Source organism: Streptomyces tubbatahanensis (assembly GCF_022699385.1).
Taxonomy (GTDB): domain Bacteria; phylum Actinomycetota; class Actinomycetes; order Streptomycetales; family Streptomycetaceae; genus Streptomyces; species Streptomyces diacarni.
Window position 1 is genome coordinate 980,001 of sequence record NZ_CP093846.1, and the last position, 915,143, is coordinate 1,895,143.

The following is a 915,143-nucleotide window of genomic DNA, read 5'->3' on the forward strand; positions in this document are numbered from 1 at the left end:
CAACCGCATCGTCGCCCGGCTGCTGGGCGTGCCGATGCCGGGCGTGCCGGACAGCGACCGGCCCTACGTGCTGATCGCGCGGGACCTGGCGCCCGCGGACACCGCGCTGCTCGACCCGGCTCTGGTGCTCGGTTTCGTGACCGAGGAGGGCGGCCCGACCAGCCACAGTGCGATTCTCGCGCGGGCGCTGGGGGTGCCGGCCGTGGTGGCGCTGCCGGGCGCGGGTGAGCTGGCCGAGGGGACGGTCGTCGCGGTGGACGGCAGTACCGGTGAGGTGGCGGTGAACCCGACGGAAGCGGAGCGGGAGGCGCTCGCGCGGGACGCCGAGGAGCGCAAGGCGGCTGTGGAGGCCGCCAAGGGCCCCGGCGCGACGTCGGACGGGCACAAGGTGCCGCTGTTGGCGAACGTGGGCGGTCCTGCTGATGTACCGGCGGCCGTGGAGGCCGGCGCGGAGGGCGTGGGGCTGTTCCGTACGGAGTTCCTGTTCCTGGACGACAGCGAGCGGGCTCCTTCGCAGGAGAAGCAGGCCGAGGCGTACCGGCAGGTGCTGGAGGCATTCCCGGAGGGGCGCGTCGTGGTGCGGGTGCTGGACGCCGGGGCCGACAAGCCGCTGGATTTCCTCACGCCCGCCGACGAGCCGAACCCGGCCTTGGGCGTGCGCGGTCTGCGGACGCTGCTGGACCACCCCGAGGTGTTGCAGGGGCAGCTGCGGGCGCTGGCCGTGGCGGCCGAGGGGCTGCCCGTCTACCTCGAGGTCATGGCGCCGATGGTGGCGGACCGGGCGGATGCCAGGGCGTTCGCCGAGGCGTGCCGCGAGGCGGGGCTGAGCGCGAAGTTCGGCGCGATGGTGGAGATTCCCTCGGCGGCGCTGCGGGCGCGTTCGGTGCTCCAGGAGGTGGAGTTCCTGTCGCTGGGGACGAACGATCTGGCGCAGTACACGTTCGCCGCCGACCGTCAGGTGGGTGCGCTCTCGCGGTTGCAGGATCCGTGGCAGCCCGCGCTGCTGGACCTGGTGGCGACGGCGGCGGAGGCTGCCGCGGCGGAGGGCAAGAGCTGCGGTGTCTGCGGCGAGGCGGCCTCGGATCCGCTGCTGGCCTGTGTGCTGACGGGGCTGGGGGTGACGAGCCTGTCGATGGGTTCGTCGGCGATCCCGTTCGTGCGGGCGCAGCTCGCCAAGCACACGCTGGCGCAGTGCGAGCGTGCCGCGGCCGCGGCGCGGGCGGCGGAGAGCGGCCCGGAGGCGCGCGCGGCGGCGCAGGCGGTGCTGTCCGGGGAGTGACGCCACGAGGCTGACGAGACGAGAAAGGAGGGCCGCCCCGCGCTGTCGCGGGGCGGCCCTCCTCGTCGTGTCGGCGCTTCAGGTGCGGTCGCGGGCGAGCTGGGCGTAGAAGTCGAGCAGTTCGGCGTTGTCGACGGAGCCGGGGTTGACGGCCTTCTCCATGGCGGTGCCCTGGAGGAGGCGTTTGACGGGGACTTCGAGGCGTTTGCCGGTGAGGGTGTGGGGGACGGCGGGGATCTCGATGATCTCGTCGGGCACGTGGCGGGGTGAGAGGTTCTTGCGCAGGGTCTGTTTGATGCTGTCGCGGAGCGCCTCGTCGAGGACGGCGCCCTCGGCCAGGTGCACGAACAGGGGCATCCAGTAGCCGCCGTCGGGCTGTTCGACGCCGAGGACGAGGGACTCGCGGATCTCGGGGAGGCGTTCGACGGCCTCGTAGATGTCCGCTGAGCCCATGCGGACGCCCTGCCGGTTGAGGGTGGAGTCTGAGCGTCCGTGGATGACGACGGTGTTGCGGCTCGTCAGGGTGATCCAGTCGCCGTGGCGCCAGACGCCGGGGTACATGTCGAAGTAGCTGTCGTGGTAGCGGGAGCCGTCGGGGTCGTTCCAGAAGCGGACGGGCATCGAGGGCATGGGCCGGGTGACGACGAGTTCGCCGACCTCGTCGAGGAGTGGCGTGCCGTGCGGGTCCCAGGCGGCGAGGTCGACGGCGAGTGAGGGTGCCTGGAGTTCTCCGGTGTACACCGGGAGGGTGGGTGCGGCGCCGGCGAAGCAGCTGCACACGTCGGTGCCGCCGCTGACGGAGGCGATCCACATGTCGGGCGAGACCTCGTCGTGGATCCAGCGGAAGCCGTCGGGCGGCAGTGGGGAGCCGGTGGTGGCCACGCACTTGACCTGGGAGAGGTCGAGGTCGCGCCCGGGGTGGGCGCCGGCCTTGCGGCAGGCCATGACGTAGGCGGCGGAGGTGCCGTAGATGGTGGTGCCGGTGCGTTCGACGACGCGCCACTGGGCCGCGGTGTCGGGGTAGCCGGGACTGCCGTCGTAGGTGACGACGGTGGCGCCGGTGAGCAGCCCGGAGACCAGCAGGTTCCACATCATCCAGCCGGTGGAGGTGAACCAGAAGAAGCGGTCGCCCGCCCCCATGTCGTTGTGCAGGGTGAGCTGTTTGAGGTGTTCGAGCAGGATGCCGCCCTGGGACTGGACGATGGCTTTGGGCAGTCCTGTGGTGCCCGAGGAGTAGAGGACCCACAGGGGGTGTTCGAAGGGGACCTGCTCGAACTCGGGTTCGGCGTCGACGGAGGTGAGGTCGTGCCACTCCAGCGCGCCCTCGGGCGCGGGGGTGCCCAGCAGGGGGACGTGGACGACGGCGCGGAGGGTGGGCAGTTCGGCGCGGAGCTCGGCGACGGTCTCGCGGCGGTCGTGTTCCTTGCCGCCGTAGCGGTAGCCGTCGACGGTGAACAGGACGGTCGGCTCGACCTGCTGGAAGCGGTCGAGGACGCTGCGGGCGCCGAAGTCGGGGGCGCAGGAGGTCCACACGCCGCCGACGGCCGCGGTGGCCAGGAAGGCGACGGCGGCCTGCGGGATGTTGGGGAGGTAGCCGCTGACGCGGTCCCCCGGGCGGACGCCGAGCCGGCGCAGCTCATGGGCGAGGGAGGCGACCTGGGCACGCAGGTCGCGCCAGCTGAGGGGGGCCGGTGCGTGGGTCTCGTCGACGTGCAGCAGGGCGGGCTCGTCGGCGCGTGCGGGATCCTCGGCGTGCCGCAGCGCGTGCTCGGCGTAGTTGAGGGTGGCGCCGGGGAACCACTGGGCGCCGGGCATGGAGGCGTCGGTCAGTACGGTCTCGTAGGGCGTACTGAAACGGACGTCGCACCAGTCGGCGAAGGCGGACCAGAAGGTGGCCAGGTGTGCGGTGGACCAGCGGTGGAGTGCGGCGTAGGAGGCGACGGGGTCGTCGGGGTCGGGCTGGGGGGCACCGTGGTGCTGTGCGGCCCAGCTCTGGAACCGGGTGAGGCGTGCCGTGGGGAAGCCGGCGGGATCGGGCCGCCAGAGCGCCTCCGGTGCGGAGGGGTGCGAGGTACTGCTGTCGCTGTGCGCTGCGGTCATGGTGCGGCTCCCTGGCGTCTGTACGCGTCATCGCGTCTTCCGGCCGGGACGATGCCATGCGATCACAGGTTGTGCCAGGGCAAGAGTCACACATCCGGGCTGTGCGGAGTGTGCGGAGCCCCTGGTGACCAGCGGGTGAACGCCCGCTGAACAGCGCTGACGCGGCGCTGCTTCGGTGGCAGGCTGAGCAGCATGGACGCGCGTGACCTGGTGCGGTCGGTGACGGTGGGTGGCAGGGGCCGGGGGGTGGGGGCGTGGCGGGCGGCGTGGCGCAGGCGGCGCGCCGACGCGGAGGGGTTGCCGCGGCAGCGGGCGGAGCGGGCGCGCACCCCGGGTGAGGCAACGGGTGCCGAGCCGGGCCCCGGCGGAGGGACGGTCCGTTTCGCGCGGTCGGTGCTGTGTGTGCGGGTGACGGTGGCGGGCGCGGTGTTCGTCGGCTGGGACGGTGCCGATCCTGAGCCGTCGTACGCGCTGGCGGGGGCCGCTCCCGCTGCCGACGAGCGGGCGCGTCTGGAGCCGGACAAGGACGGCGGCTGGCGGGTGGTCTCCGAGCGGATGCTGGTGACGGTCTCGCGGCTGGGCGCTGTGGAGGTGCGTACGCCGGGTGGCGCGCTGCTGCGCCGCGACCACCCGCCCCGGTGGTGGGCGGAGTCGGGCGGGGCGGCCGCGGCGGCGGGGCCGCGGTGGCTTCAGCGCTCCGAACTGCCGGCGGACGCCCGTTTCTTCGGGCTGGGTGGTCGGGCCGACGGGCCCCGGCTGCGCTCTGGCTCGTACCGCCTGTGGAACACCGCACCAGGACCGCGGCGCTCCGCGCCCTTCCGGTCGGGCTCGGCACCCGGCCGGGCGGGCACGGAGAGAGGCCTGTCGGGTCTCGTGTCCCCTCCCCTGTCGGTGACGATGCCGGTGCTGGTGAGCGTGGCGGACGCGGGCACGCTCCTCGTCTTCCACGACAACTCCCGGGACGGGCGGGTGGACCTGCAAGAGGGCGCTGAGGGGCTGGGCTCGGGGCACGACCGTCCCGGGCGGTGCGAGGTGCGGATGACGGGCGGTCCGCTGCGGTACTGGGCCGTGGCCGGCGCACCCTCCCGCATGCTGCACGGCTGGGCCGCGCTGACGGGCGCCCCGGCGGTGCCGCCCGGCTGGGCGCTGGGATACCAGCACGCGCTCGGTGCGGCCGGCGACGCGCAGCGGCCGGCGCGGGTGGCCGAGGGGCGCCGCGCGCTCGGGCTGCCGCTGCGTGCGCTGCACGTCGAGGAGTTCCCCTCCGACGGCCGCGGCTCCACCGGGGGCGACGCCCGTGGGGCGGGCGCGCGGGGGCCGGCGCCGTGGCCGCTGCCCGCCGGGGTGCGTCTGGTGTCGTCGGTCGGGCCCGCGGTGCGGGCGCGGGCGGGCGACCCGGTCTTCGACAGCGGACGCGCGGCCGACGTGTTCGTACGGGAGGCGGGGGGCCGTGTGGTGCGCGGAGGGGCGCACGGAGGCGAGGCGGTCTTCCCCGACTTCACGGACCGGCGGGTACGCAAGTGGTGGGGTGCGCTGTACGCGGAGCGGCTGGAGCAGGGGTTCGCCGGGGTGTGGCACACCGGGGACGAGCCCTTCTCGCTGTGTGCCTTCGGCGACCCCACGCTGCCGCTGTCCGCGCGCCACGCTCTGGAGGGCCGGGGCGGCGACCACCGGGAGGCCCACAACGTCTACGCGCTGGCGATGGCCGAGGCCGGCTGCGCGGGGCTGCGGGAACTGCGGCCCGAGGAGCGTCCCTTCCTGGTCTCGCGTTCCGGCTGGGCGGGGACGCAGCGGTACGGCGGGTCCGCGACGGGTGGCGCCGGCGGCGGCTGGGAGGGGCTGCGGGCGGCGCTGTCGCTGGTGCTGGGGCTCGGCCTGTGCGGCATTCCGTACGCGGGGCCCGACATCGGTGAGGCGTCGGCACAGGCGTCGCCCGAGCTGTATGTGCGGGGGCTCCAGTTGGGCGCGTATCTGCCGCTCTTGCGCACCCGGGCCGCCGAGGAGGATCAAGGGGAGCCGTGGGAGTCCCGCCCGCGGGTGCTGGAACACGTGCGGGCGGCGTTGGCGGCGCGCGAGCGGCTTGCCCCTTATCTGATGACGCTCGCTCAGCTCGCGCACCGCACGGGTGCGCCGTACGTGCGTCCCGTGTGGTGGCAGCATCCGCGGGACCGCCGGCTGCGGGACTGCGAGGACGCGTTCCTGCTGGGGGACGCGCTGCTGGTGGCGCCGGTGCTGGAGCCCGGGGTGCGGGAGCGTGCCGTCCGGCTTCCCGCGGGCCGCTGGTACGACACCGCCACGGCTCGGCCGCTCAAGGGGCCGGCGACGGTGCGGGTGGCGGCGCCGTTGGACCGGGTGCCGGTACTGGCCCGCGCCGGTACGGCGGTACCGGTGCGGTCACTGGGCGGAGAGACGGAGCTGGAGGTGTGGCCGCCCGCCCCGGGGCGGACCGGCGGCGGGCTGCTGATCCCCGATCCGGGTGAGGGCCGGGAGCGTCCGCGGGCCGAACGGTTCACGGTGCGGGTGGGCCGCGGAGGGTCCGTGGTGGTCGAGCGGGAGGACGGCGGCGAGGTGGGGTACGCGGTGCGGGTCAGGTGACGGCGGCGCGGGGTGTTGCCGCTGCGGGTGAGGGGCCGGGCGGCGGCACCCCGCGCCGGGTGCGTCATGAGGTTCAGTGACGCGAGGACAGTGAGCCGCGTTCCACGGGGAAGTCGAAGTAGGTGTCGGGGAACGTCTCGGGCTCGTAAGTGAAGTGCCACCACTCCTCGGGCAGGTTGGTGAAGCCCTGCCGCTCCAGTGTGGTCTTGAGGAGTTGCCGGTTGGCGCGCTGCTCGCCGGTGATCCTGGGGTCGTCGGTGTGGGCGAGGGTGTCGAAGCAGTCGAAGCCGGTTCCCGTGTCGACGGAGTTGTCGGGGAACCGTTCGCCCTTGGGCGCGTAGCACGGCGTCAGCGGCTCGCCCGGCACGTAGGGGCGGGTCGGTGCGGCCGGCAGTTCGGCGACGGTGAGGTCGACGGTGCTGCCGCGGCTGTGCCCGGACTTCTCGGCGATGTAGCCGTCCTCGAACAGCCGGTTCTTCTCGACGCGGGGATAGAACTCGGCCTTCATCTTCTCGTCGTCCAGGTCCTGCGCCCAGCGGACGAAGTGGTCGACGGCGCGCTGCGGGCGGTAGCAGTCGTACACCTTGAGGGTGTAGCCGCGCCTGAGGAGGGAGCGCTGCGCCTTGGCGAGGGCCTTCGCGGTGTCCTTGGTGACCAGGCACAGCGGTTCGCGGTAGCCGTCGATGGGTTCGCCGACGAAGTTGTGCGGGGTCTGGTAGCGGATCTCCTGCCGGATGGTGGGGGCGACGTCGTGCAGGGCGACGAACTCCCTGGGAGCCTCGGGGCCGTCCCCGTGGCCGTGTCCGTGGCCGTGTCCGTGGCGGCCGTGGCCCTGGCCGTGGCCTGTGGCGGAGTGGGCCGCGGCGGGGGCCGGGGCCACGGCGAGGGCGAGGAGCGCGGCTGCGGCCAGGAGGGGGATGCGGGGTGCGGTGCGGATGCGTCTCATGCTCCCCTCATCTATCAGGGAACCGGGAGATGAGGAACGGTGGCTCGGGACCACCCCCGTCGGTCCCGTGCCACCGTTCTTGTTCAGTGTGGACGTGCTTCCCGCGGGGGTGGTTCGCATGATCCGGTACGCGTACGGGGACGTGAGGGTCTGGTGACGTGCCCGTGACAGTCGCGACGATCACGTCGCACAACGGGCCGCGGCGTCCGTCGTGTCAGCGGCCTTGACTGCCTCTCGGCCCGGCTGAACACTGCCGTCACGCTCGCCGCCGGCGCCGCCGTCGCTGCCGGGTGGGGCGGCCGTCGCCGGCGGGTGGGCCGCCGATCGGCGGGGCCGTAGGGCACCGATCGGCGGGGCTTCGGCGCACTGCCGCGTAAGGCCGCATTCTGAGCACGACGTCCGAACGCACCGAACGAGGGGTCGTCAACCATGACGGACAAGTACGTCGCAGCCATCGACCAGGGCACCACTTCCAGCCGCTGCATCGTCTTCGACCAGCGGGGCGGGATCGTCGCCGTCGACCAGCAGGAGCACCGCCAGATCTTTCCCAGACCCGGCTGGGTGGAGCACGACGCCGCCGAGATCTGGACCAGGGTGCAGTCGGTGGTGGACGGGGCGCTGGAGCGGGCGGGGCTGCGCGCCGACGAGCTGAGCGCCATCGGCATCACCAACCAGCGCGAGACGACGGTGCTGTGGGACCGCGCGACGGGTGAGCCGGTGCACCACGCGATCGTGTGGCAGGACACCCGCACCTCGCAGCTGTGCGCCGACCTGGGCGGCGACGCGGGCCAGGACCGCTTCCGCGACCGTACGGGGCTGCCGCTGGCCAGCTACTTCGCGGGGCCGAAGGTGGCGTGGCTGCTGGATGAGGTGCCGGGGCTGCGGCAGCGGGCCGAGCGGGGCGAGATCGCGTTCGGCACGCTCGACTCGTGGCTGATCTGGAATCTGACCGGCGGCACGGAGGGCGGCGGACACGTCACGGACGTGACCAACGCGTCCCGGACGATGCTGATGAACCTGGAGTCGCTGGAGTGGGACCAGTCGGTGCTGGACGCGATGGACGTGCCCGCCGCGGTCCTGCCCGAGATCCGTTCCTCCTCGGAGGTGTACGGCACCGCCGTGGGCCGGCTCTCGGGTGTACCCGTGGCCTCGGCGCTCGGCGACCAGCAGGCGGCCGTCTTCGGACAGACGTGCTACGGCGTCGGCGAGGCCAAGAACACCTACGGCACCGGCTCCTTCCTGCTGCTGAACACCGGGCACCGACCGGTCCCCAGCCGGAACGGGCTGCTGACGACGATGGGCTACCGGCTGGGCAACGAGGCTCCCGTCTACTGCCTGGAGGGGTCCATCGCCATCACCGGCGCCCTGGTGCAGTGGTTCAGGGACCAGCTGGGCATCATCGACGACGCCTCGCAGATCGAGGGGCTGGCGGCCAGTGTGGACGACAACGGCGGCGCGTACATCGTTCCGGCGTTCTCCGGGCTGTTCGCGCCGTACTGGCGTTCGGACGCGCGGGGCGTGGTCACGGGGCTGACCCGGTACGTGACCAAGGCCCACCTCGCGCGGGCCGTGCTGGAGGCGACGAGCTGGCAGACCCGTGAGGTCGTCGACGCCATGTACCAGGACAGCGGCGTCGAGATCACCAGCCTGAAGGTCGACGGCGGCATGACGGCCAACAGCCTGCTGATGCAGCACCAGGCCGACGTGCTCGGCGTTCCCGTGATCCGTCCCGTGGTCGCGGAGACGACCTGCCTGGGCGCCGCCTACGCGGCAGGACTCGCCACGGGCGTCTGGTCGGACCTGGACGAGCTGCGCTCCCACTGGCAGCGCGACGCCGAGTGGACGCCCGCCATGAGCGAGGAGGACCGGGAGCGGGAGTACAAGAACTGGCACAAGGCTGTCGAACGCAGCTTCGGGTGGCAGGAGAGCTGAGGCGCACCCGCGCGCACAGCCCCGCCGGGCCGCCTTCTCAGCCCCGCCGGCACCGCGGCGCACGCCGCCAGGACGGCACCGACTGGGCTGCTCAGGTCTCGGCGGGGCTGTGCGCGGCGCGCTGCGCGGCCGTGTGCATGGCGTGCTCCACCACGGAGATGAGCACGTCCCGCGCGGACTCGCGCTGCCGCGCGTCGCACTGCATCACCGGCACCTCCCCGTCGAGGTCGAGCGCTTCCCTGATGGTCTCCGCCGGATAGCGGTCGGCCCCGTCGAAACAGTTGACGGCGACGGTGAAGGGGATGGAGCGGCGTTCGAAGTAGTCGATGGCGGCGAAGCTGTCCTCCAGCCGCCGCGTGTCGGCGAGCACCACGGCGCCCAGCGCGCCGCTGGCCAGCTCGTCCCACAGGAACCAGAAACGGTCCTGCCCCGGCGTGCCGAACAGGTAGAGCACGAGTTCGTCGTGGATGGTGATGCGGCCGAAGTCCATGGCGACCGTCGTCGTGGTCTTCGCCTCCACCCCCTGCGTGTCGTCGAACCGGCGTCCGGCCTCGGTCAGCGTCTCCTCGGTACGGAGCGGTTTGATCTCGCTGACCGCCCCCACGAGGGTGGTCTTGCCGACGCCGAATCCGCCCGCCACCAGTACCTTGAGCGTGACCGGCTCGGCGGGGGCCTTCCTGCCACCCCGCTTAGAGCGCCCGAAGACCATTGATCACCTCTCTGAGGATGCTCTCGTCCGGCAGCTCGGCCGGAGGGACGGGACGGGTGACGCGGACCAGTCCGGCTTCCAGCAGGTCGCCGATCAGGACCCGGACGACACCGACGGGCAGATCGAGTTCGGCCGCCAGCTCCGCCACCGACAGGGCGGAGCGGCGGCAGCGCAGGACGATGTCGAGGTGTTCGGGGGCCAGCGAGTGATCCGCGAGGAGCGCGTCCTCGGTGGGCGGCCCCTCCGGATCGTCCGCGCACCCCTCGCCCGGCTCGTCGGACAGGACGAGGGCGATGAGGTCGAGCTGCGCCGCGACGACGCTGCTGCGGGTGCGGCCCCGCGTCATCGCGTACGGCCGCACCACGGGTCCTGCCGCGTCGTCGAACCAGTGGTCCGTCATTGCCGGCCCCGTCCCCTCATTTCCTCGTTCCCCCGGTTTCCCCGCCTCGTTCCCGAGATCCCCCGCCGTCCACCGTCCGCGTCAGTTGGTTGTGGTGGTGCCGCCCGCCGGGGTGGCGCGCGGCGCGGTGCTCAGGTGGGCACCGACGCGCTTGACCAGCAGCGTCATCTCGTAGGCGACCAGGCCGACGTCCGATTCCGCGTCCGCCAGTACGGCCAGGCAGCTGCCGTCCCCCGCCGCCGTGACGAAGAGGAAGGCGTCCTCCAGTTCGACCACGGTCTGGCGGACGCCGCCCACGTCGAAGTGGCGGCCGACGCCCTTGGCCAGGCTGTGGAACCCGGAGGCGACGGCCGCCAGGTGCTCGCTGTCCTCTCTGGTGAGGCCCTGCGACGCGCCCCTGGCGAGGCCGTCACCTGAGAGCACGAGCGCCTTGCGGATGCTGCCCACGCGCTCGACCAGTTCGTCGAGGAGCCAGTTGAGTTCGCCGCTTCCAGCGGAGTGCGATGCGGCGTTCGGTGCGGTCATCGACCGTCCCCTCCCGGTGTCGTTCCTGGTGCTGACTCCCCCGCGTCGTGCGGCGGTTCGCTCTCGCGTCTGCCGCGTTCCCAGCCGCGCTGGAGGGAGGCCATCTTGCTGCGCACTTCGTCGGCGTCGCGCTCGGCGGCATCCGGCGTGCTGGAATCCTGGGTGCCCGCTCGGCCGTATGGCATGCGGGTGCTGACGGTCGGGGTGTCGGCCTTGAGCTGCGGTGCGAGGCTCGCCTGCCGCACCCGGCGCGGCAGCCCGCCGACTCGCGAGGCGTTGTCGGCCGGGGACGCGTTGTCGGCCGGGGAGGCACCGGCGTCCCGCGTGGGGCCGACACTCTGCGAGGCGTCGGTGTCGCGCGGGGTGCCGGTGTCGCGCGGGGTGCCGGCGTCCGGTGAGGCGCCGGCGTCCGGCGTGGTGCCGGCCTCCGCCAGCGGACGGTCTCCTTGCGCCCCGGAAGCCGCACCGGGCTTCTTACGGCGGGGCAGCGGCGCGGGCCCGCCCGTGTGCGCGCCCGTACCGGAGTCCTGACGGTCCGCTTCGCCGGTACGCCGCTCCGGTCCTGAGCGGCGGTCAGGACCGACGGTGCAGCCGTTGTCGGAGACGAGCACGGGTGTCCCGGAACGGCGGCGCGGCAGCGGCGCTTGCCCGCCGTTCGCGCCGCCCTCGTCCGCGGCATCCGCCGCGGTGCGGTCCTGCCCGCGGGACGCGGAGGCGGCCTCGTCCTGGGCCTGCTGGTGCACTTCCCCGGCCGCCGCGGGAACGGGGCCGGTGGCAGGGGCCCGCCTGCGCTGTGGCAGACCGCGGCCTTCACGGGTGGGGGGTGTCTCGTCGATCGGGGCCTCCAGCTCGACGGGCCCGTCGAGAGGCCGGGCGGGCTTTCCGCCGGCCTCGATGGCGGTGCGGGGCGGGCGCTGCTCCTCGTCGCGACCCGGGGTCTCGGTGAGGACGGCGCCGGGGATCAGGACGACGGCCGTGGTGCCGCCGTAGGGCGACGGCTGCAGGGAGACCCGGACGCCCTGGCGCTGGGCGAGTCGTGAGACGACGAAGAGGCCCAGCCGGTCGGTGTCGGACAGTTCGAACTCGGGCGTCTCGGCGAGCCGGAGGTTGGCGTCCAGCATCGCGTCGGCGGTCATGCCCAGGCCGCGGTCGTGGATCTCCAGCGTGAAGCCGTTGGCCACACGCTCCCCCAGCACCTGCACGGCCGTGTGCGGCGGCGAGAAGACGGTGGCGTTCTCCAGCAACTCGGCGATCAGGTGCGTCAGGTCGGCGACCGCGCTGCCGTCGACCGCCAGCCTCGGCAGCCTGCGCACCTCGATCCGCTCGTAGTCCTCGACCTCGGCGACGGCGGCCCGCACGACGTCCATGAGCTGCACGGGCTTGCGCCACTGCCGGGAGGGGGCAGCGCCTGAGAGGATGACCAGGCCTTCGGCGTGGCGGCGCATACGGGTGGTGAGGTGGTCGAGCCTGAAGAGGTCCGCGAGCTCGTCGGCGTCCTCGGTGCGACGCTCCATGGCGTCGAGCAGGGTGAGCTGGCGGTGCAGCAGAACCTGGTTGCGCCGGGCGAGGTTGACGAAGACCTCGGAGACGCCGCGCCGCATGTCCGCCTGTTTGACGGCGGCTTCGACGGCGGCGCGCTGCAGCGTGTTGAGCGCCTGGCCCACCTGCCCCATCTCGTCGGCCGAGTAGTCGAGGTGCGGGGACTCGGCCTCCACGTCGACCCGGTCACCCGCGGCCAGCCTCCGCATCACGCTGGGCAGCCGCACACCCGCCGACTCGTTGGCCTCCTTGCGCAGCGCGCCCAGGTCGCGCACGAGGCTGCGGCCCACCCGTATGGAGATGACGAGGGAGGCCAGCACGGCCAGGAACCCGAGCACCCCCGCGGCCGCCGCCTGCACCAGAACGCGGGTGGCGACGGGGTCGACCCGGTCCTGGTAGCGCTGCTGGGCCTTGACCTCCATCCGCTTGAGGTCGTCCAGGGCCGCGGTGATGCCCTGGCGCCAGCGCTCCTGACCGACCGGGCCCTCGGTCCTGCGGGGCCCCGCGGCGATGACGGCGTCCTCGTTGCCGCGCAGGGTACGGCCGTTGGTGCTGTTCCAGTAGTTCTCGAACATCTGCCGGTCGGTGGCCGGCAGGGAGGGCAGGTTGGTCTGGTAGGTGATGTTGCGCTCGGCGACCCGGTCCGAGAGGGCACGCTGGTCGCCGCGGGTGAACTCGCCCGCGGCGTAGGCGGCGGCCATCAGGGCATCCTCACGGGAGAGGTACTCACGGGCGAGGGAGACGTAGACGAGGGCGCGGCCCTCCTTCTCCAGGCCGACGTCGTCGACGGCGCTCAGCGAGCTGATGACCGCGTAGGCGGGGTCGACCAGTTCGTTGTAGGCCTGGAAGGCACCGCCGCGGGTGATGGTGTCCTTCTCGACCCGGGAGCGGAGCGCGTCGAGGCCGTCCAGCGCGCCGAGGAAGTCGTCGAGCCGGGCCCGCGAGTCGGGGCCCAGATCGGAACGGAGGCTGCCGTCGGCGGCGTTGCGGCGGACCGCGGAGACCTTCTTGTCGGTGGCGCGCTCCGCCTTGCGCAGGGATTCCAGTCCCGCGCCGCCCTGGGGGTCGGCGATGTGCACCATGATGTGGCGGCGTTCTTGCTGGATGGCCTGGACGGCGTCCTCGGTGGGATCGCCGATCTTGCGGGTGATCTCATCCAGCCGCAGCAGGCTGTTCGCCTCCGTCGCGGTGATGTAGGTCGCGAAGCCCCAAATGGACACCAGAGACACCAGCGGCACCAGCAGCAGCACCACGATCTTCCGGCGGATGGACTTCCCGCGAAAGCGCATGGCCTCCCCTACGTACTCCCCAGCGCACGGGGGCGTGTACCGACAGCAAACGGCGTGAGCTTACTACTGACGCACCGGCAACTCGTAGGTGTGTACGGGCACGGGAACAGGCGGTCCGTGGCGCCTCATCCTGAGTTGTCCGTCGATGCCCGGGCGGGCGTTCAGGGTTTGTGTCCAAGGACACGTTTGCGGAACCGTGGGAAGATCGAGGGGGTCGTGGAGGGGGAGTGAACAGGATGTATACGAAACCCCGCCTGCCGGATCCGGTCCGGGCGGCGGCGGCGCGTGCGGTGATCATCGCGGCGCTGACGCTGGTGCTGCTCATGATCGCGTTCTTCTGCTCGATGGCCGGCGTGTGGCTGGCCTTCCCCATGGTGCTCGCCACCATCGGCGGCACCATCGTGGCGACATGGGCGGTGCTGGACGTGTGGATCACGCGGCAGGTGTGGGTCCAGCGGCATGGCGTCGTCTCGGAGCCCAGCAGCGTGGCACGGCGCCGCGCGGTGGAGGCACACCGGCGCGCGGGACGCGAGGAAACGGCACAGGGCGCCGGCCCGGACCAGAACGGACGGGTCGCACGGGACGCACGGGACGCACGGGATGGGCCGGACCGGCCGGATCGCCAGAACGGACGGGACCGACCGGACGGGCAGGACGGACCGGACAAGCGGGACGTCAGGGGTGCCGGGAGGGTGCCGCGCCCGGCGCGTCCCTCGGCGGCTGAGGAGCGGGAACGTGCGGGCCCGCAGCCTCCGGTGACGGCTGCTCGGCAGAGCCGCTCTCCTCACCCGAAGGCCGCGCGTGGTCGGGGCGGAGGAACATCCGTGTCGCGGTGATCTCCCCGTGCACCTCGGCCCCGCCCTCCTCGTCCGCGGGGCCCGGCAGACCCGGCCGCAGGTGCTCCTCCACGCTGATGTACTTCAGGCCCGCACGCAGATCCGCGTCGTTGCGCATCCTGATCACCAGCGGGAACTCCGCCAGAGCCGTGGTGTCGAACAGGCCGGTGGTGTAGAGGAGCTGGACCCCCAGGGCGTCGGCGACAGCCCGCTGGAGCTCCAGGAGATAGGTGGCGTTGGCCCGCCCGATGGGGTTGTCCAGGAACAGGGTCCCCGCGTGCCGGTGCTTGTCCCGGCCGCGGTCGTTGCTGCGCAGGGCGGCCATCGTGCAGTACAGGGCGATGGCCGCGGTCAGCAGCTGGCCTCCGGAGAAGACGTCGCCCATCTGTCCGACGGGCACCCGCTCGGCGCGCAGCACGGCGTCCGGCTTGAGGATCTCCACCGACACCCCGCGCGGCTGGAGCGCCGCGTGGACGCCGCGCAGCAGCAGTGACATGCCGTCACGCCGCAGGTCGGAGTTCTTGCGCACGGCGGTGCGGGTGGCCTCGTCGATGACCTCGCCCAGCCGTTCGGTGAGCGTGGCCTGGTCGGGGTCGTCGAACCGGATGCGCAGGAACTCCTGGCCCGACCACTCCCCCAGCCCCTCGGGCAGGCGGGAGAGCCGCTGTGCCGAGCGCAGCGTCGTCAGCGACGACTCCACCAGGCCGCGCAGCCGGTCCACGATGCTGTCCCGGTTGCGCTCCAACTGCTCCAGCTCGTCGGTCAGTACCCGCAGCCGGGGCGCGAACGCCGCCGCCCAGGCAGCCGCGTGGTCGGGCAGCGCCGAGGCGGGCAGCTCGCGCACCTGCTGCCTGGCCGGGGTGCGCACGTGCTCGTAGCGGCTGGAGTTGGCGTGCCGTACGAGCACGTCACAGGCCTCACGCACGGCCCCTTCCGCGGAACCGAGGTCGGCGGCGCAACCGCGCAGCGAGCGCCGGGCCTCGGCCGCCGCCTGACGGGCCTCGGCGAGCGCGCCGGGATACGGCTCGGGCGGCTCCTCCTCGCCGTGGGGCGTTGCGGCGACGGAGGCGGCGGGGTCGCGCAGCAGGTCCCGGAGGGTGGTCGCCGTCTCGTCGAAGCCGCCGGCGGCGTCCTCGGCGGCCATGTGGGCGCGCCGCAGCGACTCGTGGGCGGCGCGCGCCGCGTCGAGCTCGTCGCCCCTGGTGGCCAGTTCCGCGTTGGCCGTCCGCAGCAGGCTCTGGGCCTCGGCCGCGTCGCCCGGCACCCGCTCGGCGGGCAGTTCGGTGTGGGCGTGCCCGTCCGGCGGCGCGAGCCGCTCGGCCTCACCGCGGAGCCGGCCGAGCTGTTCGCTGACGTCGGAGCCGCGCGACTCCAGCCGCTGGACGAGCGCTTCGGCGCGGGCGGCGGCCGCCTGCCGGGAGGGGCCGTCGGCTCCGTCCGGACCTTCCAGGAGCTGGGCCGCGCGGGTGCGCACCTTGTTGGTGAGCCGGTCGAGCGCCGCCTTGGCGGCGGACTCGTCGCCCTCGGCGCGGGCCTGTTCGGCGCGCAGGTCGGCGCCGACGCCGACCTTCTCGTAGAGCTGGGAGGCCGAACGGTAGGCCTCACGCAGGTCCGGCAGCGACGCCGGCCTGGCACCGGCCGCCTTCCCCCCGGCCGCGTCGGCCCCTCCGTCGGCCGGCGCCCCCTCGCCGGGCGCGTCGGGCTCCTCGGGGGCGTCGGGAACGCCGGCGATCTCGGCACGTTCCGCTCTCAGGGTGCGGGCCGTGCGGCGGGCGTCGTCGGCGGCGCGCTGTGCGGTGCGCCGGTCCTCGTCCGCCGCGTACGCCTTTTCCGAGCACGCCTCGGCGCGCTCCTGCGCCGTGGCCATGTCGTCGGCCAGCTCCCGCAACCGGGTCTGCCACGCGGTGCGCTCCCGCAGCCGGAAGGCGAGCCCCGCCAGCGCGTCCGCGCTGCGCCGCGCCCGCTGTGCCCGCTCCCCCCGCTCGTCGCGCACGCGGGCGGTCTCGGCCGCCTGCGCGTCGGCCTCCACGCGCGCCTCGCTCACCTCGACGAGGTGGCGCTCGCCCGCCTCGGCCGCCTGCCGTGCCTCGGCGGCGGCGTCGGCGAGTGCACCGAGGCGGCCCTCGGGGCAGCCGGTGCGCCATGAGGCGAGCCGGGCGGCCAGCGCCCGGTCGGCGGCCAGCCGTGCCGCCAGCGCGCGGATCTCCTCGTCGCGGGCGGCGGCCCGCTCGCGCAGCCGGCGGCGCTCGTCGTCGGCCGCGTACTCGTCGTGCATGGCCGGGTTCGGCGGTACGAGAAAGACGCCGGAGTCGCCCGTCTCCCCGCCCCCGTCGGGTGCTGGCGCCGGCGCCAGCAGCGCCGCCGAGGTGCCGACGGCGACGGCTGAGCGCGGCAGCAGCGCCGCGCTCGCCAGCACCTCACGGGCGCGCGCGTGCGACCGCGGGTCGGTGATGACGACGCCGTCGACCAGCTCGGGGCGGGCGGCCAGGACCGCCGCGTGGTCGGCGGGGTCGACGGACTGGGCCAGGTAGCGCCAGCCGGGCAGGGCCGGGACGCCGTGCTCGCCCAGATACTCGACCGTGGCCGTCACGTCCGGGCCCGGGGGCAGCAGCCCGCCGTCGCCGAGCGCACCGAGCATCCGCGCGTCGTCCGCCGCCGCGGTGCGCAGGTCGAAAAGCTGGCGTTCGGCTCGGGCCACGCCCTCGTCCAGCAGCTCCTGGAGCGCCTCGGCGTTGCGGTCCACCTCCTCGGCGGTCAGCGGGCCCGTGGGGCCCGCCTCGTCCGGGTGCGGGGAGTGGTCCGCTGCGCCCTCGGAGGCGCCTGCCGCCTGCCCCGGACCGGCAAGGCGGTCATCCCCCGTGTCCTGACGCGCGGCCGTCCCGTCGCTGTCGGCGGAGCGGGCGTTCCCCGGCTCGCCGGCGCCGGGCCCCTCCTCCGCCGTCGAGGCCAGCGCGTCCGGCGCGTTGCCCACGTCGCGTTGGCCCGGTACGGCGGCACGGGCCGGGCCCCTCGCGCCCGCACCGGGGGCGGCACGGCGGGAGGAGGCCGGGCCGCCGGCTGGTGCGCCGGGCAGACCGAGCAGCTCGGCGAGGCGTTCCTCGACGCCGAGGGCTTCGGCCGTGGCGCGTTCGGCCGCATGGGTGGACTCCGCCGCCTCGGCCGCGTCCGCCGCGCGGGCCGCGGCCAGTTCCGCGCCGGCGTGCCGGCCCGCCAGCTCGCGGGCGCGCTCGCCGCTGCGGGCCGCCGCGTCGCGCGCCGACTCGAACGCGGCGACGGCGCTCCTCTCCGCGTCGCTGGCCTCGAGCGCGGCGCGGGCGGGGTCGGCGTCCGGGTCGCTGTCGTCGAGCCAGCCCGCGCGCACCGCCTCGGCCATCTCCTGTTCGACCTCGGTGAGCCGCTGGCGCAGGTGCTCGGTCTCGCTGCGGGCGCGCTGTGCCTCGGTGGCGGCCTCGGTGGCCTCCCGGTGGGACCGCTCGCTGTCGGTCAGCAGGGCGCTCGAACGCTCCTCCTGCTCGCCTGCGATGCGTTCGCTGTCCTCCGCCGCGGTGTTCAGGGCCCGCACCAGCGCCGTGGCCGCCTGGGAACGCGCGGCGAGGGCGGGCGCCGCGTCCCGCTCGGCCTCCCGGATGGCCGCCGCCACGCGGGCGGACCGGTCGGCGGCCGTGCGGTGCGCGAGCACCGTCTCCGCCGCCTGCCACGCCGCGTGCAGCGTACGGGCCTCACCCAGCTCGCGCTTCTGCGCCGCCGCCGACTTCTCCGCGGCGGCCAGCGCCAGCGAAGCGTGCCGGTAGGCGAGTTCGGCGGCGACGCGGGAGGCGCGGGAGCGGGCGCCCTCGGCCGCGGTGACGGACTCCCCGGCCTGGGCGAGCTGCTCGGCCAGCTCCGCGGCGCGACCGCGCTCCTGGGTGCCGCGCGCGGTCAGCCGCTGGGCGAGCGACCGGGTGCGGCGCTCGGCGCCCGCGTGGATCTCGCGGGCGCGGCCGCGGGCCTCGGCGGCCTGGGTGATGCGCTCCAGGTGTTCGAGGGAGCCCGCGGTGAAGTCCCGCTCTGCGGTCAGCTCGGCGCGGCGTCCCAGCTTGTGCGCGAACCCGTGCACGAGGTCGGCGAGCCCGTCGGTGTCACGGGTGTCGGTGACGGCCCGCAGCAGCAGGTCGGTGAAGTCCGAGTCGTTCTTGACGGCGAAGAGGCCCGCCGCCTCGCCCTCGTCGGCGTTCATCTCGCGCTGGTAGCGGAAGAGCTCGGGGTCGAGGCCGAGCGACGTCAGGTGCTCGTTCCAACGCTCGTGCACCTCCTCCCAGACCACGTCCAGATTCGGGTACGCCTTTCCGGTCTCCGTCAGGACGTCGCGGAAGCCCTTCATGGTGCGCCGCCTGCCGCGCGCCGAGGACGCCCCTTCGACGCGGGGGCGCAGCGCGGCCGACTCGGCGACGGGCAGCGCGTCCAGCGACAGTCCGGGTCCTGGGCGGAAGGAGTACCAGGCCTCGGCGAACTTGCGCGGGTCGCCGGAGACCTGCCGGCCCCGCCATTCGCTGGCCTTCCCGACGACGATGGTCTCCCCGGTGCGGGTGTGCTGCCACTCCAGGGCGACGTGGCCGCAGTCGTCGGCGAGCAGGAACTTGCGCAGCACACCCGAGCTGGCGCCGCCCAGGGTGTTGCGGTGGCCGGGCAGCATCACGGAGAAGATCAGCTTGAGCAGGACGGACTTGCCGCCGCCGTTCTCCAGGAAGAGGACGCCCGCGGGCGCGGGGCGGCGGGGCGGGCCCTGGGGCTCCTCCTCGAAGAAGTCCGCCTGCGCCGGTGCGGGGCTGGGCACGGCGTCCCCCACTCCGCGCAGGTCCAGCACGGTGTCGGCGTAGCGCGCGCCGGCGGGCCCGATGGAGTAGAGGCGGATCCGGGACAGCTCGTACATGGCGGCGGTGCTCTCGTGTGTGGGACGTCGGCGGGGTGGGCGTGGGCAGCTGGTGGGTCAGGAGTGGAAGGGGAGCCCGGCGTCGGGGGCCAGGTCCAGGCCGTCCTCGTCGCGCGGCGGCAGCAGGCTCGCCGTGCCGTCGGAGACGGGGACGACGCCCAGCTCCAGCAGCTCCGCCATGGCCGCGTTGCCCGCCATGTCGCGGACCTGGAGCTGGTAGCGGGCTGTGGTGCGGTAGGTGCCGCCGGCGTCGTCGCCCGTCCGCTGGAGAAAGCCGGAGTCGGCGAGGAAGGAGGCGGCCTTGGCGACGATGCCCGTGGTCGACCCCGCGAGCCTGCGCGCGTCCTTGGTGGCGCCGGTCGCGCTGCGGCGTGCGTAGACCCGCCAGGCGGCCTCCAGGCTCGGCGCGTCGGTGGCCGGGTCGGTGTTCTCGCCCTCGGCCTCGGCCCGCTCCTCCAGCTTGCGGCACGCCTGGCGCACGAAGGAGTCGACGCCGTTGACGGTGATCCGGCCGATGTAGCCGTCGTCCGCCAGGTCTTCGGGCCGGGGAAAGGCCATGGCGGCGCAGGCGAGATGGGCGAGGCCGTGCAGGAAGCGGTCCGCGGAGTCGGCCGTGGCCCGGCGCGCGTAGTCGCCCATGCGGACGGCGAAGACGGAGTCCTCGGCGGCCGCGAGGGCCATGCCCGCGCGAGTGGAGACCTCCAGGACCACCAGTCCGAGTCCCGTCGCCACGGCGTCGGCCAGGCGTGCGAAGGCGGGTTCGTCGCGGTAGCGGCGCAGCAGCTCGGTGTAGTCCGCGTCCCTGGCGGGGACCAGCTTGGGGTGCAGCCCGTAGGAGACGAGCCGCGCCGCGTCCGCCGCGTCCGCGGGGGTCACCTGCGGTGCGGCGGCGCTGCGGCCCGCTCCCTCCTCGGGGTCGGGCTCCGGGGTGAAGTCAGTCATGATCCGTACTCGTTCGTCTCGTGCGGAAGCGTGGGGCCTCGCCGCTTACCGGCGCGGTGGGCAGGGGTCACACCGCCTCCGTCCGGTCGGCCGCCATCCCGGCGGCATCCAGCAGCGCCGTCCCCACGATCAGGTCGGCGCCGCCGAACTGCTCGTCCTCCAACTGCGTACCGTCGTCGACGGCGAACACCAGCCGCTGCTCGCCCTGCCGGTAGGCGGTGCCCACCGGCGGGCTCGCCGCGTGCACGGCCAGCAGGGCGATGAGATACGGCAGATCGGGGTCGCGCCGGCGGGCGTCGGCCAGCAGCCCCGACAGCCGGCGGGGAGCGTCGGGGGGCAGCTCCAGCAACTCCATGGCGGCCTCCAGCTGCTGCTCGCTGAAGCGGCTGTCGTCCGGTGTGGCCACCAGGTCGGGCTCGGGCATCTCGGCCCCGAGGTGCTCGCGGGGGGCGGGCGGGGTGAGGAGCAGGTCGGTCAGATCGCCCAGGCGTACGGCGCCCGGTGTCCGCAGCCCGACGCCCCGCGCGAAGAAGGCGTCGGTCACCCGGGTGGCGTCTTGAAGTGGCAGTGGCAGAAGCGGAGCGAGGAGCTGCCCGTGGAGGTCGAGTCCCGCGCGGGCCGCGGGTGGCGCGAAGGCCTGCCTGTCCTGTTCGGCGCGGAAGAGCGGGCCCGCCTCCAGCAGCCGCGACTGGAGCTGGGTGTGGCGGCGGATGCAGTCCTTGACGATGTCGACCAGTTCGGCCGCGCGGCGCTTGTGGTCGGGCCCGCGTTCGGAGTCGGCCTCGTCGCGTGCCTTGCGGATGTTGGTGAGGATGGCGTTCTCGTGGCGGTAGCGGTCGGCGACGTGGTCCAGCGCCTCGGTGATCATGTCGGGTACGGCGTTGAGCCAGTCGACGGCGCGCACGTCGCGGCGGGTGGCCTCCAGGGTGCGGCGCAGCGTCTCGGCGTACTGCACGGTGCGGTAGCGGGCCTGTTCGGCGGCGAGCTGCGCGTCGGCGAGGCGCCCGCGGTTGATGAGCACCTCAAGCTTGACCTCGGCGGCGATCTGGGCGCTGGTGACGTCCGTGTCCAGGGCGCCCACCAGGACGTTGACGGCCTCGTCCGTGGTGCGCAGGTAGACGCTGCCGCCGGGCCCCGGAACCTCCTCGATGAGTTTGAAGTCGTAGTCCCGCCGTACGTAGACGCCGTCGGTGCCGAAGGTGCCGTAGACGGCGCGGAAGCCGCGGTCCACGCTGCCGACGTTGATCAGGTTCTCCAGCACCCAGCGGGCGACGCGCTCGTGCTCGGCCGTCGGGCGGCCGGGGGCCTGGGCGGCGACGCGGGGCAGCAGCCTGGCGAGGATCTGTTCGTGGTCGGCACCGGTGTCGAAGTCCATCTGGAGGGTGACCTGATCGATGGCCGCCAGCGCCAGCTCGGCCATCTCGTAGGCGCCGTACTCGCCCGCGAGGTTGGCCTTGCGGGTGTCGAGGTCGTGCAGCGGCGCCGTGCAGGCGAGCGCGCGCAGGCGGCGGGCCAGGCCCTCGTCGGCCGCGGGGCCCGGGGCCGGGGTGGGCGCGGACGCACCTGTCCCCACCGGGCTGCTCGTCGTGGTGGCGCTCTCAGTCACGACGGACACATTAAGCCGTCGCACTGACAAGACCCGAAACGGCACGGTTGTCACGGTCCGGGCGGTTGGTGCGGTCCGGGTTGGTTGGTGCGGTGGCGCAGCGCGGGCGTGAGCCGGCCCGTCAGCCTAGCTGGCGGGCGTATCCGTCGGCGAGCTGGCGCCTGGAGTCGTCGAGGTAGACGGCGAGCAGCCGCTCGGCTCCGGGGGCGTCGCCGTCGCGAAGCGCGTCCAGGATCTCGCGGTTGCGCGGCAGGTAGGGCTCGTGGAAGCGGCGCGGGTTCTCCATGACGTGGAAGACGAGCCGCAGTTCCGCCAGTACGCCGCGCATCATGTCGTCGGCGCGTGGACTTCCGGCCAGCTCGACGATCCCCTGGTGGAAGTGCATGTTGGCCGTCCCCAGGTCCCGCCAGCGCTCCTCGGACCGCGCGCTCAGCCCCGCCGTCACCGCGGCGTCCATCGTGTGCAGGGCGTAGGGCGGGGCGGCCAACTGCCGCAGCGCGGCGCACTCGACCAGGCGGCGCACCCGGTAGAGGTCCTCCAGGTCCTCGACGGTCAGCTTGCGGACGAACATGCCGCGGTTGAGCTCGTGGGCGAGCAGCCGCTCGTGGGTGAGCAGCCGGAACGCCTCGCGCAGCGTGTTGCGGGAGACGCCCAGCGCGCGGCCGATCTCCTCCTCCGCCAGCCGCATGCCGGGACGGAACCCGCCCTCGATGATCCGGCCGCGCAGGATGCCCGCGACGCGTTCGGCGGTGCTGGTGCGCCCCAACAGTCTGCGGTCGTCGCTGAGTTCCTCCAGCACGTTGTCGGTCATGGCCGAAGTCAACCGCAGTTCCGAGAACGAGACAACGTGAGGATTGCGGAATCGTTCAACAATCCTCTACTTTGAGGCTCGGCGAGGTGAGACCTGCGTCACTCCCCGCCCCAACTCGGCTGTACGGCCGCCCCCTTGGCGTGCGTCCGTCCGGACGCCGGTCCGCTGTCTGCGAGGTGCCCATGAGCACGACTGACAAGGCTCGCGCCGCGAGCGACGACAACGGTCACGACGACGAAGAGAGCCCGGCCTTCGCCTGGCTCCGCTCCCTGGGCCCCCGCGGGCGGCGCGCCTTCGCGGGCGCCTTCGGCGGATACGGCCTGGACGCGTACGACTTCTACGCACTGCCGCTGAGCATGGTCGCCATCGCGGCGTACTTCCATCTCAGCGGCGGTCAGACCGGGCTCCTGGTCACCGTGACGATGGTCGCCTCGGGAGTGGGCGGCGCCCTGGCCGGCGTCCTGGCCGACCGGGTGGGGCGGGTAAGGGCGCTGCTGGCGACCGTCGTCACCTACGCGCTGTTCACCGTCGCGTGCGGAGCCGCACCCGACTACGAGACGCTGCTCGTCTTCCGGGCGCTCCAGGGCGTCGGCTTCGGCGGCGAATGGGCGGTCGGCGCCGTCCTGGTGGCCGAGTACACCTCGGCCCGCCACCGGGGCCGCACGCTGGCCGCCGTACAGAGCGCCTGGGCGGTCGGCTGGGGGCTCGCCGTGCTCGTGTACACGGCGGTCTTCGGCCTCCTGGAGCCCCAGACGGCCTGGCGTGTGATGTTCTTCACCGGAGCACTGCCCGCACTGCTGGTGCTGTACGTGCGGAGGAACGTCAGCGACGCGCCCGCGGCCGAGCAGCGGCACACCCGGCGCTCGCCCGCCGCGACCTTCGCCGCCGTCTTCCGGCACGGACTGCTGCGCACCACGGTGTTCGCCTCCCTCATGGCCACCGGCGTCCAGGGCGGGTACTACACGCTCGCCACCTGGGTGCCCGCCTACCTGGCCGAGGACCGCGGTCTCGCCGTCGTCACCACAGGCGGCTTCCTCGCCGCGCAGATTCTGGGCGCGTTCCTCGGCTACCTCGCCGGCGGCTACCTGACCGACCTGCTGGGCCGCAAGAAGACGATCGCCGTCTTCGCCGCCGCCTCCGCCGCCTGCGTCCTCGGCTACACCCGCGTACCCGAGGGCGCGGACGCGCTGCTGCTCGTGCTCGGCTTCCCGCTCGGATTCTGCATGTCCGCCATCTTCAGCGGATTCGGCTCCTTCCTCGCCGAGCTGTACCCCACTTCCGTACGCGGCACGGGACAGGGCTTCGCCTACAACGTCGGCCGCGGCTTCGGTGCCGCCTTCCCCGCGCTGGTGGGCACGCTGGCCGACAGCTGGGGCGTCGGCGGCGCGCTGGTGTTCGGCGCCGCCGCGTACGCCCTCGCGGCCCTGGCGCTGCTCGGCCTGCCCGAGACACGCGGCCGCGAACTGGCGCACGTCACCGTGCACTGAAGCGAGCTGACCCGAGCCGCGCCGATATGAGCTGACCCGAGCCGAGCGGGCGTGGGCCGGGCCGGGCCCGCCCACGAGCCGCCACGGCACGACACACCGCAGACAGGGGGGAACGGGATGTCCACCACCGCACCGCACACCGGCACACCGGGCCGCACAGGACCCGCCGAGGCCCGGGCGCTGTACCGGGCCGGGCTCGACACGCACACGGCCGGCTGGGCACCGGGACACGTGCGGGCACATCTGGCGGCCGTCCCCCTCGCGTGGGCTTCGGACCTGTCGTCCTACTGCGCGCGGAACCGCCACGCGCTGCCCGTACTGGACATCGGTGAGCCGGGTGGCTGGAGCACCCCACTGGCGCGCGGCGCCGACCTGCGTACCGACCTGCCGCGCTACCGCGTCTGGGAGGACGGCGAACTCCTCGCCGAACCCCGCGAGGTCACCGACCGCTGGCACGACGACCTCGTGCCCTTCCTGCTCGGCCGTCCCGTCGCCCTCGACGCCGAACTGGCCGCGGCGGGCGTCCCCCTGCGGCACCTGGAACAGGGACAGACGGTGCCCCTGTACGTGACCAACCGCTCGTGCCGCCCGGCGGGAAGGCTGTGCGGTCCGCTGGTGGTGGCGATGCGGCCCGTCCCCGCTCACCTGGTGCCCGCGGCGCGCGCCGCGGGTGCCACCACGCCACACGGCCAGGGCGGTCCAGTGCACGTCGGGGACCCGGGGGCACTCGGCATCCGGGCGCTCTCCCGGCCGGATTCCGGTGGTCGGGTACGACCCGAAGGGGGCGACATCCCGGTCTTCTGGACGAGCGGGGTCACCCTTCAGGCAGCCCTGAGGGCAACGCGCCCACCGTTCGCGCTGACGGAGGCCCCGGGCCGTCTGCTCCTCACGGACCTCGGCCCGGGGGAAGCCACGCGTACCGGTCCGGAGGGAGCGCGGGGTGCCGGGGCTTAGGGGGTCAGGGGGTGGGGGCTAGGGGGTTACGCAGGTGGGGTGAGGCGGCCGCGGATCGTGGTCTGGACGTCGGCCTCCTCCGCGGGGTCCGCGGCCAGCCGGCGCAGTCGCTCCACTACGCGGGCGTCGCCCGTGGCGGCGCACTCGGCCGCGACCTGGCGAGTGGTCTCCTCGCAGTCCCACAGGCACTCGATGGCGAACCCGGCGGGGAAGGAGGGATCGGTGGCCGCGAGGGACCGGGCGGTACGACCGCGCAGCTGAGAGGAGGCGGTCTCCCGGTAGATGTGCCGCAGCACGGGGGCGGCGCAGGCGATGGACAGGCGGCCCGCGCCGTCCACCAGCGGCCACAGCGCGGGGCTGTCGGGGCCCTCGAGGCGGATGATGCGGCGGAGCGCGGCGAGCACGGCGTCCGTGTCCTGGCCCCCGCCCCGGCAGGCGAGCATCTCGGCGGCGACGGTGGCGAGGCCCGGCGCCAACGTGTCCTCGGGAGCGGCCGCCCAGCGCCTGGCGCGTTCGAGAGCCGCCAGGGACCGCATGCGAGCGAAGGAGGAGAGGGCGCAGCGGGCGAGCGCCTCGCTGGGATCGCCCGCTGCCTCCTCGATGAGGTCGAGCACGCCCGGGTCGTTGCGGTCGGCCAGGTGGCGCAGGGCGGCGGCGCGTGCGGCCTCGCGGTGGCCCCGGGCGGCCTCCAGCAACAGCGGCCGGTCGTCCGGTCCCGCGACGGCGGACAGACAGCGCGCCGCGGGGGCCTCCCGGTGCTGGGGCGGGTGTTGTTCGTAACCGTCCTGGGCCCAGTCGAGGATCTCCCGCACGTTCCAGCCGGGACGCGGCCCGTCCGTGCGCATCTGGCGCTGCCAGCGGTCGAAGGAACGGCACTCCTGGGCCCGTCGCAGCCGGTCGGCCTGCTCGGGGTGCGCGGCGTCCTCGGCCCACAGGCGCCAGGGGCGGGGTTCGAAGGCGTCGCGGGCGGCGGCCGCCAGCTCCGCGTCCCCTTCGGGCGTCTGGGGGAACCTGGCCAGGATGGCGGGCCCGAGGGGGCGCAGCCCCGCGTCGTCGTCGCGGACGGCGAGTTCGTCCAGCGCCCACTGCCAGTTGCTGCCGGCGGTGGCATAGCGGCGCAGCAGCCGCAGCGGGGCGTTCTCCTGCCAGGCCGTGCCCTGCGCGGCGGCGTAGGAGGCCAGGTGACCCAGGACGGAGAGGGCGAGGCCGGTGCGGACCTCGGCCTCGTCCGGGGCGCACTGGAGGTCGGCGGGGTCGAAGAGGTGTGCGGCGATGTCGTCGAGCCCGGCGTCCAGCTCCCTGTGCAGACGGGCGTAGTACAGGGAGCGGTGTTCGATCTGCCAGTCGCGCCTGGGGTCGTGCAGGATGCACTGGCGCAGTGCGCCGAGCGCTTCGGCGCGCGGCGCGGCCAGGGCGTGCAGCGTCCCGTCGCCACGGCCTCTCTGCAGGAGGCCGAGCAGCGTGCCGCTGGGCGCTATGTCTGAATCGACGGAATCGACGAACATAAGAGTCAGCATCCGGTGCGGGGTATTCGACTGGCAACGGGATTTCCGTTGCCGGGCATTCTTGCCGGTGACCGCGGTTCTACTCCTGGGTTTCAGCTTTCGGAAAGAGTCGCGGGACCGGCCGGAGCCTACCCGGAAGTAAGCATTCCGCCGAGCCCGAGGTCAAGAGGGGGCGGACGGGGCGTGCGGCTCCCGGCACGCGCACCGGCCGGTCGCCCCGCGTCCACCGGCCACTCCTCTCGGTCCGCCCGCCCGGGGTTCGGCGCGGCGCCCTGTCTTCCGGCCGATGTGTGCGCCGTCGCTCCCCGGTCGGCACGAGCCTGTCGTTCCCGCTCGGCACGTGCCCGTCGTTCCCGCTCGGCACGTGCCCGTGCTCCGATCGGCAGGCGCCCGTCGCGCGGCTGACATATGACAGCAGCACCACCGGATCGAGTGTGGCCGAATCCCTTACGGGCAGTCGTCGGCTGTGCGACAGTCGTAACCGACTCTCCCCCGTATCGGAGCCCTCCATGTCCTCCTTTGCGCATGCGGACCACTCCGCCGCCCAGCCTCCGGACCGCGGCACCCTGGACGCTCTGATCACCCAGGCCCGCACCCTGCGCGGCGGTCTCGACGCGGTGCGACGCGGCGCGGGAGGGAGCGGGCCCGAGGCGGGTCCACACGCGGCGAGCGCCGCGGAGCAGGGCATCGGCGAGGCAGCCCTCCGCGCCAGGTGGCAGCGCGCACTGTGCGAGCTCGCCGTGCATCAGCTCGACGATGTCGGCGGCCAGCTGGACCAGTTACGCGAAGGGCTGCCTCCCACCGCCCCCGATGCCGGTGCGCCGGGTCACGGCGCACCGGCCGGCGGACCGGTAAGCGGACACCTGCCGCCGCACGATCTGCCACCGCACGGCCTCCCGTCGGACGATCCGCGGGGCGTGAGCGAGGGCGCCGCCTACGGCACCCTCGCCACGCCCCGCAGGAACGCGGCCTCCGAGCTGGTCGGCCGGGTCGGCAGCGCCGACTGGAACCTGCTGACCGACGACATCTCCTGGTCGCCCGAGCTCTACCGGATCTTCGGCAGGACCGAGGAGGACGGCCCGCTCTCCCTGGACGAACTCCCCTCGTGGGTCGTACCGGAGGAACAGCCGGGTCTCGCCACCGCGTTCACCGACTGTCTGGTCGACGGGAGGGCCATCGACCACGAGTTCCACCTGGTGCGCCCGGACGGCTCCGTGCGCACGGTGCACCTGGTGGGCGAACCGGTGCTCGACGAGGAGGGGGCGACCGCCTCGATGTGGGCGGTGGTGCGGGACGTCAGCGCGCTGCGGCGCAGTGAGCGCGCGGTGCGCGAGACGCGCGACTCGCTCCAGCGTGAGACGCACCTCGCGCAGACCGAGCGCCGCCTGGCCGTCGAGCTCCAGCGCGCCGTGCTGCCTCCCTGGCGGGGCTCACTGCGCTTTCCGCAGGGTGACACGCGGACCGGCGGTGCGCTCGACCTGGCGGCGCACTACCTGCCCTCCGCGACCAGCACGCTGATCGGCGGGGACTGGTACGACGCGCTGGGCCTGCCGGACGGCGCCACGCTGCTGACGGTCGGAGATCTGACGGGGCACGGGGTGGCCGCCACCTCGGGCGTCGCGATGCTGCTGGGCGCCGTGCGGGGCATGGGGGTCGCGGGGGTGGGGCCCGGGCCGCTGATGGGCCACCTGAACCAGTTGCTCGACTCCGCCGCCCAGCCCTCGCTGGGCAGCGCCCTGTGCTGCCACTACACGCCGCACACCCGCTCGCTCACGTGGTCGCAGTCGGGTCATCCGCCGCCGCTGCTCATCCGGGGCGGGGTCGGACAGGTGCTGCCACGCCCTGAGGGCGTGCTGCTGGGTGTCACCTCGGGGGCCCGCTACGGGCAGCGCACCGCACAGCTGTCGCCCGGTGACCTGCTGGTGCTGCACACCGACGGCCTCGCGCCCCGGGGCGGGCGGCCCGGGGCGGCCGGCCGAGAGGACGCTCCGCACCCGGGCGAGCAGCACGCGGGCGAACAGCGCGCGGGCGCGGCGCACGTGGGCACTCCGCACGCGGGCGCGGCGCGGCTGCTGGCCATGGCCGGCCGGTTGGCCTCCGCCTCGTCCGCCCAGGAGTGTGTCCGGATGATCGCCGAGGAGTTCGACGACCGCACACGTGAGGACGACGCCTGCGTGCTGGTCGCCCGCGTGACACCCTGACGGTTCCGCTGTCCGGGCACGCCGCTCAGCGAAACCGCCCGCACCCGCTGAGCGGGCCGGGCGGTTCACTTTGGCGCCGATCGGTTCACACGGACCTGGCCCCCCGGGAGCCACGGGGGCCCGGGATGCCCCTGACGTCACCCGGCGCCCGCTTCAGCTCGTCGGCGTCCTTGAGGCCTCTGCCGCCCCGGGACGGCTTGGGCGCGCGGGGCATCACGTCCCGCATCTCCTCGCGCAGTTGCTCGACGGCCGCGTAGCCCGCGTACTCTCCGGTGAGGCGGTACATCTCACGGAGCCGGTCCCAGGTGCGGTGCGAGGAGTTCTCGCTGATGGAGAGCAGGGCGAGGCGCGCGTAGCGGTCGGCCTGTTCGGGGTCGTCGGAGATGAAGCAGGCCGAGGCCATCGAGATGTAGTCGAAGATCTGGGAGCGCTGGCGCCCCTCCTCACGCAGCACCAGGGCGCGCTTGGCGTGGCGTTCGGCGGTCTTGGCCGCGACGGGCTCGTGGTCGGCGAGGGTGCGGAAGGCGAGCGCCTCCATGCCGTGCAGATCGGCCTCGTCGAACATCTGCATCCAGCTGGGCGGCGGCACGTCTCCCGCGTCGGAGGCGAACAGTTCCTCGGCCCGGCCCAGGGTGCGGCGCATCTCCTGGCCGCGGCCCATCGACGCCTGCGCCCACGCCTCGATCGTGTGGAACATGGCGCGCGTACGGGGCAGTGCCCCGTCCCCGGATCCCGACTGGGCGAGTTTCACCAGGTCGAGGGCGTCGTCGGGCCGCCCCAGGTGCACCATCTGGCGAGCGGCGCGTGAGAGCGCCTCTCCCGCGCGGGGGCGGTCTCCGCCCTCACGGGCCGCGTGCGCGGCGATGACGAAGTACTTCTGCGCGGTGGGCTCCAGGCCCACGTCGTGCGACATCCATCCGGCGAGGACCGCGAGGTTGGCCGCGACGCCCCACAGGCGCCGCCGCAGCGGCTCCGGCTGGTGGTAGGCGAGCATGCCGCCCACCTCGTTGAGCTGTCCCACCACCGCTTTGCGCTGGAGGCCGCCGCCGCGGGCGGCGTCCCAGGCGCGGAAGACCTCGACGGAGCGTTCCAGTGCCTCGACCTCCTGGAGCCCCACCGGGGTCGCCTCGTAGCGGTCGTAGGCGGCTGGAGCGGCCACCGCCGGTCCGCCGTGGCCCGCACCGCCCTGGGCCGAACCGCCCGTCGGTGCCGCCGTGAGCCAGTCGTGCATGGCACTGCTGAGTGCCGATCCTGCGGCGAGCGCGGCGCCCGCACCCACCAAGCCGCGTCGGTTGAGCATGAGGTCCATTCCCGTGAATTCGGTGAGGACCGCGGCAACCTGCCCGGACGGCAGGGGCACCCCCTCGGCGGGTTCGCTCGAAGCCGTCTGCCCCGGCCGGCTGAATCCGAGGTCCTCTGTGGTCACGACACGGCCGAGTCGCTCGGTGAACAGGGACGCCAGCACTTTCGGCACCGGATCGCGCGGGGTCTCCCCCGTGTCGATCCAACGCCGCACCCGTGAGGTGTCGGTCGCCAGTTGCGGATACCCCATGACCCCCGCGTGCCGGTTGACCAGCCGGGCGAGTTCGCCCTTCGACCAGCCGGCGAGGGCGAAGAGGTCCGCGAGGCGCGCGTTGGGTCCCTTGGTCACGTCAAGCCCCCAGGTTCTCGGCTGAGTTGACAGTAACTTCAGTACGACTCGGTGCGGCGGCCCCGAGCGCATTCGCCAGGGTTCGCCAGGGTCCGCCAGATGGTGTGCCACCCGCGGCCGGGTGTCGTGTAGGAACGCGCCACCCCGGTCACGCCGTCAGGGCCGGCATTCCCCAGGGTGCACTGCCCGCGACGGGCAGCCGGGGAGGCGCGGCAACCCGTCGGCACACGAAGGGATCTCGCGCGCCATGTATTCAGCGTATTCAGCACCATCCCCCGTGTCCGTGCAGCGTCGGCCCCACGTGGTCCCGCAGCAACCTTACGGAAGGCGAGCGGCCGTGCTGGCCCCCGAGCCGTCGCGCGAACCTCCGCGCACGCCGGGCCCACCGCGCACTCCGGGTCCGCCCGGTCCGCACGCCGGCGCGCGCCCCGCGCGACGCACGCCCGCCGCCACCGCGTCCCAACCCGTCAGCGGGAGGCTGGACTTGTCCGGCCCGCACGGCGCGCAGCTGCGAGCCGCCATCGCCTCGATCCACCGCGTCTGTCCGGACTTCGCCCCCGTCCAGATGCTCCGCAGGCGCGGACGTTCGGTGCTTCTGGCGGGCACGGCGGGCCGCAACACGGTCATCGCGAAATGCCTGCTGGACCACTCCCCCGCGTGGGTCGAGCGGTTCCAGCACGAGATAGCGGTCTACCGGGCCTTCGTGCGACACCGCCCGCCGATCCGCACGCCCCGGCTGATCGCCGCCGATCCGGACACCTGCACGCTGGTCATCGAACGGGTGCCGGGACGGGTGGCCGCCGCGCAGCGGCACCCCCTCCAGGCGCCCCCGGCCGCGGACCTGCGAGCCGTGCTCGGCTCCTTCCACCGCGTCAATCACTGGGATCCGCCGGGAGCGCTCTTCGAGCGTCCGATCGACTATCCGGCGAAGCTGGAGCGCTACCACGAGCAGGGCCTGCTGACCGACCGCGACCTGGGCGACCTGCACAAGCTGCTGCACGGCCTGGTGCAGCCGGGGGGCCCCGGCGGCAGGCGCAGCGTGCCGTGGCAGTTCTGCCACGGCGATGCTCTGCTGACCAACGTGATGCTGGGCCCGACGGGCCCCGCGCTGGTCGACTGGGAGCACGCCGGGTGGTATCTGCCGGGGTACGACCTGGCGACCCTGTGGACGGCGCTGGGCGACGCCCCGCTGGCGCGTCGCCACCTCAGCCAGCTCGCCCAGAAGGCGGGCCCGGCGGCGCGTGACGCCTTCCTGGTGAACCTGATGATGATCCTCACCCGGGAGATCCGCACCTGCGAGACGGCGGTGCAGCGCACCATGCGGGACACCTCACCGCAGGGTGCGGCGGAGGCCGCCGCGGCGGTCCGGGCGGGCGTGATGCCCACCGGCGAGGCGCAGCGGCTGCTGCTGCGGAGGCTGCACGAGGACTGCGGCACGGCGCGCCGCGCCGTCCGGGCCGCTGTCGGCACCCGCTGAGGCGGCGGTCGGCCGGAGCGCTGCGAAGAGCCGTTCGCAGCGCTGCGACGAGTCGGCCGTAACGCTCCGGTCAGGCGGCGGAATCGCTCGGGAGAGAAGGGCCGGACTCAGGGGACCCCCGGGGGCGTCACCGGTCTGACCGGTGACGCCTCGCCCACCCGATGACATGCGCCGTCCCGTTGCGCGCGGAATGATTGACGGATCGTCGGCAAGTCGGTACGTCTGAGGACTGCTCGCGCCCGTGATCGCACGGCGCACTCTCCGAGGAGGCGGCATTGCCACGACCCTTCCGTGATTCCGAGAGCACACCCGACGGCAGACGCCCCGGCAGGCGGGACGCCGGTGCCCGGCGCGGGCGCACTGTCCGCTCCGTCGCCGTGCCCGTGGTGGCGGCGGCGCTCGTCGTCCCCCTGCTGACGGCCGGCACCCGGGCGGCGGACCGGCCCGCGGACAGCCTCCAGGCGCAGTTCGCGGCGGCCGCCGACCAGTACGACGTGCCGGAGAACCTGCTGCTGGGCGTCTCGTACCTGCAGTCGCGCTGGGACGCCCACCGGGGCGCGCCGAGCGTGTCCGGCGGCTTCGGCCCGATGCACCTGACGGACGCGCGCGCGGCGCTGGCCGCCTCCGGGCCGCGCGACCACGCGGGCGCGCAGGACGCCCGTGGCGACGCGGCGCGCCCGCCCCGGAGCGCGGACGAGGACTCCGATGCGAAGGCGAAGCGGGCCCAGAAGGCACCGAAGCGGCTCCCCGCCCGGCTGCGGACGCTGGAGCGGGCCGCCGAGCTGACGGGGCTCTCCCACGACGCGCTGCGCTCCTCGACCGCGGCCAACGTACGGGGCGGCGCGGCGCTGCTGGCGGACGCGCAGCACCGGCTGGGCCACCCGCTCAGCGCGGACCCGGCGGACTGGTACGAGGCGGTGGCCGCCTTCCCCGGCGGCGGCGAGGGCGACCCGAGCGCGACGGCGTTCGCCGACGACGTGTTCGACGTGGTGCGCCAGGGTGAGCGGCGTACCACGGACACCGGGGAGACGGTCACGCTCGACGCCAGCCCGAAGCTGCGTGCTCCGGCCGCGGCCGACCGCTCCCGCACGCCGCACGGCAAGGCGGAGTGCCCGCGGAACGTGGACTGCGAGTGGTATCCGGCGCCGTACGAGAAGTTCACCAACAGCTCGGGCGAGGAGGACTACGGGAACCACGACAGGACGCGGCGGCCCCGGTCCCAGAAGATCGACTACATCGTCATCCACGACACCGAGGAGGTGTACGAGAGGACGCTGGATCTGGTGACCGACCCGACGTACGTGTCGTGGCAGTACACCCTCCGTTCCTCGGACGGGCACATCGCGCAGCACGTGCGCAACAAGGACGCCGCCTGGCACGCGGGGAACTGGTACGTCAACTCCAAGTCCATCGGTCTGGAGCACGAGGGTTTCCTCACGGAACCGGACGCCTGGTTCACCGAGTCCATGTACCGCAGTTCGGCCCGGCTGGTGAAGTACCTCGCCAAGAAGTACGACATTCCGCTGGACCGGCAGCACGTCCTCGGCCACGACAACGTGCCCGCCACGACGACCTCCGGCATCAAGGGCATGCACACCGACCCGGGCCCGTACTGGGACTGGGAGCACTACTTCGCGCTGCTGGGCAAGCCGTTCACGCCCAAGGGCGGCCCGAAGTCCGGCGTGGTGACCATCCGGCCCTCCTACGACGGCAACCGGCCGGTCTTCACCGGCTGCGCGTCCGAGGGCGAGCCGTGCCCGGCACACGGTTCCTCCGCCGTCCGGCTGCACCAGGCGCCTGACGCGTCCTCGCCGCTGGTCAACGACGTCGGGCTGCGGCCGGACGGCTCTCCCGCGACGACGGGGGTGAACGACACGGGGGCGCGGGCCACCGCCGGGCAGCAGTACGCGGTCGCGGACCGCAAGGGAGAGTGGACGGCGATCTGGTACCTCGGCCGGAAGGCCTGGTTCCGCAATCCGTCCGACGGGCCAGTGGCCGTGCCCGCCCGTGGCACCCTCGTCGAACCGCGGGAAGGGCGCGACGAGATCCCCGTCTACGGGCGCGCCTATCCGGAAGCGGAGGCCTATCCCGAGGACGTGCCGGTACAGGCCCTCTCTCCGCTGCCCTACAAGGTGGCGGCAGGACAGCGCTACGTCACCGGGCTGCGGACGCCCGGCGAGTACCTGTACGCGGTGGAGTACGACCCCGAGGCGGAACACTTCCAGGTGGTGCGCGGGAAGCAGAAGTACTACCAGATCCAGCTCGGCCACCGGGTGGCGTTCGTGAAGGCGGAGGACGTGCGGCTGGTGCGCTGAGGCAACGCGCCGGGCCCGGCGCGGCCCGCCGCCCGGGGCCGCCGGCCTCGCCGGCCCGTTTCGCCCGCCCGCCCGCGCGGGCGGGCGATCCGGGTCGGCAGCGCCTCTCGCCCCACCTGCGGCCTGCCCCCTGCGGGCCGGCTGCCCGGAGGCCGGGCGCTACTGCTGGAACATCTCCGCGGGCAGCGGCTTGAGAAGGGCGTACAGGTCGCCTGTGATGGGACGGTCCCAGCTGGCGATGGTGACCAGCACACCGTCGCTGCGGTCGAACTGGACGCAGGAGATCCGGTCCTCCGACAGCTTGACGCGGCGCACGATGAGCAGGTTGTCCTCGTGCATCACCGGGTCGTCCTCGGAGCCGACGACCTCGACGTGCTCGTCGTTCTCCAGCGCGGACAGCAGCTGCGCCACCTCGAACGGAACGTCCCCCTCGTCGATCTCCCGCGCAGGCGAGCCCTCGGGCAGGTTGCCGATGACCATGGCGGGTCCCCGGCCGCCGAACAGGTCGTAGCGCAGGAAGACGCCCTGGCAGGTGCCGTCCGGCGCGGGCAGCAGGCCCGCGCCGAGATTCCCCGGCCAGTCGGACGGGTCCATGGCCAGGACATCGAAGTCCGGCCCTGCGGGCACGGAGGCGCTGCGGCGGCGGAGGAACGACATGCCGCAATAGTACGTGGCCGGTACCGCGTTTCCGCTGCCCCCTTCTCCCGTCCCGCCCCGTCTCCGAGCCCTGGACAGGGATCCCGGACAGGGCCTCGGACGGGGACCGCCGGAGAGGTCACCGGTCGGCGGACCGCCGCTCGGCGAGCGCCAGCAGGCGGGTGGCGCGGCTGCGCACAGGAGCGTCGCAGTCGGGCTCGGCGAGAGCGGCGCGCAGGTGGTGGACCGCGCCGGCGGGGGCACCGGAGCGGAGGGCGGCCGAGGCCAGTTCGTACAGCAGCAGGGGACGGTCCTGGCGGGCGGGCGGCTCGCTGAGCGCGCGGCCCAGGCAGCGGTGCGCGGCCTCGGGTGCGCCCGCCCTCGCGTACGCGCGTGCGGCACGGCGCAGCTCCGCCACCACGGTGGGGTCGGCGTCGGGGTGGACCTCCAGCAGATGGTGTGCGCTCGCCAGGTGGCCCGGGCGGGTCAGGGCGAGCGTGGCGGCCGTCTGACCGTGCAGGGCCGTGCGGAGGCCGGAGGGTATGGCGCGGTAGACCTCCCCCGCGAACGAGGGGTGGGTGAAGCACACCGCCTCCTCGTCGGCCGGCGGGGTGCCGTCCGGTGTGCGCGGGGGCATGTCGAGCACCTGTGCGCGGCGCAGTGTGTCGGCCGCACGGCGGGCGGCCCGCGCGCCGAGCCCTGCGACGCGGGTGGCGAGGGGAAGGGTGGCGGCGGCGCCGAGGACGGCGACGGCCCAGCACAGCCGTACGCAGTCGGGCCCGAAACCCTGCAGGTGGTCGTGGAAGCCGGGCCCGCACACCGTCGGGGCGAGTTCGGCCAGCCGCGGCAGGCTGTCTCGGTGCGGCTTGAGGCCGGCCTCCCCGGCCCGGTCCAGCAGCCGTGTGACCGCGAGCGGGTTGCCGGCCGTCAGCGTGCGGCACTCCTGCGCGAAGGAGGTGTCCCCGCCGAAGAGGGGCTCCTCGGAAGCGCCCTCGAAAGCGGCCCGCACGAGGGCGTCCACGGCGTGTGCGCTCAACGCGTCCAGCGCGTGGTGTTGTGGGGCGCCGCCGGCAGCGTTCGGCAGTTCCGCGAGCTCGGGGCGCGCTTCTCGGGGGTCGTAGGCGAGCACGCACAGCAGGGGCAGCGTCGGCGCACGCGGTAGGAAGCGGGTGAGCCAGGCCAACGACGCGGGGTCGGCCCAGTGGACGTCGTCGACGAGGACGACGAGTGGGGCGGCGCGCGCGGCCAGGTGAGCGGCGAGGCGGGCCAGGAGCTGGTCGATCGCCCGGTACACGGCGTGCGGGGGAGGGCCGACGGCGCACGCCGGCGCGCTCAGCCCGACCGCCGCAGCGGCGAGGTGGGAGCGGTCGTCCGGCGCGTGCGCGTCGAGCAGGGGCAGCACCGGCTCCCACAGGGCCCGGAGGACGTGGAAGCCGCTCTCCTGCTCCTGCTCGCTGCCGCGCGCGTAGACGACGGTGCAACCGCGTGCCGAGGCGCGCGCGGCGGTCTCGTACAACAGCGCGGTCTTGCCGAGCCCGGTGGCTCCGGTCAGGGCGAGCACCCGGGCCCGGTCGTCGTCACAGGCGCTCGGGGAGGACGCGCACAAGCGGGTCAGCTGCGCTTCGATGGCGGCGAGTTCGGCTTCCCGCTCCCACAGCGCCACGATCGTGTCCTCGCCGTCCTCGCTCCTCGGGCTGACCCGCCGAGCCTACGCCAGCGGGAGGAGGCGGTGGCGTGTGTTCTCTGCAAGCAGTCAGGCAGCCGGGTCCGGACCGCGTCAGGAGGTGGGCGGGTCGGCTGCCACCAGCCACATCGAGAAGAACTGGGACCCGCCTCCGTAGGCGTGCCCGAGCGCTCTGCGCGCCCCCTCGACCTGGTGGGCGCCGGCCAGCCCGCGGACCTGGAGCGCCGCCTCGGCGAAGCGGAGCATGCCCGAGGCGCCGATGGGGTTGGTGGACAGCACGCCACCTGACGGGTTGACGGGCAGGTCCCCGTCCAGCTCGGTCGCCCCCGACTCGGTCATCGTCCAGCCCTGTCCCTCCTTGGCGAAGCCGAGGTTCTCCAGCCACATCGGTTCGTACCAGGAGAAGGGCACGTACATCTCGACGGCGTCGATCTCGCGGCGCGGTTCGGTGATGCCGGCCTGCCGGTAGACGTCGGCGGCACAGTCGCTGCCGGCGCGCGGCGAGACGGCGTCCTTGCCCGCGAACAGGGTGGGTTCGCTGCGCATCGCGCCGCCGTGCATCCAGGCGGGCGGGCGCGGGGCGCGGGCGGCGCCCGCGCGGTCGGTCAGCACCATGGCGCACGCCCCGTCGGAGGAGGGACAGGTTTCCGAGTAGCGGACGGGGTCCCACAGCATCGGTGAGGAGCGCACCTTCTCCAGGGTGATGTCCTCCTCGTGCAGGTGCGCGTAGGGGTTCTTCAGCGCGTTGCGGCGGTCCTTGTAGGCCACCAGCGCGCCGATGTGGCCGGGCGCCGAGGTGCGGTGCATGTACGCGCGTACGTGCGGGGCGAAGAAGCCTCCCGCTCCCGCCAGCAGGGGCTGCTGGAAGGGGACGGGGAGGGAGAGGCCCCACATGGCGTTCGATTCGGACTGCTTCTCGAACGCGAGGGTCAGCACGGTGCCGTGGACCCGGGCCGCGACCAGGTTGGCGGCGACCAGCGCGGTACTGCCGCCGACGGAACCCGCCGTGTGCACCCGCAGCATGGGCTTGCCCACGGCGCCGAGCGCGTCGGCCAGGTAGAGCTCGGGCATCATGACGCCCTCGAAGAAGTCGGGCGCCTTCCCGATCACGACGGCGTCCACGTCGCCCCAGGTCAGCTCGGCGTCCTCCAGCGCGCGCCGCGCCGCCTCCCGTACCAGCCCCGCGATCGACACGTCGCGGCGTGCCGCGACGTGCTTGGTCTGGCCGACGCCGACGACGGCGACGGGCTCCTTGCCCCGCCCGCGACCGCTGAGAACCTCGGAGTTGCTCATGCGCCTTCTCCTCCTTGGCCGTCTTTGACGAAGCCGTCTTCGGCGAAGCCGTCCTCTGCGGAGCCGTCTTCTGCGGGGCCTCCCGCGCGGGGGCCGCCTTCGGCGGGGGCGTCGGACTCCAGGACCGCGACGAGGTTCTGCTGGAGGCAGGGCCCCGAGGTGGCGTGCGCGACGGCGCGCCGGGCTTCGCCGCGGGCGATCCGCGCGGCGGCCTCGCCGATCCGGATGAGCCCCGCCGCCATCACCGGGTTGGCCGTCAGCGGGCCGCCCGAGGGGTTGACCGCGGTCTCCTCGCCGAGCCGCAGCGCGTCGCGGAGCACCACTTCCTGCGCGGTGAACGGCGCGTGGAGTTCGGCGACGTCGACGGGCGGGGCCCCGGGGTCGAACAGGCCGGCGTGTTCGGCGGCAAGCCGGGTCGAGGGCGAGCGGGTGAGGTCGCGTGCGCCCGGGCTGTGCGCCTCGATGCGGTGGTCCATGCCGCGGATCCAGGCCGGATGTGCGGTCAGCCGGCGCGCGGTGCGCCCTGTGGCGAGCACGACGGCGGCCGCGCCGTCGCTGACGGGCGGCAGGTCGTGCCGGCGCAGCGGTTGGGCGACGTAGCCGTCCGACAGCAGCGCGTCGGCGTCCGGGGAGGTGCCGCGCACCTGGGCGTGGGGGTTGTCGGCCGCGGCGGCGCGGCTGCGTGCCGCGATACCGGCCAGCTCGCGCTCGCTGGTCGCTTCCGCGTCGAGCAGCGCGCGGGCCTGGAGCGCGGCCAGGGACACGGAGTCGGGCCACAGCGGCGCCAGGTAATAGGGGTCGAGCTGGCGGGTGAGGACCTCGGGCAGGTCGCCGGCCGAGGACTTGCCGTAGGAGTAGACGAGGGCCGTCTCCGCCTCGCCGGTGAGGAGCTTCACCCAGGCCTCGTACAGCGCCCAGGCACCGTCCGTCTCGACGTGGGACTCGGCGATGGGCGGCCAGGCGCCCACCCCGTCGAGTGCCATCGTGAAGGAGAAGGGGCGGCCCGCCAGGTAGTCGGAGGAGCCGGAGCAGGTGAAGTCGATCTGGCCGGTGGACAGTCCTGTCTGGTCGAGTACGTCGCGCAGGACCGGGAGCAGCATCTCGACCTCGGACAGGCCCTCGGTCGCGCGCGCGTGGCGCGACTGTGCGAAGGCGACGACGGCGACCTGGCCGGGTTCAGGTTCCGTGCTGGTCACAGCAGCTCCTTGTAGGTCTCGTAGGCGGCGTCGGGTTCGCCCGTGGGCCGGTAGTGGTCCGGGTGGCGGCCGCCCTCGGTCCACACGGGTTCGACGCGCAGCCCCATGCGCACCTGGTCGTAGGGGATGCCGGCGATGCGGCCGTGCAGCGCCAGTCCGGCACCGTCGAGGGCGATGTGCCCGTAGACGTAGGGCACCTCGATGTCCAGGCCCCTGGCCTTGATGTTGACGACGCAGAAGGTGGTGACCGTGCCCGCCGGGCCGACCTCGACCTGTTCGCCGGTGGCCACCCCGCAGGTGGGGCAGGCGCCGCGCGGCGGCACGTAGACCTTGCGGCACTCGGGGCAGCGTTCGCCCTTCGTGCGGTGTTCCGCGAGGGCGTTGAGGTAGCGGGTCTGGGCCCGTCCTGGCGAGTAGGTGTAGTCGAGGCGGGCGGCGGCGACGATGCCGGTGACGGGCTCGGCGAACGTCCCGGGGTGAGAGGCGGGCCGGTCTCGGAGCGGGGTGTCGTGGGGCGCGGCTTCGAAGCAGGCGATGTCCGTGATGGCGCCGGTGCGCTCCTTGGCCCACCGGATGCGCACCCGCATCCCGGTGGTGACCGAGTCGGGTCCCTCGGGTGCGTCGAGGGCGTGCAGAAGGGCCGTGTCCGCGCCGTCGAGGCGGACCAGTACCCAGGCGAACGGGTGCGCCAGCGGCTGTCCCCTGCGGGGGGTGCCGTTCCATGCCCAGGTGGTGACGGTTCCCGTCTGGCCGACCTCCACCAGGTCGCGGACCTCCTCGGCGGTGACGGGGTCGTACTCGGTGGGCGGCACGACCACGCGGCCGTCCGTCGCTGTGACGCCCAGGACGGTCCGCTCCCGCAGGCCGGTGAGGAAGGCGCTGAGGACGGGGCCGAGCGAGCGGGTGAAGGGGAACTCGACGACCATGGGGGCGGTCAGCACGTCGTCCATGAGGGTCCTTTCCGGTGTGCCGGGTGGGGAGGAGCCGTCATGCCCGCTTGAAGCGTGGCTGCCTCTTCTGGGCGAAGGCGCGTGCGCCCTCCTTCGCGTCGGCGGTGTCGAAGAGGGGCCAGCCGCGCTCCAACTCGGCGGCGAGCCCCTCTTCCTCCGTCATGGCGGACGTCTCGTGGACGGAGGCCTTCACGGCCTCGACGGCCAGCGGGGCGCAGGCGTTGACGCGTTCGGCGGTCTCCAGGGCGGCGTCCAGCGCGGTCCCGTCGGGGACGACTCGTCCGATCAGGCCGACGTGTTGGGCTTCGGCGGCACTGTAGGGGCGGCCCGTCAGGAGCATCTCCAGGGCGTGGGTGCGCGGGATCTGCCGGGGGAGCCGCACGGTGGAGCCGCCGAGGGGGAACAGCCCGCGCCGTACTTCGTAGAGGCCGAAGACGGCGCTCTCGCCGGCCACGCGGATGTCGGTGCCCTGGAGCATTTCCGTGCCGCCTGCCACGCAGTGGCCCTCGACCGCCGCGATCACGGGTTTGCGCGGCCTGTGGTGCCGGAGCATGGCTTTCCAGTGCAGGTCGGGTTCTTCGCGCAGGCGTGCGCGGTGTCGCTGGCCTTCCATCCCGCCCCCGGCCAGCGCTTTGAGGTCCATGCCGGCGCAGAAGGTACCGCCCGCGCCGGTGAGGACGACGGAGCGTACGGCGTCGTCGGCGTCGGCTTCGAGCCACCCGTCGTAGAGCCCGACGAGCATGGCCAGGGAGAGGGCGTTCTTGGCTTCGGGGCGGTTGAGGGTGAGCACCAGGGTGGCCCCCACCCGCTCCACGGTCAGATGTTCGGTGCCGCCCATCGTGGGGCCTCCTGTCTCCAGGGCCGAGGCGCGGCCTCGCGGACCTGGAACAGGTTGCAGTAGCGGAGCGCGGACTTCAAGAGTTTTCTGACAGGCCGTCATATTTCTTGTGCCGGGCCCCTTCCCGTCTTCGCGCCCCGGTGCTCTGATGAGCGCCGGAGGCACGGTGCCGCGAGCAGCACCGGACGCCACGCGCGGGGGAACGCACCAACGCCGTACGCCGATCCGAGCACGTACGCCGGGGCCCTGGCATGGAGGAGCGCGCCGTGGAGTACAACCTTGCCGATCTGTTCGAGTCGATCGCCGACACCGTTCCCGACCGCGAGGCGCTGGTCCACCTGGACCACCCCGGCACGGGCGAGGAGCGCAGACTGACGTACGCCGAGCTGGACCGTTCGGCCAACCGCCTGGCGCACCACCTCGCCGGCAGCGGCGTCCACGCGGGCGACCACGTCGGACTGCACCTGTACAACGGCGTCGCATACGTGCAGACCCTGCTGGCCTGCCTCAAGATCCGTGCCGTTCCCGTCAACGTGAACTACCGCTACGTCGAGGACGAACTGGCCTACCTCTACCGGGACGCCGACCTGGTCGCGCTCGTCTTCGACGGCGAGTTCACCGCCCGGGTGGCGGGCGCCCTGGCGCACACCCGGACACTCCGCCACCTCGTGCGCGTCGGGGCGGCACCGCAGGGAGCGCCCGAACCGTCCGTGGCCCCCGTCGCGTACGCGCAGGCTCTGGCGGCCGGTTCACCCGAGCGGGACTTCGCGCCACGCTCGGCCGACGACCTGTTCCTCATCTACACCGGCGGCACCACCGGCATGCCCAAGGGCGTGATGTGGCGGGCCGAGGACCTCTTCTTCTCCGGGCTGGGCGGCGGGGCGCCCACCGGGGAGCCCGTCAGGCGTCCTGAGGAACTGGCCGAGCGGGCGGCGGCGGGCGGCGAGGGTCTGGTCTTCTTCCCCACTCCCCCGCTGATGCACGGGACCTCCACGCTCACCCTCCTCATCGCCTTCGACTACGCGCAGAAGGTGGTGCTGCACCGCAAGTTCGTCCCCGAGGAGGTGCTGCGCACCGTCGAGCGCGAGAAGGTGACGGCGGTCTCGCTGGTCGGCGACGCGATGCTGCGCCCCCTGGTGGACGCGCTCGCCGGGCCGCTGCGGGGCACCGACTGCTCCTCTCTCCTGGCGGTCTCCAGCTCCGGCGCGATCCTCTCCGAGGCGGTACGGGACCAGTTCGCGCAACTCGTGCCGCACGCCCTGCTCCTGAACAACTTCGGCTCCTCGGAGTCCGGCTTCAACGGCACGGCGACGGCGGACTCCGGCCCCGCCAGGGGCTTCCGCATCGCCGTCAACGAGGGCACCGCGGTGGTGGATCCGGCCACCCACGAGCCGGTGCCACCCGGCGGTACGGGCCGTATCGCCCTGCGCGGCCACGTCCCGCTCGGCTACTACAACGACCCCGCCAAGAGCGCCGAGACCTTCTTCGAGGCGGGCGGCGCCCGCTGGGTGCTGCTGGGCGACGTGGCCACCGTCGACGAGGAGGGTGTGGTCACCGTCCTGGGACGCGGCTCGCAGTGCATCAACACCGGCGGTGAGAAGGTCTTCCCCGAGGAGGTCGAGGAGGCGCTCAAGTCGCACCCCGACGTCTACGACGCCCTCGTGACGGGCGTCCCCGACCAGCGCTGGGGCAACCGCGTGGCGGCCGTCGTCCAACCGCGGGCCGGCGCCGCGGCGCTGACCGGCGACGCGGTGCGCGCGCACGCGCGCGGGCGGCTGGCGGGGTACAAGGTGCCGCGCACGGTCGTCTTCTGCGACCTCGTCCAGCGCTCCCCCAGCGGCAAGGCCGACTACCGCTGGGCCAGGCGCACGGTTGAGGAGGCGGCCTCCTGGACAGCGACGCGCTGACCGCCCCGAACCGGAGGCGGACGGCAACATCCCGGCAGGTGGAACGCGCGGGTGAGGCCGTGCGGTCGGCCTGCATACCGTGCGACACGTGCATGCCGGCCGGCCGCATCCGCAGCAGGCGTGCGCTGGTCGACCCCGTCTCCTGAGTCCGGAGGGCCGCATCCGTGTCCACCTACGTCGTCACCGGCGCCGCCTCCGGCATGGGCGCCGCGCTCGCCGCCGAACTGGACCGGGAAGGCCACCGCGTCATCGGGGTCGACCTGGCGGGCGTCGAGGTGACCGCCGACCTCGCGACGGCCGGCGGCCGCCACGCGGCGCTGCGGCGCATCGGCGCACTCCTCCCGGACGGTGTCCTCGACGGCTTCGTCCCCTTCGCGGGGCTCGCGGCGGCCACAGGGCGCCCCGGGTCGCTGATGGTCTCGGTGAACCACTTCGGCGCCGTACGGCTCCTTCAGGGGCTGCGGCCCGCGCTCCTGCGCTCGCCCCGCGGGCCCGCTGCCGTGCTGGTCTCCTCCAACTCGGCGACGTGCCAGCCCGGCTGGCCGACGGAGCTGGCAACCGCGTGCCTGGCCGGGGACGAGGACCGGGCGCGCGCCCTCGCCGACCACGCGGGCGGCGTGGCCACCTACCCGGCGACGAAGGCGGCACTGGCCTGGTACGTGCGCGAGCACGCGGTCACCCACGCGTGGGCGGGCAGCGGCATCCGGCTCAACGCGGTGGCGCCCGGGCTCATCGACACACCGATGACCGCGGCGGGCCGCACCGACCCGCTGACCGCGGACGGCATGGCCGCCTACCCGGTCCCCCTGGGCCGCGCGGGGCGGGCCGCGGAGGTCACCGCGGCCGTCCGCTTCCTGCTCTCCCCCGCCGCGTCGTTCTGTGTGGGCACCGTCCTGTGCGCCGACGGCGGCACCGAAGCGCTGCTGCGCTCCCGCCACTGGCCCGTCCCTTTCGACCCCGCCGCCGGCTGAGGCCGCCGCTCCCCGCCGCCCCCGGGGTCAGGTCTCGGTCAGGAAGTCGAGGACGGCGCGGGTGAACTCCATGGGACGGGCCTCGTGGACGAGGTGGCCCGCGCCCTCGATCGTGACGACACGGGCGTCGGGGATGCGCTCGGCCATCTCCCGCAGGTCCTCCTGCGGGAGATGGGAGCGGTCACCGCCGCCCACCAGCAGGGTGGGCGCGGTGATGGACGCGAGCCGCTCCCACCAGCCGGGGTCGGGCTCGTTGCGCTGGGTGACCCACTGGACGGTGACCTCCCAGTCGAACAGCTGGGCGCCCCGGGGCGCTTCGGGCACCTCCCCTGGCGGATCGAGCGGCCGCATCGCGCCGGTCTCCTCCAGGACGAGCCGGTCCACCCGCTTGGGGTGCTCCTGGGCGAAGAGATAGGCGACGACGGAGCCGAAGGAGTGCCCGACCAGGATCGCCCGCCCGATACCGAGCGCGTCCAGGAACCCGCGCAGGTCGGCGACGAAGTCGGCCATGGCGTAGCACCCGGTCCTGTCGCTCCCGCCGTGACCGCGCAGATCGAGCGCGTAGACGGGGTGCTCGCCGCCGAGCGCCGAGACGAGGGGGCCGCGCCAGTCCTCACCGTCCTCACCGAGGCAGTGGAGCAGGACGACGGGGACCCCCGTCTCCGCGCCCCAGGCACGGTAGGCGAGCGCGACTCCGTCCGTGACAACCGTCCGCGTTCCGTTTTCGCTCATACGGGGGACCGTACCCGGCTAGGAGTCCTTCTTCTCGAAGGACGGCGGCGCGGTGTCGTCAGGCCGCTTGGCCAGCTCGGACCTGCGGTACGAGTAGCCGAAGTACACGACGAGCCCGATGGCGAACCACACGCCGAAGCGCACCCAGGTCTGCCAGGAGAGGTAGGTCGTCAGCCAGATGGAGAAGACCACCCCGAGCAGCGGGACGACGGGCATGCCGGGCACCTTGAACTTGCGCGGCAGGTCGGGCTGCCGGTACCGCAGGACGATCACGGCGACGCACACGACGACGAACGCCAGCAGGATGCCGATGTTCGTCATCTCCGCGGCCTCCTCGATGGGCAGGAAGCCGGCGAGCACGGCGGAGGCGACGCCCACGATCCAGGTGACGCGGACGGGCACGTGGCGCACCGGGTCGGTCTTGGCGAACCACTTGGGCAGCAGCCCGTCGCGGCTCATGGAGAACCACACGCGGGTGACGCCCAGCATGAAGGTGAACATCACGGTGAGGATGCCGATGATCGCACCGACGGCGATGATGTCGGCGACGCTGCTGAGACCCACGGACTTGAAAGCGGTGGAGAAGCCGCTGTCCGGGTCGATGTCCTTGTAGTTCTGCATCCCCGTCAGCACCAGGCACACGGCCACGTACAGGACCATGGAGATGACCAGCGAGTAGATGATCGCCTTGGGCATGTGCTTCTGCGCGTCCTGCGACTCCTCGGCCGCCGTGCTCATCGCGTCGTAGCCGAAGACGGCGAAGAAGACGGTGGCGGCGCCGGTGAACGCGCCGGAGAGGCCGAAGGGGAAGAACGGCTCGTAGTTGGCCGACTTGATGTGGAAGACGCCGACGACGATCACCAGCAGGACGACGGCGACCTTCAGGACCACGACGACCAGTTCGAACCGTGCCGCGCTCTTGATGCCGCGGGTCAGCGCGTAGGCGATCAGCAGGCACAGCAGCGCCGCGAACAGGTCGACCCGGTGTCCGTCGCCCGTTCCCGGCGCGCCCAGCATCCAGGCGGGCAGCGAGGCGCCCATCTCCTCCAGCAGGAACGAGAAGTATCCGGAGATGCCGATGGCCACCACGGAGACGATCGCGGTGTACTCCAGCAGCAGGTCCCAGCCGATGAACCAGCCGCCGAGCTCGCCCAGCACCGCGTAGCCGTAGGTGTAGGCGGAGCCCGCTTTGGGGATCAGGCCGGCGAACTCCGCGTAGGACAGGGCCGCACAGGCACTGGCCAGACCCGCGATGAGGAAGGAGATCAGCACGGCAGGGCCTGCCTTGCCGTTGGCGACGGTGCCCGCCAGGCTGAAGACGCCCGCGCCGATGATGCCGCCGACGCCGATCGCCGTCAGATGGCGCAGGCCGAGCGTGCGGGTGAGCTGCTGTCCTGAGCCTCCCTCAGGTTCGTCGATCTGCTCGATGGGTTTGCGGCGCAGTACGCCTTCCCCGCTCCAGAGCCCGGGCATAGGACCTCTTCCTGTTCCTGCCGTGGATTGCCGATGACGGCGCCGCGCGGACAGGTGGCCCGCGACCACGCGTGATCATCATGGCCGCGACAGGATGGGGTGGAAAGTGGCCACGAGGTCTCTCTTGCGCATCGTTCGCCGCGGTGGACCGCGGGGCGCCTCAGGGGCGGTCCTGCCAGTAGGGGTCGCGCAGGCGGCGCTTGTAGAGCTTGCCGTTCGGATCGCGGGGCATCTCGGCGATGAAGTCCACCGTTTTGGGGCGTTTGTATCCCGCGAGCCGGTCCGCACAGTGGGCCAGAATCCCCTCGGCGAGCCTCTCCCCCGCCTCGTGCCCGGCGGCGGGCTCGACGACCGCCTTCACCTCCTCACCCCAGTCGTCGTGCGGCACACCGAAGGCGGCGGCGTCCGCGACGGCGGGATGGGTCAGCAGCACCGCCTCGATCTCGGCGGGGTAGATGTTCACCCCGCCCGAGATGATCATGTCGATCTTGCGGTCCCGCAGGAACAGGTAGCCGTCCTCGTCCAGGTAGCCCAGATCACCGACCGTGAAGAAGTCGCCGATTCGGTTCCTGCGCGTCTTGTCCTCGTCCTTGTGGTACGAGAACCCGCCGGTCGACATCTTCATGTACACGGTGCCCAGTTCCCCCGGGCCGAGCCTGTTGCCGTCGTCGTCGAAGACGGCCAGCTCGCTGATCGGCCAGGCCCTGCCCACCGTGCCGGGCTTCTTCAACCAGTCCTCGGCCGTCGCGAACGCGCCGCCGCCCTCGCTCGCCGCGTAGTACTCCTCCACGCAACCGCCCCACCACTCGATCATGCCCCGCTTGACGTGGTCGGGGCAGGGCGCGGCGCCGTGGACGGCGTGCCGCATCGAGGAGACGTCGTAGGCCCGGCGGGTCGCGTCCGGCAGCGCCAGCAGCCGGTGGAACTGGGTGGGCACCATGTGGGTGTGGGTGCACCCGTGCCGGTCGATGAGCCGCAGCATCTCCTCCGGATCCCACTTGTCCATCACCACCAGCCGGTGGCCGATGTGCAGCGCCGCGCCGGCGAACTGGAGGACCGCCGTGTGGTAGAGCGGCGAACAGACGAGGTGCACGTTGCCGTCGAAGGGCCGGATGCCGAAGATGCCGAGGAAACCGCCCAGATAGGTCTCCTCGGGCCGCTTGCCGCTGAGCGGGCGGCGGATGCCGCGGGGGCGGCCCGTGGTGCCGGAGGTGTAGTTCATGACCCAGCCGCTGGTGCGCTCCTGCGGTGGCGTCGCCGGCTGGTCCCGCACGAGGTCGTCGTAGGCGCGGAAGCCCTCGACGGCGCCGCCCACGGCGTAGCGCTGCCCCGGCGGTAACCCGGCCTCGTCCGCTGCCGCTGTCGCCGCGGCGGCGAACCGCGGATGCGCCAGGAGGACCTTCGCCCCCGAGTCGGCGAGGATCCACGCGATCTCCGGGCCCACCAAGTGGTGGTTGACCGGAACCATGTAGAAGCCCGCCTGGGTGGCGGCAAGGTAGGCGACGATGAACTCCGGGCCGTTGGGCAGCACCGTGGCGAACGCGTCGCCCTCCTTGAGACCCGCCGCCCGCAGGCCGTGCGTGAGCTTGTCGCACTCCGCGCGCAGGCGGTCGGCTGACCACGGGTCACCGCCCGGTGCGATCAGGGCCGTACGCCCCGGGTCCTGCTGGGCCTGCGCCCAGAACCCGTTGGGTGCGTTCATCTCGGGCTCCCTTCTGGGTTGTGCCGCTGTCTCCCCGTTCCCCGTCCTCCGCCCGCGCTCCGCGGGCCCCCCTCCCTGTCGGCCCGTCCCCCTGTCGGCCCGTCCCCCTGCCGGCCGTCCCTCAGCCGGCACCCGCGATGCCGTTCAGCCGCGCGACGGCGGCCTCGAACCCGCGGGTCAGCTCGTCGACGACGGCCTGGACCGAACGCTCGCTGTTCATGGACCCGACGATCTGCCCGACGGGCGTGCCGAGCAGCGGCTCCACCTCGTACCGCTGTATCCGCGAGTTGGCCTCCGCCACCAGCAGGCCCTGCAGGGGCATCGGAAGCGGTCCCGGCCCCTGACCCGGCTCCCAGGCGTCCGTCCAGTCGGTCCGCAACTGCCGCGCCGGCTTGCCCGTCAGCGCCCGGGAGCGCACCGTATCCCCGGCCGTGGCGGCCAGTAGTTTGCGCGTGAGGGCCCGCGAGCCGAGGTCGGCCTCGGTGGTGGTCAGCCACACGGAACCCAGCCAGGCGCCCTGGGCACCCAGCGCGAGGGCCGCGGCCATCTGCTCGCCGCTGCCGATGCCGCCCGCGGCGAGCACGGGGAGGGGTGCGACGGCGCGGACGACCTCGGGGGTCAGCACCATCGTGGCGATCTCCCCGGTGTGACCGCCGGCCTCGTAGCCCTGCGCGACGATGATGTCGATGCCCGCTTCCTTGTGCCGCTCGGCGTGCCGGGGGCTGCCGGCGAGAGCGGCGACGGGGATGTCGCGTTGGTGAGCCCGCTCGATCACGTCGGGCGGCGGTGAACCGAGCGCGTTGGCCAGGAGTTTGACGGGATAGTCCAAGGCGACGTCGAGCTGGCTGCGCGCGACCTCCTCCATCCAGCCGGTGATGCGCCAGCCGCCGTCCTGGCCGTCGGGCAGGTCGGGGACGTCGTACCTGTCCAGAACCTCCCGCACGTACTGGCGGTGCCCCTCGGGGATCATGGCCTCGACGTCGGCCTCGGTGACCGACTCGACCTTCTTGGCCGGCATCACGACATCGAGACCCCACGGCAGCCCGCCGGTGTGCGCCGCCATCCAGTCGAGATCGCGTCTGAGGTCGTCGGCGGCGCCGTACCGCACGGCGCCGAGCACGCCGAAGCCGCCCGCGCGGGTGAGCGCGGCAGCCACGGCGGGGAAGGGTGTGAAGCCGAAGAGTGCGTGCTCTGCTCCCAGTTGGGTGCTCAGCTCCGTCTGCATGGGCGCAGGATGCCGCAGCCTGGTGTCGGAGGGAAGACTTTTTCTGACGCGGCGTCAGTTTTCGCCGGCGGCGCCGCGCCTGCCCCCTCGCGACGTGAGCGGCCCCTCGTGCTTCGTCACGACCTGAGCGCCAGCGCCCGGTAGACCCGCGCCGCCTCCTCGCCGCGGCCCAGCCGCTCCAGGCAGTGCGCCTCCTCGTTCCTGCTGGCCAGCGTCTCGGGATCGGCAGGACCCAGCACACGGTGGCGCAGTGAGCTCACGTGCCGGTGCATGTCCAGCGCCTCCTCCCAGCGGCCGAGGCAGCCGAGTCCGGCGCCCAGTCCGCTCAGGGCCCGCAGCGTCGCCGGGGCGGCCGGGCCGCTCACCCGAGTCCGCGCCGCGACCAGGTCGCGGCTCAGCTCCACGGCCTCGGCGGCACGGCCGAGCCGACGCAGACAGCCGGCGCTCTCGTCGCGGGCCGACAGCGTGTGCGGGTGCTCGTCCCCGAAGATCCGGGCACGGTCCAGCGCCACACCGTGGCACAGCTCCCAGGCCTCCTCCCAGCGGCCGAGCCGGCCCAGCGCGTGACCGGCCGCCAACCGGCTGGTGAGCGTGTCGGGGTGGCAGGCACCAAGCAGCTCGTACCGCTCGGCGGCGACCGCCGCGTGCGCCTCGTACGCCTCTCCCCAACAGCCGAGGCGCCCCAGGCTCTCCCCCGCGCTGTGCCTGCTCGCCAGGACGGCGAGCAGCGCGGGGCGCGCACCAGCAGGCAGGTGCGCGCCGCCGGGCGGTTGGGCACCGCCCGGCGGGAGGGCGGTGTTGGACGGGGGGACTGCCCCGGGCGGTTGGGCACCATCCGGCGAGTGGACGGCCCCGGACGGGTGGGCGGCCCCGGGCAGGTGGGCGCGGCAGGACGGGTCGCCGGAGTTGGGCGCGTGGACCGGCCCGGGCAAGTGGGCGCTGCCGGAGGGACGGGCACCAGCCGACGGATGGGCAGCATGGGACGGGTGGGCTGCCGCGGGCGGGTGGGCACCATCCGGCGGGAGCGCGGCATTGGGCGGGTGGATCGGCCCGGGCAGGTGGGCGCCGCAGGAGGGGTCGCCGGAGTTGGGCGGGTGGATCGGCCCGGGCAGGTGGGCGCCGCCGGAGGGACGGGCACCAGCCGGCGGATGGGCAGCATGGGACGGGTGGGCTGCCCCGGGCGGGTGGGCACCGCCCGGCAGGAGTGCGGCCCCGGGAAGGTGGGCGGCCCCGGACAGGTGGGCGGCCCCCGGGGGGTGGGCGGCATGGGGCGGGTGGGCCGGCACGGGTGGGGGGTCGGCGGGCGCGGCGCAGCTGCTCGCGCCGGGCGTACGGGGCTCGGCGGAAAGCGCGCGAGGCTCGGTGGAGCGTGCGCGGGGCGCCGCGGAGAGCGCGCGGGGGCCACCCCCGCTCACCGCAACCGCCGCCGGCGCCTCGTCGGCGGTCGGGGGCCAGGCGGGGCCGCCGCCTGCCCACTGCCCGGAGAGTCCGCTCGGTTCGGCCCCGACCCACGGCGGTGTCCGCCGCGCAAGCAGACCGTGGGCCGGCAGCCCACCGCCCATGCCGCGGGCCCACCCGGGCATCCACAGGGGGGCGGCTTCCGCGGGGCCGGTCACCGGGCCGGGGGCCGGCCCTTCCGTGGCGGCCTCGCCGTCCCGCGCGTCGTCCGCGCCCACATCCCCCGGCCGCCTGCCGCCTCGCACGGCCGGGTCCTCCCACGCCAGCAGGGCCTCTCGCGCCGCCGCGCCGCCCCACCCCGCCAGCTCGCCCGCCGCCTGGCCCACGAAGGCCGGCGAGCCGGCGGAGATCGCCCGGCCGGCGGAGTCCGCCGGGCCCATGGATCCCGCGTAAGCCGCCGGCCCTGCGGACCGGGCGGGGAGGCAGGCCCTGGCGGCCGCGAGTCGCGCCGACAGGTCCGCGGCGTCGTCCGGCCTCTCCTCCGGTGCCTTGGACAGCAGCCAGGAGACGACCTCCTCCAGCGGGGCCGGCAGCTCCGGGCGGTGGCTGCGGGGCGGCTCGGGCGGCACGTCGCGATGGCCGACGAGGACGGACCAGGCGTCCCCTCCGGTGAACGGGGGCGCGCCGGTGGCCAGTTCGTACAGGACGCACCCGAACGAGTAGAGATCGCTGCGGTGGTCGACGGCGGTTCCGGCGATCTGTTCGGGCGACATGTAGTGCGGGGTGCCCATGGCGATGCCGGTGCCGGTCAGCTTGGCGGTGAAGCCGATGTCGTGGGCCAGGCGCGCGATGCCGAAGTCGCAGATCTTGACGGTGCCGTCCGCCGTACGCATGACGTTCGCCGGCTTCAGATCGCGGTGCACGACACCCTGCGCGTGGGTGTAGGCCAGGGCAGCGGAGACCTGCTCGGCGACATCGAGGACCTCGGACACCGGCAGCGGTTGCCGCTTGCTCTCCTCCAGCAACTGGCTGAGGTTGCGCCCCTCCAGCAGCTCCATGACGAGGTAGAGCAGGCCCTCGTCGTCGCCGAAGTCGTGCACCACCGTGACGCCTTTGTGCTGCAGCGAGGCCGCGACGCGCGCCTCACGCCTGAAGCGCTCGCGCACCACGCGCAGAAACGCGGCGTCCCCGCGCTGTGCCAGTGGTTTGAGGCACTTGACCGCCACTCTCCTGCCCAGCGACTCGTCGTGCGCCCGCCACACTTCTCCCATACCGCCGCGCCCGATGAGCTCGAGCAGCCGGTAACGGTCATGGATCAGGGTGCTTGGAACCATCCCCGTCTCGCCCCCGTCGTCACGTCCTGGTGCGCGTTCCTCCCTGTCTGCCCAGTATGGCTGCCTCGTTCCTGCCCGTGTATGCCCTCCGGGGACAGGGTGTACGCCTTTGACTGGTTCGGCGCGCTAGTGACGTGTTCGTACACCGAACGGACCGCACAGGTGGACCGTACGGACGTTCAGCGCCGCACCCGCGGCATGCCGAGACCGATCCAGGAGATGATTTCGCGCTGGATCTCGTTGTTCCCGCCGCCGAAGGTGAAGATCACGGCACTGCGGTAGCCGCGCTCCAGCTCCCCGCCGAGCACCGCGCCCGCCGAGCCCTCCTTGAGCGGCCCCGCGGCGCCGACGACCTCCATCAGCCAGGCGTAGGCGTCACGGCGCGCCTCGCTGCCGTAGACCTTCACGGCCGAGGCGTCGTGCGGGGTCAGCGCGCCCTTGTCGAGCGCGTCCACCATCTGCCAGTTGAGCAGTTTCATCGCGTCCAGGCGGGCGTGCGCGCGTGCCAGACGGGTGCGGACCCAGCCCAGGTCGATGACGCGGCGGCCGTCGGCGAGCTTGGTCCGCCGCGCCCAGCGCCGGGTGTCGGCGAGGGCGCGCACTGCCATGGTGCCGTGTGCGGCCAGCGTGACGCGCTCATGGTTGAGCTGGGTGGTGATCAGTCGCCAGCCGCCGTTCTCCTCCCCGACGCGGCGGCTCACCGGCACCCGCACGTTCTCGTAGTGGCTGGCCGTGGTGTCGTGGGAGGCGAGCGTGGTGATGACGGTGCACGAGTAGCCGGGGTCGTCGGTCGGCACGAGCAGCAGGGTGATGCCTTGGTGCGGCTTGGCGTGGGGGTCGGTGCGCACCGCGAGCCACACCCAGTCGGCGGTGTCCCCGTTCGTGGTCCAGATCTTCTGCCCGTTGACGAGGTAGTGCCCGCTCTCGGCGTCGCCCTCGCGCACGGCGCGGGTGGTGAGGGAGGCCAGGTCGGTGCCGGCCTCGGGTTCGCTGTAGCCGATGGCGAAGTCGAGCTCGCCCGCCAGGATGCGCGGCAGGAAGTATCCCTTCTGCTCGTCGGTGCCGTAGCGCATGAGGGTCGGGCCGACGGTGTTGAGCGCCATCAGCGGCAGCGGGACGCCCGCCTGCGCCGCCTCGTCGAAGAAGACGAACTGTTCGACGGCGCTCATCCCCCGGCCGCCGTACTCGCGCGGCCATCCCACGCCCAGCCATCCGTCCCGGCCCAGCTGCCGCACGGTGCGTCGGTAGAACTCCTTCTGGGCGGCCGGCTCGGCGTAGCGCGTGTGCGCGTCCTCGGGCACGAGCCGTCCGAAGTACTCGCGCAGTTGTGCGCGCAGCTCCTGCTGTTCCGCTGTGTAGTCCAGATACACGGCCCCTCCGCTCCACGACGGGTCCCCGTAGCGGCGCACACAGTAGAACGCGTTCCACCACAAAGGAATGGCCGTGTGGGTGCGAAGGCCCGTCGCCCCGGCTTCCTCCCGCCCTCTCACCTCGTTCGCACGGGCCGGAGGGGGGCCGAGAGCGGGTTCGCCGGTGCCGCGACAAATCCCTCTCGGGGCGCGCGGGCCTCAGTCGGTGCTCCGGAAGGTGGTCACGGCACGGTGGGCCACCTTCCTGGTCGCCTCGGCCGCCTCGGGCGGCCCGTAGGCGATGACCGCGTAGCGCTTGTCGTCCGCGGTGAAGCGGCGGTCCACGGCGAGTTGTCCGCCGAACTTGTGATGGGTGAAGGTGAACTCGCGCATGGCGGTCCCGGGGCCTACCCGGTAGGTGTTCTGGTGGTATTCGGGGAGGGTTTTTCTGCCGCGCTCCGCAGCGGCATGCAGCGAGGCGGCGGGGGTTTGTTCGTGCGCCCTGAAGATGATGACGCGGTGTGCTCTTCCGGCCGGCGCTTCGTAGCTGACCCTGTCCGGCTCGCGGAACATGTCGAAGCGTTTCCAGCCCCGTGGCACCTCTGTGCGGGAGCCGTCCGGGCCCGCGACGGCGCCGGTTTCGGGACCTTCCGGACCTGGGGGGCTTCCCGGGGGCGCCTCGTCCCCGCCGGACGGTCCGGAGGGCTGCGATGGGCCCGGCCCCGGGTGCCCGCTGTGCGTCGCCGGCGGCTGGGACGGTGCATCGCCGTCGTCGTCGCGGACATGTCCGGCCCACAACCCGACCATGGCTCCTCCGCAGAAGGCGACGACAACCGCCAACTGTGCCGCTTCCGGCCACCGTTGCGAGAAACGCCGCCGTACCGACCAGCGCGAGGTCCTGCGCGCGGGAGGGTCCTGCGGCGAGTCCAGGCCCGGGGACGGCGGAGTGTCGTCCTCGACCACCCATCGCTGGCTCTCCGGGTCGTAGCGCACCCCGTGCGCCTCAGCCGAGTACTCGTTCGATGGCCTGAACCACCGGCAGAGCCGAAGCGAGCCCCGAGACGGCCGTCGTACCCACTTCCAGGTAGGCGCGGAGCCGCTCGAGGCTCGAGGCGGGCGCGGCCCCCGAACGGTCGATGTCGGCCCTGATGGTCTCGATCTCGGAGCGCACTCCGGCCGTCTCCTCCGTGGGCGTCAGCAGTCGCAGGTGTTCGTTCAGCATGGCCAAGGCCGCGACCAGTTCCCGTGTGACGTCCTCGCTCGGAGAACCGGCCGGCGCGGCCCGGTGCACGGCCCGCCCGTGCGAACCCGTCGCGACGGCGCCTCCGGTCATGGCGCCGATGTGCACGTCGCCACCGCCGGCCAACCTCTCCTCGCGTCGGCTCTCCGGCTGATCGGGCTGCTCGCTCCGGCTCACTTCTCAACCCTCCCGTCCTTGGCGGCCTGCGCAGCGGTACTGCGCGCACGGCCCCTCTCGCCGGTGGCGACCGCACCACCGGTCACCTGGCCGAGCGCGGTGCCCCCGTTCATCTCACCGATGAAGAGACCGCCCTCTCCGACATTGACGATCTGCTGCTCGAACCTGTCCGTCCGGTAACCCCGCTGTTCCAGGGCGTCCCTGACACCCGAGGCGATACGGTCCTGAACGGTCTTCACGTACCGGCTCACGTCCATCTCCTGGAAGAGCGAGGAGACCGCCGCACTACCCATTTCCCGCACGGATTTGACGGGTGCGCCCGGGGTCGCGTGTTCCGGCTCGAGCAGCCAGGTCCGCAACACCATGAGAAGGGTCCACAGCGCCGAGATGCCGGTGGCCGGAGCTACGCTCGGGGCGGCGAAGACGGACCGGACGAGTTCGCTCGGCCAGTCACGTGCGGCCATGGACGTGCTCGGTCCGAGAGTCAGTGCCCGCAACGCGGTGCGTGGAACGTCCCGTACCGCCCCCGAGCGGGCAGCGACCGCGTCGACCTCGGCGAAGTCCTCTCTGATCGGCCCGAGCACATGCGGGGCGACCTCCAGGATCAGCATCCCGCCCTGGGTGTGTACCCGTACGAAGACGGTGACCACGATCTGCTCGTCCCAGGCGCCGACTCTGATGCGCAGGAAGTGGCGGCGGGCCTCCGCGCCTTCGTTCACCGCATCGCCGAGGTGCTGTTGCAGCTGCTCGGGCCGGAAGACCACGTCGCTGCTTCGGGGCACACCGGCGGGCAGGTAGACGAATTCCTGGACCTCCAGGTCCTTGAGCCGGTCCCGGCCGGTGCGGGCAGCCGCAGCACGGAGCGATTCGAGACGCGGTGTGATGAGGTCGATGACGTGCCGTGGCGTGAGGGCCGGATCGGTGCCCGTGCTCTGCGGGGGAAGGGCGCGCCCGCCTTCGCCGGCGACGCCGTGTTTCCCCGTGTGCTGCAGTTCCAGGGCCAGGGACCAGGGCTGGTGCGGTGTGCCTGCGCCGACGAACGGGAGCTGAGGGTTGTAGACGGATCCGGACGCGTGCTGTTCGCGCAGGATGAAGCGCCGCAACCTGCGGTAGCGCGCGGTGTCGGGCAGCTGGACTTCTCGACGTGCCTCGTGCCGGTGGGCGAAGGTCTCCCGGCTCAGTTCGGAACGCAGGATCCGGGTCACTCGCACCCGGTGGGCCCAGACCACGCAGGCGATCAGCAGCGGGAAGACCACGGCAACGGGGCCTCCTCGCCAGAGGATCAGCGCGAAGAACCAGTAGACGGCACCATGCACCCAGGACAGCAAGGTGAGGGCGATGCCGAATACCCTCCGCATGAGGCCCAGCTTCCGGAATCCGGAGAGCAGGGGCGCTCCCATGTAACTCGCGAGCGGCAGGCCGGAGACGTAGCGGGCCAGCAGCATGCCCAGGCACACCACCGCATACCAACAGGCCCACGGTGAGTGCTCGTTCACCGTCGCGAGCAGGCCGAACGGCGGGAATGCCCGGAAGGTGTCCGGGACGGAGAGCAGCGGTTCCCTGTCCGCGGTCAAGAAGACGGCCCAGGCCGTCAGCAGCGCGACCGCCGCTACGGCTTCCAGACGACGTGCGCGCAACGCGTGTCCGAGAACGGGCAGGACATCGACCCCCAGGGAGGGAGCGACCGTTCGCTCCTCGTGCGCCACGAGTTCGTCGACGACCTGCCTGCGGAAGTCGGGGCTCAGGTAGCTGCCGGCGCAGAGCAGCCGGGTGGCCTCGCTCCGGGTGTGGCGTGGCGGCGATGTGTCCATGAACCTCCCGTTGCGGGCCTCAACCGGAGAATCCTCCCGTTGGGGAATCCTCGACCGTAGTCGATGCCGATGACAGCGGGAAACGGCTGCCCTGGTAATTCAGCCAACCAGGGGCCCACAGTCATGCTCTGTTGACGCTTCCGTCGCAGAGAGACACGTCCGATGGCCGATGGTTGTGCCGTCCACGGTTGGCGATTCGTACCGCTGACTACGGTCGGCGCCCCAGGCAGGCGGCCAGCCGGGTGTAGACGTCCGCGTCGTCGGGCACCGGTACGAGCGCACAACGGCGCGCAGCGCGGCGGTAGTTGGTGGCCTCCTACCCCGGGGGGGCGGCTACCCGTCGCCGGTCACCGCCGGTGGATGCGGTGGTGACGACGACTCTCCACGGCCCGTGCCGCGGTTCGGCCGCATGTTGTACCGCAGCATCGGTGCGCCGGCGCGGGCGCTCCGCTCCGGGGCGTCCCCGTCGGGCAGCGAGACGGGCCGCCGGCTGAGTTCAGCCGGCGCGGCCGCGCAGTCATCGCCCGCAGGGACGGGTCAGCTGCCCTTCGGCCGCGGGGCCAGCCAGGCCAGGGAGGCGGTGACCAGGGCGCGGACGCCCATGTCGAGAGTGGGCTGGACGACCGGCGCGAAGCGGGAGCTGTGGTTGCTGGGGATGTCCCGGTCGACGGTCCCGGCGCGCTCGGCCTTGCGGTAGGTGTCGGGGTCGATGCCGCCGAGGCCCCAGTAGCTGGACGGGCACCCGAGGCCCGCGGGGAGTTCGCCGAAGTCCTCGCTGGCCGGGACGAGACCGACCGTCAGCGCCCGGTCCCGCCCGAAGGACGCCTCGAACGCGGCGGCGATCCGGCTGGTCGCCTCCTCGTCGTTGTCGGTGACGAAGAACTCGCTCAGGGTCTCGAACTCCGGGTCGCGGTCCGCGCCGGAGGCGGCGCACTCGCTGGTCACGATCCTGCGGACGGCGGTCAGGATGCGGGTGCGTGCCTCCTCGTCGAACGAGCGGATGTTGAGCTGGAGCTCGGCGGTGTCCGGGATGATGTTGGGCCCGCTGCCCGCCCTGATCGAGCCGACGGTGACCACTGCGGGCGTGGTGGCGGAGATCTCGCGCGCCACGACGGTCTGGAGGCGGATGACGACCATGGCGGCCAACACCACCGGGTCGATCGCGCGTTCGGGCATGGAGCCGTGCGCGCCCCGCCCGTGCAGGGTGACGCGGAGGCTGTCGGAGGCCGCCATCATGACGCCGGACCTGGTGAGGACGGATCCGGCGGGCGCGGGCAGCACGTGCTGGCCCAGCGCCACGTCGGGGCGCGGAATCCGCTGGGCGAGACCGTCGTCGACCATCGCCCTGGCACCCGAACCGTTCTCCTCGTTCGGCTGGAAGAGCACGACCAGCGTGCCCTGCCAGACGTCGGTGCCGGCAGCCAGCAGCCGGGCCGCGCCCAGCAGGCAGGTGACGTGCACGTCGTGGCCGCACGCGTGCATCACCGGATGCTCCACGCCGTCACTGTCGGTGCCGGTCGCGGCGGAGGCGTAGGGCAGGCCCGTCTGTTCGCGCACGGGCAGCGCGTCCATGTCCGCGCGCAGCAGGACCGTCGGCCCTTCACCGTTGTGCAGCACGCCGATGACGCCCGTCTGCCCGACCTCCTCGGTGACCTCGTAGTCCCACTCGTTCAGCGCCTGGGCGACGTGACCCGCCGTGCGGTGCTCCTGGAATCCGAGCTCCGGGTGCTGGTGCAGGTCCTTGTAGAAACTCTCCAGGCTCTCGCGGACGTCCCCGAGCCCGGACAGTACGGCTTCGGCTGCCGAGGCCGTCACCGGGTCGCCGGAGTTGCCGGAGTCGGTGGACTCGGAGGAGCCGCCGGACGCGGTCGAACCGCTGGCGTCGGTCATGGCAGGGGCCTTTCCGTGAGAGATGTGCCCCGGGGACAGTGATGTGCCCCGCGGGGGGCGTCGGGGCGGGCGTGAGGGTGCCGGCTGCGCGGCGGTTCGGCGGCCGGGGCGGCCCGGGCGCGGCCTACCGTGACGGGATGGCCGAGAGCATGAACGCACGTGCGCAGTGTTCGGTGCTGTTCCTGGCGGCGGCGTCCGGCTCCGTCGACGCGCTGGCGCTGACCGCACTCGGCCACGTGTTCGCGGGCGTGATGACAGGCAACCTCGTGCTGATGGGGGTCACCGCGGGCAGCGGCGGCGCACGCGGGCTGCCCGCCGCGCTCGCCCTCGCCGGGTACGTGGCGGGCACCGTGCTGGCCGCCAGGGTGTGCCGCGGTGCGGACACCGGCGCGCGGCCCGGCGGCTGGCCGAAGCGGGTGGTGGGGTGCCTGTGGCTGGAGGTGCTGCTGCTGGGCGGGTTCGCCGGGGTGGCGGCCTCCTCGGGCGGCGCGCCCGAGGGAGAGTGGCGGACCGTGCTGCTGGTGACGGCGGCGACGGCGATGGGCCTCCAGTCCTCGGCCATGCTCGCGGGCGGCTCCATGGCGGCGCCGAGCACGTACTTCACCGGCACGCTCACCGCCCTGTTCGCCCAACTGCCCGCGGGCGGCCCGCCGCCCAGCACCTGGGCCGGGCTCCGGCTGGTCGCCGTCGTGGCAGGCGGGGCGGCCGCCGCCGGTCTGCGGATCGTGGCGGCGCCCGCGGCCTTCGCGTGTCCTGCCGTGCTCCTCCTGGTGGCGCTGGCCTGCCAGCGGGCCGGCGCCGCCCGTACCGCCTTGCCGGCGGTACGGGCAGGCCTGCGGCGGTCGCCGGGAGGACGGCGGGAGCGCCGAGGGCGACGGGGATGACGGGGGTGAAGGCTGGCGGCCGGATCCTGTCCCGGTGCCCGCTTCGGGGGCCGGTGCGCGGTGTGCCACGAGAAGGGGGTTCCACCGCGAGCCCGGCAACGACACGACCCGTTCAGGGGCGTTAGGCAGTAAATCACCCAAATGCGAGTTTCCTACCAAGCACACGATCTGTGAAGCTGGTGAAACTCATGGTGACCGTCCCCTACATCAGGAGTACTGGTGATTCTCTCGATCTCGGGTGTCGTGCTGTTGGGCCTGATCGTCTTCCTGTTCTTCCGGAAGGACAATCTCAAGGTCTCCCACGCGCTGGTGTGCGCCCTCTTCGGCTTCTACATCGCGGGCACCGCGATGGCACCCGGCATCAAAGCGGGAGGTGAAAGCCTGGCGAGCCTCCTCGGCGGCATCAAGTTCTAGTCGTCGGCGCGGGTCCGCGGCCGACGCGGCGGACCCGCGGCGAGCAGGCCAGGGAGGAGCTGGGCGTGGGCCGGTGGGCGAAGACGCCGAGGACGCCGAAACCGCTGAAACCGCTTGAACCGCTGAAACCGCCAAAGACACAGCCGCTGTCGTGGCGTGGCGCTCGAAGTGCCGGGCGGGGTGCGGCGCGGGCGGGGGTCGACGGGGTCCTCGACGTGCTGCATCCCGTGCTGGTGCTCTGCCGCGGGGTGCGGTGCCTCACGGTCCGCGGCAGGGCCTGGTGGGACCGCACGCCGAGGGAACGGCGGGGTCCCGCGCTGTTCGTCGCCGCGGCGTGCGGTGCCCTGGTGTGGGTGCTGCCCTTCGGCCCCGTGCTGGCGGCGCTGGGCCTGCTGGCCGCCGCAGGATGGTACGGGAGGGAGGGCGCGACGAGGCCCGCCGCGCGCACGGGGCCCAGCGTCGAGGAGTGCGCGCGCCTGAGGGCGCTCTACGAGGCGCTGGTGCCCTACTTCGCGCCGGCGGAGGATCCGCACCACGAGCCGCTGTACGTCCCCGGGGGTGCGTGGGAGCGCGTCTTCGAGGAGTTCGCGTTCCGCGACGGGCGGATCAGCGACCTGCTGCTGAGCTACCCGGCCGCGTTCCTCGACGGCGAGCCCGAGGAGCGGCTGCGGGTCGAGCGCGTGCTGGCGGCCAAGACCGGCCGGGGGCGCGAGTACCGCTTCAGCTGGGATATGGAGGGCAACCGGCTGGAGATGGCGGCACTCGCACCGCTCCCCTGCGGCGTACTGGCCCGGCCGTTCGTCACGGCGCCCGGCGAGACGGTGCTCGGCTTCACGGACGGCTACGAGGTCCGGCGCACCGTTCCCGTGCACTTCCTGGGCGCGGCCGCCCCCCTCGACGTACCGCCCGTGGTGTGGCGCACCGGGCACCGCGCGACGGAGCCACACCTGCTGGCCGTGGGAACGCCGGGGGCCGGGACGAGTTCGCTGCTGCGCTCGCTCGCGCTCCAGGCGCTGCACCGGGGCGAGGTGCTGTTCGTCGACGGCGACGGGGGCGGCGAGTTCTCCTGTTTCGCGGCGCGCCACGGAGTGCTGGGCGTGGAGTCGACGCTGCCCGGCGCGCTGTCCGCGCTGGAGTGGGCGGCACGGGAGACCGAGCGGCGGTTGCTGGTGACCAGCAGGGCAAGACAGCGCGGCGAGCCGGTGCCCGAGGAGGTCAGGCAGCCGCTGTGGATCGTGCTGGACCGGCCCGCGGCGCTCAGCCATCTCGCGGACGCCGAGGAGAGGATCGACCCGCAGCAGTTGCTGCGGGTGCCGCTGCGGCACGGCCGCGCCGCCGGCGTGACCGTCGTGGTGGCCGAGCAGTTCGAGGATCTGGACATGCTCACGGACACCGTTTTGGCGCACGCCAGGGCCAGGGTGGTGCTCGGCTCCGTGTCGCCCGGGCAGGCGGGAGCCGTGCTCGGTGAGGCACCGCAGACCGGCCCGGGAGCGCACGTGGCGCGCGGCCGGGGGTTCGCCAGACTGGGCCAGGGGCCGGTGCTGCGGCTGCAGGTGCCCGCCACGCCCGACCCGTTGGACGAGACGGTGGGTGAGCCCGAACGGCTGGCGGTCGGCCAGTTGCTGCCGGCGTCCGTGCACGAGCCGTCCACGGGCGAGGGCGCGGCGGCCACCGCGTTCCGGGTCGCCCCTCCGCGGGAGGGCCAGGCCACGTAGGAGCGGGGCAGGCCCCTTACTGCAAGGGTCAGGCCACGTAGGAGCGGGGCAGGTCGGAGGGGGTGGGGGCGCCGGAGCGTACGAGGTCGGCGGCGGCCGCGAGCCGTCCCGCGGCCTCCCTGGCGAGCGGCTCGGCGATGGTGAACGGGAGCCGGACGAACCCCTCGAAGGCGCCGTCCACACCGAACCGCGGACCCGACGGCACGCGCACGCCCAGCTGTTCGGCCGCCTCGGCGATCCGGGACCCGGACAGACCACCGGTGCGCACCCACAGAGTGAGGCCGCCGTGCGGCACGGTGAACTCCCAGTCGGGCAGCAGGTCGCGCACGGCAGCGGTGAGCGCCTCGCGGTTCTCCCTGGCCCGCGCGCGGCGGAGCGTGACGGCCTGTTCCCAGCCGTCGCCCGACAGCAGTTCGCTGACGGCGAGCTGTTCGAGGACGGGGCTGCCCAGGTCGGCGTAGGCGCGGGCCGCGGTGAGACTGCGGATCACCTCGGGTGCGGCGCGGATCCAGCCGATGCGCAGCCCGGCCCAGATGGACTTGCTGACGGAGCCGACGGTGATGACGGTCGAACCGCCCGGGTCGTAGGCCGCCATGGGCGGGGGCATCTCCAGGCCAGGGGACCCGGTGGCGGGGGTGCCGGTGGCCCCCGGCGGTCCGAGCGGCAGTTCGGCCATGGTCTCGTCGGCGATGAGGACCGTGCCCGAGGCACGGGCCGCGCCGATCAGTTCGCGGCGCTGCTCCGCGTCGGCCAGGGCGCCCGTCGGGTTGTGGAAGTCCGCGACGACGTACCCGAGCCGGGGCGCGGCCTCGCGCAGGGTGCGGTGCCAGGCGGGCAGGTCCCATCCGGCGAGCCGGTCGGCCATGGGTACCGGGACGAGGCGGCCGCCGGTCTCGCGCAGCAGTTGCAGGATGTTGGCGTAGGAAGGGTGTTCGACGGCGATGCGCTCCCCGCGCGGCACCAGCAGCCGGGCCAGGGCGGCCACACCGCCCATGGCGCCGGTGGTGACCATGATCTGCTGCGGCATGGTGGGTACGCCCAGCGCGGTGTAGCGCGCGGCGACCGTCTCCCGCAGCACGGGCAGCCCCGCCGGGTAGTCGCCGTGGGTGTGCGCGTAGGGGGCCAGGGCCGGCAGTGCCCGCTGGAAGGCCTCGCTCATGTACGGCTCGGGGGCGGGCAGCGCGGCGCAGCCCAGGTCGATGACGGTGCCCTCGTTCTCCGGCGGGAGGGGGTCGAGTCCACGGGTGGGCAGTGGCTTGCCCGCCGGCACGGTGGTCCAACTGCCGGAGCCGCGGCGCGATGCGAGGAACCCGTCGGCGCGCAGCGCCTCGAAGGCCGCGGCGACGGTGGTACGGCTCACCGACAGCGCGGACGCGAGTTCCCGCTCGGCGGGCAGCCGGGTCGCGACGGGGATACGGCCCTCCAGGACGAGCAGCCGCAGGCCGTCGGCCAGGGAACGGTAAGCGGGCACCTTGCGCGCTACGTCGGCGGCGCTCCCGCCCGCAAGCACGCTTCCCGGAGCGATCAGGTCCCGCGCCGCTCCCTTGGCCTCGCGCCGCACCGAGTGCTGCGAACCCAGGAGCCGCGCGAGCTGCACGGCGCCCACCGCGGAGTTCCAGTGCGCCATCTCTTCGGTCCACCTCTCCGAGATTGGCCATAGAAATGGCCTGCTTCCATGCCACAGAGTGCCACGCGACGGTCCACCGGCACGAGAAGGGGTAGGTCTTTGTCCACATCGAGAGGTTCCGGCAGTTCCGGCGGTTCCAGCAGGCGTCTGCCCCGTCGGCTCGTCCAGCTGTACGTGGGTCTCGTGCTGTACGGGGCGAGCGCGGCGCTGATGGTCCGCGCGGAGCTGGGACTGGACCCGTGGGACGTCTTCCACCAGGGGGTGTCCGAACACACGGGCCTGTCCATCGGCACCGTCTCGATCGTCGTCGGGGCGCTGGTGCTGCTGTTGTGGTGGCCGCTGCGGGAGCGCCCCGGGCTGGGCACGGTCTCCAACGTCTTCCTGGTCGGTCTGTCGATGGACGCCACCTTGTGGCTGCTGCCGCACGCGGACGCGCTCGTCTTCCGGATCGGGCTGCTGGTCGCCGGTGTGGTGCTGAACGGCGCCGCGACCGGCCTCTACATCTCTGCGCGCTTCGGCCCGGGGCCCCGTGACGGGCTGATGACGGGGCTGCACAGGGTCACGGGCCGCTCCATCCGGCTCGCGCGAACGGGGATCGAGGTGGCGGTGCTGATCAGCGGCATCCTGCTGGGCGGCGCCTTCGGCGTGGGGACGGTGCTGTACGCGCTGGCGATCGGCCCGCTCGCCCAGTTCTTCCTCCGCGTCTTCGCCCTGCCCGAGCAACAGGGCACCGGGGGCACCGGGGGCACCGGGGGCACCGGCGTAGAGGGTGCCGCGGGCTCGGGCGCAGAGGGTGCCGCAGCCTCCGGCGCGGAGAGCGCGGAGAGCACGAAGGGTACGCAGCGCGCCTCTCGGGTGGTGGCCCGTGGCGGCCGGCAGCGGCGCGCGATACTGCGGCGGTGACGAACGTACGACCGACAGACGGCCGTTCCCCCGGCCCCGCGCATCCCTTCCTGGCCCACCCGGCACCGCTGGCCTTCGCACACCGGGGCGGTGCCGCCTCGGGCCTGGAGAACACCCACGCGGCCTTCGCCCGCGCCGCCGAGCTCGGCTACCGCTACATGGAGACCGACGTCCACACCACCGCCGACGGCGCCCTGGTGGCCTTCCACGACGCGACGCTGGACCGCACCACGGACGCCGACGGCCCGATCGCCGGGCTGAGCCTGGCCGAGGTGCGCAGGGCCCGGGTGGCGGGCAGGGAGCCGATACCGCTCTTCGCCGACCTGCTGCGCTCGCTGCCCCGCGCACGCTGGAACATCGACGTCAAGGCCGCGGACGCGCTCGTCCCCCTGCTGGAGTTGCTGGAGCGCGAGGACGCCTGGGACCGGGTGTGCGTCGGCTCGTTCGACGAGGCGCGGGTGGCCAGGGCACGGGCGCTGGCCGGGCCGCGGCTGCTGACCTCGCTGGGCACCGGCGGAGTCCTGGCCCTGCGGATGCGCGCCTGCCGGCTGCCCTGGCGGCTGCCGAGGGGCGCCGGGTGCGCTCAGGTGCCCGAACGGCACGGCCTGGTACGGGTCGTGGACCGCGCCTTCGTACGGGCGGCGCACGCGCGCGGGCTCCAGGTGCACGTGTGGACGGTCAACGACCGCGCACGCGCCGAGGCGCTGCTGGACCTGGGCGTCGACGGCATCATGACCGACCAGCTGGAGATGGTGCGCGAGGTGTTCACCGAGCGCGGTGTCTGGCCGCGGGACTGAACGGGCAGGGCGGAGCCGGCCGGGCGGTCTGGCGGTCCCTGAGCCGGAGGCTCGGCGGGGAGGGCGGCGCTCAGCCGACGGCGCGGTCGAGAAAGCTACCGACGGCCCGCGCGAATCCGTCCGGGTCGTCCTCGTACAGCCAGTGGCCGCAGCCGGGGAAGGCGACCAGTTCGGTGCGGGGGCGTTCGTCTGCCATCCGGCGGGCCACCCGCTCGGACAGCATGAAGCTGTGCTCGGCGCGCATCAGCAGCGCGGGTTGCCCGGAAGCCCGCCACCAGGCGCTCAGGTCCCCGGCGAAGGCGCGCTGCGAGGCCATCATGGCGCCGGGGTCGCACAGCAGCCCCCAGCCGTCGTGGAACTCGGCGGCGCTGTCCAGAAAGTAGCCCGCGTCCGGAACGCCGTGCGCCTCGATGGCGGAACCGAGCGCGCGGCGGCTCGCGGCGCGGCGCGGCCACCTCGAACAGTCGAGCACGGGATGGGCTTCGGGTTCCCGGTTGAGCACGGTCATGTCGGCGACGAGCAGGGCGCGGACCCGCTCGGGGGCCCGCGCGGCGAGGACGAAGGCGACGGCGCCGCCCATGGAGTGGCCGAGTACGGCGGCGGAGGGGATGGCGAGCGCGTCCAGGAGGGCCGCGGCGTCGTCGGCGTAGGCCTCGGGAGCGTAGGTGTCCGCCCGGTCGGAGTGGCCGTGGCCGCGCTGGTCGGGGGCGAGAAGGCGGTAGCGGCCGGCGAGCGCGCGGGCCAGCGGTGCGAAGATCCGGCCGCGTCCGAAGTGACCGTGCAGGGCCAGGAGTGCGGGCCTGGGGCCTTGCGAGTCGAGGTAGGTGACGCGGCGGCCGCCGACGGTGGCGGTGCGCTCGGCCGGTCCTGACGCGCCCTGTGGCTGCTCGCGGTCCTGTGACACGGCGGGGCACTCCTCACGGTACGGGGGCGGATCAACGGGGGGGGGATCAGCGGATACCAGCAGGCCCCCGGAAGGAAGGCGGGCCCGCGAAGGGCGTGCGGGCGCCGCTCAGCCTGCCAGACGCCCGGGCGAGAGCTCGGGGCCTTTCCGTCGCCGGAGCGGCGGACTGTAGTCTCCCCGCACCGGTTTCGAAGATCGTCCGACGATCAGCACACGATCGCCCGACGAGCGGTACGGGCCGTGAAGCGGGGTACGGGGAGGAACGGAATGGGCGCGGTCACGGCACAGGCACCACAGGGCGAGGGCGACGCGGAGCCCGGCGCGTTCGGCGACGTACGGGAGCGGCGGCGCGAGCAGCGCGGCTGGTGCTTCTACGACTGGGCCAACTCCGTCTTCTCCACCAGCGTGCTCACCGTCTTCCTCGGCCCGTACCTGACCGAGGTGACCAAGGCGGCGGCGGACGCGGACGGGTACGTGCACCCGCTGGGCATCCCGGTGCGCGCCGGCTCCTTCTTCCCGTACGCGGTCTCGGCCTCCGTGCTGCTGTCGGTGCTGGTGATGCCGCTGGCCGCCGCGTTCGCCGACCGCACAGGACGCAAGAAGCCGCTGCTGGGGGCCGCGGCCTACCTGGGTGCCGGAGCGACGACGGGCATGTACTTCCTGGACGGCGACCGCTATCTGCTCGGCGGCGTGCTGCTGGTGGTCGCCAACGTCAGCTTCGCCGTCTCGGTCGTGCTCTACCACGCCTTCCTGCCGCAGATCGCGCCGCCCGAGGAGCGCGACGCGGTCTCCTCACGCGGCTGGGCGTTCGGCTACGGCTCCGGGGCGCTCGTGCTGGTGGCGAACCTGGGGCTGTTCCTGGGCCACGACGCGCTGGGCGTGACCGAGTCGGTGGCCGTCCGGATCTGCCTGGCCTCGGCGGGCCTGTGGTGGGCCGTCTTCACCGTCGTACCGCTGCTGCGCCTGCGGGAGCGGCCCGTCGCCGCACGGCACGGGGCGGGGCGCGCCCCCTTCGGGCAGGGGTTCCGCCAGTTGGCCGGAACGCTGAGACAGTTGCGCCGCTATCCGCTGACCCTGCTCTTCCTGCTGGCGTACCTGCTCTACAACGACGGCATCCAGACCGTGATCACCCAGGCGTCGGTCTACGGCTCCGAGGGCCTCGGGCTCGACCAGACGACGCTGATCGGCGCCATCCTGCTGGTGCAGGTGCTCGCCGTGGCGGGTGCTCTGCTGCTGGGCAGGCTCGCGGCCCGGTACGGCGCCAAGCGCACCATCCTGGGCTCGCTCGTGGCCTGGACGGTGACGGTGGCCGCGGGCTACTTCCTGCCCCGCGAGGAGCCGGTGTGGTTCTACGCGCTGGCGGTGGGCATCGGTCTCGTGCTGGGCGGCAGCCAGGCGCTGTCCCGCTCCCTCTTCTCGCACCTGGTGCCCGCCGGCAAGGAGGCGGAGTACTTCGCGCTGTACGAGATCAGCGACCGCGGCACCAGCTGGCTGGGGCCGCTGGTGTTCGGTCTCGCCTTCCAGCTGACGGGCGACTACCGGTACGCGATCCTGTCGCTGGTGGTCTTCTTCGCCCTCGGTTTCGCCCTGCTGGCGCGGGTACCCGTACGGCGCGCGGCGGCGGCCGTGGGCAACGTCGCACCGGGCCGGATTCAGACCTGATTTAGACCTGGGGGTGCCGGGCCGGTAGTGTACGCCCTTGGCCCACCGGACTGACCCGTTACTGCGTGCAGAAGAGATGCGAACAGTGGGTGACATCTCCTGTCATTTGTGACAAACCGGTCATCGGCGGGTACCGCAGATCAACGAAGCGGCGGCACGAGGAGCAGCGGCGTGCGGCCCCTCCGTCACGAGTGGAGGTGCGTGACGGGTGGGTGATCTCCCCACGCGGGAATCTTCACCGGCGGCCGGACGTTGACCGGATGACGACGACAGCGACACCTGTCCTGTGGGCGACCAGCCCGGGAGGCACGAATTCATGAGTGAGCGAGCTCTTCGCGGCACGCGACTCGTGGTGACCAGCTACGAGACCGACCGCGGTATCGACCTGGCTCCGCGCCAGGCCGTGGAGTACGCATGCCAGAACGGACATCGATTCGAGATGCCGTTCTCGGTAGAGGCCGAGATTCCGTCCGAGTGGGAGTGCAAGGTGTGCGGCGCACAGGCCCTCCTGGTCGACGGCGAGGGTCCCGAGGAGAAAAAGAGCAAGCCCGCGCGTACGCACTGGGACATGCTCATGGAGCGGCGCACCCGCGAGGAGCTCGAGGAGGTCCTCGCCGAGCGGCTCGCCGTGCTGCGTTCGGGCACCATGAACCTCGCGGTGCACCCCCGTGACGACAGCGGGAACAAGCGCAAGTCCGCCTGACCCCCGTCGGCCAAGGCGCCGAGTACACGACGAGAGGGCCCGGCCCACGCGAGCGCAGCGTGGACCGGGCCCTCTCGTACGTCCCGGCTGCGCGGGCCGCTCTCGTATGTCCCGGCTGCGTGGACTGCTCTCGTACGTCCGTCCGGTCCGGACCTACGTGCCCGGACCGGTCAGGACACGAGAGGCGCTCAGCGCCCCTGCTCGCCGCCGCGCCCGCGCTCCGCGTCACGGCCCTGTCCCCCACCGCGCTCCTGTGGCTCGTCGTCGCGGACGACCTCGCCCTGGACGACCTTGCCGTCGGGGCGGTGCATGCGTGCCTGCTGCTCGGCCGCCCGCGCCTGCTGGTAGGTGTCACCGAGGCCGCCCGGCGGGAAGCCGCTGCGCCGCTGAAGGAACCGCTCGGTGGTGCCGCGCAGCAGCTTGGCGGTCGGCGGGAAGAGGCACAGCAGTCCGGCCACGTCCGTCAGCAGGCCCGGGATCATCAGCAGCAGACCGCCCAGCATGGCGGTGCCGTTGCCACCGCGGCCGTGCGCCCCGGTCTTCTCGTCGGGGGACGTGCCGTCGGGCCGGCCACCGGCCCTGGCCTGGTCCTGGGCGTGCTGCACCGTCTCGGCGAGGTTGTTCCAGGCGCGGCGGCCCGCTCGCTTGATCACGGCCGAGCCCAGCACCAGGCCCGCGACCAGCACAAGGAACACGGTGAACCCGCCGGCCGCCTCCCCCACCAGGATCAGCAGCCAGATCTCCAGCACGATCCACGCCGCGACGGCCAGCGGTACCAGCGTCCGGGCACGGGAACGGGGCGGCCTAGGCGGCGGGGCGCCGCCGGAACCGGAACCTTCCCCTCGCCCCGGACCGCCGCCTCCACCGCCCGAGTCCTGTCCTGAGGGCCCGTACGGAAAGGGTGCGCGCGTCGTCATGTCTCCAGTGTGCCTGGCGGCGCGTAGGGAAGGGGTCAGTGCTCCTTGCGGTGGGTGACCTTCTTGACCCGGTCCTCGACGCCCCACGCCGCGATCCGCCACAGGGCCTCCGCCACGATGTCCCGGCTCATCTTCGAGTCGCCGCGCTCCCGCTCGACGAAGGTGATCGGCACCTCCACCACGTGGTAGCCGGCGTGCACGGTGCGCCGGGTGAGGTCGACCTGGAAGCAGTAGCCCTGGGAGGTGATGGCGTCCATGTCGATGCCCTCGAGCGTCTCCCTGCGGAAGGCGCGGAAGCCCGCCGTCACGTCCCGCACGTCCACGTCCAGGAGCAGCCGCGAGTAGGTGCTGGCACCCCGCGAGAGGAACTCCCGGGACTTGGGCCAGTTGACGATGCGGCCGCCGGGCACCCAGCGGGACCCGATGACCAGGTCGGCGCCGCCCAGCGCGGTCAGCAGCCGGGGCAGCTCCTCGGGCGGGTGGGAGCCGTCGGCGTCCATCTCGACCAGCACGCCGTAGCCGGCCTCGATGCCCCAGCGGAAGCCCGCCAGGTAGGCGGCGCCCAGACCCTCCTTGCCCTTGCGGTGCAGCACGTGCACGTGGGCGTCCTCGGCGGCGATCTCGTCGGCGATCTTGCCGGTGCCGTCCGGGCTGTTGTCGTCGGCGACGAGGATGTGCGCCTCGGGCACGGCCTCCCGCACCCGGGAGACGACGGGTCCCAGGTTGTCGGCCTCGTTGTAGGTCGGGATGATGACCAGGGCTGTGCCGAGGGGGCCGTACCGCCGCTGTCCGCCGTCCTTCACTGGTGCTGCCCCTCCGTTTGAGCCTGTCGGTCGTGCTGATCGTGGTCGGTGCCTTGCGGTGCTTCCCCCTGCCCTTCGGCACCCGCGGCGGCCGTGGTCGGGGCCGCCCCCTCGCGGGCGCCGCGCTTCCTGCGGCCGAGGAGCCAGGCCCCGGCGCAGGCGAGCACGCCCACGATAGCGATCACCCACTCGGGAGCCGCACCGACGCGGTCGGCGACGGTGAGATCGTCGCGCAGCGGGAGCGTGCCGGTCAGCACGTCCTGGGTGAACTCCTGTGTCCGCTGCGTGACGGTACCGTCGGGCGCGACGATGGCGCTGATGCCGCTGGTCGCCGCCGTCACCACGGCGCGCCCGTGCTCGATGGCGCGCAGCTTGGACATCACCAGCTGCTGCTCGGGCTGGCCTGTGTTGCCGTAGGTGGCGTTGTTGGTCTGGACGACGAGTGCGCGGGCGCCGTCCTTGACGGTGTCCCGGGGGATCTCGTCGTAGGCGACCTCGAAGCAGATGACGTCGCCCAGCCGGGCGGGCCCCGTCTGGAGCACCCCGGTGTGGTCACCCGGGTAGAAGTCCCTGGGGATCTGCTGGAGACGCGTGATGACCTTGCTGAGCTGGTCGCGGAAGGGCACGTACTCGCCGAACGGCACCGGGTGCTGCTTGGTGTAGGAGGCCCCTGGCCCCTTCTTCGGGTCCCAGACGATGCCCTGGTTCTCGACGTAGCCCTGCTTGGTGGGGTGGTCGACGAGAGCCCCGACGAGGACGGGAACGCCGACGGCCTTGACGGCCTCCTCGATGCGGTCGCCCGCCTCGGGGTACTTGTAGGGGTCGAGGTCGGAGGAGTTCTCCGGCCAGATCACCAGGTCCGGCTTCGGTTCCTTGCCCTGCTTGATCCGCTCGGCGAGGTCGAGGGTGGCTTCGACGTGGTTGTTGAGGATCTGCATGGGCCGGCCGAGGAAGTCCATGCCCGGCTGCTGCACGTTGCCCTGGACGACGGCGATGCGGGCCGTGTCGGCGGCCTGGGTCGGTACCGGCACGGCGAACCCGGCGAGGGTGACGGCGGCCGCCAGGGCGAGGGCACCGAGCCCGGTGACGTAGGCGCGGGGGGTGCGGGCGGCGCGGGCGGTGGCCCGGCGCAGCCGCCAGGCGGTGAGCACGACGGCGGCCAGCAGGGTCCCCGTCAGCGCGACCGCGAAGGTGACGAGGGGGGCGCCGCCGAGTGCGGCCAGCGGGGTGAAGGGCGATCCGGTGTTCGCGAAGGCGAGACGTCCCCAGGGGAAGCCCCCGAACGGGAGACGGTCGCGCAGGAACTCCTCGGTCACCCACAGGCAGGCGCCCCACAGCGGCCAGGCGGGCAGCCGCGAGGTGAGCGCGAGCCCGGCGCCGAGGCCGAGCACGAACAGCCCCTGCAGGAAGGCGAGCCCGATCACCGCGTCCCAGCCGACGACGTGCAGCCACGTGAGCAGGACGAGGAAGAAGGGCCAGCCGAACGCCAGCCCCGACCACGCGCCCTGGCGGCCGGTCCGGCCGCGGGTGAGCAGGCTCAGCGCGGCGACGGCCACCAGCGAGAGCGGCCACAGGTCGTACGGTGGGAACGCCAGCGCGAGCGCCACTCCGCTGAGGGCCGCCAGCGCCGTACGGCGCCACTCCCGCCGGGCCAGCGCCGCCAGCCGCCGCAGCCTGCCGGGGCGTTCGGACCTTCCGGGCCGGGGCTCTTGGGAGTCCGGCGGAACGTCACTGCGCGCGACGTGCCCTTCCGCCGGCGCGGTCGCACTCTCCTCGGCGGGCGACGGCTCGGCGGGTGCCGCGCTGACGCCCTCGGGCGCGCTGCGGGGCGCGGCGGGCTTCGCCGTGCGCTCCCGGGAGCCGTCCGGGGAGGAGGCGGGGGTGGTGTCGGGGCCCGATGCCAAGGTCGCGGCCTTCCTAGCAGGTCGTGCGGTGCGGGTCGTGCGGTGGTGAGGTGACCGTACAACGCGCGGGGGCCGCCAGGGGGCCCGGGAGGCGTAAAGCGGTGGGGGCGCGGGCGCGCAGAAGGCCCGGGGACCGGAGGGCGGATCTGCGGATCGGGGCCCGGCGCCCTTCGGGCCGACCTGGGACCCGCTGGCTGCGGATCTACCGAAAGCCGTTGTCTACTGAGCGTCCGGGCCCCGTACCGGGTCACACCCGCCGGCCGGCGGAGGGTTCTGTTCCCCGTGCCGTCGGCGCTGGACCTGGCTCGCAGCGGTGGTGCGCCGGTGCGGTACACCACCCCTGGCCCAGCGGGGTTCGACGACAGCGCGGAAGCTCCCCGGTCGGACGTCCTGTTGGTGGACGCGGCCGAACCTACCCGGCTCCGGGCGTTCGTTGTCAACAGCCCGCCTACCTGGGGTGTTTCTCCAAATCAGCAGGTCAGTAGCGAGATGAGGACCACGGCACGGCGGGCGGAGGGGTCTCGTTCAGCCGTATCGCGCCGCCGACATCACTCGTCCGGCCGTGCGTAGACCGTACGTCCGCCGACCACCGTCCGCAGGCAGACGGGCACTTCGCGGCCCGGCGTCAGATCGGGCAGCCCCGGGGTACCGGAGCGCGGGTCGGTGGACCAGTTGGCCACCCGGGTGTCGGGGGCCTGGACGATGAGCGGCCCGGTGCGCCACACCGCGTAGTCGGCCGGTGCGCCGGGAACGAGGACACCCGCGTCGTCACGGCCGAGCGCGCGCCAGCCGCCGCGCGTGTGCGCGGTGAAGGCGCCGCGCACGGAGATCCGGTGCGCGTGGGTGCGGTGGAAGGCGGCGGCCCTGACGGCCTCCCAGGGGCCGAGCGGGGTGACGGGGCTGTCGGAGCCCAGCGCGAGGGGCACCCCGGCGCGCAGCAGTGCCGCGTACGGGTTGAGGGTGGCGGCCCGTTCGGCGCCCAGGCGCCGCGCGTACATGCCGTCCGTACCGCCCCAGGCCGCGTCGAAGCCCGGCTGCACGGAGGCGGTGAGGGCGAGGTCGGCGAAGTCCGCGACGGTCGCCTCCGTCAGCATCTCGGCGTGCTCGACACGGTGCCGGGCGGCCCGCACGCGGGCCGTGCCGACGCTCTCGGCGGCGCGGCGCACGCCGTCGGTGACGGACCGGATGGCGGCGTCGCCGATGGCGTGGAACCCGGCCTGCAGCCCGGCCTCGGTGCAGGTAGCGACGTGGGTGGCGACGGTGGCGGCGTCCAGTTGGCCGTTGCCTGTGGTGTGGGGCGCGTCCGCGTACGGGGAGCACAGGTGCGCGGTGTGGGAGCCGAGGGAGCCGTCGGCGAACAGGTCGCCCGCCGCGCCGAGGGCACCGAGCTGTCTGACCCGGTCCGCTTCCTTTGCTGACGTGACGAGTTCCGCCCAGTATCCGAAGACCCGAGGTCCCGCTTCCTCCGCGGCGAGTGCGAGGAGGGAGGTGAAGTCCTCCTCGCCGGAGATGTCGGGGCCCGCGCACTCGTGCAGCGCGCCGATGCCGAGCGAGGCGGCGTGCTCCCGGGCGGCCCGCTGGGCCTCGGCACGCTGCTGCGGGGTGAGGGTGGCGTGCGCGGCCTCGCGCACGGCGTGGTGCGCGTCGCCCGTCAGGGGCGCGTCGGCGCTGTACCCCGCGCGGGTGGTGATCCCGGGCACCAGGTCGAGCATCGCCGTGGTGGCGAGGGCGGAGTGGACGTCGATCCGGGTCAGGTACAGCGGGCGTCCACCGGTCGCCTCGTCGAGCTCCGCACGTCCTGGGTGGCGCTGCTCGGGCCAGGCGCTGGCGTCCCACCCCGTGCCCAGCAGCACCCGGTCGTGCGGCCGGTCCTCAGCGTAGGCGCGGACGCGGGCGAGCGCGTCGCCGAGCGTGCGCGCGTCCGACAGGTCGAGGCCCGTCAGCGCCAGTCCGGTCGCCGTGGTGTGGACGTGCGCGTCGGTGAACGCCGGGGTGACGAGGGCGCCGTCGAGGTAGCCGACCTCGTCGACGTTCTCGGCGAACGAGTCGGCAGCGCCCTCCGACCCGATCCAGGCGATGCGCTCGCCCTCCACCACCATCGCGGTCGCGAACGGATCGGCGGGGCTGTGGACCTCGCCGCCGCGCAGCAGCAGGGTGCGGGGCGTGGCGGGGGTTGTGCTGTCGCTCATGGGGACAGTCTCCCGCTTACGGACGCCGCGCCGGTGCGCGGGGGTGGAGCGCGCCCGTGAGGGGTCAGACGCGGGGCGGGCGGGCCTCGTACGGCGTGGACAGGACGACGGTGGTGCGGGTGGAGACCCCGGCCAGGGTGCGGATCCTGGCGAGCAGGTGCTCCAGCTCGATGGGGGTGGCGACGCGCACCTTGAGGATGTAGTTCTCGTCGCCCGCGACGCTGTGGCAGGCCTCGATCTCGGGCACGTCGGCCAGCCGGTCGGCGATGTCGTCCGGGGCGCTGGGGTCGAACGGTTTGACGGAGATGAAGGCCATCATGGGCAGCCCGACGGCCTCGGCGTCCACGAGCGCGGCGTAGCCGCGGATGACGCCGCGCTGCTCGAGGCGGCGTACGCGCTGATGCACGGCCGAGGTGGACAGGCCGGTAGCCTTGCCCAGGTCGGTATAGCTCATCCGCCCGTCCCTGACGAGCAGTTCCACGATCTGACGGTCGAGTTCCTCCACAGCGGATCACCGTAGCGCCCCCGCGCCGTCCGCGCAGCGAGTGCGCCCCGGCGCACGGGGACGGCGCGCCGTGGCACGCGGGGGCAGCACCGGAAGCACGGAACCATGAGGTATGTGATGAAGGCCACACTTATGCACCGGCGTCCAACGGCACGGGGCGATTACGCGTGTGGCACGACGGGAAGTGCTTGCTGTGGCCGGAGCCGAGAGCCCGGCCGTTCCATCAAGGGGGATCACATGCGTACGACGAAGTCCCGCTCCGCTCGCCAGGACACCGCTCACCTGAGCGACGCTCACCAGGGCGAGGCAACTGCCCTTCTGGACGGCTCCGAGGTGTCCGACGAGCCGCCCGGATCCGTTTTCGAGGACGAGATGTACGAAGCCCTCCGCGTCCGGTGTCCCGACTGCGCCCAGGCGATCGCGGTCTTCTCCTCAGAGCGTGAGCTGCCGCGCCACGGGCTGTGCGCCTCACCGTGGAATCCGTTCGGTCTGACGGTGTGCCAGGGCTCCGGCCGCCCGGTGCGGGACGCCGAGCCGTGGGACCGCGAGCCGAAGGAGCACACGGTCGGCGAACTGCTGCGGCTGCCCGAGAGCCTGGACTGGCGCACCCAGCCGTTCTCCCACGTGGTGCTCCCCGGCTCCCGCCCGGCCAGGCGCGCGCACGCCGGGGTCGAGTGACCGCGCGTCACTCCCCCGCACCGGCCTCCACCCCGCTCAGGTAGCCCTCCTCCCGCACCTCCTCCAGCGTGCCGCGGTGCAGGGTCAGGGCATCCGTGGCCAGGCGGCTGAGCGGGCGTTTCCTCCCCCTCGCCTCCGAGGAAGAGCTGAGCGCACAGCGCCGTACGGGCCCGCGTGGATCCCGTACGGCTGGGGACCCGGGCACCCGAGGAGGCGGCCATGGCGAAGGCGAGCACGAAGAGCAGGACAGGCACGAAGAGCAGCACGAAGAGCAGCAGCAACAGTGGCTCCGGCCGGCAGCGGGCGCTGGTCAGGGAGCTGCTGAAGCGGCACGGGACGACCTACGCGCACGACGCCGGCATCACTCTGCGCGACACCCCCATGCCCCTGTACCAGCTGCTGGTCCTCTCCATGCTGCTGTCCGCCCGGATCCGCGCGGACATCGCGGTCGCCAGCGCGCGGGCGCTCACGGACGCGGGCATGAAGAACCCGCGGCGGATGGCCGACGCCACCTGGCAGCAACGGGTGGACGCGCTCGGCGTGGGCGGCTACCGCCGCTACGACGAGCGGACCTCCACGATGCTCGGCGAGGGCGCGGAACTGGTGCTCGAACGGTGGGGCGGCGACCTGCGCAGGCTGCGCAGGAGCGACGACCCCGAGGGCGCCCTGCGTGAGGTGCCCGGCATCGGGCCCATGGGCGTCTCGATCTTCCTGCGCGAGGCCCAGGCGGTGTGGCCTGAATACCAGCCCTACCTGGACGGCAAGGCGCTCCAGGGGGCGCGGAAGCTGGGGCTGCCGGAGTCGGCCGGGAAGCTGGCCGGCATGGTGGGGAAGGACGAGCTGGCGCCGCTGGCGGCCGGGCTGGTGCGGGCGGCGCTCAGCTCGAAGGTGGCCGACGAGGTGCGTCAGGCGGCGGAGGCCTGAGACGCGGGGCGCGGCGCCTACAGCTCCACCAGCGCCTGCACCGGCAGGTGGTCGCTCGGGTACTGCCCGTCGCGCGCGTAGGTGAGGATCTCCGCGCGGCGTGTGCGGACCCCGGGCGAGGCGAGGATCCAGTCGATGCGGTCGCCGTCCGGCACCAGCGGCTCGTAGCCGTGGAAGGTGCCGTACAGCGTGCTGCGGCTTTCGGCCGCGTCCCAGGTGTCGGTCAGTTTCCCGTCCGAGAGCAGGGTGTCGTAGACGGGGTTGGCGTGCGCGGGGACGTTGAAGTCGCCGGTGACCAGGCGCGGGAGCGCCGCATCCAGCTCGCCGAGCCGGTCGGTGATGAGGTCCGCCGAACGTGCGCGGGAGTGCTGGTTCTGGTGGTCGAGGTGGGTGTTGAGGTGGAACAGCTCGCGGTCGGTGACCAGATCGCGGAACCGTACCCAGGTGACCATCCGGATGACGGTGTTGCCCCACGTCGTCGAACCGATCAGCGCGGGCTGGTCGGAGAGCCAGAAGTGGTCGTATGCGAGCGGGAGCAGTCTGCGGACGTCGTAGAAGACGGCCATGAACTCATCCCTGCTGCCGCCGGCCCGGCCGGTGCCGATCCAGTCGTAGCGGGATCTGCCGAGGTCCGCCGCGATGTCCTTCAGCTGCGCGTAGAGCCCCTCCTGGGTGCCGATCAGGTGCGGGCGCTCGCGCTGGAGCAGCGCCCGGGTGACCGGGCGCCGCTCGGGCCAGCTGTGGGGCGGGGTCGCGGAGGCGTACCGCAGGTTGAACGACATGACACGGAGCGTCCGGCTCCGGCCGCCGCCCCCGGGCCGGCCCGGCTGCTGGGCGGGTACGGCGCGCGCGGTGGCGGCGTGCGCACCGGCGGCGCCGGCCGCGAGGGGGACGGCGAGTGCCGCCGCCGCGGCGGTGCGGATGCCGCCTCGGCGGGTGAAGCGTGGTGCGGCTGACGACATGTGAGTCCTCCCTGGGTCCTGAGTGGATCTGGGTGGTTCTCGTGCGCGCCCCGCGGGGCTTCAGCTCCTGCTCTCCGGGCCCGCCAGGTGCCGGGCGATCACCATGCGCTGGATCTGGTTGGTGCCCTCCACGATCTGCAGGACCTTCGCCTCGCGCATGTACCGCTCGACGGGGAAGTCCGCCGTGTAGCCGTAGCCGCCCAGCAGTTGCACGGCGTCGGTGGTGACGCGCATGGCGGTGTCGGTGCAGAAGAGTTTGGCCATCGCGGCCTGCCGGGAGAACGGCTCGCCCGCGTCGCCGCGCCGCGCCGCGGCGAGGTAGAGGGCACGCCCGGCCTCGATCTGGGTGCCCATGTCGGCCAGCGCGAAGCGCAGCCCCTGGAAGTCGGCGAGGGGGCGGCCGAACTGCTCGCGCTGCGCGGTGTAGACCAGCGCCTCGTCCAGCGCGGCCTGGGCGAGGCCGACGGCGCAGGCCGCGATGCCCAGGCGTCCGGCGTCCAGGGAGGAGAGGGCGACGGTGAAGCCCTGCCCCTCCTCGCCCAGCCTGCACGTGTCGGGGACGCGCACGTCGTCGAAGTGGACCTGGGCCGTGGGAGAGCCGTTCAGCCCCATCTTGCGCTCGGGCGGTGCGGCGCTCAGCCCCTCCGCGTCCGCGGGGACGAGGAAGGCGGTGATGCCGCGGGGGCCGTCCTCGCCGGTGCGGGCCAGGACGGTGTAGAAGTCGGCGACACCACCGTGGGTGATCCACGCCTTGGTGCCGTTGAGTACCCAGCCCCCGCCGCCCGCACCGCCCCCGCCCTCCCGGACGGCGCGGGTGCGCAGGGAGGCGGCGTCGGAACCCGAGGCGGGCTCGGACAGGCAGTAGGCACCCAGCAGACCGCCGCCGAGCATGTCGGGCAGCCGTTCGGTGCGCTGCTCCTTGCTGCCGAAGTGGGCGAGCCCGTGGCAGGAGAGGGAGTGGACGCTGGTGCCGAGCCCGACGGCCAGGCGCGCCGCCGCGAGCTCTTCGAGGACCTGGAGGTAGACCTCGTAGGGCTGACCTCCGCCGCCGTGCTCCTCGGCGTAGGGGAGGCCCAGGAGGCCGGAGCGGGACAGGAGGCGGAAGGTCTCGCGCGGAAAGGTGCCGGCCGCCTCTTCCTCGGCGGCCGCCGGCTTGATCTCGCGCTGCACCAACTCGCGTACGAGGCCCAGCAGATCGCGCGCCTCGTCAGTGGGCAGTGCGCGTTCCACCGGCTGGGGACCGTCCTGGGGCATGGTGCGCGCTCTCCTTCGGATCGGGGAACTGCGGCGGTCGCGCCGGGGTGTGGCGGGCCGCCGTGGGTGCCGGCCCGCGCGGGCCGGGAGTGCCGCTGCCTCAGCCGTGATACTGCACCGTCGGGTCGCGACGGTGGCTGACCAGCGGCTGCGGCGAGTTGGAGTATGCCCGATCGCGCGCCCTTCGTCACCGGCGCAGGGACGTGAGCTGGGCGAGGGGCGGGGGTGAACGGGCGGCGGCGCGACCGTGAACGGAAATTGGTCCGAACCATTGACGCACTGGTCTAGTCCTTCTACATTCCCGGAACGTACGACAGGCACGGCCGCAGCACCCCGTCCCCCGCACCCCACACGCGAGGTGAACCATGCTCGGACCGGAAAGACGTCCCTTCGCTCCCACCCACCACCCCGGGTCTTCTCCCACCCACCACCCCGGGTCTTCTCCCACCCGTCGCACCAGGCGCCAGGTGTCGCCGCCCTCCAGGCGCCGCGGACTCCTCGCCTTCCTCGGTGCCCTCTGCGCCGCCGTCCTGGCCACGACGCTGCTGTCGGCCACGGCGTCGGCAGGGCCCAGGGAGGCGACCGCACCGGCCGCCGCCTCGAAGGCGTCCACCCGGGCCGCCGGGTCGCAGACGGCCGCGGGCAAGACCGTGGGCTACTTCACCAACTGGGGCGTCTACCAGCGCAACTACCACGTCAAGAACATCGAGACCTCCGGCTCGGCGGACAAGCTGACCCACATCAACTACGCCTTCGGCAACGTCCAGGGCGGCAAGTGCACCGTGGGTGACAGCTACGCCGACTACGAGAAGGCCTACACGGCCGACCAGAGCGTCGACGGCCAGGCCGACACCTGGGACCAGCCGCTGCGCGGCAACTTCAACCAGCTGCTCAAGCTCAAGAAGAAGCACCCGGACCTGAAGATCCTGTGGTCCTTCGGCGGTTGGACCTGGTCGGGCGGCTTCGGGCAGGCGGCCCAGAACCCGGCCGCGTTCGCCGAGTCCTGCTACAACCTGGTCAACGACCCGCGCTGGGAAGGCCTCTTCGACGGCATCGACATCGACTGGGAGTACCCCAACGCCTGCGGCCTGACCTGCGACACCAGCGGCCCCGACGCCTTCGCCGACCTGACGAAGGCACTGCGCGGCAAGTTCGGCGACCAGCTCGTGACGGCGGCCATCAGCGCCGACGCGTCCGCGGGCGGCAAGCTGGAGGCCACCGACTACAAGACCGCGGCACAGTACGTCGACTGGTACCTGCCGATGACCTACGACTACTTCGGCGCCTGGGACGCCAAGGGCCCCACGGCCCCGCACTCCCCGCTGACCTCGTACGAGGGCATCCCGAAGGACGGCTTCAACACCGAGGCCACCGTCGCCAAGCTCAAGGAGATGGGCGTACCCGCAAGCAAGCTGCTGTACGGGCTCGGCTTCTACGGCCGCGGCTGGACCGGCGTGACGCAGTCCGAGCCCGGCGGCACGGCGACGGGCCCCGCACCGGGCACGTACGAGCAGGGCATCGAGGACTACAAGGACCTCAAGACCCGGTGCCCGGTCACGGGCGAGGTCGCCGGCACCGCCTACGCGCACTGCGGCAACCAGTGGTGGAGCTACGACACCCCCGAGACGATCGCCGCCAAGGGCGACTGGGCCGCACAGCAGGGGCTCGGCGGCACCTTCTTCTGGGAGCTGAGCGGCGACACGGCGAACGGAGAACTGATCAAGGCCATCAAGTAGGCGTGTGAGGGGGGCGTGCACGCGTGGCACGCCCCACTCCGCACCGCGGGTGGCGGGCCGCAGGCCCGCCACCCGTTCGCTGTCCGCGCCTCACCTGCGGACGCCTCGGCCCGCGCGTGCACGGTCGAGCAGGCTGACGCCGAGCGCGGCGAGAACGATCTGGATGATCAGCTCGATCCAGTCGAAACCCCGGGTGTCGGCGACACCCACGGCGCCGGCGATCGCCGTACCGATGAACGCGGCGACGATGCCGACCAGGATCGTCCACAGGAACCCGATCCGCTGCCTGCCCGGGAGCACCAGTCGCCCGAGCGCGCCGATGACCACGCCGACGACGAGCGTGCTGATGACACCGGATATGTCCATGGCCCACCTCTCAGCCGGGAGGAATCCCTCCGCCTCCGAGTGTCCCGGAACGGTGCGGATATGTCGGCCGCTGCGGGGCCGGCGGAGGGACACCGGCACGCCGGCGCACGGGCCCCTCCCCCGCCCGACGGCGGACCCGTCGCAGGAGCGAGGCCGGCCGGTCGCAGGGACGCTGTCACAGGCGGCTGGGAGACTCCCGGCATGACGAACGGCACGGGGGCGAACGGCACGGGGGCGGGGGAGGGAGGGGCGCACACCACGCGGCCGCGGGACGCCCGCCGGTGGGCGCTGGCCCCCGCGGGCGGCGGCCGGGTGCGGGTGTGTCCGCTGGACGCGCGGGGCGGCCGCGCGGGCCCCGTGCGGACCGAGGAGTCGGCGGCGGCCGCGGTGCGCGCCGGTGAAGGGGTCGCGCGGTGGGTGTGGCGGGCGACGGCCGAGGTCCAGCCCGGCCTGCTCGCCGCGGGCGTGCGGGTGGAGCGGTGCTACGACGTGGAGGCCGCCGAGGCGCTGCTCCTCGGTCACGAGGGCCGGGCGGGGGACCCGCATACGCTGCCCGCGGCCCTGGCACGGCTGCGCGGGCTGCCCGTGCCGCCCGACCGGCAGCCCGTCCACCGCGAGACCGACCCGCAGCCCTCGTTGTTCGAGACGGGCCCTGTGCCGCTGCCCGACGGTGTCGACCCCCTCGACGCCCTGCTGGAGGTGTACGCGGCGCAGGTGGAGCGGACGGAGCGGACCGAGCATCCCGCGCGGATGCGGCTGCTGCTCGCCGGGGAGTCCGCGGGCACGCTCGTCGCCGGGGAGATGGGCCACGCGGGGGTGCCGTGGAGCGCGGAGATCCACCGCGAGCTGCTGGCCGAGCTGCTGGGCGAGCGGTACGCCGGCAGTGGCCTGCCGCGCCGGCTGGTGGAGCTGGAGGAGGAGGTGTCCCGCGCGTTCGGGCCCCACGAGCGGGTGCGGCCCGATCTGGCCGCCGACGTCCTGCAGGCGTTCGCACGCCAGGGAATCCGGCTGGGCTCGACGCGGGCCTGGGAGCTGAGGAAGGTGGACCACCCGGCGGTCGAGCCGCTGCTGCGGTACAAGAAGCTCTACCGGCTCTACACCGCGCACGGCTGGAGCTGGCTGCGCGCGTGGGTGCGCGAGGGGCGCTTCCATCCCGAGTACGTTCCCGGTGGTGCCGCCTCGGGGCGCTGGACCACCAACGGGGGCGGGGCGCTGCAGATTCCCAAGGTGGTGCGCCGTGCCGTGGTCGCCGATCCGGGCCGGCGCCTGGTGGTCGCGGACGCCGACCAGATGGAGCCGCGCGTCCTGGCCGCCGTCTCCCGCGATCCGGGCCTGATGGCGGTGGCCGGCAGCGAACGCGACCTGTACACGGCCCTCTCGGAGCGGGCGTTCTCCGGTGACCGCGCCCAGGCCAAGCTGGCCCTGCTCGGCGCCGTCTACGGCCAGACCAGCGGCGACGGCCTGCGGAACCTGGCCGCCCTGCGCAGACGGTTCCCCGCAGCGGTCGCCTACGTGGACGAGGCGGCCCGCGCGGGCGAGGAGGGCCGCCTCGTCCGTACCCACCTGGGCCGTACGTGTCCGCCCGTGGGGCGCGAGGACGGCGGGTCACCCGGGGACGAGGCCTCGGGGACGGGCCCGGAGGCCGGCGAGGGCTTCGCGGGGGCGGACGGGGAATCCGGCCGGGCCGGCGCCCGGGCGGCGGGCGCGGTGCGGGCGAGGGGCCGCTTCACCCGGAACTTCGTGGTGCAGGGCAGCGCGGCGGACTGGGCGGTCCTGATGCTGGCCGGGCTGCGGCAGCGGCTCGCGGAGCTGACGGCCGAACTGGTGTTCTTCCAGCACGACGAGGTCATCGTGCACTGCCCCGCCGAGGAGGCCGACCCGGTGCGCGAGGCCATCGACGCCGCAGGCCGGCAGGCCGCCCGCGCCGCCTTCGGTGACACCCCGGTCCGCTTCCCCTTCACCACCGCCGTCGTGCGGTGCTACGCCGACGCCAAGTGAGAGCCGACGGCACGGCGAGCGGACGCGGGAGTGTCGGGAGACGATCGAGAGGGCAGCCGTGCCCTGACCCGGGGCCGGACAGCGCCCCGCCACCGACACCCGCACGGAGACACCCGGAAGGACGCACATGCCGGAAGGGACGCACATGACAGCGACAGCCCAGATCGGCGTCACCGGATTGGCCGTCATGGGGCGCAATCTCGCCCGCAACTTCGCCCGGAGCGGCTGCACCGTCGCGCTGCACAACCGGACCGAGGCCCGCACCCGGGACCTGGTGGACGCGTTCGGGCACGAGGGCGCCTTCGTCCCCACGAGGTCGCCCGAGGAGTTCGTCGCCGCCCTCCGGCCGCCGCGCTGCCTGGTGGTGATGGTCAAGGCGGGCGGGCCGACGGACGCGGTGATCGAACAGTTCGCGCGGCTCGTCGAGGCCGGTGACGTGATCGTCGACGGCGGCAACGCGCACTTCGAGGACACCAGGCGCCGCGAGGCCGCGCTGCGTGAACGCGGTGTCCACTTCGTCGGCACCGGGATCTCGGGCGGCGAGGAGGGCGCACTGCTGGGCCCGAGCATCATGCCGGGCGGCTCGGCGGAGGCGTACCGCTCACTCGGCCCGCTGCTGGAGCGGATCGCGGCCCGCGCCCCGGACGGCGCACCGTGCACCACGCACCTGGGCACCGACGGCGCCGGACACTTCGTGAAGATGGTCCACAACGGCATCGAGTACGCCGACATGCAACTGATCGCGGAGGCCTACGACCTGCTGCGCGGGGTCGCGGGACTGGAGCCGGCCGAGATCGCCGAGGTCTTCCGGCGCTGGAACACCGGGCGCCTGGACTCCTACCTCATCGAGATCACCGCCGAGGTCCTCACCCACACGGACGCCAGGACGGGCCGGCCGTTCGTCGACGTCGTCGCGGACCGTGCCGAGCAGAAGGGCACCGGGCGCTGGACCGTCCAGACGGCGCTCGACCTCGGCGTCCCGGTGCCCGGAATCGCCCAGGCGGTCTTCGCGCGGTCGCAGTCGGGCCACGCCCGGCTGCGCCGGGCGGCGGCGTCGCTGCCGGGGCCGGGAGCGGCCGAGCAGGCGCCCTCGCGCATGGCCGCCGACGAGGCGGAGCGCTTCGCCGCCCAGGTCGAACAGTCCCTGTACGCCTCGAAGGTCATCTCCTACGCGCAGGGCTGGGACATGCTGCGGGCCGGGAGCGAGGCCTACGACTGGGGCATCGACCTCGGGTCCGTCGCCGCGATCTGGCGCGCGGGCTGCATCATCCGTGCGGCCTTTCTCGACCGGATCCGTGGCGCCTTCACCGAGCGGCCGGACCTTCCCACACTGCTGGCCGATCCGCAGTTCGCACAGGAGCTGGGCGAGGCGCAGGACGCCTGGCGCGGCACCGTCGCCGCGGCGGCCCGGCACGGGGTGCCCGCGCCGGGAATGTCGGGGGCGCTGGCCTACTACGACGGGCTGCGCGCCGCCCGGCTCCCCGCCGCCCTCACCCAGGCCCAGCGTGACTACTTCGGCGCCCACACCTACCGGCGCGACGACCGCGAGGGCACCTTCCACACCCGGTGGGGCGGCGACCGCACGGAGGACCGTACGGACTGACCGCGTGGGGCGCGCCGCCGCGCTCTTCGTCACAGCCGGGTAGCCGTCGTGTCCCCGCTCGGTCCCCGCGCGCCCCGCGAGGCACCCCGCCCGCCCCCCTCGTGCGTCCTGACCAGCGAGAGAACGAAGACCCGATCACGAGGGGGACCCGATGGCTTCCGGCTGCCGCGACTGCGCGACGTGCACGAAATCAGGCCTGGGAAAGCTGGTGCAGCACACCGTCGTCGGCCTGGTGTACCTGTGCACGCTGGGCATCGCCTACGTCCTCAAACGGGGGCTGCGGCGCCACTGCCCGCAGTGCGGACATCTGCTGTCCCGCCACGCCCGGCGTGCGGACGGCTCGTTCCGCGACTGAGCGGCAGGCGCCCGCACCCGAAGTTCCGGCTCCCGCATCCGAGTTGTCCGCGGGGGCCGCCCGGTGCACACTGTCCGCCCTGGAGAACCGGCACGCGAGATCGGCCGGTTCACGGTGGCGGGGAACCGGGGGGGAGCGAGGAGCTGTGGCGAACGGACGACGCGTGTGGCAGTGGGCCGGTGCACGAGCTCATCGCGGTCGTCTGCGCCGGCCACCCGTGACGGCACGGGAGTTCGCAGGGGGCGTCGCCGGGTGAAGCCGGGGCGGCCGCGGACTCTCAGGCCGTGTGCGCGCCCGGGGTGTGGCCGAAGACGCGTCCGAAGACGTCGATGAAGGCGCTCGCCGAGGACCAGCCGCACCGGTGCGCCACCGTGGTGACGGGGGTGTGCTCGGCGAGCAGCAGCAGGGCGTGCTGGAGGCGCAGTTGGGTGCGCCACTGCGGGAACGTCATGCCCAGGTCGCTGCGGAAGAGCCGGGAGAGGGTGCGGGCGCTCGCGCCGGTCTGGCTGCCCAGCTGGGCCAGGGTGCGGTTGTCGGCCGGATCCGCGTACAGCAGGTCGCACACGGCACGCAGCCGCGCGACGGTGGGCGCGGGCAGGTGCAGCGGCTGCTGCGGGGAGGCACGCAGCTGATCCAGCAGGACGGCCCGCAGCCGTCGCCGCTCGGCACTGCCGTCCCCAGGGGAGCGCGTGGAGGCGAGCAGCAGCTCGCGCAGCAGCGGGCTGACGCTCAGCGCGGTCGGCTCGTCGAGGCCGAGCGGGTTGACGGCCGCGGGCAGGCCGAGGAAGTGCAGCTCCAGGTCGCCGCGGGCCTGGTGCGCGTGCACGGTGCCGGCGGGGATCCACAGGGCGCGGTTGGCCGGCGCGACCCAGGACCCGCCGTCGGTGGTGACCAGGACGACTCCGCGGGCGGCGTAGACGATCTGGTGGTCGTCGTGCCGGTGCGCGTCGATGACCTCGCCCGGCGTCAGCCACCGGGAGCGGGTGGGCGCCCCGGCCTCGTGGCGGACCTCGCGGTCGTGGCCTGCCCGGGGTGCCGGCGCGATCTGGCGGGTTTCCATCAGTGGTTGGCAGCTTATCGAAAGCGGGACAGCCCCTCGGGCGCGGATCGTGGGCGCCGTGCCGAAAAACACGCCGGGAAACATACCGAGAAGCACGCCGGGCAGCCCGTCGCGCGAGGGAACGGGCAGGTCGGCCATCCCCCTGCTGTCCGTCGGGCACGGCTGCGTGGACGTCTACCAGGGCGCCGTGGCGGCCCTGGTCCCCTTCTTCGTCGCCGAGCGCGCCTACTCCTACGCCGCGGCCTCGGGCCTCGTCCTCGCCGCCTCCCTCCTCTCCTCCGTCGCCCAGCCCCTCTTCGGGGCGCTCACCGACCGGCGGGCGCTGCCGTGGCTGCTGCCCGCCGGCACGCTCCTGGGCGGTCTGGGGATCGCGCTGAGCGGGCTGAGCGCGTCCTACGCGCTGACGCTGCTGTGCGTGGCGGTCTCCGGGATCGGCGTGGCGGCCTACCACCCCGAGTCCGCCCGCGTGGCGCGGCTCGCGAGCCGGGGGCGGCACTCGGCGATGGGCTGGTTCTCCCTGGGCGGCAACCTCGGGTTCGCCGCGGCTCCGCTCATGGTGACGGCCGTCGTCGCGTGCGGTGGACTGGGCTACTCGCCCCTGTTCGTGCTGCCCGCGGTTCTCGGCGGCGCGCTGTACCTGCCCGTCGCGCGTGCGCTGAGGGCGTTCGGCCGGAGCGCGGACGGTGCCGCGCCGCGCCCGGGAAGCGACGACGGCCGCTCCTTCGTCCGCCTGTCGCTGGTGGTGGTCTGCCGGTCGGTCACGTTCGTCGGGCTGAGCACGTTCCTGTCGCTGTTCGCGCAGCAGCGCACCGGGGGCGGCGCGGCCGCGGGTACGGCCGCGCTGTGCGTGCTCTATCTCGGTGGCGCGGTGGGCACGGTGCTCGGCGGCGGCCTGGCCCACCGGTGGGGCAGGGTGGCCGTGGTCCGCCGGGCCTACCTGGTCACGGTGGCGGCCGTCGCCGGAACGGTGCTTGTTCCGGGCCCGCTCCTGTACGTGTGCGTGGCGCTGACCTCGGCGGGGCTGTACGTCCCCTTCTCCCTCCAGGTCACCCTCGGCCAGGACTACCTGCCCAGCCGCGTGGGAACGGCCAGCGGCTTCACCCTCGGTCTGGCGGTCAGTGTCGGCGGCCTGGCCGGGCCCGCCATCGGGGCCCTCGCCGACGCCACGTCGCTGCGGACGGCGCTGACGCCGCTGATCGTCATGCCCGCGCTGGCGTGGCTGCTGGCCCGAACCCTGCCGGAGCCGGGCCGGCTCCGGCCGACGCGCGGCGGGGCTACTCCCCGCCCGCCTGCTGCTTCTCCCTCGCCTCCGGCTCCTCCGGCTCCTCCGGCGGGGTGAGGATCTTCTTCACGACGCGGCGCTGCTTCGGCGTGCGGTCGGGTTCCACGCGCTCGCCGTAGTACCAGAAGTAGAGCCGCCGGCGCAGGGCTCCCGTGCGGCGGGCCTCGTCGGCCGTGAGCCGGGGCGGGACATCCCTCACCAGGATCGTGTGCTGCTCGGCACCGGCCAGCGGCGTACGCGCCTCCTGGTAGCCGCCGGCGACCTGTTCCACCTCTCCCGTACCGTCTCCGGTGCGCAGCCGGACCCGGTCCTGGGCCTGCAGCCCGAGACACACCCTCCTGGTCAGCCAGAAGGCGAGCGGGGGCGCGAGGAAGAACGCACCCCGGAAGATCCACGTCAGGGACTCGATGGGCCAGGTGAACAGCACGGACAGCACGTCCTGTCCGCCCGCGCCCAGCAGCACGGCGTACGTGGTGACGCCTGCGACGCCGAGCCCCGTGCGCGTGGGCTGGTCGCGCGGGCGGTCGCACAAGTGGTGCTCCTTCCAGTTCCCGGTGACCCACCGTTCGAGGAACGGATAGGCGTACAGGACGAGGAAGAGCAGCGAGGGGATGACGACCCCGGGGATGAAGGCGTCCCAGACCACGGTGTGCCCCCACAGCCTGGTCTCCGCCTGCGGCATCAGCCGCAGCGCTCCCTCGATGAAGCCGACGTACCAGTCGGGCTGGGAGTTGATGCTCGCCTGGTCGGCGCGGTAGGGCCCGTAGGTCCAGATGGGGTTGATCTGCAGTGTGGCCGCCAGCAGCGTCAGCACGCCGAACACCGCGAGGAAGAGGCCGATCGACTTCGCCGCGTACTGCGGCACCATCGGCTTGCCGACCACGTTGCGGTTCGTCCTGCCCTTTCCCGGCCACTGGGTGTGTTTCAGGTAGACGACCAGGAAGAGGTGCACGGTGATCAGCGCGATGAGCAGGCCGGGGATGAACAGGACGTGCGAGATGAACAGCCGTGGGACGATCTCGTGCCCGGGGAACTGGCCGCCGAAGACGAAGAAGCTGACATAGGTGCCGACGATCGGGATCGAGATCATGATGCCCTGGAAGGTGCGCAGTCCCGTGCCGGACAGCAGGTCGTCCGGGAGGGAGTAGCCGGCGAACCCCTCCAGGAGGGAGAGTCCGAACAGCGTCACTCCGATGACCCAGTTGACCTCGCGGGGCCGCCGGAAGGCCCCGGTGAAGAAGATGCGCAACAGGTGGATCCCGATGGCGGCCACGAACACCAGTGCGCCCCAGTGGTGGATCTGCCTGATGAGCTGGCCGCCCCGGATCTCGAAGGAGATGCGCAGCACCGACGCGTACGCCTCGGAGGCGTCGACGCCCCGCAGCGGGATGTACGCCCCGTGGTAGGGCTTCTCCGCCATGTCGGGATGGAAGAAGAACGTCAGGTAGCTGCCGGTGAGCACGAGGACGAGGAAGCTGTAGAGGGCGATCTCACCGAGCAGGAAGGACCAGTGGTCGGGGAACGCCTTGCGGAGGAGTTCCTTTCCGGCTTCCATCAGCGGCAGGCGTCTGTCCAGCGCCCGGGAGGCCCCCAGTGCCCGCTCCCGCCGTCTCGCCTGCCGCGCCTTCCGTCGCAAGAGCAGCACCTGCGCTCGCCTCCTGGCCGCTGTCCCGTGGTGGTGGCGCCGGCATCTCCCGTGGGACTCCTACCGGTCGCCCTTGCAGCGGTCCCGGGGCGGCGAAGCCTTCAAACGCCGCCTTCCCCCAACGGAGTCGCGCCCTGGGACCTGTGCGGGGCGCGCGGGGTGTGCTCAGGGCTCGACGACGTGAGCCGCCCTCGCCCGCGCCGGTACGGGGGCGCTCTCCTCCCGCTGCCGCCCGCGTTCCTCGGCCGCGATCCACCGCCAGGTCAGGGCCGCCGCGACGAGTCCGACCGGAAGCATGCCGACGATCATGGCCAGGCCGCCGGCCGCGTGCCCGCGGGCGAGCGTCGCCACGACAGGGATGTCCAGGAGGGGGGCCGCGACGAAGAGGTAGAGGCAGCGTCCCGCGTCGCTCAGCCGTCTTCCCGGGCCGAGGACGGGCAGCCAGAACGCCAGCCCGGCGGCCACCAGTACGGCGTACATCGCGGCGCGGACCACCGTGCCCGGCGCCAGGAAGCTCTCCGCGAGCGTGACCGCCGCGTGCGCGAGGACGAACCCGGCCAGCGCGGTGCCCGGCGGCGGGGAGAGCCGCCGGGCGACGCCGTCCCAGGGCAGCCGGCCCCGCGCGGCCAGCAGGAGCCCCGGCAGCACGGCCGACAGCAGCAGTCCCCACCCGGCCATCGTCCAGATGCCCCCGGCGTGGTGAGGGGCCGTCATACGCTCCCCCGGCTCCGCCGTCTGAGGGCGAGGACGGCGGCGACGAGCAGGAGCGGTCCCGCGACGGCGACCAGCCAGGAGCCGAAGACGAACATCAGCCCGCCCACGGCGAGCCCGCACGCGGTGAGGAGGACGACGGCCCCGCCGGTGCTCGGCACCCGGTAGCGCGTCAGCTCCAGCGGGCCGCGGGAGCAGGAGACCAGCACGGCGCAGCACGCCAGTACGAGCACGAGGAAGGCTCCCGCCCACAGCAGCAGCGCCAGTTCGCTCTCGCCGTACGCAGTCAGGACACCGAGCAGCACGGCGTTGAGGCACGCCCAGCCGCCGACGACCACGGCACCGGGGTGGCGCCGCAGCCGGCGCGGCACCGGCCCGCTCACGCGCGCTCCCCGTTCGGGGTCCGCTGCGGTCTGCGGTGCCGCCCTTGCCGCATCCGGGCGTCGAGGAGGGGCGCGTTGCTGGTGATGGGGGGAAGCGGGTGCGCGGTGGTGAAGTTGTACCGCGGCGGCGGCGAGGGGGCGGCCCACTCCAGCGAGTTGCCCTGCCAGGGGTCGGCGGGGGCCGGGACGCGCCGTCTGAACGCCTGCTGGAGGTTCAGGACGAACACGATCATCGCGGCGGCGAGGAACCCCGCGCCGATGGAGGCCAGCAGGTTGAGCAGCCCGAAGCCCGCCCACTCGGGGTAGGTGGCGACGCGGCGCGGCATGCCCAGGTAGCCGAGGCCGAACATCGGCAGGAAGGTCAGGTTGGTGCCGATGACCATCAGGGTGAAGTGGACGCGTCCGAGCCGCTCGTCCAGCATCAGCCCGGTGACCTTCGGGAACCAGAAGTAGATCGCGGCGAAGAGGCCGAAGGCGCTGCCGGCGAAGAGCACGTAGTGCAGGTGGGCGACGATGAAGTAGCTGTCCGTCACGTGGTAGTCGAGCGCCGGGGTGCCGACCATGATGCCGGTGAGGCCGCCGATGAGGAACTGCGGGATGAACGCCAGCGCGAACAGCATGGGGGTGCGGAAGACGAGGCGCCCGCCGAGCACCGTACCCACCAGGGCGAAGTACTCGATGCCCGCGGGCACGAGCAGGGCGATCGAGGTCAGCGAGTAGTAGTCGTTGGTCGCCTGTCCCGTGGCGAACATGTGGTGGCCCCACACGCTCATCGACAGCGCCGCGAAGACGAGCAGGGAGATGACGGTGCCCTTGTAGCCGAAGAACCTGCGCCGGGAGAAGACGGCAAGTACCTCGCCGACGGCACCCAGGTAGGGGAAGAACATCACGTAGACCACCGGATGGCCGTAGAACCAGAACAGGTGCTGGTAGCCGATGTTCCACGCGTTCGAGTCGAAGACCGTGGGGTCGGCCCTTCCCACGGCGAGCATGACCAGCGCGGCGAGCAGCGAGGGGAAGGCGCCGATCACCATCAGGGTGGCGGCGATCATCGACCAGGTGAAGACGGGCATCCGCAGCATCGTCATGCCCCGGGCCCGCTTGCGCAGTGCGGTCCACAGCACCGCCCAGCCCATCAGCAGCGCCCCGACGGTGGCCATGAAGACGCCGACGATCCACAGCGGGGTGCCGTCGCCCGGCGAGTAGGTCGAACTGGCCATCGGCGGGTAGGAGAACCAGCCGTCCGCGTGCGCGCCGGTCGGCATGGCGAAGCCGGAGAGCATCAGGACGGCCCCGAGCGCGTAGAGCCAGTAGCCGAACAGGGTGGCGCGCGGCATGGCGACGGCGGGCGCGCCGATCTGGAGCGGCACCAGGTAGACCCCGAGCCCGATGGCGAACGGGGTCATGACCATGTAGATCATGCCCGAGCCGTGGATGCTGAACATCTGGTTGTACGTCGACGACCCGAAGAAGTTCTGCCCCGGCTGCGCGAGCTGACTGCGCATCAGCAGGGCGAGGACGCCCATCAGGAAGAACAGGACGATCGCGGTCGCCATGGTGAGCAGCCCGACGCGCTTGTGGTCGGTGGTGGTCAGCCACCCGAGCCAGGAGGCCGGCCGTACCGGTCGGGAAGCGCCGGTGGGCTGGGCGGCCTGTGGTGGTGAGTCGGCGGGCGGATCGGGCGCCAGGGTCATGCCGCCGCTCCCTCGGTGGGACCGTCCTGCTGGTGCTGGGACACCCAGTCGTCGTACTCCTCGGGGGAGACGGCCTTGAGCCAGAACTCCATGGCGTGATGGCGGTCACCGCAGAACTCGGCGCACCGGCCGATCCAGCGGCCCTCCTTGTCGACGGTGAAGGTGAAGCTGTTGGTGTGGTCGGGGAAGGCGTCCATCTTGTAGCGGAGTGCGGGGACCCAGAGGGAGTGGATGACGTCCTGCGAGGTCAGTTTGATCCGCACGGTCCGCCCCGTGGGCACGACGAGGGTGGGCAGCCGGCCATCGCGGCAGTTCGCCGTGGTGGTGGCCGCCTGCGCGCCGTCGGAGCGCTGCTCGTGCGCGCCGTCGGAGCCGTGCCCGCCGTCCGCGGCGTGATGTGCCTCTGCGGGGTGGTGCGTGTCTGCGGCGTGGTGCGCGCCTGCGGCGCGGTGCGTGTCTGCGGCGTGGTGCGTGTCTGTGGCGCGGCGGGCGTTCGGCTCGTGGCCGCCGTCCGTGGGGCGGTGGGCGTCGGGCTCGTGGCTGCCGTGGGCGGCCTGGTGGGTGCCCGGGGCGGGGTGGGTGAATTTCCAGCACCACTGGAAGGCGGTCACGTCCACCTCCACGGGGGAGGCCTTCTCCCCGCCGCGCCCCGCTGCCTGGGCGTCCCCTCCCGGGTGCATCCAGTCGTTGGCCGAGGCCGTGTAGACCACGAGGCCCGCCGCGATGACGACCAGCGCCGCGAGATAGCTCACCTCCAGCCGCGGGCGCTCCGAGCGGGGCGAGGGGCCGACCCCGGCCCCCGCGCGGCGCCGGATCAGCGAGTAGAGCAGCGCCGTCAGCACCAGGAGAAAGACCACTGAGGCGATCACCGTCTCGACGGTGAGGACCTGAGCGAAGACGCGCCGCTGTTCCATGCTGGCTCCTCCCGCACCGCGCTGTATGCCCGGTATGCGGGGAAACCGTACGCACGACTCCTCGACGAGCCCCACCAGACACACCGGGGCCCCGCCCGGCACGGCACCGTCAGGGGACGCAGGCCAGAAGGGGGCCCGGGGCGCCGGGGCCACGACGGCTTGCGAGAACGCCCCGGACCCCGTGCCGATGGGCCGCCCGCGCGACCCCGGGACCCGGATGGATCAGCACCGGATGCCGAGGGTGACCACTGCTGAACAGACTGTGCTCATGCCGGAGCAACGTGAACAGCGGGCCCGACCCGCCGCGACATCCGCCTCGAAGCCCGCCGCGAAGACGGCCTCGAGGTCCACGTCGAAGCCCGCGTCGAAGCCCGCGTCGAAGTCCGCTTCGAGGGGCGCCACCAGGAGCGGCTCCACGTCGGCGTCCGCCACCGCGTCCAAGGGGCCCGAGGAGGCCGCGCGGCGCGCGTCGCGGAGCCTCACCCGGCTGATCGGGCACGAGACCGAGGGCATCTCGGCCGTGCGCAGAGCGGAGAACGGCTGGCGGGTGCACGTCGACGTGCTGGAGGTGCCGCGCATCCCCGACACCACCAGCCTGCTGGCGACCTACGAGGTGGAGCTCGACAGCAAGGGCCACCTCGCCCAGTACCGACGGATCCGGCGCTACCGGCGCGGCGCGAGCGACGACTGACGGGTCCGCGCCCGTCCCCGAGGGAGAGCCAGCCATGACGACCACCACCTACAACGAGGCCGCGGTCTGCGTCCCGCGCGCCGGGACCCTCTACGACGTCCTCGAACTGATCCTCGACCGCGGCATGGTGATCGACATCTTCGTGCGGGTCTCGCTCGTGGGGATCGAGATCCTCAAGATCGACGCCCGCATCGTGGTCGCCAGCGTCGACACCTACCTCCGCTTCGCCGAGGTCTGCAACCGGCTCGACCTCAACCAGGACGCCTCAAGCCGCACGGTGCCCGACCTGTTCGCCGGCATGGCCGGCGGCGTGGCCAAGGGCGGCGCCAAGAAGGCAGCCAAGTCGGTGGGCGGCAAGGTCAAGGACGCCATCGGCATGGGCGACGAGGACGACGACGTCGAGCGCGAGGACTACGAGGCGCCCGACGAGGAGGAGCCCGACGAGGAGGAGCCCGAGGAGGCACCCCGCGCACGCAGGGGCTCCGGCTCCCGGACGGCTTCCGCCTCCCGGGCGGGAACCCGCGCCACCCGGCGCGCCCAGGAGGCGTGACCATGACCACAGCGTCCCGAGCGTCCCGCCTCTACGTCTACGGCATCGTGCACGCCGACCGCACCCTTGCGCCTTCCACCCGGGGCGTGGGCAGACCTCCGGCGCGGGTTTGGCTGCTCCCGGTGGGCGCGCTCGCGGCCCTCGTCAGCGACGTACCGCCCGATCTGCGGGCGCGCCGCCGCGACCTGATGGCCCACCAGGAGCTGCTGACCGCGCTGGGGGCCGAGGGGCCCGTGCTGCCGATGCGGTTCGGCATGGTCGCCGAGGACGCGGCCGAGGTCGAGCGGGCCGTGCGCGCGGCGGCGCCGACCCACCTCGCGGCACTCGGGCGCCTGGAGAGCCGCACCGAGATGAACCTCAAGGCGATGCCCGTCCAGTCCGCGGTCGAAGCCCTGGTGCGGGACGACGCGGGCGTGCGGCGGCTCGCGGCGGACGTGCGGCGCCGACCGTCCTACGAGGGCAACGTGCGGCTCGGGCAGGCGGTCGCGGAGGGCTTGGCCCGCCGGGCCGCCGAGGCCGCCGAAGAGGCGCTGCGCACGCTGGTCCGGCTCGCCGACGAGGTCGTGCGGGGCCCGGAGGTTCCCGGGTGCGTCCTCAACGCCTCGTTCCTCGTCCCGCAGGCGCGCGGCGAGCGGTTCAGGGCGGCGGTGGAACAGTTCGCGGCCGCGCACCAGGAGCGGGTGGAGCTGCGCCTGACGGGCCCGCTGCCGTGCTACAGCTTCGTCCCCCGGGAGCCGGAGGAGTCCGCGGACTCCCAGAGCTCTCAGGAGCCGCTGGGGTCTCCCGAGCCCCCGCAATCCCCGGCGTCCGAGGAAGGGCAAGCGCCCGGCTCCCCCGGCAGCACCGCCGTCCGGACCTCCGCTGTGGGGAGCTGACGTGGGGCTGTTCAGCGGGGTACTGCTCCTGCCGCTGGCGCCCGTGCGGGGCGTGGAGTGGGTGGCGGGCCGGCTCCTCGACGTCGCGGAGCAGGAGCTGTACGACCCGGCGACGGTCCGGGCACAGCTCGGCGAACTGAACCGGGCGTACGAGGAGAGGGAGCTCACCGAGGAGGAGTTCGAGCGGGAGGAAGAACGCCTGCTCGACCTGCTGGAACAGCGCGGACCGAGCGCCGCGGCCGGCACCCGCACCGTGACCACGTCCACCGCACACACCGCGTCCGACGTGACCGAGACGTCACCGAACCCAAGGAATCAGGCATGAACGACAGTTGCAAAACGGCCGTCCTCGCGGGGGTGGCGGGCGGCTACCTCCTCGGCCGTACGAAGAAGGCCAAACTGGCCCTCGCCGTCGGCTCGCTGGTGGCGGGACGCCGTCTCGGCCTCGATCCGCAGGAGCTGATCAGCAAGGGCGTCCGGAAGATCACCGAGACACCGCAGTTCGAGGAGTTGGCCGACCAGGTCAAGGACCAGATGATGGCCGCGGCCCGTACCGCGGCCGGCTCGGTCGCCAACCGCCGTATCGAAAGCCTGACCGACTCCCTGCGCGCCCGTACGGACCGCCTCGGCGGCCAGGACGGACAGGGAGAGCGGGACGGGCAGCAGGGCGGGGGCGAGGGCCGGGACGAGGGCGCGGACGAGGGCGAGGGCGAAGACAGCGGCGCGGGCGAGGGCGAGGGCGCGCGGCAGCAGAAGAGGTCCCGGGAACGGCAGCGGTCCGAGGACGGCGGGGAGGGCGGGGAAGGCTCCGACGCGTCGGACGGGGCGCGGCGCGAGCGGCCCCGGCGGGCGGCGCCCCCCAGGACCAGCAGCGGCGGACGGGCACGTCAGAGCACGTCCGCCGACGGCTCGTCGGCGGGCAGGCCGCGGAAGAAGGCGTCCTCGAGCAGTTCGGCGCGGACATCCACCGACCGCTCGGACCGCAGGAGGGAGCGCCGTGGCTGAGCAGAGCGGAGACAGCGGCGGTGGCAGCTCGCCCCTGGAGCAGCTGCGTGAGCAGCTCATGGAATACCTGGGCGCGTCGGGCAAGCAGGTCGTCGGCAAGGTCACGGACAAACTCACGGACCTCGCCGACCCGGGCAAACTCAAGGAGGCCGGCGGCGGCGACCTGGCGAGCACGGCCGCCCGCGCCATGAAGGGCGAGAACCCGGTCAAGGCGATGGTCTCGGAGAAGGCCAAGAGCGCCAAGGACAAGGTGGCCGGCAAGGCCAAGGAGGCGGTCGGCATGGGCGGGGGCAGCAAGGCCGGGGACCTCAAGGCCATCAACATCATCGAACACGTCGACATCGGGCGGCCGCTGCGCGTGGTCTACAACCACTTCACGCAGTTCGAGGACTTCGGCAGCTTCATGAACGGCGTCTCCAGCGTCTCGCGGGACGAGGAGGACGAGACCAAGACGACCTGGAAGGTGCGCGTCTGGCCCTCGACCCGCAGCTACGAGGCGACCGTCTCGGAACAGCTCCCCGACCAGCGGATCGTGTGGTCGTCCGAAGGGTCGAAGGGCACCACGAACGGCGCCGTCAGCTTCCACCGCCTCGACGAGAACCTGACCCGCGTCGCGGTGGTCGTCGAGTACTACCCGTCCGGCTTCTTCGAGAAGACCGGCAACATCTGGCGCGCCCAGGGCAGGCGGCTCCGCCTCGACCTCAAGCACTTCCAGCGCTACGTCACGCTCCAGTCCGACGAGGTGGACGGCTGGCGTGGCGAGATCCGCGACGGCGAGGTCGCCCGCAGCCACGACGACGTGGTCCAGCAGGAGGAAGAGGAGGAGAAGGAGAGACGGGAGCGCGAGGAGTCCTCGGAGCACGACGACGGCGAGGGCCGGGAGCCGGGTGAGGACGACGACGAGAACGCAGACGAGAGCGAAGACGACGGTGACGACCGGGACGAGGACGAGGGCGAAGGCGAGGACGAGGGGGACGAGTTCGATGACGAGGACGACGAAGAAGACGACGACGAGGACGACGACGAAGGGGACGACGAAGACGACGAGGACGATGATGGGCGGCGTTGAGGGGGCCGGCCGGCCGTGACCGAACACATCGCGGAACGCCCGCTCAACCACGCGCCGTCCACGCCCTCGGGGCCGGCCAACCTCGCGGACATCCTCGAACGCGTCCTCGACAAAGGCATCGTCATCGCCGGAGACATCAAGATCGATCTCCTCGACATCGAGCTCCTGACCATCCGGCTGCGCCTGTTCGTCTCCTCCGTCGAGACGGCGAAGAAGGCAGGCATCAACTGGTGGGAGACCGACCCAGCCCTCTCCACGCGCGCGCACCGGGACGCGGTCGAGGACGAGAACAAGCGGCTGCGGCAACGAGTCGCCGAACTGGAGGCGGGCGGGCCGCAGGAGGAGGCGGCGGTGGCCGACGGGGAGAGCCGCCAGGGCCGGCGCAGGGACGAGGGCTGGGACGAGAGCCGCAGCCACAGCTGGCACCACGTCAAGGAAGGGCAGCGCAGATGACGCAGACGGTACGCGGCACCGGGCCCGGACCGGAGACCTCACCGACAGCCGCCTCCTCCCCCGCCGCCCTCTCCGCCACCTACGTGTACGCCGTCTGCCGGGGCTGCGATCCAGAGGTGTTCGCCGGGCTGCCGGGGCAGGCACCGGGCGCGCCCGTGCGGCTGCTGCGCTTCGGCGCGCTGGAGGCCGTGGTGCAGGACGTGCCCGCCGCCTCGTTCGGCGAGGAAGCCCTGCGGGAGCGGCTCGGTGACCGGGCGGAGCTGGAGCGCTGCGCCCGCGCCCATCACGCGGTGATCGCCGCCGCGGCCGCCGCCGCGCCGACGCTTCCGCTGCCTCTCGCCACGCTCTACCTGGGTGACGGACGGGCACGCGCCGCGCTGAGCGCCGACGCGAGCCGTTTCCTGGGCGCGTTGCGGCGGATCGCCGGGCGGGTCGAATGGGGTGTGAAGGTCTACGCGAGCCGGGAGGTCCGGGGCGGCCCGGGCACGGAGCGGCGGGCAGAAGGGCCGGGCACGCCCGAGCGTGCAGCGGCGCCCGCCGGCCCCGACGACAAAGCCGCGCGAGGCCCTGCCGCACGCCCGGGCCACGCCTACCTGGAGCGGCTGCGGGGCGTGCGGCAGGAGCGGGAGCAGCGGCAGGAGGCGGGTCTGGGCGCCGCGGAGGCGGTGGACCGGGCGCTGGGTGGTCTCGCCGTGGCGAGCCGGCGGCTGCGTTCGCACGACGCGGCCGTCACCGGCGGCCGTGGAGCGCAGTTGCTCAACGCGGCGTATCTGGTGGCCGAGGGGCGGCGGGACGAGGTCGCCGAGGCCGTCCAGGCCGTGCGGGAGCGTCCGGAGTGCCGGGGCGTCGAGGTGGAGCTGACCGGCCCGTGGGTGCCGTACTCGTTCGTGGACGGAGGTGAGAGCGATGCCCGTGGGTGAGCACGTGGGCGAGGTGGTGCGGTGGGACGGCCCGGACAGCGGGGCGCCGCTCGGTGTGCCGCTGGTGGATCTGCTGGACCGGGTGCTCAACACCGGTGTGGTGGTCAGCGGCGACCTGGTACTGGCGATCGCGGAGGTGCCGCTGGTGCGGCTCTCGCTGAACGCGCTGCTCTCGTCCGTCAACGAGCGCGTCGCGGCTCCCTGGGGAGACGGGGGGCCGCTGTGACGGCGTCGGACCCCCGCGATCCGCCCGGTGCCGTGCGCCGCCCCGCGTCCGAGGGCCGGACCGGCCGGCTGGAGCTGGACCCCGACCGGGTGGGCCGGGACCTGGTGTGCCTCGTGCTGACCGTCGTCGAACTGCTGCGGCAGCTCATGGAGCGCCAGGCGCTGCACCGCTGCGACCTGGGGGACGTCTCGGACGACCAGGTCGAGCGGATCGGGACGACGCTGATGCTGCTGGACGAGCGCATGGACGAACTGTGTGTCCAGCACGGGCTGACGCGGGACGACCTGAACCTCGACCTCGGCCCGCTGGGAACCCTCCTGGAGCGGTGAGGGAGCGATTCCGGCGCGGTCACACCGAGCGTGGGCGTCCGCGCACGCGGGGTCGTCACGGTCGGTGCCGTCGTACGTGTGTCGTGCGGGCGTTCACGGGAACCCCGGTCGGTAGCCACTTCGCAGTCGACACAGCGTGGCCCGGCTCGGTCGGGTCAGCGGGACGGATACTCCATGACCAGCGGGTACATGGGTCCCGGAGGCTTCGGTCGGGACCCGTTCGAAGAGTTCGTCGCGCGTTTCCTCGGGGGCACTCCGTCCGGGGCCGGCGGGCAGCGCGGAGATCCGCGCCACTTCGACTTCTTCCGGCTGATGAGCGAGCCTGCCCGGCAGCTCGTCACCGACGCGGCCTCGTACGCGGCCCAGCACGGCAGCAGCGATCTGGACACCGAGCACCTGCTGCGTGCGGCGCTCGCGGCGGAGCCGACCCACAGCATGGTCGAGCGGGCCGGGGCCGACCCCGACGCGCTGGCCGCCGAGATCGACCGGGTGGCGGACGAGGGCCCGCCGCGCAGCTCCATCTCCGTCAGCCCCGCCGTCAAGCGGGCCCTGCTGGACGCGCACGAGATCGCCCGCTCGCGCGGCGCCTCCTACATCGGCGCCGAGCACGTCCTCGTCGCGCTGGCGGCCAACCGTGACTCCACGGCGGGACGGATCCTCAACGCCGCCAGGTTCGATCCGGGCTCCGCCCGGGCCGGCAGCGGGTACGGCGGCGCCAGCCAGGGCGGGCCCGAGGCGCCGGCAGGACGGACGCGTCAGACGGGGGAGAGCAACACCCCCAACCTCGACAAGTACGGCCGCGACCTGACGGAACTGGCCCGCGAGGGCCGCATCGACCCGGTCATCGGGCGGGACGAGCAGATCGAGCAGACCATCGAGATCCTCGCCCGCCGGGGCAAGAACAACCCGGTGCTGATCGGCGAGGCGGGGGTGGGCAAGACCGCCGTGGTCGAGGGCCTGGCCCAGCGCATCGCCGAGGGCGACGTGCCGGACAACCTGCTGGGCCGCCGCGTCGTCCAGCTCGACTTCGGCAGCATCGTCGCCGGAACCCGCTACCGCGGCGACTTCGAGGAGCGGCTGACCGGCCTCATCGACGAGATCCGCGCCCACACCGACGATCTGATCGTCTTCATCGACGAACTGCACACCGTCGTCGGCGCGGGCGGCGGCTCCGAGGGCGGCTCGATGGACGCGAGCAACATGCTCAAGCCGCCGCTCGCCCGCGGCGAGCTGCACGTCATCGGCGCGACGACGCTGGAGGAGCACCGCCGCCACATCGAGAAGGACGCGGCGCTCGCCCGGCGCTTCCAGCCCGTGCTGGTGCCCGAGCCCACCGTCGCGGACGCCATCGAGATCCTGCGCGGGCTGCGCGACCGCTACGAGGCGCACCACCAGGTCCGCTACACCGACGAGGCGCTGGTCGCCGCCGTGGAGCTGTCCGACAGGTATCTGACCGGACGCTTCCTGCCGGACAAGGCCATCGACCTGCTGGACCAGGCAGGGGCGCGGGTGCGGCTGCGCACGGCCACCCGCGGGACCGACGTGCGGGCGCTGGAGCGCGAGGCCGAACAGGTCCGCAGGGACAAGGACCAGGCCGTCGCCGCCGAGGACTACGAGCAGGCCAAGCAGCTGCGCGACCGGCTCAGCGAGCTGGAGGAGTCCATCGGCCGCGACGAGAGCAAGCAGGAGAGCCGGGGCGACCACCGGATCGCCGAGGTCACCGTGGAGGACATCGCCGACATCATCTCCCGCCAGACCGGCATCCCGCTCAGCAACCTGACGCAGGACGAGAAGGACAGGCTGCTCGGTCTCGAGGAGCACCTGCGCCGGCGGGTCATCGGCCAGGACGAGGCCGTCACCGCCGTCGCGGACTCCGTGCTGCGCTCGCGCGCCGGCCTGGCCGACCCGCAGCGGCCGATCGGCAGCTTCCTCTTCCTCGGCCCCACCGGCGTCGGCAAGACGGAGCTGGCGCGGGCGCTGGCCGAGACCCTGTTCGGCAGCGACGAGAAGATGGTGCGGCTGGACATGAGCGAGTACCAGGAGCGGCACACCGTCAGCCGGCTCGTCGGCGCACCGCCCGGATACGTCGGCCACGAGGAGGCTGGGCAGCTGACCGAGACGGTGCGGCGCAACCCGTACTCGCTGCTCCTGCTGGACGAGATCGAGAAGGCCCACCCCGACGTCTTCAACATGCTGCTCCAGGTGCTGGACGACGGGCGGCTGACCGACTCGCAGGGCCGGACGGTCGACTTCTCCAACACCGTCATCGTGATGACGAGCAACCTGGGATCCGAGGCCATCACGGGGCGCGGCGCCGTCCTCGGCTTCGGCCAGGGCGACGAGGCCGACGAGGAGGCCAGGCGCGAGCGGGTGCTGCGCCCGCTGCGGGAGCACTTCCGTCCCGAGTTCCTCAACCGCATCGACGAGATCGTGATCTTCCGCCGGCTCGACGACACGCAGCTGCGCCAGATCACCGACATGCTGCTGGAGGAGACCCGGCGCCGGGTGCACGCCCAGGACCTGTCGATCGACTTCTCCCCCGAGGCCGTCGACTGGCTGGCCCGGCAGGGCTACCAGCCCGAGTACGGCGCCCGGCCGCTGCGCCGCACGATCCAGCGCGAGGTCGACAACCGGCTCTCCCGCATGCTGCTGGGCGGCGAACTCCAGCCGCACACCCGGCTGCTGGTCGAGGTGGCGGACGGGGAACTGCGCATCCGCACCGAGCCCGCGTAGGGCGCGGCCCCTTCGCCGGGCCGCGGGCCGGGTGCCAGGGGCCGAGCGGCGCCCGCGCTCCGGGAAGGGCGCGGGCGCCGCTCGTCACGTCTGCCGCGGGGCGGCCCGCTGGGCGATCTCCTCGTCGGCCACCGCGATGGCCGCGTCGGCGCGGACGTACCAGACCTCGCGCCTGGCCGGGGACAGACCCGCCCAGGGGTGGCGCTCCGCGCTGTAGCCGAGGGTCGCGTACAGCGCCCTCGCGTACCGCTCGCGGCGCTCGTCGTTGCTCACGGGGTCTCCTGGGCGGTTCGGCGGCCATGTGTCCCCCCAGTAGACGAGCGCCTGTCGGGGGAGGTCAAACGCGCCGGGCGCGGCCTTGGAGCCGCGGGCCGGCGTCAGTCCAGGACCCGTCCCCTGGTCTCCGGCATGAGCCAGATGAACAGCAGGGTCAGCAGGGTGCAGGCCATGACCACCATGACGATCGCCATGCCCAGGCCGCTGCTCGCCGCCGCCCAGCCGATGAGCGCGGGGCTGAACGCCGCGGCGCCTCGCCCCACGTTGTAGGTGATGCCCGCGCCCGTGCCCCGCGCGTGCGCCGGGAACAGTTCGGTGAACAGGGCGCCCTTGCCCGAGGCCTGGGCGGCGATGAAGAAGCCGACCACGAGGGCGAGCACCAGGTTGTACCAGAGGGCGTCGACGGGTATCGCCATGAACAGGAAGCCGAAGACCGCGGTCCCCAGGTAGAAGACGGTGAAGGCCCAGCGGCGTCCGATCCGGTCGTGCAGGTGGCCGCCCAGCACGTAGCCCAGCCAGTTCCCGACGATCATGAACCACACGTAGAGCGCCGTACTGCTGACGCTGAGCCCGCGCTCGTCCTTCAGGTAGAGCGGGATCCAGGTCTGCATCGCGTAGGTGCTGCCCAGCCCGGTCGCGCCGAAGAGCGTGCCCAGGACGGTGACCTTCCGCAGGCCCGGGGAGAACAGCTCGGCGAACGCACCCTTCTTCCGCGGCTTCCCAGGGGCCGCGTCCGCGGCGGCGGTGGCGGTGCGCTTCCGCGGGAGGTCGCGGAGGTTGCGCCTGATGATCAGCGCCACGAGTGCGGGCAGGACGCCGACGGCGAACATGACCCGCCAGGCGACCGTGTCCGGCAGCCAGGCGTGGCTGAGCAGATAGGAGAGGTTGGCGCCCGCCCAGCCGACGGCCCACGCGGACTGCACCCACGCCAGTGCCCTCCCCCGGCGTTCCGGTGCGGCGAACTCGGCCATGAGCGCGGCGCCCACCGGCCATTCGGCGCCGAAGAAGAACCCTTCGAGGGTGCGCCACAGCAGGAGGGACTCGAAGTTGCGCGAAGTGGCGGTCAATCCGGTGAACAGGGCGTATCCGCAGATGACCAGGACCAGGACCTGTACCCGGCCGAAGCGGTCGGCGAGCCTGCCGCCGACCACGCCGCCCGCGGCCGAGCTCAGCAGCGCCGCGGAGGTGGCCAGGCCGCCCTGCGCCGTCGTCAGGCCGAAGGCGGCGATGATGCCGCTGAGTGCGAGGGGGAACATCTGGTTGGTGAAGCCGTCCAGGCCCCAGCCTGTCCAGGTCGCCCAGGTGACGCGGCGGGCGAGGGACCTGTCCACCGCCGGAGACTGCTGGGGTGCCGATGTGGTGGTCATGCCTGCACTCCGTTCGGTCACTGCCGGTCGTGGTCGCTTGCCCGTCCGAGCCCGTAGAGGTCGTGTGCCGCACGTGCGGTGATGCGTTCGTTGCGCAGGTCTTCGCGCACCTGCTCGGGGTCGCGGGCCGCAGGTTGCCCGAAGCCCCCGCTGCCGGGGCTCTCCACCCTGAGCACGTCGCCTCGGCGAAGCCGTACGCCCGAGAGCCTGCCGCCCGGCAGCTGCCGCTCGCCGTCCCGGCCCGGGTTGACCACGAAGCGTCCCGGGCTGCCGTCGTGTCCGCCGTTCAGCCCCCAGGGCCGGGTGGCCTGCCGGTCGGCGTGCGCGGAGAACTCGGCGCCGTCGCCGAGGACCCGTACGTCCCTGCGCACGCCGAGCCCGCCACGGTGGGTGCCGGCGCCGCCGGAGTCGGGGATGAGCTCATAGGTGTCGACGAGGAGCGGGTACTCCTGTTCCAGCGCCTCGATCGGCAGGTTGGAGGAGTTGGTGATGTGGACCTGGACGGCGTCCATGCCGTCCTTCGTTGTCCTGGCACCGCCACCGCCTGCCACCACCTCGGGATAGACGAAGAAGCCGTCCCCGTGCTCCCCCGAGAACGTCACGTAGGTGACGGTGCTGTGGCTCGCGGCCGGTACCCGGCCGGGCAGGGCTGCGGCCAGCGCGCCGAGGACGACGTCGGCCACCCGCTGGCAGGTGTCCGTACGGGCCGTGACGGGTGCGGGCTCGCGCGGGTTGACGATGCTGCCCCGCGGGGCCGTGATGCCGACCGCGTCGAAGAAGCCGCCGTTGGGCGGGATACCGGGGTCGAGTACGGCCTTGAGCGCGTAGTAGACGGTCGCCTCCAGGGCCGGTCGCACCACGTTGATCCCCACGGGCGACTGCGGGCCCGTACCGGCGAAGTCCAGCGCGACGCGGTCGCCGCTGACGGTGACCGCGACCTCGATCCGGGTACCGGGCCCGAGGCCGGCGTCCTCGCCCTCGCCCTCGGCCTGCTCGGGGTCCATCAGGTCGCTGAAGCGGTACGTACCGTCGGGGACCTCGCGCAGCGCGGCCGCCAGCCGTTTCGCGGAGTGGTCCAGGAGGTGCGCGGTCGCCGCGTGCACCGTCGCCGTGCCGTAGCGCCTGTGCACCTCGCGCAGCTGTCGCTCGCCCACCTCCACCGACGCCAGTTGCGCCAGCATGTCGCCGCGGCGCTCGTGCGGCAGCCGCGAGTTGAGTTCGACGAAGGCCAGCGGCGCCTGTTCGAGGCCGTCGGCCGTGGCGAACCTGACCAGCGGGATGCGCAGCCCTTCCTGGAAGAGCGAGTCCGAGTCGCCCGCGTTGCTGCCGGGGACCCGGCCGCCGATGTCGGAGTGGTGCGCGATGTTGGCGCTGTAGCCGACCAGTTCCGCGTCCGGTTCCCCGGCTGCCTCCCTGTGCACGTAGACCGGCTTGACCATGGTGAGGTCCGGCAGATGGGTGCCGCCGCCGCGGTAGGGGTCGTTGGTGAGGAAGACGTCTCCCGGTCGGACGGTCAGCTCGGAGGCGAGCAGCGCGTCGATCAGGCCGGTCATCGACCCCATGTGGATGGGCATGTTCTCCGCTTGCGCCACCAGCTTGCCCTCCGCGTCGAACAGCGCGGTCGAGCAGTCGGAGCGCTCCTTGATGTTGGTCGAGTAGCTCGCCCTGCGCAGCACGGCGCCCATCTCCTCCGCGATGGTCACCAGGGACGCGCCGATGACCTGCACCGTGATGGGGTCTGGGGTGTGCGTCTGGTCGCTCAACGCTGCTCCACTTCGATGACGAGGTTGCCGTACGCGTCGACGAGCGCGGTGGCGTCGGGGGTGATGACGGTCGTGGTGTCGAGCTGTTCGACGATGGCCGGGCCCGGCAGCGCGGTTCCGGCGCGCAGCGCGGCGCGTGCGTAGACGGGCGTGTCGAGCGGGCCCGTCTCGTCGAAGTCGACTTCGCGGCGGCCCACCAGGGCCTCGTCCGGGTCGGAGCCCGCTTCCACGGACGGCAGGTCCGGCTTGTCGACCACGGCGGCGGCGGTCAGCTGGATCTCCACGATCTGCACCCGCGCGTCGGCGTGTGCGTAGCCGTAGCTCTTCGTGTGCTGTGCGTGGAAGGAGGCCACCATCTCCGCCACGGCGCCGGAGCCGAAGTGTGCCGTGTCGATCACCCGCTGCGGCAGCGGAACCGACAGCTCGAAGTTCTGGCGTGCGTAGCGCAACCTGGCCTCCCCGGTGATCCTGGTCTCCGCGCCCGCAGGCGCTTCGGCCGCCAGCCAGTCGCGCGCGGAGTCGTGGGCCTCGCGCAGCGTCTCGTCGAGCTTCTCGGGGCTGTGCTCGTCCGCCTCTTCGAGTACGGCCCTGGCGAACTCGGCGCGGATGTCGGTGACGAGCAGGCCCAGGGCGCACAGGGTGCCCGGGTTCGGCGGCACCACGACGGTGCTCATGCCGACCTCCCTGGCGACTTCGACCGCGTGCAGGGGTCCGGCGCCGCCGAAGGCGACCAGGACGTAACCGCGCGGGTCCTCACCCGCCTCGACCGACACCTTGCGCACGGCTGAGGCCATGTTCACGGACGCGATCCGGCCGATACCGCGCGCGGCCACCGAGCGGTCGGCCGCCATCGCCTTCGCGACGCCTTCCACCGCGCGTCCTGCCGCTTCGTGGTCCACCGCGAGCGCTCCTCCCAGGATGTACCGGGGGTTCAACCTGCCGCGCAGCACGTTCGCGTCCGTGACGGTGGGCTGGTCGCCGCCCCGCCCGTACGCGGCGGGCCCCGGCTGGGAGCCCGCGCTGGCCGGGCCGACCTCCAGCGCTCCCCCTGGATCGACCCTGGCGATGCTGCCGCCGCCGGCGCCGACGGTGTGGATGTCCAGCGACGGGGTGCGCACGGGACGGCCGCTGATCCGGCGCTGGGTGGACACCAGGGCCCGCCCGTCGCGCACGAGGCACACGTCGGTGCTCGTACCGCCCATGTCGAAGGTGATCAGGTTGCCGAAGCCGGCCTGGCCCGCGACGTGGGAGGCTGCGACGACACCGGCCGAGGGCCCGGACAGCAGTGTGCTCACCGGGTGACGGGCGACCGACTCCAGCGACATCATGCCGCCGCTCGAACCGATCACCTTGGGCAGGACCGGTACACCGGTCGCCTCGATCCGCTCGGCCAGCCGCGACATGTACCGGTTGATCCGCGGTCCGACGTAGGCGTTGACCACGGCCGTCGAGAACCGTTCGAACTCCCTGAAGACCGGGGCGACGTCCGCAGACGCACACACGTAGGCCTCCGGCAGCGCGGCTCGCAGGCGCTCGACGACCTCCCGCTCGTGGGTGTCGTCGCGGTAGCTGTGCAGGAAGCAGACCGCGACCGCTTCCGGGTCCGCCGCGCGGACCCGGTCGACCACGGCGTCGGCGTCCTCCTCGCTCAGCGGGACCAGCGCCGTTCCCTGGGCGGTCATCCGCTCCGCGACCGTGTGCACCAGCGACCTGGGGACCAGCCCGGGCGCCTTGTCGGCGTCCAGGTCGTAGAGGTCGGGGCGCTGCTGGCGGCCGATCTCCAGTACGTCCCGCAACCCCGCGGTGGTGACCAGCGCGGTGCGTGCGCCGTCGGACTCCAGCACCGTGTTGGTGGCCACGGTGGTGCCGTGCCCGAGGTATCCGACGTCGCCTGGCGCAGCCCCGGTCCTGCGCAGGATCGCGCGGACACCTTCGGCGACGGCGACGGACTGGTCGTCGGTGGTCGAGGGCAACTTGTGGATGTGGAACCGGCCGTCGGCCGTGTCCAGGGCCGTCACGTCGGTGAACGTGCCGCCGACGTCGATGCCGATACGTAGCATGGAACCCTCCTCCGCGTGAGGTTCAGGACAGCCGCGACAGCGACAGGTGAGCGATGGGGATGTCGGTACGGCCGGTCAGCAGCAGGTCGGCCGCCGACCTGGCGAAGACCGGCGCCAGTTTGAAGCCGTGACCGGAGAACCCGCCCATGACCAGGACGTCGGGCCGGTCCGGATCGCGGCCGATGATGCCGTGGTTGTCTGCGGTGTAGCCGTCCATGTAGGTGCGTGTGGCGGTGGGCCGGTCCGGCAGGCCCCGCAGGCACCGCGCCACGGCGGCCGACACCCGCGAGGCGTAGTCCGGCTCGACCACGGGGTCGAGCCGGTCGGGGTCGGCCACGGGCGACTTGGGCACGTGCAGGTTGACCTTCACTCCGCCGCCGACGTCGGGGAAGAAGGAGAAGCTGTTGTCCGCTCCGCTGCGCCGGATGCCCACGGGGAAGCGCTCAGGGGCCCATTCCCCGCCCGCGTCGAACCAGCACAGCACGGCCCGGCGGACCTCGACCTCACCGGCGAGCCTCGGCACGGTGCGGGCGATCCAGGGTCCTGTACACAGGACGACCTGGTCGAACTTGGCGACCTCGACGCCGCCTTGGGCCCGGTAGTGGACCGCCACCCCGCTGCCGGTCTGGACGACGTCGAGGACGGTGGTGCGGGTGTGTACCGCGGCCCCCGCCTGCTCGGCGAGCCGGGCGGTCGCGACCACCGCCCGGTGCGGGTCGAGCAGCCCGCCCGCACGGTCGAGCAGGACGACGTCGTCCTCGAAGAGCCGGTGCTGCCCGAAGCGGCGCTCCGCCTCGGGGCGGTCGAGCTGTTCGACGTCGAGGCCCCACTCCTCGGCCACGCCGAGCACGGTGCGCACATCGGGGTCCTGCGCGGAGCCGATGGTCAGCGCCCCGCACGGGGTGAGCAGCGGGGTGCCCGCCTGGGCGCCGAGCCGTTCCCACGCCTGCCGTGCCTCGCGCAGCAGCGGGACGTAGTCTCCGCCCTCCTTGTAGGCGATGCGGAAGATGCGCGTCTCACCGCCCGCCGCGCCTCGCGCGTGTCCGATGTCGAACTGCTCGAAACCGGTCACCGGCACGCCGCGGGAGGCGAGTTGGTGGAGGACCTGGCTCCCCATGGTGCCCACGCCGATGACGGCGACGCGCGGCTGCGGGGGTGGTTTCATCGCTGTCTCCGCGGGGTCGGGAGCGTTGACCCGAGGAACGTAGCATTCACTTCATGGATGGACAATGGACGACGTGAATACTTCATCTGACACGCTGGCCCAGCGCGTGCGCCGGGCGGAGCCCCTGGCGAGCGGCGAACGGGCCGTGGCCGAGTACCTGCAACGGCACCCCGAGGAGGCCGCCGTCTCCTCGGCGGCCAAGCTCGGCAAGGCCACGGGGACCAGCGACGCCACGGTGATCCGTACCGCACGCAAGCTCGGCTTCACGGGCCTCGGCGACCTCAAGCGCAGCCTCGTCCACCACCTGGCACGGCGCCGCGATCCCGCCCAGGTCCTCGGCGACCGGGTGCAGCGGCTGCGCCCGGCGCACACCGCGCTGCACCCCGTGATCGACGCGGGACGCGGGCTGCTCGGCGAAGTGCCGACGCTCATCGACACCACCGTGTGGTCGCGCACCGTGGACGTGCTGAACGAGGCCACGCACGTGTGGGCCTACGGCATCGGCCCCGGCGCCGCCCTCGCCGACCAGTTCGCGCTGAGCCTCCGCCGCGCGGGCAAGGCGTCCGACTCCTGGACGGCGACCGGATTCCGGCTCGCCGACGACCTGTTGCGGCTGCGGCCCGCACACGCCGCGGTCGTCATCGCGCCGCTGCGCCTCTTCCGCGAGATCGGCATCGTCCTCGACCACGCGCACCGCGTCGGCGCGCACAGCGTCCTGCTGACCGAGGCCACCGACGAGGGCAGGGAGACCAGGGCCGAAACGGTGCTGCCGCTGCCCGACTCGACCGAGGGAGCCGCCAACGAACTCCTCGCGCCACTGACCATCCTGCACGCCCTCGTGCTCGAACTGGTCCAGGCACAGCACGCGTCAGCCGTCGACCACTACCAGCAGCTCAGCGCGCTGCGCACGGAGATCGCAGGTACCGAACTCGACCTCAGCCGCCTGCCGGAGCCGTGAGACGCGAAGCCGCTCAGGACGGGTCGCGCCTGCTGGGGCGCCGCTTCCCCAGCGAGCGCTGAGCCGTGGCCGGTCGGTCCGTGGACAACCGGCCGGTCGGTAACAGCTGGTCAGTCGGTGAACAGCTGGGTGGCCTTCAGCACGAGCTCGTAGAGACCGTACGCGAACGGCAGGCCCACCCACAGCCAGACGAGGACGGCGAGCCAGGTGCGGCGGGGCGCCGCCGGGTCAGGCGAGGCGCTGCTGGGAGCCATCGGGGGCCTCCGTTCCGTTCGCGGGTCCTGCGGACGCGTCCGCCGTGCCGCCCTCCGCGGCCGGCTCGTGGAAACGCGGATGCACCGGCCTGATGCATTCGTTGGCGGCGAAGCCCACGACGAGGAGACCCATCATGATGTAGAGGGAGAGGCTGTAGAGCCCGGGCCCGCTGCGCCCGGCCGCCTCCTGGCTGTCGGCGACCCGGTTGACGATGAGCGGGCCGAGCACGCCCGCGGTGGACCAGGCGGTGAGGAGGCGGCCGTGGATGGCGCCGACCTGGTAGGTGCCGAAGAGGTCCTTCAGATAGGCGGGCGCGGTGGAGAACCCGCCGCCGTAGAAGGAGAGGATCGCCAGCGCGGAGAGGACGAAGACCGGCTTCGAGGAGCTCCCGGTGGTGGCGATGAGCAGGTAGAGCAGGGCGCCGGCACCGAGGTAGACGCGGTACATGTTCTTCCGCCCGATGGCGTCGGAGGTGGCCGACCACACCAGGCGCCCGCCCATGTTGGTGAGCGAGAGCAGCGCGACGAACCCGGCGGCCGCGGAGACGGAGACCGGCGTACTGGTGCCGGCGAAGAAGTCCCCGATCATCGGGGCGGCCTTCTCCAGGATGCCGATTCCCGCCGTCACGTTCATGCACAGGACGACCCACAGGCACCAGAACTGCGGTGTGCGCAGGGCGTTGCGGGCCGACACCTGTGCGGTGGAGACCATCGCGCGCTGTTCGGTCGGCGGCGTCCAGCCCGCCGGACGCCAGCCGTCCGCGGGGACCCGCACGAGGAGGACGCCGAGCGCCATGAAGACCGCGTAGGCGAGTCCGTGCACCAGGAAGGCGGTGGCGATCCCACCGCTGTCCGCCCCGAAACTCTCCAGCATCCTTGAGGACCAGGGCGAGGCGATGAGCGCGCCTCCGCCGAAGCCCATGATGGCGATACCGGTCGCCAGTCCCGCACGGTCGGGGAACCACTTGATCAGCGTCGAGACGGGCGAGATGTAGCCGATGCCGAGGCCGATGCCGCCGACGAAGCCGTAGCCGAGGACGATCAGCCAGAACTGCTCCGTCGCCGCGCCGAGCGCGGAGAGGAGGAACCCGCTGGCGAAGCAGAGCAGCGAGACGGCCATCGCCCAGCGCGGGCCCTTGCGTTCGACGAGAGTGCCGCCGAACGCGGCGGAGAGACCGAGCATCACGATGGCGAGCTGGAAGGGGAGCGCGCTCTCCGTCCCGGAGAGACCGAGCGCCTTCTCCAGCGGCGGCTTGAAGACGCTCCAGGCGTACGCCTGGCCGATGGACAGGTGGACGGAGAGCGCGGCGGGCGGGACGAGCCAGCGGCTCCAGCCGGCCGGTGCGACCGTACGGGAGCGGCTGAGCAGTCCCCCGTTCGGAACCTGTGGGGACCTCATGGGTCGGCACTCTAAGTAGTTGAGACCTGAATGACCAGGGGATCGACCCTCATCCGGGGAGGAAGAGATCCGTTCGGAACCTTGGATTCCGAACAGAACGGACGAGGCACCGCCGCGCAGCGCGCTGCCGCCCGCTCGCCTCCCCCACCGGCTTGTTCGCCGCCGCCGAGGGGTGGCTGAACAATCCGTGCGGGAGTGGACTCGCTTCGAGAAGTCGGCAGTCGGCCCCTCACGGAGGCGGCCGCGGCGCGGAGAGAGGTCGTGGGATGTTCAAGACGGGGAGCGTCGGCGTGGTGGCCGCCGGACTGGTGCTGGTCCTCAGCGGCTGCGGAGGGGCGGACGAGAAGGCCGGCGGAGCGGAGGGCGAGTCCACGGCGTCCGCCGATCCGGCATCGGCCCGTCCGCCGTCCAAGAAGCTGGTGAAGTGGGTCGGAGCCATGTGCGAGTCGACGACCGCGCTCAAGAACATCCGCAAGGAGAGCACGGAGGACGTGACAGAGATCCGGAACGCGGGCGAGGGGATGGACTCGGCCGACTTCCTCGCCTTCAGCTACATCTCGGGGGCCTCGTCCCAGGTGCGCGAGGTCGAGGGCGAACTGGCCAAGCTCGAACCCTCCGGCCCTCCCGCGGCCGACCGGCTGCAAGCCGCCTGGCTGAAGAAGCTGGGGGACGTCGGGACCAAGCTCGACGAGGTGTTCCCGAAAGCGGCCCTCGACAACCCCAAGGGCGGCGCCGAGGACGTCGACAAACTCATCCAGTCCCTCACCTCACCCAAGCCTGGCCTGACCGCGTTGACGAAGAAGGACCGCGAGATCGCGGCCGCGCACGAACGTGCCGAACAGTGCGCACCGGGCTGGAAGCCCGACGAGGCCACGCAGTCCCCGGCTCCCGCGTCTTCGGGGCCGCTTCCCAAGGCGGCGGACGGCAAGAAGACCGGGGCCTGCGCGGACGGCACGTGCGAGGTGCTGGTGACCGGCACGAAGGACATCACGGCGAACGGGCTGAACCTGCACGTCACCGTGGCGAAGGACTCCGTCACCTTCCGGACCGGGGGCAGCGTGATGCAGTTGGGCGGCTCGGGGGGTGTGGCCCAGTTCGGCGACGACCTGACCATCACCGTCGTCGCACAGAACGAGGACGGCGCCGTGCTGAAGTTCAGGCCCTGAGCTGCATGGCACATCCGGCGCGGCGACCCCGCCGGCACCACGGCGGAAGGTCCGTCGGCACCACGGCGGCAGGGGAGGCGGCACCGCGGCGGAAGGGGAGTCGCTAGGCCACCTCGATGCCGTAGTCCTGGACCAGTTCCTCCAGGCCGCCCCCGTACCCCTTGCCGCCGGCGACGAATTCCCAGTCGCCGCTCGCGCGGCGGCGGAAGGAGCCGAGCACCAGCGCGGTTTCGGCGGGACGGCCGTCGGAGACCTCCAGCCGGTCGAGTTCGGTGCCCTCGGTGTCCAGCAGGCGGATGCCCGCCTTGGTGAACCCGGACAGATCGGCCGCCGGATTGGCCACCGGATCGACCGCGGCGACGATCACGAGCCGATCCGCCCGGCGGGGCAGCGCGTCGAAAATCACCTGAAGCGCGGCCTTGTCCGGAGGGACGGCCGGAAGCGCGCGCACCACGCCGTCCGGCGTCTGGTGGTTGTTGAAGAAGACGAAGTGGTCCTCGTCGAGGACCTGGTTGCCGTGGCAGACGAGCGCGCACACGTCCAGGGCGACACCGCCCGACCAGTACATGCCCAGCATGTTGTGCTCGGGAAGGGCGGCGCCGTCGCCGGGCTCGTCCTGCGGCTCCGCGGTGTCCGGGAGCGCGTCACCGGCGCGGGGCGCCGCCGCCGCACGTCCGCCGCCGCCCAGGCGCCCGCGCAGGCCGTGCCGGTGCAGCAGGTCGACCAGGTCGGTACCGGACACCAGCTCCAGGGGCTTGCCGTTGGCGAAGGTGTGCGAGCCGGGTCCGAACCGGGAGGTGGTGACGAGTACGCCCTTGTTGGCTCCGGCGTCCTGCACGGTGCCGTACAGGTCACGCACGGCGGTCGGCGGCACGGTGTTGCGGTAGCGCTTGACCTGCACGACGATCGTGCCGCCGCGGATCGGCGTCGGATCGAGCGCGTCGACGTCCACACCGCCGTCGTTCGACCGCTGCGTCGTCACGGCCTGCATGCCCATGGCACGGAACAGGTCCGCGACCAGCGACTCGAAGGCGAGGGGGTCCATCGTGTACAGGTCGGGCTCCTCGCCGCCTCCGTGCGTGACGACGTCGTTGCCGACGTCCTCAGGAACTCGCCCTGGACGTATCGCGCCGAGCTGGTCGGGGCGCGGCGACAGCTGTCCCCGCAACTCGTCCACCAGACAGTCGAGCGCGCTCACCTGCTCCAGGTGCAGCCGGTCGAAGGACGAGCGTGACGCCATGACCGTGGCCAGGAAGATCTGGGCCCGCCTGCCCGTCGCCGGCTCGTGGTCGTCCACGAAGCCGTTCAACGCGACGGACTCCAGTACGCCGGACTCGTCCGCCGCGAAGAGGTCGTGCAGCGCGAGCAGGACGCACTGGGCGAGCACGTCCCGATACAACGCGCGGCGCTGCGTCACCGGCCGGGCCGTCTCCTTGTCCCGGTCGGCGGTCGGCATGTACCGCACCGACTTCGCCTCGGGAACGACGTCGAACCGGGGCAGCTCCCAGTTGAGCACCAACTGCCGCGCGCCGGCGTCGTACGCGGCCGTCACCTGCCGCGGCAGGTCCTCCGGCCAGCCCGTGGACGCGTACAGCGCGGCGGAGAAGTACTCCACCACGGTGTCGGCGTCACCGCGGCGCAGCGCCTCCGTCATCTCGGCGATGCCCGCGTTGTGCCGACGGATCTCGGCGAGCTGCGCCAGTGCCCACTGACCGTACTGCTGCCGGTACTCCGCCAGCTGTTGCTGACGCCGGCTCTCCGCGGCCTGCGCGGCGTGCCAGTCCCGCTCGAACCGGGCGCGCGCCTCCGCCTGCGCCTGGGCTCGCCGGCCGGCCGTCCAACCGCCCTGCGCCTGGTACTGGTGGGGCTCCGGCATGCGGAGGGGCTCAGCCAGCCTGCCGGGGGCGAAGGCCTCGACGGTCTCCGCGCGGGTGAGGACACCCGCGCGGAACGCGGGAGCGCGGCACCCCTCCGCCAGCAGGCCCTGCAGGGCGGCGACCCGCGCGTCCAGCTCCTCGGTCCGCCGCCTGGCATCCGCGTCCCGCTGCTGCCGGTACGCCGCTCGCTGCTCCCGATAACTGCGCGCCAGCTCCCGCTGGTACGACCGCTCTCGCCGCTCCTGCTCCCGTTGGAACCTGGCTTGCGCCTCCGCCCGACGTTGCTGCTGACGCTGCGCCTCAGCCCAGATCCCGACCAACCCGTTGGAGCGACGGCTCATGCCCGACAGGCCCTCCCCCGCCGGCACCGGCGCACCCCCGCGCACCGGCTCCGGCCCTATAACCAGCAGTGACGAAGAGACTTTAATCGGAAATCACCAGATAGCCCATCCCAATCGGTGCTCTCTCCCCGCCGATACCCCGGCCCGGCAGGAGCGCTGCCGGGCCACTGCCTGCTTGCGGCGCTCATGCCGTCCCGTGCCTGCGCGGGACCCGGCGCTGAGCAGGTGTCGGGCCCACGGGCGCACCCCGGCAGGGGCGAACCGTCTTGCTGGCCCGACCGCCGCACGAGCCCGGCTCTGTCCGTCACCGGGTGTCTGTCAGCGCACCCGTCACCGGGCCTCTGCTCACCTGGAAGCGCGAGCCGCCCGCCCGCACGCGGCCGCGAGTCCCACTGCCGCGGCGGCCGCCAGGCCGCCGAGGACGCCGCGCCGCCGTTGGGACATCCACAGCACCGGGTCACGCTCGTGCGCCATGGTGTCGAAGGCGCCGTGAACGCCTCGATCGGTCTCCTCGTCCGCGGGGTGCTCCAGGTTCGCTCCCCACCGAGGAGCGTCCTTGCCGGTCTGCTGGCTTTGGACGCCCTTACGCCCCAGGTACAGATCCACCAGTTTCGGGGCCAGGCGCTCGGCCCAGATGGTCAGCGCGGTGGAGACCCCCACCCACATGTTGCGGCGAGGATGCTCGGCGAGGAAGGCGATGCCCTTGGCGGCCAGTTCCGGCTGGAAGACGGGGGGCACCGGCATCGGGTGCCGGGGCATCCGGCTGAGGTTCCAGTTGAACTGAGGGGTGTTGAGCCCGGGAAGCTGGATCATGCACAGCTTGACGTTGCTCTTCTCGTGGATGAGCTCCGTCATGACCGATTCGGAGAACCCTTTGACAGCGTGTTTGGCACCGCAGTAGGCGGACTGCAACGGGATGGACCGGTAGGCCATGGCCGAGCCGACGTTGACGACGACGCCGCGGTCCCGGGGCCGCATGCGTTCCAGTGCGGCCCGGGTGCCGTTGACCTGCCCCAGGTAGGTCACCTCGGTCATGCGTGCGTACTCCTGCGGAGAGGTGTCCCAGAAGAAGGCCAACGATCCCGTGAACGCCACGTTCACCCAGACGTCGATCGCGCCCAGCTCCTGTTCCGCCCGCTCGGCCGCCTGCCGGACCGCCTGGTGGTCGGCCACGTCCGCGGCGATGCCCAGCGCCCTTCCTCCGGCCGCCTCCACGTCTTCGACGGCCGCGTCCAGCCCGGCGCGCACGCGTGCCAGGACGGCCACGTCGTAACCGCGCGCGGCGAACTCGCGTACGGCCGCCCGCCCCACTCCCCCGGTACCGCCGGTCACCACGGCGACTGGGCGCCGCGTCGTGCTTGCCATCGTGTCTCGGCCTCCTCGGCGCGGTGGGTGAACCGGGCTGCCGGGCCGGCAGAACCGCGAATGTGTCCTTTACCGCACGCGGAGACCCCTGCAAACGTGCATGCGGCCGACTGCCGTGGGCGGGGCCGCCCCCGTCACACGGTGGGTCGGCCTCCCGACCTCAGTCGGCGGCCCGGGGCGGGGAGTCCCGCCTCCGTGCGGTGGCTCGGCGGGTGAGGAGGCCGCGCATGCGGTCGAAGGCGGCGACCGCGGTGCTGGCGGGGCCGAGGAGAGACGGGTGGGTGGGCAGGTGCGGGTGAGGGCGGCTGGGCGCGCGGCGACGCGTCGCCGCCCACTGCCGAGCGAGCTGCTCGGCGTCGGCGTCGGACATGCTGTCGCCGAGGCGGGGCCAGACCTCGTTCTGCTCGTAGGCGAGGTGGCTGCGGTTGTGCCCGGCGATCATGTTGACGCAGTCGGTGAATTCCTGGCCACCGGGGCTGATGTGCGCCAACTCGTTGAGCGCTCTCTTGAGCGCACGCTCTTGGCCGAGGGCGTGGCGCACCAACTCGTCGCCGTGTGCGCACAGGCGTCGCACGGCCGGCCAGACGACCAATTCCTCGCTGAACTCGTGTCCGGACTGGAGCGCCACCAACTGCTGTGCGAGGTGTCGCTGCGTGGCGGTGTTCGGTTCCGGGGCGCCGGCTCCACCGGTGAGGGAGTCCAACAGCTTCCAGATACCGTCGTGCTCCTCCTGGAGCGCGGCCGGCAGGCCTGTCATGTCGCTGCGTCCCGGAGTCGGTCGCGCTGGGGCACGACCGTGTATTTCGGGTCCTCGGCGGACGCGAGGCCCGCGTGGAAGACGCCGAATCGGGTGAGCGCCGATCCGGCGAGCAGGGCGGCACCCGCCAGGACGCACCGGGTGCGACTGCGCCGGCAGGCCGCCGCGAGAAGGGCAGCGGGGGGCCGGCCGGCGGTTCGGAGCGCGGCACTGATCCGCTCCCGCCGCGGGGGCCGCTCGTGGCCTGCCGCGTCAGGTGGCGGACAGGCGCGCCCCCGTCTCCATCAGGAGCGCGTGGACGAATGCCTGGGGGAGGTTTCCACGCAGTTGCCGCTGGCCGACGTCGTACTCCTCCGAAAAGAGCCCGGCCGGGCCGCAGGCCGCGCGAGCGCGTTCGAAGTAGCCACGGGCTTCGGCCTCCTCACCCTGCTGACGGGTCGCCAGGGCGGTGAAGAAGTTGCACAGGAGGAAAGCGCCTTCGGCCTTTCCCAGCGGCCTGTCGTCGTGGCGAAAGCGGTAGACGTAGCCGTCCTGGGTCAGGTCCTCGCGGACCGCTCGCAGCGTGGCCACGCTGCGCGGGTCGTCGGCCGGCAGCGCACCGCGGATCGCCGCCAGGAGCAGAGCGGCATCGGCCTTCTCGTCCCCCGGGGACCGCTGCCAGCGGCCCGACGGGTGGACGCAGTCGCTCGCCGCACGGGCCAGCAGGCTGTCGGCCAGCGCGGTCCAGCGTGCGGCCTGCGGCCCGGCGGCGCCCGCACGGGCGACGGCACGCAACCCGGCCGAACAGATGAGCTGCGAGTGCGTCCAGCGCCTGCGGTCGAGCTCCCAGATACCGGTCTCCGGATCGTCGCGGCGCCGCTCGATGGCAGCGGCGGCACACTCGGCGGCACGCCAGTGGTGGCCTTCCAGCCGTCCGTGCTCCGCGGCGGCGGCGAACAGGAGGAGCGCTTCGCCCAGGGCGTCGAGCTGGAACTTGTCGTTGATGCCGTTGCCGACGCGATTGCCACCGCCGGGAAAGCCGAGGAGCTGGGGCAGCTCCCGCTCGTCGGGGACGATCCCGCCGTCGAGGGTGTAGGCCGGGCGCAGTTGGGGGCCGTCGGTCAGTACCCGCTCTGCGATGAATCCCACCGCGGCGTCCAGCAGGGGGAAGGCCTCCGGGCCGACGGCCGCCGCCGCGTGCCCCACGTAGCACTGGTCGCGGATCCAGGAGAAGCGGTAGTCGTAGTTGCGGCCGGCTTCGGCGCGCTCGGGCAGCGAGGTCGTCGCGGCGGCGACCGTCGCACCGGTGCGGCTGGTCATCCCGAGGAGGACGGCACAGGCGCGCCGTGCGTCCCGCCCGCCGAGGACGCCCTCCATCTTCGGAACCTTCCCGCGCCACTGGTTCTCGGTGCCCTCCCACAGGCGGCACGCCGGCGAAGCCGGCTGCTCGAAGGGGCGGTCCGAGACCTCCAGTACCAAGTCGTGGTGCCCGCCGTGCGGCACGGTCAACGTCAGGGCCAGATCGCTGCGGGCGTCCCCGGCTCCCGACCACCGCACGTACAGTCCGCCGCTGCGGGCCTCCCACACGCCGTCGTGGCAGGACAGGTTCTCCATGGCGCACGCGCCGAACCGCGCCCGCACGTCCAGGGCGACGCGTACCCGGGCCGGGCCGTCGATCGCCTCGATCCGCCGCAGCAGGACGGCGGTGTGCGGGTCTCCGGGAAAGGCCAGCGCCTCTCGGCACTCGATCGCGCCGGCGCGGGTCATCCAGCGCGAGCGCCAGATGAGCGTTCCCTCCTCGTAGTGCCCGCCCCACACGTGCCAGGGGTCCACCGGGCCCACCGTGTAGGCGCCCGCGCCGCCCAGCAGCGCCGAGAGGACCGCGTCGCTGTCCCAGCGAGGGGCACACATCCATACGATCCCGCCGTGCGGGTCCACCAGGGCGCCGCGTTCCCCGTCCGCCAGCAGCGCGTAGTCACGCAACACCACGGGCGGTGGCTCCGGATGCACTCCTGTGCGCTGATCAGGCACGGGTCAGTTGTGTGTGCCGGGCAGGGACCGCTTGAGCGACTCGGTGAACTCGTGTGCCTTTTGCCTGCCGCCCTTGGTGGCGATGCCCCATGCCTCCGGGTCGCCCTGTCGCAGCGCCTTCGCCACCTTTTTGGCCTGCATCTTCTTGATGTGCGGCGGCACCGGCGGAACCTCCGGATCGACGACCACTTCGAGAACCACCGGCTTCGTCGACGCCAGCGCCTCGTCCCACGCCGCTCCGATCGACTTCGGGCTGTCGCACCGGATCCCCGTGAAGCCCAGCAGCTTCGCCCACTCCGCGTACGGGACCTCGGGGATGTACTGCGAGCCCATGAACTTCGGCTCGCCGCCCATGGCCCGCTGTTCCCAGGTGACCTGGTTGAGGTCCTGGTTGTTGAAGACGCAGAAGATGAGCGGTGACCCCTCGAGCCGGTCCAGGTACCGCTTGACGGTGATCAATTCCAGCATGCCGTTCATCTGGAAGACGCCGTCGCCGACCATGGCGATGACGGGCCGCTCGGGGTAGGCGAACTTGGCACTGATCGCGTAGGGGGTCCCAGGGCCCATCGTGGCGAGGTTGCCGGCCAGTGACGCGCGCATGCCCTCACGCAGTCTCAGGTGCCGCGACCACCAGTTGGCCACCGAGCCGGCGTCGGTCGTCAGGATGCAGTCGTCCGGCAACCGCTTGGACAGCTCGTGAGCCACGAGCTCGGGGTTCAGCGGATCGGCCTTGTCATGGGCTCGATCATCGAGGATGTCCCACCACTCCGACACCTGCGCCTCGACGTGTTCGCGCCAGGAACGGTCCTTCTTCCGCTCCAGCAGAGGAATCAGCTCTTGTAGCGTCTCCTTGGAGTCCCCGATCAGCTGGGCCTCCATGGGGTAGCGCACACCGATCATCCGGCCGTCGAGATCGATCTCCACGCCCCGGCACTGGCCTTCCGGCGGCAGCCACTCCGCGTACGGGAAGCTGGTGCCGATCATGAAGAGCGTGTCGGCGCCCATCATCATCGCGTGGCTGGACGTGGAGCCCAGCAGGCCGATGGGCCCCGTGACGTAGGGCAGTTCGTCGGGCAGCACCTCCCGCCCCAGCGACGTCTTCGCCACCCCGGCTCCGAGCAGCTCGGCCACCTGGCCGACCTCCTCCGACGCTTTCGCCGCGCCCTGCCCGACGATGATGGCGACCTTCTGGCCCTCGTTCAGGATGTCGGCCGCCTTGCGCAGCTCGGTCGCGGGCGGCGTGACGCGGGGTTTGACGTAGCCGACGCTGGTATAGACCGCACCGTGCTCACGCGGGGGCGAGGGCTGCGCCGGCTCCTGCGCGACGTCCTCCGGCACAATGACCGCCGCGACCGTGCGATTGGCCAAAGCGACCTTGCAGGCACGGTCGATGAGCTGACGTGCCTGCGCGGGGTGCATACACGTCTGGACGTACTCGGCAACGTCCTTGTACAGCGTGTTCGGATCGATCTCCTGCTGATAGGCGGAGCCGAGAGCGATGCGCTTTTGCTGACCGAGAATGGCGACCACCGGCTGGTGATCGAGCTTGGCGTCGTAGAGGCCGTTGAGCAGGTGAATCGTGCCTCCACCCGACGTGGCTACGCAACAGCCCAGCTCTCCGGTGAACTTCGCGTGGGCGGTGGCCATGAAGGCCGCCATTTCCTCGTGCCGCGTCTGGATGAACTCCGGGTCGCCCTCGGCCCGGTCGAAAGCCCCCAGCAGGGCGTTGATGCCGTCCCCCGGATAGCCGAAAACGCGCCGCACGCCCCATTCCCGAAGGCGGTGGAGAAGGAAATCAGCGGTCTGCGGCATCGTGCACCTTCCCTAGTGCTTCCCTGCGAACGCCGTCACGCATTACCCCGTCGCGATCGCCGTTAACACACCGTTACGTCATACGAGCGTCAGCACTTCTTCGGTCGCGGCAGTGACATGGAGACCGCGGCAGCCGGCACACGACAGCCGGCACATGGACGGGGAAGCCTGGCCATGTGCGCCTGGGGCAGCGCGGCGCCAGGCAGCGTGCGCCTGCCAGGCGCCGCCCAGGTCCGCTTCGGTGCGAGCGGCTGCCGGCGCCGGGCAGCGCCACCCGTCACAGCGTCGGCCGGACGCCTGGCTCGTGGCCGATGTTCGCCCGCTCGGGCGGAGCCGTCATCTGGCGACGGCCCGCGCCGGTGCGCAGCGTCGGCAGGAGGGTGCGGCCCGGACCGCTCTCCGACTCGAACGCAAGTGCGGCGCACACGGCGATCGCTGCGAGGACGACCCCGCACACTCCGGCGGCCGTCTTCCAGGCCGCCTCCGCGGTCAGCAGATAGACCCCGGTGACCGCGAAGCGGATCGCGGCCATGCCCAGGACCGCACTGGCCGCCAGTTTCGAGGCCCGGGCGCTCAGCAGCGGGACCAGCAGACAGACGGCCGCCGCGATGAGTAGCACTCCCAGGGCGCCACTCGTGCTGCCGGGAAGCGAGTTGAGCATCACCAGGCCGATGGCGAGCCAGGTCCCGGCCAGTACGCCCATGCCCGTGCCGGCCACGGCGTCCCGTGCCAGGAAGCCGTACACGCTCGCCAGCAGTTGCAGCGGCACCGCGAACGCCACCACCACGAGGCCGACGTGCGGCCATTCGAGAACGGGAAACCAGCCGAGTTGCAGCCCCGCCAGTGCGGTGGTGGCCCCGGCCAGTCCCAGGAAGCCGAGCGGGAGCGGGGTGCCGATGGGTCTGAGGAAGGCCCTCAACTCGATCTCGGAAGCAGAACCGGCTCCCGAGCCGGAACCGGACCGGGTGGCTGGGGGCGCGGGCGGATCCCCGCCGTCGGACGAGTGGCGCACAGGGTGTCCTTTCCGACCGGCGAGCGGTCCTGACGGGCGATCGGGTCAACGGCCGGGCGAAGCGGCAAGCGGCCGAAGCCGTGACGTACCGCCGGCCTCCCGTTGCTCGTGGCCGTCTGTTCCGGCGACAGGGCGGGGGATCCGGCAGGCGACACGGCGCTGCTTCGGTGTGCGTGGGGCTCCACCCGCTGGCCGTAGTACCAGAAACAGAGCCGCCGGCGCGGGATCCCGGTGTGCCGGGCCTCGTCGGACGTGAGCCGGTGGTGTCCGCGGTGCGCGCGGACACCACCTGCCTTCGGTCCCTCCCGCCGTCCAGCGAAACCCGCAGGCCAGACACCAACGTCCGGCTCTCGGCGGCGTTGAGTCGCCGAAGACGATGCTGCGCCTCAGGGACCTCGTAGGAGCTGGCTCAGCACGTACCTATGGCTCCGGCAGCCGGTGACCTTCCGTCGTCCGCGGTCAGAGAATCCCTTCCTCTACGGGCTCTGCTCCCTCGGACGACGACACGCCCTCCCGGCGGGCGAGGGCGGCGAAGGCACTGACGGTCGGCCGGGCGAAGAATCGGGCCAGCGACAGCCGCACGCCCAGCTCACCGGTGGCCCGCTCGATCAGCCGGACCGCTCGGACGCTGTCTCCGCCGAGGGTGAAGAAGTTGTCCTCAGCAGTGCGGACCGGAACGCCGAGGATGCTCTCCCACAGCCGTGCGACCGACCGCTCGACAGGGTCGAGTGCGTCGCCGGCTCTTCCGTCAGACCGCGGCTGGGTGGCCGCGGTGACTGCGGCGGTCAGACTCCGCCGGTCCACCTTGCCGTTCCTGCCCAGGGGGATCGCCGGCAGTGCCGTGATCCGCCGCGGGACCATCGCGTGCGGCAGCCGGTCATCCAGCCAGTGCCCCAGCGTCTTGACCAGCACTGTCCCCTCCTGTCCTCCGGTGGGCACGACGGCGGCCAGCAGTTCGCGCGCCGCGCCGGTGCCAGACACGGCGACCGCGGCGCGGGCCACGTCCGGGTGCGCGGACAGTGCGGCCTCGATCTCACCCAGCTCGATGCGGTGACCGCGTACCTTGACCTGGTCGTCGGTGCGGCCGAGGAACTCGAGCACTCCCCCGGGACGGTAGCGGCCGAGGTCGCCGGTGCGGTACCAGCGACGGCCGCCGGCCGTGACGAAGCTGGACGCCGTCAGCTCCGGCGCACCGCGATATCCGCGGGCGAGCCCGGCGCCGCCGATCCACAGTTCACCGGGGACCCAGTCGGGCCGGTCCTCTCCGCACGGTGCGTCGACTACCCGGTAGCCCTGGTTGCGCAGAGGCATGCCGTAAGGGATCGACGGCCAGCCGGGGAGCGGCCCCTCGACGTCGTGCGCATTGGACCAGACAGCCGCCTCCGTGGCGCCGCCCATGGCGACGAGGTGGCAGGACGGGACCGACGCGGAGAGCCTGCCGGGCAGGTCGAGGCCGATCCAGTCGCCGGACAGCAGAGCTAGCCGCAGGGTACCGGGGACCTGCTCGGACTGATACTCGACGACCGTCAACAGCATGTCGAGCAGCGCCGGGACGGTGTTCCACACCGTCACCCCGTACCGGACGCACAGTTCGGCCCACCGCTGGGCGTCGCGGCGCTCGTCCTCGGCGACGGTGACCAGGGCACCGCCGGCGGACAGCAGGCCGAAGACGTCGTACACCGACAGGTCGAAGTCGAGGGCCGAGACGGCCAGGACCCGGTCGTCGGCGCCCACGTGGTAGCGGTCGTTGATGTCCTCGACCGTGTTGGCGGCGGCGGCGTGGGTGATCTCCACGCCCTTGGGGCCACCGGTCGACCCGGAGGTGAAGATGACGTACGCAAGTTGGTCCGGGGCGGCGACGGCCGGGACGTCCAGGGGCTGGTGTCGGTCGGCCTCGGTGAGCGGTACGGCCGTGACCGGCCAGTCGTCGCCGGGACCCGCGGTCAGCGCCAGCCGTACGCCCGCCCCGGTGACGATACGGTCGCGGCGCACCCGGGGCTGGTCGACGCCGATCGGGACGTAGGCGGCTCCGGCGGCGAGGACGCCCAGCACGGCGGCGATCTGCTCGGCTCCCTTGGGCAGGCAGACAGCGACCGGTTCCCCCGGGGACACTTCGTGCGCGGTCAGCAGTGCGGCCACGCGGCGGGCTCGCAGGGACAGTTCGCCGTACGTCACGGGGCGGTCGGCACCGTCAGTGAGGATCGCCGAGGCGTCCGGGCGGGCTGCGGCGTTGCGGAAGAAGGAGGCGTGCAGGGAGGTCTCCCGCTGGGGTGCGGCCGTCTCGTTGGCCAGTTCCCGGGCGATGCGCTGAACCGGCGGCAGACCGACCGGCCGGGGGGCGTTCCAGTCGGCCTCCAGGAGCCTGTGCAGGTGGGCGGTGTAGGCGGTGAACATCGCATCCAGGACACCTGCGGGAAACAGGCCCTCGACGGAGTCCCAGTGCAGGTCGATCACGGTGCCCTCGGGTGTGCGCCGTTCGACGGCCTGGTGGTCGAGCCACACCTGCGGGGTCTGGGTGATGCCGTACACCTGGTCTGTGAAGAGTCCGGCCGGGTCGTCCCCAGCGTCCAGGCCGAGGGCGCTGGTGAAGACGACAGGCATGGTCACCTCCGCCTGCCCGGTGCGGCGGGCGAAACGGCGCAGCACCTGGACGGCGGAGAGGGAGCGGTGGTCGAGAGCCTGCCACAGCTCGCGCTGGGTACGGCGGGCGCCGGTCAGCCAGGGCTCGTCCGGGCGGTGTTCGTGGCCGACCAGGACCAGGGAGGTGAAGTCACCGAGGACTCGCGTGATGTGCGGATGGGCTTCGCGCCGGTCGAACAGGGTCAGGTTGACCGTGAGGTCCCTCTCGGCGCTCCACAGGGACAACACCTCGCAGTACGCCGTCAGCAGCACGGCGGAGGGGGTGACGCCATGGGCGCGGGCGCGTTCCTCCAGGGCGCGGCGGGCCTCCGGGCCGAGGACGGCGGTGCGTCGCTCGAAGCGGGGGGCGGTGATGCCGGCCGGGTCGCCGGCGAGCGGCAGCCGGGGCGCGGGGGGCAGCGTGTCGAGCCGCTTGTTCCAGTGCTGTTCGGCTGCGGCGAGTTCGTCGGGTTCGGTCCTGGTGGCGAGCACGTGATCGCGGAAGGTGACGTCTACCGGCGGAAGCTCGGCGTCGGGATCGGCGTAGAGCGCGGACAGCTCGGAGTAGAAGGTGAGGATGCTCAGCGCGTCCAGGACCAGGTTGTCCATGCCGACCGCGAGACGTGCGCCGTGGTCGTCGCGGACGGCGGCAACGCTGAACAGCGGCCACTGGCCGGGGTGGAAGACGTGGTGCGACCAGGTATCGCGCAGGGCGGCCCGGGAGGCGTCGGGGTCGCCCGCTGCTTCGGTGACCTCTACGGTGAAGCGGGGCACCTCAGCCAGGACACGCTGGTTGCCCTCGTCGTCGAAGACGGCCCGGAGCATCGGATGCCGCGCCACGAGACGGTTGACGGCCTCCTCCAGACGGGGCACGTCCAGGCCGGGTATGTCGTACTCGCGGTAGAAGTGGCAGCCGACGCCGCCGAGGGTGAAGTCCTCGCCGCGGCCCAGCCAGTAGGCGAGCTGCACGTCCGTGGGCGGGAACGGGTCATGGCGGTGCTCGGGGTCGGGTGCGGGCGGCTGGGCCGGGGGACGCGCCGGGCCGAGGTGGAGGGTCTCGGCGAAGTCGGCGAGGCTCGGGTGGGCGAACAGGGCGCTGAGTGCGATCCCCTGTGCCCCGTCTGCCCGCAGCCGGCTGATGATGCGGGTGGCCAGCAGCGAGTCGCCGCCCAGGGCGAAGAAGTCATCGGTGCGTCCGGGCCCGGGTGCGGGCAGCCGGAGAACGTCCGTCCAGGCGGCGGCGACGAGGCACTCGGCATCGGTGCGGGGCGGCTCGTGGACGCCCGGCGCGCCCGGTTCCTGATGGTCGGCGGCCAGTTCGGCCAGGCGGGCCCGGACAGCGGCGCGGTCGGTCTTGCCGTTGCGGGTCAGCGGCAGCTCGTGGAGCACCGCCGTGGTGTCCGGGACCATGGCCGGCGACAGGAGTGTGCCGAGGTGCTCCCTGAGATGTGCGGGCGAGGGAAGCACTCCGGGAACGGGGACGACGGCCGCCGCCAGCCGACGGCTCGGCAGCAGCACCGCGACGGCCTCCGTCACCTCGGCGTGGGCGGTCAACGCGGCCTCGACCTCGCCCAGTTCGACCCGGTGCCCGCGCACCTTGACCTGGTGGTCCGTGCGGCCGAGGAAGTCCAGGGTGCCGTCGGCGCGGTAGCGGGCGCGGTCTCCCGTGCGGTACCAGCGCAGGCCGTCGTGCTCGACGAAGCGATCGACGGTGCGGCCGGGGTCGCCGCGGTAGCCGCGGGCCACTCCGCCGCCGCCGATCCACAGTTCACCGGGCACCCAGTCCGGGCAGTCCCGGCCGAGCGCGTCCACGACCCGGCAGCGTACGCCGGTGAGCGGACGGCCGTAGGGGACGATGCTCCAGTCCTCGGGGACCGGGAGCGTGACCTCCTGCCAGGTCGAGTGGATGGCGGCCTCGGTGGTGCCGCCGAGCCCGGCGAGGCGGCAGTCGGGAGCCTGGCGGGCGAGCCGTCCGGCCAGGTCGACGGTGACCCGGTCACCCCCGAGTAGGACCGCACGCAGCGGCAGCGGCAGCGGCCGGGGGCCGGCCGTGTCCGTGGCATCCGTCCCGGCCTCCGCGACGGTGAGCAACATGTCGAGCAGGGCGGGCACGCAGTTCAGCACCGTCGCCCGGTGGGTGTGTGCCAGGCGGAGCCACGCGTCGGCGTCCCGCCGTTCCGGCTCCCGTACGCAGACGACGGCTCCCCCGGTGCCCAGCGGCGCGAACAGGTCGAAGACGGAGAGGTCGAACTCCAGCGCGGACAGCGCCAAAATGCGGTCGGTGGCGCCGAGTCCGAGACGGTACCGCAGGTCGGCCACGGTACCCATGGCCGCCGCGTGGGCCATCTCGACGCCCTTGGGTTCGCCTGTCGATCCCGAGGTGTACAGCACGTAGGCGAGGTCGTCGGGCGTGCCCGGCACCGGAGCGGGCAGCGGGTCGGCGGTGAGGGCCGTGTCCAGGCGGTCGAGGACGAGCCGGGCGCCGGCTGACTCCAGGACGCGGTCGCGGCGGGCGGCCGGCTGGTCGACGGCGACGGGGAGATAGGCGGCGCCGGCCGCGAGGATGCCGAGGACGGCGACGGCCTGCTCGGGCCCCTTGGGCAGGCTCACGGCGACCAGGTCACCGGGGCGCACGCCGTGCGCGTGCAGGTGGCCCGCGACGGCGAGGGCGCGCGCCGAGAGTTCGGCATACGTGAGGTGCTCGGTATCGGTGCCCCACAGCAGCGCGGGCGCTTCGGGGGTGGTGGCGGCATGGTGGAAGAACTCGTCGTGCAGGCGCAGTCCGGCGCCGGGCGGGCGGCCCGTGTCGTTCACGGTCTGCCTGGTCTGCCGCTGTCCCGCGGGCAGCAGGTCGCCTGCCGGAGTCGTCCAGGCGTGTTCGTCGTCGGTGAGCCGGTCCAGGAGGGCGGTGTACGCGTCGAACATGGCGTCCAGGACGCCGGGCGCGAACGCGGCTTCCCTGGCGTCCCAGTTGACCAGCAGTCCGCCGTCGAGTTCGGTGATCTGGGCGTCGAGCCACACCTGTGGGCCCTGGGAGATGATCCATGCGGGTTCACCGAAGACGCGGGTGACCGAGGCGGGGAAGAGCGGGCCGAGACCGAGCGCGCTGGTGTGGACCACGGGGGCGAGGGTCTGGGCGCCACGGTGCCGGCCGAGGTCGCGCAGCACCTCCACGCCGGAGTGACGGGCGTGCGCCGCGTCGGCGTGGAACCGCTCCTGAAGCCGTCCGGCCCTGTCGGCGAAGGTGCCCGGCTCGGTGCCGTCCCAGGCCAGCAGGACCGAGGAGGTGAAGTCACCCACCAGGTCCTCGACGTCCGGGTGCAGGGGTTCGCGGTCGAACAGGGGAAGGTTGAGCAGGAAGGAGGGCTCGCTGCTCCAAGCGGTGAGCACCTCGGCGAAGACGGCGGTGAGCGCGAGCGCGGGAGTCAGCCCGTGGGCCCTGGCCCGGCCCTCGAAGGCGGCTGCCCGCTCGGGGCCGAGGATTCGGTGCCTGCGGACGACGGCCGTGGCGTCGGCGTCGTGGCCCGCGGCGGGCAGTTCGGGGGCCCCGGGCAGGCTGTCGAGGCGGTCGCGCCACCAGGCACGGTCCGCCTCGTACGCGGCACGGGCGGGGCCGGCCCGGTGGGACTCGCGGTCGGACAGGTAGCGGCGGAAGGAGTAGCCGGGCTTGGCGCGCGGCGCCTGGCCACCCGCGCTGTAGGCGTCGGCGAGGTCGCCCAGCAGGACCCGCAGGCTGAGCGCGTCGGCGGCGATCATGTCGAGGTTGACGTGGGTGCGGGTACGGCCGCCCGGCAGCAGGGTGAGCCGGACGTCGAAGACCTCACCCGAGCCGATGTCCATCGCGCGGTGCGAGAGCGCGGCGCGCACGCGGTCCAACGCGGCCTCAGCGGCTTCGGGTTCCTCGTCCCGCAGGTCGGTCACGCGCAGGCCGGGCCAGGGGGCGCGTTCCAGGACCTCCTGGGTGCCGTCGTCCAGGACGCGGACCCGGAGCATGTCGTGGCGGGCGAGGACGGAGCGTACCGACGCGTCGAGGCGATCGGGGTCCACTCCCGTGCCGTCGAACTCGTGGTAGAAGTGCGCGGCCACGCCGCCGAGTCGCTGTCCGGGGGAGCGTCCGGCCCAGTAGGCGTGCTGCATCAGGGCGAGCGGGAAGGGTCCTGCCGCCTCGTCGTCGCCCTCCGGTGCGGTGCCGGGCTGCGGCGCTGTGGAGGCATGCGTACCCGCTCGGGAGAGCAAGGCGTGCCAGGCGGCGGGTGTCGGGGCGGCGGCGAGTGCGCCGAAGGACACCTCGGTCCCGGCGCGCCGCCAGCGGGCCGCCAGCTTCATCAGGGTGATGGAGTCCAGGCCCAGGGCGATCAGATTGTCGTCGTCGTGGAGGGTGCCGGGCGGCAGGTCGAGTACCGCCGCGAGCCGGGCGCGCAGGACCTCCAGGTCCGTTGTCTCGGCGGTGGCCGGATCGGTCGAGTCGGTCAGCACGGGTCTTCCTTCTGTCTCGCGGGTATACGGGCCGGCACGGCGGGGACGGCCGCCGCGCCGGTGTCCGTGGTGGCCTGTGGGTACGGCCCGTAGGTGGGTTCTCGGAGTCGGCCGGTGTCACCGGGCCCGGGGTCGGCCGGTGTCACCGGGCCCGGGGTCGGCCGCTGGCACCTTTCTCGGGGTCGGCCGGTGTCACCAGGCCACCGGCAAGGCGGCCGGGCCTCGGAGGAACGCGGCCGTCTTCCACGTCGCGTCGCCGGCCATGCGCAGACCCGGCAGCAGTCGGGCGAGTGCGGTCAGTCCCTCCTCCAGTTCGACCCGGGCCAGCGCCGCGCCGGCGCAGTGGTGGATGCCGTGGCCGAAGGCGAGGTGCCCGGTGGTGTCGCGGTCGGGGTCGAGCGCGTCGGGCCGGGGGAAGCGCAGCGCGTCGCGGTTGGCAGCGCCGATGGCCACGAGCACGGGCTCGCCCGCGCGCACCGTGGTGCCGCCCACCTCCACGTCCTCAAGGGCGTAACGCGGCAGGGAGGCGGAGGCGGCCAGGGGGACGTAGCGCAGCAGTTCGCCGACCCAGGCGCGGGCGCGCTCGGGGCGGCCGGCCAGTTCGGCGAGGGCGTCGGGGCGTTCGGTGAGCAGGACCCAGGTCAGGTTGGCGAGTTGGGAGGCGGTGGTCTCGTATCCGCCGAGCAGGATCGCGATGCACAGCTCGATCAGTTCGTCGCGGGAGGCCCGGTCGTCGGGGGCGTCCTCGTCGCGGGCCCGCAGCAGCGCGGTCATCAGGTCGTCGGCGGGCTCGGCCTGCCGCCGGTCGAGCAGCTCGCCCATGTACGCCTTGAGCGAGCCCGTGGCGGCCAGGAAGTCCTGCGGCGTCGCCCCGCTGGTGGAAAGGATGGTGTCGCTCCAGCCGCGGAAGAGGTCCCGGTCCTCGGCGGGGACGCCCAGCAGTTCGCGGATGACCGCGATCGGCACGGGGAGCGCGACGTGTTCCACCAGGTCGGCGGGGGCTCCCCGGGCGGTCATGCGCCGGACGGCGTCCTCGGCGAGGGCGCGGACGCGGGGGCGCAGCGCCTCCGCCCGGCGGGCGGTGAAGGCACGGGCCGCCGGACGGCGCAGCCGGGTGTGGTCGGGCGGGTCGGTGGCGACCAGGCCGATGGGGCTGACCGGGGTGGTGCGCGGCGCGTCCCGCTGGGCATCCGCGCGGGAGAAGCGGGCGTCGGCGAGGACCGCGCGGGCCTCGTGGTGCCGGGTGACGAGCCAGGCCGGTTCGCCGTAGGGCAGTTGGACACGCAGCAGGCCGGGGGTGTCCTGGGCGACGCGGTAGGCGTCGGCCAGGTCCAGACCGGTGTCCGTGTTGAAGGGGTAGGGGACGGGCGTGGTCACAGTGCCTCCGCGGTGGCTTCCATGGTGCGGGCGAGTGCGGCGCGGTCGACCTTGCCCGCGCCTGTGCGGGGGAAGCCGTCGAGCGTGCGGACCCGGTCCGGGTGCTTGAAGGCGGCGAGGCCCCGGGTCACCAGGTGGTCGATGAGGTCGCGCCGGGTGGGGGCCTCGCCGCGGGGGACGACGAAGGCGCAGGTGCGCTCGCCCATGTCGGCGTCCGGGTAGCCGATCAGGGCCACGTCGTGGACGCGGGGGTGGGCGAGAAGGTGATTCTCGACCTCCTCGACCGGGACCTTGTCGCCGCCCCGGTTGATCACGTCCTTCAGCCGCCCCTCGACGACGAGGTTCCCGCCGGGCAGCCGGCGCACCAGGTCACCGGAGCGGTAGAAGCCGTCGGCGGTGAAGCCGGTGGCATTGTGCCGTTCGGCCCGGAAGTATCCGCGCAGCGTGTAGGGGCCGCGCGTCCACAGCTCGCCCGGCTCGCCGTCGGGCACGTCCGTGCCGTCGGGGGCGACCACGCGGACCTCGTCGGCCTCGCACAGGGGGCGGCCCTGCGTGTGGAAGACGGTCTGGTCGGGGTCGTCGAGGCGGGTGAAGTTCAGCAGTCCCTCCGCCATTCCGTATACCTGTTGCAGGGCGCAGCCGAGGACCGGGCGTACGCGCCGGGCGGCCTCCTCCTTGAGCCGTGCGCCGCCCGCCTGGAGGAGGGTGAGGCTGCTGAGGTCGGGGGCGAGCAGCTCAGCGGCTTCCAGCCAGGCGAGGACGAGCGGGGGGACGAGGGCCACGGTGGTGACGCGTTCGCGGGCGATGAGGCCGAAGGCGGTCTCCGGATCCGCTGAGGGCGCCAGCACGGTGGTGCCGCCGGCGTGCAGGGTGCCCAGGAGCCCGGGGCAGGCCAGGGCGAAGTTGTGGGCGGCGGGCAGGGCGAGAAGGGTCACGCTGCTCGCGTCGAGTCCGGCGACCTGCGCGCTCGCCCGTAGGTTGTAGGCGTAGTCGTCGTGCGTGCGCGGGATCAGTTTGGGCAGTCCTGTGGTGCCGCCGGACAACAGGAGTACGGCGACGTCCCCGGGGCGCGCGTCGTCGGGGGCGCCGGGATGCGGCTCGGCGGACAGCAGCGCATCGAAGGGGGGTGAAGGCACCGGATTCGGCGGGGCCGCTGGTGAACACGTGGCGGATGGTGTGGGCACCGGTGCGTACCGTCCGGGCCAGCCCGTCCTGTTCCGGGCCACCGCCCTCCACGACGCACGCGGCGGCGCCGGAGAGGCGTGCGAGGTGGACGAGTTCGCTCTCCCGGTGGGCGGGCAGGGCGAGGACGGGGACGACACCGGCACGAAAGCAGCCGAACAGCGTCAGGACGAAGGGCAGGGAATTGGGCAGGTGGACCAGGAGGCGGTTGCCCGGCTTGAGGCCGCGGGCGCGCAGTCCGGCGGCCACCCGGTCGGCGGCCTCGTCGAGTTCGGCGTAGCTCAGGCGCCGCCCGTCCGCCACCAGGGCGGTGTGCGCGGGGGCGCGGCGGGCACCGTCCCGGAGGACGGAGCCGAGGGTGGTGCCGGCCCAGTAGCCCTCGGCGCGGTAGCGCGCGGCGACCGGCTCGGGCCAGGGGGTGAATCCGTCGAGCAGGGGCACGGTGATTCCTCGGTCGGTGGGCGGGGGCGGGGTCATCCGGCGGCGGGGGCGAGCCGCAGCGGCAGGGCTTCCAGGCCGTGCATGGCCGTGGAGAAGCGCCAGCGCAACGCGGACTCGTCCACGGCCAGTTCGAGGCCGGGGAAGCGGGCGAGGAGCCGGCCGAAGGCGATCTCCCCCTCCAGACGGGCGAGTGCGGCGCCGACGCAGTAGTGGATGCCGTGGCCCAAGGCGAGGTGTCCGCCGGCGGGCCGGGTGAGGTCGAGCCGGTCGGGTTCGGCGAACCGCTCGTCGCGGTTGGCGGCGAGCCAGGACACCATGACGAAGTGGCCCGCCGGGATGGTGACGCCGCCGAGTTCGACATCCTCGGTGGCGTAGCGGGGGCTGGAGAGGTTGTTGGGGGTCTCGTAGCGCAGGAACTCCTCGACGGCCTGCGGCATCAGTGCGGGCCGGGCCTTGAGCAGGGCGAGCTGCTCGGGGTGGCGCAGCAGCGCGAGTACGCCGCTGCTGATGAGGTTGACGGTGGTCTCGAAGCCGCCGGTCAGCAGCACGACGGCGGTGGCGGTCAGTTCGTCGCGGGAGAGGCGGTCACCGCCGTCACTGACGTGGACGAGGCGGGTGAGCAGATCCTCACCGGGCTCGCGGCGTTTGGCCTCGACGAGGTCGCCGAGGTAGGACGCCATCCGCGTCGAGGCGGCGCCGATCTCCTCGGGGGTGACGGCGGCGACCATGGTGTGCGTCCAGGCGGTGAACCGCTCGCGGTCCTCGAAGGGGATGCCGAGGAGTTCGCAGATGACGCGGATGGGCAGGGGCAGCGCGTAGTCGGCGAGGAGTTCGCTCTGCGGCCCCGCCTTCTCCATGGCGTCGAGGAGTTCGTCGGTGATGGCCTCGATACGCGGGCGCAGCGGGGCGACGGCGCCGGCGGTGAACACCTTGGTGATCAGGGAGCGCAGCCGGGTGTGGTCCGGGGGGTCGAGGTTGAGCAGGTTCTTGGCGAGTTCGGGGGCGAAGTGGCTCTCGGTGTCCTCGCCGCCGCCCAGTCGCAGCCGCTCCAGCCGGTCGTAGACCCCGTCGCTGCTGAGGCGGGGGTCGGTGACGGCGGTGCGGGCCTCTTCGTGGCCGCTGACCAGCCAGACGGGAAACCCGCCGGGCAGTTCCACGAAGCGCACGGGCGCGGCGGCGCGCAGCTCGGCCGCGACGGCGTGTGCGTCCTGGATGAAGCGCTCGTCGAGCGGGAGCGGGGCGGTGGGCAAGGGGGCGGTCACTGGGTTCCTCCGGGGAGACAGTGCGGGCGGGCGGGTGCGACGGCTGTCACGGCAGATCCAGTCCGGGGCGGTACAGGTCGGCCCACACCTGGAAGTCCAGGAGGCGTTCGAGGCCGGTACGCAGGGCGCCGGTCACGGCGGAGGGGTCGGTGTCGGCGGTGCGCCGGGCCCAGCCGGGGTCGAAGACGGCGAACACCGGGTGGCCGGGGTCGGCGAGCAGCCGCCGGGTCTGCTCCTGGAGCGCGGTGGCGTAGGCGAGGTCCTGCGTGGAGGGGTACGGGCTCTTGACGCGTTCGGTGACGGAGGTGGGCAGCAGGCGGGCGACGGCCTGTCGCAGCAGGCCCTTCTCGCGGCCGTCGACGGTCTTGAGGGCCCAGGGTGCGTTGTAGACGTAGGAGACGAGGCGGTGGTCGGCGAACGGGACGCGCACCTCCAGGCCGGTCGCCATCGACATGCGGTCCTTGCGGTCGAGCATGGCCCGTACCAGCCGGGTGATGTGGAGGTGGCTGTTGGTGCGCATCCGGCGCTCGAAGGGGTCCTCGCCGGGCAGGTGCTCGACCTTGGCGACGGCTCCGGCGTACTCGTCGGCGACGTAGGCACCGATGTCGAGGGCGTCGCGCAGCTCGGGACGGAGCGGTTCGGTGCGGTCGGCGGTGTAGGTGTTCTGGAACGCCAGCCAGGGGAACGTGTCGGCGTCCCGGGCGGCCGGGTGGTGGAACCAGACGTAGCCGCCGAACAGTTCGTCGGCGAACTCGCCCGACAGCGCGACCGTCGACTGCTCCCGGATCGCGCGGAACAGCAGCAGCATGGAACTGTCGATGTCGCCGAGGCCGATCGGCATGTCCCGGGCGGCGACCACCGCGCGGCGCAGCGACGGGTCGGTCAGCGCCCGGGAGTCGAGGACCACGTTGCGGTGGTCGGCACCGACGTGGGCGGCGACCTCGCGGATGAACGGGGCGTCGGGGGTGTCGCGGAACTCGTCGGGCCGGAAGTTCTCCTCGTAGCCGGCGAAGTCCACGGAGAAGGTACGCGGCTTCTCCCCCACGGTCCGCTGGTGCCGGGCGGCGAGCGCGGTGACGGCGCTGGAGTCCAGGCCACCGGAGAGCAGCACGCACTGGGGTACGTCGGAGACAAGCTGCTCCGGCACGATCTCGCCGAGCAGGGCCGCGACCCGCTCGACCGTCGTCGGGGCGTCGTCGGTGTGCTCGGCGGTCTCCAGCCGCCAGTAGGTGTGCTCCCGCATCCCGGCCCGGTCGAAGGTGAGCACGGTGCCGGGCTCGACCTCGTACAGGTCCTTCCACAGCGACCAGCCTGGCGCCTTGGTGAAGCCGACGAGTTCGCGCAGGCAGGAGGTGTCGACGCGGCGCGGGAAGGCCGGGTTGGCGAGGACGGCCTTGGGTTCGGAACCGAACAGCAGGCCGTCGGGGGTGCGGTGGTAGTAGAGCGGCTTGACGCCCATGCGGTCGCGGACGAGGACCATGCGCCGGTGCCGCTCGTCCCACAGGGCGAAGGCGTACATGCCGGTGAGGCGCTCGGCGACGGCCTCGCCCCACTCCAGGTAGCCGCGCAGCACGGTCTCGGTGTCGCTGCGGGTGGTGAACCGGTGCCCACGGCGCTGGAGTTCGGCACGCAGCTCTGGGTGGTTGTAGACCTCGCCGGAGTAGACGAGGGCGACCTCGCCGTCGGGCGTGTCCGCCGTCATGGGCTGAGCGCCGCCCGGCAGGTCGATGACGGCGAGGCGCCGGTGGCCCAGCGCCGCGTGCCGGTACAGGCGCACGCCGCTCGCGTCGGGGCCGCGGTCGGCGAGGGTCGCCGTCATGGCGTCGACCGTGTCGCCCCGCTGGGTGAGGTCCTGGTCGAAGGCCACCCAGCCGGTGATTCCGCACATGGTGTTCCTCGGTTTCCTATCGGGCCGGCCGCCACGGTGGGCGAAACGGCCGGTGGTTCAGGTGGGCGGGTGGTTCAGGCAGCAGGGCGCCGGACGGCGAAGACGCGGTGGCCCAGCGGGTGGAGTGGGTGGCCGTCGGCGGGCAGGTCGGCGACGGGCAGGAACCCGGCGCCGTCGAGTACGGCACGCCACTGGTCGTGCGTCAGGAAGGAGGCGCCGGTGGCCGACCGGGCGTCGCGTGGCTCCGTCAGCAGGAAGCCCTGCGAGGCCAGCACCCAGTACTCCTCCCGGGTCGGTTCGGTCAGCACCAGCAATCCACCGGGCATCAGCAGCCGGCTCAGGCCACGTATCGAAAGGTCCGTGTCGGCCGCCGCGTTCAGCACCCCGCCCGCCACGACCACGTCGTACGAACCGGACGCATGCCCCTGCTCGACGGGGTTACGGTCCACGTCCAGCAGGCCGTACCGCAGCCGGTCGCCGAACCGGCCGCGGGCGTGGTCCAGGAAGAACGGGGACACGTCGGTGAACAGGTACTCCACGGGCGCCCCGGGGAGCCGGTCCAGCTCCGCCAGTACCACCTCGGTGGTCGTCGCCGTGCCACCGCCCGCTTCGAGGACGCGGCGGGCGCCTCCCCCCGTCTCGCGCAGGTGGGCGGCGACCAGCGCGGCGGCGGCGTGGTGCTGGTAGCGGGCGGTGGCGCTCTCCCGGTACAGCGCACGTGCGGTGTCCGTCCCGCCGCGCGGGAAGAGCAGTTCGGCCGCGGAACGCTCACCCCACATCAGCGCGAGGAGTTCCCCGGCTGAGCGGCGTGCGTAAGTGACGGTCGCGGCGGAGCCGTGGGCGGCGCGCCAGCGCTGCCGGGCCGGCCCCCACACCGCGTCCAGGTCGGCGTACGCCTCCGGGTCCGCGGCGCACCGGAGAGCGCCCGAGCCGTCCGCGACGAGCAGCCCCTCCCCGGTCAGTACGGTCAGCCAGCGGAGCAGCAGTCGCCGGTGGTCGTCAGCCGGGCGGACGGCGGCCGCGATCTCCTCGGGGGTGCGGCGCTCTTCCGGGCGGGTGTAGCAGCCGGCTTCGTGGAAGGTGTGCAGCATGCTGTGCAGCGCTGCCCGGGCCACCGTGTGTGCCGCGTCGAGCGAGGCATGCGGGTCGAGGTCGCGCAGGGCCGCGTCGGCCGCGGCGGAGGCCGTGTCCGCGATGACCCCGGGACTGCCAGAACCGACGGGTGCGTGGGGTGCCCGGTGCTCCAGGTGCGGGCCCAGCTCCGACCAGGCGGTGGCCTCGTGCGGTCCGGCACCCGGTTCGGTGCAGATCACGCGGGTCAGCGCGGACAGATCGGTCAGGGCGGCGGTGGGCGCGGCGGGCAGCGCACGCACCAGCACCAGCGGGAGGACCGCTTCGGTGGCACCCACCAGTTCGAGGTCGGCGAGCAGCCGGGCGGGCGGAGTGGCGGTCGGGACCGCCGTGACCCGGCCGCCGCGGGCCCAGGTGCCGAGGGCCGCCCGGGCGCCCGCCGGATCGCCCGTCAGGACAAGGGTGTGCGGTGGCGGGCCCGTCGCGGGCCCGGCCTGCGGCCGTGCGACGGCCAAGGCCATATCCGCCGCGTCCGCCGCGTCCGCCGCGTCCGCCACGTCCGAGAAGAACCGGACCGCCTCGTCCGGCAGCCGGGTCGCGGGCGCGTGCCGCACCGCCGCGAGGACGGCCGCCGCGTCGAACTCCGCACCGCCGACCGTGCAGACCGGCTCCGGCCCCCGGTCCCCGAGGGCCCGGCGCAGCGGCTCCAGGTCCGCGTCGCCGGTCTCGGGCGCGGTGGCATGCCACAGGTACTGGCCGGCCGGGGCCGGTCCTGCCGCGTCGTCCGGGTAGCGGTTCCGGACGGTGAAGCCGGCCTCGGCCATGTCCTTCTCCCACTCCCCCGCCGCGGGGAAGACGGTGGCGGTTGTGGCCCTGCCGTCCGTGAAGCGCCCGCGCGGGTTGGCGGCGTGCCGCGATCCGGACGGCGGGGAGAGCAGGAACTGCATCGAGGTCAGGACGGTGTCGCAGTCACCGGCCGAGTCCACGAGCAGCAGCGTGCCGCCGGATGCCAGCAGACGGCGGATCCCGCGCAGGGTGGCCGGTACGTCGGTGGCGTTGTGGAGCACGTTGGCGGCCACGACGACATCGGCGCTGCCCGCCGGGAAGCCCTGGGCGGCGAAGTCGGCGTCCACGTCGAGCAGCGCCGTCCCGACGCCGAGACGTTCGGCGGCGGCGCCGGTGTACAGCGGGCTGACGTCGGTGAACGCGTAGTCGCTGTGGTGGCCTCGCAGTGCGCCCAGGACGACTTCGGTGGTGGCCCCGGACCCGCCGCCCAGTTCGACCACCCTCATCCGTCCGGGGCCGCGTCGGGCGGCCTCGCCCGCCACCAGGTCAGCGCACCGCTCGTGCAGCCGCCCGGTGAAGGCATTGCGCTGGTAGGCGCCGAGGGCGGCCACCACTTCGGTGTCCTCGGGCAGCAGATCAGTCAGGGCGACCTGGTCGCTCAGCAGGTCCGGCAGCCGGTCGAGGGCAGCCTGGTGCAGGCGGGCCATCGCCGGAGGGAAGCCGAGCCGCTCGTAGAGGACGGGCAGCTCGTGTGGGGAGGGCGCGTCACCCGCCGAAGCGGCGGCGTCGAAGCGGCCGTTGTCGTCGCGCCGGGCCTCCCCGGCGGCGCTGAGCGCGGCCAGCCACCGCTCCAGGAGTGCGCGGTGGCGCGGGGCCACAGGGAGGCGGTCGGCGATGTCGTCCGCGGTGCCGGGCAGCGCCGGACGCAGTGCGGCGGTCATCGCGGTGCGGCTCACGTGGTCGAGACGGCGCAGGTGGGGGCGGAGCCGACGTGCGGCGCGCGCATCGGTGAGCGAGGCTGTCACAGTGCCCCCATTTCGGCTACGGCGTCCGGTGCGAACGGGTCGGCTCCCTCGGGCAGCAGCTCGGCCCGGGCGCACGGCGCCCCGCCGTCCGGGCCGGGACCACGGGTGAGCGTGGCGACGGCGGATTCGGGGTCGAGTGCCTCGGCCGCGAAGTACCGGCCCGGCGGTATCTCGCCGCGCAGCACGCTCGTCGCCGTGTGGGCGGCGACGGCGCCGCTCAGTGGGGCGTTTCCGGTGCCGTGCAGGACCGCGGCGCGGGCGGCCGCGCCCCCGGTGAGGACGACGACCATGGTGACGGCGGGCACACATCCCGCGAGGTCGAGCCGGGCCGCCCGGCACAGGGCCTCCGCCGCCTCTTCGGGTGGCAGCACATGCACCCGGTCGAGGGCCGCGAGCACGTGCTCGCCTTGTATCAGGGTCAGCCAGTCGCCGTCGCGGACACCGAGGGCCTGTGCGGTCCGCGCGTCCTCGGCGGACAGCTGCGGCAGCACGGTGTGGGTGCCGCGGAAGAACGGCTGGTCGGTGACGCTGTGGCGGGTCAGCGCTCGGGACCGGAGGGCTCCGTCCCGCCAGGCCGCGCGGGGGCCGGGGCCCGGGGTGGAGGCGCCGTGCAGGTACTCCAGGGCGGAGGTGCGGGTGAACAGATCCCGCACCCGGGTGCGGACCGTGACCGTTTCGGCCTGTGCCATCCCCCCGGCCTGTGCCAGGCGGGCCACGGCCCGAGGGAAGAGCCCGGTCAGACCGGGGCGCAGACCGGCGGAGAGCACGGCGGTCCGGCCCGCGCTCCGGTAGCGGCCGTCGTCCAGGAGCGCGTACAGGGCGTCGTCCCCGGCGGCGTCCACGTAGTCGGTGCCCGCCCGCAGGGCCCCGTCGGCGGCGGCGGAACCGGTGAGGTGGGAGGGGCCCGCGCAGTTGACCAGGACGCTGAGCCCCTTGGCGAATGCCGTCACGCTGTCGCCGTCGCGGACGTCCACCACCCGGTGTTCCACCGCCGTGTCACCGGGCAGGTGGCGGGCGCGGAACTCCGCCGCCGCGCGCGCCGACCGCCCACCGAGGCGCACCCGGTGGCCGGCCCGGCGCAGGGCCAGGACGGCGTGGGCTCCCACATCCCCGTAGCCGCCGATCACGCCGATCACCGGGTCACCTCGGCCGGGCTGTCCGGCACCAGGCGCCAGCCGCGGCTGCGGCGGCGACGCTCCCAGAAGCGGGCGTACAGGCCGCTGGCGGCGAGGAGTTCGTCGTGGGTGCCGCGCTCGCTGACGCGGCCCTCGTCCAGGACGAGGATCTGGTCGGCGGCCACGACGGTGGACAGCTGGTGGGCGATCACCAGCAGGGTGGAGTCCGCCATGAGGGTACGCAGGGCGCGCTGGACGTACTTCTCGTTCTCCGGGTCGAGCGCCGCGGTGGCCTCGTCCAGCAGGACGACCGGGGCGCGCTTGAGGACGGCGCGGGCGACGGACACGCGCTGCCGTTCTCCGCCCGACAGGGAGGCGCCGCCCTCGCCGACGCGGGTGGCCAGGCCATCCGGCAGCCGCTCGACGATCTCGTGCACGCCGGCGATCCGGGCGGCCTCGCGCACCTCCTCGTCGGTGGCGTCGGGCCGGCCGACGCGGATGTTGCCCTCCAGACTGTCGTCGAAGAGGTACACATCCTGCTGGACCAGGGCCAGTTGGGCCATCAACTGCTCGACCGGCATCTCGCGCACGTCGGTGCCGCCGACACGGACCGATCCGACGTCGGCGTCGAAGAAGCGGGCGATCAGCCGGACCAGCGTGGTCTTGCCGGCACCGGACGCCCCGACCACCGCGGTCATGGTGCGGGGCGGGATGCGCAGGGAGACGTCCCGCAGAACCGGGTTGTCGTCCTCGTAGCCGAAGGTGACCTTGTCGAAGGTGATCTCGCCGGAGCGCTCAAGGGCGGTCGGGGTGTCGGTGTCGGGCAGCGGCTCCTCGTCCAGCAGGGCGGCGACCCTGCCGAGGTCGTTGCCCGCCATGCGCAGCATGCCGCTCATACCGGCCGCCTCCGACAGCGGCCCGACGAACCGGGCGGCGAGCGCGAGGAGTGCGACCAGGGCGGCGGGCCCCACGGCGCCGTGCAGCGTGAGGGCCACGCCGGTGGCGACGAGGGCGGCGAAGCACAGCTGAACGGCGAGGCCGTTGGCGAGCAGCCGGGGCATGGTCTCGGCGAGCATCCGGCCGCCCGCCCGGCTGCGTGCGTCCACCGCGGCCTCCAGCGGGGCGTAGCCCGCGCGGTCGCGTCCGAAGGCCCGCAGGGTCTTCTGCGCCCGCGCGAACTCCACCACCCGGTTGCCGGCCTGCGCGTCAGCGGAGTCCCGCTGGTGCTCGCTGCGGCCGATCCAGGCCGCGGACCAGCGGTGGGTGGCGTACAGCAGCGGTGCGCAGCACACCAGGACGAGGCCGAGCCGCCAGTCCAGGACGAGCATGGCGAGCACGACGGTGGCGGGGGTGACGATGCCGCTGACGACCGGGGTGAGCAGATGGGCGAAGACGTTGCTGACCGTGAAGGTGCCGGTGGTCGCCGAACGCGCGACCCGGCCGACCTTCTCGGAGGTGAACCAGCCCAGCGGCAGCCGGACCAGGTGATCGCCGAGCCGGTCGTGCAGGGTGGTGAGGGTGACGACGGCCAGCGAGAAGCCCCGCATGGCCTGCTGGTAGCGAGCGACGCAGGTCGCCACGACGAGCACCGCGAGCACCGCGAGGTGCCGCAGTGCACCGCTGGTGTCCCCGTCGAACAGCGCACGCAGGACGGGTACGAGGAAGGCCATGGCGACGCCTTCGAGGACCCCGTAGGCGATCAGCCAGGCGAGGTAGCGGCGCAGCGCGCCCCGGTGTTCGGGCCCCAGGACGGTGGCCAGGTGGCGGATCATCGGTCGGTCTCCTCGGTCTTCTCGGTCTCCTCGGTCTCCTCGGTCTCCTCGGTCTTCTCGGTCTCCTCGGTCTCCTCGGCCGGCTCGGCGGGTTCGGCTCGCTCGGCGGATTCGGCTCGCACGGCGGATTCGGCGCGCCCCGCCGGCTCGGCCGGCTCTGACAGCACGGCCGGCTCGGTGTCAGGCGTGCCGGCGGGGCGGTGGGCCGCCCACATGCGGGCGTAGCGGCCGTCGGCGGCGAGCAGTTCGGTGTGCGTGCCCTGCTCGGCGACCCGGCCCGCGTCGAGGACGAGGATCTGGTCGGCGCCGGTGATGGTGGACAGCCGGTGGGCGACGACGATCACGGTGCGGCCCCGCACGAGAGTGGAGAGCGCGTCCTGGATCTCCGCCTCGGACTCGGCGTCGGCGTACGCGGTGGCCTCGTCGAGGACGAGGACGGGCGCGTCGGCGAGCAGGGCGCGGGCGATGGTGAGCCGCTGGGCCTCGCCGCCGGAGAACCGTGCGTCCTCGCCGACGACCGAGTCGTAACCGCGCGGCAGCCGCGTGACGCGCTCATGGATGCGAGCGGTGGTCGCGGCGGCGACGAGTTCGGCGTCGGTGGCGTCCGGGCGGCCCAGGCGCAGGTTGTCGGCGACCGTACCGTGCAGCAGTTGCACGTCCTGCAGGACGAACCCGACGTGCCGGTACAGCTCCTCGGGTGCCATGTCGCGCACGTCCGTGCCGCCGATGCGGACCGCGCCGGCGTCCACGTCGTGGAACCTCGGCACGAGTGCGGCGAGCGTCGACTTGCCGGCGCCCGATCCGCCGACGAGGGCGGTGACGGTGCCTGCCCGGCAGGTGAGGTCGATGCCGTGGAGCACCGGGCGGCCGGGTTCGTATCCGAAGAGGACACCGTCGAGGACGACGTCGTTGCCGTTCGGCCGCCGCGGCAGGTCGGTGACCGGCAGTTCCGGGACGTCCAGCAGCGCGGTGATGCGCCCGGCTGCGGCCACCGCCTTGCGCTGCGCGGTGAGGCCCTGGTTGAGGGTGAGCAGGGTGGTGGGCAGGACGGCGGCGACCAGCACCTCGGCGAGGACGTCGGAGGGAGAGACCCAGCCCTCGTGCGTGAACCAGATACCGCCGGCCATTCCGACGACGGAGATCACCGGCACGGACAGCGCCATGGAGGTGTATGCCTCCAGCTTGAGCACCGGCCGTACCCAGCCCGCGTACTGGTCGCCGTAGGCGTGAACGGCCTCGCGGTATCCGGCGTGGGCGCGGCGGGTGCCGCCGAACACCTTGACGACGCCGATGCCGTGCACGAATTCCACCACGGCGGCGCTGACCCGGCCGAAGGCGGAGTCCAGCTCGGTCATCTTCTCGGTGAAGCCGCGCATCATGAAGGCGTAGGCGGTGAAGTAGACGGGCAGGGTGGCGAGCGCCAGCAGGGCGAGCCGCCAGTCGACCCAGAGCAGATAGCCGAGACCGGCCAGCGGAAGCGTGACCGCGCCGGAGAGTTCGACGTCGTGGTGGGCGATCAGATGGTGCAGGTCGTCGATGTCCTCTTGGGCGGCCTTGCGGACCTGTCCCGAGGTGGTGGCCGAGTACCAGCCCAGCGGCACCCGGCCGAGCTTGGCGACCATGCGGCGCCGCAGGCCGGCCTGGAGCCGGCCGTCGGCGAGGTGGGTGATCCACAAAGCGGTGCCGTTGCAGCTCCAGCCGATGACCAGGGTCACGGCGACGACGACGGCCGCGGTGACCACGCGGTCGCGGTCCAGGGGGCCGTCGGCGAGCAGCGTGCGGCCGATCTCGGCGATGCCGACGAAGGGCACCAGGTTGGTGACGGCGCCGATCGCGCCGAGAACGAGGCCCAGGCGGGTCATCCAGGCGACGGGGCGGCGCAGTTGGCGCAGCGCATCGGCGGTACGCCGCCGCTCGTCGCGGTCGTCGCGGTCGTCGGGGGGCGCCGGCGGGGCTGCGGGCTGCTCGGGCGCGGTCGTGGGTTCGGTGGTGGTGGTCATCGGGCGGTGACTCCCTTGGTGTCCCGGCCCGGCCGCAGCGGGGCCGCCAGGTGCTCGGCAACCGTGTGCACGTGGGGCAGTTCGATGATGCTGAAGTGGTTGCCGGGTACGTCGGTGACGGTGAACCTGCCGAGGCAGGTCTCGGCCCAGAAGGGCTCGGCGAGGTGGCCGACGCCGCCGGTGACGCCGAACGACTGCTGTTCTTCGGCCCGCAGGAACGTCATGTCGCCCGCGTAGGGCTCCAGTTGCAGGTGAGCCGCCTTCATGCTGTGCCGGCAGGTGCGGAACAGGGCGGGGACCAGCTCGGCGTCGACCGGTACCTGAGCGTTGTCCTGGGCTGCGCGGGCGTAGCCGGCCAGCCGCTCCTCCTGGGGACGTTCGGCGGCGCGGCGGGCGGCGGCGGCCACCGCTGCCAGTCCTTCGTCGCCGTCCAGCGCACCCAGCGCACCGGCCTGTATGCGTCCGTTCCCGCGTGCGGTGAGCAGTTCCACCGCACGGTAGACGTCCCGGTCGGCGACGCCCGGTCCGAAGACGGCGGGCACCGGATCCAGGCCGAGGTTGGGCACGAAGATGGACTCGTAGGCCAGTTCCTCGTCGGTGTCCAGGAACATCGGGATGCTGTCCACCAGGGTCAGATCGTCCACCCTGAGACCGCGTTCGGTCAGCCGCCTGGCGACCTCGGTGGCCAGCAGCCCGCCCAGGCAGTAGCCGATCAGCTGGAAGCGGGTGTATCCCTCGTCGGCGAGGCGGCGGGCGTAGCGGTCGGCAACGGTCGCCACCAGTTGCTCCGGCGGCGTCGCCGTGTAGATTTCGGCGTCGGCGACGGCCACGCCGATGACCGGGCCGAGGTCCTGGGCGGCCAGCGCCCGGCCGAGGTGCTGGAAGTAGTCCAGGGTGCCGAGTGCCGCGTGGAACATGACCCGCACGGTGCCGTCCGGGTGCGGGGCGCCTCCGAACGGGACGAGGAGGGCATTGCCTCCGGTCTCGCGGGACTCGCCGGGTGCGGCTCCCGCGCCGGGCTCCCCGGACATGCTCAGGGCGCGGGCGAGTGCCTGGACGGTGGGCTCGTTGAGCATCTGCCGCAGCAGCGCGTCGTAGGCGAAGGCCGCCGCCTCGGGCACGTCCTCCCGCAGCCGGCCGGCCACCCGGGCCAGGATCAGCGAGTCGGCGCCGTGGTCGTAGAAGTTGTCCTCGGGCGCGAGCGCGGTGATCCCGAGGGCCGTGGCCCACAGCGCGCACAGCCGCTCCTCCAGTCCGGCGTCGGCGCCGGGCGCCTCCACCTCCGCGCCGGCCAGTTCACCCGGGCGTCGCGCTGCCAGTGCCCGGCGGTCGATCTTGCCGTTGGCGGTGACCGGCAGCGCGTCGACGATCTGCAACTGGGCGGGCACCATGGCCGCGGGCAGCCGCTCGGCGGCGAACGCGGCGACCTCTTCCGGGCGCACCGGTGCCCGGTCCGTCTTCGCGCGCAGCACGAACAGCCGGTGTCCGGCCGGCTCGAAGGCGTGGCCGGAGCCCGGCAGGGTTAGCACGTCCTCCGCTCCGGCACGCTCGAACACGTCACGCCAGCCGGCCTCGTCCAGCAGCGGGCACGTCCCGTACTCGTGGTCACCGTCACCCGGCTCCATCAGGAACCCCTGGGTGAGCAGGATGTGCGGGTGAGCGCCGACCGGTTCGGTCACCACCAGCAGCCCTCCGGGCGCGAGGAGTTCGACTGCGGCCCGCACCGCACGGGCGCTGTCCCGGGCGCTGTTGAGCATTCCGGCACACACCACGAGGTCGGCGGAGTTCGGCGGCAGCCCCTGCGCGAAGAGGCCGCGGTCGACGTCCACCACGCCGTAGCGCACCCCCTGCCCGTGGAACGCGGCGCGTGCCCGGGGCAGGAAGGACGGGCTGACATCGGTGAACAGGTAGTCCACGGCGAGCCCTTCGAGCAGCGGGAGGACCGACTCGGTGGTCGCGCCGATGCCGGCGCCCAGTTCCACGACGCGCAGCGGCCCGGGTCCTTCGTGCTCGGCCGCCCGGCGGTGGACGACGGCGGCGAGGGCGGCGTTGAGGTGGCGGGAGAGGGCGTCGTCCCGGTAGACGGCGCGGGCGGGGGCGTCGTCCCCTTCGGGGAAGAGCAGGTCGAAGGGGTTGAGGCGGTCCTCAAGGAGCGCGTCCAGGCGCTCCGCGTGCGCGCGGTGATAGGCGAGGTATTCGTCCGTGCACAGGCCGTCCGCGACGCCGCGGGCCGCCTCGTGCCAGGCGCGCGCGACGTCCTCGGGACCGGCCTGATGCGCGGCCCGGTAGCGGCCGTCCGCGTCCCGCCTCAGCAGCTCGGCGTCCGTCAGCGCCGCCAGCCAGTGCCGCACCAGCCAGCGGTGCCGTGGAGCCACGCGGGCCGCGTCCAGCATCTCGTCCGCGCTCTCGGCCTCGCCGGCCGGCGCTCCGCGCCGCCGCAGGGCGTCGAGCATGGTCAGCAGGGACGCCCGCCGCAGGGCCTCGTGATGGGCGGCGATCCGCTCGGCTGCGGCGCCGGGCAGGAGACGGTCGGCGTAGCGCTGGGCGGCGGTCTTGAGCCGGGTGTCCCGGGCAGTCTCGTCCGGCCGGGTGCGCGGGGCCGGTTCGACGAAGCCGAGCAGAGTACGGTCGCCGCCGGCGTCGCTCACCACGGCCGCGGCGGCGCCTGCCGCCGGGTGGGCCAGCAAGGCGGCCTCGACCTCGCCGAGTTCGATACGGTGGCCGCGGATCTTGACCTGGTTGTCGTCCCGGCCGAGGAACTCGATCTCGCCGCCGGGCAGATAGCGGCCCACGTCCCCGGTCCGGTACAGCCGCTGCCCGTCGCGTGGGTGGCCGGGGAATCTGCGGGCGGTGAGATCCGGATCGCCGAGGTAGCCGAGCGCCAGCCCCTCTCCCGTGATGCAGAGTTCGCCGGGGGCCCAGACCGGACAGTCCTCCCCGTCCTCGCCCAGCACCCGGAATCCCTGGTTCCGCAGCGGAACGCCGTAGGGGATGCTGGTGCGGCCGTCGTCCGCCTCGGTGATCGGGTGGTGGATGGACCAGATGGCCGCCTCGGTGGCACCACCGAGGGAGGTCAGCGACAGCCCGGGCAGCAGGGTTCGCAGCCGGCCGGGCAGCGGCACGGGGATCCAGTCGCCGGAGAGCAGGGCCAGCCGCAGGGTGGGCAATGCGACGGGCTCGGTGGTCACGTAGTCAGCGAGCATGTGGAGTTGTGCCGGCACGGAGTTCCACAGGGTCACGCCGTACTCGGCGACCAGCCGCGCCCAGTGGGACGGGTCGGCGCCGCGCGCAGGATCGGGCAGGACCAGGGCGGCGCCCGTGGCGAGCGCGCCGAAGACGTCGTACACCGACAGGTCGAAGCCGAGCTGGGCGAGCTGGAGCACCCGGTCGCCGCCGGTGATCCCGAATCTGTCGTTGATGTCGGTGACGGTGTTGAGCGCGGCGCGGTGGGAGGTGACGACCCCCTTGGGATCGCCGGTGGAGCCGGAGGTGTAGATGACGTAGGCGGGTGCCTCGGGGTCGCCGTCCGCCGGAACCGGCAGTGCGGTGGAGGGCTTGAGGCGGTCGACGTCGCTGCGGTCGATGCCCTCGGGGCGCCCCTCGCCGTCGTCCGCCCAGTCCACCCAGGATTGGGTGAGGATGTGCCGGGCGCCCGAGGCGGTCAGCAGCCGGGCGCGCCGCAGCGTGGGCTGGGTGGTGTCGACGGGCACGTAGACGCAGCCCGCCAGCAAGGCGCCCAGTACGGCGGCGGCCTGTTCGGGGCCCTTGTCCATGACGACGGCGATCCGGTCTCCTTCGGTGCGGCCCGCCGCGCGCAGGGCGTCGGCCACGGCCCCGGCACTCCGGGCCAGTTCGCCGTAGCTGACCGTGCCGAAGGCGCCCAGCAGCGCCGGTGCGTCGGGGTTGGCGGCAGCGCGGGCGAAGAAGCCCTCGTGCAGCAGGCCGTCGGGCAGCGGTCCCGCCGTGTCGTTGGCGGCGCGGCGCTCCTCGGCCTGCCAGGCGGGCAGGGCGACGGGCTCGGCGCTGTCCCAGGCGTCGGGCTCGTCGGCGAGCGCTTCGAGCAGCGCGCCGAAAGTGCCCAGCATGTCCTCGGCCATCCCCTCGGGCAGCATGCCCCGCCTGATGTCCCAGTTGACCTCCAGGTCGCCGGAGCCGTCACCGACCTGGCAGTCCAGGAAGACCTGCGGGGTCTGGGTGATGCCCGCCCCCAGGGTGCGCCCGCTTCCCTCCGACGAGCCGGGGCCCAGCCCCAGCGAGCTGGTGAAGACGTACGGCATCAGGGCCGCGTCCCGGCCGCGGGCCCGGGTGAGGTCGCGGATGACCTCCACCCCGGAGTACAGGCGGTGGTCGAGATCGGTGAACAGGCGCTCGCCCAGCCGCTTCGCCCGCTCCGCGGGAGCCGCTCCGGCCTGCTCCTCGACCGCGAGCAGGGTGACGGAGGTGAAGTCGCCGACCAGGCGGTCGACGTCCGGGTGCAGGGGCAGGCGGTTGAGCAGCGTCAGGTTGACGGTGAAGGACTTGCGGCGGCTCCATCGCTCCAGAACCGACACGTACGCGGCCAGGACGACAGTGGTGGGGGTCAGTCCGCGGTCCGCCGCCCGGCCCCGCAGCCGTTCCCAGGCCGGCTGCGGCATGCGGTGGGACAGCCGCACGAACCGGGGTTCGCGCTCGGCGGGTGCGGTGACCAGCGGCAGGTCGGGCGCGGGAGGCAGGGAGTCCAGTCGCGAGCGCCAGTAGTCGCGGTCGCGGCGGTGGCGCGCGGTGGCGCGCTGGGCGCGTTCGGCCAGGACGTAGTCGCGGAAGGAGATCGCAGACGTCGGCAGCCCGGAGGTGTCCGAGGGGTCGGGTGAGGCCAGGAGGGTGTCCAGCTCGTCGAGCAGGATCGCGGCGCTGGCCCAGTCGGCCACCAGGGAGTCCAGCGAGAAGTGCAGTACGTCTCCGTCGGGCAGCCGGGTCACCCGCAGCTCGAACAGGGGCCAGCGGGCGGTGTCGTAGGTGCGGTGGCCCATGTCGGCCCGCACCTCTTCCAGCTGCGCCGTGCCGCGGTCCGGTGCGTCGCGCAGGTCGGTGACGGCGACTCGGCAGCGCTCCACCTCGGGCAGGACCTGCTGGTAGCCGTCCTCGTGGACGACCGCCCGCAGCATGTCGTGCCGGGAGATCAGGGCGTTCCAGGCGTCCTCCAGGGCCGCGGGGTCGAGGCGGGGGTAGTGGACCTCCAGGTAGCCGTGGCAGGCCACCCCGCCGTGCCCGAACGGGTCCCGCCTGCCCAGCAGGTAGGCGCTCTGCACGTCGGTGAGCGGGAACGGCTCGTGGGCGGCGGCGGGATCGGCGGTGACCGTACGGGCGGCGTCCTCCGCGTCCAGCAGGGCGACGACCTGTTCCTTGTGCGCGCGCATGGCGGCGCGGCGTTCCTCGGTGAGGACACCCTGCGGGGCCCGGAAGCGTATCTGGCCGTTCTCACTCCACAACTCGACTCCCAGGTCGGTGAGTTCATCGAGCAGGCCGGCCGCGGTGGTGGGTGCGGTCATGACGTGGAGGACCCCTTGTCGTGGGTGATGGGCGGCATAGGTGTGGTGTCGGCCGGGACGAGTACGGCGCCGTGCAGCAGGGCCCGGTCGAGCGGTTCGGCCAGTCCGGCGAGGTGCACGTCGCGCACGGCGGTCACCGGTGCCTCCTCCAGCCGCAGGCCCGGTGCGTCGCCCGCCAGGCGCCGGACGGCGGGCAGGTCCGCCGGGCGGACCCCGAGCACGATCCGGGAGATCGCCCGCGCTCCGTTGGGATGGCGTACGTCGGCGGGGTGCTGCGGCGGGTCGTAGGCAGTGACCAGGAACGGCAGGCGTCCGGACCTCGGGTAGGAGAAGGCGAAGTGCGTCTCGTTGCCGTCGGGACGCCGTCGCCGCCAGCGGACGGCGCGCCCGCATGGCACCCCGTCGGCAGCGAGTTCCCTGGTGAGGTCGGCCAGTTCGACGTCCTCCACCAGGAGGGCCAGATCGCAGAAGCCTTCCTCCTGGCCGGCCCAGCGGAGCATGCGCTCGCCCGCACCCCTGCCGAAGCGAAGGTCGACGGCCAGTCGCATCCAGCGGGCCACCGGGGGCGTGGTCACCAGCTCGATCACCGGCCCCTCTGGAAACCAGACGTGCGCGTGCAGGGCCTTGCGCTCGGGAGCGGTCGCGTAGGCGACCTGGAAGCCGGCAGCACGGAAGCCGTCGACCGCGCGGGGCAAGTCGTGCACCCGCACCAGGACGTGACTGCACCGCCGTGAGAGGGAGGAGCGGGGAGAAGGTTCGGTCATCGGGTCGGACCTTCCGCGGAATCGGTGGTGAAGGAGGCGACGGCGCCGGCCGCGGCGTCCCGCAGGTCGGTCCAGGGCACGACGGGCGGCTCGGGGGGCGTGATCAGCTCGGGCATGCCGAGCTGTGCGGTCAGGTCGGCCCAGCACCGGGACACCGAGAGCGCCCACTGTCCGGCCGCCGGCCGTCGGAGCGGGTCGGCCGCGGCCTCGCGCAGGCGGTGCAGGGCGGCCAGGACTGCCCGCGGCCACAGGCGGGCGAAGACCTGGTGGTAGCTGTCGGCGGCCGGGTGCAGTGGGACGGTGGACGGGGTGGCGAGCCGTTCGGTGCCGGGCCCGGTAAGGATCAGGCGTCCGGTGGCATCGCGCGGCGCGTGCAGGCGCGGGTTCCACAGCACGGGTCCGTGGGTGTCGGCGAGGGAGAGCACACCGGCGTCCGTACCGAGGGCGATGCGGTGCAGCAGGTGGGAGTGGTTGTCCGGGTCGTCCGGGTGCACTTCGTTCTGCACCCGGAGGGTGACGGGCGTGCCGCCGACCACAGCGTGCAGTGTGCGGAACGGCTGTGCCCGGTCAGCGGGACCGGCGCATGAGGCGTCGGGGGCGGGCTGGGCGTGGAAGGCCCAGGGCCGCAGCGCCCCGGCGGCCCGGCCCAGGATGTCGAGCAGAGGGTAGGCGACCTGGCTGTTGCACGCGGCGTCGATGAACCGGACGGGTCCCCGCGCTCGCAGCGCCTCGGCCGCGGCCAGGAAGGCGCGCACCGGCGCCAGATCGGGGTAGAGGGTGCCGACGGCGTAGGCGGCGCCGCCGTCGCGGGCCGCTCTGAGGTTGTCGGCCAGTTCTTCCGCGTGGACGGGGTGTTCCTGGAGCACATGCATGCCGCGACGCAGTGCCGCGCGGGCGATGTCGGAGCCGGGGCCTCCGGTGGCGCCCGAGCGGACGACGACGCACAGGACGTCGGTGTCGTCGGGCAGCTCCGCGACATCCGTGTGGAGCGGCACTCCGGACTGCTCGGCCAGCCGCCGGGAGTAGTCACCTCCCTTGGCGAGGATGCCGCTGAGGGTGAACGCTTCCGGGTCGCTGCGTACGGCGTCCAGGTAGATGCGGCCGAAGGCCGTCCCGGCGACAACGACCCGCAGCGGGCGCCCGGCCCGGCTCACGAGGCGGTCACAGCGGCCTCGACGGCTGCCGTTCCTTCACCCTCGGACACGGCCCCGGACTCGGACACGGCCCCGGACTCGGACACGGTCCCGCCTTCGGAGACGCCCGGCCCGGTCGCGGGCACGAGGTGGCCGCTGACCGCGCGCAGCTTCTCCCGGGTCTCCTCAAGCTCCCGCGCCGGGTCGGAGTCCGCCACGATGCCCGCACCGGCACGCAGCCAGGTCCGGCCGTTGTGGCGCAGCACCGTACGCAGCACGAGGGCCGCGTCCAGGGTGCCGTCGGCCTCCAGCCGTACGACCGCTCCGCTGTACAGCCCCCGTTCCCGCCGCTCCGCACCGCGGATCACCGCGAGCGCGGAGCGCTTGGGTATCCCGGAGGCGGTCACGGCGGGGAACAGCGCGGCGAGCGCCTCCCACCGGTCGCGTTCCGGGGCCAGCCGGCCCCGCAGCCGGGACGCGAGATGCTGCACACTCCCCCGTTCCGCCACGGCCATGAACTCCTCGGTGCGCACCGACTCCGGGCGGCAGACCGCGGTCAGCTCTTCCTGTACCAGGCGCACGGAGACGGCGTGCTCGAACACTTCCTTGGCGTCACGCCGCAATGCGGTGCGACGGGCGGCGTCCGCGTCCCGGTCGCCGGTCAGGGCGCGCGTACCGGCCAGTGGCTGCGCGGTGACCAGACCCTCGGCGTCGACCCGGGCCACGATCTCGGGGCTGAACCCGGCGGCCTCCCAGCCACCGTGCCGCAACAGGAAGGAGCGGGCCGGCAGATGGGTACGCCGCCCCGCCACATACGTGGCCGGCAGGTCCAGTTCCTCCGGCACGGACACGCCTCGCGAGACGATGGCCTTGTCCAGCTCCCCGGCGCGGATGGCGCGTACGGCGTCGGTGACGGCGGCTCGGTACGGCTCGGCCTGTTCCTCCAAGTCCACGGCGACACGCTCGGTGGCGGGTGTGAGTGCCGAAGTCAAGGCCGCACTCAGCCGCCGCTCCAGTTCGTCGAGGGCCTCCGGGCTCTCGGCCCGGAGTACGGCCTCGGACGGCGTCAGCCGGATCTCTCGTTCCGGCACGACGAAACGGGCGAGGGTGGCGGCCTCCGGCATTTCCCTCCCGAAGCGCCCGTGGGCGAACTCGAAGGAGATCCAGCCGTGCGCCGAGCCGGTACCGCCGGTTCGCGCCTGAAGGAGTTGTCCGGCGTCGGACAGCGGGTGAGCCCCCGCGGGCAGCTCCACGGCCACGGCGTCGGTGCCGTACGACCGCACAGACGCGCCACCCACCTCGACGACCGCGGCCTCGCCCTCACTCCACACGACGGCGCCGCCCAGTTCGTACAGCAGATAGGGCGCCTCGGTGGCCGCGCAGAGGGCGGCGGCGACCGCGACGGGGTCGCCCATGAAGGGCGATCGGCGTTCGGGGAAGGGGTCGCGGTGGGTCACGACAGGTTCTCGCTTTCCAGTCGAGCGCGGACACCGGTGGCCGCGGCGCTGCGGGTGATGTCCGCGAGGAGGCGCAAGACGGGCTCGCGGCGGGGCGTGAAGTAGAAGTGACCGCCCGGGAAGGCATGCAGCGCGAACGGGCCGGTGGTGTGTGCATCCCAAACACGGGCCTGTGCCTCGTCGACCTCGGTGTCGGTCCTCCCGATCACCGCGGTGACGGGGCAGCCCAGCGGCGGGGAGGCGGGACGGTGATACGTCTCCGCGAGCTTGAAGTCGGCGCGTACGGCGGGCAGGTAGACATCGCGGACGGCGGAGTCGGCCAGCACGTCACCCCGGGTGCCGCCCAGCCGGACCAGCTCGGCCACGAGATCGTCGTCGGGCCGGGTGTGCATGTCGCCACTGGACGGCAGCGAGGGAGCACGGCGGCCGGAAACCACCAGATGGTCGGGGGCGGCCCCCCATGCGGTCAGCCGGCGCGCGGTCTCGTAGGCGACGACGGCTCCGAAGCTGTGGCCGAAGAGCACCAACGGCCGTTCGGTGAGGGGCAGGAGCGCCGCGCTCAGACCGGTCACCAGCGTCCCGAGGTCGTCGGCGGGTGGTTCGGCCAGCCGGTCCTCACGCCCGGGGTACTGCACGGCGGACAGCTCCATGTCGTCGGAAAGTCCTGCTCCCCAGGCCGCGTACGGACCGGCCGTGCCCCCCGCGTGTGGCAGGCAGACCAGACGGGCCGAGGGGCTGTGTCGGGGCGTTCGGCAGCGCAACCAGGCGTCCGTCACGGGTGTTCTCTCCTTCGGTGGCAGCGCCCAGCGAAGTGCTCACCACAGCGGCACGGGGGGCGCGAACCGGGGGGCCGTCGGGCGTCACTCATACAAGCTCCAAGTGAAAACGATTGTCAACCCCATGAGAGCAAGGACGGCCCGCATATGCCGCGACAAGAGATGTGCTATGGCGGCGTAAGCGCGGCACTCGGCCATACTCGGTACAAGCCAAGCGTCGTGTTGCCGTGACGGACCAGGCCGGGGCGGGGTCTTCTGGCTGAAACGGCCATGGCCAGGGCGGCGGTGCACGCCCTTCAAGGCCGACGGCACGCATCAGCCGGGCGACGTGCCTGCGGCCGATCGGCGGGCCGTCGACCTCACGCGGTCAGCACGGATACGCGGCGCACCGTAGGTGCCGTGCGATCGCTCATGGTGAGCGGTGATCCTCTCGGACAGCACAGCGTCCTCGGCCCGGCGGCGGGAGGGGCCGCGTTGCTTCCAGGAGAGGAGCTGAGCCGGGCGGTTTCTGACCCCATCGCCGCCGGGCTCGGCGTTCACGCACCTTCGCGGGCGGAGCGCGGCGAGAGCCTCCCGCTCACACAGGACGTCGCTTTCCGTGCGGCCGGGGTCGCCCATGCAGAAAGACGCGACCTCCCTGCCCCACCTCCTGACTGTTCACCGGGGCCGGGTTCCCACACCGATGAGAGTCGTGGCGTCGAGTTCGTCAACACCGGCCTCCTGCAGGGAATCGAGGTAGGCGTCGCGGACGGCGCGAGTGGTTTCTTCGGACAGACCTCGCAGCACCCCGGCGAACCCGGACCCGGTGATGACCAGCCATGCGATTTCCGAGGTCAGGGGCAGGCGCAAGGCGTGGACAGCGACCGTGACGTCGGCCAGGCCTCGTTCGGTGAGCCAGGCGCGAAAGGCACGGGCGTCGTTGATGCGATCGATGAGGTGGGCGGGCCGCTGCCCTGGGGCGGCCCCCGTCACTCGCGCCAGGGCGCTGCGCAGATGGTTTGCGGCTGTCTCCATGGCACCGCGCCGCCAGATCGTCAGGCCGGCGCGTCCGCTCGGCCGGAGGCGACTGACCAGATACTCAGTGCCTGCGGTCATATCAGGGAAGAAGAAGATGCCCAGCGCGGCTTGAACCACGTCGTACCCGCTCTTGGTCCAGGACGTGGCATCAGCGGTGTGAGCGCATAGTTGAGGCAGGCCTCGAGCCCGGTGACGCAGCTCCTCAATCAGGGGGGCGGCGAGGTCCACGGCGTCCACCTTCCCCGAGCTGCCCACACAGTGGGCGGCCGGAAGCGCTGAGGCACCGTTGCCACAGCAGGCATCGAGCACCTGCTGGCCCTTTTCCGGCTCGGTGCGGGCGGTGGTGGCGGCACCGATGGGCTCCCACAGGTGTGGCCCGAGGCGGGCGAAATCGCTGCTAGCGGTGTGGAAAGCGCTCACCGTACGTTCCGTTTGGTTGGCGTCAGGCTGCGGTGCGGGAGTAGGCCTCTGGGAATCATCGAGCATGGTTCGACCATCCTTGCGTGTGGGTGCGTTCAGCCCAGATCGCCCTGGGCCGCCTGTTCCTGCCGACGGTTGTCCGAGGTGGTGCTCGCGGCGCTGTGCGTACCGATTTCCCTTACAGGCAGTGCCGCCGCTGAGCCCCGCCGCGACCGCGACTCGCCAGCGGTTGAACATGATTATCATGTGTGGCTAAATGAGTCTCTCGTTCTCAGGGCGGTCCGGCACCCCCGGGCACGCGCCCCGTACGCACTCGGAGTGTCATGTCTCACCGCCCTGCCTTCCCCTCTTCTTCCGTGACCCGGCGCGGCGTTCTCGCCCTCATCGGTCTGGGTGTCACCACCGCGGGCGTCCCCTCGCTCGCCGGCTGCGCCTCCGACAAGGCCGCGGCGCCCGCTGTGACCGGCGCGCCCACCGGCAAGGCGCGGCGCGGCGGCACCGCACGGCTCGCTTTCGCCGGAGCGGGCGCGTCCGAATCGCTCGATCCGACCGTGGGCACCTCGCCCTGCGACCTCGCTCGCTACTCGGTCCTTTTCGACACCCTGTTCTCCTTCACCGACGGCGAGGCCAAGCCGGCGCTCGCCACGGCTGCCGAGGTCGACAGCAAGGCCAAGCGCTGCACGCTGACCCTGCGAAAGGGGGTGAAGTGGCACGACGGAACGTCCTTCACCGCCGCCGACGTCGTGCACACGCTCAAGTACCGTGCCTCTCCCGACCGCGTGTCCCCGAGTGAGCTGTCGGCCTACTTCGATCTCGCCTCCGCCAAGGCGGGCGACGACGACCACACCGTCCTCGTGCCGACCCGGCAGCCCGTCGGCGACCCGGCCACCCTGTTCGCCGGCGCCGGCCTGTACGTCATCAAGCGGAATACCGACTCCTTCACCGCCGAGTCCGCGGTCGGTACCGGGCCTTACCGCCTCACGTCCTTCAAGGCGGGCACCGAGACCCGGCTGGAGCGCTTCGACGGCTACTGGGACGGCGACGGCCCCGCCGACAAGGTCGTCCTGCTCAGCGTCGACGACGCCCAGGCCCGGGTCAACGCGGTCAGGGACGGCCAGGCCGACTACGCCTCGGACATCTCCTTCGCCACGGCGAAGGCGGGGGCACCGGGAACCGGCTTGCAGATCCGCGACGCGGGCAAGGACCTGCGCACGACGTACGGCTTCGTCCTCAACGTCGGCCGCACCCTTCCCTCCGACCCGCGGGTGCGAGAGGCGATCAAACTGGGCATCGACCGCGAGGCGCTGGTCAAAGCCGTCTTCCTGGGCTACGGGAAGCCCGCCAACGACCTGTTCGGAGCCGGCGCGAAGTACTACCTCGACGACGTCCCTGTCCCCGAGCGCGACGTGGCGAAGGCCAAGCGACTGCTGAGGAAGGCCGGTGCCACGGGGAAGCCCTTCGTGGTGCGCACGGCCGAGTACGAGTCGGGGCTCAACTCCTCGGCCGAACTGTTCGTCGAACAGCTGAAGGAACTCGGCCTCGACGCCTCGCTGGTCAAGGTGAGCACGACGCAGGGGTACGACCCGGCGGGCATGAAGGCGTGCGACGCGATCTCCTTCCCCCTCGGGCCCGTCTCCCTCGCTCTGGCGTACACCCGGTCGGCGGCGTTCAAGACGCTGGCTTTCCCGGACAAGGAGCTGCAGGGCGCCGTGGCGGAGGCGATATCCACCACCTCGGATTCCGCCCGGGCCGACGCCTGGGCCAAGGCCCAGCGGGTCATGGCGGACCGCGGGAACTGGATCGCCTGGGGGCGCGCCGATGTGCTGAGCCTGGCCAAGGCGCAACTGACGGGCATCGAGAACCGCGAGTCGCCGAAGTACCCCTGGCTGGGGAAGGTCGGGTTCACCGCGTGACCAGGGGCCTGATCCGGTATGCCAGCGGTCGGCTGGCGACCGCCGTGCTCCTCCTGGCAGCGCTGTCTCTCGTGGTCTATGTCGGCGTCGACCTGCTACCAGGCGATCCCGTCACCGCCCGGCTCGGGGCGAACTCCACACCGGACCAGGTGGCGACAGCGCGCGAACGGCTGGGACTGGACGAGCCGTTGGCCCGGCGCTACCTGGAGTGGGCCGGCGGCCTCCTGCACGGGAACCTCGGCATGTCGGCAACGGGCACACCGGTCGCCGACATGCTCGCCGGCCGGCTGGGGAACACCGCGGTCCTGGCCGGTTTGACCCTTCTTCTCCTGGTGCCCCTCTCCCTCGTCCTCGGCATCGCGCTGGGCCGCCGGGCCGGCGGCCGGACCGACCGCACCGGCTCCACCGTGCTGCTTCTGACCACAGCCGTACCCGAGTTCGTGGTCGCGGCCATGCTCGCCCTCCTGGTGGGCGCGCAACTGGGCTGGCTGCCGGCGACCTCCCTGGTCCCCTCCGGGGACTCACCGCTCGCCCACCCGGATGTACTGGTGCTGCCGGTGCTCAGTCTCCTCTGGGTGAGCCTCGCGTACGCGACGCGCGTGGTCCGGGCACAGGCGCTGGTCGCCTCGCGCGCCCCACATGTGGAGGCGATGCGGCTCAACGGCTTCCCGGAGCGGGTCGTGCTGCGCCACGGTGTGCTGCCCGCCGTACTGCCCTCAGCCGCCCAGATCTGGCTGATCACCTCGGCCGGGCTGCTCGGCGGCACAGTCCTGGTGGAGTCCGTGTTCGGGTACCCCGGCATCGGCACGGTGCTGGTCTCCTCCGTCAGCACCGGCGACCTGCCGGTCGTGCAGGCGCTCGCGATGCTCATGGGGGGCCTCACCCTGCTGGCCACCATCGCTGCGGACCTCGTCGGTGCCGCAGTCGGAAGGACGGGATCCGTATGAAGGCCCCCGCATCGTCACCTCGTGGTCTCCACGACCGGCGGCCCCGCACGTCCCCCGTCAGGCGGCGCGTCAGGACACGGACCTGGGCGCTGTCCCTTCTGCTCGGCGCCGTCCTGGCCGTCGGCCTCGCCGGGCCGTGGCTCGCGCCGCACTCCGCGACGGAGTTGGTGACGACGCCCTACGCGGCGCCCGCTCCGGCGTATCCGCTCGGCACCGACCACCTCGGCCGCGACGTGCTGTCCCGCTTGCTGCTCGGGGCTCCGCCGGTCGTGCTCACCACGGTCGCCGCCACCGCCGTCACTGTGGCGCTCGGCACCCTGGCGGGCCTGTCGGCGGCCCTCGTCGCCCACCGCAGGCCGGCCGCCGAGGGCGTGGTGATGCGCCCCTTCGACGCCCTCGCCGCGCTCCCGCCCATGCTCGCCCTGCTGTTGGTCCTCACGGCCGTACCCAGCCGGGCGGGAGTCGTCCTCGCGGCGTGCGTGGCGGGCGCTCCCTTGTCCGCCCGGGTCATCCGAGCCGCCGCCCTTCCGGTGCTGCGCCGGCCGCATGTGGAGCTGTCGCTCGCCCGGGGTGAGCCGTGGTCCTGGGTGCTGCGCCACGAAGTGCTGCCGCTCGTCGCCACCACGGTGCTCGCCGACGCCGGGCTCCGCTTCGTCTTCTCCCTCTACCTGGTCAGTGCCGCCGGTTTCCTGGGCGTCGGCGTCTCGGGGTTCGACTGGGGCACCCTCGTCCACGAGGCACTGCCCGGTGCCGCCCTGCAGCCCTGGGCACTGCTGGCCCCGCTGACCCTCATCGCCTTCCTCGCCGTGGGCGTCAACCTGTTGTCCGACAACGTGTTCCGCACCGAAGCCGAGGAGTGAGCCCGCGATGCTCGCCATCGAGAACCTGAAGCTGCACTCGGCCCGAGGCCCGGTGCTGGACGGCATATCCCTCGCGGCACGCGCCGGTGAGGCACTGGCCGTGGTCGGCGCTTCCGGTTCCGGGAAGACCACTCTCGCGCTCTCCGTCCTGGGCCACGTGCGGCCGGGCATCTCTCCGGGCGGCGGCCGGGTCCGCGTGGACGGGCACGACACGCTGCCCGTTCCCCACCCGGAGCTGCGCGGTCGCACCGTCGCCTACCTCGGACAGGACGCCGGGACGACCCTCACCCCCTACCGCCGTCTGTCGAGCACGCTGTCCAGCGCGCTGCGGACGCGGGACCCCCGGGAAGCCGGGGAGCTGCTGCGCCGGGTGGGCCTGCCCGCCTCGTTCGCGCACCGTCGCCCGGGCGAACTCTCCGGCGGCCAGCAGCAGCGGGCGGCCCTGGCCGTCGCCCTCGCTCGCGGCCCACGGCTCCTGGTGCTCGACGAGCCCACGTCCGCGCTCGACGCGGAAGCGAAGGAAGAGGTCTGTGCTGAGCTGGCGCGCGTCCGCGAGGCCGGCGTCGGCCTGCTGTGGATCACCCACGACCTCTCGTCGGTCGAAGGGCTGGTCGACCGGGTCGTGGTGCTGGATGACGGCCGCATCGTGGAGGACGCACCGGCCGGCCGGGTCCTCGCCTCTCCGGCGTCGCGGGCGGGGGCGGCACTGGTCGACGCGGCGTCACCACCGCCCGGGCGACCGGGGGATCCGACCCCCGGCACACCACCGGTCCTGCGCGTCGAGGGGCTCACCGCGGCGCTGGGCGGCCGACGAATACTGGAGAACGTCGACCTGACTCTCCAGCCGGGCCGATGTCTGGCCGTCACCGGCGCCTCCGGCAGCGGCAAGACGACCCTGGCGCGCTGCGTCACCGGGCTCCACCCGCCGGTGAGCGGCTCGGTCCTGCTCGACGGGCGCCCCGTGCCACGACGGGCGCGCGGGAGAGCGGCGGCGGACCGCGCCGCGATACAGCTGGTACCGCAGAGCCCGACCGAGACCCTGCATGCCCTGCACCCGGTCCGCGAAGCCCTGGTGCGGCCGCTGCGCGTCCTGAGGGGCATGCGGGACGCACACCGGATCGACGAGGAGGTCGAGCGGCTGCTGTCCCTGGTCCGTCTGCCACCCGAGATCGCCCGGCGGACACCAGGCCGGCTCTCCGGCGGGCAGCGCCAACGCATCGCCATCGCCCGGGCGCTGGCAGCCGAGCCCCGGGTCCTGCTGTGCGACGAGATGACCTCGGCGCTGGACTCGGTGGCCCAGGCGGCTGTGCTCGATCTCGTGCGCGGGCTGTGCGAGGAACGGTCGCTGGGCGTGCTCCTCATCACACACGACCCCCAGGTGGTCGAACGTGCCGCCGACGACGTGCTGGTGCTGGAAGGCGGCCGGATGCGCCTGGAGGGCGGCCAACCACGCCTCAGCGTCCCCGCCACGCGCATGCCGTAACGGCGTCACGCACGGGGCCCACGCCGAGGGGCCGGCCCAGACTCCGGCCCGCGCTCAGCGCTTCCGGGCGCCTCGCCGCGGGTGAGCGCCGCGCGGCAGGCGGGGGCACGCATCTCCCGCCCCCACCTGCCGACCCCGGTTTCACCAGGACGACTTGGTCACTCCGGGCAGCTGTCCGGCGTGGGCCTGCTGACGCACGTTGACCCGGGAGAGGCCGAACCTGCGCAGGTGGCCACGGGGGCGGCCGTCCACGCTGTCGCGGTTGCGCACGCGGGTCGGGCTCGCGTCCCGCGGCTGACGGCGCAGTTCCGCCTGCGCCGCCGCCTTCTCCTCGCCAGTCGCCCACGGGGACACCAGGACGGCCTTCAGCTCGGCGCGCCGTCGCGCGTAGCGGGCCACGATCTGCTTCCGCTTCTCGTTCTTCGCGATCTTGCTCTGCTTCGCCATCAGACACGCTCCCCACGGGCTCGGATTCGGACGACGGCGGCTTCGACGCCGATGACGTCCACGGTCTTGACGGCACGCGCGCTCAGCTTCAGACGGACGTGACGGCTCTCACTGGGCAGCCAGTAGCGCTTGTTCTGGATGTTGGGGTCGAACCTGCGCGGGGTGCGCCGGTGGGAGTGGGAGATCTTCTTGCCGAAGACCGGTCGGACTCCGGTCAGCTGGCAGTGGGCGGACATGCGGCCTCCACCTTTCTCTTCACCGGCTTACCGGTAATGGAAATCATTGTCGTATGCTACCCGCCATGGCTCGCAACGAAGTACGCCCGATCATCAAGCTCCGCTCCACCGCCGGAACCGGCTACACCTACGTGACCCGCAAGAACCGCCGGAACGACCCGGACCGACTGGTCCTGCGCAAGTTCGATCCGGTGGCCCGACGCCACGTCGCCTTCCGCGAAGAGCGCTGACCGCACCGATCCCGCCCGCCTGCCGGCACCCCGACCCAGGGAAACCCATGAAGCCTGGAATCCACCCCGACTACCGCCCGGTCGTCTTCCGCGACAAGGCCGGTGACTTCGCCATCCTGACCCGCTCGACCATGACCAGCAGCGAGACCATCGAATGGAAGGACGGCCACACCTACCCGGTGGTCGACGTCGAGATCTCCTCCGCCAGCCACCCCTTCTACACCGGCACCGCCCGCGTGCTGGACACCGCCGGCCGCGTCGAGCGTTTCGAGCGCCGCTACGGACGGCAAGGGGGCCGCCGATGACCCTCGAAGGACCGATGCCCGTAGTCGTCGTCGGCGGCCTGCATGCCGATGCCCGGCGTGCCACGGTCGAACGGCTGCTGCGCGAGGTGCCCGGCAGCGTCGCCCTGCACCACGACCTGTCCGCCGGTTCGACGGGCACCGTGTGCCGCAGCGTCCGCGACGCCACAGGCGACACCTCGTGGGGCGAGACACCCCTGGTCAACGACTGCGCCTGCTGCGCCCTGCGCGAGGACCTCGTCCCCGAACTGGAGCGGCTGGCCGACGGCGGCCTCACCCGCCTCGCGATCGTGGAGCTGTGGGACTCGGTTGAGCCCCGCGGTATGGCCGAGGTCATCGCCGCCCACGGCGACGGCGCCTTCCGGCTCACCAACGTGGTGACCGCCGTGGACCCCACGCTGATCCTGCCCTGCCTTGCCAATGGCGACGACCTCGCGGACGCGGGACTCGCCGCGGCCGCGACGGACCAGCGGACCATCGGCGACACCTTCGCGCGGCAACTCGAATACGCCCCTGTCCTCGCCGTGGCCGACAACCCCGCCACCGGTCTCGACGATCTGGCGCTCCTGCGGCAGTTGCACCCCACCGCGAGCCAGATTCCCGTCGAGTCCGGGCAGTTGGGCACCACCGTGGTCGGCGGCTTCGACGTGAACGCGGCGGCCGCCGCACAGCACCCGGCCTGCGCCCGGCTCCCCCAAGAAAGCGACGAGGCGGGTGTCAGCACGCTCGTCTGGCAGCGGCGCCGCCCCTTCCATGCCGGCCGCCTCTACGCGGCGCTGGAGGATCTGTGCTGCGCCGCGGCCCGTAGCAGGGGCAGGTTCTGGCTGGCGGACCGCCCCGACAACCTGCTCGCCTGGGACGCCGCCGGCGGAGCGCTGTACGTGGAGAACACCGGACCGTGGATGGCCGCGCTCCCAGACGCCGCCTGGGAGATGATGCCGGCCGAGCGCCGCGCCGCGGCCGCACTGGACTGGCACCCCGAGCACGGCGACCGATGCCAACACCTCGTCTTCACCTCTCCCGACCTGGACCGAGCGGGCCTTGCCTCCCTGCTCGACTCCTGCCTGCTGACCGACGACGAGCTGGTGTGCGGGCCCGAAGCCTTGCCCCGGCCCACTGGCTTCGACCAACTGCTCGACCCCGTCGCCTGACTCTCCCCGCTCGCGTCACCAAGGAATCTGCCATGCCCCGCCACACCAAAGCCGCAGTCGCACGCAAGAACCGGCCCAACCCGCTCGACGCGGCCGGCATCACGTACATCGACTACAAGGACACCGACCTGCTGCGGAAGTTCCTCTCCGACCGCGGCAAGATCCGCAGCCGCCGCGTCACCCGCGTCAGCCGGCAGCAGCAGCGCCTGCTCGCCACGGCCATCAAGAACGCCCGCGAGATGGCACTGCTCCCTTACTCCAGCCGCTGACCTCCGCAGCGCCCTCCCTCCCCCTCCCGATTCCCTGCCGATTCCCTGCCGACGAAAAGGACCGTCATGGCTGTCCCAAAGCGGAAGATGTCCCGCAGCAACACCCGCCACCGCCGCGCACAGTGGCGCGCCGGCACTCCGCCGCTCGCCCCCGTCACCATCGACGGGAGCACCCACTTGGTGCCCCAGTACCTGCGGAAGGCGTACGAGCGCGGCCTCCTCCGCCCGGAGGACTGACACCATGCCCCACGACCGCCTGCCGGTGACGCCGCTCTGGTGCGCGGCGGAGAGGCCGCGCTCTCCCGTACAGAGGAACGGCTGGTCGAGATGACCAACGGCTGAGCGTCGCGAACTGCTGAGTCTGTTTCAGGCGTGCGAGGACTTCGTCTCCGCGCGGTCCCTGCACGCGGTCGCGGAGTCAGCCGGCATCGCGATCAGCCGGCATCGTGATCAGCCTCACCACCGTCTACCGCACCCTCCGCATGCTCGAGGCGGACGGCGGTGCGGACGTGATGGTACCGGCAGGTCGCTGGTTCAGTCGTCGACGCCTCGCTCGCCCTGGAGTTCTACGGCTTCGCCGGGCCCGAGGTGCGCGAAGGCCTCGCCTCGCGCCGCGCGCACCGCACGCCCCGCTTCTGAGGTGCGGGACGACGACAGGGGGCGGGCCCGTGCGTGGGGTCCGCCCCCTGTCGTCGTGCGTGTGACGTGTCGTCAGTCGGTGTGTTCCAGCTCCAGATCGAAGCCGTCCCTGCTGCCGCCGGTGACCGTCAGATGCGTGACGGTCGGCGGGTAGCCGCTGGCGACCAACGTGTACTGCGCCTCCATCAGGTCGGTGAAGGCGTACACGCCGTCGCTGCCGGTCGTGCGGAGCGCGATCGCGTTGCCCGCCGTGTCCAGCAGGGTGACCCGGGCGTCCGCCAGCGGGGCGCCGTCCGGGCCGCGCACGATGCCGCGCAGCACCGCCGCCGACCGCAGGTGAGCGTCCTGCTGGGTGAAGGCGCCGGCGCCGACCTCCACGGCGCTGGTGAAGGGCTGGAATCCGGTCGCGCTGGCCGTCAACGTGTAGCTGCCCGGAACCAGTTCGGTGAGCCGGTAGGCGCCGTCGTCGGCGGACGTGACCGCCTGTGCGACCTCCCCGTGGGTGTCGGTGACCACCACCAGTGCTTGCGCGACGGGTCCAGCACCGGCGAGGACCTTGCCGGTCAGGCCGCTGCCGCCGGCCAGCACCACGTCGTGGTCGAGGGGGACCGTCTGCACGGTGAGGGTGATCACCCGGGGCTGCCGGCCCGTGGCGGAGCCGACCAGGATGTAGCTGCCGGCGTCCGGCGCCTGCACTCCGTACCGGCCGTCGTGCCCGGCGGTGGCCAGGGCAAGCTGGCGGCCCGACGGGTCGATGAGGGTGACCGCAGCACCGGGCACGGGAGAGCCGGCCTCGTCCACTACCCGGCCCCGGATCCCCGGCCCGGACATCCCGGCCGGATCGGGCCCGGGCGGGGCCGTCGCGGCGGAGGCGTCCGGAGCCGGCGTGGCCGGAGCCGGGGACGACGGCGCGGCCACCGGGGCCGTCCGGTCTTCCGGCGGGGCTGCCTGCGGGGCTGCCTGCGCCGGCTGTTCCCGCGGCGCCGCGTGCGGGCGGCCGCGGCGGTAGAGGAACAGCGTGACCAGGAGGCCCGCGGCGAAGAACCCGGTCGCCCACCAGTACGCCGTGGCGTAACTGTGCAGGCTCGCGTGGGCGATGTTGAGCTTCGTCGGCGCGCGGCCCTTCATGTAGTCGGTGACCGCGCTGGAGGCAGCCGTGCTGAACAGCGCGGTGCCGATCGAACCGCCCACCTGCTGCATGGTGTTGATGGCCGCCGATGCCACGCCCTGGTCGTTGGGTGCGACGCCGAGGGTGGCGAGGCTCATCGCCGGCGGCATCACCAGGCCCAGGCCCGCGCCGAGCAGCAGCAGAGACGGCAGGACGTGCGGCGCGTAGGAGCTGCCCAGGTCCAGCTCCGTGAGCAGGACCAGGCCCCCGGCGGAGAGCGCCATGCCGAGCGGCACTATCGGCTTGGGGCCGATCTTGGGGATGAGCACGGTCGTGGAGACCTGCGCCACCACCATCAGCAGACCGATCATCGGCAGGAAGGAGAGGCCGGTCTTGACGGGCGTGAAGCCCTGGACCTGCTGCAGGTAGTAAGTGAGAAAGAGGAAGACACCGAACATGCCGGCGCCGGAGATGAACACCGAGGCGAAGGACGCGCTCCGGTTCCGGTCCGCGAACACCCGCAGCGGCAGCAGCGGGTTCTTCGCGCGCGTCTGCCACAGGCCGAACAGCACGATCACCACGGCGCCGCCGGCGAGGAAGACCCAGCACATCCAGCTGCCCCACGAGTGCGTCTCGGCGTTGGAGAAGCCGAAGACGACGCAGAACAGCCCTGCGGAGATCAGCAGCGTTCCCAGCAGGTCCAGCCTGGGCCGCTGCGCGGCGGCGGGGCGGCGGACGAACAGCAGCGTGCCGACGAGGGCGATCGCGGCGATGACGAGGTTGACGTACAGGGTCCAGCGCCAGTTCAGGTGCTCGGTGAGCACGCCGCCCAGCAGCATTCCCAGCGCGCCGCCGGAGCCGGCGATGGCACCGAAGACGCCGAAGGCCTTGGCGCGTTCCTTCGGGTCGGTGAAGGTCGTGGTCAGCAGGGAGAGCGCGGACGGCGCCAGCACGGCGCCGAAGATGCCTTGCAGGGCCCGCCCGATGACCAGCACGGAGAAGTCGCCGGCGGCCCCGGCCAGCGCCGAGGAGCCGGCGAAGCCGACGAGACCGACGAGCAGGGTGGTCTTGCGTCCGAGCAGGTCGGCCAGCCGCCCGCCGAGCAGCAGGAGGCTGCCGAAGGCCAGGGAGTATGCGGTGACGACCCACTGCCTGCCGTCGTTGCTGAAGCCCAGGTCCCGCTGGGCCGAGGGCAGCGCGATGTTCACGATGGTGGCGTCGAGCACCACCATGAGCTGGGCCAGGCCGATCACGACCAGGACCCACCAGCGGTTCGGCACGTGGTGGGGGGCCGGCTCCGCCGGTGTCGCGGGCGTCGGCTCGTGCGGTGGAGCGCCGTCGGCGCGGGGGTCGATGGAAGTCGTTGACATGCGTGGTCCCGCTCGTTCTCGGGTCGGTCCAGTCGGCGGTCTCGGGCCGCTGGGCCAGGCGTTCGGTTGGTCCGCGTCGGATCGGGGGTGGGCGCCGGTGCGCTGCTGTGCCGGTACGGTCCCGCGACCTGCGCGCCGCCCCGCCGCGTTGCGGGGGTGCCGCGTGCCGGAGGGCTGCCGTGTGGCCTTACGGGGTGGGGGTCCGCGTCAGTGCCGGGAGGATGACGGCGTCCAGATAGCGCACCAGGTAGCCGGCGTCCGCTTCGCGTTGCTCCAGTATCGGCCGGGAGAAGACGGCTCCGCTGATCATGTGCGAAAGGAAAGCGGCTGCGGGATTGCCGGGGTCCGTCTCTCCTCGTGCGACGGCGCGTTCCAGGATCGCGTTCAGCACGTCGATCTCCGGCTGGACGAGCGCCGCGTGCACCGCCTCCGCGAGGTCCGCGTCCTTGCGGATGGCGAGGACGACGCCGCGCATCAGGTCGAGGTCCTTGGTGGCTCCGCCCATTCTTCGCGCCAGTTCGTAGAGGTCGCCGCGCAGGGAGCCGGTGTCCAGATGGTCGAGGCGAAAGGGGCGCATGTGCCGCAGGGCCGCCGCCACCAGGCAGGGCTTGTCCCGCCACTGTCTGTACAGGGTGGCCTTGCTGCACCGTGACGCGAGGGCCACGGCTTCCATGGTCATGGTCTCGTAGCCGACATCCCGGACCAGGTCCAGGACGGCGGTGAACAACTCGTTCTCGCGCTCGGGTGTGAGCCTGGTGCGGCGCGTGCCGGGGCGGGACGCGGCAGACGGAGTCGGAGGCGCGGAGAGGGGGAAGGTCATTTCTTTTCTTGCTGTGTGCGGCGATGTCCGACAAGGGGAACGAAACGGATCCGTTCCGCCTGGAGAGGTTAGGGCACCCTCAAGCGAAACGCAAACGTTTCGTTCGCGGACGAGTCGGTCCCGTGGCTGCCCGCACGGCAGCCACGGGACCGGGGCGCCGCGGTCAGGCGTCGTCCGCCAGCGGGTCGGCGTCGTGCGGGCAGCCACCGCGAGACCGGGTGGGCCGTGCGCCAGTGGCGGGCGGTCCGAGGCGCTACGGACGCGACCGCCTGTGGCTTCGTTCTGGGACTCGCTTCAGGGGATCGGTGGGCGACCCGCGCGAGTCAGGCGGGCGACGGTGTGCCAGCTCGTTCGGGAGCGTGTCGCGCGTCGGTACACGCCGCATGATCTGCGGCACAAGTGGGCCACCGTGACCCTGACGAACGGCGTCTCCCTCCACGAGGTGTCCCGCCGGCTGGAGCGCCGTTCGATCAAGGTCACGATCGACCACTACGGGCACCTGACGCAGGATGGCCGCGAGCGCTGCCGTCAGGTTGTGTCCGCCGTGTATGCGGACCACATGCCCTCCGGGCTCAGGCCAGCCCGTGCTTGCGCAGCACCCGACGCTGAGCCGGCGTCGGGTCGAGGGGCCAGTAGACGTAGCAGACGCCGCCGGTGCCGCTCTTGACCTTGCCGTCGGCGTCCTTGCGCTTGGTCCGCAGCCAGATGTTCTCCCACTGCCTCCGCTTGTAGACGTGGCGGACCGAGGAGTTGTCCGGGGAGTTGGGGTCGTTGGCGATGACGTCGCCGTCCCCGGTGAAGCCGATGACGGTCATCAGGTGTCCTGACGTGCCGTATCCCGCGCCGTCGAGCTCGGACTCGATGAAGGACTGCGAGGTGATCAGCGGGATGCCCGCGGCGACGAACTCCTCGGCGTCGTTCAGGGAACTCATGCGGGTGACGACGGCGTTCATGTCCAGATAGGAGGCCGCGTAGGCGCCGTTGAACGGCCAGTTGCCGCAGCCTTCGTACTGGTAGTCGAAGGTGTAGCGGGCGGCGTGGCAGACCTGCGGATCGGCGTAGTCGGGGTTCACCCAGGCCAGGTCGTCCTCGGTGGGTTCGCGGCCCCAGTACTCGATGATCATCTGGGACGAGGTGGGGCTGCACCAGGCCTCTCCCCCGTTGTCGTACTCGGGGTACTGCCCCTTGTGGATCTCCTGGGAGTAGCGCGGCACCTTCAGCTCGACCGCCCGGCCCAGGCCCGGCTCGGAGGCGGGGACCTCGAACCGCTCCGGCACGTCCGAGCACATCGCGCCGGCCCGCCACACGGTCGGTGAGGTGTCGGAACCCGGGGCGCGGTAGAGCGTCAGGCGCAGCCGGTAGGAGGCGAGGCGCAGCCCGCTGCCGAGGTCGTCGATGGAGAAGGTGTCGGTGTAGACGGTGCTCTTTCCGTCGCTCTGGCCGTCGACGGAGGTGCGGCGCGGTACGTCGTCCCCGTCGCCCGAGGTCCACACGCCCATCGTGTACCAGGGCGTGTCCGTCCCGTCGGAGTAGGTGCCGCGCACCTCTGTCCTGATCCACGTGCCCTCGGGGGTGTGGGCGTTCCAGGAGGCGATGAGTTCGCCGGCGGGCACGGCGCAGGTGTGGCGGGGCGAGGTCCAGGTGGCGTACTCCCAGGTGGCCGTCTTCTTGGTGTGCGGGTCGGTGTAGTCGGTGCGTCCCGCGGGGGTCGCCAGGACGATGCCGGGGCGGTGTCCCGACCGCACCTCGGTGCCCTTGGCCTGCCCCGTGGTCCAGTCCCGCCGCGAGGACCAGGTGTGCAGCTCCACGTTTCCCGCCTTCCCCGGCCTGCCGGGCCTGTGCTTGTCCCGCCCGCCGTGCGTCGTGGTCGTGCCACCCGACCGGCCGTCGGCTGCCAGGGCTGCGGGGCCGCGACGGCCGAGGCCGCCACGGCGACGGCGGCGGCCAGAACAGTGCGGCGGTTGGCGATTCTGCTGGTCATGCGGGGTGCCCCCAGTCGGTGGGTCGGTCAGTCGATGGTCCGGCGCGGTGTTCTCACAGGTGCGCGGGCGTCCGCGGACAGCCCACTATTACGGCTCGGGAGAGCCCGTGCCAGGGCTTCGCCCTTTCGGCACGCCGTCACCATTGGCCCGGCCAGTGGCGAAGTGGGTGCCGCCGGAGACGGACGACCGCACGGAGAGGCACGGCCCGGAGGGCGGCCCCCAGAGGTCGACCCGGAGAGGTCGACCCAGAGGGTCGCCCGGAGAGTCCGGTGCCGACGGTGCCGGCCGGTGCCGGTGCCGCACATCCGAGCGAGGCATCGTCGAGGGGCCGCACGAGGCGCCGCGTACGCTGGAGAAATGCCCGCTCCCCGCACCCTCGAAGCGCTCGCCCGCCACCTTTCCGCTCTGCCCGCCTCCTGCGGCCCCGTGCGGCTGGTGGGTGTGGACGGGCACGCGGGTTCGGGCAAGACGACCTGCGCGCGGCAACTGGCGGCGCTGCTGGAGGGCGCCCCGGTCCTGCACCTGGACGACGTGGCCTGCCACGAGGCGCTCTTCGACTGGACGGAGCGGTTCACCTCCCAGGTGCTGCGCCCGCTGGAGCGAGGCCGCAGCGCACGCTACGGCGTCTACGACTGGGTGGCCAGGTCCCGCACCACGCAGGCGGTGCTGCCGCCCGCTCCTGTCGTCCTCGTCGAGGGCGTGGGCGCGGGGCGGGCGGCGCTGCGGCCCTCGCTGGCCTGCCTGCTGTGGATGGACATGCCGCCCGAGGAGGCCTGGCGGCGCGGCCAGGAGCGGGACGGCCCCGGCCAGCGGGGGTTCTGGGACCGCTGGATCCCCGCGGAGCGGGCGCACTTCGCCGCCGACCCGTCCCGCCCGTGCGCGGACTTCCTGGTGCGGGAGCGTCGCGAGAGACAGGGGTGGTACGAGGTGTGCGGGCGCACCGGAGGGGCTCCGGTCTCTCCGGTGAATATGACCCTCCGTATAGCTCAAGGCGGTTGACACCGATCCGCGGCACTGAGTGCAACCGCGTCGCTTGACCCGTGAGCCTCGAACCGATTACTTTTCCAACAGGCGGTCTACGCAGGCCGTCTGCGGACGCGAAGCCCCCGGTTGTTCCCCCGTGACCGGGGGCTTCGTTCTGCTCGAAAACGCTCAAGCGGAAGCAGTACAGTGCATTTTCCTCACGCTTCGTAGTGGCTTTGCGGAAACCTTCGCTCCGACAGGCCCCGCGACGCGGGCCCGGACCGCCGCGTTCCCCCGGCCACCGCACCCACTCGGCCCGTACACCACCCTTCGACGGTGCCCCGCGCGCGGGTACGATGCGAAACAGCGCGGGAACCCCGGGTGATAACCGGCAGATGACGGGGGACGTTTCGTGGGGGACGTGAGGAACTTCGGCACGCAGGACCCCCAGGGCCTGCACGCCCCGGCCGAACTCGCGTGGCTTCGCGGGGTGGACGCCTACACCGTCGGCGGCTACGCCCAGGCCGAGGAGGAGTTCCGCACCGCGGTGCGGCTCGATCCCGGGATGGCCGACGCCTGGCTCGGACTGCACGCGCTGCGGGCCGACACCGCCACAGCCCTGCTGCGGATGTACCACCACCGCGACCGCTTCGGCGAGCAGCGCCGCCGCCACGGCCGCACCCTCAACTCCTGGTACTGGCTGGGCTGGTGGGTGCAGCCGGTGCTGGAGTACGAACGCGACCTGCTGCTGGCCCACGCCTCGCACTGGCTCGACGGCCGGCACGTCGCCGAGCTCGACCGCGCGCTGGCCGGCTGCCCGCCCGTCGACGCCGACCCGCAGGTGCGTTTCCTGCACGCGTGCCGCGCCTACCTGGCCAAGGACTGGGAGGGGCTGGTCGCCCACACCGAGCCGCTGGTGGACGACGCGCTGCTGGGCATCGAGGCCGGGCTGTTCGCCGGGATGGCGCGGGTCAGGCTGGAGATGTACGGGCAGGCCGAGCCGCTGCTGGCCGCGGCCCTGATGCGCTGCAGGAGCGAACAGCCGCAGCGCAAGGAGTTGCGCTACTGGCTGGCGCGCGCCCGCGAGGGCACGGGACGCAGCGCGGCGGCGCTGCCCCTGTACCGGGCGGTGCACCGCATCGATCCCGCGTTCATGGACACCGCGGCACGCCTGACGACCATCGCCGAGAGCGACGGGGCGGGCGGCACCGCGGAGGATCTGGCCGCGGCCGTCCTCTCGGGCGGCGCGCTCGGCCCTGGCGGCGGGGCGGTCGACGCGGCGCTGGAGTTCTACGACAACAGCTACGAGCCCCCGGGGGAGGCGGCCCGCACCGCCGACCCCGCCGACGGCGCCCCGCTGGAACCCACCGGCTGCGGCGGCACGTTCGGCGACGCCGCGCCGGGCTCCGTCCCCGCGGGGCAGCCACCCACGGGGCAGGCACCCGCGGGTGCCGTTCCCGGGGAGGCGGACGCGGCCGAGCCCGCCGACCCCGTGGTGGATCCGCGCGCCGACGAACTGCGGCTGGAGGACTCCGGGGATCCGGCCGAGCCCATCCGGGTGGACACCGGCGTCCTGCGGGAGCGCACGGTGTGGGGGGCGGGCGGGGACGGCAGGCTGCCGGCCGGTCCCTCGGACCCGGTACTGCTGGCGCAGGCGCTGGACGAGCTGGAGCGCATGGTCGGTCTGGAGCCCGTCAAGCGCCAGGTGCGGGCGCTGTCGGCGCAGTTGCACATGGCGCGGCTGCGGGCCTCGCAGGGCCTGCCGGTGCAGCCGCCGAAGCGGCACTTCGTCTTCTCGGGGCCCTCGGGCACGGGCAAGACCACGGTGGCCCGCATACTGGGCCGCGCCTTCTACGCGCTGGGCCTGCTGGGCGGCGACCACCTGGTGGAGGCCCAACGCGCCGACCTGGTGGGCGAGTACCTGGGCCAGACCGCCGTCAAGGCGAACGAGCTGATCGACTCCGCGCTCGGCGGCGTGCTGTTCGTCGACGAGGCCTACGCGCTGTCCAACTCCGGCTACAGCAAGGGCGACGCCTACGGCGACGAGGCGCTCCAGGTGCTCCTCAAACGCGCCGAGGACAACCGCGACCAGCTCGTGGTCATCCTGGCGGGCTATCCGGAGGGGATGGACCGGCTGCTGGCGGCCAACCCCGGTCTCTCGTCCCGCTTCACGACCCGCGTCGACTTCCCCAGCTACCGCCCGCTGGAGCTGACGGCGATCGGCGAGGTGCTGGCAGCCGAAGGCGGCGACGTGTGGGACGAGGAGGCGCTGGAGGAGTTGCGGAGCATCAGCGGCCACGTCGTCGACCAGGGCTGGATCGACGAGTTGGGCAACGGCCGCTTCCTGCGCACCCTGTACGAGAAGAGCTGCGCCTACCGCGATCTGCGGCTGTCCGGGTACGCGGGCACCCCCACCCGGGACGACCTGGCGACGCTGCGGCTTCCCGACCTCATGCAGGCGTACGGGGAGGTGCTGTCGGGGCGGGGGCCTGACGGGGCTCCTCCCGACCCGCAGCCGCCGGTCTGAGCCCGGGTGCCGGGCCTTGCACGTGCCGCGCCGGGGGCAGCGCGGTCTCCGTGTGCGCGGGGTCGTGGACCTCGCCGACGAGCATCTCCAGGACGTCCTCCAGCGCCGCCACGCCCAGCACCCGGCCCGAGGCGTCGGCGACGGCCGCCAGGTGCGAGGCGCCGGCCCGCATGGCGGTGAGCGCGTCGTCCAGCGGCGTGTGCCCGCGCAGCGTCGCCATGGGCCGCCACAGCCGCCGCGGCACGGGGCTTTCGCCCTCCTCCAGGTCGAGCACGTCCTTGACGTGCAGGTAGCCGAGGAAGGATCCGTCGTCGGCGCGGACGGGGAAGCGGGAGTAGCCGGTGCGCACGGTCAGCTCCTCCACTTCGCGCGGGGTGACGTCCGTGCCGACGGTGACCAGGTCGGTGCGGCCCAGCAGGACGTCGGTCAGCGGCCTGGAGCCCAGCTGGAGCGCGTCGGCGAGCCGGTCCTGTTCCTCCGCCTCCAGCAGCCCCGCCTGCCGCGAGTCGGCCACCAGCCGGCCGAGCTGTTCGCTGGTGAAGACCGCCTCGACCTCGTCCTTGGGCTCGACGCGGAAGAGCCGCAGGACGACGGTGGCGCACGCGCCCAGGGCCAGCGTCACCGGGCCGGTCACCCGGGCGAAGGCGACCAGCGCCGGGCTCAGCCACAGCGCGGCCCGCTCGGGGTCGGCCATGGCGAGGTTCTTGGGCACCATCTCGCCGACCACCAGGTGGAAGAAGACCACGAGGGCGAGCGCGCACACGTATCCGGCGGGGTGCACCAGCGGCTCGGGCAGCCGCAGCGTGTGGAAGGCGGGCTCCAGCAGGTGTGCCACGGTGGGTTCGGCCACGGCGCCCAGGGTCAGCGAGCACACCGTGATGCCGAACTGCGCGGCGGCCATCATGCGCGGCAGCGTCTCAAGACCGCGCAGCACCCGCCGGGCGCGCACCGAGCCCTCGGCGGCGAGGGGTTCGATCTGGCTGCGGCGTACGGAGACCAGGGCGAACTCGGCTCCGACGAAGAAGCCGTTGCCGAGCACGAGCAGCGCCGCGAACACGAGTTGCAGGAAACTCATCGCGCGGCCACCTCACTGGTCTGTGCCCTGCGGGCCGTCTCGCCGCGCTGGTGTGCCGGGGCGGTCACGCGGACGCGTTCGGCACGGTGGTGGGCGACGTGCCGCACCAGCAGCTGCCACTCCCCCGCCGCGCCCCGCGAGTCGTCGCCCGAAGAGCGGGGCCCGGACGCGGGCACCCGCAGCTGCGCCGTGTCCCCGTGTGCGGGGATGCGGCCGAGCAGGTCGGCGACGAGCCCCGCCACCGTCTCGTACGGGCCTTCGGGCACCTCCAGGCCGATGCGGCGCAGCTCCCCCACCCGGCAGCCGCCGTCGACCTCCCAGGCAGGGCGGCCGTCCGCGCCGGGTGGCGCCGGGGCGAGTTCGGGCAGTTCGTCGTAGAGCTGCCCGTCGTGTTCGTCGCGCACCTCGCCGACGATCTCCTCGACGATGTCCTCCAGCGTGACGACGCCCGCGGTGCCGCCGTACTCGTCGACGGCGACGGCGATGGGCTGCTCGCTGCGCAGCCGCGCGAGCAGGGGCCGCACCGGCAGCGTGCGGGGCACCAGCAGCGCGGGGACCGCGATGCGGGCCGCGGGGGTGTGCAGGCGCAGGTGGGCGGGGACGGCGAGCGCGTCCTTGAGGTGGACCATGCCGGTGACCTCGTCCAACGTGTCCTGGTAGACGGGGAAGCGGGAGAGTCCTGTGGCGCGGGTCAGGTTGAGGACGTCCTCGGCCGTCGCCAGTGCCTGCAGGGCGCTGACCCGCACGCGCGGCGTCATCACGTGCTGCGCCGTCAGTTCGCCCAGGGCGAGGGTGCGCACGAACAGGTCGGCGGTGTCCTGCTCCAGCGCTCCGGCGCGGGCCGAGTGGTGGGCCAGCGAGACCAGTTCTCCCGGGGTGCGTGCCGAGTCCAGCTCTTCGGCCGGCTGGACGCCGAAGAGCCGCACCATGCGGTTGGCGGCCGCGTTGAGCAGCGCGATCACCGGCCGGAACAGCCGGGAGAAGAGGCCCTGCGGTCCCGCCACGAACCGGGCGACGGCCAACGGCCTGGAGACCGCCCAGTTCTTGGGCACCAGTTCGCCCACCACCATCTGCACGGCGGAGGCGATCAGCATGCCGAGGACGACGGCGACGCCGCCGACCGCGCCCTCGGGCAGGCCGGTGGCGGTCAGCGGCCCGTCCAGCAGCCGGGCGAGCGCCGGCTCGGCGAGCATGCCGGTGACCAGCGAGGTGAGGGTGATGCCGAGTTGGGTGCCGGAGAGCTGGAAGGACAGCTCACGCAGCGCGCGGACGACGGTGCGGGCCTTGCGGTCGCCCTGCGCGGCGGCACGCTCGGCCTCGGGTTTCTCGACGGTGACGAGCCCGAACTCCGCCGCGACGAAGAAGCCGTTGGCGAGGATGAGGGCGAACGCCACGACGAGCAGCAGTAGCGGGAGGGTCATGCCGCGCCCCCCGGTGCACGGGACGCGGCGCACGTACTACAGGACGATCCGTCCATCGTGTGAGGTGGTCACTCCTCGGGTCGCTGGTGCGCTCGGAGCGCGGGGCGGCTCATGCCGGTGGGCAACAGGGTAAACACTGGCCCCCACCCCGCGAAGACGCGCGGCACCGCGCCGGGGTTCAGCCGTCGGCTCGGCCGGCCGCGCCCGCCGCCGAACCCTCCTGCGGGCCGCCCTGGTCGACGAGGGCGCGCAGCGCGCGGGCGTGGGCCAGTGCCTGCCGCTTGGCGATGCCCGGCTGGATGCCCATGGCGGGGAGGCTGGTGCCGTCCGCCAGGTCGAGCGAGACCCACGGGTCGCCCGGCCGCAGCCGCACGGCGATGATCTGCGCCCATTCGAGGCGGCGCCTGGTCGTCAGATTGACGACCGTGACCCCCTGCGGGTCGACGGTCACCTGTGGACGGCTCAGCAGCGCCAGTACGGCGAGGAAGAGCACACCGGTGACGATGAAGCTGGCCCGCTCACCGCCCCCCATTTCAAGCATCAGCGCGACGACGGTGAGAGCGACGCACACGACGACACCGGCCGTCATGAGCACCACACGGGTACGTGTGGGCCGGAACGTGACGGGGAGCGCGGGCAGTTCGGCGCTGTCGGTCATGGCATGGCTCCGGTGCCGGGTCGTCGGGGGCGGGCGGATGTCACAGGCGGCAGGCGTGGATGCCGGTGGTGAGGATCGCGCGGGCGCCCAGGTCGTAGAGGTCGTCCATGATCCGCTGCGCGTCGCTGGTGCGGACCATGGAGCGGACGGCGACCCAGCCCTGGTCGTGCAGCGGCGAGATGGTCGGCGACTCGAGCCCCGGGGTGAGCGCGACGGCCTCCTCCAGGTGCTCGGCCCGGATGTCGTAGTCCATCATCACGTAGGTGCGGGCCACCAGGACGCCCTGGAGGCGGCGCAGGAACTGCTGCACCTTGGGGTTCTCCTGCTCCTCACCCCCACTCCTGCGGATCACGACGGCCTCGGACTGCAGGATCGGCTCCCCGACGACCTCCAGGCCCGCGTTGCGCAGCGAGGTTCCCGTCTCCACCACGTCCGCGATCACCTGGGCGACGCCCAGCTCGATGGCCGTCTCCACGGCCCCGTCGAGGTGGACGACCGAGGCGTCGATGCCCTTGTCCGCCAGGTGCCGGGCGACGATGCCCTCGTAGGAGGTGGCGACCGTCAGCCCCCGCAGGTCGTCGGGCGAGGTGATCGTGCCGGGCTTGGCCGCGTAGCGGAAGGTCGAGCGGGCGAAGCCGAGCGGAAGCAGCTCCTCGGCCCGTGCTCCCGAGTCCAGCAGCAGGTCGCGCCCCGTGATGCCGATGTCGAGGCGTCCCGAGCTGACGTAGATGGCGATGTCGCGGGGGCGCAGGTAGAAGAACTCGACCTCGTTCTCCGGGTCCACCAGGACGAGTTCCTTGGAGGCCTTGCGCTGCTGGTAGCCGGCCTCATGCAGCATCTCCCCCGCAGGGCCGGAGAGAGAACCCTTGTTGGGGACGGCGATGCGCAGCATGGGGCGGCTTCCTTCGGTGAGTGGTGGGTGGTGAGCGGGGACGTTCGGACGCTCACAGGTGAGCGTATACGTCCTCGAGGGCGATGCCCTTGGCGGCCATGAGCACCTGGAGATGGTAGAGGAGCTGCGAGATCTCCTCAGCCGTGCGCGCGTCGCCCTCGTACTCGGCGGCCATCCAGACCTCGGCGGCCTCCTCGACGACCTTCTTGCCGATGGCGTGCACGCCCGCGGTGGCGAGCTCGGCGGTGCGGGAGGTCGCGGGGTCGCCGTGGGCGGCCTTGTGCTGCAACTCGGTGAAGAGCTGCTCGAATGTCTTGTTCGCCATGGTGTCTGCCACCCTACGCGGTCCCGGCGGCCGCTCAGCGCCAGGGTTCGGCCACCGTCCTGAGGGTCGTGGCCGTCGCGACGGCAGCGGTGACCGCCTCGTGGCCCTTGTCCTCGCTGGAGTGCCGCAGACCGGCGCGGTCCAGGGCCTGCTCGTCGTCGTCGCAGGTCAGTACGCCGAAGCCGATGGGGACGCCGGTGCGCACCGCCACGTCGGTGAGGCCCTGGGTGACGCCCTGGCACACGTAGTCGAAGTGGGGGGTGCCGCCGCGGATGACGACACCGAGCGCGACGATCGCGTCGTAGCCCCGGTCGGCGAGGACCTTGGCGACGACGGGCAGCTCGAAGCTGCCGGGGACGCGCAGCAGGGTGGGCTCGTCGATGCCCAGCTCGCCCAGCGCCCGCAGCGCGCCGTCGACGAGGCCGTCCATCACCTGCTGGTGCCACTGCGCGGCCACCACGGCCACGCGCAGGTCCTGGCAGTTCTTGACGGTCAGTTCGGGTGCGCCCTTGCCGCTCACGGTGCTCCTCGCAGGTGTCTGGTGTGCTTCTGGGTGATCTCGTCGGTACCGCGCGGCCGCTACTGCGTGCCGCAGGGTGAGGTGCGGTCCGCGTCCAGCCAGGGCAGGTCGTGTCCCATGCGGTCGCGCTTGGTCCGCAGGTAGCGCAGGTTGTGCTCGCCCGCCTGCACGGGCATGGGCTCCCGTCCTGTGACCCGGAGCCCGTGGCGCAGCAGCGCCGCGGTCTTGTCGGGGTTGTTCGTCAGCAGCCTCAGCGACCGCACGCCCAGGTCGGTGAGGATCTGCGCGGCCGCGGCGTAGTCGCGCGCGTCCGCGGGGAGGCCGAGTTCGAGGTTGGCGTCGAGGGTGTCGCGGCCGTGTTCCTGCAGCTCGTACGCGCGCAGCTTGGACAGCAGCCCGATGCCGCGCCCCTCGTGGCCCCGCAGGTAGAGCACGATGCCGCGGCCCTCTTCCTGGACACGTTCGAGTGAGGCCTCCAGCTGGGGCCCGCAGTCGCAGCGCTGGGAGCCGAAGACGTCCCCGGTCAGGCACTCGGAGTGCACCCGCACGAGCACGTCCTCGCCGCCGACGGCGCCGCCGGACGCGGTGGGCCCCGCGATGTCGCCGGTCACCAGTGCGATGTGCTCGACCCCGTCGACGGTCGAGCGGTAGCCGTAGGCGCGGAACTCGCCGTGCCGGGTGGGCAGCCGGGTGGCGGCCTCGCGGCGCACCGTCGGCTCGGCACTGCGCCGGTAGGCGACCAGGTCCTCGATGGAGATGATCCGCAGCCCGTGCTTGCGCGCGAACGGCACCAGCTCGGGCAGCCGCAGCATGGCACCGTCCTCGCCCGCGATCTCGACGATGGCCGCGGCGGGCCGCAGCCCCGCGAGCCTGGCCAGGTCGACACCCGCCTCGGTGTGCCCGGTCCGCGCCAGCACGCCGCCCGGCCTGGCCCGCAGCGGAAAGGCGTGCCCGGGACGCACGAAGTCCTCGGCGGTGGCCTCGGCGGCGGCGAGCAGCCGGATCGTGGCGGCGCGGTCGGCCGCGGAGATCCCGGTGGTGACGCCGTGCGCACCGGTCGCGTCCACGGACACGGTGAAGGCGGTGCCCATCGACTCGGTGTTCTCGGCGACCATCTGCGGCAGGGACAGCCGGTCGAGGTCGGCGGCCTCCATCGGGGTGCAGATCAGCCCCCGGCACTCGCTCATCATGAAGGCGACGAGCTCGGGCGTGATCAGCTCGGCGGCCACCACCAGGTCGCCCTCGTTCTCCCGGCTCTCGTCGTCCACGACCACGACGGGACGGCCCTCCGCGAGGTCGCGGACCGCCTCCTCGACCGGGTCGAGGACGAGGTCGAGGTGCGCTCCGCCGCCGGCTGCGCCGGCGGTCGGAAGGGGGTCGGCTGCGCCGGCGGTCGGAAGGGGGTCGGCTTCGCCGGCGGTCGGAAGGGGGTCGGCTCGACCGGCCGTCCGGCCGGGCTGCGAGGCGGCGCCCGCGGCGGGGGCCGGCACGTCGTGCCGGTTGGGGAGAGAGGTCATCAGCGCGCTCCTTCTTCCTTGCAGGGCGCCGGCTCGCGGTGCGCCGGCCTGTCCGCGGCGACGTTCACAGCGCGGCTCCGCTCGGGCCCAGCGCGGGCTCCTTACGGGTTCCCGCCGGGGCGCGGGCACCGCTGCGGGACCGCTGCCACCAGTCACGCAGGCCCCACAGCACCAGGCCGAGGTAGACGACGTAGACGAGTCCCGAGAAGGCCAGCCCGCTGCTGAAGGCCAGCGGTACGCCGACCACGTCGACCAGCAGCCAGGCGAACCAGAACTCCACCAGGCCACGCGCCTGGGCGACCATGGCGGCCAGCGTGCCGACGAAGATGTAGGCGTCGGCCCACGGGCTCCACGAGAGCGCCGGGACGAGGCTGAAGAGGGTGCCGACGGCCACCGTGCCCAGCGCCGTACCCAGCGCGAGGACCGCGCGCTCGCGCCGGCCGGCGAACCGCACGGCGATGGAGCCGTCCTGGGCCCGCTGGTTGCCGCGACGCCACTGTCGCCAGCCCCACAGGGCCACCACGATCACCAGGAGCTGCTTGCCGACACCGCCGGCCAGGTGCGCGTAGGCGAACGCGCCGACGAGTATCAGCCCGGAGAGGAACTGCGCGGGCCACGTGGCGAGGGAGCGGCGCCAGCCGAGCGCGAGGGCTAGCAGCCCGATGGTGTTGCCCAGCATGTCCGACCAGATGACGCGCTGCCCGAAGACGGTGAACGCCTCGCTGTTGAGCCACTCGAAGACGTTCACCGCGCCCCTTCCCTCTCCCCCCGGTGCGGGGCCTGGCTGCCACTCGGAGTCTCCCGGCCGGTGGGTGCGGCGCCCATCAGCCGCTCCACGTACTTGGCCAGGACGTCGACCTCCAGGTTCACCGGGTCGCCCGGCTGCTTGGTGCCGAGCGTGGTCAGAGCGAGCGTGGTGGGGATGAGGGAGACGGTGAAGTGGGCCTCGCCCGCCTCCACCACGGTCAGGCTGATGCCGTCCACCGTGATCGAGCCCTTCTCCACCAGGTACCGGCCGAGCCCGTCGGGCAGGCCGACGGTGATCTCGGTGCCGCTGTCCGCGTCGCTGCGGGCCGTGATGGTGCCCCTGCCGTCGACGTGCCCCTGCACGAGATGGCCGTCGAGCCGCCCGCCCAGCGCCATGGGGCGCTCCAGGTTGACGGGCGAGCCGGCCTTCAGCGCGCCGAGACCGGAGCGGTGCAGAGTCTCCGCCATGACGTCGGCGGTGAAGACGCCGTCACTCGTCTCGACGACGGTCAGGCACACGCCGTTGACGGCGATCGAGTCCCCGTGGCCCGCGTCCGCCGTGACGCGCGGCCCGCGCAGCCGCAGCCGTGCCGCCTCGCCCCGGTCCTCTACGGCGACGACCTCGCCCAGCTCTTCCACGATTCCGGTGAACACTCAGGACTCCTCTGGTTGCTCGGACGGCTTCTTCGCTCCGGCGGTGGCAGAAGTGACAGCAGTGGCGGCGGTGGCGGCAGGGCCTGCGGCGTGGGACGTCCCGGATGCCGCGCCGCCCACGGCGGTGATCCGCAGGTCGGGCCCGAGTCGCACGGTCTCGCTCACGGTCAGCCGCAACGCCTGCGCGATCGTGCTGATTCCGGCCTCGCCCAGCGCCGGCGGCCCGGCCCCCAGCAGTACGGGCGCCAGATAGCCGACCACCCGGTCGACCAGCCCCGCGGCGATGAACGCGCCGGCGAGAGTGGCGCCGCCCTCCAGCAGGACGGAGCGCACACCGCGTGCGTGCAGGGCGGCCAGCAGGGCACCCAGGTCGAGCCCGGGCCCCTCGGTGGCCCGGGGCAGCCGCAGCAGTGCGGCATCCCCCTCGGCGCCGCGCAGCGCGGCTTCGAGAGCCGCGGCGTCCGCGTCACGGGCGACGGCCACGAGGGTGGGCCCCACGGAGTCGAGGACCCGCGCACCGGCCTTGACGGCGGCGGCCTCGCTGTCGACGACGACGCGGAGCGGCTGGACGGCGCCGGGGATCCCGCGCACGGCCAGGTGCGGGTCGTCGGCGCGAGCCGTGCCGGAACCGACGAGCACCGCGTCGGACTCGGCGCGCAGCCGGTGCACGTCGGCGCGGGCCTCGGCGGAGGTGATCCAGCGGCTGGAGCGGTCGGCAGCGGCGGTGCGCCCGTCGAGCGTGGCAGCGTACTTCCAGGTCACGTAGGGGCGTCCGCGCAGCACCGAGGTCAGCCACGCCATGTTGCCCGCGGCCGCCTCGTCGGCCAGCAGCCCGCCCTCGACGTCGACACCGGCGGCGGCGAGGGTACGGGCGCCGCCCGCGGCCTCTGGACCGGGATCGGCGACGGCGTAGACGACGCGCGAGACACCCGCGTCGACGAGCGCCCGCGAGCACGGTCCGGTGCGTCCGGTGTGGTCACAGGGTTCGAGAGTGACGACCGCGGTGCCGCCGCGCGCGTCGTCGCCGGCTTCGGCGAGGGCGTGCACCTCGGCGTGCGGCCCGCCGGCACGCTGGTGCCAGCCCTCCCCCACGGTCCGGCCCGCACGGTCGAGAACGACGCAGCCGACCACCGGATTCGGGCTGGTGGAGCCGAGCCCCCGCGCGGCGAGGGTGAGCGCGCGGCGCATGGCCTCGCGCTCGGCCTGCGGCGCGGACGGCGCCTGGGGGTGGGGGGCCACCGGGTCCTCCTGCCTCATCGGGCACAGACTCCGGGGCTTGCTCGAGAGACCTCGAGGGACGAGGGCGGACCCGCATCCGGTGCGACACCCGCCGGGGCGGAGGACCCCTTCTCAGGCTGCTGCCCGGGGGGGGCCGCCGACGAGGACGGCGTACCGGCTTCGGCCCGCCGCGCACTGCCTCCCATCCGGACTTTCACCGTCGGTCCAGGAATCTCACCTGGTCAACCGGCCGCTGGCTGCGGTCGGGTCGCGGACTGTAACCGCCGGTTCGGACTTTCACCGACCCCGGAGTGCGCTGACGTCACTGGTACTCCCCCAGCCTTCGGCCGGGAGATACCCCCAAGTCTGCCACGCGGAAGCGGGACCCATGCGGGCGGGCGCTGTGCGCTGACTCACAGTGGCCGAAAACAGCGCGTCCGTGACCACTCCCTGCGCTGGTGTTCGAACCGACCGCGAGCCGGGCACGATCAGCGCGGGACACCGGCGGGGTCCCCCTCGGCCGGCGCCGGTGGCGGCCCGGCCGCACGGTGCCTCACGGGGTAGCTGTGCCTCACGGGGCAGCGGCGCCTCACGGGGCAGCGGCGCCTCACGGGGCAGCGGCGCCTCACGGGGCAGCGGCGCCTCACAGGGTTCGGGTGGCGGCCAAGGGGAGACAGGGACAGGATGCAGACGGGCGACAGCCGGCGGGAGCCGGAGTCGAGCACGGACACCACGCCCGGCGACCGGCGCGCGACGGCGCCCGTGGGCGTCGACCGGCCGCACGGCGCGGGCCCGGAGGCCACCGCAGAGGGCGCTTCCGGCAGGTCACGCCCCGGCCGCGAGGTACGGCGCGCGAGGGTGGCCGTCTCGGTCGTCTTCGCCGTGCACGGCACGGCCAGCGGCACCTTCGCCACCCGCATCCCCTGGCTGCGCGAACACCTCGACCTCAGCCCCGGCTGGCTGGGACTGGCACTGGTGTTCATGACGGCGGGCGCCTCCGCCGCCATGCCGCTCTCCGCCCGCCTCGCCCACAGGTACGGCCCGCGGCGCGCCCTCGCCTGGGTGTCGCTGGTCTGCTGCGCGGGACTCGCGCTGCCGCCGCTGGCACCGGCGCTGGGCTGGCTGTGCCTGACGCTGTTCCTCTACGGGTGCGGGCTCGGGCTGATGGACGTGGCCATGAACGCCCAGGGCGTACGCGTCGAGGAGGCGTACGGACGTTCGGTGATGTCGGGGCTGCACGGCCTGTGGAGCGTGGGCACCCTGGTCGGCGGCGCCGGCGGCGTACTGGCCGCCCACGCGGGCCTCGACGGGCGGGTCCACCTGGCGTCGGCCGCGCCACTGCTGGCCGCGCTCGCGGTGGTCGCCGCGCGCTGGACACCCGGGACCGAGCCCGCCGCCGCACCTGCCGGAGCCTCGGCCCTCCCCGCCGGCGGGGAGGGCGGCACCGGGGGCGAGGACGGCACCGAAGCGCCGCCCCGGTTCGCGCTTCCCACGCGCGGTGCGCTGGCCATCGGGCTGCTGGGCTTCTGCGCGGTCTTCGCCGAGGGCGCCTCGATGGACTGGTCCGGCATCTACCTGGCCGACGTCACCGGGGCCGAACCCGGCCTCGCCGCCTCCGCGTACACGGCGTTCGCCTGCACCATGGCCCTCGCCCGGCTGTCCGGCGACGCGGTGGTGCGGCGGTTCGGCCCCGTGGCGACGGTGCGGAGCGGCGGAGTGCTCGCCGCACTGGGCGCGGCGCTCGTCGTCGCCGCCCGCACACCTGCCCTGGCCGTCGCCGGGTTCGCCCTCATCGGCGTCGGCATCGCCGTGGTGGTCCCGCTCTGCTTCGCCGCGGCGGGCCGCACCAGCGCCACCGCGCCAGGACAGGCCATCGCCGGGGTCGCCACCCTGGCCTACGCCTCGGGCCTGGCCGCGCCCGCCATCGTCGGCTGGATCGCCCAGACGACCACGCTGTCGGTCTCCTTCGGCGTCGTCACCGCCCTGCTGCTGGGGCTGGTGGCCATGGCCACCGTTCTGCGCACCTGACGTTCGGCACTGTGCCTCTGCCGACTTCCCCGGCCGTCTCCCATCCCTTCGCCCCTGGGGGCGCTCCCCGCGAACGGTCGTGTCTGCACCGCCGGGCACCCCCGGCGGGGGCGCACCACCGCTGCGGCGGGACGAGGCGGCTCGCCCCGCCCCCTGCTGAGCCCCGCGGACGGTCGTACGGCACCGCCGAGCACCCCGGCGGGGGTGCGCCGCCGTCGCGGCGGAACAAGGGAGCTCGCCCCGCCCCCTGCTGGACCCCCGGCAGACGGTCGTACGACACCGCCGAACATCCCGGCGGGAGTACGCCATCCTCGCGGCGGGACAAGACTGCGGCGGGGCGACGGGGCTGTTCCGCCCCCCCTGACCGGGGCGGGGAGGGGGCAGTGGTGGTCGAACTAGGATGTGGGGCGATCAGAATCGGCCAGGTACAGAGCGGGAGCGAACATGGGTGGGCTCGGCGTGCGGTGGAAGGTGCACGGGGACGGGCGCGTCCCCGCACCCGGTGCCGTCGTGAAGCCCGACGAGCGGCTGTCGTGGCCGCGGACCGCGGGCCTGGGCGCCCAGCACGTGGTGGCGATGTTCGGCGCCAGCTTCGTGGCGCCCGTCCTGATGGGCCTCGATCCCAACCTGGCCATCATGATGTCCGGGTTCGCGACGATGCTCTTCCTGCTCGCGACCCGCGGCAGGGTACCGAGCTACCTGGGGTGCAGCCTCTCGTTCGTCGGCGTGGCCGCCGTCATCCGCGGCCAGGGCGGCAGCAGCGCGACGGTGACCGGCGCGATCCTGGTGGTCGGTGCCGTGCTCTTCCTCGTCGGTGTGGCGGTGCGGAGGTTCGGAGCGCGGATCATCCACGCGGCGATGCCGCCCGTGGTGACCGGCGCGGTCGTCATGCTGATCGGCTTCAATCTCGCGCCGGTCACGGCGAGCACCTACTGGCCGCAGGATCAGTGGACGGCTGCGCTGACGATGCTGCTGACCGGTCTCGCCGTGGTGTGTCTGCGGGGTTTCTGGTCGCGCATCGCGATCTTTCTCGGGCTGGTCGTCGGGTATCTGCTGTCGTGGGGCTTCGACATGGTCTTCGGCCGGATCCACTCGCAGGACGCGAGCGGGAAGACCGTGGACCACTGGCGGCTGGATCTGTCCGGGGTGGGGCAGGCCGACTGGTTCGGGCTGCCGTCGGTGCACGGCCCCGACTTCTCGTGGTCGGCGATCCTGGTGGCACTGCCGGTGGTGATCGCGCTGGTGGCCGAGAACGCGGGCCATGTGAAGGCCGTCGGCGAGATGACGGGTGACCCGCTCGACGACCAGCTGGGCACCGCGATCTCCGCGGACGGCGTGGGCAGCGTGCTCTCGACGGCATTCGGCGGCCCGGCCACCACGACGTACTCGGAGAACATCGGGGTCATGGCCGCCACGCGCGTCTACTCGACCGCCGCGTACTGGGCGGCGGCGTGCTTCGCTCTGCTCTTCGGGCTCTGCCCGAAGTTCGGCGCGATCGTCGCGGCCATCCCCGGCGGCGTGCTCGGCGGCATCACCGTCATCCTGTACGGCATGATCGGCCTGCTCGGCGCGCAGATCTGGATCAACAACCGCGTGGACATGCGCAATCCGCTCAACCTGGTGCCGGTGGCCGCGGGCATCATCATCGGGGTCGGCGGCGTCTCCCTGAAGTTCACCGACACCTTCGAGTTGAGCGGCATCGCGCTGGGCACGATCGTCGTCCTCACCGGCTACCACGTCCTCAAGGCACTGGCCCCGCCGCATCTCAAGGCGCAGGAACCGCTGCTGGACGAGGGCACCAGCGGCTACGACGAGAAGGAGTGAGCCGGCGCGCCGATTGAACGGGGGCTCGCGCGTCCTCCGTCCGGGGGCCCTGCGGTGCGGGCTGGCCCCGTGGCGTGTGGCCAGCTGTCACCCTGCGTGGCATGACCTCTACGGACCAGGTACCCGCGCAGCGCGCGGTGTCGTCGGCGTCGATCGCCGAAGTGACGGCTCGCATGCGGGAGATCGGCGCGTCGCTGCCGCGCCAGGACGGGGTGGCCGTCTTCGACCGGGTGTATCTGTCGGTGACCGAGGAGCTGGAGCGGCGGCTGGTCTCGGGGCACTTCGCCGACCGTGCCGCCACCGGCGAGCTGGGCACGCGCTTCGCCCGGCGTTTCCTGGACGCGGTGGACGCCGAGGCCGCGGGGTTGCGCACGCCCGCGTGCTGGCGTCCGCTCTTCCGGTTCCGTCGCCATCCGTCCGTGCATCCGCTCCAGTTCGCCCTGGCGGGCATCAACGCGCACATCTGCCACGACCTGCCGCTGGCGCTGGTGGACACCTGTCAGGCGCTCGGGGTGGGTCCCGAGACCCTGGAGACGGACTTCGAGCGGATCGGTGAGCTGCTGACGGGTCTTGAGGAGCGCATCCGCGAGGAGCTGATGCCGGGCCCCGACCTGCTGGACGTCGCCGATCCGCTGACGCATCTGATCGGTGCGTGGAGCCTGGAGCGGGCCCGGTGCGGCGCGTGGGCCGCGTTCCGGGCGCTGTGGGGGCTGCGCACGTGCGGCGAGCTGCTGGAGGACATGGCGGACGGGCTGGACTCGACGGTCGCCATGACGGGCCGCTGCCTGCTGACACCGCTGTGGCACTGAGCGTCGGGCCCGGGGAGGCGCCATTGCCCGGAAGGACCTGATCGCGTAGGCAGGTGGTACCACGGGCGCGGGTGACGGCCCCGGCGCGGGGCGCCGACGACGGGCGATCAGCTGACGGAGGGCGAGATGGCACTGCGACTGGGGCTTGGACTGCCGCAGACGGGGACGTACGACCTGGCCACGGACGTGACGGCGGTGGCGCGCGCGGCCGAGGAGATGGGGTACGACAGCGTCTGGGTGCTGGAGCGGATCATGCGGCCGGAACGGCCCGTGGACGACATGTATCTGATCCCGGGTCTGGAGTGGTCCGCGTATTTCAGGTCGGTCGCCGATCCGCTGGTCACCCTGTCGATGGCGGCAGCCGTCACCGGGCGCGTACGGCTGGGCTCCGCCGTCCTGGTCGGTCCGCTGCGCCCGCCGTTCCTGCTGGCGCGGGCGCTGGGTTCGCTGGACGCGGCCAGCGGGGGCCGGCTCGTCGCCGGTCTGGGCACGGGCTGGTCGCGCGACGAGTACGCGGCGGCGGGCGCCGACTACGCCTCGCGCGGCGCCGCTCTGGATGAGCTGCTGGACGTGTGCGCCGAGGTCTGGGGTGCCGACCCGGCCTCCTACGAGGGCGGCCGCACCCGCTTCACCCCGTCGGCCGTGGGCCCCAAGCCTGCGGCGTCCCACGTTCCGGTGCTGTTGGCGGCGGGCAACGACCGTGCGCTGCGGCGGCTGGTGCGGCGGGCCGACGGCTGGCTGCCTTCGCTGGTCTCCAACGAGCAGGTGGTCGCCACCCACGCCCGCATCAGGGAACTGGCCGGCGAGGTGGGGCGCGACCCGGCCGAACTGTCCACGACCGTCCGGGCGTTCGTCCGGGTCACCGACCGCCCCGTCGAGGGGAGGCGCAGCCCCTACCAGGGCAGTGTCGAGCAGATCGTGGAGGACCTGGCCGGGGCGGCGCGGGCCGGGGTGAGCGAGGTGCTGCTGGACAACCAGCTGGAGTGCCGCGACGCCCAGGAGCTGATCGAGTCCGCGAAGGAGCTGCGCGAAGCGGTCTCGGAGGCGGGTCTGTAGCCCGCCTCCCGCCCCCGGCCTCCTGGTCCGGCCGGTTCAGTCCTCCGGCAGCAGCACCGGTTCGATCCCCTCGAAGGCGTCCCCCGGGCCGGGGTTGGCCGGGTCGCAGGCGCCGCCGAGGTGGTGCATGACGCCCCACACGGCGTTGAGCGCGGTCTGCACGGCGCCCTCGGCCCAGCCGGCCGTCCAGGAGATGTCGTCGCCCGCCAGGAAGAGGCCGCGCCGGTCCGCGGGCAGCCGGTCCTGCATGAAGTGGGTGAACAGCCGCCGCTGGTAGCGGTAGTGCCCCGGCAGGTTGGCCTTGAAGGCGCCGAGGAAGTACGGCTCGTCCTCCCAGGAGACGGTGAGCGGGTCGCCGGTGATGTGCTTGCGGATGTCGACGCCGGGATAGATCTCGCCCAGCGACTTGAGCATGACCTCCATGCGCTCGTTCGCGTCCAGCGGCAGCCACTTGAGGCTGTCGTCGCACCACGTGTACGAGAGGCAGATGACGGCGGGCCGGTCGGGTCCCTCGTCCAGCAGGTAGGTGCCGCGCGTCATCCGGTCGGTGAGCGTCATGCTCATCGTGTCGCGGCCGGTGCGCCTGCCTTTGTCGTCGACAGCCTCATCGAGCCAGAACGGCCGGTCGACGGGGACGAACAGCTTGGAGGACTCCATGTAGTGGGTGCGCTCAACGGCCGTCCAGTGGTCGATGGGCAGCAGCGCGTCGTCGCAGTCGATGCGGCTGAGCAGCAGCCACGACTGGGCCGTGAAGACGGCGGCCGGGTAGGTGCGGATGTTCCCGCCCGCGTCGGTGACGGTCATGCGGTTGCCCGCGGTGCGGTGCAGCCGGGTGACGGCGGGGCGGGGTGCGCCGCCCGGATGCAGCGAGGCCAGGCTGGTGCCCTGCGGCCAGTGGACGAGCTTGCCGGGCTCGCGCTCCCACAGGTGCAGCGGCAGCTGCTGGCTGCCGCCGACGATGCCGCGGTGGTCGTCGTCGGCGCCGGTGTAGACGACGCGCAGGATCTCCAGGATCGAGTTGGGGAAGTCGGTGTCCCAGCCGCCGGTGCCGAAGCCGACCTGGCCGAAGATCTCGCGGTGCCGGAAGGAGGAGAAGGCCGGGGAGTCGCACAGGTAGCCGTAGAAGGTCTGGTTGTCCAGCTTCTCCACCAGCCGGGACCAGATCTCGCGGATGCGGGGCACGTCCCGCTCGCGTATCGCCCGCTGCATCGCGGAGAAGTCGGCGCCCTCCTCCAGGCAGGCGTTCCACGCCTCCATCACCTGGTGGTAGACGGGCGGCAGGTCCTCCAGCGTACGGGCGTAGTGCGACTCGCCCTTGAGGTCCACGACGGTGGAGGGGGTGTCGGGCGCCAGCGGGTTGGGGAACGGCGTGGTCTCCAGCCCGGCGAGGTCGATGTAGTGCTGGAGCGCGGTCGAGGACGGGGGGAAGCGCATGGCGCCCATCTCCGCGCGCAGCGACGGGTCGCCGCCCTCGAACGCCGCGGTGCGCAGCCGGCCGCCGAGCTGGTCGGCCTCGTACACGACGGGTTTGAGCCCCATCTTCATCAGCTCGTACGCCGCCACCAGGCCCGACAGGCCGCCGCCGATGACGGCGACCTCGCTGCCGTGCGCGGTGGGCGGCACCGCGCCCAGACCCGCCGGGTGCGCCAGGTAGTCGTCGTAGGCGAACGGGAAGTCGGGGCCGAACATCGTGAGCGGACGCTGCGCTCGCGTCTCACCTGCGGGCTGCCGCTCGTCCTGCTCGTGGGCAGCGGTGGGCACGGTGGAAGTCATGCGGAGGTGCTCCTGGGGGACGGGCCTGGCAAGGGGTAGGGGCGGGGCGACGCCCCGGGGCGGGCGTGGAGGGTCTCAGGCCGGGTACAGCTCGGGGCGGCGGTCGGCGAGATACGGGTTGCGCTCGCGGGACGCGGCCAGCAGCGCCGGGTCGGCGTCGGCCACCAGCAGCGTCTGCGAGGCACCGTCGGCGCGGGCCGGCACCGTGCCGTCCGGAGCGGCCAGAGCGCTGCGCCCGGCGAAGTCGAACTCCCCCTCGCAGCCCACGCGGTTGGCGTAGGCGACGTAGAGCTGGCTCTCCACGGCCCGCGCGGGAACGAGCGTCGTGGCCACGGTGTCGTAGGGGCGCATCAGCGCGGTCGGCACGAGCAGCACGTCGGTGCCCGCGAGGGCGTGCGCGCGGACGGCCTCGGGGAACTCGACGTCGTAGCAGATCAGCAGACCGAACGTCAGCCCCTCCAGCCGCGCCTGGACCAGCAGGCGGGCCCCGGGCGTGTAGTGCTCGGTCTCGTAGGGGCCGTACAGGTGCGTCTTGCGGTAGGTGGCGAGGGTCTCGCCGTCCGGGCCGACGAGCCCGGCGGTGTTGTGGACGGCGCCGTCCTCGCCCCGCTCGGGGTAGCCGTAGCCGACAGCCACCCCGTGGCGGGCGGCGATGCGGGAGACCGCCGCCGCGCTGGGGCCGTCCGCCGGCTCCGCGTACCGCGCCGGGGCGCCGAGGACGTACCCCGTGAGGGAGAGCTCAGGGGTGAGCAGCAGCCGGGCGCCGCGCGCCGCTGCTTCGCGGGCCGCGCCGTCGAGGGAGTCCAGGCCCGCGGACCGGGTCTGATGGAGGGCTATACGCACGCCTTCGACGCTACGGAGCGCCTTTGCGGGCGGCAAGCTGCCGATCTTGCGGGCTCACCCTCCATCTGTTGCGCGATCTGCGCGGGGGCAGACGTTCTGTTGCGCGGCCGTGTGGGAGCGCCCCGCCCCTCCCCGCACTCCGTCCGGGGGCCGGGGCACTCCTACAGCGGGGGGCCCGCGTTGTAGCGGCGCAGCAGGGGGGAGAGCACCAGCACCGACTTGGTGCGGTCGACGAAGGGTTCGCCCGCGATCCTCTCCAGTACCGTCTCGAAGTGCCGCATGTCCGCCGCGAACACCTGCACGAGCGCGTCGGCGTCCCCGGTCACGGTGGAGGCCGAGGCCACCTCGGGATAGCGCGCGAGCGCCCGGCGGATGTCCTCGGGCGCCGTCCGGGAACGGCAGTACATCTCGATGAAGCCCTCCGTCTGCCACCCCAGGGCGGCCGGATCGACCCGTACGGTGAACCCGGTGATCGCGCCGCGCTCCCGCAGCCGGTCCACGCGCCGCTTCACGGCGGGCGCCGACAGGCCGACCTCGGCTCCGATGTCGGCGTAGGTGCGGCGGGCATCCTCGGCGAGGGCGTGGACGATGCGTTCGTCGAGGGTGTCGAGATCGTTCTGTGGCACGGCGCCAGTAGAACACGAGGGAACCGGGGCCGCGGAACGGCCGGAAGGACGGGCGAGGGTGCCGGAAGAGATGGGCGGGTGGCAGGACGCAGGGCCGTTCCTGAGGGGCGTGGCCTGGTGGGATGGCGACCGGTGCGTGCGCGCCGACCCGGCGGACGCGGCCCGGCTGCCGGTCGCGACCTGGGCCCGCGCCCGGATGCCGGTGGGGGTGCGGCTGGAGTTCGTCGCGCGGGGCCCGTTCGAGGTGCGCTACCGTGCGGCCGCCCTGGGCACCGTGGACGCGCTGCGGGAGGGAAGCCGGCTGTGGGAGGCGCTGCGGGACGGCGAGAGGATCACCGCCGTCCCGGAGACCCCGCGGGAGGGCGCGAGGGTGCTGCGCGTGGACTGGCCGGGCGGCCCCGGAGTGCTGTACCCGCCGGAGGGGTACGCGCCGGTGCTGCTGGGGGTGCGCGGCGCAGAGCCCGCGCCGCGGCGGCCCCGCTGGCTGGTGTACGGGGACTCGATCACGGAGGGCTGGTCGGCGTCGGCGCCCTCGCTGGGCTGGCCCGCGGTCGCGGGCCGCACGCTGGGCCTGGACACCGTCAATCTGGGCTACACAGGGTCGGCGCACGGGGAGCTGGCGAGCGCCGAGCAGTTGGCGGGCCTCCCCGGCTCGGTGCTGACCCTGGCGTTCGGCTGCAACTGCTGGACGGGCGTGCCGTATTCGACGGGGCTGATGGGCGAGACCGTCACGGCTTTCCTGCGTCTGGTGCGCGCCGGGCACCCCCGTACGCCGTTGCTGGTGGTCTCTGCGCTGCCGCGTCCGGAGGCCGAGCGCGAGCCGAACGCCCTGGGCGCGACCCTGGCCGGCCTGCGCACGGCGATGGAAGAGGCCGTACGGGCCCGGATCGCGGCGGGCGACGACCGGCTCGCGCTGCTGCCGGGAGCCGGTCTGATCGGCCCAGGACACCTGGTGGACGGCGTGCACCCCGACGACGCGGGACACGCGCTGGTCGCCTCGGCGGTGGTCCGCGCCCTGCGCGACGAGCTGGACGTGCCGTCGGGGAACGGGTTCTTCAGCTGACCGGTACGGCGCGGACCCAGTCGTGCCGCTCCGTCAGCCAGCGGTCGACGCGCAGCCCGGCGGCGGAGAGCGTCTCGGCGAAGATGGGTTCGGTCAGCAGGCGCGAGTAGTACGTCTGCACCCAGGTCAGCCCCTCGCTCGTGTACTCCACGCGGGAGCGCGTGAGGCCGTCGCCGACCTGCTCGACGTCCGTGGTGGTGACGGTCATGCCGCCCGCGTGCCAGCCGTGCCCCGGCCTGACGTCCTCGTGGCGGCTGTCGTGCTGGCGCTGGATGACGACGCAGCCGTCGGAGGCGACGTGCCGGGCGCAGGCGTCGAGCAGCCCGGTGCGCAGATCGTCGTCGGCGGTGTTGACGAGGAAGGACGTGAGGGTGACGACGTCGAAGCGCTCGCCGAGAGCGAGGTCCTCGATGGCCGAGCACACGGTGCGGGCGTCCTCGACCATCCCGAGCATGCCAGGCGACTCGTCGACGGCGGTCACCCGGAAGCCGCGCCGGACCAGGGGGCGGGTCATCCGCTCGGAGCCCGCACCGAGTTCGAGCAGGGTCAGCCCGCGGGACTCGGCCACCGCCGAGGCGACGATGTCGGTCTCGCCGCTCTCCGGCAGCCGGGCGTAGACCTCCACGGCGCAGCCGTCCGGGGTGATCTCGCCAGGCCCTGTGCCCGTGTTCGCATGGCGCGTGTAGGTGCTCACGCACGTCATCCGATCACGCACCGGAGTGGGGCGGAAGCCCTCGGACACGGTCGGCGCCGCGCCCCTGCCCGGGGTGCGGCGCCGGTGGCGGACGCGGTCACCAGCTGGCGTGCAGCGGCTTGCCCTCCGCGTACCCCGCGGCGCTCTGGACGCCGACGACGGCCTTCCGCGCGAACTCCTCCAGCGTGCCGGCGCCCGCGTAGGTGCAGGACGAGCGGACGCCCGCGATGACGGAGTCGATCAGGTCCTCGACGCCGGGGCGGGCCGGGTCGAGGAACATCCGGGAGGTGGAGATGCCCTCCTCGAACAGGCCCTTGCGGGCACGGTCGTAGGCCGACTCCTCCTGGGTGCGGTTGCGCACGGCGCGGGCCGAGGCCATGCCGAACGACTCCTTGTAGAGGCGCCCGTCGGCGGCCTGCTGGAGGTCGCCGGGGGACTCGTGGGTGCCGGCGAACCAGGAGCCGATCATCACGTTGGAGGCTCCGGCGGCGAGCGCCATGGCGACGTCGCGGGGGTGCCGCACACCGCCGTCGGCCCACACGTGCTTGCCGAACCTGCGGGCTTCGGCGGCGCACTCCAGGACGGCGGAGAACTGCGGCCGCCCGACGCCGGTCATCATGCGGGTGGTGCACATGGCACCGGGGCCGACGCCGACCTTGACGATGTCGGCACCCGCCTCGATCAGGTCGCGCACGCCCTCGGCGGCCACGACGTTGCCGGCCACGACCGGAACGGCCGGGTCGAGGGCGCGGACGGCCTTGAGGGCTTCGAGCATGCCCTCCTGGTGGCCGTGGGCGGTGTCCACCACGAGGGTGTCGACGCCCGCGTCCAGCAGCGCACGGGCACGGGCCGCCACGTCGCCGTTGATACCGACGGCGGCGGCGACGCGCAGGGCGCCTTCCGCGTCGACGGCGGGGCTGTAGAGGGTGGCCCGCAGCGCGCCCTTGCGGGTGAGGATGCCGGCCAGCTTGCCGTCGGGACCGACGGCCGGCGCGAACTTGCGGTGCGCGGCGTCGAGCCGGTTGAAGGCGTCACGGGGGTCGATGTCCGCGTCGACGACGAGCAGTTCGCTGGTCATGACCTCCGAGAGCTGGGTGAAGCGGTCGACGCCGGTCAGATCGGACTCGGTGACGACACCGACGGGCCGCCCGTCCCGCACCACGACGCCGGCGCCGTGTGCACGCTTGGGCAGCAGCGAGAGCGCGTCGGCGACCGTCTGGGTGGGGGCGAGCGTGATGGGGGTGTCGAGGACGTGGTGGCGCCGCTTGACCCAGCCGATGACCTCGGTGACGACGTCGATCGGGATGTCCTGGGGGATCACCACGAGCCCGCCGCGGCGAGCCACGGTCTCGGCCATACGGCGTCCGGCGATGGCGGTCATGTTGGCGACCACCAGGGGGATGGTGGTGCCCGTGCCGTCGGGCGAGGAGAGGTCCACGCCCTGCCGGGAACCGACCGCCGAGCGGTTCGGCACCATGAAGACGTCGTCGTACGTCAGGTCGTACGGGGGCCGCTGATCATTGAGAAAACGCACGTACTTCAGTCTCCCACGTCCGCACATCCATGCGAGAGGGGAGGATCCGCCGGAGTGGACAGCGCGCCGTGGTGGGATCGCACAAGGGGAGCACGGTTCGGCACTGGCTGATTACGGAGCATGGCTGCCACCGCTCACCGGGTCGGGGACGACCTCGGCCTGCGGGGACGCGGGCTCCCCCGCCATGGCGTCACGGCGCGTGCGGCGCGCGTCGGCCACCCCCTTCAGACGGCGCACCACCGGCTCCGTCCAGCGGGCGGTCAGCGGGCCGAAGACCACCATGATCATCACGTACGCGGTCGCCAGCGGGGTGATCCGCGAGTCCACGCCCGCGGCGAGCCCCGCTATCACGATGGAGAACTCGCCCCGCGCCACCAGCGCCCCGCCCGCGCGCAGCCGCCCCTTGCCGCCCACTCCCGCACGCCCCGCCGCGTACCAGCCGGTGAGCACCTTCGTGACGGCGGTGACCACGGCCAGGATCAGCGCGGGCACCAGCACGGGCGGGATCTGGGAGGGATCGGTGTTCAGCCCGAAGAAGACGAAGAAGACGGCGGCGAACAGGTCCCGCAACGGCGTGAGCAGGCTGCGCGCGTTCTCGGCCGTCTCACCCGAGAGCGCGATACCCACCAGGAACGCGCCGACGGCCGCCGAGACCTGGAGCTTCGCGGCGATGCCCGCGATCAGCAGGGTGAGCCCCAGCACCACGAGCAGCAGCATCTCCGGGGTGTTCGAGCTGACGGCGCGGCTGATGTGCCGGCCGAAACGCAGCGCCACCAGCAGCACGATGCCGACCGTACCCACCGCGACCAGCATCGCCACGCTCGTGCCCGCCAGCCCGAGCCCGGCCACCAGCGCCGTCAGCAGCGGCAGGTAGAGGGCCATCGACAGGTCCTCGATGACCAGCACACCCAGGATGACCGGCGTCTCCTTGTTGCCGAGTCTGCCCAGGTCGGTGAGCACCTTGGCGATCACCCCGGACGACGAGATCCAGGTGACACCGGCCAGCGCCACCGCCGCGACCGGGCCCCAGCCCAACAGCAGCGCCGCCACCGCGCCCGGCACCGCGTTGAGCGCGAAGTCGACGATGCCGGACGGATACTGGGTCTTGAGACTGGTGACCAGCTCCGAGGCGCTGTACTCCAGACCGAGCAGCAGCAGGAGCAGGATCACCCCGATCTCCGCACCGACCTCGATGAACCCCTCGGTGGCGGTCAGCGGGAAGAGGCCCCCCTGCCCGAAGGCGAGACCTCCCAGCAGGTAGAGCGGGATCGGGGAGAGCCCGATACGGCCGGCGAAGCGGCCTACCAGCCCCAGTCCCAGAATGACGGCGCCGAGTTCGATCAGCAGGACGGTGGTGTCGTGCACAAAGGGCCTTTCAGTTGTCCAGCGGCTTGTCCCGGCGGCTCAGGTGCCGGAAATGATGCGTGTCAGCTCGTCCACTCCCTCCCGGGTCCCGACGGCGACGAGCGTGTCCCCCGCCTCCAGCCGGAAGTCGGGCGTCGGCGAGGGCACCGCGCCGGTACGGCGCAGCACCGCGACGATGGAGGCGCCGGTACGGCTCCGCGCCTGGGTGGCACCCAGCGGCTCCCCGCTGTACGGGGACTGCCCCGACATCGGGATGCGGACGGTGACCAGGTCGATCTCCATCTCGCAGGTGCCCAGCCGCGGGCTCTCGCCGGGAGCGAGGATCTCCGCCAGGGAGCCGGCCTCCTCCTTGTCGAGCTGCACCGTGGCCAGACAGGCGTCCGGGTCGTCCTCCGGGTGAAAACCGAGGAACCTGCGGCCGTCCTGGTGGGCGACCACCGAGATGTGGCGCCCGGTCCGGGTGGTGATGTCGTACTGCTTGCCCAACCCCGGCAGCTTGGTGCTCTTGGTCGTCATGGCTGCTGCCCTTCTCAACCTTCCACGAGGACTACGCAGGTCCGCTGAGCGTCCTGCGGCGAACTGCTACGAAGCGGCGGTGCTGTCCGGATCCGTACGCTCCAACGCCGGACGGGGGCCCGGTTCTTCCTCGGCCAGCAGCCAGTCGGCGGCCGCGGTGTCCGTCACCAGGCTGGTCACCAGTCCGGAGCGGAGTACGGCGCCGACGGCGGCCGCCTTGCGGTGCCCCCCGGCGATGGCCACGACCTCCGGGATCCGGCGCAGCCGCTCGGCCTCGACGGTGATGCACCGCTCCCCCAGGTCGCGGCCGATCCGCCGGCCCTGCGCATCGAACAGGTGCGCGGACATCTCGGCGGCCACCCCGAGCGACGAGTAGTGCTCCCGCTCCCGGGCGCTGAGCATGTCGTGCACCGTGGAGATCCCCGGCTCCCAGGAGCCGATGGAGACGGCGGCGACGGTCACCTTGTCGAAGTATTCGAAAGCGCGGGCGATGCCCGTCTGGTGGCGCAAGGCTGCCGCGGTGGAGCTGTCCGGCAGCAGCATCGGCGCGTAAATGGGGTGCGCCTCCCCGCCCGCGACCTCGGCGGCACGGCGGACGGCCTCCACCGAACCGCGGTCGGCCGTGCCCGCGTCGTAGACACCGGTGAGCTGGACCACCGTGCACGGCGGCAGCTGGCGCAGCGCCGTCGCCATGTGGATGGTGGAGCGCCCCCAGGCCAGACCCAGCACATCGCCGTCGGTGACCAGCTCGCCCAGCAGGTCGGCGGCGACCTCGCCGAGGTTCTCCGGGTCCGCCGCGTCGTCGACGGCCTCGGTGGGCGACTCGACGACGACCGCGTGCCGCAGCCCGAAGCGGGCCCGCAGCGCGTCCGAACGCTCGGCGTCCAGCTCGGCCGGCACCCTGATCTCGATGCGCACCAGGTCACGTTCGAGGGCGGTCTCCAGAACCCGGGCCACCTTGAAGCGGCTCACCCCGAACTCGTCCGCGATCTGAATCTTGGACTTGCCCTCCAGATAGAAACGGCGGGCCATCGCCGCCGCCTGCATGAGCTCGGCGGGTCCCATTCGCGTGGCTCGCCCCGACGACACCGCTCTCACCTCACTGTCTTGCCGTGTCCGCGCTGGCGGCACGTACGCGCCGCGCGTTCATCCTTGCAGATCCCCTGACAAACGTGACCCTGGTCACCCAGCGTTCACCTCAGCTCCCCTGGCCCGGGCGGCCGGCCTCCTCCTGACCCGGACGGCCCGCCTGCGCCGCCCGCTCCGCCTGCCGCCGCAACGCGCGCACCGCCTCCGCCGGGTCCTCGGCACCGTAGACCGCGGAGCCGGCCACGAACACGTCGGCACCCGCCTCGGCGCACCGCTCGATGGTCGAGGCGGAGACCCCGCCGTCCACCTGGAGCCACAGTTGCAGACCGTGCTTGTCGATCAACTGCCGGGTGCGGCGGATCTTCGGCAGCATGATGTCGAGGAACGCCTGCCCACCGAAGCCCGGCTCCACCGTCATCACCAGCAGCATGTCCAGCTCGGGCAGCAGGTCCTCGTACGGCTCGATCGGGGTGGCCGGCTTGAGCGCCATGGACGCACGGGCGCCCTCGGCGCGGACCTCGCGCGCCAGCCGCACCGGAGCCGCGGCCGCCTCCGCGTGGAAGGTGACCGAACCCGCGCCCGCCTCCACGAACGCCGGCGCCCAGCGGTCCGGCTCCTCGATCATCAGGTGGCAGTCCAGCGGGGTGTCCGTGGCCTTGCGCAGCGACTCGACGACGGGCACGCCCAGCGTCAGGTTGGGCACGAAGTGGTTGTCCATGACATCGACATGCAGCCAGTCGGCGCCGCCGGTGCCGGAGACCGCCTCCGCCTCGTCGGCGAGCCGCGCGAAGTCGGCGGACAGGATGCTGGGGTTGATCTGAGCCATGGTTACCAGTATTCCGTGTGGACGTTCGAAGTGATCATTCGGTGGGGAGCGCCGCGGCCACGGCGCGCCTGCCTGGCGGCGCCGCCGCCCCCTGGGGCCTTACGCCCCAGTCGCTCCCACGCCGCGCGGCCTTCACGCCGTGGTGCGAACGCCGAACGGCTTCCACGCCGTGGTGCGCACGCCGAACGGCTTCCACGCCGTGGTGCGCACGCCGAACGGCCTTCACGCCGTGCGGCGCAGCAGCGCCAGGTACATCGCGTCCGTGCCGTGCAGATGCGGCCACAGCTGGACGTCAGGACCCTCGCCCAGCTCCGGTACCCCGGGCAGCAGCGGACGGGCGTCCAGGAGTTCGACCGCCGGGCCGCGCGGATCCTTCTCCGTCCCGCGCAACACGTCGTCGACGACGGCGCGGGTCTCCGCCAGATGCGGCGAGCACGTCGCATACGCGACGACACCGCCCACCCGGGCCGCCGCCACCGCCTGCCGCAGCAGCCCGCGCTGCAACGGGGCGAACCCCACCAGATCCTCGGGAGTGCGCCGCCACCGGGCCTCGGGCCTGCGTCGCAGCGCGCCGAGTCCGGTACACGGCACGTCCACCAGCACCCGGTCGAAACTCCCCGGCCGCCACGCAGGCCGCGTCCCGTCCGCGCTGACCGCTGCCCACGGCCCCGGATTGCCCTGAAGAGCACGGGCCACCAGCCGGGCACGGTGCGGCTGCTTCTCGGCCGCCAACAACGTCGCCCCCTGCCCGGCCGCGAGCGCCCCCAGCAGGGCGGCCTTACCGCCGGGACCCGCACAGACGTCCAGCCAGTGCCGGTCGCTCCCGCCCTCCACGGGCGCGTCGGCCAGAGCGAGCGCGACGAGCTGACTTCCCTCGTCCTGCACCCCCGCCCTGCCCTCACGCACGGCGTCCAGCGCCCCGGGCTCACCGCCCTCGGCCATCCGCACCGCGTACGGCGACCAGCGCCCCGGCGCCGTCTCGCCGGTACTCAGCTCCTCGACGGACGCCCGGCCCGGGCGGGCCACCAGCGTGACCTCCGGCCGCTCGTTGTCGGCCTCCAGCAGCGCGGTGATGTCCGCACGGCCGCCACCCTGCCGCGCCCGCGCCGGCAGCGCGTCCCAGAGCGCGGAGACCACCCACCGCGGGTGGGCGTGGCGCAGCGCCAGGTGCTCCTCGGGGTCCTCGTCGTAGGGCGGCGCCACCCGCTCCAGCCAGCCGTCCAGATCGTCGGCGGTGATCCGCCGCAGCACCGCGTTGACGAACTTCGCCCGCCCGTCGCCCAGCACCACCCGGGCCAGCTCCACCGTGGCGCTCACCGCGGCGTGCTGCGGAATGCGGGTGCCCAGCAGCTGGTGGGCACCCAGCGAGAGCACGTCCAGCACCGGCGGGTCGACCTCGCGCAGCGGACGGTCGACACACTCCGCGATGATCGCGTCATAGGTGCCCTGCCACCGCAGCGTGCCGTACACCAGCTCCGTGGCCAGCGCCGCGTCCCGCGCGTCCAGACCGCCCTCGTCGGGGTCCTTCTCGCGGGCCTTCCTCAGCAGCGGCGGCAGCACCAGGTTCGCGTAGGCGTCGCGTTCGTCGACGGCGCGCAACGCCTCGAAGGCGAGGATGCGGACCGGATCCTTGCGCGGCCGCCGGTACGGCTTCCCGGGCCTGCCCGCCTTGCCGGACCGGCCTGCCTTGCCCGTCTTACCTGTTCTTCCCGGTGTGGTGGACCTGCCCGGCTGACCGCCGTGACGGGGTGGGGTGCTCACAGCTGAAGGTGCTCCGCGTAACGAGGGATCGAGACCTCCACCCTACGACCCCACGCCCCCTCACCGCGTCCGGAGGGTCGGAGACCGGAACCGGAGGATCGGAGACCGGAACCGGCGGGTCGGAGACCGGAACCGGCGGGTCGGAGACCGGAAACTGTCACGCCTCGAACCCGGCGCCCTCTTCGATGCGGCTGCCCCGCGCCCAGTCGGCCGCCCGCATGGGCTTCTTGCCCTGTGGCTGCACCCACTCCAGCTCGACCGGGTGCGACCCCGTACCCACGTGCACCGCGTTCTTGCCGGCCCTCAGCTCCCCCGGCGGCAGCTCCTCCCCGCCCGCGACCCCGCCCGCGGTCGTGGCCGTCGCGGACAGCGGCGCCAGGGAGCGCACCTTGAGCCGCTCGCCGCGGAAGACGGTCCACGCTCCGGGCGCCGGCGTGCACGCGCGCACCACCCGGTCGACCCGGAGCGCGGGCGCGGTCCAGTCGATACGGGCGTCCTCCACATTGATCTTCGGCGCCAGTGAGATGCCCTCCTCCGGCTGCGGCACCGCCTGAAGGCTGCCGTCCTCGATGCCGTCCATCGTGGCGGCGAGCAGCCCCGCCCCCGCGAACGCGAGCCGGGTCAGCAGATCGCCGCTGGTGTCCCTGGCGCGCACCTCCTCGGTGACCACGCCGTAGACGGGGCCCGAGTCCAGCCCCTCCTCGATGAGGAAGGTGGTGGCACCGCTCATCTCGTCCCCGGCGAGCAACGCGTGCTGCACGGGCGCCGCGCCACGCCAGGCAGGCAACAGCGAGAAGTGCAGGTTGACCCAGCCCTTGACGGGAACGTCCAACGCGACGCGGGGCAGCAGCGCGCCGTAGGCGACGACAGGCGCGCAGTCGGGCCCGATCTCCCGCAGCCGCGCCAGGAAGTCCTCGTCCCGCGGGCGCGCGGGCTTGAGTACCTCGATGCCCTCCTCCTGCGCGCGCTGGGCCACGGGGCTGGGCACCAGCCGCCTGCCGCGTCCCGCCCGCGCGTCGGGCCGGGTGACCACGGCGGCGACCTCGTGCCGCTCGGAAGCGATCAGGGCATCGAGCGCCGGAACGGCGACCTCTGGTGTGCCTGCGAAGACGAGCCTCATCGGTGGCGAACTACCTCTCACGCGCGGAAAGACGCCCCAGTTTACGGTCATCGTCAGGCCCGCGCCGGAGGGGGCGTACGGGCACCCGCGCGCCCTGCCGACGCTCCGTCCACGCCCCCGCAGCGTGACCCGAGGGCCCATCGTCGCGTTGGTCAAGTCAGATTGACCGAATCGAGTTGCCGCCCCGCCCCGCCCCGCGAAGGCGCCGCGGCCTCGTTCCCACCACCCTCTTCCCCCCTCCCTCCCCTTTCTTCTCTCCTTTCTCCTTCCCCCTCTTCCCCACCACCCTTCACGCCCCAGTCACCCCGTCACCCCGTCACCCAGATATCCAGTCACCCCCATCCAGCACGACAGCTGAAACGCCCCCTTTCAGCCGGTCCGAGAGGCTTCTTCATGGCCGACCACGCAACGCACGACGCCCAGGCGCGGGCCAGCCTGCATCTTCTGGTGCGGGACATCGAGCGGGTCCGCCGCCAGGTGGACGCGCTGCGCACCCTCACCGCGCAGCTCGGCAACGTCTATCGCCCCCGACGCACCGGCCCCTCCGCCGGTTTCGTCGTCTACGGTCGCGCTCCCGCGCCGACCGTCAGGCTCGCCCAGGAGCTGCGCGACAGCGTCGAAACGCTGGTCACCGCCGCCGTCGACTTCGACCGTTCACTGGGTTTCTCCTGGGACGCCGTGGGCTCGGCGCTGGGCGTCACCAAGCAGGCCGTGCACCGCAGGTACGGTTCCTCCCGGCGCGGGACCGCACGAGGTGTCCCGGAGAACACCGAGGCGCCCGCCGCCCGGCAGCCGGAAGCCGTACCGGTCGCACCCGCCGGGCCCCGCCCTGTGCCCGGCTCCCCCAGCGCGGTGACCGGTCCGCGTCCGGCCGTGCCCGTGGCCCGGTCGATCCCACCGCAGCAGTCCGCCTCGTCGGCCCCGCCCCCCGAGCCCCGGCCCGAGCCACGGCGGGACCCCCGCCACGAGCGCCTCGACCGCCACGATCCGCGCCCCGGCGCACTCCCCTCCCCCCGCAACGGCTAGGTCCTGCCCTGCGGATCATGGCCGGAGCCGTAGTCGGATCGCGGCTGCGGTGACTGTGCCGCGGACGACATAGGCTCTCTTGTCGTAACGGACGGTGACCGCCCGGGAGTTCTTGAACCGGACGATGGTCCGCTCGACTTCGTTCCGGCGCCGGTAGTGCTCCTGCCCGCGCCCGGCGGGCCTGCCGCCCGCGCTTGCGTCGGCGGTCGGCCCGCCGGCCCCTCGGCCTGGCCCCTGGGCTCCGGGATCGTGTGCTTGCTTCGGCGTCTTCGCAGGTGCCTGCGGTCGCGGCGGAAACCGTCTGCCTTGCCGCCGCTGACATGAGCCGGCGGGCTTCGGTGGCACCCGCCCGATGGACGGGGAACAGCGATCAGTCAGAAGGTCACATAATCCGCCGGACAGGCCCTAGTCCCCTTGCCCCGCGAGCGTGTCCAAGACGTCCGCAACCGGGGTGGGATCCAGCGGGCCCACGTGTGACGCCTCGGGGAAATCGTGCACGCGGAAGCTGTTGCCGGGTGTGGACGCGTCGGCTTCGGCGATCATTCTGTCCTGGAGCGCGGTGGCGATCGTACGGTCCCTGCCGAAACGCAGGTACGTGCGGGGAATGCGTCCCCAGTTGCCGGCCCGGCCGACCGCTCGGCCCGCATAGGCGGCGACGGGCTCGTCGGTCTGCATGCCGGCCAGTACCCGGCGGAAGTCGGCGTCAGGGTAGTCCGCGCAGATCATCTCCTTCAGGAGGGCCAACTCACCGCTGGCACCCGTACGGAAGTTCAGCCGCAACACCCCGAGCCGGTCCGGGTCGCCCACCGTCAGCTCCACCGGGCTGACGGCGTTCGCGTTCTCGGGTGCCGCCGTGCAGGCGTCCGCCGTGGGCAGGACGCGGCTGGGACAGAAGGCCGCCATGTAGCAGATGTGGTGCAGCAGGTGCGGGACGGCGTCACCGACACGGCTGACCGACACACCACCCAGGCTGTGCCCGACCAGCACCACCGGGCCGTTCCGTGCGGCCTGCCGCACGATGCCCGTGACGCGCGCCTCGTAGTCGTCCAGCCCGAGGCCCTTCAGCGGGGAGGGCTCGACCGCCATCGCTGTGAGGTCCTGCCGCTGGTAGGACTCCGCCACGAAAGCCTCCGCCCCGTGCCGCGGCTGGTCCACCATGACGACGCGGTGGCCGCGCAGCACCAGTTCCCGCGCGATCGGCATCCAGAACGCGCCGGCGCTGTGGGTACCGTGCACCAGCACGTAAGTTCCGGGTCCGCGACGCGGGGCCGCCGCGGCCGGCGAGGTTCCGAGCCCGGTGGCCAGCGCCATGCCTCCCGCCGCGAGTCCCAGCCCACGCAGCGCCGTCCGCCGGGTGGCACTTTTCCGTTCTGCGTTCGTGTCCTCCATCATGAACTCGACGCTAGAGACGGCCCGTTCGGCCCACCAGCGGTCCAGCACCCCCGCAGGGGTGGACCCAGAAACACCCTGCCATGCGGCTCGCGAAGTCCTGCCCGCGCGCCGTGAGTGACCGGACCGTCCGGACTACCCGAACCGCGCCCGCGCGTTCGTGCCGTAACCGCAGGCAGGCCCCCGGATTCGACCAGGAGCACTACCGGCGCCGGCTCCCGTGCGCCGCCGGCTACCCGCCCGGCCCCCCGATGGCGGAGGCCATTCCCTACGGCGCCACACCAAGGGGCGCCCCGGCCAACCGCACCCGCAACCCCGCCACGGAGCTGTGCGCCCGGGGCATCGCGGCGCACTCGGTCGCGCCCGGGTTCATCGACACGGACGTGCACGCGAGGTGGCCGGCGCGCTCGGGGACTCCGACAGGGCGCTCTGGGCTTCCGACAGGGCGCCCGGCTCAGCCGATGTCCACCGGATCGACCCGCACGTGTGGCACCGCGCCCTCCCTGCGTGCCAGCCGCCCCGCCAGAGCGGTTTTCAACGACGCCGCCAGCGTGGCGCCACTGCCCTGCGGCACTCGGACCAACGCGCGCTCCCAGAGTTGGCCCGGCGGCGGGTCACCGGGACGTCGCGGTCGCCCGGAGGCCGGTACCGGCAGGGGCACAGGGCCCAGCACCTGAGCCCCCTGAGGCAGTCCGGATTCCCGGGCGGAATCCAGCAACGCGGCGACTGCCTCGGGCGGGCCGGTGACCGCCGCCATCCGGGAGACGGGGGGAAAGCCCAGCTCGGCCCGGTCGGCGAGCTCCCGCAGCGCGTGCCCGGCCGGGTCCCAGCGCACCAGAGCCTGGACCGGGCGCATCGACTCCTCGGCGACGAGCACCACGCTGCCGCCCTCGCCCTGCGGACGCACCAGTGAGGCGGCACCCAGCCAGCGGCGCAGGGCCTCCTCGCCCGCACGCAGGTCGGGCCGTCCCAGCAGCGCCCAGCCGTCCAGCAACAGGGCGGCCGCATACCCGTCCTCGCCCTCCGGCACCGGCTCGGCCCCCGGGGTGGCGACCACGAGCGCCGGGCGCGCCGGCACCGACTCCAGCACGTGCTCGCCACCGGAGGTCCGCACCGGCACCGAGGGGAAGGCCCGCCCCAGCTCCTCCGCCGTGCGCCGGGCCCCGATGACGCTGCCGCGCAACCGTGTGCCCGCGCACATGGGGCAGCGCCACTGCGGGGTCTCGCGCGCACACCAGCCGCAGCGCAGCGCCGTGCCCTCCCCCGACGCCTCCAGCGGCCCCGAACAGTGGGCGCAGCGGGCCGGCTCCCGGCACCGCTCGCACACCAGCCTCGGCACATATCCGCGGCGCGGCACCTGGACCAGCACCGGTCCGTGCTCCAGCGCGTCCCGCGCGCTGCGCCAGGCGAGGCTGGGGAGCCGGGCGCTGCGGGCGGCCGGGTCGCGCCCCTCGTCACCCTCGCCGGCCGTGCGGACCCGGGGCATGACGGCCCGCACCGTGTCACGGTCGGCGGCCAGCGGACGGGCGAATCCGGACTCCACCAACTGCGCCGCCTCCACCGTGCAGCCGTGCGCCCCGAGCAGGAACGCCGCGCCTTCGGTCACGGCTCGCTGCAGCAGCACCTCCCGGGCGTGCGGCTGCGGGGCACGCTCCTCGCTGTGCCCGGAGTCGCCGTCCTCCCAGATCGCGGCCAGGCCGAGGCGGCGCACCGGCGCGAACATCGCCGCTCTGGTGCCGACGACCGCGCGCACCGCACCGCGGCTGACGGCCAGCCACCGGCGGTACCGGGGTTCGGGGCCGGCGTCGGCGGTCAGCAGCACGTGCTGTCCCTCGCCGACGAGCGCGGTGAGTGCCGCGTCCACCCGGGCGGCCGACTTGCCATCGGGCAGCACGGCCAGTGCGCCGCGCCCGGAGGCGAGGGTGGTGGCCATGGCGCGGGCCAGTTCGTCGGCCCAGTCGCGGGGGCCCGGCAGGGCCGTCCACACCGCGCGAGGCGCGGACTTGTCGGTGAGCGCCTGCAGGAAGGCGGGGCCGTGCGGGTAGCGGGACCAGCCGCCGGGTTCCGGGGCCCGCGGCCTGGGTGGGCGGCGTGGCGAAGCCTGCTTCTCGGCTCGCGCGCGTCGCGGTGGGACGGCCAGTTGGACCACGTCGGCCAGCGACCCCGCGTAGCGGTCCGCGACCGAGCGGCACAGCTGGAGCAGCTCGGGGGTGAGGACGGGTTCGGGTGAGAGGACCTGTGCGAGGGGGGCGAGTCGTCCCGTGAAGTCGGAGTCGGCCCGGCGCTCCACGATGAACCCGTTGATGAGGCCGCCGCCTTCGCGGCGTCCTTCCCGTTCTCCCGCGCCGAACCGCACCCGGACGCGCACGCCCGGCTGGGCCTCCTCGTCCATCGCCGCGGGCACGGCGTAGTCGAAGAACCGGTCGAGGTGGACGAGTCCCTTGTCGACCAGCACGCGCGCCACCGGCAACCGCGTGGCGAGCTCGGCGCCCCGCCAGGTGCGGGGTTTCGCCCTGGGCGGCCGGGCCTTGTGCTCGCGGACCGTCTCCCGGATGAGGGCGAGCTGTTCGGCCTGTTCGGGCTGCTGCGACTGCTCGCGCCTGTCCTCCGGTCCGCCGTTGTCCCTGCTCACCGGCTCAGTTTCGCAGACGGCCCGAAGCCGGCGGCCGGTTGTCGATCCGGCACGGGGCTGCTGCGCTGCCCCACGCCGGTGGCAGTTGTGCACATCACGGTTTGGTTCCCATTCGTCTCGTCACGGGCTCGCCACTCGTCCTCTTGGCGGTCTCGTTCTCGCGCCGGTGCGCGGCCGGCCCCCAGCGAGCACGTCCAGCGGCCCGTGGAGAGACCACGGGGAGCCACGCCACGGGTGGCAGAAGAACGGTTGTGGCAAGGAGACCGCCCAGGGTGCCCGTCATGCCGGTCACGTGGCCGGGGGCGCGTCGGGTGCCCGGCCGCGGGTACCCAGGAGTAGCTGGGCGACTGCCAGGCGTCATGGGTTTCGCACGGTCGCGCCGCTCATTCGTCTCCGCCTTCCTCCGGGCGCTTCGGGCCGGCGGTGAGAGCTCCGTGCAGGAAGAGATCGACGAGCTCCGCGTCCTCCAGAGGCTGGGGGGCGCCGGGGCGTCCCGTGCTCATCAGCAGCAACTGGAAGGTGTCGGCGAGCCGTTCGGGTGCCATGCGCAGCACGGCGCGGTCCGGCTCGAAGAGCGAGGTGAGCGCGGCGCGGGGTGCGGCCAGCCCGGCCTCGCGGCGGTTCCGGGTCTCCTCCGGGCCTGCGGTCTCGGGGGCGGCCGGCCTCGCCGCCTTGCCGACGGAGGCGAGGGCTCCGGCGACATCCCCTATCCGGTTCATGTGGCCCCTCATGACTTCGGCTGCCTGGGTGAGTCGGTCCGGCAGCGGCTGGTCGAGGGAGATCCCTTCGAGGTGCGCGAGAGTGTCGTCGGGCCGCAGCGCCTCTTCCAGACAGGCGGCGAGCAGTGCCTCCTTGTCGGTGAAGACGCGGAAGAGGGTGCCCTCGCCGATTCCGGCCGCGCGGGCGATCTTCGCGGTCGTCACCAGCGGTCCGTACTCGACGACGAGCGGGAGTGCTGCCGCCACGATCATCGCGCGCCGCTGTTCCGGGTCCATCGCGGGCGCCCTGCGCCTCGCCTGTGATTCGTTCATGCCCCGAGCGTACGGAGTGAGCACTCACTCCGTCAAGGAGTAAGTGCTCACTCCGCTCCGCGGGCGGTCTCGACGCGGCACCGCGCTTGCTGTTGCCTGCTCCGCAGGGGGAAACGGGAAACGGCCCCCACGCCTTGTTGGCCGGGCGGGCGCGCCCCCAAGCTGAGTGCGGCGAGGGGCACCCGCCCGGAGTGAGAGACACGGAGGTCAGCAGTGCTCCAGCAGCCCCGGCAGCCGCTCGGTTTCGGACCAGAACTCCGTCGGCTGCGCCTCGCCAGAGGGTTCACGCTCGGCCGGCTCAGCGCTCTCGTCCACTACAGCAAGAGCCAGTTGAGCAAGGTCGAGCGAGGCCTCAAGGCCCCGTCAACTCAGCTGGCCCGGCTCTGCGACACGGCCCTGGATGCGGGCGGGAGCCTGGCGGCTTCCGCTCCCTCCTTCACTCTTTCGAGTCCGACTCCCGAGCCCGTTTCCGACGAAGGTGAGACCTGGCTGATGCGCCTCGACCCCACGGGCGACGCCTCTTTCGAGTCGGTGCCCCGCAGAAGCGTGGTGGCGGCTGGTGCCGCCTCGGTCGTTCCGCTGGGACGGCCGGCGCCGCGGACCGACAGCAGCACGGTCCTGCACACGGCACGCTCCCTGTTCGCCCACTACCGCTCACTGGGCCAGAGCGCGGGCCCGCACCTGGTCCTCCCGCCGCTCATCGCGCAGACGCACACGCTGCGTTCGCTGGCGCACCAGGCCGACCTGCGCTCCAGGAACGGGCTGCTGTCGCTGGCGTCCCGCTACGCCGAGTACATCGGCTGGCTCGTCCAGGAGACCGGTGACGAGCGTGGCGCCCTGTGGTGGACGGACCGCGCGGTGGAACTCGCCGAGGAGGGCGGCGATCACGGGCTGGCCGCGTATGCGCTGGTGCGTCGCGCGCTGGTCACCCTCTACCGTGGCGACGCGGCACAGACAGTCGAACTGGCCCGCCGGGCGCGGCGGCTGGCCGGGAGTGACCGGGTGCGCGGGCTGGCGGCGCAGCGCGAGGCGCAGGGGCACGCGCTGGCGGGTGACCGCCGCTCGTGCATGCGCGATCTGGACGCGGCCAGGGAGCTGCTCGCGTCGGCCGCCAGGTCGGCTGACGAGGACGCGCGGTCCCAGACCCCGGTCATCGGCAGCAGCACACTGGCCGACCCGGTCTCCATGATCACCGGTTGGTGTCTGTACGACCTGGGGCTGCCCGCCGAGGCCGCGCAGGTGCTGGACCGCCAGACGGCCGCGCTCCCTGCGCACGCGCTCAGGTCACAGGCCAGGTACGGCATACGGCGGGCGCTCGCGCACGCCGCCGCGGGCGAGGTCGACCACGCCTGCGCGCTCGTCCAGTCCCTCACAGCGGCGACGGACTCGGTCGCCTCCGCGACGATCAGAACCGACCTGCGCCGCCTCGCGCACGTCCTGCGGCGCCACCCCACCCGGTCAGCGAGCGAGCTCGCTCCGTGGCTGGCCACCCACATCTGACCCTTCTTCGCCCCACGTTCCGACCCCGACAAGGAGCCGCCATGCCGCATGTCTTCGTCAACTACCGCACCGGCGACGGTGAGCAGGCCGCCACCACCATCGCCCGCGACCTGTCGCACCGCTTCGGCGAAGGGCTGGTCTTCCGGGCGAGCGAGTCCATTCAGCCGGGGCAGCTCTACCCGGACGAGTTGCTCGCCGGTGTCCGCCGCAGCGACGCCCTCCTCGCCCTGATCGGTCCCGGCTGGCTGGACGCCCCCGATCCGGCCCGTCCCGGGCGCAGGGCGCTCGATGACGCCGAGGACTGGGTGCGCAAGGAGATCCTGGAAGCCCTTATGGAGGGAACGCTGGTCGTTCCCGTACTCATCGGACGCCGGACGGAACGCCTCAAGGCCGCGACGCTCCCCCAGCCGCTGGCCCGGCTCGCCTACGTGCAGTCCCTGCGCTACGACCACCAGCAGGCGTCGACGGACCTCGGCAGGATCGCCGAGGTGCTCTCGGAGCTGGTCCCGGGTCTGGAGGAAGACAGCGCCGCCGAACCCTCCGCACACCCCGCCGGTGACGGCTCCACCGCCAACACGGTCACGGGCGACGGTGACGGCCACATCCAGGCCCGCGACATCACCGGAGGCGTCACCTCCACGGTGATCCGCGACGCGCACGGTCCTCTCAACACCGGTCCGGCGGCGCAGCACGTGCACCAGCCGCACCTGGAGGGCGAAGGCGCCACCTACGTCAGCGGCGACAACAAGGGGGGCGTGCGGCACCGGTTCGGGGAGCGGCGATGACCACTCCATCCGCCTCGTCCAACTCCTCCAGCCACGTGGCGGACGCACGCGGTCCGCTCCACACGGGCCCGGGCGACCAGCACATCTACTACGGGCTCTCCTACGGGGACATCAGGGCGTCCGCGTCGTCCGACCGCAGCGGCCGCGATCCCCGTCAGATCGCCGTGGAGGAACTCCGCGCGCTGCGGCGGCGGTTCGTGGACCCCGCGGGCAGCGACCGGGCCCGTGAGCTGCTGGAGGACAAGCACGCCGTCATGCTCACGGCAGGCCGCGGACACGGCGCCCGTGCGGCGGCGAAGGTCTTCCTGTGTCAGCTCCCGCAGGGCAGCCGGCGGTTCCGTGAGCTCGTCGACCAGGCGGAGGAGGGCGATACCGCGGGCCGCGCCCTGGACCGGGAACAGGTGGAGCGGGGAGCCGCCCTGCTGCTCGACCTGTCCGCGGTCCCCTCGCGCCGCTATGAGACCTTCATGGCGGAGCTGCCCTGGTTCCTCAAGGTCGTGCGGGCGTGCGACGCCTGGCTGGCCGTCGTCCTGCCGGTCCAGTGGCGGGCGGGGTTCGAGCACGTCTTCCGCGGGCTCGTCGTCGGACTCGAGCGCCCCGACCCGGCCGCCGTACTCCAAGCACACCTGCGCGAGGGGGGCATCCGCGTCCGGCGGGCCGAGGTGGCCGTGCCCGAGCTGGAGCACGAGCTGAGGACAGCCACCATGGCCCAGACGGCGGACCTGAGCGAGGACATCAGGGCCGCCCGGGAGGGCGCCCCGCCAGGGTCCCAGTTCGCCACCTGGCTCAAAACAGCTCTCGCCACACGCGCTCAGGGGGCGCAGGACGTCGAAACGCACCTGTCCGGGCTGGACAGCGGTGCGCAGCGTGCCCTCCTGCTGACGACGGCGCTGCTGCACGGGGCACGTACCGACACGGTCCACGAGGCCGCCGTCCGGCTCGCCCGGGCGGTCGAACACCCCGAAGTGGCCACGCCCCTGCTGCACCACCGCACGCTGACCGCCCGGCTCACCGAGATCAAGGCGGCAGCCCACCGGGGCCGCGTCCGCTTCACGGTGGCAGGCTACGACGCCGGCGTACGCCGCTGGTTCTGGGACAACTATCCGCAGCTGCGCGGACCGCTGGCCGACTGGCTCCGCGCGGCACCGGGCTTCACGGCGTTGGAGCGCGCCGACCGGCTCGAACTGGTCACCCGCTTCGCGCACGAGCGCCTGCGCACCGGGCCCCCGGACGGTCTGGCGGCACTGGCTGAGCGCTGGTCCCGGCCGTCCGCCTCGCAGGAGGAGCTGACGATGGCGGCCAGAGCGCTGGGAGAGGGTGTGGTCCACGCGCGGTACGGCAGCCACTTCAGGCAACAGCTCTACAGATGGGCCCAGGACGCCGCGCTGCCGGCCCACCGCGCCCACGTCGTGATCGGCGTGTGCTCCGAGGTGCTCTCCCGGCGCTTCCCCGACCAGGCCATGATCCGGCTGCGCCACGTGAGCCGGCACCGGGAGCAGGGCGTGCGCGTCACGGCCCGTGAGGCGCTGGCCCGCATCACCGACTCCGACGACCGCCTCTACCGCAGCCTGCTCAGGCGGCTCACGCCGGGTGAGGAGCCCCGAGGCCTCCGCGACCTGGGCATCTTCCTTCACGTCGCCGATCCGGCCCGGATGACGGGCGACGCCACGGTGGCGACGCTGCTGGCGGACCACTGGACGGCCGCGCTCGCCCACCTGCCCCCGCCGCGGTGGCGACAGGCCCTGCGAGCGTGGCTGGAGCGGGCACACACCCGGCCCGCCGCCCGCCGGGCCGCACTGCGGGCGCTGGCCACGGCGTGTGCCAGGCAGCGGGCGGCGTTCGGAGCCGTCTACGCCGCCGCCTGCTCCTGGGCGGCGGGCGACCCCGCACGACAGCACACCGTGAACGCCCTCTGGGAGGCCGCCGGAACCGGGCCGCGCCCCCACCCGTCCCCTACGCCCGCGGCCGCCCGCTGAGCGCCGTGCGCACCGAGAGGAGTCAGGAGACCCCATGAGTTCTGGCCACAAGACGGTGACCGGCTTCTGCACCGTCCTTCTCGGCCTGGTCCTGGTCATCGCCGGCCTCGCCCTGCGCTGGCCGGCCTGGGCCTGGGGCACGGCAGCGGTCGCCTTCGTGTCCGCCTGCCTGGCCATGCGGCGCTGGGCCGTCCCTCCCGTCGACCCGCTCGCCCAGGAGTTCACGGCCGAGCCCGACCGGCCGACCGATCCGCCCGAGCGCAGAGAGGAGACCGTCACCGACGTGGTGCTCCCCTCGGCGGCCCAGGACTACGATTTCAGGTTCTCCGCCACGATCCGCTGGTGGCCCGAGGAGCAGCCCAAGAACAGCGCTCCCTTCAGCCCCGCGGGGGTGGCCGTCAGCGCGGTGCTGGACAGGGCGCGCGAGGTGACCGAGCAGTGGCAGCCGCACCGCGGCTCGGTGGCCCAGCACCGGCTCAGCGGCGAGCTCGCGGTCATGCGCGCCGACCCCGAGGGGCGGGTGCTCGCGATGGCGGAGAACGTGACGCTCACCCTCTCGGAGGCGGACGCCGTACGGCTGCGCAAGCTGGCCGCGGTCCGCAAGGACGAGACGCTGTGGGCGCACGAGCGCCGGTACGAGCGGGATCGCCGCGAGTGCCTGGGCAACGACGTACTCCACGACACCGGCAGCGCCGTGGTGTGGTGGCTCACCAAGAACGACGAGCAGATCCGCAAGACCGTCGACGATCTCGGCGTGCTCGCCCAGCTGACCTCTGCGGCGAACAACGAGGAGGTCCCCGAGCGCTACGCCCACCTGGTGCCGCACCCGACCGGCGTCCCGGAGGGGCCCGCACCGGCTGCGAACGGCTGCCTGAACGGACGCCACGACGGCGACCCGGCCGGCCATGTCAACGGGCACGGGCACGTCGGCGAGCACGGCCACGGGCACTTCGCCGGAAGCGTGCCGGGAGGTGCTCCTCCGTTCGGTGCACCGCTCGAAGCCGGGTTCGAGACGAACGAGGATGTGGCGCCCTCACCGGTGGAGGTCTTCACGGACCTGCTGGCGGCGATGGAGGTCCGGGCCGGCGACCCGGACGCGGGCGTACTGGCCAGAGCGCTGCACGAGGGCGCAGCCAAGATCGCGCGGGAGGGAGCCAGCGAGGCCATCCGGCAACGCTTCGACCCCGCGGCACAGGAGCCGGCCCCGCCGGGTACACCGACCTCGTCGAGCACACAGGGCACACCGGGCACACAGGGCGCACCAGACACCCCGAGCACACCGGGCACGCCGGCCACGCCGGGAGGGGTCGACGACGACACACTGGACGCGCCCGAGTTCTGACCGGCAGAGGCGCGGGCAAAGCCCTGCCATCGCCTTGGGCCGCTCGGCCACACCGGCCCCGGGGAGGGACCGGCGACGGGATTCGAACCCGCGAAGAGATCACTCAAATGGGAAGTAGCCCCCGCCTGCGCACCGGGCGCGTCCACGGTCAGCGTAGGGGCCGCGGCCCGAAGTGGGCGAGGCATATACCGCCCGCCAACGCACCGGGCCGCGCATCTCTCACGCGCACAGACGCACGCCCGTCTCACGCGCACAGTGCGCACGCCCGCGGCCCGCATACCCAAGGCCGCACCCCCGTGCGAAACCCGCACGCCCGAGGCCCGCACTCCCGTGCGCATACGCCCCGCACGCCGGCAGGCGCCCATGCCGGAGGCCCGGCACCCCGCCAGCATGGGGTGCCGGGCCTCCGGTGTGGGCTCGGCGGATGGAGACGGTCGGCGCGGGGGCGAACCCCGACGGGCCGCCGTCCCGACCGGCTACCGTCCCGGCGGGATCGCCGGGGACGGGAGGCGGGACGGGACGAGGGGCCGGGCCGAAGCCCGCCCCTGCCCGGCACGGGCAGGGCGGCCCCGCAGGCCCCGCACCACGCGGCCGGGAACTAGATCCCGGCCGCCTTGCGGAGAGCCTCCACGCGGTCGGTGCGCTCCCAGGTGAAGTCGGGGAGCGCGCGGCCGAAGTGACCGTAGGCGGCCGTCTGCGCGTAGATGGGGCGCAGCAGGTCGAGGTCGCGGATGATCGCCGCCGGGCGGAGGTCGAAGACGTCCGAGATGGCCTGCTCGATCTTCTCGGTGTCGACGGTCGCCGTGCCGAAGGTCTCCACGAAGAGACCGACCGGCTCGGCCTTGCCGATGGCGTAGGCGACCTGGACCTCGCAGCGGGAGGCGAGCCCCGCGGCCACGACGTTCTTGGCGACCCAGCGCATGGCGTAGGCGGCGGAGCGGTCCACCTTGGACGGGTCCTTGCCGGAGAACGCACCGCCACCGTGCCGGGCCATGCCGCCGTAGGTGTCGATGATGATCTTGCGTCCGGTCAGTCCCGCGTCACCCATCGGGCCGCCGATCTCGAACCGTCCCGTCGGGTTGACCAGCAGGCGGTAACCCTCGGTGTCGAGCTTGATGCCCTCGTCGACGAGGGCCTTGAGCTCCGGCTCCACGACGAACTCGCGGATGTCGGGTGCCAGCAGCGAGTCGAGGTCGATGTCGGCGGCGTGCTGGGAGGAGACCACCACGGTGTCCAGGCGCACGGCCTTGTCGCCGTTGTACTCGATGGTGACCTGGGTCTTGCCGTCGGGGCGCAGGTACGGGATCGTCCCGTTCTTCCGGACGGTCGAGAGCCGCTCGGAGAGCCGGTGCGCCAGGGTGATGGGCAGCGGCATGAACTCGGCGGTCTCGTCGCAGGCGTAGCCGAACATCAGGCCCTGGTCGCCCGCGCCCTGCTCGTCGAGCTCGTCCTCATCGCCCTCGACGCGGCGCTCGTAGGCGCTGTCGACGCCCTGCGCGATGTCGGGCGACTGGGCGCCGATGGACTCGGAGACGCCGCAGGAGGCGCCGTCGAAGCCCTTCTTCGACGAGTCGTAACCGATCTCGAGGATCTTGTTGCGCACGAGGGTGGAAATCGGCGCGTAGGCCTTGGTCGTCACTTCACCGGCCACGTGGACGAGACCGGTGGTGATCAGCGTCTCGACGGCGACCCGGGAGTGCGGGTCCTCCTTGAGGAGTGCGTCGAGGATCGTGTCGCTGACCTGGTCAGCGATCTTGTCAGGGTGACCCTCGGTCACGGATTCCGAGGTGAACAAGCGGCGCGACACATCGCTCCCTGGGGTTGCAGCGGCTGCTGGCTGAACATGGGGCGGACCGGTCGGGGGCTGCGCCCAAGCACGGTCCGCGGCCAGTTTATCCATCTCCGCCGGTATCCAATCACGGACTCTCGAACTACGAGACGACTGTGACCTGCCCAATTCGAACTCGCTCGCCACCGTAACCGGGTGGAAGATGCCGACATGTCAGGGCGTGTCGGTCAGTCGCCGCCGGGGTCAAGAGCGCCCTTCCGGCCCCGTTCGACGACGTTCGACGACTTCCGGCCCACTCGGGCGGGCGTCGGATCAGGCCCGCCGAGGGGCCGGAAGCTCCGGTTCCGGACGGTGCCCCCGCGCCTCGGGGCCCAGCCGCTCACCGCTGGCCGGGGACTCGGGGCCCAGCCGCTCACCCCCGGCCGGGGAAGCGCCGCGCGACCAGGTCCCACACGGTCTCGGCGAGGGCCTCCTTCGGCCCGTGGGGCACGGCGGTCTCGCTCCCGTCGGCGCCCAGCACGACGGCTTCGTTCTCCTCGGCACCGAAGGTCTTCGACTCGCCCACCTCGTTGACGACCAGCAGGTCGCAGCCCTTGGCGGCGAGCTTGGCGCGGCCGTGCGCCAGCACGTCGTCGGTCTCTGCCGCGAAGCCGACCACCACCTGCCCGGCACGGGGGCGGTCCGCCGAGAGACCGGCCAGGATGTCCGGGTTGCGGACCAGCGCCAGCGGCTCGGGGTCCTGGCCGTCCTTCTTCTTGATCTTTCCGTCGGCGTAGGAGGCGGGGCGGAAGTCGGCGACGGCGGCGGCCATCACCACCGCGTCCGCGTCGGCCGCCGCCTCGGTCACCGCTTCGCGCAGTTCCCTCGCGCTGCCGACGCGGACGAGGTCCACGCCCGCGGGTTCCGGCAGCGCGCTGTTGGCGGAGACGAGCGTCACCCGAGCGCCGCGCGCGGCGGCCGTACGGGCGAGGGCGTAGCCCTGCTTGCCGCTGGAGCGGTTGCCGAGGAAGCGCACCGGGTCGAGGGGCTCCCGGGTGCCGCCCGCGCTGACGACGACGTGGCGCCCGGCGAGGTCGCATCCCGCGCCCGCCGCGCCCCGGGCGAGCACCCGGCGGCAGACGTCGAAGAGCGCGTCCGGGTCGGGCAGCCGCCCCTTGCCGGTGTCCTTGCCGGTCAGCCGGCCGACGGCGGGCTCGATGACCACGGCGCCACGGCGGCGCAGCGTGGCGACGTTCTCCTGGGTGGCGGGGTGCTCCCACATCTCCGTGTGCATCGCGGGGGCGAAGACGAGGGGACATCGTGCGGTCAGCAGGGTGTTGGTGAGCAGGTCGTCGGCCAGGCCGTGGGCGGCCTTGGCCAGCAGATCGGCGGTGGCGGGCGCGACGACCACCAGGTCGGCGTGCTGCCCGATGCGCACGTGGGGCACCTCGTGGACGGACTCCCACACCTCGGTGGCGACGGGGTTGCCGGTCAGCGCCGACCAGGTGGCGGCCCCGACGAAGTGGAGCGCCGACCGGGTGGGGACGGCACGCACCTCGTGGCCGCTCTCGGTGAAGCGCCGGGCCAGCTCGCACGCCTTGTAGGCGGCGATGCCTGCGCTGACGCCGAGTACGACCTTCGGCCTGGCCTGCCGGCCGCCGCCCGCGCCGGGTGCCCCGGCTGCCTCGTCCCGCTCCTGCGTCACTCGTCTCTCCCCACGCGCGTCCTGGTGCCCCTATGACACACCAGGGGCCCGGCAGTCGCGCTGCCGGGCCCCTGGTGGAAGTGCTACCGACTGGTCACTGACCGACCGGCGGAGCCTCGATGGCCTCGGAGGTGAGGAGGCCGGCGTTGATCTCGCGGAGCGCGATGGAGAGCGGCTTCTCGTGCACGTGGGTGTCCACCAGGGGGCCCACGTACTCGAGGAGGCCCTCACCGAGCTGGGAGTAGTACGCGTTGATCTGGCGCGCGCGCTTGGCGGCGTAGATCACGAGGCTGTACTTGGAGTCGGTGGCCTCGAGCAGCTCATCAATCGGCGGGTTGATGATGCCCTCGGGCGTGGTGATGGAAGAGGACACTCTCTGCCTTCCGAAGGGTGAATGAAGAGGGGATCGATCGCCGTGCGAGCAGCGGCGCGGCACGCGTCCGCACGCTGCGCGGCAGGCACAGCCGAGGCTGCGGGTCAATCGATACGCATCAAGGCTAGCAGCTCGGCGCTGACCTGCTCGACGGAGGTGTTGACCAGGGTCCGGTCGAACTCGGCCTCGGCGGCCAGCTCGGTACGGGCCGCGGCCAGCCTGCGCTCGATGACCTCGGGCGCCTCGGTACCCCGGCCGGTCAGTCGCCTGACCAGCTCGTCCCAGCTGGGTGGTGCGAGGAAGACCAGCTGCGCCTCGGGCATGGACTGCTTGACGAGCCGCGCCCCCTGCAGGTCGATCTCCAGGAGGACGGGCTCTCCCCGCTCCAGGTGCTCCAGCACCGCCTGCCGGGGGGTGCCGTAGCGGTTTCCCGCGAACGCCGCCCATTCGAGCAGCTCACCGTTGGCGACGAGCTTGTCGAACTCCTCGTCGTCGACGAAGAAGTACTGCACCCCGTGACGCTCGCCGGGCCGCGGCTTGCGGGTGGTGGCGGAGACGGAGAGCCAGACTTCGGGGTGGGCCTTGCGCATGTGGGCGACGACCGTGCTCTTGCCGACCCCGGAGGGACCGGAGAGCACGGTCAGCCGCGACGTGCCGACCGGGGGTGCCGGGGTCTCCCCCCGGGGAACTGCAGAACTCATGCAGTGATTATCCCGGTTAACGGGAGTGCCTGAGACCTCAGGCGGCCTTCCCGCCGAACTCCTTCTCCAGGGCGGCGATCTGGTTGGAGCCGAGACCGCGGACGCGGCGGCTCTCGGAGATCCCCAGGCGCTCCATGATCTGCTTGGCCCGGACCTTGCCGACGCCGGGGAGGGACTCCAGGAGAGCGGAGACCTTCATCTTGCCGATCACATCGTTTTTCTGGCCCTGCTGGATGACCTCGTGCAGGGACGCACCGGAATGCTTGAGCCGGTTCTTGACCTCGGCGCGCTCCCGGCGAGCCGCGGCGGCCTTTTCGAGCGCGGCTGCGCGCTGTTCAGGGGTAAGGGGCGGAAGAGCCACGCCTACGTCACCTCGGATGTCGAACTGTCGGATACGGATCGGTGAGGAAACCTACTGCTCCCCCACCTGCGGAGCAACGAGCAACGCGCTTGTGCGCGGTGCTCTCGACGGAGACTAGCGGCAGTGAGGCCAGGAGTCAGCGAGAACAGACGAAAAGTCCTGGTCAGCCTCGCTCGACCAGGACTTTTCTGGACATACCCGACGCATTTTCCGGGGACCACGCGGGTCCCCGGCCCCGATACCGTCCGGCTCAGCCCACTGCTTCGCGCACCTGGTCGGCAAAGCGTGCGGCGGAGTCCCGTAGTCCGGTTGTGGTGGGTCCGTGACGAAGGACTCCCCGGCTCACGCTCGGGACGACATTCCGGGCAGCGGGGCCGAAGACCGCGGGCAGATCGGCGGGCGTCGCGCCCTGCGCCCCGATCCCCGGAGCGAGCAGCGGACCGTTCACGTCCAGCTCGAACGCCGACAGGTCGCCCAGCGTGGCGCCGACCACGGCGCCGAAAGAGCCCAGGGGCCGGGCGCCCGCGTTCGACTCCGCCAGGTGGCGCAGCACGGTGGCCGCCACCGTCGCCCCGTCGGCACCGGCCGCGCGCTGCACCTCCCGGCCCTCCGGATTGGAGGTGAGCGCCAGGACGAAGAGCCCCGCACCGGCGGCGGTGGCCGCCTCCACGGCCGGGGCCAGCGCCCCGAACCCCAGATAGGGGCTGACGGTGAGCGCGTCCGAGAACAGCGGACCCGCCGGATCGAGGAACGCGGCGGCGTAGGCGCTCATCGTGGAGCCGATGTCGCCGCGTTTGGCGTCCATGAGCACCAGCGCTCCGGCCGCGCGCGCCTCGGCCACCGTCTTCTCCAGCACGGCGACGCCGCGCGAGCCGAAGCGCTCGAAGAACGCCGACTGCGGCTTGAGGACGGCCACGCGTCCGGCGAGCGCCTCGACGGTCGTACGGCTGAACCGCTCGAGCCCCGCCACGTCGTCGTCCAGGCCCCAGTCGTGCAGCAGGGAGGGGTGCGGATCGATGCCCACGCTCAGCGGCCCCCGCGTGTCCATGGCGCTTGCCAGCCGGGCGCCGAAGGGCTCCGGTTCCGTCATGCGGCGGCCTCCTCTTCGCGGTGTGCGGCGCCGACGGCCTCGGCGAGGGTGGCGTACGGGCTGGCCGCCAGCAACCGGGCGAGCCCCTCGTGCATCCGGCGCATCCACAGCGGGCCCTCGTACAGGAAGGCGGTGTAGCCCTGCACCAGCGTGGCGCCGGCGAGGATGCGGCGCCACGCGTCCTCGGGGGTGGTCACGCCGCCGACCCCGACCAGCGTGAGCCGGTCGCCGACGCGCGCGTACAGCCGCCGCAGCACCTCCAGCGAGCGGTCGCGGACCGGAGCGCCCGACAGTCCGCCGGCCTCGGCCCTCGACGACGGACCCGCGCTGAGGCCCAGCCCGTCGCGGGCGATGGTGGTGTTGGTCGCGATGATCCCGTCCAGCCCCAGTTCGAGGGCCAGATCGGCGACGGCGTCGACGTCCTCGTCCGCCAGATCCGGCGCGATCTTGACCAGCAGGGGCACGCGGCGTGTGGTGACCGTGCGGTCGGCCGCCTCACGTACGGCGGTCAGGAGCGGACGCAGGTGTGCACTCGCCTGGAGGTTGCGCAGTCCGGGAGTGTTCGGCGAGGAGACGTTGACGACGAGGTAGTCCGCGTACGGGGCCAGCGCCTCCGTGGAAGCGACGTAGTCGGCGGCCGCCTCCTCCTCGGGCACGGTCTTCGTCTTGCCGATGTTGACGCCGACGGTGGTACGGAAGACCGCACGGCGCGCGGCCAGCCGTGCCGCCACGGCGGCCGAGCCCTCGTTGTTGAAGCCCATCCGGTTGATCAGCGCCCGGTCCTCGACCAGGCGGAAGAGCCGCTTTCTCGGGTTGCCCGGCTGGGCACGGCCGGTGACGGTGCCGACCTCGACGTGGTCGAAGCCGAGCATCGCCAGGCCGTCGATGCCCTCCGCGTTCTTGTCGAATCCCGCGGCCAGTCCGAGCGGGCCGTGCATGCGGCGGCCCAGAGCCTCGACGCGGAGTTCCTTGTGGCGGGGGGCGAGGGCCGCGGCGGCGAAGGTGCGGAGGACGGGGGTGCGGGCTGCCGTGCGGATCCAGGAGAAGGCGAGGTGGTGGGCGTTTTCCGGGTCCATCCGGCGGAAGAGCGTGCGGAAGAGGAGTCCGTACATGTGGGTGGTGGGTTCCTGTGGTTGTCATGGCCCCCGCCCCTCCCCCGGACGAGGTCTGGGGGAGGGGCGGGGGGAGAGAGAACGGACTCAGCTCTCGCGGGCCGCGACCAGGTGCTCGGCGTGCTCCTGCAGGGAGCGCACGCTGACCTCGTCGCGGGCCAGGGCCTCGATGCCCTGCACGGCCGCGGCCAGCGCCTGCACCGTCGTCAGGCACGGCACCGACCGGGCGACGGCCGCGGTGCGGATGTCGTATCCGTCCAGCCGGCCGCCGGTCCCGTACGGGGTGTTGACGATGAGGTCGACCTGGCCGTCGTGGATGAGCTGCACGATGGTGGGCTCACCCGCGGGCCCGGGGCCCTGGCTCTGCTTGCGGACGAGGGTGGCGTTGATGCCGTTGCGCTTGAGGACCTCGGCGGTGCCCGAGGTCGCCAGCAGCTCGAAGCCCATGGCGACCAGCTCGCGCGCGGGGAAGATCAGCGCCCGCTTGTCGCGGTTGGCGACGGAGACGAAGGCGCGGCCCTTGCCCGGCAGGGCTCCGTACGCGGCGCTCTGCGACTTGGCGTAGGCGGTGCCGAAGAGCGAGTCGATGCCCATGACCTCGCCGGTGGAGCGCATCTCCGGGCCGAGCACGGTGTCGACGCCCCGCCCCTGCACGTCGCGGAAGCGGTTCCAGGGCAGGACGGCCTCCTTCACGGAGATCGGGGCGTCCAGCGGGAGGTCGCCGCCGTCGCCCTCGGCCGGAAGCAGCCCCTCGGCACGCAGCTCGGCGATGGTGGCACCCAGCGAGATGCGGGCCGCCGCCTTCGCGAGCGGGACGGCTGTGGCCTTGGAGGTGAACGGCACGGTGCGGGAGGCGCGGGGGTTGGCCTCCAGCACGTAGAGGATGTCGCCCGCCATCGCGAACTGGATGTTGATCAGGCCCTGGACGCCGACGCCGCGTGCGATGGCCTCGGTGGAGGCGCGCAGCCGCTTGATGTCGTGGCCGCCCAGCGTGATCGGGGGCAGGGCGCAGGCGGAGTCGCCGGAGTGGATGCCGGCTTCCTCGATGTGCTCCATGACGCCGCCGAGGTAGAGCTCGGTGCCGTCGTAGAGGGCGTCGACGTCGATCTCGATGGCGTCGTCGAGGAAGCGGTCGATGAGGACCGGGTGCCGCTCGATGAGGCCCGCGTGGCGCTCCAGGTAGGACTCCAGGGAGGGCTCGTCGTAGACGATCTCCATGCCGCGACCGCCCAGCACGTAGGAGGGGCGGACCATGACCGGGTAGTTGATCTCGGCGGCGATGCCCTTGGCCTGGTCGAAGGAGAAGGCGGTGCCGTACTTGGGCGCGGGCAGCCCGGCCTCGGTGAGCACCCGGCCGAAGGCGCCGCGCTCCTCGGCCAGCTCGATGGCCTCGGGCGAGGTGCCGACGATGGGCACGCCGTTGTCCTTGAGGTCTTGGGCGAGGCCGAGCGGGGTCTGGCCGCCGAGCTGGACGAGGACACCGGCGACGGGGCCCGCCTGCTGCTCGGCGTGGACGATCTCCAGCACGTCCTCCAGGGTGAGCGGCTCGAAGTAGAGCCGGTCGGAGGTGTCGTAGTCGGTGGAGACGGTCTCGGGGTTGCAGTTGACCATGACGGTCTCGTAGCCGCCCACAGGGGAAGGCGCAGCTCCGAGCGCGAAGGAGGCGTGGACGCAGGAGTAGTCGAACTCGATGCCCTGGCCGATGCGGTTGGGGCCGGAGCCGAGGATGATCACCGCGGGCTTCTCGCGGGGCGCCACCTCGTTCTCCTCGTCGTAGGAGGAGTAGAAGTACGGCGTCTTGGCGGCGAACTCGGCGGCGCAGGTGTCCACGGTCTTGTAGACGGGGCGGATGCCGAGCGCGTGCCGCACCTCGCGCACCACGTCCTCGCGCAGCGAGCGGATGGAGGCGATCTGAGCGTCGGAGAAGCCATGCCGCTTCGCTTCGGCGAACATCTCGGCGCTGAGCTCGGGTGCCGCGGCGACCGCGTCGGCCGTCTCCTTGATCAGGAAGAGCTGGTCGACGAACCAGGGGTCGATCTTCGTCGACTCGAAGACCTCCTCCTGCGTGGCGCCGGCGCGGATGGCGGCCATCACGGTATTGATGCGTCCGTCGGTGGGGCGGGAGGCCAGCTCGAGCAGCTCGGTCTTCTCGCCGAGTTCGGCCGCCGGGGTGGCGAAGTCGAACTGGCTGCCCTTCTTCTCCAGCGAGCGCAGGGCCTTGTTCAGCGCCTCGGTGAAGTTGCGGCCGATCGCCATGGCCTCGCCGACCGACTTCATGGTCGTGGTGAGGGTGGGGTCGGCGGCGGGGAACTTCTCGAAGGCGAAGCGAGGCGCTTTGACCACGACGTAGTCGAGCGTGGGCTCGAAGGAGGCCGGGGTCTCCTGGGTGATGTCGTTGGGGATCTCGTCCAGCGTGTAGCCGACGGCCAGCTTGGCGGCGATCTTCGCGATCGGGAAGCCGGTGGCCTTCGAGGCGAGCGCGGAGGACCGGGAGACGCGCGGGTTCATCTCGATGACGACGACGCGGCCGTCCTCGGGATTGACGGCGAACTGGATGTTGCAGCCGCCGGTGTCGACGCCGACCTCGCGGATGACGGCGATGCCGATGTCCCGGAGGATCTGGTACTCGCGGTCGGTCAGCGTCATGGCGGGCGCGACGGTGATCGAGTCGCCGGTGTGCACGCCCATCGGGTCGAAGTTCTCGATGGAGCAGACGACGACGACGTTGTCGCTCTTGTCGCGCATCAGCTCCAGCTCGTACTCCTTCCAGCCGAGGATGGACTCCTCCAGGAGCACCTCGGTGGTCGGCGAGAGGGTGAGGCCCTGCCCGGCGATGCGGCGCAGCTCCTCCTCGTCGTGCGCGAAGCCGGAGCCGGCGCCGCCCATGGTGAAGGAGGGGCGGACGACGACGGGGTAGCCGCCGAGCTCCTCGACGCCGCGCAGCACGTCGTCCATGGAGTGGCAGATGTAGGAGCGCGCGGACTCGCCGTGGCCGATCTTGCTCCGGACGACCTCGACGACCTCCTTGAACTGGTCGCGGTCCTCGCCCTTGTGGATGGCCTCGGGGCGGGCGCCGATCAGCTCGACGCCGTATTTCACCAGGACGCCGGACTCGTGCAGGGAGATGGCCGCGTTGAGCGCGGTCTGGCCGCCGAGGGTGGGCAGCAGCGCGTCGGGGCGCTCCTTGGCGATGATCTTCTCGACGAACTCGGGCGTGATCGGCTCGACGTAGGTGGCGTCGGCGATCTCCGGGTCGGTCATGATGGTGGCCGGGTTGGAGTTGACCAGGATCACGCGCAGGCCCTCGGCCTTGAGCACGCGGCACGCCTGGGTGCCGGAGTAGTCGAACTCGGCGGCCTGCCCGATGACGATCGGGCCCGATCCGATGACCAGGACGGACTGGATATCGGTGCGCTTAGGCACGCTGGTCCTCCAGGGGTGTGGCGTCGTGCTGGGTGTTTCCGTCGCGCATGAGCTCGACGAAGCGGTCGAAGAGGTAGGCGGCGTCGTGCGGGCCCGCTGCCGCTTCGGGGTGGTACTGGACGCTGAAGGCGGGCTTGTCGAGCAGCCGCAGTCCCTCGACGACGCCGTCGTTCAGGCAGACGTGGCTGACCTCGGCCCGCCCGTAGGGGGTGTCGCTGACCCGGTCGGTGGGCGCGTCGACGGCGAAGCCGTGGTTGTGCGCGGTGACCTCGACCTTGCCCGTCGTGCGGTCCTGGACGGGCTGGTTGATGCCGCGGTGGCCGTACTTGAGCTTGAAGGTGCCGAAGCCGAGGGCGCGGCCGAGGATCTGGTTGCCGAAGCAGATGCCGAACAGCGGGGTGCCGCGCTCCAGTACGCCGCGCATGAGTTCGACGGGCTGGTCCGCGGTGGCCGGGTCGCCCGGACCATTGGAGAAGAAGACACCGTCGGGGTTCACGGCGTCGATGTCCTCGGCCGTCGCGGTGGCGGGCAGCACGTGCACCTCTATCCCGCGCTCGGCCATGCGGTGCGGCGTCATGCCCTTGATGCCGAGGTCGACGGCCGCGACGGTGAACCGCTTCTCACCGTGGGCGGGGACGACGTAGGCCTCTTGGGTCGCGACCTCACCGCACAGGTCGGCGCCCTGCATGGCGGGCGCCTCCCGCACCCGCGCCAGCAGCGCGGCCTCGCCCGCCGCCGCGGCCTCGCCGGAGAAGATGCCGACGCGCATGGCGCCGCGCTCCCGCAGGTGCCGGGTCAGCGCGCGGGTGTCGACCCCGCTGATGCCGACGACCCCCTGGTCGCGCAGTTCCTCGTCGAGGGAGCGGGTGGAGCGCCAGTTCGAGGGGGTGCGGGCCGGGTCGCGGACGACGTAGCCGGCCACCCAGATGCGCGCCGACTCCGGGTCCTCGTCGTTGACGCCGGTGTTGCCGACGTGCGGGGCCGTCATCACGACGACCTGGCGGTGGTAGGACGGGTCGGTCAGGGTCTCCTGGTAGCCGGTCATGCCGGTGGAGAACACGGCTTCGCCGAGGGTCTCCCCCACGGCCCCGTAGGCCCGCCCGCGGAAGGTGCGGCCGTCCTCCAGTACGAGAAGGGCGGGATCTGCCGTCGTACCGGTCGCTCCCCTGGCGGAGGTCCTCATCATGCGCCTTCCTTGTGCTGCTGCGTGGCGGCGGCACCCTTGTCGCCGCTCATTGCGTTGATCTTTTCGACCCAGGCGGCCTGCTCGGCCGAGCGGTCGAAGCGGAATCCGGAGTCGAGCCGCCGTCCGCCGTGCTCCCACGTGACGATCAGCAGGCCGCCCTCGGTGAGCACCTTGCCCGCGATGCCGGTGTCGAGCCGGGCGCCGCACAGCCGCTCGGCGGGGACGAAGAAGTCCTCGGCACCCGGCCGCACGACGTCGAGGCCCCGCGCGGTCAGCGTCAGCTCGACGCGGCTGCGGGTGCCCAGGCCGTGGGCGACGATCCGGTCGAGCCACTGCCCCGCGCTGGTGGAGCCGTGGTACCGCCCGGCCGCCTCCAGCAGTGGCTGCCCGGGGTGCTCGGGGCGCTGCGGGAGCTCGGGCAGGTCACCCTGGAGGGTGCCGCGCCACTTCCAGCCCTGGCGCATCAGCCAGTACAGCAGCGCGATGAACAGGACGAGCCCGACGACCCAGCCGATCCGGGCGGCCCAGTCGGTGACGTCCTGTGATTCCTGTGCGGCCGCCAGTGCGGCCACGGGGTGGTTCAACGTGCTCACACCGCTCACTTCAATGCCCCGTCCACGACCGTCGCGCGGCCCCGCAGCCAGGTGTGGGTGACGCGTCCGGGCAGCTCACGGCCCTTGTAGGGGGTGTTGGCGCTGCGCGAGGCGAAGCCCGCGGGGTCCACGTCTCCACGGTAAGCGGGATCGAGGAGAACCAGGTTGGCGGGCTCGCCGGGCGCCACGGGGCGGCCGTGTCCCGCCAGCCGTCCGATGGCGGCGGGCCGGTGGGACATCCGGTCGGCGACCTGCGCCCAGTCCAGCAGCCCGGACTCGACCATGGTGTGCTGCACGACCGACAGCGCCGTCTCCAGGCCGACCATGCCCATGGCGGCGGCGCCCCACTCGCAGTCCTTGTCCTCGTGCGGGTGCGGGGCGTGATCGGTGGCGACGCAGTCGATGGTGCCGTCGGCCAGCGCCTCACGGAGCGCCATGACGTCGGCCTCGGTGCGCAGCGGCGGGTTGACCTTGTAGACCGGGTCGTAGGAGCGGACCAGCTCGTCGGTGAGCAGCAGGTGGTGCGGGGTGACCTCGGCGGTGACGTTCCAGCCCTTGGACTTGGCCCAGCGCACGATCTCCACGGACCCCGCCGTCGACAGGTGGCAGATGTGGACGCGGGAGCCGACGTGCGCGGCGAGCAGCACGTCCCTGGCGATGATCGACTCCTCCGCGACGGCGGGCCAGCCGGCCAGGCCGAGCTCGGCGGAGACCAGCCCCTCGTTCATCTGGGCGCCCTCGGTCAGCCGGGGCTCCTGGGCGTGCTGGGCGACCACGCCGTCGAACGCCTTCACGTACTCCAGCGCCCGCCGCATGATCACGGCGTCGTCCACGCACTTGCCGTCGTCGGAAAAGACCCGCACCTGCGCGGCGGAGTCGTGCATGGCGCCCAGCTCCGCGAGCTGCTTGCCCTCCAGACCGACGGTGACGGCGCCGACGGGCCGCACGTCGCAGTAGCCGTACTCCCGGCCGAGCCGCCACACCTGTTCGACCACGCCCGCGGTGTCGGCGACGGGGAAGGTGTTGGCCATGGCGTGCACCGCGGTGTAACCGCCCTTGGCGGCGGCGCGGGTGCCGGTCAGCACGGTCTCGGAGTCCTCGCGGCCCGGCTCGCGCAGGTGGGTGTGCAGGTCCACCAGGCCCGGCAGCAGCACGCGCCCCTCGGCCTCGACCACCTCGGCGCCCGCGGCGTCGAGACCGCGGCCGACCCGGGCGATGACGCCCCCCTCGATCAGCACGTCCTGCGGTTCGCCCCCCAGGACCCTGGCGCCGCGCAGCAGTGTCGTCTTCTGATCGGTCATCTCAGTTGTTCTCCTGGGGCATCGGGGTCTTCGTGGGGGCTTCGTCCGTACGGGAAAGCGCCGGCTCGGCGCCGCCGAGCAGCAGGTACATCACGGCCATCCGGATGCTGACGCCGTTGGCGACCTGCTCGACAGCGGCGCAGCGGGGCGAGTCGGCGACCTGCGCGGTGATCTCCATGCCGCGGTTCATCGGCCCGGGGTGCATCACGATGGCGCTGTCCGGCATCCGCGCCATGCGGTCGTCGTCGAGCCCGTAGCGGCGGGCGTACTCACGCTCGGTGGGGAAGAACGCCGCGTTCATCCGCTCCCGCTGGACGCGCAGCATCATCACCGCGTCCGACGTGGCCAGCACGGCGTCCAGGTCGTACGACACCTCGCACGGCCAGCCCTCCACCCCGATCGGCACGAGGGTGGGCGGGGCGACGAGGGTGACGTGCGCGCCCAGGGTGGCCAGCAGGTGGACGTTCGAGCGGGCGACGCGGCTGTGCAGGATGTCGCCGACGACGGTGACGCGCAGCCCGTCGAGTCCCGCGCCCTCCCGCCCGACCAGGCGGCGGCGCATGGTGAAGGCGTCCAGCAGCGCCTGGGTGGGGTGCTCGTGGGTCCCGTCGCCCGCGTTGACGACCGAACCGCCGATCCACCCCGAGGTCGCCAGCCGGTGCGGGGCTCCGGACTCGCCGTGCCGGATGACGACGGCGTCGGCGCCCATGGCCTCCAGGGTGAGTGCGGTGTCCTTGAGCGACTCGCCCTTGGAGACCGAGGAGCCCTTCGCCGAGAAGTTGATGACGTCGGCCGACAGCCGCTTGGCGGCGGCCTCGAACGAGATCCGGGTGCGGGTGGAGTCCTCGAAGAAGAGGTTGACGATGGTGCGTCCGCGCAGGGTGGGCAGCTTCTTGATCGGCCGGTCGGCGAACCTGGCCATCTCCTCGGCGGTGTCGAGGATGAGGACGGCGTCGTCGCGGGTGAGGTCGGCGGCCGAGATGAGGTGACGCTTCATCTGTTGCCTGGGCCTTCCGTGGGGTGGGATGAGGTCGTCGCGAGGGGCGGACGCGGCGCGGCGTGCACGTCGCGCGCCGGTGCGTGCCCCGGCGCGCGGGGTCCGTCCTGACGGCGTGCACGCGGGCGTGCGGTGCGGGCCGCACGGCGGCCGTGCCAGGCCGGACGCGCGGGGCGTGGGTGGCCGGGGGTGCGGCTAGCTTGCGGGGGCGGTGCCGTGGCGAGGACGTTCCGCCGCGTCGTCGACGCCGGCTTCGCCGGCGGCGGCCTCGCGGACGCCGAGCAGCACGCCGTCGTGGCCGTCCTCCTCGGTCAGCTGCACCTTGACGGTCTCGCGCTGCGAGGTGGGCAGGTTCTTGCCCACGTAGTCGGCGCGGATCGGCAGCTCACGGTGACCGCGGTCGACGAGAACGGCGAGCTGGACGGCGCGGGGACGCCCGATGTCACCCAGGGCATCGAGCGCGGCGCGGATCGTGCGGCCCGAGTAGAGGACGTCGTCGATCAGGACGACGAGTCGTCCGTCGACCCCTTCGGCGGGGATCTCGGTGCGTGCGAGGGCACGCGCGGGGCCCAGACGGAGATCGTCCCGGTACATCGTGATGTCGAGCGAGCCGACCGGGACGGCGCTGCCGGTGATCTCCTCGAGCTTGTCGGCCAGCCGCCGGGCGAGGAAGACGCCGCGGGTGGGAATGCCGAGAAGTACCACGTCGTCGGCGCCCTTGGCGCGTTCGACGATCTCGTGTGCGATGCGGATGAGAACCCGCTTGATGTCCGGCGCCTCCAGCACGGGGCGCGCCGGTTGCAGACTGGCGCTGCTGTTGTCCATGGAAATCGGACCTCCTTGGCCGCCTCACGGGACGGGACTTAAAGGACGTCTTGTCGTCGTCGCCCCACGCTACCAGGACCGCTCGGGCGCCCTCGCGCAGGGGCCGCACCAGCCGTCTGGCCCCCCTCGGCTTGACGCGGCACATTACGCTGCGTAACCTCACAGTGAGTTACGAAGAGCGCGGCGCAGCGAACCGCGTGGCGCAGCCGCTCAGCGAGATCCAGCGTCCGGGGAGCCATATGTCCAGCGAATACGCCAAACAGCTCGGAGCCAAGCTCCGCGCCATCCGCACCCAGCAGGGCCTCTCCCTCCACGGTGTCGAGGAGAAGTCCCAGGGCCGCTGGAAGGCGGTCGTGGTGGGCTCGTACGAGCGCGGCGACCGGGCCGTGACCGTCCAGCGCCTCGCCGAGCTCGCGGACTTCTACGGGGTGCCGGTCCAGGAGCTGCTGCCGGGCACCACCCCCGGCGGAGCCGCCGAGCCGCCGCCGAAGCTGGTGCTCGACCTCGAGCGCCTCGCCCACGTGCCGGCCGACAAGGCGGGCCCGCTCCAGCGGTACGCGGCGACGATCCAGTCGCAGCGCGGGGACTACAACGGCAAGGTCCTCTCCATCCGCCAGGACGACCTGCGCACACTGGCCGTGATCTACGACCAGTCCCCCTCCGTGCTCACGGAGCAGCTCATCAGCTGGGGCGTCCTGGACGCCGACGCGCGGCGGGCCGTCTCCCACGAAGAGGTCTGAGAGCGCGCCTCCCGCCGCAGGACACCCCGTCGAGCGCCTCTCGTAAGACGGCGGAACCGGCGGTGCCGAGCCGACCGCACCCGGCCACGTCCGGCGGGTGCGGCCGGTTCGGCACCGCCGTTTTCCCTACGGCGGCACAGGAGCCGACGCTCCGGCGCACAGGAGCCGACGCGTGCGGCGCGCAGAAGACGCCTTCGCGCGTCGCACCGGAGACGAAGGGGGTGCCTTCTCGCGGGAGAAGGCACCCCCTTCGGCGGCGGGAGACCGGGCGTCAGCGCAGCAGCGTCGGCTTGAGGTCCTTCAGCCGGCCCAGCAGGCCGTTGATGAAACCCGGGGACTCATCGGTCGAGAACTCCTTCGCCAGTTGAACGGCCTCGTCGATGACGACGGCGTCCGGGACGTCCTCGCTCCACAGCAGCTCGTAGACACCGAGCCTGAGGATGCTGCGGTCCACGTCCGGCATCCGGTCGAGGGTCCAGTCCACCGCGTAGGTGGACAGCAGTTCGTCGATCCGTGCGGCGTTCTCCGCGTAGCCCTCCACGCAGGTCATCGCGTACTCGGAGACGGGCGGCTGACGGGTGTCCGTCCGTGCGAGCCGCAACCAGTCGGCGAGCACGGTCCGCACGTCGGCGCCGCGTTGGTCGGCCTCGAAGAGGATCTGGAAGGCGCGTTTGCGGGCCTTGTTGCGTGCGGCCACGGTTAGCTGTTCACCCGGCCGAGGTACTCGCCGGAGCGGGTGTCGACCTTGATCTTCTCGCCGGTGACGATGAAGAGCGGCACCTGGATGCTGTAGCCGGTCTCCAGTTCGGCGGGCTTGGAGCCGCCCGTGGAGCGGTCGCCCTGGACACCCGGCTCGGTGTGCTTGATCGTCAGATCGACGGCGGCCGGCAGCTCGACGTAGAGCACCTCTCCCTCGTGCTGGGCGACGGTGGCGTCGAAGCCCTCGATCAGGTAGTTGGCCGCGTCGCCGACGACCTTGCGTTCGACGTGGAGCTGGTCGAAGGTCTCCATGTCCATGAAGACGAAGTAGTCGCCGTCCATGTACGAGAACTGCATGCCCCGTCGGTCCACGGTGGCCGTCTCGACCTTGGTGCCCGCGTTGAACGTCTTGTCGACGATCTTGCCGGACAGGACGTTCTTCAGCTTGGTACGGACGAAGGCGGGGCCCTTGCCCGGCTTGACGTGCTGGAACTCGACAACGGACCAGAGCTGGCCGCCGTCGAGCTTGAGCACCATGCCGTTCTTGAGGTCGTTCGTGGATGCCACGGTCGCGGAATCTCCTGAGACTGCTGCGGAGACCAGGGCGCTGCCGCACCCTACGGCCCGTGGGCCCGACCCCGGCAGGGGTCAGAGGGCGAGCAGCTCCTTGGTCGTGATGGTGAGTAGCTCGGGTCCGCCGTCCGCCTGCGGGCGGACGACGAGCGTGTCGTCGATCCGGACGCCGCCCCGGCCCGGGAGATGGACCCCCGGTTCGACGGTGACCGGCACACGAGCGTCAAGTTTACCCACGGCCTGAGGCGACAGCCGAGGGTCCTCACCGATTTCCAGCCCCACACCGTGCCCCGTCGACTCTCCGAGCGCCGCACCGTACCCGGCGGCGCCCAGCACCTGGCGCGCCGCCCGGTCCACCTCGCGGCACTCGGCCCCGGGGCCCAGCGACTCCCGCGCGGCCCGCTGAGCGGCGAAGACGACGTCGTACAGTTCGACCTGCCAGGCGTCCGGCGCGGTCCCGATGACGAACGTGCGACCGATCTGACAGCGGTACCCGCGGTAGCGCGCCCCCAGTCGTACCGAAAGAAAATCGCCCTCCTCCACCCGCCGGTCCGTCGGGCGGTGCCCCGGCAGCCCCGAGTTCGGCCCCGTGGCCACCGACGTGGGGAAGGCGGCGCCCTCGGCCCCGTGATCGATCAGCCTGCGCTCCAGCTCCAGCGCCAGGTGCCGCTCCGTACGCCCCACCAGGATCGACTCCAGCAGCTCGCCGAGGGCCTGGTCGGTGATCTCCGCGGCGACGCGCAGCGCCGAGATCTCCTCCTCGTCCTTGACCACCCGCTGCTGCTCCACGACCAGGCCGAGGTCGGCCAGGTCCACCGAGGGCGCGGCGGCGGTCAGCGCACGGTGCCTGGCGACCGTCAGGTGGTGCTCCTCCACGGCGAGCGCGCGGGCACCGCCGCGCTCGGCGAGCGAGGCGGCGAGCACCGCCGCGTCGCCACGGGCACCGCCCTGCGCCTCCCCCTCCCCCGCCTCCGACGGCGCCCCGGAGGGGCCGCCCGGCACGTCCAGGGTGATCTCTTTCAGGTCGTCGGCCGGGTGGGCGCCGTTGGCGGGGCCCTGGCCCGGGGCCGAGACGAGGACGTCCCGGCCGTCGGCGCCGAGCAGCAGCACGCTGCCCGGCGCCGCACGACCGGTCAGATAGCGGACGTTGGCGGGGCGGGAGATCAGCACCGCGTCCGCGGGACCGTCGTGGGCGGTGCTCGCCGCACAGCGGTCGCGCAGCCGGGCGCGGCGGGACACATGCACCTCGGACATATGCCGAGGGTACGCAGCGCGGGGCGCGCGGGCCGCCCGGACACGGCCGTGCGGACGAGCGGATTGCGATTGTCGGGTCAGCCGAGGGTCGTTCCGGGTGGCGGGGCGTGCCGGTCACCAGCTGACCGGGCTGGCGAGGCTGCGCGCGACGACGTTGTCGAGCATCTGCGCCGTGCTCGCGATGTCCTGCCGCGAGTTGTCGATGATCGGCAGCCCCGAGCTGTACCAGCCCGCCATCCGGCCGTGGATGTGGGCCACCTCCTCGTCGGCCAGGCGCCGGTTGCCGCTGCGCTGCGCGTTGCGCTCCAGCACGATGTCCAGCCCCGGCAGCAGGACCACGGGGATGAGCCCGGGGCCCACGTGCCGTTTCCAGCCGCCGAGGCCGATGACGGGCCAGTCGGGGAAGACGGCGTCGTCCAGGATGCAGGAGATGCCGTTGGCCAGGAAGTTACGGGCGGCGAAGCCGCAGGTGCGGCGGGCGAGGCGGTACTGGGCTTCGGAGTTCTCGTTCCAGCCCGTCTGGGGGTCGGAGAAGCCGGAGCGCACCCACTCGCGCACGTCGTCGAGGCTGATGTGGGAGGTGGGCACGGCGCGGTGGTCGGCCCAGTACCGCGCGACCGTGGTCTTGCCCGCGCCCGCCGGGCCGATGAGCAGGACCGCGACGGCGGCCCTGGTGGCGTCCAGCTGGGCCGGGGTGGCGTCCGGCGCCGGTATCTCGACCGGCGCCCCCGGCCCCAGTCTGACGTGACCGGTCGCCTCGGCCGGAGGCATGCTGCCGCCCGGCTGCGCGGGCGCGCCCGCGGGGGGCGCGGGGGCGGACTGCGGCTGAGCCGGGAGGGGCTGCTGCGGGTGCTGGGGGTGGGCCTGCGGCTGGGGTGGCGCCGGTGGCTGGAGCGGTGGTTGGTGCGGCGGCTGCTGAGGGGGGTGGGGAGGCTGCGGGGCCGCCCCCTGACCCGGGCCCGGCGGCTGCGGCTGCGGCTGCGGCTGCGGCTGCGGCTGTGCAGGCTGCGGCTGCGGCTGCGGCTGTGCAGGCTGCGGATGGGGCTGTGCAGGTTGCGGCTGGGGCTGGGGAGGGTGTGGCGGCGGGGCCTGCGCGTGCGGAGGGTGCGGAGAGAAGCCACCCGCCGCGAGACCGCCCGGCGACGGTGCGGGGACGGGCCACTGTGCCCCGAAGCCTGGGTGGGCGCCTTGGGCACCGCTGTGCTGCATCCGGACCCCAACTCCGTCTCAAGGTGTGCGAGCGTCGCCGCGCAACGCCCGGTGTGATGCTGTGCGTTCGGCTACTGACGGTACCGTCCCCGGCCGCCCCTGTGGGAACGGCCGGGTCCGCTCCCGAGTGCCCGACGCGGCCGGGCCGCCCGGCGGTTCCCTCCCACGGACCGCGGGCCGCCCGGGAAAAGCGGCCTGTCCCCTCCGCCGACGGCGCTGCTCAGGCGGCGATCTCGGCGTGCGCGGCCAGCAGCATCGCCGGGTCGGGGCTCTCCAGCACGGCCGGTTTGGCGAGCCCTTCGAGGACGATGAAGCGCAGCCGGTTGCCGCGCGACTTCTTGTCGACCTTCATCGTCTCCAGCAGCTTGGGCCACTGGTCACCACGGTAGGTGACGGGCAGCCCGACCGACTCCAGCACCGCACGGTGCCGGTCGGCGGTCGCGTCGTCGAGCCGGCCCGCGATCCGGCCGAGCTCGGCGGCGAAGACCATCCCCACCGAGACGGCCGCGCCGTGGCGCCAGTTGTAGCGCTCGTTCTTCTCGATGGCGTGCCCGAGCGTGTGCCCGTAGTTGAGGATCTCCCGGCGGCCCGACTCCTTCAGGTCCTCCGAGACGACCTCGGCCTTCACCCGGATCGCACGTTCGATCAGCTCCGTGGCGTGGGGGCCCTGGGGCGTCCTGGCCGCCTGCGGATCGGACTCGATCAGCTCGAGGATGGCCGGGTCGGCGATGAAGCCCGCCTTGATGATCTCGGCGAGACCGCTGACGTAGTCGTGGACGCCCAGCGACTCCAGTGCCGCCAGGTCGCACACCACCCCGGCGGGCGGATGGAAGGCGCCCACCAGGTTCTTGCCCTCGGCGGTGTTGATGCCGGTCTTGCCTCCCACGGCCGCGTCGACCATGCCCAGCACCGTCGTGGGCACGGCGACCCAGCGCACCCCGCGCAGCCACGTCGCCGCCACGAATCCGGCCACGTCCGTGGTGGCCCCACCGCCGACTCCGACGATCACATCGGTGCGGGTGAAGCCGGTCTGCCCCAGCGCCTTCCAGCAGTAGGCCGCGACCTCGGCGGTCTTGGACTCCTCCGCGTTGGGCAGCTGGACGGCGATCGCCTCGTACCCCTGCTCGGCGAGGTCCTCGCGCAGCGCCTCACCCGTGGAGGCCAGCGCCTCGGGGTGCAGGACGGCGACACGCTGGGCTTGTGAGCCGATGAGCTGGGGAAGCTCCCCGAGGAGCTGCCGGCCGACGAGCACCTCGTAGGGGGAGGTGCCCGCAGAGCCGCCCACGGTGATACGGGACACGGACGGGTGAGGGGTGGTCATCGCTGGTTCTCCGGCTGGGTGGACGGGAGCTGAAGGGCGGCGAGGATCTCGTCGGCGACCTGCTCGGGCGTGCGGTCCTCCGTGCTGACGACGACGCGGGCCACCTCGGTGTACAGCGGCCTGCGCTCCTCCATCAGGGCGCGCCACTGCTGACGGGGGTTGATCATGAGCAGCGGGCGTGCGGCGTCCAGGCCGACGCGCTTGACGGCCTCGGAGACGCCCATTTCCAGGAACGCCACCGGGTGTCCGGCCAGCAGCGCCCTGGTCTCGTCGGCCAGCACGGCGCCGCCGCCGAGGGCGAGGACGCCCGTGTGCTCGGCGAGCGCGGTGCGCACGGCCGCCCGCTCCAGTTCGCGGAAGTGCGGCTCCCCCTCGTCGAGGAAGATCTCCGAGATCGGCTTGCCGGCCGCCGCGACGATGTCCTCGTCGGTGTCGCGGCAGGTCACTCCCAGGCGCTCGGCCAGCAGCGCGCCGACCGTCGACTTTCCGGCGCCCATGGGGCCGACGAGCACCACCGCGGGGCCACTCACTTGATCTCCAGGGAGTCGAGGTAGCCGCGCACGTTGCGGCGGGTCTCCGGCACGCTGTCGCCGCCGAACTTCTCGGCGACCGCGTCCGCCAGCACGAGCGCCACCATCGCCTCGGCGACGATCCCCGCCGCCGGCACCGCGCACACGTCCGAGCGCTGGTGGTGGGCCTTGTCCGGTTCGCCGGTGCGCACGTCGACGGTGGCCAGGGCGCGCGGCACGGTGGCGATCGGCTTCATCGCCGCCCGCACCCGCAGCAGCTCGCCGGTGGACAGACCGCCCTCGGTGCCGCCGCTGCGGCCAGAGGCGCGGCGGATGCCGTCCTCGGTGGCCAGGATCTCGTCGTGCGCCTCCGAGCCCGGCACCCGCGCCAGATCGAAGCCGTCGCCCAGCTCGACGCCCTTGATCGCCTGGATGCCCATGAGCGCCCCGGCCAGCCGCGCGTCCAGCCGCCGGTCCCAGTGCACGTGCGAGCCCAGTCCGACGGGCACGCCGTGCGCGACGACCTCCACGACACCGCCCAGCGTGTCACCGTCCTTGTGCGCCTGGTCGATCTGCGCGACCATCGCCTCGCTCGCGTCGGCGTCCAGGCACCGCACCGGGTCGGCGTCCAGCCGCGCGACGTCCGCCGGCTGCGGGACCGTGCCGTAGGGCGCCTTGGCGGCGCCCAGCTCCACCACGTGGGAGACGAGTTCGACGCCCGCCGTCTCGCGGAGGAAGGACCGGGCGACGGTGCCCAGCGCCACGCGTGCCGCGGTCTCGCGCGCGGAGGCGCGCTCCAGGATCGGGCGGGCCTCGTCGAAGCCGTACTTCTGCATCCCGGCGAGGTCGGCGTGGCCGGGGCGGGGGCGGGTCAGCGGGGCGTTGCGGGCCAGCTGCTCCAGCTCGTCGGCCTCGACGGGGTCGGCCGCCATCACCTTCTCCCACTTGGGCCACTCGGTGTTGCCGATCATGACCGCGACCGGCGAGCCGAGGGACCGCCCGTGGCGTACGCCGCCGAGGAAGGTGACCTCGTCGCGTTCGAACTTCATGCGGGCGCCGCGGCCGTAGCCGAGGCGGCGGCGCGCCAGCTCGTCGGCGACCATGTCCGTGGTCACCGGGACGCCGGAGGGGAGGCCCTCCAGCGTCGCCACGAGTGCGGGGCCGTGCGACTCCCCGGCGGTCAGCCAGCGCAACCTGCTCAACTGTGCTCCTCTCGGCCGCCATGCGGCCCGTCCTCTTTCCTGGGAGCGATCCTCCCATGCCGGTGGCGAGGGCCTGGTCCCGTGCCCACCCTCCGGACAGTGCGCGGGGCCGGCCGCCCGGCCCTGCGTCAGACGGTGCGGGAGCACAGCTCCGCCTCGCCCGCGGCCCGCATGGCGGCCAGGGGGGCCGGGCTGCGCCCCGTCATCTGCTCGACCTGGAGCACCGCCTGGTGCACCAGCAGGTCGAGCCCGCCGATGACGGTGCCGGGCCAGGCGGCGGCCAGCGGGGTGGGCCACGGGTCGTAGAGGACGTCGAAGAGGGTGCCGCCGGACGCGGGCACCGCCTGGGCGAGCCCGTCCGTCGCCCCCGCGGGCGTGGTGGACACCACGAGCGGCGCCCGCAGCCCCTCGGCGGCCCGCGCCCAGTCCGCCGTCCGCACGGCCACTCCGAGCCGCTCCCCCCAGCCGCGCATCTCGCGGGCCCGCTCCTCGCTGCGGACGTAGGCGGTGACCTCGCCTTCGCAGACGCGGGAGAGGGCGGCCAACGCGGAGGAGGCGGTGGCTCCGGCGCCCAGCACGGTGGCGGACTCGACGCCGCCGATGCCGCGCTCCTCAAGCGCGGCGACCATGCCGGGGATGTCGGTGTTGTCGCCGAACGCGCGTCCTTCCCCGGTGAGCACGACCGTGTTGACGGCCTCCACCGAGGCGGCCGTCTCGCTGACCTCGTCGAGCAACGGCAGCACGGCCCGCTTGAGCGGCATGGTGAGCGACAGACCCGCCCACCGCGCGTCCAGTCCTGCGAGGAAGTCCGCGATGCCCTCCTCGGCGACCTCGTACCTGTCGTAGGTCCACGCGTCGAGCCCGAGTTCGGCGTAGGCGGCCCTGTGCAGCACCGGCGAGAGGGAGTGGGCGATCGGTGAGCCGAGGACCGCGGCGCGGGTGGCGGTCTCGGAAACGGGGTGGGGCATCAGCCGCCGCTCTCCTTACTTCTTGCGCTGTTCCTTGTTGAAGTCCTGGACGTTCTCGCGGTGCTCGCTCGGGTCGTCGGTGAAGCGGGTGTCCCCCGGCTTGACCGTGACGAAGTACAGCCAGTCACCCGCGGTCGGGTCGAGTGCGGCCGTTATCGCCTGGTGCCCCGGGTTGCCGATCGGCCCCGGCGGGAGCCCCTTGTGCAGATAGGTGTTGTACGGCGAGGGGTACTTGGTGTCGGCGACCGAGGTGTTCAGCGTGGAGCGGCCCATCGCATAGTTGATCGTCGAGTCGAAGCCGAGAGCCATGTTCTTGTCGAGGCGGTTGTAGATGACCCGGGAGACCTTGCCGAACTCGTGGTCCTCCTGCGCCTCGGCCTGCACGAGCGAGGCGATGGTGATGATCTCCTCCGGCGTCTTGTCCGCCTTCTTCGCCTCGTCCTCGAGCCCGGTCTTGGCGTACTCGGCCTCCGCGCGGTCGACCATCTTGCGGAGCACGTCCTTGGGGGCGCTGTCCTTGCCGACGCTGTACCTGGAGGGGAAGAGGAAACCTTCCGGCTTGCCGTGTGCCCACTCGGGCAACCCGATGTCGCCCGAGGCGGCCGCCTTCTTGGTGGTGCCCTCGGGGACGTCGAGCTTCTTGTCGATCTCCTCGTAGATCCTCTTGGCCCGCCAGCCCTCGGCGATGATGAGGCCGTTCTGGCTCGCCGGGTCGAGCATCATCTCCACGGCGTCGGCCCCGGACATCTTCTTGCGGAGGGTGTAGGTGCCGGCCTGGATGCGCTTGTCGCCCGCCGCCTCCACGAAGGCCCCGGCGCTCTTGACCACGCCCGCCTTGTGCAGGACCTGGCCCATCTCCATGAGCGAGGCGCCCTCGGGAACGTCCACCATGACGTCGCCCGAGCCCTTGCCCGGGTAGTCGGGCGCCGGGGAGAAGTGCGACTGGTAGAAGTCGTAGCCGGCATAGCCGACGACACCGACACCGGCGACGAGGGCCGCGGAGATGACCAGGCCGCAGCCGCGGCCGCGCTTGGTGCCGCCCCCGCCCCTGCGTCCGCGTCGGCGGCCCGCGTCGCCGTCCGCCTCGTCCTCGTCCTCGTCCTCGTTCCATGGAGTGCCGGAATCGTCGTCGTCCCGGTCCAGGAAGAAGGCACGCTCGCCCTGGTCGGGGCCCGGGTCCCAGCCGGTTTCCGGGTCGGCGCCGTTCCCGGGCGCCTGCCGGTGGGCGGGAACGGGACCGCCCTCGTGCGGGTGCTGCGGGGGAGCGGACTCGGTCAGGTAGCCGTACGGCGCTTCGTACGGCGCGGCGGTCTCGCCCGTGTGCTCCGAGGCCGGATAGGCGCCCACCGGATACGGGCCCGTGGCGTACTCGCCGGTCGAGTACTCACCGGTGGCGTACTCACCCGTGGCGTAGTCGCCGACGGGGTACGCGCCCGTGCCGTACTCCCCCGTCGGGTACTGGCCGGTGTGCGGGCCTCCGGCCGGGTACTCCCCGGTCGCGTACTCACCCGACGGGTAGCCGAGGGTGCCGTACTCCCCTGACGGGTACTCCCCCGACGCGTACGCCCCCGCGCCGTACGCCCCTGTCGCGTATCCGCCCGTCGGGTACGCGCCCGTGCCGTACTCCCCTGCCGGGTACTCCCCCGTCGCGTACCCGAGGGCGCCGTATCCCTCCGAGGGGTGTTCGCCCGTCGGATAGGCGCCGGTGGCGTACTGCCCGGTGCCGTAGGGGTCCGCAGTCTGACCGGCCTGGTGATGTCCTTGGGTGTCGGCGTACGACGCCGGGGCGTACGTCTGCCCGTGCCCCTGCGAGGCGTACGGGTCGTGCTGGTGATCGAACCAGCCACCGTCGCCGTACTGCTGCGGGTACTGCTGTGGTGCGTACTGCTGCTCGGCGTACTGCTGCTCGGCGTGGGGCGGCGGCTGATTCCAGCCACCGGGGTATGCGGGCTGCTGATCCCTGTAGAGAGGGTCGTCAGGGTCCCATGCTTGGGAGCCCTGTCCCCGGCCATACTCAGTCATCGATCCCCTTGAGACGCGAGAGCGGCAGCCGGGCCGCGTGCCGGGGTGTCCGGGTCGAAACCGGCCCTGGGCGTGTGGGGCACGCGTGAGGGTGCGGCGGCTGCCGTGTCGCGCGGAACGTTACCGCACAGCGGTCAGACAACCACTTCGACGCGGTGCCCCGGCGGACCCCCCGAGCTGCGCTCCGTCTCCAGCGCGTTCTGCAGGATCACCACGGCCGCCGCCTGGTCGATGCGTGCACGTCCCTTCTTGGAGCTGACGCCCGAGGCCCGCATGCCCGCCGCGGCGGTGACCGTGGAGAGGCGTTCGTCCACGAGCCGCACCGGGACCGGTGTGATGTTTTTCGCCAGCTGCTCGGCGAACGCGCGCACCTTGGCCGCCGCCGGGCCCTCCCCGCCGCTGAGCGACCGGGGCAGTCCGACGACGACCTCCAGCGGCTCGTACTCCTCGGTCAGCGCGGCCAGCCGCCGCTGCGCCGCCGGGACGTCCTTGCCCGGCACCGTCTCGACGGGGGTCGCGAGGACCCCGTCGGGGTCGCTGCTCGCGACCCCGATCCGGGCGTCACCGACGTCGACGGCGAGCCGCCTGCCGCGCCGGAAGGACGCCACGGCCCCGGGGTCCACCGCGTCCATCAGGCGTTGCCCCCGGCCTCGGCCACGAGGCGCTCGACGGCGGCGACGGCCTCGTCGACGGCCTCCGGGTTCTGGCCGCCGCCCTGGGCGACGTCCGGCTTGCCGCCACCGCCGCCGCCCAGCGCCTTGGCGGCCGTACGCACCAGGTCACCGGCGCGCAGCCCGGCCTCGCGGGCGCCCTCGTTGGTGGCGATGACGGTGAGCGGGCGGCCGTTCGTGACGGCGAACAGCGCGACGACGGCGGGGCGGCTGCCGAGGCGCTGGCGCACGTCCAGGACGAGGGTGCGCAGGTCGTCGGCGGCGGTGCCGTCGGGAACCCGGGCGGCGGCCAGCGCGGTGCCGCGCACGTCCTTGGCGCCGTCGGCGATCCCGGCGGCGGCCTGGAGGACCTTCTCGGCCCGGAACCGCTCGATCTCCTTCTCGGCGTCCTTGAGCCGGGTCAGCATCCCGGAGATCCGCTCGGGCAGCTCCTCCGAGCGGCCCTTGACGAGCTCCGTCAGCTGCGAGACGACGGTGTGCTCGCGGGCCAGGAACGTGTAGGCGTCCACGCCGACCAGCGCCTCCACGCGGCGCACGCCGGAGCCGATGGAGGACTCGCCCAGCAGCTTGACGAGGCCGAGCTGGGAGGTGTTGTGCACGTGGGTGCCGCCGCACAGCTCCTTGGAGAAGTCGCCGATGGTCACCACGCGCACGGTCTGGCCGTACTTCTCACCGAACTCGGCGAGCGCGCCCTGCTTCTTGGCGTCGTCGATGCCCATGTACTCGGCGTGCACGTCGAGTTCCCTGGCGAGCACCTCGTTGATCTTCTGCTCGACGTCGGTGAGCACGGTCCCCGGAACGGCGGCCGGCGAGCCGAAGTCGAAGCGGAAGCGGCCCGGCGCGTTCTCCGACCCGGCCTGGGCGGCCGTGGGGCCCAGCGCGTCACGCAGCGCCTGGTGGGTGAGGTGGGTGGCGCTGTGGGCGCGGGCGATGGAACGGCGCCGGTCCCCGTCGATCTGCGTGTGCGCCGCCGAGCCGACGGTGACCTCACCGACCTGGACGGTGCCCTTGTGCACGCTGACGCCGGGCACCGGCTGCTGGACGTCGCGCACCTCGATGACGGCGCCGCCCTCCAGCCGGATGCGGCCGGTGTCGGCGAGCTGGCCGCCGCCCTCGGCGTAGAAGGGGGTGCGGTCCAGGACGACCTCGACGTCGTCGCCCTCACTGGCGGCGGGCGAGGAGACGCCGTCGACCAGCAGGCCGACGACGGTGGCCTCGCCGGAGGTCTCGAAGTAGCCGGTGAAGTCGGTGGCGCCGGAGCTGTCGGCGATCTCGCGGTAGGCCGACATGTCGGCGTGGCCGGTCTTCTTGGCCTTGGCGTCGGCCTTGGCGCGCTCCCGCTGCTCCTTCATCAGCCTGCGGAAGCCCCGCTCGTCCACCGACAAGCCCTGTTCGGCGGCCATCTCCAGGGTGAGGTCGATGGGGAAGCCCCAGGTGTCGTGGAGCAGGAACGCCTTGTCGCCGGACAGGACGGTGCCGCCGGACTGCTTGGTCTCGGTGACGGCGCCGTCGAGGATGTTGGTGCCGGCCTTCAGGGTCTTGAGGAAGGCGGCCTCCTCGGCGAGCGCGACGGTCTCGATGCGCTTGCGGTCGGTGATCAGCTCGGGGTACTGCTGCCCCATCGTCTCGATGACGACGTCGAGGAGGTCCTGGACGACCGGCCCGGTGGCGCCCAGGATGCGCATGTTGCGGATGGCGCGGCGCATGATGCGGCGCAGCACATAGCCGCGGCCCTCGTTGCCCGGGGTGACGCCGTCGCCGATGAGCATGACCGAGGTGCGGATGTGGTCGCTGACCACGCGCAGCGACACGTCGGTCTGTTCGGCGGCGCCGTAGGAGACACCGGTCAGCGCGGTGGCCTTGTCGATGACGGCGCGCGAGGTGTCGATCTCGTACATGTTGTGCACGCCCTGGAGGATCATCGCCAGGCGTTCGAGACCGAGACCGGTGTCGATGTTCTTGCTGGGCAGGTCGCCGAGGATCTCGAAGTCCGTCTTGGTGGAACCCTCGCCCCGCTCGTACTGCATGAAGACGAGGTTCCAGATCTCCACGTACCGCTCGTCGTTGACGGCCGGGCCGCCCTCGCGGCCGAACTCGGGCCCGCGGTCGTAGTTGATCTCCGAGCAGGGCCCGCACGGACCCGGAACGCCCATGGACCAGTAGTTCTCCTCCATGCCCAGGCGCTGGATGCGCTCCTCGGGCACCCCGACGACGTCGCGCCAGATGCGCTCGGCCTCGTCGTCCTGCTCGTAGACGGTGATCCACAGGCGCTCGGGGTCGAGGCCGTAGCCGCCCTGCGCCTGGGGACTGGTCAGCAGCTCCCAGGCGAGCTTGGCGGCGCCTTCCTTGAAGTAGTCGCCGAAGGAGAAGTTGCCGCACATCTGGAAGAAGGTGCCGTGCCGGGTGGTTTTGCCGACCTCCTCGATGTCCGGCGTGCGCACGCACTTCTGCACGCTGGTGGCGCGCGACCAGGGCGGGGTGACCTCGCCCAGGAAGTACGGCTTGAAGGGGACCATGCCCGCGGGCACCAGCAGCAGCGTCGGGTCGTCCGCGATCAGCGACGCCGACGGCACGACGTGGTGCCCCCGCTCCTCGAAGAAGCGCAGCCAGCGGCGGCGGATTTCAGCCGACTCCATCAGTGGTCCTCATTCCGGTCGTTCGAGTGGTGGGGGTGGGCCTGGGGGCCGCTCGGGTCCCGGCGGGGCGCGGGGTGGACGGTGCCCAGTTGCGGGGTGCCCTGCTGCGGGGCGCTCTGCTGGCGCGGAAGCGAGGCCGTCCGGCGGCCGGGGAGCCGGGGCACGGGGCCGGGCTCCTCCGGTGCGTCGAGGCCCAGCGCGTCCTTGAGTTCACCTTCGCGCTGCGCCATTCCGGCGCGGACGTCGAGGGCGAACTCGCGCAGCCGGTGGCCGCCTTCGACGGCCTTGTCTGCCGCGCGGACGGCCAGCGCGTCGGGCGCGAGGCTGCGGATCTTGCGCTGGACCTTGGTGGTGGCCCAGACACCGGCTGCGGCGCCCGTGGTGAACCAGAAGGCTCGGCGGAACATGCGGGATCAGCCCCTTCGGCGCTTGCGGCCGCCGCGCCGGGCGGCGGGGACGGTACGGCCGACGACGACGTTTCCCGCGTCCCGCGTCCCCTGGGACCCGGGCTCCTTGCGGCCGAGCGCGCGCCGTACGCCGTAGCCGAACGCCGCGACCTTGACGAGCGGGCCGCCGAAGGTGGTGGAGACCGTGGAGGAGAGAGCGGACGCGTTGGAGGTGACCTCCTGGACGTCGGAGGCGATCGCGTCGACGCGGTCCAGCTGGGTCTGTGCGGAGCGGACGGTCGCCGACGCCTCTCCCAGGAGGGGGACTGCCTGCTCTGTCACGCCCGTCACCAGCTTGGTCGCCGCCTTGAGCGTCTGTGCGAGCCTCACCAGCACCACGGCGAGGAACGACACCAGGATCGCCCAGAAGACGGCCACGAGGAGACCGGCCACTTCTCCACCGGACACGCTGCACCGCTTCCCTTGAGGTCATGGGGTCGGCCGCCGCTCGCCGGGTGGCCGACCGCGGCGGCGTATGAGGTACCGACCTTATCGCGTGGCGGGAGTGGCCCTGTACCGGATTCCGGCCCTGGACACCCGCGGGGTGTACCGGTGGGGATCGAGCGGGAGGGAAGCCGGAGGGGAAACGCCGCGGCCCGCCCTCGCGGACCGGCTGTCGCCGGTGCCGAAGGGCGGGCCGCTGGGGAACCGCTGAGGTCAGCGCGCGTAGTACTCGACGACGAGCTGCTCGTCGCAGATCACCGGGATCTCCTTGCGGTTGGGGTCCCGGTCCAGGCGGAACGCGAGCGCCTGCAGGTTGACCTGCAGGTAGCGCGGGGTCTCGCCCTCGCCCGCGTAGCCACCCTCACGGGCGACCTGGAAGGGGTGCTTCTGACGGCTGCGCTCGCGCACCATCACCACGTCGTCGGGACGGACGCGGAAGGACGGCTTGTCGACCTTGCGGTCGTTGACGCTGATGTGGCCGTGCACGACCATCTGGCGCGCCTGGTAGATGGTGCGGGCCAGGCCGGCCCGCAGCACGAGCGCGTCAAGACGCCGCTCCAGCTCGACGACCAGGGCCTCACCGGTCTTGGCGTCGGTCTTGCGCGCGCGGTCGTAGGCGCGGCGCATCTGGCTCTCGCTGATGTCGTACTGCGCGCGCAGGCGCTGCTTCTCCAGCAGACGGACCTTGTAGTCGCTGTTCTGCTTGCGGCCCCTGCCGTGCTCCCCGGGCGGGTACGGGCGCTGCTCGAAGTACTTGACGGCCTTCGGGGTCAGCGCGACACCCAGGGCACGCGACTTCTTGACCTTGGGACGCGACTGGTTCACGTTGAACAGACCTCCGTGTAAGTTAGGTGAGCCTTACCTTAGCTGAGGAGTACGCATGTTTCGACCTGGGATCCCCCTGCCTGGCACACACGCCGAGGAGGAACAGCCGCGTCCCGTGGAAGACGCCCGGCAGCCGACCGCCGCCGAACGTGTACGAACCCTCGCGCAATCCAGCGTATCCGCCCTGCTCACCATTCCCGGCGCCGCCCAAGCCGGCCCCGACCCGGCGGCCGGCATCCCCGAGGCCCGCGCCGTCACCCCCGGCGGAGACGTCATCGTGCTGGTTGCGGCGGACTCCGTGGAAGCGCGCGTGTGCGCCTACGCGCAGGACGACGACCTCGCCGCGGTGATGGAGATCACGGACGTGGCGCCGGTCTCCGTACCGCACCGCGTGCGCGGACGCGCCTGGATCGCCGGCTGGCTCACCCCCGTACGCGGTGACGAGCGCGCCGCCTGCGCCCGCCTGCTGGCCGAGGCCGCCCCCTCCGCGCCCGTCGCCGGATCGTCCCGCCAAATGCTGCGGCTGGAGGTCGGCGAGGCCTACGTCGACGACCTGTGGGGCGCCGAGGAAGTGGAACCCGACGCCTTCGCCGACGCGTCACCCGACCCCCTCGCCGCCCACGAGGCGGAACTTCTCCAGCACCTGGCCGCGGCCCACGCCGAGCAGGTGCGCGCACTGTGTGCCTGCCAGGGGTGGGAGCGCGCCGCGCCGCTGGCCCTGGACAGGTTCGGACTGCGCGTGCGGGGCTGGAACGCCGCCGGCGCCTGCCTGGACACCCGCTTCGACTTCGCCGAGCCCGTCGCCTCCGTCGCCGGGCTGCGGCACGCGATGCACTCCCTGTTCGCCCGGGGCGGCTGACGAGGCGCGCCCCGCCGGCCGCCCGCCGAGCCGTGCGGCAGAACGGCCGCGGTCGCCTGCCGCGCGGCTCCCCACAGCCCTCACTAGAGTGGATGTGTCCCTTTTATCCGGAGGTTTGCCCGGGAGTCGGCAGGGAGCGTGTGACGTCACCGGAGATCGACTACGCGGCCATCTTCGCCGCCTCGCCCAGCGCCTACGCGCTGCTGGGCCCCGACCTGGTCATCCGGGACGTCAACCGCGCGTATCTGGAGCTCACCCTGCGCATCAGGGACGAGCTGGTCGGACACCACATCTTCGACGTCTTCCCCGAGAACCGCGCCGACCCCGAGGCCGACGGCATCCGCAGCCTGAAATCCTCGCTGCACCGGGTCGTCACCTTCCGCAAGGTGGACGTCATCCCGCTCCAGAAGTACGACATCCCCGTCGCCGGCAAGCCCGGGGTCTTCGAGGAGCGCTGGTGGCACACGGTCAACACCCCCCTGCTGGCCCCGGACGGATCCGTGGACGCCGTGCTGTGCCGCGAAGAGGACATGACCGGCTTCATCCGCTCCTACCAGCAGCAGCACGGCAGCGTTCCCGCGCTCACCGAGGCCACGGCCGACGGCGCGGACCTGCCCGCGCGGGACGGCACGCGGGTCGCGGTCCGTGAGGGCGCGCAACCGGCCGAGCCCCGCTCCCGCAAGGCCGCACCCGACCTGACGACACAGCTGTACGCGCGGGCCCAGGAACTCGTCCGGATCAACGAGGAACTGCGCCGGTCCAACGCCCAGGAGCGGCAGGTGGCACTCACCCTCCAGGAGGCGATGCTCTACTCGCCGGGACTCCCCCGGCCGAACGTCGCCGTCCGCTACCTGCCGGCCGCCGGAACCCTCAACGTGTGCGGCGACTGGTACGACGTGACCGACACCCACGAGGGCAGATTCGCGGCGGCCGTCGGCGACGTCGTCGGCCACGGCCTGGAGGCGGCCGCGGTCATGGGCATGCTGCGCAGCGCGCTCAGCGCGGCGATGCGCGCCACGGACGGACCCGCCAGGGCCCTGCAGGTCCTGGGCCTGTACGCGGGCACCGTCGAGGGGGCGATGAACGCGACAGCCGTCAAGATCGTGGTGGACAGCCAGCACCGCACGCTCACCTACAGCAGCGCGGGGCACCCACCAGCGATCCTGCGGCGCCAGGACGGCACCTGCGAACTCCTCGACCAGGCCACCGACCCGCCGCTGGCCACCCGCGCCGACGAGGCGGAACCGCGCGCACAGGCCACCAGGGCCTACACCCCCGGGGACATCCTCGTCCTCTACACCGACGGCCTCATCGAACGCCGGGACGAGGACATCGACACGGGGCTCGCACGGCTGACCGCGACCGTCTCCGAACGCGGCAGCCTGGGCCCCGAGGACCTGGCGGACGCGCTGCTGGCCGGGATGGGCGTCAGCGAGGGATCCGGGGACGACGTCGCGCTGGTCGTCATCCGGCTGTAGCGGACCCCTGCTCGCCGCTGGACGGGCGCTGGACGTCCTCCCCGCGCAGGCGGGCCCTGACGCGTTCGGCCACCTGGGCGTAGCGGGCCTCCGTGCCGTACCCGGTGGGCTCGTAGTAGCGCTTGCCGTGCACCTCGTCGGGTGCGTACTGCTGCGCCGCGATACCGCCGGGAAGGTCGTGCGGATACTGGTAGCCCTTGCCGTGCCCCAGCTTCTGCGCGCCCTTGTAGTGGCTGTCCCGCAGATGGGACGGCACGGGCCCGGCGTGCCCCGCCCGCACGTCCGCGAGCGCCGCGTCGACGGCGAGGTAGACCGCGTTGGACTTGGGCGCCAGCGCCAGCGCCACCGTGGCCTGGCTCAGCGTGATCCGGGCCTCGGGGAAACCGATCATGGCCACGGCCTGCGCCGCGGCCACCGCCGTCTGGAGCGCCTGCGGATCGGCGAGCCCGATGTCCTCGCTCGCGGAGATCATCAGTCGGCGGGCGATGAACCGGGGGTCCTCCCCCGCCTCGATCATCCGCGCCAGGTAGTGCAGCGCCGCGTCCACATCCGAGCCGCGGATGGACTTGATCAGCGCGCTGGCCACGTCGTAGTGCTGGTCGCCCGCCCGGTCGTACTTGACCGCGGCCTTGTTGACCGCTTCCTCGACGGTGGACAGGGCGATGGTGGACTCACCCTTGGCCAGGGCCGCGCCCGCGCCCGCCTCCAGCGCCGTCAACGCGCGCCGGGCGTCACCGCCCGCGATGCGCAACAGGTGTGCCTCGGAGTCCTCGGGGAGGGCGACGCGGGCGTCGAGACCGCGCTCGTCGGCGACGGCCCGCCGCAGCAGCCCGCGGATGTCCTCGTCGGTCAGCGGCTCCAGCGTCAGCAGCAGGGAGCGGGAGAGCAGCGGCGAGATCACGGAGAAGTACGGATTCTCCGTCGTCGCGGCGATCAGGGTGACCCAGCGGTTCTCCACCGCGGGCAGCAGGGAGTCCTGCTGGGCCTTGCTGAACCTGTGGATCTCGTCGAGGAAGAGAACGGTCTCCTTGCCGTAGGCGCCGGAGGAACGGCGGGCGCCGTCGATGACGGCGCGCACCTCCTTGACCCCCGCGGTGATCGCCGACAGCTCCACGAACCTCTTGTCCGTGGCCTGGCTGACGACGTACGCGAGCGTCGTCTTGCCGGTGCCGGGAGGGCCCCACAGCATCACCGACGAGGACCCCGCGGGGCCGCCGCCGCCCTCTCCCACCAGGCGGCGCAGCGGCGAGCCCGGGCGCAGCAGATGCTGCTGCCCCACCACCTCGTCCAGGTTGCGCGGGCGCATCCGCACCGCAAGGGGGCTCGCGGAGGGGTCCTTGGCCTGGCGGTCTTCTGCTGCTGCGGTGAAAAGATCGGGCTCCACAACGGGAAACCCTAAGTCAGGCCACCGACAGCCGTCCCGCCCGCCGGGCCGCCCGCACGGGCCCGGCCCTCGGCGCGCGGGCTGCGCACGCCCACCGACGCCGAGGTCAGCCCGTCCAGAAGTCCCACCAGCGCGTGAGGACGAGAATGCCGATCACGCCGATGTGCAGCACCGGCAGCACCCACGGGAACTCGTCCGCGAAGCCGCGGACCCCCGCGGGCGCCGGCAGGAATCCGGACCTGACGTTGTGCGCGGTCACGTACCAGAACATGACGATGGTGATGACCCAGGCCAGGCAGCACCACAGGCACAGGTTGCCGATCACGTACAGCGACTGGTACTGGAGCCACGAGACGAAGCCGACACCGAAGAGGCAGCCCGCGTTGAACGTCAGCCAGTACCAGCGCGGGAAGGTGACGCGGGTGAGCAGACAGACACCGACACAGACGACGACGCCGTAGGCCACCAGACCGATCATGGGGTTGGGGGCGCCGAAGGCGGCGGCCTGGTCGCTCTGCATGATGTTGCCGCAGGCGATGACCGGGTTGATGCTGCACGCCGGCTTGAAGTTCTTGTCCTCCAGGAGCTTGAACTTGTCCAGCGTGATGACCCAGGACGCGAGCAGGCCCGCGGCGCCCGTGATGATCAGCATCCAGCCGAACGCCCTGCTCGCGCCGACGGCACCCCCCTTCGGTGCGTCAGCGGTCACATGCGCCTCACCGGGGGGTGCCGTCATCGTCATAGCCTTCGTCCCGTCATCTGGTCATGGCCGGTACCGGGCTCATTCTGCCCCAACTCGCTGTGTGGTCAGCGCAACTTGTCCCGCACCCCGGCCACCGCGGCCGCCAGCCGAACAGCGGTCTGCTCGCCGCTGGTGAGATCCTTGAGCTGGACCACGCCCTCGGCCAGATCGCGCTCGCCCAGGAGCAGCGCGAAGCGCGCCCCGGAACGGTTGGCCGACTTCATGGCGTTCTTCATGCCCTTGCCGCCGTAGGCGAGATCGGCCGCGACGCCCTCCCTGCGCAACTCGGTGACCAGGTGGAACAGCCGCCGCCTGGCCTCCTCGCCGAGCGGCACGGCGTACACCTCGGTGGCCGCGGGCAGCGCGAGATCCACGCCCTCCGCCTCCAGCGCGAGGACCGTGCGGTCCACGCCCAGCGCCCATCCGACGGACGGCAGCTGCGGCCCCCCGATCATCTCGGCGAGACCGTCGTAGCGGCCGCCGCCGCCGATGGCGGACTGGGATCCCAGGCCGTCGTGAACGAACTCGAAAGTGGTACGCGTGTAGTAGTCGAGTCCACGCACGAGCCGCGGATCGTCCTCGAAGGGGACGCCCGCGTCGGTCAGCAGCGCGCGCACCTCCTCGTGGAAGGCCTTGCACTCCTCGCACAGGTGGTCGCGCATCATCGGCGCCCCGGCCAACTGCCGCTGGACCCCCTCCCGCTTGTCGTCGAGCACCCGCAGCGGGTTGATCTCGATACGGGCCCGCGTCTGCTCGTCCAGGTCCAGGCCGCGCAGGAATTCCTGCAGCGCGCTGCGGTAGCCGGGGCGGCAGGTGCGGTCGCCCAGGGAGTTGAGCAGCAGCCGGAAACCGCTCAGCCCGAGCGAACGGTAGGCGTCGTACGCCAGGACGATCAGCTCGGCGTCCAGCGTCGGATCCTCGGCGCCGATGGCCTCGGCGCCCACCTGCGAGAAGTGCCGGTAGCGGCCCTTCTGGGGGCGCTCGTAGCGGTAGTAGGAGCCCGAATACCACAGCTTCACCGGGAGGTTGCCGCCCCGGTGGAGGTTGGCCTCCAGCGCGGCGCGCAGCACCGAGGCGGTGCCCTCGGGGCGCAGCGCCAGTTCGTCGCCGCCCCTGGTGGTGAGGGTGTACATCTCCTTCGTCACGATGTCGGTGGACTCACCGACACCGCGTGCGAACAGCTCGACGCTCTCGAATCCGGGCGTCTCCACATAGCCGTATCCCGACCTGCGCAGCGGCGCCGCCATGGCCTCGCGCACGGCGAGGTACGTCGCGGAGTCGGGCGGCAGCAGGTCGTAGGTGCCCCTGGGGGCGTTGAAGGTGCTCACGTGGCTTCTCGTCACATTCCTCGTCGCGGGGCGGCGTCGCCGACGCCGCCTCCCGGCCCGGCGGCCGCCACCTGCCGCAGGAAGGGGTTGGTGGCGCGCTCGGTGCCGATCGTCGTCTGGGGGCCGTGCCCGGCCAGCACCACGGTCTCGTCCTCCAGCGGCAGGCACACGCGCGCCAGCGAGCTGAGGATCTCCTCCGAGTCGCCTCCGGGCAGGTCGGTGCGTCCGACGGAGCCGGCGAACAGCAGGTCGCCCGAGAACAGCACAGGCGGTACGTCCGCCTGCTCGGGCATCCTGAAGGTCACCGACCCCTTGGTATGGCCGGGCGCGTGCGCGACGGTGAACTCCAGCCCGGCCAGCCGCAGCGCCGCGCCGTCGGACAGCTCATGGACGTCGTCCGGCTCGCCCACCGTCAGCTCGCCCATCAGGGGCGCTCCGATGGTCTGCCCGATGCCCTTCTCCGGGTCGCTCATCATGTAGCGGTCGGCCGGGTGGATCCAGGCGGGCACGTCGTGCGCACCGCAGACGGGGACGACGGAGGCGACGTGGTCGATGTGGCCGTGCGTGAGGATCACCGCGACCGGCTTGAGCCGGTGCTTGGCGACGGCCTCCCAGACCCCCTCGGCGGCCTGGTGGCCGGGGTCGATGATCACGCACTCCTCACCGGCGGCGGGGGCGACCAGGTAACAGTTGGTCCCCCAGGCCCCGGCGGGGAACCCCGCAACAAGCACGATCGTCCTTCGTTTCGTCCGACAGCGGATCACAGCGGCGAAGCGGCCGAGCAGGCGCTTCGCCGGTCAGGCAGCAGCCAGCCTACCGGCGCGGGCGTACGCCGGGCCAACAGGTACGAAGCAGCGACGAGGGCGGGGCGGCCCACAGGGGAGACGTATACGGTACGGGAACCCCCGCAGGTGCGACGCCTCGAAGGAGACGAGACCGTGGTCAGCAGTGAGCAGCGCAGAAAGCAGCTCGCCCGGGAGAAGTACGAGCGGTACCTCCAGCGCAAGGAAGCAGCAAGGCGCAGGGCCCGCGTCCGCAATACGGCGATCGCCGTCGGCGTGGTGCTCGTCCTCGCGGCCGGCGGCGCCTATGCCGCCACGGGCGGGCTGAACGGGGACGAGAAGAAGGACGAAGCGGCGGACAAGCCCTCGAAGGCCCCCACCAGCAAGGCCCCCGATCCCTGCGACGAGCCCGCCAAGGGCAAGCCCAGCGACAAGCAGTGGAAGAAGGAACCGGCCATGACGGTGGACAAGTCCGCCGACTACACCATGAAGCTGGAGACCAGCTGCGGGGACATCCCCGTCGAGATGGACGCGGACAAGGCCCCGCACACCGTCAACTCCTTCAACTTCCTGGCAGGCGAGAAGTACTTCGACCACTCGCCCTGCCACCGGATGACGGCGCTGCCCCAGCCCAAGCCCCTGTACGTGCTCCAGTGCGGCTCCCCGAAGGGCAGCCCGGCGGGCGGCCCCGGCTACGAGCTCGACGACGAGAACCTCAAGGGCGCCGAGTACCCGGCCGGCACCGTCGCGATGGCTAACAGCGGCCCGGACACCGGCGGCAGCCAGTTCTTCCTCGTCTACAAGGACAGCGCGCTTCCGCCCAACTACACGCCGTTCGGGAAGGTCACCGACTCCGGCATGAAGGTGCTCAAGAAGATCGCCGGCGCCGGAGTGGCGGCCCCGCAGGGCGACGGCCCGCCGAACGCGACCGTGGTGATCGACAAGGCTACGGTCCGTAAGTCCTGAAGGACCGGACGTCGCCGCCCGCGCATCCGCCACCCAGGCTGGGCAATTCGCCGCCCGCCGGATGCGGACAGCGCGGGCGCCGGTCGCCTATGTTGGCTGTGACGAGAACCGTGGACGATGCCGGGGGGCCAGCAACGCCCCTCCCGGGCATCTTGTGGAGGAGGCGCTGTGAGCAGCGACCCGTGGGGCCGCGTCGACGACGCGGGGACTGTGTACGTGCGTACGGCGGACGGCGAGAAGGTCGTCGGGTCGTGGCAGGCGGGCTCGCCCGACGAGGCCCTCGCCTACTTCAAGCGCAAGTACGACGGTCTGGTCGTGGAGACCGACCTGCTTGAGCGCCGGGTGAAGACCACCGACCTGTCGGCGAAGGACGCCACCGCCGCGATCGAGCACCTGCGCGAACAGGTCGACGCCCACCACGCGGTGGGCGACCTCGACGCACTGCGCGCCCGCCTCGACACGCTGGCCGGAACGGTCGAGACGCGCCGCGAGGAGCGCAAGGCCCGCAAGGCCCAGCAGTCCGAAGAGGCGCGCCACGCCAAGGAGGAACTGGTCGCCGAGGCCGAACAGCTGGCGGACAGCGACCAGTGGCGGGCTGCCGGCGAACGCCTGCGGGCGCTGGTCGGCACCTGGAAGGGTCTGCCGCGGCTCGACCGCAAGAGCGACGACGAGCTGTGGCACCGCTTCTCGCACGCGCGCTCCGCCTTCTCCAAGCGCCGCAAGGCGCACTTCGCGCAGCTCGACGCGCAGCGCGAGGAAGCGCGCCAGCGCAAGGAGAAGCTGGTCACCGAGGCCGAAGCGCTCTCCGGCTCGCGGGACTGGGGCCCCACAGCCGCCAAGTACCGCGACCTCATGCAGGAGTGGAAGGCCGCGGGACGGGCCCAGCGGGAACACGAGGACGACCTGTGGGCCCGCTTCCGGGGCGCCCAGGACGTCTTCTTCCAGGCCCGCGCCGAGGTCTTCGCCGAGCGCGACAGCGAGCAGCGCGAGAACCTCTCCCGCAAGGAGGAACTCGCCGCCGAGGCGGAGAAGCTGCTGCCGGTCACCGACTTGAAGACCGCGCGCGGTGCCTTCCGCGGCATCAACGAACGCTGGGACGCCATCGGCCACGTCCCGCGCGACGCGCGGCCCAAGGTCGAGGGCCGGATGCACGCCGTGGAACGCGCCATCCAGGAGGCCGAGGAGGCCGAGTGGCGCCGCACCAACCCCGAGGCGCGGGCCCGCGCGGCGGGGCTGACGGGCCAGCTCCAGGACGCCGTCGACAAGCTGCACGCGCAGTTGGACAAGGCACGGGCCGCGGGGAACACGGCCAAGGCCGCCAAGCTGGAACGCGAGCTGGAGGGCCGCCAGGCTCTGCTGGACCAGGCCCAGAAGGGCCTCCAGGAATTCGGCGGGTGACCCTCGCGGGGCGGCCGAACGTGACCCTCGCGGGGCGGCCGAACACCTCAAGCCCTGGCGGGGCGCGCCGGACGCTTGGGCTGAGGCCGTCCGCCATGCCGCCGGACACTCACCGTGGTGGTTGCGCACCGTAGCGGCGGACAAGGGAGGCGGGGGCCGTCAGCCCCCGCCTTCGGGGCGGAGCCCCGTGGGGGTTCGGGGGCGGAGCCCCGTGGGGGTCCGGGGGCGGAGCCCCCGGGTCCTGGCCGCCGCGACGGCGCGCGACCGCGGCGGCGCGGGTCCGGCGGAATGGCCGACGAACCGCACCACAGCGTTCGGTCGCACTACGAGGGCCGCCGCGCGGAGGTCACGCGGTAGACGTCGTACACGCCCTCCACCCCGCGTACGGCCTTGAGCACGTGTCCGAGGTGCTTGGGGTCGCCCATCTCGAAGGTGAAGCGGGAGACGGCGACGCGGTCGCGGGAGGTCTGGACGGCCGCGGACAGGATGTTGACGTGCTGGTCGGACAGGACGCGCGTGACGTCGGACAGCAGCCGGCTGCGGTCGAGGGCCTCGACCTGGATGGCGACGAGGAAGACGGACGACTGGGTGGGCGCCCACTCGACGTCGAGGATGCGCTGCGGCTCCTGGGTGAGGGAGTCGACGTTGACGCAGTCGGTGCGGTGCACCGAGACGCCGTTGCCCCGGGTGACGAACCCGATGATGGGATCGCCCGGCACGGGCGTGCAGCAGCGGGCGAGTTTGACCCACACGTCCGAGCCCGCGCCCTTGACGACGACACCCGGGTCGGCGCTGGAGCGCCGGCGCGAGGTCCGCGCCGGCATCGGCGGCGCGGTCTCCGCGATGTCCTCCTTGGCCTCGTCCTCCCCGCCGAGGGCCTGTACCAGCTTGTGGCAGACGCTCTGCGCGGAGACGTGGCCCTCGCCGATGGCGGCGTAGAGGGCGGAGATGTCGGGGTAGCGCATCTCGTGGGCGAGGGTGACCAGCGAGTCGCCGGTGAGGATGCGCTGGATGGGCAGGTTCTGCTTGCGCATCGCCCGCGCTATGGCGTCCTTGCCCTGTTCGATGGCCTCGTCGCGCCGCTCCTTGGTGAACCAGGCGCGGATCTTGTTGCGGGCGCGGGGTGACTTGACGAAGTTGAGCCAGTCCCTGGAGGGTCCCGCGCCGGAGGCCTTGGAGGTGAAGACCTCCACCGTGTCGCCGTTGTCGAGGGTCGACTCCAGCGACACCAGCCGGCCGTTGACGCGGGCGCCGATGGTGCGGTGTCCGACCTCGGTGTGCACGGCGTACGCGAAGTCCACCGGTGTGGCGCCGGCGGGCAGTGCTATGACGTCGCCCTTGGGCGTGAAGACGAAGGTCTCGTTGCGGGAGAGGTCGAACCGCAAAGACTCCAGGAACTCGCCGGGGTCCTCGGTCTCCTTCTGCCAGTCGAGGAGTTGCCGCAGCCACGACATGTCGTTGATCGTGTCGTCGGCGGCACCGCCCTTGCCACCGCCCTTGGGCGCGTCGGTGCGCACCTTGGAGGCGCCGGCGACGGCCTGCTGCTTGTACTTCCAGTGCGCGGCGATGCCGTACTCGGCGCGGCGGTGCATGTCGAAGGTGCGGATCTGCAGTTCGACGGGCTTGCCGCCGGGCCCGATGACCGTCGTGTGCAGCGACTGGTACATGTTGAACTTGGGCATCGCGATGTAGTCCTTGAACCGCCCGGGAACCGGGTTCCAGCGGGCGTGGACGGTGCCCAGCGCGGCGTAGCAGTCGCGCACGGTGTCCACGAGGACGCGGATGCCCACCAGGTCGTAGATCTCCGCGAAGTCCCGGCCGCGGACGATCATCTTCTGGTAGACGCTGTAGTAGTGCTTCGGGCGCCCGGTGACGGTGGCCTTGATGCGGGCCGCGCGCAGGTCGGCCTGGACCTCGTCGGTGACCAGCGCCAGGTACTCGTCCCGCTTGGGCGCCCGCTCGGCGACCAGCCGCACGATCTCGTCGTACATCTTGGGGTAGAGGATCGCGAAGGCGAGGTCCTCCAGCTCCCACTTGATGGTGTTCATGCCCAGCCGGTGGGCGAGCGGCGCGAAGATCTCCAGCGTCTCGCGGGCCTTCTGCTCCTGCTTGGACCGCTTGAGGTAGCGCATGGTGCGCATGTTGTGGAGGCGGTCGGCGAGCTTGATGACCAGGACGCGGGGGTCCTTGGCCATCGCCACGACCATCTTGCGCACCGTCTCGGCCTGCGCGGCCTCGCCGAACTTGACCTTGTCCAGCTTGGTGACGCCGTCGACGAGGAGCGCCACCTGGTCGCCGAAGTCGCGGCGGAGGGTGTCGAGGCCGTACTCGGTGTCCTCGACGGTGTCGTGCAGCAGACCCGCCATCAGAGTGGCCGGGTCCATGCCCAGCTCGGCGAGGATGGTGGTGACGGCGAGCGGATGGGTGATGTACGGGTCGCCGCTCTTGCGCTTCTGGCCGCGGTGCCAGCGCTCGGCGACCTGGTAGGCCCGCTCGATCTGGCGCAGCGTAGTGGACTCGATCTTGGGGTCGTTGCTGCGCACTATCCGCAGCAGGGGCTCCAGCACCGGATTGAACGGGCTGGAGCGCTGCACCCCCAGGCGCGCCAGACGGGCCCGTACGCGGTTGGAGGAGCCGGAGCGGCCCGAGACCCCGGAGACGGCACGCGCGGGCGCCACACGGTCCCTGGAGCCGCTCTCGGCGCTCTTTCCGCTCCGCCCTGAGCCGCTGGGCGGGCTGTCGCCCCGCTTCGTGGCGGTGTCGGCGGCCCTGGACCGTCCGGTGCCCTCGCTCTTCGCGGGCAGCGCGCCGTCGGCCGCGGCGCCCTGCCGGCGCTGCGCTGCCTCGCCGGCGGCCTCCGCTTCCTTGCGCTGTGCTGCGGTGAGCTGCTGGGCCTCGTCTGGCAAAAGCACTCCTCGGTCGACCCCAGGTCGGACTGCCATGGTAGCCATCCCGGCGGCGCGGCCCCTCCTCGAAGGGGGTGGGAAACTCCTCGGAGGGGGCGGGACCTCCGCTGAGACCTCCGCTGAGCGGGCTGGAGACGACGACAGGCGGCCTCCCCGCCGTCTGGCGACGTGTTACGGGGGGCCGCCTCGTACGCCGCCGTGGACAGCGGGGCGCGGGCCGCTCAGACGGCGAGCAGGGCGTCCAGTGGCGCGCCCGCGAGAGCGCGCTCGACCCTGCCGCGTCCTTCCAGGAAGCCGAGCTCCAGCAGCACGGCGAGGCCGACGACCTCGGCGCCGGTACGCCGCAGGAGCTGCACGGAGGCCTCGGCGGTCCCGCCGGTGGCGAGCACGTCGTCGACCACCAGCACCCGGTCGCCCTCGGTGAGCCCCTCGGCGTGGACCTCGATCCGGGCGCTGCCGTACTCGAGGTCGTACGCCTGGGAGAGCGTGGCCCCGGGCAGCTTGCCCGACTTGCGGACGGGCACGAAGCCGACGCCGGCGCGGACCGCCGTGGGGGCTCCCAGGATGAAGCCGCGCGCCTCCAGGCCGACGATCTTGGTGGCGCCGTGTTCCCGTGCGATCCCGGCCAGCACGTCCGTGAGGACGGAGAACGCCTCAGGGTCGGCCAGCAGCGGGGTGATGTCCTTGAACATCACCCCGGGCTTGGGGTAGTCGGCCACGTCGTGGATCCGGTCGGCCAGCAGCTCCCGCACACCGGCGGGGAGCTGCGAGGCGGTGGATGACTCGCGCGTACTCACCGCTCACCTGCGCCTTCCGGACGGCTTGCCGCGCCCGCGTGCGGGGGGCTGCCGCCGCTGCCCGGAGACCGCGGCGGCGGTACGCCCGTCGCGCTCGGCGCCGGGGCCGTCCTCGTCGCCGTCGTCGTCCGCTGCGTCCTGCTCGTGCGACTCGCGCTCCGCCGCCTTGGCCCGCTTGGTGTGCACGCGCCTGGCCAGGGCCTTCATCTCCGGCGTGCGCGACTTGAGGTCGGAGACCAACGGCGTGGCGATGAAGATCGAGGAGTAGGCGCCCGCGGCAAGACCGACGAACAGCGAGAGCGCGATGTCGTTGAGCATGCCGCCACCGAGCATGCCGCCACCGATGAACAGCAGACCCGCCACCGGCAGCAGCGCGACGACGGTGGTGTTGATGGAACGCACCAGCGTGCCGTTGATACTGCGGTTGGCGATCTCGCTGTAGGTGAACTTGGTCTGCTTGGTGACGTTCTTACTGCTCTCTCTCAGGCCGTCGAAGACGACGACCGTGTCGTAGAGCGAGTAGCCGAGGATCGTCAGCAGACCGATCACGGTGCCCGGTGTGACCTCGAATCCGACGAGCGAGTAGACACCGACGGTGATGGTGATGTCGTGCACGAGGGCGATGAGGGCGGCCACTGCCATCCGCCACTCGAAGGCGATGGCGAGATAGAGCACCACCAGGATCATGAAGATCCCCAGGCCCTGCCACGCCTTGTTGGCGATCTGCTCGCCCCAGCTCGGTCCGACCAGCTGGGCGTCGACCTTGTTCGGGTCGACCTTGAGCTCCTCGGCCAGCTTCTTCTTGACCTCGGTGGAGGTCTTGGTGTCGACCTCGGCGATCTGGATGCGCTTCCCGCCGTCGCCGAGCGCCTGGACGATGGCCTGGTGGCCGGAGACCTTCTCCGCGGTGTCCGTGGTCTGCTGCACGGAGGCGGTCGTCCTGGGCGTCGTGAAGACGGCGCCGCCCTCGAACTCGATGCCCATGTGGAGGCCGCGGACGACGAGCCCGACGATCGCCGTGATGGTGATCAGGATCGAGACGCTGTACCAGATCTTGCGGTGCCCGATGAAGTCGTAGCCGACCTCGCCGCGGTAGAGCCGGGCGCCGAGATTGCCGAGACGGGACATCTCACGCCTCCTTCGTGTCGGTGCTGACGGTGCGCCGGCCGCGCCGCAGGGGTGGCCTAGCTCCGAGCCGCTTGGGGTCGAGTCCCGACCAGGGGTGTCCGTCGGAGAAGAACTTCCTGCGGGCGAGCAACGTCATGACCGGCTTGGTGAAGAAGAAGACCACGACGACGTCGAGTGCGGTGGTGAGGCCCAGCGTGAACGCGAAGCCCTGCACCTTGCCGACGGTGGTGATGAACAGCACCACGGCGGCGAGGAACGAGACGAAGTCCGCCACCAGGATCGTGCGCCGGGCACGCGGCCAGGCACGCTGGACCGCGGGGCGCAGCGTACGGCCCTCGCGCACTTCGTCTCTGATGCGTTCGAAGTAGACGATGAACGAGTCGGCCGTGATGCCGATGGCGACGATGGCGCCGCAGACCGCCGGCAGGTTCAGCGCGAAGCCCATCGCCGGGCCCAGCAGCGTCATGATCGCGTAGGTCAGGACGGCGGAGACCAGCAGGCTCAGGATCGCGATGAACGACAGGCCCCGGTAGTAGAAGAGCAGGTAGAGGATCACCAGGCCGAGACCGATGGCGCCCGCGATCAGACCGGCCGTCAGCTGGTCGCTGCCCAGCGCGGCGGTGACGGTGGTGACGTCGGACTCCTCGAAGGAGAGCGGCAGCGCACCGTAGGAGAGGATGTTGCCCAGCTCCTGCGCGGACTCCTGGGTGAAGCTGCCGGAGATCTCCGCGTTGTTGGTCAGCTTCTCGCGCACGGTCGGCGCGGACTGGACCTGGCCGTCCAGCGTGATGGCGAACTGGTTCTGCGGCTGCGGCTTCTTCGAGAGCTTGCCGGTGATGTCGCCGAACTGGTCGGAGCCCTTGCCGTTGAACGACATCTGGACGATCCACTGGCTGCGCTGCTGGTCGAAGACCGCCTTCGCACTGTCGACGTTCTTGCCCTGGACGGCGACGGGACCGAGCGCGTACTTGATCGGTTCCTTGGCGTCACAGGCGACGATCGGCTGCGAGCCCTTGGAGGCGGCGGCCTTCTCGCTGGCCTTGGCGCGGGCTTCCTTGCTGCCGCAGTCCAGCGCGTTGAGCTTCTTGGCGACGTCGGCGGGGACCCCGGGCTGCTGCGGCTGCTGCGGCTGCTGCGGCGTCGTCGAGGGGTCGGGGGTCTCCTTCTCGCCACCGGACTTGGTCGGCGTCGGAGTGGGGTCCTGCGGAGCGGTCTTGGCGGTCAGGCCCTCGGTGACGGCGCGGCCCTGCCCGCCCTGTCCGCCTTCCTGACCCGAACCCTTGTCCGCGCTCTCGCCGGAGCCCTTGTCCCCGCCCTTGTCCGCGCTCTCGTCCGCACCCTTGTCGGACTTCTTGCCGGAGCCGGACGACGACGGATTGGGCTGTGGCTGCTTGCCCTTGCCGACCTGAGCGAGTGTCAGCACGGGGCGGAAGGAGAGCTGGGCCGTGGTGCCCACCTGCTCGCGCGCCTGCTGGGAGTTGGTGCCCTTGGGGATGTTGACGATGATGTGCCGATCGCCCTGGGTCTGGACCTCGGCCTCCGACACACCAAGACCGTTGACACGCTGCTCGATGATGCCGACAGCGGTGTCCATGTTGGTCTTGTTGATCGCGTTGGGCTTGCCGGGCTGGTTCTTGGCCTCGAGCGTGATGCTCGTGCCGCCCGCGAGGTCGATACCCAGCCGCGGAGACTTGTGGCCGGAGACGAACATCCCCGCGACCAGCCCGGCCATGACCAGCAAAATGAGCACTAGGGAGCGCCACGGCCTCCCCATGGCGCCGGAGGCCTTGCGGCCCCTCTTCGGTGCTGCCACCTTCTCGATTCTCCCTGTCCAACCGCCCGTGCCGCCCCGCGAGTTCGGCCGGGCGCGGCACAGCGGCGCGCGAAGTGGTCTGTGGACGTGCTCTACGCCGCCGGGCCTCGGGCTCCCGTTCGGCCAAGGGGGGTGCCCCGGCCCGCGGTCGGGTCGTGCCCCGGCCCGGCGGCGCCGACCTTACTTGGAGTCGGCGTCTTCGTCCCGCTTGCGGTCCTTGGACTCGGCGGTGTCGGCCTTGGCCTTCTCGGCCTCCGGCTCCTTGGACGACTCGGCGGACTTCGCCTCGTCCTCGTCCGCGTCCTTGCCCTCGGCGGCCTCGGCGGGCTCGCCGTCCTCGGGGCCCTTCTTGGCGAGGTCCAGCTTCGCGTCGGAGGACTCCCCGCCCTCGGTCAGCGAGGAGGCGTCGTCCGGAACCACCGTGTCGACGTCGAACTCCTCGCCCTCGGGACCGTTCGTGATGCGGTCGAACTCCTCATCGGAGAGCACGGCGCCGATGGCGTTCTTGGCGAACAGCGCGTGCGTGCCGGGCTCGATCTCCACGAGGACGGTGTCCTCCCGGATCTCCTTGACGACGGCGTACATACCCCCGATGGTCCGAATGCCCGTGCCGGGCTGCATCTGGTCACGCATCTGCGCGGCCTGACGCTGCTTCTTCTTGGCGGAGCGGGTCATCAGGAACATGGCCCCGATGATCACGATGAACGGGAGCAGAGCAATAGGATCCACGGCGGAAGAGTTCCTTCGCATGGCCGCGTCTCAGCGGCCTGGGTATTCGGGGTGGGCAGGCCTCCGCAGAGGGAGGGCGTCGGCGGAGTCTAAGCGAGCCTTCGCCGATGGAACAACGTCAAGCATGGCACCGAGGTTCCTGGCCCGACGCGTACGCGCACCGTCACCCTCCGAACAGGCCCTGCTGTCCAGGCCCTCCGGAGCCCCCTTGCGGGGTCTGCTGAGGCGGGGTGAGCCCCAGGTGAGCCCATGCGGCGGGGGTGGCGACACGGCCACGCGGTGTCCGGGCCAGCAGCCCCTCGCGCACGAGGAACGGCTCGGCCACCTCCTCCACTGTCTCACGCTCCTCGCCGACCGCGACGGCCAGCGTGGACAGCCCCACGGGGCCGCCGCCGAAGAGCTTCAGCAGGGAGCCGAGCACCGCGCGGTCGAGCCGGTCGAGGCCGCGCTCGTCCACCTCGTAGACCTCCAGTGCCGCGGAGGCGATCTGTCGGGTGATGACACCGTCCGCCTTGACCTGTGCGTAGTCCCTGACCCTGCGCAACAGCCGGTTGGCGATGCGTGGTGTGCCGCGGGAGCGCCCGGCGATCTCCACGGCGCCCTCCGGGTCGGTGTGCACTTCCAGCAGCTGGGCCGAGCGGCGCACCACCTGTTCCAGCTCGGCCGGCTCGTAGAACTCCATGTGCGCGGTGAAGCCGAAGCGGTCCCGCAGCGGCGGGGGCAGCAGCCCGGCCCTGGTGGTGGCGCCGACGAGGGTGAACGGCGGCAGCTCCAGCGGAATGGCCGTGGCTCCCGGGCCCTTGCCGACGATCACGTCGACGCGGAAGTCCTCCATGGCCATGTACAGCATCTCCTCGGCCGGGCGGGACATCCGGTGGATCTCGTCGAGGAAGAGCACCTCGCCTTCCTGGAGGGAGGAGAGGATCGAGGCGAGGTCTCCCGCGTGCTGGATGGCGGGGCCCGAGGTGATGCGGATGGGGGCGCCCATCTCCGCTGCGATGATCATGGAAAGTGTCGTCTTGCCGAGCCCGGGAGCCCCCGACAGCAGCACGTGGTCGGCCGTGCCGCCGCGCGCTCTCGCCGCCCGCAGCACCAGATCCAGCTGCTCGCGCACCTTGGGCTGCCCGATGAACTCCCCCAGCTGCTTGGGGCGCAGGGCGGCCTCCACCGCCTGCTCTTCGTCCTCGACCTGGGCGTCGACCAGTCGGTCCTCGTGCGTCATGACGTCACCGTGCCCGGTTCAGCGACTGGAGGGCGGACTTCAGCAAAACCCCCACATCGGGTGAAGCTCCGTTCGCCTCGGCCTGCGGCGCCACGGCCACGACGGCGTCGTCCGCCTCACGGGTGGCGTAACCCAACCCGACGAGGGCCGCGTGGAGTTGCTCCCTCCAGCCGGCGGCGGGTGAGGCGGAGCCGGCCCGCGGGGCAGCGGCCGTGCCCAGCGGCGGGCCGATCCGGTCCTTCAGCTCCAGCAAAAGCTTCTGCGCGCCCTTCTTGCCGATGCCGGGCACGGCGGTCAGCGCCTTCTCGTCCCCGCCGGCGACGGCGACCCGCAGCGCCTCGGGGCTGTGCACCGCGAGCATGGCCTGCGCCAGCCGTGGCCCCACCCCGCTGGCTGTTTGGAGCAGTTCGAAGACCTGCCGTTCGTCGTCCTGCGCGAAGCCGTAGAGGGTCAGTGAGTCCTCGCGCACGACGAGCGAGGTGGCCAGGCGGGCTGGCTCGCCCCTCCGCAGTCCGGCCAGCGTGCCCGGCGTGCACTGGAGAGCCATGCCGACTCCGCCGACCTCGATCACGGCGGAGTCGGGGCCGAGAGCGGCGACAGGCCCTGAGACGAAGGCGATCATCGGACGGTGCCTTTCTGGTGCTGCGTGCGGTTCCTGTGCGGCGTACGGGGGGCGGAAGAGGAGTGCCGTGCGGCGGCCTGCTGGAGGCGGTTGTGCGCCGGGCCGCGCCAGATGTGGCAGATCGCCAGCGCCAGCGCGTCCGCCGCGTCCGCGGGTTTGGGCGGCGCGGCGAGCCGCAGCACACGGGTCACCATCGCGCCGACCTGGGCCTTCTCCGCGCGCCCCGAGCCGGTGACGGCGGCCTTGACCTCGCTGGGGGTGTGCAGCGCGACCGGGAGTCCCCGTCTGGCCGCGCACAGCATGGCCACGGCGCTGGCCTGGGCCGTGCCCATGACGGTGCGCACGTTGTGCTGGGTGAACACGCGCTCCACCGCGACCGCTTCGGGGCGGTGGATCTCCAGCCACTCCTCCAGGCCCCGCTCGATGAGCACCAACCGGTCGGGGACCTCCGCCTCGGCGGGCGTGCGGATCACCCCGACCCCCGCCATGGTCAGCTGCCGGCCCGCGACGCCCTCGACCACGCCGACGCCGCAGCGGGTCAGCCCCGGGTCGACTCCCAGCACGCGCACCGCCGTCCCCCCCTTCCGCGCTCCACTCTCGGTGATCATCCGTGTCCGTGTTCCCGCAGGTTATCGGGGAGCACCGACATGAGCCGACGGCCCGGCGGAAGGTGTCTCCGCCGGGCCGCCTGGAGCCTGTGCCGTGATCGTCGGTCCGGACCGCTGCCCGGGCCGTGCGCGGCGCTACGCGTCGACCTTCGCCATCACGTCGTCCGGGACGTCGAAGTTGGCGAAGACGTTCTGCACGTCGTCGCTGTCGTCGAGCGCGTCGATCAGCTTGAAGATCTTGCGCGCGCCCTCCTCGTCCAGCTCCACCTGCATGCTGGGGACGAAGCTGGCCTCGGCGGAGTCGTAGTCGATCCCGGCGTCGACGAGCGCGGTGCGCACGTCGACGAGGTCGGTCGCCTCGCTGAGCACCTCGAAGTTCTCACCGAGGTCGTTGACCTCCTCGACACCCGCTTCGAGAACGGCACCGAGGACGTCGTCCTCACTGAGGCCGTTCTTGGGGACGATGACGACGCCCTTGCGGTTGAACAGGTACGACACCGAACCCGGGTCCGCCATCGAACCGCCGTTGCGGGTCATGGCGACGCGGACGTCGGACGCGGCGCGGTTGCGGTTGTCCGTCAGGCACTCGACGAGGACGGCGACGCCATTGGGGCCGTAGCCCTCGTACATGATCGTCTCGTACTCGGCGCCACCGGCTTCCAGACCCGCGCCGCGCTTGACCGCGCTGTCGATGTTCTTGTTGGGAACCGACTGCTTCTTCGCCTTCTGGATGGCGTCGTAGAGGGTCGGGTTGCCCTCCGGGTCGGCGCCGCCCATCCGCGCCGCGACCTCGATGTTCTTGATCAGCTTCGCGAAGAGCTTGCCGCGCTTGGCATCGATCACGGCCTTCTTGTGCTTGGTGGTTGCCCACTTAGAGTGGCCGGACACAGCCTCGCTCCTTCACAGTCCCAACTTCTTACGACGCGCAGATCCTACCGTCAGCGGCTGGTTGTGCTCACGTCCCCTTCGCGGGCTCCGCGCCCCGGGCGCGTCGCGCTCACGCCGCGGCCCGCACCATCCGCGTGAACAGCGCGTGCACCCGGTGGTCGCCGGTCAACTCCGGGTGAAAGGCGGTGGCCAGCAGATTGCCCTGGCGGACGGCCACCGGGTGCCCCTCGTAGGAGGCCAGCGTCTCAGTCGCCGCGCCCGTGGACTCGACCCAGGGGGCGCGGATGAAGACGCCCTCCACAGGGCCGCCGTCGACGGCGGCCATCTCGACGGCCGCCTCGAAGGACTCGTTCTGCCGCCCGAAGGCGTTGCGGCGGACGATCATGTCGATGCCGCCCACCGTCTCCTGTCCCGAACGGGGATCGAGGATCTTGTCCGCCAGCATGATCATCCCGGCGCACGAGCCGTACGCGGGCATGCCGCCCGCCACCCGCTCGCGGAGCGGGGCCATCAGGCCGAAGGCGGTGGCGAGCTTGCTGATCGTGGTGGACTCGCCGCCGGGGACGACGAGGCCCGCCACGTCGTCCAGCTCCTGCGGGCGGCGCACCTGCAGGGGCTGCGCCCCGGCCGCCGCGAGGGCGGCCAGGTGTTCGCGGACGTCGCCTTGGAGAGCCAGGACGCCGATGGTCGGCTCAGCCATGATGCTCACGGTCCTTCCCAGGTCGGGATGCCGGGTCGCCTCCTGTGGGTCACCAGCCCCGCGACGCGTAGCGCTCGGTCTCGGGGAGCGTGTCGCAGTTGATGCCGACCATGGCTTCGCCGAGGCCGCGCGAGGCGTCCGCGATGATCTTGGGGTCGTCGAAGAAGGTGGTGGCCTTCACGATGGCGGCGGCGCGCTTGGCCGGGTCGCCGGACTTGAAGATGCCGGAGCCGACGAAGACGCCCTCGGCACCGAGCTGCCGCATCAGCGCCGCGTCCGCCGGGGTGGCCACGCCGCCCGCGGAGAAGAGGACGACCGGCAGCCTGCCCGCGACAGCGACCTCCTTGACCAGCTCGAAGGGGGCGCGCAGCTCCTTGGCGGCGGCGTAGAGCTCGTTGCCGTCCAGGACGGTCAGCTTGCCGATCTCGCTCCTGATCTGGCGCATGTGCCGGACGGCCTCGACGACGTTGCCGGTGCCCGCCTCGCCCTTGGAGCGGATCATGGCCGCGCCCTCGGCGATACGGCGCAGCGCCTCCCCGAGGTTGGTGGCGCCGCAGACGAAGGGCGTGGTGAAGGCGAACTTGTCGCTGTGGTTGACCTCGTCGGCGGGGGTGAGGACCTCGGACTCGTCGATGTAGTCGACGCCGAGCGCCTGGAGCACCTGCGCCTCGACGAGGTGACCGATGCGGGACTTGGCCATCACCGGGATGGAGACGGCGCTGATGATGCCCTCGATCATGTCGGGGTCGGACATCCGGGCGACCCCGCCGTCCTTGCGGATGTCGGCCGGGACGCGCTCCAGCGCCATGACGGCGACGGCGCCCGAGTCCTCGGCGATCTTCGCCTGCTCCGGGGTGACGACGTCCATGATCACGCCGCCCTTGAGCTGTTCGGCCATGCCCCGCTTGACGCGGGCCGTGCCGGTCTCGGGCCGGACCGCTGCGGAGTGGGAGGAAGCTGGGGTGGTGGACGGAGTTGACACGTTCGACCTCGCTGGAAAGGGGCGATGAGGGGATGGGCGGCGGACCCTCACCGGGTCCGCCTGCCACTGTCGGGGACCGAGGTCACCCGCGAAAAGGGCCAATCGCTCTGCTGTGGCCCGCACGCCCTTCTCCGGAGCAGAGCCGGCTCAGCCGTCCGCGCCGCGCCCCTGTTCCGGCCCGTGACCCTCGTCGCCGGGGCCTTCGAAGCCGCGGCGTTCGGCGTCGGGCCCCTCGGCCCCGCCGAACTCCGCCCCACCGCCGGGGCCGCCCGGACTGCCGGGCGCCGGGGGCGCGCCGTGTCCGCGGTCGGCCAGTACGGGGGGCGGCTCGTCGTCCATCTCGAAGGCCAGCGGGAAGGGGGCGTGCCCGGCCAGCCTGAACCAGCGGACCTTGCGGTGCCTGCGCAGCGCCCGCGCGGCCCGTACGGCGTCGTTGTGGAAGCGGCGGGCCATCGGGACCCTGCGCACGGCGGCACCCAGTTCCTCGGCGGTCTCCCGGCCGCCCGGCGCCGCCCGCACCGCTTCCAGCTGCGCGCTCTCGGCGAAGACGGCCCGCAGCGCCTGGCTCAGTTCGCTCTCGGCCACCTCGCGGTGGTCCTGTTCGGCCAGCCGCGCGTCGTGCGCGGCCTGGTAGAGCACCATGGAAGCGGCGGGGTCCAGTACGCCCGCCGTGGCCAGCTCCTGGGCGATGGAGGCGCGGCGCAGCAGCCCGGCGTCCAGCGCGGCCCTGGCGGCGTCGATCCTGGCGTGCAGCCGGTCGAGGCGGCCTGCGGTCCAGCTCAGGTAGACGCCGACGAGCAGCAGCGCGACGACGATCCAGATGACGGTGGTGAGGGTCGGCATCGTGGGTATCGGGTCCTCGGGTCCGGGCCCTCGGCGGGCGGCGTGGGGAAGGGGCGGGTCAGTCCCGCGCGAGGCCGAAGCGGGCGCGCAGTCCGGTGCGCTCGTCGGGGGCGACGGACGCGGCGCCGTCGGTGACCGTCTCGTACACGGCCAGGACGTCGGCGCCGACGGTGGCCCAGTCGAACCGCCTCACGTGCCGCTCACCCCTTTGACGCAGAGCGGCGCGGCGCCCGGGGTCCCGCAGGAGGGCGACGGTGCGGGCGGCGAGCGCCTCGGCGTCCTCGACGGGGAACAGTTCGCCGGCCTCTCCCCCGTCGAGCACCTGCTCGAAGGCGTCGAGATCGGCGGCGAGCACCGGCGCCCCGGCCGACATGGCTTCGACCAGGATGATCCCGAAGGACTCCCCGCCGGTGTTCGGCGCCACGTACAGGTCGACGCTGCGCAGCAGCCGCGCCTTGTCCTCGTCGCTGACCATGCCCAGGAAGACGACGTTCTCCCGCAGGGCACGCGGCAGGCCCGCCACGGCCTCCTGCTCGTCGCCCCGGCCCGCCACCAGCAGGCGGGTGCCCGGCGCCCGCTCGACGATCGCCGGCAGTGCCTTCATCAGGACGGGGAGGCCCTTGCGCGGTTCGTCGATGCGGCCGATGAACCCGATCGTGTGAGCGCCGGGAGCGCCCTGCCACGCGGGCTTCGGCTCGGCGTCGGCGAAAAAGCGGACGTCCACGCCGTTGGGGATGGTGACCGCGTCCCCGCCCAGGTGCTCGACGAGGGTACGGCGGGCGTACTCGCTGACCGCGATCCGCGCGCTGATCTTCTCCAGCGCGGGCTGCAGGATCGGGTACGCGGCGATCATCGCCCGCGAGCGGGGGTTGGAGGTGTGGAACGTGGCGACGATCGGCCCCTGCGCCGCCCAGCAGGCCAGCAGCGCGAGCGAGGGCGTGGCGGGCTCGTGGATGTGCAGGACGTGGAAGGCGCCGTCGTTGACCCAGCGCCGCACACGGGCAGCGGAGAGGAAACCGAAGTTGAGCCGGGCCACCGAACCGTTGTACGGGACGGGCACCGCGCGGCCCGCGGAGACGACGTAGGAGGGCAGCGGCGTCTCGTCGTCCGACGGCGCGAGCACCGACACCTGGTGACCGAGACCGATCAGGTGTTCGGCCAGGTCCCGGACGTGGAACTGGACACCTCCCGGCACGTCCCAGGAGTAGGGGCAGACGATGCCGATTCTCATGTACCGGCCCTCCCCGCGGGCGCCAGGTCCGCGCTCCAGAAGCGCTGGAGCATGTGCCAGTCCGCCGGGTGCGCGGCGATGCCGGCGGCGAAGGTGTCGGCCACGGTCTGCGTCATGGCGGCGACCCGCTCCCTGCGGCCCTCGATCTCGGGTACCGGCACGGGTGCGTGGACCCGGGCGTTCATGGCAGGCGAGACCTCGTCGTACCACAGCGTGACGGGCAGCAGCAGCGCCCCGGTCTGCTGGGCCAGCAGCGCGGGCCCGGCCGGCATCCTGGCGGCCTCGCCGAAGAACGAGACCTCGATCCCGGTGGCCGACAGATCGCGGTCCGCCACCAGGCAGACCAGGCCGCCCGCGCGCAGCCTGCGCGCCAGCGTGCCGAACGCGGTGGCGCCCCCGTGCGGCAGCACCTCCATGCCCAGGCTCTCCCGGTAGGCGACGAACCTGTCGTAGAGGCTCTCCGGCTTGAGGCGCTCGGCGACGGTGGTGAACCTGGTGCGGGTGGCGGTGACCGCCCAGGCGCCCGCCAGGTCCCAGTTCGCCAGGTGGGGCAGCGCCAGTACGACGCCCCGGCCCGCCGCCAGTCCCCCGGTCAGATGGTGCAGGCCCGCCACGGAGACGCTGCGGATGAGCTGCTGCTCGCTGTAGGAGGGCAGCCGGAAGGACTCCATCCAGTAGCGCATGTAGGAGCGCATGCCCGCGTGCGAGAGCCGCCGCAACTGCGTGGCGGAGGCGCCGGGGACGACGCGGGCCAGGTTGCTCTCCAGGCGGGTGACGCCCTTGCCCCTGCGGCGCCACGCCTCGTCGGCGATCCTCCTGCCCAGGGCCTGGGCCGCGGGCTCGGGCAGCTTCTTCACCCCGGCCCAGCCCAGCCCGTACAGCGAGTCGGTGAGCCGGCCTCGCAGCTCGCCCGCCCGGCCCTCCTGTGTGCTCACACGGTCCTCCGCTTCTCCTCGTCCTGGGCGGCGCCGGAGGCCGGCGACGCGCCGGAGGGGGAGGACTCACCGGAGGCGGAGGACGCGTCGGAGGCCGAGGACGCGTCGGGGTTCTCCGCCGCGTCCACCTCGGCGGCCTCGCGGTGCACCGTGACCACCCGCTGTCCGAGGGTGATGGCGCTGCCGACCGCGACGACCCACAGTGCGATGGGCAGCAGGATGGCGATGTGGGGGACGCCGAAGGACTTCTCGAAGCCCGAGAAGCCCGCCAGCACCAGGGTGATCACCAGCCGCTCCGACCGCTCCACGAGGCCGTTGACGTCCACCGGCAGCCCGATGCTCTCGCCCCGCGCCTTGGTGTAGGAGACGACCTGCCCGCTCGCCAGGCAGAACAGCGTCACCGCGCACAGCGTCAGGTCGTCGCCGCGGCCCGCGTACCACAGCGCGATCCCGCCGAAGACGGCCGCGTCCGCGACCCGGTCGAGCGTGGAGTCCAAGAAGGCGCCCCAGCGGCTGGAGCGGCCCAGCTGACGCGCCATGTTGCCGTCGAGCATGTCCGAGAAGACGAACAGCGTGATGACGACCGTGCCCCAGAAGAACTCCCCCATCGGGTAGAAGACCAGGGCGCCCGCCGTCACCCCGGCCGTGCCGATCAGGGTGACCACGTCGGGGCTCACTCCCAGGCGCAGCAGCAGCGTGGCGAACGGGGTGAGGACACGCGTGAAGAAGGCACGCGCGTACTTGTTCAGCATGACCGTCCCTGGTACGTCGGGGGTGAGCCGGATGACGGTGTGGCCACCGGGTGGCCCATCGTAGCCACGCCCGGACAGCGCCCGGCGCACACGGTCGGGTAGTGCCGTGTTCCACGTATGGACGCCTCTTCGCGGCGGTGGAAAGCTCGGGAAGAACCGGTGGTCTTCGCGACCCCTCGGCCCCTCCAGCGTGCTCCAGCAGTGACGACGGAAGGCGGGACACATGGCCGACAAAGCGAACGCACACCCCGGAGCCGCCGGCAGGGCAGCGGCGGCCGACCACCCCGCTGCACTGCGCAACGTGGTGCTGGTCGGCCACAGCGGAGCCGGCAAGACGACTCTGGTCGAGTCCTTGGCACTCGCCTCGGGAGCGATCACCCGCGCGGGACGGGTGGCGGACGGTACCTCCCTGTGCGACCACGACGAGATCGAGCACAAGCAACAGCGCTCCGTACAGCTCGCGCTGGCGCCGCTCACCTGGAACGGCATCAGGATCAACCTCCTCGACACCCCCGGATACGCCGACTTCGTCGGGGAGCTGCGGGCCGGCCTGAGGGCGGCGGATGCCGCCCTCTTCGTCGTGTCGGCCGCCGACGGTGTGCGGGGGTCGACACGGCTGGCGTGGGAGGAGTGCGCGGCCGTCGGCATGCCGCGCGCCCTGGTCGTCACCCACCTCGACGCGGCGCGCGCCGACTTCGAGGAGATGGTCACCGTCTGCCAGGACGTGCTCGGCGGCGACGACCCGGACGCCGTCATCCCCCTCTACCTGCCGGTCCTGGGCGACCGGCAGGCCGACGGCAGCGCCCCGCTCACCGGTTTGGCCGGACTCCTCACGCAGCGGCTGTTCGACTACAGCGGCGGACAGCGCACCGAACGCGACCCCGGCGAGGGCCTGCTGCCGCGGCTGACTCAGGCCAGGAACCGGCTGATCGAGGGCATCATCGCGCAGAGCGAGGACGAGACGCTCATGGACCGCTATCTCGGCGGCGAGGAGTGCGACGTCACCACGCTCGTCGCGGACCTGGAGAAGGCCGTGGCGCGTGGCGTCTTCCACCCGGTGCTGCCCGCCGCGCCCGCCGACGGCAGCTTGGGCCAGTGCCTGGGCAGCGTCGAACTGCTGGAGCTGATCACCGGCGGGTTCCCCACCCCGGACGAGCACGGCATCCCCGCGGTCACCACCCCCGAGGGCACCCCGCGCCCCGCGCTGTCCTGCGATCCGGACGGGCCGCTGGCCGCCGAGGTCATCAAGACCTCCTCCGACCCCTACGTGGGCCGCGTCTCGCTCGTGCGCGTCTTCTCCGGCACCCTGCGGCCCGACTCGACCGTGCACGTGACCGGACACGTGACCGGGCAAGGGACGGCCGGCCGCGGCGACCAGGACCCCGCCCTCCACGAGGCGGACGAGCGCGTCGGGGCGCTGTCCGCGCCGTTCGGCAAGCAGCTGCGGCACCTGGACGCGGCCATCGCGGGGGATCTCGCCAGCGTGGCCAAGCTGGGCCGCGCCGAGACCGGCGACACGCTCTCCTCCCCGGACGCGCCGCTCCTGATGGCGCCCTGGGCGATGCCCGATCCCCTGCTGCCGGTCGCCATCGAGGCGCACAGCAAGGCCGACGAGGACAAGCTCTCCCACGGCCTGGCCCGGCTGGTGGCCGAGGACCCCACGATGCGCCTGGAACACAACCCCGACACCCACCAGCTCGTCCTGTGGTGCATGGGCGAGGCGCACCGGGACGTCGCCGTCGAGCGGCTGCGCTCCCGCTTCGGAGTGCGGGTGGAGACCGTGGCGCACGAGGTGCCGCTGCGGGAGACGTTCGCCTCGTCCGTCACCGGGCGCGGACGGCACGTCAAACAGTCCGGCGGGCACGGGCAGTACGCGATCTGCGAGCTGACCGTCGAACCGTTGGAGAACGGCTCCGGCATCGAGTTCGTCGACAAGGTGGTGGGCGGTGCGGTACCGCGCCAGTTCATCCCTTCGGTGGAGAAGGGCGTCCGCGCCCAGGCGGCCAAGGGGGTCACCGGGGGCTACCCGCTGGTGGACGTGCGGGTCACTCTCTTCGACGGCAAGGCGCACTCCGTCGACTCCTCCGACGCGGCGTTCCAGACGGCCGGTGCGCTGGCCCTGCGCGAGTGCGCCTTACGGGCGAGCATCCACCTGCTGGAACCGGTGGCCGAGGTGGAGGTCACCGTGCCCGACTCCTATGTGGGCGCCGTGATGAGCGACCTGTCCTCCCGCCGGGGCCGGGTGCTGGGCACCGAACAGGCCGCCACGGGCAGCACATCCGTGCGCGCCTGCGTGCCCGAGAGCGAGATCGGCCGGTACGCGGTCGACCTGCGCTCCATGTCGCACGGCACGGGGCGCTTCTCGCGCACCTACGCGCGGCACGAGCCGATGCCGCAGCAACAGGCCGCCCGCCTCCTCCAGGAAGCAGCGGCCGCGGGCGGCGGGCAGTGAGAGACGGAGGGGAGGAACGTCGCGGGCAAGAGCGGTCGTCAGCAGAGGCGGTCGTGCGCAGAGACGGTCACGGAAAAGAACGGTCACCAAGAAGGGCGGTCGCCCGGAACGGCTCGGCTGAGGCAAGATGTGTGCCGACCATGGCAGTTGGGAAGCCGTCGTGGTCGGCGGCATTTCACCGGGCCGAGGCCGGGCTCGCGGTGCCGTGAGCCAGATCCGAGCGGAGTGGGGGCCAAGTGGCCGGTTTCGACGACCTCAGCAGCCAGACCGACGCGGCATCCGACTTCAGCCCAGGCGCCCAGATCCCGCTCGCAGGCCCTGGCCAGGGCGGTCAGACGGCGGCGTCGCAGGCGCTGGCCTCGGCCGCCTACCGCGACGACGAGGTGGAGAAGCTGGTCGCGGCCAACCCCGACGCGGGGTTCAAGAAACCGAAGCTCTCCCTGTTCGAGCCCAACCTCGGCGAGGCCTACGCGCGCGCTGTCCAGACCCGGCTGCTCGGCGGGGCACGGGCGCCCCTCATCCAGTCCTTCGGGATCGAACCCCAGACCGTGGTCGAGCACTGTCTGGCAGCCACGCGCGTGCGCAAGCAGCGCGACGCCCGGCTGACACTGGTGATGGCCGTCTTCGGGCTGCTGTTCCTGCCCGGCGTGCTGCTGTGGCTGCTGGCCTTCCAGATGCGCCGCCTGATCGCCGGTTCCAAGGACAGGCGGGCGGGAGCCATCGGCATGGTGGTGCTCGTCGCCGTCGGCGCGCTGGTGGTCCTCTTCGCCGTCCTGCTGCCCTTCAACGGCTTCCTGGGCATCTACCTGCGCGCCATGCTGGTGGCTCCACTGCTCGGCGGCCTGTGGGCCAAGCAGATCTGCGAGCGCTACGCCAAGGACCTGCGCAGCCGCTGGGAGAGCCTGCTGGGCGGCACCGGGGTCGGCGCCAAGATCCCCGAGGCCGTTCCCCAGGACCCGGGCGACGCCGGCGCCGAACGCATCCGTCTGGGCCTGGCCAAGGTGGCAGCCGAACAGGCCAGCAACCTGGTCTACTACGCGGGCCCCAAGGGGATACTGGGCATGGGCACCCGCTGGGGCAGCTGGCAGCTGGCGGAGGAGTTGATCCCCGCCAAGGACGGCGAGGACATCAACCCGTTCCGCAGCTGGGACGTCATCCGCGCCATCCACGACCAGTTGCGCATGCTGGAGCGCGGCCCGCTGCACACCGGCGGCTTCCCCGCGCCCTCGATACGGCACTGGGTCGTCTCCCCCATCGCCGAGGGCGCCAAGGCGGTCAAGCGCCCCGAGGGCCAGGAGATCGAGGGCTACCGCGTCAAGGACTTCGAGATTCAGCGCATCTGCAACGAGCAGCAGTTCGGCGCCGGAAACCGGCACTACCTGGGCGTGCAGTTCGTGCTCTGGGACGGCCAGTTGGTCATCACGCTGCTGATCACGGTCACCGTGCTGCACCACACGCTGCGCATCGAGGTCACCGGGCACGCGCTGGGCCCGGTGGACGGGCTGTTCACCAGCGGCCCGAAGGCGAAGACCAAAGAGGTCTCCAAGAGCGTCAAGTTCTGGGAGACCCGCACCGTCAACCTGCCGCTGGTGCAGTCCAAGGAAGTCGTACGCCTGGCGGCACGCGCGCCCTTCACCTGGTTCCCGCCCGTCCTGGACTTCCTCGGCGGCAAGCTCAGCCTGCCCGAGCCGTTCGGGCTGCGGCACGCGTGGGCGAAGAAGCCGTGGCGGCACCGCTTCATGGCCGACGACGCGATGCGCGCTGCGACGCCCGTCCTGCGGGTCGTCCACGCGGCGGCCATCCGGGTGCTGGAGGAGAACGGCTGCGACGTGGAGAAGTTCGGCAGCCGTTCGCTCAACCTCAGCGCGGCGGTCCAGGACGCCAAGCCGTCCAAGGCGGACGTGTACGACGCGTAGGGCTCGCCTGCGGCGCCGTGGCCGACCGTCACGGCGGGCCGGCCGCCCTCCGCGTACGTGGGCCGTCGTCCCCGCACGGGGGCGACGGCTGCGCGCCGCGGGAGCGACGCGCGGCGGCGGTCACCAGGCGTCGGCCAGCATCGCCCTGGTATCGGCGAGGAGCTGCGGCAGGACGCGGGTGTGGCCGACCACCGGCATGAAGTTGGTGTCCCCGCCCCAGCGGGGCACCACGTGCTGGTGCAGGTGCGCGGCGATGCCGGCGCCGGCGACGGAGCCCTGGTTCATGCCGATGTTGAAGCCGTGTGCGCCCGAGACGCGGCGCAGCACGGTCATCGCGCGCTTGGTCAGCTCCCCCAGCTCGACCGTCTCCGCCTCGTCGAGTTCGGTGTAGTCCGCGAGGTGCCGGAAGGGCACCACCATGAGGTGGCCGCCGTTGTACGGGTAGAGGTTGAGCACCGCGTACACGTGCTCACCGCGGGCGAGGATCAGCCCGTCCTCGTCGGATTTCTCCGGGATGGAGCAGAAGGGGCAGCCGTCCTCGGCTCCGGGACCGCTCGGCTTGTTCTCGCCCTGGATGTAGGCCATCCGGTGGGGGGTCCACAGGCGCTGGAACGCGTCCGGCGTCCCCACTCCGATCTGCTGCTCCGGCTCACTCGTCATGCCCGCCAGCTTATGCGCCTGACAGCGCCTGACACGAGGAGGGGGCGGCCCGGCAGACCGCCCCCTCCCCGTCACGACCCGGCGGCCGGTGTCACACCTGGACGCGGCGTTCGACCGCGTCGGCGATCTCGCGCAGGGCTTCGTCCTGCGGGATCCCGTTCTTCTGCGACCCGTCGCGGTAGCGGAAGGAGACCGCGCCTGCCGCGACGTCCTCGTCACCGGCGATCACCATGAAGGGAGTCTTGGCCTTCTGCGCGTTGCGGATCTTCTTCTGCATCCGGTCCGAGGAGGAGTCGACCTCCATCCGCAGCCCCTTGGCCTTCGCGGCGGCCGCGAACTGGGCCAGGTACGGCACGTGGTCGTCGCCGATCGGGATGCCGACGGCCTGGACGGGCGCGAGCCAGGCCGGGAAGGCGCCCGCGTAGTGCTCCAGCAGGACGGCGAAGAACCGCTCGATGGAGCCGAAGAGCGCGCGGTGGATCATCACAGGCTGCTGGCGGGAGCCGTCGGCGGCGGTGTACTCCAGGCCGAAGCGCTGGGGCTGCTGGAAGTCGACCTGGATCGTCGACATCTGCCAGGTGCGGCCGATGGCGTCGCGCGCCTGGACGGAGATCTTGGGGCCGTAGAAGGCAGCGCCGCCCGGGTCCATGACCAGGTCGAGGCCCTGCTTGCCGGCCGCCTGGCGCAGCGCCTCGGTGGCCTCCTCCCACTCCTCGTCGGTGCCCAGGAACTTGTCCGACTCGGGGTCACGGGTGGACAGCTCCAGGTAGAAGTCGGACAGCCCGTAGTCGCGGAGCAGGTTGAGGACGAAGGTGAGCAGATTGTCCAGCTCGTCCGGCATCTGCTCCTTGGTGCAGTAGATGTGCGAGTCGTCCTGGGTGAAGCCGCGGGCGCGGGTGAGCCCGTGCACGACACCGGACTTCTCGTACCGGTAGACGGTGCCGAACTCGAAGAGGCGCAGGGGCAGCTCGCGGTAGGAGCGGCCGCGCGCCCTGAAGATCAGGTTGTGCATCGGGCAGTTCATCGCCTTGAGGCGGTAGTTCTGCTCGTCGAACTCCAGCGGCGGGAACATGCCGTCCGCGTAGTGCGGCAGGTGTCCGGAGATCTCGAACAGCCGCTCCTTGGTGATGTGCGGCGTGTTGACGAACTCGTAGCCGGACTCCTCGTGCCGCTTGCGCGAGTAGTCCTCCATCACCTTGCGCACGACGCCGCCCTTGGGGTGGAAGACGGCCAGGCCCGAGCCGAGCTCCTCGGGGATGGAGAAGAGGTCCAGCTCGGTACCGAGCTTGCGGTGGTCGCGCTTCTCGGCCTCGGCGAGGAACTCCAGGTACTGCTTGAGCTCGTCCTTGGTGGGCCACGCGGTGCCGTAGATCCGCTGGAGCTGCGGGTTCTTCTCGGAGCCCCGCCAGTAGGCGGCGGCGGACCGCATCAGCTTGAAGGCGGGGATCAGCCGGGTGGAGGGCAGGTGCGGGCCCCGGCACAGGTCCTTCCAGCACAGCTCGCCGCTCTTGGCGTCGAGGTTGTCGTAGATGGTCAGCTCACCGGAGCCGACCTCGGCGGAGGCGCCCTCGGCGGCGCCTGCCGCGTTGCCCTTGAGGCCGATCAGCTCCAGCTTGTACGGCTCGTCCGCCAGCTCCTCGCGTGCGTCCTCGTCGGTGGTGACGCGGCGGGAGAAGCGCTGCCCCTGCTTCTGGATCTGCTGCATCTTCTTCTCGATGCGCTTGAGATCGTCGGGGGTGAAGGGCTCGGCGACGTCGAAGTCGTAGTAGAAGCCGTCCTTGACGGGCGGACCGATGCCGAGCTTGGCCTCGGGGAAGAGCTCCTGGACCGCCTGCGCCAGCACGTGCGCCGTGGAGTGGCGCAGGATGTTCAGCCCGTCCTCGCTGGTGATCTCGACGGGCTCGATCTCCTCGCCGTCGGCCGGCTGGTAGGCGAGGTCCCTGAGCTCACCGCCGACGCGGACGGCCACGACGGAGCGCTCGCCCTCGAAGAGCGCGGCGGCCGTCGTGCCCGTCGTCACCACGCGCTCTTCCCGCTCGGAATCGCGTTGGATGGTCACACGGGCATCTGACACCGGTCTCTCCTGACTCTCACCTGGGGTGCGCGGCCGCTGCCGCGCCGAGCGCGCGGAGTGGGGCCGCGCGCTCGAATCGTACCGAGCCACCGGGCCCGACCGCGAAACGGTCACCCGGGCTCCGTCCCGGCTGGCGAGCGGGCTCCTGCTCAGTCGGCCAGGCCCCGCTCGAAGGCGTCGAGGTCGCCCCGCAGCCGCTTGAGCAGCCGCTCGCGGGCGGGCCCGGGGACGGGTACGGGCGCGACATCCCGGACGCCGCTGACGCGCCGGAAGCCGCCCCTGCTCTCCAGCAGCCCACTGATCCGCAGCGGCAGCCCGGCCAGGTGGGCGTGGACGGCGAGGCGGTAGTCGTCCTCATCCAGCCGGGCACGCACCTGGGTGACCTCGGCCCCGGCGAGGACGTCCATGCGCACCGAGCCAGGACCGCCGGAGCTCGCGCGCCGCAGACGCACGACGGTACCGGTCACCCGTACGGGTACGGAGGGTTCGGCGCGCACATAGTGCTTGCCCGCCTCTTCGAGGGCGGCCAGGTCGTGCGGGGCGAAGCGGAACGGTTCGGGGCAGGCCTGCCAGCCGTGCGGCGTCCCGGCCGTGCGCGACCAGCCGAGCCGGATGCGCACGCCTTCCGTACCGCGCAGCAACTGGCACAGCGACTCGGTCAGTTCGGCGCAGCAGCCGTGGGCGACCGCGGCGTCGAAGTGTTCGAGGTCGCCGGTGGCGCGGTAGCCGCGCGCGGCCTCCGTTACGGCGCGCAGCGCCCGGCCCAGCACGACGGCCTCACGGGGCCCGCCGCGGACCGGTGGCGCCAGCAGAGCCGTCAGCCGGCGCCCCGCGGCCTGCGCGTCGGGGCCCTCGTCGAAGCTCGCGCGGGCGATCAGTGCGTCGGCTCGGCGCTCGCCCCTGGCGCCGTGGTAGCCGGTGCGGTGGTGGGCGGCGAGGGCGGCAGCGCGGAGCATGGCGCGGGCGGCGGTGCCCAGCTTCTGCCGGGCTCGCCAGGTGGCTGCCGCGTTGCTCGCGGGCAGTTCGCGTCCGCAGTGGACTTCGTCGTCGTCGGCGGCGACTCGCATCACGCTCTCCGTGTACCGGTCCCTGTGCTCTTCTCCTGACCGGGCGGTGGCGCCGCAAACAGCCGGGATACGGGGGGGGGAGCCGGAGCGGGCGGGGAAGGGGCGCAGCGCTCCCGAACGGGTGGAGGGCGGACAGTGGGGCCGCACGCGAAGAAGGCCGGTCCGTACTGTGACGGTCCGGCCTTCGTGAGACAGCAACTCGGGGTGGGCGATACTGGGTTCGAACCAGTGACCTCTTCGGTGTGAACGAAGCGCTCTCCCACTGAGCTAATCGCCCCGGGTGTCGCGCCGGTCGCCCGGCGGCACGTGCAGAACCATACAGTGCGGCTCACTCTTCATCCAAACCCCTTTCCAGCAGGGCCCGCAGACGGCGCTCGCCGGCCCGCATCATCACCGCGTGGTTGAGAGCCAGCAGGGGTTTCGCGGGGAGGGCGAGGAACCGCAGCAGCCGGTCACGCACGTCCACCTCCTGCTCGTAGAGCGCCAGAGCGCCGTCGCCGTCCGCCCGTATCGTCCAGCGGGCCCAGCCGTCCAGGTCGCCACCCATGGCGATCTCGAGGATCCCGGACGCGGAATCCCGGCGGGCGGTACGGAGAGTCACGGTGAGCACGTAGGGAAGCACGGAACGGATGCGGGCCGTGCCGCCGTCCTCGCCGGTCGGGACCAGCGAGCGGACCTGCGGCCACCAGCGCGGGTACCTCTCGGCGCGCTCGAGCACCGCGTAGACGCGCGCGGGGGACGCCGCCAGCCGCCAGGTGCTGCAGAAGCGGTAGTGGTTCAGCCGCGCACCGCGGCCCATCCGTGCCCCCTCCCCCACGACGCGACCGGGGCCCGGAAGCATACGGCTTCCGGGCCCCGGTGCACGAGGGTGGGCGATACTGGGTTCGAACCAGTGACCTCTTCGGTGTGAACGAAGCGCTCTCCCACTGAGCTAATCGCCCGCTTGCGGGCTCAACATTACCGCATGTCAAAGGGTGCTCCCGACCAGCCGGCGGCCGGTGGGTGACGGCTCAGGAGCCCTGCCCGGCCTCGCGCCTGACACGCTTGCGCTCCTTGCGGGCGGCGCGGCGTTCCTTCAGCCAGCGGGTGCCCTCGTGGTACTTACGTTTCGTCCACCGCAGGACGTGCTGCGCCCAGACGAACTCGGTCCCCCACACCGCCATACCGGCGAAGATCACCAGCCATCCAGGACCGGGGAGGGGCAGCATGATGACTCCCGCGACCACGATGGCAAGACCCACCAGGAATATCCCGGCGCGCCAGCTCATGTGGAGCGGCCTGGAGGCTTTGATGAAGTCGGGCGCGCGGGAACCGAGCGGTTTGTCCGCCGCTTCTTCCTCGCGGGTGCCAAGTGGCATTTCGTCACTCTCCGCACTCATGGTGGACAAGGTACCCGACCTCTTCCGAGTGTGGCCGTTCACTCGATCGGCCGCACTTCTCAAACCTACAAGAGCCGTATGAAGGATTCGATTCCGGGCAAATCAGTCAGAGGGGTTTACAACCGGCGCGTAGGTGGCATGTCGATTGCGCCGACGTGCGAATCCCCGAGCGCACACTGAGCGAAAGGCCCTGGCGCTTATGAACACAACGGTGAGCTGCGAGCTGCACCTGCGCCTCGTTGTTTCGAGCGAGTCCTCGCTGCCTGTCCCGGCGGGCCTGCGGTACGACACGGCGGACCCCTACGCCGTGCACGCCACCTTCCATACCGGTGCCGAGGAGACCGTGGAGTGGGTTTTCGCCCGCGATCTCCTGGCCGAAGGCCTCCACAGGCCGACAGGCACCGGGGACGTCCGAGTCTGGCCGTCCCGCAGCCACGGGCAGGCCGTGGCGTGCATCGCCCTCAGCTCCCCGGAGGGCGAGGCCCTGCTCGAGGCCCCGGCGCGGGCACTGGAATCCTTCCTCAAGCGAACCGACGCGGCCGTGCCGCCCGGTACCGAGCACCGTCACTTCGACCTCGACACAGAGCTCTCGCACATCCTCGCCGAGAGCTGAGACCGCCGGTTCCCGCGACCGTCCGACTCGGGGCGACGGTTCGCGGGCCCGGCAGCCGTGTGCCACGGCACCACTTCGTGTAACGGCACACTGCGACGCCGCCGCCGCGTACTCGTACGTGGCGGCGGCGTCGCTGCGTGGCACCACCTCGCCGCCGGCACCACCTCGCCGCGTGGCACCACCTCGCCGCGTCGGGCCCCCAGGACCCTGCGCGGCCCCCGGGCATGCGCGCTGGCCCGGGAGCCGGGCGGGAACCGGTGCGGGCCGCTGAGCGTTCGACACAGACGGGAGCGACTACGCTCTCTGAGCGGCAGCCGGAGGGATCTCCCCGGACACGGCAGGAGCGGAGCGGCCCGTGCAGATCAACCACGACACCCGGTGCGCACTCGACCAGGTGGTCGGGCTGCTGAACACCATGGCGGACGGCGAGACGCCCGACTCGCTGGTGTCCGTGGCCGATCTGCGCGCCTTCGTCGAGCGCCACGGCGTCAGCGGGGTCGACGCGCTCGCCGGGGACGACGTGAGCGACGTCAGAGCCGTCCGCGGGCGTTTCGCGCAGGTGTTCGCCGCCCCGGAGGCGCGCACGGCGGCCCGGCTGATCAACGCGCTGGTCTCGGAGGCGGGCACGACGCCGCAGCTGACCGACCACGACGACTACGACTGGCACGTCCACTACTTCGCACCCGGCGCCTCCCTCGCCCAGCATCTCGCCGCCGACGGCGGCATGGCACTGGCGTTCTTCCTGGTCTCCGGCGAGCGCGACAGGCTGCGGCGCTGTGAGGCGCCCGACTGCCGGCGCGCCTTCGTGGACCTGTCCCGCAACCGGTCCCGGCGCTACTGCGACAGCCGCACCTGCGGCAACCGCCTGCACGTCGCCGCTTACCGCGCCCGGCAGCGCGAGTCGGCCGAAGCCCCCCAGGGCTGAGCCCGCGGGAGACGCGCTCGCCGTCGGCCGGTCGGGTGGCGTGCACAGAAGCCGCGCGCACAGAAACGGCGGTCACAGAAACAGCAGATCGTGCGCCGCGGCAGTGCCGATCAGCACCGCGATCACGGCGAGGAACAGCATCAGCGGGGGTTGGGAGAGTGCGTACAGGCATCCCCTGGGTTCGGGGGGCGGCAGCTCGTCGAGCTCGACCGAGGAGTCCGGCGTCGTGTCCATCTCGCCGTGATCATGTCTCAGCCCCCCGGGACGGCCACGAGCACGTGCCCCCATTTCGCGTGGAAGTCAGCGAAAAGTCCGGTATGGCCACTGCCGGCGTGCTAGAGCCTCCGGGGCGCGAGCGCGTCAGATGCCGTGCTTCTTGAGGATCTCCTCGATATCGGAGAAGTCCTCACCATCGGAGGCCTGCGTCTTCCGCCGGCCCGACGGCGGGGTGGTCAGCGCCGGGGCACCGGAGGCGGGCCCGGTCGAGCGGGGCTTCTCCTCCTGGGCCCGGGGCTGCTTGGCGGGCTTGCCCGCGGACCTTCCGGACGCCACGCGGCCGATGACCCACAGGACGACGGCGCAGGCCAGCACGGCGAAGCCCGCCCAGACCGTGGGCTTGAGCACCAGATCGGCCGCCCAGCCGCCGACGGCCCTGCCGATCTTGCCGCCGAGCCCGACCAGACCGGACATCGCGAGCCCGACCGGCACCAGCGCGACGGCGGCGATGCGCGTCGCGGCGGCGAAGCGGCGGCGCCAGGCGGTGAGGAAGGCGATGGCCAGGCCCGCGGCGGAGAGCGCGGCGCAGACGGTCGTGGTGAGCATGCCCCCATCGTGTCACCGGGCGGGCCGCCACGGCCACGGCGCGGGCCGGGTTCAGGGAGATCTCGGGGTCGGGGCCCTCCCTGGGGCTGAGAGACTGACCCCATGGACAACACCCACCCCCCGGTCATCCTCGACGTGTGGTGCGAGCTGCAGTGCCCCGACTGCCATCGGTCCGTCAGCGACCTGCGGGCCCTGCGCGCACGGTACGGCGACGCGCTGGAGATCCGGCTGCGGCACTTCCCCCTCGAGAAGCACAAGCACGCCTACGCCGCCGCGCAGGCGTTCGAGGAGGCCTACGAGCAGGGCAGCGGTGACGCCTACGCCGAGGCGGTGCTGGCACGCACCGCCGAGTTGGGCGAGCGGGGCGAGGAGTTGCTCGTGGAGGTGGCCGGAGAACTCGGCCTGGACACCGGCGAGGTGGAGTCGGCGCTGATCGACGGCCGGCACCTGCTGGCGGTGGACGCCGACCAGGCCGAGGGAAAGGCGATCGGCGTGACCGGCACTCCGACCTACGTCATCGGCGGGGAGCGGCTGGACGGCGGCACGAGCCAGGAGGGCCTGCGGGAGCGCGTCGAGGAGATCACCGACCGGCTCCTGGCGGGCTGAACCGCGCCGCTACGAAAGCTTCTTGACGTAGAACCGCTCGGCCGTGCGGTAGCCGAGCGAGGTGTAGAGCCGCACGGCGGGCGTGTTGTCCGTGAAGACGTTCAGTCCGAGGCGCGGGGCGCTCCGCTGGAGGCACTCGTGTTCCGCCACCGTCATCAGTGAGCGCCCGTGCCCCGCTCCGCGCCGTGCGGGGTCGACGTTGACGTCGAAGACCCAGGCGTCCACGTCGCGGCGGGGCAGGGCGGTGAAGGCCAGCCACAGTGTGCCGACGTCGGCGCCCTCACAGGTCAGGACGCGGAGCGCGACCCCCTGCGTCGCGGCGCCCTCCGGCAGCCTCGCGCGCCGGGACGCCTCGGCCCCGGCCGCCGCCTGGGCCCGGGTGAGGCCGCGGTCGATCATGCCGCCGACGTACGTCGCGTCGGACGCCTCACACCACGCCGCGAACTCCTCGTCCCGCAGCGGTCTGTCCTCGCTGCCTGGCGGCAGTGCGGGGCGCTCGCGCAGCTCCTTGATCATGTGCCGGCTGCGCTCCGCGTAGCCGAGAGCGGCCGACAGGTGGTCGCCCGGGGCCCGTTCCCCGGCCGCCGCCGCGCTGTGGGCCTCCACGTGGGTGCAGCCCCAGCCGCGCAGGATCTCTTCCGCTGCCAGGGCCGCGACGGTGGCCCTGCCCCGCCGCCGGTCCCCCTCCTCGACGTGGAGGTGCTCGATCGTGCCGAACGGGGGCCCGGAGTCGCGGGGCCCGAGGAGCGTGAGGGCTCCCACCGGGCGGGTGTTGACGCGGATCTCGTACGCGCGGTGGCGTCTGCCCTCGGCGTCGCGGCCTTCGGGCCCGGTGGGGCGCAGGGTTGTCGTCACGCCCCGGTTCTACCCGCCGACGCGGGGTACAGCCACCGAATTCACGGGTCGATGTCGGCCGCCGAGCGCTCCTCGAAGACCCGCATCGCCTTGCTGGTCACCGGCCCCGGCGCGCCCGCGAGGGCGCGCCCGTCCAGCCGGGCGACCGCCTGCACGTCGCGCAGGCTGGATGTCACGAAGATCTCCTCGGCCCTCTCGAGCGCCTCCATGGGCAGCTCCGTCTCCCGTGCGCCCGTCCATTCGAGGACGAGGGCGCGGGTGATGCCCGCCAGGCAGCCCGACGTCAGCGGCGGGGTGTGCAGTTCGCCGTCGAGGACGAGGAAGACGTTGGAGCCCGTGCCCTCGCACAGCTGTCCGTGCGTGTTGGGGAACAGGGCCTCGGTGGCGGCCTGTTGCCTGGCGCGTGCCAGCGCCACGACGTTTTCGGCGTAGGAGGTGGTCTTCAGCCCGGTGACCGCGCCGCGCTCGTTGCGGGTCCACGGGACGGTGACGACGGAGGTGGCGTCCGGCCTGCGGGTGGCCTCACCGAGTGCGACGACGAGCGTCGGGCCCGCGTCGCCGCGGTCCGAGCCGAGCGGGGAGAGGCCACCCGTGTAGGTGATCCGCAGCCGGCCGTAGGGCATCGGGTTCGCCGCGACGACCGCCTCGCAGGCGCGGCGCACCTCGTCCAGGTCGGGCTCGGGAAGGCCGAGACCGCGCGCGGAGGACGCCAGCCGGTGCAGGTGCCGGGTGAGGGCGAAGGGGGTGCCCTCGGCGGTCTTGACGGTCTCGAAGACGCCGTCGCCGACCGTCAGTCCGTGGTCGAGCACGGAGACGTTCGCGCTGTGGGCGTCCCGCAGGCCGCCGTCGAGCCAGATCTTCACTGCTGTTCACCTCAGGGAGCCCGAAGGGACCGCTTCGTCACCGCGCGCGCCTGGTCAGGTGCTTTTGCGCACGCTCCCCGGCCGTGGCGCGGTCCTGTCTTCCTCGTACTCCCCCGACGCTACCGCGAGCAGCCGGGAAGCCTTCAGCTCGGTCTCCCGCCACTCCGCCTCGGGGTCGGAGTCCCAGATGATCCCGGCGCCCGCGCCGAAGCGCAGCAGGGCGCGCGGGTGCTCGCGCTCGATCCAGAACGTCCGTATGCCGACGGCCAGCTCGCCGACGCCGCGGTCGGCGTCGACCCACCCGATACCGCCGGTGTAGGGGCCGCGCGGCGCCGCCTCCAGCGCGTCGATCAGCCGCAGCGCGCTCGACTTGGGCGCGCCGGTGATGGATCCGGGCGGGAAGGTGTCCTCCAGCAGCCGTGCCCACGGCCGCTTCGCGTCCCTGGGCAGTTCGCCGCGGACGGTGGAGACCAGGTGGACCAGCCCGCGGTACGGCTCGGCCGAGCACAGCTCGGGGACGGTGATGGAGCCGGGGACGCAGACCCGGCCGAGGTCGTTGCGGACCAGGTCGGTGATCATCACGTTCTCCGCCCGCTCCTTGTCCCCCAGATCGGCCGCGGAGCGCCCCGTCCCCTTGATGGGCCCCGACTCGACCGCGCTGCCGTCCCTGGCCAGGTACAGCTCAGGCGAGGCGGTGGCGATCTCGATGCCGTGGGCGGGGAGGCGAACGGTTCCGGCGTGGGCCGCGGGGGTGCCCTGGGCGAGCCGGGCGGTGAGCTGGTCGATGTCGCAGGCCCGCGGGGACGGGTCGGGCAGCGGCGCGGACAGGACGCGGCAGAGATTGACCTGGTAGACGTCGCCGGTGGCGATCGCCGCGCGGATTCGCCGCACCCCGTCCGTGTACGCCGCGTGATCGAGGGAACTCACCCAGTCCTGTGGTGCCGGTCCGCGCCAGCGCCCCGGCACCGGCTCGGGCAGGGGCGCGGCGCGTACGTCTCCAAAACGGGCGCAGCGCAGGCCACCCTCGTAGTCGGCGACCACGGCCCACCAGCCCGTCGAGTCGAGGGCCTCGGGGTCGCTGGTGACGTCGCGCAGGTCGGTGGCGAGGCGCCCGCCCAAGCGGGCGAGCGGGGTCAGATCGGACACGGCGCCGAGTCTATGGGGGCCGCCCGGCGGCCACGCTGCGGAAACGGAATTTGAGCTGGCCCGGGAATCCGCTAAAGTTCAACACGTCGCCGCGGCACGCAAGTGCTCCGGAGACGAGGCACCCGCCAGGCCACCATCGCGTGCGGGCGCCTGCGGACGTGGCTCAGTTGGTAGAGCATCACCTTGCCAAGGTGAGGGTCGCGAGTTCGAATCTCGTCGTCCGCTCGATGTGGGGGATCCTCCCGGGACCCCCGCACTCGGTGGAGTGGCCGAGAGGCGAGGCAACGGCCTGCAAAGCCGTCTACACGGGTTCAAATCCCGTCTCCACCTCCAAGGACGATTAGCTCAGCGGGAGAGCGCTTCCCTGACACGGAAGAGGTCACTGGTTCAATCCCAGTATCGTCCACCGGTCCGCGAGGACCTCGGGGCTCTTGCCTGCCCCACGCGCGGTTAGCTCAGCGGGAGAGCGCTTCCCTGACACGGAAGAGGTCACTGGTTCAATCCCAGTACCGCGCACGGACGATTAGCTCAGCGGGAGAGCGCTTCCCTGACACGGAAGAGGTCACTGGTTCAATCCCAGTATCGTCCACCAGATCCTGAAGAGGGCCCCGGCCGGTCGGCCGGGGCCCTCTTCGTGCTCTCGCCCGGCAAGAGCGCGGGTTCAGGAGGAGAACAGCATCCGTCCGAAGCCCCCGTGACGGCCGTGGTGCCCGTGGTGGCCGTAGTGCCCGTGCGAGCCGTGGTGCGGGGCGCCCCAGGCCGGACCCGACGGGTACGCCTGCCCTGCGGGCGGCGGCGGAGGTGCGGACTGCGTCCACTGCGCCTCCATCCTGGTGAGGGCCTCCAGCTCACCGTAGTCGAGGAAGATTCCCCGGCAGTTGGCGCACTGTTCTATCTGCACGCCGTTGCGGTTGTACGTGTGCATGGGCGCACCGCACTTCGGACACATCATTCGCCTGCTCCCTCTCTGACCCGTGCCCGGCGGCCCAGAGCCGGCCTCGGACGCCGACCGGTTTCCGCCGGGCGGGCACCACCCTACGGCCCCTGGGGTGCGGGGAGTTCGGCCTGGGCGGCAACGGCGGCCATCCGTGCGCAGGCGGCCACGCAGGCCTCCTCCGCCTCGTCGAGCACACGGTCCGCGGCACGCGCCTTGGCGATGCCGAGCGCGGCGCTCTGCACCGTCAACGCGCGTGCCGGCGCGTCCAGCCGCGGCCACGGGTCCGCCTGTGCGAGCCCTCCCCGGAAACCGGCGGCCCGGACGGTGCGCACGTAGGAGCCGAGGAACCGCTCCCACTCCTCGGGCGCGAGAAGCCCGGTGGCGTACCAGCAGGCGGGCCGGGCCAGATCCCAGGCCGGATCACCGAGGCCGAGGTCGTCGACGTCGATGAGGTGCCAGTCCCCCGTGCCGGCCGGGTGGCGGACCAGCTGCCCCAGGTGGAAGTCGCCGTGGCAGACCGCGGCGGCACGGGGCGGCGGCTCCTCGCCGCGGCACCAGGCGGGCAGCGACGCCCACGCCCCCTCCACGGTGCGGGCCGCCGCCGCGAGGGCGCCCCCCGGGGCGCTGCGCATGCGGGCGAGAGCCCGTGCCGCCTTCGCCGGGCCCCGCATCGGCGGCAGGGGCCCGGGAAGCCGGCCGGGCGCCGGGAGGGACACCGCGTGCAGCCGGGCCAGCAGGCTGCCCGCCGCCTCCCAGGGGGCCGCCCCGGGGTCGGCCGGGTCCACGGGGCTCCCGTACGGCCAGACGCTGGCACTCCTGCCGCCGGGCAGCTCGACCGGACCGCCGTGCCGCAGCGGGGCGAGCAGCACGCCCGCGTACGGCTCGGCTGCCGCGACCCCGAGCCGGACGGCGAGCGCCCCGGCCTCCGCGTCCGGATCGTGCGCCTTGGCGACGCGGTTCCCGACGCGTACGACCGTCGCGTCGGCCCGTTCGGCCAGCACCTCACCGTCCATGGCGCCCACCAGCCGGGCGAGCGCCCTGCGCAGCGCGGGGTCGGCGGCCTGCTGATCGGGTATCGGCACGGCAGCCCCTTCGGCGACGGAGAACGCCACAGCCTACGGTCCGCCGCCCTGCCGCGGTGCGGCGCACCTCGTCAGCCAGGGCCCACGCCGCGGTGCGAGGGACCCGCTCAAGCGCCGCGCGCCGTCACAGCGCGGAGGGCGCCATTACAGCGTGGAGGGCGCATTACAGCGTGGAGGCCCGGGCAGCTCCCCAGCCGCCCGGGCCTCTTGCCGTCCGCCGCACCCCCGTCCCCACGGGGCTGTAACCACCGGAAGTCCCCGACCCGGTCCGCTCCACCGGGCCCGGGGCCCGCTCAGGACCCCAACATTCCGGCAACGGACGACGCCTGTTCCAGGACCGTCCGACCCCAGCCGGAGACCAGCCCGAGGAGGAGGGCGAGCGGCAGCACCATGGCTGCTGCCACCAGCGGATGGCGCCGCCCGCCGGGACGGGTACCCGGGCCGGCCAGTGCCGTCGGCTTCCCCTTCCCTGCGGGCGCCGTGCGCCCGGCGGTGTGCGCCATGATCCGCTCCTGTCGTCGTGTGGGGCGGCGGACGTCTGACCTCGGGGGACGAGTGCTGCGTCCGCCGCTTGACCACCACATTAGGCACCGGCGTGACCTGCGGCGTCATGCGCGCGTACCGACTCCGGGGCCTCCCGCAGGATGACGCCGAGCCGCGCCGCGTACTCCCCAGGGTGGAGGCACCGGCCGGTTTCCCGGGGTCTTCCCCCAGGGGGTATCGCAGGGGCGCGCCTCCACGGGTGAGTTCGCTCACTCCGCGGTGCGGAACTCGGGCCCGTCCCGCCCTGCCGCGGGGCGGGGACACGGCGGGACCGGCGGGGTCGCGGGGCCCGGCCCGGATGCCGCGGGCGCCTTCCGCCGTGCCGGCTTTCGCCCCGTCAATCCCCGTGCCAGGACGACGGCTTGGGGGCGGCGCGGCAGGGCGCGCGGGCGCGCGGTCACGGCGCGTTGTGCTGACTGACCACCGTCCGCTGTGCCCTGACATTCCGTCTGGCGCCGCGTGCGCGGCCTATCGTCGCCACGCGGCGGCAGTCCGTAAGCTGTCGTCGTCAGACGGACCGGTCAGCCGGTGGGCCTCCCACCGGGCGCCGGAGGCGGGGCCCGCCCCGCCGGACACCGGAGGTAGGGAACGGACATGGCGATGATGCGGCTCCGGCGAGAGGACCCGCGAGTCGTCGGCTCGTTCAGGCTCCACCGCCGTCTGGGGGCCGGCGGCATGGGCGTGGTCTACCTCGGTTCGGACCGGCGTGGCCAGCGGGTGGCGCTGAAGGTGATCCGCCCGGATCTCGCCGAGGACCAGGAGTTCCGCTCCCGCTTCGCGCGGGAGGTGTCGGCCGCACGGCGCATCCGCGGCGGGTGCACGGCCAGGCTGGTGGCCGCCGATCTGGAGGCCGACCGCCCCTGGTTCGCCACCCAGTACGTGCCGGGGCCCTCGCTGCACGACAAGGTGACCGAAGGCGGGCCGCTGCCCGCCTCGCAGGTCGCCTCGATCGGGGCCGCGCTCGCCGAGGGGCTGGTCGCCGTGCACGAGGCGGGGGTCGTGCACCGGGACCTGAAGCCGTCGAACATCCTGCTCTCCCCCAAGGGCCCGCGCATCATCGACTTCGGCATCGCCTGGGCGACGGGGGCCAGCACCCTCACCCACGTCGGTACCGCCGTCGGGTCTCCGGGGTTCCTGGCGCCCGAGCAGGTGCGGGGCGCGGCGGTGACCCCCGCGACGGACGTGTTCGCGCTGGGCGCGACGCTGGCGTACGCGGCGACGGCGGACTCCCCGTTCGGGCAGGGCAGTTCGGACATCATGCTCTACCGGGTGGTGCACGAGGAGCCGCAGCTCGACGAGGTGCACGCGGCGCTGGCTCCCCTCGTCCACGCCTGCCTCGTCAAGTCGCCGGAGGACAGGCCGAGCACGTTGCAGCTCTCGCTGCGGCTCAAGGAGATCGCGGCGCGCGAGGCGCGCGGGCTCTCCGACGGCGGTGAGGCGGCCGGGCTGGGCGGGGCCGCGGGCGCAGGACGGCCGGGTGCCGGTGCGCGCCCGGTGCCCGGCGGGCGGCGGGAGCCGCTGTCGGCCGAGCGGCGGGCCCGCGACCACGCGCAGCAGCGGACCCAGCGGGACGGCTCGGCCCGTGGACGTGACGGGGGGACGGGCGCGCCGCGGGCCGCCACTCCGCGCACCGCCCGTGCGACGGGGGCGGGATCCGCCCGCTCGCGGATGTCGCGTCCCGCGCGGGACGCCGGTTATCCGACGGGGAGCGGGGGGCGCCAGGCACACGAACGGGTGGTGCGCCGCCCCGCGGGCCCCCCGCCGCCCCGCGGCGCGGAACGGGGCGGCACGGAGCGGATCGGGAGCGGCCGTGCCACGGGCGCACGGCAGAGCGCAGCGCGCGGCCCCCGCCAGGAGGGCGGCGGCCGTCCACGGGCGGGGCTCAGCCCGGCGGCCCGCAAGCGGCGGCTGCTGCGCCAGCGGCTCATCGTCTTCGTGGTGGTCACCCTGCTGGTCGCCCTGGGGATCGCCGCGGCCCAGGGCTGCGAGGGTCCCACCCGCGGCCTGGGCCACGTCACCGAACGGGTGTCGGCGGCCTCGCCGTCGCCCACCGCGGAACGGTGAGGGCGTCCCGCCCGCTCCACCCGCTCCGCGCTACCTCGCTATCGCGTAGAAGGCGACGGCGGCGGCCGCGCCCACGTTGAGGGAGTCGACGCCGTGGGCCATCGGGATGCGGACCCAGTCGTCGGCGGCGCGCAGGGCGCGCGAGGTCAGTCCGCTGCCCTCGGCGCCCAGCATGAGCGCCGTTCGCCGGTCGCCGCCCGTGGCCACGGTGTCGACCGGGACGGCCTTCTCGTCGGGGGTGAGCGCGAGTAGTTGGAACCCGGCGTCCCGCACCGTCTCCAGACCGCGCGGCCAGCCGGTCAGGCGCGCGTAGGGAACGGCGAAGACGGCGCCCATCGACACCTTGACCGAACGGCGGTAGAGCGGATCGGCGCAGTCCGGTGAGAGCAGTACGGCGTCCATGCCGAGGGCCGCGGCGCTGCGGAAGATGGCGCCGATGTTGGTGTGGTCGTTCACCGACTCCATGATCACGACACGGCGGGCGCCGGCCAGCAGCCCCTCCGGGGTGGGCAGTGGCTTGCGCTGCATGGAGGCGAGGGCGCCACGGTGCACGTGGTAGCCGGTGACGCGCTCGGCCAGCTCGGGGCTGACGGCGTAGACGGGGGCCGGCACCTCGTCGATGACGTCGCCCATGGTGTCGAGCCACTTGGCGGAGAGCAGCATCGAACGCATCTCGTACCCGGCGTGCAGGGCGCGGCGGATGACCTTCTCCCCCTCCGCGATGAACAGCCCCTCGGCCGGCTCGCGCCTGCGGCGCAGCTCGACGTCGGTCAGTCCCGTGTAGTCGGCGAGACGGGGGTCGTCGGGGCGCTCGACGGTGACGAGCTTGTCCGTCGACGGTTGCTGGGGTGTTCCGGGGGAGGATGCGGTAGCCACGGGCCGATACTGCCTTGTCGCGCTCGAAGTGCCAATGTGTCGTTACCGCCGCGTACGGCATGGGGCGGTGGCGGTGGCCCGCCCCGGGTCAGGGGCCGGGGGAAGGGGACGACGGGGTCAGGGGCGGCGCTCCTCGGCCGCCTCCGACGCGTAGACCTGGCGGAGCAGGTGGTTGAGGCGGGTGCGGTCCCGAGCGCTCAGCGCACGCAGGAGCCGGTCCTCCTCGGCGTTGGCCGCGCCCGCGACGGCGGCCACGAGGGCGCGTCCGGCTGCGGTGAGGAGGACGACACGGCGGCGGCGGTCGCCCTCGTGCGCGCGCCGCTCGATGAGGTCACGGGCGGCCAGCGCGTCCAGCACCGCCACGACGTTCCTGGCGTCCACGGCCACGAGCCGGGCGAGCTGCCGCTGGCCCACCGGCCCCTGCTCATCGAGCGCCACCAGGAGCGTGTACTGGCTCTGGGTGAGCCCGTGTTCGCCGAGGAAGACGCCCCACGAGCGCGCCACCAGGGAGCCGAGCCGGGCCAGGAGGAAGCCGGTCCCCCGCTCGTAGGCGGGTCGCTCCCGCGGGCTCGGCTCCTGTGCGCTCGACATGATGACACTGTAACAGTTAGACATGCCTCATGTCTTTTAGTAGACATGCCACATGTCTATTGAGCTGAGTCATCAGCAGGTGACGCCCGCAGCCGATCCCGCACTGTCGCTCCACGTCGTGACGGCGGGCCCGCCGAGCGGCAGGCCGTTCCTGTTCCTGCACGGCTGGCCCGAGTCCTGGCGCAGCTGGCAGGACGTCATGAGCGCCGCGGCGGCCGAGGGAGCACGGGCCATCGCCGTCGACCTCCCCGGCATCGGCGACTCGGCTCCCCTCACCACGGGCACGCCGAAGCGCGCGGGCGCGCGAAAGCCCGCGGGCGCGCCGAAGCCAGCGGGCGCGCCGAAGCGCCGGCTCGCGCAGGCCGTGCACGCGCTCGTGCACCACCTCCGGCTCGACGACCTCACGCTCGTCGGCCACGACGCGGGCGGCATGGTGGCGTACGCGTACCTGCGGCAGTACGGCGACCTCGGCCGGGCCGTCGTCATGAACACCGTGATCCCCGGCGTCGACCCGTGGGACGAGGTGCTGCGCAACCCGTACATCTGGCACTTCGGCCTGCACGCCGTGCCCGGGTTGCCCGAAACCCTGGTCCAGGGGCGGCAGGCCGCGTATTTCGACTACTTCTACGACATCCTCGCGGCCGACCCCGCCCGCCTCACTCCGCAGGCCCGGGCCGCACACGCCGCCGCCTACCGGAGCGAGACGGCGCTCGCCGCCGGGTTCGACCTCTACCGGAGCTTCCCCTCCGACGCCCGCGACAACGCCGCCTCCGCCGCGGCCGGGCCCGTCGAGACCCCGATGCTGTACCTGCGGGGAGACGGCGAGGGCGGCGACCTCACCGCCTACGCGCGGGGTTTCCGCCGCGCCGGGGTCACGAACCTGACGACCGCCCTGCTGGCCGACTCGGGCCACTTCGCACCGGAGGAGGTGCCCGAGCAGGTCTGGCGGCACCTGCGCGACTTCGCCGCCGAGGGGGCCTGAGAGGGCGTCCGCACGGCGGACACCCGCACGACTGGCACTCCGCGACAGCCGGCGGAGCGCGGGTTCACGGGTTCACGGCGACGACGTCGCCGATGACGACGACCGCCGGAGGGCGTACGCCCTCGGCCGCCGCCCGCTCGGCGGCCGTGGCCAAGGTGGCGTCCACGCGGCGCTCCGTGGCCATGGTGCCCTCCTGGATCATGGCCACCGGGGTGTCGTCGGACCGGCCGTGGGCGCGGAGAGCGGCGGCGATCGCGCCGAGGTTCTCGACCGCCATCAGGAGAACGAGCGTGCCGCGCAACCTGGCGAGCGCGGGCCAGTCCACCAGCGAGCGGGGATCGTCGGGTGCGACATGGCCGCTGACCACGGTGAACTCGTGGGCGACGCCCCGGTGGGTGACGGGGATGCCGACCGCGCCCGGCACGCTGACGGAGCTGGAGATGCCGGGCACGACGGTGACCTCGACGCCCTCGGCGGCCAACTGCTGGGCCTCCTCCATGCCGCGCCCGAAGACGAAGGGGTCCCCGCCCTTGAGCCGTACGACGGACCTGCCCGCCTTGGCGTGTTCGACCAGGGCGGCGTTGATGGCCTCCTGCGCCATGGCGCGGCCGTAGGGAATCTTCGCGGCGTCGATGATCTCGACGTGCGGCGGCAGCTCGTCGAGCAGGTCGCGGGGGCCGAGCCGGTCGGCGACGATGACGTCCGCCTGAGCCAGCAGCCGCCGGCCCCGCACCGTGATCAGGTCCGGATCGCCCGGGCCCCCGCCGACCAGGGCCACGCCCCCGGTGCGGGGACCGCGCTGCCCGGTGACGAGGGTGCCGTCGCCCAGACGGGCGACGATGGCGTCGCGTATCGCCGCCGACCTGCGCGGGTCGCGGCCCGCCGCGCCGTGCACCCCGCTGGTGAGGACGGCGACGGTCAGGCCGTCGCTGCGGCCGGTCGCCGGCGTCCAGGCGGTCCCCTCGTCCGCGTCGTCGGCCCGTACGCACCAGACGCGCCGCGCTTCGGCTTCCGCCGTGATGGCGGCGTTGACGGCCGGATCGTCGGTGGCGGCCAGCGCGTACCAGGCCTCGGCCAGATCACCCTCCCGGTAGCCGCGGCGCTCCCAGGTGATCTCCCCGCCGGTGACCATCGCCTCCACGGAGGGCGTCACCTGCGGGGAGACGACCGTGACGTGCGCGCCGGCCGCCAGCAGAGCGGGCAGCCGGCGCTGGGCGACGCCACCGCCGCCGACGAGCACGACCCGGCGCCCGGCCAGGCGGAGTCCTACGGGGTAGGCGGGGGTGGCGACGTCGCCGGGGTTCACAGGCATCGGGGACGGCATCCTTCTCGGGGTCGGGCCGACTCGCGGGGCCGAGCCGACGACGAGCCGCTGCGGCGGTGGAGCGGCCGGGACGGAGGGGCAGGGGAACAGCCTATGCGGAGCCGGACGGTGCGGCTGTTCCGCAGGTCACGGACGGGCCGCCCACCCGCCACAGAGCCCGGTCGGCACGGTCGCGCATCGGGCGGCACCGCGTCGGGCGGCACCGCTGCGGGCGGGGCTCCTCGGAAGAAGGACTCCCCGCCCGGACGGTGAAGTTCAGCCCTTCTCGGTGACGCCCGCCCCGTCGAACGTGGCCACCTCGTGCATGGCACGGGCGGCGCTCTGCACCATCGGCAGCGCGAGCAGCGCGCCCGTCCCCTCACCGAGCCGCAGGTCGAGATCGACCAGCGGGCGCAGCCCCAGCTTGGTGAGGGCCGCGACGTGGCCGGGCTCGGCGCTGCGGTGCCCCGCGATACAGGCGGCCAGCGCCTCGGGCGCCACCGCGCGGGCCACCAGCGCCGCGGCACCGGCGCTGACGCCGTCGAGGATGACGGGCGTCCGCAGCGAGGCGCCGCCCAGGATGAGGCCGACCATCGCCGCGTGCTCCAGCCCGCCGAACGCCGAGAGCATCCCGATCGGATCGGCCGGATCCGGCTGGTGCCGCTCCAACGCCCTGCGGACGACCTCGACCTTGCGCGCGTGCGTCTCGTCGTTGATGCCCGTTCCACGCCCGGTGATCTCGGCGGGGTCCGCTCCGGTGCAGGCCGCGATCAAGGCGGCGGACGCCGTGGTGTTGGCGATGCCCATCTCGCCGGTGAGCAGCGCACGGTTGCCCGCCGCCACCAGGTCGCGCGCCGTCTCGATGCCGACCTCCAGCGCCCGCTCGACCTCTTCGCGGGTCAGCGCGGGCCCTGCCGTCATATCGGCCGTACCGGCACGGATCTTGCGGGGCAGCAGGCCCGGCCGCGCGGGGAGTTCGGCGGCCACGCCGACGTCCACGACGCAGACCTCGGCGCCCACCTGGTTGGCGAACGCGTTGCAGACCGCGCCCTGGGACAGGAAGTTGCTCACCATCTGCGCGGTGACCTCCTGCGGCCACGGCGTGACGCCCTGCGCGTGCACCCCGTGGTCCCCGGCGAACACCGCGACGGCGGCAGGCTCGGGAATCGGCGGGGGGCACTTGCGCGAGAGGCCGCACAGCTGCGCGGAGATGATCTCCAGCATGCCGAGCGCGCCGGACGGTTTCGTCATCTGCTTCTGCCGCTCCCACGCCTCGCCGAGCGCCTTGGCGTCCAGGGGGCGGATGGTGCCGAGCGTCTCGGCGAGCATGCCGGTCGGCTCGGCGCCGGGCAGCGCACGCCGTCCGTACGACTCGTCGTGCACGACCCAGGAGAGCGGACGCCGCTTCGACCAGCCGGCCTGCATCAGCTCCGGCTCGTCGGGGAATTCGTCGACGTACCCGACACACAGGTACGCCACGACCTCCAGATGCTCCGGCAGTTCGAGGGCGCGCACCAGCTCGGGCTGGTCGAAGAAGCTGACCCAGCCCACGCCCAGCCCCTCGGCCCGCGCCGCCAGCCACAGGTTCTCGACGGCCAGCGCGGAGGAGTACGGCGCCATCTGCGGCTGCGTCTGACGGCCGAGCGTGTGCCGGCCACCGCGCGTGGGGTCCGCGGTCACCACGATGTTGACCGGGGTGTCGAGGATCGCCTCGATCTTCATTTCCCTGAACTTCTTCGCCCTGCCCTTGGGCAGCGACTTGGCGTAGGCGTCACGCTGCGCCTCGGCCAGCTCGTGCATCCTCCTGCGGGTCTCCTCCGACCGGATGACCACGAAGTCCCAGGGCTGCGAGTGGCCGACGCTGGGCGCGGTGTGTGCCGCCTCCAGCACGCGCAGCAGCACCTCGTGCGGGATCGGGTCGGACCGGAAGCCGTTGCGGATGTCCCGCCGCTCCCGCATCAGCCGGTGCACGGCCTCCCGTTCCGCCTCGGCGAACCCGGGAGCGGCCTCTCCCTCCGGGACCACCGGCCCCTCCTGGAGTCCTTCCGGTGGGCCTTCCTGGAGGCCTTCCTGCGGCAGAACGCCACCGGACGACTCGGGCCCCGCCGCGGCCGCGTCGACCTCCTCGTGCGTGGGCGCACCGGCTTCCCTCGCGGTGGCCTCGGCACCCTCGGTGCCGGCCTCGGCGGCGACGGCGGGAGATGCGGCCTCGGCGTCGGAGGGCACGACCTCGTCGGTGGGGGCCGCGGTCGGTGCCGCGAGGACCTCGGCGTCCGGGCCGGGCACCTCGTGCGGTGCGGGCTCCGCCTCGACGGCGGGGTGCCGCACCTCTTCGACGGGCTCGGCGGGTGCCGTCGCTTCGGTCGCCGCCGAGTCGGCGTACTGGCCGGAGGGATCTGCGGGCACGGGCACCGCGTCTTCCTCGGCTCCCGGCGCCTCGACTGCCGCACCCGTTCGAGGCGACTGGCCGCGCACGGACGTTTCACCGCTCTCGGACACGGCGGCGGGCGCCTCGGCAGGGGCGCTCTCCTGCTGCTGGAACTGTGACTGCGGGTGCGGCGCCACCGGGCCCGAGGACTCGGAAACCGGCGCGTCCGTACCGGTGTCGGCGGCGGACGCGGGTGCCGTGGTCTGCTCGGGGATACCGGCGGAGTCCTGCGGGGGCTGCGCGCCGGTCTCCTGGCTCGCGTCCTGGTTTATCGGCGGTGTCCCGGACGAGGCCTGCGCGGCGTCGCCCTGCTGCGTCGCCTGGGGCTCGCCCCCCTGCGCGGGCACAGTCGCCAGTCCGCCCGGCTGGGTCTCCTGGCGCGGCCCGGGCACGGTCGGATCGCCGGGAGCGGGAACGGCAGCGGCCTCGACGGGTGCCTCCGCCTCGGCGGCCTCGGCGACCACCTCGGCCTCGCGCGCCGCGGTCTCCCCGCGCGCACCCGTCTCGTCGGCCGCGACCGCCTCGCCGGCTGCGGCCGCCTCCCCTGGAACCGGAACCTCAGCCGACACGGGCGCCTCGGCGGGCACGGACGCCTCGGCGGGCGTCGGGACTTCGGTCGGCTCCGGAACGTCGGCCGGTGCCGAAGCCCCGGTCGATACCGGGACCTCGGCGGGGGCCGGGGCCTCAGCAGGGAGTGGGGCCTCAGCGGACGCCGAAGTTCCGGCGGACACGGGCTCCTCGACGGACGTCGGGGCCTCCGCGGGCACCGGAACCTCAGCAGGCGCCGAAGTCTCGGCGGAGTCGGAGCCGTCCGCAGGGGCGGAGCCGTCCGCAGGGGCGGGGGCGTCCGCAGGGGCGGGGGCGTCCGCGGCAGCCGGGGCATCCGCCGTGGGTGAGGTCTCGGCCGGAACCGGTACCTCCTCAAGGGTCCTGGCTCCGGCAGCCGTCACCGCTTCGGCCGGTGCCTCGTCCACCGCCGGTTCCTGCGCCTGCTGCGGCGCGGGAACCGACGCCCCTTCGGCCTCTGCGGGTGCGGGTGCGGCCGTCTCGGCCGTCGCCTGAGAGGCTTCACCGTCCGACGCCTCGTGCCCCGGTTGCTCGGGCCGCTCGACCTGCTCAGGCTGCTCGACGTGGTCCGGTTGTCCGGGGTGCTCGGGCGGCAGTTGACCGAGTTGCGGACCCGGCAGCGGCTCCTCGTCGACCGGCGCACCCGCCGGGCCCGTGGGCGCGGGCTGCGCAGGCGCCTGCGGCTCGGTGGGCTGTTCGGACGTCGGCTGACCCTCAGCGGCCTGCGGATCCGTGCCGGCGGCGGCGCCCGTACGGCCTGACGGGGCGCCTTGCACAGGAGCGGCCTGCGCGGCGGAGGCCTGCGCGGCGGGGCGCTCGGACAGCGGGCGTACGGTGCCGGACTGCTCGGGCACCGGCGGCCCGAGGTGGAGGGGGCGGCGCGTCCCGTGGGGCGGGGTGCTGTGGGTGGACGCCTGGGCGGCGTGCGGCTGCTGGGACGGGCGTACGGCGTTCACGTCGAGGGCGTCCGCGTCGCGGCCGTCGGTCTCGTGCGGCCCGGGCACGGCTGCCGCTTCGCCCTCCGGCTGCGGCGCGGCCCCCTCCTCGGGCTGAGCAGGCTGCGGTGCGGCAGCGCTCGCAGCACTCTCCGAGTGCGCCACCGGGACATCCTCCCCTGCGGGCTGTTGCCCCTCCGACCCGTCCGACTGCGGCTGCGGCTGCGGCTGTCCCTGCGTCTGCGGGTCGTGGGGAGTCGGGGCAGCGTGCGGGTCGGCGGCCTGCGGAGGCGCGCCCTGTCCCGGCTGGGCGTACGCCACCTCGTAGGCGGCTTCCGGCGGAACGTGTCCGGGCTGCGCGTAGGCGTCGTACCCGTTCGCCGCGTAGGCGTCGCTCGAGCCGTACGCGAGGTCTGGCGGGTATCCGTTCTGCGGGTATCCGTCCTGCTGGGGCAACTGGCCTTCGGTGAACGGCTGCTGCGCCGCGTAGGAGCCCGCCTGGCCGTGCGGGTCGTACGTCTGCCCGTAGGTGTCGGGCGGGGGCATCGGGCCGGGCTGCTCCGCCTGTGACTGGGGCGTCGGCTGCGCCGGGTCCTGGGCGTAGTGCTGGGTGTGGCCGTTGTCCTGCGGGGCTCCGGGGCCGGCCGGCGCCGGCTGCTCGCTCCATGCGCCCTGGGCGGAGGGCATCAGCAGAAGGTCCTCTTCGTCGTGGGTGGCGTGGGGGCCGTGGGGAGCGTGGGCGCCGTCCCGTGTCCCGGCGGCTGCCGGGTCGGTGAGGGGGTAGGCGCCGGGCGCCGGGACGTCCGGCCGGCTGCCCGGTTGCTGCCCGCCTGCGTTCTCCGGCAGCCCCTCACCCGGGATCTGACCGGTGTCTGTCATGCGTTCCCCTCGCGCATCGCTGGTGCTCCTTCCAACCCGGCGGACGGGCCGCCGCGCCCCGTAGATGAAGAACGAGCACGCACTCCGTGCGGCACGTGCCTTTCGCCTACACCATTCGGACAATGACGGACGAAGCGTCAACCCCGAACGGTGGCACAACAGTCCATCAGCCTACCCGTCGCCGAGCGCCGCTCCGGCCACGGGTGGGAGAGAAACCGCACTTCGCCGGGGTTCGTCCGGCACGCGTCACAGGGGTTTCAGATACGGACACCGGACAGCAGAAAGACAACGGCCCGTTCGGTTTCCGCCCAGTGCGCCGTCTCCAGTTCGACGGACTGGAGCAGGGCGCACTCGACGGCGTAGCCGCGTTCGGTGAGCGCCCTTCCCAACTCCTCCGCCTCGTCTCTGGTGGAGGCGTGCGTGACGATGCGCGTGGGGCGGCGGTCGGCGACCGCGGTGACGGTGACCGCTCCCCCGCCGCCGACCCGCACCACGTCGGGCTCGGGCAGGTCCTGGAGGATGTGCGGAGCCAGGCCGTGCACGGTCTCCAGTTGGACGCCGAAGCGCCGCGCGGCGGCGTAGCCGTGGGCGCAGGCGTCCGCGTCGCTGTCGACGGCGATGACGGCGGCCCCGAAGCGTGCCGCCTCGACCGCGAAGGCACCGCTGCCCGCGCCGATGTCCCACACCAGGTCGCCGACGCGCGGCCCGAGGCGGGCGAGTTGGGCGGCGCGCAACTGCACCGACTCCCCTGCCCGTGGCGGGGTGCCGCTGCTCGCGCCGGCGTACTCGGCGACCGGCAGCGCCCAGCCGCGTACGGCCGGCGGGTAGCCGACCTCGTGCCCGGCGAGCCAGGCGGTGCCCTGGGGCGCGCCGGTCTCGGCCCCCGCGCCGGTACCGCCGACGACGATGACGACGTTCGGGTCGCGCCAGGTGTGGTCGGCGACCTTGTCCGAGGTGAGCACGGTCATCTGTTCGCGCTCGGTGCCCAGCGCCTCGCAGATGACGAAGGTGCGGTGGACACCTTCGAGCAGAAGGGCGAGCTCCGCGGGCCCCGCGCCAGGCGAGGTGAGGACGGCGACCTTCTTGTGGGCGCGGCAGACGTTGACCGCGCGGCGCAGGGTGCGGCTGTTGGCGACGACGAGTTGTGCGTCGTCCCAGGGCATCCCGGCGCGCGCGAACGCGGCGGCGATGGCGGAGACGGCGGGCACGACCTCGACCTCCAGGCCGTGCTCGGGGGCGCGCAGGGTTCGTACGACACCGAAGAAGCCGGGGTCGCCGTCGGCGAGGACGACCGCGGAGCCGCGGTGACGGGCGATGCGCCGGGCGGCGAGGGTGGCGCTGCCCAGGCGGATGCGTTCGGCGTGCGGCGGGACCTCGGGCAGTGCCAGGTGGTGCGCGGCACCGGCGACGAGGGTGGCCGCGGCGAGAGCCGAGCGGGCGGCGTCGGTCAGCGGCGAGCCGTCCCACCCGATCACCGTGACGCGGTCGGCCATGCTGGGGGTCTCCTGGCTGGTTCGTGCTCATCGCAGGTCGGGGCCCACTGAGGGTACCCCCTCACGCGGAAGGCGCGGTTTCGCGCGTCCGCGGGGCCCGGCCCGTCACCGGGCGCGGTGGCCGCGGGGCGCTCCCGCGCCGGCCGGCGAGCCTGCGAGGCGGTCCTTCACCAGGCGTGCGGCTCCAGCTGCTCGAAGGTGCCGTCGAGGTCCTCGGGCAGCAGGCTCCAGATGATCAGGTCGGTGCGGAGCTCCGCCCAGCCTCCCTGCTGGGGGTCGGGGCGGTCCGTCGCGGGGTCCTCCCAGCCTCCCTGGGTCTCCGGCAGGCCGTGGGGCACCGGGCGGTCCCGCTGCCCCTCGTGCGGCGGGGCGCCCCAGTTCTCGGTGCGGGTGCGCGCTATCCAGGCGTTGCGCAGCACGCCTTCGCTGATGCAGCCGAGTTTCTGGGCGACCTGCTGCGCCGCGGTGTTGTCGGCGGCGGTGCGCATCTCGACGCGCTCGAACTTCTGGTCCTGGAAGAGCCACTGGGCGAGCGCCAGCAGCGACTCGGAGGCGTAGCCCTCGCCGCGGGCCCAGGAGGCGGTGGCGTAGACGGCTTCGGCGGAGCGCACCCGCCAGTCGGTGCCGCGCAGTTCGACGGAGCCGACGAGCCGCTGGGTGAGGAGTTCGGTGACGGCGAAGACGATGCCCTCTCCGCCGGTGCGCAGCGCGGGGGCGCGGCGGGTGACGAAGTCGCGGGCCTCGGTCTCGGTGTAGGGGTAGGGCGACGTCATCCAGGCGGTGATCTGGTCGTCGGCCATCATGGCGGTGAGCGCGGGGACGTCCGCTTCCTCGAACGGGCGCAGCACGAGCCGGTCCGTGCTGATCGAGATGTCCGGGAAGGTCGAGGTCATGCGCCGCTCCTACACGTCGGGGTGCACAGCATGCAGCATCGGCACCGTGATGTGCAGCGCCGGACCCCACTCGACGGGAGGGGCCCGGCGCCGATGAGAAGACTTGTCGACACGGGGACTCACCCCGGTTCAGGCCGTGGGGTTCACGATCCCACATGCCCGAATGCGGGTTCGATGGCCCCCTTGTACTTCTTCTCGATGAACTCCTCGACCTGCGGGGAGTTGAGCAGCTTGGCGAGCTTCCTGATCCGCGGGTCGTCCTGCTCGCCGTCCTTGACCGCGAGGAAGTTCGCGTACGGGTTGCCCTCGACCTTCTCCGCCGCCAGCGCGTCCTTGGCCGGGTTGAGGTCGGCGTCGACCGCGTAGTTGCCGTTGACGACGGCGGCGTCCACGTCGTCGAGGGCGCGCGGGACGGCGGCGGCCTCCAACTCCTTGAACGTGAGCCCCTTCTTGTCCGCGATGTCGCCCAGGGTGGCTTCCTGACCCGCGCCCGGCTTCAGCTCGATGAGGCCGTGCTTGGCCAGCAGGTGCAGAGCCCGGCCCTCGTTGGTGGAGTCGTTGGGGACGGCGACGGTGTCGCCGGAGCCGAGGCCTCCCAGGCTGCCGGCCTTCTTGGAGTAGAGGCCCAGCGGCTCCAGCTCGACGTTGACGACCGGCACGATGTGCGTGTCGTTCTTCTTGTTGAAGTCGTCCAGGTACGGCTTGTGCTGGAAGAAGTTGGCGTCGACCTCGCCGGACTCGGTGGCCGTGTTCGGCACGACGTAGTCGTTGAACTTGCGGATGTCGAGGTCGATCCCCTCCTTCTCCGCGAGGTTCTTCTCGACGTACTCCAGGATCTCGGCGTGCGGCGTGGGGGACGCGGCGATCCTGAGCGTCTGCTTGTCGCCTCCGCTCTGGCCGATGCCGTAGCCGATCAGCGCGAGCGGCAGGACGACCGCGGCGGCGAGCGCCACGGTGCGGCCGCGGCCGAGGCGGGCGAGTCGCTTGCCGGCGCCGCCGTCGGCGGCGGAGCCACCACGAGCCGAGGCAGAACCGCTCCGGCCCGCAGCCAGCAAACGCACCACCGCGTCGCCGATGATCTGGACGGCCGTGACGATGACGATCAGCGCGACCACCGTGGCGATCATGACGCTGGTCTCGAAACGCTGGTAGCCGTACTGCACGGCCACCGAGCCCAGCCCGCCGCCGCCGACGGTGCCGGCCATCGCCGAGTAGCCGATCAGCACGATGACGGTCGTCGTCAACCCGGCGACCAGGGACGGCAGAGCCTGCGGGAGCAGCGCCTTGAAGACGACGGTGGGGGCGCCGCCGCCCATCGCCTGCACGGCCTCCACCAGGCCGCGGTCCACCTCGCGGACCGCCGTCTCCACCAGCCGTGCGAAGAAGGGGATCGCGCCGATGGCGAGTGGCACGACGGCCGCCGTCGAGCCGACGGACTGGCCGACGACGAAGCGGGTGAAGGGGATGAGGGCGATCAGCAGGATGATGAAGGGCAGCGATCTGCCGACGTTCACGACCGCGCCGACGACCTTGTTGACCAGCGCGTTGTGCAGCATCCCGCCCTTGTCGGTCAGGACCAGGAGCACACCGAGGGGCAGCCCGCCCACCAGTGCGATCAGCGTGGACCAGCCGACCATGTAGAGGGTGTCCCAGAACCCCTGGAACAGCAGCGGCTGTATCTCCGACCAGCTCACTTGGCACCCTCCTCGACGAGTCCGGCGTTGTCCTGGGGCTCCGCCGCGACGGGCGCGACCTCCGCGACGTCCGCGACGTCCGCGACGTCCACCGTGAGCCCCTGCTCGCGCAGGAAGCCGATCGGCACGACGTTGTCGTCGAAACTGCCGGGCAGCTCGATGCGCATCCGCCCGACCTGCTTGCCCGCGACGGTGTCCATGGCGGCGCCGAGGATGGAGATGTCCACGTTGTAGGTGCGCGACAGCTTGGAGATCACCGGCTCGGTGGTGGTCTCCCCGTGGAAGGTGACGTCCACGACCGTGCGGTCGTCGGCCGAGGGGGTGCCGCCGACGGGGAAGAGCTCGCGCGCCAGCTCGGAGCCCGGGGTGGCCAGCAGCTCGGGGACGGTGCCCGACTCGGTGATCCGTCCCGACTTCATCAGGGCCGCCGAGTCGCAGACCGCCTTGACGACCTCCATCTCGTGGGTGATCAGCAGGACGGTCAGGCCCAGCTGCTCCTTGAGGTCGCGCAGCAGTCGCAGGACGGAGCGGGTGGTCTCGGGGTCGAGCGCGGAGGTCGCCTCGTCCGAGAGCAGCACCTTGGGGTCGCCGGCCAGCGCACGGGCGATGCCGACGCGCTGCTTCTGGCCACCGGACAGCTGCGCGGGATGAACCTTGGCGTGCTCGCCGAGGCCGACCAGTTCGAGCAGCTCGTGTGCCTTGCGGGTGCGCTCCTGGCCTGAGTGGCCGAGGATCTCCAGCGGCAGTTCGACGTTGCCGAGCACTGTGCGCGACGACAGCAGGTTGAAGTGCTGGAAGACCATGCCGATGCGGGCCCGCGCCCTGCGGAGCTCCTTGCCCGCGCGCTTGCCGCTGCCGGCGAGCGCGGTCAGCTCCTGCCCGTCGACGGTGACGGTGCCCGAGGTCGGGCGCTCCAGGAGGTTGACGCAGCGGATGAGCGAGGATTTCCCGGCGCCGCTCTGGCCGACGACGCCGAAGACCTCGCCCTCGCCTACGTGGAGATCCACGCCGTCCAGTGCGGTGACCTCGCGGCCAGGGGTGCGATAGACCTTCGTGAGGTCCGTTGTCGTGATCACAGAAACATCCGTGGGTGTCGGTGGGGTGAGCGCTTGGGTGGGTGCCGTCCGGGAGCGCGCGGGTCCGCACGCGGGCGCAGTGGTCCCGCCGCCGCGCTGGTGCGGCGTGCGGGCGCGGAGGGACCGCAGTGCGGTGGAAGGTGGCTCTCCGCCTGCGGGCGGGGCGCGCGGGCTCGTGACTCGCTTCGGGGCGCGAGTCGCCTCGGTCAGCTCAGGCGGGGGCCCTCAGCGGGCACACATTCGCCGCGCGGTGGGCGGCGTACAGGCCCGCGGGCGCAGACAACGAGCACCGGGCGCCCAGGTCGCCTCGGTCGCGCAAGTGCGGCAGCTCGTCGTGTTCATGGTGCTCAGTAAACCAGATGGGGCGGTCGCGACGGAGACCGCTGTCCGCATGCCGGACGCCGCCGTGGACACCACCCGCCGGTGCCCGCTCCCGCTCAGTCCCCTGCGACGACCGTCACACCCGCGTCCGTGACCTGCGCGGCCACCGCGGCCAGGTCCTCCACCACGACGTCGGCCACCAGCTCCTCGCGCGCGTGCGTTGTGGCCAATGCCACGGTCCGCATGCCCGCGCCGCGGCCCGCCGTCAGCCCCGCGGGGGCGTCCTCGAAGACCACGCAGCGGGCCGGGTCAGCGCCCAGCTTCCGGGCCGCCAGCAGGTACGGCTCCGGGTGCGGCTTGCCGTACGTGATGTCGTCGGCGGCGATGACCAGCGGCGCCTCGATACCGACGACCCTCAGCCGCGCCTCGGCCAGCTCGCGGGTGGCCGAGGTGACCACGGCCCAGCTCCCCTCGGGCAGCGAGGCCAGCAGCTCGACGGTGCCGGGCAGCGCCACAACCCCGCCACTGGGCACGTCCTCGACCTCCAGCCGCTCGATGCGGGCCAGCGCCTCGGGCACGCGCGCGGCCGGCAGCAGGTCGCCGACGATGTCGGCGGCGGGCCGCCCGTGCAGCTCGACGGCGGCGAAGTCCTCCGCGCCGATCCCGTACTCGCGCGCCCACGCGGTCCAGCAGCGCTGGACGGACTCCATGGAGGAGAGGAGGGTGCCGTCGTTGTCGAACAGCAGGGTCGCGGGGGCGTCGAACTTCATGCCGGGCAGCGTACGGGGGGCCTCGGGGGCGCGCGTCGGCGGGCCCGAGCGCCCTTCTAGACTCCTGAGCATGCTCACCCCGCTCACCGTCACGCTGGCCGTGGCCGCGCTCGCGCTGGCCGCGTGGTGCGGCTGGGCGGCCTACCGCGACCAGCCGACCAAGGACTGGCACTTCATCGGCATGGCCGTGGTGACCCTGCTCGCCTTGGTCCAGCTGGTGGTCGGGATCGTCCAGCTCGCGCAGGGACGGGACCCGGCGGACGGCGCGGTGATCTTCGTCTCGTACCTGGTCGGCGTCCTGGCGTGCGTGCCCGTGGTGGGGCTGGTCTCGCTGACCGAGCGCACCAAGTGGGGCTCGCTGACCGTGGTCGCCGGAGCCGTCGTCCTCGCGGTGCTCCAGGTGCGGCTCTACGACATCTGGGGAGGTGGCACCGGTGCCTGAACCGACGACCACGAACAGCGCGCCCGTGCCGGGACGCGGGGGCCGCATCAACACCGGGCCCGGCAAGCTGCTGGTCACGCTGTACGGGATCTTCACGGTGGGCGCCGCCTCGCGCTCCCTCGTCCAGCTGACGACGCGGTTCGGCGAGGCACCGCTCGCCTACGTCCTCTCGGCCGTCGCCGCGGTGGTGTACGCCTTCATCACGCTCTCCCTCGTCCGCGGCGGTGAGGGCGCCCGCAAGGCCGCCCTCACCTGCTGTGGTCTCGAACTGCTGGGCGTGCTGGCCGTCGGCACCTGGACGCTGGTGGAACCGTCCGCCTTCCCCGACGCCACGGTCTGGTCCGACTACGGGATGGGCTACCTGTTCATCCCGGTGGCTCTGCCGCTGACGGGCCTGTGGTGGCTACGCCGCGGCCACCGCGAGCAGCCCGCGCCGGCCCCCTCGTCGGAACAGTCCGAACAGTCGGAACAGGGGTCGCAGGAGACCTAGGCGCTCTTCGCGTACTCCGCGGCATCCTTCTGCAACGCGACCAACGTCACCTGACGGTCCCGCTCGGTGCCGACGAGGGCGTAACCACTGCGCCGGTACAGCCGCAGATTGCCCTCGCTGCGGCTGCCGGTCACCAGGTGGTACCGCTTGGCGGCGTACTCCGCGGTCAGCCGGGACTCGACCGCGGCCAGCAGCCGCCCGCCCAGGCCGTGGCCCTGGAGGCGGGGATGGACGCACAGCCGGCCGATCCGGGCCGTGCCCTCGGCGTCGACCCGGCCGCGGACCGAGCCGACGACCTCGTCACCGAGGCGGGCCACCATCACGCACCCCTGCGCGAGTTCGGTGCGCAGGTCGTCCAGCGTCTGGACGAGCGGTTCGATGCGGTAGTCGCCGTACAGTGCGGCCTCGGTCTGGAAGCAGAGGTACTGCAGTTTCAGTATCTGTTCGACGTCCCGCTCGTCCGCCGCAGAGATGGTCACGCTCATGCCCATGTGCGCATGCCTCCCCATGTTGTGTGCGCACGGGCACGCGGATGTGAGGGTGCCGCGCCCGTGCTGTCTGCCCTGGTGACGCTGGTGTCCTCTCGCACCCTTCCCCTGAGGCCGGGTGGTGGAACCTGTGCCGCGAGCATTCTGCGCAGGCATTGCAGACAGCGGGAACGCAGCGGCCCCACGGCGCCCTGTGAGATATCCAACTCGCGGGCGATTTGGGCGTATGTGGGCTCCCCACCCGACAGCAGCGCCCGCAGCAGGGCGGGGCACCGTCCTGGCAGCCTGGCGACCGCTCCGCTCAGCTCGCGGCGGCTCTCGGCGCTCAGCAGCGGCGCCTCCGCCTCGCTGGCCGGGTCGTCCCGCCCGTCGGCGGCGGTGACCCGGCGCTGCGGCGGCACCCGGTGCGGCGGGGGCGCGGCGTCCCCCGGCAGCTCGCGGCGCAGACGGTCGCGCACGGCCCGCGCCTCGGCGCTCACCGCCTCGCGCAACCAGACTCCGGGCTCGGCGGGCGGTCCGCACCCGCGGGTCCTCAGCAGCCAGCGCAGCCACACGCCCTGGCGCAGGTCGGCGGCCTCGGCACCGGGGAGCGCCGCCGCCTCGGCCGCGCACTCGGCCTCCAGCAGGGCGCGCAACCGGGGCTGGAGCAGGTCGGATTCCGGGGAGGGCTGAGTCATACGCCGCTGCACGCGCGCCGCCCGCCCCGCGGTTGCGGGACGGGCGGCGCGTCACTCGTCGGTGTGGATCTTTCTCCTGCCGGCGCGCTCAGCCGTCGTCGCGGAAGGCGGCGGCTGCCAGCAGCGCGGTGTCGCAGTTGTCGGAGAAGAGGCCGTCGATGCCGGTGGCGAAGTACCGCTCGAAGACCCCGAAGGAGTCACCGTAGGCGTTCGGGTCGTCGCCCTTGCGGAAGTCGGCGGGCAGGAAGGTGTTCTCGTTGCGCACGGTGTACGGGTGCAGGACGAGCCGCTGCGCGTGCGCGTCCCGCACCAGGTCCGTGGGGTCGCCGAGCGTGCCGTCCGCGTTGCGGGGGATGACCAGCTCCAGGGTGGGCCCGATGCCCTGGGCGAAGCCCGCGATCCACTGCAATCCCTCGGGCTCGACCAGGTCGGCGACCGTGCGCGGATCGTTCGCCTCCACGAAGTCCCAGGGCCGCGAGTCGAGGCCCGACAGCAGGACGACGCCGGGGCAGTCCACCAGCTTGCCCAGCGTCCGGATGCTGCTCGGCTCGAAGGACTGCACGAAGTTCGGCGAGTGCGCCTTGTGCCGCCCGTAGCGGCGCAGCAGCCTGGCGAGCGGCTTCTCCAGGCCCAGGCCCAGCTTGCGGAAGTAGGTGGGGTGCTTGGTCTCGATGTGCAGCCATACGCGGCGGCCGCCGCGCCGGCTCTGCTCCTCGGCCCAGTCCAGCACCTCCTCGAAGGTGGGCACCTCCCAGCGGCCGTCGTAGAGGGTGTTGTGCTGGCGCGTGCCCGGGATGCGCTCCTTGGCCCGGAGCGTCTTGAGCTCCTTGAGGGTGAAGTCCTCGGTGAACCAGCCGGTGAGCTCCTTGCCGTCCACCGTCTTGGTGGCCTTGCGGGAGGCGAACTCGGGGTGGTCTGCCACATCCGTGGTGGCGGTGATGTCGTTCTCGTGCCGGCACACCAGGTGCCCGTCCTTGGTGGGGACCAGGTCCTGCTCGATGATGTCGGCGCCCATGTCGAGGGCGAGCTGGTAGGAGCCCAGGGTGTGCTCGGGGCGGTAGCCGCTGGTGCCGCGGTGCGCGATGACGCAGGGGGTGGGCAGCTCGTGGCGTCCGCCCCCGCGCCCCGCGGAACGGTCCGCCCTCGAAGGGGCGGCCTCGGCCGTGCCGCCGGCCCCCAGGGTGACCGCGCCCGCCGCGCTCAGCGCGGCCGCCGCTCCGAGCAGGGTTCTGCGGCCCGGCTGCTGCTCCTGTCCCATGCGCTCTCCCAGAAGTCTCCGTGGCGCCGATGTCCGGCCCTGCCACGCGTCGGGCTGATCGTAGGACCGGCTGGAGCGCGCCGGGGAGACATAAGTGCGAACACGCGGGAAACACGGAGAGCTTGAGAAGGTGCGGGGCAGCGCAATACGGGGGCAACCCGTGTCAACTCCTCGTAAAGGTGCAAGCAACCCGGTGTGCCCGCCACCCGGGCCTGCGAGTATCGTCCTCATCTGCGCGTCCGTGCGCAGAGCCATACGTCCGTGCGCAGAGCCGAGCGCACGGCCATACCGACTGGGCGGAGGGTCCGTTGTCCCGTTTCCGGCTGATCAAGGCAGTGCTCGGCCCGCTTCTTCGCGTGCTGTTCCGGCCGAAGATCGAAGGGGCCGACCGCATTCCGGACTCGGGTCCGGTGATCCTGGCGGGCAACCACCTCACCTTCATCGACTCGATGATCCTGCCGCTGGTCACCACCCGCCAGGTCTTCTTCATCGGCAAGGACGAGTACGTCACCGGCAAGAGCCTCAAGGGCCGTCTGATGGCGTGGTTCTTCACGGGCGCCGGCATGATCCCCGTCGACCGGGACGGCGGGCGCGGTGGCGTCGCCGCGCTGATGACCGGCCGCCGCATCCTGGAGGAGGGCCACCCCTTCGCCATCTACCCGGAGGGCACCCGCTCCCCCGACGGGCGCCTCTACCGAGGGCGTACGGGCATCGCGCGGCTCGCTCTGATGACGGGAGCGCCGGTCGTGCCCTTCGCGATGATCGGCACGGACAAGGTGCAGCCGGACGGCAAGGGGCTGCCCAGGATCGGCGGCGGCCGCATCAGCATCCGCTTCGGCGCGCCCCTCGACTTCTCCCGCTACGAGGGCATGGACCGCGACCGGTACGTGCTGCGCGCGGTCACCGACGAGGTGATGAGCGAGGTCATGGAGCTGTCGGGACAGGAGTACGTCGACGTCTACGCGACGAAGGCGAAGGCGGCCTAGAGCCGGGCGCCGCCTGGAGCCGGGCGCTACCTGCGCACGTGGAAGCGCAGCATGGTGACCCCGCCCGACTGGATGTTGCCGAGCGGCTCCAGGTCGATCCGGTCGAGGCCCGGCGGTGCGAAGCGGACGCCGTCCCCGAGCAGCACCGGCAACACGTACACCAGGATCTCGTCGACGAGGCCGCGCTGCAGGCACTGGGCGGCCACGTCGGCGCCGAGGATCTCCAGGTTCCGGCCGCCGGCGGCGCGGCGTGCCACGGCCACGGCCTCCTCGATGTCACAGGTGAGGAAGGTGACGTCGGGGTCCGGCTCGTCCGGCGGGCGGTGGGTGAGGACGAACCGCGCCCCGCCGTCGTAGTCGGGGTTCTCGTCGGACATGCGCTTTCCGACCTCGTACGTGCCCCGGCCGATGAGCATGGCGCCCGTGGCCGCCATGACGTCCGGGAACGTCGCCGAGGTCATGTGCTCGAAGATCCAGTCCATCGTGTGGCCGGGACCGGCGATGAATCCGTCCAGGGACATCACCCTGTTCACCACCACTTTCCCGGTGCTCGCATCGGTCATGTGTCTTCTCCGAGCAGGTGGAGGGCCGGGATTGCAGCATAGGCCGGTGAGCAGCATCTGCTCGTCCGTCGGTGGCCACTGGCCGTGGTGTGCGGGCTGCCGGTGGGGGGTGTGGCGCGCCGGTCCCCGCGCCCCTGCGGGGCGGCCCCGCTAGTTCTCCTCGGCTGGTACCTCCTCCAAGTGCTGTCCGCGCAGCAGGCGCCAGGCCAGTACCGCTGCGGCCAGGAGGATGACGGCGCCGAAGCCGGCGCCGTACCGCAGACCTTCGGTGAAGGTGTCCCGCGCGGCGTCCAGCAGCGCGCGCTCGGCGCCGCCCGGCAGTCCGTGCGCGGTCGAAACGGCCTCGCCCAGCGACTGGCGGGCGTGCTCGGCCGTCCCCTCCGGCACCCCCGCAGGCGTCGGGAAGGAGCGGTAGACGCCCGTGACGACCGAGCCGAGCAGGGCGATGCCCAGCGCGGCGCCCAGTTCGTAGGCGGTCTCGGAGACCGCCGAGGCCGCGCCGGCCTGCTCCTTGGGAACGGCCGAGAGAATCACGTCGGCGGTCACCGTGAACGCCAGCCCCGCGCCGACGCCGACGACCAGCAGCACGCTGCCCAGCAGCAGATAGCCGGAGGTGGCCTGGAGCCAGAGGCAGGCGCCCAGCGCCAGGCCCACCGCCATCAGGCCGCCGGAGACGGCGCCGCGCACCGAGGTGCGGCGGGCGACCCAGCCGGCGAACAGACCGGCGACGACGGAGCCGACCGCGGCGGGCAGCTCGGCGAGTCCGGCCTGGAAGGGCGTGCGGTCCTGCACCATCTGGAGGAACTGGGAGAGGAAGAAGACCAGTCCCGACATGCCGAGGATGGTCAGCAGGTCGGCGAGCACGGCGCCGGTGAAGCCGCGGTGGGCGAACAGCCGCATGTCCAGCAGCGGCGCCGGCAGCCGCAGCTGGCGGCGCACGAAGGCGTAGAGGCCGGCGAGGCCGACGACGCCCGTGACCGCCACGTCCCAGCGGAAGCCGTAGGCCGCGGCCTCCTTGACGGCGTAGACGAGGGCGATGATGCCGACCATCGACAGGCCGACGCTGGGCAGGTCCCACGGCCCAGGTGCCGGGTTCCGCGACTCGGGCAGCAGTTTGCTGCCGACGAGGACGAGCACGGCCATCACCGGCAGGTTGATCAGGAAGACCGAGCCCCACCAGTAGTGCTCCAGCAGGAACCCGCCGACGACGGGGCCCACGGCCGTGCCGGCGGCCGTCATGGCGCCCCAGATGCCGACGGCCAGGCTGCGCTCTCTCGGGTCGGGGAAGATGTTGCGGATCAGCGCGAGTGTGGAGGGCATCAGGGTGGCGCCCGCGACGCCCATCAGCGCCCGCCACAGGATCATGGCCTCGGCGCTGTGCGCGTAGGCGGTCAGCACCGAGAGGGCGCCGAACGCGATGGATCCGGTGAGCAGCAGCTTCTTGCGGCCGATGCGGTCGCCGAGGCTGCCCATCGAGACCAGGAGTCCGGCGATGACGAAGGAGTAGACGTCGCCGATCCACAGCAGCTGGGTGCTGGAGGGGCGCAGGTCCTCGCTGAGGAACGGCGCGGCGAGCCCGAGGACGGTGACGTCGATGCCGACCAGGAGGACGGCGAGCACCAGCACCGCGAGGGCGACCCAGCGCAGCCGGGAGGCGTCACCCCCGGGCCTGGCGCCTCGGGCTGCCGCTCCGGATCGTTTGGTTCTGGCGCTCATCTCTCACTGCTCCGTCGTGCGCCGCCGAGCAGCAGCTCGGCGGTCATCCGTACCGCGTCGCGGGCCGCGACCCGGCCGTCCTGTACCGCCCAGGCCGCCGCGGTGACCAGCGCGTAGAGCGCCTCGGTCAGCCAGGCAGCGGTCAGGTCGATGCGGAAGGCGCCCTCGTGCTGTCCGCGCTGGAAGAGGGCGCCGATGCGGGCGTCGATCCTGGCCCAGCCCGCGTCCTGTTCTCCCGGCTCGAAGAGCTGGTTCTCGGTGACGAGGAAGGCGAGGAACCCGGCGTGGGGCTCGGCCTCGGCGATGACGCGCCACACGGCTTCGGCGGCGTCGCCCTCGTCGATGCGGGCGGCGTCCAGCGCGGCGTCCAGGCGTGCGAGGCCGAGTTGTTCGAGGGCGCGTATGAGCGCGTCGCGTCCGGCGAAGTGCCGGTGCAGGGTGGCGCGGCTGATGCGGGCCGCCTTGGCGATGTCGTCCATCGAGGAGGTCGGCCGCCGCGTCAGTACGTCCGCCGCCGTGCTCAGCAGCTCTTCCCGGTCCAGACTCATGAGACAAGCGCACTTCTTGTGAGACATTCGTGTCGCACACGAGACAACGAGAGAGCCCCGCCGTGGGTCACGACGGGGCACTCGTCACGAGCAGGGACACTCATCATGAGCAGGGGCGCTCGTCACAGGGGGACGAGCACCCCTGGGCCCGCTGCCTACGTCAGCGCCAGGCGCAGCTGCCCAGCGTGGCGCCCTTCCGCACCGCGCGCTCGGCCTTCTCGTGCGGCAGGACCCGGGTCTTGCGTCCCGTGCACACGGCCGTCCGGTCGGCGTAGCCGGCCACATCCAGCAGGATCTGGTCCCAGTGCCGGTACTGCACGTCGTGGCCGCTGTCGTCGTAGGTGCGCACGGTCGGCTCGGACGGCAGCGCCTTGTTCCAGCGGGCCTGCGTCGCGGGTGGCACGGTGGTGTCCTTCGCGCCGGTGTAGACGTACGCCGGCGCCTCCAGCTTCGACAGGTCGGGGCCCGGGCGCTCGCAGTAGAGCTTCTGCTCGTGCACCTGGGCCGCCGGGTCGCCCTTCTGGCCGCGCAGGTAGTACGAGCGGCCGCCGTCCTCCTCCGCCCGGTCGGTGAAGCCGGGGATGTCGTGCATGGGGCTGTCCTCGGGGAAGCCCCACCACTCGCGCGGGTCGCGGATCTGGTCGCCGAAGTACTTCGTCAGCTCCGCGTCGCTCTTGCCGCAGTACTCCGCCGTGGCGCCGTAGGGCGGGAGTGCCGCGGCCAGATGGAGGGAGGAGATGCGCCCGGGCGCGTCGGCGGCGAAGTGCGCCGCGTACGGGCCGCCGCCGGAGATGGCGACGACGGCCGCCTTGCGCAGGTGCAGCTTGTCGAGGACGGCGCGCACGTCCGAGGTGTAGTCGTCGAAGCCGAGCTTCGCGTCGTACTCGGTGTCGCCGAAGCCGTTGCGCTCCACCGATATCAGCCGCAGGTTCAGCTTCTGCCGGGTGGTGCGCAGGAACTCCGTCATGCCCGAGGCGCGGGCCGTGGTTCCGGTCCCGCCCATGAACAGCACGGGGGTGGCGTTCTTCTCCCCGGTGTCGCTGTAATGGACGGTGCGGCCCGCGTTCTTCGTCGCGTGCATGGCCGGGCCGAGCGGGTCGAAGTCGTTCTGCACGACGGGCTTCGGCTTGCGGTCCGCCTCCGCCTGCGAGGCTCCGGCGGTGAACCCGATCCCTCCGGCGAGCGCCGCCACGGAGAGGGCGGTTGCGACGGCGACTGTCGGTGCCTTTTTCATTTTTCGTCTCTCCCAGTTCTCAACGTGCGGGAGAGCACCTGCCCCGAAACCTGTGTGACATGCACGCAAAAACCCGTGGGCACCCCGGTGACCTGGGACTTCACTGCCAGGGCAGCTCCGCGCGCCGCCGCCAGTAGACCTCCGGGTCCTCCACCAGCTCGGCCAGCGAGGCCAGTTGGGCCTCGTCCAGCTCGGTGGCGGCGGCCAGCAGGTTGGAGTGGAGGGACCCGACGTCGGCGGCGCCGGACAGTACGACCTGGGCCCACGGCTGCCGCAGCACCGCGGCGAGCGCCACCGCGTCAGGAGACGTGCCCGTCTGCTGCGCCACCATGTGCAGGTCACGCGGTTCCTGACCGCCCGCCAGGCGCCCGTTGGCCATCGCTTCCTTGACGATGACCGTCAGCCCCGCCTCGTGCGCCTGCGCCAGCGCGCCGGCCGCGGACGTCTCCAGCAGGTTGTAGGTGCTCTGGACGGTACGGAAGAGGGGCTCGCCCGCGACGGTGACCTCCAGGGCCGCACGGATGGCGTCCGCCTGCGCGGGGCCGCTCGTGCTGAACCCGATCGTGACGCCGTCCGCCGCGAGCCGGGCCAGCCGCTCGTGCAGGCCGGTGTCGGTCAGCGCCGGGCTGTCGGGGGTGACGGAGTGGATCTGGTACAGGTCCATCCTGTCGCCCAGCTGCGCGCGGCTCTCGGCGAGCTGCCGCTCGAACGCCTCCGGCGCGTGGTCCTTGACCTCGTGCACCTCGGCGTCCGTGCGCCACTCCCCCACGTAGGTGTAGCCCCACTTGCTGCCGACCACCACGTCGTCGGCCTCCGGGTGCGCGCGCAGCCACCCGGCCAGGAACTCCTCGGCCCGCCCGTAGGAGCGGGCCACGTCGAGGTAGCGCACGCCCTGCGCGTAGGCGGCGTCCAAGAGCTCGTGCGTACGGGCGCGCAGCGCCTCGACGCCGCGCTCGGCGGGCAGCTGGGCCTCCCGGCCGAGCGTGAGGTAGGCGGGCCGGCCGACCGCGGCCAGGCCCAGACCGAGGTGGGCCGTCGGCGTGGTCGCGGCGGCGAGGCGGGTGAAGGACATCGGCATCTCCCCGGCCGGGTGCCCTCGGGGCACTGTCGGCGTCGGCTCCGGTGTGAAACCCGGCGCGGTGCCGGGCGGCGGTCCCGACCCGGCAGGTCGGCTGCCGCACCACGGTAGTCGGCTCCGGCGGGCCGTACCACGACGGACGCGGGCGCACCCGGTCGCCCGCACCGTGGCGCGGGCGACCGGGGTACCGGCAGTGGCCGGGCGTCGCATGCCGGCGTGGCGCGCCGTGTGCGCCGTGTGCGCCGACGGGTCAGCGCTTGGCGTCCGCCCACTGGCGCTGCCGGTCCAGGTCGGCGCGGAAGTCGGCGAGCTGGGCCGCCACCGCCGAGGGCGCCGTACCGCCCTTGCCGTCGCGGGCCGCCAGTGCGCCCGGCACGTTCAGCACCTCGCGCACCTCGGGTGTCAGGTGCTCGGAGAGCGCGGCGAACTGCTCGTCCGTCAGCTCGTCCAGCTCGATGCCCGCGCTCTCGCACTCCCTGACGCAGGCACCCGCGACCTCGTGCGCCACCCGGAAGGGGACGCCGCGCTTGACGAGCCACTCGGCGACGTCGGTGGCCAGCGAGAACCCGGCGGGGGCCAGCTCGGCCATCCGGTCGCCGTGCACGGTGAGGGTGGCCATCATGCCGGTGAACGCGGGCAGCAGCAGCTCCAGTTGGTCGAGGGAGTCGAAAACCGGCTCCTTGTCCTCCTGGAGGTCGCGGTTGTAGGCCAGCGGCAGCGCCTTGAGCGTCGCCATCAGACCGGTCAGGTTGCCGATCAGCCGCCCGGACTTGCCGCGGGCCAGCTCCGCGATGTCGGGGTTCTTCTTCTGCGGCATGATCGACGAGCCGGTCGAGAAGGCGTCGTGGAGCGTGACGAAGGAGAACTCCTTCGTGTTCCAGATGATGACCTCTTCGGCGATCTTCGAGACGTCCACGCCGATCATCGCCGTGACGAACGCGAACTCCGCCACGAAGTCGCGGGAGGCCGTCCCGTCGATGGAGTTCGCCGCGCTGCCGCCCTCGAAGCCGAGATCGGCGGCGACGGCCTCCGGGTCGAGCCCGAGGGAGGACCCGGCCAGCGCCCCGGAGCCGTACGGTGAGACGGCGGTGCGCGCGTCCCACTGGCGCAGCCGCTCGGCGTCCCGCGCGAGGGCCTGCGCGTGCGCGAGGACGTGGTGCGCGAACAGGACGGGCTGCGCGTGCTGGAGGTGGGTGCGGCCCGGCATCGCGACGTCGGGGTGCGCCTCGGCGAGGCCGACGAGCGCGCCTTGGAGGTCGGCCAGCAGACCGCCGAGGACGCGGGCGTGGTCGCGCAGGTACATCCGGAAGAGCGTGGCCACCTGGTCGTTGCGGGAGCGGCCCGCGCGCAGCTTGCCGCCCAGGTCCTTGCCGAGGCGACTCAGCAGGCCGCGTTCCAGGGCCGTGTGCACGTCCTCGTCGGCGAGGGTGCCCTGGAAGGCGCCGGAGGCGACGTCCTGTTCGAGTGCGTCCAGGCCGTCGATCATCTGGCGCAGTTCGTCGGCGGTCAGCAGGCCCGCCGTGTGGAGGACGCGGGCGTGGGCGCGGGAGCCCGCGATGTCGTACGGCGCCAGTCGCCAGTCGAAGTGGACCGAGGCGGACAGCTTTTCGAGGGCCTCGGCCGGGCCGTCCGCGAAGCGGCCGCCCCACAGGCGGACGTCTTCGTTGTTGCTGGTCACTGCTGGGGTGCTCCTGACTCCTGTGGTGGTGGGAGTACCCCGGCCCCTCCCCTTCGCCTTTCCCCGCGGGTGCGCCGCAGAGAGCAGTGGGGGGGAGGGGCCGGGGCGAGAACGTCGGCTAGGCCTGCTGGTCGCGCTTGGCCGCCATCTTCGAGGAGAGGCCGAAGATCTCGATGAAGCCCTTCGACATCGACTGGTCGAAGGTGTCGCCCGTGTCGTAGGTCGCCAGGTTGAAGTCGTACAGCGACTGCTCGGAGCGCCGGCCCGTCACGACGGCGCGCCCGCCGTGCAGGGTCATCCGGACGTCGCCCGACACGTGCTGGTTGGCCTCGGTGATGAAGCCGTCGAGCGCCCGCTTCAGCGGGGAGAACCACATGCCGTCGTACACCAGCTCGGTCCACCGCTGCTCGACCTGCCGCTTGTAGCGGGCCAGCTCGCGCTCGACGGTGACGTTCTCCAGCTCCTGGTGCGCGGTGATCAGCGCGAGGGCGCCGGGAGCCTCGTAGACCTCGCGGGACTTGATGCCCACCAGGCGGTCCTCGACCATGTCGATCCGGCCGATCCCCTGGGCTCCGGCGCGCTCGTTGAGCTGCTGGATCGCCTGGAGCACCGTGACGGGCTTGCCGTCGATGGCGACGGGCACGCCCGCGGAGAAGGTGATGACGACCTCGTCCGCCTCGCGCGGGGTGGCGGGGTTGGAGGTGTAGTCGTACACGTCCTCGATCGGGGCGTTCCAGATGTCCTCGAGGAAGCCGGTCTCGACGGCGCGCCCGAAGACGTTCTGGTCGATGGAGTAGGGCGACTTCTTGCTCGTCGCGATGGGGAGGCCCTTCTCCTCGCAGAAGGCGATGGCCTTGTCCCTGGTCATGGCGTAGTCGCGGACGGGCGCGATGCACTTGAGGTCGGGGGCCAGGGAGGAGATGCCGGCCTCGAACCGCACCTGGTCGTTGCCCTTGCCGGTGCAGCCGTGGGCGACGGTGCCGGCGCCGTGCTTCTTCGCGGCGGCCACCAGGTGCTTGACGATGGTGGGCCGGGACAGCGCGGAGACCAGCGGGTAGCGGTCCATGTAGAGCGCGTTGGACTTGATCGCCGGGAGGCAGTACTCGTCGGCGAACTCGTCCTTGGCGTCCGCGACCTCGGCCTCGACGGCGCCACAGGCCAGCGCGCGCTTGCGGATGACGTCCAGATCCTCGCCGCCCTGGCCGACATCGACGGCGACGGCGACGACCTCGGCACCGGTCTCCTCGGCGATCCAGCCGATGCAGACTGAGGTGTCAAGGCCGCCGGAGTAGGCGAGTACGACGCGCTCGGTCACTGGCTTCTCCTTACGTGCATGCGCTGACTGGTATAAGTATGCACTCCCTCGTATGTTTCGTCAACGCATGCCTGACCTGCGACGCGGCGACCCGCTTCCGCTCAGAGGCGGTCCTTGAGCTCCTCCTCCAGCACCCGGGTGTGCCCGATCGAGGGATCCTTCACCGCCGTGACCAGCGTCAGGGTCCCGGCGCCCGACGCGGTCTCCAGCAGCGCGCCGAGCGCCCGCTCGCCCTCCTCGGTGGCCAGCTCGGCCCGGTAGCGCCGCGCGAAGTCGTCGTAGCGGCCGGGCTCGTGCCGGTACCACTTGCGCAGCTCGGTACTGGGCGCGACGTCCTTGTTCCAGTCGTCCAGCGCCGCCTTCTCCTTGGACTCCCCGCGCGGCCACACCCGGTCGACCAGCACCCGGACGCCGTCGCTTTCGGGCCGCGGCTCCTCGTAGACGCGCCGCACCTGGATCTTCGGCTTCTTCTTGGCTGCCATGACGCCAGAGTGCGCGCACGAGCGGCACGCCCGCATGTTGACGCTGTTCACATTGGCCGTTACCTTACCGCCATGGCCGACTTCCCGAGTCTCGCGCGGCAGACGTGGCACCAGCTCGAACCCGTCTACGCCTCCGTGTACTTCGCTCCCCAGGTCGCCGCGGAGACCACCGCGCTCGGCTACGACACCACCGAGCGCTGGCCGTCCTACTTCGCCCTGCGGGCGGCGCCGCTCGGGCCCGCCGCCCCCGAGACGGTGACCGCCACCTTCTACAGCTTCAGTCCGCGCACGGTCGCCGCCCACGTACCCGCGGCCTGGCAGACGGCCACACCCGAGGCGGTACTGGCGGCACGCTCCCGAGGCGTGGACGCGGCGCTGCGCGCCGTCCTCGGCGACCGGATCACCGAGGACGGCCTCACCGAGGCGGCGGCGCTGGCCAGGACGGCCGCCGAGGCCGCCGACCTCGCCGGGCGCCCGCTCGCCGCCGCCAACGCGGCGCTGCCCTGGCCGAAGGAGCCGCACCTGGCGCTGTGGCAGGCGGCGAACATCCTGCGCGAGCACCGGGGCGACGGCCACCTCGCCGCGCTCCTGACCGCAGGACTGGACGGCTGCGAGGCGCTGGTCTCCTTCGCCGCGATCGGTGCCGCACCCGTGGAGAACTTCGCCTCGCGCGGCTGGAGCGCACAGGAGTGGGCCGCCGCCCGTGAGCGGCTCGCCGCGCGGGGGCTGGTGGACGCGGACGGGGCCGCCACCGATGCCGGGCGGGCCCTGCGCGACGAGGTGGAGCGGCGGACGGACGAGTTGGCGGCCGCGCCGTACCGGGTTCTCGGCGACGCGGGGTGCGCACGGCTCGCCCAGCTGAGCCGCCCCGTCCTTACGGCCGTCCTGGAAACAGGACTGCTGCCCACCCACTCGACACTGGGCATCCTCACCGTGCCCACCCCCGCCCCCCGCTGAGACCGGACCACCGCCCGGGGGCGGTCACATCGCGAGACGGCCTTGCACACCCGCCCAGGCCGGGCGTTTTCTCTCCGGGTGCGAACCGAACAGCAGAACGCCTCCCCGGACCCGGAGGACCCCGCCGGTCCTGCCGCCCTCTCCCCCGCCGCGGCCGAGCAGCGCGGCGCGCGCCGCGCGGTGACCGTCTTCCCCGTACTGGTCCTCCTGGCCGGCGTGCTCGGCCTCCTCGCGCCCGGCACCTTCGCGGGTGGCGGCGAGGCGGTGCCGTACCTGCTCGGAGTGGTGATGTTCTGCATGGGCGTGACGATGACGCCGCAGGACTTCCGGGGCGTGGCGAAACGGCCGTGGGCGGTGGCGCTCGGGCTGGTCGCGCACTACGTGTTCATGCCGGGGCTGGGCTGGCTGGTCGCCCACGCGCTCGACCTGTCCCCGCAGCTGGCCGCCGGTGTGATCCTCGTCGGCTGCGCGCCGAGCGGCACCGCCTCCAACGTCGTGACGTACCTGGCGCGGGGCGACGTGGCGCTGTCGGTGTCGGTCGCCACGGTCTCGACGGTGGTCGCACCCCTGGTGACGCCGCCGCTGACGCTGCTGCTGGCGGGCGAGTACCTGCCGGTGGACGCGGGGTCGATGGTGGTCGACATCCTCAAGACGGTGCTGCTGCCGGTGCTGGCGGGGCTGGTGGTGCGGCTGGTGGCCTCGCGGCTGGTCACCAGGGCGCTGCCCGTGCTGCCGTGGCTCTCCGCGCTGACCATCGCCGTCATCGTGGCCGTGGTCGTCGCGGGCAGCGCGGACGCCATCAAGTCCGCCGCGGCGCTGGTGATGCTCGCGGTCGTGCTGCACAACGGGCTCGGGCTGGCCCTCGGGTACGGAGCGGGGCGGCTGGCCCGGCTCGGCGAACCCTCGAGCCGCGCCATGGCGTTCGAGGTCGGCATGCAGAACTCGGGGCTCGCCGCCTCGCTGGCCACGGCGCACTTCAGCCCGCTGGCCGCGCTGCCGGCCGCGGTCTTCTCCGTGTGGCACAACGTCTCTGGCGCGCTCGCGGCGGCCTGGCTGTCGCGGAAGAAGGGCTGAGACGCGGGGCCGCGGGGTGAGACTGGGCCGCCGGGCGAGGCGGGGCCGCGCCGGGCGAGGCGGGGCCGCGCCGGGCGAGGCGGGGCCGCGCCGGGCGAGGCGGGGCCGCGCCGGGCGAGGCGGGGCCGTCTCGCACCGTTACCCGGGGTTACCCCGGACGGCGGCCCCCTCTTCCCATTCCTACCGGTAGGTAACTACGGTGGCTCCCGGCGCGCCTCCCCGGGCGCCGACCAGCCCAGTGGCCGCAGACCGACGGAGGCTCGCCCGTGTCATTCGATCCCGCCCGCTCCCTCGCCCGCGTGATGGGCGGCATGGGGGCGCTGCACTTCCTCGCGCCGAAACCGTTCGACACGATCGTGCCGCGCTCCCTCCCGGGGAAGGCCCGCGCCTACACCTACGCCAGCGGCGCCGCCGAACTCGCCGTGGCCGCCGCACTCGCCTTCCCCCGCACGCGCAGGGCCGGCGGGCTCGCCGCTGCCGGACTCATCGCGGCCGTCTTCCCCGCCAACGTGCAGATGGCCTACGACTGGCGCAACCGCCCCGCGCCGTTGAAGGCCCTCGCCTACGGCCGCCTTCCCCTCCAGGTGCCGCTCGCCGCCTGGGCACTGCTGGCCGCCCGCCAGGGCGCCGCCGAGGCCGCGGCGGCGCACGAAGGCGCACGGGACTGACCGGCCCAGCCCGACCGGCCGCTCCGCGAGGCCCGGCCGACTGACCGGCCGTTCCGCGAGGCCGGCGCCCGGCCCGCTCCGGGCGAGGCCTGGCGGCGCGCGCTCAGCGCTCCTTCTGCGCCAGCGCCAGCAGGTGGTCGGCCAAGGCCTGGCCGCCGACCGGATCGCGGCTGATCAGCAGCAGGGTGTCGTCGCCCGCGATCGTCCCGATGATCTCGTGCACCCCCGCCTGGTCGATGGCGGACGCCAGGAACTGCGCGGCTCCCGGCGGGGTACGCAGCACCACGAGGTTCGCGGAGGCCTCAGCGGTGATCAGCAGCTCGCCCGCCAGCCGCGCCATCCGCGCCTCGGTGGCCGACTCGCCCAGCGGAGCCCGGGGGGTGGGGTCCCCGCCCTCGGCGGGGACCGCGTAGATCAGCTCGCCCCCGGTGTTGCGGATCTTGACGGCGCCCAGCTCGTCGAGGTCCCGGGAGAGGGTCGCCTGCGTGACCGTGAGCCCGTCGTCGGCCAGCAGCTTGGCCAGCTGGCTCTGGGAGCGGACCGCCTGCCGGTTGAGGATGTCGACGATCCGGCGGTGGCGGGCCATCCGCGTCTGCGGGACGGCCTGCCCCGCCTGGTGCTCCTCGGTCATCGTGCGCGTACCCCTCTTCATCTGTTCCGCGTCACCGCGTGTCTCATCGCTCCCGGCCGGCTCCGTCGCCGCCCGCCGCGTCGAGGACGGCGGGCAGTGCCCGCACGAACGCGTCCGCCTCCGCCTCGGTGAGGATCAGCGGCGGGGCGATCCTGACGACGTCCGGGGCGACGGAGTTCACCAGGAAACCCGCGTCCTGAGCGGCCTGCTGCGCGCGCGGCGCGATCGGCTCGGTGAGCACAATACCCAGCAGCAGCCCCGCACCGCGGACCTGAGCGACGCTCGGGTGGTCCAGCCCGAGGATGCCCTCGCGCAACCGGGTGCCGACGCGCTTGACGTGGTCGAGGAGCCCGTCGGCCGCGATCGTCTCCAGGACGGCGAGTCCGGCCGCGCAGGCGACCGGGTTCCCGCCGAAGGTGGAGCCGTGCTGGCCGGGCTCCAGCAGCTCGGCCGCGTCCCCGAAGGCGAGCGTGGCCCCCAGCGGCAGCCCGCCGCCCAGCCCCTTGGCGAGTGTGACCAGGTCGGGCTCGACACCCTCCGCCTGGCAGGCGAGCCAGTGGCCTGTCCGGCCGACGCCGGTCTGGATCTCGTCCACGACCAGCAGCGTGCCGGTGGCGGCGGTGATCTCCCTGGCGGCGGCCAGGTAGCCCGCGGGGGGCGGCACCACGCCCATCTCCCCCTGGACGGGCTCCAGGATCACGAAGGCCGTTTGGTCGGTGACCGCCGCGCGCAGCGCCTCGACGTCGCCGTAGGGGACGTGGGTGACGTCGCCGGGCAGCGGGCGGAACGGGTCCTGCTTGCCGGGCTGCCCGGTCAGCGCGAGTGCCCCCATGGTGCGGCCGTGGAAGCCGCCCTGGGCCGCGACCATGTGGCTGCGTCCGGTGCGCCGGCCGATCTTGAAGACGGCCTCCACGGCCTCCGCGCCGGAGTTGGCGAAGTACACCTTGCCCGACCTGCCCGCCACCTCCAGCAGCTTCTCGGCGAGCGCGACGGGCGGCTCGGCGATGAAGAGGTTGGAGACGTGGCCGAGGGTGGCGATCTGGTCGGAGACGGCGCGGACGACGGCCGGGTGTCCCGTGCCCAGCGCGTTGACCGCGATCCCGCCGACGAGATCCGTGTACTGCCTGCCCTCCACGTCCCACAGCTGGGCCCCCTCGCCGTGGGTCAGCGGGATGCGCGGGGTGCCGTAGTTGTTCATCAGCGCGCCCTGCCACCTGCCGGTGAGGGCGGAGTTGTCGTGGGCGATGGTCATGCGGGGCCCTCCGCGTTCCGTTGCTGTGTCCGAAGGTCGTCAGGTGCCTGCGGCCTGGGTTCCGGGACGGCGTCGGGCACGACCATGGTGCCGATCCCCTCGTCCGTGAAGATCTCCAGCAGGATGGAGTGCGGCACCCGCCCGTCCAGCACCCGTGCGGTGTGCACGCCGCCGCGCACCGCGTACAGGCAGCCCTCCATCTTGGGGACCATCCCGCTGGCCAGCTCCGGCAGCAGCTTCTCCAGCTGGGAGGCGGTCAGTTCGCTGATCACGTCGTCGCTGCGCGGCCAGTCCGCGTACAGGCCCTCCACGTCGGTGAGGACCATCAGCGTCTCGGCGCCCAGCGCCGCGGCGAGCGCGGCGGCCGCGGTGTCGGCGTTGACGTTGAAGACCCCGCCGTCGCCGGCGTCCGCGCTGTGGGCGATGGACGAGATCACCGGGATGCGGCCGTCGTCCAGCAGCGCCTCGATCGCGCCGGTGTCGACGGAGGTGATGCTGCCCACCCGGCCCAGGTCGACCGCCTCGCCGTCGATCTCGGCGAAGTGCCGGGTGGCCGCCATGATGCGGGCGTCCTCCCCGGTCATGCCGACGGCCAGCGGACCGTGCTGGTTGAGCAGGTTGACCAGCTCGCGCTGCACCTGCCCGGCCAGCACCATCCGCACCACGTCCATCGTCTCCGGCGTGGTCACCCGCAGCCCGGCACGGAACTGGGACTCCAGGCCGAGCGCGTCGAGCTGCTTGCTGATCTGCGGGCCGCCGCCGTGCACCACCACCGGGCGCAGGCCCGCGTGGCGCAGGAAGACGACGTCCTGCGCGAAGGCCGCCTTCAGCTCCTCGTCCACCATGGCGTTGCCGCCGAACTTGATGACGACGGTCCGCCCGTGGTGCCGGGTCAGCCAGGGCAGCGCCTCGATGAGGGTCTGCACCTTGGGCAGCGCGGTGTGTTTGCGGGTGCTCGCCTCGCTTGTGCTCATGACGAGTAGGCGCTGTTCTCGTGGACGTAGTCGGCCGTCAGGTCGTTGGTCCAGATGACGGCGGACGCGGAGCCCGCGTGCAGGTCGGCGGTCACCCGGACCTCGCGGAAGCGCATGTCGACCTTGTCTCGGTCCTCTCCGACCGCGCCCGCGCGGCAGACCTGGACGCCGTTGATGGCGACGTCCAGCGCGTCGGGGTCGAAGGCGGCGTCCGTGGTGCCGATGGCCGCCAGCACCCGGCCCCAGTTGGGGTCCTCGCCGTGCACGGCGCACTTGAAGAGGTTGTTGCGGGCGATGGTGCGCCCGACCGTCACGGCCTCGTCCTCACTCGCGGCGTTCACGACCTCGATGCGGATGTCCTTGGTGGCGCCCTCCGCGTCGTGGATCAGCTGCTGGCCCAGGTCGTCGCAGACCGCGCGCACCGCCTCGGCGAACTCGGCCCGCTCGGCGCGTACCCCGCTCGCCGCCGAGGCCATCAGCAGCACCGTGTCGTTGGTGGACATGGCGCCGTCGGAGTCGATGCGGTCGAAGGTGGTGCGGGTCGCGCCGCGCAGCGCCGCGTCCAGCTCCTCGGCGGACAGGTCGGCGTCGGTGGTCAGGACGACCAGCATGGTGGCCAGCCCCGGCGCGAGCATGCCCGCGCCCTTGGCCATGCCGCCCACGGTCCATCCCGCGGGGCTGGAGACCCGGGCCGTCTTGTGCACCGTGTCGGTCGTCTTGATGGCGAGGGCCGCCTTCTCGCCGCCGTGTTCGGACAGCGCCGAGGTCGCCGCACCGACGCCCGGCAGCAGCTTGTCCATCGGCAGCCGCAGCCCGATCAGCCCGGTGGAGGCGACGGCGACCTCACCCGCGCCGTGCTCGGTGCCGGTGGCCGCCGTCAGCTCCTCGGCGACCTTCTCCGCGGTGGCGTGGGCGTCCTGGAAACCGGGCGCGCCCGTGCAGGCGTTGGCGCCTCCGGAGTTGAGGACCACGGCGGACAGCCGCCCGTCCCCCAGTACCTGCTCGGACCACAGGACAGGGGCCGCCTTGACGCGGTTGGCGGTGAAGACCCCGGCCGCCGCACGGCTCGGCCCGGTGTTGACGACGAGCGCGAGGTCGAGGCCCCCGCTCTCCTTGATCCCGGCGGCGATCCCGGCCGCCGTGAAGCCCTTGGCCGCTGTCACGCTCATGGTGCGACTCCGATCGTGGAAAGTCCCAGCCCCTCGTCCAGGCCGAGGGCGAGGTTCATGCTCTGGACGGCACCGCCCGCGGTGCCCTTGGTGAGGTTGTCGACGGCGGCGACGACCAGGAGACGGCCCGCGTCCGTATCGTGCGTCACCTGCAGATGCACGGAGTTGGAGCCGACGACCGAGGCGGTGGCAGGCCACTGCCCCTCGGGGAGCACGGTGACGAACGGCTCGTCCTGGTACGCCTTCTCGTAGACGGCGCGCAGCTGCTCGGCCGTCGTGCCCGGCGCGGCCTTGGCGCTGCAGGTGGCGAGGATGCCGCGCGCCATGGGCGCCAGGGTCGGGGTGAAGGAGACGCTGACGCGCCGCCCTGCGGCCGCCGAGAGGTTCTGGATCATCTCGGGGGTGTGCCGGTGGACACCACCGACGCCGTACGGGCTCATCGAGCCCATCACCTCGCTGCCCAGCAGGTGCGGCTTGAGGGCCTTGCCCGCTCCCGAGGTGCCGGTCGCGGCGACGATCACCGCGTCGGGGGCCTCCGGATCGGCGAGGGCGCCCGCGAAGGCGGGCACCAGCGCGAGGGAGACGGCCGTGGGAAAGCATCCGGGCACGGCCACGCGCTTGCTGCCGCGCAGCGCCGCACGGGCGCCGGGCAGCTCGGGCAGCCCGTAGGGCCAGGTGCCGGCGTGCGGGGTGCCGTAGTAGCGCTCCCAGTCGGCGGCGTCGGCCAGCCGGAAGTCGGCTCCGCAGTCGATGACGAGCGGCCCTTCCGTGGCGGTGCCGAGCTGCTCGGCGACGGCGGCGGACTGACCGTGCGGGAGCGCGAGGAAGACCACGTCGTGGCCGCGCAGCACCTCGGCGCTGGTCTCCTCCAGCACGCGGTCGGCGAACGGCACCAGGTGCGGCTGCAGCGCCCCGAAGCGCTGCCCCGCGTTGCTGTTGCCGGTCAGCGCCCCCACCTCGACTTCGGGGTGCCCGGCCAGCACACGCAGGAGTTCACCCCCCGCGTACCCGCTCGCACCCGCCACTGCCGCACGCACTGTCATGGGACCTCCTCCTCGGAGGCATGACTATACGCATGACAGCAGTTTTATGCAATGAATGGTGTGATCAACGGGCGGGAGCGGGCCAGCTACGCCGCGGAGCCCGGCTCCCCCTCCGAAGAGGGGCTGCGTCTGCTCGCTTCCTGGGCGGCCGCCCAGGCATCCGACGGAGCCGCACACCGGACGGCCGACTGACCCGCACCGGCCGGCGAGCGGTCCACAAACCCCGGTGCGGTGCGCGCCGCTCCCGGCGATACTCGCGGGCATGCTCGATTTCTCCGACTTCGACACCCGCGGCTACCGCACTGTGGACGTCGCCACCGGATACGGCCAGTGGGTCGGCACCTACGAGGACACCGTCGAGGACGTGATGGACCTCGCGCTGCTGGAGGAGCTGACCGCCGTCGACTGGGGTGGCCTGCGCCGCGTGGCCGACCTCGGCTGCGGCACGGGGCGGACCGGCGCCTGGCTGCGGCAGCGGGGCGTCTCGGGCACGCTGGACGGGGTGGATCTGACGCCCGGGATGCTGCGGGTCGCCCGCGCCAAGGGCGTGCACGACCGGCTCGTGGAGGGCGACGTACGGGCCACCGGTCTGGAGTCCGGCGCCTACGACCTGGTGATCTCCTCGCTCATCGACGAACACCTGCCCGAACTGGGCCCCTACTACGCCGAGGCCGGCAGGATCGCGGCGCCCGGGGGGAAGTGCGTCGTCGTCGCGTTCCATCCGCACTTCATCATGGCCTCCGGCATGCCGACCCACTTCACCGACGACTCGGGCGAACACATCGCGATCAGCACCCACGTCCACCTACTCAGCGACCATGTGACGGCGGGGCTGGGGGCCGGGTGGCGGCTCGTGGAGATGCACGAGGGGCTCGTGGACGAGCGCTGGCTGGAGGCCAAACCCCAGTGGGAGAAGTACCGCAACCATCCGGTCTCGGCCGCCCTGGTGTGGCAGCGGGACGGTGAGGCGTGAGCGGGACCGCCCCCGGCGAGGTGTGCGCTTGCCCTGGAGTGCGCTCCAAGTCCTAGGGTCGGCGACCTGAACATACGCGGCGCTCCGCGCACCACGGTGCCGCAGTACAACGGACGCCCGCAGTGAACGGACCACCGCAGTGCAACGGGCCACCCGCAACACCACAGACCACCACAGCATCACGGAGGCACCCGCATGACCACCCTCCCCACGCGCCGGCTGGGCGCACTGACCGTCCCCGGGCAGGGGCTCGGCTGCATGGGCATGAGCCACGGCTACGGCTCGGCCGACGACCAGACGTCCATCGCCACCCTCCACCACGCCCTGGACCTCGGCGTCACCCTCTGGGACACCTCCGACTTCTACGGCGCGGGCCACAACGAGGAGCTCGTCGGCCGGGCCGTCGCGGGCCGCCGCGACGAGGTGGTACTGGCCACCAAGTTCGGGTTCGCCAACAAGCTGGGCGAGGCCACGCTCATCCGGGGCGACGCCGCCTGGGTCCGGCAGGCGTGCGAGGCCTCACTGCGACGGCTGGGCACCGACCACATCGACCTCTACTACCAGCACCGCGTCGACCCCCGGGTGCCGATCGAGGAGACCGTCGGCGCCATGGCCGAACTGGTGGCCGAGGGCAAGGTGCGCCACCTCGGGCTCTCCGAAGCGAGCGCGGCCACACTGCGGCGCGCCCACGCCGTCCATCCGATCAGCGCCCTGCAGAGCGAGTGGTCGCTGTGGACCCGCGACATCGAGGAGGAGATCGCACCGGTCTGCCGCGAACTCGGCATCGGCGTCGTGCCGTTCTCACCGCTGGGCCGCGGCTTCCTGACCGGCCGTTACGCCTCCGTCGACGCCATGGAGGAGACGGACGCGCGGCGGAAGATGCCCCGGTTCGCCGACGGCAACTTCGACCGGAACCTCGCGATCGTCCAGCGTCTGACCGAGCTCGCCGCACAGCGCGGGGTCACCGCCGGGCAGCTCGCGCTGGCGTGGGTGCAGCACCGGGGCGAGGACGTGGTGCCGATCCCCGGCACCCGGCGGAGCGCCTACCTGGAGGAGAACGTCGAGGCGCTCGACCTCGCGCTCACCGGGGAAGAGCTGGCGGCGATCGAGGCGGCCGCGCCCCGCGACCAGGTCGCCGGTGCCCGCTACGACGAGGGCAGCCTGTCCTTCGTCAACGGGTGAGCGGCTCCGCCCCTCCGCCGGGCGCGCCCCGGTGTCGTCCATGGGCGAGCCGGTCTCACTCGTCTCCGTCGCAGACCTCGCGGTAGGGCACACCGGGCACGTTCTGCTTCCACTCGGCCCGCGTCAGGTTCTTCGGGCGGTGGACCCGGCGGCAGATCGCGTCGGCCAGCTCGTCCGGGTCGAGGCTCATCGTGTGCGAGCGGACCCGGTCTCCGGCCAGGTGCAGAGCGCCCCGCTCGTCGAACGCCACGTCGAGCAGCTCGGCTTCGGCCCCGGGCAGGAGGCCGCCCAGCTTCCGCCTTGAGGGCACGTCCCAGAGCTGGACGCGCTTGTCCTCCACGACGCCGGCGAGCGAGCGGCCGTCCGGGGAGAACCGCAGCCGCGTGGCCTGGCCGTCGGACACCTCGTCCGGGCCAGGCAGGCGCCCCGACCGCTGGGTCGCGTCGTGATTCCACAGCGCGATCCCGTCCGGCTCGCTGACGGCCAGCGTCTGCCCGTCCGGGCTGAAGGCGACGCCGGTCACCTCGGCGGTTCCGAGCGCCCTGGGGTGCGTCTTCCCCGTCCTCGGGTCCACGCGGTCGCCCGAACTCGTCACGAGGACGAGGTCGTCGCCCGTGCCGCCCAGGGCGAGCCAGTGGCCACCGGTGCCCTTCACGGTGCGGGTCTTCTTGCCGGCCGGGACGTCGATGATGTCGATGGACCACGCGCTGCGGCCCTCTCCCGCTGTGCGGCTCACGGCGAGCGTCCGGCCGTCGCTGCTGAAGGCCAGTGCCTCGGCCGAGCCCCGTTTCGGCCCGCCCAGATCGACGAGGCGGTGTTCGGGTTTCCCGTCGCGCAGGTCCTGGATGACGACCTTGAACGACGACCCCGACGGCACTTCGTCGTAGGGGTAGGCCAGCGTCGTGCCGTCGGGGCTGAGCGTGGAGGGCAGTTGGCCCTCTCCGTGGGACGTTCCCAAAGGCGCGCGTGCCCGCGCGGGAAAGTCGTGGAGCGGTCGCGTCGGCGCCGGAGCGTCCGGCTGTTTCTCTCGCTCCGCCGTACCGCGCACCGCCCAGGTCCGCAGGCGGGAGGCGCCCTTGACGGTGTGTGCGGTCACGAGGCTCTCGGCTTCGGGTCCGTAGTGGCTGATGGTGCTCCAGGCCTTCTCCCTGGGGAGGTCCAGCGCCCTGAGGTCCAGCGTGTGCACCGAGGCGCCGTCCACGTAGTGCAGTTCGCGGGCCCGGGAGTCGATGGCGAGCAAGCCGGCGGTGGGCATGGAGACTGCCGACTCGCCCGGCGTGTGCGCCTTGTGCGTGAGCAGGGGGTGGTCCAGGTCGGTGCCGCGGGCCACGACGATGCTGCCGTCGGCCATGGTGGCCACCGTCCGCCCGTCCGCGCTCATGGTGAGGGCTCCGTCGGCCGGCGGCTCACCGGAGGCGTCGTCGGACTCCAGGGTGGTGGTCGACAGCAGCTTCCCCGTCCGGGTGTTCCACGTGGACAGCTCCCCGTTGCTGAGGGTCGCCAGCTTGCCGCCGTCGACGCTGGAGGAGACGGAGGTCGCATCGCCGCACACTTCGGCGTCCCGGGCTCGCAGCTCGGTCGAGCTGCCGTGGGTCAGGTCGTACAGGACCGGGCGGTGGCCTGTGCGGCAGGAGAACAGGTGGCGCCCGTTCTCGGTGAGGGCGGCGTACTCGTCGGGCACCGTGCGCAGGGTGCGGCCGGTGCGGGTGTCGATGACGGAGAGCTCGCTCTCCTCGGTACGGACGAGCATGCGGGCCCCGCCGGTCGCAAGCGCCACGACGCTCTGGCCGGAGGCCAGCGGCTTCCCTGTCCGTTCACCGGTTTCGAGGTCCCGTACCGTGCCGTCACTCGTCGCCGCGTACCTGCCGTCCGCCGCGACCACGGCGAACTCCTCCACCGGCACGCCGCCCGTGCGCAGCGGGAGCCGCTTCTTGGTGCGGACGTCGAAGCGGCCCATGGTGTCGTCCAGCGTTCCCGTCGTCTGGGACACCAGGACGCGGCCGTTGCGGGACAGCGTCCGCGCGATACCTGATTCGAAACCCGACGGCTCTTCCGTGGGGTCCTTGAAGCGGGCCTTCTCGCGCTGCCAGGCCGACTGGTACAGCCCCGCACGCGCCTCGTCGGAAGGAGAGACCCGCCAGGCCGCGATGCTCAGCAGCGCGGCGAGCTCGGGGTCGCTGCCCCGCATGCCCTCGGCCACCGACGCGACATCCCGCGAGGTGGCGCGAGCCCGCTGCTCGTCGTTCGCACGCTGGAACCGCCAGGCGGCGATACTCGCCGCCAGGGCCATCACGAGCAGGACCGCTATCCCGCCGCGCAGCCGGCGGCGCTGACGGTGCCTGCGGGACTCGTGCGCGCGGGCCGCGGCCAGGTACTCACGCTCCAGGCGGTTCGGCCGCAGCGCGGTGTGCGCCGTGGCGGCCTGGTCCAGGGCAGCGCGCAGCACCTTGCCCTGCTGGAGGTGGTCGAGGTCCCGTCCGTCCTCGTCCCACGCCCGCGCCGCCTCGCCCGTCCTGCGCAGTACACGCAGGACGGTGCGGTGTTCGGCGGTCCAGGCAGCCAGCCGGGGCCATGCCCGGTGCAGCGCCGCGCTGGCCGGGCGGACGGACCCGTCGGGCTCGCGGATCAGCACCGACTGCGCGGTGAGGGCGTCCAGCGCCTGCTGGACAGCGGCCGACTCGGCAGCGGGACGGCCCGCCAGCAGTTCCTGCCGGGAGGCGGTGCGCACCCCGTCCTGCGAGCCGTCGGGCGCCTCGCCCGGGACCACGAGCCGCAGCAGGACCTCTTCCGCCGCCTCCTGGGCCGCGGGCTCCAGCCCCCTGAACGCGTGCTCGGCCATCTCGCCCCAGTCCGGCAGGAGCGCGGGGGCGTGTCCGAAGGGATACGGCAGCGCCGCCGCGCGGGCGCCCTGGGACAACAGATCCGTTGCCGGAGCCTCCCGCGCGCCGCCGGCCAGCAGCCCCAGCAGCAGGTCACTCGAGCCTGGCCGGTAGGCAGGGTCCTTGGACAGCGCGGCGCCCACCAAGGACCGCAGCCGTTCGGGGACGGGCGTGAGGTCGGGCTCCAGCTCGGTGACCCGCACGACGATCTCGCCGAGATGCTCACCGTGGAAGGGGGCCTGGCCGCTCGCCGCGAACAGCACGACGGCGCCCCAGGCGAAGACATCGCTCTTCTCATCCGCCCGGGCGCCCCGCAGCACCTCCGGCGCCATGTAGCCGGGTGTGCCCATGACCTTGCCCGTCTCGGTGAGCGACATCTCCTGCGTACGGGCGATTCCGAAGTCGATGACGCGGGGCCCGTCGGGACCGAGCAGCACGTTGGCCGGCTTCAGATCCCGGTGCACCACGGACGCGGCGTGGATGGCGGCCAGCGCGGTGGCGATCCCGGTGGCCAGGCGGACCAGCTCGTCACCGCCCAGCGGGCCGTCCCGGCGGACCGCTGCCTGCAGATCAGGGCCGTTGATGAACTCGCTGACGATGTACGGGGGATCGGCCTGAGGATCCGCGGCCAGCACACGGGCCGTGCAGAAGGACGCGACCTGCTGCGCCGCCTCGACCTCCTTGCGGAATCTGTCCTTGGCGAAGTCCTGTGCCGCGCCCTCCGCCCGCAGAACCTTGACCACACAGCGCTCCCCGGCGCTGTCGTACGCCTCGTAGACCACCCCCTGCCCGCCGGCTCCGAGCAGCGACGCCAGCCAGTAGGGGCCGATGCGCTGCGGGGCGTCGGAGGCCAGCAACTCCCGGCTCGCGCGCCCCTCTTCGGTGGGTGGCATGCGGTACACCTCCGGTCGGCTTGATCCGCCATGATCGTACAGAAGTGAGCACGAGCACCAAGGAGTTGCGACCGGAAGGGCTACCTGCCCGCCAGCACCTGGTCACAGGCCGCGCCCAGGCGCCGGACGCCCTCGACGATGTCGCTCTCCGCCGCCGCGGGCGCGAACGTCACCCTCAGGTGCGGGGCGGGGGATTCCGCGGCGAAGTAGGGGGCGCCGGGCGCGACCGCCACCCCGGCGCGCAGCGCGGCGGCGGCCAGTGTGGCCTCGTCCGTACCGTCCGGGAGCCGCAGCCACAGGTGGTAGCCGCCGCGCGGGGCGTGGTCGAGGTGGAGCGCGGGCACCTCGCGGGCCAGTGCGCCCAGCATGATCTCTCGGCGTATCCGCAACTCCGTGCTCACGGCGCGCAGATGCCGGGCCCAGGCCGGCGCACCGACCAGTTCCAGCGCCGCCTCCTGGAGCGGCCGCGGGACGAAGAAGCTGTCGACGATCTGGATGGCGCGCAACCGCTCCCACACCGGCCCGCGCGCGGCGAGCGCGCCCACGCGCAGGCTGGGCGAGGTCGCCTTGGTCAGGGACCGGATGTGGACGACCACGCCGTCCGGGTCCTCGGCGCACAGCGTGGGCGGCAGCGGGTCCGCGTCCTCGTGCGCGAGGTTCCTGGCGAAGTCGTCCTCCACCACGAAGGCGCCCGCCGCTCGCGCCGTACGCAGCACCTCGCCGCGCCGCAGCGGGCTCAGCACCGCGCCCGTCGGATTCTGGAACAGCGGCTGGCAGACCAGGGCGCGGGCGCCGCTGGCCCTGAACGCCGCCGCCAGCAGATCGGGGCGCACGCCCTCGGAGTCCACGGGAACCGGCACGGGGCGCAGCCCCGAGGCGCGGGCAGCGGCCAGCATGCCGGGGTAGGTGGGCGACTCGACCAGCACGGCGGCCCCCGGGGGCGCCAGCGCGCGCAGCGCGGTGGTGATCGCCGACTGTCCGCCCGCGGTGATCAGGACGTCGCCGGGGGCCACCGTCCCGGCGATCCCGCCGATCTCCCGGGCGAACCAGCCGCGCAGCTCCTCAAGACCCTCGACCGGCGGCCTGCCCCAGGCTCCCGGGCGCCGGGCCGCGCGGGCGAGGGCGGCGGCCAGTGCCTTCTCGGGCTGGAGGCCGGGGGGCAGGTAGCCGCCGTTCAGCTCCAGCACGCCGGGCGGCGGCCTGTCGAGCGTCGCGGTCACACCGCCCGCCTCCACGCTGCGGGGTGCCTGGTCGGCGGAGGCGTCGGCGCTCAGGGCGACCTCCTGCCACGAGGTGTCGCCCCGCTGTCCGCACGCCGCGTCGGCGCGCCGGGCCTCGGCCCTGAACACTCCGGCACCCGGCCTGGTGACGACCAGCCCCTCGGCGGCCAGTACCGCAAGCGCCCGCGAGACGGTCACGGGGCTGGCGCGGAACCGCTGCACGAGAGCCCGGCTGGACGGCAGCTTCTCGCCCGGCGAGTAGCGATCCAGCTCCCCACGCAACCATTCGGCCAGCGCGGCGACACTGCTACGCTCAGACATGAGAGCACAGGATAGCGCTATCGATGAGCCGGGGATAACGGCCCCGCCCCAGGACACCGGCACGGCGGGGGCCACCCACCCGGTGGGAGCCGCCCACCCGGCGGGGGCCACCCACCCGGCGGGTGCGGCCCACCCGGCGGGGACGGGCGGGCCCGACCCAGGCGCGAACGCCGGCGCGGAGCCGGACGCGGGCCCGGCCGCGCCCTCGGACGCGGCCGACCGCTCCGGACCGGCCGGCCGCGCGGAGAAGGCGGGCCGCGCGGAGAAGGCGGGCCGTGCCGGGGTGTGGCTGGCCGTCGCCGGTGTCGTCTGCTTCTCGCTGACCTTCCCCGCCACCGACTGGTCACTGCGCGGGTTCGGTCCCTGGACGGCGACCGCGTTGCGGATGCTGACAGCCGGGCTGATCGCCGCAGCGACGCTGAGGGTGCGGCGGGTGCCGCTGCCCGCCCGCCGGCACTGGGCGGGGCTCGCGGTCGCCGCGTCGGGCGTCGTGATCGGCTTCCCCCTGCTGACGACGCTGGCGTTGCGGACCTCGACGACCTCGCACGCCGCTGTCGTGGTGGGGCTGCTGCCGCTGACCACCGCCGTCTACTCCTCGCTGCGCACCGGAGCGCGGCCCTCGCCCGCCTTCTGGGGGGCCGCGCTGGCGGGCGCCGCGGTGGTGGTCGCCTTCGCGCTGTACCAGAGCGGCGGCGCGCCCGGCGTCGGCGACCTCTTCCTGTGCGGGGCGCTGCTGCTCTGCGCCGCCGGGTACGCCGAGGGCGGCAAGCTGGCACGGGAGCTCCCCGCCGCGCACGTCATCGGCTGGGCGCTGGTGGGCTGCCTGCCGCTGGCCGCCGCGGGCAGCGCCCTCGCGCTGGCGTACGAGCCGGTGGCGCTGACGGGGCAGGCGGCGGTGGGCCTGGCGTGGAGCGCGCTGGGCTCGCAGTTCCTCGGGCTGCTGTTCTGGTACCGGGCGATGGGGCTCGTCGGCGTCTCCAGGACGAGTCAGGTGCAGTTGGCGCAGCCGCTGCTTACGCTGGTATGGGCGGTGCTGCTGCTCGGCGAACGCCTGACTCCCGCCGCACCCGCGGCGGCGCTCGCCGTGCTGGTGTGCATCGTGGTCGTACAGCGCACCCGCGCGTGAGACCGCGCGGCAGGCGGACTCCGAAGAGCGAGTGGAGGTACATGCCATGCGAGCCAACACGGGCGACGAACTGCTGATGCACGGGCGGACCGTGGGACAGCAGGACAGGACGGCGACGATCGTCGAGGTGATGGGCACGAGGGGCGAGCCCCCGTACCGCGTGCGCTTCGACGACGGCCACGAGGCGGTGGTCTCCCCCGGCCCGGACTCCGTGGTGCAGGAACCGCACGGGCAGGGACAGCGCTGAGCCGGCTGGAAGTGCACGCACGGCGCTGAGGCGGATCGGCGCGGCCGCCTGGCGCGGTGCCCGCACCGGGCGCCGCGCCGCACGCGGCTTCGCCGCCCCGGCCCCAGCGCCTCCCCCGACCACGCAGAGCACGCATAGGTGACCTTTCGCACCCGGTCTGCCTCCGGCGTTCCCCCACAGGTAACGTCGGGCGGCGAAGCGGCTGCGCCCGGTGCTCCGAGAGGCCGGCGAACGGCCGCTGCGGACCGTGAAGATCAGCGAAAGGCACGAGGTGACGGAGTCTGTAGCCGGCGTGGAGCGCGTCGGAGTGGTGGGCTGTGGCCAGATGGGTGCGGGCATCGCGGAGGTGTGCGCGCGGTCCGGGCTCGACGTGCTGGTCGCGGAGACGACCGGCGAGGCCCTGGAGATCGGTCGCACCCGGCTGGTCAACTCGCTCGGCAAGGCGGCCGACCGGGGGAAGATGAGCCGTCAGGAGTGCGACGAGACGCTGGAGCGGCTGACCTTCACCACGGATCTGGGCGACTTCGCCGACCGTGACCTCGTCATCGAGGCCGTCATCGAGAACGAGCAGGTCAAGACCGAGATCTTCCAGGTGCTCGACCAGGTGGTGACCAGCCCGGAGGCGATCCTGGCGTCGAACACCTCCTCGATCCCGCTGGTGAAGCTCGCCGTCGCCACCTCGCGCCCCGACCAGGTCATCGGCATCCACTTCTTCAATCCGGCCCCGATACAGCGGCTGGTGGAGCTGATCCCGGCGCTGACGACCGGCGAGGAGACCATCAAGCGCGCCGAGGCGGTCGTCGGCGGGACGCTGGGCAAGCACACCATCCGGGCGCAGGACCGGTCAGGGTTCGTCGTCAACGCGCTGCTGATCCCGTACCTACTCTCCGCCATCCGGATGTTCGAGTCCGGCATCGCCAGCCGCGAGGACATCGACAACGGCATGGAGCTGGGCTGCGCCCACCCCATGGGCCCCCTCAAGCTCGCCGACCTCATCGGTCTCGACACCGTCGCCTCGGTCGCCGACTCGATGTACACGGAGTTCAAGGAGCCGCTGTACGCCGCTCCCCCGCTGCTCCAGCGGATGGTCGACGCGGGCCGCCTGGGCCGCAAGGCGGGCGCCGGCTTCTACGCCTACTCCTGAGCACCCCGACGAGAGGCCTGCCCCGGACCCGGCGGAACGCGGAGATCCAGGGCAGGCGGTAGGTGCCGGACGGTGGGCGCCCGGCGCCGCGGCCGGTTCACACCGCGGGCGTGTCGGCCGTCGGCTCGTCCCCGGGATCGGGGTCGTTCTTGTCCTTCGCCTTGGCAGCGGTGCCGTCCGGAGTGGCCCCGGGCGACGCCTTCGAGGCCTCGTCGGGGAGCGCGGCGGGCTCCGGCTCGACCGGTCCCGAGCCGAGCGCCGCACCGGCCTCGGCCGCCTCACGCACGCCCGCCACGGGCGGCACGCCCGCGCCCGTGCCCGGCGGCGCCCCCGCGCCCGTACCCGGCGCCCCGCCCGGTGGCTGCTCCCTGCCCGGTGGTGGTCCGGCGTCCGGTGGTGCGCCCGCGCCGGGTGGTGCGCCCGGCCGCTCCCCCGGTTTGCGCAGTTTGCGCACCGTCCGCCTGCGCGCCGCGCCGACCGACGTGCGCACGACGGAGAGGGGCTTGGCGACCGACTCCAGCGGTTTGCGTTCGGCGTCCACGCCGAGGAAGGTCTCCGCCAGACCGCCGATGACCATGATGATCGCGCCGACGAGAAACCCGACGTAGAGTCTGCCGCGGTTGCTGCCGTCGCCGATCAGCCAGCCGTACAGGTAGGGGCCCGTCGCCCCCGCGGCCTGCCCGATGGCGAAGAAGAGCGCGATGGCCTTGCCGCGGACCTCCAGCGGGAAGATCTCTCCCGCCGTCAGATAGCCCGAGGACGCGCCGGCCGAGGCGAAGAAGAAGATCACGCACCAGGCGACGGTCTGGGTGGTCGCCGTCAGGACGTTCGCCGCGAACAGGGAGGCGGTCACCGCCAGCGCGCACCCGGAGAAGAGATAGGTGCCGGCGATCAGCCAGCGGCGGCCGACGATGTCGAAGAGGGGGCCCAGCACGATGGGCCCGAGCAGGTTGCCGGCGGCGAAGGCCAGCAGGTACATCGGTGCGCTCGCGGCGGAGACGCCGTAGAACGTGGTGAGCACCAGCGTGTAGGTGAAGAAGATCGCGTTGTAGAGGAACGACTGGGTGATCATCAGGGTCGAGGCCAGCACGGCGCGCTTGGGGTACTCCCTGAAGAGCACCCGCAGCAGCGTCACGTAGGTGCTGTGCGCCGACTCGCTGATCTCGATGGCGTCCTTCTCGTCGACCGGCGGCAGCTTCTTGCCGTGCCGGCGCACCGCCTCCTCGATGCGGCCGATCGCGGCCTCCGCCTCGGCCTCCCTCCCGTTCATGATCAGCCAGCGTGGACTCTCCGGCAGATGGCGGCGTACGAACAGCACGGAGAAGCCGAGCACCGGGCCGAGCAGGAAGCCGATGCGCCAGGCGACGGTGTCGTCGAAGTAGGCGAGGATCATCAGCTCGGCGAGGGTGCCGACGATGGCGCCCGCCCAGTAGGTGCCGTTGACCAGCAGGTCGACCCGGCCGCGGAAGCGGGCGGGCATCATCTCCTGGATGGCCGAGTTGATGGCGGCGTACTCCCCGCCGATGCCGGTGCCGGCGACGAAGCGGGTCAGGTACAGGTAGGCGTCCCAGCCGGGGCCCTGTCCGTAGGTCAGCGCGGTCATGCCGCTGCCGAACAGGTAGACGCCGAACGTGAGCAGGAAGAGCTTCCGGCGCCCGAACCTGTCGGCCATCCGCCCGAAGAAGAGCGCCCCCGTCACCTGTCCGACCAGGTAGACGGTCGCGATCAGACCCGCTTCGCTGGAGGACAGCCCAAGGGTGTCCTCCTGGGTGAGGATCGAGGTGACCGAGCTGGCGACCGTGATCTCCAGCCCGTCGAGGATCCACGCACAGCCCAGCGCCGCGATCATCTTCGTGTGGAAGCCGGACCAGGGCATCCGGTCGATACGTGCAGGGATCAGGCTGCGGAGCGGAGCGTCCGCCGGACGGGATGATGAGTTCGCTGCTGCCACCTCGTCACCCGTAACCAGCCCTGACCCCGCATCAGGGACTCGACCGGTCATCTCACCCGAAAAGATGAGGCGTCGCGGGGGCACGGCGAAGGGGACACCCGCCGGTGGCGCATGTCCCCTTCGTGTCCCCCGGCGCACGCCGGGGGCTGCCCGTTCTCAGGCCCCGCGCAGCACCGCGCCGGTGCGCTCGACGGCCTCGGCCACGGCCGCGTCCCGCGCGCTCGAGGCCTCCTCCGCCTTCAGCGTCCGGTCGAAGGCACGGAAGCGCAGCGCGTAGGCGAGCGACTTGCGGCCCGCACCGAGTTGTTCGCCGGTGAAGACGTCGAACAGCCGCAGCGACTCCAGCAGCTCGCCGGCGCCCGCGCGCAGCGCGCTCTCCACCTCGGCGGCCGGCACCGAGGCGTCCACCACCAGGGCCACGTCCTGGGTGGCGACCGGGAACGTGGACACGTGCGGGGCGCGCACCGCGCCCGCGCCCGCGCGCTCCACCAGGTCGAGGTCGAGCTCCATCGCACAGGTGCGCGGCGGCAGCCCGAGCGCCTTGAGCGCGCGCGGGTGCAGCTCACCTGCGTGGCCCGCCAGGGTGCGGTTGCCGTCGATCTCGACGTGGAGCGCGGCGCACCGGCCCGGGTGCCAGGGCACGTACTGGCCGCTCTCCAGCGTCAGCTCGACGCCCGCCTCCGCGGCCACGGTGCGGGCCGCCTCGATGGCGTCGGCCCAGTCGGCGGGGCGGCCCCCGCCCCACCAGCCGGCCCGCTCGCGGGCGCCCGCCAGGACGACCGCCACGTGCCGGGGCTGCTCGGGCAGCGCACCGTCCAGGGAGGCCACCTGCTCGTCGGTGGGCCGCTGGGTGACGGGCAGCCGCTCGGCGACCGTCTCGGTGCCGGTCGGCAGGAACACCAGCCCGGTCTCGAACAGCGCCAGGTCGTGGCTGCCGCGCCCGTCGTTGCGGCGCAGGGCGCCCAGCAGGCCTGGCAGCAGCGTGGTGCGCAGCCCGGGCTCCTCGTCGGAGAGCGGGTTGACCAGCTGGACGGTGCGGCGGCGCGCGTCGCCCGGCTCCAGGCCGAGCTGGTCGAAGACGGCTTCGCCCACGAACGGGTACGACGGTGCCTCGACGTAGCCGGCACCCGCCAGGGCCCGGCCCACGCGGCGGTGCAGCCGCTGCCGCTCGGTCAGCCCACGGCCCGGCAGCGGCCTGGGCAGAGTGGCGGGCAGGTTCTCGTAGCCCTCCAGGCGGATGACCTCTTCGGCCAGGTCGTTGGGGTCGGTCAGGTCGGGCCGCCAGGACGGCACGGTGACCGTCAGCTCCTCGGGACCCTCGGTGGACCGCTCGCCGCCTTCCAGCGCGCTCGGGCCGACATCCCCGTAGACGTCGCAGCCGACCTGCTGGAGGCGGCGCACGACGGTCTCGCGCCCGTAGCCGACGCCCGCGACCCTGTCGGGGTGGTCGGCGGCCATCCGGATGGTGCGCGGGCCCGAGGGGGTGCGGATCTCGGTGACGCCGGGCTCCGCGGTGCCGCCGGCCAGCAGCACCAGCAGATCGACGGTGCGCTGCGCCGCGGCGGCCGCCGCCTCCGGGTCGACGCCCCGCTCGAAGCGGCGGGACGCCTCGGAGGAGAGCTTGTGGCGGCGCGCGGTGCGGGCCACCCGTACCTGGTCGAAGTGGGCGGCCTCGATCACCACGTCCGTGGTGCGCTGCGCCTCGCCGCCCTCGCCGTCGGCGATCTCGGTGTGGGCGCCGCCCATGACGCCCGCGAGGCCGATGGGGCCGCGGTCGTCGGTGATGACCAGGTCCTCGGGGTCCAGGACGCGTGCCACGCCGTCGAGCGTGGTCAGCTTCTCCCCGCCGCGGGCCCCGCGCACCCCGATGGGCCCCTCGACGCGGTGGCGGTCGTAGGCGTGCAGCGGCTGGCCCAGCTCCAGCATCACGTAGTTGGTGATGTCGACCGGCAGCGAGACCGGGCGCATGCCGGCCTTCTGGAGCCTGCGCTTGAGCCAGATCGGCGAGATGGCGCCGGGGCGCAGCCCGGACACCGTGCGGGCGGTGAACCGGTCGCAGCCCAGCGGTTCTGCGACCTCCACGGCGTACCCGTGCGCGTTGGGCGTGGCCACGTCCAGCAGTGCCGGGTCGCGCAGCGGCACCCCGTAGGCGGTGGCCGTCTCGCGGGCCAGGCCGCGCATCGACAGGCAGTAGCCGCGGTCGGGGGTGACGGCGATGTCGAGGACCTCGTCGACGAGTTCCAGCAGCTCGATGGCGTCGGCGCCCACCTCGGCCTCGGGCGGCAGCACCATGATCCCGTCGTGGTCCTCGCCCATGCCCAGCTCACGCTCGGAGCAGATCATGCCCTCGGAGACGTGCCCGTAGGTCTTGCGGGCGCTGATCTCGAACCCGCCGGGCAGCACGGCGCCCGGCAGCACGACGACGACGTTGTCGCCGACGGCGAAGTTGGTGGCTCCGCAGACGATGTTCTGCGGGTCCTCAGGGCCCCGGCCGACATCCACCTGGCAGTAGCGGATGGGTTTCTTGAAGCCGGTCAGCTCCTCGATGGCCAGCACCCGGCCCACCACCAGCGGACCGGTGAGACCGGCTCCGGTCTGCTCGACCGTCTCGACCTCGAGACCGGCCGCGATCAGCCTGGCCGCGACGTCCCGGCCGGACTCGGAGGCCGGCACCTCGACGTACTCCCGGAGCCACGACAGCGGCGCCCGCATCAGATCTCCATCCCGAACGGCCTGGTGAAGCGCACGTCACCCTCGACCATGTCTCGCATGTCCTCGACGTTGTGGCGGAACATCAGCATCCGCTCGATGCCGAACCCGAAGGCGAACCCGCTGTAGCGCTCCGGGTCGACGCCGCAGGCCGTCAGCACCCGCGGGTTGACCATGCCGCAGCCGCCCAGCTCGATCCAGCCCTCGCTGGAGCAGGTGCGGCACGGGTTGTCCGGGTCTCCCACGGACGCGCCCCGGCACACGAAGCACACCATGTCCATCTCGGCGGACGGCTCGGTGAAGGGGAAGTAGGAGGGCCGCAGCCGCGTGCCCAGGCCCTCGCCGAACAGCGCCCGCACCATGTGGTCGAGCGTGCCCCGCAGATCGGCCATGGTCAGGCCCTCGTCGATGGCCAGCAGCTCGACCTGGCCGAAGACGGGGGTGTGCGTGGCGTCCAGCTCGTCGGTGCGGTACACGCGGCCCGGGCAGATGACGTAGACCGGCAGCTCGCGCGCCAGCAGCGACCGGATCTGCACCGGCGAGGTGTGGGTGCGCAGCACGACGCCGGAGTCCTCCTCGGTCGGCGAGCCGTCCCGGCCGCGCACGAAGAAGGTGTCCTGCATGGTGCGGGCCGGGTGGTCGGGCCCGATGTTGAGGGCGTCGAAGTTCAGCCACTCGGCCTCGACCTCGGGGCCCTCGGCCACCTCGTAGCCCATCGCGACGAAGACGTCCTCGATGCGCTCCGAGAGCGTCGTCAGCGGGTGGCGGGCGCCGGCGGGGCGGCGGTCGTAGGGCAGCGTGACATCCACGGCCTCCTCGACCAGCACCCGCTCGTCGCGCTCGCGCTCCAGCTCTTCCTGGCGGGCCTTGAGCGCCTTGCTGACCGCGCCCCGCGCCTGCCCGACACGCTTGCCCGCCTCGGCCTTCGCGTGCGGGGGCAGAGCGCCGATCTCGCGGTTGGCCAGCGCCAGCGGGGAGCGGTCGCCCGCGTGGGCCACCTTCACCTCGCGCAGTGCCTCCAGATCACCGGCCGCCGCGACGGCGGCGAGCGCCTCGTCGGTGGCCCGGTCGATCTCTTCCGGTTTCAGTGCCTCGACCTCGACAGGGTCGTACGACTTGTTGGGTGCCGACATCTCTTCCCGTGGTTTCCGATTTGTCTCCCAGCTGTCGCTGGGAGGTGCCCCCTGGCTGCGCCCCGTCCCGGACATGCGTGCCGGGGCCCGAGTCTACGGGGGTGTGCCTGCGGGCGGGTAAGCGGAGGCCGGAGCTGCGGCCTCGGGTCAGGTTCCGGGGTGGGCCCGTGCGCGCCGTGTGCTCGCGGATCCGCGGATCGGATCCGTCAGGCCAGGAAGGCCGGGGCGCCCACGGGCAGGGTAAATCGGAACCGGGCGCCGCCCACGGGCGCCCGCTCGACCGTGATCACGCCGCCGTGTGCCTCGACGATGCCCTTGACGATGTAGAGGCCCAGGCCCGTGCCGCCGCGCCTGCTGCCCCGCCAGAAACGGGTGAACACACGGCTCATGGACTCCTCCGGAATGCCGGGCCCCTCGTCGCTGACCGTGACGGTCGTGGCCTTCTCCCCAGGCCCCCCGGGCTCGCCGAGCCCTGCTGGGTTTCCTGGCTTCCCCGGATCGCGCGAGGACGAGGCGGGTCGTACCTCGATGGTGACAGTTCCCTCGCCGTGCCGCACCGCGTTTTCCAGCAGGTTGCCGAGCACCTGGTCGATCTTGTCCGGGTCCGCCCACAGGTCGGGCAGGTCGGCCGCGATCTCGACCGCGAAGCGGGAGTCCGGCTCGCCCGCCGCGAGGTGGGCGCCCACGTGCCGCCGCACGGCCCTGGCGATGTCCAGCCGCTGGCGGCGCACCTCCAGCCGCCCCGAGTCGATGCGGGAGATGTCCAGCAGCTCGGCGATCAGGCGGGTGACGCGGCCCGCGTCCGCGTCGACGGTCTGGAGCATCAGCCGCTTCTGGTCGTCGGTGAACCGCTCCCACTTGGCCAGCAGGGTGGCGGTGAAGCCCTTGACGGACGTGAGGGGCGAGCGCAGCTCGTGGGCGACGGTGGCGATCAGCTCGGCGTGGCTGCGCTCGGTGCGCCGCCGCGCCTCGGTGCCGCGCAGGGTGACGACGACGCGCTGGACGGGGCCCCGCGCCCGCGCGCGGACGTACCGCGCCGAGACGAGCACCTCGTGCCCGCCAGGCAGCAGCAGGTTCCGCTCGGGGTGCCCGTTGCTGATCGCCAGGCCGCCGTAGGGATCGGTCAGCCGCCACCAGCGGCGTCCGTCGAGGTCCTCCAGCGGCAGCACGACGGGCAGCGGACTGCCCAGCGCCTCGCCGGGCTCCCGGCCTGTGAGGCGGGCCGCCGCCGCGTTGAAGCAGACGACCTCGCCGTCGGCGTCGGCGACCACGAGCCCGTCGGGCAGTTCTTCGGGGTTCACATCCATCCCGTACCGCCCCTTTCCGACACCGTCCCGCCACCCGGGGCCGACACCCTACTAGCTCAGGGTGACCGCGCGGCACCCTCACCGTGCGGGCCGGCACCGCGCGCGGCCACCGCGCGCGGTCACCGGGTGCGCTGGGCGCGCGCCGAGGCGTAGAGGCAGACGGCCGCCGCCGTGGCGAGGTTGAGGCTCTCCGCGCGGCCGTGCAGGGGCACCCGCACGACGGTGTCGGCCAGCGCGCGGGTCTCCTCCGGCAGCCCCCAGGCCTCGTTGCCGAAGACCCAGGCCGTCGGCCCGGCCATCGACCCCGCGTCCAGCTCCTCGTCCAGATCCCGCTCCCCCGCGCCGTCGGCGGCCAGCACCCGCACAGCCGCGCCGGCCAGCTGACGCAGCGCCTCCTCGACGGGCACACCGACGGCGACCGGCAGGTGGAAGAGCGAACCGGCCGACGAGCGCACGGCCTTCGGGTTGTAGACGTCGACGGACGCGTCGGTCAGCACCACGGCGTCGGCCCCCGCCGCGTCGGCGCAGCGCAGGACAGTGCCCGCGTTGCCCGGGTCGCGTACGTGGGCGAGGACGGCCACAAGGCGCGGCCTGGCCGCCGCGATCTCCTCCAGGGGCCGGTCGAGGAAGCGGCAGAGCCCGACGATGCCCTGCGGGGTGACGGTGTCGGCCATCTCGCCGATCACCTCGTCGGAGGCCGTGAGGACCGGCAGGCGTGCCGCGCGGGCCGCCCGCAGGATGTCCGCGTGCCGCTCGGCGGCCTCGGGCGTCACGTACACCTCGACCAGGTGGTCCAGCGCCTCCCGCACGGCCTGCGGCCCCTCGGCGAGGAACCGCCGCTCCTTGGTGCGGAAGCTGCGCTTGCCGAGCCTGCGCGCGGCGGTGACACGGGGCGAGCGCAGGGAGGTCAACTCGGGCGGCATCAGGGGGTTCGCTCACTTTCGGAAGAGTGCGAAGGAGGGGGCCACACGACCCGGCCGCCACACACACTTCTCGCCGCCGTGGAAGCGCCCCCGTGCGCAGCAGGGGGCGAAAACCACGACGGCGAGAGGCCGAAGCCCCCTGCCCGAGGGCCGGGGGAGGAAGGCCGGGCGGTTCAGCCGGCGAGCGCGCTCACCGGCGCGGCCGCAGGTGTTCAGGCGGCCTTCGGGGCGTTCACATCGCTCGGCAGCGCCTTCTGCGCGACCTCGACCAGCGCGGTGAAAGCAGCCGCGTCGTTGACCGCGAGGTCGGCCAGCATCTTGCGGTCGACCTCGATGGAGGCGGCCTTCAGACCCTGGATGAAGCGGTTGTAGGTGATGCCGTTGGCGCGGGCAGCGGCGTTGATCCGCTGGATCCACAGCTGACGGAAGTCGCCCTTGCGCTTCTTGCGGTCGTTGTAGTTGTAGACGTAGGAGTGGGTGACCTGCTCCTTCGCCTTGCGGTACAGGCGGGAACGCTGACCGCGGTAGCCGCTGGCCTGCTCCAGGATCGCCCGGCGCTTCTTCTGAGCGTTTACTGCCCGCTTGACGCGTGCCACGTGATTACTCCTTGTTGGGGGGCCGGGAGGCGGTCTGCCCGGCGTCGCCGTTCAGCGCTCGACGCCGTCCGCTCCGACCCGGATCGATGGGGTCCCGGTCGAGCGGGGTCTTACTTGCCGAGAAGCTTCTTGATCTTCTTGGCGTCCGCCGGGGCCGCTTCGGTCTTACCGGCAAGGCGACGCGTCAGCGTGGACGGCTTGTGCTCGAGAAGGTGGCGGCGGCCGGCGCGCTGGCGCATCACCTTGCCGGAGCCGGTGACCTTGAAGCGCTTGCGGGCACCACTGTGCGTCTTGTTCTTCGGCATGTCGCCGTTTCACTCCTCGTCAGTGACGCTTCCGGATCGCCGCGCGGGCAGGCGGAAGCGTCAGTTGTTCCGTGTCGGTTCCGGGGCGGTGCCCCGGGAGGGCTCACGCCTCGGCGGTCTCCTCGGCGGGCGCCTCGGCGGGAGCAGACCCCTGCTGGCGCTCCGCCTTGCGGGCCGCCTGGGCCTCGCGGGCCTCGGCCATGGCCTCGGTCTTCTTCTTGTGCGGACCGAGAACCATGATCATGTTGCGGCCGTCCTGCTTCGGGTTGGACTCCACGAAGCCCAGGTCGGCCACGTCGTCAGCGAGCCGCTGGAGCAGTCGGAAGCCCAGCTCGGGGCGGGACTGCTCACGACCGCGGAACATGATCGTGATCTTGACCTTGTCACCCTGCTTGAGGAACCGGACGACGTGACCCTTCTTGGTGTCGTAGTCGTGCGGATCGATCTTCGGCCGGAGCTTCATTTCCTTGATGACCGTGTGCGCCTGGTTCTTGCGCGCTTCACGGGCCTTCATGGCCGACTCGTACTTGAACTTGCCGTAGTCCATGAGCTTGCACACCGGCGGGCGGGCGTTCGCCGCCACCTCGACCAGGTCGAGGTCGTATTCCTGTGCGAGTTCAAGGGCCTTGGCAAGCGGCACGATGCCGACCTGCTCGCCGCTGGGACCGACGAGTCGCACCTCGGGGACGCGAATCCGGTCGTTGATGCGGGGCTCGGCGCTGATGGGGCCTCCTCGGGTACACCGCGCGACCGTCTGGCGGACGACCGCGCACGAGTCTGTAATGAGTGGTGACCCCCGCCGCAGAAAGCGCAAAGCGCCCCGGACGGGTCACAGGCGGGGCTCCTCACAGACCGGGAGCACCGCCGCGGAACTCCGCGGGGCGCAGCCTGACCTTTGACCCGCGGCCCGCAGGGCCACCAGGTGGGAGATCGGAGCCTCCACTTGCGGGCCGGGGTCCGCCTTCGTGCGGGCGGTCTCCGGCCGGTCGTCTCCCCAGCATACCAGCAGGCCCGGCGGAGCGCCGCCCGGCACCGCCCGCCACCTGCCGACGCCCGCCGGCGGGGCCCGCGGGCGGTACGAGCGGCCCGTACGACGGCGGTCGACGGGCGGGGCTTAGGGTGAGCCGCATGAGCGACGCCGCAGCCGCCGGGCAGCCCTTCGACCCCTCCGGCCAGAACAGTCCCGACTTCGACAGCCTGACCCGCGACATCGCGGACGTCCCGGCCGTCGAGGTCATCACCACGGTGGCGGTGCACCTGATGAGCTCCGCCGCCGTCAACCTCGGACTGGCCGAGGACGGCGAGCAGCACAAGGACCTGGACGAGGCGCGGAAGCTGATCCACGCGCTGGCCGGGCTGGTCACGGCGAGCGCCACCGAGATCGGCTCGTACCACGCCGCGCCGCTGCGGGACGGTCTCAAGTCGCTCCAGCTCGCGTTCCGCGAGGCCTCGACCGTGCCCGACGAGCCCGGCCAGGGCCCCGGGGAGAAGTACACGGGCCCCGTCCACGGCTGAGCCACCGGCGCCCGGTCCTTCCCGCGGCGCGGCGGCCCGTCCGCGCCCGGCCGCCCCACTCGGCTCAGCTCACCCGCATCTCGCGCCGCGGCCTGCGGTTGGGCTGGGGATGCGTGAGCACGTGCACGTACGCCGCGATCGCCCCGCCCACCAGCGGCGCGACGATGAACAGCCACAGCTGGGTCAGCGCGGCCCCGCCCGCGAAGATCGCGGGGCCCAGGCTCCTGGCCGGGTTCACCGAGGTACCGGTCAGCGGGATGCCGACCAGGTGGACGACGGCCAGCGCGATGCCGATGGGCAGCCCGTCGAAGCCGACGACCGCCACCTTGTGGGTGACCGCCAGCACCGTGTAGACGAACAGGAACGTCAGCACCAGCTCGGCGACGAACGCGCCCCCGGTGTTGATGTGCACGGCGGAGCGGTCGCCGAAGCCGTTGCTGCCGAACGTCTCGCTCGTCTGCAGACCCGGTACCTGTTTGGCGACCAGGAGGAGCAGCGCGGCCCCCGCGATACCGCCGACCAGCTGCGCGACCCAGTACTTGACCGCCAGCTCCAGGTCGAGGCGGCCCGCCAGGAACATGCCCAGCGTCACCGCGGGGTTCAGGTGCGAGCCGGAGACCGGGCCGATCGCGTACGCGAGCGCCAGCATCACGAAGCCGAACGTGAGCGCGATGCCGAGCGAGCCGACGTACTCGGCGGCCAGCACGGCCGCACCCACTCCGAAGAACACCAGGAGCAGGGTGCCCAGGAACTCCGCGGCGACCGGCTGGGGCTTGTCTTCCAGGTCCTTGAGCTGTTCCGGACTCGCCTGGAGCGACTTGACCTGCATGTCGACCTCCCGTGGGGGTCGTAGGAGCAGGCCGGGACGGTCCGTCCCGGCGCTTCCTCCCGAGTGTCCGACGCGTCAGGGCGGCTCGCACCTCGGGCGGGCCCCCCGCTCCGGGGCGCGCGCCTTCTCGCCCAGGTCAGGCCCGGTAGAAGGCGTTTTCCGGCAGGGCGCTGCCCGGTGGCAGCAGCGCCAGGTCGAGCCCCTGGACCACCCGGGCGCGTACCGTCTCGTCGGCGGCGAGCGCCTCCGCGACCCGGCGGGCCACGTCCTGCACGTCGGCGCCCGGCGTCAGCGAGAGGGCCAGCGTGCCGTCGCCCGTGGAGCCGCCGGGCGCCAGATGGGCACCGGCGATCCGCGGCTCGGCCGCGAGCACGGCGCGTACCGCCTCGCCGACGGCGGGGTCGTCCAGCGGGCGGGTGTGCGTGCGGCCCGCCGCCAGCGCGTTGAGCGCGGGCCCGGTCAGCTCGTAGGTCACAGGACCTGCCAGGTCCAGCACCACGGTGTCGGCCTGCTCGTGGGCCGCCGCCTGGAGCGCCTGGTGGAGCGGTACGGCGACGGGCCGCGCGTCGGGACGCCAGCGGGCCAGCGCCTCGGTGGAGGTGAAGGCGGGCAGCGCGCGGCGCCCGCCGGGCGCGTTGAGGGTGGGCACGGCCATCTCGCTGGTCTTGTCGCGGCGCAGTCCGTCCTGACCGGTCTCCGCCTCCGTCAGGACGGCGACGACCGGCACCAGCAGCCGCGCCCCGCTCAGCGCCTGAAGGACGCGCGACTCGGCGTCGGGCGCGCGGGGATCGGCCCGCCACGCGGCCAGGGCCTCGGCGAGCGCGTCGTCCGCGGTGCCGTCGTCGCGGGAGAAGGCCGAGTCGGGGATGTTCTTGAGCGCCACCCGCCGAGCGTATCCGGTACCCGGCGGGCGCCCCGCGCGGGCCCGGCCCGCCTGCCGGGGTCCCGGCAGTCCTCGTAGCGGGTTCGGGCGGCTGACAGCGAGCGCGACTGCCTCACAGCGGGCGGGGAGGCCCGCGCCGCAGGCGGGACGGTACGCGGAAGGTGACGCCGCGGTGGACCGCGAAGGCCACGCCGATCAGCAGCGCGCCCACCACGGCGGCGACCAGCGCGAACCAGCCGGGGCCCGCGCCGTCCGCCGGGCGGGCCGCACCGAAGTACTCCTCGTCGTACGCGCCGACGCGCGGGCGCTGTTTCTGCGGCTTGACGTGCGAGCCCATCTCGATGGCGGCCGCCGGATCGACCACGCCGGTGCCGACGGCGTCGCTGCGGCCGCCCTCGGGGGTGTTGCGGGCGGTGTCCGCGATCAGCTCCTTGATCTGCGCGGGGCTCAGGTCCGGGTGCGCGGCGCGGACCAGCGCGACGGCGCCCGAGGTGAACGCCGCCGCGGCGCTGGTGCCCCACCCCTGGTAGTAGGTCCGGTCCGGGTCGGCGATGAGGATGTCCTTGCCCGGTGCCGCGACGGTGGCGTACCAGCGGCGGGTGGAGAAGGAGGCCCGTGCCCCCTTGCGGTCGACGGCGGCCACGGCGATGACGCCCGGGTAGGCGGCGGGGTAGGAGACGTGGTCACCGTCCTCGCCGCCGTTGCCTGCCGACGCGACGACGACCACGCCCTTGCGCAGCGCGTAGCGGACGGCGGCGTCCTCGTGCGCGTCGGGGTGCGCCGAGTCGCTGTCGTCTCCCAGCGAGAGGTTGATGACGTCGGCGCCGTGGTCGGTGGCCCAGCGGATGCCCTTGGCCAGCGCCGTGCCGCGCTCGTCGCGGGCCTTGGCGCGCTGCGGGTCCTGGTCCTCCAACAGGACGCGCACGGGCAGCACGCGGGCCTCGGGCGCGATGCCCAGGATCCCGTCCTGGCCGTCCTTGCCGTGCCCGTGTCCCGCGATGATGCCGGCCATGGCCGTGCCGTGCCGCGCCCAGGCCCGGTCGCCCCTGCTGGCGCCCATGCCGACCAGGTCCTTGCCCTCCAGCACGTTCTTGTGCAGGTCGGGGTGGTCGGCGTCGACCCCGGTGTCGAGCACGGCCACGGTGACGCCCTGGCCCTTGGTGGTCTTCCACGCGGCCTTCGCGTTGAGCGCCCTGAGCGCCCACTCCTGGCGCTGGAGCCCCTCCCCGCGTGCGTGCGCGGTGCCGACGGTGGCCGGGGCCACGGCCAGGAGGGCGCTCAGCACGGGGAGCACGGTGCGCAGCAGCCGCCTCATCGGGGTTCGTCCTTGTCCTGGTCGCCACGGGACCCGTCGTCGCCCCGGTCGCTCCGTGGCTCGTTCTTCCCCCGGTCGTCCGGTGGCCCGCCGGGGAACTCGTCCTTGTCCTCGTGGCCCTCGATCGTCGCCTTGCGGAGCCGCTGTTCGACGCGGTCGGCGATGCCCTGCGCGTCGTGTCCGAGCCCGGCCTGCGCGGCGGCGGAGGTCTCACCCTTGCGGGTGGCGGCCCCGGCGGGCTGGGGGTCGGTGACGCCCCGGCCGTCGGCGAAGCCGGAGACGGAGTAGACCACCACGGGCACGTCCTGCAGCACGTGGAGGGACCAGCTGGCGCGCTGCGCGTCGCCGAAGTCCGCGGCGACGGTGCCGCGCGCCGCGTACGGGCGGGGCATCAGGTCGGTGCGTTCGGTCAGGTTCTGGGTGGCGAACCGCTTGCGCAGGTCGCGCATGGCGGCCGGGTCCGCCTTGGTGAACATCAGCCCGACCGTGGTGACGCGGCTGGTGGTCTCGTCGGTGTAGGTGGCCCGGATCAGCCGGGCGCAGCCGACCGGAGCGAGCGCCTCGGCCAGCAGCGGGTCGAACGCGTGGGCGCAGGTGCTGTCCGGGGCGATGGCGACGCGTGTCCAGCTCCGGTCCGCGCCGCCGGGTCCCGCGCCCTTCCCCCGGAGCGTGCGCGGGAACAGGTCGTCGACGGGGATCTCGTGCCAGGCGGCCCGCGCGCCGTCGAATCCCTGTGCGAGAGCGGGGCGTTGTTCGGTGTCCCCGCTCAACAGCATGCCGGCACCCGAGCCGCCGAGCAGGCCGACGCCGAGCACGAGGCAGACGGCCGCGACGACGGTCCGCACGGCCAGCGGAGAGCGTCCCGCGGGCCGTCCGTCCCCGCCGCCCGAGGCGTGCTCGTGCGACGGCGAGGCGGCCGGCACCCGCGGGACGGCTTCGGGCGGAACGGCACGGGACGCGCCGTCGAACAGCGTGGCACGGGGCGGCCCGGCGGGCGGCGTGGCACGGGGCGGCCCTGTGGGCGGTTCGGGGGTACGTGCGGCCTCGGTGGGGCGGGGCGGGGCGGTGGCCGTCTTCGCGGTGGAGACCCCGGCCCCGGCCCCGGCGTCTCCCGCTCGAGAGGTACGGACGGCGCTTGGTTCCGGATTCCGGGGTGCCCGGGGCTCGGCGTCGCGGCGACCCGTGTGCGGGCGCTGCGGGGGAAGCGCGGGAAGACGCGGGGCCGTGAGGGGTTCTCCGGTGGGGGGAGCGGGCTGGGGCGGTGAGGCGGGAACCGGGGGGCGGAGGGCGCGCGAGCGGTCGCCGGGTGCGGTCACCGGCGTGCGCCCGGACCGCTCCGCCTCCGTCTCCTCGGTGTTCTCCCGGGAATGTGGCATCTGTTCGCTGGACTCGTCTTCCGGGGTCGGCTCCGCTTCCGGCTCGCCACCCGCCTCCTCCCGGACACCGCCCGGGAGGGCGGCCTCCTCCTGGACACCGCCCGGGAGGACGGCTTCGGCACCGGGCTCGTCCGGGTCGCCGCCGCCGCGGGCGGTGGCGCTGTTCGGCGCGGTGGAGGTGCTGTCCTGCCCACCCGTGGACCGGGGAGCGCTGAACAGCGAGAAGGCGGGACGCGGGGGGACGCTCGGGCGCGGAGGGACGGCGGGGCGGGGTGGGGCGGCCGGCCGCGTCGGCACGGACGGTGGGGGCGTCGCGTGGGACGCGTCGGCCGGCGCGCGGGACGGGGGCGGGGGCACGGCGGGCCTGGGCGGGGTGGAGGGACGCTCGGGGACCGGGGCGCGCTCGGCGTCGGCTCCCATGTGCGCCCCCCTTCGCGCGATGCGGCCCGCACGAACGCCGTGCGGTGCAGGGCGGTTCGCCGGAGCCAGAGTGAACTGTTGCCGTGTGCCGTCCCGTCACGGCGTGCGGCGTCACTCTACGGTGCGGACCTGGCAGGTGGGCAACCCGCCCGAGGCAGCGGTGAGGACCGTGCCGAGGTGGGCGAACGCGCCGGTTGCTGCGCGGGATGGGCGGGTGCCGGGGCTGTGCCGCGGCGCGCGGCTCTGGCAAGCTGCGAGGGTGTTCGATTCGACTGTCGATCTCGCCGCCGACCGCGCACGGTACGACCGTGCGACCGCTCAGCTGGACGCGCCGCTCGCCCTGGTCGATCTGGAGGCGTTCGACGCCAACGCCGACGACCTGGTCCGACGGGCCGCGGGAAAACCGGTACGCGTCGCCACCAAGTCGGTGCGCTGCCGTGCGCTCGTGGAGCGGGTGCTGGCGCGGGACGGTTTTGCCGGGGTGATGAGCTATACCCTCGCCGAGTCGCTGTGGCTGGCCCGTTCGGGCGTCACGGACGTGCTGCTCGCCTACCCCTCGGCCGACAGGGCCGGTTACGCGGAGCTGGCGGGTGACCCGAAACTGGCGGCATCGGTGACCGTGATGGTCGACGACCCCGCGCAGCTCGCGCTGATCGACGCCGCGCGGGAGGGCGGCCGCGAGGAGATCCGTGTCTGCCTCGAACTCGACACGTCCCTGCGGATGCTGGGCGGGCGGGTGCGCGTCGGCGCTCGCCGCTCGCCGCTGCACTCCCCCGCCGACCTGGCCTCCGTCGCGCGTCTCGTCCAGCGGCGGCCCGGCTTCCGGCTGGTCGGGTTGATGGCCTACGAGGGACATGTGGCGGGTGTCGGCGACGCCGTACCCGGCGCCGCGCTGCGCTCCCGCGCGGTGCGCCTGATGCAGGCGGCGGCGCGGCGCGAGCTGGCAGCCCGCCGGGCGGCGGCGGTGGCGGCCGTGCGGGCGGTGGCCCCTGAGGTGGAGTTCGTCAACGGGGGCGGCACCGGCAGCGTGCAGCACACGGCGGCCGAGGAGGCGGTCACGGAGATCGCCGCGGGCTCGGGCCTGTACGTGCCGCGCCTGTTCGACAACTACACCTCGTTCACCGGCCGTCCCGCGGCGCTGTTCGCCATGCCCGTGGTACGCAGGCCGGGCGTGGGGGTGGTGACCGTGCTGGGCGGGGGCTATCCGGCCTCCGGCGTGGCGGGGCGCGACCGGCTGCCGCAGCCGTACCTGCCCGGCGGGCTGCGCTACGACGCGCAGGAGGGCCCAGGCGAGGTGCAGACTCCGCTGCTGGGGCAGCCCGCCGACGACCTGCTGATCGGGGACAAGGTGTGGTTCAGGCACGCCAAGGCGGGCGAGCTGTGCGAACGGTTCGAGAGGCTGCACCTGGTGGCGGGCGAGAGGGTGGTGGAGTCGGTGCCGACGTACCGGGGCGAGGGCATGACGTTCCTGTGAACGGGGCTGCCGGCCGTGCGGAGCCTCGCCCCCTTGCGACCGGCCCGCCCGGCCCCGCTCAGACGGATTCGCGCGGGCCCTCGTCCTCGCCGTCGCCGGTGCCCACGACGCCCTTGCGCAGCTCGTCCAGTACGGAGACACCGGGCGCGTCCTCGGCGATGTCGACGCTGCTCAGCAGCGCGAGGGTCCGCTCGGCGCTCTCGGGTGAGCGGAAGACGACGGCCTCGACGTAGGCGTCCGGCTTGAGCTTGTTGGCCACGCGCCACCTGACGCGGTAGCCCTGCTCGCCCGCGACGGTGACGGCACCGGACTCGACGACCTCGTGCCCGGTGATGCCGCCGTACGACTTCTTCGGGTACGACGTCTCGGCGTTCTTCGCCACCTGCGCTTCGGTCAGCTTCCTGAGCGTCTCCTGGTCGCTCCAGGCGCCGTTCGTCGCCTGCAGGACGCCGCCGCCCCTGACGCAGTCCTCCTCGTGGGAGGCGGGGCACTCGTACGCCTTCGTGCTGCTGACGGCCGCGTGGCTGTCGCTGGCCCGCTCCCATCCCGCGGGCGCCGTGAGACCGACGCCGAGAAGGGGATCGCGGGCGACCTCAGGGACCTTCGAGGGCGGCTCGTCGTCCCGCGGCGGGGCGGACTCGTCCTCCTCGCCGGGTCCCGCGCCCTCGGGCGCCCCGGAGGGGACACCGGGTCCGGCCTCGCTGGTGCCGCCCTTGTCGGGGTCACCGCCCAGCAACAGGACGCTGCCCAGGGCGAGCGCGGCGGCGAGCACCACCGCGCCCGCGATGCCCGCGACAAGTCCGATGAGCGGCCCCCGCCCCGACCGGCCGCCGCCCGGCGCGGGGGGCGCGCCCGTGGCCTGCCGGGTCTGCGCGGTCCAGCCGTGGCCGTCCCACCAGCGCTCCCGCGGCGGATACGGGGGCGTTAGCCCGGGTTCTGGGTACCAGCCGGGCGGAGTCGTCATGCTCACACTCGAACCCTATGGCACATCCGTGCGACGCACGGGGGCGCCCCGGCAAGAGGCGCCCCCGCGACGCTCGTTGGGCCCGCGAGCCCGGCACGGTCCGGACGAAGGACCTAGGCGTCCTCGCCGTACGCCGTGTCCTCCTGGTCCGGGATGACCGAACCGTCACCCCTGTGGACAGGGCCGAGGGAGCCGTCCGGGTGGGTGAAGGCCTCGCTGGAGCACGGGTAGGTGTCCTCCTGGCGCGGCAGCGGCTCGATGAACATCGGGTTCACCGCCCAGCGCCCGTCCGCGTCGTCGTACCCGCGGCACATGATCTCCGGCTTGTTGCGGTTGAGCACGAGGTGCGTCCCCGTGGCGTCGCCGACGAACGTCACGTCCGTGTCCGCGTCGCCCCCGCCGATGGCGACCCGGTGCCGCCAGTCCTGCTTCTTCCAGGCCTTCTTCCCCTCGATGCCGAAGATCTCCTGGTTGATGACGCAGCGCTTGCCCTCGATGTAGGGGATCTCCTCGCCCTTGCTGACGCCAGTACCTCCGCAGCCCTCGGTGTAGGGGGTGATGCGGCCGTGCCTGACGACGCTGCGGATGGCGAGGGTGTGCTTCCGGTCGATCCCGACGCCGCTCGACCACTCCTCGGTCACCGGCTCGGAGCCCGCCGAGACGATGTAGACGTCGAAACCGGCCTTCTGGAGAGTGCGGACGAGGTCCTTCTGCTGCGCGTAGTAGCGGCTGTACCCGGGCACCGTGTGCGTGCCGACCTTCCGCTCGCTGCCGACGGGGGCGGCCAGCGCCTCGTCACGGGCCGCGCGGGCGTAGGAGCGCAGCTCGGCGACCGTGTGGCCGGCGAACAGCTGCGGCACCCAGGCGTACTCGGGGACGGTGCGCCGGTGGTTCCACTTCCCGGCGAAGGCCTCCTGGCCGCCCATCGTCTCCGCCTCGCCGCGCACCTGCAGGATCTCGTCGGCGCAGGCGTCGTTCGCCGAGGTGGGGAGGGGGCGTCCGACGGGGACGTCGGTGCCGCACGCCTCGGTCAGCGCGCGGTCGGCCGCCGGGGTGAGCCACTCGCTGGTGGCCGCCCAGTCCTTGGGCCGCAGAATCTTGTCGTGCCGCAGCGCCCAGGAGATGGTGGCGTCCGTCGAGTCGTTCTTGACGATCGTGTTGTCCCAGTCGAACGCGGCGACGGGCCGGTGCTTGCCGCCCCGCCAGTGCGGTGAGCAGGTGCCGCGCTCGTCGATGGTGCGCTGGAGCTTGGCGCGGTTGTCGCCGTGCCACGGCAGCTCGGTGGACAGCTGGGGGCAGTGGCGGGAACCGCCGTGGTGGCCCTGGGCCTGGGCGGTTCCCGGTACGAGAGTGGCTGCGAGAGCCGCAGCCATGGTGAGGCCGGTCAGCACGGGTCTGCTGCGCATGTGGCGCCCCTCCTGGGTTGTCGACGTTGACCGTGTGCACGCTACATCCATGGCGCGCCGCACGGTGGGCGGGCGCCCCGGCGGCACCGGGGCAGTGTGCGGGGGACTACAGCGGGGTGACGTAGGCGCCCGCGATCCCGCCGTCCACGAGGAACTCGGCCGCGTTCACGAACGAGGCGTCGTCGCTGGCGAGGAACGCCACCGCCGAGGCGATCTCCTCGGGCTCGGCGAAGCGCCCCACCGGGACGTGGACCAGGCGGCGCTGTGCGCGCTCGGGGTCCTTGGCGAACAGCTCCTTGAGCAGCGGGGTGTTCACCGGGCCCGGGCACAGGGCGTTCACCCGGATGCCCTCGCGGGCGAACTGGACGCCCAGTTCGCGGGACATGGCCAGGACCCCGCCCTTGGAGGCGGTGTAGCTGATCTGCGAGGTGGCGGCGCCCATGACCGCCACGAAGGAGGCGGTGTTGATGATGGAGCCGCGCCGCTGGGCCCGCATGTAGGGCAGTGCCGCCTTGCAGCACAGGTAGACGGAGGTCAGGTTGACGTGCTGGACGCGCTGCCAGGCGTCCAGGCCGGTCTCCAGGATGGAGTCGTCGTCGGGGGGTGAGATGCCCGCGTTGTTGAAGGCGACGTCCACCGAGCCGTAGGTCTCGTGCGCGGTGCGGAACAGCGCCTCGACCTGCTCGGGGTCGGTGACGTCCACCTGCACGTACAGCCCGGCGGTCTCCTCGGCCGCGGCCCTGCCCCGTTCCGCGTCCACGTCGGCGCAGACCACGTGGGCGCCCTCGGATGCCAGGCGGCGCGCCGTGGCGAGTCCGATGCCGCTGCCGGCGCCGGTGACGACGGCCGTACGTCCTACGAGGCGGCGGCATGCGGCGGTCTGGTCGGTCACGGGCTCTCCTGGGTGCTCGGCTCGGTGCTCGGCTCGGTGCTGAGGAAGACGTTCTTGGTCTCGGTGAAGGCGGCGAGCGCGTCGGGGCCGAGTTCACGGCCGAGCCCCGACTGCTTGTAGCCGCCGAAGGGGGTGGAGTAGCGGACGCTGGCGTGCGAGTTGACGGACAGGTTTCCGGCGGCGACGGCCTGCGAGACGCGCAGGGCGCGTGCGCCGTCGCGGGTCCACAGGGAGCCGGAGAGCCCGTAGTCGGTGTCGTTGGCGAGCCGTACGGCCTCGTCCTCGTCGTCGAAGGGGAGGACGACGGCGACGGGGCCGAAGATCTCCTCGACCGCGGCCCGGTCCCCCGGCGCCCCCGCCAGGACGGTGGCCGGATACCAGAAGCCGGGCCCCTCGGGCACGGTGCCGCGGATCAGCGCGGGCGCGTCCTCGGGCACGTAGGAGCGGACGCGCTCGCGCTGGCGTGCGGAGACGAGCGGGCCCATGTCGGTGGCGGCGTCGGCCGGGTTGCCGGCGCGGAAGGCGAGGACGGCCGGCTCCAGCAGTTCCAGGAAGCGGTCGTGCACGCTGCGCTGGACGAGGATGCGGCTGCGGGCGCAGCAGTCCTGTCCGGTGTTGTCGAGGAAGGATCCCGGCGCGCCGGCGGCGGCCCGTTCCAGGTCGGCGTCGGCGAAGACGATGTTGGGGCTCTTGCCGCCGAGTTCGAGGGTCACGCGCTTCACGGTGGCGGCGCACTGGGCCATGATGCGTTTGCCGACGGCGGTGGAGCCGGTGAAGACGACCTTGGCGACGCGCGGGTGTTCGACCAGCGCGGTGCCGGTGACGGGCCCTTCGCCCGGCAGCACCTGGAAGAGCCCCTCGGGCAGCCCGGCCTCCAGCGCCAGCTCGGCCAGCCGCAGGGCGGTCAGCGGGGTGGTCTCGGCCGGTTTGAGGAGGACGGCGTTCCCGGCGGCGAGCGCGGGCGCGGTCCCCCAGGCCGCGATCGGCATGGGGAAGTTCCACGGGGCGATGACGGCGACCACGCCCAGCGGTTCGGCGAACGTCAGGTTGACGCCCCCGGCGACGGGGATCTGCGCTCCGGTCAGCCTCTCGACACCGCCTGCGGAGTAGTCGAGCAGGTCGCGGACGTTGCCCGCCTCCCAGCAGGCGTTGCCCAGCGGGTGCCCGGCCTCGCGGGTCTCCAGGACGGCCAGTTCCTCGATGTGCCCGTCGACGGCGGAGGCGAACCGGCGCAGCGCTCTGGCCCGGTCGGCCGGCGGCAGCGCCGCCCAGCTGCGCTGTGCCGCCGCCGCGCGGGTGACGGCGGCGTCCACCTGGTGCGGGGTGGTGACGGGGACGGTCGTGATCAGCTCTTCGGTCGCCGGGTTGATGATCTCCAGCTGCTCGGCCGGGGGCCCGGTGCGGCCTGGGGCGGTTTCGTGCTGCACTGCGGTGGGTCCTCACATCCGTTCGAAGGAGCGGTAGCGCTCCCAGTCCGTCACGGCCGTGTCGTAGGCCTGCTGTTCGACGCGGGCCATGTTCGTGTAGTGGTCGACCACCTCGTCGCCGAAGGCTTCCCTGGCCAGGCCGCTGTCCTGCCACAGCAGGGCGGCCTCGCGCAGGGTGGCGGGGACGTGCGCCGCGTCGCCCTCGTAGGCGTTGCCCGTGCAGGCGTCGGGGAGCTCCAGCGCGTGGTCGATGCCGTGCAGTCCGGCCGCGATCATTCCGGCGACGGCGAGGTAGGGGTTGACGTCGCCGCCCGGGACGCGGTTCTCCAGCCTGTGTCCGTGCCCGTGGCCGACGACGCGGAGGGCGCAGGTGCGGTTGTCGGGTCCCCAGGCGACGGCGGTGGGGGCGAAGGAGCCGGGCTGGAAGCGCTTGTAGGAGTTGATGTTGGGCGCGTACAGGAGGGTGAACTCCCGCAGGGCGGCGAGCTGCCCCGCGAGGAAGTGCCGCATCAGGGGCGACATGCCCGCCTCGCCCGCGTCGTCGGCGAGGACGGCCGCGCCGCTCTCGTCGCGCAGCGAGAGGTGGATGTGGCAGGAGTTGCCCTCGCGCGCGTCGTACTTGGCCATGAAGGTGAGGGCCTGGCCCTCCTGCGCCGCGATCTCCTTGGCGCCCGTCTTGTAGACGACGTGCTGGTCGCAGGTGGTCAGCGCGTCGGCGTAGCGGAAGGCGATCTCGTGCTGGCCCAGGTTGCACTCGCCCTTGGCCGACTCGACGACCATGCCGGCCGCGGCCATCTCGTTCCTTATCCTGCGCAGCAGGGGCTCGACGCGTCCGGTGCCGAGGACGGAGTAGTCGACGTTGTACTGGTTGGCGGGGGTCAGGCCGCGGTAGCCGCTGTCCCAGGCCTGCTCGTAGGTGTCGCGGAAGACCATGAACTCCAGCTCGGTGCCCGCGTACGCGCTCCAGCCGCGCTCGGCGAGCCGGTCGAGCTGGGCTTTGAGGATCTGCCGGGGCGAGGCGACGACGGGCGAGCCGTCGTGCCAGGCCAGGTCGGCGGTCAGCAGCGCCGTGCCCGGGTTCCAGGGGACGCGGCGGAGGGTGGCGGTGTCGCCGTGCATGGCGAAGTCGCCGTAGCCGCGCTCCCATGAGGCCATGGCGTAGCCGTCCACGGTGTTGAGGTCCACGTCGACGGCGAGCAGATAGTTGCAGCCCTCGCTGCCGCCGTCGAGGACGTGCTGGAGGAAGTAGGGGGCGGCGAACCGCTTGCCCGCCAGGCGGCCCTGCATGTCGGTGAAGGCCAGGACGACGGTGTCGATCTCGCCCGCGTCGACGCGTTTTCTCAGCTCGTCGACGGCGAGGGGTGGTGGGCGGTCTGCCACGGGCGGGCCTCCTGTCGGGTCAGCGGAAGCCATAAGGTAGTCACGGATACCATTGGAACGGAAGAGGGTGCCATGCCTTCCACGCCGCAGGACGACAGGCTGGCCACGGTGCTGCGCACGGTGCGCGCGGGAAACGGGTTCGAGGAAGCGCTGGAACAGATACTCCAGATCGTCCGGCTCGGCCTGGTCGCGGAGGGCGAACGGCTGCCCGCCGAGCGGGAGCTGGCCGAGCGCCTGGGCATCAGCCGGGTCACCCTGCGCGAGGTGCTCAGGGTGCTGGCCGAACAGGGCGTCGTGGCCAGCAGGCGCGGCCGGTACGGCGGCACCTTCGTCCTCCCCCGCCCGGCGCCCGCCGGCGGCGCGGCGGCGCGGGAGCGGGTGCGCGGCACACAGGCCCCCGACCTGGAGGACACGCTCGCCTTCCGCGAGGTGCTGGAGGCGGGCGCGGCCGAACTGTGCGCCGCGCGCGGACTGTCCGCCGACGGGGCCGCGCGGCTGCGCGAGGCACTGGACGCCACCCGCGAGGCGGCGCTCAACGACTACCGCAGGCACGACACGCTGCTGCACCTGACGCTGGTGGAGCTGGCGGGGTCGCCGTCCCTGACGGCGCAGTACGCCGCCGTCCGCGCCTCCCTCAACGACCTGCTGGGCCGCATCCCGCTGCTCGTGCGGAACCTGGAGCACGCCCAGCAGCAGCACGACGGACTGGTGGCCGCCGTGCTGGAGGGGGACGGCGAGGGGGCGCGGGCGATCGCCCGCGAGCACTGCGCGGGAACGGCGTCCCTGCTGCGGGGCTTCCTGGCGTGAGGCAGGGCGCGCGCCGCATCCCGTACGCCCCGGAACGCCGCCCGCCGTCGCGGCTTGTTTCCGCACAAGGGTTGCGCCAGGCGCCCCACGCACACAAAGGTGTGCCAGCACACCATTGGCTGACGGCGGGAGTGTGGCAGATGACCGAGCAGTCCGCGTCCTGGTCCGATCCCGTGCGGGACGGCGACCCGACTCCACCCGCCGCGCCCCCGCGCCCCGACCCGGACGCCGCCTACCTGGAGCGCCGCACCCTGCGGCGCGGCAGCGCGGGCCCGCTGCTGCTGACCGGACTCGGTGTGGCCTACGTCGTCTCGGGTGACTACTCGGGGTGGAACGCGGGCCTGGCCGAGGGCGGTTTCGGCGGGCTGGCCATCGCGGCCGTCCTGATGGGCCTCATGTACACCTGCATGGTCTTCGCGCTGGCCGAGCTGTCCGCCATCCTGCCGACCGCGGGCGGCGGTTACGGCTTCGCCCGCCGCGCCCTCGGCCCCTGGGGCGGCTTCCTGACCGGCACCGCCATCCTGATCGAGTACGTGCTCGCGCCGGCCGCCATCGTCTGCTTCATCGGCGACTACGTCGCCTCGCTCGGCCTGTTCGGACTGGAGTCCGGCTGGCCCGTCTACCTGGCCTGCTTCGTGCTGTTCATCGGCGTCCACCTGTGGGGCGTCGGCGAGGCGCTGCGCTTCTCCCTCGTCGTCACCGCGATCGCCGTCGCCGCGCTGCTGGTGTTCGTCTTCGGCGCCCTCACCGACTTCCACACCAGCGGCCTCGACGACATCCCCGTGGACCACGGCGCGGCGGGCGCGAACTCGTGGCTGCCCTTCGGGCTGCTGGGCATCTGGGCGGCGTTCCCCTTCGGCATGTGGTTCTTCCTCGGGGTCGAGGGCGTGCCGCTGGCCGCCGAGGAGACCCGCGACCCGGCGCGCACGCTGCCCAGGGCGATGGCCGCCTCCATGGGCGTCCTGCTGCTGCTCGCCCTGCTCACCTTCGTCGCCGCCACCGGAGCCCGCGGCTCCGCCGCCCTCCAGGACGTCGGCAACCCGCTGGTCGAGGCGCTGGAGCCGGGCGGCGAGGCCACCGCGCTCTCCCGCGTCGTCAACTACGCGGGCCTGGCAGGACTGGTGGCGTCCTTCTTCTCCCTCATCTTCGCCGGATCCCGCCAGCTGTTCGCCCTCTCCCGCGCCGGCTACCTGCCCCGCTTCCTCTCCCTCACCAGCCGCCGCAAGGCCCCCTATCTCGGACTGCTGCTCCCCGGCGCCCTCGGCTTCGCCCTGGCCGCCGGCAGCGGTGACGGGGCCACCATGCTGAACATCGCCGTCTTCGGCGCCACCATCTCCTACGCCCTGATGTCCCTCTCCCACATCGTGCTGCGCAAGCGCGAACCCCACCTGGCGCGCCCCTACCGCACCCCCGGCGGCGTCCTCACCTCCTCGGTCGCCTTCGTCCTGGCGCTCGCCGCCCTGGTCGCCACCTTCCTGGTCGACAAGCAGGCCGCACTCATCGCGCTGCTGGTCTACGCGGTGGCCCTCGCCTACTTCGCCTTCTACTCCCGCCACCGGCTGGTGGCGGCCGCCCCGGAGGAGGAGTTCGCCGCGCTGGCGAAGGCGGAGGAAGAGCTGCGGGACTGAGCACGCTCGGCCGCGTACCCTCCCTCCTCCCCCCGTGGTCCGCGACCCCCAACCCTGGAGCAACCGTGACACCGCCCCTCATCGGCATCACCACCTACCTGGAGCCCTCGGCCCGCTGGGGCGACTGGCACCTGCCGGCTGCCCTCCTCCCCGCGGCGTACCACCGCATGGCGCAGCGCGCGGGCGCCCGCGCGCTGCTGCTCCCGCCCGACGAGGACCCCGCCGCGGTGGCCGATCTGATCTCCCGCCTCGACGGGCTCGTCACCGCGGGCGGCCCGGACGTCGACCCGGCCCGCTACCGCGCCGACCGGGACCCGCGCACGGGGCCGCCCTACCCCGAACGGGACGCCTGGGAGCTGGCCCTCACCCGGGAGGCGTTGGCCCGCGACGTGCCGCTGCTCGCGGTCTGCCGGGGCATGCAGCTGCTCAACGTCGCTCTGGGCGGCACCCTCGTCCAGCACATGCCGGCCACCGCAGCCCACCGCGGCGCCCCGGGGGTCTTCGGCACACACGAGATCAGGCCGGTCCCGGGCACGCTGTTGGCCAAGGTGCTGGACGAGGAGGAGACCGTGTCCGTGCCGACGTACCACCACCAGGCGGTGGACACGCTCGGCGAAGGGCTCGTCCCCAGTGCGCACGCCACCGGCGACCACACCGTCGAGGCCGTCGAGCTGCCGGACGCCGACGGCTTCGTGCTCGGCCTCCAGTGGCACCCCGAGGCGGGCGAGGACCTGCGCGTGATGGCCGCCCTGGTGACGGCGGCTCAGGCGCAGCGGATCAGCGGGGAGCGCTGACGCGCGGGCGGCGGGAGCACTGACGCGAGGTCAGCGGGGAGCGCTGACGCGCGGGCGCTGCGGCCGGCCCGCCGCGTGCGCGGAACGTCTGCTCAGGCCTGCGCGGCCGACAGCGCGGCGCCGAGGACGTCCGGTGCCTCGGCCAACGAGGGCCCGTACCAGGTGAGGTGCCGGCCGCTGACGAGCGCGGCGGGCGTGGCGGGGAAGGCCTCGGGGCCGTCGTCGGCCGTGAACCTGTAGGGCTCGTCGGGCAGGACGATGACGTCGGCGCGGCCGGGACCGGCGAGCTCGGGGAGCGGTACCCGCGGGTAGCGCTCGGCGTGTGCGGCGTAGACGTTGTGCACGCCCAGGTGCGCGAGCAGGGCACCGGCGAAGGTGTCCCTGCCCAGCACCATCCACGGCCGCCGCCAGACGGGGACGACGGCGCGCACGTCCAGGCGGGCGCGGGCCTCCGCCCACGCGTGCTCGGCCGCGTCCAGCCAGTCGGGGCGCGGCAGGCCGCAGCCCTCGGTCAGCACCCGGTGCAGCTCGGCGAAGCCCTGTTCCAGCGAGCGCACCTCGGTCACCAGCACACGCAGCCCCGCCTCCCGCAGGGCGCGCAGGTCCTCAGGGCGGTTCTCCTCCTCGTTCGCGAGCACCAGGTCGGGAGCCAGCGTGACGACGGTCTCGACGTCGGGGTTCTTGGTGCCGCGCACCCGGGTGACGTCGAGGCCGGACGGGTGCGTGCACCAGTCCGTCGCGCCGACGAGGAGACCGGGCGCGGTGGCGGCCACCGCCTCGGTGAGGGAGGGAACGAGCGACACGACCGACCGGCACGTCATGAGGCCCCACTCTAGGCGGGGAGCACGGGAGCACGGGAGCTCGCAGGGCATGAGACAGGACATACGCAGGGAAGGTGACGGCCTGGCAGTTCTGTTTCGTTATGGGCGGAAAAGGTACTCATGGGTGCATGGTCAGCATCGGATACTTTCTCTCCTGCGAGGAATTCGGACCCCGCGAACTGGTCCGCCAGGCACAGATGGCCGAGGAAGCCGGATTCCAGCGGCTGTGGATCTCCGATCACTTCCACCCCTGGATGGACGCGCAGGGCCAGAGCCCCTTCGTCTGGTCGGTCATCGGAGCGCTCTCCGAGGCCACCTCGCTGCCGGTGGGCACCGCGGTCACCTGCCCCACCTTCCGGATGCACCCGGCCATCGTCGCCCACGCGGCGGCGACCGCCGCCGTGCAGCTGGAGGGCCGCTTCACCCTGGGCGTCGGATCCGGTGAGGCGCTCAACGAACACATCCTCGGCCAGCACTGGCCGCCACCGGGCGAACGGCTGGCCCGCCTGGAGGAGGCCGTCGGGATCATCCGCAGGCTGCACACCGGCAAGCGCACCACCCATCACGGCACCTACTACCGTGTCGACGACGCCCGCCTCTACACGGTGCCGGAACAGCCCGTGCCGATCTCCGTCTCCGCCTTCGGCCCCAAGGCCGTCGAGCTGGCCGCACGCGTCGGCGACGCCTTCTGCACCCCCTCCCCCAGCCGCGAACTGGTCGACCGCTACCGGGACGCGGGCGGTGGACAGCGGACCGTGCAGGGCGGCATGAAGGTGTGCTGGGCACCGACCGAACAAGAGGGGCTGGACCAGGCCCACCGGCTGTGGGCCAACGAACTGCTGCCGGGCCAGATCCCCTCCACCCTGACCCGCCAGAAGGACTTCGCGGCCGCCGCGTCGCTGGTCTCACGGGACGCCGTGGCCGACCAGATGGTGTGCGGGCCCGACGCCGAGCAGCACAGGGCCCGGGTGCGCGGCTACGTCGACGCCGGGTTCGACGAGGTGTACGTCCAGCAGATCGGCTCCCGCCACGAGGAGTTCTTCCGCGTCTACGCGGACGAGGTGCTGCCCGCCTTCCACGGCGCCTGAACCCCTCGGGCGGTCGCTACTTCTCCCACGGCCGGCGCGCGGACTCCCCGCCCGCCAGCAGCTCCATCATCGTGAACAGCTTGTCCGAGAAGCCGCCGATCTCGAAGCGGTTGGGCCGGGACGGGTCCAGCGCCGAGGGCGCGTACCCGGTGGTGTTGACGCCGAAGAGCGGCACGGAGGCGGGCACCGCCTCGGAGACCGAGACGCCTAGCGCCTCCCCGCCCGGGTGGCGGAACGCCTGCATGTCCGAGACGAGCACGACCCGGTCGTGGCCTTCGTAGGCGGCCCGCAGCGCTGCCACCGTCTCGGTCCCGTGGCCGACCTCCCCCAGCCGCGCGCAGAAGGCCTCGATCGCCTTGAGGACCGCGCCGCCCGCCGGCAGCTCGTGCCGGAAGTGGCCGCTGGCGAACCCGAACATGTCCACCTGCTCACCGCGCTGGGCGAGCGTCGCCCCGACCAGCGCGCCGATGTCCGCGTGCGTGACCTTCGAGCGCGCCGAGACGGTGCCCCGCATCGAGGCCGAGGTGTCGACGAGCAGCAGCGTACGGCCCGGCAGCGCGGGGACGTTGGCGGTGGAGGCGGCCAGCGCCTGCTCCAGCGCGTGCGCCCAGCGCAGCGACGGCGCGGCACGGTAGGCGGACAGGAAGCGGTACGGGAACTGCCGCGAGCGGGCGATCTGCTCCGGGTCGGTGAGCCGGTCGATCACCTGCGCCGCCGCCTGGTCGCTGATCCCCGCGCGGTCGAGGTTGCGCAGGTTGCGCAGCTGCGCCATGAGGCCCATCGACGGCAGCACGGCCTCCCAGGCGGCGGCGTCCATCGGGCCCTGGAGCCAGCCGGCCAGGGCTTCCCAGGTCATGCCGGCGCGGGCGAGGATTCCGGGACCGCACGCGCCGGTGACCACGGACGCGCGCTCGGCCTCGGGCAGCGCCATGAGGGCGGCGCGGGCCCTGACGGTCGGCAGCGCCTCGGGGACGTGCTCGCCGCGGCCGTGCCGGCGGTCGAGCGCGTGGCGGAACAGTTCGCCCTGCCAGGGCTTGTCGGGATCCGGCGCGGCGTGCGTCAGCTCGAGCACGTCGGCGAAGCGGAAGGCGTGGCCGTCGGTGTCGTACTTCAGCAGCGCCTTCTCGGTGTAGAGGCGCCGCACCGCGTCGGCCAGTCCGCGCTTGACGGGCTTGGGTACGGCGCGGCCGAACGTGGCGGTCCAGTAGGCGAGGAACTCGCCCGGCTCGTCCGCGCGCCGGCAGGCGGCGGCCACGATGGCCCGGTTGTCCCCGTGCCGGCCCTCGGCCAGCCGCGCCCAGACGGCGTGCGCGGCGGCGACCAGCGAGGCGGAGCGCAGCTGCGCGTCGTCCCGCAGCCAGGCCACGAAGCGTGCCGTCCAGGCGCCGTCCTCGACGGCGACGGTGTGCACGAGGTCCGCGAAGCGGTTGTCGCGGTCCGCGGCCGACTCGTAGAAGGTGTCCTCGCCGACCATGTGGACGACGGCGAGCAGCACGAGCTCGGACCGGGTGTCGCGCACGTAGGCCGTGCCGCCCTCGTGGGTGGCCGTGAGCGCCGAGGGCGCACCGGAGCGCCGCTTGTTGAACTTGCTCATGATTCCCCCGCATCGCACGACTGCCGTCGGCGGGAGTTGCGCCGACGCGAGAGAACGGCATCGCGCCGGGAGCAGACGGCGCTGCACGGCGTCCACCGGAAGGCGCCCGAGGTCTCGGTGCGGCGACGGCCCGGTTCAGCCCAAGTGACGTATCCGTCGCCTGCGCACCGGGCGCTCCCCCGATGTGCCGAGCGCGCCTCCCGAGGTCGGATGCGACGACGGTGTCAGGAATCGAACCTGTGGAATCCGCCGAAGGAGTAACCGTCGTCCTCGCACCGGGAGGTGCGTTCGTTCACCCGTACGACGGTAGGCGTCCCCGCGCGGCCCGTCATGTGAATTACCGCGCCCCCGAAACGCCGGACGGCCCCGCGCCGCGTGCTCTCGCACGCGGCGCGGGGCCGTCCCGAAGGCGGGGGGGATCAGGCCGCGGCGCCGGTCACTTGACCGGGGCCAGCTTGTCCTCCATGCCCGGGTGGGAGTCCAGCCACTTGCGCGCGGACTCCTTCTCCTTGCCCTTGCCGCCGCTCTGGATCGAGGCCTCGAGGGAGCCGAGGTCGTCCTCGGACATGTGGAAGTCCTTCAGCCAGCCGTACAGCTCGGGGAAGTCCTTCTTGAAGTCCTTCTTGGCGGTGACGTGGATGTGGTCGCCCTTGCCCCAGGAACCCTTGGGGTCCTTGAGCTTCTTCAACGGGTACTTGCTGTAGACCCAGTGCGGGGACCAGGTGGTCGCCACGACCGGCTTCTTCTGCTTCACCGAACGGTCGACCTCGGAGATCATCGAGGAGGTGCTGGAGGAGACGACCTTGTACTCCTTGTCCAGGCCGTAGTCCTTGAGCACCTTCTTGAGGATCTTCATCTCGCCCGCGCTGGACTCGATGCCGGTGATCTTCCCGCCGAACATGTCGCTCTTGCCCTTGAGGTCTTCCAGCGAGTCGACGCCCTTGACGTACTCGGGCACGGACAGCTCCAGCGAGGTCGGCCCGTACCAGGAGCCCACGTCGGTCAGTCTGTCCTTGTACTTGCGCCAGTACTGCTCGTGGGTGGTGGGCAGCCAGGCGTCCGTCTGGAAGTCCATCTCGCCCTGGGCGAGCGCCGTGTAGAGCGGGCCCGGGTCGAGCTGCTTGACGTTCGGCTTGTAGCCGCGGTCCTCGAGGATGTTCTGCCACAGGTAGGTCGTCGCGATGGCCTCGTCCCAGGGGAAGTACCCCATCTGGACGGCCTTGCCTGCGCCCTTGCCCTGCTTCTTCTCGCCGCCGGGGGTCGGCGCCATCTTGTCGACGAAGCCCGGGTGGTCCTTGAGCCAGTCCTTGACGGCCTTCTGCTCCTGGCCCTTGCCCGCGCCCTGGATCTTGTCCTCCAGGGAAGTGAGCTGCTTCTCCGTGAGGTGGAAGTTCTTCAGCCAGCTGGCGACGACCGGGTTGTCCTTGGCGAAGCCCTTGCGGCCGACGTTGTAGAGCTTCTCGCCCTTGCCGAACGCGCCCTTGGGGTCCTTCAGCTTGGTCAGGTCGTAGGCGTTGTAGGCCCAGTGCGGGGACCACAGCGTGACGACGACCGGCTCCTTCTTCTGAATGGAGCGCTTGAGCTCGGAGAGCATCGAGGAGGTGCTGGAGGAGACGACCTTGTACTCGCCCTCCAGGCCGTAGTCCTTGAGGACCTTCTCCTTGAGGATCTTCATCTCACCGGCGCTGGACTCGATACCGATGATCTTGCCGTTGAACTTCTTGCCCTTCCCCTTGAGGTCCGCCAGGGACTTCACGCCCTTGACGTAGGAGGGGACGGTCAGTTCCAGCGAGGTGGGACCGTACCAGTCGCCGAGCTTCTCCATCTTGGAGCCGTACTTGTCCCAGTACTGCTGGTGCGTGGTGGGCAGCCAGGCGTCCGTCTGGAAGTCCGTCTCGCCCTGGGCGAGGGAGGTGTAGAGCGGGCCCGCGTCCAGCTGCTTGAGGTTGGGCTTGAAGCCGCGCTGCTCCAGCACCTCCTTCCACAGGTAGGAGGTGGCGATGCCCTCGTCCCAGGGGATGTAGCCCATGTTGAGCTGCTTGCCCTTGCCGACGTTCGTGCTGCCGGAGGCCTGCTCCTTGGAGCCGGAGTCGGCGAAGTTCATGCCGCCGGCGACCAGCGCGAGGACGACGACGCCGCACAGCGCGACGGCCGAACCGGGCTTGTAGCGCACGAAGCGCATCCGGCCCATCATCGCGGTCGCCTTCGCCGCGGCGCGGCGGCCGAGCGGCGAGACCCGCAGGTTGAGGGCGCCGGTCATCCGGTCCAGGTACATGGCCAGGATGACGACGGCGACGCCCGACTCGACGCCCAGACCGATCTGGACCTGGGTGACGGCCGCGTAGACCCGCTCACCGAGGCCGGGAGCACCGGCCATACCGGCGATGACGACCATGGAGAGCGCGAGCATGATGACCTGGTTGACACCGGCCATGATCGTCGGCAGCGCCAGCGGGAACTGCACGCGCGTGAGCGTGTGCTTGGGCGTGGTACCGAACGCCTCGGCGGCCTCCACCAGCTCTCCGTCGACCTGCCGGATGCCCAGTTCGGTCATCCGGACGCCGGGCGGCATGGAGAAGATGATCGTCGCCAGCAGACCCGGGGTCGTACCGACGGAGAAGAACATGACGCCGGGGATCAGGTAGACGAAGGCCGGCATCGTCTGCATCACGTCGAGCACCGGGCGCACCGCGGCGCTGACCGACTTCTTGCGCGCCGCCCAGATGCCGGTGGGCACCGCGATCACGATGGTGATGACGGCGGCGGCCAGGACGAGCGAGAGCGTCTGCATCGCCTCGTCCCACAACTGGAACATGTCGATGAGCACGAAGCCGACGAAGGCGATGACACCGGCGGACAGCCCGCGCAGCCAGAACGCGATGACGGCGAAGATGCCGGCCAGCAGCAGCGGCTCGCCGCCGCCCAGTACGGCGTTGATCCCGTCGTACAGCCCGGTCAGAACCGTGTTGATGAAGTCGAAGAGCCAGCCGAGGTGCGTCTGCAGCCAGTCGACGGCGTCCTCGACCCAGTTTCCGGGGTGGAACTCAGGCACGTGCTCTCACCCCGGCGCCCTTGCTCGTCTCCTGGGGCGCGGTGCCGGCGGCGGGTACCGCGGCGGCCGCGTCCACGCGGGGTTCCTCGGCGAGGGCGGCCAGCAGCCGCTCCCGGTCGACCACGCCGACGGGGGTGCCCGCCTCGTCGGTGACGATCATCGCGTCCTCGCTGGTGGAGAACGGGGTGAACAGCTCGGCGAGCGGGGTCTCCGCGGTGACCGTCGGCGCCTTGCCGAGCCCGCGGCCCTGCGCGGCGGCCGCGTCGGCCTTCGCCTCGTCCATGATCGAACCCGCGGTCAGCACGCGCGAACGGTCCACGTCCTGGATGAAGGAGGCGACGTAGTCGGTGGCCGGGCGGACCAGGATGTCCTCGGCGGTGCCGATCTGGACGATGCGCCCGTCGCGCATGACGGCGATGCGGTCGCCCAGGCGCATGGCCTCGTTGAGGTCGTGGGTGATGAAGACGATGGTCTTCTTCAGCGTCTTCTGCAGCTGGAGGAGCTGGTCTTGCATGTCACGGCGGATCAGCGGGTCCAGGGCGCTGAACGACTCGTCCATCAAGAGCAGGTCCGCGTCGGTGGCCAGCGCGCGGGCAAGGCCGACCCGCTGCTGCATACCGCCGGACAGTTCGTCGGGCCAGGACGTTTCCCAGCCCTTGAGCCCGGCCAGTTCCAGTGCCTCGGTGGCGCGCTTGTCGCGCTCCTCACGCGGGACGCCCTGCACTTCGAGGCCGTAGGCGGCATTCTCCAGCACGCTGCGGTGGGGGAAGAGCGCGAAGTGCTGGAACACCATGCTGATCTTGTGGGCTCGTACCTCGCGCAGCTCGCGCGCGGGGAGCGCCGTCAGGTCCTCGCCGTCGAACAGGACCCGTCCCGCGGTGGGCTCGAGGAGGCCGTTGAGCATCCGCAGCAGCGTGGACTTACCGGAGCCTGACAGCCCCATGACCACGAATATCTGCCCCTCCTCAACCTCGAAGGAGGAGTCGATCACGGCGGCGGTCGTGCCCTGGGCACGCAGTTCCTCGCGGTCGGTGCCGGCTTCCAGCCTGGCTACTGCCTGGTCCGCTCTCCTCCCGAACACTTTGTACAGGTGTTCGGCTCTCAGCCTGGACACATTCACCTTCTTGTCTTGACAACAGGTACCGGCACACCCCCACGCTTCGGTTCGAGCGGTGTGAATCGCTGCAAACGGTGCATACCGGAAAGATGCACTCTACACGAAGGCCTTGCCAGGGTGCTCCTGCTCGAAACTTCAACTTCCAAACCGGTAGTGACGCGCTTCATACCGGCAAAAATGGACGCACCGCCTCCGCTCACGCCCCACCCACCCCACGCCCCCGGGGAGACCCTTCCGCGCCACGCACACGCTGTCGGCGCCATGCGGCATCATCGGGCCGTGACCACCACTCCGGCGAACTCGACAGACACAGCGAACTCGACAGACACAGCGGAGACCCCCGAGAGGCCCGGTGGCCCCCGGCTGATGCTCCTGGACACCGCCTCGCTCTACTTCCGCGCCTACTTCGGCGTCCCCGACAGCGTCCGCGCCCCCGACGGCACCCCCGTCAACGCCGTGCGCGGACTGCTCGACTTCATCGCAAGGCTCGTCCACGACCACCGGCCCGACGCACTGGTGGCCTGCATGGACGCCGACTGGCGCCCCCAGTGGCGGGTGGATCTGATCCCCTCCTACAAGGCCCACCGCGTCGCCGAAGAGGTCGAGGGCGGCCCTGACGCGGAAGAGACGCCCGACACCCTGGGGCCCCAGGTCCCCGTGATCGAACAGGTGCTGGACGCCGTGGGGATCGCCCGCCTCGGCGCCGCGGGGTACGAGGCCGACGACGTGATCGGCACCCTGGCGACCCGTGCCGCGGGCCCCGTCGACATCGTCACCGGCGACCGCGACCTCTTCCAGCTCGTCGACGACGCGCGCGCGGTCCGCGTGCTCTACCCCGTCAAGGGCGTCGGCAGCCTCGACGTCTACGACGGCGCCGCGCTGGCCGCGAAGTACGGGGTCGACGGCGCCGGCTACGCGGGCCTGGCGGTGCTGCGCGGCGACCCGAGCGACGGCCTGCCCGGCGTGCGCGGCATCGGCGAGAAGACCGCGTCGAAGCTGCTGGAACAGTACGGCGACCTCGACGGCATCCGCGCCGCCGCCGCCGACCCGGTCTCCCGGCTCACCCCGGCGCAGCGCACCAAGCTCACGGAGGCCGCCGCCTACCTGGACGTCGCACCCGCCGTGGTGCGGGTCGCCAGGGACGTGGCGCTCCCCGGCGCCGACCTCGCCCTGCCCCGGACCGCACGCGAGAAGGACCGGCTGGCGGAGCTGGCCGAGCGGTGGGGGCTCGGCGGATCGCTGCAACGGCTGCTGAACACGCTGGCGGGCTGACCTGCCGGGCCGGGCCTTCGATGATCATGCGGGCACGCGTCTGTTAAGTTAGGCATACCTAAGTTACGGTCTCTCCGTTGTGCCCTCTGCCCGTGCCCGCATCCGTCCATGGAGGCCCCGTGCCAGACCGCCAGGCCAGTCCAGCCCGCCCGGCCCGCCGGAAGCCACAGCTCCACCACGCCCGCGTGGCCCGCACCGAACAGCTGACCCCGCACATGGTGCGGGTCGTCCTCTCAGGCGAGGGCCTGACGGACTTCCCCCCGCTGGAGCACACCGACCACTACGTCAAACTGCTCTTCCCTGTCCCCGGGGTCACCTACCCGCAGCCGTTCGACATCGAGCGCATCCGCGCCGAGCTGCCGCGCGACCAGTGGCCCGCCATGCGCACCTACACCGTGCGCGCCTGGGACCCGGCCACCGGCGAGCTGACGATCGACTTCGTCGTCCACGGGGACGAGGGCCTGGCAGGCCCCTGGGCACGGTCGGCGGCCGCCGGCGACGAGGTGTACTTCCTCGGCCCCGGCGGCGCCTACTCCCCCGGCCCCGAAGCGGACTGGCACCTGCTCGTCGGCGACGAGAGCGCGCTGCCCGCCATCGCCGCCTCGCTGGCCCGGGTACCCGAGGGAGCGCCCGTGCGGGCCTTCATCGAGGTCGCCGGGGTGGAGGAGGAACAGCCACTGGCCGCGCCGCCCGGCGCCGAGGTCGTCTGGCTGCACCGGGGCACGGCGCCGGTCGGCGCACGCCTCGTCGCCGCCGTGAGGGAACTGGACTTCCCCGAGGGACGCGTCCTCGCCTTCGTCCACGGCGAGGCGGGGTTCGTCAAGGAACTCCGCGGCCACCTGCGCCTCGAGCGCGGCATCGCCAGGGAGCAGCTGTCCATCTCCGGGTACTGGCGCCTCGGCGCGGACGAGGACAACTGGCAGGCCTCCAAGCGCGAGTGGAACGCCCAGGTCGAGGCCGAGCAGGAGGGCCAGACCTCCGCCGCGTGACCGTCGGAGCGGGGGCGCTCCGACGGAGCGGTGCTCCGGGCCGCGGGCGGGTCCGGGCCCGGACCCGGATCCCCGGTATTCCGGAGCGACGCCGGGCCCGGCCCGGTCGGCGATCGTGGGTTGCCGGCCGCGGCGAGCTACGCGTCAGCCGGCATTGCCGTCGGCTTTCCCTGCGGGGCTTCCGCCGGGAAGGGGGTGCCACGGCTCGTCGTGTGCGGTGTGCGGGTGAGTTGTGGCTTGGCGCGCCGTTCCCCGCGCCCCTGCGGGGCGCGCGGCCCGCGGGGGTGCGGCCCGCCCGAGACAGCGCGGGCGGGCCTCAGCCGACGCTGGAGTAGGCCACCACGCCCCGCAGCATGCCGTCGATCGCCTTGCGGGCGTTCTTGGCCACCGTGCCCGACGCGGGCGCCGCGGCGGCCAGTTGCCCCAGCACATCGATGACCTGCTTGCACCAGCGCACGAAGTCACCCGCGGGCATGTCGGCCTCGCGCAGCACCTCGTCCAGCCCCTGGCCCTCCGCCCAGCGGTAGGCGGCCCAGGCGAAGCCGAGATCCGGTTCGCGCTGGCCGACGCCCTCGGCGGCGCTGAGGCGGTGATCCTCCTCCAGCGCGTCCAGCCGCCCCCAGATACGCACCATCTCGCCCAGCGCGGCGCGAGCCCGGCCGCCGGGCATCTTGGGCGGCAGCGCGTCGTCCCCGTTGCGCGCCTCGAAGACCAGAGCGGACACGCAGGCGGCCAGCTCCGCGGGCGGAAGCCCCTCCCACACGCCCTCGCGCAGGCACTCGGAGGCCAGCAGGTCCAGCTCGCCGTAGAGCCGGGCCAGCACCCGCCCGTCGTCGGTGACGTGGTCGCCCGTCAGGTAACCGAGGTCGGAGAGCAGCGAGTAGACCCGGTCGAAGGTGCGCGCGATGGTGTTCGTCCGCCCCTCGATGCGCCGCTCCAGCTGGCGGGTGTCGCGCCGCAGCCGCTGGTAGCGCTCGGCCCATCGGGCGTGGTCCTCGCGCTCGTCGCAGCCGTGGCAGGGGTGCTGGCGGATGGCCTTGCGCAGCCGCTCGATCTCGGGGTCGTCAGCGGCGGCCGAACGCTGCTTGCGGTGCCGCTCGGGCACGTGGTGGCCCGCCTTCGTGCGCAGCGCCGAGGCCAGATCGCGGCGCGACTGGGGGCTGCGCGCGTTGAACGACTTGGGGATGCGCATCCGCTCCAGCGGCTCGACGGGGACCGGGAAGTCGATCGGCCCCAGCCGCTTGACCTGCCGCTGCGCGGTCAGCACCAGCGGCCGCGGCCCCTCGCTGCCCGCACCGCCGTCGTACCCCCTGCGGTGCCCCGAGCCCCGGCCGCCGCCCGCCCCCGGGTCCAGCACGAGGGCGAGCCCCGCGAACTTGCCGGTCGGCACGTGGATGACGTCACCCGGCTTGAGCCGCTCCAGCGCGGCGGCGGCCTGCGCCCGGCGCTGGTTGGCGCCCTGCTTGGCCAGCTCGGTCTCACGGTCCTTGAGCTGCCTGCGCAGCCCCGCGTACTCCTCGAAGTCGCCCAGGTGGCAGGTCATGGAGGCGCGGTAGCCCGCCAGCCCCTCCTCGTTCTTCTGCACCTGCCGGGAGATGCCGACGACCGAGCGGTCGGCCTGGAACTGCGCGAACGACGTCTCCAGCAGCTCACGCGAGCGGTGCCTGCCGAACTGCGAGACGAGGTTGACCGCCATGTTGTACGACGGCTTGAAGGAGGAGCGCAGCGGATACGTCCGCGCGCCCGCCAGGCCCGCGAGCGCGCCCGGGTCCATGCCGCGCTGCCACAGCACCACGGCGTGGCCCTCGATGTCGATGCCGCGCCGGCCCGCGCGCCCGGTCAGCTGGGTGTACTCGCCCGGGGTGATGTCGGCGTGCTGCTCGCCGTTCCACTTGACGAGCTTCTCCAGCACCACCGAGCGGGCCGGCATGTTGATGCCCAGCGCCAGCGTCTCGGTCGCGAAGACCGCCTTGACCAGCCCGCGCACGAACAGTTCCTCGACGACCTCCTTGAAGGTGGGCAGCATGCCCGCGTGGTGCGCGGCGATGCCCCTCTCCAGGCCCTCGAGCCACTCGAAGTAGCCCAGGACGTGCAGGTCCTTGTCGGGGATGTCCTTGGTGCGCTCCTCGACGAGCTCGCGGACCTTCGCCCGGGCCGCGTTGTCGTTCAGCCGCAGCCCGGAGTACAGGCACTGCTGGACGGCGGCCTCGCAGCCCGCGCGGCTGAAGATGAAGGTGATCGCCGGGAGCAGCCCCTCCGCGTCCAGCCGGTCGATGACCTCGGGCCGGCTCGGCGTCCAGATCCGGGCGCGCTGGCGGCGCTCCCGCTCCCGGTCGGCCTCCCGCTGGGGCCGTCCTCTGCGGCGGTCGCGGGGCAGCCTGCTGTTCTCCATCCGGGCCATGCGCACCAGGTCGGGGTTGACCTCGCGCTTGTCCCGCGACTCCTCGAACAGGTCGTACATCCGCCGTCCGGCCAGCACGTGCTGCCACAGCGGCACCGGACGCTCCTCGGAGACGATCACCTGGGTGTCGCCGCGCACGGTGTCCAGCCAGTCACCGAACTCCTCCGCGTTGGAGACGGTCGCCGACAGCGACACCAGGGTCACCGACGCCGGGAGATGGATGATCACCTCTTCCCACACGGCACCGCGGAAGCGGTCGGAGAGGTAGTGGACCTCGTCCATGACGACGTGGCCGAGGCCCAGGAGCGACTTGGAGCCCGCGTACAGCATGTTCCGCAGCACCTCGGTCGTCATCACGACGACCGGCGCCTCGGAGTTGACGCTGTTATCACCGGTCAGCAGGCCGACCTTGTCGGAGCCGTACCGCTTGGCCAGGTCGTTGTACTTCTGGTTCGACAGCGCCTTGATGGGCGTCGTGTAGAAGCACTTGCGGCCCTGGGTGAGGGCCAGGTGGACGGCGAACTCGCCCACGATGGTCTTGCCTGAACCGGTCGGCGCGGCGACCAGCACTCCCTTTCCTGCTTCGAGGGCTTGGCACGCCTCTATCTGGAAGGGGTCCAGATCGAAGTCGTACATGTCACGGAAGGGGGCGAGAGCGGTGGCCTGCTCCGCGGCTCGCTCGCGCGCCGCCGCGTACCGCTCCGCTGGGGACAGATCCTCGGTCATCGTATGTACGAGCCTACCGGCCACCACCGACACAACTCACGATCTTTACCGGCTGATGGCATGTGGACGCGGCCCGGGCCGCACGACCGGTCAGGGAGCGGCCTCCCCCGGCGCCCGGGGCCGCAGCGGGCGAGCGGCCGTGCCGCGCCCGTCACAGCCTGCCGGAGGCCGCGCCGCACCGGTCACAGCCGGCCGGCGGCCCTTCCGCCCCGGTCACAGCCGGCCGGCAGCCGGTGGTCGCTCAGGTGATGTCGTCGTAACCGCCGCGCCGGGGTCCTTCGCCGTTGCCCGTGTCACCGCCGGTGTCGGGTTCGGCGGCCGGGCGGGGCGCGGGCAGGCCGTCGGAGGCGCCGACGGTCTCCGGGGCGTGGTCGAGCGGGGCGGCCTCGTCGTCGTCGAGACCGGCGTAGGGGTTGTCGCGCTTGCGCCTGCGGTCGTTGAACAGGCAGATGCCGACCGCGCTGAAGTACAGCGCCACGATCGGCGCGGCGAGCGCGACCATCGTCAGCGGATCACCCGTGGGGGTGGCGACGGCGGAGAACACGGTGATCCCGATGACCATGCCGCGCCACCAGCCCAGGAGCCGCTTGCCGGTCAGCACGCCGCCGAAGTTCAGCAGGACGAGCAGCAGCGGCAACTCGAAGGCGAGACCGAAAACGATCACCAGACGGGTGACGATGTTGAGGAAGTCGTCGAGCGGGATGAGGTTGCCCGCACCCTCGGGGCTGAAGTCCAGCAGCGTCTCGGCGGCCTTCGGCAGGATCAGGTAGGCGAGGTAGGCCCCGGCCACGAACAGCGGCACACCGGCGCCGACGAAGGAGCGCGCGTACCGCTTCTCGTGCTTGTGCAGCCCGGGCGCGAGAAAGCCCCACAGCTGGTGGAGCCAGACCGGCGAGGCGATGACGACGCCCGCGGTCAGCGCCACCTTCAGCATGATCGTGAAGGGGGCGATCAGGCCGTTGATGGTGATTTCGGCGCAGGTCTCGCCCTCCTTGGCGGCCTCTCCGAAACCCTTGCTGCAGCCGACCGACTCCCGCACCGGGTTCATCAGGAAGTCGGCGATCTGCTTGTAGTAGATCATCGCCACGATCGTGACGACGAGGATGGCCAGCACCGACTTCATGAGACGGTTGCGCAACTCCCGCAGGTGGTCCGCGAGCGGCATGCGCCCCTCGGGGTCCTTCTGCTGTTGACCCTGCTTACGGGCAGACTTGAGCAACCCTCATCCTCGGTCTCGAAGTGTCGGATACAGCGTTCTCCGCCGCCGCTCGGCCGGCACCGGGCGACGGACGGGAAGAGGGTCGGCGCGCCCGGCCGGCCGCTCAGCCCTGCTTGGCCTGGTCGGCCGGCTCGGAGACGGGGCGCGAGGTCGTCACGTCGCCCGGCGCCGCCTGGATGGTCTTCGCCGTCGACTGGCTCGCGTCGCCACGCTTGTCCGCGTCGCTGTCGGAGGAGGAGCCTTCCTTCTTCATCTGCTTGGCTTCGCTCTTGAGGATGCGGGCCGACTTGCCGAGCGAACGGGCCATGTCCGGGAGCTTCTTGGCGCCGAACAGCAGCAGGATGACAAGGAGAATCAGAACGATCTCCATGGGCTTCAAACCTGCGATCATGTGCCACTACCTTCTCGCCGGGCGGCGGGTTGCTGTACCTGCCGGATGAATCGGACTGGCTGCATCGTGCTGACGTGCCGAATCGATCGTAACCCTGCGGAGTGAACACCGGGCAATCCCCGTGCATCGACCCGATTGCGCGCTCCAGGCCGCATCGACGCGACATCAGGCAGCCTACCGCTCCTCCGCGCTCACCTGGAGACCGCCTTGTACGGCGGCGATGTCAGCGGCGCCGCCCGTGCCCCTGCGGCTCCCTTGCCTCCGGGTCCTCGGCGCCGCCCGTGCCGTGCCCGCGGCCACCGCGTGCCGCCAGCGGCAGCGCCGCGCGCTCCAGGTTCTCCGCCGCCCGTGTGATCCGCTCCGAGCTGTCGCCGACGGCGCGCGAGAAGCGCCGCACCTCCAGTCCCACACGGACGGCGAGGACCCCGAGAACGGCGATCCCGCAGAACGCGAGCGCCAGGAAGAACATCGGCCAGAGCATGCCCGCCAGCTTAGGCCGTCACCGAAGGCCTGCCGAATCACCGCTTCCGCCTGCGGGCAGCCGCCGCCTCCGGGTGCCGAAACGCCAGGGGGCGAGTGCCACCACGGCCTACGCGTCGTACGCGGCCAGTGCCTTTCCTGCTGCCTCCCGGGCGCTGGCCGCCAGGTCCGCCGGGGCCGTGATGCGCCCGTCGCGCCCCAGCCTCAGGGCCAGGCGGCGCAGGGAGGCGGGGTCCGGGGTGCGCAGGGTGATGCGCAGACCGCCGTCGGCCAGCTCCTCGGCGCTGTCGTACGGGTAGTACTCGGCGACCCAGCGCCCGCCGGGCCCCACCTCGACGACGACCTCCGGATCGGTGGCCGCGGGCTGCACGAGCCCCGCGCTCAGATCGCGGGGCTCTATCGGTGGCGGGTCGGCCCGCTCGTCCAGCAGTTCGATCTCGGCGACCCGGTCGAGCCGGAAGGTGCGCCGCGCCTCGGAGAGCCGGCACCAGGCCTCGACGTAGGTGTGCCCGACGGCGAAGAGGCGGATCGGGTCGACCTCGCGCTCGGTCAGCTCGTCCCTGGCCGGCGAGTAGTACTTGATCCACAGCCTGCGGCGCTCGGCGATGGCCCGGTCGACGTCGGCGAAGACGCCGCCCTCCGACTCGAAGGTGACCGACAGCCGGGCGCTGGCCCCCGCGGTCTCCCCCGCGGCCGACTCCAGTTTGGCGGTGGCACGCTGGAGCGCGTCCCGGTCGCTCTCGCGCAGCCCCGGGAGGGTGGCCACGGCGCGGGCCGCGACCAGCAGCGCGGTGGCCTCGTCGGCGGCCAGCCGCAGCGGCTGCGCCGTGTCGGCACCCAGCGCGTCGGCGTTGCGCCACCAGATGCGCTCGCCGTCGGTGTCGATCTCCAGCAGGTCCCCACCCCGGAAGCTCGTACCGCACATGGGCAGCACGTTCAGGTCGGAGATCAGCTCGTCGGCACTGATGCCGAACGCGCGCGCGACCTCCTCGACCCGGGCCCCCGGGCGGTCCTTGAGGTAGGTGACCAGCGAGAGCATCCTGCGGGTCTGGTCGATCGCGTTCACGGCCATGCGGTTCTCCTCCCCTCAGCCCTTGGCGACGGCGCGCAGCCGGTCGATGACGTCGGCACGCAGCTCGGCGGGTTCCAGCACGACGACGTCGGGGCCGAACTCCACCAGCCAGGCATCCAGGCCGTGACCGTACGGAATCTCCAACTCGTCCCACCCGTCACCGAGTTCCCGGGTGGCGAGTGCCCGGGCGCGCAGCGGGTAGCCCGCGCCCTCCCGCAGCTTGATGCGGGCGGTGCTGGTGGCGCCCTCGCCCGCCCAGCGCTCCACCGTCTCGCGCACCGTCACCTGATCGGGTACGGCAGCCAAGAACGCACCGGTCCGCGAGCGGACGGGCCCGGTGATCCGGGAGAGGCGGAAGACCCGCTCGTCCTGCCTGCCCCGGTCCCAGCCCGCGAGATACCAGTGCCCGCGCCAGCACTCCAGCGTCCAGGGTTCGACCTGGCGCCGTTCGGAGCGGGCGGCGTTGGACTTGCGGTAGTCGAACACGACGGGGCGGCGGTCGCGGCAGGCCAGCATGAGCGGCTCGAACGCGGCCTCCCGCGCGGGGATGTGCGGTTCCAGCGTGCCGAGCTGGCGCTCCCCGCCCTGTTCGGGGACGGCCCCGGGCGGCATACCGCCCGCGGCGTGCAGCTTCTGCAGGGCTCCGCTGGCCGCGGACGCCAGGCGGGCCTGCTGCCAGACGCGGGCGGCGAGCCCCAGCGCGGTGGCCTCGGCGGCGTCGAGGGCCAGCGGCGGGAGGCGGTTGCTGTCGCGGCGGGCGACGTAGGCGGTCTCCCCGTCGACGTTCTCGACGGTGTCGATGACCAGGCCCAGCTCCCGCAGGTCGTCCTTGTCCCGTTCGAACATGCGGCTGAAGGACTCGGCGGAGCCGGTGGCGCCCTCCCCGCCCGAAACCGCACCGGCCCCTCCCGAGCCGAAGGTCTCGACGTAGGCCTCGATGGAGGCCCGCAGCTCCCGTTTGGTGAGCGGGCGGCGGGCCCCCAGCAGGCACAGCGCCAGATTCATCAGCCGCTCGGCCTTGGCAATCGCCATGGGTTCCCTCGTGCCCTCTCTGATGCTGTTCTGGACCCTCGACCGTACCGTTGGCGCGGCCGTCGACAAAAGCCGGGAGCCCCGCGAGGTGCGGGACTCCCGGCCCGTGTGGTAGCGGCGCCCGTTTCCGGCCGCCGCTTCCCCTGAGTTTCCTGCTGTCAGACGGCGATGAGATCGCAGACGAAGATCAGCGTCTCGCCCGGCTTGATCCGCCCGCCGCCCGCGCCGCTGTCACCGTAGGCGAGGTGGGCGGGGATGGTCAGCCGACGGCGGCCGCCGACCTTCATGCCCTGGACGCCCTTGTCCCACCCCTCGATGACCTGGCCTGCGCCGAGCTGGAACTGGAGCGGCTTGCCGCGGTTCCAGCTGGCGTCGAACTCCTCACCCGAGGAGAAGGAGACGCCCACGTAGTGCACGGAGACGTTGTCGCCGGCCTTGGCCTCGGCTCCTTCGCCCTCCCACAGGTCCTGGATCTCCAGGTCGGCGGGCGGGGCGCCCTCGGGGAAGTCGACCTCGGGCTTGTCGATGCTCACGAAATTGCTCCTACGAACGAATCTGCGGGACAACCGCGCCAGTCTGCCACGGACACGGCCGCGGCGCGCAGACCGGCCGGACCGGTGCGAGCGGTCACCCCTCACGGCGAGGCAGCCGCCCCGCCTGGAGGCGGTCACCTCACGGCGAGGCGGTCACCTCACGGCGAGGCGGTCACTTCACCTCGAGGATGTCGACCGAGAAGACGACGCCGTCCTTGAACTGCTTGCGCTGCTCCTTGGGGAACTCGCTCTGCGGCACCGAGACCACCACGCGGCTGCCCGCCTTGGCGCCCTTGAGGCCCTTGCCCCAGCCGGGGATCTGCGCGACGGGGATCTCCTGGGGCGCGCCGCCCTGTGCCCAGGTGTCGTCGAGCTGCTTGCCGCCCTTCCACGCCTTGGCCGTGAAGTGGGTCAGGATGGTGCTCTTCTCGTCGACGGACTTCTTGCCGTCGCCCTTGACGACGGTCTCGCTGATCAGCTCGTCCGGGGCCTCGTCCTTGCCCTTGGGCATCTCGACCGACGGCGCCTTGTCCTTGTCGATCTTCGTGCTGACCTTGGGCAGCTGTGGGTTCTGCGGCTTGTCCACGGGCTTGCCGTCGATCTTGTTCGGCGCGATCTTCTCCAGGTCCACGACGAAGACCAGCGTGGAGTTGCCGGGGATCGTGGGCGGCTGGCCCTTCTTGCCGTAACCCTTGGACGGCGGGGCGACGATCTCGACCCGGCTGCCGATCTTCTTGCCGACCAGCGCCTCGTCCCAGCCCTTGATGACCTTCCCCGTGCCGATCTGGAAGGTGGCGGGGGCCTTGCGCTTCCAACTGCTGTCGAACTCCTTGCCGTTCCACAGCTGGCCCACGTAGTGCGCGCTGACCGCGTCGCCCTTGCGGACCTTCTGCCCGTTGCCGTTCTTGAGCACCTTCGTCTTCAGGTCGGACGGCGGGTCGCCGGCCCCCTTGTCGATCTTGGGCTTCTTGCCCCACGACCCGCTGACGGCCGGGGGCTTGGAGTCGGACCCGCCGTCGTCCGAGCAGGCCGCCGCCGAGACGGCGAGCAGCGGCACGGCCACGAGCGCGGCGATACGGCGCGTGCCCTTCCTCGAAAGGGCCCGGGAGGCTCGGGGGGTACGGGGGTTCGAGCCCCCGGGAAAATGCAACATGTATTCCACTCGCGGGTTCAGGGGTGTGCGTACGGTGCCTCAGCCTACGACCCGGCAACGAGGCCGCCACCGCCGACGACACGGCACACTCCCGGCACCTGTCAATGCCAGGCTGACCGGGAGCGCCGGAGGGCGTCTGGAAGAGACCTGACCCGCCCTCCACCTGCCCGCGAGCGCGCGGCCACACCCGGCCGTGCGGCCACGGACCGCACGCGAGGAGACGTCCGTCACATTCCCGTGGCATGCGCGACGCCGACGCCTTCCCGTGCATGCGCGACGCCGGCGCCCGCGTCGCGCATGCTCACGTCACGTGCCCGCGATGAGCTACATGCCCGCGATGAGCTTCTCGACCCGCTCGTCCACCGACCTGAACGGGTCCTTGCACAGCACCGTGCGCTGCGCCTGGTCGTTCAGCTTCAGATGCACCCAGTCCACGGTGAAGTCGCGACGCTGCTCCTGGGCCCGCCGGATGAAGTCGCCGCGCAGCCGGGCGCGCGTCGTCTGCGGCGGCACCGACTTGCCCTCGAAGATCTTCACGTCGTTGCAGATCCTGGCCGCCTTGCCGCCGCGCTCCAGCAGGTAGTACAGCCCTCTGCGGCGGTGGATGTCGTGGTAGGCGAGGTCTATCTGCGCGATCCTCGGGTGCGACATCGTGATGTTGTTCTTGTTCCGGTACCGCTCGATGAGCTGGTACTTCATCACCCAGTCGATCTCGGTGTTGATCTTGTCGAGCTCCTGGGTGCGGACCGCCTCCAGGGCCCGGCCCCACAGCTCCAGCACCTGCTCGACCCGGCCCGTGCGGATACCGCGCCGGTCGCAGAAGTCCAACGCCTTGTCGAAGTACTCCTGCTGCACCTCCAGCGCCGAGGCCTCCCGGCCGCTGGCCAGCCGGACCTTGCGCTGGCCCGTGATGTCGTGGCTGACCTCGCGGATCGCCCGGATCGGGTTCTCCAGCGTCAGGTCCCGCATCACGGTGCCCGCCTCGATCATGCGCAGCACCAGGTCGGTGGCGCCGACCTTGAGCAGCATCGTCGTCTCGGACATGTTCGAGTCGCCCACGATGACGTGCAGCCTGCGGTAGCGCTCGGCGTCGGCGTGCGGCTCGTCGCGGGTGTTGATGATGGGCCTCGAACGCGTCGTCGCCGAGCTGACGCCCTCCCAGATGTGCTCGGCACGCTGGCTGACGCAGTAGACGGCACCCCGCGGGGTCTGCAGCACCTTGCCCGCGCCGCACACCAGCTGCCGCGTCACCAGGAACGGGATGAGGACGTCCGCGAGCCGGGAGAACTCCCCGTGCCTGGCCACCAGATAGTTCTCATGGCAGCCGTAGGAGTTGCCCGCCGAGTCGGTGTTGTTCTTGAAGAGATAGACGTCGCCCGCGATGCCCTCCTCGTGCAGGCGGCGTTCGGCGTCGACCAGCAGGCCTTCGAGGATGCGTTCCCCCGACTTGTCGTGGGTGACCAGCTCGGTCACGCTGTCGCACTCGGGTGTCGCGTACTCCGGGTGCGAGCCCACGTCCAGATAGAGGCGCGCGCCGTTCCGCAGAAACACGTTGCTGCTGCGGCCCCATGACACCACACGGCGGAAGAGGTACCGCGCCACCTCGTCGGGGGACAGCCGCCGCTGCCCCCGGAACGTACATGTGACGCCGTACTCGTTCTCCAGCCCGAAGATTCGGCGGTCCATGACTGAACATTACGCCTACAGAGACGATCTGAAACCGGGTTCCGGCTCACCGTTCCGATCTGTTTGCGCACCTGGGGCTCGGGTTTCCGCCTCCGGCCGCGGGGTTTCCCCGCCCGGCGGCCGGGCCGGGGAGCCGGTCACCGCACCGCGGGCGTCACCCTCCGGCAGGCGCAGCGCCCTCCGCCCCGCCAGCATGACGCCGAGCGCCGCCAGTCCCCCGGCCCCCGCCAGCGCGAACCCGGCTCCTGTACCGGCCGACTCGAGGACCGTGCCCACCACGGCGGTGCCCGCGGCGGCGCCCACGCCGAACGTCGTCACCAGCCACGAGAAGGCCTCGGTCACCGTGCCGGACGGCGCGTGCCGGTCCACGACCACGAACGCGCACGCCAGCGACGGTGCCAAAAAGCACCCCGACAAGGCGCCCAGCGCCACCATCGGCGGTACGCCGGGCACCAGGGCGAGCGGCAGGTTGCCCGCCGCGAACAGGCCCACCAGCGCCAGCAGCCTGCCCTCGTGGCTGCCCGGCCAGCCGCGCCCCCCGTAGACGACGCCGCCCACCAGCGCGCCGGCGCCCTGGGCCGCCAGCAGGTAGGTCGAGATGAGCGTGTCGCCGTGGTCGTCCGCGTAGGAGACGGCGGCCAGCGCGAACGTGCCCAGCGCCAGGCCGACGAAGAAGAACGACGCCAGCATCACCTTCAGCCCCGGCGAGCGCAGCGCGCCCAGCCAGTGCGGGGTACGGGGCGCCGACCGCCAGCGGCGGGACGGGGGCGAGAGCACGACCGAGAGGGCGCCCAGCACCCCCAGCGCGTTGACCACCAGCAGCGCGGCCGTCTCGCTCCACCCCGCGACCAGCAGCGTCACCAGCAGGGGTCCCGCCGCGAACATCACCTCCTGGGCGACGGCGTCGAGTGCGTAGGCCGTGTGGACCTGCTCCTGGCGGCGCAGCACGCTGGGCCACAGCGCCCGCAGACCGCCCTCGAGCGGCGGCGTGCACACCCCGAACACCAGTACGCAGCCAAAGGCGAGCGGCAGCAGGCCGACCCCCGTGAGGGCGAGCGTGCCGGCGCCGAGCGCGGAGAGCACCGCGGCGGGCAGCATCACCCTGGGCTGCCCGAACAGATCCACCAGGCGGCCCAGCATCGGCTGCCCGAGCGCCGTGGCGAGCCCGTAGAAGGCGGAGAGGGCCCCGGCGAGCGTCATGCTGCCGCCCTCCGCGCGGACGAAGAGCGCGATCGCGATCGGCCCCGTGGCGTTCGGCAGCCTGCCCACCAGCGTTCCCGCCAGCAGGCGCACCGCGTGCCTGGCCCGCAGCAGTTCGGCATAGCCCGTCGCCATTCCACCCCACCCCTCGGTCACAGTTTTACGTATAACGCGCTCGCCATACGTACCATGCGAGCGAGCCGCGGTGAAGGAGTTTTCCGTGCCGGCACAGCACACCGAAGACGGCGGAACCCCGCGCCGCGACCAGGCGGCCCGCTCCGCACGCCCCACAGGACACGACGTGGCGGACGCGGCCGGGGTCTCCCAGGCCACCGTCTCGCTCGTCCTCGGCGGCAAGTGGGAGGGCAGGGTCTCGCCCCGCACCGCCGAAGCCGTACGCGCCGCGGCCCGCACCCTCGGCTACCGCCCCAACCTGGCCGCCCGCACCCTGCGCCTCGGCCGCACCCGCACAGCGCTGCTCGTCGTCCCCGCTCTCACCGGGGAGTTCTTCGCCGCCGTGCACCAAGGAGCCGTCGAGGTCGCCACCGCACACGACTTCGGAATCGTCCTCTACCCCTCCCCCGAGGGCATCGAGAAGGCACCCGACCCCTTCGCCTCGGCCCGCACCGCCCTGGACGGCGTCATCGCCTCCTCCATGGCCCCCGAAGCCCTCGCCACCCTGCGCGGCGAGGGCCTGCCCCTGGTGATGCTGGACAGCGACGAGGGGGACTGCGACGCCACCGTCAACGTCGACATCGCGAACGGCATGCGGCAGGTGACGGCTCATCTGCTCGCGCTCGGCCACCGGAACGTCGCCCACCTCGCGGCCGACGTGGACTCCTGGACCTTCACCGCGCGAGCGGACGCCCTCGCAGGCGCCCTGCGGGCGGGCGGTGGCGCCGTGGTGCGCACCGAACGGGCGCCCCTGAGCGTGGCGGGCGGGCTGGACGCGGCCACCCGGGTGCTGGCCCAGGGCGGCGCAGCCACCCCGACCGCGCTGGTGTGCGACGACGACCTGCTGGCCGCCGGAGCGCTGAAGGCCGCGCGGCGGCTCGGCGTGCGGGTGCCGGAGGAGATGTCGGTGACCGGGTTCGACGACCTGACGCTGGCCACCGCCGTGGAGCCCGAACTCACCACCGTGGCGCTGCCGGCCCAGCAGGTGGGGGCGGCCGGCATGGAGGCACTGCTGGCCGTCGTGGAAGGACGGGCGCCCCGACCGGTCCGGCTGCCGGTACGCCTGCTGGAGCGCGGCTCGACCGGCCCCCCGCCCACACCGTGACGACCCGGTGGCCGCCAGGCGCCTGAATACCGGAGAGCTCGCGGCGCCGCCCGTGCCCGACACGCGCCGGGCGTCGGCGCGTGGCCGCCGGGCGGCCCGGAGCGCGGCGCCGAACGCCGGCCCCGGGCCATTGCCTGCTACTCCTCCGAGGAGTCCTCCCTCGCCTCCGGGGCGGGCGTCTCCTCCAGCAGACGGGCCACCTGCGCTGCGGGGACACGCTTGAACTTGCGCTTCTGGGAGCGCTGCCGGTCGAGCACGGCAACCTCCAGCTGCTCAGCCGACAGCTCCCGCTCGCCGCCGTTGCTGTCCCGCGCCAGCGCCACGGCGCCCAGCTTCAGCGCCTCGCCCAGCGACATTCCCTCCCGGTGCCGCTGGTCCATGTAGCTGCCGATCTGGTCCGAGTTGCCACCGACGGCGACCGAGCCGTGCTCGTCCACGATGGAGCCGTCGTGCGGCAGGCGGTAGATCTGGTCGTCCTCGGGGGCGGCGCCCACCTCCGCGACGATCAGCTCGACCTCATACGGCTTCTCCGCGTTCGAGGAGAAGATGGTGCCCAGCGTCTGGGCGTAGACGTTGGCCAGACCGCGCGCGGTGACGTCCTCGCGGTCGTAGGTGTACCCGCGCAGGTCCGCGTAGCGAACGCCGCCGATGCGCAGGTTCTCGAACTCGTTGTACTTGCCGACCGCCGCGAAGGCGATGCGGTCATAGATCTCGCTGACCTTGTGCAGCGCCCGAGAAGGGTTCTCGGCGACGAAGACGATGCCGTCCGCGTACTGCAACACGACCACGCTGCGGCCGCGCGCGATGCCCTTGCGGGCATACTCCGCGCGGTCGGCCATTGCCTGCTGGGGCGACACATAGAACGGCGTCGACACCGGCTATCCGTCCCTTCCTGTCCGTATGGATGCGATGTCAGGGCCTAGGAGGCCGGGGCCTGCGGGCCGTTGGGCTGCTGGAGGCGGCCGTCGTAGACCGCCTGGGCCAGCCCGGAGACCTCGTCCTCGCCGAGCCTGCGGTAACCGTCCTGGGTGATCGTCGCCACGATCGGGTAGATGCGGCGCGTCAGGTCGGGGCCGCCGGTTGCCGAGTCGTCGTCCGCGGCGTCGTAGAGGGCCTGGAGGACGACGGTGGCCGCCTGCTCCTCCGTCATCTCCTCCCGGTAGAGCTTCTTGAGCGCGCCGCGGGCGAAGACGGAGCCCGAGCCGACGCCGGCGAAGCCGTACTCCTCCGAGCGGCCGCCCGTCACGTCGTAGGAGAAGATGCGGCCCCTGTCCTTGTCCACGTCGTACCCGGCGAACATCGGGACCACGGCGAGGCCCTGCAGGGCCATCCCCAGATTGCTGCGGATCATCGTGGAGAGGCGGTTGGCCTTGCCCTCCAGGGAGAGCGTGGAGCCCTCCACCTTCTCGAAGTGCTCCAGCTCCAGCTGGAAGAGCTTGACCATCTCCACGGCCAGGCCCGCGGTGCCCGCGATGCCCACCGCCGAGTACTCGTCGGCAGGGAAGACCTTTTCGACGTCGCGCTGCGCGATGACGTTGCCCATCGTCGCCCGCCGGTCCCCGGCCAGGACGACGCCGCCGGCGAAGGTCGCGGCCACGATCGTCGTCCCGTGCGGCGCCTGGACGGCGCCCTCGACGGGCGGCAGCGACCGGTTGCCCGGCAGCTGCTCGGGAGCGTGGGTGGACATGAAGTCCATGAACGACGACGACCCCGGCGTCAGGAAGGCAGCAGGTAGACGCCCGGTGCTACGAATTTCGGCTTCCACACGTTTCCTTCCACATAGGCGGCCGCGCGCCGACGGGCGTCCGGCCGATCCTCTCGGTGCCCCAGCACTGCGTCGCGGCTGAAGCACGGTACGCCCCGGACCTTACCCGGCTCATGATCGTGATCCACATGCTCCGGGCGCGGTCTTCAGCCCTGCCGCGCGGATCCGCGCACGCGGGCGGCGCTCCCGTGGCGAGCCGTCCGGCCCGGCCCCGGCCGCGCCCGAAGGCCACCGGGGACGGGCTCCGTCGGCGGCGCGCACCGCCGCCCGCCCGAACCTCTCCCCTCGCTTCGAAGGGAGAATCACTGGCCGCCCTTCTGAACGAAGCTCCGAACGAAATCCTCCGCATTTTCCTCGAGCACATCATCGATTTCGTCGAGGACGGAGTCCACATCATCGGACAGCGCCTCCTGGCGCTCCTTGAGGTCTTCCGAAGCCTGCGCGTCCTGCGCCTGCTCCTCGGTCTCCTCGGTGTGGCGGGTGGACTTCTGCTGTCCGCCGCCGGTGTCCTTGGTCGCCATTTCCCTCACCCCGCTCGGTTCGGTGATGCACGCGGAACGTACAAGATCAGACCCTACAAGCCGGGACTGACATCGGCTCCTCGGTTGCTTCAACGTCCGGGAACCACCCCGATGATTCCCGCCCTGCGGACCGAATAGCCACGATTCGGCCCTCGCGTCAGTTGCCCGACAACACCTTGACCAGCTCCTCCGCCGTCCGGCAGCGGTCCAGCAGCTCCTTGACGTGGTTGCGGGTACCCCGCAGCGGCTCCAGCGTGGGAACCCGTTGCAGAGAGTCACGACCCGGCAGGTCGAAGATCACCGAGTCCCAGGAAGCGGCGGCCACGTCGTCGGCGTACTGCTCCAGGCAGCGGCCGCGGAAGTAGGCGCGGGTGTCCTCGGGAGGCTTGAAGGCCGCCTCCTTGACCTCCTCCTCCGAGAGCAGGCGCTGCATCGAGCCGCGGGAGACGAGGCGGTTGTAGAGGCCCTTGTCGCCGCGCACGTCCGCGTACTGGAGATCCACCAGGTGGAGCCTGGGAGCGTCCCAGTCGAGCTGGTCACGGCGGCGGTAGCCCTCCATCAGCTCGCGCTTGGCGACCCAGTCCAGCTCCCTGGACAGGCTCATGGGGTCGCGCTCCAGCCGGCCGAGCACGTCCTCCCAGCGGGCCAGCACGTCGCGCGTCTGGTCGTCCGCGTCCGCGCCCCAGCGTTCCTCGACGTACTTGCGGGCGAGCTCGTAGTACTCCATCTGGAGCTGGACCGCCGTCAGAGTGCGTCCATTACGCAGAGTGATCAGTTGGGCGAGCGTCGGATCGTGCGAGACCTGGTGCAGGGTGCGCACCGGCTGGTCGACGGCGAGGTCCACCGCGATGAAGCCGTCCTCGATCATGGAGAGCACCAGCGCGGTGGTGCCCAGCTTGAGGTAGGTGGAGACCTCGGAGAGGTTCGCGTCCCCGATGATCACGTGCAGCCTGCGGTGCTTCTCCGCGTCGGCGTGCGGCTCGTCGCGGGTGTTGATGAGGGGGCGCTTGAGCGTGGTCTCCAGCCCCACCTCGACCTCGAAGTAGTCGGCGCGCTGACTGAGCTGGAACCCGTGCTCGCTGCCGTCCTGGCCCAGCCCCACGCGTCCCGCGCCGCACACGACCTGGCGGGAGACGAAGAACGGGGTCAGGTGCCGCACGATGTCCGAGAAGGGGGTCTCCCGCTTCATCAGGTAGTTCTCGTGCGTGCCGTAGGAGGCGCCCTTGTTGTCGGTGTTGTTCTTGTAGAGGTGGATGGGGCTCGTACCCGGCACCTCGGCCGCCCGTTCGGCGGCCTCGGCCATGATCCGCTCCCCCGCCTTGTCCCACAGCACGGCGTCCCTCGGATTGGTGACCTCGGGGGCGCTGTACTCGGGGTGGGCGTGGTCGACGTAGAGGCGCGCGCCGTTGGTGAGGATGACGTTGGCCAGGCCGATGTCCTCGTCGGTCAGCTGGGTGGCGTCGGCCGACTCACGGGCCAGGTCGAAGCCGCGGGCGTCCCGCAGCGGGTTCTCCTCCTCGAAGTCCCAGCGGGCGCGCCGCGCCCGGTGCATCGCCGCCGCGTAGGCGTTGACCACCTGGGACGAGGTGAGCATGGCATTGGCGTTGGGGTGCCCGGGCACGGAGATCCCGTACTCGGTCTCGATGCCCATTACGCGCCGTACGGTCATGCTGCCCTCCTTGCCTGACGGCGGTCCGCCGGTGGACCGCCGTTCAAGTCCCGCTGCGCGTCCTTCCCGCGTGCGGCCCCCTCCCGCCCGCTGCGCGTCTCGGCGGTTGGGACGAGCCTATGACGCGCGGGCCGGGGGCGGCAGATCACCGGGCGGACTTCCTTGGCGCCCCGGGAAACGATCCGGCTGCGGGTGCCCCCGTCGGGAACCCGCAGCCGGACTGGTCCTCTTTACAGGTACTGACCGGTGTTGGCGACGGTGTCGATGGACCGGCCGGTGTCCGCTCCCTGCTTGCCGGTGACCAGGGTGCGGATGTAGACGATCCGCTCGCCCTTCTTACCGGAGATGCGGGCCCAGTCGTCCGGGTTGGTGGTGTTGGGCAGGTCCTCGTTCTCCTTGAACTCGTCCACGCAGGCGGACAGCAGGTGGGAGACGCGCAGACCCTTCTGGTTGTGGTCGAGGTAGGCCTTGATGGCCATCTTCTTGGCGCGGCCGACGATGTTCTCGATCATGGCGCCGGAGTTGAAGTCCTTGAAGTAGAGCACTTCCTTGTCACCGTTGGCGTAGGTGACCTCGAGGAAGCGGTTCTCCTCGGACTCCGCGTACATCTGCTCGACGACCGACTGGATCATGGCGTCGCTGGCGGCGTCCAGGTTGCCGCCGTGCTCGGCCACGTCGTCCGCGTGCAGCGGCAGCGTGGACGTCAGGTACTTGGAGAAGATGTCCTTGGCGGCCTCGGCGTCGGGGCGCTCGATCTTGATCTTCACATCGAGGCGTCCCGGGCGCAGGATCGCCGGGTCGATCATGTCCTCGCGGTTCGAGGCGCCGATGACGATGACGTTCTCCAGGCCCTCCACGCCGTCGATCTCGGAGAGCAGCTGCGGGACGATGGTGTTCTCCACGTCCGAGCTGACGCCCGAGCCGCGCGTGCGGAAGAGGGAGTCCATCTCGTCGAAGAAGACGATGACGGGCGTGCCCTCGCTGGCCTTCTCACGCGCCCGCTGGAAGACGAGGCGGATGTGCCGCTCCGTCTCGCCGACGTACTTGTTCAGCAGCTCGGGGCCCTTGATGTTGAGGAAGTAGCTCTTGCCCTGCGGCTTGCCCGTGACCTCGGCGACCTTCTTGGCCAGCGAGTTGGCCACCGCCTTGGCGATCAGCGTCTTGCCGCATCCCGGCGGGCCGTAGAGCAGCACGCCCTTGGGAGGACGCAGTTGGTGCTCACGGAAGAGGTCGGGGTAGAGGTAGGGCAGCTCGACGGCGTCCCTGATCTGCTCGATCTGGCCGCCGAGACCGCCGATCTTGGTGTAGTCGATGTCGGGGACCTCTTCGAGGACGAGCTCCTCGACCTCGCTCTTGGGCACGACCTCGTAGACATAGCCCGAGCGGCTCTCCAGCAGGAGGGCGTCCCCGGCCCGCAGGGTGGCGCTCAGCAGCGGCTCGGCGAGCCGTACCACGCGCTCCTCGTCCGTGTGGCCGACGACGAGCGCGCGCTCCCCGTCGTCCAGCACTTCCTTGAGGGTGACGATGTCACCCGCGCGCTCGAACTCCATGGCCTCGACCACGTTGAGCGCTTCGTTGAGCATGACCTCCTGGCCACGCTCGAGCTCCTTGAGCTCCACGTTCGGACTGACGTTCACCCGCAGCTTGCGGCCGCCGGTGAAGATGTCGGCCGTGTCGTCCTCGTTGGCCTGCAGGAAGACCCCGAAGCCGGACGGCGGCTGGGCGAGCCTGTCGACCTCTTCCTTGAGGGCCACGATCTGGTCGCGCGCCTCGCGGAGCGTGTTCGACAGGCGCTCGTTCTGGGCGGACACGCCGGCCAGGTTGGTCTGCAGCTCGACGATCCGCTCCTCGAGAATACGAGTGTGGCGCGGAGAGTCGGCGAGCTTGCGGCGCAGGACGGCGATCTCCTGCTCAAGGTAGGCGATCTGGCCGGACGGGTCGTCGCCCCGACCGGGCCGGATGCCGCGGTTGGTGTCGTCGTCGTGGGCTGCCACGGTCCTCACCTCCTCCAGGGGGAGCTGGACGCTTCGACCCTACCTGGGCCGGTGCGGGTTGAAACCCCTAGATCACAAAGACGGTCGGGGTGTGTCCGATCTTCACCCTTGCGCACTCCCCTCAGCACTGGGAATACCCATCCACAACCATCTGAAAGCGACCGGTTGCGGCGGCGAGATGTTCAACACCCTTCAAGGGCGGCCCTGTTTCGCCACCCGACGCCTTCGGCCGGGCCGCTCGGCGCGGCCGCCTCGCGGACCGCGGGCGGCCCCGAGCGCCGGCTCAGACGCTGAGTCCGCCGCCCGCGACCGGCGCGGCGCGCAGGACGAACTTCCCCTCGCGCCACTCCCACTTGACCTTGCGGCGCTTGTCGGGACAACAGCGGGGCACGTCGGAGGAGGAGTAGCCGAGGAGAGTGGCGGAAATACCGGCGTCACGGACGGCCAGATCGTCGACCGACATCCCTTCCTTCTGCTCGACGAGGGTGGCGGCGACCCGGGGCGCGCCCCCGTCGGCGGCCCGGGCGAGGACGAAGACGGCGCTGGGCGGGGTGCCGCCGCGGGCGCGGCAGCGGACGACGGCGACGGTCTCGTCGCTGCCGTCCCCGTCGAAGTCGGCGCCCGCCGCATCGAGTACGTCGGTCCCCGAGCCGCCCTGCCCGCAGTCGAGGGGGTAGCGGGCCTGCTCCGGATCGGGCGCCGGGGCGGAGGAGCCGCCAAAACCGGAGGAGGAAGAGGAGGGAGCCGGGGTGGCGGTGGCCGGCTGGAGGAGCGCGGTGGCCCCGAGGACCGCGGCGAGGGCGGCGGCGGTGGCGAGCCAGTGAGCCGTGCGGGAGCGGGTGTGCGGCAGTTCCGTCACGCGGGGTGACTCCTGTGTGCGGGCGACGACGGGTGCGGTGTGGAGCGGCGGGGAGTGCGGATCTGGTACGAGGAGGAGGAGGAGGAGGAGGTGCCTCGCATGGTGCCACAGGTCACACCGGCACGGAACGTCCGGGTCCTCTTCGGATCGTTCCCGCGCTCCAACACGACTGCCCCGCACCCGGTTTCGCGGCGGGTGCGGGGCAGTGGGCGTGTCGTGGGAGGCCCCTCGTGGGCCGGGCCGGGCCGGGCCGCCCATCGGAGGGGGCCGGGCCGGGTCGTCAGGAGGAGGCGCGGCCGCCGGACTGGCTGCCGGGGCCCGTGTAGTCCTCGCCGTAGGCGCCCTTGGCGGGGCGGCGGCGGCGCAGCGGCGGCTCGACGCCGTCGGCGAGGCGGCGGGCGGTCAGCAGGAAGCCGGTGTGGCCGATCATGCGGTGGTCGGGGCGGACGGCGAGGCCCTCGACGTGCCAGTTGCGGACCATGGTCTCCCAGGCCTGCGGCTCGTTGAACGTCCCGAACTCGCGGATCGACTCGACCATGCGGGCCATCTGTGTCGTGGTGGCGACGTAGGCGCACAGGATGCCGCCGGGCACCAGCGCCTTGGAGACGGCTTCCAGGCACTCCCAGGGTGCGAGCATGTCGAGGATGACGCGGTCGACGTCGGGGTCGGACAGGTTGTCCTGGAGGTCACCGACGGTCAGGGTCCAGGCGGGGTGGGGGCTGCCGAAGTAGCGCTCCACGTTCTGCTGGGCGATGTCGGCGAAGTCGGCGCGGCGCTCGTAGGAGTGGAGCATGCCCTGGTCGCCGATGGCGCGGAGCAGGAAGGTGGACAGGGAGCCTGAGCCGACGCCTGCCTCGACGACGCGTGCGCCGGGGAAGATGTCGGCCATGGCGAGCACCTGGCCCGCGTCCTTGGGGTAGACGACGGCGGCCCCCCGTGGCATGGACAGGACATAGTCGGGGAGCAGGGGACGCAGCGCGAGGTAGGCGACGTTTCCGGTGGTACGGACGACACTCCCCTCGGGCACACCGATCAGCTCGTCGTGGGGGAAGGCTCCCTTGTGGGTGTGGAAGCTCTTCCCCTCTTCGAGGGTGATCGTGTAGTGGCGGCCCTTGGGGTCGGTGAGCTGGACCTGGTCCCCGACCTTGAAGGGCCCGCGACGGCGGGCGGCACCGGTCGGTTCGGACATGCCGACAGCCTAGCCGGTCCCGGCCTGCCGCCGTGCGCTGGGCCACCCGGGCACGGGCCGCCACCAGCTCCGGAACCTCGGCGGCCCGCCGCCGCCCGGCATCCCTCGGCCCCGAAGGGCTCGGGTGCCTCGCCCCGCCGACCGGCTCCCCCCGGCCCGGGTGGGCTCAGGTACGGGCGCCCCGCCGGTCGGCGCGGTTGGACATGGCCGCGACGAACGCCCGCTCGACGTCCCCGGTGGACAGCACTCCGTAGATCTCGCCGGTGTCCTCCACGACCAGGTACTCGGTCGCGGGAGTGGCACGCAGCCACTCCAGCAGGTCCTCCCCCGCCAGCTCCGCGGGAACGCGCATGCCCTCCTTGAGCTCCTGCGCGAGGGTGCTGACGGCCACCCAGGGGCGCCGGTGCTCGGGGACGGAGGCGATGGCGGCCTCCCGCACGAGGGAGAGCGGATCGCCCTTGCCGTCGACGACGACCAGCGCACGGGCCCCGGCGGAGTTGGCGCGGCGCAGGGCCTCGGACAGCGGGGTGTCGGTCTCGACGGGCACGGCTCGGCGGGTCAGCGTGCGGGCGCGCAGCTCGGGGAGGCGCTCGCGCAGCCGGGCCATCCGCAGGCTGTTGCCCGCACCGGTCCAGATGATGGCCGCCAGGATCGCGGCGAGCAGTGCGTCGGTCAGGGAATCCATACCGCTGACGCCACCCCTGGCGAGCCCGCCCGCGTGGGTGGCCAGCGGAAGCCCGATCAGCACGGCCACGGCCAGCGCCCGGCCCACCCAGGCGGCGGCGACCGTGCCGGTCATGGGCTTGCCGCTGATCTTCCACACGACGGCGCGCAGCATCCTGCCGCCGTCCAGCGGCAGCCCGGGCAGCAGGTTGAAGACGGCCACGAGCAGGTTGGAGACCATCAGCCCCGCCAGCAGGACGCCGGGAACGGTGCCCGGCTCCACGGCGCGCATCGCGGCGTAGAACACGCCGGCCAGCACCAGCGAGAAGAGCGGCCCCACGAACGCGAGGACGAACTCGCGGCCCGGCGTCTCCGACTCCTTCTCGATCTCCGAGACGCCTCCGAAGAACTGCAGCTGGATGCGGCGCACCGGCAGCTTGAAGCGGAGCGCGGCGACCGTGTGGGCGAGCTCGTGGACCAGCACCGAGGCGTAGAAGGCCACGGCGAAGAACAGCGCGATCAGATAGCGCAGGCCGCCCAGCTCGGGCAGGACCCGTTCGAGCTGGCCGCCGAAGACCCAGGTGATGAGCGCGGCCACCAGGAACCAGGAGGGCGCCACGTAGACCGGGACGCCGAACGGGCGTCCCATCAGGATGCCGCCGCCTGGCGGGTTCGGGCGGGCGGGTCTGCCGGGGGTCGGCTTGCGGGAGGACGGCCCACCCTGACCGGTCCCCTGGCCGGAGCCACCGGCCGGCGACTTCCCGTCGTTGTCCTCGTCCGCCACGGGTTCCCCTCTGCTGCTTCCCTCGCGTCCCGCCGCTCCGCGCCGCCTGCCGGATCGGCCTGCCGTACGGTGCGAGGGGTCTGCCGTCGATGGTAAGTGTCCGCTGTCAGTGGTGGGCCTTAGGGTCTTATCCCATGAAAACCCGCGCGGCCACACCGCCGACCTCGCTGTCGCCCTCCCGGGCAGCGGACTTCATGCAGTGCCCGCTGCTCTACCGCTTCCGGGTGATCGACAAACTGCCGGAGAAACCCTCCGCCGCCGCCACCCGCGGCACGGTGGTGCACGCGGTGCTAGAAAGACTCTTCGACGCGCCTGCCGCCGAGCGCAGCGCGGGGCGCGCCCGGGGCCTGGTGGCCGGCGAGTGGGAGCGGCTGCTGGCCAAGCGGCCGGAGCTGGCGGAGCTGTTCGCCGAGGACGCCGAGGACGGCGCCCAACTGGCGCAGTGGCTGACGCAGGCCGAGGAGCTGGTCGAGCGGTGGTTCACCCTGGAGGACCCCACCCGGCTGGAGCCCGCCGAGCGGGAGCTGTTCGTGGAGGCCCGGCTGGAGTCGGGGCTGCGGCTGCGCGGCATCATCGACCGGGTGGATGTCGCACCGACGGGTGAGGTGCGCATCGTCGACTACAAGACGGGCAAGGCGCCACGCCCCGAGTACGCGGACGGGCCGCTGTTCCAGATGAAGTTCTACGCCCTGGTGCTGTGGCGGCTGCGCGGCGTGCTGCCCCGGCGGCTGCAGCTGGTCTTCCTCGGCAGCGGCGACGTGCTCACCTACGACCCGCAGGAGAGCGACCTTCGGGCCACGGAACGCAAGCTGCTGGCGCTGTGGGACGCGATCAGCAGGGCGACGGAGACGGGCGACTGGCGGCCCAAGCCGGGCAAGCTGTGCGGCTGGTGCGACCACCAGGCGCACTGCCCGGAGTTCGGGGGCACTCCCCCGCCGTATCCGCTGATGATCCAGCCGCGGCTCCCGGAGCCGCGCGCGACCGAGGAGGTGGCGGCCCCCGAGGCGGGGGACTGAGCGGGCCGCCCCGGCGCCTGGGGGAGAATGGGGCGACCGCTGCCGCCCCGCCGAAGGAGTTCCTGTGGCAATCCGCGTACTGCTGGTGGACGACCAGCCGCTGCTGCGCACCGGCTTCCGGATGATTCTGGAGGCCGAGCAGGATCTGGCGGTGGTCGGTGAGGCCGGGGACGGCCTGCAGGCGCTGGATCAGGTGCGGGCGCTCCAGCCCGATGTGGTGCTGATGGACATCCGGATGCCGCGGATGGACGGGGTGGAGGCCACCCGGCGGATCACCGGTCCTGCCAAGGACGGCCCGGCCAAGGTGCTGGTGCTCACCACCTTCGACCTGGACGAGTACGTGGTGGAGGCGCTGCGGGCCGGCGCGAGCGGGTTCCTGCTCAAGGACGCGCCGGCCGGGGAGCTGGTGCAGGCCATCCGGGTGGTGGCGGCGGGCGAGGCGATGCTGGCGCCCAGCATCACGCGGCGACTGCTGGACAAGTACGCGGGCAAGCTGCCCTCGGGCGAGGAGCCGGTGCCGGACACGCTGCACCAGCTGACCGAGCGCGAGGTCGAGGTGTTGAAGCTGGTGGCGCGGGGGCTGTCGAACGCGGAGATCGCCGCTGACCTGTTCGTGAGCGAGACGACGGTCAAGACCCACGTCGGCCACGTGCTGACCAAGCTGGGGCTGCGCGACCGGGTGCAGGCGGCGGTGTACGCGTACGAGAGCGGCCTGGTCCGGCCGGGCTCCGCGTAGCCGCTCGCGGCCGGCGGCGTGGGCCGCCGGCCGTTCGCAGCCCGGTGTCTCCCCGGGGAGCGGCTCCCGGCCCGACGTACCGGCCGAGGGCCGCTCCCAGCCCGACGTACCGGCCGGCGGCCGTCGCCTCGTCATGCGGGCGGCGGCCATCGTCTTCCCCCACGGCGCCGGCCGCCGTCTTCCCCCGTGGCGACGCCCGTCGTCTTTCCCCGTGGCGGCGGCCATCGCTTTCCCCATGGCGGCGCCCGTCGTCCCTTCCCCTCCCCGCCCTGTTGCGCAGCCCCTGTCCTCGTTCGTCCCCGGCTCCACAGCCGGGGACGAACCGGAGGAGAGGGCGATTCCGGGTGGGCGTGGCCTCGCAGGCGGCCGTCAGCCTTCCTCGCCGCGGCCCAGTTCCCACAGCTGGAGCACGGAGGAGGAGCTGAGCGCCCATTCGACGCCGGTGATGTCGTCGCCCGCCGCCAGGTACTGCTTGCCCTGCCACAGCGGCAGGACGGGCACGTCCTCGGCGACGATGTCCTGCGCGCGTCCGAAGGCCTCGGTGGTCGAGGTGCGTTCGGTCTGCCTGCGGGTCTGCGGGACGATCTTGTCGCGGATCTTCCGGTTGGTGTAGGGCGAGCCGAGGAAGTTGTCCTTCTCGAAGAAGGGTGCGATGAAGTTGTCGGCGTCGGGGAAGTCCGGGTACCAGCCGTAGCCCCACACCTGGTACTTGCCGCTGGTGGCCGCGGGGCGGAACGTGCTCCACTCGACGCCCTTGGTCTCCACCTTGAACAGGCCGCTGTCGTTGAGCTGCTTCTTGAGGGCGGCGAACTCCTTGGCGGTGGCGTCGCCGTAGTGGTCGGTGGTGTAGGTGAGGGTCAGCTCGACGGGCTTGTGGATGCCGGCACCGCTCAGGATGCGCTCGGCCTTCTCCTTGCTGGGCTCCCCGTACTTGCTGAAGAACGAGTTGCGGTGCGCGGTCAGTCCGGCGGGCACGAGGCTGTAGAGGGCCTCGGCGCTGCGGTCGTAGGCCTCGCGCGTGATTTCCTTGCGGTCGACGAGCTGGGCCATGGCCTGGCGGACGGCCTTCTTGCCCGCGGTGTCGTCGTCGGTGTCGAAGGCGAGGTAGCGGATTTCCTGGCCGGGCTGTTCGACCAGTTCGATCCCCTTGTTCTGGGCGCCTTCGAGCTGGTTGACCCGGTCGGGCGAGATGGTGCGGCCCATGACGTCGATCTTGTCGGCCTTGAGCGCCTTCTCCATGGACCGCGAGGTGTCGAAGAAGCGCAGTTCGATCTTGCTGTTGTGCATCTCCAGGTCGCCGTTGTAGTGCGGGTTCTTGGTGAGTACGGCGGACTTGGCGTTGATGCGGTCGAGCGCGTAGGGGCCAGAGCCGGTCAGTTCGGAGCCGCGGACCAGGGAGTCGGCCGGGTAGGTCTGGCTGTCGACGATGGCGGCCGCTGGAGTGGTCAGCTTGTACGGGAAGGTGGCGTCGGGGTTCTTCAGGTGGAAGACGACCTCGCGCTTGCCTCGCGCCTCGACGCGGTCGAGGTTGCTGAAGAGTACGGCGGGCCCGCCCTTGTGGTTGATGCGCTGGAGCCGCTGGAGGGAGAAGGCCACGTCCTTGGCGTCGAGTTCGTTCCCGCCTGAGAACGTCAGGCCCTTGCGCACGGTGCAGCGGTACTGCTCGTTCTGCGCGTCGGTGAAGCCGCACTTGGACGCGGCGTCCATCTCGGGCGAGGTGCCGGTGCGGGGCAGGCGCAGCAGCGTCTGGAAGGTGTTGCGCATGACGCTCCAGGCGGCGACGTCGTACGCGGCCGCGGGGTCGAACGGGGCCGGCGCGTCCTTGCTGACCGCGAAGTGGTCCGTCGTCCCGACGACGATGGGTTCGCCGTCCGCGCTTCCGCCCTCTTCCGACCCGCATGCGGCGAGAGCCGGCGCGAGAAGCCCGACGAGCACGGGCAGCACCACAGTTTTACGGTTCATCGTCGACGATCTCCTCGCCCGGCCGGGGTTTGTTGCAGGGGGTGGAATGGCCGGTGCTCCGACATTAATCGTCCGCTCGGGTAATCCTTGAAGCCCTGGTCACCAGGGAGCTTTCACGGACAGGAACCACGGGCTTCCTGTCCGCTATCCGGACGTCGGAACGTATTTGGCGTCGCCCCATCAATGCGGACACAAGGGAAGGACATTTTCCCCACCAGTCACAGGAGCACCACACGGGCGACCGCTTGTCGAGAGGGGTGAACGTGACGAACGTCACTGGACCAATCCGGGCGGCGGACACCGGAATTCGCCCTTCACCGACTGCTCACGGAATCCGTCTGCCACCCGCCCGTGACGGTGTTTACCGGGGTGCCCGGCAATGCGACCGGCGGCGAAATGCCGGGCGTTCAGCGAGCGACCATGATCAGGGAACGCAGCAATTCGAGATCGACTTCTTCGAGCGAAGGCACAATGGTGCGCCCCGACTTGGGCTCGATGGGCGCGATGGAGGGGACGGCCACGACCTGGCACCCCGCGGCCTCCCCCGCGGCGACGCCGGTGGCGGTGTCCTCGACCACCGCGCACCGTGCCGGATCGGCGCCCAGCCTGCGCGCCGCGATCAGATACGGGTCCGGGTGGGGCTTCGTGCGCACCAGCTCGTCCCCCGCGACGGTGAGGGCGAAGTTCTCCCGTCCGATCCAGGTGAGCATGCGGTCCACGACGGTGCGGTGGGAGGCCGAGACCAGGGCCGCGGGGATCCGGTGCGCCGCCAGCTCGGCCAGCAGCCTGCGCGCCCCGGGCATCAGCTCGACGCCCTTGTCGAGGCGCTCGGTGAACTTGGCGTTCAACAGCACGCTGAGCTCGTCCAGGGCGATGTCCGCCGCCGTGGCCTCGATGAGGAACCCGGCGCTGCGCGACATGGGGCCGCCGACCACGATCTGCCGCCACTCGTCCCGCAGCTGGTGGCCCAGCTCGGCGAAGACCTCCACCTCCGCGTCCCACCAGTAGTCCTCGGTGGCGACGAGCGTGCCGTCCATGTCCAGCAGCACGGCCTGCAGCGCGGGCTCTTCACCCGTAAGGGTGGTGACGGCGGGGGTTGTACCGGCCATCCGCGAACACCTCCAAAGGGACGACAAGGCCGGTCGTCCCCTCCCTACCCGGTGGAAGGGGACGACCGGCCTGTACCGGACCGATCAGTCTACGACGTGCACGCTCAGCGGGCGTTGAAGTACTTGGCCTCGGGGTGGTGCAGCACGATGGCGTCGGTCGACTGTTCGGGGTGGAGCTGGAACTCCTCGGAGAGCTCGACGCCGATCCGCTCGGGGCGCAGCAGCTCGGCGATCTTGGCCCGGTCCTCCAGGTTGGGGCAGGCGCCGTAGCCCAGGGAGAAGCGCGCTCCCCGGTACTTCAGGTCGAACATGCCCTGCATCTCGTTCGGGTCCTCGCCCGCGTAGCCGAGCTCGCCGCGGACCCGCGCGTGCCAGTACTCGGCCAGTGCCTCGGCGAGCTGCACCGAGAGGCCGTGCAGCTCCAGGTAGTCGCGGTAGGCATTGTCCGCGAACAGCTCGGCGGTCTTCTCGCCGATCCGGGAGCCGACGGTGACGACCTGGAGGCCCACGACGTCCGTCTCGCCCGAGTCCTCGGGGCGGAAGAAGTCCGCCAGGCACAGCCGGCGGCCGCGCCGCTGGCGGGGGAAGGTGAAGCGGGTGCGCTCGTTGCCCTGCTCGTCGAGCAGGATCAGGTCGTCGCCCTTGGAGTAGCAGGGGAAGTAGCCGTAGACGACGGCCGCCTCCAGCAGGTTCTCCGTCTGCAACCGCTCCAGCCAGCCGCGCAGCCGCGGCCTGCCCTCGGCCTCCACCAGCTCCTGGTAGGAGGGCCCGTCGCCCTTGCGGGACTCCTTGAGTCCCCACTGGCCCTTGAAGAGCGCCCCCTCGTCGAGCCAGGAGGCGTAGTCGTGCTGGCCGATGCCCTTGATGACGCGGGTGCCCCAGAACGGCGGGGTGGGCACGGGCGTGTCCACCGCCACGTCGGACCGGATGGACCCGTCGTTCTCCTCGGGTTCGGGGATGTCGATGGTGCGCTTGGCCACCCGGCGCTGTTTGAGCTCGGGCAGCTTGGCCCCGGGCACGCCGCGCTTGACGTCCATCAGGGCGTCCATGAGGCTCAGCCCCTCGAAGGCGTCCTTGGCGTAGCGGACCTCGCCCTCGTAGATCTCGTGCAGGTCCTGTTCGACGTAGGCGCGGGTGAGGGCCGCGCCGCCGAGGATGACGGGGAAGTCGTCGGCGATCTTGCGCTGGTTGAGCTCCTCCAGGTTCTCCTTCATGATCACCGTGGATTTCACCAGCAGGCCCGACATGCCGATCACGTCGGCCTTGTGCTCGGCCGCGGCGTCCAGGATGGCGCCCACCGGCTGCTTGATGCCGAGGTTGACGACCTGGTAGCCGTTGTTGGACAGGATGATGTCCACCAGGTTCTTGCCGATGTCGTGGACGTCGCCGCGGACCGTGGCCAGCACGATCGTGCCCTTGCCCTCGGAGTCCTCGGACTTCTCCATGTGCGGTTCGAGGTGGGCGACGGCCGCCTTCATCACCTCGGCCGACTGGAGCACGAAGGGCAGCTGCATCTGGCCCGAGCCGAACAGCTCACCGACGACCTTCATCCCGGCGAGCAGCGTGTCGTTGACGATCTCGAGCGCGGGGCGCTCCTCCAGTGCGGCGTCCAGGTCGGCCTCCAGGCCGTTGCGCTCGCCGTCGATGATCCGGCGCTGGAGGCGCTCCTCCAGCGGCAGGGCCGCCAGCTCCTCGGCCTTGCCCGCCTTCATCGACTTCGCGGTGGCGCCCTCGAACAGCTGCATGAGCTTCTGGAGCGGGTCGTAGCCCTCGCTGCGCCGGTCGTAGACCAGGTCGCGGGCGACCTCGACCTGCTCGTCGTCGAAGCGGGCGATCGGCAGGATCTTGCTGGCGTGCACGATCGCGGAGTCCAGACCCGCCTTGACGCACTCGTCGAGGAAGACGGAGTTGAGCACGATGCGCGCGGCCGGGTTGAGGCCGAAGGAGATGTTCGACAGGCCCAGCACCGTCTGCACGTCGGGGTGCTTGCGCTTGAGCTGCCTGATGGCCTCGATGGTGTTGACGCCGTCCTTGCGGGACTCCTCCTGGCCCGTGCAGATCGTGAAGGTCAGGGTGTCGATGAGGATGTCCGACTCGCGGATGCCGTAGTTGGTCGTGAGGTCCTCGATGAGGCGTTCGGCGATGGCGACCTTGTGCTCGGCCGTGCGGGCCTGGCCCTCCTCGTCGATGGTCAGCGCGATGAGGGCCGCGCCGTGCTCGGCTGCCAGCTTGGTGACCTTGGCGAACCGGGAGTCGGCTCCGGCGCCGTCCTCGTAGTTGACGGAGTTGATGACGGCGCGGCCGCCCAGCTTCTCCAGCCCCGCCTGGATGACGGCGATCTCGGTCGAGTCCAGCACGATCGGCAGCGTGGAGGCGGTGGCCAGCCGTCCGGCCAGCTCCGTCATGTCGGCGACGCCGTCGCGGCCGACGTAGTCGACGCACAGGTCGAGCATGTGGGCGCCCTCGCGGATCTGCTCCCTGGCGATCTCCACGCAGTCGTCCCAGCGGCCGTCCAGCATGGCCGTGCGGAACTTCTTGGAGCCGTTGGCGTTGGTGCGCTCGCCGATGGCCAGGTACGAGGTGTCCTGGCGGAAGGGCACCGCCTGGTAGAGGGAGGCCGCCGACGGCTCGGGCCGCGGCTCGCGCGCGCTCTGCTCCATGCCGCGGACCCGCTCCACGAGCTGGCGCAAATGTTCGGGTGTCGTACCGCAGCAGCCGCCGACGAGGGAGAGGCCGTAGTCGCGGACGAAGGTGTCGTGCGCGTCCGCCAGCTCCTGGGGCGTGAGGGGGTAGCTGGCGCCGTCCTTGCCCAGCACCGGCAGACCGGCGTTCGGCATGCAGGAGAGCGGGACGCGGGCGTGCTGGGCGAGGTGGCGCAGGTGCTCGCTCATCTCGGCCGGGCCCGTGGCGCAGTTCAGGCCGATCATGTCGATGCCCAGCGGCTCCAGCGCCGTGAGGGCCGCGCCGATCTCGGAGCCGAGGAGCATGGTGCCGGTCGTCTCGACGGTGACCGAGCACAACAGGGGCAGGCTCACGCCCGTGGCCTCCATGGCCCGGCGGGCGCCGATGACCGAGGCCTTGGTCTGCAACAGGTCCTGGGTCGTCTCCACCAGCAGCGCGTCGGCCCCGCCGGCGATCATGCCCTCGGCGTTGCACTGGTAGGCGTCCCGCAGGGTGGCGTACGGGGCGTGGCCGAGGGTGGGCAGCTTGGTGCCGGGGCCCATGGAGCCCAGCACCCAGCGCATCCGGCCGTCGGAGGTCTCGAACTCCTCGGCGACCTCGCGGGCGATCGCCACGCCCTTCTCGGAGAGCTCGAAGATGCGGTCGGTGATGTCGTACTCCCCCAGCGCCGCGTGGTTGGCGCCGAAGGTGTTGGTCTCCACACAGTCGACGCCGGCGGCGAAGTACTCCTCGTGGACCGATCGGATGATGTCGGGGCGGGTCACGTTCAGGATCTCGTTGCAGCCTTCGAGCTGCTGAAAATCCTCCAGCGTCGGGTCCTGCGCCTGGATCATCGTCCCCATCGCTCCGTCGGCGACGACCACCCGCGAGGCCAGTGCCTGGCGAAGGGCGTCGGCCCGGGTGGGGTTCGAGGATGCGGACGTGCTGAGCGGCGACTTCGAACTCGATGCCATGGAAGAGGCTCCCTGGGTTGCGACGGCTGTCGGCTTTGCGCGCCGGTGAGGCAGCGCACCCGGTCAGCGTAGCGGGCGGGCGCAAGAGCGCAGGTCGACATTCCGACCATCGGACACTCCGCGGGCCGATCACGGCTCGATCCCGACTACCGGCGCGTCGGCATGAAGCGATACCGTTCGGCATTGTCGAATGACGGAACGGCAGGTCAGGGAGGACCGATGGCCCGGACCATCCAGTCGCTGGAGCGGGCGGCAGCCGTACTGCGGCTGCTCGCGGGCGGTGAGCGACGGCTCGGGCTCTCCGAGATCGCCACCGCGCTCGACCTCGCCAAGGGCACCGCGCACGGCCTGATCCGCACCCTCCAGCAGGAGGGCTTCATCGAGCAGGACGCGGCCACGGGGCGCTACCAGCTGGGCGCCGAGCTGCTGCGTCTGGGCAACAGCTATCTGGACGTACACGAGCTGCGAGCCCGTGCCCTGGTATGGACGGACGACCTGGCCCGTTCCAGCGGCGAGAGCGTCTACCTGGGCGTCCTGCACCAGCAGGGCGTGCTGATCGTGCACCACGTCTTCCGCCCGGACGACAGCCGCCAGGTGCTGGAGGTGGGCGCCATGCAGCCGCTGCACAGCACGGCGCTGGGCAAGGTGCTGACGGCCTACGACCCGGTGGCGCTGAGCGAGGCGCTGGACGGGGAGCGGCAGGCCTTCACGGAGCGGACGGTGACCGGCGAGGACGGTCTTGAGGCGGTTTTGGAGCTGACCAGGGGGCGCGGCTGGGCGTCCGACGTGGAGGAGACCTGGGACGGTCTCGCCTCGGTGGCGGCCCCCATCCACGACCGCCGCGGGATGCCGGTGGGCGCCGTGGGGATCACCGGCGCCGTGGAGCGGGTGTGCGAGGGCGAGGATCTGCGTCCGCTGCTGGTCGCGGCCGTGAGGGACACGGCGCGCGCGGTCTCGCGCGATCTGGGTGCGCGGCGCTTTTGAGGGCGCGCGGCCGCCCGGTGCGCCGGGGTGCGGCGCCCCCTCGGCCCGTGCCCGCCCCGTCGGCCGCCCCCGCCCGCCCCGGTGGCCCGCTCCGACGTGCCGGACGGGGCGCGGGCGCGCACGATGGGCACCCGGGAGTGATCCGTCACAGCCCCTTGACGCGACCTCCATAGAGGAGAAGAGTTGCCGTTCAGCGGTCGACATTGTCGAACGCCGGACGGGAAAACGACCGGCTTACCGACCCGACCCGCCTATCCTCCCCCAGCCTCCGGCCGGGGGTACCCCCAAAGACAACAGGACAAAGGAGTCCGCGGGTGTCCAGCTCCGACATCTTCACGAGCGAGGTCCTCGGCACGATGCTGCTGGTCCTCCTCGGTGGCGGCGTGTGCGCCGCCGTCAATCTGAAGCGTTCCAAGGCGTTCGAGGCCGGCTGGGTGGCCGTCGCCTTCGGCTGGGGCTTCGCGGTGCTCACCGGCGCCTATGTGGCGCAGTCCTCGGGCGCCCACCTGAACCCGGCGGTGACGCTGGCCCTCGCCATCAAGGGCGACACCCCCTGGGGCGACGTGCCCGTCTACATGGGCAGCGAGCTGCTCGGCGCCATGATCGGCGCGGTCCTCGTCTGGCTGGCCTACTACAGTCAGTTCCAGGTCACTCTCCGCGAGCCCGACGCCGCCGAGATGAAGGACGCGAACCCGGGCCAGGTGCACGGCGTCTTCTTCACCTCCCCCGAGGTGCGCAAGCCGCTGCTGAACTTCCTCACCGAGGTCATCGCCACCTTCGTGCTGATCATCGCGATCCTCACGCAGGGCCTGGTCAAGGACGCCGACGGCAGCGTCGGCCTCGGGCGGATGGGCGCCCTGATCACCGCGCTGGTCGTCGTCGGTATCGGCCTCTCGCTCGGTGGCCCGACGGGCTACGCGATCAACCCGGTCCGTGACCTCGGTCCCCGGATCATCCACGCGGTGCTGCCGCTGCCCAACAAGGGCGGCAGCGACTGGAGCTACGCCTGGGTCCCGGTGGTGGGGCCGCTGGCCGGCGCCGCGATCGCCGCGGGCGTCTACAACCTCGCGTGGGGATGAGCCCTCACCCGGGGAGCCCCGCCAGGCGGCGGGCCGCCACCCCGGCCGGCAGACCGACACAACGACGCATCGGAGCACACACACCATGAGCGACACCCACGAGACCCACGCCTCCGCACACGGCGGCGGCCCCTTCATCGCGGCCATCGACCAGGGCACCACCTCCAGCCGCTGCATCGTCTTCGACAAGGACGGCCGGATCGTCGCGGTCGACCAGAAGGAGCACGAGCAGATCCTGCCGAAGCCGGGCTGGGTCGAGCACGACGCGGCCGAGATCTGGACCAACGTCCAGCAGGTCGTGAGCGGCGCGATGGAGAAGGCGGGGATAACCAAGCAGGACGTGCTGGCGCTGGGCATCACCAACCAGCGCGAGACGACCCTGCTGTGGGAGAAGGCCACAGGCAAGCCGGTGCACAACGCCATCGTCTGGCAGGACACCCGCACCGACGCGCTGTGCAAGGAGCTGGGCCGCAACGTCGGCCAGGACCGCTTCCGCCGCGAGACCGGGCTGCCGCTGGCCTCGTACTTCGCGGGTCCGAAGATCCGCTGGCTGCTCGACCACGTGGACGGGCTGCGCGAGCGCGCCGAGAAGGGCGAGATCCTCTTCGGCACCATGGACTCGTGGGTCATCTGGAACCTGACCGGCGGCCCCAACGGCGGCAGGCACGTCACGGACGTCACCAACGCGTCCCGCACCATGCTGATGAACCTGCACACCATGAGCTGGGACGAGAAGATCTGTTCCTCGCTCGGCATCCCGATGGCGCTGCTGCCCGAGATCCGCTCCTCTGCCGAGGTGTACGGCGAGGCGACCGGTGACCTGGCCGGACTGCCCGTGGCCTCCGCGCTCGGCGACCAGCAGGCGGCGCTGTTCGGCCAGACCTGCTTCGCTGAGGGTGAGGCGAAGTCCACCTACGGCACCGGCACCTTCCTGCTGATGAACACCGGGCACCAGCCGGTCAACTCCTACAACGGGCTGCTCACCACGGTCGGCTACCGCATCGGCGACCAGGAGCCGGTCTTCGCGCTGGAGGGCTCCATCGCGGTCACGGGATCCCTGGTGCAGTGGATGCGCGACCAGATGGGGCTGATCAACAGCGCCGCGGAGATCGAGACGCTGGCCAGCTCCGTGGAGGACAACGGCGGCGCCTACTTCGTCCCGGCCTTTTCCGGTCTTTTCGCCCCGTACTGGCGCTCGGACGCGCGCGGCGTCATAGCGGGCCTGACCCGCTACGTCACCAAGGCGCACCTGGCCCGCGCGGTGCTGGAGGCCACCGCCTGGCAGACGCGGGAGATCGTCGACGCGATGCAGAAGGACTCCGAGGTGGAGCTCTCCTCGCTCAAGGTCGACGGCGGCATGACCGCGAACAACCTACTGATGCAGACCATCTCGGACGTGCTGGACGCCCCGGTCGTCCGTCCGATGGTCGCCGAGACGACCTGTCTCGGCGCGGCGTACGCGGCCGGTCTGGCCGTCGGCTTCTGGTCGGACACCGACGAGCTGCGGGCCAACTGGAAGCGCGCCGCGGAATGGACCCCCCGCATGGACGCGGACACGCGCGAGCGGGAGTACAAGAACTGGCTCAAGGCCGTCGAGCGGACCATGGGCTGGATCGAAGAGGAGAACTGAGAGCAATGAACACCCTGCAGAGCGTCCCCACCCTCGGGACGCACCCGACTGCCGGCAGCAATCCTGGCCGCGCAGAGACCAGAGGGCTGCTCGCGAACGCGACGTACGACCTGCTGGTCATAGGCGGCGGCATCCTGGGGACCTCGGTCGCCTGGCACGCCGCGCAGTCGGGGCTGCGGGTCGCGATGGTGGACGCCGGTGACTTCGCCGGCGCCACCTCATCCGCGTCCTCGAAGCTGGTCCACGGCGGCCTGCGGTACCTGCAGACCGGCGCGGTCAAACTGGTCGCGGAGAACCATCACGAGCGCCGGGTGCTGGCCAAGGACGTGGCCCCGCACCTGGTCAACCCGCTCACCTTCTACCTGCCCGTCTACAAGGGCGGTCCGCACGGCGCGGCGAAGCTGGGCGCGGGCGTCTTCGCCTACTCGGCGCTGTCCGCGTTCGGCGACGGCGTCGGGCGCGTCATCTCCCCGGCGAAGGCCGCGGCGGACAACCCGGCGCTGCGCACCGACAACCTCAAGGCCGTGGCGGTCTACGGTGACCACCAGATGAACGACTCGCGGATGGCCGTGATGACGGTCCGCGCCGCGGTCGAGTCGGGCGCCGTGGTGCTCAACCACGCGGAGGTCACCGGGCTGCGCTTCACCGGTGGCCGGGTGACCGGCGCGGAGCTCAAGGACCGCACGGACGGCACGGAGTTCGGCGTCAACGCGCGCCTGGTGCTGAACGCGACAGGGCCGTGGGTGGACCACCTGCGCACGATGGAGGACAGTGGTGCGGCGCCCTCCATCCGGCTGTCCAAGGGCGCCCACCTGGTGCTCAAGCGCAAGTCGCCGTGGCGCGCCGCGATGGCCACCCCGATCGACAAGTACCGCATCACCTTCGCGCTGCCGTGGGAGGACCAGCTGCTGCTGGGCACCACGGACGAGGAGTACACCGGCGACCCGGCCGACGTCACCGCGACCGAGTCCGACATCCAGCAGATCCTGGACGAGGCCGCCTTCTCGGTGCGGGACGCGGATCTGGACCGCGACGCGATGACGTACGCGTTCGCGGGGCTGCGGGTGCTGCCCGGCGGGCCCGGCGGCGTGGAGTCCGCCAAGCGCGAGACGGTGGTCACCGAGGGCCGGGGCGGCATGCTGTCGGTCGCGGGCGGCAAGTGGACGACCTACCGGCACATCGGCCGCACGGTGATGGACAAGCTGGAGAAGCTGCCCGGCGGAGGCATCGCCGACGAGAGCGTGCCGGTGAAGGACCTGGTGCGGCGCACCCCGCTGCCCGGTATCGCCAACCCCAACGCGGTGGCGCACCGGCTGCTGGTCGACCGCGAGCCCGGCGTACGGATGGACCCGCTGACGGCGCGCCAGCTGGCCACCCACTACGGTTCGCTCTCCTTCGACATCGCCCGCCTGGTCAACGAGGACCCGTCGCTCGGCGAGCGCATCCACCCGGACGGGCCCGAGATCTGGGCGCAGGTCGTCTACGCCCGCGACCACGAGTGGGCCGAGTCGGTGGACGACGTGGCGCGTCGCCGCACCACGCTGACGATCCGCGGCCTGGACACCGACGCCGTCCGCGGCCGGATCGAGGAGCTGCTCAAGCAGCGCTGACCGGTACACCAGTTCGGCAGTTTGGTAACGAGCGCCCCCTCGACGCCGCGTCGAGGGGGCGCTCGTGGCACTGTCCCCGGCATGGGCACCGGGGCGACGGCGCGGCGGAGCGAGGGCGCGGACGAGGCGGCCGGAACCGCGGCGCGGGCGGTTCGGCCTCGCCCTGTGATTCCGTAGGCGGCTGTCGATTTCGCGGCGACGGCGAAAGACTGGACGGCCTGCCGGCGGGGCTGGTGTGCGCCGGACGGTTCATAATCGACGAGCAGACATCCGATGTCTATGGGAGGCAGCGTGGCGGTTACCGACGAGGCGATCGAGAAGATCAAGGGGATGATCGTCTCGGGCGCACTGGGCCCCGGTGACCGGCTGCCCAGGGAGAGCGAACTGGCCACCGAGCTGGGCCTGTCGCGCAACTCCCTGCGCGAGGCGGTCCGCGCGCTGGCCCTCATCAGGGTCTTGGACGTGCGCCAGGGCGACGGCACCTATGTGACCAGTCTCGATCCGACACTGCTGCTGGAGGCGATGAGCTTCGTCGTCGACTTCCACCGGGACGACACCGTCCTGGAGTTCCTCGCCGTGCGCCGCATCCTGGAGCCCGCCGCCACGGCGATGGCCGGGCAGCGGATCGCCGAGGAGGAACTGGACGCGCTGGGCGGGCAGCTGGACGCCCTGGGCACGGACCCGTCGGTGGAGGAACTGGTCGCCGCCGACCTGGAGTTCCACCGGCGCATCGTGGCGGCCAGTGGCAACACCGTGCTGTGCTCGCTGCTGGACGGCCTGTCGGGGCCCACCACCCGGGCCAGGGTGTGGCGGGGGCTCACCCAGCAGGACGCCGTCAGCCGCACCCTGCACGAGCACCGGCAGATCCTCGCCGCGCTGCGCGCCCGCGACGCGGAGGCCGCGCGCTCCTGGTCCACGGTGCACATCGCCAGCGTGGAGCAGTGGCTGCGCTCGACCCTGTGAACCCCGGCGGAAAGCCCGGCCGCCCACAGGTCCGATGTACTGCCACGACAGGCGTGCCCGCCCCGGATGCGCGCCGGTCACGGGCGCCGTGCGGGGGCTGCGGCACGGGCACCGTCACGCCGTAGGCTGGGGCCCGCACGAAGCGCGTCGGCGGCAGCACGAGCGGCCACCGGCGCGGGGCAGAAGGAACGGCACGCCGCACAGGCGAAAGCAGGCTAAGGAGGCGCTGGGTGATCGAGCTGGAGGGGGTTCCCGAGCTGGTCGACCCAGTCATGGTGGCCGCGTTCGAGGGGTGGAACGACGCGGGGGACGCCGCCTCCACGGCGCTGGCGCACCTGGAGAAGGAGTGGAAGGGCGAGGTCTTCGCCGCCCTCGACGCGGAGGACTACTACGACTTCCAGGTCAACCGGCCGCAGGTCTTCATGGAGGACGGCGTCCGCAAGGTCACCTGGCCCACCACGCGCCTGTCCGTGATCCGCGTCGAGGACGCCGACGGCAAGGGCAAACGGCGCGACCTCGTCCTGGTGCGGGGCATCGAGCCCAGCATGCGGTGGCGCTCCTTCTGCAACGAGATCCTCGGCTTCGCGCACGAACTCGGGGTCGAACTCGTCCTCGTGATGGGGGCGCTGCTCGGCGACACCCCGCACACCCGGCCCGTCCCCGTCACCGCCGTCACCTCCGACCCCGACCTGGCCCGCACCATGAGCCTAGAGGAGTCGCGGTACGAGGGCCCGGCGGGCATCGTCGGCATCCTCCAGGAGGCCTGCACTCACGCGGGGGTGCCCGCCGCCAGCCTGTGGGCGGCCGTCCCGCACTACGTCTCCCAGCCGCCCAACCCGAAGGCGACGCTCGCTCTCCTCAACCGCCTGGAGGACATGCTGGGCGTGCGCATCCCGATGGGGGAGCTCGCGGAGGACGCGCGCGCCTGGCAGCTGGGCGTCGACCAGCTCGCCGCGGAGGACAGCGAGGTCGCCGAGTACGTGCAGTCCCTGGAAGAGGCCAGGGACACCGCCGAGCTGCCGGAGGCCTCGGGCGAGGCCATCGCGCAGGAGTTCGAACGCTACCTGCGCCGGCGCGACGGCACCCCCGACGGCGGGACCGCGCCGGGCACCGCCCCCTACCGCCGGGAGTCCGGTACGCAGCCCCCGCCACCCAAGCCCGGCGGTGAACCACCCAGGCCGGGCGAGACCGACGAGGACGGCGAGGAGTAGCCCGGCCTCCCGCCGCGTGCACGCGAGCGCGCGGCGGCCCGGCGGCGCCGTGTTTCACCGGCACCGCCGGGCCGCCGGCGGAATGGGACGTTACAGCGCCACACCCAGCAGCGCGTCCACCGTCCGGGAGACGAGCCCGCAAGCCGACTCGTCCATGCCGCCACGGGTGGCCTGCTCCTCGGCCCATGCATCCACCGCGGCCAGCGCCGCGGGGCTGTCGAGGTCGTCGGCGAGGGCGACCCGCACGCTCTCCAGCATGTCCTCGGCGGGCGGCCCGTCGGGGCGCGAGACCGCCTCGCGCCACCGCGCGAGACGCTCCTTCGCCTCGTCCAGAACCGCCTGCGTGTACTCCCAGTCGGCACGGTAGTGGTGGGACAGCAGGGCGAGCCGGATGGCGGCCGGGTCGACGCCGTCCCGCCTCAGCTGCGAGACGAAGACGAGGTTGCCCCTGGACTTGGACATTTTCTCGCCGTCCAGACCGACCATCCCCGCGTGCACGTACGTGCGGGCGAAGGGGTACTCCCCCGTGAGGGCCTGCGCGTGCGAGGCGCCCATCTCGTGGTGGGGGAAGACCAGGTCGGAACCGCCGCCCTGCACGTCGAAGGACATACCCAGGTGCTCCAGGGCGATGGCCACGCACTCGATGTGCCAGCCGGGGCGCCCGGGGCCGAGGGAGCCGCCGTCCCAGTGGGGCTCGCCCTCGCGGGCCGCCACCCACAGCATCGGATCGAGCGGGTTCTTCTTGCCGGGCCGCTCGGGGTCGCCGCCGCGCTCGGCGGACAGCAGCCGCATCGTCTCCGCGTCGTAGCGGGAGACCTCGCCGAAGTGGGCGTCGGACTCCACGGAGAAGTAGACGTCGCCCTCCAGTTCGTAGGCGGCGCCCATGTCGCGCAGCCGCTCGACCAGCGGAACGATCCTCGGGATGGCCTCCACCGCGCCGACGTAGTCCTTCGGCGGCAGCATCCGAAGGGCCGTCATGTCTTCGCGGAAGAGGGCGGTTTCACGTTCGGCCAGGGCCGTCCAGTCGGTGCCCGTGGCGACGGCCCGCTCCAGGAGTGGATCGTCGACGTCGGTGACGTTCTGTATGTAGTGGACCTGCCGCTTGGTGTCGAGCCACACGCGCTGCACGAGGTCGAACGCGTTGTAGGTCGCCGCATGCCCCAGGTGGGTGGCGTCGTAAGGCGTGATGCCACACACGTAGAGGCGGGCGACGGGACCGGGGGCGAGAGCCACCCGGCCACCGGTCGCGGTGTCGTGGATGTCGAGGTCGCGGCCCTGGCCAGGCAGGACGGGGACCTCGGAAGCGGGCCAGGCATGCATACCTTGAGCCTAACCCGGACTGGTGTTCCGTATCCGGCCGGATGCACGCCGTTCGGGCGCCGGGGCCCGCGAGCCCAGCAAGATCCAAACGAGAGGCCCTAGACGGGGGGCCAGGGGATGGCGGGCCAGTCGCCGCTGGGCAGGGGGTGCGCTCCCGAGCTGAGCAGCGCCTCCACCCGCCCCCGCACGGCCTCCACCTCGGCGTCCGTCAGCAGTTCGGCCAGCCGTGCCGCCAGCTCGGCGCCCGCGGCGAGCTGGCGGGAGAGGCCGCGCAGCGCCTCGACCGCCTCGCCGGTCAGTTCCTCGCCCGCCCAGCCCCACAGGAGGGTGCGCAGCTTGTCGTCGACGTGGAAGGTGACCCCGTGGTCGATGGCGTAGAGGGCACCGTCGGGCCGGGGCAGCAGATGACCCCCCTTGCGGTCGCCGTTGTTGATCACCGCGTCCAGGACGGCGAGCCGCCGCAGCGCGGGGTCGTCGGCGTGGACGAGCAGCGCTGTCCTGCCGCCGCCGACGTCCGCGAAGCCGACGGCCTTCCAGCCCTCCCCCGGCTCCTGCTCGTCCACCAGGGCGAGCAGCGGCGCCGGGTTTTCCCCGGTGCCGTCCTCCTGGGCGCCACCCGGCTGGGCGCCCTCCTCGCGGGCGTCCTCGCCTCCGCCCTGGTCGGAACCGGTCTCTGACGCGTCCGGCGGCTCCCCCACCCACGCCTGGCACATGCCCGTCCCGTAAGGGCCGTCGCGCAGCACCGTCGCCGGTATCAGGTCCCATCCCGTGGCGCGCGAGACCTCGTAGGCGGCCACCTCCCGCTGGGCGAGACTGCCGTCGGGGAAGTCCCACAGCGGGCGCTCGCCGGCGACGGGCTTGTAGACGCAGGGGAGGACGATCCCCTCGTGTTCGACCGTGCCGAACAGCACCGCGTTCGACGCCTCGGTGATCTGGCCGTGGACCGTGAGCGTGCCCTGCGCGATCAGCCGCCGGGTCGCCTCGGCCGCCGGTCGCGCCACGCTCCGGGATGCTGTGCTCATTCGCTCCGGCGGTATCCGTTCTGGCGCGGGCATACGTGTCCTTCGGGGTCGAGCGGCAGGCTGCACAGAGGGCACGGAGGACGGCCCGCGTTGACGACCTCCATGGCCCGCTTGGCGAAGGCCCGCGCCATGGTGCCGCTGATCCGCACCCGGAGCATCGGCGGGCCGTTCTCGTCGTCCTGCAACAGCCGTTCCTCGGCGTCGGCGAGGTCCTCGTCCTCGCCGGGCTCCAGCTCGACGACGGCCTGCGCCTCCACGACCATGCGCTCGCCCTCGCCGTCCCAGGCCAGCGCCATGGTGCCGACCCGGAACTCCTCCTCCACGGGGGAGACCAGCGGTGCGGTGTCGTCGACCTCGGAAGGCGCCATGGCGGGGACGGGAGCGCTGCCGCCGGAGCGCCGCACCACCTCGTCCAGCAGCTCGTCGATCCGTTCGGCGAGCGCTTCGACCTGCGCCTTTTCCAGGGCCACGCTGGTGGTGCGACCTTGCCCGCTGGCCTGGAGGAAGAAGGTGCGGCGGCCAGGCAGCCCGACGGTACCGGCGACGAACCGGTCCGGCGGGTCGTACAAGAACACCTGACGGGACACGTTCTGCTCCGTTGGATCGACAGCTTGAGTGGCTTCGGACTACCGCACCCTACTGTGCGTACCGATCATCGTGCTCAGGCGCTGCCCCCCACCGTCGCGTTGCCCTGCGTGCCCTTCTCCCGGCCGCTCTCCTCGTCCGTGGGGACGGGTGGCGCGAGGGAGCCGAGCTCCCCGGTGTCGCCCAGCCGCAGCAGGAACGGGCGCAGCGGTGTGTAGGCGATGGCCGTGGCCGAGCAGGGTCCTACCGATATGCGCTGGAACAGGTCGAGGTGCATGCCGAGCGCGTCGGCGACGATCGACTTGATGACGTCACCGTGCGAACACATCAGGTAGACGGCGTTCGCCCCGTGTTCCGCCTCGATGCGAGCGTTCCAGTCGCGTACGGCCTCCACCGCACGGTGCTGCATGGCGCGCATCGACTCGCCGCCGGGGAACGCGGCGGCCGAGGGGTGGCGCTGCACGGTGGTCATGAGGGGCTCGTCGTTCAGCTCGGCGAGCTTGCGCCCCGACCACTGTCCGTAGTCGCACTCGTTGACGCGCTCCTCGGTGTGCAGCGGCATCCCGGGGCGGGCTTCGGCCAGTGGGGCGAGGGTGTCCTGACAGCGGCGCAGCGGGCTGCTGACGGCGGCGACCAGGGGCAGCTCGTCGAGCCGGCGCACCAGCCCGGAGGCCTGCCGCTGGCCGAGCTCGTCCAGGGCGACCCCGGGCGTGCGGCCGGCCAGCAGTCCCTCGGTGTTCGCCGTCGACCTGCCGTGACGTACGAGGATGAGCGTGGGCATGCCGCAACCCTAAGCGAGTCCGCCCGGATGCGGCTGCCGGGTTGTCCAGCGGCCTGGGCACGGGACAATGCGAGAGGTGATCGTCGACTGCGCGCTCTACCGGCACGGGCACAGGACCGAGCAGCCGGAGGACTTCTCCGCGGCGCTGCGCCGGGCCCGCTCCCTCGACGACGCCTTCGTGTGGGTCGGCCTGCACGAGCCGGCGGAGGACGAGTTCGACCGGATCACCCGCGATTTCGGGCTGCACCCGCTGGCGGTGGAGGACTCCCTGCACGCCCACCAGCGGCCGAAGCTGGAGGTCTACGCGGACTCGCTGTTCCTGGTGCTCAAGCCGGTCGCGTACGACGACGAGGCCGGCACGCTGAGCACGGGCGAGCTGATGGTGTTCGTGGGCGACTCCTTCGTGCTGACCGTCCGGCACGGCGAGGCGAACCCGCTCGGTTCGGTCCGCAGGCGTCTGGAGGAGGACCCCGAGGTGCTGCGGCACGGCCCCACGGCGGTGATGTACGCGGTCAGCGACACCGTCGTCGACCACTACCTCGACGTCGCCGCCGCGCTCCACGAGGACCTGGACGAGTTGGAGGCCGCCGTCTTCGCCAGTCAGGCGCGGCTCGGCGCGGTCACGGCCGGGCGGATCTACGAGTTCAAGCGCCGCGCCCTGGAGTTCCGCAGGGCCACCATGCCGCTGACCGACCCGGTCACCCGGCTGACGGGCGCGGGGCTGCCGTTCGTGCACAAGGACTCGCGCCTGTTCTTCCGCGACGTGGCCGACCACCTCTCGCGCGTCAACGAGCAGGTGGAGTCCATCGACCGGCTGCTGTCGGACATCCTGTCTGCGTATCTGGCGCAGATGGGCGTGCGCCAGAACGACGACATGCGCAAGATCTCGGCCTGGGCGGCGATGTTCGCCGTGCCGACGGCCATCGCCGGGGTGTACGGCATGAACTTCGACCACATGCCGGAACTGCACTGGGTGTGGGGCTACCCGGCGACGATCCTGCTGATGGCCGCCATCTGCGTGGTGCTCTTCCGGATCTTCAAGCGGAGGGACTGGTTCTGAGCCTCAGGCGAACTCGGGGGCCGCGCCCGCCGGGCCCATGCCCAGCGCGTCGCGCCGCTCGGGCATCCGCAGGCGGACCATGCGCCGCCAGCCGCCCAGCCGCTCGTAGACGTACCGGCCGTGGATGCCCAGCGCGACGAGCGTGTACCTGGCCCGTGACCAGCCCAGGATGCGCGCCATCCGGCTCATCACCGCGAGACCGACGTCGCGGTAGACCGTGATCTCCGCCATGGCGCTCTCCCGCAGGAGCGTGTGGATGGCGCGACCGTGGCCGGCGCGGGCCAGCCTGAGCAGCTCCTCGTGGCAGTAGGCGAGGTGGTTGTCCTCGTCCCGCGCGATCATGGTGACCGCGCGGCCGAGGTCGGGATGGTCGCCCGCCACCTTCGCCAACAGGGCCATCTCCTCGGCGGCCCGCTGCTCGGTGACCCGGCTGTGCGCGAGGTAGGCGAGCACGTCCCGTTCGCTCAGCGGCTCGTCGCGGCGCAGCTTCTCGTGGGCCAGGCCGATGCCCAGGCCTTCGAGGATCATCGTGTAGTCGGTGTCGTCGGGGATCTCGGCCGCCTCAAGCCCCCGCTTGCTCAGCAGCGCCATGAAGATCCGGCCGTGCTTGTCCTCGTCCGCACCGTGCCGGGCGATCTTCGGCGCGAGGGAGCGCTGGGTCTCGGGGACGAGCGCGGCGATACGGCCGTTCTCCCAGCCGCCCTGCGCCTCGCCGCTGGCGGCGATGGAACAGAAGAGCCGGAACGACTCGTCGTTGTCGAGGATTTCCGTGAACAGGCTCCTGGCCGAGAGCATCGCCGCCACCTCCGTGCGCGAGTTCCCACACAACACGACATCCGCAAGAACCGAGTCAAATGCCACGTACGCTTCGGGGCAACAGATGCTGAGCCGTTCTGCGCAGAACGCATCAGGCGCGCTCGACCCGGCGCGTAACCTCGCGTCCGCCGCGTAACCGCGCGGACGGACCGGCGTTGTGCTGCGTGACGGCCGTGGCGGGGAAGACCCCCGAGCCCCCACCACGGCCGCGAACACCTCAGGGCGGCCACGTCGCGAACGCGGTGCGACGCCGTAGCCCGTACGGGCCGCGCCCCGCCCCCACGGGCCAGTGAGGTCCGTAAGGGCGGGCCCGGATGTCCGGTGCGGCAGCTCCCGAGGAGAGCGCGGGATGTGCCGGGAGTTTGTGCGGCGGACCTAGGAGGCCAGCCCCGCCAGCTCCCGGGCCTCGACGCCGGCCCGGAGGGCGGCCAGCCGCTCGTCCAGCGTGAACCCGGCGGGGGCCAGCGACAGTGTCGTCACCCCGGCGTCCGCGTACGCCCGCATCCGCTCGGCGATGCGCTCCTTGGGACCGATCAGCGTGGTGGAGTCGATCAGGTCGCGCGGGATGGCGGCGGCCGCCCCCTCCTTGTCGCCTGCCAGGTACTTGTCCTGGATCTCGGCGGCCTCGTCGCCGTAGCCCATGCGCTGGGCGAGCTTGTTGTAGAAGTTCTGCTTGCGGCTGCCCATGCCGCCCACGTACAGCGCGGTGTAGGGGCGGAAGAGGTCGGCCAGCGCGTCGATGTCGTCGCCCAGCGCCATCGGAACGGTGGGGCACACGTCGAAGCCGTCCATGCTCTTGCCGGCCTTCTCGCGGCCCGCCCGCAGGTGCTTGAGCGTCGTCTCCTCGGCGTGCTCGGGGGAGAAGAAGACCAGCAGCGCGCCGTTCGCGATCTCGCCGGTCTGTTCCAGGTTTCTGGGCCCGATCGCGGCGATGTAGAGCGGGATCTCCTCCCGCTCGGGGTGGACGGTCAGCTTGATCGGCTTGCCGGGGCCGCCGGGCAGCGGAAGCGTCCAGTGCTCGCCCTCGTGGGTCAGCCGCTCGCGGGACATCGCCTTGCGGATGATCTCCACGTACTCGCGGGTGCGGGCGAGCGGCTTGTCGAACTTCACCCCGTACCAGCCCTCGGAGACCTGCGGCCCCGAGACGCCGAGGCCGAGGCGGAAGCGGCCGCCGGAGAGCGAGTCGAGCGTCGCGGCCGTCATGGCGGTCATGGCCGGGGTGCGGGCGGGGATCTGGAAGATGCCGGAGGCCACGTCGATCCGCTCGGTCTGGGCCGCCACCCAGGTGAGCACGGTCGCGGCGTCCGATCCGTAGGCCTCGGCCGCCCAGCACACGTCGTAACCGAGCCGGTCGGCCTCCTTGGCGACGGCCAGGTTGTCCGCATCCATCCCGGCGCCCCAGTAGCCGAGGTTGATGCCCAGTCGCATCCCCATCCGCACCCAACTCCCTACTGATCAGTAATGTCCCGTACCCCACGGACTCTAACGCCCGCCACAACTACGCTCAACGCCCATGGAGCTAAGGCACCTCGGCCGCACTGGCCTGCGCGTATCCCGGATCGGTCTCGGCACCCTCAGCTGGGCGCGGGGCAGCGGCGGGCCCTCGGGCGGCGGCGGTGCGCACAGCGGCCGTACGGAGTCGGGCGAGAGCCACGAGCAGCACGTGCGCAACGCCGCCGACCAGCTCAAGGCGTTCTGGGAGGCCGGCGGCACCCTCGTGGACACCGCCGACGTGTACGGCGACGGAGAGGCCGAGTACCTGCTGGGACGGATGGTGCACGACCTGGTGCCGCGCCGGGACCTGGTCATCGCCACCAAGGCCGGCAGCGTCCCGGAACCCGACCGCCGCTTCGACTGCTCGCGCGGCCACCTCCTCGCCGCGCTCGACGCCTCGCTGGAGCGGCTCGGCACCGACCACGTGGACCTGTGGCAGGTGCACGCGTGGGACCCCCACACACCGCTGGAGGAGACGCTCCAGGCGCTGGACACCGCCGTGACCAGCGGGCGCGCCCGCTACGCCGGAGTGTCGAACTTCTCGGGCTGGCAGCTGGCCAAGGCGGGGACCTGGCAACTGGCGGCGCCGGGCACACGGCACAGGTTGGCCAGTACCCAGATGGAGTACTCGCTGTTGCAGCGCGGCATCGAACGCGAGGTGCTGCCGGCGGCGCTCGACCTCGGCATCGGGCTGCTGCCCTCCTCACCTCTGGGCCGCGGGGTGCTCACCGCCAAGTACCGGCAGCCAGGGCCCCCGCCCCCGGGATCGCGCGGCGCCTCCGAGCGGCTGGCGCCGTTCGTCGAGCCGTACCTGGACGAGACCGCGGGGCGGATCGTGGACGCGGTGGCGACGGCGGCCGACGGACTCGCACTCCCTGCGCACCAGGTGGCGCTCGCGTGGGTACGCGACCGGCCGGGCGTGACGGCGCCCATCGTCGGCGCCCGCACGTCGCAGCAGCTCGCGGAGGCGTTGTCAGTGGAGGGCCTTAGTCTTCCTGGTGAAATCCGCGCGGCGCTGGACGACGTCTCGGCGCCCGTGCACCGCTACCCCGACCAGGACTGGAGCGAGCTGTGAGCAACGACCGGACAGCCGAACTCCTCGCCGCCGTCCGCGCGGTGGAGAGCGGCGAGCGCTCCGCCGACTCCTTCTTCACCGAGCGGAAGCAGCCCGCCTCCCCGGCCCGCGGGCCGGCGGCCGGCGGCGCGCAGGACCGCGCGGGGGCCGGGGGCGTACCGGCAGGGCGTGCGCCGGCCGGCTCGGCCGCGCCGCGCCCCGCGCACGGGGAGGGCCGGGCCGGGGGCCGGATCGTGGTCCCCGAGGAGGTGCGGGCCCTGCTGGCGGAAGGCGGCGCACCCGAGTCCCTGGCCCCGCGCGCGGTCGAGGCTCTCGGCGAGGGCGCCGCCGACGTGCTGCGGGCCGACCCGTGGCAGCTGCTGGCGGTCGCGGGGGTGCAGCCCGAGCAGGCCGACGGATTCGCCCGCGCCCTGCTCGGCGAGGAGGCCGGGCCCGGGGACGCGCGGCGGGCGGTCGCGCTCGTCGTCAGGCTGCTGGAGCGCGCAGCCCTGCGGGGCGACACGGTGCAGGAGCCGGCCGCCCTCGCCGAGGGCCTGGCCCGGCACGCGGTGCCCGACCCCCAGGAGGCGGTTCGCGAGGCCGTCGACGCGGGCGCCGTACTCGTGTTCGAGGACGCACTGGACGCGGGCCCCGCCCACTCCACCCCGGGGCAGGGCTCCGGGCAGGGCGGCGAGGAAGAGGCCGGCGAGGAGGAGCGCCCCGTCCGGATGCTGTTCGGCCTGGACCGCTACGCGCTGGCGGAGGAGAGCCTCGCCGACGCCCTCGCCCGGATCGCGAGCACCTTCGACACGGCGCGCCACGGGCGGGAAGCCGCGGACACGGCAGACGCGGCGGTCGCATCCGCCGCGCCGGGCTGGTCCACCGCGGCCGAGGCGGCGCCCTCCCCGTCCGCGAAAGAGCTCATCACCACCGCGGCAGGCAGCGGGCTGGTCACCCACTCGGGGGGCGAGGCGTCCCGCGCGGAGATCGCCGCGCTCGTCGTCGCGGCGCGGCAGCTCGGGCTGCGCGCCTGGGCCCTCACCCATACGGATGACGGCCGGGCCCGCATGACGCGGCTCGTCGAAGCGGTCGCAGGCCCCGACGGCACGGCGGCCGCGGCAGCGTCCGCCACCGCGGCCACGCAGGCGGACGAGGCGGACGAGGCGGACGAAGCGGACGGTGAGACCGGTCCGGACGGTCAGGGCGCGGAGTCCGGCGCCCACGCCGTCGCGGACGCCGGCTGCGCCACGGTCGCCGGGACCCTGGCCGGGGCGGAGGGCCCTGAGCGGGATGCCGAGGGGATGCTCGCGGTGGATCTGCTGGCCGTGTGCGATGCCCCGCAGCTCGACGCCGAAGGCGCAGCGGCGCTGCTGGAATCCCTGCCGGACGGCGCGCGGCTGGTGCTCAGCGGCGATCCGGAAGTGCTCGGCGCGGCAGGTCCAGGACAGGTGTTCCGCGACCTGGTCGCAGCCCGGTGCTGCCCGCACGTCACCTCACGCACGCCCGACCCCGGCCCCGTCGGCGAGCTGGTGTCGGGCATCGGCGTCGGCGAGCTGCTGCAGGTGGAGGCCCCCGGCAAGGAAGTCGTCATCGTCCCCGTGCAGGACGCCGGCGAGGCGGTCCACCGCACCGTGCAGCTCGTCGCCGACTCGGTGCCCAGGGCCATCGGCGTACCCACGCACGAAACCCAGGTCATCACGCCGGGACACGGCGGCTCCGCCGGCACCCGCGCGCTGAACGCCGCCCTCAAGGAACGGCTCAACCCGGGCCCGGGACGGTTCGCCGGCTTCGACCCCGGGGACCGCGTCGCCCACTCCCCCGCACCCGGCCGCACCGAGGTCGGCACGGTGGCCTCCGCCGACGAGGAAGGGCTCCACCTCAGCTGCCACGGACGCACGCTCACGGTCCCGCCCGACCGGGTGGCGGAGACCGTGCGGCACGGCTGGGCGATGACAGCACACCAGGCGGCGGGCCTGCGCTGGCCGGCAGCCGTCGTGGTGCTGCCGGGAGACGCCACCCAGGTGCTGTCCCGCGCATGGGTCTACACCGCGTTCGGCCGCGGCGAGCGGCATCTCTCCGTCGTCCACGGCGCCGGTGACGCCCTCCCCCGCGCCGTCGTCTCGGGCCTGTCCCCGGAGCGGGTGACGCGTCTGCGCGTCCTGCTCACGGAGTCGGCGCGCGCGGCGGAGGCCGACGAAGTCGGCGAGGAGGACACGGGCTCCACGGACTGAGCGCGCGCCGCGCCGCGGCACCGGCCGCACGCGTTCGTCCTCCGTGGCCGCGGTCCGGTCCGGATCCAGCCCGGTCCGCTCCGGCCCGGCCCGCTCCGGCCCGGCCCGGTCCGGCCACGGAGTCTCCGGCCGCGGCGCCGGATCTGCCGCGGCCTCTCCGCCTTGCCCGGGCGGGGCAGGGCCGGGCTCCGTGCTGGTGTGCGCACGTGCATGCGCGCCGGTGCGGTGGCGCGGGCCGGGCGGCGACGGCGGGGCCCGGAGGCGCCCCGGTCCGCGCCGTAGAGCGGGGACGGCGCACACCGGGACGGCGGGGACGACGGAGACGACGGAGACGGAGATGTGGCGGTCGGGGTGGAGGCGGGGCCGGGCCCGGGCTACCGGCGCCCGGGCCCTGCCCCGCCTCCGGCCGCCGAGCCGGGCTCGTCCGCCGTCTCGACGAGCAAATCCTCCTCGTCCTCGTCGAAGACGGAGCTGACGTCGAAACGGCAGACGACGTGCTGCGGATCCGCCTGGTCGAAGGGGGCCGAGAGCCACTCACCCGGCTCGCCGGGCTCGTCGACCGCGGTCACCCACAGCGTGGAGTCACCCTCCTCCAGGCCGAACTCCTTGTGCCGGGTCGCGATCTCGTCCGGCTCGTACTCGCCGAACAGCACACCCAGCGCGGCGTGCACGCCACCGCCCGCCGAGGCGCCCTCGACCCGCTCGTCCTCCGCCGACTCGGGGTCCAGCTCGGTGACCCGCTCCGCCTGCGCGAGCATCCGCTGCGGTTCGGCGATGGTGTAGTCCCTGCGGATGAGGACGCTCAGCGCGGTGGGCGTCTCCGGCCCCGCGTAGGCGGGCAGCGTGTCCCCGCCGGGGATCTCGAAGGGGGTGACCTCGTCGTAGACCTCGTACAGCAGTTCGTCGTAGGCCTCTCCGGCCGCGGCGAGTTCGTCGAACGCGGCGTAGACGGCGGAGTCGAGTCCGGCGGTGTCCTGCTCCGCCGACGCCTCGCTCCGCTCCCCGTCACCGGCGTCGGCGTCCGCCCCCGCGGACGCCCGGGACTCACCCGCGCGGCGCTCGACGGCCTCCAGGTGCCGGTCCAGCGCGGCTTTGACCGCCTCGGCGGCGGCGCGTACGTCGGCAGCGGTGGGCTGCGCAGCATCAGACATAGTGCAGACGCTATCGGCAGACGGGCTCCACGCGCACAATGGTGGGGATGCCGGAATACGAATTTCGCGACGTGTACGTCCCCCGCGGTGTGTCCCGCAAGGCCGCGACCCAACTACTCACCGACCACGCCGAGTACGGGCACTGGGAGCTCGCCAGGACCAGGCTGTACCCCGACGGGAGCCGCCGGGTGCGACTGCGTCGCCGTATCATCCGTCAGCTGCGCGCCACCTGGTGATCACCACGGACGCCGCAGCCCGGACTCCGGGCCGGGGACACGGTGGCGCCGCCGGCGGACAGTGCGGGAGCGGGCCCCTCGCCGGGGCCCGCTCCCTCTTTCGCCCTGAACCCGCTCGTTCTGCCCTGAGCACTGCTCGCTTCCGCCTGAGCCCGCTCGTTCTGCCCTGAGCACAGCTAGCTTCCGCCTAAGCACTGCTCGCTTCCGCCTGAGCACTGCTCGCTTCCGCCTGAGCGCTGCTCCCTTCCGGGGCTGAGCGCTCCCGTTCCGGTCCCGCGGGCGCTCCTCGTTCCGGTCCCGGGGGCGCTCCTCGTTCCCGCCTCGGGGGCGCTACGCGTTCCCGCCCCGGGGCACTACTCGCTCCAGCGCGTCGCAGCGGAGCGCGTGCCGTCTCACTGCCCGGCGGGCGCGGACGCCGGCGCCGGACGGGTCAGCGGCGGGTGGCGACGCGGGAGCGCCGGTAGAGCACATAGCCCCCGGCGAGGAGGCCCATGCTGAGCGGCGCGGCGACGCCGAGCTGCGATCCCGCACCGGTGTGCGCCAGCTCGCCGTGGGCTTCGGCGCCGGCGTCGGCGGGCGCCGCGGGCACGGGCTGGGAGGCCGCGTGCACCTCGCCGGTGCTGCCGGGCTGATCGGGTGTCTGCGGCGAGTCCGGTGACGTGGGCTCGTCCGGATTCCCGGGCCGGTCGGGCCCACCCGGCTCGTCGGGCTGCCCGGGGCCTTCGGGGTCATCCGGATTTCCGGGGTTTCCGGGGTTTCCGGGATTCTCCGGGTGGTGCGGGGTCTCGGGCTGACCGGGCTCACCCGGCTTGCCCGGCTCTTCCGGCTCACCGGGGTTTCCCGGCTTCTCGGGCTGCTCCGGGTAGCCGGGCTCGACGGGTCCGGGCGCCTCCGGGTCGGCGCAGCCGTTGCCGTGCGCCGGGTTGAGGGCCCCGCCGACGTCGACGGTGTTACCGCAGACGTTGACCGGCACGTCGACCGGAACCTGTACGTCGTTGCCCGAGCCGACACCGGGGGAGCTCTGCGAGGAGCCGCCCGCGTGGGCACCGTTGCCGCCGCTGCCGCCTCCGGTGACCTGGTCACCGCGGCCGCCCTGGGGGCTCTGCCCGCTCGGTTGCCCCTCGTGCGAGCCGGAGCCGCCGCCCGAACCGCCCGCACCACCCGAACCGCTGCCGAGGCCCGCGCAGCCGTTGCCGGACGCCGGGTTGAGCAGACCGATGACGCTCACGGTGTTGCCGCAGATGTTGACCGTGACGTTCACGGGTGCCTGGAAGGTGTTGCCGGAGAGAACCCCCGGCGAGTTCCCGCTGTCGCCCTGGGCGCCCGCGTCCGCGAACGCCGTTCCCCCCGACATCGCGAACAGGCCGCCCGCGGCGGCCATGGTGATGAGGCCCTTTCTGGTGCCCTGTCGCATCGTGTGGATTCCCCTGCCTCGTGGTGGCTGCCCGATGTGGCTGCCTGATGTGGCTTTCTGTGGACCGGCCAGGGGGAGGCGCCTGTGTGCGCCGTCCCGCCCCCCTCGAACTTCTCGACCTCTTCGAGGGCCTCGGCCCTCGGAAGACCCGAGGGCCCCGGAGCGCGTGGCGCGCGCTCCGGGGCCGCTCAGGTTCGTGTGCTCACCGAACGGGTCGGGTGAGACTCGGCGTCAGGAGTTGACGCAGGTGTTGCCGAAGGCGGGGTTCAGCAGCCCGATCACGGAAACGCTGTTGCCGCAGGCGTTCACCGGGATGTGGACCGGAACCTGAACGACGTTGCCGGAAACAACACCCGGGGAGTGCACGGCGGCACCCTGCGCACCCGAGTCGGCGACGGCCATACCCGCACCAGCCAGTACCAGACCGCTGGTGGCAGCCGCAGCGGCGATGACCTTCTTGATCATTATTCCTCCTAGTTGGCAAGACGGTCCCAGCCGGGGACCGCATCTCCTGTAACGAGGACGGAGGAATCTGGCTACGAACTGACTAGATCATTCACTCTTCCCGGTCATATGAGCACACGTGACCGATTTCCCGGCCGGGCCGGGAACGGGCCGGGCGGCTCCGGGCCCGGCGTAGCTCCAGGCCCGGGGGCACGCCGGGCCTGGAGCACCTCGGGGCCCAGGCCCCAGGCCCCAAATCCCAGGCTTTGCCCCCCTCACGCCTGGTCGAGGAAACGGTCCAGCACCCGGGCTCCGAACTGCAGGCCGTCCACCGGCACCCGCTCGTCGACGCCGTGGAACATGCCGGCGAAGTCCAGCTCAGGCGGGAGCTTCAGCGGGGCGAAGCCGAAGCAGCGGATGCCCAGGTCGTCGAACGACTTGGCGTCGGTGCCCCCCGAAAGCATGTACGGCACGGCGCGGGCGATGGGGTCCTCGGCGCGCAGGGACGACTGCATGGCGTCCACGAGCGCCCCGTCGAAGGTGGTCTCCAGAGCCTTGTCCGCGTGCACGTCCTCCCGCTTGACCCGCGGACCCAGGAGGCGGTCGAGGTCGGCCAGGAACTCCTCCTCGTGCCCGGGCAGGAACCGTCCGTCCACGTGGGCTGTCGCCTGACCGGGAATGACGTTGACCTTGTACCCGGCACCGAGCTGCGTGGGCGCCGCGGTGTTCTGCAGGGTCGCGCCGATGATCTTCGCGATGCCACCGAGCCGGGTGAGGGTCTCCTCCATGTTCTCCGGGTCGAGCTCGATGCCGAGGGCGTCGGAGAGCTCGTCCAGGAAGGAGCGGACCGTCTTGGTCACCCGTACGGGGAACTTGTGGCGGCCCAGCCGCGCCACGGCCTCGCACAGCTCGGTGATGGCGTTGTCGTTGTTGGTCATCGACCCGTGCCCGGCGGTGCCGTCCACGGTCAGCCGCATCCAGTGCATGCCCTTCTGGGCGGTCTCGACGAGGTAGAGCCGCAGGTTCTCGTTGACCGTGAAGGAGAAACCGCCGACCTCACCGATGGCCTCGGTGACACCCTCGAACAGGTCGGCGTGGTTGTCGACCAGGTGCCGCGCCCCGTAGACACCGCCGGCCTCCTCGTCCGCGAGGAAGGCCAGCACGACGTCGCGGGGCGGCTTGCGCCCCGTCCGCAGACGGTCACGCACCACCGCCAGCGTCATGGCGTCCATGTCCTTCATGTCGACGGCGCCCCGGCCCCACACGCAGCCGTCGACGATCTCCCCGGAGAAGGGGTGGTGCGTCCAGTCGTCGGCGTTGGCCGGAACGACGTCGGTGTGCCCGTGGATGAGCAGGGCCGGACGCGAGGGGTCCTCGCCCGCGATCCGCGCCACGGTGGAGGCGCGGCCGGGCCTGGACTCGAAGATCTGCGGCTCCAGCCCCACCTCGGCCAGCTTCTCGGCGACGTACTCGGCCGCCGCCCGCTCGCCCGGCCCCTCGTTGTTGCCGTAATTGCTGGTGTCGATCCTGATCAGGTCACGGCACAGATCGACGACCTCGGTCTCGGCGGTCTCGGCACTCACGCTGCCTCCTCTTCTCGCAGGTAGACCCCCATACTCCCGCTCACACCGCGGCGCCCCAAGAGGCGGGTGATCGCAGTCCGCCACGGGTGCTAAGGTTTAACCCGTCGCCAGGGCCGCCACGGCCCGAGCGGCACACCCGGTCGGGGTGGCGGAATGGCAGACGCGCTAGCTTGAGGTGCTAGTGCCCTTTACAGGGCGTGGGGGTTCAAGTCCCCCTCCCGACACGCACCATACGCACACGCGGCGGCGGGTCGTGACGTAACAGTCACGGTCTGTCGCCGTTTGTCGTACGTGAGGGACAGGCCCAACGATTCGTAGATCGGGCGCTTGTCCGCCGGCTGTGCAGCGAGAAGACGATCTTTCATGTCGCCGAGCGTCTGGATCACGGCCGCCAGTCCGATGCAGAGAAGCATTGCCTCTCGGGCTGACTCGAGCAGCTGGCACGGAGCCGCTGCTCGGCAGCACTCTTCTCCCGTTGGGCCTCGTTGATCCGCTGGGTTACCAACACCGGGTTCGATCCGGCGTCCAGTGCAGCGCGGTATCCAGCAAGCGTCGGTCGCAGGCGGCTACCTGCTGCCGGGCTTCAGCAAGCTCAGGTGTTTCTTGTCCCCACTCCTGCCCTTGGGCGGTATGGAGCTGGCGAAGGGTGCTTGGAAGCCGTCCCGGAGAAAAATGGCGGGCAATCCACTCGTCGAGCTTCGGCGCATGCGGCCGGGCCGCGTTGGCACAGTCGGACCCCTGGCCGGAAGATTTCAGCGCGAGCCCGCTGGTCATCGACACCGACATCGGCGGCGATGCAGACGAGGCGATGGCCGTGGCCGCCCCTGGCCACTCACAGGCACGAGACGGGTGCTTGTCCGCCTTCACGCGGCTGGGTTCTCGCCGACTGCATCGCGTGGCCGCTGATCGTCGACTGGCGTGTGCGTGGCCGGGGTGGGCTTCCGGCGGAATCGTTTCTTCTCCATGCCCCGTAAGGCAGCCCAGACGACGAAGGTTGCTGCTGTCAGTACCCATAGGCCGATCCAGAGGAGTCGCCCGACCGACCGCTCCTGTCTGCCAGCCGGCACAAGCCCCACCCAGCGTGCCCCCCCCCGTAGCGCCCACAGCAGCACTTGGAGGCTTCTCTGCAGCGTGTTCCCAGTGCGCCCACCCCTTCACGGCCCTTGCCGCGCGCTGGTGCCGCCTGGCGGGGTGTACCTGAGACCACCCCGTTTTCCGGGCTCCACCCCTCCTGCCCCCGGCCTTCCCGCGCTCCACGATGGACCACACAGCGCAACGCACAGTCAGGATGTCGAGGAGGCCGGTGCCTGCACCGGCGGACGGGGAGTGATGATGAAGGGCCAGTCACGGCGCAGGGTTTTGCAGGCAGGCGCGTTCGCCGCGGTCTCGGGAGCCGCAGCCGGGATGACGGGGGGCCGCGCCACAGCCGCCGCTTCTGCCACCCGGCCCACCTCCATCCCATCCGCCCGCAAGTCCGGGGGCGCCCTGCCGTTCCTGGAAGGCGCGTTCACTCCCGCGACCAAGGAGCTGACCGCGTTCGACCTCGACGTCACCGGAAAGATCCCCCGTGACCTCGACGGACGCTACCTGCGCACCGGCCCCAACGCCCTCGGTCTCGAAGATCCCCGCGCCCACCACTGGATGCTCGGCGACGGCATGGTCCACGGTGTCCGTCTGCGCGCCGGCCGCGCCGAGTGGTACCGCAACCGCTGGGTCCGCTCCTCCCAGGTAGCCGAAAAGCTTCGCGAAACCTACCCGGGCTCCGCCCCTGCGGACGACTTCGCCTGCAACACCCACATCATCGGCTACAAGGGCCGCATCCTTGCCCTGCAAGAGGGCGGCCCTCTGCCCTACGAGCTGGACGGCAACCTCTCGACCCTGCGCCCGTACGACTTCCGCTCCACCCTCAAGAGCTCGTTCACCGCTCACACCAAGTACGATCCGGCCGCTGACGAACTCCACGCGGTGACCTATTACCCCACCTGGGACCACGTACGGCATCTGGTCATGGACCACACCGGCCGCCTCGCCCGCACCCACCGCATCCCGGTCGCGGACGCCCCGATGATGCACGACTTCGCCCTCACCGGAAAATACGTCGTCATCGTCGACGTCCCCCTCACTTTCGACGAACAAGCCGCCCAGGCAGGCGCTCTGGTCCCCTACGAGTGGAACCACCACCACCCCATGCGTCTGGGTGTGATGCCCCGCACGGGAGGAACCGTCCGCTGGTTCGCCATCGACCCTGTCTACTTCTCCCACACCCTCAACGCCTACGACGACGGCAACCGCATCGTCGTCGAGTACACCTCCATGCCCGCCCCGTTCTACGCCGCGGGCCTCGGCAGCGGCGGGCCCACCGCCACCGGTGCCCCCACCCTGGACCGCTGGACCATCGACCTCACCCGCAGCCACGTCACCGCCACCCGCCTCGATGACCTGCCCCAGGAATTCCCCCGCATCAACGAACACCTCACCACCCGCCGCCACCGCTACGGCTACACCGCCAGCGCCGCCGAGATGTGGCGCGCCTATGAGACTGTCGACGGCCAGATCCCCGACACCAAGTTCACCAACTGCCTCGTCAAACACGACATGCTGCGCTCCACCCGCCAGGTACGCCGCTTCCCCGCGGGGGCGGGCGCCAGCGAACCCGTCTTCGTGCCCCGCCGCGGCGCCCGCGACGAGGACGACGGCTACGTCCTGTCCTACGTCAACGACCCCGACCGCGGCGCCACCGACCTCGTCATCCTCGCCGCCCAGGACTTCACCGGCCACGCTCTGGCCCGCGTCCACCTGCCCGGCCGTGTCCCCCTCGGCTTCCACGGCAGCTGGGTGCACGACGCCTGATATCGCGGGTTTCGCCCGGTGGCGGAAGTGTGGCGGGCCTCCGGGCGTGCAGGGGCGGTCTCGCGGAGACCGCCCCTCGATCGTGCGACAGCGGCGCAGGTAGTGACGGCGGCGGCGCAGGTAGTGACGGCGGCGGCGCAGGTAGTGACGGCGGCGGCGCAGGTAGTGACGGCGGCGGCGCAGGTAGTGACGGCGGCGGCGCAGGTAGTGACGGCGGCGGCGACTGTCTGGCGTCGTCGGCGCCGGTTCGACCAGCTCACCGCGTGGTGTCGGACCCGGTGTCCGCGCACGTGCGGGTGGGGTGGACGACATGCTGCCAGGAGTCGCCGAACCTCCGCCACGGCGAGCTCGACGGCCCCGTGCCGCTACCAGCCCACGAAACGGCGGACCTCGTACTGGTCCAGGCCGCGCTCGACATACGCCCGCAGTGTCCCGTTCACAGAGCAGTCGCCCATGGCGCGAACTGCGCATTCGACTGGTTGACCCCGCGGCCCGCTCCTGCCAATCTTGCCGCCATGCCCACCGGTACGCGCTCTTTCCTACGGCGCCACGTGGACCTGGTCCGCGTGGCCAGCGCGTTGTGTCATCCCGGCCGCGCCTGACGACCGGATTCCACGACACGCCCCCTGTGAGGTATCGCCATGACCGCGCCTCTGCGCGCCGACGCACGCCTGCTCACTCCCGCTCAGTTGACTCAGAGCGTACGCCGCTTCACCTCGTCCTCCTCGCTGTGGACCTCCCGCGTTCGCTTCACCACGCCCGAACGCTTCTCCATCCGGCTCGCCCACAGCGAGGCACACGAAGTCTGGCTGCTGACCTGGCTGCCCGGCCAGGGCACCGACATCCACGACCACGGCGGCGCCTCCGGCGCCTTCGGCGTGGTCCGAGGAGAGCTCACCGAACAGACCTTCGCCCGCCGGTGGGAAGCCGCCGTGCCACCGAGTCCACGGCGGCTTCCCACCGGCGGTGTCCGCTCCTTCGGCCCCCGCCACATCCACCAGGTGCGCAACGACAGCGACAGCCCGGCGGTCAGCATTCACGCCTACTCCCCCGCGCTTGCCACCATGTCCTCCTACCGGGAGTCGCCGGGCAGCGGAGGGGTCGAGTTGGTCCGTACAAACACCGTCGACGGCGCCGATGATTTCGACGAACTCGCCGACGCCCCCGACCTGGACAGTTCCGACGACCGTGACGGGCAGGCGTGATGGGCATCGACGACAGGCTCGCCGACGTGCGCCGCTCGCTCGAGAGGCTCCATCCACACGAGGCGCACGCGGCCGTGGCCGAGGGCGCGGTGCTGGTGGACACCCGCCCGGAATTCCAACGACGGGCGGCCGGAACCATTCCTGGCGCGCTGATCGTGGAGCGCAACCACCTGGAGTGGCGCCTCGACCCCGCCAGCTCCGGCGCCCTTCCCGAGGCCACGGACACCACGACCCGATGGATCGTGCTGTGCGACGAGGGGTACGCCTCCTCGCTCGCCGCGGCCTCTCTGCGGTGGATCGGCCTGCCCCGCGCGACTGATCTCATCGGCGGCTTCCAGGCGTGGCGCCGGGCAGGGCTTCCGGTGACGCCGGCGGTCGGCTGAGCCGCGACGCGGCCGGCCGCACGAGGCCCCCGTCCAGCGGGAGGGGGGCCTCGTCGCCGGACGTCGCGGGGGCGCAAGCCCCGGGCATGACGTCAGTCGCGGGCGGCGTCGTCCAGCGAGCGCACGAACTTGGTGAGCAGTCGTGCGAACTCCCGCTGCTCGCCCGCGTCCCAGTCCCCCAGCACGTCGGAGTAGAAGAGCTGCCGCGTCCGGTGGGCGGCGACCACGGCTTCCTCGCCTGTCGCGGTCAGCTCCAGGCAGCTTCTGCGGCCGTCCTCCTGCGAGGCCACGCGGCGCACGAATCCCGATCTGACGGCTTCGGCGACGATCCGGCTCGCCCGTGAGGGGTCGATGGCGAGCCGGTCGGCGACGAACCCGACCGTGACGTCGCTGCCGCTGCCGCTGCCGCTGTCGCCCGCGCCCTCGTCGACGGCGTCGATGACGGCGAGCGTGTTGAGGTCCACCGGTTCGTCGAGGTCGTCGACCACGGGCCGGGCGAGGCTGCGGCGGGACTGGCGGCGGCGGATCCGGACCATCGCCGCCTCGATGTCTGACAGCACGTCCTGCTCGACCGGGCCCCTTCCGCCCCGCGCCGAGGTATGCGCCTGACTTCCTTCGCCCTTCGTCACGCTGCGAGGCTACCGGCTTCCGCGCCAAGAGCTTATGTGTGGGTTCCCGGCCCAGGTGTGCTGGTCAGGCATGCGCGGTTCGCATCTGAAGAGGGCTCCGCCCCCTTGCCTCTCCGCTCTCTCGATATTCCGATGCGGGCAGCACTTATATGCTAGTAGCATAAAATTGCTTGAAGCACTCTCCTGCCCGCGCCCCCTCACCGAGCGACGTCCACCGCACCCATCGGCCACCGACCACGGCCACCGGCCACCGGCCACCGGCCACCGACGGACGGCCACCGACGGACGGAGAGAACCCGATGACCGATACCGGACCAGGCCGGTCCCCCCGCCCCGCGGACACCGCACCCCCACCCCCGCGCCCCCTGCCGCCCAGGTTTCCGCTGCTCCTCGGCGCCCTGCTGCTGACCAGCGCGATGTCGATGCTCGACCAGTCGATCGTCGCCACAGCGGGACCCCGCCTGACCGGTGACCTGGGCGCCCTGGACCTCTACAGCTGGACCTTCACCGCGTACATGCTGACCTTCAGCGTGGCCATGCTCGTGTACGGAAAGCTCGGCGACCTCTTCGGCCGCCGCACGGTCTACCTGGCCGCCCTCGTGCTCTTCCTCGCGGGCTCGGTGGCCTGCGGCGCGGCCGGTTCCATGGGCTGGCTCATCGTCTTCCGCGCCCTCCAGGGGCTCGGCGGCGGAGGGCTCCAGGTCAGCGCGTTCTCCGTCCTCGGCGACCTGATGCCACCGCGCCAACGAGCGAAGTACCAGGGGTGGTTCGCCGGCGTCATGGTCATCGCCAACCTCGCGGGGCCGCTGGCCGGCGGCTTCCTGACCGACCAGCTCGGCTGGCGGTGGATCTTCCTCATCAACCTGCCGCTGGGCCTGCTCGCCATGGCGGGCATCAGGCTCCTGCTGCCCACGACTCCCCGCAAGACGGCACGGCCCCGCATCGACCACGCCGGCACGGCGCTGCTGACCGGAGTCATCGTCTGCCTCGTCCTGGTGACGGACCTGGCAGGACGCTACGGCTGGGATCACGCCGTCGTCTGGAGCCTGGCCGCGGGCGCCGTCGCACTGGGCGCGGTGTGGGCACGCCACGAGCGGCGCACGGTCGAACCCATCGTCCCGCTCGGACTCTTCCGCAACCGGACCTTCACCATCTGCGTGGTGGTCGCCTTCGCCGTCAGCTTCGCCTTCTTCGGCTGCGTCAACTTCGTCCCCCTCCTCTTCCAGACCGTCGAGGGCGTGAGCGCCACCCGCACCGGACTCCTCTTCCTGCCCGCGATGATCGGCATGGCCATCGCGACGGTCGTGGCAGGACAGGTGATCGGCAAGACCGGGCGCTACAAGTGGTTCCCGGTCGCCAGCACAGCGCTGGCGACCGGCGCCGCGGGCCTGATGTCGCTGACCTCCGCCGACACCAGCACGGCGACGTTCAGCCTCCTGCTGGCCGTCATGGGCATCGGGGTCGGACTCTCCTCGCAGGTCACCACGCTCGTCGCCCAGAGCACCGCGCCGCGCGCGCACATAGGCGTCAGCACCTCCACGGTCGGCCTTGCCCGCAACCTCGGTGTCGCCTTCGGCGCCACCGTGTTCGGCTCCCTGCTCAACGCGCGCCTGGCCGGCGAAGCCGCCGGCCTGCTCCCCTCGGACGTGGCCGACCAGGTGGTGGGCGGCTCCCTCGAACCCGAGAAGATCGACACCCTCGCCCCGCAGACGGCCTCCGCGGTGGCCGACGTCTACAGCAGCGCCCTGTCGGCCGTCTTCCTCTCCGCCGTACCCGTCCTCCTGCTCGGCCTGGTACTCGCACTGCTGCTCAAGGACGTCAGACTGAAGGCACGCGGGCCGGGAGGTGCGGGGAGCCCCGCGGTGCCGGGAGGTCCGGGGAATGCGGAAGGCCCGAGGGGGCCGGGGGCTGACGACGGCGGCTCGGCCGGCACCGGGGACGCGGGCGCGGGCGGCGACACGGGTACCGGCACGGAAACCGACGCCCCCGAAGGCACGCCGAGGACCTGACCGCGGTCGGCCCGCACCGCGCTCGCGAGGTTCTCGAGCGGGCGTCGAGCCGACCGTGCCGGCCTCGCCCGCATGCCTGACAACGAGACGGGCGCGACGAGTCCGCGCAGCGGGTTTCCGCGGGGCTGGAGGTTCGGCACCTGGCTGACCTGGCTCCTCCCGTATCCGCTCACCCCTTGGGAGGCCTGACGCACTCCAGCGTCAGTCGAGAGGTTCTCGAGTCAGCCCCGGCACAGTGCATGACGGGGCGCGGCGCCGGCGGCCTGGCGCGCGCCCTCGACGGCGGGAGGGACGCGGCGTTTCCCCGTGACGCAGTGTCCCACCCGCCCCTTCGCCCCGGCCCTGGCCCTGGCCCGCATGACCGCGCCGCGCCGGGTGCTCTCCACCATGGCCAAGTCACCAGCACCGTCCCCCTCAGGATGCCGGTCGCGCGGATCGGCGACGCCGCCTCGCTGACGCAGGTACCGTCGGAGACCACCCACGCCCCGCCACCACCACCCCGGCAGCCATGACACCTGAACTCGCGACACCGGCCACGCCCGTCATCGACACCCACGTGTTCGTCCGCGACGGGAACAAGTTGCTGCTGTCCCTGCGTGGCAGCCCCTACGGGTACGGCCGGTGGCATGCGCCTTCCGGGAAACTCGACCGGGGCGAGTTCCTCGCCGCGGGAGCCGCCCGGGAGCTGTACGAGGAGACAGGCCTGTCGGTCGACCCCGAGGACCTGCGCATGGTGCACGTCGTGCACCACAAGGAGGGCCAGGACAACGACCGGATCGGCTTCTTCTTCGAGGCGGCCCGGTTCCGGGGCGAGCCGGTCAACCGCGAGCCGGACAGGTGCCTCGGCCTGCGCTGGTTCGCGGTCGACGACCTGCCGGACGACCTCATCGCCTACCCGGCGGCCGGTCTGCTCGGCTACCTGTCCGGCGCCTCGCTGCTGAGCGAACACGGCTGGTAGCGGCGCCCCTCACACCGAGCGCGCCGGCCGTCCGCTCCCCCGTCGCAGGCGACCGACGGGACGGGCCGCCACGACGCAGGAGACAGCCGGTCTCACTCGGCGGTCAGGACGGTCCGGGGTCCTCGCCGTCGTAGACCAGCAGGCCGTCCGCGCGCAGGCGGGCGCCGGGCGTGGGCGGGTGGTCGGTGAGACGGCCGTCGTGGGCGAGGTGGCGGGCGGGGTGGCCGCGGGCCAGGACGGCGAAGTCGGCGATGAGCCGGCGGTGGCAGCGCCACCACACCGACTCGCTGCACATGACGGCCGTGGTGGCCTGCGACGCCTCGTCGAGCAGGTCGTCCATGGCGGCGAGGAAGTCGGGATCGCGGGTGTGCCCCGCGTAGCCGCGGAAGGACGCGTTGCGCCAGAAGGTGTCGGGCGAGTCGGGGGCGGCGCGGCGGAAGCCGCCGAGCCGCTTGTCCCAGCGGTAGCCGATCCCCTCGGCGGGCAGCCAGTCGCTCAGCGCGTCGCGGTGCACGTCGGGGTTGCGGCGGCTGCCGGGTGCGGTGCGTACGTCCACGAGGGACCGCACCCCGGCACCGTGCAGCAGCCGGGTCAGCTCCGCGCGCCCTGCGGTGCCGTGCCCCAGGGTCAGCAGCGGTGGTACGTCCTCCACGGCTCCCAGGATGGCACCCGGGGCGGGGTCACGCCCCACGAGGCCCCTGCCGGAGCCCCGTGCCCCCGGTGCCAGACCGCCCCGCACTCTTTCGGATGCGGGGCGGGACGCCTTGACCAAGCCGTGGGCGAAACGTCTAACGGCCCCTCCAGCGGGTTCGAGTACAGCGTTAGCACCATTACGCGGAATCGCCCGTTCGATGGGGATCGAACGCTTGGGCTGTGGAACCATCCGGCCGGCCCACCGGCCGGGCAAGACCCGCAACGTGCGACTGGCTCAACGGTCGTCGAGTCCGAACATGAAATCTGCGGCGGAGGGGGAGCCATGGTCAAGATCAGCCGGTCCACGAAGGACATGGTGGAGAGTGCAGGTTTCTCTCTTGACCCGGAGACCGCTGGCGGAGACCTCGTGATGGTCTTCAAGGGCAGTGTCCTTCGTGGTCTTCCGGTCGGGAAGCTAGGTGACCACCGGTCATGGTGCGGTATCCGTCGCATGAAAGACAGAGAGCTTCGACGCGACCCGGGGGCGCCGATCTCATGCCGGGCACCGCAATACACCGGTCAGCGCACGAGCAGGTCGATCACGCCCGTCAGGTCCTCCTCGCCGCTGCCCTCGGCCAGGCGACGGCGCATCAGCTCGAAGTAGGGGCTCAGCAGTTCCGGGCTGACCCCCTGCTGCTCGGCGGTATTCAGGAAGGTCGGCGTGCCGGCCACCTGCATGGCGAGGCTGGAGACGACGCCCTTGGTGTAGTCGCCGCTGCGCAGCTGGTCGGCGGTCTGGTGAACGGCCGGGGCCATCGCGACGAGCCAGTCGGCGAGCAGCGGGGCGAGCGCCGCGGGGTCGATGTCCTCCTTGCGGATCAGGGCGAAGGCGTGCGCGGCACCGGCGAACATCCCGTACATGGCGCTGAGCAGGGCCACGTCGTGCAGGGCTGCGAAGCTCGCGTCCTCACCGACGTAGGTGGTGCCGGCCGGGACGGCCAGGGTCTCCCGGTGCCGCTCGAACAGCTCTGGCGAGCCGCTGTAGAAGACGTAGCCGCCGGCTTCCGGGAGGCCGATCATCGGCGGGACGGCCATGATTCCGCCGTCCAGGTAGCGGGCGCCGCGCTGACGGGCCCACTCGGCGCGGGCGCGGGCCCGGGCGGGGGTGCTGGTGGTCAGGTTGACCAGGTCTCGGCGGGCCAGATCGGTACCGGCCAGCACCTCCTCGACCGAGGCGTCGCCCAGCAGGCAGACGATGATCAGGGGGTTCGCCGCGACCGCCGCAGCGGCGCTGTCCGCGACCCGTGCCCCCTCGGCGGCTAGTGCCGCGGCGCGGGCCGGGGTGCGGTTCCAGACGGTGAGCGGGTGGCCGGCGGCAAGCCAGGTGCGGGCCAGCGCGGTGCCCATCGCGCCGAGCCCCAGCAGGGTGACGGGGGTCTTCTCAGCAGTGTTCTGTGTCATGCCGATGAGGCTGGTCGCAGGCCCGGAGGTGATCAAGTACGCACTTGGCAGTGGGTGGTTACTCCGGGGTGAGCGAGCACGTCACAAGGGGTGGGGCATGGCGACGCTGAACCGGCCGGGTGCACCGGACGGCCACGTCTGCGGGATCGACACCGCGATGGAGGTGATCGGCGGCAAGTGGAAGGTGCTGGTCCTCTGGGCGCTCCACGAGCACCCCTGCCGTCGCTTCGGGGAGCTGCGCCGACTGCTTCCGGGGATCACCGAGAAGGTGCTGGCCTCTCACCTGCGGGAGCTGGAAGCGGATGGCGTCGTGCGCCGTGTCTCCTACGACGAGGTGCCGCCTCGGGTGGAGTACTCGCTGACCGAGGACGGCATGCGCCTCAACGACGCGCTCCAGCCGCTGGCCGCCTGGGGGCGCGAGCGCCCGACCACTCGTGCGCTGGAGAAGAAGACGGGTCAGGGTCTGTGATGAACGTGCTGGTCGCAGCCGTTCGTTGAGGGCCGCGACCAGCACGGTGGCTGCGCAGCGGACGGCGGGGTTGTCGTATCGCGTGACCTACCAGGACAGCGGACGCCTCTCCCCCGGCAAAAGCATTCCGCCGGGGGGCGTATGCCTCGGCGAGCAGCCCCGTGGGAGAGCACGCGCCGGCCCCCTCCGTGTACGACGGGGCGGGGGCCGGCTGCTGCTCGGCCCCTGCGAAAGGGGCCCCGCGCCCGGCCTTCCCGGCTCAGTCGCCCGGTGTCGGTTCGACGCGGTCGATGTCGGCGCGGCGGACGACCGCGCGTCCGACCTCTCCCGCGCGTTCGACCAGCGCGGGGCCGTCCCAGTGCGGGGGCCAGCCGCGCCACAGGCGCAGGCGGCCCGCGACGACGACGGCGGTGAGCTGGTCGCGGCCGGCGAGCCGCACGAGTTCCCACTCCAGGTCCCAGGAGGGGGTGAGCTCGGGGACGTCGAGATCGACGAGGAGGAAGTCGGCGGCCTTGCCGACGGCGATCTCGCCCGTCTTCTTCTTCAGCCCGACCGCGTCGGCGCTGCCCGAGGTGGCGTGGTCGATCCAGAGCCGCCCGGCGCCGCAGACGGAGTCGCCGGTCGCCAGCCCTGAGGTGAGGCGCTGGGCGCTCTCGGCTGCGTCCACCATGCGGAAGCCGTCGCCTCGGGTGCCGTCGGTGCCGGTGCCGAACCGCACGTCCCAGGCGGCCATCGTCGTGGCCTGGGCGACGGCGTTGCCCTTCCACGCGCTGGCGACGGGGTTGTAGCTGATCGCTGCGCCCGTGTCGGCGAGCAGCTTGATCTCGTGGGGGCTGAGCAGCGTGGCGTGCGCGCCGAGCGTGGCCGGGCGGAGGGCGCCGACGTGGTGGAGGTAAGCGAGGGGGCGCCGGCCCACCGACTTGAGGGAGCGTTCGACGGCGGCCAGGTGTTCGTTGACGTGGGTCTGGAAGACGGCGCCCGCCTCCTCGCACATCCGCGCCGTCGCCTTGAGCACCTTCGCTGTGGCGTCCTCGGGCACCGGTATGGCCAGCGAGGGGTGGATGAGTGCGTGTCCGTCCCAGCGCTCCAGGTGCTCCTTGCCGCCCTTGCCGTCGGAGACGACCTTGCTGAGCACGCAGCGGATGCCGGCCTCTTCGGCACCCTTGGCCACCGCCTTCACGTCGACGGGGGCGCGGGTGCCGGCGTCGGCGACGGTGGTGAAGCCGCCGCGCAGCGACTCCAGCGCTGCCAGCTTCGCCGCCAGGTAGGCGCTCTCCTCGTCCAGCGCGTGTTCCAGCGGCTCCCAGACGGTCTTGAAGATCTCGGACGGCTGCCCGAACGCCTGTGCCTTGCCGAAGCTCTGTGTCAGGTGGTGGTGGGCGTCCACGAACCCGGGCATGAGCAGGTGCCCTTCGAGGCGGACGGGGTGGAGGTGGGAATGTCTGGCGGTGAGCTCGTCCGCGGGGCCGATCTCGCGGAAGACGCCCTTCTTGACGAGCACGGCGTGGTCCTTGACGACGCCCTTGGGCAGCAGCACCCGGTCCGGTACGAGCAGCAGCGTGTCCGCGTCGAAGGACTTGGGCCCGAGCTTCTTGCCCCCGGCCTCGGTGTCCCGGTCCTGGGCGTGGGCCGGAGCCGCCGACGCACCGGCGAACAGGCCCGCGGCGCCGGTCGCTCCCGCGCCGGCGAGGAACCTGCGGCGGGCGAGGTCGTCCCGCCTTCCCCCGGGATGCTCTCCCCGGCTTTGGTCCGGAGCCTGTTCCGCGCCCCCGTCCGTGGCGTGTCCGTCGCCCGCGCCCCGGCCCCGTTCATCGCTCGCGTCCGGGTCACGGCCCGTCGTCGTCGGCCGTTCCGGTATCGCCTCGTCCGCCACCGCACACCCCTTCGGCTGATCTTGCTCCGGGAAGGCCACGACCCTAGAGGAGCTCACGGCGCGGAACAAGACTTCCGGGATACGGGATATTCGGATACGTGGGCTACACAGGTGTCGGTCCGACGCGGGGCCGGCCCGTGCACCGGTGGGGACGGTGACACGGGCCGGCGTCTGGGGCGGGCGGAGGGAGGAGGGGGTCAGCCCAGGCGGCTGACGTTCAGCAGGGCGTTGGGCGAGCCGGATCCGGGGTTGCCGACCACGCCGGTCTGCGCGTTGCCGACGAGGGCGTCGCGCACCTGGCCCGGCGAGGCGCTCTGGTGCGCGGACAGGTAGAGCGCCGCGGCGCCCGCGGCGTGCGGGGTGGCCATGGAGGTTCCGCTCATGGTGGTGGAACCGCCGCCGTTGCGCGTGGAGGTGATGCTGCCGCCCGGCGCGAACAGGTCGAGGCAGCGGCCGTAGTTGGAGAAGTACGACCTGCCGTCGCCACGGTCGGTCGAGCCGAGGGTGATGGCCGCGGGCACCCGCGCCGGGCTGGTGTTGCAGGCGTTGCTGGAGTCGTTGCCCGCTGCCACGGCGAAGGTGACGCCGCTGTCGATGGCGCCCTGGACGGCGTTGTCCACGGACGAGCTGGCGCCGCCGCCCAGGCTCATGTTGGCGACGGAGGGGCCGCTGTGGTTCCGCGCCACCCAGTCGATGCCGCCGATGACCTGCGACCACTGGCCCGAGCCCTGGCAGTTGAGCACCCGCACCGCGACCAGGTCGACGTTCTTGGCCACGCCGTAGGAGCGGCTGCCGACCGTGCCGGCGACGTGGGTGCCGTGGCCCTGGCAGTCGCTGGCGTCGCTGTCGTTGTCGATGAAGTCGTAGCCGCTGCTCGCCCGGCCGCCGAACTCCGTGTGCGTCATGTCGATGCCGGTGTCGACGATGTAGGCGGTCACGCCCGAGCCGTCGTTGGGGTAGCTGTAGGAGTTGTCGAGTGCGCCGTCGACCCGGTCGATGCCCCAGGAGGGCGGGCTGGGCTGTGTCCCGGTGGTGTGCGCCTTGCCGTCGGCCTCGACGTACTTGACGCCCGGCGCCGCCGCGAGCTTCTCGGCCTGTGCCTCGGTGGCGCGGAAGGAGAACCCGCGGAAGGCCGCCGAGTACACCTGGCCGACCTCGCCGCCGTAGGCGTCGGTGAGCCGTTCGGCGGTGGCGCGGGCCTGGGTGTGCGCGGTGGCGGACACCGAGGCCTGGCCGTCGAGCGCCACGATGTACTGGCCGGATATCGCGCCGGGCGCGGAGGCGCCGCGGATGGTGCCCTGCTGCGCTTCGGGGGTGGACGCGCCGGCGGTGGCGGCTCCGCTCAGCCCCAGCGCCGTCGCGGTCAGCGCGCCGATGCCCAGGGCCGTGAGGCGTCTGCTGCGCGTACGAGTACCCATGGATACTGCTCCTCGTCGTGGGGGTCGGGGCGGGCGGGGAGCGCCCGTCCGTCTGGCCCACACCCTCGGGCCGCCACCGGAGCAGAACAATCCGGAACGTCATAGGTAGGGGTACGTATTCGCGCGGTGAACGCACGCCGTGGAACGGCGCTTTCCGGCCACGGCACCGCTCAGCGGTGCGCGGCGCCTCCTCCTCCCTCTCCGCCGCGCGCGGCGCCCTCCGGCGGCTCCTCGCAGGCCGGGCGCGTCGTCGCCACCTGCGCGCGCGAGGCCACGTTCAGCTTGCGCAGCACCCGCGCCACGTGCTGCTCGACGGTGCGCGGTGACAGGAACAGCACCTCGGCGATCTCGCGGTTGGTGCGGCCGAGCGCGACCAGCCGCGCCACCTCCGCCTCCCTCGGGGAGAGCGCGCCCCCGTAGCCGCGCCGCCCCCGGCGCGAGGGCACCACCCGCCCGCTCTGGCGCAGGGCGCGGCGGCAGCGCGCCGCGTCCCGGATCGCGCCGAGCGCCTCGAACTCCGCGGCCGCCTGAGCCAGCGCGCCGCTGCCGGAACCCTCGCCCGCCGCCAGCAGGTTGCGCGCCGCGGCCTCTCCCGTGCGGGCGGCGGAGTAGGGCTGCGGCAGCGCGGCGTAGGCGGCGCGCGCCTCGGTGAACGCGTCGACGGCGTCCTGCGGGCGCCCCTGTGCGGTGGCGAGGATGCCCTGGCAGGCCCGGTGCGCCGCGGCGGCCAGCGGAGCGTCGCGCCCGGCGAGCCGCTCGCCGAACTCCACGGTCAGCGCCGCCGCCTCCGCGTGCCGCGCCCGGCGCACGAGCGCGGCGACCGCCATCGGCGTCAGGTCGGCCGCCCACGTCCAGATGCCCTTCTTGCGGATGCGCGCCACCGCGCGCAGTGCCTCGGCGCAGCCGGCCTCCGCGTCACCGCACGCCAGCCGCAGTCTGGCCAGGGCAGCCGAGGCGGCTGCCAGTATGGTGGCCGGCGCGTTGGCGGGATCGGCCGGGCCCGCGTCCCGCAGCCTGGCCTCGGCCTCCTCCCACTCGCCGCGCGCCGACGCCAGCAGCCCCAGCACCAGATGGGCGTCGGCGGCGATGCCGGAGACGCCGCCGACCAATCCCAGCGCGTTGCGGGCCCGCTCGGCGAGCCCGTCCCAGTGGCCGGTGTACCAGGCCAGGCGCAGCGCGGTGCCCTCGACGATGCTCTCCAGGTACGGGGCTCCGCACTCGGCGGCGAGCCGGCGGCCCTCCAGCCGGTAGCGGCGGGCGGCCTCGTAGTGGCCCAGGCAGGTGGCCGCGTCCGCGATGTTGCCGCAGGCGCGGGCGACTTCGCGGCGCTCGGCGACGGTCCTGCACTGGCCCAGCAGCGCCTCGGCCTGCTCCCACGCGGTGGGCGATCCTGTGGACAGCCGCAGGGAGAGGTGGTTGCCGCGCACGGCGATGCGCAGCGCGCCGTCCGTGCGGGCGGCGACCAGTTCCTCGGCCCGCTCGATCCACCGCTCGTGGACGTGGAGCGGCTCGTCTCCCCAGCTGGGCATGGCCAGTGCGGCCATGCCGCGGGCGGCGAGGGCGGGCCGCTCGCGCAGCTCGGCGACCGCCGTGGCGGTGTCGGCGCGCCCTTCCCGGTAGCGGCCTGCCTGGTTGTTGAGCAGCAGTCCGAGGTTGAGCCGGATCTCGCCGCGCAACCCCTCGGGCAGGCCCGCGTCGCGCAGGACGCGGCGCAGCAGTCCGGTGGCACGGCGGTGGGCGAGTCCGACGGCGGCCTCGGTGGAGAGCCGGGCGGCGAGCCGGCCGCGCTCCCGCGTCGGCAGCCGGTCATCGCACAGCAGTTCCTCCAGCAGCTCCACCACGAGCGCGGTGTCGCCCATGGCGTGCGCGGCGTCCACGGCCTGCTCGCAGTACCGGTACCAGGCGCTCCAGTCGCCGCACAGCCGGGCGTGGTAGGCCAGCCGCACCAGCGGCTGCGGGTCCCTGCGGGCCAGCGCGGTCAGCGCCTGCCTGTGCAGCAGGTGGCGGTCGGGGCCCGGCAGCGTGGAGTAGACCGCCTGCTGGGCGAGCGTGTGCCGGAAGCCGTACCGTCCCCCGTCCTCCTCGTGGAGCATGCCCGCCTGCAGGGCCTCGCGGAGGGCGGCGCCCGCGGCGGGGGCGCGCTCACCGGTACGCGGCTGCGGCACGAAGGCAGCCATTACGTCCGCGATGAGGTCCTCCTCGGCCGGTACGCGCACCACCGCCGCGGCGCGTACCGCGTCGGCGGCGGCGGCCGACAGCTGCGCCATGCGGTCCGCCGTCGCCTCCATGAGGAGCGCGGGGACCCGCATGTGCGCGAGCCCTTCCCAGTCGAGACGCTGCCCGCCGCGGGCGCCGGCCGAGAGCACCCGCACCGTCTCCTCCAGCACGAAGGGGATGCCGGCCGTGGTGCGGTGCAGCTCGGCCGCCAGTTCCTCGGTCGGGGGACGGCCGCCGGTCATGGCGGCCGCCAGCGCGGACACGGCCGCCGGGTCCAGCGGGTGCAGGGGGACGCGGATCTCGGTGGTGCCGGGCGGACAGCGGTGCGCCCGGCCCAACGGCAGCCCGCCGGCGGGCAGGTCCTCGCGCCGGTAGCTGAGCACCAGGGACAGTCCGGGAGGCGGGGCGTCGACGAGGAACCGCAGCAGGTCGCGCGTCCCGTCGTCCGCCCAGTGCACGTCCTCCACCACGACCACGGTGTCGCCGAGCGCCTCAAGCAGCGCGCGCACGGCGCGGAAGAGCCGGTGCTGGGTGGCCCGGTGGTCAGCCGGCGGGTCGGGCGCGGGCGGCAGGACGGCGGCCAGCTCGGGCATGTAGGCGCGCAGGGCGCCGCAGACGGGGTTCAGCCGGGAGGGCAGGTCCTCGCCCAGCCCGCGCAGCAGGTCGACGACCGGGCCGTAGGGGAACGGCTCGCGCAGCGGCAGGCAGCTGCCCGCCAGTACCCGGCGTCGCGGGGCACCGGGGCGCCCGGCGGCCTCGCGGAGCGCCTCGTGGATGAGCCGGGTCTTGCCGATCCCGGCCTCGCCCTCGACGAAGGCCACGGAGGGTGCGGTGGCGAGCGCCTCGCGCAGGGCGCCGAGTTCGTCACCGCGGCCGACGAACCGGGAGGTCTGCGGGGATCTGAGAACCGCGTACGGCACGGGGCCACCTCCACCGCCACGATCGGTCCAAAGCGACGAAACGCGCGGACCGCGTGGGCGTTCAGGATTCGGACAGGGATCGGCGGTCAGCATCCTCCGTGTGTTACCCGCCGACAACAAGCCCCACGGGCCCGCGCGCACCGGGTGACCTCCCTCTCCGCCCTTCCGCCCGGCCGTCCCCCGCACCACGAGGCGCACGTTTCACCCTGTTCGCGGTGGTAACTCCCGGATCGAGACGGTGACGGGACGGCGCGCAGGCGGGAGGCCGGTGTGGGCAAGGACCGGAAGGTACGCGAGGGCGACCGGGTGTCCTGGGCGAGCCACGGGAGCCGCGCGGTCGGCACGGTGAAGAAGAAGATCACCGGGCGGAAGCGCGCGGCGGGTCGCACGGTGGACGCCTCACCCGAGGAGCCGCAGTACGAGGTGGAGAGCGAGAAGTCCGGCCGGCGGGCCGTGCACAAGCCCCGCTCGCTGCGGAAGAGGGACGGTGACTAGGCGTGGCCGTCGCGGACGACACGGTGATCGCTGAGTTCGGCGAGGCCGTGAACATGACCCCCGCCCAGCTGGAGCGCTGGCTGGAGCGCGAGGAGTCCCGCCAGGTGGGGCAGAAGGACGGGAGCGGCGAGAGCACCGGGCACGCCTCGGGGCGGTACATCGTCGAATTGCAGCGCAAGAAGAAGGGCGAGCTGACCGACGAGGACGTGGCCCACATGCGCAAGGTGGTCGGCTACGTCCGCCGTCACCTCGCCCAGCGCCCCTCGGGGGACGTGCGCGAGTCCCCGTGGCGCTACTCGCTGATGAACTGGGGCCACGACCCGTGCGGCGACGGCGGGAGCACCGGGTGAACGGACTGCCCGCGCACAGCGACGTCGTGATCGTGGGGGCCGGTCTCGCGGGCCTGGCGGTGGCCCGGCGGCTGCGGACGCGCGGGATGGACGTGCTGGTCCTCGAAGCGGGCGACGGGGTGGGCGGGCGGGTCCGTACCGACGCGGTGGACGGCTTCTTGCTGGACCGCGGGTTCCAGGTGGTCAACACCGCCTACCCGCAGCTCGCCCGGCACCTGGACGTCGGCCGGCTCGACGTACGCGCGTTCGACAGGGCGCTGCGGGTGCACACCGGCGGCCGCCAGGTGGAGCTGGGCGACCCGCGCCGTGACCCGCGCGCGGTACGCGAAGCGCTGGCCGCGCCGATCGGCTCGCCCCTGGCGAAGGCGGCGCTGGCCGCGCACGCCGCCGCCGTCGCCTACCTGCCGGCTCGCGTGCTGCTGCGCCGCCGTGACGTGCCCTCGGTGGCGGCGTGGCGGCGGCGCGGGATGGGCGGGAGGCTCACCGAGACGGTGCTGCGCCCGTTCTTCACCGGGCTGACGTGCGACCCCGCGCAGGTGACCTCCAGCCGGTTCACCGATCTGATGCTGCGCATGTTCGTGCGGGGCGAGGCCGGCGTGCCGGACGCCGGCATGCAGGAGATCCCCGAACAGCTCGCCCGTCAGCTGCCCGAAGGGACGGTGCGGCTGCACACCGAGGTGCGCGAGGTCGGCCCGGGGCGGGTCGTGACCGACCAGGGTCCTGTCACCGCGCGCGCCGTGGTCGTCGCCGCCGACGCCGCGAGCGCGGCCCGCCTGGTGCCCGCGCTCACACCCCCGCGCTGGCGCGGCCTGACCACCTTCTACCACCGCCTGGAGGGCGGCCCCGACCTGGACGCGACACTGCTGGTGGACGCCGACCCCTCGCCGGTGACCAACACCGTGCCCGTCAGCGCGGCCGCCCCCTCCTACGCGCCGCCGGGGGTGACCCTGCTGGCCACCACCTCCGTCCACGCGGAGGGGAGCGTCGTGGCCGACGAGGGCCGCGTCCGCGCGCGCCTCGCGCAGCTGTACGGCACCGGGACCGGCGCGCTCGACCACGTGGCCACCTACGCCGTGCCCCGCGCGCTGCCCGCCATGACCGCGCCGCACCGCTTCAGCCGCCCACCCGTGGTCGGCGGCGTCGTGGTGTGCGGCGACCACCGGGCCACCAGCTCGCTGGAGGGCACCCTCGCCTCGGCGGAGCGGGCGGCGGACGCCGTCACGACCCGCCTGCGGGGCGGCCCCGGGTAGCGGGAACCGCGGTCTCCACAGCCCCGAGCAGCAGCGGGTCCCCGCCGGAGCGGCGGCACCCGCCGCTCCGGCGGCCATCCGGGTGACGCCGCCGCGCCGCCCCGCCCCCGCGCCGCCCGGCCGCCCCCGCGGGTACGCACACTGGGGCGGGCCGACGGGACGGAGACGGGACACGGTGGGCGACCACGGGCGAGGGGCACGCGCGACAGACGTCGCCATCGTGGGGGCGGGTGCCTCGGGGCTGTCACTCGCCTGGCGGCTGTGCGGCCTGCCGGCCGCGGTGCGCCCGCACGTCACCCTCCTCGACGCGCCCGCGGGGCCGCACCGGCCGCCCGAGCGCACCTGGTGCTACTGGGAGGAGCCGGGCGGCGAGTTCGACAGCGCCCTCACCACCTCGTGGGGGCGGCTGCGGGTACGCGCCCACGACGGCGGCGCCGTGACGGTCCGGCCCGCGCCGCTGCGGTACAAGATGCTGCGCTCGCCCGCCTTCGCCGCGTTCGTGCGCCCCCGTCTGGAGCGCCACCCCGGGCTGCGGCGCCTGGTCGCCCACGTCGGCGAGGTGAGGGACGTGCCCGGTGGCGCGCTCGTGCGCGGGGTCGCCGAGGACGGCCGGGAGGTCGCCGTCCGCGCGCGCTGGGTGTTCGACTCGCGGCCGCCCCCGCGCCCGCCCCGCGCACGGACCCGGCTGGTGCAGCACTTCCGCGGCCTGCTGGTGCGCACTTGGGCCCCCGCCTTCGATCCGGGCGTGGCCGACCTGATGGACTTCCGCACGCCCCAGCCCGCGGGTGGTCTCTCGTTCGGCTACCTGCTGCCGTGCAGCCGCACCGAAGCCCTCGTGGAGTACACCGAGTTCTCCCCCGCCGTGCTGGACGACGCGGGATACGAGGCGGCCCTGACCGGATACGCGCGAGACGTGCTGGGGCTGGGCGCGTACGAGGTCACCGGCGTCGAGGAGGGCGTCATCCCCATGACGGACGGGCACTTCGCCCGCCGGGCGGGCGCCGCCGTCTTCCGGATCGGCACGGCGGGCGGGGCGACCAGGCCCTCCACGGGGTACACCTTCGCGGCGATCCAGCGCCAGACCCGGCACATCGCGGCAGCCCTCGCCCGGGGCCGCACGCCGCTCCCGCCGCGTGCCTACCCGCGCCGGGCGCTGGCGATGGACGCGGTGCTGCTGCGGGCCCTGCACAGCGGGCGGCTGGACGGGCCCGCGTTCTTCACCGGGCTGTTCGGCGCCGTGCCGGCGCGGCGGCTGCTGCGCTTCCTCGACGGTGCCAGCACCCCGGCCGAGGAGGTGGCCCTCGGCCTGCGCACCCCCGTACGCCCCATGCTGCACACCGTCGCGGAGCTGCCACTGCTGCGCCGCACGCCGACCTGACCCTCCCCGCCGGAAGGCTCCCATGACGCTCTTGCGCGACCAGGCGCTGTCCGCCGCGTTCGACCACGCGGCCCCCACCTACGACCGGCTGGTCGGGGCCAATCCGGGCTACCACGCCCAACTGCGCCGCTCGGCCCGGCGTCTGGCGCTCCCCTGGGACGGGCTGGGCATGCGGCTGCTGGATCTGGGGTGCGGTACGGGCGCCTCCACCGCGGCGCTGGCGGCGGCGGCTCCGCTGGCGGAGATCGTGGCGGTGGACGCGTCGCCGGGCATGCTGGAGCGGGCGGCCGCCAAGCGGTGGAGCGCGGGCGTCTCCTTCGTCCACGCCCGTGCCGAGGAGCTCGAAGCGGCCGGGATCACCGGGCCTTTCGACGCGGTGTTCGCCGCCTACCTCTTCCGCAACGTCACGGATCCCGACGCGGTGCTGCGCACCGTGCGGGACCTGCTGCTGCCCGGCGGGCGGCTGGCGGTGCACGAGTACGCGCTCGGGGACGGCCCTGCCCCCCGTGCGGTGTGGCGGGCCGTGTGCGACGGGATCGTCCGCCCGCTCGGTGCCCTGTGCGGCGACTCGCCGCTCTACCGGCACCTGTCGCTGTCCGTGCGGACGTTCGACTCGGCGCAGGCGTTCGCCGGGCGGATGGCCCGCCAGTGCTTCCGCGGCGTACGGGTGCTGCCGGTGCCCGGATGGCAGACGGGCATCGTGCACACGTTCGTGGGCTCGGTGCCCACGTCCCTCCCGGCGGTGGCCCGGTGACCGCCCGGAGCACACGCGGCGCGGGGGCACGGCGCGGCCTGGACCGGCGCGCGTGCGTGCTGCACCCCGCGCCCGGACGGCCGCGCTGTGCGGAGCCGGCTCCCCGGGTGGCCGTCGTCGGCGGCGGCATCGCCGGGCTCGCGGCCGCCACGGGACTGGCCGAGCGGGGCGTGCGCGTCACGGTGTACGAGCGGGAACAGGCGCTGGGCGGACGGCTGGCGGGCCGCACCGTGCGGCTGCGGGACGGCTCCGGGGCGACGATGAGCCGCGGCTTCCACGCCTTCTTCCGCCAGTACTACAACCTGCGGGGGCTGCTGCGGCGGGCCGATCCGGGGCTGACGACGCTGCACGGCCTGCCCGACTATCCGCTGCGGCACAGCGCCGGGCTGTCCGACAGCTTCAGCCGCGTCCCGCGCACCCCGCCCTGGAGCGCGCTCGGATTCGCGGCGCTCAGCCCCACGTTCGGCGTACGGGACCTGGCCAGGATGCGGCCCCGCGCCGCACTCCCCCTGCTGGACGTGCGGGTGCCCGAGGTGTACGAGCGCCTCGACGGCACCAGCGCCCGCGACCTGCTGGCCGCCATCAGGTTCCCCGAGGCGGCGCACCACCTGGCGTTCGAGGTCTTCTCCCGCAGCTTCTTCGCCGACCCGGGTGAGCTGTCGGCGGCCGAGATGGCGCTGATGTTCCACATCTACTTCCTCGGCTCCAGCGAGGGCCTGCTCTTCGACGTGCCCGACGAGCCCTATCCGCAGGCGCTGTGGGAGCCGCTGGGACGCTACCTGGAGAAGCTGGGCGTCGAGCTGCGCACGGGCGAGTTCGTCCGCGAGGTACGGCCGTCGGGCGGCGGCCTGACGCTGGCCACCGGCGGCGGCGAGGAGACCTGCGACGCGACCGTGCTGGCGCTGGACCCCGCGGGGCTGCGCGCGCTGGCCGGCGCCTCCGGGCAGCTGGCCGATCCCGGGTGGCGGGCGCGGGTGGGGCGGCTGCGCACGGCGCCCCCCTTCCTGGTCTCACGGCTGTGGCTGGACCGTCCCGTGGCGCGTGAGCGGCCCGGCTTCCTGGGCACGAGCGGCTACGGGCCGCTGGACAACGTCAGCGTGCTGGAGCGCTGGGAGGGCGAGGCGGCGCGCTGGGCCGCGCGCACCGGCGGCTCCGTGGTGGAGTTGCACGCCTACGCCCTCGACCCGGACGCAGACCGCGGGCGGACCCAGGAGCGGCTGCGCGCGGAACTGGCCCGCGTCTACCCGGAGACGGGGACAGCGAGGACCGTGGACGCGCTGCACGAGTGGCGTGGCGACTGCCCCCTCTTTCCGGTGGGCGGCTACCGCGACCGGCCCACCGTCCGCACCGGCGATGCGCGGGTGGTGGTCGCGGGGGACGCGGTGCGTACCGGGCTGCCCGTGGCGCTGATGGAACGCGCGGCCACCAGCGGGTTCCTCGCCGCCAACGCGCTGTTGGCCGGGTGGGGCGTACGTGGCCAGACGCTGTGGACGGTGCCGCGGCGCGGCCGCTCGGCGCCGCTGCGGGCACTGGCGCGGCTGGGCTGAGGAGCCCCGCCACGCGCGCCCCTCACGCGCGCCCCTCACGCGCGCCCCTCACCCCGGGAAGCGGCGGGTGCTGCGCAGGTGCCAGCGGCGTTCGGCGTAGGCGAGGTCGTCGAGCCACAGCCGCCTGGCGCCCGTCCGCAGCAGGGTCCGCAGCACCGGCGCGCAGGCGCGGGCGAGCGCGAACCCGGCGCGGGGCGAGTGCGCCACGACCGCCTCGGTCACCAGGGTGCGGGGCTCGCCCGACGCCTCGGACTCCAGCGGGGTCGCGTGCGTCTCGACGACGGAGCCGCGCCCCTCCCCCGCGGTGATGTGCATGACGACGGTGCGCGGTTCCGGTGCGGTGAACACGGCCCGCACCGGCACCACCGCCCGCCCCGCCACCTTGAAGGAGACGTCGACCACGAAGCCGTCCGACATCTCACCGCCCGGCGCCCCGTCCCGCGGTGCCTCGTCGGGGGTGCTGACCACCGTCAGGTCGACGAAGGAGTACGGGTGGAACCAGGCGCCGTGCCAGGGGTCGAGGCGGTTGGCGACGATGTCGTCGGGCGTGCAGCGGCCGACGGCGGTGTGCACGGCCTCGACGGAGCGCCCGGGCCGCGGCCTGGTGGGCACGACGGGCCGGTCGGTGGGCTCCTCGCCGCCCGCCCCGTCGAGCCGCACCCAGGCCAGTACCCCGTCGTCGTAGGCCGGATACGGCTCCCAGCCGGGCCTCGGCCGCCCGTCGAAGGCCATGCCGTGCCAGTGGCAGACCAGTTGCCCGCAGCGCACCGGACTGTCCTTCAGCGGCGCCCCCAGGTGCGGGCAGGCGCCGGCTCCCGCGCGGATCCTGCCCTGCGCGTCGTACCAGGCGACGACCTCCACTCCGGCGACGGTCCGGCCCAGCGGCCTCCCCCGGGTCATCTCCCGCGCCGCGCCGAGCACGTACCAGTTGCCCGAGGGCCGCTTGCCCGCGCGGCGCAGCGCGTCCTCGATGAGCCCCGCCCGTGCCGCACGCCAGGTGGGCCGCTGGCGCTCCCAGGGGACCGCGCGCCGGCGCAGGGCCAGCGGGGTCCGGCGGGTGCGTGGGGGCGCGGGCGGTGCACCGTCGGTCATGGTGCCTCCATCAGCTCAGGGTGCGGGGCGGGGGCGGCCGGGTGGTGGCGCGCGAAGCGGTGCGGCCCTGGGCGGCCGTCGCGGTCCTGGGGCCGCGCACCGGGGTGCGGGGCGCGGTACGCGGCGCGCAGCCGCACGGCGGCGACCCGGCTCACGCCGTCCAGCGCGAGGACGGCACGGCGGCGGCGCGGCACGACGGCTCTGCGGTGCAGCACGTCGAAGCCGTTGTCCGCGATGGTCTCCAGGATCGCGCCGTAGAGGACGAACGCGGTCCTGATGCACGGTCTGGCGCGCGGGTCGAGCATGTCGAGGCCGGGGCGGGCCCGGCGGTAGACCCCGCGGGTGAGGTCGAGCGCCGCGGCGAGGGCCGCCGTGACGCGGGGGTCCGCGCGCCCGGTGTCGCGGCTCCAGCGCAGCAGCGCGCGGTCGACGCCGAAGGAGCCCAGCAGGTCCTCGGGCAGGTAGACGCGGCCCCGGTCGAGGTCCTCGCCCACGTCGCGCAGGAAGTTGGTCAGCTGGAAGGCGACACCGAGGGCGGCGGCGTGCGGTGCGGCCTCCTCGCGGGGGACGACGGTGCCCAGGACCGGCAGCATCTGCAGTCCGATGACGGCGGCCGAGCCGTGCATGTAGCGGTGCAGGTCGGCGTAGGTGGGGTAGCGGGTGACGGTCAGGTCGCTGCGCATGGACGCCATGAAGTCGGCGAAGTGGCGGTGGTCGATGGCGTAGCGGGCCGCGGTGTGTGCCAGGGCCCGGACGACGGGCGGCGCTCCCGTGCCTGTGCCCTCACCCGTGCCGGTGCGCAGGGCGGAGGCCAGGTGGCCGTCCATCGTGTCGAGGGCGGCCGCGCGCCGGTCCGCTCCCGCGGGGTCGCCGGGACCGCCGGGGCCGGCCGGATCACCCGGGGCACCCGGGGCGCCGGGGTCGTCGACGATGTCGTCGGCCCAGCGGGCGAAGCCGTACAGGGCGTGGACGGCCGGACGGCGGTCGAGGGGCAGCAGCCGGGTGGCGAGGAAGTAGGTCTTGCCGTGGCGGGCGTTGAGCCGGCGGCTGAGCCGGTAGGCGTCGCGGAGGGCCGGTTCTGTGATCCCCGCGGCGTCGAGTTCACGTTCCGTCATGGGCGAGCGGCCTTCCTGCGGTGCGGGCCCCGGCCGGGGTGCGTGGCGCTCGGCCGGTCGTTGTGGAAGGGGCGCCCGTGAGGCGGGCGGCGGCGAGCTTGCCCGAGAGCAGCACGGTCGGTACGCCGACCCCCGGCGTGGTGCCGCAGCCGGCCAGGACGGCGTTGTCGGTGCCGCGCACGAGGTTGCGGGGCCGGAAGGGGCCGGTCTGGGCGAAGGTGTGCGCGACGGAGAACGGCGTGCCGGCTGCCAGGCCCTGGGCGCTCCAGTCGGCGGGGGTCACCATCAGCTCGTCGTGCACCGAGTCGGCGATGCCGCTCAGGCCCCGCCGCTCCAGGTGGCCCAGCAGCGCCTCGCGGTAGCCGGGGGCCAGGTCGCGCCACTGCCGGGCGCTGGGGCCGAGGTCGGTGTTGGGGCAGGGGGCGAGGACGTAGTGCAGGTGCCGGCCCGGCGGCGCCAGCGCGGGGTCCGTGGCGGTCGGGCGGGTGATCAGCAGCGAGGGGTCGCTCATCAGGCGGCCCTGGCGGGTCAGTTCCCGGAAGGTACGCTGCCAGGCCGCGCCGAACGAGAGGGTGTGGTGGGCCAGTTGCGGCCAGGTGCGGTCGGTCCCCAGGTGCAGCACCACCGCCGAGGGCGCGTGCCGCAGGGCCAGCGGGCGGCGCGGCCGGTGGCCGAGCAGGGCGTAGGAGGTGGGCAGGTCGGGGGTGAGGACGACGGCGTCGCAGGGGACGCGCTCGTCGTCGGTGAGGACGGCGCTCACCCGCTGCCCCGACCGCTCCAGGCTCCGCACGCGCCGCCCGTAGCGCAGGTCGGCTCCCGCGTCCCGCGCCGCGTCCGCCATGGCGCGGGGCAGTGCGTGCATGCCGCCGCGGGGGAAGAAGACGCCTGCGACGGTGTCCATGTAGGCGATGACGGCGTAGGCCGCGAGCGCCCGTTGCGGCGGGACTCCCGCGTACAGCGCCTGGAAGGTGAAGACGCGCCGCAGCCGGTCGTCGGGCAGGAAGCGGGCGATGCGGGTGTCCAGCCTGCCGAAGCCGCCCAGCGCGGCCAGGCGGGCGAGGTCGGGGTGGAGGAGTTGGAGCGGGGTGTCGAAGTTCGCGTCGATGAAGCGCCGCATCTGGACCCTGTAGAGCCGTCGCAGCCAGTCGCGGAGCCGCAGGTAGCCGTCGGCGGCCTCGGCAGAGGCGAAGCGGGCGATCTCCGCGGCCATGGCCTCGGGGTCGCTGTGGACGTCCAGGCGGCTGCCGTCGGCGAAACGCGCACGGTAGGCGGGGTGCAGGGGAACGAGGTCGAGCCTGTCGGCGAGGGAGTCGCCGACGGCGGCGAAGGCGTCCGCGACCAGCTCCGGCATCGTCAGCACGGTGGGTCCCGTGTCGATCCGGTACCCGGAGCGTTCGACGCGTCCCGCCCTGCCTCCTGGACCCGGTGCGCTCTCCAGGACGGTCACCCGGCGTCCGGCGCCGAGCAGGTGCAGCGCGGCGGAGAGGCCGGCCAGTCCGGCGCCGACCACGACGACGTGGTCGCAGCGGCCCGCGACGCCCCTCACCGCCCGGCTCCGGCCCGCCACCGCACCCGCGCCGCCGCATGCGCGGCTCGTGCCTGCGGGTGGCGCTTCGTCGCGCTGCGGCGCATCGCGGCCCTTCCCTCGTGTGCTCGGCGGCGCCGTCGCACGCGGGGTGCGGCGCCGTCTGCCAGTCGACCACGCGAGCGGGGCGCCCGCGCCGTGACCGCTCCGGCGGGCGCACCCCGGCAGCCGAGGGCTACCCGAACGGCCGTACGCACGGGCGAGGGGCGCGTCTGGGATGCTGGGGCGGCCCGCAGCGGGCGGGCCGGCGCGCCGGTGAGCCCGCGCCGCGCGGGGCGGCCACTGTGTTCAGCGGCCGCCGTGGCTCGCACCGGCCGCCGCGCTGACGACGAGGACTGCTCACCTCCGTGTATGACATACCGTTCACGACGGTCGCGATGCTGTGCGTGGCCGCCGCCCTGGCCGGCTGGATCGACGCCGTCGTCGGGGGCGGAGGGCTGCTCCAGCTGCCCGCTCTGCTGATCGCGCTGCCGCATCTGCCGCCCGCCTGGGCGCTGGGCACCAACAAGGCGGCCGCCGTGGTGGGTACCTCGGCAGCGGCGGTGACCTACGCCCGCAAGACCCCGCTCGACCTGCGGCTCGCGGCCCGTCTCGGGCTCGTCGCGGCGCTCGCCTCGCTCGGCGGCGCGTTCTTCGCCGCCGGGGTGGACAGCGCGGTACTGCGTCCGCTGATCATCGTGCTGCTGCTGGCGGTCGCCGCGTTCGTCGTGCTGCGACCCCGCTTCGGGCACACCCCGGGCGGCGCGGCCGCCCGGGCCCGTGTGCTGAGCGCCTTCGCCGTCGCGGGCGTCGGCATCGGCTTCTACGACGGGCTGCTGGGGCCCGGCACCGGCACCTTCCTGGTGATCGCCCTGGTGGCGCTCCTCAACATGGACATGGTCAACGCCTCGGCCACCACGAAGGTCGTCAACGTCTGCACCAACATCGGCGCGCTGGCCATGTTCACCTGGCAGGGCACGGTGCTGTGGGGCCTCGCCTCCGTCATGGCACTGTGCAACATGGCCGGCGCGTTCGTCGGCGCGCACATGGCGCTCAAGCGGGGCAGCGGCTTCGTACGCGGCGTGCTCCTGGTGACGGTCGTCGCCCTGGTGGGGAAGCTCGCCCACGACCAGTGGTGGGCCAGCTGACCGCGGCCACCAGCGGTTCCGCCGCGGCTCAGCCGTGCCGCAGGTGGTCCCGCAGCTCGCGGGCCACCTGCGCCATCAGAGCCTCGGCACCCGGCTGGGTGGCGGCCGGCACACGGGACTCCGTCAGGGCCGCGACGGCGTAGACGGCGCCGTCGGCGTGCTGGACGACCCCCACCTCGTGGCGGAGGTTGAGCAGCGTGCCCGTCTTGGACGACCAGGACGAGGAGTCGGAGCTGAAGTCGGGCGCGAGCCGGTGGCGCATCACGTTGTCCCCCATCAGCGTGCGCAGACGCGCGGTCACCTCCGGGTGCACGGCCGACGGGGTCCACACGGCCTGGAGCAGATCGGTGAAGGCCCGCGCCGTACCGGTGTTGGCGCGGGTGACATCGAGCTGCGGCAGCCGGTGGCCGCGCCCGACGGTGCCCGCGTCGATGGCCAGCGAGTGGGCCAGGTGCGCCTCCTGGGTGCGCAGGCGCTCGACGGGGGTGTCGGTCAGTTCGTCCATCGTGTGGCGGACGGCGATGCCGGTGAGCCCCAGTTCCCCCAGCAGGGCGTCCACGCGCGCCGGCGGGGTGAGGCCGAACAGCGCGTCGGCCGCGGTGTTGTCGCTGAGGGAGGTGGCCAGGTAGAGCAGGTCGTCGACCGCGACCCTGGCCGGGTGCCGGAACCGGGTCAGCCCGGTCGGCCCCGGCCGGGTGATCCGCCCGGGGCTCACCTCCAGCGCCCTGTCCCCCTCCAGTTCGCCGCGCCGGACGCGTTCGAGGGTCGCTATCGCGAGCGGCAGCTTGACCAGGGAGGCGACGGGCAGTTCGGTGTCGGGCTCGATACCGATTTCGTCGCCGGTGTGCAGGTCGCGCACGAGGAACGAGCCGGACAGGCCGCCGTCGCGCAGGTCCTGGCGCAGCGTGCGGAGCAGTCCCTCGGCCGTCATGTGCGCGTCGTCCCTTCGTCCTTCGGCTCGGTTGCCGCTGTGTCTGTTGCTGATGTGTCGGTTGCTGGTGTGGTGGTTGTCGCTTTGCGGGTTGTCGCTGGGTCGGTTGTCGCTGAGTCGGTGACGGTGTCGGTGTCGGTGTCTGGGTAAGCTGTCCGGCCCGTCACTCTGGCGGGGTGCCGCGGGAGTGCGGCGGTCCCCCTCGCCGCGTACGGTCGGCGGCCGGCCGCCGGTGGGCCGCTCCCGCCTCGGCGGGCTCTTCCCCCGCGCCCAGGCAGTGGGCGAGAGCGTCACCGAGGCGGTCGCCGAGCCGTTCGGCGTCGCCCTCCTCCGCGGCGAGGAGACCGTAGGTGCGCTCCATGTCGAGTTCGCCGAGGGGACGCCAGTGCAGAGCGAACTCCTGCGCCTGGACGGGTGAGCACAGCAGCAGGTCGTCGCCGGAGAGCACCTGGGCGGCCGCCTGGGTGAGGCTCGCGGCGACGGACACCTGGGCGGGCAGCAACCCCACGGAGTCGCCCAGGCGCGTGAGGCGGTCACGGACGTGGGGTACGTCGTCCTCGGGCTGGACCCACACCCGCCGGGGGCGCCCGCGTCGGGTGCGGCGGGGGCGGAGGGACTCCAGGAACAGGCGGCGGGCCGCGGGCTCGGCGACCGCGGCGAGGCCGAGCGGTACCGACCAGCGCGCCTGGTCGGGCGGCACCGCGACGAGCGCCGCGCGCACCTGCTGGGAGCGGACCAGGTGCGGCCGCTCGGCGGGCGCCGCGGTCCGCGGGTCGAGGACCAGGCCCAGGCTGCGGGCAGCAGCGGCGAGGCGGGCCAGACCGGGCGTGGGGCAGGTGTCGGGCACGGCCAGGGACACGGGCCGCTGGTGGGCGGTGGCCGCCTCGTGTTCCAGTTCCTCCGCGGCGAGCACCAGGCGGCGGGCGGACGGGAGCAGGGAGCGTCCGAACGGGGTCAGCCGCGCCCTGCGCGAGCTCCGCTCGAACAGCCGCTCACCGACGTGCTGTTCGAGCGCGGCGACGCGGCGGCTGGCGACCGACTGCGACATGCGCGCGGCCGCCGCCCCCGCCGTAAAGCTGCCGCGCTCGCTCACCTGCACGAACGCGCGGCACGCACCCACAAGATCCACGCCTGTCACTCTATGCCGCCGCCACTTCCATGCCGATTGTGCATGAGGTGGCGCGATCGCGTCTTGGACGGCATGACCGGCGCCGGGTGAGGCTGGGCGGGCCCGTCACTCACGGACCTTTCCCGGAGGCATCGACACCCATGCGAACGACCACAGCCCGACGCACCTCCTTCGCGGCGCTCGGCACGCTGGCACTCGTCCTGCCGCTGACCGCGTGCGGCGAGAGCGCCGCGACCGCCTCCGCCGCGACCTCGACCACTGCCCCGTCCTCCTCCGCTTCCGCCCCGGAGAAGGGCGGCGCGGCGGCGGCGTTCAAGAAGCTGGAAGCGGAGTACGGGGCGCGGCTCGGTGTCCACGCCCTCGACACCGGCTCGGGGCGCGCGGTCTCCTACCACGCGGACGAGCGGTTCGCGTACGCGTCTACGCACAAGGCGTTCACGGCCGCCGCCATCCTGGACACGTACTCGCTGAAGGGGCTCGACGACAAGTCGCTCACCGTCGGCAAGGACGTGCCCGTCGGCCACTCCCCCGTCACCAGCGAGCACGTCGGCCAGCAGCTGACCCTGCGCGAGCTGTGCGAGGCAGCCGTCCGCCAGAGCGACAACGGCGCGGACAACCTGCTGGTCCGCGACTTGGGCGGCCCGAAGAAGCTCGACGCCTACCTGGAAGGCCTCGGCGACGACGTCACGCAGATGAACCGCTACGAGACCGCGCTGACCGAGGCCACCCCGGGCGACAAGCGGGACACCACGACCCCGCGCGCCTTCGCCGAGGACCTGCGCGCCGTCACCCTCGGTGACGCCCTGCACGAGCCGGAGCGTGCCCAGTTGGACGACTGGCTGGACGAGAGCCCGACCGGCACCGGGCTCATCAGGGCCGGGGTCCCCAAGGAGTGGAGCGTCGGCGACAAGAGCGGGGCCGCCAGGTACGGCACCCGCAACGACATCGCCGTCGTCCGCCCGCCGGGTAAGGCGCCCCTGATCGTGACGGTCATGTCGAAGCGGAAGAAGGAGGACGCCGACTACGACGACAAGCTCGTCGCCGAGGCCGCCTCCGTCGTGGCCGACAAGCTCTCCTGACGCACCCGCCGCCGGGAAAGCGGACCGGGGCTCGTGCCACGGCAGGCGCACGAGCCCCGGGTCACGCGCTCACATCCGGTCAGAGGAGACCGAGAACGCCCAGGCCGAGCATGCCGTCACGGTTGCCGAGCTTGAGGGGTCTCTGGTCGGTGGAGGAGCGGCCGTCCTGGTCGCCGCCGGACGGCGCGGGTGCCGAGGCGGCGGGGGCCACCGCCGCCTGGGACGGGGCGGCCTGCGCGACACCGCACAGGGGCACGAGTGCGGTGACCGTCAGGGCGGCGATGGCGGTCGCGATACGAGATGAGCGGGAAAGGCGACGCATGGGGACTCCTTGTCGTCTTGTCAGCTTGTCGGCGTGTCCGTCGCTCCGGCCTGCTCTGCCGTTCCACACGCCTCGGCGGCGCGAACCGGATGTCGACTGGTCGGGGACGTTGCCTCCACGCTGCACCGGGTGACGGAGCGGTGCGCGCGGTAGTGGGCCGGACAGGTCACCCGGGCCCCCGCCCCTCCCACTGTCTCCCGTCACCGCCACGCCACCGCCGCGTCCGCTCAGCGCCTCACTCCGCTCACTCCGCTCACTCCACGGGCCCCGACGGGAACCGGGGCACGTCCTGGGGTGCGAACTGAGGGCGTCTCCTGCGGGCCTGGACGGGATGGCGCCAGCGGCCCTCGTCGAAGGCCACGTCCGCCTCGAACTCGACCACGTGCTCGGGAACGACGCAGCGGTGCGCGAGGAGATCGCGGCTACCCCATCCGGAGCGGAACCGGGCGTCGGTCCAGGGGTGTTCGGGCCCGGCGGGGGTCAGCAGGGGGCCGAGTTCCCGGCGCAGCGCGGTGGTCACCGGAGCGCTCTGGGCCACCATGCGCAGAGCACCGTCCTCGTCGTAGCGCCCCAGCAAGAGCACGTCGGGAGAGGCCAGAGGTCCGGTGACGGCGCCGACGAAGGCCTCCGCCGTGGCGCGGGCGCGCAGCTTGCGCCAGCCGCGCTCGCCGGGTCTGTAGGGCTGGCCGAGGCCCTTGACGACCATGCCCTCGATGCCGACGCGGGCCCACCCGGCGTCGAGCCACTCCTGTGCGCGGGCCGGGTCGGTCGTCATGGGGCACAGGGCCCAGGGCGGCTGGAGGTCGCCGCGGGTGAAGACCTCCTCCAGCAGGGCGCGGCGCTCCCGGTAGGGGCGGTGCATGGTGGTCTCGTCGCCGAGTTGGAGCAGGTCGAAGGCGATGAAGTGGGCCGGGTGGGCGGCCGCGGCCGCCTCGGCGCGCGCTCCGGTGCGCTGGGCTCGCGACTGGAGCCGGCCGAAGCTGACCGCTCCATCCTCGATCACGACCAGTTCCCCGTCGAAGACGGCCTCCTCTCCCAGTGTGGCGGCGGCGCGCAGGAGGTCGGGGAAGCCGGGGCCGAGGTCGGTACCGCGGCGCGACTGGAGGCGTGGCGCGTCGGGGCGCGCGTAGACCAGCGCCCGGTAGCCGTCCCACTTGGCCTCGTACGCCAGCCCGTCCGCGCGGGGCGTCACCTCGACCGTCCTGGCGGTCATCGGGGGGATGGGCGGGGCGAGCCGTTTATCGCCCATATGCCACGTATAGCGCGGAACACCGGAGTGTGCGACCGCAGGCCGCGGACCCCGGGCCGGGGGCGGAGGGGCCGGCCGGCCCCCGGCGCCCGGTGGGGCGGCGCCGGAGTGCCCGGTGGGGCGGCGGATGTGAAGGCAGGCCGCGGGTGTGAAGGCAGGCTGCGGGTGCGGTTAAGAAAGTCTCGATGGACCCCGCGGCCCGCCGTGCGGCAGATTCGTGCCGGCGGCGCACCCTCGCCGCCGCCCCCCCTTTCCCCGCAGGGCCCAGGGCCGGGCCGCCGTCGCGCGGTGCCGCCCCGCCCTGCCGTGGCGCGCGAGACGACAGGAGCCGTGACGTGAAGGCGCTGGTCAAGCAGAAGGCCGAACCCGGGCTGTGGCTGGCCGATGTCCCCGAGCCCCAGGCAGGCCCAGGGGATGTGCTGATCAAGGTGGAGCGGACCGGCATCTGCGGCACCGACCTGCACATCCGCGCCTGGGACGGCTGGGCTCAGCAGGCGGTGGCCGCTCCGCTGGTGGTGGGGCACGAGTTCACGGGTGTGGTCGTGGAGACCGGCCGGGACGTGACCGACATCGAGCCCGGCGACTGGGTCAGCGGCGAGGGCCACCTGGTGTGCGGCAAGTGCCGCAACTGCCTGGCGGGCCGGCGGCACCTGTGCCGCGCCACGGTCGGGCTCGGCGTGGGCCGCGACGGCGCGTTCGCCGAGTACGTGGCACTGCCCGCGCAGAACGTGTGGGTGCACCGCGGCCGCGTCGATCCGGACATCGCGGCGATCTTCGACCCGTTCGGCAACGCCGTGCACACCGCGCTGTCCTTCCCGCTGGTCGGCGAGGACGTGCTGATCACGGGCGCGGGCCCGATCGGTCTGATGGCGGTGGCGGTGGCCAAGCACGCGGGCGCCCGCAACGTCGTCGTCACCGACGTGAGCGAGGAGCGGCTGGAGCTGGCCCGCAAGGTGGGCGCCTCGCTCGCGCTGGACGTCTCGGGCGCGGACATCGCCGAGGGGCAGCGGGCGCTGGGGCTGCGCGAGGGCTTCGACGTCGGGCTGGAGATGTCGGGGAACCCGGCGGCCCTGCGGGACATGCTCGCCAACATGACCCACGGCGGGAAGATCGCGATGCTCGGGCTGCCCGCCGAGGACTTCGCCGTGGACTGGGCCCGGATCGTCACCTCGATGATCACCATCAAGGGCATCTACGGCCGGGAGATGTTCGAGACCTGGTACGCGATGTCGGTGCTGCTGGAAGGCGGCCTGGACCTCGGCCCGGTGATCACCGGCAGGTACGGCTACCGCGACTTCGACGCCGCGTTCGACGACGCGGCCGGCGGCCACGGCGGCAAGGTCGTCCTGGACTGGACCCGCTGAACCGCCGCCCAGGACCCGCACCCGCCCCCGCCGCCCGGTACGGCGGCGCGGCCCCCGTCCCCGTTCCCTCCCAACCCCTGGAGAGCTGACACCATGTTCGACTCCGTACGCGACGAGCTGCGCGCCACCCTCGAGGAGATCAGCGCCGCCGGGCTGCACAAGCCGGAGCGGGTCATCGGCACCCCGCAGTCCGCGACGGTCGAGGTGACCGGCGGCGGGCGCCCGGGCGAGGTCCTCAACTTCTGCGCCAACAACTACCTGGGTCTGGCCGACCACCCCGAGGTCGTCGCCGCGGCCCACCAGGCGCTGGACCGCTGGGGCTACGGCATGGCCTCGGTCCGCTTCATCTGCGGCACGCAGGAGGTCCACAAGGAGCTGGAGGCGCGGCTTTCGGGCTTCCTCGGCCAGGAGGACACCGTCTTGTACTCCTCCTGCTTCGACGCCAACGGCGGCGTGTTCGAGACGCTGCTGGGCGAGCAGGACGCCGTGATCTCCGACGCCCTCAACCACGCCTCGATCATCGACGGCATCCGGCTCTCGAAGGCCCGCCGCCTGCGCTACGCCAACCGCGACATGGCCGACCTGGAGCAGCAGCTGGAGAAGGCGCGGGACGCGCGGCGGCGGCTCATCGTCACCGACGGCGTCTTCTCCATGGACGGCTATCTGGCGCCGCTGCCCGAGATCTGCGACCTGGCGGAGCGGTACGACGCGATGGTGATGGTCGACGACTCGCACGCGGTCGGCTTCGTGGGCGAGGGCGGGCGCGGCACCCCCGAGCTGCACGGCGTCATGGACCGGATCGACATCGTCACCGGCACTCTGGGCAAGGCGCTGGGCGGCGCCTCGGGCGGCTACGTGGCGACCCGCGCCGAGATCGCCGCGCTGCTGCGGCAGCGCTCGCGCCCCTACCTGTTCTCCAACAGCCTCGCGCCGGTGATCGCGGCGGCCTCGCTGAAGGTGCTCGACCTGCTGGAGTCGGCCGGTGACCTGCGCAGGAAGCTGGCGGCCAACACCGAGCTGTTCCGCCGCCGGATGGCCGAGGAGGGCTTCACCCTGCTGCCGGGCGAGCACGCCATCGCACCCGTCATGATCGGCGACGCCGCCGAGGCGGCCCGGATGGCGGAGCTGCTGCTGGAGCGCGGGGTGTACGTGATCGGCTTCTCCTACCCGGTGGTGCCGCAGGGGCAGGCCCGCATCCGGGTGCAGCTGTCGGCGGCGCACTCCACCGAGGACGTGATGCGGGCGGTCGACGCGTTCGTCGCATCCCGGGCGCAGCTCGCGAAGTGACTGGGGGAGAATCGATCGCGTGATCGAGGCGCGGCGGCTGCACATCCTCCGTGCGGTGGCGGACCACCGTACGGTGACCGCCGCTGCCGCCGCGCTCTACCTCACCCCCTCGGCCGTCTCCCAGCAGCTGACCGCGCTGGAACAGGAGACCGGGCACCGGCTGGTCGAGCGCGGCACCAAAGGCGTGCGGCTCACCCCGGCAGGGGAGATCCTGCTGACCCACACCAATCTCGTCCTCGCCCAGTTGGAGCGCGCCGAGGCCGAGCTGGCCGCCTACGGCTCGGGCGCCGCGGGCCAGGTGGACCTGGCCTCGTTCGCCACCGGCATCGGCCTGGTCGTCGCCCCCGCGCTCTCCCGGCTGGGCCGCACGGCACCCGGCATCCGGGTGCGGGTCAAGGACACCGAGGGCGACGCCAGCCTGCCCATGGTGCTGGACCGGGAGACCGACGTGGCGGTGGCCGTCGAGTACCGGGGCGCGCCGGGGGAGGACGATCCGCGCCTGACCCGGGTGCCGCTGTACGCGGAGCCGTTCGACGCCGTGCTGCCCGAGGGGCACCGGCTGGCCGGGGCCGATCGGGTGCCGCTGGCCGAGCTGGCCAAGGACACCTGGATCGGCCCCTTCCCCGGCAACCCGTGCCACGACGTGGTCGTCCTCGCCTGCGAACACGCGGGCTTCGCGCCGCGCATGCAGCACTTCTCCGACGACTTCCGCGCGGTCGTCGCCCTCGCCTCCGCCGGGGCCGGTGTCGCCCTGGTGCCGCGTTCCGCGCTGCTGGGTACGGACGCGGGGCAGGCCGGGGGCGTCGCGGTCCACCCGGTCGAGGACATCGCCCCCACCCGCCGGGTCTTCGCCGCCGTGCGGCGTGGCGCGGAGGAACATCCGCTGATCAGCCCGGTGCTGGCAGCGCTCACGGAAGCGGCCCGCAGGCCCACCGAAACCGCCGCGTGAGGCGGACAACCCCCGTGTGAGGCGGACAACCGCCGCCCCGGGCCGAGCCGCGTCCCGGGCCCTCGGCGCGACTTCGGGGAACTCTCGAAGAATGTCCTGCCGCCAGGGTGGTATGCGGATCTCCGACTCCAGTCGGGAGGATGTTGCCTCCCCCGCCGGAGTACGCGACGATACGGATCTATCCGTACGAATATGCACCAATATGTACGAATCGGCAAGGTGGCACATCGCATGGCTGAGACGGCATCGAACGCGCCGGCCCCCTCCTCCTCGGGCCCCCACGGCAAGGCGATCGGCATTTCCATCGCCGCGGCCGTCGGGGGTTTCCTCTTCGGCTTCGACTCCTCCGTCATCAACGGCGCCGTCGACGCGCTGTCCGGCCACTTCCACATGGGCGCGTTCCTGTCGGGGTTCGTCGTCTCCATCGCCCTGCTGGGCTGTGCGGTCGGCGCCTGGTACGCGGGCCGCCTCGCCGACGGCTGGGGGCGCCGCAACGTGATGCTGCTGGGCTCCGCCATGTTCGTCATCAGCTCGGCGGGCTCCGCCTTCGCCTTCTCGGTGCCCGACCTGCTGCTGTGGCGCGTGATCGGCGGCCTGGGCATCGGCATCGCCTCGGTGATCGCCCCCGCCTACATCTCCGAGGTGGCCCCCGCCTCGGGCCGCGGCGCGCTCGGCTCCCTCCAGCAACTGGCCATCACCATCGGCCAGCTGGTCGTCCTCAGCTCCAACAAGGGGCTGGCCGGGGCGGCCGGCGGCGCCTCGCAGGACCTGTGGTTCGGCATGCAGGCCTGGCGCTGGATGTTCCTGGTCGGCGTCATCCCGGCCGCGGTCTACGGGGTGCTGGCGCTGCTGATCCCCGAGTCGCCGCGCTACCTCGTCCTCAAGGGCAAGTACGACGAGGCGGCGGGCGTGCTGGGCCGGGTCAGCGGCGAGGCCGACCCGCAGGGCAAGGTCGCCAGGATCCGCGAGACGCTCCGCAAGGAGCACCGCAGCAGCTTCCGCGACATCCGCGGCGCACGCTTCGGGCTGCACCCGCTGGTGTGGGCGGGCATCATCATGGCCGCCTTCCAGCAGCTCGTCGGCATCAACGCGATCTTCTACTACTCGACGACGCTGTGGAAGTCGGTCGGCTTCAGCGAGTCCCAGTCCTTCACCACCTCCGTCATCACCGCGGGCATCAACGTGGTGATGACGGTCGTCTCCATGCTGTTCGTCGACCGCGTGGGCCGGCGCAGGCTGCTGTCCATCGGCTCGGTGGGCATGTTCTGCGCCCTGGCGCTGACCGCGGTGGCCTTCTCCCAGCAGCGGGGCAGCGGAACGGACGTGACCCTGCCCGACCCGTACGGGCCGATGGCGCTGGTCGGCGCCAACGCCTTCGTCGTCTTCTTCGCCCTCTCCTGGGGCCCGATCATGTGGGTCATGCTGGCGGAGATGTTCCCCAACCGGATGCGGGCGATGGCGCTGGCCATCGGCACCGCCTCCAACTGGATCTTCAACTTCATCGTCACCTTCTCCTTCGAGCCGATGACCAGCAAGGTCGGCCTGACCTGGCTCTACGGCGCCTTCGCCTGCTTCGCCGCGCTCTCCTTCTTCTTCGTGCGCGGCAAGCTCCCGGAGACCAAGCAGCGGGAGCTGGAGGAGATGACGGGCGAGACCTACCGCCGCTCCGGCTGAGGCGGGCGCGGGTCCTCGGGGCGGAAGGACGGGCCCGTGACCGGGATGCGAGATCGGGATGCGCCCTGACGGGGCCGGGCGCAGGGTGGGGGTATGGCCGACGCACCGATCATCGTCTATCCACCCGACGCGCACGGCGCGCGCCGGGTACGGGCCGACGGCGCCATCCTCGGCCGGGCCTCCAACGTCAACGACGTCCTGTCGCTGCTCGGCGACGCCGGTTTCGACCCGGACGAGATCGCCCTGGACGGGCCGCTGATCGAGTGGCGCGGCGGCGGCTCCTACGCCTGGGATCCCGGCGAGGACGACGAGGAGTGACCGGCGCGGTGACCGGCGCGGCCCGCCGCGTCACCGGCCGGCCCTGAGCGGGCGATCGGGGCGCGCCGGACGGTTCAGGGCGTGGGGCAGACGGTTCAGGGCGCGCCGGACCGTTCAGGGCGTGGGGTGGACGGGGAGGCCGGACTCCAGCGCCGCGGTCCGCAGGACCTCGCGGAGCATGGCCGGGGTCAGCCGTCCTGTGAAGGTGTTGCGCTGGGTGACGTGGTAGCAGCCGTGGACGGCCAGCGGCGCCGCACCTTGCCGCGTGGGCGGGAGTTCGAGGCGGGCCCCGTGCGCGAAGGCGGGCCGGGGCCGCGGGAGCGACCAGCCGCCTTCGCCGAGCACCGGCAGCACCGCCTGCCAGCCGAAGGCGCCGAGGGCGACCACGGTGCGCAGGGTGGGACGCAGCAGTTCGAGCTCGCGGACGAGCCAGGGGCGGCAGGTGTCCCGTTCGGCGGGGGTGGGCTTGTTGGCGGGCGGCGCGCAGTGGACGGGCGAGGTGAACCGCACCCCGTACAGCTGGAGGCCGTCGCCGCTGTGGGTGGAGGTGGGCTGCGAGGCCAGGCCGAGGTCGTGGAGAGCGGCCACGAGCACGTCCCCGGCGCGGTCGCCGGTGAACATGCGGCCCGTGCGGTTGCCGCCGTGCGCGGCCGGGGCGAGCCCGACGAGCAGCATCCGCGCGTCCGCGGGGCCGAAGCCGGGGACCGGGCGCGCCCAGTAGTCCCAGTCGCGGAAGGCGGGGCGCTTGACCCGTGCCGTCTCCTCGCGCCAGTCGACCAGCCGCGGGCAGGCGCGGCACTCGCTCAGCGACCGCCCGAGGGCGTGCACGTCCGCCGCTCGTGGTGCCTGCCGCGTGGGGTAGGTCATGGGGTCCCGTCTTCCTGTCGGTCTCGACTGTCCGCCGCCGTGGTGCGCGTTCCCCCAGGATGCCCGCCACGGTGCCTCATACGTTCGGCGGAAACACCACGGACACCGCCGATGGCGCCCCTTCCCTCACACGGGGGAAGGGCACGGCGCCGCCCTCCACCCCCGTACGGCGCGAACGCCCAGTTCACAGCCGTGCGGAGCGGGACGCACCCGGTGCGGCGTGCGGTCGGGCAACTCGTGTGGCGGCCCGCGGCTGGGGTACAAAAGGCCCCTCTTGTGGGTCCATCCGTCCGGTCCGGCGTTCGGTCCGGTCCGACCAGTCGAGTTCAGGGGGCTCAGTGCTCGTGCGCCGCAGGAACCTTTCAGCCGCCCGCCACGCGCGTCGGGGCACCGCGTGCTGAGCGGCCCGGCCCCCTTCGCCCCGCCGGCGGCCGCGCCCTGCGTCCCGGTGCGCCCCGTGGTCCTGGAGGCGGTCAGCGGCTGGGTACCGCCGCGCGTGGTGCCCAACGCCGGGCTCCCAGGACAGTGGGGCGTGGACGACAGATGGGTGCGTACCCGCACCGGCATCGAACGCCGCCACGTCGCCGACCCCGGTACCTCGACGGGGGACGCGGCCGTGCACGCCGCGCGGCGGCTGCTGGAGAAGGCGGGCAACCCGCCCGTGGACGCCCTGGTACTGGCCACGGCCACACCCGACCACCTGTGCCCGGCCACCGCCCCCGCGGTGGCGGCCCGGCTGGGGCTCGGCACCATCCCCGCCCTGGACATCGCCGCCGTGTGCAGCGGCTTCGTCTACGGCCTGGCGCTGTGCCAGGGCGCGGTCGGCGCCGCGCTGTTCGACCGGGTGCTGGTGGTGGGCGCCGACATCTACTCCCACTGGCTCGACCCCGAGGACCGCTCCACGGGGGTCGTCTTCGGCGACGGGGCGGGCGCCGCGCTGGTGGCACGCGGCCAGGAGAGCGACTCCGCCGGTGCGCTGCTGGGCTTCGACCTGGGCAGCGACGGGTCGGGGTACGACCTGATCACCGTGGTGGGCGGCGGCGCGCGGGCGCGCTCGCTGGACGAGCCGGAAGAGCCCGGCGACCGCTACTTCCGGATGCGGGGCGGGGCCGTCTTCCAGCACGCCATCGAGCGGATGACGGCCTCGTGCGGTGCGGTGCTGGAGCGCGTCGGCTGGCGTCCCGAAGAGGTCGACCACTTCGTGCCGCACCAGGCCAACGCGCGGATCCTCACCGCGGTCGGCAAGCGCCTGGGCATCCCCGCCGACCGCTGCGCCCTGCACCTGCGGGAGGTGGGCAACACCGGTGCCGCCTCGATCCCGCTGGCGCTGGCCGACGCGCAGGCGGGCGGGCGGCTGCGCCCCGGGGCACGCGTCCTGGTGACGGCGTTCGGCGGCGGCCTCACCTGGGGTTCGGCCGCGCTGCTGTGCCCGGAAGCGCCGGCGGAGCCGCGGTTGCCCTGACCGGCTCAGGTACCCGGCGGGGCGGGCCGGCTCAGCGTGTGTACTCCTCGAGATACCGCTCGACGCGCCGCACGTGCGGCCTGACCCGCTCGGGCACCCCGCCGGCCTGCAGGACGGTACGGGAGCTGGTGCGGTAGCCGGCGGCCATCAGCCCGGGGAGGTCCTCGTGCATGCCCTCCTTCTTGTACTGCTGGTCGAGCCAGCACACGAAGTTGGACATCGCCGCGATGGCGTCGGGGGGCGACATGTAGCTCTTGTCGCCGTCCTTGTCCCCGTCCTTGGCCCAGCCCTTGAAGACCGACGGTGTCCACATGGCGATGCCGTACTCGTTGGTCTCGGGCTGTCGTGCGTCGGCGTCGAAGCCGCTCTCGGCCTTCAGCATCGCGGCGAGGAAGGCGGGGGTGACCTCTTCCTCGGCGCACTGGCGCGCGGCGTCCTTGATGACGGGCCGCAGGTCGCGGGGCACGTCGGAGTCGGCGGGCAGGGCCCCTGGCTGCGCCGAGGCGGCGCCGGGGCCGCCGCCCGGCGAGGCGCCCTCCTCGTCGTCGGCGAGCAGCAGCGCCACCGACACGGCGGCGGCCACGACCGGCACGGTGACGGCGGCCGCCACGATGCTGAGCCGGCGGCGCCCACGCCCCGGCATCCTGCGCCCTGCGGGGCGGCGGGCGCCGAGGAGGCGGCCCACAGCGGTGCGCCCGTACCTGTCGGAACGGGCGTCCGCGGCACCGGAGTTCTCCAGCCCCCGTGCCCGTTCCGCGAGCGCGGCGGCGTCCAGGGCGGCGCGCGAGGCGTGGTCGGGGCGCAGGCAGTCCGCGATCAGCTCGCGCCAGCCGTCGGGGATCGTGTTGTCCAGGCGCAGTGGGGCGCCGCCTCGTGCGTAGGCCTGCGCGCCGAGGGCGCGGGCGCGGGCGGTGGATCCGGGGAAGGGGTGCAGCCCGCCGGTGAGCACCTGGTGGGCCAGCACGCCGAACGCCCAGATGTCGGCAGTGGGGCGCACCGTGCTACGGCCGCCCTCCCGCTCCGACCACCACTCGGGCGGCACGTGGTCGAGGGAGCCCAGCGGGGGCACGTAGGCGTGGGTACCGTCGAGTTCGACCGTGAGGCCGAAGTCGCCGAGCCACACCTCGCCGTCGGGCGCCAGCAGGACGTTGCCGGGCTTGAGGTCGCCGTGCACCCAGCCGCGCCCGTGGATGTGGGCGAGCCCGGCGCCGACCCCGGCCAGGACGCGGGCCGCCTCGGGCAGCGCGGGCGGGCCTTCGCCGCTGCTCCGGCGGGCGGCCAGCAGCTCCTGGAGGCTGTGTTCGGCCCGGTCCATGACCAGTGCGGTGACGCCGTCGATCTCGGGGCGGTCGGGGTCGCGGACGGTGAGCACCTCGCGCGTGCTGACGACGTGCGGGTGGTCGGTCTCCAGGCTGAAGCGGACCTCCCGCCGTACCAGCTGTTCCATGGAAGCGCGCTGGCCGGGCGGCAGCAGGTGGGTGGGCAGGAACTTCACCGCGGCCCGCGTGCCGTCCGCGCTCTCGGCGGCGTACACCACCCCCCAGCTGCCCGCCCCGATCCGCCCTGTCACGGTCCACTCCCCCACCCGGTATCCGGCGGGCAGGTCGAGGCGGGAGTGTGCGGGCTCGGTCATCCGTCGCGCTCCCCCGTGCGGCCCGCCCGGGCCGCGGGGCGCAGCAGTGTGAGGTGTTCCTCGCGCACCAGGTCGAAGCGGAGAGCGAGGGCGACGAGTTCGGCGCGCTTGCGGCTGGTGCCCGCGGTGCGCTCGTCGTCACCGCGCAGCCGCAGTTTGACCGAGGCGAGGTACTCGATGTGGTAGTTGACGGCCGAGCGGGTCAGGTCGTGACAGCCCGGCACCGGGCGCAGCCGCTCCAGTACCTCGCTGACGCCGGGGATGGCGCCGCTGGAGGGGTCGCGCAGCCGCGGCTCGCACAGGGCGAGCAGGACGAGGAAGTACTTGGCGGTCTGGTCGAGCGTGAACGGGCTCTGGGTGGGCTCGCCGGCGCGGTCTCCGCCGCCCGCGTCCAGGTACATGTGCTCGGGCGCGAACACCTTGAAGTGCACCTCGCCGTCGCGGGAGGGCAGGACGACGCGGGAGAACTCGAACGGCACGGGAGCGCCCAGCCTGCCGGGCGGGACCTTGATGTGCTCGCCCGCGCCCTCCATGTTCTCCACCACATAGGTGACGTGCCCGCTGTAGTTGGACAGCCGCCAGTAGTCCTCGGCGGCGGTGATCTGCCCGGCGCGCCGGGAGACTCCGGGGTCGGGCAGGGCCACCTGCACCGGGTGGCCGGGATCGCCGCGCCCGAAGTCGGCACTCTGGCCCGGGCCGAGGTGGAGCAGACGGGGTCTGTCCCCCCGGTCGCCCGTGAGGTGCCCTTGCTGGTCGGGCAGTTGAACGATCACCGTGTCCATGGTTCACCCTCCCCCTTCGGCCGCGGGCATCCTATGTGACCCTGACATCCGACAGGTATCACGCTGGACGCTCGTCTGCGATGGTGGGAGGTTTTCAGCCGCAGCTCAGCGGCCTCGCGCCCTGGATGAGTGAGTGGGGTCTCCGTGCTGACCACCGCGGGAGGTGCGCCGGTCGCCCGGGGCGGTGCCCGCGCTCGTCACCACCTTGGGAGGTGACGGTTGCGACGGGTGGCCGGGGGCGCGGCCGAACGCGCGTCCGCCGGGCGGGGTGAGCTCACCACTCGGCGAACGACCCGTCCGGGTGGCGCCAGGTGGGGTTGTGCCAGTCGGCTGCCGTGCCGTCGGCCTCGCGCACCGCCCGCTCGTCGATGGTCACTCCGAGCCCGGGCCCTGTGGGCCGCAGCAGGTGCCCTTCGTGGAAGCGGAAGACCTCGCGGTCCAGCACGTAGTCGAGGAGCTCGGCGCCGGAGTGGTAGTGGATGCCGATGGACTGCTCCTGGATGAGGAAGTTGGGGGTGCAGAAGGCCAGTTGCAGGCTGGCCGCCAGGGCGAGCGGGCCGAGCGGGCAGTGCGGGGCGACCAGCGCGTCGAAGGTCTCGGCGAGGGAGGCGATGCGCCGCGCCTCGGACAGGCCGCCCGCGTGGCTGAGGTCGGGCTGGATCACGGCGACGCCCGCCTGGAGCGCGGGCAGCACCTGGGTACGGGAGAAGAGCCGCTCCCCGGTGGCGACGGGCACGGTGGTGGACCCGGTCACCTGCCCGATCAGGTGCGTGTACTCGGGCAGTACGGGCTCCTCCACGAAGAGCGGTCCGTACGGTTCCAGCACGTCGAGCGCGCGGCGGGCGCCCGCCGTGGTCAGCCGACCGTGGAAGTCGACGGCGAAGTCGCCTTCGGGCCCGAGCGCCTCGCGGGCCGCCTCGGCGCGCCGGGCGATCGCGTCGAGAGCCGCGGTGGTGGGCAGCCGGTCGGTGCGTCCCGAGGCGTTCATCTTGACGGCGGTGAAGCCCGCCTCGACCTGCGCGGTGACCTGGTCGCGCACGGCGGCGGGCTCGTCGCCGCCGACCCAGCAGTAGGCGCGGACCCGCTCGCGCACGGGCCCGCCGAGGAGCTGGTGCGCGGGTGCCGCGTACGCCTTGCCGGCGATGTCCCACAGCGCCTGGTCGAGTCCGGCGACGGCGGAGGAGAGGACGGGCCCGCCGCGGTAGAAGGACCCCTTGGTCATCAGCTGCCAGTGGTCCTCGATCCGCAGCGGGTCGGCGCCGACCAGGAACTGCTCGGCCAGCTCGCCCACGGCCGTGCGGACGGTCTGCGCGCGTCCCTCGATCACCGGTTCGCCCCAGCCGACGAGGCCGCTGTCGGTCTCGATCCGGCAGAAGAGCCAGCGCGGCGGTACGGCGAAGGTCTCGACGCGGGTGATGCGCACGTGTCACTGCTCCTATTCCTTCACGCTGCCCTCGGTCAGTCCGGTCCGCCAGTAGCGCTGGAGGACGAGCATCGCGACGGCGAGGGGGATGACGGAGACGAAGGCGCCCCCGACGGTGTACTGCGTCAGCTCGGGGAAGCGGTCGGCCGCCTGCTGCCAGGTGACCAGGCCGAGGGTGATCGGGTACTTGCGGTCGTCGGAGAGCATCACCAGCGGCAGGAAGTAGTTGTTCCAGATGTGCACGAACTGGAAGAGGAAGACGGTGACCAGCGCGGGCGACATGATGCGCAGCACCACCGTGAAGAAGATCCGCTCCTCCCCCGCGCCGTCCACCCTGGCAGCCTCCAGAAGGGTGTCGGGCACGGCGGACTCGGCGTAGATGCGGCACAGGTAGACGCCGAAGGGGCTGACGATGCTGGGGATGAGCACGCCCCAGTAGCTGTTGGTCAGGCCGATCTTGCCGAACATCAGGTAGAGCGGCAGCGCGAGCGCCGTGGAGGGCAGCAGCACCCCGGCCAGAACACACTTGAAGACGGCTTCGCGGCCCCGGAAGCGGTACTTGGCCAGGGCGAAGCCGGCCGCCGCCGACAGCAGGGTGGCCGCGACGGCGCCGACACCCGCGTACAGCACCGAGTTGAGCGCCCACCGGGGGAATATGTGCCCGTTGTAGGTGAAGACGTCCCTAAGGTTCCGCCACAGGCGGGGGTCGTCGAACCACAGGCCGAAGCTGCCGTAGAGGCCGCTGTTGGACTTGGTGGCGGCGACGGCCAGCCAGTAGACGGGCAGCAGGAAGTAGACGGCGGCCAGCACGAGGACCGCGACGAGCACGATGCGGCCCGGTCGGGGCACCCTGGTCGGTGCGGCTCTCATCGGTCCCCGCCCTTCCGCCCCCGGCCCACCAGGCTGAGGAAGCCGAACGAGAGCACCATGGCGACGACGGCGAGCAGGACCGACTTGGCCGCCGCCAGGTAGACGTTGGCGTTGGCGAAGGCGTCGAAGTAGGCGCTCAGGTTCGGCGTGAAGTCGGTGGTGACGGCGGGGGCGAGCTTCTTGAGCACCAGTGGCTCGGCGAACAGTTGCAGGGTGCCGATGATGGAGAAGACGCAGGTGAGGACGAGCGCCGGACGGATCAGCGGGATCTTGATGCGCAGCGCCGTCTGCCACGGTCCCGCGCCGTCGATCCTGGCCGCCTCGTAGAGCTCCTGCGGGACCGACTTGAGCTGGGCGACGATGACCAGCATGTTGTAGCCGGCGAACTCCCACACCACGATGTTGGCCAGGGACCAGAGCACGTTGTCGTAGCCGAGGAAGTCGGGCTGGAGACCCACGTCGCCGAGCAGGTCGTTGAGCGGGCTGATCCCCGGGACGTACAGGAACCCCCACAGCAGGGTCGCGATGACGCCCGGGATGCCGTACGGCAGGAAGTAGGCGGCGCGCATCAGCCCGGCCCAACGGTCGGGGATCTGGTCCAGCAGGAGGGCGAGGGTGAGCGACAGCAGCAGCATCACCGGCACCTGGACGGCGCCGAACAGCAGCACACGGCCGAAGCCCTCCAGGAAGGCGGTCTGCTGGAGGGCGAGCGCGTAGTTGTCCAGCCCGGCGAAGGCCACCGAGGGCTCGCCCAGCCCCAGCGGCCCCGACCGTTTCACGGTCAGCAGGCTCTGGTAGAGCGCGTAGAGGATCGGCAGGATCATCGCGAAGACGTAGACGGCCAGGAAGGGCGCCAGGAACGTCCACGCCTTGCGGTCGGGCCTCGCCCGGCGGCGGGTGGCGGCGGACGCGGGAGGGGCGGCGGTCCGCTTCCCCCCGCTCGTGGTGGTCGTCATCGCGCGCTCCTCGCCTTGAGGCCTTTGGCTTTCAGGTCGTCGACGAACTTGGTCTCGGCGTCCTTGAGTGCGTCCGTGATCGTGCCGTGGCCTGCGACGACGCGGCCGATGTTGTCCTGGATGTGTGCGTAGGACTGGGTGGTGGTGGGGCCGAAGCGCCAGGTGGTGTCGACGTTGCGGTCGGAGAGCTGGAAGATCTCGTTGTAGGCTTGGCCGCCGAAGAAGTCGCTGGGCTCGCCCAGTGGCGAGTCCGCGAGGTCCAGCTCCGCCGCGGGCCAGCCGTACCCGGCCTCGACCAGCAGCGCGATGCTCTCCGGGTCGGTGTTGAGCCAGTGCGCGAACCGCAGCGCCTCGGCCGGGTGGCGGGTGCCCTGGAGGATCGCGGTGGCCGAGCCGCCCCAGTTGGCGGAGGCGTGCGCCCCCCGCTCCCACTGGGGCAGCTCGGCCACCCGCCACTTGCCCTTGGTGCCGGGCGCGTTGCCCCGGATGAGCGCGTCGTACCACTGGGCACCCGGCCAGCCCGCCAGCTGCCCGGTCTGGAGCGCTTTGAAGAAGGCGCTCTGCGCGTCCTGCGTGGGAAGGATCAGGTCGTCACGGACCAGGCCGTCCCAGAAGTCGGCCACCTCCAGCGATTCCGGGCTCGCCAGGTCCACGATCCAGGTGTCGCCTTCGGTACGGACCCAGTGGGCGCCCCGCTGCCAGGGAAAGGCAGCGAACCACTGGGCGTTGGCAGGCGGGAAGGCGCTGATGCGGGAGGCACCGCCACTGCGCTTGCGGATCCGCGCGGCGGCCGTCCGGAACGCGTCCCAGGTGCGGGGGACCTCCACGTCCCACCGCTCGAAGAGGTCCGCGCGGTAGAAGAAGCCCATCGGGCCCGACGCCTGCGGGAGGGCGTAGGTGCGGCCCGCGAACACGCCCTGCTGCCACTGCCAGTCGACGTAGGCGCCCTTGAGCTTGTCGGCGCCGTACGCGGTCAGGTCGGTCAGTCCGCCCACCAGCATGAACTCGGGCAGCGCGTAGTACTCGACCTGCGCCAGGTCGGGCGGGTCACCGGCCTTGAGGGAGGAGTGCATCTTCTGGTAGCCGCCGGAGGTGTTGGCGGGCACCGTCTGCACCGTGACGTGGATGTCGGGGTGGGTCCGGTTCCACAGGGCCACGGCCTTCTGGAGCGGCACCCACGTCCAGAAGACGAGGTCGACCCGGCGGCCCGGGGCGCGGGGCGCCTGGCGCGTGGTGCGGGCCGCGCCCGCCTGCTCACCGCAGGCGGCGAGCGCGGGTGCCGCGGCCACGGCCGCCGCGCCGGCCAGGAGTGTGCGTCGGGTGGGCATCTGACCTCCTCATCCCATGCCGTACATGCCGTCCATGCCACACGTGCCGTCCATGCCGTACGCGCAGGCGGTTCAGTCCGCCCGCTGGAGCACCGCCACGCCCCGCGGCGGCAGCGTGCGGCAGCCGGCGGGCTCCGAGCCGGGGTCCAGCAGGTCACGCGCGGGGTACGGGAGAGGCACGGTGACCGTCTCCGCACCGTGGTTGAGCAGGAAGAGGAAGCGGCCGCCCGCTCCCTCGCGGACGGTCGCCTGCACCCCGGCGGGCAGCCCCGCGAGGACGGGCGCCACGCCGGCCGCCTCCCGCACCCGGTCCATCAGCGTGCGCATCAGCTCGGGATCGGGGCGGGTCGCCGCGTACCAGGCGACGCCGTCCCCGAAGGCGTGCCGGGTGAGGGCGGGCCGCCCCGCGAGCTCGCCGTCGCCGAAGACGGCGAGCGCCCGCGCCCCTTCGAGGTCGACGGCCTCCGACCACAGGTCCGCCGCGCCGTTCAGCTCGCCGCGCAGCGGCACGCGCCCGTCCTGCGGCAGCGGCCAGAACTCCTCCACCCGCAGCCCGAGCACCTGCCGCAGCGGCGCGGGATAGCCGCCCAGGTGGATGTGGTCGTCCTCGTCCGCGATCCCGGAGAAGTACGACACGAGCAGGTGGCCGCCTTCCCGTACGTACGCGGTCAGCTTCTCGGCGGTCCCCTCGCTCATCAGGTAGAGGTCCGGGACGACGACGAGCCGGTAGCCGGACAGGTCACTCGCGGGCGGCACGATGTCGCAGGGCACTCCGGCGTCGAAGAGCGGCGCGTAGTGGCGCAGCAGCGCCTCGCGGTGGCTGAGGGCCGCGGAGGGGTGGGAGCCCTGTTCCATGGCCCACCAGCTGTTCCAGTCGGCCAGCAGCGCCACCTCCGGCGCGCTGCGGCTTCCCGCGAGCTGCGGGAGTGCTGCCAGCTCCCTGCCCAGCGCCGCCACCTCGCGGAAGATCCGGGTGTCGGGCCCCGCGTGCGGTACCACGGCCGAGTGGAACTTCTCGGCGCCGCCGGGAGACTGGCGCCACTGGAAGTAGAGCACCGCGTCCGCGCCCTGGGCGACGGCCTGCCAGCTCCACAGCCGCATCGCGCCGGGCGGCTTGGGGCTGTTGCGGTCCCGCCAGTTGACGGCGCTGGGCGCCTGCTCCATCAGCATCCAAGGACGGCCCTGTCCCGCGCAGCGCACGACGTCGAAGGCGGCAGCCGCGTCCACGTGGGTGCGCGGGTCGTAGGGCTCCTGGTAGTGGTCGAGCGCCTGCACGTCCTCGTGCGGGGCCCAGCGGTAGGGGTCGACCGGCTTGTGGTGCGGCATGTGGTTGGTGGTGACGGGCACCTGCGGGGTGAGGCGGCGCAGCACCGCCTTCTCCGCGAGGTAGCAGCCCAGCAGCGCGTCGTCGCTGAAGCGCCAGTAGTCCAGCTGCTGGGTGGGGTTGGGGTGGGTCGGCGTGGCCCGGGGCGGCATGACCTGGTCGAAGGAGCCGTAGGCCTGCGCCCAGAAGGTGGTCGACCAGGCCGCGTTGAGGGCTTCGACGGTGCCGTAGCGCTCGCGCAGCCAGCGGCGGAAGTCGGCGGCCGAGACGTCGCAGTAGCAGACGGGGTTGGAGCAGCCGTACTCGTTGCCGATGTGCCACATCGCCAGCGCGGGGTGCGCGGCGTAGCGGGTGGCGAGCGCTTCGACGAGGCGCACGGCGTGCTCGCGGTAGACCGGGCTGGAGGGGCAGTAGTGCTGCCGGGATCCGGGCCACTTGCGTACGCCGTCAGCCGTGACGGGCAGGATCTCGGGGTGCCGTTCGCTCAGCCAGGGCGGCGGTGAGGCGGTCATGGTGGCCAGGCAGACGGCGATCCCCGCCTCGGCCAGGTCGTCCATGACGCGGTCGAACCAGGTGAAGTCGTAGGTGCCGGGGCGGGTCTCGACCAGCCCCCAGGAGAAGATGCCGGCCGTGACCATGGTGACCCCGGCCTCCTTCATCAGCCGGATGTCCTCGGCCCTGACCTCTTCGGGCCAGTGCTCGGGGTTGTAGTCGGCGCCGAAGTGGAGGCGGGCCGGGGTGAAGGGGACGCGGGGAGTGGTGTCGGCTGCCGTCATGGGCGCTGCCTCTCGGACGAGTCGAGTGACGGGGACCGTGATGACGCCGCACGCTACAAGAATTCGTTAATTAGGAATAGTTGTTGACGCGGTACTTTTCAGCGACCAGGCTCGGTGCCGCGCGGCAGGACCCGCGCGAGGCGGGACCCGCCGCGTGCCACGCGGGACAGGGCCCGTGCGAGGCGGGACGGGAGAGGACGGGAGGCCCCATGCCGGGCTACGCACGCCGGGGGGTGCACGGCCAGACCGTGGAGGTGCTGGCGCACCGGGTGCTCAGTGGCGCCCTCGGCGAGGGCGCCACCCTCGATCTGGCGGCGCTCCAGGAGGAGTTGGGCGTCAGCCTCACCGCGCTGCGCGAGTCGCTCAAGGTGCTGGCGGCCAAGGGCATGGTCGACGCGCGGCAGCGGCGCGGCACCTTCGTGCGCCCGCGCGCCGACTGGAACCTGCTGGACGCGGACGTCCTGCGCTGGCAGTTCCAGTCCGCCGACACCGCCGCGTCCCAGGCCGCGCCACCGCTGCTGCACGACCTGGACGAGGTACGCGGCATCGTCGAACCCGCGGCGGTACGGCTCGCCGCCGAGCGCCGCACCACGGCGGACCTCGCCGCGCTGGAGGCGGCGCTGCGGGACATGGGCGAGGCCCCCGACGGCGCGCCGGGCGCCGTCGATGCCGACCTCGCCTTCCACCGCGCACTGCTGGCCGCCTCCCACAACGAACTGCTGGAGCGGATGGAAATGGTGATCGCCACCGCCCGGGCGGCCCGCGACCGTCTCGTCCACGGCCCGGGCCACCACCCCGGCGACCCGGTGCCCAGCCACCGCGCCGTCCTCGACGCGATACGGGACCAGGACGGCGACGCCGCCGAGGCCGCGATGCGCGCGCTCCTCACCCAGGCCGCCCGCGACGTGGCGCTGCTGCGCGAGAGCGCACCCGAAGGCCGGGGCCGCTGAAGGACCCGGGTCCGCGGCTCGGCGGCACGCCGGCTGGTCAGGGGCGGCGCAGTACCGCCCCGCCCGCGTACCGTGCGGACTCCCCCAACTCCTCCTCGATCCTGATGAGCTGGTTGTACTTGGCCGTACGGTCGGACCTGGACAGCGATCCGGTCTTGATCTGGCCGCAGCCCGTCGCGACCGCCAGGTCCGCGATGGTGGTGTCCTCCGTCTCGCCGGAGCGGTGCGACATCACGACGGTCCAGCCGGCGCGGTGCGCGGTGGCGACCGTGGCGAGCGCCTCGGTCAGGGTGCCGATCTGGTTGACCTTGACCAGGACGGAGTTGCCGACGCCGGTGCGGATGCCCTCGCGCAGCAGCTTCTCGTTGGTGCAGAAGACGTCGTCGCCGGTGAGCTGGCAGCGGTCGCCGACGCGCGCTGTCAGCTCGCGCCAGCCGTCCAGGTCGTCCTCGGCCATCGGGTCCTCGACGGAGACGACGGGGTAGGCGTCGATCAGCTCGGTCAGGTGTGCGGCGTGCTCGGAGGGGGTGCGGCGGACGCCCTCGCCCGCGTACACGTACACGCCGTCGCGGAAGAACTCCGAGGAGGCGGGATCCATGACCAGCCCGATGTCCTCGCCCGGCCGGTAGCCGGTGCGCTCGATGGCGCGCACGACGAAGTCGAGGGCCTCTCGCGCGGTGCGCAGCGCGGGCGCGAAGCCGCCCTCGTCGCCGACGCCGGTGGCGTGCCCGGCCGCGCGCAGGTCGCGCCGGAGCGTGTGGAAGACCTCGGAGCCCATGCGGACGGCTTCCGCGAAGGTCTGGGCGCCCACCGGCGCGATCATGAACTCCTGGAAGTCCAGCGGATTGTCGGCGTGCGCTCCGCCGTTGACGATGTTCATCATCGGCAGCGGGAGGAGCCGGGCGTCGACGCCGCCGAGGTAGCGGTGGAGCGGCAGGCGGTGGGCCGCCGCGGCGGCCTTGGCGGTGGCGAGGGAGACGCCGAGAAGCGCGTTGGCGCCGAGGCGGGACTTGTCCGCCGTACCGTCGAGCGCCGCGAGCACCGCGTCGAGGCCCGCCTGGTCGTCGGCGTCGCGCCCCACGGCCACGGACGCGATCTCGCCGCTCACGTGGCCGACCGCGCGGTCGACGCCCTTGCCGTGCCAGCGCCCGGGGTCCCCGTCGCGCAACTCCACGGCTTCCCGAGCGCCGGTCGAGGCGCCGGACGGGACCGCGGCGCGGCCCAGTGACCCGTCCGCGAGGAGGACGTCGGTCTCGACGGTGGGGTTGCCGCGGCTGTCGAGAACCGCGCGGGCGGTGACGGACTGGATGACGGTGGACGCGACTGTCTGGGAAACCATGCGAGGTCCTTCGCAGTTGACGCACGCCGCGGCCCTGCTGCGACAGCGCTGGCGCGTGCCGCGGCACCGGCGACTCTACAGCAATGCTGTTCAGTTCGTCTGTTCAGTTGTGCTGTCGGAACGGGGCGCGCGGCCGCACCGCCGACCACCGGTTAAGGTGCTCCAATGCCCACCCCGGAACCCGCCGCCGTCGCCACCGAACTGCGTACCGCGATGGGCAAGCTCACGCGGCGCGTGAAGCACGAGGACCGGATCCCGCACGGCCAGGTCTCGGTACTCGGCACCCTCGACCGCGACGGGTCCATGACCACCAGCGATCTCGCGGCGGATCAGCGCGTACGGCCCCAGTCCATGGCCAGGGCCGTCGGACTGCTGCTCGATCAGGGCCTGGTCGTCCGCCGGGCGCACCCCACGGACGGCCGCAAGACCCTGGTCGAGCTCTCCCCCGCGGGACGGGCCGCTCTCGACGCGGAGCGCGGGCGCAGAGCGGGCTGGCTGGCGCAGGCCATCGAGAGCGAGCTCACCGGCGAGGAGCGGGAGGCGCTGGCACGCGGCGCCGCCCTGATGGAACGGCTCGCCGCGCGCTAGGACCGGCTCCTACTCCGGGCTCCAGGCTCTTACTCTGGGAGCCGGCTCTCACCAGCGCCTGTGCACGCGCGCCTTGTCGCCGGTCACCAGGCTGGCCTCCGGTACGTCGTCGGCCACGACCGCGCCCGCGGCGACCACGGCGTCGCGGCCGATGCTGACGCCGGGCAGGATCGTGGCGCCGGCGCCGATCCACACGTTCTCCGCCACGTCGATGGGCCCGCCGCTCAGCCACCCCCGCCGCTCCCGCGGGTCGACCGGGTGCCCGACGGTGATGAACGTGGCCTTGGGCCCGATCATCACGCGCTCGCCGAGCCGGATGCCGGCGTAGTCCAGAAACGTGCAGTTCTGGTTGATGAACACGCGCTCGGCGAGGTCGAGACGCAGGCCGTGGTCCGTGAAGAACGGCGGGTAGATCGTCACCCCGGCCGGGAGCGGCGATCCGAGGATCCGCTCGAACAGGTCGGCCTTGCCCGCGTCGTCCTCGAACGGCAGGACGTTGAGGCGGGAGGTGAGCTCGGTGGCCCGCAGGACCCTCTCGGCCATGGCGCGGAACTCGGCGCTGTGGATGCGCATCAGACGGTCACTGGCCATGCCCGGCCCCTTCCGGCGTGACGGCGCCTGCACGGGACCCGCCGAGCCCGGGCGACGCCGCCCAGGACGGGCGCCAGACCTCCCCGGGGAGCGCCGGCAGGCTCTTGAGGTGCGTGCGGAGCCCGCGCAGCCCCGGGTGGGGGTTCGTCTCGGGCAGCAGCAGCGAGAGCGGGTACGCCCACGTGGGATGCACGACGGGGATGCGGCGCAGGTCGTGGCCCGCCGGCCAGACGTACCGGTCGCGTGCCCCCACCAGCGTGGCCACGTCCGGGGAGTCCGCGAGGGTGTCGAGGAGCACCTCGTCCCCGAAGTGCGGGCCTGCCGCGTCGACGCGCAGGTCGAAGTCCGTGGCCAGCTGGTCGTAGAACTCCGCCCACTCGCTGCGCGGCGCGATGCCCGGCACCCATATCCGGTGCTTGCGCAGCCGCCGCGGAGTGAGGGTCCGCGCGGCGGCGAGCGGGTGCCCGGGGCCGACGAGGAGTTCCAGCGGCGAGTCGAAGGCGGGGATCATGCGCACGCCTGGCGGCAGCGCGGCCGGGTCGCTGACGGTGCGGAACGAGGCGTCGACGTCGCCCGCCGCGACGGCGGCCGCCGCCACCCGCGGATCGTTGACCCTGAGCGTCACCACATCGAGGTCGGCTTCAGGATGCGAGCGCCAGTAGTCGTGCAGCACGACGGCCTGCGCGCTGCGCAGGCCGAGCACGTCGACCCGCAGCGCCCTGAAGCCCGGCCGCACGGCGGTGACGGCTCGCTCGACACCCGCGACGACGCCCCGCGCGTGCGGCAGGAACGCCTGCCCGTCGAGCGTCAGCTCGACCCCGCGGGCGGTACGCGTGAACAGCCGGACCGCCAGCTCGCGCTCCAGGGCGGCGATCCGCTTGGAGACCGCCTGCTGGGTCACGCCCAGCTCGCCGGCCGCCTGTTGCAACTGTCCGAGCTCGGCCGCCCGGACGAACAAACGCAGTGCCTCGGTATCCACCAGCGCATCCTAGAGGCGCACAACCGACGGTTGTCTCCCACGAGCAACCGGTTGTGCGACCACACCGCACAGGCTGGAGCGCGCCCCGCACGCGTCGGACGGGCGAGGCGTCGGCTCACCGGGCGCCGGGCGCGGTTCGCCTCCGGGCGGGGCCGCTCACCGCGTGCCCGGCGCGGGAAGCCCCAACAGGCCCTCGGCCACCTGGTCGAGGGCCTCGCCCACCACGTCGGGGTCGGCGAACATCGCGCTGTGCCGTCCCTCCAGGCGGGCGCACCAGCCGCTGAGGAGGCCCGCGCGGTTGGCGCCGTGGCAGTCCCAGGCGTGCACCGCCACCAGCGCGGTGGCCGCGGGCGGAGCCCCCACACGCTCCGCCGCCGCGTGGTAGACCTCGGGGGCCGGCTTCCAGGCGCCCGCCTCGGCCGCGGTGACGACCTGCTCGACATGGGGCGCGAGCCCGTTGTGCTCCAGGAAGGCGCGGGTGACCTCGGCGTCGCCGACCGTCAGCGCGCCCACCCGCACTCGGGCCTCGCGCAGCCGGCGCAGCGCGGGCAGCGCGTCGGGGTGGGCCGGCAACCGGGGGAAGCCGCTCAGCACGTGCTCGATCTCCGCCTCGGAGACCGACTGGCCGCTCTCCACTCGGAGGGCCTGGCGGGCGGCGTCGAGGAACGTCGAGGGGCCGAACACCTCGCCGCTGAGCGCCAGCGCCATGCAGTCACGCTGGACGCGCAGGAACCACGGCTGGAGCGCGGCCGCCGGCTGCCCGATCTCCTCGAACCGGTCGCCGAGCGGCTCCAGCCGCATCAGCGTCTCCAGCACGTCGAAGACGACGGCCTGCGGGCGTCGGGGGGCGGTGCGCATACGGGTCTCCTCCCGTCCAGTGGGGCCTGCCGCCGGTGCGGGTACCCCGGCAGGCTCCGCGTCCCGGGCCTGTCAGGCCGCGGCGCGGGGCGGGTCAGCGGCCTCCTCCTGCTCGATCTCCTCGCGGACGCGCCGGCACGCCGCGGTCAGCAGGCGCGAGACGTGCATCTGCGAGACGCCGAGGCGGCGGGCGATCTGGGACTGGGTGAGCTCCCCGAAGAAGCGCAGGTACAACAGGCGCTGCTCGCGCTCGGGCAGCCGGCACAGGCAGGAGCGCACCGCTTCGCGGTCGACGACGTGGTCGTAGCCGCTCTCGTCGGAGCTGAGGGTGTCCATGAGGCAGATGGCACCGTCGCCGGCGGCGTCACCGCCCCCGGCGGCCTCCGCGGAGACGGGGGCGTCGAGGGAGAGCGAGTTGAAGCACTGGAGGGCTTCCATGCCGGCCAGGGTGTCCTCCTCGGAGAGCCCGGCGTGCGCGGCGAGCTCGGCCACGGTGGGCGAGCGCCCCGAGCTGGTCAGCTCCAGTTCGCGCAGGCTGGCCCGTACCCGGTTGCGCAGGTCCTGGACGCGTCGGGGGACGTGGATCTCCCACATGTTGTCGCGGAAGTGCCGTTTGAGTTCGCCGTAGATGGTGGGGATGGCGAAGGTCTCGAAGGCGTTGCCCCTGGCGGGGTCGTACCGCTCGACGGATTTGACCAGGGCCAGCGCCGCGACCTGTTCGAGGTCTTCGAGCGACTCGCCGCGGTTGCGGAACTTGCGGGCGAGCCGGTGCGCCATCGGCAGCCAGGCGGTGACCACGCAGTCCTGGAGCCGCCGGCGTTCGGGCCCGTCGGGCAGGTGAACGAGTTCGGCGAAGTCGGCTGCCGTGTCGGGGGCGTCGTGATGGGTACGACGGGGTGCAGGGGACGCGGCGGTATCGACAGCGGTCCTCGACCGCGTGGTGGCTGCCTCGGCGCCGTCCGTCCCCTGTCTCTCCCGGGACGGCTCCTCGGCCGACGTGGTGCGGTCCTCGGTGGTGCGGAACCGTGTGGTGTCCATGAGCTGCTCACTCCCACGTCTCACATGGGTGCTGTGCAAGAGGGGCGAGAAGCGATCCCCCAGTCCGCTTCCGGACAGGATCAGGGCCGGTCGCCGCAGCATCAGCAGCGGCCCATTTCACCGTGACACACACCACGCCGCACGGCATCTTCGCAGGTCGCGCCCGCTTGCGGTGGGTAGCCGGGGAACCCACGCACGGTGAGCGAGGAGCGCCACGCGGCGGGCGTTTGTCCACGGCGCGGCAGGGCACCCGGCCGCCTCGCGGCGGCCGCTTCGGCCGCCGCCGCCGTGTGGGGCGAGAAGGCCGGGAGGACGAGATGAACGAGCGATCAGGGACCGCCTGCTGGGTGAGTGTGACCACGGACGACCGGCAGGCCACCGAGGAGTTCTACGGCGCGGTGCTCGGCTGGTCGTTCGAGGGCGGCTCACTGGCTCCCGAGGCGCGCGTGGCGACCGCGGCCGGGCAGCCGGTCGCGGGGCTGAACGAGGCCGCAGCGGCGCGCGGCCTGCCCGCGCGCTGGACGGTCTTCTTCCTGGTCGAGGACGCGGACAGGGCGGCGGAGCTGATGAGCGAGCGGGGCGGCACGGTGGCCGTAGGGCCCGTCGACTTCGGCAACGGCCGCACGGTCCTCGGCTCCGACCCGTGCGGTGCCGCGTTCGGGCTGTGGCAGGGCTCGGCGCCGCCCGAGTGGAGCGTGGGTGCCGGTGAGGCTCCCGCGGAACTGTGCCTGCGCACTGCCGACCCGGGCACCGCGCTGGACTTCTACAGCGCCGTGCTGGGCTGGCCCAGGGAGCCGGAGCGCTGGCCGCACGCCTGTCTGCGGGCCGGCGCCAGCCCCGGCGATCCCGACCCGAAGGCCCGGCCTCGCTGGGACGTCACCTTCCGCGCCGCGGACCCGGGCAAGGCGGCGGCAGCGGCCGAACGCCACGGCGGCACCGTACTCGCGCCGTCGGAGGACATCGAGGGGGCGAGCCGGGTCACGCTGAGCGACCCCCACGGGGCCCTGTGCACCCTCGCCCGCCCCTAGAAACCTTTCCTCCTCCGGCTCGCCGCGGGCACCGCCCGCCACCCGCGGCTATGGCTGCGGCTGCGGCTACAGGCCCACGAGGTAGCCGATGAAGAAGACGAGGAAGACGACGACCACGAGTGCGATCAGCACAAGGGGGCCTTTGCTCCAGCCCTTGGCCGGGTTGTGGGTCTCCAGCGGGCCCGCCTCGGACATGCTGCCTTCCGCTGGCGGGGTCTCCCCTGGGGGTACCTGTCCACCGCGCTCCAGTCCAGGGGTGCGGTCCGGGTCGGGATCGGGGTCCTGGTTGGCGTGCCTCATGCCTTCCGGGTGGACCGCGGGGCGGCTTCGTACACCTCCGGGTGCGCGGTGAACGGGTGCGCTCCCGGGCGCGCGGGGTCCGCGGCCGCCCTGGCCCCGCGACGCGCCCTGTGCCGGGCCGTCGCGCTCGCTACACTGTTCGGGACTTCGACTCGGTGTTGAAATCTCGAACAGAGCGAACAGGACGAACAGGAGACCTCCATGGGGCGGCTCGTGCCCGCTGTGACCCGGGCGCTGGACATTCTGGAGCTGTTCTTGGAGGGGGACGGCACGCTCACCGCTCCGGACATCGTGCGCAGGCTGCAACTGCCGCGCACCACCGTCCACGAGCTGGTCGCCACGCTCACCGCCCGCTCCTACCTGGTGCCGGTGCCCGGCAGGCCGGGCCACTACCGGCTCGGGGTGCGCCCCTACCAGCTCGGCAGCCGGTACGCCGAACAGCTCGATCTGGCGGCCGAGGGCCAGCAGGTCGCCCGGTCGGTGGCGCAGACCTGCGAGGAGACGGTGCACGTGGCGATCCTGGAGGGCGCCGACGTCATCTACATCGCCAAGGTCGACTCCACCCAGGCCGTGCGGATGGTCTCGGCCGCGGGGCGCCGGCTGCCCGCGCACTGCACGGCCGTCGGCAAGATGCTGCTGGCGTGCCTGACACCCGACGAACTGGCCGCGTGTGTCCCCGAGGGCGCCGAGCTGCACGGCATGACACCGCACAGCATCACCGACCCGGCCGTACTCCGCTCCGAGCTGGAACGTGTCGCCGCGCGCGGCACGGCAGTGGAGGAGAGCGAGTCCAATCCGGACGTCAGCTGTGTGGCCGCGCCGGTACGGGACCGCTCCGGGCGGGTGGTGGCCGCGCTGTCGGTGTCCGTACCGTTGGTCAGGTGGGGCGACGAACGCCGGGCCGAGCTGGAGGAGTTGGCCAGGAGCGGCGCCGCGCGGCTGTCCGAACGGCTGGGACACAGGGGGCTGTGATGAGTGTGGCGACGGTGCTGCGGGCCCACGCGGAGCTGGGCGAGGGACCGACCTGGGACGCGGCGAGTGCACGCCTGCTCTGGGTGGACATCCTCGGCGCCCGCGTGCACACCTACGACCCCGCCGACGGCCGGCGCACCGTGCTGGCGACGGAGGCGCACGTGGGCGCCGCCAAACCGCGCGCGGGCGGCGGGCTGGTGGTCAACCTGCGGGACGGGATCGGCGCGTACGACGCTGAGGGGCGCTTCACCTGGCTGCTGCGCGACCCGGTCGCCGGGCGGCGCGGCAACGACGCCGCCGTCGGCCCGGACGGCGCACTGTGGGCGGGCACGATGCACTACGACGAGAAGCCGGGCGGTGGCACCCTGCTGCGGCTCGCCGGGGACGGCACGGCGACCACCGTCCTGGCGGACGTGACCGTCTCCAACGGGACCGGCTGGAGCCCCGACGGCACGCGCATGTACCACGTGGACAGCCCGACCCGCCGCGTCGACGTGTGGGACGTGCGCGAGGACGGGCTGGTCACGGGGGTCCGCCCGCTGGCGGTGGTCGAGGAGGGCGCGGGCTTCCCCGACGGGCTGACCGTCGACGCGGACGGCTGTGTGTGGGTGGCGCTGTGGGACGGCGCGGCCGTGCGGCGCTACGCACCGGACGGGACGCTGGAGAGAGTCGTCGAGCTGCCCGTCCGGCGGCCCACCGCGTGCGCGTTCGGCGGGGCAGGACTCACCGACCTCTACATCACCTCGGCCCGCGCCGGGCTGGTCTCCCCCTCGGCGCTGGACGGCTCGCTCTTCGTCCTGCCGGACGCGGGGCGGGGCCTGCCCCAACCCCCCTTCGCGGGCTGAGGATTCCTCTTCCCCGCCCCGCCCCCTTCCGAAACGGGTCCCTTCCCCGGACTCCGTCCGGGGGAGGCTGGGGGGAGCTTGCGGGCGTCAGCGTCCTGCCTTGCGCTTGTTCCAGACGTCGAAGCCGACCGCGGCGAGCAGCACCAGACCCTTGATGACCTGCTGGTAGTCGGTGCCGATGCCGACCAGCGACATGCCGTTGTTGAGCACGCCCAGCACGAGTCCGCCGATGACGGCGCCCATCACCGTGCCGACGCCGCCGCTCATGGACGCGCCGCCGATGAAGGAGGCCGCGATGGCCTCCAGTTCGAAGTTGAGGCCCGCCTGCGGGGTGCCGGCGTTGAGCCGGGCCGCGTAGACGCATCCGGCGAGCGCGGCGAGGACACCCATGTTGACGAACACGAGGAAGGTGACGCGCTGGTCCTTGACCCCGGACAGCTTCGCCGCGGCCTTGTTGCCGCCGAGCGCGTACACGTGCCGGCCGACCACGGCGTTGCGCATCACGTAGCCGAGACCGATCAGCAGCGCACCCATGACCAGCATGACGACGGGCACGCCGTGGAAGCTGGCGAGCGTCAGGGTGAAGGCGATGACGGCGGCGGCGAGGGCCACGCACTTGCCGACCCACAGCCCCGTCGGCAGCACCTCGAGGTCGTACGCCAACTGGCGCCTGCGGTCGCGGTGTTCGCGCAGCAGGAGCAGGACGAGGGCGACCAGCCCGATCACCAGCGTCGGGTTGTGGTACTGCGTGTAGGGGCCCATTTCGGGGATGAAGCCCTTGGCGAGGTTCTGGAAGCCGCCGGGGAACGGGGACAGGGAGCGGCCTTCCAGCACGATCTGCGTCAGGCCGCGGAAGAGCAGCATTCCGGCGAGGGTCACGATGAAGGACGGGATGCCGACGTAGGCGATGAAGAAGCCCTGCCAGGCGCCGGCTACCGCGCCGATCAGCAGCGAGAGCGCCAGTGCGAGCCCCCAGGGCATGCCGCCCTTGACCATCATCACCGCGGCCATGGCGCCGACGAAGGCCACCAGCGAGCCGACGGACAGGTCGATGTGCCCGGCGATGATGACGATCATCATGCCCATGGCCAGGATGAGGATGTAGCCGTTCTGCTGGATCAGGTTGGAGACGTTGTTGGGCAGCAGCAGCGTGCCGTCGGTCCAGATCTGGAACAGCACGACGATGAGCAGCAGCGCCGTGAGCATCCCGTACTGGCGCATGTGGCCGCGCATGTTCTCCAGCAGCACCGCGCCGGCCGAGCGGGCGGCGGACGGCTGCTGGGGTGGTGTGTCGGAGTGCGGGGAGCGGGTGGTGGTCGTCATGGCGGGCCTCAGTCTCTGTTCCGGGCGCCGGCGGCGGGCTGCTGACGGGTCATGTGGCGCATGAGGACCTCCTGGCCGGCGTCGGCCCGCGCGATCTCGGCGGTCAGCCGGCCCTCGGCCATGGTGTAGATGCGGTCGCACATGCCCAGCAGTTCGGGCAGTTCGGAGGAGATGAACAGCACGGCCTTCCCCTGGGCTGCGAGAGCGTCGATGACGGTGTAGATCTCGTACTTGGCGCCCACGTCGATGCCCCGGGTCGGCTCGTCCAGGATCAGCACGTCGGGGTCGGCGTGTATCCACTTGCTGAGCACGACCTTCTGCTGGTTGCCGCCGGACAGCCGGCCGGTCTGCTCGTGCACGGTGGGCGCCTTGATGTTCATGGAGGTGCGGTAGCGCTCGGCGACGGAGCGCTCGTGGTGCTCGTCGACGACACCGCGCCGCACCATGCCGGGCAGTGACGCCAGCGAGATGTTGCGGTTGATGGTGTCGATCAGGTTGAGGCCGTAGCGCTTGCGGTCCTCGGTGACGTAGGCGAGGCCCGCCTCGATCGCCGCCGGCACGGTCTTCGCCCGTACCTGGCGGCCGGCGACCCGCAGCGTGCCCGCCTCGTACAGGCCGTAGGAGCGGCCGAAGACGGACATGGCCAGCTCGGTGCGTCCTGCGCCCATCAGCCCGGCGATGCCGACGATCTCACCGCGCCGTACGGTCAGCGACGCGTCGTCGACCACCTTGCGCTGGTGGTCGACCGGGTGGCGCACCGTCCAGCCCTCGATCTCCAGCGCGGTGGCGTGGTCGCCCTCGTAGGGGGTGCGATCGGGGAAGCGGTGGTCGAGGTCGCGGCCGACCATGCCGCGGATGATGCGGTCCTCGGACAACTCGGCGGGCTGTGCGGGATGTTCCCGCACGGTCAGCGTCTCGATGGTGCGGCCGTCGCGCAGGATGGTGACGGTGTCGGCGATGTGGCGTATCTCGCCCAGCTTGTGCGAGATGACGATGCTGGCGATGCCCTGGTCGCGCAGTTCCAGGATGAGCTGGAGGAGGCTCGCGCTGTCCTCGTCGTTGAGCGCGGCGGTCGGCTCGTCCAGGATCAGCAGCTTCACCTCCTTGGACAGGGCTTTGGCGATCTCCACCAGCTGCTGTTTGCCCACGCCGATGTCGGCGACGGCCGTCTGCGGGTTCTCGCGCAGTCCGACGCGCCCAAGCAGGTGGGTGGCCCGCTGGAGCGTGGCGTTCCAGTCCACGACACCGCGCCTGCCGGTGCGCTGCTCGTTGCCCAGGAAGATGTTCTCCGCGATGGACAGGAAGGGAACGAGGGCGAGTTCCTGGTGGATGATGACGATGCCGCGGGTCTCGCTGGCGCGGATGTCCTTGAAGGCGACCGGCTCGCCGAACAGGCGGATCTCCCCGTCGTAGCTGCCGTGCGGGTGGACGCCGCTGAGCACCTTCATCAGCGTCGACTTGCCCGCGCCGTTCTCGCCGCAGACCGCGTGGATCTCGCCGGGGCGCACGGTCAGGTTGACGTCGGACAGCGCGGTGACGCCGGGAAAGGTCTTGGTGATGCCCCGCATCTGAAGGACGGGTCCCACTTCGGCGGGGCTCACCGCAGCTGCTCCTTGGTGAAGTAGCCCTCGTCGACCAGGAGCTGGGTGTTCTTCTTGTCGACGGAGACCGGCTTGAGGAGGTAGGCGGGGACGACCTTCTTCCCGTTGTCGTAGTCGGTGGTGTTGTTGACCTCGGGCTTCTTTCCGGTGAGGACGGCGTCGCCCATCTGGACGGCCTGCTTGGCCAGCTTGCGGGTGTCCTTGAAGACGGTCTGGGTCTGCTCGCCGGCCACGATGGACTTCACGGAGGCCAGTTCGGCGTCCTGCCCGGTGACGACGGGCAGCGGATGCCGCTTGGTGCCGTACCCGGCGCTCTTGAGCGCGGAGATGATGCCGATGGAGATGCCGTCGTAGGGGGAGAGCACCGCGTCCACGTCGGTGCTGCCGTAGTTCTTGCTGAGCAGGTCGTCCATGCGCTTTTGCGCGGTACCGCCGTCCCAGCGCAGGGTGGTGGCCTGGTTCATCTTCGTCTGCTTGCTGCGCACCACGAGCTGGCCCGTCGCGAAGTACGGCTTCAGCTTCTTCATCGCGCCGTTCCAGAAGTACTTGGTGTTGTTGTCGTCGGGCGATCCGGCGAACAGCTCGATGGTGTGGCGCTCGTCGGCGTCGGGGTCGGGCTTGGTCAGATCCAGGCGGTCGAGGATGTACTGGCCCTGGAGTTCGCCGACGCGCTCGTTGTCGAAGGAGGCGTAGTAGTCGACGTTCTCGGTGCCCAGGATGAGCCGGTCGTAGGAGATGACGGGGATGTGGGCCTCGGCCGCCCGCGTCAGGACGTGGGTGAGGGCCGAGCCGTCGATGGCGGCGACGACCAGCAGCCGGTGCCCCTTGGTGATCATGTTCTCGATCTGGGCGACCTGGTTCTCGACCTTGTCGTCGCCGTACTGGAGGTCGGCCTTGTACCCGGCCTTGCGGAACTGCTTGGCCATGTTCTTGCCGTCGGCTATCCACCGCTCGGAGGACTTGGTGGGCATGGCGATGCCGACGGTGCCGCCCTTGCCTTTGTCGGGTTGGTAGCGGCTGCCGCCGCGGGCCTCCTGGCCGCAGGAGGTCAGTCCGGCGACGAGTGCGGCCGCCAGCACCGCACAAGCGGCGACGCGGCGTCTGCGGGTGCGCATGGTCAGTTCCCTTCCTCGGACTCGGCGTGCGCGGTGCGCCGGCCGGGCCGGGATCGCTCCGCGTCGTGCGGGAAGCGGTGCAGGTCGCCCGGCAGCCGGGCGCCGAGCGGCGACATACCGCCGTCGGCGCCGTGCCGGGCCAGCAGGTCGAGGGCGAGCCGGCCGCGGCGGACCCGTTCGCGCGCCGTCTGGAGCACCGTCTCGCGCAGGTGCCGCCCCGACGGGTAGACGCCGGGCGCCTTGGCCAGACCGAACTTCAGGTAGAGCGGTGCGCCGCGCCGGATCAGCTCGGCCAGCTCGTACATCCGCACGTAGCCGCCGAGGTCGTCGGGCGCCTCGATGTACAGGTCCAGCGGGGCCGCGCTCACCCGGCGGATCTCCGTGAGGTGGCCCGGGGTCAGGTCGCTGGGCACGTTGAGCGAGTCGGCGCCCAGCCGCTCGTGGACGGCGTACGAGGCGGGGTTGACCGGGCCGACCAGCGCCGAGACCTTCAGCGTCACCTCGGGCGGCAGCACGCCCGTGGCGCGGGCGCGGTGCAGCGTCCACAGCACGCCCTCGTCGGCCACCAGCAGGCAGCGCACCCCCAGTTCGGTGGCGCGCACGGCGTCCTCGACGCAGCCGGCGAGCGCGCTGTGCCCGCGCGCCCGCAGCCCGGCGCCGCCGGACTCGGTGCGGGTGGCCGCCCCGGTGTCCCAGGTGCCGCGCGGCCCGGTGAACAGGCACAGCTCGATCCGGTGCGCGGCGCACGCCTCGACCATCTCGGTGATCTCCGCGTCGGTGAGCATCCAGATGCCGCTGCCCTGGCTGATGCGGTGCAGGGGCACGTCGAGGCGTGCGGACTCCTCCAGGACGACGGCCAGCGCCTCGGGCCCCTCGCAGGAGGGCACCTCGGTGCGCCACAGGCCCCCGTCGGGGAAGGTGTGCGGGGAGGTGTCGGCGGGTTCGGGCTCGGGCGCGGGCAGCCCGAGCGCGGTGAGGGCGGGTTCGCCGGGATGGCGGACGGTGGTGCTCACACGGGCTCCTTCGAGCAGGCGGAGAGGAGGCGGAGAGGAGGCAGAGGGGTCGTAGGCGTCAGGGTGTTCGTCTGGTTCAGGGGTGGAGCAGGACCTTGCCGACCGCCGGGCCGCCGTCGCCGGCCAGGGCGACGGCCTTCTCGTAGTCGCGCAGGGGCATCCTGTGGGTGACCAGCGGCAGCGGATCGAGCAGCCCGCAGGCGAACGCGCGCACGGCGTGCGCCCAGGCGGCGGGCGGCGCCCCGAAGACGGTGCGCACCTCGGTCTGCGCGAGGACGAGCGCGGCCGGATCGAGCCCGGGGCCCGCCGCGGGTGGCAGGCCGGTCAGCACGAGCCGGCCGCCGCGCCGCAGCAGCCCGGCCGCCTGCCGTGCGGAACCGGCGGCGCCCGCCGCCTCGACGACGACGTCGTAGCCGCCGAGACCGTCGGTCTCCTGGTGGTGCCGGTAGCCGGTGGCGCCGAACGCGGTGGCGAGCGCGGCGCGTTCGGGCCGCGCCCCGGTCGCCAGCAGCTCGGCGGGCGACCCTGCCGCCAGCAGCCCGAGCGCCAGCATGCCGAGCGTGCCGTCCCCCACGACGGCCACCCGGTCGCCGGGACGCACCCCGGCGCGCAGCGCGGCGGCGGCCACGCACGCGGCCGGCTCCAGCAGCGCGGCGGCGTCCAGATCCGCCTCGTCCGGCAGCAAGTGCAGCAGCCGTGCGGGCAGGGTGAGGGTGGGGGCCATGGCCCCTGGCTCGGTGAAGCCCGTCTCGGCGTACCCGGCCGCGCACAGCGTGGTCTCGCCGGTGCGGCAGCGCGCGCACACCTGGCAGTTGCGAAACCCCTCCCCCACCACCTTGCGGCCCGCCAGCGGCTCGGGCACCCCCGCGCCGACCTCGGCGACGGTGCCCGACCACTCGTGTCCCGGCGTGACGGGGTAGCGGGCGTACGGTGCGGGGCGGCTGCCCAGGTACAGCTCGCGGTCGCTGCCGCAGATCCCGGCCGCGTGCACCCGTACCTGGGCCTCGCCAGGGCCGGGTGGGCGCGGTGTGTGCGGGGCGAGGCGGACGGTGCCCGGCGCGTCGAGAAGGACGGCGGTGCCCCCGCTCACCTGGTGCCGCCGGCGGGGTTCCGCGTCTCCCAGCCCTCGGCCCACAGGTCGAAGTGGGCGCGCTGCTGCGGGAAGGCGGCCGCCGCCTCGACGTCCAACTCGACGCCGAGTCCCGGGGCGTGGCTCAGGGCGAAGCAGCCGGTCTCGGGATCGACTCGGGGCGCGCCCTTGACGACCTGCTGGATCTCGGCGTCGGCGAAGTCGTTGAAGTGCTCCAGGATCTTGAAGTTGGGGGTGGCGAAGCCGACCTGGAGGCTGGCGGCGGTCAGCACAGGGCCGCCGACGTTGTGCGGGGCCAGCAGCATGTAGTGGGTCTCGGCGGTGGCGGCCAGCTTGCGGGCCTCGGCGATGCCGCCGAGGTGGCCCAGGTCGGGCTGGAGGATGTCGGCGGCCTGGCTCTCGAACAGTTCGCGGAACTCGATCCGGTCGTGGATGCGCTCGCCGGTGGCCACCGGTGTCTCGACCTTCTCGGCGACCTTGGCCAGCGCCTTGAGGTTCTCCGGCGGCACCGGCTCCTCCAGCCACGCGGGCCGGAACGGCGCCATCTCGCGGGCCAGCCGCACGGCGGTGGCGGGGGCGAAGCGTCCGTGCATCTCCAGCATCAGCTCGGCGTCGGGCCCGATGGCGTCCCTGACCGCCTCGATGAGCGAGACGGCGTAGCGCGTGTCCTGGTGGGAGAGTTCGAGGTGGCCTGTGCCGAACGGGTCGATTTTCAGGGCGCGGTAGCCGCGGGCCATGACGTCCTTGGCGGCGCGGTGGTAGGCCTCGGGGGTGCGTTCGGTGGTGTACCAGCCGTTGGCGTACGCCTTGACGCTGTCGGTGACGTTGCCGCCCAGCAGCTGCCAGACGGGCACGCCCAGTGCCTTGCCCTTGATGTCCCAGCAGGCCGTCTCGACGCAGGCGATGCCGGACATCACGATCTCGCCGGCCCGCCCGAAGTCCCCGTACTTCATGCGGCGCACCAGATCCTCGGTGCGGAACGGGTCGGAGCCCGCGATGTGGTTGGCCTCGGCCTCGCGCAGATAGCCGAGCAGCGCGTCGGTGTGGCCCAGCATCCGGGTCTCGCCGACGCCGGTGAGCCCCTCGTCGGTGTGGACCTGCACGTAGGTCAGGTTCCGCCACGGGGTGCCGACCACATGGGTGCTGATGCCGGTGATACGCACGAGAGCCGCTCCCTGTCACTCGCTGCCGCTCCGAAGTCGCGGCGCCGACGTGTTCGATATTTCGTCAGTCGTTCGAAATCGCGAGGGTGACAGTAGGGAGGGGGTCACGGGGTGTCAATGGCGGGGACGCGCATCCGTGTTCGGATGTGTGCGCTCTTCCCGCCGGGTGCCGTCAGGGGCGGGGCGTGATGCTGCTGTGGAGGCGGTAGCGGACCGGCTCGTGGCCATCCCTGGGCGGCCGCAGCCGGACGGCGACCGGCCCCGCGAAGCTGAAGTGCCGCTGGGCCGCGTGCCGCCGCACCTCGGAGGCGAGGCGCTCGCCCACGGCAGACGCCTCGCCCTCCAGCCGGGCGTAGCTGTCGACGGGCAGCTCCAGAACGAAGGAGTTGGGCACCACGGTGCGGCCCCGGCCGACGATCACCGCGTTGGTGTCGCACGCACGGCGCAGCATCCCGACCACCTCGACGGGCTCCGCACCGCCCCTGCGGCGCAGCAGCCCCCACAGCGAGGTGGAGATCCGTTCCATCCTGCTCTCGACGTCCTGCAAAATGCTCATCGCTCCCCGTTGCCCGCCGAAGCGGGTCCGCATGTCCCCCCGAACGGGTGGTACGTGCCGCGCGCGGTTCACCGCCCGGGCCGCGGTGGCCCGGGCGGTCGGGGGTCGGCCCGGGGCGGCCGCCCGGGCCGCTGTCAGCTGCGGTGCGCCTCGGTGTGCAGGCCCAGCGCCTCCACCAGCTCCTGCACGTTGACGTACCGGGTGTCGCCGGGCAGGCCCTCGGCCAGCTGAACGAGCCGGTCGGGCGCGTGCTCGGCCCGGAGCGTGTCCAGCACCTCCTCGCGACCCGTCGGGTACAGGTGGCGGCCCAGGTGCTGGGCGATCTCGGAGCGCAGTTCCACGTCACGCGAGCTCATCCCGGCGGGCGTGCCGCCGGTGCGCAGGGCGCGGGGGTCGCGGTCGGCCTCGGGCTGGTCCTCGGCCGACGGCTCCATCTCACGCCCCTCCTCGCGGTTGGAACGCAGGTCGCCCTGGAGGCGCTTCTTGGCCTCGTCGTCCTGGATCGGGCCGTTCTTGTCGTTCTCCTGCATGGTGTGCTCCTTACGTGCTGAGCAGACAGAAGGAGGCGCCCTTGGGGTCACGGAGAGTCACCGTCCGTCCCAGAGGCCCTTCCCTGGGCGGCGTGACGACCTCGCCACCCTCCCGTTCCGCGGCGTCGACCGCCGCGTCAAGATCGGGTACCCGAAAGTACGGCTCCCACCGCGTACGGATCCTGGGGTCCGGCGGCGACTCCAGCGCGCCGCCCCGCAGCCCGGCCACCGGATGTCCTTCCACCCTGACGACGATCTCGTCGTACTGCTCCTCATAGGTGACGCCGTGGCTGGGGTCGTCCATCCAGTCGAAGATCTCCCCGTAGAAGACCGCGGCGGCGAAGGCGTCGCGGGTGTGCAGCTGGAGCCACGCGGGCGCCGGGCCCGTGCCCACGCCCCAGGAGGCGGGCCCGTCGCCCTGCCAGAGCCCGAACGGCGCGCCCCACTGGTCGGCGGCGATGACGGCACGGCCGCCGCCCGTGCGCAGCGGGCCGACCGCGACGGTGGCGCCGCGCTCGGCGATGCGCTCGGCGACCACGTCGGCGTCCTCGACGTGGAAGTACACCGACCAGCGCTCGGCCTCGGGGCCCGCGCCCTCGGCCAGCTGGTTGAAGCCGGCCACCGGCTGTCCGTCCACCGTGGCGATGCGGGAGTCGGGGCCGTCGGAGTAGGCCTGGAAGGTCCAGCTCAGCACGGGTCCGTAGAACTCTTCGGCGGCCCGTTGATCGGGGGTCATCAGACTCACCCAGCAGGGCACTCCGCCGACCGCAGCCATGAATCCGCCTTCCCTCTGCCTGGGGAACGTCCGTGCTCCACTCAGGGTACATAGCGGCGCGAATTGGGCATAACGGAATGATGCACCCGGTCCTCCAGGGCGCCGTCGGCGGGGCAGGGGCTCCCGGGCGCTCTCAGCGCTCCAGCCGGACGGTGGCGATCTCCCACGGGCGCAGCGCGACGGTGGCGCTCTCCCCATCCAGGCTTGGGGCCTCGCCCGCCGCCGTGGCCCGGCCGAGCAGGTCGCACCGCTCGACGGCCCGCAGTCCTGGCAGCGAGAGAACGGCCGCCGCCGGGCGGGGCGTCTGGGCGACGACCCGGACCTCAAGACCGCCCTCACGCTCCCGCACCGAGGTGAGGACGACGCCCTCGCCCGCCACGCTCAGTCCCTGACCCGGTGCGGGCAGTGCGGCCGCGCCCTGACCGGTGCCGTGCAGGGGCATGAGCGGATGCCGGAAGGCCTCGGCCGCCGCGTGGACGCCCGCCTCGTGCCACTCCCCCGCGTACGGCAGCAGGCCGAACGTCACCGTCCGCAGCCCCCGGCACTGGGCCTGCGGGGTGGCGAACTCGCCCCCGGCGGGCTCGTCGCGCCACACGTGCCGGTTGCGCGACATCTGCCCGGTCGGCCGCAGGAGCGTCACGGCCAGCTCCCCGCCGCCGCCGAGAAGCTCGTACTCGGTGGCGTGTTCCAGCAGGAGCGCGGCGCCCCCCGCGGCCACGAAGGCGGAGGCGGGGAAGGTCGGCAGCGGCTCCTCGCCGAAACCGCCCTCCGCGCTCAGCCCGCGCTCGACGACGGCGAACTGCCCCTCCCCGTACGACACCTCGGCGCGGCGCGGCAGGGGAACGTGCATGCGGACGCGGTGGTCGTCGCTGCGGTTGTCGAAGGAGAAGGACAGCCGCGCGAACCGCTCCCCGGCGCGCACCTCGATACGGGTCGTCACGGTCGTCGGCTCGGTGTCCGGCGTGCGGCCGTCCGCGGCGAAGTCCCCGGCCTTCGGCCACTGGTAGCGGCGTTCGACCTCGAAGGCGCCGGTCAGCGGACCTTCGCCGGCCGGGCGGACGGTGACCTCCTCGGGGTGTTCCACCAGGACGTCGCGCGCGGGCGGCGCGTAGTTGTAGGTGTCGCCCAGGTCGCCGCCGTCCACGACACGTCCGGCGCCCGCCAGCGTGACACCGTCGGCGCCGCGCACGGCGAAGGTGCCGTCCTCGGCGATCTCCACCCGCAGCAGGCCGTTGTCCAGGACCCGGCCGCCCTCGGCGCGGACACCGTGCGGCACGGGGCCGTCGGGCCCGGGCCCGTGGACGGCGCGCACGGCGGTGTGGCCCAGCGGTGGCGCCGTGACAAACGCGGCCACCCGCTGCCGGGGCTCGGCCTCGATGACGACCCGCCAGGGGCCCTCGGGCCGCGCCTGGTCCAGCGCCTCGCGGACCGCCGCGATGTCGAAGGGCAGTTCGCTCCTGCGGGCCACGGTGAAGTGCAGCAGCCGCCGCTCGGGCTCCAGGCGCCAGGCGGTGATCTCCTGCCCGTACAGCTCGCTGCCGTGCACCCTGGCCAGCACGGTGGGCAGCCGCTCGGCGGGGACGGTGTCGTCGGCCAGCAGCGTCGGCGCGGAGGCGAGCCGCTGCGCGGGGAAGACGGTGCCGTCCGCGTCGATCAGCTGGACGGGGCCCTCGCCCGCCACGTCCAGCTCGACCAGGTCGGTGCGGTGGGCCGGCGTCGGGTTGAGCAGCAGGTGGGCGTCGTGCGGCAGCCGGGCGGCCAGCGGGCCCGCCACCATGTCGCGCACGGCGAGCCCGAGTTGCTCCGCCTCGGCGATCCTGGCCGCGACCTGCTGCGCGGTCTCGTCGCAGCCGCACCCGGTGACCGAGTCGTGGCAGGACACCTCGATCAGCCGGTCCCAGGCCATCTGGAGGAAGCGCTCGGCCGCGCCGTCGAACCAGAGCGCCGCCAGCGGCTCGGCGTAGCGCTCGACGGCGCGCTCGGCCCGCGCCATGGCCTGCTTGAGCGGGGCGCGGACGGAGAAGACGCCGGGCAGGATGTTGGCCCGCGCGTGGCTGCGCAGCTCCCCGTGGACGGCGCGCAGCCCCTCCAGGTGGGTGGGCTGGGCTGCGAAGTACTCGGCCAGAGTGGCCAGCCGGAGCGTGACGTGCTCGTCCGCCGCGTTGTGCCGCTCCAGCAGGTCGGCGAGGTCCGCGGCGGGTGCCGTGTGGTCGGAGCCGTACATGGCCAGGATCGGGGAGCCGTCGGGGCGCCAGGGGCGCAGCTTGGCGGCGATGGCGCCCGCCCGTTCGGCGACCTGGCCCGGGTCGTCGAAGAGCCCGGCCGCGCTGCCGTAGCCGCCCGCCGCCAGGTACTCGGTGCGGATCGCGGTGCCGTCCGGCGCGCTCCAGGCGAACGCGTGGCGCTCGACGGCGGCCGGCACGCCCCGCCACACGCAGGCGTGTTCGAGCCCCGCGCCGCGCAGGATCTGCGGCATCTGGGCGCAGTGCCCGAACATGTCGGGCAGGTAGCCGACGGGCATCGCGCCGCCCATGTCCGCGCTGCGCCGCAGCCCGCGTTCGAGGTTGCGGACGATGTTCTCGCCCGAGCACAGGAACTCGTCCAGCAGGATCTGCCAGGGCCCGACCGCCAGCCGCCCCTCCTTGACGAGGCCGGTCAGCCGCTCGCGCTGCTCGGGCCGCACCTGGAGGTAGTCGTCGACGGCGACGGCCTGTCCGTCGAGGGTGAAGCGCTGCCGCGGGTCCTGCGCCATCCGCTCCAGCACCGTGTCGAGCAGCCCGATGAGCTGGAGCCTGAACCGCTGGAAGGGCAGGTACCACTCGCGGTCCCAGTGGGTGTGCGGGACGATGACGAGTTCGTCCCCCGCCCTGGGTGTGTCGGTCATGCGGATGCTGCCTCTCCTGCGCAGGGGAGCTGGTGGCGGGCCGCGTACGCGGCAACGGCGCGCTGGGCGGTCAGCAGGTCCTCGGCGGCCCCGGCCGCTCCGGTGCGGGGCGGGGTGCCGTCGGTGACCATGGCGTGGAAGGCGGCGAGTTCCTCCTCGAACGCCTCGGTGACCGACCTGTACTCGGCGCGGCGCTCGGCGTGCGGGCCCTCGCCCGCGCCCGCCGCCGTCTCGGTCAGCACCGTCGGTGCGTTCATCAGGTAGGGCGAGGGGAAGGCGAGGTGCAGGCTGCCGGTCTCGTGGTGGAGCGCGAACGTCTCCCGGTAGGAGGCGTGTGCGGGCAGGAAGTGCCAGCGGATCGAGTACCGCGCCCCGCCGGGCAGCCCGCCCGACAGCTCCACGGAGCCCGGGCCCGCCGCCGAGGCACCCCACGTCTCGGCCAGCTCCACGCTCGTCGGGGCGCCGGTCACCATGCGCAGCAGCGACAGGTCGTGGCTGATGGAGCCGAGGACGGTGTGGTAGAGCGAGCGCGTCGCCTCGGTGGCGCCGCCGCCGAGCGCCGCGTCCGTCAACGCGGCGTCCCGCGCCTTCAGCGCCGCCGGCGCCTCGGCGTCGAGGTCGTCGTAGGGGGCCGGCAGCCGGGCGAAGGCGAGTTGGTCGCCGCCCGTGGGGTGCAGGACGCACACCTCGGCGGAGCGGACAGCATCGGCTCCGCCCGCCTCGCCGAGCAGCGCGGCCAGCCGCCGCGCGGCCGGGTCGTACTGCTTCATGTAGCCCACCATCAGCCGCGGTCCGCGCCGCTGGGCACGCTCCGCCTCCGCGATCCGGTCCGCCTCGGCGCGGGTGAAGGCCAGCGGCTTCTCGCACAGCACGGCGTACCCGGCGCGGAGCGCCGCCTCGGCCGCGGGGCCGTGCGAGCCCGACGTCAGCAGCAGCACGGCGTCGAAGCCGCCGCCGGCCAGCAGCGCCTCGGTGCTCGCGTGCCGGTCCTTCTCGGGTACGCCGTACCGCGCGCCCACGTCCGCCAGCGCGCCGGGCGACAGATCGCACAGCGCGGTCACCTCGAACAGGTCCCGTCTGCGTTCGAGCAGCGGCAGGTGGGCCGTGCGCGCGATGGCACCGAGCCCGGCGACGGCGATCCGCAGCCGGTCCCGTGCGGAGGAGACGGTCATGGTCACAGCCCTTCTTCCTGGAGCAGCCGGCGGTTGGCCGACTGGTGTGCGGCGATGCGGTCGAGGTCCTGGCCGGTCGGCGGTGCGTCCTGCTCGACGACCAGCCAGCCCGCGTAGCCGGTGCGGCGCAGCGCCGCCACGACGGCGGCGAGATCGATCTCCCCCTCGCCCAGCGCGCGGAACCCGCCCTCGGCGACCACACGCCGCAGGTCGCCGCCCGCGCTACGCACCCGGGCGAGCGCCCGGCGGTCGGCGTCCTTGAGGTGGACCTGGCGGATGCGCGGCCCCCACTCGGCGACCGCCTCGGCGGGATCGCCGCCCGCCAGCCACCAGTGGCCCGTGTCCAGGCAGAGGGAGACGTCCGTGCGGGAGAGCAGCCTGCGCGTCTCCTCAGGCGTCTCGACCACGGTCCCCAGATGCGGGTGGAACACCGGCTCCAGGCCGCGCTCCCGGCAGCGGTCGGCGGCCGCCTGCACGTCGGCGGCGAACGGCTCCCACTCCGCGTCGGTGAGTCCCAGCGCCGGATCGACGGGGGTGCCCGGCGCCGCGAAGCGCCGCGGATGTGCGGGGCAGGCCAGGGTGGGGCGCGGGGCGAAGACCTCGTCGTCCACCGGCACCGAGGCGAAGGTGTCGAGCGTGCGGTCCAGGGTGCGCAGGTCGGCGGCGAAGTCGTCGCGGTCGCCGCCGTAGCGCAGGTCGGCCCAGCCGCCCGCCAGCCGCAGTCCGTGGGCGGCCAGGCGTCGCGCGAGGGCCCCGCCCTCACCGAGGTAGCCGAGGGGGCCGCTGTCCGTCCCCGCGTACCCGGCCGTACGGAAGGCCGCCAGCAGCTCGTCGGCGGCGAGGGGCGCCGTGTCGGGGCTGTAGATCCCGTAGGAGACAGGGGCGTTGGCTGTGCGGACGTGCATGGGTGCCTTTCGGGGCCGGGGTGCGGCTGGTGGGCGGGGACGACGGCCCACCGGAAACGGTGCGGGGCGGGGCCGGGCTCGCGGGCACAGGGCTCACGTGCACAGGGCTCACATGCACAGGGCTCACGTGCACAGGGCGATCACCTCGCACGCGTGCGTCTCCAGCCGGTGGAGGCCCTCTACGGCCGCGGGCAGCCACACGGTCTCGCCCCGTACGACGAGGCGCCGCCCGTCGGGCCGCACGAGCACGGTGCGGTCGGCGTCCAGCGCCAGCAGCTGATCGCCGTACCGCAGCAGGACGGGCGCATCCGGAGCGGCGGAGACGGCGGTGCGTCCCGCGGCGAGGCCGCCGAGCACCCCGTCGGCGCCGTCGTCCTCGCACAGCACCCAGGTGGTGGGGGCGCCGAGGGGGCGGCCGTGGGCGGGGTCGTGGAAGTCGCTGCCGCCCAGCGGGATCACGTCGTCGCGCCAGGCCCGCGCCCACGCGAGCGGGGCGCCGTGCCGCCGGTCGGCCCAGGTGTGGTGCCACACCTCGGCGTGGCGGGGCCGCCGCACGAAGGTGAGTTCCCAGGCGCAGTCGTCGGCGAGTGGGTGGTTGACGGACAGCACGCCGCCGCCCGCCTCCGCCTGCGCGAGCCACGCGTGGGCGGGGGCACGGAAGTCGATCCAGCCGGTGTCGCCGAACACGTTGGCGTGGCCGAGATCCGTGGTGACCTCCTGCCCTGGCAGCAGGGTGACGCCGTGCCGGGAGCCCGCCGCGGCCAGCCAGGGGTGGTGGCTGACGGTGTTGTGGTCGGTGACGGCCAGGAAGTCCAGCCCCTCGGCGGCCGCGGACCTGGCCAGTTCGTCCAGGGTGAGGGCGCCGTCGCTGTGCACGGTGTGGGCGTGCAGGTCGCCCGCGCGCCAGGTGGCGCCGTCCAGGTCCGGCACGCTGTGCCGGGGCCTGCGCTCCCCCGCGGCGAGGGGAGGCGGCACCGCGGTCACGGGCGCTGCGGGGGCGCGCGATCCGGTCCGCGCCCGCACCTCGTACGGCAGCCCCTCGGGCGGCACCCGGTGCAGCCGCAGCAGCACCTGCCAGGTGCCGGCCGTCAGGGGGCCTGGCAGGTAGCCGGGGGTGGCCCAGGTCTCCGTGACGGTGAAGGTGTCCCGCGCGCCGCCCGACCAGCCGCGGAAGTCGCCGCCCGGGCCGAGCAGTCCGAGGTCGAGCACGCCGGCCCGGCGCGGGTAGGCCAGCGTGACGGTGAGGGCGCCGGCATCGGTGCCGACCTCGACGGGCAGTGTGCGCAGGACGTTCTCGGCGCGCGCCTCCATCGTCCAGGTGCCGCGGTGCACCTGCTCCGAGGCGCTCAAGCGGGCACCTCGGCGGGGGTGGCGCCGACGAGTTCGCCGTCGCGGTAGAGCAGCGCGCGGTCCTCGCGGGGCACGGCCCAGCCGCGCGCGCCGAGGGCCGGCTCGTGTTCTTCGGGGACGACGGCCTGCACGCTGAGCCCGCCGTCGCACTCCAGGGTGACCAGGTGGGCGCTGCCCAGGTTCTCCACGACGGAGACGGTGCCGCTCAGCGCGGCGTCGACGGCGCGCTCGGACCACCGCAGGTACTCGGGGCGGACCCCGTAGACGACCTTGCCGCCCTCCTCGACGTGCGCCCGCGCGCTGTCGGGCACCGGCAGTTCGCATCCGGCGACGCGCACCGCGCCGCCGCCCGCCACCATTTCGCCGTCGAGCAGGTTCATCGGTGTCGATCCGATGAACGAGGCGACGAACGTGCTGGCCGGGCGGCGGAACACCTCGGTGGGCGTGCCGACCTGGCGCAGTGCGCCGCTCTCCATGACGGCGACACGGTCGGCCATGGCCAGCGCCTCGGCCTGGTCGTGGGTGACGAAGACGGTGGTGACGCCCAGCTCACGCTGGAGCTTCTTCAAGAAGGTGCGCGCCTCCAGACGCATCCGGGCGTCCAGGTTGGACAGCGGCTCGTCGAAGAGGAAGACACGCGGGTGGCAGGCCATGGCGCGGGCCAGCGCGGCGCGCTGCTGCTGGCCTCCGGAGAGCTGCCCCGGCCTGCGCTCCCCCAGGTGTCCCAGGCCCAGCTCGTCGGCCGTCTCGCGGGCCTTGGCCGCGCGCTCGCCCTTCCCCACCTTCTTGATCTTGAGCGGATAGGCGATGTTCTCGTGGACCGTCATGTGCGGGAAGAGGGCGTAGTCCTGGAAGACCATGGCGATGTCCCGGTCGCCCGGCGGCAGCGCCGTCACGTCCTGCCCGGCGATGTGGACACTGCCCCCGGTGGCCTCCTCAAGGCCCGCGAGGGTGCGCAGCAGTGTCGACTTGCCGCATCCGGAGGGGCCGAGCAGCGCGAAGAACTCGCCGTCCCGCACGGTCAGGTCGAGATCGCTGAGCGCCCGCACGCCCCCGGGATAGACCTTGGCGAGCCGGTTCAGGATGATGTCTGCCATCAGGCCTTGATCCCTCCGTGAAAACGGAATCCGTAGCGGCGGCTGACGAACAGGAACATCAGCACGACCGGCAGGGAGTACAGGAGCGAGAAGGTGGAGATGAGAGCCAGGTCGGGCTGGCCGCCCTCGGTGTAGAAGGTGTACATGACGACCGCGGCGGGCGACTTGTCCGGGGACCGCAGCAGCAGGAACGGAATCAGGAAGTTGCCCCACACCTGGGCGACCGTCCACACCCCCACCGTCGCCAGGCCCGGCCGTACGACGGGCACGACCACGTCCCGCAGGACGCGCAGCGGTGAGGCGCCGAAGACCCGCGCCGACTCCTCGTAGGAGCGGGGCGTGGTGTCCATGAAGTCCTTGAGAATGAAGATCGCCGCGGGCAGCAGCCCACCGGTCAGCACGAGGATGACGCCCAGGTAGCTGTCGACCAGGTCGAGTTCGGCCGCCAGCAGGAAGATCGGCACCATCGCGGCGGTGCCGGTCACGATCGAGGAGAGCAGCAGCAGCGCGTACAGCAGTCCGTCGCGGCCGCGGATGTGGACCCGGCTGAGCGCGTAGGCGGCCAGCGCGGAGAGCGCGACGACGAGCACGGCGCTGCCGACGGCCAGGACGAGCGAGCTGGCCAGCGAGTTGACCGCGTTGGGGTTGTCCCACAGCCGCGCGAAGTTGGCGAGGGTGAAGTCGGGCAGCGAGGCGGTGATGCCGGGACGCCTGTCGAAGGGCGCGCTGGCCAGCCAGAGCATCGGCAGCGCGAAGAAGGCCAGTGTCAGGGCGACGAGCAGATAGGCGCCGACGCCGCGCAGCAGTGCGCGGACCGGGTCGCGGCCGTCCGCGGCGCGCCGTGGGGTCGCAGCACTCATGCGGTCTCCTCCTTCCCGGCCGGCGCGTCGGCGTGCGGGGCGGCGGGGGCGGTGTCCTGGCCCGTGGGTCCCGCGCTGCCGCGCGCCGCGTACCTGCGCCTCCCGCTCCGGCGCGCCTTGTTCTTCTGTCCGAGCAGGCGCAGGTAGACGACGGCGACGACGAGGTTGATCAGCAGCATCAGGAAGGAGAGGGCCGCGCCGTAACCGAGCTCACCGCTGCCGAGCGCGGTCTTGTAGATGTGCACGGGCAGGGTCTCGGTCGCTCCGTTGGGCCCGCCTGCGGTGATCAGGAAGGGGGTGAAGTCGTTGAACGTCCACAGGCTGATCAGCAGCAGGTTCGTCAGGACGTGCCCGCGGATGCGGGGGAAGACCACGTCGCGCAGCTGCTGCCACCCGCTCGCCCCGGCGAGCCGCGCGGTCTCCAGGTGGGAGGCGGGCACGTTTCCGAGAGCGGCGCTGTAGAGCATCATCGAGAAGGCGCTGCCGCGCCAGATGTTGTAGACGACGATCGACAGCATCGGATGGTCCAGCAGCCAGGCGGCGCCCGGGGTGTGGAGCAGCGTGTTGAGCGTGCCGCCGTCGCGGTCGAGGAAGGCGATCCACAAGAAGGCGACGACCGAACTGGGCAGGATCCACGCCAGCATGACGAGCGCTTCGAGGGTGGTCTTGAGCCAGCCCGTGCGCTCCCGCATCCACCAGGCGAGGGCGAAGCCGAGTCCGGCCTGGCCGATGACGGCGGAGCCGAGAACGAACAGCAGGGTCAGCCACAGAGAGTGCAGGAAGTCGTCGTCGCCGAGGGCCTTGGTGACGTTGTCCAGGCCGACGAAGGCGGGGTCGATGGCGGGGATGCCGGTGAGCCGGTAGTCGGTGGCGCCCAGGTACAGCGTCCAGACCGCGGGCAGCACGAGGAAGAGCGCGATCAGGACGAGCGCCGGGGCGACGAAGGCGGCGGCCCTGCGGCGGCCCAGCCCGGCCGCGTCCCGCTCGGGTTCGCCGCCGTGCCCGTCCGGGCTCTGTTCACCCGTTTGGGTGGCGGTCTCAGCCGATGACGTGGTCGCTGCCACCGAGCACCTCCGAAAGCTCCTCGCGGTAGGCCTGCGCGGCCTGGCCCGGGCTCTTGCCCGCGACGACCTGCGCCGTGGCTTCCTGAAGCGCCAGGGAGACCGCGGTGTAGGCGGCGAGCGGGGGCCTGTAGGTGGTGACGGGGAGCGCCGCCTCGGCGCAGAAGCGGAGCATCGGGTCCTGGTCGAGGACCACGTCGTTGACGTCGTCGCGTTCGGTGATCATCGCGCTGTCGCCGAGCCGGGCCCTGAGCGCCGCCGCGGAGTGCAGCGCGGTCAGCAGTGCGAAGGCGGCCCGGGGGTGGCGGGTGTGCGGGTTGAGGACGTGGACGGCGCCGCCGGAGAGGCTGACGTGGTCACGGCCGCCGAGGCCTTCGCCGGGCGCGCGGGCCGGGAACAGGGCGTATCCGACATCGTTGTCCCGGCGTTCCATGGCGGCGGTTCCCGTCTCGGGAGCGATCACGTCCCGCCAGAAGTAGTCTCCCTCGGCGAGGATGCCGAGCTTGCCCTCGGCGAACCGCTCGAAGGACTTGTCGCGCCCCTTGGCCTCCTGCTGGAGCCGCGGATCGCCCAGACCGCTTCCGTACACGTCACGGTAGAAGCCCAGCACCGCGCGGAGTTGGGGGGTGTCGCCGTACCACCTGTCCCCCTTGGACACCCAGCCGCCCGCGCCCGCCAGCAGCGGCAGCACCCCCTGCATGGTGGTGGCCTCGCCCATGGCGGTACCCGCGTTGATCTGCAGCGGGGTGACGCCCTCCAGCCGCTTCAGCTCGCGGGCCGCGTCGAGGACGTCCCGCCAGCTCGCGGGGCGCCAGTCGGTGGGCAGCCCGGCCTTGCGGAACAGGGGCTTGTGGAAGTAGAGGACCCGGGCGTCCGTGCCCGCGGGTATGCCGTACAGCCGGTCCTCGAAGCGGGCCAGCGAGCGCACCTTCGGGCTGATCTGCCGCCAGCCCTCCCAGTCGGCCATGCCGTCGCCGGCCACCTCACGCAGCGGTGCGATGTACCGTGCCTGCGCGAACTCCCCGACCCAGATGCCGTCGAGCCCCATGATGTCGGGGCCCGCCTGGGCCTTGAGATCGAGGGCGAGCTTGGTCTTGTACTGCTCGTCGTCGACGCCGCTGGGCAGGAACTCGACGCGGACGTCCGCGCCCTTGGCCTTCTGCCGCGCCACGAAACGGGGGATGACCCACTTCTCGATCCAGTCCGCCTCGTCGGCGTTCTTGCCGCCCGAGACGGCGTTGGTGGCGACGGTCAGCGCCACGTCCCCACCCGCGTCCCCGCGTGGATCGAGCGCGCTCCCGCAGCCTGCGAGCGCCGCGGATCCCGCTCCAAGGACCGCGGCTCGCAGCGCGGTTCGCCGCGCGATGGCTCCCATCCGGACCCCTCCTTGCGACAGAGATCGTGCCGGAAGGTTGAAGGCTGGCACGAGGCCCGCATGACGTAAAGAGCTGTTGTCCTTACATCTTCGTCACGACGCCTCGTGCCGGCGAGGCGTTCACGGCGGTGCTGTGTGCCGGTGGGGCGTTGGCAGGGGCGCCTGGTGTCGGCGGGCTCTCGCGCGGCGGGCGCTCCCTCCACACGCCGACGCCGCCCACGCCGCCCACGCGCCGTCCGCCGGTGCGGGGCCGGTCTACGCGGGCTTGATGCCGACGCCCGCCCACAGGCTCACCTGACCGTCGGTCACCGCGTCGAGTCGGGTGACCCCCGCGGTATCGCCGGTACCGGCCTGGGCGGGCACCGCGGGGTTCTCCGGGCGCCACTTGTGCGCGAGGTGGACACCGGGTTCGAGCAGGTCGAGGCCGGTGAAGAACTTCTCGACGTCCGCACGGTTACGGGCCTGGGTCGGGACGCCCTTGGCGTTGTAGATGTCCACCAGCCGGCCGACGCCCGCGGGGTCGATGTCGGCGGTGACATGGGTCAGACACAGCGCCGAGCCGGGCGACAGCGCGGCGAGGAGCCGCGCGACGATGCCGTACGGGTCGCGGTCGTCGGGCACGAAGTGCAGCACGGCGTTGACGGAGAGCACGACCGGCTCTGCGAGGTCGAGCGTCCGGGTCAGCGCACCGTCGCCGAGGATCGACTCGGGCGCGGTGATGTCCCCTTCGACGTACTCCGTACGGCCCTCCGGAGTGCTGTCGAGGAGCGCACGGGCGTGGGTGAGGACGATGGGGTCGTTGTCGGCGTAGACGACACGGGCCTCGGGGCAGGCGGCCTGGGCCACTTCGTGCAGGTTGGGGCTGGTGGGAATGCCGGTGCCGATGTCGAGGAACTGGCGGAAGCCCTGCCGGGCGAGGGCCCGGGTGGCGCGGTGCATGAAGTCGCGGTTGGCGCGGGCGGCGCTGCGGGCCGCGGGCCAGGCCTTCAGCGCCTCCTCCGCACCCGCCCTGTCCTTTTCGTAGTTGGTCTTGCCGCCCAGGTAGTAGTCGTACATGCGGGCGGAGTGCGGCACTCCCAGGCCGAGGTCGCGTCCGCTGCGCTCCGTGCGGTGACTGTCGTTCACAAGTGCTCCGATCACGTCGAGTTCCGTTGGGGTACACCCTGTCGTGCCGGCGCCGCTGCCGCCAGATGTCTTGCTGCCGTGGGGAGTTCGCCCGCTCGCACTGTTTTCGGGGTGGGCGGCCACGAGACGCTGGTCGCCGCCTTCATCTCGAACGGAACTCCGCTCGCCGGCCCCGAGTGCTGCCGTCACGGCAGGGCTGAGCGCCCACACTCGCGAGCGTGGGTGCGCACCGTTCTCCTACGCCAACGCCGGCGCCTACGCGGCGGTCGCCCGCATCTTCGCCCGCCTCGGGCTCCGCCTGGCCTGTCCCACCCTGCTGATCGCCAACCCGCCGGCCCCAGGTCAGCAGGGCCGGGGAACCGCGACGGGACCAGCCCGAGGTTGTGCACGGGGGGGGCCACACCGGCGGCCGGTCTCGGCACGAGGGAGCCGACCCTCGCCGGCGTCTCAGCGAGAGCCGGTGGCACGTTCCGCCATTCGGCTGCGGGTGACCCTCTCGGACCATGCCGGCCGCCAGGTCGTTGCCCGGCGCCAGAAGGATCCGCTCGACAGCGGGTCGCGGATCACGGACGGGTCGTCCACACGGACGCCCCCCAGCGGGTTCCACGGTTGCGGGCGCCCCTCGCGGCGCGCGCCCTCGGCAGCGGGCCGCACGGAGCGGAAGCGCTCAAGGCTCCCCCGGGGCGAGCGGGGCGGAGCCTGCCCCCTTCGACGCGGGGCGCCGCCCAGGAGCGCGGTCGCGCTCAGGGGCGCCCGGCGGGGCGCGGCCCGCTCGGCATGAGGACGGCGCGGCCCGCTCGGCATGAGGACCCGGCGGGGGCCTCGCAGGGCCCCGCCGGGTCACCGCACGCGACGTCTGCCGGTACGGGTGGTGATGCGGTAGGCCGCCCACAGAAAGGCGATCAGGGCGACGACGATACCGATGATCAGCAGATAGAAGAGGCCCTTGAGGACCGCGCCGAGGATGCCCAGCGCGATCGCGACGAGGACCAGGAACAGGAACAGCGCCATCTCACCCTCCCCTGCTCAGCGGCGCGCCAGGCGGCGTTCGCCGCCCGCGCCGGGGACGTACTCCAGTTCGTAGTGCGCGAAGACGGACGGCTCGTCCTCGGCGGCGAGCACGTCGTCGGTTCCGAGGGACGGGGCGTCCTTCACCTGGCTCTTGGGGTACTTCACCTTGAGGCACCCGGGGTGGACGGTGGCTCCGGCCAGCGGAACGAAGACCAGGCGGTGGCGGGTGGGCATGCCCACGGTCACGGTGGCGAAGGAGGGCTGGTCGGTGGCGGTGTCCACGTACACCGACTCCAGCGAGCCGATCCGGCTGCCGCTCTCGTCGACCACGTCGTGCCCGCGCCACTCCCGGATGTCGTCCGGTTCGAACATTTTTCCTCCACATTCGGGGGGCCTGTCTCCATAGTGGCACCGGTTCCCGCACGGCACCCGGCGGTCTGGCCGGTGCGGGGCACCGCTGGTACGGTCCTGACCCGCTCGCAGCCGCGGACGCTTGGACGGGGGCGCGTATGGACGGGCACGGCATCGCCACGCGGACACGTGCGCCCGTGTTCCTCGCGCTGCTCGCCGTGCTGGTCACGGCCTGTGGCGCGCTGACCCCGGGGACGGCGGCCGACCCGGACCGGCCCAGGACGGTGCCGTCCGGCACGGCCGTCCCGCAGGAGGACATCACCCTCTCCCTCGCCTTCGCGGACGCTCCCGCGCTGGTGGACGCGCTGGCGGCGGCGTTCCACAAGAGGCATCCGCACGTCACCATCGAGCCGCGGTACACGCAGTTCGCCGACTACGTGAAGAGCGTCAAGCTCACCATGGCCTCGGACACGGCGCCTGACCTCGCGCAGTTCGCCGTCGGCATGGACGACATCGCCGCGCGCGGCGACATCCTGGATCTGGGCCCGTACCGGGACGCCTACGGCTGGCGGAAGAAGTTCCCGGCGGCCGCTTTGGACCAGCTCACCGGATCCGGTGAGCGCGCCGCCGAGGGGGATCACCTGTACGGGGTACCCGCCGGGCTGTCCATGACGGGGATCTACTACAACAAGGAGCTGGCGCGGGAGGCGGGGATCACCCGCCCGCCGCGCACCCTGGCCGAGTTCGACCGGCAGCTCGCCGCCGTCAAGAGGGCCGGGATGACTCCGCTGAGTGTCGGCGCGCTCGACTCGGGCGGGCTGCACCTGTGGGCGGCACTGCTCAACAACGCGATGGAGCCTGAGAAGTACCGCGCCTGGGTCAAGGGGGCCGAGGGCGCCACCATCGAGACCGAGGAGGCGCTGGCGGCCACCGCCAAGCTGGTGGAGTGGAGCCGTAAGGGCTATGTCGACGAGGCCGCGGGCGGGACCACGCAGAACGACTCGACCGGCGCCTTCGTACGCGGCCGCGGGGTCTTCCTGGTCAACGGCAACTGGGCGGCGGGGCAGCTGTCGGAGGCCATGGGGAAGAAGGCGGGCTTCTTCCTGATGCCCGCCGCGCGCGAGGGTGCGCGTGCCGTCTCCTCGGGTTTCAGCGTCTCCTACGCGATCTCCTCCCGTACCGGGCATCCGCGCGCCGCCGGCGCCTTCCTGGACTTCCTCGCGTCGAAGGAGGCACAGCAGATCGTCGCCGCGAACGGCTTCCTGCCGGCCGACGAGGAGGCCGTGCCCACGCCGCAGGGCGTGCTGGGTGACGTGGCGCGGGCCCACCGGCGGGTCACCGACGACGACGGTATGAACCACTTCCCCGACTTCACCGCGCCGGGCATGCTCGACCCGCTGCGGGCCGGTGTGCAGAAGCTCCTCGCGGGCCGTACGACGCCGAAGGCCTACCTGGCCTCGCTCCAGGACGTGTGGGACGAGCAGTACGGGAGCGGGCGGTGACGGCGGCCGCGGGCCCGCGGGCGCGGCGCGGGCGAGGCGGGCGCCGTGCGGGCCGCGCCTGGCGCGGCTACCTCTACGTGCTGCCCGCTGCCGCCGTCTACCTGGCGTTCGCGGTGCTGCCCGCGCTGCACACCGCCTACCTGTCCCTGTTCGAGTGGGACGGGGTGACGCTGGGCGAGTGGGCGGGGCTGCGCAACTACCGGGAGGTGTTCAGCGATCCGGCGCTGCGCGGCGCGGTGTTCAACGCGTTGGTCCTCGTCGTCTTCTTCGCTCTCCTGCCGATCCTGGCGGGCCTGGTGATGACGGGGCTGCTCTCCCTCCCCCGGGCCTCGCTCGGGGGTGCGGGATCCCGGCGCCGGGGCCTGGGCGTCTACCGGCTGCTGTTCATGCTGCCGCAGGTGGTGCCGCTGGTCGCGGTGGGGGTGACCTGGCGGTGGCTGTACGGCGAGGACGGGCTGATCAACGAGACGCTGGGCGGGATCGGGCTCGGCGGCTGGGCGCGGCCGTGGCTGGGCGACTTCGACTGGGCGCTGGTCGCGGTGGGGCTGGTGGGCACCTGGGTGCTCAGCGGGCTGTGCATGATGCTGTTCCTGGCGGGGGTGCACAAGATCGACCCGCAGCTGTACGAGGCGGCGCGGCTGGACGGCGCGGGCCCGGTGCGGGAGTTCGTCTCGGTGACGCTTCCGCAGCTGCGCGGCGAGCTGGCGGTGGCGCTGACGGTGACCACGGTCGCGGCGCTGGCCAGCTTCGACATCGTCTACGTCACCACCGGCGGCGGCCCCGGCGAGGAGACCACCGTGCCGGGGCTGCTGGTCTACAAGCTGGCGTTCACCGACGGGAAGGTGGGGCTGGCGTCGGCGCTGGGAGTGGTGCTGAGCCTGCTGATCCTGGGGTTGGTCTACATCATCAACCGGCTGTCGCGGACGGAGCGGACGTGAGGCGTGGGGGCGCGGGCATGAACCAGGCGGCCGGCGCGTACCGGACGGAGCGCTGGTCCGGGTACGTGCTGCTGACGGCGGGGGCTGTCGCTGTCGTCGTCCCGTTCCTCAGCGTCTTCCTGGCGTCCATGCAGCCCTCGGGCGAGCCGGTCGTGGGCATGGAGTGGCCGCGGCACTGGAGCCTGGACAACTACCGGCAGGCCTGGACGGTGGCGGGCTTCTCCTCGCTGATGCGGTCCAGTGCGCTCATCGCCGTCGGCGTGGTGCCCGCCTCGCTGGTGCTGGCCGGGCTCGCCGGATACGCGCTGGGGACGATGCGGCTGCCCGGCGGCGACGGGGTGGCCGCGCTGTTCGTGGCCGGGCTGACCATCCCGGTGGAACTCATCGTCGTCCCGCTCTACTTCGACCTGCGCAGCATCGGGCTGACCGACTCCTATCTGGGGGTCATCCTGGTGGAGATCGCGCTGTTCCTGCCGTTCAGCGTGTTCTGGATGCGGACGCACTTTCGCACCACTCCCCCGGAGCTGGTGGAGGCGGCACGGATCGACGGGGCGTCCTCGTGGAAGGTGCTCTTCCGCGTGCTGCTGCCGCTGGCGCGCCCCGCCCTGACGACGCTGGGGGTGCTGGTGTTCATGTGGTCGTGGAACCAGTTCCTGCTGGTGCTGGTGCTCATCCAGGACGCGACCAAGCGCACGGCACCTGCGGGGCTCGGCTTCTTCGTGGGGCAGAACAACACGGACGTACCGATGCTGGCGGCGGGCACGATCCTGGTGATGCTGCCCATCACGATCGTGTACGTGCTCTTCCAGCGGAGTTTCGTCGCGGGCCTGTTGCAGGGCGCCTTCAAGGGCTGAACCGCACCGGTCACGGGCACAGCAGTTCGGATATCGACCAGTCGTACCGGCCCGTGCTTCGGCGACTTCCGGCCGTTGCGGCCGAAAAGAAAGGGGGGCGGGCGAAAGACTCCACTCCTCCAGGGCGAGTTCACCGGTTGTTCACCGAAAGCGCGGTGGTTCGTCACACCGCGTGGGCGACGATGGGGACCTGACGACGTGACCGGCGGACCGGGAGGGGGGCCATGCGTCGCTGCGTGACCGCCGCACGGGCGTGGATCCACGCCTTCGCGCTGCTCCTCGCCGTGCTGCTGGCAGCCCAGGGCGCGAGCGCCCTCCCGTCGGCGACGGCCGAACGCGCACCCACCGCCGCCCAGTCCTCGGCGCTCTCCGCGCCGGGCGAGGTGGAGCACGAGAACACCGGCTGCCAGGCACGCCGCGCCGCACGCACCCCCACCTCGCCACCGCCTCCCGGCGAGCGCCCGCTGTTCGCGGGCTGCCGCCTGGCCCACTCCCTGGCCGCCACGCACACCAGCGCGCTTCCCGAGACCGGGAGCGCGGGCGTTCCGTGGAGCAGATCCGTCGAGGTCCCCGTCCTGCACCAGGTGTTCCGGCACTGAGCACGGCCACGGCCCCCGTGCACGCGTGACCCCCGCCCCCGACCGGCGACATCCGGCGGTGCCCGGCGGCGTCTGGCGATGCCCGGCAAGGAACCGCACTGTCCGGCACCGCACGACATCGCACGACATCGCACGATGACGTCCGGCGACGCGACCTGGGGTCCGCTGCGGGCTGCCGTTTCCGACTCACTCACCGCAGTCCCACCGGAACACAAGGTCATCACATGCGCTCTCTACTCCCTTACACGCGTGCCTTCCCCGCACGCGTCCGTGACCGCGCCGACGAAGCCGAGCGCTACGCGCGGCTGGCACACGGCCAGTCCCCCGAAGCCCTCTTCGTCACCTGCTCCGACTCGCGGGTCCAACCCGCCGTCTTCACCGGAGCCCTGCCAGGGCAGCTGTTCGAGTTGCGCACGGCGGGCAACGTCGTACCGCCCTACGCCACCGGGCACCCCACCGCCGAGGCCGCCACGATCGAGTACGCGGTGTGTGTGCTCAAGGTGCCCGAGATCGTGGTGTGCGGCCACTCGCACTGCGGGGCGGTCGGCGCCCGGGCGCGGGGCGACGATCTGGCCGGCGTGCCCGCCGTCGACGGCTGGCTGAGCGCCCAACTGGCGCCCCGCGCGCAGCTGGCGGGCGACGGCGGGACACCCGGCGGCCCCGACGTGGCCGCCGCCGTCCAGCGCCACGTACGCGTCCAGCTCGCACGGCTGCGCGGCTACCCGTGCGTGGCCGAGCGGGAGGCGGCCGGTCAGCTCGGGGTGCGCGGCTGGTTCTACACGGTCCACACCGGCCAGGTGCTCGAACTGGACACGCGCACCGACGCGTTCCTCGCGCTCTGAGGGGTTCCGCCATGACGCACACGAACCACACGACCCGCGGCTCACGACTGGCCGCCCGGCTCAACCCCCTGCGCAGCCGCGGCAGCCTGCGCGCCGACTTCACCGCCTCACTCGTCGTCTTCCTCGTCGCCCTGCCGCTGTGCGTGGGCATCGCCGTCGCCTCCGGTGTCCCGGCCGAACTCGGGCTGGTCACCGGCATCGTGGGCGGGCTGGTCACCGGGCTGCTGCCCGGCAGCAGCCTCCAGGTCAGCGGCCCCGCCGCGGGGCTGACGGTGCTCGTCTTCGAGGCCGTACGCACCTTCGGGCTCAGCGGCCTTGGAGTGCTGGTGCTCGCCGCCGGGCTGCTGCAACTGCTGATGGGCGCGCTGCGGCTGGGCCGCTGGTTCCGCGCCATCTCCGTCTCCGTCGTCCAGGGCATGCTCGCCGGGATCGGGCTGGTGCTGATCGCAGGACAGCTCTACGCGCTCGCCGACGCCGAGGCGCCGGGCAGCGGCCCCGACAAGCTGCTGGGTCTGGGCGCGCTGCTGGTGGACACGGCGGCGGACAACGAGGCCCTGATCGCCGTCGGCCTCGGCGCGGCCACCGTGGCGGTGCTGCTGCTGTGGCCCAGGTGGCGGGCCGCCGCGCGGGTGCTGCCCGCGCCGCTGGCCGCCGTCCTGCTCGCCACGGGCGTGACCGCCGTAGGCGACCTGCCGGTGGCACGGGTGGAGGTGCGGGGCCTCTTCGACTCGATCCAGCCGCCCGGCCTCGCCGACTTCTCCTCCCTGGCCTCCGTCGGCATGCTCAGCACCGTTGTGGCCTTCACCCTGATCGCCTCCGCCGAGTCGCTGTTCAGCGCCGCGGCCGTCGACCGGCTGCACGACGGCCCGCGCACCCGCTACGACAAGGAGCTGATGGCCCAGGGCGCCGGCAACACCGTGTGCGGTGTGCTCGGGGCGCTGCCGATGACCGCGGTCATCGTCCGCAGCTCGGCGAACGTGTCGGCCGGAGCGCGGACGAAGGCCTCGCGCGTGCTGCACGGCGTCTGGCTGCTGCTGTTCGCCGCGGTCTTCCCCGCCGCGCTCGGCATGATCCCGCTCTGCTCGCTGGCCGGGGTGCTGCTGCACGCGGGCTGGAAGCTGATCCCCCTCAAAGACCTGGGGCCGATGTGGCGCGAGCACCGGGCCGAGGCCGTGGTTCTGGCCGTCACGGCGCTGGCGATCGTCCTGACCGACATGTTCAAGGGCGTGCTGCTGGGGCTGCTGATGGCGGTGGTCAAGACCGCGTGGGAGACCTCGCACGTCCACGTGGAGACCGAGGACCCGGGCGAGGGGCGGCCGCTGCGCGTCACGGTGCTGGGCAACGCCACCTTCCTGCGGCTTCCCAAGCTCCAGGACCAGTTGGAGGCGCTGCCCGCCGACCGCCGCGTGGAGCTGCGGCTGGGCAGACTGCGGCACGTCGACCACGCCTGCGCGCTGGCGCTGGCGCAGTGGGAGGAGCAGCACAACAGGGTCGCGGCCCGTACGGAGCCTGTCCCTCGGGAGGAGAGCACTTCTAGCATGATCGGATGACACGATTCGAGGGGTACGCGGCGCTGGTGACCGGCGCCGGACAGGGCATCGGAGCGGCCGTCGCACGCCGCCTCGCAGCGGAGGGCGCCCGCGTCCTGGTCACCGACCTGGACGCGGAGCGCGCCCGCGCGGTGGCGGCGGCCGTCCGCGCCGACGGCGGAATCGCCGAGGCGCAGGGCTGCGACGTGCGTGACGCGGCCGCCGTCGAGGCCGCCGTCGCCCGCGCCGCCGAGGCCTTCGGCTCGCTGGACGTGCTGGTCAACAACGCCTACTCCTGCCACCGCGACCCTGACCGCTTCGAGGAGTGGGACGAGGCGGCCTGGTACGAGGACTTCGAGGTGACCCTGCACGGCGCGGCCCGGTGCGCCCGGGCCGCGCTGCCGCTGCTGGCCGCGGCCCCGGGCCGCGGGGCGATCGTCAGCGTCGGTTCCGTGAACGCCGAGGCACACTTCGGCGACCACGCCTACAGCGCCGCCAAGGCCGGGCTCGCCTCCCTGACCCGCACCCTCGCCGTCGAGTCGGCCCCACGGGGCGTGCGGGTCAACCTCGTCGAACCCGGCACCGTCCGCACCGACGTGTGGCGGGAGCGGGCCGCGATGCTTGAGGAGGTCTCGGCCCACTATCCCCTCGGCCGCGTCGGTGAGCCGTCCGACATCGCGGCGGCCGTCGCCTTCCTGGCGTCCTCGGACGCGGCCTGGATCACCGGCGTCTCGCTGCCCGTCGACGGGGGGCTGCTGGTGTCCAACCTCGCCATGAACCGCACGATGGCCCACGGCTGAGAGCGGCGCCGGGGGCCGGGGCACCCTCCAAGGCTGCGGAACGCGGCGTGCCACCGCCGCGCGAACGGCGACCCGCCTGACCGCCCTTCGCGGATACTGGAGCCATGCGCGTTGCGGTGATGACGGCGGGCTCCCGTGGGGACATCGCGCCCTACACGGGCCTCGCGCACGGCCTGGCCGCCGCCGGGCACGAGGTCACGGTGGCCACCCACGCCTCCTTCGGCCCGCTGGTCGAGGCGGCCGGGGTGGGTCTGTGTCCGCTGCCCGTCGACCCACGCGCCGAGTTGGAGTCCGGGCGCGGCCGGGCCCTGCACGCGAGTTCCACCGGGGCGGGCAAGGCGCTGCGGCTGCTCGCCATGGCCAGGGCGCTGGTCGGTGACATGGCGCCGCCACTGGCCGCGCTCGCCCGCGAGAGCGACGCGCTGGTGTGCTCCAGTTCGCTGGCGCCGCTCGGCCACGCGCTGGGCGAGGGCCTGGGCGTGCCCAGCCTCGGTGCCTTCCTCCAACCGCTGCACGCCACGCGGGAGTTCGGCCCCCCGGTGCTCCGCGGACGCTCGTACGGCCCCTGGGGAAACCTGCTGACCGGACACCTGGGGAACCTCGCGCTGGACCGGGTCTTCGCCGAGACGGTACGGGCCACCCTGCGCGACCTGCCCGCCGCTGCGCCGGGTGCCTCCCGTGCCGTGCGCCACCGGGCGCGGGAGCGGCAGCGGTGGCCCGTGCTGCACGGGTTCAGCCCCGCGGTGGTGCCCAGGCCGCGCGACTGGCGGCCCGGCCTGGAGGTGTGCGGCTACTGGTGGCCTCACGACCCGCCCGGGGCGCGGCTGCCCGACCGGGTCGAGGCGTTCCTCGCGGCGGGCGGACCTCCCGTCTTCGTCGGCCTGGGCAGCGCCACGGTGCCCGACCCCGAGCACACCGGCGCGACGGTGGTACGGGCGCTGCGTGCCGCGGGGCTGCGCGGGGTGGTGCAGCGCGGCTGGGCCGGCCTGCGGGCCCGGGAGGCCGACGACGTGCTGGCCGTCGAGGAGGTGCCGCACTCCCTGCTGTTTCCCCGCATGGCCGCTGTGGTGCACCACTGCGGCGCGGGCACGACCGCCGCGGGGCTGCGCGCGGGGGTGCCGGCCGTGCCCGTGCCCGTCCAGTTCGACGCGGGTTTCTGGGCGTCGCGCCTGGTCGCCCTGGGCGTGGCGCCGCGCGCGGTGCCGCTGCGCGCTCTGACGGCCGACCGGCTCGCCGCCGCGCTCGTGGCCGCCGTCCGCGACCCGTCCCACGCCCGCCGCGCCCGGCAGGTGGCGGCCCGGGTGCGCGCGGAGGACGGCACGGGTGCCGTGGCCGCGGCCGTCGGCGCGCTGGCCGAACGGCGGCGGTGAACCGGCCGCGGGCGGTGGGAGCCGCCAGGAGCGGTCAGAAACTGGCCGGTACGGGCCTGAGAGCCGGGCGGGAGGCGCCTCGGGTCGCTGCGGGTCCGTGGAGGGCCGAGCACCCCGGCGACGCGTGGGCAGCCGCCCGTCACTGCTAGCGTGTAAGCCATGAATAGCAGCGCTGACCATTACACCTATGAGGTCGGAGCCGGTGTCCCCGATGTCGAGACCTTCCGCGCGCTCCGCCACGCGTGCGGGATGGGGCCGAGGTCCGCCGAGGCCGTGGCACACGGCCTGCCGGGCACCTGGTACGGCGTGGTGGTCGAGGCGGTGCCCGGCTGCGGCGAGGAGGCCACCCGGCGCATCGTCGGCATGGGGCGGGTGATCGGCGACGGCGGCTCCTGCTTCCAGATCGCGGACGTGTGCGTCCTGCCCGCGCACCAGGGCCAGGGCCTCGGCAAGCGGATCATGGCGGAGCTGACCGGCGCACTGGAGCGGCGCGCCCCCGCGGGCGCCTACGTCTCCCTCATCGCCGACGGCGACGCGCACCACCTCTACAGCCGCTTCGGATTCGTCGAGACGGCACCGCGGTCCATCGGCATGCACCGCAAGGTCTGACCGGGCTGCGGGGCTCACGCGGCCGTCCGGATCCCGCTGCCTTCCCCGCCGCGCGGGGCGGGGAAGGCAGCGGGCGGCGAACCGGCCCAGGGCCCTGCGGTTACCGCTCGCAGGTGAGGGAGGACTCGGCGACGCCCTCGATCAGCTTCTCGTGGGCCGCCCTCAGCCGGCCCGCGTCCGGCTTGACGACCCGGCGGTCGTAGGTGAGCAGGCCGTTCAACTCTCCCTCCAGGTCGGTGATCTGGGTGTAGACGGCACCGCTGCTGCCCTCGCAGGCGGCGAACTGCTCGATCTCGGCCAGCTTCGCCAGGTACGCGTCGGTGTAGGCCTCCTTCTCCACCCCGACGTAGGTGTGGCGCACGGGCCAGGCGTGGCCCGGCACGGCGAGCCCCAGGCCGCCGTACTCGCCGCTCACCAGCGCCCGTCGCCCGTCGGGCCCTGGCAGCTGTGCGCTCGGGTAGCCGTGCGCGTCGGAGATGTCGCCGTTGCCGCCGTCGACCGCGCCGCAGCAGTTGTGCCCGCTCATGTTGTTCACCAGCCGCGTCGGGTCGAGCCCCTTGGCGTAGTCGGCGACGCGGGCCTGGTCGTACTGGCCCCAGCCCTCGTTGAACGTCACCCACATGATCACCGAGGGGTGGCTGTCGTGCTGCCGGATCATCTGGCGCATCTCGTGCTCGTACTGGGCGCGGGCCGCGCTGTCGGGGGTGCGGTCCGAGCGCATGGAGGGCATGTCCTGCCACACCAGCAGGCCGAGCCGGTCGGCGTGGTAGAACCAGCGGTCGGGTTCGACCTTGATGTGCTTGCGTACGGAGTTGAAGCCCATCTCCTTGTGCTGCCGCAGGTCGAACGCGAGTGCCTCGTCGGTGGGCGCCGTGTGCAGGCTCTCGGGCCAGAAACCCTGGTCGAGTGTGGCCATGGAGAAGACGGGCTCGCCGTTGAGCACCATGCGCCGTTTGCCGTCGACCGTCTCCACGGAGATCTCGCGCATGCCGAAGTAGCTCTCCACGGTGTCGGCGGAACGCCCCTCGCCCACCCGCACTGTGAGGCTGTAGAGGTGCGGGTCGTCGGGCGACCACAGGTGCGGGTCGGGTACGGGTACGTCGAAGGGCTCGGCGCCGCTGCCGGTGGCCCGGCCGACCTCCTTCTTCCCGTCGTGGACGACGGCGGTGACGGGCACGCCGTCGCGCACGCCGCGCGCGGTGAGCGAGACCTGTTCGCCGGACAGGTCGGGGGCGGTGTGCACGTCGGTCGTGTGGTCGGCGGCGACCGGTTCCATCCACACGGTCTGCCAGATGCCGGAGGAGGGCGTGTACCAGATGCCCTCGGGGCTCAGCCGCTGCTTGCCGACGGGCGGGTTGGGGCCCTCGGCGTCGTCGGTGGGGTCGTAGACGCCGACGACGAGTTCCTGGCGGCCGCCGGGCTTGAGCGCGTCGGTCACATCGGCGGTGAAGCGGTCGTAGCCGCCCTTGTGCGTGGCGACGCGCTCGCCGTTGACGTAGACGGTGGCCTGCCAGTCGACGGCGTCGAAGGTGAGGTGCAGCCGCTTGTGCCGGGGTCCCTCGCCGACCTTCCAGCCCTCGGGCACGGAGAACGTCCGCTTGTACCACATGCGTTCCTCGTGCCGTTCGACACCGGAGAGCCGGGATTCGACGGGGTAGGGCACCAGGATCTTCTCGTCCAGCCGCGCATCGCGCCCGACCGGCGGCGCCTGGCCCTTCTCGGCTGCCGCGAACTGCCAGGTGCCGTTGAGGTTCTTCCACTCGTCGCGCTTCAGCTGGGGCCTGGGGTACTCGGGCAGTGCGTTGCCGGGGCCGACGTCCTCGGCCCAGCGGGTGGACAGCTGGTGCTCGGAGCGGTTGTCGCCGCTCGCCCAGAAGGCGCCGACCGGCTCACCGTTCGCGCCGGCCAGACCGCCCTCGCCGTCGTAGCGCAGCTCGGCGGTTCCGCCCCGGCCGACGACGGGCTCGGTGAGCGGCACGAGGAGCCCGTAGGGATCGTCGGCGTCGAGCCTGGGCTGTCCCAGCGGCCACTCGGCGCCGCCGATGACGGCCTCGAGGTGGTCGCGCAGAGCGGCGGGCGGTGCGGCGAGGCGCTGGGGGAAGCGGAGTTGGAGGGTGCGCCCCGAGGCGAGGACGTGCGCCTCGACAGGGCCGTCGTAGTCGAAGCCGTCGGGGAGGGTGAGGGCGGACCGCGGCAGGTCCGCCTTCTCACCGCCGGGTGGCCTCCAGCGCACGTGGAGGTTGGAGCCGCCGTCCTCCTCGAAGTACTCGACCTTGAGGTCGTAGGCCCGCCCCGCGGTCAGTTCGACGGGCTCGGAGGTGATCTCCTTGTCCCAGTCGGCGACCCAGTGGTCGATGACGAGCTCGTCGCCGACCCACACGCGGAACCCGTTGTCGCCGGTGACGTGGAAGGTGTGCGCGCCCGTCCTGTCCGGGGTGAGCCGGCCGGTCCAGCGGACGCTGGCGTGGTCGCTGCGGCCCGCCCGCTCGGACAGCCGCGGCTCCAGGTCGTCGAAGTCGAGCGCGGGGTCGAAGGCGGTGGCCTGGAGGGTGCCGAAGTCGTGGGCGCCGGGGGCGCTCTGTGTCCAGTACTCGCCCTTGAGACCGTGTACCGCGGGTGGGTCGCCTGCCGCGGCCGCGGCAGGCGGCGAGGAGCCGAGCGCGGCGGCCAGGAGGGCGAGGAGGGCGAGGGCGGCGGTGAGCACCGCCGGCCAGGGGTGTGCGCGTCTCACGGGGGCCTCCGGATGGGTGCGGTGGTGTGTTCCGTGCGGGTCCGGCGGACAGTCGAGCAGGCCTTCGAGCCGGGCATCAGCCGGACTTCACGCCCTGACATCGTTGTCGGAGTGCACTCGGAGCGCACTGCTGGCGTCCGATTCTGTGGAGCGCTGTCGGATCGTGTTGGAACACGCGCAGTACACATGGGAGCACGCCGCGTCAAAGGCTGTCCAGAGCCGCGACCCCAGCCCACGCCACGGCGCACCCCCGACCGCGCACGGCGAGGGGCCCGGACCTCGGGTCCGGGCCCCTCCGCGCCGCTCGGCGGGAAACGGACGCCTCAGACGTCCACACCCCGGTTGCGCAGCCACGGCACCGGGTCGACGCCGGAGCCGACCTCGGGCGTGACCCTGACCTCGAAGTGCAGGTGCGGACCCGTCGAGTTGCCCGTGTTGCCCGACAGCCCGATCCGCTCCCCCGCGCGCACGTGGGCGCCCTTCTTGGTCTGGATGCGGGAGAGGTGCGCGTACTGGGTGTAGTAGCCGTTCGCGTGCCGGATGACGATGTGGTTGCCGAACGGGCCGCCGCACTCCGTCTTGACGACGGTCCCCGCGCCGACCGCCCGCACCGGGGTGCCGACACCCACGGCGAAGTCCTGCCCCGTGTGGCTGTGCGCCCAGCGCTTGCCCGAGGAGGCGAACCCCGCGGAGAGCGTGTAGCCCTTCACGGGCTTCACCCACTTCGCGCCGCTGTGCCCCCGCTTGGCCGGCGGAGGGCTGTAGGCGCAGCCCCCGGACGAACTGGCGGGCACCGCCTGGAGCGCCGCGCGCGTCACAGGACCAGCGGCGCGTGCCGCCCGGTCCGCGCGCTCCTGCCGCAGCCGCACCCTGGCCTGCGCGAGCCGCCGCTCGACGGTGCGCGCGGCGCGCTGCTGCCGTGCGGCGTCCGCCTTCAGCCTGCCCAGCAGGGAGCGTTCGTGCGCCCGGTCGCGCACGAGCCGGTGCTGAGTGTCCCTGGTGGTGTGCAGCAGCCGCCGGAAAGCGTGGTCGCCCTGGCGCTGCGAGCGCAGCTTGCCGAGCAGGGCCTCGGGCGAGGAGGTCGTCAGCAGGCGGGTGCTGGGGGCCCAGCCGCCCTGCTGGTACTGCAGGCGTGCCACGGCGCCGAGTTGCCTGTGCAGGGTCCGCAGTCGCCGCTCGCCACGGTGGACGGCGCGTGCGGCGTGCCGGGCGGCCACCCGCTGTGCGGACGCCTTGCGCTGGGCGGCCTCGAACCGCGCGGAGGCGGCGGTGGCCTCGCGGTAGAGGGCGGCGATCCGGTCGGGCAGGGGCTGCGCGGCCTCGGAGGGGCCCTTCGCCTGGGCGGCCCCCGTGGCGTGCGGCGCGCCACCGGCGAGCACCGCGGCGCACAGCAGCGCGGCCAGTGGAGCCGCCGCCCGTCTCTTTCGTACGGCCTGAGTCATGGCACGATCGTGCGTCCGTGCGCGCCCTGGGACGGGGTGCGCGGGCGCGGCACGCGGGCGGCTTGGGCCGTTCGACGCAGTCGGCTGTCGCCGGGACGGGTGCTTTTCGGGGCGGCCCTGATAGCCGGACCGGGCAGGCCCTGTGCCCGGCGCACACCTCCGGCGGCCCCGCGGGCCTACCCCCGGAAAACTTGTTTCACCGTACACAGAAGTGCATGATGTGTGCATGCATAAGCGGGTTATGGACTCGCCGGCTTCCCCCGAGGAGCCGGACGAGCTGATCATCGCCGTCGAGCAGATGGTCCGCTACGTACGCCGCAGCGCCACCGCGGGCGACCTGAGCACCGCGGCCGGCCAGGCGCTGGCCCGCCTCGGCCGCGAGGGCCCGCAGCGGCTGACCGAACTGGCCAGGGCCGAAGGCGTCTCGCAGCCGAACATGACCCAGCTCATGACCCGGATGGAGCGCGCCGGGCTCATCCGGCGCACCGCGGACACCAGCGACGGCCGCGGCGTGCTCGTGGAGGTCACCGACGCGGGCCTCGCACTCTTCCACCGGCGCCGCGCCGAGCGCGCCCAGGCGCTCGAAGAGCTCCTCGGTGAGCTGAGCGAGCCCGAACAGCGCGCGGTGCGCCTCGCGCTGCCCGCGCTCGCCCGCGCGATCCAGGACCGCAGGCCCGCTCCCTGACCCCGCGCCCTTCCCCTTCGCCCCCTCGCCCCTCCGTCCCGTCCCTCGTCCCCGCATCCGCCAACGTCCCGGAAGAGAAGCACACATGAGTGCACCGCAAGGAAAGGCCGCCAGCCCCTTCAAGCAGCCCAAGGCCGTGTGGGCCGTCGCGTTCGCCTGCGTGATCTCGTTCATGGGCATCGGACTGGTCGACCCGATCCTGCCCGCACTGGCCGAGAGCCTCGACGCCACCCCCAGCCAGGTCTCCCTGCTCTTCAGCAGCTATCTGATCGTCACCGCGGTCGCCATGCTGATCGTCGGCTGGTTCTCCAGCCGCTTCGGCGCCAAACGCACCCTCGTCATAGGCCTGTCGGTCATCGTCGTCTTCGCGGCGCTGGCCGGCGCCTCGGGATCCATCAACGGCATCGTCGGCTTCCGGGCCGGCTGGGGGCTGGGCAACGCCCTGTTCATCGCCACCTCGCTGGCCGTGATCGTCGCCTCGGCCAGCGGCGGCTTCGGCGGCGCGATCATCCTGTACGAGACGGCACTGGGGCTCGGCATCGCCGTCGGCCCCCTGCTCGGCGGCGAGCTGGGGGCCATCAGCTGGCGCGGCCCCTTCTTCGGTGTCGCCGTCCTCATGGCGATCGCGCTGGCGGCCACGATCGCCTTCGTGCCCAACCTCCCCAAACCGGCGCGGCCCACCTCCGCGCTCGCCCCGCTCAAGGCGCTGCGCCACCGCGGCCTGCTGACCATGGGCATCATGGCCCTGCTCTACAACTGGGGCTTCTTCACCATGCTCGGCTACGCGCCGTACCCCATGGAGCTGGAAGCCCACGAGCTCGGGCTCGTCTTCACCGGCTGGGGCCTGCTGGTGGCCGCCTTCAGCGTCTTCTTCGCCCCGCGCCTTCAGGCCCGCTGGGGAACGGCGCCGGTGCTCTACGCCAACCTGCTCGGCCTCGGCATCGTGATGGCCGTGATCGCCGCCGGGGTCACCACACCGTCGACGGTGATCGTGGCGGTCATCGTCAGCGGCGCGTTCATCGGCATCAACAACACGCTCACCACCCAGGCCGTCATGCTCGTCGCCCCGGTCGAGCGCCCCGTCGCCTCCTCGTCCTACGGCTTCCTGCGCTTCATCGGCGGCGGCCTGGCCCCCTACGTGGCCGGCAAACTCGCCGACGCGACCGACCTGAGCGTCCCCTTCTACCTGGGCGCCGCCACCTTCCTGCTCGCCATCCCGGTCCTGGCCAGCGGCCACCGGCTGCTGCGCCAGGCCGAGGCGGGCCCCGAGGCGGAGGAGCCCGTCACCCCGGCCCTGCTGCCCGTCGGTGACGCGGCGGGCGAGGGCGGCGCGCCCCCGGTCATCGTGGCCGTCGGCGCCCACACGCGGGCCGCCGCGATCGTGGACACCGCCGCCCGGTACGCGGAGCACTCCGGGAGCCCCCTGGAAGTCGTCCACGTGAGGCAGTCCGCCGTCGTCGAGGAGCAGGCCGTCGAGACGGAGGACGCCGAGCAGGCGCGCGCGGCCGTGCAAGCCCACCTGGACCGGCTCGCCGCCGGCGGCGTTCCCGCGACGGGGCAGGTCCTCGACAGCGTCGGCGACCACGCCGCCGCGGGGCGTGTGCTGGCCCGGCACGCCGCCGAGGTCGGGGCCCGCGCCGTCACGGTCGGCCGCTCGCCGCGCGGCGCGCTCGCCCAGTTCGCGGACGGCAGCTTCACCGCGGCGCTCACCCACGCCGCCGCCTGCGACGTGCTCCTCGTCGACCCCGACGCCGGGCCCCGGCCGCTGACCGCGAGCACGCTGCCCGAGCTGCGGAGCGGCGCGGCGTGAGCGCCACCGGCAGGTGAACACGTCCACACGGCAGGGCCCCGGAGACTTCCGCGGGGCCCTGCCGCCTGTGTGGCCGGGTGCCGGCAGGTCCCCGGCCTCACCCCCGAGGAGGGGGCTGGGGCGTCACGCGCGGGGAGAGTGCCTGGTGTCCGGCTGCCCGTGCGTCTGTCCGCGCACGGCATCGGGCTGCTCGTGGTGGGAGGCGCCGGCCTCGCCGTGGTGGCCGCTGTGTCCGGGCCGCGGGCGCAGCAGCACCCAGGCCAGCGCGGCAGCCACCACCAGCAGGGCGGCGCCGGCGATGCCGGTGAAGCGGATGCCCGTGGCGAAGGCGTCCCTGGCTTCTGCCGCCAGCACCCTGCCGGGCTCACCGCCCAGCCGTGCGGCGGCCGCCAGCGCGTTGCCGAGCGTCTCGCGTGCGGCCTCCAGCACGCGCGACGGCACCCCGTCCACCGGGTCGAGGCCCATGCGGTACGCCGAGGTGAGCACGCTGCCCAGCACGGCGATACCCAGCGCGCCGCCCAGCTCGATGCCCGTCTCGGAGACGGCGGAGGCGGCGCCGGCCCGCTCGGGCGGGACGGTGGAGAGGACCATGTCGTTGGTCAGCGTCATGACCGTTCCCACGCCCAGGCTCACCAGGCAGAAGGCGAGGACGACCACGGCGACCCCGTGTCCCAGCGGCACGGCGGTCATGGCGGCGAACCCGAGCGCGGCCGTCGCCAGTCCCGCGCTGATCAGCTGCCGCAGCCCGGCGCGGCGCGCCGCGGCCGCCGCGAAGAATCCGGAGGCCACCGACAAGGCGGCGCCCGGCAGCAGCATCAGTCCGCCGCGCAGGGGCGAGAGCCCTTCGGAGAGCTGGAGGAACTGGGGGATGAAGAAGAGGGATCCGGCCATCACGAAGATGACGAGCATGTTGGTGACGATGGCGGCGGAGAAGTGGCGGATGCGGAAGAGCGAGAGGTCGATCAGCGGGTCGGCCAGGGTCCGCTGGCGGCGTACGAACACGGCACCGAAGGCCAGCCCGACCACCAGGAAGGGCAGGGCCTTCAGCTCGTCGCCGTGCGCGAAGGTCTTGATGGCGTAGACGACGGGCAGCACCGTCAGCAGGGTGAGCGCCGCGCTGGGCAGGTCGAAGCGGCCCGGAGCGGGGTCCTTGGTCTCCGGTACCAGCAGCGGCAGCCCGATGAGGGCGAGCACGACCAGCGGCAGGTTGATCAGGAAGACCGAGCCCCACCAGAAGTGCTCCAGCAGGACGCCGCCGACGACGGGCCCGAGCGCCGATCCGGCGCTGAACGCGGAGCCCCAGGCGGCGACGGCGACGAGGCGCTGCCGCTGGTCGCGGAACATGCTGCGCAGCAGCGAGAGCGTGGAGGGCATGAGCGTGGCGCCGGCGACACCGAGCAGGACGCGTGCACCGATCAGGGCCGTGGCGCTGGGGGCGTAGGCGGCGAGTGCGGAGGCCGCGCCGAATCCGGCGCAGCCCGCCATCAGCAGCTTGCGCCTGCCGATGCGGTCCCCGAGCGTGCCCATGGTCACCAGCAGCCCGGCGAGGACGAAGGAGTAGATGTCCACGAGCCACAGCAGCTGGGTGCTGGAGGGGGCGAGGTCCTCGCTGAGCGCGGGGACGGCGAAGCCGAGGACGGTCAGGTCGATGGCGATGAGCAGCACGGGCAGTGTGAGGACGACCAGCCCCGCCCACTCGCGCGGTCCGGCCTTCACACTCGCCTCGGGTGCCATGGGAGGGGTGTCTCCGTTTCTGTCAAACGCTTTTTGTGTACGGCCGTACATAAACTCTGTACTAGGGTACACAAAATCGTCGCCGGAATCGGAGGGAGGCGGACTTCCCATGGGAGCCAAGCGGGGTCCCGCCGACCCGGAGCGCCGGGAGCGGATCATGGCCGCCACCGAACGGATCCTGCTGGAGAACGGCATCACGGGGCTCAGCCACCGCGCGGTCGCCCGCGAGGCGGACGTACCCCTCGGCTCGACCACCTACTACTTCGCCACCCTCGACGACCTGCTGGACGCGGCCATCCGCAGGCTCAGCGAGCGCTACGCGCGCGCCCTGCACGAGTGGGGCGAGTCGCTGGGCGAGGTCTCCCCCGGCGAGCTGGTCGAGGCGCTGGCCGACCTCGTCGTCAGCCAGCTGCGCGACCACCGCGCCGAGCTGGTGCTCTCCTTCGAACTGTCCACCGCCGCCATGCGCCGCCCCGAGCTGCGCGACTCGGCGCTGCTGTACGCCGAGACCGAGCGCGAGGTGCTGAGCGCGCACACGGACGAGCAGACCGCCCGGGCGCTCTCCCGGGTGCTCGACGGCCTGCTCCTCCAGTCCCTCGCCGCGGCGGTGCCGCCCACCCGCACCGACATCACGGGCCCGTTCGCGGCGCTGATCACCCCCTGAGGGGCCCCGGCGCCAGGCCGGCGCATGCCGCGGCGGCGACCGGAGGGGCAGCAGCAAGGGGCACGCCCCGGATCCACCCGTTGCGGTGGATCCGGGGCGTGCCCCTTCGAGGTTCCGGCCGAGCCGGCCGGGATCAGCCGGGGCCGCCGCTGCCGAAGGACCCGCTCTGTCCCGGCTCCCACTTCTTGCGGCGCGGCGGCTCGCCGGGGTGGTCCTCCCGGTCGCCGGTGTCGTGGACCCCGTCGTGCGGCAGCCGGCGGACACCGTCCCTGGGCATCTCGTCCGGCTCCCGGTTGGCGACGATCTCGTCGGTCGGCCCTTCCTCGGGCAGGTGCGGCTGGTCCTCGGGTTCCGGCGGCTCGGGCTCGCGGTTCTTCACCCGGATGCCCAGCCAGACCGCCGCGATCAGCGCGCAGACGATCAGCAACCCGATGATCAGGGGCGCGAGGCCCACGAGGTGGTCACGGGCGGCGAGGTCCATGGCCGTCTGGGTGACGTCCGCGTTCATGTGCTCAAGCCCCCTTCGGCTCGCGTGTCATACGACGGGGTTTCCGTACGGGACGAGGGGAAACGTGCGGCCGCCGATCAGCGGGCGCCCGGGTGAGCCGGGCAGGCGGTCGCCTGGCGCCCGCCGGGTCTACTCGCCCGACATCCCGGGCTGACGGGCGTTCACGGCGAGCATTCCGGGAATCTCGATCAGCTCCGCCACCAGTTCGGGCACCGACCCCTTCCCCGCGACGGCGAGCGTCAGCCGGGTGCGCGGCGTCGGCGCCGCGTCGTCGCCGGCACCGTCCTGCGTGGCCTGTGTCTCGGTGACGGCGAACCCGCGCTCGGTGCAGTGGCCGAGCGCGGTGCGCAGCACCCCGCGCCCCTCCTCGTAGGTGAGCAGCAGGCGGCTCGGCTCCACGTCGGGAAGGTGCTCGCCCAGCTTGGTGAAGCCCCACACGGTGAGGAAGTGCAGCGCCACGACGGCGAGCGCCAGCAGCGGCAGCCCGGCACCGCACGCCATGCCCACGGCGGCGGAGACCCACACGATCGCGGCCGTGGTCAGCCCCCGCACCACGTCCCGCCTCACGAAGATCAGCCCGCCGCCCAGGAAGCCGACGCCTGAGACGACCTGGGCGGCGATCCGCGACGGGTCGAACGAGACGTTGTCGGCGTCCATCAGGTCGGTGAAGCCGTACTTGCTCACCAGCATGAACAAGGCGGCGCCGAGCCCCACCAGCGCATGGGTGCGCAGCCCCGCGCTCTTGCGTTTGGCCCGCCGCTCCAGACCGATCAGCGACGTCAGGACGAAGGCCAGGGCCAGGTCGGCGAGCTGCGGCCAGCCCTGGCCCAGGGAAGAGGAGAAGGCGTCGTGCATAGGCGAGGTCTAGCAGTTGTCAGTCGGTGGGCAGCAGGGGACCCAGCGGGCCGAGGTCCAAGTTCAGCTCCTCGGGGGTCAGGCCGAAGCGCTCGCGCAGCAGCTCCATGCGGTCCTCCAGGAGCATGAGCGTCATGCCGATGCGCTCCTCCTGGTCCTCACTCAGGTCGCCGACGTCCACCCGGCGCAGCGCCTGGCGCTCCACGAGCTGACGCAGCAGCTCGACGATGGTCAGCACCAGTGCCGCGAGGTCGCGCTCCACGGTGTCGGGGTCGAAGTCGAGGCGGCGTGTCGTCACAGGGGGTTCCCTCCCTCCCACGGCGAGGGGACGCGTTCGTTGACCGAGCTGATCAGGGCGCGCAGGTCGATCCGCACCAGGTCCACGTCGGCGATCCCGAGGGTGAGCGAGCCGGCGAGCACCACGCCCGAGCCCAGCAGCCGGTCCAGCAGGTCCACCAGCGCGACCTGGCGCCTGGCCATCGGCCGCTCGGAGTCGACGGCCACGGGCCCTGGGCCCGGCGCCACGGGCGGTTCAGCCGACGGCGCCGTCATGGCGGCCCTCCGCGTTCCCCTCGGCACCGGCCTGACCTGACGCGAAGGAGTAGGGCGCCCACGGGCCGGTCAGCTCGACCCGGACCGCGGGATCGTGGCCGCCCAGCTGTTCGACGCGCTCGACGAACTCCTCCGACCGCTCGCGCTCCACCAGGTAGGCCGCGTTGAGCAGGTTCTGGCCCGGGGCCTGGGAGAGCTGCGGGTTCTGCGCCGGGTGGACCCGCACGTCCTCCGCCTGCGCGGCGAGCGCCGCGTGCAGCGTACGGCCGAGCTCCTCGGCCTCCTCCAGCGCGTTCTCCCGGGCGGTCACCTCCTGCTTGCGGCGGCGCAGGAAGTCCCGCCCGCTGCTGGGCGCGGCGCCGGCGGCGGCCGGTTCCGGCGCGCGGCGCTGCGCGTACACCTTCACGCCCCACTCGACGCGCCCCTCCAGCCGCTCCAGGGTCGCCGCGAACGCCTCCCGGCCCTCCTCCAGCGCACGCCGCACACCGTCGTCGTCCAGGTAGACGGTCGCCAGACGCAGCGGAAGCGGACAGGTCAGCGCGGTCAGCGCGGCCACGACGCCCTGGTGGGCGCGTGCCGTCTCCTCCAGCCAGCGCAGGTCCTCCAGGTGGGCGCGCAACGGCTCCTCGGCGAAGTCGGCCTCGGGCACGACGCCCGTCACCGCCACCAGCCCGGCGTGCTCGACGGTGTAGGGGGCCGCGCCGCCGACGCCCCGCAGCTCCGCCGGCAGCGGCCCGGCCAGGGGCGCGGTCACCGCGTAGACATACCGCAGCTCACCGCTCACGGCCTTCCACCTCCCTGGGCTCCCTCGGCTCCCCGCGCTCGGCTCCCTCGGCTCCGGACCCCGGCGCCCTGCCCTCCAGCTCGGCGACGCGCTCACGCAGCCGCGCGTTCTCCTCGGACAGCTCGCCCCTGCGGGCGTTCGAGCTGAGCGCCGGATCGGTCTCCCACCAGTCGATGCCCATCTCCTTGGCCTTGTCGACGGAGGCGACGATCAGTCGGAGTTTGATGGTCAGCAGCTCGATGTCGAGCAGGTTGATGCGGATGTCCCCCGCGATCACCACGCCCTTGTCGAGGACCCGTTCGAGGATGTCGGCGAGGTTCGCGCTGCTGCCGCCCTCGTAGCGGTCGGGCAGCCTGCTCGCCCCTGGCATCGGCGTGCTCACCTGCGCTCACCCGCCGCGGCGTACTCGCCCTCGGCGTCCTCGGGCTCGGTCTCCTCCGCTGCGGCCTCGGCGTCCTCGTACTCCTCGTCGTACTCGCCTTCGGGCTCCTCACCCTCCTCGATCTCCTCGCCCTCCGGCTCCTCGCCTTCGGCCTCGGTGTCCTCGGCTTCGGCGTCCTCGTCGTAGGCCGCCTCCGGCTCGTCGAACTCCTCGGAGTCGTCGGCGTCCTCGGCGTCCTCGGGCTCGTCCGCTGCGGCCTCGGTGTCCTCGTACTCCTCGTCGTCGTACGCGTCCTCCGCCCGGCCCTCGGGCTCCTCGGCCTCCTCCGCCTCGTCCGGGGCATCGCTTCCGGCGCCCTCGGCGTTCTCGTTCTCCTCCTCGGCGACCGCGTCCTCGTGCGAGACGACGACCTCGCCGTCGCGGATCTCGCCGCGCCAGCCGTCGTCGGCCTCGCCCTTCATGGCGATGTGGCGGACGTAGTGCTTGAGGTCGAGCCTGGCCCGCCTGCCCTGCGCGCGCCAGATGTTGCCGGTCTTCTCGAACAGACCCTTGGGGTAGTACTCGATCAGCAGCACGACCCGCGTGAGGGTGTCCGTCAGCTCGTGGAAGGTCACCACGCCCTTCGTGCTGCCCTTGGCACCCTCGGAGGTCCAGGCGATGCGCTGGTCGGGGACCTGCTCCGTGGTCGTGGCCTTCCAGCTCCGGTTGGACCAGAAGACCTTCGCCTTCCAGTCGGAGGTGGTGTCGTCGGCGACCGTGACGTCCTGGACGCCCTTGGTGAAGGAGCTGAAGTCCTGCAGCTGGGTCCACTGGTCGTAGGCGTCTCTTATCGGCACGCCCACGTCCACGTACTCCAGGATGACGACCGGCTTCTGGCCGCCGCTGCCCTTCCGCTTCTTGCCTCCGCCGCCGAACACGCCCTTGATGCCCTCGACGGCCTTGTCCTTGAGGTGGCCACCGCCCACCTCCATCGCGGTGCGCAGCGGGCCCTTGCCGTCCATGATCTTGCGACCGCTGTCCAGCGCCAGCTTGCCCAGCCCCGGGCTGTTGCCCTCGGCGACGTCGTTGAGCTTGCCGGTGGTCTGGCCCAGCTTGCGGCCCACCCCGCTCAGCAGCTTCTCCGCCTCCGCCATGGCGAACTCCTTCGCCACCGACTTCAGCCGGTCGGTCGCCGCGGTGTCGAGCCCGCCGAGCAGCTTTCCGCCGCCGTCCTTCGTCTGGGTGTCAGCCACGGCTCCGGCCTCCCTTCGCACCGCTGCCCTTCGCCCTCGTCGAGGCCGGCTTGGCAGCCGACGCGGTGCCGGTCCGCTTCGCGGTCGAGGAGCGGGAGGACGACCTGGCGGTGCCCGACGAGGACGAGGCAGCCTTCTTGCCCGTCGCCCGTCCCTGCGACTGCTTCGTGGCCGGGCGCTGAGCCGCGGACTTCTTCGCCGTGCCGGTGGACTTCCTCGCCCTGCCGGCCGTCTTCTGCGCGCCGCCTGCCGCCTTGGCACCGGTGCCGGACGAGCGGGAGTCCGCCGGGGCCTCGGACTCCCGCTCGCCGTCGGCGCGCTCGTCGCGCTCCTCGCCGTCCTGCCCTGGCGCGCCCGCGTCCCCGGCCGTGTCCTTGGCGGTGGAGACCGCGTTCCCGGCCGTCTCCTTCGCGCTGTCCGAGGCGCCGGACAGCTGGCCGCGCACGTCGAGGGTGCGCTCGTGCAGCCGGTCGGCCAGCGCGTTGACCTGGCGGTTGACCAGGGCGCCCGTGGCCGCCTTGCCCGCGCCGCGCAGGTCGGTGCGCAGCTGGTCGCCCAACTCCTTGAACTGCGGATTGTTCGCGAGCTGGTCCTTGGCGAAGCCGACCAGCGCCTGCGGGTCGAGCTTGAGCCGCTTGCCGGCCACCATCGTCGCGACGCCGAAGGCGAACTTCGCCTTCTTGGTGCGGCCGAGGACGTAACCCCCGGCGACGGCCAGCGCCATCGTCAGTCTGTTGTTCATGTCCATGGGTTCCTGTTCTCCAGACGCGCGAGGAGTTCGTCCTCGCGCCGGTCGAACTCGGCTTCGTCGATCTCACCGGCCAGCAGCGCCCGCTCCAGCTCGCGCAGCTCGCGCTGCACGGTGGCGGGATCGCGGTACTGCCGCTCCGCCTCGTCCCGCACCTGCCGCAGCACCCACGCGGTGCCGCGCAGCGGAGCGGCGGGCAGCAGCAGCAGTTCGCTGATCAGGCTCATACCGGCCTCCTGTCAGCCCGCCGCGGAAGGGGTTCCCGCGGCGCCGGCCGGGGCGTCGGCCTTCTCGACGAAGCTGTAGGGCGGAAGGGGGCCGTTGACCGTGAGGTCCAGCTGGGGCGCCGAGGTCTGCAACTCCTCCAGCGCCGCGAGCAGTTCGTCAGCGCCTTCCCGGTCGACGAGGAAGGACAGGTTGGTCAGCCAGCCACCGCTCTCGGGGCCCTCGCTGACCTCGGCGGCCAGCGGTTCCAGCGCCTGTCGCACCAACGCGGCGTCGGCGGACTCACGCGCCTGCACGGCGCGGGCGACCTTCTCACCGAGCTGGAGCTTCTGCTCGTAGCTCCCGCCTCCCGCCGCGCGGTTGGCCTCGCTCTCGGCCCGCAGCGCGGGCTGCTCCGCCATGACGACGTGCAGCACCGCTTCCTCGTCGTGGCTGGCCTTGACGTTGTACTCGACCCTGCCCTCCAGCGCGTCGAGCCGCTCGCGGAAGTGCTCGGCACGCTCCAGCAGGACGTCACCGACGGCCTCGTCGTCCTCGGAGAGGCTGCCGAACCGCATCGGCAGGACAGGGCGCTCGGCGCTCGCCTGCGCCAGCACCTGCTGGTGGGCGAGGAGCTCCCTGCGCTTGGGCTTCAGATCGTCGGGGGCGTCGCTCACCAGCGCGACCAGCCCCTCGCGCTCGACCACGCGCACCGGGCGCGGGGGGTCGCCCACCCCGGTGAGGTCCCCGTGGAAAGGCGGGGCCGGCGTCCGGGCGATCCCGTAGACGTAGGTACTCACTCCCGCTCCTCCTTCCTGCGGGCCGGGGCAGCACGGCGCTTGGTGCCGCCGCCGTTGTCCTGGGACTCGTCACGTGCCTGCTGGAAGGCGTCGGACACGGTCTGCGCCGCGCCGCTCAGCGCTCCTTTGGTCTTCCCCTTGGCGCCCGACTCGGTCATCTCACCGACCAGGTCCGGCAGTCCGGGGTCCTTGCGGGGGCCTGCCTCCAGGTCGAGCCGGTTGCAGGCCTCGGCGAACTTCAGATACGTGTCGACGCTCGCGACCACGACGCGGACGTCGATCTTGAGAATCTCGATCCCGACGAGGGACACCCGCACGAACGCGTCGATCACCAGCCCCCGGTCGAGGACGAGCTCCAGTACGTCGTAGAGATTGCCGGTGCCGCCGCCTTGCTGTTGTGCCGGAGCGACAGTCATGAGGACGGAGCCTCCTTCGCTTCTTGGCGTCACTAGTGGCCCAGCTCGCGGTCAACTACCGCGCACGGCCCGCGATTTCACGGGCCTGATGTGTCTCGAAGGCCGCGGCCACGCCGCGGCGCCGGACCGGGTAGCCCTCGGGCCAAGGGTCAAACCCCGCGTGCTTCGCCGCAGGTCCAAGCCCGCTCCACGGCGGCACCCAGCTCCCGCCGCGCGCGGTGGCCCAGCCGGTCCCGCAGCGGTGGGAAGACCTCTTCCTCGTCGGTGCGCGCCGCGGCACGCACCGCGTCCAGTACCGCGGCGATCTCCCGGCCGGCGGCCGGGGCGTCGGGCGCGAGGCCGCGCAGCCGGCGCACCGCCGCGCACGTCGCGGCCGCGCGCCGGGCCGCGGCGGCGGCGACCCGGTCGCCGTCGGGGAGCACCCGCCGCAGCACCGGGTCCAGTTCCCGCTCCCGGGCGAGAGCGCGCCGCCTGACGGCGGCGTCCAACGCCTCGGCGAGGGCGGCGCGCCGTTCGGGGTCACGCGTCGCCTCGTACGTGGTGACCAGCCGCTCCGTCTCGGCGTGCGCGTCCGCGAGCAGTTCGGTCACCTCGGGCTTGTGCGCCATCTCATCTCCTTAGGGCCCCTTCCCTCCCCCGGTGACCGTTTCGCCCCACGAGGGGTGGGGACCCGGGTGTGCGTCGAACATGGAGGTGATCGTGGTGCAACGAAGCCAGGGCACCAGGCACGACGAGGACGCCCGGGACCAGCGTCACGCTCCCGTGCTCCTCGCACGCACGACGCGCCGCCCGGACGGCCCGATGGGCTACGGGCCGCGTGCTCCGTCCGGGGACCGGGACCCGGAGTCCCACATCTTCCGCGGCGAGGACTGACCCGCCCGGTCTCCGGCCCTCACCCGTACCCTGCCTGCCCCGGTTCACTCGGCGCACAGCGGGCACCCGCCCGGTCCGCCGATTCCCCGCACGCGTGGGGAGGGAGGAGAACCGGGATGAGTGAGAGCGCGGGCGGCACGGCCAAGAAGACGGCCCGGGCGGCAGCCCCACGCAAGAAGTCCGACTCGGCGCGCTCGGGCACGCAGCGGAACGCCACCTCGGAAACGCGGCAGAAGGCCGCGCGCAAGCAGCCCGCCGCCGAGGCCAAGGCGCCCACCACCGCTCAGGTGCTGCGCTCCGCGCGGGAAACCATCGAGGAGCTGACCGGGCTGGAGGCGGAGACGGTCTCCTCGGTCGTCAGAGGCGAGGACAAGGGGTGGACGCTGCACGTGGAGGTCGTCGAGCTGCGGAAGATCCCGGACAGCGTGAGCATGCTCGGCTCGTACGAGATGACGCTGGACTCCGAAGGGGAGCTGACCGGCTACCGCAGGCTCCGCCGCTACGAACGCGGCAAGGCCGACCCCCACTGACGGGTCTCAGCGGGTCTCAGGACACCTGGATGGCGAGGACCGTCGCGTCGTCCTCCGCCCCGGGGCCCAGCAGATGGGCGACCAGGCGCTCCGCCGCCGACTCGGCGAGCCGCCCCTTGGCCTCCCACGTCCGCACGGCCTCCAGGAGGGCCGCGGAGCCGGTCTCCAGGTCGCTGCCGCGGCGCTCGACGACGCCGTCGGTGTAGAGGAGCAGCAGGTCGCCGGGGTGCAGTTGGGCGGTGTTGGTCGTGTAGGCCGCGTCCGCCAGCACGCCCAGCATCATGCCGTGCTCGCCTTCGAGCAGCCGCGGCTCGCCGTCCCTGACCAGGATCGGCGTGGGGTGTCCCGCGCTGGCCCAGCGAAAGGCCCGCTCCCGGGGGAAGAGGTGCCCGACCACGCACGTGGCGGTGGTGTCGAGGTTGCCGTAGTAGTCGTTGTAGACGACCTCCCCCAGCGCCCACACCAGCTGCGCCGCGTCCCCGCCGGTGTAGGCGAGACCGGCGAGGGCGGAGCGCTGCTGCACGGCCCGGCTGGCCGCCTGAACCCCGTGCCCCGAGGCGTCACCGACAGCCAGCAGCACCCGGCCGTCGGGGAGCTCGCGGCACTTGTACCAGTCACCGCCCACGCCCGAGTCGGACGGCACGTAAGCGGAGCTGACCGAGATCCACGGCGGCGTCAGCGCTTCCAGGGGCGGGACGAGGGCCTTGCGGAACGTCTCGGAGACCCGCCGCTCGGCGGCCGCCTCCTGCCGCAGCCGCTCGGCCTCGACGAGCGCCTCGCGCAGCTCCTCCTCCTGCCCGGTGAGGTTGCGTGCGGCGAACAGCAGGGACTCGGGTACCTCGGCGCCCTCCGGCTGGGCGTGCCCCACCCAGCGGATCCGCCGCCGCGTACCGTCCACCCGGACGGTCAGCTCGCGGTCGGGCACCTCGACGCCGCGCAGCAGGTCCCGCATGTCGGCCGCGAACCCGGGTACGTCCGCGGGGTCGATCTTCCGTCCGACGGTGATCAGGTCCGCAGCGACGTCCTTGGCGGAGGCGACGGTACGCCCCGCCCCCTCCGCCTCTGGCACGTCCTCCAGCGTGACGCCGTCCGGCGGCGCCTCCCGCAGCCCCAGCAGTGCGCGCAGCCCGGGCGACCAGCGGGTGCGACCGCTGATCAGATCCCATTCGGCCCACCCCATCCGGCCGCCCTCCTGGACGCGGCGGCTGAGCCTGGCCTCGCCCACCGGCTCCCAGTTCGTCAGCAGCAGCCCGAGCCGGGGCAGCACGGTGACGGTGCCGCGCAGCCTGGCACGCTGGAGCACCCCGTCCACGACGTCCACGTAGTCGACGGTGTCGCTGGAGACGGGGGTGCCCTTCTCCAGCGCCGCGCGGTACACGTCGTACATTCCGCTGGTGCGCACCCCCGGCCTGGTCTCGGACAGGCGCTTGCCCAGGAAGTCGAACGAGCCGCGTTCCACCCCGCTCAGCTCGAAGTGGTTGGCCCCCACGACCGTGAAGTCGCACACCGTCCCGTCCGGCGCGACGTCGGGCCGCAGCACCGTCGAGCTGCCCCGCAGCACGCCCAGCACCGCCGGAATCCAGGAAGGCAGGCCCGGCAGCACCGCCACGTCGCTGGGCGGCGCCTGCTCGGCGCCTTCGGTCACGCACGGGCTCGGCGGGCCCGCCTCCCCTTCCGGGCGGCCGTCGGTCGGCTCGGCGGCGATCCGGGCGCGCGCCCGGTGCCGTGCCCGCGCGACCGTGCGCAGCGCGAGCCGGTGCAGCTCGGCGAGAGCGTCCTCGGTGGTGCGGTCAGACGAGACGTCCATATGTCGGCATTGTGCGCCCGCCCGCGGCGCCGTGCCGGGTGGGAGACGGCCGGTACCGCCGAGCGGGTCCCGCCCGGCCTGCACTGCCCCGGTACCGCCGAGCGGGTCCCGCCCGGCCTGCACTGCGCCTAGAGTCGGACAGCATGACGGCAGACGAAGGACCGGTGCGGGTCGACAGCTGGATCTGGTCCGTGCGGCTGACGAAGACCCGCTCCCAGGCGGCGACCGCGGCGCGCGGCGGACACGTCAAGGTCAACGGTGAGCGGGTGAAGGCGGCGCACTCCGTCAAGGTCGGGGACGAGGTACGGGTGCGGCACGCCGGGCGGGAACGCATCGTCGTCGTCAAGCGCCTGCTCAGGAAGCGGGTCGGGGCGCCCGTGGCCGCGGAGGCCTACGTGGACAACTCTCCGCCTCCGCCGCCCGTCACCGAGATCCCCGTCGTCGCCCGCCGCGAGCGCGGCGCCGGACGCCCCACCAAACGCGACCGGCGCGAACTGGACCGCCTCCGCGAGACCCGCTGACGCGGTGGGCCGGCACGGAATGCCCGCGCGGCGGGCCCCCCGCGGCGGGCCCCGCGCGGCGCCCGGGCGCCTACGGTGTGAGGTCTCCCGGCAGGGGGCCGCCCCCGGGTGCGGGGCTCTCCTGGCTGAGCCGCTCGGCGAGCACCGCGGCCTGCACCCGACGTCCCACGCCGAGCTTGCCCAGGATCGCCGAGATCCGGTTCTTGACGGTCTTCTCCGCGAGGAAGAGCCGCTCACCGATCTGCCGGTTGGTCAGCCCCTCCCCCACCAGGGTCAGCACCTCGCGTTCGCGCGGGGTGAGCCGCGCCAGCTCGGCCGGTACGGCCCGGCCCTCGCGGCCCGTCCCCGGCGCCGCGGCGCGCGCCGTGACCCGCGCCCGCGTGCCCGGGTCGATCAGCGAGCCGCCGGACGCCACCGTCCGGATCGCGCTCACCAGGTCGGCGCCTCTGATCTGCTTGAGCACGTACCCGGCGGCGCCCGCCATGACCGCGTCGAACAGCGCCTCGTCGTCGTCGAACGAGGTCAGCATGAGGCAGACCAGGTCGGGGCTCAGCGCCCGCAGCTCGCGGCAGACCTCGATGCCCCCGTGGTCGCCGCCGCCCTCCCCGGTCCTCTCGCCGCTGTTCGCGCCCGGTCCCGCGCCGCCGTTCTCGCCCGGTCCCGCGCCGCTGCCGAGCCGCACGTCGAGCACGGCCACGTCGGGTCTCAACGCGGGGACCCGGGCCAGCGCCTGCGCCGCGTCGCAGGCCTCGCCGACGACGCTGAGGTCGTCCTCCGCCTCCAGGAGGTCGCGCAGTCCGCGCCGCACCACCTCGTGGTCGTCGAGCAGAAACACACGGACAGGGGCGGCGGGGCGCGCTGATCTCGCGCCCCGGCTGTCGGAACCCGGCACTTGACCTCCTCGGAACGCCCCCAGCCTGGGGCATGGCCCGCCCGGTGAGTAGGGGCCGTTCGGCACCCGGAGCGCGAGGGGCTCCCGCGGTCCGGGGCGGCTCGGCGACCGCGGGCCCGCACCCCTTAGAGTGCGGACTATGACGGAGCACCCCCGGCGGAGCAGGAGCATCCGCCCGCTGGCGGGTGTCCTGACGGCGATGGCGGTCTCCTTGACCGGCACCCGGATATCGGCCATCGCGCTTCCCTGGTTCGTGCTCGTGACGACGGGCAGCACGGCGCAGACCGGTCTGGTCTCGCTCTGCGAGCTGGCGCCCTACGTCCTCGTCAAGGCCTTCACCGGGCCGCTCGTGGACCTGGTGGGGCCGCGTACGGTCTCGTGGATCACCGATGTGGTCAGCGCGGCGGCGATCACCGCGGTCGCGGTGCTGCACCTGGTGGATGTGCTCTCGTTCTGGCTGCTGCTGCTCCTGGTCGCGGTGATCGGCGCGGCACGGGGCCCCGGCGACCTGTCCAAGGAGATCATGGTCCCGCAGGCCGCCGCGCGCGGCCTGGTGCCGCTGGAGCGCGCGGCGGGCCTCGCCGGGGTCACCGAGCGGCTGGCCTCCACGGTCGGCCCCGCGGCAGGCGGCACGGTGGTGGCGCTGCTGGGTGCGCCCACCGCGCTGATCGCCATCGCGGTCTGTTTCGCGTCGGGATCCCTTGTCGTCGTCCTGGCGCTGCCGCACCGGCGGCGGACGGCGGCGGACGAGGAAGCCCCGCCCGCGGATACGGACGGCCCCGGGCCCGGCTACTGGCAGCGCATGGGCGAGGGTTTCCGCTTCCTGCGCGGTGACGGGCTGCTGCTCACCGTCATCGTCATGGTGGGCGTGACCAACCTGCTGGACGCGGCGTTCACCTCGCTGCTGGTCCCGGTCTGGGCGCGCGAGTCGGGCCACGGCCCTGAGGCGATGGGCCTGGCCAACAGCTCGCTGGGGCTCGCGGCGGTCGCCGGGAGCCTCGTCGCGGCGGCCGTCGGGCACCGCATGCCGCGCCGCGTGGTGTTCTTCGCCGGGTTCCTGCTCGCGGGCGCGCCACGGTTTGTGATCCTGGCGGTGGACGTCCCGCTGTGGGTGGTGCCCGTGGTCTTCGCGCTCAGCGGGTTCGGTGCGGGCTTCATCAACCCGATACTGGGGGCCGTCAACTTCGAGCGGGTCCCCGACGGGCTGCGGGGCCGGGTCAACGCGCTGGGCGACTCGCTGGCCTGGGCGGGCATCCCGCTGGGCGGGCTGCTCGCCGGCGCGGCCGTGGCGTCCTTCGGGCTGGCCCCTGTGCTGTGCGCGGGCGGCGCCGCCTACTTCCTGACGACCAACCTGACCGGGCTGCGGCCCGAGTGGCGCCGGATGGACGAGCGGCGCAGGGCCCCGGGCCCGCCCGTCCCGCCACAGCACACCCCGGCGGCCCCGGCCGCGGGCGAGCCCACCACCCCGGCAGGCACGAAGCGGCTCCCCTCCCCGGGCGGGGAGGAGCACTCGTGCGCGGACGGCGAGGAGTGCCCTCCCGCGGGCGGTGGTGAGCGCTCCTCGCCGGATGCCCGGGGCGCTGAACGACAGGCGACCTGAGGTCAGTTGGCCCGTAGACTGCCCCTCTCGGGGCTCGCGGCCGCACGGGGGCCCGGCTGTCGTACCGTCGCACGGAGGCGCGCATGGCGGAGGCTGCCGAAGACGGCGGGCAGCATGACCAGGACCAGGGCCGACTGCCCCATCTGAGGCTGGATGAGTTGCTGGACGAGCTCCAGGCCCGGCTGGATGCCGCCCGCACCACCCAGGACCGGATGCACAGTCTCCTGGAAGCCGTCCTGAGCGTGGGCCGTGAGCTGGATCTGGCGCAGGTGCTGCGCCGCATCGTCGAGGCGGCGCTGGCCCTGACGAACGCCCGGTACGGGGCGCTGGGCGTCATCGGCGAGGGGCAGCGCCTGGCGACCTTCCTGCCGGTGGGGATCGGCGAGGAGGAGGCGGCACGGATCGGGCCGCTGCCCTCGGGGCACGGGGTGCTGGGCGAGCTGATCCGCGCTCCCGAGCCGCTGCGGCTGTCCGATCTGACCGCGCACCCGGCCAGCCGCGGCTTCCCCGCGCACCATCCGCCGATGCGCACGTTCCTGGGGGTGCCGGTGCGGGTACGCGACGAGGTCTTCGGCAACCTGTACCTGACCGAGAAGCGGGGCGGCGCTCAGTTCGACGCCGACGACGAGGCCGTCGTCACCACCCTGGCGGTCGCCGCGGGGGTGGCCGTCGACAACGCGCGGCTGTACGCGGAGAGCCGGCGTCGCGAACAGTGTCTTGAGGCGCTCGGGGAGATCACCCGGCTGCTGCTGAGCGGCGCCCCCTCCAGCGAGGTGCTGCGGCTGATCGCCTGGCGTGCGCTGGATGTCGCCCAGTCGGACTCGGCGTGCGTGCTGCTGCCGGACGCCGCGGGGCAGGCGGACGGTGCGGACGGGCTGCGGGTGGTGGTGGCGGTCGGGGCGCTCGCCGAGGAGCAGACCGGGGTGGTGGTGCCCTACGACGAGACGCTCTCGGGGCTGGCGGCGCGCACCGGCGAGTCGGCCGTGTCGGCCGACGTGGACGCCGACTCGCGCACCCGTGCCTTCCCCGCCGGGCGCGGCGCGCACGGTCCCGTCGTGGCCGTACCGCTGCTGGCGCAGAAACACGCGCCTGGCGCGCTGCGGCTGAGCCGGCTGAAGGGGAGGGAGCCGTTCGAGGAGACGGAGGTGGAGCTGTTGTCGGACTTCGCGGCGCAGGCGGCGCTCGCGCTGGAGATGGCGCAGCACCGCGCCGAGTCCGAGCAGCTGGCGCTGCTCCACGACCGCGACCGGATCGCCCGTGACCTGCACGACCTGGCCATCCAGCGGCTGTTCGCCACCGGGATGACGCTGCAGAGCGCGGGCCGGCTCATCGACCGCCCGCAGGCGGCCGAGCGGGTGAACCGCGCCGTGGACGACCTCGACGAGACGATCAAGATCATCCGCTCGACCATCTTCGCGCTGCGCACCTCGGGCGAGGGCCCGCAGGACGTCCAGAGCAGCCTGCGCCGCACCCTGGCGAAGGCCGTCAGCGACGCGGCGGACCGGCTCGGTTTCCTGCCCGCGCTGCGCATGGAGGGCCCGGTCGACACGAACGTGCCGGCCGAGGCGGCGGAGCAGGTGAGCGCGGTGCTGGGCGAGGCACTGAGCAACATCGTCCGCCACGCGCGGGCCCGTCACGTGGACGTGGCGCTGTCCGTGGGCGCCGTGATCGCGCTGACGGTCACCGACGACGGTGTCGGCCTCGGTGACGCGCCCCGCACCGGAGGACTGGCCAACATGCGCTCGCGGGCCGCACTGTTGGGCGGCACTCTGACGGTCTCGGACGGCGTGGCTTCCGCCGCCGGGCCCGGCACCCGCCTGGTGTGGGAGGTTCCCCTGCCGCGCGAGGCCGAGTAGCCGGGGCCTCGGGCGCGCGGCGGCCGGGTCGCCGGGGGCCGCGGGCGTCCACCTGGGCGGCAATGCCCACCAGCACGCATGCCGCCCCCGAGGGCAGGGGACCCGGCACGCATGACGAAGCTCGGTCTGCCCGACGGCATCCGCGCATGCCTGTTCGACCTCGACGGTGTCCTCACCAAGACCGCCGTCGTGCACGCCGCCGCGTGGAAGGAGATGTTCGACGCCTATCTGCGCGGGCGCGACGGGCCCGGCTTCGCAGCCTTCGACCCGGTCGCGGACTACGACGCCTACGTGGACGGACGCCCCAGGGCCGACGGCGTCCGCACCTTCCTCGCCTCGCGCGGGATCGAGCTGCCCGAGGGCGCGCCCGACGACCCGCCCGAGCGCGAGACCGTGGCCGGGCTGGGCAACCGCAAGAACGCGCTGCTGCTGGAGAAGATCCGCGAGGACGGCGTGGAGGCGTACGACGGCTCCGTGCGCTATCTGCACGCGGTGCGCGCGGCGGGGCTGGCGACCGCCGTCGTCTCCTCCAGCGCCAACTGCCGGGACGTCCTCACCTCCGTCGGCATCGAGGACCAATTCGACGTGCGGATCGACGGCGTGGTGGCGAGGGAGCGCGGGCTGCCCGGCAAACCCCACCCCGACACCTTCCTCGCCGCCGCGCACGACCTGGCCGTGGAACCGGGCGCCTCGGCCGTCTTCGAGGACGCGCTGGCGGGCATGGACGCGGGCCGCGCGGGCCACTTCGGGTACGTCGTCGGCGTCGACCGCACGGGCCAGGCCGACGCGCTGCGCGCCCACGGCGCCGACACCGTCGTGCCGGACCTGAGCGCGCTGACGGACGCGGACCGGGGCAGCGCGCGCCCCGACGACCCCGACGACCCCGACGACCCCCACGACGACGAGAAGGACGACGCCAGGTGATCAGCCACTCCTGCTTCGCGGTACAGCCCTGGACGCTGCACGAGAACGAGCTCCGCCTGGACATCCTGCCGCAGAGCGAATCCGTCTTCGCCCTCTCCAACGGGCACATCGGATGGCGCGGCAACCTCGACGAGGGCGAACCGCACGGGCTGCCCGGCACCTACCTCAACGGGGTGCACGAGCTGCACCCGCTGCCGTACGCGGAAGCCGGCTTCGGCTATCCCGAGTCGGGCCAGACCGTCATCAACGTCACCAACGGCAAGGTGATGCGGCTGCTCGTCAACGACGAGCCGTTCGACGTGCGCTACGGCAAGCTCCGCTCCCACGAGCGGACCCTGGATCTGCGCTCGGGCCTGCTGCGCCGGGTCTGCGAGTGGACCTCGCCCGCGGGCTGCACCGTGCGGGTGACCTCGACGCGGCTGGTCTCCTTCACCCAGCGCGCCATCGCGGCCGTCGCCTACGAGGTGGAGCCGCTGGAGTCGGACGTGCGCGTCGTCGTCCAGTCGGAGCTGGTGGCCAACGAGCAGCTCCCCCACAAGAGCGGCGGCGACCCGCGGGTGGCGGCCGCGCTGGAGGACGTCCTCACGCCCGAGGAGGACTTCGCCTCCGACATGCGGCTGCGCCTGGTGCACCGTACCGAGACCAGCGGGCTGCGGGTGGGCTCGGCGGCGGATCACGTGGTGCACGGGCCCGAGTCCACCGCCACCGGTGCCGAGAGCGGCGAGAACGTCGCCCGGCTCACCGTCACCTCGCAGCTGAGCCCCGGACAGCCGCTGCGCGTCGAGAAACTCGTCTCCTACGGCTGGTCCGGGGTGCGTTCGCTGCCCGCCGTCCGCGACCAGGTCGACGCGGCCCTCGCCGGCGCCCGCACCGCGGGCTGGCAGGGCCTGGTGGACGCGCAGCGCGCCTACCTCGACGACTTCTGGTCGCACGCGGACGTGGAGGTCGACGGCGACGCCGAGATCCAGCAGGCGGTGCGCTTCGCGCTCTTCCACGTGCTCCAGGCCGGGGCGCGGGCCGAGAAGCGCGCCATCCCCTCCAAGGGGCTGACCGGCTCGGGGTACGACGGGCACACCTTCTGGGACGGCGAGTCGTTCGTGCTGCCCGTCCTGACCTACACCTCGCCGTCCGCCGTCGCCGAGGCCCTGCGCTGGCGCCAGGAGACGCTTCCGGCGGCCCGCGCCCGGGCGCGGCAACTGGGCCTGCGCGGCGCCACGTTCCCCTGGCGCACGATCGACGGCTCGGAGTGCTCGGCGTACTGGCCGGCCGGCACGGCGGCCTTCCACGTCAACGCCGACATCGCGGAGGCCGTGGTGCGGTACGTCGCCGCCAGCGGCGACACCGACTTCGAGCGGGAGACGGGGGTGGAGATCCTGGTCGAGACGGCCCGGCTGTGGCACTCGCTGGGCCACCACGACCACCACGGCACCTTCCACTTCGACGGGGTGACGGGGCCCGACGAGTACAGCGCCGTCACGGACGACAACCTCTACACCAACCTGATGGCCCAGTCGAACCTGCGGGCGGCGGCCGACGCCGTGGAGCGGTACGGCGCACAGGCGGCGGCCCTCGGCGTCGACGACGAGGAGGCCGCCGCGTGGCGGGACGCGGCCGACGCCGTGGCCATACCGTTCAACGAGGCGCTGGGCGTGCACGAGCAGTCGGCGGGCTTCACCGGGCACCAGCTGTGGGACTTCGGCGCCACCCGCCCCGACCAGTACCCGCTGCTGCTGCACTTCCCCTACTTCGACCTGTACCGCAAGCAGGTCATCAAACAGGCCGACCTGGTGCTGGCCATGTACAAGCGCGGTGACACCTTCTCCGCAGAGCAGAAGGAGCGCAACTTCGCCTACTACGAGCAGATGACGGTCCGCGACTCGTCGCTGTCCGCCTGCTGCCAGGCGGTGATGGCCGCCGAGGTCGGGCACCTCCAACTCGCCTACGACTACACGGGCGAGGCGGCGCTGATGGACCTGGAGGACCTGGAGAACAACACCCGCGACGGGCTGCACATCGCCTCGCTCGCCGGCACCTGGGTCGCGCTGGTGGCCGGCTTCGGCGGGATGCGGCACAGCGACGGCACGCTCGACTTCTCCCCCACGCTCCCGGACCAGCTGCGCCGGCTGACCTTCGCGGTCCAGATCCTCGGCCGCAGGCTCCGGGTGGAGATCGAGAGCACGTCGGCGACCTACACGCTGCTGGAAGGCGAGCCGCTGCGGCTGCTGCACTGCGGCGAACCGTTCACCGCGAAGGTCGGCTCACCCCGCACCCACCGGCTGCGCAGCCACCCGCCGCGCACCCGCCCCGAACAGCCGGCGGGGCGCCGGCCCGCGCGACGCCACTGACCCCGCCACGGGCCGGCTGCCCGGGGAACGAGTCACCTGCCCTGCTGCCGGCCCGCGGCCTGGTCCAGGCGGAAGGCCTCGTTGCCCTGTCCGATGCGGGCGAAGGTGTGCGGGGCGCGGGCCCGCAGCACCAGGCCGACGGTCAGGCCGACGACGGCCGCGGCGCCGATGATGCCGGGCAGCACCCAGCCGAGCGCCGAACCCGAGGCGGCACCGACCAGCACGTCGAAGTCCTTGACGGCGTAGCCGAAGACGAAGCCGAGTCCGACGGCGGCCAGCGCCGAGCAGACCAGCCGTCCGGCCTGCGCCCCGGCGGAGCCGCGCCGGGTGAAGAAGACGATGACGGCGATCGAGGTGACGGTCATCAGCAGGATGACGCCGAGCGCGCCGACGTTGCCCATCCAGGTGAACAGGTGGAGGACCGGCGCACTCGGGTCGCCGTGCGGCTTGTCGTCGACGGCGACGAAGGCGGCGACGACCACGAGGGACACCAGCGTCTGGAGCAGCGAACCGAGCGCGGGCGCCCCCGTGCCGGCGGAGGCCCGGCCCACCGCGCGCGGCAGCAGCCCCTCGCGTCCCATGGCGAAGGCGTAGCGCGCCACGACGTTGTGGAAGGCGAGCATGCAGCCGAAGGCGCCGGTGACGAAGAAGACGTGCAGCACGTCGGTGAAGACGGTCCCCAGGCGGGGCTCGGCGAGGGTGAAGATGAGCCCCGAGCTCTCCTGGCGCGCGGCGGCCACCACCCCGTCGGGCCCGGTGGCGACGCTGATGAGCCAGGCCGTCACCGCGTAGAAGACGGCGATGATGCCGACGGCCAGGAACATCACGCGGCGCACGACGGTCTGCGGCCGGTCGGTCTCCTCCGCGTAGACGGGCGCCTGTTCGAAGCCGAGGAACGCGGCGACGGTGAAGCACAGGGCCGTGCCAAGACCGGCCCCGGTGAGCGTGTCCGGGTCGAAGGCGTGCAGCGAGAGGCCCTGCGGCCCGGGGTCGGCGGCGTAGGCGACGTCGATGACCAGGACGAGCAGCACCTCGCAGATCAGTACGACCCCCACGACCTTCGCGTTCAGGTCGATCTTGCGGGCGCCCAGCACCCCGGTCACCACGAGAGCGGCCAGCGAGGGGATCCACCAGGCGACGCTCACCTCGAAGAACTTCTCCAGCAGCCCGGCGACCTCGAAGCCGAAGATGCCGTAGACCCCGACCTGGAGCGCGCTGTAGGCGACGAGCGCCACGTAGGAGGCACAGGATCCGGCGAGCCCGCCAAGTCCCCTGGCGATGTAGGCGTAGAAGGCGCCCGCGTTGTGCACGTGGCGGCTCATCTCGGCGTACCCGATGCCGAACAGCGCCATGAGGACGCCGAGGATGACGAAGAGGAGCGGCAGACCCACGACGCCCATGACGGCGTAGGTCGTGGCCATCACCCCCGCGACGGTCATCAGGGGCGCGGTCGCGGCCAGGACGGACAGCAGCAGCCCCGTCGTGCCCAGCCGTCCCGCCCGCAAGGACGCCTGGTCCTGGCCCCGGTAGGTGCTGATCTCCTGACTGCTGCCGCTCGGCCGGCTGCCCGTGAGCATGGCGGGGGTTCCTTCCAGGACGTCCTGTGGTGCTCGGGTGGGGGGTGCGTGCGGGGGCGGTGCGTCGCTCAGGCGGCTCCCAGTGCCGTCCGGTGCGCGGCGCGGAACGCCCTGTGGGGCTCGCGGCCCGAGAACGCCCACGGTTCGCGCGTCGGGTGGGGGCCGATCCGCTGGAAGAGCGCGGCCGCCTCGGCCATCCTCCCCTCGTGGAACTTGGCGTAAGCCAGGTGGTTGAGGTCGATGAGGCGGCGCGGGTTGCGGTCCTCTGCGCCCCACTCCAGCCACCAGTTGAAGGCGGCCTCGACGATGCGCCGCGGGTGGCGTCCGTGCCAGTGCCCTGCCGCGGTCGGATCGGGCGGGACCTCGCCCCGGGCGGCCAGGACGCGGAAGCGCTGGGCGTGGGCGGTGACGGGCAGCAGGGCGAGCGGCGAGTCGGCGGGGGCGCGTTCGGCGGCCTGGGCGGCGAAGTCGTAGACGCCTCGGCCCTCCTCGGCCAGCGCGGCGGCCATCAGGTGGTGCCCGTGGTGGTGTTCGGGGTGGCGCGCGTGCAGCTCGCCGAAGGGGTGGTGGCAGTCGGGCGGGGTGGCCGTCCGGCGGAACAGCAGGAGCAGCGCGAGCCAGGGGGTGGGGTCGTGGGGGGCCGCGCGGGCGGCGGCGTCGAGGGCCACGCGGGCGGCGTTGGCGTCGCCCTTGCCCCGGGCGGCGCGCATCGCCATGGCGCAGGCGAGCAGCAGGGCGGCGTCCTGGCTGTCGGGCTCGGCCAGCTGCCACTCGCGGGTCCACGCCTCGCCCGCGGGTGTCCGGGCCAGGCAGATGACGCGGTGGCCGCGCAGGTCCCAGTCGTGGCCGGTCTCCTGCAGGAGGGTCCTGGCCTCGGCCCAGTGGCCCTGGACGAAGGCGTCGCGTGCCGTGCGTAACGGGGCGTCGTCCAGTGCGGGGTCGGGCCGCCTGCCGTCCGGGGAGCGTCGGAATGTGAGCGGCGGTGGTGGAGGAGTCATGGTCGCCGATCACCCAACCGGACGTATGCGATCACGTCAAGTCAGCACGTGATCACCGGAGTTCGGCATCCGGGCAGTCACCGGCCCTCGGTGAGCGACATCGGCCGACTTCGTTCGATACGGTCGACTCCGCTCACTCGCAGGGGAGTTGAGGCGCCGCGGCGTTCCCTCCCCCACTGGAGGCAGCCCCCCCCTGCGGTCCGGCCCTGCGGTCCGGACCGGGCCGGGCGCGTCACAGGTAGCGCTTCAGCTCCCGCCGGGCCAGCGAGCGCTGGTGCACCTCGTCGGGCCCGTCGGCCAGCCGCAGGGTGCGCGCCGCCGCCCACAGCTCGGCGAGGGGGAAGTCCTGCGAGACGCCACCCGCGCCGTGCAGCTGCACCGCGTCGTCGATGATGCGCACCACGGCCCGCGGGGTGGCGATCTTGATGGCCTGGATCTCGGTGTGGGCGCCGCGGTTGCCGACCGTGTCCATCAGCCAGGCCGTCTTGAGCACGAGCAGCCGCAACTGCTCGACCTGCACCCGCGCGTCGGCGATCCACTCGTGCACCACGCCCTGGCGGGCCAGCGGCTTGCCGAACGCGGAGCGCTCCACGGCCCGCCGGCACATCAGCTCGATCGCCCGCTCGGCCATGCCGATCAGCCGCATGCAGTGGTGGATGCGCCCGGGGCCCAGGCGGGCCTGCGCGATGGCGAAGCCGCCGCCCTCCTCGCCGATCAGGTTGGCCGCCGGCACCCGTACGTCGTGGAAGAGGACCTCGGCGTGGCCGCCGTGGTAGTGGTCCTCGTAGCCGTAGACCGACATGGCGCGGCGCACCTCGACGCCCGGGGTGTCGCGCGGGACGAGCACCATGGACTGCTGGCGGCGCACGTCCTCGCCGTCCGGATCGGTCTTGCCCATGACGATGAAGACCTGGCAGTCCGGGTTCATGGCGCCCGAGATGTACCACTTGCGGCCGGAGATGACGTAACCCCCCTCGCCGTCCGGCCGGATACGGGTGGCGATGTTGGTGGCGTCCGAGGAGGCCACCTCCGGTTCGGTCATCGCGAACGCGGAGCGGATCTCGCCCGCCAGCAGCGGCTCCAGCCACCGCTCGCGCTGCTGGGGCGAGCCGAACTGGGCCAGCAGCTCCATGTTGCCGGTGTCGGGCGCGGCGCAGTTGAGCGCGGTCGGCGCGAGCTGCGGGCTGCGCCCGGTGATCTCGGCCAGCGGCGCGTACTGGAGGTTGGTGAGGCCCGCGCCGTACTTCTCGCCCGACGCGCTGTGCTCGTCCACGAAGCTGTGCTCGTCCACGAAGCTGTGCTCGTCTACGAAGAAGAGGTTCCACAGGCCCAGCTCCCGCGCCGTGGCCTTGAGTTCCTCGACGACGGGCGGGGTCCGCCAGGGCGAGTCCAGCGCCGCGCGCTGCTCGCCGGCCACCTGTTCGGCCGGGAGCACGTGTTCGTCCATGAAGGCGAGCAGCCGCTCGCGAAGCTCCTCGGTCCGCGGGTCGTATGCGAAGTCCATGCGCCTGCTCAGCCCTTCCGCAGTGTGGTGAGTCCGTTGTCGATGAAGACCGGGACGAGTTCCCCGATCCGGTCGAAGCCGGCGCCGACGGTCTGGCCGAGCGTGAAGCGGTAGTGGATGCCCTCCAGGATCACGGCGAGCTTGAAGTAGGCGAACGCCGTGTACCAGTTGACGCGGGTCACATCCCGTCCTGACAGCCGGGCGTAGCGCTCGATCAGCTCGGCGGCCGAGGGGTGACCCGGCGCGGTGCTGGTCGTGCTGACGGGCGAGTCGGGGACGTCCTGACGCTCGCTGTACATGGCCAGCAGACCCAGGTCGGTCAGCGGGTCGCCGAGGGTGGACATCTCCCAGTCGAGCACCGCGGCCACCCGGTCGCCGGCGTCCACCAGCACGTTGTCGAGGCGGAAGTCGCCGTGCACGACCGTGGGCGCGGGCGAGACGGGCTGCGCCTCGCCCAGCGCGCCGCGCAGCTCGTCCATGCCCGCCAGCTCCCGGCTGCGGGACGCCTCCAGCTGCTTGCCCCACCTGCGCAGCTGCCGCTCCAAGAACCCCTCGGGGCGCCCGAAGTCGCCGAGCCCGACCGCTTCGGGGTCCACGGAGTGCAGGGCCACCAGCGTCTCGGGCAGGGCGAGGACGACCTCGCGGGTGCGCTCGGGGCCGAGCGGGGCGAGCTGCCCGGCCGTACGGTACGGGGTGCCCTCGACGTGCTCCATGACGTAGAAGGGCGCCCCGAGCACGTCCGGGTCCTCGCACAGCAGCACGGTGTCCGGCACGGGTACGGGGGTGTCGCGCAGCGCGCTGATGACGCGGTGCTCGCGGGTCATGTCGTGTGCCGTGGCCAGGACGTGGCCCAGCGGGGGGCGGCGCACGATCCAGCGGCCGACCCCGTCGGTGACCCGGTACGTCAGGTTCGAGCGACCGCCCTGGACCACCTCGGCGCTCAGCGGACCCCGTACGAGGCCGGGCCGCTCGCGCTCCAGGTGCGCGGCCAGCCGCGCCAGATCGAGGCCGGGCGGGTTCTGTTCGCTCATCGTGCGCGCTCCTTCGGCATCGGTCGCGTCCGATCATGCCGACTAGTCGGTATGGCGTCCAGAGGGAGCGGCGCGGATCACCGGACGACCGCCCCATACGTCCCCGGTGTCCCGAAAGTCTTCGACGCGGCCCGGCCGCGCCACGGAGGGGCGCCGGCATCGGCCGCCGCTCAGCCGAGCGCGACCACGGCCAGGATCAGCACGCCGACCGTGAGCACCACGATCAGGGCGAGCCCCGAGGGGTTGCGGTGGTTGAGGACGTAGCCGTTCCTGGAACGCTCGTCGCGTACGAACAGCGGCTCGTTGTCACCCATGGGCATGGCACGAAGGCTAGGGCGCCACCCGTGTGCCTGTCATCGGACTTCGGGCGGAAAGCGGTGTAACGCACACCGTTCCGCACACGAACGGGACGAAAGAGACAGAGGGGGTGGGTGAGGCGGAGGGGGCTGGTGAGACGGACAGGAAACGAGGGGCGGCACCGCGGAACCGCGAAGGGCGCGCCGGGAAGGGGCCCGCACCTCAGCGGACCCCGGCGCGCTCCAGCTCCGCCAGCGCCTCGGCCCTGGTCTCCTGCGGCGTGCCCGCCACCGAGACCGCCGCGCCCCGCTCGTCGTCCCCCAGCGGCTCCAGCGCCTCGAACTGGGAGCGCAGCAGACTCGGCGGCATGAAGTGGCCCTCGCGCCGGGCCACCCGCTCGGCGATCAGCTCGAAAGAGCCCTCCATATGGAGGAAGAAGAGCCGCGAGGAGGCCTGCCGCAGCCGGTCGCGGTAGCGGTGCTTGAGCGCGGAGCACACCAGCACGGCCCCGTCCTCGCCGTGCCGGGCGAGCCAGTCGGCCATCGCGTCCAGCCACGGAGCCCGGTCGGCGTCGTCCAGCGGAACACCGGCGGACATCTTCTCGATGTTGTGCCGGGGGTGGAAGGCGTCCGCGTCGGCGAACGGCACGCCGAGCGCGTCCGCCAGCCACTCCCCCACGGTGCTCTTGCCTGACCCTGACACACCCATCACCACGACGAGCGGCTCGCACGGGTTCACTCCACGGTTCACAGCAGCACTCCTGACACCACGACCAGCACCAGCACACAGACCAGTGTCCCCATGACCTGGGCGGCGCCCATGGGAGACGGGCGGGCACCGGAGAGCGCGCCGATCCTGCGGTGTGCCGTCAGCAGCAGGCCGAGCCAGGCGAGTACCCCGACAGCGGCCGCCGCCACGGCGGTACCCGTCCGCTGCTCGACGGCGACCCGGGCCGCCAGCGCGACGGAGACGGCGAACGTGAGCGTCGTACGGCGCCAGGCGAACCAGGTGCGCTCGGGTTGTGCGCCGGGGTCGCGGGGGGCCGGCTCGTCGCGCTCGTCCGCGGGCACCCCGCCGGGCGTAGGCGTCATCGGCCCCCCAGCCCGAGCACGACGACGGCGATCACCAGCACCGCCGCCGCGGCCGTGGCCGCCGCCAGCACCACGGGGAAGCGGGAGGCGGGCAGGTCCTCACCGCGCCGCATGGCGCGCTCGCAGCGCACCCAGTGGTTCACGGCGCGGAAGGCGCACAGCACCGCGCCCGCCAGCAGCACGATCGCCACCGTGGTGCGCACCCCCCAGCGCAGCCCCGTCAGGAACTGGTCCACCGCGATCCCGCCCGCCACCAGCGCCAGCGAGGTGCGGATCCAGGCGAGGAAGGTGCGCTCGTTGGCGAGCGAGAAGCGGTAGTCGGGCGTGGTGCCCTCTTCCCTGAGCCGCTGGGGGGCGAACCACAGCCTGACGGACGCCGAAATCCGGTCGCGCATGGCTCAACCGTACGCGGTGACCTGCGGCAATCTCGCGCCGGGACACCTGCCGGGGCCTTGCGCGCGGAACCTGCCTGATTCGCCTCAGAGCGCCGAGAGCCGGCGATGGCACTCCAGCCCGTCGGGCACGACCAGACCGTCCCGCTCCCACCCGGCAAGCCGCCGCTCCAGCTCCTCCTCCGCGAGGAAGTCCCACCACTCGACCTCTTCCGCCTGCGGCCGGACGGGCAGCGTGCACACGACCTCGTAGACCGCGAGGAACCAGGAGTACTCGGGCGTCTCGAAGAGGAACCTCGTCCGCCGCTCGGGCATCGCCAGCCCCTGAACGCCCAGCTCCTCCTCCGCCTCGCGCAGCGCAGCCGTGTCGTAGTCCTCGCCCGCGCCGACGACGCCGCCCACCACCACGTCGTACATCCCCGGGAAGATCAGTTTGGTGGGGGTGCGGCGGTGCACGAAGAGCCGGCCGCGCGCGTCGCGCACCCGGATGGACGTGCTGCGGTGCCGCAGCCGCTCGGCGTAGACCTCACCGCGCGGCCGCTGTCCGACCACCCGGTCGTGTTCGTCCACGATGTCCAGCAGCTCGTCCGCCGCGCGCGCCCGCTCCGTCATACGCCCATCCAAGCACCGCACACCTACCGCGCGGGGCAGGAGGGGTGTGCGCGGGCGGACCCGAAGGTTACTCTCCGGTCACCAGTGCGGGACACGCGTCGACAAAGAGGTGGGAGCATGGCGTACGACGCCGATGTGATCGTGATCGGAGCCGGGCTCGCGGGGCTCGCCGCGACCGCCGAACTCGCCGAGGCGGGACGCCGCGTCATCCTGCTCGACCAGGAACCCGAACAGGCGCTCGGCGGCCAGGCGCACTGGTCCTTCGGCGGCCTCTTCTTCGTCGACTCCCCCGAACAGCGCAGGATGCGCGTCAAGGACAGCCGCGAGCTCGCCTGGCAGGACTGGCTCGGCACCGCGGCCTTCGACCGGCCCGAGGACCACTGGCCGCGCCGCTGGGCCGAGGCCTACGTCGACTTCGCCTCCGGCGAGAAGCGCGCCTGGCTCCGCTCCCAGGGCCTGAAGATCTTCCCCGTCGTCGGCTGGGCCGAACGCGGCGGCTACGACGCGGGCGGGCACGGCAACTCGGTCCCCCGCTTCCACATCACCTGGGGCACGGGGCCAGGACTCGTCGAACCGTTCGAGCGGCGGGTACGCGCCGGTGTCGCGCGCGGCCTGGTCGAGCTGCGCTTCCGCCACCGGGTGACCGGCCTGGAGCGCACCGCAGGCGCGGTCGACACCGTGACCGGCGAGGTGCTGGTGCCCAGCGCAGCGCCGCGCGGAACCGCCAGCAGCCGCGAGACCGCCGACGCCTTCTCCCTCCGCGCCCAGGCCGTCATCGTGACCTCGGGCGGCATCGGCGGCAACCACGATCTGGTGCGCGCCAACTGGCCCGAGAGGCTGGGCACGCCGCCACAGAAGATGCTTACCGGGGTGCCGGCGCACGTGGACGGCCTCATGCTCGGCGTCACCGAACAGGCCGGCGGGCGGATCATCAACCGCGACCGCATGTGGCACTACACCGAGGGCATCGAGAACTGGAACCCCATCTGGTCCCGGCACGGCATCCGCATCCTGCCGGGACCCTCCTCACTGTGGCTGGACGCCACGGGCGAGAGGCTGCCCGTCCCGCTCTTCCCCGGCTTCGACACCCTCGGCACGCTCGACCACATCATGCGCACGGGCCACGGCTACACCTGGTTCGTGCTCAGCCAGAAGATCATCGAGAAGGAGTTCACCCTCTCCGGGTCCGAGCAGAACCCCGATCTGACCGGACGGTCCGTGCGCGACGTCCTCGGGCGGGCCCGGCACGGCGCGCCAGGGCCCGTGCGCGCGTTCATGGAACACGGCGCCGACTTCGTCATCGAGAGCGACGTGACCGCACTGGCACGCCGTATGAACCACCTGACGGGCGAGGGACTGATCGACGCCGACACGCTGCGCCGTACGATCGCCGCCCGCGACCGTGAGATCCGCAACCCCTTCGCCAAGGACGCGCAGGTCACCGCCGTCCACGGCGCCCGCCGCTACCTCGGTGACCGCCTCATCCGCGTGGCGTCCCCGCACCGGCTGCTCGACCCCGCGGCCGGGCCGCTGATCGCCGTCCGGCTGAACATCCTCACCCGCAAGACGCTCGGCGGGCTGGAGACCGACCTGTCCTCCCGCGTCCTCACCGAGAGCGGCGACCCCCTCCCCGGCGTCTACGCCGCCGGGGAGGCCGCGGGCTTCGGCGGCGGCGGCGTCCACGGCTACCGCTCCCTTGAGGGCACCTTCCTCGGCGGCTGCCTCTTCTCGGGCCGGACGGCAGGGCGGGCCGCGGCGCGGGCCGTCGGCTGACCCGGCTTCCCCGCCCGCCCGCTCACGGGGCCGGCGTTCCCGTGGGCGGGCGTGCGCGACGCCGCCGCCCGGCCGTCAGCCCGGCAGGACCACGACGCGTCCCGTGGTGACGCCGTCGAAGACGCGCTGCACCGCGTCGGCCGCGCCGTCCAGGGCGACGCGCTCGCTCACCAGGGGCTTGATCAGGCCCTCGGCCGCGAGAGCGGTCAGCTCCCGGTGGCAGCTGTCGACCGAGGCGGGGTCCCGCTGCGCGTACAGGCCCCAGTGGAGGCCGAGAATGGAGTAGTTCTTGATGAGCGCGTGGTTGAGCCCCGGCGTGGGCACGGCGCCGCTCGCGAAGCCGACGACCACGATGCGGCCCTCGAAGGCGACGCACTTGGCGGAGGCGGCGTAGGCGTCACCGCCCACCGGGTCGTAGACCACGTCGGCGCCCGCGCCGCCGGTGGCCTCCTTGACCGCACGCACGACGTCGTCGCGGCGCCGGTCGACGACGACGTCGCAGCCCAGCTCGCGGGCCACCTCGGCCTTCGCCTCGCCGCCGACGACGCCCACCACCCGCGCCCCCGCGGCCTTGCCCAGCTGCACGGCGGCGCTGCCGACGCCACCGGCGGCGGCGTGCACGAGCAGGGTCTCGCCCTCGCGCAGGCGGGCACGGCGGTGCAGAGCGAACCATCCCGTCTGGTAGCCGACGTGCAAGGCGGCGGCCTCGGCGTCGTCCAGCGCCTCGGGCGCGGGCCTGGCGCTCTCCTCGCCGATGACGGCCAGCTCACCGAGGGCGCCGCAGGGCAGTTCGGGCGCTCCGAGCACGCGTTCGCCCGCGCGGGGCCCGCCGACGATCTCGCCGCACAGCTCGACGCCGGGCGTGAACGGCAGCGGGGGACGGACCTGGTACTCGCCGCGGCACAGCAGGGCGTCCGGATAGTTGATGTTGGCGGCCCGCACCCGTACCAGCAACTGGCCCTCGCCGGGATCCGGGTCGGGTATCTCCTCCAGCCGCATCACGTCGCGGGGTTCGCCGTTGGTGTGGACGCGCCAGGCTCGCACGGACTTTCCTCTCGTTGACGGGGGGGCGGGCGCACGTGCCCGCGGGTCAGGGACGCAGGGAGCGCAACAGCAGGTCGGCCAGGTGGTCGGCCACCTCCTGGGGGGACAGCCGGCCGCCGGGCCGGTACCAGCTGCTGAGGTGGTGCACGGATCCGAAGTGGTAGTCCACGACGAGGTCGGCGGGGGTGGCGTCGCTGAACACCCCGTCGCGCCGGCCCTCCTCGATCAGCGCGCGGAACCTCTCGTGGTAGCGCCGCCGCTCGGCGCGCACCTGCTTCTGCTTCTCGGGCGAGAGCTGGTGCATGGAGCGGAAGAAGATCATGGCGTCGTCGAGGTTGTCGATGGTGGTGACCACGACGTCGGCGGCAACCTGCCGCAGCCGGTCCTCGACGGGGGCCTGCCGCCCGGCGAGCAGGTCGAGCCGCTCCTGCTGGAGCCGCAGCAGGCGGCTGTAGATCTCGTGGAGGAGGTCGTCCTTGGAACCGAAGTAGTGGTAGAGAGCGCCCTTGGTGACGCCTGCCGCCTCCACGATCTCCTGCACGGAGGTGCGGTCGTAGCCCTGCTGGGCGAACAGACGGGTGGCGGCCTCCATCAGGCGCTGCGGCACGGGCGCCGGCGCGCCGCCCGAACCGTCCGCGCCCGCCGGCGCCGCCGCACCGTCCCGACCAGCCGAACCGGCCCTGGCCGCCATGGCCGTCACCTGCCTCTCCCTCGTCGTTCACCGAGCGGGGCCGCCGCGGCCCGCCGCGGTCGCACGCTCACGCGTCCCCCGGGCGGGAACGCAGCTCCCGACGCAGGATCTTCCCACTGGTGGTCTTGGGAAGCTCGGCCAGGATCTCCACCTCGCGGGGGTACTTGTAGGCGGCCAGCCGCTCCTTGCAGTAGGCGCTCAGCTCCTCGGGCGCCGCCTGGCTGCCGTCGCGGAGGCTGACGTACGCCTTGACGGTCTCGCCGCGGTAGGCGTGCGGGACACCGACGACGGCGGCCTCGCGGACGGCGGGGTGCGCGTACAGCACGTCCTCGACCTCACGGGGCCAGATCTTGAACCCGGAGGCGTTGATCATGTCCTTCTTGCGGTCGACGACGTACAGCCAGCCGTCCTGGTCCATGAACCCGATGTCGCCGGTGCGCAGTTCGCCGTCCGGGATGGCCGCGGCGCTCGCCTCGGGCCGCCGCCAGTAGCCCGGGACGACCTGCGGGCCGCGCACGGCGATCTCGCCCTGCTCTCCGAGGGGAACCGGCGCGCCCGCCTCGTCCAGGATGCGTACGAGGGTGTCGGGGCCCGGCACGCCCACCGCGAGGGTGCCGGAGGCGGGGTCGACCGGTGCCTCCCTGCCCGGCGGTACCGAGGCGCAGGGGGCCGTGCACTCGGTCAGCCCGTAACCGTTGCCGATGTAGGGGCCGAACGCGGCGCGGAACTTCTCCACCAGCGCCGGCGGCAGGGGTGCGCCGCCCGAGGAGAGGTGCCGGAAGGAGCTGAAGTGTTCGCGGGTCACGTCCGGGTGCGCGGCCAGTGCCATGAACGCGGTGGAGGGGCCGACGGTGAAGGCGGGCCGGTGCTCCAGGAAGGCGTCGAGGACGACGCCCGCGTCGAACCGGTAGGCGAGCGCCAGCGTGCCCCTGTTGGCGAGGCAGCCCGACAGCTGGGCGACCATGCCGGTGATGTGGAACAGGGGCGCCAGCGCGAAGACGGTGGAGCCCTCGGGTAGATCCGAGCCGACCCGCTGCCGTTCCGCGTTGAAGGAGATGTTGGCGTGTGTGTTCATGGCGCCCTTGGGGGCGCCGCTGGTGCCGGAGGTGTAGCTGATGAGGGCGGTATCGGCGCCGGTCAGCTCCCGTGCGGCGGGTGCCGGCGCGCCGGAGCGCGCGGCGGCGAGCAGGTCGGTGGCGTCGTGCGCGGGCGCGCACCGCGCGAAGTCGAGCACGCGGGCGTCGTCGCGGGTCTGCAGGTCCCGCTCGCACGCGGTCAGGACGGTGTGCACGCCGGTGCCCGCGGCGGTGGCGCGCAGCCGGCTCTCCCAGGCCAGGTCGGAGCACACCAGCGCGGAGACCTCCGCGTCGGCGAGCACGTGGGCGACCTCGCGCTCCTTGTACATCGGGTTGACGGGCACGACGGTGCCGCCGGCCTTCCAGGCGCCGAGCAGCGCGAGCACGTAGTGCGGGGTGTTCTGCAGCATCACGGCGACCCTGTCGCCGTGCCGCAGCCCGCGCCCGGCCAGGTGGGCGGCCACGCCGTCGGAGAGCGCGTCGGTCTCGGCGTAGGTGAGCCGCCCGTCGAAGTAGGCGAGCGCGGTGCGTTCGGGCACCTCGCCGACCGCCGCGCGGAAGGCGTGCAGCAGCGTCTCGGGCGGGCTGACGGGGGTTCGCTGCGCGGCGGTGAGCTGGGCGAGCCAGGGCTTGTCCTCGTAGGTGGGGCCGGACGGTGTCATGCTCACTCCCCCTCCGTGGTGGCCGGCCGGGCTTCGGTCTCCGCGCCGCTTGCGACGCGCTCCTGCGTGCGTTCGACCTTCTGTTGCAGGCGGTTCATCCCGCTCAGCCAGGCGTCCGTGTCACCGGCGCGCGCGGTGTAGAGGCTGTGCGTGGTGGGGTGCGGCAGGACGAGGAACCGGCCGTCGTCGAACGCCGCGAACAGCGCGTCGGCGACGGCTTCCGGGGCGATGGCGCCGGGACGGAGCACGAGGTCACCGGCCGTTCCTGTGGCCGTGAGCATGTCCGTGCGTACCCCCTCGGGGCAGATGGCGTGGACGTCCACCCCGCGGTGCCGGTAGGTGACCGAGAGCCACTCGGCGAACGCCAGTGCCGCGTGCTTGGTAACGCTGTAGGGGGCCGAGCCCACCATCGTCAGCAGGCCGGCCGCCGAGACGGTGGAGACGAAGCGGCCCTGCCCGCGCTCCAGCCAGCCCGGCAGCAGCTCACGGGCCGCCCGCACGTGCGCCATGACGTTGAGGTCCCAGGTGGCGTCCCACAGCGCGTCGGGTGAGTCGGGACCGCCCTCGGTGCCCACCCCCGCGTTGGCGCAGAAGATGTCGACCGTTCCGCCGAGCGCCTCGCGTGCGCGAGAGACGACGGTGGCGGCGTCACCGGGGACCGCGGTGCCGCCGGTCTCCTCGGCGACGGCCGCGGCGGCCGCGGGGTCGAGATCGTTCACGGCGACCGAGGCGCCCTCGGCGGCGAATCTGCGGGCAAGGGCCGCTCCGATGCCGCCACCCGCCCCGGTGACGACGACGGCACTGTCGCGCAAGGACTTCATCGGCTGCGCCTCCCAGTCGAGCGGGCTCGTTCTCCTCCGGCCCCGTTGCGGGCCCGTGCGGCGGGTCGTGCCGCCGGCGTGTCCGCCCGGCAGACTAACCAGTCGGTATGTTGTTGCGGAAGGGGTGCTTCGGCAATCCCGGCGACGGTGCGACACAGGTTCGGGAACGACAGCGGGCCAGGGCTCGTTCTCCCGGATGTGCGCGGCGCGCGGCGGCGCGTGCGCGTGACGGGTGGAGAGCACGGAAGCGGCTGCGTCCGGTGAGGCGGGAAACCGTTCCTTACAGGAATAGCGGCCCGTTTCCGGGGTAATCCGCCACGCCGAAGCAACTGCGCGCTGCCCGCGCGAAAAAAGCATCGCCGGAGACGGATCCGCGACGCGGGGTCGTACGTCACATCCTCGACGACACGGGTCCTCTCCGCCGGAGGTGGGATGATTGGCCGGTTTCAGAGCGCTCGCTCGACAAGTCCGTGACCCTGACAGAGACCCGTCGCAACGGCGGCAGGCCCTGCGCAAGTGCCTGGAGCGGTTCGCGCCGTACGGCCACCGCGCCACGTGGCAGCACCTGTGCGCCAACGCCGGGTTCCACCCCGACGACCGGGAGCCGGATCCCGCGCTGCTCGTCGCGGCGCTGGAGGAGCTCGAAGAGGCCCGCGCGGTCTGGCTCGGCTACGAGTCGGAGGTCGCCGCCCGCCGCAAGCGGGAGAAGCGGGACGGGATCAGACAACCGACGGCGCTGGATGAGTGGCACCGCCTCACCTGGGGCGGCAGATCGCTGCTGCGGTGCGATCCGTCGCAGCCGCCGACGCCGCGCCTCGCCGACGTACTGCGCCGTCTGATCTCCGTGATGGACGTGTGCGAGATCCCGCCGCAGCGCCGCGGTCTGCGCCTCGACCCCGGCGGTGCGCGCACGGAGATCCGTACGGAGGGCGCGGGCCGGCGCGAGCCGCGCAGAGCCCACCGCCCGAGCGCCGCCGCCCGGCTCGGCTTCAGTTCCCCGCTCCCCTCCCAGGGCTGAGGCCCCTTGCAGGGCTGGAGCCCCACCCGCTCCGCGGGACGGGGCTGGCGTACCGGTGGGACGGGCTGGCATGCTGACCCGCGAGTGCTGAGCAACCGCTTAGCCACATCCCGCTTGATGACACAGCGCGCGTGGGAGGACATATCCATGGCGGAACCACGGGTCTTCACCTCGCCCGACGAGCTGCGGGCAGCGGTCGGCGAGGAACTCGGCAGCAGCGACTGGCTCGAGGTCGACCAGAAGCGGATCGATCTGTTCGCCGACGCGACGGGCGACCACCAGTGGATCCACGTGGACCCGGAGCGCGCCGCCGGCGGTCCGTTCGGCGGCACGATCGCGCACGGCTATCTCACCCTCTCCCTGCTGCCCGCCCTGGTGCCGCAGATCATGCGCGTCGACGGCATGAGGATGGGCGTCAACTACGGCGTCAACAAGGTGCGTTTCCCCTCCCCCGTGCCCTCCGGAACCCGCGTGCGGGCCCGCGCGACGCTGACGGACGTGAGCGAGGCGTCCGACGGCGGCGTGCAGGTCGCCGCGCAGGTGACGGTCGAGCGCGAGGGCGCCGACAAGCCGGTGTGCGTCGCGGAGAGCCTCAGCCGCTACTACTGGTGAGCGCCGGGCCGCCCGGCGCGGGGACGGCGGCCGGGCCTGCGTGCGGTTCCCGCGCTCAGGCCGTGTGACCCGCCATGCGCAGGGCCAGGTCGGCGTACAGGGCGCCGATCTCGTCCGGTGTCCGGCGGCCTTCCGGGCTGAACCAGCGCGCGACGTCGATGCACAGCGACATCACCGCCAGCGCCGTACCGCGGATGTCCGCGATGTCGAACTCCCCTGTCGCGACACCGTCTTCGAGTACGCCGCGCAGGATCTCCTCGCTGCGGCGCCGGAGCGCGACGATGTACTCGTAGTGCTCCGCGTCGAGCGCCGCGAGCTCGTACTGCACCACCCGCGCGGTGGTGTGGTGCTCGGCGTGCCAGCGCACGAAGGCTCGTACGGCGCGGGCGAGGCGCGGGGCGCTGCCGCCCGCGCCCCCCTCCCGCGCGGTTCCCCGCGCGGCGCCGCCCGCCCCCTCCGCGGCCCCGGTGGTCGCGGTGCCCTGGGCCGCTTCCGTCAGCACCGCGACGGAGCGCTCGTGGCCGACCCTGCTGATGTGGAAGAGCAGCTCTTCCTTGGTCTTGTAGTGGATGTAGAGCGCCGCCGGGCTCATGCCCGCGCGGCCGGCGATGTCGCGGGTCGTCGTGGCGTGGAACCCGCGTTCGGCGAAGGCCTGCACGGCGCCCAGCAGCAGCCTGCGGGCGGCGTCGGGGGTGACGCCACCGAACGATTCATCGGTCTCGACCGTCGTCATCCGGCCAGCCTACCCCGGCAGTGAGCGGTCGCTTAGCGCTTCCGTCGCCGCAACCCGCCACAGCGGCGGGCGAGGCTGCGGGACCCGGACGGCAGCGTGCGGTAAAGAGAGCCGTATGCCACATTCGCGCACAGGTACCGCCGTTCGTCCGAGACCGCGGGCGGTGGGCGCCGTCCTGGCCGCCGCCGCACTGTGCGGCCTGACCGCCTGCGAGGCCTCCGACTCGTCGCTGTACGCGGGTCCGGGCGAGGAGTCCTCGACCGCCTCCCCCACCTTCTCCCCCGAGAAGGGCCCGAGCTCCTCCCCGTCCCCCTCGGCTCTCCCGCCCTCCGCACGCCACGCGCTGAGCGCTGCGCGGACCGCGCGCGACGCCGTTCCCGACAGCACCCCGTACCACCTCGTACGCGACCACGAGGGCACGCCCGAGTGGGAGATCAAACTGTCCGCGGCGCGCGGCAGCGAGTGGACGGTGTCGGTCTCCGACGACGGCCGCACGGTGACCGACAAGCACGAGGACACCCGCCCCGACGATGCCACCGGCAGGCTGTCCGACTTCGCCGTCTCCCTGCCGCAGGCGGTCCGCGAGACGGCCCACCGCCTCGCGGACCAGGAGCTCACCGAGGTCGCCACCAAGAAGAACACGAAGGGCACCGACCTGTGGGAGGTCAGCACGGCGACCGGCACGAGCGCCGAAGCGGAGGAGGTGCACACCCTGATCGACACCGAGACCGGCAAGGTCGTGCGCGAGAAGCGGGAGGAGTGAGCTGCCGCCCGGGCCGCCCCGCTCAGAAGACCACCAGCGTGCGCCCGCCGCGCCCGGCGCGCAGGGCATCGAAGGCGGAGCCCACCTCCTCCAGGGCGATCCGCTCGGTCACCAGCGCCCCGAGGTTCAGCCGCCCCTCCCGCACGTGCTCGGCCAGCAGGGGTACGTCCCGCGCCGGGTCGGAGTCGCCGTAGACGCAGCCGCGCAGCTCGCGCGCGAAGTGGAAGATCTCCAGAGCGGAGAAGGACACCCGCTCGTCCTTCCCTCCGATGCCGACGACGGTGGTCCGCCCGCCCCTGCGGGTGGAGTCCCAGGCCGCGCGGATCGTCTCGGCGCGGCCCACGCACTCCAGCGCGACGTCCACGCCGTACCCGCCCTCGGTCAGCGCGCGCACCTGTTTGGCGGTCCTGTCCGTGGCGGGCACGAAGTCCGTCGCCCCGGCGGCCCGCGCCAGCCCCTCCTTCTCGCCGGAGACGTCCACCGCGACGATCCGCCCGGCGCCCGCCAGCCGCGCCGCCTGGAGGGTGGCGAGGCCGACGCCGCCCACGCCGTACACGGCCACCGACTCCCCGGGGCGCACCCGCGCGCTGTGCAGGACCGCGCCGTACCCGGTGAGCATCGCGCAGCCCAGCAGAGCCGCGTCCTGGAGCGGCACGCCGTCGGGCAGTGGGAGGACGGCCCGCTGCGGGACGACGGTCTCCTCGGCGAAAGCGGCGACGGACAGCCCAGGGTAGAGCGCGTCACCGCCCGCCGTCCGCGCGTAGGGGGCGGTGGTGGCCTCGTTGGCCCGCACGCACAGCCACGGCTCTGACAGGCGGGCGCAGAAGTGGCACGCGCCGCAGTTGGGCGCCCAGTTGAACACCACGCGCTCGCCCGGCTCGAGCCCGGCCACGCCCTCGCCCACGGCGACGACGGTGCCGGCCCCCTCGTGCCCGAGCACGGCGGGTACGGGCTGGCGCAGCGTGCCGCCCGCGAGGGACAGGTCGGAGTGGCAGACCCCCGCGGCGGCGAGCCGCACACGCACCTGCCTGGGCCCTGGGTCGGGCAGGTCGATCGAGGTGATCTCCAGCGGGGCCGAGACGGCGGGCAGGACGGCGGCGCGGACCATGGGGGCTCCCAAGGGGGTGAGGGGGACGGGACCGGTCAGAACTGGAGGGACTTGGTCTGCAGGTACTCCTCGAGACCGTGCCGGCCCAGCTCCCGCCCGACGCCCGACTGCTTGTAGCCACCGAACGGGGCGAGCGGGTTGAACCGGCCGCCGTTGATGTCCACCTGGCCCGTCTCCATACGGCGGGCGAAGGCGACGGCCTCGTCCTCGTCCTCGGACCACACGGCGCCGGCCAGCCCGTAGACGGTGCCGTTGGCGATGCGCAGCGCGTCCTCGGTGTCCCGGTAGCTGAGGACGGACAGGACAGGACCGAAGATCTCCTCCTGCGCGAGGGTCATCTCGGGGGTGACGTCCGCGAAGACGGTGGGCCGCACGTAGTGGCCGCGCTCTCGCCCCTCGGGCCGCTCCGCGCCGCCCGCGACGATCCGGGCGCCCTCCTCCTGGCCGCGCCTGATGTAGCCGGTGACGCGCTCGTACTGCTTGGCGTTGACGACGGGTCCCACCCGGGTGACCTCGTCCAGCGGGTCGCCGGTGACGTAGGCGGCCACCGCGTCGGCGGCCAGCCGTACGGCCTCGTCGTAGCGCTCGGCGTCCACCAGCATCCGGGTCCAGGCGCTGCACGTCTGCCCCGAGTTGGACATCACGTTGGCGACGCCGGCCTTGACGGCCTTGGCCAGGTCGGCGCCGGGCAGGATCACGTTGGCGGACTTGCCGCCGAGTTCGAGGGCGACCCGCTTGACACCGCGCGCCGCCGCCGCGCCCACCTGGCGGCCGACGGCGGTGGAGCCGGTGAAGGAGAGCAGATCGATGCCCTCGTGCTCGGCCAGCGCCTGGCCCGCTTCCGTGCCGAACCCCGTGACGAGGTTGAAGACGCCCGCCGGGACACCCGCCTCGTCCACCGCCTCGGCGAACAGCTGGGCGACCAGCGGGGTGTCCTCGGCCGGTTTGAGCACCATGGTGCAGCCGACGGCGAGGGCGGGAGCGGCCTTGGCGACGATCTGGTGGAGCGGATAGTTCCACGGGGTGATGGCGCCGACCACACCGACGGGCTCGCGCAGCACCCGCGAGTTGCCCACCTGCTCCTCGAACGGGTACTCGGCGGCGAGCTGGGCGTAGCTGCCGCTGACCGCGATCGGGGCCGCGGCGTGCACCTTACGGGAGAGCGTGAGCGGCGAGCCGAGCTCGGCAGTGACCGTCTCGGCTATCTCGTCGCGCCGGGCGATGAGGACCTGCTGGAGCGCCTCGAGCCGCGCGGCGCGCTCGGCCGGCGGCGTGGCCGACCAGCCGGGGAGCGCGGCGCGGGCCGCGCGCACGGCCGCGTCGACGTCCGCGGGTCCGCCGGCGGGCACGGTGGCCAGCAGCGTGCCGTCGGCGGGGTTGGTGACCTCGATCGTGCCGGATCCTGCCGCGGGCCGCCACGAGCCGTCGATGAACATGCCGTCGTGTGCCTTCATGGGCCAAACCTACTGTCGGGTCACCTCGGTGTCAGCAGGCCGTCGGGGTGCGGTGGGTCACCGGGGCGCGGCCCGGCGCGGCGGGCGGGCGGGCGCAGAGCGTTGACGGGACCCGGCGGCATTCCTATGGTCTCCTACAGGATTCCTCTCTGCGGCGGGAGTTGGCGATGGGCCAGGGCACGACCAGCACGACCAGCACGACGGCAGTCCGGTCACGGCAGCGGGCACGCGAGGAGGCCGCCGCCCTCACCTACCTGTCGGGGTTCGGCAACGAACACAGCAGCGAGGCCGTGGCCGGCGCGCTGCCCACCGGGCGCAACTCGCCCCAGCGCGCCCCGCTGGGCCTGTACGCGGAGCAGTTGAGCGGCACCGCCTTCACCGAGCCGCGCGCCCACAACCGCCGCTCGTGGCTCTACCGCATCCGCCCCTCCGCCGCCCACCCCCGGTTCGAGCGCACGGACAACGGCGGGCTGCGCGGCACCCCGTTCGACGAGACGGTCCCCGACCCCAACAGGCTGCGCTGGGGCCCGATGCCCGACCCAGCGCCCGGCACCGACTTCCTGGCAGGGCTGTGGACGCTGGGCGGCAACGGCGACGCGCGGGAGCGCAGCGGCATGGCCGTCCACCTGTACGCCGCCAACGCCTCGATGGCCGACCGGGTCTTCAGCGACGCCGACGGGGAGCTCCTGCTCGTGCCCGAGCGCGGCGGGCTGCTGCTGCGTACCGAGTTCGGCCTGCTGCACGCCGAGCCCGGGCACGTGGCGCTGATCCCGCGCGGGGTGCGGTTCCGCGTGGAGCTGCTGGAGGAGACCGCACGCGGCTACGTGTGCGAGAACCACGGCCGCCCCTTCGCCCTGCCCGACCTGGGCCCGATCGGCGCCAACGGCCTCGCCAACCCCCGCGACTTCCTCGCGCCGTCGGCCGCGTACGAGGAGGCGGAGGGCCCCGTCGAGGTCGTCACCAAGTTCTGCGGCAACCTGTGGCACGCCGTCTACGACCACTCGCCGCTCGACGTGGTCGCCTGGCACGGCAACCACCTGCCCTACGTCTACGACCTGCACCGGTTCAACGTCCTGGGCAGCATCAGCTACGACCACCCGGACCCCTCCCTCTTCACCGTGCTGACCTCGCCCTCGGACACCCCGGGGCTCGCGGGCGTGGACTTCGTCGTCTTCGCGCCCCGCTGGCTGGTGGGCGAGGACACGTTCAGGCCGCCGTACTTCCACCGGAACGTGATGAGCGAGTACATGGGTCTGATCGAGGGGGCCTACGACGCGAAGGCCGAGGGCTTCGTGCCCGGCGGCGGATCGCTGCACCCCATGATGTCGGCGCACGGCCCCGACCGGGAGACCTTCGAGCGGGCCTCGGCGGCCGAGCTGGCGCCGCAGAAGATCGACGACGGGCTCGCCTTCATGTTCGAGACCCGCTGGCCCCTCTCCCTCACCCGCCAGGCAGCCGAGGCCGCACACCTGCAGAGGGACTACGACGCGGTGTGGCAGGGTCTGGAGCGCCACTTCCCGGCCCCCTGACGGCGCTTGGCCCGCCCCCTGTCGTCGCCGCCCCGCGCCCGGCAGGGGGACAGCCGCCCACACCCGTTCGAGGCACGCCCATGACGCCACTGTTCACCCCGGAACCCGTCGAGCTGAACCGGAAGCTGCCCCTCTGGTACCAGGTCACGCAGTCGCTCCGCGCCTCCATACTGGGCCGACCTCCCCAGGCCCCCGACCGGCTGCCCCCCGAGGACCAGCTGGCGGGCCACTACGGCGTCAGCGTGCTGACCATGCGCCAGGCCCTCAAGGAACTGGAGACGGAGGGTTTGATCAGCAGGCACCGCAGGCGCGGCACCTTCATCCAGCCCGACGCACGCCGCGCCCGCCCCGTGCGGCTGCTCGGTTCCGTCGACACCATCGTCGCGCAGCAGTCCGGCGAGCACACCACCCTGCTCGGCCACGGGCCCGAGCCGGTGCCCGCCGAGCTGGCCGAACACTTCCCAGGGCAGCGCGAGGCGGTCGCCTACCGCAGGCTGCGCCGCGACCGGGAGAGCGACGAGCCCACCAACTGGGCGGTGAACCTCATCCGTGCCGACGTGGCCGAGCACGTCGACGTCGAGGACCTGCGCCGCGGCCGGCCGATGACCAAGGTGCTGCGGGACGGCGTCGGAGTCCGCATCAGCCGGATCACGGACACGGTCGAGGCCCGGCTGGCGGACCCGCAGACCGCACGGCTGCTCGACGTACCGCTGCTGAGCCCGATCCTGCACTACACGGGGGTGACCTACGACGGCGAGGGGCGCGTGGTGGACGTCGTGCGGATCCACTACAGAGGGGACCGCTTCGCCTTCTCCGTCACGCTGGAGAACGTGGCGGACTGAGCCGGAAGCGGAGCCCGCGTCGGGTGGCCTGACGCGGTGAGCGCGTGACGTGGCGAGCGGCGCGGGCGTCGTCCGCGCGAGCGGGGCCGGGAAGTCGGGCCGGGGCCGGGCGGGCCCGAAGGTGGCGGTCGGTGCTGAAAGAGCAGCCGCCGGCGCTGTCGTCGAGGAACAGCCCGGCGGCCGTCGTCAGCCGCGCCCGCCGAAGAGCGAGCGGCGCAGCTTGCGCAGCGGCGCGAAGAGCGAGACCCGCGCGCTGCGGTTCCTCGCCCGGCTCCGCACGGCGTCGCGCTGCGTGATCTCCCGCATCAGCGTCGTCGCGTCCTCCGCCTCGACCTGGGGGACGGCGGGTCCTGCGAGCACGGAGAGGTGCCGGTCGAGACGCGAACTCGTCGCGCCAGTGCCGCATGTGATCGCGGGCACTCGCGCCCTGCTGCCGACTGTTATCTGTTCCATGTCACTCCCCACCCGTACGAGGGCACCCGGCCCGGGCAGAGTAACCCTATCTCCCGACTACGACATGCGTGCATCCCGGTCACAGCATTCACCTGCCCCACAAGGCGGTTGACGAACACGGTACGCCGTTTTCCGCTCGCGCGGACACCCCGCGAATCGGCGCAAACCCGGACACAGCACCGGAGTTCGGGAAGCGCCGGGCGCACCCAGGGGGCTCACGGCACCTGGCCGGCGCGCGGGTGGCGCGCCGCGAAACCCATGTGCGGGGCGGGCCACCATGCCGGATCATGGCCGTTATGAGTACCGACCGGAAGCAGACCGCGGCCCCGCCACCGACCGCCCCCGAAGCGGCGCTGGTCTCCCGGCTCCAGATCGACGACAGCGACTCGACCGGCGACGTCATCGACGCCCTCTTCCTGGGCCGCTTCACCCTCGGGGAGCAGCCGTTCTCGCGCAGCCACACCGTCGACCGCGTCAGGAAGGGGAGCACCCTGCTGCCGCCGGGCGCCCACGTGCTGCGTGAGGCCAAGGACGACAACTCCGGATCGGTGCTCGCCGAGGGGGACGGCTGGACGGTCCGCGTCTCGCGCTGGCAGCGGGGCGCGGAGGTCACCGTCACCGCCGTCACCGACGAACTCGCCGAAGCGCAGCTGAAGCAGGCCGTCGACGGCGCGGAGGACGAGCCCGAACCCCAGGAGGACCAGGTCTCCATGGGCTTTTGGTACCACTCCCCCATGCGCGGCCCGCGCCGCACCTCGCGCACCATCAGCGCGGGCCCGTGGTCGGACGTACGGCAGAACTACACCGCACGGGTCGCCACCGCCATGGACGACCTGATGAAGGTCACCCCCGAGGACATCTCGGGACGCCTCCTGCTGCTGCACGGGCCGCCCGGCACGGGAAAGACCTCGGCGCTGCGGACACTGGCACGCTCCTGGAGCGACTGGTGCCAGGTCGACTGCGTCCTCGACCCCGAGCACCTCTTCAACAACATCGGCTACCTGATGGACATCGCCATCGGCGCCGACGACTCCGACCCCGAGACCGGGCGGTGGCGGCTGCTCCTGCTGGAGGACTGCGACGAGTTGATCCGCGGAGAGGCCAAGTACGCCGCCGGGCAGGCGCTCTCCCGGCTGCTCAACCTCACCGACGGGCTGCTCGGGCAGGGGCGCAACGTCCTGGTCGGCGTCACCACCAACGAGGACCTGGAGCGGCTGCACCCCGCCGTGGTGCGCCCCGGACGGTGCCTGGCCCGCATCGAGGTCGGCTCCCTCAGCCGGGAGGAGGCCGTCTCCTGGCTCGGCACCGACGAGGGCATCGGCCGCGACGGCGCCACCCTCGCCGAGCTCTACGCCCTCAAGAAGGGCAGGCCGACCGCCCACGTCCCCGGCCAGGAGCGGGCGGGAGCCGGTCTGTACCTGTGACGTCCCGGGGCCCATGCCCCCTGCGGATACGGAAACCCCCCTCCCCTCCCCCGGAGTCCCCCGGAGCCCCCCGGAGTTCGCGCGGGAGGGGGCCGGGGCCGCCGAGGACAACCTTCCGCCCTCCCCGGCTGTCTGTCACCACACGACCGCTCGCATCCGGGGGAGGACCCACCCATGCGCACCCGCACACTCACCCGCGCGGCCACCGCCGCCGCCACCCTCGCCCTGCTGACCACCGCCACGGCGACCGCGACCGCCACCGCGGCCCCAGCGCCCGGCTTCCTGGAGGCGGACGACCTGCCCCCGCACGCCTCGTCCCCGTGGCACGCGGGCGAGGTCACCCGGGGCCTGCCCGACCCCGAGCCCTTCTGCATGGAGGGCGCCGTCCCGGACAAGGGCGCGACCCACCACCGCTCCTTCGGCACCGACTACGACACCCACGCCGTCCAGATCGCCGTCACCACCGCCTCACCGAAGGCGGCGGCCGCGCTCGCCGACAGGCTGGAGGCCCGCGCGGCGAACTGCGCGGCCGACTGGCTGCGCGAGAACCCGGGCGCTTCGGCGTCGTGGGACGACTACGGCACGGTGGAAGCGGGCGAGAGCGCCCACGTCTTCGGCGTGCACACCGCGCCGCCGGAGTCGGAGCACGGCGTCAACCTCTTCGCGGTGGTGAGCAAGGGGAAGAAGGTCACCGTCGTGCGCTGGGCCCAGATGGGCACGCTGGAAGACGCCCCGGTGGACGCCTTCCGCATGACGACCACCAAGGCGGCGGCCCGCCTGTGAACCAAGGCGGCGGCCCGCCCGTGAACGAGGGCGCGGGTCGTTGCCTGATCCAGCAGGTCGCTGCCTGATGCGCCCCCGGGGTTCTAGGAACCGTATGCGGCCCGCAGAGCCTCGTGGGCGGCGGCCAGCGCCGTCTCCCGCGTGCTGCCGAGGCGGCGGGCGCGGGCCGCGAACGCCTGGGCGGCGTCGGCCAGCTCCTGTGCGGAGGCGCCGCCGGAGGCGGCGACGAAGGTGCCGTTGCGGCCGCGCGTCTCGATGACCCCGTCGGCCTCCAGCGCCCGGTACGCCTTGGCGACCGTGTTCGCCGCCAGGCCCAGCTCCTCGGCGAGCCCCCGCACGGTGGGCAGCTTGTAGCCGGTCGGCAGGTCGCCGCCGCGGACCAGCTCGGCGACGCGTGCGCGCACCTGTTCGTAGGGCGCCTCGGGCGCCTCGGTGTCGACGGCCAGGTTCAGGGCGTTCGACGGTGTGTGCGGCACGAGACCTCCGGAGGCGAGCGGTCGTTCCCCGCGATTCTCCCCCACCGGGAAAATCGGGAGGCCACCACCGGGGAAAACGGGAGGCGCCGCACCCGCCCGCCCCCGTACCCTCCCCGCCATGACGCTGACGATCCGCGCCCTGCGCGCGGAGGTCCCCGCGGACGCCGAGGCCTTCGCCCGCACCCGCAGGGCGACCATCCCCTACCTCGTCTGCACGGCCGAGGCCCTGGCCTGGGAAGCGGCGCACGCACCGGCGAGCCAGCGGCTGCGGCGGCTGCTGGCCACCCGTCCCGACGGCACGGTCGCGGGCTGCGCCGACACCGGACTCCTGGCGGGGAGCACGGCGCCGGGGCACGGGTTCCTGCACACGGCCGTACCGCCCGGGCAGGCGGGGCGCGGCGCGGGGACCGCGCTGGTGGCGGCGGGTGAGGCGTATCTGGCGGGGCTGGGGGTCCGGCGGGTGCACAGCTGGGTGGCCGACGAGGACGGTGCGCGGCGCTTCGCCGAACGGCTGGGCTACCGGCGCTCCCGGCAGGCCCGGTTCCTCGGGCTCGACCTGCGCCGCACGCCGCTGCCCGAACTGCCGGCCCCGCTGCCCGCGGGGGTGGCTCTCGCCTCGGCGGCCGACTTCGCCGACGATCTGCGGCCGCTGTACGAGGCGGACGTGGAGTGCGCGGCGGACGAGCCGGGCGACGTCGACGTCGGTGCGACACCGTACGAGGTGTGGCTCCGCCTCAACTGGGGGCGCCCCGACTGGGACGCGGGGCTGAGCGGCGTGGTGCTGGTGGACGGGCGGGTCGCCGCGTACAGCGTCGCCCAGATTGACGGCGTGGACCGCTACTGGTCGGGCATGACGGGCACCCGCCGCGCCTACCGCGGAAGGGGGCTGGCCGCGCTGGCCAAGCTGGCGGCGCTGCGGAGGGCCCGCGCGGCCGGTTACGCCCACGCCTACACGGGCAACGACGCGACGAACACCCCGATGCTGGCCGTCAACCGGCGCCTCGGCTACCGCGTGGTGGCCTCGGAGTGGCGTCACCTCAAGACGCTGTGAGGCGCGTTCCCGCGCCGCGGGGAGGTCCACGTCGCCGGCGAGGGCCCGTTCCCGCGCCACGGGGAGGTCACAGGGCCGAGCGGTCTCCGGTGTCGACCGGGCGGCTCGCGTGCGCGGCCGCCTGCGCGGCGTCCCGCACCTGGTCGGCGGTCAGGGCGTAGCCGGTGCCCGCGTCGGTGGTGGAGCGGGCGAAGACCACGCCGTAGACCCGCCCGCCGGTCGTCAGCAGGGGGCCGCCGGAGTTCCCCGGCCGCACCTGGGAGCGCAGGGCGTAGATGTCGCGGGTGGTCAGCGACTCCCCGTAGATGTCCTGGCCCCGCGCGGGGGTGCGGGCCGCCACGGCCGCGGCGCGCAGGTCCAGCCCGCCGTTCTCGGGGTAACCGGCGACCACGGCCTGGTCTCCGCGGGTGGCGTCACCGGCGAAGCGGAGAGCCGGCGCGGTGAGGCCCGGCACGTCGAGCACGGCGATGTCCTTGTCCGGATCGAAGAGGACGACCTTCGCCGCGTACGGGCGTGAGGTGCCGCCGACGCGGACGGTCGGCCCGTCGACCCCCGCGACGACGTGGGCGTTGGTCATCACGTGCTCGCGCGCGTAGACGAATCCGCTGCCCTCCTGGCCCTGCCGGCCGCCGCCCACGTCGGCGACGCCCTCGACCTTGACGGTGCTGCGCTGGGCCGCGGCCGTCGCCGCCTTGGTGACCGAGTCGCCGGACGGCTGGGGCACCGAGGCGCCCGGCTCCTGCTCGAAGGGGTTGAACACCGGCGGGAAGCCGGCCGTGGTGAGCGCGCCGGTCGCCCGGTTGAACCAGGTGGCCGCACCGGAAGGCATCCGCTCGTGCACGCCCTCCAGCACGGCGGAGCCGCGTATGGCCTGGTTGAGCGCGGGCGAGGGCGAGGCGGCGAGCGCACTGCCCGCCATCCAGCCGACGACGAGCACGGCGACCACGTTGACGACGGCACCGCCCGCGCCGTCCACCCAGCGCGCCGGGGTGCGGCTGAGCGCCTGGCGCAGCCGCCAGCCGACCGGGGCGGCGAGAGCCTGCCCGCCGAGGGCGGGGGCCAGCACGGTCAGCAAGGCGAGCAGCGTGGCGGTGGTCGTCCCCCGGTCGACGAGGTCGAGCACGTACGGCAGCAGCCAGACGCCGACCACGGCGCCGCCCACGAAGCCGGCCAGGGAGACGACCCCGGCGACCAGCCCCCTGCGAAACCCCGACCCTGCGTAGGCGAGCGCGGCGACGATCAGGAGCAGGTCCAGCAGATTCACGGCCGCGCCCCCTTTCTCCTTCTCGTTCCCCGGCACTCGGGCCGGCTACGGATGTGCCCCGAGCGCGTCGCACTCCGAACGCGCGTCGTTCCTGAAGCTGGCTTCGTTCCTCGAACTCGCGTCGTTCCCTCAAACTCGCGTCGTTCCTCAAGCTCGCTTCGTTCCCTCAAAAAACGCACAACTCCGACGTCCGGTTCCATGTGTGACAGATCGCACGCGGACCGTTGTGCAGGTCCAGACCAATGGCTACGGTCAAGGACAGCTCGAACGTCTGACGCATCTCTCACCACGGGGGTCCGAACCGACGTAGGGAGTCGACCTCATGCCCACCCCCCAGCGCACACTCGATGGGTCCGCGCCCCTCTCCCCCACTTCCTCCGGCGCCCCGGAACCCCCCGGCGCGCGGTACCTCTCCCCTTCGGGGCAGCGCGGGTACGACACCGGGCTGCTGGTCCTGCGCCTCGTTCTCGGCCTCGCGATGGCCGCGCACGGCAGCCAGAAACTCTTCGGCTGGTTCGGCGGCAACGGGCTCGACGGCACGGCGCAGTTCTTCACCTCCGTCGGCTATCCGGCGGGCCGCACGATGGCCCTGGTCGCGGGGGCCACCGAGACGTTCGGTGGTCTCGGCCTCGCCCTCGGCCTGTGCACCCCGCTCGCCGGTGCCGCCGTACTCGGCACGATGATCAACGCCTCGGCCGTGACCTGGGGCGACGGCTTCTTCGCCCCGGGCGGCGTGGAGTACGCGGTGGTGCTGGCGGCGGGCGCGGGAGGGCTCGCCCTGACCGGGCCCGGCCGGTATGCCGCCGACAGCCTGCTGCCCGTCCTGCGGGAGCACCGTCTCGCCCACGGCGTCCTGGCCCTGCTCCTGGGCCTGGTCTCGGCCGCCGCCGTCCTGCTCACCCGCTCCTGACGGCTCGCCCGTACCGCGCCCCGCCGCCCGGAGCACGGTACGGGTGCCGCGGTCTTCGGGCCGCTGTCTGTCGGCGTGCTTAGCGAGCCCTTAAGCGAGTCCTAAAGATCGCCCGTAAGGGCTTCGAGCAGGCGGTTCGGGCTTCCCGAGTGGCTAACGTGCTGGTCGCCGGGGCGGGTTCGCGTCCGTCGCTGGGGAGGCGGCGGGCGAGTGGCCCGTCCCGGCAGCCACGTCCCCCGCACGTCCGCGCACGTTCCGCGTGCGTCCTTCGTGCGTCCCCCACAAGGAGCCACTCACCATGACCGTTCGCCACAGGACCGCAGGAATCGTCGCGCTGGGTTTCGCCCCGCTGGTGCTCACCGTGGTGGCGGCGGGCCCCGCCGCCGCGCACGGCTCCATGGCCGACCCCGTCAGCCGGGTGGCGGCCTGCTTCGCCGAGGGGCCCGAGAGCCCGACGTCGGCGGCGTGCAAGGCCGCCGTCGAGGCCGGCGGACCGCAGGCGTTCTACGACTGGAACGAGGTGAACATCCCCGACGCGGCGGGCGAGCACCGCCGCATCATCCCCGACGGCGAGCTGTGCAGCGCCGGCCGGGACAAGTACAGGGGCCTGGACCTGGCCCGCGCCGACTGGCCGGCCGGCGCGATGACGTCCGGCGAACACACCTTCCGGTACAAGGCGACGGCCCCGCACAAGGGCACCTTCGAGCTCTACCTCACCAAGGAGGGCTACGACCCGGCCAAGCCGCTGAAGTGGTCCGACCTGGAGTCCGAGCCGTTCGCCAAGGCGACGGATCCGACGCTCGAGGACGGCGATTACGTGATCGACGGCACCGTGCCCGAGCGTTCGGGACGGCACCTGATCTACGCCATCTGGCAGCGGTCCGACAGCCCCGAGGCGTTCTACTCCTGCTCCGACGTGACCTTCGGCGGCGGGTCGGCCACCGCGTCGAAGGACGCCCCCGCGGCGCCCGACGAACAGCAGATCGAGGCGGGCAGCGAGAAGTCGACCGTGGACCACGGCGGACACGGCGGCGACGGGCACGCCCAGGGCACAAGCCCCCAGGGCCACGCGTCCCACGGCGCCGCGGGCCACGGCAAGGCCGGTCAGGGGCAGGGCACCGCCGACGCGAACGCGCCCGCGCCCGCCGGAGGGACCGAGAAGGCGGACCTCGCGCAGACCGGCGGCGACGAGAGCGCCGTCCCGCTCGCCCTCGGCGGTGCCGCCGTGGTGGCGGCCGGCGCGGGGGTGCTCCTGGCAACCGCCCGCCGTCGCGCCGCGAGGCCGCGCGGCTGAGCGACGTCCCCTTCCGTACCGGCGCCGCCTTCCCCTCCCGGCGGGGGAGGCGGCGCCGTACGCTCTTAGTCCTTCACGGCCTCGACGGCCCCCTGACGGCGACGAAGCGGAGCGCTCATGGAGCAGGAAACCATGGTGGAGGTCACCAGCGAGGAGGAGTTGCGCGCCCTCGTCGGTGAGCCGGCACAGCACACCCGGGACAAGGTCCGCACCACGCTGCACGCGCTCGACCGCGAGTGGCTGGCGCACTCACCGTTCTGCCTCGTCGCCACCTCGGCGGCGGACGGCAGTTGCGACGTCTCTCCCAAGGGCGATCCGCCCGGCTTCGTCACGGTGCTCGACGACCGCACGCTCGCGATCCCCGACCGGCCGGGCAACAAGCGCGTCGACGGACTGCTCAACGTGTTGTCCAATCCGCACGTCGGCCTCGTCTTCTTCCTGCCGGGCCGCGGCGACACCCTCCGGGTCAACGGCCGGGCGCGGATCGTGCGCGAGGCGCCGTTCCTCGAGGAGATGGTGGCCAGGCGCAACCGCCCGCGGCTGGCGCTCGTGGTGGAGGTGCGGGAGGTCTTCCACCACTGCGCCAAGGCGTTTTTGCGCTCCGGCCTCTGGGAGCCGGAGACCTGGCGGCCGGACGCGGTGCCGCACCGCGCCCGGCTCGCCAAGGCCCTCGACCGTTCCGGGGACTCCCTGGAGTTCCTGGAGGCGTACTACGGGCCGCGGTACGCGGAGAAGATCCACACCGAGGGCTGATCTCCCACCGGGGAGCGGCAAGCGCCCCCTACCGGGTCACGACAGGCACGTGGTGGGGGTGGCGTGCGCGGGGTCGAGGGCGTTCGCCGTCTCGTGCCAGGCCACCCGGTCGGTCAGCCCGATGGCCAGGTGCTCGGAGAGGTCGAGGGGGCACAGGTCCTGGACCGTCACGTTGTGCACGTCAGGGCCGTCGAGGAACTGCGTCTCGTAGGGCGTGACGACCTCGTCGTACCTGCTGGCGATCACGGTGTAGTCGACGCCCGGCACCGTGTCGCCGCCCTCGTTGAGCTTCTTCAGGAACGCGGACCCCTTCTTCTGCTGGAGCAGGGCGGGGCCGATCTCCTCGACCACGTCGCCGACCGGCGGGAACTGGTCGGCGAGCTGCGCGAGCCCGCTCAGGGTGGTGCCGTGGTTGCTGGGGGCGATGCCGACGAGGGCGTTGACCTTCTCGGCGCCGCCGCCGAACTTGAGGTACTGGCGGGGCATCATGCCGCCCTGCGAGTGGCCGACGAGGTCGACCTCGTTGGTGCCGGTGGCGGCGAGGACCTTGTCGACGTAGGCGGACAGCTGTTTGGCGGAGTCCTCGATGGGGCCCAGCCCGTGGAAGAACGGCTTGCCCGGCAGCTGTCCGTAGTCCAGGGAGAAGACGCAGTAGCCGCGTTTGACCAGGTAGGGGGCGAGCCCCAGCCAGTTGTCCACGGAGTTGCCGAAGGTGCCGTGGACCAGGACGACGGGGCGGGGGTGCCGTTCGGACGGCTTGCAGGAGTAGTCGTTCCAGCCGCTGCTGTGCGCCGCGCCGTCGGCCGGTGCGGCGGCGCTCGCGGTGGCGGGGAGGGCCACCACCGCGCACGCGGTGGCCACGGCGGTGACGGTGAATCTGCGGGTGCGCCGCGCGGTGGGGGCGGTCGGCTTGCGCTTCATGTCCTGCTCCTCGTGCTGTGAGGGATGAGGGTGGGAGCGGAGCTGTTGAGCGGCCGATAACTTACGCGCGAGTAAGGAAACTGACCAGTACCCGCACCGGACGAATTCCGGTGCGCGTGCCCGCAGACCTGCTCACTCCGCGCCCCGCCGGAGAAACCCGCAGCCCGCAATACCCCCCGGAGGTAGTTATTCGTTCCAGAGGAGCACTTGCGATACATACGGGCGGGGGGTATACATGACCTCAGCGCTACCGATACCCCAGCCGGGTATGACACAGTAGGGGCGGCGCTCGACGCCGCCGGACACGCACTGACACAGGCCGGGTCGCCGAGGAGACACGATGACCACCACCCGTGAGACCACCGCAGGAGACACCGATTCGGCGCCGAGAGAGGCCACCGGTGTCGAACTCGCGATCGGCGGCATGACCTGCGCCTCCTGCGCCGCCCGGGTCGAGAAGAAGCTCAACCGCATGGAGGGCGTCACCGCCAGCGTCAACTACGCCACGGAGAAGGCCAGGGTCAGCATGGACGGCGGCGTGCAGGTCGCCGACCTGATCGCCACCGTCGAGGCCACCGGCTACACGGCCGCACCGCCCCAGCCGGAGCGCCCCGAACCGGGCAGCGCATCCGAGGGCGAGGGGGCGAGGGGCGGTCCCGACGCCGCTGCCGACGACGAGCTGCGGACCCTGCGCCAGCGGCTGACCGGCTCGGTGGTGCTGGCCGTGCCGGTGATCGCCATGGCGATGGTGCCCGCCCTGCAGTTCGAGTACTGGCAGTGGCTCTCCCTCACCCTCGCCGCGCCGGTCGTCGTGTGGGGGGCCTGGCCCTTCCACCGGGCCGCCTGGGTCAACCTGCGGCACGGCGCGGCCACCATGGACACGCTGATCTCGGTCGGCACCTCGGCCGCGATGCTCTGGTCGCTGTGGGCGCTGTTCTTCGGCACCGCGGGCGAACCGGGGATGACGCACCCGTTCGAGCTGTCGATCGGCAGGAGCGACGGCGCGGGAAACATCTACCTGGAGGCCGCAGCCGGGGTCACCGCCTTCATCCTCGCCGGGCGCTGGTTCGAGGCCCGCTCCAAGCGGAAGGCGGGCGCGGCCCTGCGCACGCTGCTGGAGCTGGGCGCCAAGGAGGTCACCGTCCTGCGGAACGGGCGCGAGGTCCGCGTCCGCACCGAGGAGCTGGCCGTCGGCGACCGGTTCGTCGTCCGGCCCGGCGAGAAGATCGCCACCGACGGCACCGTGACCGAGGGCAGCTCCGCCGTGGACGCCTCCATGCTCACGGGTGAGTCCGTACCCGTGGAGGTCGGCGCCGGCGACACCGTCACAGGAGCGACCCTCAACGCCGGCGGGCGACTGGTGGTCGAGGCCACCCGCGTCGGCGGGGACACCCAGCTGGCCCGGATGGCGAAGCTGGTGGAGGACGCCCAGAACGGAAAGGCCGCGGCCCAGCGGCTCGCCGACCGCATCTCCGCCGTCTTCGTGCCCGTCGTCATCCTCCTCGCGCTGGCCACCCTCGCCTTCTGGCTGGCCATCGGCGCCGGACTGACCGCGGCGTTCACCGCGGCCGTCGCCGTCCTGATCATCGCCTGCCCCTGCGCGCTGGGGCTCGCCACCCCGACAGCGCTGATGGTCGGGACGGGGCGCGGCGCACAGCTCGGCATCCTGATCAAGGGCCCGGAGGTGCTGGAGACCACCCGCCGCGCCGACACCGTCGTCCTGGACAAGACCGGCACGGTCACCACGGGCGAGATGACGCTGCTGGCCGTGCACGTGGCCGAGGGGACGGACAAGCAGGAGACCCTGCGCCTGGCGGGCGCCCTGGAGAACGCCTCAGAACACCCCCTCGCGCGGGCCGTCGCCAGGGGCGCGGAGCGCGAGACGGGTGCGCTGCCGGTGCCCGAGGACTTCGCCAACGTCCCCGGGCTCGGCGTCCAGGGCGTCGTCGAGGGGCACGCGGTGCTCGTCGGCCGGGTGCGGCTGCTCGCCGACTGGGCGATGGAGCTGCCCGCCGAGCTGGCGGCGGCCAGGGAGGAGGCCGAGCGGGCCGGGCGCACCGCCATCGCGGTGGCCTGGGACGGCGAGGCGCGCGCCGTGCTGGAGGTGGCCGACGCGGTCAAGCCCACCAGCGCCGAGGCCATCGGACGGCTGCGCGGCCTGGGGCTGCGCCCCGTACTGCTGACGGGCGACAACCGGGCCGTCGCCGAGTCGGTGGCCGCCGAGGTCGGCATCGCCGCCGAGGACGTGATCGCCGAGGTCATGCCCGAGGACAAGGTGGGCGTCGTCAAGCGGCTACAGGACGAGGGCCGTTCCGTCGCGATGGTCGGCGACGGTGTCAACGACGCGGCGGCGCTCGCCCAGGCGGACCTGGGGCTGGCGATGGGCACCGGCACCGACGCGGCGATCGAGGCGGGCGACCTCACCCTGGTCCGCGGTGACCTGCGGTCGGCGGCCGACGCCATCCGGCTCTCGCGCCGCACGCTGGGCACCATCAGGTCCAACCTCTTCTGGGCCTTCGCCTACAACGTGGCGGCGCTGCCGCTGGCCGCGGCCGGCCTGCTCAACCCGATGATCGCGGGCGCGGCGATGGCCTTCTCCTCGGTCTTCGTGGTCGGCAACAGCCTGCGCCTCCGCCGCTTCCGCCCCACCGACCAGTAAAACCCCCGCGCCCCGGAAGGGGCGCGGGGAACGGCGCGGCAAGCCACACCCCACCCGCGGACCACCCACCACGGACAGGGGCACGCCCTTGCCGGAAGCAGGAGCCGCAGGCGCGGAAAATCTCCGGGCGGCACACGGCGGACGCCCGCCGCCTCCGCCCAACCGACCAGCAAAAACCCCGCGCCCCGGAAGGGGCGCGGGGAACGGCGCGAACAACCACAACGCACCCGCATCCTGCGACGAAACAGCAAGGGGCACCCCCGTACCGGAACAAAGCCGCAGCAAAACCACTAGGCGGCACGCGGCGGAGCCGACCCCGCCGGCCGGGCCGCGGCCACACCGAACCGGCGGCGAGCACGATCACCCACCGCCTCCGCCCAACCGACCAGCAAAAACCCCGCGCCCCGGAAGGGGCGCGGGGAACGGCGCGACAAGCCACACCCCACCCGCGGACCGCCCACCACGGACAGGGGCACCCCCGTACCGGATCAAAGCCGCAGCAAAACCACTAGGCGGCCCGCGGCGGAGCCGACCCCGCCGGCCGGGCCGCAGCCGCGCCGAACCGGCGGCGGGCGCGATCGCCCGCCGCCTCCGCACGGCGGGCCTTCTCGTCGCGTACGTCGAAGGAGAGCTGCCGCGAGGCGAGTTCGGCGGCGGTCAGCTCCTCGGCGCGCAGGGCGACCCCGCGCACGCGGGCGCGTTGCAGGCCGAGCGCGTCGTGCAGGGCGTAGGCGGCCGCGGCCAGTGCCGGGGTGTGGGCGGTGGGTTCGGCCAGGGCGCGGGTGCGGGTGGTGGCGGAGCGGTCGGCGTAGCGGACGGTCAGGGACAGCGCGCGTGCCACCTGTCCCTCGGCGCGCATCCTGAAGCCGAGGTCGTCGGCGAGGGTGAGCAGGGCGCTCCGGCGCCGTACCGGATCCAGCTCGTCCCGCTCGAAGCGGTGTTCCGCGCCGGCCGAGCGCGCGGGTGCGGTGGGGGTGACGGGGGTGGGGTCGATGCCACGCGCCCGCTCGTGCAGCCGCCTGCCCTGGGCCGCGCCGAGGATGCGCTGGAGGGTGGCGGGGGGCGCGGCCGCCACCCGCCCGACGCTGTCGAGCCCGTACGCGCACAGCGTGCGGGCCGTCGCGGGGCCCACTCCGTGCAGGGCGGCGACCGGCCTGCGGTCGAGGAAGCCGGCGGCCTCCTCGGGGCGCACCTGGCGGATCCGTCCCGGCTCGCCCGCCTGCGCCGCCATCCGGGCCAGCAGCGGGCTCGCGGCGACGCCGACGGTGCAGTCGGTTCCGTGCCGGGCGAGCGCCCGCAGCCGCACGAGCTGCGCCAGTTCGGCCGCGCTCCGCCCGAAGTAGCGCAGTGCGCCCCGTACGTCGGCGAGCGCGGCGTCGGGCGGGAGTGCCTGGACGAGCGGGGTGATGTCGGTGAGCAGCGCGAGGAGTTCCTCGTAGCGGCCCTCGTGAGGTGCGCGGTGTGCGGCTCGCGGGTGCGGGGCTGCCCCGAAGTGGACGTAGAGGATGTGGGGTTCGCCGGTCGTCTCCGCGGCCCGGACGGCGTCGTCGGCGTCGGTCATCCCGCGCTCCCGGGGCTGGAGTGCCACAGCTTGCGCAGCGCCTTGGGCGAGTTCGCCGTCTCTCCTGCGGGGCGGAGGTCGGCCCAGGGGTGCATCCGGTAGCCGGGGGCGACCTCGACGGTGCGGCCGGGGCCGTGCGCCTGCTCGGCCTCGGGGGGCTCCTCCGTGTCCGGGGAGGTGGCGGGGCGGGGAGGCTCCGCGAGCCGGGCGGTGACGGCCTCCAGGCCGCCCTCGCGGCGCAGCTCGACCAGTTCGGCCAGGTCCCAGGCGGCGGAGCCGACGACGCTGAAGCTGCGCGGGCCGCGCCGCTGGACCGTGCCGCGCACCAGCAGCAGCCAGGAGTGGAAGACGGTGTGCGCGCAGGCGGCGTGCGAGTCCTCGAAGAAGGCGAGGTCGGACAGGCCCGTGCCGTCGTCGAGGGTGGTGAAGATGACGCGTTTGCCGGAGGAGAGCGGCGGGGTCTGGGTCGCGGCCTTGGCGCCCGCGATCAGCACGGTCTCGCCGTGCCGTGCGGTGCGCAGGGTGCGGGCCGAGTGGGCGCCGAGTTCGCGGAGGAAGGCGAGGTGGTCGGCCATCAGGTGGCGGGAGGTGTCCATGCCGAGGACGTCGAGTTCGGCGCCGAGGCGCTCCCCGCTGTCCAGGTCGGGCAGGTGGACGGGCTCGGCCTGGCGCGTCGTGTCGCCGGTGGCGCCGGGTTCGGGGGTCTCGCCCAGGGCGAGCTGGCCCTCGCGCGCTCCGGCCGCGCGCTGGGCGCGGTGCAGTTCGGCGAGGTGCAGCAGCAGGTCGCGGCGGTTGCCGGCGGGCGCGAAGGCGTCCAGCGCGCCGATCTGGGCGAGGCGTTCGGCGACCGGGCGGGAGGGGCGGGCGCGGCGCCAGAAGTCGCTGAGCGAGGCGTAGGGCGCGCCGGCCTCGATGCGGGCGGCGTCGGCCTCGCTGATGCCCTGCACCTCGGCGAGGGCGAGGCGCAGCCCCCACAGCCCGGATTCGGACTCCAGTTCGACTCGATAGGACACGGAGGAGTGGTTCACATCCAGCGGCAGCACCGGCACCCCGCGCCGCCGCGCGTCCGCCAGCAGCAGCCGCTTGGGGTACATGCCCGGGTCGTGCTCCAGGATCCCGGCGTAGAACGCGGCGGGCCGGTGCGCCTTGAGCCACGCCGACTGGTACGTCGGCACGGCGAACGCCACCGCGTGCGCCTTGCAGAAACCGTACGAGCCGAAGGACTCCACCAGCTTCCAGGCGTGTGCGATCACCTCGGGCGCGAACCCCTGCTCCGCGGCCGCGCGCACGAACCAGGCCCGCGCGCCCTGCCGCTGCTCCTCGTCCTTGAGCACCCGCCGCACCTCGTCCGCACGCCCGCGGTCGCAGCCCGTCAGCCGGGCCAGGATGCGGATGACCTGCTCGTGGAAGATCGCCACCCCGTACGTCTCGGCCAGCGGCTCGGCCAGCGCCGGGTCCGGGTGGTCGATGCGGCGCCGCCCGTGCCTGGCCTCGATGAAGGGGTGGACCATGTCGGCGCCGACCGGCCCCGGACGGAAGAGGGAGATGTCCACGACCAGGTCGTGGAAGGTCTCCGGCTGGAGGCGTCCGATCAGGTCGCGCTGGCCCGGCGACTCGATCTGGAAGCAGCCCAGCGTCTCGGAGGCCCGGATCAGCTCGTACGTCGGCTGGTCGCCCTCCCCGAGCGCGTCCAGGTCGATCCGCTCCCCCGCCGCGCGCTCGACCTCGGCGACCGCGTGCGCCATCGCCGACTGGAGGCGCACACCCAGCACGTCCAGCTTGAGCAGCCCCAGGTCCTCCACGTCGTCCTTGTCGAACTGCGCCATCGCGAAGCCCTCCCCGCTGGTGGGCACCACGGGCGTGCGGGAGCGCAGCGAGGAGTCCGAGAGCAGCACCCCGCACGGGTGCATGGCCACCCCGCGCGGCAGCCCGTCCAGCGCCTCCACCAGGTCCCAGAAGTGCTCGCCGTGGTCCTCGCGCGCCACCTGGCCAAGCTCCGGCAGCTCGGCCAGCGCGGAGCGCGCGTCCCGCGCCCTGATGTGCGGGAACGCCTTGGCGAGCCGGTCGACCTCGGCCGGGTCCATGGCCAGGGCCGCGCCCACGTCGCGGATGGCATGCCGCACCCGGTAGGTCTCGGGCATGGCGACGGTGGCCACCCGCTCCTCACCGAAGCGTTCGAAGATGGCGCGGTAGACCTCCAGCCTGCGGGCGGACTCCACGTCGATGTCGATGTCGGGCAGCTCGGCCCGGCGCGGCGAGAGGAACCGCTCCATCAGCAGCCCGTGCGCGACGGGGTCGGCGTGCGCGATCCCCAGCAGGTGGTTGACGAACGACCCCGCACCCGAACCCCGCGCGGCGACCCTCACGCCCAGCTCGCGGACGTCCTCGACGATGCGCGCGACCGTCAGGAAGTACGAGGAGTAGCCGAGGGACTCGATGACGGCCAGCTCCTCGTCCAGCCGCCGCCAGCGTCCCGGCTCCCGGTCGTAGCGGCGGGTGACCATCGCGGCGGCGCAGCGGGAGCGCAGGGCGCGGGCCGCGGTGTGCCCGCCGGTGCCGGCCAGGTGGGGCTCGGGAAAGTGCACCCGGCCGATGCCCAGGTCCTCCTCGGGATCGACCCGGCAGGCCGCCGCGGTGTCGGCGGTGAGGTCGAGGAGGCGGTGCGCGGTGGCGGGCCCGTATCCGGCGGCCTCGGCGATCCGCCCGGCCGCCTCGGCCATCAGGTCGGGCCCCTTCAGCCAGCGCTCGCCGCCGTCGAGTCCGCGGCGCGGGTCGACGGGGACGAGGCGGCGGGCGGCGTCGAGGACGTCGGCGACGTTCACTTCGGCGCCCGAGGCCGGGTCGGCGTAGCGCACGGCGTTGGTCAGCACGGGCTTGACCCCTTCCCGCGCCGCCAGATCCAGCGTCCTGGCGGCCTGGCGGAGGGGGCCCGCGGCGGTGACGGCCAGGCGGAGCGCGTCGCCGTGGACCTCGCGCCAGCGGGCGAGGAGGGCGGCGGCCAGATCGGGACGCCCGGCACCGAGCGCGTGGCCGACGTCCGAGTCGGCGCCCAGCAGCACGGTGACCGCCCCGCCCCCGAGCGCCGCGCGGGGCAGCAGGGGCTGCTCGTGGCCGGCGGCGTGCGCCTCGGTGACCAGCCGGCACAGTTCGGCCCAGCCGTGGGCGCCGTCCCGGGCGAGGAAGACCGCTCGCCGTGCCGACTCGTCGACGAAGCGGCCGCCTCTGACCGGTGTGCGGCGGGCGCCGCGGTCCTCCGGCGTGCCGTCCGCGCGGCCCCTCGCGTGCGCGGCCGCGCCCGCGGTGCCGTCCGCCGCCTCGTCCGCGACCGCCAGGTCGACGCCGTACACGGGCCGTACCCCGGCGCGTGCGCACGCCCGTGCGAAGCGGACGGCGCCCGCGAGGGTGTCGCGGTCGGTCAGGGCGACCGCTTCCATGCCTCGCTCGGCGGCGCGCTCGGCGAGGGTCTCGGGGTGGGAGGCGCCGTAGCGCATGGAGAAGCCGGAGGCGGTGTGGAGATGCGTGAAGGCCGGCATCGCGCGCACCTCCTTGCTTCAGCACCCCCTCGGTTCCGGCTACCACAATAAACCAGCCATCGAACCTTTATTCGAATACCGTCCCGCACCTCTCCCTCTCCTGGAGGAACCGCAGGGGCGGAACCCCCGCGGTTCCTCCAGGAGGGGGGCTCCAGGGACGGCTCACAACCGCTTGCGGAAGGTCACCCGGTCCAGCGACGGCCCGTCGTAGTCGGGCAGGGGCTCCGAGACCTCGAACCCCAGCGCCGCGTGGAAGGCGATCGACCGCTCGTTCACCGGCGAGGTGAGGGCCTTCACCACGGTGCGCCCGTCCTCCCGGGCCCGGGCGAAGAAGCGCTCGTACAGCGCACGGGCGAGCCCGGAGCGCCGCAGGTGCGGCGCGACACCCGCGAAGTGGACGTAGGCCTGGCTGGATTCCGACGGCGAGAGGAAACCGATCAGGAACCCGGCGAGCGCGCCGCCGGGCTCTTCGGCGATCAGGCTCGTCTCGTAGAAGTGGTCCACGAACACCCGGGTGAGGTCGCGCGAGGCGGGACGTCCCCACCAGGCGTCGACGACGGCGATGACGGTGTCGTAGTCCTCGGGGCGCGCGGTGCGGACTGTGTGGGGAAGGCCGGCGTTCATACCGGCCTCCCTACCCGCCCGCCGGCGGCCGGTCACATGTGGGTGCCGCCGTCGATGCGCAGCTCGGTGCCGGTGATGAAGGCGCCGTCGTCGCAGGCCAGCATGGCGATGGCACCGGCGACGGTCTCCGGGCCCGCGAAGCCCTCACCGAGCGCGGGCGACAGCTTGGCCAGCAGGCTGTAGTCGGTGTCCTCGGGCAGCCCGGGGTTGTGGGTCATGCCGGAGGCGATGGATCCCGGCGCGACGCAGACGGCACGCAGCCCCCGCTTGCTGTACTCGGAGGCGATGGCGTGCGTGAAGGACTGGATGCCGCCCTTGGTCGCGGCGTAGGCCGCCATGTAGGGGTGCGCGAAGCTCGCCGAGGTCGAGCTGAAGTTGACGACGACGCCCTTGCCGCCGGCCAGCAGCGCGGGCAGCACCTGCCGGGTCACCAGGAAGGTGCCGGTGAGGTTGACGCCGATGATCCGGTTCCAGAACTCGAGCGTCATCGTCTCGGTGTGCCGGGAGTCCAGGATGCCGGCGGCGTTGACCAGCACGTCCAGCCCGCCCAGGCCCTCGAGGGCGCCGCCGATCCGCTGCCGCACGGACTCCTCGTCGGAGATGTCGACGGCGGCGAGGGCCAGGCGGGCGTCCGTGCCGTCCTCCCCGGCCAGGGCGCGGGTCTTCTCCAGCCCCTTCTCGGAGATGTCGGCGGCGACGACGTCGCCGCCCTCCCGCAGCAGGCGCACCACGGTGGCCTGGCCGATGCCGGAGCCCGCGCCGGTGATGAGGATCTTGCGCCCGTCGAAGCGGTTCATGGCTGCTCCTTCTTCCGCTGTTCTTCTGTTGTGAGTGGCTTCCTGTGGTGAGTGGCCTCTCCGCCCACCGTCTGCCACGGTACGCCTGGATGGCACAACGTGCCATCCAGGCGCATCGTGTATCCCGTCTCGCACGCTGCCGTACGCTGCGCGCCATGACCACCCGCCCCGAGGGCGCCGCCCGCCCTTCCCTCACCGAGCGCCGCAAAGCCGAGACGGAGCGGGAGATCGCCCGGCACGCCGCCGAGCTGTTCTCCGCGCACGGCGCGGCGGGGGTCACGGCGGAGGGCATCGCCCAGGCGGCGGGGGTTTCGCTGCGCACCTTCTACCGCTACTTCCGCACCAAGGAGGAGGCGGTCACTCCCCTGCTGACCGGCGGGGTGCGCCAGTGGCTGGCGGAGCTGGCGGCCGCCCCCGCCGAGCTGTCCGTGGCTAAGGCGCTGGAGCGGGCCGTACGCGGCGCCCTCACCCCGCAGGGACCGCACGCCGGCCTCCAGGCCGAGGCGCTGGAGAGCACCCGCGGCCTGCTGCGCGCCGCCGGAGGCGACCCCGCGCTGCACTCGGTGTGGCTGCGGGTGCACGCGGAGACGGAGGAGGCGCTGGTGCCCGTGCTCGGACAGCTCTCCCGCGAGGACACCGACCCGCTGGAGCTGCGGCTGGCGGCGGCCGCCGCCAACGCCGCCATGCGGATCGCCATGGAGACGTGGGCGGCAGGCGAGGCCGGGCCCGACGACCCCGAGCGGGGCCCGGCCGCGCTCGCCGTACGCTGTCTGCGGGGGCTGACCGCAGGAGTGCGGACACCCCGCGCGTAGCCGTACTCACGCGCGCTCCCGGGACGGCACGCCGTGCTGTGACCGAAATCAAAGCACTGGCACCCCTACCCGGCGCCGTGCAGGGTAGGGGCACGCGGGATACGGACGAAAGCCAGCGCGGCCGGGATACGCAGGGCCCCACCCGGGCGCCCACAGGCCGCGCGATCAGCCGAAGGAGCCCCATGAAGGTCGGGATTGTCGGAGCCACCGGTCAGGTCGGCACAGTGATGCGCGAGATTCTGGCCGAGCGCAAGGTCCCGGTCGACGAACTGCGCCTGTTCGCCTCCGCCCGCTCCGCGGGCCGGACGCTGCCCTGGAAGGACGGCGAGGTGACCGTCGAGGACGCGTCGACGGCCGACTACACGGGGCTGGACATCGTCTTGTTCTCGGCCGGCGGCGCCACCTCCAGGGCGATCGCCGAGAAGGTCGCCTCCCAGGGCCCGGTCGTCATCGACAACTCCTCGGCCTGGCGGCTGGACCCCGAGGTGCCGCTGGTCGTCTCGGAGGTGAACCCGGACGCGGCCAAGCAGCGCCCCAAGGGCATCATCGCCAACCCGAACTGCACGACGATGGCCGCGATGCCGGTGCTGCGTCCGCTGCACGACGAGGCGGAGCTGACCGCGCTGGTCGTCTCGACCTACCAGGCGGTCTCCGGCAGCGGGCTGGCGGGCGTCGCCGAGCTGGAGGGGCAGGCCCGCAAGGCGGTGGAGAACGACGCCGCGAAGCTGACCTTCGACGGCGAGGCGGTGGACTTCCCCGAGCCGGACAAGTTCAAGCGGCCGATCGCCTTCAACGTGCTGCCGCTGGCGGGCTCGCTCGTCGACGACGGCCTGGCCGAGACGGACGAGGAGCAGAAGCTCCGCAACGAGAGCCGCAAGATCCTCGACGTCCCCGGCCTGAAGGTCTCGGGCACCTGCGTGCGCGTCCCGGTCTTCACCGGCCACTCGCTCCAGGTCAACGCCCGCTTCGCGCGCCCGCTCAGCCCCGAGCGCGCCGCCGAGCTGCTGGCCGGGGCGCCGGGCGTGGAGCTGTCTGACATCCCCACCCCGCTCCAGGCGGCCGGCAAGGACGCCAGCTACGTGGGCCGCATCCGCGCGGACGAGACGGCCGAGAACGGCCTGTCGCTGTTCCTCTCGAACGACAACCTGCGCAAGGGTGCCGCGCTCAACGCGGTGCAGATCGCGGAGCTGGTCGCGGCCGAGCTGAGCTGACGCCACCGCCCGCGTGCACGTACGGAACCCCCCGGACCGTGTCCGGGGGGTTCCGCCGTGGGGGGATGACCGAATCAGCCGATCTTGGCACCCAGCGCGTCGAGCGCGGCGGGCACCGGCTGGAAGTAGGTCTCGCCGCCGGCGGAGCAGTCACCGCTGCCGCCGGAGGTCAGACCCAGCGCCTTGTCGCCGGCGAAGAGCGAACCGCCGCTGTCGCCGGGCTCGGCGCAGACGTCGGTCTGGATCAGACCGTCGACGGTGCCCTCCGGGTAGGTGACGGAGGCGTCCACGGCCTTGACGGTGCCGTCGTGGACCTGGGTGGTGCTGCCGCTGCGGGTGACCGTCTGGCCGACCTGCGCCTCGCCGGCGCCGGAGATGGCCTGCGTACCACCGTCGTAGAGGTTGACCTCGCTCGGGTGGTCGGTGTCGCCGGTGTAGGTGGCGATGCCGTAGTCGTTGCCCGGGAACTTGCCGTCGCCGCTCTCGGCGATGGGCTGACCGCCCTGGCTGTCGGACCAGGAGGAGATCGCGGTGGTGCAGTGGCCCGCGGTCAGGAAGCCGGGCTTGCCGTCGGCCGTGGTGACGTTGAAGCCGAGCGAGCAGCGGCCGCCGTCGCCCCAGATGGCGTCGCCACCGGCGATCTTGGTGGTGAACTTGCCCTCCGCGCGCTTGAGCTCGGCCTTGCCGTCCTGGGCCTTGACGGCCTTCTTGAGCTTAGCGAGGTCGGCGCCCTTGACCGTCTTGTCCGCGGTGACGACGACCTTGTTGGTCTTCACGTCGACCGAACGAGCCGTGCCGGGGATGTTCTTCCCGGTCAGGGCGTCCTTGGCGGAGTCGAGCTGGGCCAGGGTGTGCGTGACGACCTTGGCCTGCGCCCCGGCCGCCTCGACCTTCTCCTTGGCCGCCTTGTCGGTGACGTTGACGACGAGCTTGTTCGCCTTGGCGTCGTAGTAGGAGCCGGCGTCACCCTTGATGTCCGAGGTCAGCTGGTCGGCCAGCTGGGCCGCCGACGTCGAGGAGAGGGACTTGAGCGTGGGGGCGTCCTGGGAGGCGTTGGCCGTGGTGGCCGTGAGCGTCCCGACGGCGAGGGCGGCGACCGCCGACCCGGCGAGGACTATGCGGCGCTTGGGTACGCGTCGGTGCTGTGACAACGTGGAACCTCCAGTGGGGGGTTGGACCGCCCGGGGTGTGGGGCGGGCCAGGAGGATGTATGGAGCGCGGACTTCCGACTCACAAGAAGTCGCGTCCATGCCAACTTGTGGGCCGAGTATTGCGAGCCCCGTCTCCCCGCACAAGGTTCAGATCACGTCAGCCGACCGGAAGTTCGGTTCCCCTGTCAAGGTGCCGAACGTCCCTTCGTGTCCGCGACGTCCCACCCGACGACGACCCGGGGCGATGTCCTGTGCCCGCACGGTAAGGCGTAGACCTGACTGGATATCGCCCCTCGGTGTCCGGACACACGTGTGCCCGTGCACGCCTCCGGTGGCGCACACGGGCACACGATCCACCCGTACTCCCAGCGGGATGAACGACGTCAGTACACGCTCACGCCGTACGCGTTGAGAGCCTCACGCACCGGCTGGAAGAAGGTCGTGCCACCGCTGGAGCAGTCGCCGCTGCCACCGGAGGTGAGACCGAGCGCCGTACTCCCCGCGTAGAGAGGACCGCCGCTGTCCCCCGGTTCCGCACACACGGTGGTGCGGATCAGGCCCGAGACGATGTCGCCGCCCCCGTAGTTGACCGTGGCGTTCAGACCGGTGACCTGTCCCCTGTGGGTGCCCGTGGTGCTCCCGCGCCGGGTCACGCTCTGGCCGACGCGCGCGTCCCCCGCGCCGGTGATGTCGACGCTGCCGACGGTGCCCGGATGGGAGAGGGCGGAATTGCTGTACCGCACCAGCCCGTAGTCGTTGCCGGGGAAGCTCGACCCCGCCGTGGGGCCGATGAGAGTGGAGTGGCTGGAGTCGCTGTACCAGTTGCCGCCGCCCTCCGTGCAGTGCCCGGCGGTCAGGAAGTAGTACGTGCCGCCCTTGCGGACGTTGAACCCGAGCGAGCAGCGGTACTGGCCCGCGTAGATGGCGTCCCCGCCCGAAAGGTACGTGCGGTACGTGCCCTTGACCCGTTCGATCTCGACAGCGCCCGCGACCTCGCCGGCGGCCCGCCGGATCCGCGCCAGCTCGGCACCCGAGACGCGGCTGTCGGCGGTGACGACGAGCTTGCCGCTCTCCTTGTCGACGTGCCACGCGGTGCCGGCCACGTCGGCCGAACGCACGGCGTCGCTGGCCGTCTCCAGCGCGGAGGCCGACCAGGTGTGGGGGGTGGGGGCTTCGGCGGAGGCCGTGGCCGGCGCGATGAGCGCTCCGGCCGCCGCCATGCCCGACGCGACGGCGATCAGCCGGTTGCGTCTGCGGCGTGTCCCACCGTCACCTGATGTGATGCGCTTGGTCTTCACTTTTCCTCCCGATCACGGAAATCAAAGCGTGCTCCTGACAAACGCTGCATGGAGTATTCGCCGTGATTTTCCGGACCGGCAAGACCCTCTTTCGGACTCCCTCGGCGTTTGGGACGACGGACAGCGGGGAGAAGTCAGACCTGGTCAACACCAGGTCAACCCGGGACGATGCGGAAGGTGTCGCTCACTCGGATGTCCTTGGCGGCCACCCATCCGGCGGGAACGGGACAATGCGGACCCTCTCGCGCTCCTTCACCTGCCTCTTAACACGAGATCCCTGATCGAGTGCCGGAAGTTCTGCACCAGAACCGTCACGAAACCCCGCCAGGATGGGTATCCGCTTGGCGCATCATCAGCATCATGGACGACCATAGGGGTTGCGGACCCGCGGCGGAGCGCTGAGAACAGTGGGACACCGCGCGAAGGAAAGGAGGCGTCCATGGGATCGGTGCGCAAGGCGAGTGCCTGGCTGGGCCTCGTCGACGACAGCGAGATGCGTTACTACGACTATGCCGACGGGACGGACGACGGCCCGGCCGAGGGGCCGGTACCCGCGGACGCCGCACGGGAGCCGTGGGTCACCGACCCCAGAGTCCGCGTCACGGCAGAGACCGCCCAGGACCAGGGCACCAAGATCGCGACCGTCAGCCCGGACTGCTTCCGCGACGCGCGCGGCATCGGCGAACTCTTCCGGGACGGGGTCCCGGTGATCGTGAACCTCACCGCCATGGACTCGGCCGACGCGAAGCGCGTGGTCGACTTCGCGGCAGGCCTGACCTTCGGCCTGCGAGGCTCCATCGAACGCGTAGCCAACCGCGTCTTCCTGCTGACCCCACCCGACTACAGCGTCGTCACCAACGAAGACCACCGCGACCCGGGCGGCTTCTACAACCAGAGCTAACCCCTGGCCCCCACACAGGGGGCCAGGGGCTCAGCCCCATGTGGGGGTCCAGGGGGCGAAGCCCCTTGGCGGGGGCTCCTAGGGGGGCGGAGCCCCCGTAGCGGGGGGCATTTGGGGGGCGGAGCCGCCCCAAAGCCTCCCCGGCGAGACCCCGGGGGCTGGGGGGCGGAGCCCCCCAGACAGAGTCCAACGCCCTCAGAGGTGGGCGGCCTCCATGGAAAGGGGGCACATGGGGGGCCCGCCCCACAAGAGCTCAGCCCGGACAAAGGCTCAGCCCCGAAACGCGTCAACCCCCGTAAGCGCCTTCCCCAACACAAGCTGATGCATCTCCACAGTCCCCTCATACGTCAGCACCGACTCCAAGTTGGTGCTGTGCCGCATGACGGGGTACTCCATGGAGATCCCGTTCGCCCCCAGCAGCGTCCGTGCGACCCGGCAGATCTCGATCGCTTCCCTGGTGTTGTTCAGCTTCCCGAAGCTGATCTGTTCGGGCCGCAGCCGCCCGGCGTCCATCCGCCGCCCCAGGTGGTGGGCGAGCAGTACGCCCTTGTGGAGTTCGACGGCCATGTCGGCGAGCTTGGCCTGGGTGAGCTGGAATCCGGCGAGCGGCTTTCCGAACTGCTCCCGCTCCCGCGTGTACGCGAGCGCCGTGTCGAAGCAGGCGCGGGCGGCGCCCATGGAGCCCCACACGATGCCGTACCGCGCGTGGCTCAGGCAGCTCAGCGGGCCGCGCAGCCCGTGCGCCTCGGGCAGCACGGCGTCGGCCGGCAGCCGCACGTCGTCCAGCACGAGCTCGCTGGTGACCGAGGCCCGCAGGGAGAGCTTGTGCTTGATCTCGGGCGCGGAGAAGCCGGGGGTGTCGGTCGGGACGACGAACCCGCGGATGCCCTCGTCGGTGCGGGCCCACACGACGGCGACCCCGGCGACCGAGCCGTTGGTGATCCACATCTTGCGTCCGTTCAGCACCCAGTCGGAGCCGTCGCGTTCGGCGTGGGTCCGCATGCCGGCGGGGTCGGAGCCGTGGTCGGGTTCGGTCAGCCCGAAGCAGCCGATCACCTCGCCCGAGGCCATGGACGGCAGCCAGTGCTGCTTCTGCTCCTCGCTGCCGAATCGGTGGATGGCGTACATGGCGAGGGAGCCCTGGACGGAGACCAGGGAGCGGATGCCGGAGTCGGCGGCCTCCAGTTCCAGGCAGGCGAGTCCGTACTGCACCGCGCCGGCCCCCGCGCAGCCGTACCCGGTCAGTGACATGCCGAGGGCTCCGAGAGAGCCGAGTTCGCGGGCCAGGTCGCGGATGCCGGGGAGTTCGCCGCGCTCGTACCAGTCGGCGACGTGCGGAGTGACGCGGTCGGCGGCCCAGGAGCGCACGGTGTCGCGCACGGCGCGGTCCTCGTCGCTGAGCAGGTCGTCGATTCCCAGCGGATCGTGCGCGTCGAACGCTGTCATGGGTGGGGCCTCCGGGGCGGAACGATCACGGATACCCGGCCGACGCTACGACCGGGTAACGCCCCACGACAAGGGCCGCCCCCCGGCCTGCACACCGCCCTCCCCCGCACGGGACGCACCGTCCTCCCCAGCACCAGGCAAACCGCCCTGCCCAACACGGGACGTACCGCCCTCCCCCACACCAGGCGAAGCGTCCTCCCCCACACGGGACGCACCGCCCTCCCCAGCACCAGGCGAAGCGTCCTCCCCAACACGGGACGCACCGCCCTCCCCCACACCGGGCAAACCATCCTGCCCGGCACCGGGCAAACCGTCCTCCCCGACGCCAGGGGCACCGTCCTGCCCCACACCGGGCAAACCGTCCTGCCCGACGCCAGGGGCACCGTCCTCCCCGACGCCAGGGACACCGTCCTGCCCGACGCCGGGCAAACCGTCCTCCCCGACGCCAGGGACACCGTCCTGCCCGACGCCAGGGGCACCGTCCTGCCCGACGCCGGGCAAACCGTTTTGCCCGGCACCCGCCCCCTCCATATGGCGCGGCAACCGCAGGGCCGCCAACGCCCCGAGGAACAGCAGCGCCGCGCTGACCAGCAGCGTCACGTGCAGCCCCGTCACGAACGAGGCGCGCGCCGCCTCCTTGAGCGCGGCTCCGGTGCCGCCGCCGAGGCGGTCGGCGACCCCGTACGCCTCGCCCAGGGAGTGGCTGGCGTCGGCTCCGTCGCCGCCGGGGATGCCGAAGCGGTCGGCCGCGTCGCGGACGCCCGGCCCGTAGGCGGCGTTCATGACGCTTCCGAGGAGGGCGATGCCGATGCCGGCGCCGAGCTGGTAGGCGGTCTCGCCGACGGCCGCCGCGCCGCCCGACTGTTCGGCGGGGGCCTCGCTGAGCATCGACTCGTAGCAGCCGAACAGCGTCGTCTCCAGCCCGAAGCCGAGCAGCACGAAGCCGCCGACGAGGAGTCCCGGGCGGTCGTGCTGGCCCACTCCGAGGAGGCAGAGCACGGCGACGGCGGTGGCCACGAAGCCGAGCGCGACCATCGTGCGCGGTCCGAGCAGTGCCAGCAGCCGCGAGCCGAGGAGCCCGGCGGCGATGGCGGCGACGGACAGCGGCAGCAGCCGCAGGCCGGTCTCCAGCGGGGAGAGGCCGAGGACGAGCTGGAGGTACTGGGCGGCTATCAGGGCGAGGCCGACGAGCGCCAGCACGGTCAGCACGATGCAGCCGACGGAGGTGCCGAAGGCGGCGCGGGTGAGGGTGCCGAAGTCGATGAGCGGCTGGGTGCGCCGGCGCTGGCGGCGGACGAACAGGGTGATGAGCGCGGCTCCGACGGCGAGGGGGAGCCAGCACAGGGGGGAGAGCGGTTCGCCGCCACCGGCCTGTTTGACGCCGAGTATCACGCCGAAGAGCCCGGCGGCCGCCATCAGGGCCCCGAGGACGTCCCACGGCCCCTCGCTGCCGGTGACGGACTCGGGCAGCAGCCAGCGCCCCAGCGGCAGGCCGACCGCCATCAGGGGGAGGTTGATCAGGAAGACCGAGCCCCACCAGAAGTGTTCCAGCAGCGCGCCGCCCACCAGGGGGCCGACGGCGGCGCCGACGGCGGCGACGGCGCTCCAGATGCCGACGGCCAGGGCGCGCTCGCGGCGGTCGGGGAAGACCTGGCGGAGTATCGAGAGGGTGGCGGGCATGATCATGGCGCCGCCGACGCCGAGGAGGGCGCGGGCGCCGATCAGGACGCCTGCGGTGTGCGCGTAGGCGGCGAGGGCCGAGGCGACAGCGAAGAACGTGTAGCCGAACAGCAGCACTCTGCGGGTGCCGATCTTGTCACCGAGCGTGCCGAAGAGGATCAGCAGAGAGGCGCAGACCAGCGGGTAGGCGTCGACGATCCACAGCAGCTCAATGGAGCCGGGGCGCAGGTCCTCCGAGACGGCGGGGACGGCGACGTGCAGCACGGTGGCGTCGACGGCCACCACGAGCAGGCTCGCGCACAGGACGACGAGCACGACCCATCGGTTGGCCTGTCCGACGGGCCCGCGGCTGTCCGCTCCGCCTTCGGGGACGTCCGCCGCCTGCCGCGCTGTGGCCGTGGTCGTCCCGGACATGTACAGCACCTCCTGTTGCTCTCGCACCCGTCGGCCGGCCGTCTGGGGGGTGGGACGGTTGCCGGGGGCGGCGTGCTGCCCGCGTGGCCCGCTCGGCGTCGGTCCCGGCCCGGTGTGGAGGGGCGAGTGCCGGTTAGCGTACGCGAGTCGTAGCGGGCGTCCACCGCTCCCCCATTCAACGGGTGTATCGGCGCCAGTGCATCTGCCCGGGATCCGGGCGTGCATGACGGCCGTTTTCCAGCGGTGTTCGTGTGCTGCCCGGTCCGCTCGGTCCGCCGGGAGGGGTCGCTCCCGCCGCTGGGGGCCCGCGGGCTGTGACCAATAATCGTCCGGATGACTGAACTCGCCGATGCCGGCCACCTCCGAAACCGTACGGATGTTTCCCCGGATGTCCGTGCGACGGAGCGTCGCCGGGTCGTCACCGCCGTGCTGGCGTACGCGGGTGTCCGCGCGCTGGGGCTGGCCGTGCTGGCGGTGTGGAGCGCGACACGGGGCACGAGCCCGCACACGCTGCTCGCGGCCCGCTGGGACTCGCTCTGGTACACCCGGGTCGCCGAGGGCTGGTACGGCTACCAGGTGCGGCTGCCCGAGGGCGGGGTCCACTCGGACCTGGCGTTCTTTCCGCTGCTTCCGGCGCTCGAACGCGGCTTCGCACAGCTCTCGCCGCTCTCGGCACCCGACGCGGGCCTGCTGGTGAGCGCGGTCGCCTCACTGGCCACGGCGTGGGCGCTCTATCTGGTCGGCGAGCGGCTGCACGGGCCCCGTGCCGGGGTCTGCCTGGCGGTGCTGTGGGGGGCGGTACCGGTCGGCGTGGTGCAGTCGATGGCCTACAGCGAGTCACTGTTCACCGCGCTGGCGGCCTGGGCGCTGTGGGCGGCGCTGACAGGTCGCTGGGTGTGGGCCGGGACGCTGGCCGCGCTCTCGGGGCTGACCCGCCCGGTGGGCGCCGCGGTCGTGGCGGGGGTGTGGTGCGCGGCGCTCTGCGAGCTGTGGCGCCGGCGGCGGGGCCCCGGGGCGCGCATGGCGCTGGGACTGCTGCTCGCCCCGGCGGGGTGGTTCGGGTTCGTGGCCTGGGTGGGCGTCCGCACCCGGAGCGTCACCGGGTACCTGGACGTCCAGGGCCAGTGGGGCAACGGGTTCGACGGCGGCTGGGCGTTCGCCCGCTTCGTCTGGGAGAACCTGACCGGCACGTTCGTCGGCGGCCTGGCACTGCTGGCGGGCGTCGCCCTGGTGCTGTGGCTGTACGCGCTGTGCGTGCGGCAGCGGCAGCCCTCCGCCCTGCTGGTGTACGCGGGGATCGTGGTGGCGCTCGCCCTGTGCGCCAAGGGCTACTTCGGGTCCAAGCCGCGGCTGCTGCTGCCCGCCTTCCCCCTGCTGCTGCCCTGCGCCGCGGCGCTGTCCCGCTGGCGGCCCGCCCGCGCGGCGCTCACCCTCGGCGCGCTCGCGGCGGCCTCGGCCGTCTACGGCGCCTGGTGGCTGAACGGCTCGGGACCGCCCTGAGCCCCGAGTGCCCTTCGAGCCCGGTCGAGCGGACCGCCCAGGGCCGACCGCCCAGGGCCGCCGCGGCGCCGGGGGCCACCACGCCCGGCGCCCGCTCCCGTCTCCACCGCGCCGCCCGGCCGCCGCGGAAAGCCGTACCGCTCACGGGGAATGGCGGGAATTGCCGTCAACCGCCCTGTGACACGCGTCGCTTCACGGTCGTCTCAGCACAATCAATCGGCCCGGGAATCGACCGAGATAAACAGAACCTAAGCCTGCGCGGGGCGCTTTTGCACATCACATCGGCATCACGAAGAGCCCGCCCTCGCCGAAGGCACTCTTCACGCGCGGTAATCTCGATTAGGTGCGTACCGACCGAATCTTCTCCCGGCTGGAGCAGGAGCCTCACCGCCCCTGTGGCCCGTTCCCGCGGATGAGCCGCGTCCGGCTGGGTCTGTTCAGCGTCACGGTCGCCTTCTACCTGGCGATCGTGGTCGCCGTCCTGGGCACGACGTGGCTCGTCCAGCTCGACTGGCAGGTCATGCTCTTCCGCCCGTACAAGCAGTGGCCCGCCATCCACGGCTTCCTGGACGCCTTCGTGGTGCTGGGGCAGCGCGGACCGACGGCGGTGCTGGTGGCCGCCTGGCTGGGCTGGCGCTCCTGGCGGCAGCGCACACTGCGGCCGCTGCTGGCGCTGGCGTTCGCCCTTTTGCTGCTCAACGTCTCGGTCGGTGCCGTCAAGATCGGCCTGGGGCGGCTGGGACCGCACTACGCCACGGAGATCGGCTCGGCCGAGCTCCTCAAGGGCGGCGATATATTTCCTTCGGGCCACACCGCCAACGCCGTCGTGACCTGGGGCATTCTCGCCTACCTCGCCACCACGCCGCTCGCGAGACGCTGGCTGTCCGTCGTCGGGGCGGTCTTCGCCCTCGGCGTCGGCGCCACCACCGTCTACCTCGGTACGCACTGGGTGAGCGACGTGTTGCTGGGCTGGGCCGCGGGGCTGGTGATCCTGCTGGGGCTGCCCTGGTGCGAGCCGGCGATCCTGCGGGTCGAGGCGTTCGTCTACGCACTGCGTGAGCGGTTCACCACGGCGGGGTCACGGTTGGCGCCCGCGCCCGCCTCCTCCCCCACGGGGCAGCCGGTCTCCGCGCGGGGCAAGCTGGTCGGCCCCCGGGTGCCCGCGCAGGACTCCGGCTCCGGCAACCGGAGCGCGGCGATGCCCCGCGCGACCGACGAGGCGCACGCTCCCGCGTCGCGCTACTGAGCCGGCAACCGGCCCTTCCGCCGCTGGTCAGCCCTGCCAGCAGCGCACCACCTGACCGTCCTTGACCGCCTGGTTGAGCCGCCCGACGACGTACTCCATGGTGATGATCGCGTCGGGCTCCAGCTGCCGCACGCTGGTCCAGCCGCGTTCGCGGGCGCGGCGCTCGGCCTCCTGCGCGGCCAGGCCCACGTAGGTCTCCGGGTCGTCGTCGGGGCGTTGCGGGTTCACGGGTTCCGGTGCCATGGGGCCACCGTATGCGCAGGGCGCGCACACCCGGCAAGTACGGCCCGCATCCCGGCGCCGTCACGCTTGTGTCACAACACACCGTGCACAGTCGGCGGTTGCCTGTGTCACTCGTACGTGCCTTCCGCGCGGCCTCAATTCGACGGATTCCGCATTTCGTTCGGGCGTGCGGAAATAGCGGCGCCGGAGCCGTTCTCATGAATTCCGGAACGGGAGGCGAAGGGCGCCTTAAGACAGTCGGAAGAGATGCCGAAGTCGACTGGTCCTGCTATATGTGCGGCGTCGCCCGGCCTTCCGGAGAGCGGGACAACCGGTCGCGCAGCGCGCCGGCGCACGCTCTCAACTCCTGCGGCTCGCGCACCTCGAACTCGGCAGCCCGCTCCGCGGGGGCGCGCACGCCGTCCCGCACCGTTCGCGGACACGGGGTCCGCGAACGGCCTCGAAGGGCTGCGCGCCCGGTCAGGGACGGAACCGGTCGTTCAGGGCTCCGTGCGGTCGACGCGCACGGCCAGGTCGTTGTTGAGCGTGTAGTAGGGCTTCGCGGTGAGCGCCGGCTCCTCGCCGGCAGCGGCCGCGACCTCCACGGCCTGCGCCGGGTAGGTGAAGATCCGCTTCTTGTCGGCGACGTCGTCGAGGATGCGGGCGACGCGCACCGCCTCGGCGCCCTCGTCGGGGCGCAGCCACAGGTCCCACAGCCGGTGCGCGGCCAGCGCCGGGTACGCCAGAGTGACGGTGAACTCCCTCGGGTCGGCGGCCGAAGGGACCACCTCGACCAGCACGGGAGCGGTGGCCTCCACCCGCCGGGGCCGGGCCTCCAGGCGGGCGGTCGGCTTCACCTCGGCGCCGTAGAGCCGCCCTGTCAGTTCCAGTCCGCCGTCGTGGACGCACAGCGCCCCGGCTTCCGCGTGCGGCCAGCGCATCCAGGAACGGACGCTGAGGTTGCCGTGCTTGGTGGCGTACGGGATGCGCACACCCAGCCAGGTGCGGCTCTCGTGGGGGACGCGGTCCACCAGGGAGCGCAGATCGTTGATGCCGGGCGCCAGCCGGCGCGGCTGCTGCCCCGCCAGGAGGAGGAAGACGTTCCAGCGGCCCTCGCTGAGCCGGACGGTGCTGGGCAGCGCCGCGCGCAGCGTGCCGTCCGCGGCCTCTTGGACAGGCGCCAGCGGGAGCCTGACCTCCTCGGTCTCGCCGGAGGGGCCCGGGCGGCGGCGCAGCAGCAGCCCGGCGTCCGCGCCGTGCGAGACGCCCGCGGGGAGCCGTACGTCGAAGGTGAGGCCGCCTGCGCTGTCGGCGGTGCAGTCGGCCGTCGGGCCGCGCTCGGCGGGTTGTGCGCGCACGGGTTCTCCAGCGTTCGGGTGGTGCTGCTCCCCTGCGGCGGTGGGGAGGGGTTCCGGGGGCGGGGAGGCCTGGGGGGTGGTCTCGGCCGCGTTCGTCGGTGTCCGGGTGGTGGTGCCGCTCATGCTGTGCGTCCCGTCTGGAGCGCCGTGTACGCCGTTCCCCGGAGGGCGTCCTTGACCGCGTAGGCCCCGCCCAGCAGCGAGGCGCGGGTGCGGTGCAGCCCGCGGCTGCCCTTGCCGGCGAGGTCCCGCATGAGCGACTCGTAGCGGGCTCCGATCCTGGCGGGGTCGAAGCGCGCCGAGTCGGCGAGTGCGGCCTGGCCCATGCGGCGGCGCAGTGCGTCGTCGTTGATGAGTCCGAGCAGCGCGGAGGCGACGGCGTTCTCGTCTCCCGTCGGGACGAGTCGCCCGTCGACGCCGGGCCGGATGATCTCGGCGGGGCCGTGCGGGCAGTCCGTGGCGACGACGGGGAGGCCGCAGCGCATGGCCTCGACGATGGTCATACCGAACGACTCCAGAGAGGAGGTCACCGCGGCGATCGACCCCTTGGCCCACTCGGGTTCGATGGGGTGGATGGCGCCCATGAGGAAGACGTGGTTGTAGAGGTCGAGTTCGTCTATCAGCGCTCGCAGCCCCGGTCTCTCGCGCCCACCGCCGTATATCCGCAGGCGCCAGTCGGGGCGCTCGGCCACGACCTTGGCGAACGCCCTGATCAGCAGGTCGTACCGCTTGGCGGGAGCGAGTCGTCCCGCGGCGACGACCCACTTGCTGCTGCCGTCGGCCGGGGTGACCCCCGGGGCCGGCACGCTGTTGGGCACGGCCTCTATGCGGACACCGGGCAGGCGCAGTGCGCGGCGGTAGTCGGCGGCGTCGGCCTCGGTGACGGTGGTCAGCGCGTCGAGCCGGGGGTAGACGCTGCGCAGCACGAGCTTCAGGTTGCGCGAGTGGGTCGCGAGGGTGAGGTGTTCCTGGCCGAGGCGCACCGGGCCGCGCCTGGTCTGGCGCGCGAGGTGGGTGTTGAGCCCGGGCCTGGTGCCGATGACGACATCGGCGTCGGTGCCGGCCAGGTGTTCCCCGATGAGGCGGTCGGTCAGGCCGCTGTACATCGGGTACTTGCCGTCGGCCCGCGGAAAGACCTGGGCGGGCCGCGCGTGTTCGGCTCCCAGGTCGGCGGGCGTGCGCATGCCGCGGGTGTCGACGAGGTGCCGGAGTCTGACTCCTGGCCCGGGGTCGAAGACCGGCCGGTCGCGGGTGCGGAAGACCGAGACGACCTCCACGTCGTGGTGTTCGGCGAGGCAGCGGGCCAGGTTGTAGGTGGTACGGACGGTTCCCCCGATGGCGTACCCGTTGTGGAGCAAAAAGGAGATGTGCATTTTACCCGAGTCCATCGCGTCCTTGCGGTCAGTCCCCCTCTGTCCGCACTGTCACCAAGCTAGACCGTTAAGTACCTGGGAGGGTTGGGTGCGCTGAGCAGGTTGTTTCAGAAGAGTTCTGAACGGTTTCACTTCTGTGACCTTGTGCGGGGAACTCCGCCTCTCCCCTGATCGTTGCTCCGCGGCGCCGGGGGCGGACACGAGCGCGGCCCCGCCGGGCACCTGACCCGGCGGGGCCGCTCCCCTCGGTGAGGGGTCAGCCGATGAGCTGCCCGACGCCTCAGACGTCGAGCTTCTGGCCGATGACGATGAAGTCGGGATCGGAGCCGATGACGTCCTTGTTGGCGGTGTAGAGGTTCTTCCAGCCCTTCCCGTGCGCTGCCGCGATGGAGCCGAGAGTGTCGCCGGACTTGACGGTGTAGTCACCCGCACCACCGCGCACCGCACTGCGGTCGGGGTGCGTGGCGGGCCGGTCCTGCGACTGCTGCCCGCTCTGGCTCTGGTCCTGGCCCTGGCCCCGGCTCTGGTTCTGGTCCGGCACCGGCGCCGACTGCGGCGGCGTACCGGAGGCCCCGGCCTGCTGGGAGCAGTTGGGCCAGGCTCCCCAGCCCTGGGCCTGCTGCACCTTGGTGGCCACGGCGATCTGCTGCGACCTGCTGGCCTTGTCGGCGGTGGAGGCGTAGGAGCCACCGCCGTAGGCCTGCCATGTGCTGTTCGAGAACTGAAGACCGCCGAAGTACCCGTTGCCGGTGTTGGTCTGCCAGTTCCCACCGCTCTCGCACTGGGCGATGCGGTCCCACACTCCGTCGTTCGACGCCGCCGAGGCCGTCGGAGCCATCGCGGCGAGCAGGGCGAGCGGGGCGGCGATACCGGCACCCGTGAGCACCGCTGCTGTACGACGCTTGAACAAATCAAACCCTCTCCACGAACCCGGGGTCCCCCTCGTTCCCCCGAGCGGACGAGTGGCGGGGCGCACCTGACGCCCGCTCTCGTGCCGCCTGTCCCGGGTGGTGCGCGTTGCACCGTCGTGAAATGTATGGGGTACCTCGCCCGGATTGAAACCAGATCCTCATCTGACCAGGTCAGATGCTGGTTACTCCGTATAACAACGATTTTCGGACACCCCCAAAGTCCCGCAATCCGGGCAGTAGTTGACAGGGTGAGGCGCTCGCTGTGAGTCACTTCACGAGTCGAACTCCCGTCCTCCGCCGCTCTGTTGACGGTGCGTGAGCCCGTGCCCCGCGTATGTGACCGGATACCGGCGGATACGGACGGCCGTCACGCGCCCGCGCGTGACCGTTACCACAGGCCGCCCGTTGTCCAGGCGAACGCCGAACCGAAAGCCAGGAGTCCCCGTGTCCCCCATGCTCGATGTCAGCGACGCCGTACGCGCCGAGATCGGCGAAGCAGAAGCCGACAGGCTGCTCGCCGGAGAGAACACCCCGGGAGAGTACGACTGCACCTCGTGCCGCGCCCGTGGCAACCCCCGCCATGAACGCACCAGCACCGTGCTGTTCGTCGGGGAGGAGACGGCCGTCCTCGCCTTCGCCCACGCCGCGTGCATCCCCTCCCAGGTGGTCACCGTCTCCGAGGACCAGCTCCAGGGCGCCGTACGCACACTGGCCGCCGGCGAGCCCGGCGCCGAGCCGGGGAGCGGCCCGGGCCAGGAAGCGGCGGCGGCCACCGCACCCCCCGCCGGTGCGGGCCCCCAGCCGAACGCCAGGCAGGCCGTGCTCGGCGTGACGTGCGGGCAGGTGCTCCTCGACGACACGCTGCATCCGGCCATCGTGGTCGAGCCGACAGGCCCCATCGCACGCCCCGGCTCCGACGGTCCGGGCGACGAGTTCCTGCCGCTGCTGATCGAGCACGGCTTCCTGCCGGTCGACGACGTGGCCCGGCAGCCCGCACCGGTCGCCGGATGGTCGGTGCTGCTGGCCATGGGCCAGCTGCACGCCATCCTGCAGCCCCCCGCCTCACCCGGCACCCAGCCGGTCGCATGGTGGCAGGCACACCAGCCGCTCGCCGTCACCGACGGCTGGCGCACGGCTGCCGCCAAGAGCCACACCGTGCTCGTCTACGCGGCGCCCGCGGGATCCATCGGGCAGCAGCCCCGCGAGGACCTGCTGCGGGAGGCGCTGGAGAAGGCGGCCGCCGGCGGCCTGCTGGTCGCGGGAACGATGCCGCTGGCGGGCACATGAGCCGCCGCACCGCACCGGGGGCCACGGCGTGAGCGGCGCGCGACCACCCCTGCGATCAGGTCATTCGCGGCGCGGGCCCGCATCCGGCACGCCGCACGGTCGTTGGGCAGACGTGCAGCCATACGAGCCTCTCCGAGCCCACCCCGCCCACCACGGCAGCAGCCGGGTGCCCGCCCCTTCGGGGACCTTCGTCGTCCCCAGGATGCGGTCGCCGCACAGCGCGTCACCGGAAGGGTCGACACCCATCTACGACTCGCTGTACGCGGAGTACCGCAGACTCTTCCGTGCGCTGCCGGGCGACCGCACGGGCGAAGAGGAGCTGCGGTTCGTGGGGTTCGGCACGGTGCACGGCACGGGCACAGGATCCTGGCGTGACGAGGACGGGCCCAGCACCTCCTGGCACGCGCCCGCCTGGCACCTGCCCGCACTGCCCCCGGCGCCCCGCCACGGTCACCACCACTGAGGTGGCCGGGCGGGGCCCACCCCGCGCACCGTCACTTCTTGCGGCCGCGCTTCTCCCGTACCCGCACCGAGATCTGCAGCGGCGTCCCCTCGAACCCGAACTCCTCGCGCAGCCGCCGCTCCACGAAACGTCGGTAGCCCGCCTCCAGGAACCCGGAGGCGAACAGCACGAAGCGCGGCGGCTTGGTGCCCGCCTGGGTACCGAAGAGGATGCGGGGCTGCTTGCCGCCGCGCACCGGGTGCGGGTGCGAGGCCACGATCTCACCGAGGAACGCGTTCAGCTTCCCGGTCGGCACCCGCGTCTCCCAGCCGGCCAGCGCCGTCTCGATCGCGGGCACCAGCTTCTCCACGTGCCGCCCGGTGCGCGCCGAGACGTTGACGCGCGGCGCCCACCGCACCTGCACCAGGTCCCGCTCGATCTCCCGCTCCAGGTAGAAGCGGCGCTCCTCGTCCAGCGTGTCCCACTTGTTGTAGGCCAGCACGACGGCGCGGCCCGACTCGACGGCCATGGTGATGATCCGCAGGTCCTGCACGCTGATCGACTCGCTCACGTCGATCAGGACGACCGCGACCTCGGCCTTCTCCAGCGCCGCCGCGGTGCGCAGCGACGCGTAGTAGTCGGCGCCCTCGGTCAGATGGACCCGGCGCCTGATGCCGGCGGTGTCCACCAGCTTCCAGGTCTTGCCACCGAGTTCGATCAGCTCGTCCACCGGGTCGCGGGTGGTGCCGGCCAACTCGTCGACGACGACGCGCTCCTCGCCCGCCACCTTGTTCAGCAGCGAGGACTTGCCGACGTTCGGGCGGCCGATGAGGGCGATCCGGCGCGGCCCGCCCAGCGCCACCCCGCCGAACGTCTCGCGGGGCGCCTCGGGCAGCGCCTTGAGCACCTCGTCCAGCATGTCGCCCGTACCGCGACCGTGCAGCGCCGAGACGGGGTGCGGCTCGCCCAGGCCCAGCGCCCACAGGTAGGTGGCGTCCGCCTCGCCCGAGGGCCCGTCGACCTTGTTGGCACACAGCACCACCGGCTTGCCCGCGCGGCGCAGCAGCTTGACGACGGCCTCGTCGGTGTCGGTGGCACCCACCGTGGCGTCCACCACGAACACCACCGCGTCGGCGGCCTCCACCGCGAACTCGGCCTGTGCGGCGACCGAGGCGTCGATACCCAGGACGTCCTGCTCCCAGCCGCCGGTGTCGACGACCTTGAAGCGGCGGCCCGCCCACTCGGCCTCGTAGGTCACCCGGTCACGCGTGACGCCGGGGCGGTCCTCGACGACCGCCTCGCGGCGGCCGATGATCCGGTTCACCAGCGTCGACTTCCCGACATTGGGGCGGCCGACGACCGCCAGCACCGGCAGCGGCCCGTGCCCGGCCTCGCCGAGCGCGCCCTCGACCTCCTCCTGGTCGAAGCCCTCCTCGGCGGCCATCTCCAGGAACTCGGCGAACTCGGCGTCACCCAGCTCACCGTGCCCGTGCTCGGTGCCGTCGTCGGCGGGCTGCATCTGGTCGTTCATGACGTCTCGTCCTCGTCGTTCAGCGATCCCGTCCAGGGACCGGGGCCGGGCTCACCGGCGGCGGCCGCAGGTCGCGGCGGCCGGCTCGGCGGTACGGATCAGCGGCCGGTCAGCCGCCTGGCGTCTTTCAGATGTGCGGTCAGCCGCTCCTGGAGCTGAACGGTGGCCTGATCCAACGCCTTGCGCGTCCGGCGCCCCGAGCCGTCGCCCACGGTGAAAGGGTCACCGAAGACCACGTCCACCCGGCTGCGCAGCGGCGGAAGCGCCCGTATCAGCCGCCCGGGGCGGTCCGCGCTGCCGAGCACCACGACCGGGACGACCTGCGCACCGGAGCGCAGCGCGAAGTAGGCGAGCCCGGAGCGCAGCGAGGCGAAGTCGCCCTCGCCCCGGGTGCCCTCGGGAAAGATCCCCAGCACCCCGCCGCGCGCCAGCACCCCCAGCGCGCTGGTGACGGCGTTCCGGTCGGCTGACGTACGGTCCACCTTCAGCTGGCCGATGCCGCGCAGGAACGCGTCGAGCGGGCCCACGAACGCTTCCTTCTTGATCAGGAAGTGCACGGGGCGCGGCGCCGTCCCCATCAGCATCGGGCCGTCGACGTTGTGCGCGTGGTTGACCGCCATGATCACCGGGCCGCCCGGCGGGACCCGCCACGCGCCCAGTACCCGGGGCCGCCACAGCGAGTGCATCAGCCCCAGGCCGATCCGGCGGCCGACGGCGGCTCCCCGCTCGCCGGGGTCCCCGGAAGCGGAGCCCCGTTCGCCGGGAGCGCCGGAAGCCGAGCCCCGCTCGCCTGGGGCGCCGGGAGCCGAGCCCCGCTCGCCTGGGGCGCCGGGAGCGGAGTCCTTCGGCGTCACCGCGCCGCCTCCTCCACCGGCTCCCCCTCAGCCTTGCGTGCCGCGGCCTTCTCCACCAGGGTGACCACGCACTCGATGACCTGCTCCAAGGTCAGCTCCGTGGTGTCCACCTCCACGGCGTCGTCCGCCTTCTTCAAAGGAGAGGTCTTGCGGCTGGAGTCCGCCTTGTCGCGGGCGGTCAGCGCCTGCTGGGTGGCGGCCAGATCCGTGACCGGCTTGCCTTCTGTGGTCTTCAGCTCGCCACTGCGGCGAGCCGCCCTGGCCTCGGGCGAGGCGGTGAGGAAGACCTTCAGGTCGGCCCCCGGCAGCACCGTGGTGCCGATGTCCCGGCCCTCGACGACGATGCCGCCGTCCGCTGAGGCGGCGATCGTCCGCTGGAGCTCGGTGATCCGGGTGCGCACCTCGGGTACGGCGCTGACCGCGCTGACCGCGGCCGTCACCTCCTGCGTGCGGATCGGGCCCGCGGCGTCGAGCCCGTCCGCCGAGATGGCCGGCTGCCGGGGGTCGGTGCCCGAGACGATGCTGGGCTTGTCCGCCGCGGCGGCGATCGCCTGCTGGTCCGAGACGTCCACACCGTTGCTGAGCATCCACCAGGTGATCGCCCGGTACTGCGCGCCGGTGTCCAGGTAGCTCAGCCCCAGCTGGGCCGCGACGGCCTTGGAGGTGCTCGACTTGCCCGTGCCGGAGGGGCCGTCGATGGCGACAATCACTGCTGCGGGGGTCGCGGACACGGTGGTGGGCACCTTTCGTGGATCTACGGGCTCTCGGCGCGCGCGGCGCGTGGGGCGGCGGGGGGCGCCTGATTCCCCCGCACAAGGCTACCGGCTGTCGTGGGTGGGCCATGCCGCGCGTCCCGGACCGTCTCGGGACGGTCCGGGTGACGAGGCGGGCCCCCTCCCCGGGCGGCCCCGGACGGTCCGGGTGCCCGGGGTGGTCCCCGGGCCTGGTCGCCCCCCGTCCCTGGGGTGGTCCCCCGGCCCTGGTCGCCCCCCCCGTCCCTGGGGTGGTCCCCCGGCCCGGGTGGTCAGCCGGGTCCTGGGTGGATCCGGGGCGGGGTGGGCCCCGAGGGGCCTACTGGCGTAGGGACCAGCCGCGGTCTCTGAGTTCTTGTTCCAGCACCGGCACCGCGCCCGGCTCCACCATCAGCTGCATGTAGCCGGCCTGCTGGCCCGTCGCGTGCTCGATGCGGACGTCCTCGATGTTGACCCCCACCGAGTCGGCGTCAGCGAAGATCCTCGCGAGCTGTCCGGGACGGTCACTGATGAGCACGGTCACCGTCTCGTAGGCGGCCGGCGCCTGCCCGTGCTTGCCCGGAACCCTGGCCCGGCCCGCGTTGCCGCTGCGCAGCAGCATCTCGACGCCCTCGGCGCCGCTGGCCCGCTCCGCCTCGTCCGCCGAGCCCAGCTCCCGCAGCGACCTGACCGCCGCCCGCAGATCGTCGGCGACGACGGCGAGGACGTCGGCCACAGGTCCTGGATTGGCCGACAGGATGTCCACCCACATCCCCGGATCGGAGCCCGCGATCCGGGTCACGTCACGGATGCCCTGGCCGCACAGGCGCACGTCCGTCTCGGCGGCCTCCACCAGCCGTGCCGCGACCAGGCTGGACAGCAGCTGCGGCGTGTGCGAGACGAGAGCGACGGCCCGGTCGTGCGCGTCCGCCTCCATCACCACCGGTACCGCCCCGCACAGCGCGATCAGCTCCAGCGCGAGGTTCAGCACCTCTGTGTCGGTGCCAGGCGTCGGCGTCAGCACCCACGGCCGCCCCTCGAACAGGTCGGCCGTCGCCGCCAGCGGGCCCGACTGCTCCCGGCCCGACATCGGGTGGCTGCCCAGGTAGGTCGTCAGATCGCCGCCCAGCTCGGTCAGCTCCCGGCGCGGCCCGCCCTTGACGCTGCCCACGTCGATCACTCCGCGCGCCAGCCCGCGGCGCTGCACGTGGGCGACGGTCTCGGCGATGTGCGCGGGCGGCACCGCGACGATGGCCAGGTCGACGGGTGAGCCCGGCTCCGGCTCACCCTCCGTGCCCGCGCCCAGCGCGGCGGCCGTACGCGCCCGCTCCGGATCACGGTCGCTGAGGTGCACCCGTACCCCGCGCGCGGCGAGGGCGAGCGCGGCCGAGGTACCGATGAGGCCCGTGCCGAGCACGAGGGCTGTACGCATGACTGTCCGGTGTCCTTGCGGGTGGGTGGGTGAGTGGGTGGGGTGGGGGGCGCGGTGGGGTGGGGCGCGGTGGGGTGGGGCCGTCCGGGGGCTCAGTGCCGTGGGTCAGGATACGGACCCGAGGTGGGGTGCGTACTGCGCACGTGTGCATGTGCGGGCCGCCCGGCCGGTGAGGCGGTACAAGTGAAGGCATGATCTTCCACGTGGTCCCGCTGGACGACTGGCTGCTGGCCCCGGACCGTCCCTACTCCCCGCGCGTGCTCGCCGAGGACGGCTTCATCCCCTGCACCGCCGACGAACAGCACGCGCTGGCCGTCGCCGACGCGCGGTTCCGCGCGGCGGTCGGGCCCGTGATGGCGCTCATGATCGACGAACAGCGGTTGGACGCACGGGTGCGGTGGGAGCCTGCTCCGCTGATTTATGGGCGGGTCAATCGGTCGGCGGTGGCGGGGATGCTGGAGGTTCGGCGCGATGCGGAGGGGAGAGCTCTCGCTCTGGGCCTCTGGTCTTGATCGGGGCTCCGCCCCGTTGGCCCCCTCCTGTGGGGCGGGCCCCCCATGGCCTTTCCATTCCATGGAGGCCGCCCACCCCTGTGGGTGTTGCCCTCTGTTTGGGGGCTCCGCCCCCAAGCCCCCGGGGTCTCGCCGACCAGGCTTTGGGGCGGCTCCGCCCCCCAAATGCCCCCCGCTACGGGGGCTTCGCCCCCCTAGGAGCCCCCGGGGTATGTGCGGGTGCTCTCCGGTGTGAGAGGGCCCGGCATGGGGGTGTTAGAGGTCTACCTCGTTCATGAGCATGCCTACTTCCGTGTTGGTCATGCGGCGGAGCCAGCCGGACTTCTGGTCACCCAGGGCGATGGGGCCGAAGCGGGTGCGGACGAGTTTTTCGACGGGGAAGCCGGCTTCGGCGAGCATGCGCCGCACGATGTGCTTGCGGCCCTCGTGGAGGGCGACCTCCACGAGGTAGTTCTTGCCGTGATTCTCGACCACGCGGAAGTGGTCGGCGCGGGCGAAGCCGTCGTCCAGCCGGATGCCGTCCTTGAGCTGCTTGCCCAGTTCCCGCGGCAGCGGGCCCTGGATGGCGGCCAGGTAGGTCTTCGTCACGCCGTAGCGCGGGTGGGTGAGGCGGTGGGCCAGCTCACCGTGATTGGTGAGCAGGATCAGCCCCTCGGTCTCGGTGTCGAGCCTGCCGACGTGGAAGAGCCGGGTCTCGCGGTTCTGGACGTAGTCGCCCAGGCACTGGCGGCCTTCGGGGTCCTCCATCGAGGCGACGACGCCGGCCGGCTTGTTCAGGGCGAAGAAGACGTAGGACTGGGTGGCGATGGTCAGCCCGTCGACCTTGATCTCGTCCTTCTCCGGGTCGACGCGCAGCCCCTGCTCGACGACGATCTTGCCGTTGACCTCGACCCTGGCCTGGTCGACCAGTTCCTCGCAGGCCCGGCGGGAGCCCATACCGGCGCGGGCCAGCACCTTCTGGAGGCGCTCGCCTTCCTGCTCGCCGAAGGTCTTGGGGAGCTTGACGGCGGGCTTGCTGTGCCGGGCGCGGTTGCGCTCCTCGATCTGGGCCTCGTACTCGCGGGGGCGTGCGGGCGCCGAGGCCCTGCGGTCGCGCGCCTTGGGGGCGCCGCTCTTGGTGACGTTCTTGCGGGTGTTGCCACCGCCTTGGCCGCCACGGCCGCCCTGGCCGCTCTGGGGCTTCTGGCCGCCTCGGGGCTTCTGGGTGCCTTGGGGCTTGGGGCCGCCGCGGCCGCCGCCCTGGTCGCCCGGTCGGCCGTCGCCGCTCGGGCGGCCGCCGGGCTGGGTGTAGCGGCGCTCCTCGGGGCGGGGCTGGCGGGACTGCTCGTCCCGGCCCCGCCGGCCGCCGCCCTGGCCGCGCGGGGCGCCGCCGCGTGGGGTGCCGCCGCGCGGGGCGCCCTGGCCGCCGCGGCCCGCGCCGCCCTGTTTGCCGCCTCGGTTACCGCCGGTGTTCCTGCCGCTGCTTCGCATCAATGTTCCGTCTGGGACTCGGGGGAAGGATCGTCTACGTCGAACGACGGCATGCCTTCTGGGGTCTCCCCCTCCACGGCCTCCGCCTCCGGAAGGAAGGGCGCCAGTTCCGGAAGCTCGTCCAGGCCGCGCAGGCCCATCCGCTCCAGAAAGTAATGCGTCGTCCTGTAAAGGATCGCACCTGTCTCGGGTTCTGTGCCCGCCTCCTCCAGAAGACCGCGCTGGAGCAGCGTACGCATGACGCCGTCGCAGTTCACACCGCGTACGGCCGAGACGCGGGAGCGGCTGACCGGCTGCCGGTAGGCGACGACGGCGAGGGTCTCCAGCGCGGCCTGGGTCAGCCGCGCCTGCTGGCCGTCGAGCACGAAGCGCTCGACCGCGTCCGCGTAGTCACCGCGCGTGGAGAAGCGCCAGCCGCCGGCGACCAGCCGCAGCTCGAAGCCGCGCCCCTGGACGGTGTACTCGTCGGCCAGCTCGCGCAGGGCGTCGGAGACCTCGCGGGGCCGTCGCTGGAGCACCTTGGCCAGGTGCTCGGCCGTGGCGGGTTCGTCCACGACCATGAGGACCGCCTCCAAGGCGGGCTTCAGCTCCAGCTGAGCGACATCGGAGCCGCCGGCGGGCGGTTCGGTGCCCTCGCCGACGGCTTCTTGGACCTCGTAGGTCTCCTCGGCCGTGCCGGCTGCTGTGTCACTCATCCCTGTGCTCCCCTGGCTCCTGCTTGCCCGCTCCCGGCTCCTGGTCGAACTCGTCGGTCACCACGGGTGCGGTGTCGGCCGTGCCGCTCCACCGTACGAGCAGCGCGCCCAGCGCCTCGTCCTGGTCCAGCTCGATGGCCCGCTCGCGGTAGAGCTCCAGCAGCGCGAGGAAGCGGGCGACGACGGTGAGGGTGTCGGTGGTGTCCTCGGTCAGCTCCTGGAAGCTGGCCTCGCCCCGCTCCCGCAGCCGCGCGACGACCACCTCGGCCTGCTCCCGGACGCTGACGAGGGGCGCGTGGATGTGCTCGACGTACACCTGCGGTTTCGGCTTGGGCCGCATCGCCTTGACCGCCAGCCTGGCGAAGCCCTCGGGGCCGACGCTGAGCGCCACTTCGGGCAGCAGCTCGGCGTGGTGCGGCTCCAGCCCCACCGTGCGGGGGAAGCGCCGGGCCTCCGTCTCCAGGCGGCCGGCGAAGATCGTGGCGATCTCCTTGTAGGCGCGGTACTGGAGCAGTCGGGCGAAGAGCAGGTCGCGGGCCTCCAGCAGCGCCAGGTCCGCCTCGTCCTCCACTTCGGCCTGTGGCAGCAGCCGTGCGGCCTTCAGGTCCAGCAGCGTGGCGGCGACGACGAGGAACTCGGTGGTCTGGTCGAGGTCCCACGCGGGCCCCATGGCGCGGATGTGCGCCATGAACTCGTCGGTGACCTTGGAGAGCGCGACCTCGGTGACGTCCAGCTTGTGCTTGGAGATGAGTTGGAGGAGGAGGTCGAAGGGGCCTTCGAAGTTGTCCAGGACGACGCGGAAGCGGCCGTCGTCCGCCTCCCCGGCGGCCTCCGGCTCCGCGTCCGCCGGCGGTTCGACGGTGGTGTCCGGTTCTCCTTCGGGGCCGGTCTGTTGAGCGGTCCGTTCGGCGGGCTGCGGCTCCGGCGGCTCGTGCGCCACCGCGGGCCCCCGCCCCAGCGGTCGGCGGGGGCCCCGGTGGCCGCGCGCGTCGTTCGGAGTCGGTGGGGGCATCGCAGGCAGCGTACTGGCAAGCAGGTCAGCGCCCGCGCAACCGCCGTACGAGAATGCTCGCGTCTCCGCGGGATTCGAGGTCGGCGAGGACCACGGCGACCGCCTCGCGGACGATGCGGCCGCGGTCGACGGCGAGGCCGTGTTCGCCGCGCAGCACCAACCGCGCGTGTTCGAGGTCCATCAGCTCTTCGGCCGAGACGTAGACGGTGATCTTCTCGTCGTGGCGCTCACGCCCGCTGGGCCTGCGGGCCGCACGTCGTCCTCGTGGGGCCGCCGAAGACGCCTGGGCCTGGCGGTTCTTGGTGCCGCCGCCGCGCCGTGCGGACCGCTCGCCCTGGGCGGGGGACGCCTGTTGGGGCGGGGTGGTGGGGCGCTGGGCCTCCGGCTTGCCGGTGCCGCGGCCCTGGCGGCCCGCGTGCTCGGCCGGGTCGGCGGTGGCCTGGCTGCCGGACTCCTCGGCCGCGGTGTGGTCGCCGCCCTCGGACTCGGCCGCGGGCTCGGGGGACGGCCCCGGCACCTTCGGCGCGGTGGACGGCGAGGCGCCACCCGTGCCCCCCTGCGGGGGCGGCGCCGTCTCGCCGTTCACCTGGCCGACCTGTGCGGGTGGCCCCTGTTGCGGCGCCGACGACTGGACCGCGGCGCCACCGGTCGTACGGAACAATTCGTCGGCTGCCGGGAGACTCACTCGGCGTGGCACCGGGCGAGCACCTCCCTGGCGAGCTGGCGGTAGGCGGCGGCGCCGACGGAGTTGGAGGCGTACGTCGTGATCGGTTCGCCCGCGACGGTCGTCTCGGGGAAGCGGACGGTACGCCCGATGACCGTGTGGTAGACGTTGTTGTCGAACGCCTCGACGACGCGGGCGAGCACCTCACGGCTGTGCACGGTGCGCGAGTCGTACATCGTCGCCAGGATCCCGTCGAGCTCCAGCTCCGGGTTGAGCCTCTCCTGGACCTTCTCGATCGTCTCGGTCAGCAGCGCGACACCGCGGAGCGCGAAGAACTCGCACTCCAGGGGCACGATCACCTTGTGCGCCGCGGTCAGCGCGTTGACGGTGAGCAGGCCGAGCGAGGGCTGGCAGTCGATGACGATGAAGTCGTAGTCGCTCAGCAGCGGTCCGAGGGCGCGCTGGAGGGTGGACTCGCGGGCCACCTCGCTGACGAGCTGGACCTCGGCTGCCGACAGGTCGATGTTGCTGGGCAGCAGGTCCATGCCGGCGACCGCCGTCTTCAGCAGCACCTCGTCGGGGGCCAGGCCGCGCTCCATCAGGAGGTTGTAGACCGTCAGGTCCAGCTCCATCGGGTTGACGCCGAGGCCGACGGACAGGGCGCCCTGCGGGTCGAAGTCGACCAGCAGCACCCGCCGCCCGTACTCCGCGAGTGCGGCGCCCAGGTTGATGGTGGAGGTCGTCTTGCCGACCCCGCCCTTCTGGTTGCACATCGCGATGATCTTGGCGGGGCCGTGCTCGTTGACCGGTCCGGGGATCGGGAAGTACGGCAGCGGGCGCCCGGTCGGGCCGATGCGTTCACGCCGCTGGCGCGCCGCGTCGGGCGCGAGCGTGGCCGCGTACTCCGGATCGGGTTCGTACTCCGCGTCCGGGTCGTAGAAGTGCCCCTCGGGCAGTTCGCCGTAGTTGGGGTCGTAGTGCGGATCGGTGTAGTCGGCGAAACGCTCGGCGGACTGACCGTTCGTAGCGTCGCCGGCCGTGGCGTTCACGTGTTGGCCGTCCGTGCTCTGGTTGGCTGTCATGGTGTGCGTCGGGTTCTGGTGGGCTGCGAAGGTGCGGACAGCGACGGAGCCGACAGCCTCGGGACCTGTGGGGCCCGAGGGCCCCTGGCCGAGTGCAGGCGCTCCTGGTTGACCACCCCCGGGAGAAAATGTCGACTCGTTCACAAGTCGTCTTACCTCCTAAGGTGACCAGGAAATTTCTCGACTAGTCAGCGTGACACCATGCCGACGGTTGGCGACTCTATGGCGTGTCGGCGGTCCGCAGCAACACAATCCGCCGGAGACGGCACGATGTGTCGGTATGCGAGCCCCCCTGTGTCAAGAGGCCCCCGGGTGACACCGGGGCCGATTCGCCGGTGGGCAAATCGGTGAGACAGTTACTTTTGCGGCGAATTGGCGTTGCCGTACGGGCGCATGACGACGTCACCGTCCGGACCGTGGCGCCACGGTCCGGACGGTGACGTGATGTTGCCGACGTTGACCTGAGGGGTTGACCCGGCCGCGTCGCGGCCCGGCATCCGATGGGGCCCTCCCCCGCCGGGTTCCGTGCTCGCCGGGCGCGCGCCTCAGCCGAGCAGGGACGCGGTGTCGCGCACCGGCAGGCCGTGCGCCTCGCCGACGGAGCCGTAAGTGACCTCGCCGTCGTGCGTGTTGAGGCCCTTGGCGAGCGCCGGGTCGCGGCGCAGCGCCTCGCGCCAGCCGCGGCCCGCGACCTCCACGATGTAGGGCAGCGTCGCGTTGGTCAGCGCGTGCGTGGAGGTGTTCGGCACCGCGCCGGGCATGTTGGCGACGCAGTAGAAGACCGAGTCGTGCACCGGGAAGATCGGCTCGGCGTGCGTGGTCGGCGTCGAGTCCTCGAAGCAGCCGCCCTGGTCGATCGCGATGTCGACAAGAACACTTCCGGGCTTCATGCGGGACACCAGGTCGTTGGTGACCAGCTTCGGGGCCTTGGCGCCGGGGATGAGAACGGCGCCGACGACCAGGTCGGCCTCCAGCACGGCGCGCTCCAACTCGAAGGCGTTGGAGGCGATGGTGCGCACCCGGGTGCCGAAGATCCTGTCGGCCTCGCGGAGCTTGTTGACGTCCTTGTCGAGCAGCGTGACGTGGAAGCCCAGGCCGACGGCGATCTGGGTGGCGTTCCAGCCGGAGACGCCGCCGCCGATGACGACCGCGCGCCCCGGGTCGACCCCTGGCACGCCGCCGGGCAGTACGCCGCGGCCGCCCGCCGAGGCCATCAGGTGGTAGGCGCCGACCTGCGGGGCGATGCGCCCGGCCACCTCGGACATCGGGGCGAGCAGCGGCAGGGTGCGGTTCGGCAGCTCGACCGTCTCGTAGGCGATGGCCGTGGTGCCCGCCTCAAGCAGCGCGTCCGTGCACTCCCGGGAAGCGGCCAGGTGCAGGTAGGTGAAGAGCGTCTGGTCCTTGCGGAGCCTGTGGTACTCCTCGGCGACCGGCTCCTTGACCTTGAGCAGCAGGTCGGCGGTGGCCCACACCTCGTCGGCGGTGTCCAGGACGGCGGCGCCTGCCGCGGCGTACTCACCGTCGGGGATGGAGGAGCCCGCTCCGGCGTTCTTCTCGACGAACACCTGGTGGCCGTTCCGGACCAGTTCCATCACCCCGGCCGGGGTGATGGCGACGCGGAACTCGTTGTTCTTGACCTCGCGGGGGATACCGACCTTCACGTCGATCACGGTCCTTCACTCAGGGTGCAGAAGGCAGGAGAGACGCCGGGTCGCGCATGTTCGAAGACACCCGGGGGGACCGCGGCTCGACCAGTCTAATTAAGGAGGCTGAGCTGTCTAGCCTTACAAACGGTCGATCTTTTTCATTATCGCTATACGTTTCGCAGGTTGCGGGGTGTCCGGCCCGAGCCCTCGCGCACCCGGAGGGCGCTCAGTGACCCCCCTCACAGCCCTACGCGCCCCCCGCACCCGGTCCGGCCGGCCCCCGCTCGCCCTCCGCCGCGGCCACCCGCGCTCCACCGCCGTCCCCGCACGCCTCCCCGGCCGCCGCGCCGTCGGAGCGAGGCGGCGGCAACGTGCCCAGCAGCCGCTCCGCCGCCGCGCGGTGCCGCCGGGCCGCACCCGGGTGGCAGGACCGCTCGCACACCCCGGCCGCGCGCAGCTCCAGCGCCCCCTCCAGCCGGCCGTCTCCCGCACCGCGCGCCGCCGCCAGCGCCTGGTCGCACGAGCGCAGCGCCTCGTGCGGGCGCCCCGCGCACTCCTGGACACGGGCAACCTCCGCCAGCGCGCGCGCCTGCGCCGCCGGCTCGCGGAGCCTGCGGAACGCCGCAGCCGAGGCACGCCAGGCACGCAGTGCCTCGTCCCAGTGCTCCGCGTAGGTGTGGACCGCGCCGATCCGGCCGTGGAGCCGTGCCGCGGCCTCGCGGTCGGCGCGCTCGCCCCGGGTCAGCCGCAGCGCGAGCGCCCTGCCGTACCAGTCGGCGGCCCGCTCCCAGTCCTCCAGCTCGGCGTAGCAGCCGGCCAGCGACTCCATGGCCCGGCCCGCCGCCCACTCGTCCTCGCCCTCGCGCGCGGCGTCCAGGGCCGCGCGGTAGCGCACCAGCGCGTCCTCGAAGCGGTCCGTGTCCGCGTCGAGATCCCCCAGGTTGAGCAGCGCCGCCGCCCGCTCCCGGTGCCTGCCGCCCCGCTCGGCCACCCGCAGCACCAACTCGTGCAGCCGGTAGAGCTCCGGCGCGGCCTCCTCGGGGTCCCGGTGCGCGTCGAAGGCACGGGCCAGCGCGGAGACCAGCCGCCGGGCCAGCGTGTCCAGCTCGCCACCGCCCTCCGCGACGGCCATCCGCGCCGCGGCGAGCAGCGCGGGACGCCGTGCCTGGAGCCAGGAACGGGCCTCGGCGCGGTGAGCGAAGCGCAAGCCCCGCTCCGTCCCCGCCATCCGTGCGCGCCCCGGCGAACCGGCGGGCTCGCACACCGCACGGCAGGCCTGGAGCTGCCGTACCAGCCGCTCCAGCATGCGGGCCCGCGCCAGCATCGCCTCGGCGGGGCGCTCGTGCACCGCGAGTTCGGCGCGCAGCAGCGGATCCAGGCAGCCCGGCACCTGGTAGCGGTCCCCGCCCAGCGCGCGCAGCAGTCCGAGCCGTACGAACTCATCCAGTGCCAGGCACGCCGTGCTCACCGAGCAGCCGCCGAGCGAGGACGCGGTCTGCGGATCCACGCATCCGGCCGGCGCGAGCGCCAGCAGCCGCAACAGCCGCGCTGAGGACCGCGGCAGTGAGCCGTGCACCAGCTGGAAAGCCCGTACGAGCGGTTCGGGGGTTCCCCGCGCCGTCGTCCGTTCGGCGCCGGTCGCCTCCCCGGCCGCCGACGGGCCGCGGGACCCGGCGGCCTCCTCCGGCTCCGTGCCGGGGCCGGCCGGGGACTGCGCGGCGGCAGGCGCCCCGTCCGTCTCCCGGCCTTCGAAGCCGCCGTCCTGTGGCTCGGCCTCCTCGGTCCCGGCGGCCGTCTCGGAGAGGGCCTGCGCGGCCTGTAGCACGGAGAGCATGGGGCGGGAGGCCAGCCAGCCGCCCATCAGCGTCAGCGCCGCGGGCAGGTCGCCGCACCGCTCGGCGAGCGTCTCCGCGCTGCGCGGGTCCACCGTGAAGCGGGGCGAGGAGCCCGCGTACCGGGCCAGCAGTGCCACGGAAGCGGCCCGCTCCAGGCCCCCCAGGGTGCAGGGCCGTACGTCGGGTACGTCGGTCAGCGGGCCGGTCGCGACGGCGACGACGAGACAGTCGCGGCTGGCCGGGACCAGGTCGAGGAGCTGCTCGGAGTCCGCCACGTCGTCCAGCAGCAGCACGGTGGCGCCCCGGCGGGTGAGGGCGGCACGGAAGGCCTCGGCGACGGCGGCCTCGTCGGCACCGGGCGCGGGCGCCGCCTCCTGGCGCGGCCGGGAAGCGTCCTGCCCGGGCGTGCCGGTCCCGGGCGTACCGGTCCCGGCCATCGCCGCCAGCAGGTCGCGGGCGGTGCGTTCGGTCGGCACGGGGGCGCCGCCCGGATCGGTGAGGCGGGCCCGCAGCACTCCGCCCGGGTAACGGTCGGCGACCCGCCGCACGAACTCCTCCGCCAGGGCGGTACGGCCGGCTCCCGGCGCACCGGCGATCAGCAGGATGCGGCAGTGCGGCGGGGGCTGCCCGGACAGCGTGTGCAGCCCGACGCGCTCGATGTCCTGGCACAGTGCGCTCAGTTCGCGGCCGCGGCCCGTGAACGGGTGGGGGCTCGGCCCCGTCGCTGCGGGCTCCACCGCCTGGTCTGTCACGGGCTACGCTCCCGTTCGCTGTTCACCTGGTGTGCGCGAGACGAATCACTGGCGAGCGTAGTTCACCGCCTGCCGCGAACCGGGGCCGACAACCGCCCCTGCCACCTCGAAAATCACCACACCGGCTCACGGCCGCCCTCCTTCGCGGCAGGAGAGCAACGGGGAGCCCCTGCGCCTGCCGGACCGCGAGAGGCGGGCGCGCGGCCCCCGAGGGGGCTCCCACACGGGCGGGGCCCCCTCGCGGCGGACGGCGCGTCGGGTTACCGCGCCTCGAACGGCCGGGCCGGCCACGGCGCCTGCGCCGCGCGCAGCGCCCCGGGGCCGCCCCCGCTCGCCAGCGCGGCGCTCAGCGCCAGGCACCCCACCACGAGGCAGTTGTTGTGCAGCTCACCGGCGAGAGCGCCGCGCACCAGCTCTTCCAGCGGAACGCGCGCGACCTCCATGTCGGCCTCCTCCTCGGAGACCTCGAAGCGCTCGCCCTCGACGTCGGACAGCTGACGGGCGAGGAAGACGCGCACGGCCTCGTCGCTGCCGCCCGGGGTGGTGTAGACGTCGACGAGGACCCGCCAGTCCTCGGCCTTCGTGTGCGCCTCCTCGTACAGCTCGCGCTCCGCGGCGGCGAGCGGGTTCTCGCCGGGTACGTCGAGGAGCCCGGCGGGGATCTCCCACAGCTTCTCGCGCACGGGGTGCCGGTACTGGTTGACGACCAGGACGCGGTCCTGCTCGTCGAGGGCGAGGATGGCGACGGACCCGGGGTGGGTCTGGTAGTCGCGGCCGACGACGGAGCCGTCGGGCATGACGACCTGGTCGGTGCGCACACCGGTCTTGTTGCCCTGGAACGGGGTGGAGGTCGCGGTGACCTCCCACTCCTCGGGCGTGTCGGAGATGCGGGTGGCCATGGTGCTCACTCTCCCTGCTGACGCGCGACGGCGGCCTTGACCAGCCCGGCGAACAGCGGGTGCGGGCGGGTGGGGCGGGAACGCAGCTCCGGGTGGGCCTGGGTGGCCACCAGGTAGGGGTGGACCTCGCGCGGGTACTCGACGTACTCGACCAGCTTGTTGTCGGGCGAGGTGCCGGAGAAGACGAGCCCGGCCTTCTTCTCCAGCTCGGTGCGGTAGTGGTTGTTGACCTCGTACCTGTGGCGGTGGCGCTCCTCGACGTAGGCCTCGTCGTCGTAGGCCTCGCGTACGAGGGAGCCCTCGGCGAGCTTGGCCGGGTACATGCCGAGCCGCATGGTGCCGCCCATGTCGCCCTCACCGGCGACGATGTCGAGCTGCTCCTCCATGGTGGAGATGACCGGGTGCGCGGTGGACCGGTCGAACTCGGTGGAGTTGGCGTCGGTGATGCCGGCCAGGTTGCGGGCGCCCTCGATGACGATGCACTGGAGCCCCAGGCACAGGCCGAGGAGGGGGACGCGGTTCTCGCGGGCGTAGGTGATGGCGCCGACCTTGCCGTCCACACCGCGCTCGCCGAAGCCGCCGGGGATGCACACGGCGTCGCAGTCGCCGAGCTGGCGCCTGGCGCCCTCGGGGGTGCGGCAGTCGTCGGAGGTGACCCATTTGATCTTGACACGGGCCCGGTTGGCGAAGCCGCCCGCGCGCAGCGCCTCGGTGACCGACAGGTAGGCGTCGGGCAGGTCGATGTACTTGCCGACCAGCGCCACGGTGACCTCGTGGTCGGGCTCGTGGACGCGGCGCAGCAGGTCCTCCCACTGGGTCCAGTCCACGTCGCGGAAGGGCAGGTCGAGCTTGCGCACGACGTAGGCGTCCAGGCCCTCGGAGTGGATGACCTTGGGGATGTCGTAGATGGAGCGGGCGTCCTTGCAGGCGACGACGGCCGCGTCGTCCACGTCGCACATCAGCCCGATCTTCCGCTTGATGGAGACGGGCACGTCGCGGTCGGCCCGCAGCACGATCGCGTCGGGCTGGATACCGATGTTGCGCAGCGCGGCGACGGAGTGCTGGGTGGGCTTGGTCTTCAGCTCGCCCGAGGGGCCAATGTAGGGCAGCAGCGAGATGTGCACGACGAAGACGTTGTCGCGGCCCACCTCGTGGCGGACCTGGCGGACGGCCTCCAGGAACGGCAGCGACTCGATGTCGCCGACGGTGCCGCCGACCTCGGTGATGACGACGTCCACGTCGTCAGTGGCCATGCGGCGGATGCGGCTCTTGATCTCGTTGGTGATGTGCGGGATCACCTGCACGGTGTCCCCCAGGTACTCGCCGCGCCGCTCCTTGGCGATGACCGTGGAGTAGACCTGGCCCGTGGTGACGTTGGCGGTGCCGTCGAGGTCGACGTCGAGGAACCGCTCGTAGTGGCCGATGTCCAGGTCGGTCTCGGCGCCGTCGTTGGTGACGAACACCTCACCGTGCTGGAAGGGGTTCATCGTGCCCGGGTCGACGTTCAGGTAGGGGTCGAGCTTTTGCATGGTGACCCGCAGACCCCGGGCCTTGAGCAGGGCGCCCAGGCTGGAGGCGGTGAGCCCCTTGCCGAGCGAGGAGGCGACCCCCCCGGTGACGAAGAGGTGCTTGGTCGTCATGGACGAAGGCGGCATGGCCAAGAGGGGGCTCCCGTGGTCGCTTGGTGGGGTGCGGAGGCTGCATCCTGGAGGGGTGTCCGGGTGGGGCCTCGCTGCGGTTCGGGGGGCTGGCGTCTCGAACAGATCGCGTTCGCGGCCCACCGCTCCACGGGCTACCAGCGTAACAGTGCCGCGGGTCCCGTGCCGCTGCCGAGGTCGGCGGCGCCGCCGGGGAAGCCGTCACACGCCCCCCAGGGTGACGGTGGAGTCGCAGCAGGTGAACGCGGACCGAAGGTCACCCCATCGGCGCAGCCGGACTCAGCCGACCGTCGGGCGGAAGGGATCCCAGCGTCGTATCCTGCACGGACACTTGCCAAGGACAGGCAGAAACACACAGGTCAACCAGCACGTCCCACGGGGGCGTCGCCGTTCGTTTTTCGTTCGACTGGAGATGCACGTGGCTGGGCGCATCGAGGATTACGCACTCATCGGGGATATGCAGACAGCTGCCCTTGTGGGCAGAGACGGAGCGGTGGACTGGCTGTGTCTGCCCCGCTTCGACTCCCATGCCGTCTTCGCGGGCCTCCTCGGCACCGAGGAGCACGGATTGTGGCGGGTGGGCCCGGCCCACCCCGCGGGCGGCGACCCGCCACGGGCCGACCGCCGCCGCTACCGGGGGGACTCACTCGTACTGGAGTCGGAATGGGACACCCCCAGGGGGACGGTCCGCATCATCGATTTCATGCCTCCGCGTGAGGACCACGCGCCGCAGCTGGTGCGGATCGTGGAGGGCGTCAGCGGCCGGGTGCGGATGCGCTCGTCGCTGCGGATGCGGTTCTCCTACGGCTGGGTCGTGCCGTGGGTGCACAAGCAGGGGCAGCGCACGGCCGCGGTCGCCGGGCCCGACTCGGTGTGGCTGGACACCGAGGTCGACAGCTACGGCAAGGACCTGACGACCTACTCCGACTTCACCGTCGGCCCCGGCGACCGGGTGGCGCTGACGATCAGCTGGGAGGCGTCGCACCGCGAGCCGCCGCCGCTCCCCGAGCCGGAGGAGGCGCTGCGCACCACCGAGGAGTTCTGGCGCGACTGGGTCGAGACGTGCACCTACCACGGGCCCTACCGGGAGGCCGTGGTCCGTTCGCTGATCACGCTGAAGGCGCTCACCTACGCGCCGACCGGTGGGATCGTCGCCGCACCGACCACGTCGCTGCCCGAGGCGATCGGCGGAGAGCGCAACTGGGACTACCGCTTCACCTGGCTGCGCGACGCGGCCATCACCCTCTCCTCCCTGCTGCGCACCGGATACCGCGAGGAGGCGCGGGCCTGGCGCGAATGGCTGCTGCGCGCGGTGGCGGGCGACCCGGAGAACCTCCAGATCATGTACGGCATCGCGGGCGAACGCGAGCTGTCCGAGGCCGAGTTGACCTGGCTGCCGGGCTACGAGAACTCGCAGCCGGTACGCGTCGGCAACGGCGCGGCGGGCCAGCTCCAGCTGGACGTCTACGGCGAGGTCGTCGAGGCCCTGCACCTGGGCCACATGACGGGGCTGGCCCGCAACGACTACGCGCAGCTCCTCCAGCTGAAGCTCATCGGCTATCTGGAGGACCACTGGGACGAGCCCGACGAGGGCATCTGGGAGGTGCGCGGTCCGCGCCGGCACTTCGTCCACTCGAAGGTGATGGCCTGGGTGGCCGTCGACCGCACGGTCAAGATGATCGAGGCGGGCGACGTGGACGGCCCGGTCGAGCGCTGGCGCAACCTGCGCGACGAGATCCACCGCGAGGTGTGCGAGAAGGGCTACGACAAGGAACGCAACACGTTCACGCAGTCCTACGGCTCCCGGGAGCTGGACGCCTCGCTGCTGCTGATCCCGCAGATGGGCTTCCTGCCGCCGGACGACAAGCGGGTGATCGGCACCATCGAGGCCATCCAGCGGGAGCTGTCGACCGAGGACGGTTTCGTGCTGCGCTACCCGACCAGCGCGGAGGCGGGGCCCGACGGCGAGCCGTGCGAGAACCTGGACGGGCTCGCGGGCGAGGAGGGAGCCTTCCTGGCCTGCTCGTTCTGGCTCGCCGACGACCTGGCGATGATCGGCCGGGTCGACGAGGCACGGAAGCTGTTCGAGAAGCTGCTGGCCCTGCGCAACGACGTGGGCCTGCTGGCGGAGGAGTGGGACTCGGGCAACCAGCGGCAGGTGGGCAACTTCCCGCAGGCCTTCAGCCATGTCCCGCTGATCGACACGGCCCTGCGGCTGACCGCCTCGGGGGCCTACGGGGTCTGAGACGTCGGGGCCTTGGATCCACAGGTCCGGGGCCCGGCGGAAGAGCGAAGTGCGAGCGCCCGGCGCCCACAGGCGTACCGGGCGCACTGCTGTGTCCGCGGGGGCCGCGGCCCCCGCCGGAGCGTTCCGCTGCGCGGCGGCCTTCCGGTGCGCGGCGGCGTTCCGTGCGCGGCGGCGTTCCGGGTCAGTGTCCGGCCGCCGCCTCGGTGAGTTCGTCGTAGAGGCTGAGGACCTGGGCCGCGGCATCGTCCTCGGTGGGCCACGTACGGGCACGGGCGCGGCCCGCCCTGGACAGCTCCGCGCGGCGGCCCTGATCGGTCAGCAGGGTCAGCACGGCGGCCGCCAGCGAGTCGGCGTCGCCCCAGGGCACCAGCACGGCGGCGTCCGAGACGAGTTCGGGGACGCCGCCGCCGTCAGCCGCCACCAGCGGCACGCCGGAGCGCAGGGCTTCCTGGGCGACCAGCGAGCGGCCCTGGCAGCGGCCCGGCACCAGCGCCACGTCGGCGCCCGCCAGCAGCCGCAGCGCGTCGTCGCGCCGGCCCAGCAGCCGGGCGGGCAGCGCCTCGCGGTCGATGCGGCGCTGCAGCGCGGCCCGCTGCGGCCCCTCCCCCGCCAGGGCGAGCAGCGGCGGCGGATCGAGCCCGCGCCAGGCGCGCGAGGCGGTCAGCGCCGTCTCGTGCCCGCTCCGCCCGTCCAGGCGCCCGACGGCCATGACCAGCGGCCGGTCGAGCGCGCCGATGCCCGCACGCACCTTGTGGAGCAGCGCCTCCGCGCCGTCCGCCCCGTCGTCGGCCGAGCCGTCGGGCGAGCCTGCGCGCGGTCCCTCGAAGGGGATGGGCGCCGGGGCCAGCCGCACGTCGCGAGCGCCGCTGCGGCGCGCCGCGTCGACCAGCGCCGTGGTGGCGCCGAGCACGACGGTCGCCGCGCGGGCGACACGCCGGGCCAGCAGCCTGACCACCAGCTCGCGGGCGGCGTCGGCGCGGGTGGGACGGTCGGGCCCGGGGCCGGGACCCGGCGGGGCGTGCCAGCTGACGACGAGGGGGGTGTACCGGCGCCCCGACCCGAGCGCGAGGGCGGCCAGCAGCCCGGCGTGCGGCCCGTGTGCGTGCACGAGGTCGGCGTCCTGGCACACGGCGCGCAGCGAGACGGCCGTCTCGGCTTCCGTGCGGCCTCGCAGCACCCGCACGTCCGCTCCGGTTCCGGTGAAGGCGTGCCGCAGCGTGGGGTCGTGCCGGGAGCAGACGGTGATCCGTGCGCCGCGGGCGGTCAACCCCTGGGCGAGGGAGCGGGCGTAGGCCGTCGTGTCCGCCGAGGGGCTGCCGTCGCCGTCCGGGCCTTCGGCGCCGCCCAGCAGGTGCACGGCGTGCGTCGGCCGCGCGCCGACCGGTGACCGGCGCGGGGCGGGGGTGCGGCTCGGGCTCACGGCAGGCGGGCTTTCTCCGGTGGCGGGTGGGGAGGCCTGCCCAGGATGCCAGGTAACGCCTGCCGGGCACGCCGCGGCGGGGTCGTGGCCGGCCCCGGTCGGCGCCACAGCACGGCGGCACTCGGCCACTCTCACTCACACGGGCGACGGCGCGCATGCCGCGCCGCGCGCCGGTGCCCGGCTTCGATGCGCCACCCGCTCGCGCCGCCGCACGCCCTCCTCGGGCCTCCGGCTCGGCGCCCAGCCGACCGGGGTCGGCCCGGCCGACCCGGGCCGACCCGCTGCGCCACCGCTGTGCTCCCTCGCGGGCGGCGCCCAGGGCCGGGACCGGGCTCAGCCTCCCGCGCGGGCCGCTTCCAGCAGCTCCTCGGCGTGCGCGCGGGCGAGTTCGGAGTCCTCCTGGCCGGCGAGCATGCGGGAGAGTTCGCGGATCCTGTCCTCACCCTCCATCGCCCGCACGCCGCTGCGGGTCACAGAACCGTCGTCGGTCTTGTGCACCACCAGGTGCCGGTCGGCGAACGCGGCGACCTGGGGCAGGTGCGTGACGACCACCACCTGGGCCGACCTGGCCAGCCGCGCGAGCCTGCGGCCCACCTCCACGGCCGCCTTGCCGCCGACGCCCGCGTCCACCTCGTCGAACAGATAGGTCGGTACGGGGTCGGAGTCGGCGAAGACGACCTCGACCGCGAGCATCACCCGGGACAGCTCGCCGCCCGAGGCGCCCTTGGCGACGGGCCGGGGCGGAGCGCCCGGGTGCGGCGCGAGCAGCAGTTCGACCTCGTCGGTGCCGTGCGGGCCGAACGCCAGGGTGCGCCCCCCGACGTCGAGCCCGTCGGGGTCCTCGGTGTGCTTGAGGTCGAAGGAGACCCGCGCGTGCGGCATCGCCAGCTCGGCCAGTTCCTCCGTGACGGCGTCGGCGAACCGCTTGGCGGCGTCCGTACGGGCCTCGGTGAGCGTACGGGCGAGCTCGGCGAGTTCGGTGCGCAGCGCGTCGCGCTCGGCGCCCAGCTCGCCGATCCGGTCGTCGTCCCCCTCCAGTTCGGCCAGCCGCTCGGCGCTCTGCCCGGCCCACTCCAGGACGGCCGTGAGGTCCTCGCCGTACTTGCGGGTGAGCTGCGCCAGGACCGCGCGGCGCTCCTCGACGGCGGCCAGCCGCAGCGGGTCGGCGTCCAGGTCGTCGGCGTAACCGGCCAGTTCGCCCGCGATGTCGGAGAGCAGGATGTGCACCTCGCCCAGCCGGTCGGCGAGCGTGGCGAGCGCCGGATCGTGGGCCCTTACCGCCTCCAGCGCGCGGTGGGCCCCCGCCACGAGGGTGGCGGCCTCCACGCCCTCGGGGTCGGCGGGGTCCCCCGCCAGGGCACCGTGCGCGGTGGTGGCGGCGGAGGCCAGAGCCTCGGCGTGCCCGAGCCGTTCGGCCTCGGCCGCCAGGTCGGTGTCCTCACCCGGCTGCGGCTCGGCGGCCTCGATCTCCTGGATGCCGAAGCGCAGCAGGTCGGCCTCCTGGGCGCGCTCGCGGGCGCGGGTGGTCAGCTCGGTCAGCTCGGCGGCGACGGTGCGCAGTCTGCGATAGGCGTCGCGGTAGGCGGTCAGCGGCCCGGCCACGGCCGCTCCCGCGTAGCGGTCGAGCGCCTCGCGCTGCCGGGCGGCGCGCAGCAGGCCCTGCTGGTCGGTCTGGCCGTGCACGGCCACCAGGTCGTCGCTCAGCTCCGCCAGCAGCCCGACCGGCACCGAGCGCCCGCCCACGTGCGCGCGCGAGCGGCCCTCGGCCGAGATGGTGCGGCTGACCAGCAGGGCGCCCTCGTCCAGCTCGGCGCCGGCCTCCTCGGCGCGGCGGGCGGCCGACGCCTCAGGCCGCACGGCGATCCGTCCCTCGACGACGGCCGACTTGGCACCGACCCGCACCAGCGCGGCGTCGGCACGTCCGCCCAGCAGCAGTCCGAGGCTGGTGACGACCATGGTTTTGCCCGCACCGGTCTCACCGGTCACCGCGGTGAAGCCGGGCGACAGCTCGACAACGGCGTCGTCGATTACGCCCAGGGCCTTGATCCGCATCTCCTCCAACACGGATACGACCATACGAGGTTCCGCCACGGTGGCCACACCTGTGGTCCGGGTGGTAGCCGGATCGGGGGGCCGTGAGCCGGGCCCTGACCGCCGCGGAAGGGTCTTGCCCACGGTCCGGGACGCCCGCTTTTCCGCACGTACGTACGACGGTCACCCCTGCGTGTTCGGGCGGCTTTGCCCGGTTCCCTCCCTGCGGCGGGCCGGCCCACGGGCCGCACGGCGACACCGCGTGATGACGGCGGCGGGTGTGCCGACCCTCACCGCGAGCGGCCCACGACGAGCGGAGCGCCGCCCCGGCGCGGCCGCGTCCCGGAGGGGCGCGGGGAGCTGCTCCCCCCTGGGGGCACCTAGCGGGGCGCTCCGCGCCAGCCGGTGACCGGAAGGGCGAACTTGGCCACGAGACGGTCCGTGAACGAGGCGTGATGCAGCCGGGCCAGCCGCACAGGGACGGCGCCGCGCCGCACCTCCACCCGCGCGCCGGAGGGCAGCTCGACGCTGCGCCGCCCGTCGGCCCACAGGACGCCGTGCGGCGTCTGCGGCTGGACCTCGACGGCCAGCACCGAGTCCGGTGCCGTCACCAGCGGCTTGGCGAACAGCGCGTGCGCGCTGATGGGCACCATCAGCAGCGCCTCCACCTCGGGCCACACCACGGGGCCGCCCGCCGAGAAGGCGTAGGCGGTGGAGCCCGTGGGTGTGGCGCACACCACACCGTCCCCGCCGAAGCTGGAGACGGGGCGGCCGTCGACCTCGATGACGACCTCCAGCATCCGCTCGCGGGCCGCCTTCTCCACGGAGACCTCGTTCAGTGCCCAGTCGGCGTGCACGATCTGGCCGCCGCTGCGGCCGCTGGTGCCCAGCCCGCCGTTGCGCACCAGCACGTCGAGCGTCATCCGCTCCTCGACCTCGTAGGCGCGGGAGACGACACGGTCGACGACCTTGTCCAGATCGTCCCGCTCGGCCTCGGCCAGGAAACCGACCCGGCCCAGGTTGACGCCGAGCATGGGGACGCCGGAGGCGCGGGCGAACTCCGCGCCGCGCAGCAGCGTCCCGTCACCGCCGAGCACCACGAGCAGTTCGCAGCCCTCGGCGGCGTCCGGCTTGGCGGTGACCGTCTCGACCGGGTCGGGCAGCGGCAGGTCGGCGGCCTCGTCCGCCAGCACGCGGACGCCGATACCGCAGCGCAGCAGGCCCTGGACAACCAGTTCGGCGCTGCGCACGGCGGCGGGCCTGCCGGTGTGGGCGAGGAGGAAGACCGTACGGTCGCCGTCGGGGTGCGCGGGGACCGCACCGGCGGTGCCGGGCGCCGTGGAGCACGGGGTGGGCGGTGTGGATCGCGTCGCTCGGCTGTCCTCGGTCACTTGGGCCCCTCCGCCACCGCTCGGTCGACCGCCGCCGGGTCGAGGTCGTCGGCCCCGGCGCGCAGCCACAGAAAGTATTCGACGTTTCCCGAAGGCCCGGGGAGCGGGCTCGAGGTGACACCCAGCGCGCCCAGACCCAGGGCCGCCGCGTGTCCGGCGACCGTCCGCACGGCCTCGGCACGCAGCTGCGGGCTGCGCACGACTCCGCCGCTGCCCAGCCTTTCCCTGCCCACTTCGAACTGCGGTTTCACCATCAGCACCAGGTCGGCTTCCGGCGCCGCGCAGCGCACCAGCGCGGGCAGGACGAGACCCAGGGGGATGAACGAGAGGTCCCCCACGACGAGTTCCACCGGCTGGGAGCCGATGTCCTCCAGCGTCAGCTCCCGCACGTTCGTCCGGTCCTTGACGGTGACGCGCTCGTCACGCTGGAGCGACCAGGCCAGCTGTCCGTAGCCGACGTCCACCGCGACGACGTGGCCCGCGCCGGCGCGCAGCAGCACGTCGGTGAAGCCACCGGTCGAGGCGCCGGCGTCCAGCGCCCTGCGGCCCTGAACGCGCAGCCCGCGGGGGACGAACGCCTCCAGCGCACCGGCGAGCTTGTGGCCGCCGCGGGAGACGTAGTCCGGGTCGTTCGCGTCCTCCCTGACGACCAGCGCGGCGCTGGTCTCGACCTGGGTGGCGGCCTTGGCGGCGACGTTGCCGCCGACCGTGACCCGCCCCGCGGCGATCAACTGCCCGGCGTGCTCCCGGGAACGGGCGAGGCTGCGGCGCACCAGCTCCGCGTCGAGTCGGCGTCGTGCCACGGTTCAGCTCCGGGGGGTGTGGGGGCGGTCCAGCGCGGCCAGGGTCTCCCGCAGGCCGCGGTGCACATCTTCGTACACCTCCTGGTGGCCCGACACGGCGAGGTGGTCGGCGTCCTCCAGACGCCTGAGCCGCTCGTCGACGGGGGCGTGCCCCGTGGGGCGCACGCCGATGCCCAGCGGCGTGGGGCCTTCGCCGCTTCCCTCGGCGCTCCCTGTGTCGGCTTCCGGAGCCGGCTCGCCGGGCGGTCCCGCACCGTCCCGGGGCTGGACGGGCTGCTCCGGGACACCGCCCGACGGCCCTCCCGCGCCGGCCTCGGGGCGTCCGCTGCCGTCCCCTGTCCGGTGCTGGTCAAAGGCGTATCCGGGGCCGGTCCCCTGCGCGAACTCGCTCATGCCCCGACGCTACCTTCCGGGTGTGACATCGGGGGCGACGGATCAGCGGCGCGCTGCGGGCACCACCAGCGGGGTGCCGGTCTCCGGGTCGTCGATGACGCGGCAGGGCATGCCGAAGACCTCTTCCACCAGCTGCGCGGTCACCACCTCGCGCGGTGCGCCCTGCGCGACGATCCGGCCTTCCCGCATGGCGATCAGGTGGGTGGCGTAGCGGGCGGCGTGGTTGAGGTCGTGCAGCACGGCGACGAGGGTGCGGCCCTCCTCCTCGTGCAGCCGTGCGCACAGGTCGAGAATCTCGATCTGGTGGGCGATGTCCAGGTAGGTGGTGGGCTCGTCCAGCAGCAGCAGCGGCGTCTGCTGGGCGAGGGCCATGGCGATCCACACGCGCTGCCGCTGCCCGCCGGAGAGCTCGTCCACGAAGCGGTCGCCGAGCCCGTCGACGCCGGTGGCCGCCATCGACTCGGCGACCACGGACTCGTCGTCCCGCGACCACTGGCGCAGCAGTCCCTGGTGCGGGTAGCGGCCGCGGGCGACCAGGTCGCCGACGGTGATGCCGTCGGGCGCGATGGAGGACTGGGGCAACAGGCCCAGGGTGCGGGCGAGCGCCTTGGCCTGCATGCCGGCGATGTCCTCGCCGTCCAGCAGCACCTGTCCGGCGGCGGGCTTGAGCATCCGGGAGAGGGCTCGCAGCAGGGTGGACTTGCCGCAGGCGTTGGGGCCGACGACCACCGTGAAGGACTGGTGGGGCACCGCCACGTCCAGTTCGCTGGCGATGGTGCGCTGGTCGTAGGCGAGAGTGAGGTTGTGGCCCGTGAGCCGGGCAGCCGTGGTGTCCCGCTGCGCGGCGCCGTCGCCGGTGACCCGGTCCTGTGCGTCTGTCGCGGTCGTCATTACCGTGCCCGCCTCCGTCGTGTCCGTTCGTGCGTCGGTGTCCCCAGGGCCGCGCGCGCCCGCGAGCCCGTTCGTGCCCGTGCTGCTGTTCGGGCCCGTACGGCTCCTCGTGCCCGTACGGTCGCGGCTCGTGCCCGTGCGGCCGCTCATATCCGTCCCGCCTTGCGTTCGGTGGCCAGCAGCCACACCAGGTAGCCGCCGCCCACCACGCCGGTGACCACGCCGACCGGCAGCTGATGGTCGCCGAAGGCCCGCTGGGCGACCAGGTCGGCGCAGATCAGCAGGGCCGCGCCCATGCACAGCGAGGGCAGCAGGTTGGGCCCCGGCGACTTGGTGAGCCGCCGGGCGACCTGCGGGGCCACCAGGGCGACGAAGGCGACGGGCCCGGCCGCCGCGGCCGAGAGCGCCACCAGCAGGACCGCCGCGCCGAGCAGCGCCAGCCGGGTGCGCTCGACGCGGACGCCGAGCGCGGCGGCGGCGTCGTCGCCCATCTCCATCATCCGCAGCGCTCGCGCACAGCCGAGCAGTACCAGTGGGACGAGGACGGCCATGCCGAGGGCGAGCGGCAGTACGTCGTCCCAGCCGCGCCCGTCCAGGGTGCCGGTCATCCACAGCACCGCGCGGGAGGCGTCGGTGATGTCGGCGCGGGTGATCAGGTAGCTGTTGACGCCGGTCAGGATGGCGGTCATGCCGACGCCGACGAGGACCAGCCGGAAGCCGTGCAACCCGCCCTTCCAGGCGAGGGCGTAGATCAGCACGCCGGTGACCAGGGCCCCGACGACGGCGCCGCCCGCGAGGAAGGCGCTGCCGCCGCCCGCCAGCACGATGACCACCAGCGCCCCCGCGGACGCCCCGGTGGTGAAGCCGAGGATGTCGGGGCTGCCGAGCGGGTTGCGTACGACGGCCTGGAAGACGGCCCCGCACAGGCCGAGACCCGCGCCGACGAGCAGCGCGGTGACGGTGCGCGGCAGCCGCAGCTCGTTGACGATGAAGGCGTCGGCCGGGTCGCCCTGGCCGATCAGGGTGCGGACCACCTCGTCCGGCGCCATCGGGTACTCGCCGCTGCCGATCGCCAGGACGGCGGCGACCACCGCGAGCACCACGCAGCCGGCGCCGACGAGCAGCGCGCGCGGCCGGTAGCTGACGGACAGGCCGCCGGGGGTGCGTATGACGCTCATGCCTGTGCCACCCTCCGCCTGCGCACGAAGTAGAGGAAGAACGGACCGCCGAGCACGACGGTCACGATGCCGACCTGGAGTTCGCTGGGCCGCCCCAGCACCCGTCCGAGGATGTCGGCTGCCAGCAGCAGCACCGGGGACAGGACGGCGCAGTACGGCAGCATCCAGCGCTGGTCGGGCCCGGTCAGCGCGCGCACCATGTGCGGCACCATCAGCCCGACGAACACGATGGGCCCGCACGCGGCGGTGGCCGCTCCGCACAGCAGGGTGATGGCCACGATGGCGGCGACACGGGTGCGGGTGGGCCGGGAGCCGAGGGCGCGGGCCGCGTCGTCGCCGAGGGCGAGCGCGTTCAGCGGCCGGGCCAGCGCCAGGGCGATCAGCGCGCCGACGACGATGAAGGGCAGCGCCGAGGTGACCGTCGCGTCCTGGGCGCGGGCCAGCGAGCCGACCTGCCAGAACCGCATCCGGTCCAGCGAGGCGGTGTCCATGAGCTGGACGGCGCTCACGTAGGAGACCAGCGCGGCGTTGAGCGCCGTACCCGCGAGCGCGAGCCGGGCCGGGGTGGCGCCGCGGCCGCCGCCGACGGCGTAGACGAGCACCGAGACGGCGGCCGCTCCCAGGAAGGCGAAGCCGATGTAGCCGGTGTAGCCGGCGACCCCGAAGAAGGAGATCGCGGTGACGACGGCGGCGGCGGCGCCCGCGTTGATGCCCAGCAGTCCCGGGTCGGCCAGGGGGTTGCGGGTGAGCGCCTGCATCACGCCGCCCGCCAGGCCGAGCGCGACCCCGGCCAGCAGGCCGAGGAGGGTGCGGGGCAGCCGCATCTCGTGGACGACGGTCCAGCTCGCCGAGCCGCTGTCGACCAGCCCCGACCAGGCGTCGCCCAGGGAGAGCGGGCGGGCGCCGAAGGCGAGGCTGAGCAGCAGGACGACCAGCAGGAGGAGGAGGGAAGCCAGCAGTCCGGCGGCGCGCGCGAGGGGCGCCCGTGCGCGCTCGGGCCGATCCGGTTCGGCGTCCGGCGGCTGACCGGCCGTCGAACCCCCGTACGCCTTCGGGGACTTGGTGAGAGTCACGTACCCGCTCCGGTCGGGGCCGGGAGAAGGGACCGCCCGGCCACTGGACAACAACAACTTTGGTTAGGTTAGCCTAACTGCGAACGCGGTCCCATGGCCGCCCCGCAGTGACGTCCGCGGCATGCCCGCGGTGCGTCCTCAGCAACGCGAGAGAAGGCCCGTGACAATGCCCAGCTCCTCCTCCCTGCCCCACCTTTCGCGCCGCGGCCTGCTGGCCGCGGGTGGCGTCGCCGGTCTCGGGGCGCTGCTGGCCGCCTGCGGCGGCGAGGGATCGGGCTCGGGTTCGGGCGGCGGCTCGAAGGGCGACGGCTGGTCCTTCACCGACGGCCGGGGCAAGAAGGTCGGCCTCGACGCGGTTCCCGAGCGCATCGTGGCCTACGTCGGCACGGCGGCGGCGCTGTGGGACTTCGGCATCCGGGACAAGGTCGTCGGCGTCTTCGGGCCGACCAAGCAGAAGAACGGCGAGCCCGACGTCCTCGCGGGCGACATGGACATCTCCAAGCTGTCGGTCATCGGCAACGCCTTCGGCGAGTTCGACCTGGAGAAGTACGCCAAGACCCGTCCCCAGCTGCTGATCAGCAACATGTACGTCAAGGGCGAGTTCTTCTATGTCCCCGCCGAGAGCAAGGACAAGATCTTCAAGCTGGCGCCGCAGGTGGCCATGAACGCGGCGCACGTGTCGATGGTCGAGGTCATCCAGCAGTTCGGCAAGCTCGCCGAGTCGCTGGGCGCGGACCTGAAGTCGAAGTCCAACGCGGCGGCCAAGACCCGCTTCGAGAAGGCCGCCGAGCGGCTGCGCAAGGCCGCCAAGAGCGGTATCCGCGTGATGGCGGCCGCCGGCGCCGCCGACCTGTTCTACGTCTCGCACCCGGACGCCAACTCCGACCTGACGTACTTCAAGGAGCTCGGCGTCGACCTCGTCACCCCCAAAAAGCTCAACGAGCAGGGCTTCTTCGAGGAGCTGAGCTGGGAGAACGCCGACAAGTACGACGCCGACCTGATCATCCTGGACAACCGCACCCAGTCCCTCCAGCCCAAGGCGCTCACCTCGAAGCCGTCCTGGAACGACCTTCCCGCCGTCAAGGCCGGGCAGGTCGCGCAGTGGGCGGCCGAGCCCCGCTTCTCCTACGCGGGCGCCGCGCCGCTGCTGGAGGACCTCGCGGAGGCGATCGAGAAGGCCAAGAAGCTCCGTTGACCGACCGCCGGTGGCCCCGCGACGGAACGGGGCCACGGGCACACCGCTGAGCGGCGGCCGACAGGCCGCCGGCACGTCCTTCGACCCGCACACCCCTCACGGGAGGAGCAGACACGATGAGCCAGGTCTCCCAGGCGCGGCCCGCGCCCGCCGCCGCACCGTTCCAGTTCTTCGACCTGCACGTCGTACGGACCCGGGCGCTGGGCCCGACCATGCTGCGGATCACCTTCGGCGGCGAGGGTCTTGACCGCTTCGCCTCCGGCGGGCGGGACCAGCGCTTCAAACTGTTCCTGCCGCAGCCGGGCCAGACCGCGCCGGTGGTGCCCACCGAGGCGGGAGAGGCCTGGTTCCCGGCCTGGCGCGCGATGGACGAGAACATCCGCGGCATCATGCGCAGCTACACGGTGCGGGCGCTGCGGCGGGGCAGCGAGTACGGCGCGGCCGACGAGCTCGACGTCGACTTCGCGCTGCACGGCGAGATCGGCCCCGCCTCCCGCTGGGCGCTGCGCGCCGCGCCCGGTGACCGGGTCACGCTGCTCGGTCCCGTCGTCGAGGACAACGGCGGCGTCGACTTCCGGCCGCCCGCCGGCACCGACTGGGTGCTGCTGAGCGGCGACGAGACGGCGCTGCCCGCACTCGGCGCCATCCTGGAGTGGCTGCCGGCCGGGATGCCCGTGCGGGTGTTCGCCGAGGTGCCGCACCTCCAGGACGTCCAGGACCTGCCGACCGTCTCCAACGCGCGGATCACCTGGCTGGTGCGCGACGAGGCGGCCGGCGCCTCGCGGGCCGACCGGATGGTGGAGTCGGTCCGCTCCGCGCAGCTGCCCGAAGGGACGCCGTACGCCTGGCTCGCGGGCGAGTCCGGCACCGTCAAGACGCTGCGGCGCCACCTGGTGCGCGAGCGCGGGTTCGACCGCAGGGCCGTGAAGTTCACCGGCTACTGGCGGCTGGGCGCGAGCGAGGAGCAGCTGGTGGCCGAGGCGCTGGCGGCCACCGCCGCCTGATCTTCCCCCCGGGGGGGGCGACCGCGGCCGCCCCCCGCCCCCCCGCGGCTCCTTCCGCACGGGACGGTCGCGGCCCGTCCCCGGGCCCCTGCCGCCCCGTGCGGCTCACAGCTCCAGCCGGGCCAGGGGCTCGTCCGCGTCGAGGCGGCACGTCGCGTCGCCGGCCGCCGACCAGGCGGCCGCGCACAGCGCGCGCAGGCCGTCCTCGGGCGCTCCCTCACCCTCCAGCCGCAGCCGGCTCGCCTCGGCGTGCGCGCTCCAGCCGCCGCAGGTGAAACCCGCGCCGGCGTCGCCGCTCACCGCGGGATGCGGCTCCAGCAGGCCGCGCAGATCGCGGGCCACGTAGGTGGGGCGGTGCACGGGCCCCGCGGCCAGCAGCGCTGCCGCGTCGGTGACCCCGGTGAGGACGAGCAGCGAGTCCACGCGCCCCGCGCGAGCCCCCTCGATGTCGGTGTCGAGCCGGTCGCCGACGACCAGGGGCCGCCGCGCGCCGGTACGGATGATGGACTCCCGGTGCATCGGGGGCAGCGGCTTGCCCGCGACCTGCGGCTCGGGCGGGTGCCGCATCCAGCGGGTGGCGAGCCGTACGACCTCCACGGCCGAGCCGTTGCCCGGGGCGATGCCGCGCCCGCTGGGGATGGTCAGATCGGTGTTGGAGGCGAACCACGGCACGCCGCGCTGCACCGCCAGCGCGGCCTCCACCAGCCGCCCCCACTCCATGCCGGGCCCGCCGTAGCCCTGCGCCACGGCGGCGGGCTCCTCGTCGGCCGACTCGACGACGGTCAGGCCGCGCTCCCGGAGCGCCACCCGCAGCCCCTCGGCGCCGACGGCGAGCACGCGCGCGCCCTCGGGCAGCTGTTCGGCGACGAGCCGGGCGACCGCCTGGGCCGAGGTGACGATCTCGTCAGGTCCCGCTGCCACGCCCAGCTCGGTCAGGTGCGTGGCGACGGTCTGCGGGGTGCGGGCCGCGTTGTTGGTGACGTAGGCGAGGCGCACGCCGCTCTCCCGCGCTGCGGCCAGGGAATCGACGGCGTGCGGCAGCGCCTCGCCCCCGGCGTAGACCACTCCGTCCAGGTCGAGCAGTGCGGTGTCGTAGCACTCGTGCAGCGGGCGCTCGCTGGGCTGCGGACGGGTCGCGGCCGCTTGAGCTGAGGGGCTGGCGTGCATGGGGGCTCGCTTTCTCGTGGTACTCCGGGCGCCTTCGCCGCGTGGCCGGGAGGCGCCGGCGCCGGGCGCGCACGGCGCCGGCGCCGTCTGGAATCCTCCCCCACGTCCCACCGGGCCCCGCCACCGCGCGCCCCCTGTGCCCCGCTCCCGGCCCCACCTGGCACCGTCATACGATGCACGGATGACCGCCCGAGGCCTTCGACTCGCTCCGTTCCGGGGACTGCGCTACGCGCCGGAGAAGGTCAGCAGCCTCGCTGCCGTGACCTCCCCGCCGTACGACGTGGTGGTCAGGCCTGACGGGCTGCGGCAGCTGGAGACGGCCGACCCGTACAACATCGTGCGGCTCATCCTCCCCCAGGCCGCTGACCCCGAGGTGCGGCACCGCCAGGCGGCCGAGACGCTGCGCCGCTGGCAGGCCGACGGCGTACTGGTCCACGATCCGCTTCCCGCGCTGTACGTGTACGAGCAGCGCGAGGGCGAGCTGTTGCAGCGCGGTCTCATCGGGGCGCTGCGGCTCACCCCGCCCGAGGACGGCATCGTGCTGCCCCACGAGGACGTCATAGCGGAGGTCGTCGCCGACCGTGCCGCGCTGATGCGCCAGATGGCGGCCAACCCCGAGCCGCTGCTGCTCTCCTACCGGGGCAGCGGCTCGAGGACGGGTGCCACGGCCGTCATCGAGCGGGCGACGCGGCGCCCGCCGCTGGTGGCGACGACGACCGAGGACGGCTTCTCGCACCGGCTGTGGGCGGTCACGGACCCGGCCGAGCTCGCCGCGGTCGACGCCGACCTGTCCGTGCGGCGTGCGCTGATCGCGGACGGCCACCACCGCTGGGCGACGTATCTGCGGCTGCGCGAGGAGCAGGGGCAGCGGGCCGCGTCCTCCCCCGCCGCGCCCTCCCCCTGGGACCACGGCCTGGTGCTGCTGGTCGATACGGCGCGCTATCCGCTCCAGGTGCGGGCCATCCACCGGGTGCTGCCCAGGCTGCCGCTGGAGAAGGCGCTCGACCTGCTCTCCCGCGCGGGGGAGGAGTTCGGGCAGCGGGGTGCCTTCCGGGTGCGCCGGCTCCGGGTGCCGCAGGCGGAGGCGCTGCGCGCGCTGGACGAGACGGCAGGCAACGCCTTCCTGCTGAGCGCGGGTGACGGCTTCTTCCACCTGCTCGACAGGCCGGCTCCCGAGCTGCTGGAGCGGACGGTTCCGGCGGGGCGGCCGGCGGCGTGGCGGGAGCTGGACGCGACGGTTTTGCACGCGACGCTGCTGGACGCCGTCTGGCAGGTCCCGGACTCCCCGGCGGACATCGGTTACCTGCACCACACCGAGGCCGCGCTCAGCCAGGCTGCGGCGCGGGGCGGCACGGCCGTGCTGATGCGGCCTGTCGTCGAGGAGAGGGTGCGGGCGCTGGCCGAGCAGGGCGTCACGATGCCGCGTAAGTCCACTTCGTTCGGCCCGAAACCGGCCACCGGACTCGTGCTGCGCACTCTGGCCGACGCACCGCACTGACCAGCACGGCCGCCTCGGCCACCGGCTGCCGCGGCGTCCCACACCCTCTCCCCCATACGGGCATTGCCGCGCAATTCCGCCCTGCCCGAGCGGTGCGCGGCTGACCGAGGAGTCCCCCTTGCACGCCGACTGACCGGCCCGGTTAGGCTAGCCTTACCTGACCGCGCGAGCCGCGCGGTGTGCCACGTCCGTGTCAGGAGGACACTTCATGAGCAGCAGGTCCCACCTGCTCAACGACAGGACAGCGGAGCACTACAGGCGCTCCCTGCACGACGGTGTCGAGCGCGTCGCCGCGAAACTCGCCGGCGCCGGACAACCCTTCACCGGCGTCACCCCGGCGGAGCTCGCCCCCACCGTCTCCGCCGTCGATCTGGAGCAACCCCTGGGCACGGCCCGCGAGGCGCTGGACGAGCTGGAGCGGGTGTACCTGCGCGACGCCGTCTACTTCCACCACCCCCGCTACCTCGCGCACCTCAACTGCCCCGTGGTGATACCCGCGGTCCTCGGCGAAGCGGTCATCTCCGCGGTCAACTCCTCGCTGGACACCTGGGACCAGAGCGCGGGCGGCACCCTGATCGAGCGCCGCCTCGTCGAGTGGACGGCGCAGCGCATCGGCTTCGGGCGGGCCGCGGACGGCATCTTCACCAGCGGCGGCTCCCAGTCCAACCTCCAGGCGCTGCTGCTGGCCCGCGAGGAGACCTGCCGGCTGGTGCGCAAGAACTCCGAGACGTCGCCGAGCACCCCGCAGATCCTGCCGCAGCTGCGCATCCTCACCTCCGAGTGCAGCCACTTCAGCATCGAGAAGTCGGCGGTCCTGCTCGGCCTGGGCCCCGAGGCCGTCATCCCGGTCGCCTGCGACGAGCGGCGCCGGATGCGCGCGGACGCGCTCGCGGAGCAACTGGCACGCTGCGAGAGCGCGGGCCAGACGGTGATGGCCGTCGTCGCCACGGCGGGCACCACCGACTTCGGCAGCATCGACCCGCTGCCAGACGTCGCCGACCTGTGCGCGGCGGCGGGCGTCTGGCTGCACGTGGACGCCGCCTACGGCTGCGGGCTGCTCGCCTCACGGCGCCGCCGCGCGCTGCTGACGGGCATCGAGCGCGCCGACTCGGTGACGGTCGACTACCACAAGTCGTTCTTCCAGCCGGTCTCCTCCAGCGCCGTCCTGGTCAGGGACAAGGACACCCTGCGCCACGTCACCTACCACGCCGACTACCTCAACCCCACCCACAGCGTCGAGAAGGGCCTGCCCAACCAGGTCGACAAATCGATCCAGACGACGCGCCGCTTCGACGCGCTCAAGCTGTGGATGACCCTGCGCGTCATGGGCGCCGACGCCGTGGGCGAACTCTTCGACGAGGTGGTCGACCGCGCCGCGGACGCCTGGAAACTGCTCGACGCCGACGACAGGTTCGAGGTCGTCGTCACCCCCGAGCTGTCCACCCTCGTCTTCCGCTACGTCCCCGCGGGCGACCCGGACGGGGCCGGCACCGACCAGGCCCTCACCGACCAGGCCAACCTGCACGCGCGCGACGCCCTGTTCGCCTCGGGCGAGGCCCTCGTCGCCGGCACCGTGGTCGACGGCCGCCACCACCTCAAGTTCACTCTGCTCAACCCCGAGACCTCACTGGCCGACATCGCCACCGTCCTCGACCTGATCGCCGGCCACGCCGGACGGTACCTCGAGGCCCACGGCCACGCCCCCGCCCTCAGCGCCGCCCAGGCCTGACCCCCACGACCTCCCCACACCCCGGAGCCCCGACGTGACCCACGACGCCCCCGTACACGACTTCGTCGCCATCGGCCTGGGCCCCTTCAACCTGGGCCTCGCCTGCCTGACCGAGCCGATACCGGACCTGAACGGCGTCTTCCTCGACGACAAGCCGGAGTTCACCTGGCACCCGGGCATGATGCTGGAGGACAGCACCCTCCAGACGCCTTTCATGTCCGACCTGGTCACCCTCGCGGACCCGACCTCGCCGTTCTCCTTCCTCAACTACCTCAAGGAATCCGGACGGCTCTACTCGTTCTACATACGCGAGAGCTTCTACCCGCTCCGCGCCGAGTTCAGCGACTACTGCCGCTGGGCCGCCGAACGGCTCGCGGACGGCACCGTGCGCTTCGGCCACCGCGTCGTCGACGTCGCACACGACGAGAGCGACGGGCTCTACACCGTCCACGCCGAGCACCTGCCCACGGGCGAGCGGCGCACCTTCCGCGCGCCGAAACTCATCCTGGGCACCGGCACCCCGCCCTACCTGCCCGAACCCTGCCAGGACCTCGGCGGCGACCTGATCCACAACTCCCGCTACCTGGAAGCCAAGGAAGCCCTCCAGAAGAAGAAGAGCATCACCCTGGTGGGCAGCGGCCAGAGCGCCGCCGAGATCTACTACGACCTCCTCCAGGACATCGACGCCCACGGCTACGCGCTCAACTGGCTGACCCGCTCCCCCCGCTTCTTCCCCCTCGAATACACCAAGCTGACGCTGGAGATGACCTCGCCGGAGTACGTGGACTACTTCCACTCCCTCCCACCCGACACCCGCGACGACCTCGTCGCCTCGCAGAAGAACCTCTACAAGGGCATCAACTCCGAGCTGATCGACGCCATCTTCGACCTGCTCTACCAGAAGAACCGCGTCCGCTCCTGCCCCACCCGGCTGATGACCAACACCGCGCTGACCGACGCCTCCTACGACGCGGCCGCCGGCACCTACACCCTCGGACTGCGCCAGGAAGAGCAGAAGCGCGACTTCTCCCTCACCACCGAGGGCCTCATCCTGGCCACCGGCTACCGCTACCAGCGCCCCGCCTTCCTCGACGCGATCGCCGACCGCATCGAGTGGGACCCGCGCGGACGCTTCGCCGTCCGCCGCGACTACAGCGTCGACACCGCGGGGCAGGAGATCTACGTACAGAACGCGGAGCTGCACACCCACGGCTTCGTCGCCCCCGACCTGGGCATGGCCGCCTACCGCAACTCCAGCATCGTCCGCGCGCTGCTCGGCCGCGAGGTGTACCCGATCGAGCGGTCCATCGCCTTCCAGGAGTTCGCCGCCCCCCTGGCCGACGGCACGCCCGCCACCGAAGCGGAGGCCGCCCTGTGACCACCGCCGACGCCCCCGTCTTCACCCGCACCGACGCGGAACTGGGCTCCTTCTCCCTCCGCCCCGTTAACCCGCTCACCGACGCCGAGCTGCTGCACACCTGGGTCACCCACCCCAAGGCGGCGTTCTACCTGCTACAGGACGCGACACTCCCCGACGTCGAACGCGAGTTCATGGACATCGCCGCCTCGCCCCACCACGACGCCTTCCTCGGCCGGCACAACGGCGAACCCGCCTTCCTGATGGAACGCTACGACCCGCGCCACGTCGAACTCGCCGGCCTCTACCCGCACGCCGACGGCGACATCGGCATGCACTTCCTGTGCGCCCCCGCCCAAGAGCCCGTGCACGGCTTCACCCGTGCCGTCCTCACCACCGTCATGGCGATGCTCTTCTCCGACCCCGGCGCCCACCGCGTCGTCGTCGAACCCGACGTGCGCAACACCGCCGTCCACGCCCTCAACGAAGCGGTCGGCTTCCGCGCCGAGACCACCCTCACCAAGCCGGAGAAGGAAGCCCTCCTCAGCTTCTGCACTCACGAGCAGTTCCAGGCCGCCACAGGAGTGACCCCCGCATGAGCCTCCCCACCACCCCGCAGCCCACCCCACCGCACGCGGCCGTCAGCCACCTCACCCCCGAACGCTGGGCCCACGCCACCCGACTCCTGGTGCGCAAGGCTCTGGCCGAGTTCACCCACGAGCGGCTGCTGACCCCGGCACCGCTCGACGAGACGGAACAGGGGGACGCGCAGGGGAACGCTCAGGAAGACGCGCCCCACGGGAACGGCGCACGCCGATACGCCGTGCGCTGTGACGACGGCGCCACCGAGTACCGCTTCACCGCCCGCCGCTTCGCCCTCGACCACTGGCAGGTCGAGGCCGACAGCATCAGCCGCCACCACGACGGCGCGGAACTCCCCCTCGACGCGCTCGCCTTCATCACCGAACTGCGGACCTCACTCGGCCTCGGCGACGACATCCTCCCCGTCTACCTGGAGGAGATCAGCTCCACCCTGGCCAGCACCGCGTACAAACTCGCGGCGCCCCACACCACCGCGGCCGAACTCGCCGCCGCCGGCTTCCAGGACATCGAAGCCGGCATGACCGAGGGCCACCCCTGCTTCATCGCCAACAACGGCCGCCTCGGCTTCGACATCGCCGAGTACCGCGCCTACGCCCCCGAGACCGGCTCCCCCGTCCGGCTCATCTGGCTCGCCGCACGCCGCGACCGCACCACCTTCACCGCCTGCGCCGACCTCACCTACGACAAACTCGTCCTCTCCGAGCTCTCCGGCACCACACTCCGCCGCTTCTCCGCCGCCCTGACCGAACAGGGCCTGGACCTGGACGACTACTACCTCGTGCCCGTCCACCCCTGGCAGTGGTGGAACAAACTGTCGGTCACCTTCGCCGCCGAGGTCGCCCAGCGCCACCTGGTGCCGCTCGGCCACGGCGACGACGAACACCTCGCACAGCAGTCCATCCGCACCTTCTTCAACGCCACCCAGCCCACCAAGCACTACGTGAAGACCGCGCTCTCCGTCCTCAACATGGGCTTCCTGCGCGGCCTGTCCGCCTCCTACATGGAAGCGACCCCGGCCATCAACGACTGGCTGGCCGACCTCGTGTCCCGCGACGAGACGCTCCGCGCCACCGGCCTCGGCGTCCTGCGCGAACGCGCCGCCGTCGGCTACCACCCCGCCCCCTACGAGGCAGCCGCCCCCAAGGGCTCCCCCTACCTGAAGATGCTCGCCGCGCTGTGGCGCGAGAGCCCCATGCCGTTCCTGCACGACGGCGAGAAGCCCGCCACCATGGCCTCGCTCCTGCACACCGACCGCGACGGCAACTCCCTGGCCGCCGCCCTCATCCACAGCTCAGGGCTCGAACCCACCGAGTGGCTGCGCTCCTACCTGACCGCCTACCTCACGCCGCTGCTGCACTGCTTCTACGCCTACGACCTGGTGTTCATGCCGCACGGCGAGAACGTCATCCTCGTCCTGGACGACCAGGGCGTTCCCCGCCGGGCCCTCTTCAAGGACCTGGCCGAGGAGATCGCCGTCATGAGCGAGGACGCCGAACTCCCCACCGAGGTCGAGCGCATCCGCGCCGACGTCCCCGAGGACATGAAGATCCTCTCCCTCTTCACGGACGTCTTCGACTGCTTCTTCCGCTTCCTCGCACCCGTCCTGGACACGGCCGGCATCCTCGACGAGGACACCTTCTGGGCCACCGTCGCCGACGTCGCCAAGGAGTACCAGAAGTCCACCCCGCACCTGGCCGAGCGCCACGCACGCTACGACCTGTTCGCGGACGAGTTCGCCCTCTCCTGCCTCAACCGCCTCCAGCTGCGCAACAACCAGCAGATGGTCGACCTCCAGGACCCCGCCGGGGCGCTCCAGCTCACCGGCACCCTGAAGAACCCGCTGGCCGCGCACAGGTGAGCACGAGCGCGCGGTGAGCACGAGCGCGCGGTGAGCACGAGCGCGCGGTGAGCACGAGCTTGCGGTGAGAAAGAGCGCGTAACGAGTACGAGGGGCGGGCCCCGTTCGGGACCGCCCCTCGTACTCGTTGTCCGGCTTGCTCGGCTGTCGGCAGTACACCCGCGCGGGTGCGCGGGAACCCCGTGCGGTCGGGGTCAGCCCTCCGAGGCCGGCCCCTCGCCGCTCCGCCCGCTCCCGTCGGCGGTCCCGTTCGCGTCGTCCCCGTCGTCCCGGTCGTCCTCGTCGTCCCCGTCCAGAGCGTCGATGAACTCCACACCGTCCAGCTCGGCAAGCCGGTCCGAGGCATCCGTCACACCGCTCTGATCGGCCTCCAAGGTCTTGGCGAACCACTCACGCGCCTCATCCTCACGACCGACCTCGAGCAACGCGTCCGCGTACGCGTACCGCAGCCGCGCCGTCCACGGCTGCACGGACGTGGACGCCAGCTCCGGGCTCTGCAACGTCACCACCGCGGCATCCGCCTGCCCCATGTCACGCCGCGCCCCCGCCGCGACGAGCCGCATCTCGACCTGCCCCGCCTTGTCGAGCTGCTGCACCTCGGGCTCGCCCGCCATGGCCAACGCCTTCTCGGGACGCCCCAGACCGCGCTCGCAGTCCGCCATCACCGGCCACAGATGCTGCAGCCCGGTCATCCGCCGCGCGGCCCGGAACTCCGCCAACGCCTCCGCGTACTTCTCCACCGCGTACGCGGCGAAACCCGCCGCCTCGCGCACCGACGGCACCCTCGATGCCAGCCGCAGCGCCACCTTCGCGTACGCGTACGCCCGCTCGGGGTCCTCGTCCAGCAGCCGCGCCACCATCACCAGGTTCCGCGCGACGTCCTCGGCCAGCGTCTTCGGCAGGCTCTTCAGCTCCTGCTTGACGTCCTTGTCCAGCTCCTCGCCGGTGACGTCCTCGTCGATCGGCAGCCGCCGCAACGGCTCACGGTCCTGCCGGTCGCGGCCACGCTCCCGATCGTCCCGCCCGCACGGCCGCCCACGATCGCCGCCACCGCGCCGGAAGCCGCCCGACCGGTCGTCGTCCCGCCGGAAACCACCCCGGCGCTCGTCCCGACGGTCCCGGCCACCGCCCTGGCCCCCGTACGGCCGACGCCCACGGTCACGCCCCTCGTCCCGCCGAGCCCCGGGCCCGCCCTGCGGACGACCCCTGTCGCGGTCGCGGTCGCCATCACGGCTGCGCCCCCTGTCGCGGTCGTCGCGGCGGTAGGAGTCGCGCTCACGGCTGTGATCGCGGTCGCGGTCGCGGTCATCCCGACGGTACGAGCCGCGGTCGCGGTCGTCACGGCGGTACGGGCTGCGGTCACGGTCGCGGTCGTCACGGCGGTACGAGCTGCGGTCGCGATCGCGGTCGCGGTCGTCACGGCGGAACGAGCCACGGTCGCGGTCGCGGTCGTCGCGACGGAACGAGCCACGGTCGCGGTCGCGGTCGTCGCGACGGAACGAACCACGGTCGCGGTCGCGGTCGTCGCGACGGAACGGGCTGCGGTCACGGTCGCGGTCGTCACGGCGGTAGGAACCCCCCTGGCGGTCGTCGCGACGGGAGAAGGAACGGTCGCCGTCGCGTCGGGGCCCCTGGCCCCGACGTTCGTCCCGCCCCTCGCGCGGACGGTCGTCACGGGGACGGTCGTCGCGGGAGAAGCCACCACCGGAGCGCTGAGGCCGGCCGCGGTCGCCCCGCCCGCCGCGCGCATCGCGCCCGTCCCTGTCGTCCGAGCGGTAGCCACCGCCGGAGCGGAAACCCCCACCGCGGCCACCGCGGCCGCCGTCCTCACGCCGCGGGCCGCGCGGACCACCCGAGCGGGGAGCGTCATCGCGGCGCGGGCCGGAGCCGGACTGCCGTGGCCGGCGTTCTGGGCGGTCGCGGTCGTCGGAGGAGCTGGGGGACATCGACGTGACTCCTGTCTGCGGTGCCTGTACACGATTCTCGCGCAGGCAGTGGAACAACGCTCTCCGAGAATGCGGAGAGAAAACAAAAAAAGACCCTTGGCCTCCAGCGCATGCACGCTGGAGGCCAAGGGCCATAAAGATTGTTCGGCGGCGTCCTACTCTCCCACACGCTCCCGCATGCAGTACCATCGGCGCTGAAAGGCTTAGCTTCCGGGTTCGGAATGTAACCGGGCGTTTCCCTCACGCTATGACCACCGAAACTCTGATCGGTCACCGGATCTCGATCCAGTCCCGGTCTCAAAGCGCACAAGCACACTCGTGTTGAGAGTGCGGTTGTTGTCTCAGAACCCACACAGTGGACGCGAGCCTCTATGGACAAGCCCTCGGCCTATTAGTACCGGTCACCTCCACCCATTACTGGGCTTCCAGATCCGGCCTATCAACCCCGTCATCTCCAGGGAGCCTTACCCTCTCAAAGGAGGCAGGAGTCCTCATCTCGAAGCAGGCTTCCCGCTTAGATGCTTTCAGCGGTTATCCTTCCCGAACGTAGCCAACCAGCCATGCCCTTGGCAGAACAACTGGCACACCAGAGGTCCGTCCGTCCCGGTCCTCTCGTACTAGGGACAGCCCTTCTCAAGACTCCAACGCGCGCAGCGGATAGGGACCGAACTGTCTCACGACGTTCTAAACCCAGCTCGCGTACCGCTTTAATGGGCGAACAGCCCAACCCTTGGGACCGACTCCAGCCCCAGGATGCGACGAGCCGACATCGAGGTGCCAAACCATCCCGTCGATATGGACTCTTGGGGAAGATCAGCCTGTTATCCCCGGGGTACCTTTTATCCGTTGAGCGACGGCGCTTCCACAAGCCACCGCCGGATCACTAGTCCCGACTTTCGTCCCTGCTCGACCCGTCAGTCTCACAGTCAAGCTCCCTTGTGCACTTACACTCACCACCTGATGACCAACCAGGCTGAGGGAACCTTTGGGCGCCTCCGTTACCATTTAGGAGGCAACCGCCCCAGTTAAACTACCCACCAGACACTGTCCCCGATCCGGATCACGGACCCAGGTTAGACATCCAGCACGACCAGAGTGGTATTTCAACAACGACTCCACGAACACTGGCGTGCCCGCATCACAGTCTCCCACCTATCCTACACAAGCCGAACCGAACACCAATATCAAGCTATAGTAAAGGTCCCGGGGTCTTTCCGTCCTGCTGCGCGAAACGAGCATCTTTACTCGTAGTGCAATTTCACCGGGTCTATGGTTGAGACAGTCAAGAAGTCGTTACGCCATTCGTGCAGGTCGGAACTTACCCGACAAGGAATTTCGCTACCTTAGGATGGTTATAGTTACCACCGCCGTTTACTGGCGCTTAAGTTCTCAGCTTCACCACACCGAAATGTGACTAACCGGTCCCCTTAACGTTCCAGCACCGGGCAGGCGTCAGTCCGTATACCTCGCCTTACGGCTTCGCACGGACCTGTGTTTTTAGTAAACAGTCGCTTCTCGCTGGTCTCTGCGGCCACCCCCAGCTCACACTGCAAAAGTGATCACCAGGTGTGGCCCCCCTTCTCCCGAAGTTACGGGGGCATTTTGCCGAGTTCCTTAACCATAGTTCACCCGAACGCCTCGGTATTCTCTACCAGACCACCTGAGTCGGTTTAGGGTACGGGCCGCCACACACCTCGCTAGAGGCTTTTCTCGACAGCACAGGATCATCCACTTCACCACAAACGGCTCGGCATCAGGTCTCACCCCTGTAACGAGGAACGGATTTACCTACTCCTCGGGCTACACCCTTACCCCGGGACAACCACCGCCCGGGATGGACTACCTCACTGCGTCACCCCATCACTCACCTACTACAGACTTGGACCGTCGGCTCCACCACTCCCGAAACCAGCAAAGCCGCACGGACGGTTTCACGGACTTAGCATCACCTGATTCGATGTTGATCGCTGCATAGCGGGTACCGGAATATCAACCGGTTCTCCATCGACTACGCCTGTCGGCCTCGCCTTAGGTCCCGACTTACCCTGGGCAGATCAGCTTGACCCAGGAACCCTTAGTCAATCGGCGCACACGTTTCTCACGCATGTATCGCTACTCATGCCTGCATTCTCACTCGTGAACCATCCACAACTCGCTTCCACGGCTGCTTCACCCGGCACACGACGCTCCCCTACCCACCCCACACAGCCGTTAGGGCTCCCATGTGAGTGACACGACTTCGGCGGTGTACTTGAGCCCCGCTACATTGTCGGCGCGGAATCACTTGACCAGTGAGCTATTACGCACTCTTTCAAGGATGGCTGCTTCTAAGCCAACCTCCTGGTTGTCTCTGCGACTCCACATCCTTTCCCACTTAGCACACGCTTAGGGGCCTTAGTCGATGCTCTGGGCTGTTTCCCTCTCGACCATGGAGCTTATCCCCCACAGTCTCACTGCCGCGCTCTCACTTACCGGCATTCGGAGTTTGGCTAAGGTCAGTAACCCGGTAAGGCCCATCGCCTATCCAGTGCTCTACCTCCGGCAAGAAACACACGACGCTGCACCTAAATGCATTTCGGGGAGAACCAGCTATCACGGAGTTTGATTGGCCTTTCACCCCTAACCACAGGTCATCCCCCAGGTTTTCAACCCTGGTGGGTTCGGGCCTCCACGAAGTCTTACCTCCGCTTCACCCTGCCCATGGCTAGATCACTCCGCTTCGGGTCTTGAACACGCTACTCAAACGCCCTCTTCGGACTCGCTTTCGCTACGGCTCCCCCACACGGGTTAACCTCGCAACATGCCGCAAACTCGCAGGCTCATTCTTCAAAAGGCACGCAGTCACGACGCACCAAGAAAACTCGATGCGCGACGCTCCCACGGCTTGTAGGCACACGGTTTCAGGTACTCTTTCACTCCGCTCCCGCGGTACTTTTCACCATTCCCTCACGGTACTATCCGCTATCGGTCACCAGGGAATATTTAGGCTTAACGGGTGGTCCCGCCAGATTCACACAGGATTTCTCGGGCCCCATGCTACTTGGGTGGCTCCCAAACGAGCCGCTGACATTTCAGCTACGGGGGTCTTACCCTCTACGCCGGGCCTTTCGCATGCCCTTCGCCTACATCAACGGTTTCTCACTCGCCTCATGGCCGGCAGACCATAAAAGAAAGCTCCCACAACCCCGCATGCGCAACCCCTGCCGGGTCTCACACACATACGGTTTAGCCTCCTCCGGTTTCGCTCACCACTACTCCCGGAATCACGGTTGTTTTCTCTTCCTACGGGTACTGAGATGTTTCACTTCCCCGCGTTCCCTCCACACCGCCTATACATTCAGCGGCAGGTGACAGCCCATGACGACTGCCGGGTTCCCCCATTCGGACACCCCCGGATCACAGCTCGGTTGACAACTCCCCGGGGTCTATCGCGGCCTCCCACGTCCTTCATCGGTTCCTGGTGCCAAGGCATCCACCGTGCGCCCTTAAAAACTTGGCCACAGATGCTCGCGTCCACTGTGCAGTTCTCAAACAACAACCAGCCACCCACCACCCCCAACCACAGCTGGAGTTCACTGGGACCGGCACACCGAAGGGCGGGCAACAGCCCGCACCCTCAGACACCCAACAGCGCGCCCGACATCCCCCCCGCCACCGTGTTCCACGCTCCGAAGAGCAGTACTAACAACACCAGTGAACCAGTGCCGAATAGTCAACGTTCCACCCATGAGCGACCAGCATCAGACACGCGCTGATGTACTGGCGTCTGGACCACCACCACGTGGCGGCCAGGTGCTCCTTAGAAAGGAGGTGATCCAGCCGCACCTTCCGGTACGGCTACCTTGTTACGACTTCGTCCCAATCGCCAGTCCCACCTTCGACGATTCCCTCCCCGCAAGGGGGTTGGGCCACCGGCTTCGGGTGTTACCGACTTTCGTGACGTGACGGGCGGTGTGTACAAGGCCCGGGAACGTATTCACCGCAGCAATGCTGATCTGCGATTACTAGCGACTCCGACTTCATGGGGTCGAGTTGCAGACCCCAATCCGAACTGAGACCGGCTTTTTGAGATTCGCTCCACCTCACGGCATCGCAGCTCATTGTACCGGCCATTGTAGCACGTGTGCAGCCCAAGACATAAGGGGCATGATGACTTGACGTCGTCCCCACCTTCCTCCGAGTTGACCCCGGCAGTCTCCCGTGAGTCCCCGTCACCCCGAAAGGCACGCTGGCAACACAGGATAAGGGTTGCGCTCGTTGCGGGACTTAACCCAACATCTCACGACACGAGCTGACGACAGCCATGCACCACCTGTACACCGACCCAAAGGGGGCGACCATCTCTGGCCGTTTCCGGTGTATGTCAAGCCTTGGTAAGGTTCTTCGCGTTGCGTCGAATTAAGCCACATGCTCCGCCGCTTGTGCGGGCCCCCGTCAATTCCTTTGAGTTTTAGCCTTGCGGCCGTACTCCCCAGGCGGGGAACTTAATGCGTTAGCTGCGGCACGGACGACGTGGAATGTCGCCCACACCTAGTTCCCAACGTTTACGGCGTGGACTACCAGGGTATCTAATCCTGTTCGCTCCCCACGCTTTCGCTCCTCAGCGTCAGTATCGGCCCAGAGATCCGCCTTCGCCACCGGTGTTCCTCCTGATATCTGCGCATTTCACCGCTACACCAGGAATTCCGATCTCCCCTACCGAACTCTAGCCTGCCCGTATCGAATGCAGACCCGGGGTTAAGCCCCGGGCTTTCACATCCGACGCGACAGGCCGCCTACGAGCTCTTTACGCCCAATAATTCCGGACAACGCTCGCACCCTACGTATTACCGCGGCTGCTGGCACGTAGTTAGCCGGTGCTTCTTCTGCAGGTACCGTCACTTGCGCTTCTTCCCTGCTGAAAGAGGTTTACAACCCGAAGGCCGTCATCCCTCACGCGGCGTCGCTGCATCAGGCTTGCGCCCATTGTGCAATATTCCCCACTGCTGCCTCCCGTAGGAGTCTGGGCCGTGTCTCAGTCCCAGTGTGGCCGGTCGCCCTCTCAGGCCGGCTACCCGTCGTCGCCTTGGTAGGCCATCACCCCACCAACAAGCTGATAGGCCGCGGGCTCATCCTGCACCGCCGGAGCTTTCCACACGGAGACCATGCGATCCCGTGTCATATCCGGTATTAGACCCCGTTTCCAGGGCTTGTCCCAGAGTGCAGGGCAGATTGCCCACGTGTTACTCACCCGTTCGCCACTAATCCCCCACCGAAGCGGGTTCATCGTTCGACTTGCATGTGTTAAGCACGCCGCCAGCGTTCGTCCTGAGCCAGGATCAAACTCTCCGTGAATGCTTGCATCATCCACAGGAAGAGCGGAACAGGCCGGAGGAATAATCCAACCCGTTCACAGCGTCCTCGCTGTCATATGTTTCAAAGGAACCTCAACCCACCGGAAACCCGGCAGGTCGGGGTATCAACATATCTGGCGTTGACTTTTGGCACGCTGTTGAGTTCTCAAGGAACGGACGCTTCCTTCGAAACCAATCGGCACTGACAATGCAGCACCGGTTTCTCCGGACGTTTGCCCTTTCGGTGTTCACTACTTTAGCTCGTTCTCCCCGAGACTCATAATCGAGTCTTTCCAAGTCGTTTTTCGGCGCACCGAAAGCGACCCCGGCGAAGGGGTATACGTTCTGAGGTAGTGATGTGCCGCTTTTCGTCCGGGGGCGCTCTCACTGGGCTGGAAGCCCGTGGCAAGCCGTCCCGTCTTCAGCGGCTCGGTCTACGTTAGGGGGTCGAGCGGTTCGCGTCAAGCGCCGGGCGGCGGTGCCGTGGTTTGTGGGGGCGGTAGGGGCTGACCGTCGGATCGTCGGCGAGCCAGAAGCGCCAGGGGTGGTGGGCGCCCTCTCCGCCGACTCCGGTGCGGGGACCGTTGCGTACCGCGTCGGCGTCACCCGGCTCTCCGGCGAGGACGCTCAGCGGCGCGGTGGCGTCGTGGGAGCACACGTCGGCGCCGTTCAGCTCGCGGTCCACGGCCAGTGCCGTGGCGAGGCGGGCAGGGCCCTTGGCGAGTTCCGCGTCCTTGCGGGCCTTGGGCCGGCGATGCCTGGCCTCGTCCACCCCTTCGAGTACCTCACCCGCGCGGATCAGCACACCGCCGGCATGCCCCTCAGGGCCGCAGACGAGGTTCAGGCTGTACCACATGCCGTAGATGAAATAGACGTACGCGTGGCCCGGGGGGCCGAACATCGAGGCGTTGCGTGCGGTCTTGCCCCGGTAGGCGTGGGAGCCGGGGTCGGCCTCACCCGCGTACGCCTCGACCTCCGTGATGCGCAACTGCATGCGCCCCTGCGGCGTCGTGCGTAGCAGGATGCGGCCGAGGAGCTCGGGAGCGACATCCAGGACAGGACGGTCGAAGAAGGTTCGGGGGAGGTACGGGTGGTCGCCGGTCGTGCTGGGGTTGCTGTCTCGGCCTGCGATCATGCCCTCCGAGCGTACAAGAACCGCGCGCATGAGAACGGCGCGGAGGAGCGGCGTGCGAGCGCCGCGCTACGAGAACTGGCCGCGCTTCCGCCGGGAAGCCGGATGGGGAGGACGAGGGATGGGCTTCAAGAAGCTGTTCGCGAGCATGGGTATGGGCAGCGCGTCCGTCGACACCGTGCTGCACGAGCCGCACGCCGTACCCGGGGGCGTGGTCCAGGGTGAGGTGCGGATCGAGGGCGGCTCCGTCGAGCAGGAGATCCAGGCGTTGTCCGTGGGTCTGCAGGCCCGGGTCGAGGTGGAGACGAACGACGGCGAGACGCATCAGAACATCGAGTTCGGTACCCAGCAGCTCGGTGGCGAGCTGACCCTGCACGAGGGCGCTTCGCACGTGGTGCCCTTCAGCCTCGAGGTTCCGTGGGAGACGCCGGTCACCACGTTCCTGGGGCAGCAGCTGCGGGGGATGCAGCTGGGCGTGTGCACGGAGCTGGCGATCGCGCGGGCCGTGGACTCGACCGACCTGGACCCGGTGGAGATCCACCCGCTGCCCGCGCAGCAGGCGATTCTGGACGCGTTCGGGCAGCTGGGCTTCCGCTTCAAGTCGGCGGACATGGAGAAGGGGCACATCCGCAACACGCGGCAGCGGCTGCCCTTCTACCAGGAGATCGAGTTCTACGCGCCGCAGCAGTACCGCGGGCTCAACCAGGTCGAGCTGTCCTTTGTCGCGGACTCGCGGGGGATGGACGTGGTGCTGGAGATGGACAAGAAGCCGGGGTTGTTCTCGGAGGGCAGTGACACCTTCCGCGCGTTCCCCGTGGACTTCGACACCTATCAGCAGACGGACTGGGCCGGGTACCTCAACCAGTGGCTGGCCGAGGTCGGCGGGAAGCGCAACTGGTTCTGACGCGGTCGGGGGCGGTGCGGCCCCGCTCGCCCCTTCCAGCCGGACGCCGGCTGCGGCGCACCGCGGCCCCGCTCAGCCCAGCAGGATGCTGAGCGGGGTCTCGCGTACCGCCCAGAAGCCGACGGCGGCGGTGAAGACCTCCGCGGCGGCGGCCGCGTCCTCGGGGTCGGCCGCTTCGAACTCCGTCCAGCCGGTGGCCAGGAACAGGTAGCCGCGGGTCTCGCCCCACCAGGACAGGTCGGTGAGGAGGTCGGCGAGGGCGTCCCAGTTGCGGCCGAAGTAGTCGGGGAGTTCCAGTCCGGTGGCGCAACGCTCCATGAAGTCGGCCTTGTTGCCGACGCCGGTCAGGTCCACGACCGCGTCGAACCAGCCGGCTGCGTCCGCCTGCATGAGGGCGTCGGGCCCCACGGAGGGGAACCGGTAGACGCCGGGGGGCACCGAGGCGTCGAAGAGGCCGGGAAGGTCGGCCTGGGGCAGCTCGGGCAGTTCCACGGGGCTGGTCATCTCATACCACCGCTTCGGGTCTCGTCGTGGTCACTCGCTCGAAGGCGCCCGCGGCTGCGGGCGTGGGGCTGGGGTGTACGGGGCGTGCTTACGCACCCTGGACATGGTGGCAAAGAGAGGCTGCCTCGATCGTTAGGCTGGCCGGTACAGCGATTCGCGTGACGAGGAGGTTTCGACGTGACCGACCAGCAACGGCGCCCGCTACCCCATGACTTCCACCCCCCGGTGCCGTCGATTCGTGTGGTGAGCGACGATCTGGCGGACGGCGGCCATCTGGGTTCCGCACAGGTGTACGCGGAGGGGAACACCTCTCCGCACCTGCGGTGGGAAGGCGCCCCGGAGGGGACGAAGAGCTACGCCGTGACGTGCTTCGACCCGGACGCGCCGACCGGCAGCGGTTTCTGGCACTGGTCCGTCTTCGACATCCCGGCCTCGGTGACCGAGCTGCCCGCGGGTGCCGGCACGGGTGAGATGAAGGGGCTCCCCGAGGGGGCCGTGCACGTGCGCAACGACTTCGGGACGCGGGACTTCGGCGGAGCCGCGCCGCCGCCCGGGGACGGGCCGCACCGCTACGTGTTCACCGTCTACGCCGTGGACGCGGAGAAGCTCGGTCCCGACGCCGGTGCGACGCCCGCCTTCGTCGGGTTCAACCTGCGCTTCCACACGCTGGCGCGGGGGCACGCCATCGCCGAGTACGAGATCCCTGCGGAGGGCTGACCGACAGTTCGGCTCCGCGACTGACCGGCAGCCCGGCTCCCCGGAAGAGTGGAAGGCCGGCTCCCCGGGAGAGCGGGAGACCGGCTTCCGGCCGGCTGGCCGGAACAATTCCGTTGCGCCGCGCCTCGTGCGCGGCGCAACGTGTATCCGGGCAGTCGGCACCGTGGCGCGGTACGCCACCGCGAGCGGGGACGGCTGGCGCTCATCGACGCCGCCGTCCGCCGGAGTCCGGCCGGGGGTCGGACGACCGCGCCGGCTGCCTCCGACGCCCCTCCCCGGCCGCCCGCCCCCCTGGGCACTCGCGCCCTTTTCTCTCCCGCGCTCCTCCTCCCCGGCCTCTCCCGCGCTCCCGGCGGCCGGCCGTACGCCCCGTCTTCCCGTCTCCCCGTCTTCCCGGGGCTCTCCCCTGCCTCGACGACCTGGTGTTCCCGGGCTCTTCACGCGCCGTACAGCGGGCAGAAATTGCGTTGTCGGCCTGCGGGGACAGCGGCACAGTGGAGCCACCCCGGCGCGGGGGCGCACGGGGTGAAAGCGGAGGAACCGGTAGAGAAGCCGAAGGAATCGGGAAAGACCGAGGGATCCGAGGGGTCCAAGGGGAGGCGGGCGGGATGCGGGAGACGTTGGTGCTCAACGCGAGCTTCGAGCCGCTGTCGACGGTGTCGCTGCGGCGTGCCGTGGTGCTCGTAATGCGGGAGAAGGCCGTCGTCGAGCAGTCGCATCCCGGGCTGAGGGTGCGCGCGGCGCAGCTGGAGATACCGGTGCCACAGGTGATCAGGCTGCGCAGGTTCGTGAGAGTGCCGTTCCGACAACGGGCGTCGTGGTCGCGGCGGGGTGTGCTGGTGCGGGACCGGCACAGGTGTGCGTACTGCGGGCGCCGGGCGACCACGGTGGACCACGTCGTCCCGCGGTCGCACGGGGGCGGCGACACGTGGCTGAACACGGTCGCCGCGTGTGCGGCGGACAACCACAGGAAGGCGGACCGTACGCCCGCGCAGGCGGGGATGCGGCTGCTGGTGAAGCCGTTCGAGCCGACGCCCGCGGACTCCCTGCTGCTGGCGCTGGGCCTCGGGGAGGGCGACACGCTGCCCGAGTGGCTGACGGTGCCGGCGGCCACGGCGTGAGACCCCTTCCGCGGCCCGCGCCCGGACGGCGGCAGGGGCTTCGCCGGCCGGGGCGGTCCCCCTCGGGTCAGTCCAGTATCAGCTGAACGATGGCGACCAGGCCGACGGCGACGATGACGCCGCGGAGCACCCCGGGGGCCAGCTTGCGTCCGATGCGGGCGCCGAGCTGGCCCCCGGCCGCCGATCCGAGCGCGATTAGCAGGACGGCCGTCCAGTCGACGTCGGCGACGAAGATGAAGAAGACGGCGGCGACGCCGTTGACGACGGCTCCGAGGACGTTCTTGACGGCGTTGATGCGTTGCAGGTCGTCGTTGAGCAGCAGCCCCATCAGCGCCACGTAGATGACGCCCTGCGCGGCGCCGAAGTATCCGCCGTAGGCGCTGGCGACCAGGATGCCGCTCTGGAGGGGGACGCCGCCGTGCGGGTGTCCTGTGCTGTCCTTGCGTGCGCGTCGGCGGCGGACGGCGGCGGCCAGCCGTGGCTGGAAGACGACGAGGACGAGCGCGACCGCGATCAGCACCGGGACGATCATGTCGAAGGCGCTGCTGGGGAGGGTGAGCAGCAGGATCGCGCCGGTCAGTCCGCCGAGGAGGGCGACGCCGCCGAGCCGCAGGACGCGGCCGCGCTGGCCGCGCAGCTCCCTGCGGTATCCGATGGCTCCGCTGACGGAGCCGGGGACGAGACCGATGGTGTTGGAGACGTTGGCGGTCACCGGCGGCAGGCCGACCGCGAGCAGGACGGGGAAGGTGATGAGGGTGCCGGAGCCGACGACGGTGTTGATGCCGCCGGCGGCGATTCCCGCGGCACAGACGGCGACTGCCTCCCATATGGTCACGCGAAGCCCCTCCGGTGATCGGTGTCAGTGCCACTGATCATGCCCGAGGGGCGGGTGCGTGCGTGCGCCGCGTCCGGCTTCCGGACGAACGCGCTTCCCTGGCGGTGGGCCGGGTGGGCCGGAGGCGGGAGCCGACCGGCCGCCCGCCGCCCGATCCGCGGCGGGTCCGCCGCCGGGCTCCGGGACCGCTCGGGGCGGTCCCGGGCGCGCTCAGGAGTCGAGCGGGGGCTGCTCGCGCGGGGGCTTGGTGACGGCAGGCGGGGTCATCTGGCTGGGGACGCCGCCGCGGCTGCCGCCGTTGCCGCCGCCGCTGTCGGGGCGGAAGTTGTCGAGGGCGCCGCCGAGGCCCTTGAGCGCGTCGCCGATCTCGCTGGGGACGATCCAGAGCTTGTTGGCGTCGCCCTCGGCGATCTTCGGGAGCATCTGGAGGTACTGGTAGGAGAGCAGCTTCTGGTCCGGGTCCCCCGCGTGGATGGACTCGAACACCGTGCGGATGGCCTGCGCCTCACCTTCGGCGCGGAGCGCCGCGGAGCGGGACTCACCTTCGGCGCGCAGGATGGCCGACTGCTTCTCACCCTCGGCGGTGAGGATCGCCGACTGGCGGACACCCTCGGCCTGGAGGATCGCGGCGCGCTTGTCACGGTCGGCGCGCATCTGCTTCTCCATCGAGTCCTGGATGGAGGTCGGCGGCTCGATGGCCTTGAGCTCGACGCGGTTGACGCGGATGCCCCACTTGCCCGTGGCCTCGTCCAGCACGCCGCGCAGCGCGGCGTTGATCTCCTCGCGGGAGGTGAGGGTGCGCTCCAGGTCCATGCCGCCGATGATGTTGCGCAGCGTGGTGACGGTGAGCTGCTCGATCGCCTGGATGTAGCTGGCGACCTCGTAGGTGGCGGCCCGGGCGTCGGTGACCTGGTAGTAGATGACGGTGTCGATGTTCACCACGAGGTTGTCCTGGGTGATCACCGGCTGCGGGGGGAAGGGCACGACCTGCTCGCGGAGGTCCACGCGGTTGCGGACGGTGTCGATGAAGGGGACGACGATGTTGAGGCCCGCGTTCAGGGTGCGGGTGTAGCGTCCGAAGCGCTCCACGATCGCGGCGCTGGCCTGCGGGATCACCTGGATCGTCTTGATGAGCGCGATACAGACGAGCACCACCAGGATGATCAGGACGATGATGATGGCGTCCACGGCCTTGCCCCCTGCATCTTGTTATCGCCTCTTGTGTACGTGCCGCTCGTGCAACTGCCGCTCGCTGTGCGGTTGCTCACGCCATCACATCACGACGGCGGTGGCTCCGTCGATCTCGACCACATCCACCTCACTGCCCGGCTCGTGGGTCGTCGACGCGTCGAGCGCGCGGGCCGACCAGATCTCACCGGCGAGCTTGATGCGGCCGCTGCGACCGTCGACCTGCTCCAGCACCACGGCCTGCCGGCCCTTGAGTGCCTCCACGCCGCTGGCCAGCGCGGGCCGTTCGGCACGGGAGCGGCGCGCGATGGGCCGTACGACCAGGATCAGGGCCACCGAGACGATGGCGAAGACCAGGACCTGGGGGACGGCTCCCCCACCGAGCCCGGCCGTTCCCGCGGCCGCGACCGCGCCCACCGCGAGCATGCCGAACTCGGGCATGGCCGTGATGATGAGAGGGATTCCCAGCGCTGCGGCGGCCACCAGCCACCAGACCCATGCATCCACGGGTCCCATGGTAGGCGCGAGCTCAGCGCAGCGGCAGGCCCTGAGCGGTCCAACGGCCGTTCTGCGTCTCGACGACGAGGGGGAGGCCGAAGCACAGCGAGAGGTTGCGGGAGGTCAGCTCCGTCTCCAGCGGGCCCGCGGCCAGCACCCGGCCCTGGCGGATCATCAGGGCGTGGGTGAAGCCCGGCGGGATCTCCTCGACGTGGTGGGTGACCATCAGCATGGAGGGGGCGTAGGAGTCGCGTGCGAGCCGTCCGAGGCGGCGGACGAGGTCCTCGCGCCCGCCCAGGTCGAGCCCGGCGGCGGGCTCGTCGAGGAGCAGCAGTTCAGGGTCCGTCATCATGGCGCGGGCGATCATGGTGCGCTTGCGCTCGCCCTCGGAGAGGGTGCCGAACCTGCGGTCGAGGTACTCGGACATGCCCAGGCGGTCGAGGAAGGCACGGGCACGGTCCTCGTCGACCTTCTCGTAGTTCTCCTGCCAGTGCGCCGTCATGCCGTAGGCGGCGGTGAGCACGGTCTCCAGCACGGTCTGGCGGCGGGGAAGCTTCTCGGCCATCGCGATGCTGGCCATGCCGACGCGCGGGCGCAGCTCGAACACGTCGACGCTGCCGAGCTGTTCGCCCAGGATGCGGGCGGAGCCCGAGGTCGGGAAGAGGTAGCTGGAGGCGACGTTGAGCAGGGTGGTCTTGCCCGCTCCGTTGGGACCGAGGATGACCCAGCGCTCGCCCTCCTTGACCGACCAGGAGACGTCGTCCACCAGAGCGCGTCCGTCGCGGACCACGGATACGTCCACCAGCTCCAGTACTTCGCTCATGAGCGCGTTGTCTCCTATTGCAGTCGCGTTTGAGTGCCTGTGGGCACATTCCCCAGGGGAAAACCTACGCCACCGTGTGCGAAAGCCTCTCTCTAGGCTTCCCTAGGCTGGGTCCATGCTCACTGAACCTCGTTCCGGGCGGCTGGCCGCCTGGGGAAACGCGCTCTTCGCCGGTCTCGTCTCGCCTGACGAGGCCGCCGAGCGCATCGTTGCGGGCGACGCCGTGCACCGTGTGGCGCTGCCGGATGAGGAGGGCGCCCCGGTGGGGCTGACGCTGGCGCTGGGGCGGCTGCGGTCGCTGGGCGCGGTCGGCCTGCGGGTGGCGCTGCCGGTGCCGGGGCACCCGCTGGGGCTGAGCGGGCCGCCTCAGTTCAACGCGCGGGCGGTGGCGGCCGAGGAGGCGGTGCTGGTGCACGGCGCCGCGCTCGGTCTGGTTCCCGCCGTGCACGAGGCGGGGCCCCAGGGGGCGGACCCCGAAGACGTGCACACCGAGGTGGTGTGGGAGTGCCTGCCGGTGCGCGAGGCGCCGCCCGCCGACGTGCCGTCGCTCGCGGAGGCCGAGCGGGAGCTGGCGGAGGCGTTGCGGGAGGCCACCGAGGTGCTCACCCGGCTGGACGTGGCGGGTTCGGGGCCGGTCGCGGACGCGGCGCTGGAGGCGTACCGCGCACGCATGGAGGCGGGCAGGCAGCTGCTGGCTCCCGGCTATCCGCCGCGTGCGGTGCGGGTGCTGGAGCTGGCCCAGCGGGTGGGGGCGCTGGTGGCGATCGCGTACGGCGGCGGCGGTGACGGCCGTGAGCACGGCGGGGCGCTGAGCGCGTCGGCGATCGCGGCGCGGGCTGAGGCGCTGCGCCCCGTGGAGCGTACGGCGCGGCGGGCGCAGGTGGCCGCGTACAACGCGTACGCGGAGGAGCTGGAACGGCGCCGGGAGGGCGGGCGGCCCTGAGGCTCAGGGGCCGCGGGGCTCAGGGCCGCAGGGCCGCGGGGCTCAGGGCCCCGTGGCTCCGTGGCCCGGGGCCCGCCCTTCCGGCGCGGCGCCTCAGTGGTTGACGGCGTGGTTGCCGAAGACGGGGTTGAGGACGCCGACGACGTTCACGGAGTTGCCCGAGACGTTGGCGGGAACGTGGATCGGGGCCTGGACGAGGTTGCCGGAGCCGACACCGGGCGAGTTGGTGGCCGCGCCGTGGGCGTCGGCGTGGTGGCCGGTGGCGAAGGCCGAGCCGGCGGAGGCACCGGCGGCGACACCGGCGGCGGCGATGACGAGGGCGGCCTTCTTGGCAGTGTTCATGGGGTGTTCTCCCTGTGGAATCAGCTGATCGCACCGCGGACGGGGCGCCGCGGGCACACCAGGGAGAACGGGCGCCCGCCGGTGGGGATACGCAGAAAAGATGACGACCACACGACGGTATGAATGACCGGGCCGCAGTGAACGGATGACCGAATTTTCTGGCTCTCCGTGACGCGCACCGGCGCGGTCGGCGCGTCACCCCTTCAACCGGTGACCGTTCAGCGGATCCGCCCCGTCACCCCCGTCACCCCGTCACCCCGTCACCCCGTGGCGGACCGCCCACAGGGCGGCCTGGGTGCGGTCGGCCACGTCCAGCTTCATCAGGATGTTGGAGACGTGCGTCTTGACCGTCTTCTCCGACAGCACGAGAGCCCGCGCGATCTCCCGGTTGGAGCGGCCGTCCGCTATCAGACCGAGCACCTCGCGCTCCCGCTCGGTGAGCGCGGGGCCGCGACCCGCGCCGCCGCCCTGGTCATCGGTGAGCAACGCACCGGCGACCTCCGGCTGGAGCAGCACGTGCCCCGCGTGCACGGAGCGGATGGCGCCCGCCAGCGCCTCGGGGTCGACGTCCTTGTAGACGTATCCGGCGGCGCCGGCGCGCAGGGCGGGCACGACCGTGCGCTGCTCGGTGAAACTCGTGACGATCAGCACCCTGGCCGGGTTGCCGCGCTCCCGCAGCAGGCGCAGGGCCTCGACGCCGTCGGTGCCGGGCATCTTGACGTCCATCAGGACGACGTCGGGGCGCAGCTCCTCGGCGCGGGCGACTCCCTCGTCACCGTCCGAGGCCTCCCCCACGACCTCGATGTCGTCCTGCACCTCCAGGAACGTGCGCAGTCCTCGCCGTACGACCTGGTGGTCGTCGACGAGCAGGACCCGGATCAGGTCAGCCACCTGGCACCTCCATGGAGACGACGGTGCCCTTGCCGGGCTCCGAGTGAACGGTCAGCGCGCCGCCGACGCCGGAGGCCCTGTCCCGCATCGAGACGAGCCCGAGGTGCCGGCCCGCGGAGCGGACCGCGGCGGGGTCGAAGCCGGCGCCGTCGTCGGTGACGGTGAGGATGACGGCAGGTCCCCGGCGGGCGAGAGCGACACGCACGTGTGCGGCGTCCGCGTGCCGCAGAGCGTTGTGCAGCGCTTCCTGGGCGACGCGCAGCAGCGCTTCCTCCTGCGCCGAGGGCAGCGCCCTGACGCCGTCGCACACGAAGTCGACGCGGGCGCTGTGCGCGCGGTCGAGGACCTGCGCCTGGGTGCGCAGGGTCGCCACCAGTCCGTCCTCGTCGAGCGCGGCGGGGCGCAGCTCCACGACGGCGGCCCGCAGCTCGTCGGCCGCCTCCCCGGACAGCCGCGCGACCTCGTGCAGCTCCGTCTTGGCCCGGGCGGGGTCGCGGTCGACCAGCGCGGTGGCGGCCTGGGCCGTCAGCCGCAGCGAGAAGAGTTTCTGGGCGACGGCGTCGTGCAGCTCGTGCCCGATGCGGGAGCGCTCCTGGGCGATGGTCAGCTCGCGGCTGCGCTCGTAGAGGCGCGCGTTGGTGAGGGCGAGCGCCGCGTGCTGGGCGAGCAGGCGCAGCAGCTCCTCGTCGTCCTCGGTGAAGGCGCAGGGCCGCTCCTGGGAAGCGGGACGCCTGGGGGCCTTCGCGGCGGGGCCGCGCTCGTCGGCGGGGTCGCGCTCGTCCGCGAGGCAGCGCTTGTTCGCCAGGAAGAGCGCGCCGAGTACCTGCTCGCCGTCGGCGATGGGCATGCCGAGGAAGTCGGCCATCATCGGGTGCGCCGAGGGCCAGCCGCCGAAGCGGGGGTGCTTGCGGACGTCGGCGAGGCGCTGCGGGGTGGCGTCGTGCAGCATCGCGGCGAGGATGCCGTGCTGACGGGGCAGCGGGCCGATGGCCTTCCACTGCTCGTCGCTGACCCCGGCGACGACGAACTGGGCGAAGCCGCCGTGGTCGTCGGGCACGCCGAGTGCCGCGTACTCGGCGTCGAGCAGGTCGCGGGCGGAGGCGACGATCGTCTGGAGGACGTCGCGCACCTCCAGCCTGCGGTTCATGGCGAGCAGCGCCGCGCTGACCGCGGCGAGCCCGGAGCGGGGGACCATGCGGATCACCGTACTCGCGGGAGGGGGCCCGCGGGATCGGACCGTGGCCAGGGGCGTGGCCGACCTGTGGTCCTAGGTCGGCGGTCCCAGGGCCTGGGAACAGCGCGCGAGGGGGCACCCTCGGGCGGGTGCCCCCTCGCTCCGTGTGGATGTGCCCGCGTGGCTTACTTGCGCATGATCTCCGGCTCGTGGCGGCGCAGCAGGCGGATGACCACGAAGTAGCAGAGAATGCCCATCACGACGAGGATGCCGACGTCCATCGCCCACTGGTCCAGGGAGTGGTCCCACAGCGGGTCGGTGTTGGTGGGGTCCTTCTTGTCCTGCGGCATCAGGCGGCCGAGCTCGACCGTGGTGCCCAGGCCCGCGATGGCCCACCGGGACGGCATCAGCCAGGCGAACTGCTCGACGCCCGGGCTGTCGAACAGCTTGAAGAGCACTCCGGTGAAGACGACCTGGATGACCGCGAAGAGGACGAGCAGGATCATCGTCTTCTCGGAGGTCTTCACCAGCGAGGAGATGATCAGGCCGAACATCATGGAGGTGCCGCCGAGGGCGATCATGACCAGGGCCATCTCGAGGGCCGGGTTGGTGATCAGCAGGCCCTCTTCGGGCAGGTCGCGCGGGAAGAAGCCGACGACGCACATGAGCACGCCCTGGATGGCGGCGACGACGCCCAGCACGATGACCTTCGACATCAGGTACGCCGAACGGGACAGTCCTGTGGCCCGTTCGCGTTCGTAGATGACGCGTTCCTTGATCAGCTCACGCACCGAGTTGGCCGCGCCGGAGAAGCAGGCGCCGATGGCGAGGATGAGCAGGATCGGCCCGGCGTCGCCGTTGGTCTTGCCCGCCGGTGCCGTCAGCCCGTAGTCGGAGGGCATCAGTGTGCTGACGAAGCCGAGGATCAGCGGGGTGACGAAGGACAGCACGAGGAAGGAGCGGTCCGAGACGATCACCGACATGTAGCGTCTCATCAGCGTCCACAGCTGACTGCCCCAGCTCTGCGGTTTCTGCAGCCGTTGCGGCTGCATCGCCTGCTGTTGCGCGGCGTAGGGGTCCTGCGGCGACTGCTGGTCGATGTCGGCCGCGTACATCTGGTAGTGCTGCGAGCCCTGCCAGCGGCCCATCCAGTCGTAGTCGCGGTAGTTCTCGAAGGCGGAGAAGACGTCGGCCCACGAGTCGTAGCCGAAGAAGTTCAGCGCCTCCTCGGGCGGCCCGAAGTAGGCCACGCCGCCGCCGGGCGCCATCACCAGCAGCTTGTCGCACAGGCCCAGTTCGGCCACCGAGTGGGTGACGACCAGCACCGTGCGGCCGTCGTCGGCCAGGCCGCGCAGCAGCTGCATGACGTCGCGGTCCATGCCCGGGTCGAGGCCCGAGGTCGGCTCGTCCAGGAAGATCAGCGACGGCTTGGTGAGCAGCTCCAGGGCGACCGAGACGCGCTTGCGCTGGCCGCCGGAGAGGGAGGTGACGCGCTTGTCGGCGTGGATGTCGAGCTTGAGCTCGGCCAGCACCTCCTCGACGCGGGCGTTGCGTTCGGCCTCGGCGACGTCACCGGGGAAGCGGAGCTTGGCCGCGTAGCGCAGCGCGGTGCGGACCTTCAGCTCCTTGTGCAGGATGTCGTCCTGGGGGACGAGGCCGATGCGCTGCCGCAGCTCGGCGAACTGCTTGTAGAGGTTGCGGTTGTCGTAGAGGACCTCGCCCGCGTCGGCCGGCCGGTACCCGGTCAGTGCGCGCAGCAGCGTCGACTTGCCGGACCCGGAGGGGCCGATGACGCCTATGAGTGACTTCTCCGGGACGCCGAAGGTGACGTTGTTGAGGATGACCTTGCCGCCGTCCACCTTCACCGTCAGGTGCCGGGCGGAGAAGGAGACGTCACCGGTGTCGACGAACTCCTCCAGCCGGTCGCCGACCAGCCGGAAGGTGGAGTGGCCGATGCCGACGATGTCCTGGGGGGTGATCGTCACCGTCCCGGACTTGGGCATCGGCTGGCCGTTGACGTAGGTGCCGTTGTGGCTGCCCAGGTCGCGGATCTCGGCGCGCCCGTCGGGCGAGGCGTGGAACTCCGCGTGGTTCCGGGAGACCTGGAGGTCGGAGACGACCAGATCGTTCTCCAGCGCACGGCCGATGCGCATCACCCGGCCGAGGGAGAGCTGGTGGAACGTCGTCGGGCTGCGGTCCCCACCGCCGGTCTGGCCGCCCGCGGCGGGACCGCTCCCCTGCGGGCCCGTCCCCTGCGGTCCCGGGGCACCGTGCGGCACGGGACCGCCCTGCTGCGGGCCCGTCCCCTGCGGTCCCGGGGCACCGTGCGGCACGGGGCCGCCCTGCTGCGGCACGCCCTGCTGCGGCATGTGCTGCTGGGGGTACTGCTGCGGGGGCGCCTGCTGCGGGTAACCCTGCTGGGCCATCTGCGGCGCCTGCTGCATCTGGGGCGCCTGCTGCTGCCAGCCCGGGTGCGGCTGCTGCGGCTGCTGACCCCAGCCGGGGCCCTGGCCGCCGGGCACGATGCCCGGCTGCTGCGTCGGGGCGCTGTGCGCGGCCGCCGCCTGACCGGCGGCCGCCCCCTGCGCGTACATGCCGCCCGCCGGGGCCTGCCCGCCCGCACCGGCGGAGAAGGTGAGCTTCGGCCCGTCGCTGGCGTTGCCCAGGTGGACGCTCATGCCGGGGGCGAGCTCCAACTGCTGGAGCCGACGCCCCTGCACGTACGTGCCGTTGGTGCTGCCGTGGTCCTCAATGACCCAGGCACGCCCTCCCCAGCGCACCGTGGCGTGTCGCCAGGAGACCCTGGCGTCGTCGATCGCGACGTCCCCCTGCGGATCGCGGCCGAGGGTGTACGCCCTGGACGGATCGAGCGTCCAGGTCTGTCCGTTCAATTCCAGTACGAGTTCCGGCACTCCATGCCCCACAAAGTTGTCCCCCGAGGTACCCCCTGCCGAGAGGGAGTCTAGGGATGGCGAACATCGTGGGGAACTATTTCAGGCGCGGCCCTCCGACAGGAAGCCGGGCCAGCGACAGGGACCAGGCTGTGACCATTCGGTTGAGCGGTGCGGGAGAAGGGCTCCTGGCCGTCGGTGCGGGGCGGATCGGCACCGATCCCGACTGATACGGACAAGCCGCGCGACGGGTGCGGACGGGCGCCGTGGCCGCTTCGCGGGCGGCCGGCGACCGGGCCGAGGCGGGCCGCCCGGCGGGGCGGCGGTACTGTGGCAGGACCATGAGCGCAGATGTGGCCACGCCTCCGTCGTACGCCGACACCCCGACCCTCCTCGTCAAGATCTTCGGAAGGGACCGGCCCGGTATCACCGCCGGGCTCTTCGACACCCTCGCGGCGTTCGCCGTCGAGGTCGTCGACATCGAGCAGCTGGTCACGCGCGGCCGCATCACGCTGTGCGCACTGGTGACCGCTCCGACGGCGGGGACCGGCACGGAGGGCGAGCTGCGCGCCACGGTGCACAGCTGGGCCGAGTCGATGGGCATGGAAGCCGAGATCATCTCCGGTACGGGCGACAACCGGCCGCGCGGCACGGGCCGCTCGCACGTCACGGTTCTTGGCCACCCGCTGACCTCGGAGTCCACCGCCGCCATAGCGGCCAGCATCACCTCCACGGGCGGCAACATCGACCGCATCTTCCGGCTCGCCAAGTACCCGGTGCTGGCGGTCGAGTTCGACGTCTCGGGGGCGCAGACGTCGCTGCTGCGCACCTCGCTGGCGCTGGAGGCGAAGAAGCACGGCGTCGACGTCGCCGTCGTCGCCTCCGGGCTCCAGCGCAGGGCCCAGCGGCTGGTCGTCATGGACGTGGACTCCACCCTCATCCAGGACGAGGTGATCGAGCTGTTCGCCGCCCACGCGGGCTGCGAGGCGGAGGTCGCCGAGGTGACGACCCGGGCCATGCGCGGGGAGCTGGACTTCGAGCAGTCCCTGCACGCACGCGTGGCGCTGCTGGCCGGGCTGGACGCCTCGGTCGTGGACAAGGTCCGCGAGCAGGTGCGGCTGACGCCGGGCGCGCGCACCCTGGTCCGTACGCTCAAGCGGCTCGGCTACCAGGTGGGCGTCGTCTCCGGCGGCTTCACCCAGGTCACGGACGCGCTGCAGGAGGAGCTGGGTCTCGACTTCGCCTCCGCCAACACCCTGGAGATCGTCGACGGCAGGCTGACGGGCCGGGTCACGGGCGAGATCGTCGACCGCGCGGGCAAGGCGCGGCTGCTGCGCCGCTTCGCCGCCGAGGCGGGTCTCCCGCTGGCGCAGACGGTCGCCATCGGTGACGGCGCCAACGATCTCGACATGCTGAACACGGCGGGGCTCGGCGTCGCCTTCAACGCCAAGCCCCTGGTGCAGGAGAAGGCCCACACGGCGGTGAACGTGCCGTTCCTGGACACGGTGCTCTACCTGCTGGGCGTCACCCGGGAAGAGGTCGAGGCCGCTGACGGCCTCGTCGAGGCAGCCGGCGAGGACCGCGCCCAGCCGTACTGACCTGGAGCGCGCCGCGGCAGGCGGACCCCGCCGCGGCGCTCACCGCGTCCCCTGGGGCGGCGCTGTCACCGTCAGCCGAACTGGCCGGGCTGGTAGTCGCCCGCCGGCATCCGGAGCATGACGTTGCCGCGGTTGAAGGCGTTGATGACGGCGATGACCCCCACCAGCGCGGCCAGCTGCTCCTCGTCGTAGTGCTTGGCGGCGCCTGCCCAGACCTCGTCGGTGACCCCGCCGGCCGCGTCGGCGACGCGGGTGGCCTCCTCGGCCAGCTCCAGCGCCGCGCGCTCGGCCTCGGTGAACACCGTGGCCTCCCGCCAGGCGGCGACCATGTTGAGGCGCTCAGCGGACTCCCCCGCGTGCACGGCGTCCTTGAAGTGCATGTCGGTGCAGAAGCCGCAGCCGTTGATCTGGCTGGCGCGCAGCTTCACCAGCTCCTGCGTGGCGGCGGGCAGCGCCGAGTCCTCGACCACCTTGTTGGCGGCGATGAGGTGCTTGAAGACCTTGGTGAGGACCGGGTTGGCGAAAGCGTTCAGGCGTGCTTCCATGATGCCCTCCACTGCGTCGTGCCGACGGTTACACACCCATGACGAGGCGTCTCGGCCCAGTGTGACACGAGCCGGTGTGACGTGCGTCTCACCAGCCGCCCGGCCGGACCGGCGGAAAGGGACGCTGCCGGGAGCGAACGGCGAGAGGCTGAAGGTGAGGTCGGCCGGTTCGCCGGGCGTCAGCGGCACGGCCCGGGTGTGGTCGTGCACCACCTCCGTCGGCGTGCTGCGCGACGGGTCGGCCCTCCGGTGGGAGGCCAGCAGCCAGCCGACGGCCACCACGCCCGGTACCGCGGGCGTTGACCACCAGCACCGGATAGCCGCGGGCGGCCAGTCCGCTCACGTCGCCGGGCTCGTTGAACGGCGCCGGGATGCCCGTGGGCGTCAGGTCCTTGTTGTGCGGGCTCCAGCCGAGCAGGGCGGGCTGGGGCGTGGAGGTGACCGGGCGGTGGAGGTCGCCCACGAGTGCGGTGCCGTCCGGGAGGGGGATGCGCACATCGGGTTCGGTCCGCACCGGGTAGCGGTCCGACGCGCCGGCCGGCTGCCGGCCGGCCAGGCGGGGGCCGCGCGCGGTGGAGCGCGGGTTGGTCAGCGGCCGCCGCCTCACCGGGCGGTGCCCTGGCGCGCGAGGCCCCGGCGGGTGACGGCCTGCTCGTAGAGGCGCCCCGCACGGTAGGAGGAGCGGACGAGCGGTCCCGCCATCACACCGGCGTAGCCGATCGCCTCGGCCTCCTCGCGCAGCTCGACGAATTCCGCGGGCCTGGCCCAGCGTTCGACGGGGTGGTGCCGGGCGGAGGGGCGCAGGTACTGGGTGAGAGTGAGCAGTTCGCATCCCGCCTCGTGCATCAGGCGCAGCGCCTCGCTGACCTCGGCACGGGTCTCGCCCAGGCCGAGCATCAGGTTGGACTTGGTGACCAGCCCGGCCTCGCGGGCCCGGGTGAGGACGCTCAGGGAGCGCTCGTAGCGGAATCCGGGGCGGACCCGGCGGAAGACGCGGGGCACCGTCTCCATGTTGTGCGCGAAGACCTCGGGACGGCAGGAGAAGACCTCTTCCAGCGCGTCGGGCCGTGCCTCGAAGTCGGGTGCGAGCAGTTCGACGCCCGTGCGCCCGCCCGCGCGGTCGGCGGTGCGGGCGTGGATGCGGCGTACGGTCTCCGCGTACAGCCAGGCGCCGCCGTCGGGCAGGTCGTCGCGGGCGACTCCGGTGAGGGTGGCGTAGTTGAGGTCCATGGCGCTGACGGACTCGGCCACCCTGCGCGGCTCGTCGCGGTCCAGCGGCTGCGGCCTGCCGGTGTCGATCAGACAGAAGTCGCAGCGCCTGGTGCAGCGTTCACCTCCGAGGAGGAACGTCGCCTCGCGGTCCTCCCAGCATTCGAAGATGTTGGGGCATCCCGCCTCCTGGCAGACGGTGTGCAGCCCTTGGGTACGTACGAGGTCCCGGAGTGCGGTGTAGGCGGGGCCCCTGTGCGCCCGTGTCTTGATCCACTCCGGTTTGTGCTCGATGGGCGTCTGGCTGTTCCTGACCTCCAGGCGCAGCATTCTGCGGCCCTCCGGCGCGACAGCGGACACGTGCGGTCCCTCCTCCAGGCGCGCCTCCCGCCGCACGGGCGGGTGGGGCGCGGGGTCGGATTGTGGTGGCTGCGGCGGCCACGGTGGCGTCACAAGGAGGCCGCGTTGTCGCCGAGATGAGGTACGTTAACTTTTGATCGATCATTGCTCAAGGACGACGACCGTCCACCGCCCCGCCCGGAGAGAAGGCCCGCATGCCGACCCCCGCACGGACCGGACGACCCGACCCGGCACCCCGCCTGTCCCGCGCCCCGCTGCACCAGCAGATCCGCCGGTTCGTCCTGGACGGCCTGGTCACCGGGCGGTGGGGGCCCGGTGACCGGATCACCGAACGCGGCGTGGCGGAGGAGCTGGGGGTGAGCCAGGCGCCTGTACGCGAGGCGCTGCGCGTGCTGGAGACCATGGAACTGGTCGAGTGCGCCCCCAACCGCGGCGCCCGCGTACGGGAGCTGTCTTTGGAACAGCTGCGGGACGTCTACCAGGTGCGCGCGGCGCTGGAGCGACGGGCGGCCGAACTGGCCGCCCAGCGCCTGGCCGGGGACGTCAGCGGCCTCGAGGAGCCCGTGCGCGCCATGGCACAGGCCGCGCGCGAAGGCGACACGGACGGTCAGATCGAACACGCCGTCGCCTTCCACCGCGCGATCGTCCACGCCTGCGGCGTGCCCGTGCTGATCCGGCACTGGGAGTGGCTCGGCGTCGAGGCGTGGACGCGGCTGTCGCTGCGCAGGCTGCGCACGGGGCTGCATGAGAACGCCGAGGACCACGAGGCCATCGTCGAGGCACTGCGCCGGCGCGACCCCTACCTCGGACGCCTGATGGAACTGCACGTCTCGGACTACGCGCGACGGGTGACCGAACCGCACGGCTCACGACAGGAGTGACATGACACGCCCCGCCGACCCCCGCACCACGACCGGCCCCGGCGTCATCACCGTCTTCAGCGACATCTGGTGCTCCTTCGCCCACGTGGGCGTGCACCGGCTGCACGAGACCAGACAGCGCCTGGGCCTGACCGAGCGGGTCAGCTTCGACCACCGGGCCTTCCCGCTGGAGCTGTTCAACGACGGGCCGAGCCCGCGCCCCGGCACCGACTCGGAGGTCGGCGGCGTCGCCCGCGTCGAGCCCGGCGCGGGCTGGCAGATGTGGCGCGCACCCGACTGGAAGTTCCCCTCCTCCTCACTGCCGGCACTGGAGGCGGTGCAGGTCGCCAAAGAGCAGGGCCTGGCCGCCTCTGAGGCGCTCGACCGCGCGCTGCGCAGGGCGTTCTGGGCGCAGAGCCGCTCGATCGGCGCCCGGTCCGCGGTGCTCGCGGTGGCGGCGGAGACGCCGGGGGTGGACGCCGGCGCCGTCGCCCGCGGCCTGGACGACGGGCGGGCCAGGAAGCTGGTCGCCGAGGACCACGCCTGCGCGGTGGAACACCGCGTCGAGTGCAGCCCGCACCTGTTCCTGGCGGACGGCTCCGACTGGGCCAACCCCGGCGTCGAGGCGCACTGGCACGGGCCGTACGGCACGGGTTTCCCCGAGATCACGGGAGACGACCCCGGGGTGTACGAGGGCATCCTGCTGCGCGCCGCTTCTGCCGGGCAAAAATGATCGATCATTACTCATCCGCAGCCTAATCCGCAGAGTCCGCACGGCCCGCACGGCACCGCTCCACCACGACCCCGTCCCCAAGGAACCGCTCCTCACCGGTCCACCGCGAACGAAACGAAGGGTTCGATCCACGTGTCCCAGCTCGACCAGCTGCCCGAAAAGGACCCGGAAGAGCTCGCCGAATGGCGGGCCTCCCTCGACGGAGCGCTCCAGGCGGTCGGCCCCGACCGGGCCGGCCACCTCCTGCGCCGTCTCCTCGAACACGCCCGGAACGCGGGCATCGAGATGCCGCACCTGTTGGAGACCCCCCACGTCAACACCATCCCCACGGCCGAGGAGCCGGAGCCGCCCGGAGACCCGGAGCTGGAGGCCCGCATCACGGCGTGGAACCGGTGGAACGCCGCCGCCATGGTCACCCGGGGCAACGAACGCGGCGGACTGGGTGGCCACATGGCCACCTACGCCTCGGCGGCCTGGCTGTACGAGGTCGGCTTCCAGCACTACTTCAAGGGCAAGGAGGGTGCGGACAACGGCTCGGGCGACCAGCTCTACCTCCAGGGCCACGCCTCCCCCGGCATCTACGCCCGCGCGTTCCTCGAAGGGCGGCTCAGCGAGGCCCAGCTCGACCGCTTCCGCCAGGAGTCCGGCGGTGACGGGCTGCCGTCCTACCCGCACCCGCGCCGCCTGCCATGGCTGTGGGAGTTCCCCACGGTCTCCATGGGCCTGGGCCCGATCTCCGCGATCTACCAGGCACGCTTCAACAACTACCTCACCAACCGGGGTATCAAGGACACCTCCGCCTCGCACGTGTGGGCCTTCCTCGGCGACGGCGAGATGGACGAGCCCGAGTCGACCGCAGCCCTCGCCCTGGCCGGACGCGAGCAGCTGGACAACCTCACCTTCGTCATCAACTGCAACCTCCAGCGCCTCGACGGCCCCGTCCGCGGCAACTTCAAGATCGTGCAGGAGCTGGAGGCCCAGTTCCGCGCCGCCGGATGGAACGTCATCAAGTCCCTGTGGGGCTCCGCGTGGGACCCGCTGCTGGCCGCGGACACCGACGGCGCCCTGGTGCGGCGGCTCGGCGCGGTGCCGGACGGCCAGTTCCAGACGTACGCCGCCCGCGACGGCGCCTACATCCGCGAGCACTTCTTCGGCACCGACCCCGCGCTGAGCGCCATGGCCGCCGCGTACGGCGACGACGAGCTCGCCCGCATCGTCGGCACCTCACGCGCCGGGCACGAACCCCGCAAGGTGCACGCCGCCTACCGCGCCGCGCTCGCCCACCGGGGCGCCCCGACCGTGATCCTCGTCCAGACCGTCAAGGGCTGGACGCTGGGCCCCGGCTTCGAGTCCCGCAACGCCAACCACCAGATGAAGAAGCTCACCGGCAAGCAGTTCCGCGCCATGCGCGACCTCCTCGAACTGCCCATCCCCGACAGCCGGCTCGGCGACGACCTCGTCCCCTACGCGCACCCGGGACCCGACTCGCCCGAGGTCCGCTACCTGCGAGAGCGCCGCGCGGCCCTCGGCGGTCCCGCGCCCGCACGCCGCGCCCTGCCCAGGCCGCTGCCGCAGCCCGGCGCCAAGGCGTTCGACGCGCTCAAGAAGGGTTCGGGGACGCAGGAGATCGCCACCACCATGGCGTTCGTCCGCCTGGTCAAGGAGTTGATGCGGGACAAGGAGACCGGCAAGCGCTGGGTTCCTGTCGTCCCCGACGAGGCCCGCACCTTCGGCATGGAGTCGCTCTTCCCCTCCGCCGGCATCTACTCGCCGCTGGGCCAGACCTACGACCCGGTCGACCGCGACCAGCTCCTGTACTACAAGGAGGCCGAGAACGGCCAGATCCTCAACGAGGGCATCACGGAGGCCGGTTCCGTCGCCTCGTTCACCGCGGCGGCCACCGCCTACGCGACGCACGGCGAGCCGATGATCCCGTTCTACATCTTCTACGCCATGTTCGGCTTCCAGCGGACCGCCGACCAGTTCTGGGCGCTCGCCGACCAGCTCGGCCGCGGCTTCGTCATCGGCGCCACCGCCGGCCGTACGACGATGACCGGCGAAGGCCTCCAGCACGCCGACGGCCACTCCCAGCTCCTCGCGTCCGCCAACCCCGCCTGCCTGCCGTACGACCCAGCCTTCGCCTACGAGGTCGCGGTCATCGTGTGCGACGGGCTGCGCCGCATGTTCGGCGACGACCCCGCGGGCCAGGAAAACCTGTTCTACTACCTGACCGTCTACAACGAGACCAGGATCCAGCCGCCCATGCCGGAAGGCGACGGCGTCGAGGAGGGCATCCTCAAGGGCCTCTACCGCTTCCGCGAGGCGGACAGCGCCCCCAAGGACGCCCCGCGCCTCCAGCTGCTCGCCTCCGGCACCGCGATCCACTGGGCCCTCGGCGCCCAGCGGCTGCTCGCCGACGAGTGGGGCGTGGCCGCCAACGTGTGGTCGGCACCCTCCTGGACCCTGCTGCGCAGGGAAGCGATGGAGAGCGAGCGGGAGGGCCGCACCCCGTACGTCAGCGGTGCGCTGTCCGGTGCGCCAGGGCCCGTGGTGGCCGTCAGCGACTGGATGCGCGCCGTGCCCGACCAGATCAGGCCCTGGGTCGCCCAGGACTGGCTCTCCCTGGGCACGGACGGCTTCGGCCTCTCCGACAACAGGGACAACGCACGCCGGTACTTCGGCGTCGACGCGGAGTCGATCACCGTGGCCGTCCTGCGCATGCTCGCGGCACGGGGCGAGGTCAAACCGGAGACACCGCACAACGCGGTGCGCCTCTACGGGCTGGAGGGCTGAGGGATGGCACGGGAAGCACAGGACGTGGTGCTGCCGGAACTGGGCGAGTCCGTCACCGAGGGCACCGTCACCCGCTGGCTCAAGCAGGTCGGCGACGAGGTGGAGGCCGACGAGCCGCTGCTGGAGGTCTCCACCGACAAGGTCGACACCGAGATCCCCGCACCGGCCTCCGGCACTCTGCTGGAGATCACCGTGGACGAGGACGGGACCGCCCAGGTCGGCGCCAAGCTGGCCGTCATCGGCGCCCCCGACGAGGCCTCGCCGCCGGCGCCACCGAGCCCGCAGCCCGGCGCGCAACCCGACGCGGGCCCTGCCCCGGCTCCCGTCCCGGCTCCTGGCCCGACGGCCGCCCGGACGGACGCGGACGCGCATGCGCGGCCGACAGCGGGGACGGACGCGGGCGTTACCCCAGCGGCCCAGGGCACGGGGCCGGGGCCGATACGGGCCGCGGGCCCGGGCGCGGACCGGAGCGCCGGTCCGGCGGACCCGGGCGGCGGCACCGCCCAGGGCGCGGGCCCTGCGGGCCGTGGCCCCGCGTCTCGGCCGTCGAGCGAGGGCGTCTACGCCACCCCGCTCGTCCGCAAGCTCGCCCGCGAGCACGGTGTGGACCTGACCGCGCTCGCGGGCACCGGCGCCGGAGGACGCGTGAGGGCACAGGACGTCACCGCGGCGGCAGCGGTCCCCGGGCGGCACCCCGCCCCGGTCAGCAGCACCGCAGCACCATCCGCCCCTCACGTCTCCGGCCCTGAGGGCCGGCCCGCGTCGGGCGCCTCGCCGCGCGGTACGGCGTCGGGCGCCTCGCCGCGCGGTACGGCGTCGGGCGCTTCGCCGCGCGGTACGACGGTGGCGATGGATCCGGCGCGCCGGGCCGTGGGCGACGCCATGATGCGCGCGCTGCACGGTCAGGCGCAGTTGACGACCGTCGTGGAGGTCGACGTGACCGAGGTGGCGCGGCTGCGGGCACGGGCGGCGGACACCTTCGCCGCCCGCGAGGGCGTCCCCCTGACCATGCTGCCGTTCCTGGTGCTGGCGGCGGCACGCGCGCTCAAGGCGCACCCGGCCGTGCACGCGAGGATCAACGAGGACGACGGAACGGTCACCTACTTCGGCACCGAGGATCTCGCCCTCCCCGTGGACACCGAGCGGGGCCTCGTCAGCCCTGTCCTCAGGGACGCCGGTGGGCTCGGGCTCGCGGGGATCGCGCGAGCGGCCTTCAAGCTGGCCGCCGACGCCCGGGCGGACCGGCTCCCGCAAGACGCCTCGACGGGGGCGACGTTCACGGTCGGCGAGAGCGGGGCCCGGGGTGTGCTCTTCGAGACGCCCATCGTCCCTCCCGACCAGACCGCGGCACTCGCTCTGGGCACGCCGGTGGCACGCCCCGTGGCCGTCGGCGATGCGCGGGGCGGGGACGTGCTGGCAGTGCGCCGCATGGCCCATCTCGCGCTCTCCTACGACCACCGCCTGGTCGACGGGGCCGACGCGGCCCGCTATCTCGCCGCGGTCAAACAGGGGCTGGAGGGCGGCTCGTTCGCCGCCGAACCCGGCCTGTAGGCGGACGGGAGCGCCGCGGCACTCGACGGAGTGCCGCGGCGAGGGGGACGGTCGGCGGAAGGGGCTCAGCCGCGGGTCACTCGTGCGGGGACCAGAAGTGGGTGAGCTCCGCGCCGCCCGCCTCCAGGGACTTCCACGAGCCGGTGAACCGCAGGACGGCGACGGCCGCGGTGGGGAACCCGCGTGCCATCCGCTCCTGCGCGTCGTGGTCTGCGCTCCCGGCGAGTACGTCGGCGACGGACTGCATACCCGGGTTGTGGCCGACGATCAGCACATCCCGCACCTCGTCGGCGACTTCGTTCGCGACTTCGATGATCGCTCCGGGCGGCGCGTCGTACAGCCGCTCCTCGTAGACCGTTCTGGGGCGCTGCGAAAGGTGGGAGACGACCAGTTTCCACGTCTCGCGGGTGCGGGTCGCCGTCGAGCAGAGGGTCAGTTGCGGAGTGATGCCCTGACCGGCGAGCCACTCGCCCGCCGCGGGGGCGTCCAGGCGGCCGCGTTCGGCGAGAGGCCGCTCGTGGTCCGCCACCTGGGGCCAGTCCGCCTTGGCGTGCCGGAGAAGGACGATCTTGCGGGGCACATCGACGCTCATGTTTCCCAGCTTCGCACGAAACGCGGTGCCGGGCGCATGGTGTTGGACGGTTCTTCCCGGGGTGGGTGACGGACGGTGATGACCTCCCCCTGCGCGCCCGCTGCACGTCCCGGGGCGCCGTGCGGGCCCGGCCGCGGGTCATCCTGGCAGGCTGCTCCACAGGTGGGCGAGGAAGGAGACCAGGGGGCCGCCCGCGGTCTGCTCGGCCGCGTCCGCCCGGCCGGCGCCGAGCAGCAGGACGAGCAGCAGGGCGAAGCCGAGCGCCGGGAGCACGGCACCCCACCACGGCAGCCTCGTCTGTACGGCACGCGCTCCAGGGCGCGTCCGGCTTCCGTCTGTCATGCCGTGCGCGGGGGCCGTCATGGGGCTCGCCTCCGGGTTCGTCTGCTTCGTTTTCGTCGCTGTAAGGCGACGCTACGAAGCTCCGGGGGCCGGCCCCATCCGGTGAGCCACCCAGTTACCCCTGAAGCCAACCCCCTAGGGGATGGGGGGTTGGCTACACCTGCCCGGCGAAAACCCGACGACCCGACGACCCGACGACCCGACGTCGGCAGCGGTGGTCCCGGCCGGGCCCGGGGCCGGATCAGGGCGAGGCGATGCTGGCGATGACCCCGATGACGACCGTGACGGCGATCATCGCGCCGAAGATCATCAGCAGTTTCTTCTGCGGTTTGGGGGGATGCGGTTCGAGGACTGGCATGTGTGCCAGTGTCCCACTCAGCGTCCGTCCTCGATGACGCGGTCCCTGCCCGCCAGCAGCCCTGTGGCCATCTGCGCGACCATCAGCGCCGCCATCAGCACCAGGGGCATCCGCCAGTCGCCGCTCACCTCGTGCAGGGAACCGACCAGCAGCGGTCCCGGTATGGAGAGCAGATAGCCGGTGCTCTGCGCGAAGGCCGAGAGCTTGACCACGCCCGCGCTGGACCGCGACCGCATACCGATCATGGTGAGCGCCAGCGGGAACGCGCAGTTGGAGACGCCGAGGACCAGGGACCACACCCACGCACCCGAGGCGGGTGCCAGCCACAGGCCGGCGTACGCGACCAGACCGCAGACGCCGAGTGCCAGTACCAGCGGGCCCTGGTGCCGCATCCGGGCGGCCATCTTCGGCAGGACGAAGGAGAGGGGGATGCCCATGCCCATCGTCACCGCGAGCATGGCACCGGCGGCGGAGGCGGAGACCCCGGCGTCGCGGAAGATCTGCGGCAGCCAGCCCATCGTGATGTAGGCGGCGGAGGCCTGGAGCCCGAAGAAGACGCCGAGCCACCAGGCCGTGGGCGACTTGGCGATGCGCAGCGCGGGCGCCTTCCCGGCGGGGGCTGCGGTACCTGCGGGGGCTGCGGTACCTGCGGGGGCCCCGGAGCCGGTCTCGCTTCCGGGGCGACGTCCGGCGGCGGCGGGCGCCTCGGCCTCGGGGTGGCGCGCCTCGGCCTCATGGCGCGCCTCGGCCTCGACCGTCTCCTCGGGGACGGCCTCCTGCTCGGCCCGCGGCTCGGGACCCCGCGCCGAACGGTCACGGGTGATCAGGAGCCACGGGACGACGGCGAGGGCGCCGAGCACCGCCCAGGCACCCAGTCCGGCACGCCAGCTGCCGCCGAGGGCGTCGGTCAGCGGCACGGTGACGGCGGCGGCCGCCGACGTGCCCATGGACAGCGCCATCGAGTAGAGCCCCGTCATGGAGCCGACGCGGTCGGGGAACCAGTGCTTGACGACGACCGGCATCAGCACGTTGCTCACCGCGATGCCGGCCAGGGCGAGCGCCGTCGCCGCGAGGAAGGTGCCGGTGCCGCCCGCGAACGGGCGCAGGGCGAGCCCGAGGGTGACCGCGACCATGCCGGCCAGCACGACCGCTGCCGGACCGCGGCGACGGGCCAGCCGGGGCGCGAGGCCGCCGAAGAGCGCGAAGCAGAGCGGCGGTACCGAGGTGAGCAGTCCCGCGACGGCGCCGTTCATGTGCAGCCCGCCGCGGATCTCCTCCAGGAGGGGGCCGAGCCCGGAGATGGCGGGGCGCAGGTTGAGCGCCGCGATGACGAGCCCGACGGCGACGAGGCGGAGCATCCAACGGGAGGCCACGGGGGCCGAGCCGCCGGGTTCGGGTGGCGGCGCCGGCGCTTCGGCGGTACGTGCCGCTTCGGGACGTTCGCGGACGCCGGTGGCGGCGGGTCCGAGGTCGGGCTCGTGCGGGGGATTCCTGCGGTCGTCGTCTGCCATGGCCATGAGGCCCATCATAGAATCATGGGATGAATCGCGGCCAATCCCTTCCCCCGTCCCCGACCCGCGGCTCCGCTCCCCCGCTGTCCGCGCCCCAGCGCGCGCCGCTGGCCGACCAGGTGATCGCCACGCTGCGCCAGCAGATCGCCTCGGGGCAGTGGCCGGTGGGCAGCCGCATCCCGACCGAACCCGAGCTGGTCGAGCAGCTGGGCGTGGCCCGCAACACGGTGCGCGAGGCGGTACGCGCGCTCGCCCACAACGGCCTGCTCGACATCAGACAGGGCTCGGGTACCTACGTGCTGGCCACCAGCGAGCTGGCGGGCGTGATGCACCGGCGCTTCGCGGGGACCGACCTGCGGCACGTGGCCGAGCTGCGCTCCGCGCTGGAGACGGCGGGCGCCAGGCTGGCGGCGCGGCGGCGCACGGACGCCGACCTGGCACAGCTCGACGGGCTGCTGGCCCGCCGGGAGGCGGCGTGGGAGTCGGGGGAGGTCGAACGCTTCATCGACGCGGACCAGAGCCTGCACATGGGCGTCGTCGCGGCGTCGCGCAACGAGGTCTTCAGCGCGCTGTACGCGGACCTCGCCGAGGTGCTGCGCGCCTTCCTGCGGCGCGACGTGGGAGAGACGCTGCGCCCCGAGGGCTACATGGACCACTCGCGGCTGCTGGAAGCCATCCGCGCACAGGACGCGGAGGCCGCCTCGCACGAGGCGGCCTCCCACACGGCGGAGTGGAGCCGCGGGGCGCTGTAGCACCCGCGCGGCCCCGGTCGGGGCGTCAGGCCCCCATCATGTGCACCCCTCCGTCGACGTGCACGATCTCGCCGGTGGTCCGCGGGAAGAAGTCCGACAGCAGGGCGGCGACACCGCGCCCGGCCGGCTCCGGGTCCGACAGCTCCCAGCCGATGGGCGCGCGGTGGTTCCACACGTCGGCCAGCTCCTCGAAGCCCGGAATGGACTTGGCCGCCATGGACTTGATCGGGCCCGCCGAGACGAGGTTGCAGCGAATGCCCTGGGGGCCCAGGTCGCGCGCGAGGTAGCGGTTGGTGGACTCCAGCGCCGCCTTGGCCACGCCCATCCAGTCGTACTTCGGCCAGGCGATCTGCGCGTCGAACGTGAGGCCGACGACCGAGCTGCCCTCGTGCATCAGCGGCAGGCAGGCCATGGTCAGCGACTTGAGGGAGTACGCCGAGATGTGCACGGCCGTGCTGACGTCCTCCCAGGCGGCGCCGAGGAAGTCGAAGGCGCCCTGCGGGCCGAAGGCGATCGAGTGGACGATGCCGTCCACCCGCGCGTCCTCGCCCCAGTGCTCGCGGATCTTGTCAGCGAGCCCGTCCAGGTGCTCCTGGTTGCTGACGTCCAGCTCGATCACGGGCACGGCCTCGGGCAGCCGCTTGGCGATCCGCTCCACCAGGGAGAGCCGGCCGAAACCGGTGAGGAGGACCTCAGCGCCCTGCTCCTGGGCGACCTTCGCCGCGTGGAAGGCGATCGACCCGTCGGTGATGACGCCGGTGACAAGGATGCGCTTGCCCGCCAGGATTCCGCTCATTGTTTCAGTGACCCATGCCCAATCCGCCGTCGACGGGAATGACGGCTCCGGTGATGTACGCGGCCTCGTCGGACGCCAGGAAGCGCACCGAGGAGGCGACCTCGGCCGGTTCGGCGTAACGGCCCAGCGGTACCTGCTTGACGAAATCGGCCCGCTGCTCGTCGCTCAGCGCGCGGGTCATGTCGGTGTCCACGAACCCGGGAGCGACGACGTTGCAGGTGATGTTGCGGGAGCCCAGCTCGCGGGAGAGCGAGCGGGCGAAGCCCACCAGACCGGCCTTGGAGGCGGCGTAGTTGACCTGCCCGGCCTGCCCCATCAGGCCGACGACCGAGGAGATCAGCACGATACGGCCCTTGCGGGCGCGCAGCATGCCCCGGGAGGCGCGCTTGACCACCCGGAACGCGCCGGTGAGGTTGGTGTCGAGGACGGAGGTGAAGTCCTCCTCCGACATCCGCAGCAGCAGCTGATCGCGGGTGACGCCCGCGTTGGCGACCAGGACCTCGACCGGCCCCTGCTTCTCCTCGATCTCCTTGTACGCCTGCTCCACCTGCTCCGGCTCGGTGATGTCGCACTTGACGCCGAGGAAGCCCTCGGGCGGCTCTCCGGAGCGGTAGGTGACGGCGACGTTGTCGCCGCCCTCGGCGAAGGCCCGCGCGATGGCGAGGCCGATGCCGCGGTTCCCTCCGGTCACGAGCACTGAGCGGCTCACGGTGTGACCACCCTCTCTGCTGCTGCTGTCACTGTCCAACACGGTCTGTCCCAAAGAGAACCTATCCGGCGGCGGTGCTCGGCGAGCACGCGGGCACGGACAGGGGCACCGACAGCGACCTGTGGAGTCCCTACAGAAACCGCCACCCGCAGCGGCGGCCGCGGGCACGCGCACCCGCGGCGGCGCATAGACTTCGCCTGACCGTTTTCAGCAACCACCACCAGGACAGTGACGTGACACGCCTCGGCGACTCCGTACAGCGCGCCAGTGAGCTGCTGGCCCAGGACCTCACCTCCGACACCCACGTCGAGCAGCTGCTCGCGGAGACCGGGGCCCGGCGCTATCTGGACCTGAGCGACCTGACGGGCAAGGAGCAGGCGGAGCTGATCGGGGCGCGCTCCGTGGAGCTGCTGCCCTCCGTCGACAAGCTCGCCGAGCGGATCGAGGAGCGCGCGGCACAGGGCAGGGGCCTGCACGTCAAACTGGGCATCGACCCGACGGCTGCCGACGTGCACCTGGGCCACGCCGTGCCGGTCATCGTGCTGAGCCGCTTCCAGCGCATGGGCCACGACGTCACACTGATCATCGGCGACTTCACCGCCAAGATCGGCGACCCCTCGGGCCGCACGGCCGAACGCCCGCCGCTGACCGACGAGGACATCGAGCGGAACCTGTCCGGCTACCAGGAGCAGGTCCGCCCCTTCTTCGACTTCGAGAAGGTGCGCTTCGCCCACAACAGCCACTGGCTCGCCTCCTGCACGCTGCCGCAGCTGCTCGGGCTCCTGGCGCAGGTGCCGGTCTCCTCGCTGCTCCAGCGCGAGGACTTCCGCAACCGGCTCTCGGAGGGCTCGGGCCTGACGATGTCGGAGCTGCTCTACCCGGTCGCCCAGGCCCTCGACTCCGTCGAGCTGGCCTGCGACGTGGAGCTCGGCGGCGTCGACCAGCTGCTGAACCTCCAGATGGGCCGCCGGATCATGGAGGCGCACCGGCAGCAGCCGCAGCTGGTGGTCACCATGCCGCTGGTCGAGGGCACCGACGGGTCCGGCGCCAAGATGTCCAAGTCCAAGGGCAACTACGTGGGCCTGGGCAGCACCCCCGACGAAGTGTTCGGCAAGATCATGTCGATCCCTGACCGGCTGATGGTGCCGTACCTGCGGGCCTGGACCGAGTGGACCGACCCGGAGATCGAGCGGGCCACCGCGCGCATCGAGGCGGGCACCCTGCACCCGATGGACCTGAAGAAGATCCTGGCGGGCGAGGTCGTCTCGGCGCTGCACGGCATCGCGGCGGCCATGGCGGCCCGCGCCCACTTCGTCGCCCAGTTCTCCAAGAAGTCCTTCGCGGACGCCGGGGAGCTGCCCTCCGTCGAGGTCGCCGAGCACGGCGAGGAGGGCGTCGCCGCGGTGCTCACCAAGGTGCTCGGCTTCACCCCGAGCGCGTCGGCGGCCCGCCGGATCGCCAAGCAGAACGGGCTGCGGCTCATCGTCGAGAAGGACGGGCAGGAACAGCAGGCCGTCGTGCTGCCGGAGGCGGAGGCACTGCGGCCGCTCGCGGACGTCGTCCGCGAGGCGGTGTCCGCGAGCGGGGGCGGCGCGGCCGACGCGGTGTACCTCAAGGCGGGCCGCAAGGTCGCCGAGGTCCGCGGGCTCTGACCCGCCCGGGCGGGCCACACACCCGTCCGGTCCATGCCCGTCCGGCTCGCGCCCACCCGGCTCGTGCTGCCCAGGTCCGCCCCGGTCCATGCCGGTCCGGGGCGGCTCGGCCCGGTCGCTCTGCGTAGACCGTCGAGTCTGCCGCACCCCGTTCGCCGTAGAGCGACCGATCGTCCGAGCCCCACTCCCCGGTCTCGTTCCTGACGCACCCGGGGCGTACCGTGGACATATCCGGATCTCCCGGTACGGCCGCGGAGAACGGCAGGCGAGCAGGTGGTGGGACTGATGCGGAAGCAGCACCAGGCCGAGGTGTTCCGGATCACCGGGGCTCGGACAGGCCTCCAGGAGGACGTGCGCGGAAGACAGCGCCGCTACGTGATCTCGATGCTGTTCCGCACGGTCGCCGTGCTCGCCGCCGTGCTGCTGTGGGACGTGGAACGGCCCCTGGCCGTCGTGGCGCTGGTCCTCGGCGGGGTGCTCCCCTACGTGGCGGTGGTGATCGCCAACGCGGGGCGGGAGAACGCGCCCGCGGCGCCGTCCACGTTCGTGCCGGAGCCTGCGCACCACGTGCTGGAGGCCTCTCACGTGACCAAAGCGGAGGGAAAGACCTCCTCGGACGACGCCGGCCAGTCGGCGAACGAGAGCGTGGACAGACCCAGTTGAGGCCGAGCCGGACGCGAAGCTCAGGAAAACCTCAGATCAATCTTGCGGTTCCGGTGCACTGCGACCGCCCCCGCATGCCATACTTCTTGTGCGCTCCGCATCCCCCGTCGGAGCGATGGACCGACGCCGGGCGGCTCCCCCCGTGGCTGCCCGGCGTCGCTTAATGTCCGGGCCGTGGTGGAAGATGGGTCTGTGATCCCTTCCGCCTCCCCCTCAGCCGACGGGCCCGACACCCCGATCTGCTCCGCGAAAGGCTGCCGTGCGGCGGCCGTGTGGGTGCTCGCCTGGAACAACCCCAAGCTGCACACGCCCGAACGGCGCAAGACCTGGCTGGCCTGCGAGGAACACCGCGAGTACCTGGCGAAGTTCCTCGGCGTACGCGGCTTCCTCAAGGACACCGTGGCGCTGAGCGAGTGGGAGCCGACCGACGGCGAACAGCCCTCCTAGACCGGTGGGAAGGGTGCCGATGCCGCCGATCTCAGCGGTGCCGGTCACCGGGTGGTAATGGCCGACGGCCAGCGGGGTGCCATCCGGGGCGAGGGCTGCGACGAGCGTCTTGTGCCCGGCCCGGATGGTGGGGCGGACCGCTGCCACAGTGCCGTCCTCGGACAGCTCCTCGGCCACCATCGACAGCTCCTTACGGCCCGCCGAGCCCACCGCGGTGCCCTCCTCGGCAAAGGCCAGGCAGGGAAGAGCGAGGGCCGCGGGCAACGCAGGATCGTCGGCCGTCAGCGCACGGAGCGTCACCCCGACCGGCAACGGGCGCGAACCCACCTCGCGGCTGGGATCCAGCGCCATCAGCGGGCGTTCCGCCACCGGCAGGCCGGCGGCCTCGAGAGACGCACGCAGTGTCGGCGCCGCCTCGGCCAGCCATTCGAAAGCCTCCGCCACGCCAAGCTCGCGCTGGCGGGCCCGCACCTGAGCGAGGTCAGCGACGACAACGCCCGAGGCCCCCTCCGCACTGGGCTGAGCATGGCTGGGACCGCCGTAATACGGGGCGCCAGGAGCCTTTCGCACGAACAGCCGCAACGAACCGAACTCTTCGACATCGGCGAACAACGACGGCACCGTGGCGTAGTACTGCTCGATACGAACGCGCAGCGGGCCGCTCATGCGACGCGGCTCGAAGGCCGGCACGGCACACTGTCAACTGCTGGTACGGTGCCTCGGTTTGGGGGCGCTCCCGGCGCTCCGTTCCGAGCGAGCAGTGGGCAGGACGATGGTGTCGGCCGGTTCCCGGCGTCTCGCGCCAGTGGGTTGCCGCGTACCGGCAGGGGAAGGTCTGTTCCCACGGTAGCCGGGGCGCGGACGAGGGAGGCAGCCGTGACGACGAGGGGGCCAGGTCCGCATGAGCGACCACTGGGGTTGGGTGCATATCCGGGGCGCGCAGGTACAGTTCAGCGCGCGCACGTATCCGACTCCCGAGGAAGCTCGGGCGGGTCTCCAGGCTCATCTCGACGTTCATGCGAGTGAGGCTGCCCACCGGCTGCGGGGCTTGCCCACGTACGTGTCGTCCGAAGCCTCCGTGCATCTTCCCGGACATACCTGGAGGGTCCACGCCAGCGAACGCGAGGTCCGCCTCTTCGTCGGCGACGACTGCCGCTCCTTCCGGCGCCCCGCCGCCCCAGCTCCGGCACCTGAGCCGGCGGCTCCGGCAGCCGAGCCCGCGAGGAAGCGGTGGGCGTCGGTCGTGACGGACTCCCCGTACCTCATGCGCTTCCAGGTGCTCGGGGTGCTCCTCGTGCTCGGCGGGATCGTCACAGCCTTCAGCGGCGGCTTCGAGGGGAACCGCGCCGTGATGCTGCTCTTCGTCCCCCTCGGCCTGGCCCTTCTCCTGTGCCCCGCACTCGTGGGGCTGCTGCGAAGGAGACGGCGGGGAGAGTAGCGCGCACTCCGCCCCCAGAGCATTGGTGGCCTACGACAAGGCTGCGGCCGTCTGCCCCTCTTGGTTCTGCGGCGGTGCGGGGCGTACTCGGTGGCGAGCCCGCCCGTGCCGCTAGCCCCCGATGGCGGACATCGGACGCTGCGGCTGCACGAACGAGGGGTCGTCGATGCCGGCGCCCGCCTTCTTGCCCCACATCGCCTTCCGCCACAGCCCGGCCACCTCGGCGTCGCTCGCTCCCCCGCGCAGCGCGCCCCGCAGGTCCGACTCCTCGGTCGCGAACAGACACGTCCGCACCTGGCCGTCGGCGGTCAGCCGCGTACGGTCGCAGGCGCGGCAGAAGGGGCGGGTGACCGAGGCGATGACACCGACCCGCTGCGGCCCGCCGTCCACCAGCCAGCGCTCCGCCGGGGCCGATCCGCGCGCGTCCTCGCCCTCCGGGGTGAGGGTGAAGCGGGTGTGCAGCGCGGCCAGGATGTCCCCCGCCGTGATCATGCCCTCGCGCTGCCAGCCGTGCTGGGGGTCCAGCGGCATCTGCTCGATGAAGCGCAGCTCGTAGCCCTCCTCCAGCGCCCAGGCCAGCAGGTCGGGGGCCTCCCCGTCGTTCAGCCCCGGCATCAGCACCGCGTTGACCTTGACCGGCGTGAGGCCCGCCGCGCGGGCGGCGGCCAGACCGCGCAGGACGTCCGCGTGGCGCTTGCGCCGGGTCATCCGCTGGAAGGTGTCGGCGTCGAGCGTGTCCAGCGAGACGTTGACCCGGTCGAGGCCCGCCTCGCGCAGCGCCGCCGCGGTGCGCTCCAGACCGATGCCGTTGGTCGTCAGCGACATCCGGGGGCGCTGTTCCAGCTCGGCGCAGCGCGCCACGATGCCCGTCAAGCCGGGGCGCAGCAGCGGCTCGCCGCCCGTGAAGCGGACCTGGGTGACGCCCAGCTCCGCGGTGGCGATGCGGACCAGACGGACGATCTCGTCGTCCGTGAGCAGCTCGGGCTTCGCGAGCCACTGCAGGCCCTCCTCCGGCATGCAGTACGTGCAGCGCAGGTTGCAGCGGTCGGTCAGCGAGACGCGGAGGTCGGTGGCGGTGCGGCCGTAGGTGTCGAGCAGCATACTTTGCAGCGTAAGTCACGTTTGTGCGATCCGACAGCTCCACCTGACGGCGCCTCGCACCTGCCAGGTCGTGCGCCTGGCAGGCCTCGCACACGCCAAGGGGCTCCGCCCCCGCCCCCGCCGGGGCGTCGGGGGCGGAGCCCACCACAGGGAGTGGGGTCCGGTCAGTGGGCGCCGACGCCCGTCATGGACCGCACCTCCAGCTCCGCGTACTTGGCACCGCCGGCCCCCTCGTCCTTCGAGAAGAGGGAGCCGACCCAGCCCAGGAGGAATCCGAGCGGGATGGAGATGAGCCCCGGGTTCTCCAGCGGGAACCAGGCGAAGTCCACGTCCGGGAACATGGAGGACTCCTTGCCGGTGACGACCGGCGAGAAGAAGACCAGCAGCACGGACGAGATCAGCCCGCCGTAGATGGACCAGAGCGCCCCGGTCGTGGTGAAGCGCTTCCAGAAGAGGCTGTAGAGCAGGGTGGGCAGGTTCGCGGAGGCGGCGACGGCGAAGGCGAGGGCGACGAGGCCCGCGACGTTGAGCTTGCCGGCGAAGATGCCCAGGCCGATGGCGACGGCGCCGATGATGACGGCGGACACGCGTGCGGCCTTGACCTCCTCCTTCTCGGTGGCCTTGCCCTTGCGGATGACGTTCGCGTACAGGTCGTGCGCGAACGAGGACGAGGAGGCCAGGGTGAGCCCGGCGACGACGGCCAGGATGGTGGCGAAGGCGACGGCGGAGATCATCGCGAGCAGCACGGCGCCGCCGGTGGAGTCCGCGCCGCCGCCGATCTCCTGCGCCAGGAGGGGCGCGGCGGTGTTGCCGGCCGCGTTGGAGTCGGTGATGGTCTTGGGGCTGAGCAGCGCCGCGGCGCCGAAGCCGAGCGCGATGGTCATCAGGTAGAAGACGCCGATGATGCCGATGGCCCAGTTGACGGACTTCCGTGCGGCCTTGGCGGTGGGCACGGTGTAGAAGCGGATGAGGATGTGCGGCAGTCCCGCGGTGCCCAGGACGAGGGCGATGCCGAGCGAGATGAAGTCGATCTTCGAGGTGGTCGTGGCGCCGTACTTCAGGCCCGGTTCGAGGAAGGCCGCGCCCTTTCCGCTGTTCTCGGCTGCCGCGCCGAGGAGGGAGGAGAGGTTGTAGTTGAACTTGTGGAAGACGAGGAACGTGATGATCACGGTGCCGCCGATCAGCAGGCAGGCCTTGATCATCTGCACCCAGGTGGTGCCCTTCATGCCGCCGATCGTGACGTAGAGGATCATGACGACGCCGACGAAGACGACGATCAGGTTCTTGCCCGTCTCTCCCGTGATGCCCAGCAGCAGCGCGACGAGCGCGCCCGCGCCGACCATCTGGGCGAGCAGGTAGAAGATCGAGACGATGATGGTCGAGACGCCGGCCGCGGTGCGGACGGGGCGCTGGCGCATCCGGTAGGCCAGGACGTCGCCCATCGTGTAGCGCCCGGAGTTGCGCAGCGGCTCGGCCACCAGCAGCAGGGCGACCAGCCAGGCGACGAGGAAGCCGATGGAGTACAGGAAGCCGTCGTACCCCGACAGCGCGATGGCTCCGGCGATGCCGAGGAAGGACGCGGCGGACATGTAGTCGCCGGAGATGGCGAGCCCGTTCTGGAAGCCGCTGAACTGCCGTCCGCCCGCGTAGAAGTCGGTGGCGTCCTTGGTGCGCCGGCCCGCCCACACGGTGACGGCGAGGGTGATGGCGACGAAGACCGAGAAGAGCGTGATGATCAGCGGCCGGTGTGCGCTGGCGCCCTCGGCGGCCAGCTGCGCGGCGGGCGCCGCGATCGCGTGGGTGGCGCTCATGCGTCGTCCTCCTGACCGGCGAGTTCGCCCTTGTCCTGGTCACGCGGGTCGGCCTGGTGGCCGATGGTTCCGCTCTCCGGCCGTGCGGTGCCCCCGGCGTCGGTGGCCCGCTGGAGGTTCTCCGCCTCCAGCCGGGTCTTGAGCGCCTCCGCCTTGGGGTCGAGCTTGGCGGCGGCGAAGCGCGAGTACCACCAGGCGATCAGGAACGTGGTGAGGAACTGGGCCAGGCCGAAGACGAACGCGACGTTGACGTTGCCGACGACCTTCGTGCCCATGAACCCGCCCGCGTAGTTGGAGAGCAGGACGTAGAGCAGGTACCAGACGATGAACGCGACGGTGAGCGGGAAGACGAACGAGCGGTAGCTGCTGCGCAGTTCGGAGAACTCGGCGCTGTGCTGCACGTCCGTGTAATCGCGGCCGCCTGGTGGGCCGGAATGCGCGTGCTCTGGTGCGGTGTCCACGATGACTCCAGGAGGACTGGGAGGGACGGTCGAAACGCGAGGGGCGGGTCGTGGAAAGGCAAAAGGGAACAGAGGGACGGTAAAAACGGCAGAGTGTGACCCATGTCTCAGCAGGCACACGGGTGCGCATCGTAGAGCGCGGCCCGGCTCGGCGACAGGGGGTCGGTGGAAGAACGGAGAGAAACGATCACGGCTCCGCACAGCCTTCGGACTTTCTCCATCAATCCATTGCAGTTACCCGCCCCACAGGGATAACTTCCGTCGTCTGTGGACAACTTCAGACGACACGGAGACCCCATGCATTCGAGACCTTCCAGACGGCGACGCGCTCTCGCGGTGCCGCTGGGACTGGTACTGACCGCCTCCTTGGGCCTGGCGGGCGCCGCGGCGGCGAACGCGCAGGACACCGACTCCACCGCGGCCCCCAAGGCGAAGGCGGGCGAGAAGCTCAGCTACGTCGTCAACACGGATACCGACCGAGGTACCGTCGAACGTGTCAAGCGGGAGATACGCAAGGCTGACGGCAAGGTCGTCGCGGCGTACAAGAAGATCGGCGTCGTCGTCGCGCACTCCGCCAACCCGCAGTTCGGCGAGACGCTGCGCGCGGTCGACGGAGTCGACTCGGCCGGTGCCACCCGCACAGCCCCGCTGAAGGCCGCGACCACCACGGAGGTGGGCAAGCCCGTCTTCGTCAAGGAGCCCAAGAAGGCGTCCACGCTCGCGAAGAAGGCCGAGGCGAAGAACCAGGAGCCCCTGGAGTCCCTGCAGTGGGACAAGCGGGCCATCAAGGCCGACAAGGCCGCCGAGGTCAACGAGGGCAGCCGCAAGGTCACCGTCGGCGTCATCGACACCGGCGTCGACGACACGCACCCGGACCTGAAGGCCAACTTCTCCGCCAAGCAGTCCGCGAACTGCGTCGGCGGCAAGGCCGACACCTCGCGCGGCGCCTGGCGCCCGTACAACCCGGACGAGGACTACCACGGCACCCACGTGGCCGGCATCATCGCCGCCGACCGCAACGGCGTGGGCATCGCGGGCACCGCGCCCGGAGTGAAGGTCTCCGCCATCAAGGTGAGCGAGCCGGAGACGTCGCTGTTCTACAGCGAGGCCGTCGTCTGCGCCATGGTCTTCGCCGCCGACCACGGCATCGAGGTCACCAACAACAGCTACTACGTCGACCCCTGGCTCTACAACTGCGACGACCAGGTCGACCAGAAGGCCATCGCCGACGCGGTGCGGCGCGCCGTCGACTACGCCCAGCGCAAGGGCGTCACCACGGTCAGCTCGGCCGGCAACTCCTCGCACGACCTGGCCGCGAGCGAGATCGTGGACGACACCAGCCCGAACGACAGCACTCCGGTCAAGCGCACCATCGACCCGGCCGCCTGCCCTGACGTGCCCTCGATGCTGCCCAGCGCGACCTCGGTCTCGGCCACGGGCCCGGAGAACCTGAAGTCGTACTACTCCAACTACGGCCGGTACCAGATCGATGTGACGGCCCCGGGCGGTGACCGCGCGTTCCAGACGCCGGACGAGCCGGCCAAGGACGGCGGCGTGCTGTCCACCATGCCGAACGGCGACTACGCCTACCTCCAGGGCACCTCGATGGCGGGCCCGCAGGTGGCGGGTGTGGCGGCGCTGCTCAAGAGCACCCACCCCAAGTCCAGTGCCCAGGAGATCTCCTGGCTGCTGAAGGCGCAGGCGCAGACCCTGCCCTGCCCCGAGGAGGCCTACGACCCGGACGGCAACGGCACGTACGCGGCCCAGTGCACCGGCGTGCGGGGCAACAACAGCTTCTACGGGCACGGGCTCGTGGACGCGCTGGCGGCCGTCACGAAGTGACGCCCGCCGCCCGGGCCGCGCGCCCGGAGCACGGCACGACGTGAGACGACGTGACGTGAGGCGAGGGCCGGACCGCGGATCGAGCGGTCCGGCCCTTCCGCCGTCGGCCCCCGCCGGCAGAGCGGCCCCCGGCCATCGGCCCCCTTCGCCCGCCGCACTCCTCCTTTGTCCCGACTCGCCTGCGGACGGCGGCCGTTCGCCCGAAGAGGCGCACCGTGCGGCGGCCCCCACCGCACTCCCGGGGGCGTGCCTGACGGCACTGTCAGTACCGCCCCGTATTCTCTGTGACCATGCTCGAAGACCAGACGGCACGCACCGAGGGGATGTCCGAGCGCATCCCCGCGCAACCCGCCGCCGACGCCCCGCCACCGCTGATCTGGCCGTCCGCCTACCCGGACGGCTACGCGGTGGTGGACGTCGAGACGACGGGCCTGGCGCGCGACGACCGGATCGTGTCGGCGGCCGTCTACCGCCTGGACGCGCGCGGCGAGATCGAGGACCACTGGTACACCCCCGTCAACCCGCAGCGCGACCCGGGGCCCACCTGGATCCACGGGTTCACGGCCGAGGCGCTGGCCGACGCGCCGCTGTTCGCCGACATCGCCGACGAGTTCGCCACCCGCCTGGCCGACCGCGTCCTGGTCGCGCACAACGCCATCTTCGACTGGTCGATGATCTCCAGGGAGTACGCACGCGCGCGGCGCGAGGCCCCGGTGCGGCAGCGGCTGTGCACCATCGCGCTGTCCAAGGAGCTGTCCCTCCCGCTGCCCAACCACAAGCTGGAGTCCCTCGCCGCGCACTACGGCGTCGTCCAGCAACGGGCACACCACGCGCTGGACGACGCACGCGTGCTGGCCGAGGTCTTCCGGCCCAGCCTCCACCTGGCGGCCAGCCAGGCGGCGCGGCTGCCCCTGCTGGCGTGTACGCCGCTGAGCGAGTGGTCCGACTCGGTGGTGCCGCGCTCCGGTGGCGGTGCGGGCGGCGGTTACGGCGCCCACGCGCGCGGCTACGGCACCTGGCGCCCCGCACGCAAGCGCCCCGCCTGCCCCTACCCCAATCCGGGGCGGTATGAGCCGGGGAGCCGGCTGGTGCAGGGGATGCGGGTGGCCGTCTCGGGCGACACGTCGGTGGACCGCGAGCTGCTGGAGGACCGCGCGATCGAGGCCGGTCTGCACATCGCCACCAGCGTGTCGCGGCTGACCAGCCTGCTGGTCACCAACGACCCCGAAGCGGCCACCTCGAAGCTCTCCAAGGCCCGCGCCTTCGGCACGCCCGTCATCGACGAGGCCGCCTTCACCCAGCTGCTCCAGGACGTGGCGCCCTCGCCGGAGGGCTGAACCCGGGGGGTCCACGCGGGCGGACGGCGGCCCGAGGGGTACCGTCAGTAGGCGTGTACCGCTTCCTGTTGTCCCGGCAGTGGGTGATCCTCACCCTGCTCGGCCTCGTGCTGATCCCCACCATGATCAAGCTGGGCTTCTGGCAGCTGCACCGCCACGAGAGCCGGGTCGCGCGCAACGAGGAGGTCGCCGCGAGCCTGGCGGCGCCGACCGTGCCGGTCGGGCGGCTGACGGGCGTGGGCCGGCAGCCCGCCGACGACGAGAAGTTCCGCACGGTGACCGCCCGCGGCACCTACGACACCGCGCACGAGGTCGTCGTGCGGCACCGCACCGCCTCCGACGGCGACACCATCGGCTACTTCGTGGTCACCCCCCTGGTGCAAAAGGACGGCTCGGCGATCCTCGTCAACCGGGGCTGGATCGAGTCCGAGGGCGACCTGACGTCGTTCCCCGAGGTCCCCGAGGCGCCGAAGGGCGAGGTCACGGTCACCGGACGGATGATGCCCGACGAGACGACCGAGGCCAGCGGCATCAAGGACACCAAGGGGCTGCCGGACCGCCAGGTCATGCTGATCAACAGCAGGAAGCAGGCCGACGAGCTGGGCCGCCCCCTGGCCGGCGGCTTCATCCAGCTGATGGAGACCTCGCCGAAGCCCGGCTCCCAGCAGCCCGAGGTGCTGCCGGAGCCCGACCACAGCGGCATCGGCCCCCACATGGCGTACGCGGTGCAGTGGTGGCTGTTCACCGGTGCCGTCCCCGTGGGGTGGGTGATTCTGGTGCGCAGGGAGGCGAAGGACCGGCGGGCGAGGGAGTCCGCACCGGGCACGGCGGCCGAGGAGGACGCCGCCAGGGAGCCGGAGAAGATCGCGCCCTAAGGCGGGCGCGCGGCGCTCCCCCACAGTCTGCCGGAAAGCTCTGCGGAGCCGGCCGCCTCCCGCGCGGCGGGCGTCAGGCAGACTGCATTCCATGGATCTTGGACTTTCAGAGCGCGTCTACGTCATCACCGGCGGCACCCGGGGCCTCGGCTTCGCCACCGCGGCACAGCTGCTGGCCGAGGGGGCGCGGGTCGTGGTGACCGGCAGGTCCCAGAAGTCTGCCGAGGAGGCGGCGGCCCGGCTCGGCGTCGAGGCCTCGGGAGCGGAGGGCAGGGCGCTGGGCGTCGAGGCGGACAACGCCGACCCCGAGACCCCCGCCCGGGTGATCGCGGCGGCCCGCGAACGCTTCGGGCGGTTCGACGGCCTCCTCGTCAGCGTCGGCGGGCCGCAGGCGGGCATCGCCGCGGACGCGCTGACGGACGAGCAGTGGCGCGGCGCCTTCGACAGCGTCTTCCTCGGCGCCGTGCGGCTCGCCCGCGCGGCGGCGGGCGAGCTGGGCGAGGGCGGCGTGATCGGCTTCGTCCTCTCCGGCTCCGTGCACGAACCGATCCCCGGTCTCACCCTCTCCAACGGGCTGCGCCCCGGGCTGGCCGGCTTCGCCAAGACACTCGCGAACGAGCTGGGCCCGCGCGGTATCCGGGTGCTGGGCCTGATGCCTGGACGGATCGGCACCGAGCGGTTGCAGTACCTCGACTCGCTCTCCGGTGACGGGGACGCGGCCAGGGAACGCAACGCGGCGGCCATCCCGCTGCGCCGCTACGGCACGCCGGAGGAGTTCGGCCGCACCGCCGCCTTCGTGCTCTCGCCCGCCGCCTCCTACCTGACCGGTCTCATGCTGCCCGTCGACGGCGGGGCGCTGCACGGCTTCTGACCCGGTTTCGGCGCCGGTCCCGGCGCGACGTGGGGGCGGCTCCGCGGGCTTCGGGCCCGCGTCAGCTGACGCGTTCCGCCCGGTGCCGTGCGGTCCGCAGCCGCACCTCCGTCGGGAGGGTGCCGAGACCGGCCGAGTCCACCGCGTGCCGGATCGCCTCGTCCCGCAGCTGGTGCACCACGGGTCCCGGCCTGGCGTGCGCGGCGAGCACCAGCCCGATGCGGGCCCGCAGCCGGTCCCGTCGCCCGGTGAGCGTGACGCGGGCCCTGTCCACCCCCGGCTGGGCCTCAGCCTCGGCGGCGATGACGTCCTCCAGGGCGCGGCCGCGCAGCACCGCGCCCTCACCGTCCCTGCTGTCGATCAGCGCCTCGCTCTGCCGGCGGCGCCGCAGCTGCGCGAGCAGCCACCACAGGGCCAACAGCACCAGCACGGCCAGTACGGCGATGGCCACGGGCCACCACCAGCCCTCGTCGCGCCACCTGGTGCGGTCGGCGTCCGTCAGCAGCACGTCCCCCGGACGCGTCCACGGCCAGCCGGACGGCATGGAGACGCCCCACCTGTGCGGCAGTCCTGCGGCGGCGAAGAGCACGGCGAGCCCCAGCGCGAGCAGCACCAGCCCGATCAGCGCGGTCAGTACCCGGTTGACGGTCCGCAGCATGGCCTCTCGTCTCCCTGTCACTTGCCGGGTCGTCGTACGCGCACGGACACCCCGGGCCTACGGGCCAGGCCGAGCTGCTCGACACCGTCGCGCAGCGCGCCTTCGAGATCGGTGCGCACCTCGGCCAGGTCCCTGAAGTGGGCCTGCGCCCGGGCGCGGACCTTGCGGCGCCGCACCGTGACGCGGGCCCCCTGCACGCCCGGCACCTCCATCGCCCGGTCCCGCAGCACCAGCGCCGCCGCGGAGCGTTCGAGCCCGGCGCGCACCTGCGGGGTGTCGGGCCGCATGGTCAGCAGGGACCGCTTGCCGGGGGTGAGCGCCAGCACGAGCAGCCACAGGCCGAGTGCGGCGGCCGCCGCGGCACCCGCCATCACGAAGACGTCGTCCAGGCGGCGGGTCGCCAACTCGTCGGTGAGGGTGCGCCGCCACGCCATGCCAGGCCTGCCGGCCCGCACCGAGGCCACGTCGTAGAGCAGGAACCCGGTCCCGGCGAGCAGCAGCAGCGCCGTGATGCCGCCGGGCGCCCGGCGTGTCGACCAGAACCGGCCCGCCTTGCCCTGCCGCCGGTGGCCACCACCGCCACCTTCCCGGGCCGCGCCACCTTCCCCGGCCGCGTCGCCTTCCCTGGCCACGACACCGTCCTGGCTCACGTCACCCTCCCGGAGCCGTCGCCCTTCAGATGGGCGGAGTGCAGCCGGTCGATCTGCAGGGCCACGTCCGGCACCTCCATGCCGACCAGTTCCCGTACCCGCGCGATGACACGGCGGCGGACCGCGCCGCACTGGGCCCCCAGGTCGGAGGGGTAGCGCAGCTCCAGCGCCATCCGCACCCGCGCCGTCCGCTCGCGGACCGTGACCGAGGTACGGCGGACCGGCCGCCCGACCACCGGCCCCCCGCCGCCCACCGCGGACCGCGCCTGTCCGCCCTCCTGACCTGAGGAGGAACCGGATCCCGCACCCGGCACCCGGCCTGCGTCCTCGTCCGCTGCGGGGCCCGGGGACCGTCCCGGCGTCTCGTCCCTGTGGGCGCGCAGCGCTTCCCGCGCCGCCTGTGCCGCGACCTTGGCGACGACCCGGTCGGCGATCCGGGTCGCGCCCCGCTCCGCCGCGCCGACGCGCTCGCTCTGCGGGAGCCGCCCGGCCACGGGGGCCTGCCCGTCGGTCATGAGGTCACCTGCGGCGTTCGTCGTCACGGCCGCGGAAGAAGTCCCCCGCGTCCAGGTCTCCGTCGACGAACCTGCCCACCAGGAAACCCACGGCGCCCAGCGCCGCCACCAGCAGGAAGGCCCCGAATCCGCCGAAGTATCCGGCGAAGCCCAGCGCCAGGCCGGCGATCAGGCCGACAAGGGCCATGCTCATCTGCGCTCCTTCGCTCGGCACCGCGGCCACGTGCGCGGCGCACCCTCGTCCGGCACGGGTCTACTGCAGCCGGGGCCGGTCCTGGTCGTCCTCGTCGTCGTCCTCCTCGTCGGGCAGCCTGACGTCGCTGACCGCGATGTTGACCTCGACGACCTCGAGGCCCGTCATGCGCTCGACCGCTGAGACGACATTCTCACGGACGGAGCGCGCCACGTCGGAGATCGAGACGCCGTAATCGATGACGATCTCCAGATCGAGCGCGGTCTGCACCTCGCCGACTTCGGCCTTGACGCCGCGGGTGACGGACGACGACTGCCCGCCGCCGGGCACCCGGTCGCGGACGGCTCCGAACGTGCGGGCCATGCCGCCGCCCATGGCGTGCACGCCGACGACGTCGCGTGCCGCCATGCCCGCGATCTTCTGGACCACCCCGTCGGCGATGGTGGTGCGGCCCCTCGACCCGGCGGGGCCGCCGCCGGGGCCGCGCCGCGCCGGCTCGCCCCTGCCGCCGCTCTGCTCGCCGGAGGCCCCGCCGGACGGACGGTTCTCGGAGCGGTTGGACGTGCTGCTCTCGGACATCTCCTGCGCCCCTTTCGGAGGATCGGAGCGGCCTGCCGCTCCGCTGCTCACGGTAAGCGCGGGAAGCCCCCGCCGCTCGGCACGCGGGGCACCACCCGGCCGACCGGGTGACCGGCACGCCCGAAGCCCTCCCGGCGGGCCCGCGGGCGGAACGCTCATGGCGCGGAGCGGAGAAAGGACGTGAGGGCATGCCGACGGAGAAACTCACCCAGGTGGTCAGGCAGCAGCTCGGACTGGGGCGGCTCCTGCCGCTGGGCCGAGCCGCGGACGGGGTGTGGGTGGCGGAGGAGGCGGCAGTCGGTGTACTGCTGCGCCCGGTGCTCGGAGGCCGGCTGAGCGGGGTACGGATCGATCTCGCCGGCCCGGCCCGTACGGCCGAGCCCGCCGTGCCGCCCCCGCCCAGTGCCCTGCGTCCCGGTCCGCTCGCCCTCACCGCCGACCTGGCCGTCACGGGGAGCCGCCCGGTGCAAGACGCCGCCGACGCCGTGCGGGCCACCCTGCTGGGCGCCGCCGAACGGGACCTGGGACTGCCCCTGGAGACGGTGGACCTGCGGGTGACGGAGTGGCTGGAGAGCGCCGCGGGAGAGGAAACGGGCGCCGCCGGGGACTCCTTGCGCACGGTCGGGTCGCCAGGGGACTCGCACGGCGGGGAAGGGGGCGCGCACCGCGGGGAAGGGGGCGCGCACGACGACGCGGAGCATCTGGCGCGCGCCGTGCTCGCGGTGGACGGCGTCGCCCGGCTCGCCCCGGTCGTGGGACCGGCCCTCTCCCGGGTGGCCGCAGGACCGGCACCCCACGCCGTCGACGTCACGGAAACGGGCGCGGACCGGGGCCGTCACGTCCTGGTCCAGCTCGCCCTCTCCCCCACCCGCCGGGCCCTCGATACGGCACGCGCCGCGCGGGAGGCGGCGCGCGCCGCGCTCGCCGACGGCGGTACCAGCGGCGGCAGCGGCAGCGGCGGTGAGCAGGCGACCGTCGCGGTGCTGATCACCGCCATCGACCGGGCGTGAGCGGGACGGTCGGGCCGGAGCCGGAGCCGGGCGACCGAGTACGCGCTGGACGACCGGGTGCGAACCGGCCGATCGGATGTGCGCCCGACGCCCGGCCGCGGGCCCGTCGGTCGCCCCTCGCACCGGAGGCAGGGACCGGGTCCGTTCAGTCGCCCAGCCCGGCCAGGTCGCGCAGGCGGCGTGACTGCGCGGCGCGCTCGGCGGCGCGCTGCTCGTCGTACGTGCGCGTGGGTGCACCGGCGAGGAGGGCCTTGGTCTCCACCACGGCGTCGCGCGGGGCCGCGAGCAGGGCGGCGGTCAGGTCGGCGACGGCGTCCTCCAGCTGCCCGTGGCCGACCACGAGGTTGGCCAGGCCCACCCGTTCGGCCTCGTCGGCCTGCACGAAGCGTCCCGTGGCGCAGATCTCCAGCGCGCGCGCGTAGCCGACCAGGCCCACCAGCGGGTGGGTGCCGGCCAGGTCGGGGACCAGGCCGAGGCTGGTCTCGCGCATGGCGAACCGCACGTCGTCCGCGCACACCCGCAGATCGCAGGCGAGCGCCAGCTGGAAGCCCGCACCGATGGCGTGCCCCTGGACGGCGGCGATGCTCACCACGTCGGGACGGCGCCACCAGGTGAAGGCCTGCTGGAACTCGGCGACGGCCGCGTCCAGTTCCTCGTCGGAGCCACGTGCCAGTTGCAGGAAGGAGAGCTCGCCCTCGATGCCCTCGGGCTCGAACGCGGCGCGGTCGAGCCCGGCGGAGAACGACGGGCCCTCGCCGCGCAGGACGACGACCCTGACCGCTCCGGGCAGTATGCGGCCCGCCTCGGCCAGCGCCCGCCAGGTCGCGGGAGTCTGCGCGTTGCGCTTGGCCGGGTTGGCGAGGGTGACCGTGGCCACCTCACCGTCGGCGGTGACGTGCACGCCGTCCTTGTCGAGCAGGGGCATCGAGGTCCTCCGGTGGTTACTCGGCAGTTTGGTTAACTGAAGAGTAACCACCGGAGCAGGCGCTCGAAAGCCTCACCGGCGGGCGTCCGCCGGCGGACGAGGTCCGACGCACCGGACCGCTCAGGATGAGGACGAGGAGGCCTTCTTGCCCCGTGTCGCACCGCCGCGGCCACGCAGGGTCACGCCGGACTCGCTGAGCATCCGGTGCACGAACCCGTAGGAACGGCCCGTCTCCTCCGCCAACGACCTGATGCTGGCCCCGGCGTCGTACTTTCTCTTGAGGTCTGCCGCGAGCTTTTCGCGCGCGGCGCCGGTCACCCGGCTGCCCTTCTTCAGAGTCTCGGCCACCCGTGCCTCCTCATGGGAAGTGCGCTCTGTGACTCTCATGATCACCCCTCCTCCCCCATCTGGCCACCCATTCGGCAAGGTCTTCGTCGAGCGCTTGGGAACTTGTGCACGGCACGAGTGTCCGGGAGGAGGAGATTCCGGCCGCATGCAGATGCACGTGCAACCGCGCCTGGGAGCTGTTCATCACCGGGAACCAGCAGGTCAGCGGCGCGCAGGGCGGGAAGCGCGCGCACCGGGGCCGCCCCTGCCACACGGGCGCGCCCCCGGCGCGAGACCGCGCCGGGGGTACGAGCCGCTCTCACTCAGATGAAGGATCAACCGTCGGCCGAATGATCCATAAGGGGGTGGATCAAGAGGAGGGGCGGGCGCGTGCCGGGGAGGGAATCACGCGAGGGCGACGAGGTCGGCGTACTCCTCGTTCCACAGGTCCTCCACGCCGTCCGGGAGCATGATGATCCGCTCCGGCTGGAGGGCCGCGACGGCGCCCTCGTCGTGGGTGACCAGCACGACGGCGCCGGTGAAGGTGTGCAGCGCGCCGAGGATCTCCTCCCGGCTGGCCGGGTCCAGGTTGTTGGTCGGCTCGTCGAGCAGCAGCACGTTGGCGGAGGAGACCACCAGCGTGGCCAGTGCCAGCCGGGTCTTCTCACCGCCGGAGAGCACCCGGGCGGGCTTGTCGACGTCGTCCCCGGAGAAGAGGAAGGAGCCCAGCGTCTTGCGGATGGCGACCAGGTCCATGTCGGGCGCGGACGAGCGCATGTTCTCCAGGACCGTGCGGTCCGGATCCAGCGTCTCGTGCTCCTGCGCGTAGTAGCCCAGCTTGAGCCCGTGGCCTGGGACGACCTTGCCGGTGTCCGGGTCCTCAATGCCCCCCAGCAGCCGCAGCAGCGTCGTCTTGCCCGCGCCGTTGAGACCCAGGATGACCACCCGGGAGCCCTTGTCGATGGCCAGGTCGACGCCGGTGAAGATCTCCAGCGAGCCGTACGACTTCGACAGGTCCTCCGCCATCAGCGGCGTACGGCCGCACGGCGCCGGATCGGGGAAGCGCAGCTTGGCGACCTTGTCGTCCTGGCGCTCCGCCTCGAGACCCGCCAGCAGCTTCTCCGCGCGGCGCGCCATGTTCTTCGCCGCGACCGCCTTGGTGGCCTTGGCGCGCATCTTGTCCGCCTGGGAGTTGAGGGCCGAGGCCTTCTTCTCCGCGTTGGCCCGCTCCCTGCGCCGCCGCTTCTCGTCGTCCTCGCGCTGGGTCTGGTACTGCTTCCAGCTCATGTTGTAGATGTCGATGGTGGAGCGGTTGGCGTCCAGGTAGAACACCTTGTTGACCACCGTCTCCATCAGGTCGACGTCGTGGGAGATGACGACCAGGCCGCCGCGGTAGGTCTTGAGGAAGTCCCGCAGCCACGCGATGGAGTCGGCGTCCAGGTGGTTGGTCGGCTCGTCGAGCAGCAGCACGTCGGCGTCGGAGAACAGGATCCTGGCCAGCTCGACGCGGCGGCGCTGACCGCCGGAGAGGGTGTGCAGCGGCTGGCCCAGCACCCGGTCGGGCAGGCCGAGGCTCGCGGCGATGGTGGCGGCCTCCGCCTCGGCCGCGTAACCGCCCTTGGTGAGGAACTCCGTCTCCAGACGCTCGTACTTCCTCATCGCCTTCTCGCGGGTGGCGCCCTGTCCCGTGGCGATGCGCTGCTCGTTCTCCTGCATCTTGCGGATCAGCTGATCGAGACCGCGCGCGGACAGGATGCGGTCACGCGCCAGCACGTCGAGGTCGCCGGTGCGCGGGTCCTGCGGGAGGTAGCCGACCTCGCCGCTGGAGGTCACGCTGCCGGCGGCGGGCGTGCCCTCGCCCGCCAGGCACTTGGTGAGCGTCGTCTTGCCCGCGCCGTTGCGGCCCACCAGGCCGATGCGGTCGCCCTTGGCGACGCGGAAGGTGGCCGACTCGATGAGGATACGGGCGCCGGCGCGCAGCTCGAGACCGGTAGCGGTGATCACTGGTTACTCCAAGGCAGGACTGTGGGACGTGCGTACGGATGCGGTGCGGAAGCGGAGACGGCGTACGCACGCCTAATGCACGAGGAGATGAGGCATGGGGCCAGTCTACCGGCGGAGCGCAAACCCATTTCAGGACCGGCCGCCCCGCCCGTGCGCACCGGCCGTTGGCGCGGTGCGGCCCGGCAGCCGCCCGGCCCGACGCGGACGGGCCGGCTCACTCCCCGCCGGTGTGCACCTGGAAGGCGGCGCGGCGTACGGCCTTGGCGAGGGCGGGGTCGGGGTGCGCGGCCGCCAGGGCGACGAGGACCTGCACGGTGCGCGGGTGGCCCGTGGCCCGCACCTCCTCCAGCAGCCCCGGCACCGAACCCTGTACGGCCGTGCCCAGGTGATCGACCAGCAGCTGTTCCTCACCGTGGTCGGTGACGGCGGCCGCGGTGTCCACCCACAGCCAGGTCGCCTCCTCGCGGGTGAGCACGCCGGGGGCGCCGCCCGCCAGGTCCTCCGGGTCGGTACCGGCCTGCTCGGCCAGCCACAGCAGCGCGTACGGGCGCAGCGTGGGCTCGTCCGCGACCTCCTGCACGGCCTCCTCCGCCGGCGCGCCGACCACCCGCAGCGCCTCGAAGGCCAGCCCTCTGAGGAGCGCGTCCTCGCCGCGCGCGGCCTCCAGCAGCTCGGTGACGGCGTGCGAGGTGGGGCGCGCGGCCAGCCAGGCGCGGTACTCGTCGCGGGCGGGCCCCGGGGTCATCCGGGCGCAGCCGCGGAGCATCTCCTCCGCCGACTGCTCGATGTTGCCGGCCGGGCTCTGGGCCGCCACGCAGATCTGCTCCAGCTTGGTCCACACCGCCCAGGTGCCCAGCGGGGTGAGGACGGCCGAGCCCTGGCGGAGCACGGACTCCCCGCCCGGTTCCTCGTCGGCGCAGCGGGTGAGGGCGCCGACGGCGGAGAGGCCGTCGAGCGCCCAGTCGAGCAGGCCCGGCAGTGCGACACCGACGACGGCGCGGCTCGCCGCGTGCCCGCCGCCGTCCCGTTCGGCGCGCAGCTCGGCGATGCGCCGTCCCAGCAGGTCGTGCAGCAGCGCGAAGGTGACGGGCCCGCCGGACAGGTGCATCACGGACAGGAACTGGGGCACCGCCTCGACGACCTCCGCCACCAGCGTCTGTTCGTGCGGCAGCGGCGCGGGGTGGGCCAGCGACCAGGCGTCGAAGAGGGCGACCCAGCCGCGCAGCACCGCGCTGTCGTCCCGGTCCCAGGCACGCAGCCGCCAGCCGGCGCGCGCGGTGTCCCCGTGCAGTTCGATCAGGCCTGCCAGCTTGGCCCTCCCCCAGTGCGCGCGCACCTGCCCGGCGGTCATGCGCAGCTCGTCGGCGGCCCGGTTCAGTCCGCCGTCGCCCGCGTGCGGCGACGTACCGGCGCCGGCGGCCCAGTGGGCGACGCGGACGGCGTCGGCGAGGGAGGCGCGGGCGTGCCGGGCGAGCTGGTCGCGGGGGAGCATGCCGTCCGGAGGCCGGGGCGTCCGGGCGGCGCGCCTGGTCGTCACCGTGCGCCGGGCGGCTGCGACGGGCTGTCGGGGGACGAGGCGGAGCCGGTTGTCTCGCGGAGTACGGGACGTCGTCACAGGAGCAGTCTTCACGCTGTTCCCGGGAAACCCAAACCTGGGGTGCCATATCCGGTCGCCGGGCGCCATCTCGCCGCACACGGCGGCTCCTGAGGGGGCCTCAGTGTGACGCCGTCTCAGCCGCGTTCCCGCCCGGGCGGGGTGCGCTCACATGAAGGGCGTCAGGAAGCGGCGCAGCTTCTCCTCGTACCCGTGGGGGTCGGCGTTCCACATCGCCGCGTGCGGGGCGTACGGGACGCGGTGCAGGGAGACGAGCCGCTCGCGGCGGGCCGCGAGCTCGCGGGAGCTCTCCCAGGGGGCGATGGTGTCGGCCGGGCCGTGCAGCAGCAGTGTCGGCACCGTCAGCTTGGCCGGGTCCACCAGCGGCGCTTCCCGGTCCTCGGGCAGCCCGGCCCGGCCCTGGACGGCCCGCACGACGAGTGGCAGCAGCGCCCTGGGGGTGCCGTGCGAAGACGCCAGCGCGCGGACGGTGTGCTGCCAGTCCAGGACGGGCGAGTCCAGGACGAGGCCTGCCACACATTCGCGCAGCGGGGAGTGCGCTGCGGCGTGCAGCGCCATCGTGGCCCCGCTCGACCAGCCGTGCAGGATCACCCGCGCGGCCCCGTGCTCGACGGCGTAGCGGATCGCCGCGTCCAGGTCACGCCACTCGGAGTTGCCCAGGTGGCCGATGCCGTCGGGGCAGGGGGGCGCACCGGGGTCGCCGCGGTAGCCGATGCCGAGCACCGGCATCCGCCGGCTCACGTAGAAGGGGAACAGCGTCATGGGGTGCTCGCGGGTGGCGCCCAGACCGTGCACGGTGATCACCCAGCTGCCGCGGGCGCCGGGGACGAACCAGGCGGGCAGCTGCCCGAGCTCGCCGGGGATGCGCACGTCGGTGTACTCCAGGCCCAGCGCCTCCCCGGGGTCGCCGACGTGCACCTGCGGGGTGAGGCGGACGGTCGCGCCGGTGCTCAGCCGGCCGCGGCTGACCCGCCGCAGCTCGCGGACGACCGTGTGCGGTCTGGACCGCGCGGCCGTCTCGTCCTCCATGACGGGGCCGACGACGGCGTGGGTGCCACGGCCGGTCAGGCCGTAGATCCCCGGGAGCCCGGCGGCCAGCGAGCGGGTGACGGCGATCCGGCCGTCGTCGTGCGACTGTACGGTCAGCCTGGTGCCCTCGAACCCGGCGGTGGGCCTGCCGGCGGATTCACCGCGGGCACGCACGGGGCGCAGCGCGACGTCGGCGGCGTACCGTCCGGCCGCCAAAGCGGCCGCGCCGGTGCCGAGCACGGTGGTCGCGGCCAGTGCCGCGGTTCGCAGACGCATCCTCTCCAGGTTGACGCGAGACGCCGGGGCAAACCAGTGGGCCGGGCCGGGAGGGTGACGTCCGTGCGGGGTAACGGCGGGTGCCCGAGGGGGTGCGGTCGGTGCCGTCGGCGCCCTGGCCGGGGTGTCGTGTTGCACTGACAGACCCACCGGAACACGGTGTGACCTGGAACACACAAATGTCGTCAGGGGGTGACACCTCGACGCCCGCCCCAGTTCACCTTCTGTTCACTCGCCGTCCTTACGTTCACGGCGTTACTGCCCCTCGAACTGATTGTGCCTGGTGAATGGAACACATCACGCTTCTCATCGGGATCGTGATCGTCACGGCCTTGGTGTTCGACTTCACGAACGGCTTCCACGACACGGCCAACGCCATGGCCACCACCATCTCCACCGGGGCCCTGGCTCCCCGCGCGGCGGTGGCCATGTCCGCGGTCCTCAACCTCCTCGGCGCGTTCCTGTCCGTCGAGGTGGCCAAGACCATCTCCTCGGGAATCATCGATGAAGGTTCCGGCATCAAGCCCGAAGTGATCTTCGCCGGGCTGGTGGGCGCGATCATCTGGAACCTGCTGACCTGGCTCGCCGGACTCCCCTCCAGCTCCTCCCACGCGCTGATGGGCGGCCTGCTCGGGGCGACGGTCGCGGCGGTCGGCACGGGCGCGGTCAACGGCGACGTCGTCGTCATGAAGGTGCTCATCCCCGCGCTCGCCGCACCGCTGGTCGCCGGCGTCGCCTCCGTGTGCGCCACCCGGGTCACCTACCGCCTCGCCCGCAACGCCGACGAGGGGCAGACCGCCAAGGGCTACCGCGCCGGGCAGATCACCTCCGCCGCGCTGGTCTCCCTGGCGCACGGCACCAACGACGCGCAGAAGACCATGGGCGTCATCACCCTCGCGCTGGTCACCGGCGGCGCCCTGGCCCCCGGCTCGAACCCGCCCGTGTGGGTCATCGCCTCGGCGGGCATGGCCATCGCGCTGGGCACCTACCTGGGCGGGTGGCGCATCATCCGCACCATGGGCAAGGGCATCACCGACATCCAGCCCCCGCAGGGCTTCGCCGCCCAGACGAGCGCGGCGGCCACCATCCTGGCCTCCTCGCACATCGGCTTCTCCCTCTCGACCACCCACGTGTGCTCCGGCGCCGTGATGGGCTCGGGACTCGGCCGCAAGGGCGGCGTGGTCCGCTGGGGCACGGCGGGCCGCATGGTCGTCGGCTGGGCGCTCACCCTCCCGGCGGCAGGGCTCGTCGCGGCGGGCGCCGCGCTGCTGGCCGAGCAGGGCGACTGGGGCGTCGCGGCGGTCGCCGTCCTCACCCTGGCGATCTGCGGCGCCATCTGGGTCCGCTCCCGCCGCACACCGGTGGACCACACCAACGTCAACGAGGTCGAGCCCGCGACGGAGGCCGCCATGCCGGCGCCGTCCCCGGAGCCGGAGCCGGAGCCCGCGGGGGTGGTCACCACCGCCGTACGCGCCGTCTCCCCTCCCCCGGCCCCGGCGGGCGTGGGCGCGGGATCCGCCGCGTCGGCCGCCTCCCTGCCGGACGCGGGCGAGCAGCTCCCCGGTGAACCACCCGCTGCCGCCCCGAGCCGCCCCGCCTCCGCTGGCAGCATCTCCTGAGCCCCGAACAGGGCAGTAGCCCCTCGAACTGGGCAGCACTCCGAGCCCGCCGGCCGGGCCTCCGGCCAGAAAGAGTGACCGCATGAACATCGACTGGGCCGCCCTCGGCCAGGTCTTCGGCGTCAGCCTGCTGGCGACCGTCGGACTCGTCGGCGTCTTCACCCTCGGCATCGTCACCAACTCCCCGCGCACCGGCGGTGCCGGACCCACCACGCTCGCCCGCACCGGCGCGTACGCCTGCTACGCGCTGTGCCTGGCGGCGGTGGCGTACGGCATCTACCTGATCGCGGCGTAACCCCTCCTCCCCCCCCCCCCCCCCCCCCCCCCCCCAGACCTGCCCCGGCCCGCCCCGGCCCGCCCCGAAATCCGGCACACCGATCCGCTCCGAGCGCCCCCGGGAATCAGCGCCGGGGGCGCTTCGCTTCGGGCGCCGCCCCGGCGCCGGCGGCGGGCCGACGACGTGGGCGTGGGGGATCACACACTCTCCCGTCGCAGGTCAAGGGCGAGTTGACGGGGTCAGTCGGGCGTGGTGGACTGCCGGTGCCCAAACGGCGGCATGGAGAGGAAGCCGGTGCGAATCCGGCGCGGTCCCGCCACTGTCACCGGGGAGCGCCATCCCAGCGACGCCACGGCCCCTGCGGGCTGGAAGGCGGGGTGGCGCGGATCCGGGAGCCAGGAGACTCTCGCCGCCGGTCGAGTCGAGCCAGGGCGAGGACCCTGAGTGAGGACACCGCCATGCGTGGCCGCGCTGCCGTATGCGCCCCCTGCGGGGCAGAACCCTCCGTCGTCGTGGATGTGTGCGCCGGGCCCCTCGCGTGAAGCGGACCGTGGGCGTCCAGGCCGGTGGGGCCGTCGCCGGATTCCTCATCGACGCGCTGCTCGGCGATCCGCGACGCGGCCACCCCGTCGCGGCCTTCGGCCGGGCCGCGGGCGCACTGGAGCGACGGATGTGGCGCGACCACCGCGGCGTGGGAGCGCTGTACGTGGCGCTGTGCGCGGGCGGCGCGCTCGCGGTGGGACACGTGAGCACGGCTGCGGCGGCCCCCGCAGCCGGCAGGGGCGCGGGCACACTCGCCGAGCCCGGCGCGGGCGCGCTCTCCGGGGTCGACGCGGGCAGCGAGTCGCGGGCGGCAGGGGGGTCGACGGTTCGGGCCGTCGTGGTGACTGCCGCCGCCACGTGGGCCGTGCTCGGTGGTACGTCCCTCACGCGGGAGGCGCGCGCCGTGGCCGCGGCGCTGGAGGCCGGTGATCTCGAGCTGGCCCGCGAGCGGCTGCCCGCGCTGTGCGGCCGCGATCCGCAGGGGCTCGACGCGCAGGGCGTGGCGCGCGCGGTCGTCGAGTCCGTCGCGGAGAACACCTCGGACGCCGTGGTCGGCGCCCTGGTGTGGGGGGCGTTGGCGGGCGTGCCCGGGATGCTGGGTTTCCGGGCGGTCAACACGCTGGACGCGATGGTCGGTCACCGCTCGCCGCGCCACCGCAGGTTCGGCTGGGCCGCCGCCCGGCTGGACGACGCCGCGGGCTGGCCGGGGGCGCGGCTGACCGCCGTGCTGGCCGCCGTGGCCGGGCCGAACCCGCGCGGCGCGCTGCGCGCGTGGCGGTCGGACGCGCACCGGCATCCGAGCCCCAACGCGGGTCCGGTCGAGGCGTCGTTCGCCGGGGCGCTCGGTGTGCGGCTCGGCGGGACGCTCTCCTACGGCGGGCGCGTCGAGCACCGTCCCGTCCTCAACGGGCCCGGCGCTCGGGCGCGGACGGCCGACATCGAGCGGGCGGTGCGGTTGTCCCGCCGCGTCGGCGTGCTGGCGCTGGCGGTCTGCTGCGCGGTCGGTGCGGCGCGAGGCACGGTCGACGCGGCACGAGGCACGGTCGACGCGGCACGAGGCACGGTCGACGCGGCACGAGGCACGGTCGGCGCGGCACGAGGCGGGGCGAGTGGGACGACGCGGCGCCCCCGGGGCGCCGGGAGCGCGGGAGGCGCACGGTGAACGATGGGGGCGGACTGCTGGTCGCGGGGACGACCTCGGACGCGGGCAAGAGCGTGGTGACGGCGGGCATCTGCCGCTGGCTGGCCCGCAAGGGGCTGCGCGTGGCGCCGTTCAAGGCGCAGAACATGTCGCTGAACTCCTACGTCACGCTCGACGGCGCCGAGATCGGCCGGGCGCAGGCCATGCAGGCGGCGGCGGCCCGCACGGAGCCGAGCGCGCTGATGAACCCGGTGCTGTTGAAGCCGGGCGGCGACCGCACCAGCCAGGTCGTGCTGCTGGGCAAGCCGGTGGGCGAGATGTCAGCGCAGGGCTACTTCGGCCGGCACACAGGCGAGGGCCGGGGCGTGCGGTTCGGGCGGCGCGAGGAGCTGCTGGAGACGGTGGCGGGCTGCCTGGAGGAGCTGCGGCGTACCCATGACGCGGTCGTCTGCGAGGGCGCGGGCAGTCCGGCCGAGATCAACCTGCGGCGCAGCGACATCGTCAACATGGGCCTGGCACGGGCGTGCCGGCTGCCGGTCGTGGTGGTCGGCGACATCGACAGGGGCGGCGTCTTCGCCTCCTTGTTCGGTACGACGGCGCTGCTGGCCCCCGAGGACCAGGAGCTGGTCGCAGGCTACCTGGTGAACAAGTTCCGCGGCGATGTGACCCTGCTTGAGCCGGGTCTGGAGATGCTGCGCGGCCTGACGGGACGGCCGACGCTCGGGGTGCTGCCGTTCCGGCACGGTCTGGGCATCGACGAGGAGGACGGCCTGCGGGTCTCCCTGCGGGGCGCTGTACGGGACTCCTCCGTCGCGGCTCCGCACGGTGCCGACGTGCTGCGGGTCGCGGTGCTCGCGGTGCCGCTGATGTCGAACTTCACCGACGTGGACGCGCTGGCGGCCGAGCCGGGCGTGGTGGTGCGCTTCTGCGACCGTGCGGAGGAGCTGGCCGACGCCGATCTGGTCGTCGTACCCGGCACGCGCGGGACGGTCGGGGCGCTGGAGTGGCTGCGCGAGCGCGGCCTGGCGGACGCGGTGGCGCGGCGGGCCGCCGAGGGGCGCCCTGTGCTGGGCATCTGCGGCGGCTACCAGCTGCTCGGCGAGCGGATCGAGGACGAGGTCGAGTCGCGTGCGGGCGTGGTCGACGGGCTCGGACTGCTGCCTGTTCGGGTGCGGTTCGCCCACGGCAAGACCCTCGCCCGTCCGCACGGCACGGCGCTGGGCGAGCCGGTGGAGGGCTACGAGATCCACCACGGCGTGGCCGATGTGCACGGCGGTGAGGGCTTTTTCCGCTCGGCGGGCGGCGGGGAGCTGGACGGGTGCCGGGTGGGGGCCGTGTGGGGCACCCACTGGCACGGTTCGCTGGAGTCGGACGGCTTCCGCCGCGCCTTCCTGCGCCGGGTCGCCGCCGACGCGGGCCGCGCCTTCGAGCCCGCGCCCGACACCCGGTTCGCCGCCCTGCGCGAGGAACAGCTCGACCGGCTGGGCGATCTGATCGAGGAGCACGCGGACACGGCGGCGCTGCTGCGCCTCATCGAGGAGGGCGTGCCGGAGGGGTTGCCCTTCGTGCCGCCGGGGGCGCCGCCGTGAAGGCTCCGCAGTCTTGGAACCCCCACATCGGTGGGGAGCACAGTGCCCGAACCGCTGTCGAGTGCGCGGTGCCCGGATCACCCCCGCGACGGCGAGGAGCAGGAGCTCCACACTCGCGGTCGCCTGCCCGTGAGCCCGACCTGTTCGATCTAAGCCACTCGAAGGAGTGACCGCGTGACGCCTCCCTATCCCTTCACAGCCCTCGTCGGCCAAGCCGACTTGCAGCTTTCCCTCCTGCTCAACGCCGTCTCCCCCGCCATTGGCGGCGTCCTGGTGCGCGGCGAGAAAGGCACGGCGAAGAGCACGGCCGTCAGGGCCGTCTCGGCGCTGCTGCCTGACGTGAGGGTCGTGCCCGGCTGCCGCTTCTCCTGCGACCCCGCCGCACCCGACCCGGACTGCCCCGACGGCCCGCACGCGGGCACCGACCCGGACGCGGCCGAGGCCCGCCCGGCGCGGATGGTGGAGCTCCCGGTCGGCGCCTCGGAGGACCGGCTGGTGGGCGCGCTCGACATCGAGCGGGCGCTCTCGGAGGGCGTGAAGGCGTTCGAGCCGGGGCTGCTGGCGGACGCGCACCGGGGCGTGCTGTACGTGGACGAGGTCAACCTCCTCCACGACCACCTGGTCGACCTGCTGCTCGACGCCGCCGCGATGGGCGCCTCCTACGTGGAGCGGGAGGGCGTCTCGGTACGGCACGCGTCCCGCTTCCTGCTGGTGGGCACGATGAACCCCGAGGAGGGTGAGCTGCGCCCCCAGTTGCTCGACAGGTTCGGGCTGACGGTGGAGGTGGCGGCCTCGCGTGAGCCGGACGAGCGGGTGGAGGTCGTGCGGCGCCGGCTGGCCTACGACGACGGTCCCGAGGGGTTCGCGGCGCGCTGGGCCGACGAGGAGCGTCTGCTGCGCGAGCGCATCGTGGCGGCCCGCGCGCTGCTGCCGAAGGTGCGGCTGGGGGACGCCGCGCTGCGGCAGATCGCCGCGACCTGCGCGGCGTTCGAGGTGGATGGCATGCGCGCCGATCTGGTGATGGCCCGTACGGCGACGGCGCTGGCCGCGTGGGCGGGGCGCGGTCAGGTGGAGCAGGCGGACGTGAGGCAGGCCGCGCTGCTGGCTCTCCCGCACCGGCGCAGGCGCAACCCCTTCGACGCGCCGGGGCTGGACGAGGAGAAGCTGGACCGGACGCTGGAAGAGAACGCTCCCGAGGACGACGGGCCTGAGGACGATGGGCCCGGCAACGGAGCACCGGACGACGGCGGCGACGAGGGGCCCGAGGACGGCCCCGGCGGCGGCATCCCCCCGCAGTCCCAGCCCCACGACGCCCCGCAGGACGATGCCCCGCGCAACGCCCCGCGAAACGACGCACGGGACGACGCGTACGAGGGGGCCGACAGCGGGACGGCCGGCCCGGAGGAGGCCGCTGCCGAGCAGCAGACCGACGGGGCGCCGTCCGGACGGCCCGCGGGCGGGGAGGCCGCCGGGCAGCAGCCCGCCGCTGAGACGGGTGAGCCGTTCAAGACGCGCGTTCTGACCGTCCCCGGGCTCGGTGAGGGCGCGGCCGGGCGGCGCTCACGTGCCCGTACGGCGCACGGCCGCACCACGGGGGCACGCCGCCCCCACGGCGCGCTCGGCAAGCTGCACCTGGCGGCCACCGTGCGGGCGGCGGCGCCGTACCAGCGCGCGCGGGGGCGCAGCGGCAGCGGCCTGGTGGTGCGCCGGGACGACCTGCGGGAGGCGGTGCGGGAGGGCCGCGAGGGCAACCTGGTGCTGTTCGTGGTGGACGCGTCGGGTTCGATGGCGGCGCGGCAGCGGATGAGCGCGGTCAAGGGCGCGGTCCTGTCGCTGCTGCTGGACGCCTACCAGCGCCGCGACAAGGTCGGTCTGGTGACGTTCCGGCGACAGGAAGCGGAGGTGGCCCTGCCGCCGACGTCGTCCGTGGACGCGGCCGCCGCCCGTCTCGAGTCGCTGCCGACCGGGGGCCGCACGCCGCTGGCGGCCGGGCTGCTGCGGGCACGTGAGGTGCTGCGCGTGGAGCGGCTGCGGGACCCGGCGCGGCGCCCGCTGCTGGTGACCGTCACCGACGGGCGGGCCACGGGCGGTCCCGAGCCGCTGGTGCGCACCCGGCAGGCGGCGGGGGCGCTGGCCGCTGACGGCGTCGCCTCGGTGGTCGTGGACTGCGAGGCCGGACACGTACGGCTGGGGCTGGCGGCCCAGTTGGCCGCCCAGCTGGGCGGCGAATCCGTCACGCTGGACGCGTTGCGCGCGGACTCGGTGGCCGAACTCGTCCGCCACACCACGGACGCGAGGGATTCCAGGAACGCACGGAGGGCGGCGTAATGCCGAAGGGACAGCCGAGTGTCGTACCCGCTGACGGTCTCACCACGCGTCAGCGCCGCAACCGGCCGCTGGTGGCGGTGCACACGGGCACCGGAAAGGGGAAGTCGACGGCCGCGTTCGGGCTGGCGCTGCGGGCGTGGAACCAGGGGTGGCCTGTCGGGGTGTTCCAGTTCGTGAAGTCGGCCAAGTGGAAGGTCGGCGAGGAGCGCGCGCTCAAGGTGCTCGGTGAGACGGGCGAGGGCGGCAGCGTGACGTGGCACAAGATGGGCGAGGGCTGGTCGTGGATCCAGCGCAACGTCGCCGACGGCGAGATGAGCAGCGAGGCCGCGGCCCGCGAGGGCTGGGAGCAGGTCAAGCGCGATCTGGCCGCCGAGACGTACCGGATGCTGGTGCTGGACGAGTTCGCCTACCCGATGCACTGGGGCTGGGTGGACGTGCGCGAGGTGGTGTCCGTGCTGCGGGAGCGCCCCGGTACCCAGCACGTCGTGGTCACGGGCCGGAACGCGCCGCGGGAGCTGGTCGACGCGGCGGACCTGGTGACCGACTTCTCGAAGGTGAAGCACCCGATGGACGCCGGCCAGAAGGGCCAGAAGGGCATCGAATGGTGACCGTCGCGCGGAGTGCCGCCGGGGGCGCCGCGTGATCCGCACACCGCGTCTTGTGATCGCGGCGCCGTCCTCGGGCAGCGGCAAGACGACGGTGGCGACCGGGCTGATGGCCGCCTTCGCCGCACGCGGTCTGACCGTCTCGCCGCACAAGGTCGGGCCCGACTACATCGATCCGGGCTATCACGCGCTGGCGACCGGCCGTGCGGGGCGCAACCTGGACGCCTACCTGTGCGGTCCCGAGCGGATCGCACCGCTGTTCGCGCACGGCGCGGCGGGGGCCGACCTGGCCGTCGTCGAGGGCGTGATGGGCCTCTACGACGGTGCCGCGGGGCAGGGCGAGCTGGCCTCGACGGCACACGTGGCCAAGCTGCTGCGGGCCCCGGTCGTGCTGGTGGTGGACGCCTCCTCGCAGTCCAGGTCGGTCGCCGCGCTGGTGCACGGCTTCGCCTCCTGGGATCCTCAGGTACGGGTCGCGGGCGTGGTGCTCAACAAGGTGGGGTCCGACCGCCACGAGGAGCTGCTCACAGAGGCGCTGGAGGGCACGGGGGTGCCCGTACTGGGTGTGCTGCGCCGTACGAAGGTGGTGCGGGCGCCCTCCCGCCATCTGGGTCTTGTGCCGGTGGCCGAGCGGCGCGCGGAGGCCGTGGAGGCGGTGGCGGCTCTCGCCCGGCGGGTGCGCGAGGGCTGCGACCTGGACGCGCTGCTCGCCCTGGCGCGGCAGGCGCCGACGCTGCCGGAGCAGGCCTGGGACCCGGCGCACGAGGCGGGCGGCGAACCGGTGTCCGGCCCGCCGCCCAGGATCGCCGTCGCGAGCGGCGAGGCGTTCACGTTCTCCTACGCCGAGCACGCGGAGCTGCTGCGCGCCGCCGGCGCCGAGGTCGTCGGCTTCGACCCGCTGCGCGACGAGGCGCTGCCGCGCGGGACGGCGGGCCTCGTCATCGGCGGCGGCTTCCCCGAGGTGTACGCACCTGAGTTGTCCGAAAACCGCCCCCTGCGCGAGCAGATCGCGGCCTTCGAGGGTCCCGTCGCGGCCGAGTGCGCCGGACTGCTGTACCTGGCGCGGGAACTGGACGGCAAGCCCATGTGCGGGGTGCTCGACGCGCGGGGACGGATGGCGGAACGGCTCACGCTGGGCTACCGCGAGGCGGTCGCCGTGGCCGACAGCGCCCTCGCGCAGGCGGGCACCCGGGTACGCGGCCACGAGTTCCACCGCACCGAGCTGACGCCCGGCGCAGGCCCTGTGCCCGCCTGGGGGCAGGTACGGCCCGAGCGGCGCACCGAAGGCTTCGTCCAAGGCCAGGTGCACGCCTCCTACCTGCACGTGCACTGGGCGTCCTCACCCGGCACGGCGGCCCGGTTCACGGCCGCCTGCGCGCGGCACGGGGAAGCCCGGAGCGCCGCGTGAACCCGCTGGGACCGGGCGGGGGCACCGACGGCACGGGACCGAGGCTCCTCGCCGTCGGGGTGGGCACCTGCGCGGGCGTGGCGGCCACAGAGGTGCGGGACCTGGTGCGGGGTGTGCTGGCCACCGCAGGGCTGACGGAGAGTGACGTGGCGGCGCTGGCGACCGTGCAGGCCCGCGCGGAGGAACCCGGACTGCTGGCCGCCGCCCGCCTGGCGGGGCTGCCGCTGCTCGCCTACGACGCGCGCGCCCTGGCCCGCGTGAGGGTGCCGCACCCCTCGGACTTCTCCCGTGCGGCCGTGGGCACCCCCTCCGTCGCCGAGGCTGCGGCGCTGCTGGCCGCGGGCGGCGGCGACGGCTCCCAGGTCCGGGGCGGCGCCCCCGTGCTGCTGGTGCCCAAGACGCTGGCACGCCCGGAGGGCGGCGGCCCCGCGCGGGCCACCGCCGCGCTCGCCGCGATCGCCGTCCCGGGGAGGGAAGGATGACCACGTACGAGACCACCGCGCACGACGCCCCGGGCCGCGGAGCGCAGGCGCCGGAGCCCAGCGCCGCCACGCTCCGCCACCACGGCGACGCGGAGGTGCGGGGCGAGGGCGCCGCTTTGACCGACCTCGCCGTCAACGTCCGTACCGGCACTCCCCCGGCCTGGCTGACAGAGCGGCTGGCCGCCTCGCTGGACTCTCTCGCCGCCTACCCGGATGGCGGCCCCGCACGCCGCGCGGTCGCCACCCGGCACGGGCTGGCGGAGGAACAGGTGCTGCTGACGGCCGGCGCGGCGGAGGCGTTCGTGCTGCTGGCCCGCGCCCTGAGCGCACGGCACCCGGCGGTGGTGCACCCGCAGTTCACCGAACCCGAGGCCGCGCTGCGCGACGCGGGACACCGGGTACGGCGGGTGCTGCTGCGCCCCGAACGCGCCTTCCGGCTGGAGCCCGGGGACGTGCCCGAAGAGGCCGACCTGGTGGTCGTCGGCAACCCGACCAACCCGACCTCCGTGCTGCACCCCGCCGCCGACCTGGCGCGCCTCGCCCGGACAGGGCGCACGCTGGTCGTCGACGAGGCGTTCGTCGACGCGGTGCCCGGCGAACGGGGATCGCTCGTCGGGCTGCTGGACGCGCTGCCGGGCCGCACGGTCGTACTCCGCAGCCTCACCAAGACCTGGGGGCTGGCCGGGCTGCGGGTCGGCTACGTGCTCAGCGACCCGGACACCGTGCGGACACTGGCGGCCCACCAGCCCCTGTGGCCCGTCTCGGCGCCCGCGCTGACGGCCGCGCAGGCGTGCAGCGCGCCCGGGGCGCTGGCCGAGGCGGAGGCGGCGGCGCACCGGTTCGCGCGGGACCGTGCGCACCTTCTCGAACAGCTGGCCACGCTGCGCGGCGCGGGCGTCCGCGAGGCCACGCCGGAGCCGCAGGGTCCGTTCCTCCTGGTCGGGCACCCGCGGGCGGCGATCGTGCGGGAGCGGCTGCGGGAGTCGGGGTTCGCGGTACGGCGCGGTGACACCTTTCCCGGGCTCGGCGCCGAGTGGTTCCGGATGGCGGTACGGGACCGGGCCACCACCGACCGTTTCACCGCGGCGCTCGGCGAGGTGCTGGAGTCGCTGCCCCCGGGCCGCTGAGGGGGCATGCGAGGCAACCGCCCTCTGCCCGTCCCGCCCGGCTCCTGATCGAATGGGGGCGATCACCCCACCGCCCACCACAGGAGGTCTGGAATGCCCGCCACCCTGCGGCACCCCGGCACCGTGCTGACCGACCACGTCTTCCCCGTACCGCTGGACCACGACCGGCCGGACGGCGAACTGATCGAGGTGTACGCGCGCGAGGTCGTCGCGGCGGGGCGCGAGCGTGAGGAGCTGCCCTGGCTGCTGTTCCTCCAGGGCGGTCCGGGATCGGGCTCGCCGCGCCCTGTCGGGCAGGCCGACTGGCTGGCGGCGGCGCTGCGCCACTACCGGGTGCTGCTGCTCGACCAGCGCGGCACAGGACGCTCCACGCCCGCCAACCGGCAGTCGCTGGCGGCACGAGGCACGCCCCCGCGGCAGGCCGAGTACCTGGCGCACTTCCGGGCCGACGCGATCGTCCGGGACGCCGAAGTGGTGCGCGAGCGGCTGCTGGGCAGGGACGGGCGCTGGTCCACGCTCGGCCAGAGCTTCGGCGGGTTCTGCACCCTGGCCTACCTCTCGCGCGCCCCGCACGCCCTCCGCGAGGCGTTCGTGACGGGCGGGCTGCCGGGGCTGCGCGTCAGCGCTGACGACGTCTACCGGGCCGCCTATCCGCGCGTGGCGGCCAAGAACGCCGCCCACTACACCCGCTACCCGCAGGACGTCGAGGCGGTCAGGCGGATCGCCGCGCACCTGGCGGAGCACGAGGTGCGGCTCCCTGACGGGAGCCCGCTGACGGTGGAGCGGTTCCAGTACCTGGGCATGCTGCTGGGCCAGGGCTCCGGCTCGCACGTCCTGCACTACCTGCTGGAGGGCGCGTGGATCCGCGGCGCGAGCGGGCCCGAGCTGTCGGACGCGTTCCTGGCCGGCGTGTACGGGCAGGTGTCCCTCGCGGCGAACCCGCTGTTCGCCGTGTTGCACGAGGCCGCCTACGCCCAGCGCTCCGTCAGCACGCGGGGCACCGGGTGGGCGGCGCAGCGCCTGCGCGGCGAGTTCCCCGCCTTCGACGCGGAGCGCGCGCTGCGAAGCGGCGAACCCGTGCTGTTCTCCGGGGAGATGATCTACCCGTGGATGTTCGGCCTCGACCCGGCGCTGGAACCGCTGGCCGAGGCCGCGCACCTGCTGGCCGAGCGCGGCGACTGGCCCGACCTGTACGACACGGAGCGGCTGGCGGCCAACGAGGTGCCCGTGTACGCGGCCGTCTACCACGACGACATGTACGTCGACCGCGACCACTCGCTGGCCACCGCCCGCTCCGTCCCCCACGTCCGCACCTGGGTGACCAGCGCGTGGGAGCACGACGCCCTGCGCGTCAGCCGGGGCACGGTCCTCGAACGGCTGATCGGCATGGCGCGCGGCGAGGTGTGACGGCGTGACGGCGTGACGGCGTGACGGCGTTGCAGAGAGGGGCAGCGCGCGGGCGAGAGGCGACACGCCCGGTGGCGGGGCGAGGCGCGGGAAGGCCGAGGGCGGATCCTGGGTGCACGGACTGGTGAAGCTGGGCACCCGGTCCCTCCACGATCTGCTCCCAGGGAGTGCAGCCCGTTGTCGCAACTCGCCCGTATCGCCCGCATCGTCCGGCACCCCGTCAAGGGGCTCCCCGGCCACGACGTCCCCCTGGCCCGGCTCACCGCCCTGGGAGGCGTGCCGCGCGACCGGCAGTTCGCGTTCGCACGGCGCCGCGTTCCCGCGGGCGGCGCCTGGGCCTCCACCCGGAACTTCCACGCCCTCGTCGCCGCGCCGGGACCCGCCGACGGGCGCGTGCGGATCGACGAGGACGCGGGCACCGCGACCCTCACCCACCCCACCTACGAGAGCGTCACCGTGCCTCTCGACCCGCCCGCGCCCGGGCTCGTCGCCCGCACCGACTGGTTCGGCGGCGCGGAACTGCACCGCGCCGAGCACGGCTACTGGGACGACAAGGCCACCGTCTCGCTGCTCAACCTGGCCTCCGTCGAGGCGCTCTCCGACGCCTGCGGACACGCCGTGGACCCGCGCAGGTTCCGCGCCAACCTGTGGCTGGCACACCTCCCCGCCTGGGCGGAGCTCGACCTGCCCGGGGCCCGCATCGCCGTCGGCGGCGCCCGGCTGGAGGTGCTGCACCCCATCAACCGCTGCGCGGCGACCTCCGTCGACCCCGGCCGCGCCCGCCGGGACCTCAACGTCCCCGCGGAGCTGGCCACCCGCTTCGGCCACCTGTACTGCGGGCTGCGCGCCCGCGTGGTCGAGCCCGGCACCGTACGCGAGGACGACCCCGTGGTGCTGCTCGCCCCCGGGCGTCCCGTCCCGCTGCACGGCGGCCCGCAGCCCGCGGCGTGGCCGCGGCGGGCCCGCGTCGAGGAGCGCGTGCGGCACGGGGACGGCGCGGTCAGCCTGTGGCTGGCCGACCCGCTGGCCGAGGAGCGCCCCGCGCCACGGCACGGACAGCACGTCCTGGTCACCGCGCACACCGGGGAAGGGCCGCTGTGGCGCGCCTACACCGTCTCGGCGCACGACGCCGGACGGCTGCGCATCACCGTCAAACTAGAGCCGGAGGGGCGGATGTCGCCCCATCTGCACCGGCACGCCCACCCCGGCACCCTGCTGACGGTCTCCGGGCCGCACGGCCGCACCGTCCTGGACGACGACACCGCCAGGCCGCTGCTGCTGGCCTCCGCCGGCATCGGCATCACCCAGACCGCGGCGCTGCTGCACGGCTGCGCCGCCGAACAGCCCGACCGTCGCGTCGAGGTCGTGCACACGGCGCGCGGCCCCGAAGACCTCGCCCTGTGGCCCGAGGTTCAAGCCCTCGCCACGCGGCTGCCCCACGCGCGTGCCCGGCTGCACCTGACCCGTGCCACCGCGCGGGACGCCGAGCGCCTCGGCGCCGTACGGGGCCGGCCCGTGCTGGATGACGCGGACCCCGCGAGCACCGCCTTCCTGTGCGGCCCCGCGTCCTTCCTCGCCACCGCGCGGGAGGCGCTGCGGACCGCAGGGCTGGCGGACGCACGCATCCACCAGGAGATCTTCGCCTCCCCCGGGGCTTCGGGCACGGCGCCCGCAGAGACCCCCGAGGGGCCCTTCACCGTCCGGTTCGCCGCGTCCGGGCGTACGGCCAAGTGGCGGCCGGAGAGCGGCACGCTGGCCGAGCTGGCCGAGTCCGAGGGGCTGACCGTCCCCTCCGGCTGCCGGGCAGGCGCCTGCCGCAGTTGCAGCAAGCCGCTGCGCGACGGGCGCGTGGTCTACCCCTCGCCGCCTGCCCTGCCGCCCGACCGGGGCACGGCCCTGCTGTGCAGCGCCGTGCCGGCGAGCGACACCGTCATCGACCTGTGAGCGCCGCCGCTACGGTGTCTGTCCGCGCGCGGAGCGCCACTGCCGCACCGCGCTCTCGACGTCGAAGGGCACCAGACGGTGCGGAGGGCCCTCCAGGGGCGTGCGGACGGCTTCGTCGATCCTGGCGTTGATCTGAGTGAGGATCGCGCGGACCTCCGCCTCGGAACGGGCCTCGGCGGCGCGTTCTCGGGCCTCCTGCGCGTCCTTGCGCAGCGCGAGGGACGGCGGCAGGTAGGAGAGGTTCTCGTCGCGCATCTTGCGCTCGACCCACCACTGCTCGGTGTAGGGCGCGTCGATTCCGGCCAGCGGCTTCCCCGCACCGGGCAGGTTCGCGAACTCGCCGCGCTCCTCCGCCTCCCGGATCTGCCGGTCGGCCCACGTCTCGAAGCTGACTCCTGGGGGCTTGCGTTCCGTCATGGCGCGTCGTCCTTCGCTTCCGGTTGCCTGCCGTCGGTCGCCGTGGAGCGGGTGTCACCCTCCATGGTCCCAGAGGGCGAACCGGTGCGGCCCGGACGGTGGGACCGCGGCGGCCCTGATCGCAGCGCCCGGCGAGGTGTGGGTCAGACGGCCCCGTGCCGTCGGGCGGCGAGGCAGATCTCCTGCACGGCGCCCGGCTGCTCCAGCAGCAGCGTGGCGGCCTCCTGCCCCCGGTGGTGGACGCGCATCCGGGGGCCGTCGGGAACCACGCGCAGCTCAGGCCACGGGTGGCGCCACAGCAGGACGGAGCGCTCCCACATCTGGAGTCCCCTGGTGGTGGCACGCAGTTGGTAGCGGGGGCCTTCGTGCGCGGCGGGCGGGGTGTGTTCGGTGTACGGGGGCCGTACGGCCCAGGTGGCGATCACCTTCTCTTCGGGCTCCAGTGCCTCGGCCATGACGCCCCGGCGCCGGCCGGCCTGTGCCCCCGCCCAGCCGGCGAGCCCCGCTGTCAGCAGGGCCGCGGCCGCGATGGTCCACCACGGCAAGCCGGACTCGATGCCGAAGCCCAGGACAGCCACCACCGCCAGTGCCGCCGTCGCCGCCGCGCCGGACAGCCGGGCGCGCCGCAAGCGGGCCTCCCGCCCGCTGTCGTGCGCTTCCCGCTCCCCGTCCACGCCCCGCCCCCTCCTGCTGACACGTCCAGCCGTCACCAGCGCTTTCCGCGCTGCCGACGCCCTGGGAGGAAGTATGCCCGGTCACCGCGGACTCGGCGCCCCCTGCCCGGCCCGTGCGCGGTACCGCTGCGGCGGGAGACGCGCCGGGCGAACGCCGGACCGGGACGGGGGCACCGTGACGGCGTCCGTGCCGGGCGCTCACCGCCCGTAGGGAACCTGGACGATGCCGCGCGCCACTCCCAAGTCCACGGCGTCCTGGGGGCGCAGCCGCAGGGCGTCGGCCGTCTCCGGTACCCGGTCGGGGGCGCGCTTGAGGATGGCGGCGGCCGGTTCGGGGGCGATGACGGAGAAGTAGCTGTCGGCGGTCACCCACAGCCGGCCCGGCGCGGCCAGGGCGAGGGCGCCGCCGGAGCCGCCCTCGCCGATGAGGAGGGAGGTGACCGGCACGGTGGCCTCCGCGAGCGCGTCGAACACCTCTGCGAGCGCGGGCCCGGCCCCCGCCCGCTCGTCGTCGGGGCCGTTGGCGGCCCCGGGGGTGTCGATGAGGGTGAGCACGGGGACGCCCAGGCGGGAGGCCAGGCGGACGAGCCGGGCGACCGTACGGTATCCGGCGGGCCGGGTCGGGGTGCCGCACTGCGCCGCGTAGGCGAGGGACCGGCCCTCGTGCAGCCCGAAACCGCACCGCACCCCGGAGTCCACTCCCCCGCACCGGTCCCCGCTGATCTCGGCGCGGCTGCCGAAGTACGCGTCCAGGTACGCGTCGGCCCTGGGGCGCTGTCGGTCCCGGGCGCGGGCAACCGCCTCCACTCCGGTGCGGGGCAGGGGTGCGGGCCCGCCCGCGTGGCCGCCCCCGGGCGGTGGCGCGGTGGCCGGAGCGGCCGGTACGGGAGCGGGGTCCAAGGCGGCGCCGTCGCGGACGGCGTCCGGGTCGCCGCCGGTCAGCAGGGTGAGCCAGTGTGCGAGGACGGGCGCGAGCCGGGGTTCGGGGACGACGAGGTCGAGGTGCCCGGCCGCGTGCTGGCCCTCCACGGTGTACGCGGCGGGGTCGGCGTCGCGGGGACGCACGCGTGATCCGGCGAAGGCGGCCTGTGCACCGGGCAGGCCGAGGACCACGTCGGCGCCTGCGGCGAGTGTCGCCCACCCTCCGCCGGTCGTCGGATCGCGGACGACGGCCAGTTGCGGCAGTCCGGCGGCCCGGGTCAGCGCGGTCTGCCGGGCCACGCGCTGGAGCTGGGCGAGGGCGCGCATGCCCTCCTGCATGCGGCTGCCGCCGGTGGCGACGAGGGTGACGACGGGCAGCCTCAGCTGCCGGGCCCGCCGGTGGGCGGCCTCGATACGGTCGCCGGTGCGCTCGCCGAGCGAGCCGCCGAGGTAGCCGAACTCGAAGCACAGGAGGACGGTCTCGCTGCCGCCGATCCACCCCGTGCCGCACACCACGGATTCGTCCTCCCCGGTGTGTTCGCGCGCCCGGGCCCTCGCCTGGTCGTACCCGGGCCACCCCAGCGGCCCGTCCACCGGCTCCCGGACCACCGGCTCGCCGGCAGCCGGCTGGACGGCAGTCGACTCGCCGGCCGTCGGTGCGGGGCCGAACTCGCGGAAGCCGTCCGTCAACCGGCCGAGCAGCGCTCGCGCGCCGGCGCGCGAGGGGTTACGGCGCTCGGGGGCGTGCGCTCCGTGCGGCGGGCGGACGTCCTCGCCTTCGTCTGGTGCGCTGTCACCGGGTGCCGTCGGGCTCATGCGTCCAGCGTGCGGCACCGGGTGCCGCTTGTCAGTACGGCACTCTCGCGGGGGTGTGCCTCAGCGCACCACCCGGCCTCTGAGCACCACATGGCGCGGCGTGTCCAGTACGCGGACGTCCGCGCGCGGGTCGGTGTCGTAGACGACGAAGTCGGCGGGGGCGCCCTCGGTCAGCCCGGGCCTGCCCAGCCAGTCGCGGGCCGTCCAGGTGGCGGCCGCCAGCGCGTCGCGGGCGGGGATACCGGCCCTGACGAGTTCGGCGACCTCCTGGCCGACGAGCCCGTGGGCGAGTGAGCCGCCCGCGTCGGTGCCGGTGAAGACGGGGATGCCGGCGTCCCAGGCGGCACGCACGGTCTCGTAGCGGCGGGCGTGCAGCTGACGCATGTGGGCCGACCAGCGGGGGAACTTGCTCTGGCCGCCGTCGGCGAGAGCGGGGAAGGTGGCGATGTTGACGAGGGTGGGCACGATGGCGACGCCGCGCTCGGCGAAGAGCGGGACGGTCTCCTCGGTGAGCCCGGTGGCGTGCTCGACGCAGTCGATGCCCGCCTCCACCAGGTCACGCAGCGAGTCCTCGGCGAAGCAGTGTGCGGTGACGCGGGCGCCTTCCTGGTGGGCCGCTTCGATGGCCTCCTCGATGGCCCAGCGCGGCCAGCAGGCGGCGAGGTCGCCCTCTTCCCTGTCGATCCAGTCGCCGACGATCTTGACCCAGCCGTCCCCGCGCCGGGCCTCGCGGCGTACGTAGGCGGCCAGGTCGCCGGGTTCGATCTCGTGCGCGTAGTTGCGGATGTAGCGGCGGGTGCGGGCGATGTGGCGCCCGGCGCGGATGATGCGGGGCAGGTCGTCGCGGTGGTCGATCCAGCGGGTGTCGGAGGGCGAGCCGGCGTCGCGGAGCAGCAGCGCGCCGGCCTCGCGGTCGGTGAGCGCCTGCTTCTCGCTGGTGGAGTCGTCCACGGGGCCGTGCGCGTCGAGCCCGACGTGGCAGTGGGCGTCCACGAGCCCGGGCAGTACCCAGCCGTTCAGGGTGGCCGGCTCGGTGGCACCGGGGGCCACCGGTGGCCGTTCGTAGGTGAGACGCCCGTCCACCACCCACATCTGTTCCCGTACGTCCTCGGGCCCGACCAGTACCCGCCCCTTGATGTGCAGACTCGCGCGCTCGCTCATGGCGGCACTGTACGAGTGGCCGGTACGCCGGTGTCCAGGGTGCCCAGGGCGGCCCGTCCGGTGCGGATTCCCCCGCGGGGCGGGCGCGGCTCATCGGGAACGGAAGGCGAGGCAAGGGGGCGCAAGGGGCGGGGAGAAGACGGGAAGGGAACGCGGAGCATCATCGCGGAAAACGCAGACAGGCGCTTGCTCCCCGGTTTACGATGCAATACCGGCGTCTTTTCCCGTACAGGTTCCCATCTTCTTCTGCCCGCTTTCCCCGGTCTCAAACGCAAAGATTTCGCTAGCGCCGAAGCGCGTATTCCGGGCCACTCTCCCTACTGTTATCGCACTGTGACGTACTCCACAGGTCGGCTGCTATATCCCGACATGAAGGGGCAAAAAGGGGCAGTGAGCGGCGCGGCAGCGCGCCCGCCCGCCCGCGCGCGATAACACGGACCACCTCCGCCGTGTAACCCCTGACCCCCGTGCACTTTCGGATTCTGCTCGGTAAATTGAATTCGCATGACCGCCGCACAAGCAGACCATGCACGTGCCCACAGAGACTTTCTGGAAATGCCGGAGGGACTGAAGCTCGACACACCGCGTGTGGACGACGGAGCCGCGATCTGGCGCATCGCCCGCGACTCGAAGACCCTCGATCTCAACTCCTCCTACAGCTACCTGCTGTGGTGCCGCGACTTCGCCGCCACCTCGGTCGTCGCCCGCGACGGAGCGGGTGAACCGGTCGGCTTCATCACCGGCTACGTCCGGCCCGAGGCGCCGCGCACCCTGCTGATCTGGCAGGTGGCCGTCGACGAGGCAGCCCGCGGCCGCGGGCTCGCCGCCGCGATGCTGGACGGACTGACACTCCGTGCCGCCGAGGAGTGCGGCATCGACAGCATCGAGACCACGGTCACCCCCGACAACACCCCCTCCAACCGGCTGTTCACCTCCTACGCGCAGCGCCACTCGGCAGCGGTCGCCAAGGACGTGCTGTTCGACGCCGCCCTCTTCCCCGAGGACGGTCACGAGCCCGAGGTGGGCTACCGGATCGGTCCGGTCGCGTTTCCCGGCGCATCGAAGCGCTGACGTATACGGCCAGGCCAGGGCGGGTAGGCCCGTCGCCGGTCCGCCCTCACCAACAGACTTTCTTTCCCCCGCGACTCACTCCCCAGGAGCAAGCTGTGACCATCACCCAGCCGGACCTCAGCGTCTTCGAAACCGTGGAGTCGGAGGTGCGCAGCTACTGCCGTGGCTGGCCGACCATCTTCGACCGGGCGCAGGGCGCGCACATGTACGACGAGGACGGCCACACCTACCTCGACTTCTTCGCCGGAGCGGGCACCCTCAACTACGGCCACAACAACCCGGTCCTCAAACGGGCCCTCCTGGACTACCTGGAGCGCGACGGCGTCGTGCACGGGCTGGACATGTCCACCTCGGCCAAGCGCTCCTTCCTGGAGACGTTCCAGGAGGTGATCCTCCAGCCGCGCGGCCTCGACCACAAGGTGATGTTCCCGGGTCCGACCGGCACCAACGCCGTGGAAGCGGCGCTGAAGCTGGCCCGCAAGGTCAAGGGCCGCGAGTCGATCGTCTCGTTCACCAACGCCTTCCACGGCATGTCGCTCGGCTCGCTCGCCGTGACCGGCAACGCGTTCAAGCGCGCGGGCGCCGGTATCCCGCTGGTGCACGGCACGCCGATGCCGTTCGACGACTACCTCAACGGCACCACCGAGGACTTCGTCTGGTTCGAGCGGCTGCTGGAGGACCAGGGCTCGGGACTGAACAAGCCGGCCGCCGTGATCGTGGAGACCGTACAGGGCGAGGGCGGCATCAACGTCGCCCGCGCCGAGTGGCTCAAGGCGCTCTCCGAACTGTGCGAGCGCCACGACATGCTGCTGATCGTCGACGACATCCAGATGGGCTGCGGCCGCACCGGCGCGTTCTTCTCGTTCGAGGAGGCGGGCATCAAGCCGGACATCATCACGCTGTCGAAGTCCATCGGCGGCTACGGGATGCCGCTGGCGCTCACTCTCTTCAAGCCGGAGCTGGACGTGTGGGAGCCGGGCGAGCACAACGGCACCTTCCGCGGCAACAACCCCGCCTTCGTCACCGCGACCGCCGCGCTGCAGACCTACTGGGCCGACGGCCAGATGGAGAAGCAGACGCTCTCGCGCGGTGAGCAGGTCGAGGCGGCGCTCAAGGCCATCGCCGAGGAACACGCCGACCCCGTCTCCGGCGTGGCCGACCACCGCGGCCGCGGCCTGGTGTGGGGCCTGGAGTTCCACAACAAGAGCCGGGCGAACGCCGTGGCCAAGCGCGCCTTCGAGCTGGGGCTGCTCATCGAGACCTCGGGCCCGCAGAGCGAGGTCGTCAAGCTGCTGCCCTCACTGACCATCACCCCCGAGGAACTGGACGAGGGGCTGCGCATCCTCGCGCGAGCCGTACGCGAAACGGCCTGACCCCCTGGACGCGGCCCGTCCCGGCACAACCGGGACGGGCCTCTTCCGTGATACACACAGAGAAAGGCACCATCAGACGTGATAGTCCGTTCATTCAAGGACATCGAGAACACCGACCGTCACATCAAGTCACAGTCGGGCACTTGGGAGAGCAAGCGCATCGTCCTGGCGAAGGAAAAGGTGGGCTTCTCCCTGCACGAGACGATCCTCTACGCGGGGACGGAGACGACGATGTGGTACGCCAACCACATCGAGGCCGTGCTCTGCGTCGAGGGCGAGGCGGAACTGACCAACGAGGAGACCGGCGAGAAGCACTGGATCTCTCCCGGCACGATGTACCTGCTCAACGGGCACGAGAAGCACACGATGCGCCCGAAGACCGACTTCCGCTGCGTGTGCGTCTTCAACCCGCCGGTCACCGGCCGTGAGGACCACGACGAGAACGGCGTCTACCCGCTGCTCACCGAGCCGGACGAGAGCTGAGCGACTGGCTCCCGCCGCGAAAGGGGACCGTTTTCACCGGTCCACGTCGGCCGGACGGCCTCCCTGCACCACGGGGAGGCCGTCCGGACCGTTTCGCCATGTGAACAGGGCCGTACGAGAGGAGAGGAAGGCACAACCATGACCACCGCACCCGAGCGCACCGCCGACCTGTACCCGACCCGTGGAGCCACCGAGGTGGCCACTCCGCGGATGGACCCCGTCGTGTGGTCCGAACCGGGTACTCCGGGGCCGATCGAGGCCACGGACCTGGCGGGCTTCGAGCGGGACGGGTTCCTCGCCATCGATCAGCTCATCACCTCCGACGAGGTGGAGACGCTGCGCGCGGAACTGGAACGGCTCACCTCGGATTCGGAGATCCGCGCGGACGAACGCTCGATCGTCGAGCCGCAGTCCTCGGAGATCCGGACCGTGTTCGAGGTGCACAAGATCAGCGAGGTCTTCGCACGGCTCGTGCGGGACCCGCGCATCGTGGGCAGGGCACGGCAGATCCTGGGCTCGGACGTCTACGTCCACCAGTCCCGGATCAACGTCAAGCCGGGCTTCGGCGCCACGGGCTTCTACTGGCACTCCGACTTCGAGACCTGGCACGCGGAGGACGGTCTGCCCAACATGCGGACCGTGTCGGTCTCGATCGCGCTGACGGAGAACTACGACACGAACGGCGGCCTGATGATCATGCCGGGGTCGCACAAGACCTTCCTCGGCTGCGCGGGCGAAACGCCGAAGGACAACTACAAGAAGTCGCTGCAGATGCAGGACGCGGGCACACCGTCCGACGAGTCCCTGACCAAGTTCGCCGACGCACACGGCATCAAACTGTTCACCGGCAAGGCCGGCTCGGCGACCTGGTTCGACTGCAACTGCATGCACGGCAGCGGTGACAACATCACTCCGTACCCGCGGAGCAACGTGTTCATCGTCTTCAACAGCGTCGAGAACGAGGCGGTGGAGCCCTTCGCCGCGCCCGTCCGCCGCCCCGAGTTCATCGGGGCCCGGGACTTCACGCCCGTGAAGTGACCCGGCAGGCGGCCCGCTGACGTCGGGGCGGGGCAGTGCACGGTCCCGCCCCCTCGCCACGAGCCCTCGCACGGACCGCACCCCGGCCCTTGACCGGTGTGCCGGGACCGCGCTCAGCCGCACGGAAGCCACCCTCGGCCGTTGCGCGTGCGCCGGGCCGCCCTCAGCCCTTCAGCAGCCGCAGCAGCCGCAGCAGCCGGTCCACATCCTCCTCGGTGTTGTACAGGTGGAAACCCGCGCGCAGATTGCCCTCACGGACCGAGAGTGACACCCCCTCGGCCGCCAGCCGCTCCGCGGCATGGCCGAGCCCGGGCACCGCGACGACCGCCGAGTCCCCCGGCACCGGTGCGTACCCGCCGTCCAACTCGGCGACCTCCGCGCGGAACCGCGCCGCGAGCGCCCGGTCATGCGCGCCGATGGCCTCGGGCCCGCCCAGCTCCTCGATCAGCGCCAGCGACCGCGCGGCCCCCACGTAACTCAGGAACGGCACCGGCTGTTCGTACGCCCGTGCGTGCGGCGCGAGCCGGGCGATGGGCCCGTAGCAGTCGTCCCACGGCGAGGCCCCCGCGACCCACCCGGCGTGCAGCGGCCGCAGCGCCCCCGCCTCCTGCGCCTGGCGTGAGACGACCAGGAACGAGGTGCCCCGCGGGCAGAGCAGCCACTTGTAGGCGCCGCACACCACGTAGTCGTAGTCGTCGGCCGACAGCGGCAGCCAGCCCGCCGCCTGCGTCACGTCCAGCATCACGCGGGCACCGGCGGCGCGCGCGGCCTCCCTGACCGCCGGCAGATCGGCGATTCTCCCGTCGACCGACTGCACCGCGCTCAACGCCACCAGCGTCGTCGTGTCGTCCACCGCGTCGGCCAGCGCTTCGAGCGGAACGGTACGCAGGTGGACGTCCTCGCGGACGGTGAAGGGGTTCACGACCGAGGAGAACTCGTTCTCGGGCGCGAGGACCCGCGCGCCGGGAGGGAGCGAGGCCGCTATCAGTCCGACGTGTGTGGAGACCGCGCTGCCCGCCGCCACGCGGTCCGGCGCCGTGCCCACGAGGCGCGCGAACGCCGCGCGCGCCGCGTCCGCCTCGGCGTAGTACGCGGGCTGGTCGATGTGGCCCGTAGCCATCTGCGTGGCGGCTTGGGTGACGGCCGCTACCGTGCGGGCGGGGAGCAGACCGTGGGAGGCGGTGTTGAGGTAGCAGACCTCGGGCGCGAACTCGGCGGCAAGCAGGGCTTCATCCATCCGCCCAGTCTCGCCGGGCACGGATGCCGGGTCCACCGGGTTGCCTCCCCGGCTTCCCGGTCCGCCCGCTGCCTCACGTCTCCCGGGTGCCGTCCACGCGGCGCGGAAGTCCCAGCGGGTTCCCGTCCCGCAGTTCCGGGGGCAGCAGCGCTTCGGGGGTGTCCTGGTAGGCGACCGGCCGCAGCCAGCGTTCGATGGCGGTGGCACCCACGGAGGTGGAGGTCGAGGTCGTGGCCGGGTAGGGCCCTCCGTGGTGCTGGGCGGGCGCGACGGCCACCCCGGTGGGCCACCCGTTCACGACCACCCGCCCCGCGAGGGCGGTGAGCCGGGCGAGCAGGGCGGCGGCGGTGCCCCCCTCCCGCGCGGCCTCCTCGGTGCCGAGGTGGAGGGTGGCGGTCAGCGACCCGGTCACCCGGGCGAGCACGGCCTCGATGTCCGCTTCGTCGCCGTAGCGCACGGCGACGGTCACGGGCCCGAAGCACTCCTCCCACAGCAGTGCGTGTTCCTCGTCCAGGTCGCGTGCGGCGAGGGTGAGCACGCCGGGCCGCACGGTGCGTCCCGTCTCCTCCTCGCCCGCTCCGGCCTCGACCGGGGCCTGCACCTTGGCGAGCGCCGCCCGTGTGCGGACGCCGTCGAGGAAGGCGTCCCGCATCCGTGCGTCGAGCAGGTGTCCGGGCGCGGTGTCGCGCAGCGTCACGGCGAGCGCGTCGAGCGTCCGGTCGCCGTCTGGTCCTTCGGGGACGAGGACGAGTCCGGGCTTGACGCAGAACTGTCCGGTGCCCAGCGTCACGGAGCCGCCGAGACCCTGGCCGAGCTGTTCGGCGCGTTCGGCGACGGCGGCGGGCGTGAGGACGACGGGGTTGAGTGAGCCGAGTTCGCCGTGGAAGGGGATGGGCTCGGGCCGGGCAGCCGCGGCGTCGAAGAGGGCGCGTCCGCCGCGTACCGATCCGGTGAACCCGGCGGCGGAGACCAACGGATGGCGTACCAGTTCGACGCCGGCGTCGAATCCGTGCACCACCGAGACGACGTCCGGCGCGAGTCCGGCCTCGGCCGCGGCCGACCGCAGCGCGGCGGCGCACAGCTGAGAGGTCGCGGGGTGGTCGGGGTGCGCCTTGACGACGACGGGGCAGCCGGCCGCGAGAGCGCTCGCGGTGTCGCCTCCGGGCACGGAGAAGGCGAGCGGGAAGTTGGAGGCGGCGTAGACGGCGACGACGCCCAGCGGCAGCTTGTAGCGGCGCAGGTCGGGCTGCGGCGGGGTGCGCGAGGGGTCGGCGTGGTCGATGATGACGCCGAGGTGATCGCCGTCCTCGACCTCGTCGGCGAAGGCGCGCAGCTGGCCCGTGGTGCGGGCGAGTTCGCCGGTGAGCCGGGGCGCGCCGAGCGCGCTCTCGGCGTCGGCGGTCGCCACGATGCGCTCGCCGTCGGCCTCCAGGTGGGCGGCCGCGGTCCGCAGGAAGGCCGCCCGCGCGCTGCGGTCGGCGAGCGAGGGCAGTGCGTCGCGTGCCGCCCGCACGGCGGCGTCGACGTCGGCCGCCGTGGCCTCGTCCGCGACGTGCTCCCGCTGGTCCCCGGTGCGGGGGTCGACGCTCCAGACCGGTACTGCTCCTGCCACTGCGGCCACCTGTGTCCCTTCGCGTTCCGCGGATGCGTCCGTGCTGTCGCCCGTTCCGCCGGACCGGTCCCGCGGATCCGCGCTCTGACAGGCCACCTTGTTCGGTATTCTGAACAACGTCCCTGTAGGTGAATTCCCTTCGGGACTGTAGGTCCGCCTGAACTAAGGGGTCAAGGTCGATGTCCGCCACCGAGGCAGGGAGCTCGCAGGTCAAGTCAGCCGTGCGGACGGTGCAACTGCTGGAGTTCTTCGCGGGCCGGCCGGGCATGCACACGCTCGCCGGCCTCCAGGAGGCACTCGGCTACCCCAAGTCGAGCCTCTACATGCTGCTGCGCACGCTCGTCGACCTCGGCTGGGTGGAGGCCGACGCGACGGGCACCCGCTACGGGATCGGCGTCCGCGCCCTTCTCGTGGGCACCTCCTACCTGGACGGCGACGAGGTGGTGGCGGCCGCGAAACCCACCCTCGACAGGCTCGCCGCGCAGACCACCGAGACCATCCACCTGGCACGGCTGGACGGCACCGACGTCGTCTACCTCGCCACCAGGGCCTCACAGCACCATCTGCGCCCCTTCTCCCGGGCCGGACGGCGGCTCCCCGCGCACTCCACCTCGCTCGGCAAGGCGCTGCTGGCCACCCACACGGACGCGGAGGTACGCACACTGCTGCCCGCACGCCTGGCGCGCGTCACCGACAACACCCTCACCGACCCCGAGGAACTGCTGGAGGAGCTGCGGCTGGTGCGCGAACAGGGCTACGCGATCGACCGGGAGGAGAACACTCTGGGCCTGCGCTGCTTCGGTATCGCCGTCCCCTACCGCTCCCCCGCCCGCGACGCGATCAGCTGCTCCGTTCCGGTGGCCCGGCTGACACCGGCGCACGAACAGACGATAAAAAACGCGCTGTTCGACGCGCGGGACCGACTGATGCACGCCGCCCGCACGCTCTGAAAGCCGCCGTCGGCACGCTGTGACGGCTCCGCTCGCTCTGATGGCCCCGTCCGCGCGCTGTGCACGGCTCCTCCCCGCGCGCCGGCGGCCCACGGGGAGGAGGGGCGGCTCCGCCGTGCGGCGGAGCCGGTTCGTCGTCCAGCAGGACGTTCCCCGGGCGCGGGCCGGGGACGGTGAAGGGCATGAAGCGAGCCAGAACCGTCCTCGTCGCGCTGACCGTCGCCGCGTGCCTGCCGTACCTGACACTCAAGGTGATCTGGCTGACCGGCGGGCGCACCGGCATCCCCCGCGGCAGCCTCCTGCTCGACGGCGGCGCCACGCTGTGGGTACTCAACGCGCTGACCGTCGCCATGGACTGCACGGTGATCCTGCTGGCCCTCGCCCTCACCCGCCCCTGGGGCCGCAGGCTCCCCGGCGGGCTGCTCGCCCTCCCCCTGTGGTGCGCCGGCGGGCTCCTCGGACCGATCGCGGTGGCCTTCCCCCTCCAGGCCGTCCACAGCGCGCTGACGGGAGGAGCGGACGGACACGGCGACGCCGGCCCCCACAAGGTCCTGGCCGACTGGGTGTGGACCCTGGTCTACACCGGCTTCACCGTGCAGGCCCTCGGCCTGGGCACCCTGTTCGCGCTGTACGTGCGCGAGCGCTGGGGCGCGCTGCTGCGCTCCCCGCTCCGGCCCGGCCGGCCGCGTCCGCACCCGGCGGACCGGACGTCCCGCTACGCCTTCACCGCCGCCGTGCTGCTGGCGGTCCCGGCCACGGTGGTGCACGCGCGCGACGCGGTCGGGGACGACGGCGGGAACCGGATCACCGACGCCACCTTCGCGCTGTACGCCGTGGTCGCCGTCGCGGCGGTGGGGGTGCTGCTCCGCTCGGGCAGCGGAGCGCGCGGTTCACGGGCCCGACTGTGGCCGACGCTGACCGCGGCGTGGATCGGCTCCGCCGTGCTGGCGTGCTGGGGCGGCTGGCTGCTCGTCGGCGCGCTGTCCGGCGCGGGACGTCACGTGGGCCAGCGTGCGGACGGCGTGGTGGAGCTGTCCTACGCTTGCCAGACACTGGCGGGGCTGGCCCTGGCGGCCGTGATGGCACGGGTGGTCCGCCACCGGACCCACGCGTCGTCGCCCTCACCGGCCCGCGTGTGACGGTGCGACGGGCAAGCGGGCGACAGGCGTGCAGGGGGCGGAGGTGGCGCGGTACATGGGAGCGACGAGGCCCGTAACGGGTGCGAGGCCGCGGGTCCGGGGTGCGGTGCACAGGCTGGGGTTGCGCTGGGTGCACCTGTTGCAGGGCGGCGCGCTGCTGATGCCCTTCTTCCTGCTGACGGTGGTCGGGATGGGCGTCGTCAGGCCGTCCGCGGGCAGGGTGCTGGGGGCGCAGCTCGCCCCGCAGTTCCTGGCGTACGCGCTGTCGCTGCCGCTGGTCGCGCTCGCCGGACTGCTCCCCCTCGTACGCACGCTGGAGTCGGCCGCGGCCCGCGCCCTGTGCGGCGTGCCCGCCGCCGCGCTGGCCCAGGGCCCGGCCGGCTCGTGGGCGGCACGGCGCCGCTCGGCCGTGTGGTTCACCCTGCACGCGGGTGTCGGCGCGCTGGTGAGCGGCGCTTCGCTGGCCGTGCCGCCCATGGCCGCCGTCCTGCTGGCCTTCCCGTTCGTGCCCGCGCTGCGTGGCAAGCGGTGGATGTGGCCCTGGCACCACGCGGGCGACGCGCTGTGGACGGCTCCGGCCGCCGGCGCGGCACTGCTGGCCGCTCTTGTGGCCGTGGTGTACGGCGCGGGCGCCATGCTGGCGCGCTGTGCGCCTCCGCTGCTGGGGCCGACCCCGGCCGACCGGCTGGCCGCCGCCGAGGCCCGCGCCGCCGCTCTCGCGGCCCGCAATCGGCTGGCCCGCGACCTGCACGACTCCGTCGGCCACGCGCTGAGCACCGTGGCGCTCCAGGCGGGCGCCGCACGCCGGGTGCTGGAGGCGGACCCGGTGTTCGTCCGGGAGGCGCTGGCCGCGATCGAGGAGACCAGCCGGGGGGCCGTCGCGGATCTCGACACCGTGCTGGGCGTCCTGCGGGACGGCCGTCTCGGCGGGCAGCGCGGCGAGGCGGGCGGTCCCACGCTCGCCTCCTCTTTGGACGGGCTGCTGGCCCGCACCCGCGCCACCGGCACGGTGGTCGACCTGTCGGTCGACGCGGCCGTGGGCCCTCTCGCCCTGCTGGACTCGCGGGTCTCGGCCGAGGCGTTCCGTGTGGTGCAAGAGGGGCTGAACAACGCGCTGCGGCACGCGCCGGGCACCGCCGTACGCCTCCGCGTGGCCACGCGACACACCCCTCGTGGTGCCGTGTTGGCTCTCACCCTGACGAACCAGGTGCACGCCGAGCGCCCCGCGCGCCCGTCGCGCCGTGGCGGCGGGCGCGGACTCGCCGGGATCGCCGAGCGCGCGGCGCTGCTGGGCGGTACGGCGGACGCGCGCGACGAGGCGGGAACGTGGCGGCTGACGGCCCGGCTGCCGCTGACTCCACGGACTCAGGAGGTCACCTCATGACGGGCCCGCCCCTGCGGGTGGTCCTCGTGGACGACGAGCGTCTCGTCCGCACGGCGCTGCGCGCCATTCTGGCGAGCGAGCCGGGGATCGAGGTGGTGGGCGAGGCGGCGGACGGCGACGAGGCCATCGGTACCGTCCGCGCGCTGCGCCCCGACGTCGTGCTGATGGACGTGCGGATGCCGCGCGTCGACGGCATCCGCGCCACCGAACGCCTGACGGACGCCGGCGAGGGCGCACCGCGCGTCCTGGTGCTGACGACCTTCGAGAACGACGCGTACGTCTACGACGCGCTGCGCGCGGGCGCCCACGGCTTCCTGCTCAAGCGCGCGACGGCTGAGGAACTGGTGAGGGGCGTGCGCACGGTGGCCAGGGGCGACTCGCTGCTCTTCCCGGCCGCGGTACGCGCACTGGCGGCCCACCACGCGCGAGGCCGCCGCGCGGAGGCGCTCACTGCCCGGCTGACCGACCGGGAGACGGCGGTACTGCGGCTGATGGCCGCAGGGCTGACGAACGGGGAGATCGCGGAGCACTTCACCGTCGGCCCGGCGACGGCCAAGACGCACGTCGCCGCCGTTCTGGCGAAGCTGGGCGCCCGTGACCGCACCCAGGCGGTGATCCTGGCGTACGAACACGGGGTCGTCACCCCGCACGAGGACCTGTCGGACGAGCCTGGCTGACGGTGGCCGATGGCGACTGGACGCGGCCGGTCGCCGTGGCGGCGCGGCGGTGTGCCCTTGGCCCGGCAGGCGTCACCCGCTCTCCTCCCGCGCCGCGGCCACCCGCCTGCGGTGGTGGACGCGCCACACGTGGAAGTTGTGGCCGGCGAGCGGCCCGCCGAGGACCACGAACCCCACCCCGATCAGCCAGGACTGCACGATGAGCAGGGTGCCGGCCGGACCGTTCGTCTTCGTGCTGCTGACGATGAGCGGCGAGAAGACGAGGGAGGAGAACACCCGCAGTCCCCCCAGCCCCACCATGGTGGCCAGCGCGCCCGGAAAGAGCGCGGCCCACCGGATCCGGCTGCCCAGCAGCAGATACTGCCCCCACCAGAAGAACAGCACCCCGAAAAGAACGGTCAGGAAAACCCGTACGGCGACCTGGGCCGTGCCCTGCCGTAGCACCGCTTCGCTTTCCACCTCGGCGAAGAGAAAAGCGGTGATCGCCGCGAGCCACACGACCTGCCGCCACAATTTGTGCCAGCGTCCCGGCGGCAGCGCCCAGATCAATTCGTAACTGCTCTGCACGCTGGCCGCGAAACTCAGGCCGAAAACACCCAGCAGTACCGCACTGAGGACGCTGGTGGTACTGATGACCTGTTGCGGGGCGGAGAAGAGGCGGTGCACGGCGTGGGCCGCCGTCGGATTGTCCAGGCCCATTCCGTTGACGATCCACTGCTCGAACCCGGCGTGGTGGACGGGGTCCAGTGCCGCCACCACGATCAGCAGGGGCACCATCGAGACGAAGCCGAGCATGCCGAACGCCATCGCCCTGCGCATCAGCTCGAAATCGGTGCCGTGCTGCCACAGACGTCCGCCAAGGGACTGCTCGACACGCTGTTTCCAGGTCGGCCACCGCCCGAACACGCCCGCACCTCCATCAACGGCCCGTCATTATCCCAACGAAAAGGCCGGGCCAACCGCCAGCCACGCCGCCCGCCGGTACGCGACGGCGCGCCGGTATGCGACGGCGCGCCGTTTCGGTGAGACCCCTTCGGTGACATAGGAAGGAACGTGCCTTTCACCCCCCGCGGTCTTCGCCGGCGGACGGAACGCCTTTTCGGCGACCGAGCCGCGGCGCGTACCGTGCTGACGATGGCGTCGGTGCTCGCGCTGGACGGCGCGGACAAGGGCACGGTCTCGGCGATGGCGGGCCCGCTGGGTGACGCCTTCGGTATCGGCTACGCGGCGATCGGACTGCTGGTGTCCGTGGTCGCCTTCGTCGGTGCCGCGTTCACGGTGCCCTTCGGCCTGCTGACCGACCGGGTGAGCCGCACCCGGCTGCTGGCCCTCACCGCGACGCTGTGGGGGCTGGCGATGATCATGGCAGGCGCGGCCATGTCCTACCTGTGGCTGCTGGTCTCCCGCGCGGTCCTCGGCGCGGTCACCGCCAGCTCGGGGCCCGCCGTCAACTCGCTGGTCGGCGACTACTTCCCGGCCCGGCAGCGCGCCAGGATGCTCGGGTTCGTGGTCGGCGGGGAACTCCTGGGCACCGCGCTGGGCTTCGCCGTCTCCGGAGTGGTCGGCAGCGCACTGGGATGGCGGTACGCCTTCTGGTGGCTCACGCTGCCCACGGCGGCCCTCGTGTGGGCCCTGGTCCGGCTCCCCGAGCCGCCGCGCGGCCGGCAGAAGGACCTCAGGTCCCCGGAGGAGGGCCCCTCCGAACCCGGGGGCGCGGACAACGACGCGCGCGCCGGCACGGGCTCCGGTGCCGGCGCGGAAGCCGACGGACAGGGCGGAGGGAGCGAGCAGGGCGAGCAGGGCGAGCAGGCCGGGCGGACGCGGGCGCGGGTCGGCGCGGAGCCCGACGCACGGTTCGTGCTCCACACCGACCCGCGCTCCCTGCCGCCGTGGCGGGCCCTGGTGTACGTGCTGCGGATCCCCACCAACCTCGTGCTGATCGTCGCCTCGGCGCTCGGCTACTTCTTCTTCTCCGGGCTCCGCGCCTTCGCGACCGTCTTCACCACCGACCAGTACGGGGTGAGCACGTCGGTGGCCAGCTCCCTCGTCCTGGTGGTCGGCGCGGGCGGCGTGTGCGGGGTGCTGCTCGGCGGGCGGGCCGCCGACCGGCTGCTGGAGCGCGGACGGGTCGAGGCGCGCGTTCTGGTACCCACCGTGTGCCTGCTGGCCGTGCCGCTGCTGGTGGCGCCCGCCCTGCACACCACGTCGCTGGCGGTGGCGCTGCCGCTGCTGCTGTGCGGCACGGCGTTCCTCGGCGCGGTGAACCCGCCGCTGGACGCCGCGCGGCTGGACATCATGCCGCACATGCTGTGGGGCACGGCCGAGGGCGCCCGCACCGTGCTGCGTACGCTGAGCGAGGCCATGGCCCCCACCCTGCTCGGCTACCTCGCCGACCACGTCTTCACGGGCGGGCACGCCCTGGAGTACACCCTCTTCCTCTCGCTGGTTCCCCTGCTGGCCGCCGCCCTCATCGGAGCCCTCTCCCTGCGCACCTACCCCCGCGACGTGGCCACCGCCGCCGCCTCCACCGCCAATCTGCGCACGCGCGGCCGGCCCGCCTGAACGAGACAGGACGCGTCCTACGGCTGGGGGCCGAGTGCCTCGGCGTTGTCGCCGTCACTGGCCGCGGCGTCCCGGACCCGGATCGCTCTGTGATCGAGCACGCGTCAGCCTGGCACGGGGCGCCTGGCACGGGGCGGGCCCCGCTCTGCGCACGTCTTCCGTGCGGCTGCGCCCTCGCGCGGGCCCCGACGAGACGACGAGATGAGAATGTCCTGAGAAGAGCTGTTCGCAGGAACCCGGAGCCCCGGCGCACGCGTTCTCGCACGGGATGAACAGGACAATCAGGCGTGCGGCCACCGTCACACTGCTCCTGGTGATGGCCCTGCTGCTGCGGGTGACCTGGGTGCAGATGGTGAACGGGGAAGCGCTCGCGGACGACGACCAGAACCGGCGGAACACCATCGAGGAGTACGCACAGCCGTTCGGGGACATCATCGTGGGCGGCAAGCCCGTGACCGGCTCCACACGCGCGGAGGGCGGCGGTGACCTGCACTACAAGCGCACCTACACCGACGGCCCCGCATACGCGCCCGTCACCGGCTTCTCCTCGCAGGTGCGCGGGGCCACCCAGCTGGAGGGCATCTACCAGGACGTGCTCAACGGCACGGACGACCGCCTCAAGGGCCCCCTGGACATGCTGACCGGCGAGCAGGCGGAGCCGGGCAACGTGCTCACCACCATCGACCCCGAGGTGCAGCGCGCCGGCGTCGAGGCGCTGGGCGACAAGAAGGGTGCCGCCGTCGCCGTCGACCCCGACACCGGCAAGCTCCTCGGCGTCGCCAGCACCCCCTCCTACGACCCGTCGAGCTTCAGCGGCAGCGGCGAGGACGACGACGCGGCGTGGCAGAAACTGACCGCGCGCAGCGGCAACGACAAGAACGACGACAAGCCCACGCTGAACCGGGCGCTGCGCCAGGCCGTGCCGCCCGGGTCCACGTTCAAGCTGGTGGTGGCGGCCGCGGCGCTGGAGGACGGGCTGTACTCCTCCGTCGACCAGCGCACCGACAGCCCCGACCCGTACACCCTCAAGGGCACCTCGACGGTCCTGCACAACGAGAACCGGGCGGCGCCCTGCGAGGACGCCACCTTGCGGACGGCGCTGCGCTACTCGTGCAACAACGTCTTCGCGAAGCTGGCGACCGACCTCGGGGAGAAGAAGGTCCGCGCGCAGGCCGAGAAGTTCGGTTTCAACGACGAGAAGCAGGACGTGCCCGTCCGCGCGGCCACCTCCAACTACCCCGAAAAGATGGACGACGCGCAGACGGGTCTGACGGGCATCGGCCAGTTCGAGGTCACCGCGACGCCGCTCCAGATGGCGATGGTCTCGCAGGCCATCGCGCACGGCGGTGAGCTGGTCGACCCGCACATGGTCTCCCAGGTGCAGGACGCCTCGGGCCACACGCTCCAGTCGTACGAGGACCCGGACTCGCACCGGGTGATGAGCCAGGACTCCGCCGCCCAGCTCCGGTCGGCCATGCAGACGGTGGTCGACAAGGGCACGGGCAGCAACGCCCAGATCGACGGCGTGACGGTCGGCGGCAAGACGGGAACGGCGCAGCACGGCGTCGACAACAGCGGCACCCCGTACGCCTGGTTCACCTCCTATGCCACGACCGACAGCGGCAAGAAGGTCGCGGTGGCGGTCGTGGTCGAGGACTCGGACGCCGCCCGCGCCGAGGTCAGCGGCAACGGCTTGGCGGCCCCGATCGCGAAGAAGATGATGAAGGCCGCACTGCGGTGAACGGCGGGCCGGCGCCTGACGCGAGGCCTGGGCGACAGCGACGCCCGTGTGCAGACGGCACTCGCGCGGCGGGGGAAGACGCCACCCGTGCGACAACGGTGCCGAGGGGGCGGGCTCTCCTTCGGCGGGGACAGGGCATGATGGGGCCGCAACGATCAACCTCGGGGAGGCCCTTCCATGCCCGCCACGCCGCTCAGCCCCTGGACCCTGCTCGCCGACGGGGGCGACTCGGAGTCGAACGCCCTCTCGGACGCACTGTCCGATCTGCTGCACTCGGGCGTGGTGAGCTGGATCGTCCTGGGGCTCGTCGCCGGAACGATCGCCAAGATCCTGCTGCCGGGCCGCGATCCGGGCGGTGTCGTGGGGACGGTGCTGATCGGCATCGCGGGCGCCTTCATCGGCGGCTGGCTCTCCGCGACGTTCCTGGACCGGCCCGTGGCCAACAACGTGGTGGACCCGAGCCTGTGGGTGGCCGCCATCGCCGGCTCCCTCGTCCTGCTGATCGTCTACCGTCTCCTCTTCGGCCACTCCCGCGAACGCCGTTGACTCCTCGGGCGGACCGGCTCACCGGACGCCGACGTCCCGCCGGTGTCCGGGTGCCGGGGACCGGCCTCTGACAGGAGGCGGAGGAAGTGGTAGAAACGCGGAGGAAACCAACCGTTCCGCGGAAAGGAGGCGCCATGTCGTCCAAGCGTCGGCGCAAGAAGAAGGCCCGCCGTAACAACGCGGCCAACCACGGCCGTCGGCCCCAGTCCTGAGCGCGGCTCCCCGCGTGCCGTCCCCGTCCGCGGGGCCCGCGCGCGGGGAGCCCTCGCTTTATCCGCCCGCGCCGCCAGGTCCGTCAGTCCCGCCACGTCCCGCGCGGCCAGGTCTGTCACCCGCGGGTCTTTCACGTGCGGGCCGCGCTCCAGGCGCGCCCCCAAGACCCTGCAACTGAGTGTGAACGAGGCGGAGTTGACCCGCACCCTCGCGTGGCCCCGTCTCGTTGTGGGGGTGTGAGCACTCGAATCCCTGCCCGGCACCCCTTTGCCGCCGTTGCCGCCGTTGCCGTCACCGCCGCTGCCCTCCCCCTGCTCGGCACGCAGACCGCGACCGCGCAGACCACGGCCCGTCCCTCCGACGCCGCCTCCACCGTCCGCCCGGGGCTCTTCCTGACCGTCTCGGGAAGCGAGGACACCTGGATCCGCGGAGTCCGACTCCTCTGCGAGCCCGCTCCGCACGGCCGCCACCCCAGGGCCGCCGAAGCGTGCACCGCGCTCGACCGGGCCGGGGGCGACCTCGACGCGCTCCCGGACGCCACGGGTCCGTGCACGATGGAGTACGACCCGGTGACGGTCTCGGCCGAGGGCAGGCACCGCGGCGAGCGCGTCGCCTGGAAGAAGACGTTCCCCAACACCTGCACGATGCGCAGCGCGACGGGCCCCGTCTTCGACTTCTGACTCCCCCTGCGCGGGCCCCTCGGGTCTCACCGTGCCGCAGCCGCCGAGAACCCGGGGCCAGGGGGCGGGGCGGGGCTCCGGGTCGCCGGAGCCCCCCACGCCCCCCCACGCCCCGCCGCAGCACCTTCGGGCGGCGGCTACAGCGCGGCACCGCCCGGTTTGACCATGCCTCGCACCGTGCGCGAGTCGACGAACTCGCCCAGCGCCGTCATATCCCACTCCCCCGAGAACTGGCGGACGAACTTGGCCATCAGCACCCCGGTGCGGGGCTCGGAGTGCGTCAGGTCGAAGCGGACCAGCTCACCGCCCGCACCGTCGAGAAGGCGGCAGTAGGCCTTGGCGACCTCGGTGAACTTCTGCCCGGAGAAGGAGTTCACCGTGAAGACCAGGCCGGTCACCTCGGGCGGCAGATCGCCGAGGTGGACGGTGATCACCTCGTCGTCACCCGCGCCCTCGCCCGTGAGGTTGTCGCCGGAGTGCTGGATGACACCGCCGAGGATGGCGAGCTTGCCGAAGTAGCAGGCGTCGATCTTCTTGCGGTTGGCGTCGTAGGCGATGACCGAGGCGTCCAGATCGATGTCCTTGGCCCGCCTGCCCGCGCGGAAGACGGGCTCCCAGCCGAGGCCCATGCGCACCGAGGTGCGCAGCGGCTCTCCCCCCTTGACCAGGGAGACCGTCTGGTTCTTCTGCAGGCTGACCCGGCCCTTGTCCAGATTGATCTTCCCCCCTCCGGCCGCCGCGCCTGCCGGGGCGGCGGCGGGAGCCGAGGGAGCCGCCGGCGCGGAGGGGGCCGTGGGCGCGGGCGGAACAGGTGGTGCGGACGGGGCGGGCGCGGCAGGCGGGGCCGTCGGCGCGGGCGGGGCGGTGGGAGCGGGCGGGGCGGCGGGCTCCTCCACGTTCACCCCGAAGTCGGTGGCGATGCCGCCCAGCCCGTTCGCGTACCCCTGACCGACCGCGCGGACCTTCCAGGCCTCGTTCCTGCGGTAGAGCTCGACCACCAGCAGTGCCGTCTCGGAGCCGAGCTGCGGCGGGGTGAAGGTGGCGAGCACGGCGCCGCTCGCGGCGTCGCGGACCGTGGCGGTGGGCTCCGTGCCCGCGAAGGTGGCGCCCGCGTCGAGGCTCGCGGTGACGACGACCTTGTCGATCTCGGCGGGGACGGCACCGGTCTCCACCGTGATGGTGTCGGCGGCGCCGCTGCTGTGGGTCACGCCGGGCGCGGTCGGCTGGTTGTAGAAGACGAAGTCCTCGTCCGAACGCACCTTGCCCTGGGGGCTCAGCAGCAGTGCCGAGACGTCGAGCTTCGTGGGTGCGGTCACGTCCACCGCCACGCGCTGCGCGGTCAGCGGAAGATTGGCGCCGGGAGTCATTGCGGTCATGCCGAAGGTAACGACCGGCCCCGCTTTGCGGTTCCTTTGCCGAGGGTCCGTTCCCATACGGGCGCGGGTGCGAGGCGGCGCGGGCGTACAGTGGGGTCAGCGGTAGACCGGACGGTTTACCCCAGGACGGGACGGCACAGCGGCCGGGACCGGTGCGATCCGGGAAGGGAGCCAAGGGGCAGTGGGGACGGGAACGGCCGAGGCGGGGGAGCTGACCCCGGGGGCCCGCAAGGTGCTGGAAGCGGCGAGCACGCTCTTCTACGAGCGGGGTATCACGGCTGTCGGCGTCGATCTGATCGCGAAAGAGGCGGGGACCACCAAGAAGACGCTCTACGACCGGTTCGGCGGCAAGGACGCGCTGATCGCCGCGTATCTGCGCGAGCGCGACCGGCGCTGGCGGTCCTGGCTCACGGGGTGGCTGGAGGAGCACGCGGCGGCCGCGGGGCCGCGGGCCAGGCTGCTGGCGACCTTCGACGCGCTCGCGGAGTGGACGCGGCGCCACAACCCGCGCGGCTGCGGCTTCGTCAACGCCGCGGCGGAGCTGCCCGATCCGGCGCACCCGGGCCGCCGGATCATCACCGACCAGAAGCTGTGGCTGCGCGGCTGCCTGTACGAGCTGGCCGTCGAGGCGGGTGCCGCCGACCCCGGCAGGCTGGCCGACGAGCTGATGCTGCTGCACGAGGGCGCGACGGTGCTGCGCGGTCTCGCGCTGGTCGACGACCCGGTGGCCCGCGCCCGTGCCCTGGCCGAGCAGACCCTCGACCGCGCGGGCGCGACGCGGTAGTGAGACGCGGCGCGAGACACGATCGAGAAACGGCCTCGTTCTGAGGGGTGGAAAGGGCGGCAAGGTCCTCGGGCAGTTGCGTGACGACATGACACACCTGTCCCGCTGACGCTGCCTGCGGGAGAGCGGAGAGGACCGCCGCTGTGTGCTTCGCCGCGTCCTTTGTCCTCGACGAGGTCCGCTCCGCGACGCGCCGGCAGAACTCGTCGATACCGAAGGCCTCACCCCCGGCCTCCGCGTCGACTCCGCTGCCGCGACGGTCGATCCAGCGGTGTGGGCATCTCTTCGAGTCGGATCGCCTGGCGCAGGTCAGTACATCGCCGCGAAGAGAAGGAGCGGCTGCCGCACACAACCGCGCGGCAACCGCTCCGAGCCGGGCGAGGCGAGGCCAGCGGCCCCTCCTCGGAAGGGCGCTCCGGCCGGACGGACACCGGATCGCTTCCTCGAACCGGTGGCGCGCTCACGTCGCGGACGAAGAGGGGCGCTCATGCGGGCCGGCCGCTGCCCTGGGAAAGTTCGTCGGTCATGTCAGCGGTCTTGCCGGACGGCGGTGCCTCGACATCCACCTCGGTGCCGAAGTCCGACAGGTTGACGACGGTCTTGACCTTGGACGGTGTGGCGGGCCCTGCGCCGTTGGACGGTTTCACGGTCACCTCGACCTGCTGACGGCGGGTTCGTCCCTCGTCGTCGATCCAGAGCTCGATCGGTACGTCGTCACCGAGCTGCTGACGAAGCTTCTTCTCCTGCGCCGCATCGCCCTTGGCGAGCTTCGACAGGTCGAGCTGCACCCGATAGTGGGTGGTCTTCGTGCCGTTCACCTTCTCGGTGCCGAGCTTCTTGACGTCTTTCTCGGAAAGGGACTTGGAGTAAGCGAGGGAATCCGCTGGATTCTGCACACCCGTCTGTTCCCCGCCAGTACTCGCCTGCAACTTCTTCAGGTCGATCTTCGACCATGTCTTGCCGTCCGGGAGTTGGGCGGCAGCCTTCTCGGGCAGCTCCTGATACAGGGTGCTACCGACGACACGCTGTTGCAGGTGTTCCCCTCCGATTCCCATGTCCAACTGGCTCGTGCCGTCGCGCAGATTCATGACGCCGTCACCGCGTACGGTCTTGCTCTCGCTTCCCGAGGCGGTGACCGTGAGGTCGATCTTCGCGGTCTTCGCCTCCGCGGTCCTCTTGCTCGTGGCCTGTACGGCCTTGGCAGGGCTCTGCCGGGAGGCCTCGGACTTCCCCTCCTGCTGGCTCTCCTTGCCCCCTCCGTCGCCCCCGCATCCGGTCACCAGGAGAACACCGGTCACCAGGCCTGCTCCGCCGGCAATCATGCGCTGAGTCACACCGCCTGCGCACTCCATGCTTCTCCACGCCCCTCCGCTATGTCGGATTATCGACCTGCCACGACTTCCCCGCCCCGGGACGGGTATGCCACATCCGCTCTCGGACGGGACACGTGCGGTACCAAGCCGCGGGAGAAGGACCGGCGAGCCCCCGGCGTCATCCCTTGCGTCGTCCCTTGACCGCCGGACGGCGGCCCGCCACCGTGCAACAGGGGAACGCAGAACGGGCGGAACGCTCCCCGGCCAGACGTCGCGGCGATGCACCGTCCTGGCCGCCGTGGACTCCGGGTGCTGTGCAGGCCCGAGTTCATCGCCTCGGAGATCACCTTCACCGACGCGATGGAGGGCACCGCCACCAGCGAGCTCTACCAGCGACTGCGAGCTCCCAAGCCCCCGCGCGGGGGCGGCTGCCGGCCGACCACGCCGACCGCTGGTTCGCCGGCTTCTTCCCCGGCACCATCCAGCACGGCGCACTGACCCTGCGTGCGGCGCTGAACCCGCCCTTCGTTGACTCGGCTCCAGTGCGCATCCACATCGACGGGATTGGCCGCCACCCACGACCCCCGACGGAGCGGGCATGCTGCTGCGGTGGAACCAGTCCGCTACCTACGCACCGTCCATGACCTGGCCCAGCTCCATCCCGGCCGGAGGCCAGTGACAGGGACCTGTCTGAGATCGCCGCGGGTGGGGTCCCGGAGGCCATCAGTGACCTGTGCGGACTGTCCGCGCTAGGCGCAGGCGGGAGACGCGTCTGCCCCGCTGGATATGTGGCTTACGGCTTTGTTCTCCTTCGCCGGAGGTCTGGCTGCCCTGTTAACCTGACGCGCTCATGTCGTCCGGAGGTAACTCAATGCGTGGTCTCGTTCGAACAACGGTGCCGGTGGTCGTCAGCGTCCTCGCTCTCAGCGCCTGCAGCGTCGAGGCCGGAGCACCCAACGATGCGGTGACCACCGAGGAGTTGGAAAAGCAGGTGGATCGAGGCTTGACCGAGAAGGTTGGCCAGTCCCCGAAGGATGTCGACTGTCCAGACGAGTTGGAGGCGAAGAAGGGGGCCCACACCAGGTGCACACTCTCCACTGATGACGGGTTGCGTTTCGGGGTCACGGTCACGATCGACAGGCTGCTGAGTGAAGACGAGGCCCACTTCGACATCAAGGTCGACCAGGAACCCAAGTAGAGACCACTACCTGGACGCCACTGCCGACACGAAAAGAGGGGGCGGTGGCACGTAGGGCGCGGCCACGGGTGCGATGTGGCGCCTCGTCAGCTTGTGGCGTCTGTGTCGGGACGGACGGTGCCGACGAGCTCCGAGAAATCGTCGATGACGGAATCGATCTGGGCCGGGGTGGCGGTCAGGACCAAGCGGATGACCGCACGTCGGCACGGGTCGGTGTCGTCGAGCATAGCCAGGTAGACCTGTGACTGAACGAGGTGGCGGCGCGCGCCTTCCGACACGGCCGAGAAGCTCATGCTCTGGGTGAGGGCCGGGGCCGCAGAAGAGCCGACTTCTGCGCGGTCGACCACCTGCACCTCGTGGGCCAGTTCATGCATCCGCTGGACCGACTCCTCGGCGATCTGGGACAGCGTTGCCGCGTCCGGGCGGTATTCGCCATCGATAGTGATGTTGGCTGCGAACCCATTATCGCGTTCCGGGTGCAGGGCAGCGAAGGCCACGCCGGGTGCATCGGCCTTGTCGGGGTCCGCGGCATCCCAGCCTTCCGGAAGCTGGAACTCGATCGGGACCGGCAGCATCGCAGGCATCCCTACACCTCCCTGTTTCTGGCACGACGACGCTGTGAAATGTGTCAGAAGACGCTCTTGAGCTTGCTGTACCCGCTGGATATCGAGTCACCCACGTCTTTCGCGGTGTCGGCCACCTTGTCTGGGTCAACGGTGATCTCCAGGCCTGCGGCGCCGCCGACGGGCACGACGGGCGTGGCGCCGGCCCTGGCTCCGATGTGCCATTTTCCGTGCTCGTCCTTTTCCCAGCCCAAGAACCCCTCGATGCCTTCACCTTCCCAGGATTCGATCTTGCCGCCGATTCCGATTCCGCCTGCCTCCGCACCGATCGCTGCGGTCTGTTTCTCGCCGGCGAATGCTTTGAAGCCGGCTCCGGTCTTGTCCCGTCCGACGGCGCCGTTGACGCCGACCTCAGCGCCGCTGAATTGACTCCCGCGCGCGTAGGCGCCCAAATGGCCCGACTCCATGCGTCCCTCGACCATTCCCCGCGCTCCTGCCGAGGCCTCGGCTTCCCCCCACACTCCCTGTTCCGTAGCCCCGTAGCTGCCGCTCCCGCGGACGCCTCCGTAGACATCGGCGATCCCGGAGAGCTTGACATCGCCCTTGCTTACGGATCCTTCTGCGGTCACGTGTGCCAGGTCCATGTAGCCCTTGCCCATGCCCTGCATGCCGTAACCGACTCCGGATTTTGAGCCGCCTTTGTCGGGGCCATTCGCCTTGAAGCTGCCATCGGCCTCCCACCCGTCGGAGCCGCCGGACTTCTTGCCCCCCTTTTCACCCCGCTCCCCTGCAGGCCTCGGGACGACGTCTTTGGCATCCGCGTTGAATCCGCCAGGTGCTCCCCTGTCCTTCTTCTCCGTGGCAGCCGCCTCCAGGGCGACCTGGACTCCTGTATCGAACTCGTTGATGTTCTTGACGGTCTTCTTGATCCGGGCGTTGACCGTCTCAACCCGGTCCATGACGGCCTGCCAACTGCCGGACTGCACCAGTCCCCGCTTCTCCTCCGAGCTGGGCTCGTACGAGACCTTCCCGTGGGAGCTCACGGTATAGCCCTTGTCGCGCAAGTCATCGACGTAGGTCGACAGCGCCTTCTTCGCCTCGGTCAGCTTCACATGCGCGTCATCGAGGATCGTGGCTATGGCGTGCGCCTCGGCCTTCGCCGCGCCGAATTCGCGATGGGTGTTATTGGACGCCTTTCCGTAGACTTCGTAAGCCGCGCCCTGCCAGAGTCCGTCCGACAGACCTCGCACATGATCGTTGTATTGGCCCTGGAGCTCGCCGAACTTGTCGCCCATCTTCTTCCAGGCCCGTGAGGCGTCAGCCAGGCCGGCCAGGCTCGTGTCCATGATGTCGTAGTACGTCAGTGTCACGATGCCTCCGCTCCTGCTCCCCGCTCAGTAGTCGTTCAACTTGCTGGACAGAGGCGACGTGGGCACCGCGGACCGAACGTTTTTCCCGAAGTCACCGTCATTTCCGTGAATCGCCGTGTTCGCTCCGCGCAGCGCGTCCCGCTCCGAGACAAGCCGGTTGAGCAGGTTCTTCGCCTGCTGCTCCCACGCTGCGTGCGCGCTCGACAGCCCCGTGCGCAGTGCCCAGCCCTGGAAAGGACCGCCGGTGATGGAGGAGCTGCCCGCAGGAGCGGTCTGGACCGATGGGCTCACCGGCCCACCTGGTCCCGGCGAGGCGCCGATGACGCCCGATGTGTCGAGATCTGCATGAGCGGCGGCCGTCTTCGTGTCGGGCCCCAGCTTGTTCTCCAGATAGCCGGCCGCCTTCTGCTTGGCCGTGTGCGAGGACGCCAGATCCGCGGAGTTGCCGGCGCCGGGCACACGGCCCCCGCCATCCAGCCGATTCAGCTGGACGTGCGGCGAATCCTTACTCGAAGACATGCCCCCCCGGGGTGAAAAACAGTTTCTGGCAGACGCCAGAACGCGCCACTCCTGGTCAGAAATCCTCCGACAACAGGCTCCGCCAGGCCCACCCCTGCTCAAGGATGGCGCTTCGTACGGGGCGTTTCATCTCCGCGCTGTCGAAGCTGAACGATTCCTGCAACTGGCGACGGCCATCGGGGCCTTTCTCGACGGTCCACTTCTTGGACCACGTCCTTCCGGGCCCCCGGCTCGCCTGGTGCCCGATCTTCATGCGCGGCGGGTCCCCGTACCAGGTGACCTCCCACTGCTCCTCGATCGCCCGGACCTCGCGCTCTTCAGGGAAGAAACGCATCCGAATCGTCCGGGTGCGGGACAACTGGCTCAGGCTGAAGAAGTGCTGGAAGGCCGGCTCCGCGACGCGCCACTCCGCCACCAGGTCGGCGCCCTCGGGGCTGCCATCGCGCACGGCCCAGGGAAGGTCCGGCCCGTTGAGACCGAGCAGGGCAGTCTTCACCTCGTCCACGGAACGCGGTTGCACCCCCTCGGCGGGATGCTTCACCTCTTCCCGGAACCCCGGCACACGCAGCAGACCCAACAGACCCATCACCGCACCATATGAGCCATACAACTATCGACACAAGAAGGGGCTGCGGCCGTACACACGTCACCCCGCCCGCACTACCTCCCGCTCGGGGAAAAGGCATGTCACCCGGGACGGCGCCTGCGCCACGCCTTCTCACCAGTTCGATGACCGCCCAAAACAGTCCGCTCGTCCGAGGCCCCAGGCACGCTGTGCAGCGTGGCTCGTGCTCCGATCGTCGTCCACCGGCTCTCCGGCTCGGGCGGCCGGAGGGTCACCGTGCACGCACAGGGCACGGACGAGATCCTGGGCGCCGCCCACAGCGACCACACCTGGTGGTCTTCCAGGAAGCCGCGGGGATCAGCGATCCCGACAGCGTGCTGGACGGTCCGGACGAGAGCGAGTGGCGTGGTGGCCGCACACACGACTGGAGCGCCGCCTGACCCGCCGCACACCGGCGGCTCGGGCGGGAAGTGAGGCTGTCCAGGCCCTCTTCCTCTATCACTGCATGTCATCGGACAATCACGCAGATGCCGATAAAGGGGCGGCGTCATGGGTGTGCCGTGGAAGCTGGAGTCGGCCACAGCTGCGAAGCACCGGCTCTACCCGCGGTACCTGAATGCGTGGTGGCCGATCGTGGGCTCAGGGTGGGGGGTTGCATGGCACGCGATACACGGCTTGTACAGACTGCTGTAATCGGTGACGAGCACTCGGACGTTCCCGTTGTGCTACCAACTGAGGCGATCGGGCTGGATGCCTTCCGCAGCTTGCACGCCCATGACTCCTTCTGGTGCGGGCTGCTGCTGGGCGGCTGCGGCGCCCAGCTCGCGCACAAGCTGTACATCGACAGGCAGTGCCACTTTCAGCACTACCCGCAGCCCAGCGGGGCCCCGCACACCTGCCGCCGGCCCCGGGTCGGCGAATCCAGTGCCGACCACCTGTACGTGAAGTCCGCGATGTCCCAGTCCCTCCTGAAGCATGGCCGCCCCGGACGGTTCACCTTCCCGCCGCCAATCGGCTCGCTGCTGGAGGTGGACCTCGAGGACGGGAACCGTCTGCGGGTCCATATGGACGATTCTGTGACGCCCGACTGGGCGGGCGGTCACACGCTTGTCCTGGGCCCCGACGTGGTACCGGAGCCTGGCATCTTCACCCGCTGCCCATACGTGTACCGAGTACGGTGCGAGAGTGAGGGCGCCGGCCGCACCGTGTGGATCGGCACACAAAGCCGAACCCGTCCCATCGACTGGGTACCCCTCAACGACTGCACCTGGACAGACGACGGGCTTCTCACTCCAGCGGCCACCCAACTGCTGCGGGAACGCTCGACCCCGCTGGAGCGCATAGCGGCACCAGGCGAAGGCGACGCCTGGAGCGTGCCCCTACACGTCTTACGGTTCGTCCGCATCCTCGAAAAAGAGCAGCGCTCCGGGTCTGTCGAGCACGTGCGACAGCTGTGCACCGGCAGCGGTCCCTTTCTCGACAGTCTGGATCCTCCAGCCCGCGCCGAAGCCGAGCGCGCCCTGGAAGCGGCGCGGACATGGCTGGCCGGCCACGAGGACTACCAACAGCGTGTCTTCGCGGAACTCGACAAGGCAGTCAGTCAGAAGCGGGCTTTCGAGGTGCGCGCTCAGATTCAGCAGGCGGCTGCCCTCACCCGCCACGGCGCGAGCGCTCATGAACAAGGCGTCCTGGCCAGGGCCCGTACCTTCCTCCGCGACCAGAACCGCCTTCTGCACCCCAACGCCGACCGGGCCGCGCGCGATCGCCGACTCCTGCACTCCCCAACCAGCCCCAGGGCCGGTCAACCCAGCAGGAAGACCGAACGCCCCGCCGTAGCGTCGAAGCCCAAGATGCCCGCCAAGAAGCTGAACCGCAGCCGCGACGAGCGGCAGGCACGCCGCGCCGCTGTGACCGACGCCCGTATACTTTTGCCGCTTCTTCGCCGCCCGGGCGTCTCGGTTGGCGAGCAGCGGAGACTGCTGGGCGAACTGGCCACAGCCGTCCAAGTCGCCGGTGACTGGCTCTCGAACGCAGAACGGCGCGAGGCCAGGCGTCGGATCAACGAGCTGCGCACCCCGCGCTCGCCCCGCACCCCGCGCTCGCCCCGCACAAACCAGCCGTCCCGCCCACGGCTGCCACCGGATGTGCTGGAGAGGGCAGCCGCCGCAGTCCGCGGAGCACTCAAGAAGACCGCACGCGAGCAGACCACCACCAGCTGGGACCGTCTGGAGCGGCAGCTGGGCTCAGCGCTGCCACGCATGCAGCTGGAGGACCGCATCCAGCTTCTGACTCTCGTCGACCAGACCACACCCCCCGACCAGACCCTCCTGTCCTGCCTGGTCGCCGTTGGCGACCCGGAGCTGACCGCTGCGTACCGCACTATCAGCCACCGGCTGGGCCTTGACGCTCCTGCTGACGACGAAGACCTGCGCGATGTCCTCGAAGCCGATGTCGAGCAAGTCCATACCTATTGGCGTCACCGGTAAGCCACCTACCCCGAGGGCTGCAGGGAGCGACGCCGCCCCAGCTTCTTCGAATGACTCGCCCGCGTGGAGATGGTCCGAGAGGGCAGCGCGGTGGGCCTTCCGCAGTCCTCGGTCACGGTTGGTCGCCGGGATTCGGTGGTCGGCCCTTCAGGTAGTGCGTACTGCCGCGCCTTGGGCGTGCCGGAGGAGAGGAGGGGCCATCCGCGCGCGCAGGGATGGACATGGCGCTCGCGTCGTCGCGGTAGCCGTCTGTGTCCGGGCGAGCGGCAGCCACGAGTGCGTCGGCCAGGGTCTGCGGGTCTTGGCCGTGCCTGTGGGCTGGGGACTCGATCTGTCCGGGCGGCGTCTGGTCATGTACGCCGTCGGTCGTGCGGAGCACAGACCCGCCGGCGGGGATGGAGACGTGGCGGACGGTGGCCGGGACGGCGCGGCCCAGTGTGATGCCGACGTGGTCGGCAAGTGCGCGGACAGTTACGTACTTGCAAGCGGCGCGGGAGAGGTATGCGGCCAGGGGCGCGTCAGTGGTCAGCCGTTCCAGCCGCTCGCCGTTCCAGTGACATGCCGCGCCGTCCCCGACCCATGGCACCTCGGAGCCGTCGGCAGGCTGACCGCGCACACCCCGACCGCGTCGTGCTCGCCAGGATCGGTTACCTGGAGGGCGGCGGCGTTCATGCCCGTACTGGACGAACGTGTATGTGGCCGCGACATCCGCGATCGGGCCTCCGGTGCGCTCCCGCTGAGCGATGCCGATGATCATGACACTGCTTGGAAAGAACGAGGCCTTGGCACCCATCTCATGAGTGGGCACAGCTAGCTCCGCCGTGCGACCAGTTGCAGTCGCGTGGCCTGGTGGCCGCCCAGGGTCGGGGCCGTGCCGGTGCGCTCCTCGACGGGTGTGAAGCCGCTGTCCGTCAGAAGGGCGCGCAGGTGTGCGGGGGTGTGGTGCCGGAAGAGGCCTCCCTCGGGTGTGGTGAAGGTGCCGTAGGGGGCGTGCGGGGCTGACGTGCTGTGCTGCTCGTAGCGGGCGACGTTGCGCGCGTCGCGCTGGAGGGGCACCTCGCTCACGTACAGCGTGCCGCCGGGACGCACCACGCGGGCCAGCTCGGCCACGACCTCGCGCTGGGACCGGTCGTCCGGCACGCAGTTGAGGACCGCGAACAGCAGCGCGGCGTCGAAGGAGCCGTCCGCCTCCGGCAGCGGCAGCCCGGGCTGGTGGCGCAGGGCTAGGCCCGGGCGCTCCCGCAGGCCGCGCTCGATCATGGCGCGGGAGGGGTCGACGCCGCTCACGTGCGGGTATCCCAGCTCGGTCAGGTGGGCCGTCAGCCGCCCGTAGCCGCAGCCGTAGTCGATCACGCGCCAATCGCGGGGGATGTGGGCGGCCAGCAGGCCGGGGTCGAGGGCGTGCGTGAACGTCTTCTTCGCGCCGTCGGCTTCCCAGAACCCGTGCACCACGGGGTGAACACCAGCCATGGGCGCAAGGTACCGCCCCGGCCCCGCCGGGCCGAGGTGCGTGAGAGGAGGCGCGGGCGCAACCTGGAGGGTATGAGTGCGGTCATCGTCGTCCATCCGCCCTCCCCCGCCGGCGGCCGCCAGGTGAGTGCGCGCGGCGAGACGCTGGGCACCGCCTACGGGCTGACCGACCTGATCGAATATCTGCGCCGTACCGGGCTCGATGTCGCTACTGTCGATCTGTACGACGATGCGATCATCGAGTGGCAGGGCGGCAACCACCTGGTCTGGGGCCGCGAGCCGGAGTGATCACCGCGAGGGCGGGACACGGGACCCGCGAGGGCGGTGTGTGGGGAGGGGCAGCATGGTGCGGCAGGGGGAGAACCCGGAGGCGGAAGCGCGGTTCCCGTGGTTGTGGCTGGTACCGGGCGTGCTGGTGCTGGCCGTGCTCGCGGTGTGGGGCGTGCTGGTCTACCCGGATCTGCCCGCGAGGGTGCCGCAGCACTTCGGCAGCGACGGCGTCGACGCGTACGCGGACAAGTCGGTCGGCAGTGCTTTCGTGCCCGTGTTCGTACAGCTCGGCGTGCTCGTGGTGATGTCCGCGACGACGCTGCTGACCGTGCGCATCACGCCGGAGTCCGCGCTGCCGCCGCACAGGCGCACCGTCGGTCTCGTCAACCGGCCGAGCACGGCCGAGGGCGCCCGGCAGGTCGCCAGGGCCCAGCTCTTCCTCGCCTTCTGCGTGGGGCTGGGGATGTTGGCGACGTGCCGGGTGATGTGGAGCACCACACCGCAGCAGGAGGCCCAGGACTCCTCCACCTTCACGCTCGTCCTCACGCTGCTGCCCATCGCCCTCGGCACCCTGGCCGTGCTGGTGACGGCGCTGCGGGACCGGGGGCGTGGGGCGCGGAGCAGCGGCGGCGGGCGGTCTAGCGCCGCCGACTGAGCGTCTGCAACTGCTGGCTGGTGGAGATCAGCTCTGCGGCCTCCTCCTCGTTGCTGACCATGGGCTGCGAGCCGTGCAGCGGCACCCCGGCGCTCTCCGGCATGAAGCGGACGGCGAGCAGTCCGATCAGTCCGCTCACGATCAGATAGAGGCCGGGGATCAGGTTGTTGTCCGTGGCGCTGACCAGGCTCTCGGTGAACAGCGGTGTCGTTCCGCCGAAGGCGGCGACGGAGAAGTTGAACCCGATGCCCATGGCGGCGTAGCGCACGCTCGTGGGGAAGAGCGCGGGCAGCGTGGCGGCCGAGGGGGCCGCGAACCCGGCGAGCAGTGTCGCCAGGATGAGCACGCCGAGCGCGGGCAGCAGCCAGCCGCCCGAGCGGATCAGCAGGAACGCGGGGACGGCCAGCACGATCTGGCCGATCGCCGCCCACCGGTAGACCGGGCGGCGGCCGACGCGGTCGCTCAGCCGTCCGACGAAGGTGATCAGCACCACCACCCACACCATGCCGACCAGCACGAGCACGTCGGAGGTGGTCCCCGAGCGCCCCAGCACTTCCGTCTGGTACGTCGGCAGGTAGCCGGTGACCATGTAGTTGGTCACGTTGTAGAGCAGCACCAGACCGACGCAGATCAGCAGCGGCTCCCAGTGCCTGCGCAGGATGGTGCGGAACTCGTGCCGGTTGGTCTCCTGGGCGGCGACCTTCTGGTCGTGCTCGTCCAGTTGCTGCTGGAAGGCGGGGGACTCCTCCAGCTTGAGCCGCATGTAGAGACCGATCAGCCCCAGCGGCCCCGCGATCAGGAACGGGATGCGCCAGCCCCAGGAGAGCATCTGCGCGTCGCTGAGCCCGAAGTTGAGCCCGGTGACCAGGACCGAGCCGAGCGCGTAGCCGATGAACGTCCCGAAGTCGAGGAAGCTGCCGAGGAAGCCGCGTCGTCGGTCGGGCGAGAACTCGGCGATGAAGGTCGTCGCGCCGCCGTACTCGCCGCCCGTCGAGAAGCCCTGCAGCATGCGGGCGACCAGCAGCAGGATCGGCGCGGCGATCCCGATGGTGGCGTAGCTGGGGATGAACCCGATCAGGAAGGTGCCGAACGCCATCAGGATCATGGTCGCGGCCAGCACCTTCTGGCGGCCCAGCTTGTCGCCGAGCGGCCCGAAGAAGAGCCCGCCGAGCGGGCGGACGACGAAGGCCGCGGCGAAGGTGGCGAACGAGGCGAGCAGCTGCGCCGAGTCGGAGGCCCCCGGGTAGAAGACCTTGCCGATCGTGGCGGCCAGGTAGCTGTAGACGCCGAAGTCGAACCACTCCATGCAGTTGCCGAGCGCGGAGGCCGTCACCGCCCGTTTGAGCATCGGCTCCTCGACGACCTGCACGTCGTCCTTGGTGAAGGGTCGGCCCTTACGGCGCAGTCTGCGCACCAGCTCGTCGCGCACCTGGCGGGGCAGCTCGGCGACCGCGTGCGGTACCTGCCGAGCCGCCGCCGCTTTGCCCCCCGGTTGTCGCTTGGGGCTCTCTGTCACGTCGGCATTCACACCCTTTGTTCCGTATGGCCGAATAGGCGGGATCTGCTCGATCGTACGGAAAGGCCGTAGCGGATCACGGAACCGGGTTGCCGGACTCGCCGCATACACACACGCGCCCCCGCACTTCTGCGGGGGCGTGCGGACACGTGTGCGCGCGGGACCCCGTCACAAGGGGGCCGGAGCGGACGGCGGCGAGCCGCTCAGCACACGCCGTCGCCGGGCTTCGGATTGGCGAGTGCGACGTACGGGCGCAACCGCAGCCCCACCCAGGTGCCGACCAGCGCGGCGGCACCCCAGAGCCAACCGTGCAGGCTACCCGACGCGATCCCGGCGAGGTACGCGCCGATGTTGCAGCCGCCCGCCATGCGTGCGCCGACGCCCATCAGGACACCGCCGAGGACCGCGGCTGAGGCCGTGCGCCACGCGACGCCCCTGTGCCAGGTCCACACGCCGCCCGCGGCCGCGGCCACGGCGGCGCCGATCATGATGCCGATGTCGGTGAGGCTGGTCTTGTCGGCGAGCACCGGCCCTGCCAGGGCCTCGGCGTTGCCGGGCTGCCGCCAGTACGCCCAGCTCTCGGGCGAGCCGCCGAGCGCCCCCACGATCTTGGACCCCCACAGGGCGAACGCGCTGGTCACACCCCACGCGCCACCGGAGACCAGCAGCACGGCCGCGCCCAGCACTGCGAGGACCAGCGCTCCGGCAGCCAGCGGCCAGGAGCCGCGCACGACGCGGAGCAGACCACCGCGCGCGGACGGCGGCACGCCCACGGGCGGCGGGTTGCGGCGGGCCTGCACCCGGCGCGAGACCAGCACCACGAGCGCCAGCAGCACCAGCGTCACCGCCAGGGAGCCCGCCCAGCCGAGGTGGTCGGAGAAGAGCACCGGGTCGACGGCGGGCAGGTCGCTCCACAGCCCGTACTGCCAGGCGGCGAGCGTCGAGCCGAGAACGAAGCCGCCCAGCGTCAGCACGATGGTGCTCTGCCCCGACCCGACGGCGAAGAGCGTGCCGGAGGCGCACGCGCCGCCGAGCTGCATGCCGACGGCGAAGAGGAAGGCGCCCAGCAGCAGGCCCACGCCGATCGGTCCCGCGCTGGGGGCGGGAGCCGCTCCGAACAGACCCGTTCCGGTGCCGATGATCAGCGCGAACAGGGTGGCGGTCGTTCCGAGCAGGAGGGCGTGGGCCCGCAGGCCCGTGCCGTTGCCGACGGCGATCAGCTGCCGCCAGGCCGAGGTGAAGCCGAAGCGGGAGTGGAAGAGGCCGACGCCGAGGCCGAGGCCGAGGAGCAGCAGGACGCCCGGCTTGGTGCCGTGCGCGGCCCACACGTAGCCGGTCAGCCCCAGGCCGAGCAGCAGTGCGATGACGAGCGGCAGCCGCCGCACGGCCGGCGCGGCGGGAGCTTCAGGCGCGGGCAGCCGGGTCGGCGCGGGCGCCAGCAGCGCCGTCGTCCGGGCGGAGGGAGGAGCGGTTGTCACAAGGGTCTCCGTGCGCGTACGGGGAGAGGGAGCGAGGGCGGGACGGGGAGAGGGACGGCTGCGCCGACGCCGTCTCGTTCCCGAGCGTCCGCCTCGCGCGTCTCGCGGTACGAGACGCGACCTGGACCCGCGCGGGTACGGAGGGCTGCGCGTGCGCCGTCAGCGACGGGTGCGGCGACAGAGCGCGTCGTCCACGCTCCACGCGGTGGCCGCGAAGAGCGTGAGCGCGAGCGCCAACAGGCACGCTGGTCCGAACATGAGTGCAACGGTAAAGGAAGCCGCCGCCCACGCAGCGTCCCGTCTCGCGAACCGAGACACCTGATGAGACGAGCCCGAAGTGTGGCGCCCGAGGGGGCGCGGGGAACTGCGCGGCCGGCCACCACGCACCGGCACACGGCACGCAAGCCGCAACCAACCACGGCGGGACGCCCGCGCCCCTCCCCCGGCGCGGGCGCGCCGCAACGCCGGGGCGCGCCACCGGGGGAGCCGACGCACACCCCGTGAGGGAATTCAGCGGGAGCGGGCCTTGAAGGCGGCCTTCCTGGCCGCCTTGGCCGCGTGCTTGTCGGGGTGCACCCTGCCCATCGTCTCCAGGACGTCCCCGGTCGCCGGGTGCTCGACCCGCCACGCCTTGTCGAAGAAGCCGGCGTGCTGGTCCACCAGGTCGCGGACGAGGTCGCGGAGCTCCTCCGGCTCACCCGCGGTGGCGACCTGCGCCGCGATCGTGTCGACGGTCAGCCAGAAGACCATGTCCTCGTCGGGCTGCGGCACGTTCGCCGCTCCCCGCTCGGCGAGCCAGACCCGGGCCAGGCCGCCCAGCTCCCGGTCCTCCAGCACCTCGCGGAGGGCGGGTTCGGCCTCCGGCCCGGCCAGGGAGAGCGCCTGCTGGCAGGTGAGCCTGCGTACGGGTGCGGCCTCGTCGGTGCCGCGGGCCGCGGCGAGGAGTTCGCGGGCCGCGCTCAGCGTCCCCTCCTCGTCCCGCGCCGCGAACCAGCCCTCGATCTCGCTGCGCGCGTTGTCCTCGGTGTAGACGGGCAGGGTGGCCAGCAGCCGGTCGGCCCCTGCGCCTGCGAGGTCGCCGACGGCGGGCACCTCCATACCGGCCTCCCGCATGCGGGCCCGTACGCCGTGCAGGCCCAGCGGGGTCAGCCGCACCATCCCGTAGCGGGAGACGTCCTCCTCGTCGAGCTCGCCGCCCAACTCCTCGGCGGCCGCGGCCTCTTCGCCCTCGGCCGCCTCCTGGGTGAGCGCTTCGTCGACCGGGCGGTACTCGACCAGGCCTGTCGGCTCCAGCATGCGGAACTGCTCGTCGAGCCGCATCATCGCCGTGGAGACTTCTTCGAGAACCTCGTCGGTGGGCTCGTCCATGTCCTCGGGGACGATCATGGAGGCGGCCAGCACGGGGAGCGGCACCATCGAGCCCGCGGCGACGGCGGGTTCGGTGGCCGTGAGCAGGTAGAGGTTGCCGAGCGCGCTGTCGAGGGCTTCCCCCTCCTCCTCCGGGTCCCAGTCCATGGCGTCGAGGTCGATGGCGTCGGTGTTGATCTCGCCGTCTTCGCCCACCGCTCCCTCGATACCGCCGAGCAGCTCCTCGAAGCTGGGCGTCGCGGCGTCGGCGAGCACGGTCTCCAGCCCGCCCAGCCACAGCTCCAGGATGTCGGCGGGCGCCGGCATGGCCTCGTCGGGGTCGCCGGTCAGACCGCCGAGTTCGGCCTCGGGCGTGGCCAGGCCCACGGGTTCGTCGCTGCTCGGTTGCCCGTCGTCGGCCGCCCCGCCCTCCTCGTCTTCGTGGTCCTCCCGGTCCTCCTCGATGACGAGCAGTCCGGTGTCGACGGCGAAGTTCCAGGCGTCGGCCGCCAGTGCCGGTGCCTCCTCCTCGCCGCCGAGCCCCAGGTGCGCGGCGGCCTCCTTCAGTTGCTCGGAGAGGAGCTCGCCGCCGGCTCCCACCGGGACCCCCGCTCCCTCGGGCCCGCCGCGGCGCGCCCAGCGGGTGAGTTCCACGGCACGGGCGAGCAGCGGTGCGGCCAGTGCGTCCCGTGCCAGTTCGGCATCGGAGGGCAGCCGTACAGGCGGCAGGGTGGGACGGTCGTCACCGGTCATGTGCGGGTTCATCTCCTACGAGTCCTACAGGTTGCCGGACGGTGCGAGGACCCAGCGTAAACGGGTTCTGTCCACCCGTGCCCGAATCGTGCACCGGGCACGCAACGAAGGGGTGGGGCGGCCGCTCGCCGACCTGTCACGACCTTGACAACCGCCGTTCGCCCGCCATGCTTTACGCGCGTTGACAATGCCGCGCGAGAAGTCCGATCCGCCGTCGCCCCCCACCACACCCGTACGTTCCGCACCGCTCTCGTACGTCCACTCCCGTACGCCCCCCACGCACCCGGAGGCCCTCCGTGCCGTTCCGTACCACCCCCGGACCCACCTCCCGCACCCCCGCCACCGCGAGCCGACCCGACGGGTCCCCCAGCACCTCCTCGCGGTCGGCCAGGACCGCGACGCTGACCGTCGCGGCCGTCTGCGCCACGCTGCTCACGCTCCCCGCGCTTCCGGTCTCGGCGGCCGTACCGGGCGATGACGCGGCCCCTGCACCCCGCATTCACGACATCCAGGGCACCACCAGAGTCTCCCCGCTGGCGGGCCGGCGGGTCGCCGAGGTACCCGGAATCGTCACGGGCGTGCGCGACTTCGGGTCCGCACGCGGCTTCTGGATGCAGGACCCGCACCCGGACCGGAACCCGGCAACCAGCGAGGGTCTCTTCGTCCACACCGGCGAGGAGAGCCCCGGCGTCTCGGTCGGCGACAGCCTGCGTGTCGCGGGCCGGGTCGGCGAGTACTACCCGGGCGGCGAGGAGGCGGGCGGCCAGTCGGTCACCGAACTGACGGACGCCACCTGGGAGGAGTCTCACGAGCGGGGGCGCCCGGGCCCCGGGAAGCTGCCGGCCGCCTTCCGGCTCACCCCGCGCTCGGTGCCCGCGGCCTACGCCCCCGACGCCGGCGGGGACAGTATCGAGAATCTGCGCCTGCGGCCCGACCGGTACGCGCTGGACCGCTACGAGGCGCTGGAGGGCATGCGCGTCGCCGTCCGCGACGCCCGGGTCACCGGTCCCACCTCCCCCTACCACGACCTGTGGGTGACCACCGACCGGCGCCAGAACCCGACACCGCGGGGCGGCACCCTCTACGGCTCGTACGGCGACCAGAACGGCGCCCGCGTGAAGGTCTCCTCCCTCCTGCCGCTTCAGGAACACCCCTTCCCCCAGGCGAACGTCGGCGACGAGCTGCGCGGCACCACCGAGGGCCCGCTCGACTACGACCAGTTCGGCGGCTACACCCTGCGCGCCACCACGCTCGGCTCCCACCGCGACCACCATCTGGAGCGCGAGCGCACGCGCGCGCAGCGGCCCGACGAGCTGGCGGTGGCCACCTACAACGTGGAGAACCTCTCCCCCGCCTCGGAGCCCGCCAAGTTCCGGCGCCTCGCCGACGGGCTGGTCACCAACCTCTCCTCGCCCGACATCGTCACCGTCGAGGAGGTGCAGGACGACACGGGCCCGAAGGACGACGGCACGGTCGGCGCGGACCGGACCCTGGCGATGCTCACCGAGGCCGTCGAGAAGGCGGGCGGCCCCTCCTACGAGTGGCGTCAGATAGACCCGGTCGACCAGGCGGACGGCGGCCAGCCCGGCGGCAACATCCGCGTCGCCTTCCTCTACAACCCCGAGCGGGTCTCCTTCACCGACCGCCCCGGCGGGGACGCGACGACGCCCGTGCGGGTGGTCGGCAAGGGCGGCGAGCCCGCACTGTCCGCCTCGCCGGGACGCATCGCGCCGCAGGACCCGGCCTGGAAGGCCAGCCGCAAGCCGCTGGCGGGCGAGTTCCGCTTCCGGGGCCGCACGGTGTTCGTGGTCGCCAACCACTTCAGTTCCAAGGGCGGCGGCGATCTGGAGGGCGACCAGCCGATGGAGGGCAGGTTCCAGCCGCCCGCCCGGCACTCGGAGCCGCAGCGGGTCGAACAGGGCAGGCTGCTGAACGCGTTCGTGCGGGACATCCGAGCACGCGACCGCGAGGCCGTCGTCGTCGCGGGCGGCGACTTCAACGACTTCCCCTTCTCGCCCACACTGGACGCCCTGCGCTCAGGCCACGCCCTCACCAGCCCCATGAACCGGTTGCCCGCGGACGAGCGCTACGGCTACGTCTTCAACGGCAACTCCCAGACGCTGGACCACCTGCTCACCAGTCCCGGCGCGGGCCGCCCCGAGTACGACATCGTCCACCTCAACGCCGAGTTCGCCGACCAGATCAGTGACCACGACCCGTCGGTGGTCCGCATCCGGCGCCGCTGAACCCGTACGACCGCTGACCCCGTACGTCCGCTGAACCTGTACGGCGACCGAGCCCGTAAGGCCGCCGCTCCCGTGCGGCCGCCGCCTCAGCGCGGCGGCCGCTGGGGGTGGTAGGGGCCGGGCTGGGCGTACGGGTTGCCGGGCGGCTGGGCGTACGGAGCTCCGGGCGGCTGGGTGTGCGGGCCCGGCTGAGCGGAGGGGCCCGGCTGGGCCTGTGGCGGCTGCTGGAGGTGCGGTGCGGCGGGCCGGGGCGGTCCCTGGGGGCTCTGGGCCCCGTCGCGGTCCCCCGGCGCGCCCGCCCCTGCGTCCGTACCCCTGCCCGTACCCGTCAGGTCCCGCACCAGCAGCGTCGCGCCGGCGACGGCGCCCGGCATCAGGGGGACGGCCAGCAGCGGCACCAGGAAGGCGAGGGCGAGCGGGACGCCGAACCCGAGGGCCAGCGCCTTGCGGCCCCGCAGCATGCGCAGCCGCTCCCGCACGGGGATGCCCCGGCGCTGCATCGCCACCGAGGTGAGCTCCAGGGCGAGGAAGAACCCCGAGACGCAGAAGCCGAGCACCGGGATGACGGTCTGGCCGAGCACCGGGACGAAGCCGAGCGCGAAGAGCGGGACGGTGAACACGAGAGTGCGCGAGAGCACGAAGAGACTGTCGGTGAGCGAGGTCCACAGCTCGCGCCACAGAGGCTGCTCGACGGCGCCCTCCGGCAGCCCGCCCTCGCTCTCCTCGACCTTCTCCGACAGCTTCTCGTAGAAGGGGTCGCCGATCAGCAGGGCGACGGCGGCGAACGTCACCACCGCCAGCATGAGTACCGCGAGCCACAGCATGACGGCGAAGGCGCCGCGCGTCAGCATCCGCCCCACCGAGCCCCAGTCGTCGGCGAAGGGCGTGGCCCAGGCGGCGATGTCGCCGGCGTAGAAGCCGAGCGCGGTGAGCACGGCGGCGTACAGCACGAGCGTGATGAGCGCGGGCAGCAACCCGAACCCGAACCACCGCCCGCGGCTGAGCACCCACCGCTGTCCCTGCCCCAGATACCGCAGCCCGGCCCCAAGATCGCGCATGCCCGCAAGCCTACGGCCTACGGGCATGCGCACCAGGAGACTGTTACCCGGCCTTCGCGATCGCTGCTCAGTTGTGACTGTGGAGCGCCTCGTTGAGGCCGCCCCACGAGCCGCTGCGCTGGAGCGCCTCGACGGTGCCGGTGACGGAGTTGCGGCGGAAGAGCAGGTTGTCGGCGCCGGACAACTCCAGTGCCTTGACGACGTCGCCGTCCGGCAGCGTGACCCGGGTGCCCGCGGTGACGTAGAGGCCCGCCTCGATGACGCAGTCGTCGCCCAGCGCGATGCCGAGCCCGGCCTCGGCGCCGATCAGGCAGCGCTCACCGACGGAGACGATCTGCTTGCCGCCGCCGGAGAGGGTGCCCATGATCGAGGCGCCGCCGCCCAGGTCGGTGCCGTCACCGAGGACGACGCCCGCGCTGATGCGGCCCTCCACCATGGAGGTGCCCAGGGTGCCCGCGTTGAAGTTGCAGAAGCCCTCGTGCATGACGGTGGTGCCCTCGGCCAGGTGCGCGCCGAGGCGGACGCGGTCGGCGTCGCCGATGCGTACGCCCTTGGGGACGACGTAGTCGGTCATGCGCGGGAACTTGTCCACGCTGGTGACGGCCAGGTGGGTGCCGGAGGCGCGGGCGGCGAGCCGCACCTGCTCGACCCGCTCCACGGGGACGGGGCCGATGTTCGTCCAGGCGACGTTGGCCAGGTGCGCGAACTGGCCGTCCAGGCTCAGCCCGTGCGGCCGTACCAGGCGGTGGCTGAGCAGGTGCAGCCGCAGGTAGACGTCGTGGGCGTCCAGCGGCTTCTCCTCCAGCGAGGAGATGACCGTACGGACGGCCACGATCTCGACGCCGCGGCGGGGGTCCTCGCCGAGTGCCTGGGGCGCGCTCTCGCCGAGGAGCTCGGCGGCGCGCTCGGCGCTCAGCCGCTCGCTGCCCGCGGGTCCGGGCTCGGCGACGAGCTCGGGGCGCGGGAACCAGGTGTCCAGTACGGTGCCGTCGGCGGCGACCGTGGCGAGGCCGGCGGCGACGGCCCCTGTGGTGCGGGGATTGGGTGCTTCGGTCATGTCAGGAACGCTATCCGGAGTGCGCGCGGGATGACGAACCGGTCCGCGTGACGGTCACAGGCCGCTGCCCGGATCGCCGAGCACCCTGGCGAGCGCTCCGCGCACCTCGTCCCGGTCGAAGGGCCGGTCGGTGAGCAGGAACTGGAGCAGCAGCCCGTCGATGAGCGCGACCAGCGCGCGGGCCGTCGCCAGGTCGGCGGTGTGCCGGGAGAGCACCCGCACCATGTCGTCCAGCCACGCGGCGGCCACCGGCTGGAGCAGCGGGCGGCGCAGCGCGGCCAGGTACAGCTCGTACTCCAGCCGGATGCGGCCGCGCCCGCCGGAGGCGTACTCCTCCAGCACGCGCGTCAGCCCGTCCGCCACCGGGACGCCCTCGGCCAGCTCGTCGCTCCAGGACTCGATGGCGGTCTGCGGCTCACTGTTGACCTGCTCCAGAGCGGCGAGCAGCAGGTCGTCGAGGCTGGCGAAGTGGTAGGTGGTCGAGCCGAGCGGCACGTCCGCCTCCGCGGCGACCGTGCGGTGGCTCAGCGCCGCCATCCCCTTCAGTTCCACGATGCGGATGGCCGCGTCGATGATGCGCTGCCTGCGCTCGGGGTCGTACCGCCGCGCCATCAATGCGTCCCTCCCAGGTTCAGGACGACCACCCCGCAGATCACCAGCAGCAGGCCGAGGACCTTCGCGGCGGTGACGGACTCGCCGATGAAGACCATGCCGATCATGGCGATGACCGCGGTGCCGGCGCCCGACCAGATGGCGTACGCCGTTCCGACGGACATCGTCTTGAGGGTGTGCGAGAGCAGCACGAACGCCACCACGTATCCGGCGGCGGTGATCAGCGAGGGCACCAGCTTACTGAAGCCGTCGCTGTACTTCATCGCCGTCGTTCCCAGCACCTCGGCGAGGATCGCTCCCGCGAGCGTCACATAGACCATGCGTACGAGCGTACACAACGATGCGTACGGTTGTACGCAAGAGGGGCTGAAGGGCGGGGCGGCGTGGCTCAGTCCGCGAACGCGATCAGGTTCCGGCGCGGCTTCAGAACGCAGAACTCGTTGCCCTCGGGATCCTGGAGCACGACCCAGCTCCTGCTCTCACCCTGGCCGATGTCGAGGCGCCGGGCACCCAGCGCCAGCAGCCGGGCGACCTCCGCCTCCTGGTCGTCGGGCGCGAGGTCGAAGTGGAGCCGGTTCTTGACGCTCTTGGCGTCCGTCACAGGCATGAAGCAGATGCCGGTGCCGGCCTCGGCGGACGGGCCGATGATCACCTCCCGCTCCTTCTCGGAGAGCACCTGCCACTCCAGCACCCGGCACCAGAACCGGGCGAGCGCGGACAGATCGTGAGCGTCGATGACGAGATGATGCAGCGAAAGGGCCATGCCCCAGGTTCCCCCGGCAGGCATGGCCCTTTCGAACGGTTTTCCGCGAACGGTTTTCCGTGAACGGACTTCCGCGCACGGACTTCCGCGCACGGTTTTCCGTGCGGCGCGCGCTCAGACGTTGAAGCCCAGCGCCCGCAGCTGCTCGCGGCCGTCGTCGGTGATCTTGTCCGGGCCCCACGGGGGCATCCAGACCCAGTTGATCTTGAGCTCGTTGACGATGCCCTCGGTGGCGGACTGCGCCTGGTCCTCGATGACGTCGGTCAGCGGACAGGCCGCCGAGGTGAGCGTCATGTCGATGGTCGCGCTGTTCGCGTCATCGACGTGGATTCCGTAGATCAGGCCGAGGTTGACGACGTCGATGCCCAGCTCGGGGTCGACGACGTCCATGAGCGCCTCGCGAACCTCTTCCTCGCTCGCGGGCTTGGTGGTCATCTCGGTCATGCCGTCTTCTCCTTGGCCGAGTCGGCTTCGGTCGTACCCAGCGCCTGCGCCGTCGCTTCCTCCCCGCTGAACGCCTTCGCCGTCGCGTCCTTCCAGGCCATCCAGCTCAGCAGCGCGCACTTCACCCGCGCCGGGTACTTCGAGACCCCGGCGAACGCCACGGCGTCCTCCAGCAGGTCCTCCATGTGCTCGTCCGGCTCCAGCTGGCCCCTGGACTGCATCAGCTCCAGGAACTTCTCCTGAATGCCGCGGGCCTCGGACAGCTCCTTGCCGACCAGCAGCTCGTTGAGCACCGAGGCGCTGGCCTGGCTGATGGAGCAGCCCTGCCCGTCGTACGACACGTCCTCGATCCTGTCGCCGTCGTACCGCACCCGCAAGGTGATCTCGTCGCCGCACGTCGGATTGACGTGGTGCACCTCGGCGTCGCCGTCGCGCAGCCCACGCCCGTGCGGGTTCTTGTAGTGGTCCAGGATCACTTCCTGGTACATCGAGTCCAGCTTCACCGACAGCCCCTAAGCGAAGAAGTTCCGTACGTGCTCCAGGCCGTCCGCCAGGGCGTCCACCTCGGCGGGCGTGGAGTACAGATAGAACGACGCTCGCGTCGTCGCGGGAATTCCGTACCGCAGGCAGACCGGGCGGGCGCAGTGGTGCCCGACCCGGACGGCGATGCCCTGCTCGTCCAGCACCTGGCCCACGTCGTGCGGGTGGATGTCACCGAGCGTGAAGGAGATCGTCGCACCGCGGTCCTCGGCCGTGGCAGGCCCGATGATCCGCAGGTCCGGGATCTCCCGGAGCCGGCGCACCGCGTACTGGGTCAGCGCCTGCTCGTGCTGGTGGATGCGGTCCATCCCGATCGCCGACAGGTAGTCCACCGCCGCGCCCAGTCCGACGGCCTGCGCGACCGGCGGGGTGCCCGCCTCGAACTTGTGCGGCGCCGGAGCGTACGTCGACGAGTGCATCGTGACGGTCTCGATCATCTCCCCGCCGCCCAGGAAGGGCGGCAGGTCGTTGAGCAGCTCCTGGCGGCCCCACAGCACGCCGATGCCGGTCGGGCCGCACATCTTGTGCCCGGTGAAGGCCACGAAGTCGGCCTGGAGCGCCTGCACGTCCAGCACCATGTGCGGCGCCGCCTGGGAGGCGTCCACCACCACCAGAGCGCCCACCTCCTGCGCCCGCCGCACGATGTCCTCGACGGGGTTGAAGGTGCCCATGATGTTGGAGACGAGCGTGAGCGCGACCACCTTGGTCTGCTCCGTGATCAGCTCCTCGATCCCGGCCAGGTCGAGACGGCCCTCGTCGGTGAGCCCGAACCACTTCAGCTTCGCGCCCGTGCGCTGCGACAGCAGCTGCCACGGGACGATGTTGGAGTGGTGCTCCATCTCCGTGATGACGATCTCGGTGTCCCGCTCCACGCGGTAGGGCTCGTCGGCCCAGCCGAGCATGTTCGCCACCAGGTTCAGCGACTCCGAGGCGTTCTTGGTGAAGATCACCTCGTCGCGGCTGGGCGCGTTGATGAACGCGGCGACCTTGTCGCGCGCGCCCTCGTACAGCGCCGTCGCCTCCTCCGCCAGCACGTGCACGCCACGGTGGACGTTGGCGTTGTGCTTCTCGTAGTAGTCGGCCAGCGCGTCGAGCACCTGGGTCGGCTTCTGCGAGGTCGCGGCGTTGTCCAGGTAGACGAGCTTGTGCCCGTCGTGCACCTGGCGCTCCAGGATGGGGAAGTCCTTACGGATGGCCTCGGTGTCCAGCAGGCCCGGGAGCTGTGTCACGCAGTGGCACCACCCTTCACGTACTGCTCGTAGCCCTCTTCCTCCAGCTTGTCGGCCAGCTCGGGACCGCCGGACTCGGCGATCCGGCCCTTGGCGAACACGTGCACGTGGTCGGGCTTGATGTAGCGGAGGATGCGGGTGTAGTGCGTGATCAGCAGGGTGCCGACCTCGCCCGACTCGCGGACGCGGTTGACGCCCTCGGAAACGATGCGCAGCGCGTCCACGTCGAGCCCGGAGTCGGTCTCGTCCAGGATCGCGATCTTCGGCTTGAGCAGCTCCAGCTGGAGGATCTCGTGGCGCTTCTTCTCGCCGCCGGAGAAGCCCTCGTTCACGTTGCGCTCGGCGAACTTCGGGTCGATGGAGAGCCGCTCCATGGCCTCCTTGACCTCCTTGACCCACGTCCGCAGCTTGGGGGCCTCACCGCGGATGGCGGTGGCGGAGGTGCGCAGGAAGTTGGAGACGGAGACACCGGGGACCTCGACCGGGTACTGCATGGCGAGGAAGACGCCGGCGCGGGCGCGCTCGTCGACGGACATCTCCAGGACGTCTTCGCCGTCGAGCTTCACGGAGCCGCCGGTGATCGTGTACTTGGGGTGACCGGCCAGCGAGTAGGCCAGGGTGGACTTGCCGGAGCCGTTCGGGCCCATGATCGCGTGCGTCTCGCCCTGCTTCACGGTCAGGTCGACGCCACGCAGGATCTCGTTGGGGCCGCCTTCAGTTTCGACGGAGACGTGCAGGTCGTTGATCTCAAGCGTTGCCATGGGGGCTTCAGGACTCCTGTGTGACGGAGACGAGCACTGCCGCATCGGGGCCGTCTCCTTCGATCTTTACGGGGTACACGGGCACGGGACGGGTGGCGGGCAGACCGGAGGGCTTGCCGGTCCGCAGATCGAAACGCGAGCCGTGCAGCCAGCACTCGATCATGCAGTCCTCCACGTCGCCCTCGGACAGCGACACGTTCGCGTGCGAGCAGATGTCGTTGATGGCGAAGACCTCGCCGTCGGTACGGACGAGAGAGACCGGGACGCCGCCCAGCTCCACCCGCAGCGGGGTGTCCTCCTCCAGCTCGCCGAGTGAGGCGACGCGTGCGAAGCCTTCCTCGCTCATGAGACGGACGCCTCCAGCTCGGCCTCGATCTTGGCGAGCAGCCGCTCCTCCACGTCCGGGAGGCCGACCTGCTGCACGAGCTCGGCGAAGAAGCCGCGCACCACCAGGCGGCGGGCCTCCTGCTCGGAGATGCCGCGCGCCATCAGGTAGAACAACTGCTCGTCCTCGAAACGGCCGGTCGCCGAGGCGTGTCCGGCACCCACGATCTCGCCGGTCTCGATCTCCAGGTTCGGCACCGAGTCGACGCGCGAGCCGTCGGTCAGCACCAGGTTCCGGTTGAGCTCGTAGGTGTCGGTGCCGGTGGCGTCCGCCTGGATGAGTACGTCACCGATCCACACCGCGTGCGCGTCGTCGCCCTGGAGCGCGCCCTTGTAGGCGACGTTGCTGCGGCAGTTCGGCGTGTCGTGGTCGACCAGCAGGCGGTGCTCCTGGTGCTGGCCCGCGTCGGTGAAGTACAGCCCGTACAGCTCGGCCTCACCGCCGGGGCCCGCGTAGGTCACGCGCGGGTTGAGCCGCACCACGTCGCCGCCGAAGGTGACCACGACGGACTTGAACGTCGCGTCGCGGCCGACCAGCGCGTTGTGCTGCGAGCAGTGCACGGCGGTGTCGTCCCAGTCCTGCACCGAGACCACGGTCACCTTCGCGCCGTCGCCGAGGACGAACTCGACGTTGGCCGAGCGCACCGCGTCACCCGTGTGGTCGATGACGATGACGGCCTCGGCGAAGGCGCCGACGTCGAAGACCGTGTGCCCGTAGGACACGCCGCCCTCGCCGTGCAGGCTCACCCGCACAGGCTCGGTCAGCACCGCGTCCTTGGGCACCGAGATGACGGAGGCCTTCTCGAAGGAGGAGAACGCCTGGGCCGCCACCCGGTCCACCGGCTTGCCGGCCCGGCCGACGCGCGCGTCGTCACGCCCGACGGCCTCGACGGTGACGCCGTCGGGCGCGGACACGTCGGTCTTGATGCCGCCCGACGCCTGCGCCGTACCGTCGTGCAGGCCCTTGAGCCGGTCCAGCGGAGTGAAGCGCCACTCCTCCTCGCGGCCGTGCGGCACCGGGAAGTCCGCCACGTCGAAGGACGGCGGGGCGCTCATCCTCGTGGCGGTGGTGGACTCTGCGGCCACCGCGATGGCTCCGGAGGTGTTGGACCCACCGGGGATTGTCTGGGCCTCAGCCATGGCTGTCGTGTTGCTCGCTTTCTTGGGTCAAGTCCAGGAAGTCCCCCCGCGCGCCGCGGCGCGCGGCCGCGGCGGCGAGGGTCCGGCCCGCTGCGCGAGGGGCCGGGGAGGAAGGTGCGGCTCGGTGCCGGGGCGGCACTAGCCCACCGCGCCTTCCATCTGCAGCTCGATCAGCCGGTTCAGCTCCAGCGCGTACTCCATCGGCAGCTCCTTGGCGATCGGCTCGACGAAGCCGCGCACGATCATCGCCATGGCCTCGTCCTCGGCCAGACCGCGGCTCATCAGGTAGAAGAGCTGGTCGTCGCTGACCTTGGAGACCGTCGCCTCGTGGCCCATCGTCACGTCGTCCTCGCGGACGTCGACGTAGGGGTAGGTGTCCGAGCGCGAGATGGTGTCGACCAGCAGCGCGTCGCACAGCACGTTGGACTTGGAGCCCTCGGCGCCCTCGCCGATCTCGATGAGACCGCGGTAGGAGGTGCGGCCGCCGCTGCGCGCCACCGACTTGGAGACGATGTTGGAGGAGGTGCGCGGGGCCATGTGGACCATCTTGGCGCCCGCGTCCTGGTGCTGGCCCTCGCCGGCGAAGGCGACGGACAGCGTCTCACCCTTGGCGTGCTCACCCATGAGGTAGACCGCCGGGTACTTCATCGTCACCTTGGAGCCGAGGTTGCCGTCGACCCACTCCATGGTCGCGCCCTCGTAGGCCACGGCGCGCTTGGTGACCAGGTTGTAGACGTTGTTCGACCAGTTCTGGATCGTCGTGTAGCGGCAGCGGCCGCCCTTCTTGACGATGATCTCCACGACGGCCGAGTGCAGCGAGTCCGAGTCGTAGATCGGCGCGGTGCAGCCCTCGACGTAGTGCACGTAGGCGTCCTCGTCGACGATGATCAGCGTCCGCTCGAACTGGCCCATGTTCTCCGTGTTGATCCGGAAGTAGGCCTGGAGCGGGATGTCGACGTGGACGCCCGGCGGGACGTAGATGAAGGAGCCGCCGGACCACACCGCCGTGTTCAGCGCGGCGAACTTGTTGTCGCCGGCCGGGATGACGGTGCCGAAGTGCTCCTGGAACAGCTCGGGGTGCTCGCGCAGCGCCGTGTCCGTGTCCAGGAAGAGGACGCCCTGCTTCTCCAGGTCCTCGCGGATCTGGTGGTAGACGACCTCCGACTCGTACTGCGCGGCGACACCGGCGACCAGGCGCTGCTTCTCCGCCTCGGGGATGCCGAGCTTGTCGTAGGTGTTCTTGATGTCCTCGGGCAGGTCCTCCCAGGACTGGGCCTGCTTCTCGGTGGACCGGACGAAGTACTTGATGTTGTCGAAGTCGATGCCCGACAGGTCCGAGCCCCAGTTCGGCATCGGCTTCTTCTCGAAGAGCTTGTGGCCCTTGAGGCGGAGCTTGAGCATCCAGTCGGGCTCGTTCTTCTTCTCCGAGATGTCGCGGACGACATGCTCGGAGAGGCCGCGCTTGGCGGCGGCGCCCGCGGCGTCGGAGTCGGCCCAGCCGTACTCGTACTTGCCCAGCCCCTCGAGCTCGGGGTGAGCAGTCTCTGTAGGAGCAGTCATGCGGGGTTCCTCCCGGCCTCGTTCGCATGGGTGGCGGTGCTGCTGGTCTTGCTGGTCTTGGGCGGTATCGCGGTGGTGGGTGGTGCTGAGGTCTGCGGTGGTGCTGGGGCCTGCGGCCGCGGCGGGTGTTTCTGCGCCGCGGTCTTCGGCTGTGCCCCCGGGACGAAGGTCGTACACACCCCGTCGCCGTGCGCGATGGTCGCCAGACGCTGGACGTGCGTGCCGAGCAGGCGGGAGAAGACCTCCGTCTCCGCCTCGCACAGCTGGGGGAACTGCTCGGCCGTATGAGCCACCGGGCAGTGGTGCTGGCACAGCTGCTCGCCCGCCTGTGCGGGGGCCTCCCGCGCCGTGGCAGCGTACCCGTCCTCGGACAGGGCACGCGCCAGCGCCCGCGCGCGGTCCTTTGGGGGCACTCCGGCGAGCGCCGCGTGGTACTTCTCGGCCTGCGCCTCGACGCGGGCCCGCGCGAAAGCGGCGATCGCCGCCTCGCCGACCTCTCCGCCGCCCGCCTGCTGGGCGATCCACCGCAGCGCGTCGGCGGCGAGCTCGTCGTACGCCTGGTCGAAGGCGTCCCGGCCGCAGTCGGTGAGGGCGAACACCTTGGCGGGCCGCCCCCTGCCCCGCGAGCCGTAGACCCGCTTCGCGCGGGCCTCCACGACGCCCTCACCGGTGAGCGCGTCGAGATGCCGGCGGACGGCCGCCTGCGTCAGCTCCAGGCGCAACGCCACCTCGGCCGCGGTGGACGGTCCGTGATCGAGAAGGGAGCGGGCGACCTTGTTCCGCGTGCCGGGCTGCTCGTCCTGCGCCGCCTGGGACGCGGGGGCGGGCTGCGCCGACTGCGGGACCTGGGCCGGCCGCGGGGGCACACCCTCGGCCGCCCGCACCGTGTGCGTCGTCCGCGATGTGGAGGAGCCGGACACGGCGGCCTCGCCGGTGGCCGCTGCGGCCATCGGTCGGTCCCCCCGAGCCTCGTCCCTCTTTTTCACAACGCCATTGTTGCTTAATTCGCCGGAACCCGGCAAGCGCCGCCTGTGACCAGTCACAATGGGGTGCGTCACGTAAGGCGGACCTAACCCGTAAACCCCCGGGCGGCGCGCCCGTGGCCGCTCCTTAGACTGCGTCCATGCACAATGCAGCGGCGCTCGAGGTCGCGGGGCTGGTGAAGCGGTACGGCGACAAGACCGCCGTCGACGGACTCGACCTGACCGTCGAGCGCGGCACCGTCACCGCCTTCCTCGGCCCCAACGGCGCGGGCAAGACCACCACCGTCGAAACCTGCGAGGGCTACCGCCGTCCGGACGACGGCACCGTCCGGGTGCTCGGCCTCGACCCCGTCACCCAGGGGAGCGAGCTGCGGCCCCGGATCGGCGTCATGCTGCAGAGCGGCGGCATCTACCCCACCGCGCGCGCCGAGGAGACGCTGCGCCACATGGCGACACTGCACGCCCACCCGCTGGACGTGCCGGCGCTCATGGAGCGCCTCGGCCTGGGCAGCTGCGGCCGTACGCCCTACCGCCGGCTGTCCGGCGGCCAGCAGCAGCGCCTGGCGCTGGCCCTCGCCCTGGTCGGACGCCCCGAACTGGTCTTCCTGGACGAGCCCACCGCCGGGCTCGACCCGCAGGCCCGCCACGCCACCTGGGACCTCGTGCGCGACCTGCGCGCCGACGGGGTCACCGTGCTGCTGACCACGCACCACATGGAAGAGGCCGAGGAGCTGTCGGACGAGGTCGCCATCGTCGACGGCGGCAAGGTCATCGCCCAGGGCCCACCCGACGTCCTGTGCAAGGGCGGCGCCGAGAACACCCTCCGCTTCGCCGGGCGCCCGGGACTCGACCTCCCCTCCCTGCTCAAGGCCCTCCCCACCGGAACCGAAGCGGTCGAGCTCCACCCGGGCAGCTACCGCCTGACCGGAACGGTCGACCCCCAGCTGCTCGCCACCGTCACCTCCTGGTGCGCCCAGAACGGCGTGCTGCCTGACCGCATCGCGGTGGAGCGCAGAACCCTGGAGGACGTCTTCTTGGAGCTGACGGGGAAGGAGCTGCGCTCGTGAAACGGCACACCCTGACCGGCCGGGGGTCCGGGGGTCGCCCCCCCGGGACATCACAGCCTGGAGCTGACGGGGAAGGAGCTGCGCTCATGAGACGGCACACCCTGACCGGCCGGGGGTCCGGGGGTCGCCCCCCGGGACATCACAGCCTGGAGCTGACGGGGAAGGAGCTGCGCTCATGAGTGGGCGTGCTGCCGCCGGTACGTACGCGCCGGAGCCGGGCGCCGCGCCGCTGTCGCGCATGGTGCGCGCGCAGGCGTGGCTGGAGACGCGGACCCAGTTGCGCAACGGGGAGCAACTGCTGCTGACCGTCATCATCCCGACCCTGCTGCTGGTGCTCTTCAGCGCCGTCGACATCGTCGACATCGTCGACACCGGCGAGGGCTCGCGGGTGGACTTCCTCGCCCCGGGCATCCTCGGCCTGGCCGTCCTGTCGACCGCCTTCACCGGGCAGGCCATCTCCACCGGCTTCGAGCGCCGCTACGGCGTGCTGAAGAGGCTCGGCGCCTCCCCCCTGCCCCGCTGGGGGCTGATGACGGCCAAGACGTGCTCCGTCCTGGTCATCGAGGCCCTCCAGGTGCTGCTGCTGAGCGTGGTGGCGCTCGCCCTGGGCTGGTCGCCGCACGGCAATCCGGCCACCGTGCTGCTCCTGCTCCTGCTGGGCACGGCCGCCTTCTCCGGGCTCGGCCTGCTGATGGCGGGCACGCTCAAGGCGGAGGCGACACTGGCGGGGGCGAACCTCGTCTTCATCCTGCTGCTGGTCGGCGGGGGCGTGATCGTCCCGCTGGACACGTTCCCCGACGCGGCGCAGAGCGCTCTTCGGCTGCTGCCGATCTCCGCCCTTTCCGACGGGCTGCGCGACGTGCTTCAACAGGGGGCCGGCATGCCCTGGGGCGACCTGGCGGTCCTGGCGGTGTGGGCCGTGGTGGGGCTGGGCGCGGCGGCGCGCTTCTTCAAGTGGGAGTGACCGGCCGGGCGGGGGCGCACGACGGCGCCCGGCACCCCCTCGTGAAAGCGCGCACAAGCGGCGCTCTACGATGGCTCCGTGCCGAATCTGCTCGAAGTCGTACGTAACCCCATCGCGTACATCGCCGCGCGCTGGACCCCCTCCCCCCGTACCGTGCAGCGGGCCGCTTTCACCGCGCTGCTGATGAGCATCGTCATCGTGGTGACCGGGGGCGCCGTGCGGCTCACCGGTTCGGGACTCGGGTGCGACACCTGGCCCAAGTGCAGCGACGACAGCCTCACCGCCACCTCGGCGATGGGCATCCACGGCGCCATCGAGTTCGGCAACCGCATGATGACGTGGGTGGTCTCGGCCGCCGTCGGCTGGACCATCATCGCCGTACGGTCGATGAAGCCCGCCCGCAAGGGGCTGAGCCGGCTCGCGTGGTCGCAGTTCTGGGTCGTGATGAGCAACGGCGTCGTCGGCGGCATCACCGTGTGGGTGAAGCTGAACCCGTTCGTGGTGGCCGGCCACTTCCTGGCGGCGATGGCCCTCCTGACGGTCACGACACTCACCTGGCTGCGCACCCGGGAGGGTGAGGCACGGCCCCGCCCGCTGGTGGGCAGCCCCGTCAGGAAGCTCACCTATGTCCTGACCTTCTTCTCCGCCTGCCTCCTGATCGCCGGCACGGTCGTGACGGGCGCCGGGCCGCACGCGGGCGACAGCAGCGACGTGAAGCGCATGCCGGTCGCCGTGGAGCTGGCGACGCAGAGCCACGCCGCGCTGGCCTGGATCGTGGTGGCGCTGGCGGTGCTGCTGTACGTGGGTCTCCGCGTCATGGACGCCCCCAAGGGCCCGCGGAGCACCGCACGCAATCTGATCATCGTCCTGCTCGCCCAGGGCGTCATCGGATACGTGCAGTACGTCACCGACCTCCCCGAGGTGCTCGTCGGCGTGCACCTGCTGGGCTCGACGCTGGTGTGGATCGGCGTCCTGCGGGTGGTGCTGTCGACGCGCGAGCGGGCGCCCCTCGCGGCCACGGCCCCGGAGCCCGAGCCGGGCCAGGGCACCGACGCCGACGCTGCGCCCGCTGCCGCCCCCGCACCGGCTGCCGAGGCGGCCCCGCAGCCCGCGGGCGCGCCGGCGCCGACCGCGGGCCACTGACGACACCCGCCCCCCAGCGCACCCGGCGCACCCGGCGCACCCGGCGCACCCGGCGCGGCCAGGCTCCACGCCGAGGCCGTCGTCCCCGCCCCCTCGCCCCCACCGCTACCCGCCGGTAGCATCTGCCCCATGGCAGCAGACAGCAGTAAGCAGGCGGGCCGGCTCGCCAAGCAGATCAGCGGGTTCGCGAAGCGGCACGGCGGCAGCGCAGAAGCCCAGATCGCCTACGTGGGCCAGCGGGGTTTCCGTATCTCGCTGGTGAGCGCGGACGGCACCTGGGGCGATCTGATGGCGCCCTCGAAGGAAGCGGCCGAGGACGCCGTGCAAGCGGCCGGTGCCACGCTCAAGGAGAGCTTCGACGGCGAGATGGCCGAGCACATGCGCACGGGCCCCTACGAGTGGGAGCGCATGGCCGGTATCCAGGTGGGCGGCCCCGCCAACCGGTAGGAGCGGCGTTCCTCCCGAGCGCGTCCGGCTTCCGCTGTACGACGCCGTCACACGAATGGCTCCCTCCCGCGCGCGGGAGGGAGCCATTCGTGTGACGGACGGAGCGCGGACGAGGGCGCCTCAGCGCAGGAACGGGTCGATGGCCACAGCGGCGAAGACGAGCGACACGTAGGTGATCGACCAGTGGAAGAGGCGCATCTCCTTGAGCTTGGCGCCGGTCAGACCCGCGCGGGCGCGGGCGCGCAGGGCGTGCGCCTCCCAGAGCCACAGCCCGCCGGCCAACACCGCGACCAGGGGGTAGAACCAGCCGACGTACCCCAGCGGCCACAGCAGCAGGGAGACCAGCACCATGATCCAGCTGTAGACGACGATCTGGGTGGCCACGGTGACGTTGCTGGCGATGGCGGGCAGCATCGGTACGCCGACCCGCTGGTAGTCCTCCTTGACCTTCATGGACAGCGGCCAGTAGTGCGGCGGCGTCCAGAAGAACATCACCAGGAAGAGGATGACGGCGGCCCAGCTGACCTCGTTCGTGACGGCGGACCAGCCGATGAAGACGGGCAGGCACCCTGCGATGCCGCCCCACACGATGTTCTGCGACGTACGCCGCTTGAGGAGCATCGTGTAGACGACGACGTAGAAGAGGAGAGCGCCCAACGAGAGGGCGGCCGAGAGCCAGTTGACCAGCAGGCCGAACATCAGGGTGGAGACCAGCGCGAGGCTGATGCCGAAGACCAGGCACTCCCACGGCTTGACCACGCCGGTGACCAGCGGTCGGCGCTCGGTGCGGTGCATGAGCGCGTCGATGTCGCGGTCGATGTACATGTTGAGCGCGTTGGCGCCGCCGGCCGAGAGATAGCCGCCGAGGCAGGTGATCACCACGAGCTGGAGGTCGGGCACGCCCTGAGCCGCCAGGAACATGACCGGGATAGTGGTCATGAGGAGCAGCTCGATGATCCGCGGCTTGGTCAGCTCGATGAACGCCTTCACGCGGGCGCCGAGCGGCCGGTGGCCGCTGGGCTCCAGCGTCCCCGCGGGACGGGATTCGACGGCCGTCACGGACACCCCTGATCGACTCATTAGGAACCAGCGAGCCGACGTCACGGGCACACAGCAGGAAAAGGTGCAGGCCCGGGTCAAGCTCGCGCGTACCACGCCACTTTAGACGCCTGCCATACCTCGCCCGTCATGGGGGGTCGCCCGTGTTGGCCCTCGTCGTGGGCGGTCGGCCCCGCCGTGGCGCCGCTGCGCGGGCCGGGCGCGTCCTGCGAGGTCAGCGCGGCGGGCAGATCCGAGCGCGAATGAGCCGTGTTCGACGGGCGAATCGGGGGAACAGACGTCAGCCTGGGAGTGGGTGCCGCGACGCCCCGGGCAGCCAATCGGTGGGAATAGCACATATCTCTCCCACGTTCTGGTGATTGTCGGCCGGGGCGAGGTGGTGACCACACAGTGACCTGTCGAAAAGTCGCACGTCCCGGCAACGGTACGCTCGACACCGCCCGGTGAGCGCACACACCGGCCATCGAACATGTGGAGAGGAGCCCTGACGCAGGGTGAGCACCAAGCCGACCACCACAGACTTTGAGTGGACCGACCTGGACCAGCAGGCCGTGGACACGGTTCGAGTCCTGGCCATGGATGCCGTGCAGAAGGTCGGTAACGGCCATCCCGGTACGGCCATGAGCCTGGCGCCCGTGGCGTACCTGCTCTACCAGAAGCTGATGCGCCACGATCCGACCGACCCGGACTGGACTGGCCGCGACCGCTTCGTCCTCTCCGCGGGGCACTCCAGCCTCACGCAGTACATCCAGCTCTTCCTGGCCGGCTACGGCCTGGAGATGGACGACCTCAAGTCGTTCCGCACCTGGGGCAGCCGCACGCCCGGCCACCCCGAGCACGGCCACACCGTGGGCGTGGAGACGACGACGGGCCCGCTGGGCCAGGGCGTCTCCAACGCGGTCGGCATGGCGATGGCCGCCCGCTACGAGCGCGGCCTCTTCGACCCGGAGGCGGCCGCGGGCGAATCCCCGTTCGACCACGACATCTGGGTCATCGCCAGCGACGGCGACCTGGAGGAGGGCGTCTCCGCCGAGGCCTCCTCCCTCGCGGGCCACCAGCGGCTGGGCAACCTGATCGTGCTGTGGGACGACAACCACATCTCGATCGAGGGCGACACCGCGACCGCTTTCTCCGAGGACACGCTGCGTCGGTACGAGGCCTACGGCTGGCACGTGCAGCGCGTCGACCAGAAGGAGGACGGCGACCTCGACCCGAAGGGGCTGTACAAGGCCCTCAAGGCGGCGCAGGCCGAGACCGAGCGCCCTTCCTTCATCGCGATGCGCTCCATCATCGCCTGGCCGGCCCCCAACGCGCAGAACACCGAGGCCGCCCACGGCTCGGCCCTGGGCGACGACGAGGTCGCCGCCACCAAGCGCGTGCTGGGCTTCAACCCGGAGAAGGACTTCTTCATCTCCGACGAGGTCTTCGCGCACGTCCGCAAGGCCAGCGACCGCGGGCGCGAGATGCAGACCGCGTGGGACGAGCGGATGGCCGCGTGGCGCGAGGCCAACCCGCAGCGCGCCGCCGAGTTCGACCGCATCCGCGAGGGCCGGCTGCCCGAGGGCTGGGAGAAGGCGCTGCCCGTCTTCCCCGCGGGCGAGTCGGTGGCCACCCGTAAGGCGTCCGGCAGCGTACTCAAGGCGCTCGGCCCCGTGATCCCCGAGCTGTGGGGCGGCTCCGCCGACCTGGCCGGCTCGAACAACACGACGTTCGCGCAGACGTCCTTCCTGCCCGAGGGCAATCCGCTGCCGGGCGCCGACCCGTACGGGCGTACGGTCCACTGGGGCATTCGCGAGCACGCGATGGGTTCGACGATGAACGGCATCGCGCTGCACGGCAACACGCGCGTCTACGGCGGTACGTTCCTGGTCTTCTCCGACTACATGCGCCCTGCCGTCCGGCTCGCCGCGCTGATGAAGGCGCCCGTCACCTACGTGTGGACGCACGACTCCATCGGCCTGGGCGAGGACGGTCCCACGCACCAGCCGGTCGAACACCTGAGCGCGCTGCGCGCCATCCCGGGGCTGAACGTCGTCCGTCCGGCGGACGCCAACGAGACCGCGGAGGCGTGGGCGGAGATCATGCGCCGCCACAGCAGCAACCCGGCGCCGCACGGGCTGGCGCTCACCCGGCAGGGCGTGCCGACCTACGAGGCGAACCCGGCCGCAGCCAAGGGCGGCTACGTGCTGTTCGAGGCGGAAGGCGGCCACCCGCAGATCGTCCTGATGGCGACCGGCTCCGAGGTGCAGCTCGCCGTCACGGCGCGCGAGCAGCTGCAAGAGCAGGGAATCCCGACGCGGGTCGTCTCGATGCCGTGCCTGGAGTGGTTCCAGGAGCAGGAGCAGTCCTACCGCGACAGCGTCCTGCCCCCCAACCTCAAGGCGCGCGTCGCCGTCGAGGCGGGCATCGGGCTGACCTGGCACCGGTACGTCGGCGAAGCGGGCCGCATCGTGTCGCTGGAGCACTTCGGCGCCTCGGCCGACGGCAAGGTGCTCTTCAAGGAGTTCGGTTTCACCGCGGACGCCGTGGAGCTCGCGGCCAAGGAGTCGCTGCAGGCAGCGTCCCGCTGAACCGCCGAGGACTCCCCCGGACCCGTCCGGGAGGTGCCGGCCGGGTGGTCGCTCACCTGAGCGACCACCCGGCGGGCCCCGACACAACGAAAAGCCAACAAGCACAGGAGATGCGAATCCCATGACAGACGCACTGAAGCGCCTTACTGACGAAGGCGTCGCGATCTGGCTGGACGACCTGTCGCGCAAGCGCATCACGTCGGGCAACCTCGGCGAGCTGATCGACGAGCACCACGTGGTCGGCGTGACGACCAACCCGACCATCTTCCAGAAGGCCATCTCGGCAGGCGAGGGCTACGAGCAGCAGGTCTCCGACCTGGCCGCCCGCCGCGTCTCCGTCGAGGAGGCCGTCCGCATGATCACCACGGCGGACGTCCGCGACGCCGCCGACGTGATGCGTCCGGTCTACGACGCGACCGGCGGCAAGGACGGCCGGGTCTCCATCGAGGTCGACCCGCGTCTGGCCCACAACACCAAGGCGACGGTCGCCGAGGCCCGCCAGCTGGCCTGGCTGGTCGACCGGCCCAACACCTTCATCAAGATTCCGGCCACCGAGGCCGGTCTCCCCGCCATCACCGAGACGATCGGCAAGGGCATCAGCGTCAACGTCACGCTGATCTTCTCGCTGGAGCGGTACCGGGCGGTCATGGACGCCTACATGGCGGGCCTGGAGAAGGCCAAGAGCCTGGGCCTCGACCTGTCCGACATCCACTCCGTGGCGTCCTTCTTCGTCTCCCGCGTGGACACCGAGGTCGACAAGCGGCTCGCCGCGCTCGACACCGACGAGGCCAAGGCCCTCAAGAGCAAGGCGGCGGTCGCCAACGCCCGACTGGCCTACCGGGAGTACGAGCAGGTCGTCGCCTCCGACCGCTGGCAGGCCCTGGAGAAGGCCGGCGCCAACCAGCAGCGTCCGCTGTGGGCGTCGACCGGCGTGAAGGACCCCGAGCTGCCCGACACGCTGTACGTGACCCAGCTGGTGGCGCCCAACACGGTCAACACCATGCCGGAGGCCACCCTCCAGGCCGTCGGCGACCACGGCGACAACGAGGGCGACGCGGTCCGCGGCACCTACGAGGACGCGCAGGCCGTGCTCGACGGCATCGCCAAGCTGGGCATCTCCTACGACGACGTCGTCAAGGTGCTCGAGGACGAGGGCGTCCAGAAGTTCGAGGACTCCTGGAAGGACCTGCTCACGTCCACGGAGGCCGAGCTGCAGCGCCTCGCCCCGAAGGAGGCGTAAGCGAATTGAGCAACGTCAGCGGTACGGACAACCCGCTGCGTGACGCTCAGGACCGGCGGCTCCCGCGCATCGCGGGGCCGTCGGGCCTGGTCATCTTCGGCGTCACGGGTGATTTGTCCCGGAAGAAGCTGATGCCCGCGGTCTACGACCTCGCCAACCGCGGACTCCTCCCACCCGGCTTCTCCCTCATCGGCTTCGCACGCCGCGACTGGGAGGACGAGGACTTCGCCCAGGTCGTCCACGACGCGGTCAAGGAACACTCCAGGACCACCTTCCGCGAGGAGGTCTGGCAGCAGCTCGCCCAGGGCATGCGCTTCGTCCCCGGCGAATTCCACGACGACGAGGCCTTCGAAACCCTGCGGGCCACCATCGAGGAACTCGACAAGTCCCGCGGCACCGGCGGCAACTTCGCCTTCTACCTCTCGGTACCGCCCAAGTTCTTCCCCACGGTCGTCTCCCAGCTCAAGAAGCACGGCCTCTCCGACGCGGGGCCGGGATCCTGGCGCCGCGCCGTCATCGAGAAGCCCTTCGGGCACGACCTGAAGTCGGCCCAGGAGCTGAACTCCGTCATCCACGAGGTCTTCCGGGCCAGCTCGGTCTTCCGGATCGACCACTACCTCGGCAAGGAGACGGTCCAGAACATCCTGGCCCTCCGCTTCGCCAACACGATGTTCGAACCGCTGTGGAACCGCAGCTACGTCGACCACGTGCAGATCACCATGGCCGAGGACATCGGCATCGGCGGCCGCGCCGGCTACTACGACGGCATCGGCTCCGCGCGCGACGTCATCCAAAACCACCTGCTCCAGCTCCTCGCCCTGACCGCGATGGAGGAACCCACCTCCTTCGACGCCAAGGCGCTCGTCACCGAGAAGCTCAAGGTCCTCAACTCGGTACGGCTGCCGAAGGACCTGGGCAAGCACACGGTGCGCGGCCAGTACGCGGCCGGCTGGCAAGGCGGCGAAAAGGTGCCCGGCTACCTCGACGAAGAGGGCATCGACCCGAACTCCAAGACCGACACCTACGCCGCCATAAAGCTGGCGATCGACAACCGCCGCTGGGCAGGCGTCCCCTTCTACCTGCGCACCGGCAAGCGGCTCGGCCGCCGCGTCACCGAGATCGCCGTCGTCTTCCAGCGCGCCCCCCACTCCCCCTTCGACACCACCGACACCCAGGAACTGGGCGAGAACGCCCTCGTCATCCGCGTCCAGCCCGACGAAGGCGTCACCATCAGGTTCGGCTCCAAGGTGCCCGGCACCCAGATGGAGATCCGCGACGTCACCATGGACTTCGCCTACGGCGAGTCCTTCACCGAGTCGAGCCCCGAGGCGTACGAACGCCTCATCCTCGACGTCCTGCTGGGCGACGCGAACCTCTTCCCCCGGCACCAGGAAGTCGAACGCTCCTGGGAGATCCTCGACCCCGTCGAGGAGTACTGGGACACACACGGCAAGCCCGAGCAGTACTCCGCCGGCACCTGGGGGCCCCAGAGCGCCGACGAGATGCTCGCACGCGACGGACGGATTTGGCGGCGGCCATGAACATCGACCTCACGGACACCACGTCCAGCCGCATCAACGCCGAACTGGTCAAGGCGCGCCGCTCCCTCGGCTCGCCTGCCATGGGCATGGTGCTCACCCTCGTCATCGTCACCGACGAAGGCAACCACTACGACGCGCTCAAGGCCGCGAGCGGTGCCTCCAAGGAGCACCCCTCCCGCATCCTCGTCGTCGTCCGACGCCCAGGACGCTCCCCCCGCGACCGCGCGCGCCACCGGCTCGACGCCGAGGTCCGCGTCGGCGCCGACGTGGGCGAGGCGGGCTCCGGCGAGACGGTCATCCTGCGGCTGCACGGAGAACTGGCCTCGCACTCCCACAGCGTCGTCCTGCCGCTCCTGCTGCCGGACGCGCCCGTGGTCGTGTGGTGGCCCGAGGACGCCCCACCCAACCCGGCCGAGGACGCCCTCGGCAAACTCGCACAGCGGCGCATCACCGACGCCGCCGCCACGGAGGACCCCGTCGGCGCCCTCAGCATGCGCGCCAGCAGCTACGCGCCCGGCGACACCGACCTGTCCTGGACCCGCATCACCCCCTGGCGCAGCATGCTCGCCGCCTCGCTGGACCAGAAACTGGCCGCCATCGACTCGGCCGTCGTCGAAGGCGAGGAGTACAACCCCTCCAGCGAACTCCTCGCCCTCTGGCTCGCCGAACGCCTGCGCGTCCCCGTCGAACGCCGCATCTCCGAAGGCCCCGGCATCACCGGCGTACGGCTGGAAACCGTCGACGGCCAGATCTGCCTCGATCGCGCCGACGGCGCCCTCGCCGAACTCGCCGTCCCCGGCCAGCCCGACCGCCACGTCGCCCTCCAGCGGCGCACCACCGCCGAACTCCTCGCCGAGGAACTGCGGCGACTCGACCCCGACGAGGCGTACGCCGAAGCCGTCCGCTTCGGCGTCAACAAGATCTCGGGCCCCGACCCGGCCCACCCCACACCCGCCTCACCCGCCCCGGCACCGACGGAGGCCTCCGGCGTGACGGATGCCGCGGCGCAGGGCGCGGTCTCCCCCGAGACCGCAGCCACCGAGCGGCCCACCACCACCGCCTCCTCCACACCGGCGAAGGCCTCCTCCACATCGGCGAAGAAGAAGGCCACCTCACCGTCACCGTCGAAGACCCGGACGGCGAAGAAGGGCCAGAAGTGAACGCGGCAGCCACCGGACGCGACATCCTCATCCACCGCGACAAGGACGAACTCGCCCAGGCCACGGCCGCACGCCTCCTCACGCGTCTCGCCGACGCCCAAGCCGCACACGGCACCGCCTCCGCCGTCCTCACCGGAGGCCGCAACGGCAACGCACTGCTCGCCGCGGTCGCCGCCTCCGGCGACCGCGACCGCATCGACTGGTCACGGCTCGACCTGTGGTGGGGCGACGAACGGTTCCTCCCCGAGAACGACCCCGAACGCAACCACACCCAGGCCCGCGAAGCGCTCCTGGACGCCGTACCACTCGACCCCGCCCGCATCCACGTGATGCCGCCCTCCGACGGGCCCTACACCGGCGACGCCGAAGCCGCGGCGGAGGCCTACGCCACGGAACTCGCCGCCGCGGCGGGGCCCGACGCCACCGAGCGCGTCCCCGCCTTCGACGTCCTCCTCCTCGGCATCGGACCCGACACCCACGTCGCGTCCCTCTTCCCCGAACACCCCGCACTCCGGGAAACGGAACGGACAGTCGTCGGCGTCCACGGCGCGCCCAAACCGCCACCCACCCGCCTCTCCCTCACGCTGCCCGCCATCCGGGCAGCACGGGAGGTATGGCTGCTGGCCGCGGGGGAGGACAAAGCCGGAGCGGTCGCCTGCGCCCTTGCGGGCTCCGGCGAACTTCAGGCGCCCGCCGCGGCGGTGTGCGGGAGTTCCCGCACCCTTTGGCTGCTCGACGAAGCCGCCGCCTCCCGCCTTCCCGCCACCACGTGAGCCCTGGGGGACAGGGGCCTACCCCCTGTCCCCCTCCCCCTCACACGGCAACTTCTTCTCCACCTCAACTGTCGGGCCCTTCCGCCCCCGCGGGAGAGCACTCAACCACCGCTGCCGCACCTGCACGCCGGGCCGCAGCTTCGTGCTTGCCTGGGACGGGCTCCGCGCCCGCGCGGCCCGCCCCCGCACGGGACGTGCAGTCCGGGTGCCCAGGGGCGCCGCCTTGGAGACCGCCGCCCGATCGGGTGACGGGAGGGCGGGAGGGCATGCGGGAGGGGCGGAGACCTCGCCGGTCTCCGCCCCTCCGGGCACTGCTGTGCGGCGCGCGCGCAACAGCACACACATGGGCGCGCGGTTGCCCTCAGGCTGTGCGCCCCCGCAGGGAGCGGTAGCGCTCAACCAGCGTGGTGGTCGAGGCGTCGAGGCCGGAGACGTCCGCGCCTTCGGTGAGGGCGGGTTCCAGGCGCTTGGCGAGGACCTTGCCGAGTTCGACGCCCCACTGGTCGAAGGAGTCGATGTCCCAGATGGCGCCCTGGACGAAGACCTTGTGTTCGTACAGGGCGACGAGTTGGCCGAGGACGGACGGGGTCAGCGCCGAGGCGAGGATGGTGGTGGTGGGCCGGTTGCCGGGGAAGGTGCGGTGCGGCACCTGGGCCTCGGGGGTGCCTTCGGCGCGTACCTCGTCGGCGGTCTTGCCGAAGGCGAGGGCCTGGCCCTGGGCGAAGAGGTTGGCCATGAGCAGGTCGTGCTGGTCGCGCAGGTCGCCGAGTTCGGCGATGGGGTCGGCGAAGCCGATGAGGTCGGCGGGGATCATCTTGGTGCCCTGGTGCAGCAGCTGGTAGTAGGCGTGCTGCCCGTTGGTGCCCGGGGTGCCCCAGACGACGGGCCCCGTCTGCCAGCGCACGGGGTCGCCGCCGCGCGTGGTGGACTTGCCGTTGGACTCCATGTCCAGCTGCTGCAGGTAGGCGGTGAACTGGGACAGGTAGTGGCTGTAGGGCAGTACGGCGTGCGACTGGGCGTCGTGGAAGTTGCCGTACCAGATGCCGAGCAGGCCGAGCAGCAGCGGCGCGTTCGACTCGAAGGGCGCGGTGCGGAAGTGCTCGTCCATGAGGTGGAAGCCGGCGAGCATGTCGCCGAAGCACTCGGGGCCGATGGCGACCATGAGGGAGAGGCCGATGGCGGAGTCGTAGGAGTAGCGGCCACCGACCCAGTCCCAGAACTCGAACATGTTGTCGGTGTTGATGCCGAACTCGGCGACCTTCTCCGCGTTGGTGGAGACGGCGACGAAGTGCTTGGCCACGGCCGAGGCGTCGCCGTCGAACGCGCCGAGCAGCCAGGCGCGCGCGGCCTTCGCGTTGGTGATCGTCTCGATGGTGGTGAAGGTCTTGGACGCGACAATGAACAGCGTCTCGGCCGGGTCGAGGTCGCGGACGGCCTCGTGCAGGTCCGCGCCGTCGACGTTGGAGACGAAGCGGAAGTTCATGTCCCGCCGCGCGTAGGGGCGCAGTGCCTCGTAGGCCATCTTCGGGCCGAGGTCGGAGCCGCCGATACCGATGTTGACGATGTTCTTGATGCGCTTGCCGGTGTGGCCGGCCCAGTGCCCCTCGCGGACCTTGGTGGCGAAGGTGCCCATGCGGATGAGGACTTGGTGCACCTTGGGGGTGACGTTCTCGCCGTCCGTACGCACCCTGGCCGATTCCGGGGTACGCAGCGCCGTGTGCAGGACCGCGCGGTCCTCGGTGACGTTGATCTTCTCGCCCTCGAACATGGCGTCGCGCAGCGGTGCGACGCCCGCCGCCTCGGCGAGCTGCCGCAGCAGGCGCAGCGTCTCGTCGGTGACCAGGTGCTTGGAGTAGTCGATATAGAGGTCACCGACCCGCACGGTGTAGCGTCCGGCGCGCTCCGGGTCGTCGTCGAACAGCCGCCGCAGGTGCGTCCGGCCGAACTCCTCGCGGTGCTGGGAGAGCGCGAGCCACTCGGGCATCTGGTCGAGCTGGGTGCGGCCTTCAGCGTTCATCAGCGAAATCAGCCCATTCCTCTCGTAATGATCCCCGCCGCTCCCCAACCTAGACGATGGACGGCTCGACCGCGGACCGCAGGGGCGGTGTGCGGCCGAGCCGTCCATCGTTCGGTGCTGTGCGGGTGTGGTGCGGAGGCTGTGGGCTACGAAGTGGCGCGCTGCGGCCCGGAGGGGCGTGCCGTGCAGCCGGGCTGTGCGCTCAGATCTCTCCGCGGAGCCTGGCGAGCGCCTCGGCGAGAATGGCCTCGCCGTCCGCGTCGCTGCGCCGCTCCCGCACGTAGGCGAGGTGGGTCTTGTACGGCTCCGTTCGCGGCGGGTCCGGAGGGTTGTCCTGGTCCTTGCCTGCGGGGAAACCGCAGCGCGGGCAGTCCCAGGTCTCCGGGATGTCCGCGTCGCCGGCGAAGCTCGGCTGGGTCTCGTGCCCGTTGGAGCACCAGAAGGAGATGCGGAGGCGGGGCGCGGACTCGCCTCGCTCGGCCTCGCCCATCGGCCCCGCTCCGACCCGGCTGCCCCGGATCGCGTTGCCACTTGCCACGGTCGTAACTCCTGCCTCACGGTGCTACGGAGCAGCGGCCATGCGCGCGCTCCGCTGCGGGCGCCCTAGTGTACGTAGGGCCCAACGCGCGCCCGGTGACCGGAGTTACTGCGTCGGTACCGGACGCGAGCCCTCATGATAGGCAGGGGGTGCGACGCCCTGTCAGCCGTTGTGCAGGCGTCAACTGGCGAACAGCGGGCCGAGAGGCCTCACTCGAACTTCATCAGCAGGCCGAGTACGACGATGACGGCGAACCACAGCAGGGCGACGACGACCGTGATCCGGTCGAGGTTGCGCTCGGCGACCGACGAACCGCCGACGGAGGACTGCATGCCGCCGCCGAACATGTCGGAGAGGCCGCCGCCCTTGCCCTTGTGCATCAGCACCAGCAGCAGCAGCAGCGCGCTGAAGACGATGAGGGCGATAGAGAACCCCATGACCACGGCTGGACCAACTCTCTCGGATCGTCGCTGAACACTTTCGGTTACAAAGTGCTTACGGGGCCGGCGCGTGTGCCCCGGCCCCGTAAGCCTACGACGGGCGAGCGCCCCTCGTCACACGCTGCACAGGAGCGCACCCGGCACGGGGCTCGCGCCTGCCGCGAAGAGACCCCACCGGTCCCGGCAGGACCTCACCGGTCGCGGAAAGGCCTCACCGGTCGCGGAAAGGCCTCACCGGTCGCGGAAGGACCTCACTGGTCGCGGAAGGACCTCACTGGTCGCGGAAGCGGATGATCTTGACGAACTCCTCCGCGTCCAGGGAGGCACCGCCGACCAGGGCGCCGTCGATGTCGGGCTGCGCCATGATCTTGGCGACGTTGCCGGACTTGACGGAGCCGCCGTACTGGATGCGGACCTGCTGCGCCGTCGCGTCGTCATACAGTTCTTCGATCCGCTGCCGGATCGCGCCGCAGACCTCTTGGGCGTCCTCCTCACCGCAGACCTTGCCCGTGCCGATGGCCCAGACGGGCTCGTAGGCGATGACCAGCCCGGCCACGGACTCCGCGGCCACGCCCTCGAGGCCGCCGTCGACCTGGGCGAGGGTGTGGGAGACGTGGTTGCCCGCCTCGCGGACGGACAGCTCCTCGCCGACGCACATGATCGGGGTCAGCCCGTGCTTGAGGGCGGCCTTGACCTTGGCGTTGACGACCGGCTCGTCCTCACCGTGGTACTGGCGGCGCTCGGAGTGGCCGATGGTGATGAAGGTGCAGTTGAGCTTCGCCAGCAGCGGCCCCGAGACCTCACCGGTGTAGGCGCCGGAGTCGTGCGCGGAGACGTCCTGGGCGCCGTACTTGATCCGCAGCTTGTCGCCGTCGACCAGCGTCTGCACGGAGCGCAGGTCGGTGAAGGGCGGCAGCACCGCGACCTCCACGGCCTCGTAGTCCTTGTCCGTGAGCGCGAAGGCGAGCTTCTGGACGTGGGCGATGGCCTCGAGGTGGTTGAGGTTCATCTTCCAGTTGCCCGCCATCAGCGGGGTACGGGTAGCCATGCCTCTCCTGTCTTGTTCGCTTCTGTGCCCACGCGGCGCAGTGCGAGTCTCGTGGTTGTCCGCGGTCCGGCGGCCGCGTGCGCGACGCTCACGGCGTCAGTCCTCCAGTGCGGCCAGGCCAGGGAGCGTCTTGCCCTCGAGGTATTCGAGGCTGGCGCCGCCGCCGGTCGAGATGTGTCCGAACGCGTTCTCGTCGAAGCCCAGCTGACGGACCGCGGCGGCACTGTCGCCGCCGCCGACGACCGTGAGGGCCCCGTTCCCCTCCGAAGAGGACGCGGCGTCGAGCAGGCCCTGGGCGACGGCCTTGGTGCCGTCGGCGAAGTCAGGGTGCTCGAAGACGCCCATCGGGCCGTTCCAGAAGACCGTGGCCGCGTCGGCGAGCTTCGCGGCGTAGAGCTTACGGCTCTCGGGGCCGATGTCCAGGCCCTCCAGGTCGGCGGGGATCGCGTCCGCGGCGACCACCGTGGGATCGGCCGGCGCCTTGGTCTTCAGGTCGGGGAACTCGGCCGCGGCCACCACGTCGACGGGCAGCACGAACTCCACGCCCAGCTGCTCGGCGCGCTCCAGGTAGCCCTTGACCGCGGGGATCTGGTCCTTCTGCAGCAGCGACTTGCCGACCTCGTAGCCCTGGGCCGCGAGGAAGGTGTACGCCATGCCGCCGCCGATGACCAGCCGGTCCGCCTTGCCCAGCAGGTGGTCGATGACGCCGAGCTTGTCGGAGACCTTCGCGCCGCCGAGGACGACGGCGTAGGGCCGCTCGACGTCCTCGGTGAGCTTCCTCAGGACACCGACCTCGGTGGCGATCAGGTAGCCGGCCGCGTGCGGCAGGCGGGCCGGCAGGTCGTAGACCGAGGCGTGCTTGCGGTGCACGGCGCCGAAGCCGTCGCCCACGTAGGCGTCGGCCAGCGCGGCCAGCTCGTCCGCGAAGGCGCCGCGCTCGGCGTCGTCCTTGCTCGTCTCGCCGGCGTTGAAGCGGAGGTTCTCCAGCAGCGTGACCCCGCCGTCGGCGCTCTCGCCGACGGTGGCCTTCGCGCTGTCGCCCACCGTGTCGGTCGCGAACGCGACCTGCCTGCCGAGGAGTTCGCCGAGCCGTCGCGCGACGGGCGCCAGCGAGAACTGCGGGTCGGGCGCGCCCTTGGGGCGGCCCAGGTGCGAGGCCACGACCACCCGCGCGCCGTTCTCGGCGAGCTTCGTGATCGTGGGCACGGCCGCGCGGATGCGGCCGTCGTCGGTGATGGTGTCGCCGTCGAGCGGGACGTTGAGGTCGGCGCGGACGAAGACCCGCTTGCCGCGCACGCCGTCGGCGACGAGTTCGTCGATCGTCTTCATGGCTGGCTCCTGTGGCTCCAGTCGAGGGTGCAGGGGGTGTGCACCGGCCGGACGCGGCATGGGACAGGGCTCGTGCGCGGGGCACGAGCCCTGTCGTTCATCCGCGGCCGCCCGGACTCAGAGCTGGGAGCCGACGTAGCTGGTGAGGTCGACCAGACGGTTGGAGTAGCCCCACTCGTTGTCGTACCAGCCGATGATCTTGGCCTGGTTGCCGTCGACCATCGTGAGGGAGGCGTCGAAGGTGCAGGACGGGGGCTGGTTGACGATGTCCGAGGAGACGATCGCGTCCTCGGTGTACTCGACGATGCCCTGCAGCTGGCCCTCGGCGGCCTTCTTGAAGGCGGCGTTGACCTCGTCCTTGGTGGTCTCGCGCTTGAGGTCGAGCACCAGGTCGGTGACGGACCCCGTGGGGACCGGGACGCGCATGGCGATGCCGTCCAGGCGGCCCTTGAGCTGCGGGAGGACCAGCGCGGTGGCCTTGGCGGCACCGGTCGTGGTCGGGATGATGTTCTCGGCGGCGGCCCGGGCGCGGCGCAGGTCCTTGTGCGGGAAGTCCAGGATGCGCTGGTCGTTGGTGTAGGCGTGCACCGTGGTCATCAGACCGCGCTCGATGCCGAAGTTCTCGTCCATGACCTTCGCCATCGGGGCCACACAGTTGGTGGTGCAGGAGGCGTTGGAGATCACGTTGTGCTCGGCGGCGTCGTACTTGTCCTGGTTGACGCCCATCACCACGGTGATGTCCTCCTGCTTGGCAGGGGCCGAGATGAGGACCTTCTTGGCGCCCGCCTCCAGGTGCTTGGCGGCGTCGTCGCGCTTGGTGAAGATGCCGGTGGACTCGACGACGATGTCGGCGCCCAGCTCGCTCCAGGGGAGCTTGGCCGGGTCCTTCTCGGCCATCGTCTTGAAGGTCTGCTTGCCGACGGTGATGGTGTCCTCGGTGTGGCTGACCTCGTAAGGGAGGCGGCCGAGAACGCTGTCGTACTTGAGCAGGTGGACCAGGGTGGCATTGTCGGTCAGGTCGTTGACACCGACGATCTCGATGTCCGCACCCTGGTTCAGCAGCGCGCGGAAGTAGTTACGACCGATACGGCCAAAGCCGTTGATGCCTACGCGGATCGTCACGAACCGATCTCCTCGCTAGGTACGCCGGTACGAGACACCGGCGAGTGCTGTTTGGATGTCCCCGACCGAGTCCGACCCTACCTCTCCATCGGGGTGGGTCCCACATCGGCCGGGCGGGCCGGGCAGCCGCTCGAACTCGCCGCTCAGGCGAGCGTTTTCCCGCTCGTCGGACAAGTAATTCCACGCTCGCGGGAGCGGCATTCCCCCGCTCATCAGACGAGCGTTCCACCGCTCTCCTGAGGAGCGTTTATCCGGCCTTTCAGCCGACCATTTCCTCGGTCAGATTGGACTCGGTACCCGCAATTCCGAGGTCCTGCGCACGCTTGTCCGCCATAGCGAGCAACCGGCGGATGCGGCCCGCCACGGCGTCCTTGGTCAGCGGCGGATCGGCCAGCGCGCCCAGCTCCTCCAGCGAGGCCTGCTTGTGCTCCATCCGCAGCCGTCCGGCGGCGGCCAGGTGCTCGGGCACCTCGTCACCCAGGATCTCCAGCGCGCGCTGCACTCTGGCGCCCGCGGCGACGGCGGCGCGGGCCGAGCGGCGCAGGTTGGCGTCGTCAAAGTTGGCCAGCCGGTTGGCGGTGGCGCGCACCTCGCGGCGCATCCGCCGCTCCTCCCACGCCAGCACCGACTCGTGCGCGCCCAGCCGCGTCAACAGCGCGCCGATGGCGTCACCGTCACGGACGACGACGCGGTCCACACCGCGCACCTCGCGGGCCTTGGCGGCGATCTGCAGCCTGCGGGCCGCGCCCACCAGCGCCAGCGCCGCCTCGGGCCCCGGGCAGGTGACCTCCAGGGACGAGCTGCGCCCCGGCTCGGTGAGCGAGCCGTGGGCGAGGAACGCGCCCCGCCAGGCGGCCTCCGCGTCGCAGGTGGCCCCCGAGACCACCTGCGGGGGCAGGCCGCGGATGGGGCGCCCGCGGCCGTCGACAAGGCCCGTCTGGCGGGCGAGCTGGTCGCCGCCGGCCACCACCCGCACGACGTACCGGCTGTTGCGCCGCAGGCCGCTGGGGGCCATCACCACCAGGTCGGAGGAGTGCCCGAAGATCTCCAGAATGTCCTTGCGCAGCCGGCGGGCGGCGATGCCCGTATCCAGCTCCGCCTCGATCACGATCCGCCCGCTCACCAGGTGCAGCCCACCCGCAAAGCGCAGGATCGACGAGACCTCTGACTTCCGGCAGCAGGTGCGGGTGACGGGGAGCCGGGAGATCTCGTCCTTCACCGCAGGCGTCATCGCCATGGGCCGATCCTTCCATGCATCCGAAAAATACGGTCGTACGCGGCGGCCAGCAGCTCCGGGTCGTGCCGGGGAGCTCCCCCAGCTGCCGCCACGGGTGCCAGCTCGACCTTCCCGCCGAGCTGATCGGCGGCCTCACTTAGGGAATACTGGTCGGGCACGGCATCCTGGTCGGCCAGCACCACGTCGAAGGTGAGTTTAGGGGCGTGTCGCCCCAAAACCTCCAAATGACGCTGCGGGGAAAAACCGTCCGTTTCTCCCGGTTGCGGAGCGAGGTTGAGTGAGAGGACCTTGCGGGCCTTCGTCTCGGTCAGCGCCTCCAGCAGCTCGGGCACCAGCAGATGCGGGATGACGGAGGAGAACCAGGAGCCGGGGCCGAGAACCACCCAGTCGGCGTCCAGCACCGCCTGCACGGCCTCCGGCACGGCGGGCGGGTCGGCGGGGACCAGGTGCACCTCCTGGACCTCGCCGCGGGTGAGCGCCACGGTGGCCTGGCCGCGGACGGTGGACAGCTCCTCGGGGCGCGCCGGATCGTGCCCGCGCACGCTGGCGCGCAGCTCCAGCGGCACCGCCGACATGGGCAGCACCCGGCCGTGCGCGCCCAGCAGCTTGCCGACCAGGTCCAGCGCCTGCACGTGATCGCCCAGCTGTTCCCACAGTGCGACGATCAGCAGATTGCCGACCGCGTGTTCGTGCAGCTCGCCCCTGCTTTCGAAACGGTGCTGGATCACCTGCGCCCAGGTGCGGCCCCACTCGTCGTCTCCGCACAGCGCGGCCAGCGCCTTGCGCAGGTCACCGGGCGGCAGCACCCCCAGCTCGTCGCGGAGCCGCCCGCTGGAGCCGCCGTCGTCGGCGACGGTGACCACCGCGGTCAGGTCCCCGGTGATGCGGCGCAGCGCCGTCAGCGACGCCGACAGGCCCATCCCGCCGCCGAGCGCCACCACCTTGGGCTGTTTGGAAGTGAAGCCGCGCAGTGCGCCGCGCGGCCCGGCCAGATGCCTGAGGCTCCTACGGGCCATGGGCGTCACTCACGCCCCATGTCACGGTGGACGACCACCGTCTCCACGCCGCCGTCGGAGAGCCTGCGTGCCAGCTTCTCGGACATGGCGACGCTGCGGTGCTTGCCGCCGGTGCACCCGACGGCGACGGTCACGTACCGCTTGCCCTCCCTGCGGTAGCCGGCGGCGATCAGTTGCAGCAGCTCCGTGTAGCGGTCAAGGAACTCCTTGGCGCCCGGCTGGTTGAAGACGTAGCTGGAGACCTCCTCGCTGGTGCCGGTGTAGGGGCGCAGCTCGGGGACCCAGTGCGGGTTGGGCAAAAAGCGGCAGTCGACGACGAGGTCGGCGTCCACGGGCAGGCCGTACTTGTAGCCGAACGACATGACGGTGGCCCGCAGCTCGGGCTCCTCCTCGCCCGCGAACTGGGCGTCCAGCTTGGCGCGCAGCTCGTGCACGTTCAGGCTGGAGGTGTCGATCACCAGGTCGGCGTCTCCGCGCAGCTCGCGCAGCAGATCGCGCTCGGCGGCGATGCCGTCCACGATGCGCCCGTCGCCCTGCAGCGGGTGCGGGCGGCGCACGGACTCGAAGCGGCGGACCAGGGCCTCGTCCGAGGCCTCCAGGTAGACGATGCGGCGGGCGACGTTGTAGGTCGCCAGGTCGGCGAGCGAGCCCTTGAGGTTGTCGAAGAAGTTACGGCCGCGTACGTCCACGACGACGGCGATCCTGGCCACGTTCCCCTGCGACCTGGCGCCCAGCTCGACCATCGTCGGGATCAGCTCGGGCGGCAGGTTGTCGACGACGAACCAGCCCAGGTCCTCCAGGCACTTGGCCGCGGTGCTGCGGCCCGCGCCCGACATGCCCGAGATGATCACCAACTCCGGGATCGTCGCACCCGCCGCCTCCTCCGGCTGCGCCGGCTTGAGCGTACTCACCACTGCTCCGTCTCCGCGCTGCTCACGTGCCGCGCTCATGCTGTCATCCCCCGAAATGTCGATCTTCGTACGGTGCGGCGTCGCCGATGTCACCGACCCCACGGGTCCCACCGGTTCCGCCAACCGTCCGGCCCCGTCCGCACGCACGTCGATCCCGGCGCCGGTCACTCACTCCTCTTCAACGATCTCACCGGTCGCGGTATTCACCACCGGGCCCGCGGGCGCGCCCTGGGCGAGCGCCGCGGCGACCGTCTCGGCCGTCTTGCGGCCGATGCCCGGCACCTGGGAGATCTCCTCCACGCGGGCCGCGCGCAGCTTCTTGACCGAGCCGAAGTGCTTGAGCAGCGCCTTCTTCCGGGTCTCCCCCAGCCCCTGGACGGCGTCCAGCGGGCTGCTGCGGAGCCGCTTGCCGCGCTTGCCCCGCTGATAGCGGATCGCGAAGCGGTGGGCCTCGTCCCGCACCCGCTGGAGCAGGTAGAGCCCCTCGCTGGAGCGGGGCAGCACCACCGGGTCGCTGTCGCCGGGGAGCCACACCTCCTCCAGCCGCTTGGCCAGCCCGCAGACCGCCACGTCGTCGATGCCCAGCTCCTCCAGCGCCGCCTTCGCCGCCGCGACCTGCGGCTGGCCGCCGTCGACGACCACGAGCTGCGGCGGGTACGCGAACCTCTTGGGGCGGCCCTCCTCGTCCCTGACGGCTCCCTGGGCGGGCTGCCCGGGGGCGGACTCTGGCGACGGCTCCTGAGAGGGCCCGGGCACGGACTCGGGTACGGGTGCGGCTTCGGGCCGCGGGAGCGGGGAGTCCCCCTCGGGGCCCGCCTCCAGCTCGCCGCCCAGCTCCTCCTCGGGCCACTCCCCGGTCTTCTGCTTCTCGACCAGGTAGCGGCGGAACCGGCGGCTGATCACCTCGTGCATGGCCCGCACGTCGTCCTGTCCCGCGAAGGACTTGATCTGGAAGCGGCGGTACTCGCTCTTGCGGGCGAGGCCGTCCTCGAAGACGACCATGGAGGCCACCACGTCGTCGCCCTGGAGGTGCGAGATGTCGAAGCACTCGATGCGCAGCGGCGCCGACTCCAGCTCCAGCGCGTCGGCGATCTCCTCCAGCGCGCGCGAGCGGGTGGTCAGGTCGGAGGCCCGCTTGGTCTTGTGCAGCACGAGAGCGTGCTCGGCGTTGCGCTTGACCGTCTCCATCAGGGCCCGCTTGTCGCCGCGCTGCGGGATGCGCAGGCTCACCTGGGCGCCCCTGCGTCCTGTCAGCCACTGCGCTATCGGCTCCGCGGGCTCCGGCAACGCCGGAACCAGCACCTCCTTGGGGACGCCTCCGCTGCCGCCGCCCTCGGACGCGTCGCCCTGCTCCGCGCCGTACAGCTGCTGGAGCGCGTGCTCGACCAGCTCGGGGGTGCCGACCGCCTCCACCTTGTCGGTGACCCAGCCGCGCTGGCCGCGCACCCGGCCGCCGCGCACGTGGAAGATCTGGAGGGCGGCCTCCAGCTCGTCCTCCGCCACGGCGATCAGGTCGGCGTCGGTGGCGTCGGTGAGCACCACCGCGTTCTTCTCCATGGCGCGCTTGAGAGCGTCGATGTCATCGCGCAGCCGGGCGGCCCGCTCGTACTCCATCTCCTCGGCCGCCTCCTGCATCCCGCGCTCCAGGCGGCGCAGGTAGGAACCGGTGTGGCCCGCCATGAAGTCGCAGAACTCCTCGGCGAGTTCGCGGTGCTCCTCCGGTGAGACGCGGCCGACGCACGGGGCCGAACACTTGCCGATGTAGCCCAGCAGACAGGGCCGGCCGATCTGCGCCGAGCGCTTGAAGACCCCCGCCGAGCAGGTGCGCACGGGGAAGACGCGCAGCATCAGATCGACCGTCTCGCGGATCGCCCAGGCCTGGCCGTAGGGGCCGAAGTAGCGCACGCCCTTCTTCTTGGGGCCGCGCATCACCTGGACGCGGGGGAACTGCTCGTTCATCGTCACCGCGAGGGACGGATAGCTCTTGTCGTCGCGGTACTTGACGTTGAAGCGGGGTGCGAACTCCTGGATCCAGGTGTATTCGAGCTGGAGCGCCTCCACCTCGGTGCCCACCACCGTCCACTCCACGGAGGCGGCCGTCGTCACCATCGTGCGGGTGCGCGGGTGGAGGCCCGCGAGGTCCTGGAAGTAGTTGTTCAGCCGCTGGCGGAGGCTCTTGGCCTTGCCGACGTAGATCACCCTGCGGTGTTCGTCACGGAAGCGGTAGACCCCGGGCGAGTCGGGGATCTCTCCCGGTTTCGGGCGGTAGGTGGAGGGGTCTGCCATACGTCACACCCTACTGGGGAGGGGTGACAGCGATCGTCGGGCGCGCGTCCCGCGGCCGCACGCCCGACGGGCGGGTCGCGCGGCGGCCGCGGGACGCGTGAAGACGCCGTCGCCGGTCGCTCGCCTACCAGCCCCGCTCGCGCCACTCCCCCAGCCGCGGGCGCTCGGCGCCGAGGGTGGTGTCGCCGCCGTGGCCCGGGTAGACCCAGGTCTCGTCGGGGAGTTGGCCGAAGAGCTTGTGCTCGACGTCGTCGAGGAGGCGGACGAAGTTCGCGGCGTCTCCGAAGGTGTTGCCCACCCCGCCGGGGAAGAGGCAGTCGCCGGTGAACAGGTGCGGATGGCCGTGCGGGTCGTCGTAGACCAGCGCGATCGAGCCCGGAGTGTGCCCGACCAGGTGCCGCGCCGTCAGCTCCACCTCGCCGACGCGCAGGGTGTCCCCGTCCTCGACGGGGACGTCGGTGGGCACGGGGATGGACTCGGCGTCGTACCGTCCCGCGTACGTGCGCGCACCGGTGGCGTCCACCACCTCGGCGAGCGCCTGCCAGTGGTCGCCGTGCCGGTGGGTGGTCACGACGGAGGCGATGCCGTCGCCTCCGATGAGCTCCATGAGGGTGCCCGCGTCGTTGGCGGCGTCGATCAGCAGCTGCTGTCCTGTGGCCCGGCAGCGCAGCAGGTAGGCGTTGTTGTCCATGGGGCCGACGGCGACCTTGGAGATCATCAGGTCCCGCAGCTCGTGCACGTCCGCGGGGCCGCCGACCTGGACCGTTCCGGTGTAGGGCATGGCTCTCACCCTAAAGGGACGGCAGGGCCGGCAGAGGGCCCCTCGCCGAGAGGCCGCTGCCGGTCGTCCGGCCCGTGAGCCAGCCCACCAGCGCCACGGAGCTGCCCACCACCACCAGCGGCCCCTCGGGGCCCTCCGCCTTCGCGCCGGTGCGCCAGGTCCTGCCGTCCTCCGCGCGCAGTTCCAGCGCGACGGGGATGTCGGGGTGCTCGAGGAAGCGGCGCGCCATGGTGGTCAGCTCCCGGTCCACGAAGGTGCCGGGGAGGTCCTCGATCGTGTAGCCGATGCCGAGGTCGACGTGGTGCAGCTCGACCTCGATCCAGCGGCGGAAGGGGAGGGAGGAGGCGAGATCGGTCACACCGTTGCGGAGGGCGACGGTGCGGTTCCAGTCCTCGTCGCCGAGCGCGGCGAAGGCGCTCTCCAGACGGGACGAGGCGGCGCGCACGTCGTCGACGAGCTCGTCGAGGGAGCGGCGCGCGCCCTCCTCGATGTCGGCGTCGCGGGCTTCGGCGCTGGCGTACATCGGCTCGCCCGCGAGCACGTTGACGAGGGCGTCGGCGTTGCGGGCGAGGTGGGCGAGCACGTGGGCGCGGGTCCAGCCCGGGAGCTGGGAGGGCTCGGTGACCTCGGGGGGATCCAGCTTGACGGTGGCGCTCAGCAGCTGCCCGGTCGCGGTCCGTACGAGTTCGGCGTCGTGCGCAGGCGTGGTCATGATCCAAAGCTAGTGCGACCACTCGTTCGTGTGGAAGACGGCACGGAGGTGGCGAGGCCGCCCGCAATTCGAATGAACGTGCTATATGGTCGAGCGAGGCTCCCGCACCCGAAGCGCACGACACTCCGGGCGGCGCCGTCCTACTCTTGGTCGGGGACCCCCGCTCCGCTGCGGGCCCCCCTTCCCACATGAAAGGTGCCAACAGGCGTGGCCGACCGTCTTCTCGTCCGTGGCGCTCGCGAGCACAACCTGCAGAACGTCTCGATAGACCTCCCCCGTGACTCGCTCATCGTCTTCACGGGACTGTCGGGCTCGGGGAAGTCCTCGCTCGCCTTCGACACCATCTTCGCCGAGGGCCAGCGGCGTTACGTGGAGTCGCTGTCCGCCTACGCCCGGCAGTTCCTCGGGCAGATGGACAAACCCGACGTCGACTTCATCGAGGGGCTCTCCCCCGCGGTCTCCATCGACCAGAAGTCGACCTCGCGCAACCCCCGCTCGACCGTGGGCACCATCACGGAGGTCTACGACTACCTCCGCCTGCTCTACGCCCGGATCGGCAAGCCCCACTGCCCCGTCTGCGGCCGTCCCATCGCCCGCCAGTCGCCGCAGGCCATCGTCGACAAGGTGCTCGACCTGGAGGAGGGCAGCCGCTTCCAGGTGCTCTCCCCGCTGGTGCGCGAGCGCAAGGGCGAGTTCGTGGACCTCTTCAACGAGCTCCAGACCAAGGGCTACAGCCGCGCCCGCGTCGACGGCGAGACGATCCAGCTCTCCGAGCCGCCCAAGCTCAAGAAGCAGGAGAAGCACACGATCGAGGTGGTCGTGGACCGCCTCACCGTCAAGGCCACCGCCAAGCGCCGGCTGACCGACTCGGTCGAGACCGCGCTCGGGCTCTCCGGCGGCATGGTCATCCTCGACTTCGTCGACCTGGAGCCGGACGACCCGCAGCGTGAGCGGATGTACTCCGAGCACCTGTACTGCCCCTACGACGACCTGTCGTTCGAGGAACTGGAGCCGCGCTCCTTCTCCTTCAACTCCCCCTTCGGCGCCTGCCAGGAGTGCACCGGCATCGGCACCCGGATGGAGGTCGACCCCGAGCTGATCGTCCCCGACGAGGACAAGTCGCTGGACGAAGGCGCCCTGCACCCCTGGTCGCACGGGCACACCCGGGAGTACTTCGGGCGGCTGATCGGCGCACTGGCCGACGCACTCGGCTTCCGTACGGACATCCCCTGGGCGGGCCTGCCCGCGCGCGCCAAGAAGGCGCTGCTGTACGGCCACAGGACACAGGTCGAGGTCCGCTACCGCAACAGGTACGGACGCGAGCGCGCCTACACCACCGCCTTCGAGGGCGTCGTCCCCTTCGTCAAGCGGCGGCACTCCGAGGCCGAGACCGACAGCAGCAGGGAACGCTTCGAGGGCTACATGCGCGAAGTGAACTGCCCCGCCTGCGAGGGCACCCGGCTCAAGCCGCTCATCCTGGCGGTCACCCTGCAGGGCAAGTCCATCGCGGAGGTCTCCGCGATGTCGATCACCGAGTGCGCCGACTTCCTGCGCGAGATGACGCTCTCGGGCCGCGACAAGAAGATCGCCGAGCGGGTGCTCAAGGAGGTCAACGAGCGGCTGCGCTTCCTCGTCGACGTCGGCCTCGACTACCTCACCCTCAACCGCGCCGCCGGCACGCTGTCCGGCGGCGAGGCCCAGCGCATCCGGCTGGCCACCCAGATCGGCTCGGGACTCGTCGGCGTGCTCTACGTGCTGGACGAGCCGTCCATCGGCCTCCACCAGCGCGACAACCACCGCCTGATCGAGACCCTGGTACGCCTGCGCGACCTGGGCAACACGCTGATCGTCGTCGAACACGACGAGGACACCATCAAGGCCTCCGACTGGGTCGTGGACATCGGCCCCGGCGCGGGCGAGCACGGCGGCAAGGTCGTCCACAGCGGCCCGTTGAAGGAGCTGCTGGACAACGAGGAGTCCCTCACCGGCGAGTACCTCTCCGGCCGCCGGGAGATCCCCACCCCGCAGGTCCGCCGCCCCATCGACCCCGCACGGCAGCTGACGGTGCGCGGCGCGCGGGAGAACAACCTGCGCGACGTCGACGTCTCCTTCCCGCTGGGCGTCTTCACCGCCGTCACAGGGGTGTCAGGCTCCGGAAAGTCGACGCTGGTCAACGACATCCTCTACACCCACCTCGCCCGTGAACTGCACGGCGCCCGCACGGTGCCGGGCCGCCACACGCGCGTCGAGGGCGACGACCTGGTCGACAAGGTCGTCCACGTCGACCAGTCCCCCATCGGCCGCACCCCGCGCTCCAACCCGGCCACCTACACCGGGGTGTTCGACCACGTACGCAAGCTGTTCGCCGAGACGACGGAGGCGAAGGTCCGCGGCTACCAGCAGGGCCGCTTCTCCTTCAACGTCAAGGGCGGCCGCTGCGAGAACTGCGCGGGCGACGGCACCATCAAGATCGAGATGAACTTCCTGCCCGACGTGTACGTGCCCTGCGAGGTCTGCCACGGCGCGCGCTACAACAGGGAGACCCTGGAGGTCCACTACAAGGGGAAGAACATCGCCGAGGTCCTGGACATGCCGATCGAGCAGGCCCTGGACTTCTTCGAGGCGGTCCCCGGCATCGCGCGGCACCTGAGGACGCTCAACGACGTCGGACTCGGATACGTCAGGCTCGGACAGTCCGCGCCCACTCTTTCGGGTGGTGAGGCGCAGCGGGTGAAGCTCGCGAGCGAGCTCCAGCGGCGCTCCACCGGCCGGACCGTCTACGTCCTGGACGAGCCGACGACCGGTCTCCACTTCGAGGACATCAGGAAACTGATCAGCGTGCTGGAAGGCCTGGTCGACAAGGGCAACTCCGTCATGGTCATCGAGCACAACCTCGACGTGATCAAGACGGCCGACTGGGTCGTGGACCTGGGCCCCGAGGGCGGCAACGGCGGCGGCATGGTCGTCGCCGAAGGAACACCCGAACAGGTCGCGGCCGAGCCCGCCAGCCACACCGGCAAGTTCCTGCGGGACATGCTCGGAGAACGCGTCAGCGACGCGTCGCCGGCCCTGCCGGCGACGCGCAAGAAGAGGGCCGCAGCCTCCGGCGGGAAGGCCTCCGCCGGCAAGGCTTCTGCCGGGAAGGCTTCTGCGGGGAAGGCTTCTGCCGGGAAGAAGACGGCAGCGGCGAAGGGGACCGCCAAGAAGACCGCTGCGGCCGCGAAGACGTCAGCGGGCACGAAGGCAGCGGCGGCGCGCAAGCGCTGACGGGGCAGGGCACAGCCCGGCCCCGTCAGCTCGGGCCCTGCCCGCCTGCGCAGCCACCCGACCGGTCCGGGCCCCGCCCCGGCCCGGACCGGTCGGACCCTTGGTGGGCCGGACCCGCCCCACCGGTCCGGGCCCCGGGCCGAGCCCGCGACCGGGCCGGTCCGGGCCTGAGTGGACCGCCCCCCCCAAGCCGAGCCTGACACCAGAGCCGACCAGCGGGCCGGGGCCGGGGCCGGGCCAGTGCCAGGTTCGCGCCAGTACGGACCCGGGCCCGGGTGGGGCCGGCGCCCGGGCCGATCCGGGTGGGGGACTGCGCCCGTGCCCGGGTCAGTACGGGGCCCGGGCCCTGGGATGCCGTGGCCGACGTTCGGTTGGGTACGGCGGGCACCGGGGCGACGTCCGAGGTCAGGCCGACTTCCCGGCGTATCGCGTCCCCATGGGGCACCCTCATAGGGCGCCTCCGCGCAGCCTCAGGGCACGCGTGCGGCGGTTCGTCTCGGATTCAGTGCCGCTGCGGCTTCGAGGTGGGCGGTGGGGAAGCGGGCCACGCGACGTCGTCGATTGCGAGCCAGGGCGCGGTGGCCACGGCCGCGGGCGTGAGCCCGGTGAACTCCCTGATCTCCCGGTGGAGATGCGGCTGGTCGGCGTAGCCGCTCTCGGTGGCGACACCGACCGCGGTGCGGCCCGCCGCGAGGAGGTGTGCGGCGTGGTCGAAGCGCACCAGTCGGGCGGCGCGTTTGGGCGCGATGCCGAGCTGGGAGCGGAAGCGGGCCGACAGGCGTTTGCGGCTCCAGCCGACCTCGTCCGCCAGGCTGCCGACGCGCACTCTCCCCCGGCTGCCGAGCGTCCGCCGCCAGGCGTGGGCCACCTCCCGGTCGACCGGCGGGCGGGTGTCCAGCCGTGTGGGCCCTGTCATCCTTCGGAGAAGGATGTTCCGCGCTGCCGCGAACCGTTCGTCCCACGATCCGGCGGCGCGCAGGCGCTCCTCTGCCTGCGCGGCGTCGCGGCCCCATACGTCCTGCAATGACACCGCTTCCCCTCTCAGGTTGGCCTGCTCCCCGAGCAGAGCAGCCGCCGCGACCGGCTCCAGTCTGATCTGCAGGACCTCCCCCACCTGGCCACTCGCCCGGAAGTCGCCGGGGAGGAGTCCGACGGCGACGCTGCCGCGTCCGTACCGGCCACCGGCGTCGTGGGCGAGGTCCGCTCCGTCGCTCAGGTCGAAGAGCAGGGTGACGGAGGGGTGCGCGATCATGGCGATGTCCGTGGGTGCGGGAACACGGGGGCGGAAACCGGCCATGCTGACTCCCGGCAGCCGACGTGGCGGAGGGGGGACGGCAACGTCCCACAACGTCCAGTCGAGCGTCCCGGTGGGTGCCCCGGCTGGTGGCACGGTCCGCAGCATGGGACGAACCTAGGGCAGGACGGGCGGGGTGTCAGCGTCCGCCGCCGTGAAATCGAGCAGCAGTTCGCTGGTCGCCTCGGGCGCTTCCAGCAGCGGCACGTGTCCGACACCGGGCAGCAGCTCGACCCGGGTGCCGGGCACCGTGTCGTACTGGTGTGCCGATGACGGCTCCCACCGCGGGTCCGCGGCGCCGAAGATCACCAGTGTGGGCACGTCGAGTGCGGCGAGACGCTCGGGCACGCTCCGCTCGGCGAGGTACGCGGTGTTCCGGCTCGCGATCTTCCGGAAGGCCCGGTAGGTGATGCTCCCCGCCCCCGCGACCATCTCGTCGGGGATGTCCACCGGACGCGCGGTCGTGGCTCTGATCCCCTTGCGGATCCACGCGTTTGAGCGCACCGACCACAGCAGCGGCCCGAGCGGCGGGCCCAGCAACGCCCGGAGAACGGCCGGCTGCGGCAGGAGCGCGTCGGGACTCGGACCTGTACTGATCAGCGTGAGCGACCCCACCAGGTCAGGGCGCTGCTCGGCGAGCGCCGTGATGACGTAGCCGCCGCTGGAGTGCCCGGCCGCGGCGACGTGACACAGGCCGAGGCCGTCGAGCATCTCCGCCACCCGCGCGGCTTGCACGGGCACGTCGTAGGACGGCGCGGGCGGGGACTGGCCGCAGCCGGGGAGGTCGACGCGGACGACATGACGGCGGTCGGTCAGTGCGGGGAGCATCGGGCCCCACGTGTCGCCCGAGGCCCCCGAGCCGTGGACGAGCAACAGGGGCGGCGCCTCCCGCGCGCCGTCGTGGACCACGTGCATCCCGTGCGCCTGCTCAACGTATCCGCTCATGCCGCTCATGATGGGGAGGCCGCTGACCGCCTGTCTTGTACGAATGTCGCCGTGGAGCCCGCACCCGAGCGAGCGGCGGGCGCGCCGCGTGCCCGCCTCGGGCGACCGCGTGCCCGCTTCGGGCCGGTGTCCGGAATCGGAACGGACAGAAGAGGACTTGAAATCCTCGCCCGCCTAAAGGAGGGCGATTCCCGCCTGGCTGCCGGGGGTGCGGCTGGCCTTCGGGTGGGTTCCTGCTTCTTTGCGCTGTGCGGGCACGGGTGTCCGTCTTATCTGCGCTCGACAGGCTGTAACCGCAAGACCTGCGGCTTTGGCGACGTTGACCGCCGCGTTGATGTCCCGGTCGAGGACGGCCCCGCAGTTCTCGCACGTCCACTCCCGGACTTGGAGGGGCTTGGGGCCATCCTTGATGCCGCACTGTGAGCACACCTGTGAGGTCGGCTCGAACCGGCCGATCCTCACGAGGGTGCGCCCGTACCGGGCGGCCTTGTATCCGAGCATGGACACGAACTGCGACCATCCGGCGTCGTGCACGGACTTGGCCATGCGTGTGCGGGCGAGTCCCTTGACCCCCAGATCTTCCACCGCAATCGCTTGATTCTCGCGAATGATCTTGGTGGAGAGCTGGTGGTGGAACTCGCGCCGCGCATCGGCGACCTGCGCGTGAGCGCGGGCGGCCTTAAGCCGGGCCTTGCCTCGGTTGTTCGACCCCTTGGCCTTCCGGCTCAGGGACCGCTGTGCGCGCTTGAGTTTCTTCTCGGCCCGGCGCAGGAAACGCGGGGAATCGATCTTCGTGCCGTCCGAGAGGATCGCGAAGTGGGACAGGCCCAGGTCGATGCCGACCTCGGGCGTGGTTGGCGGCAAGACCTCTTCCGGCCCGGTCTCCACGATGAAGCTCGCGAAGTACCGTCCGGCCGCATCCTTGATCACGGTCACCGTGGACGGAACCGAGGGCAGGGAGCGGGACCACTTCACGCTCACGTCGCCGATCTTCGGCAGGCGCAGCTTTCCGCCGGAGGTGATCTTCCATCCGGCGTTGGCAGTGAACCGACGCGCTGTGAAGAGATCATGCGGGAGGTCTGCGCCGACTTCACCGAGTTGAAGCAGTTCACCTGCTCGTGCACTATCCGCCCAAAGTCCAGCTCTCCAAGCTGGCCAACTCCCCCGAGGGCATATCCGCCCGGCTGCTGCGCAAGGATTATGACGCCCACGTGCGCCGATACCTGCGGGGTGGTCACTTCTGATCCGGTTCCTACTTCGCCAGAAGCTGCGGGGCGCCCCTGACCGTCGTACGCCAGTACATCGAGAACCAGAAGCGCCCCACGAGCTGAGGACAACACCGCGGCCCCGTGCCCACGGCGCGGGTCAAAGCAGGTCTGAGATGGCCTTCACCCCCGCCCTGAAGAGCGGAGCACTGGCCGAGGCCAAAGGTAGAGTGCAGCGCGTGACGACGAGCAAGGAATCACCGGCCACGCGCCGCACCGTGCTGTGCGGCGCCGCACTGGCAGCGCTGGGACTGACGGCCGCCGCGTGCGGCGGGTCCGACTCCGACGATGCGGAGAGCCCCGACAAGCCCGTCGACCTGGGCGAGGCCAAGGCCGTGCCCGTGGGCGGTGCCAAGCTGTACCCCGAGCAGAAGCTGCTGGTCTCCCAGCCCGAGAAGGGCGACTTCAAGGGGTTCAGCGCCGTGTGCACCCACCAGGGCAGTCTGCTGGGCGAGGTCGACGGGGAGGTCGCCGTCTGCCCGCTGCACGGGAGCCGGTTCCACGTCGACACGGGCAAGGTCGCTCACGGCCCGGCCACCAAGGCGCTGCCCTCGGTGCCGGTGAAGGTGCGGGACGGCAAGCTGGTGGCGGGCCCGGAGAACTGACGTTCAGGGGCGTGGCCGTTCGCCCGAGGTGGCGATGCCCGTGCCCAGCGCGGCGGTGCTGCCACCCGGGCTGAGCCCTCTCCCTTCGGGTGAACCGGCCGGCGCCTCGTCCGGCCAGCGGCCGCCGTTCTGCCAGTAACCGCGGATCCCCTCCAGCTGCCGGCCCTTGGTCTCCGGTGCCATCCGGGCCATGAAGGCCAGCGCGAGCAGCACCAGGACGGCGAACCCCCCGAAGGCCCAGGTCGCGCCGAGCTCCTCAAGCACTGAGGGGAAGAACTGGGCGACCAGGAAGTTCGCCGCGAGGTCGGCTGTGAGCATCACGGAGGCGCCCAGCGAGCGCAGCCGCGCGGGGAACGCCTCGGACGCGTACACCCAGATGAGGGAGCCGAAGCCGAAGTTGAAGGCGGCGGTGAACAGCGCGAGGGCACCGAAGCCGATCCAGATGCCGGCGCCGCTGAGGGAGTGGGTGCCGAAGACCACGGCCAGCACCACGAGGGTGGCCAGCATGGTGCCGATCCCGGAGAGCAGGACGACACGGCGGCCGACCCTGTCGACGACGAAGAGGGCGAGCACGGTGGCGGCCAGGGAGATCAGCTCGACGATCGCCGGCAGCAGGAAGTTCTGCCCGTCGCCGTGGAAGCCGAGGGTTTCGAAGATCTGGGGGCTGTAGTAGGTCACGGCGTTGATGCCGGTGATCTGGCAGAAGAAGCCCATGCCGAGCACGAAGACGGTCGCCCGGAGGAAGGGCCGGCGGACCATACGGGCGAGGGAGCCGCCGCGGCCGCCGCGCTCGGCGTCCAGCTCGCGCTGGATGGCGGCGCTCTCGGCGACCGGGTCCACGTCCGGATCGGTCGTGGCCATCACGCGGGCCGCCTCGTCCACCCGGCCTTTGAGGAGGTACCAGCGTGGGCTGTCGGGAAGCCGCAGCAGCGGGATGATGACGAGCGCCGAGGGGATCGCAGCCAGTCCGAGCATGATCCGCCAGTGTCCGCCGCCCGAGAGCCCCCAGTTGACGAAGTAGGTCAGGGTGATGCCGGCGACGCAGGCGACCTGGTAACCGGCGACGGCCGCGCCCCGCAGCCGGGCCGGCGTGGATTCGGCGATGAACAGCGGCGCGGCCACGATGGAGATTCCGATCGTGACGCCGAGCAGGAAGCGCACCAGGTCGAGGACGACCACGGTGGGCGAGAGCGCGGAGAGCGCCGAGAAGACGGCGTACGCGGCGGCGACGATCACCATCGTGGGCTTGCGGCCGAGCGCGTCGGACAGGCGGCCTGCGATCAGGGCACCCAGGATGTTGCCGAGCACCAGGATGCTGTTGACGAACCCGGACTCGCTCGCGTTCAGCCCGAAGTCCTTGCTCAGGAAGACCAGGGCGCCGGAGATGGACCCGGTGTCGTAGCCGTAGACGACGCCGACGACGGCGCCGGTCGCCACGATCAGGCGGCCCGTGCGGTAGGTGGGTGAGGGTGGCGGTTGGGCGGTGCTCGGTGGTGCCATGGTGCGGTCCTTCGGCGGTGTCTGAGAGACCAAACGGCATGCGACGCGGTGCGTGTTCCTGCAAGGTTTCCGCTGGTTTCACGCAGTTGTCAACGGCCATCGGCCCCGACCTGCGGAATCCTGAGCGAAAATAGCTCTTTCGAGTCATAATTGCGCATCGAGGCGGGGCGGTTCGAGCACAACGCCGTCGTTTCCCCGGCCGTCACGTCGCGTGTGCCTCCAGCGGGGCGATGTTTCCCCCGACTTCCCTCCCGCCCTCTGGTGTAGACCGGTCCGTCTTGGGACCCTGTGCCGCACTGTGCGCAGAAAGTGCCGAGAAAACCGTTGTTTGTGGGGGACGTTGTGAGACGAGTCCACGCACGCGCAAGCAGGTCCACGACACGCACACGACGCGCCCGGGGCATCCGGGGCTCGACCACCGGGAGCGCGAGCGCCCGAAGACGCCGAGGCCGTCTGAGGGCGGCACTGCCCGCGGCAGTGGCCGTCTCAGCCTTGCTGACGGGCCTGCTGCCCGCCGGGGCGGCACTGGCGAGGACACCGCAGACGCCCGCAGGCCCGACGCCCCGCAGCGCCGTACTTCCGACCGCCGCCCATGGCACCGACAGCACGAGGAGCGCAGACGGCGCTGGCGACTCGTCGGGGCACGGCATGGAGCTGTCCCGTACGACCCGCCCCCTCGCTCCCGGCGCCGAGCTCACCTCTTTCTCCCGGTTGGAGCCGGACAAGTGGCTGCGGGCCGACGCGCTCTCCGTTGACCTGGGCAGTGGCGGCCAGGGCGCCGGTGTGGACTACCTGTCCACGGGCAAGGTCTCCGACCGCCGGACCGTCGGCGAACTCGCGAAGGCACACGATCCAGGCAAGGGCCGCCGGACGGTGGCCGCGATCAACGCCGACTTCTTCGACATCAACGAGACGGGCGCCCCCCTCGGCCCCGGCATCCGTGACGGCGATCCGACCCACTCCCCCGCCCCCGGCACGTCGGAGGCGGTCGGCGTCGGGCCCGGGGCAGCGGGCCGCATCCTGGACCTGTACTTCGAGGGCACCGTCACCCTTCCGGGTGGTACCGCACCGCTCGCCGGCCGGGACGCGGCGAACGTGTCCGAGGACGGTATCGGCCTGTACGACACACACTGGGGGGAGGCCGACCGGGCGCTGACGGTCGATCAGGAACCCGAGGTGACAGAGGTGACCGTCGAGGACGGCAGGGTCACCTCCGTTGCGCAGAAGCCCGGAAAGGGGGACATCCCGCAGGGGGTGACCGTCCTCCTCGGCAGGGGCGACGGCGCCGAACGGCTGGCTGCGCTGAGCACGGGCGATCCCGTCACGGTGGAATACCACGTGCGTACGGCCGACGGTTCGTCCCTGCCACGGACGGCGGTGGGCGGACGAGGGCTGCTGGTCGTGGACGGGAAACCACAGGACTGGGAGGGCAGGCCGAACAACACGGCGGCGCCGCGCACCGCGGTCGGATTCTCCAGGGACGGAAGCACCATGCACGTCTTGACGGTGGACGGCCGTCAACAGGCCTCCGGTGGCGTGACGCTGACCGAGCTGGGCCAAATGATGAAGAAGTTGGGCGCCTACAACGCCCTCAACCTCGACGGCGGCGGCTCTTCCACACTGCTGGCCCGGGAGCCGGGTGCGCACGCGCTCCAGCTGGAGAACGCGCCGTCGGACGGGGAGGAGCGCGAGGTGCCCAACGGACTGGCGTTGACCGCCCCCGCCGGCTCAGGGCGGCTGGCCGGCTTCTGGGTGGAGACCGCCATCGACCCTGACGAGGCGCCGACGGCCGACACCGTGCCGGGCGGTCATCCGGATCGGGTCTTTCCCGGTCTGACCCGGCGGCTGAGCGCCGCCGGATACGACGAGACGTACGGCCCCGCCACCGGCTCACCCCGGCCCGCCTGGCACGCGTCGCGGCCCGGCGTGGGGCGGGTCGACGCGCGAGGCGTCTTCCACGCACGCCGGGACGGCAGCACAGCGGTCACCGCGCGGCGGGGCACGGCGAAGGGGTCGACGAAGCTGCGCGTGCTCGGGGAGCTGGACCGCGTCCAGCCCACCACCGACCGGGTCGGACTGGCCGACAGTCAGGCGACGGCCTCCTTCGGGCTGGTCGGCTACGACGCGGACGGCAACAGTGCCCCCGTCGAACCCGCCGACGCAGAGCTGTCGTACGACCGTTCGCTCTTCTCGATCGCCCCGGACGAGGACGCCACGACCGGTGCGTTCACCGTGAAGGCACGGGGCGGGCAGGAATCGGCGTCGGGAACCGTGACGGTCACGGTCGGCGGACACACGACCCGCCTGGCCGTCACCGTGGGACTCCGCGAACAGAAAGTCGCCGACTTCGAGGACGCTTCCGCGTGGACGTTCAGCGCGGCCCGCGCGGAGGGCTCCGTGGCTCCCGAACCGTCGGGCAAGGAGGGGGGCGGACTGAAGCTGAGCTACGACTTCACCGGGTCGACGGCCACGCGTGCCGCCTACGCCAACCCGCCCGCCGACCGCGCGGTACCCGGCCAGCCGCGCGGCTTCACCCTGTGGATCAAGGGGGACGGCTCCGGTGCCTGGCCCTCCCTCCATCTCAAGGACGCCGCGGGCACCGACCAGGTGCTGCGCGGCCCGCTGGTGGACTGGCGGGGCTGGCGTCAGGTCACCTTCGACGTACCCGAAGGGGTGGCGTACCCGCTGAAGCTGCACCGCTTCTACCTGGCCGAGACCCGGCCGACGGCCCAGTACAAGAGCGAGGTGGTGCTGGACGAGCTGGTGGCCCGCACCCCGCCGGACGTGGATCTGCCGTCCGTCGCGCGCCCGCACGATCCGTTGATCTCCACCGCCTCGGATGTGGCCGGGCGGGACTGGCGGTTCGCGGTGATGTCCGACGCTCAGTTCGTGGCGCGCGACCCGGACAGTGAGGCGGTGCGGCAGGCCCGGCGCACGCTGCGGGAGATCCGTGCGGCACGGCCCGACTTCGTCGTCGTCAACGGTGACCTGGTGGACGAGGGGTCGCCGGAGGACCTGCGGTTCGCCCGCAGGCTGCTGGAGGAGGAGCTGGGCGACGCCGTCGACTGGTACTACGTGCCGGGGAACCACGAGGTGATGGGTGGATCGATCGACAACTTCGTCGAGGAGTTCGGCCCGGCACAGCGCACGTTCGACCACAAGGGGACGCGGTTCATCACCCTCGACACCTCCTCGCTGACGGTGCGGGGCGGCGGATACGCGCAGTTCCGCGCGGTGCGGCGGCAGTTGGACGACGCCGCGCGGGATCGCGGCGTCACCTCGGTCGCCGTCATCCAGCACGTGCCGCCGCGCGACCCGACACCGCAGAAGGCCAGTCGGCTCACCGACCGGATGGAGGCCGATCTGCTGGAGGACTGGCTCGCCGACTTCCGTGCCCGCTCGGGCAAGGGCGCGGTGCTGGTGGCGGGGCATGTCGGGGCCTTCGACGCCTCCCGGGTGGACGGTGTGCCCTATCTCGTGAACGGAAACGCCGGTAAGGCGCCCGCGGCGGCGCCGGACGCGGGCGGGTTCACCGGCTGGTCGCTGCTGGGCGTCGACAGGGGGCGTCCCGGGCGGGACGGCGACTGGATCGCGGCCCAGACCCGCGCCCACGTGGACGGGCTGACGCTCGAGGCACCGGCACGGCTCGCGGTGGGTGGCGAGGCGACGGCGTCGGCCACCGTCGAGCAGGGCAGCGGACCGGTCACGCGCCGGGTCCCCGTCGGCTGGCCGGTGAGCGCGGACTGGCCGGGGTCGCCGGGACTGTGCGTGAAGGGGCACGTGCCCCGGGGGCGCTGCGTGGCCTCCTACGACCCCCGCAGCGGCGCCCTGACCGGGAAGAGGCCCGGAACGGTCACTCTTTCGGTGCTCGTGAACGGAGAGCGCGCCGCGCGGAAGGTGACCGTCACCCGCTGAGCGACCACCGGACCGCCGTACGCAGCTCACCGAACCGCTGAACAACTCCCGGCCCCGCCCCCTACCGGAAGGAGTGACGGGGCGGAGCCGGGAGGTCGGTTGTCAGGAGTCGACGTCGGCCCTGTGCTCGGCGTCGGCGTCCTGCCCCTTCCTGGTGGAGCGAGCGCCGTCCCCCTCGGCGGCGTCCTCGACCTGTGCCTGCTTCCTGGAGGCCATCAGTGAGGTGATGGTGGTGACGATCAGCACGGCGCAGATGACGCCCAGCGACACCGGAATGCTGATCTCCGGGACGTGCACCCCGGACTCGTGAAGGGCGTGCAGCACCAGCTTGACGCCGATGAAGCCGAGGATCACCGAGAGCCCGTAGGAGAGGTGGACCAGCTTCTTCAGCAGCCCCCCGATGAGGAAGTACAGCTGGCGCAGCCCCATCAGGGCGAACGCGTTGGCGGTGAAGACGATGTACGGGTCCTGGGTGAGACCGAAGATCGCCGGGATGGAGTCCAGCGCGAAGAGCACATCCGTCGTGCCGATCGCGAGCATCACGATCAGCATCGGCGTCATCAGCCGCTTGCCGTTCTCGACGATCGTCAGCTTGGTGCCGTGGTACTTGTCCGTGGAGGGGAAGCGGCGCTCGACGGCCTTGAGCAGCCGGTTCTCCTCGAACTCCTCGTCCTCCTCATCGGAGCGGGCCTCCTGGATGAGCTTCCAGGCCGTCCAGATCAGGAACGCGCCGAAGATGAAGAAGACCCAGGAGAAGGTCGAGATGATGGCCGCACCGGCCGCGATGAAGATGCCGCGCAGCACCAGCGCGATCAGGACACCCACCATCAGCACCCGCTGTTGGTAGATCGTCGGCACCGCGAACTTCGCCATGATCAGGACGAAGACGAAGAGGTTGTCGACGCTGAGGGACTTCTCCGTGATGAATCCGGCGAAGAACTCGCCCGAGGCCTGGCCTCCGCCGAACAGGAAGACGCCGAGTCCGAAGAGCGCGGCGAGGACGATCCAGACCGTGGTCCAGATCCCGGCTTCCTTGAGGGAGACCTCGTGCGGCTTGCGGCCGCCTATGAAGAAGTCGACGGCGATGAGGGCGCACAACCCCACGATGGTCAGCACCCAAGTAGTCATGGATACGTCCATGAAAATTTCCTCCGGCTTGCATTCGAGCATGGGCCGGAGGTCTCTTCCACCCGGGACCGCGCCCACAGCGACCGGGCCAGCGCCCCGGGACCGTCCCTGACCGGCCCGTACTGACGGGGTCGCCGCGTGGCTGGGAATACTCCCCTCCGTTGCAAGAAAGAGTAAAGCAATCCCATGAAAAGGTAAAGCCCTGGGTCGTGAGGGCCCGCCCGGGCCGCCGGCGAAACGGTCCGGGGACCGGAACGAACACGAGCGGAGTGCTCAGGCCCCCGTGGACCGGCGAGCCGCCACGACGCGGCGCAGCACCTGGGCGAGGACCTGGCTGCCGCTCGGCACCACCGGCGGCTCGTACGTCCACGCGTGGCCCACCCACGGGTCGGCGAGGTGGTCGTCCGGCACCGGGGTCAGCCGCAGCAGCGACCGCCACAGCGGGTCGAGCACGGGGCCGTAACCGCGTGCCTCGTCCCGGTCGGCGACCATCATCAGGCCCACGCCGACCGAGGGGCCCTCGTCCGCGAGGTAGCGCAGCTGGTTGACGGCGCGGTCGTCGAAGCCGTGCGGGAAGTCGTGGACGACCAGCAGCTGGTCCGCCAGGTCCAGATCCGGTGGAAGCGCGTCGGTGGCTTTGCTGCGTACGGCCATCTGCACCAGATCCACCCGCTGGGTCAGCCGCTCCAGCGTGCGTGCCACTCCGGAGGCGCCCGCGGCCGGCGGATTGCGCAGCGCGCCCGATTCGACCAACGGGAGCAGCGCGGTGGCCGCCGCACCCGCCGGATCGATGACGTGGAGCGTCAGCTGGTCGGCCGGGTGGACGGCGACGAAGTGGGCCGCCAGCACCGTGGCCGTCCGCGCCGCCAGGCGCCGCAGCTCGTCCTGGTCCGCCGGCCCCGCCTCGCTCCCGCGCGGCCGGCCGCTGTCGATCCACAGCCCGCGCTCCAGCGGCAGCCGCACCAGCAGCGGGATGCGCAGCCCGGCGCTCTCGGCCAGGCTCAGATCGCCCACGCGCAGGGAGATCGGCCGCTCGGCCGGCGGCTCGTACGCCTGCCAGACGGGGTTGTCCCAGCGGGCCAGCGCGGGCGGCAGCGCGGGCTCGACCACCTCGGCCTCCGCCTCCAGCTGGGAAATGTCCCGCTCCAGCACAGCACGGGCCTGCTCGACGAGTGCGCCGTGCTTGGCACGCGCCTCGGTGCGGGCCGCGTCGGCGGCGGGGCTGACACGGGCGCGGGGATCGCCGAGCACCCCTTCGAGCTCGCGCTCCATCCGGGTGTCGGCGAAGTCGACGGCGGAGCGGTAGGCCGCGACCGTGCGGGCCAGGTCCTCGAACATGCCCCACACCTGGTTGTGGAGGCGCTCCTCCATCGACCATCCGGGCGCGTCACCCGCGACGGGCCCCGCGTCCTGTCCTGGCCCGCCCTGCGGAGCCGCGGTGGGCTGCGGCCCCGCGGCCGGGACCGCCGGTTGCGGGGACGGCTGCGGCCGGGCGGGTGGTGTGGCGGCCGCCCGTCGCGGATGCCGGTAGTCGATGGGGCCGCCGCCCGCCTCCGGGGCTCCGTCCCGGGTGCCTCCGCCCGCTACGGGGGCCCCGCCCCGGGCAGACTCCGACGGCTGGTCCGCGGTGGCGGCGGGCTGCTCGCCGAGGGGGAGGCCCGTGCCCGCGGCCCCTACGGCGTCGGCGCTCTCGGCACCCACGGACTCGGGGCGACGGGAAGACTGCTGCGGCGGCGCCACGGAGCGGGCCATTCCGGCGGCCACGGCCTCGTCGATGGTGCCGGCGAGGCCGCGCGCGTCGGACAAGCCCTGGTCGGCGAGCATCGCGGCGAGACCGTCCGCATACCCCTGGCCGACCGCCCGCACCTTCCACGTGCCTGCCCGCAGATACAGCTCCAGAGCGACCACGGCCGATTCGGCGGACAGCCCCGTCACCTCGTATCCCGCGATCTCCTGGCCGTCCAGGCCCGTCACCGCGAAGCAGGGGGCGGCCAGCCCGGCGAACCGGCCAGGCCCGCCCGTGCGGGCCGGCAGGGCCAGCAGGATGTTGACCCGGTGGACGGCCTCGGGCACGGCCGCCAGGTCGACGGCGAGCCGGTGGACGGCCGCGGCCTGCCGGGAGACCTCGACACCCGGCAGGTGCGGCTCGGCCGGATGGGCGATCCATCCGGCGTCGCGCATCCGGCCGTGCTCGTCGTTGAACGTCGCCCCGGCGATGACGGGCGTGTCCGCCGTCACCCGGATCTCCAACCGGTTTCCGGGCAGCGGATGGTTCTGCCCCCGGACCAGCTCCGCCGTCATCCTTGCGCCTCTCCCCCAGTGGCTCGTCACACCCGCGACAGGACCGAACCCGCGCTCACAGCTTCGGCAGGATCGCCGGCATCAGGTCCTGGAACGTGCGGCCGTTGGCCGGGTCGCCGAGGGCGGTCATCTGCCAGCCGTTGCCCTGACGGTGCACCTTCGCCATGATCTGCGCGGTGTACTGGCCACCGCCGGTGAGGGTGTAGCGGGCCATCTCCTGGCCGGTGGTCTCGTCGATGAGACGGCAGAACGCGTTCTCCACCTCGGCGAATGTCTGGCCCGTGAAGGAGTTGACCGTGAAGACGATCTGATCGATGTGGACCGGAACGCGCTGGAGATCCACCATGATCGCCTCGTCGTCGCCGCCCTGGCCCGCGCCGCCCACCAGGTTGTCACCGGTGTGCTTGACCGAGCCGTCGTCGCTGACCAGGTGACGGAAGAAGACCACGTCGACGGGCTGCTTGTCGGCGAACAGCACCGCCGAGGCGTCGAGGTCGATCTCCTTGGTGCGCTTGCCGAACAGCCCCCGGCGCTGCGCGGCCTGCCAGCCCAGCCCCATGCGCACCGCGGTGAGCGTGCCCCCGTCGCTCTTCTGCAGGCTGATCGCCTGGCCCTTGGACAAGTTGACCGTCACGTGCGTCCCCTCTCTGACCTGTGAACAGGGGCCGCCACACGAGCGACGGCCACCAGGCACAGAACCCTACGCAAGAGCACTGACAGGCCGGGTGGCCGCCCGCTTCTTGTGTCGGTCTTGCAACACTCGGCGGGTGCCCCGCGGGTCGCCGGAGGAGCAGCGGGACACGAGCGCTATTTGAGCCCCACTTCCTTCATCTGACGGAGCTCCTTCTTCAGCTCGCCGACCTCGTCGCGCAGCCGCGCCGCCACCTCGAACTGGAGCTCGGCCGCGGCGGACCGCATCCGCTCGGTCAGCTCCTCGATGGTCTCCGCGAGCTCGGCGGCGGGACGGTCGGTCAGCTCCGCCTCCTTGGCCCGCTTGCCCTTGGCCGGGGTGGGCGCCTTGCCCTTCGCGGCCTTGCCGCCCTTGCCCGTCTCGTCCCGCTGGCGGTAGCCGGTGTCCAGCAGGGCCTCGGTGTCGATCTCCTCGCGGGCGATGTCCGCGACGATGTCACCGATCTTCTTGCGGAGCGGCTCGGGATCGATGCCGTGCTCCTCGTTGTAGGCGACCTGCTTCTCACGGCGCCGGTTGGTCTCGTCGATGGCGCGCCGCATACCGGGGGTGACCTGGTCCGCGTACATGTGGACCTGGCCGGAGACGTTGCGCGCCGCACGGCCGATCGTCTGGATGAGGGACGTGCCCGAGCGCAGGAAGCCTTCCTTGTCGGCGTCGAGAATGGCCACCAGGGAGACCTCGGGCAGGTCGAGGCCCTCACGGAGCAGGTTGATGCCCACCAGGACGTCGTACTCGCCGGACCGCAGCTCCCGCAGCAGCTCGATGCGGCGCAACGTGTCCACGTCGCTGTGCAGGTAGCGGACCTGGATGCCCAGCTCAAGGAAGTAGTCCGTCAGGTCCTCGGCCATCTTCTTGGTGAGAGTGGTGACCAGCACCCGCTCGTCGCGCTCCTCGCGCGTGCGGATCTCGTGCACCAGATCGTCGATCTGCCCCTCGGTCGGCTTCACGACGACCTCGGGATCGATCAGGCCGGTCGGACGGATGACCTGTTCCACGTATCCGTCGGAGCGGGCCAGCTCGTAGGGGCCGGGGGTCGCCGACAGGTACACCGTCTGGCCGATGCGCCCCAGGAACTCCTCCCACTTCAGCGGGCGGTTGTCCAGCGCGGAGGGCAGCCGGAAACCGTGGTCGATCAGGGTGCGCTTCCGCGCCGCGTCGCCCTCGTACATGGCGCCGATCTGCGGGACCGTCTGGTGCGACTCGTCGATGACCAGCAGGAAGTCGTCGGGGAAGTAGTCCAGCAGGGTGTGCGGGGCCGAACCCGGGTCGCGGCCGTCGATGTGCCGCGAGTAGTTCTCGATCCCCGAGCAGGTGCCGATCTGGCGCATCATCTCGATGTCGTACGTCGTGCGCATCCGCAGCCGCTGGGCCTCCAGCAGCTTGCCCTGCTTCTCCATCGACGTCAGCGTCTCGGCCAGCTCCGCCTCGATGGCGGTGATGGCGCGCTCCATGCGCTCGGGGCCCGCCACGTAGTGCGAGGCGGGGAAGACGTACAGCTCGTGATCGTCCGAGATCACCTCGCCGGTGAGCGGGTGGAGCGTGGAGAGGGCCTCGATCTCGTCACCGAACATCTCGATGCGGACCGCCAGCTCCTCGTAGACCGGGAAGATCTCGATCGTGTCCCCGCGGACCCGGAAGGTGCCGCGGGTGAACGACATGTCGTTGCGCGTGTACTGGACGTCCACGAAGCGGCGCAGCAGCTCGTCCCGGTCGAACTCGTCCCCCACCTTCAGCTTCACCATGCGGTCCACGTACTCCTGCGGGGTGCCCAGGCCGTAGATGCAGGAGACGGAGGCGACCACGACGACGTCACGGCGGGTGAGCAGCGAGTTCGTGGCACTGTGACGCAGCCGTTCGACCTCCTCGTTGATCGAGGAGTCCTTCTCGATGTAGGTGTCCGTCTGCGGGACGTAGGCCTCCGGCTGGTAGTAGTCGTAATACGAGACGAAGTACTCGACCGCGTTGTTCGGCAGCAGCTCGCGGAACTCGTTGGCGAGCTGCGCCGCCAGGGTCTTGTTCGGCGCCATCACCAGGGTCGGACGCTGGAGCTTCTCGATCATCCACGCGGTGGTGGCCGACTTGCCCGTACCCGTCGCACCCAGCAGGACGACGTCCTTCTCACCGCCGGTCACCCGCTGTGCGAGCTCCGCGATGGCGGTCGGCTGGTCGCCGCTGGGCTGATAGGGGCTGACGACCTCGAAGGGCGCCACCTTGCGTTCGATCTCGGTGTTGGGCCGCATGTTCACCACCGTACGACTCGGCACTGACACCCGCCCCGGGCTCGCAAACTACCCCCCACTGGCAGATAGCTGCCAATTTCTTTCATTGCAGGTCACAGGCTTGGGCACTGCTCGTTCAGCTCTACGCCACTTTGTCCCCGCTTGTTTGTATTGCGCATCGGGAACTGTTTCCGCAGTCCGTGCAGGCACAAGCGAGGAGTCCCGCATGTCGATACGCCCGCTGACCGCTGCCGCCACAGGCGCGCTGCTGGGTATGAGCGCGCTCTTCCTCACCGCCGCTCCGGCCGCCACGGCCTCCGAGCGGTCGGCAAGACAGACGCCGGAGCCTGTCGTAGACTCCGCCGCCTCGCCGCAGTCCGACGCTCCCTCGCCGACGGCGGAGAGCAGAAAACCAGCTCACTCACCACTGACGGTGGCGCACAGAGGAGCGTCCGGTGACGCGCCGGAGAACACTCTGGCCGCCGTCGACAAGGCACACGAGATGGGCATCGACTGGGTCGAGAACGACGTGCAGCGCACCAAGGACGGAAAGCTGGTCGTCATCCACGACACCACGCTCTCCCGCACCACAGACGTCGAGGACCGCTTCCCGGACCGCAGCCCCTGGAACGTCACCGACTTCACCCTCAAGGAGATCAAGACGCTCGACGCGGGCAGCTGGTTCGGCAGCGAGTTCAAAGGCGAGCGCATCCCGACCCTGGCGGAGTACCTGGACCGCATCACCCGCAACGGACAGGACCTCCTGCTGGAGCTGAAGTCGCCCGAGCTCTACCCCGACATCGAGCGGCAGACCCTCGGTGAGCTGCGGACCGAGGGGTGGCTGGACCGCAAGCACACCAAGAGCAAGCTCATCATCCAGAGCTTCGACAAGAACGCGATCACCAAGGTGCACCAGCAGAACCCGGCGGTGAAGACGGGCTTCCTGGGCACGCCCAAGACGAACGAACTGAAGGACTACGCGAAGTTCGCCGACCAGATCAACCCGACCTCGGCGGACGCCACCAAGAAGTACGTGGACGCCGTCCATGCGCTCAAGGGCCCGCACCACAAGCGGCTGGAGGTGTTCACCTGGACCGTGAACGACGCCGAGACCGCCCGCAAGGTCGCCGACGCCGGGGTGGACGGCATCATCTCCAACAAGCCCGACGTGGTCAGCGACGCCGTGGCGAAGGCCGCCACCCCCACGAGCTGAGCCACCGTCGGTGAGACACCCGCCGGACCGGGTCGGCCGGACCGACCCGGCCGGTGCCGGGTGAACCCTGTCGGCCGGTACCGGGCCGGCCCGGTCGGCCGGTGCCGGGCCCCCGGCTTCCGTGGGCCTGTGGCCCGTGGCTCCGTGGGTCCCGGAGGCCTGGGCCTGTGGCCCGTGGCTCCGTGGGCCCCGGAGGCCTGTCGGCGGGCGTTGTCAGTGGGCGGCTCTAGGGTGCCTGTATGACTGACACCACGGTGGAGCCTCCCGGCGGGACGTCGGACGGACAGGCGGGACCGGGCGCGCCGGCGGCCGCGGCCGCCGGGGCTCCGGCCACCGCCTCGGCCCGAGCGGTGCGGGAGACCCCCATCGGGCCGCTGCTGCTCGCGGCCACCGACAAGGGCCTGGTCAACGTGGTCTTCCATGCATCAGGCCGCACGCTGGAGAAGGCCCTGACGCGGCTGTCGGGGCGGCTGGGCGCCGCGGGGTCCTCCCCCGCCGCCGACGCCCACCTCGCCACGGCCGTCACCGAACTCGATCACTACTTCGACGGCGCCACCGGCCCGTTCACCGTCCCGCTGGACTGGTCGCTGACCGGCGGCTTCCACGAGCGGGTCCTGCGCGAGCTCGCGGCCGGCGTGCCGTACGGGGCCACCGTGGGCTACCAGGACCTGGCCCTGCGGGTCGGCGACGCGGGCGCCGCGCGCGCCGTCGGCCTGGCCATGGGCGCCAATCCCCTGCCTGTCGTGGTGCCCTGCCACCGGGTGCTGGAGAGTTCCGGGGCGATAGGCGGTTTCGGCGGCGGCCTGGAGACCAAGCGCCGCCTCCTCGCGCTGGAAGGCGTCCTTCCCCAGCCGCTGTTCTGAGCCCTCGCCGCAGCGCCGCCCCGCACGGCGAGGGCGCACAGCCATCCGCCGCACACCCGTGCGACGTGCGTACGTGCTGGATTCGTCCGTAAGTCCGTGGTGGGCACCGCCGGACCGCTGCGAGACTGCGCCGTGTGACAGACATACGCGAAACAGCCGACGGTGCTGACGAGGCGGCAGAAGCGGAGGTGACGGCGGCCGGCGCCCCGGCGGCCGGTCACGCGGAAGCCGGCCTGCTCGACGCCACCGGGCTGGAGGCCGTGCGGCGGCGGGTGCGCACGGCGCTGGTCGTCAGTCAGATCCTCGGCGGGCTCGGCAACGCCACGGCCGTCGCCCTGGCGGCGGTACTCGCCGAGCAGATCGGTGGCTCCGAAGCCGTCGCGGGGCTGGCCTCCACCTCGTCGGTCATCGGAACGGCACTGTTGTCACTGCCGTTCGCCGCGCTGATGGCCCGGCGGGGCCGGCGCTCGGGGCTCGCGACGGCGTACGCGGTGGCCGCCGCGGGCGGAGTGACGGTGGTGGTGGCGGCCGCCCTGCGCAGCTTCCCCCTGCTGCTGGTCGGCATGGCGGCCTTCGGGGCAAGCAACGTCGCCAATCTCCAGGCACGCTTCGCGGCAGCCGATCTCGCTCAGCCGCAGCACCGTGCGCGCGCCATCTCGACGGTCGTGTGGGCCACCACCGTCGGCGCCGTGGTGGGACCGAACATCGCGGCGCCCGCCGGGGCCGGTGTCGCGGCGCTGGGGCTGCCGCAGGCGGCCGGACCGTTCCTGTGGGGCACCGGAGTCTTCCTGGTGGCCGCAGCTCTACTGCACCTGATGCTGCGCCCCGATCCCCTGCTGACGGCTCGCGCGCTGGCGCGAGCCCGCGAGGAGAAGTACGGCAGTGGGACCGGCGGCAACGGGGACGAGCGGTCGCTGCGCGCCGGGCTGGCCGCCGTACGCGGCTCGTCCCGGGCCCGCGTGGCTCTGGCGGCCATCGCGGGCTCGCACACCGTGATGGTGTCCGTGATGGTGATGACCCCCGTCGACCTCCGCGGGCACGGCGCCGGAGTCGACCTGATCGGGCTCGTCATCAGCGGGCACATCGCCGGCATGTACGCCTTCTCCCCCGTGATGGGCTGGCTCGCGGACCGCGTCGGCCGCCTCAGCGTCATCCTGGTGGGTGTCGCGCTGCTGGCCTGCGCGACGGCGCTGGCCGGAACGGCGGGCGCCGGCCACGCCCAATCCGCCGCGGGGCTCTTCCTGCTGGGTCTGGGCTGGTCGGCGGGGCTGGTGTCGGGCTCGGCGCTGCTGACCGACGCGGTGCCGCAGCACGCCCGAGCCGCCGTGCAGGGCTTCTCGGACACGATCATGAATGCGTCGGCGGGCGTCGGCGGGGCCCTCTCCGGGCTGGTCGTGGCCCAGGCGGGCTACGGCTGGCTCAACCTCATGGCCGCCGCACTGCTCGTGCCCGTCGCGGCGCTCGCCCTCGCTGCCGTGCCGCGCCCGTAGCCGGAAGGCTGAGCTCCGCTCCGACGACGGCCCTCCACAGCGGAGCACCACGCCACGGCGGGACAGCGCGACGGTGCGCGGGACAGCGGGGCGCTGTGCTGAACGCGGGACGCTGTGCTGAACGCGGGACGCCTGCGAGAGCCGTCAGCAGGGGTGGAGTTCGAAGGCGACCGCGCGCCGGCCCCCGTTGCGCTCGGCGTAGTGGTCCAGACCGCCGTGGACGATCGAGCGCGCGTACGTCTCGGGGTCCTCGTCGGTGAGGGCCTCGATGTAGGCGCGGTGTTCCAGCAGGGAGGCGAGGCCCTTGCGGGCGGCCTCCTCCCCCACCGCAGCAGCGTGGGTCACGGTCGGCGCGGCGGCGACGGCCACCCACCGCACGCCGGACCACGGCAGGACACCGTCCTGCTCCAGCTGGTCGGTGAAGATCCAGCGGTTGCCCGCGTCACCCACCGCGTCGAGGACGGCGCGGCCCAGAGCACGGTGGTCCGGCGTGTTCCACGGGCTGCCGGGGGCGTCGCCCCAGGTGTCGTAGTGGTTGAGCGTGACGACCAGCTCGGGCCTGTGCCTGCGGATCGCCCCGGCGATGTCGCGGCGCAGCGCCGGGCCCTCCTCCAGCACACCGTCCCGGTGGTCGAGGAACTCCACCTCCGTGACACCGACGACGGCCGCACTGGCGCGCTGCTCCGCCTCACGGATGCGGGCCGCCTCGACCGGCTCCAGAGTGTCGATACCCGCCTCGCCCCGCGTGGCCAGCACGTACGTGACCTCCTTGCCGCTTGCCGTCCACTCGGCGACGGCGGACGCCACCCCGTACTCCAGATCGTCCGGGTGCGCGACGACCGCGAGCGCCCGCGACCAGTCCTCCGGCATCGCAGCGAGCCGAGGAACGGCCCCGTGTCCCTCCGCGGTCCGTGCTGTGGCCTCCATCAGTCCCACCTTCCGTCACCGCGCCCCCGTTGGCGCCGGTCACCAGGGCAACGCCCCTGCGCGGGCACGCTGTTCCCCGCCCCGGCGGGTTCGGCCTTTCGGCCGAGCGGAGTCCGCCGTGCGGAGTCCGCCGTGCGGCGGACCCCGCTTGTCGACGGAGCTCCTGTTCCGGGACATCCGAGGGGCCCGCGTTTGCCGGAGACGGGTCCTCCGGCGGAGGGCCAGGCTCCGAAGACGACCGGATTCCGGGCACTCGGCAGACCGCCGGTTCGCTCAAGCTCGGCACACGGCCGGCTTCCGGAAGACCGGTGCGCGGTCGACTCCGGGGGCGGTGGGCAGCCGGTTGTGGGCATCGGGTGGGCGGACGTTCCCGCGTCGGCTCTTCGGCGCCGGGCGGCGGCCCTGCTCCCGCGCCGCCGCCTGCGGCGGCCCTGCTCCCGCGCCGCCGCCTGCGGCGGCACCGCGCCGCGGCTCAGCGCCAGCCGTAGACCTGCTGGAGGCGGTGCACCACCGTTTGGAAGCGGGCGCGGTCCAAGGCGCAGGCCTCGCGCCTCATGCCGTCCGCATGGACGCGCAGCACACGGTCGAGTCCGACCCACGATTCGCGGCCCTCGCTGTCCCATGGGCCCGAACCGAGCGGCACCCATTCGTGGTCCCCGTTGTGCTGTCGGGAGGTGAGTTGGACCGCGAGGACAGGCCCCGTGGTGCCGTGCCCTTCCCTGGCGACGATGAGGACCGGCCGGTCCTTGCCCCGGCCGTCCGCTTCCTCGTACGGCACCCAGGTCCACACGATCTCGCCCGGGTCGGGGTCGCCGTCGGGGTCCGGCGCGTAGGTCATGCGCACGGGGCCGACCGACCGCGGGTCCACCTCGCTCGTCGCGGCGCCGGGGGACGCCGTCGGCCCTTCACCCATAAGGGTTGCTGCGGGGGTCGACGGGGGCTCCGCCCTGCTGCTGGCCGGGGTTGCCGTAGTACGGGCCGGGCTGCGGGGGCTGCTGCGGCGGGGCGGCCGGGGCGCCGGGGTTCTGCGGGGCGCCGTAATAGGGGCCGGGCTGCTGCTGGGGCGCCTGGGGCTGCTGGTAGCCGCCGGGTGCCTGCTGCGGCTGAGCGTACTGCTGTCCCTGCGGCGGGGCCTGCGGGGCCGCCTGCTGCGGCTGGGGGGCGTACCCCTGCTGCGGCGGCGCGTACGCCTGCTGGGGCTGGGCGTAGCCCTGGGGCCCCGCGGCGCCGTTGACGAGGGCGAGCAGCTGCTCCAGCTCGTTGCGCCACATGCGGTGGACGTTGATCCGGACCTGCTTGGCCTCGCCCGGCAGCGCCATGTAGTAGAAGCTCCACAGCGGGTTGAGCTGGATCTCGCCGAAGAGGGTGTGGGCCTGCTCGCGCGGGATGGCGTGCACGATCTCCTTCGGCCGCTGCGAGAAGCGGGACATCCGGTGGAAGAGCAACGCCTGCTCGGTGACCGTGATGAAGTAGTACTTGATCAGGAACTGGCCGATCAGGCCCAGGAATCCGACGCTGAGCCACGGGGTCGGGCCGGCGACGGTCCCAACCGAGACCAGCGGCTGGTCTCCCGGCGCCTGTTGGGCGATGGCCTCGGCCACCTGCTTCTTCATCGTCGCCTTGCGAAAGGCCATCGGACCACTCCTCGCTCGGTTCGCCGTGGTGTGGACGGCGCTGTTTTGTTCGGCGCAGAGTACTCGGCGAATCTGACAACTTCCCCGTCCGGGGCCATCGCAGGACCGTGCAGGGGCGCCGAGCGGCTCACTTACGGGCCGGAGAGGGGCGCCCTGAGCGGTCGGGGTGGCTCGGCAAGCCATGCACAGTGCCGTCGTAAAAGCCCTGCACGCGTGCGAGTTGAGACGGCGCGCCCGGCACGGTGCCGCACGTCGGGCTGGTCGCCGGTGACAGTCGTCACAGTCGCCTTCCGCCCGGGCCACGCGGGACGGTGGCGGCCGCCTTCTCCACCGCATGCGAGAAGCGGGGACCGGATGAGGCGGCCGGGCAGGCGGCATCCCCGCATGGGCCGCCGGACCACGAACCGCGCTCACACCCCCTGTGAGCCCATCGACGAGTCCTGACTCGGGACCAGGGCGACGAGCGCGCTACTGGCGCGGCGCAGGTCCTCGGGGACGGACTCCGCCGAGCCGGCGCCGCGGCTGCGGTACGGCGTCGTGCGCAGTCCCATGGGGACGCGCAGTGTTCTGTGCAGCCCGACGGCGCGGATCAGGTCGCACAGGAACAGTCCGTGCGCGTCGACCGCGCGCTGCCCCGACCCGATCGCCCGCAGCTGGGCGACCACCGCACCGCGTACCTCCTCATCGGGAACGCAGCGTTGTCCCCCGAGGACTCCGGATCGTTGACGGAGCACACCGCGCTCCATGAGCGCCGCCGTGTGCAGACGAAACGCGTGACGGCGGCGCTCCCGCAGCCACTGCCGGATGCTGACCCGCCCCTGCGGGGAAACGGGGAAGCGGCTGAGCTCGGCCAGTACCTCGTCGGCCCACGGCAGGCCGGTGGGGGAGGTGTCGAGCAGTTCGAGCCCGGCGCGGTGCGTCACCTGAGCGCGGACGCCGAACACGGTGGTTTCCCGGGGCCGCACCAGGATCCTGCGCCGCAGGGCGAGTTCGCCGAGTTCGGCCGCCGCACAGCCGGCCGCCGCCCGCAGTTTTCCGTGCACCTTGCCCGAAGGGAGGTGGGACAGCAGAGCGAACTCCTCGGGCAGGGAGAGGTACGGAGGGGAGGGGCGGGGGTACGGAGGGGGGTAGGCGTGGAAGCCGGACATGTTCCTCCCTGGTCGACGGTCGTCCGCCCAGCGCGGGCCTCACACACTGTTCTGATGCCCCGCGGCCCTCGACGGTTCACGGCACTCGGCGCACTACGTCTGGTCGGTGTCGGGCGAGGCGGACTTGGCGCGGGAGCGGGCGCGAAGGTGGACGCGTTCGCCCTGTCTGCCGAAGAGGCTGAGGAACTCGACTGGTTGGGGGCCGGCCGCGTCGAACCAGTGCGGCACACGGGTGTCGAACTCGGCCGCCTCCCCTGAGGCGAGCACCAGATCGTGTTCGCCCAGCACGAGGCGGAGCCGGCCGTTGAGGATGTAGAGCCACTCGTAGCCCTCATGGGTCTGCGGGTCGGGCTGCTTCGGCGCCTCGGCTCCGGGGAGCACCAGCTTGTAGGCCTGGATGCCGCCTGCCTTGCGGGTGAGCGGCAGCATGGTCATGCCGTGGGCGGTGACCGGGCGCAGATTGATGCGCGGATCACCGGTGGGAGGGGCGTCGACGAGCTCGTCGAGGGAGACACCGTGAGCTCGCGCCAGCGGGAGCAGCAGTTCGAGGGTGGGACGGCGGGACCCGGACTCCAGCCGGGAGAGGGTGCTCACCGAGATCCCGGTCGTCGCCGACAGCTCGGCCAGCGTGGTCTCGCGCTGCTTGCGCAGTGCACGAATCCTGGGCCCCACCGCGTCGAGTGCCTGATCGAGGTCGTCGTCCATGGACACAGTTTGCCACAACGGCAACCCTCCTTGCTGGAGCGCCGGGTCCGCGTGCACGGTTCTCGTGGAGGTGGTCACCGATGACCGAAGAACAGAACCAGGGCCTGAACGCGGTGTCCGGCGAGCTGAACGAACCGACCGACCCGCTCGCCGACAGCTACGACGTCGTGGTGATCGGCGGCGGCGCCGCGGGACTCAACGGAGCACTCATGCTGGCCAGGGCCCGACGCTCGGTGGCCGTGATCGACGCCGGGCGACCACGCAACGCCCCGGCCGACGCCGTGCACGGACTCCTGGCCAGAGAGGGGATGAGCCCCGCCGCACTCCTCGAACGCGGCCGCCGAGAAGTGCGCCACTACGGCGGACACGTGGTCCCCGGCGAGGTGAACGGGGCCACCCGCTACCGCGGCGGCTTCGAGGTGGCGCTGAGCGACGGCCGCACCGTCCGCGCCCGCCGACTGCTGCTCACCACCGGCCTGGTGGACGAACTGCCGCAGGTGCCGGGACTGCGCGAACGCTGGGGCCGTGACGTGGTGCACTGCCCGTACTGCCACGGCTGGGAAGTCCGCGACCGGTCCATCGGGGTGTTGGCCGGCGGCCCGATGGCGGTGCACCAGGCACTGCTGTTCCGCCAGTGGAGTGCGGACGTGACGCTGTTCTCGCACACCATGCCGCCGCCCACCGAGGAGCAGTCCGAACAACTCGCCGCCCGCGGCATCCGCGTGGTCGCGGGAGAAGTGGCGGGCTTGCGGATCACCGAGGACCGGCTGTCGGGAATTCGGCTGGCCGACGGCACGGTGCTCGCCCGCGACACCGTCGCCGTCGCCTCGCGCTTGGTGGCCAGGGCCGGATTCCTCGCCGCTCTCGGCCTGCACACCGCCGAGCACCCCATGGGCGAGTACGTGCCCTGCGACGCGACCGGACGCACCGAGGTTCCGGGCCTGTGGGCCGCGGGCAACGTCACCGATCTGGCCGCCCAGGTCGGTGCCGCGGCGGCAGCGGGCGCCGCGACGGCGGCTCAGATCAACGCCGACCTCGTCAAGGAGGAGACGGAGCAGTCCGTCGCAGCCGCACGCGGCCGCCAGGACGCGGCGAACGCGGCAGACCCAGCGGAGGCGGTGGGCTCGGCGCACGCGGCGTGAGAGAAGGCCGTATGGCTGACGGGGCCCATGGCGCGGCAGAGCGCCGCAGGGGAGGTCCCTCACCGCTCCCGCAGACCCGTCAGTGCGCGTACGGGATCGACAGCGGCCGTTCCCTCGGGCCACCACTCCGCCTCCGCCCCTCTCTCTGCCTCCGCCCCTGCCCCTGTTCTCACCCCTGCGCGGCCGTCCTGAGCATCCGCTTCGGCCGTTCCGCTCGCCGCCGAGTCGCCGACGGCGGCGGGTTCCGCGCGGTACGGGTACCAGCGGCCGTCCTTGCCGTACCGCAGTTGCACAGGCCGGGAGGTGTGGGTGAGGCGGTTGCGGTGGATGGTCATGGTGATGCCCAGAGCGGCGAGGGCGCTGCGGCCCCGGTCGAAAGGGCCGGCAGGCGGGTCCCAGACGGTGTCCAGCATCTCGAGCCCTGGCTGCCCGCCCTGCCGCCAGGCCGCCGCGGCACGGGCCAGCTCCAGCGCCTCGCGCCCCGCCGTCCGGGCAAGCGCGGCGAACAGTGGTGAGAGGGTGCGACGGCCGGTGAGCCGCGGATGGGTGGCGGCCAGCCGGATGGTGTCGTGCCACAGCGACAGCTCCGGCAACGGGTCCGGCCCTGGCACCGCCCCCGCCCCCGACTGCTCGACGTCGGGCTCCTCCCCGACCGCGCCGACCGCGCTGAGGGCCAGCCGGGCGCGGGTCGCCGCGTCCGCTGCCAGGAACGCGAGGGCGTCCGCGCTGGGCGCACCCGCCAGCTCCGGATACACCGCCCGATACTCGTCCGCCTCCTTCGGCGGGGGCAGGGGCGCGGGCAAGGGTGGGCGCACGGACGTCGCGAACACCTCCCGAGCGAGCACGGTACCGATCGGGCCGGAGCTGCCAGGAGTGTCGCTGCCACCGGGAGCCGTGGTGCCATCGGGAGCGCTTTCCTCGACGGGGTCCGCCCCCGTGACGGCCCTCTCGGCTGGGCGCGCCCCATCGGGGCCCGGCGCCGGTCCTCCACCCGGAGGCTCCGCCTCCGGGCCCGGCCGCACTCCCCCGTGCGGCTCGGCTGCCCCCTGCGGCTCCCGGCCGGTGGAAAGCGGGCCCAGGCCCGGGGACCGGCCTTGCTCTGGGGAACGGCCCGGCAGGGTGGTGGCCTCGTACGCCGTGGCTCTCTTGAGGAGCTCTTCCCTGACGGTCTCCGCGGCGCGACCACGCAGCCGGAACAGCAGCCCCGGGTCGCTGTCCAGGAGGCGGCCCGCCTCGTAACCGAGGGCGGCGGCGTGCTTGCAGGGAGAGCCCTGGTCGGGACAGCTGCACACCGGGGTCAGATCGCCCGGCGCGGGCAGAAGCCGGGCACCGGCGGAGGCGGCCTCGGCGAGAGCCTGCGGCGGTATCGCGCCGTCCAGCACGGCGGCCACGTGCGCGGGCCGGGCCGCGAGCGTCTCCAGGAAGGTGTGCCACCCCCGCTCCGGCAGCGGAGGCAGCCGCCATTGGGCGCGGTAGGGGCGCGGGCGGCTGCCGCTGACGTACGCGGAGACCCTGCCGGGCCCCACCCGCACCGTGAACACGCCGCCCTCCCGCGCGTAGGCACGCCCCCGCGCCAGCCGTGCCGTATCGCGTGCGCCGCCGCCCGCGGCGGCCTGGACCGCCCGTACCCACGCGCTGCCCAGGAGGCCGTACGCACCGGCGTCCTCCGGCAGCGGGTACCGCTCGGCGGCCCGTTCCGCCCCGGCCCCCGGACCCGCACCTTCCTCTGCCCCCGGCGCTGCCCCTGCCACTCCGTCGGCTTCCGCGAACCCGGTCACGGCCGCCTCCGCAGAGACACCAGGTCGGCGAGTTGTGCGTCCGTCAGCTCCGTCAGCGCCGCCTCGCCCCCGCTGAGTACGGCGTCGGCCAACTGCCGCTTGGCGTCGAGAAGCTGGGCGATGCGGTCCTCCACGGTGCCCGACGTCACCAGGCGGTGCACCTGCACGGGCTGGGTCTGGCCGATGCGGTAGGCGCGGTCGGTCGCCTGTTCCTCGACGGCGGGGTTCCACCAGCGGTCGTAGTGGATGACGTGCCCTGCCCGCGTCAGGTTCAAGCCGGTGCCCGCCGCTTTGAGGGAGAGCAGGAAGACGGGTGCCTGTCCCGCCTGGAAGGCGTCCACCATCTCCTCCCGACGGGCCACGGGCGTGCCCCCGTGCAGCAGTTGCGCGCCGATGCCCCGCTGGGCCAGGTGCGCCTCCAGCAGCCGCGCCATTTCCACGTACTGCGTGAACACCAGCACCGAACCGCCCTCCGCCAGGATCGTGGCCAGCAGTTCGTCCAGCAGGCCCAGCTTGCCCGAGCGGGTGAGCCCACTGCCGGGAGCGTTCGACCGGACCGGGGAGCGCGGCGCGGGACGGTCGGCGGAGCGGCTCGAGGAAGCGGGGCGGCTCGGAGGAAGAGCGGCCGCACTCCTCCCCGTGCCCTCCCTCAGGTACTGCGCCGGGTGGTTGCAGATCTGCTTGAGCGAGGTCAGCAGCTTCATCACCAGGCCGCGCCGCTCCATGCCCTCTGCCGCCTCGATACGGGCCATCGTCTCGCGCACCACCGCCTCGTACAGTGACGCCTGCTCGCGGGTCAGTTCGACCGTGTGGTCCGTCTCCGTCTTGGGCGGCAGCTCGGGGACGATGCCCGGGTCGGACTTGCGGCGGCGCAACAGGAAGGGCCTCACGAGCCGGGCCAGGCGCGCCGTCGCCTCCGGATCCTCGCCGGTCTCGACCGCTCGTGCGTGGCGGGCGCGGAACGTCCTGAGCGGACCGAGCAGCCCCGGTGTCGTCCAGTCGAGCAGCGCCCACAGCTCGGAGAGGTTGTTCTCCACAGGTGTGCCTGTGAGGGCGACGCGTGCGGCGGCGGGAAGGGTGCGCAGGGCGCGGGCGGTCGCGGAGTACGCGTTCTTGACGTGCTGTGCTTCGTCCGCGACGACCAGTCCCCACCTCTGGCCCGCCAGGCGTTCGGCACTGCCGCGCAGGGTGCCGTAGGTCGTCAGGACGAAGCCGCCCTCGCCGTCGTCGAGCCCGTCGAGGGTGCGCCCAGGGCCGTGGTAGCGCCGGACGGGCACGTGGGGCGCGAATCTGGCCAGTTCCCGCTGCCAGTTGCCCAGCAGCGACGCCGGGCAGACGACGAGTGTCGGCGCCGTCTCGCCGCGCTCCGCGCGGCGCAGGTGGAGCGCGATGAGGGTGACGGTCTTGCCGAGCCCCATGTCGTCGGCGAGGCAGCCGCCCAGCCCCAGTGACGTCATCAGCTCCAGCCAGGCGAGGCCCTGGAGCTGGTAGCCGCGCAGCGCGGCGTTCAGCCGGGCGGGTGCCGGCACACCCGGAGCGCTCGGGTCCTCCGGAGGGCACGCCGCGCGGCGTGCCGCCTCGTCGAGACGGTCGCGCAGCACGGCCAACGCGCCCTCGGGGACCGCCGTGACCTGCTCGCCGTCGACCTCGGCCTCCCCCGAGAGCGCGGCCGCGAGCGCGTCACCCGGCGAGAGCAGCCCGAGGTGCCGCTTACGTGCCTTGCGGACCAGCTCAGGATCCACCAGCACCCACTGGTCCCGCAGCCGCACCAGGGGGCGGTGGGACTCCGCCAACGCGTCCATCTCACCGTCGGTGAGCGGCTCTTCCCCCAGGGCGATCTGCCAGCGGAACTCCAGCAGTTGCTCCTCCTTGAAAAAGCCGAAACCGTCCGCGGCCGAGCCCGGGGCCTGCGGACCGGGGCGGACGACCGCCGTCGCGCTGAGCAGTTCGCGCACCAGCGTGCGCGGCCAGTGCACGGCCACGTCCGCCGCGGCCAGGTCGCGGGCCGCACGGCCCAGCAGGTCGTCCAGCTCCGGTTCCGTCAGCGGCAGCACGTCCGGTGTCGGCCGCTCCAGCAGCCGTTCCAGCGGCGGCCAGACGCGGGCCGCGCGCCGGATGGCCAGCACGGTGTCCACGCGGGCGCGCGGCCCCAGATACTCCGCCTCGCCCCGCCACAGCGCGCCCACGTCCGCGACCAGCAGGGCGTCCGCGATGCTCGCCGCCTGCACGACGGCGGCGGCGACGTAGGGGTCGGACCGGGGGGACCCGCTTCTCGCTGAGGCCCCGCCGGCCGGGATACCACCACCGTCCCGGGCGCCACCGCCAGGGGCCCCTCCGTCTGCTTCCGCTCGCGCCTCCGCCTCCGCGTGCGCAGCAGCGGGGGGCTCGTCCCGGCCGCCGCCGTCGAAGATGCGGTCGGCCGACAGGTCGAGGCGGAGGGAGATCCGGATTCCGGCCTCCGTGCCGGCCGCCACCTCGGCGGCCCACTGGCGCAGCCGCGGGTAACGCTCCGCGAGCCGCTGCGGCTCCCTCGCGGCGAAGGCGGGACCCGCGGCCGCGGGTCCCGCCGGCGTACGGGGCAGCACGTCGGCGACCGCGTCCAGGAAGGCACGCACCAGCCCTTCCGGCTCCGGCACCCGCAGCGGCCCGGGCGCCGCCCGACCGGGCGCGCACGGATCCGGCCGGGCGGGGCCCGGCTCCACAGGCACCGCGTGTGCCTCCGGAGGCATCGCGGCGGCCACGGCGCGCAGGTGCGTCACGTCCTCCTCGTCCAGCGGCCCCGCCCGCCACACGTCAGTGCCGCCCTCACCCAGGCCCGGCACCAGACGCCCCTGTGCCACCAGCCGCATGCCCTGCAGCGCTGCGGCGCCCCAGCAGGCGGCGGCCGGGTGTGCCCGCCCCGCGGTACGCGCCCTCATCAAAAAGGGCAGCGCCTCGCCCACCCCCAGCCGGCGGGCCGCCACCACCTGCGGCCCGACCTCCTCGGTGTGCGGCCGCAGCACCGTCAGCTCTCCCGGCTCGCCCACCTCGGGAAGCTCGCCCCCGTCAACCGCCCAGAACGCCACGCGCCCCTGCCGTGGCACCTCCCCCGGCAGGAACACCGCAGCGCACCGCAGAAGATCCGCACCGCTCGCCGACCCCTCACGCGTCCTCGACCCCCTACGCGTTCCCGACCCCATACGCGCCACCGCTTCCGCACTCACCGCTCACACCAGCCTCAACACGCGAACGAGTCTAGGAGCGGGCACTGACAACGCCCTCCGTGATCAAGGGGCTCCCAGGTCGGAGCAGTACAGCGGTCGGCGCCGCGCCGGTGGGGGTAGCGTTTCGTCCCGTGCGGGTGATGACCATGAACGTGCTGGCGCCCGAGTACGCCGACGGTGCCGGCCGAAGGGCTGTGCTGGCCCGCGAGCTGGCCGGGCTGGCCCCTGACGTGCTGGCGCTCCAGGAGGTCACCCGCGCCGACGTGGCCGCGCTCGCCGGCGACGGGTGGCACGTACTGCCCCACCCCCGGTACGGCTCGGACGGCGTCGGGGCGGTGCTCGCGGCGCGCACGCCCTTCGCCGCCGTCGCGGCTGACCCGCTCACCGTCTCGGACCGCACGGCGCGCACCGAGTGGTGCGGCGTCGTGGCCGCGCTGCTGCCGTTGCCCGAGCCGTTCGGTCCGCTGCTCGTCGGGCACCACAAGCCGAGCTGGCCCTACGGGTGGGAACTGGAGCGCGAACAGCAGGCGCTGGTCACCGCCCGGCTCCTCGCGGAGAGGGCCGAGGAACACTCCGCGCGGCACACGCTGCTCCTGGGCGACTTCGACGCCACGCCCGACGCGGCGAGCATCCGGTTCCTGCGGGGTTTCCAGTCACTGGACGGGACGAGCGTCTGCTACCAGGACGCGTGGGCGAGCGCGCACCCCGAGGGGGCATCCGGGCCGGGGCCGACGTTCACCCCCGAGAACCCGCTCGTGCGGCGCGGCGACATGCCGGAGGCGGCGGAGCGGCGCCTCGACTACATCCTGGTCGGCTGCGGGCCGCACGGCCCCACCCTGCACGTGACCGGATGCCGACGCGTCATGGTCGAACCGGTGGACGGGGTGCAGGTGAGCGATCACTACGGGCTCGTCGCCGATCTCGTCCCACCGGACCACCCGCCCGGTGCCTGGGCGGATTGACGCCCCTCAGCCGAGGTTGATGCCGCCGTGGATGTCGCGCGCCTGGATCACGGGGCCGCTCACGTGCGCCGTCCCCGAGACGGTGTTGTGGACCTCGGAGCGCTCGGCCCGCAGCACGGGGGCGTGCCGTTCCGCCCATCCGCGCAGGAGGGCGGCGAACTCCTCGTCGGCACGGGCCTGCTCGCCGAGCCAGCCGGTCAGCACGCGGACCTGCGCCTCGTCGGAGGGGTCGACCGCCGCCAGACCGCCTTCGTCAGGCGCCGGCGCCCCGTCGGGACGGCGGCCGCCCACGCGCCGTGCGAGGGCGAGCAGCGACTCCCATGCCGACTGCCCGGCCGCACCCGCGGCACTGCCCGCGGCGACTGAGGCGGCGGTCGTGGCCAGAGTGAGCGCGGCGTCAATGTCCATACGCCATACGGTAGATGCCGCCACCGACACCGTGCCATCCCGCCTCGCGGTTGTACTGTTTCCCGCTCGCACGGTCTCCTGCTCGTACCGCTCCCGCTTGTACCGTCTCCCTCATGAGCGGGGGCGGGGGCGGGGACGAGAACCGGGAAAGCCGCCGGACTCCGGCGGGGCTCGACACGGACACGCACGGCGACATGAGCGCATGCGCGCACGGCGGCATGAGCGCGTGCGCGTACGCCGGCATGAGCGCGTGTGAGATCGCCGCCGCGGTGTCGGAAGGGCGTCTGACCGCCAGGGAGGTCACGGAGGCCGCGCTGGCGCGGATCGCCGCGTCCGACGGGGCGGTCCGCGCCTTCACCGAGACGTGGCCCGCGTGGGCCGCCGGGCGCGCCGCCGAGGTCGACCGCGCTGTCCGGGCGGGCGCGCGGCTGCCGCTCGCCGGAGTCCCGCTGGGGGTGAAGAACACCCAGCGGGTGACGTCGCCACGGCTCGCCCGGCTGACGGCCGCGGGATGTGTGCCCGTGGGCGCGACCGCCACGCCGGGCCCGGGCACCGAATGGCAGACGTGGGGCGCCACCGATTGCGGACCCACGCGCAACCCTCTCGGCCCCCGGTGGAGCCCCGGCGGTTCCTCCGCGGGTTCGGCGGCGGCCGTGGCGGCGCGTATGGTGCCGCTCGCCACGGGAAGCGACGGTGCGGGGTCCGTCCGTATACCGGCCGCCTGGTGCGCCGTCATCGGGCTGAAGACGACGGGCGGTCTCGCGCCCGCGCAGGGCCGCACCGTCCGCAGCGCGCCCGGCCCGCTGGCCCGTACGGCCGGTGACGCCGCCGCCTACCTCGCGGCGCTCCAAGGGAGCGGCAACGGCGTCGGCGGAGGCACCGGCACCGTCCCGCCGACCGGTACGCCGCCGCCGCGCCCCGTCCGGACGGCATGGTCGGCGACGCTCGGTTTCGCGGACACCGAGGACGAGGTGGCGGGCGCGGCGCACGGGCTCCTGGAGGCACTGACGAGCGCGCGGATCACCGCCGCGCGCCCTGCCGTCACCGTCCTGCTTCCCGATCCCGCACGGTGCTGGCGGGAGCTGCGCGCCCCCGACGCGGGACGTTCCTCCCTCGAGGCCGCTCGTGCGGACCTCAACGCCCGTTCGGGCCGTGCACCCCGCACGGACCACCATGCGGCGCGTACGGGCCGCGTGTCCGCCGCGGCGGCGCGTACCGCGTCCGCTCTCGCCCGCGCCGTGGCGGAGGTCTTCACGGAGGTGGACATACTCGCCACGCCGACCACGCCGGGGCCGCCCCACGGGCACGAGGGACCGGGGACGGCCCTGAGCGTCGCGCTCACCTGGGCCTTCAACGTCACGGGACATCCCGCGCTGAGTCTGCCAGCCGGACGGACGGCGGACGGCGCGCCGGTCGGACTGCAGCTGGTGGCACCGCACGGCAGAGAGGCCGACCTGCTCGCCGTGGCGGCCGCGGCCGAGAGAGAGGGACTGGTGTGACGGACGAGACGCGGTCCGCGCGGGCGGCACGTCCGCTGCTGATGCTCGATGTGGACGGGCCCCTCAACCCGTTCGCGGCGCGCCGGCCGCGCCGTCCGCGCGGCTACCGCACCCACCGGATGTCGCCGCCCAGCTACGTCGCGCGCAGGCAGGCGGCGGGCCGCAGCACGGAACCACTCCGCGTGCGGCTGAACGCCGCGCACGGCCCCTGGCTGCTGGGGCTCGGTTTCGACCTCGTGTGGGCGACCACCTGGGCGCACGAGGCCAACGACTACATAGCACCCCTGATCGGGCTCCCCCGGCTGCCCGTGATCGGCTGGTCGGACGAGACCGCGCCCGAGGTGGACGGGCTGCCCGCGACGGACGGACCACCCGAGGCGGAGGGATCAGCCACGGCACACGGGCCGCCCGAGAGGCACGCACCGCCCGAGGTGGACGGGCTGCTGTTCAAGACGCGGCACGTGGTGGCGTGGGCGGCCGGGAGGCCGTTCGCCTGGGTGGACGACGCGGTGACAGCGAAGGAACGCCGGTACGTGGCCGCGCACCATCCCGGCGCCGCGCTCCTCCACCACGTGGACCCACGGCGCGGGCTGCGCGGCGACGACTTCGCCGCGCTCGCCCGCTGGGCGCTGGACCACACGAACGGGTAGCGCGCTGGTTCTCAGTTGCCGAGATCCTCCGTCGAGCCCGGCTCGGGAGGCGAGAAGTCCTCGAAGCCGGCCGCCTCCACGAAGTCGGGCCGCGGGTTGAGTGCGGCTGCCAGCTTGAAGTGCGCGCGGGCCTCCTGGTCCCGCGCCGCCCGCTGGAGGGTGCGGGCGAGCGCGAAGTGCGCGAACGCGTTGTCGGGCTCGCGCTCCAGCACCCACTGGAACTCCTGCTCGGCCGACCTGAGGCGGGCGGCGAGGAAGTACGCGCGGGCGCGCAGCAGCCGTGCGCCCCGGTGTTCGGGGTGCTCTTCGATCACGCCGTCGAGGAGGTCGACCGCGCCGCGCGGGTCGCGCGCTTCCAGCAGCTGCTCCGCGGCACGGAACTGGATGAGGTTCGTCTCGGGGCTCGTCACAGCACTGCCCTCTCCTTCGGGTTCCGGCGAAGCACAACGCCGGATCGGCAGTGTTCATTCCCCCAGCGCGCGCCGGCGACCCCGCCGCTCAGCCGGCGTCGGAGCCGGAGCCGGCACCGGGACCGGAATCGGAGCCGGAGTCGGCGGCGTCGGCTCCCGTGCCCGAGCCGGTGTTCGATCCGGCGTCGGCCTGCTGCCGGCCGGCCTCCCGCAGCTGTTCCCACACCCCGCGCACCCGGGGCGCGAGCCCCGCCAGCGGGCCGTCGTTGTCGATCACGAGGTCCGCGACGGCCAGCCGTGCTTCCCGGTCGGCCTGCGCCGTCATCCGGGCCCTGGCCTCCTCCTCGGTCATGCCGCGCAGCCGCACGAGCCGCTCCAGCTGCGTTCCGGGGGACGCGTCCACGACCACCACACGGTCGTAGAGCGGCGCGAGCCCGTTCTCGGTCAGCAGCGGCACGTCGTGGACGACGACCGCCTGCGGATCGGCCTCGGCCGCCTCCCGCTCCAACTGCGCCGCGCGCTCCCCCACCGCGGGGTGCACGAGGGCGTTCAGCGCGGCGAGGCGGTCGGGATCCGCGAAGACGAGGGAGCCGAGGCGTGCCCGGTCGAGGGTGCCGTCCGAGGTGAGCACCTCCTCGCCGAACTCGGCGACGACCGCCGCGAGACCCGGCGTGCCGGGCTCCACGACCTCCCGTGCGATCCGGTCGGCGTCCACGATGACGGCGCCCTGTTCGGCGAGCAGCCGCGACACCTCGCTCTTGCCCGCTCCGATCCCGCCCGTCAGACCCACCTTCAGCATGCGGGCCACGCTATACGGTGCGGCGGCGAGCGGTCCGGTCAGTCCCGGTCGCCGTTGTCCGTGCCCTGCCCGCGGCCCTGCTCGCTCTCGCGGTCGGCGAGGAACTTCTCGAAGACGGCGCCGAGTTCATCGGCCGAGGGCAGCTCAACGGGTTCGGCCACCAGGTTGCCGCGGGTCTCCGCGCCCGCCACGGCGTCGTACTGCTGCTCCAGGCCGCGGACCACCGAGACCAGCTCCTCGTCCCCCTCCGCGAGCTGCCGCTCGATCTCGTTCTGCGTGCGCAGTGCCTCCGTGCGCAGCGCGTGCGCCGTCTCGGGCAGGACGAGGCCGGTCGCGGAGGTGATCGCCTCGGCGACGACGAGCGCCGCGTCCGGATACCGGGAGCGGGCGATGTAGTGGGGGACGTGCGCGGCGACACCGAGGACGTCGCGCCCGCTCTCCGAAAGCCGCAGCTCGGTCAGTGCGGCGGCGCTGCCGGGCACCTGGGCCTCTTCGAAGACGGACCGCTGCGCGGGCACCAGTTCGGTGCGGTTGCCGTGCGGGGTGAGACCGACGGGGCGGGTGTGGGGAACGCCCATCGGGATGCCGTGGAACGTCACGGACAGCCGGGCCTCGACCCGCTCGACGATCTCGCGGACGGCCTCGGTGAACCCCTCCCACTCGTTGTCCGGTTCAGGGCCGGAGAGCAGCAGGAACGGTGCGTCCGTCGCGTCCCGCATCAGCCGCAGTTCCAGGCGCGGCGTCTCGTAGGACACCCAGCTGTCGTTGCGGAACGTCATCATCGGGCGCCGCGCCCGGTAGTCGATGAGGCGGTCCACGTCGAAGCGGGCGACCGTGACGTACGGCCGGGTCTCCAGCAACTGCTCCACGATCTGTTCGCCGGTGTCACCGGCGTCCATGAAGCCTTCGAAGTGGTACAGCATGACCAGCCCGGCGCTGTCGGGCTCCCCGATCACCGCGTCCACGGCGTCGAGCCCGGCCTGGTCCCACGCGTACAGGGATTCCCGCTCCATTCGCATACCACCGACAACGCCGCCCCGTCTTCCCGCATTCCCGCACGTCCGTCTCGGGCCCCCGGCGCGCGGGGACCGGTCCTCGCCGCCCGGCCGCTGAGCCCCGTCTGAGATCCGGCCGCTCGGGCGCGGCAGCGCGCTGCGCAGCCCCGCCCGCTCCTGTTGACCGTCCCTTCTCGGCCCGCCGGCGGACGAACCCGTGGGGCGAGGGAGAACCGCGCCCGAGGGACCGATTCCGTATGCCGTCAGGGAGCGTCCCTCGATGTCGCCAAGGTCGCCTGCCGAGCCTTCGCCCTCTCAGGCGGGACCGCGCGGCCCGGCGACGCGTCGGACGGTGACCGGCGGCTGCCGCTCCTGGCGCCGGGCAGGCGAGGCCCGGCGCGCTCCAGCTCGACGTGCGGTGCCGGCTGCCGGGCCGGGACACGCAGCGAGGCCCGCATCCCGTAGGGGATGCGGGCCTCGTGTCGGCTGATCACCTCAGCGGCTGCCGAATCAGCTCAGCGGCCGGAGGCGCCTCCCAGCAGCGGGGCCGGGAGGAGAACCTCAGCTCTGGCCACCCGCCAGCTTCTCGCGGAGAGCCGCCAGGGCCTCGTCGGAGGCCAGCGCGCCCGAGTCCTCGTCGGAACCCTCCGAGGAGTACGAGCCGCCGCCGCCCTGGCCACCACCCTGGCCGCCGCCCTGGCCGCCGCCGGTGGCACCCTCGGCCGCCGCCTGCTCGTCGGCCTCGCGGGACTTGATGACCTGGGCCTGGTGGGCCTCGAAGCGGGACTGGGCAACCGCGTACTGGTTCTCCCACTCCTCGCGCTGCTTCTCGTAGCCCTCGAGCCAGTCGTTGGTCTCGGGGTCGAAGCCCTCGGGGTAGATGTAGTTGCCCTGGTCGTCGTAGGACGCGGCCATGCCGTAGAGGGTCGGGTCGAACTCGACCTGGGTCGGGTCGGCACCGAAGGTCTCGTTGGCCTGCTTCAGCGAGAGGCTGATGCGGCGGCGCTCCAGGTCGATGTCGATGACCTTGACGAAGATCTCGTCGTTGACCTGGACGACCTGCTCCGGGATCTCCACGTGGCGCTCGGCCAGCTCGGAGATGTGGACCAGACCCTCGATGCCCTCGTCGACGCGGACGAACGCACCGAACGGCACCAGCTTGGTGACCTTGCCGGGCACGACCTGGCCGATCTGGTGGGTCCGGGCGAACTGCTGCCACGGGTCTTCCTGGGTCGCCTTGAGCGACAGGGACACGCGCTCGCGGTCCATGTCGACGTCCAGGACCTCGACCGTGACCTCCTGGCCGACCTCGACGACCTCGGAGGGGTGGTCGATGTGCTTCCAGGACAGCTCGGAGACGTGGACCAGACCGTCCACGCCGCCCAGGTCGACGAAGGCGCCGAAGTTGACGATGGAGGAGACGACGCCGGAGCGCACCTGGCCCTTCTGGAGGGTGGTGAGGAAGGTCTGGCGGACCTCGCTCTGGGTCTGCTCCAGCCAGGCGCGGCGGGAGAGAACCACGTTGTTGCGGTTCTTGTCCAGCTCGATGATCTTGGCCTCGAGCTCCTTGCCGACGTACGGCTGGAGGTCGCGGACGCGGCGCATCTCGACCAGGGAGGCCGGGAGGAAGCCGCGCAGGCCGATGTCGAGGATGAGGCCACCCTTGACGACCTCGATGACGGTACCGGTGACGATGCCGTCCTCTTCCTTGATCTTCTCGATGGTGCCCCAGGCGCGCTCGTACTGGGCGCGCTTCTTCGAGAGGATCAGGCGGCCTTCCTTGTCCTCCTTCTGGAGAACGAGGGCCTCGATCTCGTCACCGACGGCGACGACCTCGTTGGGGTCGACGTCGTGCTTGATCGACAGCTCTCGGGAAGGGATGACACCTTCGGTCTTGTAACCGATGTCGAGCAGGACCTCGTCCCGGTCGACCTTCACGATGACGCCGTCGACGATGTCGCCGTCGTTGAAGTACTTGATCGTCTCGTCGATCGCGGCGAGGAAGGCTTCCTCGGAACCGATGTCGTTGACCGCAACCTGCGGGCTGGTGGCGGAAGTCTCGGTGCTGCTCGTCATGTGGGAAAGGGTCTCCGGTACGGACATGAAGTCGTAGGTACTGCTACGCCGAGAGCCCTTTGATCGCACCGCATGCAAGTCAGCCGGACAGCCAGATAAGCCGGAAACCCGAGGGGACATACAACAGATGCGAGCGCGGCCTGCTCCGTCCGAGGCACGCAGGCCCGCAGCGCAACTTGTAGCATACGGGGGCCGCTGGGCATGGTCAATGCGCGAAAGAGCACACCTGGGGCGGAAGGCGCCATTTCCGGCAGAACTCGCCACGGCGGAGGGGCAGATGACCCCGCACGGCCCGCTCCCGCGGCCTCCGACAAGCCACCCGGCGGACCCCCACGGCGCTCGGCGGCGCACTTCGACGAAGGGTACGACTACAGGTGCGAGGGAACAAAAGCACGAGGTGGACGGGGCCGTCCGCCCCTCGGGTGGGCCTGCGATGACGGACGGTGACCACCCCGGCCCGCGCGACCCCCTCGGCACCCACGGCCCCGTCGGCGCTCCCGGCCCCCTCGGCGCTCCCGACGACGACGCCGAGGCGGTGCGGCGGCCCGCCGGCGGCCGCGAGAGCAGCCGGGCCAACCGCGGCTGGTGGGACCGCAACGCGGACGAGTACCAAAGCGACCACGGCGACTTCCTCGGGGACGCCCGCTTCGTCTGGGGGCCCGAGGGGCTCGACGAGGCGGAGGCGCGCCTGCTCGGACCCGCCGGGCAGCTGCGCGGTCTCAGGGTGCTGGAGGTCGGCGCGGGTGCCGCCCAGTGCTCGCGGTGGCTGGCGGACCAGGGCGCCCGGCCCGTCGCCCTCGACCTGTCGCACCGCCAGCTCCAGCACGCCCTGCGGATCGGCGGAGGCGAGGGTGGCGGCGCCGGGTTCCCGCTGGTCGAGGCGGACGCCAGGGCCCTGCCCTTCGCGGACGGCTCCTTCGACCTGGCCTGCTCCGCGTTCGGAGCGCTCCCGTTCGTGGCCGACCCCGAACGGGTCTTCGCCCAGGTGGCGCGGGTGCTGCGGCCCGGGGGGCGGTGGGTCTTCTCGCTGACCCACCCGCTGCGCTGGACCCTGGCCGACGAGCCGGGCCCCGAGGGGCTGACCATCCTGAACTCCTACTTCGACCGGACGCCGTACGTGGAGCAGGACGCGCGCGGACGGGCCGTGTACACCGAGCACCACCGGACGATGGGCGACCGGGTGCGGGACCTGGTCGGCGCGGGTTTCCGGCTCGACGACCTGGTCGAGCCCGAGTGGCCGGAGTGGAACCAGCAGGTGTGGGGCGGATGGTCTCCCCTGCGGGGGCGGCTGGTCCCGGGTACGGCGATCTTCGTGTGCACCCGCGTGTGAGGGGCCCCGCTCCTTCCCCCCGTACTCCGCCAGGGCCAGGGAGCGGGGACAATCGCTCGGTGCTCCCTGACGACCAGCCGGCACAGCTACCGCTTGCCGAAGCCCTGCCACGGCTGCGCGAGGCCCTTGAGACGCACGGCTCGGCCGTGGTGCACGCACCACCGGGGACCGGCAAGACGACGCTGCTCCCCCTTGCCCTGGCGGGGCTCCTCGATGACGGGGCGCCCGCCCGAAGCGTGCTGGTCGCGGAGCCGCGGCGGATGGCCGCGCGGTCGGCGGCGCGCCGGATGGCGTGGCTGCTGGGCGAGCGTCCCGGCGAGAGCGTGGGCTTCACGGTGCGGGGCGAGCGCCGGGCGGGGCCGCGTACCCGGGTGGAGGTCGTCACGACGGGCGTGCTGCTGCAACGCCTGCAGCGGGACCAGGAGCTGCCCGGTGTGGACGTCGTCGTGATGGACGAGTGCCACGAGCGGCACCTGGACGCGGACACGGCGCTGGCTTTCCTGCTCGACGTGCGTGCCGCGCTCCGCCCCGAGCTGCGCGTGATCGCCGCGTCGGCGACGCAGGACAGCGCGGCGTGGGCGCGGCTGCTGTCCGCTCCCGTCGTACGCGGACGGGGGACGAGCCACCCGGTGGAGGTGCGGTACGCGCCGCCGCCCGCCCAGGTGCGGCCGGCGCACGGCACGTGGGTGGACCCGGCGCTGCTGCGCCATGTGGCGGCGACGGTCCGCCGCGCGCTGGAGGAGGTCCCCCGCGGTGACGTGCTGTGCTTCCTGCCGGGCGTCGGGGAGATCGGCCGGGTGGCGGCTCTGCTGGAGCGGGTGGACGCACAGGTGTTCCAGCTGCACGGGCGGGCGCCCGCACACACGCAGGACGAGGTGCTGCGCGGCAGCGGGGACCCGGGCGAGGGCGGTGAGCGCCGGGTGATCCTCGCGACGTCGGTGGCCGAGTCGAGCCTGACGGTGCCCGGCGTGCGCGTGGTGGTGGACGCGGGGCTCGCCCGTGAGCCCAGGACGGACCACGCGCGCGGCCTGACGTCGCTGACCACGGTGCGGGTCTCGCGCGCGGGCGCCGAGCAGCGGCGCGGCCGGGCCGGGCGCCAGGCGCCGGGGGTCGCCTACGCGTGCTGGGCGGCGGCCGAGGAGGCGGGGCGGCCGCGGGAGCCGTCGCCGGAGATCACCGTCGCCGATCTGACGGCCTTCGCGCTCCAGGCCGCCTGCTGGGGAGAGCCCGACGCACGGGGGCTGGCGCTGCTCGATCCCCCGCCCGCGGGGGCGATGCGCGCGGCCCACGAGACGTTGCGCGCCGTCGGCGCCCTGGAGGGCTCCGCACGGGTGACGGCGCGGGGGCGGCGCATGGCCCGTACCGGCGTCCACCCCCGGCTGGCCCGCGCCCTGCTGGACGGCGCCGCCGTCGTGGGCAGCGCACTGGCGAGCGAAACGGTGGCGCTGTTGAGCGAGGAGGTGCCGCGCGCCTACGGGGACGACGCGGCCCAGGCGCTGCGGCGGGCCCGCACGGCGGGCGGGGCCGATCCGTACGGTGCGCGGTGGACCGCCGAGGTGCGGCGGCTGCGGTCGCTGCTGGGCGAGGAGGTGCCGCGCCCCGAGGGGCTGACGGACGAGGCGGGCGTCGGCACGGTCGTCGCGCTCGCGCAGCCCGAGCGGATCGGCCGGGCACAGCAGCAGGGCTCCTATCTGATGGCCGGCGGGACGCGGGCCGAGCCGGCCGCCGGAAGCCGGCTGCGCGGCGCCCCGTGGCTGGCCGTCGCCACCGCGGACCGCCCCGCGGGGTCCGCCTCGGCGCGGATCCGGCTGGCGGCGGCCGTCGACGAGCCGACAGCACTCCGCGCCGCGGGCGCCCTGCACGAGGTGCGCGAGGAGGTGCGCTGGGACCCCGCGGCGGGCCCGCAGGGGCAGGGCGGTGACGTGGTGGCCCGCGAGGTGGAGTCGCTGGGCGCGGTCCGGCTGGCCGTGCGGCCGCTGCGGAATCCGCCGGGTGCGCTGCTGCGCGAGGCGGCGCTGGAGGGGCTGCGGCAGCACGGGACCGGGCTGCTGCGGTGGTCACCGAGCGCGCGAACGCTGCGCCGCAGGATCGGCTTCCTCCACCGCACGCTGGGCGAGCCGTGGCCCGACGTCTCGGACGAGGCGCTGCTGGCGCGGGCCGACGAGTGGCTCGGGCAGGTGCGCTCGCGGGCCGACCTGGCCCGGGTGGAGGCGGGCGACGTCCTGTCGGGGCTGCTGCCGTGGTCCTGTGGCCAGGCGGCGCGCCTCGACGAGCTGGCGCCGGAGCGGATCGAGGTGCCCTCCGGGTCCCGGATCCGCGTCGACTACGAGCCGGAGCAGCCGGTGCTGGCGGTCAAGCTCCAGGAGATGTTCGGGGCACGCGTCACGCCAAGCGTGGCGGACGGGCGGGTGCCGCTGCTCGTCCACCTGCTCTCTCCCGCGGGGCGGCCGGCCGCCGTCACGGCCGACCTGGCCTCCTTCTGGGCGGAGGGCTACCGCGGCGTGCGGGCCGAGCTGCGCGGGCGCTACCCCAGGCACCCGTGGCCGCAGGACCCCGCCACCGCGCAGCCCACCCGGCGCACCAGTCCCCGCGGGCGGTCGTCGTGAGGCTGCCGCGGAGTGCCGGCGGCGGCAACTCGGACTAGCTGCCCACGCCTTCCGGCTGCCCGCGGCCGGTGGCCGTGGCCTCCTCGGCACCGGCGGTGCCGCCGGGGCCGCCACCGCCCGCGCCGCCTCCACCACCGCCACCGCCGCCCGGGCCGCCGTCGTCGTCCCCGCCGCCCGCGGCCTTCGCCCCGTCCGCTGAACCGCGACCGCGGGCGCGGGCCTCCAGGGTGAGGGAGAGGGCCAGCAGCGCACCGCCCAGCACGAGGAAGCCCCAGGGCAGGTAGGACGTCAGGGCGAGCACGAGCCGGCGCTGGGAGGTGACCAGGTCGACGGCCTCGGCCTGGAAGTCGGGGCGCATCTTCACGTGCCCGGCGAACGCGGTGAGGGGCTTCTTGTCCGGCTGGTCCTTCCAGCGCATCTCCTCCTTGTGGATCTCCTGCCCGTCCACCGGCGCGCCCGTGACGGGGTCGACCCAGAACATCCTCTTGGTGGTGTACCAGCGCTCAAGACCGATCTGTTCGACCGTCTCGGGGGTGGCCCCCAGCGGCAGCTTCTTGGGGACCTTCACCTTGGTCCAGGGGATGGTCTGCTCGAAGTAGTAGGTCTCCAGCCCTTGCACGGTGCGGGTGCCCTTGTAGTGGATGGGCGCGGAGGTGCGGGTCTGGAAGTCGAAGTACGCGTAGTCGCGCTTCTCGACCAGGAACGGCCACTTGTACTCGATGCCCTCGCGGCGCACCGTGTCGTGGTCGACGTGCTCACCCTCGGTGTGCACCGGCTCCTGGGAGTGGGCGTCGAAGACGTACCGCTCCGGGATGCGGGAGACCATCTTGCCCTTGTCGTCGGCGACGTAGCTGAGCGTGTCCCACACGACGACGTCGCGCCCTGTGCGGTCCTTCACCTTCTCGGCGGCCTCCACGTTGCCCTTGAGCGTCTGCACGATGCTGACCTTGGGCACCTTCTTCGACTGCATGGTGGCGTAGTCCAGAAGGGTCGCGTTCTTCGCCTCCAGGACCATGGACTGGTACTGGCTGGGCGGAATCTTCGCCAGCCGCGGGAAGGCGTACCAGCGGATCAGCGGTGAGAGCGCGGCGAAGAAGACCGCGAAGGCCAGCAGGACCAGGCTCGCTCTGCGGCGCATGCTGCCTCCCTGCCTACGGGCGCTCGGGGACGGTGGTGTGCAGGGGCTCTTTCGAGGTCTCGCCGGGCGGGACGCCCGTCGCCGTGATCGCGAAAACGAGGGCGAGGGCGGCCACCAGTCCGATCCCGGCGGCGATGAGAGCACGCATGTCCACCTCCCGGTGGGGTGGCCGGCGACGAGGCGGAGCTGACGCCTCGTCAGGTGAGAGCTCGCACCGTAGCAACGCCCGTCCGGGATGGGAACAGTGCGGCGCGCCCCGGTGCCGAGCACCGGGGCGCGCCGCAGGAGGTGGGCCGGCTCAGCCCGTGATCGTGAGCTTCACCGTCACCGTGGCACCGCCGTCGGCGGTGAGGGTGAGGGTGTAGTCGCCCGGCTTGTCGTCGGCGAAGAGCTTTCCGACCTCGGCGACGCCGTCCCCGTTCGTCGTCAGCTTCACCGGGGTGCGCACCGGCTCGTCCTTGTCGTTCTTGAAGTGCGGGCCCTGCTCGGCGTTCTCCAGCGTCGCCGTCACCGCCGTGTTCGCAACCGGCTCGCCCTTACGGGTGGCCTTGACCTTGACCGGCGACTTGAAAGCACCGTTCTTGGGGGCCGTCAGCTCGGCATCGCCAAGGCACGTGACCTTGTCGGCCTGTGCCGCCTTCACCTCGGCCGTGAAGTCGACCGTGCCCAGCTTCTTGCCCGGGACGGTCGCGTGGACGGTGAAGGAACCGGCCGTGGCGCCTGCGTCGAGACGGGGAGCCTCGGCGAAGCCCTTGGCGTCGGTGGTGACGGTCGCCTTCTTGGCGCCACCGTCGAAGGACGCCTCGGTGGCACCGTCGATCGCGAAGTCGACCTTCACGCCCTTGACGCCCTTGCCCTTGGAGTTCTCGACCTTCACCCGCGGGCTCTTGGCGAACTCCTCGCCCGCGACCGCGGAGAAGCTCTTGGTGCCGTCCGCCACGATGGCGTCGGGCGCTGTCGGGTCGGGGGACGGCGTCCCGCCGTCGTCACCGTCGCCGCCGCCGTTGTGGTCGTCGCCACCGCCGGGACTGCCCGGCTTGTCCGGCTCGCTCGGCTTGCCGGGCTTGCCGGGCTTGGACGGCTTGGACGGCGACGTGCCCTTGCCGGGCCCCGATGGGGAGTTGCCCTTGTCGGGGCCGCCGCCGGACTCTCCGAGCCCCGGGGAGGTCGGCAGCAGCGGTCCCTCGGTGTCCGGCACCGAGTGGGTGCCCTCGCGGTAGTAGGCGAACCAGGCCAGGACGGTGCGCAGGTACGCGTCGGAGTTGTTGTAGCTGAGGATCGCGCGGTCCAGATCCGCCTTGGCCGACAGGTCACGGCCGTCCGCGCACAGGTACTGGCCGGCGGCCAGCGCCGCGTCGTACACGTTGTTGGGGTCCTTGCGCCCGTCGCCGTTGCCGTCGGCGCCCCAGCGGTCCCACGTGGAGGGGATGAACTGCATCGGACCGACCGCACGGTCGTATCGCGTGTCGCCGTCCCAGCGGCCGCCGTCGGTGTCCTTGATGTTGGCGAAACCGGCGCCGTTGAGCACCGGGCCGAGGATGGGCCGCAGCGTCGTACCGTCCTTGTCGACGGCGCCGCCGCGTGCCTGGCCCGACTCCACCTTGCCGATGCCCGCGAGCAGTTCCCAGCGCAGACCGCACCCAGGGGTACGCGAGGCGAGCGACTTGGCGGCGTCCTTGTAGGCCTTGAGCACCGAGGCGGGGATGCCCGACTCGTCCCCGGAGCCGCCGGGGGACGCACCCTCGGGCGGGTGGGGGGACTCCAGCGGCGGCAGCTGAGTCTCATAGCTGTCGTCGCCTGGCGAGCGGTCGCCCGCGGCGTCCGCACGGCCCTTGCCGTGGTCGCCGCCGAGTTCCACGCCGGGTGCCTGGGAAGCGGTCAGTGCCGCCATGACGACGGCGGCGATCGCCGTGCCCCCCAGCCCCCTGCGGTATCTGCTGCTGCTCAGCTGGAAGCGGCGCCGGTGTCCCGACGCCTTCCCGGCCTTCTGCTGCGCGGCGTGCCTGCCCCGGTATCGCGCCATAGAGCCGTCCCCGTCCTCTCCCCTTTGGACGCAATCACCCACATCACGGCGACCTTACGGCACGGTAGCCCACAAGTCAGCGGTCAGCGGCCACTTGTGGCGCTTCCGCACCGTCTTCGCCGCCGGTTCACCGCCGCTTTCCGCACCGTTCGCCGGACGCGTCCCCAACGCGCCCGGGGCGGCCTGCGGTTCCCCCGCCGCCCCGGCCCGTGAAAGCCCCCGGCCTCTCCCGGAGAGCCCGCGACGTCAGTGCGCGGCCGACTCCCAGTCCTGGCCGACGCCGACGGACACGTCCAGCGGCGCACGCAGCGCGACGGCGGACGCCATCTCGGCACGCACCAGCTTCTCCACCTGCTCCCGCTCCCCGGGCGCGATCTCCACAACGATCTCGTCGTGCACCTGGAGCAGCATCCGCGAGCGCAGCTGAGCGTCGCGCAAGGCGGCGTCGACCTTGAGCATGGCGACCTTCACGATGTCGGCCGCCGTGCCCTGGATCGGGGCGTTGAGCGCCATCCGCTCGGCCATCTCGCGGCGCTGCCGCTGGTCGCTGGTCAGATCCGGCAGATAGCGGCGGCGGCCCATGATCGTGTGCGTGTAGCCGGTGGCGCGGGCCTCCTCGACCGTACGGCGCAGGTAGTCCCGCACCCCGCCGAAGCGCTCGAAGTAGGTGTCCATCAGGCCCCGCGCCTCGTCCGGGGTGATGCCCAGCTGCTGCGAGAGCCCGAACGCGGAGAGCCCGTAGGCCAGCCCGTAGGACATCGCCTTGATCTTGCGCCGCATCTCCGCGTCGACGGCGTCCTTGCCGACGCCGAAGACCTGGGCGGCGACCGTCGTGTGCAGGTCCTCACCCGAGGTGAAGGCCTCGATCAGACCCGCGTCCTCGGACAGGTGCGCCATCACGCGCAACTCGATCTGGCTGTAGTCGGCCGTCATCAGCGACTCGAATCCCTCACCGACGCGGAAGCCGCGGCGGATGGCCCGGCCCTCGTCCGTGCGCACCGGGATGTTCTGCAGGTTCGGGTCCGTGGAGGAGAGCCGGCCGGTGGCGGCCACCGTCTGGTTGAAGGTGGTGTGGATCCGGCCGTCGGGCGCGATCGTCTTGATCAGGCCCTCGACCGTGGTGCGCAGCTTCTGCTGCTCGCGGTAGCGCAGCATGAGCACCGGCAGTTCGTGCTCGGTCTGGGTCGCGAGCCAGGCCAGCGCGTCCGCGTCCGTGGTGTAACCCGTCTTCGTCTTCTTCGTCTTGGGCAGCCCCAGCTCGCCGAAGAGGACCTCTTGCAGCTGTTTGGGCGAGCCCAGGTTGAACTCGTGCCCCACCGAGGCGTGCGCCTCGCCGACCGCGTGCTGGACGGCGTCGGCGAACTGCTGCTCCAGCCCCTGCAGCCACTCGCGGTCAGCGGCGATGCCCGCGCGCTCCATCCGGGCCAGCACCTTCGAGGTCGGCAGCTCCAGATCGCGCAGCAGGTCGGCGGCGCCCACCTGATCCAGCCTGACCTCGAACGCGACGCCCAGGTCCAGCACCGTGCGCGCCTTGACCATCAGGGCTTCGGCCTCGGCCTGCTCATCGACCCCCAGTGCCAGCTGGCCGTCCGACTCGGCCGTCGGGCCCAGCTCGCGGCCCAGGTACTCCACCGACAGCGCGTCCAGGGCGAAGGAGCGGCGGCCCGGTTTGTCCAGGTAGGCGGCCAGCGCGGTATCCATCCACACCCCGGCCACGGACCAGCCGTGGTCGGCGAAGACCCGCATCAGGGCCTTCGCGTCGTGCATCACCTTCTGCCTGTCCGCGTCGGCCAGCCAGGCGGCGAACGCGCGCTCGTCCCCCTCGGTCAGCTCGGCCGGGTCGAACCAGACCGCGGGGCCCGCGCCGGTGGCCAGCGCGATCTCGCTCACGCTGCCGCTGCCCTGCTTCCACACGTCCACCGTGGCGACGCCGAGCGTGGCCGTGCCGTGCCGCTCCAGCCACGGGGCGAGGGCGTCCGCCTCGACGACGGTGCCGTCCAGCTCGATGCCGGCGGCCGAGGCGGGCTCCTCCTCCTCGGCGGCGGCGCCCGGGTCGGCGGCGAAGAGGCGCTCGCGGAAGTTCTGGTGGCGGAACTCCAGGGCGTCCAGGATGACGGCCAGCGCGTCCCTGTCGTAGGCGACGCGGGTCAGGCCGCCGGGCCCGTCCGGCAGCGGAACGTCGCGGACCAGCTCCGTCAGCCGGCGGTTGAGCAGCACGGACTCCAGGTGCGAGCGGAGGTTGTCGCCCGCCTTGCCCTTGACCTCGTCCACCCGCTCGGCCAGCTCGGCGAGGGAGCCGAACTGGGTGATCCACTTCGTGGCCGTCTTCTCGCCGACGCCCGGAATGCCCGGCAGGTTGTCGGAGGGGTCGCCGCGCAGCGCCGCGAAGTCCGGATACTGCGCGGGCGTCAGGCCGTACTTCTCGGCCACCTTCTCCGGCGTGTAGCGCGTCAGCTCGGAGACGCCCTTGGTGGGGTAGAGCACCGTGACGTTGTCGCTGACGAGCTGGAAGGTGTCACGGTCGCCCGTGACGATCGACACCTGGAAGCCCTCGGCCTCGGCCGCGGTGGCGAGCGTGGCGATCACGTCGTCCGCCTCGTAGCCGTCGATCGCGTAGCGGCGCACCTTCATGGCGTCCAGCAGCTCGCCGATCAGCTCCACCTGGCCCTTGAACTCGTCCGGGCTCTTGGACCTGTTCGCCTTGTACTCGGAGAACTCCGCCGAGCGCCAGGTCTTACGCGAGACGTCGAAGGCGACGGCGAAGTGCGTGGGCGCCTCGTCGCGCAGCGTGTTCGCCAGCATCGAGGCGAACCCGTAGATCGCGTTGGTGGGCTGCCCGGTGGTCGTGTTGAAGTTCTCCGCGGGGAGCGCGTAGAACGCGCGGTACGCGAGGGAATGCCCGTCCATGAGCATCAGGCGGGGCTGTGCCCCGCCGTCCTTCGTCTGCCCGGTCGCCGCCTGTGCCGTCTTCGCTGCCTTCTTAGCCACGGGACCGATCCTCGCATGCGGCTGTGACAACGGCGGGGCACGCCGGTGTGTGGCTGCCGCACCCGGTGCGGTGGCACCATCAGGTGTTATGACGCGTAAGGCTCCCTCCAATGACCCTGTTCAGGACGCGCCCCAGGTGGGGGCGCCCGCGCAGGCGGCGGCCGGGCTGCCCGCCGTCGGGCACTCGCTGCGGATGGCGCGGCAGCAGATGGGGGTGAGGCGGACCGCGCTGACGCTGCTGCGCGTCAACCAGAAGGACGGGTTCGACTGCCCGGGCTGCGCGTGGCCCGAGGGTGACCAACGGCATACGGCGGAGTTCTGCGAGAACGGCGCCAAGGCGGTCGCCGAGGAGGCGACCACCCGCCGCGTCACCCGCGACTTCTTCGCCTCGCACCAGGTCGCCGACCTCGCCGAGCGGTCGGGGTACTGGCTGGGGCAGCAGGGCCGGCTGACCGAGCCGATGTACCTGCCCGAGGGCGGCGAGCGCTACGAGCCGATCAGCTGGGAGGCGGCCTTCGACCTGGTCGCCGAGGAACTGCGGAGCCTTTCGTCACCCGATGAGGCGGTCTTCTACACCTCGGGGCGCACCAGCAACGAGGCCGCTTTCCTGTACCAGCTCTTCGCCCGCGAGTTCGGCACGAACAACCTGCCGGACTGCTCCAACATGTGCCACGAGTCGTCCGGCTCCGCGCTGACCGAGACGCTCGGCGTCGGCAAGGGCAGCGTCCTGCTGGAGGACCTGTACAAGGCGGACCTGATCATCGTCGCCGGGCAGAATCCCGGGACCAACCACCCCCGGATGCTCTCCGCGCTGGAGAAGGCCAAGGCCGGCGGCGCGAAGATCATCACGGTGAATCCGCTGCCCGAGGCCGGGATGGAGCGGTTCAAGAACCCGCAGACCCCCAAGGGGCTGGCCGCGGGCGGCACCCCGCTCACCGACCTGTTCCTGCAGATCCGCCTCGGCGGCGACCAGGCGCTCTTCCGCGCCCTGAACCGCATGCTCCTGGAGCGGGAGGGCGCGCTCGACGAGGGATTCGTCGCGGAGTACACGCACGGCTTCGAGGAGTTCGCGAAGGCCGCCCGCGCCACCGACTGGGACGAGACGGCGGCCGCCACGGGCCTTGAGCACGCCGAGATCGAGCGCGCCTTGGAGATGGTGCTGGCCTCACGCCGCACCGTGGTGTGCTGGGCGATGGGGCTCACCCAGCACAAGCACTCGGTGCCCACGATTCGCGAGGTGGTCAACTTCCTGCTGCTGCGCGGGAACATCGGCCGCCCCGGCGCGGGCGTGTGCCCCGTGCGCGGCCACAGCAACGTGCAGGGCGACCGCACCATGGGCATCTTCGAGCGGCCCGCGCCCGCCTTCCTCGACGCGCTGGAGCGCGAGTTCGGCTTCGCCCCGCCGCGCGAGCACGGCCTCGACGTCGTGCGCGCCATCCGGGCGATGCGCGACGGGCAGGCGAAGGTGTTCGTCGCGATGGGCGGCAACTTCGTGGCCGCCTCCCCCGACACCGAGGTCACCGAGGACGCGATGCGGCAAGCCCGGCTGACCGTGCACGTGTCCACCAAGCTCAACCGCTCCCACTGCGTGACCGGCGCACGGGCGCTGATCCTGCCCACGCTGGGGCGCACGGAACGCGACACCCAGCGCGGCGGCGACCAGTGCGTGACCGTCGAGGACTCCATGGGCATGGTGCACGCCTCCCGCGGACGGCTGGCACCCGCGAGCCCCCACCTGCTGTCCGAGCCCGCCATCGTCGCCCGCCTGGCGCGCGCCACGCTCGGGGACGGTTCCGTCACCCCCTGGGAGGACTTCGAGGGCGACTACGGGCTGATCCGCGACCGGATCTCCCGCGTGATCCCCGGCTTCGAGGACTTCAACGCGCGCGTCGCCCGGCCCGGAGGCTTCGCGCTGCCGCACGCGCCGCGCGACGAGCGGCGCTTCCCCACCGCCACGGGCAAGGCGAACTTCACCGCCGCGCCCGTCGAGTACCCGCGGGTGCCCAAGGGCCGGCTGCTGCTGCAGACACTCCGCTCGCACGACCAGTACAACACCACCGTCTACGGCCTCGACGACCGCTACCGCGGCATCAAGAACGGCCGCCGCGTGGTGCTCGTGAGGAGCGAGGACGCCGAGGCGCTCGGGCTGGCCGACGGCGCGTACGCCGACCTGCGCAGCGAGTGGGAGGACGGGCGGGAGCGGGTGGCGCGCGGATTCCGCGTCGTGCACTACCCGACGGCGCCCGGCTGCGCCGCCGCCTACTACCCCGAGACCAACGTGCTCGTCCCGCTGGACGCCACCGCCGACGTCAGCAACACCCCCGCCAGCAAGTCCGTCGTGATCAGTCTCACTCCGTCCGCGGCCGAGTGACCCCCGCACGGGCATAGGCTCGGACCGGCCGGTCCACTCCCCCGGCCGGCCGAGCGACACGTGGACGGAGCAGCGGCGCATGGGTGAGCGGACCACCACCAAGTTCCCCCAGGAGATCCTGGACCAGTGGAAGGGCTCGGGCCTCGACCTCCCGGCGCTGTTCTCCGCCGGGGCACTGGGCGAGCGCATGGGCCTGGAGATCGTCGAAGCCTCCCCCGAGCGGGTCGTCGGCACACTTCCCGTGGAGGGCAACACCCAGCCGTACGGGCTGCTGCACGGCGGCGCCTCGGCGGTACTGGCCGAGACGCTCGGGTCGGTGGGCGCCATGCTGCACGGCGGCCCCGGCAAGACCGCCGTGGGAGTCGATCTGAACTGCACCCACCACCGGGGCCCGCGCGCCGGGCTGGTGACGGGGGTGGCCACCCCCGTCCACCGGGGCCGCACCATGACCAGCTACGAGATCACCGTCTCGGACGAGCAGGGGCGGCGCGTGTGCTCCGCGCGGCTCACGTGCCTGCTGCGCTGAGTTTCCTCCTGCGGGTCGTGTCCCGGCACGGGGGGTGCCACTTGCCGCAGTGTGCGGGCTGCGGGTGGGGGTGGCTGGTGGGGGCACCTCCCGGCCGAAGGCTGGGGGAGCAGTTCCCCGCGCCCCTCCGGGGCGCGGTCCGCTGAGTTTTTCTCCTGCGCGTCTCGCACCGGCACCGGGGTGCCACTGGCCGCAGTGTGCGGGCCGCGGGTGGAGTGTGGTTTGCCGCGCAGTTCCCCGCGCCCCTTCGGGGCCCCTCTCTACGTCACGGTGCGTGACGCGGCCCTGCCGTGACCTTCACATGATCCGCGCACGCGGCTTTGCGCGGGCACTCACGTGCGTGCTGCGTACGGTATGCGGACCCTCTTCCTGACCCCGATGGGTGACTGCCCGAGCCAACTGCGGCTTCGGGCCGCGAAACGTGTCCGCCATCTTCCCGTCACACACGGAGAGTTGAGGGAAGATCAGTTGGCGGCCTTCCGGTTCCGTGACGGTGATAACAAGAAAGTCACATCATCGACTGGACCTCTGCCCGTCTTCACAGGCTCGCCTTAGAGTCACCGCCAGTCACCGCGCCGCCGGGCGTGCATGACACAGCACCGATCTGTACCCCCGTACGGCCCGGCGCGCGACACGGCCACTCACGCACTCATGCCACGAGGGCCGCGCCTCGGGGAAAGGACTGATCGTGCGTCACCGTTCCTTGCTCATACTCACCACCACCGTCACGGTGGGAGCTCTCACCCTGTCCGCGTGCGGCTCGCGCGACGACAAGAGCGGGGGTGGCGAGGGTGGGGACAAGACCACCGTCGTCATCGGGCTCGACGCACCACTGACCGGCGACCTGTCCGCACTCGGACAGGGCATCAAGAACTCCAGCGAACTCGCGGTCAAGATCGCCAACAAGAACAACGAGGTCGACGGCGTCACCTTCAAGATCCAGGCGCTCGACGACCAGGGCCAGGCCGGCACAGGCCAGCAGAACGCCACCAAGTTCGTCGGCAACGACGAGGTCATCGGCGCCGTCGGCCCCCTCAACTCGCACGTCGGCCAGTCCATGCAGAAGGTCTTCGGCAACGCGAACATGGTGCAGGTCTCCCCCGCCAACACGGCGCCCGAGCTCACCCAGGGCCCCGACTGGCAGAAGGGCAAGAAGAAACGACTCTTCGACACCTACTACCGCACCTGCGCCACCGACGCCGTCCAGGGCCCGTACGCCGCCCAGTACCTGTTCGACAAGCGCAAGTTCAAGAAGGCGTACATCATCGACGACAAGAAGACCTACGGCGCCGGACTGGCGGGCACCTTCACCGACGAGTTCAAGAAACTCGGCGGCAAGGTCGTGGGCACCGACCACATCAACCCCGACGACCGCGACTTCTCCGCCGTCGCCACCAAGGTCGCCAAGTCCAAGGCCGACTTCGTCTACTACGGCGGCGAGTACCCGGCAGGCGCCCCGCTCAGCGCCCAGATCAGCAAGGCGGGCTCCAAGGCACTGGTCGTCGGCGGTGACGCCCTCTACAGCGAGGAATACACCAAGCTCGGCAAGAGGAACGTCGAGGGCGACCTCGCCACCTCCGTCGGAGCGCCGCTGGAGAGCCTCGACACCGCCAAGACGTTCATGCAGAACTACAAGAAGGCCGGCTACAAGCTGCCCTACGAGGCCTACGGCGGCTACGCCTACGACAGCACCAGGGCGGTCATCCTCGCCGTCAAGGCCGTCGTGGACAAGAACGACGGCAAGCTGCCCGACACCATGGACGACGCCCGCAAGCAGGTCACCGAGGCCATGCAGGACGTCACCTTCGACGGCGTGACCGGACAGGTCGGCTTCGACAAGTACGGCGACACCACCAACAAGCAGCTGTCCGTCTACGAGGTCAAGAACGGCAAGCACGAACCCGTGCAGACCGGCACCTTCAAGGAGAGCTGACCGGACCGAGCACCGCCCCACCTTTCAGCGAACAACGGCTGCGCGGGGGCGCTCCGACGCGCCCCCGCGCAGCCGAATCTGACACACCCAAGGAGTCCCCCGGTGCACGGTCTGCCGGATCAGCTGGCGAACGGACTCGCACTCGGCGCGTTGTACGGCCTCATCGCGATCGGGTACACGATGGTCTACGGCATCGTCCAGCTCATCAACTTCGCCCACGGCGAGATATTCATGATCGGCGGCTTCGGCGCGCTGACCGCCTACCTGTGGCTGCCCGACGGAACGGGCATGGCCCTCGCGCTCCCCCTGATGATCCTGCTCGGCGTCGTATGCGCCGTGCTCGTCGCCGTCGGAGCCGAACGCTTCGCCTACCGGCCCCTGCGCGGCGGCCCCCGGCTCTCCCCGCTGATCACCGCGATCGGCCTCTCCCTCGCACTCCAGCAGGCCGTCTGGGCCTTCTACCCGAACGCCAAGAAGGCCCGGCCCTTCCCGCAGCTCGGCGGCGGCGACCTCGACCTCGGCTTCGTCACCCTCTCCCGCGAGGACCTGTTCATCTTCATCTCCGCGCCCGTGTGCATGCTCGCCCTCGGCCTGTTCGTCGCCAAGACCCGCACGGGACGCGCCATGCAGGCCACCTCCCAGGACCCCGACACGGCCAAGCTGATGGGCATCAACACCGACCGCATCATCGTGATGGCCTTCGCCATCGGCGCCGCGTTCGCCGCCGTCGCCGCCATCGCACAAGGCTTCAAAACCGGCGAGGTCAACTTCCGCATGGGCTTCATCGCCGGACTCAAGGCCTTCACCGCCGCCGTCCTCGGCGGCATCGGCAACATCTACGGCGCCATGGTCGGCGGCCTCGTCCTCGGCGTCGCCGAAGCCCTGGCCACCGCCTACATCGGCAACATCCCAGGACTCGAACAGTTCGGCGGCGGCTCGTGGAAGGACGTGTGGGCGTTCGTGCTGCTCATCCTCGTCCTCCTCCTGCGACCCCAGGGCATCCTCGGCGAACGCCTCGCGGATCGGGCGTGATACCCATGACGACACACCACACCGACACCAGCGCGCACACCGCACCGGCAACCACCCGGGCACACCACTCCCCCACGCGCCGAGGGCTCCTCCCCCTCGGCGCCGACCCGCACACCAGCCGCAGGAACGGCCGCGTACTCGTCGGCGCCGGAGCGCTCCTCGCCTTCGTCTCCACGATGCTCGCCTGGACCTGGACCGCCGAGTTCCCCGGCGACCTCACCATCGCCCTCTACCCGGCAGGACTCCAGCTCCTCACCCTCGTCGCCGCCGTCCTGACCGCCGCCCTGCTGCTCGCCTCCGCAGGCGTACGCGGACTGCGCTGGCTCACCCCAGGCGGCAAACACAGCGCACTGCTGCTGATGGCCCTCGCCTCACTCGCCGTCACCTGGTACACCGCAGGCGCCATCGCCGTCGAACTCGGCGGCCTCGTCAACCTCGAACCCGGCATGTGGATCGGCGCCGCAGGCACCCTCCTCGCCGTCATCGGAGCCCTCGCACTCCCCGCCGACCTCGCCCCGGAAACCGGCGACGACACCCGCGAACCCGGGCCATGGGCGCGCCTCACCCACGCGCTCAAAGCACCCTCACCAGGACGCCCCACGCCCCTGCCCGACTGGGCCGAGATCCTCGTGATCTGCGCCTCCTGCGCGCTGGGCCTCTACGTCTTCGCCTACGGCATCGAAGCGGACGGCGGCCCCCCGTTCATCGGCTTCCTGATGATCTCCGCCTTCGGCTTTCCCGCCCTCCAGCGCACCGGGCTGCCCCGCCGGCTGACCGCCCTGACCGCCAAACACCGCGGCGTCACCCTCGCCGCCACCTTCGCCGCCGCACTGCTCTTCCCGATCACCCAGAGCAACGAGGCCTACACCAACATCGCCGTCAGCGTGCTGATCTTCGCCACCGTCGCACTCGGCCTCAACATGGTCGTCGGCCTCGCCGGCATCCTCGACCTCGGATACGTCGCCTTCCTCGGCGTCGGCGCCTACACCGCGGCCCTCGTCTCCGGAGCCGAGACCTCCGCCCTCGGCATCCACGTACCCTTCTGGGCCGCCGTCCTCATCGGCGCCGCCGTCGCCCTCGTCTTCGGCCTCGTCATCGGCTTCCCCTCCCTGCGCCTGCACGGCGACTACCTCGCCATCGTCACCCTCGGCTTCGGAGAGATCTTCCGCATCTCCGTACAGAACCTCGACGGCGACTCAGGACCCAACATCACCAACGGCCCCAACGGCATCCCCAACATCCCCGACCTGGAGCTCTTCGGCTTCAACCTCGGCGAACCCCACACCCTCCTCGGCTTCGAACTCGGCAGATTCGCCAACTACTACCTGCTGATGCTGCTGTTCACCGCCATCGTCGTCACCATCTTCCGGCGCTCCGACAACTCCCGCATCGGCCGCGCCTGGATCGCCATCCGCGAGGACGAGACCGCGGCACGCGCCATGGGCGTCAACGCCTTCCGGCTCAAACTCATGGCCTTCGCCCTCGGCGCCACCCTCGCCGGCATGGCCGGCACCGTCCTCGCCCACGTCGAGTTCTCCGTCAACCCCGAGTCCTACAAGTTCGTCCACACCGCGCCACCCAACTCCGCCTTCCTCCTCATCGCCGTCATCCTCGGCGGCATGGGCACCGTCAGCGGACCCCTCATCGGCGCCGCCCTCCTCTACCTCATCCCGGCCAAACTCCAGTTCATGGCCGACTACCAACTGCTGCTCTTCGGCATCGCCCTCGTCCTGCTGATGCGCTTCAGGCCCGAAGGCCTCATCGCCGACCGCCGCAAACAGCTGGAGTTCCACGAGACGGGACAACTCGACGTCCCCGACGCCACCGCACAGACGACCCCCGGCCTCCCCGGCATCGGCAAGACGGAGGCGTGAGGACCCCATGACGACACCCACCACCACGGCAGCCGAGAACCCCGCACCCCGCGAAGCCGGCAGCGCCGTCCTCGACGCCTCAGGCGTCACCATGCGCTTCGGCGGCCTGACCGCCGTCCGCGACGTGAACCTCACCGTGCGCGCCGGAGAGATCGTCGGCCTCATCGGCCCCAACGGCGCCGGCAAGACCACCTTCTTCAACTGCCTCACAGGGCTCTACATCCCCACCGAGGGAACCGTCAGCTACAAAGGCACCGTCCTGCCCCACCGCTCCCACCTCGTCACCCAGGCAGGCATCGCCCGCACCTTCCAGAACATCCGGCTCTTCGCCAACATGACCGTCCTGGAAAACGTCCTCGTCGGCCGCCACACCCGCACCCACGAAGGCCTCTTCTCCGCCCTCGTCCGCGGCCCCGGCTTCCGGCGCGCCGAACGCCACTCCGAAGACCGCGCCATGGAACTGCTCCACTTCACCGGCCTCGCCGACAAACGCGACCACCTCGCCCGCAACCTCCCCTACGGCGAACAGCGCAAACTGGAGATCGCCCGCGCCCTCGCCAGCGAACCGGGACTGCTCCTCCTCGACGAACCCACCGCGGGCATGACCGCCGTCGAGACCACCGCCACCCGCGAACTCGTCCTCGCCATCCGCGAACAGGGCACCGCCGTCCTCGTCATCGAGCACGACATGCGGTTCATCTTCAACCTCTGCGACCGTGTCGCCGTTCTCGTCCAGGGCCAGAAACTCGTCGAAGGCACCCCGGACATCGTCCAGAACGACGACCGCGTGATCGCCGCCTACCTCGGCACCCCCTTCGAAGGAGAACCCGGCGAAGCGGAGGCGGCCGAGGTCCGCGCGGCGGAAGAGGCGGAAGCCCGCGCCGCGGAAGCGGCCGAGGTCCGCGCCGCGGAAGAGGCCCGGGCGGCAACCACGGCGCAGGCAGCGCAAGCCGACCAGCCGGCGGACGCCCCGGAAGGGAAGGCAGACTGATGGCCCTGCTCGAAGTCGAGGACCTGCGCGTCGCCTACGGCAAGATCGAAGCCGTCAAAGGCATCTCCTTCTCCGTCGAAGCCGGCGAGGTCGTCACCCTCATCGGCACCAACGGCGCCGGCAAGACCACCACCCTGCGCACCCTCTCAGGACTGCTCAAGCCCCTCACCGGAAAGATCACCTTCGAGGGACAGGTACTCAACGGAGTCGGCGCACACAAGATCGTCTCCATGGGTCTTGCCCACTCCCCCGAAGGCCGACGCATCTTCCCCCGCCTCAGCATCGAGGAGAACCTCCAGCTCGGCGCCTTCCTCCGCAACGACACCGACGGCATCGCCCGCGACATCGACAGCGCCTACGAACGCTTCCCCATCCTCGGAGAACGCCGCCGCCAAGCCGCCGGCACCCTCTCCGGCGGCGAACAGCAAATGCTCGCCATGGGCCGCGCCCTGATGTCCCGACCCAGACTGCTCATGCTCGACGAACCCTCCATGGGCCTCTCACCGATCATGATGCAGAAGATCATGGCCACCATCAGCGAACTCAAATCCGCCGGCACGACCATCCTGCTCGTCGAACAGAACGCCCAGGCCGCGCTCTCCCTCGCCGACCACGGACACGTGATGGAGATCGGCAGCATCACCCTCTCCGGCACCGGAGACGAACTGCTGCACGACGAATCGGTACGCAAGGCGTACCTCGGCGAGGACTGAGCACGGGCACGGGCACGGGCTGAGGGGACACCCGCAGGCGCCCCTCAGCCCGTGCCCGCCACTGCCGCCACCGCCGCTACTGCTGCTTCTTGCGCTCCTCGCCGTCCGCGATGACCGCCTCGGCGACCTGCTGCATCGACAGCCTGCGGTCCATCGACGTCTTCTGGATCCAGCGGAACGCCGCCGGCTCCGTCAGCCCGTACTGCGTCTGCAACACGCTCTTGGCCCGGTCCACCAGCTTCCGCGTCTCCAGCCGCTGGGCGAGGTCCGCGACCTCCTTCTCCAGCTCCCGCAGCTCCGTGAACCGCGAGACCGCCATCTCGATGGCCGGCACCACGTCGCTCTTGCTGAACGGCTTCACCAGGTAGGCCATGGCACCCGCGTCACGGGCCCGCTCGACCAGCTCACGCTGGGAGAAAGCGGTCAGCATCAGCACCGGCGCGATGCTCTCCTCGGCGATCTTCTCCGCCGCGGAGATGCCGTCGAGCACGGGCATCTTCACATCGAGAATGCACAGGTCGGGCCGGTGCTCGCGGGCCAGCTCCACGGCCCGCTGCCCGTCGCCCGCCTCGCCGACGACGGTGTAGCCCTCCTCCTCGAGCATCTCCTTGAGATCCATCCGGATCAGGGCCTCGTCCTCCGCGATCACGACCCGCCGCGTCGCCGGAGGCACGTGCGCGCCACCGCTCGCCTCGGCAGCCGCCTCCACGGGCTCTGCACTCTGGACACTCTCAGACTCGGGGACGTCCGCGGCGCTCACTGGGCTCCTCGTTTCCGCACAGGTGGGACACACGAGCCTACCCAGGTCCTGTAAAGTAAGAGCACAGCGGGTGGGCGTAAGCCTTCGATTCCACTGGCCCCGGTAGTCCAATTGGCAGCAGACGATGGATTCAAAACCCATACAGTGTCGGTTCGAGTCCGACCCGGGGCACTTTACCTTCATTTCTAAGGCGTCAAGCGCGGGCGCATCATCTCACCCTTTCGGGCTAGCGGGCCCGCCTTCTCGCTCCTGAGTCGAACGGACAGTCCCATCCTGTTCGCATGTACGACCTCGCGACGAGGAAACACGCCCTTGCCCTCGTAGCCCAGGGCCGCAGCCTGAACTCGGTGAGCCGACAGACCGGCGTCTCCCGATGGTGCCTGCGCCACTGGCAACAGCGGCTCCATCCCAAGCAGCGCTACGCCGCCTGCGCCCGGTGCACCTCCCCGCCCGGCCTCCCCTCCGATGCCGCCGCCTACAGCTACCTCCTGGGCCTCTACCTGGGCGACGGGTGCATCAGCCGGCTCGCCCGCACCCACATGCTCCGGGTCGCCTGCGCGGACGCCTGGCCCGGCCTCATCGACGCCTGCGAGGACGCCATGCGTCGCGTACGCCCACAGAACCACGTCTTCCGCGTCCAGCGCCCCGGCTGCGTCAACGTCACCGCCTACTCCAGCCACTGGCCTTGCCTCTTCCCCCAGCACGGCCCCGGAAAAAAGCACCAGCGCCGCATCGAGCTGGAGCGCTGGCAGCAGGAGGTCGTCGGCGCACACCCCTGGGAGCTGGTACGCGGCCTCGTGCACTCCGACGGCTGCCGCATCACCAACTGGACCACGCGCACGGTCGGTGGCCGACCCAAGCGGTACGAGTATCCGCGCTACTTCTTCACCAACTCCTCGGAAGACATCGTGCGGCTCTACACCCGGACGCTGGACGGGCTCGGCGTCGAGTGGACCAGCACCCGGCACCGCAGCGGCGGCGACTCCGTCTCCGTCGCCCGCCGCACCTCCGTAGCCCTCATGGACGCGCGCATCGGCCCCAAGTACTGACGCACCGGTGCCCACGGGTCGCGTCTGGGGCACTATGGCGCGCATGGTCGTGTTGACGCGTGCGGAAGCGGAGAGCCGGGCTCGGGCGGTCAGGGTCGAGCGGTACGGGGTGGATCTGGATCTGACGCGGGGGGAGGAGGTGTTCGCTTCCACGACCGTGGTGCGGTTCGCCGTGCTGGAGGCGGGGGTGGACACCTTCGTGGAGGTGCGGCCCACGCGGCTGGTGGGGGCCGAGCTGGACGGGCGGGCGCTCGATCCGGGCGAGCTTGCCGAGGGGCGGTTGCCGCTGCGCGGCCTGGCGGCGGGGGAGCACGAGCTGCGGGTCGAGGCGTTGATGCCGTACTCGCGGCTGGGTGAGGGCATGCACCGGTTCACGGATCCGGAGGACGGCAACGCGTACGTCTACACGATGTGCTGCATGACGGACGCTCCGCTGGTGTTCGCGTGTTTCGACCAGCCGGATCTGAAGGCGTCGTTCGCGGTGTCGGTGACGGCGCCCGAGGGGTGGACGGTGCTGGGGAACGGGGTGGCGGCCCGTAGCGGGGAGGGCGGGCGGTGGGAGTGTGCGCCGACGCCGCCGATCAGTACGTATCTGATGGCGGTGGCGGCGGGGCCTTTCCACTCGGTGCGCACGGAGCACGCGGGGCTGCCGTTCGGGCTGCATGTGCGCAGGTCGCTGGGGCCGTATCTGGAGGCGGATGCGGCGGAGCTGCTGGAGATCACGCGGCGCTGTTTCGACCGGTATCACGAGCTGTTCGAGGAGCCGTATCCGTTCGACTCCTACGATCAGGCGTTCGTGCCGGAGTTCAACGCGGGGGCGATGGAGAATCCGGGTCTGGTGACGTTCCGGGACGAGTTCGTCCACCGGTCGGCGGTCACGGACACGGAGCGGCAGACGCGCGGCATGGTGATCGCGCACGAGATGGCGCACATGTGGTTCGGCGATCTGGTGACGTTGCGCTGGTGGGACGACATCTGGCTGAACGAGTCGTTCGCGGAGTACATGGGGTATCAGGTGCTGAGCGAGGCGACGCGGTTCACGGACACGTGGACGGATTTCGCGGTGGCGCGGAAGAGCTGGGGTTACGACGCGGACGAGCGTCCTTCGACGCATCCGGTGGCGCCGGATCCGGAGGGGGTGCCGGACACGGCGACGGCGTTGGGCAACTTCGACGGGATCAGCTATGCGAAGGGGGCTTCGGCCCTGCGTCAGCTGGTGGTGTGGCTGGGTGAGCGGGATTTCCTGGCGGGTATCAACGACCATTTCGCGCGGCACCGGTTCTCGAACGCGACGTTGGGGGATTTCCTCGATTCGCTGGCGCGTGCCTCGAAGCGGGACGTGCGGGGGTGGGCGGAGTGCTGGTTGCGGACCACGGGTGTGGACACGCTGGTGCCGCGGGTGGGCGAGTCGGAGGACCGGCGCTGGTATGTGGATGTGGAGCATGTGGGCCGCCGTCCGCACCGGCTCGCGGTGGGGCTCTACGACCGGGCGCCGGCGGACGAGTCGCGGTTGGTTCTGCGGGAGCGGCTGGAGCGGGACGTGCCCAGGGACGGTGGCCGGTTGACGATGACGCTGGATGGGCCGCGTCCGGATCTGGTGCTGGTCAATGACCTGGATTTCACGTATGCGAAGGTGCGTCTGGATCCGGTGTCGTGGGGTTCGGTGCGGTCGGCGCTGTCGGGGCTGCCGGGGCAGTTGTCGCGTGCGGTGGTGTGGAACGCGGCGCGTGACATGGTGCGGGACGCGGAGTTGGGGCCGTTGGAGTACGTGCGAACGGCGCGGGAGCATCTGCCGTTCGAGTCGGACAACGCGGTGGTGCAGGGGGTGCTGGCGTTCGCGCGGGGGCAGGCTGCGGACCGTTTCCTCGCGGGCGAGGAGCGCAGCGAGGCGTTGGGGCTGCTGTCGGAGCTGTGCCGTGATCTGCTGTCGTCCACGTCGGACGCGTCCGCGGGGACGGGCGCGCCCTCGGGTGCGGGCGCGTCCTCAGGTGCGGACGCCTCCTCGGGTGCGGGTGCGTCCTCGGGTGCGGACGCCTCCTCGGGTGCGGACGCGTCCTCGGGTGCGGGTGGTGGTGCCGGCTTGCGGTTGACGGCTGCTCGGTACTTCATCGACTGTGCGACGTCGCCTGGGGAGTTGGCGGAGTGGTGGGCGGCGGGTGAGGTGCCCGGTGGGGGCCCGGTGCTGGATGTGGAGTTGCGGTGGCGGCTGCTGTTGCGGTTGTCGGTGCTGGGTGCGGTGGGCGTCGCGGACATCGAGGAGGCGCGGGCGGCGGACGCGGGTGCGCGGGGTGAGGAAGCGGCCGCGCGGTGCCGGGCGGCGCTGCCGGACGCGGCGGCGAAGGAGGCGGCCTGGGAGGCGATGTTCGGTCCTGGTGACGCGCTGTCGAACTATCTGTTCACGGCGACGGCGCAGGGTTTCTGGCAGCCGGAGCAGGCGGGGTTGCTGGCGGGGTTCCCGGCGCGGTACTTCGCCGAGGTGGTGCCGTTGGCGGCGCGGCGCGGTCCGGCGTTGGCCGAGGTGGCGGGGCGGTACGCGTTTCCGGCGGCGTTCGTGGACGAGGAGACGCTGAGCCTGGGTGAGGAGTGTCTGACGCGGCAGGAGATGGTGCCCGCGTTGCGGCGTCGGCTGGAGGATCAGCTGGATGATCTGCGGAGGGCGCTGGGGGTGCGTACGGCGGTGGGGTGAGCAGGCGGGGCCGGGGAGGCGGGCTACCACCTTCGGGGGAAGTAGGTCGCGGATCGTGGGGTGCGGGGCCGCGCTGCACGTAGGTTAGGTAGGCCTAACCAAGCGTGGCTGCCGGTGCGTTCGGCGGCCACCGTGTACCGAACGAAAGAGCCGTGCCCTATGTCTGCGTTCACCGTCGATGGCCTGCACGAGACCGCTCCCGGCGCCGAGGCGGGCGGTGAAGCGGACGTCGGTCTGCTGGCGGGTGGTGGTGGCGGGCCCGCCGCGCTCCGTCCGTTGCTGGGGACGGTGCTGGCGGCGTTGGAGCGGGGAGCCGTGGAGCGCGGGGGTCCGTTGCCTGCGGGTGGGCCGCGGGAGGTGTCGTGGCGGGTGCGGGCGGCGGCCGGTGCGGTGCTGCCCGAGGTGGGTGCGGGTGCGGGTGCGGCGCTGGACGCACTGGTGGGTGCGGTGGCGGCGGGTGCGGCCGATCCGGCGGAGCCGTTGTGCGCGGCGCACCTGCACTGCCCGCCGTTGGCGGTGGCGGCGGCGGCCGATGTGGCGGCCAGTGCGCTGAATCCGTCGATGGACTCGTGGGATCAGGCACCGGCGGCCTCGACGCTGGAGGCGATGGTGTGCCGGGAGCTGGCCCGGCTGGTCTTCCCTGACGTAGAGGGCGCGGACGGCGCAGCCGGCACGGACGGCGCAGCCGGCGCGATCGACGCGGAGGCGGATGCCGGTGCCCGTTCTGGCCCGGGCACGGACGCGCTCGCGGACACGTACACGGACACGAAAACGGGCGCGGGCGCGGGCCCTGACGCGCTGGTGACGAGCGGTGGCACGGAGGCGAATCAGCTGGGGCTGCTGTTGGCTCGCCAGGCGGCTCGGGCCGTCGGCGGTCAGGTGCGGGTGGTGTGCGGGGCGAACGCGCACCACAGCGTGCACCGTTCGGCGTGGCTGCTGGGTCTGGCGCCGCCTTTGGTGGTGCCGACGCCGCGCGGGGTGCTGGAGCCCGAGGCGCTCGGGGTGGCGCTGGACGGGCTGGAGGGGGCGCCCGCGCTGGTCGTCGCGACGGCGGGGACGACGGACACCGGTGACGTCGATCCGCTGGCGGAGCTCGTCGGGGTGGCGCGCGGTCACGGGGCGCGGGTGCACGTGGACGCGGCGTACGGGGGCCCGCTGTTGTTCAGTGAGCGGCTGCGGGGACGGCTGGCCGGGCTGCGGTGGGCCGACAGCGTCTCGTTCGATCTGCACAAGTTGGGGTGGCAGCCGGTGGCGGCGGGGTTCTTCGCCGTTCCTGACGGGGCGGCGCTGCGTCCGCTGGAGCACTGTGCGGACTATCTCAACGCGGATGACGACACGGAGGCGGGGCTGCCGGATCTGCTGGGGCGTTCGCTGCGGACGACGCGCCGCCCTGACGTGTTGAAGGTGGCGGTGACGCTGCGGGCGCTGGGGCGTGCGGGGATGGCGGGGCTGGTGGAGCGTACGTGTGCGGCGGCGGTTCAGCTGGCGGAGCTGGTGGCGGGCACGGAGGGGTTCGAGCTGTATGCGCGCCCCGCGCTCTCGACGGTGGTCTTCCGTCCGGTGGGCGGGGACGACGCGCTGGTGGCCGGGGTGCGCAGGCGGCTGCTGGAGCGGGGGCAGGCGGTGCTGGGCCGGGCTTCGCTGGGGGGCGGCCTGTGGTGGAAGGTGACGTTGCTGAACCCGCTGGTGGCGCCGAGTGATCTGGCGGCGCTGGTGAAGCTGGTGGAGGAGGCTGTGGAAGAGGCCGTGGTGAAGGAAGCCGTGGCGGAGGAAGCCGTGGTGGAGGGGGCGGACGCGTGAGGGGGGCACAGGAGGCGGCGCGGGTGGCTGTCGCGGAGGAGCCTGAGCCGCTGGATGTGGCGGGGGTGGGGCTGGGCCCGTTCAATCTCTCGTTGGCGGCGCTGGGTGACGGGGTGCCGGGGTTGCGGGCGGCTTTCTACGAGCAGCGGTCGTGTTTCCGCTGGCATCCGGGGCTGCTGATCGAGGGGGCGACGCTTCAGGTGCCGTTTCTGGCCGATCTGGTGACGTTGGCGGATCCGGCGAGCGAGTGGTCGTTTCTGCGGTTTCTGCGGGAGCGGGAGCGGTTGTTCCCGTTCTATTTCGCGGAGCGGTTCCACATCGAGCGCGCGGAGTACGACGCGTACTGCCGGTGGGTGAGCGAGAACGTGCCGGGGCTGTATTTCGGGCATCAGGTGGACGCGGTGCGCTGGGATGCGGAGCGGGGGCTGTTCGAGGTCGATTTCACGCAGGTGGACGCCCGGGGTGAGGCGGCGGCGCTGGGCAGGTCGTTCGCGCGGAACCTGGTGTTGGGCATCGGTACGGCTCCGTGTGTGCCGGAGGGGTTGCGGCCGCAGGCGGAGGATCCGGCGGTGCCGGTGTACCACTCGGCGGAGTATCTGGCGCACCGGGAGGAGTTGGCCGCGGCGGAGCATGTGACGGTGGTGGGTTCGGGCCAGTCGGGTGCCGAGGTGTTCTTGGATCTGTTGCGGCGGCGTCCGGTGGGGCGTGAGGGGCTGCACTGGTTGACGCGCAGTGCGGGTTTCGCGCCGATGGAGTACAGCAAGCTGGGTCTGGAGCATTTCACCCCGGATTACACGCGCTATTTCCACGGTCTGTCCGAGCGGGTGCGGGAGGGGCTGTTGCCGCGGCAGTGGCAGTTGCACAAGGCGGTGGATGTGGAGACGTTGGCGGCGGTGCACGACGAGCTCTATCGCCGGGCGTTGGCGCTGGACGGCGGCTGGCCTGAGGCGGTGCTCACTCCGGGGGTGCGCGTGTGTGCGGTGGAGGGGCCTGGCGGGGGGCGGTTGCGGCTGCGGCTCGACCACGCCGAGCAGGGTGAGCGTGCGTGTCTGGCGACGGACGCGGTGGTGTTGGCGACGGGGTACGCGGAGCGTCCGGCGGGCGGGTTGTTGGGGGCGCTGGAACCTTATCTGCGGCGGGACGGTGCGGGGCGGCCGCTGGTGGACGAGGAGTTTCGGATGGTGCTGGACCCCGCGGTGACGGGTTCGGTGTTCGTGCAGAACGCGGAGCGGCACACGCACGGGGTGGGTGCGCCCGATCTGGGGCTGGCGGCGCATCGCAGCGCGGTGATCCTGAACGCGTTGACGGGCCGTGAGTGTTATCCCCTGCCGGGGCGTACGGCGTTCACGACGTTCGGGTTGCGCGGTGGCCGTTCGGGGGCGGGTGCGGCGGGGCGGTCTGCCACAGTGGGCGTATGACTGAGATATCCGGTGGCCCGCTGTCGCCCGACTCGCCGTCGTCGTCCGGTTCCGAGCAGGGTGGGGGCGGCCCGGGTGGCCTGGCCGCCGGTTGCGGGGACGCGTCGGCCGTTCCGTACGGCACACCGCGGGCGCCGCGGGTGGCGGTGCGCGGGGAGGCGAGTGTGGAGTTCGATCCGGAGTACGCGCGGATCGATGTGACGGTCTCCGCGCGCGGCACCGACCGGCGGACGGCGCTGGAGGATCTGACGCGGCGCAACGCGCGGGCGCTGGAGCTGGTGCGGGGGTACGGCGACGCGGTGGAGAAGCTGTCGACGGGCACGTTCAGTGTGCAGCCGCAGCTGAGCGACAAGAGCCGCAGGGAGCGGGTGCACGCCTATCAGGGGCGGGTTCGGCTGAATGCGACGGTCACGGATTTCACGGTGCTGGGTGAGCTGACGTCGCGGCTGGGGGATCTGGAGCTGACGCAGGTGGAGGGCCCGTGGTGGGGGCTGTGGCGGGACTCGCCCGCGCATCGTGAGGCGCGGCAGCAGGCGGTGCGGGAGGCGGTGACGCGGGCGCGGGAGTACGCGGAGGCGGTGGGTGCGGGCCTGGTGGCGCTGGTGGAGCTGGCGGATCTGGGTGCGGAGAGCGCGGCGCCGCAGCTGCCGGCGGCGCCGGGAGCCTCCTTCCGCGGGTACGGGGGGCCCGCGGGGCCGCCGCCCGAGCTGGATCTGGAGCCGCAGCGGCAGACGGTGCGGGCGCACGTGAACGCGCGTTTCGTGATGAGTGTGCCGCGTCTCGACTGACGAGACGGGGAAGCGTTTTCCGGCGCTCATCAGAGCGAGCGCGCGCGCAATTTATTAGTTGTCTTCGAGGATCAATGTCCTTTCGGTAAAGGCCGGTTGGACAATTGCCGGGCGACGGAGCTGTACGCGTCGGTAACTCGTAGGGTCGACCTATGCGCCGAGCAAAGATCGTCAGCACCTTGGGACCGTCGACCGACTCGTACGAGCAGATCAAGACGCTCGTCGAGGCGGGAATGGACGTCGCCCGGTTCAACATGAGCCACGGAACACACGCCGAGCACGAGGAGCGCTACCACCGGGTGCGCGCGGCCTCTGAGGAGACGCAGCGGAGTGTGGGGGTGCTGGCGGACCTTCAAGGTCCGAAGATCCGGCTGGGCCGTTTCCGGGAAGGGCCTGTACTCCTTGAACGGGGCGACGAGTTCGCGATCACCGTCGAGGAGGTCGAGGGCGACCGCTCGGTGTGCGGTACCACCTACGAGGGGCTGGCCGCCGATGTGACCGCCGGGGAGCGCATCCTGGTCGACGACGGCCGCGTCACCCTCGAGGTGACCCGCGTGGAGGGCACGGTCGTGCACACGCTGGTCGTCGAGGGCGGCATGGTCTCCGACCACAAGGGGCTCAACCTGCCGGGCGTCGCCGTCTCGGTGCCGGCGCTCTCCGACAAGGACGTGGCGGACCTGCGCTGGGCGCTGCGCACGGGCGCCGACATGATCGCGCTCTCGTTCGTGCGCAGCGGGCACGACATCAAGGACGTGCACCGGGTCATGGCCGAGGAGGGCCGGTGGCTGCCCGTCCTCGCCAAGGTGGAGAAGCCGCAGGCGGTGGCGAACCTGGAGTCGATCGTCGACGCCTTCGACGGCATCATGGTCGCGCGCGGTGACCTGGGCGTGGAGATGCCGCTGGAGCAGGTGCCGCTGGTGCAGAAGCGGGCGGTCAAGCTGTGCAGGCGGAACGCCAAGCCGGTCATCGTGGCCACCCAGATGCTGGACTCGATGATCGAAGCGTCCCGTCCGACGCGCGCCGAGGCCTCCGATGTGGCCAACGCGGTGATGGACGGCACCGACGCCGTGATGCTCTCCGGTGAGACGAGCGTGGGCAAGTATCCGACGGAGACGGTGCGCACGATGGGCCGGATCGTGGAGGCGGCGGAGGAGGAGATGCTCGCCAAGGGCCTGCCACCGCTGACCGAGAGCAGCAAGCCGCGCACCCAGGGCGGCGCGGTGGCCCGCGCCGCCGCCGAGATGGGCGACTTCCTCGGCGCGAAGTTCCTGGTGGCCTTCACGCAGTCAGGCGACACGGTGCGCCGGCTGTCCCGCTACCGCTCCCCCATCCCCGTGCTGGCGTTCACGCCCGACCAGGCGACCCGCTCGCAGCTCAACCTGACCTGGGGCGTGGAGGCCTTCCTCGGCCCGACGGTGCAGTCCACGGACGAGATGGTGGACCAGGTCGACGAGATGCTGCTGAAGCTGGGCCGGTGCGACCACGGCGACCTGGTCATCATCACCGCGGGCTCCCCGCCCGGCGTCCCGGGCTCCACGAACCTGGTGCGGGTGCACCGCCTGGGCGAGGAGGACTGCTGAGGGCGGTCCGCGCGCCGCGCGGCGAGAAGGGCCGCTGAGCGCTCCTCGCCGCCGCGGCAGTCCCCCGCCCCGTCCGGCGTAGGGTCTGGCGCATGGATCCGAACGAGCCGCTGTTCAAGCACAATCCCCGCAGGGGCTTCAACCAGAACCGCCATGTCCTCAACTGGAAGAATCCGACGGGGCGGTTCCTGATCGTCCTGTTCTGGGTCGGGGCCGTCGTCATCGGGCTGCTGGCGCTCACGCACGCCGGGCCGTTCGCCCCGCCGCCCGAGTCGAGCCCCTGACGGGTTTGCGGGCTCAGTGCGCCCCGGGGGCGTTCGCTCGCCCGCCGGGCGGGACGCCGTCGGCGATCTGCTCGTGGTGGCGGATGACCTCCGCGATGATGAAGTTGAGCAGCTTCTCCGCGAAGGCCGGGTCGAGTTTGGCGTCCTTGGCCAGACCGCGCAGCCGTTCGATCTGGCGGGACTCGCGGGCCGGGTCGGCGGGGGGCAGGTCGTGGTCGGCCTTGAGCCTGCCGACGCGCTGCGTGCACTTGAAACGCTCCGCGAGCATGTGCACGACGGCCGCGTCGATGTTGTCGATGCTGTCCCGCAACGCGCCCAGCTCCGCCCGCACGGACGCCTCGGCCTGCTCGATATCGCTGCTGCTCATCGCCCGAGCTTAACCGTCACCGCCCTCGCGCTGCGCGCCCCGGGCCCGGCATCCCAGGTGCTGGACAGGGGCGGTGTGACCCACGGAACAGACAGGTTCGGACAGGTACGTCTACGCTGCGGACATGTCCGAACAGGCACACAAGCACCACCGGGTGGCGCGCATCCTGAGCCGGGAGATCAGGGGCGGCGCCCTGCCGGACGGGAGCCGGCTGCCGGGCGAGCACGCGCTGACCGAACGGTTCTCCGTGAGCCGCTCGACCGTGCGGGCCGCCCTGCGTTCCCTCGCCGACGAGGGCCTGGTGCGCACCCACCCCGGCATCGGCTCCTTCGTCAGCTTCGACGGCGCCCCGCTGGACAACCGGCACGGCTGGAAACAGGCGCTGACCGAGCAGGGCGGCGTCACGCCTTCGACGACGGTGCTGCGCCTGGAGGCCGTACGCGACCCCGCCCTCGGCGCGGAACTCGGCCTGGGGAGCGACAGGTTCCTCGCCGTCGACCGGATGCGCTCCCTCGCGGACGGCGCGCGGGTCTCCCTCGAACGCAGCCGCGTGCCGCTCTCCCGGGGGCTGGAGGAGGTGCCGCGCACCGGCCTCGTCGACGGGTCGCTGACCGCGACCCTGGCCGCGGTCGGTCTCGTGGTCGCCTCCGGAGAGCAGCGGGCCACCGCCGTACCGCTGGACGCGGCCGACGCGGCCCAGTTGCGGCGACCCGCGGGCACCTCGTTCCTGCGGGTCACCCGCATCGGGCGCTCCCCCGAAGGGACCGTCCTCGAACACGTGGTCAGCCTGCTCGACCCCGCACGATTCGAACTGCGCACCAGCTTCGGCGACCCCCACTGACCTCCACAGCCCACACGACGGACACGGCCTCACCCGGCAGGGCACGACAGACACGCGCACGACAGACACGCGCACGACCCACCAGCACGACCGAGAAGGACAGCGGCCCCTCATGCACCATCCCCCGCCCCCACCGCACCACCCCGCCACCGACCGCGCGCTGGGCGCCCTGTGGGGGCTCGCCCTCGGAGACGCGCTCGGCATGCCCACCCAGATCATGTCCCGCGACGCGATCGCGGCCCGCTTCGGCGAGGTCACCGGCTTCGAGGAGGGCCCGCCCGACAACCCGGTGGCGGCGGGGCTGCCCGCCGGGAGCATCACCGACGACACCGACCAGGCCCTCCTCGTGGGCCGGCTGCTGGCCGACGGCGGCGGTCGCATCGACCCCGAGGAGTTCGCCCGCGCCCTGCTGGCGTGGGAGGCGCAGATGAAGGCGAAGGGGTCCTTGGACCTGCTCGGGCCCTCCACGAAGGCGGCGCTGGACGCGGTCACGCGCGGGGTGCCGGTCGCCGAGGCCGGCAGGTCGGGGACGACCAACGGTGCCGCCATGCGCGTCGCCCCTGTCGGCGTGGCCTTCCCCCCGCGGCCCCTCGAGACGTTCCTCGACCGGGTCGTGGAGTCCTGCCAGGTCACGCACGACACCACCATCGGGATCGCCGCGGCGGCGGCCGTCGCCGCTGCGGTGAGCAGCGCGGTGGACGGCGCGACGCTCGACGAGGCCATGGACGCGGCCGAGACCGCCGCGGCGGCGGGCGCCCGGCGCGGCCACTGGGCGGCGGGCGCCGACATCGCGACCCGTATCCGCTGGGCGCGGCGCACGGTGGCCAAAGTGCCCGAGGACGAGGCCGTCCGGCTGATCGGGGCGCTGATCGGTACCAGCGTCGCCAGTCAGGAGTCGGTGCCCGCGGCGTTCGCGGTGCTCGCCCTGGCAGGTGACGACCCGTGGCGGGCCTGCGTGCTGGCCGCCAACCTGGGCGGCGACTGCGACACCATCGGTGCCCTGGCCGGTGCCGTCTCCGGCGCGGTGGCGGGCCTGAGCGGGCTGCCCGCCGACGCGGTGGGGACGCTGCGCACCGTCAACGGGCTGGACATGGAGCCGCTCGCGGCCCGGCTGTTGGAGCTGCGCGGTGCGCCCCCGCCCGCGGGTACCGCCTGAGGGCGGGGCCCCAGAGCGCCGCAGTGCGCCGCAGTCCGGGCCGCACCGCATACGTCATCGCCGGTCTTTTGACCGAGCACGACGGCCGGCGCCCGGACCGGGCGCGACGACGGCGGCCCCACGGGCGCGTCCCCACAGGCGCGTTCCGGCGGGCCCACCCCTGCGGGCGCGTCCCCGCGGGCCCGTCCCGGTGGGCCGCGTGTGGCGGCCGCGCCAGAGCCGGCCGTACGCGTCGGCTCACACCGCCCCGGAGGGCACCTCTCGCCGGAGAAGCCCTCTCCCCCCCCGTCCGCGGGGAGCACCGCTCCCCGCCTCTCGCCTCACAAGGAGGTGGCCATGGCTGACTCGAAGAGGAGTGAGCTGGTCGGCGCCGTGGAGACCCGTGGCATCGAGCCGGTGCCCGACACGGAACGGCACGGCCATGCGAGCCAGATGTTCTGGACCTGGTTCGCCGCGAACATCTCACTGCTGGGACTGCCGCTCGGCGCGACGCTGGTCGCGTTCCGCGGGCTGAACATCTGGCAGGCGGTCCTCGTCGCCGTGATCGGCGCCTTCGGCTCGTTCGCGCTGGTGGGCGCCCTGAGCATCGCGGGAAAGCGGGGCGGCGCTCCCGCCCTGACGCTCTCCCGCGCGGTCTTCGGGCGCCGCGGCAACACCGGCCCTACGCTGGTGACGTGGATCAGCCGGGTCGGCTGGGAGACGGTCAACACCACCACCGCCGCCTACGCGCTGCTCTCCCTGCTGGCGATCGTCTTCGGCGCCCCGCACAACACGGTGCTCACGGTGGTGTGCCTGCTGGTCTTCATCGCCTGCACGCTGCTCATCAGCGGTCTGGGCCACGCCACCATCATGTGGATCAACAAGTGGGCCACCTACGTGTTCGGGCTGCTGAACCTGCTCGTCATGGCGTTCCTGGTGGCGACGGTCGACTGGACGAAGGTGGTGCACGCGCCCGCCGCGCCGCTGAGCGCGGTGATCGCGGGTGTCGGCACGATCGCCGCGGGCACCGGTATCGGCTGGGCCAACGCGGGCGCCGACTACGCCCGTTACCTGCCGCGCGCCATCCCGGGCGGGCGGCTCGTGCTGGCCTCCGCGTGGGGCGCGGGCATCCCCCTGGTGCTGCTGATCTCGCTGGGGTCGCTGCTGTCGGCCGGCGACACCTCGCTGGCCGCCGCCTCCGATCCGGTGGCCGCCATCGACGCGATGCTGCCGTCGTGGATGTCGGTGCCGTACCTGATCGCCGCGTTCGGCGGGCTGCTGCTCTCCAACCACCTGTCGGTGTACTCGGCGGGGCTCACCCTCGTCACGCTCGGGGTCCGCGCCAGGCGCACGGTCGCCGTCGGCCTGGACATCGTGCTCACCTTCGCGGGCGGCATCTACTTCATGCTGGTCGCGGGCGACTTCTACGGGCCCTTCACCACTTTCCTGACGCTGCTGGCGGTGCCCATCACCGCGTGGGTGGGCGTCTTCGCCGTCGACATGCTGCGCCGCCGCTCCTACGACGCGGACGCGCTGATGAAGCCGGGGCGCTCGGGGCGCTACTGGTACGACGGCGGGTTCGCCTGGTCGGCGTGTACGGCGTGGGCGGTGGCGATCGTGGTGGGGCTGCTGCTGACCGAGGCGAAGACCAGCGACACCGACGTGTGGTTCTCCGGGCCGCTCTCGCACAGCTGGCTGGGCACCAACGGGCTCGGCTGGGTGGTGACCTTCGTGGTGGCCGCCGTCGTCTACAGCCTGCTGCACCCCCTGGACCGTGCGGTGCGCGCCGAGGCCGCAAGGAGCGCCGCGGAGTCCGGGACGGCGCCTGCTCCCGGGCAGGGAACAGACCCCCTCGACACCACCGCGCAGGGCGCCGAACGCGCCGAGACCACCGGACAGGGGGCTCACCGATGACCGCGCGGCTGCTCCTCGCCGGCAGCGTGCTCGTCGACATGGTGCTGCGCGTGCCGCACCTGCCCGAGCGGGGCGGCGACGTGCTCGCCACGCACGCGGCGCAGACCGCGGGCGGCGGCTTCAACGTGCTGGCCGCGGCCCGCCGCATGGGGCTGCCCGCCGTGTACGGGGGCGGGCACGGCACCGGCCCGCTCGGTGACCTGGTGCGTGCGGCTCTCGCCGCGGAGGGCGTCACCGCGCTGCTGCCCGCGCGCACCGACCGGGACACCGGCTACTGCGTCGCCCTGGTGGACTCCGAGGGCGAGCGCACGTTCGTGACGGCGACGGGTGTCGAGGGAGAGCTGAGCGAGGCCCAGATGCGGGCGGTGGCCCAGGCGCCGCGCCCCGGCGACCTCGTGCAGCTGTCCGGCTACGGGCTGGTACTGGCGGGTGCGGCCGAGCGGCTGGCCGCGTTCGCCACCACGCTGCCCGACGGCGTCACCCTCTGCCTGGATCCCGGACCGCTCGTCGCGGACATCGACCCGGCGCGGCTGGCGCGGGTCCTGGCCCGGGTGGACTGGCTCAGCTGCAACCGCAGGGAGGCGCGGCTGCTGACCGGCCTCGACGACGACGCGGCGGCCGCCGAGGAGCTGGCGGCCAGGCTGCGTCCCGGTGCGGGTGTGCTGGTGCGCGGGGACGCGGACGGCTGCCGGCTGGTGGCCGGCGACGGCGGCGCCGTCCACGTGCCGGGGCGGCCCGTGGAGGCCGTGGACAGCAACGGGGCGGGCGACGCCCATGTCGGCGCGTTCCTGGCCCTGCTGGGGCGGGGTGCGGGGCCGCTGGACGCGGCGCGCGGCGCGAACGTGGCGGCGTCCGTGGCCGTCACCCGTCGGGGCCCGGCCACCGGGCCCACCGCAGCCGAGGTCGCCGCCCTGCTGGACGCGGACGATCCGCTGGCCCCGCTGCTGACGGACCGCTCCTGACGCCCGGCCCCGGCCGGCGTGCGGCGGCCGCGGGGCATCCGGGGCGGGCTGCCGGTCAGGTGCCGAGCCGCGGGAGCATCGGCGGGTGGTCGGGGTCGGGGACGTGGGAGGCGTAGCCGCCGGGGACGGTGCGGGACTGGGTGGCGCGGAAGTGGACGGGGGGCGCGCCGACGCGGCGGGTGAACAGGCGGGAGAAGTAGGCGGGGTCGTCGTAGCCGACGCGGCGGGCGACCGTGGAGACGGGCAGGTCGGTGCCGGCCAGCAGTTCCTTGGCGCGGCCCAGGCGGATGCCCAGCAGGTAGTCCTTGGGGCTGCATCCGGCGCTGCGGCGTACGGCGGTGCGCAGTTCGGCGGCGGTCATGCCGTGGCGGGCGGCGTGTTCGGCGACCGACAGGGGCAGGAAGGCGTCGCGGGCCAGGGCCTGGAGGACGGGCGCGCCGTCGGCGGTGGTGTCGGCGCGGGAGCGGCGCAGCGCGACGAGGAGTTCGTGGACGGCCGCGGCGGCCTCGATCTCCAGCAGCGGGTTGCCGGGGCGGGCGGCGCGGGCGATGCGGGCGATGGCGGCGCGGGCGGGTCCGGCGTCGCTGAGGGGGACGAGGGGGCGGCCGGGTTCGATGCAGCCCAGTTCGGTGTAGGCGGTCAGGGCGGACCCGGTGAAGTCGACGAAGCTCTCGTCCCAGCCCTCCTCGGGGTCGGCGCCGAAGTGGTGCGGCACCCCCGGGGTGATCCACAGCAGCGCGGGGGCCACCACGTCGTGGCGGCGGCCCCCGGTCTCCTTGCGGCTCTCGGCGGTGCCGGGGACCTCGCACCAGCCGCGCCCCGCGCTGATGACGATGGCGACGTGGTGGTCGAGGACGCGCGGTCCCACGGGGGGCAGCGCGCCGTGCTGCATCCCGACGCCGAGGCAGACCAGGCCGAGGCGGTGGTGAACGGGCCCGGGGGTGAAGTACCGCATCCAGGACTGGTACCGGTGCTCGGTCACCGCACGCGCTCCCCTCACTCGTTCAGGGAGCAGCGTACGGTGATCACCCCTGGCCGGTCACCGGTCGCGAGCGGAGACGGGGGCGGTCAGTCGGTCACCTCGCTGACGGTGAAGGCGTCCAGCGCGAACTCGGCCTTGCCGTCGTCGCCGACCTTGCGCAGCCCCACCCAGGCCTGTCCTTCCTCGGGCGCGGTGAACTCGTAGGTGTGGGTGGCGGGGCGGGTGGCGACCGGCAGCGGCTCGCGCTGGAGTTCCTTGGCGCCGGGGGTGTCCACGCCGGTGATCCACGCGTACTGGTCCGCCTTCTCGTTCTCGTAGCGGAAGGAGACGCGGTAGGTCTTGCCCGCCTCGAAGCGGACGGTGTGCGGGACGGTGCGGTAGACGAGCCCGGTGTTCTCGCCGCGGGACTTGAGGGACTCGCTTCCGTCGATCACGTCATCGATGGTCTTGCCGTTCCAGCCGCGCTGCGTGTAGGGGGCGTGCCGCTGGGCGATGTGGGTGCGCGGGTCGGTGGAGCCCCCCGCGTCGCCCTTGACGAACGGGCCCCAGCCCTGCGGCACGTGCTCGAAGTCCTCCTGCACCAGGGTCCCGCGCCGCTGGGAGCCGCCTCGCGACGCCGCTTCGGGGAGGGTGGCGGAGACGACGCGTACGTGGTCGAAGCGGACCGGTGCCTCGCCCTTCCCCGCCGTCAGGGCGAGAGTGACCGGACCGCCGCCTTCGGGCACCGTGAACCAGGTCGTCATCCGCTGGAAGCGGGTGCCTTGCTTGAGGTCGGCGGCGACCTGGTTGGCGGCGGTGGAGGTGTCCGTCCAGTTCTCGGCGGTGACGCCGTCCGCTGTGCGGACGGTGAGCGCGGCGCGGCGCCGCTCCCCCGCCTCGTCGCCGACCTGCACCTGCACTGAGGCGGCGTAGGTGCCGGGCTCCAGGCGCCGCAGTCGCTGGCTGACGGAGGCCTCGCCGCCGGGTGTGAGGACGAGTTCGGGGTCGCCGCGCTTGCTGACCTCGACCGCCGCCTTGCCCGCGACCGTCCAGGCCGCCAGGCCGCCGGAGTGGAAGCCGGGGTCGGCCAGCGGGGTGCCCTCGCCCCAGTGGGGCTTCGGCTGGGCGGGGGCGGGCCTGCGGTGGACGACGTAGGGCACCCCGGCTTCGGCGTCCAGGGTGACCCGGCCGCCCGAGACGGCGGCTTCGACGGGTTCGCCCCGCCCGCGCCAGGTCAGCGGGTACACGTGCACCGTGCGGGTGTGCTTCCAGCCCGAGGGCAGCTGCCAGGTGGTGCGGCCGCCGTCCGGGTTGTAGTGGTAGAGCTTCGCCGGGTCGGTGGCCTTGCGCGGCTCCCACGGCAGCAGGTAGACGCCGTCGTCGTAGACCTGCCGTCCCTCGGTGGTGATGCGGCGCTTGCCGCCGGTGTCGGTGACGGCGGTGGCCTCCTCGCCCTCGAAGGTGATCTCGTGCTCCGACCAGGAGCGGATCGGCCTGGCCTGGAGGTACTTGGCGGGGAGGCTGTGCGTCCAGATCAGCGCGTAGAAGGCGTGCCAGTCGGTCTTGCCGCGCCAGCCCTCGTAGTTGCCCATGCGGGCCCCGCCCAGCAGGGTGGGCCACTTGTCGGCGAACACGTCCTTTTGGTGGTTGCGGATGAAGCGGATGAGGCGGGAGTTGATGCCGCGCGAGGTGTCGGCGCCGTAGTCGGTCTCGGTGGCCCAGTGCGACCACAGCGCCGAGCGCTCGAAGCCGTGGCCCCACTCGGTGGCCACGTTCCAGCCCTGGTCGCGAAAGGCGCGCTGGAGCCGGTCGGAGGTCCACCCCGATTCGCGGAAGACGTCGATGTAGAGGGAGGTCAGGCCCTTGTCGGTGTCGTCGCGCAGGTTCTGGAAGCGGGCGATGACGTCCCCGGAGACCAGGTCGCGGCGCTGGTCGATGCGGTAGGACTGGTCGAGCCAGTCCCACTGCTCGTTGTCCTTGTCGACGAGCTTCTCGGAGAAGGCGTGGGCCACCGGGTAGGACTCGGTGACGTTGACGTGCACCGCGAAGTCGGTGTTCCACTTCCTGCCCTTGCGCAGCAGGGTGTTGAGGTCGGCCAGGCCGCCCGCGCGGTCGTTGTAGTTGCCCGCGTAGTCGGGGTGCGCCGAGTCGTGGCCCTCGGACTGGTAGCCCTTGAGGAGGGTGAACTGGCGCAGCCCGTCGGTGGCCAGGTGGATGCGCTTGACCTGGTCGAGGGTGCTCAGGAACGGGTTGGTGGCCTGGCTGGCGAAGTTGAACGGGATGTGCGGGACCACCCGCAGGTGCTGTGCGTCGGCACCGCGCGGGTCGATCATGATGTCGCGCATCGCGATGGCCGCGTCCTGCCAGTCGGCGACGCCGTCGCCGTTGCGGTCGCCGGTGACCACGACGGTGACGTAGGGCAGCGGCTCGGTCTGGTCCGCCGCGGCGGTGGCGGCCCGGTGCGTCCACTGTCCGCAGGTCAGCCGGGTGCTGCGGGCGTCGCCCACCGCGACGGTCTGCCGCCACAGCCGCCCGTTGTCCCAGTCGGCGCCCTCGGTCTTCGACGGCTTGTCGTAGCTGGTGTTCGTCTCGATCGCCGCGGCCAGCTCGCCCGTCGCCACGACGGCGTAGGCGCAGCCGACCGGTGTGTCGTCTGTGGGGGTCTCGCCGGTGAGCTCGATGAGGGTGTCGCCGCTCTTGGCCTTGTCCAGCTCGACGCGGGCCGTGTGGACGACCGGGTCGGGCCGCTGGTCGGAGCGCATCGACAAGAAGGCGAGATGCGGAAGTTCGAGGGTGCCCACCCGTCCTTCCGTGGCTTCCGCCACGCGGGTGACGCGCCAGTGGACGCGGCGGCCCTCGGCCTCGATGCGGACGGTGAGCGCGGTGCCGGTCTCCAGGGTGAGGGTGTAGGTGATCAGGTCGCGACCAGGTGTGCTGGTCACCTCGGGGGTGTGTTCCTCGCCGTCGACCAGGAGCGTCGTTGTGGCCTCCGCCTGGGCGTGCAGGGTGGCGCCCGTCGCACGGTCGGTGTAGTCGACGATGCGGGGAAAGGCCGGGTCGACGCGCACGTCGAGGTCGGGCGTGCGCAGGGTGTGGGTCGCGGAGGTCTTCCTCGCGTCCGCGCGGGCCGGGGCCACCGCGGTGGTGCCCAGCGCCGTGCCGACCCCCGCCACGGCGCCCGCCGCCACCACCGCTCTGCGGGTGACGCCCGCGCTCGCTTCGCCGCTCGTCATGGTTGTGCCCCTCCACTCGGGTCCGCCACCGGTCTCCGCCGCCGGTCTTCGCCGACCCACCCTTGGTGACCTCGTGCGGGCTTGCCCATGGACAAGCGTGGGGTGGTTGTTGGACTTGCGTCACGAGCCTGCGGCGCGGCTCCGCCGGGGGAGGCGGGCGACGGACGGGGGGACGGGGCGCTCAGGCGGGTGGCGGGAAGGATCCGGGCGGCTGGAGGTGCCCCGCGGCGCGCGCGGGTGCATGCTGCTGGGAGACGCTGAGGAACGGCCTCCGGCGTGCGACCGTCCGCGCCCGGCCGATCACCAAGGAGGGACGTGGAGCCTCCCGCCCAGGAGTCCCCGGACGAGGGTCCCGGCTTCGACGGGGTCGCGGCCGCCCTGGTGGACGAGGACGGCCGCATCACCTGGTGGTCGCGGGCCGCGGGGCGGCTGCTGGGCTGGAGCGGCGCGGAGGTCGCCGGCACACCGGCGCGTGACCTGGTCGCCTCCGACGCACCCGCCCTGGCCGGGCCGCACGCCCCCGCCGGAGCCCCCTCCGCCTCCCGGGACGCGGAGACCATCCACCGGCTGCGGCTGCGCCACAGGGCAGGGCACCCGGTACCGGTGACGGTGCGGCTGCTGGCGGCCGACGGGGCGCGGGGGACGCTGGCGGTGGCCGTGGCTGAGGACGTCGTGGGCCCGGGGCCCGCGCCAGGGCCGACGCTGGTCCGCGCCCTGCTCGAACAGGACCGGGTGCCCGTGGCCCAGTTCGACATGGGGCTGCGGGTGGTACGCACCAATGCCGCGTTCGAGGAGCTGCGGCCCGAGGGCGCCGCGGACGACTGGCTGACCCGGCTGCCCAGCGTCGAGGGGGACGGCGTCGCGCGGGAGGCGATGGCGCAGGTCGCCCAGAGCGGGACGGTCGTCGCCGCCTCCGAGTACGGGCTGGGTCCTCCCGGCTCCGAGGTGGGGCTCTTCCTGACCTGCCTGCGGGTCGACGGGCCGCTCGGCGAACCGCTCGGCGTCGTGGTGACCGCGCGCGAGGTCACCCCGCGGCAGCGCGCCCGCCGCCGCCTCGGCAAGGCCTACGAGCGCGCCTTCCACCTCGGCTCCTCGCTGGACGTGGTGCACAGCGCCCGCGACCTGGCCCAGGTACTGGTCCCCGACCTCGGCGACCTGGCCAGCGTCGACTTCCCCGACGACGTGCTGCAGGGCCGCGATCCCCCGCTCGGCTACCCGGGGCAGGAGGCCTCGGCGCCGCGGAGGGTCGCGGTGCAGGCCGCGGACGGGCAGTGGCCCGCCGCGCTGGTGCAGGTCGGCGAGGCGGTGCCGACCACCCCGGAAGGTCCGCAGACCGCCGGGAAGATCGTCGGCGAGGTGCTCGCCGCGGGCCCGGGGACGGCGCGGCAGATCCTGGGCCACGACCCGGAACTGATCGCGCGGCTCGTCCCCGAGGGGATGCGCGACTCGCTGGGCTGCCCGCTGTACCACGGCGGCCGCTTCTTCGGGTACGTGCAGGTGTACCGCACACGGGACCCCAAGCCGTTCGAGTACGACGACGTGCGGTTCCTCCAGGACATGTGCCACCGGACGGCCGGGGCGCTGGACAACGCCTTCCGGTACACCCGCGAGCACCGCACCGCGCTCGTCCTGCAACGCAGTCTCCTGCCGCCCGCGGCCACCGAGAGCTCGGCGGCCGAGACGGCGGGTTCCTATCTGCCGGCCGGCGGCAGCGCCAGCGTGGGCGGCGACTGGTTCGACGCCTTCCCCCTGTCCTCGCTGCGGGTCGCGCTCGTCGTCGGCGACGTCATCGGCCACGGGCTCCAGGCCACCGCGACCATGGCACGGGCCCGCACCGCCGTGCAGACCCTGGCCGATCTCGATCTGCCGCCCGAGGAGCTGCTGACCTGCCTGGACGACCTCGTGCAGCGGATGAAGGCCGAGGCCGACCACCCCGACAGCGTCGGCGCCTCGTGCCTGTTCGCCGTCTACGATCCGGTCAGCCAGGAGTGCAGGATGGCCAGCGCGGGGCACCCGCCGCCCGCCGTGGTCCTGCCCGACGGCACGGTCAGCTTCCTCGACCTGACGCCGGGGCCGCTGCTGGGCGTCGGCGACAACCCGTTCGAGGTGACCAGCGTGCGACTGCCGCCGGGCAGCGTGCTCGCCCTCTACACCGACGGGCTGGTCGGCCACGACCCGGAAGCCGGCATGGCCAGGCTGCTGGAGGACCTGGAGAAGCTGTGCCGCCCGGCCCCCGGGCTGCGCGCCGAGGACGCCCACAAGCCGCTCGACCAGGTCAGCGCAGAGCTGATCCGCCGCCACCCGAGCGCGGAGCACCCCGACGACGACGTCACCGTGCTGCTCGCCCGCACCAGGGCCGTGCCCGGGACCGACACCGCCTCCTGGGAGTACCCCGCCGATCCGGCCGCCGTCCAGGCCGCCCGCGAGGACGTGAGCGCCCAGCTGGAGACGTGGGGGCTGGTGGAGGAGTCGTTCACCACCGAGCTCATCGTCAGCGAACTGGTCACCAACGCCATCCGCTACGCGGGCGGCCCTGTCAGCCTGCGCCTGATCCGCGACCACGTCCTGGTGTGCGAGGTCTCCGACCCCAGCAACACCCAGCCGCGGCTGCGCCGCGCCCTGACCACCGACGAGGGCGGCCGCGGGCTCTTCCTGGTCGCCCAGCTCGCCCACCGCTGGGGCAGCCGCTACGGCGACCGCGGCAAGACGATCTGGACCGAACAGGAGTTGGGGCACGGTCAGGCCGCGGATGGCCCGCTCGCGCTATCGTGACGTCGGGCCGCGCGCTGGGGGTGTGCGATGAGTGGTTCGGTGGCCGACCGCGTCGAACGCGGCTTCCCGCACCTGGAGACGGTGCGCGCGGCGCTCACGGCGCTCTACCGGCGGCTGTCCGCCGACGGCGTGCGCGGCTTCGGCCACAGCGTCGCACCCGGCGACGTCGCCTTCTCGGACACCGATGACCTGTATCCGGGGGTGCAGCGCGTCGCCGGGGTGATGGTCGATCACCTGCGGCTGCCCGCGGCGCGGGTCATCGTCTCCTTCCGCGAGATGACGCACGCCGCGAACGTCGAACTGAGCGCGGGGCCCGAGTACTTCGTGGAGCTCAACGACCGCTTCAAGCGGCACCGCGGCGACATCGGCGCGGCCCTCGCCCACGAGGTCACCCACGTGTGGCTGCACCGCCTCGGCCTCGCCTTCCCCGGCACCCGCGACAACGAGATCCTCACCGACACCGCCGCCACCTACCTGGGTGCGGGCTGGCTGCTGCTGGACGCCTTCCGGCAGGACGCGCTCACCTCGCAGAAGCTCGGCTACCTCACCCCCGAGGAGTTCGGCTACGTCCTCGCCAAGCGGGCACGGCTGTGCGGTGAGGACCCCGCCGTCTGGTTCACCAGCCCGCAGGCCTACGAGGCGTACGAACGCGGCCGCGCGCTCGCCGCACGCGACGAGGCGGTACCTCCGCTGGCGGCGGCGCCGTGGTGGGAGCGGCGGCGGTACGTGCGCGAGCGGCGGCGCGGGGAGCCGGGCGGCGGCCAGGACGGCGGCGGGTACGCCTTCGAGGCCGACGGCTCCGGTGTGCGGGTCTCCTTCCCCTGCCCGACCTGCCGGGTGCGGCTGCGGGTGCCCGCGCGGGGACGGGTGCGGGCGCGGTGCGGCCTGTGCGGCGCGGTGTGGGCGTGCGACACGTGAGGTGACCCGGCGGGGCCGGAAAGCTCCCGGGGAGGAGTCCGCATGGCGTAGGTTCGCGGGTATGAGTCCTTCGCTTGCCACCACCACACGGGTCGATCTCGACGGGCTGCTGGAGTTCGTGCGGCCCCGCCACCGGGCGATCCTGCTGACGCGGCGCAAGGACGGGGCGCCGCAGGCCTCACCGCTCACGTGCGGGGTGGACGCGGCGGGGCGCATCGTGGTCTCGACGTATCCGGAGCGCGCCAAGACGCGCAACGCGCGCCGCGAGGCCCAGGTGAGCGTGCTGGTGCTGTCGGACGAGTGGAACGGCCCCTGGGTGCAGGTCGACGGCGACGCCGAGGTACTGGACCTGCCGGAGGCGCTGGAGCCGCTGGTCGAGTACTACCGGACGATCTCGGGCGAGCACCCGGACTGGGACGAGTACCGCGCGGCCATGCGCGAGCAGGGCAAGTCGCTGATCCGGGTGACTCCCCGGCAGTGGGGACCGATCGCCACGGGCGGGTTCCCCGCCCGGCTGGCCGGCTGAGCCCGCGCGGCGGACCGGCCTGAGAAGGCCGGGGCGCGCGGCGGGGCCCCGCCGGTTCCGTCTCGATCCCCGCTCAGCGGATGACGTGCGGCACGAAGCGCGCGTACTCGTCCGTGACCAGGCCCGCCGACTCGCGGATGCCGAGCCCCGCGGCCTCGCCGTCGACGACCCAGGTGCCGAGCACCGTGCGGTTGCCGTCGAACTCCGGCAGCGGGCACAGCGCCTGGTAGCAGCACGGCTCGTCCCGCGCCGACGGCGCGGTGCCGGGCTCGTGCAGGGTGACGCCCGCGCCCTCGCGGCCCAGCAGGGGCTTGGCCGCCCAGCCGGTCGTGGTCGCCAGCTCCCGCGGACCGTCCAGGTAGGCCGGCAGCAGGTTCGGGTGGCCGGGATACAGCTCCCACAGGATCGCCAGGAGCGCCTTGTTGGACAGCAGCATCTTCCAGGCCGGCTCGATCCACAGGGTGGTGCCGGTGCCGCCCCCGTTGTCGAGGGTCTCCAGCACGTGCCGCCCGAACCTGTCGGAGGCCAGCCACTCCCACGGGTAGAGCTTGAAGCAGGCCCGGACGAACTTCAGCCGCTGGTCGACGAACCGGCCCGAGAGCCGGTCCCAGCCGATCTCCTCCACGGGTATCGTCACCGTCTCCAGACCGGCCTGTTCGGCGGTCTCCTGGAGGTAGGCGACGGTCATCAGGTCCTCGCCCAACTCGTCGCGGGCGGAGTGGGCGAAGTGGACGGGCGCGCCGGGCGGCAGCAGCGCCGCCTGCTTCCTCCAGACCTCGACGAGCCGCTCGTGCAGGGAGTTCCACTGGTCGGCGCCGGGGAAGCGCTCCTCCATCCAGAACCACTGCGGCGAGGCGGCCTCCACCAGCGAGGTCGGCGTGTCCGCGTTGTACTCCAGCAGCTTGGCGGGCTCGCCGCGCCCGTCGTAGCGCAGGTCGAACCTGCCGTAGAGGCTGGGCACCTCCGCGCGTCGGTGCCAGGCCTCGGCGACCCGGTCGATCAGCGCCGGTTGGGTGATGCCCAGGTCGGCGAACCTGTTCTCCTCGACGATGTACGCGGCTGCCCGCAGGCACATGGCGTGGAGTTCCTCGACGACGTCCTCGAGGGCTTCGACCTCGGGCAGCGTGAAGGAGTAGTAGGCGCTCTCGTCCCAGTAGGGGCGGAAGGAGCCGTCGGGGTACCGGGTCAGCGGGTAGATGCAGCCCTGTTCCTCGACGGTCTCCCGCCAGCCGGGACGAGGGGTGATGGTGTGGCGGTCCATGCCGGCCCTCTCGTCGTGCGCCGCGCCCGGGTCAGCCGCCGTACCCGCCACCGCTGCTGCTGCCGTACCCGTCGTCATCGTCGTCGCAGCCGAAGCCGGCCCGCTCGACGGCCGCGGCGTGGATGAAGGTGCCGCCCTTCGCGCGCGCGTCGTCCTCGCGCCCGCCGTAGTACCAGGCCGTCCCGGCCCCTTCGGTGCCGCGGCCTTCCGCGGTGGCGGGGGCGGCGGCGGGAAAGGCCGCCTGCCGCGTGGTCGCCGGGGTCTCGCACTGGCTCGGCGGCAGGATGCGGTAGCCGCGCACGGCGTCGTAACTGTCGGGGTCCACGCAGCGCTTGTCGGGCTCCGAGGTGTATCCGGACAAGGCCACCGCCAGGGCGCCCATGCTCCCGAGCACCACGGTCGAGGAGCGCAGCCTGCGCCGCTTGCCCCGGGCAGCGCGGTTCTGAGCGGCGGGCGCCGGCGTGTGCTGTTCGGCGCCGTGCGCGTCCGGTATCACGGTCATGGGTCCCCCTACGTACGACTGAAGCGACGCGCCCACCCTAGTCCGTGCCCCGGGCCGTGCCCGGTCCCCCGTCTCCCGGCGCCCCGCTCGTCCGGTACGGCCGCTACCCGCGAACCTGACCGAGTACGCGTTCGCATCCGGCGAGGAAGTGGCGCGCGGCGCTCGTACTGACGGGGGCGCCGTCGTCGACCGCCGCGTCGCGCAGGCGGCGCAGTCCTTCGTAGACGGCCAAGGTCGCGGGCGCGGCGCCGGCGAGACCCAGCCGCTGCCGCAGCAGCGCGGAAGACCCGCGGTCCGCGCGTGCTGCGGGCAGTCCGGGCAGCGCGGCGTCGAGTCCCGCGCTCAGCGCTGCCCAGGCCGCCGCCAACGCCCCGACGGGCGAGACGTCGACGATCGCCCAGGAGTCACGGAAGTCCGCCGCCACGGGGGACTCGGACGCCGTGGGCAGCGGCGGCCGCGGATGCGGCGGAGTCCCGTAGCCGGCCGTGCCGGCCGGCTGTCCCGGCGCGGGTTCCGGCTGTGGAACGCCGTCGTGTCCGGGCCCCGGAGAGGGACGGGGGAACGGGGGCCGCGGGTCCGGGTACGGGCTCCCCGGGGGCAGGGGCTGCCCGTACGGGGACGGGTACGCGGGTGACGGGGGCTGCTCGTACGGGTTCCCCGGGGGTGGCTGCTGCTGGTACGGGTCCGAGGACGAGGAAGGGGAAGGCGGCGTTCTGGAGGGCGTCGTGGCCCCAGAGCCCCCGTACGGCGCGGGGCCCGGGGCGGGTGTGCCGGGGGCCTGCCGGACCATCTCCTCGGCGCGTTCGCGCAGTTGCCGGGCCTCCGCCTCGAACTCGATGGCCCCTGCGGGCGTTTCGATCCGCGTCATGCGCGCGAACGCCTCCCGCAGGTAGTCGCGCAGGCACCAGGCCACCACGAGCGTCACCGCGGGCCAGACCACGGCCTCGACGTACCGCAGAACGAGCTCGGCCACATCCATGGCACCATCCTGGCCCCCCGCACCGCGAACGGGGGCGGAATCGGGCCGCGACCGGCCCGGTTCCGCCCCCGTCGCGCTGGAGGAAGGCGACCGCTCACCTCCGCGTGGCGGGCTCCGCCTCCGCACTGCGGCCGCTCGCGCCGCCCTGGTCCGGCAGCGCGGCGGCGCCGGGCTCGTCGCGGAGCTTCTCGCCCTCGACGTCGACGGTGGGCAGGACCCTGGCCAGCCAGCGCGGCAGCCACCAGGCGCGCCGGTCCAGCAGGTTGAGGACGGCGGGCACCAGCGCCATGCGGACGACGAACGCGTCGAAGAAGACGGCCACGGCGAGACCGAAACCGATCATCTTCACCATGGAGTCGCTGGAGCCGATGAACCCGGAGAAGACGGCGATCATGATGACGGCGGCCGCGGTGACGACCCGCGCGCCGTGCCGGAACCCGGTCACCACGGCCTCCCGCGCCGACTCCCCGTGGGCGTAGGCCTCCCGCATCCGGGTCACCAGGAAGACCTCGTAGTCCATCGCGAGGCCGAAGACCACGCCCACCATGAAGATCGGCATCATCGACATGACCGGCCCTGTCTGCTCCACGCCGAACAGTCCGCCGAGCCAGCCCCACTGGAAGACCGCGACGACGGCGCCGAGCGCGGCGACGACGGACAGCAGGAAGCCCAGCGCGGCCTTCAGCGGCACCAGCACGGAGCGGAAGACGACCATCAGCAGCAGGAACGCCAGCCCGACCACCAGCGCCAGGTAGGGCAGCAGCGCGTCGTTCAGCTTCTGCGAGACGTCGATGTTCATCGCCGTCGACCCGGTGACCAGGACGTCGACGCCCGTCTTCGGGTTGAGTTCGGCACCCGTCTCGCGGATGTCGTGCACCAGGTCCTGGGTCTGCGTGGAGGACGGGTGCGAGTCGGGGACGACGGTGACCATCGCCGTGTCGCCCGCCTTGTTGAACTGCGGCTTGGACACTCCGGCAATGCCGTCGAGGCGGGAGAGCTCCCGCACGGTGTGGTCGACGGCGGCCTTGGGATCGTCGCTGCCCTTGGCGTCCATCGCGGTCATCAGCGGGCCGTTGAAGCCGGGCCCGAAGCCGTCCGAGAGCAGGTCGTAGGCCTTGCGCTGGGTGGTGTTGGTCGGCTTCGACCCGTCGTCGGGCAGGCCGAGTTCGAGGGAGGTGGCCGGCAGGGCGATCACGCCGAGGCCCACCACGCCGGCCAGCAGCACGGCGACGGGACGCCGCTGGACGAACCGCGCCCAGCGGGTGCCGGCCGGCTCCCTGGCCGCCGACGGCCCGGCCTTCTTCCCCGCTCCGGTCGCCTGTGCGCCCTGTGCGCCCTGTGCGCCCTGTGCGTCGGCCTCCCGCGCCTGCTTGCGTGCCTTGCGGCCGACGATGCGGCTGCCCGCGAAGCCCAGCAGCGCGGGGATCAGCGTGAGGGCCACCAGCACGGCGATGGCGACGGTACCGGCCGCCGCGACGCCCATCTTGGTGAGCATCGGAATATTGACGACCGCCAGCCCGACCAGCGCGATGATGACCGTCAGACCGGCGAAGACCACCGCGGAGCCGGCCGTGCCGACGGCCCGCCCCGCGGCCTCCTCCCGCGCGCGGCCCTCGTGGAGTTCGGCGCGGTAGCGGGAGACGACGAACAGCGCGTAGTCGATGCCGACCGCCAGGCCGATCATCATGGCCAGGATGGAGGTGGTCGAGCCCAGGTCCATCACACTGGCGAGCGCGGTGATCGTGGAGACACCGATGCCCACGCCGATCAGCGCGGTCAGCAGCGGAAGTCCCGCGGCGACCAGCGAGCCGAAGGTGACGACCAGGACGACGGCGGCGACCACCACGCCGATGACCTCGCCGGCGCCCGTCGTCGGGATGGTGCTCAGCGCGTCACCGCCGATCTCCACCGTCATGCCGCTGTCCCGCGCCTGCTCGCCGGTCTTCTCCAGCGCGTCGCGGGTGTCGTCGGACAGCTCCATCGAGCTGACCTTGTAGTTGACCGAGATGTAGGCGGTCTCGCCGTCCTTGCTGACGGCCTTGCCGCTGAACGGGTCGATGACCCGGGACACCTGGTCGGAACCGGACTTCAGCGCGGTGACGGCGTCCTCGACCTCGGCCTTGTTCGCCGGGTCGGTGATCTTCTCACCCTTGGGTGCGTCGAAGACGACGCGCGCGGTGGCGCCGTCGGCGTTGGCACCGGGGAAGCGCTGGTCCAGCAGGTCGAAGGCCTTCTGGGCCTCGGTGCCCGGAATCGAGAAGGAGGTGGCGGCGGCGGGCGGCGCGGTGGCGGCGCCCGCCCCCGCTATCGCGAGCAACGCCACCCACAGCAGCACGACGATGCCGCGCCGCCGGAAGGCGAGCCGCCCCAGGCGGGAGAGGAAGGTTGCCACGGGTGGAACTCCAGAGGTGATGAGGGACCCGCGAGGCGCCGGCGCGCACGTCGCTGGACGCACGGGGCCCGGAGGTGCGGGTGGAGCAGGCGGGAAAGGTGGGGTGCGGGTTTCAGGCGTGCAGCGCGGGCAGCACGACGGCGTCGAGGTAGGTGGCCAGGAAGTCCTGGGTGGCCGCGTGCCCGTCGATCAGTTCGCGGCTGATCAGCGCGCCGACGAGCATGTGCGGCACGAGGTCGAGAGCGGGGTTGTCGGAGCGGATCTCGCCCCGCTCCACCGCCCGGTCGAGCATCACGCGCAGGTCGGCGATGCTCGGTTCGATCAGCAGCTCGCGCAGGGCTCTGAGCAGCTCGGGGTTGTCGTGGGCCGCGCGGCCCACGCCGCGCATGAGCGCCGCGTCCTGTTCGATCCGACAGTCATCGAACGCGTGCACGATGGCGTCCCGGAGGTCGCCGCGCAGCGAGCCCGTGTCGGCGACACCCCGCGCGGCGCCCGGTCTCCCGTGCTTGAGCGCGCGGGCGACGAGCTCGGGCTTGCTGCCCCACTGCCGGTAGAGGGTGGCCTTGCTGGAGTGCGTACCGGCCGCGACGGCGTCCATGGTGAGCGCGTCGTACCCCACCTCGCGCAGCAGCTGGAGCACGGCGTCGTAGAGCTCCGCCTCGCGCTCCGGAGTGATTCTGCTGCGCCGCGTCGCTGCCACGGACGTCATTCTGGCACCTCCAGCGGTACGAAACGGTTTCGTACTCGTTACGACCATACGGTACCGAAGAGCGAAACGAAAACGTTTCGCTAGGCGGGGTGCCACCGCGCGCCCGGAACGAACGGCTGGGCGTCGCGCCCGGAACGAACGGCTGGGCGTCGCGCCCGGAACGAACGGCTGGGCGTCCGCCGACCCGGCGCATGGGACGAGAGCCGGCCCGGCGGACGGAACCGAGTCGGCTCTCGCCGGTGGGGGGGTTACTTCGGGTCGCGGTTGACCTTCGAGGTCGACCAGAAGTAGCCCAGCGCGGTGAGACACAGGCACCACGAGACCTCGGGTGATGCCGAGTGGCGCCACGTGGTGCCACTCGCGGTTCACTCCACCGTCAGGACCAGCTTGCCGTCCAGGCCGCCCGCCTCGCCGGCGCGGTGCGCCCGCGCGGCCTCGGCGAGGGGGATCGGCTCGTGCAGCGGCACGTCGAGCGTGCCGCGCCGGTGCAGGGCCAGCGCCCGGTCGAGGGCCTCACCGGTGCGGTCCTCGTCGGCGCCGCCCGAGGAGAAGCGCACGCCGAACGTCTGCGCCGCCTGCGGATCGGCGAGCGTCAGCACCCTGGCGGGGCCGCCCGCGAGCCGCACGGACTCCCCCAGCACATCCGCACCCGAGGCGTCCAGTACGGCGGCGACCCCGCCGGGGGCGGCGGCCCGCACCTGCTCGGGCCAACCGTTCCCGTACGTCACCTGGGTGGCTCCCAGGCGCGTCAGCCGCTCCCGCGCCCGTTCACCCGCCGTGCCGACCACGCGCGCACCGCGCTCCAGCGCGAACTGCACCGCGAGGTTGCCCACGGCGCCACCCGCGCCGTGGACCAGCACGGTCTCCCCCGCCGCGACCTCCAGTTCGGCGAGGGCCCGGTGTGCGGCCTCCGCCGCGACCGGCAGCCCGGCCGCCCGCCGCACGTCCAGGTCGTCGGGCCGCCGCCGCAGTTGCGCGGTGTCGGCCAGCAGGAGCGAGGCGTAGGCGCTGGGTGCGCGGCCGAAGACCTCGTCACCCGCCGACAGGCCGCTGATGCCGTCGCCCACCGACTCGACGGTGCCGGCGAACTCAAGACCGGGGATGTGCGGCAGGGTGACGGGCATGGCGGTGACCATGGCGCCGCTCCGGATCTTCCAGTCCAGCGGGTTGACGCCCGCCGCCCGCACCGCGATCCGCACCTGGTCGGGGTCCGGCTCGGGGATGTCGATACCGGTCGGCTGGAGGACCTCGGGATCGCCGTAGGCGGCGAAGGCGATGGCCTCGGGCATGGCGGGCACCTGCTTTCCTCGGAGTGGTTCAGTCCGCCCGCGTTCCCCCTGCCCGCGCACGCCATGCCCCCTCGACCACCCTTCACCGACCCGGCTCCCCGCTCACCCCCTCCCCCGCCGCCGAGTCCGCCACCGGGTCCACCACCGGGTCCGCCACAGGGTCCGCCGCCGGGTCCGCCGGGCCGGGGAGACTCGTGGCCGTGGCGCCACTCGTGTCCGGGGCTTCGGGCGTCTCCGTGGCGCCGGTCGCCACGCGGCTGTTGCGGCGTCCCCACAGCAGGTAGATCAGGACGCCCACCGCCATCCACGCCAGGAAGCGCGCCCAGGTGATCAGCGGCAGGCTGCCCACCAGGACCAGGCACAGGACCAGCGCGACCAGGGGCAGCACCGGGACCCACGGCGTACGGAAGGCGCGGGGCAGGTCGGGGCGGCGGCGCCGGAGGTAGATGACGCCCACGCACACGGCGATGAACGAGGTGAGCATCCCGATGTTGCCGAGTTCCGCGAGGTCCTGGATGGGCAGCAGCGCCGTCATCAGCGCCACCATGCAGCCGAGCGTCCAGGTGATCCGGCGCGGACTGCGGGTGACCGGGTGGACCCGCGCGAACCAGCCGGGCAGCAGCCGGTCGCGGCTCATCGCGAGGAAGACCCGGCTCTGCCCCAGCAGCATGATCATGACGACGGTCGTCAGCCCGCAGATGGCGCCGACGCCGACGATCCGCACCGCCCAGTCCTCGCCCGCGGCCTCCAACGCACCCGTCACCGGGGCGGCGTTGTCCAACTGGGTGTAGGGCCGCATCCCGGTGACGACCAGGGAGACGGTGACGTAGAGGGTGGCGCAGGCGGCGACCGTGGCCATCAGTGCGATCGGCAGGGTGCGCTGCGGGCGCTTGGCCTCCTCCGCGCTGCTGGCCATGATGTCGAAGCCGGAGTACGAGCCGAACACGATGGCGGCTCCGGTGAGGATGCCGGCGAAGCCGAACGTGGCGTTGGTGCTGATCCCGGCCCAGCCCAGCAGCGGCTGCTCCCAGAAGCCGCCCTCGGCTCCGGCGGGGCGGGACTCGGGCACGAACGGGGCCCAGTTGTCCGGGTCGACGTGGGAGACGCCGACGGCCAGGAAGAGCACGATGGCGGCCAGCTTGACCAGTGTCATGGCCACATTGAGGCGTGAGGTGGTGCGCACACCGGCGGCCAGGATCGCGGTGAGCACGAGGATGACGGCGACCGCGGGCACGTTGACGGCCGCTTCGGGCCCGGCTATGGACTCCGGCAGCCGTATCCCGAAGGTGGCCAGGAAGTCGGTGACGTACTGGGACCATCCGGCGGCGACCGCGCCGGCGCCCATCGTCATGTCGAGGATGAGGTCCCAGCCGATCAGCCAGGCCACCGGCTCGCCCAGTGACAGGTACGCGAACGTGTAGGCGCTGCCCGCGACCGGGACCGTGCTGGCGAACTCCATGTAGCACAGGGCCACCAGCCCGGAGACGAAGGCGCCCAGCGCGAAGGAGAGGGCGATGGCGGGTCCGGCGTAGTTGGCGGCCGCGGTGCCGGTCAGGACGAAGATGCCGCCGCCGATGGTGACGCCGATGCCCATCATCGTCAGCTGGAGGGGCCCCAGCGAGCGGTTCAGCCGGGTGGCGGGGCGCTCGGCGTCCCGCAGCGTGGCTTCGATCGATTTGGTGCGCACGCGTCCCTCCTAGGCCTGGGCGTCCACGTGGGCGCCGGGCGCGTCCGCGTGGGCGGTGGTCTCCGTGTCGGCCCGGCACTCGGCGAGGCAGGCGGGCAGCAGTTCGGCCAGGTGGGCGTAGTCGGCGGGGTCGTTGTACAGGTGCGCGGACAGCCGCAGGAAGCCGCGCCCGTTCCAGGTGGTGCAGGCGACGTCGCAGCCGGTGCGGGCGGAGATGCGGCGCTGGAGTGCGTGCGCAGCCTCCTGGTCGGCGGCCAGTCCCGCGGGCAGCGGCACCAGCCGCATGGCGGGCGCGGCGCAGGCGGCCAGTGCGGCCAGGTCCCCGGTGCGGCCGAGTGCCGCGGCGAGCGTGCGCTGTGCCTCGTCGGCGAGGCGCGTCATCCGCGCGCGGGCGGCGTCCCAGCCGTAACGGTCTTCGATGAACTCCAGCGCCGCGGGGGCCGCGAGCCAGGCGGTGAGGTCCGCGGTGCCCTGGTGGTCGAACCGCTGGGGGAACGGCTCGGGTGCGCCCCAGGAGTCGACGACGGGGTACAGCTCCTGGGCGTGCGGGCCGCGCGCCACCAGGGCGCCCGTGCCGCGCGGGGCGCAGGGCCACTTGTGCAGGTTGCCCACCCAGTAGTCGGCTTCGCCCGCGTGGGCGAGGGGATCGGCGAGCATGCCGGGGCCGTGGGCGCCGTCCACCAGCACGCGGGCGCCCGCGCTGTGGGCGGCTTCCACCAGGTCGGCGACCGGGAACACGCGGGCGGTCGCCGAGGTGATCTGGTCGACGACGAGGAGGGAGACGGGCCCGGCGGCCAGTGCCGCCCCCACCCGCGCGGTGATCTCCTCAGCCGTGGCGCTCAGCGGCACGTGCACCGTTCGGACGCGTGCTCCGGCACGGTGCGCCGCCCGTTCGACCGCCCAGACGACGGCGCCGTAGGCGTGGTCGGTCAGCAGCACCTCCGCATCCGGCGGCAGTGTGATGCTGCCCAGTACGGCACTGACGCCCGCGCTGGCGTTCGCCACCAGCGCCAGGTCCCCGGGCGGGGTGCGCAGATAGCGGGCGACGCGCGTGCGGGCGTGCGCCACCCGCTCGGGCAGCCCGCGGAACCACGGGTCGGGCCCCGCGTCCATCTCCGTGCGCAGGGCCTGCTGCGTCGCGAGCGCCGCGCGCGGCACCGCGCCGTAGGAGCCGTGGTTCAGGTGGCGGACAGCCGGGTCCAGCGCCCAGTCCTCGAACGGGTGCCCGGCACCGTGGCCGGGTTCGGTGGAGGGGGTCATACGAAGAACGGCCTCGCAGAGTGGTCTGATGGCTGAGTTGTCTGATGACTTGCTGACGTTCTCCGGGACGGTAGACGGCATTCCCCTTGCCCAACAGGGGTGAGCGAGTAAAGTCCGCTCCGTGGCCCGATGACTCGACGAGGAGTCATCAGATGACTCGGGTGTGTCATCGTTGCTGCGGCAGCAGACCCGGCCCACGGGCGTACACGGGCACGGCGGCGGAACGGGAAACGGGACGGGAACGGAACGGGCGAACATGGCGGCGACGGACACGGCGGCGCGCGGACTGCGCGCCATGATCGGCAGCGGCGAACTGACCCCGGGCCGGCAGCTGCCGCCCGAACCCGAGCTCTGTTCCCGCCTCGGCGTCTCGCGCGGCTCCCTGCGTGAGGCCGTCCGCTCGCTGGCGGCGCTCGGGATGCTGGAGTCCCGGCACGGTTCCGGCACGTACGTCTCCGCACTGCTGCCCGCGCAGATGCTCGCGGGGTTCGCCGCCACGGTCGACGTGCTGCCGCTGGACGGGCTGCTGGAGCTGTACGACGTACGCCGCGGCCTGGAGTCCCACGCGGCGGCCCTGGCCGCCGCCCGCGCCGAGGACGGCGTCGTCGACCGGCTGCGCGCACTCCACGCGCGGCTGTCGGTGACCGAGGACGACGACGAACTGCACGACCTGGACCGCGAGTTCCACGCCACCTTGTGCGCGGCGAGCGGCAACGACACGCTCGCCGCGCTCTGCGACATCCTCCGCTCCCGCGGCCGCCACTACAGCGTCTACGGCACCGAGGAGACGGACGCCCTGCGGACCGCCAGCGACCTCGGCCACGAAGCCCTCATCGCCGCGCTCGCCGCCCGCGACCCCCAGGCCGCGGCGGCCGCCGCCAGCGCCCACCTGTCCCAGACGGAACGCTGGCTGCGCCGCCTGCGCCCCGCCCCCGGCTCGGGCCGCTGAGGTCCGCGAACGACGCACGGCGGCCGTGGGTGAGGCCCGGCGCCGCCGTGGGAGGCTCGTCCGGACGACACCCACCGCCGAAGGGGCAGCATCGTGCGGCGACCGACCGGCACCCACTTTGACGACGCACTCCGCGTCATCGACTCCGCGGCTCTCGCCCGCGCGCTTGCCGTGGGCGAGGCGGTCGAGGCGCTCCGCGCGGCCCTGCGGGCCGGGCTGGACGTCACCGCGACGCCTCCCCGCTCCCGCGTGGACACCAGCACGGGACAACTCCTGCTGATGCCGGCCGAGTACGGACAGCACGCGGGGGTGAAGATCGCCGGAGTCGTGCCGGGCAACCCGGCGCGGGGCCTGCCGACGGTCACGGGCGCCTACCTGCTCATGGACGCGACGACGCTGCGGCCCACCGCCCTGCTCGACGGGGAGGCCCTCACCCTCCTGCGCACCTCGGCGGTCTCCGCGCTGGCGGCCGACCACCTGGCCGCGCCGGACGCGGGTCGGCTGGTGGTGTTCGGCACGGGACCGCAGGCGTTCGCGCACGCCGTCGCGCTGCACCAGGTGCGGCCGCTGAGCACGGTACGGGTCGTCGGGCGCGATCCGCGGCGCGTGGCCCGGTTCGCCGAGCGCTGCGAGGAGGCCGGCATCACCGCGTCGGCCGCGGCGCCCGACGCCGTGGCGGACGCCGATCTGATCGCCTGCTGTACCTCGTCCGCCACCCCGCTGTTCGACGGCCGCGCGCTGCCGTCGCACGCGGCGGTCGTCGCCATGGGCTCCCACGATCCGGGCGCCCGCGAGTTGGACACCCGTACGCTCACCTCGGGCACGGTGGTGGTCGAGGACACGGCGACCGCGCTCCGGGAGGCCGGGGACGTCGTGATCCCCGTCGGGGAGGGCGCGTTGAGCGCCGCGTCGCTGGTGCCTCTCGCCGACGTCGTGTGCGGCCGTCACCCCGTCGCGGACGGCCGTCCACGCGTCTTCAAGGGCACGGGCATGGCCTGGCAGGACCTGGTGGTCGCGGCAGCGGCGGTGTCAGGATCCGCGTGACGGTCGAGCGCGGCCCGGGCGGGGTCAGTGCGGCCCGGGCCGGATCAGGTGCGGCGCAGCCGGGGGAAGGACGGTACGGCGGCGAGGAAGAAGAGCGTGGTCAGGATGTACGGCCAGGTGAGGGTGTGCCCGCCGAAGGGGGCGAAGAAGGAGGTGACCGCGACGGTCAGCACCGTCGAGGCCACGGCCCCCACCACGCCGTACACCAGCGCGGCCGCACCGCGTTCGAGGAAGACGGCGCCCAGCGCCATCGCCACCAGGACCGCGTTGTACCCGAGCAGTCCCTCGGCCACGTCGGAGGCGGGCGCGCCCAGCGCCCAGGACGTCGCGGTGCCGATGACGCTGCCGAGGCAGGCGGTCAGCCCCGCGAACCAGTCGGCGACGAAGATCCCCGCCAGGAAGAGCAGCCCCACGTACCACTGGGGCATCAGGAAGATCTGGCCGACGTTGGCGAGCACCGCGTGTGCGGCGTCCCCCAGCCCCAACGACGCGTCACCGGAGGCCGAACGCGGCAGCGCCGAGAGCGACGACCCTTCGTGCCACACGCGTTGGAAGCCGGGTGCCGCCACGGTCACGACGCTTGCCACGAGGCAGAACGGCAGCGTGAACGTCGGCATGGACCACGGGCGCAACAGGTTGACCAGCGCGGCGGTGAGCACGGAGGCGACCAGCGCTCCCCCCGCCGCCATCAGCCACGTCGAGGCGTAGCCCGGGCCGAGGAAGACCGCGAACGCCACCGCCACGAGGCAGCCGTTGAACCCCTCGAGGCCCGCGGCCGTCCGTGCGCGGTCGACGCCCAGCGCGTAGGCGGTGGCCGTGCCCACCGCCGTGCCCAGCAGTCCGGCGAGGCCGTACCGCCAGCCTGCGGCGAACAGCGCGGCGACGAAGAAGAGGCCGCACGCCGCGTTGGGCATGAAGTCCACCTGCGCGAGCCCGCGCAGCACCTCGTATCCGAAACGCACCGGCTGCCGCCGCGCCCCGCTCGGCTCGGGCAGGTCCCACGAAACGGCACGACTCATACGTGTAACGTACACGCGTCCCTGGTCGCGCCCGTGTCCGGGCCCCACTCGCTCAGCGCAGCCCCGCGCAGGGCGGCCCAGCTCAGCGCTGTCCCGCTCAGCGCAGCCCCGCGCAGGGCAGCCATCCCCGGTTGCCGCCCGTGGCGGTGAGCACCGCGGCGAGGGCTCCCCCCGCGCCGCCGAGCAGACCGCACCGTTCCCCGGCGAGCGCCCACAACTCCTCCTCCTGCGCGACGAAGTGCCCGAGCAACCTCTCCCGCAGGGCCGCGGCGGCAGGCAGCCGCCCGTGCCGCCGCATCGCGTCGGCCACCGCCAGCACCCCGGCCGCCCCGTGGCAGAGCCCGAGCCGGTCGCCTGGATGGTCGCCGAAGAGGTGGAAGCCCTCGTGGTAGCCGTCGGCGAGGGTGCGGAAGGCCGCGGCGGCCCAGGCCGCGCCCACCGGGTCACCCAGCGCGTCGGCCGCGTCCCACAGGGCCCAGGAGACGCCGGGTGTCCCGTAGCACCACGCCTGGCGCGCGTGCGCCCCCGGTGGCCGCGCCTGCCCGTCGAGACCGCAGCCCGTCCAGGTGCGGATGTCCCGCGCGTCGTCGAACGACTCCTTCATCAGCCATCGGCTCGTGTTCCGCAGCGCGGCGGCCAGTTCGGGACGCGGCCCCACCTGCCGTACGGCGGCGGTGAGCGCGGCCGTCACCCCCGCGACACCGTGTCCCATGCCCGTGTTGATCCGCCCGTGCAGCCAGCCCAGCACCGGGTGCGCGGGGTAGTGCGTACGCAGCCCCGGCAACTCCGCGCCGTCGCACAGGGCGGCGAGCCGCGCGGCGGAGGCGACGTACGCCGCGTAGGCGGCGGGGCCGGACTCCGCCTCCCCCGGCGTGCCCCTCGCCTCGTGGCCGTCGGCGGTCAGCGCCAGCAGCACGCCGGACGGGCCGAGGATCAGGTCGTAGTCGGGAAAGGTGACCGACCCGTACCGCTCGGGAGCACCCCTCGGACGGCCGGGCGGCGGCTCGGCCTCGCCGCCGGCGAAGGGGCGGGACGGGTGGTCGAGCAGCCGGTCCCTGAGCCGGTCGGCCACCGGGTGCAGCGCGGGGTGCAGGACGGCGCACTGGCGCAGCCCCACGAGCGTCCCGGCGAGCCCGCCGTCGAACAGCCCGCGGTGCCCTGGCCCGCGCCCGGCGTCCCGGGCCCACACGGCGGCGGCGCGCGCCGCGACCGCCGCGGCCTCGGCGTCCCCCATGGCGGCCACCAGCCGCGCCAGGACGGGGATGCCGGGGTCGCCCGGATGCTCGACGGAGACGGTGGGGGGCGCGGAGGAGGCGGAGCCCGCGTGCGCGGAGGGCCGGCGCGCGCCGTCGGCGGGGCGGCCCCGTCCCGTCGCCTCCGCGGGCCGGTCCCCGGCGGAGTGCCGTGCCGCGTGTGCGGGCTTTCGGGCCGCGTCCGCGACCGGGACGGCCTGCGGGGAACGCCGAGCCGGGTCGGCGGCCGCGAACGCTTCGGTGTGCCGCCGCACCCGGTCGGGGGGCCGCTGTGCCGCCGCGCGTCTGGCCCGGTCGGTCCACTGGCCGAGCGTCGCGACAGCGAGCCGCAGGGCCAGCCTCCGTGCCGCCGTGTCGGGTGTGAGCGCTTGCTGGGACATGCCGTAGTACCCCCTTCGGGTCCTTCGGACGGTGCTCTTCGGGTGGTGCTCTTCGGGTGGTGCTTCGTCGGCGGTCCGCCGGCCCGCACGGACGCCGTAGGGCAGGGGCAGCGGCTACCGCAGAGAGCCCGCACCGGGCGCACGAGGCGTCGAGGCGTCGAGGCGTCGAGGCGTCGGGCAGGGCTTCCGGAACGGGCTGGGGGAAGGGCGGGCGAGCCGCCCGGCCGGTCCGCGCCGGCCGGGCGGCTCACCCGCTGTGCGGAATCAGCAGACGATGACGGTGCAGATGACCACCGTGCACAGGCCGCTGCAGTGTCCGGTGTCCAGCTGCGTCTCAGGCAGCTCGGTCGTCGAACTGATCCGGGTGTCGAGGTCGTCGATGAGGCTGTCGAGGTCGAGCTCGGGCGCCTCGGTCGTCACGGGCATGGTGACTCTCCTTTGTCCTTGTGTTGCGGATGTGGTGTCCGCCCCGGCGTCCCGCCACCGTTGGAGGAGGGCGGGACGCCGGGGAGGTCGTGGCCGCCGCGCCAGGCGGCGTGAGCGCGGGCGGCGAGGTGTTCGGCCGTGCCGTCGTGGGGCAGCCGGACCAGCAACTGGGCCGCCGTCGCCCCGCAGGAGCCGCCGGCTTCCGGCGCGTGGGCGCTGCCGGCGCCGGGCGGCTCGTCCGGTGACGGCAACGCCTCCTCGAACACCAGGTCCTGGCCGGGTTCGGCCTGGCAGAGCCGCTCCACTGCCTGCAGCGCGGGCAGAGCCGCGAGGTCGACGGGCAGCGGCTTGGCGTCCGGGCGCGCCCGCAGGTAGCCGAACCTGGGCAGCTCGGCCGCCCGCCGCAGCGCGGCGAGCGCCGCCACCTTGTCGGCTTCGCTGTCCGTGGGGCGCCACAGCGCGGCGCGCGCGATCCGCCACTGGGCGGGGCTGACGACGAGGAGCCCGCCGACCGTCAGCCGTGGCACGTGCCGCGCCCCGGGGAACGCCCCGGCGAGCCCGTCCAACCGCACCATGCGCCGAGTGGCCGGGTGCCCGGCCCCCGTCAGCAGCGGCAGCAGCCGGTCGTACGGCGGGGCCGGGGTGCGGGTGGCGTGGTGGACGGGCAGCACCCGCACCCCGTCGGCCTCGGCGACGAGTACGCCGCCCGCGACCCGCAGGGTGACCCGGTCGAGGGGGAGGTGGCGGACGGAAGGAAGCGGTGTGACGCCACCGCCGTCACCCGCCGGGCGGGGGTCGGCCGAGGTGCCGTAGTAGAGAGGGGTGTTGGAGTCCCCGGTGCACCAGCTGGTGGAGACGGGACGGCGTACGGCGTTGGCCGCCGCTTCGGTCAGCGGCGGGACCAGCACCTCGACGAAGCGCACACCGGCGCGGCGCTCGAAGGCCGCGAGGAAGTCCCGGTAGCCGCCCGTGTTGGGGTATCCGGCGGCGGGGCTGTCGCCGTACAGCTCCCCCAGCGCCTCGGCGAAACGGGCGTCCAGGACGCCCGCGGGCGACGCCGACTCCAACACGGCCACGGGGCCCGGGCCCGCAGAAGCGTCGGGCCCGCGCCGTCCGCCGGGTTCCCCACCGCGGCCGCGGGCGCGGGGCAGGGGCCGCAGCAGACAGTCGACGGGCCAGGTCTCCAGCACCGCGGGCACGCGCGGTGCCCCCAGTGTGTCCAGCAGCGCCGCGTCCAGGTCGACCTGCTCCTCGTCGAGCCGCGCGCCGAGGTACGCCAACAGCCTGGCGTAGCCGGAGTCGGAGGTGTGCGCGGGCTCCCAGCAGGCGTACCGGCCGCGGGGGTGCGGGGCGGCGGACCGGTCGTCCGCGTGGCCGGCCTCCAGGAGACGTACGACGGAAACGGGCTCGGCGCCCAAGCCCACCGCCTCCGCGGTCTCCCGGCTCTTCTCGTCCCGGCTGCGGTTCTCCTCGCACAACTCGGCCACGCGCCGCGCGAGAGCGAGCCCGTCGGCGACGATCCGCGCGCCGGCTTCCGGCACCTCGGGGCGAGAGCGAGTGCCCTCGGCCCCGACGGGGGCGACCCGGCGGTAGGAGTCCAGGAAGGAGCCGCGGGCCAGGTCGCCGGCCAGCGGTACGGAACGTCCTGGCCCGTGCTCCGTCCACGACAGGCGGCGGGCCCGGGGCGCGGCACACACCTGGAGGATGCCCAGCGTGTGCAGGTGGGCCAGGAAAGCGCGCAGTGCGGGCTGGGAGGACGGCGGACCGAGTGCGGCCTCCAGCGCCCCCACCGTACGGGGCGTGGAGGCGAGCAGCCTCAGCACCGTCTCCAGTGCCGGTGTGCGCCGCAGCGAGAGCCGCCTCAGCCGGCCGCCCCCGGCCGGGTCCGGATCGACGACGGAGAAGTGCAGGTGCCCCGTGCCGGGCTCGCCTGTGGTGTGGTGCAGCGGAGCAGGTGTGAGGAGCAGGTGCGGTGCGGCGGCGGCCAGGTCGGTGTCGCGCAGCAGGCACCACAGCCGGTGCACGTTCTCGGTCCTGCGGGCGGCGACAGGTCCAGGGCCGGGGGCGAGCTCGGGCAGCAGCGGGGCCACCGGAGCGCTCAACGGGCTCCCCGGCGAGGCGGATACCGGTCGTCGTCCCGCCACGGGCACCACCGCGAGCTGCCCCGCCCAGTCGCGCGGAGTGGTCTTGGCGGCGGCCCGGCCCAGCGCACGCCACAGGTATCCGACGCCCTTGCGCTGCCGTTTGCTCTCCCAGGACTCGCCCGCCGCCGCGCGCCGTTCCAGGTCCCCCACGACGCGGGGCGCGGCTCCCTCGACGAAGCTCCGCAGCACGGGCTGCGAGCGGGCCGCCTCCAGCAGCAGCGCGCTCACCCGGTCCCGCTCGGCGGCGACGGCACGCCCGAAGCCGCCGTACGCGGCACGGAGACCGGCGGCGTCGGCCGCCAGCGCTCGCACGTCGCCTGCGAGGGCGGGTCGCAGCGCGGCGATGCGGTCGAGGAGGGCGCCGTCGTCGGCAGCGGGGCTGGTGGGGTCGAGAAGAGGAGAGTTCCCGTCTCCGCAACCACCTGCGTCCCCGCCACCACCCGCGCCTTCGCCGCCGCATGCCTCTCCGCCGCCGCATGCCTCTCCGCCGCCGCTGGTGGACGGCGCCTCTCCCGCGTGCAGCCTGCGGCGCAACGCCAGCACGGCCCGGCGGTCCGTCGTCGTCAGCCTCTCGTCGGGTACGACCTCCTCGCCGATCCGCACGCTCAACGCGCGGGCCCGCGCGCCCAGCCGCGCCTGCCTGTCCGCCAGTGCGTCGGCCTGCGCGAAGAGGGCAAGGTTCCCCGCGCCGGTCCAGACCGCGCCGGGAACACCGGCGAGCCGCAGGAGCGCCGCGGCGCCGAGGGGCACGGAACCGCTGTCGCGTGCCGGGACGTGCGGGGGCGACGCGTGCGGACTCCGTCGCGGGCCGGGTGTCGCGGTGGCCGGGTCAGTGTGCTGCTGCCGAGGTGGCATGCGCGGCCCTCCCCTCGTGAAGCAGCGCTTCCGTCAGGAGGCTCTGGCGGGCCAGGGACAACAGACCGCGGTTCCAGTGGAAGACGGTGAGGTAGGCGGCCGCCGTACGGGGACCGACGGTGGCCTCGCCCGCCTCGTACCCCTCTCCTGCCGCGCCGTGCGAGGCACCTCCCGCCTCGAAGTGGCCGTCGCGCCAGCGCACGGCCGCCCGGTGCGCTGCCTTCGCGTGCCGGGCCAGGGCGTCCCTGTGCTCCTCCGGGAAGGCGCGGAGTGCCTCGTCGCGGGGCGTCCGCCAGTAGGCGACGATGCCGGCGGCCGCCCGCTCGCGGGCCGTCGGATCGATGGCCGCGGCCGCCTCCCGGAGGCGGCGGCCCGTCTCGCGGGCGACCGCGTCCCAGACGCCCCGGTGCTCCCATCCGACGATCCCGAGCCCGTCGAAGACCTCCCGCAACATCAGCAGCGACTGCCGCCAGCCGACCGAAGGCCCCGCGCCTTCCGGGTGGTTGACGTGGTGGTCGAGCCAGGCCAGGGAATCGAGGGTGAACAGGTCGTGCACATACGCCATCGAGGCGGGGCCGCCGAAGAGGTAGTGCTCCGGTTCGTACACCGCGCACACCGGACGCCGCCGGAGCCCCTCCCACCGCTCCGTACAGCGCAGAAGGGCGGCACACAACGCGGCGGCTTCCCCGGGCTCCGCCGCCTGGAAACGCGCGCGGATTCCCGGCGCCTTGTGCATGAAGAAGAAATTCCGCGCCCGCTTCCCGGCGAGAAACGTGTCGGCGAGTGCGGCGAGTTCCGCATAACAGAGCGCGCGACCGTGGGAGTCACGCTCGGGGGTCAGATTGAGCTGCACCCAGGCGCCCGTGCGCGGCGCGGCGCGCACCGCTGTTTCCCGCGCGGCGTGCCGCGCCGCGGTGAGGCCCGCCGCGAAACCCGCGGCTCCCGCGGCCGCGACCGTGCGACCCCGCGTCCCCGCCTCCTTGAAGCGGTCCACGAACGCATACGGTGAACGCCACCGATGGGAAACCTCCGGCAATTTCCGCCCCCCTTCTCAGTGATTACGTCACCGCAATCACGTCCCGAAGGGGAACTTCCCTGCTTTGCCGTCAGCGAACAATCAAACCGAATTTTTCATATGAACGGCGGTTGTGCGCCGGTGCGTTCGCGGAAGGCAGCTGCCTTCACACGAAAGGAGGCGGCCCGGTGCGGTCCGCCAGCCGGCTCCGCCCCGCCGACCACTCACCTGTCCCTTGAGGGCGAGACGTCGCCCGCGCGCGGTCCGCGCCCCCGGCGGGACGGGGCGCGTCGTGCACGCCTACAGCGCGGAGGCGGGCGCGGCGCCCGCCAGGGCAGCCACCGCCCTGGCGGGTCCGCCCGACCCGGGCCCGGCTGAACCGGGTGGGACGCGTCTGCCGTGAACCAGGCGGTCGGCCGAACCGCGGGACCAGCTGACCCCGGGGGCGCCTGTCCGCACGGCGGCGGCGCGGGGAGACGCCCGCCGTCGTGGGCGGGGGCGTCGAGGCGTCATCGGCCTCGGCCGCGGCGGCCCTTCCCGGAGCCGCCGCGGCCGCCCGCGCGGGGGGCCTTCGCCCGTCGTACGGGGGCGGGTGCGGATGGGGGCGAGTCGTGGTCCGGCCAGTGGCCTGGGCGGGCCAGCGTGCCGGGGATGCGGGTGGCCGAGTCCCCGTGGGCCGCGTTCAGTTGGGGCTGTGTGAGGAAGAGCGCTTCCGACAGGTCGGCGCCCCGCAGGTCGGCGTCCCGCAGGTCGGCGCCGAGGAAGTCGACCTGGCGCAGGTCCGCTCCCCGCAGGTCCGCCGCGAGCAGCAGCGCACCCCGCAGGGTGGCGCCGCGCAACCGCGCCTTCCGCAGGTGCTTGCCCGTCAGGTCGCCGCGTCGCAGGTCCCGCCCGTCGAGCCCCGCGCGCGCCCGCTCGCTGACCCGCTCCAGGATCGGCCCGACTCGCGCCCGCCAGGCCTCGACGTCGGCGTCGAGCAGCGCGGCGACGTCGCCGTCGATCAGCGCGTCCAGCTCTGCTGCCGACGCTTCGGCCTCCGGGCAGCGGCCGCCGTGCGCCGCCTCGGTGAGCAGCCACAGCAGCTCGTGCAGCTGCCGGGTCACCCGGAAGACCGCGAACAGCCGCGGCCCGGGCACCGTCTCCTCGCGGGCCGTCACCCGCTGCCCCGCCCCGTAGCAGTCGAAGACCGAGCATCCGGTGAAGCCGCTGCCGCGCAGCCGCGCGTGGATCGAGCACCGGTTCTCGTCGGTCAGGTTCCCGCACCGCTCCCCCGCGGGTTTGTCCGCCGCGAAGTCGGCCGACCTCGCGAACGGCAGCGCCACACAGCACAGCCCCGCGCACCGCTCACAATCGGCCCTCAGCCGTTCCATCCGCTCCGGGCCTCCGCTCTCGCTCACCCGTCCAAGCTAACCCGGAGTCGTCGACCGGTGCGGCGTCGGCCTCCCCGAGGAACAGGACCGGGAAGGGACCGGGGAACAGGGCCTGGATGGGACCGGGGAACAGGACCGGGAAGGGGCCGGGGAGCGCGGGCGCGGGCCGGATTCAGGGCTTGCGGGCGACCGCGCCGAACTGGGCGACGATCTTCTCGTCGTCGGCGGCGTGCCCGGGGCGCCAGCGGGAGCACGAGACGATGCCGGGCGGCAGCGGTTCGAGCCCGCGGAAGAACCCGGCCACCTCGACGCGGCTGCGGGCGGTGATCGGTGGGGTGGCGTTCTCGTTCCAGAACCGCATGGCCTCCTCGTTGGCCTCGCCGCCCAGCTCCAGCGTGGGGTGGGTGAGGACGAGGTAGCTGCCGGAGGGGACGGCCTCCATCAGCGTGTCGACGATGCGGGCCGCCTCGTCGGTGTCGGCGATGAAGTTGAGGATGCCCAGCATTATGACGGCCACGGGATCGACGAAGTCGAGGGTGTCGGCCGCGGCGTCGACGATCGCGCGCGGGTGGTGCGCGTCGGCGTCGATGTAGTCGGTCGCGCCTTCCTGGGAGCTGGTGAGCAGGGCACGGGCGTGCACGAGGACGGTGGGGTCGTTGTCGACGTAGACGATCCGCGAGGACGGGGCGACCCGCTGGGCCACTTGGTGCGTGTTCTCGACGGTGGGCAGCCCGGTGCCGATGTCGAGGAACTGGCGGATGCCCACCTCTCCCGCCAGATACCGCACCACGTGGCCGAGGAAGGCCCGGTCCGCGCGCGCCACCTCGCGGATGCTGGGGTACATGCTGGTGACGTGGTCGCCGACCTGCTGGTCGATGGCGTAGTAGTCCTTGCCGCCCAGCCAGTAGTTCCACACCCTGGCGTTGTGCGCGACATCGGCGACCGGCGTCTCGGCGCCCTCGGGACCGCTGCTCTCGCTCACGTGCCGTGTCCTTCCCGTTCTGCACCCGCGCCCTACGGACCGACCCGCGCCCTCGGACCGCTCGAAAGAGTCCAGGAGCGCTCGACGAGTCTAGGCGGCGGCGTACCACCAGGCATGACCGCGCGCGAGGCGGCCGCACCGCCGTGACGGTACCGGTGCACCGCCCGGGGCGGGCGCGCCGGGCGAAGTCGCCTGCCCGGTGCCCGCCTTCGGCCGGCTTGGGCATTCCTCCAAGCCGGGTTGGCACATGCTATAGAGAGAAGCCATTCGCATTGCATCTGCGAGGCTACGGGCCATACGTTGACGCACATGCAGTCGTACACCATCGGCCAGGCGGCCCGGCTGCTCGGCGTCAGCCCGGACACGGCGCGGCGCTGGGCGGACGCGGGCCGCGTCACCACGCACCGCGACGAGAGCGGGCGCCGTCTGATCGACGGACGGGATCTGGCCGCCTTCTCCGTCGAGCTCGGCCGGCACGCCGCCGAGGAGGACGACGTCCCCTACACCTCGGCGCGCAACGCGTTCGCCGGGATCGTGACCGCCGTCAAGCTCGGTGACGTGGCGGCGCAGGTCGAGATCCAGGCGGGGCCGCACCGGCTGGTCTCCCTGCTGACGCGGGAGGCCGTCGAGGAGCTGGGCCTGGAAGTCGGCATGCAGGCCACGGCCCGCGTCAAGTCGACCAGCGTGCACATCGACACGCCGTAGGACCCGCCCGCGTCCCGGCGCGGGCCACGCCCGCCCCAGCCCCGCCCCGTCCCCCGCCTCACCTGGAGACCCACCGCATGTCCTCACCCTCGTCACCTTCCCCTTCGTCTTCCTCCTCGTCCTCACTCCCCTCGCCCCGCCGCTCTCTCGCCGCGCTCGCCGCCGTCGCCGTCCTGGTCCCGCTCACCGCCTGCGGTGGAGGCGGTGACGACAAGGGCAACGAGGCGGGCGGGGGCGGCACGACCGAGCTGACGGTGCTCGCGGCGTCCTCCCTGACCGACGTGTTCAAAGCCGCGGGCAAGGCGTACGAGAAGGAGCACCCGGACACGAAGGTGAACTTCTCCTTCGCCGGGTCCCAGCAGTTGGCCGCCCAGGTCGAGCAGGGGGCACCGGCCGACGCGCTGGTCACGGCCGACACCACCACCATGGAAGGGCTCAGCGGTGAGACGGGCGAGCCGGACGTCATCGCGAAGAACCGGCTCGTCATCGCCACCGGCGAGGGCAACCCGAAGAAGGTCGAGTCCCTGAAAGACCTGACCGACAGCAAGCTGAAGGTGGTACTGGCCGCGCCCGAGGTGCCCGTCGGGCGCTACAGCACACAGGTGCTGGACGCCGAGAAGCTCAAGGTCGAGCCGGTCTCGCGGGAGACCAACGTCCGCCAGGTGCTCAGCAAGGTCGAACTGGGCGAGGCGGACGCCGGCATCGTCTACCAGACCGACGCGGCGACGGCGCCGAAGAAGGTGGACGCCGTCACGATCCCCGACGGTCAGAACGCGATCGCCTCATATCCGGCCGCCACGCTCAAGGGGTCCGAGCACCGTAAGGAGGCGGCGGCCTTCGTGAAGTGGCTCAAGACCCCCGCGGCGCAGAAGCTGCTGCGCGAGGCGGGCTTCCAAAAGCCGTGACCCGTACGCGGAACCTGGCGGGGCGCCCCCGCGCGCCCCTCGCGCTGGGGGTGCCCGCGGTGCTCGCGGTGGCGTTCCTGCTGGTGCCACTGCTCGGCATCCTGGTGCGGACGGAGTGGGGTGAGCTGGGCGCCCACCTGGGCAGCGAGGGTGTCACCGAGGCGGTGAAGCTGTCGCTGCTGGTGTCCGGCGGCGCCCTGTCGCTCTCCCTCCTGCTGGGCGTACCGCTGGCCTGGCTGCTGGCCCGGATCGACTTCCCCGGCAAGGCGCTGGTGCGGTCGCTGGTCCTGCTGCCGATGGTGCTGCCGCCGACCGTGGGCGGTGTCGCACTGCTGCTGGGCTTCGGGCGGCGCGGACTGCTGGGCCCGTGGCTGGAGGACACCTTCGGTGTCGTCCTGCCCTTCCACACCTCGGGCGCGGTGGTGGCGGCGACGTTCGTGGCGATGCCGTTCCTGGTGATCAGCCTGGAGGGGACACTGGCGGGGCTGCGGCCCGCCTACGAGGAGACGGCGGCCTCGCTGGGCGCGTCTCCGGTGCGGGTGTTCTTCACGGTGACGCTGCCGCTCGTGGCCCCGGGACTCGCCGCGGGCGCCGCCCTCACCTGGGCGCGGGCGCTGGGCGAGTTCGGCGCGACGATCACCTTCGCGGGAAATCTGCCGGGGACGACGCAGACGCTGCCGCTGAAGGTGTATCTGCTGCTCCAGGACCAGCCGGAGGCGGCGACGTCCGTCTCGCTGCTGCTGCTCGTCATCGCCATGGCCGTGCTCTTCTCGCTGCGCGGCCGATGGGCAGGCTCCGGCGCCGCGGGTGCCTCGCGCACCCGCGGCGGAAGGGCGGGTGGCGGCGCGGGGAGTCTCTCGCGCCTCCGCGACCGCTGGGCGCGCCGCGCGGAGGACCCCGAAGCCGCCACCAGCCCCGAGACCCCGCACACCGGCACCGGCACCGGCACCGGCACCCCGGAAGCGTCCGCAAGCCCCGAGCGCCCGCAGACCGACGCCGATCCCGGGAGGCCCGACGCCACCGTCGCCCGCACCTCTCCGTCCGCCGTCGCCGCCGCCGTCGACGCCGAGCGTTGGGACTTGCGGGCGCGGTTCGGCGGGTTCACCCGGCTCACGCTGGACGCCGCGGCCGGCACCACCGTCGCCGTCGTCGGCCCGAACGGTGCGGGCAAGACGACGCTGCTGCGCGCGCTGCTCGGGCTGACCCCGCGCGCGCACGCCGACCTCGCCCTGGGCGGCATCGAGGTCGGCGCGCTGCCCCCGCACCGGCGGGGTGTGGCGTGGGTGCCGCAGGACGGTGCGCTCTTCCCGCACCTGAGCGCGCTGGCGAACACGGCCTACGGGTTGCGCGCCGCGGGGGTGCGCCGCGGTGAGGCGCGGCGCCTGGCGCGCGGGTGGCTGGAGCGGCTGGAGGTCGGTCACCTGGCGCACCGCAGGCCCGCGCAGTTGTCCGGCGGTCAGGCCGGGCGGGTGGCGCTGGCCCGCGCGCTGGCGGCGCGGCCGAGGCTGTTGCTGCTCGACGAGCCGCTGGCCGCGCTCGACCAGACGACGCGCGCGCACGTGCGCCACACCCTCCGCGGTCACCTTGGGCGGTTCGGCGGTGTCTGCCTGCTGGTGACCCACGATCCGGTGGAGGCCGTGTCGCTCGCCGACCGGGTGCTGGTGCTGGAGGACGGCCGTGCCGTGCAGGACGCGTCGCCCGCCGAGGTGGCGCGGCGCCCCCGTTCGCCGTGGGTCGCGCGGATGCTGGGCCGCAACGCGCTGGCGGGGACGGCCGCGCGGGACGGCTCGCTCGCCCTGGAGGGCGGCGGCAGCCTGGTGGTCGCGGACCCCGTCGCGGAGGGGGCACGGGTGCTGGCGGTCATCGCGCCGGAGGCGGTCGCGCTGCATCGGGAGCGCCCGCAGGGCAGTCCGCGCAACGTCTGGGCGGGCACGGTGCGGGAGGTCACGGCGGTCGGCAGCAGGATGCGGGTCCTCGTGGCGTGTACGGGCCGTCCCGATCTGGTCGCCGAGGTCACCGCCGACGCCGTGGCCGAGTTGGGTCTGGAGGACGGCGCCGCGGTCTTCGCGGGCATGAAGGCCACGGAGATCACCCTCGTCGAGCGGTGACCCCGCCGCTGCGGCGGCAGGCCGCGCTCCCGTGTGGCATCCGGTCCCCTCTCCGTTCGGGATAATGGCCCCCACACCGACACGTCGTTCCGTATAGCGAACGGTAGTCGCGGGGAAGACCACAGGGGAAGGGAGGGGCCGTGAGCGGTCCTGAAGCGGCCGGGAGATCGATCCGCAGCATGTTGGCGCTCAACCTGAAGCGGGCGCGGGCCCAGCGGGGGCTGTCGATCTCGGAGCTGTCGCGGCGCTCGAAGATCGGCAAGGCGACGCTCTCGCAGCTGGAGTCCGGTACGGGGAATCCCACCATCGAGACGGTCTTCAGCCTCTCCCGAGTTCTGGAGGTGCCCATCTCCGACCTGCTGGACGCGCGGCCGCCCGCCGGTCTGCGGGTGGTGCGCGCCCAGGAGGTGGAGGTGCTCAGCGGCGAGGGCGTGGACCTGCGCCCGTTGCAGCGGATCGAGTCGGGCGAGGGCGTCTTCGAGGTGTACGACCAGCAGGTGCGGGCGGGTGAGCGGCGGGACTCGCTGGGCCACGTGGGGGTGGAGCACACCATCGTGCAGGCGGGGCGGCTCGGGGTGAGCGTGGAGGGCCACGACGTGGAGCTGGGCCCTGGCGACTACGTCGGCTTCGACGCCACGCTTCCGCACGGTTACACGGCGCTGGAGGGCACCGTGCGCTCGGTTCTGCTCCTCCAGTACCGCGCGGACCAGCGGCTGCCTCCCAGCGCTCCGCACGCCGTCGCGGGCGGGTGCGCCCCGCACACCGAGGACTGAGGGCGGCCCCGCACCCGCCCCGGACGCCACTTCGGAGGGTCGCTCCGCCGCACCGTTGACACCCCTGTGGCGCCGCGCATACCGTCCCTCTCGTTCGTTTCAGCGAACGAGGAGGTTCGATGAGCGGAACGCGAGCCGTGGTGCTCGGTGCCGGGATCATCGGTGCGGCCTGCGCTCGCGAACTCGCCCTGGCCGGGCTGGCGGTGACCGTCGTCGACCGGGGCGGCCCCGCCGCGGCGACCACCTCGCACGGTGAGGGCAACGTGCTCGTCTCGGACAAGGGCCCTGGCCCCGAACTCGCGCTCGCCCGGCTCTCCCGCGAACTGTGGCCCGAGGTGCTCGCGCAGATCGCCGAACGGTCGGCCGAGGGACGCCGGGCCGTGCAGGCCGCCGAGTGGGACCCCAAGGGCGGCATCGTCGTCGCGACGACGAGCGCCGGAGCGCACGCGCTCGCCCGGTTCGCCGCCGGCCAGCGCTCCGCCGGGGTGCGGGCCGAGCCCCTGGCGCCCGAGGCGCTGCGGGCGGCGGAGCCCTACGTCACCCGCGAGCACACCGCCGCCGTGCACTACGGCGAGGACGCGCAGGTACAGCCGGCGGGCGCGGCGACGGCGCTGCTGACGGACGCGCTCGCCGCGGGCGCCACGCTGCGCGGCGGCGAGGAGGTGTGCTCGGCGGTGGTCCGCGACGGCAGGCTCGCCGGCGTCCGCACCACGCGCGGGCTGCTGGAGGCCGACCTGTGCGTCAACGCCGCGGGCCCCTGGTCCGGTGCGCTCGCCGCCCGGCTGGGCGCGCCCGTCGGTGTCGAGCCCCGGCGCGGCGACGTCCTGGTGACGACGCCGCAGCCGCCCACCGTCTTCCACAAGGTCTACGACGCCGACTACGTGGGCGCCGTCGGCAGCAGCGAGGAGGAGACGCAGACCTCCGCCGTGGTCGAGTCGACCCGCGCGGGCAGCGTGCTGATCGGCTCCTCGCGGCGCCGCGTCGGCTTCGACGACCGGCTGCGGCCCGAGGTGCTCTCGGCCGTCGCCGCCAAAGCGCTGCGGCTCTTCCCCTCGCTCGCCCGGGTCCCGGTGATGCGCGCTTACGGCGGCTTCAGGCCGTACGTGGCCGACCACCTCCCCGTCATCGGGGCCGATCCCAGGATGCCGGGCCTGTGGCACGCGAGCGGCCACGAGGGCGCCGGGATCGGGCTGTCGGTGGGCACCGGGCGGCTCCTGCTCCACCTCGTGCTGGGCCAGCCGCCCCCGGTGGACGCCGCCGCGTTCCGGGTGGACCGCCCGGCCGTGCTCAGAGCCCGCCCGTACCAGCAGGAGGAGACGCCATGAGTTCCCGGCTCGTACCCACCGGACGCGACGCCACGGGCCGCGCGGACCGGCCGCTGCGGATCACCGTCGACGGCGAGCCGGCCGAGGGCATCGCGGGGCAGACGCTGGCGGGCCTCCTGCTCGCGTCCGGCAGGTCCTCGTGGCGCCAGGCCCCCTCCGGTGCCCCGCGCGGCGTCTTCTGCGGCATCGGGGTCTGCTTCGACTGCCTGGTCACGGTCAACGGCGAGCCCGACGTGCGGGCCTGCCGCCGGCGGGCCGTCGACGGCGACGAGGTCACCACCCGCTCACGCGCCGGGCGCGGCCCCGCCGACGGGCCCGAGTCCGGGGCCGGGGAGGGGCGATGACCATGCCTGCCGCACGGCGCGTCGCGGTCGTCGGCGCGGGGCCCGCCGGGCTCTCCGCCGCGCAGGCGGCACTGGCCGCGGGGGCGCGGGTGACGTTGATCGACGCAGCGGAGGAGCCCGGCGGCCAGTACCACCGCACGGTGCCCGAGGCGTACGCTCCCCGGCGCCCGTGGCATCTCCAGCACGGGTGGCGGGCGTTCGAGCACCGCCGCCGCCGGGTGCTGGCGCACCCCCGGTGCACGTGGCTGCCGCGGACCTCGGTGTGGGCACTGGAGCGGCCCCGGCCGGGACACGAGGGCCCGCCCCGGCTGCATCTGCTGTGCTCGGGCCCGGCGGACGGCGCGGGACGCCCCCGGCGCACACTCGACGCGGACGCCCTCGTGCTGGCCGTGGGCGCCCACGACCGCGTGCTGCCGTTCCCCGGCTGGGAGTTGCCTGGCGTCTTCACGGCGGGCGCGGCGCAGGCGCTGGCCAAGGGTGAGCGGGTGGCGGTCGGTGAGCGGGTGGTGGTCGCGGGCTCGGGCCCCTTCCTCCTTCCGGTGGCGGCCTCCTTGCTGGACGCCGGCTCCCGTGTGCGGGAGGTGTTGGAGGCCAACACCGCGGCGACGACGGCGCGCGGCTGGGGGCGCCGCCCGTGGGAGCTGGTCGCGCAGGCGGGCAAGGCGGTGGAACTGGCCGGCCACGCCGCCGCGCTGGCCCGCCACCGGGTGCCGTACCGGACGGGCCGCGCCGTGGTCGAGGCGCGCGGGGACGGCCGGGTGGAGGAGGTCGTCACGGCGCGGCTGCGCGCCGACTGGTCGGTTCTGGACGGTACGCGGCGCACGGTCGCCGTGGACGCCGTGTGTGTCGGCCACGGCTTCAGCCCTCAGCTGGAGTTGCCGCTCGCCGCGGGATGCGCACTGGGCGAGCGCCCTGAGCCCGGCGGCGACACGGCGGGGGCCCGGGAGAGCGGCCCGCCCGGCCCCCGCGGCGCGCCAGGCGCTTTCGTACACGTCGACGCGCAGCAGCGCACCAGCGTGCCCGGGGTCTTCGCCGCCGGTGAGATCACCGGCATCGCCGGGGCCACGGCCGCGCGGGCCGAGGGCGCCGTCGCCGGGTGGTCAGCCGCCACGGGCGGGAGCGCGCCACGGGATCCCGGGGCGCGCCGGGCGCTGCGGGCGCTGCGGCAGAGCCGCGACCAGGGGCGGGCGTTCGCCGAACGGCTCGCCCGCGCCCACCCGGTCGGCGCCGCGTGGCCGGGCTGGCTGCGGCCGCAGACCGTGGTGTGCCGCTGCGAGGAGACCGACTACGGCTCACTGTGTGCCGCGTTCGCCACCGAGGCCGGTGCCGCGCCGCGGGTCGCCAAGCTGAACACCCGCGCCGGGCTCGGTCCCTGCCAGGGCCGGATCTGCGGGCCGACGGTCGCCGAACTCCGCCGAAGGCTCGCCGGGGACACCCCCGACAGGCCGGCCGAGGGTCTGCCGGCGGCCGACCCGCATCGCAGGCCGCTCGCCCAGCCCATCCGGCTCGGCGAACTCGCCGCTGGGTCCGCCCCGCTGACCGATGCAGGTCACCGTCCCGAAGAGGAGAGCAGTTCATGAGCGAGAACCAGCAGCAGCCCCGTGGTCTGGGCGGTGTCGTGGTGGCCACCGCGCTGCCGTACCGCGAGGACGCGGCGGCCCCCGCCGGGCTCGCCGTCGACTACGACAGGTACGCCGAGCACTGCCGGTGGCTGGTGGAGCGCGGCTGCCACGGTGTGGGCCCCAACGGTTCGCTGGGCGAGTACTCGTCGCTGACGGACCGGGAGCGCCGCACGGTGGCGCGCACCGCCGTCGAGGCGGTGGGCGGGGCCGGCACGGTGGTGGTCGGCGTGCACGGCGTCGGGTCGCACCAGGCCCGGCAGTGGGCCGAGGCCGCGGCGGAGGACGGCGCGGACGGAGTGCTGTGCCTGCCCCCGACGATGTACCGCGCCAACAAGGGCGAAATACTGACACATTTCACTCAGGTGGCCTCCGTCGGACTGCCGGTGATGATCTACAACAACCCCCTCGACACCAAGGTGGATCTCACCCCTGACCTGATCGCGGAGGCCGCGCAGATCGACAACGTGGTGGCCGTCAAGGAGTTCTCCGGCGACGTGCGCCGGGTGCTGGAGATCAGGGAGCGGACCGCCGGCACCGGCCTTGAGGTGATCAGCGGGGCCGACGACGTGGTGCTGGAGAGCCTGCTGATGGGCGCGAGCGGCTGGTTCGCCGGGTTCCCGAACGTCTTCCCCGCCGAGTCGGCCCGCCTGTTCGAGCTGGCCAGGGCGGGCAGGCTGGAAGAGGCGCGGGAGCTGTACGAGCCGCTGGTGGCCGCCTTCCGGTGGGACTCGCGCACGGAGTTCGTCCAGGCGATCAAACTGGGCATGGAGCGGGTCGGCCGGTTCGGCGGCCCCTGCCGTCCGCCGCGCGGCCCGCTGCCCGCCGGGCTGCGCGCGCGGGTGGAGGCCGACATGGCGCGCGCGATCGCCGCCCTCGACGAGCGGGCGGCCGCCTGATGCGCTCGGTCCGCACGCTCAGCGCCGTCGACTCGCACACCGAGGGCATGCCCACCCGGGTCGTCACCGGCGGGGTGCCGCCCCTGCCGGGCGCGACGATGGCCGAGCGCCGCAACCACGCCGTCCACCACCTCGACGAGCTGCGCCGGTTCCTGGTGGACGAGCCGCGCGGGCACCCCGCCATGAGCGGCGCCCTGCTCCAGCCGCCGACCCGCCCCGACGCCGACTGGGGCGTGGTCTACGTGGAGGTCAGCGGCTTCCTGCCGATGTGCGGGCACGGCACCATCGGGGTGGCGACCGTGCTGGTGGAGACGGGCATGGTCGAGGTGACCGAGCCGGAGACACGGGTGCGGCTCGACACCCCTGCGGGGCTGGTCGAGGCCCGGGTGACCGTGCGCGACGGGGTGGCCGAGAGGGTCACCCTGCGGAACGTGGACGCGTTCGCGCTGGAGCTGGACGCCATCGTCACCGTTCCCGGCCTCGGTGAGGTCCGCTACGACATGGCCTACGGCGGCAACTTCTACGCCCTCGTCGAACTCGACCGGATCGGACTCCCGTTCGACCGCGCGCGCAAGGACGAGATCCTTGCCGCCGGCCTGGCGGTGATGCGGGCCGTCAACGAGCAGAACCGCCCCGCACACCCGGTGGATCCCGCCATCGGCGGCTGCAAACACGTGCAGTTCCTCGCGCCGGGCTCGACCGGGCGGCACTCGCGCAACGCCATGGCGATCCACCCTGGCTGGTTCGACCGCTCCCCCTGCGGTACGGGCACCTCGGCGCGGATGGCGCAGTTGCACGCGCGCGGCGAACTGCCGCTGCACACCGAGTTCGTGAACGAGTCGTTCATCGGCACCCGCTTCGTGGGGCAGCTGCTGGGGACCGTCGAGGTCGGCGGGGTGCCCGGGGTGGTGCCCGAGTTCTCAGGCCGGGCGTGGATCACCGGAACGGCGAACTACCTGCTGGATCCGCGCGATCCGTTTCCGCACGGCTTCGTGCTGTAGACCGGGCGGGCCCGGGAGGTCAGTGGGCGGTGTCCCGTTCGGGGCGGGACAGGCCCAGGGCGAGCTCCGCCGTGGCGAGCACACGGGTGGGATCGAGCGGCAGTTCCCTGCTCACCTGGTGGACGACGGCGAACGGGTCGCAGTGGCGGACCCGGCCGTCGAGCCCCATGGCCGTCAGCACGTACCGGTGGCCGCCCGGCGCGGACGCGTCCGGCGTGGCCTCCCAGTGCGCGCCCTTGGCCCGCACCATGAAGTCCGCCAGAAAGGAGACCAGGTCGGTGTGGAGCGTCACCCGGTCCGACTCCTCGAAGTCGGCGAGCGGCAGCCGGGAGAGGTAGTTCTCCCACGCGGGCAGTGCGGCCAGCGGGTCGGCCAGGTAGTCAGCGGCGAGCACCCCCAGCATGTCCGCGAGGCGGGCGGCGTTCGCCTGGCACTCCTCGGCCCATGAGGCCAGGTTCTCTTCCGTCTCGTTCCGCCGCGCGTCCATACGGCACAACCTACTCAGCCCGACGAGACCGCGATACCCGCACCCGCCAGTACCGGGCGCGGGGAGGCGGCGCGGCCCCCGCCCCCGCCTCGGCCCGGATGCGGGGAGGCGGCGCGGCCCACGCCCCGCCCGGCGGCGTCCGCTAGGGTCGCCGTGCCATGGGCAACGAGACGCATCTTCGCGAGCTCTTCGACTTCATCTCCCACACCGCACGCCTGCGCGAGGTGGAGCGGCACAACAACGCCACCCCCCATCGGCGGGAGTCCGTGGCCGAACACTCCTGGCACCTGGCGATGGTGTGCTGGGTGCTGCACACCGAGTTCGAGCGGGAGAGCGGGCTGGCCCTGGACCTGGGTCGCATGCTCAAGCTGTGCCTGCTCCACGACGTGGTCGAGATCGACACCGGCGACCCGTCGGCCTGGCAGACCTCGCGCGGCGGCGAGGAAGCCCGCGCCCGCAAGGCCCGCGCGGAGGAGGCGGTCGCCCGCGACCGCCTCGGCACGCTCCCCGCACCGCTCGGCCCGCACCTGCTGGCGCTGTGGCGGGAGTACGAGGAAGGTGCCACGCCCGAGGCCCGGCTGGTGCGCGGCGTGGACCGGCTCAACCCGGCACTGATGCGCCTGCTGACCGGGCAGGGCTGGGCGGACGTGGACGCCGACGCCGCCGCCCTCGACCGGCTCCAGCTGCCCAGGGTGAACGTCAGCCCGACGCTGAGGGCGCTGTACGAGGAGGTCAGGCAGGCGGCGGTCGCCCGGGGCCTGCTGAGCACTGTCCGGCGGACCATGTGACCGTCGGTTGACGGGCTCGTCGTTATGGGCTCGAGCGGGGTGAGCATGACGCATGCGAAGTAGGCCGACTGGAACCGCACCTGCCCTCCGTTGCCGCTGGATCCGACCCGGCCCCCGCCATGGCGGGGGCCACCGAACCATGCCATTCGCGCTTTTCGGGCTGTCCCGAAACACCTCGACCGCCCGGCGGCGCCCGACGGATCCTGGTCTCGCGCAACCAGGGGGCGAGGGATGGTGAACGGTGATGGTCCGGTTTCAGGTCATCGGGACGGTCGAGGTCTCCGGTCCATCGGGCGCGTGCGCACTGCGGATGCCGCTTCGCGCCGCCCTGCTGACCGCTCTCGCCATGGAGAGCAACTTCTGTGTTCCGACGGGTAAGTTGTTGTCAGTCCTGTGGGATGATGCGCCCGCCTCGGCCTTGGCGAATCTGCGTACCAATGTCGCGCACCTCCGTAAGTCCCTCGACGACGTGAGCCCCCGGCTCTCGGACCGGCTCAGCACAGCCAGGGGAACCGGTTATCGGCTTCTCGTGCACGCCGGCGAACTCGACTTGGTGGAGTTCCGTTCCCTCGCGGCGGCCGCACGGGTACATCTCAAAGCGGGTAACGTCGCGCAGGCATGTGCACAGTCGCAGCAGGCGCTGGCTCTGTGGCGTGGCCCGTTCGGGGAGGGACTGCCCCGGACGCGCTGGCTGGAGGCTCACGCGGCCGGGCTGGAGAGTATGAGGATCCAGATCGTCGAAGACCTGTATGCCGCCCGTCTCCTGCTCGGTGACCATCTGCGGCTCAGCCACGACGCGGCGACCCTGCTCTCGGACGAGCCGCACCGCGAACGGCCGTGGCTGGTCCTCATGGCGGTGCAGCAACTCTCGGGGGACTCGGCGCGCGCCATGGCCACGTTCCGGCGCTGCCGTACGCATTTCGCCCAGGCGCTCGGGATCGATCCTCCATCCAGCAGCACCGCACTCCACCACGCGATCCTCGACCGGGACGATGCCCGAGTGCTCGACATCGTCCGACGTGACGTGGCCGGCGTCGCCTGACGACGGCACTCACCCGACCGGTTCCTGTCGCGCGGCGGAGACGGTGATCCGCCGGTCGGCGAGGTCCTGGTTGGCCGTGCGATGCAGTACGGCGATGATCGCCGTGTGGGGCGCGGCACGGCGAACGGTGTCGAGCGCGGCGTGCTCGGCCTGCGCGTCCATGGCGGACGTCGCCTCGTCGAGGAACACGGCGCTGGGCCCGTCGGCGAACACTCGGGCGAGGTTCACCAGTTGCCTGTGCGTATGGCTGAGGTTTCGGAAAGTGTCTTCCGGCTCCGGCACGCTCGTCCCGGTCGCGGCGCACAGCTGGGCGAGCAGGACGAGCCCGTCAGGACACCCGCGGAGGAACGCGCGCACGGTCACCGGCAGGCGGGGGATGTCCGCGTCCGCGTAGCGCAGTGCAGAGCGCGTGCGACTGCTCAGCACCGCGGGTTTCGCTCCGTTGAGCAGGACGGTGCCGTTCGCTGCGGCGTTGGCTCCGGCGAGCGTCTTGAGCAGGGTGCTCTTGCCGACCCCGGAAGGTCCGGTCAGTACCGTCAGGGAGCCGGGTTCGGCCACCAGGTCCAGCGGCTCCGGCCGGGGCAGCCCCTCGGGCATGAGGGGCTGGAGCCGCTGCGCGTGGACCGGGGGGCCACCGCCGGGGCGGGTCTCGTCCTCATACCGGAGGAAGCCGTCGGTCAGACACGCCGGATCCCGTGGTGTCTCACGCAGCAGCCGAGCTCGTGTCGGGAGGTCCGAGGAGCCGAGGAGCTCGGCCACGCGGCGGATGGCCAAAAGCGTGCCGTCGAACTCCAGCATGCCCTCCACGATGAGGGCGGCCCGCTGCGCGAGCGTGTAGGCGGCGTAGACGACGACGCCGGCCGCCAACGCCGTCGCCCCGAACGAGAGAACCACGGCCCACAAGGCGATGAGGAACACGCCGAGGCCGAGGATCTCCACCATGAGGAGAGTGCGCAACTGGACCCAGGACCTGCGGAGGATTCCTACGGCACGGACTGCGCCGAGGTCGTCGAACCGAGCCGACAACGCCCGCCGGAGTGCGGGAGAGGTGTGGAATCCAGGCGTTCCGAGCGCGGCGCGGGCGAAGTTCAGCAGGGGGTTGCGGCACGCGGCGGACAGATGGGACGAGGCGATCAGCGCGGAGCGGCCCCTGCGATAGGCGCCCACGCCGAGTAGCGCGATGAGTCCGAGCGGAAGCACGGTCCACCATCCGCCGGCGAGCACCGCGGCCGCCGCGGCAAGCATCGAGATCCACGCTGCGGCGCATTCCGCCAGTTGGAAGGGCACCCGTAGTTCGAGTGTGAAGAAGTCACGGCTCAGCCGCCCCGTCACCGAGGCGCTGCGCTCGTCCAGTCGCCCCGACAGCAGACCGCGGACCAGGCCGGTGTGGACGCGGTCGATCGCGCCGATCGGTGTGCGCAGAGGCAGCCACGAACGCAGCCAGGCCACAACAACCCCCACCGCCACCAGAGCGGACAGCCACCACAGGCCGCTGAAGTCCGTGATCCCGTGATCCACCAGGTACGCCAGTCCGTACTCCACCGCGACCAGTGCGCAGATGCACACAAGGACGGCGCCGATGGCCGACGGCGAGAACATGCCTCGTACGTTGCGGTAGAAATCGCTGATCCGCAGCACCGGTGTGGGCGTATCGAACGCCGAGGCGTGTGGCGGAACATAGCCCTCCGGAAAGCCGTACCGCAGACCCGCCGACTGTAGCGCCGAGAGTCGCTGCTCCGGAACGGGAAGTCGCTGTCCCGGGAGAAATCCCCCCTCGCCGTCCGGTCCGACCGCTGCGAGCAGTTCAGCGGTCCGCACCGGCCCCAGGAGCTTTCGGACCGTTGTGCTCCGCGCCGACAACTCCTCAGGCCGGAACGAGACGATCTCCCCGTCGGCGACGATGAGGAAACGGTCGGCGCACCGTGTGATCTCCGGTCGCGTGGTGGTGCACATCCGGGTGCCGAGACCGGGGTCGTCGGCCATCACCCCGGCGGCGACCTGCGCGGCGCACTGTGGATCGAGCGGTGCGAACACGTCGTCGAGCAACAGCACGTCGGGCGCGAGGTACAGCGCCTGGGCCAGACTGACGCGCACGGTCTGACCGTCGGACAGCCGCTCGGTCGACGCGCTCAGCTCAGCGCCGTCACCCTCGGGACGGGCCGCGAGGTCGTCCAGCAACCCGCTGCGGACGAGAGCCTGGCGGTAGCGGGCCTGTTCGACCGGTCGCCGCCACAGGGCCACCGTCTCGGCGATGGGGCCGTCGAACACCGGCTGGCCGCGTGCCACCAGGACCAGCTCCCCGCCGTGTGCGACCCTCCATTCAGGACAGCTCGTCGGCATTCCGGCGATCTGTTCCATCAAGCGGGTCGTTCGGCCCTGGTCCCGGCCCAGCACGACGACGCGTTCACCTGGCGCTACCGTGACGCCCCCTCCCCGTCCCGGACCGGTAGGCGAGATCGTGACCGTTCCGGGAGCCGGCGCGGAACCCGGGACAGGATCGGCCTCCTCCGGCGCCTCGGACAACAGCGCGGTGACCTCACGCCCGATGACCCAGGCGAACCGGATGTTGACGTACGTCGCGATGTTCTCGTCAACGGCCGACACCAGCATCCGCACCAGAACCAGCAGTGCAACACCCTCCCCCGCAGCCAAACCGGTGGAGAACATCACCCCCGCCAGGACCGCCGCCCACACCACCACCTGGGGAAGCGCCTGCCGAAGGGCATCCACCCACGCGTTGCTCCGCGCTCGGCGCAACAGCGTGCCGCGTTGCTCCTCTCGGACCGACGCGAACGCCGCGGTGACCACCGGCTCCAGGTGCTGCCTGCGCACCGCCTGCCACGCCGCGACCAGCCCGTCGATCAGCTCCGCCCGCCGGTGGTCCCCGGTGAGGTACTCCTTGGTGGTCGCGGTCATCCGGTCCACGAGAGTGCGCCCGACCAGCGCTCCCAGGCCCGCCACCGCAGCCACCCCGAACCCGACGGCACCGAACCACACCAGCACGCACACCACGTAGGTCACGATCAGCGCGCTGTGGACGACGAACTCCGCTGCGAAAGCCGACTGCGACAGCTGCTGGGGATACTCCAGCAGGAAGGTCGTCGACGACTTCTTCTGCCGGCCGAGCCAGCGGGGGTCGGTGCGTTGCAGCCGCCGGAAGATCAGCCGCTGGACGGACAGGTCGATCCGGTACACCAACATGCGCACCTGCCAGGTGCTGGCCCAGCGCAACAGTGTGAAGGCCGTCGCCACGACACTCAGCGCGACCGCCGGCCGCAACGCCGGCCCACCGTCGTTGACGCGGGAAAGCACATGATCGATCGCCCGCGGCACCAACGCCCCCGTGACGACCACTCCGATCCCGAGGAGAAGGTAGCCGGTCGCATGGCGCCAGAAATGCCGCAGCAGACCGAGCCACAACCCACGAGCCTCCACGTGCGCCGCCAGGTCCGCGATCCGGTCCCGCACGTCGAGTCCCGCTTGCGCGGCCTCCTCGGGACACAGGTCCCCAGGGGCGGCGTGGGCGCGCTCGTAGGCCTGCCTCAGATTCCGCCACACGCTCACCTGGCGCTTGCTTCCCGCACCGCCGCCACGTTCTCCTGGACCAGCTGGGAGTCGGGGTAGCGCTCACCGAGCGCACGTACCCGCGCAGTGGTCTGGGCCACAGGTTGCCCGTGGAGGAACGAGTCGGTCTCGATGCGCAGCAGCTCGGCCTCGGGAGCGACCTCTTCGTTCGCGCCGGAGACAGCCAGCCGGTCCAGCCAGATCTCGGCTTCGGCATACCGTTCGGCCAGGCATGCCGTGCGAATGCAGGTCACAAACGTGTCCTGATCCAAGGGGTCCAGCGCGACGGCCTTCGCGTAGTTCTCATAAGCGTCATCCACCTGCCCCAGGCCGAGCAGCACGTATCCGGTCAGCGCGTACAGGGGTGCTGCGTCCGTACACAGGTCAGTGCCTCGCCGTAGCGCGCTCAGCGCTTCCTCGGGCTCTCCGCGGTGCGCGGAGAACTCCCCGAGATCGAACCAGAACTCCGGGTACTGGGGGTCCAGCTCCACCGCTTCGCCCAGCATCTTGGCGGCGGCCTCGGCCGAGTCCGGCATCGAAGCGAGGACCCGCCCCAGGTTGTTGCAGAGAATGGACAGGGGGACCCGGTTCGCCTCTCGGTCCGCAGCGAGCTCTTCGATCGCCTTGCGCAGCGTGCGTGCGGCCTCGTCCTGGCGACCAGTGCGGACGAGCACAAGTGCCAGAGCGTTGCGGTTCATCACCCTTTCCAGCACACCATCGGCGGTGACCTCGGCGGACTGGCTTTTCCGCCATGCCTCGTCGAGGATTTCCTCCGCCCGCGCCAGGCTGCGCAGACTCGGCGGGAAGTGTCGCGCGTAGAGCAGGGACAGGCTGTACCCGGCCTGGATCGCGAAGGGGCCGGTGTCGGCGAGGGCTATGCGCAGGCAGGTCTCCGCCATCCCGGTCCGATGCTGGGCCCTGTAGGCCATGGCCATCAGGTCCGCCGCGGCTGCCGGCAACGGGATTCCCGTCTCCAGCGCGCTGTCCGACAACCACGCCGCGGTCCAGGAGTCCCCGCAGGTCAAGTAGCGCACCACTCGCCTCCTGAACTCCGTCCAGTCCTCCGACGCCGCGAACTCGTCACGTATCCATGAGGAGTCACTGAGGACACGCACCGTCTCCTCGTCGGCCATCGCCTCTGCCGCGCCCACTGCCTTCGCGGCATCCGGCTGTGCCCCGAAGGTCACCGAGACCGGCGCCACCTTTGCGAGGACCCCGAAGAAGTCGAGGTCAGGCCGGCCCAGGTCGCCGGTCACCACCACGTCTAGGCCCTCGGGGTACTCCTCGGCCACGAGCCACCCGATGCGCCGGACACCCGCGAGGCAGCCCTGGCGCCCACGCCATCGGAACTGTCCCTTCACCGGCTGCCGGTCGTTCAGGCTGGCCGCGGCAGCGGCGGGAGCGTGAGTCACGAACCGGACGGCCTGTGCCGAAGCCGACCCCGCCTCGATCGGGAGGTGCCGCAAGAACGCCCGGGCAGAACTGAACGGTGCCACCCCGCTCGGCACCACAATCCGGCTACGTGCCACTTCAGGTTCCCTTCGTGTCGGATGCATGCTGGGGAGCGGCCGTGCGCGTGACGGTAGCCACGCACACGGCCGGAACGTCATCACCGGCGATGTCAGGCGCAGTGCTTGTAGCCCTCGTCCTGACGCACAGAACTCGGGGACTTCGCCGTACCCTTGATCATCTTCATGGCCGCATACACCTCCCTCGCGCTTCTTGCTGACTGGTGGTCGCAGAAGCCGCATGCGACGGGATCGTCGTCCGCGGCAACACCTCAGATCGTGCCCGGGCAGCGCACTTTCCCCGTATCGACCGCGCACCGCGGGCGCCCGCGCCCACCCCGGCCTCGAAAGGACGACGCGAGGATGCTCGCTCCACCGCGCCAGGGGGCTCGTTCTGCCGCACGTGTGCGCCCGGCGTTGACAGGCATGGTTAATGGCATTAGCTTCTAGCTAAAGCGATTAGCCACATGCCTGGGGGATGCCATGACCGAGTACCTCGCCGTCGACGAGGGCACGCTCGCTTACGAAGTGACGGGCGAAGGGCCGCTGATCGTCCTCGCACACGGCATGGGCGACAGCCGCGCCGCGTACCGCGCCCTGACCCCGCGCCTGGTGGCCGCCGGCTACCGGGTCGCGGCGGTCGACCTGCGCGGCTGCGGCGAGTCCGACGCCGCATGGCCCTCCTGGACCCGCACCGCCATCGCCGGCGACCTGCTCGCCCTGATCCGCCACCTCGGCGGCCCCGCCGTGCTCGTCGGCCACTCGCTCTCCGGCGGCGCCGCCACCATCGCCGCGGCGCGGGAGCCCGCGCTGATCACCGAGGTCGTCGAGTTGGCACCGTTCACCCGCAAGCAGTCCATGGGCCTCGCGGACCTGCGCGTGAAACGCTTCCGGCGCGGCATGCTGCGACTGCTGGGCACGGCGATGTTCGGCAGCGTACGGCTCTGGCGCTCGTACCTCGACGAGGCGTACCCCGGCGTGAAACCGGCCGACTGGTCGGCACGCCTCGACCGCGTCGGCTCCCTGCTGCGCGAACCGGGCCGGATGAAGGCCCTGCAGAACATGGGCCGCAGCGCGCCCACCGACGCCGGCGCGCAGCTCGGCAACGTCCGCTGCCCCGTCCTCGTCGTCATGGGCACGCTCGACCCCGACTGGGCCGACCCGCACGCCGAGGGCTCGGCGATCGTCAACGCCCTGCCGGACGGCCTCGGCCACCTCGAGATGGTCGAGGGCGCGGGGCACTACCCGCACGACCAGTTCCCCGACCAGGTGGCCTCCCTGATGCTCGCCTTCCTCACCTCGGAGACCGCCCGTGCCTAGGGCGGGCCTGGACCCGGCGGCCGTGGTCGCGGCCGGCGCCGCCCTCGCCGACGAGGTGGGGCTCGCCCACCTGACGATGGGCTCGCTGGCCGAACGGCTGGGCGTACGCACCCCGTCCCTGTACAAACACGTGAGCGGCCAGGACGACCTCAACCGGCGCATCGCCGCCCTGGCGCTGAGCGAGGCCGCCGACGCCGTCGGCGGCGCGGTCCAGGGATACGCCGGCCGCGAAGCGCTGGCGGCCGCGGCCCGCGCCTTCCGCGCCTTCGTCCTGGAGCACCCCGGACGGTACGCCGCGACGATCGGCGTGGAACCGTCCGGCCCCGACGACCCACTGGCCACCGCGAGCCGGCGGCTGCTCGCCGCGTTCGTGGCGGTACTGCGTGGCTACGCGATCGCGCAGGCCGACGCCGACCACGCCCTGCGCATGCTCCGCAGCCTCTGCCACGGCTTCGCCACACTGCAGGCGGCGGACGGCTTCCAGTGGAGCGCCGACATCGACGAGAGCTTCGAGTGGCTGATCACCTTCGCCGACCGAGGCCTGCGCGCGATGTGAGACGTGGGCGCCGTGTGAGGTCCGCGCCGCTGGGCGGCGACCGCACCGGGCGAGCGGACCGCGCGACGGCCCACCTGGTGAGCGGACTCGCACCCGAACAGCAGAACCAACCGGCCGGGCTTCTGCGTGTTCTGCTGCGAGATGTCCAACAGCGCCTGGACGACCGCCGGCTGGCACAGGTGGGCGAACCGGACTGAGCCCCGACGCCTGTCGACCCTTCTTCCACTGTAGTAACTTCGGGTGACCGAACTGCGGGCAGAGAGCTGAGAGATTCGTTGCGTATGAACAAGCAGGCGAGTACAGCGATGTGGACCGCAGGAGCCGTTGCCGCGGCCCTGCTGTTGGGAGCATGCGGAAGCGACGACGACTCCCAGGACGAGATCAAGGGCGCGGGCGACAGCAAGCCGTCGAAGTCCGCCCCGGCATCCAAGAGCTCCGCTCCCTCGCAGTCCGAGGACTCCGAGATCAAGCTGGCGAAAGACGCCAAGAACGTTTTCGAGGACGCCAAGACGGACGACCCGAAGAAACGGGAGGTCCTGGCGGACAACCAGCGGCGGATCAACTCCATCGACAGGGTGATCACGACAGGCAAGGATGTCGAGCAGGTGGCGCTCTACTCCAAGGGGCAGGCCGCCATCTCAGCCAACGAGTACATCTTGAGCTTCACCAAGAATGGGAAGAGCTGGGCAGGTGTCACGCGCTACTACAACCAGCAAGTGCAGCTGGAAGGTGGCGAGGCGGCCCAAGTGACTTTCTGCGCGGACGAGAGCAAGGCAAAGAACAAGATCGTCGAGACGGGCAAGCTCAAGCCGAACAACGGCGGCGACAAGAACTACCTCCTCACCTCGATGAGGATGGAACGCAACAAGGACGGCGTCTGGCAGGCAACAGCCGGTAGCGAGACAGCGGGGGCGGAGAAATGCATGGGTTGACCCGAAGAGGTTCGGCGGCGGCGCTGGCGGCGGTGTTCCTGCTCACTGTGACGCAGACTGTCCAGGCAGCGGAGCCCGAAGGCAAGGGCGGAGGCGGAGGAGCGTTCTCCGGCGGCACGGAGACGCAAGCACCGAGTGTCAACGCAGAGGTCTCCCGCGTGCAGATCACCGGTGGCGGTGACACCGGTAAGGACACCGTCAAGCTGACTCCGCAGAACTCCAACTGGGAGCCGCCGGCGTGCTGGTACGAGCCGAAGACGTCGCCCAAGGAGCTCAAGGAGAAGATCGAGAGCGCGAAACCCGAAAAGCGGAAGCCCAAGAAGAAAAAGAAGCCGGAGACGATCTTCGACGAGCTGGAGGAGAGCAACCAGGACGCCGCGGACGCGGTGTCGAACCAGGTGGTCGGTCTCTACGAGGACTACTACCAGACCGACAAGTACGAGGACTACAACATCGACAAACAGGGCGAAGGCATGTTCTGGGAAGGGGTGAGGAACCCCGACCGCGCTGACGACCCCGAATCCTACAAGTGCAGCCAGCACGCGTACTGGGTGCCGGACGGTGAAACCCCGAAGAACGTACCTCTCGCCGTCAGCCCCAAGGTGCTGGCCGAGTACGCCTACGAGCGGCTGCCCATCCCACGCACGGAAATATCACTGAACCCCAAGGGCAAGCAGACGGTCAATCTCGACACCTGGGTGTGGGCCGAGAAGAAGAGGTTCAAGAAGGTGAGTGTGACCGCCTCGCTGGAGAATCCCGCCATCTCCGCCACCACCACCGCTGAGCCCGTCTCCCTGACTCTCGAACCCGGCACCGAGGACGCCAGGACATACCCCGCCTCGGGCACATGCAAGCTCGGAGAGCCCTACTCCGCGGATAAGAAGGACCAGACACCGCCCTGCGGCGTCCGCTACCTCCGCGCCACCGCCAAGAACGGCACCTACCCTCTCAAGGCCACCCTCACCTGGGAGATCTCCTGGAAGGGATCCGACGGAAGCGGCGCCACGCTGCCGGCGGGCACCTTCAGCACCACCGAGGACCTCACGGTCAAGGAGATCCAGTCGATCGTGCGCGACTGAGGAATCCGGGCGGAGACGGACACGAAACAGACCGCGGCGCCCGCCGTGACCCGGTCGGGGACTGGCAGGCGCCGCGGTGTCCGTACGTCCTTGTACGGAGGTTCGGGGACCCTCAGACGGTCAGGGAGCGGTCCGTGGGGCGGATGGGGGCGTGCAGGGTGCTGGCGGTGCCGGTCAGGTGGCGGTCGACCGCCTTGGCCGCGGAGCGGCCCTCCGCGATGGCCCACACGATGAGGGACTGGCCGCGTCCTGCGTCCCCGGCGACGTAGACGCCGGGGACGTTGGTGGCGTAGGAGTCGTCACGGGCGATGTTGCCGCGCGCGTCGAGGTCGACGCCGAACTGTTCGACCAGGCCGTTCTCGCGGTCGACGCCGGTGAAGCCCATGGCGAGGGTGACGAGTTGGGCGGGGATCTTGCGTTCGGTGCCCGGCTTGGGTTCCAGCTTGCCGTCGGCCATCTCGACCTCGACCAGGTGGAGCCACTGGACGTTGCCGTCCTCGTCGCCCTCGAAGTGGGTGGTGTTGACGGAGTAGACCCGCTCTCCGCCCTCCTCGTGCGCGGAGGTCACCTTGTAGAGCAGGGGGAAGGTCGGCCACGGCTGGCGGGCCTGGTCCCGCTCCTCGCCCGGCTTGGGCATGATCTCCAGCTGGGTGACGGAGGCGGCGCCCTGGCGGTGGGCGGTGCCGACGCAGTCGGCGCCGGTGTCGCCGCCGCCGATCACGACGACGTGCTTGCCCTCGGCGGTCAGGGGGGAGTCGACGTAGTCGCCCTCCTGCACCTTGTTGGACAGCGGCAGGTACTCCATCGCCTGGTGGACGCCGTTGAGTTCCCGGCCGGGGACGGGCAGGTCGCGGGCGGTGGTGGCGCCGGCCGCGACGACCACCGCGTCGTAGCGCTTGCGCAGCTTCTTCGCGTCGAGGTCGCGGCCGATCTCGACGCCGGTGCGGAACTTGGTGCCCTCGGCGCGCATCTGCTCGATGCGGCGGTTGATGTGCCGCTTCTCCATCTTGAACTCGGGGATGCCGTAGCGCAGGAGGCCGCCGAGGCGGTCGGCGCGTTCGTAGACGACGACGGTGTGTCCCGCGCGGGTGAGCTGCTGGGCGGCGGCGAGCCCGGAGGGTCCTGAGCCGATGACGGCGACCGTCTTCCCGGAGAGCCGCTCGGGCGGCTGCGGGGCGACGCCGCCGCTCTCCCACGCCTTGTCGATGATGGAGACCTCGACGTTCTTGATGGTGACGGGCGGCTGGTTGATGCCCAACACGCACGCCGACTCGCAGGGGGCGGGGCAGAGCCGCCCGGTGAACTCGGGGAAGTTGTTGGTGGCGTGCAGGCGTTCGGAGGCCGCCGTCCAGTCGCCGCGGTAGGCGTAGTCGTTCCACTCGGGGATCAGGTTGCCCAGGGGGCAGCCGTTGTGGCAGAAGGGGATGCCGCAGTCCATGCAGCGCCCGGCCTGCTTGCTGATGATGGGCAGCAGGGAGCCGGGGACGTAGACCTCGTTCCAGTCCTTGACCCGCTCGTCGACGGGTCGGGACTGTGCGACCTCGCGGTCGGTGGTCAAAAAGCCCTTGGGGTCAGCCATGGGTCGCCGCCTCCATCATCTTCTCGTGGGTCTCGGTCGTGGAGAGACCCGCTCGCTCGGCGGCGTCCTTGGCGGCGAGCACGGCCTTGTAGGTGGCGGGCAGGACCTTGCGGAAGCGGCCTGCCGCTCCCTTCGGCCCGTCCCAGTCGGCGAGGAGCCCGGCGGCCACGGTGGAGCCGGTCTCCTCCTGGTGGCGGCGCACGACCTCGTGCAGCCACGTCCTGTCCTCGTCGGTCAGGTCCTCGACGGCTCCGCGCAGTCCGGCGTTGACGTGCCCGAGGTCGAGGTCGATGACGTAGGCGGCGCCGCCGGACATGCCGGCACCGAAGTTGCGTCCGGTGGTGCCCAGGACGACGGCCGCGCCACCGGTCATGTACTCGCAGCCGTGGTCGCCCACGCCCTCGGAGACGACCAGCGCCCCGGAGTTGCGGACGCAGAAGCGTTCGCCGACCCGGCCGCGGAGGAAGATCTCGCCTCCGGTGGCGCCGTAGGCGAGGGTGTTGCCCGCGATGGCGGAGTACTCGGCCAGGTGGTCGGCGGCCCGGTCGGGGCGGACGATGACGCGGCCGCCGGAGAGGCCCTTGCCGACGTAGTCGTTGGCGTCGCCCTCCAGGCGGAGGGTGATGCCGCGCGGGACGAAGGCGCCGAAGGACTGTCCTGCCGAGCCCGTGAAGGTGATGTCGACGGTGTCGTCGGGCAGTCCCGCGCCGCCGAACTTCCTGGTGACCTCGTGTCCGAGCATGGTGCCGACGGTCCGGTTGACGTTGCGGATCGCGACCTGGGCGCGGACCGGCTGCGCGTTCTCGGCGGTGTCGGCCTCCAGCGCGTCGGCGGCCAGCTTGATCAGCTGGTTGTCGAGCGCCTTCTCCAGCGCGTGGTCCTGGCCGGTGACCTGGTGGCGGACGGCGCCCTCGGGCAGCTCGGGGACGTGCAGGAGCGGGGCCAGGTCGAGGCCGCGCGCCTTCCAGTGGTCCACGGCGCGGGAGGTGTCGAGGAGTTCGGCGTGGCCGATGGCCTCGTCGAGGGTGCGGAAGCCGAGTTCGGCGAGGAGTTCGCGGACCTCTTCGGCGATGAACCGGAAGAAGTTGACGAGGTACTCGGCCTTGCCGCTGTAGCGCTCGCGCAGTGCCGGGTTCTGGGTGGCGATGCCGACCGGGCAGGTGTCGAGGTGGCAGACGCGCATCATGACGCATCCTGAGACGACGAGCGGCGCGGTGGCGAAGCCGAACTCCTCGGCGCCCAGCAGCGCGGCGATCACGACGTCGCGGCCCGTCTTGAGCTGGCCGTCGGTCTGCACGACGATCCGGTCGCGCAACCCGTTGAGCAGCAGTGTCTGCTGGGTCTCGGCGAGGCCCAGTTCCCAGGGGCCGCCCGCGTGCTTGAGGGAGGTGAGCGGGGAGGCGCCGGTGCCGCCGTCGTGCCCGGAGACGAGGACGACGTCCGCGTGTGCCTTGGACACGCCCGCCGCGACGGTGCCGACGCCGACCTCGGAGACCAGCTTCACGTGGATGCGGGCCGCCGGGTTGGCGTTCTTCAGGTCGTGGATGAGCTGGGCGAGGTCCTCGATGGAGTAGATGTCGTGGTGCGGCGGCGGCGAGATGAGGCCGACGCCTGGCGTGGAGTGCCGGGTCCTGGCCACCCACGGGTAGACCTTGTGTCCCGGCAGCTGGCCGCCCTCGCCGGGCTTGGCGCCCTGGGCCATCTTGATCTGGATGTCGTCGGCGTTGACGAGGTATTCGCTCGTGACGCCGAAGCGCCCGGAGGCCACCTGCTTGATGGCCGAGCGCCGCGCCGGATCGTACAGCCGCTCGGCGTCCTCGCCGCCCTCGCCGGTGTTGGACTTGCCGCCGAGCTGGTTCATGGCGATGGCCAGCGTCTCGTGGGCCTCCTGCGAGATGGAGCCGTAGGACATGGCGCCGGTGGAGAACCGCTTGACGATCTCGCTCGCGGACTCGACCTCCTCGATGGGGATCGAGGGCCGCTCGCCCTTGAAGGAGAAGAGGCCGCGGAGCGTCATCAGGCGCTCGGACTGCTCGTCGACGCGCTGGGTGTACTGCTTGAAGATGTCGTAGCGGCGCTGCCGGGTGGAGTGCTGGAGGCGGAAGACCGTGTCGGGGTCGAACAGGTGCGGTTCGCCCTCGCGGCGCCACTGGTACTCGCCGCCGATGTCGAGGGCGCGGTGCGCCGGGGCGATGCCGGAGACGGGGTAGGCCTTGACGTGCCGGGCCGCGACCTCCTCGGCGACGACGTCGAGTCCCGCGCCGCCGACCTTGGTGGTGGTGCCGTGGAAGTAGCGGTCGACGAACGCCTCGTCCAGGCCGACCGCCTCGAAGACCTGCGCGCCGCGGTAGGAGGCGACGGTGGAGATGCCCATCTTGGACATCACCTTCAGCACGCCCTTGCCCAGCGCGTGGATCAGGTTGCGGATGGCCTGCTCGGGCGCGAGCTCTTCCCCGTCGCCCGGCAGGAAGGTGCCCGCGCGCACGAGGTCCTCGACCGACTCCATGGCCAGGTAGGGGTTGACCGCGGCCGCGCCGTAGCCGATGAGCAGGGCGATGTGGTGGACCTCGCGCACGTCGCCGGCCTCCACCAGCAGCCCGACCTGGGTGCGCTGCTTGGTGCGGATGAGGTGGTGGTGCACGGCGGAGGTGAGCAGCAGCGACGGGATCGGCGCGTGCTCGGCGTCCGAGTGCCGGTCGGACAGCACGATGAGCCGGGCTCCCGACTCGATCGCCGCGTCGGCCTCCCCGCAGATCTGCTCGATCCGGGCCGCGAGGCCGTCCCCTCCTTCGGCGACACGGTAGAGCCCACAGAGCGTGGCGGACTTGAAGCCCGGCATGTCGCCGTCGGCGTTGACGTGGACGAGCTTGGCCAGCTCGTCGTTGTCGATGACGGGGAAGGGGAGGGTGACGCTGCGGCAGGAGGCGGCGCTCGGCTCCAGCAGGTTGCCCTGGGCGCCCAGCGGCGAGTGCAGCGAGGTGACGAGTTCCTCGCGGATGGCGTCCAGCGGCGGGTTGGTGACCTGCGCGAACAGCTGGGTGAAGTAGTCGAAGATCAGCCGGGGCCGCTCCGAGAGCGCGGCGATGGGCGAGTCGGTTCCCATGGAGCCGATCGGCTCGGCGCCGGTGCGTGCCATCGGCGCGAGGAGGACCCGCAGTTCCTCCTCGGTGTAGCCGAAGGTCTGCTGGCGGCGGGTGACCGAGGCGTGGGTGTGCACGACGTGTTCGCGCTCGGGCAGTTCCGCGAGGTCGATGAGGCCGGCGTCCAGCCACTCCTGGTAGGGGTGTTCGGCGGCGAGCTGGGCCTTGATCTCGTCGTCCTCGATGATCCGGTGCTCCGCGGTGTCCACGAGGAACATCCGTCCCGGCTGGAGGCGGCCCTTGCGGACGACCTTCGCGGGGTCGATGTCCAGGACGCCGACCTCGGAGGCCAGGACGACGAGGCCGTCGTCGGTGACCCAGTAGCGTCCTGGGCGCAGCCCGTTGCGGTCGAGAACGGCTCCGACCTGGGTGCCGTCGGTGAAGGTGACGCAGGCGGGTCCGTCCCAGGGCTCCATCATCGTGGAGTGGTACTGGTAGAAGGCGCGGCGTGCGGGGTCCATGGAGTCCTGCGACTCGGCGGACTCCCAGGCCTCGGGCACCATCATCAGCACCGAGTGCGGCAGTGAACGGCCGCCGAGGTGCAGCAGTTCGAGCACCTCGTCGAAGGTGGCCGAGTCGGAGGCGCCCGGGGTGTTGACCGGGAAGATCCGCTCCAGCGTCTCGTGGTCGCCGAACAGCCCCGAGGCGAGCTGCGACTCGCGGGCCCGCATCCAGTTGCGGTTGCCCTGCACGGTGTTGATCTCGCCGTTGTGGGCGACGAACCGGTAGGGGTGGGCCAGCGGCCAGCTCGGGAAGGTGTTGGTGGAGAAGCGCGAGTGGACCAGCGCGATGGCGCTGGCGAAGCGGCGGTCCGACAGGTCGGGGAAGAAGGGCTCCAGCTGTCCGGTGGTCAGCATGCCCTTGTAGACGAGGGTGCGCGCTGACAGCGAGGGGAAGTAGACGCCGGCCTCGCGCTCGGCGCGCTTGCGCAGCACGAAGGC

The 915,143-nt window shown here is 72.6% G+C and carries 764 protein-coding genes, 9 tRNA genes, 3 rRNA genes, 10 pseudogenes and 2 riboswitches (2 of these 788 cut by a window edge); of the genes and pseudogenes, 294 read left to right on the forward strand and 492 right to left on the reverse strand.

The annotated features are described in order from the left end of the window. Positions 1–1,279 carry the 3' portion of a phosphoenolpyruvate--protein phosphotransferase gene (gene ptsP / locus MMF93_RS04220; RefSeq protein ID WP_242749654.1) on the forward strand. 392 nt of this gene lie to the left of the window's left edge, so the window shows 1,279 of its 1,671 coding nt (coding positions 393–1,671); its start codon lies beyond the left edge, outside the window; the stop codon is at positions 1,277–1,279. Between the two features lie 78 nt (positions 1,280–1,357). Here ptsP and MMF93_RS04225 read toward each other — a convergent pair whose 3' ends face one another. Further along, the gene (locus MMF93_RS04225; RefSeq protein WP_242749656.1) at positions 1,358–3,379 is read right to left on the reverse strand and encodes an acetoacetate--CoA ligase; all 2,022 of its coding nucleotides are present in this window, start codon (positions 3,377–3,379) and stop codon (positions 1,358–1,360) included. A 192-nt stretch (positions 3,380–3,571) separates the two neighbouring features. Here MMF93_RS04225 and MMF93_RS04230 point away from each other — a divergent pair, with 192 nt between their 5' ends. After that, positions 3,572–5,974, forward strand: coding sequence for a glycoside hydrolase family 31 protein (locus MMF93_RS04230; RefSeq protein ID WP_242749658.1), 2,403 nt, complete (start codon positions 3,572–3,574; stop codon positions 5,972–5,974). Between the two features lie 73 nt (positions 5,975–6,047). Here the strand turns inward: MMF93_RS04230 and MMF93_RS04235 are convergent, their stop codons facing one another. After that, the gene (locus MMF93_RS04235; RefSeq protein ID WP_242749660.1) at positions 6,048–6,920 is read right to left on the reverse strand and encodes a M15 family metallopeptidase; all 873 of its coding nucleotides are present in this window, start codon (positions 6,918–6,920) and stop codon (positions 6,048–6,050) included. A 429-nt stretch (positions 6,921–7,349) separates the two neighbouring features. Between MMF93_RS04235 and glpK (MMF93_RS04240) the strand changes: the two genes are divergently transcribed. Beyond that, complete coding sequence (gene glpK / locus MMF93_RS04240; RefSeq protein WP_242749662.1) at positions 7,350–8,852, forward strand: glycerol kinase GlpK; 1,503 nt, start codon at positions 7,350–7,352, stop codon at positions 8,850–8,852. Between the two features lie 91 nt (positions 8,853–8,943). Here glpK (MMF93_RS04240) and MMF93_RS04245 read toward each other — a convergent pair whose 3' ends face one another. From MMF93_RS04245 to MMF93_RS04285, 8 genes are all read right to left on the reverse strand, one after another. Continuing rightward, on the reverse strand, positions 8,944–9,561 hold the full coding sequence (locus tag MMF93_RS04245; protein WP_242749663.1) for a GTP-binding protein: 618 nt from the start codon (positions 9,559–9,561) through the stop codon (positions 8,944–8,946). Beyond that, positions 9,542–9,961 (reverse strand): DUF742 domain-containing protein, encoded by a 420-nt coding sequence (locus tag MMF93_RS04250; protein WP_242749664.1) that lies wholly within the window; start codon positions 9,959–9,961, stop codon positions 9,542–9,544. Before MMF93_RS04250 ends, MMF93_RS04245 begins: the two co-directional genes overlap by 20 nt. Positions 9,962–10,042: 81 nt before the next feature. Then, on the reverse strand, positions 10,043–10,486 hold the full coding sequence (locus MMF93_RS04255) for a roadblock/LC7 domain-containing protein (RefSeq protein WP_242749665.1): 444 nt from the start codon (positions 10,484–10,486) through the stop codon (positions 10,043–10,045). Then, positions 10,483–13,314 (reverse strand): sensor histidine kinase, encoded by a 2,832-nt coding sequence (locus MMF93_RS04260; protein WP_242749666.1) that lies wholly within the window; start codon positions 13,312–13,314, stop codon positions 10,483–10,485. Before MMF93_RS04260 ends, MMF93_RS04255 begins: the two co-directional genes overlap by 4 nt. Before the next feature lie 675 nt (positions 13,315–13,989). Further along, entirely contained in the window at positions 13,990–19,059 is a 5,070-nt protein-coding gene (locus MMF93_RS04270) for a hypothetical protein (RefSeq protein ID WP_242749667.1), read from the reverse strand. A gap of 57 nt (positions 19,060–19,116) precedes the next feature. Next, on the reverse strand, positions 19,117–20,001 hold the full coding sequence (locus tag MMF93_RS04275; RefSeq protein ID WP_242749668.1) for a hypothetical protein: 885 nt from the start codon (positions 19,999–20,001) through the stop codon (positions 19,117–19,119). A gap of 67 nt (positions 20,002–20,068) precedes the next feature. After that, on the reverse strand, positions 20,069–21,607 hold the full coding sequence (locus tag MMF93_RS04280; RefSeq protein ID WP_242749669.1) for a hypothetical protein: 1,539 nt from the start codon (positions 21,605–21,607) through the stop codon (positions 20,069–20,071). A gap of 121 nt (positions 21,608–21,728) precedes the next feature. Next, complete coding sequence (locus MMF93_RS04285) at positions 21,729–22,418, reverse strand: GntR family transcriptional regulator (RefSeq protein WP_242749671.1); 690 nt, start codon at positions 22,416–22,418, stop codon at positions 21,729–21,731. A 182-nt stretch (positions 22,419–22,600) separates the two neighbouring features. Between MMF93_RS04285 and MMF93_RS04290 the strand changes: the two genes are divergently transcribed. Both MMF93_RS04290 and MMF93_RS04295 read left to right on the forward strand, forming a co-directional pair. Further along, positions 22,601–23,905 (forward strand): MFS transporter, encoded by a 1,305-nt coding sequence (locus tag MMF93_RS04290; RefSeq protein ID WP_242749673.1) that lies wholly within the window; start codon positions 22,601–22,603, stop codon positions 23,903–23,905. Between the two features lie 117 nt (positions 23,906–24,022). Continuing rightward, positions 24,023–24,859, forward strand: a complete 837-nt coding sequence (locus tag MMF93_RS04295) for a D-glutamate cyclase family protein (protein WP_242749675.1) — start codon at positions 24,023–24,025, stop codon at positions 24,857–24,859. A 26-nt stretch (positions 24,860–24,885) separates the two neighbouring features. Here MMF93_RS04295 and MMF93_RS04300 read toward each other — a convergent pair whose 3' ends face one another. Continuing rightward, a complete protein-coding gene (locus MMF93_RS04300; protein WP_242749677.1) occupies positions 24,886–26,364 on the reverse strand; it encodes a HEAT repeat domain-containing protein in 1,479 nt (492 codons plus the stop codon). A gap of 509 nt (positions 26,365–26,873) precedes the next feature. On the opposite strand from MMF93_RS04300, the gene MMF93_RS04305 reads away from it, so the two are divergent. Continuing rightward, the gene (locus MMF93_RS04305) at positions 26,874–28,565 is read left to right on the forward strand and encodes a PP2C family protein-serine/threonine phosphatase (protein ID WP_242749679.1); all 1,692 of its coding nucleotides are present in this window, start codon (positions 26,874–26,876) and stop codon (positions 28,563–28,565) included. An 85-nt stretch (positions 28,566–28,650) separates the two neighbouring features. On the opposite strand, the gene MMF93_RS04310 is transcribed toward MMF93_RS04305, so the two are convergent. Beyond that, complete coding sequence (locus tag MMF93_RS04310) at positions 28,651–30,216, reverse strand: DNA-binding protein NsdB (RefSeq protein ID WP_242749681.1); 1,566 nt, start codon at positions 30,214–30,216, stop codon at positions 28,651–28,653. Between the two features lie 484 nt (positions 30,217–30,700). On the opposite strand from MMF93_RS04310, the gene MMF93_RS04315 reads away from it, so the two are divergent. Further along, complete coding sequence (locus tag MMF93_RS04315; protein ID WP_423835350.1) at positions 30,701–31,693, forward strand: aminoglycoside phosphotransferase family protein; 993 nt, start codon at positions 30,701–30,703, stop codon at positions 31,691–31,693. A 275-nt stretch (positions 31,694–31,968) separates the two neighbouring features. Continuing rightward, positions 31,969–34,008, forward strand: coding sequence for an N-acetylmuramoyl-L-alanine amidase (locus MMF93_RS04320; protein ID WP_242749685.1), 2,040 nt, complete (start codon positions 31,969–31,971; stop codon positions 34,006–34,008). 159 nt (positions 34,009–34,167) lie between these two features. On the opposite strand, the gene MMF93_RS04325 is transcribed toward MMF93_RS04320, so the two are convergent. From MMF93_RS04325 to MMF93_RS04350, 6 genes are all read right to left on the reverse strand, one after another. Further along, entirely contained in the window at positions 34,168–34,665 is a 498-nt protein-coding gene (locus MMF93_RS04325) for a hypothetical protein (RefSeq protein ID WP_114024758.1), read from the reverse strand. A 118-nt stretch (positions 34,666–34,783) separates the two neighbouring features. Beyond that, the gene (locus MMF93_RS04330) at positions 34,784–36,307 is read right to left on the reverse strand and encodes an AAA family ATPase (protein ID WP_242749687.1); all 1,524 of its coding nucleotides are present in this window, start codon (positions 36,305–36,307) and stop codon (positions 34,784–34,786) included. A 114-nt stretch (positions 36,308–36,421) separates the two neighbouring features. Further along, a complete protein-coding gene (locus MMF93_RS04335; protein WP_242749689.1) occupies positions 36,422–37,621 on the reverse strand; it encodes a thiolase domain-containing protein in 1,200 nt (399 codons plus the stop codon). Next, a complete protein-coding gene (locus MMF93_RS04340) occupies positions 37,618–38,817 on the reverse strand; it encodes a thiolase domain-containing protein (protein ID WP_242749691.1) in 1,200 nt (399 codons plus the stop codon). Before MMF93_RS04340 ends, MMF93_RS04335 begins: the two co-directional genes overlap by 4 nt. Next, positions 38,814–39,767, reverse strand: coding sequence for a Zn-ribbon domain-containing OB-fold protein (locus tag MMF93_RS04345; RefSeq protein WP_242749693.1), 954 nt, complete (start codon positions 39,765–39,767; stop codon positions 38,814–38,816). Before MMF93_RS04345 ends, MMF93_RS04340 begins: the two co-directional genes overlap by 4 nt. Positions 39,768–39,804: 37 nt before the next feature. Next, complete coding sequence (locus MMF93_RS04350) at positions 39,805–40,605, reverse strand: crotonase/enoyl-CoA hydratase family protein (protein WP_242749695.1); 801 nt, start codon at positions 40,603–40,605, stop codon at positions 39,805–39,807. A gap of 266 nt (positions 40,606–40,871) precedes the next feature. Here MMF93_RS04350 and MMF93_RS04355 point away from each other — a divergent pair, with 266 nt between their 5' ends. Beyond that, positions 40,872–42,512: an acyl-CoA synthetase gene (locus tag MMF93_RS04355; RefSeq protein ID WP_242749697.1), complete on the forward strand. Its 1,641-nt coding sequence runs from the start codon at positions 40,872–40,874 to the stop codon at positions 42,510–42,512. Between the two features lie 164 nt (positions 42,513–42,676). Beyond that, positions 42,677–43,483 carry an SDR family oxidoreductase gene (locus MMF93_RS04360; protein ID WP_242749699.1) on the forward strand — a complete coding sequence of 269 codons (807 nt, stop codon included), beginning with the start codon at positions 42,677–42,679 and terminating at the stop codon, positions 43,481–43,483. Positions 43,484–43,510: 27 nt separating this feature from the next. Here the strand turns inward: MMF93_RS04360 and MMF93_RS04365 are convergent, their stop codons facing one another. The 10 genes from MMF93_RS04365 to MMF93_RS04410 all read right to left on the reverse strand — a co-directional run bounded on the left by MMF93_RS04365 (position 43,511) and on the right by MMF93_RS04410 (position 57,814). After that, positions 43,511–44,215 carry an alpha/beta fold hydrolase gene (locus MMF93_RS04365; protein ID WP_242749701.1) on the reverse strand — a complete coding sequence of 235 codons (705 nt, stop codon included), beginning with the start codon at positions 44,213–44,215 and terminating at the stop codon, positions 43,511–43,513. Positions 44,216–44,233: 18 nt separating this feature from the next. Further along, positions 44,234–45,688, reverse strand: a complete 1,455-nt coding sequence (locus MMF93_RS04370; protein ID WP_242749703.1) for an amino acid permease — start codon at positions 45,686–45,688, stop codon at positions 44,234–44,236. 160 nt (positions 45,689–45,848) lie between these two features. Beyond that, positions 45,849–47,390: an acyl-CoA synthetase gene (locus MMF93_RS04375; protein ID WP_242749705.1), complete on the reverse strand. Its 1,542-nt coding sequence runs from the start codon at positions 47,388–47,390 to the stop codon at positions 45,849–45,851. A gap of 121 nt (positions 47,391–47,511) precedes the next feature. Next, a complete protein-coding gene (locus MMF93_RS04380) occupies positions 47,512–48,615 on the reverse strand; it encodes a nitronate monooxygenase (RefSeq protein WP_242749707.1) in 1,104 nt (367 codons plus the stop codon). A 116-nt stretch (positions 48,616–48,731) separates the two neighbouring features. Then, a complete protein-coding gene (locus MMF93_RS04385; RefSeq protein WP_242749709.1) occupies positions 48,732–51,347 on the reverse strand; it encodes a serine/threonine-protein kinase in 2,616 nt (871 codons plus the stop codon). A 179-nt stretch (positions 51,348–51,526) separates the two neighbouring features. Further along, complete coding sequence (locus tag MMF93_RS04390; RefSeq protein ID WP_242749711.1) at positions 51,527–52,717, reverse strand: acyl-CoA dehydrogenase family protein; 1,191 nt, start codon at positions 52,715–52,717, stop codon at positions 51,527–51,529. Between the two features lie 198 nt (positions 52,718–52,915). Continuing rightward, complete coding sequence (locus tag MMF93_RS04395; protein WP_242749713.1) at positions 52,916–53,269, reverse strand: hypothetical protein; 354 nt, start codon at positions 53,267–53,269, stop codon at positions 52,916–52,918. 430 nt (positions 53,270–53,699) lie between these two features. After that, positions 53,700–54,113: a hypothetical protein gene (locus MMF93_RS04400; RefSeq protein ID WP_242749715.1), complete on the reverse strand. Its 414-nt coding sequence runs from the start codon at positions 54,111–54,113 to the stop codon at positions 53,700–53,702. Then, positions 54,110–55,924 carry a hypothetical protein gene (locus MMF93_RS04405; RefSeq protein WP_242749717.1) on the reverse strand — a complete coding sequence of 605 codons (1,815 nt, stop codon included), beginning with the start codon at positions 55,922–55,924 and terminating at the stop codon, positions 54,110–54,112. Before MMF93_RS04405 ends, MMF93_RS04400 begins: the two co-directional genes overlap by 4 nt. A 537-nt stretch (positions 55,925–56,461) precedes the next feature. Next, a complete protein-coding gene (locus MMF93_RS04410) occupies positions 56,462–57,814 on the reverse strand; it encodes an amidohydrolase (protein WP_242749719.1) in 1,353 nt (450 codons plus the stop codon). A 137-nt stretch (positions 57,815–57,951) separates the two neighbouring features. Here MMF93_RS04410 and MMF93_RS04415 point away from each other — a divergent pair, with 137 nt between their 5' ends. The 3 genes from MMF93_RS04415 to MMF93_RS04425 all read left to right on the forward strand — a co-directional run bounded on the left by MMF93_RS04415 (position 57,952) and on the right by MMF93_RS04425 (position 60,827). Then, positions 57,952–58,698 (forward strand): YoaK family protein, encoded by a 747-nt coding sequence (locus tag MMF93_RS04415; protein ID WP_242749720.1) that lies wholly within the window; start codon positions 57,952–57,954, stop codon positions 58,696–58,698. A gap of 219 nt (positions 58,699–58,917) precedes the next feature. After that, complete coding sequence (locus MMF93_RS04420; RefSeq protein ID WP_114015052.1) at positions 58,918–59,112, forward strand: hypothetical protein; 195 nt, start codon at positions 58,918–58,920, stop codon at positions 59,110–59,112. A gap of 215 nt (positions 59,113–59,327) precedes the next feature. Next, on the forward strand, positions 59,328–60,827 hold the full coding sequence (locus tag MMF93_RS04425) for a P-loop NTPase family protein (RefSeq protein WP_341483231.1): 1,500 nt from the start codon (positions 59,328–59,330) through the stop codon (positions 60,825–60,827). A 28-nt stretch (positions 60,828–60,855) separates the two neighbouring features. Here the strand turns inward: MMF93_RS04425 and yczR are convergent, their stop codons facing one another. Then, a complete protein-coding gene (gene yczR / locus MMF93_RS04430) occupies positions 60,856–62,454 on the reverse strand; it encodes a MocR-like transcription factor YczR (protein WP_242749721.1) in 1,599 nt (532 codons plus the stop codon). Positions 62,455–62,502: 48 nt separating this feature from the next. On the opposite strand from yczR, the gene yczE reads away from it, so the two are divergent. Then, positions 62,503–63,357, forward strand: coding sequence for a membrane protein YczE (gene yczE, locus MMF93_RS04435; protein ID WP_479685620.1), 855 nt, complete (start codon positions 62,503–62,505; stop codon positions 63,355–63,357). Beyond that, positions 63,354–64,154, forward strand: a complete 801-nt coding sequence (locus MMF93_RS04440; RefSeq protein ID WP_242749723.1) for a glycerophosphodiester phosphodiesterase family protein — start codon at positions 63,354–63,356, stop codon at positions 64,152–64,154. The genes yczE and MMF93_RS04440 overlap by 4 nt, the downstream gene beginning before the upstream one ends. A 70-nt stretch (positions 64,155–64,224) precedes the next feature. Here the strand turns inward: MMF93_RS04440 and MMF93_RS04445 are convergent, their stop codons facing one another. Then, positions 64,225–65,058 carry an alpha/beta fold hydrolase gene (locus tag MMF93_RS04445; RefSeq protein WP_242749724.1) on the reverse strand — a complete coding sequence of 278 codons (834 nt, stop codon included), beginning with the start codon at positions 65,056–65,058 and terminating at the stop codon, positions 64,225–64,227. Positions 65,059–65,325: 267 nt separating this feature from the next. On the opposite strand from MMF93_RS04445, the gene MMF93_RS04450 reads away from it, so the two are divergent. Next, complete coding sequence (locus tag MMF93_RS04450; protein ID WP_242749725.1) at positions 65,326–66,720, forward strand: MFS transporter; 1,395 nt, start codon at positions 65,326–65,328, stop codon at positions 66,718–66,720. Between the two features lie 316 nt (positions 66,721–67,036). Beyond that, positions 67,037–67,423: an RNA polymerase-binding protein RbpA gene (locus tag MMF93_RS04455; RefSeq protein WP_114015047.1), complete on the forward strand. Its 387-nt coding sequence runs from the start codon at positions 67,037–67,039 to the stop codon at positions 67,421–67,423. 188 nt (positions 67,424–67,611) lie between these two features. Here the strand turns inward: MMF93_RS04455 and fxsA are convergent, their stop codons facing one another. The 5 genes from fxsA to MMF93_RS04480 all read right to left on the reverse strand — a co-directional run bounded on the left by fxsA (position 67,612) and on the right by MMF93_RS04480 (position 73,741). Continuing rightward, on the reverse strand, positions 67,612–68,340 hold the full coding sequence (gene fxsA, locus MMF93_RS04460; protein WP_242749726.1) for an FxsA family membrane protein: 729 nt from the start codon (positions 68,338–68,340) through the stop codon (positions 67,612–67,614). A 35-nt stretch (positions 68,341–68,375) separates the two neighbouring features. After that, a complete protein-coding gene (locus MMF93_RS04465; protein WP_242749728.1) occupies positions 68,376–69,143 on the reverse strand; it encodes a polyprenol monophosphomannose synthase in 768 nt (255 codons plus the stop codon). After that, positions 69,140–71,047 (reverse strand): apolipoprotein N-acyltransferase, encoded by a 1,908-nt coding sequence (lnt, locus tag MMF93_RS04470; RefSeq protein ID WP_242749730.1) that lies wholly within the window; start codon positions 71,045–71,047, stop codon positions 69,140–69,142. Before lnt ends, MMF93_RS04465 begins: the two co-directional genes overlap by 4 nt. A 548-nt stretch (positions 71,048–71,595) precedes the next feature. Further along, positions 71,596–73,236 (reverse strand): amidohydrolase, encoded by a 1,641-nt coding sequence (locus MMF93_RS04475; protein ID WP_242749732.1) that lies wholly within the window; start codon positions 73,234–73,236, stop codon positions 71,596–71,598. 64 nt (positions 73,237–73,300) lie between these two features. Further along, entirely contained in the window at positions 73,301–73,741 is a 441-nt protein-coding gene (locus MMF93_RS04480) for an Lrp/AsnC family transcriptional regulator (RefSeq protein WP_114024735.1), read from the reverse strand. Between the two features lie 237 nt (positions 73,742–73,978). Between MMF93_RS04480 and MMF93_RS04485 the strand changes: the two genes are divergently transcribed. Continuing rightward, positions 73,979–74,419: a hypothetical protein gene (locus tag MMF93_RS04485; RefSeq protein ID WP_341483232.1), complete on the forward strand. Its 441-nt coding sequence runs from the start codon at positions 73,979–73,981 to the stop codon at positions 74,417–74,419. A 7-nt stretch (positions 74,420–74,426) separates the two neighbouring features. On the opposite strand, the gene MMF93_RS04490 is transcribed toward MMF93_RS04485, so the two are convergent. Further along, positions 74,427–74,624, reverse strand: coding sequence for a hypothetical protein (locus MMF93_RS04490; protein WP_242749734.1), 198 nt, complete (start codon positions 74,622–74,624; stop codon positions 74,427–74,429). 14 nt (positions 74,625–74,638) lie between these two features. Between MMF93_RS04490 and MMF93_RS04495 the strand changes: the two genes are divergently transcribed. After that, positions 74,639–75,343 carry a hypothetical protein gene (locus tag MMF93_RS04495; protein WP_242749736.1) on the forward strand — a complete coding sequence of 235 codons (705 nt, stop codon included), beginning with the start codon at positions 74,639–74,641 and terminating at the stop codon, positions 75,341–75,343. A 17-nt stretch (positions 75,344–75,360) separates the two neighbouring features. On the opposite strand, the gene MMF93_RS04500 is transcribed toward MMF93_RS04495, so the two are convergent. After that, complete coding sequence (locus MMF93_RS04500; RefSeq protein WP_242749738.1) at positions 75,361–76,305, reverse strand: endonuclease/exonuclease/phosphatase family protein; 945 nt, start codon at positions 76,303–76,305, stop codon at positions 75,361–75,363. A gap of 60 nt (positions 76,306–76,365) precedes the next feature. Further along, positions 76,366–77,559 carry an acyl-CoA dehydrogenase family protein gene (locus MMF93_RS04505; protein ID WP_242749740.1) on the reverse strand — a complete coding sequence of 398 codons (1,194 nt, stop codon included), beginning with the start codon at positions 77,557–77,559 and terminating at the stop codon, positions 76,366–76,368. A gap of 365 nt (positions 77,560–77,924) precedes the next feature. Between MMF93_RS04505 and MMF93_RS04510 the strand changes: the two genes are divergently transcribed. Beyond that, positions 77,925–79,295 (forward strand): glycoside hydrolase family 18 protein, encoded by a 1,371-nt coding sequence (locus MMF93_RS04510; protein ID WP_423835351.1) that lies wholly within the window; start codon positions 77,925–77,927, stop codon positions 79,293–79,295. Between the two features lie 90 nt (positions 79,296–79,385). Here MMF93_RS04510 and MMF93_RS04515 read toward each other — a convergent pair whose 3' ends face one another. Then, a complete protein-coding gene (locus MMF93_RS04515) occupies positions 79,386–79,661 on the reverse strand; it encodes a GlsB/YeaQ/YmgE family stress response membrane protein (RefSeq protein ID WP_242749742.1) in 276 nt (91 codons plus the stop codon). Positions 79,662–79,862: 201 nt separating this feature from the next. Here MMF93_RS04515 and MMF93_RS04520 point away from each other — a divergent pair, with 201 nt between their 5' ends. The 3 genes from MMF93_RS04520 to MMF93_RS04530 all read left to right on the forward strand — a co-directional run bounded on the left by MMF93_RS04520 (position 79,863) and on the right by MMF93_RS04530 (position 83,617). After that, the gene (locus MMF93_RS04520) at positions 79,863–81,659 is read left to right on the forward strand and encodes a bifunctional 3'-5' exonuclease/DNA polymerase (RefSeq protein WP_242749744.1); all 1,797 of its coding nucleotides are present in this window, start codon (positions 79,863–79,865) and stop codon (positions 81,657–81,659) included. Positions 81,660–81,804: 145 nt separating this feature from the next. Next, a complete protein-coding gene (gene gndA, locus MMF93_RS04525; RefSeq protein ID WP_242749746.1) occupies positions 81,805–83,262 on the forward strand; it encodes an NADP-dependent phosphogluconate dehydrogenase in 1,458 nt (485 codons plus the stop codon). A 151-nt stretch (positions 83,263–83,413) separates the two neighbouring features. Next, positions 83,414–83,617 carry a hypothetical protein gene (locus MMF93_RS04530; RefSeq protein ID WP_242749748.1) on the forward strand — a complete coding sequence of 68 codons (204 nt, stop codon included), beginning with the start codon at positions 83,414–83,416 and terminating at the stop codon, positions 83,615–83,617. Positions 83,618–83,894: 277 nt separating this feature from the next. Here the strand turns inward: MMF93_RS04530 and MMF93_RS04535 are convergent, their stop codons facing one another. Continuing rightward, complete coding sequence (locus MMF93_RS04535) at positions 83,895–84,677, reverse strand: AraC family transcriptional regulator (RefSeq protein WP_242749750.1); 783 nt, start codon at positions 84,675–84,677, stop codon at positions 83,895–83,897. Between the two features lie 145 nt (positions 84,678–84,822). On the opposite strand from MMF93_RS04535, the gene MMF93_RS04540 reads away from it, so the two are divergent. After that, a complete protein-coding gene (locus MMF93_RS04540) occupies positions 84,823–86,016 on the forward strand; it encodes an MFS transporter (protein ID WP_242757251.1) in 1,194 nt (397 codons plus the stop codon). Here MMF93_RS04540 and qcrB read toward each other — a convergent pair. The 5 genes from qcrB to MMF93_RS04565 form a co-directional block, all read right to left on the reverse strand. Further along, positions 85,952–87,604 (reverse strand): cytochrome bc1 complex cytochrome b subunit, encoded by a 1,653-nt coding sequence (qcrB, locus tag MMF93_RS04545; protein ID WP_242749752.1) that lies wholly within the window; start codon positions 87,602–87,604, stop codon positions 85,952–85,954. The two genes, MMF93_RS04540 and qcrB, sit on opposite strands and share 65 nt — an antisense overlap. Positions 87,605–87,769: 165 nt before the next feature. Further along, on the reverse strand, positions 87,770–88,318 hold the full coding sequence (locus tag MMF93_RS04550; RefSeq protein ID WP_242749754.1) for a hypothetical protein: 549 nt from the start codon (positions 88,316–88,318) through the stop codon (positions 87,770–87,772). Next, positions 88,315–88,698, reverse strand: coding sequence for a hypothetical protein (locus tag MMF93_RS04555; RefSeq protein ID WP_242749757.1), 384 nt, complete (start codon positions 88,696–88,698; stop codon positions 88,315–88,317). The genes MMF93_RS04550 and MMF93_RS04555 overlap by 4 nt, the downstream gene beginning before the upstream one ends. After that, positions 88,695–90,392, reverse strand: a complete 1,698-nt coding sequence (locus MMF93_RS04560) for a cytochrome c oxidase subunit I (protein WP_242749759.1) — start codon at positions 90,390–90,392, stop codon at positions 88,695–88,697. Before MMF93_RS04560 ends, MMF93_RS04555 begins: the two co-directional genes overlap by 4 nt. Then, positions 90,389–91,306 carry a cytochrome c oxidase subunit II gene (locus MMF93_RS04565; RefSeq protein WP_242749761.1) on the reverse strand — a complete coding sequence of 306 codons (918 nt, stop codon included), beginning with the start codon at positions 91,304–91,306 and terminating at the stop codon, positions 90,389–90,391. The genes MMF93_RS04560 and MMF93_RS04565 overlap by 4 nt, the downstream gene beginning before the upstream one ends. Before the next feature lie 268 nt (positions 91,307–91,574). On the opposite strand from MMF93_RS04565, the gene MMF93_RS04570 reads away from it, so the two are divergent. From MMF93_RS04570 to MMF93_RS04620, 11 genes are all read left to right on the forward strand, one after another. After that, on the forward strand, positions 91,575–91,997 hold the full coding sequence (locus tag MMF93_RS04570; protein WP_242749763.1) for a gas vesicle protein GvpO: 423 nt from the start codon (positions 91,575–91,577) through the stop codon (positions 91,995–91,997). Positions 91,998–92,031: 34 nt separating this feature from the next. Next, a complete protein-coding gene (gvpJ, locus tag MMF93_RS04575; RefSeq protein ID WP_242749765.1) occupies positions 92,032–92,547 on the forward strand; it encodes a gas vesicle protein GvpJ in 516 nt (171 codons plus the stop codon). A 2-nt stretch (positions 92,548–92,549) separates the two neighbouring features. Next, complete coding sequence (locus MMF93_RS04580; RefSeq protein WP_242749766.1) at positions 92,550–93,422, forward strand: GvpL/GvpF family gas vesicle protein; 873 nt, start codon at positions 92,550–92,552, stop codon at positions 93,420–93,422. Between the two features lies 1 nt (position 93,423). Beyond that, positions 93,424–93,747, forward strand: coding sequence for a gas vesicle protein GvpG (locus MMF93_RS04585; protein WP_242749767.1), 324 nt, complete (start codon positions 93,424–93,426; stop codon positions 93,745–93,747). Continuing rightward, on the forward strand, positions 93,744–94,427 hold the full coding sequence (locus MMF93_RS04590) for a hypothetical protein (RefSeq protein WP_242749768.1): 684 nt from the start codon (positions 93,744–93,746) through the stop codon (positions 94,425–94,427). Before MMF93_RS04585 ends, MMF93_RS04590 begins: the two co-directional genes overlap by 4 nt. Further along, the gene (locus MMF93_RS04595) at positions 94,420–95,496 is read left to right on the forward strand and encodes an SRPBCC family protein (RefSeq protein ID WP_242749769.1); all 1,077 of its coding nucleotides are present in this window, start codon (positions 94,420–94,422) and stop codon (positions 95,494–95,496) included. Before MMF93_RS04590 ends, MMF93_RS04595 begins: the two co-directional genes overlap by 8 nt. A 15-nt stretch (positions 95,497–95,511) precedes the next feature. Beyond that, on the forward strand, positions 95,512–95,949 hold the full coding sequence (locus tag MMF93_RS04600; protein ID WP_242749770.1) for a gas vesicle protein: 438 nt from the start codon (positions 95,512–95,514) through the stop codon (positions 95,947–95,949). Next, complete coding sequence (locus tag MMF93_RS04605; RefSeq protein ID WP_242749771.1) at positions 95,946–96,869, forward strand: GvpL/GvpF family gas vesicle protein; 924 nt, start codon at positions 95,946–95,948, stop codon at positions 96,867–96,869. Before MMF93_RS04600 ends, MMF93_RS04605 begins: the two co-directional genes overlap by 4 nt. Further along, positions 96,856–97,095, forward strand: a complete 240-nt coding sequence (locus tag MMF93_RS04610) for a gas vesicle protein (RefSeq protein WP_242749773.1) — start codon at positions 96,856–96,858, stop codon at positions 97,093–97,095. Before MMF93_RS04605 ends, MMF93_RS04610 begins: the two co-directional genes overlap by 14 nt. Before the next feature lie 32 nt (positions 97,096–97,127). Next, positions 97,128–97,424: a gas vesicle protein K gene (locus tag MMF93_RS04615; RefSeq protein WP_242757253.1), complete on the forward strand. Its 297-nt coding sequence runs from the start codon at positions 97,128–97,130 to the stop codon at positions 97,422–97,424. 174 nt (positions 97,425–97,598) lie between these two features. Beyond that, positions 97,599–100,157, forward strand: coding sequence for an ATP-dependent Clp protease ATP-binding subunit (locus MMF93_RS04620; protein WP_242749775.1), 2,559 nt, complete (start codon positions 97,599–97,601; stop codon positions 100,155–100,157). Positions 100,158–100,241: 84 nt separating this feature from the next. Here the strand turns inward: MMF93_RS04620 and MMF93_RS04625 are convergent, their stop codons facing one another. The 5 genes from MMF93_RS04625 to solA form a co-directional block, all read right to left on the reverse strand. Beyond that, on the reverse strand, positions 100,242–100,430 hold the full coding sequence (locus MMF93_RS04625) for a hypothetical protein (protein WP_242749778.1): 189 nt from the start codon (positions 100,428–100,430) through the stop codon (positions 100,242–100,244). Positions 100,431–100,534: 104 nt separating this feature from the next. Then, positions 100,535–101,800, reverse strand: coding sequence for an MFS transporter (locus tag MMF93_RS04630; protein ID WP_242749780.1), 1,266 nt, complete (start codon positions 101,798–101,800; stop codon positions 100,535–100,537). Between the two features lie 17 nt (positions 101,801–101,817). Beyond that, complete coding sequence (locus MMF93_RS04635) at positions 101,818–103,563, reverse strand: hydantoinase B/oxoprolinase family protein (RefSeq protein ID WP_242749782.1); 1,746 nt, start codon at positions 103,561–103,563, stop codon at positions 101,818–101,820. After that, entirely contained in the window at positions 103,560–105,623 is a 2,064-nt protein-coding gene (locus tag MMF93_RS04640) for a hydantoinase/oxoprolinase family protein (RefSeq protein WP_242749784.1), read from the reverse strand. The genes MMF93_RS04635 and MMF93_RS04640 overlap by 4 nt, the downstream gene beginning before the upstream one ends. 22 nt (positions 105,624–105,645) lie before the next feature. Beyond that, positions 105,646–106,788: an N-methyl-L-tryptophan oxidase gene (solA, locus tag MMF93_RS04645; protein WP_242749786.1), complete on the reverse strand. Its 1,143-nt coding sequence runs from the start codon at positions 106,786–106,788 to the stop codon at positions 105,646–105,648. Between the two features lie 64 nt (positions 106,789–106,852). On the opposite strand from solA, the gene MMF93_RS04650 reads away from it, so the two are divergent. Next, entirely contained in the window at positions 106,853–107,746 is an 894-nt protein-coding gene (locus tag MMF93_RS04650; RefSeq protein WP_242749788.1) for a MurR/RpiR family transcriptional regulator, read from the forward strand. Positions 107,747–107,856: 110 nt separating this feature from the next. Here the strand turns inward: MMF93_RS04650 and MMF93_RS04655 are convergent, their stop codons facing one another. Then, positions 107,857–108,000: an MFS transporter small subunit gene (locus MMF93_RS04655; protein WP_181861111.1), complete on the reverse strand. Its 144-nt coding sequence runs from the start codon at positions 107,998–108,000 to the stop codon at positions 107,857–107,859. Then, entirely contained in the window at positions 107,975–109,399 is a 1,425-nt protein-coding gene (locus MMF93_RS04660) for an L-lactate MFS transporter (protein WP_242749790.1), read from the reverse strand. Before MMF93_RS04660 ends, MMF93_RS04655 begins: the two co-directional genes overlap by 26 nt. 266 nt (positions 109,400–109,665) lie before the next feature. Between MMF93_RS04660 and MMF93_RS04665 the strand changes: the two genes are divergently transcribed. Then, positions 109,666–110,565 carry a hypothetical protein gene (locus tag MMF93_RS04665; protein ID WP_242749792.1) on the forward strand — a complete coding sequence of 300 codons (900 nt, stop codon included), beginning with the start codon at positions 109,666–109,668 and terminating at the stop codon, positions 110,563–110,565. Positions 110,566–110,668: 103 nt separating this feature from the next. Here MMF93_RS04665 and MMF93_RS04670 read toward each other — a convergent pair whose 3' ends face one another. The 22 genes and pseudogenes from MMF93_RS04670 to MMF93_RS04780 form a co-directional block, all read right to left on the reverse strand. After that, on the reverse strand, positions 110,669–112,783 hold the full coding sequence (locus MMF93_RS04670; protein ID WP_242749794.1) for a restriction endonuclease: 2,115 nt from the start codon (positions 112,781–112,783) through the stop codon (positions 110,669–110,671). A 345-nt stretch (positions 112,784–113,128) separates the two neighbouring features. After that, positions 113,129–114,148, reverse strand: coding sequence for an SDR family oxidoreductase (locus tag MMF93_RS04675; RefSeq protein WP_242749795.1), 1,020 nt, complete (start codon positions 114,146–114,148; stop codon positions 113,129–113,131). A 160-nt stretch (positions 114,149–114,308) separates the two neighbouring features. Beyond that, positions 114,309–114,905, reverse strand: a complete 597-nt coding sequence (locus MMF93_RS04680; RefSeq protein ID WP_242749796.1) for a hemerythrin domain-containing protein — start codon at positions 114,903–114,905, stop codon at positions 114,309–114,311. Continuing rightward, positions 114,902–115,123 (reverse strand): annotated as a pseudogene (locus tag MMF93_RS04685) (NrfD/PsrC family molybdoenzyme membrane anchor subunit); the annotation flags it as partial. The pseudogene MMF93_RS04685 and the gene MMF93_RS04680, both read right to left, overlap by 4 nt. A 34-nt stretch (positions 115,124–115,157) precedes the next feature. Further along, positions 115,158–116,915 (reverse strand): glycoside hydrolase family 15 protein, encoded by a 1,758-nt coding sequence (locus MMF93_RS04690; RefSeq protein ID WP_242749797.1) that lies wholly within the window; start codon positions 116,913–116,915, stop codon positions 115,158–115,160. A gap of 3 nt (positions 116,916–116,918) precedes the next feature. Further along, a complete protein-coding gene (locus tag MMF93_RS04695; protein WP_242749798.1) occupies positions 116,919–118,727 on the reverse strand; it encodes a thiamine pyrophosphate-requiring protein in 1,809 nt (602 codons plus the stop codon). Positions 118,728–119,004: 277 nt separating this feature from the next. After that, positions 119,005–119,739, reverse strand: coding sequence for an acetate uptake transporter family protein (locus tag MMF93_RS04700; RefSeq protein WP_242749799.1), 735 nt, complete (start codon positions 119,737–119,739; stop codon positions 119,005–119,007). Positions 119,740–120,198: 459 nt separating this feature from the next. Further along, positions 120,199–126,834, reverse strand: coding sequence for a non-ribosomal peptide synthetase (locus MMF93_RS04705; protein WP_242749800.1), 6,636 nt, complete (start codon positions 126,832–126,834; stop codon positions 120,199–120,201). Between the two features lie 192 nt (positions 126,835–127,026). After that, positions 127,027–128,211, reverse strand: coding sequence for a cytochrome P450 (locus tag MMF93_RS04710; RefSeq protein ID WP_242749802.1), 1,185 nt, complete (start codon positions 128,209–128,211; stop codon positions 127,027–127,029). Beyond that, positions 128,208–129,870, reverse strand: a pseudogene (locus MMF93_RS04720) ((2,3-dihydroxybenzoyl)adenylate synthase). Before MMF93_RS04720 ends, MMF93_RS04710 begins: the two are co-directional and overlap by 4 nt. After that, the gene (locus tag MMF93_RS04725; protein ID WP_242749804.1) at positions 129,867–131,096 is read right to left on the reverse strand and encodes a cytochrome P450 family protein; all 1,230 of its coding nucleotides are present in this window, start codon (positions 131,094–131,096) and stop codon (positions 129,867–129,869) included. Before MMF93_RS04725 ends, MMF93_RS04720 begins: the two are co-directional and overlap by 4 nt. Before the next feature lie 46 nt (positions 131,097–131,142). Continuing rightward, positions 131,143–132,984 carry an asparagine synthase (glutamine-hydrolyzing) gene (asnB, locus tag MMF93_RS04730; protein WP_242749805.1) on the reverse strand — a complete coding sequence of 614 codons (1,842 nt, stop codon included), beginning with the start codon at positions 132,982–132,984 and terminating at the stop codon, positions 131,143–131,145. A gap of 74 nt (positions 132,985–133,058) precedes the next feature. After that, positions 133,059–135,866 carry a class I SAM-dependent methyltransferase gene (locus MMF93_RS04735; protein WP_242749806.1) on the reverse strand — a complete coding sequence of 936 codons (2,808 nt, stop codon included), beginning with the start codon at positions 135,864–135,866 and terminating at the stop codon, positions 133,059–133,061. After that, a complete protein-coding gene (locus MMF93_RS04740; protein WP_242749807.1) occupies positions 135,863–137,002 on the reverse strand; it encodes an NAD-dependent epimerase/dehydratase family protein in 1,140 nt (379 codons plus the stop codon). Before MMF93_RS04740 ends, MMF93_RS04735 begins: the two co-directional genes overlap by 4 nt. Then, positions 136,999–138,753 (reverse strand): ABC transporter ATP-binding protein, encoded by a 1,755-nt coding sequence (locus MMF93_RS04745; RefSeq protein ID WP_242749808.1) that lies wholly within the window; start codon positions 138,751–138,753, stop codon positions 136,999–137,001. Before MMF93_RS04745 ends, MMF93_RS04740 begins: the two co-directional genes overlap by 4 nt. Next, a complete protein-coding gene (locus MMF93_RS04750; RefSeq protein WP_242749809.1) occupies positions 138,750–140,753 on the reverse strand; it encodes an ABC transporter ATP-binding protein in 2,004 nt (667 codons plus the stop codon). Before MMF93_RS04750 ends, MMF93_RS04745 begins: the two co-directional genes overlap by 4 nt. Then, positions 140,750–146,281 (reverse strand): non-ribosomal peptide synthetase, encoded by a 5,532-nt coding sequence (locus tag MMF93_RS04755; protein ID WP_242749810.1) that lies wholly within the window; start codon positions 146,279–146,281, stop codon positions 140,750–140,752. The genes MMF93_RS04750 and MMF93_RS04755 overlap by 4 nt, the downstream gene beginning before the upstream one ends. Continuing rightward, positions 146,278–147,045, reverse strand: coding sequence for a VOC family protein (locus MMF93_RS04760; RefSeq protein ID WP_242749811.1), 768 nt, complete (start codon positions 147,043–147,045; stop codon positions 146,278–146,280). The genes MMF93_RS04755 and MMF93_RS04760 overlap by 4 nt, the downstream gene beginning before the upstream one ends. Next, positions 147,042–148,199, reverse strand: a complete 1,158-nt coding sequence (locus MMF93_RS04765; RefSeq protein WP_242749812.1) for a Gfo/Idh/MocA family oxidoreductase — start codon at positions 148,197–148,199, stop codon at positions 147,042–147,044. Before MMF93_RS04765 ends, MMF93_RS04760 begins: the two co-directional genes overlap by 4 nt. Beyond that, positions 148,196–149,635 carry a salicylate synthase gene (locus MMF93_RS04770; protein WP_242749813.1) on the reverse strand — a complete coding sequence of 480 codons (1,440 nt, stop codon included), beginning with the start codon at positions 149,633–149,635 and terminating at the stop codon, positions 148,196–148,198. The genes MMF93_RS04765 and MMF93_RS04770 overlap by 4 nt, the downstream gene beginning before the upstream one ends. Then, on the reverse strand, positions 149,632–150,411 hold the full coding sequence (locus tag MMF93_RS04775) for a thioesterase II family protein (RefSeq protein WP_242749814.1): 780 nt from the start codon (positions 150,409–150,411) through the stop codon (positions 149,632–149,634). Before MMF93_RS04775 ends, MMF93_RS04770 begins: the two co-directional genes overlap by 4 nt. 657 nt (positions 150,412–151,068) lie before the next feature. Next, positions 151,069–151,914 carry a class I SAM-dependent methyltransferase gene (locus tag MMF93_RS04780; protein ID WP_242749815.1) on the reverse strand — a complete coding sequence of 282 codons (846 nt, stop codon included), beginning with the start codon at positions 151,912–151,914 and terminating at the stop codon, positions 151,069–151,071. Between the two features lie 257 nt (positions 151,915–152,171). Between MMF93_RS04780 and MMF93_RS04785 the strand changes: the two genes are divergently transcribed. Genes MMF93_RS04785 through MMF93_RS04800 form a run of 4 tightly spaced genes read left to right on the forward strand, consistent with a single transcriptional unit; the run spans position 152,172 to position 157,051 of the window. Further along, complete coding sequence (locus MMF93_RS04785; RefSeq protein ID WP_242749816.1) at positions 152,172–153,761, forward strand: ABC transporter substrate-binding protein; 1,590 nt, start codon at positions 152,172–152,174, stop codon at positions 153,759–153,761. Beyond that, positions 153,758–154,708: an ABC transporter permease gene (locus tag MMF93_RS04790; RefSeq protein ID WP_242749817.1), complete on the forward strand. Its 951-nt coding sequence runs from the start codon at positions 153,758–153,760 to the stop codon at positions 154,706–154,708. The genes MMF93_RS04785 and MMF93_RS04790 overlap by 4 nt, the downstream gene beginning before the upstream one ends. Continuing rightward, positions 154,705–155,568 (forward strand): ABC transporter permease, encoded by an 864-nt coding sequence (locus MMF93_RS04795; protein WP_242749818.1) that lies wholly within the window; start codon positions 154,705–154,707, stop codon positions 155,566–155,568. The genes MMF93_RS04790 and MMF93_RS04795 overlap by 4 nt, the downstream gene beginning before the upstream one ends. Positions 155,569–155,575: 7 nt before the next feature. Beyond that, positions 155,576–157,051, forward strand: a complete 1,476-nt coding sequence (locus tag MMF93_RS04800; RefSeq protein ID WP_242749819.1) for an ABC transporter ATP-binding protein — start codon at positions 155,576–155,578, stop codon at positions 157,049–157,051. A gap of 141 nt (positions 157,052–157,192) precedes the next feature. Here the strand turns inward: MMF93_RS04800 and rpsN are convergent, their stop codons facing one another. Then, on the reverse strand, positions 157,193–157,498 hold the full coding sequence (gene rpsN, locus MMF93_RS04805; protein WP_242749820.1) for a 30S ribosomal protein S14: 306 nt from the start codon (positions 157,496–157,498) through the stop codon (positions 157,193–157,195). Then, on the reverse strand, positions 157,498–157,734 hold the full coding sequence (gene rpmB, locus MMF93_RS04810; RefSeq protein WP_242749821.1) for a 50S ribosomal protein L28: 237 nt from the start codon (positions 157,732–157,734) through the stop codon (positions 157,498–157,500). Before rpmB ends, rpsN begins: the two co-directional genes overlap by 1 nt. A gap of 65 nt (positions 157,735–157,799) precedes the next feature. Between rpmB and rpmG the strand changes: the two genes are divergently transcribed. The 5 genes from rpmG to rpmF all read left to right on the forward strand — a co-directional run bounded on the left by rpmG (position 157,800) and on the right by rpmF (position 159,923). After that, positions 157,800–157,964, forward strand: a complete 165-nt coding sequence (gene rpmG, locus MMF93_RS04815) for a 50S ribosomal protein L33 (RefSeq protein WP_242749822.1) — start codon at positions 157,800–157,802, stop codon at positions 157,962–157,964. A gap of 47 nt (positions 157,965–158,011) precedes the next feature. Then, the gene (locus tag MMF93_RS04820) at positions 158,012–158,269 is read left to right on the forward strand and encodes a type B 50S ribosomal protein L31 (RefSeq protein WP_242749823.1); all 258 of its coding nucleotides are present in this window, start codon (positions 158,012–158,014) and stop codon (positions 158,267–158,269) included. Further along, positions 158,266–159,417: a CobW family GTP-binding protein gene (locus MMF93_RS04825; RefSeq protein ID WP_242749824.1), complete on the forward strand. Its 1,152-nt coding sequence runs from the start codon at positions 158,266–158,268 to the stop codon at positions 159,415–159,417. The genes MMF93_RS04820 and MMF93_RS04825 overlap by 4 nt, the downstream gene beginning before the upstream one ends. Before the next feature lie 32 nt (positions 159,418–159,449). Then, positions 159,450–159,686, forward strand: a complete 237-nt coding sequence (rpsR, locus tag MMF93_RS04830; protein ID WP_242749825.1) for a 30S ribosomal protein S18 — start codon at positions 159,450–159,452, stop codon at positions 159,684–159,686. Positions 159,687–159,752: 66 nt separating this feature from the next. Beyond that, a complete protein-coding gene (gene rpmF, locus MMF93_RS04835) occupies positions 159,753–159,923 on the forward strand; it encodes a 50S ribosomal protein L32 (protein ID WP_242749826.1) in 171 nt (56 codons plus the stop codon). Between the two features lie 474 nt (positions 159,924–160,397). On the opposite strand, the gene MMF93_RS04840 is transcribed toward rpmF, so the two are convergent. From MMF93_RS04840 to MMF93_RS04850, 3 genes are all read right to left on the reverse strand, one after another. Further along, the gene (locus MMF93_RS04840) at positions 160,398–162,803 is read right to left on the reverse strand and encodes an MFS transporter (protein WP_242749827.1); all 2,406 of its coding nucleotides are present in this window, start codon (positions 162,801–162,803) and stop codon (positions 160,398–160,400) included. A 187-nt stretch (positions 162,804–162,990) separates the two neighbouring features. After that, positions 162,991–163,623: a TetR/AcrR family transcriptional regulator gene (locus tag MMF93_RS04845; protein ID WP_242749828.1), complete on the reverse strand. Its 633-nt coding sequence runs from the start codon at positions 163,621–163,623 to the stop codon at positions 162,991–162,993. Positions 163,624–164,195: 572 nt separating this feature from the next. Continuing rightward, positions 164,196–165,431 carry a peptidase C39 family protein gene (locus MMF93_RS04850; RefSeq protein ID WP_423835352.1) on the reverse strand — a complete coding sequence of 412 codons (1,236 nt, stop codon included), beginning with the start codon at positions 165,429–165,431 and terminating at the stop codon, positions 164,196–164,198. Between the two features lie 531 nt (positions 165,432–165,962). Here MMF93_RS04850 and MMF93_RS04855 point away from each other — a divergent pair. Then, entirely contained in the window at positions 165,963–166,604 is a 642-nt protein-coding gene (locus MMF93_RS04855; RefSeq protein ID WP_242749829.1) for a uridine kinase family protein, read from the forward strand. Positions 166,605–166,980: 376 nt separating this feature from the next. Next, positions 166,981–169,095 carry an AAA family ATPase gene (locus MMF93_RS04860; protein ID WP_242749830.1) on the forward strand — a complete coding sequence of 705 codons (2,115 nt, stop codon included), beginning with the start codon at positions 166,981–166,983 and terminating at the stop codon, positions 169,093–169,095. On the opposite strand, the gene MMF93_RS04865 is transcribed toward MMF93_RS04860, so the two are convergent. The 10 genes from MMF93_RS04865 to ribD form a co-directional block, all read right to left on the reverse strand. Next, the gene (locus MMF93_RS04865) at positions 169,019–170,170 is read right to left on the reverse strand and encodes a hemolysin family protein (RefSeq protein WP_242749831.1); all 1,152 of its coding nucleotides are present in this window, start codon (positions 170,168–170,170) and stop codon (positions 169,019–169,021) included. The genes MMF93_RS04860 and MMF93_RS04865 overlap by 77 nt on opposite strands. Then, positions 170,167–171,591: a hemolysin family protein gene (locus MMF93_RS04870; protein ID WP_242749832.1), complete on the reverse strand. Its 1,425-nt coding sequence runs from the start codon at positions 171,589–171,591 to the stop codon at positions 170,167–170,169. The genes MMF93_RS04865 and MMF93_RS04870 overlap by 4 nt, the downstream gene beginning before the upstream one ends. 178 nt (positions 171,592–171,769) lie before the next feature. After that, positions 171,770–172,249: a PH domain-containing protein gene (locus tag MMF93_RS04875; protein WP_242749833.1), complete on the reverse strand. Its 480-nt coding sequence runs from the start codon at positions 172,247–172,249 to the stop codon at positions 171,770–171,772. A 40-nt stretch (positions 172,250–172,289) separates the two neighbouring features. Further along, positions 172,290–173,141 (reverse strand): ATP phosphoribosyltransferase, encoded by an 852-nt coding sequence (hisG, locus tag MMF93_RS04880; RefSeq protein WP_114015622.1) that lies wholly within the window; start codon positions 173,139–173,141, stop codon positions 172,290–172,292. A 52-nt stretch (positions 173,142–173,193) separates the two neighbouring features. Further along, positions 173,194–173,466: a phosphoribosyl-ATP diphosphatase gene (locus tag MMF93_RS04885; RefSeq protein ID WP_242749834.1), complete on the reverse strand. Its 273-nt coding sequence runs from the start codon at positions 173,464–173,466 to the stop codon at positions 173,194–173,196. Between the two features lie 34 nt (positions 173,467–173,500). Then, entirely contained in the window at positions 173,501–173,986 is a 486-nt protein-coding gene (gene ribH / locus MMF93_RS04890) for a 6,7-dimethyl-8-ribityllumazine synthase (RefSeq protein ID WP_242749835.1), read from the reverse strand. A 59-nt stretch (positions 173,987–174,045) separates the two neighbouring features. Further along, positions 174,046–175,503 (reverse strand): bifunctional 3,4-dihydroxy-2-butanone-4-phosphate synthase/GTP cyclohydrolase II, encoded by a 1,458-nt coding sequence (locus tag MMF93_RS04895; RefSeq protein ID WP_242749836.1) that lies wholly within the window; start codon positions 175,501–175,503, stop codon positions 174,046–174,048. A gap of 64 nt (positions 175,504–175,567) precedes the next feature. After that, the gene (locus tag MMF93_RS04900; protein WP_242749837.1) at positions 175,568–176,251 is read right to left on the reverse strand and encodes a nicotinamide mononucleotide transporter family protein; all 684 of its coding nucleotides are present in this window, start codon (positions 176,249–176,251) and stop codon (positions 175,568–175,570) included. Then, positions 176,248–176,904: a riboflavin synthase gene (locus MMF93_RS04905; protein ID WP_242749838.1), complete on the reverse strand. Its 657-nt coding sequence runs from the start codon at positions 176,902–176,904 to the stop codon at positions 176,248–176,250. Before MMF93_RS04905 ends, MMF93_RS04900 begins: the two co-directional genes overlap by 4 nt. Next, positions 176,905–178,161 carry a bifunctional diaminohydroxyphosphoribosylaminopyrimidine deaminase/5-amino-6-(5-phosphoribosylamino)uracil reductase RibD gene (gene ribD, locus MMF93_RS04910; RefSeq protein ID WP_423835353.1) on the reverse strand — a complete coding sequence of 419 codons (1,257 nt, stop codon included), beginning with the start codon at positions 178,159–178,161 and terminating at the stop codon, positions 176,905–176,907. Between the two features lie 149 nt (positions 178,162–178,310). Next, positions 178,311–178,441: riboswitch (FMN riboswitch) on the reverse strand. Positions 178,442–178,806: 365 nt separating this feature from the next. On the opposite strand from ribD, the gene MMF93_RS04915 reads away from it, so the two are divergent. The 4 genes from MMF93_RS04915 to MMF93_RS04930 all read left to right on the forward strand — a co-directional run bounded on the left by MMF93_RS04915 (position 178,807) and on the right by MMF93_RS04930 (position 183,839). After that, positions 178,807–180,150: an MFS transporter gene (locus MMF93_RS04915; protein ID WP_242749839.1), complete on the forward strand. Its 1,344-nt coding sequence runs from the start codon at positions 178,807–178,809 to the stop codon at positions 180,148–180,150. A 444-nt stretch (positions 180,151–180,594) separates the two neighbouring features. Next, positions 180,595–181,974: a uracil-xanthine permease family protein gene (locus MMF93_RS04920; RefSeq protein WP_242749840.1), complete on the forward strand. Its 1,380-nt coding sequence runs from the start codon at positions 180,595–180,597 to the stop codon at positions 181,972–181,974. Positions 181,975–182,075: 101 nt separating this feature from the next. Further along, positions 182,076–182,783: a DUF5995 family protein gene (locus tag MMF93_RS04925; RefSeq protein ID WP_242749841.1), complete on the forward strand. Its 708-nt coding sequence runs from the start codon at positions 182,076–182,078 to the stop codon at positions 182,781–182,783. A gap of 126 nt (positions 182,784–182,909) precedes the next feature. Then, positions 182,910–183,839, forward strand: a complete 930-nt coding sequence (locus tag MMF93_RS04930) for a TIGR03619 family F420-dependent LLM class oxidoreductase (protein WP_242749842.1) — start codon at positions 182,910–182,912, stop codon at positions 183,837–183,839. 36 nt (positions 183,840–183,875) lie between these two features. Here the strand turns inward: MMF93_RS04930 and MMF93_RS04935 are convergent, their stop codons facing one another. From MMF93_RS04935 to MMF93_RS04945, 3 genes are all read right to left on the reverse strand, one after another. Continuing rightward, a complete protein-coding gene (locus tag MMF93_RS04935) occupies positions 183,876–185,612 on the reverse strand; it encodes a flavin monoamine oxidase family protein (protein WP_242749843.1) in 1,737 nt (578 codons plus the stop codon). A gap of 75 nt (positions 185,613–185,687) precedes the next feature. After that, a complete protein-coding gene (locus MMF93_RS04940; protein ID WP_242749844.1) occupies positions 185,688–186,455 on the reverse strand; it encodes a carbon-nitrogen hydrolase family protein in 768 nt (255 codons plus the stop codon). Between the two features lie 161 nt (positions 186,456–186,616). Then, complete coding sequence (locus MMF93_RS04945) at positions 186,617–187,081, reverse strand: Lrp/AsnC family transcriptional regulator (RefSeq protein WP_114024687.1); 465 nt, start codon at positions 187,079–187,081, stop codon at positions 186,617–186,619. Positions 187,082–187,139: 58 nt separating this feature from the next. Between MMF93_RS04945 and MMF93_RS04950 the strand changes: the two genes are divergently transcribed. Then, the gene (locus MMF93_RS04950; protein WP_341483234.1) at positions 187,140–188,144 is read left to right on the forward strand and encodes an SGNH/GDSL hydrolase family protein; all 1,005 of its coding nucleotides are present in this window, start codon (positions 187,140–187,142) and stop codon (positions 188,142–188,144) included. Here the strand turns inward: MMF93_RS04950 and MMF93_RS04955 are convergent. From MMF93_RS04955 to fmt, 8 genes are all read right to left on the reverse strand, one after another. After that, positions 188,137–188,838 carry a class I SAM-dependent methyltransferase gene (locus tag MMF93_RS04955; protein ID WP_242749845.1) on the reverse strand — a complete coding sequence of 234 codons (702 nt, stop codon included), beginning with the start codon at positions 188,836–188,838 and terminating at the stop codon, positions 188,137–188,139. The two genes, MMF93_RS04950 and MMF93_RS04955, sit on opposite strands and share 8 nt — an antisense overlap. Before the next feature lie 97 nt (positions 188,839–188,935). Beyond that, on the reverse strand, positions 188,936–190,372 hold the full coding sequence (locus MMF93_RS04960) for a GuaB1 family IMP dehydrogenase-related protein (protein WP_242749846.1): 1,437 nt from the start codon (positions 190,370–190,372) through the stop codon (positions 188,936–188,938). 111 nt (positions 190,373–190,483) lie between these two features. Continuing rightward, entirely contained in the window at positions 190,484–191,737 is a 1,254-nt protein-coding gene (locus MMF93_RS04965) for a cation:proton antiporter (RefSeq protein WP_242749847.1), read from the reverse strand. A gap of 39 nt (positions 191,738–191,776) precedes the next feature. After that, entirely contained in the window at positions 191,777–192,253 is a 477-nt protein-coding gene (locus MMF93_RS04970; protein ID WP_242749848.1) for a cation:proton antiporter regulatory subunit, read from the reverse strand. A gap of 66 nt (positions 192,254–192,319) precedes the next feature. Then, on the reverse strand, positions 192,320–193,318 hold the full coding sequence (locus MMF93_RS04975; RefSeq protein WP_242749849.1) for a sugar-binding transcriptional regulator: 999 nt from the start codon (positions 193,316–193,318) through the stop codon (positions 192,320–192,322). Between the two features lie 133 nt (positions 193,319–193,451). Then, positions 193,452–194,168, reverse strand: a complete 717-nt coding sequence (gene rpe, locus MMF93_RS04980; protein ID WP_242749850.1) for a ribulose-phosphate 3-epimerase — start codon at positions 194,166–194,168, stop codon at positions 193,452–193,454. A 222-nt stretch (positions 194,169–194,390) separates the two neighbouring features. Beyond that, positions 194,391–195,929, reverse strand: coding sequence for an RsmB/NOP family class I SAM-dependent RNA methyltransferase (locus MMF93_RS04985; protein WP_242749851.1), 1,539 nt, complete (start codon positions 195,927–195,929; stop codon positions 194,391–194,393). A 157-nt stretch (positions 195,930–196,086) separates the two neighbouring features. Continuing rightward, positions 196,087–197,049 carry a methionyl-tRNA formyltransferase gene (gene fmt / locus MMF93_RS04990; RefSeq protein WP_242749852.1) on the reverse strand — a complete coding sequence of 321 codons (963 nt, stop codon included), beginning with the start codon at positions 197,047–197,049 and terminating at the stop codon, positions 196,087–196,089. A gap of 393 nt (positions 197,050–197,442) precedes the next feature. Between fmt and MMF93_RS04995 the strand changes: the two genes are divergently transcribed. Next, complete coding sequence (locus MMF93_RS04995; RefSeq protein WP_242749853.1) at positions 197,443–198,075, forward strand: hypothetical protein; 633 nt, start codon at positions 197,443–197,445, stop codon at positions 198,073–198,075. Between the two features lie 15 nt (positions 198,076–198,090). Here the strand turns inward: MMF93_RS04995 and MMF93_RS05000 are convergent. The 4 genes and pseudogenes from MMF93_RS05000 to MMF93_RS05015 all read right to left on the reverse strand — a co-directional run. Next, positions 198,091–198,446: pseudogene (locus tag MMF93_RS05000) on the reverse strand (IS5/IS1182 family transposase); the annotation flags it as partial. A 34-nt stretch (positions 198,447–198,480) separates the two neighbouring features. Next, a complete protein-coding gene (locus MMF93_RS05005) occupies positions 198,481–199,386 on the reverse strand; it encodes an alpha/beta hydrolase (protein WP_242757261.1) in 906 nt (301 codons plus the stop codon). Between the two features lie 532 nt (positions 199,387–199,918). Beyond that, positions 199,919–202,096, reverse strand: coding sequence for a primosomal protein N' (locus MMF93_RS05010; protein ID WP_274709424.1), 2,178 nt, complete (start codon positions 202,094–202,096; stop codon positions 199,919–199,921). A 383-nt stretch (positions 202,097–202,479) separates the two neighbouring features. Then, a complete protein-coding gene (locus MMF93_RS05015) occupies positions 202,480–203,127 on the reverse strand; it encodes a TetR/AcrR family transcriptional regulator (protein WP_242749854.1) in 648 nt (215 codons plus the stop codon). A 213-nt stretch (positions 203,128–203,340) separates the two neighbouring features. Between MMF93_RS05015 and MMF93_RS05020 the strand changes: the two genes are divergently transcribed. From MMF93_RS05020 to MMF93_RS05035, 4 genes are read left to right on the forward strand one after another with little or no spacing between them, the layout of a single operon-like run. Beyond that, on the forward strand, positions 203,341–204,627 hold the full coding sequence (locus MMF93_RS05020) for a helix-turn-helix domain-containing protein (RefSeq protein ID WP_242749855.1): 1,287 nt from the start codon (positions 203,341–203,343) through the stop codon (positions 204,625–204,627). Between the two features lie 41 nt (positions 204,628–204,668). Continuing rightward, on the forward strand, positions 204,669–205,412 hold the full coding sequence (locus tag MMF93_RS05025; RefSeq protein WP_242749856.1) for a toll/interleukin-1 receptor domain-containing protein: 744 nt from the start codon (positions 204,669–204,671) through the stop codon (positions 205,410–205,412). Next, complete coding sequence (locus MMF93_RS05030) at positions 205,409–207,388, forward strand: hypothetical protein (protein ID WP_242749857.1); 1,980 nt, start codon at positions 205,409–205,411, stop codon at positions 207,386–207,388. The genes MMF93_RS05025 and MMF93_RS05030 overlap by 4 nt, the downstream gene beginning before the upstream one ends. Positions 207,389–207,422: 34 nt before the next feature. Further along, complete coding sequence (locus tag MMF93_RS05035) at positions 207,423–208,730, forward strand: hypothetical protein (RefSeq protein ID WP_242749858.1); 1,308 nt, start codon at positions 207,423–207,425, stop codon at positions 208,728–208,730. Positions 208,731–209,328: 598 nt separating this feature from the next. Here the strand turns inward: MMF93_RS05035 and metK are convergent. The 13 genes from metK to pyrR form a co-directional block, all read right to left on the reverse strand. Then, a complete protein-coding gene (gene metK / locus MMF93_RS05040; protein ID WP_114015652.1) occupies positions 209,329–210,537 on the reverse strand; it encodes a methionine adenosyltransferase in 1,209 nt (402 codons plus the stop codon). A 394-nt stretch (positions 210,538–210,931) separates the two neighbouring features. Then, positions 210,932–212,203, reverse strand: a complete 1,272-nt coding sequence (gene coaBC, locus MMF93_RS05045) for a bifunctional phosphopantothenoylcysteine decarboxylase/phosphopantothenate--cysteine ligase CoaBC (protein WP_242749859.1) — start codon at positions 212,201–212,203, stop codon at positions 210,932–210,934. Positions 212,204–212,297: 94 nt separating this feature from the next. Further along, the gene (gene rpoZ / locus MMF93_RS05050; protein WP_114020647.1) at positions 212,298–212,576 is read right to left on the reverse strand and encodes a DNA-directed RNA polymerase subunit omega; all 279 of its coding nucleotides are present in this window, start codon (positions 212,574–212,576) and stop codon (positions 212,298–212,300) included. Positions 212,577–212,680: 104 nt separating this feature from the next. Then, complete coding sequence (gene gmk / locus MMF93_RS05055; protein WP_242749860.1) at positions 212,681–213,277, reverse strand: guanylate kinase; 597 nt, start codon at positions 213,275–213,277, stop codon at positions 212,681–212,683. Positions 213,278–213,314: 37 nt separating this feature from the next. Further along, positions 213,315–213,638 carry an integration host factor gene (locus MMF93_RS05060; protein ID WP_114015655.1) on the reverse strand — a complete coding sequence of 108 codons (324 nt, stop codon included), beginning with the start codon at positions 213,636–213,638 and terminating at the stop codon, positions 213,315–213,317. A 250-nt stretch (positions 213,639–213,888) separates the two neighbouring features. Further along, on the reverse strand, positions 213,889–214,728 hold the full coding sequence (pyrF, locus tag MMF93_RS05065) for an orotidine-5'-phosphate decarboxylase (protein WP_242749861.1): 840 nt from the start codon (positions 214,726–214,728) through the stop codon (positions 213,889–213,891). Beyond that, positions 214,725–215,840: a quinone-dependent dihydroorotate dehydrogenase gene (locus MMF93_RS05070; protein ID WP_242749862.1), complete on the reverse strand. Its 1,116-nt coding sequence runs from the start codon at positions 215,838–215,840 to the stop codon at positions 214,725–214,727. The genes pyrF and MMF93_RS05070 overlap by 4 nt, the downstream gene beginning before the upstream one ends. 87 nt (positions 215,841–215,927) lie before the next feature. Beyond that, a complete protein-coding gene (gene carB / locus MMF93_RS05075) occupies positions 215,928–219,263 on the reverse strand; it encodes a carbamoyl-phosphate synthase large subunit (RefSeq protein WP_242749863.1) in 3,336 nt (1,111 codons plus the stop codon). After that, on the reverse strand, positions 219,256–220,446 hold the full coding sequence (gene carA / locus MMF93_RS05080) for a glutamine-hydrolyzing carbamoyl-phosphate synthase small subunit (protein WP_242757265.1): 1,191 nt from the start codon (positions 220,444–220,446) through the stop codon (positions 219,256–219,258). The genes carB and carA overlap by 8 nt, the downstream gene beginning before the upstream one ends. Further along, the gene (locus tag MMF93_RS05085; protein WP_242749864.1) at positions 220,446–221,042 is read right to left on the reverse strand and encodes a PH-like domain-containing protein; all 597 of its coding nucleotides are present in this window, start codon (positions 221,040–221,042) and stop codon (positions 220,446–220,448) included. Before MMF93_RS05085 ends, carA begins: the two co-directional genes overlap by 1 nt. A 5-nt stretch (positions 221,043–221,047) precedes the next feature. Continuing rightward, on the reverse strand, positions 221,048–222,343 hold the full coding sequence (locus MMF93_RS05090; RefSeq protein WP_242749865.1) for a dihydroorotase: 1,296 nt from the start codon (positions 222,341–222,343) through the stop codon (positions 221,048–221,050). Position 222,344: 1 nt separating this feature from the next. Further along, positions 222,345–223,340: an aspartate carbamoyltransferase catalytic subunit gene (locus MMF93_RS05095; RefSeq protein WP_242749866.1), complete on the reverse strand. Its 996-nt coding sequence runs from the start codon at positions 223,338–223,340 to the stop codon at positions 222,345–222,347. Positions 223,341–223,535: 195 nt separating this feature from the next. After that, a complete protein-coding gene (gene pyrR, locus MMF93_RS05100; protein ID WP_242749867.1) occupies positions 223,536–224,165 on the reverse strand; it encodes a bifunctional pyr operon transcriptional regulator/uracil phosphoribosyltransferase PyrR in 630 nt (209 codons plus the stop codon). A gap of 239 nt (positions 224,166–224,404) precedes the next feature. Between pyrR and bldD the strand changes: the two genes are divergently transcribed. Beyond that, positions 224,405–224,905, forward strand: coding sequence for a transcriptional regulator BldD (bldD, locus tag MMF93_RS05105; RefSeq protein ID WP_114020637.1), 501 nt, complete (start codon positions 224,405–224,407; stop codon positions 224,903–224,905). Positions 224,906–225,176: 271 nt separating this feature from the next. On the opposite strand, the gene nusB is transcribed toward bldD, so the two are convergent. The 14 genes from nusB to rpsD all read right to left on the reverse strand — a co-directional run bounded on the left by nusB (position 225,177) and on the right by rpsD (position 239,684). Continuing rightward, the gene (gene nusB, locus MMF93_RS05110) at positions 225,177–225,602 is read right to left on the reverse strand and encodes a transcription antitermination factor NusB (RefSeq protein ID WP_114015664.1); all 426 of its coding nucleotides are present in this window, start codon (positions 225,600–225,602) and stop codon (positions 225,177–225,179) included. Between the two features lie 2 nt (positions 225,603–225,604). Further along, a complete protein-coding gene (gene efp, locus MMF93_RS05115; protein WP_242749868.1) occupies positions 225,605–226,171 on the reverse strand; it encodes an elongation factor P in 567 nt (188 codons plus the stop codon). An 81-nt stretch (positions 226,172–226,252) separates the two neighbouring features. Continuing rightward, the gene (locus tag MMF93_RS05120) at positions 226,253–227,431 is read right to left on the reverse strand and encodes an aminopeptidase P family protein (RefSeq protein WP_242749869.1); all 1,179 of its coding nucleotides are present in this window, start codon (positions 227,429–227,431) and stop codon (positions 226,253–226,255) included. A 114-nt stretch (positions 227,432–227,545) separates the two neighbouring features. After that, positions 227,546–228,640, reverse strand: coding sequence for an AAA family ATPase (locus MMF93_RS05125; protein ID WP_242749870.1), 1,095 nt, complete (start codon positions 228,638–228,640; stop codon positions 227,546–227,548). A gap of 220 nt (positions 228,641–228,860) precedes the next feature. Beyond that, positions 228,861–229,961 carry a 3-dehydroquinate synthase gene (gene aroB, locus MMF93_RS05130; protein ID WP_242749871.1) on the reverse strand — a complete coding sequence of 367 codons (1,101 nt, stop codon included), beginning with the start codon at positions 229,959–229,961 and terminating at the stop codon, positions 228,861–228,863. Next, positions 229,958–230,491 (reverse strand): shikimate kinase, encoded by a 534-nt coding sequence (locus MMF93_RS05135; RefSeq protein WP_242749872.1) that lies wholly within the window; start codon positions 230,489–230,491, stop codon positions 229,958–229,960. Before MMF93_RS05135 ends, aroB begins: the two co-directional genes overlap by 4 nt. Further along, positions 230,488–231,672 carry a chorismate synthase gene (gene aroC / locus MMF93_RS05140; RefSeq protein WP_242749873.1) on the reverse strand — a complete coding sequence of 395 codons (1,185 nt, stop codon included), beginning with the start codon at positions 231,670–231,672 and terminating at the stop codon, positions 230,488–230,490. Before aroC ends, MMF93_RS05135 begins: the two co-directional genes overlap by 4 nt. A 128-nt stretch (positions 231,673–231,800) precedes the next feature. Then, a complete protein-coding gene (locus tag MMF93_RS05145) occupies positions 231,801–232,640 on the reverse strand; it encodes a shikimate dehydrogenase (protein ID WP_242749874.1) in 840 nt (279 codons plus the stop codon). 15 nt (positions 232,641–232,655) lie between these two features. Further along, the gene (gene mltG / locus MMF93_RS05150) at positions 232,656–234,662 is read right to left on the reverse strand and encodes an endolytic transglycosylase MltG (protein ID WP_242749875.1); all 2,007 of its coding nucleotides are present in this window, start codon (positions 234,660–234,662) and stop codon (positions 232,656–232,658) included. A gap of 134 nt (positions 234,663–234,796) precedes the next feature. Continuing rightward, positions 234,797–235,294 carry a Holliday junction resolvase RuvX gene (ruvX, locus tag MMF93_RS05155; RefSeq protein WP_242749876.1) on the reverse strand — a complete coding sequence of 166 codons (498 nt, stop codon included), beginning with the start codon at positions 235,292–235,294 and terminating at the stop codon, positions 234,797–234,799. Beyond that, positions 235,294–237,969, reverse strand: coding sequence for an alanine--tRNA ligase (gene alaS / locus MMF93_RS05160; RefSeq protein ID WP_242749877.1), 2,676 nt, complete (start codon positions 237,967–237,969; stop codon positions 235,294–235,296). The genes ruvX and alaS overlap by 1 nt, the downstream gene beginning before the upstream one ends. Next, on the reverse strand, positions 237,969–238,376 hold the full coding sequence (locus MMF93_RS05165; protein ID WP_242749878.1) for a DUF6167 family protein: 408 nt from the start codon (positions 238,374–238,376) through the stop codon (positions 237,969–237,971). Before MMF93_RS05165 ends, alaS begins: the two co-directional genes overlap by 1 nt. Positions 238,377–238,382: 6 nt before the next feature. Further along, positions 238,383–238,823, reverse strand: coding sequence for a DUF948 domain-containing protein (locus tag MMF93_RS05170; RefSeq protein ID WP_242749879.1), 441 nt, complete (start codon positions 238,821–238,823; stop codon positions 238,383–238,385). A gap of 249 nt (positions 238,824–239,072) precedes the next feature. Beyond that, positions 239,073–239,684: a 30S ribosomal protein S4 gene (gene rpsD, locus MMF93_RS05175; RefSeq protein WP_242749880.1), complete on the reverse strand. Its 612-nt coding sequence runs from the start codon at positions 239,682–239,684 to the stop codon at positions 239,073–239,075. Positions 239,685–239,739: 55 nt separating this feature from the next. Between rpsD and MMF93_RS05180 the strand changes: the two genes are divergently transcribed. Together MMF93_RS05180 and MMF93_RS05185 are read left to right on the forward strand one after the other, a co-directional pair. Then, positions 239,740–240,543: a DUF2470 domain-containing protein gene (locus tag MMF93_RS05180; protein WP_242749881.1), complete on the forward strand. Its 804-nt coding sequence runs from the start codon at positions 239,740–239,742 to the stop codon at positions 240,541–240,543. A 92-nt stretch (positions 240,544–240,635) separates the two neighbouring features. Beyond that, entirely contained in the window at positions 240,636–242,021 is a 1,386-nt protein-coding gene (locus MMF93_RS05185; protein ID WP_423835354.1) for a PP2C family protein-serine/threonine phosphatase, read from the forward strand. Here MMF93_RS05185 and MMF93_RS05190 read toward each other — a convergent pair. The 4 genes from MMF93_RS05190 to MMF93_RS05205 all read right to left on the reverse strand — a co-directional run bounded on the left by MMF93_RS05190 (position 242,008) and on the right by MMF93_RS05205 (position 246,206). After that, positions 242,008–243,405, reverse strand: a complete 1,398-nt coding sequence (locus MMF93_RS05190; RefSeq protein WP_242749883.1) for a replication-associated recombination protein A — start codon at positions 243,403–243,405, stop codon at positions 242,008–242,010. The two genes, MMF93_RS05185 and MMF93_RS05190, sit on opposite strands and share 14 nt — an antisense overlap. A 106-nt stretch (positions 243,406–243,511) precedes the next feature. Continuing rightward, positions 243,512–244,147, reverse strand: coding sequence for a vitamin K epoxide reductase family protein (locus tag MMF93_RS05195; protein WP_242749884.1), 636 nt, complete (start codon positions 244,145–244,147; stop codon positions 243,512–243,514). A 65-nt stretch (positions 244,148–244,212) separates the two neighbouring features. Beyond that, positions 244,213–245,475 carry a histidine--tRNA ligase gene (gene hisS, locus MMF93_RS05200; RefSeq protein WP_242749885.1) on the reverse strand — a complete coding sequence of 421 codons (1,263 nt, stop codon included), beginning with the start codon at positions 245,473–245,475 and terminating at the stop codon, positions 244,213–244,215. Between the two features lie 11 nt (positions 245,476–245,486). Then, positions 245,487–246,206: an MBL fold metallo-hydrolase gene (locus MMF93_RS05205; RefSeq protein WP_242749886.1), complete on the reverse strand. Its 720-nt coding sequence runs from the start codon at positions 246,204–246,206 to the stop codon at positions 245,487–245,489. 207 nt (positions 246,207–246,413) lie between these two features. Between MMF93_RS05205 and MMF93_RS05210 the strand changes: the two genes are divergently transcribed. Together MMF93_RS05210 and MMF93_RS05215 are read left to right on the forward strand one after the other, a co-directional pair. Further along, positions 246,414–247,223: a peptidylprolyl isomerase gene (locus MMF93_RS05210; protein ID WP_242749887.1), complete on the forward strand. Its 810-nt coding sequence runs from the start codon at positions 246,414–246,416 to the stop codon at positions 247,221–247,223. Between the two features lie 168 nt (positions 247,224–247,391). Then, on the forward strand, positions 247,392–248,621 hold the full coding sequence (locus tag MMF93_RS05215) for a DUF349 domain-containing protein (RefSeq protein ID WP_242749888.1): 1,230 nt from the start codon (positions 247,392–247,394) through the stop codon (positions 248,619–248,621). Positions 248,622–248,944: 323 nt separating this feature from the next. Here the strand turns inward: MMF93_RS05215 and MMF93_RS05220 are convergent, their stop codons facing one another. The 15 genes and pseudogenes from MMF93_RS05220 to pgsA all read right to left on the reverse strand — a co-directional run bounded on the left by MMF93_RS05220 (position 248,945) and on the right by pgsA (position 264,777). Beyond that, a complete protein-coding gene (locus MMF93_RS05220; protein WP_242749889.1) occupies positions 248,945–251,527 on the reverse strand; it encodes a RelA/SpoT family protein in 2,583 nt (860 codons plus the stop codon). Between the two features lie 221 nt (positions 251,528–251,748). Then, the gene (locus tag MMF93_RS05225; RefSeq protein WP_242749890.1) at positions 251,749–252,324 is read right to left on the reverse strand and encodes an adenine phosphoribosyltransferase; all 576 of its coding nucleotides are present in this window, start codon (positions 252,322–252,324) and stop codon (positions 251,749–251,751) included. 3 nt (positions 252,325–252,327) lie between these two features. Then, positions 252,328–253,452, reverse strand: coding sequence for a protein translocase subunit SecF (gene secF / locus MMF93_RS05230; protein WP_242749891.1), 1,125 nt, complete (start codon positions 253,450–253,452; stop codon positions 252,328–252,330). A gap of 1 nt (position 253,453) precedes the next feature. Further along, on the reverse strand, positions 253,454–255,265 hold the full coding sequence (gene secD, locus MMF93_RS05235) for a protein translocase subunit SecD (protein ID WP_242749892.1): 1,812 nt from the start codon (positions 255,263–255,265) through the stop codon (positions 253,454–253,456). A gap of 180 nt (positions 255,266–255,445) precedes the next feature. Next, positions 255,446–255,994, reverse strand: a complete 549-nt coding sequence (yajC, locus tag MMF93_RS05240; RefSeq protein ID WP_242749893.1) for a preprotein translocase subunit YajC — start codon at positions 255,992–255,994, stop codon at positions 255,446–255,448. Positions 255,995–256,157: 163 nt separating this feature from the next. After that, entirely contained in the window at positions 256,158–257,216 is a 1,059-nt protein-coding gene (gene ruvB, locus MMF93_RS05245) for a Holliday junction branch migration DNA helicase RuvB (RefSeq protein ID WP_242749894.1), read from the reverse strand. Positions 257,217–257,220: 4 nt separating this feature from the next. Beyond that, the gene (ruvA, locus tag MMF93_RS05250) at positions 257,221–257,838 is read right to left on the reverse strand and encodes a Holliday junction branch migration protein RuvA (RefSeq protein ID WP_242749895.1); all 618 of its coding nucleotides are present in this window, start codon (positions 257,836–257,838) and stop codon (positions 257,221–257,223) included. Beyond that, a complete protein-coding gene (gene ruvC / locus MMF93_RS05255) occupies positions 257,835–258,407 on the reverse strand; it encodes a crossover junction endodeoxyribonuclease RuvC (protein ID WP_242749896.1) in 573 nt (190 codons plus the stop codon). The genes ruvA and ruvC overlap by 4 nt, the downstream gene beginning before the upstream one ends. A gap of 174 nt (positions 258,408–258,581) precedes the next feature. After that, complete coding sequence (locus MMF93_RS05260; protein WP_242749897.1) at positions 258,582–259,334, reverse strand: YebC/PmpR family DNA-binding transcriptional regulator; 753 nt, start codon at positions 259,332–259,334, stop codon at positions 258,582–258,584. Between the two features lie 109 nt (positions 259,335–259,443). Continuing rightward, on the reverse strand, positions 259,444–260,034 hold the full coding sequence (gene pdxT, locus MMF93_RS05265; RefSeq protein ID WP_242749898.1) for a pyridoxal 5'-phosphate synthase glutaminase subunit PdxT: 591 nt from the start codon (positions 260,032–260,034) through the stop codon (positions 259,444–259,446). A gap of 49 nt (positions 260,035–260,083) precedes the next feature. Then, positions 260,084–261,016, reverse strand: a complete 933-nt coding sequence (gene pdxS, locus MMF93_RS05270) for a pyridoxal 5'-phosphate synthase lyase subunit PdxS (protein WP_274709425.1) — start codon at positions 261,014–261,016, stop codon at positions 260,084–260,086. Between the two features lie 294 nt (positions 261,017–261,310). Beyond that, positions 261,311–261,859, reverse strand: a pseudogene (locus tag MMF93_RS05275) (LemA family protein); the annotation flags it as partial. 58 nt (positions 261,860–261,917) lie between these two features. Then, on the reverse strand, positions 261,918–263,090 hold the full coding sequence (locus tag MMF93_RS05280) for a glycosyltransferase family 4 protein (RefSeq protein ID WP_242749900.1): 1,173 nt from the start codon (positions 263,088–263,090) through the stop codon (positions 261,918–261,920). Further along, on the reverse strand, positions 263,087–264,025 hold the full coding sequence (locus MMF93_RS05285; RefSeq protein ID WP_242749901.1) for a phosphatidylinositol mannoside acyltransferase: 939 nt from the start codon (positions 264,023–264,025) through the stop codon (positions 263,087–263,089). The genes MMF93_RS05280 and MMF93_RS05285 overlap by 4 nt, the downstream gene beginning before the upstream one ends. Continuing rightward, on the reverse strand, positions 264,022–264,777 hold the full coding sequence (gene pgsA / locus MMF93_RS05290; RefSeq protein ID WP_242749902.1) for a phosphatidylinositol phosphate synthase: 756 nt from the start codon (positions 264,775–264,777) through the stop codon (positions 264,022–264,024). The genes MMF93_RS05285 and pgsA overlap by 4 nt, the downstream gene beginning before the upstream one ends. 223 nt (positions 264,778–265,000) lie before the next feature. Here pgsA and MMF93_RS05295 point away from each other — a divergent pair, with 223 nt between their 5' ends. Next, positions 265,001–267,229: an elongation factor G-like protein EF-G2 gene (locus MMF93_RS05295; RefSeq protein ID WP_242749903.1), complete on the forward strand. Its 2,229-nt coding sequence runs from the start codon at positions 265,001–265,003 to the stop codon at positions 267,227–267,229. 236 nt (positions 267,230–267,465) lie between these two features. After that, a complete protein-coding gene (locus MMF93_RS05300) occupies positions 267,466–269,145 on the forward strand; it encodes a hypothetical protein (protein ID WP_242749904.1) in 1,680 nt (559 codons plus the stop codon). 120 nt (positions 269,146–269,265) lie between these two features. Here MMF93_RS05300 and MMF93_RS05305 read toward each other — a convergent pair whose 3' ends face one another. The 7 genes from MMF93_RS05305 to MMF93_RS05335 all read right to left on the reverse strand — a co-directional run bounded on the left by MMF93_RS05305 (position 269,266) and on the right by MMF93_RS05335 (position 274,325). Next, positions 269,266–269,805, reverse strand: a complete 540-nt coding sequence (locus MMF93_RS05305; RefSeq protein ID WP_242749905.1) for an HIT family protein — start codon at positions 269,803–269,805, stop codon at positions 269,266–269,268. Positions 269,806–269,896: 91 nt separating this feature from the next. Continuing rightward, entirely contained in the window at positions 269,897–271,879 is a 1,983-nt protein-coding gene (gene thrS, locus MMF93_RS05310; protein ID WP_242749906.1) for a threonine--tRNA ligase, read from the reverse strand. Positions 271,880–272,028: 149 nt separating this feature from the next. Then, positions 272,029–272,946 carry a hypothetical protein gene (locus MMF93_RS05315; RefSeq protein ID WP_242749907.1) on the reverse strand — a complete coding sequence of 306 codons (918 nt, stop codon included), beginning with the start codon at positions 272,944–272,946 and terminating at the stop codon, positions 272,029–272,031. A gap of 205 nt (positions 272,947–273,151) precedes the next feature. After that, positions 273,152–273,223 (reverse strand) — tRNA-Val (locus tag MMF93_RS05320). 51 nt (positions 273,224–273,274) lie between these two features. Further along, positions 273,275–273,745 (reverse strand): SRPBCC family protein, encoded by a 471-nt coding sequence (locus MMF93_RS05325; RefSeq protein WP_242749908.1) that lies wholly within the window; start codon positions 273,743–273,745, stop codon positions 273,275–273,277. 70 nt (positions 273,746–273,815) lie between these two features. Further along, positions 273,816–273,887: transfer RNA gene (locus MMF93_RS05330), tRNA-Val, on the reverse strand. A gap of 69 nt (positions 273,888–273,956) precedes the next feature. Further along, positions 273,957–274,325 carry a TIGR02611 family protein gene (locus tag MMF93_RS05335; protein WP_242749909.1) on the reverse strand — a complete coding sequence of 123 codons (369 nt, stop codon included), beginning with the start codon at positions 274,323–274,325 and terminating at the stop codon, positions 273,957–273,959. Between the two features lie 199 nt (positions 274,326–274,524). Here MMF93_RS05335 and MMF93_RS05340 point away from each other — a divergent pair, with 199 nt between their 5' ends. After that, positions 274,525–274,938, forward strand: a complete 414-nt coding sequence (locus MMF93_RS05340) for an SsgA family sporulation/cell division regulator (RefSeq protein WP_016467747.1) — start codon at positions 274,525–274,527, stop codon at positions 274,936–274,938. A 355-nt stretch (positions 274,939–275,293) separates the two neighbouring features. After that, positions 275,294–275,863: a CGNR zinc finger domain-containing protein gene (locus MMF93_RS05345; protein ID WP_242749910.1), complete on the forward strand. Its 570-nt coding sequence runs from the start codon at positions 275,294–275,296 to the stop codon at positions 275,861–275,863. Positions 275,864–275,935: 72 nt separating this feature from the next. Here MMF93_RS05345 and MMF93_RS05350 read toward each other — a convergent pair whose 3' ends face one another. Both MMF93_RS05350 and MMF93_RS05355 read right to left on the reverse strand, forming a co-directional pair. Further along, positions 275,936–276,097 (reverse strand): hypothetical protein, encoded by a 162-nt coding sequence (locus MMF93_RS05350; RefSeq protein ID WP_181856402.1) that lies wholly within the window; start codon positions 276,095–276,097, stop codon positions 275,936–275,938. Positions 276,098–276,223: 126 nt separating this feature from the next. Continuing rightward, positions 276,224–276,685 carry a hypothetical protein gene (locus MMF93_RS05355; protein WP_242749911.1) on the reverse strand — a complete coding sequence of 154 codons (462 nt, stop codon included), beginning with the start codon at positions 276,683–276,685 and terminating at the stop codon, positions 276,224–276,226. 102 nt (positions 276,686–276,787) lie between these two features. On the opposite strand from MMF93_RS05355, the gene MMF93_RS05360 reads away from it, so the two are divergent. Next, positions 276,788–277,291 (forward strand): DsbA family protein, encoded by a 504-nt coding sequence (locus MMF93_RS05360; protein ID WP_242749912.1) that lies wholly within the window; start codon positions 276,788–276,790, stop codon positions 277,289–277,291. A 9-nt stretch (positions 277,292–277,300) separates the two neighbouring features. Here MMF93_RS05360 and MMF93_RS05365 read toward each other — a convergent pair whose 3' ends face one another. From MMF93_RS05365 to MMF93_RS05375, 3 genes are read right to left on the reverse strand one after another with little or no spacing between them, the layout of a single operon-like run. Further along, complete coding sequence (locus tag MMF93_RS05365) at positions 277,301–278,146, reverse strand: GNAT family N-acetyltransferase (protein WP_242749913.1); 846 nt, start codon at positions 278,144–278,146, stop codon at positions 277,301–277,303. A gap of 41 nt (positions 278,147–278,187) precedes the next feature. After that, positions 278,188–279,009 carry an aminotransferase class IV gene (locus MMF93_RS05370; protein ID WP_242749914.1) on the reverse strand — a complete coding sequence of 274 codons (822 nt, stop codon included), beginning with the start codon at positions 279,007–279,009 and terminating at the stop codon, positions 278,188–278,190. Between the two features lie 54 nt (positions 279,010–279,063). Next, positions 279,064–280,155 (reverse strand): chorismate-binding protein, encoded by a 1,092-nt coding sequence (locus tag MMF93_RS05375; protein ID WP_242749915.1) that lies wholly within the window; start codon positions 280,153–280,155, stop codon positions 279,064–279,066. Positions 280,156–280,307: 152 nt separating this feature from the next. Between MMF93_RS05375 and MMF93_RS05380 the strand changes: the two genes are divergently transcribed. The 5 genes from MMF93_RS05380 to MMF93_RS05400 all read left to right on the forward strand — a co-directional run bounded on the left by MMF93_RS05380 (position 280,308) and on the right by MMF93_RS05400 (position 280,747). Then, positions 280,308–280,380, forward strand: a tRNA-Gly gene (locus tag MMF93_RS05380). A gap of 34 nt (positions 280,381–280,414) precedes the next feature. Further along, positions 280,415–280,488, forward strand: a tRNA-Cys gene (locus MMF93_RS05385). Position 280,489: 1 nt separating this feature from the next. After that, positions 280,490–280,561, forward strand: a tRNA-Val gene (locus MMF93_RS05390). A 38-nt stretch (positions 280,562–280,599) separates the two neighbouring features. Further along, positions 280,600–280,671 (forward strand) — tRNA-Val (locus MMF93_RS05395). Between the two features lies 1 nt (position 280,672). Next, a tRNA-Val gene (locus MMF93_RS05400) sits at positions 280,673–280,747 on the forward strand. 69 nt (positions 280,748–280,816) lie between these two features. Here the strand turns inward: MMF93_RS05400 and MMF93_RS05405 are convergent. The 3 genes from MMF93_RS05405 to MMF93_RS05415 form a co-directional block, all read right to left on the reverse strand. Further along, the gene (locus MMF93_RS05405) at positions 280,817–281,107 is read right to left on the reverse strand and encodes a TFIIB-type zinc ribbon-containing protein (RefSeq protein WP_242749916.1); all 291 of its coding nucleotides are present in this window, start codon (positions 281,105–281,107) and stop codon (positions 280,817–280,819) included. Positions 281,108–281,190: 83 nt separating this feature from the next. Beyond that, the gene (locus MMF93_RS05410) at positions 281,191–282,174 is read right to left on the reverse strand and encodes a phosphotransferase family protein (protein ID WP_423835355.1); all 984 of its coding nucleotides are present in this window, start codon (positions 282,172–282,174) and stop codon (positions 281,191–281,193) included. Positions 282,175–282,467: 293 nt separating this feature from the next. Next, the gene (locus tag MMF93_RS05415) at positions 282,468–282,677 is read right to left on the reverse strand and encodes a hypothetical protein (protein ID WP_114020588.1); all 210 of its coding nucleotides are present in this window, start codon (positions 282,675–282,677) and stop codon (positions 282,468–282,470) included. Between the two features lie 634 nt (positions 282,678–283,311). Between MMF93_RS05415 and MMF93_RS05420 the strand changes: the two genes are divergently transcribed. After that, positions 283,312–284,781 carry a serine/threonine-protein kinase gene (locus MMF93_RS05420; RefSeq protein WP_242749917.1) on the forward strand — a complete coding sequence of 490 codons (1,470 nt, stop codon included), beginning with the start codon at positions 283,312–283,314 and terminating at the stop codon, positions 284,779–284,781. 30 nt (positions 284,782–284,811) lie between these two features. On the opposite strand, the gene MMF93_RS05425 is transcribed toward MMF93_RS05420, so the two are convergent. Both MMF93_RS05425 and MMF93_RS05430 read right to left on the reverse strand, forming a co-directional pair. Continuing rightward, a complete protein-coding gene (locus tag MMF93_RS05425) occupies positions 284,812–285,657 on the reverse strand; it encodes a TrmH family RNA methyltransferase (protein ID WP_242749918.1) in 846 nt (281 codons plus the stop codon). A gap of 117 nt (positions 285,658–285,774) precedes the next feature. Beyond that, the gene (locus tag MMF93_RS05430; RefSeq protein ID WP_242749919.1) at positions 285,775–286,248 is read right to left on the reverse strand and encodes a MarR family winged helix-turn-helix transcriptional regulator; all 474 of its coding nucleotides are present in this window, start codon (positions 286,246–286,248) and stop codon (positions 285,775–285,777) included. Between the two features lie 52 nt (positions 286,249–286,300). On the opposite strand from MMF93_RS05430, the gene MMF93_RS05435 reads away from it, so the two are divergent. After that, entirely contained in the window at positions 286,301–287,230 is a 930-nt protein-coding gene (locus MMF93_RS05435) for an alpha/beta fold hydrolase (RefSeq protein ID WP_242749920.1), read from the forward strand. A 64-nt stretch (positions 287,231–287,294) separates the two neighbouring features. On the opposite strand, the gene cobA is transcribed toward MMF93_RS05435, so the two are convergent. From cobA to MMF93_RS05475, 8 genes and pseudogenes are all read right to left on the reverse strand, one after another. Beyond that, positions 287,295–288,542, reverse strand: coding sequence for a uroporphyrinogen-III C-methyltransferase (cobA, locus tag MMF93_RS05440; RefSeq protein ID WP_242749921.1), 1,248 nt, complete (start codon positions 288,540–288,542; stop codon positions 287,295–287,297). 267 nt (positions 288,543–288,809) lie between these two features. Next, entirely contained in the window at positions 288,810–293,342 is a 4,533-nt protein-coding gene (cobT, locus tag MMF93_RS05445; protein ID WP_242749922.1) for a nicotinate-nucleotide--dimethylbenzimidazole phosphoribosyltransferase, read from the reverse strand. A gap of 257 nt (positions 293,343–293,599) precedes the next feature. Next, positions 293,600–294,835 (reverse strand): precorrin-6y C5,15-methyltransferase (decarboxylating) subunit CbiE, encoded by a 1,236-nt coding sequence (cbiE, locus tag MMF93_RS05450; RefSeq protein WP_242749923.1) that lies wholly within the window; start codon positions 294,833–294,835, stop codon positions 293,600–293,602. A gap of 167 nt (positions 294,836–295,002) precedes the next feature. Continuing rightward, positions 295,003–295,728 carry a GNAT family N-acetyltransferase gene (locus MMF93_RS05455; RefSeq protein WP_242749924.1) on the reverse strand — a complete coding sequence of 242 codons (726 nt, stop codon included), beginning with the start codon at positions 295,726–295,728 and terminating at the stop codon, positions 295,003–295,005. A gap of 143 nt (positions 295,729–295,871) precedes the next feature. Beyond that, positions 295,872–296,681, reverse strand: coding sequence for a MetQ/NlpA family ABC transporter substrate-binding protein (locus MMF93_RS05460; RefSeq protein ID WP_423835576.1), 810 nt, complete (start codon positions 296,679–296,681; stop codon positions 295,872–295,874). A 75-nt stretch (positions 296,682–296,756) separates the two neighbouring features. Next, a pseudogene (locus MMF93_RS05465) lies at positions 296,757–297,422 on the reverse strand (methionine ABC transporter permease); the annotation flags it as partial. Next, a complete protein-coding gene (locus MMF93_RS05470; RefSeq protein WP_242749925.1) occupies positions 297,419–298,498 on the reverse strand; it encodes a methionine ABC transporter ATP-binding protein in 1,080 nt (359 codons plus the stop codon). The gene MMF93_RS05470 and the pseudogene MMF93_RS05465, both read right to left, overlap by 4 nt. Before the next feature lie 437 nt (positions 298,499–298,935). Beyond that, the gene (locus MMF93_RS05475; RefSeq protein ID WP_242749926.1) at positions 298,936–299,589 is read right to left on the reverse strand and encodes an HAD-IA family hydrolase; all 654 of its coding nucleotides are present in this window, start codon (positions 299,587–299,589) and stop codon (positions 298,936–298,938) included. 70 nt (positions 299,590–299,659) lie between these two features. Between MMF93_RS05475 and MMF93_RS05480 the strand changes: the two genes are divergently transcribed. Together MMF93_RS05480 and MMF93_RS05485 are read left to right on the forward strand one after the other, a co-directional pair. After that, positions 299,660–300,031: a hypothetical protein gene (locus MMF93_RS05480; protein WP_242749927.1), complete on the forward strand. Its 372-nt coding sequence runs from the start codon at positions 299,660–299,662 to the stop codon at positions 300,029–300,031. Continuing rightward, on the forward strand, positions 300,024–300,521 hold the full coding sequence (locus tag MMF93_RS05485) for a hypothetical protein (protein WP_242749928.1): 498 nt from the start codon (positions 300,024–300,026) through the stop codon (positions 300,519–300,521). Before MMF93_RS05480 ends, MMF93_RS05485 begins: the two co-directional genes overlap by 8 nt. Here the strand turns inward: MMF93_RS05485 and MMF93_RS05490 are convergent. From MMF93_RS05490 to MMF93_RS05500, 3 genes are all read right to left on the reverse strand, one after another. Beyond that, positions 300,518–301,012, reverse strand: coding sequence for a GNAT family N-acetyltransferase (locus MMF93_RS05490; RefSeq protein WP_242749929.1), 495 nt, complete (start codon positions 301,010–301,012; stop codon positions 300,518–300,520). The genes MMF93_RS05485 and MMF93_RS05490 overlap by 4 nt on opposite strands. Continuing rightward, complete coding sequence (locus MMF93_RS05495) at positions 301,003–301,686, reverse strand: RNA polymerase sigma factor (RefSeq protein WP_341483235.1); 684 nt, start codon at positions 301,684–301,686, stop codon at positions 301,003–301,005. Before MMF93_RS05495 ends, MMF93_RS05490 begins: the two co-directional genes overlap by 10 nt. Positions 301,687–301,774: 88 nt before the next feature. Further along, the gene (locus MMF93_RS05500) at positions 301,775–302,944 is read right to left on the reverse strand and encodes a glycerophosphodiester phosphodiesterase (RefSeq protein ID WP_242749930.1); all 1,170 of its coding nucleotides are present in this window, start codon (positions 302,942–302,944) and stop codon (positions 301,775–301,777) included. 308 nt (positions 302,945–303,252) lie between these two features. Here MMF93_RS05500 and MMF93_RS05505 point away from each other — a divergent pair, with 308 nt between their 5' ends. Continuing rightward, on the forward strand, positions 303,253–303,930 hold the full coding sequence (locus MMF93_RS05505; protein ID WP_242749931.1) for a lysophospholipid acyltransferase family protein: 678 nt from the start codon (positions 303,253–303,255) through the stop codon (positions 303,928–303,930). Between the two features lie 26 nt (positions 303,931–303,956). Here the strand turns inward: MMF93_RS05505 and MMF93_RS05510 are convergent, their stop codons facing one another. The 8 genes from MMF93_RS05510 to MMF93_RS05545 form a co-directional block, all read right to left on the reverse strand. After that, on the reverse strand, positions 303,957–304,493 hold the full coding sequence (locus tag MMF93_RS05510; RefSeq protein WP_242749932.1) for a dihydrofolate reductase family protein: 537 nt from the start codon (positions 304,491–304,493) through the stop codon (positions 303,957–303,959). Positions 304,494–304,643: 150 nt separating this feature from the next. Continuing rightward, a complete protein-coding gene (locus MMF93_RS05515; protein WP_242749933.1) occupies positions 304,644–306,209 on the reverse strand; it encodes an MFS transporter in 1,566 nt (521 codons plus the stop codon). After that, a complete protein-coding gene (locus MMF93_RS05520) occupies positions 306,206–306,757 on the reverse strand; it encodes a TetR/AcrR family transcriptional regulator (protein WP_242749934.1) in 552 nt (183 codons plus the stop codon). Before MMF93_RS05520 ends, MMF93_RS05515 begins: the two co-directional genes overlap by 4 nt. Before the next feature lie 160 nt (positions 306,758–306,917). Beyond that, positions 306,918–307,991 carry an alpha/beta fold hydrolase gene (locus MMF93_RS05525; protein WP_242749935.1) on the reverse strand — a complete coding sequence of 358 codons (1,074 nt, stop codon included), beginning with the start codon at positions 307,989–307,991 and terminating at the stop codon, positions 306,918–306,920. Between the two features lie 100 nt (positions 307,992–308,091). Next, the gene (locus tag MMF93_RS05530; protein ID WP_242749936.1) at positions 308,092–309,063 is read right to left on the reverse strand and encodes an aldo/keto reductase; all 972 of its coding nucleotides are present in this window, start codon (positions 309,061–309,063) and stop codon (positions 308,092–308,094) included. A 256-nt stretch (positions 309,064–309,319) separates the two neighbouring features. Next, on the reverse strand, positions 309,320–310,747 hold the full coding sequence (gene argH / locus MMF93_RS05535) for an argininosuccinate lyase (protein WP_242749937.1): 1,428 nt from the start codon (positions 310,745–310,747) through the stop codon (positions 309,320–309,322). Between the two features lie 118 nt (positions 310,748–310,865). Then, entirely contained in the window at positions 310,866–312,062 is a 1,197-nt protein-coding gene (locus tag MMF93_RS05540) for an argininosuccinate synthase (RefSeq protein WP_242749938.1), read from the reverse strand. A gap of 101 nt (positions 312,063–312,163) precedes the next feature. Next, positions 312,164–312,544, reverse strand: a complete 381-nt coding sequence (locus MMF93_RS05545) for a DUF488 domain-containing protein (RefSeq protein ID WP_242749939.1) — start codon at positions 312,542–312,544, stop codon at positions 312,164–312,166. Positions 312,545–312,616: 72 nt separating this feature from the next. On the opposite strand from MMF93_RS05545, the gene MMF93_RS05550 reads away from it, so the two are divergent. The 3 genes from MMF93_RS05550 to MMF93_RS05560 all read left to right on the forward strand — a co-directional run bounded on the left by MMF93_RS05550 (position 312,617) and on the right by MMF93_RS05560 (position 315,243). Next, the gene (locus tag MMF93_RS05550) at positions 312,617–313,501 is read left to right on the forward strand and encodes an SCO6745 family protein (protein WP_242749940.1); all 885 of its coding nucleotides are present in this window, start codon (positions 312,617–312,619) and stop codon (positions 313,499–313,501) included. A gap of 78 nt (positions 313,502–313,579) precedes the next feature. Then, on the forward strand, positions 313,580–314,575 hold the full coding sequence (locus tag MMF93_RS05555) for a bile acid:sodium symporter family protein (RefSeq protein WP_242749941.1): 996 nt from the start codon (positions 313,580–313,582) through the stop codon (positions 314,573–314,575). A gap of 302 nt (positions 314,576–314,877) precedes the next feature. After that, positions 314,878–315,243, forward strand: coding sequence for a DoxX family protein (locus tag MMF93_RS05560; protein ID WP_242757273.1), 366 nt, complete (start codon positions 314,878–314,880; stop codon positions 315,241–315,243). Positions 315,244–315,346: 103 nt separating this feature from the next. Here MMF93_RS05560 and MMF93_RS05565 read toward each other — a convergent pair whose 3' ends face one another. From MMF93_RS05565 to argC, 5 genes are read right to left on the reverse strand one after another with little or no spacing between them, the layout of a single operon-like run. After that, complete coding sequence (locus MMF93_RS05565) at positions 315,347–315,874, reverse strand: arginine repressor (RefSeq protein WP_114020694.1); 528 nt, start codon at positions 315,872–315,874, stop codon at positions 315,347–315,349. Between the two features lie 43 nt (positions 315,875–315,917). Continuing rightward, entirely contained in the window at positions 315,918–317,126 is a 1,209-nt protein-coding gene (locus tag MMF93_RS05570) for an acetylornithine transaminase (protein ID WP_242749942.1), read from the reverse strand. After that, a complete protein-coding gene (argB, locus tag MMF93_RS05575) occupies positions 317,123–318,100 on the reverse strand; it encodes an acetylglutamate kinase (RefSeq protein WP_242749943.1) in 978 nt (325 codons plus the stop codon). Before argB ends, MMF93_RS05570 begins: the two co-directional genes overlap by 4 nt. After that, positions 318,097–319,269 carry a bifunctional glutamate N-acetyltransferase/amino-acid acetyltransferase ArgJ gene (gene argJ / locus MMF93_RS05580; RefSeq protein WP_242749944.1) on the reverse strand — a complete coding sequence of 391 codons (1,173 nt, stop codon included), beginning with the start codon at positions 319,267–319,269 and terminating at the stop codon, positions 318,097–318,099. The genes argB and argJ overlap by 4 nt, the downstream gene beginning before the upstream one ends. Further along, positions 319,266–320,312 carry an N-acetyl-gamma-glutamyl-phosphate reductase gene (gene argC, locus MMF93_RS05585; RefSeq protein ID WP_242749945.1) on the reverse strand — a complete coding sequence of 349 codons (1,047 nt, stop codon included), beginning with the start codon at positions 320,310–320,312 and terminating at the stop codon, positions 319,266–319,268. Before argC ends, argJ begins: the two co-directional genes overlap by 4 nt. Positions 320,313–320,399: 87 nt before the next feature. On the opposite strand from argC, the pseudogene MMF93_RS05590 reads away from it, so the two are divergent. The 3 genes and pseudogenes from MMF93_RS05590 to MMF93_RS05600 all read left to right on the forward strand — a co-directional run. Beyond that, positions 320,400–320,504, forward strand: a pseudogene (locus tag MMF93_RS05590) (transcriptional regulator); the annotation flags it as partial. 70 nt (positions 320,505–320,574) lie between these two features. Beyond that, positions 320,575–321,285: a class I SAM-dependent DNA methyltransferase gene (locus MMF93_RS05595; RefSeq protein ID WP_242749946.1), complete on the forward strand. Its 711-nt coding sequence runs from the start codon at positions 320,575–320,577 to the stop codon at positions 321,283–321,285. A 195-nt stretch (positions 321,286–321,480) separates the two neighbouring features. Then, entirely contained in the window at positions 321,481–322,467 is a 987-nt protein-coding gene (locus MMF93_RS05600) for an aldo/keto reductase (protein WP_242749947.1), read from the forward strand. A 55-nt stretch (positions 322,468–322,522) separates the two neighbouring features. Here MMF93_RS05600 and MMF93_RS05605 read toward each other — a convergent pair whose 3' ends face one another. Together MMF93_RS05605 and MMF93_RS05610 are read right to left on the reverse strand one after the other, a co-directional pair. Then, entirely contained in the window at positions 322,523–326,239 is a 3,717-nt protein-coding gene (locus MMF93_RS05605; protein WP_242749948.1) for a WD40 repeat domain-containing serine/threonine-protein kinase, read from the reverse strand. 80 nt (positions 326,240–326,319) lie between these two features. Beyond that, on the reverse strand, positions 326,320–327,780 hold the full coding sequence (locus tag MMF93_RS05610) for an aminotransferase-like domain-containing protein (protein ID WP_242749949.1): 1,461 nt from the start codon (positions 327,778–327,780) through the stop codon (positions 326,320–326,322). Between MMF93_RS05610 and MMF93_RS05615 the strand changes: the two genes are divergently transcribed. The 3 genes from MMF93_RS05615 (at position 327,779) to MMF93_RS05625 (ending at position 330,297) form a co-directional block, all read left to right on the forward strand. Beyond that, complete coding sequence (locus MMF93_RS05615; RefSeq protein WP_341483236.1) at positions 327,779–328,906, forward strand: DMT family transporter; 1,128 nt, start codon at positions 327,779–327,781, stop codon at positions 328,904–328,906. The genes MMF93_RS05610 and MMF93_RS05615 overlap by 2 nt on opposite strands. A gap of 46 nt (positions 328,907–328,952) precedes the next feature. Continuing rightward, positions 328,953–329,153 carry a DUF1918 domain-containing protein gene (locus MMF93_RS05620; protein ID WP_242749950.1) on the forward strand — a complete coding sequence of 67 codons (201 nt, stop codon included), beginning with the start codon at positions 328,953–328,955 and terminating at the stop codon, positions 329,151–329,153. A 271-nt stretch (positions 329,154–329,424) separates the two neighbouring features. Then, complete coding sequence (locus tag MMF93_RS05625) at positions 329,425–330,297, forward strand: 3-hydroxybutyryl-CoA dehydrogenase (RefSeq protein ID WP_181860781.1); 873 nt, start codon at positions 329,425–329,427, stop codon at positions 330,295–330,297. Positions 330,298–330,394: 97 nt separating this feature from the next. Here the strand turns inward: MMF93_RS05625 and MMF93_RS05630 are convergent, their stop codons facing one another. The 8 genes from MMF93_RS05630 to infC all read right to left on the reverse strand — a co-directional run bounded on the left by MMF93_RS05630 (position 330,395) and on the right by infC (position 340,005). Continuing rightward, entirely contained in the window at positions 330,395–332,173 is a 1,779-nt protein-coding gene (locus tag MMF93_RS05630; protein ID WP_274709426.1) for an MFS transporter, read from the reverse strand. A gap of 231 nt (positions 332,174–332,404) precedes the next feature. Then, positions 332,405–334,960, reverse strand: coding sequence for a phenylalanine--tRNA ligase subunit beta (gene pheT / locus MMF93_RS05635; protein ID WP_242749951.1), 2,556 nt, complete (start codon positions 334,958–334,960; stop codon positions 332,405–332,407). Beyond that, on the reverse strand, positions 334,960–336,090 hold the full coding sequence (pheS, locus tag MMF93_RS05640; protein WP_242749952.1) for a phenylalanine--tRNA ligase subunit alpha: 1,131 nt from the start codon (positions 336,088–336,090) through the stop codon (positions 334,960–334,962). Before pheS ends, pheT begins: the two co-directional genes overlap by 1 nt. Positions 336,091–336,296: 206 nt before the next feature. Continuing rightward, positions 336,297–337,397 carry an ATP-binding protein gene (locus MMF93_RS05645; RefSeq protein ID WP_242749953.1) on the reverse strand — a complete coding sequence of 367 codons (1,101 nt, stop codon included), beginning with the start codon at positions 337,395–337,397 and terminating at the stop codon, positions 336,297–336,299. Positions 337,398–337,516: 119 nt separating this feature from the next. After that, on the reverse strand, positions 337,517–338,320 hold the full coding sequence (locus MMF93_RS05650) for a TrmH family RNA methyltransferase (protein WP_242749954.1): 804 nt from the start codon (positions 338,318–338,320) through the stop codon (positions 337,517–337,519). Positions 338,321–338,532: 212 nt separating this feature from the next. Beyond that, the gene (gene rplT, locus MMF93_RS05655; RefSeq protein ID WP_114020547.1) at positions 338,533–338,916 is read right to left on the reverse strand and encodes a 50S ribosomal protein L20; all 384 of its coding nucleotides are present in this window, start codon (positions 338,914–338,916) and stop codon (positions 338,533–338,535) included. Between the two features lie 110 nt (positions 338,917–339,026). Further along, a complete protein-coding gene (rpmI, locus tag MMF93_RS05660; protein WP_019360090.1) occupies positions 339,027–339,221 on the reverse strand; it encodes a 50S ribosomal protein L35 in 195 nt (64 codons plus the stop codon). A 103-nt stretch (positions 339,222–339,324) separates the two neighbouring features. Continuing rightward, positions 339,325–340,005, reverse strand: coding sequence for a translation initiation factor IF-3 (infC, locus tag MMF93_RS05665; protein ID WP_242757280.1), 681 nt, complete (start codon positions 340,003–340,005; stop codon positions 339,325–339,327). Positions 340,006–340,349: 344 nt separating this feature from the next. On the opposite strand from infC, the gene MMF93_RS05670 reads away from it, so the two are divergent. Then, complete coding sequence (locus MMF93_RS05670) at positions 340,350–340,736, forward strand: DUF1844 domain-containing protein (RefSeq protein WP_242749955.1); 387 nt, start codon at positions 340,350–340,352, stop codon at positions 340,734–340,736. A gap of 64 nt (positions 340,737–340,800) precedes the next feature. On the opposite strand, the gene MMF93_RS05675 is transcribed toward MMF93_RS05670, so the two are convergent. The 4 genes from MMF93_RS05675 to MMF93_RS33315 form a co-directional block, all read right to left on the reverse strand. Continuing rightward, a complete protein-coding gene (locus MMF93_RS05675) occupies positions 340,801–341,565 on the reverse strand; it encodes an MIP family channel protein (protein ID WP_242749956.1) in 765 nt (254 codons plus the stop codon). A 136-nt stretch (positions 341,566–341,701) separates the two neighbouring features. After that, complete coding sequence (locus tag MMF93_RS05680; RefSeq protein ID WP_242749957.1) at positions 341,702–342,448, reverse strand: SseB family protein; 747 nt, start codon at positions 342,446–342,448, stop codon at positions 341,702–341,704. A gap of 112 nt (positions 342,449–342,560) precedes the next feature. After that, positions 342,561–343,763, reverse strand: a complete 1,203-nt coding sequence (gene mycP, locus MMF93_RS05685) for a type VII secretion-associated serine protease mycosin (protein ID WP_242749958.1) — start codon at positions 343,761–343,763, stop codon at positions 342,561–342,563. Then, positions 343,760–345,559: a hypothetical protein gene (locus MMF93_RS33315; protein ID WP_274709427.1), complete on the reverse strand. Its 1,800-nt coding sequence runs from the start codon at positions 345,557–345,559 to the stop codon at positions 343,760–343,762. Before MMF93_RS33315 ends, mycP begins: the two co-directional genes overlap by 4 nt. Positions 345,560–345,818: 259 nt before the next feature. On the opposite strand from MMF93_RS33315, the gene MMF93_RS05695 reads away from it, so the two are divergent. Next, positions 345,819–347,033: an amino acid deaminase/aldolase gene (locus tag MMF93_RS05695; RefSeq protein ID WP_242749959.1), complete on the forward strand. Its 1,215-nt coding sequence runs from the start codon at positions 345,819–345,821 to the stop codon at positions 347,031–347,033. Positions 347,034–347,091: 58 nt separating this feature from the next. Here the strand turns inward: MMF93_RS05695 and MMF93_RS05700 are convergent, their stop codons facing one another. The 5 genes from MMF93_RS05700 to MMF93_RS05720 form a co-directional block, all read right to left on the reverse strand. Continuing rightward, entirely contained in the window at positions 347,092–347,997 is a 906-nt protein-coding gene (locus MMF93_RS05700) for a DUF2510 domain-containing protein (RefSeq protein WP_242757283.1), read from the reverse strand. 113 nt (positions 347,998–348,110) lie between these two features. Beyond that, complete coding sequence (locus MMF93_RS05705; RefSeq protein WP_242749960.1) at positions 348,111–349,403, reverse strand: HAD family hydrolase; 1,293 nt, start codon at positions 349,401–349,403, stop codon at positions 348,111–348,113. 106 nt (positions 349,404–349,509) lie between these two features. Then, positions 349,510–350,295, reverse strand: coding sequence for a 3-oxoacyl-ACP reductase (locus MMF93_RS05710; protein WP_242749961.1), 786 nt, complete (start codon positions 350,293–350,295; stop codon positions 349,510–349,512). Then, positions 350,292–351,722, reverse strand: coding sequence for an aldehyde dehydrogenase family protein (locus MMF93_RS05715; RefSeq protein WP_242749962.1), 1,431 nt, complete (start codon positions 351,720–351,722; stop codon positions 350,292–350,294). The genes MMF93_RS05710 and MMF93_RS05715 overlap by 4 nt, the downstream gene beginning before the upstream one ends. A 12-nt stretch (positions 351,723–351,734) precedes the next feature. Next, positions 351,735–353,102, reverse strand: coding sequence for a glutamine synthetase family protein (locus MMF93_RS05720; protein ID WP_242749963.1), 1,368 nt, complete (start codon positions 353,100–353,102; stop codon positions 351,735–351,737). A gap of 72 nt (positions 353,103–353,174) precedes the next feature. On the opposite strand from MMF93_RS05720, the gene MMF93_RS05725 reads away from it, so the two are divergent. The 3 genes from MMF93_RS05725 to MMF93_RS05735 all read left to right on the forward strand — a co-directional run bounded on the left by MMF93_RS05725 (position 353,175) and on the right by MMF93_RS05735 (position 356,331). Next, entirely contained in the window at positions 353,175–353,909 is a 735-nt protein-coding gene (locus tag MMF93_RS05725; protein ID WP_242749964.1) for a FadR/GntR family transcriptional regulator, read from the forward strand. Positions 353,910–354,049: 140 nt separating this feature from the next. Next, the gene (gene eat / locus MMF93_RS05730; RefSeq protein ID WP_242749965.1) at positions 354,050–355,537 is read left to right on the forward strand and encodes an ethanolamine permease; all 1,488 of its coding nucleotides are present in this window, start codon (positions 354,050–354,052) and stop codon (positions 355,535–355,537) included. 65 nt (positions 355,538–355,602) lie between these two features. Further along, positions 355,603–356,331, forward strand: a complete 729-nt coding sequence (locus tag MMF93_RS05735; RefSeq protein ID WP_242749966.1) for a gamma-glutamyl-gamma-aminobutyrate hydrolase family protein — start codon at positions 355,603–355,605, stop codon at positions 356,329–356,331. A 92-nt stretch (positions 356,332–356,423) separates the two neighbouring features. Here MMF93_RS05735 and MMF93_RS05740 read toward each other — a convergent pair whose 3' ends face one another. Further along, positions 356,424–357,152 carry a helical backbone metal receptor gene (locus MMF93_RS05740; RefSeq protein WP_242749967.1) on the reverse strand — a complete coding sequence of 243 codons (729 nt, stop codon included), beginning with the start codon at positions 357,150–357,152 and terminating at the stop codon, positions 356,424–356,426. Between the two features lie 128 nt (positions 357,153–357,280). Between MMF93_RS05740 and MMF93_RS05745 the strand changes: the two genes are divergently transcribed. Then, a complete protein-coding gene (locus tag MMF93_RS05745) occupies positions 357,281–358,240 on the forward strand; it encodes a TIGR03557 family F420-dependent LLM class oxidoreductase (RefSeq protein WP_242749968.1) in 960 nt (319 codons plus the stop codon). Positions 358,241–358,256: 16 nt separating this feature from the next. Here MMF93_RS05745 and MMF93_RS05750 read toward each other — a convergent pair whose 3' ends face one another. The 3 genes from MMF93_RS05750 to MMF93_RS05760 all read right to left on the reverse strand — a co-directional run bounded on the left by MMF93_RS05750 (position 358,257) and on the right by MMF93_RS05760 (position 364,000). Further along, positions 358,257–359,834, reverse strand: coding sequence for a TROVE domain-containing protein (locus MMF93_RS05750; protein WP_242749969.1), 1,578 nt, complete (start codon positions 359,832–359,834; stop codon positions 358,257–358,259). A 436-nt stretch (positions 359,835–360,270) separates the two neighbouring features. Beyond that, positions 360,271–362,886 carry an ABC transporter permease/substrate binding protein gene (locus MMF93_RS05755; RefSeq protein WP_242749970.1) on the reverse strand — a complete coding sequence of 872 codons (2,616 nt, stop codon included), beginning with the start codon at positions 362,884–362,886 and terminating at the stop codon, positions 360,271–360,273. Then, a complete protein-coding gene (locus MMF93_RS05760) occupies positions 362,879–364,000 on the reverse strand; it encodes a quaternary amine ABC transporter ATP-binding protein (protein ID WP_242749971.1) in 1,122 nt (373 codons plus the stop codon). Before MMF93_RS05760 ends, MMF93_RS05755 begins: the two co-directional genes overlap by 8 nt. A gap of 369 nt (positions 364,001–364,369) precedes the next feature. Between MMF93_RS05760 and MMF93_RS05765 the strand changes: the two genes are divergently transcribed. Together MMF93_RS05765 and MMF93_RS05770 are read left to right on the forward strand one after the other, a co-directional pair. Then, positions 364,370–365,275, forward strand: a complete 906-nt coding sequence (locus tag MMF93_RS05765; protein ID WP_242757285.1) for a 5'-3' exonuclease — start codon at positions 364,370–364,372, stop codon at positions 365,273–365,275. 119 nt (positions 365,276–365,394) lie between these two features. Beyond that, complete coding sequence (locus tag MMF93_RS05770) at positions 365,395–366,264, forward strand: siderophore-interacting protein (RefSeq protein ID WP_242749972.1); 870 nt, start codon at positions 365,395–365,397, stop codon at positions 366,262–366,264. Between the two features lie 316 nt (positions 366,265–366,580). Here the strand turns inward: MMF93_RS05770 and MMF93_RS05775 are convergent, their stop codons facing one another. The 10 genes from MMF93_RS05775 to MMF93_RS05820 all read right to left on the reverse strand — a co-directional run bounded on the left by MMF93_RS05775 (position 366,581) and on the right by MMF93_RS05820 (position 378,292). Beyond that, positions 366,581–369,391: a DEAD/DEAH box helicase gene (locus MMF93_RS05775; RefSeq protein WP_242749973.1), complete on the reverse strand. Its 2,811-nt coding sequence runs from the start codon at positions 369,389–369,391 to the stop codon at positions 366,581–366,583. 241 nt (positions 369,392–369,632) lie between these two features. Continuing rightward, the gene (gene tatC, locus MMF93_RS05780; RefSeq protein WP_242749974.1) at positions 369,633–370,610 is read right to left on the reverse strand and encodes a twin-arginine translocase subunit TatC; all 978 of its coding nucleotides are present in this window, start codon (positions 370,608–370,610) and stop codon (positions 369,633–369,635) included. Positions 370,611–370,713: 103 nt separating this feature from the next. After that, positions 370,714–371,001: a Sec-independent protein translocase subunit TatA gene (gene tatA, locus MMF93_RS05785; protein ID WP_242749975.1), complete on the reverse strand. Its 288-nt coding sequence runs from the start codon at positions 370,999–371,001 to the stop codon at positions 370,714–370,716. Positions 371,002–371,224: 223 nt separating this feature from the next. Beyond that, positions 371,225–371,482, reverse strand: a complete 258-nt coding sequence (locus MMF93_RS05790) for a hypothetical protein (RefSeq protein WP_242749976.1) — start codon at positions 371,480–371,482, stop codon at positions 371,225–371,227. A 108-nt stretch (positions 371,483–371,590) separates the two neighbouring features. After that, entirely contained in the window at positions 371,591–372,553 is a 963-nt protein-coding gene (locus MMF93_RS05795) for a helix-turn-helix transcriptional regulator (RefSeq protein WP_242749977.1), read from the reverse strand. A gap of 15 nt (positions 372,554–372,568) precedes the next feature. Continuing rightward, positions 372,569–373,585 (reverse strand): helix-turn-helix transcriptional regulator, encoded by a 1,017-nt coding sequence (locus MMF93_RS05800; RefSeq protein WP_242749978.1) that lies wholly within the window; start codon positions 373,583–373,585, stop codon positions 372,569–372,571. A gap of 158 nt (positions 373,586–373,743) precedes the next feature. Beyond that, positions 373,744–374,118: an FKBP-type peptidyl-prolyl cis-trans isomerase gene (locus tag MMF93_RS05805; RefSeq protein ID WP_242749979.1), complete on the reverse strand. Its 375-nt coding sequence runs from the start codon at positions 374,116–374,118 to the stop codon at positions 373,744–373,746. A gap of 172 nt (positions 374,119–374,290) precedes the next feature. After that, entirely contained in the window at positions 374,291–375,181 is an 891-nt protein-coding gene (locus MMF93_RS05810) for an FKBP-type peptidyl-prolyl cis-trans isomerase (protein WP_242749980.1), read from the reverse strand. A gap of 414 nt (positions 375,182–375,595) precedes the next feature. Then, complete coding sequence (gene pafA / locus MMF93_RS05815) at positions 375,596–376,957, reverse strand: Pup--protein ligase (RefSeq protein WP_114020520.1); 1,362 nt, start codon at positions 376,955–376,957, stop codon at positions 375,596–375,598. 15 nt (positions 376,958–376,972) lie between these two features. Then, positions 376,973–378,292, reverse strand: coding sequence for an MFS transporter (locus MMF93_RS05820; protein ID WP_242749981.1), 1,320 nt, complete (start codon positions 378,290–378,292; stop codon positions 376,973–376,975). Positions 378,293–378,458: 166 nt separating this feature from the next. Here MMF93_RS05820 and MMF93_RS05825 point away from each other — a divergent pair, with 166 nt between their 5' ends. Next, the gene (locus MMF93_RS05825; protein ID WP_242757287.1) at positions 378,459–379,436 is read left to right on the forward strand and encodes a LacI family DNA-binding transcriptional regulator; all 978 of its coding nucleotides are present in this window, start codon (positions 378,459–378,461) and stop codon (positions 379,434–379,436) included. A 137-nt stretch (positions 379,437–379,573) separates the two neighbouring features. On the opposite strand, the gene prcA is transcribed toward MMF93_RS05825, so the two are convergent. The 9 genes from prcA to MMF93_RS05870 form a co-directional block, all read right to left on the reverse strand. Next, positions 379,574–380,311, reverse strand: coding sequence for a proteasome subunit alpha (gene prcA / locus MMF93_RS05830; protein WP_242749982.1), 738 nt, complete (start codon positions 380,309–380,311; stop codon positions 379,574–379,576). Between the two features lie 44 nt (positions 380,312–380,355). After that, positions 380,356–381,201: a proteasome subunit beta gene (gene prcB, locus MMF93_RS05835; RefSeq protein WP_242749983.1), complete on the reverse strand. Its 846-nt coding sequence runs from the start codon at positions 381,199–381,201 to the stop codon at positions 380,356–380,358. Beyond that, positions 381,153–381,329 carry an endonuclease domain-containing protein gene (locus MMF93_RS05840; protein WP_423835357.1) on the reverse strand — a complete coding sequence of 59 codons (177 nt, stop codon included), beginning with the start codon at positions 381,327–381,329 and terminating at the stop codon, positions 381,153–381,155. Before MMF93_RS05840 ends, prcB begins: the two co-directional genes overlap by 49 nt. A gap of 174 nt (positions 381,330–381,503) precedes the next feature. Further along, complete coding sequence (locus tag MMF93_RS05845) at positions 381,504–381,722, reverse strand: ubiquitin-like protein Pup (RefSeq protein ID WP_114020515.1); 219 nt, start codon at positions 381,720–381,722, stop codon at positions 381,504–381,506. A gap of 157 nt (positions 381,723–381,879) precedes the next feature. Beyond that, positions 381,880–383,391 (reverse strand): depupylase/deamidase Dop, encoded by a 1,512-nt coding sequence (dop, locus tag MMF93_RS05850; protein ID WP_242749984.1) that lies wholly within the window; start codon positions 383,389–383,391, stop codon positions 381,880–381,882. Between the two features lie 230 nt (positions 383,392–383,621). Beyond that, positions 383,622–385,385 (reverse strand): proteasome ATPase, encoded by a 1,764-nt coding sequence (gene arc, locus MMF93_RS05855; RefSeq protein WP_114020513.1) that lies wholly within the window; start codon positions 385,383–385,385, stop codon positions 383,622–383,624. Between the two features lie 283 nt (positions 385,386–385,668). Then, positions 385,669–386,244 carry a hypothetical protein gene (locus MMF93_RS05860; RefSeq protein WP_242749985.1) on the reverse strand — a complete coding sequence of 192 codons (576 nt, stop codon included), beginning with the start codon at positions 386,242–386,244 and terminating at the stop codon, positions 385,669–385,671. 280 nt (positions 386,245–386,524) lie between these two features. Beyond that, on the reverse strand, positions 386,525–387,433 hold the full coding sequence (locus MMF93_RS05865; protein WP_242749986.1) for a tRNA (adenine-N1)-methyltransferase: 909 nt from the start codon (positions 387,431–387,433) through the stop codon (positions 386,525–386,527). A 166-nt stretch (positions 387,434–387,599) separates the two neighbouring features. Beyond that, on the reverse strand, positions 387,600–388,880 hold the full coding sequence (locus MMF93_RS05870; RefSeq protein ID WP_242749987.1) for a site-2 protease family protein: 1,281 nt from the start codon (positions 388,878–388,880) through the stop codon (positions 387,600–387,602). A 134-nt stretch (positions 388,881–389,014) separates the two neighbouring features. Between MMF93_RS05870 and MMF93_RS05875 the strand changes: the two genes are divergently transcribed. Next, positions 389,015–389,896, forward strand: a complete 882-nt coding sequence (locus MMF93_RS05875; protein ID WP_242749988.1) for a RecB family exonuclease — start codon at positions 389,015–389,017, stop codon at positions 389,894–389,896. Positions 389,897–389,960: 64 nt separating this feature from the next. Next, entirely contained in the window at positions 389,961–390,632 is a 672-nt protein-coding gene (locus MMF93_RS05880; RefSeq protein WP_114020508.1) for a response regulator, read from the forward strand. Positions 390,633–391,001: 369 nt separating this feature from the next. Here the strand turns inward: MMF93_RS05880 and MMF93_RS05885 are convergent, their stop codons facing one another. The 3 genes from MMF93_RS05885 to metH all read right to left on the reverse strand — a co-directional run bounded on the left by MMF93_RS05885 (position 391,002) and on the right by metH (position 397,338). Continuing rightward, on the reverse strand, positions 391,002–392,594 hold the full coding sequence (locus tag MMF93_RS05885; protein ID WP_242749989.1) for an ABC transporter substrate-binding protein: 1,593 nt from the start codon (positions 392,592–392,594) through the stop codon (positions 391,002–391,004). Positions 392,595–393,001: 407 nt separating this feature from the next. Then, complete coding sequence (locus tag MMF93_RS05890; RefSeq protein ID WP_242749990.1) at positions 393,002–393,703, reverse strand: HAD family hydrolase; 702 nt, start codon at positions 393,701–393,703, stop codon at positions 393,002–393,004. A gap of 104 nt (positions 393,704–393,807) precedes the next feature. Beyond that, the gene (metH, locus tag MMF93_RS05895; RefSeq protein ID WP_242749991.1) at positions 393,808–397,338 is read right to left on the reverse strand and encodes a methionine synthase; all 3,531 of its coding nucleotides are present in this window, start codon (positions 397,336–397,338) and stop codon (positions 393,808–393,810) included. A gap of 219 nt (positions 397,339–397,557) precedes the next feature. Between metH and MMF93_RS05900 the strand changes: the two genes are divergently transcribed. The 6 genes from MMF93_RS05900 to MMF93_RS05925 all read left to right on the forward strand — a co-directional run bounded on the left by MMF93_RS05900 (position 397,558) and on the right by MMF93_RS05925 (position 404,815). Continuing rightward, positions 397,558–398,322, forward strand: a complete 765-nt coding sequence (locus tag MMF93_RS05900; RefSeq protein ID WP_242749992.1) for an IclR family transcriptional regulator — start codon at positions 397,558–397,560, stop codon at positions 398,320–398,322. A 314-nt stretch (positions 398,323–398,636) separates the two neighbouring features. Further along, the gene (locus tag MMF93_RS05905) at positions 398,637–399,401 is read left to right on the forward strand and encodes an MIP/aquaporin family protein (RefSeq protein ID WP_114020503.1); all 765 of its coding nucleotides are present in this window, start codon (positions 398,637–398,639) and stop codon (positions 399,399–399,401) included. Between the two features lie 85 nt (positions 399,402–399,486). Next, positions 399,487–401,031: a glycerol kinase GlpK gene (gene glpK / locus MMF93_RS05910; RefSeq protein WP_242749993.1), complete on the forward strand. Its 1,545-nt coding sequence runs from the start codon at positions 399,487–399,489 to the stop codon at positions 401,029–401,031. 5 nt (positions 401,032–401,036) lie between these two features. After that, positions 401,037–402,641 (forward strand): glycerol-3-phosphate dehydrogenase/oxidase, encoded by a 1,605-nt coding sequence (locus MMF93_RS05915; RefSeq protein ID WP_242749994.1) that lies wholly within the window; start codon positions 401,037–401,039, stop codon positions 402,639–402,641. A gap of 291 nt (positions 402,642–402,932) precedes the next feature. Then, the gene (locus MMF93_RS05920; protein WP_242749995.1) at positions 402,933–403,604 is read left to right on the forward strand and encodes a FadR/GntR family transcriptional regulator; all 672 of its coding nucleotides are present in this window, start codon (positions 402,933–402,935) and stop codon (positions 403,602–403,604) included. Positions 403,605–403,834: 230 nt separating this feature from the next. Beyond that, complete coding sequence (locus MMF93_RS05925; RefSeq protein WP_242749996.1) at positions 403,835–404,815, forward strand: PAC2 family protein; 981 nt, start codon at positions 403,835–403,837, stop codon at positions 404,813–404,815. Positions 404,816–404,905: 90 nt separating this feature from the next. Here the strand turns inward: MMF93_RS05925 and mshC are convergent, their stop codons facing one another. The 4 genes from mshC to MMF93_RS05945 all read right to left on the reverse strand — a co-directional run bounded on the left by mshC (position 404,906) and on the right by MMF93_RS05945 (position 408,523). Continuing rightward, on the reverse strand, positions 404,906–406,135 hold the full coding sequence (gene mshC / locus MMF93_RS05930; RefSeq protein WP_242749997.1) for a cysteine--1-D-myo-inosityl 2-amino-2-deoxy-alpha-D-glucopyranoside ligase: 1,230 nt from the start codon (positions 406,133–406,135) through the stop codon (positions 404,906–404,908). Positions 406,136–406,233: 98 nt separating this feature from the next. Then, a complete protein-coding gene (locus MMF93_RS05935; RefSeq protein WP_423835358.1) occupies positions 406,234–407,190 on the reverse strand; it encodes an SCO1664 family protein in 957 nt (318 codons plus the stop codon). Continuing rightward, positions 407,154–407,744, reverse strand: a complete 591-nt coding sequence (locus MMF93_RS05940; protein WP_242749999.1) for a DUF3090 domain-containing protein — start codon at positions 407,742–407,744, stop codon at positions 407,154–407,156. The genes MMF93_RS05935 and MMF93_RS05940 overlap by 37 nt, the downstream gene beginning before the upstream one ends. Before the next feature lie 74 nt (positions 407,745–407,818). Next, a complete protein-coding gene (locus MMF93_RS05945; RefSeq protein ID WP_242750000.1) occupies positions 407,819–408,523 on the reverse strand; it encodes a histidine phosphatase family protein in 705 nt (234 codons plus the stop codon). A 67-nt stretch (positions 408,524–408,590) separates the two neighbouring features. Between MMF93_RS05945 and corA the strand changes: the two genes are divergently transcribed. Then, positions 408,591–409,583 (forward strand): magnesium/cobalt transporter CorA, encoded by a 993-nt coding sequence (gene corA, locus MMF93_RS05950; protein ID WP_242750001.1) that lies wholly within the window; start codon positions 408,591–408,593, stop codon positions 409,581–409,583. A 3-nt stretch (positions 409,584–409,586) separates the two neighbouring features. Here the strand turns inward: corA and MMF93_RS05955 are convergent, their stop codons facing one another. Together MMF93_RS05955 and MMF93_RS05960 are read right to left on the reverse strand one after the other, a co-directional pair. Beyond that, entirely contained in the window at positions 409,587–410,378 is a 792-nt protein-coding gene (locus MMF93_RS05955) for a ferritin-like domain-containing protein (RefSeq protein ID WP_242750002.1), read from the reverse strand. Between the two features lie 396 nt (positions 410,379–410,774). Further along, positions 410,775–411,827, reverse strand: coding sequence for an LLM class F420-dependent oxidoreductase (locus tag MMF93_RS05960; protein WP_242757289.1), 1,053 nt, complete (start codon positions 411,825–411,827; stop codon positions 410,775–410,777). A gap of 85 nt (positions 411,828–411,912) precedes the next feature. On the opposite strand from MMF93_RS05960, the gene MMF93_RS05965 reads away from it, so the two are divergent. Both MMF93_RS05965 and MMF93_RS05970 read left to right on the forward strand, forming a co-directional pair. Further along, a complete protein-coding gene (locus tag MMF93_RS05965; protein ID WP_242750003.1) occupies positions 411,913–412,968 on the forward strand; it encodes an aldo/keto reductase in 1,056 nt (351 codons plus the stop codon). Continuing rightward, a complete protein-coding gene (locus tag MMF93_RS05970) occupies positions 412,965–415,178 on the forward strand; it encodes a helix-hairpin-helix domain-containing protein (protein ID WP_242750004.1) in 2,214 nt (737 codons plus the stop codon). The genes MMF93_RS05965 and MMF93_RS05970 overlap by 4 nt, the downstream gene beginning before the upstream one ends. A gap of 374 nt (positions 415,179–415,552) precedes the next feature. Here MMF93_RS05970 and MMF93_RS05975 read toward each other — a convergent pair whose 3' ends face one another. Beyond that, on the reverse strand, positions 415,553–416,329 hold the full coding sequence (locus MMF93_RS05975) for a hypothetical protein (protein WP_242750005.1): 777 nt from the start codon (positions 416,327–416,329) through the stop codon (positions 415,553–415,555). Positions 416,330–416,376: 47 nt separating this feature from the next. Here MMF93_RS05975 and MMF93_RS05980 point away from each other — a divergent pair, with 47 nt between their 5' ends. Then, the gene (locus MMF93_RS05980) at positions 416,377–416,565 is read left to right on the forward strand and encodes a DUF5703 family protein (RefSeq protein ID WP_114019287.1); all 189 of its coding nucleotides are present in this window, start codon (positions 416,377–416,379) and stop codon (positions 416,563–416,565) included. Positions 416,566–416,995: 430 nt separating this feature from the next. Here MMF93_RS05980 and MMF93_RS05985 read toward each other — a convergent pair whose 3' ends face one another. From MMF93_RS05985 to MMF93_RS05995, 3 genes are all read right to left on the reverse strand, one after another. Next, a complete protein-coding gene (locus MMF93_RS05985) occupies positions 416,996–417,979 on the reverse strand; it encodes a chaplin (protein WP_242750007.1) in 984 nt (327 codons plus the stop codon). A gap of 231 nt (positions 417,980–418,210) precedes the next feature. Then, complete coding sequence (gene chpH, locus MMF93_RS05990; protein ID WP_114019289.1) at positions 418,211–418,444, reverse strand: chaplin ChpH; 234 nt, start codon at positions 418,442–418,444, stop codon at positions 418,211–418,213. Positions 418,445–418,698: 254 nt separating this feature from the next. Next, positions 418,699–420,006 (reverse strand): M20/M25/M40 family metallo-hydrolase, encoded by a 1,308-nt coding sequence (locus tag MMF93_RS05995; protein ID WP_114020490.1) that lies wholly within the window; start codon positions 420,004–420,006, stop codon positions 418,699–418,701. Positions 420,007–420,145: 139 nt separating this feature from the next. Here MMF93_RS05995 and MMF93_RS06000 point away from each other — a divergent pair. The 4 genes from MMF93_RS06000 (at position 420,146) to MMF93_RS06015 (ending at position 424,444) form a co-directional block, all read left to right on the forward strand. Continuing rightward, positions 420,146–420,230, forward strand: a tRNA-Leu gene (locus tag MMF93_RS06000). 1,108 nt (positions 420,231–421,338) lie between these two features. Next, entirely contained in the window at positions 421,339–422,856 is a 1,518-nt protein-coding gene (locus MMF93_RS06005; protein WP_242750008.1) for a carotenoid oxygenase family protein, read from the forward strand. 641 nt (positions 422,857–423,497) lie between these two features. After that, a complete protein-coding gene (locus tag MMF93_RS06010) occupies positions 423,498–424,061 on the forward strand; it encodes a cysteine dioxygenase (RefSeq protein WP_242750009.1) in 564 nt (187 codons plus the stop codon). Beyond that, positions 424,061–424,444 (forward strand): rhodanese-like domain-containing protein, encoded by a 384-nt coding sequence (locus tag MMF93_RS06015; RefSeq protein WP_242750011.1) that lies wholly within the window; start codon positions 424,061–424,063, stop codon positions 424,442–424,444. The genes MMF93_RS06010 and MMF93_RS06015 overlap by 1 nt, the downstream gene beginning before the upstream one ends. A gap of 92 nt (positions 424,445–424,536) precedes the next feature. On the opposite strand, the gene MMF93_RS06020 is transcribed toward MMF93_RS06015, so the two are convergent. After that, positions 424,537–425,073, reverse strand: coding sequence for a MarR family winged helix-turn-helix transcriptional regulator (locus MMF93_RS06020; RefSeq protein WP_423835359.1), 537 nt, complete (start codon positions 425,071–425,073; stop codon positions 424,537–424,539). A gap of 299 nt (positions 425,074–425,372) precedes the next feature. Here MMF93_RS06020 and MMF93_RS06025 point away from each other — a divergent pair, with 299 nt between their 5' ends. Both MMF93_RS06025 and MMF93_RS06030 read left to right on the forward strand, forming a co-directional pair. Beyond that, positions 425,373–427,082, forward strand: a complete 1,710-nt coding sequence (locus tag MMF93_RS06025) for an MDR family MFS transporter (RefSeq protein WP_242750013.1) — start codon at positions 425,373–425,375, stop codon at positions 427,080–427,082. 508 nt (positions 427,083–427,590) lie between these two features. Further along, positions 427,591–428,040 carry an NUDIX hydrolase gene (locus MMF93_RS06030; protein ID WP_242750015.1) on the forward strand — a complete coding sequence of 150 codons (450 nt, stop codon included), beginning with the start codon at positions 427,591–427,593 and terminating at the stop codon, positions 428,038–428,040. 103 nt (positions 428,041–428,143) lie between these two features. Here MMF93_RS06030 and MMF93_RS06035 read toward each other — a convergent pair whose 3' ends face one another. Both MMF93_RS06035 and MMF93_RS06040 read right to left on the reverse strand, forming a co-directional pair. Further along, positions 428,144–428,692 carry a DUF488 domain-containing protein gene (locus MMF93_RS06035; RefSeq protein WP_242750016.1) on the reverse strand — a complete coding sequence of 183 codons (549 nt, stop codon included), beginning with the start codon at positions 428,690–428,692 and terminating at the stop codon, positions 428,144–428,146. A 560-nt stretch (positions 428,693–429,252) separates the two neighbouring features. Beyond that, positions 429,253–430,134, reverse strand: coding sequence for an NAD(P)-dependent oxidoreductase (locus MMF93_RS06040; RefSeq protein WP_242750018.1), 882 nt, complete (start codon positions 430,132–430,134; stop codon positions 429,253–429,255). 97 nt (positions 430,135–430,231) lie between these two features. Here MMF93_RS06040 and MMF93_RS06045 point away from each other — a divergent pair, with 97 nt between their 5' ends. After that, positions 430,232–430,603 (forward strand): winged helix-turn-helix transcriptional regulator, encoded by a 372-nt coding sequence (locus MMF93_RS06045; protein WP_242750020.1) that lies wholly within the window; start codon positions 430,232–430,234, stop codon positions 430,601–430,603. 259 nt (positions 430,604–430,862) lie between these two features. Here the strand turns inward: MMF93_RS06045 and MMF93_RS06050 are convergent, their stop codons facing one another. The 3 genes from MMF93_RS06050 to MMF93_RS06060 all read right to left on the reverse strand — a co-directional run bounded on the left by MMF93_RS06050 (position 430,863) and on the right by MMF93_RS06060 (position 437,031). Next, the gene (locus MMF93_RS06050) at positions 430,863–432,161 is read right to left on the reverse strand and encodes an amidohydrolase family protein (RefSeq protein ID WP_242757294.1); all 1,299 of its coding nucleotides are present in this window, start codon (positions 432,159–432,161) and stop codon (positions 430,863–430,865) included. Between the two features lie 512 nt (positions 432,162–432,673). Further along, positions 432,674–433,894 carry a S8 family peptidase gene (locus MMF93_RS06055; RefSeq protein ID WP_242750022.1) on the reverse strand — a complete coding sequence of 407 codons (1,221 nt, stop codon included), beginning with the start codon at positions 433,892–433,894 and terminating at the stop codon, positions 432,674–432,676. Between the two features lie 170 nt (positions 433,895–434,064). Further along, positions 434,065–437,031, reverse strand: coding sequence for an ATP-binding protein (locus MMF93_RS06060; protein WP_242750023.1), 2,967 nt, complete (start codon positions 437,029–437,031; stop codon positions 434,065–434,067). Positions 437,032–437,301: 270 nt separating this feature from the next. Between MMF93_RS06060 and MMF93_RS06065 the strand changes: the two genes are divergently transcribed. The 6 genes from MMF93_RS06065 to MMF93_RS06090 all read left to right on the forward strand — a co-directional run bounded on the left by MMF93_RS06065 (position 437,302) and on the right by MMF93_RS06090 (position 442,805). Further along, entirely contained in the window at positions 437,302–437,526 is a 225-nt protein-coding gene (locus MMF93_RS06065) for a hypervirulence associated TUDOR domain-containing protein (protein WP_242750025.1), read from the forward strand. A gap of 2 nt (positions 437,527–437,528) precedes the next feature. Beyond that, positions 437,529–437,876, forward strand: a complete 348-nt coding sequence (locus tag MMF93_RS06070) for a DUF3140 domain-containing protein (RefSeq protein ID WP_274709428.1) — start codon at positions 437,529–437,531, stop codon at positions 437,874–437,876. Then, entirely contained in the window at positions 437,873–439,126 is a 1,254-nt protein-coding gene (locus tag MMF93_RS06075) for an NAD(P)/FAD-dependent oxidoreductase (protein ID WP_242750026.1), read from the forward strand. Before MMF93_RS06070 ends, MMF93_RS06075 begins: the two co-directional genes overlap by 4 nt. A gap of 175 nt (positions 439,127–439,301) precedes the next feature. Beyond that, on the forward strand, positions 439,302–440,504 hold the full coding sequence (locus tag MMF93_RS06080) for a lycopene cyclase family protein (protein ID WP_242750028.1): 1,203 nt from the start codon (positions 439,302–439,304) through the stop codon (positions 440,502–440,504). A 22-nt stretch (positions 440,505–440,526) separates the two neighbouring features. Beyond that, the gene (locus MMF93_RS06085; protein WP_242750030.1) at positions 440,527–441,258 is read left to right on the forward strand and encodes a class I SAM-dependent methyltransferase; all 732 of its coding nucleotides are present in this window, start codon (positions 440,527–440,529) and stop codon (positions 441,256–441,258) included. Further along, positions 441,255–442,805: an FAD-dependent oxidoreductase gene (locus MMF93_RS06090; RefSeq protein WP_242750031.1), complete on the forward strand. Its 1,551-nt coding sequence runs from the start codon at positions 441,255–441,257 to the stop codon at positions 442,803–442,805. The genes MMF93_RS06085 and MMF93_RS06090 overlap by 4 nt, the downstream gene beginning before the upstream one ends. Before the next feature lie 48 nt (positions 442,806–442,853). On the opposite strand, the gene MMF93_RS06095 is transcribed toward MMF93_RS06090, so the two are convergent. Genes MMF93_RS06095 through crtI form a run of 3 tightly spaced genes read right to left on the reverse strand, consistent with a single transcriptional unit; the run spans position 442,854 to position 446,558 of the window. Next, on the reverse strand, positions 442,854–443,897 hold the full coding sequence (locus tag MMF93_RS06095) for a Rieske (2Fe-2S) protein (protein WP_242750033.1): 1,044 nt from the start codon (positions 443,895–443,897) through the stop codon (positions 442,854–442,856). Beyond that, positions 443,894–445,012 carry a phytoene/squalene synthase family protein gene (locus MMF93_RS06100; RefSeq protein ID WP_242750034.1) on the reverse strand — a complete coding sequence of 373 codons (1,119 nt, stop codon included), beginning with the start codon at positions 445,010–445,012 and terminating at the stop codon, positions 443,894–443,896. Before MMF93_RS06100 ends, MMF93_RS06095 begins: the two co-directional genes overlap by 4 nt. After that, positions 444,999–446,558 (reverse strand): phytoene desaturase family protein, encoded by a 1,560-nt coding sequence (crtI, locus tag MMF93_RS06105; protein WP_242750036.1) that lies wholly within the window; start codon positions 446,556–446,558, stop codon positions 444,999–445,001. Before crtI ends, MMF93_RS06100 begins: the two co-directional genes overlap by 14 nt. A gap of 416 nt (positions 446,559–446,974) precedes the next feature. Between crtI and MMF93_RS06110 the strand changes: the two genes are divergently transcribed. Continuing rightward, a complete protein-coding gene (locus MMF93_RS06110) occupies positions 446,975–447,724 on the forward strand; it encodes a TSUP family transporter (protein ID WP_423835577.1) in 750 nt (249 codons plus the stop codon). A gap of 28 nt (positions 447,725–447,752) precedes the next feature. On the opposite strand, the gene MMF93_RS06115 is transcribed toward MMF93_RS06110, so the two are convergent. After that, entirely contained in the window at positions 447,753–448,655 is a 903-nt protein-coding gene (locus MMF93_RS06115) for a serine hydrolase (RefSeq protein ID WP_242750038.1), read from the reverse strand. Between the two features lie 163 nt (positions 448,656–448,818). Continuing rightward, complete coding sequence (locus tag MMF93_RS06120; RefSeq protein ID WP_242750039.1) at positions 448,819–449,784, reverse strand: helix-turn-helix domain-containing protein; 966 nt, start codon at positions 449,782–449,784, stop codon at positions 448,819–448,821. Positions 449,785–449,924: 140 nt separating this feature from the next. Between MMF93_RS06120 and bla the strand changes: the two genes are divergently transcribed. Beyond that, positions 449,925–450,863, forward strand: a complete 939-nt coding sequence (gene bla, locus MMF93_RS06125) for a class A beta-lactamase (RefSeq protein WP_242750040.1) — start codon at positions 449,925–449,927, stop codon at positions 450,861–450,863. A gap of 79 nt (positions 450,864–450,942) precedes the next feature. On the opposite strand, the gene MMF93_RS06130 is transcribed toward bla, so the two are convergent. Together MMF93_RS06130 and MMF93_RS06135 are read right to left on the reverse strand one after the other, a co-directional pair. After that, on the reverse strand, positions 450,943–451,185 hold the full coding sequence (locus tag MMF93_RS06130; protein WP_242750041.1) for a hypothetical protein: 243 nt from the start codon (positions 451,183–451,185) through the stop codon (positions 450,943–450,945). 253 nt (positions 451,186–451,438) lie between these two features. Beyond that, positions 451,439–452,398 (reverse strand): ATP-dependent DNA ligase, encoded by a 960-nt coding sequence (locus tag MMF93_RS06135; RefSeq protein WP_242750042.1) that lies wholly within the window; start codon positions 452,396–452,398, stop codon positions 451,439–451,441. A 371-nt stretch (positions 452,399–452,769) separates the two neighbouring features. Between MMF93_RS06135 and tdh the strand changes: the two genes are divergently transcribed. The 5 genes from tdh (at position 452,770) to MMF93_RS06160 (ending at position 458,026) form a co-directional block, all read left to right on the forward strand. Next, positions 452,770–453,798, forward strand: a complete 1,029-nt coding sequence (tdh, locus tag MMF93_RS06140) for an L-threonine 3-dehydrogenase (protein ID WP_242750043.1) — start codon at positions 452,770–452,772, stop codon at positions 453,796–453,798. 93 nt (positions 453,799–453,891) lie between these two features. Beyond that, positions 453,892–455,085 (forward strand): glycine C-acetyltransferase, encoded by a 1,194-nt coding sequence (locus tag MMF93_RS06145; protein WP_242750044.1) that lies wholly within the window; start codon positions 453,892–453,894, stop codon positions 455,083–455,085. A 19-nt stretch (positions 455,086–455,104) separates the two neighbouring features. Continuing rightward, positions 455,105–456,034 (forward strand): LysR family transcriptional regulator, encoded by a 930-nt coding sequence (locus tag MMF93_RS06150; protein WP_242750045.1) that lies wholly within the window; start codon positions 455,105–455,107, stop codon positions 456,032–456,034. Between the two features lie 231 nt (positions 456,035–456,265). Further along, positions 456,266–457,708, forward strand: a complete 1,443-nt coding sequence (locus tag MMF93_RS06155) for a sugar porter family MFS transporter (RefSeq protein ID WP_242750046.1) — start codon at positions 456,266–456,268, stop codon at positions 457,706–457,708. A gap of 93 nt (positions 457,709–457,801) precedes the next feature. Continuing rightward, complete coding sequence (locus MMF93_RS06160; RefSeq protein ID WP_242750047.1) at positions 457,802–458,026, forward strand: hypothetical protein; 225 nt, start codon at positions 457,802–457,804, stop codon at positions 458,024–458,026. A 114-nt stretch (positions 458,027–458,140) separates the two neighbouring features. Here MMF93_RS06160 and MMF93_RS06165 read toward each other — a convergent pair whose 3' ends face one another. Further along, positions 458,141–458,893, reverse strand: a complete 753-nt coding sequence (locus MMF93_RS06165) for a uracil-DNA glycosylase (protein WP_242750048.1) — start codon at positions 458,891–458,893, stop codon at positions 458,141–458,143. 394 nt (positions 458,894–459,287) lie between these two features. Here MMF93_RS06165 and MMF93_RS06170 point away from each other — a divergent pair, with 394 nt between their 5' ends. Further along, positions 459,288–460,355 (forward strand): beta-ketoacyl-ACP synthase III, encoded by a 1,068-nt coding sequence (locus MMF93_RS06170; protein WP_242750050.1) that lies wholly within the window; start codon positions 459,288–459,290, stop codon positions 460,353–460,355. Positions 460,356–460,386: 31 nt separating this feature from the next. On the opposite strand, the gene MMF93_RS06175 is transcribed toward MMF93_RS06170, so the two are convergent. The 7 genes from MMF93_RS06175 to MMF93_RS06205 all read right to left on the reverse strand — a co-directional run bounded on the left by MMF93_RS06175 (position 460,387) and on the right by MMF93_RS06205 (position 469,447). Continuing rightward, positions 460,387–461,988, reverse strand: a complete 1,602-nt coding sequence (locus MMF93_RS06175; protein WP_242750051.1) for a serine/threonine-protein kinase — start codon at positions 461,986–461,988, stop codon at positions 460,387–460,389. After that, complete coding sequence (locus MMF93_RS06180; RefSeq protein WP_242750053.1) at positions 461,985–462,770, reverse strand: serine/threonine protein kinase; 786 nt, start codon at positions 462,768–462,770, stop codon at positions 461,985–461,987. Before MMF93_RS06180 ends, MMF93_RS06175 begins: the two co-directional genes overlap by 4 nt. Before the next feature lie 274 nt (positions 462,771–463,044). Next, positions 463,045–464,193 carry a galactonate dehydratase gene (gene dgoD / locus MMF93_RS06185; RefSeq protein ID WP_242750054.1) on the reverse strand — a complete coding sequence of 383 codons (1,149 nt, stop codon included), beginning with the start codon at positions 464,191–464,193 and terminating at the stop codon, positions 463,045–463,047. A gap of 12 nt (positions 464,194–464,205) precedes the next feature. Continuing rightward, entirely contained in the window at positions 464,206–465,063 is an 858-nt protein-coding gene (locus tag MMF93_RS06190) for a carbohydrate ABC transporter permease (RefSeq protein WP_242750055.1), read from the reverse strand. Further along, complete coding sequence (locus MMF93_RS06195) at positions 465,060–466,019, reverse strand: carbohydrate ABC transporter permease (protein ID WP_242750057.1); 960 nt, start codon at positions 466,017–466,019, stop codon at positions 465,060–465,062. The genes MMF93_RS06190 and MMF93_RS06195 overlap by 4 nt, the downstream gene beginning before the upstream one ends. Then, the gene (locus tag MMF93_RS06200) at positions 466,016–467,347 is read right to left on the reverse strand and encodes an ABC transporter substrate-binding protein (RefSeq protein WP_242750058.1); all 1,332 of its coding nucleotides are present in this window, start codon (positions 467,345–467,347) and stop codon (positions 466,016–466,018) included. Before MMF93_RS06200 ends, MMF93_RS06195 begins: the two co-directional genes overlap by 4 nt. Positions 467,348–467,419: 72 nt before the next feature. After that, positions 467,420–469,447 carry a beta-galactosidase gene (locus tag MMF93_RS06205; protein WP_242750059.1) on the reverse strand — a complete coding sequence of 676 codons (2,028 nt, stop codon included), beginning with the start codon at positions 469,445–469,447 and terminating at the stop codon, positions 467,420–467,422. 209 nt (positions 469,448–469,656) lie between these two features. On the opposite strand from MMF93_RS06205, the gene MMF93_RS06210 reads away from it, so the two are divergent. Further along, on the forward strand, positions 469,657–470,397 hold the full coding sequence (locus tag MMF93_RS06210) for a FadR/GntR family transcriptional regulator (protein ID WP_242750060.1): 741 nt from the start codon (positions 469,657–469,659) through the stop codon (positions 470,395–470,397). A gap of 37 nt (positions 470,398–470,434) precedes the next feature. Here the strand turns inward: MMF93_RS06210 and eno are convergent, their stop codons facing one another. Next, a complete protein-coding gene (eno, locus tag MMF93_RS06215) occupies positions 470,435–471,736 on the reverse strand; it encodes a phosphopyruvate hydratase (protein ID WP_242750061.1) in 1,302 nt (433 codons plus the stop codon). A 165-nt stretch (positions 471,737–471,901) separates the two neighbouring features. Here eno and MMF93_RS06220 point away from each other — a divergent pair, with 165 nt between their 5' ends. Beyond that, positions 471,902–472,324: a MarR family winged helix-turn-helix transcriptional regulator gene (locus MMF93_RS06220; RefSeq protein ID WP_242750063.1), complete on the forward strand. Its 423-nt coding sequence runs from the start codon at positions 471,902–471,904 to the stop codon at positions 472,322–472,324. A 48-nt stretch (positions 472,325–472,372) separates the two neighbouring features. Here the strand turns inward: MMF93_RS06220 and MMF93_RS06225 are convergent, their stop codons facing one another. The 4 genes from MMF93_RS06225 to MMF93_RS06240 form a co-directional block, all read right to left on the reverse strand. Further along, entirely contained in the window at positions 472,373–472,915 is a 543-nt protein-coding gene (locus MMF93_RS06225) for a DapH/DapD/GlmU-related protein (RefSeq protein ID WP_242750064.1), read from the reverse strand. Further along, complete coding sequence (locus MMF93_RS06230; RefSeq protein ID WP_242750065.1) at positions 472,905–473,894, reverse strand: LysR family transcriptional regulator; 990 nt, start codon at positions 473,892–473,894, stop codon at positions 472,905–472,907. Before MMF93_RS06230 ends, MMF93_RS06225 begins: the two co-directional genes overlap by 11 nt. A 156-nt stretch (positions 473,895–474,050) precedes the next feature. Then, positions 474,051–474,752: a haloacid dehalogenase type II gene (locus MMF93_RS06235; protein WP_242750067.1), complete on the reverse strand. Its 702-nt coding sequence runs from the start codon at positions 474,750–474,752 to the stop codon at positions 474,051–474,053. 72 nt (positions 474,753–474,824) lie between these two features. Continuing rightward, positions 474,825–475,790: a SigB/SigF/SigG family RNA polymerase sigma factor gene (locus tag MMF93_RS06240; protein WP_242750069.1), complete on the reverse strand. Its 966-nt coding sequence runs from the start codon at positions 475,788–475,790 to the stop codon at positions 474,825–474,827. A 317-nt stretch (positions 475,791–476,107) separates the two neighbouring features. Between MMF93_RS06240 and MMF93_RS06245 the strand changes: the two genes are divergently transcribed. Then, a complete protein-coding gene (locus tag MMF93_RS06245; protein ID WP_242750070.1) occupies positions 476,108–476,818 on the forward strand; it encodes a VOC family protein in 711 nt (236 codons plus the stop codon). Between the two features lie 66 nt (positions 476,819–476,884). On the opposite strand, the gene MMF93_RS06250 is transcribed toward MMF93_RS06245, so the two are convergent. Then, a complete protein-coding gene (locus MMF93_RS06250) occupies positions 476,885–477,118 on the reverse strand; it encodes a DUF6480 family protein (RefSeq protein ID WP_242750071.1) in 234 nt (77 codons plus the stop codon). Between the two features lie 201 nt (positions 477,119–477,319). On the opposite strand from MMF93_RS06250, the gene MMF93_RS06255 reads away from it, so the two are divergent. Both MMF93_RS06255 and MMF93_RS06260 read left to right on the forward strand, forming a co-directional pair. Continuing rightward, the gene (locus MMF93_RS06255) at positions 477,320–478,090 is read left to right on the forward strand and encodes an IclR family transcriptional regulator (protein ID WP_242750072.1); all 771 of its coding nucleotides are present in this window, start codon (positions 477,320–477,322) and stop codon (positions 478,088–478,090) included. After that, positions 478,090–478,935 (forward strand): SMP-30/gluconolactonase/LRE family protein, encoded by an 846-nt coding sequence (locus MMF93_RS06260; RefSeq protein ID WP_242750074.1) that lies wholly within the window; start codon positions 478,090–478,092, stop codon positions 478,933–478,935. Before MMF93_RS06255 ends, MMF93_RS06260 begins: the two co-directional genes overlap by 1 nt. Positions 478,936–479,022: 87 nt before the next feature. Here MMF93_RS06260 and mmsB read toward each other — a convergent pair whose 3' ends face one another. From mmsB to MMF93_RS06360, 20 genes are all read right to left on the reverse strand, one after another. Continuing rightward, positions 479,023–480,258 (reverse strand): multiple monosaccharide ABC transporter permease, encoded by a 1,236-nt coding sequence (gene mmsB / locus MMF93_RS06265; protein WP_274709429.1) that lies wholly within the window; start codon positions 480,256–480,258, stop codon positions 479,023–479,025. A gap of 8 nt (positions 480,259–480,266) precedes the next feature. Next, positions 480,267–481,859: a multiple monosaccharide ABC transporter ATP-binding protein gene (gene mmsA, locus MMF93_RS06270; protein ID WP_423835361.1), complete on the reverse strand. Its 1,593-nt coding sequence runs from the start codon at positions 481,857–481,859 to the stop codon at positions 480,267–480,269. Continuing rightward, a complete protein-coding gene (gene chvE, locus MMF93_RS06275; protein ID WP_242750076.1) occupies positions 481,856–482,974 on the reverse strand; it encodes a multiple monosaccharide ABC transporter substrate-binding protein in 1,119 nt (372 codons plus the stop codon). Before chvE ends, mmsA begins: the two co-directional genes overlap by 4 nt. A 2-nt stretch (positions 482,975–482,976) precedes the next feature. Then, on the reverse strand, positions 482,977–483,987 hold the full coding sequence (locus MMF93_RS06280) for a hypothetical protein (RefSeq protein WP_242750077.1): 1,011 nt from the start codon (positions 483,985–483,987) through the stop codon (positions 482,977–482,979). Positions 483,988–484,063: 76 nt separating this feature from the next. After that, positions 484,064–485,077 carry a zinc-dependent alcohol dehydrogenase gene (locus MMF93_RS06285; protein ID WP_242750079.1) on the reverse strand — a complete coding sequence of 338 codons (1,014 nt, stop codon included), beginning with the start codon at positions 485,075–485,077 and terminating at the stop codon, positions 484,064–484,066. After that, entirely contained in the window at positions 485,074–486,240 is a 1,167-nt protein-coding gene (locus MMF93_RS06290) for a mandelate racemase/muconate lactonizing enzyme family protein (RefSeq protein ID WP_242750080.1), read from the reverse strand. The genes MMF93_RS06285 and MMF93_RS06290 overlap by 4 nt, the downstream gene beginning before the upstream one ends. A gap of 172 nt (positions 486,241–486,412) precedes the next feature. Then, positions 486,413–486,796 (reverse strand): DUF3662 domain-containing protein, encoded by a 384-nt coding sequence (locus MMF93_RS06295; RefSeq protein WP_242750081.1) that lies wholly within the window; start codon positions 486,794–486,796, stop codon positions 486,413–486,415. 134 nt (positions 486,797–486,930) lie between these two features. After that, the gene (locus MMF93_RS06300; RefSeq protein ID WP_242750082.1) at positions 486,931–487,326 is read right to left on the reverse strand and encodes a DUF2795 domain-containing protein; all 396 of its coding nucleotides are present in this window, start codon (positions 487,324–487,326) and stop codon (positions 486,931–486,933) included. Between the two features lie 10 nt (positions 487,327–487,336). Beyond that, complete coding sequence (locus tag MMF93_RS06305) at positions 487,337–488,101, reverse strand: VOC family protein (RefSeq protein WP_423835362.1); 765 nt, start codon at positions 488,099–488,101, stop codon at positions 487,337–487,339. A gap of 133 nt (positions 488,102–488,234) precedes the next feature. Then, the gene (locus MMF93_RS06310; RefSeq protein WP_242750084.1) at positions 488,235–490,985 is read right to left on the reverse strand and encodes a glycoside hydrolase family 38 N-terminal domain-containing protein; all 2,751 of its coding nucleotides are present in this window, start codon (positions 490,983–490,985) and stop codon (positions 488,235–488,237) included. Next, positions 490,982–492,157: a Gfo/Idh/MocA family protein gene (locus tag MMF93_RS06315; protein WP_242750085.1), complete on the reverse strand. Its 1,176-nt coding sequence runs from the start codon at positions 492,155–492,157 to the stop codon at positions 490,982–490,984. Before MMF93_RS06315 ends, MMF93_RS06310 begins: the two co-directional genes overlap by 4 nt. A 2-nt stretch (positions 492,158–492,159) precedes the next feature. Continuing rightward, the gene (locus MMF93_RS06320; protein ID WP_242750087.1) at positions 492,160–493,062 is read right to left on the reverse strand and encodes a sugar phosphate isomerase/epimerase family protein; all 903 of its coding nucleotides are present in this window, start codon (positions 493,060–493,062) and stop codon (positions 492,160–492,162) included. A 123-nt stretch (positions 493,063–493,185) separates the two neighbouring features. Next, positions 493,186–494,412 carry a CehA/McbA family metallohydrolase gene (locus tag MMF93_RS06325; RefSeq protein ID WP_242750089.1) on the reverse strand — a complete coding sequence of 409 codons (1,227 nt, stop codon included), beginning with the start codon at positions 494,410–494,412 and terminating at the stop codon, positions 493,186–493,188. Further along, positions 494,409–495,509 carry an ABC transporter ATP-binding protein gene (locus MMF93_RS06330; RefSeq protein WP_242750090.1) on the reverse strand — a complete coding sequence of 367 codons (1,101 nt, stop codon included), beginning with the start codon at positions 495,507–495,509 and terminating at the stop codon, positions 494,409–494,411. The genes MMF93_RS06325 and MMF93_RS06330 overlap by 4 nt, the downstream gene beginning before the upstream one ends. Further along, positions 495,509–496,369 carry a carbohydrate ABC transporter permease gene (locus tag MMF93_RS06335; RefSeq protein ID WP_242750091.1) on the reverse strand — a complete coding sequence of 287 codons (861 nt, stop codon included), beginning with the start codon at positions 496,367–496,369 and terminating at the stop codon, positions 495,509–495,511. The genes MMF93_RS06330 and MMF93_RS06335 overlap by 1 nt, the downstream gene beginning before the upstream one ends. Further along, positions 496,366–497,433 (reverse strand): carbohydrate ABC transporter permease, encoded by a 1,068-nt coding sequence (locus tag MMF93_RS06340; RefSeq protein ID WP_242750093.1) that lies wholly within the window; start codon positions 497,431–497,433, stop codon positions 496,366–496,368. The genes MMF93_RS06335 and MMF93_RS06340 overlap by 4 nt, the downstream gene beginning before the upstream one ends. After that, the gene (locus MMF93_RS06345) at positions 497,408–498,805 is read right to left on the reverse strand and encodes an extracellular solute-binding protein (protein ID WP_242750094.1); all 1,398 of its coding nucleotides are present in this window, start codon (positions 498,803–498,805) and stop codon (positions 497,408–497,410) included. Before MMF93_RS06345 ends, MMF93_RS06340 begins: the two co-directional genes overlap by 26 nt. A gap of 255 nt (positions 498,806–499,060) precedes the next feature. Further along, positions 499,061–499,945, reverse strand: coding sequence for an SAM-dependent methyltransferase (locus MMF93_RS06350; protein WP_423835363.1), 885 nt, complete (start codon positions 499,943–499,945; stop codon positions 499,061–499,063). 825 nt (positions 499,946–500,770) lie between these two features. Next, entirely contained in the window at positions 500,771–500,941 is a 171-nt protein-coding gene (locus MMF93_RS06355; RefSeq protein ID WP_181856226.1) for a hypothetical protein, read from the reverse strand. Positions 500,942–500,956: 15 nt separating this feature from the next. Continuing rightward, positions 500,957–501,313 carry a PRC-barrel domain-containing protein gene (locus MMF93_RS06360; RefSeq protein ID WP_242750095.1) on the reverse strand — a complete coding sequence of 119 codons (357 nt, stop codon included), beginning with the start codon at positions 501,311–501,313 and terminating at the stop codon, positions 500,957–500,959. 137 nt (positions 501,314–501,450) lie between these two features. On the opposite strand from MMF93_RS06360, the gene MMF93_RS06365 reads away from it, so the two are divergent. From MMF93_RS06365 to MMF93_RS06405, 9 genes are all read left to right on the forward strand, one after another. Then, positions 501,451–502,794, forward strand: a complete 1,344-nt coding sequence (locus MMF93_RS06365; protein ID WP_242750096.1) for an ABC transporter substrate-binding protein — start codon at positions 501,451–501,453, stop codon at positions 502,792–502,794. Continuing rightward, positions 502,791–503,732, forward strand: coding sequence for a carbohydrate ABC transporter permease (locus MMF93_RS06370; protein WP_242750097.1), 942 nt, complete (start codon positions 502,791–502,793; stop codon positions 503,730–503,732). The genes MMF93_RS06365 and MMF93_RS06370 overlap by 4 nt, the downstream gene beginning before the upstream one ends. After that, complete coding sequence (locus MMF93_RS06375; RefSeq protein WP_242750098.1) at positions 503,729–504,586, forward strand: carbohydrate ABC transporter permease; 858 nt, start codon at positions 503,729–503,731, stop codon at positions 504,584–504,586. The genes MMF93_RS06370 and MMF93_RS06375 overlap by 4 nt, the downstream gene beginning before the upstream one ends. A 224-nt stretch (positions 504,587–504,810) precedes the next feature. Continuing rightward, positions 504,811–505,185, forward strand: coding sequence for a hypothetical protein (locus tag MMF93_RS06380; RefSeq protein ID WP_242750099.1), 375 nt, complete (start codon positions 504,811–504,813; stop codon positions 505,183–505,185). Positions 505,186–505,409: 224 nt separating this feature from the next. After that, complete coding sequence (locus tag MMF93_RS06385; RefSeq protein ID WP_242750100.1) at positions 505,410–506,027, forward strand: carbonic anhydrase; 618 nt, start codon at positions 505,410–505,412, stop codon at positions 506,025–506,027. Positions 506,028–506,038: 11 nt separating this feature from the next. Further along, complete coding sequence (locus MMF93_RS06390; RefSeq protein WP_242750101.1) at positions 506,039–507,577, forward strand: SulP family inorganic anion transporter; 1,539 nt, start codon at positions 506,039–506,041, stop codon at positions 507,575–507,577. After that, positions 507,574–508,356 (forward strand): SDR family NAD(P)-dependent oxidoreductase, encoded by a 783-nt coding sequence (locus MMF93_RS06395; protein WP_242750102.1) that lies wholly within the window; start codon positions 507,574–507,576, stop codon positions 508,354–508,356. The genes MMF93_RS06390 and MMF93_RS06395 overlap by 4 nt, the downstream gene beginning before the upstream one ends. Positions 508,357–508,460: 104 nt before the next feature. Next, on the forward strand, positions 508,461–509,726 hold the full coding sequence (locus MMF93_RS06400; RefSeq protein WP_242750103.1) for a glycosyltransferase: 1,266 nt from the start codon (positions 508,461–508,463) through the stop codon (positions 509,724–509,726). A gap of 159 nt (positions 509,727–509,885) precedes the next feature. Beyond that, on the forward strand, positions 509,886–510,335 hold the full coding sequence (locus MMF93_RS06405; RefSeq protein ID WP_242750104.1) for a GNAT family N-acetyltransferase: 450 nt from the start codon (positions 509,886–509,888) through the stop codon (positions 510,333–510,335). Between the two features lie 100 nt (positions 510,336–510,435). On the opposite strand, the gene MMF93_RS06410 is transcribed toward MMF93_RS06405, so the two are convergent. After that, complete coding sequence (locus tag MMF93_RS06410; protein WP_242750105.1) at positions 510,436–513,066, reverse strand: PA14 domain-containing protein; 2,631 nt, start codon at positions 513,064–513,066, stop codon at positions 510,436–510,438. A gap of 323 nt (positions 513,067–513,389) precedes the next feature. Next, complete coding sequence (locus MMF93_RS06415; protein ID WP_242750106.1) at positions 513,390–514,508, reverse strand: M23 family metallopeptidase; 1,119 nt, start codon at positions 514,506–514,508, stop codon at positions 513,390–513,392. A 226-nt stretch (positions 514,509–514,734) separates the two neighbouring features. Between MMF93_RS06415 and MMF93_RS06420 the strand changes: the two genes are divergently transcribed. Together MMF93_RS06420 and MMF93_RS06425 are read left to right on the forward strand one after the other, a co-directional pair. Further along, positions 514,735–515,193 (forward strand): MarR family winged helix-turn-helix transcriptional regulator, encoded by a 459-nt coding sequence (locus MMF93_RS06420; RefSeq protein WP_242750107.1) that lies wholly within the window; start codon positions 514,735–514,737, stop codon positions 515,191–515,193. An 85-nt stretch (positions 515,194–515,278) separates the two neighbouring features. Then, positions 515,279–517,003, forward strand: a complete 1,725-nt coding sequence (locus MMF93_RS06425) for an MFS transporter (RefSeq protein WP_242750108.1) — start codon at positions 515,279–515,281, stop codon at positions 517,001–517,003. A 123-nt stretch (positions 517,004–517,126) separates the two neighbouring features. Here MMF93_RS06425 and MMF93_RS06430 read toward each other — a convergent pair whose 3' ends face one another. Continuing rightward, complete coding sequence (locus MMF93_RS06430; RefSeq protein WP_242750109.1) at positions 517,127–518,737, reverse strand: MFS transporter; 1,611 nt, start codon at positions 518,735–518,737, stop codon at positions 517,127–517,129. Positions 518,738–518,846: 109 nt separating this feature from the next. Here MMF93_RS06430 and MMF93_RS06435 point away from each other — a divergent pair, with 109 nt between their 5' ends. Further along, positions 518,847–519,401, forward strand: a complete 555-nt coding sequence (locus MMF93_RS06435) for a TetR/AcrR family transcriptional regulator (protein WP_242750110.1) — start codon at positions 518,847–518,849, stop codon at positions 519,399–519,401. A 133-nt stretch (positions 519,402–519,534) separates the two neighbouring features. On the opposite strand, the gene MMF93_RS06440 is transcribed toward MMF93_RS06435, so the two are convergent. The 12 genes from MMF93_RS06440 to MMF93_RS06495 all read right to left on the reverse strand — a co-directional run bounded on the left by MMF93_RS06440 (position 519,535) and on the right by MMF93_RS06495 (position 526,490). Further along, positions 519,535–519,909 (reverse strand): DUF6479 family protein, encoded by a 375-nt coding sequence (locus tag MMF93_RS06440; protein WP_242750111.1) that lies wholly within the window; start codon positions 519,907–519,909, stop codon positions 519,535–519,537. Positions 519,910–520,038: 129 nt separating this feature from the next. Then, positions 520,039–520,764, reverse strand: coding sequence for an MgtC/SapB family protein (locus tag MMF93_RS06445; protein WP_242750112.1), 726 nt, complete (start codon positions 520,762–520,764; stop codon positions 520,039–520,041). Between the two features lie 19 nt (positions 520,765–520,783). After that, positions 520,784–521,062 (reverse strand): gas vesicle protein K, encoded by a 279-nt coding sequence (locus MMF93_RS06450; RefSeq protein ID WP_114013570.1) that lies wholly within the window; start codon positions 521,060–521,062, stop codon positions 520,784–520,786. Continuing rightward, on the reverse strand, positions 521,059–521,244 hold the full coding sequence (locus MMF93_RS06455; RefSeq protein ID WP_242757304.1) for a gas vesicle protein: 186 nt from the start codon (positions 521,242–521,244) through the stop codon (positions 521,059–521,061). Before MMF93_RS06455 ends, MMF93_RS06450 begins: the two co-directional genes overlap by 4 nt. Positions 521,245–521,296: 52 nt before the next feature. Then, positions 521,297–522,100: a GvpL/GvpF family gas vesicle protein gene (locus tag MMF93_RS06460; RefSeq protein WP_242750113.1), complete on the reverse strand. Its 804-nt coding sequence runs from the start codon at positions 522,098–522,100 to the stop codon at positions 521,297–521,299. Further along, complete coding sequence (locus MMF93_RS06465; protein WP_242757306.1) at positions 522,090–522,470, reverse strand: gas vesicle protein; 381 nt, start codon at positions 522,468–522,470, stop codon at positions 522,090–522,092. The genes MMF93_RS06460 and MMF93_RS06465 overlap by 11 nt, the downstream gene beginning before the upstream one ends. A gap of 8 nt (positions 522,471–522,478) precedes the next feature. Further along, positions 522,479–523,735, reverse strand: coding sequence for an SRPBCC family protein (locus MMF93_RS06470; RefSeq protein WP_423835365.1), 1,257 nt, complete (start codon positions 523,733–523,735; stop codon positions 522,479–522,481). After that, positions 523,707–524,456 carry a DNA primase gene (locus MMF93_RS06475; RefSeq protein ID WP_242750114.1) on the reverse strand — a complete coding sequence of 250 codons (750 nt, stop codon included), beginning with the start codon at positions 524,454–524,456 and terminating at the stop codon, positions 523,707–523,709. The genes MMF93_RS06470 and MMF93_RS06475 overlap by 29 nt, the downstream gene beginning before the upstream one ends. Then, positions 524,453–524,689 (reverse strand): gas vesicle protein GvpG, encoded by a 237-nt coding sequence (locus tag MMF93_RS06480; protein WP_242750115.1) that lies wholly within the window; start codon positions 524,687–524,689, stop codon positions 524,453–524,455. Before MMF93_RS06480 ends, MMF93_RS06475 begins: the two co-directional genes overlap by 4 nt. 12 nt (positions 524,690–524,701) lie before the next feature. Next, a complete protein-coding gene (locus MMF93_RS06485; protein ID WP_242750116.1) occupies positions 524,702–525,466 on the reverse strand; it encodes a GvpL/GvpF family gas vesicle protein in 765 nt (254 codons plus the stop codon). Further along, positions 525,463–525,882 (reverse strand): gas vesicle structural protein GvpA, encoded by a 420-nt coding sequence (locus MMF93_RS06490; RefSeq protein ID WP_242750117.1) that lies wholly within the window; start codon positions 525,880–525,882, stop codon positions 525,463–525,465. The genes MMF93_RS06485 and MMF93_RS06490 overlap by 4 nt, the downstream gene beginning before the upstream one ends. A gap of 149 nt (positions 525,883–526,031) precedes the next feature. Then, the gene (locus MMF93_RS06495) at positions 526,032–526,490 is read right to left on the reverse strand and encodes a hypothetical protein (protein ID WP_242750118.1); all 459 of its coding nucleotides are present in this window, start codon (positions 526,488–526,490) and stop codon (positions 526,032–526,034) included. A 91-nt stretch (positions 526,491–526,581) separates the two neighbouring features. On the opposite strand from MMF93_RS06495, the gene MMF93_RS06500 reads away from it, so the two are divergent. Both MMF93_RS06500 and MMF93_RS06505 read left to right on the forward strand, forming a co-directional pair. Next, positions 526,582–526,755, forward strand: a complete 174-nt coding sequence (locus MMF93_RS06500; protein ID WP_242750119.1) for a hypothetical protein — start codon at positions 526,582–526,584, stop codon at positions 526,753–526,755. 116 nt (positions 526,756–526,871) lie between these two features. After that, on the forward strand, positions 526,872–527,285 hold the full coding sequence (locus MMF93_RS06505; protein WP_242750120.1) for a gas vesicle protein GvpO: 414 nt from the start codon (positions 526,872–526,874) through the stop codon (positions 527,283–527,285). Between the two features lie 16 nt (positions 527,286–527,301). Here MMF93_RS06505 and MMF93_RS06510 read toward each other — a convergent pair whose 3' ends face one another. Beyond that, positions 527,302–529,092, reverse strand: coding sequence for a PP2C family protein-serine/threonine phosphatase (locus MMF93_RS06510; RefSeq protein ID WP_242750121.1), 1,791 nt, complete (start codon positions 529,090–529,092; stop codon positions 527,302–527,304). A gap of 143 nt (positions 529,093–529,235) precedes the next feature. On the opposite strand from MMF93_RS06510, the gene MMF93_RS06515 reads away from it, so the two are divergent. After that, positions 529,236–529,613, forward strand: coding sequence for an RNA-binding S4 domain-containing protein (locus MMF93_RS06515; RefSeq protein ID WP_242750122.1), 378 nt, complete (start codon positions 529,236–529,238; stop codon positions 529,611–529,613). A 70-nt stretch (positions 529,614–529,683) separates the two neighbouring features. Here MMF93_RS06515 and MMF93_RS06520 read toward each other — a convergent pair whose 3' ends face one another. Further along, on the reverse strand, positions 529,684–530,505 hold the full coding sequence (locus MMF93_RS06520; protein ID WP_242750123.1) for a response regulator transcription factor: 822 nt from the start codon (positions 530,503–530,505) through the stop codon (positions 529,684–529,686). Positions 530,506–530,644: 139 nt separating this feature from the next. Between MMF93_RS06520 and MMF93_RS06525 the strand changes: the two genes are divergently transcribed. The 4 genes from MMF93_RS06525 to MMF93_RS06540 all read left to right on the forward strand — a co-directional run bounded on the left by MMF93_RS06525 (position 530,645) and on the right by MMF93_RS06540 (position 537,230). Then, complete coding sequence (locus MMF93_RS06525; RefSeq protein WP_242750124.1) at positions 530,645–532,105, forward strand: MFS transporter; 1,461 nt, start codon at positions 530,645–530,647, stop codon at positions 532,103–532,105. An 83-nt stretch (positions 532,106–532,188) separates the two neighbouring features. Continuing rightward, on the forward strand, positions 532,189–533,961 hold the full coding sequence (locus MMF93_RS06530) for a GAF domain-containing sensor histidine kinase (RefSeq protein ID WP_242750125.1): 1,773 nt from the start codon (positions 532,189–532,191) through the stop codon (positions 533,959–533,961). Positions 533,962–534,072: 111 nt separating this feature from the next. Then, on the forward strand, positions 534,073–534,885 hold the full coding sequence (locus MMF93_RS06535) for an HAD family hydrolase (RefSeq protein WP_242750126.1): 813 nt from the start codon (positions 534,073–534,075) through the stop codon (positions 534,883–534,885). After that, positions 534,882–537,230, forward strand: coding sequence for a glycoside hydrolase family 65 protein (locus MMF93_RS06540; RefSeq protein WP_242750127.1), 2,349 nt, complete (start codon positions 534,882–534,884; stop codon positions 537,228–537,230). The genes MMF93_RS06535 and MMF93_RS06540 overlap by 4 nt, the downstream gene beginning before the upstream one ends. Positions 537,231–537,262: 32 nt before the next feature. On the opposite strand, the gene MMF93_RS06545 is transcribed toward MMF93_RS06540, so the two are convergent. From MMF93_RS06545 to MMF93_RS06585, 9 genes are all read right to left on the reverse strand, one after another. After that, the gene (locus tag MMF93_RS06545) at positions 537,263–538,807 is read right to left on the reverse strand and encodes an APC family permease (RefSeq protein WP_242750128.1); all 1,545 of its coding nucleotides are present in this window, start codon (positions 538,805–538,807) and stop codon (positions 537,263–537,265) included. A 68-nt stretch (positions 538,808–538,875) separates the two neighbouring features. Next, on the reverse strand, positions 538,876–539,805 hold the full coding sequence (locus tag MMF93_RS06550; RefSeq protein WP_242750129.1) for a hypothetical protein: 930 nt from the start codon (positions 539,803–539,805) through the stop codon (positions 538,876–538,878). Positions 539,806–540,037: 232 nt separating this feature from the next. Further along, positions 540,038–541,309: an acyl-CoA dehydrogenase family protein gene (locus MMF93_RS06555; protein ID WP_242750130.1), complete on the reverse strand. Its 1,272-nt coding sequence runs from the start codon at positions 541,307–541,309 to the stop codon at positions 540,038–540,040. 8 nt (positions 541,310–541,317) lie between these two features. Further along, on the reverse strand, positions 541,318–542,340 hold the full coding sequence (locus MMF93_RS06560) for a phosphotransferase family protein (protein ID WP_242750131.1): 1,023 nt from the start codon (positions 542,338–542,340) through the stop codon (positions 541,318–541,320). 170 nt (positions 542,341–542,510) lie between these two features. Next, a complete protein-coding gene (locus MMF93_RS06565; RefSeq protein ID WP_181860766.1) occupies positions 542,511–542,660 on the reverse strand; it encodes a hypothetical protein in 150 nt (49 codons plus the stop codon). A gap of 199 nt (positions 542,661–542,859) precedes the next feature. Next, the gene (locus tag MMF93_RS06570) at positions 542,860–543,345 is read right to left on the reverse strand and encodes a gluconokinase (RefSeq protein ID WP_242757310.1); all 486 of its coding nucleotides are present in this window, start codon (positions 543,343–543,345) and stop codon (positions 542,860–542,862) included. Between the two features lie 38 nt (positions 543,346–543,383). Further along, positions 543,384–543,728 carry a DUF202 domain-containing protein gene (locus tag MMF93_RS06575; protein WP_242750132.1) on the reverse strand — a complete coding sequence of 115 codons (345 nt, stop codon included), beginning with the start codon at positions 543,726–543,728 and terminating at the stop codon, positions 543,384–543,386. Further along, complete coding sequence (locus MMF93_RS06580) at positions 543,725–544,123, reverse strand: YidH family protein (protein ID WP_242750133.1); 399 nt, start codon at positions 544,121–544,123, stop codon at positions 543,725–543,727. The genes MMF93_RS06575 and MMF93_RS06580 overlap by 4 nt, the downstream gene beginning before the upstream one ends. Positions 544,124–544,207: 84 nt before the next feature. Beyond that, complete coding sequence (locus tag MMF93_RS06585; protein ID WP_242750134.1) at positions 544,208–544,732, reverse strand: NUDIX domain-containing protein; 525 nt, start codon at positions 544,730–544,732, stop codon at positions 544,208–544,210. 117 nt (positions 544,733–544,849) lie between these two features. Here MMF93_RS06585 and MMF93_RS06590 point away from each other — a divergent pair, with 117 nt between their 5' ends. Next, positions 544,850–546,505: an FAD-binding dehydrogenase gene (locus MMF93_RS06590; protein ID WP_242750137.1), complete on the forward strand. Its 1,656-nt coding sequence runs from the start codon at positions 544,850–544,852 to the stop codon at positions 546,503–546,505. A 75-nt stretch (positions 546,506–546,580) separates the two neighbouring features. Here MMF93_RS06590 and MMF93_RS06595 read toward each other — a convergent pair whose 3' ends face one another. The 4 genes from MMF93_RS06595 to MMF93_RS06610 all read right to left on the reverse strand — a co-directional run bounded on the left by MMF93_RS06595 (position 546,581) and on the right by MMF93_RS06610 (position 550,799). Next, positions 546,581–547,549, reverse strand: a complete 969-nt coding sequence (locus tag MMF93_RS06595; protein WP_242750138.1) for an NADPH:quinone oxidoreductase family protein — start codon at positions 547,547–547,549, stop codon at positions 546,581–546,583. A 46-nt stretch (positions 547,550–547,595) separates the two neighbouring features. Continuing rightward, entirely contained in the window at positions 547,596–548,240 is a 645-nt protein-coding gene (locus tag MMF93_RS06600) for a TetR/AcrR family transcriptional regulator (RefSeq protein ID WP_423835578.1), read from the reverse strand. Between the two features lie 67 nt (positions 548,241–548,307). Continuing rightward, positions 548,308–549,978 carry an AMP-binding protein gene (locus MMF93_RS06605; protein ID WP_242757314.1) on the reverse strand — a complete coding sequence of 557 codons (1,671 nt, stop codon included), beginning with the start codon at positions 549,976–549,978 and terminating at the stop codon, positions 548,308–548,310. 2 nt (positions 549,979–549,980) lie between these two features. After that, a complete protein-coding gene (locus MMF93_RS06610; protein WP_242750139.1) occupies positions 549,981–550,799 on the reverse strand; it encodes an SDR family oxidoreductase in 819 nt (272 codons plus the stop codon). A gap of 436 nt (positions 550,800–551,235) precedes the next feature. Between MMF93_RS06610 and MMF93_RS06615 the strand changes: the two genes are divergently transcribed. Together MMF93_RS06615 and MMF93_RS06620 are read left to right on the forward strand one after the other, a co-directional pair. Continuing rightward, a complete protein-coding gene (locus MMF93_RS06615) occupies positions 551,236–551,817 on the forward strand; it encodes a hypothetical protein (RefSeq protein ID WP_242750140.1) in 582 nt (193 codons plus the stop codon). A 147-nt stretch (positions 551,818–551,964) separates the two neighbouring features. Then, a complete protein-coding gene (locus MMF93_RS06620; protein ID WP_242750141.1) occupies positions 551,965–552,429 on the forward strand; it encodes a MaoC family dehydratase in 465 nt (154 codons plus the stop codon). Between the two features lie 55 nt (positions 552,430–552,484). Here MMF93_RS06620 and MMF93_RS06625 read toward each other — a convergent pair whose 3' ends face one another. Then, positions 552,485–553,162 carry a TetR/AcrR family transcriptional regulator gene (locus tag MMF93_RS06625; protein WP_242750142.1) on the reverse strand — a complete coding sequence of 226 codons (678 nt, stop codon included), beginning with the start codon at positions 553,160–553,162 and terminating at the stop codon, positions 552,485–552,487. Between the two features lie 163 nt (positions 553,163–553,325). Between MMF93_RS06625 and MMF93_RS06630 the strand changes: the two genes are divergently transcribed. After that, on the forward strand, positions 553,326–553,925 hold the full coding sequence (locus MMF93_RS06630; RefSeq protein ID WP_242750143.1) for a hypothetical protein: 600 nt from the start codon (positions 553,326–553,328) through the stop codon (positions 553,923–553,925). 22 nt (positions 553,926–553,947) lie between these two features. On the opposite strand, the gene MMF93_RS06635 is transcribed toward MMF93_RS06630, so the two are convergent. Then, the gene (locus tag MMF93_RS06635) at positions 553,948–555,033 is read right to left on the reverse strand and encodes a zinc-binding dehydrogenase (RefSeq protein WP_242750144.1); all 1,086 of its coding nucleotides are present in this window, start codon (positions 555,031–555,033) and stop codon (positions 553,948–553,950) included. 35 nt (positions 555,034–555,068) lie between these two features. Next, entirely contained in the window at positions 555,069–556,487 is a 1,419-nt protein-coding gene (locus tag MMF93_RS06640) for an aldehyde dehydrogenase family protein (protein ID WP_242750145.1), read from the reverse strand. Between the two features lie 167 nt (positions 556,488–556,654). On the opposite strand from MMF93_RS06640, the gene hmgA reads away from it, so the two are divergent. Together hmgA and MMF93_RS06650 are read left to right on the forward strand one after the other, a co-directional pair. Continuing rightward, a complete protein-coding gene (gene hmgA / locus MMF93_RS06645; protein WP_242750146.1) occupies positions 556,655–558,016 on the forward strand; it encodes a homogentisate 1,2-dioxygenase in 1,362 nt (453 codons plus the stop codon). A gap of 80 nt (positions 558,017–558,096) precedes the next feature. After that, a complete protein-coding gene (locus MMF93_RS06650; RefSeq protein ID WP_242750147.1) occupies positions 558,097–558,858 on the forward strand; it encodes a GntR family transcriptional regulator in 762 nt (253 codons plus the stop codon). Between the two features lie 186 nt (positions 558,859–559,044). Here MMF93_RS06650 and MMF93_RS06655 read toward each other — a convergent pair whose 3' ends face one another. Continuing rightward, positions 559,045–559,311 carry a hypothetical protein gene (locus MMF93_RS06655; RefSeq protein ID WP_114013541.1) on the reverse strand — a complete coding sequence of 89 codons (267 nt, stop codon included), beginning with the start codon at positions 559,309–559,311 and terminating at the stop codon, positions 559,045–559,047. Positions 559,312–559,607: 296 nt separating this feature from the next. Here MMF93_RS06655 and MMF93_RS06660 point away from each other — a divergent pair, with 296 nt between their 5' ends. Together MMF93_RS06660 and MMF93_RS06665 are read left to right on the forward strand one after the other, a co-directional pair. Further along, positions 559,608–560,735: a DUF5925 domain-containing protein gene (locus MMF93_RS06660; protein WP_242750148.1), complete on the forward strand. Its 1,128-nt coding sequence runs from the start codon at positions 559,608–559,610 to the stop codon at positions 560,733–560,735. 174 nt (positions 560,736–560,909) lie between these two features. Next, on the forward strand, positions 560,910–561,518 hold the full coding sequence (locus tag MMF93_RS06665; protein ID WP_242750149.1) for a hypothetical protein: 609 nt from the start codon (positions 560,910–560,912) through the stop codon (positions 561,516–561,518). A gap of 83 nt (positions 561,519–561,601) precedes the next feature. Here the strand turns inward: MMF93_RS06665 and MMF93_RS06670 are convergent, their stop codons facing one another. Further along, a complete protein-coding gene (locus tag MMF93_RS06670; protein WP_242750150.1) occupies positions 561,602–561,994 on the reverse strand; it encodes a GntR family transcriptional regulator in 393 nt (130 codons plus the stop codon). A gap of 118 nt (positions 561,995–562,112) precedes the next feature. Between MMF93_RS06670 and MMF93_RS06675 the strand changes: the two genes are divergently transcribed. Continuing rightward, positions 562,113–563,045 (forward strand): GNAT family N-acetyltransferase, encoded by a 933-nt coding sequence (locus MMF93_RS06675; RefSeq protein ID WP_242750151.1) that lies wholly within the window; start codon positions 562,113–562,115, stop codon positions 563,043–563,045. A 67-nt stretch (positions 563,046–563,112) separates the two neighbouring features. Here MMF93_RS06675 and MMF93_RS06680 read toward each other — a convergent pair whose 3' ends face one another. Continuing rightward, the gene (locus tag MMF93_RS06680) at positions 563,113–564,309 is read right to left on the reverse strand and encodes a MarP family serine protease (RefSeq protein WP_242750152.1); all 1,197 of its coding nucleotides are present in this window, start codon (positions 564,307–564,309) and stop codon (positions 563,113–563,115) included. A gap of 322 nt (positions 564,310–564,631) precedes the next feature. Between MMF93_RS06680 and MMF93_RS06685 the strand changes: the two genes are divergently transcribed. The 3 genes from MMF93_RS06685 to MMF93_RS06695 all read left to right on the forward strand — a co-directional run bounded on the left by MMF93_RS06685 (position 564,632) and on the right by MMF93_RS06695 (position 567,266). Next, a complete protein-coding gene (locus MMF93_RS06685; protein ID WP_242750153.1) occupies positions 564,632–565,219 on the forward strand; it encodes a DoxX family protein in 588 nt (195 codons plus the stop codon). Positions 565,220–565,517: 298 nt separating this feature from the next. Then, positions 565,518–566,513: a lytic polysaccharide monooxygenase auxiliary activity family 9 protein gene (locus MMF93_RS06690; RefSeq protein WP_242750154.1), complete on the forward strand. Its 996-nt coding sequence runs from the start codon at positions 565,518–565,520 to the stop codon at positions 566,511–566,513. A gap of 117 nt (positions 566,514–566,630) precedes the next feature. Then, a complete protein-coding gene (locus MMF93_RS06695) occupies positions 566,631–567,266 on the forward strand; it encodes a pyridoxamine 5'-phosphate oxidase family protein (RefSeq protein ID WP_242750155.1) in 636 nt (211 codons plus the stop codon). Between the two features lie 36 nt (positions 567,267–567,302). Here MMF93_RS06695 and MMF93_RS06700 read toward each other — a convergent pair whose 3' ends face one another. Then, a complete protein-coding gene (locus MMF93_RS06700) occupies positions 567,303–568,187 on the reverse strand; it encodes an esterase/lipase family protein (RefSeq protein WP_242750156.1) in 885 nt (294 codons plus the stop codon). 340 nt (positions 568,188–568,527) lie between these two features. Between MMF93_RS06700 and MMF93_RS06705 the strand changes: the two genes are divergently transcribed. After that, entirely contained in the window at positions 568,528–570,846 is a 2,319-nt protein-coding gene (locus MMF93_RS06705; RefSeq protein ID WP_274709430.1) for a heavy metal translocating P-type ATPase, read from the forward strand. 508 nt (positions 570,847–571,354) lie between these two features. Here the strand turns inward: MMF93_RS06705 and MMF93_RS06710 are convergent. The 4 genes from MMF93_RS06710 to MMF93_RS06725 form a co-directional block, all read right to left on the reverse strand. Next, positions 571,355–572,407, reverse strand: coding sequence for a DNA polymerase Y family protein (locus MMF93_RS06710; RefSeq protein WP_242750157.1), 1,053 nt, complete (start codon positions 572,405–572,407; stop codon positions 571,355–571,357). Continuing rightward, complete coding sequence (locus MMF93_RS06715; protein ID WP_242750158.1) at positions 572,404–575,940, reverse strand: DNA polymerase III subunit alpha; 3,537 nt, start codon at positions 575,938–575,940, stop codon at positions 572,404–572,406. Before MMF93_RS06715 ends, MMF93_RS06710 begins: the two co-directional genes overlap by 4 nt. A gap of 162 nt (positions 575,941–576,102) precedes the next feature. Next, complete coding sequence (locus MMF93_RS06720) at positions 576,103–576,564, reverse strand: GNAT family N-acetyltransferase (RefSeq protein WP_242750159.1); 462 nt, start codon at positions 576,562–576,564, stop codon at positions 576,103–576,105. Positions 576,565–576,596: 32 nt separating this feature from the next. Continuing rightward, on the reverse strand, positions 576,597–577,361 hold the full coding sequence (locus MMF93_RS06725) for an SDR family NAD(P)-dependent oxidoreductase (protein ID WP_242750160.1): 765 nt from the start codon (positions 577,359–577,361) through the stop codon (positions 576,597–576,599). 155 nt (positions 577,362–577,516) lie between these two features. On the opposite strand from MMF93_RS06725, the gene MMF93_RS06730 reads away from it, so the two are divergent. Both MMF93_RS06730 and MMF93_RS06735 read left to right on the forward strand, forming a co-directional pair. After that, positions 577,517–578,173: a TetR/AcrR family transcriptional regulator gene (locus MMF93_RS06730; protein ID WP_242750161.1), complete on the forward strand. Its 657-nt coding sequence runs from the start codon at positions 577,517–577,519 to the stop codon at positions 578,171–578,173. A gap of 182 nt (positions 578,174–578,355) precedes the next feature. Then, complete coding sequence (locus tag MMF93_RS06735) at positions 578,356–579,384, forward strand: aspartate-semialdehyde dehydrogenase (protein ID WP_242750162.1); 1,029 nt, start codon at positions 578,356–578,358, stop codon at positions 579,382–579,384. Between the two features lie 74 nt (positions 579,385–579,458). Here the strand turns inward: MMF93_RS06735 and MMF93_RS06740 are convergent, their stop codons facing one another. Then, a complete protein-coding gene (locus tag MMF93_RS06740; protein WP_242750163.1) occupies positions 579,459–580,535 on the reverse strand; it encodes a S1 family peptidase in 1,077 nt (358 codons plus the stop codon). 383 nt (positions 580,536–580,918) lie between these two features. Beyond that, positions 580,919–581,833 (reverse strand): S1 family peptidase, encoded by a 915-nt coding sequence (locus tag MMF93_RS06745; RefSeq protein ID WP_242750164.1) that lies wholly within the window; start codon positions 581,831–581,833, stop codon positions 580,919–580,921. 439 nt (positions 581,834–582,272) lie between these two features. Between MMF93_RS06745 and MMF93_RS06750 the strand changes: the two genes are divergently transcribed. Continuing rightward, positions 582,273–582,734 (forward strand): cell division protein SepF, encoded by a 462-nt coding sequence (locus tag MMF93_RS06750; protein WP_114020356.1) that lies wholly within the window; start codon positions 582,273–582,275, stop codon positions 582,732–582,734. A 270-nt stretch (positions 582,735–583,004) separates the two neighbouring features. On the opposite strand, the gene MMF93_RS06755 is transcribed toward MMF93_RS06750, so the two are convergent. Both MMF93_RS06755 and MMF93_RS06760 read right to left on the reverse strand, forming a co-directional pair. Then, positions 583,005–584,180: an acyl-CoA dehydrogenase family protein gene (locus MMF93_RS06755; RefSeq protein ID WP_114020355.1), complete on the reverse strand. Its 1,176-nt coding sequence runs from the start codon at positions 584,178–584,180 to the stop codon at positions 583,005–583,007. Between the two features lie 45 nt (positions 584,181–584,225). Next, on the reverse strand, positions 584,226–586,274 hold the full coding sequence (locus MMF93_RS06760; RefSeq protein WP_242750165.1) for an MFS transporter: 2,049 nt from the start codon (positions 586,272–586,274) through the stop codon (positions 584,226–584,228). Positions 586,275–586,607: 333 nt separating this feature from the next. Between MMF93_RS06760 and MMF93_RS06765 the strand changes: the two genes are divergently transcribed. Then, positions 586,608–587,774, forward strand: coding sequence for a glycosyltransferase family 39 protein (locus tag MMF93_RS06765; RefSeq protein ID WP_242750166.1), 1,167 nt, complete (start codon positions 586,608–586,610; stop codon positions 587,772–587,774). Positions 587,775–588,117: 343 nt separating this feature from the next. Beyond that, entirely contained in the window at positions 588,118–589,020 is a 903-nt protein-coding gene (locus MMF93_RS06770) for a phosphatase PAP2 family protein (RefSeq protein ID WP_242750167.1), read from the forward strand. 27 nt (positions 589,021–589,047) lie between these two features. On the opposite strand, the gene MMF93_RS06775 is transcribed toward MMF93_RS06770, so the two are convergent. The 4 genes from MMF93_RS06775 to MMF93_RS06790 form a co-directional block, all read right to left on the reverse strand. Next, entirely contained in the window at positions 589,048–589,263 is a 216-nt protein-coding gene (locus tag MMF93_RS06775) for a hypothetical protein (protein WP_242750168.1), read from the reverse strand. 479 nt (positions 589,264–589,742) lie between these two features. Next, positions 589,743–590,723 carry a hypothetical protein gene (locus tag MMF93_RS06780; protein ID WP_242750169.1) on the reverse strand — a complete coding sequence of 327 codons (981 nt, stop codon included), beginning with the start codon at positions 590,721–590,723 and terminating at the stop codon, positions 589,743–589,745. Then, positions 590,720–591,973 carry a glycosyltransferase family 4 protein gene (locus MMF93_RS06785; protein ID WP_242757318.1) on the reverse strand — a complete coding sequence of 418 codons (1,254 nt, stop codon included), beginning with the start codon at positions 591,971–591,973 and terminating at the stop codon, positions 590,720–590,722. The genes MMF93_RS06780 and MMF93_RS06785 overlap by 4 nt, the downstream gene beginning before the upstream one ends. A gap of 280 nt (positions 591,974–592,253) precedes the next feature. Beyond that, positions 592,254–592,883 carry a LysM peptidoglycan-binding domain-containing protein gene (locus tag MMF93_RS06790; protein ID WP_242750170.1) on the reverse strand — a complete coding sequence of 210 codons (630 nt, stop codon included), beginning with the start codon at positions 592,881–592,883 and terminating at the stop codon, positions 592,254–592,256. A 454-nt stretch (positions 592,884–593,337) separates the two neighbouring features. Here MMF93_RS06790 and MMF93_RS06795 point away from each other — a divergent pair, with 454 nt between their 5' ends. Both MMF93_RS06795 and MMF93_RS06800 read left to right on the forward strand, forming a co-directional pair. Then, complete coding sequence (locus MMF93_RS06795) at positions 593,338–594,171, forward strand: hypothetical protein (protein ID WP_242757320.1); 834 nt, start codon at positions 593,338–593,340, stop codon at positions 594,169–594,171. Between the two features lie 202 nt (positions 594,172–594,373). Beyond that, the gene (locus MMF93_RS06800) at positions 594,374–594,634 is read left to right on the forward strand and encodes a hypothetical protein (protein ID WP_242757322.1); all 261 of its coding nucleotides are present in this window, start codon (positions 594,374–594,376) and stop codon (positions 594,632–594,634) included. A 31-nt stretch (positions 594,635–594,665) separates the two neighbouring features. On the opposite strand, the gene der is transcribed toward MMF93_RS06800, so the two are convergent. The 4 genes from der to MMF93_RS06820 form a co-directional block, all read right to left on the reverse strand. Next, the gene (der, locus tag MMF93_RS06805; RefSeq protein WP_242750171.1) at positions 594,666–596,144 is read right to left on the reverse strand and encodes a ribosome biogenesis GTPase Der; all 1,479 of its coding nucleotides are present in this window, start codon (positions 596,142–596,144) and stop codon (positions 594,666–594,668) included. A gap of 98 nt (positions 596,145–596,242) precedes the next feature. Then, positions 596,243–596,830, reverse strand: a complete 588-nt coding sequence (locus tag MMF93_RS06810) for a lysophospholipid acyltransferase family protein (protein ID WP_242757324.1) — start codon at positions 596,828–596,830, stop codon at positions 596,243–596,245. Between the two features lie 164 nt (positions 596,831–596,994). Then, positions 596,995–597,729, reverse strand: a complete 735-nt coding sequence (cmk, locus tag MMF93_RS06815; protein ID WP_341483237.1) for a (d)CMP kinase — start codon at positions 597,727–597,729, stop codon at positions 596,995–596,997. 340 nt (positions 597,730–598,069) lie between these two features. Then, on the reverse strand, positions 598,070–599,161 hold the full coding sequence (locus tag MMF93_RS06820) for a prephenate dehydrogenase (RefSeq protein WP_242750173.1): 1,092 nt from the start codon (positions 599,159–599,161) through the stop codon (positions 598,070–598,072). 191 nt (positions 599,162–599,352) lie between these two features. Here MMF93_RS06820 and MMF93_RS06825 point away from each other — a divergent pair, with 191 nt between their 5' ends. After that, complete coding sequence (locus MMF93_RS06825; RefSeq protein ID WP_242750174.1) at positions 599,353–599,673, forward strand: DUF952 domain-containing protein; 321 nt, start codon at positions 599,353–599,355, stop codon at positions 599,671–599,673. Between the two features lie 255 nt (positions 599,674–599,928). Here MMF93_RS06825 and MMF93_RS06830 read toward each other — a convergent pair whose 3' ends face one another. From MMF93_RS06830 to MMF93_RS06870, 9 genes are all read right to left on the reverse strand, one after another. Next, on the reverse strand, positions 599,929–601,143 hold the full coding sequence (locus MMF93_RS06830) for a pseudouridine synthase (protein WP_242750175.1): 1,215 nt from the start codon (positions 601,141–601,143) through the stop codon (positions 599,929–599,931). Further along, positions 601,143–601,838 carry an SMC-Scp complex subunit ScpB gene (scpB, locus tag MMF93_RS06835; RefSeq protein WP_242750176.1) on the reverse strand — a complete coding sequence of 232 codons (696 nt, stop codon included), beginning with the start codon at positions 601,836–601,838 and terminating at the stop codon, positions 601,143–601,145. The genes MMF93_RS06830 and scpB overlap by 1 nt, the downstream gene beginning before the upstream one ends. After that, positions 601,831–602,850 carry a segregation and condensation protein A gene (locus tag MMF93_RS06840; protein ID WP_242750177.1) on the reverse strand — a complete coding sequence of 340 codons (1,020 nt, stop codon included), beginning with the start codon at positions 602,848–602,850 and terminating at the stop codon, positions 601,831–601,833. Before MMF93_RS06840 ends, scpB begins: the two co-directional genes overlap by 8 nt. Before the next feature lie 25 nt (positions 602,851–602,875). Continuing rightward, on the reverse strand, positions 602,876–603,535 hold the full coding sequence (locus MMF93_RS06845; RefSeq protein WP_242750178.1) for a hypothetical protein: 660 nt from the start codon (positions 603,533–603,535) through the stop codon (positions 602,876–602,878). Next, positions 603,532–604,596 carry a ParA family protein gene (locus MMF93_RS06850; RefSeq protein WP_423835367.1) on the reverse strand — a complete coding sequence of 355 codons (1,065 nt, stop codon included), beginning with the start codon at positions 604,594–604,596 and terminating at the stop codon, positions 603,532–603,534. Before MMF93_RS06850 ends, MMF93_RS06845 begins: the two co-directional genes overlap by 4 nt. Positions 604,597–605,141: 545 nt before the next feature. Beyond that, complete coding sequence (gene ald / locus MMF93_RS06855; protein ID WP_242750180.1) at positions 605,142–606,266, reverse strand: alanine dehydrogenase; 1,125 nt, start codon at positions 606,264–606,266, stop codon at positions 605,142–605,144. A gap of 223 nt (positions 606,267–606,489) precedes the next feature. After that, positions 606,490–608,829: a tetratricopeptide repeat protein gene (locus tag MMF93_RS06860; protein WP_242750181.1), complete on the reverse strand. Its 2,340-nt coding sequence runs from the start codon at positions 608,827–608,829 to the stop codon at positions 606,490–606,492. 260 nt (positions 608,830–609,089) lie between these two features. After that, positions 609,090–609,728, reverse strand: coding sequence for an NUDIX domain-containing protein (locus MMF93_RS06865; protein WP_242750182.1), 639 nt, complete (start codon positions 609,726–609,728; stop codon positions 609,090–609,092). A 5-nt stretch (positions 609,729–609,733) separates the two neighbouring features. Continuing rightward, positions 609,734–611,383, reverse strand: coding sequence for a CTP synthase (locus MMF93_RS06870; protein WP_242750183.1), 1,650 nt, complete (start codon positions 611,381–611,383; stop codon positions 609,734–609,736). 415 nt (positions 611,384–611,798) lie between these two features. Here MMF93_RS06870 and MMF93_RS06875 point away from each other — a divergent pair, with 415 nt between their 5' ends. Next, a complete protein-coding gene (locus MMF93_RS06875; RefSeq protein ID WP_242750184.1) occupies positions 611,799–613,631 on the forward strand; it encodes a glycoside hydrolase family 15 protein in 1,833 nt (610 codons plus the stop codon). A 184-nt stretch (positions 613,632–613,815) separates the two neighbouring features. Here the strand turns inward: MMF93_RS06875 and MMF93_RS06880 are convergent, their stop codons facing one another. The 8 genes from MMF93_RS06880 to MMF93_RS06915 all read right to left on the reverse strand — a co-directional run bounded on the left by MMF93_RS06880 (position 613,816) and on the right by MMF93_RS06915 (position 622,814). Then, positions 613,816–615,054, reverse strand: a complete 1,239-nt coding sequence (locus tag MMF93_RS06880; protein ID WP_242750185.1) for a glycosyltransferase family 4 protein — start codon at positions 615,052–615,054, stop codon at positions 613,816–613,818. 333 nt (positions 615,055–615,387) lie between these two features. Then, entirely contained in the window at positions 615,388–617,130 is a 1,743-nt protein-coding gene (gene recN / locus MMF93_RS06885) for a DNA repair protein RecN (RefSeq protein ID WP_242750186.1), read from the reverse strand. A 335-nt stretch (positions 617,131–617,465) separates the two neighbouring features. Continuing rightward, positions 617,466–618,476, reverse strand: coding sequence for an NAD kinase (locus MMF93_RS06890; protein WP_242750187.1), 1,011 nt, complete (start codon positions 618,474–618,476; stop codon positions 617,466–617,468). Then, on the reverse strand, positions 618,473–619,279 hold the full coding sequence (locus MMF93_RS06895) for a TlyA family RNA methyltransferase (protein ID WP_242750188.1): 807 nt from the start codon (positions 619,277–619,279) through the stop codon (positions 618,473–618,475). The genes MMF93_RS06890 and MMF93_RS06895 overlap by 4 nt, the downstream gene beginning before the upstream one ends. Before the next feature lie 3 nt (positions 619,280–619,282). Next, positions 619,283–619,672 (reverse strand): hypothetical protein, encoded by a 390-nt coding sequence (locus MMF93_RS06900; RefSeq protein ID WP_242750189.1) that lies wholly within the window; start codon positions 619,670–619,672, stop codon positions 619,283–619,285. A gap of 42 nt (positions 619,673–619,714) precedes the next feature. Next, entirely contained in the window at positions 619,715–620,563 is an 849-nt protein-coding gene (locus MMF93_RS06905; protein ID WP_242750190.1) for an ABC transporter ATP-binding protein, read from the reverse strand. A 146-nt stretch (positions 620,564–620,709) separates the two neighbouring features. Then, a complete protein-coding gene (locus tag MMF93_RS06910; protein ID WP_242750191.1) occupies positions 620,710–621,741 on the reverse strand; it encodes a FecCD family ABC transporter permease in 1,032 nt (343 codons plus the stop codon). After that, complete coding sequence (locus MMF93_RS06915; RefSeq protein WP_423835368.1) at positions 621,738–622,814, reverse strand: FecCD family ABC transporter permease; 1,077 nt, start codon at positions 622,812–622,814, stop codon at positions 621,738–621,740. Before MMF93_RS06915 ends, MMF93_RS06910 begins: the two co-directional genes overlap by 4 nt. A gap of 166 nt (positions 622,815–622,980) precedes the next feature. Between MMF93_RS06915 and MMF93_RS06920 the strand changes: the two genes are divergently transcribed. Beyond that, positions 622,981–624,009, forward strand: coding sequence for an ABC transporter substrate-binding protein (locus tag MMF93_RS06920; protein WP_242757328.1), 1,029 nt, complete (start codon positions 622,981–622,983; stop codon positions 624,007–624,009). A gap of 116 nt (positions 624,010–624,125) precedes the next feature. Beyond that, entirely contained in the window at positions 624,126–625,013 is an 888-nt protein-coding gene (locus MMF93_RS06925) for a siderophore-interacting protein (RefSeq protein ID WP_242750192.1), read from the forward strand. A gap of 105 nt (positions 625,014–625,118) precedes the next feature. On the opposite strand, the gene MMF93_RS06930 is transcribed toward MMF93_RS06925, so the two are convergent. Next, entirely contained in the window at positions 625,119–626,180 is a 1,062-nt protein-coding gene (locus tag MMF93_RS06930) for an HAD hydrolase-like protein (RefSeq protein ID WP_242750193.1), read from the reverse strand. A gap of 181 nt (positions 626,181–626,361) precedes the next feature. Between MMF93_RS06930 and MMF93_RS06935 the strand changes: the two genes are divergently transcribed. The 5 genes from MMF93_RS06935 to MMF93_RS06955 all read left to right on the forward strand — a co-directional run bounded on the left by MMF93_RS06935 (position 626,362) and on the right by MMF93_RS06955 (position 633,225). Further along, on the forward strand, positions 626,362–627,678 hold the full coding sequence (locus MMF93_RS06935) for a DUF1015 family protein (protein ID WP_242750194.1): 1,317 nt from the start codon (positions 626,362–626,364) through the stop codon (positions 627,676–627,678). Positions 627,679–627,886: 208 nt separating this feature from the next. Continuing rightward, positions 627,887–629,407 (forward strand): pyridoxal phosphate-dependent decarboxylase family protein, encoded by a 1,521-nt coding sequence (locus MMF93_RS06940; protein WP_242750195.1) that lies wholly within the window; start codon positions 627,887–627,889, stop codon positions 629,405–629,407. 34 nt (positions 629,408–629,441) lie between these two features. After that, positions 629,442–630,785 (forward strand): lysine N(6)-hydroxylase/L-ornithine N(5)-oxygenase family protein, encoded by a 1,344-nt coding sequence (locus tag MMF93_RS06945; RefSeq protein WP_242750196.1) that lies wholly within the window; start codon positions 629,442–629,444, stop codon positions 630,783–630,785. Then, positions 630,782–631,363 carry a GNAT family N-acetyltransferase gene (locus MMF93_RS06950; RefSeq protein WP_242750197.1) on the forward strand — a complete coding sequence of 194 codons (582 nt, stop codon included), beginning with the start codon at positions 630,782–630,784 and terminating at the stop codon, positions 631,361–631,363. The genes MMF93_RS06945 and MMF93_RS06950 overlap by 4 nt, the downstream gene beginning before the upstream one ends. Next, on the forward strand, positions 631,360–633,225 hold the full coding sequence (locus tag MMF93_RS06955; protein WP_242750198.1) for an IucA/IucC family protein: 1,866 nt from the start codon (positions 631,360–631,362) through the stop codon (positions 633,223–633,225). Before MMF93_RS06950 ends, MMF93_RS06955 begins: the two co-directional genes overlap by 4 nt. Before the next feature lie 194 nt (positions 633,226–633,419). On the opposite strand, the gene MMF93_RS06960 is transcribed toward MMF93_RS06955, so the two are convergent. The 5 genes from MMF93_RS06960 to MMF93_RS06980 all read right to left on the reverse strand — a co-directional run bounded on the left by MMF93_RS06960 (position 633,420) and on the right by MMF93_RS06980 (position 641,639). Continuing rightward, a complete protein-coding gene (locus MMF93_RS06960) occupies positions 633,420–634,193 on the reverse strand; it encodes a tetratricopeptide repeat protein (RefSeq protein WP_242757330.1) in 774 nt (257 codons plus the stop codon). 1,120 nt (positions 634,194–635,313) lie between these two features. Further along, positions 635,314–635,430: ribosomal RNA gene (rrf, locus tag MMF93_RS06965) — 5S ribosomal RNA — on the reverse strand. Positions 635,431–635,542: 112 nt separating this feature from the next. Then, a 23S ribosomal RNA gene (locus MMF93_RS06970) occupies positions 635,543–638,670 on the reverse strand. 304 nt (positions 638,671–638,974) lie between these two features. Beyond that, a 16S ribosomal RNA gene (locus MMF93_RS06975) occupies positions 638,975–640,505 on the reverse strand. Together the 16S, 23S and 5S rRNA genes form the textbook arrangement of a ribosomal RNA operon. 438 nt (positions 640,506–640,943) lie before the next feature. Continuing rightward, entirely contained in the window at positions 640,944–641,639 is a 696-nt protein-coding gene (locus MMF93_RS06980; RefSeq protein WP_242750199.1) for a DNA-3-methyladenine glycosylase, read from the reverse strand. 118 nt (positions 641,640–641,757) lie between these two features. Between MMF93_RS06980 and MMF93_RS06985 the strand changes: the two genes are divergently transcribed. Continuing rightward, positions 641,758–642,540 carry a sporulation protein gene (locus MMF93_RS06985; RefSeq protein WP_242757332.1) on the forward strand — a complete coding sequence of 261 codons (783 nt, stop codon included), beginning with the start codon at positions 641,758–641,760 and terminating at the stop codon, positions 642,538–642,540. Between the two features lie 72 nt (positions 642,541–642,612). Here the strand turns inward: MMF93_RS06985 and MMF93_RS06990 are convergent, their stop codons facing one another. Beyond that, positions 642,613–643,044: a barstar family protein gene (locus tag MMF93_RS06990; protein ID WP_242750200.1), complete on the reverse strand. Its 432-nt coding sequence runs from the start codon at positions 643,042–643,044 to the stop codon at positions 642,613–642,615. A gap of 177 nt (positions 643,045–643,221) precedes the next feature. Here MMF93_RS06990 and MMF93_RS06995 point away from each other — a divergent pair, with 177 nt between their 5' ends. Both MMF93_RS06995 and MMF93_RS07000 read left to right on the forward strand, forming a co-directional pair. Continuing rightward, entirely contained in the window at positions 643,222–643,761 is a 540-nt protein-coding gene (locus tag MMF93_RS06995; protein ID WP_242750201.1) for a YbhB/YbcL family Raf kinase inhibitor-like protein, read from the forward strand. A gap of 608 nt (positions 643,762–644,369) precedes the next feature. Beyond that, positions 644,370–644,882 (forward strand): HNH endonuclease, encoded by a 513-nt coding sequence (locus MMF93_RS07000; protein ID WP_114020805.1) that lies wholly within the window; start codon positions 644,370–644,372, stop codon positions 644,880–644,882. A gap of 67 nt (positions 644,883–644,949) precedes the next feature. Here the strand turns inward: MMF93_RS07000 and MMF93_RS07005 are convergent, their stop codons facing one another. The 4 genes from MMF93_RS07005 to MMF93_RS07020 form a co-directional block, all read right to left on the reverse strand. Next, positions 644,950–645,717, reverse strand: a complete 768-nt coding sequence (locus tag MMF93_RS07005) for a sulfite exporter TauE/SafE family protein (RefSeq protein WP_242750202.1) — start codon at positions 645,715–645,717, stop codon at positions 644,950–644,952. A gap of 210 nt (positions 645,718–645,927) precedes the next feature. Then, a complete protein-coding gene (locus MMF93_RS07010; RefSeq protein WP_114016945.1) occupies positions 645,928–646,905 on the reverse strand; it encodes an SPFH domain-containing protein in 978 nt (325 codons plus the stop codon). Positions 646,906–646,989: 84 nt separating this feature from the next. Then, a complete protein-coding gene (locus MMF93_RS07015) occupies positions 646,990–647,421 on the reverse strand; it encodes an NfeD family protein (RefSeq protein WP_242750203.1) in 432 nt (143 codons plus the stop codon). A 13-nt stretch (positions 647,422–647,434) separates the two neighbouring features. Then, a complete protein-coding gene (locus tag MMF93_RS07020; RefSeq protein ID WP_242750204.1) occupies positions 647,435–648,226 on the reverse strand; it encodes an ABC transporter ATP-binding protein in 792 nt (263 codons plus the stop codon). A gap of 115 nt (positions 648,227–648,341) precedes the next feature. Here MMF93_RS07020 and MMF93_RS07025 point away from each other — a divergent pair, with 115 nt between their 5' ends. After that, positions 648,342–649,169 carry a hypothetical protein gene (locus MMF93_RS07025; protein ID WP_242750205.1) on the forward strand — a complete coding sequence of 276 codons (828 nt, stop codon included), beginning with the start codon at positions 648,342–648,344 and terminating at the stop codon, positions 649,167–649,169. Positions 649,170–649,262: 93 nt separating this feature from the next. Here the strand turns inward: MMF93_RS07025 and MMF93_RS07030 are convergent, their stop codons facing one another. The 4 genes from MMF93_RS07030 to MMF93_RS07045 form a co-directional block, all read right to left on the reverse strand. Next, a complete protein-coding gene (locus tag MMF93_RS07030; RefSeq protein ID WP_242750206.1) occupies positions 649,263–649,511 on the reverse strand; it encodes a chaplin in 249 nt (82 codons plus the stop codon). A gap of 252 nt (positions 649,512–649,763) precedes the next feature. Beyond that, positions 649,764–650,402, reverse strand: a complete 639-nt coding sequence (locus MMF93_RS07035; protein WP_242750207.1) for a response regulator — start codon at positions 650,400–650,402, stop codon at positions 649,764–649,766. Then, positions 650,395–651,597, reverse strand: coding sequence for a GAF domain-containing sensor histidine kinase (locus MMF93_RS07040; RefSeq protein ID WP_423835369.1), 1,203 nt, complete (start codon positions 651,595–651,597; stop codon positions 650,395–650,397). Before MMF93_RS07040 ends, MMF93_RS07035 begins: the two co-directional genes overlap by 8 nt. 164 nt (positions 651,598–651,761) lie before the next feature. Next, a complete protein-coding gene (locus tag MMF93_RS07045; RefSeq protein ID WP_242750208.1) occupies positions 651,762–654,500 on the reverse strand; it encodes an FHA domain-containing protein in 2,739 nt (912 codons plus the stop codon). Positions 654,501–654,544: 44 nt separating this feature from the next. Between MMF93_RS07045 and MMF93_RS07050 the strand changes: the two genes are divergently transcribed. Further along, positions 654,545–654,697 (forward strand): hypothetical protein, encoded by a 153-nt coding sequence (locus MMF93_RS07050; protein WP_242750209.1) that lies wholly within the window; start codon positions 654,545–654,547, stop codon positions 654,695–654,697. A 111-nt stretch (positions 654,698–654,808) separates the two neighbouring features. After that, positions 654,809–656,065, forward strand: a complete 1,257-nt coding sequence (gene serB, locus MMF93_RS07055; RefSeq protein ID WP_242750210.1) for a phosphoserine phosphatase SerB — start codon at positions 654,809–654,811, stop codon at positions 656,063–656,065. 71 nt (positions 656,066–656,136) lie between these two features. Here serB and MMF93_RS07060 read toward each other — a convergent pair whose 3' ends face one another. The 3 genes from MMF93_RS07060 to MMF93_RS07070 form a co-directional block, all read right to left on the reverse strand. Further along, complete coding sequence (locus tag MMF93_RS07060) at positions 656,137–656,610, reverse strand: carboxymuconolactone decarboxylase family protein (protein ID WP_242750211.1); 474 nt, start codon at positions 656,608–656,610, stop codon at positions 656,137–656,139. An 88-nt stretch (positions 656,611–656,698) separates the two neighbouring features. Then, positions 656,699–657,217 (reverse strand): CocE/NonD family hydrolase, encoded by a 519-nt coding sequence (locus MMF93_RS07065; RefSeq protein WP_242750212.1) that lies wholly within the window; start codon positions 657,215–657,217, stop codon positions 656,699–656,701. Then, on the reverse strand, positions 657,214–658,179 hold the full coding sequence (locus MMF93_RS07070; RefSeq protein ID WP_242750213.1) for a lipoyl synthase: 966 nt from the start codon (positions 658,177–658,179) through the stop codon (positions 657,214–657,216). The genes MMF93_RS07065 and MMF93_RS07070 overlap by 4 nt, the downstream gene beginning before the upstream one ends. 194 nt (positions 658,180–658,373) lie before the next feature. Between MMF93_RS07070 and MMF93_RS07075 the strand changes: the two genes are divergently transcribed. From MMF93_RS07075 to sucB, 4 genes are all read left to right on the forward strand, one after another. Beyond that, positions 658,374–659,060: a GntR family transcriptional regulator gene (locus tag MMF93_RS07075; RefSeq protein ID WP_242750214.1), complete on the forward strand. Its 687-nt coding sequence runs from the start codon at positions 658,374–658,376 to the stop codon at positions 659,058–659,060. 1 nt (position 659,061) lies between these two features. Beyond that, positions 659,062–659,772, forward strand: a complete 711-nt coding sequence (locus tag MMF93_RS07080; protein ID WP_242750215.1) for a DsbA family oxidoreductase — start codon at positions 659,062–659,064, stop codon at positions 659,770–659,772. 132 nt (positions 659,773–659,904) lie between these two features. Continuing rightward, the gene (aceE, locus tag MMF93_RS07085) at positions 659,905–662,565 is read left to right on the forward strand and encodes a pyruvate dehydrogenase (acetyl-transferring), homodimeric type (protein ID WP_242750216.1); all 2,661 of its coding nucleotides are present in this window, start codon (positions 659,905–659,907) and stop codon (positions 662,563–662,565) included. 3 nt (positions 662,566–662,568) lie between these two features. Next, a complete protein-coding gene (gene sucB, locus MMF93_RS07090) occupies positions 662,569–664,116 on the forward strand; it encodes a 2-oxoglutarate dehydrogenase, E2 component, dihydrolipoamide succinyltransferase (protein ID WP_242750217.1) in 1,548 nt (515 codons plus the stop codon). A 76-nt stretch (positions 664,117–664,192) separates the two neighbouring features. Here sucB and MMF93_RS07095 read toward each other — a convergent pair whose 3' ends face one another. The 4 genes from MMF93_RS07095 to MMF93_RS07100 all read right to left on the reverse strand — a co-directional run bounded on the left by MMF93_RS07095 (position 664,193) and on the right by MMF93_RS07100 (position 666,919). Then, positions 664,193–664,708 carry a SixA phosphatase family protein gene (locus MMF93_RS07095; RefSeq protein ID WP_242750218.1) on the reverse strand — a complete coding sequence of 172 codons (516 nt, stop codon included), beginning with the start codon at positions 664,706–664,708 and terminating at the stop codon, positions 664,193–664,195. Between the two features lie 138 nt (positions 664,709–664,846). After that, complete coding sequence (locus MMF93_RS33320; protein WP_274709431.1) at positions 664,847–664,981, reverse strand: hypothetical protein; 135 nt, start codon at positions 664,979–664,981, stop codon at positions 664,847–664,849. A 310-nt stretch (positions 664,982–665,291) separates the two neighbouring features. After that, positions 665,292–665,408 carry an SGM_5486 family transporter-associated protein gene (locus tag MMF93_RS33325; protein WP_274709432.1) on the reverse strand — a complete coding sequence of 39 codons (117 nt, stop codon included), beginning with the start codon at positions 665,406–665,408 and terminating at the stop codon, positions 665,292–665,294. 17 nt (positions 665,409–665,425) lie between these two features. Continuing rightward, positions 665,426–666,919, reverse strand: coding sequence for a CynX/NimT family MFS transporter (locus tag MMF93_RS07100; RefSeq protein ID WP_423835579.1), 1,494 nt, complete (start codon positions 666,917–666,919; stop codon positions 665,426–665,428). 29 nt (positions 666,920–666,948) lie between these two features. On the opposite strand from MMF93_RS07100, the gene MMF93_RS07105 reads away from it, so the two are divergent. Next, complete coding sequence (locus tag MMF93_RS07105) at positions 666,949–667,671, forward strand: FadR/GntR family transcriptional regulator (protein WP_242750220.1); 723 nt, start codon at positions 666,949–666,951, stop codon at positions 667,669–667,671. A gap of 25 nt (positions 667,672–667,696) precedes the next feature. On the opposite strand, the gene fabI is transcribed toward MMF93_RS07105, so the two are convergent. Together fabI and fabG are read right to left on the reverse strand one after the other, a co-directional pair. Continuing rightward, positions 667,697–668,467, reverse strand: coding sequence for an enoyl-ACP reductase FabI (fabI, locus tag MMF93_RS07110; protein WP_114020818.1), 771 nt, complete (start codon positions 668,465–668,467; stop codon positions 667,697–667,699). 4 nt (positions 668,468–668,471) lie between these two features. Continuing rightward, on the reverse strand, positions 668,472–669,176 hold the full coding sequence (gene fabG, locus MMF93_RS07115; RefSeq protein WP_114016956.1) for a 3-oxoacyl-[acyl-carrier-protein] reductase: 705 nt from the start codon (positions 669,174–669,176) through the stop codon (positions 668,472–668,474). 233 nt (positions 669,177–669,409) lie between these two features. Here fabG and tyrS point away from each other — a divergent pair, with 233 nt between their 5' ends. The 4 genes from tyrS to MMF93_RS07140 all read left to right on the forward strand — a co-directional run bounded on the left by tyrS (position 669,410) and on the right by MMF93_RS07140 (position 673,376). Next, positions 669,410–670,828 (forward strand): tyrosine--tRNA ligase, encoded by a 1,419-nt coding sequence (tyrS, locus tag MMF93_RS07120; RefSeq protein WP_242750221.1) that lies wholly within the window; start codon positions 669,410–669,412, stop codon positions 670,826–670,828. Positions 670,829–671,113: 285 nt separating this feature from the next. Beyond that, the gene (locus MMF93_RS07125) at positions 671,114–671,491 is read left to right on the forward strand and encodes a DUF3099 domain-containing protein (RefSeq protein WP_242750222.1); all 378 of its coding nucleotides are present in this window, start codon (positions 671,114–671,116) and stop codon (positions 671,489–671,491) included. A 192-nt stretch (positions 671,492–671,683) separates the two neighbouring features. Continuing rightward, the gene (locus MMF93_RS07130) at positions 671,684–671,938 is read left to right on the forward strand and encodes a hypothetical protein (RefSeq protein WP_242750223.1); all 255 of its coding nucleotides are present in this window, start codon (positions 671,684–671,686) and stop codon (positions 671,936–671,938) included. 1,243 nt (positions 671,939–673,181) lie between these two features. Further along, a complete protein-coding gene (locus MMF93_RS07140) occupies positions 673,182–673,376 on the forward strand; it encodes a hypothetical protein (RefSeq protein ID WP_242750224.1) in 195 nt (64 codons plus the stop codon). Positions 673,377–673,487: 111 nt separating this feature from the next. Here MMF93_RS07140 and moaA read toward each other — a convergent pair whose 3' ends face one another. From moaA to MMF93_RS07155, 3 genes and pseudogenes are all read right to left on the reverse strand, one after another. Then, positions 673,488–674,477: a GTP 3',8-cyclase MoaA gene (gene moaA / locus MMF93_RS07145; protein WP_242750225.1), complete on the reverse strand. Its 990-nt coding sequence runs from the start codon at positions 674,475–674,477 to the stop codon at positions 673,488–673,490. A 164-nt stretch (positions 674,478–674,641) separates the two neighbouring features. Further along, positions 674,642–676,288 carry a solute symporter family protein gene (locus MMF93_RS07150; protein WP_242750226.1) on the reverse strand — a complete coding sequence of 549 codons (1,647 nt, stop codon included), beginning with the start codon at positions 676,286–676,288 and terminating at the stop codon, positions 674,642–674,644. A gap of 125 nt (positions 676,289–676,413) precedes the next feature. Continuing rightward, positions 676,414–676,749, reverse strand: a pseudogene (locus tag MMF93_RS07155) (DUF485 domain-containing protein); the annotation flags it as partial. A gap of 297 nt (positions 676,750–677,046) precedes the next feature. On the opposite strand from MMF93_RS07155, the gene MMF93_RS07160 reads away from it, so the two are divergent. The 4 genes from MMF93_RS07160 to MMF93_RS07175 all read left to right on the forward strand — a co-directional run bounded on the left by MMF93_RS07160 (position 677,047) and on the right by MMF93_RS07175 (position 681,674). Next, positions 677,047–678,591: a S8 family peptidase gene (locus MMF93_RS07160; RefSeq protein ID WP_242750227.1), complete on the forward strand. Its 1,545-nt coding sequence runs from the start codon at positions 677,047–677,049 to the stop codon at positions 678,589–678,591. A gap of 290 nt (positions 678,592–678,881) precedes the next feature. Beyond that, positions 678,882–679,928 carry a DEDDh family exonuclease gene (locus MMF93_RS07165; protein ID WP_423835370.1) on the forward strand — a complete coding sequence of 349 codons (1,047 nt, stop codon included), beginning with the start codon at positions 678,882–678,884 and terminating at the stop codon, positions 679,926–679,928. A 53-nt stretch (positions 679,929–679,981) separates the two neighbouring features. Beyond that, positions 679,982–680,803, forward strand: a complete 822-nt coding sequence (locus MMF93_RS07170; RefSeq protein WP_242750228.1) for an SURF1 family cytochrome oxidase biogenesis protein — start codon at positions 679,982–679,984, stop codon at positions 680,801–680,803. A 91-nt stretch (positions 680,804–680,894) separates the two neighbouring features. After that, positions 680,895–681,674, forward strand: a complete 780-nt coding sequence (locus MMF93_RS07175; protein ID WP_242750229.1) for an SDR family oxidoreductase — start codon at positions 680,895–680,897, stop codon at positions 681,672–681,674. Positions 681,675–681,735: 61 nt separating this feature from the next. On the opposite strand, the gene amaP is transcribed toward MMF93_RS07175, so the two are convergent. From amaP to MMF93_RS07200, 5 genes are read right to left on the reverse strand one after another with little or no spacing between them, the layout of a single operon-like run. Further along, the gene (gene amaP / locus MMF93_RS07180; RefSeq protein WP_242750230.1) at positions 681,736–682,332 is read right to left on the reverse strand and encodes an alkaline shock response membrane anchor protein AmaP; all 597 of its coding nucleotides are present in this window, start codon (positions 682,330–682,332) and stop codon (positions 681,736–681,738) included. A gap of 17 nt (positions 682,333–682,349) precedes the next feature. Continuing rightward, entirely contained in the window at positions 682,350–682,982 is a 633-nt protein-coding gene (locus tag MMF93_RS07185; RefSeq protein ID WP_242750231.1) for a DUF6286 domain-containing protein, read from the reverse strand. Next, positions 682,979–683,497 (reverse strand): Asp23/Gls24 family envelope stress response protein, encoded by a 519-nt coding sequence (locus MMF93_RS07190; RefSeq protein ID WP_242750232.1) that lies wholly within the window; start codon positions 683,495–683,497, stop codon positions 682,979–682,981. The genes MMF93_RS07185 and MMF93_RS07190 overlap by 4 nt, the downstream gene beginning before the upstream one ends. Positions 683,498–683,501: 4 nt before the next feature. Then, positions 683,502–683,690 (reverse strand): hypothetical protein, encoded by a 189-nt coding sequence (locus MMF93_RS07195; protein ID WP_114016966.1) that lies wholly within the window; start codon positions 683,688–683,690, stop codon positions 683,502–683,504. Between the two features lie 60 nt (positions 683,691–683,750). Beyond that, a complete protein-coding gene (locus MMF93_RS07200; protein WP_242750233.1) occupies positions 683,751–684,269 on the reverse strand; it encodes an Asp23/Gls24 family envelope stress response protein in 519 nt (172 codons plus the stop codon). 188 nt (positions 684,270–684,457) lie between these two features. Here MMF93_RS07200 and MMF93_RS07205 point away from each other — a divergent pair, with 188 nt between their 5' ends. After that, on the forward strand, positions 684,458–685,279 hold the full coding sequence (locus MMF93_RS07205) for a hypothetical protein (protein WP_242750234.1): 822 nt from the start codon (positions 684,458–684,460) through the stop codon (positions 685,277–685,279). A 145-nt stretch (positions 685,280–685,424) separates the two neighbouring features. On the opposite strand, the gene MMF93_RS07210 is transcribed toward MMF93_RS07205, so the two are convergent. The 5 genes from MMF93_RS07210 to MMF93_RS07230 all read right to left on the reverse strand — a co-directional run bounded on the left by MMF93_RS07210 (position 685,425) and on the right by MMF93_RS07230 (position 691,455). Next, positions 685,425–686,204: an enoyl-CoA hydratase/isomerase family protein gene (locus MMF93_RS07210; protein WP_242750235.1), complete on the reverse strand. Its 780-nt coding sequence runs from the start codon at positions 686,202–686,204 to the stop codon at positions 685,425–685,427. A gap of 120 nt (positions 686,205–686,324) precedes the next feature. After that, on the reverse strand, positions 686,325–686,552 hold the full coding sequence (locus MMF93_RS07215; protein ID WP_181856496.1) for a helix-turn-helix domain-containing protein: 228 nt from the start codon (positions 686,550–686,552) through the stop codon (positions 686,325–686,327). A 384-nt stretch (positions 686,553–686,936) separates the two neighbouring features. Further along, on the reverse strand, positions 686,937–688,535 hold the full coding sequence (locus MMF93_RS07220; protein WP_242750236.1) for an ABC-F family ATP-binding cassette domain-containing protein: 1,599 nt from the start codon (positions 688,533–688,535) through the stop codon (positions 686,937–686,939). Positions 688,536–688,749: 214 nt separating this feature from the next. Beyond that, positions 688,750–690,027 carry a hypothetical protein gene (locus MMF93_RS07225; RefSeq protein WP_242757338.1) on the reverse strand — a complete coding sequence of 426 codons (1,278 nt, stop codon included), beginning with the start codon at positions 690,025–690,027 and terminating at the stop codon, positions 688,750–688,752. Between the two features lie 270 nt (positions 690,028–690,297). After that, on the reverse strand, positions 690,298–691,455 hold the full coding sequence (locus tag MMF93_RS07230) for an alpha/beta hydrolase family protein (protein WP_242750237.1): 1,158 nt from the start codon (positions 691,453–691,455) through the stop codon (positions 690,298–690,300). Positions 691,456–691,742: 287 nt separating this feature from the next. On the opposite strand from MMF93_RS07230, the gene MMF93_RS07235 reads away from it, so the two are divergent. From MMF93_RS07235 to MMF93_RS07285, 11 genes are all read left to right on the forward strand, one after another. Next, positions 691,743–693,074 carry an inorganic phosphate transporter gene (locus tag MMF93_RS07235; RefSeq protein WP_242750238.1) on the forward strand — a complete coding sequence of 444 codons (1,332 nt, stop codon included), beginning with the start codon at positions 691,743–691,745 and terminating at the stop codon, positions 693,072–693,074. 82 nt (positions 693,075–693,156) lie between these two features. Continuing rightward, complete coding sequence (locus MMF93_RS07240; RefSeq protein WP_114020835.1) at positions 693,157–693,369, forward strand: hypothetical protein; 213 nt, start codon at positions 693,157–693,159, stop codon at positions 693,367–693,369. A gap of 267 nt (positions 693,370–693,636) precedes the next feature. Continuing rightward, a riboswitch (cobalamin riboswitch) is annotated at positions 693,637–693,756 on the forward strand. Between the two features lie 145 nt (positions 693,757–693,901). Beyond that, on the forward strand, positions 693,902–695,056 hold the full coding sequence (locus tag MMF93_RS07245; RefSeq protein ID WP_242750239.1) for a cobalamin biosynthesis protein: 1,155 nt from the start codon (positions 693,902–693,904) through the stop codon (positions 695,054–695,056). Next, positions 695,053–696,624 (forward strand): cobyric acid synthase, encoded by a 1,572-nt coding sequence (locus MMF93_RS07250; RefSeq protein WP_242750240.1) that lies wholly within the window; start codon positions 695,053–695,055, stop codon positions 696,622–696,624. Before MMF93_RS07245 ends, MMF93_RS07250 begins: the two co-directional genes overlap by 4 nt. A 174-nt stretch (positions 696,625–696,798) precedes the next feature. After that, entirely contained in the window at positions 696,799–698,952 is a 2,154-nt protein-coding gene (locus tag MMF93_RS07255; protein WP_242750241.1) for a putative cobaltochelatase, read from the forward strand. Further along, positions 698,952–699,560, forward strand: a complete 609-nt coding sequence (gene cobO / locus MMF93_RS07260) for a cob(I)yrinic acid a,c-diamide adenosyltransferase (RefSeq protein WP_242750242.1) — start codon at positions 698,952–698,954, stop codon at positions 699,558–699,560. The genes MMF93_RS07255 and cobO overlap by 1 nt, the downstream gene beginning before the upstream one ends. Positions 699,561–699,591: 31 nt before the next feature. Beyond that, positions 699,592–700,965, forward strand: a complete 1,374-nt coding sequence (locus tag MMF93_RS07265; RefSeq protein ID WP_242750243.1) for a cobyrinic acid a,c-diamide synthase CobB — start codon at positions 699,592–699,594, stop codon at positions 700,963–700,965. Beyond that, a complete protein-coding gene (locus MMF93_RS07270; protein WP_242750244.1) occupies positions 700,962–701,447 on the forward strand; it encodes a cobalamin biosynthesis protein in 486 nt (161 codons plus the stop codon). Before MMF93_RS07265 ends, MMF93_RS07270 begins: the two co-directional genes overlap by 4 nt. After that, on the forward strand, positions 701,444–702,574 hold the full coding sequence (gene cobC, locus MMF93_RS07275; protein ID WP_242750245.1) for an Rv2231c family histidinol phosphate aminotransferase CobC: 1,131 nt from the start codon (positions 701,444–701,446) through the stop codon (positions 702,572–702,574). The genes MMF93_RS07270 and cobC overlap by 4 nt, the downstream gene beginning before the upstream one ends. Positions 702,575–702,667: 93 nt before the next feature. Then, positions 702,668–703,981, forward strand: coding sequence for an alpha/beta fold hydrolase (locus MMF93_RS07280; RefSeq protein ID WP_242750246.1), 1,314 nt, complete (start codon positions 702,668–702,670; stop codon positions 703,979–703,981). 177 nt (positions 703,982–704,158) lie between these two features. Beyond that, positions 704,159–705,925: an MOSC domain-containing protein gene (locus MMF93_RS07285; protein ID WP_242750247.1), complete on the forward strand. Its 1,767-nt coding sequence runs from the start codon at positions 704,159–704,161 to the stop codon at positions 705,923–705,925. A 9-nt stretch (positions 705,926–705,934) separates the two neighbouring features. On the opposite strand, the gene MMF93_RS07290 is transcribed toward MMF93_RS07285, so the two are convergent. The 4 genes from MMF93_RS07290 to MMF93_RS07305 all read right to left on the reverse strand — a co-directional run bounded on the left by MMF93_RS07290 (position 705,935) and on the right by MMF93_RS07305 (position 709,914). Next, positions 705,935–706,342 carry a DnaJ family domain-containing protein gene (locus MMF93_RS07290; protein ID WP_242750248.1) on the reverse strand — a complete coding sequence of 136 codons (408 nt, stop codon included), beginning with the start codon at positions 706,340–706,342 and terminating at the stop codon, positions 705,935–705,937. A gap of 143 nt (positions 706,343–706,485) precedes the next feature. Then, on the reverse strand, positions 706,486–707,016 hold the full coding sequence (locus MMF93_RS07295) for a hypothetical protein (RefSeq protein WP_242750249.1): 531 nt from the start codon (positions 707,014–707,016) through the stop codon (positions 706,486–706,488). Between the two features lie 198 nt (positions 707,017–707,214). Continuing rightward, a complete protein-coding gene (locus MMF93_RS07300) occupies positions 707,215–708,753 on the reverse strand; it encodes a carboxyl transferase domain-containing protein (protein ID WP_242750250.1) in 1,539 nt (512 codons plus the stop codon). Between the two features lie 60 nt (positions 708,754–708,813). Continuing rightward, the gene (locus MMF93_RS07305) at positions 708,814–709,914 is read right to left on the reverse strand and encodes an amidohydrolase family protein (RefSeq protein ID WP_242750251.1); all 1,101 of its coding nucleotides are present in this window, start codon (positions 709,912–709,914) and stop codon (positions 708,814–708,816) included. Between the two features lie 555 nt (positions 709,915–710,469). On the opposite strand from MMF93_RS07305, the gene ectA reads away from it, so the two are divergent. The 4 genes from ectA to thpD all read left to right on the forward strand — a co-directional run bounded on the left by ectA (position 710,470) and on the right by thpD (position 713,879). Beyond that, a complete protein-coding gene (ectA, locus tag MMF93_RS07310) occupies positions 710,470–710,985 on the forward strand; it encodes a diaminobutyrate acetyltransferase (protein WP_114016985.1) in 516 nt (171 codons plus the stop codon). 95 nt (positions 710,986–711,080) lie between these two features. Further along, entirely contained in the window at positions 711,081–712,358 is a 1,278-nt protein-coding gene (gene ectB / locus MMF93_RS07315; RefSeq protein WP_242750252.1) for a diaminobutyrate--2-oxoglutarate transaminase, read from the forward strand. Between the two features lie 78 nt (positions 712,359–712,436). Further along, entirely contained in the window at positions 712,437–712,841 is a 405-nt protein-coding gene (locus tag MMF93_RS07320) for an ectoine synthase (RefSeq protein WP_114020846.1), read from the forward strand. A 138-nt stretch (positions 712,842–712,979) separates the two neighbouring features. Then, the gene (thpD, locus tag MMF93_RS07325; RefSeq protein WP_242750253.1) at positions 712,980–713,879 is read left to right on the forward strand and encodes an ectoine hydroxylase; all 900 of its coding nucleotides are present in this window, start codon (positions 712,980–712,982) and stop codon (positions 713,877–713,879) included. A gap of 163 nt (positions 713,880–714,042) precedes the next feature. Here the strand turns inward: thpD and MMF93_RS07330 are convergent, their stop codons facing one another. Together MMF93_RS07330 and MMF93_RS07335 are read right to left on the reverse strand one after the other, a co-directional pair. Next, a complete protein-coding gene (locus tag MMF93_RS07330) occupies positions 714,043–715,116 on the reverse strand; it encodes an aminotransferase class V-fold PLP-dependent enzyme (RefSeq protein ID WP_242750254.1) in 1,074 nt (357 codons plus the stop codon). 73 nt (positions 715,117–715,189) lie between these two features. Further along, the gene (locus MMF93_RS07335; RefSeq protein ID WP_242750255.1) at positions 715,190–716,728 is read right to left on the reverse strand and encodes an aldehyde dehydrogenase (NADP(+)); all 1,539 of its coding nucleotides are present in this window, start codon (positions 716,726–716,728) and stop codon (positions 715,190–715,192) included. A 179-nt stretch (positions 716,729–716,907) separates the two neighbouring features. Here MMF93_RS07335 and MMF93_RS07340 point away from each other — a divergent pair, with 179 nt between their 5' ends. The 4 genes from MMF93_RS07340 (at position 716,908) to MMF93_RS07355 (ending at position 720,878) form a co-directional block, all read left to right on the forward strand. Further along, entirely contained in the window at positions 716,908–717,678 is a 771-nt protein-coding gene (locus MMF93_RS07340; protein ID WP_242750256.1) for an IclR family transcriptional regulator, read from the forward strand. Between the two features lie 182 nt (positions 717,679–717,860). Continuing rightward, positions 717,861–718,817: a hypothetical protein gene (locus tag MMF93_RS07345; RefSeq protein WP_242750257.1), complete on the forward strand. Its 957-nt coding sequence runs from the start codon at positions 717,861–717,863 to the stop codon at positions 718,815–718,817. A 55-nt stretch (positions 718,818–718,872) separates the two neighbouring features. Then, positions 718,873–720,201, forward strand: coding sequence for a sensor histidine kinase (locus MMF93_RS07350; protein ID WP_242750258.1), 1,329 nt, complete (start codon positions 718,873–718,875; stop codon positions 720,199–720,201). After that, on the forward strand, positions 720,198–720,878 hold the full coding sequence (locus MMF93_RS07355) for a response regulator transcription factor (RefSeq protein WP_242750259.1): 681 nt from the start codon (positions 720,198–720,200) through the stop codon (positions 720,876–720,878). The genes MMF93_RS07350 and MMF93_RS07355 overlap by 4 nt, the downstream gene beginning before the upstream one ends. Before the next feature lie 72 nt (positions 720,879–720,950). Here the strand turns inward: MMF93_RS07355 and MMF93_RS07360 are convergent, their stop codons facing one another. Beyond that, on the reverse strand, positions 720,951–721,784 hold the full coding sequence (locus MMF93_RS07360; RefSeq protein WP_242750260.1) for a YihY/virulence factor BrkB family protein: 834 nt from the start codon (positions 721,782–721,784) through the stop codon (positions 720,951–720,953). Between the two features lie 228 nt (positions 721,785–722,012). Here MMF93_RS07360 and MMF93_RS07365 point away from each other — a divergent pair, with 228 nt between their 5' ends. The 5 genes from MMF93_RS07365 (at position 722,013) to MMF93_RS07380 (ending at position 726,620) form a co-directional block, all read left to right on the forward strand. After that, the gene (locus MMF93_RS07365; protein WP_242750261.1) at positions 722,013–723,440 is read left to right on the forward strand and encodes an MFS transporter; all 1,428 of its coding nucleotides are present in this window, start codon (positions 722,013–722,015) and stop codon (positions 723,438–723,440) included. A 268-nt stretch (positions 723,441–723,708) separates the two neighbouring features. Next, on the forward strand, positions 723,709–725,181 hold the full coding sequence (locus MMF93_RS07370) for a penicillin-binding transpeptidase domain-containing protein (RefSeq protein WP_242750262.1): 1,473 nt from the start codon (positions 723,709–723,711) through the stop codon (positions 725,179–725,181). Positions 725,182–725,448: 267 nt separating this feature from the next. After that, positions 725,449–725,727: a GlsB/YeaQ/YmgE family stress response membrane protein gene (locus MMF93_RS07375; RefSeq protein WP_423835580.1), complete on the forward strand. Its 279-nt coding sequence runs from the start codon at positions 725,449–725,451 to the stop codon at positions 725,725–725,727. A 134-nt stretch (positions 725,728–725,861) separates the two neighbouring features. Then, complete coding sequence (locus MMF93_RS33795; RefSeq protein WP_469818005.1) at positions 725,862–725,939, forward strand: hypothetical protein; 78 nt, start codon at positions 725,862–725,864, stop codon at positions 725,937–725,939. Between the two features lie 237 nt (positions 725,940–726,176). Then, positions 726,177–726,620, forward strand: a complete 444-nt coding sequence (locus MMF93_RS07380) for an SSI family serine proteinase inhibitor (protein ID WP_242750265.1) — start codon at positions 726,177–726,179, stop codon at positions 726,618–726,620. Positions 726,621–726,757: 137 nt separating this feature from the next. On the opposite strand, the gene MMF93_RS07385 is transcribed toward MMF93_RS07380, so the two are convergent. Continuing rightward, positions 726,758–727,987: a TerD family protein gene (locus MMF93_RS07385; RefSeq protein ID WP_242757340.1), complete on the reverse strand. Its 1,230-nt coding sequence runs from the start codon at positions 727,985–727,987 to the stop codon at positions 726,758–726,760. 190 nt (positions 727,988–728,177) lie between these two features. Here MMF93_RS07385 and MMF93_RS07390 point away from each other — a divergent pair, with 190 nt between their 5' ends. Continuing rightward, the gene (locus tag MMF93_RS07390) at positions 728,178–728,780 is read left to right on the forward strand and encodes a TetR/AcrR family transcriptional regulator (RefSeq protein WP_242750267.1); all 603 of its coding nucleotides are present in this window, start codon (positions 728,178–728,180) and stop codon (positions 728,778–728,780) included. A gap of 64 nt (positions 728,781–728,844) precedes the next feature. Here the strand turns inward: MMF93_RS07390 and MMF93_RS33655 are convergent. Beyond that, positions 728,845–729,132 (reverse strand): annotated as a pseudogene (locus MMF93_RS33655) (DUF2267 domain-containing protein); the annotation flags it as partial. A 133-nt stretch (positions 729,133–729,265) separates the two neighbouring features. Further along, a complete protein-coding gene (locus MMF93_RS07395; RefSeq protein WP_479685621.1) occupies positions 729,266–730,132 on the reverse strand; it encodes an SCO4651 family lipoprotein in 867 nt (288 codons plus the stop codon). A gap of 832 nt (positions 730,133–730,964) precedes the next feature. Here MMF93_RS07395 and MMF93_RS07400 point away from each other — a divergent pair. After that, positions 730,965–731,291 carry a DUF4333 domain-containing protein gene (locus MMF93_RS07400; protein WP_242750271.1) on the forward strand — a complete coding sequence of 109 codons (327 nt, stop codon included), beginning with the start codon at positions 730,965–730,967 and terminating at the stop codon, positions 731,289–731,291. 86 nt (positions 731,292–731,377) lie between these two features. On the opposite strand, the gene MMF93_RS07405 is transcribed toward MMF93_RS07400, so the two are convergent. The 4 genes from MMF93_RS07405 to MMF93_RS07420 form a co-directional block, all read right to left on the reverse strand. Continuing rightward, on the reverse strand, positions 731,378–731,875 hold the full coding sequence (locus MMF93_RS07405; RefSeq protein WP_242750273.1) for a hypothetical protein: 498 nt from the start codon (positions 731,873–731,875) through the stop codon (positions 731,378–731,380). Between the two features lie 44 nt (positions 731,876–731,919). After that, the gene (locus MMF93_RS07410; RefSeq protein ID WP_242750275.1) at positions 731,920–733,224 is read right to left on the reverse strand and encodes a hypothetical protein; all 1,305 of its coding nucleotides are present in this window, start codon (positions 733,222–733,224) and stop codon (positions 731,920–731,922) included. Positions 733,225–733,248: 24 nt separating this feature from the next. After that, positions 733,249–733,683 (reverse strand): hypothetical protein, encoded by a 435-nt coding sequence (locus MMF93_RS07415; RefSeq protein WP_242750277.1) that lies wholly within the window; start codon positions 733,681–733,683, stop codon positions 733,249–733,251. Positions 733,684–733,798: 115 nt separating this feature from the next. After that, positions 733,799–734,329, reverse strand: coding sequence for a hypothetical protein (locus MMF93_RS07420; protein ID WP_242750279.1), 531 nt, complete (start codon positions 734,327–734,329; stop codon positions 733,799–733,801). 701 nt (positions 734,330–735,030) lie between these two features. Between MMF93_RS07420 and MMF93_RS07430 the strand changes: the two genes are divergently transcribed. Then, positions 735,031–736,794 carry a hypothetical protein gene (locus MMF93_RS07430; RefSeq protein WP_242750281.1) on the forward strand — a complete coding sequence of 588 codons (1,764 nt, stop codon included), beginning with the start codon at positions 735,031–735,033 and terminating at the stop codon, positions 736,792–736,794. Positions 736,795–737,604: 810 nt separating this feature from the next. Here MMF93_RS07430 and MMF93_RS07435 read toward each other — a convergent pair. Continuing rightward, positions 737,605–738,264 (reverse strand): class I SAM-dependent methyltransferase, encoded by a 660-nt coding sequence (locus MMF93_RS07435; RefSeq protein ID WP_242750283.1) that lies wholly within the window; start codon positions 738,262–738,264, stop codon positions 737,605–737,607. Positions 738,265–738,336: 72 nt separating this feature from the next. Here MMF93_RS07435 and MMF93_RS07440 point away from each other — a divergent pair, with 72 nt between their 5' ends. Further along, the gene (locus tag MMF93_RS07440; RefSeq protein ID WP_114020931.1) at positions 738,337–738,552 is read left to right on the forward strand and encodes a hypothetical protein; all 216 of its coding nucleotides are present in this window, start codon (positions 738,337–738,339) and stop codon (positions 738,550–738,552) included. 55 nt (positions 738,553–738,607) lie between these two features. Then, a complete protein-coding gene (locus MMF93_RS07445) occupies positions 738,608–739,189 on the forward strand; it encodes a DUF1648 domain-containing protein (protein ID WP_242750285.1) in 582 nt (193 codons plus the stop codon). Here MMF93_RS07445 and MMF93_RS07450 read toward each other — a convergent pair. From MMF93_RS07450 to MMF93_RS07460, 3 genes are all read right to left on the reverse strand, one after another. Beyond that, entirely contained in the window at positions 739,173–740,705 is a 1,533-nt protein-coding gene (locus MMF93_RS07450; protein ID WP_242750287.1) for an MFS transporter, read from the reverse strand. The two genes, MMF93_RS07445 and MMF93_RS07450, sit on opposite strands and share 17 nt — an antisense overlap. 203 nt (positions 740,706–740,908) lie before the next feature. After that, complete coding sequence (locus MMF93_RS07455; RefSeq protein ID WP_242750289.1) at positions 740,909–742,183, reverse strand: YeeE/YedE family protein; 1,275 nt, start codon at positions 742,181–742,183, stop codon at positions 740,909–740,911. Positions 742,184–742,693: 510 nt separating this feature from the next. Continuing rightward, a complete protein-coding gene (locus MMF93_RS07460; protein ID WP_242750291.1) occupies positions 742,694–744,283 on the reverse strand; it encodes a hypothetical protein in 1,590 nt (529 codons plus the stop codon). A gap of 401 nt (positions 744,284–744,684) precedes the next feature. On the opposite strand from MMF93_RS07460, the gene MMF93_RS07465 reads away from it, so the two are divergent. Further along, positions 744,685–746,529: an endonuclease/exonuclease/phosphatase family protein gene (locus MMF93_RS07465; RefSeq protein WP_242757342.1), complete on the forward strand. Its 1,845-nt coding sequence runs from the start codon at positions 744,685–744,687 to the stop codon at positions 746,527–746,529. An 86-nt stretch (positions 746,530–746,615) separates the two neighbouring features. Here the strand turns inward: MMF93_RS07465 and MMF93_RS07470 are convergent, their stop codons facing one another. The 13 genes from MMF93_RS07470 to MMF93_RS07530 all read right to left on the reverse strand — a co-directional run bounded on the left by MMF93_RS07470 (position 746,616) and on the right by MMF93_RS07530 (position 757,027). Further along, positions 746,616–747,587, reverse strand: coding sequence for an EI24 domain-containing protein (locus MMF93_RS07470; protein WP_242750292.1), 972 nt, complete (start codon positions 747,585–747,587; stop codon positions 746,616–746,618). A 67-nt stretch (positions 747,588–747,654) separates the two neighbouring features. Then, complete coding sequence (gene dapD, locus MMF93_RS07475; RefSeq protein ID WP_242750294.1) at positions 747,655–748,644, reverse strand: 2,3,4,5-tetrahydropyridine-2,6-dicarboxylate N-succinyltransferase; 990 nt, start codon at positions 748,642–748,644, stop codon at positions 747,655–747,657. A gap of 54 nt (positions 748,645–748,698) precedes the next feature. After that, a complete protein-coding gene (locus MMF93_RS07480; RefSeq protein WP_242750296.1) occupies positions 748,699–749,256 on the reverse strand; it encodes a TetR/AcrR family transcriptional regulator in 558 nt (185 codons plus the stop codon). Continuing rightward, positions 749,256–749,576: a DMT family transporter gene (locus MMF93_RS07485; RefSeq protein ID WP_242750298.1), complete on the reverse strand. Its 321-nt coding sequence runs from the start codon at positions 749,574–749,576 to the stop codon at positions 749,256–749,258. Before MMF93_RS07485 ends, MMF93_RS07480 begins: the two co-directional genes overlap by 1 nt. 68 nt (positions 749,577–749,644) lie before the next feature. Continuing rightward, complete coding sequence (locus tag MMF93_RS07490) at positions 749,645–750,019, reverse strand: VOC family protein (protein WP_242750300.1); 375 nt, start codon at positions 750,017–750,019, stop codon at positions 749,645–749,647. Positions 750,020–750,133: 114 nt separating this feature from the next. Next, entirely contained in the window at positions 750,134–750,463 is a 330-nt protein-coding gene (locus MMF93_RS07495; RefSeq protein WP_027736579.1) for a metal-sulfur cluster assembly factor, read from the reverse strand. After that, positions 750,460–750,966, reverse strand: coding sequence for a Fe-S cluster assembly sulfur transfer protein SufU (gene sufU, locus MMF93_RS07500; protein WP_242750302.1), 507 nt, complete (start codon positions 750,964–750,966; stop codon positions 750,460–750,462). Before sufU ends, MMF93_RS07495 begins: the two co-directional genes overlap by 4 nt. A 9-nt stretch (positions 750,967–750,975) precedes the next feature. Further along, the gene (locus MMF93_RS07505) at positions 750,976–752,232 is read right to left on the reverse strand and encodes a cysteine desulfurase (protein ID WP_242750304.1); all 1,257 of its coding nucleotides are present in this window, start codon (positions 752,230–752,232) and stop codon (positions 750,976–750,978) included. Then, positions 752,229–752,993 carry a Fe-S cluster assembly ATPase SufC gene (gene sufC / locus MMF93_RS07510; RefSeq protein WP_114017015.1) on the reverse strand — a complete coding sequence of 255 codons (765 nt, stop codon included), beginning with the start codon at positions 752,991–752,993 and terminating at the stop codon, positions 752,229–752,231. Before sufC ends, MMF93_RS07505 begins: the two co-directional genes overlap by 4 nt. Positions 752,994–753,000: 7 nt before the next feature. Further along, positions 753,001–753,339: a non-heme iron oxygenase ferredoxin subunit gene (locus MMF93_RS07515; protein ID WP_242750306.1), complete on the reverse strand. Its 339-nt coding sequence runs from the start codon at positions 753,337–753,339 to the stop codon at positions 753,001–753,003. Then, positions 753,336–754,517 (reverse strand): Fe-S cluster assembly protein SufD, encoded by a 1,182-nt coding sequence (sufD, locus tag MMF93_RS07520; protein WP_242750308.1) that lies wholly within the window; start codon positions 754,515–754,517, stop codon positions 753,336–753,338. The genes MMF93_RS07515 and sufD overlap by 4 nt, the downstream gene beginning before the upstream one ends. A gap of 138 nt (positions 754,518–754,655) precedes the next feature. Further along, positions 754,656–756,077 carry a Fe-S cluster assembly protein SufB gene (gene sufB / locus MMF93_RS07525; RefSeq protein WP_242750310.1) on the reverse strand — a complete coding sequence of 474 codons (1,422 nt, stop codon included), beginning with the start codon at positions 756,075–756,077 and terminating at the stop codon, positions 754,656–754,658. Continuing rightward, on the reverse strand, positions 756,074–757,027 hold the full coding sequence (locus MMF93_RS07530) for a helix-turn-helix transcriptional regulator (RefSeq protein ID WP_242750312.1): 954 nt from the start codon (positions 757,025–757,027) through the stop codon (positions 756,074–756,076). Before MMF93_RS07530 ends, sufB begins: the two co-directional genes overlap by 4 nt. Positions 757,028–757,200: 173 nt before the next feature. Here MMF93_RS07530 and MMF93_RS07535 point away from each other — a divergent pair, with 173 nt between their 5' ends. The 4 genes from MMF93_RS07535 (at position 757,201) to MMF93_RS07550 (ending at position 760,681) form a co-directional block, all read left to right on the forward strand. Further along, positions 757,201–758,127, forward strand: a complete 927-nt coding sequence (locus MMF93_RS07535) for an ABC transporter ATP-binding protein (RefSeq protein WP_242750314.1) — start codon at positions 757,201–757,203, stop codon at positions 758,125–758,127. A 175-nt stretch (positions 758,128–758,302) separates the two neighbouring features. Next, positions 758,303–759,091, forward strand: a complete 789-nt coding sequence (locus tag MMF93_RS07540) for an ABC transporter permease (protein ID WP_242750316.1) — start codon at positions 758,303–758,305, stop codon at positions 759,089–759,091. A gap of 78 nt (positions 759,092–759,169) precedes the next feature. Beyond that, a complete protein-coding gene (locus tag MMF93_RS07545; protein WP_242750318.1) occupies positions 759,170–760,234 on the forward strand; it encodes a COX15/CtaA family protein in 1,065 nt (354 codons plus the stop codon). Positions 760,235–760,363: 129 nt separating this feature from the next. Then, complete coding sequence (locus tag MMF93_RS07550) at positions 760,364–760,681, forward strand: hypothetical protein (RefSeq protein WP_242750320.1); 318 nt, start codon at positions 760,364–760,366, stop codon at positions 760,679–760,681. Positions 760,682–760,801: 120 nt separating this feature from the next. Here MMF93_RS07550 and MMF93_RS07555 read toward each other — a convergent pair whose 3' ends face one another. Then, entirely contained in the window at positions 760,802–761,761 is a 960-nt protein-coding gene (locus MMF93_RS07555; RefSeq protein ID WP_114020879.1) for a heme o synthase, read from the reverse strand. 473 nt (positions 761,762–762,234) lie between these two features. Here MMF93_RS07555 and tkt point away from each other — a divergent pair, with 473 nt between their 5' ends. The 5 genes from tkt to pgl all read left to right on the forward strand — a co-directional run bounded on the left by tkt (position 762,235) and on the right by pgl (position 769,024). Further along, positions 762,235–764,310 (forward strand): transketolase, encoded by a 2,076-nt coding sequence (tkt, locus tag MMF93_RS07560; protein ID WP_242750322.1) that lies wholly within the window; start codon positions 762,235–762,237, stop codon positions 764,308–764,310. A gap of 121 nt (positions 764,311–764,431) precedes the next feature. Next, positions 764,432–765,550, forward strand: coding sequence for a transaldolase (tal, locus tag MMF93_RS07565; RefSeq protein WP_242750324.1), 1,119 nt, complete (start codon positions 764,432–764,434; stop codon positions 765,548–765,550). 5 nt (positions 765,551–765,555) lie between these two features. Further along, positions 765,556–767,091 carry a glucose-6-phosphate dehydrogenase gene (gene zwf, locus MMF93_RS07570; protein ID WP_242750325.1) on the forward strand — a complete coding sequence of 512 codons (1,536 nt, stop codon included), beginning with the start codon at positions 765,556–765,558 and terminating at the stop codon, positions 767,089–767,091. After that, the gene (gene opcA / locus MMF93_RS07575; RefSeq protein ID WP_242750327.1) at positions 767,088–768,251 is read left to right on the forward strand and encodes a glucose-6-phosphate dehydrogenase assembly protein OpcA; all 1,164 of its coding nucleotides are present in this window, start codon (positions 767,088–767,090) and stop codon (positions 768,249–768,251) included. The genes zwf and opcA overlap by 4 nt, the downstream gene beginning before the upstream one ends. Continuing rightward, positions 768,248–769,024: a 6-phosphogluconolactonase gene (gene pgl / locus MMF93_RS07580; RefSeq protein WP_242750329.1), complete on the forward strand. Its 777-nt coding sequence runs from the start codon at positions 768,248–768,250 to the stop codon at positions 769,022–769,024. Before opcA ends, pgl begins: the two co-directional genes overlap by 4 nt. A gap of 361 nt (positions 769,025–769,385) precedes the next feature. Here pgl and pgi read toward each other — a convergent pair whose 3' ends face one another. The 12 genes from pgi to MMF93_RS07640 form a co-directional block, all read right to left on the reverse strand. After that, positions 769,386–771,041 (reverse strand): glucose-6-phosphate isomerase, encoded by a 1,656-nt coding sequence (gene pgi / locus MMF93_RS07585; RefSeq protein WP_242750331.1) that lies wholly within the window; start codon positions 771,039–771,041, stop codon positions 769,386–769,388. A 202-nt stretch (positions 771,042–771,243) separates the two neighbouring features. Further along, positions 771,244–771,579: an RNA polymerase-binding protein RbpA gene (locus MMF93_RS07590; RefSeq protein WP_423835371.1), complete on the reverse strand. Its 336-nt coding sequence runs from the start codon at positions 771,577–771,579 to the stop codon at positions 771,244–771,246. Between the two features lie 209 nt (positions 771,580–771,788). Beyond that, positions 771,789–772,016 carry a preprotein translocase subunit SecG gene (gene secG / locus MMF93_RS07595; protein WP_242750333.1) on the reverse strand — a complete coding sequence of 76 codons (228 nt, stop codon included), beginning with the start codon at positions 772,014–772,016 and terminating at the stop codon, positions 771,789–771,791. A 274-nt stretch (positions 772,017–772,290) separates the two neighbouring features. Continuing rightward, on the reverse strand, positions 772,291–773,067 hold the full coding sequence (gene tpiA / locus MMF93_RS07600; RefSeq protein ID WP_242750335.1) for a triose-phosphate isomerase: 777 nt from the start codon (positions 773,065–773,067) through the stop codon (positions 772,291–772,293). 96 nt (positions 773,068–773,163) lie between these two features. Further along, a complete protein-coding gene (locus MMF93_RS07605; RefSeq protein ID WP_242750337.1) occupies positions 773,164–774,396 on the reverse strand; it encodes a phosphoglycerate kinase in 1,233 nt (410 codons plus the stop codon). 117 nt (positions 774,397–774,513) lie between these two features. Further along, complete coding sequence (gene gap / locus MMF93_RS07610) at positions 774,514–775,518, reverse strand: type I glyceraldehyde-3-phosphate dehydrogenase (protein ID WP_242750339.1); 1,005 nt, start codon at positions 775,516–775,518, stop codon at positions 774,514–774,516. Between the two features lie 259 nt (positions 775,519–775,777). Beyond that, the gene (gene whiA, locus MMF93_RS07615; RefSeq protein WP_027736604.1) at positions 775,778–776,755 is read right to left on the reverse strand and encodes a DNA-binding protein WhiA; all 978 of its coding nucleotides are present in this window, start codon (positions 776,753–776,755) and stop codon (positions 775,778–775,780) included. Beyond that, on the reverse strand, positions 776,746–777,771 hold the full coding sequence (locus MMF93_RS07620; RefSeq protein ID WP_242750341.1) for a gluconeogenesis factor YvcK family protein: 1,026 nt from the start codon (positions 777,769–777,771) through the stop codon (positions 776,746–776,748). The genes whiA and MMF93_RS07620 overlap by 10 nt, the downstream gene beginning before the upstream one ends. 5 nt (positions 777,772–777,776) lie before the next feature. After that, positions 777,777–778,721 (reverse strand): RNase adapter RapZ, encoded by a 945-nt coding sequence (rapZ, locus tag MMF93_RS07625; RefSeq protein WP_242750343.1) that lies wholly within the window; start codon positions 778,719–778,721, stop codon positions 777,777–777,779. Positions 778,722–778,850: 129 nt separating this feature from the next. Further along, positions 778,851–780,968, reverse strand: a complete 2,118-nt coding sequence (gene uvrC / locus MMF93_RS07630; protein ID WP_242750345.1) for an excinuclease ABC subunit UvrC — start codon at positions 780,966–780,968, stop codon at positions 778,851–778,853. Positions 780,969–781,092: 124 nt separating this feature from the next. Beyond that, entirely contained in the window at positions 781,093–781,749 is a 657-nt protein-coding gene (locus MMF93_RS07635) for an MBL fold metallo-hydrolase (RefSeq protein WP_242750347.1), read from the reverse strand. A 10-nt stretch (positions 781,750–781,759) separates the two neighbouring features. Then, complete coding sequence (locus MMF93_RS07640) at positions 781,760–782,461, reverse strand: maleylpyruvate isomerase family mycothiol-dependent enzyme (protein ID WP_242750349.1); 702 nt, start codon at positions 782,459–782,461, stop codon at positions 781,760–781,762. A 207-nt stretch (positions 782,462–782,668) separates the two neighbouring features. Here MMF93_RS07640 and uvrA point away from each other — a divergent pair, with 207 nt between their 5' ends. Then, positions 782,669–785,728, forward strand: a complete 3,060-nt coding sequence (gene uvrA, locus MMF93_RS07645) for an excinuclease ABC subunit UvrA (protein WP_242750351.1) — start codon at positions 782,669–782,671, stop codon at positions 785,726–785,728. A gap of 502 nt (positions 785,729–786,230) precedes the next feature. Here uvrA and MMF93_RS07650 read toward each other — a convergent pair. The 3 genes and pseudogenes from MMF93_RS07650 to MMF93_RS07660 form a co-directional block, all read right to left on the reverse strand. Next, positions 786,231–787,025, reverse strand: coding sequence for an AraC family transcriptional regulator (locus MMF93_RS07650; RefSeq protein WP_242750353.1), 795 nt, complete (start codon positions 787,023–787,025; stop codon positions 786,231–786,233). Between the two features lie 114 nt (positions 787,026–787,139). Then, positions 787,140–787,967: an alpha/beta fold hydrolase gene (locus MMF93_RS07655; RefSeq protein WP_242750355.1), complete on the reverse strand. Its 828-nt coding sequence runs from the start codon at positions 787,965–787,967 to the stop codon at positions 787,140–787,142. A gap of 174 nt (positions 787,968–788,141) precedes the next feature. After that, positions 788,142–789,017, reverse strand: a pseudogene (locus MMF93_RS07660) (RNA-guided endonuclease InsQ/TnpB family protein); the annotation flags it as partial. On the opposite strand from MMF93_RS07660, the pseudogene tnpA reads away from it, so the two are divergent. Beyond that, a pseudogene (tnpA, locus tag MMF93_RS33660) lies at positions 789,018–789,298 on the forward strand (IS200/IS605 family transposase); the annotation flags it as partial. A gap of 104 nt (positions 789,299–789,402) precedes the next feature. Next, a complete protein-coding gene (locus tag MMF93_RS07670; protein WP_242750359.1) occupies positions 789,403–789,837 on the forward strand; it encodes a Rieske (2Fe-2S) protein in 435 nt (144 codons plus the stop codon). Positions 789,838–789,840: 3 nt separating this feature from the next. Here the strand turns inward: MMF93_RS07670 and MMF93_RS07675 are convergent, their stop codons facing one another. Further along, positions 789,841–791,370: a sugar porter family MFS transporter gene (locus MMF93_RS07675; RefSeq protein WP_274709433.1), complete on the reverse strand. Its 1,530-nt coding sequence runs from the start codon at positions 791,368–791,370 to the stop codon at positions 789,841–789,843. A 615-nt stretch (positions 791,371–791,985) separates the two neighbouring features. On the opposite strand from MMF93_RS07675, the gene MMF93_RS07680 reads away from it, so the two are divergent. Then, positions 791,986–795,252, forward strand: coding sequence for a phosphodiester glycosidase family protein (locus MMF93_RS07680; protein WP_242750363.1), 3,267 nt, complete (start codon positions 791,986–791,988; stop codon positions 795,250–795,252). Positions 795,253–795,354: 102 nt separating this feature from the next. Here the strand turns inward: MMF93_RS07680 and MMF93_RS07685 are convergent, their stop codons facing one another. The 4 genes from MMF93_RS07685 to uvrB all read right to left on the reverse strand — a co-directional run bounded on the left by MMF93_RS07685 (position 795,355) and on the right by uvrB (position 801,612). Next, the gene (locus MMF93_RS07685) at positions 795,355–796,392 is read right to left on the reverse strand and encodes a TerC family protein (protein ID WP_242757346.1); all 1,038 of its coding nucleotides are present in this window, start codon (positions 796,390–796,392) and stop codon (positions 795,355–795,357) included. A gap of 261 nt (positions 796,393–796,653) precedes the next feature. Next, the gene (locus MMF93_RS07690; protein ID WP_242750366.1) at positions 796,654–798,681 is read right to left on the reverse strand and encodes a TerD family protein; all 2,028 of its coding nucleotides are present in this window, start codon (positions 798,679–798,681) and stop codon (positions 796,654–796,656) included. 55 nt (positions 798,682–798,736) lie between these two features. Next, the gene (locus MMF93_RS07695; RefSeq protein WP_114017043.1) at positions 798,737–799,315 is read right to left on the reverse strand and encodes a TerD family protein; all 579 of its coding nucleotides are present in this window, start codon (positions 799,313–799,315) and stop codon (positions 798,737–798,739) included. Positions 799,316–799,488: 173 nt separating this feature from the next. After that, positions 799,489–801,612 (reverse strand): excinuclease ABC subunit UvrB, encoded by a 2,124-nt coding sequence (gene uvrB, locus MMF93_RS07700; protein WP_274709434.1) that lies wholly within the window; start codon positions 801,610–801,612, stop codon positions 799,489–799,491. A 205-nt stretch (positions 801,613–801,817) separates the two neighbouring features. Here uvrB and MMF93_RS07705 point away from each other — a divergent pair, with 205 nt between their 5' ends. The 3 genes from MMF93_RS07705 (at position 801,818) to MMF93_RS07715 (ending at position 805,157) form a co-directional block, all read left to right on the forward strand. Continuing rightward, complete coding sequence (locus MMF93_RS07705; RefSeq protein ID WP_242750368.1) at positions 801,818–802,804, forward strand: glycerophosphodiester phosphodiesterase; 987 nt, start codon at positions 801,818–801,820, stop codon at positions 802,802–802,804. 239 nt (positions 802,805–803,043) lie between these two features. After that, positions 803,044–803,667 (forward strand): methylated-DNA--[protein]-cysteine S-methyltransferase, encoded by a 624-nt coding sequence (locus MMF93_RS07710; RefSeq protein ID WP_242750370.1) that lies wholly within the window; start codon positions 803,044–803,046, stop codon positions 803,665–803,667. A gap of 188 nt (positions 803,668–803,855) precedes the next feature. Next, a complete protein-coding gene (locus MMF93_RS07715) occupies positions 803,856–805,157 on the forward strand; it encodes an MFS transporter (protein WP_423835581.1) in 1,302 nt (433 codons plus the stop codon). A 144-nt stretch (positions 805,158–805,301) separates the two neighbouring features. Here MMF93_RS07715 and MMF93_RS07720 read toward each other — a convergent pair whose 3' ends face one another. From MMF93_RS07720 to MMF93_RS07740, 5 genes are all read right to left on the reverse strand, one after another. Further along, positions 805,302–806,084 carry a PIG-L deacetylase family protein gene (locus MMF93_RS07720; protein ID WP_242750372.1) on the reverse strand — a complete coding sequence of 261 codons (783 nt, stop codon included), beginning with the start codon at positions 806,082–806,084 and terminating at the stop codon, positions 805,302–805,304. Positions 806,085–806,556: 472 nt separating this feature from the next. Further along, the gene (locus tag MMF93_RS07725) at positions 806,557–806,997 is read right to left on the reverse strand and encodes a type II toxin-antitoxin system PemK/MazF family toxin (RefSeq protein ID WP_242750374.1); all 441 of its coding nucleotides are present in this window, start codon (positions 806,995–806,997) and stop codon (positions 806,557–806,559) included. Further along, the gene (locus MMF93_RS07730; RefSeq protein WP_242750377.1) at positions 806,990–807,718 is read right to left on the reverse strand and encodes a hypothetical protein; all 729 of its coding nucleotides are present in this window, start codon (positions 807,716–807,718) and stop codon (positions 806,990–806,992) included. Before MMF93_RS07730 ends, MMF93_RS07725 begins: the two co-directional genes overlap by 8 nt. Before the next feature lie 410 nt (positions 807,719–808,128). Then, positions 808,129–808,866, reverse strand: a complete 738-nt coding sequence (locus MMF93_RS07735) for a GPP34 family phosphoprotein (protein WP_242750379.1) — start codon at positions 808,864–808,866, stop codon at positions 808,129–808,131. A 93-nt stretch (positions 808,867–808,959) separates the two neighbouring features. Beyond that, a complete protein-coding gene (locus tag MMF93_RS07740; protein WP_242750381.1) occupies positions 808,960–809,571 on the reverse strand; it encodes a helix-turn-helix domain-containing protein in 612 nt (203 codons plus the stop codon). 80 nt (positions 809,572–809,651) lie between these two features. Between MMF93_RS07740 and MMF93_RS07745 the strand changes: the two genes are divergently transcribed. After that, positions 809,652–810,713 (forward strand): NAD(P)/FAD-dependent oxidoreductase, encoded by a 1,062-nt coding sequence (locus tag MMF93_RS07745; protein WP_242750383.1) that lies wholly within the window; start codon positions 809,652–809,654, stop codon positions 810,711–810,713. A gap of 59 nt (positions 810,714–810,772) precedes the next feature. On the opposite strand, the gene MMF93_RS07750 is transcribed toward MMF93_RS07745, so the two are convergent. Further along, positions 810,773–812,491 carry an SWIM zinc finger family protein gene (locus MMF93_RS07750; protein WP_242750385.1) on the reverse strand — a complete coding sequence of 573 codons (1,719 nt, stop codon included), beginning with the start codon at positions 812,489–812,491 and terminating at the stop codon, positions 810,773–810,775. Next, on the reverse strand, positions 812,488–815,670 hold the full coding sequence (locus MMF93_RS07755; RefSeq protein WP_242757352.1) for a DEAD/DEAH box helicase: 3,183 nt from the start codon (positions 815,668–815,670) through the stop codon (positions 812,488–812,490). The genes MMF93_RS07750 and MMF93_RS07755 overlap by 4 nt, the downstream gene beginning before the upstream one ends. 164 nt (positions 815,671–815,834) lie before the next feature. On the opposite strand from MMF93_RS07755, the gene MMF93_RS07760 reads away from it, so the two are divergent. After that, a complete protein-coding gene (locus MMF93_RS07760) occupies positions 815,835–816,656 on the forward strand; it encodes an endonuclease/exonuclease/phosphatase family protein (protein ID WP_242750387.1) in 822 nt (273 codons plus the stop codon). A 6-nt stretch (positions 816,657–816,662) separates the two neighbouring features. Here the strand turns inward: MMF93_RS07760 and MMF93_RS07765 are convergent, their stop codons facing one another. After that, positions 816,663–817,064, reverse strand: coding sequence for a hypothetical protein (locus tag MMF93_RS07765; protein ID WP_242750389.1), 402 nt, complete (start codon positions 817,062–817,064; stop codon positions 816,663–816,665). A gap of 113 nt (positions 817,065–817,177) precedes the next feature. On the opposite strand from MMF93_RS07765, the gene MMF93_RS07770 reads away from it, so the two are divergent. Beyond that, a complete protein-coding gene (locus MMF93_RS07770) occupies positions 817,178–818,563 on the forward strand; it encodes an amidase family protein (RefSeq protein ID WP_242750391.1) in 1,386 nt (461 codons plus the stop codon). Positions 818,564–818,604: 41 nt separating this feature from the next. Continuing rightward, positions 818,605–819,213: a hypothetical protein gene (locus MMF93_RS07775; protein WP_242757354.1), complete on the forward strand. Its 609-nt coding sequence runs from the start codon at positions 818,605–818,607 to the stop codon at positions 819,211–819,213. An 11-nt stretch (positions 819,214–819,224) separates the two neighbouring features. Here MMF93_RS07775 and MMF93_RS07780 read toward each other — a convergent pair whose 3' ends face one another. From MMF93_RS07780 to rpsA, 4 genes are all read right to left on the reverse strand, one after another. After that, a complete protein-coding gene (locus MMF93_RS07780) occupies positions 819,225–819,623 on the reverse strand; it encodes a tetratricopeptide repeat protein (RefSeq protein ID WP_242750393.1) in 399 nt (132 codons plus the stop codon). A gap of 88 nt (positions 819,624–819,711) precedes the next feature. Next, positions 819,712–820,422, reverse strand: coding sequence for a dephospho-CoA kinase (gene coaE, locus MMF93_RS07785; protein ID WP_242750395.1), 711 nt, complete (start codon positions 820,420–820,422; stop codon positions 819,712–819,714). A gap of 38 nt (positions 820,423–820,460) precedes the next feature. Then, a complete protein-coding gene (locus MMF93_RS07790; RefSeq protein ID WP_242750397.1) occupies positions 820,461–821,441 on the reverse strand; it encodes a proteasome assembly chaperone family protein in 981 nt (326 codons plus the stop codon). Positions 821,442–821,978: 537 nt separating this feature from the next. Beyond that, positions 821,979–823,493: a 30S ribosomal protein S1 gene (gene rpsA / locus MMF93_RS07795; RefSeq protein ID WP_242750399.1), complete on the reverse strand. Its 1,515-nt coding sequence runs from the start codon at positions 823,491–823,493 to the stop codon at positions 821,979–821,981. Positions 823,494–823,926: 433 nt separating this feature from the next. Between rpsA and MMF93_RS07800 the strand changes: the two genes are divergently transcribed. Then, entirely contained in the window at positions 823,927–824,823 is an 897-nt protein-coding gene (locus tag MMF93_RS07800; protein ID WP_242750401.1) for a class I SAM-dependent methyltransferase, read from the forward strand. 59 nt (positions 824,824–824,882) lie between these two features. Then, positions 824,883–827,429, forward strand: coding sequence for an ATP-dependent helicase HrpB (gene hrpB / locus MMF93_RS07805; protein WP_242750403.1), 2,547 nt, complete (start codon positions 824,883–824,885; stop codon positions 827,427–827,429). A 34-nt stretch (positions 827,430–827,463) separates the two neighbouring features. Here hrpB and pgfA read toward each other — a convergent pair whose 3' ends face one another. The 4 genes from pgfA to polA all read right to left on the reverse strand — a co-directional run bounded on the left by pgfA (position 827,464) and on the right by polA (position 833,578). Next, on the reverse strand, positions 827,464–828,567 hold the full coding sequence (pgfA, locus tag MMF93_RS07810) for a cell envelope lipid trafficking protein PgfA (RefSeq protein WP_242750405.1): 1,104 nt from the start codon (positions 828,565–828,567) through the stop codon (positions 827,464–827,466). Between the two features lie 13 nt (positions 828,568–828,580). Further along, the gene (locus MMF93_RS07815; RefSeq protein ID WP_242750406.1) at positions 828,581–828,715 is read right to left on the reverse strand and encodes an SPW_0924 family protein; all 135 of its coding nucleotides are present in this window, start codon (positions 828,713–828,715) and stop codon (positions 828,581–828,583) included. A gap of 150 nt (positions 828,716–828,865) precedes the next feature. After that, complete coding sequence (locus tag MMF93_RS07820) at positions 828,866–830,590, reverse strand: lytic transglycosylase domain-containing protein (RefSeq protein ID WP_242750408.1); 1,725 nt, start codon at positions 830,588–830,590, stop codon at positions 828,866–828,868. 246 nt (positions 830,591–830,836) lie between these two features. Next, a complete protein-coding gene (gene polA / locus MMF93_RS07825) occupies positions 830,837–833,578 on the reverse strand; it encodes a DNA polymerase I (protein WP_242750410.1) in 2,742 nt (913 codons plus the stop codon). Positions 833,579–833,666: 88 nt separating this feature from the next. On the opposite strand from polA, the gene MMF93_RS07830 reads away from it, so the two are divergent. The 7 genes from MMF93_RS07830 (at position 833,667) to MMF93_RS07860 (ending at position 843,018) form a co-directional block, all read left to right on the forward strand. Further along, positions 833,667–835,949 (forward strand): FdhF/YdeP family oxidoreductase, encoded by a 2,283-nt coding sequence (locus MMF93_RS07830; RefSeq protein WP_242750412.1) that lies wholly within the window; start codon positions 833,667–833,669, stop codon positions 835,947–835,949. 79 nt (positions 835,950–836,028) lie between these two features. After that, positions 836,029–836,475, forward strand: a complete 447-nt coding sequence (locus MMF93_RS07835; protein ID WP_242750414.1) for a PaaI family thioesterase — start codon at positions 836,029–836,031, stop codon at positions 836,473–836,475. 688 nt (positions 836,476–837,163) lie between these two features. Continuing rightward, positions 837,164–838,408 carry a branched-chain amino acid ABC transporter substrate-binding protein gene (locus MMF93_RS07840; protein WP_242750416.1) on the forward strand — a complete coding sequence of 415 codons (1,245 nt, stop codon included), beginning with the start codon at positions 837,164–837,166 and terminating at the stop codon, positions 838,406–838,408. A gap of 102 nt (positions 838,409–838,510) precedes the next feature. After that, positions 838,511–839,440: a branched-chain amino acid ABC transporter permease gene (locus MMF93_RS07845; RefSeq protein ID WP_242750418.1), complete on the forward strand. Its 930-nt coding sequence runs from the start codon at positions 838,511–838,513 to the stop codon at positions 839,438–839,440. Between the two features lie 5 nt (positions 839,441–839,445). After that, positions 839,446–841,314 (forward strand): branched-chain amino acid ABC transporter permease, encoded by a 1,869-nt coding sequence (locus MMF93_RS07850; RefSeq protein WP_242750420.1) that lies wholly within the window; start codon positions 839,446–839,448, stop codon positions 841,312–841,314. Positions 841,315–841,321: 7 nt separating this feature from the next. Next, positions 841,322–842,305, forward strand: a complete 984-nt coding sequence (locus MMF93_RS07855) for an ABC transporter ATP-binding protein (RefSeq protein WP_242750422.1) — start codon at positions 841,322–841,324, stop codon at positions 842,303–842,305. Further along, positions 842,302–843,018: an ABC transporter ATP-binding protein gene (locus tag MMF93_RS07860; RefSeq protein WP_242757356.1), complete on the forward strand. Its 717-nt coding sequence runs from the start codon at positions 842,302–842,304 to the stop codon at positions 843,016–843,018. The genes MMF93_RS07855 and MMF93_RS07860 overlap by 4 nt, the downstream gene beginning before the upstream one ends. Before the next feature lie 76 nt (positions 843,019–843,094). Here MMF93_RS07860 and MMF93_RS07865 read toward each other — a convergent pair whose 3' ends face one another. Beyond that, positions 843,095–843,727, reverse strand: a complete 633-nt coding sequence (locus tag MMF93_RS07865; RefSeq protein WP_242750424.1) for an ANTAR domain-containing response regulator — start codon at positions 843,725–843,727, stop codon at positions 843,095–843,097. A gap of 147 nt (positions 843,728–843,874) precedes the next feature. Here MMF93_RS07865 and MMF93_RS07870 point away from each other — a divergent pair. The 8 genes from MMF93_RS07870 to MMF93_RS07905 all read left to right on the forward strand — a co-directional run bounded on the left by MMF93_RS07870 (position 843,875) and on the right by MMF93_RS07905 (position 853,383). Continuing rightward, positions 843,875–843,949, forward strand: a tRNA-Leu gene (locus tag MMF93_RS07870). A 110-nt stretch (positions 843,950–844,059) separates the two neighbouring features. After that, positions 844,060–844,827, forward strand: coding sequence for a transcriptional regulator (locus MMF93_RS07875; protein ID WP_242750426.1), 768 nt, complete (start codon positions 844,060–844,062; stop codon positions 844,825–844,827). Positions 844,828–844,870: 43 nt separating this feature from the next. Next, a complete protein-coding gene (gene pepN / locus MMF93_RS07880) occupies positions 844,871–847,513 on the forward strand; it encodes an aminopeptidase N (protein WP_242750428.1) in 2,643 nt (880 codons plus the stop codon). A gap of 159 nt (positions 847,514–847,672) precedes the next feature. Beyond that, complete coding sequence (locus MMF93_RS07885; protein WP_242750430.1) at positions 847,673–849,313, forward strand: pyridoxal phosphate-dependent decarboxylase family protein; 1,641 nt, start codon at positions 847,673–847,675, stop codon at positions 849,311–849,313. 23 nt (positions 849,314–849,336) lie between these two features. After that, positions 849,337–850,731 (forward strand): lysine N(6)-hydroxylase/L-ornithine N(5)-oxygenase family protein, encoded by a 1,395-nt coding sequence (locus MMF93_RS07890; RefSeq protein ID WP_242750432.1) that lies wholly within the window; start codon positions 849,337–849,339, stop codon positions 850,729–850,731. Further along, positions 850,728–851,519: an SIMPL domain-containing protein gene (locus tag MMF93_RS07895; RefSeq protein ID WP_242750434.1), complete on the forward strand. Its 792-nt coding sequence runs from the start codon at positions 850,728–850,730 to the stop codon at positions 851,517–851,519. The genes MMF93_RS07890 and MMF93_RS07895 overlap by 4 nt, the downstream gene beginning before the upstream one ends. A 152-nt stretch (positions 851,520–851,671) precedes the next feature. After that, positions 851,672–853,099, forward strand: a complete 1,428-nt coding sequence (pyk, locus tag MMF93_RS07900) for a pyruvate kinase (RefSeq protein WP_242750436.1) — start codon at positions 851,672–851,674, stop codon at positions 853,097–853,099. A 92-nt stretch (positions 853,100–853,191) separates the two neighbouring features. Continuing rightward, the gene (locus MMF93_RS07905; protein ID WP_242750438.1) at positions 853,192–853,383 is read left to right on the forward strand and encodes a hypothetical protein; all 192 of its coding nucleotides are present in this window, start codon (positions 853,192–853,194) and stop codon (positions 853,381–853,383) included. Between the two features lie 13 nt (positions 853,384–853,396). Here the strand turns inward: MMF93_RS07905 and MMF93_RS07910 are convergent, their stop codons facing one another. Next, on the reverse strand, positions 853,397–853,750 hold the full coding sequence (locus MMF93_RS07910) for a chorismate mutase (RefSeq protein WP_242750440.1): 354 nt from the start codon (positions 853,748–853,750) through the stop codon (positions 853,397–853,399). A 124-nt stretch (positions 853,751–853,874) separates the two neighbouring features. Here MMF93_RS07910 and MMF93_RS07915 point away from each other — a divergent pair, with 124 nt between their 5' ends. The 4 genes from MMF93_RS07915 to MMF93_RS07930 all read left to right on the forward strand — a co-directional run bounded on the left by MMF93_RS07915 (position 853,875) and on the right by MMF93_RS07930 (position 858,602). Continuing rightward, positions 853,875–854,591 carry a GntR family transcriptional regulator gene (locus MMF93_RS07915; RefSeq protein ID WP_242750441.1) on the forward strand — a complete coding sequence of 239 codons (717 nt, stop codon included), beginning with the start codon at positions 853,875–853,877 and terminating at the stop codon, positions 854,589–854,591. A 112-nt stretch (positions 854,592–854,703) separates the two neighbouring features. After that, on the forward strand, positions 854,704–855,747 hold the full coding sequence (locus MMF93_RS07920; protein ID WP_242750443.1) for an ADP-ribosylglycohydrolase family protein: 1,044 nt from the start codon (positions 854,704–854,706) through the stop codon (positions 855,745–855,747). Positions 855,748–856,083: 336 nt separating this feature from the next. Next, positions 856,084–857,640, forward strand: coding sequence for a purine-cytosine permease family protein (locus MMF93_RS07925; RefSeq protein ID WP_242750445.1), 1,557 nt, complete (start codon positions 856,084–856,086; stop codon positions 857,638–857,640). Beyond that, positions 857,637–858,602, forward strand: coding sequence for a PfkB family carbohydrate kinase (locus MMF93_RS07930; RefSeq protein WP_242750447.1), 966 nt, complete (start codon positions 857,637–857,639; stop codon positions 858,600–858,602). The genes MMF93_RS07925 and MMF93_RS07930 overlap by 4 nt, the downstream gene beginning before the upstream one ends. Before the next feature lie 55 nt (positions 858,603–858,657). Here the strand turns inward: MMF93_RS07930 and MMF93_RS07935 are convergent, their stop codons facing one another. Continuing rightward, positions 858,658–859,557 carry a helix-turn-helix domain-containing protein gene (locus MMF93_RS07935; RefSeq protein WP_242757358.1) on the reverse strand — a complete coding sequence of 300 codons (900 nt, stop codon included), beginning with the start codon at positions 859,555–859,557 and terminating at the stop codon, positions 858,658–858,660. 113 nt (positions 859,558–859,670) lie between these two features. Further along, entirely contained in the window at positions 859,671–862,796 is a 3,126-nt protein-coding gene (locus tag MMF93_RS07940) for an endo-alpha-N-acetylgalactosaminidase family protein (protein WP_242750449.1), read from the reverse strand. 315 nt (positions 862,797–863,111) lie between these two features. Between MMF93_RS07940 and MMF93_RS07945 the strand changes: the two genes are divergently transcribed. The 3 genes from MMF93_RS07945 to MMF93_RS07955 all read left to right on the forward strand — a co-directional run bounded on the left by MMF93_RS07945 (position 863,112) and on the right by MMF93_RS07955 (position 867,012). Then, the gene (locus MMF93_RS07945; RefSeq protein ID WP_242750451.1) at positions 863,112–865,568 is read left to right on the forward strand and encodes a SpoIIE family protein phosphatase; all 2,457 of its coding nucleotides are present in this window, start codon (positions 863,112–863,114) and stop codon (positions 865,566–865,568) included. A gap of 27 nt (positions 865,569–865,595) precedes the next feature. After that, positions 865,596–866,486: a hypothetical protein gene (locus MMF93_RS07950; protein ID WP_242750452.1), complete on the forward strand. Its 891-nt coding sequence runs from the start codon at positions 865,596–865,598 to the stop codon at positions 866,484–866,486. Positions 866,487–866,547: 61 nt separating this feature from the next. Next, positions 866,548–867,012: a PPOX class F420-dependent oxidoreductase gene (locus MMF93_RS07955; RefSeq protein WP_114022636.1), complete on the forward strand. Its 465-nt coding sequence runs from the start codon at positions 866,548–866,550 to the stop codon at positions 867,010–867,012. A 73-nt stretch (positions 867,013–867,085) separates the two neighbouring features. On the opposite strand, the gene MMF93_RS07960 is transcribed toward MMF93_RS07955, so the two are convergent. The 8 genes from MMF93_RS07960 to MMF93_RS07995 form a co-directional block, all read right to left on the reverse strand. Further along, positions 867,086–868,273: a glutathionylspermidine synthase family protein gene (locus tag MMF93_RS07960; RefSeq protein WP_242750454.1), complete on the reverse strand. Its 1,188-nt coding sequence runs from the start codon at positions 868,271–868,273 to the stop codon at positions 867,086–867,088. Positions 868,274–868,304: 31 nt separating this feature from the next. After that, positions 868,305–868,775: a hypothetical protein gene (locus MMF93_RS07965; protein WP_242750456.1), complete on the reverse strand. Its 471-nt coding sequence runs from the start codon at positions 868,773–868,775 to the stop codon at positions 868,305–868,307. Positions 868,776–868,878: 103 nt separating this feature from the next. Further along, complete coding sequence (locus tag MMF93_RS33330; protein WP_274709435.1) at positions 868,879–869,754, reverse strand: hypothetical protein; 876 nt, start codon at positions 869,752–869,754, stop codon at positions 868,879–868,881. A gap of 94 nt (positions 869,755–869,848) precedes the next feature. Next, positions 869,849–872,146 carry an MMPL family transporter gene (locus tag MMF93_RS07975; RefSeq protein WP_242750458.1) on the reverse strand — a complete coding sequence of 766 codons (2,298 nt, stop codon included), beginning with the start codon at positions 872,144–872,146 and terminating at the stop codon, positions 869,849–869,851. A 112-nt stretch (positions 872,147–872,258) separates the two neighbouring features. Beyond that, complete coding sequence (locus MMF93_RS07980; protein ID WP_242750460.1) at positions 872,259–872,855, reverse strand: TetR/AcrR family transcriptional regulator; 597 nt, start codon at positions 872,853–872,855, stop codon at positions 872,259–872,261. Positions 872,856–873,220: 365 nt separating this feature from the next. Next, positions 873,221–874,144 carry an NADP-dependent oxidoreductase gene (locus MMF93_RS07985; RefSeq protein ID WP_242750461.1) on the reverse strand — a complete coding sequence of 308 codons (924 nt, stop codon included), beginning with the start codon at positions 874,142–874,144 and terminating at the stop codon, positions 873,221–873,223. A gap of 82 nt (positions 874,145–874,226) precedes the next feature. Further along, the gene (locus MMF93_RS07990; RefSeq protein ID WP_242750463.1) at positions 874,227–875,831 is read right to left on the reverse strand and encodes an APC family permease; all 1,605 of its coding nucleotides are present in this window, start codon (positions 875,829–875,831) and stop codon (positions 874,227–874,229) included. Between the two features lie 9 nt (positions 875,832–875,840). Next, on the reverse strand, positions 875,841–877,091 hold the full coding sequence (locus MMF93_RS07995) for an aminotransferase class V-fold PLP-dependent enzyme (RefSeq protein ID WP_242750465.1): 1,251 nt from the start codon (positions 877,089–877,091) through the stop codon (positions 875,841–875,843). Positions 877,092–877,347: 256 nt separating this feature from the next. Here MMF93_RS07995 and MMF93_RS08000 point away from each other — a divergent pair, with 256 nt between their 5' ends. Next, complete coding sequence (locus MMF93_RS08000; protein WP_242750467.1) at positions 877,348–878,040, forward strand: FadR/GntR family transcriptional regulator; 693 nt, start codon at positions 877,348–877,350, stop codon at positions 878,038–878,040. A 93-nt stretch (positions 878,041–878,133) separates the two neighbouring features. Further along, entirely contained in the window at positions 878,134–879,084 is a 951-nt protein-coding gene (locus MMF93_RS08005; protein ID WP_242750469.1) for an ornithine cyclodeaminase family protein, read from the forward strand. Between the two features lie 44 nt (positions 879,085–879,128). Here MMF93_RS08005 and MMF93_RS08010 read toward each other — a convergent pair whose 3' ends face one another. The 7 genes from MMF93_RS08010 to MMF93_RS08040 form a co-directional block, all read right to left on the reverse strand. Further along, positions 879,129–880,103 (reverse strand): urea transporter, encoded by a 975-nt coding sequence (locus MMF93_RS08010; protein ID WP_242750471.1) that lies wholly within the window; start codon positions 880,101–880,103, stop codon positions 879,129–879,131. A 97-nt stretch (positions 880,104–880,200) separates the two neighbouring features. Continuing rightward, on the reverse strand, positions 880,201–881,736 hold the full coding sequence (locus MMF93_RS08015; protein WP_242750473.1) for a lanthionine synthetase LanC family protein: 1,536 nt from the start codon (positions 881,734–881,736) through the stop codon (positions 880,201–880,203). 264 nt (positions 881,737–882,000) lie between these two features. Next, positions 882,001–882,162, reverse strand: coding sequence for a hypothetical protein (locus MMF93_RS08020; protein WP_181860948.1), 162 nt, complete (start codon positions 882,160–882,162; stop codon positions 882,001–882,003). Then, complete coding sequence (locus tag MMF93_RS08025) at positions 882,153–885,056, reverse strand: lantibiotic dehydratase (RefSeq protein WP_242750475.1); 2,904 nt, start codon at positions 885,054–885,056, stop codon at positions 882,153–882,155. Before MMF93_RS08025 ends, MMF93_RS08020 begins: the two co-directional genes overlap by 10 nt. Positions 885,057–885,135: 79 nt before the next feature. Then, a complete protein-coding gene (locus MMF93_RS08030; protein WP_242750477.1) occupies positions 885,136–886,155 on the reverse strand; it encodes a thiopeptide-type bacteriocin biosynthesis protein in 1,020 nt (339 codons plus the stop codon). 530 nt (positions 886,156–886,685) lie between these two features. Further along, positions 886,686–887,573: a pentapeptide repeat-containing protein gene (locus tag MMF93_RS08035; RefSeq protein ID WP_341483238.1), complete on the reverse strand. Its 888-nt coding sequence runs from the start codon at positions 887,571–887,573 to the stop codon at positions 886,686–886,688. Positions 887,574–887,718: 145 nt separating this feature from the next. Next, positions 887,719–888,528, reverse strand: a complete 810-nt coding sequence (locus MMF93_RS08040; RefSeq protein ID WP_242750479.1) for an SAM-dependent methyltransferase — start codon at positions 888,526–888,528, stop codon at positions 887,719–887,721. 309 nt (positions 888,529–888,837) lie between these two features. Here MMF93_RS08040 and MMF93_RS08045 point away from each other — a divergent pair, with 309 nt between their 5' ends. From MMF93_RS08045 to MMF93_RS08085, 9 genes are all read left to right on the forward strand, one after another. After that, positions 888,838–889,233, forward strand: a complete 396-nt coding sequence (locus tag MMF93_RS08045) for a TOBE domain-containing protein (protein WP_242750481.1) — start codon at positions 888,838–888,840, stop codon at positions 889,231–889,233. Between the two features lie 77 nt (positions 889,234–889,310). Further along, the gene (modA, locus tag MMF93_RS08050) at positions 889,311–890,138 is read left to right on the forward strand and encodes a molybdate ABC transporter substrate-binding protein (protein ID WP_242750483.1); all 828 of its coding nucleotides are present in this window, start codon (positions 889,311–889,313) and stop codon (positions 890,136–890,138) included. Further along, complete coding sequence (locus MMF93_RS08055; protein WP_242750485.1) at positions 890,135–892,246, forward strand: ABC transporter permease; 2,112 nt, start codon at positions 890,135–890,137, stop codon at positions 892,244–892,246. The genes modA and MMF93_RS08055 overlap by 4 nt, the downstream gene beginning before the upstream one ends. A gap of 140 nt (positions 892,247–892,386) precedes the next feature. Further along, positions 892,387–893,019, forward strand: a complete 633-nt coding sequence (locus tag MMF93_RS08060; protein ID WP_242750487.1) for a helix-turn-helix domain-containing protein — start codon at positions 892,387–892,389, stop codon at positions 893,017–893,019. Between the two features lie 119 nt (positions 893,020–893,138). Then, on the forward strand, positions 893,139–894,344 hold the full coding sequence (locus MMF93_RS08065; protein ID WP_242750489.1) for an NAD(P)/FAD-dependent oxidoreductase: 1,206 nt from the start codon (positions 893,139–893,141) through the stop codon (positions 894,342–894,344). After that, on the forward strand, positions 894,341–894,688 hold the full coding sequence (locus MMF93_RS08070; RefSeq protein WP_242750491.1) for a (2Fe-2S)-binding protein: 348 nt from the start codon (positions 894,341–894,343) through the stop codon (positions 894,686–894,688). The genes MMF93_RS08065 and MMF93_RS08070 overlap by 4 nt, the downstream gene beginning before the upstream one ends. Further along, the gene (locus tag MMF93_RS08075) at positions 894,685–896,268 is read left to right on the forward strand and encodes an FAD-dependent oxidoreductase (protein WP_242750493.1); all 1,584 of its coding nucleotides are present in this window, start codon (positions 894,685–894,687) and stop codon (positions 896,266–896,268) included. Before MMF93_RS08070 ends, MMF93_RS08075 begins: the two co-directional genes overlap by 4 nt. Further along, positions 896,265–897,206 carry a dihydrodipicolinate synthase family protein gene (locus MMF93_RS08080; protein ID WP_242750496.1) on the forward strand — a complete coding sequence of 314 codons (942 nt, stop codon included), beginning with the start codon at positions 896,265–896,267 and terminating at the stop codon, positions 897,204–897,206. The genes MMF93_RS08075 and MMF93_RS08080 overlap by 4 nt, the downstream gene beginning before the upstream one ends. After that, entirely contained in the window at positions 897,206–898,207 is a 1,002-nt protein-coding gene (locus MMF93_RS08085) for a proline racemase family protein (protein WP_242750498.1), read from the forward strand. The genes MMF93_RS08080 and MMF93_RS08085 overlap by 1 nt, the downstream gene beginning before the upstream one ends. A gap of 19 nt (positions 898,208–898,226) precedes the next feature. Here the strand turns inward: MMF93_RS08085 and MMF93_RS08090 are convergent, their stop codons facing one another. Beyond that, positions 898,227–898,694 carry a hypothetical protein gene (locus tag MMF93_RS08090; RefSeq protein WP_242750500.1) on the reverse strand — a complete coding sequence of 156 codons (468 nt, stop codon included), beginning with the start codon at positions 898,692–898,694 and terminating at the stop codon, positions 898,227–898,229. Positions 898,695–898,852: 158 nt separating this feature from the next. Between MMF93_RS08090 and MMF93_RS08095 the strand changes: the two genes are divergently transcribed. After that, a complete protein-coding gene (locus MMF93_RS08095) occupies positions 898,853–899,482 on the forward strand; it encodes an HD domain-containing protein (RefSeq protein WP_242750502.1) in 630 nt (209 codons plus the stop codon). Between the two features lie 244 nt (positions 899,483–899,726). Beyond that, positions 899,727–900,524, forward strand: a complete 798-nt coding sequence (locus MMF93_RS08100) for an AfsR/SARP family transcriptional regulator (RefSeq protein ID WP_242750504.1) — start codon at positions 899,727–899,729, stop codon at positions 900,522–900,524. 9 nt (positions 900,525–900,533) lie between these two features. On the opposite strand, the gene MMF93_RS08105 is transcribed toward MMF93_RS08100, so the two are convergent. Together MMF93_RS08105 and MMF93_RS08110 are read right to left on the reverse strand one after the other, a co-directional pair. Further along, positions 900,534–904,088, reverse strand: a complete 3,555-nt coding sequence (locus MMF93_RS08105; RefSeq protein ID WP_242750506.1) for an ATP-binding cassette domain-containing protein — start codon at positions 904,086–904,088, stop codon at positions 900,534–900,536. Next, positions 904,085–905,584: a tetratricopeptide repeat protein gene (locus tag MMF93_RS08110; protein ID WP_242750508.1), complete on the reverse strand. Its 1,500-nt coding sequence runs from the start codon at positions 905,582–905,584 to the stop codon at positions 904,085–904,087. The genes MMF93_RS08105 and MMF93_RS08110 overlap by 4 nt, the downstream gene beginning before the upstream one ends. Before the next feature lie 495 nt (positions 905,585–906,079). On the opposite strand from MMF93_RS08110, the gene MMF93_RS08115 reads away from it, so the two are divergent. The 5 genes from MMF93_RS08115 (at position 906,080) to MMF93_RS08135 (ending at position 909,483) form a co-directional block, all read left to right on the forward strand. Next, positions 906,080–906,916 carry an alpha/beta fold hydrolase gene (locus tag MMF93_RS08115; RefSeq protein ID WP_242750510.1) on the forward strand — a complete coding sequence of 279 codons (837 nt, stop codon included), beginning with the start codon at positions 906,080–906,082 and terminating at the stop codon, positions 906,914–906,916. Between the two features lie 22 nt (positions 906,917–906,938). After that, complete coding sequence (locus MMF93_RS08120) at positions 906,939–907,472, forward strand: TetR/AcrR family transcriptional regulator (protein ID WP_242757361.1); 534 nt, start codon at positions 906,939–906,941, stop codon at positions 907,470–907,472. A 14-nt stretch (positions 907,473–907,486) separates the two neighbouring features. After that, positions 907,487–907,669, forward strand: a complete 183-nt coding sequence (locus MMF93_RS08125) for a hypothetical protein (protein WP_341483239.1) — start codon at positions 907,487–907,489, stop codon at positions 907,667–907,669. 84 nt (positions 907,670–907,753) lie between these two features. Further along, positions 907,754–908,404, forward strand: a complete 651-nt coding sequence (locus tag MMF93_RS08130) for a hypothetical protein (RefSeq protein WP_242750512.1) — start codon at positions 907,754–907,756, stop codon at positions 908,402–908,404. Positions 908,405–908,451: 47 nt separating this feature from the next. After that, entirely contained in the window at positions 908,452–909,483 is a 1,032-nt protein-coding gene (locus tag MMF93_RS08135; RefSeq protein WP_242750514.1) for a hypothetical protein, read from the forward strand. 112 nt (positions 909,484–909,595) lie between these two features. Here MMF93_RS08135 and MMF93_RS08140 read toward each other — a convergent pair whose 3' ends face one another. Continuing rightward, positions 909,596–911,062 (reverse strand): glutamate synthase subunit beta, encoded by a 1,467-nt coding sequence (locus MMF93_RS08140; protein WP_242750516.1) that lies wholly within the window; start codon positions 911,060–911,062, stop codon positions 909,596–909,598. Continuing rightward, on the reverse strand, positions 911,055–915,143 hold the 3' portion of the coding sequence (gene gltB / locus MMF93_RS08145) for a glutamate synthase large subunit (protein ID WP_242750518.1). It continues 528 nt past the right edge of the window; 4,089 of the gene's 4,617 nt are visible here — the last part of the coding sequence; its start codon lies beyond the right edge, outside the window — the gene reads right to left on this strand; its stop codon occupies positions 911,055–911,057. The genes MMF93_RS08140 and gltB overlap by 8 nt, the downstream gene beginning before the upstream one ends.

What these genes read in the sequence shown, in the direction of transcription:
- MMF93_RS04485 (WP_341483232.1), top strand. Translation starts at nt 73,979, where the DNA reads ATGCGTACGACGAAGTCCCGCTCCGCTCGCCAGGACACCGCTCACCTG.
- MMF93_RS06440 (WP_242750111.1), bottom strand. Translation starts at nt 519,909, where the DNA reads ATGAACGCGGACGTCACCCAGACGGCCATGGACCTCGCCGCCCGTGAC.
- MMF93_RS06870 (WP_242750183.1), bottom strand. Translation starts at nt 611,383, where the DNA reads ATGCCGCCTTCGTCCATGACGACCAAGCACCTCTTCGTCACCGGGGGG.
- secG (WP_242750333.1), bottom strand. Translation starts at nt 772,016, where the DNA reads ATGGGGTTCTCTATCGCCCTCATCGTCTTCAGCGCGCTGCTGCTGCTG.
- MMF93_RS07775 (WP_242757354.1), top strand. Translation starts at nt 818,605, where the DNA reads ATGCTCGATGTGGACGGGCCCCTCAACCCGTTCGCGGCGCGCCGGCCG.
- MMF93_RS05360 (WP_242749912.1), top strand. Translation starts at nt 276,788, where the DNA reads ATGGACAACACCCACCCCCCGGTCATCCTCGACGTGTGGTGCGAGCTG.
- glpK (WP_242749662.1), top strand. Translation starts at nt 7,350, where the DNA reads ATGACGGACAAGTACGTCGCAGCCATCGACCAGGGCACCACTTCCAGC.
- yczE (WP_479685620.1), top strand. Translation starts at nt 62,503, where the DNA reads ATGCCACAGAGTGCCACGCGACGGTCCACCGGCACGAGAAGGGGTAGG.
- rpmF (WP_242749826.1), top strand. Translation starts at nt 159,753, where the DNA reads ATGGCTGTCCCAAAGCGGAAGATGTCCCGCAGCAACACCCGCCACCGC.
- MMF93_RS05490 (WP_242749929.1), bottom strand. Translation starts at nt 301,012, where the DNA reads ATGGGCATGAGCGTGACCATCTCTGCGGCGGACGAGCGGGACGTCGAA.
- pgi (WP_242750331.1), bottom strand. Translation starts at nt 771,041, where the DNA reads ATGAACGCTGAAGGCCGCACCCAGCTCGACCAGATGCCCGAGTGGCTC.
- MMF93_RS07025 (WP_242750205.1), top strand. Translation starts at nt 648,342, where the DNA reads ATGCTCACTGAACCTCGTTCCGGGCGGCTGGCCGCCTGGGGAAACGCG.
- MMF93_RS07060 (WP_242750211.1), bottom strand. Translation starts at nt 656,610, where the DNA reads ATGGAAGCACGCCTGAACGCTTTCGCCAACCCGGTCCTCACCAAGGTC.
- MMF93_RS05510 (WP_242749932.1), bottom strand. Translation starts at nt 304,493, where the DNA reads ATGACCGATGCGAGCACCGGGAAAGTGGTGGTGAACAGGGTGATGTCC.
- MMF93_RS04745 (WP_242749808.1), bottom strand. Translation starts at nt 138,753, where the DNA reads ATGATCCGCCACCTGGCCACCGTCCTGGGGCCCGAACACCGGGGCGCG.
- gvpJ (WP_242749765.1), top strand. Translation starts at nt 92,032, where the DNA reads ATGACGACCACCACCTACAACGAGGCCGCGGTCTGCGTCCCGCGCGCC.
- MMF93_RS07855 (WP_242750422.1), top strand. Translation starts at nt 841,322, where the DNA reads ATGACGACACCCACCACCACGGCAGCCGAGAACCCCGCACCCCGCGAA.
- MMF93_RS05955 (WP_242750002.1), bottom strand. Translation starts at nt 410,378, where the DNA reads ATGCTCTCGGCCAGGAGCCTGTTCACGGAAATCCTCGACAACGACGAG.
- MMF93_RS07490 (WP_242750300.1), bottom strand. Translation starts at nt 750,019, where the DNA reads ATGGCCCTTTCGCTGCATCATCTCGTCATCGACGCTCACGATCTGTCC.
- MMF93_RS06130 (WP_242750041.1), bottom strand. Translation starts at nt 451,185, where the DNA reads ATGCGTCGCCTTTCCCGCTCATCTCGTATCGCGACCGCCATCGCCGCC.
- ectA (WP_114016985.1), top strand. Translation starts at nt 710,470, where the DNA reads ATGCCGGAGGGACTGAAGCTCGACACACCGCGTGTGGACGACGGAGCC.
- MMF93_RS07080 (WP_242750215.1), top strand. Translation starts at nt 659,062, where the DNA reads ATGACACGCCCCGCCGACCCCCGCACCACGACCGGCCCCGGCGTCATC.
- MMF93_RS06850 (WP_423835367.1), bottom strand. Translation starts at nt 604,596, where the DNA reads ATGACAGCCAACCAGAGCACGGACGGCCAACACGTGAACGCCACGGCC.
- MMF93_RS04675 (WP_242749795.1), bottom strand. Translation starts at nt 114,148, where the DNA reads ATGGCAAGCACGACGCGGCGCCCAGTCGCCGTGGTGACCGGCGGTACC.
- MMF93_RS04570 (WP_242749763.1), top strand. Translation starts at nt 91,575, where the DNA reads ATGCCGGAGCAACGTGAACAGCGGGCCCGACCCGCCGCGACATCCGCC.
- MMF93_RS07950 (WP_242750452.1), top strand. Translation starts at nt 865,596, where the DNA reads ATGAGTGGTTCGGTGGCCGACCGCGTCGAACGCGGCTTCCCGCACCTG.
- MMF93_RS04845 (WP_242749828.1), bottom strand. Translation starts at nt 163,623, where the DNA reads ATGACCTTCCCCCTCTCCGCGCCTCCGACTCCGTCTGCCGCGTCCCGC.
- MMF93_RS05435 (WP_242749920.1), top strand. Translation starts at nt 286,301, where the DNA reads ATGTCTATTGAGCTGAGTCATCAGCAGGTGACGCCCGCAGCCGATCCC.
- MMF93_RS07015 (WP_242750203.1), bottom strand. Translation starts at nt 647,421, where the DNA reads ATGGGACCCGTGGATGCATGGGTCTGGTGGCTGGTGGCCGCCGCAGCG.
- MMF93_RS07800 (WP_242750401.1), top strand. Translation starts at nt 823,927, where the DNA reads ATGACGGACGGTGACCACCCCGGCCCGCGCGACCCCCTCGGCACCCAC.
- MMF93_RS04925 (WP_242749841.1), top strand. Translation starts at nt 182,076, where the DNA reads ATGACCTCTACGGACCAGGTACCCGCGCAGCGCGCGGTGTCGTCGGCG.
- MMF93_RS06135 (WP_242750042.1), bottom strand. Translation starts at nt 452,398, where the DNA reads ATGACCGCCAGGACGGTCGAGGTGACGCCCCGCGCGGACGGGCTGGCG.
- MMF93_RS04755 (WP_242749810.1), bottom strand. Translation starts at nt 146,281, where the DNA reads ATGACCGCACCCACCACCGCGGCCGGCCTGCTCGATGAACTCACCGAC.
- MMF93_RS06575 (WP_242750132.1), bottom strand. Translation starts at nt 543,728, where the DNA reads ATGACGCCTACGCCCGGCGGGGTGCCCGCGGACGAGCGCGACGAGCCG.
- pyk (WP_242750436.1), top strand. Translation starts at nt 851,672, where the DNA reads ATGCGCCGAGCAAAGATCGTCAGCACCTTGGGACCGTCGACCGACTCG.
- MMF93_RS06820 (WP_242750173.1), bottom strand. Translation starts at nt 599,161, where the DNA reads ATGCGTACAGCCCTCGTGCTCGGCACGGGCCTCATCGGTACCTCGGCC.
- MMF93_RS04580 (WP_242749766.1), top strand. Translation starts at nt 92,550, where the DNA reads ATGACCACAGCGTCCCGAGCGTCCCGCCTCTACGTCTACGGCATCGTG.
- MMF93_RS04305 (WP_242749679.1), top strand. Translation starts at nt 26,874, where the DNA reads ATGTCCTCCTTTGCGCATGCGGACCACTCCGCCGCCCAGCCTCCGGAC.
- MMF93_RS05975 (WP_242750005.1), bottom strand. Translation starts at nt 416,329, where the DNA reads ATGTCTGATGCTGCGCAGCCCACCGCTGCCGACGTACGCGCCGCCGCC.
- MMF93_RS07995 (WP_242750465.1), bottom strand. Translation starts at nt 877,091, where the DNA reads ATGACCCCCTCCACCGAACCCGGCCACGGTGCCGGGCACCCGTTCGAG.
- MMF93_RS07225 (WP_242757338.1), bottom strand. Translation starts at nt 690,027, where the DNA reads ATGCTCCCCCGCGACCAGCTCGCCCGGCACGCCCGCGCCTCCCTCGCC.
- MMF93_RS05795 (WP_242749977.1), bottom strand. Translation starts at nt 372,553, where the DNA reads ATGGCCGTGAACGCGATCGACCAGACCCGCAGGATGCTCTCGCTGGTC.
- MMF93_RS07850 (WP_242750420.1), top strand. Translation starts at nt 839,446, where the DNA reads ATGACGACACACCACACCGACACCAGCGCGCACACCGCACCGGCAACC.
- MMF93_RS07365 (WP_242750261.1), top strand. Translation starts at nt 722,013, where the DNA reads ATGGCGTCGGTGCTCGCGCTGGACGGCGCGGACAAGGGCACGGTCTCG.
- MMF93_RS06145 (WP_242750044.1), top strand. Translation starts at nt 453,892, where the DNA reads ATGTTCGACTCCGTACGCGACGAGCTGCGCGCCACCCTCGAGGAGATC.
- MMF93_RS05845 (WP_114020515.1), bottom strand. Translation starts at nt 381,722, where the DNA reads ATGGCGACCAAGGACACCGGCGGCGGACAGCAGAAGTCCACCCGCCAC.
- pyrF (WP_242749861.1), bottom strand. Translation starts at nt 214,728, where the DNA reads ATGACGGAACCGGAGCCCTTCGGCGCCCGGCTGGCAAGCGCCATGGAC.
- MMF93_RS06345 (WP_242750094.1), bottom strand. Translation starts at nt 498,805, where the DNA reads ATGGGAGCCATCGCGCGGCGAACCGCGCTGCGAGCCGCGGTCCTTGGA.
- rpmB (WP_242749821.1), bottom strand. Translation starts at nt 157,734, where the DNA reads ATGTCCGCCCACTGCCAGCTGACCGGAGTCCGACCGGTCTTCGGCAAG.
- MMF93_RS04590 (WP_242749768.1), top strand. Translation starts at nt 93,744, where the DNA reads ATGAACGACAGTTGCAAAACGGCCGTCCTCGCGGGGGTGGCGGGCGGC.
- MMF93_RS06525 (WP_242750124.1), top strand. Translation starts at nt 530,645, where the DNA reads ATGACGGAGCACCCCCGGCGGAGCAGGAGCATCCGCCCGCTGGCGGGT.
- MMF93_RS06955 (WP_242750198.1), top strand. Translation starts at nt 631,360, where the DNA reads ATGAGCCTCCCCACCACCCCGCAGCCCACCCCACCGCACGCGGCCGTC.
- MMF93_RS06570 (WP_242757310.1), bottom strand. Translation starts at nt 543,345, where the DNA reads ATGGGTGTGTCAGGGTCAGGCAAGAGCACCGTGGGGGAGTGGCTGGCG.
- MMF93_RS07385 (WP_242757340.1), bottom strand. Translation starts at nt 727,987, where the DNA reads ATGACTCCCGGCGCCAATCTTCCGCTGACCGCGCAGCGCGTGGCGGTG.
- bla (WP_242750040.1), top strand. Translation starts at nt 449,925, where the DNA reads ATGCGAACGACCACAGCCCGACGCACCTCCTTCGCGGCGCTCGGCACG.
- alaS (WP_242749877.1), bottom strand. Translation starts at nt 237,969, where the DNA reads ATGGAGTCGGCTGAAATCCGCCGCCGCTGGCTGCGCTTCTTCGAGGAG.
- MMF93_RS04285 (WP_242749671.1), bottom strand. Translation starts at nt 22,418, where the DNA reads ATGACCGACAACGTGCTGGAGGAACTCAGCGACGACCGCAGACTGTTG.
- MMF93_RS05545 (WP_242749939.1), bottom strand. Translation starts at nt 312,544, where the DNA reads ATGGCAGCCAAGAAGAAGCCGAAGATCCAGGTGCGGCGCGTCTACGAG.
- MMF93_RS05335 (WP_242749909.1), bottom strand. Translation starts at nt 274,325, where the DNA reads ATGAGTGCGGAGAGTGACGAAATGCCACTTGGCACCCGCGAGGAAGAA.
- eat (WP_242749965.1), top strand. Translation starts at nt 354,050, where the DNA reads ATGACCGAGCAGTCCGCGTCCTGGTCCGATCCCGTGCGGGACGGCGAC.
- MMF93_RS05740 (WP_242749967.1), bottom strand. Translation starts at nt 357,152, where the DNA reads ATGACGTGCCGGTCGGTCGTGTCGCTCGTTCCCTCCCTCACCGAGGCG.
- MMF93_RS06255 (WP_242750072.1), top strand. Translation starts at nt 477,320, where the DNA reads ATGGGGCGGCTCGTGCCCGCTGTGACCCGGGCGCTGGACATTCTGGAG.
- MMF93_RS08020 (WP_181860948.1), bottom strand. Translation starts at nt 882,162, where the DNA reads ATGCCCGTGACGACCGAGGCGCCCGAGCTCGACCTCGACAGCCTCATC.
- MMF93_RS05090 (WP_242749865.1), bottom strand. Translation starts at nt 222,343, where the DNA reads ATGACCGATCAGAAGACGACACTGCTGCGCGGCGCCAGGGTCCTGGGG.
- MMF93_RS06260 (WP_242750074.1), top strand. Translation starts at nt 478,090, where the DNA reads ATGAGTGTGGCGACGGTGCTGCGGGCCCACGCGGAGCTGGGCGAGGGA.
- MMF93_RS07655 (WP_242750355.1), bottom strand. Translation starts at nt 787,967, where the DNA reads ATGAGCGGATACGTTGAGCAGGCGCACGGGATGCACGTGGTCCACGAC.
- MMF93_RS04395 (WP_242749713.1), bottom strand. Translation starts at nt 53,269, where the DNA reads ATGTTCCGCGAGCCGGACAGGGTCAGCTACGAAGCGCCGGCCGGAAGA.
- MMF93_RS06505 (WP_242750120.1), top strand. Translation starts at nt 526,872, where the DNA reads ATGAGTGAGAGCGCGGGCGGCACGGCCAAGAAGACGGCCCGGGCGGCA.
- MMF93_RS07925 (WP_242750445.1), top strand. Translation starts at nt 856,084, where the DNA reads ATGGCTGACTCGAAGAGGAGTGAGCTGGTCGGCGCCGTGGAGACCCGT.
- MMF93_RS05095 (WP_242749866.1), bottom strand. Translation starts at nt 223,340, where the DNA reads ATGAAGCGTCACCTCATCTCGGCCGCCGACCTCACCCGCGACGACGCC.
- MMF93_RS04670 (WP_242749794.1), bottom strand. Translation starts at nt 112,783, where the DNA reads ATGAGCCGTCGCTCCAACGGGTTGGTCGGGATCTGGGCTGAGGCGCAG.
- MMF93_RS06545 (WP_242750128.1), bottom strand. Translation starts at nt 538,807, where the DNA reads ATGCTCACGGGCAGCCGGCCGAGCGGCAGCAGTCAGGAGATCAGCACC.
- MMF93_RS07350 (WP_242750258.1), top strand. Translation starts at nt 718,873, where the DNA reads ATGGGAGCGACGAGGCCCGTAACGGGTGCGAGGCCGCGGGTCCGGGGT.
- MMF93_RS07345 (WP_242750257.1), top strand. Translation starts at nt 717,861, where the DNA reads ATGAAGCGAGCCAGAACCGTCCTCGTCGCGCTGACCGTCGCCGCGTGC.
- rpsA (WP_242750399.1), bottom strand. Translation starts at nt 823,493, where the DNA reads ATGACGAGCAGCACCGAGACTTCCGCCACCAGCCCGCAGGTTGCGGTC.
- MMF93_RS07235 (WP_242750238.1), top strand. Translation starts at nt 691,743, where the DNA reads ATGGAACACATCACGCTTCTCATCGGGATCGTGATCGTCACGGCCTTG.
- MMF93_RS06690 (WP_242750154.1), top strand. Translation starts at nt 565,518, where the DNA reads ATGACCGTTCGCCACAGGACCGCAGGAATCGTCGCGCTGGGTTTCGCC.
- MMF93_RS07405 (WP_242750273.1), bottom strand. Translation starts at nt 731,875, where the DNA reads ATGCCTGCGATGCTGCCGGTCCCGATCGAGTTCCAGCTTCCGGAAGGC.
- MMF93_RS04665 (WP_242749792.1), top strand. Translation starts at nt 109,666, where the DNA reads ATGTTCAAGACGGGGAGCGTCGGCGTGGTGGCCGCCGGACTGGTGCTG.
- MMF93_RS07940 (WP_242750449.1), bottom strand. Translation starts at nt 862,796, where the DNA reads ATGACGAGCGGCGAAGCGAGCGCGGGCGTCACCCGCAGAGCGGTGGTG.
- MMF93_RS04450 (WP_242749725.1), top strand. Translation starts at nt 65,326, where the DNA reads ATGGGCGCGGTCACGGCACAGGCACCACAGGGCGAGGGCGACGCGGAG.
- rpsR (WP_242749825.1), top strand. Translation starts at nt 159,450, where the DNA reads ATGCCCCGCCACACCAAAGCCGCAGTCGCACGCAAGAACCGGCCCAAC.
- MMF93_RS07735 (WP_242750379.1), bottom strand. Translation starts at nt 808,866, where the DNA reads ATGTCCGGCTTCCACGCCTACCCCCCTCCGTACCCCCGCCCCTCCCCT.
- MMF93_RS06225 (WP_242750064.1), bottom strand. Translation starts at nt 472,915, where the DNA reads ATGGCCAGTGACCGTCTGATGCGCATCCACAGCGCCGAGTTCCGCGCC.
- MMF93_RS04505 (WP_242749740.1), bottom strand. Translation starts at nt 77,559, where the DNA reads ATGCCCCAGGACGGTCCCCAGCCGGTGGAACGCGCACTGCCCACTGAC.
- MMF93_RS08095 (WP_242750502.1), top strand. Translation starts at nt 898,853, where the DNA reads ATGGGCAACGAGACGCATCTTCGCGAGCTCTTCGACTTCATCTCCCAC.
- rpmG (WP_242749822.1), top strand. Translation starts at nt 157,800, where the DNA reads ATGGCTCGCAACGAAGTACGCCCGATCATCAAGCTCCGCTCCACCGCC.
- pdxT (WP_242749898.1), bottom strand. Translation starts at nt 260,034, where the DNA reads ATGGCTGAGCCGACCATCGGCGTCCTGGCTCTCCAAGGCGACGTCCGC.
- MMF93_RS07100 (WP_423835579.1), bottom strand. Translation starts at nt 666,919, where the DNA reads ATGGCAGACGACGACCGCAGGAATCCCCCGCACGAGCCCGACCTCGGA.
- MMF93_RS04530 (WP_242749748.1), top strand. Translation starts at nt 83,414, where the DNA reads ATGGCTTCCGGCTGCCGCGACTGCGCGACGTGCACGAAATCAGGCCTG.
- MMF93_RS05610 (WP_242749949.1), bottom strand. Translation starts at nt 327,780, where the DNA reads ATGTCTGAGCGTAGCAGTGTCGCCGCGCTGGCCGAATGGTTGCGTGGG.
- MMF93_RS04855 (WP_242749829.1), top strand. Translation starts at nt 165,963, where the DNA reads ATGCCCGCTCCCCGCACCCTCGAAGCGCTCGCCCGCCACCTTTCCGCT.
- MMF93_RS04565 (WP_242749761.1), bottom strand. Translation starts at nt 91,306, where the DNA reads ATGGAACAGCGGCGCGTCTTCGCTCAGGTCCTCACCGTCGAGACGGTG.
- MMF93_RS06730 (WP_242750161.1), top strand. Translation starts at nt 577,517, where the DNA reads ATGACCACCCGCCCCGAGGGCGCCGCCCGCCCTTCCCTCACCGAGCGC.
- MMF93_RS07340 (WP_242750256.1), top strand. Translation starts at nt 716,908, where the DNA reads ATGTCCGCCACCGAGGCAGGGAGCTCGCAGGTCAAGTCAGCCGTGCGG.
- MMF93_RS07420 (WP_242750279.1), bottom strand. Translation starts at nt 734,329, where the DNA reads ATGGGTCTGTTGGGTCTGCTGCGTGTGCCGGGGTTCCGGGAAGAGGTG.
- MMF93_RS05415 (WP_114020588.1), bottom strand. Translation starts at nt 282,677, where the DNA reads ATGGCGCACACCGCCGGGCGCACGGCGCCCGCAGGGAAGGGGAAGCCG.
- MMF93_RS06475 (WP_242750114.1), bottom strand. Translation starts at nt 524,456, where the DNA reads ATGAACAACAGACTGACGATGGCGCTGGCCGTCGCCGGGGGTTACGTC.
- MMF93_RS06315 (WP_242750085.1), bottom strand. Translation starts at nt 492,157, where the DNA reads ATGACCGTCTCCTCCGCACGGGACCGGCTGCGGATCGCCGTCGCCGGG.
- MMF93_RS08015 (WP_242750473.1), bottom strand. Translation starts at nt 881,736, where the DNA reads ATGTCCCAGCAAGCGCTCACACCCGACACGGCGGCACGGAGGCTGGCC.
- MMF93_RS06900 (WP_242750189.1), bottom strand. Translation starts at nt 619,672, where the DNA reads ATGAGCGAGTTCGCGCAGGGGACCGGCCCCGGATACGCCTTTGACCAG.
- MMF93_RS05700 (WP_242757283.1), bottom strand. Translation starts at nt 347,997, where the DNA reads ATGACGACTCCGCCCGGCTGGTACCCAGAACCCGGGCTAACGCCCCCG.
- MMF93_RS07960 (WP_242750454.1), bottom strand. Translation starts at nt 868,273, where the DNA reads ATGGACCGCCACACCATCACCCCTCGTCCCGGCTGGCGGGAGACCGTC.
- MMF93_RS04380 (WP_242749707.1), bottom strand. Translation starts at nt 48,615, where the DNA reads ATGCAGACGGAGCTGAGCACCCAACTGGGAGCAGAGCACGCACTCTTC.
- MMF93_RS06665 (WP_242750149.1), top strand. Translation starts at nt 560,910, where the DNA reads ATGCGCACCCGCACACTCACCCGCGCGGCCACCGCCGCCGCCACCCTC.
- MMF93_RS04750 (WP_242749809.1), bottom strand. Translation starts at nt 140,753, where the DNA reads ATGACCACCACCACCGAACCCACGACCGCGCCCGAGCAGCCCGCAGCC.
- modA (WP_242750483.1), top strand. Translation starts at nt 889,311, where the DNA reads ATGTCCTCACCCTCGTCACCTTCCCCTTCGTCTTCCTCCTCGTCCTCA.
- MMF93_RS06550 (WP_242750129.1), bottom strand. Translation starts at nt 539,805, where the DNA reads ATGACTCCTCCACCACCGCCGCTCACATTCCGACGCTCCCCGGACGGC.
- MMF93_RS07300 (WP_242750250.1), bottom strand. Translation starts at nt 708,753, where the DNA reads ATGAGCCCGACGGCACCCGGTGACAGCGCACCAGACGAAGGCGAGGAC.
- MMF93_RS07305 (WP_242750251.1), bottom strand. Translation starts at nt 709,914, where the DNA reads ATGAGCGAGCGCGCGAGTCTGCACATCAAGGGGCGGGTACTGGTCGGG.
- MMF93_RS05325 (WP_242749908.1), bottom strand. Translation starts at nt 273,745, where the DNA reads ATGGGCCGCGGTGCGCGGCTGAACCACTACCGCTTCTGCAGCACCTGG.
- MMF93_RS06110 (WP_423835577.1), top strand. Translation starts at nt 446,975, where the DNA reads ATGCTGTGCGTGGCCGCCGCCCTGGCCGGCTGGATCGACGCCGTCGTC.
- MMF93_RS07895 (WP_242750434.1), top strand. Translation starts at nt 850,728, where the DNA reads ATGACTGAGATATCCGGTGGCCCGCTGTCGCCCGACTCGCCGTCGTCG.
- MMF93_RS05530 (WP_242749936.1), bottom strand. Translation starts at nt 309,063, where the DNA reads ATGTCCTTCACCCGCCTCGCCGCCGCGACCACGCCGACGGCCCACCTC.
- fabI (WP_114020818.1), bottom strand. Translation starts at nt 668,467, where the DNA reads ATGAGCGGAATCCTGGCGGGCAAGCGCATCCTTGTCACCGGCGTCATC.
- MMF93_RS06355 (WP_181856226.1), bottom strand. Translation starts at nt 500,941, where the DNA reads ATGGCGCTGTTCCTGTTCCTGGTCCTCGTCGCGATCGCGCTGGGCATC.
- asnB (WP_242749805.1), bottom strand. Translation starts at nt 132,984, where the DNA reads ATGTGCGGAATCACCGGCTGGGTGGCCTTCGACCAGGACCTCACCCAG.
- MMF93_RS05765 (WP_242757285.1), top strand. Translation starts at nt 364,370, where the DNA reads ATGCTCCTGGACACCGCCTCGCTCTACTTCCGCGCCTACTTCGGCGTC.
- MMF93_RS06530 (WP_242750125.1), top strand. Translation starts at nt 532,189, where the DNA reads ATGGCGGAGGCTGCCGAAGACGGCGGGCAGCATGACCAGGACCAGGGC.
- MMF93_RS07175 (WP_242750229.1), top strand. Translation starts at nt 680,895, where the DNA reads ATGGATCTTGGACTTTCAGAGCGCGTCTACGTCATCACCGGCGGCACC.
- MMF93_RS06760 (WP_242750165.1), bottom strand. Translation starts at nt 586,274, where the DNA reads ATGTCCGGGACGACCACGGCCACAGCGCGGCAGGCGGCGGACGTCCCC.
- MMF93_RS04495 (WP_242749736.1), top strand. Translation starts at nt 74,639, where the DNA reads ATGGCGAAGGCGAGCACGAAGAGCAGGACAGGCACGAAGAGCAGCACG.
- fxsA (WP_242749726.1), bottom strand. Translation starts at nt 68,340, where the DNA reads ATGACGACGCGCGCACCCTTTCCGTACGGGCCCTCAGGACAGGACTCG.
- MMF93_RS06705 (WP_274709430.1), top strand. Translation starts at nt 568,528, where the DNA reads ATGACCACCACCCGTGAGACCACCGCAGGAGACACCGATTCGGCGCCG.
- MMF93_RS05070 (WP_242749862.1), bottom strand. Translation starts at nt 215,840, where the DNA reads ATGTACGGACTCCTCTTCCGCACGCTCTTCCGCCGGATGGACCCGGAA.
- MMF93_RS04365 (WP_242749701.1), bottom strand. Translation starts at nt 44,215, where the DNA reads ATGAGCGAAAACGGAACGCGGACGGTTGTCACGGACGGAGTCGCGCTC.
- MMF93_RS06250 (WP_242750071.1), bottom strand. Translation starts at nt 477,118, where the DNA reads ATGAGGCACGCCAACCAGGACCCCGATCCCGACCCGGACCGCACCCCT.
- glpK (WP_242749993.1), top strand. Translation starts at nt 399,487, where the DNA reads ATGAGCGACACCCACGAGACCCACGCCTCCGCACACGGCGGCGGCCCC.
- MMF93_RS06825 (WP_242750174.1), top strand. Translation starts at nt 599,353, where the DNA reads ATGATCTTCCACGTGGTCCCGCTGGACGACTGGCTGCTGGCCCCGGAC.
- MMF93_RS04795 (WP_242749818.1), top strand. Translation starts at nt 154,705, where the DNA reads ATGAAGGCCCCCGCATCGTCACCTCGTGGTCTCCACGACCGGCGGCCC.
- MMF93_RS07550 (WP_242750320.1), top strand. Translation starts at nt 760,364, where the DNA reads ATGGCAGCAGACAGCAGTAAGCAGGCGGGCCGGCTCGCCAAGCAGATC.
- solA (WP_242749786.1), bottom strand. Translation starts at nt 106,788, where the DNA reads ATGAAACCACCCCCGCAGCCGCGCGTCGCCGTCATCGGCGTGGGCACC.
- MMF93_RS05295 (WP_242749903.1), top strand. Translation starts at nt 265,001, where the DNA reads ATGGCCGACAAAGCGAACGCACACCCCGGAGCCGCCGGCAGGGCAGCG.
- MMF93_RS04375 (WP_242749705.1), bottom strand. Translation starts at nt 47,390, where the DNA reads ATGAACGCACCCAACGGGTTCTGGGCGCAGGCCCAGCAGGACCCGGGG.
- mmsB (WP_274709429.1), bottom strand. Translation starts at nt 480,258, where the DNA reads ATGACGACCACCACCCGCTCCCCGCACTCCGACACACCACCCCAGCAG.
- eno (WP_242750061.1), bottom strand. Translation starts at nt 471,736, where the DNA reads ATGGTTTCCCAGACAGTCGCGTCCACCGTCATCCAGTCCGTCACCGCC.
- MMF93_RS07530 (WP_242750312.1), bottom strand. Translation starts at nt 757,027, where the DNA reads ATGGCCGCAGCGGCCACCGGCGAGGCCGCCGTGTCCGGCTCCTCCACA.
- MMF93_RS05315 (WP_242749907.1), bottom strand. Translation starts at nt 272,946, where the DNA reads ATGCGAGTCGCCGCCGACGACGACGAAGTCCACTGCGGACGCGAACTG.
- MMF93_RS05350 (WP_181856402.1), bottom strand. Translation starts at nt 276,097, where the DNA reads ATGGACACGACGCCGGACTCCTCGGTCGAGCTCGACGAGCTGCCGCCC.
- MMF93_RS07920 (WP_242750443.1), top strand. Translation starts at nt 854,704, where the DNA reads ATGCACCATCCCCCGCCCCCACCGCACCACCCCGCCACCGACCGCGCG.
- ruvA (WP_242749895.1), bottom strand. Translation starts at nt 257,838, where the DNA reads ATGATCGCCTTCGTCTCAGGGCCTGTCGCCGCTCTCGGCCCCGACTCC.
- MMF93_RS05775 (WP_242749973.1), bottom strand. Translation starts at nt 369,391, where the DNA reads ATGACCGAGGATCTGTCCCCAGCGGAGCGGTACGCGGCGGCGCGCGAG.
- hmgA (WP_242750146.1), top strand. Translation starts at nt 556,655, where the DNA reads ATGGGCCAGGGCACGACCAGCACGACCAGCACGACGGCAGTCCGGTCA.
- MMF93_RS05985 (WP_242750007.1), bottom strand. Translation starts at nt 417,979, where the DNA reads ATGCGACAGGGCACCAGAAAGGGCCTCATCACCATGGCCGCCGCGGGC.
- MMF93_RS06100 (WP_242750034.1), bottom strand. Translation starts at nt 445,012, where the DNA reads ATGACGGAACGTGAACTCGACGCCGCGGGGATCACAGAACCGGCCCTC.
- MMF93_RS07150 (WP_242750226.1), bottom strand. Translation starts at nt 676,288, where the DNA reads ATGAGCGCCACCCACGCGATCGCGGCGCCCGCCGCGCAGCTGGCCGCC.
- MMF93_RS05980 (WP_114019287.1), top strand. Translation starts at nt 416,377, where the DNA reads ATGCCGGAATACGAATTTCGCGACGTGTACGTCCCCCGCGGTGTGTCC.
- MMF93_RS07160 (WP_242750227.1), top strand. Translation starts at nt 677,047, where the DNA reads ATGCATTCGAGACCTTCCAGACGGCGACGCGCTCTCGCGGTGCCGCTG.
- MMF93_RS06875 (WP_242750184.1), top strand. Translation starts at nt 611,799, where the DNA reads ATGCACGTGGCTGGGCGCATCGAGGATTACGCACTCATCGGGGATATG.
- MMF93_RS07640 (WP_242750349.1), bottom strand. Translation starts at nt 782,461, where the DNA reads ATGACCACGCCTGCGCACGACGCCGAACTCGTACGGACCGCGACCGGG.
- MMF93_RS04500 (WP_242749738.1), bottom strand. Translation starts at nt 76,305, where the DNA reads ATGTCGTCAGCCGCACCACGCTTCACCCGCCGAGGCGGCATCCGCACC.
- MMF93_RS05915 (WP_242749994.1), top strand. Translation starts at nt 401,037, where the DNA reads ATGAACACCCTGCAGAGCGTCCCCACCCTCGGGACGCACCCGACTGCC.
- MMF93_RS05965 (WP_242750003.1), top strand. Translation starts at nt 411,913, where the DNA reads ATGGAGCTAAGGCACCTCGGCCGCACTGGCCTGCGCGTATCCCGGATC.
- MMF93_RS04610 (WP_242749773.1), top strand. Translation starts at nt 96,856, where the DNA reads ATGCCCGTGGGTGAGCACGTGGGCGAGGTGGTGCGGTGGGACGGCCCG.
- MMF93_RS06720 (WP_242750159.1), bottom strand. Translation starts at nt 576,564, where the DNA reads ATGAACGCCGGCCTTCCCCACACAGTCCGCACCGCGCGCCCCGAGGAC.
- MMF93_RS04920 (WP_242749840.1), top strand. Translation starts at nt 180,595, where the DNA reads ATGGGTGGGCTCGGCGTGCGGTGGAAGGTGCACGGGGACGGGCGCGTC.
- dop (WP_242749984.1), bottom strand. Translation starts at nt 383,391, where the DNA reads ATGACCGTACGGCGCGTAATGGGCATCGAGACCGAGTACGGGATCTCC.
- MMF93_RS06490 (WP_242750117.1), bottom strand. Translation starts at nt 525,882, where the DNA reads ATGACTGTCGCTCCGGCACAACAGCAAGGCGGCGGCACCGGCAATCTC.
- mycP (WP_242749958.1), bottom strand. Translation starts at nt 343,763, where the DNA reads ATGAGGCGGCTGCTGCGCACCGTGCTCCCCGTGCTGAGCGCCCTCCTG.
- MMF93_RS07355 (WP_242750259.1), top strand. Translation starts at nt 720,198, where the DNA reads ATGACGGGCCCGCCCCTGCGGGTGGTCCTCGTGGACGACGAGCGTCTC.
- MMF93_RS04250 (WP_242749664.1), bottom strand. Translation starts at nt 9,961, where the DNA reads ATGACGGACCACTGGTTCGACGACGCGGCAGGACCCGTGGTGCGGCCG.
- MMF93_RS04295 (WP_242749675.1), top strand. Translation starts at nt 24,023, where the DNA reads ATGTCCACCACCGCACCGCACACCGGCACACCGGGCCGCACAGGACCC.
- MMF93_RS33330 (WP_274709435.1), bottom strand. Translation starts at nt 869,754, where the DNA reads ATGGATGTGGCCGAGCTCGTTCTGCGGTACGTCGAGGCCGTGGTCTGG.
- chpH (WP_114019289.1), bottom strand. Translation starts at nt 418,444, where the DNA reads ATGATCAAGAAGGTCATCGCCGCTGCGGCTGCCACCAGCGGTCTGGTA.
- MMF93_RS05885 (WP_242749989.1), bottom strand. Translation starts at nt 392,594, where the DNA reads ATGAACCGTAAAACTGTGGTGCTGCCCGTGCTCGTCGGGCTTCTCGCG.
- MMF93_RS06810 (WP_242757324.1), bottom strand. Translation starts at nt 596,830, where the DNA reads ATGCACTCGCTGTGGCGGCCCCGGGTACTGGGCGCGTGGCGGGTCCCG.
- fmt (WP_242749852.1), bottom strand. Translation starts at nt 197,049, where the DNA reads ATGAGGCTCGTCTTCGCAGGCACACCAGAGGTCGCCGTTCCGGCGCTC.
- aroB (WP_242749871.1), bottom strand. Translation starts at nt 229,961, where the DNA reads ATGACCACCCCTCACCCGTCCGTGTCCCGTATCACCGTGGGCGGCTCT.
- MMF93_RS06700 (WP_242750156.1), bottom strand. Translation starts at nt 568,187, where the DNA reads ATGAAGCGCAAGCCGACCGCCCCCACCGCGCGGCGCACCCGCAGATTC.
- MMF93_RS05185 (WP_423835354.1), top strand. Translation starts at nt 240,636, where the DNA reads ATGTGTCCCTTTTATCCGGAGGTTTGCCCGGGAGTCGGCAGGGAGCGT.
- MMF93_RS06310 (WP_242750084.1), bottom strand. Translation starts at nt 490,985, where the DNA reads ATGACCGACACACCCAGGGCGGGGGACGAACTCGTCATCGTCCCGCAC.
- MMF93_RS06160 (WP_242750047.1), top strand. Translation starts at nt 457,802, where the DNA reads ATGGCCGACGCACCGATCATCGTCTATCCACCCGACGCGCACGGCGCG.
- MMF93_RS06430 (WP_242750109.1), bottom strand. Translation starts at nt 518,737, where the DNA reads ATGGCACCCGAGGCGAGTGTGAAGGCCGGACCGCGCGAGTGGGCGGGG.
- MMF93_RS07725 (WP_242750374.1), bottom strand. Translation starts at nt 806,997, where the DNA reads ATGGGTGAAGGGCCGACGGCGTCCCCCGGCGCCGCGACGAGCGAGGTG.
- MMF93_RS06385 (WP_242750100.1), top strand. Translation starts at nt 505,410, where the DNA reads ATGCGCTCTCTACTCCCTTACACGCGTGCCTTCCCCGCACGCGTCCGT.
- MMF93_RS07885 (WP_242750430.1), top strand. Translation starts at nt 847,673, where the DNA reads ATGTCTGCGTTCACCGTCGATGGCCTGCACGAGACCGCTCCCGGCGCC.
- MMF93_RS08100 (WP_242750504.1), top strand. Translation starts at nt 899,727, where the DNA reads ATGGTCCGGTTTCAGGTCATCGGGACGGTCGAGGTCTCCGGTCCATCG.
- MMF93_RS07445 (WP_242750285.1), top strand. Translation starts at nt 738,608, where the DNA reads ATGGTGCGGCAGGGGGAGAACCCGGAGGCGGAAGCGCGGTTCCCGTGG.
- MMF93_RS04415 (WP_242749720.1), top strand. Translation starts at nt 57,952, where the DNA reads ATGGCCGAGAGCATGAACGCACGTGCGCAGTGTTCGGTGCTGTTCCTG.
- MMF93_RS04300 (WP_242749677.1), bottom strand. Translation starts at nt 26,364, where the DNA reads ATGTTCGTCGATTCCGTCGATTCAGACATAGCGCCCAGCGGCACGCTG.
- MMF93_RS05120 (WP_242749869.1), bottom strand. Translation starts at nt 227,431, where the DNA reads ATGTCCGAGGTGCATGTGTCCCGCCGCGCCCGGCTGCGCGACCGCTGT.
- MMF93_RS06515 (WP_242750122.1), top strand. Translation starts at nt 529,236, where the DNA reads ATGACGGCAGACGAAGGACCGGTGCGGGTCGACAGCTGGATCTGGTCC.
- MMF93_RS07495 (WP_027736579.1), bottom strand. Translation starts at nt 750,463, where the DNA reads ATGACCGAGATGACCACCAAGCCCGCGAGCGAGGAAGAGGTTCGCGAG.
- MMF93_RS04245 (WP_242749663.1), bottom strand. Translation starts at nt 9,561, where the DNA reads ATGGTCTTCGGGCGCTCTAAGCGGGGTGGCAGGAAGGCCCCCGCCGAG.
- MMF93_RS07820 (WP_242750408.1), bottom strand. Translation starts at nt 830,590, where the DNA reads ATGGCGCGATACCGGGGCAGGCACGCCGCGCAGCAGAAGGCCGGGAAG.
- secF (WP_242749891.1), bottom strand. Translation starts at nt 253,452, where the DNA reads ATGTCCCGTCTCGGCAATCTCGGCGCCCGGCTCTACCGCGGCGAGGTC.
- rpe (WP_242749850.1), bottom strand. Translation starts at nt 194,168, where the DNA reads ATGGCTCAGATCAACCCCAGCATCCTGTCCGCCGACTTCGCGCGGCTC.
- MMF93_RS05960 (WP_242757289.1), bottom strand. Translation starts at nt 411,827, where the DNA reads ATGCGACTGGGCATCAACCTCGGCTACTGGGGCGCCGGGATGGATGCG.
- MMF93_RS05630 (WP_274709426.1), bottom strand. Translation starts at nt 332,173, where the DNA reads ATGCCCTGGTCCGGCTTCCACACGAAGATGATCGCGGCGCTGGGCTGT.
- MMF93_RS05600 (WP_242749947.1), top strand. Translation starts at nt 321,481, where the DNA reads ATGACCACCCTCCCCACGCGCCGGCTGGGCGCACTGACCGTCCCCGGG.
- MMF93_RS06990 (WP_242750200.1), bottom strand. Translation starts at nt 643,044, where the DNA reads ATGACCAGCCCCGTGGAACTGCCCGAGCTGCCCCAGGCCGACCTTCCC.
- MMF93_RS06510 (WP_242750121.1), bottom strand. Translation starts at nt 529,092, where the DNA reads ATGGACGTCTCGTCTGACCGCACCACCGAGGACGCTCTCGCCGAGCTG.
- MMF93_RS07985 (WP_242750461.1), bottom strand. Translation starts at nt 874,144, where the DNA reads ATGCCCGAGGCCATCGCCTTCGCCGCCTACGGCGATCCCGAGGTCCTC.
- MMF93_RS06330 (WP_242750090.1), bottom strand. Translation starts at nt 495,509, where the DNA reads ATGGCAGACATCATCCTGAACCGGCTCGCCAAGGTCTATCCCGGGGGC.
- MMF93_RS07760 (WP_242750387.1), top strand. Translation starts at nt 815,835, where the DNA reads ATGACCATGAACGTGCTGGCGCCCGAGTACGCCGACGGTGCCGGCCGA.
- MMF93_RS04350 (WP_242749695.1), bottom strand. Translation starts at nt 40,605, where the DNA reads ATGGGCGGCACCGAACATCTGACCGTGGAGCGGGTGGGGGCCACCCTG.
- MMF93_RS05165 (WP_242749878.1), bottom strand. Translation starts at nt 238,376, where the DNA reads ATGTTCCGCCGAGCCTTCTGGTTCACCACGGGCGCCGCAGCCGGTGTC.
- MMF93_RS06360 (WP_242750095.1), bottom strand. Translation starts at nt 501,313, where the DNA reads ATGTTCGAACCGGACGACATCCGGGAGTGGCGCGGGCACGACGTGGTC.
- MMF93_RS07480 (WP_242750296.1), bottom strand. Translation starts at nt 749,256, where the DNA reads ATGGCGCGGCGGTACGACCCCGAGCGCAGGCAGCGCATCATCGACGCG.
- MMF93_RS06220 (WP_242750063.1), top strand. Translation starts at nt 471,902, where the DNA reads ATGCCCACCCCGGAACCCGCCGCCGTCGCCACCGAACTGCGTACCGCG.
- MMF93_RS04995 (WP_242749853.1), top strand. Translation starts at nt 197,443, where the DNA reads ATGGCCGACCACGCAACGCACGACGCCCAGGCGCGGGCCAGCCTGCAT.
- MMF93_RS05180 (WP_242749881.1), top strand. Translation starts at nt 239,740, where the DNA reads ATGTTTCGACCTGGGATCCCCCTGCCTGGCACACACGCCGAGGAGGAA.
- MMF93_RS04230 (WP_242749658.1), top strand. Translation starts at nt 3,572, where the DNA reads ATGGACGCGCGTGACCTGGTGCGGTCGGTGACGGTGGGTGGCAGGGGC.
- MMF93_RS04290 (WP_242749673.1), top strand. Translation starts at nt 22,601, where the DNA reads ATGAGCACGACTGACAAGGCTCGCGCCGCGAGCGACGACAACGGTCAC.
- MMF93_RS04970 (WP_242749848.1), bottom strand. Translation starts at nt 192,253, where the DNA reads ATGACGACCAAGAGCACCAAGCTGCCGGGGTTGGGCAAGCAGTACGAC.
- pyrR (WP_242749867.1), bottom strand. Translation starts at nt 224,165, where the DNA reads ATGGACAACAGCAGCGCCAGTCTGCAACCGGCGCGCCCCGTGCTGGAG.
- MMF93_RS04640 (WP_242749784.1), bottom strand. Translation starts at nt 105,623, where the DNA reads ATGCTACGTATCGGCATCGACGTCGGCGGCACGTTCACCGACGTGACG.
- MMF93_RS04605 (WP_242749771.1), top strand. Translation starts at nt 95,946, where the DNA reads ATGACGCAGACGGTACGCGGCACCGGGCCCGGACCGGAGACCTCACCG.
- MMF93_RS07915 (WP_242750441.1), top strand. Translation starts at nt 853,875, where the DNA reads ATGTCCGAACAGGCACACAAGCACCACCGGGTGGCGCGCATCCTGAGC.
- MMF93_RS07680 (WP_242750363.1), top strand. Translation starts at nt 791,986, where the DNA reads ATGGAGCTGTCCCGTACGACCCGCCCCCTCGCTCCCGGCGCCGAGCTC.
- MMF93_RS06295 (WP_242750081.1), bottom strand. Translation starts at nt 486,796, where the DNA reads ATGAGCATTTTGCAGGACGTCGAGAGCAGGATGGAACGGATCTCCACC.
- MMF93_RS06650 (WP_242750147.1), top strand. Translation starts at nt 558,097, where the DNA reads ATGACGCCACTGTTCACCCCGGAACCCGTCGAGCTGAACCGGAAGCTG.
- MMF93_RS06980 (WP_242750199.1), bottom strand. Translation starts at nt 641,639, where the DNA reads ATGATCGCAGGCCGAGACAGCAACCCCAGCACGACCGGCGACCACCCG.
- MMF93_RS07710 (WP_242750370.1), top strand. Translation starts at nt 803,044, where the DNA reads ATGACTGACACCACGGTGGAGCCTCCCGGCGGGACGTCGGACGGACAG.
- rpmI (WP_019360090.1), bottom strand. Translation starts at nt 339,221, where the DNA reads ATGCCGAAGAACAAGACGCACAGTGGTGCCCGCAAGCGCTTCAAGGTC.
- MMF93_RS05800 (WP_242749978.1), bottom strand. Translation starts at nt 373,585, where the DNA reads ATGGCGATTGCCAAGGCCGAGCGGCTGATGAATCTGGCGCTGTGCCTG.
- MMF93_RS04405 (WP_242749717.1), bottom strand. Translation starts at nt 55,924, where the DNA reads ATGGACACATCGCCGCCACGCCACACCCGGAGCGAGGCCACCCGGCTG.
- MMF93_RS04865 (WP_242749831.1), bottom strand. Translation starts at nt 170,170, where the DNA reads ATGAGTTTCCTGCAACTCGTGTTCGCGGCGCTGCTCGTGCTCGGCAAC.
- MMF93_RS06535 (WP_242750126.1), top strand. Translation starts at nt 534,073, where the DNA reads ATGACGAAGCTCGGTCTGCCCGACGGCATCCGCGCATGCCTGTTCGAC.
- MMF93_RS07000 (WP_114020805.1), top strand. Translation starts at nt 644,370, where the DNA reads ATGCGGGAGACGTTGGTGCTCAACGCGAGCTTCGAGCCGCTGTCGACG.
- MMF93_RS04840 (WP_242749827.1), bottom strand. Translation starts at nt 162,803, where the DNA reads ATGTCAACGACTTCCATCGACCCCCGCGCCGACGGCGCTCCACCGCAC.
- coaE (WP_242750395.1), bottom strand. Translation starts at nt 820,422, where the DNA reads ATGCTGAAGGTGGGTCTGACGGGCGGGATCGGAGCGGGCAAGAGCGAG.
- MMF93_RS04870 (WP_242749832.1), bottom strand. Translation starts at nt 171,591, where the DNA reads ATGACCCTCCCGCTACTGCTGCTCGTCGTGGCGTTCGCCCTCATCCTC.
- MMF93_RS07790 (WP_242750397.1), bottom strand. Translation starts at nt 821,441, where the DNA reads ATGCGAATGGAGCGGGAATCCCTGTACGCGTGGGACCAGGCCGGGCTC.
- MMF93_RS06045 (WP_242750020.1), top strand. Translation starts at nt 430,232, where the DNA reads ATGGCGACGCTGAACCGGCCGGGTGCACCGGACGGCCACGTCTGCGGG.
- MMF93_RS06750 (WP_114020356.1), top strand. Translation starts at nt 582,273, where the DNA reads ATGGGATCGGTGCGCAAGGCGAGTGCCTGGCTGGGCCTCGTCGACGAC.
- MMF93_RS04510 (WP_423835351.1), top strand. Translation starts at nt 77,925, where the DNA reads ATGCTCGGACCGGAAAGACGTCCCTTCGCTCCCACCCACCACCCCGGG.
- MMF93_RS07685 (WP_242757346.1), bottom strand. Translation starts at nt 796,392, where the DNA reads ATGGACGTATCCATGACTACTTGGGTGCTGACCATCGTGGGGTTGTGC.
- MMF93_RS04930 (WP_242749842.1), top strand. Translation starts at nt 182,910, where the DNA reads ATGGCACTGCGACTGGGGCTTGGACTGCCGCAGACGGGGACGTACGAC.
- MMF93_RS06165 (WP_242750048.1), bottom strand. Translation starts at nt 458,893, where the DNA reads ATGACCTACCCCACGCGGCAGGCACCACGAGCGGCGGACGTGCACGCC.
- cobT (WP_242749922.1), bottom strand. Translation starts at nt 293,342, where the DNA reads ATGACAGACACCGGTCAGATCCCGGGTGAGGGGCTGCCGGAGAACGCA.
- MMF93_RS06195 (WP_242750057.1), bottom strand. Translation starts at nt 466,019, where the DNA reads ATGACGACCACCACGAGCGGGGGGAAGCGGACCGCCGCCCCTCCCGCG.
- MMF93_RS05195 (WP_242749884.1), bottom strand. Translation starts at nt 244,147, where the DNA reads ATGACGATGACGGCACCCCCCGGTGAGGCGCATGTGACCGCTGACGCA.
- MMF93_RS06040 (WP_242750018.1), bottom strand. Translation starts at nt 430,134, where the DNA reads ATGACACAGAACACTGCTGAGAAGACCCCCGTCACCCTGCTGGGGCTC.
- MMF93_RS04370 (WP_242749703.1), bottom strand. Translation starts at nt 45,688, where the DNA reads ATGCCCGGGCTCTGGAGCGGGGAAGGCGTACTGCGCCGCAAACCCATC.
- MMF93_RS08085 (WP_242750498.1), top strand. Translation starts at nt 897,206, where the DNA reads ATGCGCTCGGTCCGCACGCTCAGCGCCGTCGACTCGCACACCGAGGGC.
- MMF93_RS08000 (WP_242750467.1), top strand. Translation starts at nt 877,348, where the DNA reads ATGGCGGCGACGGACACGGCGGCGCGCGGACTGCGCGCCATGATCGGC.
- MMF93_RS08070 (WP_242750491.1), top strand. Translation starts at nt 894,341, where the DNA reads ATGAGTTCCCGGCTCGTACCCACCGGACGCGACGCCACGGGCCGCGCG.
- MMF93_RS08080 (WP_242750496.1), top strand. Translation starts at nt 896,265, where the DNA reads ATGAGCGAGAACCAGCAGCAGCCCCGTGGTCTGGGCGGTGTCGTGGTG.
- MMF93_RS06585 (WP_242750134.1), bottom strand. Translation starts at nt 544,732, where the DNA reads ATGACGGAGCGGGCGCGCGCGGCGGACGAGCTGCTGGACATCGTGGAC.
- MMF93_RS04760 (WP_242749811.1), bottom strand. Translation starts at nt 147,045, where the DNA reads ATGACCGAACCTTCTCCCCGCTCCTCCCTCTCACGGCGGTGCAGTCAC.
- MMF93_RS05890 (WP_242749990.1), bottom strand. Translation starts at nt 393,703, where the DNA reads ATGGCCGGTACAACCCCCGCCGTCACCACCCTTACGGGTGAAGAGCCC.
- MMF93_RS07205 (WP_242750234.1), top strand. Translation starts at nt 684,458, where the DNA reads ATGCCGACGGAGAAACTCACCCAGGTGGTCAGGCAGCAGCTCGGACTG.
- MMF93_RS06200 (WP_242750058.1), bottom strand. Translation starts at nt 467,347, where the DNA reads ATGCCCACCCGACGCACACTCCTGGCCGGCGCGGCGGCCGTGGCCGCG.
- MMF93_RS06495 (WP_242750118.1), bottom strand. Translation starts at nt 526,490, where the DNA reads ATGGCGCACAAGCCCGAGGTGACCGAACTGCTCGCGGACGCGCACGCC.
- MMF93_RS04410 (WP_242749719.1), bottom strand. Translation starts at nt 57,814, where the DNA reads ATGACCGACGCCAGCGGTTCGACCGCGTCCGGCGGCTCCTCCGAGTCC.
- MMF93_RS07210 (WP_242750235.1), bottom strand. Translation starts at nt 686,204, where the DNA reads ATGCCCCTGCTCGACAAGGACGGCGTGCACGTCACCGCCGACGGTGAG.
- MMF93_RS06610 (WP_242750139.1), bottom strand. Translation starts at nt 550,799, where the DNA reads ATGAAGTCCTTGCGCGACAGTGCCGTCGTCGTCACCGGGGCGGGTGGC.
- MMF93_RS06715 (WP_242750158.1), bottom strand. Translation starts at nt 575,940, where the DNA reads ATGCCGGCCTTCACGCATCTCCACACCGCCTCCGGCTTCTCCATGCGC.
- MMF93_RS06685 (WP_242750153.1), top strand. Translation starts at nt 564,632, where the DNA reads ATGCCCACCCCCCAGCGCACACTCGATGGGTCCGCGCCCCTCTCCCCC.
- MMF93_RS06865 (WP_242750182.1), bottom strand. Translation starts at nt 609,728, where the DNA reads ATGGCCACCCGCATCTCCGACACGCCCGAGGAGTGGGAGGTCACCGCG.
- tatA (WP_242749975.1), bottom strand. Translation starts at nt 371,001, where the DNA reads ATGATCGCAGGTTTGAAGCCCATGGAGATCGTTCTGATTCTCCTTGTC.
- MMF93_RS05790 (WP_242749976.1), bottom strand. Translation starts at nt 371,482, where the DNA reads ATGCTCTGGCCGATGTTCTTCCTGGCGCTCGCGTTCTGCGGGATCGCC.
- MMF93_RS05030 (WP_242749857.1), top strand. Translation starts at nt 205,409, where the DNA reads ATGACCACTCCATCCGCCTCGTCCAACTCCTCCAGCCACGTGGCGGAC.
- MMF93_RS05745 (WP_242749968.1), top strand. Translation starts at nt 357,281, where the DNA reads ATGGTCAGCATCGGATACTTTCTCTCCTGCGAGGAATTCGGACCCCGC.
- MMF93_RS08075 (WP_242750493.1), top strand. Translation starts at nt 894,685, where the DNA reads ATGACCATGCCTGCCGCACGGCGCGTCGCGGTCGTCGGCGCGGGGCCC.
- MMF93_RS07910 (WP_242750440.1), bottom strand. Translation starts at nt 853,750, where the DNA reads ATGAGCAGCAGCGATATCGAGCAGGCCGAGGCGTCCGTGCGGGCGGAG.
- MMF93_RS05125 (WP_242749870.1), bottom strand. Translation starts at nt 228,640, where the DNA reads ATGCAGCACAGCGGTGCCCAAGGCGCCCACCCAGGCTTCGGGGCACAG.
- MMF93_RS04275 (WP_242749668.1), bottom strand. Translation starts at nt 20,001, where the DNA reads ATGACTGACTTCACCCCGGAGCCCGACCCCGAGGAGGGAGCGGGCCGC.
- MMF93_RS07125 (WP_242750222.1), top strand. Translation starts at nt 671,114, where the DNA reads ATGCGGAAGCAGCACCAGGCCGAGGTGTTCCGGATCACCGGGGCTCGG.
- MMF93_RS04455 (WP_114015047.1), top strand. Translation starts at nt 67,037, where the DNA reads ATGAGTGAGCGAGCTCTTCGCGGCACGCGACTCGTGGTGACCAGCTAC.
- MMF93_RS05145 (WP_242749874.1), bottom strand. Translation starts at nt 232,640, where the DNA reads ATGCCCCACCCCGTTTCCGAGACCGCCACCCGCGCCGCGGTCCTCGGC.
- MMF93_RS04515 (WP_242749742.1), bottom strand. Translation starts at nt 79,661, where the DNA reads ATGGACATATCCGGTGTCATCAGCACGCTCGTCGTCGGCGTGGTCATC.
- MMF93_RS05475 (WP_242749926.1), bottom strand. Translation starts at nt 299,589, where the DNA reads ATGAAGTTCGACGCCCCCGCGACCCTGCTGTTCGACAACGACGGCACC.
- MMF93_RS07105 (WP_242750220.1), top strand. Translation starts at nt 666,949, where the DNA reads ATGAATCGCGGCCAATCCCTTCCCCCGTCCCCGACCCGCGGCTCCGCT.
- dapD (WP_242750294.1), bottom strand. Translation starts at nt 748,644, where the DNA reads ATGACCGAAGCACCCAATCCCCGCACCACAGGGGCCGTCGCCGCCGGC.
- MMF93_RS06320 (WP_242750087.1), bottom strand. Translation starts at nt 493,062, where the DNA reads ATGCACGTCCGCACAGCCAACGCCCCTGTCTCCTACGGGATCTACAGC.
- MMF93_RS05645 (WP_242749953.1), bottom strand. Translation starts at nt 337,397, where the DNA reads ATGGATGTGAACCCCGAAGAACTGCCCGACGGGCTCGTGGTCGCCGAC.
- rapZ (WP_242750343.1), bottom strand. Translation starts at nt 778,721, where the DNA reads ATGAGCGCGGCACGTGAGCAGCGCGGAGACGGAGCAGTGGTGAGTACG.
- MMF93_RS05550 (WP_242749940.1), top strand. Translation starts at nt 312,617, where the DNA reads ATGGCCGACTTCCCGAGTCTCGCGCGGCAGACGTGGCACCAGCTCGAA.
- MMF93_RS08090 (WP_242750500.1), bottom strand. Translation starts at nt 898,694, where the DNA reads ATGGACGCGCGGCGGAACGAGACGGAAGAGAACCTGGCCTCATGGGCC.
- MMF93_RS05945 (WP_242750000.1), bottom strand. Translation starts at nt 408,523, where the DNA reads ATGCCCACGCTCATCCTCGTACGTCACGGCAGGTCGACGGCGAACACC.
- gndA (WP_242749746.1), top strand. Translation starts at nt 81,805, where the DNA reads ATGACAGCGACAGCCCAGATCGGCGTCACCGGATTGGCCGTCATGGGG.
- MMF93_RS07330 (WP_242750254.1), bottom strand. Translation starts at nt 715,116, where the DNA reads ATGGATGAAGCCCTGCTTGCCGCCGAGTTCGCGCCCGAGGTCTGCTAC.
- MMF93_RS07075 (WP_242750214.1), top strand. Translation starts at nt 658,374, where the DNA reads ATGCCGACCCCCGCACGGACCGGACGACCCGACCCGGCACCCCGCCTG.
- uvrB (WP_274709434.1), bottom strand. Translation starts at nt 801,612, where the DNA reads ATGCGGCCCAACACCGAGATCGAACGCAAGGTGGCGCCCTTCGAGGTC.
- MMF93_RS07835 (WP_242750414.1), top strand. Translation starts at nt 836,029, where the DNA reads ATGGGTGAGCGGACCACCACCAAGTTCCCCCAGGAGATCCTGGACCAG.
- MMF93_RS07020 (WP_242750204.1), bottom strand. Translation starts at nt 648,226, where the DNA reads ATGAGCGAAGTACTGGAGCTGGTGGACGTATCCGTGGTCCGCGACGGA.
- scpB (WP_242750176.1), bottom strand. Translation starts at nt 601,838, where the DNA reads ATGAGTGACACAGCAGCCGGCACGGCCGAGGAGACCTACGAGGTCCAA.
- MMF93_RS06300 (WP_242750082.1), bottom strand. Translation starts at nt 487,326, where the DNA reads ATGCAGGAGAACGACAAGAACGGCCCGATCCAGGACGACGAGGCCAAG.
- MMF93_RS08115 (WP_242750510.1), top strand. Translation starts at nt 906,080, where the DNA reads ATGACCGAGTACCTCGCCGTCGACGAGGGCACGCTCGCTTACGAAGTG.
- MMF93_RS07515 (WP_242750306.1), bottom strand. Translation starts at nt 753,339, where the DNA reads ATGAGCGAGGAAGGCTTCGCACGCGTCGCCTCACTCGGCGAGCTGGAG.
- MMF93_RS07485 (WP_242750298.1), bottom strand. Translation starts at nt 749,576, where the DNA reads ATGGTCTATGTGACGCTCGCGGGAGCGATCCTCGCCGAGGTGCTGGGA.
- bldD (WP_114020637.1), top strand. Translation starts at nt 224,405, where the DNA reads ATGTCCAGCGAATACGCCAAACAGCTCGGAGCCAAGCTCCGCGCCATC.
- MMF93_RS06695 (WP_242750155.1), top strand. Translation starts at nt 566,631, where the DNA reads ATGGAGCAGGAAACCATGGTGGAGGTCACCAGCGAGGAGGAGTTGCGC.
- MMF93_RS05420 (WP_242749917.1), top strand. Translation starts at nt 283,312, where the DNA reads ATGGCGATGATGCGGCTCCGGCGAGAGGACCCGCGAGTCGTCGGCTCG.
- MMF93_RS06115 (WP_242750038.1), bottom strand. Translation starts at nt 448,655, where the DNA reads ATGACGGCCGAGGGACTGCTCCGCACGCTGCGCCAGGACCTGCGCGAC.
- MMF93_RS06600 (WP_423835578.1), bottom strand. Translation starts at nt 548,240, where the DNA reads ATGGCGGCCAGGGCCGGTTCGGCTGGTCGGGACGGTGCGGCGGCGCCG.
- MMF93_RS06755 (WP_114020355.1), bottom strand. Translation starts at nt 584,180, where the DNA reads ATGACAGCGTTCGACGCGCACGATCCGCTGGGAATCGACGACCTGCTC.
- cobC (WP_242750245.1), top strand. Translation starts at nt 701,444, where the DNA reads ATGACCACGTACGAGACCACCGCGCACGACGCCCCGGGCCGCGGAGCG.
- pgsA (WP_242749902.1), bottom strand. Translation starts at nt 264,777, where the DNA reads ATGCTGAACAAGTACGCGCGTGCCTTCTTCACGCGTGTCCTCACCCCG.
- MMF93_RS04325 (WP_114024758.1), bottom strand. Translation starts at nt 34,665, where the DNA reads ATGTCGTTCCTCCGCCGCCGCAGCGCCTCCGTGCCCGCAGGGCCGGAC.
- MMF93_RS06625 (WP_242750142.1), bottom strand. Translation starts at nt 553,162, where the DNA reads ATGACGACGGTCGAGACCGATGAATCGTTCGGTGGCGTCACCCCCGAC.
- MMF93_RS07605 (WP_242750337.1), bottom strand. Translation starts at nt 774,396, where the DNA reads ATGAAGACGATCGACGAACTCGTCGCCGACGGCGTGCGCGGCAAGCGG.
- argB (WP_242749943.1), bottom strand. Translation starts at nt 318,100, where the DNA reads ATGAGCACAAGCGAGGCGAGCACCCGCAAACACACCGCGCTGCCCAAG.
- MMF93_RS04895 (WP_242749836.1), bottom strand. Translation starts at nt 175,503, where the DNA reads ATGACCTCTCTCCCCAACCGGCACGACGTGCCGGCCCCCGCCGCGGGC.
- MMF93_RS04620 (WP_242749775.1), top strand. Translation starts at nt 97,599, where the DNA reads ATGACCAGCGGGTACATGGGTCCCGGAGGCTTCGGTCGGGACCCGTTC.
- MMF93_RS05495 (WP_341483235.1), bottom strand. Translation starts at nt 301,686, where the DNA reads ATGACTCAGCCCTCCCCGGAATCCGACCTGCTCCAGCCCCGGTTGCGC.
- MMF93_RS04800 (WP_242749819.1), top strand. Translation starts at nt 155,576, where the DNA reads ATGCTCGCCATCGAGAACCTGAAGCTGCACTCGGCCCGAGGCCCGGTG.
- MMF93_RS04270 (WP_242749667.1), bottom strand. Translation starts at nt 19,059, where the DNA reads ATGTACGAGCTGTCCCGGATCCGCCTCTACTCCATCGGGCCCGCCGGC.
- MMF93_RS05500 (WP_242749930.1), bottom strand. Translation starts at nt 302,944, where the DNA reads ATGGGACAGGAGCAGCAGCCGGGCCGCAGAACCCTGCTCGGAGCGGCG.
- chvE (WP_242750076.1), bottom strand. Translation starts at nt 482,974, where the DNA reads ATGCGCACCCGCAGACGCCGCGTCGCCGCTTGTGCGGTGCTGGCGGCC.
- MMF93_RS04345 (WP_242749693.1), bottom strand. Translation starts at nt 39,767, where the DNA reads ATGGACGACGTGCTGACCGCCCCCATGGTCGTCGAGTTCCCCTTCACC.
- MMF93_RS06445 (WP_242750112.1), bottom strand. Translation starts at nt 520,764, where the DNA reads ATGCACGACGCCTTCTCCTCTTCCCTGGGCCAGGGCTGGCCGCAGCTC.
- MMF93_RS04885 (WP_242749834.1), bottom strand. Translation starts at nt 173,466, where the DNA reads ATGGCGAACAAGACATTCGAGCAGCTCTTCACCGAGTTGCAGCACAAG.
- MMF93_RS07620 (WP_242750341.1), bottom strand. Translation starts at nt 777,771, where the DNA reads ATGGCCCGTAGGAGCCTCAGGCATCTGGCCGGGCCGCGCGGCGCACTG.
- MMF93_RS07815 (WP_242750406.1), bottom strand. Translation starts at nt 828,715, where the DNA reads ATGCGTGCTCTCATCGCCGCCGGGATCGGACTGGTGGCCGCCCTCGCC.
- MMF93_RS04875 (WP_242749833.1), bottom strand. Translation starts at nt 172,249, where the DNA reads ATGACCGACAGCGCCGAACTGCCCGCGCTCCCCGTCACGTTCCGGCCC.
- MMF93_RS06420 (WP_242750107.1), top strand. Translation starts at nt 514,735, where the DNA reads ATGCATAAGCGGGTTATGGACTCGCCGGCTTCCCCCGAGGAGCCGGAC.
- MMF93_RS07030 (WP_242750206.1), bottom strand. Translation starts at nt 649,511, where the DNA reads ATGAACACTGCCAAGAAGGCCGCCCTCGTCATCGCCGCCGCCGGTGTC.
- MMF93_RS05670 (WP_242749955.1), top strand. Translation starts at nt 340,350, where the DNA reads ATGAGCGACGCCGCAGCCGCCGGGCAGCCCTTCGACCCCTCCGGCCAG.
- recN (WP_242750186.1), bottom strand. Translation starts at nt 617,130, where the DNA reads ATGGTCGTATCCGTGTTGGAGGAGATGCGGATCAAGGCCCTGGGCGTA.
- MMF93_RS06055 (WP_242750022.1), bottom strand. Translation starts at nt 433,894, where the DNA reads ATGGGTACTCGTACGCGCAGCAGACGCCTCACGGCCCTGGGCATCGGC.
- MMF93_RS05750 (WP_242749969.1), bottom strand. Translation starts at nt 359,834, where the DNA reads ATGAGCAAGTTCAACAAGCGGCGCTCCGGTGCGCCCTCGGCGCTCACG.
- MMF93_RS06565 (WP_181860766.1), bottom strand. Translation starts at nt 542,660, where the DNA reads ATGCCCATGGGTGACAACGAGCCGCTGTTCGTACGCGACGAGCGTTCC.
- MMF93_RS05525 (WP_242749935.1), bottom strand. Translation starts at nt 307,991, where the DNA reads ATGAAAAAGGCACCGACAGTCGCCGTCGCAACCGCCCTCTCCGTGGCG.
- MMF93_RS06675 (WP_242750151.1), top strand. Translation starts at nt 562,113, where the DNA reads ATGACGCTGACGATCCGCGCCCTGCGCGCGGAGGTCCCCGCGGACGCC.
- MMF93_RS05605 (WP_242749948.1), bottom strand. Translation starts at nt 326,239, where the DNA reads ATGCCACCCACCGAAGAGGGGCGCGCGAGCCGGGAGTTGCTGGCCTCC.
- MMF93_RS04235 (WP_242749660.1), bottom strand. Translation starts at nt 6,920, where the DNA reads ATGAGACGCATCCGCACCGCACCCCGCATCCCCCTCCTGGCCGCAGCC.
- MMF93_RS05430 (WP_242749919.1), bottom strand. Translation starts at nt 286,248, where the DNA reads ATGTCGAGCGCACAGGAGCCGAGCCCGCGGGAGCGACCCGCCTACGAG.
- MMF93_RS06245 (WP_242750070.1), top strand. Translation starts at nt 476,108, where the DNA reads ATGAACGAGCGATCAGGGACCGCCTGCTGGGTGAGTGTGACCACGGAC.
- mshC (WP_242749997.1), bottom strand. Translation starts at nt 406,135, where the DNA reads ATGCATGCCTGGCCCGCTTCCGAGGTCCCCGTCCTGCCTGGCCAGGGC.
- MMF93_RS06005 (WP_242750008.1), top strand. Translation starts at nt 421,339, where the DNA reads ATGAAGGGCCAGTCACGGCGCAGGGTTTTGCAGGCAGGCGCGTTCGCC.
- MMF93_RS05820 (WP_242749981.1), bottom strand. Translation starts at nt 378,292, where the DNA reads ATGGCGACGGGCTATGCCGAACTGCTGCGGGCCAGGCACGCGGTGCGC.
- MMF93_RS04550 (WP_242749754.1), bottom strand. Translation starts at nt 88,318, where the DNA reads ATGACGGCCCCTCACCACGCCGGGGGCATCTGGACGATGGCCGGGTGG.
- MMF93_RS07755 (WP_242757352.1), bottom strand. Translation starts at nt 815,670, where the DNA reads ATGGGGTCGGGAACGCGTAGGGGGTCGAGGACGCGTGAGGGGTCGGCG.
- MMF93_RS04520 (WP_242749744.1), top strand. Translation starts at nt 79,863, where the DNA reads ATGACGAACGGCACGGGGGCGAACGGCACGGGGGCGGGGGAGGGAGGG.
- MMF93_RS06210 (WP_242750060.1), top strand. Translation starts at nt 469,657, where the DNA reads ATGCCGGGCTACGCACGCCGGGGGGTGCACGGCCAGACCGTGGAGGTG.
- MMF93_RS06560 (WP_242750131.1), bottom strand. Translation starts at nt 542,340, where the DNA reads ATGAGCGAACAGAACCCGCCCGGCCTCGATCTGGCGCGGCTGGCCGCG.
- MMF93_RS06925 (WP_242750192.1), top strand. Translation starts at nt 624,126, where the DNA reads ATGAGCCAGGTCTCCCAGGCGCGGCCCGCGCCCGCCGCCGCACCGTTC.
- cbiE (WP_242749923.1), bottom strand. Translation starts at nt 294,835, where the DNA reads ATGGCCGACCGCGTCACGGTGATCGGGTGGGACGGCTCGCCGCTGACC.
- MMF93_RS05305 (WP_242749905.1), bottom strand. Translation starts at nt 269,805, where the DNA reads ATGACGAGTGAGCCGGAGCAGCAGATCGGAGTGGGGACGCCGGACGCG.
- MMF93_RS05005 (WP_242757261.1), bottom strand. Translation starts at nt 199,386, where the DNA reads ATGGCGCTGGCCACCGGGCTCGGAACCTCGCCGGCCGCGGCGGCCCCG.
- sucB (WP_242750217.1), top strand. Translation starts at nt 662,569, where the DNA reads ATGGCACGGGAAGCACAGGACGTGGTGCTGCCGGAACTGGGCGAGTCC.
- MMF93_RS06335 (WP_242750091.1), bottom strand. Translation starts at nt 496,369, where the DNA reads ATGAGTGCTGCGACCCCACGGCGCGCCGCGGACGGCCGCGACCCGGTC.
- MMF93_RS07690 (WP_242750366.1), bottom strand. Translation starts at nt 798,681, where the DNA reads ATGACGGCGGAGCTGGTCCGGGGGCAGAACCATCCGCTGCCCGGAAAC.
- MMF93_RS06785 (WP_242757318.1), bottom strand. Translation starts at nt 591,973, where the DNA reads ATGCACATCTCCTTTTTGCTCCACAACGGGTACGCCATCGGGGGAACC.
- MMF93_RS04225 (WP_242749656.1), bottom strand. Translation starts at nt 3,379, where the DNA reads ATGACCGCAGCGCACAGCGACAGCAGTACCTCGCACCCCTCCGCACCG.
- MMF93_RS07935 (WP_242757358.1), bottom strand. Translation starts at nt 859,557, where the DNA reads ATGCGGTACTTCACCCCCGGGCCCGTTCACCACCGCCTCGGCCTGGTC.
- MMF93_RS06655 (WP_114013541.1), bottom strand. Translation starts at nt 559,311, where the DNA reads ATGGAACAGATAACAGTCGGCAGCAGGGCGCGAGTGCCCGCGATCACA.
- MMF93_RS07765 (WP_242750389.1), bottom strand. Translation starts at nt 817,064, where the DNA reads ATGGACATTGACGCCGCGCTCACTCTGGCCACGACCGCCGCCTCAGTC.
- metH (WP_242749991.1), bottom strand. Translation starts at nt 397,338, where the DNA reads ATGGCATCGAGTTCGAAGTCGCCGCTCAGCACGTCCGCATCCTCGAAC.
- MMF93_RS06240 (WP_242750069.1), bottom strand. Translation starts at nt 475,790, where the DNA reads ATGGACACCACACGGTTCCGCACCACCGAGGACCGCACCACGTCGGCC.
- MMF93_RS07730 (WP_242750377.1), bottom strand. Translation starts at nt 807,718, where the DNA reads ATGGCCTTTCGCAAGGCGACGATGAAGAAGCAGGTGGCCGAGGCCATC.
- MMF93_RS06780 (WP_242750169.1), bottom strand. Translation starts at nt 590,723, where the DNA reads ATGAGCGGCACCACCACCCGGACACCGACGAACGCGGCCGAGACCACC.
- MMF93_RS05705 (WP_242749960.1), bottom strand. Translation starts at nt 349,403, where the DNA reads ATGCGCAGCAGACCCGTGCTGACCGGCCTCACCATGGCTGCGGCTCTC.
- MMF93_RS04650 (WP_242749788.1), top strand. Translation starts at nt 106,853, where the DNA reads ATGGACGACGTGAATACTTCATCTGACACGCTGGCCCAGCGCGTGCGC.
- MMF93_RS07955 (WP_114022636.1), top strand. Translation starts at nt 866,548, where the DNA reads ATGAGTCCTTCGCTTGCCACCACCACACGGGTCGATCTCGACGGGCTG.
- MMF93_RS07555 (WP_114020879.1), bottom strand. Translation starts at nt 761,761, where the DNA reads ATGAGTCGATCAGGGGTGTCCGTGACGGCCGTCGAATCCCGTCCCGCG.
- MMF93_RS06765 (WP_242750166.1), top strand. Translation starts at nt 586,608, where the DNA reads ATGACTGAACTCGCCGATGCCGGCCACCTCCGAAACCGTACGGATGTT.
- MMF93_RS06640 (WP_242750145.1), bottom strand. Translation starts at nt 556,487, where the DNA reads ATGAAGGCACACGACGGCATGTTCATCGACGGCTCGTGGCGGCCCGCG.
- thpD (WP_242750253.1), top strand. Translation starts at nt 712,980, where the DNA reads ATGACCACCGCACCCGAGCGCACCGCCGACCTGTACCCGACCCGTGGA.
- MMF93_RS07200 (WP_242750233.1), bottom strand. Translation starts at nt 684,269, where the DNA reads ATGTCCGAGAGCAGCACGTCCAACCGCTCCGAGAACCGTCCGTCCGGC.
- mltG (WP_242749875.1), bottom strand. Translation starts at nt 234,662, where the DNA reads ATGACTGAGTATGGCCGGGGACAGGGCTCCCAAGCATGGGACCCTGAC.
- MMF93_RS05675 (WP_242749956.1), bottom strand. Translation starts at nt 341,565, where the DNA reads ATGCAGGTCAAGTCGCTCCAGGCGAGTCCGGAACAGCTCAAGGACCTG.
- MMF93_RS06010 (WP_242750009.1), top strand. Translation starts at nt 423,498, where the DNA reads ATGACCGCGCCTCTGCGCGCCGACGCACGCCTGCTCACTCCCGCTCAG.
- pafA (WP_114020520.1), bottom strand. Translation starts at nt 376,957, where the DNA reads ATGGACCGCCGAATCTTCGGGCTGGAGAACGAGTACGGCGTCACATGT.
- MMF93_RS05865 (WP_242749986.1), bottom strand. Translation starts at nt 387,433, where the DNA reads ATGTCCGAACCGACCGGTGCCGCCCGCCGTCGCGGGCCCTTCAAGGTC.
- MMF93_RS33795 (WP_469818005.1), top strand. Translation starts at nt 725,862, where the DNA reads ATGTCGTCCAAGCGTCGGCGCAAGAAGAAGGCCCGCCGTAACAACGCG.
- MMF93_RS06620 (WP_242750141.1), top strand. Translation starts at nt 551,965, where the DNA reads ATGGCGGAACCACGGGTCTTCACCTCGCCCGACGAGCTGCGGGCAGCG.
- MMF93_RS05595 (WP_242749946.1), top strand. Translation starts at nt 320,575, where the DNA reads ATGCTCGATTTCTCCGACTTCGACACCCGCGGCTACCGCACTGTGGAC.
- MMF93_RS06605 (WP_242757314.1), bottom strand. Translation starts at nt 549,978, where the DNA reads ATGACACCGTCCGGCCCCACCTACGAGGACAAGCCCTGGCTCGCCCAG.
- hisG (WP_114015622.1), bottom strand. Translation starts at nt 173,141, where the DNA reads ATGCTGCGCATCGCCGTCCCCAACAAGGGTTCTCTCTCCGGCCCTGCG.
- tpiA (WP_242750335.1), bottom strand. Translation starts at nt 773,067, where the DNA reads ATGGCTACCCGTACCCCGCTGATGGCGGGCAACTGGAAGATGAACCTC.
- carA (WP_242757265.1), bottom strand. Translation starts at nt 220,446, where the DNA reads ATGAGGACCTCCGCCAGGGGAGCGACCGGTACGACGGCAGATCCCGCC.
- sufC (WP_114017015.1), bottom strand. Translation starts at nt 752,993, where the DNA reads ATGGCAACGCTTGAGATCAACGACCTGCACGTCTCCGTCGAAACTGAA.
- MMF93_RS06840 (WP_242750177.1), bottom strand. Translation starts at nt 602,850, where the DNA reads ATGCCCCCACCGACTCCGAACGACGCGCGCGGCCACCGGGGCCCCCGC.
- MMF93_RS04820 (WP_242749823.1), top strand. Translation starts at nt 158,012, where the DNA reads ATGAAGCCTGGAATCCACCCCGACTACCGCCCGGTCGTCTTCCGCGAC.
- MMF93_RS07965 (WP_242750456.1), bottom strand. Translation starts at nt 868,775, where the DNA reads ATGACCGTGATACCGGACGCGCACGGCGCCGAACAGCACACGCCGGCG.
- yczR (WP_242749721.1), bottom strand. Translation starts at nt 62,454, where the DNA reads ATGGCGCACTGGAACTCCGCGGTGGGCGCCGTGCAGCTCGCGCGGCTC.
- MMF93_RS04660 (WP_242749790.1), bottom strand. Translation starts at nt 109,399, where the DNA reads ATGAGGTCCCCACAGGTTCCGAACGGGGGACTGCTCAGCCGCTCCCGT.
- MMF93_RS06015 (WP_242750011.1), top strand. Translation starts at nt 424,061, where the DNA reads ATGGGCATCGACGACAGGCTCGCCGACGTGCGCCGCTCGCTCGAGAGG.
- MMF93_RS05355 (WP_242749911.1), bottom strand. Translation starts at nt 276,685, where the DNA reads ATGCTCACCACGACCGTCTGCGCCGCGCTCTCCGCCGCGGGCCTGGCC.
- MMF93_RS05900 (WP_242749992.1), top strand. Translation starts at nt 397,558, where the DNA reads ATGGCCCGGACCATCCAGTCGCTGGAGCGGGCGGCAGCCGTACTGCGG.
- MMF93_RS07370 (WP_242750262.1), top strand. Translation starts at nt 723,709, where the DNA reads ATGAACAGGACAATCAGGCGTGCGGCCACCGTCACACTGCTCCTGGTG.
- MMF93_RS07460 (WP_242750291.1), bottom strand. Translation starts at nt 744,283, where the DNA reads ATGACCGGTGACGACCGTCCCACCCTGCCGCCTGTACGGCTGCCCTCC.
- cobA (WP_242749921.1), bottom strand. Translation starts at nt 288,542, where the DNA reads ATGCCTGTGAACCCCGGCGACGTCGCCACCCCCGCCTACCCCGTAGGA.
- pheS (WP_242749952.1), bottom strand. Translation starts at nt 336,090, where the DNA reads ATGTCGGCACCCAACAAGTCGTACGACCCTGTCGAGGTCGAGGCACTG.
- opcA (WP_242750327.1), top strand. Translation starts at nt 767,088, where the DNA reads ATGAACATCGACCTCACGGACACCACGTCCAGCCGCATCAACGCCGAA.
- MMF93_RS06175 (WP_242750051.1), bottom strand. Translation starts at nt 461,988, where the DNA reads ATGACCGAGCCCGCACACTCCCGCCTCGACCTGCCCGCCGGATACCGG.
- MMF93_RS08140 (WP_242750516.1), bottom strand. Translation starts at nt 911,062, where the DNA reads ATGGCTGACCCCAAGGGCTTTTTGACCACCGACCGCGAGGTCGCACAG.
- MMF93_RS07720 (WP_242750372.1), bottom strand. Translation starts at nt 806,084, where the DNA reads ATGGAGGCCACAGCACGGACCGCGGAGGGACACGGGGCCGTTCCTCGG.
- MMF93_RS04475 (WP_242749732.1), bottom strand. Translation starts at nt 73,236, where the DNA reads ATGAGCGACAGCACAACCCCCGCCACGCCCCGCACCCTGCTGCTGCGC.
- MMF93_RS06305 (WP_423835362.1), bottom strand. Translation starts at nt 488,101, where the DNA reads ATGGCTGCGGTCGGCGGAGTGCCCTGCTGGGTGAGTCTGATGACCCCC.
- MMF93_RS07195 (WP_114016966.1), bottom strand. Translation starts at nt 683,690, where the DNA reads ATGAGCATGGCCCTTGTCGGCCTGATCGCCGGCCTGGCGCTGGGCTTC.
- MMF93_RS04260 (WP_242749666.1), bottom strand. Translation starts at nt 13,314, where the DNA reads ATGCGCTTTCGCGGGAAGTCCATCCGCCGGAAGATCGTGGTGCTGCTG.
- MMF93_RS06405 (WP_242750104.1), top strand. Translation starts at nt 509,886, where the DNA reads ATGAATAGCAGCGCTGACCATTACACCTATGAGGTCGGAGCCGGTGTC.
- MMF93_RS07165 (WP_423835370.1), top strand. Translation starts at nt 678,882, where the DNA reads ATGCTCGAAGACCAGACGGCACGCACCGAGGGGATGTCCGAGCGCATC.
- MMF93_RS06095 (WP_242750033.1), bottom strand. Translation starts at nt 443,897, where the DNA reads ATGACCGACGGTGCACCGCCCGCGCCCCCACGCACCCGCCGGACCCCG.
- sufB (WP_242750310.1), bottom strand. Translation starts at nt 756,077, where the DNA reads ATGACTGCTCCTACAGAGACTGCTCACCCCGAGCTCGAGGGGCTGGGC.
- ribD (WP_423835353.1), bottom strand. Translation starts at nt 178,161, where the DNA reads ATGAGGCAGGAGGACCCGGTGGCCCCCCACCCCCAGGCGCCGTCCGCG.
- ruvX (WP_242749876.1), bottom strand. Translation starts at nt 235,294, where the DNA reads ATGGACGCGGTGGACCCCGGGGCCGTGGCGTCCTTCCGGCGCGGCAGG.
- MMF93_RS05520 (WP_242749934.1), bottom strand. Translation starts at nt 306,757, where the DNA reads ATGAGTCTGGACCGGGAAGAGCTGCTGAGCACGGCGGCGGACGTACTG.
- MMF93_RS04385 (WP_242749709.1), bottom strand. Translation starts at nt 51,347, where the DNA reads ATGGTTCCAAGCACCCTGATCCATGACCGTTACCGGCTGCTCGAGCTC.
- MMF93_RS06735 (WP_242750162.1), top strand. Translation starts at nt 578,356, where the DNA reads ATGAAGGTCGGGATTGTCGGAGCCACCGGTCAGGTCGGCACAGTGATG.
- MMF93_RS05650 (WP_242749954.1), bottom strand. Translation starts at nt 338,320, where the DNA reads ATGCCGCCCGAGTTGACCTCCCTGCGCTCGCCCCGTGTCACCGCCGCG.
- MMF93_RS07830 (WP_242750412.1), top strand. Translation starts at nt 833,667, where the DNA reads ATGACGCGTAAGGCTCCCTCCAATGACCCTGTTCAGGACGCGCCCCAG.
- MMF93_RS06775 (WP_242750168.1), bottom strand. Translation starts at nt 589,263, where the DNA reads ATGGCACCGGAACCCGTGAACCCGCAACGCCCCGACGACGACCCGGAG.
- MMF93_RS08045 (WP_242750481.1), top strand. Translation starts at nt 888,838, where the DNA reads ATGCAGTCGTACACCATCGGCCAGGCGGCCCGGCTGCTCGGCGTCAGC.
- MMF93_RS04695 (WP_242749798.1), bottom strand. Translation starts at nt 118,727, where the DNA reads ATGCCGCAGACCGCTGATTTCCTTCTCCACCGCCTTCGGGAATGGGGC.
- MMF93_RS06395 (WP_242750102.1), top strand. Translation starts at nt 507,574, where the DNA reads ATGACACGATTCGAGGGGTACGCGGCGCTGGTGACCGGCGCCGGACAG.
- MMF93_RS06155 (WP_242750046.1), top strand. Translation starts at nt 456,266, where the DNA reads ATGGCTGAGACGGCATCGAACGCGCCGGCCCCCTCCTCCTCGGGCCCC.
- MMF93_RS06920 (WP_242757328.1), top strand. Translation starts at nt 622,981, where the DNA reads ATGCCCAGCTCCTCCTCCCTGCCCCACCTTTCGCGCCGCGGCCTGCTG.
- MMF93_RS05515 (WP_242749933.1), bottom strand. Translation starts at nt 306,209, where the DNA reads ATGAGCGCCAGAACCAAACGATCCGGAGCGGCAGCCCGAGGCGCCAGG.
- MMF93_RS07290 (WP_242750248.1), bottom strand. Translation starts at nt 706,342, where the DNA reads ATGACGGAACGCAAGCCCCCAGGAGTCAGCTTCGAGACGTGGGCCGAC.
- MMF93_RS06580 (WP_242750133.1), bottom strand. Translation starts at nt 544,123, where the DNA reads ATGCGCGACCGGATTTCGGCGTCCGTCAGGCTGTGGTTCGCCCCCCAG.
- whiA (WP_027736604.1), bottom strand. Translation starts at nt 776,755, where the DNA reads ATGGCGATGACGCCTGCGGTGAAGGACGAGATCTCCCGGCTCCCCGTC.
- MMF93_RS04560 (WP_242749759.1), bottom strand. Translation starts at nt 90,392, where the DNA reads ATGACCCTGGCGCCCGATCCGCCCGCCGACTCACCACCACAGGCCGCC.
- MMF93_RS07230 (WP_242750237.1), bottom strand. Translation starts at nt 691,455, where the DNA reads ATGCGTCTGCGAACCGCGGCACTGGCCGCGACCACCGTGCTCGGCACC.
- MMF93_RS06235 (WP_242750067.1), bottom strand. Translation starts at nt 474,752, where the DNA reads ATGCGCACCGCCCCCCGACGCCCGCAGGCCGTCGTCTTCGACGTGCTG.
- MMF93_RS07770 (WP_242750391.1), top strand. Translation starts at nt 817,178, where the DNA reads ATGAGCGGGGGCGGGGGCGGGGACGAGAACCGGGAAAGCCGCCGGACT.
- pepN (WP_242750428.1), top strand. Translation starts at nt 844,871, where the DNA reads ATGGTCGTGTTGACGCGTGCGGAAGCGGAGAGCCGGGCTCGGGCGGTC.
- MMF93_RS06940 (WP_242750195.1), top strand. Translation starts at nt 627,887, where the DNA reads ATGAGCAGCAGGTCCCACCTGCTCAACGACAGGACAGCGGAGCACTAC.
- argJ (WP_242749944.1), bottom strand. Translation starts at nt 319,269, where the DNA reads ATGAGCGTGACAGCGGCCAAGGGCTTCACGGCGGCCGGGATCGCCGCC.
- MMF93_RS06795 (WP_242757320.1), top strand. Translation starts at nt 593,338, where the DNA reads ATGCTCGATGTCAGCGACGCCGTACGCGCCGAGATCGGCGAAGCAGAA.
- MMF93_RS04255 (WP_242749665.1), bottom strand. Translation starts at nt 10,486, where the DNA reads ATGACCGCACCGAACGCCGCATCGCACTCCGCTGGAAGCGGCGAACTC.
- MMF93_RS06190 (WP_242750055.1), bottom strand. Translation starts at nt 465,063, where the DNA reads ATGAGAGCCGCACCGACCAGGGTGCCCCGACCGGGCCGCATCGTGCTC.
- amaP (WP_242750230.1), bottom strand. Translation starts at nt 682,332, where the DNA reads ATGCTGCGGACCGTCAACCGGGTACTGACCGCGCTGATCGGGCTGGTG.
- MMF93_RS05615 (WP_341483236.1), top strand. Translation starts at nt 327,779, where the DNA reads ATGAGAGCACAGGATAGCGCTATCGATGAGCCGGGGATAACGGCCCCG.
- MMF93_RS06030 (WP_242750015.1), top strand. Translation starts at nt 427,591, where the DNA reads ATGACACCTGAACTCGCGACACCGGCCACGCCCGTCATCGACACCCAC.
- MMF93_RS06400 (WP_242750103.1), top strand. Translation starts at nt 508,461, where the DNA reads ATGCGCGTTGCGGTGATGACGGCGGGCTCCCGTGGGGACATCGCGCCC.
- MMF93_RS06935 (WP_242750194.1), top strand. Translation starts at nt 626,362, where the DNA reads ATGACCGCCCGAGGCCTTCGACTCGCTCCGTTCCGGGGACTGCGCTAC.
- MMF93_RS33315 (WP_274709427.1), bottom strand. Translation starts at nt 345,559, where the DNA reads ATGGGAGCCGACGCCGAGCGCGCCCCGGTCCCCGAGCGTCCCTCCACC.
- MMF93_RS06085 (WP_242750030.1), top strand. Translation starts at nt 440,527, where the DNA reads ATGACGCTCTTGCGCGACCAGGCGCTGTCCGCCGCGTTCGACCACGCG.
- MMF93_RS04780 (WP_242749815.1), bottom strand. Translation starts at nt 151,914, where the DNA reads ATGCTCGATGATTCCCAGAGGCCTACTCCCGCACCGCAGCCTGACGCC.
- MMF93_RS04785 (WP_242749816.1), top strand. Translation starts at nt 152,172, where the DNA reads ATGTCTCACCGCCCTGCCTTCCCCTCTTCTTCCGTGACCCGGCGCGGC.
- MMF93_RS06180 (WP_242750053.1), bottom strand. Translation starts at nt 462,770, where the DNA reads ATGGACACGGTGATCGTTCAACTGCCCGACCAGCAAGGGCACCTCACG.
- ruvB (WP_242749894.1), bottom strand. Translation starts at nt 257,216, where the DNA reads ATGACGCACGAGGACCGACTGGTCGACGCCCAGGTCGAGGACGAAGAG.
- MMF93_RS05035 (WP_242749858.1), top strand. Translation starts at nt 207,423, where the DNA reads ATGAGTTCTGGCCACAAGACGGTGACCGGCTTCTGCACCGTCCTTCTC.
- MMF93_RS07980 (WP_242750460.1), bottom strand. Translation starts at nt 872,855, where the DNA reads ATGACGTCCGTGGCAGCGACGCGGCGCAGCAGAATCACTCCGGAGCGC.
- MMF93_RS06830 (WP_242750175.1), bottom strand. Translation starts at nt 601,143, where the DNA reads ATGCGAAGCAGCGGCAGGAACACCGGCGGTAACCGAGGCGGCAAACAG.
- MMF93_RS06930 (WP_242750193.1), bottom strand. Translation starts at nt 626,180, where the DNA reads ATGCACGCCAGCCCCTCAGCTCAAGCGGCCGCGACCCGTCCGCAGCCC.
- MMF93_RS06465 (WP_242757306.1), bottom strand. Translation starts at nt 522,470, where the DNA reads ATGCCAGGGGCGAGCAGGCTGCCCGACCGCTACGAGGGCGGCAGCAGC.
- cobO (WP_242750242.1), top strand. Translation starts at nt 698,952, where the DNA reads ATGCCGAAGGGACAGCCGAGTGTCGTACCCGCTGACGGTCTCACCACG.
- MMF93_RS05015 (WP_242749854.1), bottom strand. Translation starts at nt 203,127, where the DNA reads ATGAACGAATCACAGGCGAGGCGCAGGGCGCCCGCGATGGACCCGGAA.
- gmk (WP_242749860.1), bottom strand. Translation starts at nt 213,277, where the DNA reads ATGAGTTCTGCAGTTCCCCGGGGGGAGACCCCGGCACCCCCGGTCGGC.
- MMF93_RS07395 (WP_479685621.1), bottom strand. Translation starts at nt 730,132, where the DNA reads ATGGAGTGCGCAGGCGGTGTGACTCAGCGCATGATTGCCGGCGGAGCA.
- MMF93_RS07930 (WP_242750447.1), top strand. Translation starts at nt 857,637, where the DNA reads ATGACCGCGCGGCTGCTCCTCGCCGGCAGCGTGCTCGTCGACATGGTG.
- moaA (WP_242750225.1), bottom strand. Translation starts at nt 674,477, where the DNA reads ATGCTGCTCGACACCTACGGCCGCACCGCCACCGACCTCCGCGTCTCG.
- pheT (WP_242749951.1), bottom strand. Translation starts at nt 334,960, where the DNA reads ATGCGGGCGCCGCTGTCGTGGCTCCGGGAGTACGTCGAGGTGCCGGCC.
- MMF93_RS05565 (WP_114020694.1), bottom strand. Translation starts at nt 315,874, where the DNA reads ATGACCGAGGAGCACCAGGCGGGGCAGGCCGTCCCGCAGACGCGGATG.
- MMF93_RS06425 (WP_242750108.1), top strand. Translation starts at nt 515,279, where the DNA reads ATGAGTGCACCGCAAGGAAAGGCCGCCAGCCCCTTCAAGCAGCCCAAG.
- MMF93_RS07050 (WP_242750209.1), top strand. Translation starts at nt 654,545, where the DNA reads ATGGCGAACATCGTGGGGAACTATTTCAGGCGCGGCCCTCCGACAGGA.
- MMF93_RS06435 (WP_242750110.1), top strand. Translation starts at nt 518,847, where the DNA reads ATGGGAGCCAAGCGGGGTCCCGCCGACCCGGAGCGCCGGGAGCGGATC.
- MMF93_RS08130 (WP_242750512.1), top strand. Translation starts at nt 907,754, where the DNA reads ATGAACAAGCAGGCGAGTACAGCGATGTGGACCGCAGGAGCCGTTGCC.
- MMF93_RS08010 (WP_242750471.1), bottom strand. Translation starts at nt 880,103, where the DNA reads ATGAGTCGTGCCGTTTCGTGGGACCTGCCCGAGCCGAGCGGGGCGCGG.
- argC (WP_242749945.1), bottom strand. Translation starts at nt 320,312, where the DNA reads ATGACAGTGCGTGCGGCAGTGGCGGGTGCGAGCGGGTACGCGGGGGGT.
- pgfA (WP_242750405.1), bottom strand. Translation starts at nt 828,567, where the DNA reads ATGCGCCGCAGAGCGAGCCTGGTCCTGCTGGCCTTCGCGGTCTTCTTC.
- MMF93_RS05480 (WP_242749927.1), top strand. Translation starts at nt 299,660, where the DNA reads ATGCTCACCCCGCTCACCGTCACGCTGGCCGTGGCCGCGCTCGCGCTG.
- MMF93_RS05405 (WP_242749916.1), bottom strand. Translation starts at nt 281,107, where the DNA reads ATGATGTGTCCGAAGTGCGGTGCGCCCATGCACACGTACAACCGCAAC.
- sufD (WP_242750308.1), bottom strand. Translation starts at nt 754,517, where the DNA reads ATGGCTGAGGCCCAGACAATCCCCGGTGGGTCCAACACCTCCGGAGCC.
- MMF93_RS33325 (WP_274709432.1), bottom strand. Translation starts at nt 665,408, where the DNA reads ATGCCAGTCCTCGAACCGCATCCCCCCAAACCGCAGAAGAAACTGCTG.
- MMF93_RS06480 (WP_242750115.1), bottom strand. Translation starts at nt 524,689, where the DNA reads ATGAGCCTGATCAGCGAACTGCTGCTGCTGCCCGCCGCTCCGCTGCGC.
- MMF93_RS07095 (WP_242750218.1), bottom strand. Translation starts at nt 664,708, where the DNA reads ATGAGCGTCGATGTGCCCCGCAAGATCGTCCTTCTCCGGCACGCCAAG.
- MMF93_RS04825 (WP_242749824.1), top strand. Translation starts at nt 158,266, where the DNA reads ATGACCCTCGAAGGACCGATGCCCGTAGTCGTCGTCGGCGGCCTGCAT.
- MMF93_RS06415 (WP_242750106.1), bottom strand. Translation starts at nt 514,508, where the DNA reads ATGACTCAGGCCGTACGAAAGAGACGGGCGGCGGCTCCACTGGCCGCG.
- MMF93_RS06725 (WP_242750160.1), bottom strand. Translation starts at nt 577,361, where the DNA reads ATGAACCGCTTCGACGGGCGCAAGATCCTCATCACCGGCGCGGGCTCC.
- MMF93_RS07400 (WP_242750271.1), top strand. Translation starts at nt 730,965, where the DNA reads ATGCGTGGTCTCGTTCGAACAACGGTGCCGGTGGTCGTCAGCGTCCTC.
- MMF93_RS05935 (WP_423835358.1), bottom strand. Translation starts at nt 407,190, where the DNA reads ATGCCCGCGCCAGAACGGATACCGCCGGAGCGAATGAGCACAGCATCC.
- rpsN (WP_242749820.1), bottom strand. Translation starts at nt 157,498, where the DNA reads ATGGCGAAGCAGAGCAAGATCGCGAAGAACGAGAAGCGGAAGCAGATC.
- MMF93_RS06635 (WP_242750144.1), bottom strand. Translation starts at nt 555,033, where the DNA reads ATGGTCCGCGCCGCCGTCCTGCCCGCCGTCTCGGCCCCGCTGGAGATC.
- MMF93_RS07280 (WP_242750246.1), top strand. Translation starts at nt 702,668, where the DNA reads ATGCCCGCCACCCTGCGGCACCCCGGCACCGTGCTGACCGACCACGTC.
- MMF93_RS07440 (WP_114020931.1), top strand. Translation starts at nt 738,337, where the DNA reads ATGAGTGCGGTCATCGTCGTCCATCCGCCCTCCCCCGCCGGCGGCCGC.
- MMF93_RS07650 (WP_242750353.1), bottom strand. Translation starts at nt 787,025, where the DNA reads ATGGCCGGTTTCCGCCCCCGTGTTCCCGCACCCACGGACATCGCCATG.
- MMF93_RS07875 (WP_242750426.1), top strand. Translation starts at nt 844,060, where the DNA reads ATGTACGACCTCGCGACGAGGAAACACGCCCTTGCCCTCGTAGCCCAG.
- MMF93_RS06365 (WP_242750096.1), top strand. Translation starts at nt 501,451, where the DNA reads ATGGACGGGCACGGCATCGCCACGCGGACACGTGCGCCCGTGTTCCTC.
- MMF93_RS04975 (WP_242749849.1), bottom strand. Translation starts at nt 193,318, where the DNA reads ATGGGACCCGCCGAGCTCATGCAGGCGGCGGCGATGGCCCGCCGTTTC.
- MMF93_RS07470 (WP_242750292.1), bottom strand. Translation starts at nt 747,587, where the DNA reads ATGCGCGATCTTGGGGCCGGGCTGCGGTATCTGGGGCAGGGACAGCGG.
- tal (WP_242750324.1), top strand. Translation starts at nt 764,432, where the DNA reads ATGACAGACGCACTGAAGCGCCTTACTGACGAAGGCGTCGCGATCTGG.
- MMF93_RS06800 (WP_242757322.1), top strand. Translation starts at nt 594,374, where the DNA reads ATGCGGTCGCCGCACAGCGCGTCACCGGAAGGGTCGACACCCATCTAC.
- MMF93_RS05340 (WP_016467747.1), top strand. Translation starts at nt 274,525, where the DNA reads ATGAACACAACGGTGAGCTGCGAGCTGCACCTGCGCCTCGTTGTTTCG.
- MMF93_RS04335 (WP_242749689.1), bottom strand. Translation starts at nt 37,621, where the DNA reads ATGAGCAACTCCGAGGTTCTCAGCGGTCGCGGGCGGGGCAAGGAGCCC.
- MMF93_RS06025 (WP_242750013.1), top strand. Translation starts at nt 425,373, where the DNA reads ATGACCGATACCGGACCAGGCCGGTCCCCCCGCCCCGCGGACACCGCA.
- MMF93_RS07535 (WP_242750314.1), top strand. Translation starts at nt 757,201, where the DNA reads ATGCACAATGCAGCGGCGCTCGAGGTCGCGGGGCTGGTGAAGCGGTAC.
- MMF93_RS06710 (WP_242750157.1), bottom strand. Translation starts at nt 572,407, where the DNA reads ATGACCGACGCCGACGACGCCGTCCGGGCCGCGGAGACGACCGGCGAA.
- MMF93_RS05455 (WP_242749924.1), bottom strand. Translation starts at nt 295,728, where the DNA reads ATGACCTCGACCTTCCCGGACATCTCGATCAGCACGGACCGGCTCGTG.
- der (WP_242750171.1), bottom strand. Translation starts at nt 596,144, where the DNA reads ATGAACGACCAGATGCAGCCCGCCGACGACGGCACCGAGCACGGGCAC.
- corA (WP_242750001.1), top strand. Translation starts at nt 408,591, where the DNA reads ATGCGAGAGGTGATCGTCGACTGCGCGCTCTACCGGCACGGGCACAGG.
- MMF93_RS07745 (WP_242750383.1), top strand. Translation starts at nt 809,652, where the DNA reads ATGACCGAAGAACAGAACCAGGGCCTGAACGCGGTGTCCGGCGAGCTG.
- MMF93_RS04915 (WP_242749839.1), top strand. Translation starts at nt 178,807, where the DNA reads ATGCAGACGGGCGACAGCCGGCGGGAGCCGGAGTCGAGCACGGACACC.
- MMF93_RS06455 (WP_242757304.1), bottom strand. Translation starts at nt 521,244, where the DNA reads ATGGCCAGGCGCCAGGTCGCGCTGGTGGACCTGCTGGACCGGCTGCTG.
- MMF93_RS07540 (WP_242750316.1), top strand. Translation starts at nt 758,303, where the DNA reads ATGAGTGGGCGTGCTGCCGCCGGTACGTACGCGCCGGAGCCGGGCGCC.
- MMF93_RS05725 (WP_242749964.1), top strand. Translation starts at nt 353,175, where the DNA reads ATGCCTTCCACGCCGCAGGACGACAGGCTGGCCACGGTGCTGCGCACG.
- MMF93_RS06910 (WP_242750191.1), bottom strand. Translation starts at nt 621,741, where the DNA reads ATGAGCGTCATACGCACCCCCGGCGGCCTGTCCGTCAGCTACCGGCCG.
- MMF93_RS04630 (WP_242749780.1), bottom strand. Translation starts at nt 101,800, where the DNA reads ATGACCACCACATCGGCACCCCAGCAGTCTCCGGCGGTGGACAGGTCC.
- MMF93_RS06205 (WP_242750059.1), bottom strand. Translation starts at nt 469,447, where the DNA reads ATGACGGCAGCCGACACCACTCCCCGCGTCCCCTTCACCCCGGCCCGC.
- MMF93_RS04655 (WP_181861111.1), bottom strand. Translation starts at nt 108,000, where the DNA reads ATGGCTCCCAGCAGCGCCTCGCCTGACCCGGCGGCGCCCCGCCGCACC.
- uvrC (WP_242750345.1), bottom strand. Translation starts at nt 780,968, where the DNA reads ATGGCAGACCCCTCCACCTACCGCCCGAAACCGGGAGAGATCCCCGAC.
- MMF93_RS06380 (WP_242750099.1), top strand. Translation starts at nt 504,811, where the DNA reads ATGCGTCGCTGCGTGACCGCCGCACGGGCGTGGATCCACGCCTTCGCG.
- MMF93_RS06985 (WP_242757332.1), top strand. Translation starts at nt 641,758, where the DNA reads ATGGGCTTCAAGAAGCTGTTCGCGAGCATGGGTATGGGCAGCGCGTCC.
- MMF93_RS06555 (WP_242750130.1), bottom strand. Translation starts at nt 541,309, where the DNA reads ATGGACTTCGCATACGACCCGCGGACCGAGGAGCTTCGCGAGCGGCTG.
- MMF93_RS08065 (WP_242750489.1), top strand. Translation starts at nt 893,139, where the DNA reads ATGAGCGGAACGCGAGCCGTGGTGCTCGGTGCCGGGATCATCGGTGCG.
- MMF93_RS05620 (WP_242749950.1), top strand. Translation starts at nt 328,953, where the DNA reads ATGCGAGCCAACACGGGCGACGAACTGCTGATGCACGGGCGGACCGTG.
- MMF93_RS05025 (WP_242749856.1), top strand. Translation starts at nt 204,669, where the DNA reads ATGCCGCATGTCTTCGTCAACTACCGCACCGGCGACGGTGAGCAGGCC.
- MMF93_RS07240 (WP_114020835.1), top strand. Translation starts at nt 693,157, where the DNA reads ATGAACATCGACTGGGCCGCCCTCGGCCAGGTCTTCGGCGTCAGCCTG.
- MMF93_RS07435 (WP_242750283.1), bottom strand. Translation starts at nt 738,264, where the DNA reads ATGGCTGGTGTTCACCCCGTGGTGCACGGGTTCTGGGAAGCCGACGGC.
- MMF93_RS04680 (WP_242749796.1), bottom strand. Translation starts at nt 114,905, where the DNA reads ATGACAGGCCTGCCGGCCGCGCTCCAGGAGGAGCACGACGGTATCTGG.
- MMF93_RS07705 (WP_242750368.1), top strand. Translation starts at nt 801,818, where the DNA reads ATGTCGATACGCCCGCTGACCGCTGCCGCCACAGGCGCGCTGCTGGGT.
- MMF93_RS06905 (WP_242750190.1), bottom strand. Translation starts at nt 620,563, where the DNA reads ATGACGACCGCGACAGACGCACAGGACCGGGTCACCGGCGACGGCGCC.
- MMF93_RS06590 (WP_242750137.1), top strand. Translation starts at nt 544,850, where the DNA reads ATGGCGTACGACGCCGATGTGATCGTGATCGGAGCCGGGCTCGCGGGG.
- MMF93_RS05570 (WP_242749942.1), bottom strand. Translation starts at nt 317,126, where the DNA reads ATGACCATCGCCCACGACAACTCCGCCCTCACCGGCAGGTGGCAGGGC.
- MMF93_RS07040 (WP_423835369.1), bottom strand. Translation starts at nt 651,597, where the DNA reads ATGGTCCCCCGCTCCGGGCTCGCCGCGGTCAGCGCGGCGCTGCTCGCC.
- MMF93_RS07635 (WP_242750347.1), bottom strand. Translation starts at nt 781,749, where the DNA reads ATGCCCTACACCGGAACGGTCCAGGTCGGCGGCCCCGCGGACGTGCAC.
- MMF93_RS06660 (WP_242750148.1), top strand. Translation starts at nt 559,608, where the DNA reads ATGAGTACCGACCGGAAGCAGACCGCGGCCCCGCCACCGACCGCCCCC.
- serB (WP_242750210.1), top strand. Translation starts at nt 654,809, where the DNA reads ATGAGCGCAGATGTGGCCACGCCTCCGTCGTACGCCGACACCCCGACC.
- MMF93_RS07905 (WP_242750438.1), top strand. Translation starts at nt 853,192, where the DNA reads ATGGATCCGAACGAGCCGCTGTTCAAGCACAATCCCCGCAGGGGCTTC.
- MMF93_RS05560 (WP_242757273.1), top strand. Translation starts at nt 314,878, where the DNA reads ATGGGCGGCATGGGGGCGCTGCACTTCCTCGCGCCGAAACCGTTCGAC.
- MMF93_RS04935 (WP_242749843.1), bottom strand. Translation starts at nt 185,612, where the DNA reads ATGACTTCCACCGTGCCCACCGCTGCCCACGAGCAGGACGAGCGGCAG.
- MMF93_RS05280 (WP_242749900.1), bottom strand. Translation starts at nt 263,090, where the DNA reads ATGAGAATCGGCATCGTCTGCCCCTACTCCTGGGACGTGCCGGGAGGT.
- MMF93_RS06390 (WP_242750101.1), top strand. Translation starts at nt 506,039, where the DNA reads ATGACGCACACGAACCACACGACCCGCGGCTCACGACTGGCCGCCCGG.
- MMF93_RS05875 (WP_242749988.1), top strand. Translation starts at nt 389,015, where the DNA reads ATGAAAACCCGCGCGGCCACACCGCCGACCTCGCTGTCGCCCTCCCGG.
- MMF93_RS07190 (WP_242750232.1), bottom strand. Translation starts at nt 683,497, where the DNA reads ATGACCGACGGGCAGGCCCCCGTGGCCGGGCGGCTCCCGCAGAGCGAG.
- MMF93_RS04535 (WP_242749750.1), bottom strand. Translation starts at nt 84,677, where the DNA reads ATGGAAACCCGCCAGATCGCGCCGGCACCCCGGGCAGGCCACGACCGC.
- MMF93_RS07740 (WP_242750381.1), bottom strand. Translation starts at nt 809,571, where the DNA reads ATGGACGACGACCTCGATCAGGCACTCGACGCGGTGGGGCCCAGGATT.